This window comes from Mesorhizobium sp. M2A.F.Ca.ET.043.02.1.1 (assembly GCF_003952405.1).
Classification (GTDB): domain Bacteria; phylum Pseudomonadota; class Alphaproteobacteria; order Rhizobiales; family Rhizobiaceae; genus Mesorhizobium.
Genome location: NZ_CP034445.1, coordinates 5,034,072 through 5,927,714, shown reverse-complemented (window position 1 = coordinate 5,927,714; position 893,643 = coordinate 5,034,072). Strand labels below are relative to the sequence as shown.

The following is an 893,643-nucleotide window of genomic DNA, read 5'->3' as shown; positions in this document are numbered from 1 at the left end:
TGCTGAAGCTCATCAACGCCTCCTTGCGCAGCAAGATAACCGATCCAGGCCGACTTTGAAGCGAGGGCTCTCCCTTCACCCGGTCCCCGCCCCCGTTCGCACGGCCTCGCGCTCACTCTCGTCGCGTTGCACCCGCTCGTCGGAGATCAGCACCACCGGACACGGGCCGCGCCGCAGGACGGCCGTCGTCGTCTCGCCGAAGATGAGTTCCTCGCCCTGCCGCCGCGATACGCCCATGACGATCAGCGACACGTTGCGGCCGGCCTGGCGGGCGATGGCGTCGGCGGCCGCGGCCCGGCTTCTGATGGCGGTCTCGATCTCGACGCCGTAGCGGTCTGCGAGCGCGACGATGTCCTTCAAAACCGCCTCGCGGCGGCGATGCGAGACGGTGTCGCGCGGCTCGTCGCGGCCGCCGCGCGCGACATAGAGCATCTTGACCGGCGCGCCGGTAACCGCCGCTATCGCGAGCGCCAGCTCGGCGCCCCGGCGGGCAACCGCCGTGCCGTTGACCGGCACCAGTATCTTGCCCGATCCGGGATCGAGTTTCGGCATCTGGCGACCGGCGCTCGCCGGCTTCAGCACCAGGCAGAGCGGCCCGTCGAAGGCGCCGGCGACTTCGTTCAGCCGGTGCGAGAAGCCGCCCTTGGCAGTGACGGCGCGGCCGAGGCCGACAAGCAGCATGCCGTAGCCCTTGCGCGCCTCGCTGGCGACCGCCTCGGCGGAAAGCACCTCATGCTGGCGGCGGGTGACCGGCGCTTCGCGCATCGGCTCCTCGTCGCCCTCCCTTGCCGCCTCGCGGCTGTCCTCGGCGCCCTTCTCGATTTCCTCCAGATGCAGGCCCTCGGTCGGCTCGGCATCGGTCTCGCCGCTCGAATGCAGCACCGTCGTCGGCTTGCCGGCGCCGATGACGCCGGCAAGGTAGGCGGCGAAGCGGCCGACGACGCCCTCGTCGACCACGACCAGAAGCCGTTCCAGATTGGCGACGAAGCCGCGCTGATCGATCTCCTCGCGCTCCAGGCGCTTCTTCTCCTTCTCGCCGATCGGCAGGCGCCGCAGCGCCCAGCGCAAGGTCGGCGGCATTGCCAACGTGGTGATGACGGCCATGGTGAGGATCATGGTGAAGAGGTTGTGCGAGAGCACGCCCATCGACAGGCCGATCGAGGCGACGATGACCTCCGTGGAACCCCGCGCGTTCATGCCGCAGCCGACCGCGATGCCTTCGGCGCGGCTCATGCCGGCCACCTCGGCGCCGATGAAGGCGCCGCCGAACTTGCCGATCGAGGCGATCACCACCAGAGCCACGGTGAGCAGCGCCAGTTGCGGATCGACCAGCACGGTGAGATCGGCCGACAGGCCGGCGACGCCGAAGAACACCGGCATGAAAAGCGCCGTGATAATTCCTCGCAGCTGCCCTTCGATGTGGCGCGACAGGATCGGCGATTCACCCACCAATATGCCGGCAACGAAAGCGCCGAGCACGGTGTGCACGCCGATCAGGTCGGTGATCAGGGCCATCACCCCCATGATGGCGAGAATGACGGTGACCACCGCATATTCCGAGCGGAAGGTGTCGTTGGTCCAGCGGATGGCGTCGAAGACGATGCGGCGGCCCAGCGTGAAGGAAAACGCCATGAAGAGGGCGACGCCGGCGACGGTGAAGGCCAGGCTGGCGATCTCGATCCGCCCCTTGGTGGCGATGCCGATGGTGATGGCGACGACCACCCAGCCGATCGTGTCCTCGATGATGGCCGAGGAGACGATGATCTGGCCGAGGTCGCGGCGCATGAAGTTCATGTCGCGCACCACCATGGCGACGATCTTGACCGAGGAGATGGAGAGCGCAGTGCCGAGGAACAGCCCGGCGACGATGCGCTCGCCGCCGGCGGCGAGCAGTGTCTCGGGCATGAACTGGGCAGCGATGAAACCGAGCGCGAAGGGCACGGCAACGCCGGCGGCCGAGATGGAAAAGCAGGCGCGGCCGACCCGGCGCACGAGCCTCAGATCCGTCTCCATGCCGGTGAGCAGAAGCAGCATCAGAACGCCGAGCTGGGCGATGGCGTTGATCATCGATTTGTGCGTCGGATCGCCGGCGAAGACCAGCCGCTCGGCCGCCGGCCAGACCCAGCCGAGCAGCGAGGGGCCGAGCAGGATCCCGCCGATCAATTGCCCCATCACCGCCGGCTGTCCCAGCGCTTCCAGCACCTCGCCTATGCCGCGGCCGACAACCAGGAGCAGGATCAGCTCGGCGACGAAGATGCCTTCCGAGGACATGCCGGTCTTCTCTGCGGCGAAGGCGACGGCAGGCATCAAAGCGAGCGCCGCCGCTGCAAGCGCGATCCAGACCGACGGCGACCGGCGCCGATTGAGCATGGACAAGATGCCCCCTCATTTCCTCGCCTGGGCTTAACGGTCTGGCGCGCGGATCGGTTGCACGGCTGATGGGAGCATTTCCTCGCCCCCGCAAAGCGGGGGAGAGGTGGCTCGGCGAAGCCGAGACGGAGAGGGGAGCGCCGGTTCGACCGGCAAAAGCACTTCGAAGAGGAGGGCTTCCGCCCTACGAAGCCCCCTCTCCGTCCGCTTCGCGGACACTTCTCCCCCGCTTTGCGGGGGCGAGGAAACGCTCCCTACAATTCTATTCAAATGCCAGCGCCGATTTTTGCTTCGCGGTAAAGCGACTCGACGATGTTGGCGGCCAAGGCGGGGCAATAAGGAGAAGCTAATGAAAAGCGACTTTGCCGCCGCCCACCTGCACCTCGACCGGGCGTGCCATTACCTGCGTGGAGATGATGAAACGAGCCGCGCGGCGCTTCAGGCACTCGACCTTGTGATCGACGCGGTGGCGGCGGCCCAGCATGCCAGGCCGGTGGCCGACGTGCTGCCCTTTCCGCGGCGCGCGAATGGCGGCGTTCCGCCGCTTGCATCCTGACTTATCCGCCTGAAAAGGCGGGAACATTTTGGGCTGGCCACACGTTGTGCTATACGGGGTGTGGCCGGCCTGTTCTTAAGTCGGATGCGGCCGGCCATGGCGGTGGGAGGCGCATGGCACGATGTCCCAGACGAAGGCCGCAAAATCCACCGACGCGGCCAGGGCCGCGAAATCCATCGAGGCGAACGCGCCGGCGAGATCAACCGAAAAGGCAGCACCGCCCCGCGCTTCCGACACGCTGGCGCTGAAGCTCAGCTCTCCCGAATTCACCACGACGCTGTCGCATTTCCACCGCGCCGAGATCGCGCGTATGGCCGGCTGGCGCGACAGGCTCGACCGCACCAGCAACTGGGCGATCACCGTGGTGGCGGCGATGCTGTCGGTGTCGCTGTCGACGCCTTCCGCGCATCACGGCGTGCTCTTGTTCGCGATGCTCCTGATCACGCTGCTTTTGTGGATCGAGGCGCGGCGCTACCGTTTCTTCGACGTCTACAGGACAAGGGTACGGCAGTTCGAGCGATACTACTTTGCGCAGATCTTCTCACCGCAGCCGGACTTTGCCTCCAACTGGCTCGCCATCCTCGGCGAAGGCCTGCGCTCGCCACGCTTCCTGATCTCACAGCGCTCGGCGCTCGTCAGGCGGCTGCGCCGCAATTACATCTTCATGTATACGATCCTGATGCTCGCCTGGGTGTTGAAGATCACGACACCCAGCCTGGCGCGCGAGGGCGCCCCGATCGGCTTCAGCGCCTCGCTGCTCGACACGTTCCGGGTTGCGACGCTCGGGCCCATCCCGGGCGTGGCGGTGGTGTGCGGGGTCGCTGTTTTCTATCTCGCGATGCTGGCCGCGTCATTCCTGATCCGCGACGAGGACGACGAGCTTTCCTTCGGCGACGTGCATGTGTGAGCGGCTGAACGCCGAACGTTTACCCGGATTCAGCTATGCCTGCCTGCCGGTAAACCACCGTGAAATCGCGTGCGGGGACAACCATCAGGCGCGCCATCATTAGCCGCTTGATAAGCATTTGGTAATAAAACGCGACAGATGAGAGGCTGGCCGCGATTCACGGACAACAGCGTTGTCGCCGGTGGGACCTTGCCATGCGCATTAAGAGCCTGATTATCGTCAGCATGGTGAGCGCGGCGGCGCTGATCGGACTGGTTGGCGCTGTCGCCGTCTTCACGCAGCTGAAGGCGGCCAGATATCTGGGACTGAACGAAGCGACCAATGTCGCCCGTGAGCTCGCCGACACCATCGTTTTCAAACCCTACGACGGTGCGCCATCGCTGCTTGATCGACCTGATGCATTAAAGCGGTATCTCGACCAGCAGCACCGCCGCGCGCGGCGCGATTTTATCGTTGTCGACAGCAGCAAGCGGATTGTCGCCCATGCCGCTGACGAGGAGCACATCGCCGGCGAGACATTCGATCACGATCCGGGCAATGAGGTGGGCCTCACGCTGCAAGACGGTGTTCCGCGCCGGTTCGTCGATCCGAACGAAGTGAACGCCATTCTTGCCGTTCCGATCGAACAGAACGAGGACACGATCGTCGGCGCCGTGCTTCTGGAATATGACCCGGTGCTGAACGCCGCCGAGCAGCGGACCAATAGTCTGCTCTGGCTCGTCGGCCTTAGCACCGCCGCCGCGATGCTGATCGCCGCGGGTTTCGCCTGGGTGCTGCTCAGCCGTTTCGGTTCAGGGCTTAAGGATATGATGCGCGGCATGCAGGCGCTGGCGCAAGGCAACGCCATGACGCGCATAGGCGATGGGCGTAACGACGAGTTCGGGCAGTTGGCAGATGGCTTCAACACGATGGCCGACCAGCTCGCGTCGGCGCGGGCGCATATCGAAGACATCGTCGAGACAGCTGCCGAAGGCATCGCGGTGCTCGATGCAGAGGGCCGCATCGCCAGCGTCAACCCCGCCGCAGCGACGATGATCGGCCGGCGCGCCGACAAGATCGTCGGCCTGCAATGGGACGCGGCGCTGACACTGCACGATCCGAAAGGCGTCGAATTCGCCAGTGGGTCGTCTCCCGTCGAGATGGCTCTGGCTACCGGTCGGCAGCAGCAGCGCGAGATACGCCTCGTCAGGCTGGACGGCTCGCAGATCCCAGTCATCGCCAGTTGCAGTCCGCTCAGCCGATCTGACGGCGGGCTGGTGCTGACCCTCAACGACATCAGTGAATTGCGCCGCGCCGAAGGGGTCGTCAACGAACGCGCCGACCAACTCGCGATCCTCAATCGCGAGCTGCACGAGAAGTCGGAAACCACGGCCCGCCTGGTTAAGCTAGGCGAACTGCTGCAGGCCTGCGTGACCTTCCCAGAGGCCTTCTCGGTTGTCGGCACGGCGATGACCGAGTTTCTCGGCGGCCTGAGCGGGAGCGTCCACCTGACCAGCGCTTCGCGCAACCTGGTCGAGGAGATGGCGCATTGGGGCGACGTGCGTTCGAGCGTCAATCAATTCGCGCCGGAAGACTGCTGGGCGCTGCGCCGCGGCCAGGAGCATGTCGTCGGTCCGGGCTTGCTCACGCCGCGTTGCGCTCACATCACGGAGAACGGCAACAAGGGCTACGTCTGCATGCCGCTGGCGGCGCAGGGCGAGACGCTAGGCATTATGCATCTGTGCGAATCGAATGCCGCCGAGAAGCCGCAATGGCTGACCGAACGACAGCAGATCCTGCGCGGCGTCGTCGACACGCTGGCGCTGGCGCTGGCCAATCTGCGCCTGCGCGAAACGCTCAGGCAGCAATCGATCCGCGATCCGAACACTGGCCTGTTCAACCGGCGTTATCTCGAGGAAACCAGCAGCCGCGAACTGAGGCGCATGGAGCGCTCGAGCCAGCCGCTGGCAGTCATTATGCTCGATGTCGATCACTTCAAACAGTTCAACGATACCTTCGGGCACGAGGCCGGCGACCTCGTGCTGAAGCAGGTTGCCGCGACGCTAATCGAGCATGCGCGCGACAGCGATGTCGTATCCCGTTATGGCGGCGAGGAATTTGCCCTGGTCATGCCGGGATGCTCGCTTGAGGAGGGAGCTCAGCGCGCCGAAACGCTCCGCCAGGCGATCAAGCATCTGCATCTGGCGCATCGCGGCCGCACGCTTGGAACAGTGACGGCCTCGTTCGGCGTCGCGGCCTATCCCGAGCATGGCACCGGCTGGGCCGAGATCACCAACGCCGCGGACCACGCGCAATATGACGCGAAGGCCGAGGGTCGCGACAGGGTGGTTGTCGCCAGGAGCACCCCACCGGGCGAGCGCCCCGCCATCCAGCTGGTGCCCTCCGCGAAAGCGGGCACCGAGGTCAAGGGATGATTCCGCGCTAGCGCCTCTCAGCGTTTCAACGAAACGCCGAAACGCTCTATCTATTTGTTTTTACTCAATTTCGGAGGGCTACGGCGAAGTCGCCGAGCCTAACGTTACACACTTTGTCCTGGAGTCGCTCCAATCTACTGGACTATGCCAAGCGCGGATCGGAACTCCTGCGTTGTGTTGCGGGCGGGATAGGATTCCTCCGGCACGGGAACGCCGAGATGGCTGCAGAGCGGCGCCCAGCCGTCGCCGAGCTTGTGCACCAGCAGCCGTCCCGCCGGCACGGTGTTCAGCACCGCCTCGACATTGTCCCGGTAGACGGCGATGGCATGTGCTCGGTCCTGCGGGCGGCCGCCGAAGACCTGGTTGGCGACGAGCGGGATGCCGAGCGACTCCTGATCCGTGCTGCCGGCGATCGCCGGCAGCAGGGTTTTTTCAAAACTCTCCCACCAGCTTTCGGGCGAGCGCCAGGTGAGGATGACGCGCGCCTGCGGATAGGCTTCGATCAGCTCACGCCAATAGAAGGCCGAGGGCCAGTCGACGCAGGATTTATATCCCGCGAAGAGCTGGGCCCAGTCGGGCGCCTCGCCCCTGGCCAGCGCCCGCCAGAGCCGCTTCTGCTTCGCATGCCCCATGACCTCCGACATATGGTGGCAAGGACCGAAGCCGAGCATGGTCAGCGCCTCGCGCATCGAGTCCGTGCCGGTCCGGCCGAAGCCGGTTCCAATCACCATCAGCGACATTTCCCCCTCCTCCACTACTCCCGTCTTTAAGCGGTTGCGGTCAACCTCCCTGGACCACGAGCCGCAGGCGGTTGCCTTCCGGATCAGCGGTCGAGATGGCGCGACCGTCTCTTTTCGCTTGTATGCCGGCCGCTTCGAGCCTGCGCGCCACGGCGGCAAGTTCGTGGGCGGAACCGAGCTCGACGGTGAAATAGTCCAGGCCGGCGGCATCGGGCGGCGGTTCGCGCAGCTCGCCGCGCGCCCAGATGTTGAAGGCGATCATATGCGCGCGGCGCTCGGTGCCGCAGTCGAACATGCCGAAGGTCCGGGACTGGATATGCGGCCGGAAGCCGAGCACGCCGAGATAGAATTCCATCAGCGCCTCGGGCGCGCGGGCGCGCAAATGGATGTGGCCGATGAAGGCGTCCCACGCCATCCTCGGCTCGACATGGCCGGAGTTGCCGAGGTCGCGCAAAAGGCCCGACATGTCCAGCGGCTCCAGCCCGGAATGCGCGCTGCCGTCGACGGCGATCAGCGACACGCGGCCGTCGGGCGAGACTTCGCGGCGCAGCAGGCGTTCAGGCGTGTCGAAGCATATCTCGATGCCGTTGCCGGATGGATCGGAGACGTAGAGCGATTCCGAAACGAGGTGGTCCTGGGCGCTGTATCGCAACCCCGACGCCTTGAGGCGCGCGGCCGCATGCGCGAGGTCGCGGCGGGTGGTGACGTGGATGGCGACGTGGAAGAGATCGCGCGACTTCTGCGGCAGGGCGACTTCCGCGCCCGCATGGAGCACGATCAGCGTCCGGCCGCCGGCGCCGAGCTGCGCTAGAACGGCGTCCTCCCCGGCCGGCGCCAGTCCGAGCGTGTCGCGCCAGACGGTCAAGGCGGCCGGAATGTCGGTCACCTTGAGATGGACCGGCCCGAGACACGTGGCCTGAGACAGCAATCCTTCGTCCATCGTCGTCTGCTCGATTGCGGTCGATGGATATATTAGCTCCGAATGATATTTATGTCTCGCGCCAAGTTCGGGTTGACCCCTCCCCGGCGGGCGGCGACTATCGCAAAGCAGGCTGTTTTTTCGGCAGCTCCGAACGAAGCAGGAGGAACCTCCCATGGACGACACCGATCACTGGCGCAACATGGCGAGTGCGCCGCGGGACGGCAGCCGCATCCTGGTGACGGTGCGCTCCTCCGAGCAGGGACCGGCCGAGGTCGACATGGCCTATTGGTCGCGCGCCGACCAGTTCGGCGAGGAAGGCTGGCGGGCCTCGGACTCCTCGCCCGGCCGCGTGGTCGAATATGCCGAGCCGGAGCTCAGATGCTGGATGCCGCTGCCAAGCGCCGGGCGAGGCTCGATGCCGAGCCCTTGGGAGGGCGAGGACGTGCCGCTGGTGGATGGGGAAGGGATTTAGGGCGCCTTTCCCTTCTCCCCTTGGCGATTGGCGAAAGCAGCGGCGACAGCCAATCTCCCCCCTAGTGGGGGAGATGTCCGGCAGGACAGAGGGGGGCGCCGTAGAGTAAAGACCTTGGTGAAGACCTCAGGTTCAAACGGCTCCAGCGATGACCCATACTCCTCTGCCGCCACGACACCGGGCCAATGCAAAATCGATGCGTCGCGTCATGACCGATGCCGAACTGAAGCTCTGGAACGAGCTTCGCGCACACCGGTTGATGGGACTTGGTTTCCGTAGGCAGTTTCCGATAGCAGGCTATATCGTCGACTTCGCTTGCCCGGAGAAAAGGCTTCTTGTCGAGGTCGACGGCTCGCAGCATGGCGATGGCGGCGTTGCCGAGGCTGATGCGCTGAGAACGAGACGTCTCGAAGAGGATGGCTGGACCGTCTTGCGGTTCTGGAACGACGATGTGATCCGCGACATCGACAATGTCTGCCAGCACATTGTTATCGTCGCGGATTTGGCTGATCCGACCTGAGAGGCTGGCGGGACAGCGCCCCCCTCTGTCCTGCCGGACATCTCCCCCACTAGGGGGGGAGATTAGCAGTTTCGGCGTCGGCTCCCTTCTATCAGAGCGCTAAAATAAAAACGCCGCCGTCGCCGGATCAGGTCCGGTGCGACCGTCGGCGGAATCCAGGCCACGGATGGTCTGCATATCGTCCTCGTCGAGCTCGAAACCGAAGACGTCGAAATTGCCGGCGATGCGCTCCTGGTGGATCGACTTCGGGATGACGATCAGCCCTTCCTGCAAATGCCAGCGGATGATCACCTGCGCCACCGACTTGCCGTGCTTCTTCGCCAGCTTCTCCAGTGTCGGGTCGGAAAGCAGCCGGCCGCTGCCCAGCGGGCTCCAGCTCTCGATGTGGATGTTGTGCTTCTTGTGGAAATCGCGTTTGTCGCGCTGCTGGAAGCGCGGATGCAGCTCGATCTGGTTGACGACGGGCGTCACGCCGGTCTCGCCGATGATGCGCTCCAGATGATCCTGGTTGAAGTTGGAGACGCCGACCGACTTGATGCGACCGGCCTGCTTTAGCTCGACCAGCGTCTTCCAGGCCTCGACATATTTGTTCTGGCTGGGCACCGGCCAGTGGATCAGGAAAAGATCGATCCGGTCGATGCCGAGTTTTTGCATCGTGTCGTCGAAGGCGCGCAATGCCGCGTCGCGCTGATGCGCGCCGTTGCGCAGCTTGGAGGTGATGAAGAGCTCGTTCCTCGGCACGCCCGCCGCGCGGATCGCCTCGCCGACGCCTTCCTCGTTGCGGTAGCCTTCGGCGGTGTCGATCAGCCGGTAGCCGGCCTCGATCCCCCAGCGCACGACCTTGGCGGTGATGTCCGGATCGACCTGCCACACACCGAGCCCGATCTGCGGGATGGTCGAGCCGTCGTTCAATGTCAGCTGTTCGGGCATGGGAGGTTCCTTTTGGGAGGGAGCGTGGTGTACGGGACGGGTGGTGCCGACTATTTAGGCCGCGGGGTGAGGAATACCAGTCGCATAGAGAAGATGGCGCGACGCCGAAGCTGCCAATCTCCCCCCTCGTGGGGGAGATGTCCGGCAGGACAGAGGGGGGCGCCGTAGAGTAGAAACGCAGGTGAACCTGCCTCGGTCTGATGCACCCATGCCCATACACCAGTCCCACCTCGACATCGCGCCAACGCGAAATCGATGCGCAAAGTCATGACCGATGCTGAACTGAAGCTCTGGAACGAGCTCCGTGGCCACCGGCTGATGGGCCTCGGCTTTCGCAGGCAGTTTCCGATCGCAGGCTACATCGTCGACTTCGCGTGTCCTCAGAAGAAGCTGATCGTGGAAGTGGATGGATCGCAGCATGCCGACGACGCCATTCCTGACGAGACCAGAACCAGGCGCCTGGAGCAGGATGGCTGGATGGTCCTCCGGTTCTGGAACGACGACGTCATTCGAGACATCGACAATGTCTGCCAGCATACTGTTATTGCCGCTGGGTTGGCCTGTCCGACTTGAGATGCTGGCGGGACAGCGCCCCCCTCTGTCCTGCCGGACATCTCCCCCACGAGGGGGGAGATTGGCAGCTTCGCCGCCGGCTTCACCCGCAGCCGAGAAGGAGGAGCGCTACCCCCTCGCCCCGAATCTCAGCCCATCCATCAAGAGCTTCACCAGACGTCCGGACCGCTCGCGCCAGTCGGGCGTATTGGGCGCGGAGTAGATGCCGCCGAGCGCATGCATGACATCGGAGGCGTCAACGTCGGCGCGGATTTTTCCCGCGGCGGCGGCGGCCTGGACCAGGCTTCGCATGGCGCCGGAGACGCGGCCCGACGTGTCGGAGAACAGCGTCGAATTGGCGGTGAGCAACAGGCGGAGGCTGGTGGCGAGGCCGCGCTTGGTGGCGATGTAGTCGACGAAGCGCTGCATCCAGAGCTCCAGCGCGACGTCGGCCGGATGCTCGTGGGCAAGTTCGTCAGCGGCGTGGCAGAGGCCTTCCACCTCGCGGCGGTAGACCACCTCGACCAGATGCTCGCGCGTCGGGAAATGGCGGTAGAGCGTGCCGATGCCGACCCCTGCCCGCTTGGCGATCTCCTCCAGCGAGGCGTCGACGCCGTCGCTGGCAAACATCTGCGCCGCCACCTCGACCAGCCTGTCGCGGTTGCGCTGCGCATCGGCGCGCAGCGGCTTTGGCGCCGGCGCATCGCGCGTCGCTTCAGCGATCATTTCGGGCTCGGGCACTTTTTTCTCCACCAACGCAATATGGGGGTTGAACCATGACTGGCCAGACCCCAGCTAAATAAACGGAGGCTCCTCCGTTTTAGTGGAGTGCTTTTATCATATAACCAGGGGAAGCGTTATGTCACCTAGAGAAGGACGGAAAGCTTCGCCTGGCCGCTGGAGACAGGGGCATTCTTCGACGCCCGTGGTTGGCAAATCCGCTCGTGAGTTCGTCATCCCAGGGCGAAGCAAGGAGCGGAGCGACGCGGCGCAGACCCTGGGATCCATGCCATACCCTGCGAGCGCGGCTACGGTGCAGAATTCTGGCCCGTCGCGTCCTTCGGCAAACGTCACGGCATGGATCCTCGGGTCAAGCCCGAGGATTACGAACGCGAAGGTCGCCTCCAAGCGACCCTTGCCCCTAACCCCCCAAGCCCCATTTCCATCCGCTCAAGCGTCCAGCAATCGGAGCCCGACGCCCCATGAATGACCAAGTCACCATCAGTCCCACCACGCTTTCCGTCCATCTCACCATCAACGGCCGCGACCATACGCTGGAGATCGAGCCGCGCGTGACGCTGCTCGACGCGCTGCGCGACCGCCTCCACCTCACCGGCACCAAGAAAGGCTGCGACCAGGGCCAGTGCGGCGCCTGTACCGTCCATGTCGACGGCGAGCGCGTGCTCGCCTGCCTGACCTTGGCCGCCCAGGTCGAAGGCCGCGAGATCACCACCATCGAAGGCCTGGCCGACCAGGACGGCACGCTCAACGCCGTGCAGGCCGCCTTCCTCGAACAGGACGCCTTCCAGTGCGGCTATTGCACGCCGGGGCAGATCATGTCGGCGGTGGCCTGCATCCGCGAGGGCCATGCCGGTTCCGACGAGGAAATCCGCGAATACATGGCCGGCAATCTCTGCCGCTGCGGCGCCTATCCAAACATCGTCGCCGCCGTCCGCCAAGCCGCACAGGAGCTGCGCTCATGAGAGATTTTTCCTATTTCCGCGCCGACAATATCGAGGCCGCCCGGAATGCGGCCGCCCTGCCCGGCGCGATGCTGCTTGCCGGCGGCACGACGCTGATCGACCTCGCCAAATGCGGCGTCGCCGAACCTTCGACCGTGATCGACATCAGCCATATCGAAGGGCTCAACGCCATCGACGTGACCGCCGACCGCGCCGTCATCGGCGCGCTGGCCAGGATGAGCCATGTCGCCGACAACCCGCACGTGAAGAGCCTCTTCCCGGCCGTGTCGGAAGCGCTGTGGCAAGCGGCGTCGGCGCAGTTGCGCAACATGGCGACCATCGGCGGCAATCTGATGCAGCGCACGCGCTGCCCCTATTTCCGTGATCCTGCCAATTTCCCGGCCTGCAACAAGCGCGCGCCGGGCAGCGGCTGCTCGGCGATCGGCGGCGTGACGCGCGGCCATGCGGTGCTTGGCGTGAGCGAAGCCTGCATCGCCACCTATCCGGGCGATCTCGCCGTTGCGCTCGTCGCCTTCGACGCCGAGGTCGATCTCGGCGAGCGCAAGCTCAAGGTCGAGGATTTCTTCCTTGCGCCGGGCGCCACCGCCGAGCAGGAGCACGACATCCGCCCCGGCGAGGTGATCACGGCCATCGAAATCCCCGGCTCGGCCGCCGCCAGGCGCTCGACCTACATCAAGGTGCGCGACCGCCAGTCCTATGAATTCGCCGCAGCCAGCGCCGCCGTCGGGCTGGAGCTCGAAGGCGACGGCCATACCGTGCGTGACATACGCGTGGCACTTGGCGGCGTCGCGACGAAGCCGTGGCGGGTCCGCGCCGTCGAGGACGCGCTAAGGGGCAAGGCGCTCGACGAAGCGACCGTCCGCGCGGCGAGCGAGCTCGCCATGGAGGGCGCCGTCGACCACGGCGCCAACCACTACAAGATCGCATTGGCGCCGCGCGTGATCGCGCGCGCCATCCTCGAATTGGGAGAGACGGCATGACCGTTCATGACATGAAGCACGCCGCGTCGGACAGCGCGCGCCTCGAAGCGGTCGGCGGACGCCTGTCGCGCGTCGACGGCCCGGCCAAGATCACCGGCGCGGCAAAATATGCCTTCGAGCAGCAGCTCGAAGGGCTGACGCATGCCGTGCTGGTCGGCGCTACAATCGCCGCCGGCAAGGTCTCGGCCATCGACAGCCGCGCGGCCGAGACCGCGCCTGGCGTTCTCGCGGTGCTCACGCCCGACACGATCATGGAACTGAACGGCGCATCGGACTGGCTGGGCAACCCGCCGTCGCAGCCGACCTACAACCCCCTCGCCCGCGAGGTCACCTATTCGGGCCAGCATATCGCGGCCGTGGTAGCCGAGAGCTTCGAGCAGGCGGTCGCAGCCGCGGCGCTGGTCAAGGTCTGGTATGACGAGACGCCGGCCATCGTCGATTTGAGCGACGGCAAGGCCGGCGACGGCATCCCGATCGACGCCATGACCAAGGAATGGGGCGATGCTGAAGCCGCTTTCGCCGCCGCCTCGGTGCGCATCTGCGCGGCCTACAACACGCCGCGCGAATTCCAGGCGGCGATGGAGCCGCATGGTCTGATCGCGCGCTGGGAGGGCGACGAGCTGACCATCTGGGAGCCGAGCCAATGGCTGGACGGCATGGCGCGCACTTACGCCGAGTGGTTCGGCGTGCCGTTCGAGAATGTGCGGCTGGTCTCGCCCTATATCGGCGGCGGTTTCGGGTCGAAGGCGCTGGCGCTGGCGCACAGCGCGGTGGCGGCGGCCGCAGCCAAGATGCTGGGGCGGCCGGTCAAGCTGGTGCTCAACCGCCCGCAGAATTTCACCTCCTATGGCGGCCGCGCCGCGACACGGCAGACGGTGGCGATCGGCGCCGACAGGGATGGCAGGATCCAGTCGATCGTGCATCGCGGCGTCAACGAGACGGCGGTCGACGGCATGTGGGTCGAACCGCTCGGCTCGGTCACCTCGATCATGTACGCCACGCCGAATTTCTCCTCGAGGCAGAATGTGGTGCGGGTCAACACGGTGGTGCCGGGAGCAAAGCGCGCGCCGGGCGAGAACCCGAGCGCCTTCGGCATCGAATGCGCCATCGACGAGCTGGCTCATGAGCTCGGCATCGATCCGCTGGAGATGCGGCTGATCAATTATGCCGAACAGGATCCACACGCGAAGAAGGCGTGGTCGACGCGCCAGTTGCGCGAGGCCTTTGCCGCCGGCGCCGAAGCCTTCGGCTGGGCGAAGCGCTCGGCGGCGCCACGCTCGATGTGCGACGGTCATCAGCTCGTCGGCTGGGGCATGGCCGCCGGCACGTATCCGGTGCGGCGCGCGCATGGCGAGGCGGTGGTGAAGATCCTTGCCGACGGTTCGGTCGTGGTCGAAAGCTCCTCCATTGACATGGGTCAGGGCACCTACACGATCCTGGCGCAAACGGCGGCCGAGACGCTCGGCGTTCCGGTGGAACGCGTGTCGGTGAAGCTCGGGGATTCCCACTTCGCCCGCGCGGGCGTCACCGGCGGCTCTCGCCTGGCGGGCGTCATGACCGGCGCCGTCTACAAGGCGGCCGGCCAGGCGCTGGACGAGCTGGTCGGCCTGGCGCTCTCCGATCCGCGCTCGCCGTTCCAGAAGCTGCAGGCGAACACGCTGCAAGTGCGGGACGGCCGCATCGCCTCGCCGCGCGGCGAAGGGCCGGAGCTGTCGATCGCCGAGTTCATGGCCGCTGTCGGCCGCGAGCAGATCGAAGCCAAGGGCGATACGCTGCCAGCCAGCACGACAGCTGAGGAGCGCTACGCGAACTACACGACCATCGCCAAGTCGATCCCGCACACCGAGGGCGACTGGTCGCGCTATTCCTGGTGCGCGCATTTCGTCGAGGTGCGGGTGGATGAGGATTTCGGCACGGTGCGCGTGTCGCGCGTGGTGTCGGCGCTGGATTCGGGCCGGCTCTACAATCCCAAGCTGGCGGAAAGCCAGTGGAAGGGCGGCATCATCATGGGCATCGGCCAGGCGCTGCTCGAGGAAGGCATCGTCGACCGCCGCCACGGCCGCATCGTCAACGGCAATTTCGCCGACTACATGCTGCCGACCAATGCCGACATTCCCGACATCCAGACGATCTCGGTCGGCATCCCCGACCCGCACTCCTCCGCCCTCGGCGGCAAGGGGGTTGGGGAACTGGCGATCGTGGGCATCGCGCCGGCGATTGCGAACGCGGTGTTCCACGCGACGGGGAAGCGGGTGCGGGATCTGCCGATTACGCTGGAGAAGTTGATTTAGGGGATCACCGTCGACGGAGCGCTTAATCTCCCCCCTGTGGCGGAGATGGCCGGCAGGCCAGAGGGGGGCGCCCTCTTTCACTTCGTCATTCTAGGGCGAAGCAAGGAGCGAAGCGACGCGCGCAGACCCTAGAATCCATGCCGTGACGGTTGAGAGCCACCACGGTCCAGAACGTTCATCGGCCAATCCCGTGAAGCAACTCGCACCCTTCCGGATTGGTCTTCTCGATCACCCGTGCCGTTGGCGCGACCGGCGCTTCAGCGATTTCTCTCAGTTGACGCTGCTGACGGCGACTATTCCGGACCGTTGCATTTCTTGACCAAGGTATCGGCATGGATTCTAGGGTCTGCGCGCGTCGCTTCGCTCCTTGCTTCGCCCTAGAATGACGAGGCATAGGTCGGCGTTCCTTCGCGCCCCCCTCTGTCCTGCCGGACATCTCCCCCACTAGGGGGGAGATCGGCCGTCGCCACGGCTTTCGCCAATCTCCGACGTCTGTCCTTCCTACCAATCCAGCCCGAACACCAGCTTGCCGAAATGCAGGCCGCCGGCTGCCATGTGGGTATAGGCTTCGGTCACCTCGTTCTGTGAGAACACCTTGTCGACGACCGGCTCGATGCCGGCGGCGCCGATGGCCCGCGCCGCGTCCTTGAGGTCGGACACCGATCCGGTGTTGTTGCCCACCACCTTCAGCGCCTTGATGATGATCGGCAGCAGGTTGACCGTCGCCTCGGCGCCGGTGACGAAGCCGATGGTGAACAGCGTGCCGCCGGGCGCGGTGGCGTTGACCGCCCGGGCGAAGGTGGCGGCGCCGCCTGTCTCGACGACGAGGTCGGCGCCGAAGCCGTCGGTCAAGTCCAGCACCTTGTCGTCCCAGTCCGGCGTCGAGCGGTAATTGATCAGGTGATCGGCGCCGAGCGCCTTGGCCCGCTCCAGCTTCTCGTCCGAGGACGAGGTGATGATCACGGTGGCGCCGGCCGCCTTGGCGAGCTGCAGCGTGAAGATCGAGACGCCGCCGGTGCCGAGCAGCACGACGACGGAGCCCGGTCCGACATCAGCGGCGCGGATCGCGTTCCAGGCGGTGGTGCCGGCGATGGGCAGCGTCGAGGCCGCCTCGAAGGAGAGATGCGCCGGGACCGGCACGACGGAATTGGCCGGGAGCGCAACATATTCGGCGAGCGATCCGGGCAGCGAGATGCCGCGCATCTGCCTCATCTCGTAAGGACGCGGCCGGCCGCCGATCCAGCGCGGCTTGGCATGGGCGACGACGCGGTCGCCAACGGCAAAGGTGGTCACGCCCTCGCCGAGCGCGACGATCTCGCCGGCGCCGTCGGCGACGGGTATGAGCGGGAAAACCGGCCCGGGATAGTTGCCGCTCGCCACGGCGACGTCGACGAAATTCAGGCTCGCCGCGCGCTGGCGGATCAGCACTTCGCCGCGCTGCGGTTCGGGCGTGGCGACGCTGGCGGCGCGGAAGGCGTCGAGCCTGGGCTGGGTGAGTTCGATGGCTTTCATGGGTTCACTCCGTGGGGCCGATTGACGGTTGAGTGAAGCTATCTGCTGCGCTATGCCTCGATAATTGTCGTCTTTTGCATTTGAGTATTGCAAATCATGCAACAATCCCACGAGCCCGCCGCCCTTGCCGAAATGGCCGCCTTCGCGGCCGTCGCCGAGGCGCATTCCTTCACCCGGGCGGCGGCGAGGGTCGGGCGCGACGCGACCATCCTGTCGCGCCGGCTGCAATCGCTGGAAGAGCGGCTGGGGGTACGGCTGCTCCACCGCACGACGCGCAGCGTGTCGCTGACCGAGGCGGGCGCGGAATTCCTGGTCCGCGTGCGCGCCATCCTGGCTTCTGTCGACGAGGCCGAAGCCGCCGCCTCCGCCCATGCCGGCGGCCGGCCGCGCGGGCTGCTCAGGCTGGCGCTGCCCGGCACGTTCGGGCGCATGTGGATAGCCCCGTTCCTGCCGCAGTTCCTCGCCGAATTCCCGGATCTGCGCATCGAGGCCGAATTCTCCAACCGCTTCGCCGATCTCGTCGCCGAGAATTTCGACGTCGCCGTGCGGCTGGGCAGCCTCGAGGATTCACGCCTGGTGGCGCGCAAGGTGGCGACGCGGCGCCGGCTGCTCTGCGCCGCCCCGTCCTACCTTGCTCGAAGGGGCATGCCTCAGACGCCGCAGGCGCTGCTCGAACATCCCTGCCTCGGCTTCACCGGCTTCCAGACCTTTCCGGTCTGGGAGATGACCGACCGTGAGGGCCGGCGCGCGCGCGTCGAGGTTTCCGGGCCACTGGTCAGCGACGACGCCGAGGTGCTGGTCGAGGCCGCCGTGCAAGGCGTCGGGCTGATGATGAGCACGGACTGGCTGGTCGGACGCGAGATTGCCGACGGCCGGCTGGTGCCGATCCTGGAGGACTGGACGCTGGCCGACGAGGGCGCGGTTTATGTCGTCACGCCCTCAGCCAAAGGCCAGGCCGCCAAGACCCGCGCCTTCGCCGACTGGATCGGCAAGCGATTTTCGCCCGAGCCGCCCTGGCGGCGATGAGAAGGCAACCTCCGAGATGTCGGCGGAAGTCCTGAGCGGGTGATCAAGGCATTCAGGGACCATGAACAAAAATTAGGAGCCTGGCGACATGCCGGCTAAACTGCTCACCCGCTCACGCAAGAGGCAACGCTAATGTCCACGACTGTAAATGTCCGCTACATGGTCAACGATGTCGAAGAGGCCCTCACCTGGTACACGAAACATCTGGGCTTCACGCAGCTTTCGAACCAGGCGCCGGCCTTCGCGGATGTCTCGAGGGGAGCGCTTCGGCTGCTCCTCAGCGGTCCGACCAGTTCGGCGGGCAGGCCGATGCCGGATGGCGAGCGGCCTGGCCCAGGCGGCTGGAACCGCATCCACCTGATCGTCGAGGATCTTGCGGCCGAGGTTGGCCGGCTGCGGTCGGCGGGCCTCAGCTTCCGCAATGAAATTGTGACCGGGCCTGGCGGCTCGCAAATCCTGCTTGTCGATCCTTCCGGCAATCTGGTGGAATTGTTCCAGCCGGCCAAGGCCCGGTGATTGCAAACCCACGTCGTGGCGGCAAGGGCGTGGGGAACTGGCGATCGTCGGCATCGCGCCTGCGATTGCCTTACGGTGTTCCATGCCGCGGGGGAAAGAGTGACGGATCTGCCGACTACGCTGGAGAAGTCGATCTAGCGCCAGCCTATCCTTCGTCATGTATGGACGGCGCCTCTTGGGCAAGAGGGGCCGTCCATACATGACGAAACGAAAGGGTGGGAGATTGCGCGCTCGCCCGTTGTCGCCAATCCCTGTATGATCCACCGCATCACTAGGGGGAGCGATCATGAAACGCGGGCTGGCAACACTCATCCTGGCACTGCTCACCACCCTGCCCGCTCATGCCGCGTCCTGCTCCTGGTCCGCCAGGATGGAGGAGGACGAGGGCGGCAGGGTGATGATGGCCTCGGTCTGCGGCGGGCCGAAGGGCGATGCGCATCTGATGCTCGCCTGTTTCGGCAAGCCGGTGCTGAGCTACGATCTCGGCGCCGCGGGCGGACAGCTGGAGCCCGGCATCAGCGGCTCCTTCACCTTCAAGGCTGGCGACAAGAGCCTGACGGAGAAGCTCGAGCTGGAGGCGATGTACAACTACTTCACCACCGAGCTCTCCGGCCCCGCCGACCCGTTGCTTTCGCTGCTGCGCGGCAAGGGCGAGGTGACGGTCAGCGCCGACAAGTATGGCGCGACGACGTTTCCGCTGAAAGGCTCAGGTGCTGCGATCGGCAAGGTGCTGGCCGAGTGCGGCAAGGGTTCGGGCGGCGAGGCCGATTGACGCCTGTTCGAGGCCTTTCTCGCCGCGCTTGGTCACGCCTTGCGTGGAAGCGGGATCGGCTGGAAACCGACGTCCGGCTCGGCCAGCCGCGTGGCATCGCGTCCGCCTGCCTTGGCGGCGTAGAGCGCCTTGTCCGCCTGAAGAAGCAGGCTCGTCGGATTGTGGCGGGCGGTCGGGCCGCTGATGGCGATGCCGATGCTGATGGTGACGATCTTGTGCTCGCTGCGATCATGTTTCAGCGCCCGCTCGCGCACCGCGGCGCGCAAATCGTTGGCCACGCGGATCGCGCCGGCGGCCGAGGCCTCCGACAGGATGACCGCGAACTCCTCGCCGCCATAACGCGCCACGAAATCGGCCGAGCGCGTGCGCTGGCGCAGGCAATCGGCGATCTGGCGCAGGCACTCGTCTCCGGCGAGGTGACCGTAACGGTCGTTATAGGCCTTGAAGGAGTCGACATCGATCAACAGCAGCGCGAATTCCCGGTCGGACTGGCTTGCCTCCGCAACGACACCGGCCAGCTTCTGATCGAAGGCGCGGCGGTTGCCGACGCCAAGCAGCGGATCGGTGTTGGCAAGCTGCGCCAGCTGGTTGCTGAGCGTGGTCAGCTCTCCCTCGGTGCTCTTGATCTCGGTGATGTCGGAGACGACCACAAGCGCCAGGCCCGCCTCTGTTGGCCGTGTCCGCAACATCAGCCAGCGGCCGTCGAACAGCTTGATCTGCTGCTCGCCCGGCGTGCGCAGCGCGCCGACCACATTGTCTATCCACTCCCGCTCGTGACCCTTGGGGATGCCCACCTGCTCGCCGGTCACCGTCACGGCTTCGAGGATGTCGCGCAGTCTCGTGCCGGGAACGCGCAGGTCGCCGGTGAGCGGGAAGAAGTTCCGGTATTGCTCGTTGCAGAAGATCAGCATCCCTTCGGCATCGAACATGGCAAGTCCGTCCGACATTTCCGACAGCGCGTAGGAAAGCTGGTTCTTGGCTTCGAGCAATGCCTGTTCGAGCTGCTTCTGCGCCGTGACGTCGCGCGTGACGCCGACGAGGCCGATGATGTTGCCCTCGACATCGCGCACGGGCGTCTTCGAGGTGGAGAACCAACGGAGATTGCCCTTCGCATTGGGGACCTGCTCCTCGAAATCGGCCATCCCCTCGCCCGTTTCCAGCATTCGCTGCTCGAGCTCAAAGAGGGTCTGGGCGCGAGCAGGGTCCGCTATGTCGAAGTCGGTCTTGCCCGTCATCTGGACCGGATGGTCGTAGCCATGGAAGGCGGCGACGGACTGGTTCACGGCGACGAACTGGCCGCGCGTGTTCTTGACGTAGTAGAAGTCCGGCGCCTGGGCGACCGCGGCGCGCAGCAGATTGCGCTCCTTGGTGACAAGCTGCGTGTGCAGCACGACGAGGCCGGCCACGGCGGTTGCCGCCATATTGAGCGCGATGAGCGGCAGCACGAGGCGCGCGTCGATAACGGGGACGGCCGTCTGCGGCAGGATCGAGATCGGTACCAGCCCGGACAGGCCAACGCAGACCGCAAACACCAGCACTTGCCAGGTGCGCGTCTGGCGGCGCCCGATGATGCGGTTGGCAAGAACGCCGGCGGCGAACGCCACCGCAATGCCGACCAGTCCGGCAGTGAGGCCTTGGCCGCCGATGGCGATGCGGTATCCCAGCGGAAAGGCGGCGGCCACCAATGCGCCCGGCAGGCCGGCGAACAGGCCGGCCGTCGCAACCAGCGACGTCCTGAGATCCAGCAGGACGCCCGGCCGAATCTCGACGGTCAACAGCATGGAGGCCAGCGCGCCCCAGCCCATGATGCAGCCGAAGACAAGCAGCCTGAACTTTTGCGAGCGCCCCTCAAGCCAGGGCTGCACGTAGTTCCAGCCGGAAACGAACAGCGCCACCGCAGCCAGATTTGCCGTAAGGTGTTGCCACATGACGCCGACCGACCTCCGATCGGGTCATTAAAAGCACCTGAAAAGTTGTTTCCGGGTTAAGGCCGCCACCCAAGGCGGTTCCCCGGTTGCGCCGCGAACGCGGCTTCCCCTTGGCGAAGCCCCTCCCCCACACGATGGGAAGGAGCAGGGTCAGGGCCTCACTTGCCATGCGCCTTCATGAACTGCCCGAGCAGTTCCACCGGCAGGGGGAACACCACCGTCGACGAACGCTCACCGGCGATGTCGTGCAGGGCCTCGAAATAGCGCAACTGCATGGCCTGCGGCTCGGTTGCCAGCATGCGGCCGGCCTCGACCAGCTTCGCCGCCGCCTGCTGCTCGCCGTCGGCGTTGATCACCTTGGCGCGGCGCAGCCGCTCGGCCTCGGCCTGCTTGGCGATGGCGCGGATCATGCTCTCATTGAGGTCGACATGCTTGATCTCGACATTGGAAACCTTGATGCCCCAGGCATCGGTGCGCTGGTCGAGTATCTCCTGGATGTCGCTGTTGAGCTTGTCGCGCTCGGCCAGCATCTCGTCGAGCTCATGCTTGCCGAGCACCGAGCGCAGCGTGGTCTGCGCCAGCTGGTTGGTGGCGGCCATGAAATCCTCGACCTGGATGATCGCCCGCTCGGCGTCGACGATGCGGAAATAGAGCACGGCATTGACCTTGACCGAGACATTGTCGCGCGAGATGACATCCTGCGGCGGCACATCCTGCACCACCACGCGCAGGTCGACCCGCACCATCTGCTGGACGAAGGGGACGAGGATGATCAGGCCGGGGCCCTTGACGCCGGTGAAGCGGCCGAGCGTGAAGACCACGCCGCGCTCATATTCCCTGAGGATGCGGATTGCCGCCGCCAGGAAAATGATCGCGGCCACGGCAATGATGAGATAGGCCACGTAACCGACCATCATTTTATTGCTCCGTTGTTGCCTGCATCGCGACGCCGCACCGTCAGCACGAGGTCGCTGACATCGATCACCTCGACACGGTCGCCGGGCTGCATGGGCTCGCCTGCCTTCGCCCGCCAGCGCTCGCCCAAAGCCAGCACATGCCCCTCGCCGCCCTGCCAGTCGAGAATCTCGACGGGAAGGCCGCGCATGGCCTCGCCGCCGACGCGCGGCGGATTCTTGCGCGCCGCCCAGACATAGGTGCCGGTGAGCAAGGCCAGGCCGAGCGTCAGCGCGGCGGCCGGGCCGATCACCGCCCACGACATGGCAAAGCCCGGCCCTTCGACCTTGAGCAGCATGGCGGAGCCCAGCAGGAAGGCGGCGACGCCGCCCAGCCCCAGCACGACGGTTGGGTTGAAGGCCTCGACGATCAGGAAGGCGACGCCGAGCAGCATCAGGGCGAGACCGGTATAGTTGATCGGCAGGAGGTTCAGCGCGTAGAGCCCGAGCACCAGGCAGATGGTGCCGATGACGCCCGGCGCCACGGCGCCGGGGCTGGTGAACTCGAAGACGATGCCGTAAACGCCGACCAGCATCAGGATGACTGCCGTGTTCGGGTCGGTGATGACGGCCAGCAGCCGGATGAACCAGCCGGGCTCCAGCGTCTCGACCGGCAGCCCTTTGGTCGCCAGCACCTCTTTCCTGCCGGCCACCTCGACGGTGCGCCCGTCGGCAAGCTCCAGAAGCTCGGTGGTGTCGCGGGCGACGAAGTCGATGACATGTTCCTGCAGCGCGGCGTTGGCCGACAGGCTCGCCGCCTCGCGCACCGCCTTCTCGCCCCAGTCGCCGTTGCGCCCGCGCATCTCGGCGAGCGAGCGGATGAGCGCCACCGCGTCATTGGTCACCTTGGCCATCATCGCGTCGCCGGCCGGCTGCCCGGTTGCGTCCTTCTGGTCCTTGTCCTTCTCGCCGCCTGGAAGCGACGGCAGGCCGCCGAGCTCGACCGGCGTCGCGGCGCCGAGATTGGTGCCGGGCGCCATCGCCGCGACGTGGGTGGCGTAGAGGATGTAGGTGCCGGCGCTGGCCGCGTGGCCGCCGGAGGGCGCGACATAACCGATGACGGGCACAGGCGAGGCCAGGATGTCGGCGATCATCTCGCGCATCGAGGTGACGAGGCCGCCCGGCGTATCGAGCTGAAGGATGAGGACCGCGGCATCGCGCCTGGCGGCGGTGTCGAGCGCCTCCTCGAGTTGCCTGGTGCTTGCCGGCCCAATGGCGCCGTCGACGGCGATGCTCAACGCAACCTTCCCGCTCCCGGCGGAGGAGAAGGCAGAAACGGCGGCCGCGCCCAAAAGAGCGGCGGCGAAGAAGGCCACTCGCGCGATGCTCACGCTCAACGCTCCATGGCTCAAATATGGGTTGTGTCGCCGCGAAGTCCAATGGGGAGTTGAGGCGCAACGCGCCATCTTGCCTCGCAAGGCCGCTCGAGCGAAATCACAAGGCGGCCAGCCCTACTCGGACGATCCGGCGCCGCGGGAGGCCTGCGCTAGGAATAAAATCGGGAAACAACGCGGCCGGCCCGTGCTTCGCTGCGCACAACCCGGCCGCGTTGCGTCAATAGTCGGAGTCGCTCTCGACCACGACCGGACGGTGATGGTGCCGGTGGCCGATCGAACCCGTGACGATCACGGTGTCGTCGCGGCGGTGGTGGCGGTGACGCCAGGCGCGCTTGCCATTGTCGTAAAAGGCGACCGTGCCGTGGTGGCGGTGGTGAAGACGGTGGCCCTCGTCGTTGATGACGACCGCCGGGCGGTGGTGATAGTGATGCCTGTTATGCGTCCTGATGACGACATCGGCCTCGGCCGCGGAGGCGACGGCGGGCGCTGCGACACAGAGCGCCAGGGCAGCAAGAAGCACTGTTTTCATTGCTCTTTTCCTAATTCCTGAATTCATCCCTTCGCCGGGTAAACCGCCGCCCGCCGCTTTGGTTCCCGCCCGGGTTGCATCCGCAATGGGACCGCGCCAGGCGGAAAGCACAGCCGGTGGCAGGCTCAGCTTTCGCGCCGACGCCGGAGCGCCATGTAGCGCAGGTAGGTCGTGGCGGCCGCGTCGCAGGCGCGCCGCCCGGGGCCGTTGGCCTCGATCATCGTTTGGCGAGCCGCGGCGGCAGGCCGTATTTGGCGGCGAAGAACGCCGGCTCGTAGGGTTGGTCGTCTAAATCATCTGTCGGTCTATCAAGGCTCATGTGTGCTCCCCTATCGGCGACGCGCGAAAAATCGGCGCGCGTGCCAATGCGAAGCCCTGGCTTTGGTTGCGGCGCTCGGTCCTCTTCGCACGCCCGTCCGACCTCAGTCCGACATCGCTTTGCGACCGTCGCCGGATTGGGGAACGAAAGCTTCCCAGCCTCGTTTGCCGGCGGGGAATTCGCGGCAGGGCGCCCGCCAAGAGGAGCAATGAACATGGACGACGATCGCAACAGTGTTCTGGAGGCGCGCTGGCTTCTGGCGGTGCCGGCATCGGTGCTGCTCACCGTGCTGGTAGCCGGCATGCTGCTCGGATAGTCGGACGATGAACCGCCTGCTCTTCCGCATCGCCGATTTCCTGTCGCGCCCGCCCGGCTTCTACGCGATGCTTGCCGCCAATGGCCGCCTGCACGCTGCTGGTGCCGCTCGGGCTTACAGGCGTGGTGACCTATGCCCTGTCCGTGGCGGCCATCATCATCACCGGGGTGGTCCTCATCCAGGGCTACCGGGACACCGCCGCCATCCACGCCAAGCTCGACGAGATCGTCATTGCGCTGAAGCAGACGCGCAACGACGTGGTCGGGCTCGAACATGCCGAGCCGCATGAGATCAAATCCAAGCTGATGGCACTGGAGATCGAGGCCGGGCGCCTGGCGGCGTCAGAGGCGTTAAACGGCGCGAGAGATGAGGCCGGCGCCGCAGTGGGTGGGGGTTCGTTGGGCTAGCTGAGGCACCGGCCGAAGGCGGAATGGGCACCGCCGCCAGGCAAAGATAGGCCTCTCAGGCGGCGGCGAAATTACGCGATCGCGGAAGCCTCCAGGAAGCCGTCCCGGCGTAGCTTTGTCACGCGGGCCGATCGGAACAAAATGCCGGGCACCGCCGTTTTTGGGGATGGTCATGTTCGCCCCGCTCGATATGCACGGCGAGAAGCGCGCCGATCTCCACCGGGCCGCAAGGCTGTCGATGCTGCATGAGCGCGTGGTGAAGCGCTTCGACAGGGTCGACCATTCAGCCGATGCCGTCGAGACCGCCGCGGCCGCATTCGTCGAGATCACGCATCGGCCGGCCGTCTTCGTTGCGCCATTCCGGCCAAACAGGAGACCTGAAACTGCGGCCGGCTGGACGCTCGGGCTGTAACTTCCCGAGGGACAGTGATCAGTGAGGCGGCGTGTTGCGTGCCCTGATCATATCGCGCCTTCTCAACTCGGCATATACCGCCTCGCGGTCCCCACGGTATCGCCCCAGCAATCTCATCGCCTCGTCGCGCTCCACACGCCCGAGTTTCATCATAAAGCGAAGTTCACGCTCAGGAATCAGAGGCTGAGCTTCCTGCCGCTGCCACCATGTTTCATGCATCGCTCGACCTCCCCGCCACGCCCACTCGACAGTCCGCGGAAGCGCTGCCCCGCCCTGCCCGTCTAGACGTTATAGACCATCCATGCGTTGGCCTGAGTGAGACTGCGCACACTTCTCAGCTCTGACATTTGCATTTGTTAACGGAGTCTCCCTTTCCTTCCCGCCGGGCATCGCCTCGCGTCCGCATCCTTGTGTCACAGCGCAGGCTGGGCTCCGGAAATCAGGCGCTGCAGCGCTCCCTCCGACCGCTGGCAACCGCAATTGCAACCGCGACGACGACCAACCCCGCAGCCACCGCAAAGGTCATCGCCATTCCGCGCGCGACGGCCGCCGGGGCCGCCGCCGCGATATCGCTCGTCCCCACGGCGAAGGCGAACACCGCGCCCATCACCGCCGTGCCGGTGACGAGGCCGAGATTGCGCGAGAGGCTGAGCATGCCCGACACCACGCCGCGCTCGCTTCTGTCGACATCGGCCATGACGGCGGTATTGTTGGCGGCCTGGAACAGTTGGTAGCCCGGCGTGAGCACGGCGATCGCCGCCGCGTAGCCGGCAACGCCGAAGAGGCCCGGGAGCGGTGTGAGCGCGGCGCAGCCGGCGACCATCAGCGCCAGGCCGGCGACGACCATCGCGGCCGCCCCCAGCCGATCGACGATACGCCCGGCAATGACGCCGCAGACCGCCGAGACCACGGGGCCGATCGACAGCACGGCTCCGGTCGCCGCTTCGCTCAGGCCCAGCGCGCGCGACAGGAAGAACGGGCCGACGACCAGGGTGGCCATCATCACCGTCGAGACCAGCGCGTTCATGGCGAGGCTCGGCGCCAGCACCCTGTCGCGCAGCAGCGCGAGCTTGACCAGGGGCGACGCCACCCTGGCTTCGGCGACGACGAACAGCGCCGCGCCGGCCGTGGCCGCGCCGAGCAGCGCCGCGTTGAGGCCGCCGAAATGGCCGCGCCCGATGGTCATGGCCATTGCATAGGCGCCGAGCGTGGCGGCGAGCAGCAGCGTGCCCGGCACATCGAAGCGGGCCTTCGCGCCCCCCGCCTGGCGCGGGATGCTTGCCGCTGGAAGGAAGCGCCAGGCCGCGAGCAGCGCGACGCCGCCCAGCGCGGCATTGACGAGGAAGATCGAGCGCCAGCCGAGCGCGGCGATCAGCACGCCGCCGAGCGAGGGGCCGAGCGCCGTGCCGATCGCCGACATGGTGCCGAGCAAGCCCATGGCGCTGCCGGTGCGCTCCTTCGGCACCGTCTCGCCGACGATGGCTATTGTCAGCGCCATCATCACCGCCGCGCCCAACCCCTGCACGGCGCGCGCGGCGATCAGCAGCGCCAGTGACGGGGCAAGCGCGGCGGCAAACGAGGCGGCGCTGAACAGCGCCAGGCCGGCGATCAGCAGCAGCCGGCGGCCGACGAGATCGCCGAGGCGCCCGACGCTGACGATCAGCGCGGTGATGGCCAGCAGATAGGCGAGCACCACCCATTGCACCGCCGGAAAGGAGGCGGCGAAGACCACGCTCAACGTCGGCAGCGCGACATTGGCGATGCTGGTGGCGAGCGAGGAGACCAGCATGGCCAGAGACAGGCTGGCCAGCGCGCCCGCCGTTGAATGGCTTACGGGCGCGGCGCGGGTCTCGGCAATATCGGCCATGATGTCTTCTCCGTCGGGTGAAACGCGCCGGGAAGATAGGCGTCCAGCCGATATGGCGGAACACGCAGCATTTGCACTTGATCAGTGCACGAAACGCCATGTCATCGAGCGACAACCATGCTATGGTTGCGCTTATGTCGCGACCCGATCTCAACCTGCTCGTCACGCTGGATGTGCTGCTTGCCGAAGGCAGCGTCGCCAAGGCGGCGCGGCGGCTGAAGCTCAGTCCTTCGGCGATGAGCCGGGCACTGGCGAGGCTGCGCGAGGCGACGGGCGATCCGCTTCTGGTGCGCGCAGGGCGAGGCCTGGTGCCGACGCCGCGCGCCGCGGAGCTCGGCGCGGAAGTCGGCCGGCTGGTCAAGGAGGCGGAAGCGATGCTGCGGCCCGCCGAGCGGCTCGACCTCGCCCGGCTCAACCGCAGCTTCACGCTGCGCAACAGCGACGGCTTCGTCGAGAATTTCGGCCCGGCGCTGCTGGCCCGCGCGTCGCGGGAAGCGCCGGGCGTGCAATTGCGCTTCGTGCCCAAGCCCGACAAGGACAGCGGACCGATGCGCGAGGGCGCGGTCGATCTGGAGACCGGCGTGATCGGCACCACGACCGGGCCGGAGGTGCGCTCGCGGGCGCTGTTCCGCGACCGCTTCGTCGGCGTCGCGCGGGCCGGCCATCCTTTGAGCGAAGGCCGCGTCACCGCCGCCCGCTTCGCGGCCGGACGCCACATATTGATCTCGCGGCGCGGGCTCGATCGCGGCCCGGTAGACGACGCGCTGGACCTCGCGGGGCTGACGCGAACGATCGCGACCGTGGTCGGCGGCTTCGCCGAGGCGCTGGCGCTGGCGCGGGGCTCGGACCTCATCGCCACGGTGCCGGAGCGCTATACGGGCACGCTGCGCGAGGGCCTGTTCACCTTTTCACTGCCGGTCAAACTTGCCCCGCTGACGATCTCGCTGTTGTGGCATCCGAGGCTCGATGCCGATCCGGCGCATCGGTGGCTGCGGGGGCTGGTGAAGGAGGTGTGCGGCGGGGCGCGTAATCCCGGCCCTTGAAAGGGATTGACGCGGCGAGGAACCAACGATGCGCCGCGGGAGGCACTTCGTTAACGTTAGCCTTTACTAACGTATACTGCGCGCAAGAAAAACCGTGCCGTTCATGGAACCCATGGCATGGTCAGCGCGTTGCCGGGCGCTTTTGCAACAGCCGGAGGCTCGCTTGGGCGAATTCAGGAAGTTCGCGTGCCCCCGGTGCCTGGGCGCCGGCAAGGTGTTCGAGTGTGAAAAGCAGGTGGCGTCGAAAAGCTCATGCTGTCCCTCGGGCACGTTGCGCGACAGTGCCCCGGACAACGGGTTTCCTGCCAGGCCTGCAACGGAACCGGCCTGCGCGGCTACGGCGCATCTCCTCTTTTGCAGGACTGAGCGGCGAGAGGTGAATCACGGCCGGTGCGGCTCAGGCCCGCGACCTTCGAATTCAAAGCGATCGGACAGAGAATAGTCGATCCGTTTGCCGGAATTGCTTTAGGCGCTGGCGCCGCCCATCAGCGCGGCGACCAGGGTCGCCAGGAAGACAAGCAGCCCCAACGCGACCCGGTCCAGCCACCCGCGCCGTCTGGCAAGGATCTCGAACAACCGATTGGCCATCGCAACTTCCCCCTTCGCTTGCGCCATACTCTACCATGCATTTCATGAGAACATCATGAAATGGCTCACAGAGCCTCCGATGCCGCTTCAAGGGAAAATCGGCCGCTGCCGGTGGCCCGATGCCGCGCTGCGAAATGCACCCAAAAAAAGTCGGGATCGAAGGGACAGTCCGTCTGGCGAAAAATCAGCTTATTCAAGCGGATACGCATATATGTGCGGCGCGGTATGCTGGACATCGGAAATGCCCGGAATTCCGCCATTTCATGGCTCTTCGCCGTGGCCCCAGCCTGACTGCCGAGCGTGCTTCGAGCGCGAAAAGGGCGGCTAAAAAGGCGCTTCTTGAGCCCTCGGCGACGGCGTTGACAGGGCACCGCGCCAATGGCACTCCGCAAGCACTGGTCACGCCATGACCGTTGCTGTTGGGGACGGACGGGGTTTCAGCAGCTTGGCGGCGGCGCCGGACGGGCGGGCACATGCAGTGTACCGCCCGCTCCTGGCCGGTCCCGGATTCCAGTTCTGCCGCTGCTTCCAACGTAACCGATCGCGCTTGCGCGCCGGGAATGACACAGGACAATTAGCCGGCATGCTGCAGCCAACGGCGGTCGAAGACATCGAGGATGGCGCGGAATTCGGCCGGCGGAATCTGGCCGACGTCACCCTCGCCGTCTGCACCGAGGAATCGTCCCAGCAGCCGGTCAACCGCCTCTGGATGCTCGATGGCGATGCCGAGCGCCGCCAGATCGGTGGCGAGCGACCCCTGCGGCAGCAGATATCCGCCCCATTCTGAGGTGCCGGGCACCGGGTCGCGCAGGCGCACCATGATGATCCTGGTGAACGAGGGCTGCGCCTCGGGGCCGATGATGGCCGTACCGCACATATAGCCGCCCAGCACGCTGCCCGGCTGCGACTGAGGGAACAGGCTGAAGAAGAACTGGGCATCGCCGCCGGCCTCCCTGACATGGATGTACAGGCCGCGCTTTGCCGGCGTCACCGGCCCGCTCAGAACGAGCTGGCCGGTCGGCAACGCCTCGCGGTAACGGGCAGTGAGACCGTGCACGCCCGGCCCGCCCTCGATCGACAGGCTGCCCTTGATAAGCTGCCCGCGATAGTAGGGTGACCAGGCGCGCGAATAGCAGGCATAGCTGCCGATGAGCGCGATGCTGCGGGCGCGGTCGTCATGCGCGGAGGCTGTCTCGAACTGCTGCGCGGCGTGCCGCTCCAGCGCCACCCGGTCGACACCGTGACGGGCGCAGATGGCGGCGGTGAAGCTCGGCAGATCGCTTTCGGCGATCCACGCGCCGGGCTGCTCCAGCCGCAGCAGCTTTGCCCAGTCTTCGTAGACGCTGAGTTCGCGCGGATGAGCCCTGCCCTGCAGCCACTTGTCGGCGCGGCCGAGATCGAATGCCGTCCTGGCGTTGACGCCCCGGAACGCTGCCGCGAGATCCTTGCGGGTCACAGTGCCGAGCAAGGCCGATGTCAGCCGCAGTTTCTGCGCGATATGTTGTGCCACCGAACCGCCCCCTCGGACCCCATGCCCTTCCGAGAATCATGCCTGGCCGCGGCCGCCCCCGGGCACGGCGTCGACTCGTGATGATACGCATGGTCGCGACGCTGCGCGCCGGACTTTCGTCCTGCGCCCGATGTCCGCATCCCAACCTTCCACAGGCCTATACCGCGGAAATTCCGCAGAATTCCACGCCCTTCCACATGGCCGCCCTTTGCCCCCGGGCAGCCGGCGCTAAGCTCGCTGCGGGCAAGGGGCAGACCGTCATGATAAACGCGCTGAATGTGGGCTTGAGCACGTCATCCCCTTCCTTCGCAGAGCTGTGACACGCTCGATTTCGAGCGACGCCGAATCCCGGCCAAAGCCGGCGACGAGCAAACCGTATTGCCACCTCATCCGGAAGGAATGTTCAGATGACCTCGACCACTTCTTCGACACTCACCTTCATCTTGTTTGTTTCAGGATGCATAGCGCTGGCGCTGCTGTTCATCAACGCGCCGCAGGGGGAATTCCAGTCGAAATACGTCAAGGCAACGCCCGCCACGCAAGGAGCGTCGCCCACCCGCATCGACATCGACAACGACGCGCATGCGATACGCTTCTATGTCGACGGCAAGCAGGTCGCGCTGCTCGACGCATCTGGCTTCAAGCCATGAGGAGGCCGCAGAGCCAGGAACGGAAACCTGCCATGAAGATCGTCCTATCCGCGCTGACGGCGCTTCTCCTTTCGGTCGCGCTGACGCAAGGGGCCGGGGCCAAGACGAAAATCGTGGTGACCGAAAAAAAGGCCGCCACGACTGGCAAGCATCGGCCGCCGCTCGATCAGACGGCAACCGGCGGCATCGTGCCTTTGGCGGGCCAGACGCCGGAGACCGGGGATCCGGGCCAGGCCTATCCGCAGCCGCTGGACCTGCATTTCTAGGCCAATTGCGGGAAATGCGCGGGCGAACGACCCGGCCAACAGCCACCCAGCCATCCTGAGGGCTGGGGGCTTAGCGCCGCTGGCACGGCGGTGCATGCCTCCTACGCGGACCTCACGGGCTGCGGTCCGCGGGGAAAGCGCGCGGCTTGACCAGGCCATTGCCGGCGCGATAGGCGGGCGCAGGCCATCCAATTGATGAAAGACCGCCATGACCGACCTTATCGTGAAAGACAGCAACGGCACGCCGCTGAAGGATGGCGACTCCGTGACGCTGATCAAGGACCTCAAGGTCAAGGGCACGTCCGAGACGATCAAGCGCGGCAGCTGGTGAAGAACATCCGCCTCAACGGCAATCCCGGCGAGATCGAATGCAACACCAAGCCAGGTCAAGGGCCTGGTGCTGAAGACGGAGTTCCTGAAAAAGGCGTGATTGCGGGATCCCATCTCCCCTTATGTTGCACTGCGTTAGATTTGTTGCATTGCGATAGCGGCGCATAGGGCCGAGGCTTTGCCTCAGGCGGGATACGAACGAGCATTCACGAGGTTCGTATTCGTGTCAGCATCGGCGCAGGATTTCCGACCCGATATCGAAGGGTTGCGGGCGGTGGCCGTGGCGGGCGTCGTGGCCTGCCATTTCGGCCTGGCGGCGCTGCCGGGCAGCTTTGCCGGGGTCGACATCTTCCTCGTTATCTCGGGCTTGGTCTCCTTCATCCTCTGGGCCTGGCCGACGAACGTTTCGCAGCCCTGGGCCCTCTACTTCTCGCCGCTGCGCGCTTGGGAATTTGCCGCCGGCGGCCTCGCATCGATGGCGCCGGCGCGGCTTTTGCAGGCGCGTCCGCTGCTGGGGCGGGCGTTGAGCCTGGCCGGCCTGACGATGATCGGGACCGCTTATCTCACCTTCAGCGAGGACGCTTCCTTCCCCGGCTTTCTGGCGCTTCTGCCTGTCGCCGGCACGGTCCTTCTGCTCAAGGCGGGAGCGGCCGGCGCCAGGGACGGCTATTCACCCGATTCCGAGCGGAATTGGGTGAATGCCGCCCTGGCGTTGTCGCCCTTGCAGTGGATCGGCAGGCTCTCCTATTCGATCCATCTGTGGCATTGGCCGGTCATCGTCTATGCCGGCATGCTGGCGTCGGAGCTGACGCCCATCAAGCGGCTCTATTGCCTCGCGCTGACGCTGGCGCTGTCCGCCCTTACCTGCCGCCTCATCGAGAACCCGATCCGTCGCAACGGCTGGCTGATGGCCAATGCGGCGCGGGCGCCGGTGCCGGTCCTCCTCCTGACCGGCACCGGCGTCGCAGCCGCCCACGGCAATGCCAGGCTTGCCGTGCGCGACCTCGATCCGCAGCAGCGAACCATCGCCGCCAGCGCGGCCGAGCCATCATGGCGGGACGCGGCGGCGACACGGCCAACGACGCCATGGCGGCGGTTGAGCGCGACATCGTCGACAGCATCCCCGACGCTGCTTACGTCGACCTCACCGACCGCTTCCGCAGCGCCACCGCCTGCCACGCCTTCCTCGACGGCAAGCTCGCCTTCCGCGACCAGCACCATATGGCCACGCCCTTCGCGGATCGCTGGAGCCGGAGGAGGAGAAAAGGGTGATGTCGAAGGTGGGAAGATAGGGCGACGACGCCCACGCGTTCGTCATCCTAGGGCGGAGCAAGGAGCGAAGCGACGCGCGCAGACCCTAGGATCCATGCCGTGACGCTAAGGCTTTGCAACGGGGACAGAATTCTGCACCGCCGCGCTTCGCGGCGAAGGTCACGGCATGGATCCTCGGGTCAAGCCCGAGGATGACGACCGGAGGGGCGTCGGCGCCTCAATGCGCCCCCCTCTGGCCTGCCGGCCATCTCCCCCACAAGGGGGGGAGATCAGCAGTTCCGGCGCCGCGCCTCAGCCCACCACAACCACAAAATGCTTGGTCACCGGCTCGAGGATCTTCCAGGTGCCCTTGAAATCCGCCTCGACGACGAAGGCGTCGCCGGGGCCGACCTCGACCGGCTCGCCGCCGTCGGGCGTGATGATGATGCGGCCGGCGATCATGTGGACGAATTCATAGTCGGTGTAGGTGGCATGGTAGGTGCCGGGCGAGGCGCGCCAGGTGCCGGACATCACCTTGCCGTCCTCGGTGGTATGCTGCACGGCGGTCTGCATGGTCGGCCTGCCTTCGACGACGATCCAGCCCGGCAGATCGCCGGCCTCGGCATGCTCGACGGCGCCGAATTTGAGAATGGTGGGTCTGGTCATCGGATGCTCCTTCGGTTCGCCGGAATTGGCTGGCGACGGCATAGCCGATGACGGCATGCGTTGCACGCGGCGATACGACAGCGGAAGGCGATGCGGCGACGGATGCCTGGTGCCTTCAACGGGCGGCTGAAGATCCAGCGGGTTCAAATCCGCCGCGTGCATCCAGAATCAGAAAGCCCGCCGGATGGCGGGCTTTTCGGCGTCCGGCCAGATCAGGTCGGAATGGAAGATGGCGGCGTTGCAGTGATGACGCTCAGCTTTTGACGCCTGGCCAAAACAGGCTTCTCATAGGTCTTCTTCAAGGTACCCCCTTTCAAGGCTTCATAGGTCCGCATGTGCAACTTTAAAGCTGGCGCGGCCTATAAGCTGTAGCACATTAGCAACACATAACGGACGTTCCGCAGGACTTACGGCGTTAAGCGTCACTGTCCCGTTTCGGGACTGGCATCCGTCTTGCTATGAAGAGATTGCCGGTGTCCTCCCGCCGGTCCTGATCGGGGGATCAGGTTTAAATCTCGCCGGGCCTGTGGGCTTTGGGCATCAGGGTTGGCCCGGCGAGTTTTTCTTTTCCCCACCGTTTTGCCGATCCGTTACGCCACTGGCGAGCGCTCCGCCTTCACTCCGCGGCCTGCAGCTGCTTGCGGCGCGCCGGCTGTCTGCGCCGATGGCCGGCCTTGAGCGTGACGGCCGCCTTTTTGGAAAGCGCTCCGGTCACCGCGTCGACCATGCCGAATGCCACGAAGTCGGCGTTTAGAGTGGCAGCCAGTTCTGCCGCGGCCTCGACGTCGCCATTGCCGACTTCCGACCAGAAAACGATGCCCACTCGAAGCTTCGCTTTGAGGCGCTTCAGCCGACGAACCATGAAGCGCGCGTGCCGGGTGGATTGGCGGTTGAGGAAGCCGATCACGACGGCATCGATGGCTTCGAGGTCGAGGCGGCGGATCGCCAATGGCTCGAGTTCGGTAAAGCTCGCCTTCGACACCGAAGCGCCCTGCACTTCCAGCACCTGGGCCAGCATCGCGGCGGCGGCGTCGTCGAGCTCGCCGCGCCCGCCGGCGCAGAGCACTGCGATCCCCGAGCCGTCGGGCAGATCGACCTCCTCTTCCTCCACCTCGGCAGGCTTGGCTTCGCCAGGGTTTTTCTCGCTAGCCTTGTTTTTCTCGCTAGCCTTGTTTTTCTCGCCAGCCTTGCTGTCGGTTGCTTTCTCATCGGCAGCGGCCGCCTGCTCGCTCTCTTCCTCCTCAGCCTCCTGCTGGGCGCTGTCGTCGAGATTGGCGACCAGCGTCAAGGCGCTGTCGGCAAGCTGCCGGCGCTGCGCGTCATCCATGACGCCGCGCTCCCGGTCCTGCTCGCCGAGCAGCAGCGCGGGAATCGCCACCTTGCCGTAGAATTCGAACAGATACTTATCCTCCAGCATCTCCTCGGCATGGTCGGTCGCCTCGTCCGGGTCGCCGGCCAGGAGCCGCTGGTAGAGCCTGGCATGCGGCTCCAGCACCGGCTCGTTGCCGAACAGCACGTCGAGGAACTCGAACTGCGGCACGTGCCGGCCGAGCACCACCAGGCAGACGGTGAGCGGCGTCGACAGCACCAGGCCGATCGGCCCCCACAGCCAGGTCCAGAAGATCGCGGCCACGATGATGGCCAGCGGCGACAAGCCCGTATGCGAGCCATAGAGCCACGGCTCGATGACATTGCCGGTGACGAGCTCCACGACGACGAACAGCGCGGCGGTCCACAACAGCAGCGACCAGCCGGGCGCCACGGCCAAGGCGAGGAACAGCGGCAGCAGCGCGCCGATGATCGGGCCGATATAGGGCACGAAGCGCAGTGCCAGCGCCAGCAGGCCCCAAAGCAGCGCGTTGGGGATGCCGAGCACCCAGAGCCCGATGGTGATGGGCACGGCGTAGATGATGTTGACCACCAGTTGCATCAGCAGATACTGGCCGACGCGCTTGCCGGCATCCTGCAGCGCCTGCGTGGTACGATGGAGGTCGCCATAGCCGACCAGCCGGATGAAGCGGTCGCGCAGGTCCTCGCGCTCCATCAGCATGAAAATGACGACGATGATGACGAGGCCGGCGGAGCCGAGCGGGCTGAGCAGCGGGCCGATCAGGTTCTGCAGCACCTCGAGCGGCTTTTCATGCGCGACGACCTCGACCGGGATCGGCTCGCGCTTCGGCGCCTGGGCGGCCGAGGGCAACTGCGGCTCCTGGCGGTCGATCTCCTGGCCGACGCGCTCGATGACACCGCCGAGGCGCGAGATGATGCCGCCGCCGAGGCCGTTTTCCTTCAGCGCGCGGACCTTGGTCAGGATGTTGATCTGGTAGAGGGGGATGTTCTGGGCGAGGTCGCTGACCTGGGTGGCGACGACGAAGGAGAACAGCGAAAGGGCGGCGAAGGCGCCGGCGACGCTGGCGATGACAGCCGCGATGCGCGGAACCCCCGCGCGCTTCAGGGAGGACACGACAGGCGCGATGGCGAAGGTCAACAGAAGCGCGACGGCGATCGGCAGGAACACCTCGCGCCCGAAATAGAGCGCGGCCACCGTGACCACCACGCTCGCCACAGTCGGCAGCGCCGTGCGCGGATGGCCCCTGGACGCTGCGAGCAGGCCTTCCAGCCTCGGCTCCGACGCCCCGTTCCCGCGATTGGCCGCCACCATCGAGCCTCCATGCCGTCTGTCCGGCAATGATCCCAGATACTTCGCCGGCGTGCAACGCGCCGAAGCCCGGTCGGTTGCAGCTGCTCTAATAAATATCCGGGTTCATGAAGTTGCGGGGACGAAGTAAGGCGCTGGATTCGCCGCCTTGGTCCTGCCCATGCCCTGTCCGGGCTGCCAACCCTGGCAACTCGCCGGGAACATGGACCGCGCGAAATCGTTGTCTTGCCGAAGGGGCCTTGAAACTCAAGGAGGCAGCGATGAAAAAGCTTCTGCTTGCTTCGATGATCGCCATCGCCTCGGCGTTTGCGATCGCGCCGGCCAGCGCCGGCGGCGTGCAACTCGGTATCGGCATCGGTCCGGGCTATGATGACGACTACTACAACGATGACTACAGCCCATATTATCGCCATCACCGGTATTACCGGCACGTCTATGACGACGACTACTACACCCCATACCATCGTCGTTACGTGGTTCGGTATCACAACCGGTATGACGACAATTGCCGGGTCAGGATCGTGAAGCACTGGCGACATCATCACCGCGTCATTGAAAAGATCCGTATCTGCGAGCGCTGACCCGCAGCACCGGCCCAACTCCCGTGTGGGGAGATGGGCCGGACGCGACAGCAATGGCGTCGACCCTGGGCAATACCGGGTAGAACCTCTGGTCGCCGCGCCGTGGCAACGCTCCAGGCCGCTGGCGGCGGCTTTCTCCTCCTCGATACTCCGGGAAATATTAGCGATCGGGAACATAGGCCTCCCGCCGCGCGTTACCCGATAATCAGCCTTCAGGAGGAGGTTGCCATGAAAAAACTTCTACTTGCTTCGGTGATCGCAGTCGCGTCGGCGGCGTCCACGGTAGCGCCGGCGGATGCGCACGGCTTCCTCGGTCTCGGTTTCGGTCCGTTCGGCGGCTCTCCGTTCTACGGCGGTCCGATGTATGGCGGTCCGTTCTACGACTATGGCGGCCGCTACTACGGCCCGCGCTACTACGACGACTATTATCCCAGCTACTACCGGCACCACAGGTATTACTACCGGCACCACTACAGGCACCATCACAGGCACCACCACAGGCATCACCACGGGTACTATTACAAGTACTAGGCGGTGGGCGACTGGCGCACGGCAGAAGCGGCATTGACCAGACGCAAGCGTGGCCGCGCTTCGCGGTCGTCATCCTAGGGCGGAGCAAGGAGCGAAGCGACGCGCGCAGACCCTAGGATCCGTGCAGTGCTGCCACGGCGCAGAATTCTGATCCGTGGCATTCCTCGGCCCACGTCACGGCATGGATCCTTGGGTCAAGCCCAAGGATGACGAAGATGGTTTGGGCCTCTTTCGCCAGCTTCGCGCAGCGCCTTGCAAATCCCCGCCAAAATGCCATCTAAATCACCGGCATCCAGGAGAATCACGTGACGCAGCGAAGCGGCAGCGCCGACCTGCCGCTGCATGGCGGGCGGGTCCCGAAATGGCTGGGCGAGCGCATGACCAAGCTCGGCGCGGTGCTGTGCGAGGCGATCATCCACCATTACGGCCGCGACGAGCTTTTGCGGCGGCTGGCGCATCCCTTCTGGTTCCAGTCCTTCGGCGCCGTGATGGGCATGGACTGGCATTCCTCCGGCATCACCACTTCCGTCATCGGCGCGCTGAAGCGCGGGCTGAACCCGATGGCCGGCGAGCTCGGCATCCATGTCTGCGGCGGGCGCGGCGCGCATTCGCGCAAGACGCCGGGCGAATTGCTGGCCATCGGCGAGCATGTCGGCCTGGACGGCGATGCGCTTGCCACCGCCAGCCGGCTGGTCGCCAAGGTGGACAGCGCCGCCGTGCAGGACGGCTACGACCTCTATCTGCACGGCTTCATCGTCGCCGATGACGGGCGCTGGGTGGTGGTGCAGCAGGGCATGAACGGCGATGCCCGCCAGGCGCGCCGCTATCACTGGCTGTCGGAAGGCTTGACCAGCTTCGTCGACCAGCCGCATGCCGCAATCGAAGGCGAGCGCCAGGGCGAGATCGTCAACCTGACCGACCGGCGCGCCGAAAAAGCCCGCGGCAGCCAGGTCGAGTTGCTCAAGACCATGAGCCCGGAAAAGATCCTGAACGAGCTTGCCGTGCTGGAGCCGCGGCCCGAGCCTGAACCGGCCGCGCAGCCGATGCTGCCTAACCTCATCATGCCCGCGCATCACGACGTGCGCGAGAGCGACATCGTCATGCGCCGCCTGCACGGCAACATCGCCTCGGCCATCGAAAGCGGCCCCAAGGATTTCCCCGAGCTGCTGCTCGTCCCCGGCGTCGGCCCGCGCACGGTGCGGGCTTTGGCCATGGTCTCGGAAGTGGTGCACGGCGCGCCCTACCGCTTCTCCGACCCGGCACGCTTCTCGCTCGCCCACGGCGGCAAGGACCGCCACCCCTTCCCCGTGCCGCTGAAAGTCTATGACGAGACGATCTCCGTGCTGAAATCAGCGGTGGGAAAGGCCAAGCTCGGGCGCGGCGAGGAGCTGGAGGCGCTGCGAAGGCTGGATGGGGAGTCGCGCCGGATGGAGCGGTATGTGACCGGGCCGAGCTTGAAGGAGATTGTGGCAGGGGAGATGGAGCAGTCGCATCTGCTGGGTGGAAGGAGTGTGTTTGGGTGGGAGGGGCCTGCGGGCGATAAGTTGGAATAGTGCAAAATCGTGGGAACGACTCTTGCGCGCTGCCTGCTTCACCTCACGTTTAAATGGAGCGATTGGCTATCGCTTTCGCCTCAGCCGCCCAAGAAAGAAAGCTACTTAGAAACTCTTCCGAGACATCAATTTTCTGATCACTCCATCGGAAGCTTTTGTCTTCGGCAGACAGGCCGTAGTGAATGGTGCGTTCGTTCCCAGCTTCTTCGATCTTCTTCAGTGCGTTCTTTCGCGAGCCGTAGAGCCGATCTTCAATATGCTCGAAATGACCCCTTGCTCTCTTGTATGCTGAGAGATCCAAAGCCCCAACATGGCTAGCCATTTCGGCGCCCAAGACATTTGACGCTAAGACAATTCCATCCTTCACTCTGTCGATAGCGATTAGAAAAAAGTGCAACTCTACCAACGCGCGTTTGTATCTCTTCTGCCGCCACGCATCGAACATCAAAGCATGTTGTCGTTCGACAGCTTCGAGGTATCTGTCGACTAAGCCTAGGCCATCGTGCAGCTGACCAGTTGGGTCTGCAGTTAGGTAAGCAAGCAGTTGCTCAGTTTCGTCGTTCATGGGGTAAACAATAACGCCTTGAGTGACATATACTAGGCCACCTTCACCCCGCCTTCCTCCCCATCATCCCGTAGTGCACCGCCAACAAATCCAGCCCGACCTTCAGCAGCTTCACCACTACATCCCTTCCCTCGCCGCTACGCTCGGCGATGGCCTTCACCGACTGGCCTTCGAGGCAAGTCTTGCGCACCACCTCCGCCACCTCCCAATGGGCGAGCGCGGCGGCTGCATGGGCATGCGCCCGGCCGGCTGAGAGGACGCGGTCGGGGACGCCGCCGCCGACGCGGCTGGCGTCAACGCGTTCGCTCCAGGATTGCGGCTGCAGGCCGTGCCGGGCGGCGCGCTCGAAATCGTCGCGAAAGCGCTGGCCGGCCTCGCGCTGCTGGCGCGTCAGCGAGGTGATGCCGGTGAGCGGGTCGACATTGCGCAGGCGCACGATGCCGCCGGTGGAGGTGTAGCCGCCGTTCGACACTTCGTAGACGCGGCGCGCCTCGGCCGTGCCAGCGGTCAGCCGCTGGCGGCCGAAGGCGTCCTGCTTGAGGGCGAAGTCATGGCCGACCTCGCGGCGGATGCGCACCTGCGCGGCCTCGCCCTTGGGAAGCTTTGGGGGTTGGGGTTTCTTTGAGGGCTTGCGGGGCATGGGTGCGGTCCTTTGTGGGGTGGGACGTTGCAGAACTTGGGTTCCTCGCCCCCGCAACGCGGGGGAGAGGTGGCCGCGAAGCGGACGGAGAGGGGGGACGCCCTCCGCGAAGCCAATGGCGTACGGTGGGTGTTCTCGTTCGGCTTCGCGTGTGATGCGAGGTGCCGGGTTCTCAGCCGGCTTTGATTTCGCGGAGGGCGTCCCCCTCTCCGTCGCGGCTTCGCCGCGCCACCTCTCCCCCGCATTGCGGGGGCGAGGAACTGGCGCCTAGCTGGACACTCCGCTTCGCCGTCAGCTCCCGCATCAGCCGCCTCTCGCGCACTTCGATGGAAAGCTGGGCGCTCGACGGGCAGAACTGGGCGTTGGCCATCTTGGCCTCGCCGCGAATGAAGCGCCGGATCGCGGCCTCGACGTCTTGAAGCTCGGCATCCTGCACGGCGGCCAGATAGCCGCGCAGCTGCATCTCGGCGTCAGCCAGCGCGGACTGCGGGAAGCAGGAAAACATCGCGGCTAGCGCCTTCGCCGCCTGCTGCAATTCGGCTGCAGTCATTGATCTCCTCGATGATTGCGTTGGCGGCATCGACATGGGTTTTGCGCCCACGCCATTTTTGTCCGGGCGCGGCCGGGCAATCCGAAACTGCTTTTCCATTCCTGTTCCGCGAAGCGGAGGAAGAAAACGCCGGGGCGTTTTCTTTTGATGGATCGATGGATTGTGGACTCTGGAAGTCTGGACTCTGGGGCTTATCGCCCGCCTTATCCCCGGCCCTTGCCCGCCGCTTATCCGGGGGCGAAAAAGCCCTTTCCTTCGAAAGGCTTGGGTTGCCGCCCTTCAAGCCGTTCTTGCGCGCCGCGCGCGCCTTGCGGGCGTCGGCGATCATGCGTCGGGAATAGATGCGGCCGTGGCGATCGCGCGAGAAGACGCGGTTGCCTTCCAGTTCGGAAAGCAGCGCGCCAAGCTCCCCCTCCGCACAGCCGGCAAGGCGGGCAAGGGCCGTCTCCTCCAGCCCCTTGCCGGCGATCGCGACATAGCCGATGGGCTCGTGCGCGGCGGCAATGCACAGCATGCGCATCCAAAGGCCCTGCGCCGCGAGCGAGCACAGCCGCAGGTTCGGATCGGACTCCCAGTCCGACCAGAAGAATTTCGACCAGATCGTGCCGCTCATGGGGTGGGCTCGGTGGCGGGGCATTGGCGATTGGCCAATCTCCCCCTTGTGGGGGAGATGTCCGGCAGGACAGAGGGGGGCGCTGTCCCGCCAGCCTATCGGCGTTTGGGATCCTTACCCCACCACAACAAACCATAGCGAAAGGCAGTTCTGAGACGTCGCGTTCCTTCGCGCCCCCCTCTGCCCTACCGGGCATCTCCCCCACAAGGGGGGAGATTGGCAGCTCCGGTCTCCCGCCCATCACATCCCCCTCCCGCGATGGCCGTGAAACCTGGCGTGGTGGTGCGCGCAGTAGGAGCGCGTCGCCGACGTCGGCAGGCCGCAGCAGAGCATGTCCGGACCCGGGCGCGCGCCGAGCGGATCGGCTTCGGCATCCTCGCGCAGCGCGAGGTCGAGCGGGGCGCGGCAGCGGCCGAACAGGCAGTCGAGGAAGCGCATGGCCGCGACATGCGGCTGGCGGCCGGGGTTTTTCGCCGGCGGCGGCGCGAGGAGCTTGTAGAGATGGGCTTCGGATTTCTGGCGCTCGCCCGGCGCAAGCCAGGACGGCGGCAAGGTGCGCGCCGGCTGCGGGGTTTGGGTTTTTTGGGAGCGCGGGCGGTGGTGGGGGCCGTCTGTGTGGTGATGCCATAGGCGGACAGGTCGGCGGGACAGCGCCCCCCTCTGTCCTGCCGGACATCTCCCCCGCTAGGGGGGAGATTGGCGGTTGCGCCGCCGGCGCCTTCCACGAACTCGGCGAATCTGGAAAGCGCGGCCGGCTCGGAGAGCCCTCCAATCACCGTCCTGCCTCGCCTTCCTGGACGATCCGGCCGGGCATGCTTCCTCGGCCTGCCGCCGGCGCGGCCGCCCTTCGGGTTGGCGAAGCCGATGGCGCGCAAGCCGGCATTGCGGTGGACGATGCCGATGATGGCGTTGCGCGAGACCGGGGCGCCGCGCAGCGCGCTGAAGCGGCCGGCGATGCGCGAGGCCGAAAGCCCCTCCTTCAGCCAGGCGGCGATCTCGTCGATTTCCTTTTCGGTATAGGCGGCTGCCATCTTCTCATTCCGTCGATTGCTAGGGGCGTGGGCTTGGGAAGCGCCGGGCTCGGCCCAAGCGCCAGGGTTCGGCCACGAGGCCGTCGGTGGGGTTCGGAAAAGGTCGGGATCAGGCGGGGCGTGCTGCCCCTTCCAGCTCGCGAAGCCTGGCTTCAGCCGCCGCCCGCGTCAGGCCCGACACCGCCCGGCCCGACGCGCGGTCGAACAGGATGACGGTGCCGTCCTCGGTGCGGATGCAGCTTATGCCCGGATTGGGGGCCGGAGCCGGGGGAGGAACGGCTCCGGCCGTTCCGGTGAACCGGGGTGCGGGCGGTTCGACCGGATCCGGGGCAAGCGCCCCGGAATGCGCCCGGACCGGGGAGGAAGACAGTCCGGACGATTGGAATTCCAATGGTGAGGGCAGCGCGTTCATGCCGCCTCCCCTCGCATGACGGCCGCGCGTTGCATGGCCGCGCGGCCGGCCAGCCATTCGTAGCTGACGCCGGCAATGCCCAGCCGTCGGCTCGCCGCCACCACATGCGGCCAGTGTTGCGGCGCGATGCGGCCGCGCCGGCGCATCTGACGCGCCGCCTCGTAGCCGCAGCCGACCTCGGCGGCGAAAGCGCCGATGCTGCCCCAGCGGTCGATAAGCCCCGAGATATTGGTGGGCAGTCCCGGGATGCTCGTGGGCTGCGCCGGAATCACCGGTAATGCGGAAAGGCTTGCGGGATGCTCATTCATGCGCTAAGCGTACGTTATGTACGAATTACGCGCAAGCTAAATCGTACAGTTTGGACGATAAATTTCAGGCATTTTGTACGATGATGGATTCACGGCACAGATTGCAGCAGGCGCGCGCCCAGGCCGGCTATGCCTCGCCCAGCGATGCCGCGCGGGCGCTGCGCGACATCAACAAGAACACCCTCATCAGCCATGAGAACGGCAACCGGCCGCTGTCGCGGAAAGCCGCCGAGAAATACGGCCGGTTGTTCGGCGTCGACCCCGGCTGGCTGCTGTTCAATGGCAGTTTGGGGGGCGATGGCGCCGAAGCGGCGCCGGTCAATCTCATCCCCTCGCCCGTCACCATAGACGTGCCGATCGTGTCGTGGATCAGCGCCGGCGAGCTCGGCAGCCAGGACAGCGTGGTCAACCTCTCCGACTATCCGACGATCCCCACCGCCGACCTCGAGGAAGGCGAATGGATCGCGCTGCGCGTCGACGGCCCGTCGATGAACAAGATCTCGCCGCCGGATTCGATCATCTTCGTAAATTTGCGCGACAAGCGGCTGGTGACCAATGGCTGCTATGTGATCTCGGACGAGACGGGACGGGCCACCTACAAACGCTATCGCCCGAACGACAACCCGCCGTTCCAGCCGGCTTCCTACCTGGATATCCCCCCGCCGGAACTGGAGGGCGCGATCACCATCATCGGCCGGGTGAGAAGGTCGATAATCGATATGTGAGGGTGGATCCCCTCGACGGGAGACCGACTTCGGCGGTCGCTACAATTTCTGCTTGCATTTTGGAACAAAGACAGAACTATATAGGAATTGCAGCCGCGGTCGCGGCAACTCCGGGGGGAGGTTCAAACCATGTCTCGCCGTGCCGGCGCGGTCTCGCGCATATTCGTCGCCGTGCTCTCACATGGGCTGGCGTTGGCAGGGCTGACGGTGCTTTGCGCGCTCGCCGCGCCCGCGTCCGCCGTTGCTGGGGACTATGCCCTTTGCTTCGGCGACGAAAGCGGCGGTCAGGGCAGTGACCAAAAGGAAGCGAATGTCGACCAGGCCGCGGTCGATCAGCGCATCGCCGCCTGCACGGCGATTGCCGAAGACGATACGCAAGCGCAGCGCCAGCGGATCAAGGCCTATTTCTATCGGGGCTCCGCCCGGGACGACAAGGAGGATTGGGACGGCGCGATTGCCGATTACAACCAGGCGATCGCGCTCGATCCAAAGGCGACCTCGGCGCTGTTCAACCGCGGCACCGACTGGTCCAACAAGGGCGATTACGACCGCGCGATCGCGGACTTCAACATCGTCATCAGCCTCGAACCGTCCGCCAGCGACGCCTTTTCCAGCCGCGGCTCGGCCTTCCTTCGCAAGGGCAAGATCGACGCGGCCATGCTCGATTTCCAGCAGGCGATCGAGGCCGATCCGCAAAACGGTGACGCCCATACGGGCCTCGGCACCGCCTGGAGCAAGACGGGCGAACGCGACAAGGCGATTGCGGAATATGACAAGGCGATCCGCATCGATCCGGGCGATTTCATCGCGCTGGTCAATCGCGGCCTCGCCTACGCCGCCAAGGACGAGTTCGACCGCGCCATTGCCGATTACGACGCCGCGCTGGCCGTGGATCCCAGGAGCGCCGATGCCTATGCCAACCGTAGCGCCGCCTGGATCGGCAAGAGCGACTGGGCGCGCGCCATCGTCGATGCCAACAAGGCGATCGAGCTCGACGCGGGGATGGTCGACGGCTACTACGCCCGAGCCGTCGCCTGGGCGAGCAAGGACAACGACGATCGCGCCCTTGCCGATTTCGACAAGGCGATCGCGCTCGATGCAACCGGGGCCAGGGCGTGGCTCGGCCGGTCGCTGATGCGATCACGCAAAGGCGACAGTGCCGGCGCCGCGGCCGACTGCCGCAAAGCCATCGCGCTCGATCCGAAGAAGATTGGCAGTTGCGATTCGGGGCCAGCCGACGCCGAGGTGCCTGTGGCGGAAACGGCGTCCAAGCCGGATCTTTCCTCTTTGGCCAAGCAGTTGGAGGCCACCGGCAAGGAAGTTCGTTCAAAACTTGCTGCCGGGGAGATCAGACGAGGGCTGGAGCTGCAGCAACAGGGCGACCTTGCAGGGGCGATCAATTCCTTCAGCATGGCCATCGCAGAGGACCCCGATAACGCCGACGCTGTTTACGACAGGGCGGCGGCAGCGGCCGCAAACGGGGATGACACCCTTGCCGCGAGCGACTGCCGGCGCGCTGTCGAACTCGACCCGCAACGCGCCGGCGCCTGCGCCGCGCTCATGGCCGGCCGGCAAACCGTTGCGGCCGCCACGACACAGGACCAGGCTGCCCAGGATCAGGCCGCCGCCAGGATACTGGTCGAACGCGCCGGCGCGCGGCTGGCGAAATACGGCGTCGACGGCGCGCTGCTCGATTTCGACAAGGCAATCGGCCTCGATCCCAAAAATGCCGACGCCTATCTCGGCCGCAGCCGCGCCAGGACGCTCAAGGGCGACAAGGCCGGCGCGGCGGAGGATTGCCGGCGCGCCGTGGAGCTGGATCCCGCGCGATCGGGAAGCTGCGACGAGCAGGCTGCCGGCGATGAGGACAAAGCTGAACAGGCGCAGGACTTGGAGCAGTCGAAGGCGGCGGACGCCGTTGTCGCTCCGGCTGACACCGCGGCTTCGGCCGAGCCAGGTGCGAGTGACGATCTTTCGCCTGCCGATCCGAAGTTGGCGAAGCTTATCGACACCAGCGATCCCCGCGTCCTGGTCGCGGTGGCCAAGGGCGACAGCCTCTTGCACGAAGAAAACTATGACGAAGCGATTGAGGCCTATGAAGAGGCCATCGCGATCGATCCCGAGAGCCCGCTCGCCTATTTCGGACGAGGCAAGGCCTTTGATGGTAAGAAGGATTTTGCCCGCGCCATCGCCGATTTCGACAAGGCCATCGCCATTATTCCCGACGTCGCCGCGCCGCTTACGCGCCGTGGTCTGGCCAAGGGCGCGGCGGGCGACGCGGACGGCGCGCTTGACGATTGCATCAAAGCTATCAGGCTCGACCCGAAAGCAAGCCGCGCCTTCTTCTGTACTGGAGCGGCCTGGTACGGCACCGGAGACCCGAAGCGGGCGATCGAGGCCTTTTCATCGGCGATCAAGATCGATCCGAAAGACGCCGCCAGCTATTATGGACGCGGCATGGCGCAGGTCGACGCCAAAAACTACGCCGATGCCATTGCCGACTTCGACCAGGCGGCCAAACTAGACCCGCACAATCCAAACTACGCCGCCGCGCGCAAGGCGGCCACGGCCGCGCAGCAGAAAGGCGGCATGGGCGGTAATTCGATCATGCCATCCTCGAAGGAACTCGCGGCTTTCGTCGATCGCGGCTATGCGTTCTACCACAAGGGCAAATATGATCGTGCGATCGCCGAATTCAACAAGGCGATGGCGATCGATCCGCAAGATGCCTCACCCTATGTCGGACGGGCCATCGCGCTTGTCGACAAAGGCAAGTACGACGCGGCGATCAAGGACTACAACAAGGTCATCGGACTCTACCCCGACTATTCGGACGCTTACATCGGTCGCTCCGTCGCGTGGACCAAAAAGAACCAACCGGATCGCGCCATCGCCGATTTGAGCCGGGCGATCGAACTCGACGCCAATGACGCTCAGGCCTATTTCGGGCGCGGCGGCGCCTTTGCCGCCAAGGGCGACTACGACCGGGCGATCGCCGATTTCGACCAGGCGCTGAAGCTCGATCCGAAGATGAGCCTTGCCCACAAGGGCCGGGAACTGGCACTGGCGGCGAAAGGCAAGGTCGCAGCCTCGCAACCAACCGGCCGGCTTCGGAACAAGACAGCGGAAGACGCTATCGAAGCGGGCGATATCTGGCGCACTCAAAACCAACTCGACCGCGCCCTCGAGCAGTACGGCATTGCGATCGCCGCCGACCCATCCAATGCCCGCGCCCATACCTTGCGCGGCTTCACCTATACGCTGAAGGGCGATTCCGACCGGGCGTTGGCCGACCACAACAAGGCAATAGAGCTCGATCCCAAGTCTACCGACAGCTATTTCTATCGTTCTCTCATCTGGCGACAGAGGGGCAAGATCGACCGCGCCATCGCGGATCTGACCACCATCATTTCGTTGCAACCGAACAATGTCGACGCCTATGTGCTGCGCAGTCGAGCCCGAGCCGTAAAGCACGATTGCGAGGGCATCATCGCCGATTCGACAAAGGCGATCGGACTGAAGCCAACGAATGCCGAAGCATGGTTCAACCGCGGATTCTGCTGGAACAGGAAGAAGCAATACGACCGCGCCATCGCGGATTTCGATGAAACCTTGCGTCTCGATCCAAACTACACCAATGCCCGCAAGGAGCGCGACGATGCGGCCGCGGCGAAGGCTTCATACAAGTCAACGACTGCCGACGCGGCGGCGGTGGACGACGACACCAAGAGCGGCATAGCCCTATACAACAAGGGTCAATACGATCTTGCAATCGCGAAATTCGACCATGCGATAGCGCTCGATCCCCACAACGCCGAGGCTTTTGGGTATCGCGGTCTCGCGTGGGGGCAGAAGGACAATTACGATCGGGCCATAACGGACTATGGCAGCGCGATCGCGATCGAGCCAAAGAACAGCAGCTATTATTCCGCTCGCGCTTTCGCTTGGACAGCCAAGAACGACCATAAACGTGCCATCGACGATTTCGGCAAGGCGATCGAGTTCGATTCCACCTATGCCTCGAACTTTCATGGTCGAGGCATCAGCCGAATGATCATCGGGGATTACGATGGCGCGATCGCAGACTATGGCAAGGCCATCGAACTCGATCCGAACGTTGCCAAGGTGCATGTCGATCGTGGAATTTTGTGGGTAGTCAAAGGCGACTTGAAGCAAGCCCAGGCCGACTTTGAGACGGCTATCCAGATCGACCGGAACAGCCCCGGCGGCTACTACGGCAGAGGCCTTCTGCGGGCGCGAGCGGGCGACCAGGACGGGGCAATCACCAGCTTCAATCAAGCCATCAAGCTTTACCCCAGATATGCAGATGCTTACACCGCCCGAAGCCTGGCTTGGGCAGCCAAGGGCGATTTGAAACGCGCCGAGGCCGACCGCAAGAAGGCGCTGACCCTCGGGGGAAATTGAACGGGGATCGGGAGGGCCGGCGAATGTCACCTTGGAAATGGTTGCAAGTGGTGGCGGTCATCCCCGTGAGCATCGTTGGGGCTGACGTGATGCCAACGATGTTCGGCGGCGGACATCACCACTATCAGTCTGTGGCGATGCCGCCCCGGGCGCTGACCACCGCCGACATCGATGCCGAGATCCGGAAGCAGAATCTCGGGATCTTCGAGGCCATCGCCCGGGAATTTCCGGACGACTACGATGCGATGCTGCGTAAGATACTGCCGCGGCCCAGGCTGGAAACCAAACAGAAGTGCGCAATATCAGCAGGCAGGCGGTCGCCGATCTCAGGCATAGATACGCGCCGCTCCTGCCCACGACCCCCGACAGCAATGCTTCGGAAGTGCTTTCGGCGCAGCTTGACATGCTCAATCATGTCATGGCGCGCGAAACGCCGGCCACCTGCAACAATTACCTGCGCAACGGGCCGGACGCGATCAGCGCGCCCGGCCACGATTTCCTGGCTGACCTGGACAGAATCGGCGGCACGCTGTTCCGCGCCTACGGCGCCGCCAAAAGAAGCCGCCTGCCGGCGGCTGTGCCCAGCGATCAGGATTGGTCGCTGGTCGCCGACGTTTTCACAAAAATCGGCGGCACGCCGGCCGAGATGGAGGCTATCTCAAACGCCAACCAGGACTTTCCAGGCCTGTGTCCGGCCATGGCGAAATTCTATGAGGCCGCCCTGTTGCTGCAAGGCGAAGCTGGGTGGCACATCAAAACCGCGCTCCTTCGCGCCATCGTCGAGAATTAGGCTCCGCACCGGATTCCCGGCAAGGTTCCGGCGCAAAGTCGTGTTCCCTCGGCGCTTGGCGCCTACCCCACCAGAAACTCGTTCGTGAAATACGCCGCCAGATCCGGTTTGTCCTTCAGCGCCTTGCCGTTGCCATCCAGCAATATCCCCGAGGCAAACAAATACCCGCCCATCGCTTCCATCTTGGCCTTGTCCATGGTGCCGATGGCGCCGGCCGCACTTTTCAGGAAATGGCCGTCGTTGAGCGCCTTCAGCGATGCATCGATCAGCGCCGGGTTGGTGAGCGTGTCCTGGTTGGCGGCGACCAGCAGCTCGCCTGCCTCATTCGCGTGGTCGACGGCGAAGGCATAGCCGGCCCGCGTCGCCTGGACGAAGGCGGCGGCGGCCTTTGGATTGGTGGCGAGGAAGGCGTTGCTGGAAACGATCAGCGTCGTGTGCTCGTCCGGCACGCCGTAATCGGCGTAGCGGAAGCTGCGCTGCTTGAGGCCTTTCAGCTCGGCCTCGACGCCTTCCCAGGTCGAGACTTCCAGCGTGAAATCGACCGCGCCATTGGCCAGCGCCTCGTAAGCCGAGGTGCCCAGCGTCACGGTCGAAAAGTCGCCCTTGCCGCCGTCCTGGCGGATGATGGTCTGCAACAGCGCGTTCTCCCAGGCACTGCCGAAGCCGCCATAGGTCAGGCCGTCGAGATTCTTCGGGCTTTTGATGGCGGCGCGGTCGGCGTTGAAGACGACGCGGCCGGTTTCCGACTGGACGACGGCATAGACTGCCTTCAGGTCGGCGCCGGCGCTTTTCTGGGTGAACAGGCCGAGCGACCCCGAAATGCCGAAATCGGCAACGCGGTTGGCGACCAGCGCGCCCGAGCCGGTGTCGCCATAGGGCAGGATTTCGACGTCCAGCCCCGCGTCGCGGTAAAAGCCTTTGTCGCGGGCGACGAACAGGCCGATATGGTTGGTGTTGACGGTCCAGTCGAGCGCGACGGTGATTTTTTGCGCGGCGGCCCGGGCACGCGTGACGGCCCCGGCAAAGGGCAGGCTGGCGGCCAGGACCAGCGCCTGGCGGCGGGTGAATTCGGTCATCGGGGTTCTCCATCGGATGGTCGGGAAATCGGATCGGCGGCGCCGAGCAAAGTGTCGAGGATGCCCGCCTCGATCGCGGCCGCCTCGCGGGCGAGCGCGGCGCTTTCGGTGCGCGGGCGCGGCAGCGGCACCGCCACCTCACGCACCACGCGCGCGGGCCGCGCCGAAAGCACATAGATGCGGTCGGACAGAAGCACCGCCTCGCGCACGTCATGGGTGATCAGCAGCGCGGTCCAGTGGTGGCTTCGCCACATGCCTTCGAGCCAGCGCTGCATCGCCGCCCGGGTCAGGGCGTCGAGCGCGCCGAAAGGCTCGTCGAGCAACAGCATGTCGCGCTGCTGCACCACGGTGCGCAGCAGGGCGGCGCGCTGGCGCATGCCACCCGACAGCTCGGCCGGCCAGGCGCGCTCGAAGCCGGCAAGGCCGAACTCGGCGAACAAGGGCGCCACGCGCTCGCGCGCGGCCCGGCGCGTCATGCCCTGCACTTCAAGCCCCAGCGTGGCGTTGTCGATGACGCGACGCCACGGCATCAGCGCGTCGCGCTGCGGCATGAAGGCGAAGCGGGCGCCATCGAGCGGCGCGCCGTCGAAGCGCATCTCGCCCTCGCCCCGGATCGCGCCCGTGAGGAGCTGGAACAGCGTCGACTTGCCGGCGCCGGAGGGGCCGAGGATCGATACGAACTCACCTGCGCCGACATCGAGCGAAACGCCGGCCAGAACCTCGAGCGCGCCGAAGCTTTTGCGCACATCGCGGAGCTCGAGCCGGGTCATGGCCGGCGCTCGGAGGCATCGGCCTTGCGGTCGGCCCTCTCCCAGGGCATGGCGAGGCGCTGGACGAGAACAGCCAGACCAAACAACGCCAGCGTCAGCGTCGAGCTGACGGCAACGGCGGCAAGCACGAGGTCGGGCCGAAAGTTGTTCTTGGCGCTGAGCATGTAGATGCCCAGCCCCTTCGCGGCGCCCGCATATTCGGCGAAGATCGCGCCGACCACCGCATAGGTGATGGAGATGCGCAGTCCGGTGAAGAAATAGGGCATCGCCGACGGCAGCCGCGCCAGCCAGAATATGCGCCAGCGCCCTGCCCCCATGGCGGCAAGCATCTGGCTGATTTCGGCGCTTGTCGCGGCATAGCCTTCGACCAGCGCCACCATCATCGGGAAGACGGTGACCAGCGCGACCAGCAGGATCTTCGGCAAGAGGCCGAAGCCGAACCACAAGACCACCAGCGGCGCGATCGCCACCAACGGCAAAGTCTGGCTGGCGATCAGCAGCGGAAACAGCGCGCGGCGCAGCGGGGCCAGGAAGTCGACTAGCGCCGAAAGCACGAAGGCGGCGGCGAGCGAGCAGGCGAAGCCGGCAAGCGTGGCGCGGATGGTGGGCAGCGTGTTTTCGGCAAGTGCCGCGCGGTTTTGCCAGGCTTGCGCCAGCACGCGGGTGGGCGCCGGAAGCACGGTAGGCGCGATGCCGCCGAGACGGGCGTAGAACTCCCAAGCGAGGAGCAGCAACGTAAACGCGAGGGCGGCGGGAGCGATTTTGGCGAAGGTCGCCGTGAGAGCCAATCTCCCCCCTTGTGGGGGAGATGTCCGGCAGGACAGAGGGGGGCGCGAAGGAACGCCTCCCTGCGAAACTTGCCCCATAGCATCCGACGAAGGCTGCGCTTGCGAACGCCTGACATGCCGGCGGGACAGCGCCCCCCTCTGCCTTGCCAGGCATCTCCCCCACAAGGGGGGAGATTGGCCTTCACCTCGGCTTTCGCCAATCGCCGAAGGCTGCGCTCCCTCTTCAGAGAGGCGGTCAGATATGGGGCCCTCTCCCCCATGCAATAGGTCATACCAAACAGCCACGATAACTCTCCTCGACAGCTCGAGCTTGCGCTCAAACCGCGGTCGGGCTGTTGGCCGAAATGGTGATGTCGAGGGTCACATGCCCCGCGCCGGGTCCGAAGTGGCAGAAGGCTTCGTTGAGCGTGGCGAACACCGCGCCGGCGTCGCCGCGCAGCCTGGTGCAGAAGTTCTTGGAACGGTCGAACACGCCGGACTGTTTCAGGAAGTCGATGCAGCCATAGATCTCGTCCATGTGATCGCCCGTGCCCATCACATAGAGCGAGAATTGCGCTGCCACCGGCTGGTCGGTCGAGGGCGTCGACCGCACGGCGCCGAGCGCCGCGCGTTTGCGCTCGTCGAGCGGGACCGCCGGGCCGCCGATCTCGTCGGAACGGCAGATCGGGTCGTCCGGCTCGCCGGGGCAGCCGCGCGAGACGGCGGCCGACAGCACGCAATGCCTGCCGCTTTTGGCCGCTGCCACGAAGAGGTCGCGCATCGCCGGGAACAGCACTTCGGGCGGCCCGACCAGCAGCGTCGAGATGTCGTCGGTCTCGATCCTCAGCCTGTCGCGGTAAGGATCGAGCGCGCCCAACGCGCCGAGGATGACGCCGACGAAATCGTCGGCCATGGGATAAAGGGAAATCTGTGCGCCGGAAAACATGGCCCGCCTCGCTCCGCTGGTATTATCCAGATCAGCTTTAGGGTCCGGAGGCTTGCCGCCACCATCTCAGCCCCGACCGTACGGAGCACCCCTGTGGATGGGCGCGTTAAAGCACTGTTTGCCGGGTTGGGGAAGCGGTTTTTTGCGACGCCAGTTGGGCCACGAGTCTCATCTCCCCTAGGGGAGATGCCGGTGGTTATAAGATTTTCACGAATTTCTTATAACGAACTTGCAATCGACCTAGCGCCGCAGTTATAAGAAAATTGCAGGAATCTTATAACGCACAATAGCAGCGCCCATGAAGACCATCGACCTCGCCTACCGCACCCTTTACGCCGAGTTGGTGCAGCGCAGCCTCGATGCTTCCTTCGAGACGGATTTCTCGACGGCGGGCAATTTCGTGCGCGTGCCGGTGAAGGGCCGCGACTACTGGTATTTCGAGGAAACCCGCCCCGAGAAAAAGAGGCGTTATGTCGGTCCGGCCGAGGATCCCGAGATCGCCAGTCGGGTTGCGGCCTTCAGGGAGATCAAGGGCGATCTCAGGAGCCGCCGCAAGCTGGTCTCCACGCTTGTCCGCGATGCCGGCCTGACCGCACCCGAGACCTTCACCGGCGATGTCGTCGAGGCGCTGGAAAAGGCGGGGCTCTTCCGGCTGCGCGCGGTGCTGGTGGGCACCGTCGCTTTCCAGACCTATGCCGGGCATCTCGGGGTGCGATTGCCGGGTGCCGCGCTGCAGACAGGCGATGCCGATTTCGCACAGTTCCATTCCGTTTCGGCCGAAGTGGAAGACAGCATGCCGCCGGTCATCGACGTGCTGAAGGCAGTCGATCCGACGTTTCGCGAAATCCCGCACCGGACCGATGCCGGCCGCGCGACGCAGTACGAGAACGCCTCGCGCTACCGGATCGAGTTCCTCACCCCCAACCGCGGCAGCGACGAGCATGCCGACCGCGCCAGCCTGATGCCTTCGCTCGGCGGCGCCTCGGCGCAGCCGCTGCGCTTCCTCGATTTCCTGATCCGCGACCCGGTGAGGACGGTGCTGCTGCATCGCTCCGGCGTGCCGGTGCTTGTCCCCTCGCCCGAACGCTTCGCCGTTCACAAGCTGATCGTGGCGACCCGCCGCGAGCGAGGCGCGGCGGCGAAGCGGGAGAAGGACCTCCATCAAGCGGGCCTGCTGGTCGAGGCGCTGAATACGACGCGCCGACAGGATGACCTTGCACTGGCTTTCGCGGAAGCGTGGGAGCGCGGCGACGCCTGGCGGGACGCATTGCGGAAGGGCTTGAGCCTGCTGAAGCCGGACAGACATGAGATGGTTCAGTCGGTCTTGGGGCGGGCGCTTGGCGAAATCGGCGCGCAGCTCGAAGGCTTTTCGATGCGGATCGCCTGATCTTTACTCCAAGACGACGTATATCGTTCAAATTGTACGAACCCTGCTTGATCGAATTTCGTACATAAAGTACGATACTTCCTTTGAGGGAATCTGCTTGAACACCGCGAACCATGCCGCTTTTGCCGACCTCTCCCGCCCTTTGCTGTCGCCGCTGCCGCTCGCCGAGCGCGAGCGCCTCGCCGGCGCCTGGCGCATGGCCAGCCAGGACATCGCCGACGACATCCGCTTCATCCGGCAATATCTGAAGGTGATCGCCGAGAAGGATGAGCGGCTGTCGACCGGCGCGCTTGTGCACGGCCGCGCCTATGTCGAATCCTGCGCCGCCTGGCTGCCGGAGACGATGGCGCGGTATCTGCGCAACCTCAGGCTGATCAGCGAGTGCGAAAGCGCGATGATCGCGGCGGGGGTGAGGTTCGCCAAGTCGAGCGATGCCTGGTGAGGGCTTCCCTTTTCCCGTGGGGGGGACCGAAGAAGCCCGCGCCGCAGACCCCTCAACCGGCCGGTTGCAACCCTCGGCTCATCGCCCCGGCAAATGCATCGTTTCACACAATCGCCAATTGGTGGACGCGGGCGAGCGGCCGGGCGTTAATTCCTGCCGGGTGAAGGAGGGAATAGACGCATACCAGGGAGGAACACGTTTGATGCAACTGCAAATCGACATCGGCGCACTGCCCGAGGACCAGCCCTACGAAGTCACTTCATTTGCCAGAAAGCACGGACTGACGGTTCCTGTCGCGGATGCGGTGCTTTTCGCCAAGGGCCCGTCGCCCTCGCGGGCCGCCTGCGATACCGCGGCGCTTGCCCTTCTCTGCGCGGTCGCGCAATACGCCAGCAAGCAGGGAGGGCGCTAGCGATCGGCGGCGCCTTCCCTCTTCTCGATCTTCCTACCAGTTGAACTGCAGCCCTGCATTGCCGCCGACCTGGCTGCCGGCGAAGGCGATGCCGAGCGTGCCGGTCAGGCGGCCGCCATGGAAGCCTTCGCTCAGCACGGCGGCGCCGGTGATGCCAAAGGCATTGGCGTCGCCGGCATTGCCCCAGTTGACGCGCAGGCCGAAATGCTCGCCCTGCACGAGATCGGGCGCGGCGAGCGCGGCCGAGATCGAGGCGTTCTCGAAGGCGCGGGTGATGCGATTGTCGATGTCGTCGACATGGGCGGCCAATGCCGTCTTGCCGGTGACCGTCGTGGTGCCGCCCTCACCATCATCGACCGTTTGCTTCGTCTCGCCAGTCTGGGCGTTGATGCAGGTTTCGGTGCCCGGGCTGTAATAGTAATTGATGCCATAGGCTTGACAGTACCTGAGATAGTCGACCGCAGCCTCGGATGGCGACGCAAGGAGCGTTGCCGCGCCGAGCATTGCCGGCGCAAGAAGATATCTGAACATGATGCCCCCGGCCGCTCTTACCAGGTCAACTGCAGGCCGGCATTGCCGCCGACCGTCTTGCCGGAGAAAGCGACGCCCGCGGCGCCGGCCAACCGACCGTTGCCGCCAGGCATGAACCCCTCGCCCAACACCGCCGCTCCGGTGATGCCCATAGCGTTGGACTGACCGGCATTGCCCCAATTGACGCGGACGCCGAAATGCTCGCCCTTGTTCAGATCCGGGCTGGCCAGCGACGACGCTACCGAGGCACCCTCGAAGGCACGCTGGATGCGGTGATCGATGTCCTCGACCTTGCTTGCCAGCGCGGTCTTACCGACGACCGTGCCGCCGTCGGTTTCGCGACGCGTCTCACCCGTCTGGGTATTGATGCAGGTTTCGGTACCTGGGCTGTAATAGTAGTTGGTGCCGTACTGATCGCAGACGCGCACATATTCGACCGGATGCGGTTCGTCAGCCAAGGCCGGCATGGCCCAGCCGCCTGTTCCGGCCAGAAACGCAAACGAAATTAGACGGTTGATGCCCCGCATACCTAGTCCCCAAGTTGAAAGCCCGGGCGGAAAAACGCATGGTAAAGCGCGGCGAGTCAAGCGGCCGGTCCGACCAAAGTCCGACTTTTATTGGGAATATTGAAGGGACAGACTCAGTGTTGCCGGGATGACACAGAGATAGTTCGGATAGTCAGTAAACCTCTCTCGTTGCCAAGTCTATACATTAACAATTTCTAATATTATGATCGCTATACATTGCAAATCGGCGACGCTTCTCAGGAATCGTCGCAGGGCGCGACATGGCCGCGCCCTCACCTTCCGGCGGATCGAAAGAGGCTTGGCGGCAAACGACCGCCCAAACGGCTCAGGCCTTGGCTTTCGGTTTGGCCGTCTTTGCCTTGGCGGGGGCCTTGGCGGGCTTTGCCGCCTTGGCGGCTTTCGGCTTCTCGACGTTGGCGACAGCCGCCTTCTTCGGAGCTTTCTTCGGCTTGCCTGCCGCGTCGATCTCGGCGGTCGCCTGGTTCCAGTGCTCTTCGTGAGCACCTTCGGGCCGGCCGGCCTGCTCCCAAATCTCATGCGCGCGTTGGCGAATGCGTTCGTGCCTGTCGTCCGTCACTGTCGCCTCCTAAGGTTGGGACGGGTTCCCCGGCGCGAACACTAGCGGAATTTTGACGCGGCGTCTTCGGTATCACGCATATTCGACCGACTTAGGCGGCAAATTCGCTCAGTGGCCGTCGGTGACGACCGCGATGCCGAGATGGGCTGCCTTCTTTGTGATCAATCCGGCCAAATCCGCGTCAGAGCGGTCGGTCCCGGTGCGCTTCCGCAGCAGCGAAATTGCCTCCTGCATGGACAGCAGGCCCGTCCTGTGCTCGGCCAGCAGCTTGTCGACCATGGCGGCGATACTGGGTGATTCGACGTGTGGATGATGCATGGCAACGACTCCTTCCGCTTCGTTGCCTCCCAAACCGGTGGCTATTCTAGGCGCTTTCCCTTGATGCGAGAAGAGCCCGATCCTTCACCGAAGCCTCGGGCAAGGATCGGGCTCTTCAGCGGCCAGATGTTACTGGATCACCTGGACAACGCGGCGGGTGCCGGGATCGATCAACACCGTGTGGTCGTTGACCACGGCATAGCGATACTGCACGTCCGGCACCTCCTGCAGCTCAACCGTATCAGGCACGGTCGAGCCGACGCCGAGCTCGAGGCCGAGCACGTTGACCGAGGCGATCGGATGCTTGTGGACATATTCCTTGACCACGGTCTGCTGCTCGGGGGTGACGATCACCTCGTCCGCGGCGGCGATGCCGATGCCGGCCATCAGAGCCAGGCCGGCGACAGCTGGAATGAGGGTGGTTTTCATCGTTTCTCTCCTGTTGGATTCACGACGATCCTTCGGATCGCGTATTGGTTCACGACGATCCTCCGGATCGCGTATTGGCGAGCTCCGCCCTGCCTCCGCCCGGGGCGGAAACATCGGCAAGTCGAATAATTGAGCTCCCGGGGCAAACGCCCCCGGCGAGGTGTTGTTCCGTCAGCGACGACTAATTTGAGGTGGCGGAACCTTCGCATCGGCTCTGCATTGGAAGGCATTGAAACTCCCCAACACTTTGAAATCCAAAGGGCGCCGCAGTCATGCAAGAAGGTTACATCAGAAGCGACATCCAACTTCGCGCCCCCATCGCGATCGCCGTCGGCGCCGGCTTCAAGCGCGAGATCGCCTCGCTCACCGGGATGCAGAATTTTCTCAAGGAATGGCCGGCGGCTTCGCGGGGCGAAAGCCACGCAAGGGCGCTGCGCGCCTGCGAGGCGGCGCGGGCCGGCGAGATCGATCTCGACAAGGCGCGCCAGGCGTTCCTGATCTTCGCGAGGAAGGCGGGGATCGAGTGGACCGGGGCCGATCCGGTCGCGGTGCTGCGCGAGGCCAAGATCAGGCGCAACCGGGCACGCGAGAGCCGGGCGCTGCAGCGGCCGGCGCACTGACAGAGCCGGTGCGCATTGGGGCCGCTGCGCGTTGGGCTTGCCCTGCAGGTTTCAGGAGCTGGCCGACGAGATCCCCCGCCAAGTGGAGCCGTCTGGCGTCCGTTTGCCCTGCGGACCGCCGCCGGGGCTGCGGTCGACTGGATCGATGGGGCTCTTCGGCTGGTGGCCGCTGTCAGGTCGCCGTCGACTCGCCCAGCGCCTCGGTGACGAAGGACGCGGCGATCAGGTCGTCCGCTTCGATGCGTAGGGAGCCCTCGCCGCCCCCCATGATGGCCGCGACCTTCTGGAAGGTCTTCATCTCGTGCTCGGTGATCCGGGCGTCCCGCATCCTGGCTTTGAGATCGGCGACGCGCATCCCGAGCGAACGGGATGTTCCGATTTCTCGTTTCGACATGTTCGTAAAACTCCTCCTCGGCCCGCCCGTATCTGTTCGCCGCCGCCCGAATTTATGCTGCCATGCATTTGTGTTGCTGATGAGACAGCTGAGATCCAGAGCCGCTAACTCGAACGCGAGGGGAAGGTTCCGTTAGCACATGGTAACAAAATAATACTCGGTTGGTGGCCCGCCGCCCAAGCCGGCGGCGGGTCATTCAACTTCGGTACGCTAGCGGTTATTCGAGCACCTGGACGATCTTGCGCGTGCCGGGATCGACGATCACCGTCCGATTGTCGACGACCACGTAACGGTATTGGACGTTCGGCACTTCGTGCAGCTCGACCGTATCGGGAACCGTGCTGCCGATGTTCAACTCGACGCCCGGAACCTTCACCGAAGCCAGCGGCTGCTTGTGCACATATTCGCGGATGACTGTTTCCTGTTCGGGCTGGATGATGACGTCCTGAGCGGCGGCGGCGCCGATACCGGTCAGAAGAAGCAGGCCCGCGGCAGCGGTTGTGAGGTGCATTTTCATGATCTTCTCCTTGGCATGGATCGATTGCCTCTCACGCTGCGCCTGCGATCTCACAGCCGATAGGCACTGTGCGTAACGCCATCTGGCAAGCCTTGTTCCGGCAAAAAAACGCCGCCGGCGTTCTCCGCGAAACGTCACGGCGCGGCGCGGCTGTTTCGGAACAATGCATTTCGGCCCGGGTTACCCAATCCGAAGGGACCGACTATTTCCGAGGAGAAATCCCATGAAACATCTGCTGATCACAAGCATGATCGCACTCGGCGTCGGTTGCGGCGCCGCGATGGCGCAGACCGAATCCGTGCAGCCCAGCGGCGATGCCAACTGCGCCTCGGGCCAGGCAGACTGCAAGACCGGCGGCAAGGCAGGCGGGCAGGCACAGGGCGAGACGAAATCGAAACCCGAAATGAACGCCCAGGGCAAGGCCAAGATGAAGACCGATGAGCAGGCCCAGGGCCAGGCCGGCGCCAAGACCGACCAGAACGCCGAGGACAACACCCAGCTCAAGAAGAAGCAGCAGGCCCAGGGCAAGGCCGGCGCCACCACCGAGCAGAACGCTCAAGGCGGCAACACCAAGATGCAGACCGAGAAAAACGCTCAGACTAACACCGGCACGAAGACTGACCAGAATGCCCAGGACAACACACAGTTGAAGAAGAAGCAGCAGGCCCAGGGCAAGGCCGGCACCACCGACCAGAACGCTCAGACCAGCACCGGTACCAAGACCGAGCAGAACGCCCAGGGCAACACCAACGTCGAGACCGACCAGAACAAGACGGCCTCGATCAACAATGTGACGGTCGAGCAGAGGACGCAGGTCACCCAGATCATCCACGAGACCAAGGTGGAACCGGTTCGCGACGTCAGCTTCGACATTTCGGTGGGCATCGAGGTGCCGCGGCATAAGGTGCGGCTGCACCGCCTGCCGGCCCGCATCGTCAAGATCGTGCCTGCCTATGAGTACTACGAGTATTTCGTGCTGGCCGACGGACGCATCGTCATTGTCGACCCGGACACTTACAAGATCGTCCTTATCCTGACCTGACAAGAACAGCATCACGAGAGAAAGGCCCGCCGGTGCAGGCCTTTGTCGTCCGAGTGCCGCCGCAGCCCGGAAAACAGCTCGCGCGGCCGACGCATTCCATGAGACGTTGCTTGAATGCCGGGGCCCATGGAACGATCCGGCGCAATTGCCGGTTGCTACAAGGAAGTCCTGCTCCCTTGGTCCCTGTCGGAGCGGACAATGGTGCGACAAGGCCGCCGGGCAGATTGTTCAAGCTTGCGGTCCACCCGGAAAAGGTGCAAGGGTCATGACGGGTAGAGACATGGGCGAGATCGTCGACGACTGGACATGGTCGCGGCGCTCGGTTGGGCAAATGTATTTTCCGCAGTTTCTTGTGGGAATGGCGGCGACGCTTCTGGTGGTCCTTGGCTGGACATTCGCGTCCACCGGATCGGTCTGGGCGGCATTGGGCTGGACGGTCCTTGCCGCGGTTATTCTGCAGGCCGGCTACTTCGCGGCGGTGCTGTGGCTGGTGCATGGCGAGGCCCGCGTGACCGACGAGGCCAAGTCGAGCGACGGCGCCGTCTCGCCCGCCAAATTGCCTGGCCCGTTCGAGCGGGACGGCATCATCCACGCTCTCATCTCGCTGCTGTTTCCGAAGCTGTTGCCTTAGCCGGCCGTAGCCTGCTCGCGAATGGCCGGCCAGTCGCTTCCCCGGAAGCCGGCGGCAATCCGTTTCGCCCGACACATTGCACGCCTCTGTTCGAGCGCAGCAGCGAGCCCGGGCCAGCCCCGCGTTATGCTTCCGAGGCGCGATCAGTTTGGCATTGTCGCCAGCGCCCGTCCGCAACAAAGGTTATTCGGCGCGATGCAAAACGGCCGTCTTGCCGTGCTCTTTGGTTGGAGGCTCCAGCCCGTCCAGGCCGAAGCCCCTGCTCGCGCGCAAGCTAGCGTGCCGCGGCTGGTGAGGCCGAGCGCACCGTCTCCGACGACGAGAAGACGACGAAGCCAAAGACCAGCACCGCAGCGGCGACGATCAGCGAGCCTATCGCCACGACCGGTTCGATCTCCGGATGGCCTGCCGCCAGCATCCAGTAGAGCGCCGGCAGCATGATCACGATGCCGGCCGTATAGAGGCCGTAATGGATCATGGCGATGCGGCGCTCGGCCTTGGCCGGGTTGAGCGCATAATAGCCACCGAAGATGGCGCTGGTGACCCAGCCTAGAAGGTTGATGTGGGCATGCGCCGGGAAGGCGCCGTGATCGCCCGAAATCGCCATCTGCAGCCCGGCGCCGATGCCCAGGATGAGAAAGACGATGGCCGTCTTGAAGAAGAGTTCCGATACCCGTGGCATTTCTGTTGTCCCTCCCAATGCCTCTGTGGACCCGACTCTGTGAAGTCTATATCTAGCCAGCCATATTAGCCATGGCGCACCTAAAGCATGTCTCCCGAAAGTGGGAACCTGTTTGGGGATAAAGACATGCGTAAACCAAAGATCTGACGCGCATGAGCAAAGCCAAAGGATCGCGACGCGCTTTAGGTCGGTGAAGTCGTCGGACGAAAGCCCCGCGAGGCGGCTTCGCGAAAAAATGGCTCGCTTCTTTCGAGGAGAGCCAAAAAGGGAGCCGGGCTTGAGATCGGCTCCCATCCAGGTTACCACCTGAATTTCAGACATGCCTAACGTAGCGGAGTGCGGGATTTATTCCACCGCGATCGCCGATCAGTCCCGCAAGCTTCGAATCCGCACAGCAGAGCAGGCCTTTCGCCGATCGGGCGCCCGCGAACCTGTGCGCCGACCAGGACATCCCTTCCCCGCTGGCAGGCGTGCGAACAGCATGCGCTTCAGCGTCCCGAATCCGCTCGAGTTCGCGCAGTTGCGGCGGGCATTTGCGCCCGTTCGGAACCGGCCCGATGGCGCCTTGCAAGCGCGCGGCATTTGGGCAATGCTCGGATTCGGGGAGTGGTTTCCGTAATTTCGGAAGCACGATTACATGTTCACTGACTACTACGAAGTTCTGGAAATAAGCCCGAACGCCAATTCTGAGACAATCGAGCGGATTTTCCGCTATTTTGCTATGCGCTATCATCCCGATAATCGGGAAACAGGGAATGAATCGCGCTTCAGCGAGATCGTCGAGGCCCACAATACGCTGCGGGATCCAGTCAAGCGGGCCCAGTACGACATCCTCTACCGCGAGCATCTGGGCCTTCGCCACGAACTCACGGATGGCGCGCGCGACGGCGGCGGCATGGACAGGGATGCCGTCATCCAGGCCAATTTGCTGTCGCTTCTCTATGTGCGGCGCCGGCGCGACGTCAACAATCCGGGCATCGGCGACGACGAGCTCGAACGCCTGTCGGGCTGCCCGCGCGAGCACCTCGAATTCCACCTGTGGTACCTCAAGGCGAAGGGCTTCATCGGCAGGACCGAGAACGGGACGTTCGCCATCACGGTCGAGGGCATCGACCACGCCGGGAGCAAACAAGGCCGGGACCGCCCGGACGCCACCCGCCTGCTCGATCACGCCGATTAGAGCGTTTCACCGTTTCAGGGAAAAGGCGAAACGTTGGATCCGTTCGATCGGACAAGGCTGAAGGTTGCGGCGAAACCGCCGGGCCGAGCGTTCACATTTCCCGGAACTGCCCTCGGCCGGACTGCTCCGGCCGGCATCAAAAGCCCGCCGACTGGTGCCTGAACCAGTGGCGGGCTCGATGAAGGAGCAGCTACATCCCGGGGGAATCGACTGTCGTCTCCTGAACTCCCCATATCTGGGCTCGGTTCCGCTGGGGGGAGCGGAGCCCGAACCATGCGCCATGGAGGGGCAAGAACAGGGAGCGCAACGATGACATAGGCGCCGTGCGTCGCCGAAGGCAAGACGACTGAGGTCTGACGCGCCGCCGAAATAGGCCCGGCCTGGCGCGCCGACGGCTTCACGCCGAGGCGGTGCGGACAAAAAAGCCGCCGGGCGAGGCCCGGCGGCGTTTCGTCCACCCTCTGGTCGGTTCGTTTGGACTTACGGCGTCGTCGTCGCTGCGGCGGCCTGGTCGATCTTGTCGGCAAGCACGCCCTTGGCCCAGTCCGTCACTTCCTGGTCGACCGGCTTGTTGGCCATGTCTTGCAGGGCGGCGTCCAACGTCGCGTCGTCCGGGGCGGGTGTATTGGTAACCGCGGTTTGGGCATCCGCGACCGCCTGGGTGTCAGCGGTGATCGCCGCGTTCTGGGCATCGATCTGCGACTGCACATCGGTGATCTGCGCATCGAGAGCCGCCTGCTGTTCGGGCGTGAAGCCCGTCGTGTCAGTCGCGTTGAGATCGGCGAGCTGCTGGGTGAGATCGGCGAGCTTGTTCTGGTCGGTGGTCAGCTGGGCATTAGCAGCGTCGAGCGCAGCCTGCGCGTTCTGAGCTGCCGCTGCCGCTGTCACATAGGCCTGGATGCCAGCGAACTTCTTGCTCTTGGAATTCATATAGGCGTTGATGTTGCGCTGCAGCGAGTTCAGCCGGCCGAGCTTGGCGTGAAGGTTCTTCTCCTTCGGCGTGGCGGCTGTCGTGGTGTCGTCGGTCGCGCTGTCGTCGGTGCCCTTGTTGTGGCCGTGAGCAGAAGCCGACTTGCCGTGCTCTGCGCCGCTCTTGCCGTTGCCACCGGCATTGCCGCCGCCGTTTCCATTGCCGCCATTGCCGCCGTGGCTACCGCCATTGCCGCCGCCATGGCCGTTGCCGGCGAGCGCCGGGGCCGCCGCGAGCGCCAGAATGGCAAGGGATGCCAGAAGTGTCTTACGCAATGTCATTGTACTTCTCCGCAGATGAATCGTTACCGTGGCCCAACCGCTAGGCAGCGTCTTATGAGAATTTCCTAACGGCGTCGGATAAACTTTAGGCAATTGCGGTCGCCAAATGAGAGCATCGCCGTCATTGCCCCGCACTCTTCCAAAAAAATTCCGTTAACTCATTGAAATGACACAGAAATACAAAGGGCCGAGCGCTTTTGGGCCGTTTGGAAAAATGAGGGCCCTTGTCTCGCCGGACCATGGTCCCTAGGGGCGCCATTGGGCACGCGAAAGCCCCGCAGGTCGAGCGCGTTCGGGCGCTCGGAACACTCCTGCCCCGCCGGGATTAAATGACTGAAGGGACGTTACCTGAAAGGACCAATCGTCATGAAACGCATTCTTCTTGCCGCCGCCCTGCTTGCTCTGTCCGGGGGTCTGGCGACAGCGCAGTCGGGCACTTCGTCGGGCACTTCGTCGGGTTCTTCCTCCACGACGACGATGCCCAGCAGCAAGGACACGGATCAGACCAAAACGAACTCGACCAATCCAAACTCGGCGAAGGATTGCGCCCCCGGACAACAGACGACCGGAACCGCGAAGCAGGCAGCCCCTGGACAACAGGACACCAGCGCCAAATCGAACGCTCCCGGGCAGATGAAGACGACAGCGGAAGGCTGCTAGGGCGTTGCAGCGTCTCTTGAAACGGGGGACCGCCCTATCTCCGTTTTAGTGCGGTCGCGGAGGGGACCGTTTCACGCGGCGTCCACGTCGCCGGCGGTGTCCGACGCCTCGGGCGAGGTATCCGACTCCTCACCCGAGCCGGTCGGAGAGAGCACCGTCAGATCCATGCGGGCGATGCGGGACGCGGCTTTTCCTTGCGCGTTCGGCTCGCCCGCATTCGTCTCGGAGACCGAGGCCTTTGCAAGGTGGCCGACGCTTTCCGCGCTCTTGCCCGGGAAGGTTTCCGACGATCCCTGAGGTTTGCTCGAATGATGTACGAGGCCAGCGGAATGCTGGCTTCCGACGGGAGAGGTCATGGCTGCGCTCCTGATAGGACGATGGCAAATCCCTAGCATTCGTGGCTGGCGTCAAGCTTGCGACTTTAGAGATTGCTAAGATGATGCGCCGATCAGCCGGAGTGGATGGGACGGCACGTAGGCCGCCGGCACCACCCGAGGAGACGGGTTTCATGCCCGGTTTGCCCCTGCCCTTCTAGAGCTGTTCACCGTTTCACGGAAACGGCGAACCGCTCTATCTCCTTGTTTTTGCGCAATTCCGAACGGAACACCGCTCGCACTTTTCCTGGAATTGCTCTAGCCGCTGACCAGCGGCACGGTCACGGACGTCGTGTAGTTGATCGGATAATCACTGAAATAGGGGAAGTTGATGACGAAGGCGTAGCTGGCGTTGACATGGGCCATGCGGAAGCCGCCGCTCGCCGGATCGATGGTGATCGTGACGTTCACATTTTGCAGGCCGAGCGCCTTCAGCTTCTGCTTCGCAAAAAGGCACAAATCGGCCGATTCAGTTCCGACTGTTACTGAGGGCAAGCTCCTTGCACGCTGTTGAGCAGCGGCACGTTCACCGTGGTCGCATAGTTGACCGGGTAATCGCTGAAATAGGGGAAGTTGATGACGAACGCGTAGCTGGCGTTGACATGCGCCATGCAGAAGCCGCCGCTCGCCGGATCGGTGGTGATCGTGACGTTGACGTTCTGCAAGCCGAGCGCCTGCAGCTTCTGGGTCGCGATCGCCTGTATGTCGGCCTGGGTCAGCGTGTTGTTGAGCTGCAGCGAGCGGGCGGAGGCCTCCAGCGCATAGCGCACGCTGGACTCGGAGTTCATCGACCAGCCGAAGGCGAAGATGCCGAAGAGCAGCATGATCAGGAAAGGCACAATGAGCGCAAACTCGATCGCGGCGCCGCCAGAGGCGTTGGCGGCAAACGCCTTGGCTCTCTGTTCAGCGGACACGGATCACCTGCTGGTGGCCCATCGCGGTGTCGTGCGGAAAGGGGCCGAAGGCAAAGGGCGGACTCCAGGTGCCCGAGGCCTGGATCTCGACGAAGATCGTGGGCACTTTCGATCCCCCGCACATGGTCGACGCCGACGCCACTACGATCGTCCCGCACTTATAGACGCGATTGACGGTGACCGCCGCGTCCGTAGGCTTTTTCTCCCAACTCGCCAGCGCGGCTGCCCGCGTGCTGCTGTCGTCGCCGGATCCCGCCAGGACCAGGTTTGCCGCCGTCTTCACACCGGCGCGCATCGAAAGCGAGTTGGTGACGTAGGACCAGCCGTCGACGGTGCCCAGCAGGGCGACGCACAGCACCGGCAGCACAAGCGCGAATTCGACCGCGGCGGCGCCGGATCGGTCTCTGCGGAAACGGATCGCCGGTGGCTGCATGGCCGCTACTCGACGAGCACTATGGACGTTGCGGCCGTGATGCCATCCATCCCATAGGCCGTGCAGTCCTGATTGATGGTGGAATTGCCTGACCACTGAACCGTGTCCGCAACGACCTGCGTGCAGCCACCCTTGCCGGAGAAATTGCCGAGATAGTTGACCTGCTGCTTGGGGAAGTAGATGGCGCCGGTCAGCAAGGAGGTCGCGGTACCGTTGAAGGTGCTCTGTGCCCAGACGCCAGTCCTGTCGCCGTAGAACAGCACGCCCGAATAGGTGCCCGAGGTCGGCGCGCTCAGCGTCACTGTGGCGTTGCCGTTCATGCTGACGGTGTTGCTGCCGGACATGAAGATGGTTACGCCGTTGGTGCAAGGGGCGGCGCAGGTGATGACCGCACCCGCGTTGATCTTCAAATTCCCCTGGACGACATAGGTCCCGGAAGAGAGCGCGACATTGCCGTTGAGGTTCATGCCACTGCAATAGGTGCCAGGCTGTAGTGTTTGCGTCGTCTTGCTGGCGTTGACATTCCTGCACGGGTTCGTGACCGCGGGCGCCGGCAGGGAGGAGAAAGGATCGGCGGCCGGCAAGGCCTGTGTGATCTTCGACGCGCATTTCGTGGTCACCGGGTTGTTCAGCACCATGCCGCCGACCGTGATCAGACAGTCGGCCTTCAGGCTCGCCGAGCCCTGTACCTTGATGGCATCACTGGCGGTCGAATCGGACATCACGGAGCAGCCGTTAAGATTGACGGTGGTGCTGCCGGAAAAGAGCGCCGCCTGCGCGGCCGAGTTGTTGAGCGCCAGTATGCAAGCGTAGGAGGCGTCGTTGATCAGGGCCACCGCCCTCGCCCGCTCAGGCACCTTGCTCGATGTGAAGATTGAGGTGAACATCCGGTCCAGTTGCTGGTTGAGGATCACCTCGACCGCCTTCTTGGCCGTGTATGCCCCGGATGTCGGCGGCGTGTGCACGATGATGGTGCCTGTGCCCAGCCCGTTCGAAGTCGCCGATGTCGTGGCGGCCGAGGTGATGGTAGCCGTGTCGGAGCCCCAGGACTTTTCCACTGCGCCGGCATAAGCCGCCGCATCCGCCGTCGACTGCAGCTTCAGGCTCGAATAATACCAGTAGGAGGTCTCAACGCCGAGCCCCGCCCCGCCGACGACGACCGGCAGGGTTAGAGCGAATATGGTCGCGACATTGCCGCCCTTGCCTTCGCAAAAGCGTCGAATGAAGCGCCGGAAAAAAAGATGTCTGAAGAACCGACCTGAAGAGGCCATGGCCGAGCGCGCCCAAGCTATCCCAGCCATCACATCAATCATTGCCGTATGAACGAATGCCTAATTATTTCGGTCGAGTTGAGCCGGTAGGACCGCAGCGGGGCGCCGCCTCCAACTTACGCCGCGCATACTCAGACTTAAGGCCTACCCGCCTTAGGACTTAAGATGTAACCATCGGTAAAACCTTATATTTTAGCACTTTCTGCATTTTAACTTTTTTGGAAATCGCCCGTAGAGACCACACGCATAACACTCTGTGAAATACGACGAGGGCGGGCGCCATGCTTGGACGGTTTTGGGTTTCGAAGCGCGGCAACTTCGCGGTCGCAACGGCGGTTGCCATGGTGCCGCTGATGCTTGGTTTGGCAGCATCCATCGACCTGATCGGCACCAGCGACGACGCCGCCCAGCTGCAGAATTCCCTCGACGCCGCCGGCCTTGCGATGGCACCAAATACCAGCCGGGCATGTCGGCGGGCGACCTGCAGCACTGGGCCAGACCTTCGCGCCAATATGAGCGCCGCCGACGCGCAGGCTGTCGGCAGCCCGCCGCCTCCGCTAGCGGCGATCCGGGCGCCTATTCATTCGGCGTCGTCGAGCATCAGCCGGCCGGCCTTCCTCGCCGCCATGCCGGCCTGGCAGGCGACGCGCACCGCCTCGGTCAAGATCAAGCCCGGCGCGCAGGCCTGCGTGCTGGCGCCATCAGCATGCCGCCGAAGTCGCCGATGTCGTGGCGGCCGAGGTGATGGTAGCCGTGTCGGAGCCCCAGGACTTTTCCACTGCGCCGGCATAAGCCGCCGCATCCGCCGTCGACTGCAGCTTCAGGCTCGAATAATACCAGTAGGAGGTCTCAACGCCGAGCCCCGCCCCGCCGACGACGACCGGCAGGGTTAGAGCGAATATGGTCGCGACATTGCCGCCCTTGCCTTCGCAAAAGCGTCGAATGAAGCGCCGGAAAAAAAGATGTCTGAAGAACCGACCTGAAGAGGCCATGGCGAGCGCCCAGCTATCCCACCATCAATCATTGCCGTATGAACGAATGCCTAATTATTTCGGTCGAGTTGAGCCGGTAGGACCGCAGCGGGGCGCCGCCTCCAACTTACGCCGCGCATACTCAGACTTAAGGCCTACCCGCCTTAGGACTTAAGATGTAACCATCGGTAAAACCTTATATTTTAGCACTTTCTGCATTTTAACTTTTTTGGAAATCGCCCGTAGAGACCACACGCATAACACTCTGTGAAATACGACGAGGGCGGGCGCCATGCTTGGACGGTTTTGGGTTTCGAAGCGCGGCAACTTCGCGGTCGCAACGGCGGTTGCCATGGTGCCGCTGATGCTTGGTTTGGCAGCATCCATCGACCTGATCGGCACCAGCGACGACGCCGCCCAGCTGCAGAATTCCCTCGACGCCGCCGGCCTTGCGATGGGCACCAAATACCAGCCGGGCATGTCGGCGGGCGACCTGCAGCAACTGGGCCAGACCTTCTTCGCGGCCAATATGAGCGCCGCCGACGCGCAGGAGCTGTCGGGCAGCCTCGCCGCCTTCCAAGCCTCCGCTAGCGGCGATCCGGGCGCCTATTTCATTTCGGCGTCGTCGAGCATCAGCCGGCCGGCCTTCCTCGCCGCCATGCCGGCCTGGCAGGCGACGCGCACCGCCTCGGTCAAGATCAAGCCCGGCGCGCAGGCCTGCGTGCTGGCGCTCAATCAGCATGCCGACAACGCGGTCAACCTGCAGGGCTCGACCAATGTGGCGATGGCCGGCTGCGTGATCGCGGCCAATTCGGACGCCGCCGACTCCGTCAACCGCGGCGGCTCGGCGGTCGTCAGCGCAGCTTGCGTCTCGACGGTCGGCGCCACGCAAGGGTTGACGCCGCCCAGCGCCACGCTTTCCTGCGGCACGCCGCATGAGAACCAGTACGCCTCGTTCGATCCGCTGGCCGACGTCGTTCCGCCTGCCTACACGCTCTGCCTGCCGGTGCCCAACGGCAAGACAATAACGCTCTCGCCGGGCACCTATTGCGACAAGACCCTGTCGGGAAAGATCACCCTCAATCCGGGCACCTACATCATGCGCAACGTCGTCATAAAGCCGGGCGGCAACGGCAGCCTGAGCGGCCAGGGCGTGACGATGTTCCTGATGGAGAACTCGCAGCTCTACATCAATGCCAACGAGCAGGTGAACCTCTCGCCGCCCACCAGCGGCCCCTATGCCGGCATCACCATCTACCAGGCGCATGGCAACACACGGGCGCTGACGCTGAACGGCGGATCCGGCTCGCTGGTGAGCGGTTTCATCTACGCTCCGGATGCCGCCATCACCTACACCGGAAATTCGGACATGAGCGCCCAGGGCAGCTGCCTGCGGCTGGTGGGCGACACCGTGGCAATGACGGGAAACTCTGCCGTGAAGTCGAACTGCACGGCCGAACTGGGGAACCGGGAGATGTATGCGGGCCGGATGGTTACCCTGGCGAGGTGAGACGGAAAGCGGCAGCGGCTCGCAAGGCCGCGGTGACCGATCTCCTGATGGAAAATCGATGGCCCGGCCGCCACGCCGAATTACGCGATGATGTCGGCGCCCGGCTGCTCGTCGAAGAGCACCGCGCAGCCGCGCTCCAGCGCAACCTGCGTCAAGGCGGTGGTCGCATCCTCGTCCGACGAGACGAAATCGCCGGTCAGCACGCGCAGTTCCTCGACGGCCCTCGACATAGGCACGACGCGCCCGGCCGAACGGTCGCTCACGCATGCGTCGATGACGCACAGAAGATCGATGAGTTCGAAATGATCCATGGCGGCCTCCGCTGCGGCCATCCCTTCGCCCTGTCAACGGCGTGTGGCGCGGACTGGTTCCCAGGCCGGCTTCATCCCTGCGGCCTTGCCGGCGCGAGCTTGAGGTCGAAGCGGGCCGGCAGGCATGGCTCGATACAGGCCTTGCGCACCGATCCGGTTGTCATGGTGTCGATTGGAAGAGGGACTATCATCCGAGCGTGGCGTGCCGGCCAGAGCGGCCTGCCAAAGAGAAGGAGACGCCGCCGATCATCAGCGCCAGGAGCAGTGCCGCAAACAGGTTCGCGATCATGTTGCCGGGTTGCACGGCCAGCAACTCCAGGAGCGATTGAAGGGAAAGGCGTGCCCGTCATATCGCAGGAATGGCGGGCACGCTTCCGTCGACCGCCGATGAAGGGACTTGTCCGGCGGCTTGCTACCAAATGTATTGATGGCGCTGTTGTTTCTTGAAAATCGGCGACTCGGGCCTCTGCGTTCGGCGGCTGAGACTTCAGTCTGAAAACCGCTTCGGACCGTCGCCCGAGAGCCGGGCAATCGCTTTCGGCTGCCGTTGCCCGGCCATAGAAATCGGCGGAAGGAGAGAAGACATGGCCTGCTGACGCTTCCGCCTTTTGACAGGCCGCTCCAACTGTTGCTCCTTCCAATTCACGGTAGAAATCAGGCCTCGAGGTCCATGGGCTGATGGCCGGGCTGCTGGTGCCAAAGCACCTGGCGATAATCCGTCAATTCGACGACCTGCGTGCAGACCGGGCAGATGTAGCTGTCGCAGCATTGGCGAAGGGCCGGCGACCCGCGGGGACGCGAATAGGCTTTGACGACTTGATCAAGCATGGTTTCCTCCTGGTGGTTGTTGATTATCCCAGCCCAAAGCTTCTTCCCCCTCGCCGGCATGTCGCGCCGCCGCGGCGCTCGGCCAGCGCTGGAACAGGTTCGGCATGATGCTGATTGGGGAACGCACGAGGCCGCGATGATATCGCCTTGATTGTTGCCGAGGGTCGCATCGAATTCTCCCTGTCGGGCGAAAACGGATGGTCCCTCAACCACCGCCGTGCCAGCGCAAAAAGAGCAAAGCACCGGCGACAAGGTTCCGCATTAACTTCGGATAAGGCGCAATGAAATCTTCCCAAAATTCTCCGACCGCCGGGAGCGCCCAGTATATTAGCTGCCACTCATAATAAGGTGTTGAATGAGACGGCGGTCGCCGACGATCGCAACGTCAGGCGCCGCTTCACATGGGAGGGAAACCACGTGTAGCCCGGCAGCCGCACGATCTCGACACGCGTCTTGGCGGGCGCGTGGACCGACTCCTGTGAAGGATACCGTTCTGAAACCAGACCCGTCGCGCGACCCACCGCGCCGCGATGCCGCATGAGGATGCGCCCGCCTTCATGAAGACGCTGAGCGCTCTTCCCTCAACCCTCGGTCGGGACGCGCTCAGGCTCACGGTACTGACCGCTGTGCGTTCGAATGAGACTCGCAAGGCGACCTGGGCCGTGTTCGATCTCGACAAGGCGGGCTGGTCGATACCCGCGGCCAGAATGAAGATGAAGGAGCCCACGTCGTTCCGCTCGCCCCCGCTACGGTCAAGCTGCTGCGCGCGCTGCACCAGCGTCACCTCGCATTACACGGCGAGGTTAAGCCGGAGAGCCTGCTGTTCAGCTTCACAGGTGACAAGCCGTTCAGCGATATGACCATGCTAAAGGTTCTGCGGGACATGAAGGTTGGGAATGCGACCGTTCACGGCTTTCGCAGCACGTTCACCGATTGGGTGGCCGAATGCACCAACGTGCCGAAGGAAGTCGCAGACAAGGCTTTGGCACATCGCATCGCCAACACGGTTGAAGCAGCCTATCGGCGCACCGATTTTTTTGACCGGCGTCGTGTGCTGATGAACGAGGGCCGAGTTTCTCCTGGGCTAAGTGCAGGGCGAACCGCTCGACCTCACTGCCGAGGAGAACGCCACCATTGGGGCGCTAAACGCCGAATATCAGAAGCTCGAGGCCGAATATGTCCGAACTGAACCGGCTGATGCCCGCTCAGCCAGAAGGTCTTGATCCAGCAATTGCGCGAGATGGAGGCGCACGGCATCGTGAGCCGCACGGTGTTCCCGCAGGTGCCGCCAAGAGTGGATTATGAAGCGACGCCGCTGGGCCAAAGCCTGAGGCCAGTTCTACTTGACCTGTGCAAATGGGGCCGCCGCCACGCCGCCGAGCTCGACGAACTCGATAGCCTCGGCGATGGCGGGAAACTGTCGCTGCCCGTTAGTCTAGCCGCGCGGCGCGTCGTCTTCGCCCTCGACCATCAGCTTTCCGATCAATTCGCGAACCCAGCGCTGCCCGGCATGGCCGTGACAACGCTCGTGCCAGATCAAGCCGATATCGAACCGCTCGCTCAGCCAGGGCAGATCGATGATCGTCAGCCTTTCCGATTGGGCACGAAACAGCCGCCTGGGTACGAGCGCGACAAGATCGCTGCTGGAAACAATTTCGGGAATGAACAAGAACGAGCCCGCTGACATGACGACATTGCGCCGATAACCGAGAACCCCCAAGGCGTCGTCAACTGGTGTCTCGAAATTGCCGCCTCGCCGTGAGACGATGATATGTTCCATCCTGACATAGTTCTCGATCGTCAGGCCAGGCTTCAGATCCGGGTGGCTTTGCCTGCCGATGAGGACATATGTTTCCTCGTAAAGATGACATGCACGTAGATGCGGCATCGCGGGATCGGGTGTGGCGATCACCAAATCGATATCGCCGTTCGCCAACTGCTGTTCCATGAGGGCGGGGGACAGGTGCCAAACCGCCACGCGCACGCCTGGTGCTATCCGCCGGAGCGCTAAGACGAGCGGCATCACAACGGCTGCCTGGACATAATCCGAGCAAGCGATCGACACAGCGAGTTGCGCCGTTTCGGGATCGAAGTCCCTGTGGGATTGCAGTGTCGAGCGCACCCGATCCAACGCCTCGCGCAATTGCGGGGCAAGTTCTGTTGCCTTGGCGGTCGGGGTCATTCCGCGCTGGGCGGGAAGAAGCAAGGGATCGTCGAACAAATCCCGCAGCCGCGCGAGTTGCGCACTGACTGCCGGCTGGCTGAGATGCAGCTTCGCCGCCGCCTTGGTGACGTTCCGTTCGGCGAGCAGCACTTCGAGCGTTGCCAGAAGGTTGAGGTCGATGCGGCTGGTATCTACCACCTTTATTCCCGAACAAAATATAATCGATTTCAAATATGGCCGGAAAGCCTCCATCCTGCAAGCATCGACGCGGGAGCTTCACCAATCTCTCCCGCGGGAGGCAAGGATGGTCATCGTCAGTTTTCTTTATCCAATACTGAGCAAGCACGCTTCGATGCTGCCCATTATGTCGAGAAACATGTGCCCTTGGCCCCGGGCCTGCTTGGCGGCGCCGTCAGAGGCATTCATCGATGCCGGCTACACCAAGCGTCAGGCGCTCGAAGTGCTGATAGGGCTTGCCGCCAAGCTCATCTCCAACTTCACCAACGCGCTGGCCCATACCGAGCTTTATGATCGGGTGAAGCCGCTGGCTTGGGTACATCCCAGCGAGCGCTGAAGCGCACCCCCCACTCCACGATAGAGACAGAGAAGCATGATGATGAAGAATATCCTGATTGTATCTGCGCACCCCGAACCAACTTCGCTCACCCGGCAGTTGGTCGATGTTACTGTCGAGACGCTTGGCGCCGCCGGACACGAGATCGTGCAATCCGAACTTTACGGCATGAAGTGGAAAGCAGTGTTCGACGCCGACGACTTTCCCGTCCGCACCAATCCCGACCGGCTGTCGTTCATCATGGAATCCGGCCATGCCTATGCGACCGGCAACCAGACGCCGGATGTTGTCGCCGAACAGGCCAAACTCCTTGCCGCGGACGCGGTCATCCTGCAGTTCCCGCTGTGGTGGTACAGCGTGCCCGCGATCCTGAAGGGCTGGATCGAACGCGTCTATGCCTTTGGTTTCGCTTATGGCTACCAGAACGGCACCAACGAGTTTCGCTTCGGGAACGGCATCCTGAAGGGCAAGCGCGCGCTGGTAAATGTTCAGGCCGGTGGACCTGTGGTGGACTATGGCCCGCGCGGGATCAACGCGCCGATTGAGCAGCTGCTCTTTCCGCTGACCCACGGCGCGCTCTTCTATCCGGGCATGGATGTGCTGCCCACGCACGCTGTCTACAGCGCCGGCCATGTCTCCACCGCCGAAGAGGTCGAGGCGATCAAGGCGGGCTGGCGCGCGCGACTCGCCGGGCTGTTCACGGACGCGCCAATCCCGTTCCGTGCGCAGAACGGAGGCGATTTCCCCGATCGCCACACCATGGCGGATGACGTCGCGCCGGGCCAGACCGGCATCGTCGCGCATGTCGAAAGGGTGGTCGAGACGGTTGACGCGTGAGGCACGACGATCATGAAGCCTTCGCTGATCGCGCTGGCCGCGGGAGCATTTGCCATTGGCGCGACTGAGTTCGTGATCATCGGCCTGGTTCCCGGGATCGGGCGCGATCTCGGGATAACGCTCCCGGCGGCTGGTCTGTCGTTTCCGGCTATGCCCTCGCCGTGACGGCCGGTGCCCCCACGGTCACGGCGTTAGTCGGGCATCTGCCGCGCCGGCCGCTAGCGGTTGGATTGATGCTGCTGTTCGCACCCGGCAATCTCTTGAGCGGCTTCGCGTCCGGCTATGGCGCGATGCTGGCGGGACGCATCATCGTCCCGCTGGGCCTTCCCAATCGGGAAAGCCCTCGCACTGGTATCTCAGTATTGTGGTTTCGACCGTGTAGGCCAGAACAGGAAGGCGGCGGTGAGAGCTGCGGTGATAGCGAAATGGCACGTACTGGCTTCCGACGACCAGCGGCTCGTCCACAGGCTGCGGTCAAAGGCTATGCGTCGCCAGCGCCACGCACCGCGCTTCGGAAACGGAGATCAGAAGGTTCGATTTCAACCTCGGCGACGTACCGAGCAGTATGCCGAGTAGTCTTCGGCTCTCAGAACATCGATCGACAATATCGGATTCGTGGACACCCTCTTCCTGGAACCGCATCCCAGCTTAAGCGGAGAACATCATGATTTCACCCTACACAATAAACGTCCCTGACGAACGGCTCGCCACGATCAGAGCCAAGGTCGAGGCTTATGACTGGAGCCAGCTGCCGGATGCGGGAGGCTGGTCGGCGGGGGTCGGGGTTGATGACCTCAAGCGACTCGCCGCTTATTGGCGGGACAGCTATGACTGGCGTGCGGTCGAACGGCGCCTCAACGCGCTGCCCAACTTCACGGCCGACGTGGAAGGCGAGCACCTCCACTTCGTTCATGTGAAAGGCGACGGCTCCAAGCCGCCCGTCCTGCTTCTCCACGGCTGGCCGGGCTCGTATCTCGAGTTCGAGCGGCTGTTGGAGCCGCTCGCAGCGGACGGGCACGATGTTGTCGTCCCCTCGCTTCCTGGCTTCGCGTTCTCCAACCCGATCACGCGCCCGATCGGCCCGCGGCGGGCTGCTGCGCTCGTGCATGGGCTGATGATTCAACTGTTCGGCGACGCGCGGTATTTCATTCAAGGGGGCGATTGGGGCCACGGCATCGCGGCCTGGGCAGCGCATGATCGCCCGGACGCTCTGCTCGGCATCCATATTAACATGATGACCGTGCGTGCGGAGGACGCCGCTCCGACGACCGGCGAGGAGAAGTCCTTCGCCGCCAAGCGGGCCGCGATTGCCGATCAGGAGAGCGCCTACTTTCACGAGCAGGAAACCCGTCCGCAGACGCTCGGCATCGCGATGGCCGACAGCCCGGTCGGAGCGGCGGGCTGGATACTCGAAAAGTTCGGCAAGTGGGCCGATCTTCCGACAACCGCCAATGGCGACCCCGACATCTGGAGCAAGTTTTCCGAGGAGGAACTCCTCACCAACATCATGCTCTACATCGCGCCGGCATCGTTCGTGACTGCAACCTGGATCTACTACGGCAGCCGGCTTGAGAAGTCGCTAATGCTTCCGGCCGGCACCCGCATCCAGGTGCCGACCGGCGTTGCGGCCTTCCCCGATCCGGTGTTCTTGCCGCCGCCGCGCTCGTTCGCGGAGAAGACCTACAACATCGTGCATTGGACCGACATGCCGCGGGGCGGCCATTTCGCCGCGCTGGAAGAGCCGGAACTGATGCTGGCCGACCTGCGCGCCTTTATCGCGACGGTGTCGGGAGCGCGCTCCTGAAGGTGGAGATATCTCCGAACCAAATTCATCGTAACCGAGGCTTTTACGACGGGCGAACAAGCGAGGTAGGCGTCGATCACGTCGCCGGCTCCTGCTGGTGCGAAGACGGCGTGACCCCAAAACCGGATGCTGGGGCGCCCCAACGGTGATCGCAGCTGCAATGACGAACGTTTCGATAGGAGTAGAAAAATTGCGTTTCATTGATGCCGTGACGGGCGATGCCGCTGCAATAGTGTCAGTCGTGAACCGGGCATACAGGGCCAATGGCGCAGTTGAGGGATGGACCAACGAGCGTGGGTTGCTTGATGGACCGCGCATCGGCGAGGAGGGCGTTCGTGCGCTCATCGCGCGGGGACGCATTCTTCTGCTGCGCCGGTTGACGGATGGCGCGATCTCCGGCTGCATCAACATCGCGATAGACGACGATGGCGCGTGGCATACGTCGATGCTCGCCGTGGCTCCGGACGAGCAGACCGCTGGCATCGGAAAGTTGATCAAGCAGGAGGTCGAGCGACAGGCCGCGGCGGCTGGGGCGCCACGGATGCGAATGGAGGTGATCCGGCAGCGTGAGGCATTGATCGCTTGGCATCGCCGGCGTGGATACGAGCTGACGGGCGAAACTCTAGCATTCCCCTACGACGACCCTTCGGTCGGTCGTCCGCTGCGCCCCGACCTGGAACTTGTTGTTATGGAAAAGCAGTTGAACTCCACCGTTGGCTGAGTGTCAGCCACATTCATGCGCTTGCCGGCTTGTCGCAAACATCAGATCAAATCTCTATTCCCGAAGCTCGGGCGGTCGCAGAGCACCTACAATCCTTCCCGTTCGCACGATTTCCTTCACGGGCGATCGTGCAAGCTGAGCTCTATCGGCGGCTGTGGCTTCAGGTTGTGGAAACTTGCACGCTCAAGCGTGGCGGCTTGACAGCGAGCTTCTTTTGTTCTCTTTATGTTCTATTAATTCCCCTTACAAAAGACGCAGCTAATGCTGCAATGCCACACAAATGGCCACGGGAGCGCGCGATGGCCGCCACGAATAACGCCGCGGCCGCCACCATTCTGCATGCCGATCTCGACGCCTTCTACGCCTCCGTCGAGCAGCTGCTCGATCCCTCGCTGCGCGGCAAGCCGATCGCCGTCGGCGGCGGCGTGGTCCTGGCGGCTTCCTATGAGGCCAAGGTGTTTGGCGTGCGCGGCGGCATGCCCGGCCGCAAGGCGCGCGAGCTCTGCCCGCAGCTCATCTTCGTCGGCGGTCATTTTTCCGAGTACCAGCGCCTCGGCGACGCCGCGATCAAGGTGCTCGACGATTTCACGCCGGTGGTCGAGCGCATCTCGATCGACGAGGCCTTCGCCGACGTCGCCGGCTGCACGCATCTGTTCGGGCCGCCGCAGGAGATCGCGCGGAAAATCCGGGAGCGCGTGAAGGCCGAGCTCGGCCTGCCGATCTCGATCGGCGTGGCGCAGACAAAGCACCTCGCCAAGATCGCCTCGCAGGTGGCCAAGCCCGACGGGCTGGTGGTGGTCGAGCCCGGCACCGAGCTCGCCTTCCTGCATGACCTGCCCGTCACGCTGATGTGGGGTGTCGGCGCGGCGACCAAGGCGAGGCTGGGCGAGATCGGCGTGGAGACCATCGGGCAATTGCCGCGCACCCATAGCGGCGCGTTGGAGCGGCTGATCGGCCACGCCGCCGGCCAGAAGCTCGCCGCGCTCGCCTGGAACCGCGACCCGCGCAAGCTCGAGACGCATCGCCGCGCGCATTCGGCCGGCGCGCAATCGGCGCTTGGCAGGAAGCCGGCGGTGCCGCGCGTCTTCGTGCCGACGCTTCTGCATCTGGCCGACCGCGTGGCGAGCCGCCTGCGCGCCAAGGACCGGCCCGGGCGCACGGTGACGGTGCGGGTGCGCTTCGCCGATCTGCGCGCCGTCACCCGCTCGGTGACGCTGGAGCAGCCGATCCAGGCGACAGTGATGCTGGCCGAGATCGCCGAGGAGCTGGTGCGCGGCGTGCTGGCCGCCAATCCCGGCGAGCGCGACATATCGCTGCTCGCCATCTCCGTCTCGCATCTGGAGGAGCATGCCGAGCTGCAGCTCGAACTGCCGCTTGGCCTGATCGATGAGAAGAGGAAGCCCGGCAGCCGCAAGGGTCTCGCCCGCTTCGGCGCCGACCGCGCCATCGACAAGATCCGCCAGCGCTTCGGCAAGGAAGCCGTCGGCTACGGCACGGTGGCGCTGGAAGGCCCGCGCTCGGTGCCGGATGGATTCAGGGAACTGGCCGAGAAGGAGCTGTGAGGGAGAGTACCTCGCCTCCACGAAGTGGGGGAGAGGTGGCTCGGCGAAGCCGAGACGGAGAGGGGGAGCGCCCTACGAAGTCCCCCTCTCCGTCCGCTTCGCGGACACCTCTCCCCCACTTCGTGGAGGCGAGGAACCCCAAGCTTCCCAACCCCGAAATTCCGCGATTCCGCCGCTTGCCAGAATGGCCGCGCTGGGCTGGATTAGGCGCCGGAACAGCCGCGCCTGAACGAGGGGAGCATTCATGGCCAGTGTGACGGCAGCGCGCGGTACCGGGGCGGCGCCAGGCGGCGCGGCCAGCATCGACGGCAAGGCCGAGCGCTACGACCTCGGCCTCTGCCTGTCGGGCGGCGGCTACCGGGCCATGCTGTTCCACGCCGGCGCGCTCTGCCGTCTCAACGAGGCGGGACTGCTCCAGAAGCTCGACATGGTGAGCTCGGTTTCGGGCGGCTCGATTGCGGCCGGGCTCTTGGCGGTGCTCTGGCCACGCTTCGTCTTCGCGGGCGGCGTCGCCAGCAATTTCGATATCTATCTCGACAGGATCCTGGAGTTCTCGCAGGTCTTCCTCGATGCGCCGTCGATCCTCAAGGGCCTGTTCAACCCGTTTTCGAGCGCGGCGCGCGAAGTCGCCGCCTGCTACGAGCGGAACTTATTCGACGGTTCCCGGCCGATGTTGAAGAGCCTGCCGGAAAAGCCCTGGTTCGTGTTCTGCTCCAGCAATCTCGGCACCGGCTCGCTGTTTCGGCTGTCGCGGCGCTACATCGCCGACTATCGCATCGGCGTCGCCTACCAGGCCGACCTGCCGGTCGCGACCGCGGTGGCTGCCTCCTCGGCTTTCCCGCCTTTCCTGTCGCCGCTTCGGCTCGACCTCACGCCCTTCGTGTGGAAGAACGATAAGCTCGACCCTTCGGTCGGCGCGCCGGTGCCGCCTTCCCGCGCCGTGCTCACCGATGGCGGCGTCTACGACAATCACGGCATCGAGCCGGCGCTGAAGCGCTGCCGCTGGCTGCTGGTGAGCGACGCCGGCGCGCCCTGGCAGGCTTCGAAGGCGGGCTACTGGAACTGGTTCTCGCAGCTCAAACGCGTGCTCGACACCACCGACAACCAGGTGCGCTCACTGCGGCGACGGGACCTGGTGGCGCGCTTCCAGGCGGCCAAGGACGCCGACGATCGCGGCCTGCCCAAGGACGCGACCCGGCCCGACTATGCGGCGACGCGCGGCGTCTTCTGGTCGATCGCCAGCAAGCCGGACGCGAGCGAGCCGAATTTCGTGCAGACCGCCGCGACCGCGCCGGCGGATATCGGCACCTCACTGCATTTCCTGGGCAGCGAAGAGACGGTCGACCTGGTGAACTGGGGCTATTGCGCAGCCGACCAGGCGCTGCGGAGCTGGTACGAGCCGGCGGTGGCGCCGGGAAAAGGCGTGCCGTTGAAGCCGGGCGATGTGACGCCGGGGCGCTGCGCGAGGGTTTCGAAGGCGCTGATGGGTGTTTTTTAGGTTTGAGCGAGGCGCCGAAGCTGCTGATCTCCCCCCTTGTGGGGGAGATGTCCGGCAGGACAGAGGGGGGCGCGAAGGAACGCGGCGCTGGCAATGCCTGGACGCCCACCTATTGGTAGTGGAGACATGGATAACCGCTGATACGCTGCGGGACAGCGCCCCCCTCTGGTCTGCCGACCATCTCCCCCACAAGGAGGGAGATTAGGCGCTCCGCGGCTTTCGCTAATCGCCTTGGCGCAATCCAATCCGGTTCATCACCTGCCCCGCGCATGCTAACAGGATCGCTTTCAACAATTCCAACGAGTGGACAGTGACATGGCAGGCGAAAAAGTAGCTCTGGTGACGGCGGGCGGCAGCGGCATGGGGGCGGCGGCGGCGAAGCGCCTGGCGGCCGACGGGTTCAAGGTCGGCGTGCTCTCTTCCTCCGGCAAGGGCGAGGCGCTGGGCAAGGAACTCGGCGGCTTCGGCGTCACCGGCTCCAACCAGTCGAATGATGAAGCGCCTCACGGACGGCGCGCTGGAGCGCTGGGGCCGCATCGACGTGCTGGTCAACAGCGCCGGCCACGGGCCGCGCGCGCAGATCATCGAGATCAGCGACGAGGACTGGCACAAGGGCATCGACACCTATTTCCTCAACGCCGTGCGCCCGACCCGGCTGGTGACGCCGGTGATGCAGAAGCAGAAATCAGGCGTCATCATCAACATCTCGACCGCCTGGGCGTTCGAGCCGAGCCCGATGTTCCCAACCTCGGCCGTGGCGCGCGCCGGGCTTGCCGCCTTCGCCAAGATCTTCGCCGACACCTATGCGGCCGACAACATCCGCATGAACAATGTGCTGCCCGGCTGGATCGACAGCCTGCCGACGACGAACGAGCGCCGCGACAGTGTGCCGATGAAGCGCTACGGCACGTCGGAAGAGATCGCCGCGACGATCTCGTTCCTGGCTTCGGACGGGGCGGCCTACATCACCGGACAGAACATTCGCGTGGATGGGGGCATCACAAGGGCGATATGAGGGTGGCGAGGACGCCGCCTCAGATCATCCCGGCTTGCGTGAATTGATCACCCACAGAACGCATAGGAAGGCTATCGAGCCCACCAGGACGATCGAATTGCCGACCACGATATTCCAGAACCGTGTCGGATCATCCGAGAGCGCGACCCAGTGCAGCTTGCCTCGGACTTCGCCCATCTTGATGCCGCAGGCAATGTTGTAGATCGCGATGGCGGCAAGCGCGGCCATCAGGACAAAGAGGTCGTTGTTCTTGTTGCGATCCATGGCAGCGGCTTTTATCAGCGCTTGGTGAAATATTGCTTACCTTGGGGAACGCGGCGGCCGGGAACCCGGCCGCCACGTTTTTCGGTTTGACGCAATTCCAGGCGGGAGGATCACGGCAACCGCGCCGGTTTGCCCGGGACTATTGATTGATCTCCGGCTCGACGAGCTTGGCCAGGTTGCGCAGCGATTCCTGCCAGCCGAGATAGCAGGCCTCGGCGGGGATGGCGTCCGGTATGCCGGCCTGGGTGATGTTGATCTCGGTGCCCACCAACACTTTCTTCAAGGTCACCGTCACCTCGATCTGGCCCGGCAAATTGGGATCGTCGAAGCGGTCGGTGTAGCGCAGGCGCTCGCCCGGGACGAGCTCGACGAATTCGCCGCCGAAGGAATGGCTGCCGCCGGTGGTGAAGTTACGGAAGGACATCTTGTAGGCGCCGCCGACCTTGCCCTCGAACTCATGCACCGTGCAGGTGAAGCCGTTCGGCGGCAGCCACTTGGCCAGCGCGTCGGCCTCGACGAATGCGCGATAGACCTTCTCCGGCTTGGTCGCCAGGACGCGGTGCAGGTGGATGGTGCTCGGCATGTCTCGATATCCTCTCTGGTTTCGTTGATCGATGCCCCAAGGACGGGCGGCCTCCAGCCGATCCGACAGAGGCTGTCAAATTTTTCGCCCCGCGGCTACCGTGCCGCTTTGTGACGGGGATAGGACGTTGGTGCTGCGATCGGGTTTCCGGCTCGAATGTCCACCGTCGCGCTTGGCGACTCAACCCTCGTTCATCGCGGGCGCCGCGCTGGTCAATTGCGATCACGAGCAGCATTCTGCCCAATATTTTGGCATGAGTCTCGCAATATTGAGTAAAATTGGGTAATTCGAGGTGTAATTATCGCGCTTAAATTGCATTAGATACACCTTATCATAATCATTTCTAATCATTAATCGATGAATGGCAATTTTTACTGTACTGTGACGCGATTCCTTGGAACCATAGGCCGGCTTTGCAGGTTGGCCTGAAAGTCAGCCACCACCCAGGAAGGAGTGTCCGATGAGCTTCGTCGTCAACGCGATAGGCGTTCCTCTTTATTATAGCGGCGCTTCCAACCATTGGTTTTCGGCGTCCTCGCCCGGGACGTTCAACGGCAGCAGCGGCAACGACTCCATCTGGGCCTCCAGCGGCGTCAACGTCACCATGTATGGCGGCCAAGGCGACGACATCTATTACCTCTATTCGGCGAGCAACAAAGTGGTCGAGTACGCCGGCCAGGGCGTCGACACCATCAACACATGGATGAGCTACACGCTGCCCAACAATGTCGAGAACCTCGTCGTCACCAACGCCCACAACTATGCCTTCGGCAATGCGCTGGACAATATCATCACCGCCAAGGGCGGCGGCCAGACCCTGGACGGCGGCGCGGGCAACGATGTGCTGATCGATGGCGGCGGCGGCGGCGCCGACACTTTCATCATCGCCAAGGGCAATGGCAGCGACTCCATCGTCAATTTCGCCGCGAACGACACCGTGCGGCTCGATGGCTACGGCTTCACTACCTTCGCCGCCATCCACGACAGCATGATCCAGGCGGGGCCGAATGTGGTGCTGAACCTCGGATCGGGCGAGATCCTCGAATTCAAGAACACGACCATCGACAAGTTCCAGCCCAGCCAGTTCCAGCTGCCGATCGACAAGTCCGGCATGACGCTGTCCTTCAGCGACGAGTTCAACACGCTGAACCTCAACAATAGCCAGGGCGGCACTTGGGACACCAACTTCTGGTGGGGCGCGGCGAACGGCAGCACGCTGACCCGGAACAACGAGCTGCAATGGTATATCGACGCCAATTACGCGCCGACCAGCTCGGTGCATCCGTTCAGCATCGACAATGGCGTGCTCACCATCACCGCGGCGCAGGCGCCGGCCGACATCAAGCCGCTGATCAACAATTACGAATACACCTCCGGCTTGCTCACCACGCATGACTCGTTCTCGCAGACCTATGGCTATTTCGAAATGCGCGCCGACCTGCCGGAAAACGCCGGCGCCTGGCCGGCCTTCTGGCTGCTGCCGGAAGACGGTTCGTGGCCGCCGGAACTCGACGTGGTGGAGATGTATGGCCAAAAGCCGAATTCGCTGCTGATGACGGCGCATACCCTCGAGACGGGCCAGCACACGACGGTCGGATCCACGGTGAACGTCATGGATACCGCCGGCTTCCACACCTACGGCCTGTTGTGGACGCCGGACAAGCTGGTCTGGACCTATGACGGCGTGCAGGTCGCGCAAGCGGCAACCCCGTCGGACATGAACAAGCCGATGTACATGCTGGTCGATCTCGCGGTCGGCGGCCAGGCCGGCGCGCCGCCGGATCATCTCGCCACGCCGGCCCAGATGAAGATCGACTACATTCACGCCTACACGCTGGACGAACTGCAGCAGAGCCATTTGAACGTCACGGCCGAACACACAGCCTAGGCGTCCAGGGCAATGTCGCGAGAGCGCCCTCCGACCAGCTTGCGGCCCGTTTCCCTGCGCGGCGTGTTCCTGCGCGCGGTCAGCGATGTCGGCCTGTTCTCGCTGCTGATCAACCTGCTGCTGCTGGTGGTCCCGCTTTACCTGCTCCAGGTCTATGACCGGGTGCTGCCCTCCTCCAGCGTCGAAACGCTGGTCTATCTGTCGGTCATCGCAGTCGCGGCGCTCGGCTTCCTCGGCTTTCTCGACGCCGTCCGCGCCGTCTACACGCAGCGCATCGCCGCCACCGTCAATGACAGGTTGGGCGCGACGGTTTTCGCCGCTTCGCTCGGCGACCGGAGCGGGCCGTCGCCGCTCGCCGACCTCGCCGCGGTCTGCGCCTTCATCCGCTCGCGCGGTGTGGCGGTGCTGTTCGACCTGCCCTTCGCGCCGGTCTTCCTCGGCCTGCTCTACCTCATCCATCCGGTGCTGTTCTGGGTGACGCTCGGCGGCACCGCGCTGCTGGTCGTGCTGGTCGTGGCCAACCAGCTTGCCATCGGCAGGAACGATGCGCTCTCCGCGGAGCGCTCGGCTCTGGCCAGCCGGGCCGAGCAGGCCTTTGCCCGCAACGCCGAGACGCTGCGCGCCATGGGGATGGTGGAAAACGCCGCGCGCGCATGGGGACGGCATGTGGCGGAGGCGCTCGTGCTGCATGACCGCTCGGCCAGCGCCAATGCGATCTTCAGCGGCACTTCCAGGGCGCTGCGCATGATTCTGCAGCTGGCGATCCTCGGCGCCGGCGCCTGGCTGGTGCTGAAGGGCGAGATGACGGCCGGCATGATCTTCGCCTCCTCGCTGGTGTCGTCGCGCGCGCTGCAGCCGCTCGACCAGCTGATCGGTTCGTGGCGACAGATCGGCGAGGCCAGGCGCGCCTGGACGCGGCTGCAGGTCGCGCTTGCGGCGCAGCCGGCACAAGCAAGCAAACTAACCTTGCCCGATCCGGCCGGCGCGATTGCCGCGCAGGATCTTTTCTTCATCGGGCCGAATGCGACGTTCGGCGCCGAGCCGATCCTGAAGCGGCTGAGCTTCGCGATTCAGCCCGGCGAAGCAGTGGCGATCGTCGGCCCGAGCGGCGCCGGCAAATCGACGCTGGCGCGGCTGCTTGTCGGGGCGACTCAGCCGAGCGGCGGCTCGGTCCGGATCGACGGCGCCGAGCTCAGGACCTGGGACGAGAGCCAGCTTGGCCGGCATATCGGCTATCTGGCGCAGGAGGTGGAGCTTTTCCCCGGCTCGGTCAGCGAGAATATTGCCCGCTTCGAGGCAGGCGCGGACGACGCGGCGATCATCGAGGCGGCAAGACGCGCCGAGGCGCATGAGCTGATCCTTTCGCTGCGCGACGGCTACCAGACGATGGTCGCCGGGACGCTGTCGGGCGGCGAGCGGCAGCGGATCGGGCTGGCGCGCGCCTTCTACGGCAATCCGCGCATCCTGGTGCTGGACGAGCCGAGCACGCATCTCGATGGCGCCGGCGAAACGGCGCTCGAAGCGGTGCTGGCGGCCGCGCGCGCGGCGGGCGTCACCACGATCGTCATCACGCATCGCCCTTCGATCGCAGCGGCCTGCGACCGCGTGATGGTCCTGCGCGGCGGCGTCATCGAGGCGTTCGGACCGAGCGCCGAGGTGCTGCGGCAACCAGGCGCGCAGCGGAGCACGGTGGTGACGGGATCGTTCGCTCCGGTCATCCGCGCCTCGCAGACCATCCGCCGCGGGTCGTAGGCGATGTCCGCGCCAAGCCTCAGCTTCCACGACCGCCCGCGCACCGATTTCCGGCGCACAGCCTTTGCCGGTTACGCGGCGATCGCCCTGCTGGTCGGCGGCTTCGGCACCTGGGCGGCTCAGGCGCCTTTGGCCGGCGCGGTGATCACGCAAGGCACGATCGCGGCCACGGGCGGCAACATCCTGATCCAGCATCGCGAGGGCGGCATCATCAGGCAATTGCTTGTGCATGAAGGCGACCGCGTGCGCGAAGGCCAGGAGCTCATCCTGCTCGACCGGACCGCCCCGGAGGCCGATCTCAACCGGCTAACGAGGCAGTGGATCGCGCTCAAGGCGAATGCCGCGCGGCTGGAGGCCGAGCGCGACGGGCTGGACCGGCTGGCGCCGATCAGCGAGCCCGCGCCGGCGCCGTTCCAGCCGGAGTTCCAGAACCTGATCCGCGAACAGCAGAAGGAGTTCGACGCAAGGCTTGCGCGCTTCCGCTCGGAGCAGTCGATCCTGGCGCAGCGGGTCGCCATGCATCGCGAGTCGGTCAAGGGCCTGAACGCGCAGAAGGCGGCCATCGAGCAGCAGACCGAGGTGGTGAAGAAGGAACTCGGTATCAAGACCGACCTTCTCAGCAAGGGCCTCACCAACCGCACCGAATATTCGCAGCTGCTGCGCTCGGAGGCCGACCTTGTCGGCCAGGCCGGCGCGCTGGCGGCGTACCTTGCCTCCGCCAACACGCAGATCGCGGAGGCCGAAGCGCAGACCGAGCGCGCCACCACGCAGCGCGTCGAGGAGGCGCTGACCAAGCTCGACGACGTGCGCACCAACCTCGCCGACATCGAGGAGCAGATGCGCGCCGCGCAAGCCGTGCTGAAGCGCACGACGATCACCGCGCCGGCGGCGGGCATCGTCGTGTCCTCCACCTATAATTCGCAAGGCAGCGTGGTCGCGCCCGGCGAGAAGATCATGGAGATCCTGCCCACGTCATCCGGCCTGGTGGTGGACGCAAAGCTCAGGCCTAGGGACATCGACCAGGTGCATGTCGGCCAGAAGGCGAAGCTCAGGCTGTCGGCGCTCAACACGCGGCTCACGCCAGAGGTGCCGGCCACGGTGAGCGAGATCTCAGCCGACCGGCTGATCGACGAAACCACCCACGAGCCCTATTTCCGCGCCAGGCTGAAGATCGCCGATGCCCTGCCGCCCGGCGTGAAGCGAGAACAGCTTTATCCCGGCGCACCGGTCGACACCTTCATCAGCACCGGCGACCGGACCTTCTTCGAATATCTGGTGCGGCCGATGATGGATTCGTTCGCAAGGGCATTTGCGGAAAGGTAGGGGCGGGTTACCGGCGGCCGTTGCGGTGAGCGGCAGGCCTATGGCCAGGCGCCGGGTAGTTGCCCTCGGGACATCGGCGTTGGGCAGACGGCTTACTCCAGAAACATCAAGGCCGTGGCCAGGAATCCCATCCCGAAGCAAGACGCCATCGAATAGGCGATCATCCCGGCAGCCACATAGTCGCCCGCGCCCGACGACAGATGGCTGCCGAGTGTGCCGAAAGCCAGGAGCCAGCACGCCACGGCCAACCCGATGATCGCCCCGATGGCGAGGTTCTTGATAACAAAGAGCACCAGTGGAGGCATGAGCGCGGCTCCCAAAGAGCATTTCGCGGCGGCCCACGGCTTGCGGCCTCGTGAGCCGGCTGCTGTCACTCAACGCCGGGACAGGCATCTGGTTGCTCCTCCCATCTGTTTTCGCTGCTGAACCGGTTCTAGGGGCGGCTTGCCTGCCGGCATGGGTTTCGGCGATACGCGAGGGTGCGAACCGCCAGCCTCTTGCCGATGTCCGCCCGTGTCTTCGTTTGCGGGCCCGCAAAGCCACGCCTCAATCCGGGCGCGGGCCGCAGGCCCCGCGAAGACGAAGCGATCGCGCCAGGCTTCGAGGCGGACGTGCTCCGTGCCAAGGACGATATTTCAAACTGAGAAATCGCCAGATTCCACGGCAGTTTCGACGCCCGCTCCAACGCTGGCTCCCCCGGTCGTCAGCGACAGTCCTGCCATCGCCGACGCGAAATGGTCGCGCCGCAAAAATGGAGACGACGATGACGAGTTTGGAGCATACCGCTTATGAAACCGGCCGGTCGGGCATCGGCCCGATCGGCTTTGCCGGCCGGGCGCTGCGGCTTTTCTATCATGCGATGAGGATGCGCAGCGACCGCGCCGCCTTGCATGCCATGCCTGACTATCTGCTCAAGGACATGGGCATCACGCGTTCGGGAATCGACTACTACACCTCGACGCGCCGCGCTGCCTCCGGCACCGGCGGGGTGGACATCCGCACCATCGGCTAGCCGCCGATAGCGATCGCGGCCACGCCGTCGACAAGCCCCGGGCGCTTCCCCACGCCCGGGGTTTTGCGTTCGGGCGCATCGGCTCAAGCGGTGAGCCACCTCGTTTCAAACGATACGTCCATGCCAATTTCCACGGTGGGCGTATGAAAAATTCCACGGTCGCATCCACTCTCGTTCAAACGCTCCAACGGCAAACAGAGGCCGTCACGGCAACCAAGCCGCAAAACAACCTTTGGAGATGATGATGCAACCCAACACCAAACCTGCACGGCTTCCTCTCAATGGCGTCGACACGCCGAACCTGATGGCGACGATCAATTTCGTCGCCGGGCAGCCGGAGCTCGCCAAGTTCCAGTTCCGCGCACACAATGAGTGGATCGAGGGCACGCACAGCAAGACCGTCATGCATGGCTTCTTCGGCGCCGGCAACGAGCAGAAGCACGAGAAGCCGCATTATGCCGACGCCGACCATCCGGCGATTCTGTGCGGCGCCGACAATGCGCCGACCCCGGTCGAGTGGCTTCTTCACGGGCTGGCTGGCTGCCTGATGGCCGGCGTCGCCAACATCGCCGCCGCGCGCGGCATCAAGCTCACCAAGGTGAAGTGCTCGGTGGACGGCGACATCGACCTGCGCGGCATCCTCGGCATCTCCGATGAGGTCCGCAACGGCTTCCAGAACATCCATGTGTCGTTCGAGATCGAAGGCGACGCGCCGGCCGAAAAGCTCCAGCAGCTGGTCGAGCAGTCGCGTGCCCGTTCGGCCGTCTTCGACGTGCTGACCAAGGGCGTGCCGGTCACCGTCGGCATCAAGACCATCCAGTAAGCCGACAGGCGGTCCGGAACCGGTCCGGGCCGCTTCCCTCTCCTCGGACGGAACTGAACCATGAGACGCGCTGTCGTCATCATCGGCGCGGGCCAGGCTGGCCTTGCGCTCAGCCATTGCCTCAGCCAGGCCGGCATCGACCATGCCGTGCTGGAGCGCGGGCGCATCGGCGAGCGCTGGCGCTCGCAGAGCTGGCGCTCGCTTCGGCTGCTCACGCCGAACTGGCTGAATGCACTCCCCGGCTCGCCCTACAAGGGCGGCGATCCGGACGGCTTCATGAGCAAAGGGGCGTTCGTGGAAAGCCTGGAGCGCTACGCCTGGCAATGGCATGCGCCCGTCGAGACCAATGTCGAGGTCATCGCCGCCCGGCGGACCAGCGACGGCTTTGGCCTGCGCACCAGCGCCGGCGACTGGTCGGCGCGCGCGGTCGTCGTGGCGACGGGGCATTGCGACCGGCCGGTCATCCCGTTTGGGGCCGAAACCATTCGCGGACCGCTGAGCATCCACGCTTCGGATTATCGCTCGCCCGGCGAGCTGCCAGGCGGCGGCGTGCTGGTCGTCGGCGCATCATCCTCCGGCGTGCAGATCGCCGACGAGCTCGCCCGCGCCGGGCGCCGCGTGGTGCTTTCGGTCGGCAAGCATACGCGGCTGCCCAGAACATGGCGCGGCCACGACATCTTCTTCTGGCTCTGCGCGATGGGTCTGATGGCGCAGCGCCCCGAAGACCTCGCCAATCCGGAAGGCGCCCGGCGCCAGCCATCGCTGCAGCTCGCCGGCCGGCCGGACAGGGCCGATGTCGATCTCGCCACGCTGCAGGCGCTCGGCGTGGAACTGACCGGGCGGGTGCGCGGCGTCGGCGACGGCGAGATCGGCTTCGCGGGCGATCTTGGGGCGCACATCGCGGCAGCCGAAGCCAAGCAGGCGCGCCTACTCGGCCAGATCGACCGGTTCGCGGGTGTGGCGACACCATACCGGCCCGAGCCGGTGGTGATGCCGGCATCCTCCGCGGAGCGGCTGTCGCTGACCGACGGATCGATCCGAACCATCATCTGGGCGACCGGCTATGCGCGCTCGTTCGGCTGGCTGGAGCCGCTGGCGCTCGGCGGCGATGGCGAGCTCGCGCATCAGGGCGGCGTCACCAGCGTGCCCGGCCTCTACGCGCTCGGCTTCCGCTTCCTGCGCAAGCGCGATTCCAACTTCATCGGCGGCGTCGGGGCGGATGCCGAGGCGATCGCCGGCGAAATCTCCCGTCATCTCGACCGCAACGGCCGCAAGGCGGCCTGAGGACCACGACCATGGCAACAATCTCCCTCATGGCCTCCCCGAGGCGCGGCCATTACGATGCGATCATCGTTGGCGCTCGTTGCGCGGGCGCCGCGACCGCGATGCTGCTCGCCCGCGCGGGCCTCAATGTGCTGGCGATCGACCGCAAGCCCTATGGCTCGGACACGCTGTCGACACATGCGCTGATGCGGCCCGCGGTGCTGCAATTGTGGCGCTGGGGCCTGCTCGAGCCGTTGCTCAAGGCCGGGACGCCGCTGATCGAGACGACGACGTTCCACTATGGCGACGACGAGATCACCGTCCCGCTTGCCTCCGGTTCGGACCTACCCGGCCTGATCGCGCCGCGGCGCACGGTGCTCGACCGCATCCTGGTCGACGCGGCGCGCAAGGCTGGCGCGGAGATCCTGCACGAAGTCGCGGTCGGCGATCTCTTCGCCGACACGCGCGGGCGGGTGCGCGGCGTCGATATCCGAGATGCCGGCCGCGCATCGCTCCGGGTCAGCGCCGATATCGTGGTCGGCGCCGACGGCATCGGCTCGCTAGTGGCAAAATGCGTCGACGCCCAGCCCTTGCGGCGCGGCGCGGTGTCCGCCGCCCATGTCTATGGCTATGCGCCCGTCGAGCCGGGCGCCGGCTATCACTGGTACTTCCGCGACGGGATCGCCGGCTCCTTCATCCCGACCAATGACGGCGTCGCCTGCATCGTCGCCTCGGTGCCGACCGGCCTGTTCGACCAGCGCTTCCGCCTCGGCCATGCGCGTGCCCGCATGGATGTGCTCGAAGCGCTTGCGCCGGCGCTGGCGGAACAGGCGGCCCTGGCGCCGAAGGACACTCGCCTGCAGGCGTTCCGCGGCGTGCCGGGCTACATCCGCCAGCCGCACGGCCCCGGCTGGGCGCTGGTGGGTGACGCCGGCTTCTTCCGCGACCCGATCACCTCGCACGGCATTTCCGATGCGCTGCGCGACGCCGAAACTCTGGCGCGGGCCATCCTCGATGGCTCGGAGGCGGCATTCGCGATCTGGCAGCAGCAGCGCGACCTGATCGCCAACCAGATCCTGGATATCACCGACGCGATCGCCGGCTTCGACTGGACGCTCGACGATCTCGGCGGGCGGCATCGCCGCTTCAGCGGCGTGCTGAAGGCAGAGGTGCAGGCCCTGGCAGGCCAGCCCATGCCTGGCCGTCGGGCACCCTTCCCTGCATCGCGGCCGACGGCGCATCGGGCGCCGGCCAATCAGGACGAGCCGCCGGCTTCGGCCGGCTCGAATCTCAATCGCAACCGAACCGGAGCAAGGCCATGACTGTGCATGTGATGAAGGACGGCTGGGTCGGCGTCACCAAGGGCCGGCCAAAGGTGGGCGCCTTTGCCGAGCGCTCGCGGCGCACCCAACCGCAGGATATCGACGCCTTCGCCGAGATGACCGGCGACCGTAACCCATTGCATTACGACAAGGCACTGGCCGAGGCCTCGGTGTTCGGCAAGCTCATCGTGCAGGGCGGCGTCACCTCCGGGATCCTGAACGCGGTGGTGGCGGAGGACCTTCCCGGCCCCGGTTCGGTGTTCCTCGAAGTGTCGTGGAAATTCGTCAAGGCGGTCGGCGTCGGCGAGCTGATCACCGGCCGCGTCGAGGTCAAGGAGGTGCGCGCCGACAAGCCGATCACGAAGCTGGAGACGTCGGTGCGCAACGAAGCCGGCGAGCTTTGCCTCACCGGCACCGCGACGGTTTTCACCGTGCCGCTCGCCAAGGGTTGAGGACTTCGCGTATCCGCTTACCTGCCCGCCGTCTCGGCGATGAAAGCGCGAACGTGGTCTATGAACTCCTCGAAGGCGGGTTCGCCTTCGAGCAGGATGTGGTTCTGGCTTTCGAGCTCGATGAAACGCGCGCCGGGAATGCCCGCGGCCATGGTGCGCCCGGATTCGACGGGAGCGACGTTGTCGTCGCGCGCGTGCAGCACCAGCGTCGGCACCTTCACCTTTTCCAGCAAATCGCTGACATCGATCACTGAAAAGGCGCTCTGCAGGCGCCAGGCATCGTCGGGGGAGACAGTACGCAGCATCAGATCGTCCATCCAGGCGAAATGCTCGTGGGTGGCGCCGGGGATGAACATGGAGCAGAAGGCCTGGCGGAACATCGGGTTCGGCTTGCCCCAGCTTTCGCGCATCAGCGTCGCCACGGCCTCGCGTGTCGCGATCTCGCCGGCGTCGCCCCGCGCCCGCCAGCCTTTGACGTAACCGCCATAGAGGATCATGCCCGATACTTTCTCGGGATGGCGGATGGCGTAGGCGATCGAAACCGCGCAGCTCTGCGACAGGCCGAGCAATGTGAAGCGGTCGAGCCCCGTCGCCTCGACCACGCGTTCGAGGTCGGACACCATGGTCTCGAACGAGATGTCGACGACCTGCCGCTGCGACAAGCCGTTGCAGCGTTCGTCATAGCGCACCAGCCGATTGTGGCGCGACAATTCACGCATCCAGTGCCGCCAGATCGGGCTGTCCCAGTCGAAGGTGAGATGCGACATCCAGTGCGCGGCGCGCAGGATCACCGAGCCGCTGCCGGTGCTGGCATAGGCGAGCCTGGTGCCGTCGAGAGCCCGGCAGAATTGCACGGCGCGGCCGGGATCCTGCGGTAACGCAGCGGGTTTCGACGGCGGCTGCGGCGGCGTGGGGGGAGCAGACTGCGGCGCACGGCCGGTTGCCTGAGCGGCAGCCGACCGAACCTTCTCCTCCAGCGCCTCGGTCTCGGCGGCGAGGCCGGCGTCGTCCGGCAGGAGGCGGCGCAGGCGCCGGGCGAAGGGCAGCGCCCGTCGCGGCTCACCTGGCAGACGCTCGACCAGCTCGCGCAGGATGCCAAGCTCGACGATCTCCACCTCGCTGGCGATGGCCTGTCGCCAGGCTTCATAGTCGAAGCAGCGCTCGAGCGAGAGGTCGGCGAGAAAGCCGCCGCGGATCGAGACCAGGACGGCTTCAAGCTCCTCGGTCGAGTGTGACGAAAGGTCAGCCTTCACCAGCGGCGCCAGCTGCGCATAGTCCGTCGCGATGTTGAGTACGACGGCGTTGCGGTCGGCGCTCAAAGCGGATTCGTCGGTGCCCAGCACCTGGCGGATCTTGGAGAGGCTCCAGCGCAAGGCGCCGCGCGGGTCGTCGGGAATGTCCCAGAATATCTCGCATAACCGCTCGCGCTGATGCTGCCTGCCGGTGACGCCGAGGTAAGCGAGCAGCGCCCGCGTCTTGCGCGACGGCGGCAGGTCCAGCGGCTGGCCGTCGCGCGTGACCTGAAAATCGCCAAGCACGCGCAGTTCCAGCCTGTGCTGAGGGCCGTTCATGCGTTCACGCGCTTGTCGATCGCCATGGTCCCCTTCGGCCGAGGCCGCCGCTGCGAAGGGCAGCCAATAGCAAAAATGGCTAATTTAGGAAAGCTTGGCGGTTCAAGGCAGCAGCAGCTTCAATCGTGAGAGCCTGAGGCGCGCCAGGCGCCGCGCCGGGTTGTGAAAGGCTTCCAGGCCGGCCTCGACCAGGAAGGCCAAGGTCATCAACTCGATCAGGAATTCGTCGGCCGCGTCGAAAGTGGCGCGTGAGCCGGCAGCGAGATGCTTGAGCAGAGCGCGAGCTTCCTCGACCGCGTCGGCGCTGCCGGTGTCGATCAACGCTTCGAGCCTGGTGAAGCAGTCCATGTCGATTCTCTCCGCCCCGCCAAGGCGATAGATCGACTTGGCGGCGGAGACATCCACATATGTTAAGCGAGCTGCTTTGGGCCTGCTCACGCCTTGGATCGAACCGCCCTTGGCTTGAGGACCGTTGCCAGCACGACACCGACGACAATGAAGGCGGCGCCAAGCAAATCGTAGTCATGCAGGCTCTCGCCGAGCAGCAGATAGGCGAGGATGGCGACGAACAGCGTCTGCAGATAGAGCAGCATGCTTGCCCGGCTGGCGCCCAGCGTCTCGACGCTCTTGTTGTAGAGATAATACATCAGCGCACCGCCGGGGCCGGCCAGATAAGCGAGCGCGAGCAGGCCCTTGCCATTCAGGGCGGAGCGCTCGTCGTTGAATATCTCCCAGAGATGGAACGGCAGCGCCACCAGCGCGCCGGCGCCGAGCAGGAGGACCACCAATGGCAGAAGCTCGAGGCCGAATTTGGAGCGGCGCAGCAGCACCGTGTAGAGCGCCCAGCAGAAGGCGCTGCCGACGATCCACAATTCGCCGATGTTGAAGCGCAGTTGCACCAGCGCGCCGATATTGCCATGCGCGACGATGACCAGCATGCCGGCAAGTGCTGCAACCGCGCCGAGCGCTTTCCAGAGGCCGAGCGGTTCGCCCAGCACCAGGCGCGCCAGCACCATGGTCATGATCGGCGACATCGCCATGATGATGCCGGCCGTGGTCGCGTCAGTGTCGTTCAGTCCACGGTAGATCATGCCCTGGCAAAATGTCAGGCCGATCGCGCCGACGGCGACGATCTCAAGGGGGCGGGATTTGAGAAGCGCCAGCATGGCGCCGTGATGGCGGTGCACGATCGGCAACAGGATGGCGCAGGCGAGCAAGAGCCGCCAGAAGCACAACCCCCAGGGCGGCATTTCCGGCGCCACCCATTTGGCCGCGATATAGACGCCGGCCGAAAGCAGCCAGCACAAGACGGCGGTCGGATAACCGCCTAGCGAGGGTATCGAGATCGCGGCAGGTTGCTCCGCCGGATGCGCTATCGGTATCGCCTGCATCGCATGCCCCCGTTCGAGAACGTCAGCCCAGACGTAAGCGGCAGTCTACCTCATCCCGGGCTTGTTCCCTATGGCCGGCGATGGAGGGGCACCGTCCAACGATCAGTGCGGTGTGTCGCTCGCCGGGTGCAACAAATCCCAGGCCGAGCCGACGCGACCATTGAACTGCGTTGCGAAGCGTTCGGCCTCGGTGCCTTCGAGGCCGTCGTCGACAAGCGCCTCGATGCTTCGGCGCAGCAGAGCGAGTTGCATCCGCCGCGCATGACTCCTGTCGGTTTCGCGCATGATGGCCGTGACGTGATAGGCCACGACCGGCTGGCCGAGACAGGAGAGAAGCGCTCCCGAGCCCGCCGTTGCCGCAGTGACTGCTTCCTCGATATTCATGCCGGCGCTCCTCATCAAAGATGCTGGGCGCCTCCCCGGCAGATGGCGGCGATAGCGCCGCTTCTTTTCTAATTCCGGCGTCGCGAGACCATCGCTCGCAGCCAGACTCAAGTATCCTCCAGAACAATATTGAAGGCGACCGGATAGTTAATTGATGGTTAACGCGAACGGTCGCATCTTGGACGTTCGGCCCCGTCAAAACACATCGGTCAGTGGCCGGGAATGTTGCGCTCGGCCGATGGCGCGAGGCTCTGCGAGCCAAGTACCGAAACCGGCGCGCCCTGAAGCACCCAGTCGGCGGCGATCTGGCCGATGACCGGGGCGAGCTGGATGCCGTAGCCGCCGGCGCCGGCGGCGGTGATCAGCGCCGGCTCCGAGACATCGATCGGCCCGACAAAGGGGCGATGGTCGGCGGTCACCGGGTAGAGGCCCGCCCAGCCCCGGCCGAGCCGCGCGCCAGGCAGGTCGGGCACGCGTTCCAGAAGCAGCTCGGCCAGATCGACCTTCGATTGCTCCTCGCACTGGTCGTTGTAATTGTCGGGGTCTTCCGGCGCGGTCGAATTCACCTTGTGGATCTCGGCGATCAGCTCGCCCGGTTTTTCGTGGCGGAAGTTGAGGCCGCTGCCTTCGCCGTTCACCAGGTCCATCACCATCGGCATGGTGTAGCCGAGCGGCTCGTCGAGATGGATGACGACGGCTTCGTGGCGCTCTGGCCAGATGTGCAGGCGCTGGCCGAAAAGTGTTGCGACCTGCGGCGCCCAGGCGCCGCCCGCATTGACCACGGCGTCGGCATCCACTGGGCCATGACTGGTCTCCAGCCTATAGCCGCCCGGCCGCCGTTCTACGCCAAGCAGCTTGCGGTACTGGCGGATCTCGCCGCCCTTGGCGCGTAGGATGCCAGCCAGGAAATTGCACATTTCATGCGGATCGAGGAAGCCGTTGTCGGGTCCGAACAACCCGCCTTCGAGGCCGTCGGGATTGATGTGCGGCACGAGGTCCCGGAGCTCGTTTGCGCGGACCAGGCGCGACCTTAAGCCCGCCTCGCCCTGGATCTCGACCGATCTCGCGAACAGCGCCATCTGCGCTTGCGTGCGCGCCAGCCGCAGATAGCCGATATGGTTGAAGCGTAGCCCCTCGCCCTCCCATTGGCGGAACCGGCGCAGCGAATGGACGCGCAGCAGGATCTCGAACGGATCGGTCAGCTGCGATCCGACGACGCCGACCGAGCGGCCGCTCGACCCCGAAGCGATCGACTGCGCTTCGAGCACCGTGACGCGCGCGCCCTGCTCGACGAGGTTGAGCGCCGTGCACATGCCCAGCGTGCCCGCGCCGATCACCACGACATGAGGAGAAGCTGTCATCTGTGGCCTGCCTTCAGGATTGCGCGGCGATGTCGCCCAGGGTCTCGTCGATCGCTTGAAGGATGGCGCCGGCATCCGCCTCGGTCATCGGCGTCGACAGCGCGAACAGGCCGTAGCTGGCGGAGAGCACGCCGCGGTCGAGCAGGCCCTTGTGGAAGGCGTCGAATTTTTTCCGCTCAGCCTGGCCGGGATAGATGGAGCGGTAATCGGTGACGGGATGCGAGGTGAAATGAACCTTGAACAGCGAGCCCAGGCCGACGCACTGGCCGGCAAGCCCATGCTTTTGGAATGAGGCGGTGACGCCCTGGCGCAGGAACGCGCCGAGGCGATCGAGATGGGCGAAGCTCTCTTTCGTCAGCGCCCGCATCGAGGCAAGGCCGGCGCGCATCGTCACCGGATTGGCGGTGAAGGTGCCGCCATGCGGAAGCGCCGGCTTGCCGGCGGTCGGATCGAACACCGCCATGACATCGGCGCGCCCGCCCACCGCGCCGACCGGAAAACCGCCGCCGATGATTTTTCCGAGCGCCGTCAGGTCGGGCTCGATGCCCCACAGGCCTTGCGCGCCGGACCATCCCAGCCGGAACGAGATGACCTCGTCGAAGATGACCAGCGCGCCCGCCGCATGAGCGATCTCGACCATGGCTTGAAGGTAATCCTGGCGCGCCGGGATGAGGCCGGCGCGGTTGGGCATCGGGTCGATCAGCACGGCCGCGATGCTGTCGCCCTCGGCGGCGAAGACGGCGCGCAACGCCTCGCTGTCGTTGAAGGGCACGGCGATCACGTCGTCCAGCACGCCGCGCGGCGTGCCCTTGGCGTAAGCCGTAGACCTTGGCAGGTCACCCCAATTGGCCGGCGAGGAATCCAGGCTCACTTCGGCGAAATCGTAGGAGCCGTGATAGGCGCCCTCGATCTTGACGATCTTCGGCCGCAAGGTGAAGGCGCGCGCGGCCTTGATCGCCATCATCACGCCCTCCGTGCCGGAGTTGGTGAAGCGGACCTGGTCGACCGAGGGCAGCCGCTCGACCAGGAGCTCGGCGAGCTCGATCTCGCTCAGCGTCGGCGCGCCGAAGGCGGTGCCTAGCGGCAGCTGCCCGGCCACGGCCGCGGTGACGTCGGGATGGGCGTAGCCATGGATCATCGCGGTGAAATTGTTGATGCAGTCGTAATAGGCATTGCCGTCGACATCCCAGACCCGGCACCCCTCCCCGCGTTCGGCGTACACCGGAAACGGATCGACAAAGACCGTGGTGCGCGTGTTGCCGCCCGGCATCACCTTCCTGGCGCGTTCGAACAGGGCCTTCGATCCGGGCATGGCGTCGGGATAATGCGGCATGGCTCTCCGAGGCGAGTTCGACTGCTGAAACAGCGACGCAACCGCCGCTCGTCACGTAGCTACGGTTCGTTTCCACGCCGCGCAATCGGCCAGACCGGGCATGCGAGGCGACCAGGTCGTTCCCATCCGCTGTCACGGCGGCTCCGACCATGCCGGGTGAAGGATTGCCTGCTGCGCCCGCCAGCCGCAGATAGCCGATCTGGTTCAATTGAGAACTCTCGCTCTTCCCGCTGGCGAAAACGAGGCAGCGCATGAATGCGAAGCATGATCTCGCTTTGAGCGTCCGACGCTGGTCGACGGCCGTCGACAAGTTCACCATCGGAACGGCCACGCCCGATATCTAGTCCATTTGGATGATGCTTCCTACGCCAGAAGACGTATCTGGTATAACCGGTCGGAACAATTCTAAAACGGCAAGATTTTCACAGTTGTTGATTCACTTCAACATGGGGCATACTGCTACAATGAAGAAATCTTAATCCAAGCACGCGCAGCCACTATGGCGTGTTTCTTGAGCACCGCGAGGAATGCCTAGCAAACAGAGGACCGTGGCCAGTGACACTCACACATGGATCTTACGAGGAGTTCGACACACGCCTGGCATGGGTTCGCTTCAGCATGCGCCACTGGAGGTGGAGCGCCATTCCGGGATGCATCCTCCTCCTGGGGGCGATATCCCCCGCAGACAATGGCGCCGAAATGCAGCAGCAGATCGTTGCGGCGCGGGGCGAACTGGCGGTCGACAAAGGCTCAGTTGGACCTAAGCCAGCACGCTGAGCGTAAGGCGAGCGCGCAGGCAAAGGTGTTGGCCGGCACTTCCGCGGAGCAAGCAAAAGCGCTGAATGAGGCGAACCAGAGCAACGAAGCCCTCAAACTCGATCTGGAGGCGGCGCAGCGCGTCATCGAAGGACTGAAAGCACAAGCCGTTTCCTCGAACGAAGCACGCAGCGCCATGGAAGCGTCCCTGGCCGAGGCGAACCAATCGCTCGCCGATGAGCGGCACAAGGCCGAGCAATCCGAGCAAGAACTCGCCATGGCCCGCCAGGCCGCCGACGCCGAAAAGAAACGCGCAGATTTGGCCGTGGCCGAGCGAGCCACCGACCTCCAGCTGGCGGTCGCTGCCGCAAGACATGCCAACGAAGCATTGGACCTGGAACGTGCCCACGCGGTTTCGGCCGCAAGCGATCTTGACGGCGCCCGTCGGGAAAGAGACGCGGCAAAGCAGACATCCGCCGACTTGAGCGCAGCATTGGAGCAAGCGCGTCAAAGACTGACCGACATGTCCGTTGCCCTTACCGCTGCGCGAAAGGCGATCGAACTGGTCAACGCGCAAGGTGCGTGCCGCACAGAGCAAACAGAGCGCGCCACGCGTTCCGCCGCAGTTTCCCTCGCCGGCCAGGATGGCAAACTTGTCCGTCAAACAGGCTTGCAGGGCAAGATCAAAGCGAAGATGCCAGGATCACCGAAACGGGATCTGGTGGAGACGACGATTACGCTCCCCGACGCCTTGCTGCCGCCCCCGCCTCGATGACCATCGCCAGGAGCACAATTGGGTTAGCACGAACGCATGCCGCAGGAGGGTCCCGAAATGGGCAAATACGTGGCAGTCGCCATGATGATAGCAGTCGCTACCGGACCGGCGGCGGCCCTTGATGTCGGTGGTAGCGGCAAGGTCGGCGGCGTTGGCGTTGGCGCTGGAGTGAGCGCCGGATCGCAAGGTGTTTCCGCAGGGGTGGGGGCAAGTTTCGGCGGTGCGGGCGGCGCAAGTGTTGGCGCGTCAGCGGGCACAGGAGGCGTAAGCGTTGGTGCGTCGGCGAGCGCAGGTGGGACGAGTGTCGGCGCGTCCGCGAAGGCTGACACAGGGTCAGTCGGCGCGGGCGTTTCGGTTGGCAGTGCTCCAGACAGCGCAAGCGCGGGCGTTTCAACAGGTGCCGGCACAGCAACGTCAGGCACCACGGTCGCCGCGCCCCCCGACGACCCCACCGTTCTCTCTACCAAAAGCGCAACAACCGCGATCGGCCTGCCATCCACCCTCAAGCCCTCGAGCAACGGTGCCGGCGAGTTTGGGCGATCCACAGCGGGCTATCCTTTTGCGCCCCTGTTATCGCTGAAAGCGAAGCCAGGCACGCCGACCAACGTCGTGAGCGCGTGCCGTGCGGCGATCGTGTCGGCCGCGACGCCCCTTGGCGCCGTGCGCGTATACGCGGTCAGCGCCGGTCCGATGCGCCAACGCAAAGCCGGTCTGGCGGCGCCGATCGAGGTGCGAATAAATTATGCGCTCCGAGGTGGCGTCCAAGTGCGACAAGCGAAAGTCCTGTGTCGCCTTGGCGCAACGGGAAAGGTTGTCGCGGTAACGTAGCAACCGGCCGGCATTGGCCTGGACACCGGCGGAGTTGCCCGCTTTACCGAGATCGTGCACAGGGCCCGCTACTTGGCACCGCTACCTGGCAACGTCATTCGCCACTGTCCGGTTCGGGTGCCTCAGATGGGTCGGCGTGATGCCGGTCTGCTGGCGGAAGACGCGGCTGAAATGGCCGGCATTGGGGAAGCCGCAGCGATAGGCGATCTCGCCGATGGCGAGGTCGCTGCCTTCCAGCAGCGACTTTGCGTAGTGCACCCGCAGCGCCAGGTAGGCGGCCATCGGGCCGATGCCGAGCTCGGCGCCGAACAGGCGCTCGAGCTGGCGGCGCGAGCAGTTCATCCTGGCGGCGATCTCGGCGACCGAGAGCGTTTCCTGCAAATTGCTCTCCATCAGGAGCAGCGCCCGCTTCACCGCGCGGCTGGCGGCCGCAGGGAAGAGATCGCCGACCGGTTGCACGTCGCGGCTGGAGCGGATGCGGTCGAGCACCAGGATCTTGGCCGCCTTCTCGGCCGCCTTCTGGCCGATGAATTGCGAGACGAAATAGCCAGCGAGGTCGGCGGCACCGGTGCCGCCAGCGCAGGTGGCGCGGCCGCGATCGACGGAATAGAGGCTGTCGGCATGGGCGCTCACATCGGGGAACTCGGCGCGGAAATCCTTGATGTGGAACCAGCTGACCGCGGCGCTGTAACCGTCGAGCAATCCGTAGCGCGCCAAAACGAAGCTGCCGGTGCAGAGGGCGGTCAGCGGCACGCCCTTTTCGGCGGCGCGCATCAGGAACGCCTCCTTTTCCGAACTCAGCCTGCGGCTGGTGTCGAGCAGGCCGCCGACCACCACGACATTGTCGAAATCCTCCGGATTGCCGATCGCCTTGGTCGGCAGCAATTCGACGCCACAGCTGGCGCGGATCGGCAGGCCGCGCTCGCCAACGATCTCCCAGTCGAACTCGACCCGGCGGCTGCGGTCGCCCTCGTCGCCGGCGAGCCGCAGCGTGTCGATGAACAGCGACAGCGGCGAGAGCGTGAAATCGCGCACCAGGAGAAATGCGAACTTCTTGGCCATCGGCTTCCGGGATCGTCCATCGTTCGGCCGCAGCTTATGCGGAAATCCTTGCGGCGAGCCCTCTGAATACGACGCGCATGAGGTCGCAACACCGCTCTGGCGCGAGACAGTGGTCTAGCGCCGCTCGGCGGCGCGGCTTACCCACGTGATGACGAAGCGCCCCAGGACAATCCCCACGACGCCCGCCGCCGTCTTGAGCAGGCCATCGAGAACCCGCGCGTGCCGGCCTGGGTCGAACAGTTGCAGGACCTCGAGAACGCCGGCCACCGCGCAAACGAACAGCACGGTCTGCGTCACGCGGGACGGGAACCCGAGCGCCAGGGCCAGCCCCAGCAGGACGTAGGCCAAGGCGCGCTCGATGTTGGGGTCGCTCAAGCGTGGCCGCAGCTCGATGGGCGACAGCGTCGCGAAGGTGATGAGAGCCAGCAGGGCGAGCGCGGCGAGACGGGAAATGGAGGTCATGACCGCTCTTACAGGCCGCTGGCCGTTATAACAATATTTGCCGGCGCTCGGCCGTGGGTTGGTCCGCCCACGCCGGCGGCGCCCGTGCCTTCCCGGCGATGCCGTCAGGCCGGGACGGCATCGGCGCCCTTGCCCGGCAATGGCTGGCTGAAATCCTTCCGTCCGTTCAGCGATGCCCGATACGCCATCGGCGACTTGCCGTTGACGCGTTTGAAGGCGTTGCAGAAGGCGCTTTCGGAGGTGTAGCCGAGCGTGCGGGCGACGACGGCCACGGGCGTCCGCTCCTCGCGCAAGGCGCGCTCGGCAAGGCGCATGCGCCATTCGGTCAGATAGGCCAGCGGCGCGATGCCGGCGACCGTCCTGAAATGGACGGCGAATGAGGTGCGCGACATGGCGCAGGCTTTCGCCAGCTCCTCCAAATGCCAGGCGCGCGCCGGGTCGCCATGCATCAGGCGCAGCGCCGGCGCGATGCGCGGCTCGGCCAGCGCCTTGAGCCAGCCGGCGGGCATCAGGCTCGCTCTGTCGAGATGCGAGCGCAGGATCTCGATGAAAAGCAGTTGCGTCAGCTGCGCCGAGGCGAGCTGCGCGCCGGGCTGGCCGGCGTCCCTTTCTTCGATCAGCCGATCGAGCAGCCAGCGGAAGATAGCCGCCTGGGGCGACGCCGCGCGCGTGTGGATCCATGGCGGCAATAGATCGGCGAGCAGCCCGCCGCGCGCCGGATCGAGCAGGACATGGCCGCCGATATGGGCGAATTCCGAGCCGTCGCCGAGCGTCGCCAGCGTGCGGCCGGCGCCGGTGAACAGGCTCATCGCGTCGACCGGTGGAACGCTCGGGTCGCTGGCGAGCACGAAGCTGCTCCGCGCCGCCAACAGCCCGACATCGCCGGTCTCGAAACGGAAGGGTTTTGGCTCGCCTTCGAGGGTGACCCAGCAGCTGCCCTTCACCACGGCGAAGAACTTGATCTTGTCGCGTCCGGGGAAGCTGATCGCCCACGGACCGCCGGCGGTGAAGCCGCCCGTGACGACCGCCTCGGCATTGGTGAGCGTGAGAACATCGGAGAAGGGATCGACGGTCATTTCCGTACTCTCGCGCAGAGAATGCGGATTTTCAAGCATTCACAGTTCAGAAGCGCCGTCCTACCTAGCGCCCATCCGACGCATCGCCATTGGATGCGGCGCTCCATTCCAGACTCCAGAGGCATCAAATGACCGACAAACTCGTCCTGGTGACCGGCGGCACCGGCTTCATCGCGCAACATTGCATGCTGGCGCTGCTGAAGGCGGGCTACCGCGTGCGCACGACCATCCGCTCGCCAGGGCGGGAAGCGGAGGTGCGCGCGCATCTCGAGGTTGGCGGCGTCGTTGCGGGAAACTGCCTCTCCTTCGCCAACACCGATCTCACCGACGACCACGGATGGGCGGAAGCGGCGACCGGATGCGACTATGTGATGCATGGGGCCTCGCCGACGCCTTCCGGCGACCAGACCAGCGAGGAGGATTGGATCGGGCCCGCCGTCAACGGCAACCTTCGGGTGCTCAGGGCCGCGCGCGACGCCGGCGTCAAGCGCGTGGTGCTGACATCGGCCTTCGGCGCGATCGGCGTCGGCCACAAGCGGGACCACCGGCGGCCCTTCGACGAAACCGACTGGAGCAACCTGACGGGCAATGTCGCGCCCTACCAGAAATCGAAGACCCTTTCCGAGCGCGCCGCCTGGGATTTCGTGGCGCGCGAAGGCAACGGGCTGGAACTGGCGGCGATCAATCCGGTCGCCGTCTATGGGCCGGTGCTGGGCGCCGACTATTCGCATTCGATCCGGCTAATCGCCAACATGCTGGAGGGGCAGCCGGGATGCCTCAATGTCAGTTCCTGCTGCGTCGATGTGCGCGACGTGGCGGACCTGCATCTGCGCGCCATGACCGATCCGGCCGCCAAGGGCGAACGCTTCCTCGCAACCGTGGGCGAGAGCATGTGGATGGTCGAGATCGCCGAACTGCTGCGGCAGCGACTGGGCAAGGCCGCCGAAAAAGTATCGACGCAGGTGTGGCCCGACGAGCAGGTGCGCATCGCCGCCGAAACCAACGCGCAGCTCAAGGGCGTGGTGCCGCTGCTCCACTACGACATGAGCGCGACGGCCAAGAAGGCCGAGCGCCTGCTGGGCTGGACGCCCCGCTCGCGCGAGGAGGCGATCATATCCTGCGCCGAGAGCCTGATCCGGCTTGGCCTGCTGCGCGGCTGAGCTTCCTTGAACGGCGCGCGGGGCCGGTGCATGTTGCCCCCGCGCGTTTTCGGCGAACCGCCTGGAACCGCGATCCTCGAACGAAACCAGCGGAGCCATCGGGCGATGACGACCATCCATCAGTTCGCCGTGTCGGAGGGGCAGGAATGGATGCTGCCGGCCGATGACGACGCCTACGAGGAATTCTTCGGCCTCCACGGACGATCGCTCAAGGGCTGGAAGCCGCCGGCGATGCGGCGCGCCGAGGAAGGCGAGCGGCTCTATTCTGATTTCCCCTGGCTCGGCGAGCATGCGCCGCTGTTGCGCCAGCCGGCCGTCGAGGCGCTGGCGGCGGCGTTGCGGCCTTATGGCGAGCTTGTGGCGCTGCGCGGCGAGGAGGTCTGGCTGCTCAACGTCACCCATGTGATCGACGCGCTGGACGAGGCGCGATCGCAAATCGTGCGGTTCGACGGCGGCGACATATTGGCGATCGAGCGCTACGCCTTCGACGCGGAGAAGATCGGGAGCGCTGAAGTGTTCAAGCTGCCGATGCGGGCTTCTCCGGTCTTCGTCAATGACGTGTTCGTCGAGCGGGTGCGCAAGGCCGGGTTGCGCAATGTGTCGTTCGAGCCGGTATGGACATCGGGAACGGCAATCGCGTCAGGCGAATAGCAGTTTTGCGGTTTGTGGCGGAGACGGGCAATGACCAGCGCCGGCGCCGCCCCTCATCCGCCCTTCGGGCACCTTCTCCCCGTATAGAGACGGGGAGAAGGAACTGGCCCTGGTCCTGCCTCTGGGCGCATCTGGAGCATGGCTCTGGCCCAACCCGCACATGCATGAACGGGATGGCCATTATAACCAGACGCTTTATAACGGGCGATCTGGTTATGACCTCCAAGGGGAGACGATGCGTTACATACGTCCGCTTTCAATCGAAGATGCCGTTGGCGAGCTCGCCAAGGCGGTAGGACCGGCCGCCATCCTGGCCGGAGGCAGCGACTTGCTGGTGAGGATGAAGGGCGGCTTCATCGAGCCCGAGCTGATCGTCGACATCAAGCGCATAGGCGGCCTGGCCGACATCACGGAAACGGCTGACGGCTTCCGCATCGGCGCCGCCGTGCCCTGCGCGGTGCTGGGCGAGAACAAGGCTATGCGCAAGGCATGGCCGGGCGTGGTCGAGGCCGCGAACCTGATCGGCTCCAAGCAGGTGCAGGGCCGCTGCACCATCACCGGCAATCTGTGCAACGCATCGCCCGCCGCCGACAGCGTGCCGGCGCTGGTGGCCGCCGGGGCCAAGGCCGTCGTCGCCGGGCCTTCGGGCAAGCGCACCATTGCCGTCGAGACCGTGCCGACGGGACCGGGCCGCACGTCGCTCGCCAAGGGCGAGATCATCGAGGCGATCCTGCTCGACAAGCGTCCTGAGCAGGCGGGCGATGCCTATCTGCGCTTCATTCCGCGCACCGAGATGGACATCGCGGTGGTGAGCGCCGGCGTGAACCTGACGCTGGACGAGCATGGCGCGATCAAGACCGCGCGCGTGGCGCTGGGCGCCGCGGCGCCCACGGTGCTTCTGGTCGAGGAAGCGGGCCAGGTGCTGGTCGGCTCGAAGCTCGACGAGGCGACGCTGGAGCGGCTGGCGAAGATCTGTTCCGGCGCCTGCCGGCCGATCGACGACAAGCGCGGCACCATCGAATTCAGACGGAAAGTGGCGGGCGTGCTGGCAAGGCGCGTCGCGGCAATCGCCTACAAGCGTGCGGGAGGCAAATAATGGCCGGTGTAGCTGTATCAACCACGATCAACGGCGATGCCGTCGAATATCTCTGCCAGCCCGACGAGACGCTGCTGGAAGTGCTGCGCGATCGCCTCGGCCTGACCGGCGCCAAGGAAGGCTGCGGCACCGGCGACTGCGGCGCCTGCAGCGTCATCGTCGACGGCAGGCTCGTCTGCTCCTGCCTGGTGCTGGGCGCGGAAGCGGAAGGCCGCAAGGTCGAGACCATCGAAGGCATGGCGCATGGCGACCAGCTGCACCCGCTGCAGCAGAAGTTCCTGGAGCATGCGGCGCTGCAATGCGGCGTCTGCACGCCCGGCTTCCTGATCGCTGCCAAGGACCTGTTGGAGAAGAACCCCTCGCCCACCGAGGAGGAAATCCGCTTCGGCCTCGCCGGCAACCTTTGCCGCTGCACCGGCTATGACAAGATCGTGCGCGCCGTCCAGGACGCAGCGAACGTGATGAAGGGAGCCTGATCCATGAATTTCGATCCGCGCTTTTCAGGACGCCAGTTCGCTTCCGTCGGCACGCGCCCGATCCGCCCCGACGGCATCGACAAGGTGACGGGCCGCGCCCGCTACGGCGCCGACTTCAACATGGCCGGCCAGCTGGTGGGCCGGATCCTGCGCAGCCCGCATGCGCATGCGGTGATCAAGAGCATCGACACGTCCAAGGCGGAAAAGCTCGCCGGCGTGAAGGCGGTGATCACGGCGAAGGACCTGCCGGACCTCACCGACGGCGATGCCGCCATGTACGACATCCTCGACAATTGCATGGCGCGCAAGAAGGCGCTCTATGACGGCCATGCGGTGGCCGCGGTGGCGGCGATCGACGCCCGCATCGCCCGCCAGGCGCTGAAGCTGATCGAGGTCGAGTATGAGGTGCTGCCGCATGTCACCGATGTCGACGAGGCCGCGCACCACCACGCGCCGCTGATCAACGACCAGGTTTATACCGAAGGCCTCGAGGAAAAGCCGGCCAAGCCTTCCAACGTCACCAAGCGCACGCAGTTCGGCCATGGCGACGTCCACAAGGGCTTCGCCGAGGCCGACTGCGTCGTCGAGCGCTCCTTCAAGACCGAGCAGACGCATCAGGGCTATATCGAGCCGCATGCCTGCGTGGCGAGCGTCAATGCCGACGGCACGGCGGACCTTTGGGTCTGCACGCAGGGCCATTTCGTCTACCGCCAGCATTGCGCCCAGCTGCTGGGGCTCGAAGCCTCGAAGCTGCGCGTCACCTCGTCGGAGATCGGCGGCGGCTTCGGCGGCAAGACCCATGTCTGGGCCGAACCGGTGGCGCTGGCGCTGTCGCGCAAGGCCGGCCGCCCGGTGAAGCTGGTGATGACGCGCGACGAAGTGTTCCGCGCGTCGGGCCCGACCAGCGCCACCTCGATCGACGTCAAGATCGGCGCCAAAAAGGACGGCACCATCACCGCCGCGGAAGCGACGCTGCGCTACAGTTCCGGCCCCTATGCCGGCTCCTGGGCCGAGATCGGCGCCATGACAGCCTTCGCCTGCTACAAGCTTGAGAACGTCAAGACCGTCGGCTACGAGGTGCTGGTCAACCGCCCGAAGACCGCGGCCTATCGCGCGCCGTCGGCGCCGATGGCAGCCTTCGCGGTGGAAAGCGCAGTCGACGAGCTCGCCAAGGAGCTCGGCATGGACGCGGTGGACTTCCGCATCAAGAACGCCGCGCAGGAAGGCACCCGCGCCTCCTACGGCCCGGTCTACGGGCCGATCGGCATCGGGCCGACGCTGGAGGCGGTGAAGCACCATCCGCACATGAAGGCGCCGCTCAAGGAAAACCAGGGGCGCGGCATGGCCTGCGGCTTCTGGTTCAATTTCGGCGGCCAGACCTGCACGGACCTGAACATCGGCATGGACGGCTCGGTGTCGCTGGCCGTGGGCACGGTGGATGTCGGCGGCTCCCGCGCCTCGCTGTCGCTGGTGGCGGCGGAAGAGCTCGGCATCGACTATAGCCACGTGAAGGCGATCGTCGCAGACACCTCGTCGCTCGGCTACAACGACATGACCGACGGCAGCCGCGGCACCTTCTCCTCCTCGATGGCGACGATCTCGGCCGCCCGCAATGCGATCAAGATCCTGCGCGAGCGCGCCGCGCAGATGTGGGACGTGCCCGTGGACGACGTGCATTGGGAAAAGGGCCATGCCATCGCCAAGGGCGAGAAATACGGCAACCTGTCGCCGCTGTCGCTGAAGGACATCGCGGCGAAGTCCGGCACGACCGGCGGGCCGATCGCCGGCCATAGCGAGCTCGTGGCCGACGGCGCGGGCGTTTCCTTCGCCACGCATATCTGCGACGTCGAGGTCGACCCCGAGACCGGCTCGACCCGGGTGATCCGCTACACGGTGGTGCAGGATGCCGGCAAGGCGGTGCACCCGACCTATGTCGAGGGCCAGTACCAGGGCGGTGCGGCACAAGGCATCGGCTGGGCGCTCAACGAGGAGTATATCTACGGCAAGGACGGGCGGCTGCAGAATGCGGGCTTCCTCGACTACCGCATCCCGGTCTGCTCCGACCTGCCGATGATCGACACGCAGATCCTGGAAATCCCCAACCCCAACCACCCCTATGGCGTGCGCGGCGTTGGCGAAACCTCGATCGTGCCGCCGCTGGCGGCGATCGCCAACGCGGTGTCGAACGCGGTGGGCGTGCGCATGACCCACATCCCGATGTCGCCGCCGCGCATTCTCGCCGCGCTGGACGCGGAACGGGAAGGCTGAGGACGAAAGGTGCGCAGCAGCTTTCGTCTCACCACGCTGCGCTGTGGGAGTTATCCCTAATGGTTGAGGTCACCCTCTGGGGTTCGCTCAGCGCCGTCGCCGGAGGCAAGGCCAGGCACGAGATCGAGGCCAAGGACATCAGGGAGCTGTTCCGCAAGCTGGCGGAACAGTATCCCGGCATCGAGCCCTGGATCGACCGCGGGATCGCGGTGGCGATCGACGGGACGATCTATCGGGATACGTGGAGCAAGGAGCTGCCCGAGGGGGCGGAGATTTTCCTGCTGCCGAGGTTGGCTGGGGGGTAGCGAGCGAGCGGCCTCCGCCATCGCTGGTTTCGCCGATCCGCACGCCCCCGGGGAGCCCTGCATACGTCACCAGCCAGGCGGGGCTCGTAGGCTCCCCCGCTTTCGGGCCGGGCCGATGGTTCACCGGGTTGGCCGGTCTTCGCGCATGACGTTGTAGAGCAGCAGGCCAGCCATCAAGGACACCACGGCGCCCACCACGTCATGCCCGGTCAGCCCGGAGTAATACACGAAAGCAAATGCCAGCTCGGCCATGGCTCCAACCCAGGATGCGAGGGACTTCTCCGGGAGAACCTTCACGGCGCGCTAATGTTCCTGACGGCTAGCATCGATCTTCGCCGGCTGCGCCTGGCGCAATTCCAGGAAAGTGTGAGCGGTTTTCCGTCCGGAATTGCGCAACAACAAAAGGACAGAGCGGTTCGCCGTTTCCGTGAAACGGTGAAACGCTCCAGGCGACAGGGGCGGCCGTGCAACGCTCAGGCTCTGTCGCTTTTCTCGGAGCCGACGATCGCCGCCAGGATCGCTTCGTATGCGCTTCCGATCTCCTCCTCGATCTCTTCCTCGGAGATGCCGGCCGCCCTGGCATCGGCGAACAGCTTGCTCGTCAGTTCGGCCACCGAGACGATGTCCGCGCCGACCTTGCCACGCATCACATTGTCGGTGATCCAGCGGCCAAAGAACGCCGCGCCACGCTCGCTCATTCGCCCTGCTCTTTGAGAAAATGCGCCTCGCGAAGCAGCGCTTCCCAGTCGGTCCCGATCGTCTCGATCAGCTCGCCGGCCTGTTCCTCGGTGATGCCGGTTTCCCTCGCCAGGCGCCCTGCAAGCAATTGGAAGATAGCCTGGTCGCTCTCCCCGAGACTGCCTTCGCGATGTTGCAGCGCCTCGAAGATCACCTCGAAGACGCTGTCGACTTCCTCGTCGATCTCGCCGGCCGCGATGCCTTCGCGCGCGGCCGCCTTCATCATCTCATCGGCAAGATCGCTCACCGCGACCGGATCGTCCGTCAGCACGTTCGGCAGATGCTCCGTCAGCCATTTGTCGAAGAAGTCGAGACCGCGCCTGCTCATGTGGCCATAAGCGCGCGAGGAACATTAGGTTCCGCTGATACGGACTGAGGTCTCATGCGCCGGCGCATTGGTCCGTCGCGTGAAACATAAGCCCCGCGATCTCATTAGGGCTGCGCTGACGAGCAATCAGTCCCTTCATCGTCAGTGGCTGGATCGCCCGCCACCTGCCCCCGGGTGGCGGGCGTCCGATCGAAGAAGAAGAACCGGGGCCGAGGTGAACAGTGTCGATTTCCGATGAGCTGCGGGACGCGAGCCTTCGCTATGAATGCCCGAACTGCCACCAGCCGATCATCCGAAACGGTTCGTGGTTCAAGGCGGTGAGCACCTTCCGCTGCGAGGGCTGCAACACCAAGCTCAGGCTTGGCTACTCGGCCAAGCTGGCGCTTTTCAAACAACACGGCAAGGCGCCGGGGGCGTGACCCATGCGGCTGAGTGCCTGCGAGCCCTTTGGCGAGAACCGTTTCCTTTTCCGGGAGCGGTTGTTCGCAAACGGCAACGGCGCGCTCCACCATCGCGACCTTTCCCTTCTCAGTCTCATCCCGGCCTACAGCGGGCCTGCAAAGATTGCCGCGAAAGCGGATCGGATGAGCATTGCCGCGGCCGTGGGCATGGCGATCGGCCTGTTCATCGGGCCGGTCTCATGCCTCATGCTGGGCATCTGGAACGCGGCGTTGAACAGCAACGGAGGCAAGCATGATCACTACGACGTTGGAAACCAGGGTATCGGGTTTGCAGGAAAGGCTCAGAGCAGCCGAGCTCAGCACGGATGACATGCTGGCCTTCCAAAAGGTCGCGGACGTGCTGGACAATGGCCATGGCGGCATCGACCTCGACGACCTGATCGCGCTGTCGTTTGTGGTGGAGGATGAGGATTGAGGGGGAGCCAGGCCGGCCATAGCTAGTTGAATTCCGGGCTCATTCAGCGCCGTCACAGGGGCAAACCAGGCACAACATCGAGGCCAAGGAAATCAGGGCGCCGTCCCACAAGCTGGCGGAACAGTATCCCGGTATCGAGCCGTGGATCGACCGCGAGATCGCGGTGGCGATCGACGGGACGATTTATCGCGATACGTGGAGCAAGGAGTTGCCGGAGTGGGCGGAGATATTTCTGCTGCCGCGATTGGCGGGGGGATGATGGATGGCTAGAGCGCAACTTGACGAGTGGCCGCTTCGCGCCCAATGTCGGCCGTAGAGACCAGCCTGCATCATCCGGAAAGCGGACATAGCCGGCGACCACCGTAGAGGTCGTGGTTGCTAGAAGCGGTCGCCGTTTTACCTGGCTTCAGTTGCCAGATGCGAATACACAGCGCCTGCGCTTAGGTGGCAATTGCATCAGAGCCTGCGCCGCAAACGATCGCGCAGACCAGGGCTTGGTGGCAGGTTCAGGCCTACGTTTCGCAGATCACGGAGAGCACGTGCTCAAAGGTGTGCCTGACAAACACCGCTTATTCCTGGCGATGTTGGAAGAGGCTGGAGCGACCTCGTAGAGATTCCCCGCCTAGCCTAAGTCTTCCATTTTCGCAGACAATGTCCACGCCCACCTGAATGTCCGCTTTCGAAGATTCGTAGACCGAAGCTGCCGGCCTGTTCTCGGCTCATTGTTGCCCTGCACTCGGCAGCCTACGGAAAGAGGTCGAAGTGCTCGACTTGTGCAGACTCGATCAACTCGGCTTCATCGCCATGATAAATCGCGTTATTCCAGTCTGGCCCGATAGCGGCCTTCACCGACTCCAGGCCATCCCAGACCATCACCATGCAGAACGTCCTGCCCGCACTCTCCGCAGGTGGCTTACCGGGGTAAAAGGCGATGAGCCCCGCCTGCTTCCTCAGCCAGGGAATAGAAAGCGACTCAACACGCTCCTGCCAGAGACGCTGCTTTCCAGCAAAGACCGTGCCGCGATAAATGCGGATAATCATGGCGATACCTCCTTACGGCCCCTTCGTGCGAACAGAATGCGCCCCCTCGATCATGCAGACTGTCGCTTGCCGTCTACGGCGACCCGCATCCGAGCAACCGGACCGGCTTCTCAAGTTTGGCCAGGTCCCCAGACTTGGCACAGCGTGGAAAGCCGGCGAGGCTCATCGTTTCGATCAGCCGGTTCCGCTGTACCTCGGTGAAGGGGAGGTTGGCGATTATTCCCTCTATGCTCAAGTCCGGATACTTCTGGAGGATGAACGCGACAAGCGTCCGCGCCTCATCCGTCCGGCCCAGGGCCGCAAGCGCGGCAGCTCGAAACGTCCCCACCCAGCGATCGTAATTGTCAGGGCCGAGCCGGTCCGTCATGCGTAGGGCGTCCTCGTAACGGCCGGCCCAGAAGTAGGCGACGTTGAGCGGACGGGTGCTCCACATCGGGAAGTTCGGGTTCAGGCTGATCGCCCTGTCGGCCAATTCGGCTCCGCGTTCGGGCTCGCCGAACATGGCCGCCCAGGTAACGTAGAAGGTCAGGATCTCGAACTCGTTCGGCGCCATGCTGAGGGCCGTCTCGAACTCCGCCCTCGCCTTCACCAGATCGGCGCTCTCGGCCAGGGTAATCGCGCGGACCACATGCGCCTCTGCGTCACCCGGGTCGAGCGTGACCGCGCGCATCGCAGCATCGGCAGCCAGCTTTTGGTTCCGCAGGGGCTCCACCCCGAAGCCGGCAAGGACCTTGTGGGCGTGCGAAAGCTCGATCCAAGCCCTGGCGAGGGAGGGATCAAGCTCCAGCGACCGTGTGAGAAGCCGGATGGCCTCTTCCAGATCGTCGCGATTGACCCGTTCGAGCCGCTCGGTGCCGAGAAGGTAGAGCTCGTAGGCGTTGAGGTTCGCTGGTGGCTTGCGATGCGCTTCCCGGCGGCCCGCCTCTTGAATCAGGCCTGCGCCACCGCCGAGCCGGTTCGAGACCTGCTCGGCGATCTCGGTTTGAATCGCGAAAAAGTCGTTTTCGGGCCGATCCCACCGGTCCGACCAGATGTGTTTGCCGGTCGCAGATTCAACAAGTTGCGCCGTGATGCGCACGCGATCGGCCTGGCGCTGGATCAAGCCCTCGACGATGAAGGCAGCCTTGAGAGCCGCACCCACTTCTTTCGTGTTAGACGTCTTTTCCTTGTAGGCTGCGGTCGTATTACTAGCTATCACCCGAAATTCTGGAAATCGGGCAAGGTCAGTGATGATGTCCTCGGTCAGGCCGTCAGCCAGCCGCTGCTGGTCCGCATCACCACCGATCATCCCAAATGGCAGCACGGCAACGGAGGGCAGAACTGCCCCGGCGCCACTCTCATCGGCGCTATGATTAATGCCCCAGAGGAGTCCTGCCGCAAACAAGACCATGGCCAGAGCTATAATGGCTGCCGACCGGCTCCGGCCTTTCAGTTCGATCGGCCATTCCGCGGCATCAACTGCGAGTCTGTATCCGCGTTTTGGCACTACCTTGAGAACCATCTGGTTCTTGTCGCGCAGTGCCCGGCGGATATCACCGATGCATTGCACCAAGCTGTCGTCGGTTACTGCAATACCAGGCCATATCGCTTGCATGAGCTCGTCTTTTGTGACGACGCGATCAGCATGCCTGCTGAGGTATTCAAGCACCGCGAAGGCTTGCGAGCGCAAGACCACATCCTTGCCTTGGCTGTCGCGCAAAATCCCGGCGGCAAAATCGAGAGTGATGCCGTTCACCACGATTGTCTTGGATGAGCGCGGATTCATCCCGCATCTCTCTGCTTGCGCAGAACGTCGAACACTTGATCAGGAACATATCAAACTCCAGATCGGGAGAAAATCGGCGTTTGATCGGTTTCCTTTCGTTACACCAAGGTTGTCTTGGCCGATTATGCCAGCTGGCGACGAGGGGCAGCAGGTCTAACCTTGATGGCTTCGAAACCCACGGCTGTACTGGCAGCCTGCGCGTTGATAACGGGCGGAAGCGCGGGCGCGCATGATGCGGTGCGCGGCTGGCCTTATCCGCCAGCTTGCTGCAAGGGAGATGACCCGGGAGGCGATTGCGAGCGCATCCCGGGCGCATCGGTGAAGACTGGACCGAGCGGCTTTTCCGTTACACTACTTCCTGGCGACCACCACCTGGTGACCCGACAGCATTTGTTTCAGATTCCGTATAGAGACGCGCTGCCGTCCGGTGACCACGATTTTCATATCTGCCTGCATCCAAGTGAGGAGCATATGAACTGCTTCTTCGCGCCGCCAGATTCGATGTGACGGCGAGTTCCGTAGTGAGAATAGTTCTTGCAAGTATCCGAACGTCCGCTGGAGGCGCAAAGCGGTCGGCGCTACGCTGGGTGAAAAGGTCGGCTTCTAGCCCAATCATCCCCGAAAGCGGACGTTCCGATCTCGGCCCCAAGCAGACAATCATTTTGGGTCGAAAGGAGATGCCATCGGTGCAAAGATTTTTCTGCTGTCACGGTTGGCTGGGCGACCCACAATCGCTTTCGGTCGATCCGCTTTCCCATTTGACCAAGGAGAAAGCGACAGCTTTCTCCTCTGAACGTTGGGGTGTGGACTCTGGCTTATGGACTCTGGGGCTTATCCCTGGCCTAAACCCATCTCTCATCCGACAGCAAATCCACCCGTATTTCCAACGGCTTGCTGAACACATCCGCAACGGCTTTATTGGGTCACCCGCCATTTCTCACGCCGGCGCGATGCTTTCTGCCGAGTACCCGGCAGCGCGTCGAGCCGCCGTTGAAGGTGCCCGTTGAGCACGATCATTTCCTTGAGTGCCTTCCCGGGGTCGCCCTTGTGAAGGGCAATGAACTTGTTGATTGAAGCGCGGCCTGCTTCGCGATCATCGGGCAGGACCGCGCCTCAAACATCCGCGCGAGCCGGTGCGGGACAGGCCGGCTCGGCCGCGGGCTAGCCGATCGTTGCGAGGAACCGATCGGTGAAGCCGGCGAGCGTGTTCCAGTCGGTGAATTCGTTATCCTGCCCAGGGTCTGGGTCCTCGCCCTTCATGACGACGAATTTGACGAACTGCTCCTGGAGTAATTTGGTGATGCGCAAGGCGCCGCCCAGCAGAAGCGTCATGCGCGGCTGCCACCCCGTCACGGAGACGAAGCGGTCGACATAGTTCTGGGCAGCGGGCTCGGGGCTTTCCGGCGCCGCCGACAGGCTGACCGATACCAGCGCCGAAGGCTTGCGGCCGGCCGGCGCGGGAGAACTGGGCGGAGCTGTGGGACGACCTCGAACCGCTGCTCAGCGGCGTGCTCACCACCACTGAATCTTGGGGCTAAGCCTACATGGTGAACGTCGGCTCGGGATTGACCTCCAGCGCCACTGCCGCCTCGCGATCTCCTATATCGCAGCCGCCCTCGCCGGCGCTCTACTTCGCCGCCTTATCCCCACCCTCCTGCGCCTTCGGCGCCGGGGCGGTGGTCACGCCGATGGCGGAGATGCGCCAGCGGTTGTCGACGTTTTCGAAGGACAGGTCGAAATCGATCTCTAGCGGCTGCGTGGGAAACAGGCCGACAAGGTGCAGCTGCTTCTGGGGGTCGAGAAACGGCGGCGTGGAGAGCTGCGGGGCGACCACGGCAACCGCCGTCAGGTCGGCGCCGGACTGGCGCAGCGCCTGGAACCTGATCGCGAGGTCGGCGGCAGTGTTCTGGGCGCGAAAGCCTGGCGAGCCCATGTCCCTCAGCACGGTGAAGTTGCCTGTTTCCACCGCCTGCTGGAGAGCCATCATCGTGCTGCGGGCAAGGTAGATCGCCTGCGCGGCGTTTGCCGGCCAGGCGGGCGCCGCGGGCGCCGCCGGTGGCGCCGCCTTCTTCTTGCCCGGCGCCGGCGCCTGGGTCTGCGTCTGGGCAAGGCCGGGCGTAGCGGCGCACACGGCCAGCATCGCCGCAAGGAGAATCGTGACTGTTCGCATCGGGATCATCCTGGCGCGCCGGCGCTTCCTACCAGCTCATCCTCAGGCCCAGCCGTCCGCCGGCCATATTCTGGTTGGGATCGAAGGCGATGCCGCCATTGAGCTGGAGTTGCGAGCCAAGCCGGGCGCCCGCGCTGAGCGCAAAGGCATTGGCGCCCTCGAACGTGCCCCAGTTCAAGGTGGTGACGAATTTTTCGTCCGGCAGCACGGTCGGCGCGCCGGCCAGCGCCATCGCCATGGCGACGCCGGAATAGGCGCGGCTGCCGACGCTGTCGATGCGGGAATTGAGGCTGTTGAATTGCGCGGGATCGGAAAAGCCGAGCGCGCCCGGGGTCACGGAGGCGAGATGGCCGTTGGCATCGGTGGTGACGATCTCGATCGCGCCGGCTTGGGCCGATGAGCTCGCCGCCGACGTCAGGCCGGGCATCGAATAGGTATTGCTTGCCGTTCCGAACACCTGCTCGTTCTGCCTTGTCGCGACCGCGCCCGAGCCGTAGGCGGCCGAGCCCGCATAGGCGGCGCTGGCGCCGGTGCCGATCGCCACAGCGTTCAGGCCGGCCGAGGATGCGCCAGACCCCATGGCGATCGCGTTGGCGCCGGTCACCGTCGTGCCATTGCCGAACGCCAGCGCATTGGTGGCGTTGACCGTGCTGCCCGATCCGATCACCACCGATCCCGACGAATTGGCGGTGCTGGCGACAATGTTGTTCGAGCCGAAGACCTGAATGCCGTTGCCGTTGCCGGCGACGTTCGGGGCGTTGACGGCATTGTCGTCGCCATAGACGAAGGACTTGTCGCCATTGACGACATTGGGATCGCCGATCGCGTAGCTGCCATTGCCCCTGACGGTGTTGCCGGTGCCGAAGGCGCCGCTGTCGTCGCCGGTGACACTGTTGTTCGATCCGATGACGGTGGTGTTGTCGCCCTGCGACTGGTTGTTGGTGCCGCCGGCCAGCGCATTGGTGCCGCTGGCGTTGCTGCCGGAGCCCGCCGCGGTGGAGTTGGTGCCGCTGGCGTTCGGCTGCGCGCCTGAGGCGGTCGTGTCGTAATAGGGCGGATTTCCGCCGCCGCCGCTGATGCAGGTCAGGTCGCCCGCGGCATTGGTGCCGATGCCGGAGGTGCAGCCCGCAAGCGATGCGAAGCGAACGGTGCCCACGACGTCGAGCCCCGCGGCCGGCGCGGTCGTGCCGATGCCCACATGGCCGTTTGCGTCGATGGTCATGCGGGTCACGCCGTCGGTGGCAAGCAGAAGCCGGCCGCTCGAGCCGGTAGCCGAATGCGCATTGATCAGCGAGGTGCCGACGCCGAAGCTGGCGCCGCCATAGCCGAAGGTCAGCGCATCCGCGTTGGCCGCCGAGGATACGCCGATCGTCTCGAACGTATCCTGGTTGGCGGCTCCATAGACATGCAGCTTGCTGGTGGGGGAAGCGGTGCCGAGACCGACATTGCCGTTCGCTGCGATGTCGAGGCTGCTTGTCGGCGCGCCCGGCCGGATGCGGAACGGCATCTGGCTGCCGTTCGTCAAGTCGCGTATGAAGAAATTCGTCTCGTTGCCGCCTACGTCCCAGGTCTGCGCCGTGAAGCCGCCGGCGTTTGTCTGCTCCAGGCGGATCGCCGGCGTGTCGCTTCGGGTTATCTGCAGGCCCAGAGTCGGGTTGGACGTGCCGAGGCCCAAATTGCCAAAGCTGTTGACATAGACCGAATTCTCGGGAGCGCCCGCATCGACGCGGAACACCATCTTGTTGCTCGTCGCATCCTGGATGCCGAAGTAATTGGCCCCGCCGGAGACGGAATCGTTCGCAATCAGCGCCCAGTCATTGGCGGCAAATCCGGCGTTCGTGCTCGTGTCGTTGAAGTAGATGCGTGTGTTGTTTTCCTTCATGACGATCGTGTTGAACCCGAAGGACTCGTTGTCGACGCAGTCGAGCCCGACGCAGAGGCTTCCTTGAACGACCTGGTCGTTCGCAACGACATTGTCGGCAAGCGCGTCGGCGACCGGCATGGCGAGGATCGCGGCGCCGAGGCGCAACGCCACGCACTTGGCCGCACGCTGTTTTGGTTTCGCCACAAGCCCCTCCCCCGAGGATCAATGATCGCAGATGTGCAGGCTTATGTGCCGGCCGTCGGTTTGGCAAGCAGTAGAAGCGCTCGCCGCCGGTCTTTATCGCGTTGTGTTCCCAGAACATCACCAGTAACGGCGGGCTGTGTTCAGATTCTTTTCCAGCCTGAATTGTGCCGGCCGTTGCGCGGCCTCAATGTGAACTGCACAGACCACCGTGTCGCGCGGTGTATTTTAGTTATACCGAATATATGCAGCTGTCCGGTTGTCCCCTTCCCGGCCCCCGGTTGGACTCCCTCGCGTGGAACCAACATGCCTCTGGCGCGTAGTTTCGCCATCGTCCCCAGCACAAGAAGGCAGGTGCCCATGCCCGTCCGCAGAAAACGCAGGAAGCACTCCGGCAGCGATCTCTTGCTGGCGCCGGCGGTGGTCGGCATGCGGGTGCCGCTGCTGGTGCTGGATGCCATGAGCCACGCGCCCAATGGGCGAGAGGCCTTGCAGGCGGTGCAGGAGAAGGCGCTTGCGGGAACGCAAGGGCTGTTCGCGGCGCAGGCAAAGATGATCGAGGCGGCGTTGCGCTTCTGGCCTGACGTCCTTTCCGGCAAAAGCCCGTCGCTTTGCGATGGCACCGTGGCGATGGAAGCGGCGGCGGCTGCCCTGTTGCCCGCGGCCAGGCAGGTGCGGCGCAATTTCGACCGTCTTTCGAAGCGGCGCTGACCGCGCCGCTTGCAGCAGCCGGGCGCCGGTGCGGGACAGGCCGGCTCAGCCGCAGTCTAAAGCGCGTCGCGATCTTTCAGATTCGCTCCATGCGCTTTTAGGTTTTTTATTTTACGCATGTCTTTATCCCGAAACCGGTTCCCACTTTCGGGAGACATGCTTCAGGGCATTTCACCGTTTCACGGAAACGGCGAAATGCCCTATCTCTTTGTTTTGGCGCAATTTCAGACGGAAAACCGCTTCACACTTTTCCTGAAATTGCTCTAAAGCGCGTCGCGATCTTTCAGATTCGCTCCATGCGCTTTAGGTTTTTGATTATACGCATGTCTTTATCCCGAAACCGGTTCCCACTTTCGGGAGACATGCTCTAGCCGATCGTTGCGAGGAACCGGTCGGTGAAGCCGGCGAGCGCGTTCCAGTCGGTGAATTCGTGATCCTGCCCGGGGCCTGGATCCTCGCCCTTCATGACGACGAATTTGACGAACTGCTCCTGGAAGTAATCGTATTTGGTGAAGCGCAAGGCGCCGCCCAGCAGAAGCGTCATGCGCGGCTGCCACCCCGTCACCGAGACGAAGCGGTCGACATATTTCCGGGCAGCGGCCTCGTGGCCTTCCAGCGCCGCCGACAGGCTGACCGATATCAGCGCCGAGGGCTTGCCGCTCAACAGGTCTCGATGCGCGAACACGAAGGTCGTGACGGCTTCCTGATGGTGCTCCTGGTGGACCGACGCGGCAATAACGAAGGCGTCGAAATGCCCGAGCTTCAAATCGGGCGTGAACTTCGCGCTGTCCAGCAGCTCGACCTGATGCCCGCGCCCGCGAATGTCGGTCGCCATCCGTTCGGCGACTTTCCTGGTCTGCCCTTCAGTCGTTCCATAGACAATCAAGAGGTTCACGACGTCCCTCCGAGGGTGGAAAGGCATTGATGGGGACAATCCAGTGCCGTCTCGACCGGCACGCCTGCGCCCCACTACAACGGGGCGCATCATAGCGCATGAAAGGGGTTTCACGCACCGATTTTCGCGGCGGGGCGGATACCGGGGTGTCCGCGCGACGGACGGAGCGGGGTAGCGCTGCCTTATGTGACGCGGCTCGACTTCCATCCGCCAAGGCTTATGCGATCACGCCATCCCGCGGCGGGTGTTTTTTAGCTATCTTGAATATGCGGCGGACGCAGGTTCGCCGGGCCGGCGTCGGGGCGGGTGCTCCCATCAGGCAACAGGCGCCGGCCACCTGGAGCGGCCTGCTAGTCACGCGCCGCCCCGGTGTTGACCGCCGGCGCCGCTTGCGCAGCCGACGAGCCGGCGCAGCCTTCTGTCCAGCCCGGGCGCTGCTATTCGCGGCTGTCGGCGAGCTTGTTCGACACAAGCGGATTCATGCGCTCCAGCGTTCCGTCCTTCATGACGAACTGGTGCCATATCGCGATCAGCGCATGGGCGCCGGCCAGCCACAGGATCAGCGTGCCGCCGGTTTCGTGCAGCTCGGCGATCAGGCCCGGCGCGCCTTGCACGGGCGCGGCGAGCGCCGGCAGGTCCAGCCCCAGGAAGAAGACCTGGATGCCGAGGCGCGAGGCGGCGTACCAGCCGCTCAGCGGCAGCGCGATGAGGAACAGATAGAGCACCGTGTGTCCGGCGCGCGCGGCAAGGTCCATCCAGCGGCTCTGCGGGTCCTCGACGCGGGGCGCCGCGCCCAGCCAGCGCGCCAGCAGGCGCGGCACGACCAGCAAAAGCACGGCAAGGCCGAAGGTGAAATGCAGGTAGGGCGGGTCGGCGCGCGCATGGCGCCCGCCCTCTGCGGTGAACCAGGCGATGACGACCAGCAGGGCCGTAAGCCAGTGGATGGCGATGGTGATCTGTGAATAGCGCCGCATCGGGCTTGCTCCGTCTTTTCAGGCGCGCGCATGCCGAGGCCGGGAACGCCACGGCGCGCAACGTTCATGTGGTTCCGCGGGCGTCCAGGGAGGCGCCCGCGGTTGCCCCGCTGCGGGGCGCGTTCAGGCGATGTCGGCCGGCGCGGCTTTGCGCTTGCGGCCGGTGATCATCGCGCGAACAAGGTTTTCATTATGGCGAAGGCTTGCCAGCGCCACGCCGCCGATATGGACGAGCACCAGCGCGAGCAGGCCGTGCGCGGCCAGGCTGTGCGCGTCCTCCACCCAGGACACGCCGAAATACGTGTCCGTCGTCTGCATCCACCCGGTCACCGCCACCGACACCATCATGGCCATCAGCACGATCACCATCGCGCCGCCAGCCGGGTTGTGGCCGATATAGCGCGCCTCGCTGCCCTTGAGTATGGCAACGAGATAGCGCAGCACCGTCGCGGGATCGCGCACGAATTGCGAGAAGCGCGCATAGGGCGTGCCGACGATGCCCCACACCAGCCGCATGGCGACAAGCGAGGCGGCGGCGTAGCCGGCCCAGTGGTGGATGGTCTCGGCGCTTTGCGGGGTGAACCAGGCGATGGCGAAGCTCAGCACCAGCGCCCAGTGGAAGCCGCGCACGACACGGTCCCAGACGCGCACCACGTCGCGGGGCGCGTCGGCTCGTGCCGGCAAGGCTCGATCAGTTTTCGCCGGCTTCGGCATTGTCGAGCTTCTCCAGCGTCTCGGCATTGTAGGCGGTGTTGACCTTCTTGCCGTCCTTGCCGATCGCATAGACCTCGTAGCAGCCCTTCTCGGTCTTGATCTGGCGCATGGTGAGGCCCTCGCCCTTCAGCTGCGCCTCGAGTGTCGCCTTGGGCTGGAACTTCGATTTCGCGGCGGTGCTGCAGGTGCCGGCGGCCAGCGCCGGTCCGGCGATCACGCCCGCGAGGGCGACGATAAGAAGAGAGCGATACATGGGATCTCCATCCGGTTGAAAGGTTGCGGCGCGGCTGAGGATTCAGCCGACAGGCCGTGACGGCTTGCGCGCGTCATTGGCGAGGCATAGCTGATCCAAGCTGACAACCGACTGACAGCCTTCCCGAGGGGCGGGCGCGACGCGGGAGATCCGGGCGGCGTGCCCGATATCGCTGGTTTTGAGGCTAAGCCGGCGGGCTGCTACACGGCGAGCGTCGGCTCGGTGTTGACCTCCAGCGCCGCTTCCGCTTCGTGATCCTCGTCGGGCAGGACCTCGCCATGCACCGCCAGGGGTCGGCCGATCCAGAGCGGGTCGACGAGGTGGTCGCGCCTGGCATTGGCGGTGTTGGGGTGAATCAGGATGCTCAAGCCGCCATGGTTCAGCATCAGCCACGGAACCAGCGTGGCGAAAAGGCCGGTGGCGAAGGAGACCTGGTACATGGCCTGGTCATGCGGGCCGACCTTCTTGTCGTGCCAGTTGCCCAGCCGCACGCGAAAACGCTCGCCGATGCGCTCGCGCAGCCATTCGGCGTGCCGGCGCTCGGCCGCATCGCCGAAATAGATATGGGCGTGATAGCTGGCGATCTCCGAAAGCTGTCTCGGATTATCTGGCGTGGCGTCGTTCATCGCGATGCTCCCCTCCCCGATGGTTCGATCCTGAGCGGTGGGACTGTAGGCGGTTCTCCGTTTCCTGGAAACGGGTGAAGCGCTCCGTTCAGTGTCGGCGAGTTTGGCTGGCAATCGCGGACGCTGGCGCTGCCCCCTCTCCGTCTCGGCGCGCCGAGCCACCTCTCCCCCGCCTTTGGCGGGGGCGAGGAACCCAAGCTTTCAGCGGGCAGCGCCCTTGCCGATTGGCGTTTCCTCGCCCCCGCCAAAGGCGGGGGCGAGGTGTCCGCGAAGCGGACGGAGAGGGGGAGCGACCTCCGCGATTGCGCTCGGAGCGCTTCCCTACCCCTCGCCGCCATTCGCGCCGCTTCCCCACAGCGCCCGCCGGATCAGGCCGCGCTTCTTCTTCCTCGATACCAGATCGACATCGCTGACCAGCCGCGCGCCGCCCTCGCGCCGCTCCAGCGTGATCTTGCGCGTATGAAAAGCTTCCAGCTCGGCGCGGTGGGCGACGCTGATGATGGTGACGGTGGGCAGTTCCTTCATCACCGTTTGCATCATCGTGTCCTGGCTCTTCTCGTCCAGCGCCGAGGTCGCCTCGTCGAGCACGACGATGTCCGGCCCATGCAGCAGGAGGCGCGCGAAGGCCAGGCGCTGCTTCTCGCCGCCGGACAGCGTCTGGTCCCACGGCGCCTCTTCCTCCAGCCGGTCCTTCAGATAGCCGAGACCGACCTTGTCGAGGGCAGCGGCGATCTCCTTCGTCTTCCAATTGTCGGCGGCGGCCGGATAGGCGGTGGCGCGGCGCAGCGTGCCGGACGGGATGTAGGGGCGCTGCGGCAGCATGAAGAGCCGCTTGCCCGGATGGAAATCGACGCTGCCGCTGCCCCAGGGCCAGAGGCCGGCGATGGCGCGCACCAGCGTCGACTTGCCGGTGCCGGATTCGCCCGAGACCAGCACGCGCTCGCCGGGCTCGATCTCCACCTCGGTTTCCTTCACCACCGAGGTGCCGTCGTCGAGCGTCACGGAAAGATTCCTGAGGCTGAGCATGGCGCCGTCCTCGGTCTCGCCGCGCTGGATGCGGCCCAGCCTGTCGTTCGCTTCGGCCCGCTCCAGGCCGTCGAGCGACATCATCAGCGAGGCGATGCGGCGGGCCGAGGCGTTCCAATCGGCCAGGCGCGGATAATTGTCGACCAGCCAGCCGAACGCGCCTTGCACCATGGCGAAGGCGGAGGCCGCCTGCATGACCTGTCCAAGGCTCATCGAGCCGTCGAGGAATTTCGGCGCGCATAGAAGCACCGGCACGACCGGCGCGAACAGGCTGGAGCCCTGCGAGACGAGCGTGGTGCGCATGTGCTGGCCGGTGAGGCGCGCCCAGCGGCCGAGCACGGCGGCGAAGCTGCGGTCGATGCCGGCGTTCTCCTCCTCCTCGCCGCCCAGCAGCGCGATGCTCTCGCCGTTTTCGCGCACGCGCGTCAGCACGTAGCGGAACTCTGCTTCCGTCTGGTTCTTCTGCTCGGAAAGCTCGACGAAATGGCGGCCGATGAAGAACATCGAGGTCGAGGTGATGGCGGCATAGATGACGGCGGTGACGACCAGGAAGCCGGGCACGGTGATGACCGAGCCGCCCAGCGAAAAGCTCAGCGCGCCGCCGATGGTCCACAGCACCACGATGAAGGTCGACGCCGACAGGAAGGCGTTGAGCACGCCGGCGACGAAATCGACGGGCGATTCCGTCGCGATCCTGAGATCCTCGGTCAGGCGGGCCTCGGGATTGGCGTGGTCGCCCTTGACGAGGTTGAGCTGGTAATAGCGGCCGCTGGCCAGCCAGCGCTGGATGACCGCCGTGGTCAGCCAGGAGCGCCAGCGGCGCTGCATGGTCATGCGCAGATAGACCTGGGCGACCACCAGGCTGATGCTGCCGGCGACCAGCGGCAGGAAGATAGCGCTCAGCCAATAGACGGTGTGGGCGTCGCGCTGCTCGATGGCGTCGAAGATCGCGCGGTTCCAGCGGTTGATGCCGTACTGAAAACCGACATTGACGCAGATCAGCACGAGCAGCCCGATCGTCAGCGGCCAGGCGAGCCTGTCGCCATGCAAACCCCAGTAGCCGCGGCCGCTGATCCAGAAGCGCCGCAGAAGATACTTCTTGCGCGCCCGCTCGGCCTCTTCGGGCGAAAGCTGAGGACCCGGCTCGGCGGCCTCGGGCGGCGGCGACCCGGCATGGCCGATGGCCTCGGGCGCGGCATCGGCGGGTGGCTTTTCCTCCGGCGGGCTCCCGCCGGCCGGTGGCTTGTCTCGCAGCGATTTGTTGCCTTTCAGCCGGTCTTCTGGTTCGTCTTCCGCTGCCTTATCCGCGCGCGGCTTCACAGCGCCGCGCGGTTTCGGCTGGCGCGGCTTTTCGTGGCGCGGGGCGCGCGACGCCGGGCGCGGCTTGCTTTCACCGCGCTCAATGGCACTGTCGTCCGGTTTCGGTTTGCGCTTGGCCGGGGGCATCGCGCGACAACGGCCCAAAAATCAAAAGGTTTCACGAGAGCGCCACCCAGAGCAACCGCAGAGGGCGCTCCCCCTCTCCGTCCCGGCTTCGCCGGGCCACCTCTCCCCGCCTTTGGCGGGGGCGGCGAGGAACCCAGGCCGAGGCCGCGCCCGTTCGCGATTGGCGCTTCCTCGCGCCCATGAAATGGGGGAGAGGTGGCTCGGCGCGCAGCGCCGAGACGGAGAGGGGAGCGCCCTATGCGATTACGCACGACATCGGCGCGCTTCCCACCGCCCCTCCACGTCGGCTAACCCCTGCCCTGTCGCCGATCCTTGCCAGCCGAACTACGAAGAATGCCCCTGACGGTCTGTCAGGCGGCGTTGCCGCTGCGGGGATTGCGCAACGGCTCGAAAATAACCTCAGCGGCAGCCGCGTCGAAGGCAAGCGCGTCGCGCATCGGCAGTGCGGGCGAAAACAGATAGCCCTGCGCGATCATGCAGCCCAGCGAGCGCAGGATCATGCGGTCGGCGTCGGTCTCGACGCCCTCGGCCATCACCTCGATGCCCAGCCTGCGGCCAAGGCCGATCACCGCCTCGACCACGGCCTGGTCCTCCACGGATTTCGCCAGGTCACGGACGAAATCCTTGTCGATCTTGATCTTGCGGATGCGGCTGTCCTTCAGCGACACCAGGGTCGAGAAGCCGGTGCCGAAATCGTCGAGAACGATCGATATGCCGGCATCCGCCAGCCGCCCGACCTTTTGGCCGACCCGGTCGCGGTCGACCGGCGCCTCCTCGGTGATCTCGATCTCGAGCATCGCGGCCGGCACGTTCTGCGCCTTGAGGCCGTCGAGGATCATGTCATCGACATTGCCGGCCTCGAGCTCGCGCGGCGAAAGGTTCATCGCCACCCGCACATCCGGGCGGCCCTGCCGCACCAGCTCTGCGATCATGGCGCAGCAATTGAGGAACACCGTTTCGGTCAGCAGCGAAAGCAGGCCGGTCTCGCGCGCGGCGGTGACGATCTCGGGCGGCGAGATTGCGCCACGGACCTCGTGCTGCCACCGCAGCAGCGCCTCGAAGCCGACGACCGCGCTGGTGTCGAGCCGCACCAGCGGCTGGAACCAGCAGCAGAGCGCGCCCGACTCGATCGCGCCACGCAGATCGCGCTCGATGCGGTTCCTGCGCTCCAGCGCGGCGTCGAGATCCGCGTCGAACAGGCAGTATTCGTTCCTGCCGCCGCGCTTGGCCGCATAGAGCGCGAAATCGGCCTTGAGCAGCATCTCCGTCAATTGCGGCTTGTCCGCCTGATAGATGCCGATCGACGCGCCGACGCGCACCGAATTCAGCTCCGGGTCCGGATTGGCGATGGCCGCGATGATGCTTGACGCAAGCTCGCCGGCCGCCTGCGGCGACCTGCAGGCGGAGAAGAGCAGCACGAACTCGTCGCCGCCGATGCGCGCGATCGTGGCGACTTGCGGGGCGTGGTCCTCGATCCGGCGCGCCACCTTGACCAGCAGTCCGTCGCCGATGGTGTGGCCATAGGTGTCGTTGACGGATTTGAAGCCGTCGAGGTCGATCAGCATGGCCACGAACGGGCCGTCGGAAAGGCCGAGCCCGGCGATTGCCTGCTCCAGCCCGTAGCGGTTGAGCAGGGCCGTCAGCGGATCGCGCCTGGAGTTGCGTTCCATCTCGGCTGCGAACTCGCGCGCCTCGTATTTGAAGCGGCTTGTCTCGCGGAAGCGGGATTGCCCCAGAAGCGCGCCTCTGATCATGCCGCCGAGGAACAGCAGGATGGTGAAGCCCAGCACGTCGTTCTCGACGCCGCCTTGCGCCAGCACGCAGGCCGCGGCGGTGAGAAGCGGCAGCGTGATGAAGTTGATCGAGGCCGGCGCGTGGGAGGTACAGTAGGTGACCGAGCCGGCCGAGGTGCCGGCGAGCATGATCAGATAGAGCGGCGCCTGGGCGGTGGTGTACCCTTCGCTGAGCAGCGCCAGGAACGACCAAGCGACACCCGACGCCAGCGCCAGCAGGCCATAGAGGGAAAGCCGGACGACGACCGCCTGCTGCCGCTCGTCGGCCGCGCCCGACTGGGCGAGCGCGAGCACCACGCGAGCGCCATTGACCAGGGCGATGGCGGCAAACCACGCCACTGCGGCAAGGCCGCCTCCCGACAACAGCTGCACCGCCAGGATCAGGGCTGCCAGCACCGTGCCGATGGGCATCGAGATGAAGACGCCCTTGCTCAGATCGGCGAGCTGATCGCGCAGGATGCCGGCGTCCACGGCTCCGCCGCGCTCCCCGGAAGAGGGACCCGCAGCCAGCCGCTCATCATGCCTTGTCATGACCTAAGTGGTTAGGCGACCGGGATGAAAATCGTGTTAAGGATTTCAGCGGTTTACGGAGCATTTCCTGATTACGAACTGACGGCGCCAGAAGCTCGGAGAAAACAGGGCGCCGATGGCCTAGCGGAATTGATCGCCATGGCACGGCGCGAGAAAAACCCTATCGTGTTTGTGTGACCGGCAAGCCCAAGCGGAGTTCCAACCCATGACCCTCACCAATCGAGACATCGTCGAGCTGACCGAATGGCGCCGCAAGCTGCACCGGCAGCCGGAAATTTCCAACGAGGAGGAGAAGACGGCGAAGGAAGTGGTGGACTTCCTCGCCGATACCGGGCCGGACAAGGTGCTGACGGGGCTCGGCGGCCATGGCGTGGCGGCGGTCTATGACAGCGGCCAGGCCGGGCCGACGGTGCTGTTCCGCTCCGAGCTCGACGCGCTGCCGATCGAAGAACTTTCGGCCGTCGCGCATTCTTCGCAAGTGCCGGGCAAGTCGCACATGTGCGGGCATGACGGGCACACCGCGATCCTGGCCGCGCTCGGCCGCCAGTTCGGCCGCGAGCGGCCGGCGCGGGGCCGCGTCGTGCTGATGTTCCAGCCGGCCGAGGAGACCGGAAACGGCGCGGCCGGCGTCGTCGCCGATCCGCGCTTTGCCGAGATCGCGCCGGACTTCGCGTTTTCGCTGCACAATCTGCCCGGCGTGCCGTTCGGCGAGGTGCGCCTGAAGGCCGGCACCGTCAACTGCGCCTCGCGCGGCATGCGCATCGTGCTCGAGGGCAAGACGGCGCATTCCTCGATGCCCGAGACCGGCACCTCGCCGATGCCGGCTGTGAGCGAGCTGATGCCGGCGCTGCCCGCGCTCGGGCGCGGCACTTTCGCGGATGACGATTTCGGCATGGTGACCGTCACCCATTGTTCGATGGGCGAAGCCGTGTTCGGCATCGCGCCGGGCTATGCGGAAGTGTGGGCGACGCTGCGCACCAGGCGCGACGAGCGCATGGCCGAACTCGTCGCCGCCGCGGAGGCGCTGGCCAGGAAAATCGCCGCCGCGCATGGTCTTGCCGTGCGCTTCGACTATCACGAGATCTTCGTCGCCAGCATCAACGCGCCGGACGCGGTGGATCATCTCGCCCGCGCGCTTGACGAGGAAGGCGTTGCGCGCAGCGAGGTGGCGCTGCCGATGCGCGCGTCGGAGGATTCGGCATTTTCGGCCACAGCGCCAAATCAGCGATGTTCTTCCTCGGCGCCGGCGAAAGGCACCCATCGCTGCACAATCCCGACTATGATTTTCCCGACGACCTGATCCCGATCGGCTCGCGAATCTTCATGCGCGCGGCGCGCAATTTGCTTGGCTGATCGAACGCCTACGATGGTCGATCCGGTCGACGCCGATTTCTTCGCCCGCGACGCGCTTGTGGTCGCCCGCGCGCTGATCGGCGCTACGCTTACGCTGTCCGGTGTCGGCGGCATCATCGTCGAGACCGAGGCCTACCGGCGCGACGATCCCGCCTCACACGCGTATCGTGGCCGCACGCCGCGCAACGCGCCGATGTATGGCGCGCCCGGCACGGCCTATGTGTATCGCTCCTACGGCCTGCACTGGTGCCTGAACGCGGTGTGCCTGCCGGGCAGCGCCGTGCTGATCCGCGCGCTCCAGCCGCAATCGGGCATTGCCGAGATGCACGGCCGGCGCGGCGTAGCTGACGAGCGGGTGCTCTGCTCCGGGCCCGGCAAGCTCTGCCAGGCGCTCGGCATCGACGGCTCGCACAATCGGCTGCCGCTGACCGCGCCGCCTTTCGAGTTTGCCCCGTCGCGGGCCGATCCCTCCGCCATCGTCAGCGGCCGCAGGATCGGCCTGACCAAGGCGGTGGAATTCGAGTGGCGGTTCGGGCTTCGCGGGTCGGCCTATCTCAGCCGGAAATTCTGAGCGGCGGCGAGCGGGCTCAGATTTCCATGCTGTCGAAAATGAAGATCTGAACGCCCGACCCATCAGGCGCGTAGAGCCGGCGATCCGCGCCGGCCGCTTTTCCCTCCGGGCTCGCCATCCCTTTTTTCATCGCGTCGAGATCGTCGAAATGAAGTGTCCCGATCAGGTAGACGTCAGACGGTCCGGCGAGCACCGTGATCGGCCCCCGGCTTACTTCGTATTTCCTCAAGCCCGGTATCTTCTTGGCCAGCGGTATATGCGTCTCGAAATAGTGCTTGTCGAACGCCTGCGCGTCGGCTGGCTGCTTGTAGATGACGATCATTCCAGCCATTGCGGCTCTCCTTTTCGGTGCGGACGAGTTAAGGACGAAGCGGCGGGTGGAAACGGAACGAGGTGTTGAAAAAATTTCGGGAACGCCTCGACGGACGACGACAGCAGTTGTCCGGCTCTCTCCTTTTGCCGCCATCTCGCTTGTGCGAAGAAGCATTCTGTGGTCTCTCCGGCCTTAAATTAGCGAGGACTCAAGGATGAGAAATGCGGTGATCGCCGCGCTCTGCGCGGGTGTGGCTGGATGCGTGTCCTCTCCAGCCGACTATGGCGCCTCGCTGTCGCAACAGGATCCGAAATGGGCATCGCCGGGATGCCAGCAGGCCCGCGCCGCCGCAGCCGACTATGCGCAGCGCGAGAAGGACCATCCCGGCTGGGGCATGGGCGTGCTGCTTGGACCTTACAGCATGGGGATGGTGGCGGCAGTGAAGGAGCATGAGCGGCAGCAGCGGCTGCTGCTTGCCAGGCAGACGCACCTGCAGTGCTCAAGCCGGCCGCTGCCGAAAGAACTGGATTTCAATCCGGCAATCTATGCGCCGAAGAAGGAGCATTATCCGTAGGGGACGGCCGCGTTGCGGTTCAGGCCGCCAACTTACTCCACGCTTTCAGCAGCGGCCCGTCGCTGCCAAAAAGCGGATCCTTGTCGGGACGGCGGACCCCCGGGATCGTGCGCAGCGCCTCGGCATGCTGCTCGGGGCTGCGGCACAGATCATATGTGCCGAACGGCGGATAGGCGCCGACCACCAGGAGGTCGGCCGAGCCGGACAGGCGCTGGTGGCCAGTGCCTGCCGGCAGCACCGCCACGTCGCCCGCCTCGACCTCGAGCACCTTGCCCTTGTCACCGCCGAAGCGCACCTCGGCGGCGCCGCGCGCGATGCCCAAAACCTCATGGATGCGCGAGTGGTAGTGAACGAAGCTGTAGATGCCGTTGCGCCAGCTGTCGCCCCAGCCATTCGCGGCGAAAATCTCCTCGAAGACCGCGGCCGGATCGACGTCGTCCGGCAGCGGCACCGCGCCGGGATAGACAAGCATGGGCCATCGCGGATGATTGGGCACCAGCCCGTCATCGGCGAAGCGAAAGGCGAGAGGCTCCTGCTTTTTGACTTGTTGCGCCATCCTTGCCATTCCTGCAGCACTGTCGGGTCTAACGGTTTGCAGCGCGCTTTGCTCCGGTCAGCAACGTCTTCAGCATGGACTTGGGCGCGCCCAACGGGCCGGTAATCAGCAGTGACCGTAAAGAGCTGGTGGCGGCGGTTACTGCGGAAGCAACCGCGAGACCTTGAGGCGCGGCGCGAAGAAGCAGCGCAGATAGGGCTGGTTGGTGATGACGTATCTGTTCTCGCAGATATGGTATCGGCCGTCCGGCGATTCCTGCACGCGCTCTCGCGGGATGTTGAAGCCATCGGGCAGATAGACATAGCCGCCGTCCGCCCTGGACTGCACCGAGGACTCCGGTATGGGGCGGCAATCCGTGCCGCCGCAGCATTTGAGGTTCGTTATCGGATCGACCTTGTTTTGGTACCAGTCGTGGCCGTTGGCGCCTGTCGCGGCGGCAAGGCAGATGACGGTGACGATGACCCTTCGCATGGCGTTCCTCGACGAGGCGGAGGCGCTGCTCATTCGAGCGTCATGTATATGAGCGTTCCGCCAGAAACGCCATTGCCCGACAAGGGGTCGGAAAGCGAGGCCCGGCCCTTGGGACCGCGATGGCGGAGCCGGATCCTCGGACAGAGTCCGGCCTTTCCGATCACACCAGCCGCTGCCCGCCGTCGATATGGACGGTCTCGCCGGTCATGAATTCGTTCTGCATGAGATAGAGATAGGCCGGCGCGATGTCGGCGGGCCTGGCGATCCTGCCGGCCGGGATGCGGCCGCCCATCTGCCCGAAATAGCCTGTCTTGGCTTCTCCGACGATCTCGTCCCACATTTCGGTGTCGACCCAGCCGGGCGAGACGATGTTGACGCGGGTGGGCGCGAGCTCCAGCGCCAGCGCGCGAGCGAAATAGCTGAAGGAACCGGCGACCGCCGCGACCACCGCGCCGCCCGGAACCGGCGGGCGGTCCTTGTTGATGCCGGAGGTGAAGATCATCGAGCCGCCTTTGTTCAATTTGCGCACAGCATGCTTGGCAAGCATCACCGACCCGATCAGCTTGCCGTCGACGAAGCCGCGCACGAAATCCATGTCGGTCTCGCCGATCGGAAAATTGGGCGGCGGCGTGCCGGCCGTCGCCACCAGATGATCGAAGGCGCCGGCTTGCTCGAACATGCGGGACACGTCCGCCTCGTTCGCCATGTCGGCGGCAATGCCTGTCACGTGTCCTGCCCCGAGCCGCTCTTCGGCGGCCTTCAGCTTGTCCTCGGAGCGGCCGACGATCACGACTTCCGCGCCGTGTTCCAGGGCGGCTGCAGCGACGCCGAAGCCGATGCCCGAGCTGCCGCCGACGATGATGAGCTTCTTTCCCGTGAGACTGGTCATGGGTTTTCTCCGTTCTTCCAGGGATGGGTTCAAAATCAGGCGCGGCCGGCGTGGGCGGCGGCGATGTCGGCGAGGATGATCTTCTTCATCGAATACATCGCCTGGCGCCCCCGGTCGGCCTTCGCGCGATCCGGATCGTTCATCAGCCGCAAGGCTTCGCCCGGGATGACCTGCCAATAGACGCCGAACTTGTCCTTCAGCCAGCCGCAGGGCTGTTCCGAGCCGCCGCCGGCGGTCAGCGCGTTCCAGAAATAGTCGGTCTCTTCCTGGTCCCCAGTCTCGATGTAGAGCGAGATGCGCTCGTTGAAAGGCGGCACCCCGCCGGCATTGAGCGCGGTAAAGCGCTGGCCTTCGAGCTCGAAGTCGAAGATCGCGTGCGGCTTGTCGGTGAACTCGATCGCGCCGAGCGCGCGGCTGTTCTTGAAGACCGAGAGATAGAAATCCCGCGCGGCTTCGGCATCGAGATTGAACCAGAGGAAAGGATGAACGGTGGCCATGGCGTCCTCGCACGTTGGTGAGTTTTGATCACAAGTTCTGTGAGGATTTTTGGCTGGAAAAAGCACGATGGACAAACCAAAGTTTGGCAAGTATTTGTTACCATAACTCACAAATGGCTTCGCCATGACCCGCAAACTGCCGCCGCTCAACGCCTTGCCGGCCTTCGAGGCCGCCGCACGGCATTTGAATTTTTCCAGGGCTGCCGACGAGCTCAACCTCACCCATGGCGCGATCAGCCGGGCGATAAAACATCTGGAGGATCAGCTCGGCGTGCAGCTCTTCGAGCGCGCGACGCGCTCGGTGCGGCTCACACCGGTCGGCGAGCCTTATGCGGTCGCGGTGCGCGAGGCGCTCGACCAGCTCGCGCTGGCGACGCAGACCGCGACCTCGCGCCATTCCGGCTCGACGCTCAATGTCAGCACGTCGGACGGGTTTGCCGGAAAATGGCTGGTGCCGCGGCTCTACCGGTTTCACCGCGCGCATGGCGATATCGATGTGCGCGTCTCGACCACCGGCCGGCTGACCAATTTCCGCGGCGACGGCATCGACGTCGCTATACGATATGGCGGCGGCCATTATCATGGGCTGACGTCGGAGTTCCTCACCGGTGAGGAAGTGTTTCCCGTCTGCAGCCCGAAGCTGCTGGAAGGGCCACATCCGCTCAGGCACCCGCAGGACCTCAAGCACCACACGCTGATCCGCGACGGCTACCGCATCGACTGGGCGGCGTGGCTGGCCAGCGCCGGCGTCGAAGGCGTCGATCCCAACAGCGGGCTCACCTTCGATTCCGCCACCTTCGCGGTAGAATCGGCCGTCCAGGGCGAAGGCGTGGTGCTCGGCCGCACCATGCTGGTCTCCGCCGACCTTGCCACCGGCCGGCTGGTGCGGCCGTTCGACCACGCACTGAAGGCGGTCTCGAGCTTCTATCTGGTCTATCCGCCGGAGGCGATCCGCCAGCGCAAGGTCAAGGCGTTTCGCGACTGGCTGTTTTCGGAGATCGAGCCGGGCTGATGAGCGCAGCCATCTACACACCGCCTTGCACGCGCGTGCCGCCTTCGAGACATGACACTTGACTCGCGCCTCTTGCGGCAATCCAACCTGTACGCCGATATATTAGCAATTGCTTCTTTGTAGAGTGGGCACGTGCTATTGTGGTCCTGGGAACGGCGGACGCGCCGTGAGCGCCCCGCGTTTCCCTTGTGGGAGGAAACCAATGGCTCACTACGTATTGCTGTCAAACTTCACCGACCAGGGTATCAGGACCATAAAGGACACCCAGAAGCGTGCCGAGGCTTTCAAGGAGATGGCCAGCAAAAGCGGGGTCAAGATTCACACCTTGTTGTGGACGCTGGGCAAGCATGATGTCGTGGCGGTTGCCGAAGCGGAGGACGACATTGCCGCGACTGCGCTGGGCCTATCAATCGCATCGATGGGCAACATCAGAACCGAGACCCTGAGGGCGTTCGATACGGCGGATATGGCCAAGATACTGGCAAGGATGGCCTGACCGTTACCTAACGAACGCACGTGGCGGATCGAAGCCTGCGCCGGGCCGGGTGCCCGGCGCGCAGGCCGCCTACGAATTCGACCTCACGCGTGGCGGAGCAGCTCGGTGTTGCAGCTCTTCGAGCGCGACGCTTGGTGCGGCTCACCCCTGCCGGCGAGGCCTGTGCATCGGCCCGGGCTGACGCACGGCCTCAGGAAACCTTCCTTCGGCTCGGCGGTTGATACCGATCCGAGAGAGGGGCATCCATGCCGAGACGAAATGGAGAGACGGCCAGACACTCCAGACGGCCGCGCTCGCGCCCGCTGAAGGGCGAAGAGACGGAGGTGAAGCACGTCGTCGAGACGCAGGGACTGTCACCCGCGCAGGCGCGGGAACTTGTGCGGCGCTATGGCAATGATTGGCGCAAGATCGAGGAAGCCGCCAAAACCTACAAGGGCGACGACTAGGCTCGTGACGGCCTGGCGCAAATCGCCGTGGCCAGGATGGCGATGCGAGCGGTTCCGCCGGCGTGGGATCAAGCCTCAACCTGAGCGCATCACGCCGGGCTCGCCGGCCTCGTCCGCCTGACCGGGCCGCTGGGGTTCCGACACCAGATCCTGGAATTCGATGGTCGTCACCAGGTAGCCTGCCTCGTCGTAGATCTTGGTCACCCAGGATGTCGGGTCCGACCCGGCGGCAATGCCGTCGAGCATGGCTTCCTTCGCAGCCCGCTTAGCCTCGGCTTTCGCCGTTTCGAGATTTTCCATCTCGACGTGGATCGGCGGCTGCGCCGCGGCTTCGAGAAACTCAAAGCGGAATTTCGGCATTCGTCTCTCCGTTTCCAGCGGCGGGCGGCGCAGGCGCAATCGATCCATGATCATCCGCTGCCGTCGCGTTGCTCCTCCAGCACGGTCTCGGCGATATATTCCTTGAGGTCGCCCACTTCCTCGTCGATCTCGTCAGGCTCTATGCCTTGGCTTTCGGCGTCGGCGATACATTGGTCGGCCAATTCGGCGGCGACTATCTCGGCCGGCATCGCGACCCGAGGTTCGGCCTTATGCTCATTGATCCATTCCTCCACGAAATGCGCCGTTTTGTTCACGAGCATGTCGGCCTCCGGCGAGGCTTCGGCTACGGGCTGTTCCAGCTTGATATCCATGCAAGACCATCCTTGAATGATCTTCTTCAACGCCGATTGGTCGCAAAGGATGCAGCGCGCGCTCGATGGTGAGCGGCGGGCCGGGGATCGGCTGACGAAGCGCCGGTCGGAGCCCGCGCAGGCCCAGCCGGGAACCTGAATCACGGTCGAACATTCTTGCTGTTGGGATAAACTGATCGCAGGCGAAAGACGTGAAGGCTCAGGGCTTTAGAGCGCTACTGGCCAGCAAGACACTCGCTGCCGGGCGCAATGCCGGCTATTGGCTCGACATCGTCAAATATGTCGCCGTAGCGGTCGCCGCTGCCGTCGTCACGCTGGCCGCGGTAAACCTGACCCCGGAGCCGCGTGTCATCCGCACGATCGTTCCGCACCGCTTCGACGCGGCGGATCCGCAATTCGTGCAAAGCATGAGCAGCTATTCGCAAGGGCAGATCTCCGGGCAGAACGCCGTGCAAACCCTCGTCAACGGCGACGAGATTTTTCCTGCGATGCTGCAAGCGATCGGCGTAGCCCGATCCAGCATCGACATGGAGACCTACATTTATTGGTCGGGCTCGGTCGGCTATCAGTTCGCCACGGCCTTGGCCGCGAAAGCCCGCGAAGGCGTCGAGGTCCGAGTGCTGGTCGACTGGCTTGGCTCCCTGCCCTTCGACGAGAACCTGATCCACATCATGACGGGCGCTGGGGTGCGGTTCCAGCGCTACCGGCCTGTCTACTGGTATACGCTTGACCGAGTGAACAACCGGACCCACCGCAAACTGCTCATCGTGGACGGGCGGGTCGCGTTCACTGGCGGGGTCGGCATCGCGGACAACTGGCTGGGCGATGCGCGCAATCCGAACGAGTGGCGTGACACTCATTATCGGATTGAGGGGCCTTCGGTGGGCGCGTTCCAGGCGGCCTTCGCCGAGAACTGGCTGGAGACCGCGGGCGAAACATTGCAAGGAGAGAAGTTCTATCCGCCACCCGAACCCGCAGGCGCGCTTAGCGCCCAGCTGGTCCTGTCATCGCAACCGAACGGCTCCGAGGATATGGAGCTGATGATGCTGGCCGCGATCGCCGCGGCCAAGGATCACCTGCGCATCGGCATGGCCTACTTCGTGCCGGACGAAATCGCGCTGCAGCAGATACTCGACGCCAGGAAACGAGGCGTGGCCGTCGACGTCATCGTGCCCAATTCGCTGACCGATGTGCCCATCGTGCGAAAAGGCTCGCGCCACTTCTGGGGAGAACTGCTCGAAGCGGGCGTGCGCATCTACGAGTTTCAGCCGACGATGTATCATCCCAAACTGCTCATCGTCGATGACGTCTGGGCAAGCTTCGGTTCCACCAACCTGGACGAGCGCTCGTTGCGCCTGAATGACGAAGCCAGCCTCAATGTCTACGGCAGCGATTTTGCGCAGACGCAGATCGACTTGTTCAACGAGGACCTGAAACGGTCGAGGCAGATCACCCTGGCGGAGTGGCAGGCGCGTCCGCTGACCGAGAAAGTCACCGATTGGCTTGCGAGCAAGCTGCACACGCAGCTTTAGGTTCGACACGAAGAGTTTCGCGCTACGATTCACCTGGGTTAGAGCGGATCATCAACAAACATGCAGGATGGTCGTGCCAAAACTTTGGGGTTGGCAGGCCCGGTCGGCGGCCGTTGTGTCACGAGCATGTCCGCCGGTCGGGCATCCTTTGGTCTGGGGCACGGAGGAGGAGACAATGCCGATTACGAGACTGTCGAAAGGCGCATTCCTGCCGGACGAGGTGACCTTCCTTGGCCGCGTCCTTGAACTCAGCGCCGGCGCCGACGAAACCGAGGAGCAGCGCGAGCGGCGGGCCTTGCGCATCATCGCGAACTACATGGCGGGGATCACCGACGAGCGGGAGCTGGCTGAGCTGTCGCGAAGACCGCTGGGCAGATAACGCCCCAGCGGAGCGGCCAGGCAAAGCAGGGCCGCGATGAAACTTTCGACGGTTTTTCCAGTTCGGTTGCAAGGAGGATCCTCGACATGACTGAACCCGGTGAAGGCAGTTCTCATGGGCGAATTGACGACAAGCAGCTCGTCATTCTGCTGAAGCAAAAAACCGGCATCTCCGATGCTCAAGCCAGGAGGTTGATAAAGGCCGTCGGGCGCGACCGGCCGTCGCTTTTGCGAGAAGCCCGGATCATAAGGGCGCGTGTTCAGGCGTCCGCTTCAGGTCGTATGTGACCGGCGGAATGCGGCGCATGTTCTACCGGCTTGCGCGACCGTGAAGGCGCTTCGCGGCTTGCGGTTTCGCAGGCGGTGCCGCCAGCGGCTCGTCGAAGTCCGCCGGCTTGCACGGGCATGCCGTTTGCGCGATGCTGAACGGTCATGACCACCCAGTATCTGGACCACAAACTGGAATGCCCGTTTTGCGGCGTCATCCGTTTGAACATTCCAGCCGATGCCCAACCCGCAACGCCGATCCACTGCGCCGAGTGCGGCGAATATCTCGGCACGTGGGATGAGCTTCAAACAGACTTCGAGCAGCAAGGCGGCACGGATGGCGTTTTCCGGCTGGACCAGGGACGTATCCAAAAGCTCAATTCCAGTCGGTGAGAAGGCCGCCGCCGGCGGCACGGATGCCGGCTGATCGACTGCTCGGCGCGCCGAACATCGGGCCTGAGAAATGGGGCATGAGAGCATCCGCCAGGTCCTTGACGCTTCAAACCCATAAACCCATATCGAAGCCGGGCGCAGACCGCCGCGGTCCCCGCCCCTATCAAACTCAAATTGTTCGTTCGACTTGGAGGATCTTATGAACGATCGGATGTTCGACAGCCCTGTTTTCGTCAAGAGCGGAAACAGCCTTGTCCAGGAGATCGCGTGCCTCGAGGACGCCCTGGAATTCCTCTATGAATGGCCGAAGAACCGGCGCGGGCCGATCTATGAAACGGCGCTGCGCGCTTGCCAGAGGGCCTTCGACAGCGGTTTTCCGCTGACGGCCGCCAGAGAGGCATTTTGCGGTTTCGCAAAATCCGCCAGAATCCATGAAGACGTGAGCACCACCTTGCCCTGGATGGTCGGCCAAGGCCGCAAGGGCGGCGGGCTGACCGCCTAGCATCGCTGCGGATCGAGGGAGTTTTGCGATGTTCGCCAAACCGTTCGAAAAACCAATCCGCGTCTGGGTAGGACTGGGATTTCCGCGTCAGTTGAACACCGTCGTGGACGCCTATCAGTTCGCCATCGACTGGTGTGGTAACAGCCCCGAGCAAAAACCGGCCATCCGTGCCTGCAGGGCAGCCCTCGCCGGGGATGTCGATGCGGAAACAGCGAGGGGCGTTTTCGTCGCCTTCCCGCGCAAGAAGGACATCCTCATCGAGGATGGCGCCATTCCCCCCATTCTGGGAAGTGCGCGGCCGAAGCATGTCTGATGTGACCGAGGCGGCGGGCAACGCCGCCTCCTTCCTCCGACAAGAAGCCAGCTTGGATAGTTGATCCCGAAATGGAGGCAACCGACGGCATGGGCGGGGGGCGTTGGGGAGCCGCCGGTTACCAGGACTGGGGGCCATTTAATCGGTCAATGCATAGGCCCTTATGCGATAATGCCACCAATGCGCGTTCATGGGAACTGCTTTCCAGCTTAAAATTCAAACGTATATGCGGGAAAGCGCACATTCACGATGACCTTCGCGCGCTGCCCGCGACAGGAACCAGATCGGACGTGCCGCGTCATAGAGACAGGTCCTTGTCGCGGTGGAGTGACGTCGATGGTCAGGTTCCTTGTTGTCGTCTGGGTGGCGCTCTTGCTCGCGTGCGGCGTCGCGCAGGCAGGGAGGCTGGAGCCCGGCGCCGTCAATCAAGCGCAATTCAGCGAAGGCGAGCCCAAAGGCGTCAGCCCCATGCTGCTCAAGGCGCAGGTGCTTCTGGATCGCGCCCGCTTCTCGCCCGGCCTGATCGACGGCCGCGCGTCGCAGAACTTAACCAAGGCGCTCGCGGCCTTCCAGGCAGCGAACGAATTGCCCTCCGACGGCAAGCTCACGCGGGAGACGTGGGACAAGCTCGCGGCGACCTTCGCCGGTCCGGTGCTGGCAACTTATGAGACCACCGCGAAGGATGTGCGCGGCCCCTTCACCAGGCGTATCCCGGCCCGCATGGAGAGCATGGCGCATCTCAAGCGCCTGGGTTATCGCAACGCGCGGGAGAAGCTGGCGGAACGGTTTCATGTCAGCGAAGAATTGCTGAGGATGCTCAATCCCAAAGCCGGGTTCAGCAAGGCCGGCACAGCCCTGGTGGTGCCCGATGTCGGCCGCGGCGATCCACCTTCACAGATAGCCAGCGTCGAGGTCGACAAGGCATCCCGCCAGGTGCGCGCGCTCGACGCGTCGGGCAAGGCGATTGCCGTCTATCCGGCCTCGATCGGCAGCGAGGAGAAACCGGCGCCGAGCGGCGCGGCCGAGGTCAAGCGCGTGGTGCACAATCCGACCTATCACTACAATCCGAAATTCGCCTTCAAGGGGGTGAAGACCAAGCATCCCTTCACCATCGCCAAGGGGCCCAACAATCCGGTCGGATCGGTGTGGATCGATCTTTCGATCGAGAGCTACGGCATCCACGGCACACCAGACCCGGGAAAGATCGGCACCACCTTCTCGCATGGCTGCATCCGGATGACCAACTGGGACGCCGAGGACCTCGCCGGCATGGTCAAGCCGGGAACGAAGGTCGACTTCAAGGACGAGACGGCGCAGGACGGGCAGGCGCAGTGACTGCGGCCAGCCCGCAGGCTGCTGCATAAATCCAGCTTATCATGACCCCTAATTTTTGAAGACGTTACAGCGCCAATCACCGCCTGTAGCTTCGACCGCGGTTGTTCTCGGCTCGGTAGAAAAACTGGTGATTAGATGCAGACACATGCGCGGGTGGTGATTGTCGGCGGGGGCTGCGTCGGCGCGGGAATCCTCTATGGGCTCGCCAAGCGCGGCTGGACCGACGTGGCGCTGCTGGAGCGCACGCAACTGACCGCCGGCTCGACCTGGCACGCGGCGGGGCTGATCCCGTCCTATGCCCGCAACATCAATGTCGGGCGTATGATCAACAAGACGATTGAGATCTATGAGGGGCTGGAGGCCGAGACCGGGCAGCCGGTTGGCTGGCACAAATGCGGGCAGCTGCGCATCGCCAATTCGCGCGACCGGCTCGACGAATATAAGAGCTATATGAGCGTCGCCGAGGTGCAAGGCATGCGGGCGCAATTGCTCACGCCCGACGAGGCGCGAAAGCTCTGGCCGCTGCTCGACAACAAGGAGATGCTGGGCGCGCTCTACCATCCTGACGACGGCCATATCGCGCCGGCCGACGTGACGCACGCCATGGCCAAGGGCGCGCGCGATCTTGGGGCAAAAGTCTATCTCAACACCGAGGTCACCGGTTTCAAGCGGACCGCCGGCGGCGAGTGGCTCGTCCAGACGAACAAGGGCGACATCACCTGCGAGCATGTGATTTGCGCCACCGGCAACTACGCGCGCCAGACCGGCGCGTTGCTCGGCCTCGACATCCCGGCGATCCCGATCCTGCACCAGTACTGGATCACCGAAGCGGTGCCGGAAGTGGTGGAGCGCAAGCGCGCCGGGCGGCCCGAAATGCCGATCCTGCGCGACGAGGGTTTCGAAGGCTATCTGCGCGAGGAAGGCGACGGGCTGATGTTCGGGCCCTATGAGCGCGCCGAGCACCTCAAGCTGTTCGCCGAGGACGGCGTTCCCGCCTGGTTCGGCGCCGACCTGCTGGAAGAGGATTTCGAGGCGGTGTCGTGGAACTGGGAGCAGGCCTTGCGGCTGGTCCCGGCGCTCGGGCGCGTCGGCATCAAGGCCAATGTGCGCGGGCCCTTCCAGATGACGGCCGACGAGCTGCCCTTGATGGGACCGGCCTGGGGCCTGCCCAATGTCTGGCTCGCCGAAGGCGTGCCGGGCGGAATCCTGTGGGGCGGGACAATAGGCTATTATCTGTCGGAGCGGATCGTCGAAGGCGGCAACAGCCTCGACACGTCCGATCTCGATCCGCGCCGCTTCGGCGACTACGCCAACAAGGAATGGACGCGCCAGAAGGTGCGAGAGGCCTGGGGCACCCATGCCGAGCAGAAATATCCGGGGCAGGACATGCCTGCAGCACGGCCGCAGAAGACCGCGCCTTCCTATGACCGGCTGACGGAGCTCGGCGCGGTCTGGGGCGTGCTCAACGGCTGGGAGATGCCCAACTGGTTCGCGCGCGACGGGGTCGAGGCCAAGGACCAGTATAGCTGGCGCTGGACGCCCAAGGGAAATCTCGTGGGCGAGGAGGTGCTGGCAGTGCGCAACGCTGTCGGCCTGGTCGAGATGACTCCCATGACCAAGTTCGAGGTGTCGGGGCCGAATGCCGCCCGATGGATGGACCGGCTCATCGCCAACCGCTTGCCCTCAGTCGGCAAGGTGACGCTGGCGCACCATCTGACGGCCAATGGCGGCGTGCAGGCGGAGTACATGGTGGCGCGTCTTGGCGAGGATCTGTTCTACCTGATCTCGACGCCGCGCGCCGAGCGCTGGAATTTCGACGATCTGTCCAGGCTGCTGCTTGCCGACGGCAGCGTGAGCCTGAGAAACGTCACCAACGACCGCGGCTGCTTTACCGTTGTCGGCCCCAAAGCGCGCGAAGTGCTGCAGCCGCTGACCGAGATCGACCTTTCCAACGAAAGCTTCCCCTGGTTCGGCGTCAAGACCGGCAGCGTGGCTCTCGCCAGCGACGTCCGGCTGGTGCGCGTCAACTATGAGGGCGAGCTCGGCTGGGAGCTCTACCACCCCCTGCCCTACCAGAGGCAGTTGCTCGACGCGATCCTGAGAGAGGGCGAAAAGCACGGCATGCGGCTGGTCGGGCTGCATGCGCTGGAGTCGCTCAGGCTCGAGAAATCCTATCGCGCCATGTATCGCGACATGAACCCGGAGCTCAACGCACTGGAGAGCGGGCTGGAGCGCTTCATCCGCCTCGACAAGGGCGATTTCGTCGGACGCGACGCGGTGCTGAAATACAAGGAGCGCAACGACCAGCGTCGCTCGGTAACGCTCAGGATCGACACCGACGGCGCCAGCACCTTTGCCAATGAGGGGCTCTACAGCGACGGCAAGCTGGTCGGGCGCATCACGTCGGGCGGCTATGGCTACGCGGTCGGACATGACGTGGCGCTGGCGCTGCTGCCCGAGCGTTTTGCCAGGCCCGGCACCAAGCTCGACGTCGCGATCCTGGGCGACTGGAAGGTCGTCGAGGTCATTGCGGACTCGCCTTACGATCCGACCTCGGCCAGGGCGCGGATGTAACAGGCGGGGCCTGCAAAGGCCCGTTGCCGACCTGTCCTTCGGAGGGAAGCCCGTATGCGCATCGAGCGGATCAACGTCTATTCGGCCCAATTGCCGGTCAGAGGCGGCGTCTACCGCATGGCCAGCGCCGATGTGGAGGCGCTGGACTCAACGCTGGTCGAGATCGTCACCGATGAGGGGCTCGCAGGCTGGGGCGAGACCTGCCCGATCGGCCCGGTCTACCAGCCGCATCATGCGCTGGGCGCCCGCGCCGCGATCGCCGAGATCGCGCCTGGACTGATCGGCGCGGAGATCGCCTCGATCCGGCTGCTTGCGAAGCGGATGGACGAGCGGCTGAACGGCCACGGCTATGCCAAGGCCGCCTTCGACATGGCTTTTCTCGACCTGCTCGGACAAAAGCTCGGCGTGCCGGTCTCGACGCTGTTGGGCGGGGCGCTGACCGACCGGGTGCCGGCCTATTATTCGCTGATCGTCGGGGCGCCGGAGGAGACAGCGCGGATCGCCGCCGACAAGGTGAAGGCCGGCTATCCGCGCCTGCAAGTGAAGATCGGCGGGCGCGATTTGGAAGAGGACGTGGCCGTTGTGCGCAAGGTCTGGGAAGCGGTCGGCTACAAGGCCCGGCTGGCAGTCGACGGCAACCGGGGCCTGACAGTGGCCGCCGCGCTCCATCTCGACCGGCTCTGCCAGGCGATCCCCTTTGTCTTCGAGCAGCCCTGCAACACGATGGACGAGATCGCGACGCTGAAAGGCCGCCTCACGCACCCGGTCTATCTCGACGAGAGCACCGAGGACCAGAACGCGGTGCTGAGAGCGATCTCGCTCGGCATCGCGGACGGCTTCGGCTTCAAGGTCACGCGCCTCGGCGGCCTGACCAGGATGACCACGGTGCGCGACCTCTGCGCCATCCGCTCGCTGCCGCATAGCTGCGACGACGCCTGGGGCGGCGACGTCATCGCGGCGGCCTGCGTGCATCTTGCCGCCACCGTCGAGCCCCGCCGCATGGAAGGCGCCTGGATCGCCCAGGAATATATCAAGGGCCATTTCGACCAGGAGCAGCCGGTCGTCATCAGGCAAGGCCACATCGCCGTGCCGCAGCGGCCGGGGCTGGGCGTGAAACCCGAGCCCGGCATGTTCGGCAAGCCGGTCGCGATTTACAGGCCGTAGGTCGGTCGATCACTTCGTGAACGATACGGATCGTTCCGCCCTGTCCCGCGTTCTTGTGACACGCAAGGAGGAACGGCGATGGACGACGATCGGACCGAGAAGATCAGGCAGCGCGCCTATGAGATCTTTCAACGCGAGGGCGGCATCCTCGGCAATCACGAACGGCACTGGCAACAGGCCGAGATGGAGATCGACCGCGAGGCCGCCCTGCCGCTGACTGCGGATGACGCGCTGCCCGAAACGCGCGAGATCGACAGCGCGGATGTGCTGACGGTGGAGGCGCTTGCCATGCACACAGGCATTTCGGGCGAGGAGGCGCAGGAGCTGCTCGACCGACTGGGCAACGATCGCGCGGCGATCGAGGAGGCGGCGCGGAGTCTCAAGGCGAAGCGAGGCAGCTGACGAGCCGGCAACCAACCTATCCGCGGTGAGAACCACGGGCATGCCCAGGACACGCCCCCGGCGCCCGCGCCCGGCGTGCGCTCTCAAGCGCGCTGGTCGCGCTCGTCCTCATCCTCGTGATGGGATGGCCAGCGCTTCGCTGAGCAGCGCTCGCTTTTCGCTCCATCGGCGGAACCCTCGGCCGCATCGACGGTTCCTCCTGTACACCCACAGGAGATGCGCCATGGACCACACCAGCCACGTAAGACTGACCAATGCCGAGCTCACGCCCGCCATCCTCGAAGGCGCGACCATCTACGGCCCCGATGACGAGAAGATCGGCTCGGTCGACCACCTGCACGGCAGCCAGGTCGTCATCGATGTCGGCGGCTTTCTCGGCATCGGCGCCAAGCCGGTGGCCGTCACCGCCAGCCAGCTCGATTTCATGCGCGACGAGGACGGCGACGTCCACGCCGTCACCAGCTGGACGAAGGACCAGTTGAAGGCGATGCCGGAGCATCGCGACTGAGGCGCAAGCGCCTGGTGAAATGAATGAGACGAACCCGACCCGGCAATTGCCGGGTTTTTTTTGGAGGCGGCGCGAAGCAGCTGGCGCTCGGCGGCTCCACCTGGCGCCGTGCTCAACGAGACGCTGGCGTGGAAAAATAGCCGCTGCGCAGAAATCAGGCTGCGGGCAAACAAGCCGATGCGCCGCTTCGGACGAAGATGCGGCAGCGAGCCCCGGCTCTTCAGCCACTATCGCCCTTCTCGGTCAGGGCACGAACTTCCGTCGGCGTCATGCCGTAGCGCAGCCGGAACTGCCGATAGAAGGTGGATGGCTCGTTGAAGCCGACCTCAAATGCAATGTCGGCGATGCGCCGCAGCAACTGTCGGCGGTCGGTGAGGCAGCTATGGACATAGGCGAGCCGCTCCCCGTTGACATAGTCGGAAAAGCTTGTGCCCTCCCCGGCAAAGAGCTGGCGGACATAGCGCTCGCTGATACCGAACTTGCGCGATATCTGCCCGGCGCTGAGCCCGGGATCGGTCAGATTGCGGGCGATGTGCTGCTTGATGGCCGCAAGTCTTGCGGCGCGGACACCAGGGGGATGCGTATGGGCCTCCATCCCACCGAAGGAAACGGCAAGAAGGTCGGTGATATGGCGGGAAGCAAGAGGCGCGAGCGTCTCGGGCTCCTCGATATGCAGGAGCGACCAGAGGTAATCGAACAGCAGTCGGTGGGCCGGGAGCGTCCGGCCGAGACTGTCGGGACGCACATCATCGAGGTTCTTCACCAGCGGGACCAGCAGCGAGCGCTTGAACTGAAGCGCCATGGTCCATTGCGAATCCTCGCTGGCGACCGAGTAGCGGCGGTCCATCGGCAGGATCGCCGCGGTGCCGGGATCGGTGCTGAAATCGCCACGCCCAGGCATGGTGAAGCGGTAGCCGCCCTTGTTCCAGGATAGGATGATATCGTCGTTGCCGTCGGCCATCAGCCCGCTGTTGCGCTCCCAGACCATGGGAGAGACGTTGCCCTTGGTGAGATTCATCTCGGGCAGGATCAGGGTGCGGGCAGAGAATTTGAGAGCCGTGTCGGCCCGCGGCGTGATGTCCAACCGCATCTGGATGCGACCGTAGAAATCGCGAATGAACTCGTCCCGTTGATCTTCGGGAATGTCGTCCGCCGAGAATGTAGCCACCCGATCAGCGCTCGCCATCGTGCTCCCTGTCGAAGACTGCCTGGAGTTGGACGGCGCCTGCCCGCAATTGGCCTTTGCCTGTCCGTTGGCGCTTGAGAAACACCATTTCCGCCCTGGTTTGAGCCCGAATCCAGAATGGCCTCTCAGCTTTCGGAAAGTGAGTTAAGTGTGACAAATTTGCAAGACAGAAATTCCGGAACAACAACTGTTCCGTTATTGCAATTTTGACTTCCGTATCCGCCACACGCACCCGGATTTTCTCTGCTAGCGGTGCGTTGAAGGGGTGGTACTCGATTTTCATGTCCGCAATGCGCGGACATGTCTTCGCAGATTGGCTGACGGCCCCGGAGCCCGCTCATGCATGGGCGGGAAGGAATGTGGACGCAATTTCGAAACTGGCAATTCAACGAGGAACGTATCCGATGAAGATCATACCCACGTCCATGGCCGCCATGGCGATCGTTCTTGCCACCGGCAGCGCTTTCGCGGCCGATGCGCTCGCCCCGGAAGCGGCCCCGATGCCGCCGACTGAGGAGAGCTTCAGCTGGACGGGGCCCTATCTCGGCGGGTTCGGTTCGTTTGCGGTTGGCGACATGAAGCTCAATTCGCGGCAGATCTTTGCCGACGGAAACCCGCCGCCGATCAACGGCGCGTTCGAGATTTCCGCGAGCGGCTTCCTCGGCGGCATCCAGGCAGGCTATGACTGGCAGTTCGCCGACCGCTGGGTGATCGGTGCGGTGGCGGATATTGCCGCGTCCAGCTACGGCGCTTCGGTTACGGCCTCGGTGGACGGCACCGAGATCTTCAATGGCGACGTGGATCTCAAATATCTCGGCACCGTTCGCGCGCGGCTGGGCCACGCTTGGGACCGCACGCTCATCTACGGCCATGGCGGCCTTGCCTTTGGCAACACCGAGCAGACACTGACGGTCGGCGGGACGACCGTCTTCAACGAGGAGCAGACACGCACCGGCTGGACGATCGGCGCGGGCCTCGAGCACGCCATCACCGATCGCATCTCCTTCGGCACGGAGTATGCCTATGTCGACCTTGGCTCGAAGCAGATACTCGACAATGGCGAAGGGTTGACAGTCAAGGACGACGTGGCTTTCCACACGCTCAAGGCCTTCGTGAATTACCGTTTCTGAGCGCCTCGCAATCGTTCAGATTCGTTACCCGCAGTTAAGCCTTGTTTGATGCATGTCGCTCAGCCGAAACCACGGCGCATTGAGCGACATGCATTGGCGTAATTCGCCAAAAGATGTGCGGCGGCGTCCGTCCGGAGCCGCCTGAAAGCGGATATCCGCGACAGATTCGGCGATTTCGTCGGGCGTCAAACCGATCCGAGGATCAGCGGCCCACGGCCGCAAGCAAGCAGATAGAGAGCCCCACATTCAGCGTCGCCGCGAGCGCCAGCGTGGTCAGGACGAGATTGCCGCCGCCCATGCCCAGAAGCAGCGCTCCGATGGAAGGAGCTGCCGCCTGGATGATGAGGCTCGGCGTTGCGAGCTTGCCCATCAGGACGGCGTATTGCTGCGGATCGAACAGCACCAGCGGCAGCGCGCCGCGTGCGATCGTGTGGATGCCGTTGCCCGCGCCGTAGAGGATCAGGGCGAGCGCGATGAATGCGTGGCCCACCAGAAGCAGCCAGATCCCGGCCGCGAGCAGCGATACGGACGCCAGCATCGTCCAGATCGGATGATGCCGGTTGCGGCCGATCAGCAACTCGGCCACGCGCGCGCCGACCTGTGACGGACCGACCAGGGCGCCAAGACCGACTGCCGCCGCCAGGCCGACGCCGCGCAATTGCAGCAGCGTCAGCAGGTGGACGGAGAGCGTGGATGCGATCATCGCGGCCAATGTCAGGATGGAGGCAAGCAGAATGAAGCGTGCCCGCGTCCTGCCCGTGGCGGATGCCTCTTTCGACTCGCCTCTCACCGGAGCGGGCGCCGCGGGTGGAGGCGGCGGTATCACCCAAAGGTGGAGCGGCAGGCAGATCGCCAGATGGATCGCGGCATAGGAAAGGCAGGCGATGCGCCATCCGCCATGCTCGACAAGGAACGCGCTGAGCGGCCAGCAGACAGTGCTGGCGAAACCACCGAAGAGCGTCAGGTTGGTGATGGCGCTGCGTGCTGCCTGACCATAGAGCCGCCCCAGCGTGGCGAAGCCGGCGTCGTAGAGACTGCTCGACATGCCGAGGCCCATCAGCAGCCAGGCAACCAGGTAAAGCGGATAGGCGGTTGCCATCGCCAGCAACGAATGCGCGGCCGCCAGCAGCAGCGAGCCGGCGGCAAGCACCGGACGGCCGCCATGGCGCTGGATCAGCCGGCCCGTGATGGGGGACACAAGCCCGGCAAGCAGCAGTCCGCAGGACAACCCGCCAACGACCGATGCGAGCGACCAGCCGGTATCTTTTGCAATCGGCGCGGCAAGGACCGCGGGCAGATAGTAGGACGATCCCCAGGCGATGATCTGCGTGATTCCGAGGGCCGTGACGAGAACGTGGCGGTTGCGGGGGACGGGCGCAGGCGCTTCAATCTTCACGGATCGCTCAAAGCCCACTATTTATCGAGCCTCGAAGGGGAGCGCACATGCGTATCGCGGTAATCGACGAGGCCGGAGCAACGGCGCGACTCGACGCCCTCGCCGGGCTCTTGATGCAGAGCATCGAGGACGGGGCGCTCGTCGGCTTCGTACTGCCGTTCGACGTCGACCAAGCCCGGTCCTATTGGCAAGGCATCTTCCCCTCGCTGACGAACGGGGAACGTCTCCTCATCTGCGCCTATGTCGAGGACAATCTCGTCGGCACCGTCCAGCTCTATCTGTCGCCGGAACCGAATGCGCTGCACCGGGCGGAGGTTTACATGCTGCTCGTGCATCGAGATTTCCAGCGACAAGGCATCGGTTCAGCGCTCATGGCATCGGTGGAAGACGAAGCCAGGTCGAGAAAGCGCACCCTTCTCCTTCTCGACACCGCCGAGGGCGGAGCGAGCGAGCGGCTCTATCGGCGCATGAACTGGCGGCAAGTCGGCGTCGTGCCGCATCATTTCGTCGACCCGTTCGGCAAACCAAGGGCGTCCATCTACTTCATGAAGCACCTGACGCCCTAAGCGATGGACGTATTTTCTCGCCATCTTCCTTGACGAATTCGCACACCGGATTGTCCAGCAGCGGCAGCACAGCTTCCGACGGCCGGCAGAGCCTCGTGCCCTTGGGCGTCTCGACGATCGGCCGGTTGATGAGGATCGGATGGGCGAGCATGAAATCGATCAGTTCCTCGTCGCTCCATTTCGGGCCGGCGAGACCGAGCTCGTCGTAAGGCGTGCCCTTCTCCCGGAGCAACTGGCGGGGTGTGATCCCCATCGCCGCGATCAGTTCGAGCAGCCGCTCGCGGCTCGGCGGCGTCTTCAGATATTCGATCACCACGGGCTCCTCGCCGCTGGCGCGGATCATGGCGAGCGTGTTGCGCGAGGTGCCGCAAGCGGGATTGTGGTAAATCGTGACCGTCATGGTTCTGCTTTCAGGGGATGGGATTGCTGAACGGTTTCGGGCTTGAGGAGCCAGCCCATCAGCGCAAGCGCGATCAGGGCGCCTAGCAGCTCGGCGACGATGAAGCCCGGCAGATCGACCGGCCTGATGCCGGAGAAGCTGTTGGTGAGCGACCGCGCAACGGCAACCGCAGGATTGGCGAAGGACGTGGACGCGGTGAACCAATAGGCCGCCGTGATATAGAGCCCGACCAGCCACGGCACGGTCCGCCGCTCGAAGCGCAGGCCGGCGAGAATGACGACGACAAGGCCGAACGCCGCGACGCCTTCGGAAAACCACTGCGCCGGCCCGGTCCGCGGCTTCGTCGCGACCTCCAGAACCGGCAGGGCGAACATGAGATGCGCGGCGATGGTGCCGGCGACGCCGCCGGCGAATTGCGCGGCGATATAGGCAGGGAGATCGCGGGCAGGCAGAGACCGGTTGAGGCAGAACACCAGCGAAACCGCGGGATTGAAATGCGCGCCGGAGATCGGACCGAGGATGGTGATCAACACCACCAGCATGGCGCCGGTCGCGAGCGTGTTGCCGAGCAGCGCCAGCGCGGTGTCGTGCGTCAGCGTCTCGGCCATGATGCCGGAACCGACGACCGTCGCCACCAGCAGTCCGGTGCCCAGGGCTTCGGCGACGAACCGGCGCAATGGATCGAAGCCGCTCATCGGTTTGCCATGCTGGGCCAAGGGCGCGGCAGTCATTGCGTGGTCCCCTCGCCCGGCCGGCAGCAAGGCGCGGCAAGCGCCAGCGCGCAGATCTCCGGGCGGCCCGAGCAGCAATCCTCCATCAGGAAACGGATCAGGCCGGACAGCGCGTCGTACTCGGCGCTGTAGACGATCGAGCGGGCATCACGCCGCGCGGTGACGAGGCCGGACCGTTCCAGTTCCTTGAGGTGGAAGCTGACATTGGAGGGCGAGACCTCCACCTGTTCGGCGAGCGAGCCGGCGGAAATGCCTTCCGGTCCGGCAACGACCAACAGGCGCAGCAGGCGCAGGCGGGTTTCCTGCGACAGCGCGCCAAAGGCGATCAGGGCTTGACGTTCATCCACGTTTCGATAATCCTTGAAATATTGAAATGAGGAATAGCCGACATGCTGTCTTCTGACAATCATAAAAACGCCGCCCCGATCGACCCCTCCGACCTGACCATCGGCGACCTGCTGGGCGCGCTGGCCGACTACAAGGACAGGCCGCTGGTGTTCCGCTATGACGGGCAGCCGGTTAAGCCAGGCTATCATGTCACCGAGGTGAAGGCGGGCCAGTTCTCGGCGCTGGATTGCGAGGCCAATCCGGAATCATGGTCGGAGATCTTCGTCCAGCTATGGGACGTGGACGAAGGCGGGCCGGTCCATATGCCGGCCGGCAAGTTCGCGGCGATCATCCGCAAGGCCTCGGATCACGTGGCCCTCGACCAGTCGGCAAAGCTGACCTTCGAGGTCAGCGACGGCGTCCGCCCGATGGAACTGCACCGCGCGGCCCAGCCAAGCGTCGTTGGCGGCGCCATCGAGGTCGTGCTTTCGCCACGGCCAGCGAGCTGCAAGCCGCGTGACCGCTGGCTGAAGGAACAGGCGGCCGCGGGCAAGCCGTGCTGCGGAGAGAACAGCTGCTGCTGACCCGGCGAACGGCGCAGAGCGCCGCCGTGCTTTAGAATCTGATCATGCCATTGTGCTGCAACAAATAGAGGCCCACGAGAATGATAGCGATCAGCGTCACCCAAACGGCTGTCCTGCTCATGCGCGAATCCCAATTGATCGGCCCTCATGAACGCACGCGCCACGGTTGCGTTCCCGATGTGCCGGGTTGCATGCCGTCCGGACAGGATCAAGTCGCGAATTGCTGAGAACCGCGTCAGTCCTTCGGCGCGTTGCTGTAGAGCGCCACGCCGATGCGGTCGTTGCGCCGCCACCGCACCAAGGCGCGATAGGTCATATCGTCGGCTGGGACCTCGAGCAGGAAGCGTTCCGGGATCTCCGTATCGGCGGCGACGCGCAACTCCGCGCCCTGCTCGTGCTGATTCCTGACCGAGCAGCCGATCCTGACGGCACCGGCAATGATCGTGGCTTCCTTGAGCACGAATTCGCGCGCATGAAGACGGCGCTCGGTCTCGGGATAATTGGCCATATCCGGCGGCTCCTAAGGCAAGGCTCTCCTCGCCACTGGGCAGCACCATAGCAGCAAGGCGTTTCCGTTCCGTTAGCGGTTGCTGAAACAGCAGGATTCGTCTGCACCGCGGCCCATCAGCAGAAAAGCTGTTTCCGGCGCTATCTCGCGCCGGCGACCCCGCTCGCGTGCAGCACCCAGCGGCGGCCGTCGTTGCGGAACTCGGTGAGCGACAGCGGCTCGATGTCGATCTTCCAGACCGAGGAGAGCGGCGCGCCTAGCACATGCACGATGGCGGCGCGGATCGGCACGGCATGGGTGAGCGCGACGGTGTGGCCGCCCCCCTCGCCGGCCAGCCGCTCCATCAGCGCGGCACCCCGCCGGGCGACGGCGGCAAGCGATTCGCCGCCATGGGGTGCGGCGTCCGGATCGGCAAACCAGGCGGCCATGCCTGCCGGGTCCTCGGCCTGCACCTCCTCGAAGCTTTTGCCGGCCCAGCGCGCGAAATCCTGCTCGGCAAGCAGCGGCTCGACGGTCGCGTCAAGGCCAAGCGCCTCGGCCGTCCTGCGCGCGGCAAGCGCCGGACTTGTCCAGACGCGGTCGGCCCGGCGCAGCGACGAAGCGATCGCGCCGGCGCGATCGAGGGCGCTCGGCTCCGGCGCCTCGTCCGTCGGAAAGCGGCCCTTGCGCGCGGCCTGCGTCGCGCCGCTTGCGATCATCGTCAGGCGGGCGAACATCCAAAACTCCGTGGTCCAGTGAAATTTCGGCCAGGCGAAGCCGCGTTGGCCATTACATGTCGTTGACAGGCGAACGAAGTGCTGACAAGTGTTTTAGCGCTATACGGGATTGGAAGCCGGTGCGAGTCCGGCACGGTCGCGCCACTGTGATCGGCACCAGCCGAAAGTCAGGCCTTATCCCGCAGCACAGTTGGATCAACGGGACGCAGCATCCCACAGGAGGTCAAAATGTCCGACACCACCTTCGCCCCGACCTACGGCCCGGTTGCGATTCCCGTCCGCGAGCTTCTGCCCTGGGCAATCTTCGCCGGCCTGATGCTGATGTTGATGATCTATTTCGTCGGCGCGGAAGAAGGCGCGACCTCGCTGATCCGCGGCACGATGGTGCATGAATTCGTGCATGACGGCCGCCACCTGCTCGGCTTCCCCTGCCATTAGGAGCGGTTCAGCGAAGGCTGAACCGTCCTAGGTTTTGGTCTGACGCGCAATTCCGGACGGAAAACCGTTGCACACTTTACCTGGAATTGCTCTGGAGCGGCTTCGGCATCGCTGATGCCGTTCTGAGATTTGGCCTAATGCAATTCCGGGCGGAAAACGCTCAATTTTTCCGGGAAATTGCTTGAAGGGACTCTGACATGGTCGGAAAACTTTTGCTGCGCGGCATGCTTGTCGGGCTGGTGGCGGGGATTCTGGCGTTCGCCTTCGCCCGCGTCTATGGCGAGCCGCAGGTCGACAAGGCGATCGCCTTCGAGGAACAGCAGGCGCAGGCCGCCGGCGAGGCGCCGGAGCCCGAGATGGTCAGCCGCGTCACGCAGGCAGGCATCGGTCTCGCGACCGGCGTGCTGGTCTATGGCGCGGCGCTTGGCGGGCTGTTCTCGCTGGTCTTCGCCTATGCCTATGGCCGGCTGGGCTCGCTCGGCCCGCGCGGCACCTCGGCGCTGCTGGCGCTGCTCGGCTTCCTTGCCGTGATCGTGGTTCCGAGCCTCAAATACCCCGCGAACCCGCCCGCGGTCGGCAATCCCGAAACCATCGCCTACCGCACCGAACTGTTCTTCATCATGATCGTCATCTCGATCGCCGCGATGGTGGCGGCGGTGGGCCTGGCGCAGCGGCTATGGAGCAAGCTCGGCGCCTGGAATGCCTCGATCGTGGCTGGGCTTGCCTTCCTCGTCGTCTTCGCGCTGGTGAAGGCGGCCCTGCCCGACATCAACGAAGTGCCGGAGAACTTCTCGGCGACGGTGCTGTGGCAGTTCCGCGTCGCCTCGCTCGGCATCCAGCTGGTGCTGTGGACCGTCGTCGGGCTCGGCTTCGGCGCGGTTGCCGAACGCGTGGTCGCGATGCGCGACCAGCGCGCCCGCCGCTACGCCTGAAACCCATGCGCTGGCCGCCAAGGTTCTTTGCCCTGGCGGCCAAAGCGGCTCAACGGTCGACACGACCGCTGAGCCGCTTTGGTCTTTTGTTTTCTCGCAATTCCGGACGGAAAACCGCGGCACACTTTTCCTGGAATTGCTCGGTTGCAGTGCTGCTCGCCCTGCTGGCGGCTGCCTCGGCGCAGGCGCATAGTGGCTCCTCGGCCCCGCCTCCCCCGGGCATGCAGATCCCCAGCCTCACCCACGGCCAGATGGCGGTGATGGCGCGCTATCGCGGCGACATCCTCGACCTTGCCCAACGCCAGACCGTGACCAATCCGAGCTTCAGGCGGCTCTACAATCACGGCAATCTGCAATTCACCTACTGCCTCTGGGGCCTGATGCCGGGAAGCCTCGGCGACGAGGAAAGCCCGTTCAACGAATGCAGCCACGCCTATCTTGCCACCGCCAAGGCGCTGCTCGCCCATATGGCGACGATGCCAGCAGCCGAGCGCCAGGCGAAGGCGCTGATCTCCGACATCGACGCCGACATGGTGCGCAGCGGCGCATCCTGGATCCTGTGCCAGTTCAGCGGCGAGGCCTTCAGCACCGGCGCGGTGATCGAGCCCAGATGGCGGGACATGGTCTTCCACCTGCCCAGCCTGGCGGCGCTGCTGGTCACGATGGCGGCGCTGATGACGGCTGCGTGGTCGATCTTCCGTTTGCCCTCGCCGCGGGCCGGCACAGTCTAGAACGATTCAGCGTCTCACAGTATCACCGAACCGTTTCAAGTCTTTCGTGCGATCGTTTCCAGGAAAGCCAGAACGCGCGACCAACTCAGTTCGGCTGCGGCCGCATCGTAGTCCGGCAGCGCTCGATCGGTGTAGAAATGGCCGATCCACGGATAGGTGAAAATCTCCGCCTTGACTTGGCTGCGCTTTGCCGCCGCCGACCAGCCGGCAACTTGTTCAGGCAGCGCAAACGCATCCGGGTCGGCGACGTGGACCGCGACCGGAATGTGTCGACGAACATTTGTGGGAATATCGGCAAGGCCATGCAGCAGCACAACGCCCGCGGCAGCGATTCTTTCTGGCCAAACGGCACTGACCACCCCAGCTCCCATCGAATGGCCAGCGAGCACCGCGTCTCGAGAAGTCTGGAGGAGCGCTGCCCTGGCACGGCCGCAGATGGTTTCCGACCCGACCTTGCCCATCAGGTCAAGCCCTTCGTCGACCGACGGCGCCGTAAATCCCGCGTACAGGTCCGGCGTCACAACAATGGCCGGCGCCTCGCATTCTCTCAGCGGCTTGCTGTTCCACCGCCCGAAGGCCCAACACCGAGTGAAAGAGTACGATAGTAGCCATTCGCTTTCCCTCCGGCGTCCCCTAGCCGATCGCGTTGGACTCTCAGGCGCTGCTTAACTGACTGAGGCCGGCCGACCTCCTACGAGACCAGGCGACATAACGCGGCTCGTTGCGCCGCGCAGATCGTGCCAGGCGGCGCGACTACTTCGAGCGTGCCCCATAGGCGGCAAGGAACGCTTCGACCGAGGCATCGGCGTGGCGCTCAAGGTCGGCTTTCGAGCGCGGGTTGCTTCCGGTGAACATCGCTTCGTTCATCGGAATCCAAAGCAGCATTCCAAAGAAATGGCTGGCCGCCAAACGGGGATCGCCGGTCTGCAACAAGCCTCGGCTGGTTAGCTTTTCAAAGCACTCCGCCACCGAGGCAAGCATGCGCTCAAAACCTTTGTCGTACCAGCTACGGCCAAGCTGCGGCATTCGATCGGCATTGGCGATAATCAGACGCCGGAGCTTCAGCAACTCGTCGTTCATCAGCGTCGTGGTCAATCGCCGGGCAAGCTGCTGCAGGCCGCCCTCCAGGAATTTTGCCTCGGAAAGCAGCATCGTCACGGACTCGACAACGTCGTTGACCTGAGAAGCGGTGGACTCCACGACTTCGGTGAAAAGCGTCTCCTTGTCCGTGAAATGCTTGTAGACAGTCTGCTTCGAAGCGCTCGCCCTGGTGGCGATCTCCTCCATGCTGGTCCCATCGTAGCCCTTGGCGATGAAGGCGGCGGTCGCCGCCTCGATGATCTCACGATCCTTACGGGCCGATCTGGTCTCAACAGCAATTTTCATAGCGCCCCTCTATCAGTACTAGACGGTACCGTTCCCGTATGATAGCCATCGAGACGGTACTAGACTGACTAGTACCCGTCAATGAAACGGAGGTTTCAACCCGATGACCCAAATGCTATTCCTCAATCTGCCGGTGCGCGATCTGCAGCCAGCGACCAAGTTTTATCTCGCGATCGGCGGCACGCTCAACCCGCAGTTCTCGAACGACCAGGCCAGCTCGATCATGTTCTCCGATTCGATCGGGGTCATGTTGCTGACGCACCAGCACTACAGCCAGTTCACAGCCCGTGCGATAGGCGATGCCAAGCGCGAGAGCCAAATGCTGATCGCGCTGACCGTCGACAGCAAGGACGCGGTCAACGCGGTCATCGAGAAAGGTGTTGCAGCGGGCGGCCGCGCCGATCCCAACCCGGCACAGGATCTCGGCTTCATGTTCAACCGTCACATAGAAGACCCGGATGGCAATGTCTGGGAGTTCCTGTGGATGAACCCCGCAGCCATGCAATAGACCGTCCGTATCGCCCTTTGCCGGGAACGACACCCTGGAAGCGGCGGGGCACCCGCCCCGTCGCTCCCGTGTTCGGGCCAAGCCCGCCATTGTCCTCGACTTGATATCTCGGTGCATGCCCCTGCGGCCGCCGGTCCGGCTGGCGCATTGCGGCGAGCTGGCGTAAGCATCGGCGCCTGCCCAATCCTGGGTGGAATCGCCGCAACCGCCAGCAGCCATGCTCCTTTCCGAAGCCCTTGCCGTTACCGCCGTCTTGTGCAGCGCGCTGAGCTCCATGTTCCTCAGCGAGCTCAAGGGGCGCGTTCCCCTGCTCCAGCTTGCCCGCTGGCAGATGCTCGCCACCTTCGTGATGACCGGCTCGGTGTCGCTGGCGATCGGCGGCTGGCAAACGATCGGAGGGAGGGAATTCTGGCTGCTCGCCGGATCGAGCTTCGCCGGCATCAGCATCGCCAGCACCACCTATTTCGCCACTATCTATTCGGTCGGCCCGCGGATCACGGCGCTGCTCTTCTCGCTCACCTCGCCATTTGCCCTGGCGCTCGGCTATCTCGTGCTCGGAGAAACCATCAGCCGCTGGCAGGCGCTGGGCGTGGCGCTGGTGCTTGCGGGCATCGTGCTTGCCATCGGCATGCCGCGGCGCTTCCTCAAGCGCGGCGAGCTGGCGCCGGCGATGCCGGTCGTCACCCCTTCCACCGTGCCGGTCAGCACCGTGCCCGGCCCGCCGCTCACCGGCCGCATGGGACCAGGCATCGTGCTTGGCGTCACGACAGCGCTCGGCCAGGCGATCGGCACCCTTCTGGCCAGGCCCGCCATGGCGGCCGGCGTCGAGCCGTTCACGGCCATGCTGCGTTCCGGCCTCGCCGTCATCCTGTTCATCGTGCTCACGGCAACGCCGTTCGGCAAGGGCAAAAGGGAGGCCGTGCAGTTCGGCACGGTCGGGCTCGCCGTGCTGTCCGCCTTCGTCGGCACCTCGATCGGCATGTCGTGCCTGATGGCCGCGTTGCGCACCGGCAATGTCGGCATCATCTCGACGCTATCCTCGATGACGCCGGTCATCATCCTGCCGATGGTGTGGCTGCGCAGCGGCCAAAGGCCGACCGCGGCCGCCTGGGCCGGCGCGCTGCTGGCCATCGTCGGCACGGCGCTGATCAGCGTGAGGTGACGCGTTCCGCTACCCGAAGATCTGATGCAATGCCACGCCAACCAGAATCAGCCCGGTCGCGATCTCCAGAAAGGTGGCCACACCGGCCGTGCTCGATCCCAGCCGTTCCAGCGCGGCTACCGACCCGCTGCGGAATAGCACCGCCAGCAGCACGACGATACCGAGCGTGATCGCGACGCCCACCATCATCGCGACAGCGAAGACAAGTCCGGCCCAGGGTATGCCGCGCGAAATGGCATAAGTCATGACGAACAGCGTCAGCGGGCAAGGGATCAGTCCAGCCATGAAGCCGACCGCTTCGCCCTCATGGACGTGATGACGATGACGGCCGCGCAGCGCGCGCCAGATTATCCACACGCCGATCAGGCCCAGCAGCCCACGGCTCAGCGTTTCCAGCGCGGGAGCGCGGCCGACGCTGCCCAGCGAGATCGAGACGAGCGGCAGCGCCAGCACCGCGATAAGCACCGCCAGCGTGATATGGGTGAAGGAAAGGGCGAGCGAGGCGAGCAATCCACGAGCCAATTTCACCTGCGAGCCGGCGATATAGGCGGCTAGCAGTGTCTTCGAATGGCCCGGCGTCAGCGCGTGAGCCGCCCCGAACACGACGCCCATCGGCAGGACCGCAAGGAGCGTAAGCCAGTTGCCGTCGCCGGCGAACGCCTTGAGGTGCTGCGCCACCGCCAGGTAAATCTCGCGTTGGTAGTCAAAGAGCGCTTGTATCATCCATGCGCGTGCTCGTGCTGGTGGCCTCCCGGCTCGGCCATGGCGAAGGGCAGGTCCTCGCTGTCCTGACCGGCCGCAAGTTGCAGCCTGGCGCTGAACTCATGCGGCTCGGCCGGCGCGACAAGGCTTTGCAGATAGTGATGATCGCCGCCGACCGGCGACAGCGGCAGGCTTTCGACCGCGCCGCCCCCCCTTTCGATGGCGACGTTCGCTTGCAGGCCCTCGGCATGGCGCGAGAGGCGCAGCCGAATGCGCTCGCCCTGAGGCGTGTCGACGATCTCGAGCAGCCCGCTAGCCAGCTTGCCCGACACCAGGAACGGGTCAGGCGCTTGATGGTGACCGCCCTCGGCCTCGGGCGCGGCAAAGCGCACCGTGGCGACGTCGAGCGCGGGAATGTGCGCGAAGAGCTCCGTCTTCAGCGACGCGGCGATGTTGTTGGCGGCGGCGAGCAGCAGCCCGTCATTGACCGCGATCTCCACATCGACATGCAGCTTGTGGCCGAGCCAGCGGGCCTTCGCGTCGACCACCCTGTCGATCCCGGCGACATGGTCGGCGGCGTGATGAACCTCGTCGACTAGCCCCGGCCCCACACCGTCGAGCATGCGCGTTAGCACGGAACGCGCCGACTGCCAGACGATGCCGAAAATGGCGATGGTGATCAGCAGGCCGATGATCGGGTCGGCGAGCGGGTAGCCAAGCCAGACGCCGACCGCGCCGGCAACGACGGCAAGGCTGGTCAGCCCGTCGGTGCGCGCGTGGTAACCATCGGCGATCAGGGCCGCGCTGTTGATCTGACGGCCGACGCGGATGCGGAAGACGGCCACCGCCTCATTGCCGAGGAAGCCGATGACGCCGGCAGCGGCCAGCCAGCCCAGGAACCGGACCGGCTGCGGATTGAACAGGCGATCGATCGCCTCGTAGCCGGCAACCAGCGCGCTCGCCAGGATGATCAACACGATGACGATGCCGGCAAGATCCTCGACGCGACCGAGGCCGTAGGTGAACGTTCGGGTCGGCCTGCGTCGCGCCAGCACGAAGGCGATCCAGAGCGGGATGGCCGTCGTCGCGTCGGCGATGTTGTGGATGGTGTCGGCAAGCAGCGCCACGCTGCCCGAGAACAGGACGACGGCGAGCTGCAGCGCTGCCGTTATCGCCAGGATGACGAACGACCATTTGATCGCCCAGATGCCGCGCTCAGTCGTGGCGATCGTCGCATCGATCACGCCATGCGTGTGCCCGTGCGGCCCGTCATGGCCGTGCCCGCCGTGTTCATGTCCGTCGTGGTCATGCCCGTGCGAGCCGAAGCCAAACCAGTCGAGAATCCTCGTCAACATGGGCCGCCTCACAGATATTTGGTGAGCTGCTTCAGCTCTTTCAGCGTGTCCCTGGTCGGCTCGCCGCCCTCGACAAGGCAATGCTCCATATGGTCGTGGATGAGCTCGCGCTTGGCGTTGCCGACGGCGCTTTCGACGGCATGGAGCTGTTGCGCGAGGTCAAGGCATGAACGGCCCTGTTCGAACATGGTGAGCACGGCAGCGAGATGGCCGTGCGCGCGCTTGAGCCGGGCGATGATGTCGGGATGGGAGCTGTGTATCGTCATGGTTTAAATCCTATCCCCCAGGGTAGGATAGGGCAACCCGGGGGATGGACTACGTCCGACAGGAGTGAGCAGATCCGCCGATCGAGCTTGGGCGATCCTATCGGCGGGCCGATCAGGCCGACTTGCGGGCAGGCTTGGCTTTCGAGGGGGCCTTGATGCCTTCCTTGGCGAGACTCTTCCTCAGCACCGAGGCGAGGTCGACGACATTTTCCCTTGGCGGCGGCGCGGCCTTCGGCGGTTTCTTACCCTTGCGCTTGGCATCGATCATCGCGATCAGCGCATCCTCATAGGTATCCTCGAATTTCGAAGGATCGAACTTCGTCACCTTCTTGTCGATCAACAGCTCGGCGATCTCGAGCAGGTCCTTGTCGTATTTCGGTGACGTCAGGTCTTCGAAAACGCTCTTCTCCGAGACCATCTCGTCGCGGGTGCGCAGTTCGGTGAGCAGCATGCCCTTGCCGAAAGGCTGGATGACGACCTCGCGGCCGCGCTGGTAGAGTACGACGCAGGACCTTGCGGCGACGCGCTTCTTCTTCATCGCCTCGCGCAGCACGCTGAAGGCCTCGAGCGCGGCGCCGTCGGCGGGGATGAGATAATAGGGCTTTTCCAGATAGCGGGTGTCGATCTCGTCAAGAGCGACGAACTCGTCAACCTCCAATGTATGCGCCGAGGTGAGCTTCAGCTTCTTGATCTCATCCGGCTCGATCTCGATGAAATCGTCCTTCTCGGCCTCGAAGCCCTTGGTCTGGTCCTGGGCCTCGACGACATGGCCGGTCTGCTCGTCGACATAGGCGCTTTTCACCGGCAGGCCGTCCTTGCGGTTCAGGATCCTGAAATGAACTTTTCCGGTTTCGCTGGTCGCGCCGACCAGCTTCACGCCACACGAGACCGACCCAACCTTGAGAAAACCCTTCCAGACCGCGCGTGGCGCAACCATGTGCCATTCCTGTTGTCGTTGCGATCAACAGGAACATCTGGCGACCCGCCTGGTTCCGCGCGGCGAAGGCGCCGCTAGTGCGCGGTCGCCCTGGCGTAGCGCCCGGGTGGCTGGCCGACATGGCGGCTGAAGGCGGTGCTGAAGGTGCTGACCGAGCCATAACCGACACGCTCGGCAACCTCGGCGATATCGGCCTCCCGCCGGCGCAGCAGGTCTTTCGCCAGCGCCATGCGCCAGGCCAAGAGATATTCCATCGGCGGCACGCCGACGCCGCGAACGAAACGGTCGAAGAAGGCGGAGCGCGAAAGCGCGGCCTCCTTCGCCAGCTCGGCGATCGTCCAGGGCCGCGCCGGATCGGCATGCATCCGGCGGATCGCCTCCGCCAGCCGCGCGTCGCCCAGGCCGCGCAGCAGGCCGGCCGGCGCGTCGGACGTCTGCGCCTGCCGAAGGGATTCGACCAGCAGGATCTCGATCAGCCGGGTCAGCACCAGGTCGCGCCCCGAATGCCGGCCCGCCGCCTCCTCGACCAGCAGCTTCACTAGGACCGACAGCCGCTCGACGCCACGGACATGGACCTGAGCGGGCAGCAATGAGACCAGCAGGCCGGAATCCTCGCCGTCGAAAAGGAAGTAGCCGCCAAGCATGCGCAGGTCCGGCGGGCCGTCCTGCTGGCCGTGCCGGACCTCCTCCGTGGCGGCCATGGCAAGGTTGGGATCTATCAGCGTCGGAACGACCGGCTCGAAGCCGGTCATGGTGAAGCCGGGCGTTTTCGGCAGCAGGACGAAATCGCCGGCTTCGAGCGTCAAGGGCGGCTGGCCGTCAACCGCCAACAGGCAGGCTCCCTCGATGACGACGGCGAAGCTCGGATGGCCGAAATCCGCGTAGCGGACACCCCAGCGCCCGGCGCCGCTGATGCCCTTGGTGAACACGGCGCGCGGCCTGAGCAAGGCTATGACTTCAGAGAGAGGATCGACCATTTCAGGACTCTTGCAAACAAAATCAGGATCGTCAATCATAGATAGTCCTGACTGCTGCCGGTAACTTGCCGCCGTACAAACCGAACAGCGAGGACCCATGAAAACCATCCTGATCACCGGCGCTTCCTCGGGCTATGGCCTGGAGACGGCGCGCCATTTCCTCTCGAATGGCTGGAACGTCGTCGCGACGATGCGAAACCCGCGCGAGGATGTGCTGCCGCCTTCGCCGGCGCTGCGCATCCTGCCGCTCGACGTGACGGACGACAAAAGCATCGCGGCGGCGGTCGAAGCGGCCGGGCCGATCGACGCATTGGTCAACAATGCCGGCATCGGCGTCGCCGGAGCTTTCGAGGCGACGCCGATGGCGCATATCCGCAAGGTCTTCGAGACCAACACGTTCGGCGTCATGGCGATGACCCAGGCGGTGATCCAGCGGATGCGCGAGCGCCGTTCCGGCGTCATCGTCAATGTGACGTCGAGTGCCACGCTGGCGCCCTTCCCGCTGGCGGCGGCCTATACAGCGAGCAAGCAGGCGATCGAAGGTTTCACCGGCTCGCTGGCGTTGGAGCTCGCGCCCTTCAACGTCCTGGCCAAGCTGGTCGAACCGGGTTACGGGCCGACGACGAGGTTCACCGCCAATACCGGCGTGAATGTCCAGGACCTTATCCCCGAGGCCTATGCCGACTTTGCCAGGGCAGTCTTCGGCAATCTCGCCGATCCGGCGATGGCCGGGGCGCTGACCACCAGGGAAATCGATGTCGCCGAGGGCGTTTGGCGGGCCGTCAACGACACTACCGGCACACTGCGCTTCCCCGCTGGCGCCGACGCAGTCGCCCTAGCGGGGGCGGTCTGACGGGCAGCGTAAGCACCGGGGGCCGATGTGGCCTCCGGTGGAGCTGCGATAGCGCCGATCGTGGCCAAGACGGCAGGCATGGATCGCTGATATGATCGGTGCAACTGCGGCTCGCGCTCTATAGTTGGGGTTGTTCCATGTCGCTCGTTTACAGACCTGCTCGCGCCGATGACCTGGCCGCGACCGATGCAATGGTGGTCGCCAGCATCAATGAGCTTACCGTTCGGCACGGCTTCGGCCCGATGGCGGCGACGAGCCCGCCCAATTTCCAGTTGTTCTCACTCGAGGACGACCCCGACGGCCTGTGGGTGGCGGAAGACCATGGGGACATTGCGGGCTTCGCCTGGAGTTGGGTCTGCGGCGACATCTGGTTTCTCGCCCAGCTTTTCGTCGATCCTGGCCGACAAGGCCACGGCATCGGCAATACGCTGCTGGAGCGAACCATGCAGCACGCCCGCAAATCGGGCGCAGCCCACAGGGCGCTCATCACGTTCACCTTCAACCGTGTCTCGCAGGGCCTCTACATGCGGCACGGCCTGTTTCCCAAAACGCCGATCTACGTTTTCAGCGCCGCGCGCGAACGGGTGACCAAGGCTTTGCCTCAATCGCCATTGCGCGCCGTCGAAATGGACCGCAGCGCCGCGACAATGGAAAAACTCGTCGCAATCGATGCCAGTGCCCTGGGGGTCTCGCGAGAGAAGCACCACCGCTATCTGCGCACCGATGCCGCGACGACAGGTGTCTTGCTCCTCGCCGGCAGTGAGGCGATCGGCTACAGCTACCTTAGCGCCGGCGGGCATATCGGGCCCCTGGCGGTGACGCGGCCCGGTTTTCTTCGCGATGCCTTCGCAACGGCATTGCGGCTGGCGGCAGATCGCTCGGCCGAAAAGGTATCGGCCTTCCTGCCGGGCACATGCGAGAGCGCGCTCAGCCTTGCGGTCGATCAAGGCATGCGCATCACCTTCCCGATGCTGTTGATGGCATCGCCCGGCTATCGCGACTGGACGCAGTATCTGCCGCGAAATCCCGGCTTCATGTGATCGGCCGGGCCGCGGGGGCAGGCGGCGCAGAGGCAACCAAACACTTGTTTTCCCGTTATTTCAGCAGCTGTCGGCATCCGTCATATCGTCAGCCAATTGGCTCCCGGCCAACGACCGCGCGGAGCAGAAAGGAGGCCGCAATGGCACGGCCCATTGTTGAAATAGGCGACAGGGTGGCGGTGATCGCCACCGTGGTCGAGCGCACCAACGACCGCGTGACGCTGAGCCTCGACGGCAACGGCCACCGCTATTCGATGGTCGAGCCAAACGCCAAGGCAGGCGACAAGCTGAGGCTGGAGGGCGACGTCGTCCATGTCGACGAGGATCTCGGACGCACGACGGTGCAGGTGCTGGGGCGGGTGACCGTCGACACCGGGTCGGTCGAGATGGTGACGAGACGTTGCGACCTCGACCATATCGGCTCGAACGTGGCTGGCCACCCTCGCCCGCGCACGCAACCGACGCCGCACGGATGAAACCTTCCCGGTGAAACGGCGGCCGCTCCCTGGGCGTTTCCGTACCCGACGCTCACCGAATTGTCCTAGTTCCTTAACACAGAAATTTTGACCGGTTGGCTATGTGTGCATTGGCATGCGTTGGCGATTGGCCGAGACCTATCGCGGTCGTCATTCTCGGGCTTGACCCTGGGCTTGACCCTAGAATCCTGTGTGTTGGTTCTGGTGTATGGTTGAGGTGGGAAGGAGACCGAGTGGATCGTGGTCGTCCTTTCGGACAGGCCGTGGCATGGCCCGGTCCCTTCCCACCGGTGAACCATCAACCTGAACAGTTGCACGGGGCTGTTCGAAGCAGACCCCGCACCACAGGAAGAGGCGTGGACATGATAGCCCAGAACTATGTCGGCTGCGACATCTCCAAGCAGTGGCTCGACTTTTTTGATGAGACAAGCGGCCGTCTTCGGCGCATCGACAACCAGGCCGATGCGATCGCCGCCTATGTGGCAGGCCTTGATCCCAGTCGGGACTTCGTCGTCATGGAGGCGACAGGTGTCCATGACCGGCTGCTGCGCCATGCGCTGGCCAAGGCCGGCGTGCCGTTCTCGCGGCACAACCCGGCGCACACCCACCACTATTCGAAGTCGACGCGCCGGCGCGCCAAGACCGATCCTCTCGATGCCAGGATGCTGAGCGACTATGGCCGTCGCTATAACCCTGAGGCCGAGCCGGCGCCGAGCGAAGAAGTCGAGCGGCTTCAATCGCTTGCCGGCCACCGCGATCATTTGGTCGAGATGCGGGCAGCGCTGAAGAAGCACCTCGCCGAGGCTTTCGAGGAGGCCGTCATTGCCGATCTGGAAGAGACGATCGCCTTCCTCGACACGCGTATCAAGGCGTTCGAGAGCCAGATTGCCGAAGTCATTCGTCAAAACCAGGACACCGCTCGCGACCATGCGCTGATGGTCTCCGTGCCCGGTGTCTCCAATGTCGGCGCGCTCTCTTTGCTGGCGCTCCTGCCCGAGCTCGGCCAGCGCTCACCCAAGGCGATCGCCGCGCTCGCCGGCCTTGCCCCGTTCGACAACAAGAGCGGCAAGCTCAGCCGCAGGAGCCAGATCCAGGGCGGGCGATCACGCGTGCGTCGCGCCCTCTATATGGCTGCCCTCACCGCCATCAGAACCTGTGAGCGCTTCAAGACCTTCTATACCGCACTTGCTGCCCGCTCAGGGTCCAAGAAACTCGCCATCATCGCCGTCGCAAGGAAGCTCCTGGTCGTCCTCAACGCCATCATGCGCGACAAAACCGCATTCGCGTGAACACAGTTGCCATGCCGTGACTTGGGAGCGCCGCAGCGGTCCAGAAATTCTGCACCGTTGCACACTTCGGTCTAAGTAACGGCATGGATTCTAGGGTCTGCGCGCGTCGCTTCGCTCCTTGCTCCGCCCTAGAATGACGAGGTTCAGGAGCCTTCAGCTCATCGCCAGCGTTTGCGCTGACTACCCCAACGTTGATGGCCTTGCTCGACAAGTCTGCAATCTTTCAAAATCACTGTGTTGAGGAACTAATGCCGCTTGAAATACTGCCCTTCGCGTTCGTGCTTTCCGGCGGCTTCGCGCGACTTGAAGGTGCCGAGATTGCGGCGCTTGCCGGTCCTGGGATCGATCTTGCGCGAATAGAGCCGGTATTCGCCGGTTTTCAGTTTGCGGATCATGGAAACCTCCTGTGCGGGCCATGACTCCAACCCGCCGTGCCTGCCTCGGTTCCGATCACCATGATGCCCGCGCGCGGCCGGCGGCAAAAAACGCTTCTGTCGGTGAACCATTTCACGGACGCAAACGACCCAATGTCGGAATCGACATCGCAACGACACGATTAAGTCGAATTGTTTGTATTCAAATGACTTTCGCGACGTTATGCGGATGTTGCGAGCGTGCCGGATCTGAGGAGGGTGAGATGGTGACGGCGAAGCTTCACGGTGTTGAACTCGTCAGGGGACAGAAGTGGACAGTGCGCGTCACCGCCTACGGCACCACACTCATCTTCCCCTTCGAAGCCGAGCAATATGCGCGTTCCTACGCCGATGGCCAGGCTTTCCGCCTCGGCGTCGAGGTTGTCGAGTTGAAGGACTGCGCCTGAGAGGCCAAATCCGGTATTCGTCCGTTGGCCTGAAGGCCCATACGGCCCTATACAATGGGCTCATGTCGGCTCTCGACTCGGCAAAGCAATGGGCGCGCGCCATCAAGCGCGACGTGGTGGCGCTGTGGATTGCGGCCCGTGATTCGCGCGTGCCCTGGTTCGCGAAAGCCATCGCGGGCGCCGTCGCGGCCTATGCGCTGAGCCCGATCGATCTCATCCCGGATTTCATCCCGATCATCGGCTATCTGGACGACCTGCTGATCGTGCCTCTCGGCATCATGCTCGCGGTCAGGCTGGTGCCACCCGACCTGATGCGGGAATTCCGTGAAGAAGCCACGCGGCGCGAGAAGCCGGTCAGCAAGGCGGGTCTCGCCTTCATGATCGCGGTCTGGGTTCTGGCGGCGCTGGCGCTCACCTGGCTGTTCTGGCCGAAGCCGGCCTAAAGCGGCGTCGCGATCTTTCAGATTCGCCGATAGCGGTGCACATTCGGCTTGATTAGCGACCCCTTGTATTCGATGCCAATCAGGATCATGCTCAAGGGTGCGTGAAATTACGTGCGCTGCGGGTGGGTCAAAAGGGGTAAGGCGCTATGGAGTTTGCAGTCTGCTACGATCACAGCGGGTTCGATCTGGCGCGGTCGCTCTTCTTCGATCTCACTGCTTTCCTTGCGCTGATAACGCCATGGGCGATCGCGCGGCTGATCGAGATCACGCGCGAGGATGGCGCGGCCGGATTGCAGCTCGCGTGACGGGCTGAAAGCCCGTTCCTGGGATTGTCCTAGCCCTCGCGGCCGACCTTTCGGATCGACAGGTCGCCGAGCAGGACCGAACAGTCGATCTCCTCCTGGAAATGCGCCTGCGGATCGAGCATCAGCCAGGAAGCGTGGGTGCGAAGCTCCTTCAGCCTGGCGTTCTTTTCCGCACGCGCCAAGCGCTCCGCCTCGTCTGTCGAGGCTTGAAACGGCCTTTCGGCCTTGTGATGGTGAGGACTCCTCGACATCGCGGCCTAGAACGCGCCCGACCTGCTTTCGTTCCGCCGCATTGAAATGGCCCACGGCCATTAATTCTTCGGCGCCGGGTTTCGACGACGGACCAGCCTTGAAGCGTTCAGGGAGCGGGGTAGCCCGGCTTGCCTTGGCGGTAAAAGAGTACGGCTCTCTTACAGGCAAGCCGGGCTAAAGCGCCGACCATTGGGTTTCCTTTGGGGGGTAGCCGGCGCACGGACACAGTGTCCGTTTCCACCTGCGCCCGCAATTGTCGCTGAGGTCCTATGCGCCGGCGCAATGGTCCGAGCGGCCAGGACCGAAACGTTCATGCCTGGAATCACCCGGATCCCGGACGCACGAACGCTCAAGCCCGTGTGAGCCGGCTGCCTTTTTGGAGCGTGCTCTTGACGAAATGCTCGGCGTACCGCGCCCATTCGGCTTCCGTGACGTCGTTCTCCCGAACAGACTGCCTGAAAGCTTCCCGCAATGCGTCGAGATCAAAGATCGACAGCCGGTGATTTCTCTTATGGTTTTTTGTGCCTACGTCCATACTGCGTTGCCACGAACAGCAAGGTAACGTCCATCGTATAGGCGGCGCGTGTCCGGCCGATCAAGGCCTTGGCCCTGACTTCTTTTGGGGGCAAATGCCGTCGCGACTTCCCGCGTCTTATGCAAGGACAGAGCTGCCCGGCCCTGGGCTGGGGCATCCGACAGACGTCGTTATATATTCAGATCCGCAACGCCCGATGACAGGACCGCGCCAGACCGGACGGCGGCGGCGCGGCGCTATGCTCTGCGGGGCATACGTCTTTTGGTCTGGACCTGGGGCCGGATTGGTGGTTGTGTCGGCGCTGAAAGAAGTTCAGGTGGCAGCCGGCCCGCGTCTTCCCCGTCAACAGGAGCGACGCGGGCATTTGCCATTCGGGGTATGGGCGATCTTACCGCTTGCGAATCACAGCTGCCCCGCCGGCAACGGCCCGTCATTAACCTTCCTCCTCGGCACGGACCAAGGTCGGTGTCGCAATTGCGTCACCTCGCCTATACTGTCGCGAACGGGTGGGTGAACGGTGCCGATGTTTGGGAGGTATCTGAAACGGCTTGCACGAATCTGGAGCGGGCTCTCGCTTGCCTGGCAGTTCGTGATCGCGGGCGGCATCGGCCTTCTGGCGGTGATGCTCGTGGTCGGGCTGTGGGTGACATCTCAGATCCGTGACGGCGTCCTGCACAATTCCGCCGCCACCACCGCGCTCTATGTCGACAGCGTGATCGCGCCGCTGCTGCCCGACATGCGCAAGAGCCAGGAGCTGGACGACACCGTCAAGCGGGCGCTGGACGAGACGCTCGGCCAGGGAGCGCTTGGGAAAAGGCTGGTCTCGTTCAAGCTATGGCGGCGCGACGGCACGATTCTCTATTCGAAGGACGCCGACCTCATCGGCAGGCAGTTCAAGCCCAACGCCAATCTCGTCGCCGCTTTCGCCGGCAATGTCATGGTCAAATACAACTCCAACAGGCTCGAAGACGAGGAAGACGAGAAGGAACGGTCGATGGGGGTGCCGCTGCTCGAGATCTACAACCCGGTGCGCGAACCCTGGTCGGGCGAGGTCGTGGCCGTGTCTGAATTCTACGAATTGTCCGGCGATTTCGAGGAATCGCTGCACTCGGCCCTGTTGTGGAGCTGGCTGGTGGTGGCGGGCGCCACGGCGGCGGCGCTGGCCCTGCTCTCGGGCATCGTTTTCCGCGGCAGCCGCACCATCGTCACCCAGCAGGCGGCGCTCGAGGCCAAGGTCTCGGAATTGCAGGCGGCGCTGGCGCAGAACTCGACGCTGCGGCAGCGCGTTCAGCGCGCCTCGCGCCGCGCCGCCGCCATCAACGAGCGCTATCTGCGGCGCATAGGCGCCGACCTGCATGACGGGCCGGCGCAACTTGTGGCGCTCGCCGCGCTCAGGATGGACAGCCCGGCGCTGGTCGACCCGGCCACGTCGAGCACGCTGCGTGAAGCCGAGATCGCCGGCATCCACAAGACGCTCGGCGAAGCGATGCGCGAGATACGCGGCATCTGCAACGGGCTGGTCCTGCCGCAGATCGAAACCCAGGCCATCGCGGACATCCTACGCCTGGCGGTGGCCGAGCATGAGCGCCGCACCAGCACCAATGTGTTGCTAACCCTGCCAGAGCGCTTGCCGGAACTGGGCACCTCGGAAAAGATCAGCATCTATCGCTTCGTGCAGGAAGGCCTGAACAACGCCTTCCGGCACGGCAAGGGCAAGGGCCAGCAGGTCAGGGCCACGACGAAAGGCGGCAAGCTTCTCGTCGAGGTCGTGGACACAGGCCCCGGCTTCGACCCGGCCCGAAGCGAGGGACTTGGGCTTGCGGGCCTGAGGGAACGTATCGAAAGCATAGGCGGTCAGTTCGAGACACTGACAGGCCCCGGGGGAACAAGACTGGTGATCACCTTGTCTGTCGAGGAGCAACCGTGAGCACGTCCATCCGCATCGCAATAGTCGACGACCATCCCCTGTTTCGCGAGGGCGTTGCGCGCAGCCTCGGCGAGATAGGCGGCTTCGAACTCGTGGGCGAAGGCGCCAGCGCCGAGGACGCCGAAAGGCTGGTGCGCGCCAGCACGCCCGATATCCTTCTGCTCGACATCAGCATGCCGGGCGGCGGCCTCAGCGCGCTTGCCAGCATCCTTTCAGCGATGCCCGAGCAGAAGATCGTGATGCTGACGGTGTCGGAGACCAATGCCGACGTCGCCCAGGCGCTGAAGGCCGGCGCGCGCGGCTATGTGCTGAAAGGCGTCGGCTCCAAGGCGCTGGCCGAGATCCTGCGCGATGTCGCCAACGGCCAGAGCTATGTTTCGCCGAGCCTCTCGGCCAGGCTGCTTTCCGACCTTCTGCAGCCCACCGGCAGCAAGCCGGACCCGCTCGCCCAGCTCACCGGCCGCGAAGCCGAGATCCTGAAGCTGGTCGCGGAGGGGCTGAGCAACAAGGAAGTGGCCGCCCGGCTGTCGCTGCAGGAAAAGACGGTCAAGCATCACATGACCAGGGTGCTCGCCAAGCTCAACGTGCGCAACCGCACCGAAGCGGCGCTGCTGATGCATGAGGCGAGGGAGAGGAACTGAGGGGCTGGACGGAGAGTTGGGGAATTGAGGGGCCAATTAGGAACTGAGGAACTGAGGAATTGAAGAATTGAAGAATTGAAGAATTTGAGACGTTGGAGATCGAGGAAGCAAGGAACGGTGGCCGATCCCCTTTCTTCAGTTCTTCATTTCTTCAATTCCTCAATTCCCCTCCTCAATTCCCCAGTTCCCCTCCCCCAGCGCAAATCACCCCCGCCTCAAGGGACGGGGGTGACATGCGAGGGTATCGGATAAAGGGGGTAGCCTTTCCCGGCCCTCACAAGCTCAGCAGACGATTCAGATCCTCCTCCGTCGCCTGCCGCTCGATGATGGTGCGGCCTTGCGCGTCGGTCATCTCGAAACGGCCGTTCTGGACTTCTTCCTTCATGCCGTTGCGGTGGACGACGGTGATCTTGTTGCCGTCGATCGAGAGCGTGTCGCCGGTTGCCGCGTTGGTATAGCTGTTCTTGCCGCCGGGATTGGCATGGCCCTTGCCGCTGTTGTTGCCTGGTCCCGCATTGGGGTTGCCCCCGCCGGCATTGCTGTTGTCGGAATTGCCGCCGGCGGAGCCCGAATTGGAGCCACCTGCGGAGCCGGAGTTGGAACCGCCGCCGGAACCCGAATTGCCGCCATTGCCGTTGCCGCCGCTATTGCCGTTGCCGGCGTAGGCGGCGGACAAGAGCTTTGTCACGTTGCCCGGCGCCAGCAGGCAGGGCGCGACCACAACCGCCAGCGCGACAGCGAGGCGCAGCGAGAGGTCGGCTAGCCTTTTGCGGGCGGGTTGGCGCATTCTTTTCCTTCTTGCCGGTTCCACCTCGGTTTGCCGAAGGTCCGCTCTCGGCACGAGCACCGCGGAACCGGTCGCTTGACGGAGGCAAGGATCACATTCCTCCGACGCGACGAAAGCGGCCCACGACCCATGCTCCGGCCGATCAGACCATTTCCGCCGCCATGGGTGACCAATGTCGCAACAGCAGCAATCGCCGCAGCTTGAAAAAATTACCCCCGCACGGAGGCGGGGGTAAGGTGAGTAGCCAGATTCCATCGCAAGACGATCAGGACCGTAGAGACGAAGCAAAAGGTGGCAACCTGATTTTGCAGCGCTGACCTTCGGTCCCTTAAGATCTAATCCGGATAAAACCTCGCTCTCACAAACTGTGCTTTCACAAACTCTTCAGGCGATTGAGATCGGCCATGGTGGCCTTGCGGTCGACGATGGTGCGTCCGTATTTGTCTTCCATCCTGAACCGGCCCTTCTCGATCGTCTCCTTCATTCCGTTGCGGTGCGTGACCTGGATGCTGCCGGCGGTGGCCTCGACCTTATCGCCGGTCGCCGCGTTCACGTGGCTGTCGACATCGGCGGCGCTTGCCTGGCTGGCGCTGTTGCTCGAGCTGCTGTTGCCGTTACTGTTCCCGCTGTTCCCGCTGCTGTTGCCGCTTCCGTTTCCGCTGTTTCCGCCGCTATTGCCGTTACCGCTATTTCCGCCGCTGCTCCCGCTATTGCCGCCGCTGTTACCACCACCACTGCCGCCGCTATTACCGCCGCCGTTCCCGCCGCTGTTTCCACCACCATTGCCGCCGCCGTTTCCGCCGCCATTGCCGGCATAGGCCTTGGTCACAACGACACCATCGAGGGAGAGACTGAAAGGCGCGACAACAAGCGCCAACGCAGTCAGCGCTTGCAAGACCAGCCTGCAGCCCCTGCGCGTTAAGCGCATCCCGCTCTCCCCACGCCAGCCCTTCAGCTCGTCGGCCGAACTACCCCACCGGCAATGTCGCAGCATAAGCATCCCCAATCAGCCCATGATTAGGAAGTGGCCCACGACCCTTGTCTTGTCCACTCGGACTTATTGCTATTTTCCATAGGACCTAAGTCTTATTTCAACCACCGGATGTGGTCGGATATTGCCGCGCGCGCATCGATTTCTCCAAGCCGGGCAACGCTTTGGAGCGCGTCGCTCAGAAATGGATTCTGGTGCGCCTGACGGCTTCCGTGGAGTCAGGCCGGCGAAGGCGCGGGCCGCCGCGCTGCGACCGCCGTGCCGAAGGCGGCGGCAATGACGGCGGCGATGCCGGCGCATTGCAGAAGGTTGAGCTTCTCTGCCAGAAACAGGAAGCCGGTCAGCGCGGCGCCCGCCGGCTCCAGGCATACAAGCATGCCGTAGACCCTGGCCGGCATGCGGGCCAGCACCAGCATTTCCAGGTAGAAGGGCAGCGCGCTGGAGAACAGGCCGACCACGGCCGCGCCGGCGATGACGTGCGGATCGCTGAAATAGGGCTGCGCGGCGCCGAAGCCGAAAGGCAGCGCCAGCACCGCGGCGATCGCCATGCCATAGGCGGAAGTGCGCGCGCCGAGTTCGGCGCCGGCCTTCTGCGCGAAGATGATGTAGAGCCCCCAGCAGGCGCCGGCCGCCAGCGCCAGTGCGACGCCCAGCGGATCGAGCCCGCGGCTGATCCCGGCAAAGGGCGACAGCAGCGCGATGCCGGCTATCGCCAGCCCCACCCAGAGAAGGTCGAGCAGGCGCCTGGAGCCGAGGGTCGCGACGAACAGCGGCCCGGTGAATTCCAGCGCCACGCAGATACCCAGCGGAATGCGCTGGAGCGCGGCATAAAACAGCAGGTTCATGGCGCAGACGGTGATGCCGTAGGCGGCGAGCCAGGGCAGGGTTTTCCGCGAGGGCAGCACCTTCCATGGCCTCAGCACCGCCGCCAGCATCAGCGCGCCGATGGCAAGCCTCAGCATGGTCGTGCCTTCCGGTCCCAGCACCGGGAACAGGCCCTTGGCAAAGGCGGCGCCGATCTGCACCGACAGCATCGAGCCAAGCAGGCCGAGCACGGGCACGGCGCCCATTTGCGCCTGCGGTTTTGCAATCGGCGTCGACGTCACTTGCTCTCCGTCCCCTGCCTTGGTCGGGACCGGAGATAAGGCCTTTGCGGCAGCGCCGTCGTGAGGCAGCGGGCAGCGGATGATGGGACAAGGCGGCCTCTTCCTCGGGCGGCAGGCCCGCTGCACCGCACAATAACTTGAAATTCAAGATGTTTCCGCGGACTCTTCTGTAGAATTTGGCGCCGCGATCGAGCCTTTCTTCCAATATCGCCATCATACTCGCTGCGGTTGCAAGGATAACTCTCCGACATCCATCGCGATTGATACTTTCTGCAGATCAGACCAATTGCCCATGAATTCATAGGACCATTGGATCAACCGTATGGATATCTCGTTGCACAACTATTTTCGGCCCACAATGGGATCACATCTTATTTCAGGATCGTAAGCATTTTGTGTTGCACCGCAACATCCGCCGCTACAATCGTGGAGCGGGGGCATGCCTGTTGGAGGATGCCAATATTGTGACTCGGATGGGCATTCTGCCGGCCGGCAGGGATTGCGCCCCGGGCTCGGACGGCAAGCGGTCGGCCCGCAGCGGCGAAATTTGCTCGCCCTCTGGCACATGGCGTGACCGGCCTGACGGATGCCGCTGATGGCGAACGCGCGCGACATCCAACTCGACGCATTGCGGGCCATTGCGGTGATGCTGGTGCTCTACTCGCATTTCCTCGCTCCAGGCGGCTCGTCCTTCGTCGGCCATCTCGGGGTCAGGCTGTTCTTCGTGCTTTCCGGCTTCTTGATCACGCGGCTGTTGCTGGACGCGCGTGACACCAGCGCATTCGCCTCCGGGCCGGCGCTGCGTTCCTTCTATGCCAGGCGCATGCTCAGGATATTCCCGCCTTACTTCGCGGTCCTGGCGCTCGCATGGTTCGCCTCGGAACAATCCAGGCCCTCGCTCGCCTGGCATGCGCTCTACCTCTCGAATTTCTGGTACGCGCGGCAGAACGACTGGACGCCCTGGCTGCTCTGCCATTTCTGGAGCCTCAGCATCGAGGAGCAATTCTACCTCGCCTGGCCGCTGATCGTGCTTCTGGCGCCGCGCCGGCGCATCGAGGCGATCGCCATCGGCGTCATCGCGTTCTCGCTCGCCTACCGGTTCTACTGGCCGCTCGCCGCCAACCCGGCGCTGGCCCGCGACCTGCTGCCGCCGGCCTCGATGGACGCGCTTGGCTGCGGCGCCCTGCTTGCCGTCCGCCGCGCCAGGGGCGCGGATGCGCCGCAATGGATGCGGCTCTGCTGGCCGGCCCTGGCGGTGGCGTTCCTGTTCGTGGTCCAGTCCGATCCCGGGCCGGCGGATTCGGCCTGGGAATGGCCGCGCTGGACGCTGGTGCAGGTGCTGCCGCTGGTGCCGATGCTGGCAATCGTCGACGCATGCTCGAACGGCCTGCGCGGCACAATGGGCAGGGTGGCCGAACTCCCCCCGCTGCTATGGCTCGGCCGCATCAGCTACGGCGTATACCTCTATCATTCGATCCTTCTGGCCTGTGCCGTCAGGGCGCAGCCATGGATCCCGGTCAACGTCTCGGAACAGGGGCCGGGGCGGTTCCTCGTCGCGGGCACCGCCACGCTGGTCGTCGCCTCGCTCTCCTGGGTGTTCTTCGAGAAGCCGCTCAACGGCCTCAAGCGCTATTTCCCCTATGTCGCGCCCGCTCATCCGCGCGGCGCGAGCGAGGCCCTCCGGTTCGGCGCCGCCCCGGCGCTCGATCTGCGGCCGACGGACCGGAGCCGACCATGACCGCGGCACCTCTCATTTCCGTGCTGTTGCCGGTCTACAATGCCGAGCCCTATGTGGCCGCCGCCATGCAGTCGATCCTGCGGCAGGACTACGGCCGGCTCGAAATCATCGCCATCGACGACGGATCGACCGACAGGTCGCTGGAGATCCTCGAACGCTGCCGCCGGGACGACGGCCGCGTATCGATCATCTCGCGCGAAAACCGTGGCCTCGTCGCCAGCCTCAACGAAGGGCTGGCGGTCGCGCGGGGCGAGCTGGTCGCGCGCATGGACGCCGACGACTTCGCCTATCCCTGGCGGCTGTCGCGCCAGGCGGCGCTGTTTGCCGCGCGGCCGGAGCTCGGCTTCTGCGGCGCGCTGGTGGACACGCTGCTGCACGGCCGCGTCCTTAAGGGGCGGCTCGACCCGGTGTTCCGTCTCGACCTCACCGTGCTGTCGAAATTCTTCACCATCTTCCTGCACCCGACGGTGGTCTACAACCGCAAGGTCATCTCCGAGGCCGACCTTCACTACGACGGCAACTACCGGCACGCCGAGGATTTCGACCTCTTCCGGCGGCTGGCCGACCGCTATCCGGCGGCGCTGATGCCGGAAAGCCTTCTGGTCTACCGCGTCCATCCCGGCAGCGTGACCAGCCGGCACAGCAAGGAGATGCGGCGCACGCATCTCAAGATTGTCGGCGAGAATCTCGAGCGCCTGGGTTTGGCGCAGGGCTGCGAGGACCTGCGCGCTATCGGCGATCGCGTCTGCCTCGACACCGTGCGCCGGGCGGCCGCCTTTATCCGGGCGCTTGAAGAGCGGATCGCGGCATTGCCCGACCCGACGCGGCCGAGCTTGGAAGCCGGCGCGCTGAACCTGTTCTATTTCCTCTACCAGCTCGTCAATGACGAGGAGCGGCCGGCGCTGACACATGAATTGCTGACGCTGACCGGGAAATGGAACGCGATCCGCCGCCGGGAGAAATACGCGCTCGGCCCCGGCGCCTGGGCGCCCTGGCTGAGCCAGGCCTCGATGTGGGCGGGCAAGCGCGCCGACGGGCTTGCCTACCGCCTCAAATCCGCGCCGGCAGCGTCAGTGCTCGCGCCCTACAGGATGGCCGCGCCATGAACGCCGAGCGCCATCCGCTGCTGCGGCACCTGCGCCCCGCCCTGCCCCCTCCTCCGTGGCCCAGGCAGCGGCCACAGGTCTCCTTCATCGTGTGCACGCGCGACCGCCTGGCTGTGCTCGAAGCCTGCATCGAATCGATCCGCGCCGCTTGCCGGGCGCACCCGGCCTACACAGCCGAACTGGTGGTGGTCGACAACGGCTCGCGCGACGGCACGGCCAGTTATCTTTCGGCGACCGCCGCTAGCTCTGACATCGCCCTGACCGCAATCTCGGAGCCTCGCCCCGGACTGGCGGCGGCGCGCAATGCGGGGCTGGCGCGGGCGCGCGGGCGGGTGCTGGTGTTCGTCGACGACGACTGCAGGCTCGACCGCAGCTATCTCATCGACCTCGAGCGGCATTATGCGAGCGGCGAGAAATGGCTGATCCGCGGCGGCCGCGTCGAGACCGGCGACGCGCTGGACCTGCCCTTCACCATCAAGCGCTGCGACGAGCGCGAGCGGCTGACGCCGGCGGTCCACCCGGGCGGCTTCGTGCTCGGCTGCAACATGACCATGCACCGCGACGTCGCCGCCCGCATCGGCCCCTTCGACGAACGCTTTGGCGCCGGCGGGGCGCTGCGCTCGGCCGAGGACACGGATTATCTGGTGCGGGCGATGCTCGCCGGCATGGCGGTTGAATATGTGCCCGACATGACGATCTTCCACCATCACGGACGGCGCGACCGCATGGCGATCGACCGGCTGCACCGCGACTATAATTTCGGCAACGGCGCGCTGTTGCTGAAGCATTTTCGCCGCGCGCCCTGGCTGCTGCGCCATTTCTACTGGGCGGCCCGGGCCGCCATGCGCGAGCTCGTCGGCGGGCCGCGCTTCGACCAGGAGCTCAAACTGTCGCATTGGCCGATCGTTCTGATGAACCTCGCGGGCGCGGCGAAGTTCATCGCTCTCGTGCTTGTCAAGCGGCCGGCTCGAAAGCCTCAGTCGGGCAATGAGACCATCGAGGCCAGGGCGGAGGCCGGCGCGCGATGAGCGGGCGCCCGCCCCTGTCGATGCTGCGCCGGGCGCTCGGCAGCCGGCAGCTTGGCCTGCTGCCCGCCGTCGTCGCGCTCGGGCTTGCAAGCGCGGCGCTCGAAGGCTTCGGCATCGGGCTGATCATCCCGCTGCTCGGCATCATCATGGGGCATGGCGACACAGCCGGCATGGCGGGCTTCTCGGCCCTCCTGCAGAAGGTCGGCGCCGGGCTCGGCGAGCGCGAGCGGCTGATTGCCATCGCGGCCGCGATCCTTGGCTCGATCCTCTTGAAGAACCTGCTCGGCTTCGCCAATTCGGTGCTAACCGCACATATCTACGGCAAGGCCAGCCAGGCGATCCGCGGCGCGCTCGCCGAGCGGCTGCTCAATGTCGGCTATCCGTTCTTCCTGAAGGAGAGCCCCGGGCGGCTGCTCAACATCATCTCCAGCGAATCCTGGCGGGCCTCGGACGCCATTCAGGCGATGCTGGGCTCGATCGTCAGCGCCTCGGCGTCGCTCATCCTGCTCGTCTTCCTGCTGCTGCTCTCCTGGCGGATGACGCTGCTGGTGATGCTCGGGCTGGCGCTGGTCCAGCTTGCGCATATGGCGCTGTCGGCGCATCTGAGAAAGCCAAGCCGAAGCGTTGCCTCGCGCAACAGCGCCTTGGCCTCACGGATGCTGCACCTGGTCCATGCCGGCCGGCTGATCCGCATCTTCGGCCAGGAGGCGCGCGAGAAGGCGGCGTTCGAGGCGGCGTCGGACGGCGTGCGCCGGGCGGCCTTCCAGCTTTCCAACCGCCAGGGCGCGCTGGCGCCGCTGACCGAAGTGCTGCACGCCATGTTGTTCCTGGCGGTGGTGATCGGGGCCTGGCTCGCGGGCCTGAGCTTCCCGATGGTCGCCGCCTTCCTCATCCTGCTCTATCGGCTGCAGCCGCATGTCAGGGCCCTGCAGATGACATGGAGCCAATTACAGGGGCTTTCCGGCTCGCTGGAGGAAGTGACCTGGCTGCTCGATCCCGAGGGCAAGCCGGCCGCGCCGCAAGGCCGCCGGCCGTTCGCGTCTTTAAGCGAAAAAATCGCCTTCGAGGGCGTGAGCTTCAGCTATGCCAACGAGGAGCAGCGCGCGGCGGTGCTGCACGCGGCGAGCTTCGACATAAGAAGCGGCCGCTCGACGGCGCTGATCGGCCGCTCCGGCGCCGGCAAGACGACCATCGTCAACCTGCTCTGCCGCTTCGTCGAGCCGGACGGCGGCCGCATACTCGTCGACGGCGCGCCGCTGGGCGACATCGACCCGGTCGCATGGCGGGCGCACATCGCCCTCGCGAGCCAGGAGCTGGAACTGGTGGACGGCACGATCCTCGAGAACATCACCTACGGCAAGGACACGGCGAGCGCGGAAAAAGCGCGGCGCGCGGCCGAGCTTGCTGAGGCGCATGAATTCATCGAACGCCTGCCGCAGGGTTACCAGACGGTCGTCGGCTATCGCGGGGTCAACCTGTCGGCCGGACAGAGGCAGCGCATCGCGCTCGCCCGCGCGCTGGTGCGCGATCCCGACATCCTGATCCTCGACGAGGCCACCAACGCCGTCGACGGGCTGTCGGAAGCGGCGATCGTGGAAACACTGAAGTCGCGCGCCGGACGCCGCACGACGATCGTCATCAGCCACCACCACTCGACGATCTCATTCTGCGACGACCTGGTGATCCTGGAGCATGGACGGGTGCGGAAGCAGGCGCCGTTCGCCGAGTTGGCGGCGCGCAGCATGGATGAGTTGTACCAGCCGGAGTGAGGAGCGCGAAGGATCGAGGCGCTTCGGAACCTTGGTTCCTCGCCCCCACGAAGGTGGGGGAGAGGTGGCGCGGCGAAGCCGCGACGGAGAGGGGGAAACGCGCCGGCCTGGAAAGCAGTCGGAGGGAACCCGCCAGCGTCGCAGGCCCCCTCTCCGCCCCGCTGCGCGGGGCACCTCTCCCCCGCCTTGGCGGGGGCGAGGAAATGCGTCGGCGTCACCCCGCCATGGCCAGCGGCGCGGCGCTCTTGTTGGGGATCTGGATGTCGATCTCCAGCGTCGACATGGTGGCGCCGCGGTCCATCGAGACCTGGAGATAGTCCTGGTCGATCTGCACATGCTTGGCGATGACCGCCATGATCTCCTCGCGCAGGATGGAGACGAGGTCCGGCTGGCCGCGGCTCTGGCGCTCATAGGCGAGCAGCAGCTGCAGCCGCTCGCGCGCCACCGGCGCGCTGGTGCGCCGCTTGAAGAGGTCGAGGATGCTCATGCGGCCCTCCTTCCGAGCAGCCGGTCGAGGAAGCCCTTGCGTTCGAAGGGGACGACCACCGGCAGGTCCTCGCCTTCAAGGCGCCTTGCCGCTTCGAGGTAAGCCTTTGCGGCCCCATTGAGCGGTTCCGAGAGCGTGACGGGCGAGCCTAGATTGGAGGCCCGCAGCACATCCTGGCTTTCCGGGATGATGCCGAGCAGCGGCGTGGAGAGTATCTCCAGCACGTCGTCGATCGACAGCATCTCGCCGCGCGCGGCGCGCGCCGCGTCGTAGCGCGTGACCAGCACGTGTTTCTGCACCAGCTCGCCCTGCTCGGCCTTCATGGTGCGGGCGTCGAGCAGGCCGATGATGCGGTCGGAGTCGCGCACCGACGACACTTCCGGGTTGGTGACGATGACGGCCTCGTCGGCGAAGCGCATGGCAAGCTGGGCGCCGCGCTCGATGCCGGCCGGGCTGTCGCAGAAGACATAGTCGAACACCGATCGCAGCCTGGCTATGACTTCGGCCACGCCCTCTTCGGTCAGCGCGTCCTTGTCGCGCGTCTGCGAGGCCGGCAGCAGATAGAGCGTCTCCAGCCGCTTGTCGCGGATCAGCGCCTGCGACAGCTTCGCGGTGCCCTGGATGACGTTGACGAGGTCGAACACCACGCGGCGCTCGGCGCCCATGATGAGGTCGAGGTTGCGCAGGCCGACGTCGAAATCGACCAGCGCCACCTTCTTGCCGGTCTTGGCCACGGCGGCGCCGAGCGCGGCCGTCGAGGTCGTCTTGCCGACGCCCCCCTTGCCCGATGTGACCACGACTACCTTGCCCATTTATACAGCCTCCGTTGGCGATTTTTATTCATGACCGTGCCGGGCACGGCGGACTCGTAACAACTTTGGCACGCGAAACCGGTCCGAAGCTTGCGGCCTCAGCCGAGCGGCACCACGCAGAGCGCATCATTGTCGAGGAAGGCCTGCACGGCCTTGCCGCGCGAGACGCCTTCCATCTCCTCGGCGGTCGTGTACCAGCCGTCGACGGCGAGCAGCTCGGCCTCGTTCTTGCGGCAGAAGATGCGCGCCGAAACATTGCCTTCCGAGCCGGCGATCGCGCGGCCGCGCAGCGTGCCATAGACATGGATCGAGCCGCCGGCGACGATTTCCGAGCCGGACGCGACCGAACCCAGCACGATGACGTCGCCATGCGGATGGAACACCGACTGTCCCGAGCGGATCGGCGCCTTGATCATCAGCGTGCCGGCGGAATGCCGCGGCGGCTCGGCGCCCGCGCTTGCGGCTTGCGCCGGTTCGATCCTGACCGCTTCGAGCCTCGCCAGATCGGGGTCGACCGGCTCGTCGGCGGACATCGCGATCTGCGGAACCTCGGCCGGCACCGCCTCCGCGACCAGCTGGATCTCTCCAGCGGCCTGAGCCTGCTCCCCGGCGACGACTTCCAATTCCTCGGCCCGCGCCTTGCGCGCGGCCCGGCCCAGCAGCCCCTCGGCGGTCGCCTCCTTGGCGCCGGCCAAGAGCGGCGGCAGCTCAGGCCCGAGCTCGGCGCCTTCCAGTTCGATGGCATAGACGCGGATGCCGCGCGAGCCGAGCACGCCGACCAGCGCGCCGATCTCCTCCGGTCCCGGCTGGAGGAGGTTGAGATCCAGCACCACCGGGCGACCGTTGAAATAGCCCGGCGAGTTGGCGATCCAGCGATCCAGTCCCTCCAGCCAGTCGGCGATCGGCGCCTCCGGCGTCAGCGTGAAAGCGACGAAGGAACGGGCGCGGAAGCGGATCGATTTGTTGTGCAGGGGGGCGGCGAAGGTCACGTCCAGGCGAATCCTTACTCAATGGTTAAAGGGTGCCGGGCGAATGGTTAACAAAAGGTTAATTTTGGGGATCAGGGCCGTTAAGGAAGTGGCGCGGCCAAGTTCTGTGGCCGCACGGTGACAGGGCCTGCCGATGCCGCTATCGTCTCACCCCAGCCTGGCGGAAAGCAAGGGAGATCATGTCATGGAGATCAGCAAGCCCGAGGACGCCGCGGCCGCCTTCGCCGTTGCCTGGAACAGACATGACATGGACGACTTCGCGGCGCTGTTTTGCGAGGACGCCAATTTCGTCAATGTCGTTGGCATGTGGTGGAAAGACCGGGCCGAGATCGAAGCGGCGCACCGCGCGACGCACAAGACCATGTTTCGCGACAGCCGGCTGGAGGGTGTCGCCGCGTCGGTCGTCGAGCTGTCTCCCGGCCTCGCATCGGTGCACTACAGATGGACCCTGACCGGCGCATCCGCCCCGGACGGCTCGCCCGCCGGAACGCGGGAAGGCATCCTGCTTCTGGTGGTGAAGAAGGAACAGCTTGGATGGCGGATCAAGGTGGCCCAGAACACCGACATCGTCCCAGGCGCGATCGCTCCCCCTGCCCGCGCAAGCCGATAGAGCGGCCAAGCCCGCTCGGGTCGCGCATGTGAAGCGGCTAATATACAGGCGATCTGCAGCCGAGCACCATCCCGCCCGGGACTTTCCACTCTTCAGGGACAAGGAGACGGGCAATGGGCATTTATCGGGAAGACTGCAGGCGAGCAGGCAAGGCAGGCACGGCACTGGCGGCGCTGATGCTGCTGGGAGGGTGCATGACGCACCAGCCGACAGGCATTGACGCATACCAGACGAGCGGCATCGACCAATGGCTGGCGACGGCCGACGCCGACAAGGTCGTCAACGCGATGGCCGCGAAGGGCCTGATGCCCGCCACCATCGACTGCCGCTTCGCCGACACCACGCCCGGACAGGTGGCCTACCTGTCGAAATTCACCTGGATGCGGGCGCCCGCCAACACACGCTACCACTGGGAAGTGGGCGATCCGGCCTATCTCGCGAGCAAGGAAGTGCGGGCCAACCGGGTGGGGTTGCGGCGCGTGGATGCGAAGGTGGTGCGGGATAGCGTTACCGGGCAGAAGGTTGGGTGCTCGGTTTGGGTGGGATAGGCGAATCCTACGAAACAGAACAATCGGAGCCGGTGGCTGGGGCGCTATAGCCGACGAGTGTCGGGCGAATTGCAGCGGTCAAGCCTCTCCCGCCGGGCTAGGCCAAAGGCCGGATCGCCGGCCCGTTGAGGACGGTTCCGTCTGGCGAGAACTGCGAGCCATGGCAGGGGCAATCCCAGCACTGCTCCGTGGAATTCCAATGCACGATGCAGCCCAGATGCGTGCAGCTCGCCGAATGCCGGTGCAGCGTTCCGTCGCAGTCGCGACATACGGCGAGCTTGCTCAAGCCGTCCTGAAGGATGCCGCCTTCACCAGGCTTGAGATCGTCAGCCGATTTGATCTCGCCGGGCAGCAAATAGCCAGCAAGGTTCTTCACCGTCGTGAGGTTCTCATTGACGTATTGCGCAAAGGCTGCGGGCGGCGTCCGGTCCGGGGCGTACACGGCTTCCCAGGGGTTCGATCCTTCCACGATCAAATCGCGGATCAGCAGTCCGGCCAATGCGCCGTGCGTCATGCCCTGTCCGGAGTCGCCGGTGGCGATGAAGACGTTGCCGTTGCCGGGGCTGCGGCCTATGAAGCCGCAATAGTCGATCGTATCGAGAACCTGACCGGACCATCTCGCTCTTTCTCTGCCAAGATCGGGCACCAATGCCCTGATCCAGGCTTCGAGCGCAGTAAAGCGAGCCTCGCCGTCATCGGCTTCGCCCGATTTGTGATCGCGGCCGCCGGCAATGAGACAGTCGGTCTCGCTGGGGCCGGGATTGAGTCGGACATAATAATAGGGATCGTCCATGTCCCAGTAGAGCGCGTCGGGAAGAATTCCCCTTTCAATGTCGAAAGCCATCGCATAGGTGCGGTAAGGCGCCATCTTGCTATGGATCTTTACCCAGGTGTTGATCGGCGAATTGGTGGCGAACACCGCGTTCGAAGCGGTGATGGTTGAGCCGCCGTCGCATTTCAGGCGAACCTGCGTTCCCTCCTCGATTTCGACGACGGCGCTATCGGTGAATGCCTTGCCGCCTCGCTTCTGGAAATCGGCGAGCAGCGCGCGAAGATATTTCAGCGGATGGAAAGTGGCCTGGTTCGGATAGCGCAGGATGGGCGCCTTTTCATGGCCCTTGAGCGCTACACCCTTGCCATGCTCAACCGCGACGCCGATCTTTGCCGCGGCGGCATATTCCTTGTTGCATTCTCTGGCGGCCTCTTTCTCATCCATCCAGGCGGCGGGGAAAAGGAAGCCGTCCAGCCGCCGGAAGTCGCAGTCGATCTCCAGCCTGCCGACATGCTGTTCGATACAGTCGACGGCGGCTTGCTGGCTTTCCTGAAATCCGCGCGCGAGGGCCTCGCCGCGCATCTTAACCAGAGCGCTCAAACCGTCATCGCAGATGGGCGCCAAATGGGCGGTCGTGCGGGAAGTCATGCCGCCGAGCAGAGGGCCGCGATCCACAAGCACCACCTTGCGACCTGCCAAGGCCAGCTCGTAGGCGACGGAAACTCCGGCGATGCCGGCTCCGATGACGGCCACGTCGCACTGCTCGTCCTGTTCGAGGCGGGGAGCGCTGGGGAAGCTGGTATCGAGCATCCAAAAAGATCTGGTCGCTTCGCCGCTGACGTTCATCGCATTTCTCACCGAGACGACATAAGCTCGCCTCATCGACCGATCTTGGCCACTGCGAGCGGGGGCCGTCGTTTCAAACTCCGTTCGACGCGGAATGTTCCTGAACCTGGACGACGCGCTAGCGCGGGTCTTTAAACTGGCGTGGCCATGAAACAGGCCTCGACCGGAATATTTGGCACTGGGGACTCGTTAGTTTCTCAGACGATGCCAGGTAAGGCAAAGTGGACATATCCGAAGATCTAACTCATTGTCGCCGCCAGACAGGCCGCGGCTTGCTCTGGCATAACCTCAAAGGGAACCAGAGATGACAACGGCTGTTTCGACCTTTTTCACAAGACGATGTGTCGTCGCAGGGCTGACGGTGGCCGCCGCATCGACCGCTGTATTGCCGGCCGACATGGCGCGCGCGCAGAACAAGCAAACCACGCCTGACAAAAGCCTGTACGAGCGGTTGGGGGGCGTGTTCGCCATCGCCGCGGTGGTGGATTACTTCAGCGACGCCGTAGTGAAGAATCCCATTGTCGGCAAGAAGTCCAAGAACCCACAGCTACGGAAATGGCACACCAAGAACCTTGAACGGCTCCCCGGCCTCAAATTCATGCGCACGCTGTGGGTCTGCGACGTTTCCGGCGGCCCCTATAAGTTCGTGGCCACGAGGCCCGGCGCGACGCCGCTCGGCCTCGAGGAGGCGCATCGCGACTTGCGGATCTCTCCGGCGGAATTCGACGAGGTCGCGGCGGAACTGGGGCGGACCCTAGACCACTTCAAGGTGCCGGAGGCCGAAAAGTCGGAGGTCCTGAAGGCCTTCGCTGCGCACAAGGACGAGGTTACCGCCGGCTTTGCCAAAAAGGGCTGACGCCAGACCGTCAGGCGCGTCTTTTTTGCCGATCTCGCGCCCAGCCCGGTGACGGGTTTGGATGGCGCTGTCTTCGCGCGGGCTCTTCGGTAAGCTCCGTGACTCGGAGGCTCCGGTTCCTCTATAGAATATCGCTTCCCGCCCCGGAGCCTTCGCATGTCCGCCTCCCTCATCGCCGCTTTGCGCGCCGCCCTGCCCTCCACCACCATCTGGGACGCCGCCGAGCTCGCCTCGCGCGATCCCGGCTTCGATGCCCGCAATTTCGGCGCTTCGGCGCTGGTGCGGCCGCGTGATGTCGAGGGCGTCGCGGCGCTGGTGCGGTTTTGCGCGGAGCGTGGCATCAGCCTTGTCGCCCAAGGCGGGCGCACGGGGCTGGCGGGCGGGGCAGCGACTTCCCAAGGGCAGATCATCTGCGATCTCGGCGGGCTTGCCCAAATCGAGGAGATCGATCCGTTCGCGCGGGTGGCGATCGTGCAGGCGGGGGTGACGCTGGGGGCGCTGCGGGAGGCGGCGGCGGCGCATGGGCTCGACCCGGGCATCGATCTTGCGGCGCGCGGCAGCGCCACGATCGGCGGCATGGTTTCCACCAATGCCGGCGGCATCATGGCGTTTCGCAACGGCACGATGCGCCACCGCGTGCTCGGCCTTGAAGCCGTGTTGCCGGACGGGCGGGTGTTTTCCGACCTCACAAGGGTGCTCAAGACCAGCGCCGGCTATGATCTAAAACATCTCTTCATTGGCGCGGAGGGCACGCTTGGGATGGTCACGCGCGTGGCGGTGCGGCTCGACCCGGTGGCAGGCGCCAGCGCCACGGCGCTGGTCGGCGTGCCGGATGCGGCAAGCGCCCAGCGCATCGTGCGGCATTTTCTGGGCTCGACCAGCGCGCGGCTCAGCGCCGCCGAGATCCTGTGGCGCAATTTCGCCTCGCTGATGCAGCGGGGGCTGGGCTATGCGCCCGGGCAGCTGCCGCTCGATGCGCCCTGCCTACTGGTGCTGGGGCTCAGCGCGGACAGTGTCGAGGCGGCCAGAGGGGTGTTTGAGGACGGGCTGGCGGCGATCTGGGAAGAGGCCGGCATCATCGACGGGCTGGTCGCGAGCTCCGAGGCGCAAGCCGCCCAGATGTGGCGGCTGCGCGAGGAGACAGTTGAGATCGAGCGCGCGCACCCGATGGCGCCCTCCTTCGACGTGTCGGTGCCGGGCGGCGCGCTGGACGCCTATGTGGCGCGCATCGAGGCCGGGCTGAAGCGGATCGACGCCGCCTACGCGCCCTATGTCTACGGCCATCTCGCCGACGGCAATCTGCACATCTCGATCAATTGCGACGGCCCGCTTCCGCATGAGCGGCACGCGGCGATCGAGGACGTGCTTTACCAGGGCCTGCGCGAAGCCGGCGGCTCGTTCTCGGCCGAGCATGGCGTCGGGCTGGAGAAGCGCGAGGCGTATGAGCGCTACGCCGACCCAGTGAAGCGGGATTTGGCGAAGGCGATCAAGGCGCTGATCGATCCGGGTCATGTGATGAATCCGGGGAAGGTCGTGGGGTGAGATCGGTGGGCTAGCCTTGAGATGCGGGCGGGAGAGCGCCCCCTCTGGCCTGCCGGCTTTCGTCGCTCGAAAGCAATCAGGACAGAGGGGTGTGGCGGAACGCGGCGCTGCCCTCTTTTCTTGGCCCCCACGAATGTGGCCAGGGGATGCACACATCTTCTGTGACGGGCGTGACTGATCAGGCCTCGGCTCGATTGCCAGGTGGTTCCCCCAATCCGTCGCTGCTTCGCAGCGCCACCTTTCCCCTCCTCCGGAGGGAAAGGAAGGGAGCGTTGCTGGACGAGCGTTGACGGCAAAAAGCTTGGCGCCTTCCTCTACCCCGTCGATCGGGGGAGAGGTGGCTCGGCGAAGCCGAAACGGAGAGGGGGAGCGCCGACGTAAGGATGCTGAGCGAGCCCGCCGGCGCCGCAGGCCCCCTCTCCGGCCGCTTCGCGGCCACCGTTCCGGCCACGGGTCTCGCCCGTCGTTCGGACCCCCCGCCGCTGGCGGAGGCGAGGAAAAGCGTTGGCCCTACTCGCACTGGCGGCGCGGGCCGCCGTCGAAGGGTTGGTAGGTGTTGTCGCGCGGATCGTAGGAGCGGTAGCGGCTGAAGCAATAGTCGATATGGTCGGCCGAGACCGGCCGGCTGGAGGCCTGGGCGGCCTCCGCCTCCGGCGACATCTCCTCCGGCGGGCCGCCATAGGTTGTGGCGTAGCCGTCGCCGAACGGGGCATAGCCCTGCATCTCGGCCTGGTCGTCGCTCGTCTCGTTGATCCCGTCGCCGGCCGTGGCGGCCTGCCGGTCGTTCGCGCCCTGATCGCTGGTCTGATCGCTTTGGCCGGTCGAGGCGGTGCGGTCGCCGGGATCGTAATAGGGCGAGATGCAGGGGCGCAGCTCGCCGCTGTAGGAACGGTAGCTGTTTTCGTCCGGGCGGTAGCTGCGGTAGCGCGTCGCGCACCATTGCAGATGGGCGACGGGCAATTGTTGCTGAGCCTGCTGATCGGCCGGCGCCGGCTGCTGGGCCGCGTTGGCGGCCGGCGCGGGCTGGATGGGAGCGGAAACGTCCGGCAATGGCTGCAGCTTCGGCTGTGCGGTCGCCGCCGGCGCCGCGAGCTGGGTGGCGCCAGCCGCCTTGGCTGGTTCGCCCGGGGTCGGCTCGCCGCCCGCCTTGGCGGACGCGGCCTGCTGGGCGGGAATGCGCTCGAGATTCTGCTTCTGCGGATCGACCGGCTGCGCGTCCTTCGTCCAGAGCTCGGAAACGCCGATCGTGGGGGTTGCCTGGCGCACCGGCTTGGCGGCCAGCATCCAGGTGGCGAAGGCAAGCCCGCTGGCGAACACGGCCAAGGTCAGCACGAACCCACCGGCAATTCCCAACAAAGCCTTCACGCGGCGCTCCTTCAGTCCCCGCTCATAGAATGCGGGGCGCGAGATGGAGTTCCTTCTGCTGCGCAATGGGGGCCAAAGTCGGGCGGGCAAGCGCCGTCGCCGGACGCCGGCAAGACAGATACGGCGTCAGTCCTGGCCAACCACTTCCTTGTATTCCCGCACCTTGCCGTCCTGGCCTCTGATCAGCCAGGTGTCACCGTCGCGGCCCTCGATATGGCTCGCCGCCAGCGGCACCTTGCCGCCGCCGTCCGGCAGGTCGATGACATAGGTCGGGATGCAGATGCCGGAGAGCCGCCGGCGCAGTTCCGCCACCAGCGCCTGGCCCTCGGCGATCGTTGTGCGACGGTGCGCCATGCCGCGCGCGAGGTCGCCGTGGTGCAGGTAATAGGGTTTCACGCCGAGACGGTACATCAGCTCGCGGCAGAGCTCCTCCAGCACCTCGACCTTATCGTTGACGCCTTTCAGCAAAACGCTCTGGTTGAGCAGCACGAAACCCGCCTGCCGCATCGCGCGGCAAGCTTCCTCCGTGGCCTGTGTGATTTCCCGCGCGTGGTTGAAGTGCGTGACCACGCTCACCATCAGCCGGCCCTGCAGCGCCTCGACCAGGCCGGGCGTGATGCGCGACGGCAGCGCCACCGGCACGCGGGTGTGGATGCGCAGGAGCCTCAGATGCGGGATCGCCTCCAGGCGGGCGCGGATCTCGGCCAACGCCTTGTCGGGCAGCGACAGCGGATCACCGCCGGTCAGGATCACCTCGCGGATTTCGGGATGCCCGGCGATATAGGCCAGCGCCGGCTCCAGGGCTTCCCGCGTATAGCCGCGGCCGATCGAGGTCAGCGACTCCTTCCTGAAGCAGAAACGGCAATAGACCGCGCATTGATAGGTGGGGAACAGAAGCACGCGGTCGGCATGGCGGTGCGTCAGCCTGGGCGCCGGGCTGAAGGCATGGTCGCCGATCGGGTCGTCGAGCTCGCCCTCGGCGGCGACCAGCTCGTCGGGCGAAGGGATCACCTGGGCGCGGATCGGATCGTCCGGGTCGTTCCAGTCGATCAGGTCGAGATAGGGTTTTGGCACGCGCACCTTGTGGGCCGCGGCGGCCTCCTGCGCGGCGGCGCGCTCGGCCGGCGAGAGCGGCAGCGGGGCAAGGTCGCGCACATGGCGCACGCCGGCGCGGACATCGTCCTGCCAGGCGGCGTCGGCGGCCGGTTGTTTGAGATCGGTAGTCATGGACATCCCGGAACAGATTTGCGCGGGATATCGGATGGATGGCGCACGGCGTCAACCGCACGGTTGACGCAGAGCCAAGCACGCTAGCCGGCCGCGTCTCATTCCTTCGCGCTGGGCATAGCAATCCCTCACCCGCCAAACTTCGCTATCGCCGCCTCCGTCACCGGCGTGAAGAAGTTCACCAGATTGCCGTTGGGATCGCGAAACAGTAGCGAGCGGTTGCCCCAGGGCATTGTGGTCGGCGCCTGCACCAGCGCTTCGCCCAGACTCCCGGCAAGCCTGCGGTATTCCTCATCGACATCGGCCACGCGGAACTCGATGATGGCGGTGCGATTTGCCGCCGGGCTTGCCACGTGGTCGCCGCCGAAGAGCGCAAGCGTGCGCGTGCTGCCGATCGCCAGCGTGCCCGCTTCCGTGACCAGCTCGGCGAAGTCCTCGGTGTAGAGCGTGAGCTTCATGCCCGTGACTGTCTCGTAGAAGGCGACGAGCCGCTTGACGTCGGCGGTGATGATGCGGGTCGAAACGAAATTCATCTGGTCTTCTCCGTCGGCTGGCCGACGAAGAGATCTTCGCGGCTGGGCGCGCCCGTTCAGGAGCCCTGCCCCGGCTTGTGGACCAGGCCTGCTGCCAGCATAGTGGCAACAGGAGACTTGCCTTGCGCCGCGCCGACAGACTGTTCCAGATCATCCAGATCCTGCGGCGCTCGAGCCGGCCGATCACCGCCAGCCGGATCGCCGAGGAGCTCGAGACCTCGCGCCGGTCGGTCTATCGCGACATCGCCGACCTCATCGGACAGCGCGTGCCGATCCGGGGCGAGGCCGGCCTCGGCTATGTGCTCGACCGCGACTACGACATGCCGCCGCTGATGCTGACGCCGGACGAGCTGGAGGCGGCGGTGCTCGGCGCGCAATGGGTGGCCGACAAGGGCGACCCCGTTCTGGCGGGCGCGGCGCGCGACCTGATCGCCAAGATCGCCACCGTCGTGCCCGAGCGGCTGCGCCCCTTCGTCAGCAATCCAACCGTCGGCGCGCCGCTCAGCCGCGCGAGCCTGCCGGACGGGCTGGATATCGCCAAGGCGCGGGCTTCGATCCGCAAGGGCCACAAGATCCGGATCCGCTACCGCAACGAACAGGGCGACGAGAGCGAGCGCGTGATCTGGCCGACCATGATCGGCTATGCCGAGACGGTGCGGCTGCTTGCCGCCTGGTGCGAGCTGCGCCAGAATTTCCGCCATTTCCGCACCGACCGCGTCAGCGCGGCGGAGTTCCTCGACGAGCGCATCGGCTGCCGGCCGGGAGAGCTGCGCAACCGCTGGAAGCGGCATATGGAGGCGCAGGGGCTGCGCTTGCCTTAGCTCGCGGCGTAGGCGGCCACAGAGGGTTTGCATTCCTTCGCGCCCCCTTCTGTTCTTGGACATCTCCCCACTTGGGGGGAGATCGGATGTCGCGCCGGGTTTCGCCAATCGCCGATGTAATAAGGGAGGGCCGGCGCTGAAGCTGCCAATCTCCCCCCTTGTGGGGGAGATGTCCGGCAGGACAGATGGGGGGCGCCGTGGAGCGCGACCTCACTCGCTTGCCAGGCCCCATCGACTTTCGCCGCATCGACCAGCGCCCTCTTTTCATGCAATCTCCCTCGGCGGCGATCATGGGGAGATGACCGCCGCCAAAGGGAGGATTGCCATGACCGATATGCCGGCGGCGCTGCCGCTCTATGAGGATGCCGTCGAGCGCTTCCGCATCGAGGACGAGATCGCGCGGCTGCATGGCGATCCGGCCACCGGGATCAACGCCTATGTCGAATGCTGCGGCCGCTATACTGGCGAGAACCGGTTGGCGCTGCGCGCGATCTCGGCCGGCGGCGAATTGCGCGAATATTCCTTCGACGACCTCGCCGACATGTCGGGCCGTGTCGGCACCTTGCTCAAAAGTCTCGGCGTCGGCCCTGGCGATGTCGTGGCCGGCATGCTGCCGCGCATCCCCGAGCTTGTGGCGCTGATCCTCGGCACATGGCGGATCGGCGCCGTCTATCAGCCGCTGTTCACCGCCTTCGGACCGAAGGCGATCGAGCATCGCCTGAGCTACAGCAAGGCGAAGCTGGTGGTGACCAATCTCGCCAACCGCGGCAAGCTCGAGGAGGTGGAGAACCATCCGCGCATTGCCACCATCCTCGGCCCCGGCGAGATGCCTGCAGGCGACATCGATTTCCGGGCGGCGCTCGCCGCCGCCTCCCCCGACTGCGAGCCGGTGATGCGCAAGGGCTCGGACCTGTTCATGATGATGTCGACCTCCGGCACCACCGGGCACCCGAAAGGCGTGCCGGTGCCGCTCAGCGCGCTTCTTGCCTTCGGCGCCTATATGCGCGACGCGATCGGGCTTCGCCCCGACGACGTCTTCTGGAACATCGCCGATCCCGGCTGGGCCTACGGGCTCTACTACGCCATCACCGGGCCCTTGCTGCTCGGCATCGCCACCACCTTCTACGAAGGCGCCTTCAACGCCAAATCGACCTACGACATCATCGAGCGGCTGGGCGTCACGAGCCTTGCCGGCTCGCCGACGGCCTATCGCCTGCTGCTGGCGGAAGGGCCCGAGGCCGCGGCCCGCGTCAAAGGAAAGCTGCGCGTGGTGAGCAGCGCCGGCGAGCCGCTCAACCCGGAAGTAATCCGCTGGTTCGCCGCCCATCTCGCCGCGCCCATCCACGACCATTACGGCCAGACCGAGAACGGCATGATGGTCAACAACCATCACGGGCTCAAGCATCCGGTACGCCCGGGCTCGGCCGGTTTCGCCATGCCGGGCTACCGCATGGTGGTGCTTGACGAGGCGGGCAACGAGCTCGGCCCCAACCAGCCGGGCGTGCTTGCCGTCGACATCGCCAACTCGCCGCTGCGCTGGTTCGACGGCTACCACCAGGCGGAGACGCCGGCGATTGCCGGAGGCTATTATCGCACCGGCGACACGGTGGAGTACGAGCCGGACGGCTCGGTCTCCTTTATCGGCCGGGCCGACGACGTCATCACCTCTTCCGGCTACCGCATCGGGCCTTTCGATGTCGAAAGCGCGCTGATCGAGCACCCGGCGGTCAACGAGGCGGCGGTGGTCGGCGTGCCCGATCCGCAGCGCACCGAAATCGTCAAGGCCTTCGTGGTGCTGGCGCCCGCTTACAAAGGCAGCGAGGCGCTGGCCGAGGAACTCGCCCAGCATGTGAAGAAGCGGTTGTCGGCACATTCCTATCCGCGCGAGGTCGAGTTCGTGAGCGAGCTGCCGAAGACGCCGAGCGGCAAGATCCAGCGATTCCTGTTGCGCAAGGCCGAGGTGGAGAAACGCAAGGCATAAGGCGCAGAGGCGGGAACTGCTGATCTCCCCTCTTGGGGGGAGATGTCCGGCAGGACAGAGGGGGGCGCTGTCCCGCCGACGTATCGGTACTTCGATCGGCCCGTCCCAGCGCTTCGTCATCCTCGGCCTTGACCCGAGGATCCATGCCGCGACCTTCTCCGGAGGACGCAGCGGAGCAGAATTCTGAACCGTTGCAACACCTTAGCGTCACGGCATGGATCCTAGGGTCTGCGCTGCGTCGCTTCGCTCCTTGCTTCGCCCTAGGATGACGACCTCAATGGTTTGCGTTCTTTCGCGCCCCCCTCTGCCCTGCCGGGCATCTCCCCCACGAGGGGGGAGATTGGCAGCTTCAGCGGCAGCGCCTAAGTCTTTTTTTAGCCCAATCTTGCCTGCAAGACATGCATACGGTTTTGGGCGAAACGGGGCACATCATGCGGCTGGTCTTGACACTTCTCCTCGCGCTGGCGGGCAGCGCGGCGCTCGCGGCCTCGCCGGAAGACGATTATATCGCGGCGCGCGACAAGGCGATCGCCGACATCACCGCGCAGGAAAGCGCCAACACGGCCATCGAAACCATCGACGCGCAGAACGAGAAGGCGCTGGCCGACCTGAAGCAGCGTCTCGCCGCCATTCTCGGCCCGCTTTCAGTCAAGGGTTTTCCGGCGACAGGCACCAACAACATCGAAAGCCTCAACGCCTCCGATATCGGCTACGGCATGCTCGACGGGCTGCGCTATGCCCAGAGCGACGACGGCCCGAGCATCGTCGTCTCGACGCGCGGGCTGACCGAGCGCTGGCTCAAGTCCAAATCGACCGAGGCGGAAGCGGATTTCAAGCTGCCCACCGATATCGGCGCGGCGCTGAAGCTCGACAGCTTCTACACCCAGGCCATCGGCAGCGACGCCGCCTTCTCCGGCACGCTCGACTTTCCGCTGAAGAAGCCCGACGGCGCCGACATGGTGGTGGCCCGGCTCGGCGGCTGGACGCAGGATGTCGGGCCGATCTACGAGCAGCATATCGTGGTGGCGGTCGTCAAAGGCGACCGCGTGCTGATTGCCGAGGCGCCCGCCTCGCCCGCCGTGCCGAAGATCGCGGCCTGCGATTCGATCTGGGCAGCCGCCGACGCGGCCGCGCAGAAAGCCCAGCAGGGCAACGAGGGCTCGGATCAGGACGACCCGCAGGCTTCCGATCCCGCCAACGCCGCCTGGGAAAAGGGCGATGCCGACTACCGCGCCTGCATGGCTGAGCGTCTGCCCGGCGATCCGTCCTTCCCGGCGCTGCTCAAGCAGGCGCAGGACCTTGCCGACGGCATGACGGGCAAGTAGCCCGCCACAGCAGTTCCAGGCGCGGCGGTTTTCTCAGCCCGCGTTGGCTCGCAAGTTCCGCCGCGGAACACGCCGCGCGGCCGGGCGTGCCGCTTCCGCGATGATCCCGTTGGCCTGAGGCGCGGCATCCTTGCGCGACCTTGCGTCGGTCACCCGATGCAGCCGCTCGTAAGGCAGCAATTCCCGGATGCGCGCATTGAGCGCTTCGACCTCGGCGTGCAGATCCTCGCATTCCTGCTTCTGGATATCGAGCTGGATCTGCTCGGACGCCTGCTGCAACGAAAGCTGTGAGAGATTAGTGCTGACCTCCGACAAATTCTTCTTGTCGGCTTCGCTCTCTTCCCTGAGAACGGCGAGCCTTTCCTCGGCGATCTGGCGTTCGGTGACGGCATCGTTCAACTGCCCCTTGAGCCTGGTGATTTCGGCCGAGGCTTCGCCATTGTCGGTCGAGACCTTGTCCAGGCGCGACTGCAGCTCCTGCATTTCGGCGCGCAAACCACGCATCTCGGCCTGGCTGCGCGCCAATTCGGCGGCGCTGTCGCTTTCGGCGATCCGCGCCGCCTCGGCTGTTTCGGCGAGCCTGGCCTGGGTTGCCTCCAGCGCCTTCTGCAGCCGGGTTTCTTCCTTTTCGTGGTTGCCGATCTGAGCCATCAGCTCGGCAATATGGGCGGTTTCGCTGGCGTGGGTTGCCGCGAACTCGTCGAACTTGTGGCGGGCCTCAGCCTCGCGTTTTTGCGCCTGCTCCAGGTCGACCGTGAGGCCGACCTGCTTCTCGCGCAGCAGCTTGTTCTCGGCGCCGCGCCTGTCGACTTCGACGGTCTTAGCGGTCAAGGCTTTGACGATCTCACCGAACTCCGTCTCGCGCCTGGCGTTCTCATTGCTCATCTCCACCAGTTCCAGGCGCACGGCCGCCAGCGCCGAGCGCAACTGCTCGCGGTCCTGGACGAGGCTCGCCTCGCGCTGTTGCCAGGCCTCGGCCGCGCCGTCGCGCTCGCGCTGCTTGCGGGCGGCGTCAAGCAATTGTTCCGAAAGCGTTTTGTGTTCGGCGGTAAGAGCTAGATTTGCCAGCTCCAGCTCGTTGGAGCGCAACACGTCGCGGTGGAAGACGTTGAGGACCTCGCGCGTCATGTGATGGGCGGTGGCGATCTCCGCCAGCTTCGCCTCGATCTCCTGCAGATGGCCCTGCCCATCGCGGAATGCTTCCGCCAGATCCGATTGGAGTTCCTGAAATTCCTTATCGACGTCCTCGGCCCGCTTGATCAGAGACTTGAAATTCATCACCGCACATCCCTTACTCACGCCCCACGCGTACTTAACGAATTGCTAATCTAGCCCTTTACCTTCCTTTCGGGAAGCCTATGCAACCGAAACCGAAATTAAGGTTATCGCCGGTCGCAATCTTATGCGGAACCGCTTCCAGGTGATCTGCCTGCCGGGCATAACATATGTTAACTTCATCTCGCGATGGATGCTGAAATTCGCCGCTGTAAAAGGGAGAAGGCACCGAGCTGCTTGGCATCATTCATCGAGCTGTTTGGCATCATTCATATGGCGGATACGAAGACTTTGCGACGGAACAGAGAAGCGCCGTTCGTCAACTTTCTCTCTGCGCGCCGCCCCTGACGACCGCGCCGCGGATCCGACTGCCGTGGCTGTCATGGAAGATTGCGCGGGAGGCGCATCGGACGACCTCCCGCGTCTCTGCATCAACTCTTGATGTCGATGCGCCTGACTTGCGACTGCGCCTTCTCGCTCTTCGGCAAGGTGACAGTCAGCACGCCATTCCTGAAGCGCGCCTCCACCTCGTCTTCCTTGACCTCGTAGCCGACCGGGATGCGGCGCTCGAAGCGGCCATAGTACCGCTCCGAGAATTGCCTATCCTTGTCATCGGTCTCCGAGCGCTTCTCGCCTCGCAGAGTCAGAACGCCGTCGTCGAACAGGACTTCGATATCTTTCTGTTCAAGGCCCGGCACCTCGGCCATCACCTTGATCTCCTTCTCGCCGTTGGAGATCTCGACGCTCGGCCAACCAGAGCCGAGGGCGGAGACACCGCCAAAAGACGGCAACCGGCTGTCGAAGCCGCGGAAAACATCGTCGAACAGGCGGTTGACCTCACGATGCAGCGACAGGAAGGGATCGCGTTCGCCGTCGCGGAACAGGCTTGGAACCTGGTTGCCGTTGCTCCGGCCCCAGGGAATCAGGTCACGGACACTCATGGTTTCCTCCTTTCTGCTCATCGGTCTGAAAGGCTTCCTGTTGCGCCGGGCCATGTGCCCGGCGCGTTGCGCGGGGGCGCTGACAGGAAGGCCTCAGGCCGCGTGCTTCTCGGCTTCGATCTTCTTCGTCGCGCCTTTTGGCATCGCCTTGTCGGCTGCGATCTCGATCCGGCGCGGTTTCATCTCTTCGGGAATTTCACGCTTCAGATCGATGGTCAGCAGGCCATTGACCAGGCTGGCGCCGACGACTTTGACATGGTCGGCAAGCTCGAAACGGCGCTGGAATGCGCGACCGGCGATGCCTCGATGCAGGTACTCACCCTTATCCTCGCCGGCTTTCTGGCCCGAGACCATGAGCATGTTCTGCTCCTGGGTAATGTCCAGTTCGTCCTGCGCGAAGCCTGCCACCGCCATGCTGATGCGGTAGTCATCTTCCGAGGTCTTGGCGATGTCGTAGGGTGGCCAATTGTCGACGGTTTCGATCCGGCTCGCCGTTTCGAGCGCGTTCAACATTCGATCGAAACCGATGCTCGACCGGAACAGGGGAGTGAAGTCAAAGCTGGTTCTCATAGCTACATCCTCCATTGAGCAACATAGATACGAGGAGCGCCAAGGAAGCGGCGCTCCTTGACCCTTGCCGGTCTCTCAAAGCACCGGCAAAATCCATCTGGGAATTCAAATCCGGGACGTCAAGGGCCCAACCCGAAGCCCCCTTCAAGGTCGTGAAAAGCCACCCTCTTCGTCTGCGCGCGCTGGCAGGCTATGATGGACGGCGGCCGCACAACACGACCGCCTTGATGGAGCTGATCTTCAATGGATCGGGATGATCCCGTCGACGGCCCGCCATTCCGATGGCCTGATGAGCCGATGGTGGGCGACGCGAACGGAATGCAAGGCGCCCGCCAGCTCGCGTTCCCAAAAGCCCCAGAAAACCCCTCAGCGTGGGGAAGTCCGGGGCGAGATCATAGTCCTGCCAGACATAAAGCTGGAGCAGGCTGGGATGGTCTGGCAGATGATAATGTATCTCGGCAGTGGTCAGGCCATAGCCACTCATCTGCAGGCGGAATTCCGTGCTGACCGCGTTCACCATCGTCTTCCGCCCTCACGCGCTCAGCCGGTCAACCAGCTGCCGGTGGTCGTCATCGGCAGGGCCGCTGGGCGGCGGGGCGGTTGCGTCGAGTCGGCGCAGCGCATCCATGATGTCGTCGAAGGAGACCGGCCGCTCGGCCCCCGGCGGCTGGCGCAGCGCCGGCATCGATTCAACGGCGCAGGCGTCGGACGCCCAGGACGAAAGGATCGCCCGCTTTTCCCATATGTCGAGCGAGCCGTCCTCCAGCACATCCCGCGGGTGCTGAAAATGGCTGGCCGGCGACAGCAGCCGGTCGAGCGAAAGGTCTGATATTTCGGGAGCAAGGGAAGGAATGATCGGCGAGAGCGTCTGTCGGTCCATTTCTGTCCTCCGTCTCCAAAAACTCCTTGGTTCAGGTTCCAAATTTCTCAGCGGTCCCGGCGCTGCCAGGCGCCGATAATCTTGTTCAGCTCAATCGCGAATTCAAGCCTTTCCTTGATCGGAGCGACCCAATTTACCGCATGTTTTCAGCGTGCTAGCACTCGGCGATCGAGAGTGCCAAAATTTTTTTGGCACCCCCTTGAAAGTAGAAGAAGGCAAAATTAGCTCGACATGCGCGCGACGCCGAAAGGGTCGCGAGCCCCGCTCCAGTCCTCCCGGTCCGGAGCGGAGGGACCTCTCGCAATCTGTTTGTCCTGAAGGAGAACGATATGACGTTCCGTCCACTGCATGACCGCGTGCTCGTCCGCCGCATCGAGGCCGAAGAGAAGACGGCCGGCGGCATCATCATCCCCGACACCGCCAAGGAAAAGCCGCAGGAAGGCGAAGTCATCGCCGTCGGCCCGGGCGCCCGCGACGAGAGCGGCAAGCTCGTGGCCCTCGACGTGAAGGTCGGCGACCGCATCCTGTTCGGCAAGTGGTCGGGCACCGAGATCAAGCTCAACGGCGAGGATCTGCTCATCATGAAGGAAAGCGACGTGATGGGCGTGATCGAGCAGGCCGCGACGCTGAAGAAAGCCGCCTGACCGGGGCTTCGACCGAACCGCAACCCAGTCAATGAAAGCTGCCTAGACAAGGAGTGATCCAATGGCTGCCAAGGAAGTCAAATTCCATTCCGACGCCCGTGAGCGCATGCTGCGCGGTGTCAACATCCTCGCCGACGCGGTGAAGGTGACGCTTGGTCCCAAGGGCCGCAACGTCGTGATCGACAAGTCGTTCGGCGCCCCGCGCATCACCAAGGACGGCGTCACCGTCGCCAAGGAGATCGAGCTTGAGGACAAGTTCGAGAATATGGGCGCCCAGATGGTCCGCGAAGTCGCCTCGAAGACCAACGACCTCGCCGGCGACGGCACCACGACTGCCACCGTGCTTGCCCAAGCGATCGTTCGCGAAGGCGCCAAGGCGGTCGCCTCGGGCATGAACCCGATGGATCTAAAACGCGGCATCGACAAATCGGTGGATGCGGTGGTCGCCGAACTCAAGACCAATGCGCGCAAGATCACCAGAAACGACGAGATCGCCCAGGTCGGCACCATCTCGGCCAATGGCGATGCCGAGATCGGACGTTTCCTGGCCGAGGCTATGGAAAAGGTCGGCAACGAAGGCGTCATCACCGTCGAGGAAGCCAAGACCGCCGAGACCGAGCTGGAAGTCGTCGAAGGCATGCAGTTCGACCGCGGTTATCTCTCGCCCTACTTCATCACCAACCAGGACAAGATGCGCGTCGAACTCGACGAGCCCTATGTGCTGATCCATGAGAAGAAGCTCGGCAACCTCCAGGCGCTGCTTCCCGTGCTCGAGGCCGTCGTCCAGTCGGGCAAGCCGCTGCTGATCATCGCCGAGGATGTCGAGGGCGAGGCTCTGGCCACGCTGGTGGTCAACAAGCTGCGCGGCGGGCTGAAGGTCGCCGCCGTCAAGGCTCCGGGCTTCGGCGACCGCCGCATGGCCATGCTGGAGGACATCGCCATCCTGACCGGCGGCACGGCCATCAGCGAGGATCTCGGCATCAAGCTGGAGAACGTCACGCTGGAGATGCTCGGCCGCGCCAAGAAGGTCGCGATCGAGAAGGAGAACACCACCATCGTCGACGGCGCCGGCAAGAAGGAGGAGATCCAGGGCCGCGTCACGCAGATCAAGGCCCAGATCGAGGAGACCACCTCCGACTATGATCGCGAGAAGCTGCAGGAGCGGCTGGCCAAGCTCGCCGGCGGCGTCGCGGTGATCCGCGTCGGCGGCGCGACGGAAGTCGAGGTCAAGGAGAAGAAGGACCGTGTCGACGACGCGCTGCACGCCACCCGCGCCGCGGTCGAGGAAGGCATCCTGCCCGGCGGCGGCGTTGCCCTGCTGAGGGCGGCCAAGGCGCTCGACGCAGTCGCTGTCGACAATCCCGATCAGAGATACGGCGTCGACATCGTGCGGCGCGCGATCGAGGCTCCGGCGCGCCAGATCGCCGAGAATGCCGGATCGGAAGGCTCGATCATCGTCGGCAAGCTGCGCGAGAAGACGGACTTCGCCTACGGCTGGAACGCCCAGACCGGCCAGTATGGCGACCTCTACAAGCAGGGCGTGATCGACCCCGCCAAGGTGGTGCGCACCGCGCTGCAGGATGCGGCCTCGGTCGCCGGTCTGCTCGTCACCACTGAGGCGATGGTGGCCGAAAAGCCGAAGAAGGAAGCCGCCCCGGCCGTGCCGGCCGGCGCCGGCATGGACTTCTGAGACGCTGACGAGAGCCCGCTCCCGGCTACGGGAGCGGGCGTTCCGCCAAAACTTGGGAGGGCGTTATGAACATGATGAGCGCAGATGGCTCGATTCCCGCGCCGACGCATTCGGCAAGCGAATTCCTCGCCTATGAAGCCGAATGCCGGAGCGCGCTGAAACCGCTGCTGGCAGGCCTGCTCGACGCGGCCGAAGCCACCGGGTGGAACCGGCGGACGGTCGCCTCGACGCTGATGTTCCTTGCCGCGCAGCAGGTGTCGTCCACCGAAACATCGGCGCGAAGCTGAGCGAAATCGGCCCCCGCCACAGCGGGGGCCGTCCAACTATGTCGCGATGGGATTTGGGCGAAGGGAATTGCGATTGCCATGATTGCAGGACGCTTGCGGGAATGCCTGAGAAGCTTGCGATGGGACGCCGGCGACCTTGCGCAGGAGCTTGGCTGTTCCAGGACCGATGCGACGCGCTGGATCGACGGGCGCGCCCCGGTGCCGCTGGCGGTCGCCGCCTGGATCGAGGCCCTGGCCAAGGCGCATAGCGCGCTGCCGCCGCCGCGCCTGAACCAGCAGATTTCAGCGACGCACAGCACGCCGGCGGGCCTGATCAATGTGCAGGCCTTCCCCGGCATAGGCCAGCCGCGGCCGCATGGCATCGTCCTGCAACCACCCTACCCGCGCCGGCATGCGCTCGCCGGTGGGCTTCGCCCGGGCACCGTGGGTATCCACCCGAAAGAGGGGCCAGACCATGAACCACGACCGCTTTGAAGAGCCTGTCACGGTGCTTGTCGGCATGGGCTTGCCGGCGCGTCTGGAGACGGTGGCGGAAGCCTATGCCCTGCTGCAGGATTGGCCGGCCGCGAGCAGGAGCAGCGCGCATGCGATCGCGCTCAATGCCTGCAAGGCCGGCATTGCCGGCGAAATCGACGCGGAGACGGTGCGGGCAACCCTTGTTGCCTTCGCCCGCCGCAACGATATTCTGGCGCCGGACATGGTTTCGCTGCGCCCGCGGCGCTGGCAGGGCGCGCGTCCACAAGCAACAATGGCACAAGTAACAATAGCTGAAGATTTGAAGCCCGGCGCGTGCTGCGCGGCGGACAAACGACCAACCCAGGAATTCTGAATGACGACTGACACCAAGACGGCGGAAACCAGGACATTCGAGGCGGACGTCTCGCGGCTGCTGCACATGATGGTGCATTCGGTCTATTCGGACCGCGACGTCTTCCTGCGCGAGCTGATCTCCAACGCGGCGGATGCCTGCGAAAAGCTGCGCTTCGAGGCGGTGAGCCGTCCCGAGCTTCTGGGCGACGATCCGAAGCCGCGCATCACGATTGCCGCCGACCCGGACAATAAGCAGCTTTCTGTCGAGGACAACGGCATCGGCATGAGCCGCGACGAGATGGCCGAGGCGCTGGGCACCATCGCGCGCTCCGGCACGCGCGCCTTCATGGAGCGCGTCGAGGCCGGCAAGGCGACGGAGGACACGCAGCTTATCGGGCAGTTCGGCGTCGGCTTCTATTCCGCCTTCATGGTCGCCGACCGGGTCGACGTGATCAGCCGCCAGGCCGGCAGCGACGAGGCCTTCCGCTGGTCGTCCGACGGCAAGGGCACCTATGAAATTGCGCCGATCCCGCTCGAGGCGGCGCCCAGGCGCGGCACGCGCGTGGTGCTGCATCTGATGGAGGACGCCACCTCCTACACCACGCCATACCGGCTCGAAGGCCTGGCGAAGTCGCGGTCCGGCCATGTGCCGGTGCCGATCACGCTTGTCGAGAAGCCCGGCGCCGAGCCGCGCGACATCGCCGACGGCACCGCGCTGTGGGTGCGGCAGAAGAGCGAGATCAAGCCGGAGGAATATACCGACTTCTACCGCAGCGTCGCCGGCCAATATGACGAGCCGGCCTCGACCATCCATTTCCGCGCCGAGGGACGGCAGGAATACAACGTGCTCGCCTTCGTGCCCGGATCGCGGCCGTTCGACCTGTTCGACCAGGACCGCAAGGACCGCATGAAGCTCTATGTGCGGCGCGTTTTCATCACCGACGATGCCGATCTCCTGCCGCGCTACCTGCGCTTCGTGCGCGGCCTGGTCGATTCCGCCGACCTGCCGCTCAACGTCTCGCGCGAGATGATCCAGGAAAGCCCGCTGCTCGCCGCGATCCGCAAGGGCGTGACGAACCGCGTGCTCGGCGACCTTGCCAAGACTGCCGAAAATGACGCCGAAACCTATGCCAAGATCTGGGAGAATTTCGGCGTCGTCCTCAAGGAAGGTCTCTATGAGGATTACGAGCGGCGCGAGCAGCTGCTGAAGCTTGCCCGCTTCCGTTCGACTGCTTCCGGCGAAAGCTGGCGCAGCCTTGCCGACTATGTCGGGGCTATGAAGGAAGGCCAGAAGGCGATCTTCTTCATGGCCGGCGACGACCGCGCCCGGCTGGAGGCCTCGCCGCAGCTCGAAGGGTTTCGCGCCCGTGGCATCGAGGTGCTGCTCTTGACCGACCCGGTCGACAGTTTCTGGGTGACGATGACGCCGGAATTCGACGGCAAGCCGTTCAAGTCGGTGACGCAGGGCGCGGCCGAGCTTGCCGATATCCCGCTGCCCGACGACGCGGCCAAGCCCGATGCCGAGACATCATCGGATATCGCGGCGTTCCTCGCCTTCGTGAAGACGACGCTCGGCGAGGAGGTGTCAGACGTGAAGGCTTCCGACCGGCTGACTGAAAGCGCCGTCTGCCTGGTCGCGCCCGAGCATGGCCCGGACCGCCAGTTCGAGCGCCTGCTCAACGCCGCCGGCCGGCTCGACAAGGCGGCCAAGCCGATCCTGGAGATCAACCCGCGCCACGAGCGCGTGGCGGCGCTGGCAAAGCTCGGCAACGACGACAGGGCGTTCAAGGAAGACGCCGCGCATCTGCTCTACGACGAAGCGCGCGTGCTCGACGGCGACAAGCCGGCCGACGCGAAGGCCTTCTCGGCGCGTCTTGCGCGGCTGATCGATCGCGGGTTGGCGAAGGGGTAAGCGCCGGCGGCGCGCTTGAATGGCTTGCCAGCGTCCAACGCTAATTGGATGCTGGCAGCTTGCCTGGTTCAGCGGCTTCGTGACAAAGCTGTTCGGCTGAGGCGCCCTTAAAGGGAATTCGCGCATGACAATAGAGGGTTTCTGCGATCCGCGTTTTGCCGGCGTGCGCGATGCGTTCGCCCGGTGTTTCGCCGAAGGCCTCGAGCATGGCGGCGGCGTCTCGGTCGCAGCCGACGGCAGGACCGTCGTCGATCTTTGGGGCGGCCATGCGGATGCCGCGCGCACCCGCTCGTGGCAGCGTGACACGCTGATCAATGTCTGGTCTTGCACCAAGGGAGTCGTCGCACTGGCAATCGCGATGCTGGTGGAGCGCGGCAAGCTGGATTATGCCGCTCCGGTCGCGCGCTATTGGCCGGAATTCGCGGCCGGCGGCAAGGAGCGCATCACGCTCGATCAGGTGATGTCGCACCAGGCCGGGCTGAACGGTCTCGCAGTGCCGATGGACGAGGCGGGCATGCTCGCCTGGACGCCCTATGTCGATGCGCTTGCCGCCATGGTGCCGCTGTGGGAGCCCGGCAGCCGCTGCGTCTATCATGCGCTCAGCTACGGCCACCTCGCCGGCGAGGTGCTGCGGCGCGTCGACGGGCGCAGCGTCGGGCGCTTCATCGCGGAAGAGATCGCCGGCCCGCTTGGGGCCGATTTCCATGTCGGCCTGCCGGAGCCCGAGGATGCCCGGGCAGCCGAAATGATCGAGGGCCCGAAAGCTTCGGAATGGGTCGAGTTCGTGCGCGCCTCGCCCTTTCCCCATGCATGCGGCAACCCGGCTCCCCGCGCCCTGGCGCCCAACGACCGCGCGTGGCGCGCCGCCGAGGTGCCGGGCGGCAACGGCCAGTCCACGGCGCAGGCGCTGGCACGCATCTACGGCATGATGGCGGCGGGCGGCACGTTTGAAGGCAAGAGCCTGATCGGCCGCGCAGCGATCGAAGAGGCCGCGCGGCCGCGCTTTCGCGGCATGGACGACAGCTTCGCGCTGCCGGCCGCCTTCGCGGCCGGCTACCAGATCGAGGATCCTGTCTATGCCGGCCGTGCGTCGCGGCAAAGCTTCGGCCATACCGGCTGGGGCGGCGCCATCGGCTTTGCCGATCCCGGCGCCGGCGTCGGGTTCGGTTATGTCACCAACCGCATGCTGGGGTTCGACGACGTGGACCCGCGCCGCAAGGCCCTGATCGAAGCCGTCTACGACGCGCTCTGAATAAGATCCCTATCCCCTCAGCCCCGGCGCTTCCTGGCCGGTGCGCGCGACATATTCGGTATAACCGCCGCCATAGGTGTGGATGCCGTCGGGCGTCAGCTCCAGAACGCGGTTCGACAGCGCCGCCAGGAAATGGCGGTCGTGCGAGACGAAGAGCATCGTGCCCTCATATTGCGACAGCGCCTCGATCAGCATCTGCTTGGTCGTGATGTCGAGGTGGTTGGTCGGCTCGTCGAGCACCAGGAGGTTGGGCGGGTCGAACAGCATCAGCGCCATCACCAGGCGGGCCTTCTCGCCGCCCGACAGCACGCGGCACTTCTTCTCGATCTCGTCGCCGGAAAAGCCGAAGCAGCCGGCAAGCGCGCGCAGCGGCGCCTGGCCGGCCTGCGGGAAATTATCCTCCAGCGTCTGGAAGACGGTGCGCTCGCCGTCGAGCAGTTCCATGGCGTGCTGGGCGAAATAGCCCATCTTGACGCTCGGACCGCGCGCGACGGAGCCCTCGTCGGGCTCGGAGGCGCCGGCCACAAGCTTGAGCAGCGTCGACTTGCCGGCGCCGTTGACGCCCATCACGCACCAGCGCTCGCGGCGGCGGATCTGGAAGTCGAGGCCCGAATAGATCGAGCGGCTGCCATAGGATTTGTGGATGCCTTTCAGCGTCGCCACGTCCTCGCCGCAGCGCGGCGCCGGCTGGAACTCGAACGCCACGGTCTGGCGGCGCTTGGGCGGCTCGACGCGATCGATCTTGTCGAGCTTCTTCACCCGGCTCTGCACCTGCGCGGCATGCGAGGCGCGCGCCTTGAAGCGCTCGATGAAGGCGATCTCCTTGGCCAGCATCGCCTGCTGGCGCTCGAACTGCGCCTGCAACTGCTTGTCGGCCAGCGCGCGCTGCTCCTGGTAGAATTCGTAGTTGCCGGGATAGGAGGTCAGCGCGCCGGCATCGATCTCGATGATCTTGTTGACGATGCGGTTCATGAACTCGCGGTCGTGCGAGGTCATCAAAAGCGCGCCGTCATAGTCCTTCAGGAATTTTTCGAGCCAGATCAGGCTTTCGAGGTCGAGATGGTTCGATGGCTCGTCCAGCAGCATGACGTCGGGCCGCATCAGGAGAATGCGGGCGAGCGCCACGCGCATCTTCCAGCCGCCGGAAAGTTTTGAAACGTCGCCGTCCATCATCTCCTGGCTGAAGCCGAGCCCGTCCAGCACCTCGCGGGCGCGGCCGTCCAGCGCATAACCGTCGAGCTCCTCGAAGCGGTGCTGCAATTCGCCATAGCGCTCGATGATTGCGTCCATCTCGTCGGCGCGCTCGGGATCGCCCATGGCGTGCTCGAGCTCGCGCATTTCGGCGGCCACCGCGCTCACCGGCCCGGCGCCTTCCATGACCTCGGCTACGGCGCTCATACCGCCCATGTCGCCGACATCCTGGCTGAAATAGCCTATGGTGACGCCGCGATCGACCGAGACCTGGCCCTCGTCCGGCTGTTCCTCACCGATGATCATGCGGAACAAGGTCGTCTTGCCGGCGCCGTTCGGGCCGACCAGCCCGACCTTCTCGCCCTTCTGCAAGGCGGCCGAGGCTTCGATGAAGACGATCTGTCGGCCGTTCTGCTTGCCGATATTTTCGAGACGGATCATGGGGCGGTCCGGGCAACTGCGCTGATATGGCGGGATTTGCCCGGCGTGTACGCGAATGAGGGCGGCAGGGGAAGAGGCAGAAGCGCCGCAGGATGTAGGTTCCTCGCCCCCACGAAGTGGGGAGAGGTGGCTCGGCGAAGCCGAGACGGAGAGGGGGAGCGCCCTACGAAGACCCCCTCTCCGTCCGCTTCGCGGACACCTCTCCCCCGCCTCGGCGGGGGCGAGGAACGGCGCTGCGCCCTACTTCGCGTCGTGGAAGATAATTCCGACTGTATGCCGCCGTCCTGATCTCAACCGGCTGACTCCGTGTCTGAGATTCACCCGGTAATATCCCTTCGTGCCCTGCACCGGTCGGTTGTGCACCGCAAATACTACCGCGTCGCCGCGTTTCAGCGGCACCACCTCGGCGCGGCTTTGCATGCGCGGGCGCTGTTCGGTGAGCACGAATTCGCCGCCGGTGAAATCCTCGCCGGGCTCGGACAACAGGATCGCCACCTGCAGCGGAAAGGCGAGCGCGCCGTAAAGGTCCTGGTGCAGGCAGTTGAAGTCGCCAGGGCCGTATTGCAGGAGAAGTGGCGTCGGCCTCGTCTGGCCCTCGTCGTGGCAGCGTTTCAGGAAAGCGGCGTGATCGGCGGGATAGCGCAGCGACGCGCCCATCTTCTCGTTCCAATCGTTGGCGACCACGGCGAGGCGCGGATAGAGCGCGGTGCGCAGACCCTCGATCAGGTCCGGCAGCGGATATTTGAAGTAGCGGTATTCGCCCTTGCCGAAGCCGTGGCGGGCCATCACCACATGGCTACGGAAATGCTCCTCATGCGGATAGAGGCCGGCGATTTCGGCGCATTCTTCCGCCGACACCAGGCCCGGCATGACGGCGCAGCCATGCATGTTGAGTTCGGAGACCAAGGCTCGCCAATCCTGAGCGGCGACGCGGGATTCGGAGGACCGGCTGGCGCGCTTGGTGTTCAGGGAGTGGATGGTCATCGGGATGGCTCCTTGCTCGCCATCAAAGTGGGGCGAAGCCAATGTAAGGGCCACCCGATTCCTGCGGAGTGAATGAGATCGTTGGAGAAGCCGGCGGGACAGCGCCCCCCTCTGTCCTGCCGGACATCTCCCCCACTTTGGGGGGAGATTGGCAGCTGAGGCGGCGGCGCTCCTTCTTGCGACGCCGGTGATTGGCGAAAGCGGCGATGACAGCTGATCTCCCCCCTTGTGGGGGAGATGTCCGGCAGGACAGAGGGGGGCGCGAAGGAACTCGACCTAGGCCTTCCTCCGATACCCATCCAGCTCCGGGTCGAGATCCACCTTCACCGCATTGGTGAACACGCAGGTCGCCACCATGATGCCGGCGAAGGCGGTGAGATTGACCAGCAGCGTTTCGTCGTAGCGGGCCTTGAGCGCGGCCCAGGTCTCGTCCGGAACGGCATTGGCATCGGCCGCGACCGCCTTGCCGAAGCCGATCAAAAGCGCCTCATCCGCGGTGGGATCGATCGCTTCGGGATCGAGCCCGCCCTCGATCAGCGCCCTGCGGAAGAAGGTGACCGGAATCTCCGCGCGCATCGTCTCGGCAATCGCCTTCGAGGACAGCCAGATGGCGCGGTCGTCTAGCGTGGGCTTGAGAAGATCGCGCAGCGTGAACCATTCGGCGTAGATGCGGTGCGCGGCCGGCGAATGAAGCAGGATGCGCTTCATGTTGGTCATGCGGCCGCGCAGCTTGAGCTCGCGGTCATGCTCGGCGCGGATGTCGTCGGAGGCGGTGGCGTAGTCGATTGCGGAGAGATGCGCCATCGGACTCACCCGAGCGTCGCGTGAAGCGCCGGCGCGCCGCGCAGCGTGTTGGAGACGGTGCAGATGCCCTCGGCGTCCGCCAGGATACGTTCTTTCGTCGCGGCATCGAGATCGCCGGTGATCTCGAGCTTGATGGTGAACGTCTCGACCCGCGAGGGCTCGTCCTTCGCCTTCTCACCGGTGACCTCCGCCCTCACCTCGCCGAGCCTGTCGGCGACGCCGAGGCGGGTCGCGGCGATGCGGGCGCTGAGCACCATGCAGGCGGCCAAGGAGGCATAGAGCAGGTCAAGCGGGCTGAAGCCGGGGGCGCTGACCTGCGTGACGACATCGACCATGCCACCGGTCGGGGTGGTTATCGTCGGCAGGCCGCCCAGCGGCATGACGGCGAGCGCGCCGGCGTTGCGGGTTCTGATCTTGAAGTCAGCCATCGTGTCGTCTCCAGTTTGGAGGCTATTGATAGCGGACGCGAATTGACGAGGACAACAATTGACGAGGACAACCTGCAACGTCAGCGCTGCCCCTCATTGTCCTGCCGGACATTTCTCCCCGTATAGTGACGGGGAGAAAGGGCTTGTCGCGGGCGTCGCGTCCCCGCCTTCTCCCCGTTCACGGGGAGAAGGTGCCCGAAGGCGGATGAGGGGCGGCGCCGGCGCCTGAAAGGCAGCGTGGGCGCCCTATGAAGGCCCCCTCTCCGTCCGCTTCGCGGACACCTCTCCCCGCCTTTGGCGGGGCGAGGAAAACGCTACTTCGTCAGATCCAGCGCCGCCGTCAGATCGCCCATCGGCGGCTGGTCGTTGTTGCGCAGCGCCTTCTCGCGGGCGACGATGCCTTGCAGCACCGGCAGGTCGTAGCGGTTGGTGATGAAGCGCAGGATCGAGGTGGTGTCGTACTGCGTGTGGTCGACCATGCCCATCTTCGCATAGGGCGAGATGATGAAGGCTGGGACGCGGTTGCCCGGGCCCCAGCGGTCGGCCTTGGGCGGCGCGACGTGATCCCAGAAGCCGCCATTCTCGTCATAGGTGACGACCACCAGCATATGCGCCCATTGCGGGCTCTTCTCCAGATGCGAAACGATGTCGGCCAGATGCTGGTCGCCCGAGGTCACGTCGGCATAGCCGGCATGTTCGTTGAGGTTGCCCTGCGGCTTGTAGAATGAGACCTGCGGCAGCTTGCCGTCGTCGATCGCCTTGATGAACTCTTCGCCGCCGAGGCCGCCATCCTTGATGTGCTCGGCGCGCGCAGCAGTGCCCGGCGCATAGGCCGCGAAATAGTTGAAGGGCTGGTGGTGGAACTGGAAGTTCGGCACCGGCGTCGCGTTCTTGCCGTCGAGCGCCGCCTCCCACGCGCCCGAATACCAAGCCCAGGAAACGCCCTTCAGCGACAGGAGATCGCCGATGGTGATCTCGTGCTGCGGCGGCAGGGTGGTCGGCGCAGCCGGATCGGCGAGCGCCTTGTCGCCGCCCTCGGCCGGCTTGTTGGCGCTCGGCTGGTAGGGCGGCTGCATGGTGTTGACGGCATAAAAGTCTGGAGTGATTGCGCCGTCATTGGCGAATTTCGGCACGCCGCCGAGCGCGGAGGCCGGCGAATTGTCGGCCGGCTTCAGCGTCACGCCATCCGGCTCGACGACGGCGATCTGGCCCTTCACCGGGCTGGTGTCGGCATTCGGATAGTAGGGCACGCAGGCGCAGGCGAGCATGAAGTGGTTGAGGAAGGAGCCGCCGAAGGCGCCTTGGAAGAAATTGTCGGCCAGAACGTACTTCTTGGCGATCGCCCACATCGGCAGGTTGGAGCCGTCGTAATGGCCCATCACCAGCGAGCCGGAATCGGCCCAGGCGACGAACTTGTCGTTCTTGCCGCCGTCGATCTGCATCTGCTCCTGGTAGAAGCGGTGCCAGAGGTCATGCGTGACGACGTTGGTGCCCTCGTTGAAGCCGTTCGGATCGTCGATGGCGAATGTCGCATTGGCGAGATGCGCGCTCTGCGCTTCCGTCACCGCCGGCGTGACGCCCTTGCCGGTCAGCCCGCCCCAGGCCGGCGGCAATTCGGAAAGCGGCGTGCCGTCACGGTCGAGCTGGCGCGCCTGGCCGGGCGACACATTCGCCAGGCCGTTGGCACCGGGGAAGCCGCCATAGAGGTTATCGAAGCTGCGGTTCTCAGCGTAGATGACGACGACGGTGTCGATCTTGTCGTAGCCGGGGGGAGCCGCGTGGGCAGGAGCAGCGAGCGATGCCAGCGCCGTGGTGGCGAGGCAAAGGGAGAGAAGGGACCGGATCATTGGGAAATGCCTCGTGGCTTGGGGATGGCTGGAGGACGGCAATGCAGGAACGCAGATGCATCAATGCCCAGCTACTTCGATGCCTTGTCACCTTTGTGACAGTTCCGTCCCCGTCAAACACGGTTTCGTGAGCGGGACGGCCAGTCATCAATCTGTTGCACTTGAACCTTACGTCGCGAACGAAATCGGGCGAAGGAAATCAGGGATGTCGCCGCGCACGATGAGACGGAAAAATCACGCGATCGCCCTGCTGGCAGCTTCGATCGTCGGCGCCAATACCGCGGAGCCATTGGGCGTCCATCCCGGCCCAATGACGCGCGCGCAAGCCTATGCCCGCGCCGACGCGCTGACGGCGCTCGGACGGCAGATGTTCTTCGACCCTTCGCTCTCTGCTTCCGGCAAGCAGGCCTGCTCGTCCTGCCACGATCCCAATCACGCCTTCGGACCGGCCTCGGCCTCGCCGGTCGAGATGGGCGGAGCCAAGCTCGACCAGCCCGGCGTGCGCGCCGTGCCGTCGCTGCGCTATTTGCAGGCAGCGCCAGCCTTCAGCGAGCATTTCTACGACTCTGAGGACGAAGGAGACGAGAGCGTCGACAACGGCCCGACCGGCGGCCTGACCTGGGACGGCCGCGCCGACCACGGCAAGGACCAGGCGAGAATCCCGCTGCTGTCGCCCTTCGAGATGGGCAACAAGGACAAGGCCCAGGTGGCCGCCAGCCTGGGCAAGGCGCCCTATGCCGACGCCTTCAAGGCCGCCTTCGGCGCCGATGTCTTCGACCATCCGCAGGACGCTTTTGATGCCGCGGTGGAAGCGCTCGGCACCTTCGAGCAAAGCAGCGCCGATTTCTATCCCTATTCCAGCCGCTATGACGCCTTCCTCGCCGGCAAGGCGCAGCTCTCGGCGCAGGAATTGCGCGGCCGGATGCTGTTCGAGGACGAGGCGAAGGGCAATTGCGCGAGCTGCCATTTGAGCGAGCCCGCCAATGACGGCGAGCCGCCGCAGTTCACCGACTACGGCCTGATCGCGATTGCCGTGCCGCGCAATCCGGCGATCCCCGCCAATTCCGATCCTGATAATTTCGACCTCGGCCTGTGTGGCCCGCTGCGCACCGACTTCAAGGGCCGCGCCGAGTATTGCGGCCTGTTCGAGACGCCGACGCTGCGCAACGTGGCCTTGCGCAAAAGCTTCTTCCACAATGGCTATTTACACACCCTGCGCGACGCGGTCGCCTTCTATTCCAGCCGCGACAGCGATCCGGCGCGCTGGTACCCGAAGAATGCCGACGGCACGGTCGACAAATTCGACGATCTGCCAAGAGCTTACTGGCCGAACCTCAACACCGACCCGCCGTTCAACGGCAGAAAGCCCGGCGACAAGCCGTCGCTGACCGATGCCGAGATCGACGACATCGTCGCCTTCCTCGGCACGCTGACCGATGCCGACCAGGCGGGGCACTGAGGCTGGGGGCCAGTCAGAAAGGCGCGCCGCAAGATTGATTCAAGGCGGTGCGGGCTCGGTTGCCGCTTCTCATTGCGCGAGCGCGTAGCGGCTCACCACCATGCCGCAGGCATAGGACTTCGAGCCGAGGAGCGTCAGCCTGGCGAACCCGCTTTTGTCGAAGATGCGGCGGCCTTTCCCCAGCACCGCCGGATTGATGAAGAGCTGGAACTCGTCGACCAGGCCGGCGGCGATCAGCGCCGAGGCGAAGCCGGCGCCGCCGAACACGGCGATGTCGCCGCCCTCGCCCTGCTTCAGCGCGCCGACCTCGCGCGGCAGGTCGCCGCTTACGACCCGTGTCCGTTCCCAGCGCGACGCTGCAAGCTTGTCGCTCGCGACGACCTTCTCAGCCTCGACGATACGCTGCGCGAAAGCATAGAAGCGATCCTTCGGATATTTCTTGGCCGCATTGCCCCAATGGGCAAGGTAGCCCTCTTCCACCATCTTGCGGCTCAACAGGATGGTGCCGACGGTCGTGAAGACGGCATTGAAATCCTGCTTCAAGTCCTCGTCCCAGTCGCTGTCGTCGCCCCATTCCCAAAGCTGCCAGCGACGATCCTCATCGGAGCCGACAAAGCCGTCCACCGACATTTGCATCTGAAGGATCAGCTTCCTCATGCTCATTCTCCTCGCCAATGATTTACTTTTGGAACCGTTTGACGCAAAGCGGCAATGGTGTCAATAGTAAATTGATTTACAAATGGAAGTATGTTGATGGCGACCAAGGGACGGTCTGGCTGCCCGATCAGCCTCTCGCTCGAATTGCTCGGCGACCGCTGGACACTGCTCATCATCCGCGACCTGGCTTTCGCCGGGAAACGGCATTTCCGCGAATTCCTGCAGTCCGACGAAGGCATCTCGTCGCGCACGCTGGCCGAGCGGCTGCAGACGCTGCAGGACGAAGGCATCCTCACCCGAAGCGACGATCCCAGCCATGGCCTGAAGGCGATCTACCGGCTGACAGAGGCCGGCATCGACCTGTTGCCGGTGCTGGCGACGCTAGGCGCCTGGGGCAGCAAACACCGCAAGGCCGACGACAAGCTTGCCCAAATCGCCGATGACCTCGCGGCCGGCGGCGAGCCGGCGCTCGAGCGGATGAAGGAGACGCTCAGGGCGCAACATCTGGGGTAGCGAAGGCGGAACACCGCGCTCCGCTGGCGACTTGTGTCCAAACACTCGGGTCAGCGAGCGGCGTTGCGTGGCCAGTGCGTCGAAGGCAAATGCAACACCCGCGTGCCGTCCGCCGATTTGTCTCGCATTTTCACAGTTGGCCATGAGCGTCGACGATCTCAGCCAGCCTGTCCGCTTTGCGGCGGACCGGGCGGCTCCTCGGCCGGTGGCTCCCCGGGAAGCCCCAATCGCAGCCGCTCCTCCTCGGCGAAGCTCTCGGCCTGCTCGTGAATGTCGAACACTTGCTGCGTCAGCCTGCCACCGTCGACGACGCGCACGATCCATTGGCCATTGACGGCTTTTACACGGACACTGTCTGGCTCGCTTGTTATCATACGGCTCCTGCCTTCGGCCCAAGTATCTGGTGCCTAGACCCAATACGATCTAGAGCGCCTTAAGTTGCCGAAAGCGGAGCTGATCGACATTTAGTGCGAAGGCACTCGCCGATACTCAGTAGGTTTTTGAAATCTGACGGATAAAAACGACTATGGCGCCTACGTCGCCCCGTCCGGAGCAAAGACTACAATAACTCACGGAGTGGTGGGGAGCGATGGGCGGCCCGGCTGCCTTGGGGGGTGATACTGGGTTCGGCGGCCGGGCCTGACCGGAGTTTGCGAGGCCGCCGGCTACAGGAAAGGATGCGCTCGCGCCCATGCGAGGGCAAGAACGACCTAGGCCCTAGGACCAAAGCTGCAAGCGCAGGGGCCGAGACGGACCAATCACAATCAGACTGAAAACCACCTGAAACCGGCCGCGCGTCAAAAGCCGAAATAATGCTGGCCGAAAAGATAGCCGAGCGCCGCGACCACCAGCGGAAACAGCGCCGGCGCCGCCCTGCTGAAAAGCGAGGCGCTTATCTCCTTGGCTGGAGCGCTGGGTTTGGCATTGCCGAGGTTTTTGGTCATGGGCTTAGTACCGGTTGGGGCCAGTTGCCGGCGGAGCCATAAATTAGAAGTCGCTTATTAAGTTTCCAGCAAGCCCAATGCTACAATTCGCGGCAATTTATTCCGATTGCTGGGTGCGCTCGGCAAGCGCGAAAGCTTGGAGGTTGCGCGATTTGCCGGGATCCTGGTCGGCATTGGCGATGATGGCATGGAAGGCGGCGCGGGCGATGTCCTTCTTCCTGGCGTCGGGATGCTCCTTGCGCACCGCCTTGAGCAGGTCTTTCGGCTTCATATCGGGGGTGACGAGGCACATCAGCGTGTCGCCTATGGCCTGCAATTCGCTGGCATCCATAACGATGACCCTGTTTTGACGACATAAGCCTAGCATATAGGGGAGCGAGCGCGTCACTTTCGTGATACGCGCCGGGAGTTGGGCGACGGTCGCCATGACCCAAGCCGTCGATAATCGGGATGGCGAGAGGCGAACTGACGGACGGCAATGCTTGGTGACCTTGCCGCCTTCGGCGGACTCTTCCTGACCGCCTTCGCCGCCGCGACCATCCTGCCGCTGCAATCGGAAGCAGCACTGGTCGGCTTTCTCCTGGCCGGGACCCATTCGCCGGCCGCGCTGGTTCTGGTCGCGACGATCGGCAACGTGCTTGGTTCGGTGGTCAACTGGCTGCTGGGCCGCGGCATCGATCGCTTCGGCGACCGCAAATGGTTTCCGGCAAAGCCTGCCGCGCTCGACCGCGCGGCGGCGCGCTATCACCGTGACGGACGATGGAGCCTGCTGCTGAGCTGGGCTCCATTTATCGGCGATCCGCTGACGGTGATGGCCGGCGTGCTGCGCGAGCCCCTATGGAGCTTTATCGCCATCGTCACCGTTGCCAAGACCGGCCGGTACCTGGCGGTGGCGGCCGCGACCCTCGGCCTCTAGCCTAAAGAACTCATGGCGCAGGCATCCAGCCGTGAATTCTCGCCATAGCAAAGCCGCACGGCCAGGGCGGCCGCGATATGTCCCTGCGGGCCGGCCTTGGCAAATCGCAAGGCCTTCCGTTGAAGTTCGGGGGCTCTATCAAAGAGCTGGGTCGCTCTATCCTTTACGCGGGCACAAGGACGGCGATGCGATGCACGCCGACTTCCTTGCTGGTATTTGTCGCCTCGTCGGTCTTGCCTTTGGAGCAGGTGTACATGTCACCGACCTTGAGCTTGAACTCCTTGTCCGCCTTCTTGATGGTGAATGCGCCGGAAGTAATGGTGCATACCATGTCGTTATCCATCACACTTTGAGGAGCGTGCGCTCCGGGCTGAAACACCACGTCAACAATCGAGATGCTCTTGTAGGCGGGAATGTCGGAGTTGCCGGTGCCGACCTCGACCACTCTGACGCCCGGCGCCATCTCCTTGCCTTCGTTCGCACCGTACTTCTTGGTTTTCGCAAATGTTGCCGTTGCGAACAGGGGAGCAACCGTTGCGGCCGTCACGCCGAGCGCGATTGCAGACCTGCGATTCATCGTCTTCATCGCATCCTCCCTAAACCTGTCATGCACGGATGAGCATGGCCTCAGTATATTAGCACAAACTGATTTGATTGTGCGGAAAAGCGCGTGTCGGTGACCGCGTTTACTGTTGCTTTTGCCGGAACTTCGAATGGCAGCTCGTGCAGTCCTGCAGGATGAGGTGCAGGAGATGTTCCGCCGGCATCCTGGCCGGATCGGCTTCAGCCGCGCCCGGGCGCTTGCCGAGCAGGCTGCCGCCATCCATCGGCGGGCCGGTCATCCGCATGTCGGCGGTGATCTCCGGCGGCGCGTTCCCCGCCTTGATCGCGAGCGCGTCGGCGAGCCGGCCGATATGGCGGGCGAGCGCCTCGAACTCCGGCCGGGCCTGGTCGATCTCCGGTCTGGCGGCCGATGGCGCGCCAAGCGTGCCCTGCGGGAATTCCCCGGTCAGGCCGCCGGCGCGGGCGCTCAGCGCGTCCGCCGCCGCCTTGAAAGCCGCTGGTTCATAGGCGCGCTTGCCGTCGAACATTTCGGCGATCGCCCTGGCGGCGGCCGCCATCTCCTTCATCGAGGCCTGGCGAGCGGCCACGATGGTGTCGCCGGGCCCCGCGGCCAGCGACGGAGCAAGGATCAACGGGCCGGCGAGCGCCAGCAAAACCGCCCTCAGAATGATGCGAGACCTCATGCCTTAACGTCGACGATGCCCATCATGCCGAGCTGCTCATGCTCCCGAATGTGGCAGTGGTACATGCGCGCGCCCGGCCGCTCCTGGCGCGTGAGCCGTCTCGCCGCGCGCCACGTTGACCGTGTCCTTCCACGCCAGATAGGGCGGTTTGGCGATCGTGCCGTCGCGTTCGTGCTCGACAACCTGGAACTGCGTGCCGTGGATATGGAACGGATGATCCATGTCGGCCGGGTTGACGATTTCCCAAAGCTCGGTATCGCCGCCCTGGGCAACGGTGTCGACACGCCCCATATCGAACGCCTTGCCGTTCGTCATGGCCTCGGTGAGGAAGAGGCGGCGGCTGACCGTGGGAGCCCCAAGCGGCGCGATCGGCCTCAGCCGTCCGGGCAGCGGCGGCATTGCCTCGGCTGGCGTTTCGGAAACATCGACCGTCAGCATCTTTTTCTCCTGGATCGCGATTGGGAAGGACGCCGCCGGGACGATCCTTTGCGAACGCTACGGGTTCCAGTAACTGGAAGGTCAAGAGGGATATTCGCGGGCGGAAGCTGCCCCGACCGCAGTGACTTTTTTTGGGTGTTTTTGTCCGGATGGCGCAAAAAGCGATCCTGGGCCGCCGGCCGATCGGCTGGTCCACAACATTTCCGGCCTGCCTGTATCGAGGTTTGCCGAATAGTCGCATTTTGACCCCAATCGGCCTCTAGCCGGCTGAAGATGTCGCGGTTCCGTTGTTCACGGTTTCTTGACAGAGGCCGGAAAAACGGGCAGCAAAGCGGGTGAGGGAGAGCATTTTTACCGTGGCGAAGACCATGGAGGGCTCTTTTTTCGTGTGGACCGTCGCCAAATCGGCGATTGGTGGAGGGATTGGTTAACCATCTTTGTCCATCTTTTGAATCAATCGGCAACAGACGCGTGAAGGTGCAGGGGGCACCGGCGAACTGTGATCGTGACGGGTGCCAGGTGCGAAAACCGGCATGCCGATTGAGAGTGGTCGTATGGCGTTTTTGCGTTTGAAAAACCGGGGTGACGCTCCTAATGGGGAGGTAACTTCGAAAAAGTCTGGTCATCGTTGGGTCCTGGTGCCTGCTGTCGGCGCCGCCCTCGCTTTATGGTCCGCCGCCACCTTGGCGGGGCTCTATTCGGTGAGCACCTCGCTGACCGCCGCTTCCAACGGATTGCCGCAAGGCATGCGCACCATCGCCCTTGGCGACCAGCGCCGGCAGATCGCCAATACCTGGGCGCCGCATCTTGGCGTCAATGGCGGCTACAAGGCGGCCTCACTCACCGGCGGCTGCGATGCCGGCTGCTTCAGCCTTGCGACAAGCTTCAGCCATAACGGGCAAGCCGTTGAAAAACTGAAGAATAATGGCCGTGACGGCAAAATGGCGCGGCTCAAGCTGCCGTCGCCCGACAGCGTGGCGCATGAAAAGGTCGTGGTGGTGGCTTCGGCCGCCGGAGCCGCCGACCGCTTCGATGGCGTTGTGAAGCGCGCGGCGCTTTCGCCGCAGAAGCTTGCCGACGCCTTTGCCCGTGCCGAGAAGGCGCCGTTCCTGCTGGCCAGCCTGCCTTCGGCAAGCCGCTTCGGCGGCGCACAGCCGGACGCCCCGATCGAAGCGCGCTTCGGTTTGCAGCCGGCCGAGACCCCAGGCGCTTCCGAACTGGCGCTGGCGCTTGCCAACGTCGCGCCCGAGGATACGGCGGATGTTCCGACCGCCGTCGCGCTGCAAAACAGCGACGCGCCCGATGTCGCCGGCCCCGATGCTGCTAACAATGCGGACAATGGCCAGGACGGCGCCTATCAGATCGCCTCGCTGCCGCCGCAGGACGATTTGCCCGATGCCATTGCCGTGCCCGGCCTTCGCCCCCGCACCTCGCTGGAGCGCGCCACAGAAGCGCCCGAACAGAACGCGGCCAAGCCGCAGAAGCCGGAGGCCGTGAAGCCGCAGGCCGCCAAGGCCAAGCCGCAGCCGACCACGGCCGACACCGCGCAAAGCGCGCCGACGGCGGTTTCACCGAGAAGCGGCGACCAGGCCCTGCCCGGCGTGGCGAATTCGAAGCCGATAGTGGCCGACACCAAGCCCGGCAAGCGCAAGGCGCAGGCGTCGGAGATGCTCGCCTATGCCAAGCCGGACACGCCGGAGCGCGGCAACCTTGGTGGCGCCTTCCGCAGCCTGTTCAACGGCCCCTCGACGGGCAATGGCGTCGCCGTCTACGATATTTCGGCGAGGACCGTTTACATGCCTGACGGTTCGAAGCTGGAGGCGCATTCGGGCTACGGCTCGATGGTCGACCAGCCGCGCTTCGTCAACCGCAAGAATGTCGGACCGACGCCGCCCGACACTTACAATCTGACGATGCGCGAATCGCGCTTCCACGGCGTCGAGGCGATCCGGCTGACGCCGACCAGCGGTAAGAACAAATATGGCCGCGACGGCCTGCTCGCACACACCTACATGCTGCGCGGCGGCCGCGCCGAATCCAATGGCTGCCTCGTTTTCAAGGACTACCAGCGCTTCCTGTCCGCCTACAAGAAAGGCAAGATCAAACGCCTTGTCGTGGTGCCGCGCCTGACAAGGTCCCCGACCCAGGTCGCCCAGGAAGGCCGCCAGGGTTAAGCCTGCACCCGCCGGCGAACGTGTCGCCGGCATTTGTCAGTCCCCACTTGCCGGTCCGAAGGGCCTCGCGCCAAAAATCCACCGTCGCGGCTTGCGGCCATGACGGCAACCTCACCTGGGCAGCGATAACGACCCTTCCCAGGATGTACATATGGCGCAGCCCGGGCTTGCGGCAAGCCCCTGGGCATGGCGTATCAACGCTGCTCCGAAAAAAGAAAGCGGAGCACGGAATGCGGATCTTGTTATCGACTTACGGCTCGCGCGGCGACGTCGAGCCTTTGGCGGCGCTGGGCGCGGCCTTGCAGGCGCATGGCGTCAATGCCCGGGCGAGCGCGCCGGGCGACGCGGAGTTTGCGGCGCTGGCCGCTCGCGCCGGCGTGGCTTTTGCGCCGGCCTTCGCGCCGGTGCGCGAATGGGCGAAGGAAATGGTCAACCGGTCGCGATCGGCGTCGCCCGAGGACCGGGCCAGGCTCATCTCCGGCCAGGCGGCCGAGATCGCCGCCAGGCAATATGAGGCGCTGAGCGCGGCCGCCGAAGGCTGCGACGCGGTGGTGGCGTTCGGCCTTTTCCCATCCTGCGCCGCCGCGCGGCTGGTCGCGGAACAACGCGGCATGCGCTACGTGCTCGGCACGTTCTGCCCCATCTGGCTGCCGTCGCAGCACAACCGGCCGCACGAATATCCTGGACATCCGCTGCCGGCCGGCGTGACCGACAACCGGCTGCTGTGGGAGACAGACATCCGGACCAAGAACGCGCTCTTCGGCGAGGCGATCAACGGCCGGCGCGCATCGCTCGGATTGCCGCCGGTGCAGAATGTCCGGGACTATGTCTACGGCAATCCCGTCCTGCTCGCCTGCGACCCGGTGCTGGGGCCATGGCTGCCCTCGGACCTGATCGACGCCGTGCAGACCGGCGCCTGCATCCTGCCGGACGAACGACCCCTCCCCGATCGGCTCGACGCGTTCCTCGATGCCGGCCCGCCGCCGGTCTATGTGGGCTTCGGCTCGATCTCGGTCGCCAGCGAAACCGGCCGCGCGGCCATCGAGGCGATCCGCGCCAGGGGCCTTCGCGCGGTGCTCGCACAGGGCTGGGCCGGGCTCGGTCTTATCGATGATCGCGACGACTGCTTCGAAGTGGGCGAGGTCAACCAGCAGGCGCTGTTCGGCCGCGTCGCCGCGGTCATCCATCACGGCGGCGCCGGCACCACGGTCGCCGCCGCGCGGGCGGGAGCGCCGCAGGTGGTCGTGCCGCAGATCGGCGACCAGCCTTACTGGGCCAAGCGCGTGGCCGAGCTGGGCATCGGGGCTGCGCATGGCGGCGCGGTGCCGACGACGGAGTCATTGCCCGCGGCCTTGGACGTGGCGCTGGCGCCAAAGGTCAGGATTCGCGCTCGAGAAGTGGCCAGCGAGATCCGCGCCGACGGCGCCGAAGCCGCAGCCAAGTGGCTGATCGAGTGGTTGGGCCAGTAGTGATCTTACTGCTTCAACTCCGCCAGCCCCCTTTGGAACGGCGCTGGCGAGATCTGGATCGGGCCGGAAAAGGGCTGATCCATTTCCCTGATCAAATAGATGCCGTGGCGACCAGCGCCGCCGACATGACGAACCTGCCGATCACGATGGTGTTGCGCGGCGCCCGGAAGCCGAAGCGTGCTTGCCAAGCGGGCGCGCGAAGACGCCATAGGCGGGGGCTACATCACGAACCCGCTTCCAATACCAGGCGAAGGCGCTATCTATGGCGCGGGGGCGGCTCCCAACCATTTCACGAGGCAATCCATGACAATTCGCGCTGTCGTCTGGGGCGAGAACATCCATGAGCGGACCAATGAGGTGGTGGCCTCCATCTATCCGGAAGGCATGCATGCGACCATCGCCAAGGCGCTGAATGCGGACAAGGCGATCTCCGCCTCGACCGCGACGCTGGAGCAGCCGGAGCACGGCCTGCCGGAATCCCGCCTCGCCGAGACCGACGTGCTTGTCTGGTGGGGCCACAAGGACCATGGCGCCGTCGCCGACGAGGTGGTCGAGCGCGTTGCAAAGCGCGTCTGGGAAGGAATGGGCCTGATCGTGCTGCATTCCGGCCATTTCTCCAAGATCTTCAAGCGGCTGATGGGCACGCCCTGCACGCTGAAATGGCGCGAGGCCGGCGAGCGCGAGCGGCTCTGGGTGACCAGCCCCAGGCACCCGATTGCCGAAGGCCTGGGCGAGTTCTTCGAACTCGAGAACGAGGAGATGTATGGCGAGCAGTTCGCCGTGCCGGAGGCGCTGGAAACCGTCTTCATCTCCTGGTTCCAGGGCGGCGAGGTGTTCCGCTCGGGCCTCACCTACCGGCGCGGCGCCGGCAATGTCTTCTACTTCCGGCCCGGGCACGAGACCTATCCGACCTACCACGACGCCACCGTGCAGAAGGTGCTGCGCAACGCGGTGAAGTGGGCGCACAACCCGCAAGGATCCGAGCCCGCCATTCTCGATGCGCCGAACGTGCCGGTCGAGAAGGCGCTGGAGCCGATCGTCGAGCGCGGCGGCAAGCTGCACGCGCATGGCGAGGCCGGCTTCCGCTAGAAAACATTTCCCTCTGTGCTTGGGATTGCGCGGAAACAGCGCCTGGGCCACATTCGCCTGGCGCGATTGAATCGAACCAAATCGCTCGGAGGAGCATAAATGCGGCTTTTGATACTCGGAACCGGCTGGATGGCGCAGGAACATGCCCGCCGCTTCGGCGCCATCGAGGGCGTCGACATCGTCGGCGCGGTTGACGTCGATGCGGCTCGCGTCGGCGAGTACGCCGACGCCTACAAGATCCCGAAGCGCTTCACCTCGCTTGAGGCGGCGCTCGATTGGGGCGATTTCGACGCGGTCGCCAATGTCACGCCCGACCGCATCCATCATCCAACCACCATGGCGCTGGTAGCCGCCGGCAAGCCGGTGCTGTGCGAGAAGCCGCTGGCCGAGAATTTCGGCAAGGCCAACGAGATGGCCGATGCGGCGGAGGTCGCCGGCATCGTCAACATGGTCAACCTCACCTACCGCAATGTGCCCGCGTTGCAGAAGGCCCGCCAGATGGTGCAGGCCGGCGAGATCGGCACGGTGCGCCATGTCGAGGCGTCCTATCTGCAGAGCTGGCTGGTGTCGAAATTCTGGGGCGACTGGCGCACCGATCCGAAATGGCTGTGGCGCCTGTCGCGCGGCCACGGCTCGAACGGCGTGCTGGGCGATGTCGGCATCCATATCCTCGATTTCGCCAGCTATGGCGCCGCGCTCGACATCGACCATGTCTTCTGCCGGCTGCGCGCCTTCGACAAGGCGCCGGGCAACCGTATCGGCGAGTACCAGCTCGACGCCAATGACAGCTTCGCCATGACGCTCGACTTCTCCAACGGCGCCTTCGGCGTGGTGCATGCCAGCCGCTGGGCCACCGGCCATATCAACGAACTGCGCCTGCGCATCCATGGCGACAAGGGCGCCGTCGAGGTCGTGCACAATCTCGACGGCTCGATGCTGAGGGCTTGTATCGGCGGCAATGTCGAGAACGCCAAATGGGAGGAACTCGACGCAGGCTCCGTGCCGACCAACTACCAGCGCTTCGTCGAAGCGGTGAAGAGCGGCGTGCAGACCGAACCGACCTTCCGCCACGCGGCTGGCCTGCAGAAGGTGCTGGACCTCGCCGTGGTGTCGGATGAGAAGCGGGCGGAGTCGAGGGCCGACGCGGATATGCAGTGAGGGCGTTTCCTCGCCCCGCCAAAGGCGGGGAGAGGTGTCCGCGAAGCGGACGGAGAGGGGCCTTCGTAGGGCGCTCCCCTCTCCGTCTCGGCTTCGCCGAGCCACCTCTCCCCACTTCGTGGGGCGAGGAACGGGTCACGCTCCGCGATAAATCCCCACAGCCGCCGCTACCAGCGCCGCATTGCTTTCGGCCACGCTGCCGTCCGGCAACTCCTTCCCGTCCTCCAGCCCAACCCGCGTCGAGAATTTCCGCAGCGCCGCCCGCTGAACAAAAGGCCACACGGTCGCGTTCTCGCCATGCAGCAGGATCGAGCGGCGGATACCCTCGCGCTGCAGCACCTTTTGGATGCCGTTGGCGACGGCGAAGGCTTCGTCCAGCGCCTGTTCGGAAATCTCGATCAGCACGCGCAGCACCCGCCCGCCATGGTCGAGACTGGCAAGCCTGAGCGCGTCGCCGATCGAGGCCAGCCCCGCCTCGATGCCGACGCCGCGGCCGCGCAGGGCCTCCATCACCTCGGGCGCCGCCGCCTCGCTGAGATTGACCGATGCGTAGTCGGGCAGCTCGCGCCAGCCGGAGATGGCGACCAGCGTGCGCAGATCGTCCTTCTCGATCCAGGCGCCGGTGGAGACGCCGATCAGCGTGCCCGGACAGGCTCTGCGGAGCGCTGCGACCGTCCTATCCATCGCCTCCGGCACAAGGCTCTCTTGGCCGTCGGCGCCACGCGCATGGACATGCAGCTCTGCCGCGCCGCTCCGACTGAGGCCGCAGCGTCGCGCGCCATAGCTTCTGGATCGAGCGGCAATGCGGGATGGAAGTCGGCGGGACGGGCGCCGTTGATGCAAGCCTGGACGATCATCTTTGCGGCAATCCTGTTTCGGCTGGAGGGAGCCTAGCGCAGGGCCAGGATGATCGGAACGGATATGGCGAAGTCTCCTGACAGGCCGGGCCAACAAAGGAGAAATCCCCCTGGCCCGACAGCCAGGGGGTAAGCATCCCCTTCGGTGGTTTCGGCCCTTGAAAGCCCCTTACGCCGGCACGCGCTTCAGCGCCTGCGCCATGCAGTGGATGCCGCCGCCGGTCTTGGAGATCTCGCTCATGTCGACGGCTGCGACCTCGAAGCCGCGCGCCTTCAACTGGCCGATCAAGGTCTTGCTGGAGGTCGGCGCGATCACCCTGTCCTTGCCGAGCGACATGAAGTTGCAGCCGAGCGCCATCGTGTCCTGGAAGGGCACGTCGATGATCTCGTGGCCCTTGCCCTTGAGCCAGTCGACAATGCCGGGCTCGGTGCAGGCGAGGCAGACGGCGGTAAGCTTTTCCGCGATCGGCACCACCATCAGGTCGATATGGACATAGTACTCGTCGATGAAGGCGAGACGCGTCTCCCAGCCTTCCTTGTCGAACCATTCCTTCACCTGGCGGGCGCCTTCTTCCTGGGTGCGGGCGCCGCCGCAGCCGATCAGCACAACGCCGTCCTCGATGACGTTGAAGTCGCCGCCCTCGAAGGTGCCGGCCGTCACCATGTCGTAGATCGGGATGCCGAGCTTCTCATAGGTGCGGATGGCGGCGTAGTTCTCGCCGCGCCGCCACCAGTTGGCCATGGCGGTGATGAAGGCGCCGTAGGGCGTCATGACGCTGGAGTCGCGCGAATAGACCTGCATCGGCAGTTCCGGCGTCGGCTCATGCCAGTGGATGTTGACGCCGAAATGCTCATAGGCTGCGACGAGGTCCTTGTGCTGCGCCTGCGCGATCTGGACGTTGCAAGGCGCCTCGCGCAGATGTTTCCTGGATAGCGAGCTGGTCGACAGGTGGCGCAGGAAGTTCGGCGAGCCGAGCAGCACGTCAGTCAGCACATCGGTCTCGTTGGCGAAGCCCCAGGCGGTCAGCGGCTTGGTGCCGCCATTGGGGTTGCGGCGCTGCAGCGAGAAGGGCTCGGCGACGATGCGGTCATGGACGGTCATGGGGTTCTCCTCTGGACTGTTTTGTTGATGGGTCATGCGGTGGAAGCGGCCGGGATCCACCAGTCGCGCCCACGCGGCGTGGTGACATATTCCGGCCAGCGGAAGTTGATCGGCGGTTCATAGTCGCAGAGCGGCGCGATCCAGTTCGAGCCGCCGATGCCGCCGCCGGTCCGCCTGACGAACTCGTCCATCGCGGCATCGCGCGCGGCCTTGTCCTCCAGCAGGCGCAGTGCCGTCAGCGCGACCGTCTTGGCGGCGCAGGTGACCATCGGATCGATGGTGGCGGAGATGCCGCCCAGCGCGTTCATCGCCCAGGATGGATAGACATGGCCCTTGGCCGCGCGCAGCGCCGGGCGGGCGATGTAGAAACGCGATGTCGGCGCGTGCCAGCTCATGTCGGTGTAGTCGTCGGAGGTGGAGTTCACCTGCGAGGGCGGCAGGTCGCGGCGCAGGATCGCCTCGGCCTCCTGCGGCGCGATAAGCCGCTCCAGCTCGTCGATGAACGGGTTTTCGGTCGCCTCGCCGCCGGCATTGACCTGGACCTCGCGCCCGATCGCCCTCGCCTCTTCGTTCCATTGCGGCGCGCCGACAGTGGAGAGCGCCTGATAGGTGATATCGGCCATGGCGTGGTTGGCGAGCCCCGGCCGCGACTTCGAGACCCAATGACGCTCGTAGCGGCAGCCGCTCATCCTGGCAGCGGCTTCGGCGTTACGGTCGAGCACCGCGGTCACCTGTTCGGCCATGGCGATGGTCGGCACGCGGATCATGTACTGGATCTCGGCAAGGCCGGCCGGCAGATTGTCGGCGGTCGCCTGCCCTGCCGTCAGGATCGCCTCGCTGATCGACCAGCCGCCCTGATGGGTGAGCATGGAATCGCGCAGCGCCTTGGAGGCCATGTACATCATCATCAGCGCGTCATTGGCGCCGGGCGCCCGCACCGCCGAATGCGCCTGCGGGATGGGTGCTGCGTCGCTTGCCGCGCGGCCCCAATTCTCGGGCTCGTCGCAGACGAAGCGGTAGATCATCGAATAGGCGGCGCCGCAATGCGTGTCCCAGCGCGCGGTGTTGCAGAGCGGCAGCATGTAGAAGGGATGGAAGGAGATCATGCCGGCAAGGCCGTCATAATAGCCTTTTGCCGCATGGATCGGTTTCGAGCCCCGCACCTTCTCGGCCGGCTCGCCGGTGAAGCGCAGCGTGCCCTTGATGCCATGCTCCAGCATCGCCGCCTTAGTCGCGAGCAACCCGCCGAGGCTGCCGATGCCGAGGCCCGAATGCGGATCGGTGTGGCCGCCGGCCTGAAATCCCAAGCCTTCTCGCGGCCGCTTCACCGTCGCGGCGTCCTGGCAGTTGCCGGGCACGGCGTCATACTCGCCATACATGCCGATCACCGGGCCGTCGCCATTCGTCCAGTGGGCGCAGAAGGCCGTCGGCATGCCGCCGGAGCCTTCCTCGACCGAGAAGCCTTCGCGCTTCAGCCGCTCGACATACCAGGCCGCCGATTGATATTCGCGCCAGGCGGTCTCGCCGAAATCGAAGATGGTGCGCGTCCAGGCCGACAGCAGCGGCTGGATGCCGTCGATGCAGGCAAGCGCGGTTTCCTGCGCTGAACTCGTCACCGGTTTGTCCATGGTGCAAGAAAAGCAGTGAAGCGGCTCATCAAAAAGTGATATGTTTTCCCGGCTCGTGCAAATTCGGTTCACCTGAGGCCTCTTGCGAATACCCTCCACGCAGGCGCTGCGCGCCCTCGACAGTTTTGCCCGTCACGGCAGCGTATGGCGCGCCGCCGACGAGCTTCACCTCACCCGCAGCGCCGTCTCGCATCAGCTACGGCTGCTTGAGCGCGACCTCGGCTTCGATCTCCTGCAGCGCATCGGCAAGGGCGTGGCGCTGACGCCGCGCGGCCAGCGCTACGCGGCCGACGTCAGGAAGGCGCTGACCGTGCTCGGCGACGCGGGGACGCACAACAACGGTGCCGGCGTCGGCGGCTCCTTCGCCATCTCCTGCCCGCCGGGCTTCGCCTCGATGTTCCTGTGCACGCATATCGGCGAGTTCCAGCAAATGTATCCGGATGTGGCGCTGTCGGTGCTCACGCCGCGGCGGCTCGACGACGTCTCAAATCCGGACGCCGACGCCTTCATCGCCTTCGGGGTCGGCAACTGGCCGAACCGGGCCGTGGAACTGCTCTGCGAAGTCTCCTTCACGCCGCTCTGCAGTCCAAGGCTGCTCAACAAGGTCGGCGGCTTTTCCAAACCCGCCGACGTGCTGCGCGCCAGCCTGCTCCATCTCAGCGACACCGAGGACTGGGCGCGCTGGCTGGCGCTGTCCAAGGTGGAAAATCCCGATACCGAAGGCGGCATCTTCTTTTCCGACATGAACCTCGTCTTCTCGGCGGCGATCGCCGGCCAGGGCATTGCGCTGGGCGACGAGCTGACCGGCCGCCAGGCGCTGAGCGAAGGCCGGCTGGTCAAGCCTTTCGAGGCGACCGTCCCCTCGCCGCGCTCCTATTTCCTCGTCTTCGAGCACGCCAAGGCGGGGCACCCGGTGCTCAACGCCTTCGGCGACTGGCTGAGGGCGAAGCTGTCGGAGAGCAGGGTTTAGATTGAGTGCTGCCGCCCTCTCCGGTCGTCATCCTCGGGCTTGACCCGAGGATCCATGCCGTGACGTTGGCCGAAGTGTGCGGCGGGCGAGAATTCTGGACCGTTGCAACGCTCGTGTGTAACGGTGTGGATTCCAGGGTCTGCGCGCGTCGCTTCGCTCCTTGCTCCGCCCTGGAAAAGGGCATGAAGGCTTTCGCCAATCGCGAACGTTAGTGAGCGCCGAACGCCCGCGTCTGCACACGCTGTTGCCACCTGCCAATACGGGTCACCCGTGAATCAAATTTGCCGATCAGGCGAAAACTATTCGGTTGCGGTGAGCCGCAGCCATGCCTACGATTTCATTGGGAACTGAGGAAAGAGCCAGGATGCAGCAACCCGGCCGGGCCGCAGAAATCAAAGCGAACGGGATCGGCAAGAGCTTCGGCTCGTTCCGGGCGCTCGATAACCTGTCGCTCGATATCGGCCGCGGCGAGTTCCTGACGCTGCTTGGCCCTTCCGGCTCCGGCAAGACCACTTTCCTGATGATCCTAGCTGGCTTCGTGCAGCCGAGCGAGGGCAGGCTTTTCAGCGACGGTGTCGACATCACCAACCGCCCGGCGGAGCAGCGCGCCGCCGGGATGGTGTTCCAGGGCTATGCGTTGTTCCCGCATATGAGCGTGGAGCAGAACATCGCCTTCCCGCTCAGAGTGCGCAAGAAATCCGCCTCGGAAATCAAGAGCCGTGTCGGCGAGATGGTCGAGCGCGTCGGCCTCAAGGGGCACGAGAAGAAACTGCCGGCACAGCTTTCCGGCGGCCAGCAGCAGCGCGTGGCGCTGGCCCGTGCGCTGGTGTTCGAGCCGGGCGTGCTGCTGCTCGACGAGCCGTTCTCGGCGCTGGACAAGAGCCTGCGCGGCCAGATGCAGGCCGAGATGAAGCGGCTGCACCAAGAGACCGGCACAACCTTCGTCTTCGTCACCCACGACCAGAGCGAAGCGCTGGCGCTGTCCTCGCGCGTCGCCATCTTCAACCACGGCAAGCTCTTGCAGGTGGGCCGGCCGGATGAGGTCTACGACCGGCCGGCGAACCGCTTCGTCGCCGAGTTCCTGGGCGAGATCAACATGCTGCCGGTGAAGGGCGTGCGCCCCGCCGACAATGGCGCCACGGGGCTCTGCGAGGACCGCGCGGTCAACATGCGCTGCAAGGCGGAGGCGATCAAAGGCGACGCCATCCTCGCCATCCGCCCCGAGGACATGTCGATCGCGCCGGAAGCGTCGGTCAACCAGAACGGCATTGCCGCGACGGCCGTCGCCTCGACCTATCTGGGCGCGGCGACCAAGCTCGACCTCACCACGCGCCAGGGCGCCAGGGTCACCGTTTCGGTGCCGAACGAAGTGGCTGCGGCGGCGCTCAGCAAAGGCAATTCGGTCTGGCTTACATGGCCAGCGGAGAAGGGTTTCCTCCTTCCGGATGGAGGACAGTAAGCACCGCCGTCGCGGCCAGACACATCACCGCGGCGGCTTCCGGTTCAAATCAACGACAAACAAGGGGAACTGACATGAGCGATACAAAGAAACAGACGATCGAATCCCTCGCCGAGCGGACCAAGCGCGGCGAGATCTCACGCCGCCAGTTTGCGCAACTAGCGGGCTTGGCGCTCGCCGGCACGCCGCTGTTGTTGCGCTCGACCGGCGCCTTCGCCGAGACCAAAGGGCTGGTGCTGGTGAACTGGGGCGGCGACGCCATCACGGCTTACGACGCCGCTTACGGCCAGGCCTTCACCAAAGACACCGGCATCCCGGTCAAGATGGACGGCTCGGGCCCGACGGAAGGCGCCATCGCCGCGCAGTTCAAGAGCGGCGCGCCGACCTGGGACCTGGTCGACGTCGACCCGTTCTCGGCGATCACGCTGGGCGGCCAAGGCATGCTCGAGCCGATCGACTACAAGATCGTCGACAAGAGCAAGATGCGGCCGGGCTTCGGCTGGGAGTATGCAGCCTCCACCTACTTCTTCTCCTATGTGATCGCTTACGACTCGCAGAAGTTCGGCTCCAACGCGCCGACCGGCATGGCCGACTTCTTCGACGTCAAGAAATTCCCAGGCAAGCGCTCGCTCTACAAATGGGGCGTGTCGAGCTGGGAAGCCGCACTTCTGGCCGACGGCGTCGCGCCTGCCTCGCTCTATCCGCTCGATCTGAAGCGCGCGCATGACAAGATCGCCGCCTTCAAGGAAAACGTCGTCTCCTATTGGGGCGGCGGCGCCGAAAGTCAGAGCGTGCTGCTCAACGGCGAGGCCTCGATGGCGATCGTCTGGTCGACGCGCGCCTCGCTGATCGAGCAGGACTCCGGCGGCCAGATCAAGTTCATCTGGGACCAGGGCCTGATCTCGCCCGGCGCGCTGGCGGTGCTCAAGAACAACCCCGGCGGCAAGGACGCGGCGATGAAGTTCATCGCCAGCACGCAGGATCCGCAGAAGGAGCTGGTGATGTTCGACAAGCTCGGCCAGGGTCCGGCCAATCCGGCGGCCGACGCGCTGATCCCCGCCGACAAAAAGCGCATCAATCCCGTCGATCCGGACAACATGAAGAAGCAGATCGCGCTCGACATGGAGTGGTACGCCAAGAATTACGGCGCCGCGCTCGACGAATACACCAAGATCATCTCCGCCTGATCAGGGCGGAGACTTTCTCACTGATGAGAGGCACCCTCTCCGACAGGATGGGCGCGGCGCTGCTGATGGCGCCGCTGCTTCTGTTCCTGGTCCTTGCCTATGCCTGGCCGTTCCTCGGCGTGGTGAAGTGGAGTTTTACGCTTCCCACGCCCGGGCTCGGCCAGTACCATGCTTTGCTCACCGACGACCTGGTGCAGTCGGTATTCATCCGCACGCTGCGCATCGCGGCGATCGTCACTCTCGTCTCCGTCACCGCCGCTTACGCCATCACCGTGGTGTGGGTGCGCGGCAGTCCGCTGCAGCGCGTGCTGGCCGAATTCTGCATCCTGGTGCCATTTTGGATCTCCGTACTCACCCGCGCCTTCGGCTGGGTGGCGCTGCTCTCCAATCGCGGCCTGATCAACACCTGGCTGCAATCGATCGGCTTCATCTCCGAGCCGCTGACACTGGTGCGCAACGAATTCGGCGTCATCGTCGGCATGTCGCATTTTTTGATCCCCTTCGCGGTGTTCCCGCTGGCGTCCGCCATGCGCAGCCTGGACGAGCGCGTGCTGCTCGCGGCGCGCGGGCTCGGCTCCAGCCGCATGCGCACCTTCTGGACCGTGTTCGTGCCGATGACGCGCTCCGGCATCATCGGCTCGGCAATGATCACCTTCGTGTTCTCGCTGGGCTTCTTCGTCACGCCGGCAATCCTCGGCGGCGGCCGCAGCGTGATGATCGCGGAGCTGATCTATCTGCGCATCTTCCAGAGCCCGGACTGGGGGCTGGGCGCGGCTATCAGCGTCGTGCTGGTGGTGTTCGTCGGCGCGCTGATGGCGCTGCTTTTCCGCTACGTCAAACCGAAGCAGCTGGTGTAGCGATGCCAACCTACCGTCCTGGGCCTGTCTCGCTCCTCCTCGCCGTGCTGGTGGCGCTGTTCCTCCTGATGCCGCTGCTTGCCGTCATCCCGGTGTCATTGACGCCGAGCCGCATGCTGACCATGCCGACGGGTGAATTGTCGCTGCGCCACTACCGCTCGCTGATCGAGGATCCGCGCTGGCTGGAGTCCATCCTGCTGTCGATCCGGATCGGCGTGGTGAGCAGCGCGCTTTCCACGGTGCTGGCACTCGCCTTCAGTCTCGGCGTGTGGATGTTCCAGCCGCGCTTCACCGCAGCCCTTGTCGGCTTCGTGCTGCTGCCCATGGTGGTGCCGCCGGTGGTGTCGGCGGTGACGCTCTATTTCCTGCTCACCTCGGTCTCCGGGCTCACCTCGTTCTTCGGCTATGACACCTGGCTCGGCGTCGCCATGGCGCATTCGGTGATGACCGTGCCTTTCGCCACGGTGCTCATCCTGGTGTCGCTCAGCCAGCTCGACCGGCGCATCGATCTTGCCGCGCGCGGGCTTGGCGCCAGCGTGTGGGAACGCGCGACGCGCGTCATCATGCCCAACATCAAGTTCGGCATCGTCACCGCCGCGCTGCTCTCCTTCGTGCTTTCCTGGGAAGAGATCGGCGTGACGCTGTTCATCACCTCGGTGAATGCGATCACCTTGCCGCGCCTGATGTGGATGGGCCTGCGCGACAACATCGATCCGGCGATCGCGGCGCTTTCGGTGATCCTGATCGTCATCACGGTGCTGGTGCTGGCGGTGAGGAGCGTGATCACCAGACAGAAGGCGTCGCCGTAGAGCGGTTGCGTTCACGGAAAAAGAGGCCCGCCAGGAGCGGCGAGCCTCTTTACGGAGCCGAAGTGGAAGCACGGCACCGTCATGATCCGGGGGTGTGGATCGACTCGAAATCTAGCCAACAGGGCTCAGCCGGGCGACTTACAAATCCGTAATCTCCGGTCGGTCTGCGTGCCCAACCGGCCAGGAAAAGCCTGTTCTATCATCGGTTTGCGGAGAGCATCCGACATCGAGACAGCGCTTTTCAAAGAAACGTGATGAACCGTCTGTCCAACCGGCGGGACGGCGGAGCGGCTTGGAAACGCAGCGGAACCGGGGCGGCGTCGCGACGCGCCCGCTTCATAGCAGTCTGCGCCATCAAGGCGCCGCACCGGACGAAGGCCCCCCGGCCTCGCCCGTGCGTAGCAGTCCGTTCAGGCGGCCTGCGGCCGCCGCATCCTCTCGACGAAGGCCTGCCTTGCCGGTCCGGCAAGCGGCTTGTCCGTGGTCAGCAGGCCATCGAGCAACGCCAGAAGTTCGCGCGCTGCCGAAGACTTGCAGGAATAATAGACCATTTGACGATCACGGCGGGTTTCTACAAGGCCAAACCTGCGCAGTTTGGCCAGGTGTTGCGACAGCGCTGATTGGCTGAGTTCGACCTTGTCGGCGAGCACGCCGACAGAGAGTTCGCCCTCGGCGAGGTAGTTCATGATGAGCAAACGCTTTTCGTTGCCCATCACCGCAAGAAAGGCTGCCGCGCTTTCTGCGTTGGCGGTAAGTTTCTTGGTAACCATCGATTTCCCCATGCTTCATGCTCTTCCGAAGGCCATGGGGGCAATGGCTTCAGAATTCCAGAGCGTTGATGAGCCTGCCCCGGTTTGGACGCGGGACCTGCCCTGCTTCTTTTCGACCAGAACCCCTTCGTAACCCGGTTGCCACCACGTCGAGGTTGCTGGTCTCGGACAGAACGCGCGGTGCTTTTTCGGGCTCAAGTCAATGCAGACTCGGAAAAATTCCGCGCTGCTAATACGTATCAGCGCAGCGCTCGTTCGGCAAGAATATAACGAGGCCGGCAAAACAGCGGCCAGCCTCAGGGCAAGAGCGGCGTCAGCCGAAGCGCATGGCAAGGATACCTTGCAGCGACTCACGCTCAACCTTCAAACATGCTAATATTAGCCGGGCAAAAAAGGAGCCCGGCGCAAGGAGGAAGCCATGTCCATCGCGTCCAATGCCCGCAACACATTCACTCCCGACGAGACGGCCATGCTTGGCCGTGTCTATGAGAATGGCAGCGTCGAGGGCGAGACTACCGAGCAGAAGGAAGCACGCGCCTCGCGCATCCTGGCCAATTACATGGCCGGCATCACCGACGAGGCGGAGTTGATCGAGCTTTCGCGCAGGCCGCTTGGAAGATGAGCAACGTGATCCGCCCACGCGAGGCGGCTTCACGTTAGGTTGACGTTCCGGCACGGAACGCAACGGCAGAATATCGTGTTCCGACATGTTCGGGAGGTTTCGCGATGATCCAGGGATGGTTCTCCAAGCCGGTTGAAGTCGCCGTCGGCCTTTCCGGGTCAATCCGCCACATCTCCAACGCCGAACAAGCCGCCGAGCTGCTGACCGGCCAATGGCGCGATGCCGGCAGTGCGCTGCATGGCGAGGCGCTGCGGGCCTGCCGCCGCGCGATCCGCGGCGACGTCACGGCCGATGCCGCCAGGGAGGCCTTCGTCGTCGCCGCGCGCGAAGCGCATGTGCTGGTCGAATAGGGCATGGCAGCGCCTTATTACACGCGGCTGCCTATCGATAGAAAAGCCACAAAAGCACCAGCACCGCGAACGCAGCCGGAGAGAGCAGGATTCAAGCCCGAAAAATACACATGGCCAGGGAAAGCGGCGTGAGCATGCCTGGGCGGTGTCGGACCTACCGAACGCGCAGATTGACGGGAAGGCGACGCGCTGTTCGAAACGCGCGCATGATCCGTCTCAGCATGCGAACGGTTTTGCCGGACCTCGTCGTAGAGCCCGAAAGCGGTCGCCATCAACGTCGCGGCGGTCATGACGAGTGCAAGCACGGCGATAATCATGAGAGGTTTTCCCGCGTTTCATCAGCCTTGCGGATTCATTAGCGCCGTCCGCGAGGGTGCTGCAGTGACTTTGGTCACACGATTTTCAGCCGTCCGGAGCACGGATTGGTCGGCCCGTGAGACTGTCCGAATGCTGTCCGTTCCGGTCATGAAAATTCTCGGAACCTAACGCATGATGGTTGGTTAATGCGCGGGTCCGCAATCGCCTCACGGACCTGCATCGGACGCCATCCGGCACCGATTGCTTGCTCAAAAAGACAATCATAAGAACGGAGGAAGTGATGAACGATGTCTGGTTTTCCGAACCAGTCGTGATCGATTTCCAGCCAAACGGCCAACGCAAGGTATCGAGCTGCTTCGAGGCGATGGAATGCCTCGACCTACGTTGGCCGGGACAGGCGCGCGACGGCGCCTGGCGCTCGGCGAGCCGTGTCTGCCGTGACGCGCTTGACGGGCTGCGCAGCCCGGTGGAAGCCCGCAAGACGCTGCGCAAGGCGGCGAAGATCGCCGGGCTGCTGGCGTAGCCTCGATTCCCATGGCGTCCCGTTGGGGCGTCGCCAAGCCCGTCGCGGTTTCCCATTGCCGCGGCGGGCTTCCATTTTCCGTTCAAGGGAAGTTACGGCCGGCGCATACTGCGGAACGCGTTCAAGCACGCATCCCGTAGGGTACATGAAAACGCCGGCCGCTGGGCTTAGGGGCTGCCTGACGGGTTCAGGCCTTTCCATTTCGGCGAGTCGGGCGCCGGGCCGCAACGCGAGCGCCGGAGCATGGTAAACGCCAGGTTAATATCCACAGCGCATGGCCGAACGAGCCAGCAGGCAGACGACGGCCTTTTCAGGCGAAACCGCCAAGCACTTCCGGAAACTGGACGGCCATCGCGCCTTCATCCGCCTGCCTGGCATAGATCGCGTGCATCCTGCTGCCGTCATACCTGGCCCTGCGGCGCTGCACGTCCTTGCCGAACAGGCCGGCAACTGCGTCGAAGCGCCGGAGGAAGCGCTTCACCACGCCGCGTTCGAAGGGTATGCGCTGCTCGAAAGGCCTGCCCCAGGGCGTGTCCCTTGCCAGATCCCGCCAGATGCGCAGCGCTTCCAACTCGACCCCGACCTGATTGCCCCACGGCTTGCCGCCCGCGAAATGCCTGGCCCAGGCTTGCGAGAAGCCCCCCAATTCTCCGAGCGACTGCAGGTTCCAGTTTGGATGCATCGTCTGCCATTTGCCCTCGAAGACGACGTTCAGGGCATTTTGGTCGTTCATGCTTCCGTCAATAGCGGTCTTTCGCGTGCGCTCCAGCAGCGCATTCTCCCGGACAGCGTTCATATCGAAGACGACGACGCCCGAATTGAAATATGGCGCGCCTGGCGCCAGCTTGAGCTTTTGCCGGTAAGAGGGCCGGAAATACATGTAGTCGTCGTGGGCGGCGAGCAGCGGGGCGCGCAGCCGCTGCCTGGCAAGGTCATTGATGTCCCGGTTGAAGAGAACGTCGCAGTCCGTGTATGCGATGCGGTCATACGGCTCGAAAACCGGAAGCCGATCGGCGAAAAGCCGAATGTAAGCGGCAATGCTGTAGGTTCCGAAGCGAAAGCCGAAATTCGTCATGAAGTCGGCGACATCGACCAGCTCGACCTTGCCTTCCAGCAGATGCCGGGCGACTTCAATATCCGCCTGGCTCGCGCCGGTGTAGAGCAGAAAGCCGTCGATCGGGGTGGAGACATCCAGTATCCGGCGCGCCGTCAGGCAGGCATATGGGAAGTAGCCCGCATCCGTCGCCAGGAAGAAACACGACTTCATCGTTCCGCTAACCGCCGCCCGTCATTTCGTTGCGGTGCCTGCGTCAGAATGCCTCTCGATAAAAGTCTCGATCGGGCCGGTCAGCAGACCCGCCTCGCGTTTGACCTTGTCATCGTCCCAACGCCACCATTGGATGGCGAGCAGCTTTGAGATGACGTCCTGCGAAAAGCGGTATCTGATCAGCCTTGCCGGCGACCCGCCGACAATCGCGTAAGGCGGCACGTTCTTCGTGACCACCGCCCCTGCCCCGACGACAGCGCCGTCGCCGATCTCGACGCCCGGCAAAATCATGGCGCCATTGCCGATCCAGACGTCATTGCCCACGGTGATGCCAGCCGGCTTGCTGTCCTCCGCGATCGGCTCCGGCTGCTTCAGCAGCCGGCTGTAAATCGGAAACGTGGTAGCGCTCGCGGTCGGATGCTGGCCGGAGCAAATGAAAAGCACCCGGCCGGCAACCGAGCAGAAGGCCCCGACCCGCAGCGGGGCCTCCTTTGCGGGAAACAGGACCTTTCGCCATGTCACGCCATAAGTGTGGCGGCCAACCGTCACATGCTCCGGCAACTTGGAACGCGCGTCCTTGAACCATCTGGAAATCGTCGACATCTGCAAACCTCAGCGGCAGCCGTGCAGCGACATAGCCGCTGTTAGATATAACCTACAAGCCCAGGGAACTGGCTGTACGCACCTTGGCCGAATCGCGAGGCTGTCAGGCGGGAAGGTAGTTCCGGCAATGAGACCTCTTGGAATGCAAGTCGCAGTCAGCTACTGACAGCGATGCCCAACATCCGGTGGTACTGCCGAGTGAGAAGATCATGGAGGAAAAGGCTGCGTTCGATTTACCTGCTGAGGAATTCGTAAGGCGATTTGAGAGAACGGATGACACATGAAATGCTTGGTAATCAACCTTGATCGATCACCTGACAGGTTGAACCAGGCAACCTCCGAATTCGCGAAGATCGGCATCGCTTTTGAGCGCGTTGCGGCGGTCGATACGTCCAGCGAGCCCTCGAATTTTCCTGCCGCTCGCCGCCTCACCAAGCCAGAGATTGCATGCTTTCTCAGCCATCGTAAGTGCTGGCAAATGATCGCAGATGGCGCCGAGCAATATACCGCAATCTTTGAGGATGACGTCGTTTTCAGGAGCGATGCCGGACCATTCCTGTCCGATGACAGTTGGGTCCCGCGCGATGCCGACATCGTCAAGCTCGAGACGTTCTTCGGTCAGGTCAGATTGGCGCGCCTTGCGTCCATTGGGAAGGGCCATTCGATTGGCCGGCTGGTCGGCGAGCATCTCGGTACGGCCGGCTATGTCATTTCCAAGGCTGCGGCTGAAAAGCTGCTTCAGCGGACAAAACGCCTGAAGGAACCGGTCGATCTCGCATTGTTCAGCCCGAATTCGCTGATGTGCGCCCGCAATACAACCTATCAGGTGACACCGGCCCTTTGCGCACAGCACCGTTTTCTTTCTGAACGAAATACGATGCCGACGATCATCCAAACGGCACCGCATCGCCCCAAAAGCGTAACCACGAAAGTTCGTGGGGAATTGTCGCGGCTGTTCGCCCATTGCCGAAACGGAACCTTTTGGCGAACCCAGCGGGTCGATTTGAGTCTAGGCTGGACGCCTGACGCACATCCCGCTGGCCGATCTTCGCAAAAGCTAAAACCCCGAGGTTGACCTAACGTCGCTAGGTCAGCGAAACTCGAGTTGCTTGATTTCTCGGCGGCTTCGAGCAAAGGGGCATGCGAAGGCCCGCCGATTGCCGGCTGCCTACGAGAACCAGCATGGCACTCAAACTAATAGCCGACGGACTAAGCAAAAATCGATTGGTCATCCAGCTAAAGGCGCTCAGAAACGAGTTCGCCTATAAAAGCTTCGAATATCGAGGGCGTGCGTCTGGGCGCCTGCTTGCAAAACAGTTGCACGACGCCGGGGTGTCGCGCGTGTGCATCACGGTCGCCTTCAACGTACCCTGGGTGATCGATGCTTTGACGAAGGCGTGGGAGATGCATTCGCCAGGGATGACGCTGGTCGTCGTCGACAATTCTACGAAGGCCCAGGCGAGAGCGGCCATCGCACAGATCTGCAAGATGCGCGGCGTGCCCTACCTTGCCTTGCCGATGCGGGTCGAAAAACACCTGTCGAGATCGCATGGAACGGCGATCACCTGGGCGTTTCACAACATCGTGCGCCATCTGAAGCCGGAGTTCTTCGGCTTCATCGATCACGACTGCTTCCCGGTCGTGCCGTTCGATATCCCGTCCAATCTGGCCGGCAAAGTCGTGTATGGCCGCAGGGCATACGGTACCGAAAATCACGTCTACAAGGCCAAGCCGGACGATCGGCACTGGAATTTGTGGGCAGGCTACTGCTTCTACCGGTTCTCCGCCGTGGCCGCCTATAAACTGAATTTCGAACCCCGCATAAATCTCGGCCTCGACACCGGCGCAGCCAACTGGGCGATCCTCTATTCGAAACTTGCCGAGGCGGATGTCGCCGTGGCAACCGTGGAACAGCGGCCAATGACGATGGCCGGCGCGGTCGGGCACCACGAGTTCATCGACGGCGCCTTCTTTCACCTCGCCGGCGTGTCCTACCCCGAAAGACCGGGCTATCACCATCGAACGGCGGAGCACCGGGAAATGCTCCGGGATTATGTGTGGAACACTTATCTGGGCGGCCCGGCCGGGCAGGCCGTGAGCGATTTCTGAAGGCCGACCGCCCTCGTTCCAGTCCTTCAGAGCGCGCAGCGACGCTCGGATCTGGTTGTTTCTAGATACGGTCAGGCGGGCCGACGAGCTTCGCAATCGCCTCGTCGATCCCAATCCTTCCTTGACGTCCCAGCGTATCCGGATCGCGAAAGTCGATCCAGCCTTCGTTGAAGCCGTCCAGCATGCGCATGCGCATTTCGGGATGGCGCATGCCCTGCTCGCGGAAGATCGTCTCCCAGCGCTCGCGCGGGACTGTGCGTGCCTCGACCTCGCGGCCGAGCGCCTTGGCAAGGGCGGCGGCGATTTGGTTCGGCGACACCCTGTGTCGCGCTTCCAGTTCGATCACCCGGTGGCCGCTCCAATCCTCAGGCAAGAGTTCCGCAGCGGTTCTGCCGACATCGGCGGCCGAGATCATCGCGACCGGCCGATCGAGCGGCTGGAGGTAGCTGTCGATCACGCCCTGATCGCGCGCCGAGGCGAGGTCCCACTGGGCATTTTCCATGAACCAGGCGGCGCGCAGGAACGTCACGGCCACGGGCAGATCGGCGAGCGCCTCTTCCAGCAGGCGCAACACATTGAGCAGATTGGGCTGCGTGGCGTCCGCGCCGATCGTCGACAGCACGACCACCTTGGGCGGCAGCGCCCTGTGCAGCGCCTCGCGGACGACGGCGATCTTCGGCAGCACGTCCGGGAAATCGGGTTCGGAATCATAGACCGGCGGCAACAGGATGAACGCGCCCTCGCCGCCCGAAAGCGCCGCGGCCAGAGGCCCGGGATCGCCGAGATCGGCGACGGCGACCTCGCAGCCTTTGGCCAGCCACCGCGCGCCCTTGGCTTCGTCGCGGACAACGGCCCGAACCTTGTGGCCCGATGCCAGCAGCGTTTCGGCAAGAACCCCGCCGATGCGGCCGGTAATGGCGGTAACTGCGTACATGATCTTTCCTTCGTTTGTGGTGGTTGAACGGGATCACGGCCGGCGGCCACGACGGGCCGGCGGTCTCTGGCCGGTCTTTTCACACCCTTGGCTTGCTGATCACAGCGCCGATATGTCATCATAATCCGGACTCCAGGTTGGGAATAGCGCATGTCTTATGACGGAAGATTGCTGTCCGGCGTGACGGTGCTGATGGCGGTGGTCGAAGCCGGCTCGATGGCGCGGGCAGCGGACTCGCTCGGCATGACCGCCTCAGGCGTCGGCCGCGCCATCCAGCGGCTGGAAGCCCGCATCGGGGTGCGGCTGCTCGACCGCACGACCCGCACCATGCACCTGACGGACGAAGGGCGGCGCTTCCACGAGCGGGTCGGCCCTCACCTCGACGGCATCGAGGAGGCGGCGGTCGAGGCCACCGGCGCCACCTCGGTGGTTCGCGGCAGGCTGCGCGTCAATGTCGACCCGTTCTTCTCGCAGCTGGTGCTGGCCGGGCACGCGGGCCGGTTCCTGGCGCTCTATCCGGAGCTTCGCCTCGAGCTCATCATGCGCGACGCGGTGGGCGACCTGGTGGCGGACGGGTTCGATCTTGCCTTGCGCTTCGGCGATCCGCCGGCCGGCTCATTCACCGCGCGCAAACTGTTCGAGACGCGCGTACTCACCGTCGCGGCGCCCGCCTATGTCGAGCGCCGAGGGCGTCCGCGGCACCCTGCCGACCTGCCCGACCACTACGCCATCGATTTCTGGGACGCCGCGCATGGCCGCGCCTATGAGTGGGAATTTCGCCGCGGCAACGAGGCGCTGCCGGTCAGCGTTCGGACCAGGCTGATGACCTCCGACGCGCCGACCATGCTCAACGCCTGCCTGTCCGGTGCCGGCATCGCGCAGGTGCTGGAATTCGCCACGCGCGAGCAGGTGCGCGACGGCCGGCTGATCGACCTGTTTCCGGATTGGTCCGACGAGCTCTTCCCGCTCCACGCGATCTACCCTTCGCGACAATACCGCACCGCCAAGGTGCGGGCGTTCGTGGAGTTCGTGATGGAGTTGCTGGCTGAGGTTTAGATCGATGACCGGCGCAGCGGGCCCGCCCGCTGCCCTATTGCGCACATTCTGTGATAAGTGACGCCTATGAGCCGATCCCGAAGGAATACCCCCGATCGTCGGCATGACCACAGTCGACAGCGACAAGGCATTCAAGCAAGCCGAGCATCGGCGCGAGCGGCGGGCCGTGAAGGCACGGCTCGAATTTGACGAAGAACCGTTGCCGACCAAGGCTTTCGGCAATCCATGGGCCAGCGAGAAAGACGGCAAGCAATGGCTAGCCGAACCCTCCCCTAAACTGATGCGGAAGTGAGGTCCGCACACGAACCGCGCCAAGGGAATGGCGATCCCGGCAGGATTCGAACCTGCGACCATCGGCTTAGAAGGCCGGTGCTCTATCCAGCTGAGCTACGGGACCGTCGGCCGGCCGGGCCGGCTGCTGCGTTACGCCAAGCGATGCAAGACTCGGGAAGTCAGTGCGTCCAGGGCGTCCTGCGGTCATAGCGGAAATTGTCCGAATAGGAAATCTGCCGGCGCTTGGCTTCCTTCGGCTCTTCGACGCGATAGGCGATCTTTTCCTTCTCGGCATAGGCCACCGCTTCTTCCTTCGTGTCGAAGGTGAGCTTCACCTGGCTCAGCATGTCGCCGGAGGTGGTGTAGCCCATCAGCGGGTCGATCTTCTTGCGCTGCGCGGGATCGAACTCCAGCACCCAATGTCCGGTCTTGGCCTTGCCGGACTGCATCGCGGTTTTGGCTGGACTGAAAATGCGCGCGGACATGACCACCTCTTTGCCGCCCGGAAATCGGGCACCGTTGTTCGGCGCCATTCCCGGGTCCCATCGGGAGCCCGAAACCTCGCGCCAACCCCGTCATTACTGTGCAATGGCCGCGGCGGCAAGGCCGCAAGCGCCCCTGCGCTCCCAAGGCGCAGGGGAACCTCGCCGCGCCGGCGACATTATCGAAAGGTCGGGCGGCCGGGCCGGGCAAGCCTTCCCTGTCAGCCTCAATCAGAAGCGGACGTTTCGCCATGACCAATGCAACCGAACATGCCGTCCTGCAGCTCGCCGTGCTTGTCGGCAGCCTGCGCGCCCAGTCCTTCAGCCGCAAGATCGCCAAGGCCCTGGCCGCCCGCGCGCCGGATTCGGTGCGCTGCCGCTTCATCGAGATCGGCGACCTGCCGCTCTACAACGAGGATCTGGACGGTGACGACCCGCCAGCGGCGTGGTCGGCCTTCCGTGCGGCGATGCGCGAATGCGACGCGGTGCTGTTCGTCACCCCGGAATACAACCGCTCGATCCCCGGCTGCCTGAAGAACGCGCTTGATGTCGGCTCGCGCCCATCGGGCAAGAGCGTGTTCAAGGGACTGCCCGCAGGGGTCGTCAGTGTCACACCGCATAAGCTTGGCGCTTTCGGCGCCAATCATGCGCTGAGACAAACCTTCGCCTTCCTCGACATGCCAGTGATGCAGCAGCCGGAGGCCTATATCGGCAATGTCGCGGAAATCCTGGACGGCAAAGGCGCGGTGACCAATGCCGACACCGCCACCTTCCTCGAAAATTTCATGGCCAGCCTGGAAAGCTGGATCAGGACGGTGCATCCTGCCGGCTCGTCCTTCGATGCCTTCATGAAGCAGCGCGAGAAGATCGCCGAAGACTATGTCAATGGCGATGCCGCCTCGCTGAAGGCGATCGTCACCCGTGCCGGGCCGGCGACGTTCTTCTCACCGCGCGGCGACCATCTCGAAGGCGCCGAAGCGGTTGCCGGCCGTTACGAACGCGATGCCGCAAGCTTCCACAAAGGCGGCAACACCGACCTCGAGGTGCTGCAAGCGTCGGCGAGCGGCGATCTGGCGTTCTGGAGCGGCTTGCAGCATGCCAAGGCGCGCATCGGCAAGAACGGCGAGGCGACCGAGATGACCTTGCGGGTGACGGAAGTGTTTCGGCTGGAGGATGGCGCGTTCAAGCTGGTGCATCGCCATGCCGACCCGGTTCATTAGCCGGCGCTTGCAAAATCCGCGACACAATGCCGGGGGGCTTTGCAACACGCACCTATTCCTTTTGGCCTGCGAGCGGCATACATCGGATACATGGTCGTGCCACTTGATGGCATGATGGCGACGACAAAGATACGAATGAGCGCGGATACGGAAGTCTCGCCGTCGGGGGCCGGCAAGCCAGCGATATTGGACGGTACGATTGTCGTCGGCGGGGGCGCCGCCGGGCTTGCCGCCGCGCATGCGTTGACCATGGCTGGCGTGACGACGCGGATCCTGGAGCGCGAGCAGAGGCTGGCCGAACCCTGGCACCGCCGCCACGACAATCTGCACCTCAACACGCATCGCGACCTCTCCTCATTGCCAGGCGTGTCCTATCCGGCGGGGACACCGGCGTTCCCGCACCGCAGCGCCGTCGCGCGCCATCTCAATGAGTTCGCCGAAACGCACCGGCTGCCCGTCGCCTTCGGGGTCGAGGTCGACGAGATCGAATTCCGAGGCGACCATTGGCTGCTGCGGACAAGCGAGGGCTTGAAGGCGGCGCGATATGTGGTGATCGCCACCGGACGGGACCGGCAGCCCTTCATCCCGGCCTGGACAGGCATGGACGATTTTTCCGGCAGGATCATCCATTCGGCCGATTTCGGAAAGGCAAGCGACTATGCCGGCAAGAAGGTGCTGGTGGTCGGCGCCGGCAATTCCGGCTTCGATGCGCTCAACCATCTTTCCCGTGTCGAGACCGGCCAGATCTGGCTTTCGGCGCGCAACGGACCTTCGCTGCTGCCCAAGCGCATCGGCAAGATCGCGGTGCACCGCATATCGCCGCTCATGGCCAACCTGCCCACATGGCTCGCCGACGCGGTCATGGCGGCAACGCAGCGCCTGGTGTTCGGAGATCTGACGAAATACGGCCTGCCCCCTGCCCCGTCGGGCGGCGCCAGCCGGCTCGGCTCCGACTATACCGCGATCGCGGCCGACGACGGCGCGGTCGAGGCCATCAAGGCCGGGCGCATCATCGTCGTGCCGCAGTTGCGCGAATTCAGGCGCGACGGCGTCGTGCTCGACAATGGCCAGCGAATAGCGCCCGACATCGTCATCGCCGCCACCGGCTACCGCACCGGACTGGAACCGATGCTGGGCAAGCTCGGCGTGCTCGACGCCAAGGGCGTGCCGCTGTTCAACGGCGCCGCAAACGACCCGAAGCTGCCCGGGCTCTGGTTCACCGGCATGCGGCCCAGCATTCGCGGCTGCTTCGCCAACTCAACAATCCAGGCCGCGGCGATCGCCAGGAAGATCACTGGCCTGAAGAGCTGAGCGCGCTACAAGGAACAGACAAGACGGTCGGTCGTTTGCCTTTCTCTGATGAAAGGAAGCGAGATGCCGACGCCCGATGAGCTCGAAGCAAAATTCTGGAAAGCCCTGAAATCGGATATGACAATGATGATCGGGCTTGACGGCTCGAACATCATCCCGCGCCCCATGACGGCGCAACTGGAAGCCGAGGCCAGGGGCCCGATCTGGTTCTTCACCGCCAGGGAAACCGAGCTTGTGCTTGGACTTTCCTCCGGCAGCCAGGCAACGGCGACGTTTGTATCCAAGGGTCATGACCTTTTTGCAACGGTGCAAGGCCGGTTGCAGATCGATAACGACCGGGTCGTGATCGACCGGCTGTGGAACCGCTACGTGGAAGCGTGGTTCGAAGGCGGCAGGGACGATCCGAAGCTGACGCTGCTTCGCTTCGAGCCTGAACAGGCCGAGATTTGGCTCGACGCCTCCAGCGTCGTCTCCGGTATCAAGATGCTGCTCGGCTACGATCCGAAGGAGGAGTACAAGGACAACGTCGCCAAGGTCGATCTCTAGGCTGCCTGGACAGCATCATCGGCCGGATCGAACCGCGCTCTGTTTTTGTGTTGCCTTCCGGGCGTGCGCCCCCTATACGCCGCGGGACGTCGGAGTGTAGCGCAGCCTGGTAGCGCACCTGATTTGGGATCAGGGGGTCGCGTGTTCGAATCACGCCACTCCGACCATCGCTTTCCCCCAAAAAATTGCCGTGCCGGTCTAGCGGCCCAGGGCCTGACCAGAAGGGCTCTTGGCCTCACTCTCCTGGAACCATGTCAGCCTTCGCAAGTTTCGGTTGCCATGACCGGCAATGCGAAAACTCCGACCATCGCGCGCATCTGGCGCGGCAGAACCTTGCCCGACAAAGCCGACGCATATGAGGCCTACAACTACGAGGTCGGCATCAAGCCGCTGATCGAGAAGGCGCTCGGTGTCCAGACCTTCCGCGAGGACACGCCGACCTATTCGGAGTTCATGACAATCTCCTATTGGGAGAATAACGAGGCAATGGCGCGCTTCACCGGCGGCGATCCCACCAAGATCCACCATCTAGACCGTGACGAGGAATTTCTCATCGAGTTGCCCAACAGCGTTCAGGTGCTACGCCTGCTCGCCAGACACGGCAGCACGGGCTGAGTGCCGATCCCCAACAGTCCCGTCCGGGTTGAAATCAAACCTGTGGTGTGAACACGGAGACGGGTAAACCCGCCGGGCGAGTCCCCAACAACCTCAAGCCCGGCGAGCCTACAACCCGATCTGGAACGCGACCGGGGCCGGGATCAACCGGCACTGTCGGTGTTGCAAGACTGATGCCGGAAAGACTGTTCCGGAATGGGACGGCTACGCCGCACGCTCCCACAGATGCCGCACAAGCCGGGACGCGGCTCGAACAATCCCCCTCGCTCCCAACTTTGTCACCGGTCTAGACTTCGGACAAAGGGGGATTGTCGATGCCCGTGCTCGAGGCGCTGCTGTCGCTGATCGGTCCGGCCTACCTGGCCTATTACGGCTTCGCGGTTCCGGTCATGGTCGCCTGGGCAATCCTGTGCGCCGCTCTGTGGGTCTGGAACAACCGGCCGAGCAAGCGGCAGAGCGGCGTCGCCCGGTCGCGGTCCGCCGGCCTGATGGTCTTCGTCCTTGTCGCCGCCTGTTACATCGCGGCGCATACGGGCGTGTATCTTTTGGCTCGGCATCTGGCCGGGCTATGGGCGTAATTTTTCCCTTCTCCCCTTGTTTGTGGGAGAAGGTGGATCGGTGCGCAGCGCCGAGACGGATGAGGGGTATTCCAGCGGAGTGAGACGTCGGCTTTCCCTGGAGCACCCCTCATCCGGCCGCTTAGCGGCCACCTTCTCCCGCAAGGGGAGAAGGGAAAGGCCTAGATATCGAACTCGCCCTGCCCCTCGTCCATAGCGCTGACCGTCTCCGCCGCGAGCGCCCGGGTGATCGGCGTCTTGCGCTCAAGCGCGGCGCGGTCGAGGCGCTCGACGACACGCATGGCGGTGCCGAGCGAACGCTCGATGCGGCGCACCAGATATTGCACCACATGCGGCTCGACCTCGACCTGGCGGTCGGCGAACAGCTTTGTGATGACGCCGGCAAGCAGCAGATCGTCGGGCTCGTGGATCTCGATCGTCGCCGCCGCTTTCAGCCGCGAGACGAGGTCGGGGAGCGTGACGCGCCAGGCCGAGGGGAAACGCCGCGCCGTAAGCAGCAGCGTCGAGCCCGCGCCGCGCACTTCGTTGATCAGGTGAAACAGGCCCTGCTCATCGATCGCCGTCTTGTCGACGTCGTCGATGAGCGCCGGCCTCATGCCCAGGCCGGCGATGTGCTCGCCGATCCGGCCCGGCTCGATGGCGACGGCATGCGCCCGCTCCTGCCATATCCGGGCGAGATGCGTCTTGCCCGAGCCGGGCGGCCCGGCCAGCACGACCACCGGCGACGGCCAGTCCGGCCAGCGGTCGATCAGCGACGCGGCTTGCGCGTTGGTGCCCGACACGACGAGCTCGTCGCGCGAATAGCCGGTGCCGTGGCCGAGATCGAGCGGCAGCTGACGCGGCGTATCTGCTGGCTGAGCAGCCATGTCAGCCCCGCTTCGAACGGTGGCCGCCGCCGCGATCGGCCGGCAATGGCGGCACGGGCCCTGTGGCGTGACCCTTGTAGAGCGGCGATTCGAGATAGCGGGCGATGGCGAAGCGCACCAGCACGGCAATCGCCGCCGAGGCCGGCACGGCAATCAACAGGCCGACGAAGCCGAACAGCGCGCCGAAGGCAAACAGCGCGAACATCAGCCACACCGGATGCAGGCCGACGCTCTTTCCGACCAGTCGGGGCTGCAGGATGTTGCCCTCGATGAACTGGCCGACGAAGAACACGCAGGCAACCAGCACCACCATGGTCCAGTCCGGCCAGAACTGGACGAAGGCGACGCCGATGGCCAGCACCAGCCCGGTCAGCGAGCCGACATAGGGGATGAAGGAGATCACCCCGGCGAAGAAGCCGATGAGGATGGCGAAGTTCAATCCGGTCAGCGTCAGCCCGGTGGCATACATGGCGCCGAGCACAAGGCATAGCGTGCCCTGCCCGCGCACGAAACCGGCCGTGGCGGTGTTGATGTCGCGGGCAAGCGCGCGCACCGTCTCGACATGGTCGCGCGGCACCCAGCCGTCGACCTCGGCCACCATGCGGTCCCAGTCGAGCAGCATGTAGAAGGCGACGACCGGGGTGACGACGAACAGGCTGACCACCGAGACCAGCGCCACGCCGGAGCTCCAGATCGACGTGAAGACGGTGGTGAGCAGGCTGAAGCCGGAAGTCAACAGCGAGTTCAGCCCGTCGCGCAGGCCGGCGGCGTTGACGCCAAAACGCTGCTCCAGCCATTTCGGGTCGAAGCTGGTGAGCAGCGACTGCAGGCGCGTGAGATATTCCGGCAGCTTGCGGGCGAAATCGGCCATCTGGGTGGCCAGCACCGGCACCAGGATGACGAAGGCCAGCACCACGACGACGATGAAGGCGATCAGGATGACCACCGTCGCCATCAGGCGCGAGAGGCCGAGCCGCTGCAGCCAGTCGGCGACGGGATCGAGGAAATAGGCGAGCACCATGCCGGCGACGAAAGGCAGGAGGATGCCCGAGAAGACATAGAGGAACAGCGCCAGCAGAACCGCCGTCGCGAGCCAGAATAAGACCTGGCGACGAAGCGCGCCGGAGCTATCGTCCGCGGCGATCACGGCGCCATCGTGGTCAGGCGTCCGTGCCGGAGCCGCCCGATCTGCCGATGCCCGACTTGGTGTTGCCCGACTTGGTGACGTCGTTCTGGGAGTTGCTCGTTCGGGAGCCTTCGCCATAGCCGCTCATATGCCTTAGCCAAGCCACGAGATAGGCCGCGGCCGAAGCCACGGTCAAGACCCCGGTCAGCAATATGAGCCCGGTCCGCAGTGGGCCAAGATGCACGGCAAAGGCCAGCTCGCCCAGCACCAGCGCCGCCAGCACGATCTGGGCGGCGGTGTTGGCTTTCGAAACGAAGAGCGGCTTCACCTCGACCGGATTGCTCATCACGCTGGACAGGAGCACGGCGCAGACGATGAGCCCGTCACGCGAAACCATCATGACCACCAGCCAGAGCGGCAGTTCGCCGGCGAAGCCCATGACGACGAAGACCGAGACAAGCAGGAGCTTGTCGGCGATCGGATCGAGATAGGCGCCCAGGCGGGACGACTGGTTCCAGCGGCGCGCGATGAAGCCGTCGACGCCGTCGGAGATGCCGGCGACGAGGAAGCCGGCGAAAGCCCAGCCCCAAAGCGACTGCAGCATGGCCAGCACCACGGCGGGCACGAGCAGCAGCCGCATGATCGTGATCATGTTGGGAAGGGTCACGTGATGTCCCGTCGTGTCTTTTGTTGGGAAAAAGATGAGGGAGATGGGAGATTGGCGCAAGTGAGGAACTGCCGATCTTCCCCTCGTGGGGAGATGGCCGGCAGGCCAGAGGGGGCGCGAAGGAACGCCGACTTTGGACCAACAGACCTGCAGGGAAGCTGATAGGCTGCATGCCACGGGAGGCGCACATGGCGGTCAACATCAACGTTTACTGGGGTCCAAGGAAACGGACAGCCAAGGATTCGATCCCACAACCTCAAGCGCATTTCCGAGCATTGGCTATTGCCGACGAAAGACTCGCTAGCTGGGCTCCGCTGGGAAGGTCTCTTAAAAAGGCGATGGCGTCCGAACCTATCGACACATCGGCAGCCAGTAACCTGCAGCACCTGCTGGAGAAAGGCCAGAACAAGACGGACATCGCCCCGCGCCAACCCATTCCGGAATTGGGTTACCGCGTCTCCCTCTGGAACCAGCGCCGGGGAAACGTGGAAGCGTCAACGTCGATCCATTGCGGGGCGTATTCCGAGTATCTGTCACGAGACAGTCAGAACAATGCTTGTCTGGAGCTTAACTGCATGGCAGGGGCCGAGCCTTTTGGGGCGGAAGTCCTGCTCGCCCTATTCCATAGATTCGTCGAAATCTGGAAACCCGACTGGGGTTCGATTTGGCGCGATGTCCAGGAAGGACATCCGGCCAGCAGCCGCGAGCATCCAACGCTCGCTCAATATGCGTTTTACCAACAGCAGGGCTTGGCATCGCAAGGACGAACCGTGGGAAAGGAGGTTGGTGTTCCCCAGGGGCGTATGTGGGTGGATGAAACGGCAGCACCCATTCTAGAGGAAATGTGACTGCCATAATCGCAGAGTTGGCGGACACCGCCTTTGACCTACCGGACATCTCCCCGGGAGATTGGCACTGGTCTCGGCCTTCGCCAATCAACCCCGCACTTTCCTCGGAAACAACATCACTCACCTGCGCGTCATCCTTGCTCCCCGAAACCATTCATGCGAAGAGCCCGCAATGACAAACAGGGACGAGCCGACGATGAGCAAGGGCGATCCGGCCAAGCGCAAGAACGGGCTCACCTATGCCGAGGCGGGCGTCGATATCGATGCTGGCAATCTGATGGTCGAGAAGATCAAGCCGCTGGTGCGCGCGACGCGCCGGCCGGGCGCGGATGGCGAGATCGGCGGCTTCGGCGGCCTGTTCGACCTCAAGGCCGCAGGCTTCACCGATCCGGTGCTGGTCGCGGCCAATGACGGCGTCGGCACCAAGCTCAAGATCGCCATCGATGCCGGCAAGCATGACACGATCGGCATCGACCTCGTCGCCATGTGCGTCAACGACATCGTCGTGCAGGGCGCCGAGCCGCTGTTCTTCCTCGACTATTTCGCCACCGGCAAGCTCGATCCGGACCAGGGCGCCGCGATCGTCGGCGGCATCGCCAAGGGCTGCCGGCAGGCCGGCTGCGCGCTGATCGGCGGAGAGACGGCCGAAATGCCCGGCATGTATCACGACAAGGACTACGACCTTGCCGGTTTCGCGGTCGGCGCGGCCGATCGCGGCCAGTTGCTTCCCACAGACGACATCGTCGAAGGCGACGTGCTGCTTGGCCTTTCCTCCTCCGGCCTGCACTCCAACGGTTTTTCGCTGGTGCGCCGCATCGTGGCGGCGAGCGGTCTTGCCTGGAGCGATCCGGCGCCGTTCAACGAAGAGCTCAGCCTCGCCGAGGCGCTGCTCGAGCCGACGCGCATCTATGTGAAGTCGATCCTGAAGGCTATCCGCAACACGCATGGCATCAAGGCGCTGGCCCACATCACCGGCGGCGGTTTCCCGGAAAACATCCCGCGCGTGCTGCCCAAGGATTTTTCGGCCGAGCTCGACCTCGAGGCGATCGACGCGCCGCCGGTGTTCTCGTGGCTGGCAAAGACCGGCGGCGTCGCGCCGGAAGAAATGATGCGCACCTTCAATTGCGGCATCGGCATGATCCTCGCCGTCGCCTCCGGCCAGGCGGCGCAGGTGGCGGCGGTGCTGCAGGAAGCCGGCGAGACGGTGACGCCGATCGGCCGGATCGTGCCGCGCCGCGACGCCGGCGTCATCTACAGGGGCTCGATCGGCCTATGAGCAGGAAACGCACGGTCGTCCTGATCTCAGGGCGCGGCTCCAACATGACGGCGCTGATCGCGGCCGCCGCCGATCCAAGCTATCCGGCTGAAATCGTCGGCGTGATCTCCGACCGCGCGAACGCCGCCGGCCTCGGCATCGCCCAGTCGCGCGGCATCGCCACCAAGGTGATCCAGCGCGCCGACCATGCGAGCAAGGATGCCTATGACGCCGCGCTCGACGCCGCGCTCACCGGCTTCGGCGCCGAGATCGTGGCGCTTGCCGGCTATATGCGCATCCTCGGCCGCGGCCTCGTCGAGAAATGGCAGGGGCGCATGGTCAACGTCCACCCTGCTTTGCTGCCCGCCTTCAAGGGGCTGGACACGCACGCGCGGGCGATCCGCGCGGGCGTGCGCATCCATGGCTGCTCGGTGCATTTCGTCACGCCGGAGATGGATGACGGCCCGATCATCGCGCAGGCCGCCGTGCCGGTGATGGTCGGCGACAATGAGGACACGCTTGCCGCGCGCGTGCTGAAGGCCGAGCATCGGCTCTATCCGCTGGCGCTAGGCCTCGTCGCCGAGGGCAAGGCGAGCATGGAAAAGGGCCACACCGTGCTTGCCCATTTCGCCGACGATGCAGAGAACGCAAGCTCGGTCGTGATGGCGCCGGACCCGCTGCGCGAGGAGACCGACCTCGAGCATCTGGCGCGGATCACGCCGTAGGGCCCTGGCCGGGAATTGCAGCATGGCGCTTACCCCTGAACTGCCGAGCCAACCCCTGGGTCAAACCGAAACGGACCGGCTGCGTAAGGCTTGGATCGACAGATTAGGCAGCGGCCCGTTTGCCCCCTTCTACATCGACGAGATCAAGCAGAAGGCCCGCGCCCGACTGGACAAGCAATCGTGGTCCTGAACAATGCCCGCGAGACAATTGCTTATCTTACGCCACGCCAAGTCGAGCTGGGATGACCCCAAGCTTGCCGATTTCGACCGGCCGCTCGCCCCGCGCGGGCAAAAGACCGCGCCGCTGATCGGGCGCGAGCTTTCGCGGCGTGGCTGGCTGCCGGATCTGGCTCTGGTCTCGCCGGCGCTGCGCGCCCGCGATACTTGGCGGTTGGTCGCCCAGGAGCTGCCGAAGCATGTGTCCGCGGATTTCGCGGAAGAGCTCTACGAGGCGGAGGCCGGCGCTATCCTGGCGCACGTGCGGCAGGTCAAGGCGACCAACCTGCTCGTGATCGGCCACAACCCCGGCCTCCAGCAGTTTGTGTTGCGGCTGGCCGGCGCCGGGTCGGATGAGAGCGTTTTCAAGAAGATCGAAGCGAAGTTTCCGACGGCGGCGCTCGCGCGGTTTACAGTAAAGGGCAACTGGGCGAATCTGGATTTCGGCGGCGCTCGGCTGACGCATCTCGTCAGGCCGAGGGATTTGGAGTAGACCCCGAAGCTGCCAATCTCCCGCCGCAAACAAAGGCGGCGGAGCAAGCCCGCCGCCTTTGGCAAAGCCTGAGACGTTAAACCTCAATTGCCCCAGATGCCCTGGCCCGGATCATGCCAGGCCTGCGACGGCGCCGATCCGGTGGTCATCGAGGTGTCGACATTGGTAGGCTTGGCGGGCTCGTGCTTGCGTACCGAGGCGGTGAGCCCGCGATCGACGCCGGCGGTCGGCTGGTTGACGTTGTCCGCGCCGTAATGATCGCTGCCGGCGAAGGCAGAACCCATGGCGAGAAGTATGGCTGCGGTGGTAAGGACGATCCTGGTCATTGCAAAAGTTCCTTTCGTTAAAAATGTGGAGGTCTTTGGGGGATCGAAGCGGCGTCAGCGGCCCCACAGGCCGTCGTCGTTGTGCCGGGCAATGATGTCGACGACGGTCCGGCTGGTTGCGGCCGTCACCGGAGCCTGGTGATCCGCCGTGCCGCGCTCACGGATCGAGCTGGTCATCATGTGATCGGCGCTGGCGGCCGGCTGCTTGGCGCCGTCGGCGCCGTAATGGTCGCTGCCGGCGGAGGCGCTGCCCATGGCAGCGGCGAGCATGGCAGCCGCGACGAATGCGGTCCTGTTCATCTCAATGTTCCTTGTCCTGTCGTTTCATCGGCGGCGCCTTGGGAGGATGGCCCCGCTGCCGACAAGACCCGGAACAGTCCGGATTTATTCCCGATCAAGATTTCGGCTTCCGCGACGGGGATCGCGCAAATTGCCTGGTCGACGCACGGAAAAGCCCGGGCCAACGGATAGCCGGCTCCACAAAAACAGAGCGGCGGGACAAGCCCGCCGCTTTGAGGTCTGTCGAGGACAGATCCGTTTAGTGGCTGCCGAACAGGTCGTGGTTGGCGCCCGTGACGATCGGCTTCTGGGCATCCGCGTCCGACTTCTTGACCGAAGCGGTGAACGAGGTGTCGACCGAAGCGGCCGGCTGGTTGGCGTTGGCCGAACCATAGTTGTCCGAGCCGGCGAAAGCGGCGCCGGTGGCAACGAGAAGGGCGGCAGCGGTAAGAGCGATCTTGGTCATTTGAGTTACTCCAGATTTAAGAATTGAGGTTGGGATTGATGGGGACGGGAGCCGCTTAGCGGCCCCAGATGCCCTGGCCGGATTCCGGCTGGTTCTGATCAGGCGTGATGTGGAGGTCGCGCTGCTCGAACTTGCGGATCGAACCCGTGATGGTGTTGTCGACCTTGCCCGCAGGAGCGGTCACGGCCGGCTGATTGACGTTGTCGGAACCGTAATGGTCGCTGCCGGCAAAAGCGCCGCTCGTGGCGATGAGGAGGGCAGCAGCGGCAAAAGCAATCTTGTTCATTTCAGGTACTCCAGATCTCAAAAGTCGTGTCCGTCTAGTGGCGTGCCGTGATGGAAATTCGCGTCGCTCGGACCTCCCCGAGATGGGTCGGCCCTGTTGCCATTTCCAATCACGTAAAGTTGTGAACCGAACCGTTCGGTTCGATCTTGAAATTGCATGGAAGGCTAAGCGGCCAGACTCTTATCGTTTCATATCAATAGGTTACGGCGATCACCCGTCGAGATGCCAATCTGACGGGACCTGCCAGCGTTCACCATGGCTACACTAACCGTCAAACATTAATTGAACCGAACGGTTCGGTTTTATCACTTGCACGACCGGGCAAGCGGCCCCGCAGGCATCATGACCGGGATGGCGGCCGCCGGGAAACCGCGTTTGCCTTGCGGGCGGATCGATACTATCGGTTGCCTCAGGGAACCAATTCGGACGCCGCCCGCCACCCTCGGCGAAGGTCGGCGCCGTTGGGAGGAAACAGCGAACGAACGATGCGGCTGCTGCTTGTCGAGGACAATCGCGAACTGGCCGATTGGCTGAGCAAGACGCTGCGCCAGGCGAGCTATGTCGTCGACGTCGTGCATGACGGCGAGGATGTCGAGCATGCCTTGGCCGCCGGCGATCACGCTCTGATCATCCTCGACCTTGCCTTGCCCCGCATGGGCGGAATGGAAGTGCTGAAAAGGCTGCGGGCGCGCGGCAACCCGGTGCCGGTGATCGTGCTCACAGCCAATGCCAGCCTCGACGGCCGGGTCAAGGGCCTCAACGAAGGCGCCGATGACTATCTGGCCAAACCCTTCCAGATCGAGGAGCTGGAGGCGCGCATCCGCGTGCAGCTGCGCCGCGCCAACGACCGCACCGCGCCGGTCATTTCCTGCGGCGACCTCGTCTTCGACACCAACACCCGCCTGTTCTCGCTTGCCGGCGCGACGCTGTCGCTGACGCCGCGCGAGCACGCGGTGCTGGAACAGTTGGTCGTCAAGGCCGGACGCACGGTGAGCAAGGCGGCGCTCTCGGCGGCGATCTACGACTTCGACACCGACGCCGACCCAAGCGCCATCGAGATCTACGTGCACCGGCTGCGCAAGAAGCTCGAGGCATCGCGCGTCCAGATCGCCACCTTGCGCGGCCTCGGCTACCTCTTGCGTCACGACGATCCGGCGCCATGAGAATCGGCAGTCTTCGGATCGGCAGCCTTCGGATCCAATTGCTGGCTTGGGTGGTGCTGCCGCTGGCCGGTTTGGCCGCCATCAATCTGTGGACCAGCCAGCGCAACGCCCTGGCGACGGCGGACCTCGTCACCGACCGCATGCTGGTAGGCTCGGCGCGCGCCATCGCAGAGCAGGTGGCGATGGCCGACGGCGTGCTCGACGCCATCGTGCCGCCGGCGGCGATCGAGATGTTCGACACAGGCGACCGCGACAGCGTCTATTATCGCGTCGAGACCGCCGGCGGACGGTTGCTGACCGGCTACCCCGACCTGCCCGTGGCGTCGGAGCGGAACAGCATCGAAGCCTCCTATCGCGATCATCCGCTGCGCCTAGCAACGCTCAGCCATGCGGTGATCGGCGCCGGCGCGGATTCGCCCATCAAGGTCACGGTCGGCGTCACGCTCGCCGGCCATGACGCGATGGTGAAGCGGCTGTGGCTCAGCGCCTTCGCCCAGCAGCTTGCCTTGGTGGCTATTGCCGGCGTGTTCGTGCTGCTCGGCCTGCGCCGCGGGCTGGCGCCGCTGATCCGGCTGCGCGACGCCGTGCGTTCGCGCAGCCGCAGCGATCTCGAGCCGGTCGAGGTTCCGGGCGCGCAGAGCGAGATCCGGCCGCTGATCGAAGCGCTCAACGCCTATATGCAGCGCGTGCGGGCGCAGATGGCGGCGCAGCGGCGCTTCATCGCCAATGCCGCGCACCAGCTGCGCACGCCGCTGGCGCTCTTGTCGACACAGGCAAGCTATGCGTTGCGGGAGACCAAGGCCGACCGGCGCCAGGAGGCGCTGGTGGCGCTGCAGACGAGTTCCGGCAAATTGGCGCGGTTGGCCGAACAGCTGCTTACGCTGTCGAGAGCGGAACCCGGCAGCCGGCGGCCGCGCGCCGACCGTATCGACCTCACCGAAGCCGCCCGCCAGGTGCTGGAAGCGCAGGCGCCGGCGGCGATCAAGCGCGATATCGACCTCGGCCTCGATGAGAACGGACCGGTGCCGGTGATCGGCGACGGCACGATGCTGCGCGAGATGATCGTCAACCTGGTCGACAATGCTCTGCGCTATTCCAGGCCAGGCGGCAGCGTCACCGTGAGGCTCGCCGCCTTGGATGGCGAGGCGGTGCTCATGGTGAGCGATGCCGGTCCGGGAATCCCACCTGAAGAGCGGGAGCATGTCTTCGAGCGCTTCTACCGCCTCGCCGGCGCGACCGAGGAAGGCAGCGGCCTCGGCCTGGCGATCGTGCGCGAGGTGGTCGAGAATGCCGGCGGCAGCGTCACGCTTGGCGATGCCGCCGGCGGCGGGCTCAAGGTCGAGGTACGGCTGCCGCTGGCGTGAGGCCACTGGCCGCGTCAGTGTTCCGATTCTTCGTCCGGCAGTTCGAGCGTACGACCCGCATAAAGAATCCGCAGGATGATCACTTTGTCATCCACGATTTCAAACGCGATCGTCGCGCGCCGGCGCCACCCCACCGTACGCAAACCCGGGGCGATCTCGTCATGACGCATGCCACGCTCCGGAAATGTCGCGAAGTCGAGGCAATAGTCGATGAGACCTCCGACAAAGCGCAATGCCGTTTCCACGCCGGCTTTAGGCGCCAATTGGTTCAGCAGTTCGGCAATGTCTCGCTCGGCGGCAGCGTGGAACCTGACGTGGTACTTCATGCACCGGAGCGCGGTTTGGCGGCGATCGCGTTGATGTGCTCAGAGAGATTGCGGCGCAGCTGTTCGGCCGTCAACAGCTTCTCGGGACGGGCGCGCGCATCCCGCATTATCGGCACGACTTCCTCGCGCAGCCAACGTTCAACCGCCGCATCACGCGCCGCAAGCGTGCGCAAGCCATCACGGATGACCTCGCTTTCGGTGGCGTATTCGCCCGAGGCCACCTTGTCTTTCACCATCTGCGCCATTTCGAGCGGCAGTGTGATCGTCAGGGGTTGGGAGTTTCGCATGACCGTCTCCTCGATGCCCCTTGATATAGCACTGGTGCATGACTTTGTCATACACTTTAGGCAAGGCCGCACACCAAACATCGAACCATGATGGTGTGCGGCGATCGATCACGTCCCCTGCTCGTTGAATGGCGCCGGGCGCCACTTCACCACATAGTTCTCGAAGCGGGTGATCAGGAACTCCACCACCAGCGCCATCACCGCCAGGATGATCATGGCCGCGAAGACGCCATTGGCGTTGAAGGCGCCCTGCGCGGTGGAGATCAGGAGGCCCATGCCCTGCTTGGCGCCGAGGAACTCGCCGACGACCGCGCCGACAAGGGCGAAGCCGAACGAGACATGCAGGCTGGCGAGGATCCAGCTCATCGCCGAAGGAATGATGACCGATCTCGTGATCTGCATCGGCGAGGCGCCGAGGATCTGGGCGTTGGCGATCATCGCCCTGTCGGCCTCGCGCACACCCTGAAAGGCGTTGGCGAAGACGACGAAGAACACCATGACGACGGCCAGCGCCACCTTGGACGCCATGCCGAGGCCAAGCGCGATGATGAAGACCGAGCCCAGCACCACGCGCGGCACCGAGTTGGCGATCTTGATGTAGATCGAGAAGACATCCGCCAGCAGCTTGTTGCGGCCGAGGATGATGCCCGCCACGATGCCGCCGACCGCGCCGATGGCAAAGCCGAGGAACGTTTCCTCCAGCGTCACATAGATCTGCAGCCAGAGCGGCCCCTGAGAAGTGCCCTCGGTGACCCAGGACCAGATCTGCTCCCATATCCCCGACGGGCTGGAGAAGAAGAACGGGTCGATGATGCTGTAATCGGCGCAAAGTTCCCACAGGCCAAGGAAGACGACGAGGATCGCAAGCCGCAGGCCGATAACCAAGGCATGGCGCTTGCGCAGCCGCACCCTCGCCTGCGCTTCGGCGGCGACGATCGAGGTCGCGCGGATGGCAGCCTGTTCGGTAGGAGAGATGGCGGTCATGCTGTTTCCCCTTTCAATGGCCGGTCTGAAAGCCACGGCTCTGGCCGAGCTGCACTTCCTCGCGCAGATCGTTCCAGATCACCTTGGCGATCTCGATGAATTTCGGGTCGTAACGGATGTCGGCCATGACGCGGGGGCGCGGCAGGTCGATACGGTAGACGCTCTTCACCGTGCCCGGACCGGCGGTCAGCACATAGACCTTGTCGGCCAGCGCCACCGCTTCCTCCAGATCATGCGTGACGAAGACGACGGAGGATTTGAGTCCCGACCACAGGCCCAGCAACTCGTCCTGCATGGCGGTGCGGGTCTGCATGTCGAGCGCGCTGAACGGCTCGTCCATCAGCAGGATCTTGGGCTGGTTGATGAAGGTCTGGGCCAGCGCCACGCGCTTGCGCATGCCGCCCGAGAGCTGGTGCGGGTAATGCTTCTCAAAGCGTGAAAGGCCGACGCGGCCGATCCAGTCGCGCGCCTTCTCATAGGCTTGCGCCTTCGGCGTGCCACGGAAGAGCGGACCGGCAGCGACATTGTCGATGACGCTGCGCCAGGGAAACAGTGCATCGGCCTGGAAGACGAAGCCGATGTCGCGGCTGATGTCGGTGACCGGATTGCCCATGACGCGGACATTGCCGGTCGTTGGACGCAAGAGACCGGTGACGAGGTTGAGCGTGGTCGACTTGCCGCAGCCGGTCGGGCCGACGACGCAGGCGAACTCGCCGCGCGCCACCGTCATGGTGAAATCGCGGATCGCCGTCATCATGTGGCCGTCCGGCGTGACGAAGCGCAGCGTCACATCGTCGATGGCTATAGCGGCATCGGCCGGCGGCGCGGCGGGAGACAATTTCTCCGCCGCCATGGTCTGCGATTGCATGGCACACTCCTGTGGTGGTGATGCGAGAATGGCGGCTCGGGCCGGTGGCCTGCTCGCCGGCATCTCAAGGCGCAGCTGCCGGATTGATTCAGGCAGCCGGCGCAAGTCCTTGTTTTCAGGGCGGACGGGTCCGTCCGCCCTCGCCTGCCAGCGCCTACTTGGCCGCGTCCACGAACTCGGTCGTGTAGGTCTTGGAAAGGTCGATCTGCTTGCCCTGCAGGCTCTTGGAGAAGGTCGACAGAACCTTGAGCACCGTCTGAGGACCATCGGCCGGCATGCGGCCGTCCGGCGTGAACTGCGCCTTGCCGCCGGCGAGGCCCTGCACATAGAGGTCCTTGTTGCCGGCGTAATAGTCCTTCGGCATCTTGTCGGCGATCTCCTCGGCCGAATGGCCGGCGATGAACTTCATCGTCTTGACGAAGGCGTTGGCAAGCTTCTGCGCCTCGTCCTTGTGCTCCTCAAGCCAGCTCGACTGCACATAGAAGGAGGCCGCCGGATAGTCGCCGCCCAGCGCTTCCTTGGTCTTCTCGGGCGTGCGCATGTCGACCAACACCTTGGCCTCACCGGTCTGAAGCAGCTTGGCGATGGTCGGCTCGGTGGTCATGCCGGCCTGGATCTGGTCCTGCTTGACCGCGGCGATGAAGGTGTTGCCGGCGCCGACCGGAAGCAGCGTGTAGTCGCCCGGCTTCAAGCCGTTGCGGACCGCGAGATACTGTGTGAGGAAATCGGTCGAGGAACCAAGGCCGGTAACGCCGAGCGTCGCGCCCTTGAAGTCAGCCGGCGACTTGATCTCCGGATGCTTGGCCGAGACCAGCTCGACCTCGCCCGGCGCCTGGCTGAACTGCACGATCGACTGGATGTATTTGCCCTTCGACTGCAGGTCGACGGTGTGATCGTAGAAGCCGACGACGCCCTGCACGGCGCCGGCCAGCAATTCGTTCTCGGCCTCGACGCCCGCGCGGGAGTTGACCAGCTCGACATCGAGCCCTTCATCCTTGAAATAGCCGAGCTGCTGGGTGAGCACGGCCGGCAGATAGATCTGCTTCTCCATGCCGCCGACGATGATGGTGATCTTGTCGGCAGCCGAGGCCGCCGATGCGCCAGCGCCAAGCATGGCAAGCGTCAGCGCCACTGAGCGCAGCGCGCGTTTAGAGATGAAACCGGTCACGTAACTTCCTCCACCTAAGCGACGCGCCGCGCCGCATTTCCTCCTGCCGGCCGCTCCCAGGCCCGCTCATGTGGCGAACGCCACGAAACCGTCATGGCATGGCCAAGCTTTCAGCTGGCTTTCAGCCGTTTACAGGGCAATTGCTCAAGTTTCGTATTTGAAACCGGAGTGTTCAACTGCCAGCGCCGGCGCCGCCCCTCATTGCCCTGCCGGGCATTTCTCCCCGTGAACGGGGAGAAATAGGCTGGCCGCAACGCGCGCTCCTTCTCTGCAGGTCGGCGATTGTCGAAATCCTCAGCGCGAGCGTCCTTCTCCCCGTTTTACGGGGAGAAGATGGCGGCAGCCAGATGAGGGGCGGCGCCGGCGCTTGACGGAAAAGTGCAGAACAGACTTCAGGCACTGGGCCGAACTCCTTCGCACCTTACACGCCACCTAAGCCGAGCACATCGCGCACGTCGTATTCGCCGGGCGGCCGCCGGGCAATCCAGAGCGCCGCCGCGATGGCGCCGCGCGCGAACATCGAGCGATCGCCGGCGGCATGCGAAAGCGTGAGCGTCTCGCCTTCGGCAAGGACGCTCACGCTGTGCTCGCCGACGATGCCGCCGCCGCGCAGCACGGCAAAGCCGATCTCGCCGGCACCGCGCGGACCAACGAGGCCGTCGCGGGCGCGCCTGGCCACATCGTCCAGTTCAATGCCACGTCCGCGCGCAGCCGCTTCGCCCAGCATCAGCGCCGTGCCCGACGGCGCGTCGACCTTGAAGCGATGATGCGCTTCGAGGATTTCGATGTCGCAGTCATCATGCCCAAGCGCCCTCGCGGCCTGCTCGACCAGGCCGGTCAGCATATTGAGGCCGAGCGAATAGCTGCCGGAGCGCACGATGGCGATTGTCTTTGCCGCTTCGGCGATTGCGGCCAACTCCGAGGCGGTGAAACCGGTTGAGCCGATCACCAGCGCCGGACCGCTGCGCGCGGCGCAGGCTTTGGCCAGTTCGGCGGACGCCGCGGGCGTGGTGAAGTCGATCACCACGTCGGCAAGCGAAAGCGCCTCGTCGCGCTCGACCAATCCCTCGCCCATGCTGCCCGGCCGATGGAAGCGCGCGACAAGCTCCAGCCGCGGATCGGCGGCGACGGTCTCCGCCATCTGCCGTCCCATGCGGCCGAGCGCACCGGCGATGGCAATTTTCAGCGGTTGCGGCATGGCGATCCTGTCGAAAATCCGAGTCGTGACAATCCTCTAGCACGCCGCCTTGGCAAATTGATTCAAACGACTGCGGGCCGCGACATGCGGGCGATACGAGGGCGAACTATACGCGAATGTGAAGCGCCACACTCATCATCGCTGACGCGACATGCTAATTTAGCGCCTGTGTCCGGCTGCGCCCGGACCAAGTCCGAGGGGGACGCTCATGCTGCGGCCAGTGCACGCCCTGGTTCTTTCCTGCCTCGCCTTGACGCCCATCGCCGGGGCGGCCCTGGGAGCGCAGGCGTCTTCCGAAAAATCCGACGACGCGGCCAAAAAGGCTGCGGACGATGCGGCGAAGAAAGCCGCGCTTGCCGAAGCGATCAGCGTCTGCGACCGTGGCGCTTCCGTGCCGCTCGATCCTGAAGCCAAGGCGCCGCCTGTCCAATATGGCGCGCTCTTTCCGCAAGACTTCGATCTCACCAAGCTCAAAACCCTGGCCGACAAATGCCAGGCGGCGATGCTCGGCGCGCCACAGGAAAAGCGGCTGACGCTTGAATGGCTGCGGGTCCAGGTCGCGCTCAATCAGCCGGGGCTTGCCTTTCTCCTGCCGCAGATCAAGCTCATCGCCGAAGGCGGCAGTCCCGAGGCGAATTATCTGCTCTACGAGGTCTACTCGGTGCATCGGCGCGACGGCGCCGACGCCGGTCCGCTACCTGTCTCGCGCGACATGGCGCTCGAAGCCTTGCAGAAGGCAGGCGCTGCCGGCCATCTCACGGCGCTCGAGACGCTGCTGCGTCAGTATATCGATGGGCCGCTGCTGCGCCGCGATGCGCACAAGGTGGTCGAGACCGCGCAACGCGTCATCGACGCGCCGGCCCAGGGCCAATCGCCCGGCGAATGGGACAGCCAGTTCCGTGCCGCCATGCCGCTGCTGATTGCGCGGACGACGCTGGAGAACGACGGCTTTGCCGCCGAGGAGCAGCACAAGGCTTTTCAGGCCGTTGCTGCGGATACCAAGGCCGGCACTGGCGGGCCCGAAGCGTCGGTGCTCGCTTATATCAAAGCGCTGCGGCTCGGCCGAGGCACACAGCAGGACGCGGCGAAGGCAAGGCAATTGCTGGAAGCGCGCGTCGCCAACGATCAATATGCCATACCGATGCTGGCCGACATGCTGGCCAAGGGCGAAGGCGGGCCAGCCGACGGCAAGCGCGCTATCGCCATGCTGCGTGCCGCCTCCAAAAACGTCGCCGGCGCCGGGCCAATGCTCGCCGGCCTGCTGCTCGACGGCAAATTCGTCGGCCGCCAGCCGCGCGAGGCGATCCGGTTGCTCAATGCCCCGTGGGACCTCGACGCCAGCATCAGGCTGGCGAAGCTGCTTCCCGACTATGACGGCTTTCAGATCGACCATCCGGACCAGCTCGTCGAGCGCCTGAGCGACGCCGCCGAGGCCGGCGAACCAGGTGCTGCGCTGGCGCTGGCGCGGCTGCAGCTGTCGGACGATCAGCGGTTCAAGAACGAGGATGTGGCGCGCGCCATGCTGAAGCCGCTGGCGGACGCGGGCGACCGCGACGCGCTCTGGCTCTACGCCTCGACGCAATATGCCAACCTCGATTCGACCAGCTATCGCCCGTCGCGCCGCGACGACGGCCTGAGCGACGATCAACTGAAGGTCCTGATCGACGAAGGCGAGGCCAAGAAGCAACAGCAGGCCTATCTCCTGCACGCGAATCTTTTGCGCAAGGGCGTGGTCTATCCGCAGGACGACCAGAGGGCGACGACCATGCTGATCAACGCCGCCAATCTCGGCAGCGTCGAAGCGATGGTGCTGCTGGGCGATGCCTATGACGATGGTCTCGGCGTCGACAAGAACCCGCGCGAGCGGCTGCATGCCTGGCGCGAGGCGGCGCGGCTCGGCTCGCTCAAGGCCAAGAGCAAGCTCGCCAACGCCTTCACCTTCGACAGTTTCGACCATCTGATGACGCTGCGCGAAGGCATCACCGATCGCATCGCCCTTTACAATGACGGCATCGGCAGGATGGGCGTCGGTGTGTTCGGCGCCAACGACGCCGGCATTGAGCTGAGCGGCCTCTTTTCCGGACCGGCCTCCAGCGCCGGAAGCGCGGCGATCGCGGGCGCGGTGATGGATGCATTTCGCGAGGCGCCGGCCGGCCTCGACGACCAGAACCTTGTCGGCATCGGCAAGGCGCTGCCCGACGAGGTCCGCGTCGCCATCGAGACGACGCTGAAGAGCGAAGGTTTCTATACGGGCGAGCCGAAGGGCTATTTCGGCCCCGACGCGCGCAAGGCGCTCGCCGCCTGGGTCGATGCGAAGGGTCCGCTTGGCGACCCTCCCCGCCCGCAAACCACGGCGGAGCAGCAGGCCGCGCCGGCTCCCGGCGGTCTCGACGCGGACGTCGTCAACCGCATCCGCGACAAGGTCTTTGCCCAGGCGCAGGCCGCCAAGACCGACAAGCAGAAGCTTGCCGCCATCAAACAGCTCGGCATTCTGGCCCGCTACGGCGACCTGCCCTCGCGCTGGGTACTGGTGCGCAACTACCATCAGGCAAGGGCCATTCGCTCGGTCGTCACGCCGGACGAGATCACCCGCTACGCGCTGGACATCCTGGTGTCGAAGCCCGAGGGCGTCGAGAAGCCGGAATTCGAGTTCATCTTCGACCTGACGCAGATCGCGCAGGACCGGAAATCGAAGGCGGTCGGCGGCGCCACTCTGCAGGCGATCCGCGACGATCCGCGCCTGCAAGACCCGCTGACGCTCGGCGCCATGATGGGCCAGTTCGCCTTCGCGCCGGATGCCTGCGACTCCGTGCTTGCTGCTGCGAAGAAAGCCGGTGTCGACGGCGTCGGCTCGGAGGGATGCGACGAGGACACGCGTACGGCCATCATCGCCTTCGCCAAGGCGAAGGGCGGGTCCGGTGTCGAGGCGGCGGCGCGCAAGGCTGCGGCCGAAGAGATCAAGACGCTGGACGCGCAGGCGGCGAAGTAGCCGAGTTCGTCAGAGCGCCCTGAGCCACACCTTGTTGTCGTGGACGGCGGCGCCGCCATAGGGTGCGGGCGCGTCGGCGCCGGTCAGCACGTTGATGCCCTCGCCGCGCTCATGCGCGCTGTTCGGCCAGATGCCTTCGGCGATGACCACACCGCGCTTCACGCCGTCGAAGAATCTTGCGTGCAGTACAAGGTCGCCGCGCCGGTTGCCGACCTCGACGCGGCCGCCATCCTCGATGCCGAGCGCGGCGGCATCTTCGCGGTGGATGAGCAGTTCGGGTCTGCCTTCCTTTGCCTTGGACACCGGCGTCTCGGCAAAACTCGAATTGAGGAAGTTGCGCGCCGGCGAGGTCGCCAGCCGGAACGGATGCTCCTCATCCGCCACCTCGATCAGCTCGACATGGTCGGGGAATTCCGGCAGCCGATCGACCGGGCCGAACAGACCCATGCTTTTCGGCGGCCGGTTGGGCGCCGACTGCCCTGTCCAGTTTGGCCGGAAGTGGAATTTCCTGTCGGCATGGCCGAAGCCGTTGATGAAATGCGCGTCGTCGAAGTCGGGCTGCAGGTCGACCCACTTCTCAGCCTTCAAGCTGTCGAAGCTGCCGAGCCCGCGCTTGCCGAGGATGATGTCGATATGCTCGCGCTCGGTCAGGCCGAAGCCTGGACGGTCGCCGACGCCCAGCCGCTTGCCGAGCTCTTCATTGACGTAGTGGTTGGTGCGCGGCCCTTCCGGCGGTTCGATCAGCTTGGGGCCGAGCGTGATGTGCTGGTTGCCGCCGCCCTTGTAGAGGTCGTCATGCTCCAAAAACATCGTCGCCGGCAGCACGACGTCGGCGAGCTTGGCCGTATCGGTCATGAACTGCTCGTGCACGCAGGTGAACAGGTCCTCGCGCAGGAAACCCTGCTTCACCAGCCGCTGCTCCGGCGCGACATTGGCCGGATTGGTGTTCTGGATCAGCATCGCCGTCACCGGCGGTCCGCCATAGAGCGCGTCTTCGGCTCCGGTCAGCACCGGGCCGATGCGCGAATGGTCGAGATAGCGGATGTTCGGATCGCGCATCGCGGTGCCTTCGAGCACGTCCTGGTTCAGCTTGAAGATGCCGGAATTGGAATGGAAGGCGCCGCCGCCCTCATATTGCCAGGCGCCGGTGACTGCGGCGATCGAGGAGGCGGCGTGCATGTTGATCGAGCCGTTGCGCTGGCGCGCAAAGCCATAGCCGAGGCGGAAGTACGTCTTCTTGATCGTGCCGACGAGCGTTGCGAAGGCCTCGATCTCGGCGACGCTCAGGCCCGTAATGGCCGCCGCCCATTCGGGCGTGCGGCTGCGAAGGTGATCTTCCAGCCCGCGCGGATCGTCGGTGTATTTTTCGAGATAGGCGCGGTCGGCGAGCCCATCGCGGAACAGCACATGCATGACCGCGCAGGCGAGCGCGCCGTCGGTGCCGGGCTTCAGCACCAGGCCGAGATCGGCCTGCTTCATCGTGGCGTTGTCGTAGATGTCGATGACGACGACCTTCGCGCCGCGCTCCTTCCGCGCTCTCGTCGCATGGGTCATGACGTTGACCTGCGTGACCACCGCATTGGTGCCCCAGATCACCACGCAATCGGCCTTCGCCATCTCGCGCGGATCGGGCCCGCGCAGCGCGCCGGTCCCCATCATCCAGCCGGTCCAGGCGAGATTGGTGCAGATCGAACCGAAGAAGCCCGAGTATTTTTTCGCGTGGCGCAGCCGCTCGATGCCGTCGCGCTGCACCAGCCCCATCGTGCCGGCATAGAAATAGGGCCAGACGGTCTCCGAGCCGTATTTCGCTTCCGCCGCGATGAATTTTTCCGCGACGAGGTCGAGCGCTGCTTCCCAACTCGCTTCCTTCCAGGCGCCCTCGCCCTTGGCGCCCGCGCGCACCAGCGGCTTCAGCAGGCGGTCGGGATGATGTACCCGGTCGGCATAGCGCGCGACCTTGGCGCAGACGACGCCGGCCGTATAGCTGTTCGCCTTGGCGCCATGGACGCGGCCGATGCGGTTGTTGTCGAGCAGCTCGACTTCGAGCGCGCAGGTGGAGGGGCAGTCATGCGGACAGGCCGAATGACCGATCCGGAGCTTGGCGTGCTGGTTCATGCGGGGCTGTGTAGCGGGTTTTCGAAGAGAGGTGTAGGGCCAGATGTGGCTCCTCCTTCTCCACTTGTGGGAGAAGGTGGATCGGCGCGATAGCGCCGAGACGGATGAGGGGTGTTCCAGCGGAGTGAAACGCTGGCTTTCCCTGGAGCACCCCTCATCCGTCGCCTTCGGCGACACCTTCTCCCACAAGGAGGGCTTTGCACGGAACTGAGTTGGTGATTCCGTATGTCCGGCATGAAGGGGAGATGATTCGGATGGTCGATCGCGTGCTTGGACAACTGAGCCTTGCGGATGGGCTGGTGTGGTCGGATGTGACGGAGCTTGACCAGATCTCGCGAGTGATCGACTGGGTGCCGATCAAGGCGCTTCTTGGTCAGCGCAGCGGACCAGGACGGGGCAATATTAGCTATCCGGCCGAGGCCTTGCTGCGCTGTCTGCTGCTTGGCGTGTGGAACAATCTCAGCGATCCTTCGCTGGAGGCACAACTGCGCGACCGGCTGTCGTTCCGCCGCTTTGCCGGTTTCAGCCTGTCGGACCCCACGCCGGACCATTCGACGTTGTGGCGTTTCCGCGAGGAGCTGAAGTGCGATGGGCTGATCGACCGGGTGTTTTATGAGATCACGCGGCAGCTTGAGCAGAAGGGGCTGATCGTCAAGCGCGGCACGTTGATTGATGCCTCCTTCATGCAGGCCGCCGCGCGCCCGCCGGCGAAGCCGGAGGCGACGGCGCGGCCATCGGTTGATGGCGAGGCACGTTGGGGACGCAAGGGCAACAAGACCGTGTTCGGCTATAAGGTGCACAACGGCGTCGACGATGCTCATACGCTGATCCGGCGCATGGACTTCACGGATGCATCGGTCACCGATACCGAGCCGGCCGACGGCCTGATCATCGGGGACGAGAAGGCGGCCTATGGCGACCAAGCCTACTACACCCATGCCCGCCATGCCCGGCTGAAGCAGGCCGGCATCAAGGACCGGCTGATGCACAGAGCCAACAAGCACCATCCGCTGACGCCGCGTCAGAAGCAGCGCAACCGGCTGATCTCGAAGGTGCGGGCGGCAGTGGAGCGGCCGTTTGCAGTGTTCAAGCAGCGCTACGGCATGCGGCGACTGCGCTTCTTCAACCTTGCGACCAACCGGACGCAGTGCATGCTTGCCGGCTGCGGCTACAATCTGCAAAGAGCGGCCGCAGTCCTCTTCCCAAAGAGGAAGCCGGCATGAGGCGCAGTCCGCCCAAAATCCACTGCCATGGCGGCCTGAGGCCCCAAGAGCGAGGCAAAATAACCCGCCAAAGCGGCCAGAGCGCCTTTCAAAAAACGCCCATCCGCCTCGTGCGCTAAATATCGACTCCCATGCAAAACCCTCACAGGGGGAGAAGGGGGAGCTACTCCGCTATCCCTTCCTCATATTCCGCCGACATCGTCAGCCACTTGTCCTCGTTGAGCGCCAGCGTGTGCGCCAGTTGCGAACGTTCCTTGGCGAGCCGCGTCGCGGTGGACGGATCCTTTTCGTAGATCGCCGGGTTGGCCAGCTCGTCCTCGATGAGGTCGATGCGCTTGCGGATGCGGTCCATCAGCGCCTCGGTGGCGCGGATCTCCTTGGCCAGCGGTTCAAGTGCCGCGCGGCGCTGCGCGGCTTCGCGGCGGCGGTCGGCCTTGGAGGCCTTGTCGGCTTCCTTCTGCTCGCGCCGGTTGGAGGAGACACCGGTGACGAGCGTCTTGTAATCCTCCAGATCGCCGTCATAGGGATTGACCGCGCCGTCCTTGACCAGCCACAGCCGGTCGGCCGTGGCTTCGAGCAGATGCCTGTCGTGCGAGATCAGGATCACGGCGCCCGGGAAATCGTTCAGCGCGTGGATCAACGATTCACGGCTGTCGATATCGAGATGGTTGGTCGGCTCGTCGAGGATGAAGAGGTTCGGTCCCTCGAAGGCCGATAGCCCCATCAAGAGCCGCGCCTTCTCGCCGCCGGACAAATCCTTGGCGCACGTGTTCATCTTCTCGGTCGACAGGCCGAACTGGGCGACTCGGGCGCGCACCTTGGCTTCCGGCGCGTCCGGCATCAGCCGGCGCACATGCTCATAGGCGCTTTCCTCCGGGCGCAGATCGTCGAGCTGGTGCTGGGCGAAGATCGCCACCTTCAGGCCCGGCGCGATGGTCATCGAGCCGGTCTCGGCCTTCAGCCGGCCGGCGAGCAGTTTGGCGAAGGTCGACTTGCCATTGCCGTTGGCGCCGAGCAGCGCGATGCGGTCGTCGGCATCGATGCGCAGCGTCATCTTCTTCAGGATCGGATCGCCTTCGGTATAGCCGACATTGACGCCGTTGAGCGCCACGATCGGCGAGGCCACCGTCTTCACCGGCTCGGGGAAGGAGAACGGCCGCACAGTGTCGTTCACCACCGCGGCGATCGGCTTCAGCTTCTCCAGCGCCTTCAGGCGCGACTGCGCCTGCCTCGCCTTAGAAGCCTTGGCGCGAAAACGCTCGACGAAGGATTCCATATGCTTGCGCTGCGCTTCCTGCTTGACGCGGCTCTTCTCCTGCAACTCGCGCTGCTCGGTCAGCTGGCGCTCGAACTGGTCGTAACCGCCGCGCCAAAAGGTGAGCTTCTTCTGATCGAGGTGGACGATCGAGTTGACGGCGCGGTTGAGCAGGTCGCGATCATGCGAGATCAGCAACACCGTGTGCGGGTATTTGGAGACGTAGTTTTCCAGCCACAGCGTGCCTTCGAGATCGAGATAGTTGGTCGGCTCGTCGAGCAGCAGAAGATCGGGCTCGGAGAAAAGCACGGCGGCCAGCGCCACGCGCATGCGCCAGCCGCCGGAGAAGGACGAAGCCGGCCGCCGCTGGGCGGCATCGTCGAAGCCGAGGCCGGCCAGGATCGTGGCGGCGCGGGATTCGGCCGAATGCGCGTCGATGTCGGCCAGCCGGGTGTGGATCTCGGCGATGCGGTGCGGATCTGTCGCGGTCTTCTCTTCCTCGAGCAAAGCCTGGCGCTCGACATCGGCTTTCAGCACGATCTCGATCAGCGGTTCCTCAGTGGCAGGCGCCTCCTGCGCCACCTGGCCGATGCGGGTGTTCTTCGGCAGGCTGATCGAGCCTGTCTCCGACGGGAAATCGCCGGTTATCGCCTTGAACAGCGTGGTCTTGCCGGTGCCGTTGCGGCCGACAAGGCCGGCCTTGGTGCCGGCCGGCAGGGTCAATGAGGCATGATCGAGAAGCAGCCGCCCCGCCATGCGCAGCGTAAGGTCGTTGATGATAAGCATAGCGGGCTTTTGCACGGGAGATCGGCGCTTCGCAAGAGCCAGCGCCCGGACGAGGCCTGCCGCGCTCCGCGAGCGTTCAACAAAAAGCCCGATGGACTGGAACCAGTCGCCGGCCAAAGCGTTGGGAAGCCCGTGATCCGCTATCTCGCCCTCGCCTTCATCTTCTTCCAGGTCGCCACGACAACCGCGCTGGCGACGCAGGTGGTTCTGTTCGAGAGCGAGACCGCTCCGATTGCTCTTCCAGTTGAATCGACAAGCGGGGCACCGACACAGCCAATCTCCCCCGTGGTGAGGCGCGCGACGGAACACCTGCTGATCCAGATCGAAAGCGGGAACTCCGGCCGTCGCCCCTTGAATGACTGAGAGGCTGGCTGGGCAGCGCCCACCGCCGCGCCGGGCATCTCCACACAAGCAGTGAAATCGTTCACTCCCGGCTTTCGCCCGCCGGTCATACATTGCTTGCCACGTCACAGATTTGGCGTTGATCGCCGCTATTGCCTCAACCTATGCTGGCACAGGCGCCGGGGCCGTTTCAAACAGAGGGCAGACGATATGTCGGGCAAGACCTCGCTCCTTTCGGCCTCGCTGGCGGCCACGATTTTCGCGATCGCGGCCGGCCTGTTTCTCACCATGCCCGCCGCCCGCGCGGCAGCCGTCGACTGCGCGGCGGCGAAGACGCAGGCCGACCTTGCCACCTGCACGACCGCGAATGCCGCTTCGGCCGACGCAGGGCTCAACGCTGTCTACAAGGCGCTGGCGGCACGTCTCGCTCCCGCCGACCTGAAGCGCCTGCGTGACGCGCAGCGCGCCTGGATCCCCTTCCGCGACAAGGAATGCGCCTTCCGCACCCAGCCCTATGCCGATGGCTCGGTCTATTCGAGCCTGGTCGGGGTTTGCAAGGCGGAGTTGACCAAGGCGCGACTGGCGCAGTTGCAGCACCAGTTGCAATGCCCGGAGGGCGATCTCTCCTGCGTGCCGCAAAGCAGCGGCAATGCCGCGCCTGCGAAGGCCGCGCCTGCGACGGCCAAGGCCGCGCCTGCGAAACCTGCCCCTAGCCAGAACGACACGCGGCCATGCGTGCAATCCGCCGGCAAGGCGAAGTCGGACCAATATGTCTCGCAATGCGTCCAGGTTTCGCCGGCGACCAACCCGCCCTGCAATGGCCAGAACGCATGCAGCATGATGATCGACGAGATCAAGCGCGGCTGCGCCATGATCGGCAACGACAATCCGCCGGCCTTCTGTTCCGCGTATAAGGGGTGAGAGAAGCGCCCGCCCTGCCGGGCTGCCGCTCGGCACCGGCTTTCCCGGCGGGGAAATCAGCCAGGCCAAGCGGACGAACCACAAGTTCAGCTTCGGCTTATATTTAAGCGTTGCGCGGCGTTACCATGAAGAAAGGGCCAGAATCTGCGGGGCCGGCCGTTGTGCTTGTCGAAAATCGATTTCAGTTTTCCTTGCGAACTGCAAATCTGTGAGCGCGCCGTGAGTCGTGCGTGAGCGCCAATGAAGAACTTGGCCCCAACAATAACTCGGCCCCAACAATAACTCGGCTATGTCAGGAGCTCACGATGGGCGAAGCGGTCAACGATCTGCGAACGCTGAAATATGTGGCGGAAATCGCGCGCAGGCTGGCGAAGATGCTCTCGCGCACGCGCTACCAGATGCTCGTCTATCTTCTTGAAATGACCGCCGTCGAAGCGGACAGCCTCACCGCCGAGCGGGACCCCGACCGCCACGACGAGAGCAAGCCGCCCCGTAACTGATGCCGGGTGTTCGGCGCGTTTACGGAAACCAGTCACGCGGCGACGCAACATGCCGAGAGCGGTCCGAGGGCCGCGCCATGACGATGGCGCGGCGTCACTCATTGCCTCAGGCAGCAGCTAAAGCGCGTCGCATGTCTTGATCCCGAAACCGGTTCCCACTTTCGGGAGACATGCTTTAGGTCCGGCCTCAGGCCTTGCCCTTGCGCTTGCCTTTGCCCGCGTCACCGCCGGCCGGCTTGCGGCCGAGGCCGGAAGATTTGGCCAGCGCCGAGCGGGTCGCCGAATAGCTGGGCGCCACCATCGGATAATCGGCAGGCAGGCCCCATTTGGCGCGGTATTCGTCCGGCGTCAGGTTGTGATCGGTCGCAAGGTGGCGTTTCAACGACTTGAACTTCTTTCCGTCTTCCAGGCAGACGATGTGATCCGGGAAGACGGAACGCTTCGGGTTTACGGCGGGCGTCAGCGCCACCGCCTCCTTGACGACACTGCCGCCGGCGAGCTTGCGCACCGACGCGCTGACGCTGGCGATCAGATCAGGCAGGCCGGAAGCAGGGAGCGGATTGTTGCCGACATAGGCGGAGACAATGTCGGCGGTCAGTTCAATTGCGGTCTTATCGTCGATGTTGGACAATTTTTTCACCTTCTGCCGGCCCTCAAATCGCCAGCTCGTTTTTAAGACTTTTGTCGGTGTATCGAATTGGACCTGTCCCCCAACGGACCGTCCAGAGTCAGTAAAGCTACGCGACTCAATACCGGGTTATGTTTCTACGCGAGCTGCGAAGGCGCAAGTTAGGATTTCTAATAGCTATAACAGATGCTTTATAGAACCGACGGTCCGGCAGGATACGTAGAACCTCCGGTTGCACTGGGTCGGCCAAGGAAGTTGCTGAAAAATCGAAGTTCAGGCCAAGTCCGGCCACGGCAATGACAATCCGCCGGCTGGATGTGGGCCTTTCGCGATTCGCCGGCGCCAGGGCAAATCGCTCATTTGACGGCGACGCCGCGCCTGACATCCGCCGAAGGGCTGTCCGACAGGATTTCCAGCACGCGTTTCCAGCGCGCGCAGCGGCCAAAGTCCTTTTGCTCAATAGCCTTTTCCGCCTTCATGGCCGCATAGAGCGGCGCTTCCGCGCCAAATTCCCTGACCAGCCAGTGCGCCTCCTGTCTGGCGCGGCGTTCGTCCTCGTCAACGGGCATTCTGGACATTGTGCGTGGTCTCCGTACCTTCGATGCCGACCGCGAGGCAGCTGCCAATGACGAGGACGGCGCCGGCAACAGCCGTCATCGACAGGCTTTCGCCCGACAGGGTCAGCAGAAACGTGGAAGCGATTGGCGTCAGATAGGCGACGACCGCAATCCTGCCGCCGTGATCGAGCTTGGCCGCGCGCGACCAGAAATAGTAGCCGAGCCCCATCGGGCCGGCGCCGAGATAGAGGCCTAGCAGGAGATGCCCACCGGTCAGGCGTCCGGCGCCGTCATGCAGGCACCAGGCAAAGGTGAGCGCGACGCCGATCAGCGCCGAGGGCAAAAGCAGACGTTCCGGCGGCACGCCAAGGCGGCCGACGGTAAGCGAGTAGAAGGCCATGCAGAGCGCCGAGCCGAAAGCGGCGAGATAACCGACAACGCTGCCGCCTTCGAACCAGGTCTGCGCGCGCCCTCCGGAAATGACCAGCGCCACGCCGGCGAAGCCGACAGCCGCGGCCAGGCCAAGCAACAGTGGACGGCGCGGCCGGCCCAGCAGAATAGCGGCCGCGGCGGTCATCAGCGGCCAAGTATAGGCGACGAGGTTCGCCTCGATGACCGGCATCGAGGCGAAGCCGATATATTGCAACACCATGGTGCCGACCAGCCCCAGGAAGCCGACGGCATAGGCGGCAAGCGAGACTCTTTCTTTCTCCCCTTGTGGGAGAAGGTGGATCGGCGCGGAGCGCCGAGACGGATGAGGGGTGTTGGAAGAAACTCCAGCGTCGGCGATCCGTCCAGCACCCCTCATCCGACCTCGCTTCGCGAGGCCACCTTCTCCCACAAGGGGAGAAGGGAAAAGTCGGATCAGCGCAAACACGACGGCCGCCCCGCAAAATTGGAGGAACTGCACTTGCGATACCGGATAGAGGGCAAGCAGCGTCTTGCCGACCAGGGCGTTGGTCGCCCACAGCGCCACGGCGCCGAGGGCGAAGGCCAGCGCCGCCGCCGGGGCGGCGCTGGGATGGTCTCGACAGTCCGCCACGGCCGGGCCGAGGCTCAGCGACGCTGGGCGCGGCTGGCGCTCGACCGGATCGTTGGTCACTACCAAGACTCCCTTGCTCCGCCGGAAACCGGCTCCGCGGCGGGCTGCGGCATGGGATGCTCCTCGGCATGGCGGCGATAGGCGGGCAGCTGGTTGGTCCAGACATCCTCGGCCAGCTCGTTCACCCAGGCACGGTCATGGTCATTGTCGGCGGCGAGGTAAAACATTCGGTTATCGTCGACATACGGCTTGGTCGCCGAGCGCTGGTTGAGCACCAGCGTGACGCGCTCGCCGAGCTGGATCGGCGCGGTGCGGTGGAGCACGCCCAGGAACTGGCCGAGCGTGGCGTAGTTCATCTTGTGGTCGATGCGCATGACCTTGTTGCGCGGCAGGTCGCGGCCGGATTCCAGGATCGAGCGGCCGGTCTCGGAATCGTCGCAATAGATCTCAAGATGACCGCCGATGAGAGGGTCGCTGATCGACAGCGGGATCAGCTCCGTCACCGGGACGCCGTCGCAATGCCATTCGACGGCGCCGTCCCTCGGGTTCATGAAGGTGACGGTCGAACCGACGATCGACAGTGGATAGGGTTCGAGCTTGGTGCCCATCATGTCGGACAGCCTTTCCAAGCGCAGCTTGTCGTGTAAAAGCTCCTTGATCTCGGGAATATAGCGGTCCGCGCCGGTGATAAAGGTGAGGTCGAGATGTTTGTGAACGGCATGGCTGGCCTTCAGCTTCAGGGCGGCTTCCTCGATCGCGGCAAGCAGAGCCGGGTCGTAACCGTGACGATACTGGGCGACGCCGAAGCCCGACACTTTCCAGGCCGTCTCATGACCAATGATGGCCTCGCGGCTCATTGCACAGCGCAGTTCGGGAATTGTATGGGCGTTCATTGTACTTTCTCCAAGATGGGGGCAACACTTGGTTAACAGTCATTTAAACGCCTACCCCTGTAAATTTAGGAATGCTGGTGGTAGCGTAAGCCCAGCTTAAGGTCGAAACCCCGTGCGTCTGCTCAGTCAGGTCAACCTCAACTCGCTGAAAATCGTGGAAAGCGCCGCGAGGCACAGGAATTTCACACGCGCCGGCGAAGAGCAGTTTATCACCGCTTCCGCCGTCAGCCAGCGCGTGAAGAGCCTGGAGGACCAGCTGCGCTTCAAGATCTTCGAGCGCGGCGGCAACGCGGTGTCGCTGACGCCGGAGGGCGAGACCTATGTGGCGCGCGTGCGCGAGGCGCTGGAACGGATCGTGGCGGCCAGCATGGAGGCCACCGGCCAGTCGCAGGCGCATGTGCTGCGGATCTGCGTGCTGCCGACCTTCGCGGCGCGCTGGCTGTTTCCCAGGCTGATGACCTTCCAGCAGCAATATCCCGACATCGAGATGCGGGTGTCGACATCCTACGCCACGCATGAATTCGCGACCTCGGAATATGATCTCGAGATCCGCTACGGCGACGGCAATTTCCCCGGCCTCACCTCGGAACTGCTGTTCAAGGAAGACCTGACGCCGGTGTGCAGCCGCAAGCTGTTTCACGACGTGCTGGGCGACAAGCCGCTGTCGAAGGTGGTGCCGGAGGACCTGCGCTACTTCACGCTGCTGCATTCGGACACCTGCACGCAGAACTGGCAGTCGTGGCTGGGCTTCGCCGGCGCGAGCTTCGTGCTTGGCGAGACGAGAAGCGTCTATTTCGACAGCTGCATGATGTCCTACGAAGCGGCCAATGCCGGCATGGGCTTCGCCGTCGCCAACCGCGCCTACATGGCAAGCGACATCCGTGCCGAAAGGCTGGTAGCCCCCTTCGCGGTCCACCATCCCAACACGGCGGGCTGGTACTTCGTCAGCCCCATCAAGGCGCTCGGCGCCCGCAAGGTGGAACTGTTCAAGCAATGGATCCTGGCCGAAGCGGCGCTGACGCAGCGCCAACTCGACATGGAGATCACCGGCGGACAGCCGGCACGCGCGGCGGTGGCCTAAGCAGCGCCGCTCGCGCAGCGTCAGGATTTTCCGGGTGTTTCCACTGACTGTAGCCGGCTAGCGCGATCGCACCATGACGCAAGGCCGAGACTCAGCTATGTTGGATTGCGCGGCGGGCCTGATTTTCCCGCTTGGCCGGCGCTATCCAGCTTCCTCCCAAGCAGCGCCGGCCTTCTTCCAGCCCGACGATAACTTGACCTTTAGGGCCGACGATAACCCGACTCGCCCTGCCCTATTGCTTCGGAGGCGTGCCCGGCTGGTCGCCGCCCGTGGTCGATTTCGGCACCGGGTTCTTGTCGACCTGAGGGTTCTGGTTGACTTCGTCGCCCGGCGCCTTGGTGGGTTGCACACTGTTGTCGCAGGCGGCGAGCACGAGCCCTGCCGCAAGAGCCAGCAGCACAGGAAGCTTCATCATGACGACCTCCTCTCGTTCGCCCCTTTCATAAAGGGCAAACGAGGCGATGGCGGTTTGGTTGCGCGTGAGGCGGAACCAACCGGTCCGCGTCCGGTTGAAAGCCAATCAACCGCATGAGGAGACGATGATGATCCGCCTGCTGCTTACCGGCCTTTTCGCCTACACCGCCTATCGCGTCGCCGTGAGGATCATCAACGAGGTGCCTGGCGATGTCGCGCCGCTGGACATGCCGGGCGATGAGAGGCGCAAGTTGCGGCGCCAGTCGGCGGCAATGGGGGTGGAGCCGAAGCGGTAGCGCCCTTGCTCGGCCCACCTTCTTCTACGCCATGCACACATCGTCTGTGACGGCGTGACTGATCGACCTGAGGTTTGATTGCCACGTGGTTCCCCCAATCCGTCGCTGCTTCGCAGCGCCACCTTCCCCCTCCGGAGGGAAAGGAAGGGAGCGTTGCTGGAAGCTCGGCGCTTTTCCTCTACCCCGTCGATCGGGGGAGAGGTGGCTCGGCGAAGCCGAGACGGAGTGGGGGTCGACCAGCGCTCCATAGAGAATGTATGCGCCCACCCACCACCGGCTCAGCCTCCTCTCCGGCCGCTGCGGTCCCCTCCCGGCTCTCCCGCAACGCGAGGAAATTATTGCGAACAAAGCGGAAACGATGCTTGATGGGCGATGAACATCGCCGCTCGTGATTCGTCCTTCGAGACGCCCGCTTATCTTGCCCGGCTGAATGATGAGCAGCGGCTGGCGGTGGTGCATGGCGACGGCAAGGTGGCGGCGCCGCTGCTGGTGATCGCGGGCGCCGGCTCCGGCAAGACCAACACGCTGGCGCATCGCGTCGCCCATCTCATCGTCAAGGGCGCCGATCCGCGCCGCATCCTGCTGATGACCTTCTCCCGTCGTGCCGCGGCCGAGATGGCCAAGCGGGTCGAGCGCATTGCCGGCGAGGTGCTGGGGCGCGACGCGGCGATCATCGGCGACGCGCTGGCCTGGGCCGGCACTTTCCACGGCATCGGCGCCAGGCTGCTGCGCGACTATGCCGAGCAGATCGGCCTCGACCCGGCCTTCACCATCCATGACCGCGAGGATTCGGCCGACCTGATGAACCTTGCACGGCATGAGCTGGGATTCTCGAAAACCGAAAGCCGCTTTCCGACCAAAGGCACCTGCCTGCAGATCTATTCGCGGGCGGTGAACGCGCAGGCGCCACTGGACGAGGTGCTCGGCTCCGCCTTCCCCTGGTGCGCGGCATGGGCGGAGCAACTGAAGGAGCTTTTCGCGGCCTATGTCGAGGCCAAGCAGGCGCAGAACGTGCTCGATTACGACGACCTGCTGCTCTACTGGGCGCAGATGGCGGCCGAGCCGGAAATCGCCGCTCATCTCGGTTCCCGCTTCGACCACGTGCTGGTCGACGAGTACCAGGACACCAACCGGCTGCAGGCTTCGATCCTCCTGGCGCTGAAACCGGACGGCGCCGGCCTGACGGTGGTGGGCGATGACGCGCAGTCGATCTATTCCTTCCGCGCCGCGGAAGTGCGCAACATCCTCGATTTCCCGAAACAATTCGCGAAGCCCGCCGAGATCGTCATGCTGGAGCGCAACTACCGCTCGACCGAGACGATCCTGGCAGCCGCCAACAGGGTGATCGGCGAGGCCAGCGAACGCTTCACCAAGAATCTGTGGACCGAGCGCCGTTCCTCGCACAGGCCGCAGCTGGTCAGCGTACGCGACGAGGCCGAGCAGGCGAATTATGTCTGCCAGGCGATCCTGGCCGAACGCGAGGCCGGCACGGCGCTGAAGGCGCAGGCGGTGCTGTTTCGCACCTCGAGCCACAGCGGGCCGCTGGAGGTGGAGCTGACGCGTCGCAACATCCCCTTCGTCAAGTTCGGCGGCTTGAAATTCCTCGACGCCGCGCATGTCAAGGACATGCTGGCGATGCTGCGCTTCGCCGAGAACCCACGCGACCGCGTCGCCGGTTTCCGCGTGCTGCAGCTGATGCCGGGCATCGGGCCGTCCGCCGCCTCGCAGATCGTGGATGCCATGGCGACGTCGCTCGACGAGACGCTCGGCCTTGCCCGCTTCCGGCCGCCGCAGCGCGCCGCGCAGGATTGGCCGGTGTTCCTCGACATCTATAGCGGCCTACGCGCCGGCGCCAAATGGCCGGCCGACCTCGAACGGATCAGGCTCTGGTACGAACCGCATATGGAGCGCATCCATGAGGATGCGATCACGCGCCGGGCCGATCTCATCCAGCTCGAGCAGATCGCCTCGACCTATCCGTCGCGCGAACGCTTCCTGACCGAGCTGACGCTCGATCCGCCCGACGCCACCAGCGACCAGGCCGGGGCGCCGCATCGCGACGAGGATTACCTCATCCTGTCGACCATCCATTCGGCCAAGGGCCAGGAATGGAAGAACGTCTTCGTGCTGAACACGGTCGATGGCTGCATCCCGGCCGATCTCGGGGTCGGCACCAAGGAGGACATCGAGGAGGAACGCCGGCTGCTCTATGTGGCGATGACCAGGGCCAAGGACAGTTTGCATCTGGTGGTGCCGCAGCGCTTTTATCCGCACAACCAGGCTGCGCGCGGCGACCGCCATGTCTATGCCTCGCGCACCCGCTTCATCCCGGCCTCGATGCTTCCGGCCTTCGAGCAGTCGTCCTGGGCGAGTGCGGCGCTCAAGGACGACCCGCGCCAGCGGCCAGGCGTCAAGGTCGACCTTGGCGCCCGCATGCGCGGCATGTGGAAATAGGCCGCCTGCCCCCTCCTGCCGATTCACGCGACGGATCAGGTCCAAGACGGAAAAATCGGCGTGCGCGGAACCTCACGCCGCAAGCCGCGTTGTGTGGCGTCCCTTCCCAGACCGGAGGCCCGCCGCCTCCGCAGCCAACAGACGAGGTCTCAATGTACGACAGGATGTTCTTCACCCCGGTCGCCCTCAGCGTCGGCGCCGGCCATAAGCGCATGATCGCCTCGCTGTCCGCCATGCATGAATTCCTGACCGAGTTTCCGCCATCGCGGCGGCGGCTGAGCTACGGCGCCGCGGTAAAGGCCTGCGAGGCGGCACGGGCCCGAGAAATCTCGGCCGAGGCCGCGCGCGATGCGCTGATCACCTTCGCGGTGACCGCCGGCATCCTGTGGCCGTCGGACCAGCCGATCGTTTCGGTGAAGCCGGTCGCGCGCGGCTATGGCGGTTTTGCCGCCTGATTTACGGCGATCTTCTCAGGCCCACCGCCTATGAACTGCCCCCGGCTCAGTTCACCTGACGAGAGGCTTTTCCTTGCCGTTATTCGGGCTTGCCGGCGGCCGAGGCTTCGGCGATCGCGGCCGGTTCGGCCGCTGCGACGAAAGGATAGACGAGCTGCCGGTGGTAGAGCTGCGGCACAGGCTCGTCGACACCATATTTTTCTGGCATCCGCGGCGGCATGAACAAAGTGCCGCCGATCAGGTCGAGAAAGGGCAATTGGCCGGCGAAGTTCTTGTCATAGGCGTCGCGTTCGTTGGCGTGGTGCCAGTGATGGAACTGCGGCGAGGCAATCAGCCATTTCAGCGGCCCGAATTTGATGCGCGTATTGGAGTGGATGAACACCGACTGCCACTGGTAGATCAAGCACGTAGATGAGAACCGCCTCGGCGGAAAAACCCAGCGCGAACAGCGGCAAGAACGAAGCCGACTTGGTCAGGATCTGGTCCACCGGCTGCACGCGGTGCGCGGCCAGCCGGTCCATCTCCTCGATCGAGTGGTGGATGGCGTGGAGGCGCCACAGGAACGGCACCGCGTGAAAGGCGCGATGGGCGAGGTAGAAGCCGATGTCGGCGATGAGCAGAGCCTCGATCGCCTGCAGCCACACAGGCTGCGACTGAACGGCGGCGGTGAGCGCCTCGGGAACGAAACGCTGCGCCAGCAGCATCGCCGCGCCAACCACCAATACTATGCCGGCCTTGATGACAATGCCGTTGAAGAGCAGGTAGAAAACGTCGTTCAGCCAATGCCGGCGCGTCGCCGACTGCTCGCCATTGAGCGGCAGGAGCTGCTCCAGCGGGATGAAGATGAGGGCGATGATCAGCACCGCCTTGAAGTCGATGAGATCGAATACGGTCGCTCGCGGATCGGCTGAGGTCAGCCGCCGACACTAGCCGCCAAAGGATGAACGGACCGTTGATGGTGCTAAGGGACGCCTAAAGCGCGTCGCGATCTTTCAGATTCGCTCCATGCGCTTTGGGTTTTTGATTTTACGCATGTCTTTATCCCGAAACCGTTTCCCACTTTCGGGAGACATGCTTTAGTGCATGGTGCCGCCGGCATTGCCAGCCGTCCCGCTGCGCCGGCTCTCGAAGCTCACCTGGTCGCGGCCGTTGGACTTGGCCTTGTAGAGATGGCGGTCGGCGACCTGGAACACGTCGTGGTAGGTGGTCGGGCCGCTGAAGGCGATGCCGCCGATACTCACGGAAAGCGGCCAGGGCCGCCCGTCGGGGGCAAATTCGGCCTCGCGAATGCGGCGCCTGATGGATTCGGCGACCAGGAAGGAGCGTGTGGCATCGGCGCCGGGCAGGAAGACCGCGAATTCTTCGCCGCCGATGCGTCCGACGATGTCGGCGCCATGCAGTTGCCCCTTGATCGTCGCGGCGATCAACCTCAGCGCCTGGTCGCCGCAGTCGTGGCCCAGGCGGTCATTGATCGACTTGAAATGGTCGGCATCGACGATCAGCAGCGCGCCGGCGTCGGCGACCGTCTGGTCGCGTGCCTGGTCGAGATAGGCCTCGACCAGCATCGAGAAGGCGCCGCGGTTGAAGACCGCGGTCAAGCTGTCGGTCGCGGCGATGACGCTGAGCTCCTTTTGCGTGATCGCCAGCTGGCGCATCTTCCACATCAGGAAGAACAGAAAGGAGCCGCCGAGGACAAGCGGCAGGAAAAGATCCGTGAGTTTCGCCCACAGCAGCGCCTGCGGCGACAGCGAGGGAAAATTGAAGGAATCGACGAAGAAGGCGACGGCAATGAAAAAGGCTGTGCCGGCGGCGGTGACCACCACGACCCTACCCCAGCTTGTCGGGGACAAATCGATGCGCATGCCGTTGCTCCCACTGCTACCGGCTTATTGTGGAGCGCGAGCGCAAAGGAAGTCCTAACATATTAGCTTCAATGCAAGTGTGGTTAACAGGCCGTCGGAACCGCCCTTGGCGGCAGGCAAGCAGAAAGCCCGCCGCCAAAAGCAGCAGGCTTCCCGACTGGCCGGAGGTTCTCGTCAACGCACCGCCAGCCATGGCGGCGATGCGGTAGGAGATGCCGCAGAGCCCTCACGGCCGGTCCGGCACTCCCGACCGGGCTGTCTTGCAGCATATGTCAGCGACGCGAAATCATCAGGCAGAGCGCCCTCAGATCGGCATCATAGGTTCCTTCGCTGGAAAGCACGTCGGCGCTGCGCTTCTTCATGCGCGCAAGTTGGGTACCCGACATCTGCGCAACAGCGGCCGAAGGCTTGGTGGTGACCGAAGTGCCGGGGGTGCCCGGAACTCCTGGAGTGCCCGGTATGCCGACACCGACACCGGCGGAAGCTCCAAGCGTCCCGATGCCGACATTGGAGCCGCTGGTGCCGATCGAGGTGGTGGCTCCGGTATCGGTCCCGCCCAGGGACACCGCCGCATCCGCCGCCTGGCCGCCGCCAAGCGAAACGCCAGCGTTGGCGCCGTTGGTGCCGCCGATGGAGGCCGTGCTGCTTCCCCCAAAGGAGGCATCCGCATTGGCACCGCTCGCGCCGCCGACGTTAGCGCTGGCGCCATTACCACCGACGGACACGCCGCCGACACCACCCAATCCAAGACTTGCGGCATGGCCCGGAACCGCCAAAATAGCGATGACCGCGCCGCAAGTAAGGACTTTATGCAATTCCCGAATGATACTTGGCATGACACTCTCCTCTTAGACGGAATATGCTGCACTGCATCATCCAGGCACCGCGTTCTTTGACTGACGCCGTGGGCATACATATCTACGCCGAAATTCACGCCTCAGTTTCGTACCGTATTTGCAGTAATACTTTTTTGTTCTTGTTGCTATATCGAATTGTTAAATAAATTTTCGACTTTTCTTCGAAATTTAAATTGTAAAGCAAACAAAAAACACTTCCCGCAGCAAGCGCCATTCGCAACGAACCGCAGCAGAAACGTGCGGGTTCCCGGAGCTTATGCTTCAGGCATAGGCGCGGCCTTCCTCGGAGCGCTGGAACAGCGCCAGATCGAGCGGCACCGAAGGGCGGCCGAGCACGGTCAGCACCATGTGCGCCTGGCCGCGATGATGGGTCTGGTGGTTGAAGAAATGGCTGAGCGCGGGTGCCACGCGTTGCGAGACAGTTCGCATATCGGAGAGGGTCATATAGGAGAAGCGGCCGGCGAGCGCCTTTTCGCTCATGCCGCCGACCCAGTTGATGATCCGCTTGTCCTCCGCCTCGCGCGCGCTGTGCAAGGGTGGCAGCGCCTTGTAAAGAATGGCGTCAAGGGAAGACGGTGCCTGTCCCTCGCCGGTGAAACGCTTCATCCAGATACGATCGGCAGTCAGGATATGGTTGAGCGTTCCCATCATCGAGCCGAAGAAGGCGCCGGTGTCGCGGTTGAATTCCTCGTCGCTGAGGTGTGCCGCGGCATCGTAGAGACGCTGGTTGGCCCATTGATTATAGGCCGCAAACATCATGAAATGCTGTTTCATCATCCACCGGTTCGCCACGAATCCTGGCTCTACGTAACCCGCAGCAACGGACCCGCCAATGACCATTCTGCTTTACGACCTCGTCGGCCATGATGTCGGCCGCCCGTTCAGCCCGCATTGCTGGAAGACCAAGATGGCGCTGGCCCATAAGGGGCTCGCCGTCACCAAGGTGCCGACGCGCTTCCTCGAGGTGCCGGAAGTCGAGAGCGGCGCGTCGAAGACGGTGCCGGTGATCCGTGACGGCGAGCGCGTGGTGGCCGATTCCTTCGCCATCGCGCTCTATCTCGACGAAGCCTATCCGGATCGGCCGACGCTATTCGGCGGCGATGGCGGCAAGGCGATGGCGCGCTTCATCGAGCGCTGGTCGCAGTTCACCATCCATCCCTACGTCGCGACGGTGGCTCTGACCGATCTGCATGACATGCAAGACGAGCCCAACGCCGCCTATTTCCGCGAAAGCCGCGAGCAGCGGTACGGCAAGCGGCTGGAAGAGGTCGTGGCGAACCGCGATGCCGGGCTCGCGGCCTTCCGCGCCGCGCTGGAGCCGCTGCGCTCGACGCTCACCTACCAGCCCTTCATCGGCGGCGAGGCGCCGCTGTTTGCCGATTACATCGTGTTCGGCGCGCTGCAATGGGGACGCATCGCCTCGCCTTTCCAGTTGCTCGACGACGGCGACAGCATCGCCCGCTGGTTCGAGCGCTGCCTCGACCTGCATGGCGGTATCGGACGGCAGGTCGCGGCGGCGGCGTGACGGCCGTCGGAATTGCCATGCTGCGTTATGAGATGCAGGGCGGGATCTGGGTCTACCCCGGCAAGGGCGGCTGGCATTTCATCACGCTGCCAACGGATGTCGCGGCGCGGATCAAGGCGGCCATGGCGGGGCTGGCGCGACCCTGGGGCTCGCTTGGTGTGACGGCTGTCATCGGCAGGACAAAATGGACTACGTCGCTTTTCCCCGACAAGGCCTCGGGCAGCCTGCTTTTGCCCGTCAAGGCGTCGGTGCGGCAAGCTGAGAGCCTGAAGGCCGGAGACGCGCCGATCGTGACCATTGAGATCGCGCTTTAGTTCCGCTTGAGCGCGTCCTTGTCGATCAGCCTGACACAGATCGGATCGCCTTCACCGATGCGCGTACATTGCCATTCCGGGCCGAAGCCGAAATTGTGATCCGGCGCCGGCAGAACCAGCAGGAAGAAGGCGATCACGGCGCATATGAGCGCCATGAAGACGATACCCACGATGTCGCCGCGTCTGAGATAAGGCCAGTTCATCGCCTCCGGCTCCGCCGCCGCGAGCGTTCCGGAGCAAGCGCCCGAAGCGCATGCAGCCGTTTCATTATCCCGCAAAGCGCCCGCCTTGACCAGAAGCCGCCTCCCCTTGGCAAGCCGCCGGGCGGCTTGTATAGAGCCCGCCACTCCAATTTCCATTCCCAAGAACAAGGACGACCCTATGGCGATCGAACGCACCTTCTCCATGATCAAGCCGGACGCGACCAGGCGCAACCTGACGGGCGCCATCACCAAGATGCTCGAAGACGCCGGCCTGCGCGTCGTCGCATCGCGCCGCGTGTGGATGAGCCGCCGCGAGGCCGAAGGTTTCTACGCCGTCCACAAGGATCTCCCGTTCTTCGGCGAGCTGGTGGAATTCATGTCGTCGGCGCCCACCATCGTGCAGGTGCTGGAAGGTGAGAACGCCATCACCCGGAATCGCGAAGTGATGGGCGCCACCAACCCGGCTAACGCCGCAGAAGGCACCATCCGCAAGGTGCATGCGCTGTCGATCGGCGAGAACTCGGTGCACGGCTCCGACGCGCCGGAGACCGCCGCGCAGGAGATCAAGTACTGGTTCTCGGACACCGAGATCGTCGGCTGAGTCAGCTGAAACCTTCCGGGTACAGAAGGCGGCCCGTCGGCCGCCTTTTTAACATGGGTGAATGCGCGACCGACGCAGCACCCTATGGTGCCGGTCTGGCGATAGAAGGCTCACCGCCCCCGCGAGCTTCTGTCATGCTTCCGTCCAACAATGGAGGATGCGATGATTGGCCCCCATGTTTCCAAGAGCGGCATAGCTTATCCAGACGATCTCGTCCTGCTGAAGCGCATCTATGATCAGGTCTGCGTGGAGCGAGGCATTGCCCGCGGCAGTTCCGAGGCTTCGGACCTGGCGATCGAAGCCATCGAGCTGTTTTCCGCCGGCATTTTCGACGAGGATACGATCGGCCGCCGTCTTCGCGACCGCTGATCGAGGGTACCTAAAGCGCGTCGCGATCCTTCGGATTCGCTCTATGCGCTTTGGTCTTTGATTTGCGCATGTCTTTAACCCGAAACCGGTTCCCACTTTCGGGAGACATGCTTTGGAGCTCAGTCTCCGTCGCCGTAGCGGATGACCTCGACCTTCTCCCTGGTGATCAGGCAGCTCTTCTCACTCGTCAGCGCCTTGATCGCAGGGATCAGCGCATCGATTTTCTCCGGCGCGTCGACGATCTCGACGACGATGGGCAGATCCTGCGACAGGCGCAGGATCTTGGCGGTGTGGAGCACGCTGGAGCGGCCGAAGCCCAGCGGCCCGCGCAGCACCGTGGCGCCGGCCATGCCTGTTTCGCGGGCCTTGATGACGATCGCCTCGTGCAGCGGCTTGCCGTCGGCCGCCCTGTCGTCCTCGCCGAAGAAGATCCTGAGCAGCGCGCATTGCGCGGGAAGTTCCATGTTTTCCTCCCTAGAGCGTTTCACCGTTTTACAGAAACGGCGAACCGCTCTATCTCTTTGTTTTGACGCAATTCCGGACGGAAACCCGCTCACACTTTTCCTGGAATTGCTCTAGCTACCTGTTGCCTGACTGCCTTTCGGCAAGCGGTTGAGCCTGGATGCCATGAGATAACCCAGCCACGCCGCGACGAGCGACAGCCCGACCACACTGATGAGATAGGTCGCGGCCAGCGGCAAGTCGTCCTCGAACAGCAGGATGAAGGTGTCGAGGCTCATCGCCGAAAACGTGGTGAGGCCGCCGCAAAAGCCGGCCATGACGAAATTGCGGCTGACCGGTCCGACCATCATGCGCCCATCCGGTCCGGTCAGCGTCGCGAAGGCCATGATGACCCAGGAGCCGACGATGTTGACGAAAGCGGTCGACCATAGAGCGTTCAGGCCGAGCAGCGAAACGACGACGTAGCCCGACAGGAACCGGGTCAGGGAGCCGATTGCCGCGCCGCAGCCGACCGCCAGATAAAGCCGCGTTGCCGCCTGTCTGTCCGTCATCGCTCAGCCCGCTGCCCCGGCAGTTGAACCAGCCACCCAGACGATCGCCCAGAAGCCGAGGGCGACGAACAGCACGCACAGAACCGACGAGGCGACGACGTTGAAGACCGCGAGCCGCCCCTGCCCGTCGAGCGCGAGGTTGAGCGTCTGCAGGCAGAAGGACGACACGGTGGTGTAGCCGCCGAACAGGCCGACGACGATGAGGTCGCGCACGAGATCGCTGGCGAAGACGCCGCCGACCGCCCGCGCGGCACCCGCGAAGGCGCCGATGGCAAGGGCGCCGGAGACGTTGACCGCCAGCGTGCCCCAGGGAAAGGTCTCGCCGACCCCACGGCCAATCACGCCGGAGAGGAAGAAGCGGGATACGCCGCCGAGGAAACCGCCGATCAGGACCAGGGCGCAGGCCGCAAGGGTCATCGTCTCAATGCCTTTCCAATGCGATTCCCGCACGGGAATCACCTCACGAAATCAGGCATGATGCGAGCGGAAAAAACAAATCCTGCCGCGCAAGAGCACGCCTGGCAGGAGTCATCAGCCCATAAGGGCGGTTTCGGGGGAACCCCATCCCCATTTTCGGGCGAGCCTAGGCGGTTGAGGCGGTGGGGTCAATTGCCCTGCGATGGGACGAGAACAGGATAGTCGACACAACCCCGGAGCGGGTTCAGCGCGGAAGCGCAGACCTCGCTTTAACGGCCTTTTTCCGCAATTCGGGGGAAAGCGTGCCCCACTTTTGCTGGAATTGCTCTTAACAGGCCCGCCGCCCTCCCGGCGGGCACAGGAATCATTTGGCTTGACGGTCTTTCACATTCGCGTGGGCGTTAGCCGCCTCTGTGTCGGTGGCCGGCGTCTTCGTCTCCTCGCCGGAGAACGGGCTGCCCTGTCCAGGCGCAAGGTCGCCGCTATGGCCGGCCTTGTTGGTCTGGAAGGGCTGGCTGTCGGGGCTGAGGCCATGCTGCGTGGCATTGAACAGATGGTCGTCCGCGCGGGCAAAACCGGGGAAGGCAATCAGCGATACGCTTGTGGCTGCGAGAATGAGCACGTGCTTTTTCATATCTGGTCTCCATTGAGTGCCAGATCGATCCCGCGCATTCGGTCTGGCGGTTTGAGTGAAGGGACGTTTGTCCCTTTGCCTGCCCGCCATCTGCATAGGTCAACGCCTGGCGCCGGCGGTTTATTCCGGCGAGCACGGTTTCCTGGCTGAAAAGTCGCGGCCGTACAGTCGGCGCCCGACGTCAGCGCGGCATCTTCACCAACACCGTCTGGGGCGTGCCGGCCAGCGGATCGAGCTGATGGTTCGTGTCGGTGATGAACATCAGCCGCTCGCCGACCGTGATGCGCGCCTGCAGCGCATAGGTCCGACCCTTCTGGATCGCATTGGGGTCGAAACCGATGTCGAACTTGATCGGTACCTGTCCGGTGGGCGCTACCCTGCGCTTTGCGATCACGGTTGCCGGCGCATCGGCCAGCGAGACGTCGGCAAGCTCGACCACGAGCACGGCATCTGGCGGCAAAGCGATGCGCTCGCGATAAGTCACCTCGCCCGCGATGGTCTTCTCGGCGGCCTTGGTCACTTGCGGTACGGCAAGAATGCCGACGACCAGCGGCACCAGCCCGAAGATGAAGAACTCCGCGATGCGGTCCAGCATGAGATTGCCCCGCCAAGCAAATCAAACCGATTTGCATGGTCGGGAAGGATTGCGGTCAATCAATGGCCGCAACCGGTAGCCTCAGTTTGAAATTGTATCCCGGTATAGATTTAGACTGAGTTCGTTTGCCCCGCCTGCACAATCGGGATCGGCGGCCTGCACTAGGTCGTCTTCCCACCCGCATTCTTGGCAAATTTCATAGTTGCCCGGCTCACCTATGGCGAGCGAACCACAACACTGGCACGGGAATAGAGGGCGAGTCATTGTGATCCGCCCATGGTTATTCACGTGACTTCTTCCAGCGGTCCGCCGCTCGGTCGTCGGCTTCCTTGGCCTCGACCCAGCCGCCCTCGGAGCCGTCGGCAAGATGCTCTTTCTTCCAGAAGGGCGCGCGCGACTTCAGATAGTCCATCAGAAAATTAGCCGCCTCGAAGGCGGACTGCCGGTGCGACGAGGCCGCGACCACCAGCACGATGTTCTCGCCCGGCGCAATCTTGCCGTGGCGATGGATGACGGTGAGCCCCTGCAGCGGCCAGCGTTCGATGGCCTCAGCCGCGATGCGGCCGATCTCGGCCTCGGCCATGCCGGGATAGTGCTCGAGCTCGAGCGCCGACAGCGCGCCCTGCTCGTCGCGGCAAAGGCCGGAGAAGGTGACCACGGCGCCGATATCGGTCCGGCCCTTGGTCAGGCCGGCGATCTCGGCGGCGACGTCGAAATCCTCGCGTTGGATGCGGATGGCGGGCACGACGGCGCCGGCCATGTCAGCCTCCGGTCATCGGCGGAAACAGCGCGATCTCGCGCGCACCGGCTATCTTCTCGCGGTGGCCGACATGTTCCTGGTTGATGGCGACGCGGATGACGTCGGGGTATTGCAGCGCGTTTTCGTACTCCTCGCCGCGCGACTTCAGCCAGCCCAGCAGGTCGCCCACCGTCTCGATGCCGGAAGGCAAGTCGACGTCCTCTTCCGGCTTGCCGATCCGCTCGCGTACCCAGGCGAAATAGATGAGCTTGGTGGACATCTCACTCGTCCATGATGTGCTTGAGGCCGGCGCGGAAATAGTCGTAGCCGGTGTAGAGCGTGACGAGCGCCGCGACCCACAACAGCACCAGGCCGATCTGGGTGGTCAGCGGAAAGATCTTGTCGCCGGCCGGGCCGACCAGCAGGAAGGCGATGGCGACCATCTGGATGGTGGTCTTCCACTTAGCGAGCTGCGTCACCGGCACCGACACTTTCAGGGCCGCCAGATATTCGCGCAGGCCCGAAACCAGGATCTCACGGCACAGGATGATGATCGCCGCCCAGAGCGACCAGCCGGCGATGCCGGCGTGGCGGTCGGTGTCAGCGGCAAGCAGGAGCAGACAGGTGGCGACCAGCAACTTGTCGGCGATCGGATCGAGCATCTTGCCGATGTTGGAAGTCTGCTGCCAGGCGCGCGCGAAATAGCCGTCAAAGTAATCGGTGATCGAGGCGAGCAGGAAAATGACCAGCGCCGACCAGCGGGCGAAGTCGGACGACTTCAGATGTCCTTCGAGAAAAAAGCACAGCACGACCAGCGGCACCGCGACGATGCGGGCGTAGGTGAGGATGTTCGGCAGGTTGAACGCGCGTTGTGCCATATCGTCTCGGGAAATCTCCACCGCCACAGGTACTCAAATCAGAAGCCAATGTAGGGGGTCAACAGCCGAGATTCGATTGGACAGGGAAAAATGGCGTGAGGGGCGTTGTGAGGTACCCCCTCGGGACATCCCTGCGCAACCGCCTCAGCTCTCATGAAAATGATTGTAGACCAGCTTCGCCACATGCTCGGAAATGCCGTCGACCTTGACCAGGTCCTCGACCGCGGCGCGGCTGACCGCCTTGGCGGTGCCGAAGGCAAGCAGCAGGGCGCGCTTGCGGCCGGGTCCAATGCCGGCGATCTCGTCGAGCGGGCTTTTCACCATCTCCTTCTTGCGCCGCGCGCGATGCGAGCCGATGGCGAAGCGGTGCACCTCGTCGCGCAGGCGCTGGACGAAATAGAGCACCGGGTCGCGCACCGGCAACATGAAGCTTTCCCTGCCCTTGACGAAGAAGCGCTCGCGGCCGGCATCGCGGTCCGGGCCCTTGGCGATGCCGATGGCGACAACCCGATCCTCGACGCCGAGATCGGCAAGGATCTGGCGCACCGCCGTCATCTGGCCCTGGCCGCCGTCGATCAGGATGACGTCGGGCCAGGCCGGAAAACCGCCATTGCCGGCGACCAGATCCTCGTCACCGGTTTCGTCCGCGGTTGCGCCAGGCTGCTCGTCGCCATGCTCCTTGAGCAGCCGCGAGAAACGCCGCTGCATCACCTCGCGCATCATGCCGAAATCGTCGCCCGGCGTGATCTCGGTCGAGCGGATGTTGAATTTCCGGTACTGGTTCTTCACGAACCCTTCCGGCCCGGCGGCGACCATGGCGCCGACCGCATTGGTGCCCATGATGTGCGAGTTGTCGTAGACCTCGATGCGCACCGGCGGCTTTACCAGGCCGAAGGTCTCGGCGAATCCCTGCAGCAGCCGCGCCTGGGTCGAGGTCTCGGCCAGCCTGCGGCCGAGGGCCTCGCGGGCGTTCTGCAGCGCGTGATCGGTCAGGTCCTTCTTCTCGCCGCGCTGCGGCACCGAGATCGTAATCTTGCGGCCGGCATGGGTGGACAGCGCTTCCGCCAGCAGTTCCTGCTCCTGCGCGGTCTGCGACAGAAGCAGCGTGCGCGCCGGCAGCTTGTCGTCATAGAACTGCGCCAGGAACGAGCCCAGCACCTCAGCCGGCTCCAGCGCCGGATCGGCCTTGGGGAAATAGGCGCGGTTGCCCCAGTTCTGGCCGGTGCGGAAGAAGAACACCTGGATGCAGGTCTGGCCGCCCTCCTGATGGATGGCGAAGACGTCGGCCTCCTCCACCGTCTGCGGGTTGATGCCCTGATGCGCCTGCACATGGGAGAGCGCGGCCAGCCGGTCGCGGTAGATTGCGGCGCGCTCGAAATCGAGCTCTGCCGAAGCCTGCTGCATGGCGGCCGAGATTTCGGTCTTCACCTTCTGGCTGCGGCCGGAGAGGAAATCCTTGGCCTCCGCGACCAGCTCGGCATAGCCCTCATGCGAGATCTCGCCGGTGCAGGGACCGGCGCAGCGCTTGATCTGGTAGAGCAGGCAAGGCCGCGTGCGGTTCTCGTAGAAGGAGTTGGTGCAGCTTCTAAGCAGGAAGGCGCGCTGCAGCGAATTGATGGTGCGGCCGACCGCGCCGGCCGAGGCGAAGGGGCCGAAATAGTCGCCCTTGCGAGAGCGCGCGCCGCGATGCTTGTAGATGCCGGGCGAGACATGGTCGCCGGTGAGCAGGATATAGGGAAATGACTTGTCATCCCGCATCAGCACGTTGAAGCGGGGCCTGAGCCGCTTGATGAGGTTGGCCTCAAGCAGCAGCGCCTCGATCTCGGTGCGGGTGACGACGAATTCCATCGTCGCCGTCTCGCGCACCATGCGGCCGATCCGGGCGGTGTGGAATCGCCCCTGTGCATAATTGGTGACGCGCTTCTTCAGGCTGCGCGCCTTGCCGACATAGAGCACGTCGCCGGCGGCGTTCATCATGCGATAGACGCCGGGCTGGTTGGGCAGCCGCTTGACGAAGGTCTGGATCACCTCGGCGCCGACCATGCCGTCGGCATCGCCGGCATGCGGCGTCCAGTCGATGGCCGTGAAGGCGACATCGGGGCCAGTCGGCAAAGCCTCGGGTTCGACGATCTCCTCAGCCGCCTCGTCCTCGACGTCGAGATCGACATCGGGGGGCAGGTCGTCGGCGGCGCCGTTGCGTCTGTGTTTTTGGACTGCGGGACTCATTCCACCATGCCTGTCACATCGGGCGTCTGCCACGCAAGATGCTGGCCGCCGTCGAGCGCGATCATCTGGCCGGTCACCGAGCGCGCCTGCCAGAGATAGCGAATCGTGGCGCCGAATTCAGGCAATTGCGGGCCGCGCTTCAGGATCAGGCCCTCGACCTGTTTGCCGAAATCGTCGTCGTCCTGGCGCTTGTTCTTCAGTGTCGGGCCGGGACCTATGGCGTTAACGCGAATGCGCGGCCCGAGCGCCTGCGCCAGCATCTCAGTCTGCGTCCACAGCGCCGATTTCGACAGCGCATAGGAGAAATAGCGCGGTGTAGGCCGCCAGACGCGCTGGTCGATCATGTTGACGATCAGCGCCTCCTCGCCTTGCGGCAGCGCGCCGGCGAAATTCTGCGCCAAGAGCGCGGGCGCCTTCAGGTGGATGGCGAAATGGCGGTCCCAGGCCTGCCAGTCGAAATCATCGACGCTGTCGTCGACGAACAGGGACGCGTTGTTGACCAGCAGCGTCACAGGCCCGAGCGCGGCTTGCGCGCGACCGATGAGACCACCCACCGCATCCATGTCGGTGAGGTCGGCGGCGACGACGGCGGCGCGGCCGCCCTCGCCCGTGATCTTCCCCGCCAGCGCCTCGGCCTCGGCGCCTGAACGGTTGGCATGGATGGCGACGGCGAAGCCATTCGCGGCCAGATCCTCGACGATCGCCTTGCCGATCCGCCTTGCTCCACCCGTCACCAGCGCGACGGCCGTGGCTTGTTTCATGGTGTCAATCCTCAATCGGCTTCACGATTCCGGGAAGCCGGCACAATATGACGGGCCAAGCGTTAAATGCCATTTCCACCTTGGGCAGGAATGTGGCGAAGCGGCCCGGATGCGCTTCCGCCCCGCCGGATTCGGCGCGCCATTGCCGGCAATATATGTCGCTGCACCCCTTGAACCAAGCGATGTGCAGCGCAACATGATTAGCCTGCTGACATTCGCTGTTGCGAAGATGCAACGTCACCTTTCGGCCTCATTCGCGCCCGGGAATGACCCAAGTTCAGGTTCGCTTCAGCCGCATTTCAGCACGACATTTGGAACTGTTAAACGTCAGGCTCGTTTATCCCCCCGGACGGGCCGGGGCGTTTCATGAACAAGCAAGCCTAAGTGTCTTGTGGCTTAAGGAGTATATAATGAAGACCAATCTCAAATTCGCGCCGCTTGCCGCCGCGCTCGGGCTGTTCGCCTTTGCTGGTACCGCCTTTGCGGCCGACGTCGTTTCCGAAGAGCCGCCGGCTCCCGCCCCGGTTGCCGAGCTTCCGGTTGCTTCCTGGGCCGGCCCCTATGCCGGTATCAGCCTCGGCTACGGCTTCAGCGGCCATGCCGATGCTCGTGACGCCGGCGTCAACGTGAAGACCAAGGGCTTCATCGGCGGCGTCTTCGGCGGCTACCAGTGGCAGCAGGACAACTTCGTCTACGGCGCTGAAGCCGATCTCGGCTACAACGGCGTCAAGGGCGACAGCGCCGGCATCAACGCCAAGGGCGGCCTCGAAGGGTCGCTGCGCGCTCGCCTCGGCTACGCCGTGACCCCGGAAATCCTGCTCTATGGCACCGGCGGTCTTGCCGCCAAGAACCAGAAGATCACGGATAGCGTCACCGCCACCGACGAGAGCAAGGGAATGCTCGGCTGGACGGCTGGTGTCGGTTCCGACATCAAGATCACCGACAATGTGTTCGGCCGTGTCGAGTACCGCTACACCGACTATGGCGACAAGGACTTCGGCGCCCTCGGCAACGTCAAGTCGAAAGACAACCGCGTCACGTTCGGCGTCGGTATGAAGTTCTAAGTCGTAAAAGCCACGACACGGAAAAGCCGGGCCTTGCGCCCGGCTTTTTTTTTTGACCCGGCCGAAGGGCGTCAGGCGCCCGACCGACGCGCCGGCTGTCGCTGGAAACCATCGTGGGTGGGGATGCAATGCAGCCGGTCCAGCCATTTCAAGCGCGATCGCATGAAGACCTGGGCGTTCGGTCGGTAGTCGCCCGGACTGGTCATCGTGGCGGCGTGAACGTGGATCTCCGAGGGCCATCTTGTCGAGCGGAAATAGAGCCTGGTGCCACAGGACGGACAGAAGCCGCGAAACGTGTCCGTGCTGCTTTCATAGTGCCTGATGTCGCCGGCCCAGCTCAGCTCATCGGGCCTCAGTCCCAGGAAGGCGGTGAAGGGAGACGAGGTGGCACGCCGGCAGTCAGCGCAGTGACAGACCAGATTGCGGATGATGTCGCCGGAATATGTCCAGGTGACCGCTCCGCACATGCAATGCCCGCTGAGTGCCATCGCTTCCCCCTTTGGCCATGCGTTCATCATCGCCGGCGCAGCCGATACTGACACATCGCCGCTTGGAAAATGGCGAGTCAGCGGCTTACGCGCGCTTCTTTGCGACCTTGGCGGATTTGTCCTTCGGCGGCAGGGACTGGACAAAGGCCAGAGCAAGATCGAGCCAGAAGGCGAGCTCGGCCTCGCTCGCCGTGCCTTCCGGCCCGACGTGGAGGTAGCCTTCCATCAAGCGCCCGCCCATTTCCATCGGACGCGCATGGGGGCGAGCAGCCGCCGCCGCATGCGCGTCCTTGCCGACGCGGACCAACAGCCCACGCTTCGAGGTGCCGATCAGTAGGTTGCCGTCGATCATGAAGCAGGTGCCGCCGAACATCTTCTGCTCGGTGAAGATGCGCTTGCCGAGGGCGGCGCGCAAGCGCTCGACCATCGGGTCGGGCGCGACGCTGGTTGAGGGCTTTGCCATGCTCACCACCTCCGACTTGGATGGTGTCAGGCAAGCATGGAAGCGGGTGGCGTTTCAAGCTCGCTTCCCCTTCTCCCCTTGTGGGAGAAGGTGGCCGAGCGAAGCTCGGACGGATGAGGGGTGCTCCAGCTTGACGCACACCTTGGCCATTCTCGGATGGCGCCAAGTTCACCAGCGCCTCGCTCCGTCCAACACCCCTCATCCGTCTCGGCGCTATCGCGCCGATCCACCTTCTCCCACAAGGGGAGAAGGAAAAGGCGCCTCACCCCGGCACGCTTGCTTTCAGTTCCGGAAACTTCTCGTCAAACCTCGCGGCCCAGCGCACGAGCCGGCTGCGGCCCTTCTCCCATTGGCCGGAAAAGCGCAGCGCGAGATAGCCAAGGGTGGCGCGCAGCGCCATGTGGCCGGCGGTGATCTTCTTCGGCAGCTTGGGCGGGTTGGCGTTGACGAGGTCGAGCGCGGTGGTGATCTTGCCCCACTGGCGGTCGAGCCAGGGTTGGTAGACCATCGCCTCGGGCCGCGTCCGCCGCTCATAGACCATCGACAGCGCGCAGTCGCAAATGCCGTCGGCCAGCGCCTCGAGAACTTCCGCCTCGAGCCGCCTGTCGGGGTTGCGCGGGAACAGCGCGTTCTTCGACAGCCGGTTGAGATGCTGGGTAATAGTGCGGCTGTCATAGATCGAGCTGCCATCCTCCAGCACCAGCACCGGGATCTTGCCGAGCGGATTGGCCGAGATCAGTTCGGCGGGCTTGTCCTCCGTCTTGACCGGCACGAGGTCGATGGCGATGCCGGCGTAGACGGCCGCCATACGGACCTTCGAGCTATAGGGGGACGTGGAAGCATAGAGCAGTTTCGGCATGATCGATTTCCCAGTTGTCTGCCGCACTGTTGACCGAATGGAACCTCCAGGGCAACGGCCCAGCAAAGCCGATCCGGATTAGCCACGTCTTGCCGACGCGGACGCGGCAACAAAAAAGCCCCCGGAAAGTTTTGCCTGACGGCAAATTTCCGGGAGCTTTAGGAGGAGCGCCCGCTCCGACTCCGCTCGCTCAGACATCGAATTGGCGAGAGGGGTGCCTGAATAGCACCCGCCCTCAGCCGTTGCGGTTCGCGCGCGAAGTTACGCGATTACTTCTTGGCGGCCGGCTTCTTCGCCGGAGCTGCCTTCTTGACGGCTGCCGGAGCCTTGGCGGCGGCGGCCTTCAGCGGAGCCTTGGCGGCGGGCTTGGCCGCGGCCTTCGCTGCCGGCTTCTTGGCGGCGGGCTTGGCTGCTGCCTTTGCGGCCGGCTTTGCCGCGGCCTTCGCGGCCGGCTTCGCTGCTGCCTTGGCGGCGGGCTTTGCTGCTGCCTTGGCGGCGGGCTTTGCCGCGGCCTTCGCGGCCGGCTTCGCTGCTGCCTTGGCCGGAGCCTTGGCGGCTGCCTTCGGTGCCGCTGCCTTCTTAACTGCTGCAGGTTTCGCGGCAGCCTTAGCTGCCGGCTTCTTTGCCGGCGCTTTCGCCGCCGGCGCCTTGGTTGTGGTCTTTGCCATGCGATGCCCCTTGCGTTTTGCCGAAGGTCGTGAGTGACCCGGCATGCTCATGCATATCTGACTCGCGACTGTCTAGCCAGCGAAGCAACACAATGATTTTCAGTTATTGAATTTTGGTTACACGAAGATGCATCTCATCGAAAAATTGTGAGCGAATCTATCACCTTCGAAGTGACGGCCCGGCACACAGATTTTCGTGTGGCTTCTATCACCCGATGATCCATCCATCCGCCACATAAGCTTATATCGTAATGTGAGCAGAGTGCTCACAATAGAGAACCCGCCGCTGAACACCGGCTTCATCTTGTCCAGCGAAAACATCTACAGATGAACCGGCGACGCGAGGCGGTCAAAGCTTACGCATTTGAAAGCGAGCTTCAAGCTCATATTTCGACCTGCAGGCGGCGCGCCGGTTCGACCCGGTGCAGGTGCACGGCGTAGGTGTCCCAGGGCGGCGAGACCGCGATCCCGGCCAACATTCGGCCGACCTCGCCGCGATGATAGCCGCCGTGCAGGACGACATGGGTCAGCATCTCCTGCCTCGTCATGCAGCCCTTGTCGCCATCGGTGAAGGTGAAGGCGATCGGCTCGGCAAGTGCCTGCTCCGAAATGGTTTCGAGATGGTCGAGATACCAGCGATCGACCTCGGCCAGGTTGGCGCGCAGCACGCGCGGCTCGGGCGTGTCCGGCGCATTGTCGCCCGCATAGCCGTGGGCCACGCCCTCCAGATGCGCGGCAAAGATCCGCGACACGACATGGATATGGTTCATCAGGCGGATCGCGGCGTGTCGCTCTGCCGCGCCGCGGGAGGGATCCAATCCGGCAAGCGTCTCCAAGAGCTCGTCATTCGCCCAGGCCTGATAGGCAAGCAGGCCCTTCAGCAAGGTCTTGGCGCTCATCTTCGTGGCTCCATTTGCGTTGGCAAAATGAATGTGAGTATCCTCTTCATATTCTCGGGAGACGGGCCAGCATGTCTACTCGCATTGCAAAGCCGGCCGCGCGCATGCGCAAGCAGCCGCGCCAGGCGCGTTCGATCGCCACCGTCGAGGCGATCATCGAAGCCGGTGCTCACGTTCTGAGCGAGCTCGGCTGGGCCGGCTTCTCCACCAACAAGGTGGCCGAGGCCGCGGGCGTCAGCATCGGCTCGCTCTATCAGTATTTTCCCGACAAGCTCGCTCTGGTCGAAGCGATCCGGCGCCGTCACTTCGATCATGTGCTGTCGGTGATTCGCGAAGCGTCGGCGGAGGAGAAGCCGCTCAGGCAATTCGCGCGCGAGCTGGTGCGCGGCATGATCGGCGCGCACTCGATCCATCCGACGCTGCACCAGGTGCTGCTCGACGAGGCGCCGGGCGACCGCGGCTCGCGCGCCGCGCATGCCTCGTTCCAGGCGCGCTATCTCGAACATTACGCCGCGGCCGTCGCGCAGTACCGCAAGCGCCGCAAGGACACTGAGACGATGGCGCGCGTGCTCTCCTCGGCGGTCGAGGGCGTGATCCACAACGCGGCGCGGCGCAACATGCTCGACGCGCCGGAACTGCAGAGGCAGCTCGTCGAGCTGATTTCGGCTTACATATCGGGCGGCAGGGTGATGTGAGTCCAGCGGCAGCGAAGCAGGCTGTAGCGGGAGCTGCCTGCGCGGCTACCGGCGGAGCCCCTGGAAGCCCGAAGCCAACTTAGGATAGGTCGGCGGGACAGCGCCCCTCTCTGCCCTGCCGGGCATATCCCCCACAAGGGGGGAGATCAGATGTCGCGCCGGCTTTCGCCAATCGCCAGCGTCTGAAGGAAGGTGGGGCGGCACAGCTGCCGATCTCCCACTTGTGGGGGAGATGGCCGGCAGGCCAGAGGGGGCGCCGTAGAGCGCCGGCCTCAATGTCTACCCGCCAGCAAATATTACCGCAGCACGCGGCAGCGGCCGTTATAGACCAGCCAGCGGTCGAAGCCCAAGACGCAGAACTCGACATTGTCGCCGATCGAGGCAAAGCCCTGGCCTTCCTCGATCAGATAGAAGATCGAGCGGTCGTGGCCGTCCGACAGGTTGACGGTGGCGCGGCAATAATGGCGGCCGATCGGCCATTCCTCGCTCGCCGGCTCGTAGCGATGCTGGCGGATGTCGCGGAAATCGGTGATCGCGACGTCCGGCAGATGCGGCACGTGATGCACCTGGTAGGAGAAGCGGTCGGTGATCTTGTTCAGCACCCAGCTTTCGCCGCAGACGCTGCCATCGTCGCCGCTGTAGACCGAAAGGTCGGCGGCCTGCGCCGCCTGGGTGAAGCCCAGCGGAGCGGCGTAGGGAGTGGACAGCGCAATCAGCGCGGCAAGAGCGAAATGGGCGAAGCGAGTCATGACAGCCTCTCGAGGTCGGTTGCACGCACTGTGCGGATTCGCTTGGCGGCGGTCAAGCGGTCGCGAAAACAATGGTTTCCGCAAAGCTTCGTTGCGGATTTGCCGGTTGATGAGTAAGTGCCGGCAAGCAGCAGCCCGCCGATGACGGCAATGTTGATCAGGAAGGCGTTGCGCAGCACCTGGCGCTCCGGCTACGCGCTCGCCCAGAAACGCAGCAGCATGAGGTTCGTCGCCAGTGTGAAGATGACCAGAGCGACGGCGGCAAACAGCCGTGCCACGCCGACGGCAAGCAGGGAACCCGCGATGATCTCGATCGTCGAACCGGCGCCAGCACCAGCGCCGGAGCAGGAAATTTCTGCGCGGCCAGATAGTCGCGCATCGCCCCGAATTTCGCGAAGTGCTCGATGCCGGCGAAAACGAACACGCCGCCGATGAGGAGAGCGCCGAGCGCTTGAACGATTTGAACGAGCATGGCGATCTCCTCTCGACGTGCGTGGCTCCGTTCACTCCTCGGGGATGAAGGCTGGGTTGTAGACGACCTCCCACAGATGATCGTCGGGATCCTGGAAATAGCCGGCATAGCCGCCCCAGAAGGTTTTCTGCGCCGGCTTGACCACGCGCGCGCCGGCCTTGACGGCCTCAGCCATCACCGCGTCGACCTCGGCCTCGCTGCCGACATTGTGGCCGATGGTCAATTCGGTCGGGCTGCGGCCGCTTTGCGGCACGGTGGCATCCCAGGCGATGCTGGCGCGCTCGTAGATGGCGAATTTCAGGCCGCCGGCGAGGTCGAAGAAGGCGACGGCGCCATGCTCGAATTCGCGGCCGATGATGCCCTCGGTCGGCAGGCCGAGGCCGTCGCGATAGAATTTGAGGGAGGCTTCCAGATCATCGACGCCGAGCGTCAATACGGTGATGCGAGCTTTCATTTCTCTCACTCCTTTCTATATTCGTGACCACAGTCGCGCACGGATGCGGTCCGATGCGAGCGCGTGAAGCGCCGTGAAGTTCCGTCCGTTTTGCCATGGATGACGCGGCCGGCATTGAATATTTCGGCCAAAATGACCGTCACACCGATCCGGCAACCCCGCTGGAGCAGATCGGAGAGGAGATGGAACCGGTCCTGGCACAGACCACCGGCTTCTTTCGGGAGCGGCCTGCCGCTGGCGTGCTGGCCGACGCCTTCTCCGCCGTCTGGGTCCATCGCATGGACGAGCGGGCTGTTCCCCCTATCGTCATCACACCGGACGCGACGATCGACCTGCAATGGATCGATGCCGCTTCCGTATCGCCGGCCCGGACAAGGAGCCGCAGATCGAGCAGCCTGCCGCTGGGGCGGTGATCGTCGGCTTCCGCTTCCGGCCGGGCGCGGCGGCGGGCTGGCTCGGCGTGCCGGCCGGCGAAATCGTCGGCGGACGGCTTGATCTCGGCGAGCTGTGGAGCACGCGCAGCCGCGAGCTTTCAGACCGGATCAGAGCGACGCCCGACCTCGCCGGTCTGGTTCGGCGCCTGGAGGAGACGATCGGCGCGCACACGGAAGGACGCTCTGCGCTCGACCCGCAGATGGGCCGGGCCTTTGACGTCATACACGAAGGTTTGCCGCCGGGAACGCCGCTGGTTCCGTTCCTGCAACGCCAGTTGCATATGAGCGAGCGGACGCTGCGCCGGCGTTTCGAGGACGCTTTCGGCTATGGCCCGAAGACGCTCGACCGCATCCTGCGCTTCCACCGGTTCCGGCGCATGCAGCGGCAGCAGGGCGAAGCCTCGACCGCGCTGCTCGCCATCGAGGCGGGCTATGCCGACCAGGCGCATCTGATCCGCGAAAGCCGGCGGCTGACCGGCGTGACGCCCTCGGCGTTGGCTTGCGCGAACGCAGGCGCCCTACTCGCCCGCCAGCCAATCAGAACTCCAGCGCGACGGCTGCCGGACGGCGAGCACCTTATGGAGGGCGGGCAACAGGACCTTCAATTCGCCTTCCAGCGTGTAGGGCGGATTGACCACCACCAGCCCGCTGCCGTCGAGGCTGGCCTCATCCGAGGCGGGCCGTATCTCGAAGGCGATGTCGAGCAGCTTCGGAATGCCGGTTTCCTTCAGAGCACCGCGGAAGACCGTCACCGCCCTGCGATCCTTGATCGGATACCAGAGCGCGTAGATGCCACCCGGCCAGCGCCGGTGCGCCTTGCGCAGACCATCGACCAGACGGGAGAACTCGCCTTCCTCCTCGAAGGGCGGATCGATGAGCACCAAGCCGCGCTTTTCCTTCGGCGGCAGTTGCGCGCCCAGCGCCAGCCAGCCGTCGAGCTCGATCACCCTTGCCTGGAAATCGCCGGCAAAAACCAATTTCAGCCGCACGGCATCCTCGGGGTGCAGCTCGATCGCCGTCAGCCGGTCCTGGCTGCGCAGGAGATGGCGAACGATCAGCGGCGAGCCGGGATAATGCTTGAGGCCGCCGTCGGGATTTTGCGCGCGCACCGCTTCCAGATAGGGCTGAAGCAGCGCCGCCGCCTGCGGCTCGAGCGTCGCCTCGGTGAGCCGGCCGATGCCGCCCTGCCACTCGCCGGTCTTGCCGGCTTCGACCGAGGCAAGATCATAGCGGCCAATGCCGGCATGGGTGTCGATGACGCGAAAAGCCTTGTCCTTCTGCTTGAGATATTCGACGAGGCGCGCGAGCACGGCATGCTTGACGACATCGGCGAAATTGCCGGCGTGGTAGGCGTGGCGATAATTCATGCCGGCCTCACTTCAGAGAGCATGATGTCGTCCGAAAACCGCTTCACACTTTTCGGCATCATGCTCGTGGCGAACCGTTGCGGCCCCAGCGCGGCGGTGGCGGCTGCGAATTGGGATTCTGCGGATGGCCTCCGCCGCGGCGGCCGAAGACGAGCGACAGCACCAGTCCGGCAAGGCCGACGCCCATCAGCGTGTAGCCGGCCGGCTCAGCGCGTTCGTCGATCGAGCCGGTGCCGGCGCGCAGGACAAGATCGACCGCGCGCATGTCGATGCCGTCGGCATCGCCGGGACCGACGGTGAAGACGTAAGGGCCGGGCGTGATCCTGTCGATGACGCCGGCCTCGTCGCGAAAGATCTTGTCGGGCAGTTGCGGGCTGGCCTGGCGAGGATTGTCGGTATGGTTTAAGGAGAGCGCCAACGCCAGGGCGGTGCGGCCGCCACTCGCCGCCGTCAGCGTCAGCACCGTGCGCTGCTGGCCCGCGACGCGCTCGGCTCGCGCGGTCAAGTCGACCAGCACCCGCACCGGCGCGTCGCTCGCGGCGAGTTGCACGGTGACCGGCCGGAAGCGGCCGCCCTCATAGACGCGGTAGGTGCCGATCGCATGGCCGGAAAAGTTGCTCATCGCCCAAGGATAGAAGATGCCGACGGCGGCGCCGGCGATGAGGAGAAGGACAGAGAGGAAGCGCATTCAGACCCTTGGCTGTTTTGTTCGGCTAGCGGCTGTCCGCTCTATCTTTTTTTGACGCAATTCCGGACGGAAAACGCCCACACTTTTCCTGGAATTGCTCTAGCGGTCTTCCCCTCGGGCAGCTTCGCGGACTCGCTCCATCTCGTCCAGAAACATTTCCAGGCCAAGCTCGAATGTCTTGTCGAAGCCGGCGCTGCCGAAATAGGCGCCGGCCTTCACAACGCTCGGATAGTCGCGCGCCAGCTCCTCGTCGCTGACCGTGGTGACGGCCGAAGGCCCCTTGGCGTAGCCGGCCGTCTCGTCGAGGATTGCGCCCATCAGATAGTAGCCGGCGGCGCGGAACAGGCGGGCGCTAAGCTCGGGGCCGAAGCCGCCATCCTCGAACAGGCCGATGATGGCGTTGAGCTTGGCAAGGCAGGGCGGCGAGTTCATGCGGTAGACGACGATGAAGGGCGCGAAGGCCGGGTGCTCGGTGGCGACACGGCGGAACTCCTGCATGCCGATGCGGGCCCGCTCGCGCCAGGGCAGATCAGCGCCAGGTATGACGAGCCCGCTCATCTGGCGGTCGACCAGCGCCTCGTAGAGATGCGCCTGCGAGGGAAAGTGGTGATAGATGCTCATCGCCTCGCAGCCGAGCCTGGCGGCGAGCTTGCGCATCGAAAAGCCGGACAGCCCTTCCCGCTCGATCAACTTGAAGGCAGCATCCTCGATCATCTCGCGGGAGAGCTTGCCGCGGGGGCGCTTTCTTTTGCTCGATGCATCCATGGCGGCGCTTGACAACTTACACTGTAAGGTTCATCGTTCGCATACCTTACATCGTAAGGCTAACAAAAACCAGAGGAGAACATCATGTCAGTCATTCGCATCGCCTCAGCCGTGCATTCCTGCCTTCATTCCGCCTCGCTCATCGCCATCGCGGGCGCGTTTGCCGTGGCGCTCGCATCCGCGCCCGCCCGGGCCGATGACTACGACGCCACCCTCAAGGACATCCAGTCGACGATGGGCGGCGTGCCGAGCTTCGTCAAACAGTTCCCGAAAGCCGGTCTGCCCGGCGCGTGGGCCGAGGTCAAGGCCATCGAGCTCAGCGACAAGACGGCGCTGACGCCGAAGGAGAAGTCGCTGATCTCGCTGGCGGTCGCGGCGCAGATCCCCTGCAGCTACTGCATCTGGTCGGACACCGAGAACGCCAGGCACGCCGGCGCCACCGACCAGGAGATCCAGGAAGCCGTCGCCATGGCGGCGCTGACGCGTCACTGGAGCACCATCTTCAACGGCATGCAGGTCGATTTCGACCAGTTCAAGAAAGAGATGGGCGGAGAATGAGGGCTCAGGCACAAGGTACCGAAGGTGAAAAAATGGCCCGCGGCGACGCGGGCCATTTTGTTGCCACGCTTTGCCGGCCGGCACCGGCGGGATGTCCGGCGGTAAGCCGTCTCGCCCCTTGCGGCAACAGAAAATCCGTGCAAGCGTTCAAACAGCTATCGCTAAATTAACCAAGTTGCCATAATGAGTTGGGGTGGGCGGCTAATCGTGATTCGAACATAAGCGCCGCGCGCTTGAGGGGATTTTTACTTCATGCTGATGGCCTATCGAGGCTTAAGCCGGCCCTGCCTCAACAAAAATTTCGCATTCTAATGAAGGCCCTGCCCCGTCTTTTTGTCCTGGGTGCGTTGTTGGCAACTTCCGGTTGCCAATACTTCAACTTCGGTCAGTCGAGCTCATTCAGCGTGTCGCTAAGCGGCAACGCCGCCTTGATCGACTTGAAACCAACCCGACACATCCATACAGAGAGCCCGTCTCGCTCGGCGCCTGTGGTAAGGATCAATCCTTATCTTGGGAACGCTGACTTTATTTGCGGCCCGAGCGGCTTTGGACAGCAATCGCATTGCTTCGCCAGAAGTGCCGGGGCGGTCGCCGAGAACATCTAGCCACGATGCGCAATCTCGACCCGGCGTCTTGCTGACGTTGCTTCGAGGCTTCAAGGATGATGCCGAGAGCCTCTCCCGGCCTGCTGCCGCAATTCGATGAACGCGGCGCCGTTACCAAGCTTTCCGGGGCAGCGTCTCACCGCTGATGCGCCCTGTGCGCCCACTCCTTGGTTAACCATTCGCAAAGACGTGAGGTTAACAAAACGCTAATTTAGTTGACTACCCCCGACACAGGTATATCTTCGTATGCGTTGGGTGTGCAATTTGGGCGAGCAGTCTGCGGTGGTGGCAACCGACTCGTGGATCGCGACTTAGGGGCGGAAGGGACGCTTATGCGGCGAAGACAAGCCGTAGAGCGACAGCCTCGCGAACTCAGAAAAGTATGACGCACATCAGTGCAGGCGGTTCCGCACATGCGGAGGAATCGCCTTTGTGACCTGGTCGGGTAGCCCCCGTCCCGGAACGGTAGTGTGTGTGCGTACGAGGTTGGCATGAATAGGGTCATCAAAGTTCTGAAGCCGGTTCGATCGGGACGAAAAAGCATCGATCGCGGCCGGGCCCTGGTCACCGGCGGAGCGGGATTCCTGGGTTCTCATTTGTGCGAGCGGCTGCTTGCGGACGGCTATGAAGTCATCGCCCTGGACAATTTCCACACCGGCAAAAGATACAATCTAGCCGGTATCGCGCGCGACGCCGCCTTCACCTGCATCAGCCACGACGTTGTCGATGCCTTGCCGATGGATATCGCCGTCGACGAGATCTACAACCTCGCCTGCCCGGCGTCCCCGCCTCACTACCAGGCCGATCCCATCCACACGTTCAAGACCAGCGTGCTCGGGGCAATCAACCTTCTGGAACTTGCCCGGCGCCACAACGCCAAGATATTCCAGGCCTCGACCTCCGAGGTTTATGGCGACCCGCTGGTTCATCCGCAGCCCGAAGGCTATTTCGGCAACGTCAACACGCATGGCCCGCGCGCCTGCTACGATGAAGGCAAGCGCTCGGCCGAAACGCTGTTCTTTGACTATGCGAGAACCTACGGCCTCGATATCCGGGTGGCGCGCATCTTCAACACCTATGGGCCGCGCATGCGGCCCGATGACGGTCGCGTGGTGTCCAATTTCATCGTTCAGGCACTGCGCGGGGACGATATCACCGTCTATGGCAACGGCACCCAGACGCGCTCCTTCTGCTATGTCGACGACTTGATCGAAGGGTTTATGCGGCTGATGCGGTCGCCCGCGGGGCCGAACCATCCGGTCAACCTCGGAAACCCCGGCGAGTTCACCGTCATGGAACTGGCCGAATTCGTCCTCGATTACACCAATTCCCGCTCGCGGATCGTGCACAGGCCGCTGCCCGTCGACGATCCCCGGCAGCGCAAACCCGACATTTCCTTCGCCAGGCAGCATCTCGGCTGGGAGCCGAGAATCGCGCTCAGCGAAGGATTGTCCCACACCACGGCCTATTTCGAAGCCCTGCTGGGCCGCCGGCAGCCCGGGACCTCACGCGGCGACCATCTGTCCTCCGGCGGGGCTTTGGCGCTATGAGTGCCCGCCCCATCCTGGTGACGGGCGGCGCCGGCTTCATCGGCAGCCACACCTGCAAGCAGCTGGCGGCGGCCGGCTACCTGCCGGTGGTCTACGACAATCTCAGCCGCGGCAACGAGAAAGCGGTGGCCTGGGGGCCGCTGGTGGTCGGCGATATCCGCGACCGCGGCGCGCTCGAGCGGGCCATCGCCAGCCACAGGCCGCAGGCGGTCGTCCACTTCGCCGCGCTCGCCTATGTCGGCGAGTCGGTCAGTGACCCGGCGGACTATTATTCGGTCAATGTCGCCGGCACGATCGCCGTGCTCGAGGCCGCGCGGGCGAACGGCATCGGCAACATCATCTTCTCCTCCAGCTGCGCGACCTATGGCATGCCCGAGGCGCTGCCCGTGCGCGAGACCTCGTCGCAGAACCCGATCAGCCCTTACGGCCGCAGCAAGCTGATGGGCGAACAGATCATCAAGGACCATGCCGCGGCCTATGGGATGAAATACGCGATCCTGCGCTACTTCAACGCCTGCGGCGCCGACCCCGACGGCGAGCTTGGCGAATGGCACACGCCGGAAACCCATCTCATTCCCAGGGTGTTGATGGCGGCGTCCGGCATGATCGAGGCGATCGAGGTTTTCGGCACCGACTACGAGACAGCGGACGGCACCTGCGTGCGCGACTACATCCATGTCGGCGACCTCGCCCGGGCGCATCTCAAGGCCCTCATGCATCTGGAGGCCGGCGGCAAAAGCCTTGCTGTCAACCTTGGCACCGGCCGCGGGGTCTCGATCAGGCAGATCATGGAGGCGGTCGAGCGGATCACATCGCGGCCGGTCCCGGTCATGTACAAGGCGCGACGCCCCGGCGATCCGGCCGGGCTTTTCGCCGACCCCGGCCTTGCCCGCGAACAGCTGGGCTTCGTGGCGCAACTTTCCGACATCGACACTATCGTCAGGACGGCCGCACCCTTTTTCGGGCTCGGTCCGGCCTTGCGCGATTCCGGCGCTTCGGCCGCCATGCCGCGCGCATTGCGCGCGCCGCGCGGCGCGAACGTCAATCAGAAACGCCGGCCCGCAAGGCCGGCGGTCGGCCCTGTGAGTAATGTGTCGGGGCGCGGGCTCGCTGAGTTCGGCTAAGGCCGGCTCAGCGAGCCTCCACTTTCCAGATCCAGCGTCACGCTTGCTCGGCCCAAAATTGGCCGAGCATTGACGCTGCGTCAGCTCTTGGTGTCGATCAATTTGCGGGCAGCTTCAAATTGAGCACCCTTGGTGTTGCCCGCCTCGAACTTCTGGTGCTCGTCGGCGGGATCGTCCTTGGCGTGCTTGAAATCATACCACGTGCCATCGGGATCCTTGCGCTGCTCGATGTTGCCCTTGTCGACACGATGGCTGTAGCAGGTACGCTGCGGCTTGGTGGAGTAGGTCTTGGACCGCCAGGCAAGTTCCATGCACATCTTGCCCTTTTCCGTTACCAGCCAGCGGCCTTCGCCGACGGCCGGCGAATCTTCCCCCTTCGTCCAGGCATGCAGGCGCCTGTCCATTCCGAAATAGGCGGCGCCGTTCTTCCAGTTCCAGGTGCGGTCGGCGTAGAGAAGCTGCAGCTCGAAAGCCGTCGGAGCAATGTCGGGCTTGGCAGCGGCCTCGACGGCCGCACCGGTCTTCGCCGGAGCCGCGCCGGCGGCGCCGCTAAAAGCAAGCTGGCCGCAGGCGACCAGGAGCGGAACCAGCCAGCCGCCTCTGGCAAGCCGATCGGCCCTGCTCAATTCAAGTCGACTCCGTTCGGATGCCGAAGTGGCTTCAGCTGTCGTTCCGATGCGCGTGCACATATCAATACCCCCTCTCGACCCCGACACGGCGGGGCCGATGAACCATGATCTGGAAGATGTTTCTTCGGGGCCTGCCGCGAGCCGTCACGATGCCCGGGCCTGTCGGCCCAATGGCGGCGCGATCAGCGCCCTTGAGCCTATTAACAGCCGCGCGCGGCCCGATGTCAACTGAGTCGAGGCCCAAGTGATCACTACAAGCCGTTAGTTAACCAGGGATATTACAATGTTGTATAGTCTGACCTTGCCTGGCGATTGGATGTCGCCAGAATAGCTTCGGTAGGGGGCTGCTCCACATGTTAGACAGCGCAGAAACAAGTGAGTTGCGAGGCGCGACGGCCGGCGGCAAGCCGAGACTGCTGCCGCTGGCAATGGTTCGTCGAACCTCATGACGCAGTGATCGACCACCTCGACAAGACTGCGACCAAGCTTGTGGATTCGGATACGATGCTGGTCTATAGGATCACCCGCCCGTGACGGCGCGCCCGTCGAGCCGCGTCGGCGAAGCGACCCGCGGATAAAGGCGTGAATTGTCGAACCACCGGATAAGCCGCTCCAACGCGGCGGTGGCGCCATCGGAGAATTGGTTGAAGCGAGCGATATCGATAGTCGTCACACTGGCGCTGCTGGCATGGCTTGCCAGCGATCAGCGCTGGAAGATGGTTGGCGATGCCTTCGCCTCCATCACGCCCGGCGCCTTCGTGGCGGTCGCGGCAGCGCTGTTCGTCACCTATGTGCTCAGGGCGCTGCGCGTCTGCGACGAGTTCCGCGACGATGTGAACGGCCGCTTCGGCGCCGCGCTGCGTATCATCCTGATCCACAATGCCATGATCAACGTCGTTCCCTTCCGCGGCGGCGAGACGGCCTTTCCGATCCTGTTGCGTCAGGTGTTCGGCGTGTCGATCGTGCGCGCCAGCGCCTCTCTTCTCTGGTTCAGGCTGCAGGACGCTTTCGTCGTCGGCGTGCTGGCCTGCCTCGTTTGGCCGGGCCTCCATCTGGCGCTGCGGGCCGCCGGCATTGCGGCGCTGATCGCCGCCGCCTGGTACCTGCCGCGCTGGGCCCGCGCGCCGCACAACTGGACAGCCGGCGGCAGGATCGTCTCCAAGCTCGGCAAATTGCGCGACATCTTCACTGAGGCGACGGGGCGCTCGCGCTATGGCTGGTGGTGGACGATCGCCAACTGGGCGCTGAAGCTCGGCGTGCAGGGCTGGCTGCTCGCCATGCTGCTCAACACCTCGTTCCAGACCGCCTTTCCCGGCGCCGTCGGCGCGGAGGCAGCCGCCATCCTGCCAGTGCAGGGCGTCGCCGGCTTCGGCACCTATGAGGCGGGCGCCGCCGCGGCGCTGCTCTATTCCGGCATTGCCATGAAGGACGGCTTGCAGGCGGCGCTCGCGCTGCATCTCTTCATCCTGTGCTCGGCGGTCGCAACCGGTGCGATCGCCTGGCTGTTCCCCTCGAAATCGACGCTGCCGGAAACCCCGGCGGCGGGACCGGCAAGGAAATGACCGCCATGAACGTGCTTCCCATCCCCGCATCGGGATTGCCCGAGGGCGCCGTCATGCCCGAGCACAAGCTTTCCATCGTCATCCCGATGTATAACGAGGCCGACAATGTCGAGCCGCTGCTTGTGCGCATCCATCAGGCGATGGAGAATTACAGCCAGCCATGGGAGGTGGTGCTGGTCGACGACGGCAGCACCGACGCCACCCCCGCCGAGATCCGCCGGCTGGCGGCGCAGTACGGGCCGTATGTGCATGGCGTGGAGCTGGTGCGCAACTACAAGCAGACCGCCGCCATGCAGGCTGGCCTCGACGCCGCGCGCGGCGATGTCATCGCGACGCTCGACGGCGATCTGCAGAACGACCCCTTCGACATTCCGCGCATGGTCTATCGCTTGCTGACCGAGGATCTCGACCTCGTCGCCGGCTGGCGCAAGGACCGCAAGGAAGGGTTCTGGTTGCGCCGCCTGCCGTCCCGCATCGCCAACAGGCTGATCGCGCGGGTCACCGGCGTTAAGCTCAAGGACTATGGCTGCAGCCTGAAAGTGTTCCGCGGCAGCGTCATCCGCAGCGTGCGGCTCTATGGCGAGATGCACCGCTTCATCCCGGCGTGGCTGGCGACGGTGACGACGCCGCGACGCATAGCCGAGGAAGTGGTGACCCATCACGCCCGCATCCACGGCCAGTCGAAATACGGTATCTCACGTACCTTCCGTGTGGTGCTGGACCTCGTCTTCATGTTCTTCTTCCTGCGCTATCGCACGCGGCCGGGCCATTTCTTCGGCGGCATCGGCATCGTGCTCGGAGTGCTCGGCTCGCTGATCCTGGCCTATCTCTTCGCGATCAAGGTTTTCTGGGGGCAGGATATCGGCACCAGGCCGATGCTGATCACCGGCTTCTTCCTGGTGATCGCCGGGCTGCAGGCGGTGACGTCGGGCGTGCTGGCCGAGATGCTGTCACGCGTCTATCTCGAGGCCAACGGCGCGCTCGCCTACGTGGCGCGGCCGCAGCCCGCGCATGGCGAGGGTGACGGCTGGCACTGGCCGAGCAAGGCGGCTGTTGTCGAAAAGCCGAAGGCGCGTCGGAAGTAATCCCGCCGGCGTCCGTCGGCCGGAACCGCAACGGGCGAGCAACCGAAGGGCAAGAGGCAGAGTGCCGTCAGCACGCAAATACCCTCTTGCCCCGCGATCACGCCCCCCGGCGACGGATTGGGTGGGTTAGCGCGCCCGGCAGGCCGAGCGCTGGCCGAAGCCACTCGGGCCGCAGATCCACGGCGAATGGCCAAGCAGCGGACCGACGCTGCCCATGCTGTAGGAAATCTTGACGGGCCGTGGCACACGAGCAGGCTGCGGCCGGACGAAGGTGGCATAAGCCTCTTCCCTCACGCGCGTCACGCTGGACGTCTGCGTCAGCGACTTGCGGTGAACGCGATGCAGCCGATGCTTCATGACATATTGCATCTTCTTTGTGGTGGTGTGGGCTGCCGGGTCGATGCTGATCGAGCTGGTCTTCATCGTGTCCATGCTCTGGCAACCGGACCCGATCGAGACCAGTGCAAGAGCGGCAATGGCGCAAGCATATCTCTTGCCTACGGCCGCTGCTTCCTTCATGAAATCGTTCATTGTCGTCCCCTGCCACGAAATAAGCGTTGTTTTCGCGCGGATATATTCCCTCTTTGCTTGGCTTCCGCGCCACGCGAACGGCTCGCCGCCATTCACATCATGGCTCAATATTAGAGGCGACTTATTAAAATTCGTGCAAACGAGATGATGAGCGCGGTCTTTCGCGACTCTATCGACTATTATTAAAATGCGAACGTTTATTTCGGCAGCCGCTCTTTCCGCCCAAGCCGACGGTCAATTTCTGGCCAGCGTAGCTGTGTAGGACAGTCTCGCCTTCAGGCGGCTCAACGGTTGTTCCAACAAGTGCCAGGAGGTCGCGGCAGCCGCGACCGTGACCAGGCCCGCAATCACGAACCGGATCGGACCGAGCGGAGGAAACTGCGTCTCGAAGGATTCGCAGAACAGGAAGACGACGGCCAGTGCGGGGAAATGATAAAGATAGATCCCGTAGCTGATCCGGCCCAGATATCGCACAACGGAGTTCTCTGCCAGTCGCTTGATCAGGCCCTTGGCACCTGCGCTCGCCCAACACACGACAGCGACCAAAGGTACGACCGTCAGGAAGTCGCCGAGGACGAAGTTGAACATGGCCGCCTGCAGCGTGAATGAAACCGCCACGATGGCGATGGCCGCGACGCTTGCTATCGCCAGTCTCCACCGCAGCACATCGGTCAGTCGATTGGAAGCTTCGATCGCCGCGAGAAGGGCGCCGGCGCCCAAAGCGTCAAACGCGGCCGGCGTCAGCACGTAACGGGCCGGCCCTTCCGGAAGATAGAACATGATGGCTGCCCGAAAGGCGACTGCCGCAAGGATGACCCCAATCAGCGTCGGGATTAGTGTTTGACGAGGGCTCAGTACGATCAGCAGCGGCCAAAACAAATAAAACTGCTCCTCGACGCTCAAACTCCACAGATGGGCGAGCTGCCAGGGGTCCCAGTTACCGTTTAGCGCAAACAAGACATTGGAGAGGTAGGCAGCGTGCCAGGGCAACGATGTCCGGATTTCGGGCAAGAAGGCGGCCGCCAAGGTCAGCATCACGTAATATGCCGGAAAAATCCTCAGGGCCCGCCGCAGATAGAAGACCAGGATGACTCCGAGAGCGCCCTGCGATCGGGCCACTTCTTTCGATCGGATCAAGATACCCGTGATCAGGTAACCGCTGATAACAAAAAACAGCCGAACACCATAATGCCCCCAGGGTGAGGCTTCATCCCAGAAGTGCGAGTACATGACGGCGAATACAGCAACCGCTCGCAGCGAGTCTATCTGCGGCCTATACTCGGGATTAGGCATGATGGTGAGCAGGAGATGCCCGCTTGCCAGGGCTTAGCGTCGTCGCGTCCAGACTAATCACACGCATTCGCGCGCGACGACGACCACCAAAGAAGCGAGTCCGCCGAATAGGATTTGAACTATGAACGACAGCTGTCTCCGGGCATTCCATTCGACCATTCATTCGACTCTTGAGGCTTCATTCACCCCAACCGGGATCAAAGCGGAACCTTTGGCTTCCGAGTTCGCCGCGGCCTGCACCGGAAACCGGATACCTGACCTTGACGATGTGTAGGCCGGCGCCCTGCTGCAGTCCATATATGCCTTGCAGCCCGCGATCGTAAAATCCCGCCAGCGGGATTAATACGGCGACGGCGGCGAGCGATCCTTGCAGGGCAAACTTGCCTACGTTTTGCCGCAGCGAAATCTTGTTCTCTGTCAGATGCTTGCCAACTATCACCACGACCAGCAATCCGTAGATCGTCGCATTGAACGCGGCCAACCAGTAGAAACCGAGGGCCCTCGAAGGATGCTCCACAAGAAGAACCGGCAACGAAGCACCAACCGCAAGCAGGGCGTATGGCACGATGACGCGGGCGGGCAGAAGGTGTTTTGGGCCGCTGCCTTTTGGAGTGACGCGGAAATCGACGAATGACTTGGTCAGATAATCGCGAACCGATGCCAGCGTTCCTGCCATCACCCAGGGCCAGCGCGCGAACAGATGGAAGAGTGTCCCTTCCCAACTGACAGCCTTCGCCGAGAATGGACGCGAGAGACCTAACCTCTTTAGAAAGATCACCAGAGCAATCGGGATGGCCGCGCTTGGCATATAGTAGAAAAGGAGTTCCGGATACGCCACGTTGGCAAAATTGTCGCCCGACAAAAGCGCGTAGATCGGCATGATATATGTCGCCATCGCGAACAAGGCGAACATGGGATACCAGAGCTGGCAGAATACGAACTGCCGTCTGAGCCTCGGGCTGAGCTTGGACAGATATGTCGGCGTGTATTCAAGCAGGATGGTCGTCAAGCTACGCGACCATTGGAATTCCTGAGTAATCAGATCGGCGAAAGTCTGCGGACCGTCGCCATTCGCGATTGCATCGATGGCATGGACGCCGCGCCATCCGGCGGCGTTGATCAGCATCGAGGTTGAATGGTCCTCGGCCAGTTCAGGACCCAGCCCACCAGCTTGCCGCAACGCAATGGTGCGCACGGCATAATGCGAACCGATGCAGAGCGGGGCGCCGTTGCTGGTGTAGCCGGATTGCAGGGGGCCGTGGAGCATACCTTCCACAAACAGCCGGCCGCGCGCGGCCCAGCTTTCGCTGGCATTGTTGTCGCAGATACTGGGCGCCGAGACATAGCCGACGGCGGGATCGGCGAAGGGATAAAGGATTTCCCTCAGATAGGTCGGCGTCGGCACGTGATCGGCGTCCATCTGGGCGACGAAGTCGTAGCGCTCGTAACCGTAGTGGTCGTAAAAGAAGGCCAGATTGCCTTCCTTGCAGCGGGTCCGGCGCGGCCAGGTCTTGCGGTGATAGTCCTCGCGGCCGCGCCTGGTCGAAATCAGCACGCCATGCGCGTCGCACCAGCGAACCGTCGCCTCGGTCGGATCCTCGTCGGCAAGCCAGGTGTCGTGCGGATAGTCCTGCGCCAGCATCGCTTCCAATGTGCGCTGCACCACGGCGAAAGGCTCCGACGGCGCCTTGGTGACCACCATGGCGACGCGCGAATGCTTCGGGATCATGTGCAGCTTCGACGACTTCCTCGAGGCATGGACGTTGAGCAGGAAATACATCGGCATCAAGGTCAGCCAGGCCAGCACGATTGTGGCGAAGGCAAAGGGCCCGACATGATCGATATGCTCGGGCCGCAGCCACCAGGACCAGAAGAAAGCCAGCGCGACGAACCAGGAAGCAAGGCCAAGCCGCAAGATCAATTGCTGGCGCGGCGTGAGCACCGGCACGAGATAAGGACCCTTGGGGCCGTGGCCGGTCGAAACCGCGCCAGCCTTGCCCATTGACGTCGTTTTGCCGCCGACAACGCCGGCATCCCCAGATACGCCCATACTACCCACGCCCTGTCCGCCCGGCTGAGCCGGTCGAACGCATTCATCCCCGCTACAGAATCAGCTTGAGCTAATGCAGTGTCAACAGAATTAGGTTTTCGTTAACCAAGCTTATTGGAAACTGGTTAACCAACCGCGGCTTCCGCGACCTTCACGGTCGGCGCGCGGCCGCAACGCCCGGCTGAGGTGAAACGCACGGGGCCAGCGCGAGCCACCTTCCGTTAACCATACCGGCAGCTATAAGGTTAAGTAACGGTTAATTGCGCTTGACTCTCGCCGAGCATAGGCTCTCATATGAGAGAGGGTTAATATCGTAATGTTGACGCGAATTTGTGAGTATCGCGGCGACCTCGTCTCAAGATCCAGCTATAGAGGTTGGAGAGACCACAATAACGGACGGCACAGCGTAGAACGTGCCAGTTCTAGTCGCTCAGAAAACCCGCATCACGTCGGCAAACCGATATTGGGTTTGCGTGCCGGCTTCAGTCGGCACGTTGTGGCAAGCTTCAAGGTCCAGCGGGACATTGAAGCCCATCGGAGGCGGGTATGAAACTCTCTACAGCAACCGCGCTTGTGTCGGCGCTTATTCTCAGCGTGGCCTTGCCAGCGTCGGCGGGTTCGCAGACGGGAACGGATCCGATCAAGACGAGCTCGGCCGCGTCGGCGTTCGGCTCCTACGATCCTTATGGCGATTTCAGCAATGACAAGTCGGCCAGCATCGAGGAACTGTTCCTGCCTTGGGAAGACGTCGACCTGTCGACACTGCCGCTGGCCGACGCCTACGCCCAGCAGCGCGGCCGTTCGCTGCTGATCACCATCGAGCCTTGGACATGGTCGAAGGACTGGCGCATCACGCCGCCCGAGCTGAAGAATGGCATATTGAGCGGCAAGTACGACGCCAACATGCAGGCGATCTGCAACCTCGTCGGACAGATGAAGAGCCCGGTCACCATCCGCTGGGCGCAGGAAATGGAAGACACCAACGGCCGCTTCACCTGGGCAAACTGGGCGCCGAAGGACTGGATCGCCGCCTACAAGCGCGAGGTGGACGTCTGCCGCAAGGCCGCGCCGGCGGCAAAATACATGTGGTCGCCCAAGGGCGTCGAAGGCCTGGAAAAATACTATCCCGGCGACAACTATGTCGACGTCATCGGCCTTTCGGTGTTCGGCCTGCAGAAGAAGGACAATGACGAGGTCGGCCGCGACCGGACGTTTGAAGAGACGCTGAAGCCAGGCTATGACCGTGTCGCGAAATTCAACAAGCCGGTTATCGTGGCTGAACTCGGCTATGTCGGAAAGCAGGACTACGTGTCGAAATGGGCCGACGACTCGCGCAAGTCCTATGCGGAGTTTCCGGCCCTTACCTCGGTCGTCTACTTCAACCAGAAGGAAGTCTGGCCGTGGCTGGGCGGCTATGGCCTGCCCGACTGGCGGGTGACCCAGCACGTCTTGCCATAAGAGACGTGATCATGCTCGTCCCGGCCAGACCGGGACGGGCTCCGGCTAAAGGTGTTGAAGTGGGGTTGCCGCCGAGCTGCTCGGCGGCGGGTGAAGCGTATGCGTAAATCAGTTGGCGGAGTAAAATCGTGAAAAGCGCAGTGGGGAAGTTTGTCGGAGCGGCGCTGGTCTGCTCCGTTTTTGTTATCGGCCTGCAGGACGCCGCAATGGCCAAGGCCGCGAACAGGATCGGCGACAAGGCGGCGAAGGCCACCGCCGTCTCCGAAGAAGGCATCTATCAGCTCTACAAGAACCGTTCCTGGCGTTGGGGCAAACATGGCGCCGCGTTTTTTGCGGTTAGCAAGCGGCAGTTTACGGCCTGGTCCACTGAGGACAAGCCTAGCGACGGCGAGGGTATCTGGTTCATGCCCGGCAGCGGCAAACTGTGTTTCCGGGCTACCTGGCGCGGTTCATGGGGCGCCAAGACCTCCTTGAGCTGCTTCGAGCATCGCCAGGCCGGCAAGGTGATCTACCAGCGTAAATCTCCGAGCGGAGACTGGTATGAGTTCAGGGACCGCCGCGGCAAATCGGACCTGCGCAATGGCGACTATGCCAGCAAGAAGGTGAAACGCTTCAAGGCGGAGCTGTAGTCGCGGACGCAGCTCGACTTGAAGTAGCGCGATTGCCAAGCACGGCGATTTCGCGCAACGGTCGTCGCGGCTGAAACGACCGCGTGACCGATGCCGGGGGCTGACGGAACGATCCTGATAACCGGCGCGCGCGCGCCGGTGGCGCTGCATCTGGCGCGCCTTGTCCACGGCGCCGGGCGCAGGGTGATCCTGGCCGACACGCCGGCGCGGCCGGTCGCGGCGGCGAGCAGGGCCTGCGCGCGCTATCATCGACTGCCGCCGCCGCGCTTCGAGCCGCAGGCCTATGCGAATGCGGTGGAAGCGCTGACAAGAGCCGAAAACGTCCAACTGGTCATCCCGACCTGCGAGGAAGTCTTTCACCTTGCGCTGGCCTGGCGCGGCAGGACCATGCCGGGAAAATTGTTCGCCCCCGACATCAGGTTGCTGGCGGAGGTTCACAACAAGCACAGCTTCATCCGGCTGGCCGAACAGCTTGGCCTGGCGGTGCCGGAGACGACGCTTCTCAATTCCCGCGACGATCTGGAGTCGGTGCGCGGCCACTCGCGCGACCTGGTGTTCAAGCCGGTCTGGTCGCGCTTCGCCAGCCATGTCCTGCTGCGACCGACACCGGATTTCCTCGATGCGATCGCGCCCTCCCCTGCCATGCCCTGGGTGGCGCAGCGTTTCGTCGAGGGCGAGGAGATCAGCGCCTATGCGGTGGCGCGCGAGGGACGGCTCAAGGCGCTGACGCTCTACCGTTCTCCCTATCGCGCCGGCAAGGGCGCCGGCATCTTCTTCGAGTGGGTCGAGGACGAGGCTGCACGCGATCTGGTCGAGCGCATCGTCGCGGGCACGACCTGGACCGGGCAGATCTCCTTCGACCTGATGCGCGAGCCGGGGGGCCGCGTGCTGCCGCTCGAATGCAATCCGCGGGCGGTCAGCGGCCTGCATTTCTTCCGCGATCCGGCGCGGTTTGCCGCTGCTGTGCTTGGCGACGGTCCGGAAGTCAGGCCGGACGTCACAGTGCCGCAAACGGTGCGGCTCGCGATGTGGATCTATGGATTGCCGGTGGCGCTTCGTTCAGGCGGGCTCGCCCGTTTCCGCAAGTCGATGCGCGAGGGCCAGGAACTGCTCGATTGGCCGGGCGATTCAGCCCCGGTCAGGGCGCAATGGCCGGCGCTGGCGGAGATCGCCGGGATGGCGTGGCGTGAGCGGATCAGCCTGCAGGCGGCGTCGACGCGGGATATCGAGTGGAACGGGCCAGTTTGATATGCTCATGCCCCGAGCGAGCCAGGGCCGATAGGTTTCACGTCAAGTTGCAGACCAAGTGCCTTGGTGACACCCAGCAGTGTGCTGAGGCGCGGATCACCCTTCTCGCTCAGTGCTTTGTAAAGCGCCTCCCGGGTGACACCGGCGTTCTTAGCCACGACGGTCATGCCGCGAGCTCGCGCGATGACGCCGAGTGCGTGTGCAATATAGGTTGCGTCACCGGTCTCGAACGCGTCGGCAAGGAACTCGGCCTGAGACTCTGCATCGTCGAAATATTCAGCGGCATCGAATGGTGTAGTTTTGAGAGCCATGTCAAACCTCGCTTGCCATCTGCTTGGCCTTTCTGATGTCCCTGTCTTGAGAGGATTTGTCGCCTCCGCAAAGCAGGATGATGACCGTGTTACCGCGCCTGATGAAATAGACATGGTAGCCCGGCCCATAGTCGATCCGAAGCTCGCCGAACCTTCGAAGAACTTCGCGTCTCCCGCCAAGCCCGCTTCAACACGAATGATCCGTTGAGCAATCTTCCTCGCGGCTCGGATATCTTTAAGGTCCCGCAGCCACTTCCTGAATTCGTCAGTCTGCCGGACCTCGATCATGCGTGAACTATAATTCACGCAGACGCTCAGATCAAGATGCGTGAACTTCAGTTCACAGCTCGATCTCATGCACTTTCGGCCCGCTCGCCGCCGGCGGCGTCCTCCCCTCCATGATCGCCGCGATGTCGCGGCGCAGGAAGTCGAGCGGGCCGATGACCGGCAGGGCACGCGGCGCGAAACGGGCATTGTCGCTCGCCGATTTCAGCACCCGGCGGTCTTGCTGAAGAGCGACATTGAATAATGGTTTGAAGGCCAGCGCTTTCAGCTCGCCGAGCAGGCCCTGGCGCCGGCCGATCAGCCAGCCGACACCCTCGACGGTGCGCTCATCGGCCTGGCGCAGATGGAAGGTGGTGGCCAGTACCAGCCCGTCCTTGCCCCAATATTCGAGCTCGGCGATGCCGGGATGGCGGAAGCGGCCAATGGTCTTGGCGCGCTCGCCTTCCAGCAGCCGGCTGATCAGGCCCTGCTGGCGTTCCTCGCCGGTGTAGCTCGCCTCGACCCAGCCCTCGCCGCCCGTCACCTCGACCCGCACCCGATGGCGTTTCGAGGTGAGGCCGCGCAGCAGGCCCTTATGGGTGAAATGGGTATGGGTGGCGTCAAGGATGTTTTCCGCCGCATCGATCACCGTCGACTGGGTCGACGAGCGCACCCGCCGCAGGATGATATCCTTGCCCTGCATGCAATGCAGGTAAGGCTCGTCCTTGGGCGTGCCGGACGAGATGAAGACCACCCCGTCGCGCTCGATCGCGGCGTAGCGGCGGACCCGGTAATGCGGCATGGCGCCGACATGGCCGGGGATCGCCGTGCAGCGTCCCTCGCCGTCATAACGCCAGCCGTGATAAGGGCATTCGATCTCGCCGCCGACCACCTTGCCGGTCGACAGCTCGACCAGCCGGTGCGGGCAGCGGTCGAACAGCGCCGAGATGCCCTGCGCGGAGCGGAACAGCACCACCGGCGCGCCATCAAACAGAATGCGTTTCGGCCGCTTGCCGATGTCGGCGGACAGCGCCACCGCCTGCCAAAAGGCTTCCCGCCGGCCCTCACTCACAGTTCGAACCTCCTGAGCAGGGGAATGCCGATCAGCGCCAGCACCGTCTCCATGACGCGGATCACCACGCGCTGGCGAAGCGGGAGATGCCCGGCATAGACGGCGTTGTATTCGATCGCGGCGACCGCGCCGCGCCGGCGTTTGAAACCGGCGGCGCCCGCGCTCATGTTGAAGAACAGGCCCCGCGCCGTGGCGTGATCCTGCGCCACCGCCATCACCATGCGGTAGAGCCCCTCGGCCACCGGCAGGCTGGTGTCGTAGCCGACGATCGGCTGGGTCAACGTGCGGCCGTTTTCGAACAAGCCGGTGACGGCGACCAGCTCGCCGCCTGGCCGGCGCAATCCCGCCAGGCTGATGATGCCGCGCCGGTGCATCTCGGCGATATAACGGGCCGTGTAGTGCGGATTGAGCGGCGTGTATTTGTCGAGGTAGAGCATATCGTAGAGCTGCTCGGCGCGGGCATAGTCAGCCTCGCTGAAATCGCCGTTTCCGACCCGCTCGAACGGTGTCGCACGCAGGCGGGCGCGATCGCGCTTCATGTCGCGCGTCATGGCGGGCGCGGCGCTGCGGTCGGCGAAGATGTAGATCTGGCGCGCCGCCAGCATGCGGAACCCTCGGCCTTCAAGACGGCAATCGTCGCCGGATCGGCGATGTCGTTCACGAACGGATGACGATGGCGCGATCGGGGAAACGCGCGGTCAAGGCCGGCCGAGCGCAGCGACGCAACTGTCGGCCGGTCGAGCAGCGGCACCGGATTGGTCGAATAGAGCCAGTTGTTGACCTGCGCCTGATGGTCGAGGCCGCTTGCCCTGACTAAAGGCGCGCAGGCGCCGATCAGGGCGTTGAGCGCGCGCTTGAGCAGCCGATGGGCGGCGAAGTTGCGCGTCTCGTCCATCGCGTAGTCGATATATGCGCTGGTCGGGCAGCAGATGTAGCAATTGGGCGCTTCATCGGCGTCGTTCAGCGTCAGCGGGAAAACGCGGCCGGCAATTTCGAAGGTTTCCACCTTCGTCTTGAGGTTGGCGATGAGATCGCGCACGGGTATCTCGTTGAAAAGCCCACAAGGCCGCGACCTTTGCCGGCTTGTTCTCGACGCGGTCGTGCTGCTGCACGGGCCTTCCATCGTCGCCGCGCCCGTCATCGCGCCGGCTCCAGGCGGCATTCGACGCGGCGCAGCTTGCGGCTTGTTTCCAACGGCAGCGGCGCGCGGACGAGCGTCACGGTGGCGGCCGCCTTTCGCATTTCCAGGAGCGCGCGAACCGCCTGATGCGCGGCCGCCGCCGCATCGTCCGGGAGCGTCGGCTGAAGCCTGAACTCGATGCTCTCCGGCCCGGTCTGGACGAGGCGGAAATCGTCGATGCGGCGATCGGCTTTGAGCACCGCGTTGCGCAGCACATCGGGCGTGACCAGGATCGGGCCGTCCGGCGACGTGAATCGGAAAGCATCGTCCATGCGGCCGACGATCTCATCCACGCAGCGCAGCGGCGAACCACACCGACAAGGTTCTTTGGACAAGCGCAACAGGTCGTTCATCCTGTAACGGGCCATGATCTGGGTTTGACGGCGAAAGGCTGTCACCAGCGGCGTCACCAGCCCCTCGCCGCCGGCTCGAATTCGAAGAAGACGGAGTCTTCGGCAAGATGCAGGCCGCGCTGTCTGCAGGTCACGGCGAGTAGCCCTTCGGTCGCCATGTAGATCTGATCGAGCGGCAGGCTGAAGAAATTTTCGATCACCGGCCGGTCGACCGGATCGAGCGTTTCCGCCGCCGAGAAGATACGCTTCGGACGTAGCCGAAATCCCTCGCTTGCGAAATGCCGCAGGATCTTGGGCGGCGCGATGACGACCGTCGGGTCAAAGCCTTCGAGTCTCGGCGCCAGCTTTCCGGCCCTTTCGTTAGGTCGAAGAAGGCAAGCTTGATCAGGTGCGATGTGCGGGCGCTGTCGTAAGCCCAGTGTTCTGCGGCAGGATGACGGCGACGCGCATGCCGCGCCAAACAAGGTCGGGCGCCGCCTCCTTGGCGAGGATCGTTCTCCCAGCCAGCGGGTATTTCTCCCGCTTCCGAAAATCAACGAACAGGCCGCGATTGCCGGAGGTGCCTGGCTGCGCGAGGTCGGCTGTGCTGGCGCCGACGGTGAGCGCGCCGGCGCGGCCGTCATGCGCCAGCGTCGCCCAGGCTTGCGCGGCGGTGAGGCCGTGGATGTTGAATTCATCGAAGCGCGCCATCAGCAGCGCCTTGTCGGTGACCGGCAGGTCGGTGAGGCAGGCCGGCGCCTTGCCGTAAAAGGGCGCGCGCGGCCGGTCGCGGTCGAGGAAGCGGCGCAAGGCGCCTGCCTGCCAGCGCTCGAAATCCGCGCGGCTCTTGCGCGACACCCAGCGCGTCAGAGCGAAAGATCCTACCGCTTCGGCCAGCCGGTTCATGCAATCTCCGGCGCCAGGTCATAAGGCGTCGGCGCGGGATCATGGCAGAGCATCACCTCGCCGCCCGTGCTGAGGAAGCGGCGCAGCGTGGCGCTGGTCGGCTCGATCGCCGCCGCATCCTCGGCGATCAGGGTGGCCGGGAAACCGGGCGTGCGGTTCTCGATCAAAGCGGCGAGCAGCCATTGCACGTCGACGGCATAGAGCAGCGGTCGCTCGAGGCGATTGAACAACAGGCCGAACTGGCCATCGGCGTGGCCTGGAAGATCGACACCGATCACGCTGCCATCGCCGAAGAGATCCATGCCGCCCGGCATGCCGCCGAGAGGCTCGATGCGCGGCTTGCCGGATAGTCCATCGAGCCGCGACTCGAAGTCGGCGGGAAACAATTCGATGAAGACGCCATGGCGCAAATTCTGGCCCGGCGTGCGCGCCTTGACCCGCGCCCAGACGGTTTCGCTGGCGATGAAACGCGCGTTGCGGAACAGCGACAGGCCGGAAATGTGGTCGGCGTGAAAATGGGTGACGATGACTGTGCGGATATCGTCAGGCGACAGGCCGAAACGGCGCAGCACCGACAGAACCTGCTCGTCGGCATTGAGCTGAGGTTTCAGCAGCGCGCCGTAGAGCCGAAGCATCCGGCCGCGACGCTCGCCGCTCAGCGCTTCCGGCGTGTAGCCGGTGTCGACCAGCACCGGTCCGGCGGCGGGGTGAAAGAACAGCCCGTAGCGGACACGCAGCCTGACGCTTTTGCAGGTACCGCCGCGCAGGATCAGCCGCTCGGCGGCGTTGACCCAGGCGCTGTTGGCGAAGACGATCCTCATGGCTTGGCCCCGCCGGCAAAGGTGCGATCGAGCCCTTGCTCGAACGAGATTTTCGGCGCCCAGCCGAGAATGCGTTTCGCCTTGGAAAGATCGAGGCTTTGCGCATAGGCGAAGAGGCCGAGCCCGTAGCGGGTGACCGGCGGCTCGGGCCGGCCGGGCAACCGCAGCGCCACCGCTTCCATCAAGCCCGCCGCCAGCATCGCCGGCGCGAGCGGCATCGGCCGCCAGCGCGCGTGCAAGCCAGCGCGGATGCAGGCCGCGTCGGCGATGCGGCGGACCGGCAGCATCTCGCCGCCGGAGATGTTGAAGATCCGGCCCTCGGCTTCGCCAGGTGCGGCGAGCGCCGCCATCATCGCATCGACGACATCGTCGACATAAGTGAGGTCGATGGCCGCCCGGCCGTCGCGAAACAGCGGCAGTGGCCGGCTCCTTGCCGCCTTGATCAGGCGCGGCAGCAACGCCCGATCGCCCTTGCCGTAGACGCCGCGCGGCCGCAGCACCATAGGATGGATATCGGGCTCGCCGAGCACGATCTTTTCGGCCTCGCACTTGGTGCGGGCATAGTGATTGACCGGCTGCGGCAAGGCCGCATCCTCGGTGAGACCGAGCTGGTCGCGGAAGGCGAAGCAGACGGACGGGCTGGAGATGTGGACGAAACGGCTGACGCCTTGCCGTCTGGCGAATCCGACAAGATTGCGCGTTGCCGTGACATTGGCCGCCTCGAAATCCGCGAGGCGTCCGAAGGGCGACGAAAGCGCCGCGCAGTGGATGATCCGCTCGACCCTGCCCAGCCTGGGGTCGAGGGCGGCATCGAGCGGCTGCGCCAAATCGTGACGGATGATGCGATGGCCGGCCGCTTCGAGCGCGGCGCAGCGCGTTTCATCGCGGCCGAGCCCGAGCGCCAGCGTGCCGGAAGCGGCCAGCCGCTCGAGCACATGGGAGCCCAGGAACCCGCTGGCGCCGGTGACGAGGACGGCCATCGCTCAGACCTCCAGCGCCATGCCGCCGAAGGAGACGCCGGCGGACGTACCGAGAAAGAGCAGCTTCATGCCGGACGCCACGCGGCCGTCGCGGCGCGCAACGTCGAGCGCGAAGGGCATGGACGCGGCGATCTGGTTGCCGAAGCGGGCAGAGATGTCGACCAGCTTTTGCGGCGCAAAGCCGGTCTGGCGCGCCATATGCGCAAGCGCAAACGGGCTCGCCTGATGCGGCACGACGAGATCGACATCGTCGCGCCGCCAGCCGGCACGCTCAAGCAGAGCTTCGACGAAGCCGTTGAAGTGGCGCGCGGTGAGCCGGAACAGTTCCTTGCCGTCCATGTGGAACAGGCTGTGCGCCGCGAACGCTTCCTGCTCCTTGCGGAAATCGAAGCGTGTGCCGCCCGAACCGATGCCGCAGGCTTCCCAGCCGGAAGGATAAGTGCGCATCAGGCTCGCCGCCACCTTGCCCTCGCCCGGCCCGGCCTTGCGCAGGACCGCCGCCGCAGCGCCGTCGCCGAAGAGCGCGGCGATCTCCGGCGCATCCTGCCACGGCAGCGCGCGCGAGGCGACTTCGGACGAGAACACCAAGGCCGTCTCGCATTGCCCGGCCTCGATCATGCGGCCCGCGGTTTCGAAAGCGGTGAGGAAGCCAAGGCAGGTGCTGTTGACGTCGAAGGCGGCGGCCGAGCCGTCCGCCAGCCCGAGGCGCTGCATGACCAAAGGCGCGGTCGCCGGCAGCGGCTGGTAAGGCACGCCGCAGCCGCCGATGATGAGATCGACAGCGCCGGGCTTTACGCCGGCATCGGCTAGCGCAACTGTCGCGGCGACGCAGGCAAGATCGATCTGCGATTCGGCATTGCAGACATAGCGCTCGACGACGCCGGTGGCGGTTTCCAGTGCGCCCTCGCTGAGGCTCAATTTCGCTTCCAGCGCGCGCGTTGTCACCCGCTCAGCCGGTACCGCCCTGCCGGTTCCGACGATCCTGATCCGCATTCCCCCCTCGCCGCTTGAGCTTGGCTCTATCTAGCGCAAAAAGCGGTTCGAGGCGACGACCATGACGGCGCCTGAGCGGCCACGTTTGCTCGCCGATCATTCTGCGATAAGTGTGTGATGTTGCAGGGGGGTGAGGTATGGCTAATTCTTTTTCTCGCTTTATTTCTTCTGTCTTTGGGAATTCTGTTTCGAAGCCAAATGCGGACGTTGTCAGAAGCCCATGGCCGGACGGTCTCCAGTATCTGTTTATCGAGCCGTCAAAGAAGGATGTCTGGGAAGCGCTGGACGGCTGGAAGTGGATTGGGCTTGATGGCCTGGAACCCGCCGCAGTCTCCGCATTCGGCGACATTTTCTTCCGAGCTCCCGATGGTTCCGTCAAATTGCTGGACATGATCGGAGGCCGATTGACCCAAGTGTCGGAAACGTGGCCGGAGCTTACAACCCAGTTCAACGATCATGATCGTCGCGACGAGCTGTTGCTGGCTGACTTAGCCGCGGCGGCACGAAAGAAGGGATTGGTCTTGGCGGACGGCGAATGTTACGACTTCGACACGCCACCCGTACTCGGTGGCGAAATGTCCGCCGCGCAAATCAACAAGACCTTCTTCGTGGTGAAGGTGCACATAACCGGCCAAATCCACCGACAAGTAAAAGACCTTCCGCACGGCACGAAAATCAACAAGGTGACGATCGGCGATCGCTGACGGCACTAAGCCTTCCGCTCCCACCGCCGATCCGGCGTCTGCTGCCAGTAGGTCACGGCGTGGCCGGCTTCCTTCATCGTCTTCCAATGGCCGCGCGCGGCTTCGAGCTGTGCCGCGTCATGGCCATCGAACAGGAAGACGGCGCGTTCGTAGCCCGATAGCTCGGGCGGGCTGGCGCCGTCGACCAGGAAGCGGATCTGCGCGGCGTTCTGGTTGCCCTCGGTTGTGGTGAGCAGGATCGGCTGCTCGGCCGGATAGGCCTCGCGGTCGGTGGCGTGCGCCAGGAAGGAATCGTCGCGAAAAGTCCACAGATGCTGGTCGAGCGCGTCGCGCCGCTCTTCCGTGCCGGTCTGCACCACCGCGCGCCAGCCGCGCTCGACGCTGCGCTCGAGCAGGCCGGGCAGCGCCTCCTCGAGCGTCGATTCGGTCAAATGGTAGAACAGGATGTCGGCCATCCCCTACCCTTCGTAGTGATCGCGCACCAGCCTATCGAGCAGCCTGACGCCGAAGCCCGAGCCCCAGGACTGGTTGATCTCGCTCGACGGCGCGCCCATCGCGGTGCCGGCGATGTCGAGATGCGCCCAGGGCGTGTCCTTGACGAAGCGCTGCAGGAACTGCGCCGCGATGATGGCGCCGCCATAGCGGCCGCCGATGTTCTTCATGTCGGCATTCTTGGAATCGATCAGCTTGTCGTATTCGGGGCCGAGCGGCATGCGCCATAGCCGCTCTTGGGACGACTGGCCGGCGCCGAAGAGCCTGCCCGCCAACTCGTCGTTGTTGGAGAACAGGCCGGCATAATGCTGCCCGAGCGCCACCATGATGGCGCCGGTCAGCGTCGCCAGATTGATCATGAATTTCGGCTTGAAGCGGTCGTTGGTGTACCAAAGCGCGTCGGCCAGCACGAGGCGGCCTTCGGCGTCGGTGTTGAGCACCTCGATCGTCTGGCCCGACATCGAGGTGACGATGTCGCCGGGGCGCTGGGCATGGCCGTCGACGGCGTTCTCGACAAGGCCGATGACGCCGACCACATTGGTCTTGGCCTTGCGCGCGGCGAGCGCATGGATCAGCCCGGTGACGGCGGCCGCACCGCCCATGTCGCCCTTCATGTCCTCCATGCCGGAGGCCGGCTTCATCGAATTGCCGCCGGTGTCGAAGGTGACGCCCTTGCCGATGAATGCCAGCGGCGCGTCCTTGGCCTTGCCGCCGCTCCAGCGCATCACCACCAGGCGGGCGCCGCGCGGCGAGCCTTGCGCCACGCCGAGCAGCGAGCCCATGCCGAGCTTCTTCATCTCCTTTTCGGTGAGGATCTCGACATCGACGCCGAGGGCCTCCAGCGCCTTGACGCGCTCGGCGAAGTCGACAGGCCCCAGCGCATTGGCCGGCTCGTTGACGAGGTCGCGCGCCAGCAGCACGCCGTCGACCACCGCTTCCTCGCCGGCAAAGGCCTTCTTCGCGGCAGCCGGATCGGCGCAGTGGATCGTGACCTTGGCGGGCTTCGCCGCCTTCGCGTCGGATTGGCCGTCGTCCTTGTCCTTCCTGGTCTTGTACTTGTCGAAGGCGTAGCTGCGCAGCAGGATGCCGGCGGCGAGGCTCCCCGCCTGGTGGCCATCGGCCTGCAGTTCCGGCAGATCGAGAATGACAGCCACCTCGGTCGCCTTGCGCAGCGAAGCGGCGACAGCGCCGCCGAGCTTCAGCCAGGCATTGTCGTCGAGAGCCGACAGCTTGCCGGCGCCGATCGCCACCAGCCGGTCGACGGACGTTCCTTCCGGCGCCAGCACCTCGGCGGAGCTCGCGAACTTGCCGGAGAAATCGGCGACCGGAAACGCGCGAGCCAGCGCACCGGCGGGATCGCAGGCCTTCGCCGCCTCGCCGAGCCCGACGCCGTCGCCCGCGAACACGAAGACGCTGCCCTTTTTCGGCACGGCGAATTTGGCGAAAGAAATGGATGGTCTCAACGTCATCAGGTCCTGCTTTCGGGGATGGCCGCAAGGTGCCGGCAAAGGTAATTTTCAGCGAGCAAACGGTTTGGCAAGCGTGCGCGACATTTGGTCGTTTTCAGCCATTTGGCAAGACTTTGGCCGAAATCGCTGCCTATATCAGCGCCACCATAGACAAAGGATTCGCCTCGGCACGACCTTAGATTGCTGCCGCAACCTGCTGTTAACCATCGATGTTTTGCATTTCTTATCCATTGGCGCGGAGACTCCGCCGCGCCGGGGCATGTGGCGTGGGGCGACAAACCGGAGCGAGCCGCCTATGACGCAGTTGTGCGGGCGACGCCGGATCACTACCTTGTCGGCGGGCATGATGCCGTTCGGCAAAATCGAGAAAAGCCTTCATGAAGGTCGTTGAACGCTACATCATGCGCCGCGCGCTGACGATGTTCCTCGCCGCGCTGGTCTGGACGCTGGCGATCGTGTGGACGACGCAGGTGCTGGCCAAGATTGACCTCGTCACCGACAACGGCCAGTCGGCGCTGACCTTTTTCGAGGTCGCGGCACTGATCATTCCCTCGATCATCCCGATCGTGGTGCCGTTCGCCCTGGTGGTGGCGGTGGCGCAGACGCTGAGCGCCATGAACACCGATTCGGAGCTCGCCGTGCTCAGCGCCGCGGGCGCCTCGCGCTGGACCATCGCGCGGCCCGTCCTGCTGCTCGCAATCGCGGCTTGCGCCTTTTCCTTCATCGTCGACAACGCCATCGACCCCTATGCCAGGCAGAAGAACCGCCAGCTGGTGGCGGCTTCGCGCGCCGACCTCGTGTCGCTGATCATCCAGGAAGGCACGTTCCGCAAGATCGACGAGGGCCTTTACCTGCAGGTCGGCGAGCGGCTTCCCGGCAACCGGCTCGGCGGTATCTTCGTCGCCGATTCACGCGAGGAAGGCGCCAGCCTCACCTATTATGCCAAGACCGGCAGCATCGTCGAAAAAGGCGACGAGAAGGTGCTGATGATGAATGACGGCGTCATCAACCGCAAATCGGTCACCGGCGACCTCTCGGTCATCCGCTTCACCTCTTACGCCTTCGACATGTCCGCCTTCCTATCCGCGGCGAACGACATCACGCTTTTGCCCAAGGACCGCACGACGGCGTATCTGCTCAACCCGGATCCCAACGACAAGATGTTCCAGCGCGAACCGGGCAGCTACCGCGCGGAGCTCAACCAGCGCTTTGCCGAGTGGTCCTATTCGCTGGTGTTCGCGCTGATCGCGCTGGCCGTCGCGGGCGATGCGCGCTCGCATCGCGAAGCACGCATCAACCCGTTGATCACGGCGATCGCGATAGCGCTTTTCGTGCGATGGCTGGGCTTCTTCGCCGCCGGCAAGGCCGACAGGGTCTCGTACTACATCTACCTGCTCTACGGCATACCGCTGATTGCGTCCGCGGTTTCGATCTGGTTCATCGTCTCGTCCCGCACCATGGAATTGCCGGTCAGTTGGGCGGACTGGCTGACCAATCTCGCCAAGCGCGCCAGCGACAACTGGACGGCATTCAAGCTGTGGCTTGCGCGGCGCACTTCCGGCCAGGGAGCCTGACCATGGGCTGGACGCTGGGCCGCTATTTCTTCTTCCGCTACGTCTCGATCACCTTCTGGTTCTTCCTCGGCCTGCTGGCGCTGGTGTTCCTCATCGATTTCACCGAGCTCTCCGGCCGCACGACCGGGCTGCCGGGGTTCACCTATGGCACGGCCTTCGCCATTTCGGCGCTCAGGATGCCGATGATCATGCTGCAGACGGTGCCGTTCGTCGGGCTGTTCTCGGCAATGGCGACGCTTGTGTCGCTCAACCGCCGCTACGAGCTGGTGATCGCGCGCTCGGCCGGCGTTTCGGCCTGGCAGTTCCTGTTTCCGTGCTGCGTCGGCGCGCTGATGTTCGGCGTGCTGTCGGTGGCCGTGATGAACCCCATCGCCGCGCACGGCTTTTCCTGGTCCGAGCAGATGGAGAACGACCTCAGGGCCGGCAAATCGAATGCCGTCACCACCAATGTCACGCCTTGGCTCAGGCAGAAGACCGAATCAGGCGACACCATCATCGGCGCCCGCGCCATCCTCAATCAGGGGCTGGAGATGGCGGACGCGGTGTTTTTCATCCTCGACCCGCAGGGCAACATCGCCGAGCGCAAGGACGCAGCCAAGGCCTTCCTGCGCGACGGCTACTGGGAATTGCAGGACGTCAAGGTCTTCAAGGCGGGCAACATCCGGGCGCTGGCAACCGACAAGGTGCCGACCAACCTCAAGCCGGAATTCGTTCAGGAGCGCCTGGCGCGCCCGGAAACCATCCCTTTCTACGAGCTGCCGCGCAAGATCGAGGTTGCCCGTTCCTTTGGGCTCAAGGCAAATGCCTTCGCCATGCAGTTTGATTCGCTGCTGGCGTTGCCGTTCCTCCTCGTCGCCATGACGCTGATTGCTGCAACGGTTTCAATGCGATTTGCGCGAATGGGGCAGTCGGCAACGATGATTCTGGGTGGCGTCGTGGCCGGCTTTCTGCTTTATGTCGTTTCGGTACTGGTCAAGGCATTCGGTGTGGCCGGATTCGTTCCTACGGTGGTGGCTGCATGGGTTCCGGTCGTCGTGGCTATGTTCTTTGGGGTGACGTTTCTGCTATACAAGGAAGACGGCTAGTGAGGGAGTCGGTTTTGCGCAGCCATAGGCAGGCCGGTTTGGCACGCCTTTATGGGGCGACCGCCTTGGCATGTCTGTTCGCTTGTGCGGCGCCGATGGCACCCGCGCAGGCGCAGACCATCGCTGCCAAGCCCGTCCCGTCCGGCACGCAGATGCTGCTGGCCGCCGATACGCTTGTCTATGACAACGACCAGCATACGGTGACGGCCGTCGGCGGCGTGCAGATCGACTATGGCGGCAACAAGCTGGTCGCCCAGCGCGTGGTGTACAACCGCGACACCAAGCGCCTCGTCGCGAGCGGCGCCGTCGAGCTTATCAACAGCGACGGCACCAAGATCAATTCCGATCATATCGACATCACCGACGACTTCGCCGACGGGTTCACCAACGCGTTGCGCGTCGAGACGATCGACAAGGCCTATTTCGCCGCCGAGAGCGGCGAGCGCATGGGCGGCGTGCTGACCACCTTCCACAATGGCGTCTACACCGCCTGCGAGCCTTGCGAGGACAAGCCGGACAAAGCGCCGACCTGGCGCGTCAAGGCGCGCAAGATCATCTGGAACGGCGAGAAGAAGACGGTCCGCTTCGAGAATTCGAACTTCGAATTCTTCGGCTTCCCGCTTGCCTATCTGCCAGCTTTCGAGATCGCCGACCCGACGGTGAAGCGCAAGAGCGGCTTCCTGATCCCCGGCATCGTCTACAACAACCATCTCGGCGTCGGCGTCAAAGTCCCCTATTATTTCGCGCTGTCCCCGACCTATGACCTGACCGTTACCGGCAGCGGCTATACCAAGCAGGGCTTCCTCGGCGAGGCCGAGTGGCGCCAGCGCTTCAACAACGGCCAGTACACGCTGAAGATCGCCGGCATCAACCAGCAGGATCCGAACGAGTTCATCAATACGAATACCCTCGACATCAACCACGGCCATACGGTCAATTCCGGCCCGGAAGGCGACCCCAACAAGTTCCGTGGCATGATGGGCACCACGGGCCAGTTCGCGATCAACGAGCGTTGGGACTTCGGCTGGGATGTGCTGCTGCAGACCGACAAGAATTTCTCGCGCACCTACAACATCGACGGCTTCAGCGACCTCGTCCATCAGTCGTCGATCTATCTGACGGGCTTGAGCGACCGCAACTACTTCGACGTCCGCGCCATGCGCTTCGAGGTGCAGGAAGACACGCTCTCCAGCGATCCGACATCGCGCTCCGCCAAGCAGCCCTGGGTGCTGCCGTCGCTCGACTATGCCTACATCCCCGACACGTCGGTGGCCGGCGGCCAGTTGTCGTTCAACGTGAACACGCGCGTGATCAGCCGCAACCGGCTGGACGCCGTGCTGGCTGATGCCAGCGACCCGGCTTCGATCAACAACGTGCGCGGCATCGAAGGCGAATCCAGCCGGGTGAGCGCGGAAGCCGAGTGGAAGCGGACCTTCACCACCGATGGCGGTCTGCAGTTGACTCCCTTGCTCGCCTTCCGCGGCGATGCCGGCTATGTCAACGCCAATCAGGCTTCGCTCGATGCCGTCAACCAGATGGGCACGAATCTCGGCCAAGACGTCGACATGCGCTCGTCGCTTGCCCGCTACATGGCGACCCTCGGCCTCGAGGCGCGGTGGCCGCTGCTGTTCTCGATGCCCAGCTCCAGCCATGTCCTGGAGCCGACCGCGCAGGTCTTTGTGCGTCCGAACGAGCAATATGTCGGCGGACTGGCCGTTCCGAACGAAGACGCGCAGAGCTTCGTCTTCGACGCCACGACGCTGTTCGAGCGCGATAAATTCTCCGGCTATGACCGGATCGAAGGCGGCACACGCGCGAATGTCGGCTTCCGCTATTCAGGCGCCTATGACAATGGCTGGGCCACGAATGCCATCTTCGGCCAGTCCTACCAGCTCGCGGGCGAGAACTCCTTCGCCGCGCCCGATCTGGTCAATGCCGGAGCCGAGTCCGGCCTGGACAAACGGACCTCGGATTATGTCGGCCTCGTCGGCTTCAACAGCCCGAGCGGTTTTTCCGGCTCGGTGAGCGGGCGTTTCGACGAGCAGACATTCGAGGTCAGGCGCGCCGAAGTGAAGGCCGCCTATTCCAGCCTGCCGATATCGCTCAGCGCCAAATATGCCTTCATCGAGGCGCAGCCGCTCTATGGCTTCACCACCGACCGCCATGAAGTCACGCTCGGCGCCTCGACGCATCTGGCGCAGAACTGGCGGCTGTTCGGCACCGGCACCTACGACCTCCAGAGCAACGTGCTGGTCAAGGACGGGGTCGGTTTCGCCTACAACGATTCCTGCTTCACCTACATCATGACCTATTCGCAGACACGCGATACCGTAACCAAGGAAGTGTCGCAGAATATCGGCTTCAATCTGTCGTTCCGCACGCTGGGCGATTTCGGCTCGTCGACGAGCGCGATCGATACCATCCAATAACCGAAGGCCGGCGCGTGGCTTGCTAGCCGGGCGCCGACGATGCTTTGGTCTTGATTTGGAGCGTGAACCCCCGAAAATGCGGTGATTCTCGGGGCCATGCGCCGGCGACATCGTTTCGCCGCATAGGACAGGCATGGGGTCGGCTGCAGCGCGCAGGCGTTCGGAGGACGCGCGGCGCTGTCGTGCCGACAAATTGGGGCGGGAAATTGGAAGGTAAGATGAGGAAATACCTGTTTTCGGCAGGATTGGCGCTTCTGGTGGCGGCGAGCTCGGTTTCGGTCACGGCTGTTGTACAGCCGGCTTTCGCCGCGGAGATCAAATATGTCGTCAACGGCATACCGATCACCACCGGCGACATCGCGCACCGCGCCGCCTTCTTCAAGCTCCAACATAAGAAAGGCGATGCCGCGCAGGAGATGATCGATCAGACGCTGCGGCTGGCCGAGGCCAAGCGGCTCGGCATCCGCATCACCGATGAGCAGGTCGACGCCGCCTACCAGCGCTTCGCCTCGGGCAACAAGATGCCGCTGGCCAAGCTCGACGCGATCATGAGCCAGTCGGGCGTCACCAAGGAACACTTCAAGGAATTCATCCGCGCCCAGATGGCCTGGAACCAGGCGCTCAGCGCGCGCTACCGCTCCGGCGAGGGCGGCTCGGTGACCGAGCAGGACGCCGTGCGGCGCATGCTCGACAAGGGCGGCAGCAAGCCGACGGCGACGGAGTACATGCTGCAGCAGGTGATCTTCGTGGTGCCGGCATCGGAGCGTGCCGCCACGCTCGCCAAGCGCAAGCGCGAGGCCGACGCCATGCGTGCCCGCTTCAGCGGCTGCAACACCACGCGCGAATTCGCCAAGGGTCTGATCGACGTCACCGTGCGCGATCTCGGCCGGGTGCTGGCGCCGCAATTGCCGACCGACTGGGCCGAGCAGATCAAGGCCACCAAGGTCGGCGGCGCGACACCGACCCGTGAGACCGAACGCGGCGTCGAATTCATCGGCATCTGCTCCTCGCGCGAGGTTTCCGACGACAAGGCCGCGCAGATGGTGTTCCAGGCCGAGGGCACCAACGACAAGGACGCCGACGAGCTCAGCAAGAAATATGTCGCCGAGTTGCGCCAAAAGGCCAAGATCGTCGAACGCTAGAGCCGGAGACATAGGTCGGACCAGCCTCAATCCGTCTCCCAAATCCGAGAAATGGAGCATGATGTCGTCCGAAAACCGCAGCACATTTCTCGGCGTCATGCTCTGAGCGACAAGCATGCGATACCGCAGTCAGCCCACCCCATGAGCCCGCGCAAGACCGATGCGCCGCTGGCGCTCAGCGTCGGCGACCCTTCGGGCATCGGACCCGAGATCGCCATCGCCGCCTGGCAGGCGGGCGACAGCGCCGGGGTTCCGCCCTTCTATCTGCTGGCCGACCCGGCCCTGATCAAAGCCCGCGCCCGCCTTGTCGGCGCAAATGTGACGGTTGCCGAGACCTTGCCCGGACAGGCCGCGCGTCATTTTGCCCGTGTGCTCCCCGTCGTGCCGCTCCATGCGCGTCATGTCGACAGCCCGGGAGAGCCGGATCCGACCAATGCCGCCGGCACCATCGAGGCGATCGACCGGGCCGTCGCCGACTGTCTCGCCGGCAGCGCCGCCGCGGTGGTCACCTGTCCGATCGCCAAGAAGCCGCTTTACGATGCGGGATTCGGCTTTCCCGGTCACACCGAATATCTGGCGCATCTGGCTTCGCGCCACACCGGCAAGGAGGTCACGCCGGTGATGCTGCTGGCCGGACCCGATCTGCGCACCGTTCCGGTGACCATCCATATCCCCCTGGCCGAAGTGCCGAAGGTGCTCACCACGGAGCTGATCGTCGCCGTCGCGCGCATCACCGCCGCCGATCTCAAGAGCCGCTTCGGCATCGCGCGGCCGCGGCTTGCGATCGCCGGGCTCAACCCGCATGCCGGCGAAGGCGGCGCCATGGGCCAGGAGGATGCCGCAGTCGTCGCGCCGGCCGTCGAGGCGCTGAAGGGGGAAGGCATCGACGCGGTTGGGCCGCTGCCGGCCGACACGATGTTTCATCCACGCGCGCGCGCCACCTATGATGCGGCGCTGTGCATGTATCACGACCAGGCGCTGATTCCGGCCAAGACCTTGGCCTTCGACGAGGCGGTCAATGTGACGCTGGGCCTGCCCTTCATCCGCACCTCGCCGGATCACGGCACCGCCTTCGATATCGCCGGCAGGGGCATTGCCCGCGCCGAGAGCCTGATCGCGGCGCTCAGGCTGGCGCGCCGGCTGGCCGACAGCGATCGCCAAGCCGCGGCCGCGTGAGGACGCCTTGAACGAGCGCATGACGATCGACGGGTTGCCACCGTTGCGCGCGGTGATCGAGCGGCATGGACTCCAGGCCAAGAAGGCGCTCGGGCAGAATTTCCTGCTCGACCTCAACCTGACAAGCAAGATCGCCCGCGCCGCCGGCGATCTCAGCGAGGCGACCGTGATCGAGGTCGGTCCCGGCCCGGGCGGGCTGACGCGGGCGCTGCTGTTCAACGGCGCGCGGCGCGTGATCGCCATCGAGCGCGACGAGCGCTGCCTCGAAGCGCTGGCCGAGGTTTCCAGCCACTATCCCGGTCGCCTGGAGGTCATTCCCGGCGATGCGCTGAAAACGGATTTTGCCGCGCTTGCCGGTACGGCGAATGGCGGGCCGGTGAAGATCGCCGCCAACCTGCCCTACAATATCGGCACCGAGCTTCTGATCCGCTGGCTGACGGTCAACGACTGGCCGCCCTTCTACCAGTCGATGACGCTGATGTTCCAGCGCGAGGTGGCGGAGCGCATCACGGCGGGTCCAGCCAGCGACGCCTATGGCCGGCTCGGCGTACTGGCCGGCTGGCGCACCGAGGCGAGGATCGCCTTCGACGTGCCGCCGCAGGCTTTCACGCCGCCGCCCAAGGTCACCTCCTCCGTCGTGCATCTGGTGCCGCGCCCGTCTCCCCTGCCCGTCGACGGCAAGAAGCTCGGCCGTGTCACCGAGGCGGCCTTCGGCCAGCGCCGCAAGATGCTGAGGCAAAGCGTGAAGAGCCTGGGCGGCGAGGCTTTGCTGACACGGGCCGGCATCGACCCGACGCGGCGGGCGGAAACGCTGAGCGTGGAAGAGTTTGTCCGGCTGACGAACGCGGTGTAGCTGCGCCCTTCCCTTCTCCCCTTGCGGGAGAAGGTGTCGCCGAGGGCGACGGACGAGGGGTGCTCCAGGGAAAGCAAACGTCTCACTCCGCTGGAACACCCCTCATCCGTCTCGGCGCTATCGCGCCGATCCACCTTCTCCCACAAGGGGAGAAGGGAAAAGCTACTCCGTCTTCTCGTCCAGCAATCCCGAGATGAAGTCGAACAGGCCAGGCCGCCTGTCGCGGCGCAGACGCTCGGCGGCAACGATGGCGCGGACCTCGGCGAAGGCGCGGTCGAGATCGTCGTTGACGATGACGAAGTCGTATTCTTTCCAATGCTCGATCTCCAGGCGAGCGTTCTTCAGCCTGGTCTCGATGACGGATTCCTGGTCCTCGGCGCGTCGCTTCAGGCGCGCCTTCAATTCCTTCATCGACGGCGGCAGGATGAAGATCGAGACGATGTCGGCGCGCATCTTCTCCTTGAGCTGCTGGGCGCCCTGCCAGTCGATGTCGAACAGCATGTCGCGGCCTTCGGCCAGCGCGATTTCCGCTGGCTCGCGCGGCGTCGCATAGCAATTGCCGTGCACCTCGGCCCATTCGAGCAGCGCGTCGGAATCGCGCAGCCGCTCGAAGTCGCGCATGGAGCGGAAATGATAGTGGACGCCTTCGATCTCCGAACCGCGGCGCGGCCTTGTCGTGACGGAGACCGAAAGCTCGAGGCTTGGATCGCTCTCCAGAAGGTTGCGCGCGATCGTCGACTTGCCGGCGCCCGACGGCGACGACAGCACCAGCATCAATCCGCGGCGGCGGATGCGGGATCCCAGATCCCTGGCAGCCGTCGGTTCCTTGGCAACCATTCCCGTCACTCCAGATTCTGGACCTGTTCGCGAAACTGGTCGACCACCGCCTTGAGCTCCAGCCCGATCGCGGTGACCGCGGCGGCGTTCGACTTGGAGCACAAGGTATTCGATTCGCGATTGAATTCCTGCGCCAGAAAATCGAGCTTGCGGCCGATCGCACCGCCGCCTTTGAGCAGCGTCCGCGCCGAAGCGACATGCGTCTTCAGCCGGTCGATCTCCTCGCGGATGTCGGCCTTGGTGGCGAGGAAGGCCGCCTCCTGATGCAGCCGGACGGCATCGAGATTGGCCGAGGCATCCATCAACAGGCGTACCTGCTCCGTGATGCGCTCGCGGATTGCCGCCGGCTCCCGCGACGGATCGGCTTCGGCCTTCAGCGTCAACGCCTCGATCGCGTCGATATGGCCGGAAAGCAGCGCGCCAAGTGCCGCGCCCTCGCCTTGCCGCGCCTGTTCCAGCCCGGCGAGCGCTGCCTCGAGCGCCGACAGGATCGCGGCGTCAAGAGCGGCGCGCTCCTCCTCGGTCTCCATCGCCTCGGGAATGTCGAGCACGCCGCGCAGCGAGAGCAGGCCGTCGGCGGTGGCGGGCTCGGTGCCGAACTGCTCCTGCAAGCGCTTCGCCAGTCCCGCCAGATCCTTGAGGAACGCCTCGTTAACCACCGGCTGGGCTTGCCTGGCAGCAGCGCGGCCGACGGTCAATGTCGCCTGGAAATTGCCGCGCGCGAAACGCTTCTGAACAGTCTGCCGGACAGAGGTCTCCAGCCGGTCGAAACCCTGCGGCAACCTCAGCCGAACCTCGGCGCTCTTGCCGTTCACCGATTTCACCTCCCAGGCGATCGAGGTGCCCTCGCTCTCGGCGGCGGACCGCGCGAAACCGGTCATGCTTTGCAGGTTCATTGTGCCTGTCATCCCCTGTCGCAGGCCAACGCAAGCGGCCCGGCGCTACACGCCCTAGAGCGTTTCACCGTTTCACGGAAACGGCGAACCACTCTATCTCTTTGTTTTTACGCAATTCCGGACGGAAAACCGCTCACACTTTTCCTGGAATTGCTCTAAAAATCGCCGGACGATCGGCCGGCGCCCCCTCAAAACATGAATATGGCGTCGCGTCAAAGGACGCGTGCGGCATGCTTATTGAGCCGCGTCGCCGCCCGCGTCGCCGTTTTCGCCGCTGTCGCCATTGTCGCCGGCGTCGCCGCCTTCGGGAGCGGCCGGGGCCGTCGTCTGGCCGGAAGCCTTGGCGGCGGCGTCCGCCTGCTTCTTCTGCAGCGTCCGATAGCGGGCGACATTCTGGTTGTGCTCTTCCAGCGTCGCGGCAAAGACGTGGCCGCCATTGCCGTCGGCAACGAAATAGAGATCGCTGGTCTTCGATGGATTGGCGACCGCTTCGAGCGCCGCGCGGCCCGGGTTGGCGATCGGCGTCGGCGGCAGGCCCTTGACCAGATAGGTGTTGTAGGGCGTCTGCTTGTCGAGGTCTGACTGATAGATCGGCCGGTCGGCGGGTTTGCCCTTGCCGCCGAACAGGCCGTAGATGATGGTCGGGTCGGATTGCAGCCGCATGCCCTTGGCCAGCCGGTTGAGGAAGACGGCGGCAACGCGCGAGCGTTCGTCGCTCCGGCCCGTTTCCTTTTCCACGATCGACGCCAGCGTGACGAAATCATCGATGTTGGCGATCGGCAGGTCGGGCGCGCGGTGCGACCAGACGTCCTCGACCAGCTTCTTCTGATCGGCGACAAGCTTGTCGATCATCTGCTGGCGGGTGTCGCCGCGGGTGAAGCGCAACGTGTCGGTGGCGATGCTGCCCTCGGGCGGCAAGGTCGCCGGCATGTCGCCGGTGAGCGCCTCCTGATCGGCCATGCGCTGCAATGCCTGCTGGACCGTCAGCCCCTCGGGAATGGTGAGCGAGTACATCACCGACTTGCCGCTCTTGAAGAGCTCCATGATGTCGCGCATCGAGGCGCGCGGCTTGATGGCGTATTCACCGGCCTTCAGCGCCGATTCATTGCCGGTGGCGCGCACGCCGAGCCGGAAGATGCGGGCATCGCTGATCAGGCTGCGGCGTTCGAGCTGATCGGCGATCTCCTGCACGCCGGTGTTGGGCTTGATCATGAAGGTGTCGCCATTGGCGGACGGGCCGGGCTCGACGAATGCCTGCATGCCGAAATAGAGCGCGGCCCCCGAGGCCAGCACGAGAAGGATCGCAATGGACAGGAAGAAATTCAGGAACACCACGACCTGGCTGCGCGAGGCGCGCGAGCGCTTCGACGGCGGCGGCGTGCCGGCTTCCGGACGCAACGCCTCGGCCGCGGTCTTCGGCACGATCGGGCCCTTCGCGCCTTGCCGCCCGAATTCCCCGTCGCTCGGATTAGTGTTCATGACGCCCTGCCGTCTGATCTTGCAATGAATCCCCCGGCGCAAGGCTAGGGGCGAATTTGGCAAAAATGACGGCAGTTGGCGGACTGCCGATTAGCTGTCTGTCTCGGCGCAATGCCGGGTGGAACCGTGCACTCCTCCCGGGGCCGCTCCGGTTGCTGCTCAGCCGTTGTAACGCTGGAACACGAGCGATGCGTTGGTGCCGCCGAAACCGAAGGAATTCGACAGCGCGACGTCGATCTGGCGCTGGCGCGGCTTGTTCGGCACGAGATCGATCGCTGTCTCGCGTTCCGGATTGTCGAGATTGATGGTGGCGGGGGCGATGTTGTCGCGGATGGCAAGGATCGAGAAGATCGCTTCCGCGGCGCCCGCGGCGCCCAGCAGATGGCCGACCGACGACTTGGTCGACGACATCGAGATCTTCGAGGCGGCATTGCCGACCAGGCGCTCGACCGCGCCAAGCTCGATCGTGTCGGCCATGGTCGAAGTGCCATGGGCATTGATGTAATCGACATCGGCCGGGGAAAGCTTCGCCCGGTTCAGCGCCGCCGTCATGCAGCGGAAGGCGCCGTCGCCGTCCTCGGCCGGGGCGGTGATGTGGTAGGCGTCGCCGGTCAGTCCGTAGCCGGTGACTTCGGCATAGATCTTGGCGCCGCGCGCCTTGGCGTGCTCGAGCTCTTCCAGCACGACGACGCCGGCGCCCTCGCCCATGACGAAGCCGTCACGGTCGCGGTCATAGGGACGCGAGGCGGTCTCCGGCGCATCGTTGCGGTCGGTGGAGAGCGCGCGGCAGGCGGCGAAGCCCGCGATCGACAGCCGGGTAACCGGCGCCTCGGCGCCGCCCGCCACCATGACGTCGGCATCGCCCCACATGATCAGCCGGGCCGCGTCGCCGATGGCGTGCGCGCCGGTGGAGCAGGCGGTGACTACCGCGTGGTTCGGGCCTTTCAAGCCGTGACGGATGGAGACCTGGCCAGAGACCAGGTTGATGATCTGCCCGGGGATGAAGAACGGGCTGATGCGGCGCGGGCCGCGATCCTTGAGGATCATCGCGTTTTCGGCGATGCCGTCGATGCCGCCGATGCCTGAGCCGATCAGCACGCCGGTGGCGCACTGATCCTCATGCGTCTCAGGCTTCCAGCCGGAATCGGCCAGCGCCTCGTCGGCGGCCGCGATGCCGTAAAGAATGAAGTCGCCGATCTTGCGCAATTCCTTCGGCTCGAGCACGGCCTCCGGATTGAAGGTGCCATTCGAGCCGTCGCCGCGCGGGATGATGTGGGCGATCTTGCAGGCAAGATCGTCCACCTGGAACTCGGTGACGCGGCGGCAGGCGCTGCGGCCGGAAAGCAATTCCCGCCAGCTATGCTCGACGCCCATGCCAAACGGCGAAAGCAGGCCAAGGCCCGTGACGACGACACGCCTCATCGCAGGTCCTCCCCGATTATGCCTGCGAAAGAACTCAGGCCGAGGCCTTGTCGATGTACTTCACGGCGTCGCCGACGGTGAGGATGGTCTCGGCGGCATCGTCCGGAATCTCGACGCCGAACTCTTCTTCGAACGCCATGACGAGTTCGACCGTGTCGAGGCTGTCCGCGCCCAGGTCGTCGATGAAGCTCGCCTGCTCCGTCACCTTGTCGGCATCGACGCCGAGATGCTCGATGACGATCTTCTTGACGCGCTCTGCGGTGTCACTCATTTGGGCAATCCTCGTCTTATGTTTGTCGATCTTCGTTAGCGGGCGGAATGCCGCTAATCAAGCTGAAAGATGGTCTTGCGGGCAACGCAACGCCACAGGACCGGTTTTTGCCCGAACCGCCGGGTTGCGGGCCGCATTACACGAAAAATGCCGGGCGTCCAAGCCGAAATGGCTGTTTTCACAGGCGTCCGGGCTTGGCCGCCGGGGTGTGTCGAGATTCAGGTCAGGCCGAGCCGAAAATGGTGGCTTTCGAGAACCGGAGCGGAGCGGACATCGAGTCCGTGAGCACCGGAAGCGCAGAAAGCCACCGTTTGCAGGCCGGCATCACCTGAATATCGACATGCCCTAGATCATTGCCATGCCGCCATTCACGTGAATGGTCTGGCCGGTGACATAAGCCGCCTCATTGGAAGCGAGGTAGGCAACCGCGCACGCGACCTCGGCGCTGGTGCCCATGCGCCTTATCGGGATGGCGGCCATGATCGTCTCTTTCTGCTTGTCGTTGAGCTTGTCGGTCATGGCCGATTCGATGAAGCCCGGGGCGACGCAGTTGACGGTGATGTTGCGGGTGGCGATCTCCTGCGCCAGCGACTTGGAAAAGCCGATCATGCCGGCCTTGGAGGCGCAGTAATTGGTCTGGCCGGGATTGCCCGTGACGCCGACCACCGAGGTGATGTTGATGATGCGGCCACGGCGGCGGCGCATCATCGGATGGGTCAGCTCGCGGGTGAGCCGGAACACGGCGGTGAGGTTGACCTCGATCACGCTGTCCCAGTCGGCATCCGACATGCGCACGAACAGGCCGTCCTTGGTGATGCCGGCATTGTTGACCAGGATATCGACGCCTTCGAGATCCGCTTCCGCTTTCTGGCCGAGCGCCTTCACCGCGTCGCGGTCGGTCAAATCCGCCGGAAACAGTTTTACGCGGTCGCCGAGCTCACCTGCCAACGCTTCCAGCTTCTCCACGCGCGTGCCGTGCAGGCCGACGATGGCGCCCTGGCTGTGCAGCACCCTGGCGATCGCCTCGCCGATGCCTCCCGATGCGCCTGTGACGAGCGCCTTGCGGCCGGTCAGTTCGAACATTTTTCTCTCCTGATCTCAGAGGGGCACCCTTGGCACAGGTGCCGTCAAATCGCCAGCCTGTCAGGCGAGCGCCGCCAGCGCCGCCTCTACCTCCGCCGCCGTGCCGATGGCACCGGTGGCGATGTCGCGGTTGATGCGGCGCGCCAGGCCCGACAGCACCTTGCCGGCGCCGACCTCGTAAAGCGTGGCGACACCATTGGCGCCGAACCATTCCACCGTCTCGCGCCAGCGCACGCGGCCGGTCACCTGGTGGACCAGCCGGCGGGCGATCTCGTCCGGGTCGCTGGTCGGCGTCACCGTCACGTTCGAGACGACCGGGACCACCGGCGCCTGCTTTTCCACGCTCGCCAGCGCCTCGCGCATGATGTCGGCCGCCGGCGCCATCAACGCCGAGTGGAAGGGGGCCGAAACCTGCAGCATCAGCGCCCGCTTGGCGCCCTTTTCGGTGCACAGCTTCGCCGCCAGCTCGACCGCCGCTTTGGCGCCTGAAATCACCAGCTGGCCGCCGCCATTGTCGTTGGCGACCTGGCAGACGGAGCCCTTGGCCGCTTCCGCGCATGCCGCTTCGACATCGGCATGTTCGAGGCCGATGATCGCGGCCATGGCGCCCTCGCCCGCCGGCACCGCCGCCTGCATGGCGTTGCCGCGGGTCCTGAGCAGCCGCGCCGCGTCGCCGACCGAAACAAAGCCGGCTGCGGCAAGCGCGGAATATTCGCCCAGCGAATGGCCGGCCACATAGGCCACCTTGTCCTTCAGCGACAAGCCGCGCGCTTCGAGCGCCCGCATCGCCGCCAGCGACACCGCCATCAGCGCCGGCTGGGCGTTGGCGGTCAGCGTCAGCGTCTCTTCCGGGCCTTCCCAGATCAGTTTCGACAGGTTTTCGCCGAGCGCGGCGTCCACTTCCTCGAAGACGCGGCGCGCTTCCGGGAATTGATCGGCGAGGTCCTTGCCCATGCCGACGGCCTGGCTGCCCTGTCCCGGAAAGGTGAATGCGACGGCCATTTTGGTCTCTCCAGAGGCTGGTTTTTCCCTGCCTCTGGCGCAAGGCGGACGGCCAAGTCAAGCCCGCGGGCATACCTTTAACCCGTCTTTCAGCCCGAAAACCCGACTGACTCCCTGTTCCAAAAGGCTTTTTGGCGATCACACCTGATGAAAACCGCTCACGTTTGGTTTGCTGGCTCTTCTTATTTCCGCCACAGGCGCTAGCTTTGCGTGACACTTTGATGACAGAGCCGTGACGCGCGTGGAAGGCGTGTTGCAAGGGCCCGGGGGAGTTTAGTGGCAAGGATCAGGAAAGGCGCGGCCAAGCCCGTGCCGCAATTTTTGGAAGACGATCCGTCCACCGGCTACCTGCCGGGGCGACCCTGGCCGACTGTACGCTACGGTCTGGCGACGCTTCTTGCCGCCGCCCTGCTCGTCTTCGCGATCGAATGGATCGTGCGCGGCGATTTCTTCGGCACGGTCGATTTCTTCCTGCAGCCCTTCAAGCCGGGCTGGACCACCATCATCGTCTTCGCGTTGGTGCTGGTCGGGCTGGACGCCGTGATTGGCCGCAGCCACCAGAGCCTGATGATCGTGGCGCCGCTGACGCTGGCGCTCGCCTTTGTCGGTCACCAGAAATCGCATTATCTCGGCGATCCGCTCTATCCGACCGATTTCCTGTTTGCCCGCCAGATCATGGCGCTGATGCCGCTTTTGGTGCGCGAACGGCCATGGACGGCCATCATGCTGGCCGCGGCAATCGTCGGCGGGCTGGCGCTGCTGGTCTATGGCTGGCGGGCCTGGCGCCGGCGGGTGCCGATCCTCAGCCGCAAGGGCCGCCTGGCGCGGCTGGCGCTGGCCGTGCCGCTGCTCGCCTTCTTCGTCTCGATCATGGACTACGCCACCTTCTCGTGGACGCGCGACCGGCTGCAGATCATCCCGATCATGTGGGACCAGAAGGAAAACTACGCCTCGAACGGTTTTGCGCTGGCCTTCGCGATGAATGTGCCGATGGCGCATGTCTCGGCGCCGCCCGGTTATTCCGAAAAGGCGATGGCCGCGATCCAGCGCACCGACGTCGCTGCTTCGGTGCCGGCCGACAAGCCGGATATCGTCGTGGTGATGAGCGAATCCTTCTGGGATCCGACGCGACTGCCTGGCGTCACCATCAAGCCCGACCCGATACCGACCGTGCGCGCCTTGCGCTCCGGCTCGATGTTCTCGCCCGAGTTCGGCGGCATGACCGCCAATATCGAATTCGAGGCGCTGACCGGCTTCTCCAACGCCTTCCTGCCGGCCGGCTCGATCCCCTACCAGCAATATGTGCGCACCCCGACGCCCTCGCTGGCGACCTTCCTGAAGAGCGAGGGCTACCGGGCGCGCGCCATCCATCCCGGCACCAACTGGTTCTGGAACCGCGGCGCCGTCTATGCCGATTTCGGCTTCAGCGATTTCCGTTCCGAGGAGACGCTGCCGCCGATGGAAAAGCGCGGGCCGCTGGCGTCCGACGCGGCGATGACCGATGAGATCATCCGCGAGGCCGACGCCAGCGACGATCCGGTGTTCCTGTTCGCCGTCAGCCTGCAGAACCATGGCCCTTACGAGCCCTACCGCTATTACAATCCGACGCATTCGGTCGAGGCGCCGATCAGTTCCTGGGCGCGGGAATCGCTGCTTTCCTACGCCGAGGGCTCGGCCGACGCCGACCATGGCCTGCAGCGGCTGATCGACTGGGCGAAGAAGCGTGAGCGGCCGACCATCATCGCCTTCTTCGGCGACCACCTGCCGCCGCTCGGACCCGTCTATGTCGAGACCGGCTTCCTCAAGGACAATGTCGCGCCGCGCAAGGAGCCTAGCGACGCCGCGCTCGAGCACCACGACACGCCATTGGTGATCTGGTCGAACCGCTCCGGTCCGGTGCAGAACGTGGGCGCGGTGAGCCCGGCCTTCCTGCCCTACCACATCCTGACCACGGCCGGCATCACGCATCCGTACTACACCGGCTTCCTCGGCGCGCTGCGCGAACATTACCGGGTGGTCGACCGCAACCTGCTCCTGTCGCCCGAGGGCGAAGCGACGCCGGACTGGGCGCGGCAGAAGCAGATAGATCCGAAGATCAACGATTTCCGGCTCATCCAGTATGACATGATGTTCGGCAAACGCCTCTCGGCGCCCGACTTCTTCCCCGAGACGGTGAACAAGCTCGTCGCGCATACGAGCTGAGATCGGCCACCATTCCGCAGGCGTCGGAGAAATCAGGCCCTGCGGCATTGTGGAATCCTGGATCCTGGCTGCCGGCCTTGCGTTCCCGCGAAATTGCTATATAGACGCCCGCAATCTGCCGGTCCTTGCTGGGGGCTGAACGGAGGGCCGTGGCTTTTCGAAGCCGCGACACGAAGCCAGAAGCGCTTTTAGCCTCCCGTGTCTCCGCTCTCGACCGTCTCGCGATGCTCCTTTCTTCCCCGCTTTGTCGGGTCAGACAAGTTGCAGAGGCTTAGCCGCGAGGGCCGGACAGAGAAACGAAGAAAGGCAGAAAGACATAATGGCTCTTTACGAACATGTGTTTCTTGCCCGGCAGGACCTGTCGCAGCAGCAGGTTGACGCGCTTGTCGAACAGTACAAGGGCGTCATCACCGCGAATGGCGGCTCGGTCGGCCGGATCGAGAACTGGGGACTGAAGTCCCTCACCTACCGGGTCAAGAAGAACCGGAAGGCTTACTACACGCTGATGGACATCACCTGCCCGCCGGCCGCGCTCAACGAGATGGAGCGCCAGATGGGTCTGTCGGAAGACGTCCTTCGCTTCCTCACCGTCAAGGTGGAAGCGCATGAGGAAGGCGCTTCGGCGATGATGCAGAAGCGCGAAGAGCGCTCCGAGCGCGGCGGCTTCGGCGACCGCGACCGTGGCGACCGGGGCCCGCGTTCCTTCGGTGACCGCGACCGCGGCGACCGTGGTCCGCGTTCGTTCGGCGACCGTGACGGCGGCGACCGTGGTCCGCGCCGTCCGCGCGAAAGCTCTGAAGGGGGTGCAGAATAATGGTCGACATCAACCAGATCCCGACCCGGCGCCCGTTCCATCGCCGCCGCAAGACCTGCCCGTTCTCCGGCGCCAATGCGCCCAAGATCGACTATAAGGACGTGCGTCTGCTGCAGCGCTACATTTCCGAGCGCGGCAAGATCGTGCCCTCGCGCATCACCGCCGTCAGCCAGAAGAAGCAGCGCGAGCTCGCCAAGGCGATCAAGCGCGCCCGCTTCCTCGGCCTGCTGCCCTACGTGGTTCGCTAAAAATCGAGCGGGCGGTTCGCCGCCCGCTTCCACCTCCGCGGCGACGGGCGCCGCGAGGTTTGAAATCAAATCCCGAGTTGGGGCCTGTTGCCTCTAACTGCCCAGACAGGCAGGACAGCGACAAAAGCGGCAACGCCGCCAAGCTTGCTGACCTGTTCCAATCACTCAGCGTCGATCCTCGATCGACGCCCAGACGAAGGAACGAAACCATGGAAGTCATTCTCCTCGAGCGCATTTCCCGCCTCGGCCAGATGGGCGAGACCGTGAAGGTCAAGGACGGGTTCGCCCGCAATTTCCTGCTCCCGCAGGGCAAGGCGCTGCGCGCCAACGAAGCCAACAAGAAGAAGTTCGAGGGCCAGCGCGCCCAGCTCGAAGCCCGCAACCTGGAGCGCAAGTCTGAAGCCTCCAAGATCGCCGAGACGCTCGACGGCAAGAGCTTCATCGTTGTGCGCTCGGCCGGCGAGACCGGCCAGCTCTACGGTTCGGTGTCGACCCGCGATATCGCCGATCTGCTCACCGCCGAAGGCTTCACCGTCAACCGCAACCAGATCGAGCTCAACCAGCCGATCAAGACCATCGGCCTCTCCAACGTGGCGATCGCGCTGCATCCGGAAGTCGAGGTCACCGTGACGCTCAACGTCGCCCGTTCGGCCGACGAGGCGGAACGCCAGGCCAAGGGCGAGACGCTGACCACCGCCGAAGCCATCTATGGCGAGGACATCAACGACAACGCCCGGCCGGAGAATTTCTTCGACCCGAACGCCGAATTCGAAGGCGGCGAAGAGAACGCCTGATCACTGCATTTCCGAAGCATCGCTTCGGCTCGCAGACGTCCAGGATTTCTGGACCAACGCCCGGGTCTCAGACCCGGGCTTTTTTGTGCCAAAAGGAACTTTTCGACACCCCATATCTTGTGCACATTACAGCGTAGCGCGTCGATTGGACGCGGGCGATGTGCTGTGGCATCTTCGCTTAGGCATTCCAGTCTGATTACCGGGTGATCCGACTGAGGGGACATTTGGTCATGAACATCCTGTTGAAACACGTTCTCGAACGCCTGGTGCGGGTCGGCGACCTCAAGGTGACGGGCCCAAAGGGCACGACGCACAAGTTCGGCGACGGCAGCGGCGAGCCGGTGCATATCCACATCAAGACGTCGCATGCCGAGCGCGCCATCACCTTCGATCCGATGCTGGCGGTGCCCGAGGCCTATATGGACGGCGAGCTGGATGTGCTGGAGGGCGGCGTTCTGGGGCTGATGCGCATCGCGTTCCAGAACATGGGCTCAAGCGGCATCGACGTGTCCTGGTCGAAGGCGATCGAGGGTCTGCGCCATGCCTTCCGCCGGCTGCAGCAGATCAACACCGCCGCGCGCTCGCGCCGCAATGTGCAGCGCCACTACGACCTGTCGGGCGAGCTCTACAAGCTCTTCCTCGACGAGGACATGCAGTATTCCTGCGCCTATTTCGAGCAGCCCGACATGACGCTGGACGAAGCGCAGCTTGCCAAGAAGCGCCACATCGCCGCCAAGCTGCGGCTCAAGGCTGGCCAGACGGTGCTCGACATCGGCTCCGGCTGGGGCGGGCTCGGCCTCTATCTCGCAAAGATCTTCGACGTCGACGTGCAGGGCGTCACGCTGTCCACCGAGCAGCATGGTGTCGCCACCGACCGCGCGCATGCGCAAGGCCTGCAGGACCGGGTGCATTTCGAGCTCAAGGACTATCGGCACATCAACGAGCGCTTCGACCGCATCGTCTCGGTCGGCATGTTCGAGCATGTCGGCGTCAACCATTACCGAACCTTCTTCGACAAGACCGCGACGCTGCTCAAGCCAGACGGCGTGATGCTGCTCCACACGATCGGCCGTTCCGGCGTGCCGTGGGCGACCAGCGCCTTCGTCCGCAAATACATTTTCCCGGGCGGTTACATCCCGGCGATGTCGGAGGTGATGCCGGCGATCGAGAAGTCGGGCCTGGTGGTGACGGACATAGAAATCCTGCGGCTGCACTATGCCGACACGCTGAAGCATTGGGGCGCCCGCTTCGCTGCCAACCGCGACAAGGCGAAGGCGATCTATGACGAGCGCTTCTGTCGGATGTGGGAGTTCTATCTCGCCGCCTCGGAGGCCGCCTTCCGCTGGCAGGACCTGGTGATCTTCCAGTTCCAGCTCGCCAAGAAGAACGACACGCTGCCGGTGACCCGCGACTATATCGCCAAGTGCGAGAAGGCGTTGGAGTTGCGCGACCACGGCCATCCGGAGCCGGAAGCGCCTGCCGCCCGGCCGGCCAAGCCGACGCGCAGGCGCAAGGCGGTGGAGTAGGCACGCATTGCCGCTTGCCATTGCGCGGTGACGCTATGAAAAAGGTCTCGTTCGCGAGACCTTTTTTCATGACCTATCTCATCTGTATCGCCGCAGCGCTTGCCGAGATCGCCGGCTGCTTCTCGTTCTGGGCGTGGTGGCGGCTGGAGAAGTCGCCGCTCTGGCTTCTCCCCGGCCTCGTCTCGCTCGCGCTGTTCGCCTTCCTGCTGTCGCTGGTCGACACCAACGCGGCTGGCCGCGCCTATGCCGCCTATGGCGGCATCTACATCGCGGCTTCGCTTGGCTGGCTGTGGCTGGTCGAAGGCGTGCGTCCCGACCGCTGGGACCTGGCGGGCGCGGCGCTCTGCATCATCGGCGCCTCCGTCATCCTGCTTGCGCCGCGCGGGATTTGAGCGATGGAGCTTCCTGCCCAGCTGCGCCAAGGCGTTGACAGCCTGCTCGAGAAGGTGCCGCTTGCGGCGCTAAAGCAGGCGGCAAGGACGCTGTCCGAACGCTACCGCGCCGAGCTTCGCGACGGCCGCCTGCATATGGGCGAGGAGATGGCGGTCAAGGCCTATCTGGCGACGCGGCTGCCCGCCACCTACGCCGCGGTGCGCGCCAGCCTCGACGCGCTTGCCGATGCGCGGCCGGATTTCCAGCCGAGGACCCTGCTCGACATCGGCGCCGGGCCTGGCACGATGCTTTGGGCCACGGCAGACGCCTGGCCGGAGCTGGGACAGGCGATGCTGGTCGAGGCAAGCGCCGCGGTGCGCAAGGTCGGGCAGTCGCTTGCAGCCGGCACGATCGCCGCCCGCACCGAATGGGTCGCCGGCGATGCCACCATCGATCTCGACAGCCTCAAGCCCGCCGACCTCGTCAGCATCGCCTATGTGCTCGACGAAGTCGCGCCGGCCTCGCTGCCGAAGCTCGTCGATCGCCTTTGGCAGCTGACCGCCGAAACGCTGCTCGTCGTCGAGCCAGGCACGCCCGCCGGCTGGCAGCGCATCCTTGCCGCGCGGCAGCAACTGATTGCCGCCGGCGCGCATATGCTGGCGCCCTGTCCCCACGCGGCGCCCTGCCCGATCACGCCGCCCGACTGGTGCCATTTCTCGCGCCGCGTCGCCCGCTCGCGCCTGCATCGCCTGGTCAAGGAAGCCGACGTGCCGTGGGAGGACGAGAAGTTCATCTATCTCGCCGCCTCCCGGCAGCCGGCGCCGGCGCGCGCCGCGCGGGTGCTGGCGCCGCCGAAAGGCGGCTCCGGCAAGGTGGTGCTGAAACTCTGCCAGCCGGACGGCAGCGCCGGCGAGCAACTGTTCAGCAAGCGCGACGGCGCCGTCTTCAAGACGGCCCGGCGCGCGGATTGGGGCGACACGCTGCGATAGGAATTTTCTTGTTTTGTTCTCGTTCGAAGCGTTATCTTCACCCTCTTCGATTCGAGTCAATGACGATTCTTTCCACCAGAAAATTTTGGCTGTGAATCGCGAGTATCAAGGTCAGTCAGAATCGTACTGTTGCAGAAAGGTCAGCATCGAATCTTCCCGTTCTGGTATCGAGGAAGGCGGGATCGAAATCGGGGACATTATGGCAGAGGCGGCACTGAAATTCGGCGCGGCGGAAACGCCGCTCTATCGCGAGGCACCGAACAACATCGAGGCCGAGCAGGCGTTGCTGGGCGCTATTCTCGTCAACAACGACGCCTTCTACAGGGTCTCGGATTTCCTCAAGCCGGCGCATTTCTACGAGCCGCTGCACCGCCGCATCTTCGAAGTCGCGTCCGAACTCATCCGCATGGGCAAGATCGCGACGCCGATCACGCTGAAGACCTTCCTTCCGGCCGACGAGAAGGTCGGCGACATGACGGTGGCGCAATATGTGGTGCGGCTCGCCGTCGAGGCCGTCACCGTCGTCAACGCCACCGACTATGGCCGCGCCATCTACGACCTTGCGACGCGCCGCGCGCTGATCACCGTCGGCGAGGACATGGTCAACATCGCCTATGACGCGCCGGTCGACATGTCGCCGTCCGAGCAGATCGAGGACGCCGAGCGCCGGCTGTTCGAGCTCGCCGAAACCGGCCGCTACGACGGCGGCTTCGAAAGCTTCAACGATGCGGTCAAGACCGCCGTCGATATGGCCAATGCCGCCTATATGCGGGACGGCCACCTCTCCGGCATCTCGACCGGTCTGCGCGACCTCGATCGCCGCATGGGCGGCCTGCAGCCTTCCGACCTTATCGTGCTGGCCGGACGCCCGGGCATGGGCAAGACCTCCTTGGCCACCAACATCGCCTTCAACATCGCCGAGGCCTACGTCCCGGCGCAGCAGGCCGACGGCACGTTCAAAGCCGCCAATGGCGGCGTCGTCGGCTTCTTCTCGCTGGAAATGTCGTCGGAGCAGCTCGCCACCCGCATCATCTCCGAGCAGACCGAGATCTCGTCGTCAAAAATCCGCCGCGGCGAGATCACCGAGATGGATTTCGAAAAGCTGGTCGCCTGCTCGCAGACGATGCAGAAGATCCCGCTGTTCATCGACCAGACCGGCGGCATTTCGATCGCGCAGCTTTCCGCCCGGGCGCGGCGCCTGAAGCGCCAGCGCGGCCTCGACCTCATCGTCATCGACTATATCCAGCTTATGCAGGGATCGAGCGCACGCGCCTCGCAGAACCGCGTGCAGGAAATCACCGAAATCACCACGGGCCTCAAGGCGCTGGCCAAGGAGCTCGGCGTGCCGATCATCGCGCTGTCGCAGCTGTCGCGCCAGGTCGAAAGCCGCGACGACAAGCGACCGCAACTCTCTGACCTGCGTGAATCCGGCTCGATCGAGCAGGACGCCGACGTGGTGCTGTTCGTCTATCGCGAGGAATATTACCTCAAGAACCGCGAGCCGAAGCTCGGCACCGAGGAATACGTCAAGTGGGAAAACGAGATGAACGAGGCGCGCGGCAAGGCCGAGTGCATCGTGGCCAAGCAGCGCCACGGACCGACCGGCACCGTCAGCCTCGCCTTCCACGGCGAATTCACGCGGTTCTCCGACCTGGCCGAGGAGCATCACCTGCCGGAGAGGTTTGAGTGATCTCTCAATTTGGGAGTAGCTGATTGGATTTCAGCGACATCTATCAGCGGATGAAGTTCGAAGCATACGAAATCTCCGACGACGAACGGACGCAACTGACCAGTTATTTGAGATCTCCTGGGTCAATTTCTAGCGCGAAATCTCACGCCGGGTTGCTAGTCTTCTGCTATTCAAGCGAGCAGGCGCCCGAGAACGTTGAGTTAGTCAGGAAATTCCTTGCCAAAGATGTTGAGGACTACACACGAAGTGCAGCGGCGACTGGTCTTTATCGTATTTGGAAGCTGGGAACGACCTCCGATATCGATGATCTGCTAGGCCTCATAGCACTTTGGCCAGAGGATTCTCGGTACTCCACCTCTATTTCCGCGATCGGATGCGCATTCCTTCTCATGCATCGCCTTCAGGACCGTCGTCTCTCTCTGGCGCTCAGGCGATTGTTGGAGACGCTGCACGAAGAACTCACACGAGATAACGAATTAGCAGTCGGCCTCTTCATTCATGCCTGTTGGTCCGCGTATGACAATTGGGCACAGGGCCACCGACAGCGCCGCATCCATTTCGATACGATCGAAGAGGCGTTGCCGATATATTGGGATCGCCAGAAATACCTCTTGGAACCAATAAACTAATGGCCAAATCGCGGGTTCAGTTCATCTGCCAGAATTGCGGCTCGGTGCATCAGCGCTGGGCGGGCAAATGCGATGCCTGCGGCGAGTGGAACACGCTGGTCGAGGAAGGCACTGCCGGCGGCATCGGCTCGGGGCCGGCCAACACGCGCAACGCCCGCAAGGGCCGCGCCGTGGTGCTGACCAGCTTAGCCGGCGACATCGAGGACGCGCCGCGCATCGTGTCCGGCATCTGCGAGCTAGACCGCGCCACCGGCGGCGGTTTCGTGCGCGGCTCGGCGCTGCTGGTCGGCGGCGACCCGGGCATCGGCAAGTCGACGCTTTTGACGCAAGCCGCCGCCGCGCTCGCCTCGAAGGGCCACCGCATCGTCTATGTCTCGGGCGAGGAGGCCGTCGCGCAGATCAGGCTGCGCGCCCAGCGCCTCGGCGTTGCCTCGACGCCGGTCGAGCTCGCCGCTGAAACCAATGTCGAGGACATTCTGGCGACCATCGCCGACGGCAAGCGGCCGGACCTCGTCATCCTCGATTCCATCCAGACGCTGTGGACCGACCTTGCCGATTCGGCGCCGGGCACCGTCACCCAGGTACGCGCGGCCGCTCAAGCCATGATCCGCTATGCGAAATCCACGGGTGCTGCGATCGTGCTCGTCGGCCATGTCACCAAGGAGGGCCAGATCGCCGGCCCGCGCGTGGTCGAGCACATGGTCGACGGCGTGCTTTACTTCGAAGGCGAAGGCAACCATCACTTCCGCATCCTGCGCACGGTGAAGAACCGCTTTGGGCCAACCGACGAGATCGGCGTCTTCGAAATGTCGGATAAGGGCTTGCGCGAGGTTTCCAATCCGTCCGAGCTTTTCCTCGGCGAACGCCACGCGAAATCCCCGGGCGCCGCGGTTTTCGCAGGCATGGAGGGCACGCGGCCGGTGCTGGTCGAGATCCAGGCGCTGGTCGCTCCCTCCTCGCTCGGCACGCCGCGCCGCGCCGTCGTCGGCTGGGACGGAGCGCGGCTGTCGATGGTGCTCGCCGTCCTCGAGGCGCATTGCGGCGTGCGCTTCGGCCAGCACGACGTCTATCTCAACGTCGCCGGCGGCTATCGGATCTCGGAGCCGGGGGCCGATCTGGCGGTCGCCGCGGCATTGGTTTCGTCGCTCACCGGTCTTGCCCTTCCCGCCGATTGCGTCTATTTCGGCGAAATCAGCTTATCGGGCGCCGTGAGGCCGGTTGCGCATGCGCAGCAACGCCTCAAGGAAGCCGAAAAGCTGGGCTTTGGAAGCGCGGTGCTGCCGCTCGGCAGCGAGGAAGTTGCCGGGGGGATCGGGGCCGGCGCGTTCCAGCCCACCGAGCTTGCCGACCTTGTGGCGCGCATAGCCGGCTCACGGCGCAGCCGTGCCGACGACGATGAGTGACGCGGCTCGTCGGGCCGTAAGACAGGAAGTGGGGCGAGGATCATGCCGATTACGCTGCTTGACGGAATTCTCGTCGGCTTCACCCTGGTTTCAGCAATGCTCGCCATGGTGCGCGGCTTCTCCCGCGAAGTGCTATCGGTGGTTTCCTGGGCAGCGGCGGCGGCAGCGGCGTTCTTCTTCTACAAGCCGGTGCTTCCCTATGTGCAGCCCTATATCGACAACGACAAGATCGCGATGGCCGCTTCAGCGGGTATCGTCTTCCTGATCGCGCTGATCGTCGTCTCCGTCATCACGATGAAGCTTGCCGACTGGATCATCGATTCGCGTATCGGCGCGCTCGACCGTACGCTCGGCTTCCTCTATGGCGCGGCGCGCGGCATCCTGGTGGTCGCGGTGGCGCTCCTGTTCTTCAACTGGCTTGCCGGCGCCAAGGCGCCCGCCTGGATCGCCAACGCCAAGTCGCGGCCGTTGCTCGAGACGATCGGCGCCAAGCTCGAAAGCGTGCTGCCGGAAAACACCGAGGAACTGGTCAACAAATACACGCATAAGGGCACGCCGCAGGCTGGCGCGCCGGCCACGACCGATCAGCCCGCGGCAGAGCCGCCGGCCGGCGACGACAACGCGCCGGCGCCCGACGACAGCGAGGGCGAGGCGCCTGCCGACAACGAGCCGGCTCCGGCGCCCGCCCCGGCTCCCGCTCCAGCGCCGGCAAACTGAAATCCAGGCCAGCCATAGCGCTGGCCTGAGGCAATTTGTGAATGCCTGACGAGGTGCGTTGCGTTCCGTCAGAGATCGCCCTATATGGCGGCTTTAGCGGAGCTTGAGCACCAGATGGCAGACTCAACGGCAGATGCAGGCAATGTCCTTTCCGCCGAGGCCGACGACCATTTCCACGACGAATGCGGCGTGTTCGGCATCTTCGGCCGGCAGGACGCGGCCGCCATCGTCACACTCGGCCTGCACGCCCTGCAGCATCGCGGCCAGGAAGCGGCAGGCATCGTCTCCTATGACGGCACCCAGTTCCATGTCGAGCGCCATGTCGGCCTGATCGGCGACACCTTCACCAAGCAGCGCGTCATCGACAGTTTGCAGGGTAATCGCGCCATCGGCCATACGCGCTATGCCACCACCGGCGGCGCCGGGCTGCGCAACATCCAGCCCTTCTTCGCCGAGCTTGCGGAGGGCGGTCTTGCCGTCGCCCACAACGGCAACCTCACCAACGCGCTCACCGTGCAGCGCGCTCTGCAGAAGCAGGGCTCGATCTTCTCGTCGACCTCCGACACCGAGACGCTGCTGCACTTGGTCGCGACCAGCAAGGAGCGCGATCTGAATTCGCGCTTCATCGAAGCGGTGCGCCAGGTGGAGGGCGCCTTCTCGTTGGTGGCGATGACGGCCAAGAAGATGATCGGCTGCCGCGACCCGCTCGGCATCCGCCCGCTGGTGCTGGGCGACCTCGACGGCGCCTGGATCCTGGCATCAGAGACCTGCGCGCTTGACATCATCGGCGCCCGCTTCGTGCGCGACATCAAGCCCGGCGAGATGGTGGTCATCACCTCCAAGGGGATCGAGAGCATCTTCCCGTTCGAGCCGCAGAAGACGCGCTTCTGCATCTTCGAATATGTCTATTTCGCGCGGCCGGATTCTTCGGTCGAGGGCCGCAACGTCTACGAGGTGCGCAAGCGCATCGGCGCGGAACTGGCGCAGGAAAACCCGGTCGAGGCCGACATCGTCGTGCCGGTGCCGGATTCCGGCACGCCGGCCGCAATCGGCTTCTCCCAGGCCGCCGGCATTCCCTTCGAGCTCGGCATCATCCGCAACCACTATGTCGGGCGCACCTTCATCCAGCCTGGCGATTCGATCCGCCACATGGGCGTTAAGCTGAAGCACAACGCCAACCGCCGCATGATCGAGGGCAAGCGCGTGGTGCTGGTCGACGATTCGATTGTGCGCGGCACCACCAGCCAGAAGATCGTGCAGATGGTGCGCGATGCCGGCGCGAAGGAAGTGCATATGCGCATCGCCTCGCCGCCGACCAGCGCATCCTGCTTCTACGGCGTCGACACGCCGGAAAAGTCGAAGCTGCTGGCATCGCGCATGACGGTCGAAGAGATGGCCGAGTTCATCCGTGTCGATTCGCTCGGTTTTCTGTCGATCGACGGGCTCTACCGCGCCGTCGGCGAGGCGCGCCGCGACAACGACCAGCCGCAATTCTGCGACGCCTGCTTCACGGGACAGTACCCCACCCGCCTGCTCGACTTCGAAGGCCACGACAATGTGCGCACGCTGTCGCTGCTGGCGTCGAGCGGGTCGTAGGCCGCGGTATCTGTTTTGACGCAATTCCGGACGGAAAACCGTCAGACACTTTTCCTGGAATTGCTTTAGCCCACGGAATTCTCGCATGACCCTCGACCTTTCCGGCCGCGTGGCGGTCGTCACCGGCGCCTCGCGCGGCATCGGCTATTTCATCGCCAAGGAACTGGCGGCAGCCGGCGCGCATGTCATCGCGGTGGCGCGCACGGTGGGCGGGCTGGAAGAGCTCGACGACCAGATCAAGGCTGATGGGCGCGGACAGGCGACGCTGGTGCCGCTCGACCTCACCGACATGGCAGGCATCGACCGGCTGGGCGGCGCCATCCATGAGCGCTGGGGCAAGCTCGACATCCTTGTCGCCAACGCCGCCGTGCTCGGCGTCATTTCGCCGATCGGCCATGTCGAGGCCAAGACCTTCGAGAAGGTGATGACCATCAACGTCACCGCGACGTGGCGATTGATCCGCTCGGTCGACCCGCTGCTCAGGCTTTCCGATGCCGGCCGCGCCATCATCATGTCCGCCAACTCCGCCCATTCGGCGCGTGCCTTCTGGGCGCCCTACGCGGCGTCCAAGGCGGCGGTGGAGACGATGATGCGCTCTTGGGCGCATGAGACCGAGAGCCTGCCGCTCAGGGTCAACGCCGCCGATCCCGGCGCCACCCGCACCGCGATGCGCGCGCAGGCGATGCCCGGCGAGGATCCGGAGACGCTGCCGCATCCGTCCGAGATCGCCCAGCGCATCGTGCCGCTGGCAAGCCCGGAACTGAAGGAGACGGGCCTGATCTTCCAGGCCAAGCACAACCGCTTCGTCGCCTACCGGCAACCGGAATAATTCGAGTTCAAAAGCGCGTCGCGGCCGATCGAGCCCGCCTGGCGAAGGCCCTCTTCACAGGTCTGTGACCGGGGCGGTGGAAGCGTGTGCCACCGCCCAGCTTTCGCCGTGCCGGGGGAGTTGCTAGAGTCCCTGCGACTCCGACATTCAAGCAAAGCGAGGAATTCCCATGGCTGCCACTCCCAGCGTAGCGTTGGTCTGGTATCTGGTGATCGCCGGCCCGCAAGGCGGCATGGTGGTGCTGCCCAGCACCTTCGACACCCGCGAGCAGTGCACAAACGCCATCACCGAATATCAGAAGCAGCCGACGCCGCAGGGCTGGGCCGTGCAATGCGTGCCGAGCGCCTCGCCGTTTACGGATGAAGGGGACGCGGAGGAGCCTTCGGCCCAGTAGGCAACACTCCCCCTCACCCAGCCTCCGCTTCGCTCGGCTGACCTCTCCCCGCTGGGGAGATGAGGCTGTCAGCGCCGGTGCCAATCTCTTCTCCCCACCGGGGAGAAGGTGGCCGCGTAGCGGCCGGATGAGGGGGCGTCGCGCTTCAACGCCCCGCGCTTACGCTCAGCGCCAGCTTGTTGTTGATCGTCTGGAACACCACGCAGTAGCGCTCGGTGAGCTTCATCAGAGAATCGATGCGCTCTTGCGGCTCGTCGGTGTCGAGGTCGAATTTCAGCCTTATCTCGCGAAAGCCGACCGGCGCATCGCGAGCGACGCCGAGCGTGCCGGGAAAATCGAGGTCGCCCTCGGCATCGACGCTGGCGTTGCCGAGCTTGAACTCCAGCGCGGTGGCCACAGCCTTCAGCGTCACGCCCGCGCAGGCGACCAGCGCCTCCAACAGCATGTCGCCAGAACATAGTTCCAAGCCCGAGCCGCCGGTGGCTGGATGAAGGCCGGCGACGGCAAGCGCCCTGCCCGTCTCCACCTTGCAGGCGATCGACTGATCGTCCAGCGTGCCGCGCGCTCTCAGCGTGATCAGTGCCTTGGCAGCGTCGTCGCGATAGGCTTCCTTTAGCGGCGCCTGCGTGGCCTTGAGTGCGGTGGCGTCCATGGTGCTGTCCTTTTCGATAAGTCTCCGAGCTTGATAGCACTGTTATGCTGGCGGGACAGCGCCCTCCTCTGTCCTGCCGGCCATCTCCCCCACTTAGGCCTACTTGGGGAGATTGGCGGCTTCTCCGGCGGCGCCCTTTCGTCAACGTCGGAGATTGGCGAAGGCCGACGCGACATCTGATCTCCCCCCTCGTGGGGGAGATGGCCGGCAGGCCAGAGGGGGCGCGAAGGAACTCGACATTTGCTAATAGTTTCTTTGACTTCCCTCGCCCTAGCCATACTTTTGCGGATGCCATCTAAGCGGAGTCGTCATGCGATCCAAGCTCGTCCCCCTTATCCTTCTGGCGCTCGCCGCCTTTGCTCAGCCGGGCTTCGCCGCGGAAGCACCCGAGCGCCCCGCGCCCCAAGGCGGCGTGCTGTCGCTGCTGCCGCCGCCGAGCGTGACCGAGCATTCGATCACGCTTGGCGGGCGCAAGCTGGATTACCAGGCCAAGGCCGGCACGCTCTCGCTCCTGTCGGGCAAGGGCGAGGTCACGGCCGAGATCTTCTATGTCGCCTACACGCAGCAGTCGTCCGCCCCGGCGAAGGATCGGCCGGTCACCTTCGTCTTCAATGGCGGGCCAGGCGCGGCGTCTGCCTATCTGCATCTCGGCGCGATCGGGCCACGCATCGTCGAGACAGCCGCCGACGGCGAGTTCCGCCGGCCGCCGCAAAAGCTCATCGACAATCCCGACAGCTGGCTCGACATGAGCGATCTCGTCTTCGTCGATCCGGTCGGCACCGGCTACAGCCGTGAGGCGCCGGGGCATGAGGGCAAGGAATTCTGGAGCGTCGATGCCGACGCCAGCTCGGTCGGCGCCTTTATCCGGCTCTATCTGGCGCAGAACGGCCGGACCGGATCGCCGCTGTTCCTCGCCGGCGAAAGCTATGGCGGCTTTCGCGCCGCACTTCTTGCCCGCACGCTGCAGGAGGATGTGGGCCTCAGCCCCAGCGGCATCGTGCTGATCTCGCCGGCGCTGGAGTTCATGCTGGTGCGGCCCGACCAGTTCGACCAGTTGCATTGGGCGCTGGAGCTGCCTTCGCTGGCGGCGACCCGCCTGAAGGGTGACGGCGTGAGCGGCGATGCGCTGCGCGACAGGCTGGCCGAGGTCGAGCATTATGCGCTCGGCGATTACCTGACGGCGCTGAACAGCGGGCTGGAGCAGGGCGGCAAGCTCGCCAGTGGGCGCGTTTCGGAACTCACCGGCCTGCCGCTCGAGCTCGTGCAGCGCAATTTCGCCCGCATCCCCACCGGGCTTTTCGCCAAGGAATTCCAGCGTGCTACGGGCAAGGTGCTCAGCCCCTATGACGCCACCATCGGCACGGCCGACATCGCGCCGCAAAGTCCGCGCGACGCCGGCCCCGACCCGGTGCTCGACCGCAGCGTTCCGGTCCTGACATCCGCCTTCGTCGCCTATGTCCGCGACGAGCTGAACTACCGCACCGATATCAGCTACCGGCTGCTCAATGGCGAGGTCACCCGCAACTGGGACTACGGCACTTCGGGCCAGGGCTATGCCGGCGTGATGAACGATTTGCAGCGGGCGCGTTCGCTCAACCCGGCCCTCGGCGTCGTCATCGTCAACGGCTCTACCGACCTGGTCACGCCCTATCTCGCCTCACGTTACCTGGTGAACCAGCTTCCTTCGCTGTCAGACGCCAAGCCGATCCGACTCGACGTCGTCGAGGGCGGGCACATGATGTATCTGCGGCCGGACGGTCGGCGCGCCCTGAAGGACGCGGCATCGGAGCTCTATCAGGCGACGCAGTAATCCCGACCGGCCTCCGGCAACGACCTGCGCCAACGCTAGCACCGCGCTGGAGCAGCGGCATGCGAGCTTTCGCCCGTATAGATGGAGCAACGGTCCCGACTGGGGCGGAACCGCCCCACGCAAACACATTTAAACCGCATGGCCGAAGTCATCGTCCTCGAAAGCCGCGAAAGGGTGCTGGCCGGCATCCTGTTCACGGCTGCCGCCTATTTCCTGTTTTCGGCGCAGGACGCCTCGATCAAGCTGTTGGTCGCTGGCATGACGGTCTGGCAGATCATGTTCGTGCGTTCCATCACCGTGCTCCTCGCCTGCGGCGCGATCGGCGGCAAGCGGCTGTTTGCCGACACGATCGATTCACCGATCGTCAGGCCGATGCTGGTGCGCAGCGCCTTCACGCTGGCCGCCTGGCTTTGCTACTACAACGCCGCGCGCTCGCTGCAGCTTGCCGAGCTCACCACCATCTATTACGCAGCACCCATCATCGTCACCGTGCTGTCGGTGCTGATCCTGGGCGAGACGGTGCCGCTCCTGCGCTGGATCGCGGTCTTCGTCGGTTTCGTCGGCGTCTTCATCGCCTGCGATCCGACGCGGCTCGGCCTCTCCGTGCCGGTGCTGCTGGTGCTGGCGGCCGCCGTGCTTTGGGGGATCGCCGTTGTGCTCTTACGCAAGACGGCGCTGCAGGAGCGCACGACGATCCAGCTCGTGCTCAACAATTTCTATTTCCTGCTCTTCTCGGCCGTGCCGGCGCTGCTGTGGTGGCGCATGCCTGACGGAACGCAGCTGCTTTTGCTCCTCAGCGTCGGCGCGCTCGGCGGGGTGGCGCAATATGTGCTGTTCGAAGGCATGAAGCGCGCCCCGGTGTCGATCGTGGCGCCGTTCGAATACACCTCGCTGGTCTGGGCCTTCGCGCTGGGCTACGCCATCTGGGGCGACGTGCCACGCACGGAGGTGTTCATGGGCGCGGCGCTGATCATCGGCGCCGGCCTGCTCATCGTCGGCAACGAGCATTTCCGCAAGCGGGAGCAGGCCTGATGACAGAGGGCTGTCAGGAGCAACCGGGTGGGCTGGCGCCATGACGGACACGCTCGAGATGCCTGAAAAGCTCACGCATGCCGCCGCCGACGCAGCGGCCGAGCGCACGCTTGGCATCATCCTGATCTCGGCATCGGCCATCGCCTTCGCGCTTACCGGCGTGCTGACCAAATCGATCCACGCCGATCCGCTGACGATCACCTGCTGGCGCGGTTTTTTCGGCTCGATCCTGATCAGCCTCTATGTGTTCTGGCGCCGGCGCCGCTCAAGCGGGCGCGAGAGCCTGAGACTGGGCTGGCGGAGCTGGCTCTTGGCGGTCGAGGGTGCCGCCGTCAGCATCGCTTTCATCTCGGCGTTCAAATACACCTATGTCGCCAATGTCGCGGTCATCTACGCGACCTCGCCCTTCATCGCCGCGCTCCTTGCCTTCCTTCTGGTACGGGAAAAATGCCGGCTGCAGACAATGGTCGCGGCCCCCGTATCGTTTTGCGGCGTCGCCATCATGGTGGGCGGCGGCCTCGGCAGCGGCCATCTGTTCGGCGACGGGCTGGCGCTTTTGATGACCACGGGCAGCGCGCTCTACATGATCATGGTGCGCGCCTTCCGTGATTCGCCGGTCGTGTGGGCGGGCGCGGTCTCGGCCTTCCTGCTCTTCGTGCTCGGCTGGTTCGTCACCGATCCGCTGGCCGTCTCGACGCGCGACGTGGTGCTGCTTGCCACCTTCGGCTGCTCCTTCGCGCTGGCCTCGATCCTGTGGACGGAAGGCTCGCGGCTTATCCCTGCCGCCGAATCCGGCCTGCTGGGCTCTGCCGAGGTGCCGTTCGCCATCCTGTTTGCCCTGATCTTCCTCGGCGAAGCTCCGCCCATGGCCAGCGTCATCGGCGGCGCCATCGTGCTTTGCGCGGTCTTTGCCCATGCCGGCCGCGACTGGCTGAAGGCCAAATCGGCGCGCTCGTAAAAATATTTCTGCCAATCACGGAACCATCATCCGGCTCAGGCATTGTTAGGTCGACGGGTCACCCCCCCAAGTCCCCCCAAACCCCTCGACCCGTCCGACTAGAAGCCGACCCGCAAAAAGGTCGGCTTTTTCTTTGGGACTTCCTGGCCCATCACCACGGCTGGGCGAGGCCATCGCCCAGCAGCTCCGCCAGATCCCGCGCCGGGCGCGGAGCTTCGCGACCGAGCCGGATGGCGAAGTCGGCCATCGGCAATGGCGGCAGGTCGTGCTCGTATGGCGCCTCCACAATGCCCGAATGGGCAAAGCGCCGGGTGCGCGGCGTCAGCGCGATGCCGGCATCGACCGCGGCGCGCAGGCCGGCAAGGCTGGCGCTGCCGGCGGCGATGCGGTAGCGGCGGCCGGCGGCATCGAGCGCGTTGAGCGCGGCCTCCCTGAAGCCGCAATAGGGATCGAGCAGCGCCAGCGGCACGGCTTCCTGCCGCGTCGCCAGGCCTTTTTCCGAGCAGAGCCACAACATCGGCTCGCTGACCACGGCCGTTTCATCTGGCGTCGGGACATGGCGCATGGAGATTGCGAGGTCGAGCTGGCCGGCCTGCAGCGCCGAACCGAGCTCCAGGGAGCGACCGACACGCAGCTCGATCCGCACACGCGGGTGGCTGGCGGCGAAGGCCCTTAGAAGATCCGGCAGGCCGTGGTCGGCGAAATCCTGCGTCGTGCCGATGGCGATGCGGCCGCCGGCGCGCGCGCCTTTCAGCGCCAACCACGCCTCGGTGTGGACGGCAAGGATGCGGCGCGCATGGCCGACAAGATCCTCGCCGGCCGGTGTCAGGCCGCGTCCCCTGCCCTGCGGGATGAGCAGCGGCTCGCCGACGATCTCCTCCAGCCGCTGCATCTGCGCGGTCACAGCCGACGGCGTGCGGCCAACGGCGGATGCGGCCTTGGCAAGCGAGCCGCCCTCGACGAAAGCGAGGAAGGTCTTCAGCAAGTCGAGATCGAGCATTTCCATACTTCGATGATATCGAATCGTTTCTCAAAAACAATTCGATTTTGTCGAATACATGCCAATGCCATGATCCTCTCATCGAAGGCGCGAGGCGCCCAACCCGAGGAGAGAAAATGCCGATCATCAATATCAGCGTCACCGGCAAGCCCGATGCCAAGCTGTCCGCCGCGATCGCCAAGGACATCACCGAGATTACCGCCAAGGAGTTACGCAAGGACCCGACGATCACCGCGGTCGCGGTCAATTACATCGATCCGCAGCACTGGTTCGCCGGCGGCAGGTCGCTGGTCGAGCATGGCACCAACACGTTCTGGCTGGACATCAAGGTCGTCGACGGCACCAACACCAAGCTCGAGCTCGAAGCCTATCTGAAGGCAATCTTCGAGGCTTTCGGCCGGCTGCTCGTGCATGAGGAGAGTTATGCCTTCGTGCACGAAGTGCCGGCGGCGGCCTATGGCTATGGCGGCAAAACCCAGGAATTCCGCTTCATCAGCGGAAGATTGAAGGCGGCATAGGCGCCGTCTTCCCCTTCTCCCCTTGTGGGAGAAGGTGGATCGGCGCGCAGCGCCGAGACGGATGAGGGGTGTTGGAAGGAACACGGCCTTGAAAAATTCAATGCTTTGAGGAGCTTACTCTCTCGCGCAGCGATCCTTCCAGCACCCCTCATCCGTCCGAGCTTCGCTCGGCCACCTTCTCCCACAAGGGGAGAAGGGGACGCTGTGCTTCAGCCCGCATTGACCTTGCCCGCGCTTCCGCTACCCTCTGCCACCGAAGCGGCCGCTCAAGAGCCGCGCCCTGGAGGAGACTGGGAGAGAGCGGCATGATCCTGACCCTGGCGCTGCTGGCGGGCCTTGTCTTTGCCTGGCTGCTGATCGCCGTGATCGAGCGGTTCCGGCTCGACCTGCGCTTCACCCAGGCGCTGCTCTATGTGCCGTTCAAGCTCGTCTATCGGATCGCCGACAACCGTATTCGCATTGCCCGAAGCGCCAACACGCCAGTCATTTATGTGATCTCGCACCAGTCGCGCATCGAACCGGCGCTGATGCTGTCGCTGCTTCCCGACGACACGCTGCATATACTGGACGAGGCCTCGGCGCGCTCGCCATGGCTGGAGCCGTGGCGCGAGCTTGGCCGCACCATCGCCTTCAACGCCGAGCATGTCTTCGTCAGCCGGCGCCTGGTGCGCGTGCTGAAGGGCAAGGGACGGCTTGCCGTCTACCTGCCAGACAGTGTCGAGCCCGACGTCAAATCCTTCCGGCTGTTTCGCGCCCTCACCCGCATCGCCATGCAGGCCGACGCCCGCATCGTGCCGATCTTCGTTTCCGGAACGCGCGATCTGCCGATGTCGCTGACGCCGAAGGAGAAAGCGCCCAGGCACTGGTTCCCGCGGCTTTCGGTGAGCGTGCTGGAGCCGATGACCATCGCCGAGCTGGTGGCGCGCAACCCCGACATGGCCTCCAACACCAACGCGCTGTTCGATCGTTTCGCCGAGGCGCGGCTCTACGGCACCAATCTCGACCGTGGCCTGTTCCTCGCCATGCGCGACGCCGCCGATCGCGTCGGCCCTTCGCGCCCGATCATCGAGGATGTGATCTCCGGTTCGCTCAGCTACCGCAAGCTGTTCATCGGCGCGCGCGTGCTCGGACGCCGTTTCGAGGCGGTGACGGCGCCCGGCGAAGCGGTCGGCGTGCTCTTGCCCAACGCCAATGGCGTGGTGCTCACCTTTGTCGGCCTGATCTCGGCGGCCAGGGTTGCGGCGATGATCAACTACACCGCCGGCCCGGCAAGCGTGACCGCGGCGATCCGTACCGCCGTCATCCGCACCGTGGTGTCATCCCGCGCCTTCGTCGAAAAGGCCGGCATCGACGACATCATTGCCGCGGTCGAGGCGGGCGGCGCGAAGATGCTGTGGCTGGAAGACGTGCGCGCCGGCGTGACCGCGCTGGACAAGGTCGCCGGAGCACTTTTGTGGCGCTTACCGCTGCAGCGGCAGCAAGCCTCGAAGCCCGCCGTCATCCTGTTCACCTCCGGCTCGGAAGGCACGCCGAAGGCGGTGGTGCTGTCGAACCGCAACCTGCTTGCCAATGTTATGCAGGCCGAGGCGCGCGTCTCCGTCTCGCCGGCCGACACCTTGCTCAATGTGCTGCCGGCGTTCCATTCCTTCGGGCTCACCGGCGGCACCATCCTGCCGCTGGTGCTGGGCGTAAAGCTGTTCCTCTACCCCTCGCCGCTGCACTACAAGATCATCCCCGAGATCGCCCGCAAGGTGAAGCCGACCGTGATGTTCGGAACCGACACGTTCCTCGCCAATTATGCGCGCACCGCCAAGGACGGCGACTTCTCCAGCCTGCGCTTCGTCGTGGCCGGCGCCGAGGCGGTGAAGCCCGAGACGCGGCGCACCTATCGCGACCGCTTCCAGGCCTCGATCGTCGAAGGCTTCGGCCTGACCGAGGCGGCGCCGGTGGTGGCGGTGAATACCGCCATCCACAGCCGGGACGGCACGGTCGGCAGGCCGCTGCCGGCCATCCGCATGAAGCTGGAGCCTGTCGAAGGCATCACCGAGGGCGGCCGGCTGTGGCTCGACGGGCCGAATATGATGATGGGCTACATGAGCGCCGACCGCCCCGGCGAATTGCAGCCGCTGGAAGGCTGGCACGACACGGGCGACATCGTCTCGATCGACCGCGAGGGCTTCATCACCATCCGCGGCCGGGCAAAGCGCTTCGCCAAGATCGCCGGCGAGATGGTGTCGCTGGGCGCCGTCGAGATGCTGGTGCAATCACTGTGGCCGGAAGAGCGCCACGCGGCGGTGGCGGTGCCCGACAAAAGGCGCGGCGAGCGTATCGTGCTGGTCACCACCGCCGACGACGCCAATGCCGAGGAACTGCGCCAGTTCGGCAAGAAGGCGGGTGCTGCGGAACTGATGGTGCCCAACGACATCCTCAAGGTGGAAGAGATCCCGGTGCTGGGCTCGGGCAAGACGGATTACGTCTCGGCGCGAAAGCTGGCGATTGATCGGTTGGGACTGGGTGTGGCGGCTTAGCGCGCCGCGTTACCCGATATCCGAAGGCGGCACCTTCTCGCCTTCGCGCATGGCCCGCTTAGAATAGGCGCGCACCGAGAACGGCAGGAAGAGCAGATATCCCGCGACCGAGGCGGTCAGCGTGTACCAGGGATAGGTCATCAGCAAGAGGATGTAGAGCACCACGCCGAGGATGACCGGCAGCACCCTGTCGCCGGGCACCTTGACGCTCTTGCCCGAATAGACCGGCAGGCGGCTGACCAGAAGGAAAGCGATGAGTACGGTGAAGCCCGTGGCGATGAAGGCGGCAGGGCGGGACGGCTCCAGCCCGAGCCGCAGGAAATAGAGATAGAGCGGCAGCATGACCAGCACCGCGCCCGCCGGGGCCGGCACGCCGACGAAATATTCGGTCTGCCATGCAGGCTGGTCGGTGTCGTCGGCCAGCACGTTGAAGCGGGCGAGCCGCATGCCGCAGGCGATGGTGAAGAGAAGTGCTGCGATCCAGCCGGGCGAGCCGGCGCGGTCGAGCAGGAAGGCGTAGAGCACCAGGGCCGGCGCGACGCCGAAATTGACGATATCGGCCAGCGAATCCATCTGCGCGCCGAATTTCGAGGTGGCCTTCAGCATGCGCGCCAGCCGCCCGTCGATGCCGTCAAGGAAGGCGGCAAGCAGCACCATGACCACCGCGATCTCGAAACGGTTCTCGAAGGCGAAGCGGATGCCCGAAAGGCCGGCGCAGATGGCAAGCACCGTGACCAGGTTGGGCAGCACCATGCGCATCGGGATCTCGCGGATGCGCGGACCGCCGCTGGCATGGGCCTCGAATTTCTTGAATGGCGCGCCCAACGCTCAGGAAGCCCTGACCAGGGGCGTGACCGCCGTGCCGCCGAATTCGGCAAGCACGGTCTCGCCGCCCACAGCCGTCTGGCCGACCGCGACGCGCGGCACGGCGCCTGTCGGCAGGAAGACGTCAACGCGCGAGCCGAAGCGGATCAGGCCGAAACGCTCGCCGATGGCGATCGAGCCGCCGGCCTCGGCCCAGCAGACGATGCGACGCGCCACCAGCCCGGCGATCTGGACGGCAGCGATGGTGCCGTTCGGGCTGTCGATGACCAGGCCGTTGCGCTCGTTCTCGGCGCTTGCCTTGTCGAGCTCGGCATTGAGGAATTTGCCGGGCTTGTGCTCAATGCGCGTGATCCGCCCACGCACCGGAGCGCGGTTGATGTGGCAGGAAAACACGTTCATGAACACCGAGATCCGGGTCATCTCGCCCGGGCCCAGGCCAAGCTCACTCGGCGGCACGGCCGGCCCCACCGCCGAGATCACGCCATCGGCCGGGCTCACGACCAGCCGGTCGTCGACCGGCGTGACGCGCTCGGGATCGCGGTAGAAATAGATGCACCATGCGGTGAGGATCAGCCCGATCCAGAACAGGACCGAGGAGAAATAGCCGAGAAACAGCGTCGCCGCGGCGAAGGCGGCGATGAAGGGATAGCCTTCGCGGTGGATCGGAACGAACGTATTCTTGACCGAGTCGAGAAGCGTCATAGGGCTTGGGGGCGGTCCCTGTTTCAGGTTGCGCCTCAATAGCCGAAAGCCCCCCTCCCCGCAACGCAACAATGGGGGATGTGAGGAAGCCAACATCGCTGCTGATTCCAGCATTGACTGTCGGAACCTCGCGACCTCATCCGTCCTAAGGCTGGAGAACCCGCCAACGGAGCCAGCCAAATGCCGTCATCGAGCAGCGCCAGGAAAGCCAATATCATCACTGAAGGCCTTGCCTTCGGCGAGTCGCCGCGCTGGCATGATAGCCGGCTCTGGCTCTGCAACTGGGGCACCGGCGAGGTCGTCGCCGTGGACGAGGGCGGCACAAGCGAGGTCATGCTCAAGGTGCCGGCCGTCCTGCCCTATTCGATCGACTGGCTGCCCGATGGACGATTGCTTGTCGTTTCCGGGCGGGAGGGGCTTCTGCTGCGGCGGGAAGCGGATGGAACGCTCGCCACCCATGCCGATCTCCGAGGCCTGTCGAAAAACCCCTGGAACGAAATTGTCGTCGATGGGCGCGGCAACATCTACGTCAATGGCGGCGGGCCGGCGCCGGCGCCGGGCGAGCATTTCGGACCGGGCACGATCGTGTTGATCAGCCCGAACGGGGCGGTGCGGCAGGTCGCCGAGGATCTTGCTTTCGCGAACGGCATGGCGGTGACGCCGGACCACCGGACGCTGATCGTCGCCGAATCCCATGCCAATCGATTGACGGCCTTCGACATCGCTGAAGAAGGCGGCCTTTCCAAGCGGCGCGTCTGGGCCGATCTCGGCAACGACTATCCTGACGGCATCTGCATCGATGCCGAAGGCTGCGTCTGGTATGCCGATGTGCCGAACCGGCACTGCGTCAGGGTGCGCGAAGGCGGCGAGAAGATCGACCAGCTCGAGGTCGATCGCGGTTGCTTTGCCTGCATGCTGGGCGGAGCCGACGGCAGGACGCTGTTCGTCCTCGCCGCCGAATGGCGCGGTTTCGAAAACATGGTGAGCGACGCCCGCACCGGTCAGGTGCTGAGCATCGCTGTATCCGCGCCGGGAGCCGGATGGCCTTCTTACACCTCCGGCACGCGCCGATAGTTGGCGATGTCGGCCTTGACGCCGAGCCGCGCGATGGTTTCCTGCGCGCTGAAGGCGATGCGTTCATGGGCGGCCTTGACGATCGGCACCACCTTGTCGATTGCCGCCTGGCTTTCCCACTCGACCATGGTGACGATGTTGAACTCGCCCGGGCCGGAGAATTGTTCGAGCAGGAAATCCTGCACGAAGGCCTCCTGCCGGCGCAGCAGTTCATGCGTCATGAAGACCTTGCTCAGGATTTCGTCGCGCGCCTCGGCCGGCACGACGAATTTGTCGACCCGGAACACGCTGCCGGTGGGGTGATTGTTGGTGCTCATTTCGATCTGTCTCCGATTTGGAAGGTTGCCTGGCAGGTGGCTCGGAGACGGTTTGCAAGCTCAAGATAGGTTGAGGTCAAGGGGGGATTTAGCGCCAACTTCTCCTTCTCCCCTTGTGGGAGAAGGTGGCCGCGAAGCGGCCGGATGAGGGGTGCTCCAGGGGAATGAGGCGTTGGCGTTCCCTGGAACACCCCTCAACCGTCTCGGCGCTGCGCGCCGATCCACCTTCTCCCACAAGGGGAGAAGGGGAAGCCGGCTCCTAGCTCACCTCCGCAGTCCTTCTGCGCACGATCACCCCAAGCTCGTCGCTTTCCCGCGCGATGCGCAGGCGCTCTTCGGCTTCGGTCGCTTCGCGCTGGCGGTCCCACATCGAGGCGTAGAGGCCGTGTTTGGCCAGCAGCGCCGTGTGCGTGCCGCGCTCGGCGATCTGGCCGTCCTTGAGCACGATGATCTCGTCGGCCGAGATCACCGTCGACAGGCGGTGGGCGATGACGATCGTGGTGCGGCCCTTGCTGACGAGGTCGAGCGCCGCCTGGATCTCCTGCTCGGTCTGGGTATCCAGCGCCGAGGTCGCCTCGTCGAGCATCAGGATCGGCGGCGCCTTGAGGATGGTGCGGGCGATCGCCACGCGCTGCTTTTCGCCGCCCGACAGTTTCAGGCCGCGCTCGCCGACCATCGACTTGTAGCCTTCGGGCAGCTTGTCGATGAACGGGCCGATCTGGGCAAGCTCGGCGGCCTTGCGCACCTCCTCCTCGCTGGCGCCGACGCGGCCATAGCGGATGTTGTAGGCGATGGTGTCGTTGAAGAGCACCGTGTCCTGCGGCACCATGCCGAGCACGGCGCGCAGGCTCTCCTGAGTGACGTCGCGGATGTCCCGGCCGTCGATCAGCACCTGGCCGCCCTGCACGTCGTAGAAGCGGAACAGAAGCCTGGAAATGGTCGACTTGCCGGCGCCGGAGGGGCCGACGATCGCCACCGTCTTGCCGGCCGGAACCTCGAAGGAGACGCCTTTCAGGATCTTGCGGTTAGGATCATAGGAGAAATGCACGTCGCGGAACTCGACCTTGCCGGGGCCGACCCTGAGCGGCTTCGCGTCCGGCTTATCGACGATCTCTTGGCGAACGTCGAGCAGGTCGAACATATGCTCGATGTCGGTCAGGCCCTGCCGGATCTCGCGGTAGATGAAGCCGATGAAATTGAGCGGCACCGAAAGCTGGATCAGCATGGCGTTGATGAAGACGAAGTCGCCGACGCTCTGCGTGCCGGCCTGCACCTCCAGCGCCGACATGCACATGACGATGACTGTGCCCAGGCCGAAGATCAGGCCCTGGCCGAAATTCAGCCAGCCGAGCGATGTCCAGGTCTTGGTCGCGGCGATCTCGTAGCGCGCCATCGAGTGGTCGAAGCGCTCGGCCTCCATGCGCTCATTGGTGAAATATTTGACCGTCTCGAAGTTCAAGAGCGAGTCGATCGCCTTGGTGTTGGCGTCGGTATCGCTGTCGTTCATGTCGCGGCGGATCGAGATGCGCCAGTCGCTGGCCTTGACCGTGAACCAGACATAGAGCCAGACGGTGACGGCGACCACGGCGACATATTTCCAGCCATAGGTGAAGGCGAAGATGCCGGCCGTCAGAGCGAATTCGAGGATGGTCGGCGCCGTGTTCAGCATGATGAAGCGCACGATCGTCTCGATGCCCTTGGTGCCGCGCTCGATGATGCGCGACAGGCCGCCGGTGCGGCGCTCCAGATGGAAGCGCAGCGACAGCTCGTGCATGTGGACGAAGGTGCGGTAGGCGAGCTGGCGCACCGCATATTGGCCGACGCGGGCAAATAGCGCGTCGCGCAACTGGTTGAAGCCGAGCTGGACCAGGCGCAGCACGTTGTAGGCGATGACCAGCGCCACGGGCGCGAGCAGGAAGGACGGCAGCGGCGGCGGGGTCTTGGAGGCATGGGCCAGCGCATCCGTCGCCCATTTGAAGAAATACGGGCCGGCGACCAAAGTGAGCTTGGCGACGACCAGAAGCAGCGTCGCCCACGTGACACGGGCTCTGAGATCGGCTCGCTCGGCCGGCCACATATAGGGCCAGAGATTGCGCAATGTGGTGAGGGTGCCGGCTTCGGCGGATACGGTCTTTTCGGCCACTAGTCTTGCCTTTTGGGTAAACTGCCGGGGCAGCAGGAAGCAATGAGTTGGTTGAGCGAGGCGGAGACGCCCGCAAGCGCGGTATGGTCGACCGCGTAGCGCGAGCGCTGGCGGTCGGCCTCGAAGCGGACGAGCCCCGCCTCGACCAGGACCTTCAGGTGCTGCGAAACGGTCGACTGGGCGAGATCGAGATGATCGACCACCTCACGGCACGAGCAGCATGAGCTGGCCGCAAGATGTTTCAGGATCTCGATGCGCGCCGGATGCGAGAGCGCCGCCAGGCGCAGCGCGATGGCGCGGCTGTCGGCGCAACGGCTTTCGGGGGATTCGGTCATCGTCCATCGCCGATAGACGATGGAGGATGAGAGGGCAAGCTAGGCGGATGGGTAGATTGAGGTGAGGCGCCCGCCATTCGCGTTCGTCATCCTAGGGCGGAGCGCCGCGCAGCGGCGCGGCGCAGACCCTAGGATCCTGTGTGTTGGTTCTGGTGTATGGTTGAGGTGGGAAGGAGACCGAGTGGATCGTGGTCGTCCTTTCGGACAGGCCGTGGCATGGCCCGGTCCCTTCCCACCGGTGAACCATCAACCTGAACAGTTGCACGGGGCTGTTCGAAGCAGACCCCGCACCACAGGAAGAGGCGTGGACATGATAGCCCAGAACTATGTCGGCTGCGACATCTCCAAGCAGTGGCTCGACTTTTTTGATGAGACAAGCGGCCGTCTTCGGCGCATCGACAACCAGGCCGATGCGATCGCCGCCTATGTGGCAGGCCTTGATCCCAGTCGGGACTTCGTCGTCATGGAGGCGACAGGTGTCCATGACCGGCTGCTGCGCCATGCGCTGGCCAAGGCCGGCGTGCCGTTCTCGCGGCACAACCCGGCGCACACCCACCACTATTCGAAGTCGACGCGCCGGCGCGCCAAGACCGATCCTCTCGATGCCAGGATGCTGAGCGACTATGGCCGTCGCTATAACCCTGAGGCCGAGCCGGCGCCGAGCGAAGAAGTCGAGCGGCTTCAATCGCTTGCCGGCCACCGCGATCATTTGGTCGAGATGCGGGCAGCGCTGAAGAAGCACCTCGCCGAGGCTTTCGAGGAGGCCGTCATTGCCGATCTGGAAGAGACGATCGCCTTCCTCGACACGCGTATCAAGGCGTTCGAGAGCCAGATTGCCGAAGTCATTCGTCAAAACCAGGACACCGCTCGCGACCATGCGCTGATGGTCTCCGTGCCCGGTGTCTCCAATGTCGGCGCGCTCTCTTTGCTGGCGCTCCTGCCCGAGCTCGGCCAGCGCTCACCCAAGGCGATCGCCGCGCTCGCCGGCCTTGCCCCGTTCGACAACAAGAGCGGCAAGCTCAGCCGCAGGAGCCAGATCCAGGGCGGGCGATCACGCGTGCGTCGCGCCCTCTATATGGCTGCCCTCACCGCCATCAGAACCTGTGAGCGCTTCAAGACCTTCTATACCGCACTTGCTGCCCGCTCAGGGTCCAAGAAACTCGCCATCATCGCCGTCGCAAGGAAGCTCCTGGTCGTCCTCAACGCCATCATGCGCGACAAAACCGCATTCGCGTGAACACAGTTGCCATGCCGTTACCCCAGAACATCCCGGCGTTCGAGAATTTTCACCTGTCCTGGCCGATGGCACTAAACAGCGCCATTTCTTTCTTCACCGCAGCACACTTCGGCGACTGTCACGGCATGGATCCTAGGGTCTGCGCGCGTCGCTTCGCTCCTTGCTCCGCCCTAGGATGACGAAGTCGCTACTCCGTCTTCGGCGCTGTCATCTGCTCGCCCATGGCCTTCATGTCGGCGTCCTCGCCCTCCTTGGACTTGGACGGCACCTTGAACACCTGGCCGGGCCAGATGCGGTCGGGATCGCGGATCTGATCCTTGTTGGCGAGATAGATGGTCGAGAAGCGTGTGCCATGGCCGTAGACACGACGCGAGATGCGCCAGAGCGTGTCGTTGCGGCGGATGATGACGGCGCTGTTGGCATGTTCGAGCTTCGGCGCGACCGTCTCGGCCACGTCGGCCGACGGCGTCGCCTCGGCGACCTTGGCCGGAGCCTCGGCGGGCTTGGCCGCTTCGGCCGTTGCCGCCGGCTTGGCTTCCGCGGCCTGGGATCCGGCACCCTGGACCTGTGCGAGCTTGGTCTCGGCCGGCTTGGCCTCGCCGGTCTTGGTCTCATTTGGAGCGACGGCTGCGATCGACTCGCCGGGCTCGCGCTCGAACGGCACGGCGGCGCGGGCGACGACCTTGACGCCGTCGCTGTCCAGGCCATCGACATGGATGGTGTAGTTGCCGACCGGGATGTCGCGGGTCGCTTCGATCAGGAAATGGCCGTCGGCGGAGGTCCGCGCATCGCCAAGCAGGATGGCGTCGGCATAGGCGCGCACCTTGCGGCCGGGATCGGCCGTGCCGGCGACGAAGATCTTGCTGCCGTCGATCTCGACCGCTTCGACGGCGATCTTGGGCTCGCCCGGGGCCGGCGCAGTCGCAGGCGCAGAAGCTTGATCACTGGCGGCGGGCGCGCTTGCGGCCGGAGCCTGGGCTGCCGGTGCCGCCTGGTCGGTGGCGGCGGGCGCCGCCGGCTTGGTCTCGACCCCGGGAACGGTGATAAGTTGCGAGGCCTTGCCCGGCTCCTCGACCATGGCCAGAACCTGCCCGGTCGGGCTCTGCGGCACCGAAACGACGGCGGTCTGGGCCGAGGCGACGGCAGTGCCGCCAACCGTCTGGCGCAGCGTGATCGTATAGTCGCCCGGCTTCAGCGGATCGTCGAGCACGATGGCGAAGGCGCCGTCGGGGCCGGAATCGGTCGAGCCGAGCACCGTGCCGCCACTCAGGATCTCGACCTTGGCGTTGGGCGCGGCGCTGCCGGCGACGACGATCGAGCCGTTGCTTTCGACGCGCACGACATCGAAGGTCGGCAGCGTCGAACCGGCCGCGGCGGCCGGCGCCGTTGCGTTCTTGTTGGCCGGCGCCATCGTGTTGGCCGGGGCCATTGTGTTTGCAGGAGCTTGAGGCACGCGCGCCTCGGTGGTCGTGCTCGAGGATTCAGCCGGTTTCGCGCCGGTCTGCGGCAGCGCCGCGACCTGCGCTGGTTTCTGGTTGATGTAGGGATCGAGCGCGCCCGACCCGTAGGCGACCGCCGCCACGACGGCCACGCCGCCCGCCGCGAACAAGAACGCCTTAGAAGGATTGATAGCCATAATTTTATACTGCCCCCTTAGCCACCTAACGCCGGTCTAGCGTGTTTTCTCCAAGCTCACAAGAAAAAGCCCGTCCGCGGGCTTGACCCGGCCAACCGTCCCCATCACCAATCATCGTCATGAACACGATTCGATCCGTCTGCGTCTATTGCGGCTCGTCTCCGGGCCGCGACGAGGCCTATATCAAGGCCGGCCACACGCTTGGCCGCTCGCTTGCCAAATCCGGGTTGCGCCTCATCTATGGCGGCGGCACCAAGGGCATCATGGGCGCCGTCGCCGATGGCGCGCTCAAGGCCGGCGGCAAGGTCACCGGCATCATCCCGCGCTTCCTGATCAACAGGGAAGCGACCGAAACCGCGCTCGACAAGCTCGACGAATTGCTGATCACCGACAATATGCACGAGCGCAAGCACAGCATGTTCGAAAAATCCGACGCCTTTGTGGCGCTGCCGGGCGGCATCGGCACGGTGGAGGAGATCGTCGAGATCATGACCTGGGCGCAGCTCGGCCATCATCGCAAGCCGATCGTCTTCGCCAACGTCAAGGGGTTCTGGGATCCGATGCTGTCGCTGATCGAGCATATGTCGGAGGAAGGCTTCATACACACCGCGCATCGCGTGAAGCCGCTGGTGGTCAACGACCCGGAAGCGATAGTCGCCGCTATCATGGTGGCAGGCTCGTCCGTCGACGCGCCGACGGAAGGCGTACAGTCGGTGATAGATAAGATGTAAGGCAATAAGGCAGTAGGGGAGTAAGGCAGTATGTAAGGCTGCGGAAAATGCCCCCTACTGCCCTACTGCCCTACTGCCCTACTGCCCTACTGCCCTACTGCCCTACTGCCTTCCTCAAATCCCCAATCACCGTCCGCCGATCATTCCTGCGCCATGCCAGATGGATCGACACGCTGCGCTTGAACCAGGGCAGGTCGCGGAAGATCACGCCCGGAGGTGCCGCGCTGCGCAAGCTTTCCTGGACCGTGGCGAGGCCGAGACCGGCGCTGACCAGGCCGAGCGACGTCAACGGATCGTTCGTCTCATAGGCGATGTCGGGCATGAAACCGGATTCGGCGCAGGCCGCCAGGAACTGCGCGCGGTTGGTGTCGCCGGGCTGGCGCACGACGGTGATCCAGACGCGGCCGTCGAGTTGCCCGGGCTGTATGTCGGCGATACCGGCAAGCGGATCGCCCTCTGGGATTGCCAGCACCAATGGCTCGCGCCGCACCAGCATGCTTTCAAGATCGGGATCGCCCTCGGGTGCCGGCGAGTAGACGAAACCGAGGTCGAGCACGCGCTGCCTCAGATCATCGAATTGCGCAGCCGTTCGCAGGCTCCTGAGTTGCAGGTGGAAATCCGGCCGCGCGTGGCGGAAATCCTTCAGCATCGCGGCGATCAGCCCCGCATGCACCGCGCCCTCGACATAGCCGATGGCAAGGCTGCCCGTGGCGCCGCTGGCGAGGTTGCGGCCCAGCTCTTCCAGTCGCGCCGCGTTGGCAAGCAAGGCGCGCGCTTCGGCAAGGAAGGCCCTGCCCTCGGCGTTGAGATGGAGGCGCTGCTTCACCCGCTCGAACAAAGTGACGCCGAGCTGCTCCTCGAGCTGTATGATTTGCCGGCTCAAGGGCGACTGCGAAACGTGCAATTGCTCGGCGGCGCGGCCGACATTGCCGGCCTCGGCGACGGCGACGAAATATCTGATCTGGCGCAGGTCGAGCATTTTTTGGCCTCTCAATTCCAAGTCCTCAAAGGTCTGAGCTTTATCCTAATCAGTCTTGGACAGTCTGGACTCGGCGCGATATCTCCCTCGTCACCCCAGCCACGAAGGAGATCGCCATGCAGTTCTTTGCCCTGCTCAGCCGCAACACCCAAAAATTCAGCGACGCCGATTTCGCGCCGCTGCTGCCGCCGGAGTCCGAGCGGCGAAAGGCGCTTTACGTGCAAGGCGCGGTGCGCCAGATCTGGAACCGTGGCGACATTCCCGGCAGCGGCATGATGTTCGAGGCGGCCGACGAGAAGGAAGTGCGCGGCCATCTCGCCACGCTGCCGCTGATCGAGGCCGGCATGATGGACATCACGGCGATCGTGCCGCTCAACCCCTATCCTGGCTTTGGGCCGAAGCGCTGAATCGAGCCTTATTCGTGAGGTTGCCGCATATTGGCGGCCTCACGGCCAGGCTTCCTGCATCGCGTTCACTGAAAGCCATGCCATCGCGAGAAGCGCGACGAGCAGCGCCAGCCGCAGCCCCGCGGATCGCGCCTGGCCGGTCTCCTGACGCTGAAGCCGGCGCCAGGTCTGGAATGCCGCGAAGAGAGTAAGCAGCGCATAAAACCTGGCCAGCATCCACAAGACCGCCCGCCGGATATCGGAATGCCGTTATTCTCGAGCACCTTGCCGATCAGCATCGCCGGTCCGGCGACGAACAAGGCAATGGCGATGCCGAACAGGAAGCCGATCATCGCGCCTGGAAAGGACGTCGCCGACAGCGCGAGCAGCACCGCCAGAAGGACGAGCAGAGTGATGAACGCGCGCTGGCTCATGGGCCATTATTCCCCGACCGAACGTAGCGTAATGTACCAGTCCGACCTTAACTGCGCGTAACGGCGTGGGCGGTCTTCGAACCGTGGGCCGGGGTGCGGCTGGCCGAGACCTGCCTTCCCCTACCGGCAACGGAACCGATGCGGGCTTAAATTCGGCCATCATCACTGGGCTGAAAACCCTGCCAGGCGAGACGACGCCGGTGGTCTCGCCGCAACGAAGAAATCGTCTCCAGCTTGCCGAGCGCCATTCTGGCGTGCCCATTGCCGCCGACACACAGCAGACCGGGACGACAGGCAAATTCCGATCTGAACGATTCAGCCGGCACCAGTGAGTTCAGCTGCCGTGCGCACGCGGGCGAGCACCTCGCTCAGCATGTCGTGCATGGCCTTGCGGGCTCTTGCGGAGTCGCCGGACTCGATCGCCTTCAGCACCTTGCCATGCGCGTCGAGATCGCCCACCGGGTGACCGAACAGCGCGTTGGTGGTCGGCACGCTATACTGCAGCGCCGTGTGGATCAGCGCGGAGAGCGGCAGGAAGAAGCGGTTCCCGGTGGCGGCAAGCACCGCTTCATGGAAAGCGGCGTCCGACAAGACCGGATCGCCCTGGCCGGAGGAGGCCGCGCGCATCGCTTCGAAGGCCTCGCGGATGGCGACGATCTCGTCCGGGTTGTTGCGGCTCGCGGCAAGAGCCGCGGCCTCGCATTCGAAACCCAGGCGCACTTCCAGAAGCTCGATGATGAAGTGGCGCGGTGTCGCGCTGGCGCGCAGCCAACCCAGCACCGCGGGGTCCAAGAAATTCCAGTCCTTCAGCGGGCGGATGCGCGAGCCACGCCGCGGGCGGGTGACCAGCAGGCCTTTGGCCCACAGGATCTTCACCGCTTCGCGCGCCGCACTTCGGCTGGCGCCGAAGCGGGCGCAGATCTCCTCCTCGCCAATCAGGGTCGCGCCGGGCGGAAACAGCCCTCGGAGAATCTCGCGGCCGAGATTGTTGGTTATCTCGTCCGTCACCGACGCCGTCTGGTTGCCTGCCATTTTGTCCCGGCCCATTTGGTTCTGCTAGCAAGCGTCGGTGTTATCTTAGCAAGCCGAACCTGTCCATTATCATCTGATTTGTCAGATAAATGCAGTTGAAGGCATCGCGACTTTCCTGTTAGCTGTTGGGGGAAGCAGCGGAGAGCCGGTTTGTCGCCAACATCCTCGATGCGCGCGGTGGTGCTGCGCCGGCCGCTCGACCTCGACGTCGAGGAGCGCACAACGCCAGGGCCCGGGCCAGGCGAGGTACTGGTGCGCATTGCGCGCGGCGGCATTTGCGGCTCCGACCTGCATTATTTCCGCCATTGCGGTTTCGGCACTGTGCGCATGAAGGAGCCGATGATCCTCGGCCACGAGATCGCCGGCCGCGTCGAGGCGCTGGGCGCCGGCGTTTCCAGGCCGGCGGTGGGGACGGCGGTCGCCGTCAATCCCGCCAACCCTTGCGGCGTCTGCGCCTTCTGCCGGGCCGGGCAACCGATCCATTGCCTCGACATGCGCTTCCTGGGGTCGGCGATGCGCATGCCGCATGTGCAGGGCGGCTTTGCCGAACATCTCGTCTGCCGCGCCAAAAACGCCGTGCCGCTGACGACGGGCTCCGACCCTACCGCCGGCGCGTTCGCGGAGCCTCTTGCCGTGACGCTGCATGCCGTCGCCCAGGCGCCGGTCTATGGCAGCCGCGTGCTGATCATGGGCGCTGGACCGATCGGCACGCTGCTGGTGCTCGCCGCGCGCTTTGCCGGCGCGCGCGAAGTCGTCGTCACCGATGTGCAGGACAGACCGCTGCAATACGCCGCCAAGATCGGCGCCGACCGCACGATCAATGTCGCCACACATGCCGAGGCGATGGACGGCTACGCCGCCAACAAGGGGTATTTCGACGTCGTCTTCGAGGCCGCCGGCCAGGGCGGGACGGTCGCCAGCGCCTTGCCTGTCATCAAGCCGCGCGGCACGCTGGTGGCCGTCGGCCAGGGCGCGACGGCGGAGCTTTCCATGTCGGTCATCGTCACCAAGGAAATCCAGGTGAAGGGCAGCTTCCGCTTCGACACGGAATTCGCCCTGGCGGTCGACCTGATCGGCTCGGGCCGGATCGACGTCGCGCCGCTGCTCAGCAACACGCTGCCACTCGCCGAGGCGCGAAAGGCCTTCGAGCTGGCCAGCGACAAATCGCAATCGATGAAGGTGCAAATTGCGTTCGACTGATTATCTCGGCCGTCTTTTCGGCCTCGAGGGCAGGCATGCCTTCGTCACCGGCGCCAGCCGCGGGCTGGGCCTCGCCTTCGCGGGGGCACTGGCCGCGGCCGGCGCGCGCGTCACGCTCGGCGGCCGCAAGATGGAGGAGCTGAAGGCTGCCGCCGACAGGCTGCGTGCCGAAGGCCACACGATCGCGGAGTCATTAATCGATGTCACCGACACCCAATCGGTCGATGCGGCAATCGCAGCTTCGGAAGCCGACACCGGGCCGATCGACATCCTGGTCAACAATGCCGGCATCCAGCGCCGCGCGCCGCTGGAGACTTTCTCCGATGCCGACTGGGACGCGCTGATGGCGACCAATCTCGACGGCGTGTTCAAGATGAGCCGCGCCGCGGTGAAGGGCATGATCCAGCGCCGCAAGGGCGTCATCATCAATGTCTCCTCGGTGCAGAGCGCGCTCGCACGCCCCTCGATCGCGCCTTACGCGGCGAGCAAGGGAGCGATCACCATGCTGACCAAGTCGATGGCCGGCGAATGGGGCCAGCACGGCGTGCGCGTCAACGCCATCGCGCCCGGCTATTTCAAGACAGAGCTCAACGCGGCTTTAGTCGCCGACGAGAAATTCTCGACCTGGCTCACCGGCCGCACGCCGATGCGGCGCTGGGGTGATGTCGAGGAACTGGCTGGCGCGGCGGTGTTCCTGGCATCGGATGCCGCGAGTTTCGTCACTGGTCAGACGCTGCTGGTGGATGGCGGGATCACCAGTGTGTTGTGAGCCTCATAGGCAACACTCAAACCGGTAGGCTTGTCTCCCCCACCGACAGATGCCGCTCGATGGGCGGATCGATCTTGGTGTCCTTCGCGAACCCGGTCAACACCCTGTCCACCGACAGCCTGCCCGCCCCGCTGAGCGCCAGGATGAACATGCCGCCGGCGATGGCGAGATCCTTCTCGAAATGGAGCAGTTCGTTCTGGCTGGCGAAATTGGTGTGGAAGAGGCTTGCCGTCATCAGGCAGAACAGGCCGAGCCCGATCGCACCCAGCCGCGCCAGGATGCCGAGCGCCACCGACAGGCCGGCGCCGAGTTGCAGCGCGATGGTGGCAATGAGCAGCGGCGTGCCGACGCCAAGCGCGGCCATCGCCTTCTGAGCGCCCTCGAAATGCGTCGCCAGTTGCAGTCCCTCATGCACGAAGATCAGGGACAGAAACAGCCGGCCGGCCAGCAGGACGACATCCCTGGCGTGCAGTTTTTCGGCAAGTTCGATCGGTGTCATGATCGGCTCCAATCCTTGGAAACAGGTGGCCGCCACGCGTCCGCGTGGGCCTGCGCGCTCGAGGTTGAAAGGTCGGAGCCGGCGCGAGGGAGAGCAACGCCGGCTCCGGTTTTCGGGCGCTACCGCCGTGGCGCCCAAAAAGTTGGTATTGGCGGGAGAGATCAGCGCCAGGCCCCCTCTCCGGCCGCTTCGCGGCCACCTCTCCCCCTTCGTGGGCGAGGAAACAGGCGGCGTTACTTCGTCACCTTGGTGTCGATCGCCTGCTTGAGGTCGGAAAGCTCCTCGCAGCCCGACGGGCACAGCTTCTCCAGCGAGGCGAGTTGCTCGTTGGCCTTGGCCATGTCGCCGGTCTCGACATAGAGCTCACCCAGATACTCATGCGCGGCCTTATGGTCGGGCTTAAGCTCCAGCGCCTTGGTGTAGTAGGTCAGCGAGGTCTGATAGTCGCCGGTCTTGCGCAGCGTGAAGCCGAGCAGGTTGTAGACGTCGGCCTGCTGGGTGTCCTGCGCGAGGTCGCGCAGATCGGCCAGCGCGCCCTTATAGTCCTTGGCGTCGATCTTGGCCTTGACGGCAGTCAGGTCGGGCGCATCGGCGCCTTCGATGTCGTCCACGGCATAGGCCGGAACGGCGATCGCGATCGGGGCCGCGGTCAAGACGGCAATGGCGCCGAGCGCCGCGAAAGTTAAGTGTTTCATTGGAGTGTCGCTTTCTGTTCACGATCCGAGTGAGATCAGATCTGGGTCGGGGTGAAGGCGTAGGCATTGCCGTCCTTGACGAAGCTGCCTGTGCCGGGGAACGGGAAGTGCGAGCCGCAGATGCGGACATTGTCGGCGATCACCTGGTCAATGATCCGGTGCCGCGTGGTGATCGCCGTCGGACCGTCCTGGTCGTAGGCGCCCTGCCATTCGGGATGCGGGGCAAGCAGCGCCGGCACGTACATGGTGTCGGCCGAGACGAGGAATTGCTCGGCGCCGGCATCGACATGGTAGACCGAATGGCCAGGCGTATGGCCGGGCGCCGCCATGAGGCGGATGCCGGGCACCACTTCCGCGCCATCGTCGACCAGCTTCCAGTTCTTCCATTTCGGAAAATTCTCGGCGATGCGCTTGCCCGCCGGCTTGCGGCCCTCGGGCAGCTTGGCGAGGCGGCTCGGATCCGTCCACCAATTGTATTCGGTGGCGTTGACGATCAGCTCGGCATTGGGGAACACCGGATCGTTGGTGCCCTTCTCCATCAGGCCCCAGACATGGTCCGGATGGAAATGCGAGATCAGAATGGTGTCGATCGCCTTGTAGTCGATGCCCGCGGCCTTCATGTTGGCCGGCAGATGCGTGGCGTTGGCCTGCCACTGGCCGACGCCGGAACCGGCGTCCATCATGATGGTGCGGCCGTTCATCTTGAGCACCACGACGGTGAGCGGGATCGGCATGAAGTCGGTGGTCAATCCTGCCTTGGCGAGTGCCGCCTTGGTGTCGTCGACCGAGACGTCCTTGATGAAGGCCGGGTCGTGGGGCTTGCGCCAAATGCCGTCATAGACGGCGGTGACCTCGAGCGAGCCGACCTTGTATTTGTAGAAGCCGACCAGCGGCTCGACCGGGGTTTCGGCGTGGGCCGCGGGCGCGAATTCGAGCTTGCCGGCAATGCCGAAGGCGGCAGCGGCGGCGGCTGATCCGAGCACCATGCGGCGTGTCATGTTGAACATCAGAAATCTCCTCTAGTGGCTGCGGGTTGCGTCAGGTTTCAGGCGGTATGAGAGATTGGCGGAGGGCCCGGTGCGACCCTCCGCCGGCTGCGGAAGCCGGTGCCGGCCGGTCCGACTGAAAGACCGACCGGCACAGGGGAGATCGGGACTTCGGCTCCGAGCCCTGCGAGGCGTGCCTTCCCCGCCCGGATCGGGACGTTCAGCCCCAAGCTCCTAGCTCAGCGACCCCAGATGCCCTGGCCAGGCTCATCCGCAGCGATCTTGGCCGCCGGCTTCATGTCGTGACGGTCCAGCTTCACGATGGAAGCAGTGGTGGTGGTGTCGACGGCGGCTGCGTGCTGGGCGGCCGCGGAGAAGTGGTCGCTGCCGGCAAAGGCGCCGCCGGTGGCAAGGAGGATGGCGACTGCGGTGAGGGCGATCTTGTTCATATGCGTATTCTCCGGGTTGGTTGATGCGTGCCTTGGGAGGATGGCCTCGCTACAGCCAAGACCCGGAAGGCTCGGGCTTTATTCCCGGGGGGCGGAGAATCTTTTCAGGGCGCGATACAAATCGCGACCCGTCCGGATGAAACGGGAAGCCGCGGCCAGTTAGCCGGCGTTAAGCATCGCTCCAGCTTTTGGGCTGAAAATAACCTGCCAAGCTGCCAGTGACGCAACTTGAAGCCGGTCCGGAAGTTTAAATTTAAGCACTTCCTGCTAGCTTCAACCGATGGATTTCTGTCCGCGAAAGGTATTCGCGTCGAATTGACCGGGACTGGTTTCAATATCGGCCGTATCAGACAGGCCGTTTTCTCTTCCGCCAACTTGCCGGCGGCGATCGCTGTGTTCGTGCTTGCGATCTGCGCGCTCTTCGTCGATCAGCAAAACAGAAAAGTCTCCGACCAGCTGTTGCGCGCCGACGTGCTCGCCAAGGTCAACATCATCCGCGCCAAGCTCGAGGGAAACATAAACGGCAACCTGCAGCTGGTGCAGGGCCTTGCTTCGGCGGTGACGACCGAGCCGTATATGGGGCAACAGCGATTTGCGGCGCTCGCCGCGAACCTGTTCAAGGAGAAATCACAGCTGCGCAACATTGCCGGCGCGCCCGACCTTGTGATCTCGTTGATGTACCCGATGAAAGGCAACGAAAAGGCGCTCGGGCTCGACTACCGCAAGAACGAAGCACAGCGCATGGCGGCGCTGCGGGCGCGCGACCAGCGCGCCTTGGTCCTGGCGGGTCCGGTAGACCTCGTCCAGGGCGGCCGAGGCTTCATCGGCAGGATTCCGATTTTCGTACCGACAGTGGGCGGCGGTGACCGGTTCTGGGGCATTCTCTCCGCGGTCATCGATGTCGACAGGCTCTTTGCCGCAAGCGGCCTCACCGACCCGGACCTCGATATCGAGGTCGCCCTGACAGGCAAGGACGCGCTGGGCGGCGGCGGCCAGCGCTTCTTCGGCAGCGAGAACGTGGTCAACGGCACCCCGGTAACGGCCGAAGTGGAACTGCCGCTGGGGTCCTGGCAATTGTCGGCGATACCGAAACACGGCTGGCCGGCCACGCCGAAGAACGAGGCCACCTTGTGGGCAACGGTGGCGCTGGCCGGCGCGCTGATTGTGTTGCCCATCCTGATAGCCGGTTGGTTGTTCGGCGAGAGACAGAAGAATTACGCGGAGCTGCGGCGGCTTTCCCAACGCCTTGAGCTTGCGCTAGATGCCTCGGGCATCGGCGTATGGGAACACGACCTCGCCACCTCGCAGCTCGTGTGGGACGATCGCCTCAACGAGATCTATGGCAGGCCGGCTGACGGCCGGCCGCGTGGCTATGACGACTGGGCGCTGACCATTCATCCAGACGACCTGGAGCGCGCAAGAAGGGACTTCGACACGGCGGCAGCAACCCAAGGCCGCTATTCCTCGCAGTACCGTCTTCTCCTTCCTGACGGCACCGTCCGCCATGTGCGCACCCGGGCAGGCTTCCTGCAGGACGTCGACGACACGCCCAAGATGATCGGCGCTGAATGGGACGTGACCAGCGACGTCCTGCTCAATGAGAATCTGGTGCATGAGCGGCAATTGTCGGAATCGAAGAATGCCGAACTTGAGACCGCCAAGGCGCGCATCGAGCACGTTGCGCTGCATGATTCTCTGACGGGCCTGCCCAATCGCCGCTATCTTGATGAGATGCTGGCCGGGGCGCACGATGATCGCACTGCCTTGCTGCATCTCGACCTCGACCGCTTCAAGCACATCAACGACACGCTCGGCCATGCGGCAGGCGACGCCATGCTCATGCATGCCTCGAAGGTCATCAAGGCCAACGTCCGGGCGGCCGACTTCGTGGCGCGCATCGGCGGGGACGAGTTCATCGTGGTGTGCCGCGGACGCAGGGACGATGAACTCGCCGCACTCGCGGACCGGATCATCGAAGAGATGCGCCAACCCGTCGACTATAAGGGCCACCAATGCCGGTTTGGGGTCAGCATCGGGATTGCGGCCAACAGCGGCATCGATGCCAAGCAATTGCTGGTCAATGCCGACCTCGCGCTCTACCGAGCCAAGAGCCGAGGGCGCAACCGTTATGAGTTCTTCAACGAAGAGCTGCAAAGCGAGATCGTGAAGACCAAGCAAACTGCCGATGAGATTCTCGGCGGCTTGGAGCGCAACGAGTTCATTGCCTATTACCAGCCGCAGTTCGACGCCAACACGCTCGAGATCGTCGGTGTCGAAGCGCTGTCGCGCTGGCGCCATCCACAGCGCGGCATCCTCGGCCCCGACGTGTTCCTCAAGGTGGCCGAGGAATTGAACGTGGTCTCGCTCATCGACCGCACGATCCTCGAACAAACGCTCGAGAATTTCCAGCGCTGGTCGCTCGACGGGCTCAACATCCCGCGCGTGTCGGTCAATGTCTCGGCACGAAGGCTGGAAGACAAGGATCTCATCAACGGCCTGCGCAAGCTGGCGATCAAGAAGGGAACCGTTTCATTCGAGCTCGTGGAGTCGATCTTTCTCGACGAGCACGACGACCTTGTCGCCTGGAACATCGAGCACATCAAGGAACTCGGAATCGACATCGAGATCGACGATTTCGGCACGGGCTACGCATCGGTCGTCAGCCTGCTCAAACTGCAACCGCGCCGTCTCAAGATCGACCGGCAGCTCGTCACGCCGATAACCGGCTCGCCGGCGCAGCGGCGGCTGGTGTCGTCAATCATAGAGATCGGCAAATCGCTCGGCATCGGGGTCGTGGCGGAAGGCGTCGAGACGATGGAACATGCGCGCATCCTGAAAGAGCTTGGCTGCGACATCCTGCAGGGCTACGCCTTCGGGCGCCCGATGGACGCAACATCCTTCAGGATCTTCGCGCAGTCGCGGGAGTGGCTGGCAGCGGGATAGCGATGCCGGCTCACCCAGCTGCCATTTGACCGGGCTGTTGCCGGCTGCACGACCCGTTCGGCAAGCGGGCAAACGACAGGACAGCCCTGCCGAGAGGGAGACCCGCTGAAAACCCGGTCATCAAACTGTCACACCAGGCGGCAATCGCCATGGTAGGTTTGCCGTGGCCGCCCCCGCGACCCCGACCGCATCAAGAACCGGCGAAGCCGCCATGAACATCGCCCTCCCCGCCGAAGGCACTGATCTCTCGCCCTATCTGCCGGACGAGCACGGGCTGTTCTTCATCTACCATTTCAAGGCCGATGGTTCCCGCACCGCCGATCCCGCCGAGGCGCATTGGAGCTGGCGCAGCTACCAGATCACCGACATGCGCGCCCGCCACGAGATCGGCGCCGAGACGGCCCTGCCGGCGCCGGTGCGCGACGCCTTCCTGTCGCCAAGCCATGGCTGCCAGATCGATTTCGAGGACGACTTCCTCTATGGCGACCTGCCGGACCTCAGGCACGATTTTGCCGAGGCGCGCGGACTCACGCATTTCCGCTTCGCCTTCAACGACAAGATGCTGGTCGGCGCCCGCAAGCAGCCGCTGGAATCGGTCGACAAGATCCGCAAGCTGGTGGAGAGCGGCACACGGAAATTCCGCACGCCGGCCGAGCTGATCGAAGCGGTGATGGGCCAGTCGCTCGACGGCATGGCGGCCGAGCTCGACAAGATGGGCAACACGCTCGACGGCATCGAGGATCGCATCGTGTGCAATGCATGGCACAATGAGCGCCAGGCGCTGGTCGACGCGCGCCGGCAGCTGGTGCTGATCCACCGGCAGATGGCGACGCTCACCAGCCTCTTCCGCCACCTCGACCATTCGCATCGCAACGAGCTGCCCGACCCGATCAACGACATGGCCACACGCCTCTCGCACCGGGCGCATACGCTGCATCATGACGGCGAGCAGCTGCAGGCGCGCACGCGGCTGCTGCAGGATGAGCTGATGGCGAAGCTTACCGAGCAGTCGAACCAGCTGCTCTACATCCTCTCCGTCATGACGGCGGTCCTGTTGCCGACGACCATCATTTCTGGCCTGTTCGGCATGAATGTCGGCGGCGTGCCGCTGGTCGACACGCCGCACGGCTTTTGGGTGGTGACGGCGATCTCGGTCGTCATAGCCGGCGTTGTTTACAAGATCGTGCGACGGCTCGGGCGCGTGTAGGGCGCCGATTCTATCTCGTCGCCGGCGCCGCCGGCCGCGCTTCGCGGCCCCTGAACATCGACCAGCTGTACATCGCCAGCGCCGTCCAGATCAGCCCGAACGCGATTGCCTGTGTGGTGCCGAACGGCTCACCGAAGATCAGCACGGCGATCAGAAACACCATGGTCGGCGCGATATATTGCATGATGCCTATGGTGGACAGGCGCAGCAGCCTTGCGCCGAAGGCGAAGAGCAGCAGCGGCACGGCGGTGATCGGGCCGCAGCCGATGAGCAAGGCCGTGTCGGCACCGGTGCTGGAGATGAGGTGATCCTGGCCGGTGGCAATCAGGTAGACGATGTAGCAGAGCGCCGGCACCGACAGCAAAAGCACCTCGAGCAGGAAACCCTGGCTCGGGCCGATCGGCAGCGTCTTGCGGAAGAAGCCGTAGGCGGCAAAGGAAAAGGCGAGCGCCAGCGACACCCAGGGCAATTTGCCTGCCTCGACAGTCAGCACCGTCACCGCGATGGCGGCCAGCACAACAGCCGCGATCTGCAGCCGGTCGAGCTTCTCGCCGAGCAGCACGGCGCCGACGACGACATTGACCAGCGGGTTGATGTAGTAGCCCAGCGCGGTCTCGACGGTACGGTCGACCGCGATCGCCCAGACATAGATGCCCCAGTTGACCGAGATCAGCACCGCCGTCAGTGCCGCCATGGCAAGGCTCTTCGGCGAACGGATCGCCGCCTTGAAGTCGGCGGTGCGGCCGGCCCAGAGGAGCACCGCCGCCGCGATCGGCACCGACCAGACGACGCGGTTGGCGATCACCTCGGCAAGCGGCAGATGCGCCACCGCCTTCATATAGAAGGGCAAGAGCCCCCAGAGGAAATAGGCGCCAAGTGCCAGAAGGAAGCCGCGGCGGCCCTTGGCGACTTGATCGAGATCGGCTGTAGCGGTGACCATGGCCCAACGCTATGGCTCAGCGGGCCGCCCAAGACCATCACAAAATTATGATGGATCAACGGAGTTTTGGTGATGGCTCAGCGGCCGGGACCGCTTCCTTTCCGGGGCGCCGCATCACAATTCGCCTCCGCCGGTCCGCCTACAGAATTTTCTGTTTGCGATGGCCCGCCCGTAGTAATAGCCTCATTTTAGCGCTTGGGGGAATTCTAATATGAAGTGATTCTGGAACCCTTCAATGTCGCGCCTGACAAGTGCCATAAAGAATAGGAAGTATACTTTCTTCCGAGCGCAGCTCGGGGTAAGGCGTCATCTGGCCGACTCGGTCGCCTATCGGGCTTACCGCGCGACAACAGACATCGATTACTTCTTTCACGTTTTCCCGGACCGCAAGCTGATCTATGTGGAAGTACCCAAAGCGGGTTGCACCACAGTCAAGCGACTGCTTTCGATCTGCGCCTACGGAATCAACCATGATGACGATCCCGAGGCATATCATTCGCGTCGAAAATCCGGACTGCTTGCCCCGAGCGACGTCGGCGTAAAACTATTCGAATCGCTGCTGCGCGACCCCGAGACGCTGATTTTCTCCGTGGTGAGAAATCCATTCTCCAGATTGCGGTCATGTTATCTCAACAAGTTCTATAAGCTCAAACTATCCGACCCAGGAAATACCGGACTGATTGAGCAATTGATGGGCGACATGACCTCATTGTCCTCGTCCGACATCGACCGAGACCAACTGTCTTTCGACAGCTTCGTCAAAGGCGCCTGCACAACGGCTGCTCTCGGCAAGAACGGCCATTGGAGCCTGATGTCAGCAATAATTCCGAATTCGAGCGACTTCAGGATCGAGATCATAAAGCTCGAATCCCTGGCCGAAGGCTTGAATCCTGTCTTGGCCCGATTAGGCGCTTCGGAGGAAATTCGGAACTCGCTGGCAAAACCGCTCAACCAGTCTGCCCCTACGCCAGGAATTGCATGGACGCGGCCGCTGGTTGATCAAGTCAGGCGGGCCTATGCGGAGGATTTCAGGCGGTTCGGTTATGATGCCGACTATCGAGCCGGCTGACGGTCCGAATCCCCCTACTCCGCCGCCACCAGCCCAGCCATCTCGCGGTTCTTCATCAGCTTGTAGATGATCGAATCCATCAGCGCCTGGAAGGAGGCGTCGATGATGTTTTCCGAAACGCCGACCGTCCACCAGCGGGCGCCGGTGGAATCATGCGATTCGACCAGGACGCGCGTGATGGCCTCGGTGCCGCCATTGAGGATACGCACCTTGAAGTCGGCGAGCTCGAGGTCGACGATTTCGCTCTGGTATTTGCCGAGGTCCTTGCGCAGCGCGATGTCGAGCGCGTTGACCGGGCCATGGCCCTCCGCCACCGACATCTTCTCCTCGCCGTCGACCTCGACCTTCACGATCGCCTCGGAGACGGTCTTCAGATTGCCGTTGGCGTCGAAGCGGCGCTCGACCATGCAGCGGAAGGAGGTGACGTTGAAGAACTCCGGCAAGCCGTGCAGCATTTTTCGCGCGAGCAGCTCGAAGGACGCGTCGGCGCCTTCATAGGCATAGCCTTCGGCCTCGCGCTCTTTGACCACCGCGATCAGCGCGTCTAGCCGATGATCGTCCTTCGGCACCTCGATGCCGCGCCGCTTCAGCTCGGCGAGGAAATTCGCCTTGCCGCCCTGGTCGGAGACCATGACTCGCCGGCGGTTGCCGACGGCTTCCGGCGGCACATGTTCATAAGTCGCCGGCTCCTTGGCCAGAGCCGAGGCATGGATGCCGGCCTTGGTGGCGAAGGCGGACGAACCGACATAGGGCGCCTGCGCTTCCGGCGCACGGTTGAGCAATTCGTCGAAGGCGCGTGAGAGCCTGGATATTCCGGTCAGATCCTCGGCTGAAATGCCGGTTTCGAAACGGTCGGCGAAGGCGGGCTTCAGCGAAAGCGTTGGGATGATGGTGATCAGATTGGCGTTGCCGCAGCGCTCGCCGATGCCGTTCAACGTGCCCTGGATCTGGCGCACACCAGCTTCTACGGCGGCCAGCGAATTGGCCACCGCCTGTCCAGTGTCGTCATGCGCATGGATGCCGAGATGGTCGCCCGGGATGCCGCCGGCGATCACCTTGCCGACGATTTCGCGCACTTCCGAGGGCTGCGTGCCGCCATTGGTGTCGCACAGCACCACCCAGCGGGCTCCGGCTTCATAGGCGGTCCTGGCGCAGGCCAGCGCGTAATCGGGATTGGCCTTGAAGCCGTCGAAGAAATGCTCGCAGTCGACCATCGCCTCCTTGCCGGCGGCCACCGCCGTCTCGACCGAGGCCTTGATCGCCTCCAGATTCTCCTCGTTGGTGCAGCCGAGCGCCACACGGACATGATAGTCCCAGCTCTTGGCGACAAAGCAGATGGCGTCAGACTTCGACTGCACCAGCGCCGCCAGCCCCGGATCGTTGGAGGCCGAGACCCCGGCACGCTTGGTCATGCCGAAGGCGACGAATTTCGCGCTTTCCGTCCGCTTCTTCTGAAAGAAGGCGGTGTCGGTCGGGTTGGCGCCCGGATAGCCGCCCTCGACATAGTCGATCCCGAACGCGTCGAGCAGTTTTGCGATGGCGATCTTGTCCTCGACGGAAAAGTCGATGCCCGGCGTCTGCTGGCCGTCGCGCAGAGTGGTGTCGAAGAGATAGAGGCGTTGTTTCTTCATGGCGATAGCTCGAAATGCCGGGATCCTTCGCGTAGAGCACGAACCTGCATCATTATTTCCCTGCAAACCGATCCGTGGCCCGGATCAGCCGATCCAGAATCCCCGGCTCGGAATAGGCGTGGCCAGCGCCTTCGATGAGGTGGAAATCCGCCTTCGGCCAGGCCTTGTGCAGCGCCCAGGCATATTTCGCCGGGCACGGCATGTCGTAGCGGCCGTGGACGATGGTGCCGGGAATGTCCTTCAGTTTCCAGGCGTCGCGGAGCAGTTGCCCTTCCTCCAGCCAGCCGGCATGGACGAAATAGTGGTTCTCGATGCGGGCGAAGGCGATGGCGTAGTCATCCTGGCCGAACGGATCGCTGGTCTCGGGTTCGGGAAGCAGCGTGATCGTCTCGCCCTCCCAGATGCTCCAGGCGCGGGCGGCCTCCACTTGGCGCGCGCGGTCGGAGCCGACCAGTCGCTTGCGGTAAGCGGCCATCATGTCGCCGCGCTCGGCCTCGGGGATCGGCGCGAGAAAACGCTCCCATTTGTCGGGAAACATCTCGGAGACGCCGAACTGATAATACCATTCGAGCTCGGCGCGGGTGAGCGTGTAGATGCCGCGCACGATGAGCTCGCTGACGCGCTCGGGATGCGTCTCGGCATAGGCGAGCGCCAGCGTCGAGCCCCAGGAACCGCCGAAGACCAGCCATTTGTCGAAGCCGGCCATCTCGCGCAGGCGCTCTATGTCGGCGACGAGATGCCAGGTGGTGTTGGCTTCCAGCGAGGCGTTGGGCGTCGATTTCCCGCAGCCGCGCTGGTCGAACAGGATGACATCGTAGAGTTTCGGGTCGAACAGCCGCCGATGTTTCGGCGAGATGGTGCCGCCCGGACCGCCATGCAGGAACACGGCAGGCTTGGCGCCCCTGGTGCCGCAGCGCTCCCAATAGATGGTGTGGCCGTCGCCGACATCGAGCATGCCCGACTCGAACGGCTCGATCTCGGGATAGAGGCTGCGCAAGGAACCACTGTGGATCGTCATAGTTTCAAGCCCTGCTGCGGCCAGTTGGCCATCTCGTGATCGGGGTGCTGGAAGGAGATGATCTGCTCCTGCCGTCGGTAGAAATCGGGATCGTCGAGGATCGGCGCCTCGAAGATCTTCTCCACCCAGGGCAGCCGCACCGCGTAGTTGACCTGGATCTGCGGCGCGAGATCGGAGCGGTCGTCGAACGCGCCGATGGCGATCTCCAGCGCGCCCGGCTGGCGGTAGGTCAGCGGCGTGCCGCAGCGGGCGCAGAAGCCGCGGTCGATGTTGACCGAGGACTGGAAATAGGTCGGCTCCTCATGGGTCCATTCGACGCCGTCCTTCGGCACCGTCACGAGCGCGCCGAAGAAATTGCCGAACTGCTTTTGGCACATGCGGCAATGGCAGATGGACGGGCGTCCGAGCTTGCCGTGCACGCGAAAACGCACGGCGCCGCACTGGCAGCCGCCGGTTCGAACTTGATCGGTCATGGTCTTTCCTCCGGCGGCCATTGGTCGGTGTCGTGGTCTGGATGCTGATAGGAGACGAGCTCGGCGAGGTAAGGCGCAGAGGCGATATCGGCCATCGTGTCCTCGGACGGCAGCTTGGGGATGCCGTCGACATAGGGGAGCTTCGCCTCCGTCCCCCACTGGATGGTCGGCGCGATGCCGGTCGGGTCATCGAAGGTGGCGATCGCCAATGCGATACCGTCGGGCGCCTCGAAGGTCAGCGGCGTGCCGCATTCGGCGCAGAAGCCGCGCCAGGCGGCGTTGGACGAACGGAAGCGTTTCGGCTCGCCGCGCGTCCAGTCGAGCGTGGCGCCGCGCACCGACACCAGCGGCAGGTAGAAATTGCCGCTCGCCTTCTGGCACATGCGGCAATGGCAGACCGAGGCGTCGCCCAACGCGCCTTCGACGCGGAAGCGCACGGCGCCGCACTGGCAGCCGCCGGTGTAGATCGGCCTGTTGTCGAGGCTCATCGCTCACTCCGTTTCATGGGCTGCCTTAGGGGCTCATTCCGGGTCATGACAGACCGCCTCGACATTGTTGCCGTCGGGATCGAAGACGAAGGCGCCGTAGTAGTTCGGATGATAGTGCGGACGCAGGCCCGGCGCGCCATTGTCCTTGCCGCCGGCGGCAAGCGCTGCCGCATGGAAGGCGTCGACCTCAGCGCGGCTGCGCGCGGTGAAGGCGATGTGCTGGTGATCCTTCGGCTTCTCCTTGCCGGCACTCACCCAGAACACCGGCCGGTCGCGGCCATAACCGCCGATCTTGGCGCCGCCGGTGTATTCCTCCGGCACCATGTAGAGCAGCGAAGCCCCCAACGGCGCCATCGCCTTGTCGTAGAAAGCCTTCGACGCGTCGAAATCGAAAACGGTGATGCCGAGATGATCGATCACAGGACGAGCTCCTCCCTTGGTGGCGCGGCGGCCAGCCCGGCCACGATGACGATGTGCTGGCAGACATTGTCGATATCGCGGACCACGTCGTCGTTCCAGAAGCGCAGGATGGTCCAGCCTAGCCCTTCAAGCTTCGCGGTTCGCGCGACGTCGGACGCCGAAACTTCGGCAAGAGCGTGCTGAGAGCCATCAATCTCGACGATCAGCTTCTTGCTGGGGCAGGCAAAATCGACGATGTAGCCAGCTATGGGCATCTGACGCCTGAACGCGATTCCCATCAGCCTATCAGCACGGACCTCATTCCAAAGCTTCAACTCGGCATCGATCATCGCCTTGCGCATCTTGCGCGCATCGCCGCGATTGGCGGGAGATACCCGATGATGGGTCATTGCGAGGCCCCCCTCTCTGCCCTGCCGGGCATCTCCCCCTCAAGGGGGGAGATCAGCAGCTTCGCCGACGGCGCCCAATCTTCAACGTTGGCGGTTGGCGAAAGCCCAGGCGACATCCAATCTCCCCCCTTGAGGGGGAGATGTCCGGCAGGACAGAGAGGGGGGCCTCGCTCCAACCTCTCCCGTATGGAGGCATCCACCTTCACCGCTTGATCTCCCACGTCGTCACACGCGCGCCGGTGACAGGATCCTTGCCGTCCTTCAACTGCACGCCCTGAGCCAGAAGCTCGTGGCGGATGCGATCAGCCTCGGCCCAGTTCTTGGCAGCGATAAACTCCAGACGATCCGCGATGGCCTTGGCGACCGCCGTCTCGTCCACCTTGGCCGCGCCGACGTCGAAGCCGAGGAAGGCCAGTGCCGCTTTCAACGAAGCGGCGGCGGCATTGCCACCATCGCCGCCAGCCTCGACCGCCTCGCCGGCAAGCTGCGTCAGCCGCTGGAAGGCGGTGTAGGTGGCAAGGTCATCCGAGAGCGCTTCCACCACTTCGGCCGGCAGGTCATTCGCGGCCGCGGGCGCAAGATCGGCGGCACGCTTCCATTTGCGCAACGTGTTTTCCGCCTCCTCCAGCTTGCGCACGGAGAAGTCGATCGGCTCGCGATAGTGCGTCATCAGCATCGCCAGCCTGAGCACCTCGCCCGGCCAGGTGCGGCCGCCGAAGGTCTCGGTCTCCAGCAATTCGTGGATCGAGTAGAAATTGCCGAGGCTCTTCGACATCTTTTGGCCTTCGACCTGCAGGAAGCCGTTGTGCATCCACACATTGGCCATGACCTTGGTGCCGTGGGCGCAGCGCGACTGGGCGATCTCGTTCTCGTGGTGCGGGAAGATCAGGTCCAGCCCGCCGCCATGGATGTCGAAGACCTCGCCAAGATAAGCGGCCGACATGGCCGAGCACTCGATGTGCCAGCCGGGCCGGCCCCTGCCCCACGGGCTTTCCCAGCCGGGCTCTTCCGGGCTCGACAATTTCCACAGCACGAAATCGCCCGGGTTCTTCTTGTGCGCGTCGACGGCGATGCGCGCGCCGGCCTGCTGCTCGTCGAGATTGCGCTTCGACAATTCGCCATAGTCCGGCATCGAGGCGGTGTCGAACAGCACCTCGCCGCCGGCGACATAGGCATGGCCGCGCTCGATCAGCTGGCGGATCAGCGACAGCATGTCGGCCTTGCCGTCGGCGCGGGGTGCGACGAACTCCGTCGCCCGCGGCTCGTAGGTCGGCTGCAGGCAGCCGAGGGCCGCGACATCCTTGTGGTACTGGTCGGCGGTCTGTTCGGTGACCTTGCGGATCGCATCGTTCAGCGACAACTTCCCGGCCGCGATCTCGCCGCCGAAGTCTCGCAGCGCCCTGGCGTTTATCTTGTCGTCGACATCCGTGATGTTGCGCACATACGTGACGTGCTTTTCGCCGTAGAGTTGGCGCAACAGGCGGAAAAGCACATCGAAGACGATCGCCGGCCTGGCATTGCCGATATGGGCAAAGTCGTAAACGGTCGGGCCGCAGACATACATGCGCACGTTTTGCGGGTCGATCGGAACGAACGGTTCCTTCGTCCGCGTCAGCGTGTTGTAGAGGCTGAGGCCCTTCGATGGTTCAGACATACGTGCCCTTCCGATCCCTTAGACTTGGATGGAGCCTTGCCTGCGCCACGGCGCAAAACAGGCTCCAGCCTGCTGGCCGGGGCGTTTTTTTCCGATCTGGGGAAAGATGAGGCGAAAACGTCCGGACCAGCGCGAGGCTAGCCAATAATGCAAATGCCACAAATGGCGAAAGACGTTTTCATGGCCGGCTTTATCGCGCCGGCGGGTGCTGCCGTCAAGTCGCTCGGCTTAGGAAAGATGTCGTTGGATCACAGGTAAAGACGTGGCGAAACATTTTATTAAACATGTCGGCACAGTGATGAAACATTCGCCGGCTAGACCGCCCGGTGTCACGATTTGGACGGAATCAGCCGCCAAACGCCGAACACGAAACCGTTACCAGGGAAGAGAATCATGGCTCGCAGCAAGCAGGAACAGATCCGACAAACGCAGCCCGCGCTGGCCAACCACTACCGCGCGATCGGCCCGGCGGCCATCGTCGCCGCCCTCCTCCACACCGCGAAGAAGAAGAAGCCCGCGCAGAAGATCGTCTCGCCGCGCGCCGCCTGAAACGGCGCGACCGGCACAGTCTCCGACGATGGAGACGGCGGTGACGAGGGCGCCATGAGGGCCCTGGAGATGAAGGCCCCAAAGCAGCCTTTCGGGCAGGCAGCCTTCTGTTGGATGGTTTGACGCAATTCCGAACGGAAAACCGCTCCACACTTTTCCTGGAATTGCTCTAAAACAAGCTCATCTGGTTTTCGTCCGCGCCAGGCTTCTGGCGTCCGGGCTTTTCAGCTTGCTGCGAAACGATGCCGCGCTCCTGGATCTCCGGCCCGGTGTTGGCGACCTTGTTGACCAGGTCGGAAACCGGAATTGCCTCGAAGAAATCGGGCTCGACGGGCTTCAGCAGATCGAGCACGTGGCGCGGCTCCTGCGTGCGGCAATCGAGCCAACGGGCGAAGTCGCGTTCCTCGATGACCACCGGCATGCGATCATGGATATGGGCGATGTCGGCATTGGCCTCAGTCGTGATGATCGCGCCGGTGTCCATCTCGGAACCACCGGGCTCGGAGTAAGTCTCGATCAGGCCGGCGAAGGCGACCACGCCGCCGCGTCGCGGGCGGATCCAGTAGGGCTGCCCCTTGGCCGAACCCGATTGCTGCCATTCGTAGAAGCCCGATGCCGGCACAAGAGCGCGGCGGTGGCGCATGGCGGTCTTGAACGATGCTTTTTGCAACACGCCCTCGGAACGGGCGTTGATGAGCAGCGGAAACGCCTTGGTGTCCTCGACCCAAGCGGGAATCAGGCCCCAGCGCACCAGCATCGCCTGGCGGTCCGGCAGGTTGGACCCGGGTTCCCGCGGCGGGCCGGCAAGCGCCATCAGCACCGGCTGTGTCGGCGCGATGTTGTAGCGGGCCGGAAATCCCTCCAGTTCGGCCAGGCCGAGGAAGGCGGCGGTCTGGTCCGGCGTGGCGGTCAGGGCAAAGCGTCCGCACATGGATCTGGGCTTTTCGAGTGACGTGCCATCAAAAGTGGCGATGGAACCGCCACGCCTCAACGGCTAAAGCTGGATTCGCCCAATCGGTCCACAAAAGCCTGCAGAAGGATCGGCACGCATGGAAAAGCGCAAGATCATACCGGCCGTTTCGGTCGCGGTCGTGCGCGACGGCACCGTGCTTCTGGTCAAGCGTGGGCGGGCGCCATCGCAAGGGCTCTATGCCTATCCAGGCGGCAAGGTCGAACCGGGCGAAACGCTGGCAGAGGCTGCCGCACGGGAGTTGCGGGAAGAGACCGGACTTGAAGCCATCGACTACCGCCCGCTGCGCGACATCCATATCGACGGCAGCGGTGAAAACCACGCGGTCGACTATCTGCTGACGGTGTTCGGCGCCGCCTATGCCGACGGCGAACCAGTGGCCAGCGACGATGCCGAGACCGCGGCATTCTACACGCTGGCGCAAATGGCTGACATGCCGCTTGCCGATGCAGTGCTTGAGGTTGCGGTAGCGTTGCTTAACGATTCGCACAAGTAGCTTCGAGAATGCAACGCCATGACTTCAGACGTTTGCGCTGCCCCTCACCTGCCTGCCGGCATCCTCTCCCCGTATAGTGACGGGGAGAGGGACGCTGTCGCCAGCGATTTCGCCAACCGCCAACTGGCAGGGAATGCGCCAGCGCTGCACCATGCCCTTTCTTCCCGTCACTATACGGGGAGAAATGCCCGGCAGGGCAATGAGGGGCGGCGCCAACCTGGACAAGTTGAATTCCAACGGGCAAAGCGCTTTCATTCGATGGCCAATGCCAACAGCCTCACAGTCGCCTTGTGGACAACGAACTGTTCGATCACATAAGTCTATGACCCGCGCTTCCCCTCTTCTCGCCGCGTGCCTCGCTGTCGGCATCGCCGCTTCGCCGGTTCCGGCGCGCGCCGCCGAGGCGCCGTTCGAGCCGGGGCTGATGCGGCTGGCGGAAGTGCTGGGATCGCTGCATTTTCTGCGCAACCTGTGCGGTGAAAAGGGCGACCAGTGGCGGGTCGAAATGGAAAAGCTGCTCGAATCGGAAAATCCGGACCCTGACCGGCGCGCGCGCTTCATCGCCTCCTTCAACCGCGGCTACCGCTCCTTCAGCGGCACCTATACACGATGCACGCCTTCGGCGACCGAGGCCATCGCCCGCTACATGAAGGAAGGCGAGACGCTGTCGCGCGACATCGCTTCGCGCTACGGGAACTGAGGCGGCTCGGGCCGCCAATACGTTTTGCCCAGATTTCTTGCGACAATTGGCGCCAATGTGATGTGCCTTATTGTCTCCTGTCCCGCTCTGGTGCAATCATCTGTTGCGGTTTCGCAACAGTATTAATGAAACGTTAGCGCGCGATTGCGGAATTAACTCAAACTGAAGGTTTTGATGCCGCAAGCCGGCCTAATCGGCTAAGCTCGGCATCGATTGAGCGCAGTCTCGCCGACAATGTGAATTTCGACCCTAAAAATGTCGTATTTACAATGACTTACTTGAGACTGCGGACGAACTGACAGCCCAAGCCGGATCCACTGTTGGATCGCCGCTTGCAGTAAGGTGGACATCGCAATGGAACATGGTGTCAGCGACATCGACGCATTGGTCAGGGAAGAAAAACGCCTGACCGCCGTTGAGAGCCACAGCGAGGCATGGGCGGAAGGCCTGTCGGCCGGCATCGAGCCGGAAATCATCGCCGAGGCGGCGTTGGAGACGGCTTTCGGCGAGATGTTGCGCGCCAATGGCGAGACCTCGGCGCTGGCGCTGCTCGACCGCATGCGGGAAAAGGTGATCGCCGGCGCCTTCGAGCCTGAACGGCTGAAGCACTGAGCGTTTCACCGTTTCACGGAAACGGCGAACCACTTTATCTCTTTGTTTTTACGCAATTCCGGACGGAAAACCGCTCACACTTTTCCTGGAATTGCTCTAGTCATCTGTTTTGACAGCGACTTTTCGACAGTGACTTTTGACGAGTGCACGCCGTTTGGGCATCATGCCCATGCGCTTGACCATTCAAGGCGCCGCCCGGATCAGGCCGGGGAACAATGGAGAGGCAAGCGGTGAGATTTTCGATGTCAGGCCGGCCGCGCGGGCTGACGCTCAACATCCTGATCGCCGCTTCCTGCCTCGCGCTGCCTTTGTGCCTCGCCAGCACGCCTTCCTACGCACTGAGTGAGATCCAGCGCGAGGACCTGCCTTCCCCGGTGGCCCCGCCCGCCGACAGCGACAGCGCCGCGCCTGGCGCGACCGTGCCGATGCAGGAAGCGCCCGGCTCCAAGCCTTCGGACAGCGGCCAGCCGGCAGACGACACCGACAAGTCGGAGCCGGAAACGCCGCCCGCCAATGGCGGCATCACCAGCCCGCGCGCCGATCCGGACGCGCCGCCGCCGGCGGTCGTCTACGACCTCAACACGCTTCCTGAACCGGTCAAGCGCATGCATGGGCTGATCATCGAGGCCTGCCGTACCGGCGACATCGAGAAGCTGCGGCCGCTGATCGGCAAGGGCGATTCCATGACGCAATTGTCGCTGGGCGATATCGACGGCGACCCGATCACCTTTCTCAAGGGCCTCTCGGGCGACGGCGACGGCCAGGAGATCCTCGCCATCCTTGAAGAGGTGCTTTCGGCCGGCTATGTCCATGTCGACACCGGCACGCCGCAGGAACTCTATGTCTGGCCGTATTTCTTCGCGCTGCCGCTCGACAAGCTCGATGCCAGGCAACGCGTCGAATTGTTCAAGCTGGTCACGGCCAGCGATTATGACGACATGAAGCAGTTCGGCGCCTATATCTTCTACCGCGTCGGCATCACGCCGACAGGGCAGTGGCTGTTCTTTGTGGCCGGGGATTGAACCCCTTAGACCGGCAGCGCCTCGGAAAATTCCACCGCCCTGCCCTGGCCGGGTGTCGCGATCTCACCTTCCCACATGACGCGATTGCCGCGCAGGATGGTGCCGACCGGCCAGCCGGTGACCTCCCTGCCGTCATAGGGTGTCCAGCCGGCTTTGGAGCCGGCCTGGGCGTTGGTGATGGTCTCGCGCCGCTTCATGTCGACGACCGTGAAATCGGCATCGTAGCCGGCGGCGATGCGGCCCTTCCTGGCCATGCCGAAGATGCGCTGCGGGCCGTGGCTGGAAAGGTCGACGAAGCGCTGCAGCGTGAGCCGGCCGGCATTGACGTGGTCGAGCATGATCGGCACCAGCGTCTGCACGCCGGTCATACCGGACGGCGAGCCCGGATAGGTCTTCGCCTTCTCAGCCAGCGTGTGCGGCGCGTGGTCGGAGCCAAGAACATCGACGATCCCTTGATGAATGCCATGCCAGACGCCGTCACGGTGGCGGGCGGCGCGGACCGGCGGGTTCATCTGGATCAGCGTGCCAAGCCTGGCATAGTCGTCCGCCGTCAGCGTCAGATGATGCGGCGTCGCTTCGCAGGTCGCGACATCCTTGTGCTGCTCGAGGAAAACAATTTCTTCCGCGGTCGAGATGTGCAGCACATGGATGCGCGCGCGCGTCTGCCTGGCGATGCGCACCAGGCGCTCGGTGCAGCGCAGCGCCGCGATCTCGTCGCGCCAGACGGGATGCGACGACGGATCGCCCTCGACGCGCTCGCCGAGCCGCTCGCGCAGACGGAATTCGTCTTCCGAATGGAAGGCGGAGCGGCGGCGGGTGTTGCGCAGGATCGAGGCGACGCCTTCATCGTCCTCGACCAGAAGGTCGCCGGTGGACGAGCCCATGAACACTTTGATGCCGGCCGCTCCCGGCAACCGTTCCAGTTCGCCGACATCGCGAGCATTGTCGCGCGTGCCGCCGACCCAGAAGGCGAAATCGCAATGCATGCGGCCGGTGGCGCGGCGTACTTTGTCGGCCAGCGCCGCCTCGCTGGTGGTCAAAGGATTGGTGTTGGGCATTTCGAAGACGGCGGTGACGCCGCCCAGCACCGCCGCGCGGGAACCCGTCTCCAGGTCTTCCTTTTGTTCCAGCCCCGGTTCGCGGAAATGCACCTGGCTGTCGACGACGCCCGGCAGGATGTGCAGGCCGGTGCAGTCGATGGCCTCGCCGGCCGAAGCCTGGGCGAGATCGCCGATCCGCGCGATGCGTCCGCCCTTCACGCCGATGTCGCGGCGACCCTCCCCGTCATGGTTGACCACGGTGCCGCCTGTCAGGATGAGGTCGAAGGTGGTTGCCATGGGCAGGTCCAATCTCTTGCGGGGGGAGTGTGGCCGGCTTACGTAATGGCCGAACGTTTTGCAAGATCAGGCCGACTTTCCCTCATGCCCTTTACCCAGCTCAACGACCGCGCGCTCATTTCCGTGTCAGGCCCCGACGCCGAGCATTTCCTGCAGAACATCCTCACCACCAATCTCGATACGCTCCCGCACGGCGAGGCCAAACCCGGCGCGCTGCTTTCGCCGCAGGGCAAAATCCTGTTCGATTTCCTGATCTCGCGCGCCGGCGACAACGGTTTTCGGCTCGAATGCCGGGCCGACACCGCCGACGATTTCGTGCGCCGGCTGATGCTTTATCGGCTAAGGGCAAAGGCCGAGATTGCCAAGCAGGATCAGGTGGTTGTCACGGTCGCGTGGGGCGATGATTCAACCGTCTCATCTTCCGATTCAACGGCGCTTACCGACACGCGTTTTCGCGACGTGGCGGTGAGGCGCACTTATGGCGGCGGGGCAAAGGACGGTGGCGATCCTGATGGCTGGAAAGCCGTCCGCATCGCCAACGGCATCGCCGAAAGTGGCGCCGACTACCAGCTTGGCGACGCCTTCCCGCATGACGTGCTGCTCGACGAAACCGGCGGCGTCGGCTTCAAGAAGGGCTGCTATATCGGCCAGGAAGTGGTCTCGCGCATGCAGCATCGCGGCACCGCACGGCGCCGGGTTCTGATCGCATCGGCTGACGGCCCCCTGCCCGCTTCGGGAACCGAGCTTACCGTCGCCGGCCGGCCGGTGGGCGCGCTCGGCTCGGTTGGCGGCAGGACCGGACTTGCCATTGCCCGCATCGACCGGGTCAAGGCGGCGCTCGATGCCGGCGAGGCGATCCTGGCGGGCGAGGTTCCGGTGACGCTCGCGATTCCCGCCTGGGCGAAGTTCAGCTTCCCTGAAGGCGCGGCCAGCGCGGAGGAGGCCTGATGGCGGCCGACCGGGCCGGCGCGCCGCCGCGCGCCTGGCAACGCATGCTTTCGGGACGGCGGCTCGACCTTCTCGACCCCTCGCCGCTCGACATCGAGATCGCCGACATCGCGCATGGGCTCGCCCGCGTCGCCCGCTGGAACGGCCAGACCAGCGGCGACCATGCCTTCTCCGTCGCACAGCACTCGCTGCTGGTCGAGGCGCTCTATGGCGAGTTGGCACCGCAGGCCACGGCGGAGGCGCGGCTCGCCGCGCTGCTGCACGATGCGCCGGAATATGTCATCGGCGACATGATCTCGCCGTTCAAATCGGTGATGGGCGGCTCCTATAAGGATTGCGAGCTGCGCCTGCAGCGCGCGATCCATCTGCGTTTCTCGCTGCCGGCGGAGCTCGCCGCCTCCTTGCGCAAGGACATCAAGCGCGCCGACCAGATCGCCGCCTATTTCGAGGCGACGCTGCTGGCCGGCTTTTCGACGGCGGAAGCGACCGAGTATTTCGGCCGCCCGCGCGGCTTCTCCGCCGACCGCTTCGACCTCACGCCCAAATCCGTCACTTGGGCGCAAACGGCTTTCCTCAAGCGTTTCAAGACACTGGATGCCATGCGCCAGTCTTCGTTCGTCGCCAATTCGGTTATTTGAAAGAACGCTAAATTAACCGGCTACCAGGACAGTATAGCGTTCGGTCACGGTCCGAAGGCGTGCTCATGCCTGGCGTTCATGTCAAGACGGCTTCCACCGCCGGCAAGCGAAGAACGGCCGCTATCGGTCCGGCACGGCGGATTGCGGAGGAATTACGGGCCCAGAACGAGCGTTTCGCGGCCGCCGTCGAGAACATGTCGCATGGGCTATGCATGTTCGACGCCGATGAGCGGATGATCATCTGCAACCGCAATTACATCGATCTCTTCCGCCTCGACGCCAAGGTGGTGAAGCCTGGCATCCGATACTTCGACATTCTGCAGCACAGCGTCGATGTCGGCGTCGCCTCGCAAAGCGCCGAAGAACTCCATGCTATCCGGAAGCCCTATATCGACGGCGCCAAGCCTTCGACCTACGAGGAAGTCCTGTCCGACGGGCGCATCATCGTCATTTCCCATCGGCCCATCGCCGTCGGCGGCTGGGTTTCGATCTATGAGGACGTGACCGAGCGGCGGCGAGCCGAGGCGGAGCTGAAGGAGCAGCACCGTCGGTTCGACGCTGCTTTGGCCAACATGTCGCAGGGACTGTTGATGTACAGCGCCGAGGGCCGCCTGATCGTCCGCAACCAGCGCTTCCTGGATCTTTGCAACGCGAAGGCTGCCGATTTCACGCTCGGCATGACGCACCGTCAGATGCTGGAGAAACTCGTGGCTCTCGGCATCTTCGTGCCTGTTGAAGTCGACATAGAGGTGGAAAAGGCGAAGGCGGCGCTGGACGCGGGCCAGCCGCGCTCGAGCTATCGCGAACTGGTCGACGGCCGAACGCTCTTCGTCCTGCGGCGGCCGCTCGCCGGCGGCGGCTGGGTGGCGACCTTCGAGGACGTGACCGAGCGGCGCCGCGTCGAGGAGCGCATGACGCATCTTGCGCATCACGACACGCTGACAAACCTGCCCAACCGCTCGATGTTTCGCGAGAAGCTGGACCTAGCGCTTGGCGAGGCCAAGGCCAAGCCGCTGGCGATCCTCTCGCTCGACCTCGACCGCTTCAAGGCCGTCAACGACACATTCGGCCACCCGGCCGGAGACTGGCTGCTGAAATGCGTCGCCAAGCGGCTGCAGCACGCCGTGCGCGGCAGCAAGGACGTGGTGGCCCGCTTCGGCGGCGACGAGTTCGCCATCATCCAGTCCGGCATCAAGAGCGCCGCCGACGCCGAAAAGCTTGCCAAGCGCATCGTCGAGATCGTCGGCAAGCCCTATCGCGACAAGGGACGCGAAATGCATGTGGGCGTGAGCCTGGGCATCGCGCTCCATCCCGGTGACGGGCACGATGCCGACACGCTGCTCACCAATGCCGACATGGCGCTCTACCAGGGCAAGAGCGAAGGTCGCAACGTCTATCGCTTCTTCGAGCCGGGCATGGATGCCCTGATGCGGGAGCGCCGCGCGCTTGAGGCGGATCTTGAAGCAGCCGTTTCCAAGCGCGAGTTCGAGCTCGATTTCCAGCCGATCCTCAACATCGGCTCCGGCGAAATTGTCGGCGCGGAAGCCCTGATGCGCTGGCGCTCGCCATCGCGCGGCCTGGTGTCGCCGGAAAACTTCATCGCCGCCGCCGAGGAGACCGGACTGATCGTGCAGCTCGGCGATTGGGCGCTTCGCAAGGCTTGCAGCGTGGCCGCCCATTGGCCGCCGGAGATGCGCATGGCCGTCAACGTCTCGGCCGCACAGATCAAGAGCGGCGGCTTCGCCCGCAGCGTGATCTCGGCGCTCGCCTTTTCGGGCCTGCCGGCCAACCGCCTGGAACTCGAAATCACCGAAACAGTGATGATGGACGAAAGCGACGCGGTGCTGAGGACGCTCAGCCAATTGCGCGGTCTCGGCGTGCGCATCGCGCTCGACGATTTTGGCACCGGCTATTCCTCGCTCGGCTACCTCCGGCGCTTTCCAGTCGACAAGATCAAGATCGACCGCTCCTTCATCCGCGACCTCGACAGGCGCGACACGGCGGCGATCGTGCGCACCGTGATCGGTCTCGGCGCCGAGCTCGGCGTCATCGTCACCGCCGAAGGCGTCGAGACCGAAGCGCAGCTCGACATGCTGCGCAAGGCCGGCTGCGGCGAGGCGCAAGGCTATCTCATCGGCGTGCCGGCCAAAGCGGCCGACATGAGCCGGCTGCTGCGTTCGCCGGCGCTGCTGCGCCAGTCAGTCTGATATATATCCGCTGTCTCACTGACGCGTCGGTCGCTTAGCGCAGCGTCTCGATGTACTTCTCGTGGAAGCTCACATAGCCGCTCGACCACTTTGAGATGGCGCTCGATCAGCCGGTGGAATTCCGGCAGCTGGTGGAACGGGACGCCGGGATAGGCGTGGTGCTCGGCATGGTAAGGCATGTTCCAGGCGAGCTTGCGCACGAACCAGTTGGTCAGCGTCGTGCGGGTGTTTTCCAGCATGTTGGCGACGAAGGGACAGCGGCCGTGCTCGGCGAGCAAATAGAGCCTGAGGAACGGTTGGCCGAGCAGCGCGGGCACGATCCAGACAGTGAGCAGCACCGACGCCTTGAACCACACCGCGAGCGCCAACAGAACGAGATAGAAGGCGATCATCGCCCGCGCCTCGGCCTTCACCTTCGGCAGCCCCTTCGGCGGCACGTAGCTGTCCCGGCAGCGCCCCATCGCATTGGTGTAGAGCGTCTTGAAGTGGCCCCACCACACGGGCAGCCCTGAGACGTGGACGATGTATTGCCGCATCGTCTCGGGCTTCGGGAAGGCCAGCTCCGGATCGTTTTCCGGATCCTGAGTGAAGCGGTGATGGGCGAAATGGAAGTAGCGGAACCAGTCCGCCGGCAGCGCGATCGCCAGGCTGCAGAAGCGCGCGACCACATCGTTCAGCCATTGCGTTTCGAATGCCGTCCGGTGCACGGTTTCATGCATCAGGGTGAACAGGAAGATGATCAGGATGCCCTGGGGCAGCATCAGGACCGGCCAGAACGGCACTCGTGCCCCGATCAGCGCGCCAAGGACGGTGATCGCCCCGAGATGGAGCGCGAACTGGACAAGGCCCGGCCCATCCGATTTGCCGGTCAGCCGCCCGCGCTCCTCATTCGTCAGCGAGGCGATCACCTGGCGATGGTCGACGGTTTCGTGATGATCGATTGCGTTCATGAGTCACGATACTCCGGAAAGAAACCTTTCGAAAAACGAGGATTTCTGCGAAATAGATAATGTGAACTTATCTATTGGATTGTCATGGTCGCCCTTCCCTCCTTGCGCGGACTTCAGGCCTTCGAAGCGGCGGCGCGCACAGGCAGCTTTGCCGCCGCGGCGGAGGAACTGTCGATCTCGGCAGCGGCCGTTAGCCAGCTCATCCGCACCGTCGAGGAGCAGATGGGACGACAACTGTTCCACCGCATCAACCGGCGGGCCGTGCTGACCGAGGCCGGGGTAGAGATGCTGCCGCGGCTCAGCATGGCCTTGCGGGAAATCGGCAGCGTCGCGCGCGATGTCAGCGGCGACGCGTTCCGGCCGAGGCTCGTGATCTCAGTGCCGCCTTCCATGGCGATGGGCTGGCTTTCCGAGCGGCTCGCCGGCTTCGTCGAATCCCATGGCGCCGCCGATATATCGCTAAGAGGCGACGACGATCCGGTGCCCTTCGATCATGAATTGGTCGACATCCGGCTCTCTTACGGTCCTCATTATCGGGAGCATCCGACCGAGGAAATCGCCAGGGATGCCGTCTATCCCGTTTGCGCACCGACACTGGCCTCAACCAATAGCGAAAACCTTGCTGGCCTGCCGCTGATCCACACCGATTGGGGACCGACCGGCGCGTCCTTTCCATCCTGGCGCAACTGGTTCGAGGCGTCGGGAAGCGAGCCCGGCCGTGCGGCGCAGCGCGGCCTTTCGGCCAACTCCTCGCGTGCAGCACTCGATCTCGCCATTTCAGGGCTGGGCGTGGCGCTGGCGCAAGGCATCTATTGCGCGCAAGCGCTGGAGGATGGCAAACTGGTGCGGGCCGCAGCGCAGTCCTTGGAACTGCGCCAGCCCTATTGCCTGACGATCCCCGAACGCTGCGCGAGGCGCGATGCCGTTGCGGCGTTCCGGGAATGGCTGGTCGAGGAATGCCGGCGCGCCGTCGGATCGCCGGCGCTGGGCGTTGCTGCTCAGCGTCGTCTTTGACCGAATTGGCCTGCGGCGCGACGCGCCGGCTCGGCTACGGCTGCCTGTCGAACCGGCTGGGCACGCGGTCCGTCGGCAAATCCACCCGGCACGAGCCCAAGCACTATTATGGCGGCGATGAAACCGTATTGCAGAATGTCGAAGGTCAGTGGCGGAAGACTGCCGGGAAGAACCGAGATCGCGAGCTTCGGAGCAAGAATGCCGAACCCCACGGCGGCAGGCCAGCCAATGTCGCGCACGCGAGCAAACACCATCCAAATGATCGCAACGAGGGTGGCAAAGCCAATCGCCGCAAGCATCGAGATGTAAATCGTCCCGATGGCGGAGCTTTTTGCCTCCATGGCGATCGCCTGGGCGACGATGCCGGAGGCATGCTCCTCGGCGGATTTCGGAGCATCGTGCATCCCATAATCCGGGACTCTCAGTTCCTCGACAAAGGACCTCTGAGTACGGGCTATATTGTTGCCGTCAGCCGCATAGATTTGCTTCTGAACACCTTCTTTTGCCCCGACCAGAAAATGCTCGATCGGGTCCTTGGCAAAATCAAATCCGATCAAAAACACAAGAAGGAAAATGTAGAGTATTTGGCCGCAATTACCTGATTGAAACAGCCTGATCATCTTCTGAGAGCCTTGAGGCAATCCACAATACAGGCGGGATAGCAAATCGGGCTTAAGACGCAGTTAGACGGTTCCACGCAAACGGCTGCCGGGATCGTTGCTCAGAGATGCCCGGCCAGCGCAACCACCATGTCCTTGCTGCTGGCTACGGGAACGATCTCGAACTCCACGAGATCCGCCCATTCGATGACCCAGCGCTGCAGCACCGTCGCGTCATCGGCTTCGACCAGCATGAAGCAGCGGCTCATGTCACTCGCGATCCAGCTGTGATGCACCACGAGTTCATCCGGCTTCAGCCGGCCCTTGTCGCGGAAACGGCGGTAGATTTCCTTGCGGTCCGAACCGTGAAAATCCTCGATCACGAAGAACAGCATACTTTTCCCTCAGTTCGAATGATTCAGTACTGATGAAACCGAGGGAAGCGAGGAGGTGATGCCCAATTCTTCAATTCTCCAGTTCTTCAATTCCTCAGTTCCTCAGTTCCTGTTCCCCCGCCCCTACTTCTCCGGCCGCTCCAGGCGTTCCAGGAACCACTGCGTCAGCCGCACCCAGAGCTCGTCCTTCTCGCCGGAATCCTCCCAGCCATGATCGAGATTGGGATTGTCGTTGACCTCGATGACGAAGACCCCGTCCGTGGTCTCCTTGAGGTCGACGCCGTAGAGGCCGTCGCCTATGCATTTTGCCGCCCGCACAGCCGTCTCGACGACATGCGGCGGCGTCTGCTTCAGTGTAAAGGTCTTGATGCCGCCCTGGTCGGGCTTGCCGCTGGCCTTGTGGTTGACGATCTGCCAGTGCTTCTTTGCCATCAGGTAATGCACGGCAAACAGCGGCTGGCCGCCGAGCACGCCGACGCGCCAGTCATATTCGGTCGGGATGAATTTCTGCGCGATCAGGAGATCGGAATCTTCCAGCCACTCCGTCGCGAGCTTGGTGAGCTCCGCCATGTTCTCGCATTTCTTGACGCCGCGCGAGAAGGACGAATCCGGTATCTTCAGCACCAGCGGGAAGCCAAGCGTCTGCGCCGCCACTTCGGAGTCGGAGGTGCCGGCGATCATCACCGTCGGCGGCACCGGCACCTTGTTGTAGGTCATCAGCTCGTTGAGATAGACCTTGTTGGTGCAGCGGATCATCGACAGCGGGTCGTCGATCACCGGCATGCCTTCCTGCTGGGCGCGGCGCGCGAAGCGGTAGGTGTGGTTGGAGATCGACGTGGTCTCGCGGATGAACAGCGCGTCGTAATTTGCGAGCTTGGCGAGGTCCTTCCTGGTGATCGGCTCGACTTCGACGCCCATCTTCTCGGCGATCCGCGCCCAATAGCGCAATGAGGAAATCTCCGACGGCGGCAATTCCTCATGCGGGTCGACCAGCGTCGCAAAAGTATAGCGTGCCGGCGTGCGGCCCTTGGTGTCGCGCCATTCGCGGTTGGTATAGGTCTCCAGGCATTGCAGGAAGAGCTCTTCCTCGTCTTCGGTCATGCGGGCGAGCGGCAGGAAGCCGATCTTGCGGATCGAGGCCCATTCGGCGCTGTCCTTGATGTGCACCTCCAGCGCCGGCGCGCGGAACCAGTCGAACAACAGCTTGGCGAAACGGTCCCAGACTTTCGACGGGCCGATGCCGAAGAAGATCGCGACCTTCGCCGGAAAAATCCCGCCGAGGTCCTTGCGGCATTTGTTCAAGGCAAGCTCGAGTTCCGGCAGCGCGTGCTCGTAGAGCTTGCGCTCGGACAGGTCGATCATCGTCTCGACGGTTGGGATCACCCTATGGCCGCGCGAACCGGCCAGCAGCGAAGCGTAGTAGCCGCGGCTCTGATAGCCGTAATTGTTCGACAGGTTGATCACTTTCGGCCGCTGGCCGCGGAACAGCGCCGGATGCGCGAGATAGTCGCGGTTGGTGATGATCTTGTGGGGTGTGGCCACCTGATCGAGATCGTTCTGCCTGCCCGTGAGGATTACCCAGGTCATTGTTCAGCGTTTTCCCAGAGTGATGGCGGCGCGCAGACCGTCGCGGCCGAACTGCGCCATATTCATGAAGATGTCGTAGGGCACTGGAATGTTCGCGGCATCGAGTATGGTTTCCTGCCTTTCATCCTCGACCCATGGGTCGTGGATCAGGATATGGTCGCCATCGTCGCCGATGGCCAGCACCCAATGCGGCACCTTCTTGCCGAACATAAGGAATCCGCTGACCAGCACCAGCACCAGCTTGCCGTCGGCGAGGGCTTGGCGGATATCGCCGATGCCGAACGGACGGTAGTTGACGGGGATGCCGTAGAGTTCGGCGCGGCGGCGGAAATCGACCTGGGCGAGCTCCATCACGCGGCGCTTGTCCTCGCTCCTCACCGACTGCAGGAACAGCGCGCCGTAGAAGGAGACGAATATCTCGGCGGCGAGTCCGCTCTCATAGCCGGCGACGGCCAGGCCGAAAGGCTCGCAGCCGCCCGGACCCGACATCATAAAGACCGTGGTCGCCTCGCGCCACAGGCGGATTTCCATGACCGGATCGGGCACGAAGCCCCGGTCGAAATTCGCCATCGCCATCATCAGGCAGCAAGGGCCGCAGGTGAACTCGCAGGTCTGCTGGTAGAACGGCACTTTGGTTGCCGTGGGCGTGTCGCCGCGCAGCGTCTTTTCATAGCGCAGCGCGGTCGCGCCATCCTCGTAATAGTCGGGCTCGCGGCCCAGTTTCCGATAGCCGGCCTGCTCATAGATGCGGATGGCGCGATCATTGTCCTCGCGCACTTCGAGGCGCAGCAACAGCCGGTCGTGCTCGAAGGCCGCCTCTTCTGCGGCCGCGAGCAGGAGCCGGCCGATACCGAGCCGGCCGAAAAAGGGACCGACAGCGATGGAATAGAGCCGCGCGACGCCGCTGCCCTTACGAAACAGCACCACCGCATAACCGGCGACCCGGCCCTCGTTCTCGGCCACCAGCATCTCGGCGGTTTCGCGTTCGATGAACTGGCGGAAGGAGCGGCGCGAGAGCCTGTCGCCCGGAAAAACAGCCTTCTCGATGGCGGCGAGGTCATCGACGTCTGACGCGCGGGCCTTGCGGATCTCGACAGGCATACGGGCTTGGGAGAACCTCGATTGGGTTTAAGAAACGGCCCCGGTGGATGCGTCGCGAATACTGGCCGAAGCGCCAGTATTCATCAAGCGCTATCGCTCCTTGATTAGGGCCGAATTGTGACAGTTTCCGCCGCGGCAGCAAAGGGTCGATCGTTTGAACAGAATTGCTGTTCAAGCGACTGCCGGCCGCCGAAAAACGCAGCCGGTTCAGCTCGATATGCCGGCCACGAGCTGGCCATAGGCGCTCTTTGCGACGTCCGACAGGCGCTCCGGCGGCAATGAGCCGACGACCGCGCAGGCGTAGCCCTTGTCGAGCCAATAGACTGCTTCCGGTCCGCCCGTCTCGGCCGCGTAGGTGCCCTTCGATGTCTCCGACGAGTCGGCGGTGACGTAGAGCGAGATGCGCTCGCCCTTGGCATCCTCGTAGAGCAGCATTGCCGCCTTGCCTTGCTCACCAGCCGGCAGCAGCCGGCCGCCGACCAGCTGGAAGCCCTCGGCCGCAAGATCGGGCGCGACCAGCTTCAGCCCGACGCGGTTCGACAGCCAGGTCTGGAGATGGTCCTTGTCGCTCGCCGGGACTTCGACGGCGTGGCGCTTCTCGGCAGCGTAGGTAACATGGGCGGCGATTGCCTGCTCGGCGAGCTGGTCGTCGCCTTCGCCGCCACGGGCGATGCTGTCGACGCCGGCGACATAGCCGCCGAGCCCGCCGACCGCTAGCATCACGGCAGCGGCAGCCGACAGCCACCAGCGCGAGCGCCAGGCCGATGCTTTTGCAGGCGCCTCGCCAAGCACGACCTGCCGCAGCCTCGCCGGCACCGGCTCGTCCATCACGCCCGCGAAGGCGGAGCGCATGGCGGCGCGGTCGGCAATGTAGCGCGCGGACTTCGCCTTCATCTCGGGATTGGCCTCGAGCCAGGCATCGTAAGCCATGCGCTCCTCGCCCGGCAGCTCGCCGTCGAGGGCCATATGGATATCGCGTTCGGAAAAATCGCGGCGGGTCATTTCTCGACGATCCTTATCGAGCGGCGGCGCGATGTGTCGTCGAGCAATCCCCGCAGTTCCTCGCGGCCACGCGCGATGCGCGACATCAGCGTGCCGGCCGGCACGCCAAGGATGTTGGCGGCCTCGGCATAGGAAAAGCCCTCGATGGCGACCATCACCAACGCCGCGCGGCGATCGGGGCTGATCGCCTGCAGGGCATCCATGATCTCGCGCGAGGCGATGGTCTCGACCTGCTCGGCGGGCGCGGCTTGGGCCTCACCGGCTTCGAGAGGCAGCATCGCCGCCTCGCCGCGCCGGTTGACCTTGCGCATCTGGTCGATGAACAAGTGATGCATGATCGTAAACAGCCACCTCCGGGGGCTTTCTCCAGTCTGCCAGTTGTCGAGCCGCACAAGCGCCCGCTCCAGGCAGTCCTGGACAAGGTCGTCGGCGGAATCGCGGTCGCGCAGCAACGAGCGCGCATAGCGCCGCAACCGCGGTATTTCGCTCAGGATCGCTGCCTTCTTGTCGTCCATGACCGCTTGTTTCGTGGTCGCCTTCCATCCCGATAGAACGCGCCTTCCCGACGCGGTGCAAGCAGTCAGCGCGAAGCGGCCGAACCGCTGCGATTACCCAAGCACGTGAATAACGCGGGCGCGGGCCGGTTTATTCCCGGCTATCCACTTGTTCCTGCAAGTTTTCAGGCTTATCCCGCGCCGCCCTCGTCAGCAGCCGCTGGTAGAACAGCCCGATGCCGATCAGCACCGCACCAAGGCCGATGAAGGAGAGCGCGCGCAGCACACCTTCCAGCTCCGACATGTCGAAGAGGAAGACCTTCACCACCGCGACCGCGATCAGCACCGCGGAGGCGATGCGCAGCACCTGCGATTTCAGCCAGACGCCGGCGGTGAGCAGCGCCACGCCGATGACCAGCCACAGCGCCGAATAGGTGTAGGTCTCGAGCTGGCCAAGCCCGCTCCACAAGGCGATGAACTCGCCCTTGAACAGGCGGCGCACCGAAAGCGTGGCATAGGCGAAGGCAAGCAGCGCGGCGATCAAGGCCAGCATCGCCGCATACCATCGCGGGCGCTTGTCGCGGACATAGAGCGCCAGCGCGACGGCGGCGGCGGCGATGGCCGGCAGCAGATAAGCGAGGAACAGAAGGTTGAAGACCGGGATCGTGCCGGTCGACTCATCCGTCAGCAGCGGGTTCAGCACCACGAAATGCTGAATGGCGATGAGGCCCGCCGAGATCACGCCGGCGGCAATCGAGCCATAGCGCAGAACCGAGCTCGGCGAGCGCATGTCGATGGCGACCAGTATGGCGCCGGCGCCGAGCGCGATGAGCGTGTAGATCGCCTGCTCGGCGAGGGTCACCGCACCGGTGTCGATAACGCCGCCATGCATCGCGTGGCGCACCAGCATGGCGATGGTGAGCAGCGCGAACAGCGCCGAGGCCGCCTCCATGGCAAGGCGCGGCCGGCCGCTGGTGGTGCGGGCGAGCTGCCAGGCGGCGAAGCCGAAGGCGATCGCCGGCACGCCATAGCCCGGCAGCAGCCAGTTGAAGACCGGTGTCCTCGACAGAAACGCCGCGCCGACGATGGTCGGATCGAAGGCGACGCGGCCGAGCATGGCGACCGCCGCACCCACCGCGATCCAGCCGAGCACAGGGTAAGAGCGCCAGCGCGTGGCCAGCGCCGGCAGAATGGCGGCGGCGCCAATCAGCACGGTCGTCCAGGCCGAGCCAAATGCCATGTGCAGCATCAGCAGGCCGGCAACGCCGGCGCCGCCCAACGCGAACGACACCGCCGGGCCGCCGGCGAGCGGCGGCGGCTCGGCGCGCGCGATCCATTCGCCGCCGGCAGCAAAGACGAGCATCAGCAGCAGCGCCGGCAGCGCATAGCCGAGGTCGCGGTCGATATCGCCGAAGGTCAGCCACAGGGCGGCCAGCACCACCAGCGGGGCAATGACGCCCCAGGCTGCCCAGCAAGCCGCGCGTGTCGCAGCGGTGGCGGCGAGGCGGCGCGCCGCCCAGAAGCCGGCGGCGAGGAAGATCAGGGCAAGCGCGATGCCGATGCGGAACGTCAGCGTGTCGGACGACGCCAAGGGCTGGGCGTCCAGCCCGACATCGAGCGCATCGGCGCCGATGGTGGCGGGCGGGATGATGCCGAGATAGATCAGCACGGTGGCGATGCCGGCGGCAAAGACCAGCGGAAGCGCGCGCGGCCGGTAGAGCGCCACCGCGACCAGCGCGGCCAGCAGGACGGCGCCGTGCAATGCATCGCCGGCGCTGGCAAAAGCCGGATCGACGGACAGGCCCAGCGCGCTTAGGGCGATGAAGAAGCCGGGCACGATCGATGGCCAGTCGAAGCCACGGGCCGCTTCGTCGCGGCCAGTGGTCAAGAACGGGGCGAGCCAGACGAAGGCAAGCACCGCCAGCGTGGCGAGGCTGATGAACAGCACGGCCGCAAGGTTCACGTCCGGCGCGTCGACCATGTAGAGGATGGTCCAGATGCCCGTGCCGGCGAAAGCGGCCGCCATAAGCGCCTTCCAGTCGCGGATGCGGGCGGTTGCCGCGCTCGCCGCAAGCACGATCGCCAGATAGACGAACAAGGCCCAGGGATTGGGCGCCTGCGATGCCACCAACGCCGGCGTGACCATGGCGCCGACGAGGCCGATGCCGGCCAGCGCCAGACCATGCACTAACGAGGCGCCAATGGTGGCGACGCCGATGACGCCAAGCAGCGCAAAGGCGGTCGCCGGCCCGATGAAGCCATAGATGCCATGCGCCGCGTAGACCGTGCCGAACAGGATGAAGGCGCCGGCGCCGGTCAGTATCGCGGGGATATAGGCGCTGGCGGCGCCCTGCACCGGCACCCTGAAGCCGGTGCGGCGGATGAATTCAGCGCCGGCAATCAGCGCCAGGCCGAGGATGCCGGCCATGGTGAGACGCACGCCGGGACCGAAGATGCCGGCCTCGATGGTGTAGCGAATCAGGAACAGGCCACCCAGCGCAAGCGCGATGCCGCCGACCCAGACCGCCCAGCGCGTGCCCAGCGCCGTCTCGACATCCGTCTGGCGCGCCGCCTTGGCGGATACGGCCGACCCGGTGGCCGGCGCTTCGGCCACGGGTTGAGATTGCTTCGGTTCGGATGGCTCGGCGGATTGCGCCGTGGCCGGCCGGGCCTTCGTCCAGGGTCCGGCCACGGCCTCGCCTTCGGCGGCCTCGGGCTTTGCGACGAGCTCCTCGGCAACGGTCGTGCCGTCGGCCAACGGCGCGACAGGCGCCGCAACTGCCTTGGCCTCCTCGGGAAGACCTTCCTTCGCGATGTCCGCCTTGGGCGCGGACAGCGAAGCTCCCGACTGAACCAGGCCTCGGAGGATGCCGAGCTCGCGCTCGACCAGCGCGATGCGGTTCTGCTGTCGTGACACGATGACGAAAAGAGCTATGACGGCGGCAATGGCGATCAGGCTGAAAAACATGGTGGTTTCCCTCAAAACCAGACCAGTCGTGGTCAACAAATGCGGCGGTGACACGACTGACCCAAATCAGCGTCTTGCCAATCAACAAGATCGGGCCGGCTAACAAGATCGAGCATGTTTCGCGGCCGATTGCCAGCAACTTGCCTGGTTATCCAATGGCGGGCCGCCGAGGCTGTCGGTATTGCAGGCGAGATTGCGTGACCTCTGCCCCGAAGTACTCGTGCTAGTCTCGCGCGATCAAAGGAATGCCGTGAGGTGACCGATGCCGCAGCGAAGTGCCGGGCTGCTGATCCACAGACACACAGGCGGTGTGTTCGAATTTCTGCTCGTCCATCCAGGCGGTCCGTTCTGGGCGCGCAAGGATGAAGGCGCGTGGTCGATACCGAAGGGACTGATCGGCGACAATGAGGATGAGCTCGAAGCCGCCAAACGGGAAGTCGAGGAGGAGCTCGGCGTCGCCATCGACGGCGACTTCCAGCCGCTCGGCAGCTACAGGCAGCCGGGCGGCAAGATCGTGGTGGCATGGAGCGTCGAGGCCGATGTCGACACTAACGCCATCAAGAGCAACATGTTCACCCTGGAGTGGCCGCCAAAATCGGGAAAGATGAAGGCGTTCCCCGAAGTGGATCGGGCCGGCTGGTTTTCGCCGGCCGAAGCCGGCGTCAAGATCCTGAAAGGCCAGCGCTCCATGCTCGACGATTTCCTGGAACGGCGCGGCGCCGACTAGGCGTCTGCCCGCTATCCTGCCTCGCCCACACCCGCCTTCACCGCCGCATGATGCCGGCGTAGCGCGGCGAGGAAGCCGGCGCGGGCGTCGGGCGGCTCGAGGCCGCGCGGCTCGTAAACATGGCGGGCGAAGAAGAAGCCGCTCAGCCGGAAGGCGTCTTCCAGTGCTGCCGCGTCGGCGCGCAGGCCGGAGCCGCGCTGCAGAAAGGCTGGCAGTGCCAGCATCTTGTCGTGCCAGGCCGCACCCGCTTCGCGCGACACGGCGCGTCCGGACTTCGGCGAGACATAAGCGAGATCCTGTCTTGTGCCGGTCGCCGCGCATTGGCTGAGATCGAGGCCGAAGCCCAGTTCATCGAGGATGAGCAGCTCGAAGCGCGCCACCAGCTCGCCCGCCGCGTCGGCGTCGCCAAGATGGGAGATCATCACGGCAAGCGCCTCGTAGAGACCGCCATGGGCGTCGCGCTCGGGCAGGAGCCTCAGATGCGCGGCCATGGTCTGCAGGCCATAGACGGCAACCGCGCTGTCCATCAACCGCGCCGCGTTCATCTCGATCGCCTCGGCCTGGAAGACGCCGAGATGCTCGTCGAGCCGCGCCCGCCACAGAAGGTCGACGCGATTGCCGGGCTGCAGCACCGGCTGCTGCTTGCGCGAGCGCCCTCCCCGCACAAGGCCAAGATGGCGGCCATGGGTGCGCGTCATCACCTCGAGGATGGCGCTGGTTTCGCCATGCCTGCGGGTGCCGAGAACGATTCCCTCGTCGCGCCATTCCATGGATCGAGCTTTTCACCCGTTGCGCGGCGAAATCAAGGTTTCGACACGCCGGGCTCGATCTGTGCTGACATCCTCTGATCCCGTGTCAGGCCCAACGGCAATGATCGGCAAGCACCTCGTCGATCACGTGGCGCTGCCTTTCCGCCTCGGCCTGGTTGGCGTCGTGGCCGGCGACGGTGATCAGCGCCTTCCACAGCGCCCAGCCGCGGCCGCGCGCCCAGGTAGCGTCGTCGGCGGCGATGCGGGCGCGGAAGGCCTCCCGGCTTTCGCCTTCGAAGAAGGTCCACGCGATCGCCAGGTCGCAGGATGGGTCGCCGACGCCGGACGTGCCGAAGTCGATGACGGCGTTCAGGCGGCCGTCCTCGACCAGAAGATTGCCCGAGGCGACATCGCCATGAAACCAGACCGGAGAGCCAGACCAGGTGGCGGCAAGTGCGGCTTCCCAGACGGTCGTGGCGGCTTGGGCGTCGATCCGCCGTTCAAGCGCGGCGATGGCCTGCCTCGCCTCGCCGTCATAGACGGTCAGCGGCCCGCCGCGGTGGAAATTGTGCTCGTCGGGTGCAGGCCCGTCGGTCGGATCGATGCCCCTCAATGCGACAAGGAAATCGGCGAGCGAAACGGCGAAGACGTTGAGATCGGCGATGCGGCCGCTCTTAGCCGTCTCGCCCTCGATCCAGCGATAGATCGACCAATGCCAGGGGTAGCCTTCGGCCGGTCCGCCCACGGCCAGCGGCGTCGGAATCGGCAGTGGCAGGAGGGGTGCCAGTTTCGGTAGCCAGCGCTGCTCCTTCTCGACCTGCAGCGAATAGGCGGCCGCGCTCGGCAGTCGGACCGTCATCTCGTCACCAAGATGAAAAGTGCGGTTGTCCCAGCCGCCGAAAGCGACCGGGCTGACCGGCAGGCCCCGCCATCGCGGAAACTGCGTGTCGACCAGCCGTCGCACGAGACCGGTATCGATCGTGATCTTTGGATTATGCATGTCGCAGACCCTTACGGACCTTCTAAGCGACAAGCATCAATGGGGAAACTCCAGTCCCATCTCGCGGTAGCGCTCGGGATCGTCGCCCCAGTTTTCGCGCACCTTCACGAACAGGAAGAGGTGCACCTTCTGCTCCAGGATTTCGGCGATCTCGGTGCGCGCGGCCTGGCCGATGGCGCGGATCGTTTCGCCCTTGTGGCCGAGCACGATCTTCTTCTGGCTGTCGCGCTCGACATAGATGACCTGCTCGATGCGCACCGAGCCGTCCTTCTTCTCTTCCCATTTCTCGGTCTCGATATGCGAGGAATAGGGAAGCTCCTGGTGCAGCCGCAGATAAAGCTTTTCGCGGGTGATTTCCGCCGCAAGCTGGCGCATCGGCAGGTCGGAAATCTGGTCTTCCGGGTAATACCAAGGGCCAGCGGGCAACGTCTCGGCGAGATAGTCGAGCAGGTCCTTGCAGCCGGAGCCGGTGAGCGCTGAGACCATGAAGGTGCGCTTGAACGGCACGCGCTCGTTCGCGGTCGCGGCCAGCGCGAGAAGCGTCTCTGGCTTGACGCGGTCGACCTTGTTGAGGACGAGCAGCATCGGCTGGCGGACGTCCTTCAGCCGGTCGAGGATGGCGTCTGCATCGCCCTTGATGCCGCGCTCGGCGTCGATCAGAAGCACTACGACATCGGCATCCTTGGCGCCGCCCCAGGCGGTGGTCACCATCGCGGTGTCCAGCCGCCGCTTCGGCTTGAAGATGCCGGGCGTATCGACGAACACGATCTGCGCGTTGTCATGCGTGGCGATGCCGCGCACGATGGCGCGGGTGGTCTGCACCTTATGGGTGACGATCGACACCTTGGCGCCGACCAGTTGGTTGACCAGCGTCGACTTGCCGGCGTTGGGCGCGCCGATCAGCGCGACGAAGCCGGAGCGCGTCGGGGGAACTTCAGGGGTTTCATTTTCTGTCATGCCGCGCTCCATACGCCTTCGCGCAGCAAAAGAGTAGCCGCGGCGGCCTGCTCCGCCTCGCGCTTGGAGCGGCCGCTGCCGGTCGCCGGAGCAAATGAGCCGACCTTGACGCTGACGGTGAACAGCGGGTCGTGGTCCGGTCCCTCGCGGCCGTCGACCCGGTAAGCCGGCACGGCGCCGGCGGCTGCCTGGTGCGCCCATTCCTGCAATTCGGTCTTGGCGTCGCGCCGCGCCGCGCCGATCGCCTGCGAGCGCGGCTGCCAATAGCGATGGATGAACGCGCGGGCAGCCTCGAGGCCACCATCCAGGTAAAGGACCGCAATCAGCGATTCCAGCGCGTCGGCGCGCAGATTGGTGCGCTTGCGCCCGTCGAGATTGCGCACATCGGAGCCGGCGCGGATCAGCTCTGGCAAGCCGATCTCCTCGGCGATGTCGGAGAGCGCCTCGGCATTGACCAGCGCGTTGAGACGCAGCGACAGCTCGCCCTCGGCTGCATCTGGAAAGGCTGCAAGCAGCATGTCGGCGACGACAAGGCCGAGAACGCGGTCGCCCAGGAACTCGAAGCGTTCGTAGTCGACGCCGGCATGGGTCGAACGCGCGCTGGCATGGGTCAGCGCGCGCTGCAGACGCTGGCGATCGGCGAAGGCATGGCCGGTGCGCGGGGCAAGAGCCTCGGCGAGGGCATCGGCGGTCAAACGCTTGCTGGCCGCCATCGCTCTAGTGGACGAAATGGAACAGGCGATCGGCACGCATCAGCGACGGCCACTTCCAGATCTCGAGCGGGCTCGCCTTGCCGGCGATCGAGAAGAAGATGAGATTGGCGCGGCCGACCAGGTTTTCGGCAGGAACAAAGCCGACGGTGAAGCGGCTGTCGGAGGAGTTGTCGCGGTTGTCGCCCATCATGAAATAGTGGCCGGGCGGCACGGTCCATTCGCGGGTGTTGTCGCCGATCGAATTCGGCGTCAGGTCGAGCGTGTCGTAGCTGACACCATTCGGCAGCGTCTCGTGATAGACGTCGACGGGCTGAGGCACTTCGGTGATGTCGGGATTTTCGATCTGGCCGGTCTTCACGCGCGGCACGCCGACGTCGTTGATGAAGAGCTGGCCGTCCTTCATCTGGATCTTGTCGCCGGGCAGGCCGACGACGCGCTTGATGTAGTCGACCGATGGGTCCGGCGGGAACTTGAACACCACCACGTCGCCGCGCTTGGGCTCCGAGCCCCAGATGCGGCCGGAAAAGATATCGGGACCGAACGGCAGCGAATAGCGCGAATAGCCGTAGGCCCATTTGGTGACGAAGAGATAGTCGCCTTCGAGCAGAGTCGGCCGCATCGAGCCGGACGGGATGGAGAAAGGCTGGAACAGCAGCGTGCGGATGACGAGCGCGAGCAGCAGAGCCTGGATGATGACGGAAAAGGTTTCCCCGAGCCCGCCGGATTTCTTCTGCGATTTTTCAGCCACGCTCATGTCGTCCTCGATTGTGCGATGTTGGTATAGAGTCTCGGCGCGCGCTGAGCAACGTCATGCCGCTCGTGGTCAGATGGAATCAATGTGGCGCTTGTTCGGCGGGCACCGCCTCGATAAGCACAAAGGCTTGAGCAAGCGGGAAATCATCGGTGATGGTGAGATGGATCAGCGCCCGGTGGCCTTTCGGCAGTATGTTCTCCAGCCTGGCGGCGGCGCCGCCGGTCAGCGCCATGGTCGGCGCGCCGCTCGGCAGGTTGATCACGCCCATGTCGCGCCAGAACACGCCCTCGGCCATGCCGGTGCCCAGCGCCTTGGCGCAGGCCTCCTTGGCGGCGAAGCGCTTGGCGTAGGAAGCCGCGCGGGCGGCCCGCTTTTCCGACTTGGCCTGCTCGACCTCGGTGTAGATGCGCTGGACGAAGCGCTGGCCGTGCCGCTCCAGCGATTTTTCGATGCGTCTGATGTCGATGAGGTCGCTGCCGATGCCGATGATCATTCCGCCGGCACTTCCCGTCCGCCCTGCCGCGCTTTCTTCTCGGCGCGTTCGGCCATGCGCTTCTTGCGCTGCTCGCGGAACACGGTCATGCCCCAGCGCGTGACGCCGTAGAACACGAGCCCGAAGACCAGGCCGAGCGGCACCGCGCCGATTAGCATCGGCTCCAGAACCGGATGCCAGAGCTTGGCGAAGGAGAGCTTGTGCATCATTTCGCCGAGATGCTCGGGCGGCCCGTGCTTGGGCAGGCGCTCATGCAGGAGCAGCTTGCCGGTTTCCCAGGACGCGCCCCACAGCAGCGGGGAGGTCAGCGGATTGCCGAAGAACACGGCGCCGAGTGCCGCCGCGACCAGATTGCCGGCGATCATCCAGCAAAGCACGGCGGCAACCACGAAATGGGCGCCAAGCGGGAAGAAGGAGGCAAAAACACCCGCGGCGACGCCGGCGGCGACCGAATGCGGCGTCGCGTTCAGCCGCAGGATGCGCTTGGAGAAATACTGCACGGAACGCGAGAACGAGCGGCGCGGCCATAGATAAGTACGCACCCGTTCCAGGAGGCCATCAGGCTCTCGGCGTCGAAAAAGCACTCTGTTCCAGTTCCCGGTCCTACACGCGCTGCCCCTGCCCACCGGGACGCGCCACACATATCTTGCGCCTCCATGGCGCAGAAAGGCAACAAGTCTCTGATATAGAGATGGGCAAGCCGCGGAACAACGAAACGCCGCCGCGTTGGTCTGCCGCAGCCTATAACAAGAACCTCATTTCTGGCGAAACTGAGGAGAATTCCGGAGCTGGCAGCTACTTCCGGTATTCGCTGACCTCGACCAGATTGCTGTCCGGATCGCGGAAATAGACCGACATCATCGGCCCGCGCGCGCCAATGCGTTCGACCGGGCCGACTTCGACCGCCACGCCATTGGCTTGCAAGCTGGCCTGGACTTCGACGAGCGGCACCGCAGCCACCAGGCAGAAATCGCCGGAACCCGGCGTCGGCATCTTTGCCTTAGGTTCGAAAGTGCGGCCGACCTCGTGCAGGTTGATCTTCTGCGAGCCGAACAGAAGCGCGGTCGGCCGGTTCGCTTCATCCAGGCGCCGCATGCCGAGCACGCGCTGGTAGAAGTCGCAGGTCGCTTCGACCGAGCGGACCGTCAGCACGAAATGGTCGATCCCGGCGATCATTTTTGGTTTCCTTTCCTGCACGTCGTCACCCCGAAACCGCTGCGCGCCTTCTGGCGACATGTATTGATAACATTGTGGCCAGCTTCACGACACGGAATGCTTGCGAGCCAAGCTGAGCCGCGCTCTTCCGCACGTTCCCGGTCAGGCACGGGTCGCAAGATAAGAACGCAAACGCAGATCAAAGTTTCACTGGAACCGCGTAGCGGCTATTTTGGCGGTTATGGTCGCGCCGCCTTTCGTTTTCGGACCGTTTGTCTTCGCCCCCGCCCTTGGAGAGCTGCGGCGGGACGGCAAACCGATCGCGCTCGGTCAAAAAGGCGCTGCGCTCCTCGAGGCGCTGCTCAAGGCTGAGGGCGGTGTCGTCAGCAGGCAAGAATTGATGGATAGCGTGTGGCCTGGCATGGCGGTGGAGGAGGGAAACCTCTCCGTCCAGATCGCCACCCTGCGTAAGCTGCTTGGAGTCGACCCGGACGGCCGCGAGTGGATCGCGACTGTACCGCGGATCGGCTACCGCATGCTGACTTCGAGGCGTGGCGAGGACATGGTTGCGCTTCCCGCACAGCCGGCACTTGCCGTGCTGCCCTTCGAGGGCCTTGGTGGCGATTCCGAGCCGGACTGGTTCGCCGACGGCGTGGTCGACGACATCATCACCGCGCTCAGCCGTTTCAAGAGTTTCGCGGTGATCGCCCGTAACTCCTCGTTCGTCTACAAGGGCCGGGCCGTAGACGTGCGGCAAGTGGCGAAGGAACTCGATGTCCGCTACGTCCTCCAGGGCAGCGTGCGGCGTTCGGGCGACCGGCTCAGAATCACGGCCCAATTAATCCAAGGGAGCACCGGCGCGCATCTGTGGGCGCAGAACCTCGATGGCGCCCTCGACAACGTGTTCGATTTCCAGGACAGGATCACAGAAGCGGTCGCAACCGTGGTCGGGCCGGAGATCGAATGGGCCGAGATCGAACGTTCGCGGCGGGAGCGGCCCGGAAGCATCGCCGCCTATGACGTCTATCTTCAGGCACGGGCCAAGATCCTGTCGGAATCCAAACGGGGGAATGCAGAAGCCTATGCCCTTCTGACACAGGGCCTCGCACTTGAGCCGGACAATCCCCAATTCCTGGCTCACGCAGCCTGGGCGCTAGAACACCGCATAACGATGGGCTGGCCGCCGTTCGGGCCCGACGACAGGGAAAGATGCGCAGACTTCGCCCGGCGCGGGCTGGAACATGCGGCCGGCGATGCGATAGTGATGACGCATTGCGCCATGGCGCTGCTTCAGGTCGTCAGAGACTACGACTGGGGCATGGCCGTCCTTCAATCCGCGGTTGACGCCAACCCCAACAACCTGACGGTCGTCACTTCGGCGGGCGTGGGTCATCTCCATTGCGGGAGCGTCGAGGACGCGCTTGCCTGTTTCCACCGAGCGAACCGGCTGATGCCTCGCGATCAAATTGCGCATATAGCGCTCTGCGGAATTGCCCATGCGCATGTCATTCTCGGTAACTATGAAGAAGCGCTGGCGTCGGCTTCCCGTGCGCTGGCCCGCAATCCGAACTTCGACGCCATGCTCTGGATGTTGGCCGCTGCCAGCGCCTATCTCGGGCGCATGGACGAGGCCCGCCGATTTGTCGAGGCGCTGAGCAAGCTCTCTCCAGGCGTTACGATCGCGACGATCAGAGCGGGCCAGCCTGCCATGATCCCGGAGCGGATCGGCGTCGTGCTTGAAGGGCTGCGGCTGGCCGGCCTTGAAGAGGGATAATATCTGATAGCGCACCTTTGATCGGCAAGCACTTCGCCGGAAATCCCTTGCCCCCAATGCACATTACGGCGCCGCATATTGGATACTGATCGCTGCAACATGTTTCTTGGCGGTGAGCCGGCGCGGGAATTGCTGGCGCGGGCAGCCTCGGTTTCTCATATCTTTTTAGAATTTTTTACACTCGGCCAAAGGAGCCAAACGGTCCCTCTGGCGCAAAGTGCCCCTCGTTAACTTCAGCATTGAACCGAGGGGCTCAAATGTCACCGTTGATGATCGTCTCGCTCGATCAAGGCAAGATCTACGGGCAAAAACCTTCTGTGGATGAGTTGCATCGGCGGCTCATGGCGACCGGATTGGCGCAAGGTGGCTCGTTGCTCGCTGGAGCCATGCTTGTACCCGGCCGAGCCGCTTCCCGGCTTTTCACACCATTGTCCAGGTTCCGAGAAACAGTCACCGGCTTCGCGCGCCGCTTGGAACTGGCCTCCTCAAAGGAGCGGCGGAGATGGATTGTCCGCCGGAGCGCCTCCCCGTCGGAAATTACCGGTCGCACTAAGCCAGCCCTTTCCGGCCCATTCTCTATCTGACTTTGTCCTTAGCGCGACCGGCCGATAGAGGCGGTCATGCGTCGCTGGAGGAAACGCCATGAGCCTGGTGGATGCGAACGGATTCCAGGTCGGGCTGGCGCTCGGCATGGCCTCGATGGCCTCGGTCGGACCAAACAACCTGATGATGATCCGCGAGGGCCTGCTGCGCGGACGGGCGATATTCGTGGCAAGCCTGGTATGGGGCACTTACGTCGCGCTGATCTCCGCCTCTTACCTGCTGGGCGGCTCGATCGCCGGGCTCGATCCGGCTGTCCGCACGGCCCTCTCCTGGCTTGGCCTCGCGGCAGTGGCATGGTTCGCGCTGCAGTCCTTCCGCGCCGCCTCCGCCGCCGGTGGCGTCGAGCAGCGTTCCGCACACGCCGAGAGCGGGCGCTCCTGTCTTGCCCGCGTCATGGGCGTGGTGTGGATGAACCCGCTGACCTATGTCGAGTTGCTGCTCGTGCCGGCGGCGCTCGGCCAGTCCTTCGCCGCCGGCCGCGCCAGGCTCGAATTCGTCATGGCGCTGATCCTGATGGCCGCGCTCGCCTGCTACGGCTACACGCTGGGTGGCGGCCTCATGGCTTGGCTGCTTCGAAACCGCGCTAACCTGCGCATCTTCGATCTCATCTCGGGCGTCATCCTCACCGCCGTCGCAGTGACGATGGCGGCGGGGCTCGTCAGCCGATGAATGCGCTCGCAAGCGCGGCGCAAAGCTTGGCATTATCTTCGTAGGTGACTAAACGTGCAACGCTACAGGGAGTTCATGGGAGCAATCACCCACGTCGAGTATGACGCCGGGCGCGGCGTGTTCGAAAGCGTCGTCGAAATCCATCCATTTATCATCGCCGCTGGTATGGCCGACGAAACGGCGGCCGATCCGTGGACCGACAACGCCCCGGGCGGCGAAGCAGGTTCGGCCGTACGTGGATTGGCCCCGATAGCGAGCCGCGGAGTCAGCCGCTAAACTGCCCGCCGTCACGCGAACAAACTTGAGTCAGATGTTGCGGCTTCCCGGCTTGATAGCGGGAATGGCGGCGAGTTCCGGCGGCAGGCGGTCGGCAGGATAGGCCGGCACCTCATATTCGGCGAGCGCGACCAGCGGCACGCCGACATCGGTCTTGCCGGCCGAGCGGTCGATGATGCATGCGGCCGCGACGACCTCCGCGCCGATCTCGCGCAGGCAGTCGATTGTCTCGCGGATCGACAGGCCGGTGGTGACGATGTCCTCGACGATGACGACGCGCGAGCCCTTGGCGATCTCGAAGCGGCGCAGCCTGAACTCGCCCCCTTCCCGCTCGACCCAGATGGCCGGCGCGCCGAGGTGGCGCGAGGTCTCATAGGCCGGGATCAGGCCGCCAATGGCCGGGCCGACGACATAGTCGATCTTTCCGGGCACGCTTTCCCGGATCTTCTCGGCCAGCGCCTTGCACAGGCGCTCGGTCTTGTCGGCATGCATGAAGACGCGGGCCTTCTGCAGGAAGACCGGGCTGCGCAGGCCGGACGTCAGGATGAAATGACCTTCGAGAACGGCGCCGGCCTCGCGGAAAATGCCCAGCACTTCGTCAGTGTTCATTTGGTCCCCCGTTCAATCTTCATCTAGCCATTGACGCGCCGCGCGTCGCTGACGCTCGAATTGTCCTTGAGCTGCGACAGCAGGCGGTTGAGGTGCTTCAGGTCCCAGACTTCGAGATCGATCAGCATCTCGGTGAAATCGGGCGCCGTGCGTATCATGGACAGCGTGTGGATGTTGGCGTCGTTGGACGCCACCACCTGGGCGATGTCGGCCAACGAACCAGGCGCGTTGATGGCGGTGACCGAGATGCGCGCCGGAAAACGTTCCTTGGTGCGTTCGTCAATGTCCCAGCGCACGTCGATCCAGCGCTCGGGCTGGTCGTCGAAGGCCTGCAGCGCCGGCGACTGGATCGGATAGATGGTGATGCCGGTTCCAGGCTGGATGATGCCGACGATGCGGTCGCCGGGCACGGCGCCTTCCGGCGCGAAGCGCACCGGCAGGTCGCCGCGCACGCCGCGGATCGGCACCGCGCCGTCGCGCGGCTGGTCCTTGCCCTTGCGCGCGGCCCGAGTGCCGGGCATCTGGAACAGCATGCCGGCGGCGTTGCGGATCTTCGACCAGCCTTCCTCGCGCTGCTTGGGCGGCGCGACCGTGACGCGCTCGTCCTTGTAGTCGGGGAAGACCGCTTTCATGACGTCGGTTGAGCTCAGCTCGCCGCGTCCGACGGAAGCCAGAACATCCTCGATATCCTTGCGCGCCAGCCGGTGCAGAACCGGCTTCAGGCTCTCCTTGGTGAAGGTCTTGCCGGCGCGCTCGAAGGCGCGTTCCAGGATACGGGCGCCGAGACCGGAATATTGCTTGCGGATCGCGTTCTTGGTGGCGCGGCGGATGGCGGCGCGCGCCTTGCCGGTGACCACGACCGATTCCCAGGCGGCGGGCGGCACCTGCGCCTTGGAGCGGATGATCTCGACCTCGTCGCCATTCTTCAATTCCGTCATCAGCGGCATGATGCGGCCATTGACCTTGGCGCCGACACAGGTGTCGCCGACATCGGTGTGGACGGCATAGGCGAAGTCGATCGGCGTGGCGCCGCGCGGCAGCGCGATCAGCATGCCCTTGGGCGTGAAGCAGAATACCTGGTCCTGGAACAGCTCCAGCTTGGTGTTCTCGAGGAAATCCTCCGGATTGTCGCCCTCGGCCAGTTGCTCGATGGTGCGCCTGAGCCAGGCATAAGCGTTGGTCTCCTTGGAGATCGCGTGGCCGGCGCCGTTCATCTTGCCGCCGGTGTCCTTGTAGATCGAATGGGCGGCGACGCCGTATTCGGCTATTTTGTTCATCTCCTTGGTGCGGATCTGAAGTTCGACGCGCTGGCGCGACGGGCCGACGATGGTGGTGTGGATCGAGCGGTAGTCGTTCTGCTTGGGCGTCGAGATATAGTCCTTGAAACGGCCAGGCACCATCGACCAGGTGGTGTGGATGGCGCCAAGCGCACGGTAGCAGTCGTCGACCGAATCGACGACGACGCGAAAGCCGAAGATGTCGGAGAGCTGCTCGAAGGAGAGCGCCTTGGCCTCCATCTTGCGGAACACCGACCATGGCTTCTTCTGCCGGCTCTTCACGCTCGCCTTGATGGTGTGTTTCTCGAACAGGCCGGACAGCGCCGTCTCGATCTCCTGCAGGACACCCTTGTTGCGCTCGAAAATCTCGGCAAGCCTCGCGGTGACGGCGCGATAGGCCTCCGGATTGATGTAGCGGAAGGCGATTTCCTCGAGTTCTTCGCGCATGCCCTGCATGCCCATGCGGCCGGCGAGCGGCGCATAGATGTCCATCGTCTCCTCGGCGATGCGCAGGCGCTTGGACTCGGGCATATGGTCGAGCGTGCGCATGTTGTGCAGGCGGTCGGCGAGCTTGACCAGAAGGACGCGAATATCCTCCGAGATCGCGAGCAGAAGCTTGCGCAGGTTCTCCGCCTGCTCGGCCTTCTTGGAGACGAGGTCGAGCTTCTTCAGCTTGGTAAGGCCCTCGACCAGCTTGCCCATTTCGGGGCCGAACAGCTCGTCGATCTCGGCCCTGGTCGCGGTGGTGTCCTCGATCGTGTCATGCAGCAGGGCAACGGCGATGGTCGCCTCGTCCATGTGCATCTCGGTGAGGATGGCGGCGACTTCGAGGGGATGCGAGAAATAGGGATCGCCCGAAGCGCGCTTCTGGTGGCCATGCTTCTGCATGGCATAGACATAGGCCTTGTTGAGCAGTGCCTCATTGACGTCAGGCTTGTAGCGCTGGACGCGCTCGACAAGCTCATACTGACGCATCATGGGCGGGATCTCGCGGTGCTGAAATGATTGATGCGCCGCACTGGCGTACGACGCATCTCATAGATAGCCACGAAACCTAAGATACGGAAGTCCTGGATGGTTGATCCAACCCGGACAAAAGCTCTTAGTAATCGTCGCTCTTTTCCGGCGGCACCAGGCCTTCGATGCCGGCGAGCAGGTCTTCCTCGCTCATGCGGTCGAAAGCGATGTTCTCCTCGGCATCGTCGGCGTCGGCCGCGACCGCGGTCGCGCCGGTCTGGTCGGTGATCGCCTCGCCCTCGGCTTCCGGCTCATCGACCTCGACATGCTTCTGCAGCGAGTGGATCAGGTCTTCCTTGAGGTCGTCAGGCGACAGCGTCTCGTCGGCGATCTCGCGCAGCGCGATGACTGGGTTCTTGTCATTGTCGCGCGGAACGGTGATCTGCGCGCCCTGGCTGATCTGGCGGGCGCGATGGCCGGCGAGCAGCACGAGTTCAAAACGGTTGTCGACCTTGTCGATGCAATCTTCAACGGTTACGCGGGCCATGGACTGCCCCTTTCATGCGATGGATTTGATGGAAAGCTGGCGCGCTCCATAACGCGGGCGCGGCCGAAATACAAGCTTTTTGGCGGCGGCGCCAGCTTATGGGCCGTTGCCCGGCTCATCATCGCGCCACGCCATGATGCGGCTCACATAGTCGCGATCACAATTGCTTGCAATGTGGGCCGTGCCCTTGGATATCCATAAATTGCGCGTTATCTCGGATATGACGGGTAGCAAGCGCATTTGTGGACCTGCCCGTCGACGCTTTTAAGACGACAGAAATTTTTGAAAGGGATGTTTTTCAATGTTCGATCCCCGTGAAAAGATCGCTCTTTTCATCGACGGCGCCAATCTCTACGCCACGTCCCGCGCGCTGGGCTTCGACATCGACTACCGCAAGCTCCTGTCGAGTTTCCAGAAGCGCGGGTATCTCTTACGCGCTTATTATTACACCGCGCTGGTCGAGGACCAGGAATATTCCTCGATCCGGCCGCTGATCGACTGGCTTGATTATAACGGTTTCAAGGTGGTGACCAAGCCCGCCAAGGAATTCACCGACTCGACCGGCCGCCGCAAGATCAAGGGCAACATGGACATCGAGCTGACCGTCGATGCGCTGGAGCTTGCCGACGTCGTCGACCACTATGTCATCTTCTCCGGCGACGGCGACTTCCGCACGCTGGTCGAGGCGCTGCAGCGGCGCGGACGCAAGGTGTCGATCATTTCGACCATGGCCTCGCAGCCGCCGATGATTTCCGACGATCTGCGCCGCCAGGCCGACCACTTCATCGACCTGATGACGCTGAAGAGCGACGTCGGCCGCGATCCGTCCGAGCGGCCGGTGCGCCGGCCGGAACCCGCCGAAGTCGACGAGGACGATTATTGACGGGCGGCGGCCTTGACCGCCACAACCTCCCCCGAACCCAGCCGCGACTGCCCGCTTTGCCCGCGGCTGCATGATTTCATCGCCGCCTGGCGCGAGCGCGAGCCGGGCTGGTTCAATGCGCCGGTGCCGACCTTCCTGCCGCCCGAGGGTGAAGCCTCGGTCCGGCTGCTGATCGTTGGGCTTGCGCCCGGTTTGCGCGGCGCCAACCGGACGGGGCGCCCCTTCACCGGCGACTATGCCGGCGACCTGCTCTACGGCACGATGATCGCGCAGGGCCTGGCGCGCGGCGAGTTCAAGGCGCGGCCGGATGACGGGCTTGAGTTGGTCGGCACGGCCATCACCAATGCGGTGCGCTGCGTGCCGCCGGAGAACAAGCCGGTCGGCGCCGAGATCGCCACCTGCCGGACTTTTCTGAAGCCCACCATCGCGCGCTTTCCCAATCTGCGCGCCATTCTGACGCTGGGTTCAATCGCGCACCAGTCGACGGTGCGGGCGCTGGGCGAGCGCGTCGCGGCCATTCCGTTCCGCCACGGCGGAAAGCAGGAGGCCGGCGGCATCACGCTGTTCTCCAGCTATCACTGCTCGCGCTACAACACCAATACGGGCGTGCTGACGGAACAGATGTTCGTCAGCGTGTTCAGCGAGATCGCAGCGTTCCTGAGGGGCTAGACCCAAATCACCTTAGGTGCGCTGCCCACCCGCTCATACCGGCAGCAGCGCATCCGGCTTCACGTCGCCGATCGAGGCGTAAGTGTGCGTCTCCTTCACGCCGGGCAGCGGCAGGATGACCCGGGTCAGGAAATCCTGATAGGCGGCCATTTCGGAGATGCGCGCCTTCACCAGATAGTCGAAGCCGCCGACGACCATATGGCATTCCAGCACCTCTGGCGCCTTGATCACCGCCTCGGCAAACCGCTCGAAAATATGCGGCGCCGTATGGTCGAGACGAACCTCGATGAAGACGAGCGTGCCACGCCCGATCTTTGCCGGATTGAGCACGGCCCTGACCGCGGTGATGTAACCCTCGCGAAACAGCCGCTTTACGCGCAGGCTGGTGCCGGTCGGCGACAGGCCGACACGCGCCGCCAGATCAAGTGTGGTGCGACGCCCGTCCTCCTGCAGCAGGCGAAGAAGATTGCGGTCGACCGCGTCGAGATCGCTGGCTTCCGGATTCACTTCAGAACGCCCCTTCTAGCGTGAATATCGCTACGATTTCCAAAAAGGAGCGTATTTCAACACAGCGAACTGAACAATAGCCTGCACTTTCATCGTGCCGGTGGTCCGCCCGGACGACATATGGGTGACAGTGTGGCAAGCGAACGAGACTCGGGAAGCACGACACTGGCGATTTTCGCCGGCCTGACCATGATCGGCATCTATGCCATCCAATTCGTCGCCGCCCGCTTCAGCCTCCGGGAGCATCTGACGGCGACGGACCTAGCCGTCTTGCGCTTTGGCGGCGCCGCGGTGGTCTTTCTGCCGATCGCCTGGCGCGGTGGCTTCGCAGGCATGAGAGCGCTTGGCTGGCGACGAGCCTTGGCCTTGGCAGCGCTGGCCGGATTGCCTTATCCGCTGATCATGAATTGGGGCCTGACCTATGCGCCTGCTGCCCATGCGGCGGCGCTCTGCCCCGCGTCAATCGTCTTCTTCTCGTTCCTGCTGTCGCGCATCGTCTTCCACGACGGCGCTTCGCGGCAACGGACCATCGGCGTCCTCGCGATCATCGCGGGCCTGTTCCTGTTCCTCGCGCCGGCGCGCGACGGAACAGGCAGCGTTCTCTTCGGCGACATGCTTTTCATCGGATCGGGCCTAATGTTTTCGACCTATGCCGTTCTTGTCAGGCGCTGGCGCGCCGATCCCGTCACGGCGACGGCCGCGGTGGTGCTCCTGTCCTGCCTGCCGCTGCCGGTTCTCTATCTCCTCGCGCCAAGCCAAATCCATGCAGCGGCCGTTGGGGAAATCATCGGTCAGATCGTGATCCAGGGGATTCTGGCCGGCGCGGCGGCCATGTTCCTCTATACCTACATCGTCCGGCATTTGGGGCCGCAGGCGGCATCGCTGTTCCTGCCCGGCATACCGATCGCCACGGTGGTTGTCGGCATGGCCGTACTCGGCGAAACGCCGATGACGATCCAGTTCGCAGCCATAGCCATCATGGCCGCCGGGATGGGCTTGTCAGCGATCGGAGGACGTATTGCCAGCAGACGTCTCAGTACACCAGCGCCGGGAGGATCGTGAGCCTTCGGCCGCGCGGCAAACACACTTCAAGGGCCGGCAATTGAAGGCGTCGGCGCGAACAACTCGGCCATCGTCTCGCGGCTGCCTTTGAGAACGTTGAGATCGACATCGCCTTCGATGCCGTCGACGCGGCCCATATTGTGATACTGCCAATAGATCCAGTCGTTTTCGCGCGGCCTGATCGCTAGCGAACGCAGCCAGCGCCGGCGCGCGATGATGGTTGCGGAATAGGCGTCGGCCGCCTCATCGGTCAGGTAGAAGATCGCCTGCTTGCCGAAGGCCGCCTCGACCGGGCCGAGGAAAGCGGCAAGCTCGGTGTTCAACTGCTCGGGCGACGGCCGTTGCGGGCAGTTGCCGCCGAACTCGATGTCGACCACCGGCGGCAAAAGCGGTTCGCCGCGCGGCACCACGGCAATGAAATTCTTCGCTTGGTCGGCCCCCGGCCGGCAGAAGGTGAAGAAGTGATAGGCGCCGACCGCGAGGCCGGCCGCGCGGGCTTCGCGTAGGTTCGTGGCGAACAGGGTGTCGACATGGGTGCCGCCTTCGGTGGCCTTGATGATGGCGAAGGCGACATCGTCGGCCGCGACGCGCCGCCAGTCGATCTTGCCCTGATGATGCGAGACGTCGATGCCCCGGATCGGGAATTCCTCGCGATCCGGCGAAAAGCCACGGAACCAGAAATAGGCGCCGGCCGCGACGGCACAGGCGACAACCACACTGGCCAGGCCCCAGAAAACGATCCGCTTGCCCAAGACCACCCCCCGTCCGAAATGCTTTTAGGCCTGAACCAAGAAGCTGACCGGTGGCTTTTCCGCCAGCGGCGAAAGCTCAGCCGCGCTCCTTCAGCAGTCGGCCCTTCTCGCGCGACCAGTCGCGCTGCTTTTCGGTCTCGCGCTTGTCGTGCAATTTCTTGCCGCGGGCGATCGCCAAGAGCAGCTTGGCGCGGCCGCGGTCGTTGAAATAGATCTTCAGCGGCACCAGCGTCATGCCCTCGCGCTCGACGCTTTGCGACAGCTTGGCCATCTCGCGCTTCGAGACCAGTAATTTGCGGCGCCGGCGCGGCTCGTGGTTGAAGCGATTGGCCTGCAGGTATTCCGGCAGATAGGAATTGATCAGCCAGATCTCGCCGCCCTCGGCGGAGGCGTAAGATTCCTGGATGTTGGCCTGGCCCTGGCGCAGCGACTTGACCTCGGTGCCGGTCAGCACCAAGCCGGTCTCGATCGTGTCGAGCACCTCGTAGGAGAAGCGCGCCTTGCGGTTTTCGGCGACCGTCCTGTTGTTCGGGTCGGCTTTCTTGACTTGATTCATGGCGTCCAGAGTCCGTTTCGAAACTCGCTCCTGCGAGTCAGGTGAAGGTGTCCACAGAGCGCCGCGCGTTTTTAAAACGCGCTAAGGACGCTCTGTAAATCCGACCTTGCGCATGGCCCTCTCCGAAAGCAACGTGCTTTCGGGGCCATGCGCGGAACCGGAGCGGAGCGTACATATAGTACGTGAGCACTGAAGCGCAGGTGGCGCCTTCAGATGGCCGCAGGAGTAGAGTTTCCAAACGGGCTCGCTAATTAATCAAGCCGGCGTGTTTCATCGCCTGGTCGATCTTTTCGGCCGTCGAGGCCTCGATCGTCACCAGCGGCGAGCGCACCACGTCTTCGACCTTGCCAAGCTTCGAGAGCGCATATTTGGCGCCGCACAGGCCGGGTTCGATGAAGATCGCCTTATGCAGCGGCAACAGTCGGTCCTGCAGCTCGAGCGCCTTGGCACTGTCGCCGGAGAGTGTCGCTTCCTGGAATTCGGCGCAGAGCCGCGGCGCGACATTCGATGTCACCGAGATGCAGCCGACGCCGCCATGGGCGTTGAAGCCGAGCGCCGACGCATCCTCGCCCGAGAGCTGGATGAAGTCCTTGCCGCAGGTCATGCGCTGCTCGGAGACGCGCTCGACCTTGCCGGTGGCATCCTTGACGCCGACGATGTTCTTGAAGTCTTGCGCCAGCCTGCCCATCGTCTCCGGCGTCATGTCGATCACCGAGCGCGGTGGGATGTTGTAGATGATGATCGGCAGCCTGGTCGCCTTGGCGACGGCGGCGAAATGCGCGTAAAGGCCGCGCTGCGTGGGCTTGTTGTAATAAGGCGTGACGACAAGGGCGGCATCGGCGCCGGCCTTCTCGGCATATTGCACCAGTCCGACCGCTTCCTCGGTGTTGTTGGAGCCGGCGCCGGCGACGACCGGAACACGGCCCTTGGCCACCTCGATGGCGACCTTCACGACCTGGCGGTGCTCCTCATGCGACAGCGTCGGCGACTCGCCTGTGGTGCCGACCGGGACGAGGCCCGTGGTGCCCTCGGCGATCTGCCATTCGACGAAAGCGCGAAAGGCTTTCTCGTCGAAACGCCCGCTCTTTTCGAACGGTGTGACGAGCGCGGTCAGCGAGCCTCTCAGCATATCTTCCAAACTCCTTGGAACTTTGTCTGTTTACGCATGTCGTTATCCCAAAACCGGTTCCCACTTTTGGGCGACATGCGTCTGTTTTGTTTGCGCGCCTTCTAACCGAAAGCGAAGCCGCGCACCATAGTCTCGACATGGTTTAGCGGCAAGCATCGGCGTAGTGCCAGCAAGCGCAATTCGAACGGCCTCGATAACCTTTTGTTTACGAGCCCTTCACGACCTAAGTCTAGGCTTCGCATCGGGTTCTCTAGTGCCCGCGCCTGCTGACGATGTGCTAGGATTGCAACCATGCCGACGAGGCGGCCTCATCTCTTCGCGCTTTTCGGCGCGATCGTCGCGCTGACGCCGACCATGGCGATCGGCGGCAGCGTCGACGCGCGCGTGACGGCTTCTATTCCCATGCCCGATGCGCCGCAGACGCCTGGCCCCACCGCCCCATTCTTCGACATCGCGCAACTGAAGAGCGGCCTCGACGCGCTTGCCGCCAACAACATTGCCGGCGCGCGCAATGCCCGCGACACGCTGCCCGCCACTTCGCTCGACCGGCACATCCTGGCCTGGGCGATCGCGCTTTATGGCGGCGACCAGGTGCCGAGCGGCGAGATTGCCGATGCCGCCAAGATGCTTCCCGGCTGGCCGGGCACGATCGCCCTGCGCAAGAACAGCGAACGCGCGCTCTATCGCGAAAACCCGCCGCCGCAAGTGGTGGTTCAGGCTTTCGGCCGCAGCCAGCCGCTGACGCCGGAGGGCGTCATCATCCTTGCCCGCTCGCAGGTGGCGCTTGGCAATCAGGCGGCGGCCCGGTCGGTGCTGGTGCCGTTCTGGCGCAGCGAAAAGCTGGAAGCCAAGGACGAGAACGCCATCATCAAGGAGTTCGGCACGCTGATCCCCGCGGCCGACCATCGCTACCGCATGGAGCGCATGTTCTATGCCGACCGGCCGTCCTCCGCGCTGCTCGTTGCCGGTCTTGCCGGCGCTCAGCCGCTGGCGGATGCGTGGGCGGCTGCCGACAAGGGCGACAAGAACGCCGCCAAACTGTTGAAGGCGGTGCCGGCGGCGCAACGCTCGGCCGGCTATTTCTTCGCCGAGGCGGAATATCTGCGCAAGCAGCAGAAATTCACTGAAGCCGCTGCTGTCGTGATGAAGGCGCCGACCGACCGCGATTCGCTGGTCGACCCCGATGCCTGGTGGGTGGAACGGCGTGTGCTGTCGCGCGAGCTGGTCGATCAGGGCGACATGAAAACCGCCTACAGAATCGTCTCCATGCATGCGGCCGAAAGCCCGGCCAATGCCGCCGAGGCCGAATTCCATGCCGGCTGGTACGCGCTGCGCGGCCTCAACGATCCGGCGATCGCCGCCACCCACTTCAAGCGCATTGCCGAGCTCGCGCAGGGACCGGTGTCGCTGTCGCGCGCCTATTACTGGCTCGGCCGCGCCGCGGAAGTCGGCGGTCCGGGCAGCGCCAAGGATTATTTCACGCGCGCGGCCAGCTACGGCACGACCTTCTATGGCCAGCTCGCCGGCGAGCGCGTGGGGTTGAGGACACTCAACATCGCCTACCCGAAACCGAGCGCGGCCGACCGCCAGAGCTTCGACGGGCGCGAGGCGGTGAGCGCGATCAAGCGGCTGCAGGAGGCGGGCTATGACCGCTATGCCGAGACGCTCTATCGCGACCTTGCCGGACAGCTGACCAGCCCGGGCGAGCTGGCGCTGCTTGCGGTGCTGGCGGAAAAGCAAGGCAACCATTTCATGGCGCTGAAGGTCGGCAAGATCGCCGCCCAACGCGGCATCGATGTTGGCGCGCTGTCGCATCCGCTCGGCGTCATTCCCGATTCGGCCAACATTTCCGGATCCGGCAAGGCGCTCGCCTACGCCATTGCCCGCCAGGAAAGCGAGTTCAATGTCGGCGCCGTCTCCAGCGCCGGCGCGCGCGGCCTGCTGCAGTTGATGCCGGGCACGGCCAAGCAGTTGGCGAAGAAGACCGGCATGAATTTCTCGCAGGCGCGGCTGACGAGCGATGCCGGCTATAACGCGACGCTGGGCTCGGCTTTCCTCGGCGAGCAGCTCGACCGCTTCGGCGGCTCCTATGTGCTAACCTTCGCCGGCTACAATGCCGGCCCCAACCGCGCCGCCCAGTGGGTGGCGAAATACGGCGATCCGCGCGGCAAGGACGTGGACGCGGTGGTCGATTGGATCGAGCGGATTCCTTACACGGAAACAAGAAGTTACGTGCAGCGCGTGATGGAAAATTACGAGGTCTACAAGATGCGTATTTCGGGGAAGTACGACATCGTGGGGGACCTTGTGAACGGACGGAGTTGAGGCGGCGTCCGCAAGGCGTTTAGGGTCGAGTTCCTTCGCGCCCCCCTCTGTCCCGCCGGCGTGAGACGCTTCCATACGATGCTTCCTATTTGACGATCCTCACTCTCGCCTGTAGCTGTCCGTTCGATTCAGCGAGGACAGCACTCCGATGGCGAGCGACGAAAGTTTCTCCGACTTCTTCTATCCCGCAGCTGACGGCCTGAAGCTCCATACCCGGATCTATGGCGAAAGAAACGCCGACGCCTGGCCGGTCATCTGCCTGCCGGGCCTCACCCGCAATGCCCGCGACTTCCATGAGCTGGCGCTGCATCTTTCCAGGAAGGCGGAGATCCCCCGTAAGGTCATCGCCTTCGACTATCGCGGCCGCGGGCAATCGGACCACGATCCCGATACCGGCCACTATAATGTCGGGGTCGAAGCCGGCGACGTGCTTGCCGGGATGTCGGCGCTCGGCGTCGAGCACGCAGCCTTCGTCGGCACGTCGCGCGGCGGCCTGATCATCCATGTGCTCGGGGCATTAAAGCCGACCGTGCTGAAGGCCATCGTGCTCAACGACATCGGCCCTGTGATCGAGGCGGAGGGGCTGGCCCATATCCGCTCCTATCTCGACCGCGCGCCGAAGCCGAAGACACTCGCCGAGGCGGTGGATACCCAGCGGCGCGTGCATGGCGCCGATTTCCCGGCGCTCACCGACGTCGACTGGGCGAGGATGGTCCGGGCAATCTGCCGCGAGACGGCGGCGGGCTGGGTGCCGGATTTCGATCCGGCGCTGGTCGACACGCTGGCCGGCATCGATTTCAGCAAGCCGTTGCCGGGTCTGTGGCCGCAGTTCGATGCTTTGGCCGCCGTGCCGCTGCTTGCCATTCGCGGCGGCAATTCAAAACTATTATCAGCTGCGAGCGTCGAGGAGATGGGAAGACGTCATCCCGGCATGGAGACGATCACCGTCGAAGGTCAGGGACACGCTCCCTTTCTGGAAACCGGCACTCTGCCGCGGGAGATTGCGGATTTCCTCGATCGGGCAGAGCGCGAATCAAAATAAAGTAAAGCCCGAGACTAATTCAACCTCGGGCTTGTCGATAAAATATAGATTCTCCGGCACGCGGCGCGTGCCTATTTGCCCTTGGAGCTCTTGCGCCGCGCCTTTGCCGGCTCCGCTCCGCTCTCCTTGCGAGCGGCTTTGCCAGGTGACGGCGCGGTCAGGGGAGAGGCAAAGACGGAGTTCTCCGCGGCGCTCGGCGCCTGATCGGCACGCGGCTTCTCGAGAACGACGACACAGCCATCAAGATCGTTGGTGGCGAGGTGCGCGTAACGCATGGTCATCGACAGCGTCTGGTGGCCAAGCCACATCTGGACGCGCCTGATGTCGATACCGCCCTGAACGAGGCGGGAAGCACAAGTGTGACGCAAAATATGCGGCACCACCTGCTCATCGGCGCCGAGACCGACTTCCGCCTTCGCTTCGTTCCAGATGGCGCGGTACTGCGCCTGGCTAAGCTTGGTGAACGGGCCCTTCGGCCGGCGTCCTTCGGTGTTCGGCGGCAGCTTGATGACTTCCTTGACCCGTTCGGTCATCGGAATGGTGCGGCTGCGGCCGGATTTGGTGATCCAGAAGGAGACGCGATGCTCCTGGATGTCGTTCCAGATCAGGCCGAGCGCCTCGCCGAGGCGGCAGCCGGTATCGACCAGGAAGACGGAGAGCCTGTAAGCATCCTCGCTGCGGCTCCTGATGGCGGCGAACAGCCTTGCCTCTTCGTCCCTTTCTAGGAAACGAATCCGTCCTGCCCGCTCCTTCTGGCGGCGGAACTCAGGCAGGCTGTGGATATCTCCCATCTTGTGAGCCTTGCGCAGCAGCTTGCTGAGTGCAGCCATCTTGCGATTGATGGTTGCGTTGCTGTTCCCGCGCTGGCGCAAGGTCCCGATAAGATTGTCCAGGGTGTTCTGGTCAAAGGTGCTGAAACGCTCTCCGAGAAGGATCTCGTCTATTTCACCGATGAAAGAGCTGACATTGTATTTATGCCGCCCATCATCCCAGAGTATATCTCGGTATGCTGCAAAGAGTTCCCCGATCCTGTGCGATTTTACTTCCCGGATCTTGTTGAACGTGTAGTTGAACTTCGAATTCTGAGAAGAAAAGAACGCAAAATGACCAGAGGCCTCGGCCTCTTGAACCGCTTCGTTCGACATTTTTAGCCACACCCCCTGTGGTTAAGCCTTCAGCCCTAACCGTTCGGAGATGTCCTTTCAAGAGTTTTCGAGTCTTGCGGCCGATCCCATCCGCCGAAGCGGATCCCACAAAATCGTTCCATCAGACTCAATCAGCTTACCGTTTCACCCCCATCCTTTCGTTTGCGTTGACCAACCGCGGAAAATAAAAACGGCCCGGGCGTGGAGACGCCCGGGCCGGATTTCACCTGTAGCAGTCCAGCCCTTAGAAGGAGCGCTGGAAGCGGAGGAGACCGCCGATGGCGTCGTCGCCATCAGTAATACCGGTCCAGTTGTGGTTCAGGCCATCGGCTTCGTTGATGCTGCCTGCATTGACGTAGTCGACTTCGGCCGTAACCGTGAAGCCGGGAACGATGTCGTAGGCGATGTTGGCGGCGATGCCGAGGTTCTCACCTTCGTCATACGAGACCTGAGCGTTGAACGAGGTCTTCTCGTTGAACTTGTAGGTGCCACCGCCCCAGACTGCCCAGTTGCCGTCCCACTGCTTGTAGAAGCCGCGGCCGCCAGCTGCGAAGGCATAGGTCGGGTCCGTCAGGTTGTCATCGGTGCCGTAGCCGCCGATGATGAACAGCGAGATCGCGTCATTGACGTTCACGTCCAAGCGGACCTTGCCGGCAACTTCCTCGTAGTTGCTGTCGTAAGCGATAACGCCGGTGATGGCGCCCCAGCCCTGCGTCCACTTCACGCCGCCGACGACATGCGGAACATAGCTGTCGATCGTGCCCACGCCGTAGACACCATCAGTGCCGCCGCCCGAGCCTTCTTCGAGAGAGATCACGGCCGAGAAGCCGTTGCCTGCGTCGAAGTAGTACTGGACGACGTTGGTGTCGAAGTCGCCATAGGGAACCAGCGTATCCTGGATGACGTTGCCGGCGTAGCCGATGAACGTGTTGAAGGCCGATTCGTCCTTACCGACGCGCAGCCCACCGAGCTGGATCCAGGCGAAGTTCAGCGAAGTGCCCTTGTTGAAGGCCGGATTGACGGCGTTGGCCGCGGGGAGCGGACCCGCGCCATCGGGATCAACGAGCGCGCCCAGGTCGGCATTGCGGTTGCCGAAGTTCCAGCGGGTCTCGGTGTAGGTCTTCAAGGTGCCGAGCTCGGTCTCCTGGCCGGTCCAGGTCTTCAGGGTGAAGCGGGCATTCTTGTAGAAGGTGTCGTTGCTGCCGCCGTCCTCAACATCGGCGGACGTCGCGCCGTCGAACGAGCCGACGTCGCCGACGCCGATGTCGTAACGGACATAGCCGCCGATGCGCAGGCAGGTTTCGGTGCCGGGGATGTAGAAGTAGCCCGAGCCGTACACGTCGCAGATCTTGACGTATTCAGCCGGTTCCGGCTCGGCGACGGTCACCGCGTCGGCGGCGCGGGCGCCCGAAACTGCGATCAGGGCCGCAGCGGAGCCGAGAAGAAGGCTCTTGATGTTCATTTTCTGACCTCCAGTCAGAATCGAACGGAAGCGATGCGGACTTTCGACCAAAATTATGGGCAATGCCTTGTTATTGCGCTCTTTTTCGCCCCCGTGCAGCGTGACGAAGGGCGTCTGCCGGTGATTGCGCGTCCGGTTCCGGTCTAAGAAGGCGCTCCAATGAAGGCGCCTCTGCTGGCTCGAAAAGGCCGCATAAGCCACGATTCGCCACGTCTGGGCCGATGCGATGCCGACGCTCCACCGCTTTCCCAAGTTGTCGGCCAGAGGATTTTTCGGCGATTATGGCGCCGGCTTGTTGATTGTGCCCACGCTTTTCTTTATCCAGCGCGCGACGGAGAGGTGGCCGAGTGGTCGAAGGCGCTCCCCTGCTAAGGGAGTAGAGGTCAAAAGCTTCTCGTGGGTTCGAATCCCATCCTCTCCGCCATCCTCCCCCGCGCTGCGCGCGACAAGCCTCCCTTCGCAAGGCGATTCTGCGGCAAGAACCGGACGAGGCGACTCGCCGGGACGCCGCAATTCAGCCGGCCGATCGCCGGATTTGGCCGGATTCAGCCGCCGTGGAGGCCCTGATGGTTAACGAGAGCTTTCGGAGTGAGGCCAAATCGTGTCATTTGTGCAACAACATCCGGGGATAGCGTCTGGATCGGGCTTTCGCCGATACGATCGTGGTTGAACGCCGCCGCCGCCTGGGTAAAGGTCACGTTCGAAGGAGCGGCGCGGTGCGCATCTTTTTCGGTAGTGGGGATGGGGCAGGGAACGCTGTCCTTCAGCAAAAAATACCCAGACCCGTTTTTTAACTTTTGACTGGAGGTCAGAAAATGAACATCAAGAGCCTTCTTCTCGGCTCAGCTGCGGCCCTGATCGCAGTTTCCGGCGCCCGCGCCGCCGACGCGGTGACCGTCGCCGAGCCGGAACCGGCTGAATACGTCAAGATCTGCGACGTCTACGGCTCGGGCTACTTCTACATCCCCGGCACCGAGACCTGCCTGCGCGTCGGCGGCTATGTCCGTTACGACATCGGCGTCGGCGACGTCGGATCGTTCGACGGCGCGAAGTCGTTCGACCACGAGGACGGCGATGAGCAGAGCACCTTCTACAAGAACACCCGCTTCACGCTGAAGACCTGGACCGGCCAGGAAACCGAACTCGGCACCTTGAAGACCTACACCGAGACCCGGTTCAACTTCGGCAACCGCAACGGCTACCCATCGGCAGACGATCCGACCACGGCAGCGGATGAATTCAACAGCAATCCTGCCGGCAACAAGAACGTTTCGCTGAATTTCGCCTGGATCCAGCTCGGTGGCCTCCGCGTCGGTAAGGACGAATCGGCCTTCGATACGTTCATCGGCTACGCCGGCAACGTCATCCAGGATACGATCGTCCCCTATGGCGACTTCGACACCAACGTCGTCCAGTACTATTTCGACGCCGGCAACGGCTTCTCGGCCGTGGTCTCGCTGGAAGAAGGTTCGGGCGTCGTCGGCACCATCGACAGCTACGTTCCGCATGTCGTCGGCGGCGTGAAGTGGACTCAAGGGTGGGGCGCCATCACCGGCGTCGTTGCTTACGACAGCAACTACGAGGAAGTCGCCGGCAAGGTTCGCCTGGATGTGAATGTCACCAACGAACTGTCGCTGTTCGGCATGTTCGGTTATGGCAGCGACGACAACCTCAACGACCCGAGCTATGCCATCGGGGCCAGTGGTCGCGGCTTCTATAAAATCTGGGGCGGCAACTGGGCATTCTGGGCCGGCGGCACCTACAAGTTCAACGAGAAGACCTCGTTCAACCTCCAGGTGTCGGGTGATCAGGACAAGAACTATGGCGTGGCGGCGAACGTCGCCTATGACATCGTACCCGGCTTCACGGTCACGGCCGAAGTCGATTGGGATCACTTCGGCAAGTTCGATGATTGGGTTTCGGGTGCCGACGTCGTCAACTTCACCGGCGCCGACAAGAAGAACAGCGTCGGCGGTCTGCTCCGCTTCCAGCGCTCGTTCTAACAGGCACTGCCTGATCGAAATCGAAACCCGGCGGGCGATCGCCGGGTTTTTCATTTGGTTGCGAGGTGAAGACCCGCGGTGCCTTAAGCGCGCCGCAGGTGCCTGATGGCAAGTGCGTGTTCGCCAACCGTCAGATAAGCATCGCCCAAACTGAAGTGGAAATATGGGTCGAGTGGCGTCTGGTCGACCGCCCGAGCAAGGTATTTGATGGACAACTTATCATCGACGCCCAGTCCCAGCGTCCCCAACATGTACAAAGCCATCGGGTGCTCGGGCGTCCTTGCCAAAACGCGACGACACAGTTCCTCGGCCTCGGGCAACCTGCCCGCCAGCTGAAGTTCCAGCAACATTTCGTTGGCCTGCATACGCGGCTTCGCCTTCGGCTGCTTGAGTGTTGGCTGTTTTACAGTCTGCTTTGGCGCGGGTCCGCTCTTCAAATGCTTGGACCAGCCAGGGGCGGTCGGTTATTCATCTCGCCTCGCTAACAAAACGAGGCGCGGGAATCCAGCCATGGTGCAACCGGCAACGCACCCGCGCTATTTGCCCCTTTCGACAACTTGCACCCACTCCCCGCCCACGCTAGCAAGAAGCCCCCTTTCTCAACCGAGCCCTTTGCCATGCGCCAGCGCCCTTCCCTCGCGCCGATCATCGGTGCGCTTCCCACCACTGTGCCGTTCGTCGGGCCGGAGGCGCAGGAGCGCGAGGGCGGGCGGCCTTTTCGCGCCCGCATCGGCGCCAATGAAGGCGGTTTCGGGCCTTCGCCACGCGTTATCGCGCGCATGGAGAGCGTCGCGCGCGATCGATAGCGGCCTTGCTTTCGGCTGTCCGGTCTTGGGTTGTGGAATTCTCTTTCCAACGGATCTTTCAGGTGTTTGGACCAGGCGGGCGGCAGCCGGTTGTTCATCGTGTCTGGCTAGAAAAAAGGGGCAACAGAATCCAGCCTCTCGGGCGCTGAAGGCAGGTCGCCTCCTAATCGCCCGCGCCGTTTACGCCACCTAATACGATCACTGGGTCGTCACATCACCCTTCAGGATCGTCTCGAGCTCGTCTGGCGGGGCATTGTTCGTTTTTCCTTCAATGGCCGCGACGGGCGCGCTGACCGTGCTTGCCGCGACGTTGCCGATCGTGTCGACCGTGCCGGCAACCACAAGGCCGAGTTCGTCGCCAAGCCCCACTCTCGAATCCGTCAAGGTCTGGCCGGAAGCAAGTTGCGCGCCGAGCAATTGGACGATCTCCGGACTTTCAGCGAACTTGCTGTGATTCAAGCGATCCGCGGTCTTTACGTCGGTCAGATCAAGCACGGTTATTCCAGCCGCCTGGAGCTTCGATTTGTATGGCTCCTTCGACGGGTCGGCCTGCCCCACCCTGTCGACATTGCCCGCAATCAGGCGCGAGACGGCGAGCGCCCGATCGTCCCGCGAGACGGTGATGGTGAACTTCGGCTTTTTCGGCCCAAGCTCGGTCCACTGGCGACCAAAGACATCCACGTCGAGATCGGGAGACGCCAGTATGACGTTCCTGATCTTGGGCGAAACGCGCCCGTCCTCCAGCGCCATCTGCCTCAGCGATTCCATCGCCAGCCAGGTGCCCATCGAGTGGGCCATGACGGTGACGTCGGTCACGCTGCGGTCGTCGGCCAAGGCCTTCAATGTCCGCTCGAACGCAGTGCGCGAGAAATTCGCGCTTTCCTTGTCGTAGTTGTAGCCAAGCACACTGGCGCGCGACGGCCATGTGAAAAGGATCGGCACGACGTTCGCCCGCGAGTCGTGCACGAACTGCGCGAAGCGAAAAACCGAGTCCTCATACCGGTTGTTGAAGCCATGCACGAAGACGAGAACATGGCCGTTCGAATTGTGAGCATGCAGCCATTTGTGAGCCTCGGGAATCGACAGGTTTCGTGCGGCAATGACCGCGAAATCCTTTTGGGGGTTTGGCGGCAGCTTTTTCGGCCACTCGACCGTGCCGGGCGCACGGTTCGGCGGAATCGAGATGGTCAGGTCGGTCAACGAAAGCGCCGGGCTGCGCTCGCCCGTGAACAAGGTCGCCGGGTCGCCGGAAGGCTTGCGGCTGGTCGCGACCAACATCGTCACATCCGATGCCGCCGGCGAAACCAAGCTCGCGGGGATCGGCGCCAGAACCCCTTCGGGTCCAGTTCCGCACGCCGTGAGCGTAAGGAATACGGCCGATATGGCTGCTGCAACCCGCCAGCGCGCCGGTTTGGACCTCCCGGTGCCGCGATGCCCATGGAGCGCGCTGCGCCCTCCTCTCACGACGGACGCGCGATGCATCGAAAACCCAGGTGGCAAGTGGACGTATCCACGGGCTGCGCCATGCGAGCGGCCGGCCGGTACCGTCGGCAATAGCTGGGGGCGCACAGGAAGGACCCGCCCTTGGTCACCTTGCGTGGAATTTTGATGTCGGGTGTCAGCGGGTCGAAGCTCGCCTCACGCTCGCCGCCGCGCGGATTTTCCATCGTACAGCAAGGGCTCTCGATCCGGCGATGTTCCTGGTACCAGTCGGTGGTCCACTGCCAAACATTGCCGGCCATGTCATGGAGCCCGTAGCCATTTGCCGGAAACGAGCCGACGGGCGCAGTCCATTCGTAGCCGTCTTCGCAATCGTTGCGGAAAGGGAACTCGCCCTGGTAGGTGTTGGCCATATGCCGGCCGCCAGGCGTCAGCTCGGCGCCCCAAACGAATTCGGCGCCCTCCAGCCCGCCGCGGGCGGCAAACTCCCACTCGGCCTCGGTCGGCAGAGCCTTCCCCGCCCAGTTCGCATAAGCTTCCGCGTCCTCATAGGCGATGTGCACGACGGGATGGCTGTCGAGCCCCTTCAGCCCGCTGGCGGGGCCGCGTGGGTGCCTCCAGTTCGCGCCACGGACGTAAGCCCACCAGTTGTAGTGATTGTTGCGATCGATGCCGCGCGAGGGCCTGACGAACAAGGCTGAGGCCGGCGCCAATGATTCTGCACTGGCCCCGGGATAGTCCGCGGCATTCGCTGGACGCTCGGCCAGCGTGACATAGCCGCTGGCCTCGACGAAGCGTCTGAACTCGGCATTCGTGACGGTCGAGCGATCCATCCAGAAGCCGCCGACGACGACGCGGTGCGCCGGCGCCTCTTCGGGATAGTGGCTGTCCGAGCCCATCAGGAACTCGCCGCCGCGAATCCAAAGCATATCGGCGTTTGACGAATCCGTTGGCTTTGCTGCAGGTCGCGCTTCAGTCATCGGCTGGTCTCGTCTGAACGGCAGAGCGCATCCGCCGTTCAATCCCCCGCAGCGAACATTTCCTCCGGGCTTGGTGTCACCAGCGGCGTGAAGTAGGTCAGCCGCACTGCCTCCATAAGCAACAGCGGGGGTTTCATCTGGGCTGCGAGCTCGGTGATCCTTGCCTGCAACACCTTGACCTTATCAGGATACTTATCAGCCAAGTTAGTGGCCTCCGATTTGTCCTGCGACAAATCGAACAGCTCTATCTTTTGCGGCAACGTTGCCGACCACAACAATTTCCATTCGCCCTCGCGCACCGCACCGGCCATCGGATCGACATTGTAGACGATCTCTGTGCGCGGCGAAGGTTTGCCCTCGCTGATGGCCGGCCACATATCCACGCCGTCCAGCGGTTTATCCTTGCCAGGCTTGGCGCCGGCCAGCCCAGCCAGTGTCGGCAACATGTCGACGACATGCATGAGGCCATTGAAGACGCCAGGCTTGACCTTGCCGGGCCAGTTCATGAAGGCGACCGAGCGGGTGCCGCCCTCATAGAGGGTGCCCTTGCCTTCGCGATAGGGGCCGTTATCCGCAGGCAGCTTGCCACCCACCTTCGAGTCGCCCGCAAACATCGAGTTAACGACGCCACCGTTGTCGCTCATGTAGACGATCAGGGTATTGTCGCGAATCCCTTTCTTCTCAAGGGCGGCAACGACATTGCCGATCTCGTCATCGATCACCGAGATCATTGCGGCATAGGCTCTGCGGTTCTCGTCGGCGATGTTCTTATATCGGTCGAGATATTCCTTCGGAGCCTGGAATGGCGTATGGGGCGCGGTGAAAGCGAGGTAGAGAAAGAGCGGCTTCTTCTGATCGTGAGCGTTGATGACCCGGACAGCTTCCTGACCGAACAACGTGTTGTCGAAGCCCGGTTCCTTGATCGGCTTGTTGTTCCTGTACCAGTCCGCGATACCATGCGATGCATGTTTGAAATGGTCGATCTCGCCGACCGTCGCCCCGTAGAATGAATCAAATCCACGCTGCTTCGGCCAGTAGTCCGTCTTGGCATGGCCGAGATGCCATTTGCCACTCATCGCCGTCTGGTAGCCCGCGTCTCTTAGGATTTGCGGAAGAAGTGTCTCATCGAGCGGAAGGCCATAGGTTCCCGCTGCGGGGACAACGCCAACCTGCATGCCATAGCGCAGCGGATAGCGGCCGGTCATGAGGGCGCTGCGCGTTGGTGTGCACATCGGCTGCACGTAATATTCTTCGAGCTTCGTCCCTTCCGCGGCAAGCTTGTCGATGTTGGGCGTCTTGATGTCCGAGCCGTGATAGCCGACGTCTTTCCATCCCTGATCGTCCGCAACGATGAAGACGATGTTCGGCTGCGAGGGCTGGGCCGCCGCCGTCTGGACGCCCGCAAGGCCGGCGAGCGCGCCGGAAAGGCCGACAGGTGCTGCAAATCGCGAAACCGCAGCCGCAGTGCCGCCCATCAAAGCGTCCCGTCGCGTGATTCTGTTGGTTGCACCGGCTTCGGCCGGGAAGTCTCGATCGTTGCTCATATTATGCCCCTGCTCTGCTAATTCACGCCGTTCTGCTCAAAACCGCGGCGCGTCTGGTGTTCTGGCGCCAATCATTTGCCTGGAATCCAAAGGCGCGGCGGCTCAGCACCCACGTCTGCCGCTGCCGTTGCTGCGGCGCGCTCAATGTCCTCTGCGCACACCTGCGAATAGCCCTGCCTGTTCATGCTCCCCACTCGCCGTGCGTCGGCGGTATTTCCGCGCTATTTCCCTCGCGCTATTTTCGCTTAAGTTATTGCTAATAGAACCGTGCCGCTATCCACTTTGCGCAAAGGAGGCATTTTTTGGCGTCCTGACCTGCGTCGCCGTCCCGGGAGATGCTTTGCTGTGGCTCGTCACGCGGGCGGCTCAGACGCGCCCCCGAGCGCACGTCACCTTTCGCTTGCCTGGGCGCCTTGGCCCACCGTAAGCGCCTTGTCCACTCTAGTTGCGAGGAATAGCAGAACATCGAGAACAGCACGGCAATCAGAAGGACAATCTTCCCCAGCCTGATGTCCACCTCGTCGAACTTGACGAAAACACTACCGAGAACATGGCGCTGGCATAGATGAAGTTGAGCCGCGCCAGAAATTGGAGAATGTGAGATGCTACGGTAGAGCGAGGCAAGACTACGCTTTGCCGTATTGACATAGCCGACCAGTAACCGACTTGCCCGGCGATGGAGCAAAGGGCGGCAATCAAATAGAGTGGCGGGTCAAACTGCTGACCGGCTAACAGCAACCGGCGGTAAAATGGAATTCCGTTCCACAGCACGATCGTATCGGCAATGGTCTGCACCAGCAGCTACAAGACCGGCGGGCGATGCCTGGCTCCGCCATCGCTCAGCAGCCCAATGCCGAATGCAGGCGCCGCAGAGAACCAACCACGTCATCTCAATCCACTATTATCCCGGATGGGCTGGCGAGAATTGATAAGTGAGCCCCAGAATCGGACCCTGCTGAGTGAGTTTGTTCACGAAGCCGTCATGGCTATAATTGTCGTGCACGGCCCGATAGCCGACGAACATCGACATCTTGTCGTTGAACTGATAACCGGCCCCTCCCATTACATCCCACATTGACTTGGACCCTGCGCCGAAACCGCCGACGAGGCCCCAGCCAGCCAAGTAGATCCCGTTACCGACATCGGCCTTGAATTTGGCGCCGATCACCGGATCGACCCACGTATCGCCGTCGCTCGCTGACCTGCCATCCAGCACACCTCCGTGGAAGTCGAAACTGTTGTCGACCGACCAGAGGCGGGCACCGGCGACAAGATCGAAATTCGTCCCATCCTGATAGTAAACGCTGTAACCACCCAGCGCCGTACCCATGAAAGTGCTCACCGTCGCATCAATGTTGGACGCGAGGATCCCCTTCGGGGTGCCTATGTTGGCGTCGAGCTTGGCGTACACTATGTCCGTGCTGATTGTGAAAGGCCCGTTGCGAGCTTCCGTAAGCCCCATGAAGCCGAATTTGAGGTGGTGCAGCACGTCGCTGAAGCTCACATCGACATCCTGAGGCGGAAATCCGAAGACTCCGCTCTCGCCCTTGATTCCCGAGGCCCAGAGATACGGGGCGACAGTCAACGTCCAGCCCTCATCCCGCTGCCTGGCGATGTCCGCCGCAGATGCGTCGACGGCACAAAGTACCGATATCACAGCCGTTCCCAAGGCCACCAAACGAAATCTTTTCACGATCATCCCCTCAAGGTGCTCCTCGATTTGCTATACTTAGCCGGCGCGTGCACGCCCGCATCATGTCCCGCGCCGTCTCAGGTCCTGCCCTCTGTCAAATTGCCTTTGATCCAATGTGCGATGCTGACGCCGTCAACGCGATGCGTACGGCCAAGACGCCTGGCGCCTCCCCAATAAGTAGATCTGCTTCGTCCATCGTCCCCAGAGCCGTGAGTCGGCGATATTTTGCGGCGAATTGATCTCGCGCAATTTGCGTTTAAGCTACACCTAATACAAGTGTTGTGATATCCACTTTGCGCAAAGGACGCATTTTTGAGCGCGTGGCCTCCAACGACTTCGCACAGGGACGTGCAACTTGGCCCAGACGCGCTCGGCGATGCCGCCTCTGGGCTGCCCGTGAAGGTCGACAGGCTTTCGCCAGGGCAAATGCCGTCGCGCCTCCGGCAAATCCAGTCCCACGGCAAGTGGGCGCTCGATCTGGCTGAATTCAATTGCGCCTTCCGTGCGAACGGCGGCTTTGATCCAGGTTCCGTGGCAATCGTGGCTGTAGAGCGGGCCCGGGACTCGACGATCTGCGGCATTCCGCTCAAGGACGACATGATCGTGGCAATTCCCGCCGGCACGAGCGTCGCAGCGACGGTCAAGCCCGGCCTTCGCTACACGGGCGCCGTTGTTCCGACGTCGATCTGGGTGGAAATCCAGGCACTTTCCGCCGGCACGATCTTGGATCGGGCGGCCGACCATCCAAATGCCGTTCGGCTCACCGCCAGCGATGCGCAAATGTTCCGCAGCCAGATGGAGGCGATGGCATACCGCTTCGGGGAAGCCGCAAGCGATTCAGCCTTGCCGGAGCATACTCCGATCGCGTTGGCGGAATATTTGGGGGGCATAGCCAACGCGTTCGCTGGCGCCCGTGGCAACGTCGAAACAGATCGGTCCTCCAGTCGCCACCTCCGACAGGCATGGGCGGCCGAGGATTTTATTCGCGCGCACATCCGCGAAGACATCCCCATCATCCGGTTGTGCAAGGAAATCGGCATCAGCCGACGACAATTGGAGTATGCCTTTCGCGCCGCCTTTGCTCTCAGCCCGCTGGAATTCATCAGGGCGGTTCGCCTCAATGAAGCGAGGCGATTGCTCACTGCGCGGGGGGCGGATGGCTTGAGCGTCACAAGGATCGCGATGGAGGTGGGGATCACCCATCTTGGCCGTTTCGCTGCGAGTTATCGCATGCTGTTCGGTGAGTCCCCGAAGGACACACTTCAACGTGCCAGAAGATGACAACGAGGGTGAACGTGGTCGCGGAATTGGCGCCAGTCGTCATGCAGGCAGTTCGACGGAAATTGCGCAATCCGGATAGAAGCCCGATTATATAATTGGTATCCTCTAAAATATGTTGCCTCCGGGGGCGGCGGTCCGGGTTTGCGTCAGGTGAGCGACCTCATCGGCTACGGATTTGAACGCAGGCAAGTTGTGAGTTCTTGGAGGATGCAACTGAAAAAATCGAGCTTGAGATCGACTGGCGCTGCCGGGATAGCATTCGCATTGATGCTTGCGGGAATCGCCGATGCCGTTACACCCTTCGCCCTTTTCGTCAGCCCTGCGCAGGCCCGCGTCGGTCACCCGCTCACTCCAGGAAGCGTAGCTGGGGTTGCCAGGCGCACCACGCGCCGTACGATCCGCCGTTCGACCATCTATGTGACCAGACTACCGGCAGCGTGCGTGAAAACTTCGATCAACGGTACCGTGCTGTGGCACTGTGGCAGCACGTATTACCAGCCCTACGGGGGCCGATACGTCGTCGTCCACATTCATTGAGAGAAATGGCATCGGCTCTCCGGGCGGCCGCCAACTTGCGCCCGCCGGTCGCACAGGCTAGCTAGAAGCTCCTCTCAAGCGAGCCAATGCCATGCTTCGTCGCCCTTCCCTCACCCCGATCATCGGCGCGCTTCCCACCACGGTGCCGTTCGTCGGTCCGGAGGCGCAGGAGCGCGAGCGCGGGCGGCCTTTTCGCGCCCGCATCGGCGCCAATGAGAGCAGTTTCGGCCCGTCGCCGCGCGTCATTGCGCGCATGGAGAGCGTCGCGCGCGACCAGTGGATGTATTGCGATCCCGACAATTACGAGCTGAAGGTTGCGGCGGCCGCGCATCACGGCGTGGCCGTCGAAAACGTGGTCGTCGGCGAAGGCATTGACGGGTTGCTCGGCCTGGTGGCACGTATGTATGTCGCGCCGGGCGATGCGGTCGTGACCTCGCTCGGCGCCTACCCCACTTTCAATTTCCACATCGCCGGCGTCGGCGGCCGGCTGGTCACGGTGCCTTATGCCAATGACAAGGAGGATTTGGACGGGCTCCTCGCCAAGGTCGTCAGCGAAAAGGCGCCGCTGGTCTATCTCTCCAATCCCGACAATCCGATGGGAAGCTGGTGGGAGGCGCCGGATGTCGTCCGCTTCATCGAAGCGCTGCCGGAAACCACCATGCTGGTGCTTGACGAAGCCTATGGTGAGCTTGGCCCGGCCACGGCGCTGCCGGCGATCGATGTCGCGCGGCCGAACGTCATCCGCATGCGCACCTTCTCCAAGGCTTACGGCCTGGCCGGCATACGCTGCGGCTACGCCGTGGCGGAGGCCGAGGTGATCCGCGACTTCGAGAAGATCCGCAACCACTACGGCGTCAGCCGCATGGCGCAGATCGCCGGTCTCGAGGCGCTTGCCGATCAGGATTACCTGCGCACGGTGGTGGCGCGCGTGGCGGCTGGCCGCGAGCGCATTTCGACCGTCGCCAGGCAGAACGACCTGAAACCGTTGCCGTCGGCGACCAATTTCGTCACCATCGACTGCGGCCGCGACGGCGCCTTCGCGCTGAAGGTGATGCAGGGCCTCTTGTCGCGCGACGTGTTCATCCGCAAGCCGATGGTCCCCAGGCTCGACCGCTGCATAAGGGTCAGCGTCGGCCTCGACCACGAGCTCGACATCTTCGCCGAGGAATTGCCGGGCGCGCTCGCGGCAGCGCGGGGGAACTGACCGGACCCCAGCCCCTGCTTCCCAGGGAGCTAATTGGGCGATTCACAGTCCCGCGGCTGCCAGCAGACGCGTCACGCGGTTCAGCGCATCGGAAAGCTCAGCGGCTTGCCCGTTCTCGAGCTTGACGATCAGGCGGGCGAGATCGCGGTTCGTCGTTGCCTCGAGATCGGCCAGCGCGGCCTTACCCCGCTCGGTCAGCGCAAGGACGGGCGGCCCGTTCTCCGGGTCGTCGCGCATTTCAGCCAGCCCCGTGGCAGTGAACTTCCGAAGCACCCGCATGAGATAGGCAGGGGGAGGTTAAGTTCTTCGGCCAGTTCGGATGCCACCCGGTGCGAGGTCGAGATGAAACATGCGCGCCAGCAGACCTGCCCGTCCGCCGGGTCGGGTCTTGCGCCCGAGCTCGAACAGCACGCGGGCTTCGGCCAGCGTGTAGGGGCTCTGCATCAAGGTCTCATCGAGCAACCCCACTAGCCCGGTATAGAACCGGTTGAAGCGACGAATCTCACGGACCAGAGCTTCATGCGGCATGCTAACCTCCTTGAGGGCATTGCATCCGATAATTTCCTTATTGTTGACTGAGTCAATTATTTAATCCACCGAGCCACCCATCCTTTGAACCGGTTGCATTTGACCTTTCATGCTCCAGATTGATGGGGAAGATTCTGGAGCGGGCGATGCAGGGTGAGCAAAAAGCCGTTCGGGTGCGTGTTTCCGGTACGGTGCAAGGCGTGAGCTACCGTGTCTGGACGCGCGGCGAAGCCCTGCGTCTCGGGTTGACGGGTTGGGTGCGCAACGAGCGCGACGGCTCGGTCACCGCTCTGATTGCCGGCGCCGATGCCGCTGTCGCGGCGATGACCGAACGTCTGTGGCAAGGGCCGCGGGGCGCGCTCGTCTCGAAGGTCGAGATCGAGGAAGCGGGCGACGACGCGCCGGCGGATTTCAGGATCATCGTCTAGGGCCATTCCTCGCCCCACGACAGTGGGGAGAGGTGGCGCGGCGAAGCCGCGACGGAGAAGGGAACAGCGCAATCTTGATGAATTTCAGAACAAACCCGCCAGCGCCGCAACCCCCGCTCCGTCTCGGGCTTCGCCCGAGCCACCTCTCCCCGCTTTGAGGGGGCGAGGAATTGCTTTCTTCCCATCTTGAATTAATTGAACGTTCGTTTTATTAGTGCTGTTGGAGGCGAATATGGCGCGCACCACAGGCTCAGACGGGGAAAAGACCGAGGCGGCCGTCCGCGAGGCGGCGGTCAGCCTGATCGCGCGGCTGGGTTATGAGGCGATGTCGATGCGGCAGCTGGCGGCGGAGGTCGGCGTGCAGGCGGCCGCGCTCTACCGTTACTTCCCCACCAAGGAAGATCTGCTTTTCACCTTGATGCGAGAGCATATGGAAGGTCTGCTCAAGGCCTGGGAGGCGGCGCGGCCGGCGAGCGCCGAGCCGGTCATCCGGCTTGCCGCCTATGTCGAGAACCACATCGCCTTCCACATCGAGCGGCGCCATGCCACTCATGTCTCCAACATGGAGCTGCGCAGCCTCTCGCATGAACGACTGACGCAGATCCTCAAGATGCGCACAGCCTATGAGAAGGAGCTGCGCACGATCCTGCGCGACGGCCTGGAAGCTGGGGCTTTCGAGATCGACGATACAGGCCTGACCGCCATGGCGCTGATCCAGATGATGACCGGCGTCATCGTCTGGTTCCGTCCGGGCGAACGACTGTCGATCGCCGAAGTCACGGCATCATATCTTTCGATGACAATGCGCCTGGTCGGCGCGACAATCAGCCATGGCACCGCGCGTCCTTCCGGGCGAGCCGGGAACGCCGTGGCACTCTGATACGGGCATGATCCCCGCGAAGACCGGGGCGTGCGCAGGGAGGAACGGCATGTATACGAACACGCTCAGCTTCGGACTTGATCCCGACATCGAGGCGTTGCGCGACACTGTACGGCGCTTCGCCCAGGACAGGATCGCGCCGATCGCGGCGGAGATCGACCGCTCCAACGAGTTTCCCGCGCATCTGTGGGGCGAGCTCGGCGAGCTCGGCCTGCTCGGCATCACCGCCGATCCTGATTTCGGCGGAACCGGCATGAACTATCTCGCGCATGTCGTGGCCATGGAGGAGATTTCGCGCGCATCGGCTTCTGTCGGCCTCTCCTACGGCGCGCATTCGAACCTTTGCGTCAACCAGATCAATCGCTGGGCCACGCCGGCGCAGAAGGAGAAATACCTGCCGGCCCTCTGCTCGGGTGAAACCGTCGGCGCGCTGGCGATGTCGGAACCGGTCGCCGGCTCCGACGTGGTGTCGCTCAGGCTGCGCGCCGAAAAGCGCAATGACCGCTATGTGCTCAACGGCTCGAAAATGTGGATCACCAACGGCCCCGACGCCGGAACGATGGTGGTCTACGCCAAGACCGATCCGGAGCGCCATTCGCGCGGCATCACCGCTTTCATCGTCGAAAAGACTTTTGCCGGCTTTTCGGTGGCGCAGAAGCTCGACAAGCTCGGCATGCGCGGCTCCAACACCGCAGAGCTCGTCTTCGAAAATGTCGAGGTGCCGTTCGAGAATGTGCTGCATGAGGAAGGGCGCGGCGTCGAGGTGCTGATGTCGGGGCTCGATTATGAGCGGGCAGTGCTTTCCGGAGGCCCGATCGGGCTGATGGCAGCCTGCCTCGATGTGGCTGTCCCCTATGTCCACGAGCGCAAGCAGTTCGGCCAGCCGATCGGCACGTTCCAGCTGGTGCAGGGCAAGCTCGCCGACATGTACACGACGATGAATGCCGCGCGGGCTTACGTCTATGCTGTGGCGGCCGCCTGCGACCGCGGCGAGACCACGCGCAAGGACGCCGCCGGCTGCGTGCTCTTCGCCGCCGAGAAGGCGACGCAGATGGCGCTCGACGCGATCCAGCTGCTCGGCGGCAACGGCTATATCAACGATTACCCGACGGGACGGCTGCTGCGCGACGCCAAGCTCTACGAGATCGGCGCCGGCACCAGCGAGATCCGCCGCTGGCTGATCGGCCGCGAGATCATGGCGGAGGGGGTCTAGTGAGCGCGGGTTTTGACCTTGGTCGACCCTTCGTCGACGCGCTTTTGCGCAACCTCCGCGAGCGTATCAGAAACCCACTGGTTGATCGATTTGCCATCGCTGGCGGCGGCCCTTCCCAACAGGGCGTGGATTTCGGGCGTAGTACGCAGAGCCAGCTTGCCGGAATAGGGCTTTTGCGGGTCGACGCCGCGCTCCTTGCAGAAAGCAAGATAGTCATCGACGCTGTCGTGAAACGCCTGAGGCAGATCTTCCGCCGAATGAGCTTCGAAATGAACGGTGTCGCGTATCCCGTGCACAATTCCGTGGAAGGCGGCATCATCCTCCTCATACCAGATTTCCGCGACATATCCCTTGTACGGCTTCATGGCCTGATACCTGCTTCAATCAAAAAACGTCTGACTGCCTTCACTGCGCCTTTGTCCGTATCCGGGCTTGGGTGTGGACGATGGAAGACGGCGCGATTTCTTCCAATTTCGACAAGCACACGTGAACCGTTTCCTTCGGAAAGCTCCGCGCCAAGTGCTATCAAGAGCGCTTCGATCTCCCGCCATTTTATCGAACCACTTACCGGGTCCGCAAAAATGGCTTTCAGTGTTTGTCTGTGTTTGCCGCGCATGATGACCTCCATGGAAAATGACCCGGCTAAAAGTGCCAAGGTCGCCGTTGGTGGTCGCACGTCCTGCGCGACGAGATTGATAGCAAAATATGATATCATCTGAGGTTCGTCAATGCCTGCCCTGACCTCGCAAATCTCCCCCTCCTCCGACACTTTCCGCGCCAATGCCGAGCGCATGCGGGCGCTGGTCGACGACATTTCCGAGAAGGCGGCAGGCATCGAGCGCGGCGGCTCCGACGAGGCGCGCGAACGCCACGTCTCACGCGGCAAGTTGTTGCCGCGCGAACGGCTGGCGCAATTGCTCGACACCGGCTCGCCTTTCCTCGAGGTCGGCCAGTTCGCGGCCTGGTCGATGTATGGCGAGGACATTCCGTCGGCCGGCATCATCACCGGCATCGGCCGTGTGGAGGGCCGGGAAGTGATGGTCGTCGTCAACGACGCGACGGTGAAGGGCGGAACCTATTATCCACTGACGGTGAAGAAGCATTTGCGCGCGCAGGAGATCGCGCTGCAGAACAATTTGCCCTGCGTCTACCTGGTCGACAGCGGCGGCGCCAATCTGCCCAATCAGGACGAAGTCTTCCCCGACCGCGAGCATTTCGGCCGCATCTTCTACAACCAGGCCAACATGTCGGCGGCGGGCATCCCGCAGATCGCCTGCGTCATGGGCTCCTGCACGGCCGGCGGCGCCTATGTGCCGGCGATGTCGGACGAGACGATCATGGTGCGCAACCAGGCGACCATCTTCCTTGGCGGCCCGCCGCTGGTGAAGGCGGCGACGGGCGAGGATGTCAGCGCCGAGGAGCTCGGCGGCGCGGACGTCCATACCAGGCTTTCCGGTGTCGCCGACCACTACGCCATGGACGACGAGCACGCCTTGGCCATTTGCCGGCGCATCATCCGGAATCTGAATCGGAACAAGACCCTGGGCCTGAATTTGCAGAAGCCGATTCAACCGCTTTACGATCCGCAGGAACTCTACGGCATCGTACCGACCGATCTGCGCCAGCCCTATGACGTGCGCGAGGTAATCGCACGCCTTGTCGACGGTTCGGAGTTCGACGAGTTCAAGCAGAATTACGGCACGACCCTGGTCACCGGCTTCGCCCATCTGCACGGCATGCCGGTCGGCATCCTCGGCAACAATGGCGTGCTGTTTTCCGAGAGCGCGCTCAAGGGAGCGCATTTCATCGAACTCTGCTGCCAGCGCGGCATTCCGCTGGTCTTCCTGCAGAACATCACCGGCTTCATGGTAGGGCGAAAATACGAGGCCGGCGGCATCGCCAAGGACGGCGCCAAGCTGGTGATGGCCGTCGCCACCGCCAAGGTGCCGAAGCTCACCGTCATCATCGGCGGCTCGTTCGGCGCCGGCAATTACGGCATGTGCGGCCGCGCCTATTCGCCGCGCTTCCTGTGGATGTGGCCCAACGCGCGCATCTCGGTGATGGGCGGCGAGCAGGCAGCCACCGTGCTTGCCATGGTCAAACGCGAAGGCATCGAGCGCAAGGGTGGTGAATGGGGCGCCGAGGAGGAAGCCAAATTCAGGAAGCCGATCCTGATGAAATACGAGCATGAGGGCCACCCGCTCTATTCTTCGGCGAGGCTCTGGGACGACGGCATCATCGATCCGGCCAGGACCCGCGACGTGCTGGCGCTCAGCCTCTCGGCCACGCTCAATGCGGGCATCGAGGAGACGAAGTTCGGCGTGTTCAGGATGTGACGATGGGTGCTCTCGGCGACAGGATCCGCATCCACACCGGCGACATCACCCGACTCGTGGTGGATGCCATCGTGAACGCAGCGAATTCCTCATTGCTCGGCGGTGGCGGCGTCGACGGCGCCATCCACCGCGCGGCCGGGCGGGAGCTGGTTGCCGAGTGCCGGACGCTGAACGGCTGCAAGACCGGCGACGCCAAACTGACCAGGGGCTACCGCCTGCCGGCGCGTTTCATCATCCATACGGTCGGTCCGGTCTGGCAGGGCGGCGGCGAGGGCGAGGCCGGCCTGCTTGCCTCGTGCTATCGGCGCTCGCTCGAAATCGCCACCGACCAAGGCTGTCTAACGATCGCGTTCCCAGCCATCTCGACCGGTATTTACCGCTTTCCGAAAGAGGAAGCGACCGGGATTGCCGTCGACACTGTAAATAACTTTCTGCGGCAGAATGCAGTGCCAAATGCAGTTACCTTCTGCTGTTTCGATGAGCAGACGGCGGAGATCTACCGGCGGGCCGCCGCTGCCGTTGGAAGGAGCGGACCTTGATGACCAAAACTTCCCAAGAGGCGACCTTGGCAGAGCACTCCCTTGGCAAGGGAGAGGTCTATGATTTCGGACGAGTGCTTGTTCGGACACGCTGGCGGGACAGCGCCCCCCTCTGCCCTGCCGGGCATCTCCCCCACAAGGGGGAGATCAGCAGCTTTGCGGATGGCTCTTTTCCTGCAACGTCGATAGTTGGCGAAGGCGGCGGCGACATCCGATCTCCCCCCAAGTGGGGGAGATGTCCGGCAGGACAGAGGGGGGCGCGAAGGAACGCCGACTTCGCTCAAAGCATACTCTGGCTGCGGAGGCTCCATGTTCGGCAAGATCCTGATCGCCAATCGCGGCGAGATCGCCTGCCGCGTCATTCGCACGGCCCGCAAGCTCGGCGTGCGCAGCGTGGCCGTCTATTCCGACGCCGACGCCCGCGCCTTGCATGTCGAGATGGCCGACGAGGCGGTGCATATCGGCCCCTCGCCTGTCGGTGAAAGCTATCTGCGCGGCGACAAGATAGTTGCCGCGGCGCTCGCCACCAGCGCCGAGACGATCCATCCCGGCTACGGCTTCCTGTCGGAAAATCCGGACTTCGTCGACCAGGTGACGGCAGCAGGCCTCGTCTTCATCGGTCCCTCCGCCGCCTCGATCCGCGCCATGGGACTGAAGGACGCCGCCAAGCGGCTGATGGAGGCGGCTGGCGTGCCTGTCGTGCCCGGCTATCACGGCGAGGCGCAGGAGATCGTGCTGCTTGCCTCCAAGGCGCGCGAGATCGGGTATCCCGTCCTGATCAAGGCGCGCGCCGGCGGCGGCGGCAAGGGCATGCGCCGCGTTGACCATCCCGACGATTTTTCCGAAGCGCTCTCGGGCGCGAGGCGCGAAGCGAAAGCGGCGTTCGGTGACGACCGGGTGCTGGTCGAAAAATATGTCGACAAGCCGCGCCATATCGAGTGCCAAGTGTTCGGCGACAATTTCGGCAATGCCGTGCATCTTTTCGAACGCGACTGCTCGGCGCAGCGCCGCCACCAGAAGGTGATCGAGGAAGCCCCCGCCCCCGGCATGACGCCCGCGCTGCGCAAGGCAATGACCGAGGCCGCCGTCAAGGCCGCCAAGGCGATCAACTATTCGGGCGCCGGCACCATCGAGTTCATCGTCGATGCTTCGGAAGGACTGAAGGCCGACCGCTTCTGGTTCATGGAGATGAACACGCGGCTGCAGGTCGAGCACCCGGTCACCGAGATGGTCACCGGCGTCGACCTTGTCGAATGGCAGTTGCGCGTCGCGTCCGGCGAAAAGCTGCCGAAGACGCAAGGCGAGATCGCGCTTTCCGGCCACGCCTTCGAGGCACGCCTCTATGCCGAGGACGCTGCGAAAGGGTTCCTGCCGGCGACAGGCACGCTGCATCATCTGAAATTCCCAGACGCGCCGCCGGGAGGCGCCACAATGCGCATCGAGACCGGCGTGCGCGCCGGCGACGCGATCTCGCCCTTCTATGATCCGATGATTGCCAAGCTGGTGGTGCACGGCAAGGACAGGAACGCCGCCCTTGCGGCATTGCGCGATGCGCTCGCCGAGACCGAAGTTGCCGGCTCGACAGTCAACACCGCCTTTCTCGCGGCGCTCGCGGCCAACCCCGATTTCGCGGAGGGCGATGTCGATACCGGGCTGATCGGCAGGCATCAGGAGGTGCTCACCGCCATCCCCGCGCCGAGCGACGAGACGATTGCCGCCGCGGCGCTGGCCGCGACCGACGCCGGCGCGCCAGGTGCGGCCGCAGATCCGTGGTCGACGCTCTCAGGCTATGCCCATTTCCACACGCTCGCGCGCCGCATCCGCCTGCGCCATGGCGAGGAGAACATTCTGGCCCGGGTTTCGGCGCGGCCGGACGGCCGCTTCCAGGTGGCGCTGGAGGCGCCGCATGATGCCGTGAACACGCATGATCTGAGAACCATGCCGCGCGCCGTCCGCTGGCCCGGCCACGTCACCGTCTTCGAGGGCGCCGTCGGCTACGCCTTCACGGTTCCCGACCCGCTGGCCAAGGCCGACGAGGCGGGTAGCGCCTCGGGCAGCCTGCGCGCGCCGATGCCGGGACTGGTCAAGCTGGTGCGGGCAGCAGTGGGCGATGCCGTGATCAAGGGCCAGCCGCTTCTGATCCTCGAGGCGATGAAGATGGAGCACATGATCGCCGCCCCGCATGACGGGGTGATCGCCGAGATCGCGGCCGAGGGAGCTCAGGTCAGCGATGGCACCGTTTTGGTGCGGTTCGCGGAGGACCACAAATAAAACGAAAGTGGCCGGGACAAGGCCCCGGCCACCTTCGCACAAACAGGACCGATTACTGCTGGATCGGCGCGTATTTGCCGTCGTGCCACTGGTTGATGTCGTAGCTGGCGTTCTTGAGGTCGCCCTTCTCGTCGAAGATGACGTCGCCGACGACGGTGCTGATGGGCTTGCCGTCCTTGAGCGCCTCGGCGACCTTGGCCGGATCGTCGGTGCCGGCGCGCTTGACGCCTTCGGCGACGGCCTGGATCACGGCATGGAGAACAGCGTGAAGCCTTCAGGCGTGAAGCCGCCGGCCTTGATCTTGGCGACCGCGTCCTTCGCTTGGGGCTTGGCCTGCGGGTCCGACGGGAAGACGAACAGCGTGCCCTCACCGGCTGGACCGGCGACCTGCCAGAATTCCGGCGAGGCGATCGAATCCGGCATGATCAGCTGGAACTTGACGTTCTGCTCCGCCGCCTGGCGCAGGATCAACCCAGCCTCGGGGTGGTAGCCGCCGAAATAGACGACGTCGGCCTTGAGTTCCTTCAGCTTGGTAACGAGGGCCGAGTAATCCTTCTCGCCGGCGTTGATGCCTTCGTAATCGACTTCCTTGAGGCCGCCCGCATTCATCGTCGCCTTGACGGCGTCGGCAACGCCCTGGCCGTAGGCGCTCTTGTCGTGCAGGACGACGACATTCTTGCCGGCATATTTCTTGGCGATCCACGGGCCGATGAAGGCGCCCTGCGCATCGTCACGCGTGTAGAGCCGCATGATCGTCGGCCAGCCGGATTTGGCGGCGGCATCGGTCAGCACCGGGTTCGACGAGGCCGGGCTCATCATCAGCGTGCCGGCTTCGGCATAGACGGCGGAAGCCGGAATGCTCGAGCCCGAGCAGGCATGGCCGTCGACGAACTTGACGCCGTTGGCGACGATGCGGTTGGCAACCGACACCGCCTGCTTCGGATCGCATTGGTCGTCCTCGATGTCGAGCTTGATCTGCGAGCCGTTGACGCCGCCGGCGGCGTTGATGGCGGCGGCGGCAGCCTGCGCGCCCTGCTTGAACTGGTCACCGATGGTGGCGAGCTGGCCGGTCATCGGGCCGACCACCGAAATGGTGATGTCGTCGGCAAAGGCAACCGGGGCGCTCATCATCAGGCCAAATGCGGCCGCGCTCAAAATACCCAATCTTTTCATGGCTATCAGAACTCCTCCACTTGCGCGCGGCGGCATGGCCGCGCTTCTTTCACAGAGCCGGGACAATTTCACCCTTCGCCGAGACTGTCGAGATGACAGTACGGCCGGTTTTGGTTCATTCCGGCGAGGATTTCTTGGGCCACGCGCCCGTGTAATGCAAAAAGCCGCGCCGACCTTGTTTCGGTCGGTCGCGGCTTTTGCAGTCGAGCTCCCCAGACGCCCCCGCCTGAAACCCGCTCGCTTCCCTGTTTCTAGTGGACCATGATCTTATCCGAAAACCGCACTCCCCTTTTCACTGCGTGGACCTTCGGTTCGGGATCATGGTCGGCGCGGCTTTGCCCTGTTGGCCTGCCGCGTTCTTGGTCTTGTGGGCCGGCCGTCTTTTCGCGGCCTTGTCCAAATCAACCTCTCAGCGCTGCGCGCAGGATCAGTGCATCGTCATCCATTCGCGGGCTTCGCGCAGCGCCATGGCGATCTCTACCTTCGACATGGTGGCAGACAGTTCCGAGCGCAGCTCGGCGGCGCGGACCGAACCCTTGATCGCGGCGATGTTGAACCATTTGTGGGCGGCGACGACATCGGTCTCGCAATCGCGGCCGGTCGCATACATCATGCCCAGTTCGAAAAGAATGTCGGCCTGGGCAGTTGCCCCCATGGCGCCGAAGCCGTCTTCAAGCATTTCAAAACGTGCCATTTCAATCCCCTGTCTGGCTCCCGAGAGCTGCCTCCTTCTGTCCCTTGCTTTCCCTCGGGGCGGGCCGCTCTTTCGATGCTTTCGAGGATGAAGCCTGGCCTTGAATCCGTCGTTAAATGGCTTGCTTAATTTGCGGAAAACAAAGCTAAAACAAGAGGTAAACGCGGGAAACCGTTAAGCATGGGAATCCAGCGTTTGCGGGGTTTTGCGTCAAATTCGATGAAAATTGGCGGGAGCGGAATCAAGACTTCGCTAACCACGGGAACCGAAGCGTTTTTCCAGTGCCGTTCATTTTCGGCCATGCGCGAGGCGAAAAACGCTACAACCTTCCGTGGCGGCACCGCTTTTGTTTTGGCGGGAGCTGGACTAGCTTTACCTTTGCGTAAGGGACTGGAAGGCGGGCCGGAGTCCGCCGCATGCCCATTGGGAGGAGCACAAGATGTTTCGAAAGACGAGCCTGGCCCTGGCGGCCACCTTGATCATGGCGGGCGCCGCGTGGGCCGACCCGATCGAAGGCAATTGGAAGACGCAGGCCGGCTCGACGGCGGCAATCGCTGGCAGCGATGCGTTCTCCATCACGCTGAAATCCGGCAAGTACTCCGGCAAGACGATCGGCTCCTTCAAGGCCGCCGGCGACAACAAATACACCGGCACCATCGCCGACCCGGAAACCGACAAGACCTATTCCGGCAAGGCGACGCTGTCGGGCACCTCGCTGAAGATGAGCGGCTGCGTGCTCGGCGGCCTGATCTGCAAGAGCCAGACCTGGCACAAGCTGTAACTGACCTTCCGAGATCATCCGAAACGGGGCCCCGAGCGGCCCCGTTTTCTTTTGCGGCGGCGGCGCTCCGCCGAACGGTCTTGTCGCCGACGGCGGCTTGAGACCTCGTCAATCATTTTGAACCGCAGATGAATACCCGTCTCAGAACCGGTTCAGAGGCATTGCGGCATTCTCTCCCGCATTGAAGGAGAGAGAAATGCTTGCCCGTCGCTTCACCATCGTCTGCCTGCTGATGAGCCTGTTCGGCATGCTCTTCGCCATCCTGGTGGCCGAGGGCGGCCACTCGGCCCGCTTGTGGGAACGGCCCGTGGCTGGGTTCTCGGCTCCGTGAACCAAGTGACGCGCAGAAACGACAAAGTTGAAAATCGACCACGTTGAAAATCGGGACACCACCAAAATGAACCGCATCGCCGCCACCACAACGAAGATCCTGAGGCTGCTGCCGCGGGCGACGCTCATCCTGATGCTGCTCGCCGCCCCGGTGCTGGCTGTGCCGATGATGCGCGCCGATACGGGCCACAGGATCGAGGCGCCGGCGAATAAGAACAGGAGCGTCGGCTTCGTGCTGCTGATCAGCCTGCAGCGCGGACAAGCTTTATAGAGTGTCGAACGGTGCGACTGGCTCGTAGCCAGCGCGCCTTAAAGCGCGTCGCGCTGAACCGGGTTCAGGCGAGGCGCTTTAAGTCTTTGTTTTGCTGCATGTCGTTGTCCCAGAACCGCGCACACTTCTGGGCGACATGCATTAAACACATCCGAAGAAAATCGACGCTATCGGCTCTCGCGGTCCCACATCCCCCTCCCAAGCGCGATCCTGAATCTCTATATTGAGACATGGAAAAGCGAATCTACCCTCAAGCCATCGAATCGGTCGTCATGCCGGAGCCTTTCGGCGCGCAGGGCTTCCATGACGCCAAAAAGGCCGTCGCGGCGCTGCAGGCGCTCTACGACCGCAACACCAAATTCCTGCGCGATTCCTTCGCCGCCCTTGCCGCGGGCGCCGACGAGAGCAAGCGCTACCGGGCCTTCTATCCGCAGATTGGCGTCACCACGACCTCGTTCAGCCAGGTCGACTCGCGCCAGGCCTATGGCCATATGCCGACGCCCGGGCATTTCGCCACCACCATCACCCAGCCGCAGCTGTTCGAGAATTACCTCATCGAGCAGCTTCGCCTCATCATGCGCAACCACGGCGTGACAGTGACGGTGTCGGAATCGACGACGCCCATTCCGCTGCATTTCGCCTTCCTGGAAGGCAGCTATGTCGACGGCGCCGCCGCCGAGCGCATCAAGCGGCCGATCCGCGACCTGTTCGACGTGCCGGATCTCGACGGCACCGACGACCAGATCGCCAACGGCACGTTCGAGGTGGCGTTCGGCGAGCCGCGGCCGCTTGCGCCGTTCACCGCGCAGCGCATCGACTATTCGCTGCACCGCATGACGCATTACACGGCGACCAGCCCGCAGCATTTCCAGAACTTCGTGCTGTTCACCAACTACCAGTTCTACATCGACGAGTTCGTGGCGCGGGCCCGCGAATTGATGGCCAAGGGCGACAGCGGCTATGTCGAGTTCGTCGAGCCCGGCAATGTCGTGACGGCCAATGGCGCAACGGCCTCGGAAGGCACGCCGCCGCAGCGCCTGCCGCAGATGCCGGCCTATCACCTGAAGAAGCCCGGCCATGGCGGCATCACCATGGTCAATATCGGCGTCGGCCCCTCCAACGCCAAGACGATCACCGACCATATCGCGGTGCTTCGGCCGCATGCCTGGGTCATGCTCGGCCATTGCGCGGGCCTGCGCAACACGCAGGCGCTTGGCGACTATGTGCTGGCGCATGCCTATGTGCGCGAGGACCATGTGCTGGACGACGATCTGCCGGTCTGGGTGCCGATCCCGCCCCTGGCCGAGATCCAGGTGGCGCTGCAGGAAGCAGTCGCCGAAGTCACTGGACTTTCCGGCTACGACCTCAAGCGCATCATGCGCACCGGCACCGTCGCCACCATCGACAACCGCAACTGGGAACTGCGCGACCAGCGCGGACCGGTGCAGCGCCTGTCGCAGTCCCGCGCCATCGCGCTCGACATGGAATCGGCGACGATCGCCGCCAACGGCTTCCGCTTCCGCGTGCCCTACGGCACGCTGCTGTGCGTTTCCGACAAGCCGCTGCATGGCGAATTGAAGCTGCCCGGCATGGCGACCGAGTTCTACAAGCGGCAGGTGGCGCAGCATCTCACCATCGGCATCAAGGCGATGGAGAAGCTTGCCGAAATGCCGATGGAGCGGCTGCATTCGCGCAAGCTCAGAAGTTTCTCGGAGACGGCGTTCCAGTAGGCGCGTGCCAGCCAGTTGCTGGCGAGGCAATCCGTCGTCTTGCTTGAGCCGCAATTTGGCCGATAAGCGATCAGAACGGATTGCCGGGGCAACAAGATGACTACGGGCGGTGCGCGCTTGAGCATGATGGCTCAGCTGACATTCCTGGCGATGACGGCATTCTCGGCCGCGCTGCTGGCCGGGTTCTTCGGCGCGCTGCATCCGGCCTTCGATTCCTTCTCGCATTTCCGCATGCATCTGAGCGTGCTGACGGCGCTGCTCGCGCTGCCGCTGCTTGCCGGCTCCTACCGGCTGCAGGCGGTCGCGGCGCTGGTCTTCGCCATTGTATGCCTCGCCACGACCACGAGCGCGCTGCCCAGGTTGTCGACGCAGCAGGCGGTCGCGAAGCCGGCCGACCGGATCGTCTACAGCCTGCTGCAGATGAACCTGCGCTTCAACAATCCGACGCCGAAGAAGGTGCTGTCGCTGATCGGCCGGACCAATCCGGACGTCATCACGCTCGACGAAGTGTCCGGCATGTGGGCGAAAGAACTCGGCTATATTGCCGGCGCCTATCCCTATCGCATCCTGTGCGACTATCCCAACGGCATATTCGGCGTGGGGCTCTTGTCACGCCGTCCGTTCGCCGCCGGCACCGCGCCGCGTTGCGAGCCGCGCGGGGCGATGGCTACCGCAACGATCGATTTCAATGGCGTTCCGGTCGACGTCGCCGCGATCCATCTCAGCTGGCCATGGCCAATGGAGCAGTCCTGGCAGATCGGCGAGCTGGCGGAACCGCTGGCAGCGCTTGGCGAAACCGCCATCATGGCCGGCGACTGCAATGCCGTGCCGTGGAGCGCGGCGGTGCGGCGGGTGGTGCGGCTCAGCGGCATGACGCTGATGCCCTCGGCCGGCCCGACCTGGATCCACCGCACCCTGCCGGACGTCCTGCGCCGCTACGCCGGCCTGCCGATCGACCAGGTGTTCAGCAAAGGCGGAGTGACGATCCTCTCGTCGGCCCGGTTGGAGGGTACAGGCTCAGACCATCTGCCGGTGCTGGTCGAATTCACGCTGCCGCCCGCAAGCGACCCGCCCGAGGACGCGCATAAGTCGGCGCTGGCGGCGAACGACGCGCCGGACAGACCGCGGAGCTGACGCTTCGTTTCTTAAGCGAACAGGCTGAAGCTCAGTTCGTCCCCACCAGCGCATTGACCAGCCGATCGACGCGGCCGCCGTCGCGGTGCTCGCGCGCGTCAAAGGCGTTCTGTCTCGCTTCATATTGCGCGTAGACGGCGTCGATCCGGCGCCTGGCCTCGCGATGGGTGGCGGTGCAGAACCAATTGTCGGCCAGCTTAAGGCCGGCAATGGACTTTGCGGTGGCCCGCATCATAGCCTCGGCGATGCGACCGTGGTGATGCTCGTGGGCGTGGACGCCGGCGAGGAAGCGCCGCCAGCGCCGCTCGAGCTCGGGCTTCGGCGGCGAAGCCAGGCGCGGAAAAGTGTAGGTGAGCTCCATCGTTCCGTCTGCGCCTCGCAACCTGCAGACCCCGTCCGTGCGGTCCACATCGAGCTTCCAGTTCACCACATAGCCGGTATCGGCGATGGCGCGGGTCATGAAGCCGTGCTTGGGGCCTTTGCGGTTCATCGCTTCAACCAGGGCGGCGCCCGTCGCACCGGCGATGTCATAGTTGCGCGTCGTGACCAGCACCTTGGTGCCGGCCAGGGCCTGCGGGGCGCCGCCGCACAGGCCGAGCATGATGAGGCATGTAAGAACCGCCAGGCGCATTGCCCATTTGCTCCCTATCCGCAGAGAAGGAACTATAAGCCGCTTGCAATTTCAAGCGTAAGGAACCCGCCGACTGTACCGCAAACGGTTGCCGGTCGATGAAGCGGCTCACATGCCCTGGTAGACCGGGCCTTCGCCGCCTTGTGGCGGCACCCAGTTGATGTTCTGGTTCGGATCCTTGATGTCGCAGGTCTTGCAGTGCACGCAGTTCTGCGCGTTGATGACGAAGCGCACGTCCTTGGCCGACGGATCGGCGGCGGCGTTGCCGTCCTTGTCCACCCATTCATAGACGCCGGCCGGGCAATAGCGGGTCGAGGGACCGGCGAAGACGTCGTGCTCGGAACGCTGCTGCAGCGCTATGTCGCCGACGATCAGGTGCACCGGCTCGTTTTCCTCATGGTTGGTGTTGGACAGGAACACCGAGGAGAGCCGGTCGAAGGTCAAGACGCCGTCCGGCTTCGGATAGGCGATCTTCTGATGCTTGGAGGCCGGCTCGAGCGTCGCATAGTCGGCCTTGCCGTGTTTCAGCGTGCCGAAGGGCGAGAAGCCGAACAGCGTGTTCAGCCACATATCGAGGCCGCCGATGCCGACGCCGACGATGGTGCCGAAGCGCGACCAGAGCGGCTTGACGTTGCGCACCTTCTTCAGGTCCTTGCCGATGTCACTGCCGCGCCAGGCCTCCTCATAGGACGCAAGCTCGTCATTGGCGCGGCCGCCGGCGATGGCGTCGGCGACATGCTCGGCCGCCAGCATGCCGGACAGCACCGCATTGTGCGAACCCTTGATGCGCGGCACGTTGACGAAGCCGGCAGCGCAACCCATCAGCACGCCGCCCGGGAAAGACAGCTTCGGCACGGACTGCCAGCCGCCCTCGGTGATGGCGCGCGCGCCATAGCCGATGCGCTTGGCGCCTTCGAAGGTGCCGGCGATCGCCGGATGCGTCTTGAAGCGCTGGAACTCCTCGAAGGGCGAGAGATAAGGGTTCTTGTAGTTGAGGTGGACGACGAAGCCGACCGCCACCTGGTTGTCCTCGAGATGGTAGAGGAAGGAGCCGCCGCCGGTCTTCATGTCGAGCGGCCAGCCGAAGGAATGCTGCACAAGACCCGGCTTGTGGTTCTCGGGCTTGACCTGCCAAAGCTCCTTGAGGCCGATGCCGAACTTGCCCGGCTCGCGGCCGTCGGCAAGCTGGTATTTGGCGATGAGCTGCTTGGCCAAGGAGCCGCGCGCGCCCTCGCCGATCAGCACATATTTGCCCATCAGCGCCATGCCCGGCGCGTAAGCCGGGCCATGCGTGCCGTCCTTCTCGATGCCCATGTCGCCAGTGATGACGCCGGTGACGGCGCCGGCCTCGTTATAGACGAGGCTTGCCGCGGCGAAGCCCGGATAGATCTCGACGCCCAGCGCCTCGGCCTTCGTCGCCAGCCAGCGGCAGACATTACCGAGCGACACGATGTAGTTGCCGTGATTGTTCATCAGCGGCGGCATCAGGAAATTGGGCAGGCGGAAGGAGCCGGCGGGGCCGAGCACCAGGAAATGGTCCGCCGTTACCGGCGTCTTGAAGGGATGATCGCCCTCCTCGCGCCAGCCGGGCAGCAGCCGGTCGATGCCGATCGGATCGACGACCGCGCCGGACAGGATGTGCGCGCCGACCTCGCCGCCCTTCTCCAGGACGACGACGGAGAGTTCCGGGTTGAGCTGCTTCAGGCGGATCGCCGCGGCGAGGCCGGCGGGGCCAGCGCCGACGATCACCACGTCGAATTCCATGCTTTCGCGTTCGATATCGCTCATCGACCCCTCTATAGCTTGCCGCATTCTCGCATTGTGCTGGCTCACGCGCTGCATAGCGCATCAATTCGCGACGCGAAACCGGCGCTGACGTGACAACGCCGATTTCGACAAAAAGTCGCGGTTTTCCTACGAAAAGGCACCAGCACAGGCCATGGCCAAGCATAGGCCAGACCCGGCATGTTGGCAGGCCAGGCGGCGCCTGCATGTTTTTAATTGTTCGGCGGCTTGGTTATCGGCAATACTTCGCGCCATGCGCAGTCCAGAGCCCTCCGGCTTTCCATCGAAGCGCTTACTCTTCACGCCGAGCCTGGCCTGGCGCGCGGTTCTACCGCTCCTCTTTTTGAGCCTGCCAGCTGAGGCCGATCCGGTGAAGGTCTGGACCACCGGCGCCTATTCCTTCTCCGAAGAGCTGGGCGGCTTCCGTATTACCGGCGTGTCCGGCATCGGCACCAAGGAAGATCCGCTGGTCATCAAGGAGGAGCTGAACACGGCGACGCCGGTGACGCTGACCATCCGCGCGACCAAGCCGATCGAGCCCTTCGGCAAGGCCGGCGAGGTCGCCAACGGCGTGATGTATATGCGCATCGACGTGCTCAACAACAGCGCGCTCCCCTGGGTGGAGTTCCAGTTCGAGCTGCAGGAAATCCTCGACCAGCCGAGCGTGTTCGGCGATGGCCTATCCTTCGACCAGCGCAACAAGACGCCCGACAATATCATCTCCAGCAATTTCGCCGATTTCGAGCGTAAGTTCGAACCCTATGACCAGCTGCTGTTCAAAAACGGCAAGGTCGATCCGCTGAAGTCAGCAACCTTCGATTTCCTGATCACCGACTACACGCCGCGCTGGACGTTCTACATCGTGCAGGATCCGCGCATACCGACCGGCTAAAAGTCTGACCACGGTTGCAAATGCGAAGCGCGCGGACGATGGTGGCGCCATGACTGCCGCCTCCCCCAGAACACCAGCCGAGATCGCCGAACTGCTCGCCTTCTATGCCAGCGCCGGCGTCGAGGACGCGCTCGAAGACGAGCCTATCAATCGGTTTGCCGAAGCGGCGGCAATGCCACCTGGACGCGGGCCGGCCGAACGCAGGCCTGCCGAGCGCGCGCCGGCCGCGCCGCGCCGCGAAGCCGCGCCCGAGAGCCGAACGGTACCCGAGCAGGCTCCCGAACAAGCTGAGAACCCGCCGGCGCCCTTCTCCGGCCTCGATGCCAGCAATATTCCGGACGCACCCGCCCGGCCGCCTGCAGCCGCGGCCGTTCCCGACGAGGGGCAGGTCCTGCTCGCGCGGCAGCTTGCCGCCCGCGCGACGACGCTCGATGAGCTGCGCCAACAGATGGCCGCCTTCGACGGCTGCAACCTCAAATTCACCGCCAAGAACCTGGTCTTCGCCGACGGCAATCCCAACGCCGACCTTATGCTGGTCGGCGAGGCGCCGGGCCGCGACGAGGATTTGGAGGGCCTGCCCTTTGTTGGCCGCTCCGGCCGGCTGCTCGATCGCATGCTGGCGGCGATCGGCCTTGACCGGACCTCGGCCTATATCGCCAACGTCATCCCGTGGCGGCCGCCGGGCAATCGTACGCCGACGCCGCATGAGACCGAAATCTGCCGGCCCTTCATCGAAAGGCAGATCGAGCTGGTCAATCCGAAAGTGCTGGTCAATCTCGGCGGACCGTCGGCCAAGACGCTGCTCAACACGACCGAAGGCATCCTGCGCCTGCGCGGCAACTGGCGGGTGCACACGACCGCATCGGGCATAGCCATTCCGGCGATGCCGACACTGCACCCGGCCTATCTCTTGCGGACGCCGGCGCACAAGAAACTGGCCTGGCGGGATGTTCTCGAGGTCAAGGCGAAGCTCAAGGCGTTGGGATAAGCGCCACCTTTCCTTCTCCCGTTGTTGTGGGAGAAGGTGGATCGGCGCGATAGCGCCGAGACGGATGAGGGGTGTTCCAGCGGAGTGAGACGCTGGCTTTCCCTGGAACACCCCTCATCCGACCGAGCTTCGCTCGGCCACCTTCCCCCACAAGGGGGGAAGGGAGCCATAACCTCCCAGGTAATTGAAATCCCTCCCCCTCGGCCCTAGTCCTGCTCCTCATGACCACACCCGAACCCTCCGCCGGCAGCCTGATCCGCGAATGGCGCACGCGGCGGCGCATGAGCCAGCTCGATCTCGCCATGGAGGCCGATATCTCGCAGCGGCACCTCTCCTTTGTCGAGAGCGGCCGCGCGCAGCCGTCGCGCGAGATGGTGCTGCATCTGGCCGAGCAGCTCTCGATCCCGCTTCGCCAACGCAACCAACTCCTGCTCGCGGCGGGCTTCGCGCCGAGCTTCAGCGAAAAGCCGCTCACCGACGCCACGCTGGCGCCGGCGGTGGCCGCCGTCGAGACCGTGCTCAAGGGCCACGAGCCTTTTCCGGCGCTGGCGGTGGACCGGCACTGGAATCTTGTTTCCGCCAATGCAGCGATCGCCCCATTCCTCGCCGATATCTCCGAACAGTCGCTGCTCCAATCGCCGGTCAATGTGCTGAGGCTGAGCCTGCATCCCGGTGGCGTGGCGCCGCGCATCGTCAATCTGGCGGAATGGCGCGCGCATCTCTTGGAGCGGCTGAAGCACCAGAACGACGCCACCGGCGATCCGGTGCTGATCGAATTGGAGCGCGAGCTGCGCGCCTATCCGTCCGGCTTGAAAAGCAGCCGGCCGGCTCCGGTCGAGCCGAGCGGCATCGTGCATCCGCTCAGGCTCGCGCATGGCGATCAGGTGCTTTCCTTCATCAGCACGATCACCGTGTTCGGCACGCCGCTCGACGTCACCCTGTCAGAACTGGCGATCGAATCCTTTTTCCCGGCCGATGAGCAGACCCGAGCCGTGCTGGTGCGGCTGGCGAAAGAGCGCGCAGCAGCTTCGTAGCTTACCCCTGCGGCGGCGCGGCTGTCCTGGTGCGCGTGCGCTCCAGGCCGAGCTGCCGCTCGCGCCAGATGATGAAGATGCCGGCGGCGACCACGATGACGCCGCCGACCAGCGTGTTGGGCGAGGTCACGTCGCCGAAGACGAAATAGCCGACGACGACGCCGAGGATCATCGAGGTGTATTCGAATGGCGCGACGACCGAGGCTTCGGCGTGGCGGTAGGCCGCCGTCATGAGGATCTGGCCGAGGCCGCCACAAAAGCCGGCAAAAACTAGGAGCGCCGCCTGCAGCGGCGTCAGCGCCTGCCAACCGAAAGGCAGCGTGAAGAGCGACAGCACCGAAGCCGTCGAGGAGAACCATAGAACGATGGTCGCCGTCTTCTCCGTCTGCACAAGGTTGCGCACCAGGAGCATGGCGACGGCCGAAATCGCGGCGGCGATCAGCGCGGCCATGACGCCAAGCACCTCCTGGTCGTCGAGGCCCTGATCGGAATTGAGCAACGTCAGTTCGGGCCAGGAGATGACCAGCACGCCGGCAAGACCGACGACGACCGCGCTCCAGCGATAGACGCGGATCGTCTCGCCGAGGAAGATCGAGGAAAACACGACGACCAGCAGCGGCTGGGCGTAGTTGAGCGTAATCGCCTCGGGCAACGGCAATCTGGTCAGCGCGAAGAAGCCGAGCCCCATGGCGCCGACGCCGACAAGGCCGCGCGCGATGTGGTTGAACGGCCGCCTGGTCGTGAAGGCGGTGGCGAGCTCGCCCTTGAAGGCCAGGAAGGCGATGATCGGGAAGATGGCGAAGAAGGAGCGGAAGAAGACGATCTGCCCGGCAGGCACGTCGCCGGCCGCCTTGATGCAGGTCTGCATGCCGACGAAAACCGTCACCGAGACGATTTTCAGTGTGATGCCGCGCAGCGTGCTGTGGCCGACGGCATGATCGACGGTCATCTTGCCTCGTCAGAATGTCGGAAAACGAAGCCGCCCAATAGCCTAAGAGCAACTCCAGGAAAAGTGTGCAATCGGAATTGCGAAACACACCCTATCCCGCGGTTTTGTCGCGTGACGGTTTCGTGTAAAGAGCGCGCATCTCAAAATTCCTGGACCGGCCACGCTGGCTCCCGACCGAAATCGACAGGAAAAGCCCAAGGAATGCGCACCGATACCGGCCATGTCTTCAAGCTCGAAGACTATCGCCCCAGCGACTATCTCATCCCGAGGACCAGCCTCGACTTCCGCCTGTCGCCGGACGCGACCCATGTCACCGCGCTGCTCACCATCGAACGGCGCGAGGGCGTCGCGCCGACGGCGCCGCTGGTGCTCGACGGCGATGGGCTGACGCTGCTTGGCCTAGCCATCGACGGGCAGGCGCTCGCTGCCGGCGACTACGAGGCGACGCCGGACCGGCTGACGATCCTGAAGCTGCCGGCGGCACAGCGTTTCGAGCTTCGTCTGGAGACCGAGATCGCGCCGTCGCGCAACGAGGCGCTGATGGGCCTCTATCGCTCCAACAACGTCTATTGCACGCAATGCGAGGCCGAGGGCTTTCGCCGCATCACCTATTTCCTCGACCGACCCGATATCCTGTCGGTCTACACCGTGCGCATCGAAGCCCCGCACAATGAGGCGCCGCTGCTGCTTTCCAACGGCAACCCCGTCGAGCGCGGCGCGCTCGCCAATGGCCGGCACTACGCGGTCTGGCACGACCCCTTCCCTAAGCCTTCCTACCTTTTCGCGCTGGTGGCGGGCGCGCTCGGCAGGGTGGCGGGCAGCTTCACCACCATGTCCGGCCGCGAGGTCGAGCTCGGCATCTATGTCGAGCCCGGCAAGGAGCGGCTTGCCGGCTATGCGATGGACGCGCTGAAGCGCTCGATGAAATGGGACGAGGACGCCTTCGGCCGCGAATACGACCTCGACGTCTTCAACATCGTGGCCGTGTCCGACTTCAACATGGGCGCGATGGAGAACAAGGGCCTCAACGTCTTCAACGACAAATATGTGCTGGCCGACGAGGAGAACGCGACGGATGCCGACTTCGCCAATATCGAGGCGATCATCGCGCATGAGTACTTCCACAATTGGACAGGCAACAGAATCACTTGCCGAGACTGGTTCCAGCTCTGCCTGAAGGAAGGGCTGACCGTTTACCGCGACCACGAATTCTCCGCCGACCAGCGCTCGCGGGCGGTGAAGCGCATCGCCGAGGTGCGCACGCTGCGCGCGCATCAATTCCCGGAAGACCAGGGGCCGCTGGCGCATCCGGTCAGGCCGCGGCGCTACCGCGAGATCAACAATTTCTACACGGCGACCGTCTACGAGAAGGGCTCGGAAGTGGTGCGCATGATCCGCACCATCCTCGGGCCGGAGCTCTTCCGTGCCGGCATGGACCTCTATTTCGAACGGCATGACGGCCAGGCCGCGACGATCGAGGATTTCCTCAAAGTGTTCGAGGACGTCTCGGGCCGCGACCTGGCGCAATTCGCGCTCTGGTACCATCAAGCCGGCACACCGAACCTGACGGTGAGCTCCACGCACAATGCGGCGGCCAGGGAATTCATCCTGGAGATCGAGCAGTCGGTGCCGCCGACGCCGTCGGAGAGCCGTAAGCGCCTGATGCATATTCCCCTTGCATTCGGATTTGTCGGCGCCGACGGCAAGCCTGTCACCTGGACAGCCGTCGAGGGCGCGACGGTGGATGACGGCGTCGTCCATATCCGCAAGCGCCGGCACACGGTGCGCTTCTCCGGCGTTTCGGAGCGGCCTTCGGTGTCGCTCAACCGCGGTTTCTCGGCACCGATCACGCTTTCGGTGCAGCAGAAGGCGGACGACCAGTTCTTCCTGGCGGCACATGACAGCGACCCTTTCTCGCGCTGGCAGGCGTTCAACACGCTTTTGACCGACGCGCTGATCGCCGCCTTCCGCCAGATCCTCGGCGGCAAGGTGCCGGTCTTCGCGGCACGGCTGGCCGATCTTGCCGGCAGGATCGCCGGCGACGAGGCGCTGGAGCCGGCTTACCGGGCACTGGCGCTGGCGCTGCCCGGCGAATCCGACATCGCCCGCGACATCGGCAGGGGCATCGACCCCGACGCCATCTTCGCCGCGCGCGAGGCGCTGGCGAGGACGATCGCCGAGACAAATCGCGATGCCTTCTCCGCTCTTTATGACAGCCTCGCCGACGAGGGTCCGTTCAGCCCGGACGCCGCGAGCGCCGGCCGCAGGGCGCTCCGCAACATCCTGCTTGATTATCTTTCGCTGCTGCCGGAAGGCGCCGCCCTCGCCGCGCGACACTTCACTGCCGCCACCAATATGACCGACCGCGCGGCGGCGCTGGCCGTGCTGGCGCATCGCCACTCGGGCACGGCCGAGGCCGATGAGGCGCTGGCAGCCTTCGAGGCCCGCTATCGCAGCGACGCACTGGTGCTCGACAAATGGTTCCAGATCCAGGCCGGCGTTCCCGGCGCCAAGACTGTCGACAAGGTACGCGCGCTGATGCTGCACCCCGCCTTCTCGATCGCCAATCCGAACCGCGTGCGCTCGCTGATCGGCACCTTCTCCAGCGCCAACCAGACCGGCTTCCACCGCCCCGACGGCGAAGGCTACCGCCTGTTCGCCGAGACGGTGCTGGAGGTCGAGAAGCGCAACCCGCAAGTGGCGGCGCGGCTGGCGACGGCGCTGCGCTCCTGGCGCTCGCTGGAGCCCGGACGCCAGGCCAAGGCCAAGCAGGCGCTGCTCGATATGGCGAAGGTAGAGAACCTGTCGGCGGATCTGCGGGATATCGTGGAGCGGACGCTGGCTTGACTAGCGATCTCCCTCCTCGTGGGGGAGATCAGCTAAATTTCAATCAACTTTTAATCTTTTTCGCCCGGCCCTCTGGACAAGGCGAATCACGTTTGATTCTTTAATGGCGATTCGGGCGTGCGGCGTATCCGGATCATCCAGTATACGGCAGATCGGGGAGTGCCATTTATGGCCAAGGCGGACGCGTGGGGCGCGCCCGGAGGGAAGGCTTTCGCGCGTCGCAAGGCAAGGGGCGATGGACTTGCCGGCAATACGCGCCTGATCGCCGAACCCACCTATCAGCGGCTGTTGGCCGCCGAGCCGTTTCTGCGCCGGTCGATCCCGGCGCTGATCGTTATTTTCCTCGCCGTTATCGCGGCGCTGCGCTTCCTGTCACTGATGAACGAGCATGACGAGATCGAGCGCGACGCCAAGGCGGTGCTGGCTTTAGCCGCCGGCCAGATGGCGCAGGCGATCACGGCGGATCCCAACGTTGCGGGCGCCAACGCCGTCAGCCTGCTGGAAAGCACCAGCCGCCAGGGCGCCATGAGCCGCGCCCATGTGCTGGCCATCACCGACGGCAACTTCAAGGTCATCGCCGTCTCGCCGCTTTCGACCGGCTGGCAGGGCCGCACGCTGGACGGTCTGGTCCTTGGCGGCCAGCCGCTGTTCATGTTCGGCGACCGCGCCGGCGTGATGGATGTCTCGATCGCCGGAAAGGATTGGTTCGCCGCAGTCAGCCTCACCGGGGACCGCGGGCACGCGACCGCCGTGCTGGTGCCGCAGGAAGCGGTGTTCGACAGCTGGCGCAAGTCGATGTCGCTCAACGTCACCCTGTTCGTGCTGACCGCGGGCGTGCTGATCGTCATCCTCTATGCCTATTTCGGCCAGGCGGCGCGCGCCCAGGCAGCGGACCGCATCTATCTCGAGGCGCATCAGCGCATCGACATGGCGCTGGTGCGCGGCCGCTGCGGGCTGTGGGACTGGGACATGGTGCGCGGCAAGATGTACTGGTCGCGCTCGATGTACGACATGCTGGGCTATGAACCCTGCGATACGATGCTGTCCTTCGGCGAGGTCGACGAGATTATCCACCCGGACGACGGCGACCTCTTCGAGCTCGCTAACCGCATCGTCGAACGCGAGATCGATCATATCGACCAGGTCTTCCGCATGCGCCACGCCGACGGGCAATGGGTGTGGATGCGGGCCCGCGCGCAGGTGATCGACCCGGAGGCGCCGGAAATCCAGTTGATCGGCATCGCCGTCGACGTCACCGAGCAGCGGCATCTGGCGCTGCGTTCGGAAGCGGCCGACATGCGGCTGAGGACCGCGATCGAGAACATCAACGAATCCTTCGTGCTGTGGGATGCCTCCGAGCGGCTGATCATGTGCAACTCAAAGTTCCAGAAGGACAATGGGCTCTCGGACCGCGATGTCGTACCGGGCGTCGGTCGCGACGCGCTGGAGGAGCGGATGCTGGCCTTCGCCTCCGAGCGCAGGCTCGCCAACGCCAACGGTCCGCATGGCGGCGTCACCCTGGAGCGCCAGCTTGCCGACGGCCGCTGGCTGCAGGTCAACGAGCTCAGGACCCGCGACGGCGGCATCGTCTCGGTCGGCTCCGACATCACCCAGATCAAGCTGCATCAGGAGAAGCTGGTCGACAGCGAGCGCCGGCTGATGGCGACGATCCACGATCTCAGCCTCGCCCGCCGCGCCGAGGAGGAACGCTCCAGCGAGTTGGTCGAGCTCAACCGCAAATATATGAAGGAGACCGAGCGCGCCGAGGCGGCCAATCGCGCCAAGTCGGAATTCCTCGCCAACATGTCGCATGAGCTGCGCACGCCGCTCAACGCCATCATCGGCTTCTCCGAGCTGATGCAGCAGGGCCTGTTCGGGCCGCTCGGCTCGGAGCGCTACGAAGAGTACGCGACCGACATCAACGGCAGCGGCAAATACCTGCTCGGCGTCATCAACGATATCCTCGACATGTCGAAGATCGAGGCCGGCCAGTTCTCGCTCGACCGCGAGGAGATCGACCTCTGCCCGCTGATCAAGGAGACGGTGCGGGTGATCTCGCTGCAGGCGGCGGAAAAGTCGATCAATGTCGAGACGCGCATCGCCGATGCGATGCGGGTCTACGCCGACCGCCGCGCGATCAAGCAGATCGCCATCAACCTGCTCTCCAATGCAGTGAAGTTCACCGGCCAGGGCGGCAAGATCACGGTCCGGGCACGCAACACGTCGGGAGCGCTACTGCTCACCATAGAGGATAATGGCTGCGGCATCCCCAAGCATGCGCTGAGCAAGCTCGGGCGGCCGTTCGAGCAGGTGCAGAACCAGTTCTCCAAGAACCACACCGGCTCAGGCCTTGGCCTCGCCATCTCGCGCTCGCTGGCCGAGCTGCAGGGCGGCGCGCTGAAGATCCGCTCGACCGAAGGCGTCGGCACCATCGTGTCGGTGCGCATCCCGCTGAAGAAGGCGCCGGCCGCGGTGAAGGTCGCGGCTTAGGTCAGAGCGGTTCACCAGCGGACCAGCGCCCGCTGTGCTGCCCAAAACAGGGGAAAACGTCGACTTCGGGTTTTATTGCAGAATTGCTAATATTACGATTGGCTCAGCCGGCTTGCCCCCGCGCCGGTCAGGCCCGGCGGTTGGTCGAACCCACCCCAACGAACTGTCGGGCCGCTAAACTGAGCCAGTAGGGTTTAGATCGTTTACGGCTGCCGACGCCGGGCTCGCCTCGGCGCCTTTCGATGCCCGTCTATAGACCAAGCCGACGACGAGACCGAAATATCCGACCTGCAGAATGACCATGGCCAGCATTGCCCATCCGAGCGCCGTCCAGACGGAACCAGTTTCCATGTCAGCCCAGATCGCCACCATGAATGACGCCGCGAACATGCCCACCAAGAATTTCTGAAGATCCATAGTTGCCCAGCGCCCCAGGTTTTGGCGATTTGGGGGGCTTTCAAGTCAGCCGTTGAAAGAACCCGCCGCTCCATTTGCGGAGCGGCGAGGCCCCCCTTCGTCGGGGTGATGATTGACCCCGGCATTGCTGCACTGCAATTGCGGTGCCAGACCCATTGACCCATTACGGGACGCCTCTGCCAATGGCGCAAGGCCGGATCGCCGATTAATATTAACTGTGACTAATATGCCACCCGGGGAATCTCATGGCGACGATACGGTTGATGGCAACACTCCCGCGCGTAGCAGACGATCAAAATCTCTCCTGACCTTCCGCGACGTCTCCTTGAGATGCGCTTCCAGCACAGCGAAATCCGGCAGGTCGGTGACCGCCAGCAGCAGGTCCGAGAGGCCCGGCGGGACATCGTCGCGCTGGAACTCGCCGGTGAGGCAAAGCCTGATCATCTGGGTCAGGGCCAGATAAAGCCGGTAGGCTTCGCCAAGCTCTTCGCGGATGTCGCCCCCCGCGAAACCCGGAGCCAACCGCGCCAGAATGTCGGCCGTCGCCGTCACCCGGCGGCCGGGCTCGACATTGCCGGTGATGGTCGCGACCTGGGCGATGAATTCCAGATCAATGAGCCCTCCCGGGATCAGCTTGATGTCCCAGAGGTCGCGCGGCGGCTTTTCCTTTTCGATCAGCGCGCGCATCTCCGAGGCTTCGGCTTTCACCTTGGCGGCATCGCGCGGCTGCGCCAGAACCGCTGCCACCTCTTCGTCGAGCTCGGCGCAGAGTTCGGCATCGCCGCCGATGGCACGCGCCCTCGCCAGCGCCATGTGCTCCCAGGTCCAGGCATCCTGGCGCTGATATTTCTTGAACGCGTCGATATGGGTGGCGACCGGCCCCTTGTTGCCGGAGGGGCGCAGGCGAAGGTCGAGTTCATAGAGCACACCTTCGGCGGTCGGCGCCGAGACGGCGGCGATCAGGCGTTGCGTCATGCGGGTATAGTAGTGCGACGGCGCCAGCGGCTTGTCGCCGTCGGACTCTTCGGCATCCGCGTCATGGTCATAGAGCAGGATAAGGTCCACATCCGAACCGGCGGTGAGCTCGCGGCTGCCGAGCTTGCCCATGCCGAGCAGCGCCACCCTGCCCCCGGCGATGCTGCCGTGGCGCAGCGCGAATTCGGCGATCACCGCTTGAAGCGCCGCCTCGATGGTGAGGTCGGCGAGATCGGAAAAGGCACGCCCCGCCCGCGCCGGATCGATCGAGCCGGCCAGCAGGCGCACGCCGATCAGGAACTTCTGCTCGGAAGCGAAGATGCGCAGGCGATCGAGCACGTCCTCATAGGCGTGGTCGCCCTCGATGAAGGCGGCAAGGCGGGCCGAAAGATAGGCGCGATCCGGCAATTCGGTGAGCAGCGCCGGGTCGAGCAGCCCGTCAAAAACATGCGGGCGGCGCGTGATGATGGCCGCCAGCCGTGGGGCAGCGCCCATGATCGTCGCCATCAGCTTGAGCAGCGCCGGGTTCGATTGCAGCAGCGAGAAGAGCTGGATGCCCGCTGGCAGGCCGGCAAGGAACTCGTCGAAGCGGATCAGCGCCTCGTCGGCGCGTCGCGTCTGGCCAAAGGCTTTGAGCAGCGCCGGCGTCAGTTCGGTCAGCCGCTCACGCGCTTCGGCAGACTGGGTGACGCGGTAGCGGCCGAAATGCCAGCCGCGGATGACCCGACAGATGTCGCTCGGCCGCTGAAAGCCCAGGCGATGCAAGGTCTGCAGCGTGTCAGGATCGTCGACATCGCCGGTGAAGACCAGATTGCCGATACCGGCCGACAGTTCGGGAGCGGTTTCGAACAGCGCCGCGTAGTGGCGCTCGACCTGCTGCAACGAGGCGCGGAAAGCCTGCGTGAAGTCCGCCTCGCCGGCAAAACCCAGCATCAGGGCGATGCGTTTCAGCCCCTCGTCGCTGTCGGGCAGGATATGCGTCTGCTCGTCCGCCACCATCTGGATGGCGTGCTCGACACGGCGCAGGAACCAGTATTGCCGGGTCAGCGCATCGCGCGCATCGGCGGTGATCCAGCCGCGCGCGGCGAGCGCGCCCAGCATCGGCACCGTCTCGCGGCCGCGCAGCTCCGGGAAGCGGCCGCCGGCGATGAGCTGCTGGGTCTGGACGAAGAACTCGATCTCGCGAATGCCGCCGCGGCCGAGCTTCACATTGTGGCCCTTCACCGCGATCTCGCCATGACCCTTATGGGCATGGATCTGGCGCTTGATCGAGTGGACGTCGGCGATCGCGGCATAGTCCATGTATTTGCGCCAGACATAGGGCTGCAATTCCTTGAGGAAGGCGGCGCCGGCGGCAAGGTCGCCGGCAACTGGGCGCGCCTTGATCATGGCGGCGCGCTCCCAGTTCTGGCCGCGCGCCTCATAATAGCGAAGCGCTGCCTCGACCGGGATCGCCAGCGGCGTCGAGCCTGGATCGGGACGGAGCCTGAGATCGGTGCGGAAGACATAGCCGTGCTCGGTGCGGTCCTGCAGGATGCGCACGAGACGGCGGGTGAGCCTGGAGAACAGCTCGGTCGCATCGAGCGGATCGATGACGGCGGGCGCTTCCGGATCGAAGAAGACGACGAGATCGATATCGGAGGAAAAATTCAGCTCATGCGCGCCGAGCTTGCCCATGCCGAGCAGGATCCAGCCTGAATCCTTTGCTGGCATCGCCGGCTTCGGCAGCTTGAGCTTGCCTTGCCGGTGCGCGTCGAGCAGCAGGAAATCGACGGCGGCGTTTGTACAGGCGTCCGCGAGATCGCTGAGGCGGCGCACCGTCACAGAGGTCTCCGCCTCGCCCGAAAGATCGGCCAGCGCGATCAGGAAATGGGCTTCCGTCTTCCATTGCCGCAGCGCCATCATCAGGCTCGATTCGGAGGCCTCGTCCGCCTTGGCCGCGCCGCCGATCGCTTCGCCGATGGCGGCGAGCCGCGCTTCTACCGTCTCTTCGAACAGCGTCTCGAGAATTGCCGGCCGGCGGCGCGCCACATCGCGGAGGAAGGGCGAGAGATCGAAGACGGCCGCCAGCAGGTCCGGCAGCGGCCCCTCGCCCGCCAGGAACGCGGCGAGGCGGGAAAGCCCCTCCTCCTCGACGGCGTCGGCGATTTCCGACAATTCGCGCCGGGCGTGTTTCGCGTCCAAAGGCTGGAGCGCCAATGTGGGGCTAAGCCGGAACTCGGATTCGATCTTCTTCTTCGCCATTTGTCCGAACCATCAATGCGTCTCCCGCAACGGAAAACTCATGACCACGGACAATCCTGGATTGGCGGGCAAAAGATCAAGCCTGCCGTTGTGGAAAGTCATGATGGCCTTGGCGAGGCTGAGGCCGAGGCCCGAGCCCGGCTGCGAGCGGCTCTTTTCCAGGCGCACGAAGCGCTCGGTGGCGCGGGCACGATCGGCGTCGTCGGGAATGCCGTGGCCATTGTCGGTGACGGTAAGCTTGATTTCGCTTCCGGCGCGCTCCAGCGCCACACGCACTCTCGGCGTCTCGGCGGCGTCGGTCGAGTATTTGATGGCGTTGTCGACGATGTTGGACAGCGCCTGACCGATCAGCTCGCGGTTGCCGTTGATCGTGAAGGCCTCGGGGACGGTCGCCTCCAGCGTGACACCCGCTTCCTCCGCCACCGGCTCGTAGAGCTCGACGACGTCGCTCACCGTTGCGGCGAGATCGACCGGACCGGTCTGTTCCGAGGAATAGCCGGCCTCCAGTCGCGAGATCATCAGTATGGCGTTGAACGTCTTGATGAGCTGGTCGGACTCCGCGATCGTGCCTTCCAGCGCCTGGCGGTAGTCTTCCGTCTTGTGCCTGCCGGCAAGCGTCGCCTCGGCGCGGTTGCGCAGCCTGGTCAGCGGCGTCTTCAGATCATGGGCGATGTTGTCGGAGACCTGCTTCAGCCCCTCATTCAGCATGGCGATTCTGGCCAGCATCGCATTGAGGTTTTCCGACAGGCGGTCGAATTCGTCGCCGGCGCCGGTGACCGGCAGCCGTCCGCTGAGGTCGCCGCCCATGATGCGGCGGCTGGCATCGGACACGCTGTCGATGCGTTTCAGCGCGGCGCGCCCGACGAAGAACCAGATCAGGAGCCCGCCCAGGCCCATCATGCCGAGCGCCAGCGTCAGCGCCCGGCTGATGACGGCGCGGAAGCGCTCGGGCTCGCCGAGGTCGCGGCCGACCAGCATGATCATCTGGTTTGGCAGTCGCAGCACCAAGGCGATGGCGTTGTGGCCCTTTTCGCCTGGCGACTGGGGAGTGCTGTTGTCGCCGGCCTGGGGCGCGGGCTGGTCGGTAGCTCCACTGCGCAACCGGTCGAGCTCGCCTTCGCCGAAGCGCTGGTAGGAGAAGGGCTCGGTCGTCCAGCCCTCGGTCTCGATGACGCCGGGCTCCAGGCTCTGCACGTTGCCGGTCAGGATCTGGCCGTTGGCGTCGGCGATGAGATAGAGGTTGGCGCCGGGCTGGCGCGAGCGGTTTTCGACGACGCGCACCAGCACGGGCAGGCCGCCGCGCTGATAGGCACGGGCGAGGCCCAGCACCTCGTCGTTGATGGTCTCCTGCGTCTGCGCGGTCAGCATGCGCGCCGACAGCGACGTCATGTAGAAGACGAGCAGCACCGCGCAAAGCGCGAAAAGCAGAAGATAGAGCGCCGAGAGCCGGGCCGCCGTCGTCTTCATGATGGCCGGCAGGGAAAGAGCCATTTGCGGGCTCTAGATCAGGATGACGATTGGTTGAATCGTCATCCTGATCTAACCCTTTGTTGTAGCATGATCTTCTCCGAAAACCGGTTCCCACTTTTCGGGATCATGCTCTAGCCGCCCTTCAGCATGTAGCCGGCGCCGCGGATCGTGTGCAGGATCGGCTTGTCGAAGCCTTTTTCGATCTTGCCGCGCAGGCGCGAGACATGGACGTCGATGACGTTGGTCTGCGGATCGAAATGATAGTCCCAGACATTTTCCAGAAGCATCGTGCGGGTCACCACCTGGCCGGCATGGCGCATCAGATATTCGAGCAGCCGAAACTCGCGCGGCTGCAGCGTGATCTCGCGCCCCGCCCGCTTGACCGAATGCGACAGCCGGTCGAGTTCGAGGTCGCCGACACGATACACAGTCTCGGATTCGCGCGCGCCGGCACGGCGGTTCAGCACCTCGACACGGGCCAGCAATTCGGAAAAGGCGTAGGGCTTGGTGAGATAATCGTCGCCGCCGGCGCGCAAGCCGGTGACGCGGTCGTCGACCTCGCCCAGGGCGGACAGGATCAAAACCGGCGTGGTGTTGCCGCGCGAGCGAAGCGCGGCGATCACCGACAGGCCGTCACGGCGCGGCATCAGGCGGTCGACCACCATCACGTCATAGTCGCCGGCGTCGGCCAGCGCGAAGCCGGTCTCGCCGTCGCCGGCGACATGGGCGGTGTGGCCCGCCTCGGCGAAGGCTTTCTGCAAGTAGTCCGCCGCCTCGCGATCGTCTTCCATGACGAGAATCTTCATGGAGCCGTTATACGCGATTTCATCGGAGGTTTGAGGGGCAGTCATTGCGTCCTGCTTTGCCTTCATTAGTCGCATGTCTTCTTCCCAAAACCGGCAACCACTTTTGGGCGACATGCGATAAAGCGGCAGCGGGTGATGGGAAACCCGCTGCCGCCAGGAGCGAAACACGGTGACTGACTTACGTGCTCGGCCCCATGTTTCCCCACGGCGGCTCGGGGGTGTTGATACCGCCATGGGGAAAGCTGAACGTCTTCTAGTGGCGCATGGTCCTTTCCGAGAACCCCCATGGGATTTCCGGGGTCATGCGCGGCATGTCAGCCCTTGCCGACCGGCAGCGCGACGAAGCGGTTCGAGTCGTCGCGGGTGATCTGCATCAGCACGGCCTTGCGGCCGGCCTTGGCGGCATCGGTCATCGCCTTGGAGACGTCGTCGGTGGTGTTCACCTCGTTCGAATTGATCGAGGTGATGACGTCGCCGGGCTGGATGCCGCGGTCGGCCGCGTCGCTGTCGGGATCGACATCGGTGACCACGAGTCCCTTGCCGTTTTCGGCCTTGGTGACGGTCAGGCCGAGATCGGCAAGCGTGTCGGGCTTGGCGGCAGGCGCCGACTGCTTGCTGTTGTCGTCGTTCGAGGCCTGCTTGTCGCTCGCGGGCAGCGTGCCGAGATCGACCTTGACCGTCTCGTCCTTGCCGTTACGCCAGACCGTGACATCGACCGATTTGCCCGGCGCAAACGCACCGATCATGCGGGCGAGTTCCTTCGGCGAGGCGACGTCCTTGCCGTCGACCTGGGTGATGACATCCCCGGCGGTGATGCCCGCCTTCTTGCCCGGACCTGCGTCCTGGGCGCCCGACACCAGCGCGCCCTTGTCCGACTTCAGGCCGAGCGACTCGGCGATGTCGGAGGTGACCGGCTGGATCTCGACGCCGAGCCAGCCGCGCTGGACGGAGCCGCTCTTCATCAGGTCCTGGACGACCTGCTTGGCGGTCAAGGCCGGGATGTCGAAGGCAATGCCGACGCTGCCGCCCGACGGCGAGAAGATGGCGGTGTTGATGCCGATCACCTGGCCGTTGAGGTTGAAGGTCGGACCGCCCGAATTGCCGCGGTTGACCGACGCGTCGATCTGGATGAAGTCGTCGTAGGGGCCGGCGCCGATGTCGCGGCCGCGGGCCGAGACGATGCCGGCGGTGACGGTGCCGCCAAGGCCGAACGGATTGCCGACGGCAACCACCCAGTCACCGATGCGGACCTTGGAATCGTCGGCAAAGTCGACATAGGTGAACTTGTTGCCGCCGCCATCGACCTTGAGCACGGCGAGGTCGGTGCGCGGATCGGTGCCGATCAGCTTGGCGTCGAGTTCCTTGCCGTCATTGGTGACGACGGTGAAGTCCGAGCCTTCCGACACGACATGGTTGTTGGTGACGAGATAGCCATCCTCCGAGATGAAGAAGCCCGAGCCCTGGGCAACCGGGCGTGGCTCGCCATTGCCATGGTCGCGATGGCCGAAGCGGCGCATGCCGAACTGGCCGCCCTGGCCCTGGTCGCCGAAGCCGCGGAATTCCTTGAAGAAGCGGCGCAGCTGCGGGTTGTCGGGCAGGTTGTCAAAACCGCCCTGATCGTCCGAGCCGTCGTCGGCGGTCGGCTGGATCTTGGCCTTGACCTTGACGCTAACAACCGCCGGCGAGACATGCTCGACGACATCGGCGAAGCTCGGCATCTGCGGGGCCTCGACGCGCACGGCTTCGGCCAGCACGGGGGCGGTGCCGGTCGCGAGCATGCCCGCGCCGATCGTGCCGACAACGGCCAGGGAAGCGACGGCGGCCATCAGGCGCTTTCGGGTGCGGGAATATGAATTGGGGGCATTATTCATCGGGTTTCTTATCCTCTATCGATGCGGATGCGCTCAGGCGAAGCATCCTCGGGCAAGAGGATTAGAGAGGCGCACATTACGGCGCCATTTCCGGTACATGAAAGTTTTGTAATGTTGGGGATTGGCGACGAGGACCACGGACGTGCGGAGCGCCCGAAGACGGATACAGTCAATCGCCAAGCACGGTGATGGCGCTAATCGCTTAGCATCTTGTCCAGCGCCGCCTTTTCCTCGGCGCTGAGAGTGCTGTCCGACGTCGGGCGGCGCGAGCGGGCGCTCAGCACGATGAAGAGGCCGCCGGCCAGGAGCAGGAGCACCGGCGTGCCCCATAAAAGCGCGTTGCGCAGGCTGAAGCGCGGCTTCAAGAGCACGAACTCGCCATAGCGCGAGACGATGTAATCCATCACCTGCTGGTCGGTGTCGCCGGCGACGAGGCGCTGGCGCACGAGGATGCGCAAGTCGCGCGCCAGATCGGCGTCGGATTCGTCGATCGACTGGTTCTGGCAAACCATGCAGCGCAGGCCTTCCGACAGCGCACGCGCCCTCGCCTCCAATGCCGGGTCCTGCAGCACTTCATCAGGCTTCACCGCCTGCGCCGCGCCCGTAAACGCCAAGGCGAGCAGAAGGATCAGCGAGGCGAGCGAAAACCTTGCCCTCATGTCGGGCTCGTCAACGCGGCAGCCGGCTTGCGGCGCCTCGCGGGCGCGCCGACGCGCAAGCGGCGGTCGGCCAGCGACATGGCCGCGCCCGCCATCATCACCAGGGCACCGCCCCAGATCAGCGTCACCAGCGGTTTCCACCAGAGACGCACGACGACGGAGCCGTCATTACCCTCGTCACCGAGCGATAGGTAAAGCTGGCTCAAGCCGAGCGTGCTGATGCCGGACTCGGTCGTTGCCGTCTGCCGGGCCTGAAAGAAGCGTTTTGCCGAAGAGATCTCGCCCTTGGCATTGCCGTCTGCGCCGATCAGCAGGAAGCGGGCGCGATCCTCGGTGAAGTTCGGACCTTTCTGGGGAAAAAGCCCTTCGAAGCGCAGCGTGTGACCGGAGAGTTCCACCGTCTCACCAGGCCGCATGGTGAGGATTTTTTCGCTGCCGAAGCAGAGCGTGCCGACGATGCCGAGCAAGGTCAGCCCGAGGCCGAGATGGGCCAGTGCCGTGCCGAAGACCGAGCGCGGCAGGCCGGCGAAACGGCGAAGCATGGCGGCCGGCGCCACCGAGCCGGCGCCGGATTTGACGGCAAGGTCGGTCAGCGCGCCGGCGACGAGCCAGACAGCGAGGCCGACACCAAGTGCTGCAAAAACCGAGGCGCCGTCGATGAACAGGCCGGTGACCAGCATCGCGGCAATCGCGAGCGCAAAGGCCGCCATCAGCCGCTGCGAGGCGGCAATCACATCACCGCGCTTCCAGGCGAGCAGCGGGCCGAACGGCACGATCGCCAGCAGCGGCAGCATCAGCGGGCCGAAAGTCAGATCGAAGAAGGGCGCGCCGACCGAGATCTTGCCGCCGGTGAGCGCTTCGAGCGCCAGCGGGTAGAGCGTGCCGACCAGCACCGTCGCGGTGGCGGTGGTGAGAAAGAGGTTGTTGAGGACCAGCGCGCCCTCGCGCGAGATCGGGTGGAACAAGCCGCCGGCCGTCAGGCTGGAGGCGCGCAACGCAAACAGCGCCAACGAGCCACCGATGAACAAAGTCAGGATGCACAGGATGAAGACGCCGCGCGCCGGGTCGGTGGCGAAGGCGTGCACGGAGGTCAGCACGCCCGAACGCACCAGGAAAGTACCGAGCAGCGACAGCGAGAAGGTGAGGATGGCAAGCAGCAGCGTCCAGATCTTCAGCGCCGAGCGCTTCTCCATGACGATGGCCGAATGGAGCAGCGCCGTGCCGGCGAGCCAGGGCATGAAGGAGGCGTTCTCGACCGGATCCCAGAACCAGAAACCGCCCCAGCCGAGCTCGTAATAGGCCCAGTAGGAACCCATGGCGATGCCGCCGGTGAGGAACATCCAGGCGACCAGCGTCCATGGCCGCACCCAGCGCGCCCAGGAGGCGTCGATGCGGCCCTCGATCAGCGCCGCGACCGAGAAGGAAAAGCAGACCGAGAAGCCGACATAGCCGAGATAGAGCAGCGGCGGGTGGATGGCGAGGCCGAGGTCCTGCAGGACCGGATTGAGGTCGCGCCCCTCGACCGGCGCCGGATTGAGGCGGATGAACGGGTTGGAGGTCGTCAGGATGAACAGGAAGAAGGCCGCGCCGATCATGCCTTGCACGGCAAGCACATTGGCCTTGAGCGTCGCCGGCAGATTGTTGCCGAAGACGGCGACGAGCGCGCCGAAGAAGGTCAGGATCAGCACCCACAGAAGCATCGAGCCTTCGTGGTTTCCCCAGGTGCCGGTGATCTTGTAGATCATCGGCTGCAGCGAATGGGAATTTTCCCAGACGTTGGCCACCGAGAAGTCCGAGCCGGCATAGGCGCTTGCAAGGGCCGTGAAGGACAGCGCCGTAAGCGCGAACCCGGTGACGGTCACCGGGCCGCCGACCGCCATCAGCCGCTGATTGCCGGTGCGGGCGCCGACCAGCGGTACCAGCATCTGCACCAGCGACAGCGCGAAGGCGAGCACAAGCGCGAAATGTCCGGTCTCAACCATTATTGGCTCTTGCTTTCCACCCAGACGCCCTTGGCCTTCAGGCCGTCGGCGACTTCCTTCGGCATATAGCGCTCGTCATGCTTGGCCAAGACGCTGTCGGCGACGAAAACCCCGTCCGGACCGAAAGCGCCTTCGGTTATGACGCCCTGCCCCTCGCGGAAGAGATCGGGCAGGATGCCGGTATAGGTCACCTTCACCGATTTCTGCGTGTCGGTGACCGAGAAGGCGACAGTTGCGCCGCTGCCGCGCACGACGGTGCCGTTTTCGACGAGGCCGCCAAGGCGGATGCGCTGTCCGGGCGGGACGCTTGCCGTCGCCAGTTCTGCCGGCATGTAGAAATAGGAGGCCTTCTGGCCGAGCGCGTAGAAGGTGAGTCCGGCGGCCGCGGCGAGGAAGGCCAGCCCCGCCACGATCACCGACAATCGCTTCTGCTTGCGCGTCATCTCTTACTCCGTCGCCGTCACGCCGAGGGAGGCGGCGAAGGCGGTGAACTTCTTGGCTTGCTCGCTGTCGGCCCCAAAGGCGGCGACAGCGCGGCCGAGCGCCTCGCGCGCCTGATCGGGCTTGCCGAGCACGGCATAGGAACGAATGAGGCGCATCCATCCTTCCTCGTCGCGGGGATTCCGCTTCAATTTGTCGTCGAGGCCCGCGACCATCGTTTCGATCATCGCCTGCCGGTCCTGCGGCGACATCTGCTGCGCGGCTTCCATCTGCTGGGCATCCGGCCCGCTCGCCGGCGCGCCCGCCGCGACCGCCGGCTGGCCAGCCTCGGCAAGCGCCTGCTGGACGGCGCTGCGCCAAGGCGAATCCGGCGGAAGCTGGCCGAGCATCTTTTGCCAGGCGGCGACAGCCTCGTCCTTCCTGCCTTCCTGGGCAAGGCCGACGCCCAGGTAGAAATTCGCCTTGGCATTGGCCGGATCGAGCTTGAGAGCCGCCTCAAAGGCGTTTTGCGCATCGGCCGAAACGATGCCGCCGGCAGCACTCGCGATCGCCTCGCCGAGACCAGCCTGGCGCACCGCGCTGTCGCCGTCGAGGCGAATGGCGTTGCGGTAGGCGGTTATCGCGTCGGGAAAGCGCTGCAGGCGAAGATAGATCGGCGCCAGCACGTCCCAGCCCTTGCCGTCCGACGGATTGGCGGCGAGATGCGCTTCGGCGCGTGCGACCAGCTCGTCGACCGAGGAATCGGCGGGATTCTTGGCGAGACGTTCGGCCAGAGGCTGCGAAGGCAGATCGGGCGAGCCGAGCACGCCGTACAGCCCCCAGCTCAGTAGCGGAACGGCAAGCACGGCCAGGCTGGCGACCAACCTGATGCCGCGGGAGGAGGAGGCGCTGGCGGAGGCCGGCCGCTCGGCCGCGCCGAGACGCAGGATGCGGCGGCCGATCTCGGCGCGCGCCTCCTCGGCCTCGCCCGGCTGGATCAGGCCGCGCGCCACGTCGCGATCCAATTCGGAAAGCTGGTCGCGATAGACTTCGAGGTCGTGGTCGCCAGGCGCCGATGCACCCTTCATGCCGCCGGTGAGCGGCAATAGCACCGCCAGGCTGGCGCCCAGCGTGAGGATTGCGGCTACGACCCAGAACAGCATGGCTCTTCCAATAAAGGCAGAGCCCTGCCCTGCCAACACAAGCATACTGCGACGCTTTGACGGCGGATGCTCTGTCCGGCCTTGATGTATATCAAATGGGCCGATTTATCAGGTCAGCGGCGTCCAACTGCCGTCGGCGTTGCGGCAGGCGGTGCCGCGCGCGGTGACGCCCGCGCCGCCGTTGAAGACGGTGTGGGTGTACTGGCGGCAATCCTGGGAGCCGACCCGATAAGGCTGGGCCGCGACCACCTCGCCATAATGGGAGGCGTTGTCGCCCTTCCATGTCACCTTCTGGCCGCTGGTGTTGTATTCCAGCGCCTTGTACTCCGCCTCCAGCCCCTTGCGCTTTTCGGCGTCGCTCAGGCCCGAGCCGATCGACCCGCCGATAAGCCCGCCATTCATCGCCGAGACGATGCTGGTCGACACCTTGCCGCCGGCGGGCGGCGTCGAAACAGGCGTGACCGGGGAGGTTGGACCGCCCCTGCCGAGTGTCGTGCAGCCGGAAACGGCGAGCAGGGCGGAAACGAGCGCGACGCGGATCTTCATGCCAACAACCGGTTCTCTTGAGCGGGATGAGCTTCTTGAGCGAAATGGACTTCTTGAGAGAGATGGTTAGGCGACCGCGCCATCAGGGAAGCATCCTGGCCATAGTGTTGATATTTGTCGGAAATTTGGCCGTCAGGCCCCTGCTCGCAAATCGATAAAAAACATCATTGAAGGCTCCGCAATCTCACTACCGCCCTCAAGCCGCCCATGCCCGACCGTTCCAGCGCCAGCGAGCCTCCATACTCGTTGACGAGGTCGGCGACAATGGCAAGGCCAAGCCCCGTTCCCGGCTTCGTCTCGTCCAGTCTCTTGCCACGTTTCAACACCTCTCGCGCGCTGTCTTCGGGAATGCCCGGACCGTCATCCTCTATAACGATTTCAAACAGGTTGCCGCTTCCCGAAATAGTGGCGATTGTCACGGCAACAGCGCTCTTTGCCCATTTCATCGCATTGTCGAGCAGATTGCCGAGCAGTTCCTCGAGATCCTCGCGCTCGCCGGCAAAGACGATCTCGGCCGGCGGCAGGGACAGCGTCAGCCGCGTTTGCGGATTGAGCTTGCGCAGAACGCGCACCATCCGCTCAACCAGCGGCGAAACCGGCGTGCGGAAGACGACGCTGTCACGTTGCGCGGCGACGCGGGCGCGCTGCAGGTAATGATCGACCTGCTTTTGCATGGAAGCCGCCTGGTCGGCGATCAGCTGGCCCTTGGCGCCGCCGAGCGCGCGGCCCTCATTGATCAGCACGGCTAGAGGCGTCTTCAGCGAATGGGCGAGGTTGCCGACCTGGGTGCGCGAGCGCTCGACGATGCGCCGGTTGTTCTCGATCAGCGCATTGGTCTCGTTGGCCAGCGGCTCGATCTCGGCCGGGAAGCTGCCGTCGAGGCGCTGGGCCGTGCCTTCGCGCACCATGGCGAGCGCATTGCGGACCCGGCGCAAGGGCTGGAGGCCCAAGAGGATGGCGATGGCGTTGATGGCGATCATGCCGACCCCGAACAGCGACAGATAGGTGAGCAGGCGGCGCTGGAAGCTGGCGATCTCCTGCTCGAGTTCGCTGTGGTTGCCCATGACGCGGAAGCGGGCGGCGCGGTTCTTGGCGTCCAGCACGAACTCGCTCTCGAACACTGCGAGCTGCTCGCCCTTGATGCCTTCCATCGAGTAGCTGCGCTGGAAGTTCGCGTTGAACGGGACCTCCGCGACGCTCGGCGACAGGAGCGAGGTCGTCATCGAGGAAGAATGGATTTCGCCATGCACGCCCTCGGAGGAAGGCTCCACCGACCAGTACCAGCCGGAATTCGGCTCGGAAAAGCGCAGATCGCCAAGGTCGGGCGCCCCGGTCAGCGCGCCGTTGTCGGAAATGCCGACGGAGCCGATCAGGTTGAACAGATGAGCCGAGAGCAGGCTGTCGAAGCCGCGCTCGCTGGCCTGGCGGTAAAGCGTGGTGATGAGGGTGAAGATGACGACCAGCGTCAGGATCGCCCAGATGGTCGAGAAAGCAATGACGCGGAAGGTCAGCGAGCGCGGCCAGAGCCGCAGCCTTGAAATCCACCTTCCCATCGCTGGCTTCAGCGGTTCCGCGTCACGCCTCCGGCTCTCGCATGCGATAGCCCATGCCACGCACGGTTTCGATCATGTCGATGCCCATCTTCTTGCGAAGCCTGCCGACAAACACCTCGATGGTGTTGGAATCGCGGTCGAAATCCTGGTCGTAGAGATGCTCGACCAGCTCGGTACGCGACACCACCTCGCCCATATGATGCATCAGATAGGCGAGCAGCCGGAACTCGTGCGAGGTGAGCTTCAGCGGCATGCCATTGACGTCGGCCTTGGACGCCTTGGTGTCGATGCGCAGCGGGCCGCAGGTGAGCTCCGAAGATGCATGGCCGGCCGCACGGCGGATCAGGGCCCGCACTCGGGCGAGCACCTCCTCGATATGGAAGGGCTTTGTGACATAATCGTCGGCGCCGGCGTCGATGCCGGCAACCTTGTCGCTCCAGCGGTCGCGGGCGGTGAGGATCAGCACCGGCATCTTGCGGCCGCCGCGGCGCCAACGCTCGACGACGCTGATGCCATCCATCTGCGGCAGGCCGATGTCGAGGACCACGGCATCGTAAGGCTCGGTCTCGCCGAGGAAATGCCCCTCCTCGCCGTCATAGGCCCGGTCGACGACATAGCCGGCATCGACCAGCGCATCGGCCAGTTGCCGGTTGAGATCCTTGTCATCCTCGACGACGAGCACGCGCATGGGTTGAAGCCTGTTGCTGGATAGACGTATAGGCCGATTCCGCTGGCCTGGGAAACGAGAGGGGTCAGCCCATCGGGACGACGATTTCCGAGCGGCGCGGCCGCTGGCCGTCCTTGCCGGGGACGAGCACGACGATGACGCAGACCTGCTGGCCGCCCCGCGTCGCCTGAGACGCCTTGGCGAGCGTGCCTCCATTCTGCGCGGCGACCTGCTGGCCGATGGCGTAGCAATCGCCGGAGGCGAGCACCACCGGCTGATCGGCCGACGGCTCGATGACCGGCAGGGCGATCGCCTGCGACGCAAGAAGCCCGGCCGCGGCAAGCGCCAGCACTGCTTTGCGGAGATGTGAGCCAAGGTTTTTCATGATCACGGTTCTAACGCATATGGGCTGAACGTGAAATGAACGGTGAACGATCGAAAATCATGCCCGCCATTCCCCCGCGCCTGGCGGTGCCAAGGCTCCCTCAAGCCCGGCTTCGAATTCATAGCCGGAAAGGCACTTGATCCGCTACGCTTTTTGGCCTGTCTTCACCGCGCACTGCGCTAGCTAGTGTAGAAACACCGGACGGCCATGGAGGATGCGATGACGCGCGAGGATATTGCCGGTCTCTTTCGGGGCTACATCGCCTGCCTGAACGAGCAGGATTGGGACAATCTCGGCCGCTTCGTCGGCGAGAAGGTGCAGTATAATGGCGAGACGATCGGGCTTTCGGGCTATCGGCGCATGCTGGAGGGCGATTTCGAGGCTATTCCCGACCTGCGCTTCAACATCGAGCTTCTGATCTCGGAGCCGCCGCGCGTGGCGGCGCGTCTGCATTTCGACTGCCGGCCCAAGGGCGTGCTGTTCGGCCTGCCCGTCCACGGCAAGCGCGTCTCCTTCGCCGAGAACGTCTTTTACGAGTTCCATGACGGGCGGATTCGCGAAGTCTGGTCGGTCATCGACAAGGCCGCCATCCAGGCGCAGCTGTAGGCCAAGGCGCTTCGCGTGAAACCGATTCAAACGCCGCGCTCAAGCTGTTGTTTTGATGAACATTCCGGAGCCACTTTACTCCTGGGCGGCATGTATCGGCGCAGTCTCTCAAGGAGCGTCCTGCGTCAGCGCGCGGAAGCGCAGCAATCCATGGTGGACGGCCAGATCCTCGTCATAGCGAGCCTCGGCGAATTCCAGCGACAGGCGCGTCTGGCCGCGCGAACCGATCGAAAATGCCGCGCCGTCGAGCCGCGCCCTGATGCTGTCCATGATGAGGCGTGTCTCGGCCTCGCCTTGAGCTTTCGACCAGATATGCAAGGTGACCAGTTGGTCATTGTCGTTATCGGCGCCGGTCTCGAGGTCGAAGGCGCTGGTGCGGCCGTAAGTGACGTTCGGAAAGGCGGCTTTGTCGCTCGCCTGCTCGAGCAGGCCGGCGCCGCCAAGCAGCGCCGACAGCGACGCATCAGTCTTCAGCCTCAGGAACAAGGCCTGCATCAAATCGCCAGGCGTCGTCATCTACCGTCCATCGCCAGTACATATCTCCTCACGCTGCCCGGCAACGTAGCCGCGCTCGCGATCCGATGCCAGATCGCGAATCGTTTTGACTATAACGTGAATGGCGAAGATCCCGAATTTATTACGTTTTCGTCAAACTAGGAGACCGGCGCGGCGCCACCCTCCTCGGTGCGCTTGGCAATGAACTCGTCGAGCACGCCAGCGGTAGCGGCAGCGGGGGCCGGCGGCTGGAAGTCGGAAAGAATGCGCTTCCAGATACCGGTCGCGCGCTCGGTCGCGGTCTTGCCGCCGGATTGCGTCCAGTTGCCGAAGTTCGACCAGTCGGCCACCAGCGGCTCGTAGAAGGCAGTGCGGTAGCGCGACATGGTATGGGCGGCGGAGAAGAAGTGGCCGCCCGGCTGCACCTCGGCGATGGCCTCGAAGCCGATGGCATCGGCGTCGCCCGGCGTGGTGGCGCAAAGCTCGGCGATCGTCTGCAGCGCCTCGACGTCGGTGATCAGCTTTTCCAGGGATACGCTGAGGCCACCTTCCAGCCAGCCGGCGGCGTGAATACAGACGGTGGCGCCAGCCAGCACCGAGCCCCACAGCGCGAACTGCGTCTCGTGTGCCGCCTGCGCATCGGCAATATTGGCGGCGCTGCCGCCGCCGGAACGCCAGGGCAGCCCAGTGTAGCGGGCGAGCTGTCCCGCCCCAAGCGTCGCCTTGATATGTTCCGGCGTGCCAAAGGCCGGCGCGCCGGACTTCATGTCGACATTGGAGGAGAAGGAGCCATAGACCACCGGCGCGCCGGGGCGCACGATCTGGGCAAGCGTCAACCCAGCCAGCGCCTCGGCATGCTGCAAGGTCAGCGCGCCGGCAACCGTAATCGGCGCCATCGCGCCCGCCAGGCAGAAGGGCGTGATGATCAGGACCTGGCCGGCCCTGGCGAAGTCGATGATGCCTTGCGCCATCGGGATATCGAGTTGGCGCGGCGAGTTGGTGTTGATGACGGTGTAGCAATAGGCGCCCGCGCGGAACTGGTCCTCGGAGAGACCGCGCGCCAGGCGGATCATCTCGAAACCGTCCTCGACCTGCGGCGTGCCGCGCGCAAAGATGAAGGGGAACTTGTCCGACAGCGTCAGTTGCGCCCGGTTGACCGTATAGTGGCGGAAGCGGTTGTCGATGTCCTGCGGCTCGACGCAGGGGCCAAGCATGTGCAGCACGTCGAAATGCTGGATCAGCTTGATGAATTCCTCGAATGCGGCGAGCGTGCCCGGTCGGCGGCCGCGCTCGAGATCGGTGACGTTGGGGGCGCCGGAGCCCGCCAGGAAGGCCATCGAGCCGAGCTCAAGCGTCAGGTCGCGCGAGCGGTCGCCGCCAAGTGCCGGAATGGAGCGCGGCGCCGAGGCAAGTGCTGCCTCGACCATGTCGCGGCCGATCCTGACCATCTGGCTGTCTTCGTCGACCAAGGCGCCGGCCTTGGCGTAGATGGGGCGGGCCTCGGGCAGCAGCACCTTGATGCCGAGTTCTTCCAGCACGCGTAGCGCGGTATCGTGGATCGCAGCGACCTGATCGTCGGAAAAGATCGGCTGCGGCAGGAAGGGGTTCTTCAGCGACCGGTAATTCGGGTGCCGGCTCGACTCGCTGCCCGCCTCGCCGGTACGTCCCCGCCGGCGCTCGCGCCTGAGATCACGTGCGGCCTCGTCAATCATGGCGCTTCCTCCTCATTGCCGCATCGCCTTGCCTTCGGGGTCGTAGGGCGAGGCCGCAATGATACGCGCCGGCCGTTCGACCCCGACAATGTGTACGGAAAGTTCGGTGCCCTCCCCGTCGAAACCGTCATCGAGCAACGCCAGGGCGACGCTCTTGCCGAGGGTATAGCCGTAGCCGCCGGAGGTGACGAAGCCGATGCGCCGGCCCTTGGACCAGACCGGCTCGAAGCCGCTGGCATCGGCGTCGACAGCGTCGACCTCCAGCGTCACGATCCGCCGCGAGACACCGGCGTCGCGCTCTTTCAGCGCCGCGTCGCGGCCGATGAACTCGGCCTTGTCGAAAGCGATGAAGCGGTCGAGCCCGGTCTGGCCGGGCGTATAGCCTTGCGTGAATTCGCGCGACCAGATGCCGAAACTCTTTTCCAGCCTGAGCGAATTCAGCGCGTAATAGCCGATCTCGGCAAGGCCGAGGTCTTGGCCGGCGGCAAGCAGTGTTTCGCGAAGCGTCGCATGCAAGGTGGCCGGACAGTTGATCTCGAAGCCGAGTTCGCCGGCGATGGACAGCCTGGCAACGCGCGCTCGCACCATGCCGATATCGAACTCGCCGCAAGCCATGAACGGCAGGGTTTTGGCGGAGATGTCCTGATGCGTGGTGCGTTCGAGGATCTTTCGTGCATTCGGTCCAGTGACGAGGAAGCCGGATGTGGCATCGGAAATGTCGGTGACGGAAACGCCTTCGGCGATGTGCGCCTCGAACCAGCGCATATGAAATTCGCGCAAATAGTAGGAGCCCATGATCCAGTATTCGCCGCCGCCCCAGTTGAGCACGGTGAGGTCGCCCTTCAGCCGGCCATTGGGCCCGAGCATCAGCGCAAGCTTGGCGCGGCCAGGCTTCGGCAGCCGGCAAGCGAGCAGCCGGTCGAGCCACGCCTCGGCGCCCGGGCCTGACACGGCATAGCGCGAGAAGGCTGTGGTATCGACGAGGCCGGCGGCGCGGCGCACCTGCAGCACCTCGTCGCCGACGATTTCGAAGGCGTTGGAGCGCTTCAGCGTCGTCTCCTCGCGGAACCCCATCGGCGCGAAATAGGCCGGGATCTCCAGGCCCCAGGACGCCGTCCACTCGGCGCCGGCGGCGCTCATGCCATCATAGGCGCCGGGGCGCTTCAGCGGCCGGCCCGCCGGCAGGCGCTCATTGGGGAAGGTCATGACGAAGCGGCGGGCATAGAACTGGCCCGTCGTCTGCCTGAGATACTCGCGGTTGGCGGCGAAGGCGCCGTAGCGAGCGCTGTCCATGCCGAAGATGTCGGCTTCCGGCTCACCGTAAATCATCCACTCGGCCAGCGACTTGCCAACACCGCCGCCCTGGCTGAAGCCGGCCATGACGCCGCAGGCGACCCAGTAATTCTTCAGCCCCCTGACCGGGCCGACCAGCGGGTTGCCGTCCGGCGTGAAGGTGAAGGCGCCGTTGACCCATTTGCGGATACCGGCCGTGGCCAGGCAGGGAAAGCGCTCATAGGCCTTGGCAAGCTCGGGGCTGATGCGATCGATATCCTCGGGGATCAGCTCGATGCCGTAATCCCAGGGCGCGCCGTCCATGTTCCAGTGTTTCGGGTTCTGCTCATAGACGCCGAGCAGCACGCCCTTCCGCTCCTGGCGCAGATAGGAGAAGCCATCGAGATCGACGGCAAGGCCAAGCTCCTTGTCTAGCGCCGCGACTTCCGGAATGTCCTCGGTGACAAAATAATGATGCTCCATCGGCGTCACCGGCAGGTCGACGCCGGCCATCAGCCCGACCTGCTTGGCCCAGAGACCGCCGGCGTTGACGACATGCTCGGCGACGATCGCGCCCTTCTCGGTGACGATGTCCCAGCCGCCGTCGGCGCGCTGTTTCAGCTCGACGACGCGGTTGCGCAGGATGACGTCGGCGCCGCGCTTCCTGGCGGCGCCCGCATAGGCATGCGTGGTGCCATAAGGGTCGAGATGGCCCTCGTTGGAATCATAGAGGCCACCCAGCACGCCGCTGACATCGACAATCGGGCAGATCTCCTTGATTTCCTTCGGCGTCACCAGCCGCGCCGTCTCGATGCCGACCGACTGGAACACCGCCCAGGCCGATTTCAGCCATTCCCAGCGCTGCGGGTCGCTCGCCATGTTGACGCCGCCGGTCATGTGCAGCCCGGCATTCTGGCCGGACTCGGCCTCGATCTCGCGATAGAGCTTGATCGTGTAGTCCTGCAGCGCGGCGACATTGGGATCGGCGTTGAGCGCGTGGAAGCCGGCCGCCGCATGCCAGGTCGAGCCCGCCGTCAGCTCGGCGCGCTCGATCAGCGCCACGTCGCTCCAGCCAAAGCGCGTCAAGTGATAGAGCACCGAGGCGCCGACCACGCCTCCGCCGATGACCACTGCCCGGTAATGCGACTTCACGAGCCTCTCCCCTCTCGTTGGAGGCTCTCAAGATATATGCCCCGTACATATGTGTCTAGACACTTCTGTCCAGAGCTTGCGCGCTGCTCCGCGCCGTGCCACTTGTTGGCTCATGACCATGACCGCTCCCCAGGACGAGCCGGCGCCCGGCAACATCAAGGTAACCCGCGCGGACTGGATCAACCTCGCGCTGCAAACGCTGATTTCCGATGGTATCGAGAGCGTGCGCGTGCTGACGCTGGGACAGAAGCTCGGCGTCTCGCGCTCGAGCTTCTACTGGTATTTCGAAAGCCGGCAGGACCTGCTCGACCAACTGCTCAAGCATTGGCACGAGACCAACACCACCGCGATCGTCGAGCGGGCGCGGCGGCCGGCCGACACCATCATCATGGGTGTGATGAACGTCTTCGAATGCTGGGCCGACGAGCGTCTGTTCGATCCCAGGCTCGATTTCGCCGTTCGCGAATGGGCAAGGCGCTCGGACGACGTGCGGCGCATGATCGACAAGGCCGACGAGGAGCGACTGCTGGCCATACGCGACATGTACCGCCGGCACGGCTATGAGAGCGAGGACGCCTTCATCCGCGCCCGCGTCCTCTACTACATGCAAATCGGCTATTACGTGCTCGACCTCAAGGAACCTGTCGAGGCGCGCGTCAGCCATCTCGCCGCCTATCTGCGCTCCTTCACCGGACTGGAGCCGAGCGAGGCGGATGTGACGCATTTCATGCGCTTCATCGCGGCGCGGTGATATCGCTCTTAGTATTTGTTTTACGCAATTCCGGACGGAAAACCGCTGCTCACTTTTCCAGGAAGTGCTCACTTTTCCTGGAATGGCTCGGGGCACAATCAACCATGGCGTTCAACAAAGCCTGGGTGTGGCTTCGCTGCCCTTGTGAGTGGTGCTAAAATGGTCGATTAGTTTGGCAGGGAGGGCGCCCCGGAACTGCCACGGCTGTTTCGGGCGGAAGTGCCGGGGTGGAATTCTGGAATGGACAATCCCTCTAAACCACGCAGGAGAAGAGGCCGGATCGCTTCGGCGCTGCTCGCCGTGGATGCGTGGCTCGATACTTCGCTCTACGAGATCGGCTTCAAGGCGCGCGAATTCTGGGAAGCGGCGACCATCTTTTCCCGCCGCTTCCGTGTGCAGGGCTGGCGCCGCGCCATCGTCGAGGTGCTGAGCGAGGGCTTCACCATGGGCGCCAGCGGTTTCGTGGTGCTGCTCGCGCTTGCCATGCCCGCCTTCGACATCACCACCGGCGACTGGCGCAACCAGGGCGACTTCGCCGTCACCTTCCTTGACCGCTACGGCAACGAAATCGGCCAGCGCGGCATCATCCAGCGCGATTCCGTGCCGGTCGACGAGATGCCGGACATCGTCATCAAGGCGGTGCTGGCGACGGAGGATCGGCGTTTCTTCGACCATTACGGCATCGATGTGCTGGGCCTGTCGCGCGCGATCTTCGAGAACGTGCGCGCCAATTCGGTGGTCCAGGGCGGGTCGAGCATCACGCAGCAGCTCGCCAAGAACCTGTTCCTGTCCAACGAGCGCACTCTCGAGCGCAAGATCAAGGAAGCCTTCCTGTCGCTATGGCTGGAGGCGAACCTCTCCAAGAAGGAGATCCTGCAGCTCTATCTCGACCGCGCCTATATGGGGGGCGGCACCTTCGGCATCGAAGCGGCGGCGGATTTTTATTTCGGCAAGAGCGTCAAGGATCTGAACCTCGCCGAGGCGGCAATGCTGGCCGGCCTGTTCAAGGCGCCGACCAAATACGCCCCGCACATCAACCTGCCGGCGGCGCGCGCGCGCGCCAATGTGGTGCTCTCCAACCTCGTCGACGCCGGCTTCATGACCGAAGGCCAGGTGCTGCAGGCAAGACTGCATCCGGCCGACGTGGTCGACCGCGGCGAGCAGAAGAGCCCGGACTACTTCCTCGACTGGGCCTTCGACGAGGTCAAGAAGATCGCCAAGCCCGGCCAGCATTCGCTGGTCGCCCACACGACCTTCGACGCCAACATCCAGAAGGCGGCCGAGGAGTCGGTCGAGTTCCATCTGCGGCAATTCGGCAAGGAATACAACGTCACCGAAGGCGCGGTGGTGGTGATCGAGACCAATGGCGCGGTGCGCGCCATCGTCGGCGGCCGCGACTATGGCGCCAGCCAGTTCAACCGCGCCACCAAGGCGTTGCGCCAAACGGGTTCATCCTTCAAGCCCTATGTCTATGCCACTGCGATGGAGCATGGCTTCACACCGGACTCGGTGGTTTCGGGCGGCGCCATCAGCTGGGGCAACTGGTCGCCGCACAATTACAGCGGCGGATCGGCCGGCAACGTCACGCTGCTCACGGCGATCGCCAAGTCGATCAACACGGTGCCGGTGCGGCTCGCCAAGGATTACCTCGGCATCGGTCCGATCAAGGCAATGGCCGAATCGATGGGTGTCGAATCGCCGCTGGAAGCGCACAAGACCATGGTGCTGGGCACATCCGGCATGACGGTGATGGACCAGGCGACCGGCTACAGCGTCTTTGCCCAGAACGGTTTCGTCGGCTCGCGCCACGGCATCACCCAGCTCGTCACCCGCACCGGCGAGGTGGTCTATGACTGGGCCAAGGACGCGCCGCCACCACACCGCGTGCTGTCGGAAAAGGCGCTGAAATACATGAACACCATGCTGGCGGCGGTGCCGGTGATCGGCACGGCACGGCGCGCCCAGCTCCCGAACATCGTCGTTGCCGGCAAGACCGGCACCACGCAGTCCTACCGCGACGCCTGGTTCGTCGGCTTCACCGGCAATTACACGGCGGCCGTCTGGCTGGGCAATGACGACTTCACCGCAACCAACAAGATGACCGGCGGCTCGCTGCCGGCGATGGTCTGGCAGCGCCTGATGGTCTATGCGCACCAGAACATCGACCTGAAGCCTATCCCCGGTCTCGACCACCCGTTCGTCGACCCAGAGGTCGCGGCCAAGGCAGAGGAGGCGGCCAAGAAGGAAGCCGACGCCGCAGAGGCGCAGGCCGAGGCCGAACGGCCGCCGGTGCTTTCCAGCCGTACCACCCAGACGCTGAGGGACATGACCAAGGCGTTCCAGGCCGCGCCCGTGCTCGATGCGCCCACCCTGCCGGAAGCACTTTCGGCGCTTTAGGGCATGGTCCCGAACCGAAGGACCGCGATAGCGAAAAGTGGGAACCGGTTTTCGGATAAGATAATGCTCCATCAAAAAAATAGATCAGGACGACGTTTCAGCGAAACGTCATCCTGATCTAGCCACCCCTCGCGTGAAGCCGGCTTGCCACGGCACCCCGCGCCGCGATATCCCGGGCAACCTCCTCTGTTTGCGGCTCTCATGCTCAAGAACGCCATCCTGACGCTGCTTTCGCTTGCCATAGCCATTGGGCTTGGCGGCTACAGCGTCTGGTATGCGCTCAACGCGCAGGACGGCGTCGGGGCGATCCGCATCGGCCAATGGACCGCCTTCCCCGAAGTCGGGACTTTAGACGCCGACCCCTACTCCAAGGCGCGCGTGGCGCGCCAGGGCGTGCTGGCGCTCGGCCGGGCCGAGGGGCTGGCCTTCGTCGCCGAGCGTGATGACGCCGGCGAGCCGCTAAGACGCGAATGCACCTACACGATCGAAGGCAGCTACCCGACCGCCCGTTTCTGGACGCTCTATGCCGCCGACCAGTCGCTTGGCGTGATCGATACCGGCAAGCCGAGGCAGGCGGCGCTGCAGTCCTACGAAGTGCTGCGCCGGCCCGACAATTCCGTCGTCATTTCGGTCGGCAATCGCCCTGCCCCCGGCAACTGGTTGCTCACCGGCGGATCCGGCAAGATGTATTTCGTGCTGACCTTCTACGACACGCCGATCGCGTCCAGCACCGGCCTCTCCGATGTGACGCTGCCGCGCATCCTGAAGGCGGGCTGCAATGCGTAGGCTGCTGCATGCCCTCATCCTCGGCCTGCTCGGCGCCGGCATCGTGCATATCGTTGTGCTGTTCCTGGTGCCGGAATTTTCCGAGCGCGATGCCTGGTCGCGGCTGGCGACGGCCTCCGACCTCTACAGGATGACGCGGCTGGATGCCGAAGCCGGCGGCGCGCCGGTGGTGAAATCGGTCGATCCGCTGTTTTATGCCGCCGCCTGCCGCTTCGACCTTGCCGACGGCCTTGTGCGAATCAAGGCGCCCGGCGACGTGCCGTTCTGGTCGGCCTCGGTCTATGACCGCGGCGGCCACAACATCTATTCCTTCAACGATCACAACGCCAATGGCGAGAAGCTCGATACGGTGGTGCTGACCCCGGCGCAGATGATCGATGTGCGGCGCGACCTTCCGGAGGATCTGCAAGGCGCGATCTTTGTCGAGGCGCCGATCGAGGAAGGCATCTTCGTCGTCCGCGCCTTCGTGCCGGACGAGAGCTGGAAGCCGATCGTGTCGCGCTTCCTCGAGCAGAGCAGCTGCGATTTGCAGGACGACTGAGAAAGGCGTGTTCAGTGATGCGGCTTGGCGGGCGGCGGGGAGCCTGGCCTGTCGGAGCCGCTGCCGCCGGGCCGGACCGCATCGGCCTGCGGGTGCAACTCATAACGGACGCCGGGGAAAATGATCACCGCCGCCGTCGTGGCGTCGTGACTTGCTCGATTTACAGGTGCCGCACGCGGCACAAAAGACAGGACCATGCCCATGGTTCGCGCATTCCTCTCGGTTTGACCGGAGCACAACGCAACGCCTCCAAGTTGATTAAGGGGCGTAGAGGGTTAACGGAGCGCTAACGGATCGCGGCTAATTTGATGTTTGTTTTCCTGAAGATGCGAACCGGCCCGGCCGGATTGCGTGGGTTCAGGAGTTGTGTCGAGTGTCGGGCGTATCCTCCGTGTCATCTTCGGATTTCAGGCAAATCGCTATCCGGACCGAAGCGGGAAAGGCCGAAAGGCTGTTCCGCGCCGCGGTCTCGGCCTTCTGCTCGCTGACGCGCCCTTCACGACGCGAGATCGCCCAGCTCGAGGACCTGACGCTGCCGCTGTTCGACGAGGTGTCGGTCGAATCGCGCCGCTATGTCGCCGCCGCCCTTTCCGAATGCGAATACGCGCCGACCGCATTGGTGCGGCGGCTGGCCGAGGAGCCGGTCGAGATTGCGGCGCCCCTGCTCACCCGCTCCAATGCGCTGAGCGACATCGACCTCATCGCGCTGATCGGCCGGCACGGGCTGCCGCATGCGCGCGCCATTGCGCGCCGCAAAGAGCTCAATCCGACGATCGCCGACCTGATCCGCGCGCTGGAAAGACCGACGCTGGTCAAGACGCGGCCGCCGGAAACGGTCACCAAGCTCACGCCGAAACCGGAGCCGGTGGCCAAGGCGGACGCCGACCGCGCCGCATCCGGCGAAGCGGCGGAGAACGCGCGCCGCCGCCTGCGGTCGATGATGCGCCCGGCCGGCGATACTGCCGACTTCAACACCTTCCTCGGCCAGTCGGCCTATGTGAGGCTGCGCGAGACGGCGCTGACCGGCAACGCGGCCTTCTTCCAGACCGCACTTGCCGATGCGCTGGAGATCGACTTCGCGACGGCCCGCTCGGTGACCGGGCAGTCGGGTTATGCCGCATTGCTTGCGGCGCTGCGCGCCCTCGACCTCAGCGAGGACAGAGCCTTCCTGATCGCGGTCGCGGTCTATCCCGGCGAGTTCCCGCACCCGCAGGCGATCCGGCTGTTCCTCGACCGCTACCGGCTGCTGCACCGCGAGGCGGCGCTGGACAAGGTGCGCGCCTGGAAGGCGGAGACCCTTTCGCGTGCCATCCGCGACAAAGCGGCCGACACGATCGGTGGCGAGCGACGCGACGCGTCGAACGGCGACGACGCGAGCTCCAGCCTCAAGGCATCCTGACCGGCTTCAAGCGCCTCGCGCTTGAAAGGATTAAAGGGATGCGCTTTAAGCATTTGTTTTATCAGCTAAAATGAACGATCAGATGTCGTCGCGAAACTTAGCATTTCCGCGACACGACGAAGTGACACAGCCTCTTGACTTAGAGCGCACTCTAACTCGTAGCTTTCTGCGCGTCGTGACGAAAGAAGAGCGTGATGAAGATTGGCGAGCTGGCGAAGCGTTCGGGACTGTCTGCCTACACCATCCGTTACTACGAGCGGATCGGGCTGCTTCCCCATGCCGACAGGGACCAATCGGGCCAACGTGACTACGACGCATCAATCCTGACCTGGATAGAATTTCTCGATCGCCTCAAAACGACAGGGATGCCTATTCGGGAAATGCTGCGTTACGCGGCCTTGCGGGAGCGCGGCGTCAACACGGAAGCGGAGCGCGGCGCGTTGCTCGAGCAGCACCGCGAGCGTGTCCGTGCGCATCTGGCCAAACTGCAAGCCTGCCTTCTCGTCCTCGACACCAAGATTGCCGGATATGCCGGCGTTGAAAAGAGGATGAAGGACTATGACGCATCAATCCCCGAACGTCAGCGAAAGCCGGCTGGAACGCGGCAAGCGGGCGCTCGCTGAAATAGATGGCGAAGCCGGCCGCAATGTCATCGCCGCCCTGGCGGACATTGCCCCCGATTTCGCGAACTACGTGTTCGAGTTCTCGTTTGGCGACATCTACAGCCGCCCCGGCCTCGATCTGCGCGCCCGTGAGATCGCGACCATCGCGGCGCTGACTGCGATGGGAACCGCGACCCCGCAACTGAAAGTCCATATCGAGGCGGGGCTCAATGTCGGGCTGACCAAGGACGAAATTATCGAAACCATCATCCAGATGACGGTTTATGCCGGCTTTCCTGCGGCGCTCAACGGGCTGTTTGCGGCCAAGGAAGTCTTCGCTACCCGGTTTCCCGTCCAGAAGGGGGAAGCGGCATGATGAACCTTCTCGCCCAGCGCTCTTGCTCTCATCGCGATTCCGGTCCCATGAATGGCGAAACGCCCTAGTCGGCCTTCACCGAAAGAAGCTCTTCGACCGGTACAGTCCCTGCCTCGATCTCGACCACCCAGATGTCGGGATCGAATTTCTTCTCGCGCTCCAACCGCGCATCGAAGGCGGCGCTATCGTCGCCGGCATCGAGCAAGGTGAAGAAGCGCTCATCCGGCTTGGCTGAATCGTAACTCGTCTGCGGCGCCGGCCCGTAAAGAACGACCTCCCCCAGACGCCCGCGCGACAACACGAAGACGGCGCCCGCCTCGGTGGCGCCGCGCTTAACCACGGCGGCAAAACCGCCGGCGCCGAAAACGCGGCGCAGAAGGGCCGAGACCCACAGATCGGTGGTTACGCGCATGGGTGGTTTCCGGATGACATGCCGATTGTTTAACGAGATTCCGGCTTGTCCGCGAGCGCCGGGCAGCGACAGGTTTGGATTGCTGTGGTCCCGCGTCCCCTGACGGTGGTGTTGCTTTGCCTGACAGGTCGGCGCTGCCGCTCATTGCCCTGCCGGGCATTTCCCCCGTGTAGTGACGGGGAGAAGGAAGCTTGCGCTGACGATTTCGCCAATCTCAGACGTTGCAGGAAGAGCGCCGGCGCCGCGGCCAGCCCCTTCCCCCGTTCACGGGGAGAAGATGCCGGCAGGCAGATGAGGGGCGGCGCCGGCTCCGACAATTGGCAAATTTCGTGAATGCACCGGATAATGCTATCGTTGCGCATGGAAGCGACAATCCGACCCCTAACCGATCATGAACTGAATCAGCTCAAGCGTGCATATGCTGAAGGCATGGCGAGCGGTGAAGGCCAGAGCGTGGACCGCAATGCCTTCTTCCGCGCTCTAAAGGCTAAACGCGCAGCCCAAAACTAGATTGGCGCCGCCGCCACTCAGTTCGTCAGACCGATCTCGCGCATCTTGACGTACACCGCTTCGTCCGGCTCGCCTGTTTCGGGCAGGCCGAAGAGAGCCTGGAATTCCTTGATCGCGGCCTTGGTGCGGGCGCCGACCTTGCCGTCGAGCTGCATGTCGTTGTTACCGAAAGCTTTCAGACCGGCCTGGATCTTGACGATGCGGGCATCGGGCGATTGCGTGGCGCCATCGGCCGGGGCCGAGACCGGAATTACCGATGGCTTGGCGGACGGCGTGGCTGCTGCCGCGTCGGCCGGCCGCGGCGCCGGATGTGGAATCGCCGCCGTCGTCTGGCGCGTGCCAAGCTGGTCGAGCAGCGCGCCGTCGATCTCGCCCGAGCCCGGCAGCCCGACTTTCAATTGGTAAGCCTGGATCGCCTTGCGGGTCGCCGGTCCGGTCAGACCATCGACTGTGCCGTCATAGAAGTTGAGGTCCTTCAGGATGCCCTGCACCTGCTGGACGATCGGATCCGGCTTGGCCACCGGCTGTGCCGGCGGCTGGCGCACGATGTTGATGGTGGTCTCCGGCTCGTTGGAGACGGTATGCGGGAAATTCTCGATGCTGCGGGTGGCAAAGAAGGCGCCGGTATGCGGAAAAGGCTGATACCAGAGCGCATTGGCCGAGACATAGAACAGCGTCACCAGGAAGGCGGTCGAACCGCCGACCAGGACCGGGTTGCTTGCGATCAGCTGGCCGACCGCGGCCGCGCCTTCGGCAAGGACGCCGCGCTCGGGTTCGACCACCTTACGCCGTTTTGCGGAGCGAGCCATTCCCCTCCCCATCTCTATCCCCCTTCGGCTTCGCCGCCGGCATGGCCAGCACACCGGGTTGCGCAACGGAATGCCGCTTCGGCCCGCTCACCGGCAGGCCGATCGTCACCGTGGTGCCCTCACCCGGCGCGCTCTCGATCGACATCGTGCCGTCGTGCAGCGCCACCAGGCCCTTGACCAGCGACAGGCCGAGCCCGGTTCCCTCGAAACGGCGCGTGTAGTCGTTCTGGATCTGCATGAAAGGCTTGCCGAGATTGGCCATATCCTCCTCGGCGATGCCGATGCCGGTGTCGCTGACCCAGAAATGCAGGCGCGAGCCGACGCGCTTGGCGCCGATCACCACGCTGCCGCCATCGGGCGTGAACTTGACGGCGTTCGAAGCGAGATTGATCAGGATCTGCTGCACCGCGCGACGGTCGGCATTGATCTCGCCGGCATCCGGCGCGATCTGGGTGGCAAGAACGATGCCCTTGGCGTCGGCCAGCGGCCGCATCATCGAGCGGCACATGTCGACGGCCTCGACGAAACGGAACGTCTCCAGCTCGGTCGCATAGGCGCCCGCCTCGATGCGCGAGACGTCGAGGATCGAGGTGACGACGGACAGAAGATGCTGGCCCGACTCCCTGACCAGGCCGACATATTCCTTCTGGCGCGGGTCCTTGAAGGCGCCGAACATCTCATGCAGCAGCATGTCGGAAAAGCCGATGATGGCGTTGAGCGGCGTGCGCAGCTCGTGGCTGACCACCGCCAGGAAGCGGCCCTTGGCCACTTCGGCGGCCGCGGCGGCCTCCCTGGCTTCCGCAAGCTCCTCGCGCAGCTCCGCGACATCGTCGTTCTCGCGCAGCACCAGCATGAAGACGTCGCGTTCGGCTTCGCCGCGCAGCAAGTCGAGACTGAACGGACGGAAATTATCGGCAGCGCCGGAACCCTCGCGCGGCAAGCGGATGCGCAACTCAAGCCGGCGCTTCGGCGCCCCCTCGCGCATGTCGGCCAAGGCGGTGAGATAGGCGACGCGGTCGGACAGATGGACCCGCTCGAACAGGCCGGTGCCAAGCAGGAGCTCCGGCGCCAGTTTCATGACCGAACGCGCTTTGGCGGACGCGTCGAGCACTTCGCCCTGGCGGCCGACGCGCAGCACGACGGCGTCGATCAGGTCCTCGAGACGATCGCCGGCGGGCTCCGCCGGCCGCAGGCCGGCAGGATCGGCGAAGGCGGCGGCACGCGGCAACAATGTCAGCGCCCAGGCTAGCGGCAGCAGCCAGTGCCAGGCGGCGATTTCGCCAGGCGGCAGGAGCTGGCCGGCAAAGGGCTGGAGAACGATCGCGGCGACCGCGGCCAGCACGCTCGACAGCGCGGCGCGCCGCGACCCGGAAACCCACCAGGTTTCGACCGGCAATGCCAAGCCCAGCAGCGCGACCGGCGAGGCCAATCCCCCTGCCGCCGCTATTGCGCCGGCAAGGGCAAGGCCGCCCAAGGCGACCGCCATGCGGCCGGCGAGCGCCATGTGGCCGGTGGCGGCGACCAGAAGCGCGGCGAACCAGCACAAGCCGAAAGCGGCAAAGATGGCGGCCATGGTGACGGCCGCGCCGAGACTCGAGGTGACCAGCGTCACCGCGGCACCCGCGGCAAGGAATGGCGCGGCGAGCATGACGCCGATGAAGCGGCGCTGGCGCAGGCGTTCCGCCTCACTCGTCACGGTGGGGTGAACCAAGCGTTCGCAGCCGGCGGCAACCGCGCCGGGCAATTGAACGTATCTGGCTGAAATCGAACTCAACGCACGCGTACCCGGTGGTAAAAACATCCTGCCTGGCAGGTGACTCAATCAATGACTTGAAACTCGCATCCAGCGTTTAAGGAATGGATAAGGCTGGCGGGTGCCAGCGACCGCCCCAAGGCAAATATTGTGATGCCGGCACCGCAAAGCGCGCCGAGTTGGCGTCATGGTAAACGGCGCGTTAGCCGCGAGGCCTGTGCCAAAACGGGCCTAAACCTGACGCGGCTAATTTCTGTTGCGAATAAAATCGAATAATTACAATGCGATATATGGTTATCGTAAAGTTAATGCTGTCGATGAGATTCGACACAAGTCCGCTTCAAAACCAATTCCTTTCCAATTCGCCTAAAATTTGAGACAAATTCGCGGCTTCGAGGCAAGCCGTCCTTTGCGTGACCGTGCCATTATCGTGCCCATAAAAGAGGTCATGCCGATGGATGCATGACCCGTCACGGATGGATGCAGGATCCATCCCGCACGAGAGGCAAGTGAGATGGGCTTTCTGATCAGGATGGCTTTCTGGTTTTCGCTGGTGCTGCTGGCGCTGCCGCTCGGCGTCGGCCCGGGCGAGGACGGCCAGCAGAGCGTCGGGCCGATCCAGGCGCTGTTCGCGGCGCGCGAGGCGGTGGGCGACATTGCAGGGCTCTGCGAGCGCAAGCCCGATGTCTGCGAAACCGGCAAATCTGCCATGTACACCATTACAGTCCGGGCCCAGGAAACGGCCAAGATCGCCGCCGCCATGATCGACGACAAATCAGAGCAGGCAGGCGCGGCCGAGACGAAGGTTGCGGACACGGCCAAGATGACCACAGGCAGCGTCGCCGAGGACATCGTGCTACCCGCCAAGGTCAACATACCAGTGCTGTTGACTTCCAAGAACTGAGACAATCTTCAGCCGCCACTTGGCTACGCCGCGGGCCCGTCCGACCTCTCGACGCCCGCGGCGCTTTCTTTTTCCGTGACGCGACGGTGCCGCGCCACTATATGCGGGCCATGACCACCCCGATCCAGACGATCCGCGACGACTTTTCCCTGCTCGACGAGTGGGAGGACCGCTATCGCTATGTGATCGAGCTCGGCGAGGGCCTGCCGCCTTTCCCCGAGAACGAACGCACGGCCGCGAACAAGGTGCCCGGCTGCGTCAGCCAGGTGTGGCTCACCACCGAGCAGGGAGCGGGCGCCGATCCGGTGATCAGCTTCCAGGGCGATTCGGACGCCCACATCGTGCGCGGCCTCGTCGCCATCATGCTGGCGCTGTTTTCGGGCCGGCGGGCAAGCGAGATCCAGAGCACGGACGCGGAGGCGACGCTAAAGGAGCTCGGGCTGGACGAGCATCTTTCGCCGCAGCGCGCCAACGGCCTGCGTTCGATGGTCAAGCGCATCAAGCGCGACGCGGAAGCGGCGCTGAAGCAGACGGCCTGATCCGGTCCCTATCGCCTTCGCTATCCGGAAAAGCAAAACGGCGCCGCAAGGGCGCCGTTTTGCTTTTCCGGATAGCGAAGGCGATCAGCGGCCCTTGCGCTTGCGGCCCAGACCCATCTTCTTGGCGAGCTGCGAGCGGGCAGCCGCGTAGTTGGGGGCCACCATCGGATAGTTGGCGTCCAGCCCCCACTTCTCACGGTATTCCTCCGGCGTGAGATGGTAATGGGTCATCAGGTGACGCTTCAGCGATTTGAACTTCTTTCCGTCCTCCAGACAGACAATGTAGTCGTCGTGGACAGAGCGCTTGGGATTGACGGCCGGCTTCTGCTTCTCGGCCGATGGCTGCTCCGGCGAACCACCGACACGGCCCAACGCGGCATGGACGTCGGCGATTAGGTTCGGCAATTCCCCAACGGGCACCGGGTTGTTGCTGACATAGGCGGCGACGACATCGGCGGTCAGTTCGATCAGCGCATCACCGTTTTTCGAAGGTGTTTCGACGATTTCCATAGTGCTCAGGCCCCAACGAGAGTTGTTTCTAAAATTGCGCCCTTTTTTCCGAGGTCGGGCATCGCGCGAATTTCATTCAGGAAAACCCTGCGATTCGCGTCGGTCATCTTAATGACGCCGCATCGCAAGTAAGTCAATTCGCATATTGACTTATATTGGCCGATATTCATCAAATATTGCCGTTTCAGCTTCAAAAATTCGTGCGGCGTGTAACTTCGCGAGATTTTTCTGGCCAGACCAGCATGCCATGACGCTGCGTCACTGGCGTGTTAGACATCCGATCGCCGCACGACATGGCCCGCGATGCTTGACCAATGCTTGGATGCCTGTTGCGCCAGCACGATGAATCCTATGGCGCAACGTAGCTGCCCTGCCGGCCGGCCCGACAAGGCGAGCCGACGGTCCGTCAATAAGGCGCGATATATTTGCCGTAGACCCAGCCGGTGACGAAATGGCCATTCTGCGCCGGGTCGTGCCACACCTCGCACCAGCGATAGCGGATCGCCTGGCGCTGCTTCCATTGCGGCTGCCCGGCGATATCGAGCAGATTTACGCCACCTGTGCAGCGGCCGGTCATCTGCAGCACGGTGCCGTTCGGATAGGCGGCCTGTTTTTGCGATGCGTTGGAGGGATACTTTCGCGCGTTGAGCGTGTCGCCGAACGGCACGCCCGCCACTTGCCAGGCGGCAAAGACGGTTGCATGAGACGGACTGGAAAAAGTCAGACCCGCCGCGAGGACGGCGACAGACATAGCGGTAGCAACACAGGATTTCATCTTTTCCCCTTCGACTTGGCTTCTGTCGACCATCTTGAGCCGTGCCCCTTGAACCGCCGCTGAGTGGCGTGTTCATTCGTCATTCAAGCAAATTCCGCAGCGAGACGTAATGACCAGCACTTCCGCCCTGACTCCCGCCTTCCCGGCCGCCAGCCCGCCGACGCCTGAGAAACATCCTGTTTCCGACACGCATCACGGCATCACCCGCAGCGACGGCTATGCCTGGATGCGGGCCGACAACTGGCAGGCCGTGTTCCGGGATCCTTCCCTGCTTGACGGCCGGATCCGCGCCTATCTGGAGGCCGAGAACGCCTATCAGGCCGTTCTGATGGCCGGCACCGCGGATCTGCGCGGCAAGCTGTTTGCCGAGATGAAGGGACGCATCGAGGAGGACGACTCAACGGTGCCGATGAAGGACGGCCCCTATGCCTACGGCTCGTCCTTCCGGCAGGGCGGCGAGCAGCCGCGCTATTTCCGCACCTCGCGCGATGGCGGCAGCGAGGAAATCCTGCTCGATGGCGACGCGGAGGCCGAGGGCAAGGCCTATTTCCGGCTCGGCGGCGTCGACCATTCCGCGGACCACAAGAAGCTCATCTGGGCGTTCGACGACAAGGGCTCGGAATTCTTCACGCTACGCGTGCGCGATGTTGCCGGCGGCACCGACCTTGCCGACCAGATCCCGGATACGGGCGGCGGCGGGGTCTGGAATGCCGGCGATGACGGCTTCTTCTACACCCGCCTCGACGACAACCATCGCCCGTCGAAAGTATTCTTCCACAAGCTCGGCGACAAGCTGGAGAACGACCGCCTCATCTATGAGGAGACCGATCCGGGCTTCTTCATGGATGTCAGCGGCACGCGCGCCAATGACTGGATCCTGGTCGGCATCAACGACCATGAGACGTCCGAGTACCGGCTTCTGCCGGCCGATAATCCTTCAGCGGCGCCCCGGCTGGTGGCGGTGCGCGAGTCCGGGCTGCAATACGACCTGGAAGAAGGCGGCGACGTCTTCTTCATCCTGACCAACGCCGACGGCGCCAAGGATTTCAAGATCATGACCGCGCCGGTCGACAATCCGGTCCGCGCCAACTGGCAGGAACTGGTGCCGCACGAGCCCGGCCGGCTGATCCTCTCGGTGCTCGGTTTCAAGCATCACATGGTGAGACTCGAGCGCAAGGACGGCCTGCCGCGCATCGTCGTGCGCGAGCGCGCCAGCGGCGAGGAGCATTTCATCTCCTTCGACGAGGAGGCTTTCTCGCTCGGCCTTTCCGGCTCCTACGAGTACGACACCGAGACGATGCGCTTCACCTATTCGTCGATGACAACGCCGGTGCAGGTGTTCGACTACAATATGCGCAGCCGCGAGCGTGTGCTCCTGAAGACGCAGGAAGTGCCCTCCGGCCACGATCCGGAGCACTATGTCACGCGCCGGCTGATGGCGCCGGCCGCCGACGGCGAGTTGGTGCCGATTTCGCTGCTCTACCATCGCGACACGCCGCTGGACGGCTCGGCGCCGTGCCTGCTCTACGGCTACGGCTCCTATGGCATCACGGTGCCTTCGGCCTTCAACACCAACTGCCTGTCGCTGGTCGACCGCGGCTTCGTCTACGCCATCGCGCATGTGCGCGGCGGCAAGGACAAGGGCTATGGCTGGTACGAGGACGGCAAGCGGGCGAAGAAGATGAACACCTTCACCGATTTCATCGCCTGCGCCCGCCATCTCGTCGCCGAGCGTTACACACGGCACGACCGCATCGTCGCGCAAGGCGGCTCCGCGGGCGGCATGCTGATGGGCGCGATCGCCAACATGGCGCCGGAAAGCTTCGGCGGCATCGTCGCCGAGGTGCCGTTTGTCGACGTGCTCACCACCATGCTCGACGCCAGCCTGCCGCTGACGCCGCCGGAATGGCCGGAATGGGGCAACCCGATCGCGTCCGCCGACGACTACAAGACGATCGCCGCCTATTCGCCCTATGACAATGTCGCGGCGCTCGCCTACCCGCCGATCCTGGCGCTGGCAGGCCTCACCGATCCGCGTGTCACCTATTGGGAGCCGGCAAAATGGGTGGCGCGGCTGCGCGAACGCAAAGCAGGTGGCAACCCGGTCCTGTTCAAGATCAACATGGATTCCGGACACGCCGGCGCCTCGGGGCGTTTCTCCCGGCTGGAAGAGATCGCCTACATTTACGCCTATGCCCTGAAAGTGACCGGGAAGACCTGATTTTCCACTCGCAATTGACAAGGGCGCGCGTTACGCAATGCTCTGCTTTTTTGGACGTGGCCCTTGGACCGCGCCGACTGCTCATTCACAAGGTTCGTCATGCTGCTCGTCGACGTCTATCTCGACAAATCGCCCATCCAGGGCATCGGCGTCTTCGCCAAACACCGCATTGCAAAGGGCACGCTGATCTGGAAGCTCGACCCAAGGTTCGACCGGCGCATTCCCGTCGACACCTATGAGGGCGAGAGCGGGCCGGTAAAGTCCTATCTCGACCGCTATTCCTATCCGGACCGGCGCGACCCCAACTACATCGTCTTCGAGGCGGATGACGCGCGTTACATGAACCACGCCGACGAGCCGAACTGCGACGTCTCCTCGCCCGAGGAAACCTACGCGCTGCGCGACATCGCGCCCGGCGAGGAACTGACCTGCGACTACAATCACTTTTTCGAAGACGGCTTCGATTTTCTCGGCGACCGCCACCCGTAAGATAAAGGTCAACTCGCCGGCTTGCGCGCTGGATAGCCGTTGGGGTGCGGTGGGATAGCCTTGAGATAGGCGGCGATCGCTGCGCGGTCGTCCGCGGTCAATTGCGCCATGTTCTTTTGCACCTCGACCATGGCGCCGCCGACGGAATCGAAATCGGGCGTGAAGCCGGTCTCGAGATAGTTGGCGATATCGGCTTCCGACCAGTCCTTGATGCTCTTCCCGTCGGGAGTGATGTTGGGCACGACGCCAGTGCCCTCGGCAGCCACGGCGCCGGCCAGCCATTCGCCCTTCTTGACGCCGCCGGCGAAATCGCGCGGCGTATGGCATTCGCCGCAATGACCGGGACCCTCGACGAGGTAGCGGCCGGCCAGCACCTTGTCCGGCGTGCCGTTGGGCAGCGCGATCACCGGCTCTGGACTGAGATAGAGAAGCTTCCACAGGCCGATGCCGCGGCGGATGGTGAAGGGGAAGGAAAGCTTGTGGTCCGGCGCCTTGCCGGCGACCGCCGGCAGCGTCTTCATGAAGGCGTAGAGGTCGGCGATGTCGGCCGGCTTCATGCGCGCGTAGGAGACGTAGGGAAAGGCCGGATAGAAATGCTCGCCCGAAGGCGAGACGCCCTTGAGCATGGCGTTGGCGAAGTCCTCCTCGCTCCAGGCGCCGATGCCGTCCTTCCGGTCCTGCGAGATATTGGGCGGCACGAAGGTGCCGAACGGCGTCTTGAGCTCCAGTCCGCCGGCCAGCTGCAGCCGGGCGTCGCCCTGGGCGCCAGGCTTGGAATGGCAGGACGTGCAGCCGCCGGCATAGAAGATGCGTTTGCCTTTGGCGGCGTCGCCGGGGCCGAGCTGCGCGATGGCCCCGGCGTCAAGCCTGACCGGCGCGGACAGGGCCCAGCCGGCGGCGGCCGCCGCGCCGCCCAGTACGATGACGGCGCCGACGAGCTTCTTCAGCCAGGCCATATCAGGCGATCAGCCCTTCTTGATCCTGTAGCTCTGATGGCAGGCGCCGCAATCGCCGCCCAGCGTGTTGAGCTGCGCCTTCAGACCGTCGACATCGCCCGGCGGCGAGGCGACCGCTTCCTTGGTGTTGGCGAGGAACTTGTCCTCGGCGGCCTTGAAGCCGGCCATGTCTTCCCAGATCTTGGGTGCTGCCGTGGTGTCGCCCTTGTCGGAGCCGGCCGGAAACAGTTTTTCGGCATCGAACTTCTCGGCATTGGCCTGCAGGGCCTTCAGGGTCGTCAGCACGGCGGCCGCGTCGAAATCTTCCTCCCCCTTGACCACCTTGGACAACTGGCCGGCGAGCTTGCCGCGCTCCTTCATCAGCGCCTGGCGCTCCTGGATCGGATCGGCAAAGGCGGCCGAACCGGCGAAGGCGAGCATAGAGATGGCGAGGACAAGCTTTCTCATTCAATTGGCTCCGTGGTGAAAAAAGTTCGCGACTACCGGCATTTCACCGTTTCACGGCGAAATGCTCTATCTCCTGGTTGGCACAATTCCGGACGGAAAACTGTTCCACATCTCGTCTGGAATTGCTCCGGACGTTAACGGACCCGACCATGGAAATATTCCCCGGTGCGTCACGATTTTGCCGCTCGCGATCAATCTGCTGTGTTGGCAGATAAAGAAAAGCCCCGGCATGCCGGGGCTTTTCAGTAAGATCGATCAGCCTTTACAGCGCCGCGCGCCTTTCGGCGCGCAAAGGACGCTGTAACGCTTTGATTCTGCGCATGATCCTTTCCGAAAATCGATCACGATTTTCGGGGTCATGCGCGGGCCTTTTCGTACAGCTCCAGGACGTGGTCCCAGTTGATCAGGCTGTCGACGAAGGCTTCGAGATATTTCGGCCGCGCATTGCGGTAGTCGATGTAGTAGGAGTGCTCCCAGACGTCGACGCCGAGGATCGGTGAGCCGCCATGCACCAGCGGGTTCTCGCCGTTCGGCGTCTTGAAAATCTCGAGCTTGCCGTTCTTGACCGAGACCCAGGCCCAGCCGGAGCCGAACTGGGTGGTGCCGGCGGCGATGAAATCCGCCTTGAACTTGTCATAGCCGCCGAGATCGCTGTCGAAAGCCTTCTGCAGCGCGCCTGGCAGCTTATTGCCGCCGCCGCCCTTCTTCATCCACTTCCAGAAATGGATGTGGTTGTAGTGCTGGGCGGCGTTGTTGAAGAGCCCGGCATTCTTGCCGAAGGACTGCTTGACCACCTCTTCGACCGACAGGTCGCCAAGGCCGGCTTCAGCGGCCAGCTTGTTGCCGTTGTCGACATAGGCCTTGTGGTGCTTGTCGTGGTGATACTCCAGCGTCTCCTTCGACATATGGGGCTGAAGCGCCTCGTAGTCGTAAGGCAAGGCGGGCAACTCAAAAGCCATGGATGGTACTCCCTCGAGGAAAAAATCCGGTGAAACTGCCGAACTTAGATAGGTCTGGAATGGGTTGGGGCAACTCCGGAATGAAGCGCCGAGCGACTTTAGAGCAATTCGCCGAAAAGTGTGAAAGGGTTTTCCGTCCGGAATTACGCCAAACAGGAGAAAGGGTGGGTCGCCGTTCCGTGAAACACTGAAACTCCGGCGGCTCAGGCGGCAGACGTCGAATGCGCCCATTCCCAATAGAGCTCGCGCGCCTTCTTGGCCACGGGCCCGGGCTGCAGGTCGCGGCTCTCGATGCGGGTGACCGGCACGACCTTGGAGTGGTTGCCGGTCGAGAAGATCTCGTCGGCGTCCAGAAAATCGCGAACCGACAGCGTCTTCTCGATGGTCCTGAAGCCGTAATCGCCGAGCAGGTTGATGGTGCGCGAGCGGGTGATGCCCGACAGGAACGTGCCGTTCGGCGCCGGCGTCATCACATGGCCGTCCTTGACCAGGAAGATGTTGGAGGTGCCGGTCTCGGCGACATTGCCCAGCATGTCGAGCACGAGCGCGTTGTCGAAGCCGCGGTTCTTGGCTTCCAGGATGGCGCGGCCGTTGTTGGGATAGAGGCAGCCGGCCTTGGCGTTGGTGGGCATGGTCTCGATGGTTGGGCGGCGGAACGGCGACACCGTGACCGAGAAACCGGAGGGCGGAATCATTGGCGCCTCGTAGAGGCAGAGGCAGAAGCGGGTCGACTCCGGATCGGCCGGCACCCCCATATAGCCGCCATGCTCGGCCCAATACATCGGCCTGATGTAGACCGCCGTCTTGCCGTCGAATTTCTTCAGGCCGTCCCAGGTCAGGCCGACGATCTCTTCTGTCGTCATCGACGGCTTCAGGCCGAGCGCCGTGGCGGAAGCGTTGACGCGGGCGGCGTGAAGCTCGAGGTCGGGCGCCACGCCTTCGAACCAGCGGCCGCCGTCGAAGACGCTGGTGCCGAGCCACATGGCGTGGCTGCGCGGTCCGAGAATGGCAACGTTGCCCTCGTACCAGTCGCCGTCCACATAGGTCCATGTCGCGGTTTGCGCCGCCGTCGCCAGTGTCATGTTTGCCGTCCAGATCGATGACTTCAGGCCGGCATAGGACGATGCTTTGGCGGCCGGCGTCAACCGACATCGGGAAAAATCGTTGAGGCCAGAGGCACTTGACTGCAATCAATGCTTGCATGGCAGGCCTGCGCGCCGCAAAACTCAAGCATGCATCATGCGGCCTATGTCTTCGACGCCTATGGCACGTTGTTCGACGTGCACGCCGCCGTGCGCCGCCATGCCGGCGAGATCGGGCCGGATGGCCAGTTGCTGTCGGACATCTGGCGCGCCAAGCAGCTCGAATATTCCTGGGTCAGGACGCTGATGGGCTCTTACGCCGACTTCTGGCAACTGACCGAGCAGGCTCTCGACTTTGCGCTGCGCAAGGTGCCCTCGGCCGATCCGGCGCTGCGGACGAAGCTGCTCGAAGCCTATTGGCGGCTCGATTGCTATCCGGAGGTGCCGGCCGTGCTGAAGGCGCTCAAGGCGTCCGGCGCGAAGCTTGCAATCCTCTCCAATGGTTCGCCGGAAATGCTCGACGCCGCGGTCAAATCCGCCGCGCTCGACCAGATCCTCGACAACGTATTTTCGGTCGACCAGGTCAAACGCTTCAAGACCGACCCGTCAGTCTACGACATGGTGGTCACCGGCTGGCGGCTTTATCCGGGAGCGGTGTCGTTCCAGTCGTCGAACCGCTGGGACATAGCGGGCGCTACGAAGTTCGGTTTCCGTACGGTCTGGATCAACCGGACTAACCAGCCGGATGAATACCGCGACTTTCCGCCAGGCCTGATCCTGCCGTCGCTCGACGGGCTGCTGGCAGGCGTCTGATGCAATTCCAGGAAAAGTGTGAAGCGGTTTTCCGTCCGGAATTGCGTCAAAACAAAAGAAAGGGCGGTTCGGCGTTTCCGTGAAGTGGCGAACCGCCCTGACCTCGCTGTTGCTGCAGCGCAACAGCTGTGGCGTGGTCACAGCTTCGCCTTTTTCTGTCCACCCTCAGGCCAGAATTGGAACCGCCTATCGCCCCGACTGTTATGGATGGCGCCGGCGACGGACCCTCGCATTCATGCTTTCTTGCGAATTGAGACCTAGAGCATGATCCCGAAAAGTGGGAACCGGTTTTCGGAGAAGATCATGCTCCAACAAAGAGTTAGATCAGAACGGCGGTTCAACGAACCGCCGTTCTGATCTAGAAAAGGCAACCATGTCAGACGCTTCCTTCCGCATCAGCCGCCGCGGCTTCCTCAATTTCACAGCCCTCGGCGCTGCTTCGGCTGCCCTATCCGCCTGCACCACGACCAGCGACCAAGGCCCAGCACCCATCCAGACGCCGCCTCAGGCCCCTGTCGAGCCGCCGCTCGGCGACTATGAGACGATGTATGGCGCGATGTCGGACAATGGTTTTGACCTGCCGGCCATTCCTGTGAACAAGATCGATCACAGATTCCTGCGCCAGATCGTTCCCGATCCGACCGGGCAGCGCCCGGGCACCATCGTTGTCGATACCACCGGCCACTTCCTCTATCTGGTGCGCGAGGGCGGCCAGGCGATCCGCTACGGCGTCGGCCTCGGCCGCGCCGGCTTCGAATGGTCGGGCGACGCGGTCGTGCAGTGGAAGCAGAAATGGCCGAAATGGACGCCGCCGGACGAGATGGTGGCGCGCCAGCCGGAGCTGACGCAATACAGCGCCAAGAATGGCGGCATGCCAGGCGGCCTGAAGAACCCGCTCGGGGCGCGTGCGCTCTATCTCTTCCAGGGCAACCAGGACACGCTCTACCGCCTGCACGGATCGCCCGAATGGTGGTCGATCGGCAAGTCGGTGTCGTCGGGCTGCGTGCGCCTGATCAACCAGGACATCATCGACCTCTACGACCGCGTGCCGACCAAGACCCCGGTCATCGTGACGGCCAATATCGGCGCGCCGGAAGAGGACATGCCGGACCGCCAGGCGATCCCGATCGACAATGGCGTGCCGACCGGCTCGATCCTGCTCGGTCCGGTGAAGCGGCTCACCAACGAGATTATCTAACGACGCCGATCCATCAGCGGTGCTTGGCCAATATGGCGGCCGGCGCCGCGGCCCGGGCGCTGGGATGAAAATCGGTTATCGGGCCCCGGGCGTGCAGCCCGGCTGGACCACACAAAACTTCCACGACAGGATGTTCTAAGCAGGCCGGATTTCAGGCATTTTATGCCGCAAGGAGTTTTGCGATGTACACGCCACCCGCCTTCCGCGACGACGACAGGGAGAGCCTCACGGCAACGATCCGTGCCGCGCGGCTGGCGACGCTGGTCACCGCCACGGCGGAAGGACCGCTGGCGACGCCGCTGCCGCTTTTCCTCGATGACAGCGAAGGCGAGCACGGCGTCATCTACGGCCATGTCGCGAAGGCAAACCCGCACTGGCGCGTGCCGGCCCTGGGCGACGGCCTGGCGATCTTCATGGGACCGGACGCCTATGTGACGCCGGCCTGGTACCAGACCAAGCAGGAGACCGGGAAGGTGGTGCCTACCTGGAATTACGTCGCCGTCCACGCCCATGGGCCGATCGAGTTCTTCGAGGACGCCGACCGGCTGCTCGAGGTGGTGACCCGCCTGACCAACCTGCATGAAGGCGAGCGCGCCGCACCCTGGGCCGTGTCGGACGCGCCTGCGGATTTCATCCAGTCGCAGCTGAAGGGCATAGTCGGCCTGCGCATGCCGATCACGAAGCTCGAAGGCAAGCGCAAGATGAGCCAGAACCGCAACGCGGCCGATCGCGCCGGCGTGCTTGCCGGCCTGGCGGCGAGCGAGCGGCCGTCCGACCGCGAGGTCGCGCCGCTCATCCCGCTGTGAACCGCGCGACCGGCTTGGCCCGACGAACTGATCGGCTGATTGGTTAGCTTCGCAATGCCTGGCCGATGGCATCGCCGAGACGCTCGACGATCGCGTCGATGGCTGCGACATCGCAGATGAAGGGTGGCGCGAGCAGCACGTGGTCACCACTGGCTCCGTCGATCGTGCCGCCCATCGGGTAGACCAGAAGGCCGTTCGCCATGGCCGCCTTCTTGATGCGCGCATGCAGCTTCCGCTTCGGATCGAAAGGCTGCTTGGTGGAACGATCCTCCACCAGCTCGATGCCCATGAATAGGCCGCGCCCGCGAATGTCGCCGATATGAGGATGGTTGCCGAAGCGCTCGCCGAGCCTGCGCGCCAGATGCGCACCCATCGCCTTCACATTGTCGAGCAGCCTGTCGCGGGCAATGACGTCCTGAACGGCGAGTGCGGCGGCACAGGCCATCGGATGGCAGATATAGGTGTGGCCGTGCTGGAAGATGCCCGAACCATTCGCGAAGGCGTCGAAGATCTTGCGGCTGAGCAGCACCGCGCCGATCGGCTGATAGCCGCCGCCAAGCCCCTTGGCGATTGTCATCAGGTCGGGAGCGACGCCATCCTGCTCGCACGCGTGCAGCGTGCCGGTGCGGCCCATGCCGCACATCACCTCGTCGAGGATCAGGAGGACGCCGTAACGATCGCAGATCTCACGGATGCGTCGGAAATAATCCGCCACCGGTGGCACCGCGCCCGCTGTCGCCCCGACCACCGTCTCGGCGACGAAGGCTATGACCGTCTCCGGTCCGAGCTCGATGAGCTTGTTCTCCAGCGCCTGCGCAGCGCGAGCGGCATAGTCCTGGTCGGTCTCGCCGGTCTCCTGGAAGCGGTAGGCGAAGCAGGGATCGATGTGGTGCGTCTCGATGAGCAGCGGCCGGAACTGGGCGCGGCGCCACTCGTTGCCGCCGGTCGCCAGCGCGCCAAGCGTGTTGCCGTGGTAGCTCTGCTTGCGCGCGATGATGTTGCGGCGCTGCGGTTGTCCGATCTCGACGAAATATTGCCGCGCCATCTTGAGCGCCGCCTCGACCGCCTCCGAACCGCCTGAGACGAAATAGGCATGGCTGATGCCGGCCGGCGCGTCGGCGACGAGCCGGTCGGCAAGCGCTTCGGCGACGTCGCTGGTGAAGAAGCTGGTGTGGGCGTAGGCAAGCGTGTCGGCCTGCCGATGCATGGCGGCGATGATATCGGGATGGCCGTGGCCGAGGCAGGAAACCGCGGCGCCGCCGGAGGCGTCGATATAGGCGCGCCCATTGCTGTCGAAGAGCTCGATGCCCTTGCCGCCGCTGGCGACCGGCAGCACAGCGTTGATCTGGCGATGCAGGATATGGGTCATGATTTCCTCCGGCCGCGCGGCGGCAAGATGTGGATGTCGAGTTGCGAGAGCTGGTCGTCGGTGCGGCGGATGGCGGCCAGCGCCTTGTCCCCGCCTTTGCCGGCGACCAGCGCCACGAGGATCTCGCCGACGACGAAGGCCGGCGCCATGGCATGGAAGAAGGACGGACTTTCCGTCGGCACCAGCACCGACAGGGCCGCCAGCCCGACGAGCGGCGACACGGCACTGTCGGTCAGCGCGATGACCGGCACGCCATCCGCCGCGGCGCGGCGGGCAAGATCGACGGTGAGCCTGGTGTAGGGAGCGACGCTGACCACAAACAGGACGTCTTCGGCGGTCGCGAGGCGGATGGCGTCGGTGCCAGTTCCCGAGGCACCGTCCAGCATTACCGCCTTCTCGCCGAGGAAGGACATGACATAGGAAAAATGCGCGACGACCGGATGGCTGGAGCGCAGCCCGAGGCAGAATATTCGGCGTGCTGCGTAGAGCCGCTCGGCCGCCGTGGCAAGCGCGTCGAGCTGTTCGGGCTCGCCCTGTCGAGCGATCTGATCCGCCAGCGACCGCACCATCTCGGCGGCCAACGCGCGGTCGCCGACCTCCTGCTGGTGCGCGAGCTGCGCGCCGGCTTTGCCGGCAAAGCCGAGCTCACCCTGCCGCATCGCATTGGCGTAGAGCGAGCGCAGAGGCTCGTAGCCGTCGAAGCCCAGCCGCTTGGCGAGACGCACCATCGTCCAGGGCTGCAGACCGGCACGACGCGCCTGCTCGCGCATCGACAACAGCGCGACGTCCTCGGGATTGTCCAAAAGATAGCGGGCCGCGTCCTGCAACTGCGAGGGCAAGCTGTCGAAGGCCTCGACAATGGCATCGGTAAGTGGCGCGCGGATCATGCCACGACCATAGACGCGAATGGATGATCGTGCAATATATGTTGCATAGATTATCAATATGCAACAAATGGAGCAGTCGATGCCGAACCAGAATCGCCTGGCGATCGCCGTGGCGCCCAACGGTGGCCGGCGCACCAAAGCCGATCACCCGGCCCTGCCGATCACCCCAGTTGAGTTGGCTGATGTGGCCGCCACCTCGCTCGAGGCCGGCGCCGCCATGATCCATGTCCATGTCCGCGACCGCGACGGACGCCATCTGCTCGACGCCGATGCCTATCGGGCCGCGACCGCGGCGATCAGGGCCAGCGTCGGCGACAGGCTCGTTCTCCAGATCACCAGCGAGGCGCTGGGTATCTATCGGCCCGAGGAGCAGATGCGGGTGGTGCTGGAAGTCCGCCCCGAGGCGGTTTCGCTGGCCTTGCGCGAGCTCGTGCCCAACCCGACGCATGAAGCGGCTTTCGCCTCGTTTCTCGAAACGCTGCGCGTGGAAAAAGTCACGCCGCAGATCATCCTTTATACGCCCGAGGAGGCGAGCTATCTCGCGGCGCTGGCGGGTCGCGGCCTGGTCCCCTTCGACAATCTGCCGGTCCTCTATGTCCTCGGCCGCTATACGGTCGGGCAGACGTCCCGGCCCGCCGACCTGCTCCCCTTCCTGGCGCCTGGCATCCCCGCAGCGAGGCACTGGATGGTCTGCGCTTTCGGCGACCAGGAAGCAGCCTGCGTGACGGCCGCTGCTCTGCTCGGCGGACATGCACGCGTTGGTTTCGAGAACAATCTTTTTCTCCCTAATGGGACGCTGGCTTCCGGAAACCAGGATCTCGTCTTGGCCACAAGGCTGGCAGTCGAACCCTGCGGGCTCACGCTCGCTGACGCGGACGCGTTGCGAACCCAGTGGTCGGATGCCTAATGCGTCGGCACTTTGCAAATATGAAGTGCATCTTGTATCATGATGCATTTATGATTTGCACCACCGGATCGACGGTGTTACGCTTCACGGGCAATCCAACAAAAAGGGGAACCCGAAAAATGAAGTTCGCACTCGCAAGCCTCACCGCCGCCGCGGCCGTCGCGGCAACGCTCACTTTCGGCCAGCCGGCCTTCGCCGACGACCTGATCGTCGCGACCGACACCGCCTTCGTTCCGTTTGAGTTCAAGGAAGGCGACAAATATGTCGGCTTCGACATCGACCTGTGGGCCGAGATCGCCAAGGATATCGGCGTGACCTACACACTTCAGCCGATGGACTTCAACGGCATCATCCCGGCGCTGCAGACCAAGCAGGTCGATGTCGGCCTGGCCGGCATCACCATCAAGGACGAGCGCAAGAAGGTCATCGACTTCTCTGACGGCTATTACGACAGCGGCTTCCTTCTGATGGTGCCGGTCGATAGCACGATCAAGGGTCCGGATGATCTCGTCGGCAAGACGCTTGCCGTGAAGACCGGCACGTCGGCGACCGACTATGCCAAGGAACATTTCGAGGGCACGGAACTGCGCCTGTTCCCGAACAGCGACAACGCCTATCTCGAGGTCGCGACCGGCCGCGCCGACGCCGCCATGCACGACACTCCGAACGTGCTCTACTACATCAAGACCAACGGCCAAGGGAAAGTGAAGACCGTCGGCCCGCAGATGATGGCGCAGCAATATGGCATCGCCTTCCCAAAGGGCAGCCCGCTCGTCGCCAAGGTCAATGCTTCCATTGCCAAACTGAAGACCAACGGCACTTACGCCGACATCTACAAGAAGTGGTTCGGCACCGAGCCGCCGAAGAGCTGATCACCGGTTTCCCGTTGGATCTCCCGGCGCGCCGGCATGGCCGGCGTGCCTTCCCTGAAGGTTGGCTCTCATGGATTTCGACTGGTCCGTCATCTGGCAGGCCTTGCCCGAGCTGTTGAAGGGCGCCCGCCTCACCGTGATGATCGCGCTCGCCGGGCTTGCCGGCGGCCTCGTCATCGGCTTCACCGCCGGGCTGGCGCGCGCCTATGGCAACATCGTGCTCAACGCCATCGCCATGATCTATATCGAGATCATTCGCGGCACGCCGATCATCGTGCAGGTGATGTTCATCTATTTCGCGCTGCCGATCCTGGCAGATGTCCGCATCAATCCGCTGGCGGCGGCGATCATGGCGATCATCATCAATGCGGGTGCCTATATCGCCGAGATCGTGCGCGGCGCCTTCCTTTCCGTCCATCGCGGCTTGCGCGAGGCCGGCCTGGCGCTCGGCCTGCCGTTCTGGAAAGTGCTTTTCTACATCATCGGCCCGCTTGCCTTCCGCCGCATGATACCGGCGCTCGGCAACCAGTTCATCGTCAGCCTGAAGGATACCTCTCTGTTCATCGTCATCGGCGTCGGCGAGCTCACCCGGCAAGGCCAGGAAATCATGGCGGCCAACTTCCGTGCCGTCGAGATATGGTCGGCTGTGGCGATGTTCTACCTGATCATGACCGGCACGCTTACGCTCATCCTGCGGCTGACCGAAAAGAGGATGCGCATCCTGTGAGCATCGTGGCGTTCAACAAAGTCACCAAGCGCTTCGGCCAGGTTACCATCCTCGATCAGGTCGATCTGTCGATCGAGCCCGGCGAGAAGGTGGTGCTGATCGGCCCCTCCGGCTCCGGCAAGTCGACGCTGCTTCGCTGCATCAATGCGCTGGAGGAGATCAATGGCGGCGACCTCGTCGTTGACGGCATCAGTGTCAAATCCGGCGGCCGCAAGGTCCGCCTGATCCGCCAGGAAGCCGGCATGGTCTTCCAGCAGTTCAACCTGTTTCCGCAGATGACGGCGCTGGAAAACGTCGCCTTCGGTCCGCGCCGCGTGCGTGGCGAGACGCGACAGGAGGCACGCAAGCAGGCGCTGGAAATGCTCGCCAAGGTCGGTCTTGCCGAACGGGCACATCACTATCCGAGCGAGCTTTCGGGCGGCCAGCAGCAGCGCGTCGCCATTGCGCGCGCGCTTGCCGTCAAGCCGAAGCTGATGCTGTTCGACGAGCCGACCTCGGCGCTCGATCCTGAACTAAGGCACGAGGTGCTGCGCGTGATGCAGGCGCTGGCCGAGGAAGGCATGACGATGATCGTTGTCACCCATGAGATGGCCTTTGCCCGCAAGGTCGGGACCAGGCTGATCTTCATGGAAGGCGGCAAGATCGCTGTTGACGGAGAACCGCGGGAGCTGCTTGCAAACCCGCAAAATCCTCGCTTGAAAGAGTTTCTGCAGCATGTCGCATGACGCCGGCCGCCGGCTTTCCTTCATCGATGTCTCGGGGCCGCCCTACGACGTCGGGGCTGCTCTCGGGCACTTCGGCCGAGCGGCGCTCAACGACCATTTCCAGACGTCCGCCGCATGGCGCGAGCTAAACGCTCGGCGCGCCGATCCACGCATCGGCATGATGGCGACGATTGTGCGGGAGCGGTTCCCCCGATACTGGGCCGAGCTGCAGGGCCTCGCCGACGGACTTGAATTGGCTTTCGACGACGTCTTCCTGTGGAACTGCCGCGGCGACATCTGGGCAATGGCGCCCGATGGCTGCACGACGGTGCAGTTACCGGGGTCCCCGCATGTCATCGGCCACAACGAGGACGGCGACCCGGACTTCGCCGGCCATTGCGCGCTGGCCCATGTGACGTCCGAAGGCGGCAATCAATTCACAGCCTTCGTCTATCCCGGCTCGCTGCCCGGCCACACATTCGCGGCCACGTCAGCGAGGCTGGTGCAGACGGTCAACAACACCAGGCCGCTGGCCGGCGGCGCAGGAGCGCCGCGCATGGTGCTCGCCCGCGCAGTGCTCGACGCACCGGACCTCGACGCAGCGCTGGCCCTGCTCAAATCGGTGCCCCGCGCCGGCGCCTTTCACCTGACCCTGGCCCAGGCCTGCGACGAGCGGCTGCTCAGCGTCGAGTTCACCGCGCAGGCGCTATCGGTCGATCGCGTCGAGGCGGCGCGTGTCCACTCGAACCACCTGATCCATGCCGACACCGGGCGCATGTCGCAGATCGTCACCGGTTCGTCCGGTGTGCGCCAGCGACGAGGCGAAGCGCTGCTGAATGAGACGCCTCAGTCCGAGCCGCAACGCCGCGCACTCGGCATCTTGTGGGACGCGGCCGACCCGGAGCTGCCGATCTATCGCACCGACCCGGCCGACAGCGATGTCGAGAACACGCTTGCCAGCGCCGTCTTCCGCGTCGGGGCTGACAAGGTCGAGTGGGCTGTCTACGATGCGGCACACGAAGCAGTGCGCTTCGACATGCGGGATGGGCTGGTCCCTGTCGCGGGGTGAGCGGGAAACAATGCCAGAGGAAGCCGTCGCGGAGCCGCCGCGCACCATCGAGGATCTGAGGGCGTTGGCGCTCTCGGTCGGCCGCGACGAAGCGGGTTTTTCCCTCGGCTCCAAGGCGCATGATGTCTTCGCCAAGCTTGTCGAGGCGCCCGAACAATCGGCGGTCCGCACGATCTCGGAACTCGCTGATCAATTCGGCATCAATCCGTCGACACTGACGAGACTGGCGAAGCGTCTCGGCTTCGAAGGTTTCAGCGATTTCCAGGCCGTCTTCCGCAAGGCGATCGCTGACGACCAGCAATATTTCTACAGTCGCCAGGCCGGAAGGCTGATGACGACGCCTTCGGCAGGCGGCGCCGAAGTCGAGGTCTTCGAGCGGCTGGCACGCGAAACGGCGGCGAATGTCGACGGCTTCCTGGGCCAGTTGGACAGCGCCTCGCTGAAGGGCGCGGTCGCGCTGCTGGCCGAAGCGCGGCGTGTGCGCGTGCATGGCGTTCGTCAGTTCCATTCGCTGGCGAGCTTCCTCACCTATTGCCTGGGCATGGTGCGCTCGGACGTGGCTCTGCTCGATGCGCCGCGCCTCGGCGTCGCCGAGGCGCTGTCGCAGCTCGAGCCGGGCGACGTCGTCATCACAGCCAGTTGCGCGCCCTATACGCGCAGCGTCGCCGAGGTCGGCCGCATTGCTGCGGCCAACGGCCAGAACGTGATCGCGATCACCGATTCCCGGTCCTCGCCGCTTGTTCCGCCAGCCCAGCATGCGTTCTTCATCCCGCATGCCAGCAGCTTCTATTCAAACAGCATGGGTGCCTATGTCGTGTTTTGCGAAGCGCTGCTCAACCTCGTCGCCCGCGAGCTTGGCGACAAGGCGCTGAATTCGCTGGCCGGGCGCGAGCGGCTGATCGCCGCGATGAACATCGAGGTCGGCTGAAAAACACCCGCCAACTGACAATGAGACGGTGCCTACCGCCCCCGCGCCAGGCTTCCCAGGATGCCGCGCACGATGGCGCGGCCGACGGAGGAGCCGACCGAGCGCACCACCGACTTGATGGCGGCTTCGGCTACGGTCTGGCGGTTGGAAGACCGGCGGTTGCCTGTTCCCAAAACATCGTCGAAGCCGGGAATGGTCCAGCGCGAGCCGCCGCTGTTCTGCTGCCGTGCCTGCGCCTCGGCGTCCTGCGCCTCCTTGGTCTTCTTCTGCAGGATCTCGAAGGCCGATTCGCGATCGACGACCTGATCGTACTGGCCGGCGACCGGGCTCTCGGCGATGATCTTGCGACGCTCGTCCGGCGTGATCGGGCCGAGCCGCGAGGACGGCGGCCGGATCAGCGTGCGCTGGACCATGGCCGGCACGCCCTTGTCCTCCAGCATCGAGACCAGCGCCTCGCCGGTGGCGAGCTGGGTGATGGCGGTGGCGCAGTCGAAATCGGGATTGGGCCGGAAGGTCTCGGCCGCGGTCCGCACCGCCTGCTGCTCGCGCGGCGTGTAGGCGCGCAGCGCGTGCTGGACCCGGTTGCCGAGCTGGGCCAGCACCTTTTCCGGAATATCCAGCGGGTTCTGTGTGACGAAATAGACACCGACACCCTTGGAGCGGATCAGCCGCACCACCTGCTCGACGCGATCGATGAGCACCTTCGGCGCGTCCTCGAACAGAAGATGCGCCTCGTCGAAGAAGAACACCAGCTTCGGCTGGTCGAGATCGCCGACCTCGGGCAGTTCCTCGAACAGCTCCGACATCAGCCAGAGCAGGAAGGTGGCGTAGAGCCTGGGATTCATCATCAGCTTGTCGGCGGCGAGCACGCTGATAGCGCCGCGGCCGTCGCGCGTGGTGCGCATGATGTCGGCGATGCGCAGCGCCGGCTCGCCGAAGAAGTTCGCAGCACCCTGCTGTTCCAGCACCAGGAGCGTGCGCTGGATGGCGCCGACGGAAGGCTTCGTGACATTGCCGTAGCGCGCGCTGAGCTCGTCGGCGCGCTCGGCGATGTTGGCGAGCAACGCCTGCAGGTCCTTGAGGTCGAGCAGCAGCAGGCCTTCCTCGTCGGCGATGCGGAAGGCGATGTTCATGACACCTTCCTGCGCCTCGGTGAGGTTCATCAGCCGCGAGAGCAGCAACGGCCCCATCTCGGAGATGGTGGCGCGGATCGGATGGCCCTGCTCGCCGAACAGATCCCAGAAGATGACCGGGAATTCCTGGAACTGGTAGGGATCGAGCTTCACCTCGCCGGCGCGCTTGACCAGGAAATCCTTGGCCTCGCCCATCATGGATATGCCGGAAAGGTCGCCCTTGATGTCGGCGCAGAACACCGGCACGCCGGCATTCGAAAAACCCTCGGCCAGTATCTGCAGGCTGACCGTCTTGCCGGTGCCGGTGGCGCCTGTGACGAGGCCGTGGCGGTTGCCGTAGCGCAGCAGCAGCTCTTCGGCGCGCTGATAGGAATCGTCGGGCTTGCGGCTGGCGCCGATGAAGATGCTGGTCTCGTCAACCATGTCCGGTCTCCGCAATCTGTTCCGCTCAAAGGGCCTCACCCGGAGGTATAGTAACGCGCGTCGCATGCGGCAATGGCCAGTATCGATTTGGGAGCGGCCCGGAATCTGGCCATTGGCGCTTGCGGATTTCGCGCATGTTTGGCAATCGATTGGCTGGCCGCGGGAAAACCCGGGCGGATAACGCATTGTGATATCCGGTTCCCGACCTTAGATTGGCTGGACCCGGCTGATGCGGCCGAGAAGCGAGGAGAGCGATGGGCGCCGGCGCCATGACCAGGGATGTCGACCTTCCGAACCCGGACGCCAAGCGTTGGCAGGCGCTGGCGGAGAAGGCCCTTGCCGGCGGTTCCTTCGAGGAAAAGCTCGTTTCCCGTACCGATGACGGCATCCGCATCGAGCCGCTCAGCCAGCGCGCGACGGCCGCCGATCCATGGCCGCGCACAAACCCGGCGGCGCCCTGGATCGTCAGCCAGCGCGTCGACGACCCGGACATCGCCCGGGCCAGCGCGCAAGCCCTGGAAGACATCGCCCATGGCGCCACCGGCCTGTCGCTTGTCTTCGAGGGAGCGCCGAATGCCTTCGGCTACGGCCTGCCGCGCACCGCGGAAGCGTTGGAAAGGGTGCTCGACGGCGTGCCGCTCAACCGCGTGCAGGTGCGCATCGACGCCCATCCCTGGAGCCGCGCCGTGGCCGACTGGCTGCTCGCCTTCCTGAGCAAACGCCGCTCCGATCCGACCAAGCTAAACCTGTCCTTCGGTATCGACCCAGCGGCGATCTTCGCCGGCACCGGACGGCTGCGCACCTCGATCGAGGCGCTGCAGGAATCGATGCCGCAGTCGCTGGCGCATTTCTTCTCGATGGGCGTGCCGGGCGTGCTGCTGGAGGCCGACGGCCGCGTCTTCCACAATGCCGGCGCCACCGAGGCGCAGGAGCTCGGCACGATGATGGCCTCCGTCGTGTCCTATCTCAGGATGTTCGAGAAGGCGCGCCAGCCGCTGGTCTATGCGGCACCGTATATCGGCTTCGCGCTCAGCGTCGACCAGGACCAGTTCCTGTCGATGGCCAAGGTGCGGGCGTTACGCAAGCTGTGGGCGCGCATCCAGGAAGCCTGCTCGATCCCGGCCTCGACCGCCAGCATCCATGCCGAGACCTCCTACCGCATGATGACGATGGCCGACCCGGAGACCAACATATTGCGCACGGCGATCGCAGCCTTCGCGGCGGCAACCGGCGGCGCCGATTCGATCTCGATCCTGCCGCACACGATCGCGCATGGGCTGCCGGCGGGCTTTGCCCGCCGCATCGCCCGCAACGCGCAGCTGATCATGGCCGAGGAGAGCCATCTCGGCCAAGTCGCCGACCCCGCCAGCGGCTCGGGCGCGGTCGAGGCGCTGACCGACGATCTCTGCGCCGCCGCCTGGGAAGAATTCCAGCGCATCGAGGCCGAGGGCGGCGTGCTCACCAGCCTGCAGCAGGGCTATATCCAGAACCGCGTGCAGACCGCCGCCGCCAGGCGCAACGGCGCCTACCGCGCCGGCGAACGCGGCATCGTCGGCACGACGTTGTACCGCGCCGGCACGGAGCGCCCGGTCGAGACGCTGCCGCAGGAGCGGCGCCCGGCGCTGACGGAAGGCGTGGCGACCTGCGAGCCGCTGTTTCCGGTGCGCATCGATCAGTCGATCGGAGCCGGATCATGATCCCGGATTTCAGCAAGATCGGCTGGTCGGCGCCGCGTCGCGCGCCGGTCGAGCTCAAGGGCCAGCGGATGACGCCGGAAGGCATCGCAGTAAAACACCTCTACACGCAAGGCGACCTCAAGGGGCTTGCCAATCTCGACACCTATCCGGGCCTGCCGCCCTTCGTGCGTGGCCCCTACCCCACCATGTATGTCCAGCAGCCCTGGACGATCCGGCAATATGCCGGCTTCTCGACGGCAGAGGAATCCAACGCCTTCTACCGGCGCAATCTCGCCGCCGGCCAGAAAGGCCTGTCGGTGGCTTTCGACCTTGCCACGCATCGCGGCTATGACAGCGACCATCCGCGCGTCGCCGGCGATGTCGGCATGGCCGGCGTGGCGATAGATTCCATCCTCGACATGCGGCAGCTCTTCGACGGCATTCCGTTGAACGAGATGACCGTGTCGATGACCATGAACGGCGCGGTGCTGCCGATCATGGCGCTGTACATCGTCGCGGCGGAGGAACAGGGCGTCGCGCAGAAGGATCTCGCCGGAACCATTCAGAACGACATTCTGAAGGAGTTCATGGTCCGCAACACCTACATCTATCCGCCGAAACCTTCGATGCGGATCGTGTCGGACATTTTTGCTTACACCTCCAGGCACATGCCGAAGTTCAACTCTATCTCGATCTCCGGCTACCACATGCAGGAAGCCGGAGCGACCGCCGACCTCGAGCTTGCCTACACGATCGCCGACGGCATCGAATATGCGCGCGCCGGGGTCGCTGCAGGGCTCGACATAGACCGCTTCGCGCCCCGGCTCTCCTTCTTCTGGGCGATCGGCATGAATTTCTTCATGGAGGTCGCCAAGCTCAGGGCCGCGCGGCTGCTCTGGTCGAGCCTGATGCAGAAGAACTTTTCGCCGAAGGACGAGCGCTCGCTGTCGCTGCGCACCCATTGCCAGACTTCCGGATGGTCGCTGACGGCGCAGGACCCCTACAACAACATCACCCGCACGATGATAGAGGCGATGGCCGCGACGCAGGGGCACACGCAGTCGCTGCACACCAACTCCTTCGACGAGGCGATGGCGCTGCCGACCGACCATTCTGCGCGGATCGCCCGCAACACGCAGCTCATCCTGCAGAAGGAATCCGGCACCACGCGCATGATCGATCCGTGGGGCGGCTCGGCCTATGTCGAGCGGCTGACGCATGATCTTGCGGCGCGGGCGCTCGCCCATATCGAGGAGGTCGAGAGCCTCGGCGGCATGGCAGCGGCGATCGAAAAGGGCATCCCGAAGCTGCGCATCGAGGAAGCGGCTGCCCGCACCCAGGCGCGCATCGATTCCGGCGAGCAAATTCTGGTCGGCGTCAACGCGCACCGGCCGCAGACGGATATCGAAGTCGATGTCTTGAAGATCGACAATGCCGAGGTGAAAGCCAGGCAACTGGCGAAGCTGCAGCGGCTCAAAGGCACCCGCGATGTGGCGGCCCTGGAAAACGCCCTGGCGGCGCTGACGCGTGCCGCCGAGAGCGGCGAGAACCTGCTCGAATTCGCGATTCGCGCGGCGCGCGCGAACGCGACCGTCGGCGAGATTTCGCTGGCGCTGGAAAAAGTGTTCGGCAGGCATACGGCTGCGGTCCAGACGATCTCAGGCGTGTATCGCGACGCGCTCGGTGACAACCCGGCGCTCGACCGGTTGCAGGAGAAGATCGAGGCGTTCGAAAAGAAATCCAGCGGCAAGCCGCGCATCCTGGTCGCCAAGATGGGCCAGGACGGCCATGACCGCGGCCAGAAGGTGATCGCCAGCGCCTTTGCCGATCTGGGCTTCGACGTCACCGTCGGGCCGATGTTCCAGACGCCGGACGAGATCGCGAAGCTTGCGGTGCAGCACGACGTCGACATCATCGGCGCCTCTTCCTTAGCCGCCGGGCATCTGACGCTGATCCCCGAGCTCAAGGAAGCGCTGAAGAAGCTCGGCCATGCCGACATGCTGATCGTCGCCGGCGGCGTCATCCCGCCGCAGGACTATGACGCGGTGCTGGCGGCGGGTGCCGCGGAGATCTTCCCGCCGGGAACGGTTATCCCGGAAGCTGCGAACCGGCTGATGGACCGGTTGCTGTCCGATCAATGAGGGCTTGCCGGTTTGGCTGAAAGGTTGTTCTATGGAAATAGACACAACCATGGCGCGATGATGTTCAAGACAACTATCCACGGGCTTGATGACGGATCGGGAGCGTTGCTGCTGCCACGCGAAATGCTTGACAGCCTGGACCTTCAGGTCGGTGACGAGCTCCAGATGATCGAAAGCGACGACGGCCTCATTCTAAAGCCAATCCGCCATGACGACCACAAACGGCAAATGAACGCTGCTCGCGACGTCATGGACAGATACGAGGCTGCACTGCGCAAGCTTTCAACGTTGGCTAACGGCTAGTTCCTCGACACAGTGATTTCGAAAGATTGCAGGCTTTAAGGGCAAGGCTATCAACATCCGCCGGGATAGTCAGCGTAAACGCTGGCGATGAGCTGGAGGCTTCTGAACCTCGTCATTCCAGGGCGGAGCAAGGAGCGAAGCGACGCGCGCAGACCCTGGAATCCATGCCGTTACCTGGACCGAAATGTGCAACGGTGCAGAATTCTGGACCGCCGCGGCGCTTCCAAGTCACGGCATGGATCCTCGGGTCTGCGCGCGTCGCTTCGCTCCTTGCTCCGCCCGTGGATGACGACCGCGATAGGCGTCTCGGCCAATCGCCAAGGCAGGGGACCTGCAACGCACACCAACCAACCGGTCAAATCTTCTGTATTGAGGAACTAATTCTCAGCCTTGTCCGAAAGCTTGACGATTTCCCATTCCTTGCCGTTGACGGTGACGACTTCGCCGACCTTCTTGCCGAACAGCGCCACGGCCATCGGCGAGACATGGGAAATGCTGCCCTTCGACGGATCGGCCTCGTCCTCGCCGACAATGCGCCAGTGCACCTTCTTGCCGTCGTCGCCTTCCAGCGTGACGCCCATGCCGAAGCGCACCACGTCGCTGCCCGGCTCAGGCACCGAAAGTTCGGCGTTCTCGCGCCGCGCCGTCCAGTAGCGCAGGTCGCGCGAAACCACGGCGATACGCTCGCGGTCGCCCTTCCGTTCTGCCTTGGCGAGCACATCACGCAGGTCGGCGAGATTGTCCTCGATCATAGCAAGGCCGCGCTCCGTCACCAGATTGCGGTGCGTGCTGACCGGGCGTTCGCCGACGCCGGCAATGGCGTTTTCGCTGTCTTCTTCGCGGGTGAAAGCTCTGCTCATGCAATGAACTTAGGCTTGGCGAGGCGACTGCACAAGCGGTTTGCCGATAGGGCCATCCTGGCACGATTCCTGCGACAGACAGGGCGAAACGCCAGGACCTGTGCCGATGTTGAACAGACGAACGCTGCTTGCCCAGACCGCCGGCTTCGCCGTCGCCGGCCTCTTTGCCGGCAAGGCATCGGCGAAGTCGTTGCCCGGCATCGAGATGGCCGCGATGCGCGGCTCGATCGATGCCACCGAGATCGGCGTGCAGCCAGGCGCGGTCGACGACCAGAGCAAGGCTTTCGCCAAAATGCTGGCCGAGGCCAGCGATCGCGACCAGCCGGTGTTCCTGCCGCCCGGCACCTATCTCGTCTCGAACCTGAAGCTGCCTGCCCGCGTGCGCCTGTCGGGCGTGCCGGGAGCGACGCGCATCGTCTATGGCGGCAACGGCCATCTGATGATGGCGGAACAGGCAGAGCATATCGAGCTGACTGGCCTCGTCTTCGACGGCAGCAACCGCTGGCTGGCCGACTACGCGCAGGGGCTGCTCGACCTGCGCCGCGTCGCCCATCTGACAATCGACAATTGCCAGGTGACCGGCAGCGGCAAGAACGGGCTGGCGCTGGAGCACGCCGTCGGCCGCATCGGCCGCTGCGATATTTCCGGCGCGGCGGATGCCGGCATCTATTCGGTCGAGGCCGGCGGGCTAGAGATTTCCGGCAACACCGTGTCCGACTGCGCCAATGGCGGCATCCTGGTGCATCGCTGGCAGGCGGCGGAAGACGGCACCATCGTCAGCGGCAACCGCGTCCGGCGGATCGGCGCGCGCAGCGGCGGCACCGGCCAGAACGGCAACGGCATCAATGCCTTCCGCGCCGGCAACGTCATCATCTCCGGCAACGTTGTCTCTGACTGCGCCTTCACCGCGATCCGCGCCAACAGCGCCAGCAATTTGCAGATCACCGGCAACACCTGCTCGCGCTCCGGCGAGACCGGGATCTATTCGGAATTCTCCTTCGAAGGCGCGATCCTCAGCAACAACCTCGTCGACGGCGCCGCCAACGGTATCTCGATCGTCAATTTCAACGAAGGCGGCCGCATGGCCGTCTGCTCGAACAACATCGTGCGCAACCTGACGACGGTTGGCCCTTACACCGCCGATCCGCCCGGTTTCGGCGTCGGCATCAGCGCCGAGGCCGACACGACGGTTTCCGGCAATGTCGTCGAGAACGCGCCGCTCTATGGCATGCAGCTCGGCTGGGGGCCCTATCTGCGCAATGTCGTGGCCACCGGCAACATTATCCGCAAGGCCGGCACCGGCATCGTCGTTTCGGTCGTCGAAGGGTCCGGCACGGCCGTCATCTCGGACAATGTCATCGACGGCGCGCAGAATGGCGCCATCATCGGCCAGCGTTGGGCCGATCCGGTGACCAGGGACCTCGCGAAGGCAAGCGACAGCGGCTATGCGCATCTGACCGTCGAGCGCAACAAGGTGAGCTAGACCACAGCCACGATAAAATGCGCCTGGATCTTGGCCGCCACCGCGCCGCGGCCATGCGTCTCGGCGATCGCGGCTTCCGCATAGTCGGTGGCGGACGCCAAGCTCCCGGCCTCCCTGGCCTCGATCTCGTTGCGAAGCAGGGTTCCCTGGCAATAGGCAACGGCGGGAACGCGCGGCGAGGATGCGCGGCTCTGCTCGGCCCTCGTATCGATCGCCACATCGGAGAATCCGGCGGCGGCCAGATCGCTACGGATCAAGTCCTTGTCGTGATAACCATGCGGCGTGCGCGCCAGGAAGCGCGGCGGATCGTGCGGAAAGATCCTGGCCAGGGCATTCGTCACGTCATCGGCGAAGATATTCTCCTCGATGCGATCCCACACGCTGAACAGGAAATGCCCGCCAGGCTTCAGGACGCGCTTTGCCTCGCGATAGGCGGCGGCGCGGTCGGGAAAGAACATCGCGCCGAACTGACAACAGACGAGGTCAAAGGCAGCGTCGTTGAAGGGCAGCTTCAAGGCATCCGCCTGGCGCCAGGTAATGCGGCTGTCCGGCCCCTGGCGCGACGCCGCATAGTCGAGCATCGGCTGGTTGAGGTCGGTCACGGTGTAGCTGGCATCGGGAGAGAGTTTCGGCGCCAAGGCGCGCGTGACGGCCCCGGTGCCCGCGGCGGTCTCCAAAACGGCGGCTGGCGAGAAGGAAGCCGCCCGGCGCGCCGTCTCGGCGGCATAGGCCTCGAAAATCAGCGGCACCATATGGCGATCGTAATTTTCCGGGATCGACCCGGCAAACACCTTGTCCGCTTCCAGCATGATCTGGCCCGCCGTCCGATTGTTAGTGGAGGAGACTAGCACATAATTTTTTGTCTCGGCTTATGCGCACGGCATATCGGTGCCGGTGAAACCTCGCTAGCCCAGCGCCGCCGTCGGCCGCAGCAAGCCGACCTTGGCGCCGATGCGGCTTTCGACTGCGGGATGGGCGAGTTGGGTGAGCCTTGCCGCTACCGCCTCTTCGGCGCGCAACAGCTTTGCCAGCACCGCGGCGATCATCACCTCGGCCCCTCTGCCGGCGCCATCATCGCATTTGAGCGCGATGCCGAGACCGAGCTCGGGCAAGGCCGCGCAATAGACGCCTTCGGCGCCGGTCTTGACGAAGATGCGGCCCGGTGCTGCCTGCATCAGCGCGACATCGGCCTTGCCGGTGCCGGCGACCAGGAACGGCTCGGCCATGCAGGCCGAAAGCAGACGCTTCGCCGCCTTGGCTCGCTCGGGCGAAAAGCCCCTGCCCGTCGCCATGCGGGCAAAGCCCTGCGCAAAATTCTTCAACGGCACGGCATAGGTCGGGATCGAGCAGCCGTCGATGGCGCTGTTGCCGGTGTTGTGAGCGGCGCCGGTGACGGATTGCATGGCGTCGCGCACCATCTCCTGCTGCGCGTGTCCCTCCTTGACGTAGCCCTGATGGGCGATGCCCGAATGCACGCAGGTGCAGAGGAAGCCGGCGTGCTTGCCGGAGCAGTTGTTGTGCAAGGCGCTCGGCACATCGCCGGCGCGGGCGAGCGCAAGGGTGGCTTCATGGTTGGGCCAATGCGCGCCGCATTCCAGCGCGGTCTTATCGAGACCGGCCCTGGCGAGCATTGCCCGCGCCAGTTCGACATGGGCGGGTTCGCCCGAATGCGAGGCGCAGGCCAGCGCCAGTTCGCGGTTGCCGAAGCCGTAGGCGTCGGCCGCGCCCGATTCGACCAGCGGCAGCGCCTGGATCGCCTTCACCGCGGAGCGCGGGAAAACCGGACGGTCCGTGTCGCCGATCTCCCAGACGGCCTTGCCGTCGGCGTCGAAGACCGAAACCGCGCCGCGATGCCTGCTTTCGACCACCGCGCCGCGCGTGACTTCGACCAGAACCGGATTGGACATGCTGCCTCCCGCACGCGCCTTGGGACGCTTTAGTGCGGGCCGCTTCTACCTGATGCGGTCGAGAATGGAAACGTAATTGGCGACGGCTGCACCCCCCATGTTGAAGATGCCGCCGAGCTTCGCGCCCGGCACCTGGATGCCGCCGGCTTCGCCAGTCAGTTGCATGGCGGTAAGCACATGCATCGAGACCCCGGTGGCGCCGATCGGATGGCCCTTGGCCTTCAGGCCGCCCGAAGGATTGACCGGAAGGCGGCCGTCCTTGGCCGTCGTCCCGTCCAGCGCCAGCTTGGCGCCCTCGCCTGGCTTGGCCAGGCCCATCGCTTCGTATTCGATCAGCTCGGCGATGGTGAAGCAGTCATGCGTCTCGACGAAGGAGAGGTCGTCGAGCGTCACGCCTGCCTTCTTCAGCGCCTGGTTCCAGGCGTGCTCGCAACCCTCGAAGGCTAGGATGTCGCGCTTCGACATCGGCAGGAAATCCTGGACATGCTCGTTGGCGCGGAAGGTTACGGCGCGGCGCATCCTCAGCGCAGTCGCGGTATCGGTCAGCACAAGAGCGGCCGCGCCATCCGAGACCAGCGAGCAATCGGTGCGCTTCAGCGGACCGGCGACGAAGGGGTTCTTTTCGCTTTCCTGGCGGCAGAACTCATAGCCGAAATCCTTGCGCATCTGCGCATAAGGGTTGTCGACACCGTTTTTGTGGTTCTTGGCGGCGATCATGGCCAGCGCATCCGACTGGTCGCCATAGCGCTGAAAATAAGCCTGCGCGATCTTGCCGAAGACGCCGGCAAAGCCAGCAGGCGTGTCGCCGTCTTCCGGCAGGTAGGATGCCTTGAGCAGGTTCTTGCCGATCTCGGGACCCGGCGTGGTCGTCATCTGCTCGGCGCCGACCACCAGCACGACGCGGGCGGCGTTGGCGTCAATGGCGCGGATGCCTTGCCGCACGGCGGCCGAGCCGGTGGCGCAGGCATTCTCGACGCGTGTCGCCGGCTTGAAGCGCAGCCGGTCGTCGGCCTGCAGCACGAGGCTGGCGGTGAAATCCTGCGGGGAGAAGCCGGCGTTGAAATGGCCGAGCACAATCTCGTCGACATCGTCTGGACCGATGCCGGCATGGTCGAGCGCCTCGACGGCAACCTTGGTGATCAGGCCCTCCAGCGTCTCGCCTTCGAGCTTGCCGAAGCGCGAATGCGCCCAGCCGACGATGCATGCGGTCATGGCAACCTCCATTTGCGCCGCAGCCTAGCACGATCCTTGGCGGCACGTGATTCAATATTGTTCAACAGTGAACCGTTTTCTAGCCCCCTGCCATGGGCCAGAACGACACGATCAGTTGATCCCGGTGTCGATTTTTTATTGATTGACGCGTCAATAAAAAATAATCTCGACCCGAACCGGATCCCTAAAATGCCGAAAGTCGGAATGGAACCCGTGCGCCGCAAGGCGCTGATCGACGCGACGATCTCTGCGATCGGCGAGCGCGGATCGCTGGACGTGACGATGTCGGAGATCGCCGGACGCGCCGGTGTGTCGTCGGCGCTGGCGCATCACTATTTCGGCGCCAAGGACGAGCTGCTGTTCGCGACGATGCGGCACATCCTGACGGAGCTCAACATCGACACCAGGCGCGCGCTTCACACCGCCGGCACAGCGCGTGAGCGCGTCTCTTCCGTGGTCGCGGTCAGCTTCTCAGATGACCAGTTCCAGGCCGAGATCATCGCCGCATGGCTCGCCTTCTATGTCGAGGCGCAGAAATCGACCGAACTGCGGCGCCTGCTGCGCATCTATGCGCGGCGGCTGCATTCCAACCTGATGAGCGGGCTGACCGGCATCCTGCCCCGGGCAGAGGCCGACCGCGTGGCGGAAGCGACCGCGGCGCTGATCGACGGGCTCTACATCCGCCGCGCGCTGAAGGACGGCGTGCCGGACGCGCAGACCGCGATCGCGCTTGTGGAAGACTATCTCGAAACCAAGCTCAACGGACGGAGCCTGCCTTGACCACCCGGCGACCCAATTTCCTGATCGTCATGGTCGATCAGCTCAACGGCACGTTCTTCCCGGACGGCCCGGCCGAGTTCCTGCATGCCCCCAATCTGAAGGCGCTGGCCGCGCGCTCGGCGCGCTTCGCCAACAACTATACCGCCTCGCCGCTCTGCGCGCCGGGACGTGCCTCCTTCATGAGCGGGCAACTGCCGTCGCGCACCCAGGTCTATGACAACGCCGCGGAATTCGCCTCCTCGATCCCGACCTACGCGCATCATCTGCGCAGCGCCGGCTATCACACGGTGCTCTCCGGCAAGATGCATTTCGTCGGTCCCGACCAGTTGCACGGCTTCGAGGAGCGGCTGACCACCGACATCTACCCGGCCGATTTCGGCTGGACGCCGGACTACCGCAAGCCCGGCGAGCGCATCGACTGGTGGTACCACAATCTGGGTTCGGTGACCGGCGCCGGCATCGCCGAGATCACCAACCAGATGGAATATGACGACGAGGTCGCCTTCCACGCGACGCAGAAGCTCTATGAGTTCGCGCGCGTGTCGGATGACGCGGACCAGCGCCCCTGGTGCCTGACCGTCTCCTTCACCCATCCGCACGATCCCTATGTCGCGCGGCGCAAATACTGGGACCTCTATGAGAACTGCCCGGCGCTGGAGCCGGACGTCGGCTTCATTCCCTATGACAGCCAGGATCCGCATTCAAAGCGGCTCTACAAGGCATCCGACTACGACAGTTTCGACATCACGCCGGAACAGATTCGCTGCTCGCGGCGCGGCTATTTCGCCAACATCTCCTATCTCGATGACAAGCTCGGCGACTTGCTGTCGGTGCTGGAACGCACCCGCATGCTGGACGACACGATCGTGCTGTTCTGCTCCGACCATGGCGACATGCTGGGCGAGCGCGGCCTCTGGTTCAAGATGTGCTTCTACGAGGGTGCGGCGCGCGTGCCTTTGATGATGGGCGGCAAGGACATCAAGGCCGGGTTGATCGAGACGCCTGTCTCAAATCTCGACGTGGCGCCGACGCTCTGCGACCTCGCCGGCATCGACATGAGCGGGATCGCGCCATGGACGGACGGCCAGTCGCTGCTGCCGCTTGCCGCCGGTAAGGAGCGCTCGGCGCCGGTGCTGATGGAGTATGCGGCTGAAGGCTCCTACGCGCCGATGGTGGCGATCCGCGAGGGCAAATACAAATTCGTCCATTGCGAACTCGATCCGCCGCAGCTCTTCGATCTCGACGCCGATCCGCGCGAGCTCGACAATCTCGCCGCCAACCCGGCTTACGCCGATCTGGTCTCGGCCTTCATGGAAAAGGTCCGCGCGCGCTGGAACATGGCGGACTTCGACGCCGCTGTGCGCGAAAGCCAGGCGCGCCGCTGGGTCGTCTACCCGGCGCTGCGCAACGGCGCCTACTACCCATGGGAGTTCCAGCCGCTGCAGAAGGCATCGGAACGCTACATGCGCAACCACATGAACCTCGACAATCTGGAAGAGAGCAAACGGTATCCGAGAGGCGAATGATGGCAGACATTCTCGTCCCACCGCTTGATCATCTGAGGCAGGCCTATGCCGTCACCTCGACGGCCACGCAGGTGACGCCGCTCCTGGTGTCGGCGGCTTTGGCCAGGGAAACCGGCGCGGCGCGCGTCTTCGTCAAGCCGGAGTCGCTGCAATGGGCCGGCTCCTTCAAGGTGCGCGGCGCCTATTGGCGGCTGAAGCGGCTTTCGCCGGATGAAGCGAAGCAAGGCGTCGTCGCCTATTCCTCCGGCAATTTCGCGCAAGGGCTGGCGGCCGCCGGCCAGGCGCTGGGCATTCCCGTCACCATCGTCATGCCGATCGACGCGCCAGCCGCAAAACGCGACGCGACCGCAGGCTATGGCGCACGCGTGGTGCTGACCGACCATGGCGACCGCGCGCGTGAGGAGGTCGCCGCCGCCAAGGCGCGCGAGATCGCCGAGACCGAGCACCTCACCTTGCTCCATCCCTTCGACGATCCGGAAATCGTCGCAGGCCAGGCCGGCGCCGGACTGGAAGCGCTCGACCAGTTGGCGGCTAAGAAGGCGCATGCCGACCTGGTGTTCTGCTCGGTCGGCGGAGGCGGGCTGATCGGCGGCGTCTCGCTGGCCTTCCACTATCTGTCGCCCAGGACCGAGATCATCGCCGTCGAGCCGGAGGGTTTCAACGGCATGGGCTCGTCGCTCGCGCATGGCGCCATCGAGACCATGCCGATCGGACCGAAATCGATCTGCGACGGGTTGATGGCGCGCAAGCCTGGCGACGCGCCCTTTGCGGCGGTGAGTGCCGCCGGCGTGCGCGGCGTCACCGTCGATGACGCCTCGGTGCGGCGGGCTATGAAGATCGCCTTCGAGCGGATGAAGCTGGTGCTGGAGCCCTCGGGCGCGGCATCACTGGCCGCCCTTCTCGGCGGCAAGGTGGATGTGAAGGACAAGACTGTCCTGGTGGTTGCAACCGGCGGCAATGTCTCGCTCGCCGATTTTATGGCGCATATGAACAATGCTTGAAGCGGATTTCGTCATCATCGGCTCCGGCTCCGCCGGCTCGGCCATGGCCTATCGGCTGTCGGAAGACGGCAAGCACTCGGTGATCGTCATCGAGTTCGGCGGCACCGATATGGGGCCGCTGATCCAGATGCCGTCGGCGCTGTCGATCCCACTCAATATGAGCCTCTACGACTGGGGTTTCGCCAGCGAGCCGGAGCCGCATCTCGGCGGCCGCGTGCTGGCGACGCCGCGCGGCAAGGTGATCGGCGGCTCGTCCTCGATCAACGGCATGGTCTATGTGCGCGGCCATGCGCACGACTTCGACCATTGGGCGGAACAGGGTGCGACCGGCTGGGGCTTCGCCGACGTGCTCCCCTATTTCAAGCGCATGGAGGATTCCGACGGCGGCGAGGATGGCTGGCGGGGCCACGGCGGACCATTGCATGTGCAGCGCGGCACACGGAAGAATCCGCTCTATGGCGCCTTCGTCGAGGCCGGCCGCCAAGCCGGCTTCGAGCTCACCGACGACTATAACGGCTCCAAGCAGGAAGGTTTTGGGCCGATGGAGCAGACCATTCTTGGCGGCCGCCGCTGGTCGGCGGCGAACGCCTATCTGAAGCCGGCTCTCAAACGCAAGAATGTGAGTCTGGTCAAAGGCTTCGCCCGGCGCGTGGTGATCGAGAATCAACGCGCCCTCGGCGTCGAGATCGAAGCTGACAAAAAGATTCAGGTCGTTAAGGCGCGGCGTGAAGTGATCGTCGCGGCGTCGTCGATCAACTCGCCGAAGATCCTGATGCTGTCCGGCATCGGCCCAGGCGCGCATCTGCAGGAGAACGGCATAAAGGTGATCGCCGACAGGCCGGGTGTCGGCGCCAATCTGCAGGACCATCTGGAGCTCTATATCCAGCAGGAATCGACCAGGCCGATCACGTTGAACTCGGTGCTCAATCCCTTCTCCAAGGCATTGATCGGCGCGCAGTGGCTGTTCTTCAAGAGTGGCCTTGGCGCCACCAACCATTTCGAGGCGGCGGCCTTCGTGCGTTCGCAGGCCGGCGTCGACTACCCCGATATCCAGTATCACTTCATTCCCGCGGCGGTGCGCTATGACGGCAAGTCGGCGGCGAAGTCGCACGGCTTCCAGGCGCATGTTGGGCCGATGCGCTCGAAGTCGCGCGGCTCAGTGACGCTGCGCTCGCCCGACCCGAAGACGAAGCCGGTGATCCGCTTCAACTACATGTCGCATCCGGACGACTGGAGCGAGTTCCGCCACTGCATCCGGCTGACCCGCGAGATTTTCGGGCAGAAGGCCTTCGACGGCTTCCGCGGCAAGGAGATCTCGCCCGGCAGCCATGTGCGGACCGACGACGAGCTCGACGCTTTCATCCGCGACCATGCCGAGAGCGCCTACCATCCTTGCGGCACCTGCCGGATGGGCCGTGCCGACGATGTGACCGCCGTCGTCGATCCGGAATGCCGAGTAATCGGCGTCGAGGGCCTGCGCGTCGCCGATTCCTCGATCTTCCCGCGGGTGACCAATGGCAACCTCAACGCCCCCTCGATCATGACCGGCGAAAAGGCGTCCGACCATATCCTCGGCCGCACGCCGCTGGCGCCATCCAACCAGGAACCCTGGATCAATCCGCGCTGGCAGGTGGCGGACCGATAGGGCATTGTCGGGCTGACCGCCCTCCCGGCGAACAGACTTGGAGAAAGCCATGCGCGCCCAGCCGACCGCATCGCACTATGTCAACGGCCGCTATATCGAGGATGAGGGCGGCACGCCGCTGCCGGTGATCTATCCGGCAACCGGCGAGACCATCGCCACCCTGCATTCAGCGACGCCGAACGTGCTGGAGCTGGCGATCGAGGCGGCCCGCTCCGCGCAGCCGGCCTGGGCGCGGCTAAAGCCCGTCGAGCGCGGCCGCATCCTGCGCCGCGCCGCCGATATTCTGCGCGCGCGCAACGCCGACCTGGCGCGCATCGAGACGCTCGACACCGGAAAGGCGATCCAGGAGACATTGGTGGCGGACGCCCCTTCCGCCGCCGACTGCCTGGAATATTTCGCCGGAGCGGTCGCCGCCTTCAACGGCGAGATGATCGATCTCGGCGGACCATTCGCCTACACGCGCCGCGAGCCGCTCGGCGTCTGCGTCGGCATCGGCGCCTGGAACTACCCGATCCAGATCGCCGGCTGGAAATCGGCGCCGGCGCTGGCCATGGGCAATGCCATGGTGTTCAAGCCTTCGGAGAACACGCCGCTTTCGGCCCTGGCGCTGGCCGAGATCTACTCGGAGGCCGGCTTGCCCGATGGGCTGTTCAATGTCGTGCAAGGCTATGGCGATGTCGGCGCCGGCCTCGTCGGCCATGATGTGGTGGCAAAAGTTTCGGTGACCGGCTCGGTGCCGACCGGTCGCAAGGTGCTGTCGCTCGCCGGCTCCAAGATGACGCATGCGACGATGGAGCTCGGCGGCAAGTCGCCGCTCATCGTCTTCGACGATGCCGACCTCGAGAATGCCATCGGCGGCGCCATGCTCGGCAATTTCTATTCGACCGGGCAGATCTGCTCCAACGGCACGCGCGTCTTCGTGCAGAAGGGCCTGCATGACCGCTTCGTCGAGCGGCTGGTCGAGCGGACCAAGAAAATTCGCATCGGCGATCCGCTCGATCCCGAGACGCAGATGGGGCCACTGGTCAGCCGGCTGCAGCAGAGCAAGGTCGTCTCGTACATCGAAGCCGGCCAGCAGGACGGAGCGACACTCGCCTACGGCGGCAACGTGCCGTCGCTGCAAGGTTTCGAGAGCGGTTTCTTCATCGAGCCGACCGTGTTCACCAATGTCACCGACACCATGCGCATCGCACGCGAGGAGATTTTCGGACCGGTGATGAGCGTCTTGAAGTTCGACAGTGAGGACGAGGTGATCGAGCGCGCCAACGACACCGAGTTCGGGCTGGCGGCTGGCGTGTTCACGCGAGACCTGCCGCGTGCGCATCGGGTGATCGCCGAGCTGCAGGCCGGCACCTGCTGGATCAACGCCTACAATCTGACCCCGGTCGAAATGCCCTTCGGCGGCGTCAAGCAGTCCGGCATCGGCCGCGAGAACTCGCTGGCCGCGCTCGCGCATTATTCGCAGCTCAAGGCGGTTTATGTCGAGACGGGTGACGTGGCGGCGCCTTATTGATGTCGCGATCCGTTTCGGCAGATCATCGCGCTGTTCTCCTTGCCGCGGTTTGCCACAACCTTGCCGGAGGCAAAGGAGGCCAAGATGGCGGGGGAAGCCAAGGACAACCGAGCCGTCGTGTTGCCGCTACTGCTCGGCTTCAACGGCGGCTATGTCGACACGATGGGTTTCCTGGCGCTCCAGGGGCTGTTTACCGCGCATGTCACCGGCAACTTCGTGACGCTCGGCGCCTCCCTGGCGCTCGGCACGTCAGGCGCCCTGTCGAAGCTGCTTGCGCTGCCGGTCTTTTGCGCTGTTGTCATCCTCAGCCGGCTGTTGTCGAACGCGCTGAGACACCGGGAAGCGCCGGTCTTTCGTTACCTGCTGACGATCAAGCTCGTATTGCTGATCGCAGCCGCCGTTCTGGCGGTCCGGCTCGGGCCTTTCCCGGATGGCGACCATTGGGCCGCCATCGTAACGGGAATGATATTGGTTTCGGCCATGGCGGTGCAGAACGCCGCGCATCGCGTCCATCTCGCCAGCCTGCCGCCTTCGACGCTGATGACCGGCACCACGACCCAGATCATGCTGGACCTGGCCGACCTGATCTACGGCTCGTCCGCCGCGGATACTGCCGCGTCACGGTCGCGCCTCGCGCGGATGTCGGGCATGGTGGCCGTCTTCGCTCTCGGATGCGGAACGGCCGCGCTGCTCCATGTGCAGATCGGTGTCTGGTCATTCGCGGCGCCGCCGGTCGTCGCGCTGCTGGCGCTGATCGTCCGCGGGAGCGTGACGCCGTGACGAAGGTGTTTGATCGGGCCGTGCCGGAAACCGGCTCACCCCATCTGCGCCGTCCCGTCCAGATACTGCGTCAGCGCGTAGACCAGATGGTAGAAGATGCTGGCCGGCACCTCGGTCGCCAGTGAGCGGCCGCGCTCGTCGATGCGGTCGATCCACAGACCGAGCGGCGCCGGATCGATGTGCCAGCGGAACAGGCGGCCGACGCGCGCCTCGATCTCGGGCTTGAGGTCCGGCCCGCCCGAGCCGTCCAGCGCGATCGCCGCCTTGATCGCCTCGGCCTGTGGCCAGCTTCGCGAAACCGTGTCGAGCGGCAGACCCTGGCGCGAGACGGCGCCGTAGGCGAGGCCGGTTGCGCGGTTGAGCCCGTTGGCAATGGCCGAGGCGTAGAGCTTGCGGGCGAAGGCGGTAAGTTCGCTCTGGCCGCTGCGGGCGGCGAAATCGACCAGCAGCGAGGCCCATTCGAAATGATGGCCAGGCTCGGTCCAACTCCCCTTCTCGCCCGCGGCCGGCTTCCAGCCCTTGTCGAAATACTCGCCAATCGTCCAGCTTTCGGCATCGAAGAAATGACTGCGGAAGAGGTCGATGATGCGCGCTGCGCGGCGCAGATAGGCGCGCTCGCCCGTCGCCTTGTGCCAGGCGAGGAAGGCCTCGAGCAGATGCATGTGCGGGTTGGAGCGCCGCTCCTCCGCCCCATCCGAGGTTTCCAGGAAACCGGTCATGCGGCTGTCTTCCAGATGCGCGTCGAGGAAGGAAAACGTCTCCTCGCCGAGCCGCAACGCATCTGGATGGCCCGACATGTGGGCGTGCGCCAGCGCCAGGAGCACGCAGGAATGATCGTAGGCATCCTCGACAGGATCGGCGACCGAGCCATCGATGTTGAGCGTGCGCACCCAGCCGCCGCGCACGGTGCGGCCCTGACCAGCCATGAAGTCGATACCGTGGGCGATCAGCCTGTCCGCCGGACCTTCCCAGCCACGCTCCTTGGCCACCGCGAAGGCGTAGACCTGGCGCGCCTGCGTGCGCATTCGCTTGGGTTTCATCAAAGGCGCGGCGTCGAAGCCGAGCGCTTCGTGGAAGCCGCCATGGCGCTCATCGACGCCGACCGTCGACCACAGCGGCAGCGTCTCCTCGAACAGCCAGTGGCGCACGCGCCGCCGCCAGGCGCCGCTCTCGATGACGCGGTCATGCGCCGGCGTGAATCGCGTCTCCAGCCGTCCGGATTTCTCCAGCTGCTCGACGATCTTCTTGACGTGCTGGCTGTGGCTGACCGGCGCGACGAAGGTGGCGTCAGCCGTCGAAACGATAGCGACATCCTTCATGCCGATCGCCGAAAGCAGGCGGCCATCGCCGCGGATATAGGAGTGTTCGCAATCGATGGCGACGACATCGCCGATGATGACGTTGCCGTGCTTGTCGGACGGGCCGACATCGAGCAGCGACTGCCACGAGCCGAGATCGTTCCAGCGGAAGCCGGCCGGGACCATGGCAATGTCCTTGGCGCGCTCCATGATGGCGTAGTCGATCGAGGTCGACGGGATGACCGAGTAGAGTTCCAGCGCCATGTAAAGGCCCGAGAGATCGCTGGTTGCCGCCTTGTAGGCAGTTTCGGTCGCCTGCCAGATTTTCGGCTCATAGGCCGCGAAGGCGTCGCGCATGGCGCCGGCGCGGAACAGGAAGATGCCGGTGTTCCAGTAGAAATTGCCGGCGTCGAGATAGGCCTGCGCGGTGGCGAGATCCGGCTTCTCGACAAAGCGCGAGACGTCGAACACGCCCGCCCTGTCCGCCCCAACCTCGATATAGCCGTAGCCGGTCTCGGGCTGGGTTGGCTTCAGGCCGAACACCACGAGCCGCCCGGCATTTGCCGCGACCGCGCCCGCCTCGATGCTTTGCCAGAACTGAGCGGTCGTCGAGATCTCATGGTCGGACGGCACCACCAGCACCAGCTCGTCGCCATATTCGGAGAGCGTGCGCAGGCTTGCCAGCGCGACGGCGGCGGCCGTGTTGCGGCCCGTCGGCTCGAACAACGGTCCGCCGCCCTTGAGATCAACGCCGGCAAGGTCGGCATGGACGCGCTCGGCGTGACGTTCCGCGGCGATCAGGAAGATCGGCGTCTCGCCGTCCGGCCGCGCCGCCAGCCGGCGCAAGGTCCTGGCCAGCATCGAGCCATCGCCGGAAAAATAGTGGAACTGCTTGGGGTTGTCCTCGCGCGACAGCGGCCATAGCCGCGACCCGACGCCGCCACTCATGACGAAACTGACGATGCGCTGAGGCAAGATTCGGACTCCAGGCGGCCGGAGAACTCGTTTTAGCGGCGTCATGGTTGGTCACACAAGGCTGGAACTCGCCTTTCACGAACTGCCTCAACCCGCTGCCGTCCCGACCGGCGCGACGAAAGCCGACGAAATGCGACAGAAGTGCTGCCATTGCCGCTTGCAGTATCGAAAAGCGGCGGCTATAAGCCCGCCGTCTGGTCACGGAGTGTAGCGCAGTCTGGTAGCGCACCTCGTTCGGGACGAGGGGGTCGCAGGTTCAAATCCTGCCACTCCGACCAGAAGAAACAAGCACTTGGATGCTTGCAATCCCGCGCGCCTCGTTGACTTTTTTCGTGGAACAGTGAGCCGATTGGCTTGTGCCGCCTATTGTGCTCGACAGCCGGCCCTTACTTTGACCTAATGGCGTACTGTCCTGGGTTCGTGGAGCGCGGAACCCGCAGAGCGGCTGAGAGAATGACATTCAAGCCTACAGCCATTTTGATCGCGACGCTGCTTCTGGCAGCAGGCTGCTCATCGACCACCGCGTCGATCAGCCCGGCGAAATACGACAAGATGAACTGCGCCGAGCTCAACAATGCGGTGGGCGACACCGCCACGGATATTTCGCGTACCGCAATCGCCCGCGGCAAGGTCGCCAATACCAGCGTGCCGAACTGGCTGCTCGGCGGCGAACGTGTGAAGGCAGTGGTTGCCAATCGCGAAACCGTCCGGATCGAACGGCTGCAGCAACAGCAGCAGGTGATCGTCACGGCCAGAAAGCAAAGGTGCCCCTCCGCGCAGTGAGCCGGCGCCCGGTCGGGCTCGCCCCGCCTCAAGCGCTGATGCGGAACCGTGTTGAATCGATCGCCGCGTTCATCAGCGTCTGCGTGTAGGCCTCGCGCGGGTTGTCGAAGATTTCCTGCGTCGGTCCTTCCTCGACGATCTTTCCCTGCTTCATCACGATGATGTAGTCGGCCATGGCGCGCACCACAGCGAGGTCGTGGCTGATGAAGAGGTAGGACAGCTCGTGGTCGGCTTGCAGCTTGCGCAGCAATTCCACGATCTGCTTCTGCACCGAGCGGTCGAGCGCCGAGGTCGGCTCGTCCAGCACCACCACTTTCGGCTTCAAGATCATGGCGCGGGCAATGGCGATGCGCTGGCGCTGGCCACCGGAGAATTCGTGCGGATAGCGGTTGCGGGCGTTGGGATCGAGGCCGACCTCGCGCAACGCCTCGACGGCGCGCTGGTCGCGCTGCTTGCCGGTCAGCGAAGGCTCATGCACCAGAAGGCCCTCGGTGATCACCTGGCCGACGGTCATGCGCGGCGACAACGAACCAAACGGGTCCTGGAAGACGAGCTGCAATTCGCGCCTGAGCGGCCGCATCGCCTGGCGATCGGCTCCTGAGATGTCGCGGTCGCCGAAGCGGATGACGCCGTCGCTGGGCAAGAGCCTGAGCAGCGCGCGGCCGAGCGTCGACTTGCCCGAACCGGATTCGCCGACGATGCCGATCGTCTGGTTGCGCTTCAGCCTGACCGAGATCTTGTCCACCGCGCGCAGCATCAGCGGCTCGCCGCCGAGGAAGCCGCCGCCGATCTTGAAGACGACCTCGACATTTCGGCCTTCGAGCAGCACCGGCGAATTGGCCGGCGGCGCCGCCTTGCTGCCGGTCGGCTCGGCCGCGAGCAGCATTTTGGTGTAGGCATGCTGCGGATTGGCGAAGAGCGCTTCCGCCGCGCCCTCCTCCACCACTTCGCCCTGGCGCATGACATAGACCCGGTCGGCGAAACGGCGCACGATGCCGAGGTCGTGGGTGATGAAGACGATCGCCATGCCGAGCTTGCGCTGCAGTTCGGCCAGCAGCATCAGGATCTGCGCTTGGATGGTGACGTCGAGCGCTGTCGTCGGCTCGTCTGCGATCAGGATGTCGGGATCGTTGGCGAGAGCCATGGCGATCATGACGCGCTGACGCTGGCCGCCCGACATTTCGTGCGGGTAGGATTTCATGCGCCGCTCGGGATCGGGGATGTGCACCAACCTGAGCAGCTTCAGCGCTTCTTCGCGCGCCGCCGGCCCGGAGAGCCCGCGGTGCCGGCGGATCGGCTCGATCAGCTGATTGCCGATGGTGTAGAGCGGGTCGAGCGAGGTCATCGGCTCCTGGAAGATCATGCTGATCTTGCGGCCGCGCACCTTGTTGAGCTCGCTCTTCGACAGGGTCAGAAGGTTCTGGCCACGGTAGTCGACATGGCCGGTCGCCTCGCCATTGGAGGACAAGAGGTTCATCGCCGCCATCATCGTCTGGCTCTTGCCGGAGCCGGATTCGCCGACGACGGCGACGGTCTCGCCCGCGTTCACGTTGATACTAATGCCTTTGACCGCCTCCACCGTGCCGTCGAGGGTCTGGAAGCGGACGCGCAGGTCCTTGACGCTGAGGATCGTTTCGGTGGCCATGTCAGCGGTCCTTCGGATCAAGCGCGTCGCGCAGGCCGTCGCCGACGAAGTTCAGGGCAAACAGCGTCGAGACGAGGAAGAAAGCTGGGAACAACAGCAGCCAGTTGGCGTAGCCGATGTTCTTGGCGCCGACCGAGATCAGCACGCCCCAGCTGGTCATCGGCTCCTGAACGCCGAGGCCAAGGAAGGAAAGAAAACTTTCCAGGATGATGACCTGCGGCACAAGCAGCGTCATGTAGATGACGACCGGGCCAAGCAGGTTGGGGATGACATGGCGCAGCAGGATGCCGCGCTGACCGACGCCCATCGCTTCCGCCGCCTGGACATATTCCTGCCTTCGGATCGACAGCGCCTGGCCGCGCACGATGCGCGCCATGTCGAGCCACAGCACAGCCCCCACCGCCAGGAACATCAGCACGAAGTTGCGGCCGAAGAACACCACCAGCATGATGACGAAGAAGATGAAGGGCAGCGAATAGAGCACGTCGACGATGCGCATCATCACCTCGTCGACCCGGCCGCCGGCAAACCCGGCGGTCGCGCCGTAGATGACGCCGATGACACCGGCGACGACGCCGGCGAGCAGGCCGATGGCGAGCGAAATGCGCCCGGCCATCAGTGTTCGCGAAAGCAGGTCGCGGCCGGTGTTGTCAGTGCCGAAGTAGAAATATTGCTGCTTGATGGCCGAGCTCATCGTCACTTCGAGCCCATCGGCCGACTTGTTCTCGATCCTGGTGTCGTCGAAGGCGTCGGAACGGTCGAGATAGCGGATGTTGCGGTCGTCGATCGGCTTGGTCGAGGTGACGGTGACAATGACGCGACTGCCGTCCTGGTGCCATTCCTTGATGTTGGCGCGCATGCGCTTGATGGCATCGGTGAGCGCGCCCTGGATCATGTCGGGCTTCGGATAGGCCGAGAGACTCGGCGGCATGCGCACATAGTCGCCGTAGATGGTGGTGTATTCGTGCGGCACGACCATTGGGCCGAACACGCTGATGACGGAGATGAAGGCCAGGTAGTAGAGGCTGAACATGGCGGCGCGGTTGCGCTTCAGCCGCGCCCAGGCATTGCCCCAGAGCGAGCGGCCGACGATCGGCTCGGGCACGGCGACGGCAAGGTCAGTCATAGCGCACCCTCGGATCAACGACCGCGTAGAGAAGGTCGACGATCAGGTTGAAGACGATGGTGAAGAGCGCGATCACCACCACGGTTCCCATGACCAGCGTGTAGTCGCGGTTGAGCGCTGCATCGACGAAGTAGCGGCCGACGCCGGGGATGGAAAAAATCGTCTCGACAATGATCGAGCCGGTGAGCAGGGCCGCGGCCGCCGGGCCGGTGAAGGAGACGATCGGCAGCACGGCGCCGCGCAGCGCGTGCTTGACCACCACCGACCAGTCGGAGAGACCGAGAGCGCGGGCGGTGCGGATGTGGTGGGAGCGCAGGCTCTCGATCATCGAGCCGCGCATCAGGCGGGCGACGATGGCGATCTGCGGCAAGGCCAGCGTCAGCACCGGGCCGACCTTGTTGATCAACGCGCCGTCCCCCCAGCCGCCGATCGGCAGGAGCTTCCAGGACAGCCCGAAGACAAGCTGGATCACCGGAGCGATGACGAAGGTCGGGATGGTGCTGCCGGCAGTGGCGAGCGCAATCACCGAATAGTCGGCGATTTTGTTCTGGTTGAGCGCCGCGATCGTACCCAGGATCGAGCCCACAATCAGCGCCAGCACCAATGCCGACGTGCCGAGCTGAACGGAGATCGGCAGGCCCTTGGCGAAGAGTTCGGTGACGGTGAAATCAGGCAGGTTGTAGCTCGGGCCGAAACTGCCACGCAAAAGATTGCCGAGATAGTGGAGATATTGCAGCCAGAGCGGATCGTTGAGGCCGAACTGGGCTTCGAGATTGGCCCTGATCTCGGGGCTTAGGCCCCTCTCCTGGTTGAACGGGCCGCCAGGGGCGACGCGGATCAGGAAGAACGCCACCGTCACGATGACGAACAGCGTCGGGATGGCGGTCAACAACCGCCGGAAGACATAACGCAGCATCGGCGCCCCGTTTCAGCCAGGGCGACGGCTCTCCAGACGAGATCGTGGCGCGCTGGCATCTCTGATCTTCGCACCGGGGCAGTCGAAAATCCAATCCGACTTTCGGCCCGGCACGACGACAGACCGTGTCGCCGCCCTAAAAAGAGAGCGGCGGCACGGCCAAGGTTACTTGTCAGTCCTTGGAGATGAAGCGGGACGGATGAATGTCCATCACATTGTCATCGAAGCCATGCAGCTTCGAGGAAACGATGTCGTGGTAGCTGTAGTAGAGCAGCGGGATCTGGCCGACGTCGTCGACCAGGATGCGCTCGGCCTCGGCGAGGTCCTTCATGCGCTCTTCCGGCTTGCCGCCGGCGGCGGCAGCCTTGTCCATCGCGGCTTCATAGGCCGGGCTGTTGTAGTTCGAGTAGTTGTTGCCGCTCGCCTTGCGCGAGATGCCGAGGAAGGTCTCCGGATCCTTGTAGTCGGCGATCCAGGCGGCGCGAGCGACGTCGTAATTGCCCTTCTGCTCGAGGAAGCCGTAGTGGGTCTTGGTGTCGGTGTTGAGCAGCGTGACCTCGACGCCGAGCGGCTTCAGCTGTTCCTGGATAGCAACAGCCGTATTCTTATGGTTTTCCGAGGTGTTGTAACGGATTTCCATCTTCAGCGGATGCTCGGGCGTGTAGCCGAGCTTCTCTAGGATCTTCTTGGCCGCGTCCTCGCGGTCGATCTGCGGCATGTCGGCGTATTTGGCCAGCGACGGCGTGTAGCCCTCGATGCCCGGAGGCACCATTGAATATCCAGGCAGCATGGAGTTCTGCCAGACCTTCTCAGCGAGGAAGTCTCGATCGATCGCCATCGAGATGGCGTTGCGCAGCTCGACATTGTCCCACGGCGCCTTGTCGGTCTTGACCGCATAATAATAGGTGCCGAGATATGGCCCGACACGGACCTGGTCACCAAATTTGGCTTTGAGATCGGCGAGCTGCTCGGTCGGCAGGTCACCATAGCTGTCGAGCTCGCCAGCCTCGAAGCGCTTCATCGCCGACGAGCGATCCTCGGTCGGGATGTAGTTCACCACGTCGAGCTTGACGCTCGCTGCGTCCCAGAATTTCGGATTCTTGACCATCTTGAGATGGTCGTTGGGCACCCATTCGGCCAGCGTATAGGCGCCGTTGGAAACCAGCTTGCCGGGCTTGATCCAATCGGCGCCGAGCTTGTCAATGGAAGCCTTGTTGACCGGATAGGTCGCCTGATGGGTCAGCATCTCCAGGAAATAAGGCGTCGGCGCCTTCAGCGTGACTTCAAGCGTGTTGGCGTCGATCGCCTTCACGCCCATATCCTCGGCCTTGCCTTTCTTGGTGTTGAAGTCCTCGGCGCCCTTCACCGGATAGAGCATCGAGGCGTATTCCGCGGCGGTGGCCGGATCTTCCAGCCGATGGAACGAATAGACGAAGTCGTCCGCCGTCACCGGGGTGCCGTCCGACCAGAGGCCGTCCTTGCGCAGCTTGAAGGTGTAGACGGTGCCGTCGTCGGACACCGTCCAGCTTTCGGCGGCGCCCGGAATGAGGTTCGTCTTCTGGTCATGCATGACGAGGCCCTGGAACAGGTCGCGTATGATATCGGCTTCGTAGGTCGTCGACGTCTTGTGTGGATCGACCGTCTCCGCCTCCGCGGCGCTGCCGCGGTTGTAGACGGTTTCGGCGAAAGCATGGGTGTAAAAGGAGCCCGTGGCCAGAGCCAAGGTGGTGGCGAACGCCGTCGCCTTCAGCATATTTTTCAGCATGAAGTTCTCCCTGTCGGCGCAGCCCCTCAGCCGCGCCTTTCTTAAGTGTTGACGCCCCGGAACCGTTGAAACGGCCCCTTCAGGCGTGCCGCCGGTCCCTTCCGGCTGCTGGTGGCTGGAGACTAGACAGAGCGGAATCTTATTTCAACCATTGCCTGCTTGACGCAAAGTGAGCGTCATCACGCTAAAACAGCGAAAACTAACGTTATAAACCTACCTTCAACTTGGCACACCCGCCGGTTGTTCGACGCGTTTTCTGTTTTTGCAGGCGGGGTTTGGCATTCTCCGCAACATGCTGAAAAAGCGAAAATTCCTTGCTTCGTGCTGTCGTTACCGGGCGGATGCCACGGGCACATCGGCAGTCGAATTCGCCATGCTTGCGCCGGTCTTCATCTTGCTTTTGCTCGGCATGGTTGCATACGGAATCTATTTCGGCGCCAGCCATTCCGTGCAGCAGATCGCCGCCGATGCGGCGCGAACGGCGATCGCCGGCCTCAACCAGACCGAGCGGCAGGCACTGGTCACCGATTTCATCGCGCGTGACGTCTCCGGCTATCCGTTCGTCGATCCCAACAAGCTGACCGTCAACGCACGGGACAGTGTCGCCGATGGCAGCCAGTTCGTCGTCTCCGTCACCTATGATGCGCGCAACCTGCCGATCTGGAACCTGTTCAGGACGCTGCCGCTGCCGGGTACGACGATACAGCGCCAGTCGACGATTCGTGTCGGAGGCATTTGATGTCCATCAAGGGGGGATTGATGGCGGCGACGAGGAGGCTCGTCGCCGACCGTAGCGCGAATTTCGCCGTCATGACGGCGCTGTGCACGCCAGTGGCGCTGGCGCTGACCGCCTTCGCGATCGACGAAGGTTCCCTTTACAACGAGCGCCGTGCCGCGCAGTCGATCGTCGACCTCGCCGCCATCACCGCGGCCTCGAACATCACCAATGCCCAGCAGGCGGTGCTGACGACGCTCGCCGACAACGGCATCACATCGGTCGCGGTGCAGCAACAAGGCACCAACGTGGCGCCAACCGCCACCAAGGCAGTCGTCCAGATCGTGCCGGGGCGCTACACCGGCGTCAGCACCATTGCCGCCGGCAACCGGTTCGAGGCGGGCAAGCTGCCCTACAATGCCGTGCAGGTGTCGCTGAAGAAGCAAGGCACGCTCTATTTCGCCGGCTCGATCATGGCGCCGCCCACACTCGGCACGACGGCCATCGCCAGTGCGCAGCCGCAGGCAGCTTTCTCGGTCGGCTCGCGACTCGCCAGTCTCAATGGCGGCATTCTCAACGCGCTTATCGGCAGCCTTCTCGGCGGCAACATCTCGCTCAGCGTGATGGACTACAATTCGCTGATCTCGGCCGATGTCGACGTGCTCTCCTTCGTCGACCAACTTGCCGTGCAGCTCAGGCTGACCGGCGTTTCCTATTCGGACGTGCTCGCCTCGAAGGCGACGGTCGGCCAGATCGCCACCGCCATGGCCAACGTGCCGGGGCTGGACCGTACGGCCAAGATCGCATTGCAGACCATGGCTTCCAGCGCCACCAATACTGTCAAGATTCCGCTCAGCACTCTCGTCGACCTTGGCTCGGTGGGCGGCCTGGGCCTTGGACAGAAACCCGCCGGGCTGTCGGTCGAGGCCAGCGCGCTCAGCATGTTGACGGCGGCGGCGGCTTTGGCCAACGGCACGAACCAGGTCGCGGTCAATCTCGGCGCTACCATACCGGGGCTGGCATCGACGACGCTTGCCATCGCCATCGGCGAGCCCATGCAGAACTCGCCCTGGCTCGCGGTGGGGGAAGCAGGCACCGTGGTGCGCACGGCGCAGACACGCATCAAGCTCAACGCCAGCGTCACCGTCGGCAATTCCAATCTCGGCGGCGGCATCAATCTGCTTGCCGTCAACCTGCCGCTCAATGTCGAGGTCGCCTATGCCGAGGCCAAGCTGACCGATATCACCTGTCCGACCGGCCCCTCCAGCATCAAGGTCTCGATCGCCGCGCAACCAGGAGTCGTCGGGGCTCATCTGGCCGACAGCAACGCCAGTGGTTTCGCGGACTTCACCAAGCCGCAATCCTTCTCCGACGCCGAGATCGCGGATGTCAGCCTCAAGCTGTTGCTGATCAACCTCAACCTGCTGCAGATCAAAGGATCGTCGGCCTTTTCAATCACCAACATGGCGCCGACCACGCTGACCTATAGTGCCACCGACATCGCCAACAAGGCGATCAAGACGGTGTCGACAAGGAACCTGACGCAGTCGCTGACGACATCGTTGATCAACAAACTGTCGTTGTCGGTCAACGCGCTGGGACTCGGCCTCGATGTGACCGCCCTGCTCGGCGCGGTCAAGCCGGCGGTGACAACGCTGCTCAACGGCGTGACCGCGCCGGTCGACAGCCTGGTCTACAACGTGCTTGGGACACTGGGCGTGCATGTCGGCGAGGCCGATGTGCGCGTGACCGGCGCGACATGCGGCCGCTCGGTCCTCGTCCAGTAGGCCGCTATCAGCCAATCCTTCCGACAAAACTGCCCAAGGGCGGCAACGCCAGCGCGCTCTCCTCGACAACGCCGCCAAGAACGCCCGCGACATCAACGGCAAGAGCCGTTATCTCGACATCCCCGATCTCGGCCGGCAGCGCCCAGTTCGCCGGCTCCGCGGCGAAGTTGAAGACGCACAGCAATCTCTCATCCTCCCGCTGGCGTATGAAGGCCAGCACGTCGCCCTCGGCCTCGAGAAAACGGATGGAGCCGGCGATCAACGCCGGATGGCGCCTGCGCAGGGCAAGGATCGAACGATAGGCCGCGAGTACGGAACCGCACTCGCCATCCTGAATGTCGACCGCGCGGCCACGATGCGCCAGCGGCACCGGCAGCCAGGGCTTGGCCGTCGAGAAACCGGCATTTTCCGCCTCTGCCTGCCAGACCATCGGCGTGCGGCAGCCGTCCCTGCCCTTCACGCCCGGCCAGAAGCGGATGCCGACGGGATCGCGCAGATCCTCATAGGCGAGCTCGGCTTCCTCCAGCCCCAGTTCCTCGCCCTGATAGAGGCAGATCGAGCCGCGCAGGCATGACAGCAGCGCGATCGAGAACTTGGCTACCGCGTCCGGGCTCTCGCCGGGCCGCGTCCAGCGGCTGACATGGCGCACGACGTCATGGTTGGAGAAGGCCCAGCAGACCCAGCCGTCCGGGGCAGTCGTCTCGAACGCCTCCACGCAGCCGCGCACATGGGCGGCGGAAAATTGCGGGCTGAGCAGGTCGAAAGTGTAGCACATCTGCAATTTGTCGCCGCCGGAGACATAGGCGGCGAGCGTCTGCAGCGAACGCTCCTCGTCGCCCACCTCGCCGACCGCGGCGCGGTCCGGATATTCGTCGAGCAGCGCGCGGAAGCGTTTCAGGAAGTCGAGATTCTCGGGACGCGTCTTGTCGAAGAGATGCTCCTGGAAGGCATAGGTGCTGGTCGCACCGTTGGTGCCGGCGACGCTCGCGGCCAAAGGCGGGTTGTCGCGCAGCCAGCGGTCGTGGACATAGTAGTTGACGGTGTCTAGCCGAAAACCGTCGACGCCGCGCTCCAGCCAGAAGCGCACGGTGTCGAGCAGCGCATCCTGGATCTCCGGATTGTGAAAGTTGAAATCCGGCTGCGCGGTGAGGAAATTGTGCATGTAGTACTGCCGGCGGGTGGCGTCCCACTCCCAGGCGGGGCCGCCGAACAGCGATTGCCAATTGTTGGGCGCGCTGCCGTCCGGCTTCGCATCGGCCCAGACGTACCAGTCGGCCTTGGCGTTGTCACGGCTGGCGCGGCTTTCGACGAACCATTCGTGCTTGTCGGAAGAATGCGAGATCACCTGGTCGATGATGAGCTTCAGACCGAGCCGGTGCGCCTCGGCGATGAGCGCGTCGAAATCCTCCAGCGTGCCGAACATCGGATCGACGTCGCGGTAATCGGACACATCGTAGCCCATGTCGGCCATCGGCGACTTGAAGAAGGGCGACAGCCAGACCGCGTCGGCGCCGAGCGAAGCGATATGGGCGAGCCGCGCGGTGATGCCCTTGAGGTCGCCGCTGCCGTTGCCGGTCGTGTCCTGGAAGGAGCGCGGATAGACCTGGTAGATGACGCAGCCGCGCCACCATTCACTCCCCCGCTCCGCATTCTCGTCAGCCATTAGAACCCTTCCTGCTGCGCGCTTTAGCGGCACGTTGCTCGATCATGAAATTGACGCTGCGTCCGGAGAGCGGTCGCGCGATGTCGTCAGGCTGCGCTTCGATTGCGGGGCGCCATTCAAAACCCTCGCGCGCAGGCAAGGAGAAGACGCATTGGCGGCGGTCGCCATTGACGAGGATCGCGAGGCGCTCGCCCTGGCTATCGCCAAGCAGCATGACGAGGCGATGTCGGCCGGCATCGTTCCAGTCGGACTCGCCGAGCGGTACGCCCGTCTCGGTGAGCCAGGCGACGTCGGGAAATTCTCCACCACCGGCGGGCTCACCGGTCAGGAAGCGTGTATCCGCCAGCACCGGGAAGGCGCGGCGCAGCGTGGCCAGCGATGCTGCGTATCGCTCCAGAGCCTGGTCGCGGCCGGCCCAATCGAGCCAGGTGATGGCGTTGTCCTGGGCATAAGCGTTGTTGTTGCCCTTTTGCGTGCGGCCGAACTCGTCGCCGGCGGTCAGCATGATGGTACCGCGCGAGGCAAAGAGGGTGGCGAGCAACGCGCGCCGGTCGTTGGAGCGGGCCAGGCTGATCGCCTCGTCGTCCGTCTCGCCTTCGGCGCCGTTGTTCCAGGACAGATTGTCGTTATGGCCGTCGCGGTTCTGTTCGCCATTGGCCTCGTTGTGCTTGCGCTCATAGGCGACGATATCGGCGAGCGCCATGCCGTCATGCGCGGCGATGAAGTTGACCGTTCGGGTCGTCGGCCGGCCGTCCCTGCCGAATACGTCGGAGGAGCCGGCAAGCCGTGTCGCCAGCTCACCGATCGCGCCGGCGTCGCCGCGCCAAAAGCGCCTGACATCGTCGCGGTAACGGTCGTTCCATTCCAGATAGGGCGGGCGGAAATTGCCGAGCTGATAGCCGTTCGGGCCGATATCCCAGGGCTCGGCGACCAGCACGCGGTCGGCTAGCATGGGATCGCCGGCTATAGCCTGCAGCAGCGGCGCTTCCGGATCGAAGGCGCCATCGACGCGACCGAGCACCGGCGCCAGATCGAAGCGGAAGCCGTCGACGCCGGCGAAGCGGACGAAGTGTCGGAGCGTGTCGAGCACCATCTCGCGCACCACCGGATGATCGCAGGCTACCGTGTTGCCGGTGCCGGTGTCGTTGACCAGTTGGCCATCCGGCTGATGCCCGTAGTAAGCCAGCGCATCGAGCCCGCGCAGCGACAGCGTCGGCCCGAGCCGGTCGCTCTCCCCGGTATGGTTGAAGACGAGGTCGAGTATGGTGCCGATGCCGGCCTCGCGCAGCGCGGCGACGGTGTCGCGCAACTCCCTCAGACCACCCGGCACCAGGCGCGGGTCGAGCGCCATGAAGGTAACGGGGTTGTAGCCCCAGGCGTTGCTTAAGCCCAATGGCGGCAGGTGCCGCTCGTCGATCGACGCGGTGACCGGCATCAGTTCGACGGCCGAGACGCCGAGACGCTTCAGGTGCTCGATGATGGCGGGATGGGCGAGCGCCGCGATGGTGCCCCGCTGCGCTTCCGGAATGTCGGGATGGAGCCTGGTGAAGGAGCGGACATTCAGTTCGTAAATCAGGCCGCCGGGATTGAAGAGGGGTGGCAAAGGCGCCACCGCCTCAAGCGGCGCCACCACTATCGCCTTGGGCATCAGGGGTGCGGTGTCGGCGCCCTCGTTGCGCTTGGCGGCAAGCCGCCAATGGTATTGGTAGGGACGATCGATCTCCACGGCGTAGGGATCGGTGAGCAGCTTGTCGGGATCGGACCACAGGCCGCGTTCCGGCGCATAGTCGCCATCGGCGCGGAAGCCGTAGCGGCAGCCGCTACCAAGGCCGGAGACAAGGAGCGCGCGCACGCCCTCGCCTTCCGACTTCAACTCCAGCCGGTCGATCTCGCGCGCACCGCTGTCGTCGAAAAGCGAGACCCAGAGGCGCCGCGCCGATGAGGACCAGGCGGCAAAGCGGATGCCTTCGGCGGTGATGGTGGCGCCGAGGGTCATGTAGGCTCCCCCTTCTCCCCTTGTGGGAGAAGGTGTCGCCGAAGGCGACGGATGAGGGGTGCTCCAGCTTGGCGACGACGGCGATCCGGCCAGCACCCCTCATCCGTCTCGGCGCTACGCGCCGATCCACCTTCCCCCACAAGGGGGGAAGGAAAGGCGCGCCCCGCCACCCTCAAGTAATCACGCTCGGCTTGTTGCGGCCGGTGTGGCTCTTGATGCCGGCGATGTCGTCGGCGGCGGCGATCAAGTCGGCGAGTGCTTCCTGCGTGTCGAGGTCGTGCCTGGCCTTGTCCGGTTCGTAGCGCTCGATATAGACGCGCAGCGTCGCGCCAGAGGTGCCGGTGCCGGAGAGGCGCAGCACGACGCGCGAGCCGCCTTCGAACAATATCCGGATGCCCTGGTTCTTGCTCACCGAGCCGTCGACCGGATCGTGATAGGCAAAATCGTCGGCCTTGGCGATCTTCAAGCCGCGCACGCTCGTTCCGGGCAGCGAACCGAGCTTGGCGCGCAGCTCATCCACCAGCGCGTTGGCGCGGTCGCTCTCGACCTCCTCATAGTCGTGGCGCGAATAGTAGTTTCGGCCGTAGGTCGCCCAGTGCTCGGTGACGATCTGCTTGCAGCTCTCGCCGCGCGCGGCGAGGATGTTGAGCCATAGAAGCACCGCCCAAAGGCCGTCCTTCTCGCGCACATGGTTGGAGCCGGTGCCGGCGCTTTCCTCGCCGCAGATCGTCGCCATGCCGGCGTCGAGCAGGTTGCCGAAGAACTTCCAGCCGGTCGGTGTCTCGTAGATGCCGATGCCGAGCTTTTCGGCGACGCGGTCGGCGGCGCCGCTGGTCGGCATCGAGCGAGCGATGCCCTTCAGGCCGTCCTTGTAGCCCGGCGCCAGTTTGGCATTGGCGGCGAGCATCGCGACCGAATCCGAGGGCGTGACGAAGATGCCTTTGCCGATGATCAGGTTACGGTCGCCGTCGCCGTCGGAGGCGGCGCCGAAATCCGGCGCGTCGGGCCCCATCATCTCGTCATAGAGATGTTTTGCATGCACCAGGTTCGGATCCGGATGATGGCCGCCGAAATCCGGCAGCGGCTTAAAGTTGCGGCAGGTGCCGTCCGGCGCGCCGAGCCGGCGTTCGAGGATTTCCTTGGCATAGGGACCGGTCACCGCGTGCATGGCATCGAAACGCATGCGGAAGCCGGACTTGAAGAGCTTCCTCAGCGCCTCGAAGTCGAAGAGGCTCTCCATCAACTCGGCATAGTCCTTGACCGGGTCGATGATCTCGACGGTCATGTCGCCCGCCTTGACGGTGCCGATCGTGTCGATGTCGATCTCGCCGATATCGGCGATCTTGAAGCTCTTGATCTCCTTCGACCTGGCGAAGATCGCGTCGGTGATCTTCTCCGGCGCCGGGCCGCCATTGCCGGCATTATATTTGATGCCGAAATCCTCGTGCGGACCGCCGGGATTGTGGCTGGCCGACAGGATGATGCCGCCGAATGTCTTGTATTTGCGGATGACGTTGGAGGCGGCGGGCGTCGAGAGAATGCCGCCCTGGCCGACCATCACCTTGCCGAAGCCGTTGCCGGCGGCAATGGCGATGGCCTTCTGGATGACCTCGCGGTTGTAGAAGCGGCCGTCGCCGCCGATCACCAGCGTCTTGCCCTCAAAACCGTCCAGCGCGTCGAAGATCGATTGGATGAAGTTCTCGGCATAGTGCTCCTGCTGGAACACCGGCACCTTCTTGCGCAGGCCGGACGTGCCGGGCTTCTGGTCGGCATAGGGTTTGGTGGGGACGGTTTTTATCATGCCTCAGGCAGCCCTTTTCGAATGCAGCAAGCGATAGAGTTCGACGTATCTTTCGGCGCTCTTGTCCCAGGAGACATCGGCCTTCATGCCCTGGCGCTGGATCGAAGCCCAGGTCGCCGGGCGAGCATGCTGCTCGACCAGCCGCTGGATCGCATGGAGCATCGCGCCGCCATTGTTGGGCGCGAACTGGAAACCGGTGGCGACGCCTGCTGACAACGCCGCCTCGTTGGCGTCGATGATGGTGTCGGCCAGGCCGCCGGTACGGGCGACGACCGGCACGCAGCCATAGCGCAGGCCGTAGAGCTGGGTCAGCCCGCAAGGCTCGAAGCGCGACGGGATGATGATGGCGTCGCAGCCGCCCTGCATGACATGCGACAGCCCCTCGTCGTAACCGACGACGACGCCGACGCGGCCGCGATGGCGCGCGGCGGCGGCAAGCAGCGTGCCTTCCAGGCCCGCATCGCCCGAGCCGAGAATGGCGAGGCGCGCGCCTGCGGCGACGATGCCGTCGACGACCGCCGCCAGTATGTCCATGCCCTTCTGCCAGGTCAGCCGGCTGACGACGCAGACGATCGGGCTGCCGTCCGCCTCCAGGCCGAACCGCTCTTCGACCGCCTTGCGGTTCTTGGCCCGCGCCTCTAGCGTTTCGGCCGAATAATTGGCGACCAGATGCTTGTCGTTCCGGGGATTCCAGATGTCGACATCGATGCCGTTGACGATGCCGTAAAGGTCGGTGGCGCGCATGTTGATCAGGCCGTCGAGGCCCATGCCGAATTCCGGCGAGCGTATCTCCTGCGCATAGGTGGGGCTCACCGTGGTGATCGCCCAGGCGGCCTGGAGACCGGCCTTCAGGAAGCCCACGCCGCCATAATATTCGACGCCGTCGAGTTGCATCGCCACGCCCGGCAGGCCGAGCTCGCCAAAAATGCCGGCGCCGAACTGGCCCTGGAAGGCAAGGTTGTGCACGGTGATCAGGGAGGGCACGCCGACCGCCTTGCCGTAGCGCATATAGGCAAGCGTCATCGCCGACTGCCAGTCATGGGCATGAACGATGTCCGGCTGGTAACCAGAGATCGCGCCGCCGGCAATGTCGCCGCCGACCTGGCTCAGCGCCGCGAAGCGCCGCCAATTGTCCGGCCAGTCGGCGCCGGATGCGGTGCCGTAAGGGCCGCCCTGGCGGTCGAAGAGATGCGGCGCGTCCAAAACGAAGAGATCGAGGTCGCCGATCTTGACGGCATGGATCGAAGCCTTGCCGCCCTGCAGCAACGGATACTGGTACACGCGTTTCTTCTTTGCGAAGGCAGCCATCACGACAGGATAGCCTGGAACCAGCGTGCGCATCGCCACGCCCTTCCCGGCCAGCGCGATCGGCAGGGCGCCGGTCACATCGGCAAGCCCGCCGGTCTTGATCAGCGGGAAGATTTCGGGCGTGACCGACAGAACCTGCATGCGCTCCACATTCCGATCTCAACGTGACAGGTCAAAGTGACAATCTGTTGATCAAGCCGTCAACCCGATAGGGTTGATCGGCAGGTCGACAGCTTGTTGATCGACCCTACGGGGTCGACAGCTTGTTGATCATGTCCTGCGTGATCAGGCAGATGCCCTTTTCCGATACGCGAAAACGCTTGGCGTCGAGCGCCGGATCCTCGCCGACCACCAGGCCCTCCGGGATGTTCACGCCATGGTCGATGACGACGCGCTTCAGGCGCGCGTTGCGGCCGACAGTCACGTCGGGCAGCATCACCACCTCCTCGAGCTTGGAGTAGGAATTGATGCGCGCGCCGGTGAAGATCAGGCTGCGGCGCAGCGAGGCGCCGGAGACGATGCAGTCGCCGGACACCAGCGAGGAGATCGCCTCGCCGCGGCGGCCATCCTCGTCATGCACGAACTTTGCCGGCGGCTTCAATTCGGCATAGGTCCAGATCGGCCAGTCGCGGTCGTAGAGATCGAGTTCCGGCGTGATGTCGGTGAGGTCGATATTGGCTTCCCAATAGGCATCGACGGTTCCGACGTCTCGCCAGTAGGGCTCGGACTCATGCGAGGAGCGCACACAGGATTTGGCGAAGCGGTGGGCGATCGCCTTACCGTGCTGGACGATATAGGGGATGATGTCCTTGCCGAAGTCGCGGCTGGAGCCGGGCTCGGCGGCGTCGCGGCGCAGCTGCTCCATCAGGAACTTGGTCTTGAAAACATAGATGCCCATCGAGGCGAGCGCGAATTCCGGCTTGTCCGGAATGCCCGGCGGGTCGGCAGGCTTTTCGACGAAGGCGATGATGTTGTCCTTGGCATCGACATGCATGACGCCGAAGCCGGTCGCCTCCAGGCGCGGCACCTCCAGGCAGCCGACGGTGACGTCGGCGCCGGCATCGACATGCTGGCGCAACATCAGCTCGTAGTCCATCTTGTAGATGTGGTCGCCGGCGAGGATGACCATGTATTCGGGGCCATAGGCCTCGATGATGTCGATGTTCTGGTAGACGGCGTCGGCAGTGCCTTCATACCACTGCGTTTCCGAGACGCGCTGCGACGCCGGCAGGATGTCGAAGCTCTCGTTTCGCTCTGGACGCAGGAAGTTCCAGCCGCGCTGCAGGTGGCGGATCAGCGAATGCGCCTTGTACTGGGTGGCGACGCCGAGGCGGCGGATGCCGGAATTGAGCGCATTGGACAGCGCGAAATCGATGATGCGCGTCTTGCCGCCGAAATAGACGGCGGGCTTGGCGCGCCGATCGGTCAGCTCCTTGAGGCGGCTGCCGCGGCCGCCGGCCAGCACATAGGCCATGGCGTCGCGCGCCAGCGGCTGGGTTCTTTTGATCTCTGCCATTTTGTTACCCTCCCAAACAAGCTGCCCGGACCGAAATCTTAGCAAGGTGAGATATCATCTGCTTCAGTCCGTGACGAATTCCAGCATGATCGTCGACAGCGGCGGCAGCAGCATCGTCGCCGATACGCCGCCCCCTTCTCCGCTCGCCTCGATCATGCCGCCATTGCCCATGCCGGAGCCGCCATAGTCGGCGGCGTCCGTATTGATGATTTCGCGCCACTTTCCCGCCTTCGGCAGCGGCACGCGATAGTTCTCGCGCGGCACCGGCGTGAAATTGGAAATGACGGCGACCGGGTTGCCGTCCGGCGCGCTGCGCAGCCAGGCGAAGACCGAATTGTCGCGGTCGTCGACGATCAGCCAGGAAAAGCCTTCCGGCTCGCAGTCGCGCGCATGCAGGGCCGGGCGCGAACGGTAGAGGTAGTTCAGATCGCGCACCGTCTGCCAGACGCCACGATGCGGCGCGAATTCGAGCAGGTTCCAGTCGAGCGCGCGCGCCTCGCTCCACTCGCGGCGCTGGGCGAATTCCTGGCCCATGAACAGGAGCTTCTTGCCGGGATAGCCCCACATGAAGGCGTAATAAGCGCGCAACGTCGCGAACTTCTGCCAGTCGTCGCCGGCCATCTTGTGGAGCAGCGTGCCTTTGCCGTGCACGACCTCATCATGCGAGAGCGGCAGCACGAAGTTTTCGGAGAAAGCGTAGATCAGGCCGAAGGTGATGTCGTTGTGGTGGTGCTTGCGGAAGATCGGTTCCTTGGAAAGGTACTCCAGCGTGTCATGCATGAAGCCCATGTTCCACTTGAAGCCGAAGCCGAGCCCGCCTTCATGCACGGGGCGCGACACTTTCGGCCATGAGGTCGATTCCTCGGCGATCGTCATCACGCCGGGGTGGTGGCCGTAGAGCTCCTTGTTCATCTTCTGCAGGAAGCTGACGGCCTGCAGGTTCTCGCGCCCGCCCTTCTCGTTCGGAATCCACTCGCCCGCCTTGCGCGAATAATCGAGGTAGAGCATCGAGGCGACCGCGTCGACGCGCAATCCGTCGACATGGTATTTCTCGGCCCAGAACAGCGCGTTGTTGACGAGGAACGACACCACCTCGCGGCGGCCGAAATTGTAGATCGCGGTGTTCCAATCGGGATGAAAACCCTGGCGCGGATCGGCATGCTCGTAGAGCGCGGTGCCGTCGAATTGCACCAGCCCGTGCTCGTCGACCGGGAAATGCGCCGGCACCCAGTCAAGAATGACGCCGATGCCGGCGCGATGCGCGCCGTCGACGAAGCGGGCGAAGCCGTCGGGGTCGCCGAAACGGGCCGTCGGCGCGTAAAGGCCGGTGGTCTGGTAACCCCAGGACGGATCGTAAGGATGCTCCGAGATCGGCAGGAACTCGATATGGGTGAAGCCGGTGTCGACCACGTATGGGATCAGCCGCGCGGCGAGCTCGTCCCAGGAGAGGAACGTTCCGTCGTCGCGGCGCTGCCAGGAGCCGGCATGGACCTCGTAGATCGAGATCGCCTCGCGCCGGGGATCGGCCTTGCGCCAGTAGCCGCGATGCGCCTCGTCGCCCCATTGATGCGCCATTGGCGGCGCCGTCACCGAGGCGGTCGCTGGGCGCAGTTCCGATTCGAAGGCGAACGGGTCGGCCTTGAGCGGCAGGCGCACGCCGTCCGGTCCGATGATCTCGAATTTGTAGGGCTGGCCGGCGGCGAGATCGGGGATGAACAGCTCCCAGATGCCGGTGTCCTTGCGGTCGCGCATGGTGTGGCGGCGGCCATCCCAGTCGTTGAAGGTCCCGACCACGGAGACGCGCCTGGCATTGGGCGCCCAGACGGCGAAATGCACGCCGGTGGCGCCCTCATGATCCATGATGTGGGCGCCGAGCTTATCGAAGAGCCTCAGATGCGAGCCCTCGGCCATGTAATAGTCGTCCATCGGTCCCAGAACCGGGCCGAAGGAATAGGGATCGGTCAGCCACCAGTCTCCGCCGGCATTCCTGGCGTGATAGCGCAGCGGCTGGCGCTTGCGGATCGAGACCTTGCCCTCGAAGAAGCCGGCATCGTCGCGGCGCGAGAGCTCGCCGGCCTCCTTGCCGGTCAGCGTATAGGCGGTGACGAATTCGGCGTTGGGCACGAAGCAGCGGGCGACGAAGCCCTTGCCGGCCTCCTGCACGCCCAGAACCGCGAAAGGATCGCCATGCGTTCCGGCGACAATCGCCGCGACATCGCCGGCTGGCGCCAGTCCGTCCGGCCCGCTTGTCGCAGCGGTCGCGCGCGGCTTCCTCATCAAGCGGTCGCCCTCCCCGGGCATCTTGTTCTGGAGCATGCCTTGGTGCGGCACGCGCCGTTCTTTGTCTTGGCGCATGTCGCGATCCCAAAACCGCTACGCACTTTGGGGCGGCATGCACTAACTTAGTCTTGGTGCATGCCGTGATTTGGGCGGCATGCACCGGGGCCACATTCCTGGTGGCTCATGCAATCATATCAGACGGGCACGTTCCAGATGTCTTTCGCGTATTGGCGGATCGTGCGGTCGGACGAGAACCAGCCGACGCGGGCGACGTTGCGGATTGCGCGCGCGTGCCAGTCGGGGCTGTTGCGCCAGACGGCGTCGACCTCGCGCTGAGAGGCGGCGTAGGAATCGAAGTCGGCCGCCACCATGAACCAGTCGCTCTGGTAGAGGCCGTTCATCAGCTCGCGATAGCGGCCGGGATCGTCGGGCGAGAAGACGCCGGAGGAAATGGCGGACACCGCCTGCGACAGCTCGGGCGAGCCCTCGATCACTTCGCGCGGATTGTAGCCATTGTTGCGCCGCTCGGCGACTTCGGCGGTGGTCAGGCCGAAGATGAAGACATTGTCGTCGCCGACATGTTCCTTGATCTCGACATTGGCGCCGTCGAGCGTGCCGATGGTCAGCGCGCCGTTCAGCGCGAACTTCATGTTGCCGGTGCCCGACGCCTCCATGCCGGCGGTCGAGATCTGCTCGGAGAGGTCGGCGGCCGGCATCATCACCTCGGCCAGGCTGACATTGTAGTTCGGCACGAACACGACTTTCAGCAGGCCGCGCACCGACGGATCGCCGTTGATGACCTTCGCGACGTCGTTGGCCAGTTTGATGATCAGCTTGGCGTTGTGGTAGCTCGGCGCCGCCTTGCCGCCGAAGAACTTCACGCGCGGCATCCAGTCCCGCTCGGGATGCGAGCGGATCTGGTCGTAGAGCGCGATCGCCTCAAGAATGTTGAGCAGCTGGCGCTTGTATTCGTGGATGCGCTTGACCTGGATGTCGAACAGCGCCGACGGGTCGAGCCTGATGCCGAGACGGTCGGCTACGAGCTTGGCGAGCCGCGCCTTGTTCTGGCGCTTCACGGCGGCGAATTTCTCGCGGAAGGCGGCATCGTCGGCCAAGGGATCGAGGCCCTTGATCGCTTCTATGTCATCCATGAAGCGGTCGCCGATCGCCTCGCGGGCAAGCGCGGTGAGGCCGGGATTGCACTGGATCAGCCAGCGGCGGGGCGTGATGCCGTTGGTCTTGTTGTTGATGCGGTCGGGATAGAGCTTGTGGAGATCGGCGAACACCGTCTCCTTCATCAGCTCGGTGTGCAGCGCCGAGACGCCGTTGATCGAATGCGAGCCGACAAAGGCCAGATTGCCCATGCGCACGCGGCGGTCGCCATTTTCCTGGATCAGCGAGATGCGTGCGATCTGGTCGCCCGAGAATTTTCCGGTGGCCCGGGCCTCCAGCAGCACCTGCGCATTGATGGCGTAGACGATCTGCATGTGGCGCGGCAAAAGCCGCTCGAACAGCGGCACCGGCCAGCTTTCCAGCGCCTCGGGCAGCAGCGTGTGGTTGGTGTAGCCGAAGGTGCGCTTGGTGATGTCCCAGGCGAGATCGAAATCCATGCCATGGACGTCCATCAAGAGCCGCATCAGCTCCGGCACCGCCACCGCGGGATGCGTGTCGTTGAGATGGATCGCCGCCTTGTCGGGCAAAGACTTCAAGTCGCCATACTGGCTGAGGTGGCGCTGGACGATGTCCTGCAGCGAGGCGGTCGAGAAGAAATATTCCTGCCTGAGCCTAAGCTCCTGGCCGGCCACGTGGGAATCGGCCGGATAAAGCACACGCGACAGCGCGTCGGCCTTGTTGCTTTCGGCCAGCGCGCCGATGTGGTCGCCGGCGTTGAACTTGTCGAGCAGGATCGGGTCGATCGGCATGCCGGACCAGAGCCTCAGCGTGTTGACGCGCCTGGCGCGCCAGCCGGCCACCGGCGTGTCATAGGCGACGGCCAGCACATGCTCGGTCGGCTTCCAGACGTGGCGCTCCAGCCGGCCGTCCTTCGAAGTGATCGATTCCACCGAGCCGCCGAAGCCGACCTCGAAGGAGCGCTCGCGCCGCTCGAACTCCCACGGGTTGCCGTGGTCGAGCCATGTCTCCGGCAGCTCGACCTGCCAGCCGCCCTGGATTTCCTGGCGGAACATGCCGTTGGCGTAGCGGATCCCGTAGCCATGGGCGGGGATGTCGACGGTCGCCATGCTTTCCATGAAGCAGGCGGCGAGACGGCCGAGGCCGCCATTGCCGAGCGCTGCGTCCGGCTCGAGGCCGGCGATCAGGTCGAGGTCGACGCCGAGCGAGGACAGCGCCTCGCGCATATTCTCCATCAGACCGAGATTGGAGAAGGCGTCGCGCATCAGGCGGCCGATCAGGAATTCGAGCGAGAGATAATAGACCCGCTTTTCCTGCTGGTCGTAGGCTTCCTTGGTCGCCTGGATCCAGTGGTCGACGATGCGGTCGCGCACCACCTTGATCGAGGCGGTCAGCCAGTCATAGGGCGTGGCGACGGTGGTGTCCTTGCCGACCCGGTATTTGAGCGACATCAGGACTTCTTCGGCAAGCGTCTTGGGATCGGGATGGTCGAGGACAGGGGCTTCGATCGTCATGGCGGATGTCATTTCGCCTCTCGTTCAGTTGGCCTGATCATAGCGGCTTTCGCCGTTTCTCCCAGCCCATCCTATCGCATTGCAGCATGCGTTCAATCGATTTAGTGATCGAGCCAGCAGCCTGCCTGCTGCAATTGACCTATCCTGGAGATCAAGCCGCCAGCGCATCCTCCGGCGGCTTCTTGGCGCCGGTCATGAGCGCGACGGCATCCGACATCGAAATCTGCTTGGGATCGACGACGCAGAGCCGACGCCCGAGCCGGTGGATGTGGATGCGGTCGGCCACCTCGAAGACATGCGGCATGTTGTGCGAGATCAGCACGATCGGCAGGCCGCGCTTCTTGACGTCGAGGATCAGCTCCAGCACGCGGCGGCTTTCCTTGACGCCGAGCGCCGCGGTCGGCTCGTCCATGATCACCACTTTCGAGCCGAAGGCGGCGGCACGCGCCACCGCAACGCCCTGGCGCTGGCCGCCGGAAAGCGTCTCCACCGCTTGGCTGATGTTCTGGATGGTCATCAGGCCGAGCTCGGTGAGCTTGTCGCGGGCGCGCTTTTCCATCGCCGGACGATCGAGCATCCGGAACCAGCTGCCGAGCGGGCCCGGCTTTCGGATCTCGCGGCCAAGGAACATGTTGTCGGCGATAGACAGCGCCGGCGACAGAGCGAGGTTCTGATAGACCGTCTCGATGCCGGCCTCGCGCGCCTCGATGGGCGAGCGGAACAGCACCTGCTTGCCGTCGAGCTCGATCGTCCCCTCGTCGGGGATCACCGCGCCCGAGATCGCCTTGATCAGCGTCGACTTGCCGGCGCCGTTGTCGCCGATCACGGCCAGGATCTCGCCCGGATAGAGATCGAAGTCGCAGCTGTTGAGCGCCGTCACGCGGCCGTAGCGCTTGGTGAGACCGCGCGCGGTAAGAACAGGCACTTGGCTCATGATTACACCGAAACCTTTCTGATCCACTGGTCGACCGCGACGGCGCCGATGATCAGCACGCCGGTGAGCAGCACTTTCCATTGCGGGTCGGCGCCCAGCATGTTGAGACCCATCGAGACGACGCCGACGATCATGGCGCCGAACAGCGTGCCGAGGATCGAGCCGCGGCCGCCAAAGAGCGAGATGCCGCCGATCACCGTGGCGGTGATGGCCTGCAGATTGTAGTCGGTGACGGCTGCGGACGGCGAGATCGAGCCATTGCGGCCGATCGAGACCCAGGCGGCGAAGGCGGCGATCAGGCCTGCAAGTGTGTAGACGGCCATCAGCACCTTCTTGGTCTGGATGCCGGAAAGCTTGGCCGCCTCGGGGTCGTCGCCGACGGCATAGACATGGCGCCCCCAGGCGGTGTGGTTCAGCACATACCAGAGCAGCATCACCAGCAGCACCATGGCGATGACGCCGGCCGTCAGCACGGCCGAACCGACCCTGAAACTCAGGGCGAAGAAGTGCAGCAGCGGCGCCTGGGCGTCGACGTCGGCGTCGCGGATCGTCTCATTGGCCGAATAGATGAAATTCGTCGCCATGACGATGTTCCAGGTGCCGAGCGTGACGATGAAGGGCGGCAGCTTCATGTAGGCGACGAGCAGGCCGTTGAGCAGGCCGCAGGCCGCGCCGGCGGCAAGCCCGAGCAGCACGGCCAGGATGGTCGGCATGCCGTAGGTGATGGCGCAATTTCCCATGATCACGGCCGAGATCACCATGATCACGCCGATCGAAAGGTCGATGCCGGCGGTCAGGATGACCAACGTCTGGGCGGCGCCCAGGATGCCGACGATGGCGATCTGCTGCAGGATCAGCGTCAACGTGTAGGACGAAAAGAAGCGGCCGCCGATGGCGACACCGAAGATGATGATCGACAGCACCAGCACGATCAGCGGCACCGCCGCCGGCGTGGAATGCAGGAAATGCTGGGCGCGCTTCACAAACGATTTGCCGTGCTCCTCGAAGGCGGCGACGTTGGTATCGCTGCCCGAGAGAACCTTCTCGAATTCCTGGATTTGGGACATATCTCCTCCCGTCTCACGGAACTTCGTCATGGCTCCGTGCCGCGTTTACGCATTCCGGTCTGTCGCCGGGCTTATCAGCGCTTACGAAAATGCATCGTCCACCCGATGCGGCCGGGGATCAAGTCCCCAGCCGCGAGGTTTGTGCGCTCAGGCGGGCATCAGCCCCAGCACTTGGCGAGGCCTTCCTTGGTGTCGATGGACTTCACGCCGTTGGCCGGCTTGTCGGTCACGAGGTTGACGCCGGTGTCGAAGAAGTTCTTGCCTTCGGTCGGCTTCGGCTTGGTGCCGTCCTTGGCGTAATTGGCGATGGCCTCGATGCCGAGCGCGGCCATCTGCAGCGGATATTGCTGCGAGGTGGCGCCGATCACGCCTTCGGTGACCGACTTCACGCCTGGGCAACCGCCGTCGACCGAGACGATCAGCACCTGCTTTTCGAGACCGACGGCCTTGAGCGCCTGATAGGCACCGACGGCGGCGGGCTCGTTGATGGTGTGGATGACGTTGATGGTGTTGTCCTTCTGAAGAAGGTTCTCCATCGCCTTGCGGCCGCCTTCCTCGTTGCCGTTGGTGACGTCATGGCCGACGATGCGCGGATCGTCCTCGTCGCCGATCTTGTTGGCATCCTTCACGTCGATGCCGTAGCCCATCATGAAGCCCTGGTCGCGCAGAACGTCGACGGTCGGCTGCGAGGGGGTGAGGTCGAGGAAGCCGATCTTGGCGTCCTTGGCCTTGTCGCCAAGCGTGGCGGCGGCCCAGGCGCCGATCAGCTTGCCGGCTTCGAGGTTGTCGGTGGCGAAGGTGGCGTCGGCGGCATCGATCGGATCGAGCGGCGTGTCGAGCGCGATGACCAGCAGGCCGGCGTCACGCGCCTTCTTCACCGTCGGCACGATGCCCTTGGTGTCGGACGCGGTAATCAGGATACCCTTCGCGCCGTCAGCGATGCAGCTTTCGATCGCCGCCACCTGGCTTTCGCTGTCGCCGTCGATCTTGCCGGCATAGGTCTTGAGGTCGACGCCAAGCTCCTTGGCCTTGGCGGTCGCGCCCTCCTTCATCTTGACGAAGAAGGGGTTGGTGTCGGTCTTGGTGATCAGGCAGGCGCCGACGCCGGCGGCCGATGCCGACGAAGCGAACGCCATCAGGCCCAAGCCTGCGGCCGCAAACACGGTAGACTTCAGCAGTGATTTCTTGGTCACGATTTTCCTCCCAATGGAACTGTTGCGGACACCGGCCACCCGGCGTCCCAAGCGCATCCACCTTTTCTCCCAGCGTGGACACATCTCAAAAAACACCAGGACAGAACGGCTGTCAATAATTAAATCACTCTTATTTATTATTGACACTCTTGCGTCGTTCACTCATTCTGAACGAAAAGCATCGCGGGGAAACAAACGGGAGGAACAGGGTGGAGACCGGCATTGCGAGGCACGGTTCGCCCGAGGCTTTGGAGAGTCGGCTGCATCGCGGCACCAACCAAAGCGGCATGCGCGACCACAATGAACGGTTGGTGCTGTCCCTGGTGCGCCAGCACGGCAGCCTGGCCAAATCCGATATCGCGCGCATGACCGGGCTGTCGGCGCAGACGGTGTCGGTGATCATGCGCGAGCTCGAGGAAGACAAGCTGCTGGTGCGCCAGGCGCCGCTGCGCGGCAAGATCGGCCAGCCTTCGATCCCGATGGCGCTCAACCCGGAAGGCGCCTTCTTCATCGGCCTCAAGATCGGCCGACGCAGCGCCGAGCTGGTGCTGATCGACTTTCTCGGCAATGTGCGCGCCATGCTGCAGCATTCCTACCGCTATCCCGCGCCGCGCGAGACCGTCGAATTCGTCACCGCCGGCATCAAGACGATGCGCGGCGAGCTGACGCCCACGCAGGACAAGCGCATCGCAGGCCTCGGCATCGCCATGCCGTTCGAACTGTGGAACTGGGCCGACACGGCCGGCGCGCCGCGCGACGTCATGGATGAATGGCGCCATCGCGACATGCGCGCCGACATCCAGGCGCAGTGCGAGTTCCCCGTCTACCTGCAGAATGACGCGACTTCGGCCTGCGGCGCCGAGCTTGTCTTCGGCCAGGCGGGCGCGGCGCGCGACTTCGTCTATTTTTATATCGGCGCCTTTGCCGGCGGCGGCATCGTTCTCAACGGCCGTCTTTACAGCGGGCCGAAGGGGAACGCCGGCGCGCTCGGATCGATGCCGGTGCCGGGGCCGGACGGCAAGCCGACGCAGCTCATCGACGTCGCCTCGATTGCAATGCTCGAGAAGGCGCTTTCCGCCAAGGGCATCGACGGCTCCTATCTTTGGACCTCCCCGCAGGACTGGGGCGACATCGGCCCCGAGCTAGACGAATGGATCGCCAGCGCCTCGCGCGCGCTTGCCTATGCCATCGTCGCGGCCTCGTCGGTCATCGATTTCGAAGCGGCGGTGATCGACGGCTGGATGCCGCTCGATGTGCGGCGCCGTCTTGTCGAGGCGATCCGGCAAGCCATCTCCGGCATCGATGCCGAGGGACTGAAGCTGCCCTTCGTGCGCGAGGGCACCGTCGGCATCCATGCGCGGGCGCTGGGCGGCGCCAGCCTGCCGCTTTCCGAGCGTTTCCTGGTCAGACCGAACACGACCGGAGGCGCCTGACCATGCTGATCGGCATCCCCCCGCTGCTCGGGCCGCAGTTCCTGGCGACGCTCAGGGCGATGGGTCATGGCGACGAGATCGCCATCGTCGACGGCAATTATCCGGCCGAGGAACAAGCGCGGCGGCTGATCCGCGCCGACGGCCACCATGTCATCCCGGTCCTCGACGCCGTGCTCAGCGTGCTGCCGGTGGACGAAGCGGTGCCGGAAGCGCTGTTCCGCGCCTCGGTGCAGGGCGACCCGGCTCTGGCCGACCCCGTGCATCGCGAGATGGAAGCGGTTTGCGCCAGACGCGCGCCCGGCCACAAGGTGGTTGCGCTGGCCGGGCCTGACTTCTATGCACGCGTCAAGGCCGCGCATGCGATCGTGGCAACCAGCGAACCAAGGCTCTTCGCCAACATCATCATCCGCAAGGGCGTGATTGATCCGCCGGAGACCAAGACGACATGATCCTTTGCTGTGGCGAAGCCCTGATCGACATGCTGCCGCGCATCACCACGGAAGGCGAAGCGGCCTTCGCCCCCTATGTCGGCGGCGCGGTGTTCAATTCGGCGATCGCGCTTGGACGGCTGGGCGCCCCGGCGGGATTCTTCTCGGGCCTCTCCTCCGACCTGTTCGGCGGCCAGTTCCGCGACGCGCTCGGCGCCAGCAAGGTGAGCTCCACCTATGCCCACACATCCCCTCGCCCGACCACGCTCGCCTTCGTGCGGCTCACCAACGGCCAGGCGACCTACACTTTCTATGACGAGAACACCGCCGGGCGAATGCTGACCATCGAGGACCTGCCGAAGCTCGGCGCCGAGATCGAGGCGATGCTGTTCGGCGCCATCAGCCTGATCTCCGAGCCTGCCGGATCGGCCTATGAGGAGTTCATGCGGCGCGAGCACGAAGCCCGTGTGATGATGCTCGATCCAAACATCCGACCGAACTTCATCCCCGACAAGGCGAAGCATCTCAGACGCATCCGCGAGATGATGGCGATGGCCGACATCGTCAAACTCTCCGACGAGGACCTCAAATGGTTCGACGAGGCCGGCTCGCATGAGGATGTCGTGCGCAATTGGCTGGATCGCGGGCCGGAGCTGATCGTCGTCACCCATGGCAGCGAAGGCGCGGTCGGCTACAGCAAGGCGCACAGGGTCACGGTCATGCCGCAGAAGGTCAAGGTGGTCGACACCGTCGGCGCGGGCGATACGTTCAATGCCGGCATCCTGGCCTCGCTGCATGAGCAAGGTCTGCTCACCAAGGCGGCGATCGGCGGCCTGTCCGAGGACGCCATCCGCAAGGCGCTGGAACTCGGCGCCAGGGCGGCGGCGGTAACGGTGTCGCGGGCCGGCGCCAACCCGCCATGGCGGCACGAAATCGCCTGATCCGCTGCCGGATCGCCCTTCGGCCGATCACTTTATGTTTCCCGATAACGGGGCGCCGCGACAAGGGAGGCCGTAAGCGCCTCGCAAAGCACGGATTTCTGGCTTTTTCGGGCATTGCGCCGGCAAAAGCGGTAACAGGCTGCGACACATAGGCAATTCGCCCTCGTCGTGGTCGGCTTTCTCAGCCGCGCCAAGTCTGATACCAGCGGGCCGATTTTATTGGCATTCGAGGCCGACATGCAGTTCATCGATCTTGGCGCGCAGCGCGAACGTATCCGCGACCGGCTGAAGGCCGCGATTGACCACGTCGTCGAGGACGGCCGCTACATCCTCGGGCCGCAGGTCACCGAATTCGAGAACAAGCTCGCTGCCTATATCGGCGTCAAGCATGTGGTCGCCTGCGCCAACGGCACCGATGCGCTGCTTTTGCCGCTGTTTGCCGCCGGCATCGGCCCGGGCGACGCGGTGTTCGTGCCGAGCTTCACCTTTGCCGCGACCGCTGAAGTGGTGGCGCTGGCCAAGGCCGAGCCGGTCTTCGTCGACGTAGACCCTGATAGCTACAACATCGACATCGCCAGCCTCGAAGCGGCGATCGAGATGATCAAGAAGGAAGGCCGCCTCAAGCCGAAGGCGATCATCCCCGTCGACCTGTTCGGCCTTGCCGCCGACTATGAGGCGATCATGGCGATCGCCAAGCGCGAGAACCTCCTGGTGATCGAGGACGCCGCGCAGTCGATGGGCGGTTCCGCCGACGTCCAGGCGATCGGCGGTTCCGCCGACGCCAAGATGTGCGGCGCCTTCGGCCATGTCGGCTCGACCAGCTTTTATCCGGCGAAGCCGCTTGGCTGCTACGGCGATGGCGGCGCGATGTTCACCAATGACGGTGCGATGGCCGACAAGCTTCGTTCCTTCGCCTTCCACGGCAAGGGCGAGACGCAATATGACAATGTCCGCGTCGGCATCAATTCGCGCCTCGACACGCTGCAGGCGGCGATCCTGATCGAGAAGCTCGCCATCCTCGAAGAAGAGATGGTGGCCCGCCAGGTGGTCGCAGACCGCTATGCCAAGGGCCTCGGCGACATCGTCAAGGCGTCGCGCAATCTGGGCCACGGCCGCTCGGCCTGGGCGCAATACGCGATCGAGACGCCGAAGCGCGACGGGCTTAAAGCTCATCTCGGCGAAAAGGGCATCCCTTCGGTGATCTATTATGTGAAGCCGTTGCATGAGCAGGTGGCCTACAAGGACTATCCGCGCACGCCGACGGCTCTTGCCGTCTCCGAAACGCTGCCGAAGCAGATCCTCTGCCTGCCGATGCACGCCTATCTCAGCGAAGCCGACCAGGACCGCATCATCGAGACGATTCGCAATTATATCGGGTCGAACTCGGCGCATGTCGCGGCGGCTTGAACAGCGCCTTCGTCATCCTCGGGCTTGACCCGAGGATCCATGCCGTAACGTTGAACGTGACTGCGGCGGAGCAGAATTCTGTAACCGTTGCAACGCCTTAGCGTAACGGCATGGATCCTAGGGTCTGCGCGCGTCGCTTCGCTCCTTGCTCCGCCCTAGGATGACGAACGCGATGTGGGCGGCCAATCACCAAAGCCCTACGCAGCGCCCTTCCCCATCGCAATGAAATGCGGGTTGGCGAAATCGCTGTCGCTCGCCTGGTTGCGCTTACCGTAGACGAGCGGCCGGCCGTCCAAAGTGCGCGTCATGCCACCTGCGGCGCGAAGCACTGCGTCGCCCGCTGCCGTATCCCATTCCATGGTGCGGCCGAAGCGCGGATAGACGTCCGCCTCCGCCGCGGCGAGCAGGCAGAATTTCAATGACGAGCCGATCGAGACAATCTCGGCGGGACCGAGGTCGCGGATGAAGGCGTCGGTTTCAGGCGTGTTGTGCGAACGGCTGGCGACGACGGCCAGCGGCGTGCCCCCTGCCCGCACGGTGATCGGCCGGCGGCCGGCAATGCGATAATCGGCATCGACCTCCAGTGCTTCGGCCTTGCCAGGCCGTCCACTGAAGAAGCGTCCGGTGCAGGGCGCGTAGACAACGCCCACTTCCGGAACGCCATGACGCACCAGCGCTATGTTGACGGTGAAATCGGTGCGGCGGTTGACGAATTCCTTGGTGCCGTCGAGCGGATCGATCAGGAAGAAGGCGCCGTCGAGGTCGGGCGTGGCGATGCCCGCCGCCACCTCTTCCTCGGCCACGCATGGGATATCCGGATAGGCGGCGCGCAGGCCGGCAAGGATGATCTTCTCGCTTTCGCAATCGGCTTCCGTCACCGGCGAAGAGTCCGCCTTGCTGTCGACGGCGCAGCCTTCATGGAAGACGCGCATCACCTCGCGCCCCGCTTCCAGCGCCAGGCGCTCGAAGACGCCCAGCATCGCGTCGTCGTCAGATACCGCCGCCATTGTCATACTGCTCCTCGGCAATGTCGCGCTCGATCAGCCAGTGTTCGAGGGCTTCCGCCATCTCCTGCGGACTCCTGCCGAGGGTCTGAAGATGAATTTCCGGATTCTCAGGTGCCTCATAGGGAGAATCGACACCGGTGAAGTTCTTGATCTCACCGCTCAGGGCGCGCGCGTAAAGGCCCTTCGGGTCACGCCTTGCGCATTCCTCGAACGGCGTATCGACGAACACCTCGACGAACTCGCCCTCGGCCATCAGCTCGCGCGCCATGCGGCGCTCGGCGCTGAATGGCGAAATGAAGGAGACGATGACAATCAGCCCGGCATCGGCCATCAGCTTGGCCACTTCGGCGACGCGGCGGATGTTTTCGACGCGGTCGGCGTCGGTGAAGCCGAGATCGCGATTCAACCCGTGGCGGACATTGTCGCCGTCGAGGATGTAGGTGTGACGACCGGAGGCGAAAAGCTTCTTCTCGAACAGGTTGGCGATGGTCGACTTGCCGGAACCGGAGAGCCCGGTGAACCAGAACACCGCCGGGCGCTGGTTCTTCAGGTCGGAACGGCCGCGCTTGCCGACGTCGAGCGACTGCCAGTGGATGTTTTCCGCGCGCCGCAGCGAATGCAGGATCATGCCGGCGCCGACGGTGGCGTTGGTGATGCGATCGATCAGGATGAAGGCGCCGGTGGTGCGGTTCTCGGCGAAGGGATCGAAAGCGATCGGCGCGCGGGTCGAGAGATTGCAGACGCCGACCTCGTTGATGTCGAGCGACTTCGCCGCCTCATGCGCGAAATCGTTGACGTTGACCCGGTATTTGAGGTCGGTGACGGTGGCGCTGACCTGGTCGGTCTCGGTGCGCAGGATGTAGGAGCGGCCGGGCAGCAGCGCCTGATCGTCGAACCAGACGATGTTGGCGGCGAACTGGTCGGCGACCTGCGGCCGTGCCGCAGGCGACACCAGCATGTTGCCGCGCGACACCTCGACTTCATCCTCGAGGACAAGCGTGATCGCCTGGCCGGCGACCGCTTGATCGAGATCGCCGCCTTGCGCGACGATGCGCTTGACCCGGGACGCCTTGCCGGACTTGGCGACGACGACCTCGTCGCCCTGCGAAACGGTGCCCGACGCAATGGTGCCGGCGAAGCCGCGGAAATCGAGGTTCGGACGGTTCACATATTGGACGGGAAAGCGGAACGGCAATTCGACCACCGCCTCGTCGACCGACACGGTTTCAAGATGCTCGATGAGCGACGGACCGGAATACCAGGGCGTGCGCTCCGAATGGCTGGTGACATTGTCGCCGAAGCGCGCCGACATAGGGATCGGCACAACGCTGACGAAGCCGAGTTGTTTTGCGAACTCGCGATAGTCGGCGACGATCTGGTCGAACGCAGCCTTGTCGAAGCCGATAAGGTCGATCTTGTTGACCGCGAGCACGATGTGACGGATGCCGAGCAGCGAGGCGATGATCGAATGACGCCGGGTCTGGCGCAGGACGCCCTGGCGGGCATCGATCAGCACGATGGCGAGATCCGCGGTCGAAGCGCCAGTCGCCATGTTGCGCGTGTATTGCTCATGGCCGGGTGTGTCCGCGACGATGAACTTGCGCTTTGGCGTGGCGAAGAAGCGGTAGGCGACGTCGATGGTGATGCCCTGCTCGCGCTCCGCCTCCAGCCCGTCGACCAGCAGCGCGAAGTCGATATCGTCGCCGGTGGTGCCGTGCTTGCGCGAATCCTTCTCGAGCGCGGCAAGCTGGTCCTCGAAGATCTGCTTGGTGTCGGAGAGCAGGCGGCCGATGAGCGTCGACTTGCCGTCATCGACGGAGCCGCAGGTGAGGAAGCGCAGCAGCGACTTCTTTTCCTGCGCGGCCATATAGTCGCGGATAGAATCGGTCGGGGCGAGGCTCTTGGCCATGATGTGGCGCATGATCAGAAATAACCCTCGCGCTTCTTCTTTTCCATCGAGCCCGCCTCGTCGCGGTCGATGAGGCGGCCCTGGCGCTCGGAAGTGCGGGCGGTCAGCATCTCGCCAACGATGGCCTCCAGCGTGTCGGCTTCCGATTCGATGGCGCCGGTCAGCGGATAGCAACCCAGTGTACGGAAGCGCACCAGTCGGTTCTCGATCGCCTCGCCGGGGCGCAGCTGCATGCGGTCGTCATCCTTCATGATCAGCATGCCATCGCGCTCGACCACCGGCCGTTCCTTGGCGAAATAGAGCGGCACGATCGGGATGTTCTCCTGCAGGATGTACTGCCAGATGTCGAGCTCGGTCCAGTTGGACAGCGGAAAGACGCGGATCGACTCGCCCGGCGCGATGCGGGTGTTGAAGATCTTCCACATTTCCGGCCGCTGGTTCTTGGGGTCCCAGGAATGCTGCGCGTTGCGGAAGGAGAAGATGCGCTCCTTGGCGCGCGACTTCTCCTCGTCGCGGCGGGCGCCGCCGAAGGCCGCATCGAAACCGTATTTGTCGAGCGCCTGGCGCAGCGCCACTGTCTTCATCACATGGGTGTGGGTGTTGGAGCCATGGTCGAAGGGATTGATGCCGTCGCGCACGCCATCCTCGTTGACATGGACGAGGAGGTCGAAGCCGAGCTTCTGCGCCATCTGGTCGCGAAAAGCGATCATCTCGCGGAACTTCCAGGTGGTGTCGACATGCAGGAACGGGAAAGGCGGCTTGGCGGGATAGAAGGCCTTCATCGCCAGATGCATCAGCACCGAGGAATCCTTGCCGACCGAATAGAGCATCACCGGCTTGGAGAAGGAGGCCGCAACCTCACGGAAGATGTGGATGGATTCGGCCTCGAGCCGCTGCAGATGCGTGAGCGCGATATTCATGGACTGTCGAGCGTTCTCTCGTGCCGTCGAGCGGAAATCTTGCATTGCAGGCGCAATTCCATGCCGCCCGGGCGCAAATCTCACTTCGGACAAACTGTTTCGTGCGGGCGTTCTAACAGATCGGCGCTGTCCATAACAATGCGGGACGCGCCGGACGCACGATGATTAGGGAACGAATTTTCCAAGCGAGGGCGAGAAAGCGGAAAATCCTGCCAGGGCGCAACGCGAAAGCAAGGAGAGGACCGTAAGTTCCGATGCGGCCGCTCCGAACCAAGGATTTCTGTCGGAACATCGTCAACCGGCCTATCGCGGAACGACGCCAGCCGCTATATGGGCTCGGGGAACGGGCAAGGCGCGGCAAACGGGTACGTCCAGCCAGCCATCAGCTGGCATCACGGATCCGGGCGCAACCTGGAAATTGCGAAGCAAGCATTTGAACCCATTTACAAAGCTCCGGCGCCAGCTCACGCCCGCTCAGATCAATTTCTATTTCTCGATCGTCTGCTTTTTTTCGCCGCCGGTGCTCGGCTCGCTCGTCAGCATCACCTTCAATGCCGGCGGCGTGTGGTCGGCAATGCTGCTGGCCGCGAAGCGGCGGCGCTTCAACATCGACGGGCCGATGCTCGCCTTGACCGCGGCGATCTACGCCTATTGCGCGGCCATGGTTCTCGCTTCGATCGTCAATGGCACGCTGGCCGCCGATCTGCGGTTCTTCCTGCCGCTGATCACCTTCCTGCTTTTCCCGATCTCCTATTCGACCTGGAGCATTACCGAGAAGACCGCGCTGGCACGCATCGCCATTCTGGCCAGCGCCGCGGCCTGTTTCGGCGCATTGGCGATCGCCATCGTCCAATATCACTGGCTGGGCACGAGGGCCGAGGGCGGGGCCGGAAACGCGATCGTCTTCGCAACCGTTACCTGCCTTGCCGTCATGCTATGCCTCGCCGGCGCGCTGTCAGGCATCGAGAAACGCTGGAAGCTGCTGGTCCTGGCGGCGATCGCCGGAGCGATTGCGATCGTCTATTCGGGCTCACGCATGATCTGGGTGGCGGTGCCGATTGCCGGCATCGTCGTGCTTCTCGTCAACCGCCGCCGGTTCACCAACGCCAGCATGGCGCGCTTGGCGGTGATCGGCGTCGTGGTCGCCCTGGCGATCGCCGCCATCGGCTCTCGCGCCATCATGGATCGAGCCGACTTCCTGGTCAGCGACTGGGATGCGCTGAACGCCAATGGCGATCATTCGACGGCGCTCGGCCTGCGCGTGGCAATGTGGGAGATCGGCCTTGCCGCGGTTCGCGAGATGCCGATTTTCGGCCATGGCATCACGGCCAGCCGCGCCCTGATGAAGCAGGGTTTTCATGAGCAGTTCGGTCTGAGCGCGGGCTTCAGCCATTTTCACAACGGCTTCCTGACCGCGATGGTCGAGGCCGGGCTGCTCGGGGGGCTGGCGCTAGCCTCGATTTTCATCGTTGCCGCATGGAACGCGGCAAGGACGCTGCGCCTCAGCGTCGATCCGGTGGAGCGGTTCGGCGCGACGATGGTCCTTGTCGCGGTCATCACCTATCTCATCGGCGGAATGGCCGGCATCCTCGTCGGCCACGACATTCTCGACGCGACGCTGATGGTGTTCCTGGTTTCCGGAACCTACCTTGCGTCCGGGCGGACGGTGGCGCCGACCGGCAAGGACGCGCCTGCGGTGGCGCCGGGCGCCAGCCGGCAACCATGAAGGTTCTGGTCACCGGCGCGACAGGCTTCATTGGGCGCCGGGTCGTCGGCCGGTTGCGCCAAGCCGGATTCGACATACGGACCGCTTCGCGCCTGCCGCAGCGGCTGGCAGGGGATGACGATGCCGTCGCGCTGCCCGGCGCCGATGCGCCGCAGGAGGCCTATCTGGCGCTGATGCGCGACGTGACGCATGTCGTCCACTGCGCGGCACTCAACAATAATCGCGGCGCCGGCGAGGCCGACTTGCGGGCTGTCAACGCGACACTGACCGGGCGGCTCGCTCAGGCGGCCGCCAAGCGCGCCGAAGGGCGCTTCATTTATTTCTCCTCGATCCGCGCCGTCGTGGCGGCCGATTTCAGCGGCACGATCGACGCGGCCACGCCCCCTGCCCCGCGATGCGCCTATGGGCGTTCCAAGCGCGAAGGCGAAATCGCAATGCTGGAGGCTTTTGCGACCGCCGGACATGCGGGCGCGACGGCGCTGCGGCTGCCGCCGGTCTATGGCGAAGGCATGAAGGGAAATCTGCGCGGGCTGATGCGTCTCGCAGCCACCGGCCTGCCGCTGCCCGCAGCCGCCTTGACCGCGGTTCGTTCGCTGGTCTCGCATGACGCGGTGGCTGGCGCCGTGACGCATCTCCTGGCCCGTCCGACGCCGCCGCGCCCCACCTATGTGCTGGGCGATGCCTCGCCCGTCGCTATGGCCGAAATCATCACCGCGTTCCGGCGCGGATACGGCCGGCCAGCCCGGCTGATTCCCATGCCGGCCTGGCCGTTCCGGCTGCTGGCGACGCTCAGTGGCCGACAAGCGTCGTGGCAGGCTTTGGTGGCGACGCAGATCTGCGATTCGTCGCTGCTGGCCTCGGAAGGCTGGATGCCGGAAGCCGACACTCTTGGCCGGCTCGAGGACCTGGCGCGGCAGGGTTAATTCCAGCGCAGACGGTTTCCGCCCAAACCAGGAGCGTTTCATCGTTTCGGCGTCACGCTCTAGGCGCGGTAGAACGTGCCCAGCAATATCCTGATATCCAGGCGAATCGTGGCGGCTTGAACGTAGGCCGCGTCGGTCTCGGCGCAGCGTTTTGGATCCGACATGTCGATCCCCTTGATCTGCGCCAGCCCGGTTATGCCCGGAAGCGCTGTGAGCACGCCCAGCTGCTTGCGCCGTTCGATCAGTTCCGTCTGCGTCGGCAGGCACGGACGCGGTCCCACCAGGCTCATCTCGCCCTTGAGCACGTTCCAGAGCTGCGGCAACTCGTCGATCTTGGTTGCGCGCAGCACCTTGCCCACCGCCGTGACCGAATTGGCCGGCGCCTGGTGGGTCGGCAAGGAGGGGGTGTCGCGACGCATCGTGCGCAGCTTGCGGCAGGAAAAGAGGGTTCCTTCCCGGCCGACGCGGGTCTGCGAGAAGATGGCCGGGCCGGCCGACGTCGCCCGGATCGCCAGCATCGCGACCAGCACGATCGGCGACGTTAGCGCCAGCATCACCGCCGCGACAACCAGATCAAAGACCCGCTTTGCCGTCACGGTTCAGATCCGGCGCGAAAGGAAAGCAAGGTAGAGCCCGAGCGTGCCCATCAATGTCTGCCGGTAGACGCCGCTTTTGCCGAGCAGGCGGAAGCGCCTGAAGGTGCTGCCCTTGCGCGCCCTGATGAACAGGCGAAGGCAGAGTGCGGGATCGGGCGCGATGAGGTCGCGGTTGACGGCAAGGCCCCTGAGATTGCTGTCGGTCCAGGTGGCGAACTGGCCCTGGAACAGCCGTCCGAGCCGTGAAAGCCTTGCCTCCCACGAGACATTGGCGCCGACGAGGTTCGCCGCGTGCTGCCGGTATCTGACCAGCGGCCGCGGCTCGTAGCGGACCTTGCCGCCGGCGGCGGTGACGATGAGATAGGCCCACCAGTCATGGCTGACGAATTCGGTCCTTGCCGATGCTTTCGCCAGGAGGTCGCGCGCCTTGCGGTTGAAGAGCATGGTGTTGCCGCCGGCGATGCTTTGCACCAGCGCGTTGCGGAAAGACGGCGGACGGCGAAACAGCGGCGAATAGCCTGCTGGGATGCCGGCCTCCGAAATGGTCGCCGTGCGCGAGCAGAACAGGAGCGGCATGTCGCTATCCTCTCCCTCCATCCAGCGGATGGCGCTCTCCAGCCGATCCGGCTCCCAGACATCGTCCTGGTCGCAAAAGGCATAGTAATCGGCATCGATGCGGGGATCGATGATCATCGAGCGGAAATTGGCGGCGAAACCCTTTCGCGGGCCATCCACCAGCGTAACGGAGCCCTTGTTCCAGCGGGATCGCCAAGCCTCGACCATTGCGACCGTGGCGTCCGTCGAGCCGTCGTCGGAAACCCATAGATCGACCGCGGGCCAGGACTGCGCGAAAAGCGATTCCAATTGCTCGCCGATGAATGCCCCGCCATCCTTCGTGCCCATGAGGACGGCCACCCGCTGATCTTTCGCGGTCACGGTGTCTGAACCCGCGGGCGCATCCGAACGGGCTTCAACGGCCGATTTCGGGCGGGTGGCACTGCTCTAACCGATCTGTGCGGCCGTTTTCGGCACAGCCTGGCCGTGCGCGCCGAGGTCTGCCTCGGCCTGGTATAAGCCGCCCAGGACGGCAAGCGCCGCGGCCTTGTCGCGATCGTGCATCGCGGCCACCAGCGCCGGCAGCGCGGCCTCGATCCTGGACCATTGCAGGACGTCGCTCCTGAGGCCGAAGATCTTGGCGATGTCGAGCTTGACGACCTCTTCATTCTCGCCATGCAGCGTCTCGTGCAGCTTCTCGCCGGGCCTGATGCCGGTGAAGCGGATCGGAATGTCGGTGTAGGGGCTCTTGCCGGCCATGCGGATCATGGTCTCGGCGACTTCGAGGATCGGCACTGGCTTGCCCATGTCGAGCATGTAGATGGCGTAATCGTCCTCGCCCTGACGCTGCTCGGCATCGGCGGCCGACATGATGACCAGATCGACCGCCTCGGCCACGGTCATGAAATAGCGGGTCATGCGCCGGTCGGTGATGGTGACTGGACCGCCGGCCTCGATCTGCGCCTGGAAGATGGTCGCCACCGAGCCATTGGAGCCGAAGACATTGCCGAAGCGCACGGCGATGAACTTGGTGCCGGAACGATGCGCGCTTGAGAGGCCGGCCCCATGACCGTTCGCCGCGGCGGCATGCAAGGATGATGGCGCGGCATGGGCCTCATGCAGCGAGGAGACGATCTGCTCTGCCGCCCGCTTGGTGACGCCGAGCACCGAAGTCGGGGCGACGGCCTTGTCGCTGGAGATCAGCAGGAACTGCGGCACCCCGCATTCGGCGGCGATCTCGGCGCAGGCGAGCGTGCCGAAGACATTCGTGTCGATCGCCGCTTCCCAGTTCTCTTCCAGCAGCGGCACGTGCTTCAGCGCCGCGGCATGAAAGAGGATCGTGGGTTTGAACTCGCTGACGAGACGCATCATGTGAGGCCGGTCGGTGACGTCGACGATGCGGCTGGTCAGCCGGTCGCGGTGCTTCTCGTCGATCAGCTGGTCGAGCTGGAAAATGCCGAATTCGGAATTGTCGGCCACCAGCACCGACTCGGCGCCCAGCTCCAGCGCGCGCTTGACAAGCACGCGACCAATGGAGCCGGCGCCGCCGGTGACCATCACCCGCTTGCCGGCGACGAAGGCGCCGATGCGCGTCGTGTCGGTGGCAACCGCCGAACGGCGCATGATGGTTTCCATCTCGACGGTATCGAGAACCAGCCTGCCGCCCTGCCCCAGCTCCGACAGGCCGGAGAACTGGACGACGGCGATGCCGCTGTGACGGGCGACGCGCACCAGCTCGGCATAGTCCTCGATGTCGCGCTCGGCGCCATTGCCGAAGATCAGGAGATCGAGGTTTTCCGTGCCCTTGACATAGTCCTCCAGCACCTCGACCAGGCGCGGCCTGAGCGCCACGACCGGAACGCCCTGGATCCGCGTGCCGAGCGGCGCGTCGCTCTCGGTGGCCATGATGCCGGCTATGGCGTATTCGGCCGGCACCGCCGTGCGGGTGAAGCGCACGATCACGTCCGCCTCGCTCAGCCGGCCGATGAACAGCGCCTGCTTGACCGGCGCGTCGCCCGGAGCGCGGCGCAGGATGCGCCATGACGCGCCGTCGCGCAGAAAGCGGTAGTAAAGCCTGGGCGCCGAAATGATGGTGAAGGAGACCAGGAAAAAGACGATGAACTGGCGTTCGTTGAGGCCGGCGACCGGCTGGAAGAAGAAGCGGAAGGCAAGCGAGGCCAGATAAAGGACCACCGTGAGGCTGCCGCAGCCCTTGAGGATGTTGAAGAAGTCGGGCGTGGAAGCAAAGCGCCAGACGGTGTTGTAGAGGCCGCAGGAGCGAAACAACAGATGGGCGGCAAGCACGATGATCGCCCAGCAGACCAGCCCGGCAAAGGAGAACGCATCGAAAGAAAGCCGCGACTGCGACAGGATGAGGCTGAGCGCCACCGCGACCAGGACCATGACGAGGTCCTGGATCATGATGATGGCCTGCCGCATCTTCGGTCGGAGTCCCGATACGGCTTCTACATAGGCGGTCATTGGGTAGTACTGAACTCCAGGCGTAGGGACATGCTATCAGAACCGCGCAGGACAAAACATCGTCTGCCGCCACTCTGGATTGCAAATCCCCAACCCCGTCACCCGGCTACCGCATTAGCGCGGAGCGGGCGGGAGAGCCAGAGGTTTTTTAGGGGACCCGCCTACTTAAGGGCAAAGTTTAGACGTATAGTCTCTCAGCGAAGGTTGAAGCCAATGTTATCTTCAACTAAAATTGATCGGAGGGCCAGCATTGGATCGGTTTGAAGAGCTTCGTCGAAACCTTGATAAGACAAATATGGTCGGCATCGAGATCGGGCCCTTCTATAGTCCCGTTGCTCCAAAGTTCGATGGTTGGAAGACAATTGTTATAGACTTCCAGGACGGCGATGCTTTGCGGTCTGTAGCCAGAGACCATAGCGTTGAGGCAATTCGCGCCAAAGTTAGCCAAATCGAAGACGTAGACATTGTTTGGCAAGGCGATCCGCTGGATGATCTGGCCTTGGTCCGAAGGCCAGAGGGATACGACTATTTCATCGCAAGCCACGTTATAGAACACACACCCGATATTCTGAGTTTCCTTCAGCAGGTCTCGCGGCTTCTGCGAGAGACCGGGGTTATCTCACTGGCCGTCCCAGATATGCGCAAATGCTTTGATCTCTTTAAGCCTGCGAGCAGCATCCGGGAGGTCCTCACGGCTTATCGAGAGAAGCGGGTACGACACACCCCAGAGACCTTATTTGAGGCCCGTGCTCTGTCCGTAAACCGGAACGGCCTGGGCTCCTGGCTGGCCGGATCCACCGCACCTCTCGCCTTCACAGGAAATTTTGACCACGCTTGGCGGTCTTACCAGCAGGACGTCGCCAGCCTAGACGCTCGCTACATAGACGCACACGCGTGGTTTTTCACTCCAGCATCCTTTGAATTGCTCATCCTTGAACTCAATTACATGCGACTGCTTGACGTATCGATCACAAGCCTGGTTGAGAGCCACGGCTCAGAATTTATTGTTCAGTTACGAAAGACGCCAGCCATCCAAATTTCACTCGCTGATTTCAACACCAAACGTTTAGCGCTTTCCCGGCAGCAAGCTGTCGAATATGCATCCGAGGCGGTTGGCGCACCGCAACAACCCGCATAGGCGGTTTGAGCAATTTACCTCCAGTATGTAGGCCAATCGGCTACGTTAACACAAGCGGTATCGACGAATAACTCCATATCGTTCTGGTAAAAATCTCTAAGATAAGCTATGTCTTCCTTGCTCGGCGGAACATAGGCACCACCGCCAACATGCTCGGCTATCTCTTCTTTTATTGGAAAGGGGGATATCTGTAGAAATCGCGCGATTAAAGCGAGGACGCCAGCCGGGTCGCGTTTTAAGTCATTGGAACGCAGTAGCAGAACTTTACTGGGGTGGAACAATCGAAGCAAGTTGCTGATCTGAGCGCCGTAGAGACCTCGCTCCACGTAGCTATACGTCCTCCACGCAGGATGATTCCTTGCGAACCCGTTGAGACGAGCACGGCCATTCCTAATGGCATAGCTAAAAGGAACGTTGTCTGCGCCTCGGGACATTTCCATTCGCCAGTGCGACCAAGCCCTCTCGATCGGGTCACGGAAAATCAGAATGATCTGAATTTCGGGATTGTACTCCGCGATGCGCTCCAAAGCATTCGGCCAAAAAATTGAGATTGGCGTAGCCTCGAACGCAATTCGTTCACTGTCGTCCGACGGGAAGAAGCTGTGAAGCCGTTCGTAGTCGGGACTAATCCAATCAACACCGGTTTCGTCATCAAAAAAGTGAATTTCTTTGCGCCTCGGAGGCAGCAGACTAGGGTGGCGCGTCAGATAGGTGAAGAGAGCAGACGTTCCTGCCTTTTGAACTCCTGCAACCACAAAACCGAGACGGCCATTGCGCACGGATTAACCTCACCAAGAACGTTATGCCGTCTCTGAGCGTATGATCGGCGCCTCTAAAATTGTCGAGGATTGAGGTATCGCTTGATAGTCTCGGGTAGCGGCAAACCGCTTTACTGCCTCCCTCTGTTGTTTCGTTGGCTGGTCGAGCCCTATGAAATCGGCCATTTCACAAAGCAGCGCTTCGGGATCCAGTGCCGCTCGTTCGTAACTCACGAGCAACGTCGGCCATTGCAACTTTTGCAATAAACTCCAATACCGGCTAAACCGATGCAGAGCCTGCTCATAAGCCTGCTCGATCGAGTATTGCATCTTGTTGAATTCCGACTGCGCTATTGCAGCCATATCTCTGTTTACAAAAACTACTAGCGGATTTCTTACTTCTGTCGATACTTTTTCAAGATAAAGATCGGCCGAAGGATCCTTCCAGCCCCAAAGGCTGTTCGAGTCATTGCGTTCCTGAATAAGCCTTCTAAGGTTCTCAGTCACTGAATCCGCAACAGGACTCGTTGGACGGCCGTGTACATCGCGACCTTGTGCAGCGTTAACGAGTTCAACGTCCTCATGATTGACGGAATCGCTGTCCGCACCCATGGGCACGCCCAGGATGATGGCTGCGCCAGCAACCAAACTGGTTCCGCCTCGCCCACAACCCACCACTATCAAAGTTCTTTCGGCATTAGGAGGCTCAAGGCTGATCGCCCTATGTGATGTGACCATGTTGACCGCTTCTACTGTTTGACTGTCTGCCGGCGAGAATAGCGCGACCAAGTGCGTACACTAGGCGGTCTTCCGCTCGCCGGCTAGCTTCTCGCTCGCCATAGCGCGCACGTGGCGCTTGAGGAAGTTCAAGTGTCTTGAAGTGAGCGATTGATCCCAGTTCCGCGGATACCTCATCGTCTTGGCGAGCCGATAGCGCTCCTCCAGATCGAGGCTTTTGAATTTCGCCAACTCCAGCGCCGCAACGATTTCGCCTAGTCCCGGCGCCGCTGGAATTATGTTTCCGCTCAGACTCTGCAGGTAGCTTTCGGTCTTGGTCTTGAAGGTGTTCGTCACGACAACACAACCCGATGCCGCCAAATCCATGGGGATCATGCTCGGATGAGGCGAAGCCATCAAAGTAAGGCAGATATCGAAGCTGGCAACTTCCTCGATATAGGTGGTTAAATCCATTCTAGGCAGTGAAACCGAGCGAACGCCAGGAAGGAGTTCGACAACCCCCTCACCAAGACCCATGCCGACACAATCCCACTCGTCGGGATCGAATATACCGGACCTGAAGGCCGTTGAGAGAGCCAATGCCGTCAATTCGAACATATTCCGGTCCACAACCGGGCGAGAATAAAAGACGATCTTCTTTTTCTCTTTTGACCGATTGCGGTGAATAAAAATTTCCTTTGGCAGTAGATTAGCAGAACAGGCGTTATTGAAGAACGTATATGACATATTTCGAGACTTGATGCCACCGACGTCATTCTCGACAAAGAATCTCATTAGGCTCTCGCTCGAAAATATAGCGTGATAATTCATTTCATACGTTCGATCAGCAATCGCGTGCAAGCTATTTGCCGGATAAAACAACGCCTCGTAGTCTTGTATCAAATATATAAATTTATCCTTTCCAATAGCCAAGTTAATTTTTTGCGCAAAGTAGGCCGAGTACCATACCGTTGCAACTGCGCTATCATATTCGGAGACGCGAAGAGGCTCCCTCCTCTCACCTATATACTCAACCTCAAGTTCATCGAAAATCCTTTCCATTCCTGGATACTTCAGAACCTTTTCTTTGAATTCAGGAAGGTTAAAGTAGAAGTTATCGAACAGAACAAGGCGAACGTTCACACCTGTTTTGCGCAGGAACAGCGCCATCTGAAAGACGCCAAAGAAGCCTGCTGAGATCGATTTGAAATCGAACGCTGGAACGAGAACGTTGATAGTCTGCGGCCGACGTTTGTCAATCTCCACGTCAGGCAGGTCATAGACACGGTTCAGGCGCAGATTGAGGAAATCGCGATCATAAACGTGGTTCGGAGGTGCGATCGCCGGAATCAGCGGGAGGCCCGCAAGATAAGAGGATTGCAAATCCGCAAGCAGCCCCAAGCGGTGAGCCGCGAAGAGGCAAAGATACGCGAGCCGACTCTTATAGCTCTGTAGCTTGATGTTCGGATCGAAGACCTTGTGATAGGATTGCTTCAACTCCTGATGCCCGAACAACATCGACCCCGCACCTGCGAGCGCTGCAATTACCTGTCGACGCATTAGCTGAAAATCTCCTCCCTCATGATTCGACCTTTTTCGAGATACACCGCCGAGTGACACATGGAGCGGATCAAGGCGTCGGAATGAGACGCCAGAACGATGATTGCCGCATTGTTGAGCCAATGATCCATCCGCTCGCGCGCTTTTTTCTGAAAAGATTCGTCGCCTGTCCCTAGTCCTTCGTCTAGCAGCACAATGTCAGTGGGGTAGGCAGTAACAGCTGAGAATGACAATCGTGTTTGCATACCTGCGGAGTATGTTCGAACCGGGAGATCAATGAAGTCCCCTAGCTCTGAAAAATCGATGATAGAATCGATCTGTTGTTCCACCTCCCTTGGCGATATTCCAGCCATGAGGCTTTGAAGCCGAATAAATTCTCGTCCGGTAAGCTCTGGAGAAAGGCCCATCGACGGCTTTATCAAAACAGCCGTATCTCCCGTTATCGCGGCAGTCCCACTTGTGGGCTTCAGAATACCAGCCAAAACTCGCAGCAAAGTCGTCTTGCCGGCGCCATTGTGTCCGCACAGACCCAATCTCGTGCCGGGTTGAAGGTCAAGCGAAACGCCGTCGAGCGCAGCCACCTCGAACCGACCGGAATCGCCCGCCAAGAGACGACCGCCGGTCGTAAATCTGAGCGCTGCCTGCTTGAGCGACCGGTTAGCCGGAGCGGACCAGATTGGGATTCGAACAGATACGTCAGTTAGTTGGATCGATGGTTGTGACATTGGATTCCAATTGATCGCAGCTCGTGGCTCAGAGCCAATACGGAATTCGGTGCTGAGTTCTGCGATAAAGCGCGTATGCGGCGAGGCTGCCCAGCAAAGCGATCGCGGCAGAAACCAGCACGCTTGTGTAGTCTGTGCCACCGTTCAGGATCGGCGTGCGCGCAGCGTCGATCATGTAGGTGATGGGATTGAGAACCAGGAATAGCGATTCAGAGGGCAGAACCTTCGCCGTCCAAAGGATTGGCGACAGTATGAAAAGCAACTGCATTGCCGATGCCGTGATTAACGGGACGTCCCTGAACCTCACCGAAATAACCGATACAATGGAAGATATCCACGTCGCGTGAGCTATCAGCAATACGACACCAATAACGAACATTGGAATATTTAATCCAACATTTGGGTAAGCTATTAACATTGTAAATAAAACAACTATAAGATTGTGAAGAAGAATCATAAAGTTCTTCGTAACACATCTAAATATGCAAGAAGCAGGAGACATTTTGGTATTCAAAATTAAGTCATGAGCGTTAATTACGCTCTCAGCGCCTTCGACGACAGTTGCCGATAGAAATTGCCAAAGAACTATGCTCGTTGCCAAATGGTGAAGATATTCTCTTATTGGCTGGTTGAGTAGAACCGCATAAAGAAAGCCAACCGACGCAGCGAATATCGCTGTATTCAAAGTTATCCAAAGTGGACCGAAGGTCGAGTTTCGGTAACGAAGCTTTATGTCGAACTGAGCAAGCCGAAACCACAGCGTTGACGTGTTTGAGATCATATTCATCCCTTCAGAGTGCCGCTGTAGCTTCCGTGGCGCCGCTCTGTAACCTGCTCACTACGGTCCCCGTCGCCTCCCGCCACTGCCGCGCTCGCCACCCGAACACACCCTCAAACTTCGCGCTCGACAACCGCGAATTTTGCGGGCGCCTGGCCCTGGTCGGATAATCCGCCGTGGCGATATCGCGCACTTTCGCATAGGGGCCACCCAACGCCCGGCTTGTGTCGAGGATGTGGCGGGCAAAGCTGCTCCAGTTGGTGTCGCCCTCGCCCGCCAGGTGGTAGACACCGAAGGCGGCGAAATTCCTGTCGTCCCGCAGCCTCGCCGCCGCATGCAGGATGGCGTCGGCGATGTCGAGCGCCGAGGTCGGATTGCCCCATTGATCGGCGACGACGGCGATCTCGTCGCGATCGGCCGCCAGCCGCAGCATCGTCTTGACGAAGTTCCTGCCGAAAGGGCTGTAGACCCAGGCCGTGCGCAGGATGATGTGGCGCGGATTGGCGGCGGCCACCGCCTCTTCGCCGACGAGCTTGGAAGCGCCGTAGACGCCGAGCGGCGCGGTGGCGTCTGTCTCGACATAGGCGCCGTCCTTGGCGCCGTCGAAGACATAGTCGGTCGACAGATGGATGACGGGGACGCCGAGCCTTGCCGCGGCTTCGGCCACCTTGCCGGCGCCGGTGGCGTTCACCACGAAGGCCAGGTCCTTATCGTCCTCGGCCTGGTCGACGGCGGTGTAGGCGGCGGCGGAAACGACGATGTCCGGCCTTGCCGCTTCCAATGCCGCGAGCACTGTGTCGGGCTGCGCAAGGTCGAGCCCCGGGCGGCCGACGGCGACGACTTCCACGCCGTCGCGGCCCCGCGCCGCCTCGACCAGGCTTGCTGCGACCTGGCCCTCGCGTCCGGTGACGGCAAGCCTCACGTGGTCACCTTCCTGCTCTCGGCCGCGGTCCTGGCCGGATTGCCCGCGACCGGACCGCTTTGGCTGTTTGCGGCCGCAGCGTGGCCCAGCCGCTCGCCGGCGTAGCGCTGCTCGCGGATCGGGCCCCACCACCATTTGTTGTCGAGATACCAGTCGACGGTCCTGGCCAGGCCGCTGTCGAAATTCTCGCGCGGCGCCCAGCCGAGATCGCGCGCGATCTTGGAGGCGTCGATCGCATAGCGGCGGTCATGTCCAGGACGGTCGGTGACGAAGGTGATCAGGTCGCGATAGCGCTTGCCGGCGGCACGCGGCCGCCGCACGTCCAGCAGATCGCAGATCGCCTCGACCACGCCGAGATTGGTGCGCTCGGAATTGCCGCCGACATTGTAGCTCTCGCCCGGCCGCCCCTTGGTGGCCACCAGCTCCAGCGCCCGCGCGTGATCCTCCACGAACAGCCAGTCGCGCACATTGGCGCCGGCGCCGTAGACCGGCAGCGGCTTCTCGTCGAGCGCGTTGAGGATGACCAGCGGGATCAGCTTTTCCGGGAAGTGGTAGGGGCCGTAATTGTTCGAGCAGTTGGACAGCACCACCGGCAGGCCGTAGGTCTCGTGCCAGGCCCGCACCAGGTGATCCGACGCCGCCTTCGAGGCCGAATAGGGCGAGGACGGCGCATAAGGCGTCTCCTCGACGAACATGCCGCCGTCGAAAGGCAGGTCGCCGAAGACCTCGTCGGTCGAGACATGGTGGAAGCGGAAGCCCGCTTTGCGCTCCTCGGACAGCCCACGCCAGTATTCCAGCGCCGCATTGAGGATGCGGTAGGTGCCGACGATGTTGGTCTCGATGAAGGCGCCGGGGCCGTCGATCGAGCGGTCGACATGGCTTTCGGCGGCAAGGTTCATGACGATGTCGATATCGTCACGGCGCAATATCTCCAGCACCGCGCGCTCGTCACAGATGTCGCCCTGCTCGAAGCGATAGTTGTGCGCGTTCTCGATCGTCCGCAGCGACGCGAGGTTGCCGGCATAGGTGAGCTTGTCGAGATTGGTGACGCGGTAGGCCGGGTTGGCGCACAGATGCCGGCAGACGGCCGAGCCGATGAAGCCGGCGCCGCCGGTGACCAGGAAATTCAGCCTGCCCTCTTCCCTCACGCGAAAACCTCTGCCTCGCTCAGCGGTGGCGCCTTGCGATCCTTGTCCGAGAGCTGGAAGTCACCGGCAAGCGACGGCCACGCAATGCCGATGGCGGGGTCGTCGAAGCGGATCGACCGGTCATGCTCCGGCGAATACGTATCGGTGACCTTATACAGAATCTCGGTGTCCGGGACGAGCGTGACGAAGCCGTGCGCGTATCCCTTCGGCACCAGGATCTGGTTTCCCTTCTCGGCCGACACCTCCAAAGCCGACCATTTTCCGAAAGTCGGCGAAGACCGGCGGATGTCGACGACGACATCGAAGACGCTGCCTCGCACGACGCGCAGCAGCTTGTCCTGGGCGCGGGGCGGTAACTGATAGTGCAAGCCGCGCAGGACGCCGGCGGCCGCGGAATAGGAATGGTTGTCCTGCACGAAGGTCAGGTCGATACCGGCCTGGGCAAAGCGCTCCGCATTCCAGGTCTCGCAGAAATAGCCGCGCGCGTCGCCATGCCGCTTCGGCACGATCTCCAGCACGTCCTCCAGGCCGAGCGTCCTGACCTCAAGCACCTTGATCCTCCATCAGATCGGCGACCCGCCGCCGCAGATAGGCCGCATATTCGTTCTTGCCGAGCCGCGCGGCGCGATCGAGGACCTCGTCGGCGCTGATCCAGCGCTGCTCCAGCGCAATCTCCTCGGGGCAGGCGATCTTGATGCCCTGGCGATGCTCGATCGTGCGCACGAAGGACGAGGCCTCGAGCAGGCTGTCATGCGTGCCGGTATCCAGCCAGGCATAGCCCCGGCCGAGGCGGTGGACATGCAGCTCGCCGCGCTCGAGATAGACATTGTTGACCGCCGTGATCTCGAGCTCGCCGCGCGCCGAAGGGCGGATGGTCGAAGCAATGTCGACGACGTTGTTGTCGTAGAAATAAAGACCTGTCACGGCCCAGTTGGACTTCGGCTTTTGCGGCTTCTCCTCGATCGTCAAAGCCCTGCCGGTGACCTTGTCGAAGGAGACCACGCCATAGCGCTCGGGATCGTCGACATAGTAGGCGAAGACGGAGGCGCCGCCGTCGCGCGCAGCCGCCTCGCCGCAGAGCTGCGACAGGCCGCCGCCGAAATAGATATTGTCGCCGAGAATCATCGACACGCTGTCCTTGCCGATGAAGTCGCGACCGATGATGAAGGCTTCGGCGAGACCATTGGGCTCCGCCTGCTCGGCATAGCAGAGCTCCAGGCCGAATTCCGAACCATCGCCCAGCAAAGCCTGAAACACCGGCAAGTCGCGCGGAGTTGAAATGACGAGGATCTGGCGGATTCCCGCGAGCATCAGCACGCTCAGCGGGTAGTAGATCATCGGCTTGTCGTAGATCGGCAGTATTTGCTTAGATACAGCTAATGTTAGCGGATAAAGACGTGTTCCGCTGCCGCCCGCAAGGATAATTCCTTTCAACAAGCTCTCCTTGAACTACCGCGGCCCCCGCCTCGACGCCAAGTTGCCCGTGCTTAGGTTTCGGGCACCGGCTTGTCAATGTCGGGTTTGCTTCCTTCCTGACGCTGGTTCCACTTTCTATCATCCGGCACGCGGTGGTTTCGAGCGAAATCCGACTGCGGCATGAAAAAGGGCCGGCGGGCGCTTGTCGCCCGCCGGCCCTTCTTTCGTCGATCGCGATCAGCCGCGCTTGAGCAACGCCCACACGGCCGGCACCAGGCTGGCGGCCAGGGCCACCTTGATCAGGTCGCCGGCGATGAAGGGCAGGACGCCGAACTGCCAGGACTTTTCCGGTCCGATGAGCATCGCCAGCCAGGCAAAGCCCATGGCCATCATGACGACTTCCGCCGTCAGCATGGCGCCGAACAGCTTGAACGGGCTGCGGTCCCAGCCGCGGTCGGCGGCCCAGCCGGCGATCGCGGCCATGACCACGAAACCGGCGAGATAGCCGCCTGTCGCGCCCAGCATATAGGCGATGCCGATGCCCTTTTCCGGCGTGCCCTGGAAGACCGGCAAGCCAAAAGCGCCTTCGGCAAGGTAGAGAAGCAGCGTCGCGACGGCCAGCCGCAGGCCGAAGGCCGAGGCGATCAGCAGCACGGCGAGCGTCTGCAGCGAAATGTCGACCGGGCCGAGCACCACTTTGGTCTTGGCCGAAAGCGTGAGCAGCAGGGTTCCGGCAAGCGCCAGGAAGAGCTGGGTCGCGAGCCGCGCGGCGCCCCGCTCCGGCAGAGTGAGAGAAACGAGCGGACGCATCGTGGTTGCAATTGCCATGGTCTTCCTCATTCTGGCTGATTCATTGGGTGGCTGATTTGCTGGCTTCAAAAACTTTCTTGATGCATGTCGTTGTCCCAGAACCGCTGCGCACTTTTGGGCGAAATGCTCAAAAACTTTCTTGATGCATGTCGTTGTCCCAAAACCGCTGCGCACTTTTGGGCGACATGCATTGAATTTCCTATATTGGCTTCCGTATCGGGCGGCAATCATTTTGCCGCATTGCAAAGGAATCCGGCATGGCGCTTGAGTTCGATACCAGCTTCGACCCGGCCTACGGCCGGGCGGTCACGGTTGCGCCGGATGTGCTGCGCATCACTGCCGGAAACCCGAGTCCGTTCACCTTCCACGGCACCAACAGCTATCTCGTCGGTCGCGACACGCTGGCGGTGATCGATCCGGGGCCGGAAGACGACGCGCATCTCGAAACGCTGCTCACGGCGATCGCTGGCCGGCCGGTCAGCCACATCTTCGTCAGCCACACGCATCGCGACCATTCGCCGCTGGCGGCACGGCTGAAGGAGCGCACCGGCGCGCCGACGCTTGCCGAAGGCCCGCACCGGCCGGCACGGCCCTTGCGCATCGGCGAGGTCAATCCGCTCGACGCCAGCGCCGACCTCGCCTTCGTGCCCGATATCGCGCTGGCCAACAATGCCCTGACCGAGGGAGACGGCTGGGCGATCCGCACCATGCTGACGCCCGGCCACACCGCCAACCATGCCGTGTTTGCGCTCGAGGGAACCGGCATCCTGTTTTCGGCCGACCATGTCATGGCCTGGTCGACCTCGATCGTCGCGCCGCCGGACGGCGCCATGGCCGACTATATGAGCTCCCTCGACAGGCTGCTGGCGCGCGAGGATCGTCTGCTGCTGCCGGGCCATGGCGGGCCCGTGACCGCGCCCCAAAGGTTCATGCGCGGCCTGAAGACGCATCGCAAGATGCGTGAAAGGGCGATCCTGGAGCGCATCCGCGCTGGCGACCGGACGATCAGGGAGATGGTCGCAGCGATCTATCGCGACACCGACCCCCGCCTGCACGGCGCCGCGGGGCTGTCGGTGCTCGCCCATCTCGAGGATCTGGCCGCGCGCGGCCTGATCGCCACCGAAGGCGACCCGGCGATCGACGGCATTTTCAGTCCCGCCGGCTGATCACTCGGCCGGCGCCGCGCCAACCTGCCCGGCGACTTCCTGGTCCAGCTCGCCGAGGAAATCCGTGATGCGGGCGGCGTTGTCGCCGAGGTCGTAGCGGCCGTAGCGCGAGGCCGAGCGCATGTCGACGATGACCTGCTCGCCATCGTCGGTGACGCGGATGGCGACGTCGGCCGGCAGTCCGAGCACAAAGCCCTTGGCCAGCGCATTGATCGTCGCCTCGCTCTGCCCGTTGATGTCGGGATAAGGCGCCGTCAGCTGCCAGTCGCGGCGGTCGAGCACGGTTTCGACAGCGTCGACGACGGTTTCGAAGGGCAGATTGTAGCTGTGGCCGCTGACCAGCGGATAGGTATCGGCCTGCAGGCTCTGTTCGCCAGGGGTCGGCGGCGACAGCTCGTTCATGTCGCTTGTCCGGTCGCTGGTGTCCAGGACCGGCGGGTCGTCGAGATCGGTCGAGATGTCGCGCAGCGGCGGGTAGATCGTGGCCCAGTAGACGGCGACGCCGTAGGGCGCCAGAACCAGCAGCGCCAGCAGCGCGCCGACGCTGAGATCGCGGCCACCGCGATCGCCGAAGCTCCAGACCCTCGACAGGCCGAGACCCGCCAGCAACAGGGCGAGCGCCGCCAGCAGCGCGACGACCGCAAGCACCCACAGGAAAGGCGGCGTCTCGACGAATCCGAGTCGGTAACCGGCAACGGCGGTGAGCAGAAGGACGAGGGAAAATGCCCCGATCCGCCGCGACCAGCCGGCCGCCCTCGACGTCTGCCGTTCAGGAATAGATGCCATTCTTCGCCGTATCGTCCCAACCCGGGCCGAGAGTTAGCGGTTTTTGGCGCGGGCTTGAAGCCGGAAGATCGAACATTTTCGTCAATCCGTCGGCAGGCGGTAATCCTTGAACTGGGCGCGCAGGCTGGTCTTCTGGATCTTGCCGGTAGCGGTGTGCGGAATTTCGCCGACGAAGGCGACGTCGTCGGGCATCCACCATTTCGCCACCTTGCCACTCATGAAGGTGAGGATGTCGCCCTTGCTCGGCTCCCGACCGGGCTTGCGCACGACAACGAGCAAGGGCCGCTCGCCCCATTTCGAATGCGGGATGCCGATCGCCGCCGCCTCCGCCACGTCCGGGTGGCCGACGGCGAGATTCTCCAGGTCGATGGTCGATATCCATTCGCCGCCGGACTTGATGACATCCTTGGCGCGGTCGGTGATCTGCATGTAGCCGCTGGCGTCGATATGGGCGACATCGCCCGTGTCGAACCAGCCGTCGGCATCGAACTGCTCGGCGCCGGCGCCGCCATAATAGGCGCGGGCCACCGCCGGACCGCGCACCTTGAGATGCCCGAAGGTCTTGCCGTCCCAGGGCAGCGCGTTGTTATCGTCGTCGGTCACTTTCATCTCGACGCCGAAGGGCGGAAAACCCTGCTTGCCCTGGACATCCAGCCGCGCCTCGCCGGTCAGCGTCTGATATTGCGGCTTCAGCGTGCAGAGCGTCCCCAGCGGCGACATCTCGGTCATGCCCCAGGCATGCACCACCTGCACATCGTAATCATCCTGGAACTTTGCGGTGATGGCGCGCGGACAGGACGCCCCGCCGATCACGACCTTGTTCAGATAGGGCAGCTTCTTGCCGGTCTCTTCCAGATATTGCAGCAGCATCATCCAGACGGTGGGCACCGCGGCGCTGAACGTCACCTTTTCGGTGTCGAGCAGTTCATAGATCGAGGCGCCGTCCATCTTGCAGCCCGGCATCACCAGCTTGGTGCCGATCATCGGCCCGCTCTGGCCGAGGCCCCAGGCGTTGGCGTGAAACATCGGCACCACAGGCAGGACGACATCGCGCGTCGACAGGCCCATCGCGTCGGGCATGGCGGCGATCATGGCGTGAAGGACATTGGAGCGGTGGCTGTAAAGCACACCTTTCGGGTCGCCCGTCGTTCCGGAGGTGTAGCACATGCCGGCGGCGGTGTTCTCGTCGAACGTCTTCCAGGCGAAATCGCCGTCGGCCTCGGCCAGCCATTCCTCGTAGGCGACGGCATTGGCCAGAGAGGTTTGCGGCATATGCGCCTGGTCGGTCAGCACGATCACCCGGCGCAGCGATTTCACCGCGCCGGCGATCTTTTCCAGGAGCGGTACGAAGGTGAGGTCGACGAAGATCGCCTTGTCCTCGGCATTGTTCATGATCCAGGCGATCTGCTCGGGAAATAGCCTCGGATTGAGCGTGTGGTAGATAGCGCCGATGCCCATGATGCCGTACCAGGCTTCGATATGGCGGGTCGTGTTCCAGGCAAGGGTCGCGATGCGATCGCCGAGCACGAAGCCGTCACGCTCCAGCCGCTGCGCCGCCTTGAGCGACCGGCGATGGATTTCGGCGAAGGTAGTGCGCACGATCGGACCTTCGATCGAACGCGACACGACCTCCCGGCTGCCGTGCTGGCGTTCGGCGTGGTCGATCAGCTTGTGGCAAAGCAGCGGCCATTCCTGCATCAATCCGAGCATCTATTTCCTCCCCTTTGCGCATTCGCGTCGTTTGTTCCGCACATTGTGGAACGAACCGGCGGATTGTCCAGCCGCCATAAGTCGAAGCCCGTGGATGGATCGAAGAACCGGGAAAACCGCCATAATCCGGCCATCCTCGCCGTTAAGTTTCGTTAACGGGCTGGGTGAGATTGGCGAATGGAGTGGTTCGCATGGACGCGCAGCTCGACGAAAAAGCCCTCGAAAGCACGCTTGCCGAAAGTCTGGACGATCTGGCGCCGGACATCAAAACCGTTTCCGAAGATGAATTTGCCGAAGTCGTCGGCGGCGCGCTTGAAGCCGTCGGCGGGACGCTGCTGTTCAAGATGCGCGTCGAAAACGGCGAGAATGGCGAGCATGTCGCCGCCGCCTGCATCGGCGACGCGGGCAACCGCCAGTTCCTGCTGCTGACGCTGCCGACCAGCGGCGGCGCGCTCAAGGTCGAAACCGCGGCAAGAAGCACCAATCCGGTGGCCGGCATTGCCGCCGCCTATGCCGGCCTCATGGATGCCTTCAAGACAGCCGCCTGACGGCTGGCCAGCAGACGTTCAATGAATGGTGATGGAGCCTCGCGCCGCGCGGGCTTGCGCGACGCACTCACCCGACACATGTAAGTCTGCCGCGAGAACGTTTCACCGTTTCATGGAAACGGCAAACCGTTCTCTTTGTTTTGACGCAATTCCGGACGGAAACCGCTTCGCACTTTTGCTGGAATTGCTCCAGGAGACCATTCATGGACAAGCCCGCCAACCCTGCCCCCGGCTTCCAGCGCAATCCCGACAAGGTGATCACCGTCGAACCCTATCGCGGCAGTGTCACCGTGCGCGCCGGCGATACCGTCATCGCAAGATCCACCCGGGCCAAGGTGCTTTCAGAACCACCCTACCCGGCGGCCTTCTACATCCCGTTCGACGATATCGACTTCAGCAAGCTCGCCGGCACCGAGCACTCGACGCATTGCCCCTACAAGGGCGATGCCAGCTACTGGAGCGTCCAGGCGGCCGGCGAAGCCGGCACGAACGCCATGTGGGCTTATGAACATCCGATCGACGAAATGACCGAGATCCGCAACCACGGCGCGTTCTACACGAGCAAGGTAACGGTCGAAGCCGAACCGGGCTGAGTTTTCGATTGGGCTGGGTCGTCGCTGCGATCCGAGGCAGGCGAAGGCCAAGCGTCGTCATCCCAGGGCGGAGGGATGGGCGTTCACGTCAATCTCGGAAGGATGTGGCTGCCAAAATTCAGCCGCCGCACCGCACGCTCAATCGGTGGTGCCGTCGTTGCCTATACCGTCGGCATCGTCCAGGCGCACGAATGTCATGCCTTTCTGCTTCAAGGCGAGCAGCCCCTGAACCACGCCCTCGCCGGCCGCATGCGTCGGCTGGTTGATGTGGGCGATGATGACGTCGCCGTCCTTGGCGGCGCCGATGCGGCGTGCCGTTTCCTTGGCGCCGAGCAGCGAGCCGCCGTCGCCATTGACCGAGAAGCCGGCGATCTTGAAGCCCAGCTTGCGGATCATGGCGATCGCCGATGGGCTGTATTCCGCGGTGGCGCCGCGAAACCATTTGGGCGCCGGTCCGCCCGCGCTGGCGAGCGCCGCGGCGCCGGATTCAACCTCGGCCTGCACGGCGTCCGGGCTGCCGGCGCTGCTTATGCCGTAAATCTTCCGCGGCGTATCGACCGCGGGAATGTGGCGGCCGCCATGGTTTTCCAGCTCGAACAGATCAGGATGGGCTCGCATGATCTCGGCGGCCGCGGCATTGCGCTTGAGCCAGATGCCGGTAACGAAGATGGTCGCCGGTATGCGATTGTCGACAAGAGCCGAAAGTATTCTTGTGTCGGTCTTTCCCCCGCAAGCGTCGAGCGTCAGGGCGACTCGCCCACGCCCTTCCGGGGCTTGGGTCTTCAGATGCAGCGTCGGCTCGAGAAGCGTTGCGGCATTGCCGGCCGACGCCGCCAAGAGCGACAGCGCGAGCACGCAAAGAGAATTTCGAAGCAGACCCATCATCCATTCCAACCCGGCACGCACGGCCAGTTGCCGCATCGCGCCAAAGAAAACTTGCCTCCGCTCGTCCCAACAGACCGGCATCTAGGCGAAAATGGGGACGTCCAACAGCGCAAAAGGAGCAATCGCGAAAAATTGCTTTCGTCTACACCGCGGTTTTAATGGGTCTGTCCGTCCGCGCCAGCAGTTCGCGCACTGCTTCGGCGACCGTGTCCACTTCCAGGCGCCAGACGCAAAATGCCTTGGCTGGATTGGTCCGGTGGCACATGTCGGCGGCCACACACTCGCAAGGCATTGGGGGCCGCAGCGAAATGCTGGGTGCGCCAACCGGACCCCATGCAACCGGGTTGGTGAGGCCGTACAGGCCGACGACCGGCGTGCCTGCTGCGGCGGCCATATGCATTGGGCCGCTTTCGTTGCCGAGGAAGAGCCGCGCCTCCTTGAGCAGCGCCATCAACGTTTCGAGCGATAGCTTACCTACCAGATTGACGACCGGCGCCTTGACCGCGGCCACGATGTGGTCGTTCGCCTGGGCTTCGTCGGGTCCGCCGACCAGGACGACGGAGAGACCGGTTTCGCTCGATATCGTGTCGACGGCCGCGGCGAAACGCTCGGGCTGCCACCGGCGGCCCGGAAAGCTTGCTCCGGCATGCACCACCAGGAAGGCTTTGCGGCGAAGACCGCAGCTGTCCAGCAATGTCAGGACCCGCGCGGTTTCCGATGGCAGCGGCTCGATCGAGGGAACCCGCACGCGCAGATCTTCCCCTAGCGCCTCCAGCGGAGAAAGATAGCGATAAAGGAAATGCCTCTCGCCATAGCCGAAGGGCTTGGCCCTGACGTTTGCGGATTGGCGCTCGAACCGGCCCAATCGCCTCTCGGTCGGGAAATAGCCAACGCGGATCCTGGCGTTGAGCGCCATGGCGACGAAGTGCGTCGTTTTTGAATCGGTCAAGTCGATGGTCATATCGCAAGCCAAACGACGCAGCTTTCGCAATACGTGGTAGAGTTCCAGGCCGCGCTGCATTACCGTGCCACGCGCGCTCGAGCGCTTGAAAGCTACGGTCTCATCTGCGATCCCGTGAGCAGTCAGGAAGCCTGCGAAGCGAGCCTCGCACAGGAAGACAATTCTGGCCTCCGGATAGGCGATCCTAAGATTCTTCGCCAGCGTCGAGGCAAGAACCAGATCGCCGATATATTTCGTTTGCAGAATCAGGATCGACCGGACGCCTGCGAAGGGCCCCTGCAACATCCGTGTCCGGGCACCAGAACTGAGTTGAGACGTCGACATCCGGGGCCGCCACGCGCATGTTTCACGTGGCCCTCATATACAAGACGACAAGGTCGTGGGCCAGAGTGACTTGCACGTGCCGGCAGATCGTTTCACGGTCATGGAAATAGCGAAATTCCGGATTTCGCTGTTTGCAATGCGGACGACGACGGCACGAGAATCTCCCCGCGTGTCAGACCGCGGCTTCCAGGACTGCCTCGGTACGCGCCAGGAGCTCCAGCACCGCCTCGACCACCGGATCAACCTCCAGGCGCCAGACGCAGCAGGCCTTGCTCGGATCGGTCCGGCGGCACAGGTCGCCCCCGACGCAGTCGCAGGGCACGGATGGCCGCAACGAGATGCTGGGCACGCCGACCGGCGCCCAGCGGACCGGATTGGTCAGGCCGAACAGGCCGACAACCGGCGTGCCGGCCGCGGCCGCCATATGCATCGGCCCACTTTCGTTGCCGAGAAACAGCCGCGCCTGCCTGAGCAGCGCAAGCAGGGTTTCCAGCCGCAGCGCGCCCGCCAGATTGACGACAGGCGTCTTCGCCGCGGCCACAATCCTGTCGGTCGCCTCGTTTTCGTCCGGGCCGCCGACCAGGACGACGCGCAAGCCTGTCTCGCCGGCAATCCTGTCGATTGCCTCGGCAAAGCGCTCCGGCTGCCAGCGACGCCCGGCGAAACTTGCTCCGGCATGAACCGCGACAAAGGCGTTTGGGAGGATGTGGTGCCGGGCCAGCAAAGCCAGGACGCGGGTCGTCTCGAATGGCAGCGGTCGAATGGCCGGGGCTTTTACGCGCAGGTCGACGCCGAGCGCCTCCAACGGAGACAGATAGCGGTAGAGAAAGTGCTTCTTGCCAAATCCGAAGGGCTTCATCCTGACATTGGCGGGCTGGCGTTCATGCCAGCGCAGAGGCCGCTCCGTCGGAGAATAGCCGACCCGGACCGGAGCATTGACCAGCCCGGAAATAAGACGCGAGGTTTTCGAGTCGGTGATGTCGATGGTCATGTCGAAGCGACGCCGCCGCAATTCCCGCACCACGCGGAAGAGCTCGCGTCCCCGCTCGAACGGCATGCCACGCATCCTGGCGCGGCTGAGGGGGATAGCCTCGGCGGCAATGCCGTGGGCCGTCAGGAAGCCGGCCAAATGCGTTTCACAGAGAAACACGATCCTGACGCCCGGATATGCGAGCTGCAGGTTGTTCGCCAGCGCCGAGGCAAGCACGATGTCGCCGATAAATTTGGTCTGCAGGACAAGGATCGACCGGAAAGGAGTGGGGGCAATCTGCAACATGGGTTTCTGACACCAAAAAGTTCGGTGTCGGAAACTCCCTCGAAACGGTGTCGAGATTCAGGGCTGTCACGCGCACGTTAGCGTGACATTCCATACAAAACCGTAAGGTCCCTTGGGGTGCCGCTCCCCGGAATGCACGTCTCAGGCGCGTTTGGCGGCGCCTTTCGCCGCCGCCACGGCCGCCTGCGCGGCCGCCAGCCTGGCGATCGGCACACGGTAGGGCGAGCACGATACATAGTCGAGCCCGACCTCCTCGCAGAAGCGGATCGAAGCCGGATCGCCGCCATGCTCGCCGCAGATGCCAAGCTTGATGCCGGGCCGGGTCGCCTTGCCCTTTTCAGCAGCGATCCGCACCAGTTCGCCGACGCCATCGACATCGAGCGACACAAACGGATCCTGCTCGATGATGCCCTTTTGCCGGTAGGTTTCAAGGAAGGACGCCGCGTCGTCGCGCGAGATGCCGAAGGTCGTCTGGGTGAGGTCATTGGTGCCGAAGGAGAAGAATTCGGCGGCTTCGGCAATGACATGGGCGCGAATCGCCGCGCGCGGCAGCTCGATCATCGTGCCCGTTAGATAATCGATCTTGGTGCCGGTCTCCTGCATGACGCTTTGCGCCACCGCGTCGATGCGCGCCTTGACGTATTCCAGCTCCTTCACCAGTCCCACCAGCGGCACCATGATTTCCGGCACCACCAGCGCGCCGGCCTTGCGTCCGGCCTCGACCGCCGCCTCGAAGATCGCGCGCGCTTGCATCTCGGCGATCTCCGGATAGGAGACGGCGAGCCGGCAGCCGCGATGGCCGAGCATCGGATTGAACTCGTGCAACGCCTCGGTGCGTTGCCGCAGCTTGTCGGCCGAGACATTCATGGCGCTCGCCACCTCGGCAAGCTCGGCCTCGGTCTTGGGCAGGAATTCATGCAGCGGCGGGTCGAGCAGGCGGATTGTCACCGGCAGGCCGGCCATGATCTCGAACAGCTCGAGGAAGTCCGAGCGCTGCATCGGCAGCAGCTTATCGAGCGCTGAGCGCCTGTCCTTTTCGGTATCGGCCAGGATCATCTCGCGCATGGCGACGATGCGGTCGCCGTCGAAGAACATGTGCTCGGTGCGGCAAAGCCCGATGCCCTCGGCGCCGAAGGAGCGCGCCATGCGCGCGTCGAGCGGCGTTTCGGCATTGGTGCGCACCTTCATGCGGCGCGCGGCGTCAGCCCATTCCATGATGGCGGCGAAATCGCCGGAAAGCTCCGGCTGCAGCATGGCGACCGCGCCCTTCAGTACCTGTCCGTTGCCGCCATCGATGGTGATGACGTCGCCCTTGCGGAAGGTCTGGCCCATCGAGACCAGCGTGCCGGCCTTGTAGTCGACGCGCAGCGAGCCGGCGCCCGACACGCAGGGCTTGCCCATGCCGCGCGCCACCACCGCGGCGTGGCTGGTCATGCCGCCACGCGTGGTGAGGATGCCTTCGGCGGCATGCATGCCGTGAATGTCCTCCGGGCTGGTCTCGATGCGCACCAGGATCGCCTTGCGTCCCTGAGCCCTGGCGTCCTCGGCGTCTGCGGACGAGAAGACGATCTCGCCCGTGGCGGCGCCGGGCGAGGCCGGCAGGCCCATGCCGATGACATCACGCGCCGCCTTCGGATCGATGGTCGGGTGCAGGAGCTGGTCGAGCGATGCCGGATCGATGCGGGCGACCGCCTCCTCCTTGGTGATCAGGCCGTCCCTCGCCATCTCGACGGCGATCTTCAGCGCCGCCTTGGCGGTGCGCTTTCCGGAGCGGGTCTGCAGCATCCACAACTTGCCGCGCTCGATGGTGAATTCGAGGTCCTGCATGTCGCGGTAATGCTTTTCCAGTCGGTCGGAGATGTCGACGAAGGCCTGGAAGGCGTCGGGCATCAGCTTCTGAAGCGACGGCTTGTCGGAGCCGGCGGCAATACGCGCCGCCTCGGTGATGTTCTGCGGCGTGCGGATGCCGGCCACCACGTCCTCGCCCTGGGCGTTGACCAGGAACTCGCCATAGAGCTGCCTGTCACCGGTCGAGGGATTGCGGGTGAAGGCGACGCCGGTCGCGGAGGTGTCGCCCATATTGCCGAACACCATGGCCTGGACGTTGACCGCCGTGCCCCAGCTTTCCGGGATGTCGTGCAGGCGGCGATAGGTGATGGCGCGGCTGTTCATCCAGCTCGAGAACACGGCGCCGATCGCGCCCCAGAGCTGCTCGTGCGGGTCCTGCGGGAACGGCTTGCCAAGCTCTTCCTCGACCTTGGCCTTGTAGAGCGAAATGACGCCCTGCCATTCCGCGGCCGTCAGCTCGGTGTCGAGCTCGTGGCCGAGGCTGGCCTTCTGGTCCTCGAGGATTTCCTCGAACACTTCGTGATCGAGGCCCATGACGACGTCGGAATACATCTGGATGAAGCGGCGGTAGCTGTCATAGGCGAAGCGCGCATCGCCGGAATCGGCGGCCAAAGCCTCGACCGTCTCGTCGTTGAGGCCGAGATTGAGCACGGTGTCCATCATGCCGGGCATTGACGCCCGGGCGCCGGAGCGGACGGAGACCAGAAGCAGCTTCGACGGATCGCCGAAGCGGCGGCCGGTGATGCGGCCGATATGGTCGAGAGCGGCGACGACATCCGCCTCGAGCCCATCGGGATAGGCCCGGCCGTTGGCGTAATAGGCGTTGCAGACTTCCGTGGTGATGGTGAAACCGGGCGGCACGGGCAGGCCGAGACTGCACATCTCGGCCAGATTGGCACCCTTGCCACCGAGAAGATTGCGGTCGCCGGCACGGCCTTCGGCGGCGCCGTCGCCGAAGGTGTAAACCCACTTGGTCATGCTTGCCCTCCAGTTCGTGGAAGATAGAAACAGCCGGACCATGGCCCGGTTCCCCGCTTCCCCGGTCCGAGCGATAGGATGCTGCAGTGCGAAAGGCAAGGTACCGGCAGCGCTCGCCGCCACTACAATCGATTAAGCAAAGCTGCGTCAAAAAGACTTGCCGGAGAGGCATGGCGCGATATAGAACATAAAGAGAACATAGTGGAGTAGCGTGATGAAACTCAACGGGAAACTCGACTATCTGGAACTGCCGGCGACAGGGGGCACGCTGGACAGCGTCAAATCCTTCTACAGCGCCGCCTTTTCATGGTCGTTCACCGACTACGGCCCGACCTATTCCGCTTTCGCCGAAGGGCTCGATGGCGGTTTCCAGGCCGATGCCGGGGAAGCGCCGGCCAAACCGCTGCCCGTGCTCTACTCCGAGAACCTCGAGGAAACGCTGGACGCGGTCGAGAGCGCCGGGGGCACCATCGTCAAGCCGATCTTTTCCTTCCCCGGCGGCAGACGGTTCCACTTCACCGATCCGGCCGGCAACGAACTGGCGGTGTGGGGACATTAGAAAGGACGCGGGTTTCGAGGTTTTTTGCTGTTGACAGGCAGTGGGCCGCGGGGCTCATTCAAATGAGCAGCGGCAACCTTCTAACAGCAAAAGCAGGCTGATGAAATTCGGGTCAAGCGGTGTCCGGGGTTTGGCTTCCGATTTGGCCGGAAGGCCAAGCGGACTTTACACTGAGGGCTTCGCCCGGCGCTTGCGGGCGATTGGATATCAGCAAGGCAAGGTCTTCGTGGGACGGGACTTGCGCGACAGCAGCCCGGCGATCGCACAGGACTGCATGGCGGCGCTGGCCGCATCCGGCTTCCAGCCGGTCGATTGCGGTCCGATCCCCACACCGGCGCTTGCCTTTTATGCCCGCCGGCACAACGCCGCGGCGCTGATGGTGACCGGCTCGCATATCCCCGCCGACCGCAACGGCATCAAGTTCTATGGACCGAAGGGCGAGATCGACAAGGCGGACGAGGCCGCGATCGCCCTTTCTGTCGCGGAGCTGTCCGATCAATATCCCTGGCCGCCGACCTATGCGGACTGGCAAGCCGGCCATGAACAGGCGCTCGCGGCCTTTCGAGACCGTGTGGAGGCAATTCTGCCCCCTGGCGCCCTTTCCGGAATGAGGCTCGGCGTCTACCAGCACAGCACCGTTGCGGCGGAGCTGCTGGTCGAGGTCCTGCGATCCTTCGGCGCCGATGTGATCGTCGTCGGCAAAACAGATACTTTCGTGCCTGTCGATACCGAGGCCGTCAGCCAGGAAACGCTGGCGATGGTGCGGGACTGGGTGCGCGAGTTCAAACTCGACGCGGTGGTCTCGGCCGATGCCGATGCCGATCGCCCTCTTGTCATCGACGAAAATGGCGAATTGTTCCGCGGCGACCTGATCGGGCTGGCCACGGCGCTCTTCCTCAAGGCCGATGTCGTGGTGACGCCGGTCACCTCCAACTCGGGCATAGCCGAAGCGTTCGGGTTCAGCGTCAGGAGAACGAAGGTCGGGTCGCCTTTCGTCATCGAGGGAATGGACGCCGCGCGGCAGGCAGGCGGCATCGTCGTCGGCTTCGAAGCCAATGGCGGAGTTCTGCTGGGATCCGACTGCCTGGTGAATGGCAAAATATTGTCGGCGCTGCCGACACGGGATTCATTCTTGCCGATCCTGGCCGTGCTGGGGACGATGGCATCGACGGGGAAATCGCTGTCTAACCTGCGTGAAACCTGGAACCTTCCGGTCTGCGCCAGCGAGCGGCTCGAGAACTTCCCGGTCGAGACATCGCGCGTGTTGATGCGCAAGCTCGCCGACCGCGACGCGTTGCAGCGGTTCCTGGCGCCCTTCGGCATGGTGGCGGATGTAGACGAGACCGACGGTCTGAGAGCGCGAATGACCAGCGGAGAGATCATCCATCTGCGACCTTCCGGAAACGCTCCCGAATTTCGCTGCTATGCCGAGGCCGCCAGCCATGGAAGGGCAAGCGAAATCATGGCAATGGCGCTGGAACGGGCGCGGGACGCCGCACTGGCGGATAAGGCCGGGGACGTATAATGACAGCGGTGCCGGTTGCCGCAGGCGTAGAGCGGCCAATCGGCAGCGATGGGAACTCCCGCTCCCGCTCCCGCCCCCGCATCGCGCCCGACCACCGAGACCATTGATGACAAAGGCAGCATTGATAACCGGGATCACCGGGCAGGACGGCGCCTATCTGGCGCAGCTCCTGCTTTCGAAGGGTTACGAGGTCCACGGCCTGGCGCGACGGTCGAGCACGGCCGACGTCAACACGATGCGGCTGAAATGGCTGGGCATCGAGGACGACGTGCGGATCGTGGATGGCGACATCACGGACCTGTCGGGCCTGACCCGAACCATGCGCGACGTAAGGCCGGACGAGGTCTACAACCTTGCCGCGCAGTCTTTCGTCAAATCGTCCTGGCAGCAGCCTATCCTGACGAGCAACGTCACCGGCATCGGCGTCACCAATATGCTGGAGGCGCTGCGTCTTGAAGTGCCCGGGGCGCGTTTCTATCAGGCTTCGTCGTCGGAGATGTACGGCCTTATCCAGGAGCCGATGCAGTCGGAGACCACGCCTTTCCATCCCCGCTCGCCCTATGCGGTAGCCAAGGCCTACGGCCATTGGATCACCGTCAATTATCGCGAGAGCTTCGGCCTGCATGCCTCGAGCGGCATCCTGTTCAATCACGAATCGCCGCTTCGCGGCATCGAATTCGTGACCCGCAAAGTCACGGACTCCGTCGCGCGCATCAAGATGGGGCTGGCGAGGGAGCTGCGCCTGGGCAACGTCGACGCCAGGCGCGACTGGGGCCACTCGAGGGACTATGTCCGCGCCATGTGGCTGATGCTGCAGCAGGGAAAGCCCGACGACTATGTGGTCGCCACCGGCAGGACGACGACGGTGCGCGACATGTGCAGGATCGCCTTCGAGCATGTCGGGTTGAAGATGAACGACCATCTTGTCATCGATCCAGACCTGTTCAGGCCGGCGGAAGTCGAGATCCTGCTCGGCAATCCGGCCAAGGCTAAGGCGAAGCTCGGATGGGAAGCGACGATCTCCCTGGAAGAGATGATCCGCGAGATGGTGGACGCCGATCTCGCGCGCCACGCAGCCGCCAGGCGTTGAAAGGGAAGCCGTTGTGACGCCGCGTTCCGCCACGCATCCGCATCCGGACAACGCTTCATGGTTCGTGAGGCCGGCATGCGCGTTTTGATGACCGGCGCCAACGGTTTCGTCGGCCCCTATGTCGGCGAGGCATTGCGCAAGATCTGCGGCCCTGAGGTCGTCATTGCCGCGACCTCCAAGGATGGGGGCCCGCACCCCGCTTTCGGCCAGGTCGAAGAGCTGGACGTGACGGATACGGCCGCCGTCCATGAGGCCATGGCCCGTCATCGGCCAACGCATGTCATCCACCTGGCGGCGGTCGCGGCCCCCGATGCCGCCCAGGCGAATCCACGAAACACGTGGCGCATCCACGTGGACGGCGCGCTCAACGTGGCCAATGCCATCCTCAACACGGCTCCGGACTGCTGGCTCGTCCATGTCGGATCCGGTCTGGTCTATGGCGAAAGCGCGAAGACCGGACGACCGCTCGACGAAAGCACGCTGCTTGCCCCGGTCGACGACTACGCCGCAACCAAGGCCGCGGCCGACCTCGCGCTCGGCGCGCTGTCGTACCGGGGGTTGAAATGCGTTCGGATGCGTCCCTTCAATCATACGGGACCGGGCCAGACTGAGGCATTCGCAGTGCCGGCCTTCGCCATGCAGATCGCGCGGATCGAAGCAGGCCTCGCTCCGCCGCTCATCCGCGTCGGCAATCTCGACGCCAGGCGCGATTTTCTGGACGCGCGCGACATTGCCAATGCCTATGCGCGCGCGGTCTTGAACAGCAACAAGCTTGCGCCGAACACCATCTTCAACCTTGCGTCCGGCCTCTCCTGGCGGATGGCAGATATTCTGGATCTGCTGCTGGCGCAAAGTAGCGTCAAGATCGTCGTGGAGCAGGATCCTTTGCGGATGAGGCCAAGCGACCTGCCATGCATCGTCGGCGATGCGACCCGCGCCCGGACCCTGCTTGGCTGGGCGCCCGAGCATTCTTTCGAGGAGACGCTTGCGGCGGTCCTGCAGGATTGCCGTGCACGTGTGGCCCAGGCGTGAGCAAAGCAGCGTCGTCGGCTTCGCGGAAGCAGGATTGCCCCGATGTCGGCCAGGCGAGCGAAGCAGGCGTGCGGCAGCGGGCGGCCCGGGATGAGCCGCTGGCGATCAAGCGACGAACTGGCAGCAATAGCGACCCGTATCGCAGCCGCTTTTAGTTGATGTTGCGGCATTGAGCTTTGCTTCGCCCCGTCCTATAAGGCCGCGCGCAAGCGGGCATGCCCCGCCTGCTGGGGCGTCGCCAAGCGGTAAGGCATCGGTTTTTGGTACCGACATTCCCAGGTTCGAATCCTGGCGCCCCAGCCATCCCTCACATTGCCAACCAGCTCCGCCCCGGGCATCGCCCAGCGCAGGATCAGCGTTGTTTCAACTGCGCTGCGTGGCGATCTGCCTCGGAACCAGGAACCTGGCCGCAAGGGCGCAGAGCAAGATGGTGAACATCAGGATCAGCGCCACCAGCGCGTTGATATCCGGCGAGAAACCCAGTCGCATCATCGCCCACAGGCGTACCGGCAGCGTCGTCTGGGTGCCGGTGACCAGAATGGTGATCATGGTCTCGTCGAACGACAGGGCGAAAGCCAGGATGGCGCCGCCCACCATCGCGCTCGAAAGGTTGGGCAGGATGACGCGCCAGAAGGTCTGCCATTTGGTCGCGCCGAGGTCGTAGGAGGCCTCGACCAGCGTGCGGCTCATCGACTGCAGGCGCGTCAGCACCGTGCGATAGACGATGGCGAGCACGAAGACCGTATGGCCTATGACGACCGTCAGCAGCGAGCGTTCGAGCCCGATCTCACGGAAGAAGATCAACAGCGCCAGGCCGCTGATGATGGGCGGCATCAGGAACGGCAGAAAGACGATGAACTGCAGCAGCGAGCGGCCGGCGCGGCGGCCATGATAGTAGAGGGCCAGCAATGTGCCGCTCACGACCGAGAGGACGACCGTGCAGACGCCGACGACGAGCGTGGTGCGGAGGGCGGCCAGAATCTCGTGATTCCCAGCCAATGCGACATAGGTCTCGACCGTCGGTGACGACCAGTCGACCTCGCCGCGCGCCACGGGAAAGAAGGACGACGCGATGGGCACGAAAAGCGGGCTGTAGAGCAGCGCCGCGACCAGGACGGTTATCGCGGCGAGAAGGATGGTGGAGAGGCGCGGCGCGGCGATCAAAGCGAGGCCCCCCGATTGCGCCCGAAGCGCTCGCCGAGAAGGATCGCGACGATCACCACGACGGCCAGCGCCACCGACAGAGCGGCGCCGAAGGGCCAGTTATAGGCGGTGCCGAACTGGCTGTAGAGGATGCGGCCGAAGGTGAAGCCGCTGATGCCGCCGACCATCTGCGGCGTCAGGAAATCGCCGATCGCCAGCACGAAGACGAAGCTCGCCGCCGAGGCGACGCCGGGCAGGGACAGCGGCAAGGTGATGCGCAGGAACGTCTGCAGGCTGCTTGCGCCGAGATCGTCGGACGCGCGCAAGAGCACCTGCGGGATGCGCTCGAGCGCCAGGAAGATCGGCAGGATCGCGAAGGGAATCAAAAGCAGCGTCAGCGTGAGCAGGATGGCGTTCATATTGAAGACGAAGAGCGTCGACAGCTCGGCGAGAATGCCAAGTCCGACCAGCGCCTTGTTGAGAAAACCATTGAGGCCGAGAATGCTGCGGATCGCGTAGATCTTGATGACGTAGCTCATCAAGAGCGGCACCATGAGCAACATCAGCAGCGCGTAACGCCAGCGGCCGCGCAGCGTGGTCAGGAAATAGGCTGTCGGATAGGCGAGCAGGATCGAGATCACCGCCACCGAGAGGCAGAGCACGATCGTGCGCCAGAACACCGGGAGGAAGACCGGCTCGGCGAAGAAGCGAACATAGTTGACCAGCGTCGGCGCGTAGACGATCTGGCCCTGGTCGACGCTGAAGAAGCTGTAGACCAGGAAGATCGCCAGCGGCACCAGGACGAACACCACCGGCAGCGCGAAGGCAAGCGCGGTGACCAGCGGCGACCAGCGGATGGCGACGGGACGCGCCAGGCCAGCGCTCTTCATGCCAGCACCAGATGGCCTTCGTGCGGCGCGAAGGAAAGCGCCATGGTCTCGCCGGTCCTCAGCGCGCTGCCGTCCACCCGGCTCGGAAAGCGCAGCCTGAGGCGCTGCGCGGCATCGCCGCCGGCCGCGATGGTGGCGACCGTCGAGGAGCCGGCAAAGGCAAGATCGGCGACGGTGCCGGAAAGACGATTTTCGGCGTCGCCATCGCCGGCAAGGCGCAGCGCTTCGGGGCGGAAGGCGGCGAAGCCGCTGGCGCCGGTCGCGGCGGCCTTGAGATGCGGCTGGCCAGCGACCGAGCAGACCAGCCGGCCGAGTGCAGTCTCGATCGCGCGGAATTCGCCCTGCGTCTCACCCAGCGAGCCTGCCACGAGATTGTTCTCCCCGAAGAACCGCGCCACGAACTCGCAGTTCGGCTTGTAATAGAGCTCGTGCGGGGTGCCGAGCTGGCGGATATGTCCGGCCTGCATGACGCAGATCCGGTCGGCCACGCCGATGGCTTCCTCCTGGTCGTGGGTGACGAACAGGAAGGTGGTCTTGACCTCGCGCTGGATGGATTTCAGGAACTCCTGCATCTGCCGGCGCAGTTCGAGGTCGAGAGCCGCGAGCGGCTCGTCGAGCAGGACGAGCCGGGGCTGGCAGATCAGGGCGCGAGCGAGCGCCACGCGCTGGCGCTGGCCGCCGGAGAGCTGGGCTGGAAAGCGGTCGGCGAACCGCCCGAGCTGCACCAATTCCAGAGCTTCGGCGACGCGGCGCGCGATCTCCTTGCGTGCCACGTGTCGAACCGACAGGCCGTAGCCGACATTGCCGGCGACGGTAAGATGCGGGAACAGCGCATAGTCCTGGAACACGGTGTTGAAGGGCCGCCGGTTGATCGGCATGCCGCTGATGTCCTGGCCGTCGAGGCGGATCTCGCCCGAAGTCAGCGGCTCCAGGCCGCCGATCAGCCTGAGCACCGTGGTCTTGCCCGAACCGGACGGTCCCAGCACGGTCAAGAACTCGCCATCGCGGATCGCAAGGTCGATGTCGTAGAGCACGGGAACGGTGCCATAGGACTTCGAGACGGAGCGCAGCGTGAGAAGGTCGCTGGTCTGGTTCATGGCTGACTTCCAAGAATAGCGTGTCGGCGGTCCGGTCCGGCCCGGACCGCCAGGTCCTCAAGGATCGCGAGGGCGGGTCAAGGCGCCGCCTTGATCTCGTTCCACAGGTCGGAGCGCTTGGTCGGGTCCTCGACATTGTTGAGCCAGACCAGCTTGTCGTTGCTGCCGGCGCTGCTCGATTCGACCACGGTGTTGCCGAAGCCGGTGCGCTCGGACAAGGCGCCGCTCACCTTCTTGCTCAGCATGAAGTCGATCCACTTCTCGGCCGCGTCCTTGTCGCGAACGCCCTTCGAGATGACCCAGTTGTCGAGCCGGGCGAGCGCGCCTTCACTCGGGTTGATGTAGGCGACGTGGGCGCCGATCTTCTGCAAGGCCTTGACCTGCTGCTGGCCGTAATTGGCCCAGATCAGGGCGACGTCGTTGTTCTGATAGATCTGCTGGGCCTCGTCGGCGGTGGTGTAGAAGCTGAGCACATTGCCCTTCAGCTCGACGAGCTTCGCCTTGACCACCGCCATCTGCTCGGCGCTGAGGTTGAACGGGTCCTTGTAGCCCAGCGTCAGCGCGGTGAAGGAGAAATTGTGCTCGCCATTGTCATAGGCCAGCACCTTGCCCTTGTAAGCCGGATCCCACAGCACGGACATCGATGTCGGCGCCGGCTTCACCTTGTCGGTGTCGTAGATCAGGCCGATGGAATCGAAGCAGAACGGGATGCCGTAGACCTTGCCGTCCTTGGTGTCGCCGCTGACCTTGGTGATGTCGCGGAAGCGCGGCAGCGTATCCTTCTGGTTGGGAAGCTTCGACAGGTCGATCGGCGTGACGAGGTCGGCCTTGATATAGCGCTGCAGCTGCGCGGTGTTGACGGCGAAGACATCGAAGTCCTGACCTTCGCTGCCCTTGATCTTGGCCCAGATCTCGTCGTCGCTGCCGATGAAGACGACATCGACGCCGATGCCGGTCTCGGCGGTGAAGTCCTTGACCCAATCGGCGTCTGCATAGCCATCCCAGGCCAGCACGCGCAGGTTCGCCGCGAGCGCCGACGACGCCATCAGGCCGATGCCGAGGCCGACACCCGCTATTCCCAGAAGCAGTCTCTTCAGTAGCATGATCATTCTCCCATTTGTTGTTTGTGATGATCTCAGTCCGCGGGTCTTGCCGTCACAGCGGGGTGACGGCCACCAGCCCTTCGTCCGGCACAGCCTGCATCCGGTTGCGCAACGGCTTGCCGAATTCCGGCGCCTGGATCTCGTATTCGTCGCCCGGCGCCGTTTTGATGCCGGAGGCGTAGCTCATCACCGCCGCGCCGAAGAAATAGGCGTGCAGATCGCCCGGCCGGCGGTGCATCGGGTAGCGGAAATGGTAATGCTCGAGATTGGCGATCGAGTGCGACATGTGGGTCTCGCCGGACAGGAATTCCTGTTCCCAGATGACGGCACCGTCCCGCCGGATGCGGGAATGGCCGCGCACCTCCGCCGGCAACTCGCCGATCAGCAGCTCCGGGCCAATCGAGCAGGAGCGGAGTTTCGAGTGCGCGAGATAGAGATAGTTCTCGGCCTCGGTCACGTGGTCGGAATATTCGTTTCCCAGCGCGTAGCCGATGCGATAGGGGCGGCCGTCCGGTCCGTTGAGATAGAGGCCGACGATCTCGGCCTCCTCGGCACCCGCCTTGGCGAAGGCCGGCAGCGGCAGCGCGGCACCAGGCGGGACGACGCAGGTGCCGACGCCCTTGAAGAACCATTCGGGCTGCACGCCTAGCTCTCCCGGCGCGGGTTTGCCACCCTCCAGTCCCATGCGAAAAATTTTCAGCGAATCGGATTCGGCGGCGTCCTCGCCATGGGTCAGCATATGCATCTTGTCGCGCGCGGCAGCGCTTCCCGTATGGGTGAGGCCCGTGCCAGTGATGAGGAAACGCGCCGGCTCCGGATGATCGACCGGAACGAGAACCCGGCCTTCGCGCAGCAGCTGGTCGTAATCGACTTTCTCGCCGCCGGTCCGCTCCTCGACGACCGACGCGATGGACCTGCCCTCGGCAATAGCCGCAGTGGCAAGCTCGAGAACTGTGTTGGTGTCGAGAAGGATGTGGAGCTGATCGCCGTCGGCGCTGACGCGCCCCACGTGACGGCTGCCATCGGGCAAGTTGAACTGAACGAGACGCATGAACCTACCTTTTTCCTTCTCGCCGGGTCACACCCAGCCGCCATCGACGATGAATTGCTGGCTCGAGCACATGCGGCTGTCATCGGCGGCAAGAAACAGCGCCATGCGCGCAATGTCGGAAGGCTGCAGCCGGTCGGGCAGGCACTGCCTTTCCTCGATCTGGCGCTCGCCGGCCGGCGTCAGCCACAGACGCATCTGGCGCTCTGTCATCACCCAGCCCGGCACCATGCAGTTGACACGGATGCGCTCGGGGCCGAGCTCGCGGGCAAGCGCCCGCGTCATGCCGTAGACGGCCGCCTTCGCCGTCACATAGGCGGGACAATCCGGATCGCCGACCATCCAGGTGATCGAGCCGAAATTGATGATCGAGCCGCCACCAAGGGCCTTCATCTGCGGGCGCACGGCCTGCGCAGCGAAGAACTGGTGGCGCAGGTTGACGGCCATGCGGTCGTCCCAATAGGCGACGCTGACATTGGCGGTCTGGTGGCGGTCGTCATTGCCGGCATTGTTGCAGAGAGCCTGGATGGGGCCGTTGCGGTCCCTCGCCTGCTCGACCGCCGCCTGCAGGGCCTCGACATTGCGCAGGTCGCAGGGAATGAACAGCGGTTCGGGATGGCCCTGCGCCGCGACCGCCGCCACCAGTTGTCGGGACGGCTCCACCGCCATGTCGACGAAGGCGACGCGGCTGCCTTGCGCGCAGAAATGGCGCACGAGGCTCTCGCCGATGCCGCTGCCGCCGCCGGTTATGAAGACGCTGCGGCCCCGCAGGCTGGGGTAGATCGCATAGCTCTCGGTCTCGTCGCTCATTGCGGCACCTAATGCGAATGGCGGGGGATGCCGGCATCGCGGCGCCCGACAAGGAAATCGAAATCGCAGCCCCGATCGGCCTGGAGCACGCGCTCGACATAGAGGCTCTGGTAGCCGCCCTCGGGTGGCGCCGGCGGCTTCCAGTCGCGGCGGCGGGCGGCAAGCTCCTCTTCGGAAACCAGCAGCTCGAGACGCCTGCCGGCCACGTCGAGATCGATGAGGTCGCCGTCGCGAACCAGGGCAAGCGCGCCACCCGCAGCAGCTTCGGGAGCAACATGCAGGACCACGGTGCCGTAGGCGGTGCCGCTCATGCGCGCATCGGAGATGCGGACCATGTCGGAAACACCCTGTTTCAGGAGCTTGGCCGGCAGCTCCATGTTGCCGACCTCGGCCATGCCCGGATAGCCGCGCGGCCCGCAATTCTTGAGCACCATCACCGACGAGGCGTCGATGCCGAGGTCCGGGTCGTCGATGCGGGCGTAGTAGTGCTCGATATTCTCGAAGACCACCGCCCTGCCCCGGTGCTGCATCAGCGCCGGCGTCGCCGCCGAGGGCTTTATGACGGCGCCGTTGGGCGCAAGGTTGCCGCGCAGCACCGATATGCCGCCTTCCCTGGTCAGCGGCCGGTCGAGCGGCCGGATTACCTCGCTGTTGTAGTTCGGCGCGCCGTCGACCAGCTCGCCGATCGTCTTTCCGCTGACGGTCATGGCGTCGCGATGGAGAAACCCCGCCCCATCCAGCGACGCCATGACCGCAGCCAGCCCCCCGGCGTAGTAGAAATCTTCCATCAGGAACCGGCCCGACGGCATCAGGTCGACGATGGTCGGCACATCGCGGCCGAGGCGATCCCAGTCGTCGAGGCTGAGATCGACGCCGACGCGATGCGCGATCGCTATGAGGTGCAGCACCGCATTGGTCGATCCGCCGATGGCTCCGTTGACGCGGATGGCGTTCTCGAAGGCCTGCCGGGTGAGGATTTGCGAAATCGTCACGTCCCGGTGCACAAGGTCGACGATCTGCCGCCCGGCGAGCTGCGCAAGCACGCCACGGCGCGAGTCGACCGCCGGTATGGCGGCATTGTCCGGCATGCCGATGCCCAGCGCCTCGACCATGCTGGCCATTGTGGAAGCGGTGCCCATGGTCATGCAGCTGCCGGCCGACCGGCTCTGGCCCTGCTCCGCGGCGAGGAAGTCCTCGACCTTCATGCGCCCGGCCTTCACGTCCTCGGCGAATTTCCAGACATGGGTGCCGGAGCCGATGTCCTGGCCGCGGAACTTGCCGTTCAGCATCGGGCCGCCTGACACGGCGATGGTCGGCAGGTTGCAGGACGCCGCCCCCATCAGCAGCGACGGCGTGGTCTTGTCGCAGCCGACCATGAGCACGACGCCGTCGATGGGGTTGCCGCGAATGGACTCTTCGACGTCCATGCTCGCCAGATTGCGGAACAGCATCGCGGTCGGGCGCATGTTGCTTTCGCCGAGCGATGTCACGGGAAATTCGACCGGCAGGCCGCCGGCCTCATAGACGCCGCGCTTGACGTGATCGGCAAGCGCCCGCAAATGCGCATTGCACGGGGTCAGTTCCGACCACGTGTTGCAGATGCCGATCACCGGGCGACCGTCGAACGCATCGTCCGGAATGCCCTGGTTCTTCATCCAGCTGCGGTGCATGAAGGCGTTCTTGCCTTCACCGCCGAACCAGGCTGTCGACCGCAGCTTTCGTCTTTCGCTCACTATCTCTGCTCCTTACGGCGCCTGTTGCGGTTCTCGACGCTGCGGCGAACGTCTTCCTCGGCATTGTCGATGAGGACGAGAAGCGCCTGCTGCGCGCCGCTTCCATCGCCGGCGGCGATCTTCTCGGCCACCTCGCGATGCAGCGGCAGCGAGTGGCGCTGCCCCTCCGGATTGTCGTTGGAGAGACGGAAGCTCATCATCAGGGCCGTTTCGACCAGCGCCGCCAGCGAGCCGATCAGCTCGTTGCCCGTCATGCGCAGGATGGTCTGGTGGAAGATGAGGTCGGGCTTGGCAAAGCGGTCGCCGTCGTCGCCCACGGCCTCCATTTCGGCGAGCGCGGCGTTGAGATCGGCAAGCTGCGCCGGCGTCGCGCGCTTGGCCGCAAGCGCGGCCGACATCGGCTCGATCGCCCGGCGCAGCTCGAAAAGGGCGGTGACGTCCTCGGCGCTGACGCCCGCCGCGTAGCGCCATGAAAGGACGTCCGGATCGAGGAAATTCCAGTCGGAGCGTGGGCGCACCCGGGTGCCGGTCTTAGGCCGCGACTCGACCAGCCCCTTGCCCGCCAGGACCTTGATGGCCTCGCGCAGCACGGTGCGGCTGACGCCCAGCATCTCACTGGAATCATCGGCATTGGGGAGTGCCTCGCCCGGCAGGAAATCGCCCTGGACAATGCGCAGCCCGATCTGCTCGACGACCGTCGCATGCAGCGCCGTCGAGCCGCTGGCGACCGCCGCGACGATCCGCGACCTGCGTGCGGTGCTGAAGGATTTTGTATTCTTCATACTATTCATATGATATGTCTTTATCCAGCTATAGATGAGAGTCAAGCCGCTGGAGAGAGGATGGATGGAAATTTTGAGACAAGAGGCGCGGACGGCCTGGTCACGATCACCGACGGTCTGGCGACGGTCGAGATCGCCCCGGCCGCCGGCGGCGCGCTGGCGTCATATCGCTGGCGGAAAAATGGGCATGCCGTCGATTGGCTACGCCCCGCCCTGCCCGCCGCGTTCGACAGCCGCGACGCGGGCGCGATGGCCTGCTTTCCGCTGGTCCCCTACTCCAATCGTGTAAGGGGCGGCCGCTTCAGCTTCGCCGGCCGGACCATAGAGTTGCCGACGCGACCAGACGACCCGCATTATGAGCACGGCCATGGCTGGCGACTGCCGTGGACGCTGGCCGGACACCAGCAAGGCAGGGCGGTCCTGCGCTATCGCCACGATGCCGATTCCTGGCCCTGGAGCTACGAGGCCGAGCAGAGGATCGGACTCGTACGGGCTGCCTGAGCATCCGGATCTCATTGCGCAACCTCTCGGACACGCCCATGCCGGCCGGGTTCGGGCTTCATCCCTATTTTCCCGCCACGCCGTGGACGCATATCCAGGCCGATGTCACCGGGATGTGGGAAACCGACGCCCAGGTTCTGCCCACACGCCATGTTTCGCCGCCCGCGGGCGCCGATCCGACAACGGGCTTCGACGTCGCCGAGGCCGCATTCGACACCGTCTTCACGGGATGGACACGCCGTGCCCGCATCACCTGGCCGGATGAGGAACGGCTATTGGACATCGAGGCCGAAGCACAGCTCGATTTCCTGGTGCTCTACACACCGCCAGGCGAGCCGTTCTTCTGCGCCGAGCCGGTCAGCAACGTCACCGACGCCTTCAACCGGTTGGACGAAGACACAGGCTGCATGGTGCTCGCGCCTGGCGAGAGCCGCTCGGCAAGCGTCCGCTTCATGCCGTCACAGACAGTCTGATGTATGCCGCCCAGAGCCACGGAGCGGGTTCCGGTTGGCGCACCTTGGGGCGTGCGCTCCTCAGCCGACGGATGCCGGAAGCCATCGCTTTTCGACAAGGCAGACCATCGTGTAGGCAGGATCAAAGACGTTTCCGACGTGATACCGGACAACCTGTCCCATCAGATGCGATGCGGCGGCAGCGGACAATCCATAATCGCTGGTCAGCCAGTTGAGCATGTCCGTGGTCGCATGCTGAAGGGCCTGATCCAGCGGCCGAGCGTTGCCGACCGAGAAAATGTGCGTTTCGTTTTCACCGCGAGGCCATGTCAACCGCCTGTTCTTTTCCACGCTCAAGCGTAGCTGCACTTCAAAACAGGTCTCGATCCCGGTTCCGACGATCTCCCCATCGCCTTGCGTTGCATGGCAATCGCCCGCGAAGAAAAGCGCACCCTCCACGGCGACGGGAAACCAAACGGTCGCGCCAGGCCGAAAGCCGCGATAATCCATGTTCCCGCCATTCTCCGCGCTTGTCGCGGTGGAGAAAGCCTGGCCCATCGCGGGCGCCACGCCAAAGCAACCGATCATCGGTTCGAGCCGCAGCACGAAGTTCTCAAGGCCTGGCGGCGGCTCCTGCAACTTCACTGTTCGCGATTCCAGATCGATCAGCCAGTCGGCTCTGTCGCGCGCCGGCAATTGGCGAGCAGCCTCGGGATCGACAACATTCGCGGCGAGCGACGAGATCGTCCAGCCGGAGGGGCGGATAGGATCCATGCGCAGGATGTCCACGCGGAGCGCGTCGCCCGGTTCGGCTCCCGTCACGAAGACCGGGCCGTTCATCGGGTTTGGACCATGAGCCGGTCGCGCACCGTTCTTGTCGAAGCCCCTGGCGTCCAGCGTCTCCGTGATCACGACATCGCCGGATGCAATTGTGAGCGCCGGCGCGACCGTCCCGAGGACATTGTGCCACGTGCTGTTGATGAGCTTGTGCGTTGCCATGGAATGGCAGTAGCGAAGGTGTTGCCGCGCGGCAAGTGCGCGGATCGAGATCCTGGCGCCCGATCGTTCCATTGGTATCGGCGAGTTGGCCGCCACGATGCAGGACGGACCTGGCGCCAGCCCGACAAATCCAGTGCCTGGCCTAAACCTTTTCCACCAACAGGCGTTGTTGTCCACCCGGCCGGTTTTCCAGGCGACCGGCAAACCGGACGATGGAGAGGCTCAACCGATGTATTTCATGGCATTGGCCACCGACTATGACGGCACGCTGGCGCATGATGGCCTGGTCACCGCGAGCACGATCTCGGCGCTGGAGAAGCTGAAGAAATCCGGGCGAAAGCTCGTCCTGGTCACCGGGCGCGAGTTGCCCGATCTGAAGGAAGTCTTTCCCGAACTCTCCCTGTTCGACAAGGTCGTGGCCGAAAACGGCGCGCTGATCTACACGCCGGCCAGCGAGGAAGAGCGCACGATCTCGCCCTCGCCCCCTGCGGATCTCATTGAAAAGCTCAAGAAGCGCGGCGTGAAGCCGCTCTCGGTCGGGCGATCGATCGTCGCTACCTGGGAGCCGCACCAGGCGACCGTGCTCGATGTCATCAAAAAGCTCGGGCTGGAGCTGGAAATCATCTTCAACAAGGGCGCGGTGATGATCCTGCCCTCGGGCGTCAACAAGGCGACCGGGCTGGCGGCGGCGCTCGAAGACCTGAAGCTGTCGCCGCACAATGTCGTGGCCGTCGGCGACGCCGAGAACGACCACGCCTTCCTCAGGGCCTCGGGCTGCAGCGTCGCGGTGGCCAACGCGCTGCCCGCCGTCAAGGAAACCGCGGATCTCGTCACCAAGGAGGTGCGCGGCAAGGGCGTCGAGGAACTGATCCGCAAGCTGATCAAGCACGACCACCTCATTGCCAAGAAGCGCTTGGGCGGCGTGCTGCTCGGAACTTCGCGCGGCAAGGACATCTATCTGTCGCCGACGGAAACAGTGCTGATCGCCGGCAGCTCGGGCATCGGCAAATCGACCCTGGCCACGGCGCTCACCGAGCGGCTGGTCGAGAAGGGTTTGCAGTTCTGCATTTTCGACCCCGAGGGCGACTATGACGGGCTGAAAGGCGCGGTGCCGCTCGGCAACGGCTCGACCGCGCCCAACAAGGAGCAGCTGCTGGAACTGATCGAGAAGCCGCAGAACAATGTCGTGGTCAACGGCCTGGCGCTGAAGGTGGACGAGCGGCCTGATTTCTTCGCCGAATTGCTGCCCGGCCTCGGCAATATCCGCTACCGGACGGCAAGGCCGCACTGGCTGATCATCGACGAGGCGCATCACTTGATGCCCAAGCGGCGCGGGGATACGCGTTCGGTGCTTTCGATCGAGCTGCCCGGCACGGTGCTGATCACCGTCCACCCCGAAGCAATCTCCACCGACGCGCTCGGCCTGGTGACGGCGGTGATCGCGCTTGGCCCCCAGGCGAAGGGCGTGATCAAGACCTTTTGCAAGGAAACGGGACTCCCGGCGCCGAAGGACATTCCATCGCCGAAGGGCGACCGCGTGCTGTTCTGGCGCCCGCATGACGGCAAGGCGCCGTTCACGGTCAAGGCGATCGAGCCCGCCCAGTCGCTGAAGCGCCACAGCCGCAAATATGCCGAGGGCGAGCTCGACGAAGAGGGCAGCTTCTATTTCACCGGACCGAAGAAGGCGATGAACCTCAGAGCTCATAACCTCATCATCTTCGCGCAGATGGCGGAAGGCATCGACGACAAGACATGGGAACACCATTTGCGCGCCGGCGATTATTCGAAATGGTTCCGCCAGCAGATCAGGGACAAGGACCTCGCCCGAGAGACGGCGGAGGCGGAGAAGAACAAGGCGTTGTCGGCCGAGGAAAGCCGCAAGCTGGTGATCGACGCGGTGCGGCGCAGGTATACGGCGCCTGCGACAGCTCCGGAAAAGTAGGATTGGTCGTCGAACCTGAGAGGTGAGCTCAGCTCGCCTCGCGCATCGCTTCGGCCGCTTGCAGGTCGACCGAGACCAGCTGGCTGACGCCCTGCTCGGCCATGGTGACGCCGAAGAGGCGATCCATGCGCGCCATGGTGATCGGGTTGTGGGTGATGATGACGAAGCGGGTTTCCGTCGTCTTCGCCATCTCTTCCATCAAATTGCAGAAGCGCTCGACATTGTGGTCGTCGAGCGGCGCGTCGACCTCGTCGAGCACGCAGATCGGCGCGGGGTTGGTGAGGAAGACGGCGAAGATCAGCGACATCGCCGTCAGCGCCTGCTCGCCGCCAGAAAGCAGCGTCATGGTCTGCGGCTTCTTGCCTGGCGGGCGAGCGAGGATTTCAAGGCCAGCTTCCAGGGGATCTTCCGACTCGATCAGCTGCAGCTCGGCCGTGCCACCGCCGAACAGATGCGAAAACAGCCGCTGGAAATGGCCGTTGACCACCTCGAAGGCGGACAGCAGCCGCTCGCGGCCCTCGCGGTTGAGGCTCTGGATCGCCTGGCGCAGTTTCCTGATCGCCTCGATGATGTCCTCGCGCTCGGAAACGATGGTCTCCAGCCGCTCCGATAGCTCCCGCTGCTCTTCCTCGGCGCGCAAATTGACCGCGCCAAGCCGCTCGCGCTCGATCTTCAGGCGGTCGAGCTGTCGCTCGATCTCGGCCATGTCGGGCATCGGATCGTCGGCTTTGAGCCCGGTATGCTGGATGACCAGATGCGGCGGCGTGTTCAGCGCCTCCTGGATGCGCGCCTCGACTTCGGCGCGGCGTTCGTCCGCCGCGGTGAGCCGCTCCTCGGCGCGCACGCGGGTCTCGCGCGCCTCGGCGAGCGACTGGATCGCGGCGGTGGCCGCCTTGTCGAGCTCGGCCTGCTTGTTTTCCGCCTCCTGCAGGTGGTCGCTCGCTGCCTGGCGCAGCGCCTCCGCCTCGGAAAGCTGCGTCAGCAAAGCGCGGCGCTTGGCGTCGATCTCGTCCGGCGCATCCGCCAGCCGCTCGCGCTCGGCTTCGGCCTCCGCCTTGCGCTCGCCAAGGGCGGCGATCTGCGTCGCGGCGTTTTCGGCACGCTCCACCCAGTTCCTGCGCTCGGCGCCGATGGCATCGAGCCGGCGCATGCGCGCCTCGGCCTCGCGGCGAAGCCCTTCATGCACGGCGCGCGCATCGGCCAGCGTGGCGCGGTCGCGCGAGACATTGGCGGATGCCTGTTCGAGCTGCAATTGCAGGTCGCCGAGATCGGGCGCGTCCTTAAGCATATCCTCGGCTTCGAGGAACGCAGCCTGCGTCTCCTCATGGCTTTCGACGATGCGCGCGCGGGCGTCGTCCAAGGCAGCGCGGCGGCTCACCAACTCGCCGCCGGCCTTCTCGGCCTCGGCCAGCGCATTTCGGGCGGCATCCAACGCATGCTGTGCGTCGCGGCCGGCCTGGCGCGCATTACGCTCGGCCTCGCTTGCCTGGCGCATCGCGTGCTCTGCGCGCGCCAGCGCCTCCTCCGCCTCGCGCACGACGCGCGTCGCCTGCACGGCCTCGGCATCGAGCTCGGCCAAGCGGTTCTTCTGCGCGAGCCGCAGCGCGGCGGCGGTCGGGGCGTCGGCGCTAGCGGTGAGGCCGTCCCAGCGCCAGAGCGCGCCATCGCGGCTGACCAGCCGCTGGCCAGTAGCCAGAAGCGCTTGGAGCCGGCGGCCGTCAGCGGCGTCGACAATGCCGATCTGCGCCAGGCGGCGGGCGAGCTGCGCCGGCGCATGCACCACGCTTGCCAGGCTCTTCACACCCTCGGGCAACACGCCATCGCCCGGCTGCACCGCGCTTTCGCCCCAATGCACCGGGGCGCTGCGGTCGAGCGGAACGTCGAGGTCCTCGCCGAGCGCCGCGCCAAGCGCTGTCTCATAGCCGCGCTCGACGCTGATCTGCTCCAGCACCGACGGGAAAAGATCGCCGCCGCTGGTGGCGTTGAGGATCTTCGCCAGCGTGCGCGCTTCCGTCTCGATGCGTGCCAGTTCCGCCCTGGCATCCTGCAGCGGGGGCCTTGCGGCGCTTTCGGCCGCGCGCGCCTCGGCGACGGCCTGCTCGGCGGCAATGGCGCCGGCCTCGCTCTCTTCCAGCCTGGCCAGCGCATCCTCGACCAGCAGCCGCTTTTCAGCGGGATCCGGCAGCCCGGAAATGCGCGCGACGATGTCGGAAAGCTCGCGGTCGACCTCGGCGAGCTGGCGGGCGAAGCGGTCGCGGCGTTCGGCTGTTTCGCGCAACGAGCGCTCGATCTGGTGGCGCGAGGCCGCCGCCTCGGCGCGCTCGGCCGTCAGCGCGGCAAGTCTTGCCTCGCTTTGCGACAGCGTAGCACCTGCCTGTTCGAAAGCGGCGCGCGTGGTCGCCTCGCGCTCGGCGGCGCCTGCATTTTCCGAATTGAGCTCGGCTTCCTCGGTGCGCAGGCGCTCGAGGATGTCGGCATTGTCGCGCACCATCCGCTCCTCGCGGGCGATGTCGGCGTCGAGCTGCTGCAGCCGGCGTTCGAGCTCGCTCTGGCGCGCGCGGATGCGACCGGCCTCCTCCTCGATCTGCGTCTTGGCGATCGACAGGCGCTGGAAGGCGGCGGCCGCGGCGGCTTCAGCGTCGCGCAGGTCCGGCAGCCGGTGCGCGGCGATGCCCTGCTCCCTGGCGGCGGCCATCTGGGCGGCGGCGCGGTCGCCGACCAGCGTGGTGGCGACGGCAAGCGCGGAGCGCGCCTCGCCTTCCTGGGTCTTTGCCAATGTCCAGCGCAGATGCAACAGCGTCGCTTCTGCCTTGCGGATATCGGCCGACAGGTTCTTGAAGCGCGAGGCCTGGCGCGCCTGGCGCTTCAGGCTTTCGATCTGGCCTTCCAGCTCGCCGACGACGTCGTCCAGCCGTTCCAGATTCTGCTCGGCGGCCTTCAGCCGAAGCTCGGCTTCATGTCGGCGCGTGTGCAGGCCGGAAATGCCGGCCGCTTCTTCGAGCAGCGCGCGGCGCGCCTGCGGCTTTGCCTGGATCAGCTCGCCGATACGGCCCTGGCCGACCATGGAGGGCGAGCGGGCGCCGGTCGACTGGTCGGCAAAGAGCAGCTGCACGTCCTTGGCGCGGGCTTCCTTGCCGTTGATGCGGTAGAGCGAGCCGGCCTCGCGCTCGATGCGGCGCGAGACCTGCAATTCGTCGGCATCGTTGAAGGCGGCGGGCGCCGTGCGGTCGGTGTTGTCGAGGAAAAGCGTGACTTCGGCGGTGTTGCGCGCCGGGCGCGCGCCGGAGCCGGAGAAGATCACGTCGTCCATGCCGGACGCGCGCATGTTCTTGTAGGAGCTTTCGCCCATCACCCAGCGCAAGGCCTCGACGAGGTTCGACTTGCCGCAGCCGTTCGGCCCGACAATGCCGGTCAACCCGCGTTCGATGACGAACTCGCCAGGCTCGACGAAGGATTTGAAACCGAGAAGGCGAAGGCGCGAAAATTTCATTCGCGCCGCCCTACACTACAGATGCGCGCGCCAAAACCTGACCGCTTCGGCGCGGCCTGGATGTCAGAGCAGAGGGTCGATGATGGCCGACATTTCCTCAATCGACATCGCCCCTTTGTAGGTCTTTCCGTTGATGAAGAAAGTCGGCGTCGAGTCGACCTTGAACTCGTCCGCTCCGCGTTTCTGGACTGCTCTCACATCGTCCAGAAGTTTCTGGTCCGTCAAGCAGGACTCAAAGGACTCCTGTGTAAAACCGGCGAGCTTGGAGATCTGCAGCAGCGCTTCCTTGGTGTTGTTAACGCCGACCCAGCTCGGCTGCTGCTTGAACAGCACGTCGACCATGGCGAAGTAATTGTCCTTGGAGCAGCGTGCCAGCATGAAGCCGGCCTCGGCGCTCGGGTCGAACGGGAATTCGCGCAGGATGTAACGCGCCTTGCCGGTATCGATATATTTGGTCTTCAGCTCGGGGAAGGTGGTCATGGCGAAATGCGCGCAATGCGGGCAGGTCATCGAGGCGTATTCGACGATGGTGACCTTGGCGTCGTCCTTGCCGAGCTGCTTTTCGGGCAGCGCGCCGGGCTTGAGCAGTTCCGCCATGTCGACCGTGCCCTGTGCCTCCGGCACCTGGGCGGCCGCCGGAGTGGCGGCGGGCTTGGCAGGCGTCGACGGGTCGGCGGGCTTCACGTCGGCGGCCTTGGCCTCCTCGCCGGAGTCGCTGCATGCGGCAAGCAGCGCCACCGCAGGAACAGCGGCCAGCGCTGTCAGAAGGTTTCTGCGGGACAAGCTATTGCCAAACGGGGCACGGTTCATGCGAATCACCTGATATCGGTTGGATTTTGCAATGCAAGGGCTAGAAAAGGCGAGAGTTGGCGCGAATTAAGGCATCGCGATCCCCAATCCAATCGCGAAACTTGATCACGAGCATCACGAATGCGCGAGATGGTGACGCATTCATGACGCTTCTTACGACCCTTTGGGCTTCCTTTCACCCAAAATTGTGGCGCCGAGCCGCTCAAGCGAAGCGCGCAGGCCGTCATCCTCGATCTTGCCGACCAGATGCGAAAGTTTTGCCTTCTCGGCCTCGGTCAAGGGTCGCGGCGCGGGCTTCGGCCGCGCCTTTTGCGAAAGCACCGGTCTCTGCAGGATCTTGACGCGGCCGATGGCGTTGAAGCCCAGGAAGGCGTTGACGCGGTTGATGATCTCGCCGGCCTCGTGCTGCAGATGCAAAGCCGCCATGCCTTCGCAGGCGATGATCAGCGTCGCTGGCTCGAATGGGTCGTCCTCATGCAGCCGGCGCGGCCACTGGATTTTTTCCGGGCGCGAATGAGTGGCCAGGCGCGGCCCGGCGATTTCCTCCCAGGACTGCACCAGCCCGATCGAGATGCCGGCGCGCTTCTTCAGCACCGGGTCGAGGATCTCGGTGGCGAGATCGCTCACCGGAACGGGATTGCCGAAGGCCCTTTTCCCTGCCATGTGCGTTCTCCAGTTCCCAGTTCATCCGATCAATGGCACCGCTCGACCAGACCCGCAAGGCATCACAGAAAGCCGCGTCCGAAGACATGGGCATCGCGTCCCGCCTGCTTGCCTGGTACGACGCGCATCACCGCGACCTGCCCTGGCGCGTCACGCCGGTTGCGTTTGCGCGCGGCGTGAGGGCCGATCCTTATCGCGTGTGGATGTCCGAGGTGATGCTGCAGCAGACCACGGTCGAGGCGGTAAAGGCCTATTTCCGCAATTTCGTCGAGAAATGGCCGACGGTCGAGGCGCTGGCGGCGGCCCCCGCCGAAGACGTGATGAAAGCCTGGGCCGGGCTCGGCTACTATTCCAGGGCGCGCAATTTGAAGGCCTGCGCCGACCTCGTCGCGCTGCGCGGCGGCCGCTTTCCCGACACCGAGGCCGGCCTGCGCGAATTGCCGGGGATCGGCGCCTATACGGCGGCGGCGATCGCGGCGATCGCCTTCGACCGGCCGGCGGCAGTCGTCGACGGCAATGTCGAGCGGGTGATGACCCGGCTCAATTCGATCGAAGCCCCGCTCAGCGAAGCGAAACCCGAAATCCGCGAACTGGTCGAAAAGCTGGTGCCGCAGGCCAGGCCCGGCGATTTCGCCCAGGCGATGATGGATCTCGGCGCGACGACCTGCACGCCGAAGCGGCCGCGCTGCATGCTCTGCCCGGTCCGCGAGGATTGCAGCGCCATTCTCACCGGCGATCCCGAGCGTTTCCCGGTCCGCCTGCCGAAGGACGACAAGCCGCTGCGCAGGGGTGCTGCCTTCGTCGCCGAGCGCGCCGACGGCGCCATCCTGATGCGCAAACGGCCGGAGAAGGGCCTGCTCGGCGGCATGACCGAGGTGCCGACCACGGACTGGACGGCGCGGATCGACGGCGCCACGACAGCCGACGCCGCGCCCTTTCCAGGCGACTGGCGGCGCGCCGGGCAGATCGGCCATGTCTTCACGCATTTCGCGCTCGAGCTCGAAATCTTCCACGCCCGCGTCAACGGCGCCGCACCGTCCGGACATTTCTGGTCGCTGGCCCACGAGATTTCCGGGGAGGCGCTGCCGACTGTCATGAAAAAGGCAATCGAAGCGGCCATACCGGGCGCGACGAAAAAACCGTCGTCGCACAGTGCAAAGAGGCCCGTATGACTGAAATCCGCCATATCGTGTTCGACATCGGCAAGGTGCTGGTCCACTACGATCCCGACATCCCGTTCAGCCGCCTGATCCCCGATGCCGGGGAGCGGAAATGGTTTTTCGATAATGTCTGCACCAGCGCATGGAATCTCGAGCAGGATCGCGGCCGGACCTGGGAAGAAGCCGAGGCGCTGCTGATCGCCGAGCATCCCGGCCATGCCGAGAACATCCGCAATTTCCGCCGCTACTGGCACGAGATGGCGCCGCACGCCTATGAAGACAGCGTCGCGCTTCTGGAGGACCTGATCGATGACGGCCACGACGTGACGCTGCTCACCAACTGGGCGTCGGACACGTTCCGCGAGGCGCGCGCCCGTTTCCCGTTCTTGGAGAAACCGCGCGGCGTCACCGTCTCCGGGGATATTGGCCTGATCAAGCCCGACCGCGCCATCTACGACCATCACGTCGTGTCGTTCGGACTCGATCCGTCGGCCTCGCTATTCATCGACGACAGCCAGAAGAATGTCGACGGCGCCAAGGCCGCCGGCTGGCAGGCGCTGCTGTTCACCAACGCCCCGACGCTTAAAGCGGATCTTGAACGGCTCGGGATTGTGGCCTGAACTGAATCGCTTGCGGCGATCCGTTGAAGCGTCGTTTCAAGAGCGGACCGGCGGCTCAGGCCCCTGCCCGCTCCATACCGAGCCGGGCGATGCGGCGCAGCTCGTCGATCGGGGTCAGGCCGCCGCTTCGCTCATAGTGCCAGAAGGTCCAGCCGTTGCAGGCGTCCAGCCCCTGCACCTCGGCGCCGACTTTGTGGATCGAGCCGGCGCTGTCGCCGATCGCCAGCGTGCCGTCGGCGCGCACTTTCGCCGCCCAGCGCTTCTTGGCGTCGTAGAGCGTGGCGCCGGGCGCGACAAGGCCGTTGTCGATCAGGCTGATGAAGGCGACGCGCGGTTCGGCGCGCTTGCCCGAAAGCACTGTCAAATCGGCGTTTTCCAGCGGGCGCACCGCGGCGATGCGCTCATTGGCGGCGTCGATATAGGCCTGCTCGCGCTCGATACCGACGAAATGGCGGCCGAGGCGCTTGGCGACGGCGCCGGTAGTGCCGGAGCCGAAGAAGGGATCGAGCACGACGTCGCCCGGCTTGGTCGAGGCCATCATGATGCGGGCAAGCAGCGCTTCCGGCTTCTGTGTCGGATGCAGCTTGTTGCCGTTCTCGTCCTTCAGGCGCTCGCCGCCGGTGCAGATCGGAAACAGCCAGTCGGAACGCATCTGCAGATCGTCGTTCGACGCCTTCAGCGCTTCGTAATTGAAGGTGTAGCCCTTGGCCTTCTGGTCGCGCGAGGCCCAGATCATCGTCTCATGCGCGTTCTGGAAGCGGCGGCCGCGGAAATTCGGCATCGGATTGGTCTTGCGCCAGACGATGTCGTTGAGGATCCAGAAGCCGAGATCCTGCATGCGGGCGCCGACGCGAAAAATGTTGTGGTAGGAGCCTATGACCCAGATGGTGCCGCTGGGCTTCAGCACGCGGCGCGCCGCGAGCAGCCAGGCGCGGGTGAAGGCGTCATAGGCTTCAAAACTCTCGAACTGGTCCCAGTCGTCGTCGACGGCGTCGACCTTGGACTGGTCGGGCCGGTGCAGGTCGCCGTCGAGCTGCAGATTGTAGGGCGGGTCGGCAAAGATGATGTCGACCGTCTTTTCCGGCAGCCGGTCGAGGGCGGCGACACAATCGCCCTTGAGGATCGTGTCCAGCCATTCGGACCTAACAGGGGCGAGGGAAAGCTCGTCGAGAAGACGCACGGCAGACATCAAAACACCCAAACAAACGCGTTACGGTTTACTGGCTGTTATGGTTACCGATCAGCGTAAACATTCGGTGAAGGCCCGACGCCTGACCCTCGGCGGTTTGCGCAGGCCGGCCCGTTGGTGTATGCCGCGCCGCTTAAGCCAGTCAGGCTCCTCCCCCAACGACCCGGATTGCCATGCCCCAGCCAGATCTTGTCATTTTCGATTGCGACGGCGTGCTCGTCGATTCCGAAATCATCGCCGCGCGCGTCGAGGCCGAGCTTCTGACATCGGCCGGATTCGAGATCTCGGCGGAGGAAATTTCCGAGACCTATGCCGGGCTGACCTTCAAGGACATCATGCTGCGGCTCGAGGAGAAGTCGCACATTCCGTTCCAGGCCTCGCTGATCGACCGCGCCGAGGAATTGGTCGACCGCAAGCTGCGCAGCGACGTGCGCATCATCGACGGCGCCCGGGAGGCGGTCGCCGCCGTCACCGCACCGCGTGCCGTCTGTTCCAATTCGCGCACCGAGCGGGTCGAGTTCATGCTGGAGAAGGTGCGACTGCTGCCGTTCTTCGCCGGCCGCATCTTTTCGGGGCTGGACATTCCCAGCAAGAAGACCAAGCCGGCGCCGGACGTGTTCCTCTACGCCGCCGAAAAGCTTGGCGCCAACCCGAAGAACACTTTCGTCATCGAGGATTCCGTGCACGGCATCGCCGGCGCCCGGGCGGCCGGGATGCGCGTGATCGGCTTCACCGGCGCCGGGCACAGCTATCCGGGCCACGCCGACGCGCTGACCGAGGCCGGCGCCGAAACGGTCATCCGGCGCTGGGCGGAGCTCAACAGCACGATTGCGGCGCTCTCGGAGTGGTCGGAAGACGCCTAAATCCGTTCCGATCCCAGCCCTGCTCAGTTCGTCGCCGGAGCGCGTTTCTTCCGCTTGCCTTTCGACTTGTCCGCTGGGGCGGCCGGCGTGTTCTCGTCAAAGCCCGCATAGGCCTGGTAATCCTTTGCGGAAGGCTCCGGCACCACGACATTGGTATCGGTGAAGACGAACTGGGTTGCGGCCGAAGGATCGGTGACCTGCACCTGGTACTGATGGAGCTGCGAATAAAGCACCTCGTCGCCACGCTGGACGGCGATGCGGACCGGCATCGTGACGGTTCCGGGCGCGAACATCGGACCCGGCACGACCTTGCCCGCGACCGCGATCTTCATAGACAACTGGCCGTTGGCATGGGTGCAATCGCGCGTCATGTCCGAGATCGAGGCCTGGTAGATGATCTTGGACGGATCGTGAGCGGGATCGACCGGCTGGCCGTTGGGGCCGGTCTGGGCTGCGGCGGCCGCCGCCTCGGCTTCAGCGTCGGCCGCGGCGTCAACCTTCTTTTTCTTCGGCTTCGCCGCCGTGCCCTTGGCATAGGTGTTGAAGAAGGCTGTCCCGTCGCGCAGCGTCACTTTCGGGCAATAGGCCTGCAACTGGCTGGCGAGTATCTTGGGGTCCTGCGGCGGTATCGGAGCTGTCGGATCGGGTTTCTTGCCGATGCCGAGGTTCAATATGCCATTGTCGCTCGATTGGCAGCCGGCGGCGGCAAGCATAAAGCCGGTGAGCGCCAGACCCGCGACAAAGCGACGGTTGACCGAAAAAAACGCCATGAAACTGCACTTCCCTCTCACAAAGCCGGTGACGTATAGCAACGGCGCGGCAAAAATGCGACTGAGCCGGCTCGGAAAATTAACCAATTGCCGTGGATGACGCGAGCGGCAGCAATGGGCCTTTTACAATGCAATATGTGAGTACCCGCGGCGATGCGCCCGCGCTTGGATTTTCAGACGCGGTGCTGGCCGGGCTGGCGCGCGACGGCGGGCTTTACCTGCCGGGCGAATGGCCGCGGTTTTCGCCCGCCGACATCCGCGCCATGCGCGGGCTTACCTATCCGGACCTTGCCATCCGCGTGCTGACGCCCTTCCTCGGCGGCGAGATCCCGGCGCCCGTCTTCGAGCGGCTGGTGCGCGAGGCCTATGCCACTTTCCGGCATCAGGCCGTGTGCCCGCTGGTGCAGACCGGCAAGAACACCTTCATCCTCGAGCTGTTCCACGGCCCGACGCTGGCCTTCAAGGACGTGGCGATGCAGTTGCTGGCGCGGCTGATGGATCACGTGCTTGCCGACCGCGGCCAGCGCGCCACCATCGTCGGCGCGACTTCGGGGGACACCGGGGGTGCCGCGATCGACGCCTTCGCCGGCCGCGACCGCACCGACATCTTCATCCTTTTCCCGCATGGCAAGGTTTCGCCGGTGCAGCAGCGGCAGATGACGACGTCAAGCGCTGCCAACGTCCACGCGCTGTCGGTCGAAGGCAATTTCGACGACTGCCAGGGCCTGGTGAAGGACATGTTCAACGACCACGCTTTCCGCGACAGGGTGTCGCTATCGGGCGTCAATTCGATCAACTGGGCCCGCATCATGGCTCAGATCGTCTATTATTTCTCGTCCGCTCTGTCGCTCGGCGCGCCAGACCGGCCGGTTTCCTTCACCGTCCCGACCGGCAATTTCGGTGATATTTTCGCGGGTTACGCCGCCAAGCGCATGGGCCTGCCGATCGAGCGGCTGATCATCGCCACCAACGACAACGACATCCTGGCGCGCACGCTGGCGAGCGGCGAATACCGGACCAGGGGCGTGTTCGCCACGACCTCGCCGTCGATGGACATCCAGGTGTCGTCGAATTTCGAGCGCCTGCTGTTCGAGGCGGCTGGCCGCGACGCCGAAACGGTGCGCCGCTACATGAACGGGCTGAAGCAGTCCGGCGCCTTCACCATCGAGGAAGGCGAACTTGAGCGCATCCGCGCCGAGTTCGACGCCGGTCGCGCCACGGTGGACGAGGTCGCGGCCACCATCCGCGCGACGCTCGAGAAAAGCGACTACCTGCTCGATCCGCACACGGCCGCCGCCGTTCATGTCGCCGCGTCCCACGCTTCCGGTCCGGTGCCCATGGTGGTGCTCGGCACCGCGCATCCGGCGAAATTCCCGGCCGCGGTCGAGGCAGCGAGCGGCGTCACCCCTGCCCTGCCCGCATGGCTAGGCGGCTTGATGACAGCCGACGAAAAATACACGATACTTCCATCCGACTTGAAAATGGTGGAAGATTACGTGAACCGCCACTCGCGGGCGGCGCGTTAGGGAGTACTTGCCATATGGGTGTTGAGGTAAGCCGTCTGTCGAACGGCCTGACAGTCGCCACCGAAACCCTTCCAAGCATCGAATCGGTTGCCCTAGGGGCCTGGGTGAAGTCCGGCGCCCGCAACGAGCGCGACGAAGAGCATGGCATGGCCCATCTGCTCGAGCACATGGCGTTCAAGGGCACGAAGCGCCGCAGCGCTTTCCAGATCGCCTCGGAAATCGAGAATGTCGGCGGCGAGATCAACGCCGCCACCAGCGTCGAGACGACCTCCTATTATGCCAGGGTGCTTTCCGACGACGTGCCGCTGGCGGTCGACATCTTGGCCGACATCCTGCAGGAATCCGAATTCGATCCCGACGAGCTGGAGCGCGAGCAGCATGTGATCCTGCAGGAGATCGGCGCCGCCCACGACACGCCCGACGACATCGTCTTCGACCGTTTCACCGAAACCGCCTTCCGGCACCAGACCATCGGCCGCTCGATCCTGGGCACGCCGGAGACGGTCAAGTCCTTCACTTCCGGACAGTTGCACGACTTCATCGAGCGGCAATACGATGCCGAGCGCATGGTCCTCGTGGCGGCCGGCGACATCAAGCACGACAATTTCGTGCGCGAGGTCGAGAAGAAACTCGGCGGCTTCCGCGCCAAGGCGGCGGGCAATATCCCGCAATACGCGCAATATGTCGGCGGCGACTTCCGCGAGGACCGCGACCTGATGGATGCGCAGATCGTGCTCGGCTTCGAGGGCCGCGCCTATCATGTGCGCGACTTCTACGCCTCGCAGGTGCTGTCGATGATCCTGGGCGGTGGCATGTCGTCCAGGCTGTTCCAGGAAGTGCGCGAGAAGCGCGGCCTCTGCTACTCGGTCTATGCCTTCCACTGGGGTTTTTCCGACACCGGCATCTTCGGCGTGCACGCCGCCACCGGGCAGAGCGACATCGCCAAGCTGGTGCCGGTGATCATCGACGAATTGCAGAAGGCCGGCCAGAGCATCCAGCAGGAAGAGCTCGACCGGGCGCGCGCGCAATATCGCGCCGGCCTCATCATGTCGGCCGAAAGCCCGGCCAGCCGCGCATCTCAGATCGCCAGGCAGATGCTCCTGTTCGGCCGGCCGATCGCCAAGGAGGAATTGATGGAGCGGCTTTCGGCGCTGACCGTCGAGCGGCTGACCGACCTCTCCTCGCGGCTGTTCTCGACCAAGCCGACGCTGACTGCGGTCGGCCCCGTGGGCACGCTTGCGCCCTACGAGGCGATCCTCGAATCGCTTGCGGGTCCGCAGACGACGGCCCGCAGGCTCGCCGTCTAGCTCCGTTCCAGAGCCGTGTTCGCGCTCCCTTTCTTTCGCCGCGACCTGCCGGCACTGAAGGGCGAAAAGGTCACGCTGCGCGTGCCGCTGACCAATGACTATCGCGAATGGTCGACGGTGCGCGGCGAAAGCCGCGCCTTCCTCGAGCCCTGGGAGCCGCGCTGGCAGCCGGACGAGCTCGACCGCACCGCCTGGCGGCTGCGCATCAGCCGGTACCGCGAGGATTACGCGCAGGGCACGGCCATCGCTTTCTTCATCTTCGAGAAATCGAGCGGCAAGCTTGCCGGCGGCATCACGCTCGGCAACATCCGCCACGGCGTCGCGCAGAGCGGCCATATCGGCTACTGGATCGGCGAACGCTTCGGCAGCCGCGGCCTGATGACCGAGGCGGTCAAGCTGGTGTCGCGTTTCGCCTTCGATACGCTGAGGTTGCACCGGATCGAGGCTGCCTGTATTCCCGAAAACGCCCGGTCGATCCGCGTGCTTGAAAAAGCCGGATTCCGGCGCGAAGGACTTCTGCGATCCTATCTCAGGATCAACGGCATCTGGCAGGATCACTACCTCTACGCCCGGATCGCGGACGATCCGCCGGGTGATGGAACGAAGGGCTGAATGTGACGAATTTTTCGCGATTAGCGTCGCTGTTCGCCCTTATCCTGGCGGTCGTCGTCACGTTTTTTGCGGCCATGCCGGCTTTCGCCGTCGAGCCCATCAAGATCGCGCGCGACGACAAGGCGCTGGACCTTTCCGGCGCCGTGCAAATCTACCGGAACCAGGGCGAGAACTTCCAGGTCTCGACCGCGCCGGGCCCCGACGGCATCGTGCGGCGTATCGAGGTGGAGGCCAATGACGCGCGCTCCAGCGGCGACTGGGCCGTCTTCGCGCTGGCCAACACCACCGACCAGCAGCTCGACCGGCTGATCGTCGCGCCGCATTTCCGCCTGGTGAACTCCGGCATCTTCTGGCCCGACCTCGGCTCGACGCGCATCGCCGCGATCACGCCCAGCGAGGGCTTCGCGCTCGACCGGCAGACAAGCCCCGACGCCGACGTGTTCCGCGTGACGCTGAACCCCGGAACGGTGGTGACCTTCATCGCCGAGCTCGCCTCGCCGAAACTGCCGCAGGTCTATCTCTGGGAGCCGGATTCCTACAAGGACTCGGTCAATTCCTACACGCTGTTCCGCGGCATCGTCATCGGCATCTCAGGCCTTCTGGCGCTGTTCCTGACCATCCTGTTCGTGGTTAAAGGAACCTCGATGTTTCCGGCAACGGCAGCGCTCGCCTGGGCGGTGCTGGCCTATATCTGCGTCGACTTCGGCTTCCTCAACAAGATCATCGAAATATCGCCCGGCAACGAGCAGATATGGCGAGCCGGCACGGAGGTGGCGCTTGCCGGAACCTTCGTGGTGTTCCTGTTCGCCTATCTCAACCTCAACCGGTGGCACGGCCATTTCAGTTACGGAGCGCTGGTCTGGATCCTTGGGCTGCTCTTGATCGCGGGCGTCGCCATCGTCGATCCCGCGGTCGCCGCCGGCATCGCCCGCATCTCCTTCGCCGCCACCGCGCTCACCGGCCTTGGCCTGATCATCTTCCTCGGCATCCGCGGCTACGACCGAGCGATCATGCTTGTGCCGAGCTGGGTGATGGTGCTGCTCTGGCTATGCGGGTCGTGGATGGCCATCACCGGCATGCTGGACAACGACATCGCTCAGCCGGCGCTGGGCGGCGGGCTGATCCTGATCATCCTTTTGATCGGCTTCACCGTCATGCAGCACGCCTTTGCCGGCGGCGCGCTGCACCAGGGCCTGTTCTCCGATCTCGAACGCCAGGCGTTGGCGGTGGCCGGCTCGGGCGACATCGTCTGGGACTGGGACGTGCTGCGCGACCGCGTGGTGACCAAGCCGGACATCAGCCTGCAGCTCGGCCTAGCGCCGAACAGTCTTGGGGGTGCCGCCCGCAACTGGCTGCCGGTGCTGCACGCCGACGATCGCGACACATTCCGCACCACGCTCGACGTGGTGCTGGAGCACCGCCGCGGCAAGGTGGCGCAGAATTTCCGCCTGCGCGGCGCCGACGGCCACTACCACTGGTTCTCGCTGCGCGCCCGCCCGGTGATCGGCTCCGACGGCGAAGTGATCCGCTGCGTCGGCACCATAGTCGACGTCACCGAGCAGAAGAAATCCGAGGAAAGGCTGCTGCACGACGCCGTGCACGACAACCTCACCGGCCTGCCGAACCGCGAATTGTTCATGAACCGGCTGGAGGCGATCATCTCGATCGCCCGCACCGAGGACAAGGTGCGCCCGACGGTCTTCATCATCGACATCGACCGCTTCAAGCAGGTCAATGACGGCCTTGGCATTTCCGCCGGCGACACCATTCTGCTCACCGTCGCGCGCCGGTTGCACCGGCTCTTGAAGCCGAAGGATTCGCTGTCGCGCTTTGCCGGCGACCAGTTCGCGCTGATGCTGCTTTCCGAGCAGGACCCTGCCCGCATCGCGGCCATGGCAGATGCCATCAAGCACGCGATCAACAACCCGATCACCTTCGCCAAGCGTGAGATCGTGCTCACCGCCTCGATCGGCCTGATCACCTGGACGACGGCGCAGACATCGGCCGAGGACATGGTCAAAGACGCCGAGCTTGCCATGCACCAGGCCAAGCGTTTCGGCGGCGACAGGATCGAGCCGTTCCGGCCTGCCTTCCGCACCGTCGGCACCGACCGCCTGCAGTTCGAATCCGACCTTCGCCGCGCCATCGAGCGGCGCGAGTTCACGCTTGCCTACCAGCCGATCGTGCGGCTGGAGGACGGCAGCGTCGCCGGCTTCGAGGCGCTGCTGCGGTGGGACCACCCGCGCCGCGGCATGATCCCGCCGGGAGACTTTATCCCGGTGGCCGAGAATTGCGGGCTGATCGTGCAGCTTGGTCTGTTCGCCATGCAGCAGGCGGCCGAGGACCTCGCGGGCTGGCAGAAGCAGATCGGCGACGCGCCGCTGTCGGTGTCGGTCAACCTCTCCAGCCGCCAGCTCATCCGCCGCGACCTTGTCAGCGACGTGCGCTCTGTCATCGCGCGGGCAAATCTGAAGCCGCGCTGCTTCCGGCTCGAGCTCACCGAATCTCTGGTGATGGATAATCCCGAGCAGACCGCGCATGTGCTAACCAAGCTGAAGCAGCTCGGCATTGGGCTGTCGCTCGACGATTTCGGCACTGGCTATTCCTCACTCTCCTACCTGACGCGCTTCCCCTTCGACACGATCAAGATCGACAAGAGTTTTGTTGACGACGCGACGCCCAAGCGCGCCGTGCTGCTCAAATCCATGGTCAACATGGCGCATGAGCTGGGGCTGTCGGTCGTGGCCGAAGGCATCTCGGACGAAAGCGACGCGCTGGAACTGCGCCAGATGGGCTGCGAATATGTCCAAAGCTTCATGTTCGGCGCGCCGATGCCCGGCGACCAGGTGCTGAAGACGCTGAAGGAGCAATATCCGCTGACCCAGGCTTAGTTGGGCACAGTGATGCGGCCTGCCGTTCCGGTGGAGTAGCAATGCCCTCTGCGATTGGCCGTGACATCCATCACATCGTCATCCTCGGGCTTGACCCGAAGATCCATTCCGTGACGTTAAAGCGTTGAAAACGGAGCAGAATTCTGCATCGCTGCACTCTACGGTCGGCGTAATGGCATGGATCCTAGGGTCTGCGCGCGTCGCTTCGCTCCTTGCTCCGCCCTAGGATGACGACCACAACGGGCGGCTCGGCCAACCTCGAAGGTTTGCGATGATCCGATGCAAACGGTTCCGACCGACGTCGCGAGCGTCAGGCGTGGCCGGCGGCGGCGCTCAGATGGGCGAGGTCGATTCCGATCGAGGCCAGGATACGGTCGTATTTGCGCTCGATATCGGCATCGAACAGAAGCTCCTGCGTCGCCGGACAGGTGAGCCAGCCATTCTCGGCGATCTCGGTTTCGAGCTGGCCGGCGCCCCAGCCGGCATATCCGAGCGCCATCAGCGCATGTCGGGGGCCGCGCCCGGTGGAGATGGCGCGCAGGATGTCGACGGTCGCGGTCAGACAGATGTCATCGGAGACGTTGAGCGAGGATTCCACGCGATAGTCGCCGGAGTGCAGCACGAAGCCGCGGCTGCGGTCGACGGGCCCGCCATTGCGCACGACGAAATCGCGCGTATGCGCCGGCAGTCGGATCGCTTCCTGCTCGTTCATGATGCCGAGCTGCACCAGCAGATCCGGAAACAGCATCTGCTGCGTCTGGTTGATGATCAGCCCCATCGCGCCCTCGTCGCTGTGGGCGCAGATGTAGATGACGGAGCGCGCGAAACGGTCGTCCTTCATGCCGGGCATGGCAATCAGGAACTGGTCGTCTAGGAAGCCGCGTCCGGCGGCCGCCTTCTTGTGGCGCAGCAAGTCCATGGGTTGAGCGTAACGCGTTTCGGCTGCGCCGAAAAGATGGTGTCAGTCCCCGATGTCACGCAAATATGATACCGGGAGAGCGACGAGGCCATTGCGCGGCCAAGAACGGACGGTCAAATCACCGCCATGCGATACATGAAGATACTGGTTCTCGGGATCGTTTTCGGATGGGCTACGGGCCTCCCGGCCGAGGCCTCTTCCTCGATCTGGTACAATTCGGAGGGCGGCAAGGTCCGGCTGGTGACCACCGGCAAGCCCGACGAGGCCGGCAAGATCCGCGGCGTGCTCGACATCGCGCTGAAGCCGGGCTGGAAGACCTATTGGCGGGATCCCGGCGATGCCGGCGTGCCGCCGCAGCTCGACATATCGGGCAGCACCAACATCGCCGACGCGCAATTGTCGTTCCCGCCGCCGCAGCGGCATGACGACGGCTACGGCAAATGGGCCGGCTATGATCGTCCGGTGTCGCTGCCTGTGACCTTCACGGTGTCTTCGCCCGGCCAACCTGCGACGATTGACGCTCATGTCTTCCTCGGCATCTGCGAGACGATCTGCATTCCGGTGCAGACCCGGCTCAGCGTCGACCCCGGCTCCGATCCCGACAATGCGACCGACGCCGCGCTGGTAAAAACCTCGCTTGCGACGCTGCCTTCCCCGGCCCGGTCCGATTTTGGCATCAACGTGCTGCCCGGCGACCACGAAACCCTTGTCGTCCAGGCGCAGTCGCCCGGGGATCCGGAATCGGTCGACTTCTTCATCGCCGGCGAGCGCGACTACATGTTCGGCGCGCCGGTGCGCAGCCAGAAGGACGGCAAGCTCGTCTTCACCGTGCCGATCCTCGACCGGCCGTCGGCCACGCCGAGCGATGGCGGGCTGTATTACACGCTGACCAGCGCCGAGGGTTCGGTCGACGGGTTGCTGCCTTTCCCTTGATCCAGCATTAGCGCAACGGTTGCGGGAAACTGTCCGGTCCGATATCGAAAGCATCAATCTTCCCCATCTCGCAAGCGAGGAACCCATGACCATTTCGGTTGGCGAAAAACTGCCCGCATCGAACTTCAAGGTGATGACCGCCGACGGCGCCAAGCCGATCACCGGCGACGAGATCTTCGCCGGCAAGAAGGTGGTGCTGTTCGGCGTCCCCGGCGCCTTCACGCCGACCTGCAGCAACAACCACCTGCCCGGCTATCTCGAGAACCATGACGCCATCCTGGCGCGCGGCGTCGACACGATCGCCGTGGTTTCGGTCAACGACGTCCACGTCATGGGCGCCTGGGCGCACTTCACCGGCGGGGAAGGCAAGATCCTCTACCTCGCCGACGGCAGCGGCGATTTCGCCAAGTCGGTCGGCCTCGACAACGATCTTTCCGCGGCCGGCATGGGCCTGCGCTCGAAGCGCTTCTCGATGATCGTCGACGACGGCAAGGTCACCGCGCTCAATGTCGAAACCAAGCCGGGCGTCGACGAGAGCGGCGCGGCTCATATCCTCGGGCAGCTCTAATGCTCGACATCGCCTGGCGCGCGGTCGCGATCGGCATCGGCGCCACGGTGTTCATGGATATCTGGGCGATCATCCTCAACAAGGCGGTCGGCCAGCCCTTGCCCAATTGGGGCATGGTCGGACGCTGGGTCCGGCATCTGCCCGAAAAGGTCTTTCACGACGATATCGGCAAGGCCGCGCCCTATGCGCATGAAAAGGCGCTAGGCTGGGTCTTCCACTACCTCGTCGGCATCCTCTACGGCGTGATCCTGGTCGTGCTCGCCGGCGCGGGCTGGCTGGCCGCGCCGACCTTCCTGCCCGCCTTCATCCTCGGCATCGTCACGGTCGGCGCCGGATGGTTCCTGCTGGCGCCGGGCATGGGCGCCGGTTGGGCGGCATCAAAACTTCCCAATCCGACGAAGGTGCGCGCGCTGAACCTCGTGGCGCACACGGTGTTCGCGCTCGGCATGTTCTCGACGGCGCTTCTGATCCGTTAGCTGTAGAAGTCTCGCGTCAGTAGCTCTGCGTAGAGCGCCGGGGTGCGCGTTTGCCGGTTGGAGCGGCTTTCTGTGGCGCTGCCGCAACCGGCGCAGGCCCTGCCAGCTTCGGCTTGAACGGCGCCATGCCTTGCCGGGCCAGTTCGTCGGCGCGTTCGTTCTCCGGGTGGCCGGCATGGCCCTTCACCCAGTTCCAGGTGACCTTGTGGCGCCGGTTGGCTTCGTCGAGCGCCTGCCAGAGCTCGCCATTCTTGACCGGCTTCCTCTCGCCGGTCTTCCAGCCGTTCTTCTTCCAGCCATGGATCCACTTGGAGATGCCGTCCATGACGTATTTGCTGTCGGTGTAGAGGTCGACCGTGCAAGGTTCCTTCAGCGCATTGAGCGCGGTGATGGCGGCCAGCAGCTCCATGCGGTTGTTGGTGGTCTCGGCCTCGCCACCGGACAGTTCCTTGGTGACGCCGTTGTAGCGCAGTACGGCGCCCCAGCCGCCCGGCCCGGGATTGCCCGAGCAGGCGCCGTCGGTGAAGATCTCGATCTTTTTGTTCATGTCAGCCCGTATTCGGATGGCGACCTGATCGCGCGGTGGAAGCGCATGCGGCGGATATATTCGGTCGGGTCGCGCTTCATCACCAGTCCGCCATCCGGGATGGTCAGCCAGTCATAGAGGCGGGTCAGCATGAAGCGCAGCGCCGAGCCGCGCGCCAAGATCGGCATAGCCGCCTTCTCGTCGTTTCCAAGCGGCCGCACCGACTGGTAGCCGGCGAGCAGCGCCGTCCCCTTGGTCAGGTTGAAGGAAAAATCCTTCTCGAAGCACCAGGCGTTGAGGCAAGTGGCGACATCGTAGGCGTAGAGATCGTCGCAGGCGAAATAGAAGTCGATCAGCCCGGACAGCTTCTCGCCGAGGAAGAAGACATTGTCCGGGAACAGGTCGGCGTGGATGATGCCTTGCGGCAGGCCGCTCGGCCAGTTGCGTTCGAAATCGGCGAAGTCGGCATCGACTTCGGCGGCGAGGCCCGGCTCGACCTCGTCGGCGCGCTCGCGCGAGGCCGCCCAGAGCTTGCGCCAGCCATCGATCGCCAGCGCGTTCGGCCTTCTCATCTGGAAATCCTGGCCGGCAATATGGAGGCTGGCGAGCGCCTTGCCCACTTCCGCGCAATGCGCGGCGGTCGGGCGCCTGAGCGACAGGCCTTCGAGGAAGGTGATGATGACGGCCGGACGGCCGGCGAGCGTGCCGATGACGGTGCCGTCATGCGCCGTGACCGGCAGCGGGCAGGAAATGCCCTTCCTGGCGAGATGGCCCATCAGGCCGAGGAAGAACGGCAGGTCGGCCTTGTCGACGCGCTTCTCGTAAAGCGTCAGGATGTAGGAGCCGGTGGAGGCGTGGACCAGGAAATTGGAATTCTCGGTGCCCTCGGCGATGCCCTTGTAGGAGAGCAGCTCACCCACCGGATAGGCTTTGAGGAATGCGGTCAATTCGCCTTCATTGACGTCGGTGTAGACGGCCATCCGGTTTCACGCCGCTCCATTGACGAAGGCCATGTCGGCCGCCGTCAGTTCGACATCGCGCAGTACCCGCATCACCGGAAAATCCTCCGTTTCCGTGGCCGTGATGGCCAGGTCGATGGTGACGTCGAAACGCTGCCGGAACGCATCGATGATCTCGTCGACGATGATTTCCGGCGCCGAGGCGCCGGCCGACAGGCCAAGTGTCCTGATCCCGGCGATCTCATCCCACGGAATTTCGGCGGCGCGCTGCACGAGAAGCGACATGGTGGCGCCGGCGCGCTCCGCCACTTCGACAAGACGACGCGAATTGGACGAATTGGGCGCGCCGACGATGAGGAAAAGATCGGCGCCGGCGGCCGTCTCCTTCACCGCTTCCTGGCGGTTGGTGGTGGCGTAGCAGATCGATTCGGCCGCGGCCGCGTGCAGTTCGGGAAACCGCTCCTGCAGAGCCCGGATGATGCCGGCAGTGTCCTCGACCGACAAGGTCGTCTGGGTGACGAAGCCCAGCGCCGAGGCGTCGACGGGCACGAAGCGCGCGGCGTCGGCCTCGGTCTCGATCAGCGTCACGGCGCCTTCCGGCAACTGGCCCATCGTGCCGATCACCTCCGGGTGCCCGGCGTGTCCGATCAGAAGCACATGGCGGCCGAGCCGCTGGTGGCGCATCGCCTGCTTGTGCACCTTGGAGACGAGCGGGCAGGTGGCGTCGAGATAGAAGAGATTGCGCGCCTCGGCATCCGCCGGCACCGATTTCGGCACGCCATGCGCGGAAAAGACCACGGGCGACTGACGATGCTCCGGCGGGATCTCGGACAGTTCCTCGATGAAGACGGCGCCGAGGCTCTGCAGCCCTTCGACGACGTAACGGTTGTGCACGATCTCGTGGCGGACATAAACCGGCGCGCCGTATTTCTTCAGCGCCAGCACCACGATCTGGATGGCGCGGTCGACGCCAGCGCAGAAGCCGCGCGGCTGGCAGAGCCTGATCGTCAGCGGTGGCTTTTTCTCAATCATCAAATTCAGGCCGGTTCAGTCGGAAAGCTGGAGGGAAATGAGGTGCGCACCCCTGCCCTGTCAAGAGCGGCCGTTTCACGCTTCTTTCGCCGGGCGGCGCAGACTCAGGATCAGGACGGCGGCGAGAGCGGCGGCCAAGCCATACCAGGTGACCGCGTATTGCAGGTGGTTGTTCGGCAGGTCGATGATGGTGACGCCACCGACCGGCAGGCCGCCGGGATTCGGCGTCTTGTCGGCATCGATGAAGAACGGAACCAGCACGAACCCGGCCGGCAGGCCGGCGGTCGCCGCCATGACATCGCGGTCCTTCCAGTAGAAGATGTTCTTGGCGACATCATTGTCAGGAAGCATCATCGACGGCTTGGTGGGCAGAGGGTTGCGCGCAAGTCCGGTCACCGTCACCTTGCCGGCAATTTCTCCCTGTTGGCGCCTGGCCGGATCCTTGAGATCGTAGGGAACGAAGCCGCGGTTGACGAGCACGAAGCGGCCGCCCTCGAGTTGCAGGGGCGTGTAGACGTTGAAGCCGCTGTCGCCTTGCCAGGTCGAAAAGAAATGCCGTTCGCCCTGGTGCAGAAAAGTGCCCGTCACCGTCACCGGGGTGTAATCGACATCATGGGAAGCGGCGAATTGCTGCTCGACGTCCGCCAGCGGCAACGGAGCGGAATGCGTTCGCTTGTCGATGGTCGCGAGCAGGTCTTCCTTCCAGTGCAGGCGCTGGACCTGCCAGGTGCCGAGCCCGATCAGGATGGCGAACAGGACAAGACCGAGGCCGATGAGCAAGGCCGAACGCGGCCGCGAACGGCCGGCCGCCGAACCGGTCGCCTCGGTCATTCGTGGGATTCCAGCCTGCCCTCGGAGGCTTTCTTCGAGTACTGCAAGGTGATCAGCACGCCCTTGATCAGGCGCAGCGCCGTCAGGCAGAGCACCAGCGCCAGCGGTATCCATAAGATGAAGTGCAGCCAGAGCGGTGGGCTGAACGTCACCTCCATCCAGAGCGCCAGGCCGACGACGAGGAAGCCGATGATCAGGATGACGAACACCGCCGGCCCATCGCCGGCATCGGCGAAGGAATAGTCGAGCCCGCAATTGTAGCAGCGCTTGCCGACGGTGAGGAAGCCCGAGAACAGCTTGCCTTCGCCGCAGCGCGGGCAGCGGCCATGCAGGCCCGCCGAGATCAGGTCGATGGGGGGCCAGATCGCCTTGTCTTCGCTCATTTCATGATCTCGATCGGTGTGCCATCGGCCACCATAGTCCAGATTTCATCCATGTCGGAGTTCGTAACTGCAATACAGCCGTCGGTCCAGTCGACCATTTGAAGCAGCCGGCCGAGCCAGCCGAAACCGTTCGGCTGCCCGTGGATCATGATCGCGCCGCCTGGATCGACGCCGAGGGCCTTTGCCGCCGCCATGTCATCGGCGTTGGGATAGGAGATGTGGATCGACTTGTTGGCGACGCTGTTAGGATTGCGCCAGTCGAGCATGTATCGACCCTCCGGCGTTCGCTCATCGCCTTCCCGATGCTTTTGACCAACCGGATCTCCGCCCAGCGCGATACTGTAGCTGCGCAGGATCTTATCGCCGCCGATCAGTTGCAATTGCCGGTTTGACTTCTCGACGCGCACCAAATCAACCTTCTGCTGCGACAGCACATTGCGTTCAAGCAGCGGAGCCGTCGCGATCAGACGCGCGGCGATGGCCAGAGGAAACTTCACCCACATCGCTCACCGATGGCCGGCCATTGCGCCGAAAAGAAGAAAGGCGGTCGCGTTGCCGCGACCACCTTCAAAACTCCTGAAAAACTGCTGAAAGCAAATTCCGGAGAAATCGCTGCGCGTTTTCCCTGAATTGCTTTTTATCAATGGCCTTCGATCAGCGCGCCGTTCGAGGCCCAGACATAGATGGCGCTGAACAGGAACAGCCAGACCACGTCGACGAAGTGCCAGTACCAGGCGGCAGCTTCGAAGCCGAAATGCTGCTTCGGCGTGAAGTCGCCGCGCATGGCGCGCACCAGGCAGACAGCCAAGAAGATGGTGCCGATGATGACGTGGAAGCCGTGGAAGCCGGTCGCCATGAAGAAGGTGGCGCCGTAGATCGATTCCTTGAACGCGAAGGGCGCGTGCATGTACTCGTAGGCCTGAACCATGGTGAACAGCATGCCGAGGCCGACGGTCAGCACCAGGCCGTTGACCAGGCCCTTGCGATCGCCATGCAGCAGCGCGTGGTGCGCCCAGGTCACCGTCGTGCCCGACAGCAGCAAGATGATGGTGTTGTAGAGCGGCAGATGGAAGGGGTCGAGGACTTCCATGCCCTTCGGCGGCCAAACGCCGCCGGTAAAGGCGGTGCGGGCATACTGGTTTGCCTCGCCGGGGAACAGGCTGGCGTCGAAGAAGGCCCAGAACCAGGCGACGAAGAACATCACCTCGGAAGCGATGAACATGATCATGCCGTAGCGCAGATGCAGCGACACGACGCGCGTGTGGTAGCCTTCATGCGCTTCCCTGATGGTGTCCGACCACCAGGCGAACATCGTGTAGAGCACGATGATCATGCCGATGAAGAACAGCCACGGATTGGCGATGTTGTGGCCGAACACCGGGAAGTTGCCGCCCTTCAGATACTGCATCAGGCAGACGCCGCCGATGGCGGTGACTAGCGCGCCGACCGAACCCAGGAAGGGCCAGGGGCTCGGGTTGACGAGATGGTAGTCGTGGTGTGGTTTTGCGTGCGCGTCTGCCATATCAACCCCCGAGGCTTGCTTCGGAATCTGGAATTTTTTTGCTGCTGCCAGCGGCCGGCGCCGACGAGGCGACCGGCTGTTTCTTTTCGACCGGGAACATCGTGTAGGACAGGGTGATGGTCTTCAAGTCCTTGAGTTCCGGCACGTTGACGATGTCTGGATCGACATAGAACACGACCGGCATGTCCAGCGTCTCGCCGGGCTTCAGCGTCGTGTCGGTGAAGCAGAAGCACTCCACCTTGTTGAAATAGGCGCCGGCCATTTCCGGCTGCACGTTGAACGAGGCGCGGCCGGTGATGGGGCGGTCGAACTTGTTGGTGGCGCTGTAATGCGCCTGCGTCGTCTCGCCGATCTTGATCGTCACCGAACGGGCGACGGGCTCGAACCGCCACGGAATGCCGTTGGTGTTGGCGTCGAAGCGGATGGTGATGTCGCGGTCGAGCACGCGGCCGGCATATTGCTTCTGGGCGCGCTGCGTGGTGCCGCCATAGCCCGTGACCTGGCAGAACATCTTGTAGAGCGGCACGGCAGCGTAGGCCATGCCGACCATGCCGGTGAAAAAGGCGAGGCAGACCGCGGCGACGATGCCGTTGTTCACCTTGCGGGGCTTGCTCACGTCGCCGCCCATCAGCCGCCTCCGAACAGACCCGAGCCGGTCAGGCTCGCGCCATGGTGGCCGAAGCGCGCGATGGTGACGACGTAGAAGATGATGACCAAAGCGGCCAGCGCCAAGCCGATGGCAACGGAACGATTGCGGCGCGCCTTCAGCTGGCGCTCGGTGAGCGTGACCAGTTCGATCTTCTTGTCGGCCACGATCATATCCCCCCCATGACGAGGGCGCGCCCGACCACGCAGTCGACGAGATAGGCGGCGAAGATGGCGAAGAGATAGAGCAGCGAATAGCCGAAGAGCGCCTTGGCCGGCTTCATCGCGCGGTCGCCGTCAGCCATGCCCAGCACTTTCCAGGCATACCAGACGAAGCCTAAGCCCAGCAGCGCGGAAACCACGCCGTAGCCGGCGGTGGTATAGCCGAGCGCCCAGGGCAGCACGCCGATCGGCGCCAGGATCAGCGCATAGGCAAAGATCTGCCGGCGCGTCGAGGCCTGGCCGGCCACATTCGGCATCATCGGGATGCCGGCGCGGGCGTAGTCATCGGACTTGAACAGCGCCAGCGCCCAGAAATGCGGCGGCGTCCACAGGAAGATGATCAGGAACAGGATCACGCTTTCGAGGCTGACCGATCCGGTCACGGCGGCCCAGCCGATCACCGGCGGGAAGGCGCCTGCGGCGCCACCGATGACGATGTTCTGCGGCGTCCAGCGCTTCAGCCACATCGTGTAGATGACGGCATAGAAGAAGATGGTGAAGGCGAGAAGCGATGCCGACAGCCAGTTGACCAGCACGCCGAGCGTCATCACCGACAGCACCGACAGGACCAGCCCGAAGGTCAACGCCTCGCCTGGCGTGACGCGGCCCGCCGGCACCGGGCGGGATGCCGTCCTGGTCATCACCGCATCGATATCGGCGTCGTACCACATGTTGAGCGCGCCGGAGGCGCCGGCGCCTATGGCGATTGCCAGGATGGCGACCATAGCGATCAGCGGATTGATGGCGACGGGCGCGGCGACCAGGCCGACAAAGGCGGTGAAGACGACCAGCGACATGACGCGCGGCTTCAACAGGGCGAAGTAATCGCCCGCTGTCGCTTCCGAGATGCGAAAGCCCGCGTCCTTCATCAATCTGTGGTCGGCAAGGGCCATGCGTACTTAAAGTCCATCATTCCGTTGGCCAAGACCGCCGGCTGTCCGGCGATCTCGTGATAGGGCTGCCTTACTTGATCTTCGGCAGCTGTTCCCACTGGTGGAACGGCGGCGGCGAAGGCAGCTGCCATTCGAGCGTCGTGGCACCCTCGCCCCACGGGTTGGCGCCGGCGACGCGCTTCTTCTGGAAGGCTTCGAACACGCCGTAAAGGAAGATCGCGACGCCGACGGCCGCGATATAGGAGCCGTAGGACGAGATCATGTTCCAGCCGGCGAACGCGTCAGGATAGTCGACTGTGCGGCGCGGCATGCCGGCGAGGCCGAGGAAGTGCTGCGGGAAGAAGATCAGGTTGACGCCGACGAAGGTGACCCAGAAGTGGGTGTTGGCGATCACCGGCGAGTACATATAGCCGGTCATCTTCGGGAACCAGTAGTACCAGCCGGCGAAGATCGCGAACACGGCGCCCAACGACAGCACATAGTGGAAGTGGGCGATCACGAAATAGGTGTCGTGCAGCGAACGGTCGAGGCCGGCATTGGCCAGCTGAACGCCGGTGACGCCACCGATGGTGAACAGGAAGATGAAGCCCAGCGCCCACAGCATCGGCGGCTTGAAGGAGATCGAGCCGCCCCACATGGTGGCGATCCAGGAGAAGATCTTCACGCCGGTCGGCACCGCGATGACCATGGTGGCGAACACGAAATAGCGCTGCGTGTCGAGCGACAGGCCGGTCGTGTACATGTGGTGCGCCCAGACGATGAAGCCGACCGCGCCGATCGCGACCATGGCGTAGGCCATGCCGAGATAACCGAAGACGGGCTTCTTCGAGAAGGTCGAGACGATGTGGCTGATGATGCCGAAGCCCGGCAGGATCAGGATGTACACTTCGGGGTGGCCGAAGAACCAGAACAGGTGCTGGAAGAGCAGCGGGTCACCGCCCTGGTCCGGCACGAAGAAGGCGGTGCCGAAATTGCGGTCGGTGAGCAGCATGGTGATGGCGCCCGCCAGGACCGGCAGCGACAAAAGCAGCAGGAAGGCGGTGATCAGCACGGCCCAGGCAAACAGCGGCATCTTGTGCAGCGTCATGCCGGGAGCGCGCATGTTGAAGATGGTGGTGATGAAGTTGATGGCGCCGAGGATCGACGAAGCGCCGGCAATGTGGATCGACAGGATCGCAAGGTCCATCGCGGGACCGGGCTGGCCTGACGTCGAAAGCGGCGGGTAGATCGTCCAGCCGCCGCCCACACCGAAGGCACCTGGCGCGCTCGGCACGAACATCGAGGAGAGCAGCAGGATGAAGGCCGGAGGCAGCAGCCAGAAGGAGATGTTGTTCATGCGCGGGAAGGCCATGTCCGGCGCCCCGATCATGATCGGCACCATCCAGTTGGCGAAGCCGCCGATGAGCGCGGGCATAACCATGAAGAAGATCATAATCAGGCCGTGCGCGGCGCCAAAGGCATTGTACATGCTCTTGCCGCCGTCGATGGCGGCGTCGCCTTGCATGCCGTAGACCATCTGCGCCAGACCGCTGAATATCTGGATGCCCGGTTCCTGCAGCTCCATGCGGATGGCGACCGAGAGCGCGCCGCCGATGATGCCGGCCATGATCGCGAAGATCAGGTAGAGCGTGCCGATGTCCTTGTGGTTGGTCGAGTAGACCCAGCGGACCCAGCCATGCGGCCTGTGGTCGTCGTTATCGTGAGCTGCAGCCTCTGCCATGTTCCGCTCCGTTCCCTAAATCTTGCTAACCCGCGGCATCAGTTGCCGGCGGCCGCTACCTTGTTGGTACCATCGATCTCGGCCATCAGCGCCTTGTTGGCGGCGGGCACATCGGTCTTGGCCGTTTCCAGCCAGGTCTTGAACTGCGCATCGGAAACGACGCGGACCGCGATCGGCATGAAAGCGTGGTCCTTGCCGCAGAGCTGCGAGCACTGGCCGTAGTAGAGGCCCTCCTTCTCCGCCTTGAACCAGGTCTCGTTGGTGCGGCCGGGAACGGCGTCCATCTTGATGCCGAAAGACGGCACGGCGAAGGAGTGGATGACGTCGGTCGCGGTGATCAGCACGCGGGTCGTGGTGTTGACCGGGACAACCAGCTCGTTGTCGACCGCGAGCAGGCGCGGATAGAGGGCGCGATCCTCCTTGCCGGCCTTGGCGCGGTCGCCATCCTGCAGAACCGCCGAGTTGAAGGAGAAGGTCTTGTCGACCTGGTACTCGTAATCCCAGTTCCACTGGTTGCCGGTCGCCTTGACGGTGAGCTTGGCTTCTTCCGGCGGCGTATATTGCGCGGTGAGCAGCTGGAAGGAGGGAATGGCGATGAGCAAGAGCACGATCACTGGCCCGACGGTCCAGATCACCTCGATCAGCGTGTTGTGGCTGGTTTTTGACGGCACCGGATTGGCGCTGGCGCGGAACTTGACGATGCAGACCAGCAGAAGCACCAGCACGAGAACGGTGATCGGGACGATGAACCACATCGTGTAGTTCCCGAACCGCTCGATCTGCCGCATCATGTCGGTGGCCGGAGCCTGGAAGCTCACCTCCCATTCCCGCGGCTGGTCGGCACGGGCCGCGGCACCGGAGAAGAGCACGGCCGAAGCTGCCGTACCTGCCAAGAATTTAGCGCTTGCCAGGAATTTCCTCATCGCCCTCTCGTCTCCCACTTCCCGCGATCTTGTCGCACCAATAGCGGACGATGCCGGGATTGGGAATCCCGGTCTGTCCCTGGGTGGTTCAAACCATACTCTTTTTCCCTCCGCAAGAAAGGAGCGGAGGAAACCGTGCGGCATTTTTGCGCGCAGCCCGAAGGCCGTGTTCAGCGCTCGCCATGCTATATGCCGGGCGGCCCCAATTCGGGCGAATTTGCTTTGGAAAAGCACGCAATTGCCGGTATCGGGGCGCACCGGCGACGGTCTCGTCCTTTACTTGGCCCGGGCGCAGCTTAAAGTGCCGTGATTCGCAATGGAGCCGTCATGACTTCCTGGCTTTCGAGAACCTTGGCGAAGGTCGTTCTTGCCGTCGCCTTGCTCGGCGTCGGCATAGCCGTTGGCGCCGCCGCCTCGCCGAACAACGCCACGCCGCCCAGCGGCACGGTGAAGTCGACGCATGGCGCATGGTCGATCATCTGCGACACGCCGGCGGGAGCGACCTCCGAGCAATGCGTGATGATGCAGAACGTCGTCGCCGAGGATCGCCCTGAAATGGGGCTATCGGTCGTGGTGCTGCGCACCGCCGACAACAAGGCCGAGATCCTGCGCGTGCTGGCGCCGCTCGGCGTTCTCCTGCCCAACGGCCTCGGTCTCAATGTCGACGGCAAGGATATCGGCCGCGCCTATTTCGTGCGCTGCTTCCAGGATGGCTGCTATGCCGAGGTGATCCTCGAAAAGCCGCTGCTCGACACGTTGAAGAGCGGCACCTCGGCCACCTTCATCGTCTTCCAGACGCCCGAAGAGGGCATCGGCATTCCCGTCGACCTCAAGGGCTTTGCGGAAGGCTTCGCCGCCCTACCTTGATCTTGCCGTCCACGCGCAGCGGCCGCCCCTCAGGCTGAGGCGCGGCGGTGATACGCGCTTGGCGGCCAGGAGGCTTGATGCGCGCGACGTTGTCCGTTTCCATTGCAAGTCTGGCGCTTGCCTACGTGGCCTCGGCGGCCCGGGCCGAGGATGCCGCAATCCTCCAGACGCCGGACCCCGCGACGGTTCTCGATATCGCCAAGGGCTTCGGCTCGGCCAGGATGGACAAAGACGACAATGGCGACCCGATGATTTCCGGCCGCGTCGAGGGCGTCAAATACCTGATCCATTTCTACGGCTGCGAAGACCACGAGAACTGCAAGTCGCTGCAATTCTCGACCGGCTACACCGATCCACTGACCGCCGACCGGGCCAATGCCTGGAACGCAAAATACCGCTGGGTGAAGGCCTATTCGGGCGACGGCTCGAACTTCAAGATGGATGTCAGCTTCGCCGGCGGCATCACCAGGGCCAATCTTGAGGAACAGTTCTCCAACTGGAACGCGATGGCCGGCAACATCAAGGACTTCGTCAACGGCAGGTGACGGCGTCGCAATCGCCGGCTTCAACTCGTTAGCGATTGTCTGAGGCCAGCTTCGCGCCTACATCCGGTGCAAGATTTGTTTCCACGAATGGATTTGCCATGAACAGCCTGATCGGCCAATTCGATATTTCCGATGATCGCGTCAAGGAGATCGTCACCGAGACCATCAAGGGCGCCGACGACGGCGAGTTGTTCCTCGAATACAGCGAAAGCGAGGCGCTGATGTTCGACAATGGCCGGCTGAAGACGGCCAATTTCAACACCGATCAGGGTTTCGGCCTGCGCGCCGTGGCCGGAGAGGCCACCGGCTATGCGCATTCCAGCGATCTTTCCGAAGCCTCCCTGCTGCGCGCGGCCGACGCCGTCTCGGCGGTCAAGGGCGGCTATTCCGGCACATTGGCCGGAGCACCCGCCCGTACCAACCGCCATCTCTATGGCGACGAGAACCCCATCCCCTCGCCGTCCTTCGAGGCCAAGGCCAAGCTGTTGCAGGAGATCGACGGCTGGCTGCGCGCGAAGGATCCGCGCGTGCGGCAGGTGACGGCCTCGCTGGCAGCATCCTGGCAGCATGTCGAGATCGTGCGCGGCGACGGCCAGATCGTGCGCGACATCCGCCCGCTGGTCCGCATCAACGTCTCGGTCGTGGTCGGCAGCGGCGACCGGCAGGAGAGCGGCTCCTACGGGATGGGCGGCCGCAAGAGCTTCGGCGAGTTCGTCAGCGAGGAAAGCTGGAAGCATGCGGCAAGCGAGGCGCTGCGGCAGGCGCTGGTCAATCTCGAGGCGGTTCCCGCGCCGGCCGGGACGTTTGACATCGTGCTCTCCAGCGGCTGGCCGGGCGTGATGCTGCATGAAGCGGTCGGCCACGGGCTCGAGGGCGATTTCAACCGCAAGAAGACATCGGCCTTCGCCGGCCTGATGGGCCAGCAGGTGGCGGCGAAGGGCGTCACGGTTGTCGACGACGGCACCATCCCCGAGCGGCGCGGCTCGCTAACCGTCGACGACGAAGGAACGCCTTCGGCGCGCAACGTGCTGATCGAGGACGGCAAGCTCGTCGGCTACATGCAGGACCGCCAGAACGCCCGGCTGATGGGCATGAAGGCGACCGGCAACGGAAGGCGCGAGGGCTATGCGCACCAGCCGATGCCGCGCATGACCAACACCTACATGACCGCCGGAGACATGGAGCCGGAAGAGATCATCGCCTCGGTCAAGAACGGCATCTACGCCGTCTCCTTCGGCGGCGGCCAGGTCGACATCACGTCCGGCAAGTTCGTGTTCGGCTGCACCGAGGCCTATATGATCGAGAACGGCAAGGTGACACAGCCGATCAAGGGCGCGATGCTGATCGGCAACGGTCCGGACGCCATGCACCGCGTCAGCATGGTCGGCAACGACATGAAGCTCGACAACGGCATCGGCACGTGCGGCAAGGCAGGACAGGGCGTGCCGGTGGGCGTCGGCCAGCCGCATCTGCGGATGAACCAGATGACGGTGGGCGGCACCAGGGTTTGAGGCGCTGGGCACGTCCCGCTATTCTCGCGTGCCTGCGGTGCTCACCCCACGGAGTCCACAATGTCGAAATCCGAAAGCCCATCAGAGGGCGCTGATCTGAAACCGGCAACGCCCTTTGCCCCGACGCGGCCAAAGGACGTGTTTGGTAGCCTACGGCCCCCTGGCAAGCCAAAAATGCTGGAGGATATCGACACCGCCCTGCTAGCTGAAGCGCAGCGGCGCCAAACTGCCATTTGAGACCGGTCTGCGGCAGCCTTCGCCCAACGCAAAACACAATCGCGTTAGAACATTATTAATTGTTCAGTTGCCTCGGCCTGCCTTTGCGCATTAGCCTGCGGCCAGTCTTCTCGTTGCGGTGGTGTCGGTAGTGCAGCATTCCCCAGGCGTCCTGACCTCTTCCCTCTTCCTTGGTTTTGCGTTGATCGGCGCGACTTCGCTACAAGCAGGCCCTGCGGCGGCGCAATCGTCGCTGTTCAAGCTAGCGTCGACACGACCTGCCGCCAGTTCCGCCACTGTCGGCGCAAGCACCAGCGTTCCTTATGGCTGGCTCGACTTCTGTCATCGTCGGCCGAAAGAATGCAAGGTGCCTGCCCTGCCGGCCGCCAGCGTCAAGCTGACAGCGCGGAACATGAGCATCCTCAAGCGGGTGAACCAGAAGGCGAACCGCTCGATCAAGCCCGTCAGCAACTACGATCACTGGGGCACGATGATGGACCACTGGGACTATCCCGTGGACGGCAAGGGCGATTGCAAGATTTACGCGCTCTACAAGCGCAAGCTTCTTCAGGAAGCAGGATTTCCCCGGCAGGCATTGCTGATGACGGTGGTTCGCGACCTGCACAACGAGGGCCATACCATCCTGACGGTGAAGACCGACAAGGGCGATCTCATCCTTGACAATCTGGTCGACGAGGTCAGGCCCTGGAACGCAACTGGCTATTATTTCCTGAAACGGCAGTCGCAGCAGAACCCGAACACCTGGGTTTCGATCAACCAGCGTGGCGGCACTGCAAAGCGGCTATCGCCGAGCTCATAGGCCGGATTGTCCGCCTGTCCCGTTCAGCCAGCATCGGCTGAAGCGCCGCGAGCCAGCGATCTCTTGATTTGCAGGCGATGAGCCGGGAAACCCCGGCCCATCGACGGAGAATTGCTGTCCAACCCTGCCGCTATTGTTTGCAGGGCGGCTCGCCCGGCTTGCCGCAGGCGAATTTCTTGTTGTTACCCTGCGGCGGTTGTTCCTTGGGCTGTTGTGGCAGACGCCGCGCCTGAGCGTTGGGGTTTTCCTGTAGCTTGAGCTGGCGCTGCACATTCTCGTTCGGTCGGTTGACCTTGAAGTTGCGCTGGACGTTGACTTCGGGGCCGACGGAACCTTCCTCGTTCTGCGGCCTGCGGAACTTCCTGGCCCGGTCGTTCCCGCCGGCGGAGCCCTGATTCTCGCCGGAGAAGACATCCGGATTGTTCTTCCTGAGCCGCTTCTGCATACTCGGCCCATTGTCGGCCGGCTCACCATTGACGGTCGGCGGTCTGCGGACCTTCTTGACGTTCCTGTCGATCGAGCCCTGGTCGGAGAACCCGTCCGGATTGTTCCTCCTCAGGTGCTTCCGCACGCTCGTCCGGTTGTCAGCCGGCTCACCATTGACGGTCGGCAGCTTGCCGAATTTTCTGCCTTTGTCGTTTCTGTTGGCCGAGCCCTGATCGCCTGGCTCGACTATGGACCGGCCGGCTGACAAATCCTTGCGCATCAGCCTTTTCGGTTTGCCGTTGCCCTGGTCGGACAACGCGTTGGGATTGTTCTTCCTTAACTTCTCCCGTGAGTTGAGTCCGTTGTCGGCCGGTAAGCCGTTGACGGTCGGCAGTTTGCGGAATTTCTTGCCCTTCCGCTGATCCGTGCCCTGCACTCCGGTCGCCGCGGCGCCGGCATTTCCCGTCGCCTCCTGGTTGCCCTCCACAATGCCTTGCTTGCCAAGCAGCTTCCTCGACCTGTCGTTGGGCAGATTCCGGCCGTTGAGCACCGGCTTGCCGTTGACGAGCGGCAGCGTTTTGCCATCGGCTCCCGGCAAGGCGTGGTCGGTTCCGAGCTTGCGGGTGGACAGGTTCTTCGACAGCGGACGCGCAGCACCAGGCTGCTGGCCCTGCGTCACACCCTGACCGGGCTTCAGCGGCAAGGCGCCCTGATTCTGGTTGAACTGGGCCTGACCGGATACGGCCGCCCTCTTCTTCAAGAGCGGCGGCAGCGCGATCCTGGCCGCCAGCGTCGCGCCGGCACCGATGGCAGCTCCGGTCATTTTCTGGCCGGTGGTGAGGCCGCCCTCTGCATTGCCGTCTGGCTGCCCGGCCTGATTGGCGGTCTCGTTGCGGATCGTGGTGTTATTGATGTTGTTGATGACGGTCGTGTTGTGGATGTTGTTGAAAATGATGTTGTCCGGCGGCGGCACGATGTCACGCGGCGGCCTGACCCAGACCGGCACGGGGACGAAGACCGGCGTCGGCAGGACGTAAACATCGACTGGCGGCGGAGGCGGCGGCAGCACGACAAAGTCCGGCGGTGGAGGAGGTAGGAATATCACGTCGACCGGCGGCGGAGGCTCGAAATCGAAATCGGGATCGTCGAAATAGAGCACCGGCCTATCGACATAGACGATTTCCTCCTCCGGCGGCGGCGGCACATCGTACACGATGACTGTAAAGCTCGCCGGTGGCTCGAGCTCGGCGTCGAAATGCTCCAGCCGGCGCCGCGCGTCCCAGGCATGCGGCCCGTGCGGATAGCGTTCGAGATAGGACCAGTAGGCCTCAGGCGTGTCCCGCAGCCATGTTTCACGCCAGGTGATCGCCTCGCGCCGCGCCGCGATGATGGCGCGCACGCGTTTGGCCATTGGGTCGTGCGGATAGGCGACGATGAAATCCTCGTAGCCGCGCATCGTGTCGCGATCGAGTGCCGCGAGATAGGCGTCGTGCGCATTGAAGTCGCGGATCGCCCTGGTCCGGTTAGTCCGTTCTTCGGCCTCGGAAACCTTCGGCGGCGGCGCGTCCGGAGCGCGCTCGAAGAAGACGAAAGGCACGTCGATCTTCGAGACATCCCATGGGATTTCGGCGCCCTGCGTCACCTCGTTGACGCGCAGCCGCGTGCGGTCGAAAACCTCATCGAGCGACAAGCCGCCGTCGCGCATCATCTCGGCGAGCGCCTGGGCATAGGCGCCGTATGGGCCCTCACCTTCCGGCGCAACCGTTCCGGGAGCGGCGTTGAACGCGATCAGCATATTGGGCTCGGGGTCGACCAGCGCCAGCCCGCTGGCCAGCGGCTGGCTCATTTTTGGGAGGGCATTCGGCCGGGCCGCGTCGAGGACGACTATATTAACCTTCGTCGGCAGTCCGGCCAGCGACTTGGTGATATCGGAGAGCCGCATGGCCTGGAGCGGCACGTCGGCCGGATTGGCGATCTGGGCATCGACCGGGAAGAAGTAGTTCTCGCCTTCGAACTGCACGCCACGGCCGGCGAGGTACACGAAAACGGTAGCGTCCGGACCGGCGGCGGAAACTTTCGCAAGGAAATCACGCAGCGCGCCACGCAGCGATTCCTGGTCGACATCGCGCGCGCCGACCACATCGAACCCGGCTGCTTGCAGGGTCTGCGCGATCAGACCGGCGTCGTTCGCGGAGGTGACCAACGCATCGGACGGATAGGCGGCGTTGCCGATGACGAAAGCGAGACGTTTCTGCTGTTGCGCGAGCACATCGGTCGCGGAGGCGACGGTGAACGCGATGAGAAGAACGAGAAGACCGATGACTTTCCGAAGCGAGAGCATAGCAATTCGCCATCCTTGTTCGCCATCCATCCCACGCGATAACGCCGGGGAGGCAGGAATGTTTCCCTAACAGCGAAATTAAGGTCCGGCAAAAAGGCGGCTTTAGGGCGCGATTTCACCGAAAGAACAGAGACTTCACAATTTTTCCAGCGAACCTCCGGCAGTCGACTAGCGCCGCCGCTTCGGCTTCTCCAGCAAGGCCACGGCCTCGACATGCGACGACCACAGGAACTGGTCGATCGGGGTGACACTTTTCAGCGTATAGCCGCCGTCGAGAAGGATGCGCAAATCCCGCGCCAGCGTCACCGGATTGCAGGACACGGCGGCGACCAGCGGTACGTCGGAGCGGGCGATCTGCTTCGACTGATCCTCGGCGCCGGCGCGCGGCGGGTCGAAGACCAGGCCGTCAAAGGCGTTCAACTCCTTGAAGGTCAGCGGCCTGCGGAACAGGTCGCGGCGTTCGCTGGTCACCCTCCTCAGGCCGGTGGCGAAGCGGTAGGCGCGATCGAGCGCGGCAAGTGCCGCGGCTTCGCCTTCGACGGCATGAACCTCGGATTTTGCCGCCAGCCGGAGCGCGAAGCTGCCGCAGCCGGCAAACAGATCCGCGACCTTCTTGGCGCGCGACAGATGCTGGCCGACTAGGCCGGCCATCGCCTGCTCAGCGGCTTCCGTCGCCTGCAGGAAGGCGCCAGGCGGCACGGCCACGGCGACCGGTCCGAACTGCACCACCGGCTTCTTCGGCTCGACCAGGATCTCGCCGTCGACGGAAAGCCGCGCCAGGCCCTCGGCCATGACGAAGTTGGAGGCGATGCGCCGCTGGTGGTCGCCAAGCATGCCGGCCTCATGGACGGCAATGTCGAGGCCGGAAGCGGTGACGGTCACCGTCATATGAAAGGCTTTCGGCGTGGCGCAGACCAATCCGGCCAGGGCGCGCAACTTAGCGAGCGCCGAGACGATCGCCGGCAGCGAGATCGGGCATTCCTCGATCGGGATGATCTCCGAAGACAAAGCGCGCACGAAGCCGAGCAGCATGCCGGCCTCGGTGCGCCGGGCGCTGAAGGTGACACGGCGGCGGCTGTGCGGCGCGCACGGCACCAGCGCGGCGACCTCGCAAGCGATACCCTTGGCCTTCAGCGCCTGCACGACTTTTTCGCGCTTCCATTCCTGATAGGCTGCGGCCTCGTAGTGCTGCAGCGCGCAGCCGCCGCATTCGGTGAAATGGCGGCAGGCCGGGTCGGTCCTGAGCGCCGAGGCTTCCAGCACCGACATCAGCGTGGCGCGGTCCTTCTGGCGCGCGGCGGTGACTGTCTCGCCCGGCAGCGTGAACGGGACAAAAACCTCCCCGCCCTCGGCGTTGGCAATGCCGTCGCCCTGGGAGCCCAGCCTGGCGATGGTGAAGCGTGTGCTCATCCCGAACCGGCGTCCTTTATGGCGGCGAGCAGGAACTCGCGGTTGCCGTCGCCGCCTTCGATCGGCGACGGGTGAAGTCCCAGCACGCGCCAGCCGAGAATGCCGGCGAGCCAATCGCGCAGATTCCCGGCAATGCGCTCGGCATCGCCTGGATCCTTTAGCATGCCGCCCTTGCCGATCGCCTCGCGGCCGGCCTCGAATTGCGGCTTGACCAGAAGGACTGCCCTGGCGCCCTCGCCCGCCAGCTCAAGCGCCGGCGGCAGCGCCAGCTTCAGCGAGATGAAGCTGACATCGCAGACAAGGAAATCCGGAACGCGGCCGCCGAGATCGGCTGCCGTCAAATCTCGGGCGTTCAGCCCTTCGATCATCGTCACGCGCGGGTCCCCGGCAATCTCGGGATGGATCTGGCCGTGGCCGACATCGATCGCGGTGACATGCGCCGCGCCTCGCTCCAGCAGCACCTGGGTGAAGCCGCCGGTCGAAGCGCCGATGTCGAGCGCCTCGCTGCCGGAAGGATCTAGGCCGAAACGGTCGAGGCCGGCGATCAGTTTCAACGCCGCCCGCGACACATAGGCCTGGGCCGGATCGTCGATGGCGACCAGGCAGTCCGGTGCAACGGGCTGGCCGGGCTTGCGGGCAATTGTGCCGTCAACCGTCACCGTGCCGCGCTCGATCGCGTCGCGGGCGCGCGAGCGGCTGGCAAACAGGCCGCGCCCGACGAGCAATTCGTCGAGCCGCTGGCGCCGGCTTAATGGCAATGGGGAACTCATCGGCCTTCATTGGCGAAAGCCAAGCGCTAACGCAATGGGTTTGAATACCGCGCAAGAGACTGCAGAATGCCGCCACGCGGGCTGTCGATCGGAGGAGTCGATGCTGAAGGGGACCTGTCATTGCGGCGCGGCCCATTGGACGCTGGAAGGCGATCCCGGCGGAATCACCGCCTGCAACTGCACGCTTTGCCGCCGCTACGGCGCGCTCTGGGCGTATGACTATCTCGACGAGCGCATCCGTATCGCGGGACCGCTGAAGTCCTATACGCGCGCCGAGGTGACGGAGCCCGCGCTGGAAATCCTGTTCTGCCCGACCTGCGCCTGCGTGGTCGCCTGGCGCGGCCTGCGCGCGGCCAAGAGCGGCCGCACGCGCATCGCCGTCAATGTCAGGCTGGCGCCGCCCGAAGACGTCGCCGACCTGCCGATCGATCATTTCGATGGGCTCGATACGTTTGACGACCTGCCGCGCGACGGCCGCTGCGTGCGCGATGTGTGGTTTTAGAAAACGGTCCGGGAGACGCGGCGCTCGACAGCCGGTGTCAGGCCGTCATTGCCGGAGGCTTCCTTGCGCGGCGGTTCAACCGGAGTGGGTGCGACGGGCGTAGCATCCGGCGGCATGACGAGTTGAGGCCTCTGCTTGTAGGAGAAGCCGCCGCGGATGCTGCCCATCTTGGCGGCGACGATGTCCATCGCCGCCTTTTCGATATTGCGGTCGTAACGCGTTTCGGCTGTCGCCGGCGCGGCCATGGCGGCCAGCAAGGCCGTGCCGCAAAAAAACGACTTCATTGTTCTTATCCCCTGCCTAGAGCGTTTCACCGTTTCAGCGAAATGGCGAACCGCTCTATCCCTTTGTTTTTATGCAATTCCGGGCGGAAAACCGCTCACTCTTTTCCTTAATTGCTCTGGGGCCAAGGTCTTAGCAGGGCGCCGTTGAAAATCGGCCAAGAGACAGGGTAAGCGAACCGCCAAACGGAAGCGTTAACAAAAGCTTACGGCCGGAAGCCGGCAAACCGATTCAGCGTGTTGAAGTCCTGATTCAGGCGCGCTGCGCCTGCACGCCATGGCCGAGCGTCGCGAAGACCGTGCGCACGATGCCCGCCGAATCCAGGCCGGCATCGGCATACATCTTTTCGGGTTTGGCGTGGTCGGTGAAGACGTCCGGCAAGACCAGCGGGCGCACCTTGAGGCCGCTTTCCAAGAGGCCTTGATGGGCAAGGAAATGCAGGACTTGGGCAGCGAAGCCGCCGATGGCGCCCTCCTCCACGGTCACCAGCACCTCATGCGAACGGGCGAGGCGCCGGATCAGATCCTCGTCCAGCGGCTTGGCGAAGCGGGCGTCGGCGACGGTGGTGGAAAGGCCCGCGGCGCCGAGTTCCTCGGCCGCCAGCAGGCAGTCCTGCAGCCGCGTGCCGAAGGAAAGCAGCGCGACCTTGGTACCCTCTTTCAAGACACGGCCCTTGCCGATCTCGAGGACCGAGCCGCGCTCCGGCATGTCGACGCCGACGCCGTTGCCGCGCGGATACCGGAATGCGATCGGACCGTCATCATAGGACGCCGCCGTGCGCACCATATGGCGAAGCTCCGCCTCGTCGGCCGCGGCCATGACGACGAAGCCCGGCAGCGTCGCGAGAAAGGTCGTGTCGAAGGCGCCGCAGTGGGTGGCGCCGTCGGCGCCAACGAAGCCGGCGCGATCGATGGGAAAACGCACCGGCAGCTTCTGGATCGCCACGTCGTGGACAACCTGGTCGTAGGCGCGCTGCAGGAAGGTCGAGTAGATGGCGGCGAAAGGCTTGTAGCCTTCGGTGGCAAGGCCAGCGGCGAAGGTGACCGCGTGCTGCTCCGCGATGCCGACATCGAAGGTCCGCTCCGGGAACACCTCGCCGAACAGGTCGAGGCCGGTGCCGCTCGGCATGGCGGCGGTGATGGCGACGATGCGCTCGTCCTCCCGCGCTTCCTGGATCAGGCTCTCGGCGAAGACCTTGGTGTAGGCGGGTGCGTTGGCCGGCGCCTTGGCCTGCGCGCCGGTGATGACGTCGAACTTGTTGACGCCGTGATATTTGTCGGCCGCGGCCTCGGCCGGCGCGTAGCCCTTGCCCTTCTGGGTCACGACATGGATCAGCACCGGACCCTTGCCGTTGTCGCGCACATTCTTCAGCACCGGGATCAGGTGCTCGAGATTGTGCCCGTCAATCGGGCCGATGTGATAGAAGCCGAGTTCCTCGAACAGCGTGCCGCCGGTGACATAGCCGCGCGCATGCTCGACTGCGCGGGTGATGGCGCGGTCGGCGCGCTTGCCGAGATAGGAGGTCAGCTTCTTGCCGAAATCGCGTAAGCCGAGATACGCCTTGCCGGAGGCGAGCCTGGCCAGATAGGCGCTCATAGCGCCGGTCGGCGGCGCGATCGACATATCGTTGTCGTTGAGAATGACGATGAGGCGAGCATCCAGCGCGCCGGCATTGTTCAGCGCCTCGAAAGCCATGCCGGCCGACATCGAGCCGTCGCCGATAACGGAAATGACATTGTTGCGGCCACCCGACAGGTCGCGTCCCATGGCCATGCCGAGACCGGCCGAAATCGAGGTTGAGGAATGCGCGGCTCCGAATGGGTCGTATTCACTCTCGGCGCGCCGGGTGAAACCGGAAAGGCCGCCTTCCTGGCGCAGCGTGCGGATGCGGTCGCGGCGGCCGGTCAGGATCTTGTGCGGATAGGCCTGGTGGCCGACGTCCCAGATCAGCCGGTCCTGTGGCGTGTTGAAGACATAGTGCAGCGCGACCGTCAGCTCGACGACGCCGAGGCCGGCGCCGAGATGGCCACCCGTCTGCGAAACGGCGTCGATGAGTTCGGCGCGGAGTTCGGCGGCAAGCTGCGGCAGCGCGCTCTCATCGAGCGTCCGCAGGTCCGCGGGAATGCGAACCTTGTCGAGCAGCGGCGTGTCTGGCTTCACTCGGGCGCGTCCTGCCTCAATTGATCGAACACGGCGCTACCAGCAGATTGCGCCTTAATCATGCGCGGCATAGGCCGCCGCCAAGCGAATGTAAATGCGCGTCAGTGACGCGCGGCGCTGCTTGTTTTGGCAAGCCATCGAAAACGGCTGGAATTGGCGGAAGCCCCCCAACGTCGTCATTCCAGGGCGAAGCAGGAGCGAAGCTCCGTCCCGGAGACCCTGGAATCCATGCCGTGACTCTGGCCGAAGAGCGCAGCGGAGCAGAATTCTGCACCGTTGCAACGCTTGGAAGTCACGGCATGGATCCTATGGTCTGCGCCGCGTCGCTTCGCTCCTTGCTCCGCCATAGGATGACGACGCAAGGGACGTTTCGGCCAATCGCCAAGGCATGCACCTAGAAACGCATATCCGAGCCGTTAAAAATTCTGTGTGCTCGAGAACTAACCCTCAGGCAGCGGAATGAAGTCCTCCTCATCGCCAGGAACGATATCGAAGCGGCCAGTCTTCCATTCCTGCTTGGCCTGTTCGATGCGTTCCTTCGAGGACGAGACGAAATTCCACCAGATGTAGCGCTGGGAACCCAGCGAGGCGCCGCCGAACAGCATGAAATGCGCGCCGCGCTCGGAGGAGACGACGATCTCCTCGCCCGGCTTGAACACAAGGAGCCGCTCGGCCGGAAAAACATCGCCGGCGATCGAGACGTCGCCTTCCAGCGTGTAGATGGCGCGTTCCTCGGCATCGGCGGGGATCTGCACGCTGGCGCCCGCCGCCAGGCGCAGATCGGCGTAAAGCGTGTCCGATGCGGTCGCGACCGGCGAGCGCAGGCCGGAGAACTCGCCAATGACGACGCGGCCGCTGACGCCTTCGGCATCGATCTGCGGCAAGCGGGCGACGGACGTGTTCGCGAAGACCGGGGCGATCTCCTCCTTGCCGTCCGGCAGCGCCAGCCAGGTCTGCAGGCCGGAGACCGACATCGGCGCGCCGCGCAGTTCCTCCGGCGTGCGCTCGGAGTGAACGATGCCGCGCCCGGCGGTCATCAAATTCACGTCGCCGGGTGCGATCACCATCTCGGTGCCGAGCGAGTCGCGGTGCCTGATCTTGCCGTCGAACAGATAGGTGACGGTGGAGAGCCCGATATGCGGGTGCGGGCGCACATCGAGCGCGTGGCCGGCGCGCAGGATGGCCGGGCCCATGCGATCAAAGAAGATGAACGGCCCGACCAGACGACGCTTTGCCGTCGGCAAGGCGCGGCGCACCTCGAACCCGCCGATATCCTTGGCGTTGGGGATGACCATCAGCTCGATCTGGTCGCAGGCGAAAGCGTCGCCTGGTTCAGGGTCGTTTCCCGGAAAAAAGCTCATGATGTTCCCTCAGGCGAAAAGCAGCGCCGACCTGGCCTTCGCCTTGGCGGCCTCTTCCTCGCGATTGCGCGGTTCCTGGCTGGTTTCGAGCGAATCGATCAATTCGCGCGCGGCGGCCGCAATCGCCTCCACGGCGTGATAGAAAGCATGCTCGTTGCGCTTGGACGGCTTGGTCGAGCCGCTCAGCTTGCGCACAAATTGCAGCGCTGCGTCATGCACCTCGTCATTGGTCGCCGGCGGCTCGAAATTGGCCAGGGTCTTGATGTTGCGGCACATGGCTTGAACTCCTTACCTGCTTGCTCTGCCACCCAAACTATTCCGCGTCGAGCGGCTCCGTGCCCACCGGCTTGCCGTCGCGCGACAGCCTGATCTTCTCGACCTTGTCCTCGGCCGCCTTGAGCAGCCGGTCGCAATGCGCCTTCAGCGCCTCGCCGCGCTCATAGATCTTGATCGACTGGTCGAGCGGCACGTCGCCGCGCTCCAGGTCATCAACGATCTTCTCCAGCGCGTCGAGCGCCTGTTCGAAGCTCATCGTCTTGACGTCCTCATTGCCTTCCACTGCCATACCCTATCCCTTCATCAGCCGCCCGACATGGGCGGCGACTGAAAATGCCAGTCCCTGCAGATCGTAGCCGCCTTCCAGCAGGCTGACGAGCCTGTTGGAGCTGTGGCGGCCGGCGCGTTCCATCAACTGGCCGGTCGCCCAGTCGAAATCGTCCTCGGTCAGATTGATCTCGGCCAGCGGATCGCGGTGATGCGCGTCGAAGCCGGCAGAAATGATGATCAGGTCCGGCGCGAACGCATCGATCGACGGCAGCACGCGCGACAGGAAGGCGTCGCGGAACATGTCGCTGCCGGTCCGCGGCGCGAGCGGCGCGTTGACGATGTTGCCGGCGCCGGTCTCGCTCTTCGCCCCGGTGCCCGGGTAGAGCGGCATCTGGTGGGTCGAGCAGTAGAGCACCGACGGGTCGTCCCAAAAGATGTCCTGCGTGCCGTTGCCATGATGGACGTCCCAATCGACGATGGCGACGCGCTCGGCCTGATGCTTCTTCTGCGCATAGCGGGCGGCGATGGCCGCCGTGTTGAACAGGCAGAAACCCATCGCCGTAGCCTTTTCGGCATGATGTCCCGGCGGGCGGGCGGCGACGAAGACATTTGAGGCGCGGCCCTCGAAGACGTCGTCGACCGCCGCGTTGGCCGCGCCGATCGCCGTCACCGCGGCCTGCCAGCTTTTCGGGCTGGCGCTGGTGTCGGCATCGATCGAGACGATGCCGGTCCGAGGGATCGCCGCACGCACGCGCTCGACGAAAGTCTCGGGGTGCGCATAGAGGATGGTTTTCTCATCGCCTTCCGGCGCCTTGACGCGGTCGAGCGCCGAAAACGCCTCGTCGTCCAGCACGCGCTCGATGGCGCGCAGGCGGTCGGGCCGCTCGGGGTGGCCGGGCGGCGTGAGGTGTTCGAGGAAGATTGAGTGCGTGTAGAGACGGGTGGCCATGGCGCCTAATCTAGGCACCCGCGGCCGTAATGACCATGTTTGAAAAGCCGAATGGCTGGGGAAATTGCGCCAGCCCATGTCGTCCGCGCCATTGGCGGGTGCCGAACTTCGCGGTAAGGTCGTCCCGCTGCCTGGTGCCCGCGACGCGGGAGAATCGGGAACACGGTTTTATTCCGTGGCGTGCCCAACGCTGTGAGGGGGACCGCGCCGGCAAATGCCACTGTCGATGACGGGAAGGCGCCGGAGCGGGACGATCCCGAGCCAGAAGACCGGCCCGGCAGACATGGTTTTCCGCTTGGTCAGGCGGGGGACTGCTTGTCGCAAGGGGAAAAGCGATGACGGCAGCAGCGATCGCCGCGTGTGGCGACGACTTTGACCAATTGGCGCGCGACGCGGTGTACCGGGCGATGTTCACCAGGCGCGACGTGCGCAGCCATTTTGTACCCGACAATCTGGATGACTGTGTGCTGGCGCGGCTTCTCACCGCCGCGCACCATGCGCCGTCTGTTGGCTACATGCAGCCGTGGAATTTCATCGTCATCCGTGATGCCGAGCGGCGCAGACAGGTGCGCGACCTGTTCCTCGCCGCGCGCGAGCAGGAATTGCCGGCGATCGAGGCGGAACGGCAGGCGCTCTACCGGAAGCTGAAACTCGAAGGCATCTGCGAAAGCGCGCTCAATCTTTGCATCACCTGCGACCGGCAGCGCTCGAAGGACTCGCCGCTCGGGCGCTGGCACAATCCGGAGATGGATCTCTACAGCACCGTCTGCGCGGTGCAGAATTTCTGGCTGGCGGCACGCGCCGAAGGCGTCGGCGTCGGCTGGGTGAGCATCATCGAGATGGAGGCGCTGAAGCGGCTTCTGTCGATCCCGGAGCATGTCACGCCGATCGCCTATCTCTGCGTCGGCCCCGTCTCGGAATTCGCGCCGAGGCCCGACCTCGAGGCGCATGGCTGGGCCAAGCGTCTGCCGCTGCCCGAGTTGGTGATGAGCGAGACGTTTCGCGGCGCCGGCGAGGCGCCGCTCAAGTCGGCGATTGCAAGGCTAGGTCGCCAGCAGTGATCAAGCGGCCCGGGGCGTATCCCAGCGCGAGCCGCCGCCGAAGGAGCCCAGCGCCTTGTCGCGCAGCTCCCTGAATTTGGACGAGGCCTCGGCGAGCCGCGTGTCCCATTCGGGGTTGGGCACCTGGCCTTCGATGGCTTCGAAATAGACCTGCATCAGCGAGGCGATGGCGAAGGGCTCGATGAAGGCCGCCTTGAAGGCCCAGGCAAAGACGATGGCCAGCACGAAGGCCCAGCCGGCCAATTGTCCGGGCATGACCCACAGGATCGCGGCGGCGGGCGCCAGCATCAACAGGAAGATGACGAAGGACACGCCCCACATGATCACCGCCAGCCACACGGCGTTCTTGACCATGTGCTTGCCGTTCTGGGCGTAAAGCACGACGCCTTGCCGGGCCGTCTCGAAGGGCGAGTTCGAATTGATGCGGATGTTGTAGCCGAGGATGATTTCGTCGACATAGGTCAGAGACAGGCGGATCACCGTGTTGATGAAGCTGACTAGGCCGCTCAGGCCCGGAATGGGCAGGAAGGCGGCAACGCCGCCGATCAGGCCGGTGATGGCGCGGATGGCGCCCTTGACCAGCTGGTCCACGACGAAAAGGATGTTGGCCTCGGCGAAACGCTGGCTGACCACTTCCTTGGCATAGGCGATCTGGCCCTGGCCGTCGGGCACGTCATGGCCGTCGATCAGATGTACCATGACGGCGATATGGCCGGCTTTCAGCACATAAAGGATGTATTCGCGGATCCAGTAGACGGCGATCGACACGATGCCGAAGCCGACCACGCCACCCCACAGCGCAAAGGACATCGGTCCATCCGGATCGGTCGAGATATGACCGACACCGTAGCCGACGCTGGCGCCCGTGCCGGTCGCCATGATGTAGGCGACTGTGATGCCGAAATAGACGATCATGCGAAAGACGATGAACGGCCATGTCCGCATCATGATGGACACAGACCGGCCAATGCTGAAGTCCCACATGGCCCCGACTCTCCACGCCCTAAGAGATGGCGCAGGAGGATGCGCTCGCCCCATAGATTGTCAATCGCGGCAGGGTTGCACCGGCCCGAAACCGGTGCACAACGCGGTGGCTTGGTTACCCAAGCGTGCCTCAGGGCTTTTGGCGTAAGCCTTCGAGCAGTTGCTTGAAGGCGGCGATCGCCTTCTTCGAGGTGGCTTCCGGATCATTCGAATTGGCGATGCGCTGCGCGGCCTGGCTGCTGGCACCATTGATCAGCCGCGAGGTTGTCTCAGGGTCGACATCGGTGACGACCACGCCCTCTTCCTGCAGCTTCGTCAGGTGGTCGGTCATCGAGGCGATGCAAGCGCTGGCATTCGGCCACTGCGCCGGGTCACCGAGCACCGCCGGGCCGTCGCGGAACATGATGCGCTGGATTTCCGGCTCCAGCGCCATCTCGATATAGGTGGTGCACTCGTCGACGAAATGCTGCCAGCGCGTCGGCGCCCTCGAGGCCACCTCGTTGACGCGCAAGGCCATTTCGCGGTCGATCTCGGCGATCACGGCCTGCAGCAGCCCCTTCTTGTCGCCGAAATGATGGTAGAGCGCGCCGCGCGTGAGGCCGGCCGACGCGGTGAAATCGTCCATCGAGGACTCGGCATAGCCGACCGTGCCGAAGGCGTGGCGGGCGGCCGCGATCAGCTTGGCGCGCGTCTCGGCGATCATCTCCTTGCGCGGTCTGTGCATGGCTCTGGCCCTATTCACATACGCTTCGTATGCCAATCGACATACGCGGCGTATGAACTATCTCACATTCATACGCAACGTATGTAATTGTGGTATGCACCCTTGTCGAGGAGCAGGATCATGCGAAACCCCTATGTGGACATCTTTCGGGCTCCTGGCACGAAAGGCTTCGCCACAGCCGCCTTCGTCGCGCGCTTGCCGATCGCAATGGCACCGATCGGCATCGTGGCGATGCTGTCGCAGACGCATGGCGAATATTGGCTGGCCGGCGCCGTCTCGGCCACCTATGCGCTGGTCAACGCTTTTCTTTCGCCGCAGGTATCGCGGCTGGTGGACCGCCGCGGCCAGACGGCGATCGCAGCACCCATGACGCTTGTCTCGGCGCTTGCCTTCGTGACATTGATTATCGCGGCCAACCGGCACTGGCCGGCTTGGACCTTGTTCGGTTCGGCCCTGCTCGCCGCCGCCATGCCCAGCATCCCGGCGCTGGTCAGGGCGCGCTGGACCGAGATCTTTCACGATCGGCCGGAGTTGAACACCGCCTTCGCCTTCGAATCGGCCGCCGACGAGCTGGTCTATGTCGCAGGCGCCTCGCTGTCGGTGGGGTTGAGCGCAGCGCTGTTTCCCGAAGCCGGCATGGTCGTCAGCACACTGCTGCTTGCGCTGGGCTCGGCGGCATTCCTGCTGCAGCGCTCTTCCGAACCACCCATCCGCCCGGCCGAACATGGCGCGACCGGTTCGGCGATCCGCCTGCGCGCGGTCCAGATTATCACCTTCGCGCTGATCTTCGTCGGCGCGACCTTCGCCACCACGGAAGTCACCACCGTCGCTATCACCAAGGCGCTCGGCCAGCCCGAGGCGGCGAGCCTCGTCATCGGCGTCTATGCGCTGGGATCCTTCGTGGTTGGAATCATCGTTGGCGCGCTCAGCCTGAAGGCGCCGCTGCAGCGGCAGCTGGCGCTCGCGGTCACCGTGATCGCGCTCACCACTTTGCCGTTGCTTTTCGTCGACACCGTGCCGACGCTGGCGCTGGCGGTGTTCGTCAGCGGCGTCGCGATCTCGCCGACCTTCATCACCGCCTTCGGCCTGATTGAACGCCACGTGCCGGCCGCGATGCTCACCGAGGGCGTCACCTGGGTAACGACCGGCATCGGCATCGGCATGGCGCTGGGTTCCTTCGCCGCCGGCTGGATGGTCGACACTTTCGGTCCACAGAACGGATTTTGGGTCTCGGTGGCTGCAGGAGGGGTCGCACTGGTCACCGTGCTTGCTGGTCAATGCCGGCTGGCGACGGACGATTGCGATGTGGACAGAGGCGAAGCGGTGGCGCCTGCGGAGTGACGGTTATTTGGCCGACGTTGCGGTTAGCCCGAGACCTACGCGACGTCGTCATCCACGGGCGAAGCGACGCGCAGCCGAGCGGAGACCCGAGGATCCTTTCCGTGACCTTGATCGTAGGACGCTACGGAGCGGAATTCTGCACTGTCGCAACGCGTGAAAGTCACGGAATGGATCCTCGGGTCTGCGCGCGTCGCTTCGCTCCTTGCTCCGCCCGTGGATGACGACGTCGGATAGGTTTCGGCCAATCGCCTGCGTTGCGGAGGGTTCGGACAACCGCCTATGTCGCCGAGGCTTCGGTCAGTCAGCGACACGCGGGCTGCAACGCCGCCGTAGGGCCTCCCGCTCGTCAACCCTTTGACGACTAAAGAATTTCGGTCTTGGCGATGTGGATGCCGAAGCCCTCGAGGCCGACATAGTGGCGCTCGCGCGAGGCGATCAGGTTGATCGAGGAGATGCCGAGGTCCTTGAGGATCTGGGCGCCGAGGCCGATCTCGCGCCATTCGTTCTCGCGGCGGCGGGCTTCCTCGTGATCCTCGCGGTCGCCGCTTAGCGGCCGCTTGCGCTCCTGGTGGGCGACGCCGACCGAGCCTTCGCGCAAATAGACGATAACACCGCGCCTGCGCTCGCCCATCGCCTTCATGATGCCGTCAAGCCGGTGGCTGGTGCCGAACACGTCGGTCACGACATCCTCCGGATGCAGGCGCACCGGGACCTCCTCGCCGTCGCGGATGTCGCCGAAGACGACCGCCAGGTGGTGCATGGAATCCCATGGCAGCGTGTAGGTGAAGGCCTGCGCCTTGCCGCCTGGCGTTTCGATGTCGGAACAGGCGACGCGCTGGACCAGGGTTTCCTTGCGCTGGCGATAGGCGATGAGATCGGCCACCGACACCTGCTTCAGGCCATGCTGTTCCGCGAAAGCCTGCACTTCCGGCCCGCGCTTGACGGTGCCATCGTCATTGACCAGTTCAGAAATGACGCCGACCGGCGGCAGGCCGGCAAGCTTGCAGAGATCGACCGCGGCCTCCGTATGGCCGGAGCGCATCAAGACGCCGCCTTCGCGCGCGATCAGCGGGAAGATGTGACCGGGGCGCACGAAATCCGACGGGCCGACATTGCCGTTGGCGAGGTTGCGCACGGTCAGCGTGCGGTCGTCGGCGGAGATGCCTGTCGTCGTGCCATGCTTGAAATCGACGCTGACGGTGAAGGCGGTGGTGTGGGCGGAATCGTTGTCCGCCACCATCGGCGCCAGATTCAGGCGCCTTGCATCCTCTCGCAGCATGGGCGTGCAGACGATGCCGGAGGTGTTGCGCACGATGAAGGCCATCTTCTCCGGCGTGCAGTGCACGGCGGCGACGATCAGGTCGCCCTCGTTCTCGCGTCCGTCATCGTCCATGACGACAACGATCTCGCCGCGCTCGAAGGCGCGGATCGCTTCGACGATCTTCTTCTGGTCGTAAGGCATAAGTGCTCGCTTCGCTCGCAGGGGAGTACGGGAATAGGGCAGTAAGGCAGTAGGGAAAAGGAAAAAGTTTGGCGGGCTGCGGGCGGCAGCATTAACCTACTGCCCTACTGCCCTACTGCCCTACTGCCCTACTGCCCTGCTGCCTTACTCCCCTCCCTTCCCCGTTTGTCCTCTGTGCCGCAGATAATGATCGGCGATGGCGCAGGCAACCATGGCTTCGCCGATCGGCACGGCGCGGATGCCGACGCAGGGGTCGTGGCGGCCCTTGGTCATCACCTCGACATCCTTGCCGTCCTTGTCGATCGATTTGCGCGGCGTCAGGATCGACGAGGTCGGCTTGACGGCGAAGCGGGCGACGATCGGCTGTCCGGTCGAGATGCCGCCCAGTATGCCGCCGGCATGGTTGGACAGGAACACCGGCTTGCCGTCATTGCCCATGCGCATCTCGTCGGCGTTCTGTTCGCCGGTGATGCGGGCGGCCTCGAAGCCGTTGCCGATCTCGACGCCTTTGACGGCGTTGATCGACATCAGGCCGGACGCGATGTCCTGGTCGAGCTTGGCGTAGATCGGCGCGCCAAGGCCGGGCGGCACGCCGTCGGCGACGATCTCGATCACTGCGCCGACCGAGGAACCGGCCTTGCGGATGCCGTCCAGGTACTCGGTGAAGACCGGGACAGATGCCGGATCCGGGGTGAAGAACGGGTTTTCGGCGTCGCCGACGAAATTCCAGTTCCAGTTTGCGCGATCGATAGATTTTTCGCCCATCGCAACCAGGGCGCCGCGCACCGTCATGCCGGGCACAACCCTGCGCGCCAGCGCGCCGGCCGCGACCCGCGCCGCTGTCTCGCGCGCCGAAGAGCGGCCGCCGCCGCGATGGTCGCGCAACCCGTATTTGACATCGTAAGTGTAGTCGGCATGGCCCGGCCGGTACTGGCGGGCGATCTCGCCATAGTCATTGGAGCGCTGGTCGACATTCTCGATCAGCATCGACACAGGCGTGCCAGTGGTGATCATCGTCTCGCCATCCCCGTCGAGGATGAAGCCGGACAGGATCTTGACCTCGTCCGGCTCGCGGCGCTGGGTGACGAAGCGCGACTGTCCGGGGCGGCGGCGGTCGAGCTCGGCCTGGATGTCCTCGCGCTTGAAGCGGATGCCGGGCGGGCAGCCGTCGACAACGCAGCCGAGCGCGGCGCCATGGCTTTCACCCCAGGTGGTGACGCGGAAGAGATGGCCGAATGTGTTGTGAGACATGAAAAACGCCCTGCCGGTGAGGAAAACCGGTTACGGCTGCCTTCTATTGGCGTTTTCCACGGTGGTCAAACGGGTGCATCAAACTGTGATCTGGCGGATTTAGTTTTGACACATTCGGTTGGTTTCTGCTCTCTTCCCATCCGCCGTTGAGGACCCGCCGCTGACCAGCCGGCGCAATGACCAAAGAGGACGACGATGCGTACCCTGATTGGCGCCGCCTGCGCCATGCTCATGATTTCCACCGCCGCCGCGTTCGCCGGCCAGACCGAAGGCCTGATCAAGAAGGTCGACAAGGACACGCTGACGTTGACGCTTGACGACGGCAAGGCCTACAAGCTCAACGCTGAGACCGACATCGACTCGCTGAAGCCGGGCATGGACATCGTCATCGCCTATGACGTGAGCAATGGCGAGAATGTCGTCACCGATATGCAGTTGCCCGACAGCGACCAGAACTAACTTTTCCGGCCAGGGGCTTGAACGCCTAAGCTTCGTCATTCCAGGGCGAAGCAAGGAGCGCAGCGACGCGCAGACCCTGGAATCCATGCCGTTATGTCAGAGCTTTGCAGCGGTGCAGAACGACCCTTTCTGCACCGTTTTTACTATTCGGCGAATGTCACGGCATGGATCCATGGGTCCTCGCTCCGCTTCGCGTCGCTGCGCCCAAGGATGACGACTTTCACGGCCGCACCCGGACCTATAACCACTCCAAACTCCGGCCCTCCAGCCGGAGCAGGCGGTCCTGCGGGATCTCCAGGGCGGCCGCCTCGTTCTTGGATATGCCTTCGACGAAGCGGAAAAGGCAGCGGATCACGCCGCCATGGGTGACGCACACCGTCTGCCGGTCAAGCGCGTCGAACCAAGGCTTCACCCGTTCGAGCAGCATCTCGTAGCTTTCCGCACCCTCGCCGGGCGGCTGGAAATCCCATTTGGCGGCGCGGCGGCCACGCGTGGATCCAGGATGCCGGGCCTCGAGCTCCCGAAACGTAAAACCCTGCCATTCGCCGAAACTCAATTCCACCAGACGCGGCTCCGTCCGATAAGCGAGCGGGTCGAGCCCCATTGCCGCGCGCATCAGTTCCATGGTTTCGCATGTGCGCCGCATCGGACTTGCGACAAAGTCGAAATCCTCTCCTTTGCCGATCATCGCGGCCAGGCGCCGTCCGTTGGCAGTCGCCTGCTGGCGTCCAAGCTCATTGATGTCGGTGTCGGCCTGACCCTGCAGGCGACGCTGGGTATTCCACTCGGTCTGGCCGTGGCGCGCGATGTAGACGAGCGGGTACATCAGGTCTTCCGAGGTCGGACGCTATTTGCTTTTGCAAGCAATTCCGGACGGAAAACCGCTTCGCACTTTTCCTGGAATTGCTTGGACGCTGGATAGGCGGAGCGGATTAGTCCTTGACGGTCGAGATATCCGGCGCGTCGACCGCCTTCATGCCGACGACATGGTAGCCGGAATCGACGTGATGGACCTCGCCGGTCACGCCGCGCGACAGGTCGGATAGGAAGTAGACGCCGGAATCGCCGACCTCTTCCTGTGTCACCGTCTGCTTCAGCGGCGAATTGTACTCGTTCCACTTCAGGATATAGCGGAAATCGCCGATGCCGGAGGCGGCGAGTGTCTTGATCGGCCCGGCCGAGATCGCGTTGACGCGGATCTTCTTGGCGCCGAGATCGACGGCGAGATAGCGCACGCTCGCTTCCAGCGCCGCCTTGGCGACGCCCATGACGTTGTAATGCGGCATCACCTTCTCGGCGCCGTAATAGGTCAGCGTCAAAAGCGAGCCGCCATCGGTCATCAGCGGCTCGGCGCGCTTGGCGATGGTGGTGAAGGAAAACACCGAGATGTCCATGGTGCGCAGGAAATTGTCGCGCGTCGTCTCGACATAGCGGCCGGTGAGCTCGTCCTTGTCGGAGAAGGCGATGGCATGGACAAGGAAGTCGAGCTTGCCCCAATGCTCGGCGATGTCGGCGAAAACGGCATCAAGGCTTTCCGGGTCGGTGACGTCGCAATGGCCGGCGACATGCGCGTTGAGCTCGGCCGCCAGCGGCTCGACGCGCTTCTTGAAGGCTTCGCCCTGATAGGTCAGCGCGATTTCGGCGCCGTGATCGACGCAAGCCTTGGCGATGCCGAAAGCGATCGACCGATTATTGGCGACGCCCAGGATCAGGCCCCGCTTACCGGCCATCAGGCCCTGTCCACCTGCCATGTGCAAGCTCTCCGCAAGAATATCTGCTTTGTGGAGAGCCCTATCGCACAGGCACAGAGCCCCTTCAAGCGCTCAAAAGACACTGTAACGGGAACAAGATTTCCTCGATCAGCTTTTTTGGCGGCGCATCAGGGTCTCAAGCTCGGCATCGCCGCCCTCCGGCAGCATCAGCCGGACATGGGCATAGAGATCGCCGTGACCGCCGGCCTTTTCCGGCAGGCCCCGGCCTTTCAGCCGCAGCACCTTGTCCGAGCTCGACCATGCCGGGACGTTGACCGCGAGCTTGCCGGTCGGCGTCTCGACCGCCACCTTGGCGCCGAGCACCGCGTCGGCCAGATCGACAGGCAGATCCACATGCAGGTCGCGGCCCTCGATGCGGTAGCGCGGGTGGCGGCGGATGTGGATCTTGACCAGCGCGTCGCCCGGCTGTCCAGGCCCCTGCTCGCCCTGGCCCTTCAGGCGGATCGTCTGGCCGTCCTCGACATAGGCCGGCAGCTTGACCGCGACCTTGCGGCCGTCGGGGAACATCGCCGTCACCTTGTCGGCGGTGGCCGCCTCCTCGACGCTGATGTCCATGGTGACGTTGAGGTCGGCAGCCTGCACCGGCTGGCGGCGATCGCCTGTTCCGGCTCCCCTTGGGCCGGCGCCGCGGGCGCCGGAAAAGGCATCGCCGAAGATCTGGCTGAAGATGTCGCTGTTGCCGTCGAACGGATCGCCGCCCGGACGCCCGGTGCGGAATTCGAAATGCGCGCCACCCGGGCCCTGCTGGCGGCGGAAGCCGGCGAACGGGTCGCCGCCGGCCGCGCCTTCAAAGCCCTGGAATTTCGGCTTGCCCTCGGCGTCGATCTCGCCGCGATCGTAGGCGGCGCGCGTCTTCTCGTCGCCGACGATCTCGTAAGCCTGGTTGGCGGCGGCAAAACGGTCCTTCGCCTTCGGATCATTCGGATTCTGGTCCGGATGATGCTTCTTGGCGAGCTTGCGGTAGGCCGATTTTATGTCCTTGGCCGATGCGTTCTTGGCAACGCCCAGCACCTCATAGGGGTCGCGCATGCTTCCTGCCTGCTAGAGAGAATGGAATTGTGGTCGCCCCCTATATGCGCTCGCATAGGAAGAAATTCCAGTGGCGCAAGGGCAATTAGCGCCCGAAAATCAGGGGCCCAAAATCAGAGCGGTTTGAACTCCTGCATGCGCCAGCCGCCGGCTTCGGCCAGGCACAACTCGCCCTTGTAGAGGGCGACGCCATCGAAGCTCTCGCGCGTGGCGCTGAAGCGGCGGCAGGTCAAGTCGCCGTCCTTCAGCTCGACCAGCTCGGTGATCGCGCCGCGCGAGCCGGTGCCGGCATTGGCCCAAGGTACCGTCTGGCCGCCAAGCTCCTTGATGTCGGCGGAAGAAACGGCGTTGCCGATGGTGGTCTGGTCGGAGTCCTGGTCGGAGATAGCCGGCGCGGTTGGCGAAGACGGCGCGCTGGCGGTGATGATCGAGCGGTCGACCTCGGCCTTTTGCAGGCTGAACCCGCCGGCGCCGCAGGCGGCAAGGGGAAGCGCCAAGGTCAGCAGCGCAGCCTTGGCACTGGCCGAAGCGATAACGCTCCATTGCCCGCTGTCAAAAGCTTGCGCGATACGCGACAATCGGCGAACTCCTCCCGCAATGTTAAAAATTTGGAAAACTATGAACGAAACCGAGTTAACAAGCAGTGACTTCACCGAAGCGGCGGAGCCGTTCCGGCTCTTTGCCGTATGGCTGGAGGACGCCACGAAGAGCGAGCCCAATGATCCCAATGGGGTCGCGCTGGCAACCGTCGACGCCGACGGCATGCCGGATGTGCGGATGGTGCTGCTCAAAGGGTTCGACGAAAAAGGCTTTGTCTTCTACACGAATTTCGAGAGCGCCAAGGGCCGCGAGATTCTTGGCAGCATGAAGGCGGCGATGTGCTTCCACTGGAAGTCGCTGCGCCGCCAGGTGCGGGTGCGCGGGCCGGTGGAGATCGTCAGCGACGCCGAGGCCGACGCCTATTACGCGACACGGCCGCGCGGCAGCCGCATCGGCGCCTGGGCGTCGAAACAGTCGCGGCCGCTGGAGAGCCGCTTCGCGCTGGAGAAGGCGGTGGCCGAATACACGGCGCGCTATGCCATCGGCGAGATCCCGCGGCCAAAACATTGGTCGGGCTTCCGCATCGTGCCGCAGACGATAGAGTTCTGGCACGACAGACCGTTCCGGCTGCATGACCGTGTCGTGTTTTCACGCAACGCCGCCGGCGGCTGGGACAAGACCAGGCTTTATCCCTGAGGGCGGGCGACGCGTTCAGCTCTTCTTGCGCGTCATGAAAGCGGTCAGCGCGGCGCGGGCCTCTTCGGAGGTCAGCCGCTCGCGAAAATGCTCGGCTTCGACCTTGATGCGGGCGATGAGCGCTTCGCGCGGCTCGCGCATCAGGTCGCGCGCGATCTTCAGCGCCTGCGGCGGCTTGGCGGCGATGCCCTTGGCGGCGGCCAGCACCGTGCCTTCCAACGCCTCTTCGGCGACGACGTCGTAGATCAGGCCGGCGGCCTTGGCGCGCTCGGCCGAAAAGCCCTCGCCGAGGCCGAGCAGCGCGAAGGCGCCCTGCCGTCCCAGCAGTTGCGGCGCGATTAGGCTGGAGCCGGCTTCCGGCACCAGGCCGAGATCGACGAAGGGCGTGCGGAACAGCGTACGCGGCGTGGCGAAGGTCAGGTCGCAATGCAGATTGAGCGTGGTGCCGATGCCGACGGCGATGCCGTCGACGCCGGACACCATCGGCTTCTGCGACATGGCCAGCGCCATCAGGAAATCCCATACCTCATTGCCACCCTCGCCGCCGGTGGCGATGACCAGGAAATCGGCGAGGTCGTTGCCGGAGGAAAAGGCGCCCGGAACGCCGAGGAAGACATGCACGCGGACCGCCGGATCGGCGTCGCCTTCGGTGAGCGCCGCCGACATTTTCGCGTACATGGCGCGCGTCAGCGCGTTCTTCTTGTCCGGGCGGTTGATGCGGATGATCTGCACGGCGCCCTGGCGCTCGACGAGGATATGGTCTGTCACGGTTGGTCCTTTGAGCGTCGGGGTGCTTCAGCGGAAATCAGTGCCTTGCCAGCGGCGACGAGGCTTTCGGCGCCGTCGATGACTCGCTCCTTCAAGGCGCGGGTCTCGCCGAGCAGGTTTTCGGCGAAGAAGCGGCAAAGCGCGATGCGGCTGCGGTCTGCCAGGCCACCCTGCGCCAGATAGGCGCCGCCGGCGGCGAGCGAGATCAGGCGCAGATAGGGCGTGGCGCCGGCCATCGCGGCGTCCGCCTTGCCGTCGGCAAGCAGTTTTTGCAGGAAGCGCGTCGCTTCGTCGAGATCGGCCAGCGCGCGGTCGAGATTGTCGGCGGTGCGGCCGAAGCCTTCGATGTTGGAGGTGCGCACGGCTTCCGCCACCGCTTTCAGTTCGCTGATGTAACCATGCACATGCTCGCCGCCGCCGAGCGGCAGCTTTCTCGAGACAAGGTCGATCGCCTGGATGCCGTTGGTGCCTTCATAGATCGGCGCGATGCGAGCGTCGCGATAAAGCGCGGCAGCGCCCGTCTCCTCGATGAAGCCCATGCCGCCATGCACCTGGACGCCCAGCGAGGCGACCTCGACGCCGACATCGGTGGAGAAGGCCTTTGCCAGCGGCGTCAGCAGGCTGGCGCGGTCATGCCATTTCGCTCCTGCCTCGCCCTCGCCGACGCGGGCGCGGTCGATGGCATGGGCGCAGGAATAGCTGATCGAGCGGGCGATCTGGGTCAGCGCCCGCATGGTGAGCAGATTGCGCTGCACGTCCGGGTGATGGACGATCGGCGCCATGCCGGAGCCCGCATAGGCGGAAGCCTTGCCCTGGCGGCGCTCATTGGCATAGGCGATCGCCTTCTGCGTCGCGGTCTCGGCCACCGCCACGCCCTGCATGCCGACGGCAAGGCGGGCGTTGTTCATCATGGTGAACATGCAGGCGAGCCCCTTGTTCTCCTCGCCGATCAGCCAGCCGATGGCGCCGGGCTTGGCGCCCTGGAAACCGTCGCCATAGATCATCGTGCAGGTCGGCGAAGCATGGATGCCGAGCTTGTGCTCGAGGCCGGAACAGAAGACGTCGTTGCGGGCGCCAAGCGAGCCATCGTCATTGACGAAGAATTTCGGCACCAGAAACAGCGAGATGCCGCGCGTGCCGGCCGGCGCGTCGGGTAACCTCGCCAGCACCAGATGCACGATGTTGTCGGTGAAATCGTGCTCGCCATAGGTGATGAAGATCTTCTGGCCGAAGATGCGGTAGGTGCCGTCGCCAACCGGCTCGGCGCGGGCGCGCAAGGCCGCGAGGTCCGAGCCCGCCTGCGGTTCGGTCAGGTTCATCGTGCCCATCGACTCGCCAGAGACGAGCTTTGCGAGATATTTGGCCTTGAGTTCCGCCGAGGCGTGTTTGTCGAGCGCCTCGACCGCGCCCATGGTCAGCGTCGGGCCGATGCCGAAGGCCATGGCCGCGGAGTTCCACATTTCGAGCGCGGCGACGCCGAGCATGGTCGGCAGGCCCTGGCCGCCGTACTCCTCCGGCCCCGACAGCGCGTTCCAGCCGCCTTCGATCCAGCGGCGGTAAAGCTGCTTCCAGCCTGGCGGCGTGGTGACGGCCGCATCCTTCAGCACCGCGCCATGCTCGTCGCCGACCTTGTAGAGCGGAGCCACCTCCTCGCTGGCGAAACGCCCCGCTTCGGCCAGGATCGCGTCGACCAAGTCCTCGCCGAAGTCACCGAAAATGCCGGCATCCAGCGCCGGCTTCAGCCCCGCCACGTGCTTGAGCGTAAAGGCGATGTCCTCGACCGGCGCGCGATACATGTCTGCTCCTCCTCCGACCCAGCCAACCGTAACGCATGGCCGACGCGAAACCATGCGTCGATTTCGCACCTTCTTTTTACGTAAACGTCAAACTTTGTCACGCGGATTTTGCATAGACGCCGCTATCCGCGGCGGAGGGAGCCGGCGCCCGATCCATTCAAGGTCCCGTCGCTGTTTAGGCGCTGATCGATCCTCAGCGTATGCTGCGGCCCACCGCCTGCAGCGCCAGGAAGGCTTCGTAGCGGCGGTCGTGCCAAGCGCGGATGTCACCGGACGCAGGTGTAAAAACCTCGCCAAGCCGGGACATGGCAGGCATGGCGCTCGACAGTCGTAATGCCCGGCCGCGACGGCACCGAGCATCGCGGCGCCCAACAGCACCGGCTCCGGCGACTGCGAGGCGGCGACCGGCAGGCCGGCGGCGTCGGCGAGCAGCTGGCGCGCCAGCGGCGACTGCCCGGCGCCCCCGCTGATGACGATGGTGTCGACGGCAAGGCCGGACGACGCCATCGCCGCAACGATCTGGCGCACGCCGTAGCCCAGACCGCAAAGCCCGGCCACGTAGAGGCCGCCGCCGACTGGCCGCCCTCGCTCAGCCAGACCCAGGCCCATGGCGAGAAGTAGGGCCCCAGACTCCGGCACGAAGGCCGGATCTTGGCTGCTCGCCATAGGAGGCCGACGAGGACCATGTCGACGGAGCGGCTCCGATGCCAGCGAACATCAGCCCCGCTATCAGGCCGCGCGCGTCCGGATCGGCCAAGGGGAGCGGTTGCCGAGGAATTCGGGCACGACATGGATGCTTCCCGCGAGCTTGGCGGCCGCCGATAGGTCGGGCGAAGCCGCCGCGGCGGCCGCGGCCAGCCAGTCGACCAGCGATTGCCTTCCGCCGCGGCGCGCGCGGAAGCCTCGGCTTGCGCCGGGTGAAAATGCACCAGGAGATCGATGGCCGCGCCGGCGGCCGACTGGCCGCCTCGCTCAGCCAGAACCCAGGCACCATGGCGGAGAAGTAGGGCCCCCAGACTCCGGGCACGAAGGCCGGATCTTGGCTGCTCGCCATAGTGCAGGCCGAGGTGCCCAGCACATAGGCCATGCGCGAGGAAATGGTGCCGGCATCGCCGGAAGCACCCACCGTGCCGACACCGCCGGCATGGGCATCGATCAGCCCGGCGGCGGCGACCGTGCCCGCGACCAGCCCCAGCTCGGCCGCGGCCTTCTCCGTCAGGCCGGCGCCCACCGCCGTGCCTGGGTCGACCACTTCGGTGCCGATGCGGGCAAAACCTTCATCCGCGAGCCCGCCGAGCCCGACGGCATGGAAATAGCTGTCGTCCCAGCGCCGCTCGTGGCCGAGATAGGTCCATTTGCAGGCCAGCGTGCAGACCGAACGGGCGAGGCTGCCAGTGACGCGCCAGGTCAGGTAGTCCGCAAGGTCGAAGAAATGCCGCGCCTTGGCAAAGGTCTCCGGCAGGTTCTCCTTCAGCCACAAAAGCTTCGGGGTTTCCATCTCGGGCGAAATGACGCCGCCGACATAGTCGAGGACGGGATGGCGGAGGGCATTGATGCGCCTGGTCTGATCGAGGGCGCGATGGTCCATCCAGACGATGATGTTTCGATCGCTGTCTCCGGAACGGCCGACCGGCAGCGGCTCGCCATCGTCGCCGATCACCACCAGGGAACAGGTCGCGTCGAAGCCAATACCGCCGATCTCCCGGGGATCGACGCCCGCCTTCGCGACCGCCTTGCGTACGCTGGCGCATACCGCCTGCCAGATGTCGCGGCTGGACTGCTCGGCGATCTCGCCAGGCTCGACGAAGAGCGCGATGTCGCGCTTGGCCGAAGCGAGCAACTCGCCGCGCTCGTCGAAGACGCCGGCGCGCGCGCTGCCGGTGCCTACATCGATGCCGAGGAAGTGGGAAGGCATTGGGGAACCTCAGAAGCGGGGGAGTAGGGGAGTAGGGGAGTAGGGGAGTAGGGGAGTAGGGGAGTAGGAAGATTGTCAGTCGTGAGCAGTCCATCGCAAGGGCAGAGGTCTTTTTACCTGCTCCCCTACTCCCCTACTCCCCTACTCACTACAAATCATTGCTCTGCGGCAGGATCACCAGATCCCGGATGGTGATGTTTCTCGGCCGCGTCAGCATGAACAGGACGGCTTCCGCGACCTCGACAGGCTGCATCAGCCCGCCGGCCGCCAGCTCGTCCTCAAGCTTCTGCTTCGGCCAATCGCTGATCAGGGCCGTCACCACCGGGCCGGGCGCCACGGCGCCGACGCGCAGGCCGTGCTTGGCGACCTGACGGCGCAGCGTGTGGACGAAGGCCTGGATGGCGTGCTTGGAGGCCGTGTAGACCGGCTCCCAGACGACGGGCACCAGCCCGGCGATCGAGCTGGTGACGATGATGTCGCCAGTCTTGCGTCCGACCATGTGTGGCAGCACCGCATGCACCGAACGGAACACCGAGTTGATGTTGAGATTCAGCATGCGGTCCCAGGCATCCGGATCACCGTTGAGGATCTCGCCGCCGACATAGGAGCCGGCATTTGCGTGGAAAATGTCTAGCTGGCCGGCCTTGTCGAGGATGCCGGGCAGCATGGTCGCCACGCTGGCGGGGGTGGTGAGGTCGATCACCAGTGGGATCGCGCCGTCGCCGAACTCGGCGACGACCTCCTTCAGCCGGTCCTCGGCGCGGTCGACCAGCACGACGCGGGCGCCGGCGGCAAGCATCGCCCTGGCGCATTCGAGGCCGATGCCCGATGCCGCGCCGGTGACCGCGGCGACTTTTCCCGAAAGATCTTGAGCCATGTGTACCCTTCTCGTTTGAACGGATCAGGCGCGGCCGTGCGAGGCACGGGAACGGCGCGCGAGGGAGTCGACGATCACGGCGATGGCCAGAACGGCACCGGTGATCATGTATCGAAGCGACGAGGACAGATCGAGCAGCGTCAGCCCGCTGGCGATCGACTGGATGACGATGATGCCGAGCAGCGCGGAATAGGCGCTGCCGCGGCCGCCGAACAGGCTGGTGCCGCCGATGACCGCGGCCGCGATGGCGTTCAAATTGACGTCGCCGGTGCCGGCCTGCTGGCTGGCGGAAGCGAGCCGGGCGGCTGCAAGCACGCCGCCCAGCGCGGCGAACAGCGAGCACAGGGCGAAGGCGCTGAGATAGATGGCGCGCACCTTGATGCCGGCACGCCGTGCCGCCTCGCGGTTCCCGCCGACGGCGGTCATCGAACGCCCCCATTTGGTCCGGGTCAGCGCATAGTTCATCGCGACGACTAGGCCAACGAAGAGGCCGAACATCCACGGGATGCCGCGCGACTGGTTGAGGTACGCGACGATCAGCTCGAGGCTGATCGTTATGGCGGCGACGCGCAGGACGAGCCCGGCCACGGACGGCGTCGACAGATTGGCCGCGCGTCTGCGCGCGAAGGTGCGAAGCCCGCTGACCAGCATCGCCAAACCCGGGATCGCGGCAAGCGTGTGCGAGACCCATTTCGGCATCACCATCAGCTGGCCGAAATCCACCAGGGCCGAGCCATAGGGCAGGTTGATCGAGCCGGTGGAGCCGAGGATGTAGAGCTGCATGCCCAGCACCGCGAGCAGGCCGGCCAGCGTCGAAACGAAGCTCGGCATGCCGAGGCGGTTGAACAGCAAGGCATAGAGCGAGCCGATCAGGGCGCCGAAGGCCAGCGCGGCCAGGATCGCCAGCGCGACCGGCCAGCCCTGGTTGACCCACAGCGTGCCGACCATCGCCGAGGCGAAGCCGCTGATGGAGCCGACCGACAGGTCGATCTCGCCGACCATCAGCACGCAGACGATGCCGAGCGCGATCACACCGACGGTCGAGCAATCGAACAGGAGATTGACCAGATTGCTGCTCGAAACGAACACCGGGTTGAGGCTGGTGAAGACCGTCCAGATCACCAGTAGACCGACGATGACCGGCAGCGAGCCGAGGTCGCCGCTGCGCACGCGGTCGAGAAAGGCGCGGACCGCCCCGCCAATGCCGGCCTCATGCTTGACGCGCGCATCGGCGCGGTCGAGCGCCAGGGGAGCCGAATTGCCTTGCTCCGTCATGGGCGCTGCTCCCCCGCCTGTGCGCTGTGATCGCGTTCCATACGCAGGCGCTCGGCGCGCCGCGACACCGCGTTGTTGGACGCGCCGGTGATGGCGCTGACCAGATCCTGGTTCGAGGCGTCGGGTTCGAAGACGCCGTTGTTGCGCCCGAGCCTCAGCACCACGATGCGGTCGGCGACGGCGCGGACATCCTCCATGTTGTGGCTGATCATGACGACGCCGAGACCGCGCGCGCGGACGCGGTCGATGAGGTTGAGTACTTCCGCCGTCTGCGCGACGCCAAGGGCGGCGGTCGGCTCGTCGAGCAGGATGAGTTTCGGCTCGAGCAGCAGCGAGCGCGCTATGGCGACCGTCTGGCGCTGGCCGCCGGACAGTGAGGCGACCGCTTCACGCACGCTTGGAATGCGCGCCGACAATTCGTTGAGCAGCGTCCAGGCGCGCATCTCCATCGCCACCTCGTCCAGCCGAAGCGGGCTGAGCTCGTTGCCGAGGAAAATGTTGGCGACGACATCGAGGTTCTCGCAAAGCGCGAGGTCCTGGAACACCGTGGCGATGCCGAGCGTCAGCGCCGCGCGCGGGTCGGGCAGCGTGACCGGCCGACCCCGGAAATTGATCGTTCCCGAGCTCGGCTGATGCACGCCGGCCAGAATCTTGACCAGTGTCGACTTGCCGGCGCCGTTGTCGCCGACCAGGGCGACGACCTCGCCTGCATGGACGTCGAAGTCGATATCGGTCAGCGCCGAGACGGCGCCGAAATTCTTCGATATGCCGCGCAGGCTGAGCACCAGCTCGCCGACGGATGCCGACCCTTCAGGACTTTCGCTCATGCGCCGCCTTTCTTGACAGTCGTTGCCTGGACATCCGGCCGCCCATGGGCGGCCGGATGCCAATTGATCAGTTGGTGATGCCGAGCTTCTTGCAGCCTTCGGCATAGCGGTCGACGCAGAGCTCGGCCGCCGTGTTGATCTTCTTGTCGATGATCTCGGCCTTGAGGTTCTCCTGCGTCACCACCGCTGGCGTGAAGAGCTGCGAGGGCGTGTCGTAGAGCGTCATCTCGGCCTTCGGCGTCTCGCCCGACAGGAGCTTGACGGCGACGTTGGCCGCGGCGGCCGCGACAATCTCGCTCGGCTTGGAGATGGTGTTGTACTGATCACCGGCGATGATCAGTTGCAGAGCCGCGATCGTCGCGTCGTTGCCGGTCACCGGCGGAACCGGATCGACGCCGGCCGCCTTGAAGGCCGCGATCGCGCCGCCGCCGGTGCCGTCATTGGCGGCGACCACGCCGAGGATCTTGGCGCCGAAGCGCGTGACTTGGCCGCTCGCCCATTGCTGGGCCTTCGGCGGCGCCCATTCCGGCGTGTCGAACTCGGCCAGGATCGGGTAGCCGCTGTTGTCGAGGCCTTCGTGGATGCCCTTCTTGATGAGACCGGCGGCCGCGTCGGTCGGCGAGCCGTTGATCTGCAGCAGGCCGCCATTGGCCGGGTCGACCTTGAGCGCCTTGAGATGCTCGACCAGCGAATCCGCGATCGCCTTGCCGATGCCTTCATTGTTGAAGGACACGTAGAAATCGGCGGGCGCCGTCGGAATGGGCCGGTCATAGGCGATCACCTTGACGCCCTGGCTCTGCGCCAGCTTGACCAGCGAGGCGGCGGCGGTGGAATCGACCGGATCGAGCACGATCGCTTTGGCGCCTTGCGAGATTACCGAATTGAACTGCTGCTGCTGGCGAGCCGCATCCGCATCGGCGTTCTGGTAGATCACCTTGCATCCGGGGCACAGTTTCTTCATCTCGGCGACGAAGCCCGGATAGTCGTGCTGCTCGTAGCGGGTCGATGCCTGGTCGGGCATCAGGAAGGCCACCGTGGCGTCGGTGACGGTGTCGGCGAAGGCTGCCGTGCTGCCGAGCAGCGAGACGGCGAAAACGGCCGCGATGGTCGATTTCAAGGCAAACGGCGATTTCCAAGCATGTCTGGTCATTCGAATGTCTCCCTTTCGAGAAATGGTTTCACGGGCCTGCGCGGTGAACGGCGCGCCAGGCCTTGACTGCATGTCGAACTGTTGAAAGGAGTATGATCAGTCGGCTGAGGATCGATCCGATCCTGGTAAAGCCGCGCAAACATCCTCCTGAAGTGCTGGATTTCACAACAAACGATCTCCAGCACCGGGTGCGTTACACCCCGCGTTCTTCCTTCCCTGAATGTCTCTTTTGTGTTGACGCAATTCCTTTTGGAATTGCTTTGAGCTCCTCCCGGTTTCCTCCCTGTTAGGCGGCAATCTCCGCGTTGATGTTCTCAGCCAGCAAGGCCCGGAAGCGCGAAGGCGACATGCCTTTCTGCGCCAGGAACTGGCGGTTGAAATTTGAGATGTTGTTGTAGCCGGCGGCGTAGCAGATCTCGGTGATCGACATCTGCGCCTCGCTCATCAACAGCTGGCAGGCAAGGTTGATGCGCAGCCGGTTGACATATTGCACCAGCGCCATGCCGGTGTGGCGGCGGAAGCTGCGCGAGAAGGCGCTCGGGCTGCGCCCGGCGATCTCGGCCAGCGTCCCTTCGCTGAACGGCTCGGTCAGGTGGCAATTGATGTAGGCGAGCGCCTGGTTGATGCCTGCCGACATGAAGCCGGAGGGGTCGGGCAGATAGCCGGCGCTGGCCAGCGTGCGGACGTCGCCGGCGCGGTTCAAGATGTCGAGCACGGCCATGAACAGCGACAGGCGACGCACGCCCTGCGCCTCGGTCAACTCCGCCAGCAGAGGCTCCGCAAGCTCGGCCGTCGCCGGCGAGAACAGCGCGCCGCGGCGGCTGGTTTCAAGGATACCGGCGCAGGCGGCAAGTTCGGGCAAGGCGGCTGAAGCGCTGGCGATGAATTCTTCGGAGAACTGGACGACGCGGCCGCGCAGCGGCACGGTCTCGCCCGGCGGCACGTCGCTGACCCAATTGTGCGGCAGGTTCGGCCCGGTGAGCACCAGATTGCCTGGCTCGAACTCACCGATGAAGTCGCCGACGAAATAACGGCCAGTGGTGGCGACGACCAGATGAAGTTCGTATTCGGGATGGAAGTGCCAGCGCACGGTGCGGAAAGGATAGCCGTGGGCCCAGGCCTTGAACGACTCTCCCTGTCTGATCTGGACGACTTCCAGGTCCGGATTCATGTTCATTTCCTCCCCGCGCGGGTCCGGTCTTGTGACCGGTTGCTGCGCTTCGTCAGGCGGGCCCGTCTCTTCCCACTGGCCGCCGTGATTGAAAGCTTAGGCGGCAATTGAAGCCCCTGCCACCACGGCTTGTCCACCCAAGCGATACTTTTTTGACGTTTTGGAGCGGACCGAAGCAAGCCGATGTTGTGAAAGCAATTCCTTAACCATAGCGGTTCAGGATCGTCCCCTGGTCAGTGGGGACACCCTGATTGAAAAAGCTGGCGCGCCCTCTTCGCCGCCTGGCGTTTCTCGCTGCGGCGGTTGCGCTGGGTACGGCGGCACAGGCCTCGGATTTCTCCGAGCCGTGGAAGAATGCCGCCCGCCCGCTGGTGATCGACGCCTACGAATACAATTCGATCGACTGGCAGCAGCTCGTCACCGACAAGCGCGTCGCCGGCTTCATCAACAAGGCTTCCGACGGGCTGCCGCCGCCTTATTTCTGCTTCGGCGCCGAGGCGGACGTGAAACTCTGCAAGGCGCAGTGGAAGCGCTATGCGGTGACGCGTGAATTGTTCCAGACGCGCAAGATCGTGGCCAAGGCGCTCGGCCTGAAATGGGGCGCCTATCACCTGGCGCGGCCCGGCAACCCGGTCGAGCAGGCCAATAATTTCATCGATTTCGCGGAACCGGCGCCGGATGAGCTGATGGCTCTCGACATCGAAGGCATCGATCCGACGCAATGGATGTCGCTGGATGACGCCGAGGAATTCGTGCGGCAGGTGCACCGCCGCGTCGGCCGTTTCCCGGTGCTCTATGTCAATGGCAAGACGGCGCAGTATATCGCCGACAATCGCTACCAGTACCGTCTGCTGTCGCGGCTGCCGCTCTGGTATGCGCGCTACAAGCCTGACATCGACGTGCATTTCCCGATGGGCAACTGGCAGAGCTATGCGCTGTGGCAATTCTCGGCGCAGGCGAATTGCGGCCGTTTCCGCTGCCCCTACCGGGTGCCCGGCACGCCCAACGACATCGACGTCAGCGTTGCGCCGATGAGCGCCGATGATCTGCGCCGGCAATGGGCGTTTGGCGGTTTGCTCGACGTGCCGGCCGATTATCTCGCCTCGATCCCGGTGCCGGTCTCGCGCGAAAAAGCGCTCGCCGGCAAAGTCACCATCACCTATGCCGACGTGGCGACGCCGCCGACCGTCGAGGAAATGGTCGCGGTGCTCGGCGCGCGCTGGGAAAAATTCCGCGACGGCTTCCGCATGCCGGTGGTGAATACGGTGCCGCCGCGCCCGAGCTTCGGCATCGTGCAATATGTCGCCTGGAAGCAGACCGAGCAGCACACGCCCGAGCAGGTTGACGCGGCCTTTGCCGCCGCCGATCCGGTCAAGACCGCTTCGACCGCTCTGGACCGTAGGCGGCACTGAATGCCAAGCATCAGCGATGGCTGCCCAGGCTCGCATACATGCCGGTGGTGCGGAACTGCGTCGGCGTGATGCCGTAGAAACAGCGGAAGACCTTCGAGAAATAGTTCGCATCCTCGAAGCCGCAGAGCACAGCCACCTCCTTGACCGGCAGGAAATCGGCCTTGGTGAGCAGCTTGGCCGCGCGCTGCAGGCGTTGCTGCAGGACGAACTCCGCCGGCGGCAATCCTTCGCTCTCGGCGAAGCAGCGCGAGAAATGGGCGCGGCTGAGGCCGCTGATCTCGACCAGCTCCGCTACCGGCAGCGGCTTGTCCAGATTGGCGTTGATATGATCGATGACCGACTGCATGGCGCTCTGCTTCTCGGCGAAGGCGTGCGAGCCGAAGACATCGTCGTAAAGCGCCATCGCCGCCTCATAGGCGATCGCGGAGGCGGCGCCGGGCGAAGCGGCACCCTTGATCAGCCGCAGGCTGCAATCGGCAAGGTGATCGACGGTCGCCGGCTGCAGCCGGAACACCGGGCCGGAGACGCTGAGGATCGACTTGTGGACGCGCAGCGCCTCCTCACCGTTCATCGAGATCCAGAAGTATTCCCAGCGGTCGCCCTGCTCCAGCCAGTAGCGATGATTGTGCGGCACCAGAACCAGCAGCGTGTCGTTCGCCTGCAGACGGTAGTTGCGGTTCTCGTAGCGCAGCTGACCGGTGCCGCTTATCGTGTGCTGGAGCACCGTGAACGGGGTCTGGCCACGCTTTCTGCCGTCCCAGTCATAGGTTTCGTCCTCGCGCACCTCATAGCCGGTGCTTGTCGGCATGGCATGCAGCCGCTGGCGCCCGCGGGGCAGCGAAATCGTCCGCATCAGCTTTCCATTGGCGATCAGGTCCCGCAGCACAAAATTACCCTCGAAAGCATAATCCTTCTCTGGCGGTGCCCGCCAATAAGGGCATAATCCAACTTCTCAGAACGCGAAAGACCCGCGGTCGAGGAGCGGGCGGGAGGAGAAAGAGCCGGATTTCCGGCTTTGAGTGGCTGGCGCGCGATGGCGCGTGGCCAAAGCCTCCTTTGTCGCTCCTTGCCTGGCATTCAGTTGGACCAAGGTGAAGGTGATGAGCTTCAAAATCGCTATTATCGGCGCCGGCAGCGTCGGCTTCACAAAGAAGCTGTTCACCGACATTCTGTGCGTGCCTGAATTCCAGGACATCGAATTCGCGCTGACCGACATCAGCGAGCACAATCTCGGGATGATCAAGGCGATCCTCGACCGGATCGTCGAGGCTAACAGACTGCCTACCAAAGTGACGGCGACGACCAATCGCCGCGAGGCGCTGGAGGGCGCGCGCTACATCATCAGTTGCGTGCGCGTCGGCGGGCTGGAGGCCTATGCCGACGACATTCGCATCCCGCTGAAATATGGCATCGACCAGTGCGTCGGCGACACGATCTGCGCCGGCGGCATCCTCTACGGCCAGCGCAACATTCCAGTGATCCTCGACTTCTGCAAAGACATTCGCGAGGTCGCCGCGACCGGCGCGAAATTCCTCAACTATGCCAACCCGATGGCGATGAACACCTGGGCGGCGATCGAATATGGCAAGGTCGACACGGTCGGGCTCTGTCACGGCGTGCAGCACGGCGCCGAACAGATCGCCGAGGTGCTCGGCGCGAAATCGCCCAGAGAGCTCGACTATGTCTGCTCCGGCATAAACCACCAGACCTGGTTCATCGAGCTCAAGCTGAACGGCCGGCCGATCGGCAAGGACGAACTCGTCGCCGCCTTCGAGGCGCATCCGGTCTATTCGAAGCAGGAAAAGCTCAGGATCGACGTGCTGAAGCGCTTCGGCGTCTATTCGACCGAAAGCAACGGGCATCTCTCCGAATACCTCCCCTGGTACCGCAAGCGCCCCGACGAGATCACGCGCTGGATCGACATGTCCGACTGGATCCATGGCGAGACCGGCGGCTATCTGCGCTACTCGACCGAAACCCGCAACTGGTTCGAGACGGAATATCCGCAGTTCCTCGAAGCGGCGTCGAAGCCGATCGATCCGTCAAAACGCTCCAACGAGCATGCCAGCCACATCCTCGAGGCGCTGGAGACCAACCGCGTCTATCGCGGTCACTTCAACGTCCGGAATAATGGCGTGATCACCAACCTGCCGCAGGACGCGATCATCGAATCGCCCGGCTTCGTCGACCGTTTCGGCATCAACATGGCGGCCGGCATCACGCTGCCGGAAGCCTGTGCCGCCACCTGCATGGCCTCGATCAACGTGCAGCGCATGTCGGTGCATGCGGCGATCGCCGGCGACATCGATCTGTTGAAGCTCGCCGTGCTGCACGATCCGCTGGTGGGTGCGGTGTCGACGCCGGAAGAGGTCTGGCAGATGGTGGACGAGATGGTGGTCGCCCAGGCTCAGTGGCTGCCGCAATATGCGCACGCCGTTCCGGCGGCAAAGGAGCGGCTTTCGAAAGCACACGTCAAGACCCGCGAATGGGCGGGTGCCGCGCGGCGCAACGTGCGCTCGATCGAGGAATTGCGCGCCGAAAAGGCGGCACTGAAACAGGCCGGCTGAGGCCTAACGGCAAGCAGGCCGGGTCGCGGGAGGCAGCTCGGCAAGAAATTCACAAGAGGCGGGCAGCAGCAGACGTCCAAAAACATCTGGGAGGAGACTATGAGGACTTTTCGTAGAACTGCCATTGCCGCCGGGCTGATGCTCGGCGTTTCAGTCCATGCGCTCAACGCCTTCGCTTCCGAGCCGACGATCCCGCCGCAGCCTGCGACATTCCCGGCCGAGGGCAAGATCCACTATGTGGCGCGCGACTCCATCCTGGAGTTCAAGGCGCTGCCGGAATATCACGAGCCGGACTGGGTGACGGAGAAATACGTCAAGACCGGCAAGCTGCCGCCGGTCAAGGACAGGCTGCCGAAGGAACCGCTGGTCTTCAAGACGGCCAACATGCCGGATGGCATCGGCGTCTATGGCGACACGATGCGCCATGTCATCGGCGGCAGGCCGGAAGGCTGGAACTACGGCGCCGGCCAGACGCAAGGCTGGGGCGGCATCGATATCGGCCTGTCCGAATGCCTGACGCGCACGGCGCCGCTGTTCCAGGTCGAGGCCAAGGACACCGAGCCGCTGCCCAATCTCGCCAAGAGCTGGGACTGGTCGAGCGACGGCCTCAAGCTGACCATGCATCTGATCGAAGGCGCCAAATGGTCGGACGGCGCGCCTTTCAATGCCGACGACGTGATGTTCTACTGGGATGACGAGGTGGTCGATCCAAACGTCTCGCCGCTCAACGGCGCCACGCCGGAAACTTTCGGCGTCGGCACGACGCTGAAGAAGATCGACGACTACACCGTCGAGTGGACCTTCAAGGAGGCATTCCCGCGGCAATATCTCTATGCCATGGCCTATGGCACTTTCTGCCCCGGCCCCTCGCACATCCTGAAGCCGCAGCATCCGAAACATTCGAAGAACACCTACGACCAGTTCAAGAACGCCTTCCCGCCGGAATATATGAACATGCCGGTGATGGGCGCCTGGGTTCCGGTCGAATACCGGCCGGACGACATCATCGTCATGCGCCGCAATCCCTATTATTGGAAGGTCGACGAGAAGGGCAACCAGCTGCCCTATCTCAACGAGCTGCACTACAAGCTCTCGACGTGGGCTGACCGCGACGTCCAGGCTGTTGCCGGCTCCGGCGATTTCTCCAACCTCGAGCAGCCGGAGAACTTCGTCGCCTCGCTGAAACGCGCGGCTGACAAGAATGCACCTGCACGCCTCGCCTTCGGCCCGCGTCTCATCGGCTACAATCTGCGCATGAATTTTTCCGCCAATGGCTGGGGCAACCCGGACGAGCGGGGCCAGGCGATCCGCGAGCTGAACCGCAACGAGGACTTCCGCAAGGCCGTCACCATGGCGCTCGACCGCAAGGCGCTGGGCGACTCGCTGGTCAAGGGTCCGTTCACCGCCATCTATCCAGGCGGCTTCTCATCCGGCACCAGCTTCTATGACCGCAAGTCGACGGTCTATTATCAGTTCGATCTCGAAGGCGCCAAAGCATTGCTCGCCAAGGCCGGCCTCAAGGATACGGATGGCGACGGCATTGTGAACTTCCCGGCCGGCACCGCCGGCGGCAAGGATGTCGAGATCGTGATGCTGGTCAATAACGACTACACCACCGACAAGAGCCTTGCCGAAGGCGTGGTCGCGCAGATGGAGAAGCTCGGCCTTAGGGTCGTGCTCAACGGGCTTAACGGCACGCAGCGCGATGCCACACAATATTCCGGCCGCTTCGACTGGCTGATCCGGCGAAACGAAACCGAGCTCACCTCCGTCGTTCAAAATACTGAGCAGCTCGCGCCGGTCGGTCCGAAGACCAGCTGGAACCATCGCGCGCCGGAAAGCGGCCAGGTCGACCTGATGCCCTTCGAAAAGGATCTCGTCGACATCGTCAACAAGTTCGTGTCGACGCAGGACAACGACCAGCGTGCCGAGCTGATGCGAAAGTTCCAGAAGATCTCGACCGAGCATGTCTACAATGTCGGCCTGACGGAATATCCGGGCGCGCTCATCATCAACAAGCGCTTCTCCAACATCCCGCAGGGCACGCCGATCTTCATGTTCAACTGGGCCGAGGATTCGATCATGCGCGAGCGCGTGTTCGTCAAGGCGGACAAGCAGGCAAAGTATGAGTTGTTCCCCAAGGAATTGCCCGGCAAGCCTGGCGATAAGGGACCGATGGATTAAGCTTACCTCCCCTGACCGAGAGACGTCCGGCCGTGCCGCGGTGCGGCCGGACAAGCGAAATCTCCGAACGCACCCGAGGGAGCGGCGGGCAGACAAGAAGGCGGACGATCCGATGCTGCGGTTCCTGCTCATGCGCATCGCCTCGGCGATACCGGTTTTCGCCATCTTAAGTCTCGTCACCTTTGCCATCATCCAGGCGCCGCCGGGCGACTATGCCGACTACATCAAATCGCAGCTGATCAACCAGGGCGGCGCCTCCTATGCCGAAGCCGATGCGCAGGCCCAGGCCTACCGCGTCGAGCATGGCCTCGATAAGCCGTTGCCCGTCCAGTATCTCAACTGGATCGGCGGCATCATCACGCGCGGCGATTTCGGCTACAGCCTCTACTACAACAAGCCGGTGGCCGATGTGGTGGGCGAACGCCTGCCGCGCACGCTGGTGCTTGCGCTGGTCTGCCACCTGCTCGCCTCGGTGCTCGGCATCACCTTCGGCATATGGGCGGCGACGAGGCAGTATAGCTGGATCGACTCCACGCTCTCGGCGATCTCGTTCCTGGGGATGACGGTGCCGCGCTTCCTGATGGCGCTGATCATCGTCTATCTGCTGGTCTTCCAGTTCAACGTGTCGGAGATCGGCTCGTTCTTCTCGCCGCAATATGGCGGCGCGCCATGGTCGTGGGCGAAGTTCGTCGACCTGGTCAAGCATGTCTGGCCGGTGGTGGCGATCGCGACCTTCGGCGGGCTCGCCTACAACATGCGCGTCATGCGCGGCAACCTGCTCGACACCTTGAACATGCAGTATGTCGAGACGGCGAAGGCCAAGGGCCTGACCGGCGGCGCGGTCGTCATGCGGCATGCCGTGCCCAACGCGCTGCATCCGCTGGTCATGTATCAGGGCGTGGTGCTGCCCTATATGCTGACCGGCGAGATCGAGACGGCGATCATCTTCGCGCTGCCGACCGTCGGCCCGGCCATCGTCGGTTCGATGGCGGTGGGCGACGTCTATGTGACCGCCACTTTCATGATGGTGCTGTCGGCGACGCTGATCGTCGGCAACATCATCGCCGACATGCTGCTGGTGCTGCTCGACCCCCGCATCCGACAGTTCGGGGAGCGTTAGATGCTGGCGCGCGACCCCTCCCCGCCGCCCCTTCCCCCCTTGCCGGCCGAAGGCGTGGCCATCGCCGAGCCGGCGCATGGCAATGAGAGCTACATCGCGCTGGTCTGGCGCCGGCTGAAGCGCTCCTGGACCGGCATGGCCGGGCTCTTCCTGGTCGTGCTTCTGCTTCTCATGGCGGTATTCGCGGATTTCATCGCACCTTCGGATCCGAAGGCGACCGATATCGCCTTCGCGCCACCGCAGGTGCCGAGCTTCCATGACAAGGATGGCAATCTCACCTTCCGGCCAAGGATCTATGCGCTGGCCGACTCGGCCGATCTCGATCCGGTCACCTTCCAGCCGATCGTCGGTCCCGACTACGATCATCCGCGCCTGCTCGGCTTCATCGTCGAGGGCGCGCCCTACAGGCTCTTCGGGCTGATCCCGGCCGACCGGCATTTGTTCGGGTCGATGGACGGCCAGCCGGTGCATTTCCTCGGCACCGACAAGTTCGGCCGCGACGTGCTCTCGCGCGCCATCCACGGCTCGCGGGTTTCGCTGATGATCGCGCTGACGGTGGTCTTCATCATCACCGTTATCGGCACCACCGTCGGCATGGTCTCCGGCTATTTCGGCGGCAAGTTCGATATCTGGATGCAGCGCTTCGTCGAGCTGGTGCTCGCCTTCCCGCAGCTGCCGCTCTATCTCGCGCTGACGACGCTGATCCCAGTCACCGCGCCGACCAATGTCTTCCTCGGCTTCGTCATCATCGTCATGTCGGCGCTGGGCTGGGCGCAGATGTCGCGCGAGGTGCGCGGCAAGACGCTGGCGCTGGCGCGGATCGATTATGTGCGCGCCGCAATGGCGGTCGGCGCCACGGACCGGCGCATCATCATGCAGCACATTTTTCCCAATGTGATGAGCCATGTCATCGTCGCGGTGACGATCGCCATCCCGACCGTGGTGCTGCTCGAAGCCTTTCTCGGCTTTCTCGGTTTCGCCGTGAAGCCGCCGCTGATCTCCTGGGGACTGATGCTGCAGGACACCGCGACCTATTCGGTCATCGGCACCTATCCGTGGATCCTGTCGACGGTCGGCTTCGTGCTGATCACCGTGTTTGCCTTCAACGCGCTGGGCGACGGCCTGCGCGATGCCGTCGATCCGTATTGAGGTGGCCGGGATGACGACGATCACGCTCGCAGAGAATTTCGCACCGGCCGTCCGGCTCGACCACGCCGCGCGCCATGAACAGCCCATCATCGACGCCCGCAACATCGAGGTCGCCTTCAAGGTGGAGCACGGCACGGTCGAGGCGGTGAAGGACGTCTCGTTCCAGCTCTATCGCGGCGAGACGATAGCCATCGTCGGCGAATCCGGTTCTGGCAAATCGGTCACGGCGCGCACCGTCATGGGATTGTTGTCGCGGCGCGCGACCGTGTCGCCACGCTCGAGCGTCGACTATCTCGGGCAGAACATCCTGAAATTCCCCGAGGCCGCCCGGCGCAAGCTGCGCGGCAACCGCATCTCGATGATCTTCCAGGAGCCTATGAGCTCGCTCAACCCGATCTACACGGTCGGCAGCCAGATCGTCGAGGCGATCCGTGTGCACCGCAGGGTGAGCCGCAGGGAAGCCTGGGCGCGGGCGCTCGAGCTCCTCAAGCATGTCCAGATCCCCGAGCCAGAGGCAAGGCTCAAGCAATATCCGCATCAGCTCTCCGGCGGCCAGCGCCAGCGCGTCATGATCGCCATGGCCTTAGCCAACGACCCCGATGTGCTGATCGCCGACGAACCGACCACGGCGCTCGACGTCACCGTTCAGGCGCAGATCCTGAACCTGATCCGCAATCTTCAGAAAGAGCTGAAGATGGCGGTGATCCTGATCACCCACGACCTCACCGTGGTGCGCAAATTCTCCGACTACGTCTATGTCATGCAGCATGGCGAGATGCGCGAGCACAACATCACCGAGCGGCTCTTCGCCAATCCCCAGCATCCCTACACGCAGCGGCTGCTCGCCTCCGAACCGCACGGGCGGCCGCAGCCGCTGCCGGAAGGCAGCGGCACCATCCTCGAGGCGAACGGCGTGCGCGTCTGCTTCATGCTGCGCCACGGAACGTTCCTCAAACCCGACTGGCGCGAGCTGGTCGCGGTCGACGATCTCGACCTAAAGCTTTGCCGCCACGAGACGCTGGGGCTGGTTGGCGAATCCGGTTCCGGCAAGACGACCTTCGGCCAGGCGCTGCTCAGATTGCAGGATGCCAAGCGCGGGGAAATCCGCTTCGACGGCCAACCGATCGAGACGCTGTCGCGCGCCGAGATGCGACCGCTGCGCTCGCGCATGCAGATCGTCTTCCAGGACCCGTTCTCCTCGCTCAACCCGCGCATGACAATCGGCCAGATCATCGAGGAAGGACTGGTCGTCAACAGGCTGGGCGCGACGCGGCGCGAACGGGTCGAGCGGGTGCGCGAGGCGCTGGTCAGCGCCGGCATGCCCGGCAACATCCTGTCGCGCTTTCCGCATGAATTCTCCGGCGGGCAGCGGCAACGCATCGCGATCGCGCGCGCCATTGCGCTGGAGCCCGAATTCATCCTGCTCGACGAACCGACATCGGCGCTCGATCTTTCGGTGCAAGCGCAGATCATCGACCTGCTGCGCAAGCTGCAGGACGAGCGCGGCTTGAGTTATCTGTTCATCTCGCACGACCTCAAGGTGGTGCGGGCGCTGTGCCATCGCGTCATCGTCATGCAGCATGGTCAAATCGTCGAGCAGGGACCCGTCGACGAGGTCCTTTCCAATCCCAAGACCGCCTACACCGAACGGCTCGTCAGGGCCGCTTTCGAGGTGGCGTAGACAAGTGCCGGAGGCTTACAGTGGCTAGAAATCCCAGGATCGCGTTCATCGGCGCCGGCTCGACGGTGTTCATGAAGAACATCGTCGGCGACGTGCTGCAGCGGCCGGCGCTGTCTGGCGCGACGATCGCGCTGATGGACATCAATCCGCAGCGGCTGGAAGAAAGCGCCATCGTCGTCAACAAGCTGATCGCGACGCTCGGCGTCAAGGCGAAGGCCGAGACCTATTCGGACCAGCGCATGGCGCTGAAAGGCGCCGACTTCGTCGTCGTCGCCTTCCAGATCGGCGGCTACGAGCCCTGCACCGTCACCGACTTCGAGGTGCCGAAGAAATACGGCCTGCGCCAGACCATCGCCGACACGCTCGGCGTCGGCGGCATCATGCGGGGCCTGAGGACCGTGCCGCATCTGTGGAAGATCTGCGAGGACATGCTCGCCGTCTGCCCCGAGGCGATCATGCTGCAATATGTCAACCCGATGGCGATCAACACCTGGGCGATCGCCGAGAAATACCCCACGATCAAGCAGGTCGGGCTCTGCCATTCGGTGCAGGGTACGGCAATGGAGCTGGCGCACGACCTCGACCTTCCCTACGAGGAGATCCGCTATCGCTCGGCCGGCATCAACCACATGGCGTTCTATCTCAAATTCGAGCATCGCCAGCCGGACGGCAGCTATCGCGACCTTTATCCCGACCTCGTGCGCGCCTATCGCGAAGGCCGCGCGCCGAAGCCGGGTTGGAACCCGCGCTGCCCGAACAAGGTGCGTTACGAAATGCTGACCCGGCTCGGCTATTTCGTCACCGAAAGCTCGGAGCATTTCGCCGAATACACGCCCTATTTCATCAAGGATGGGCGGCCCGATCTGATCGAGAAATACGGCATTCCGCTCGATGAATATCCAAAACGCTGCATTGAGCAGATCGAGCGCTGGAAGGGCCAGGCGGAAGCCTACCGTTCGGCCGAACGGATCGAGGTCGAGCAGTCGAGGGAATATGCCTCCTCGATTATGAACTCGGTGTGGACCGGCGAGCCATCGGTGATCTACGGCAATGTCCGCAACAATGGCTGCATCACCTCGCTGCCCTTCGACTGCGCGGCGGAAGTGCCGTGCCTTGTCGATGCCTCCGGCATCCAGCCCACTTACATTGGCGAGCTGCCGCCGCAGCTGACGGCGCTGATCCGCACCAACATCAACGTGCAGGAGCTGACGGTGCGGGCGCTGATCAACGAGAACCGCGAGCACATCTACCATGCCGCGATGATGGACCCGCACACCGCCGCCGAGCTCGACCTCGACCAGATCTGGTCGCTGGTCGACGACCTGCTTGCCGGGCATGGCGACTGGCTGCCGGCCTGGGCGCGTGGCGGACGAAAGAGCGCGGCCGCCTGAAGCTGGGTTACGCGCCGGTCTTCTCGCGCTCGACGGCGCGCCAGCCGATGTCGTGGCGATAGAAGCCCTGCGGCCAGTCGATGTGCTCGATCGCCGCGTAGGCCTTGGCCTGCGCCTCGCCGACGGTCTTGCCGAGCGCGGTGACGTTGAGCACGCGGCCGCCATTGGCGACGAGCGCGCCGCCATTGATGGCGGTGCCGGCGTGGAAAATCTGGGCGCCATCACGCTCGGCCTCGTCGAGGCCGCGGATGACCGAGCCCTTTTCCGGCGTGCCGGGATAGCCCCTCGCCGCCATCACCACGGTCAGCGCCGTCTCGTCGCTCCAGCGTATGGACATATGCGCAAGCTGGCCGTCGACAGCGGCGTTGAGGAGGACGAGCAGATCGTCCTTCAGCCGCATCATCAGCACCTGGCATTCGGGATCGCCGAAGCGGGTGTTGTATTCGATCAGCTTCGGGCCGCTCTCGGTGATCATCAGGCCGGCGAAGAGGATGCCGGCAAAAGGCGCGCCGAGATTGGCCATGCCGCGCATGGTCGGCTCGATGATCTCGCGCATGGTGCGCTCGGTCATTTCGGGCGTCATCACCGGCGCCGGCGAATAGGCGCCCATGCCGCCGGTGTTCGGCCCGGTATCGCCGTCGCCGACGCGCTTGTGGTCCTGCGCGGTGCCGAAGGGCAGCGCGGTGGCGCCGTCGCACAGGCAGAAGAAGCTCGCCTCCTCGCCGGTCAGATATTCCTCGACCACGACCTCGGCGCCGGCGGCGCCGAAGGCGCCGTCGAAACACGCTTCTAGCGCGGCGTTCGCCTCATCAGAAGTCATCGCGATGGTGACGCCCTTGCCAGCGGCAAGCCCGTCCGCCTTGATCACGATCGGCGCGCCGACCTTCTCGACATAGGCCTTGGCCGAAGCGAGATCGCTGAAGCGGCCATATGCGGCGGTCGGAATGTTGAACTTGGCGCAAAGGTCCTTGGTGAAGCCCTTCGAGCCCTCGAGCCGGGCCGCCGCCTTGGAGGGGCCGAAGACGCGGATGCCCCAGGCGCGCAGATCATCGGCGATGCCGGCGACCAGCGGGCCTTCAGGGCCGACCACCACGAGGTCGATCTTCTTTTCCTGGCAGAAGGCGGCGACGGTGGAATGGTCGGCGACGTCGAGCTTCACCAGTTCGGCGACACGGCCGATACCGGGATTGCCGGGCGCGGCATAAAGTTTCGTCAGCAGCGGCGAGGCGGAGGTCTTCCAGGCGAGCGCATGTTCGCGGCCGCCCGAGCCGAGAAGAAGAACATTCATGGCCACCTCTTGCTGATCGTCTCCCCGAACCCGCTATTGGTCCGCAGGCGACCGGTCAAGCCGTCTTGGCATTTTGGCGGCAATTGCGCACGGGAAAGCAGCGCAAACGCCGAGGATTGGCTGAAGCCTCCCGAACCTCGTCATTCTAGGGCGGAGCAAGGAGCGAAGCGACGCGGCGCAGACCCGAGGATCCTGTGTGTTGGTTCTGGTGTATGGTTGAGGTGGGAAGGAGACCGAGTGGATCGTGGTCGTCCTTTCGGACAGGCCGTGGCATGGCCCGGTCCCTTCCCACCGGTGAACCATCAACCTGAACAGTTGCACGGGGCTGTTCGAAGCAGACCCCGCACCACAGGAAGAGGCGTGGACATGATAGCCCAGAACTATGTCGGCTGCGACATCTCCAAGCAGTGGCTCGACTTTTTTGATGAGACAAGCGGCCGTCTTCGGCGCATCGACAACCAGGCCGATGCGATCGCCGCCTATGTGGCAGGCCTTGATCCCAGTCGGGACTTCGTCGTCATGGAGGCGACAGGTGTCCATGACCGGCTGCTGCGCCATGCGCTGGCCAAGGCCGGCGTGCCGTTCTCGCGGCACAACCCGGCGCACACCCACCACTATTCGAAGTCGACGCGCCGGCGCGCCAAGACCGATCCTCTCGATGCCAGGATGCTGAGCGACTATGGCCGTCGCTATAACCCTGAGGCCGAGCCGGCGCCGAGCGAAGAAGTCGAGCGGCTTCAATCGCTTGCCGGCCACCGCGATCATTTGGTCGAGATGCGGGCAGCGCTGAAGAAGCACCTCGCCGAGGCTTTCGAGGAGGCCGTCATTGCCGATCTGGAAGAGACGATCGCCTTCCTCGACACGCGTATCAAGGCGTTCGAGAGCCAGATTGCCGAAGTCATTCGTCAAAACCAGGACACCGCTCGCGACCATGCGCTGATGGTCTCCGTGCCCGGTGTCTCCAATGTCGGCGCGCTCTCTTTGCTGGCGCTCCTGCCCGAGCTCGGCCAGCGCTCACCCAAGGCGATCGCCGCGCTCGCCGGCCTTGCCCCGTTCGACAACAAGAGCGGCAAGCTCAGCCGCAGGAGCCAGATCCGGGGCGGGCGATCACGCGTGCGCCGCGCCCTCTATATGGCTGCCCTCACCGCCATCAGAACCTGTGAGCGCTTCAAGACCTTCTATACCGCACTTGCTGCCCGCTCAGGGTCCAAGAAACTCGCCATCATCGCCGTCGCAAGGAAGCTCCTGGTCGTCCTCAACGCCATCATGCGCGACAAAACCGCATTCGCGTGAACACAGTTGCCATGCCGTGACGTCGAAGCGTTGCCGCGGTGCAGAATTCTGCTCCGCTGCGCCATACGATCAAGGTCACCGAATGGATCCTCGGGTCTGCGCGCCGCTTCGCGTCGCTCCGCCCGTGGATGACGAGGCAGGGCCGCTCAGCTCTGATAGATAACGGGGAACCAGTCCTCGCGCAGTTTCTGGCCCGGCTTCATGTCGTGGCCGGGATAGGGCGGCGAGGTGCGGCCCGGCCGTTCGACGTAGTGCGCGTCGTCGCCGACCCAGCGCAGCGACAGCGCCCGGCGTCGCGCCGAGGTCAAATTGCCGCGCGCGCCATGCGCCGTGCGGAAATCGAACAGGATGGCGTCGCCCGGCTCCATCTCCCATTCGAGCACCTTCATCGAGGGATCGTTGTCGGGGTCGGGCACCGGCAAATAATCGCCCTCGCCGGCATAGAAATTGGCGTCGTTCAGCCAGCGCACCGGCAGCACCATCTTTTCCCATTTGTGCGAGCCGGCGATCAGCCGCAGCGTCGCTTCCTTCACCGGATCGATCGGGATCCAGAAGCTCACCGTCTGGCTGCCATCGACGAAGTAATAGGGAATGTCCTGGTGCCAGGGCGTCGGCTTCTGCGTGCCGGGCTCCTTGACCAGGACGTGGTCGTGGAAGAACTGGGCGCTGCGGCGATTGCATGACGGCGGCCGCGAGTTCTGCCGCAGGCGATTCCCTGACAATCCTGACGAATTCCGGGATGCGCTCCCAATTGCAGTAGTCGTCGAAGAAACTGCCCTTGCCGCCGGCGATGTCGGAGGCCGTGGCGCTGCGGTTCTGGATATTGCGTTCAATGCCGTCGGCGATGACGCCGACCCAGTCCGTGAAGGCGCCGCGGATGCAGACCGCGCCCTCACGCTGGTAATCGGCAATCGTCGCGGCGTCGATCTTCGGGCTGGCCATCGTGCTCTCCTGCTTGTCAATGACCGACTATCGCAAGAGCCGCACATTGCGTAAAATAATAACTTGTCATCTCGCTTATAGTTTTGACCTATGAAGTTCACACTCACCCAGTTGCGCTACGTCGTCGCCGTCGCCCGCTATGGCAGCGTCACCATGGCGGCCCAGGCGCTGAACGTGTCGCAGCCGTCGATCTCGGTGGCGATCGACCATGTCGAGGACGCGCTCGGCCAGAAAATCTTCGTGCGCCAGCGCGGCAGCGGCGTTGCGCTGACGTCCTTTGGCCGGAGGGCCGTCGCCAAGGCAAGGCAAGTGCTGGGCGAGGCGGACGAGCTGGCGGCGCTCGGTTCGCGCGATGCCGATGTCGGCGGCGAGCTGGTGCTCGGCTGCTTCGAGGACCTGGCGCCCTATTTCGCGCCGGCGCTGATGCGCGCCTTCGCCGAGCGCTGCCCGGCCGTCACGGTCGTCATCGGCGACGAGACCTTCGAGACGCTGGGGCGGCGCCTGGCCGACAGCGCCGTCGATCTCGGCCTCACCTATGATCTCGGGCTTCCAGGGCATTTCAAACGCGTCCTGCTGCATGAATTGCGGCCGCACGCGCTTCTGCCGACCGGACATGTGCTGGCGGACAAGCACGCCGTCAGCCTGGCCGAGCTCGCGCAGCATCCGCTGATCACCACCGACCAGCCGCACAGCTGGCAGCACATGCTGGACCTCTTTCTCAGCCGCGGCCTGTCGCCGATAGCCCGGGCGACGACGAGCTCGTTCGAATTGCAGCGCTCCATGGTGGCCAACGGCTTCGGCGTCGCCGTCAGCTATACCAGGCCCCATGGCGACCGCAGCTATGACGGCCTGCCGCTGGTCTTAAAGCCGCTCTCCGATCCGCTGCCGATGCAGCGCATCATCCTGACGCATGACACGCGCCAGCGCCTGTCCAAGGCGGCCGTGGCTTTCATCGAGGTCGCCAAGGCATGGTTTGCCGGTCACGATGTTTTCACCGCCTGAGTTTTCAGCGCTTGAGCGACACCACGGCCGCTTGACGGCGCTGCCTGCTGCTGCCACTCCAGCGTGATGGAAACCGTCCAGTCGAAAGCGATCCAGGGCCGCGTCGCCGATGCGCCGAGCGGCCATTGGGTCTACCGCGTGCTGCCGCGCTGGCTCTGGCCTTATGCGCAGCTTGCGCGCTGGGACCGGCCGATCGGCTGGCAGCTCCTGTTATGGCCCTGCTGGTGGTCGGCAGCGCTTGCCGCGGGCGCCTATCCGCGTCCGACCGACCCGCTGCTGACGCTGCTTCCGGCGCCCTGGTATCTGGTATTGTTCTTCGTCGGCGCCGTCGCCATGCGCGGCGCCGGCTGCACCTATAACGATCTCGCCGACGAGGACATCGACAACCAGGTCGAGCGCACCCGCTCGCGGCCGCTGCCGGCCGGCAAGGTGACGCGCCGCCAGGCATGGATCTTCGTCATCATCCAGGCGCTGGTGGGCCTGGCCGTGCTCTTGCAGTTCAACAGCTTCGCCATTCCGCTCGGCATCGCTTCGCTCGTGATCGTCGCGGTCTATCCCTTCATGAAGCGCATCACCAACTGGCCGCAATTCGTGCTGGGCTTAGCCTTCTCCTGGGGCGCGCTGATGGGGTGGGCGGTCGAGTTCGGCGACATCGATGACCCGGCGATCATGCTGTATATCGGCTCGATCCTGTGGGTGATCGGCTACGACACGATCTATGCGCATCAGGACAAGGAAGACGACGCCATCGTCGGCGTGCGCTCGACGGCACGGCTGTTCGGCGACAACACCAAGATGTGGCTTAGCGGGCTCTATGGCGGCGCGCTGATCTGCTTCGCCATCGCCTTCGCCTCGGCGCAGGTGCCGATCGTGGCGCTGGCGGGACTGATCGCCGCCGGCGCGCATTTGGGGCGCCAGATCATCCGGCTCGACATCAACAATCCGGACCAGTGCCTGAAGCTGTTCAAGTCGAACAACCAGGTCGGCTGGCTGATCTTCCTGGGGCTGATCGGCGGTTCGGTGTGGATATGGCTGAAGCCGCTGGTGTGATCTCCCTTCTCCCCGTTCTACGGGGAGAAGGTGGCGGCAGCCGGATGAGGGGCAGCGCCAACCTTTGGAGGCAAATTGCAGCGGCGATACAGCGTCTGATCGGGTTTTTGAGGTGGCCAAACATCCAGGTCGGCGCTGCCCCTCATCGCCCTGCCGGGCACTTCTCCCCGTATAGTGACGGGGAGAAGAAACCTACTCCCTTGCAATGATCTCCTGGCCGTCGATGACGAGCCTCAGGCCCAGATTGCCGGCCTTGCGGCGGGCGAGGAAGCGGGGGCGGCGCGTGGTGGAGACGCGGCCCTTGCGGCGCTCCTGCGGCGGCAGCGCCTTGATGGCGGCGCCGAGCGATTCTTCCAGCGTGCGGGCAATGCCGTCGGCCTCGATCAGCAGCATCGGCAGGCGATAGGCGTCGGCCCAGGCGCGCCAGTCGGCGGCGACATCCTCGAGATCGTCGGCGACCAGCAACGGCACCGAGAGCATCGGATCATTGTGCAGGAGCTCGAGCGTCACGGTGACGTTGCCGTCCGGATCCTCCATGGCGCGGGCGGCCACGCCGCGGAACGCCTTGGCGGGCAGCGCGATGATCGCCGGCAAACCGCTCATCTCCAGCATGCGGCGAATGACGGCGCCACGCTGGTCGATGGTGAAGGTCACATCGCCATAGTCGTCGCGGGTGGCGTAGCTCACCACCTGCGGCAGGCGAAACGGGTCGAGACGCATGTTGCGCCCGGCCCAGACTGGCTTCAGTCCAGTGTTCATCGATGTCTTCCCTGTTACTCCTGAGGGCCGTTTTCCGGTTCTCTCAGGGCCGGTTTTTCCGGCCTCGTTATGGGAAGAAATGTTAGCGCTGGCTTCTTACCGGCGCGCTTAAGAAAGTCGGTTAAATTTTGCTGATCGGAGCCGATGGTTATCGGAATGCGACCGCCCACCAGATATGGGAAGGATCAGATAACCTTACCGGGATTCATGATGCCTGCGGGATCGAAGGCGGCCTTCACCCGGCGCATCAGGTCGATGGCCATCGGCGGCGCCGTGGCGATCAGCTCGTCGCGCTTCAGCTGACCTATGCCGTGCTCGGCCGAGATCGAGCCGTGGAAGGAGCGCACGACATCGTGCACGGCCTTGTTCATCGGGTGATAGAGCTCGAGGAACGGCTCGTCCTGCCAATCCACCGGACGCGAGATGTTGTAGTGCAGGTTGCCGTCGCCCATGTGGCCGAAGCAGACCACGCGCGCGCCGGGGCAGACGCCTTCCACCACGCCGGCCGCCTTATCGATGAAGTCGGGGATCGAGGCGATCGGCACGGAGATGTCGTGCTTGATCGAGGCCCCCTCAGGCTTCTGGCATTCGGGCAGCGTCTCGCGGAAATTCCAGAAGGCGTCGCCCTGGGCCAGGCTTGCCGACACCACCGCGTCGCCGACGATGCCTTGCTCGAGGCCGGCTGACAGGATCTCCTCGATCAGCGCCTTGCCGTCCTCCTCGGAGCGTCCGGACGAAATCTGCATCAGCACATACCACGGCCAGTCGTCGGCCAGCGGCCGCGTGATGCCCTGCCCGTGCTTCAGCGTGAAATCGTAAGGCCTTCTGGCGATCAGCTCGAAAGCTGTGAGCGAAGCGCCAGCGCGGCCCATAGCCAAAGTGAACAGCGACAGCGCGTCTTTCGGGGACGACGGCAGGCCGGCAAAGGCGACCTCGCTGCCCTTCGGCTTCGGGAACAGTTTCAGCACCGCGGCGGTGATGACGCCGAGCGTGCCTTCGGCGCCGACGAAGAGGTTCTTCAGATCGTAGCCGGTGTTGTCCTTCTTCAATTTGCGCAGATCGTCGAACACCTCGCCGGTCGGCAGCACCACCTCGACGCCGAGGCAGAGCTCGCGCGCATTGCCGTAGGCAAGCACGCCCGTGCCGCCGGCATTGGAGGACAGATTGCCGCCGATCTGGCAGGAGCCTTGCGCGGCGAGCGAGAGCGGAAAGAGCCGGTCGGCGGCGTCGGCCGCCTCCTGCAGCGTCTGCAGGATGACGCCGGCCTCGACGGTCACCGTGTTCGACAAGACATCGATCTCGCGGATGCGGTTCAGCCGCGACAGCGACAGCACGATGTCGTGGCCGGATTTGTCCGGCACCTGCGCGCCGACTAGCCCGGTGTTGCCGCTCTGCGGCACGATCGGCGTTCCGGTCTCGGTCGCAAGCCGCATGATGCGGCTCACTTCCTCGACGCTGCCGGGCCTCAGCACCAGCGACGTGCGGCCATGCCAGAGGCCGCGCCGCTCGGTGATGTAGGGCGCGATGTCGGCTTGGTCGCGCAAGGCATATTTGTCGCCGACGATTGCCGCGAAGCGGTCGATGACGGCAGGGTCGAGGTCGAAGGGCTGATCGTTCATGGCGGCAAGAACCTATGGCGCTTAGGCCTGCTTGTCACGGGGGGCAGCGGCGCGCGCGAGCCGGTCGTTGATCGCCTCGCCCAGCCCCTCGAAAGGGATCGGCTCGACAGCGATGGTGGCGGCGCCGCTGCGGTCGAGCGCCTGCATGGCGGCAAAAAGGTTGCTGGCCGCCTCGCGCAGGTCGCCGGCCTCGGAGAGATTGCGCATAGCCGCCGCATTCTGCCAGCCCTCGGCGCGGTTGCGGCCGAAGGCAAGCAATGCTTCGCCCCTCACGATCTGTTGAACATTGAGCCGCATCGCCGCACCCGGCGCGTAATGCGAGGCAAGCATGCCCGGCGCCTCGATGCCGGCAGCGCCGCGCACCAGTTTCGCGCCGGCGGCGGCCTCGATCTCCTCGGCGCCGATGCCGCCCGGCCTGAGCAGCCGCAATTTGCCGTCCTCGACCTTGAGGATGGTCGATTCCAGTCCGACGGGCGTCGCGCCTCCATCGACGACCAGCTTGATCCTGTCGCCGAGATCGGCGGCGACCGCCTGCGCCGTCGTGCCGGAAATCCCGCCTGAGGAATTGGCGCTGGGAGCGGCGAGCGGCCGGCCGAGCCGCGCGATCAGCTCGCCGCCGAACCCGCGCGGCATGCGCAGCGCGATCGTATCCAGCCCCGCGGTGACCAGCGGATGGATGCCATTGTCCGCGCGCTGCGGCAGCACCAGCGTCAGCGGGCCGGGCCAGAAGGCTTGCGCGAGTTTTGCCGAGAGCGGGTCGAAGCCGGCAATGCGGTCCGCCATCGCGCGATCGGCGACATGGGCGATCAGCGGGTTGAAGCGCGGCCGGCCCTTGGCCTCGAAAATGCGCGCCACGGCAACGCCGTTGGTGGCATCGCCAGCCAGGCCGTAAACCGTCTCGGTCGGGATGGCGACGACGTCGCCGGCTTGCAGCAACGCCAAAGCCCGCTCAAGCGCCTCGCCAACCGCCAATATCTCAGCCAAATTTGCCACCAGTCTCAAACATGCCGGTCCCGTAATACGACGGCTTCCATCGGGCAAGGGCGGGCATTGGCGATTTATCAATCCCTAAAATGTTAAGTTTCCGCGCAAGCCCGCTTCAATTTGCCGGCCTTAAGGTGCGGACCGGTGGTTACCGGCTGGGGAGTTTTTGTAATGCGTTTGCTCGGAGCGTTCGGCATCGGCCTTTTGGCAATGAACGGCGCGGCGCATGCGTCGTCGATCGTCGTAGTCGGACCCTCGACGTCGACGCCTTCGGTGGTCAGGCTGGACGCGATCGATCCGGCCAAGCTGTCGGCGCTCTCCGCGCCATCGATGATTGCGCTGGGCGATCCCGTGCCCGCCGTCACCGACGAAAAGGTCGCGGCTATTCCCGAAAAGGCCGGGCATCAGCCGGCGCCAATGATCATCCGCGGCGGCATTGTCGGCGGCGCCTTCGCAACGCCCGTGACGGCGAAGCCCACGGCACCGGCAACCACAACCGCGGCCGCACCGGCAAACGGCACTTCGCCGGCAACGCCTGCCAACGGCACCGCCTCCGCTTCGAACGGCAACGACAAGGCCGGCAACCAGCCGGCCGCGACGGCCAATGCGTCGGGCGGCGCGCAGCCGCCAAATGCCCAGCCGCTGCCGCGCGTCGGCAAGGCGATGTAGATCACACTCGATACCGCTTCGATGTGCTAGGCGCTGTTTGTCGGAACGCAATTCCGGACGGGGGGCTACGGCGAAGTCGCCGAGCCTGACCGTTTTCACACTTTTCCTGGAATTGCTCTCGCTGTCCGATTCCCGTCATCCCGATCGGGCACTATCGCGCTGGCGTTCAATGGGGGTTTCATGACTGTTTCGAAAGCAATGGCCGTTGCCGGACTGGTGGCGGCGACACTGGTCGCGGGTTCGGCGCGAGCCGACGACATGCTCGGCTCTTACGTCGCGCGGATTTCCGATCGCGATCACCGCGCCAGCGACGGCTATCCGCTGAGCAGCGCGGCGCAGATGGTGCGGCAGGACCGCGCCAATTGGCACAAGTTCCATCGGCGCGACAGCGACGACCAGGGCGATCCCTGGTTCCGCAGCGACGGCTCGCGCGCCGACCTGCAACGCATGCTGGAACGCGGCGGCGCCATGAGCAGCGCCACCAGGCGCGCCATCGTCAACGGCGAGCCGCTGATCGAGGTGGATGTCTACTCCGACAGCGTGCGCGTCAGCATCGTGGAAGATTGAGGCCTCAATCTTCCTGATTGACGGGGCCATTCTTCCTGGAAGCCTGATCAGGCTAGCCTGACGAAAAAGGGCGACGCGAAACGCGCCGCCCTTCATTCTTCAAACGACTGCCGACGGCTCAGGCCGCTTCTTCCTTGTCGTCGTCTTCGTCGGCGTCGTCTTCATCCTCATCACCGTCTTCATCCTCGTCATCGGACTCATCGTCGCCCGAGGCCTTGGCTTCTTCGTCGCCGTCCTCGTCGTCATCCTCATCCTCGTCTTCCGACTCATCGTCGGCCGAGGCAGCGGCCTCCTCGTCGGCGTCTTCGTCCTCGTCGTCCTCGGGCAGGTCGGCGGCTTCGACCGCCGCGGCGGCAGCATGGTTGAGGATGTCATCGGAAGCGGGTTCGACGGCCTCGGCGGCGGCCGGGGTCTCTTCAATCAGGTCGATATCGTCAACGGAATTCATGGCATGCCTCCGTGGTCTGGGAACGTCTTTTGTCTGATGCATGTCGTTGTCCCGGAACCGCTGCGCAGTTCCGGGCGACATGCATCGGTTCTCCCACGCGGAGGTCATAGCCGTATGACTGTAAGCCGGCTCCGGGGCATTAAATTCCGGGCGGCAAATTGTTGAAACGTGCCCGCATCCTGGCGGATGCGGGCATGTCCAAATGTGCGACGTTTCGAGCCGTCAGCCGACGATTTTTGAAAAATCCGCGACCTGGTCGGTGGCGGTGCGGATGCGGGCAAGCAGCGCCAGGCGGTTGGCGCGCACGGCCTGGTCCTCATCATTCACGAGAACGCCTTCAAAGAATGAATCAACCGGTTCGCGCAACACGCTAAGCGCCAGCATGGCGGCAGAAAAATCTTCGTTTTGAATCGCTTGGCCGGCTTCCTTCTCGGCCTGATTCACCGCGGCATAGAGCTTCTTTTCCGCGTCTTCGCGGAACAGAGCCGGCTCAACGGTCTCGGCCACGGACGTTTTCTTCTTCTCCTCGGCGGCCAGGATGTTGGCGGCTCGCTTGGTGCCGGCGAGCAGGTTCTTGCCCCCGTCGGTTTCGAGCAAGGAGCCCAGCGCCTCGACGCGGCGCACGATCTGAAGGAGGTCGTCGTTCGGCGATTGGCCGGGCGCGACAGAATGTGAGGCCGGCGGGACAGCGCCTCCCTCTGTCGGCTTCGCCGACATCTCCCCCACAAGGGGAGAGATTGGGCGCGAACCTGCCGACAGCACGGCGTCGATCAAGTCATGCCGTGCACCGCTTTCACGCAGATAGACTTTCAGGCGATCGTGGAAGAAGGCGAGAAGGTCAGACGACTGATCTGTGCCGTCTTTGAAGTTCGCGAAGGCCTTGGCGAAGACGGACGTCAACGCCAGACGGATACGGTTCTCTATGAGGATCCTGACCACGCCAAGTGCTGCTCGGCGCAGAGCGAACGGATCCTTGCTGCCCGTAGGCTTTTCATCGATCGCCCAGAAGCCGGTCAGCGTGTCGAGCTTGTCGGCAAGCGCAACGGCAATCGAGGCAGGATCGGTCGGCACGCGATCGGAAGGACCTTGCGGCTTGTAGTGCTCTTCGGCGGCGGCGGCCACCGATGGATGCTCGCCCTGCAGCAGCGCGTATTTGCGGCCCATGGCCCCCTGCAACTCGGGAAATTCGCCGACCACCTCGGTCTGCAGATCGGCCTTGGCGAGCACGGCCGCGCGGGCGACCAAAGCGCTATCAGCGCCGACGATCGGGGCCAGTTCTTGCGCGAGCCGCCCCATGCGCTTAACGCGCTGCCCCTGCGTGCCCAGCTTGGCATGGAAGGTCACGTTGAGGTGGTCGAGTCGCGCCATGCGCTGGTCGAGCGGCTTCTTCAAATTCAGGTCGAACTTCGCAGCCGAGCCCGCGAGCTGGTCGAGGTCCGGCAGGTCGCTCTGGTCGGTCTTCCAGAAATAGAGCGCGTCGGACAGGCGCGCCCGCACCACCTTGCCATTGCCATAGGCGATCTCCTTGCCGCCGTCGTTCGCCTCGATGTTGGCGACCAGGACGAAGCGGTTCGAGAGAGCCTCGCCCGCGCCCTGCGGCCGGGTGACGAAGCATTTCTGGTTGGCGCGGATGGTGAGGCGGATGACCTCGCCCGGAATGGTGAGGAAATCCTGCTCGAATTCGCCCATCAGCACGACCGGCCATTCGACCAGGCCGGAGACTTCCTCCAGCAGGCCCTCGTCCTCGACCAGGTCGAGGCCATTGGCGAAGGCGAGATTGCGGGCGTCGTGCAGGATGATCTCCTTGCGCCGGTCGGCATCGAGCACGACCCTGGCCGCTTCGAGCTTCGCCACATAGTCGTCGAAGCGGCGCACCGTGATCGGGCCCGGCGCATGGAAGCGATGGCCATAGGTGACGTTGCCGGCGCGGATGCCATCGATCTCGAAATCGACCACGACCGGCTCCTCTGTCTCCGGACCGAAGGTGCAGACGATCGACTGCAGCGGGCGCACCCAGCGCAGCGAGCCGGGTTTTGCCGAGGCCGGCCCCCAGCGCATCGATTTCGGCCAGGGGAAGCTCTTGATGATGCCCGGCACCAGCTCGGCGATGATCTCTTCGGCCGCCCTGCCCGGCTTCGAGATGTGGGCGACGTAGAAGTCGCCTTTCTTCGGATCGGAATGGACATGCGCCTCGGCGATCGACGAGAGGCCGGCCTTGCGCAGAAAACCCTGCACCGCCTGCTCGGGCGCGGTGGTCGAGGGACCCTTGATCTCCTCGCGAATGTCCTTGGAGCGCGCCGTCAGGCCGCGGATGTCGAGCGCCAGCCGGCGCGGCGTCCAATATTCGCGCGCCGCCTCATAGGTGAGACCCGCCTCGACCAGACCGTCGGTCAGCATCTTCCTGAGGTCGCCGGCAGCCTTGCGCTGCATGCGGGCGGGGATTTCCTCGGAGCGAAGTTCCAAGAGCAGGTCAGGCATAGTTGAGCTCCCCACCCTCCCCTTGATGGGGAGGGTCGGCGCGTAGCGCCGGGGCGGGGTGGCGGCCTCTCAGCCGCCAATACCTTCGGCACCATCGCGCAGATGCAGGTGTGATTTCCGTTCTTCCACCGCCGCATAAATTGTATCGAGCACGGAATCCAGTTCGTTTTTTATCTCATGGTTCCAGAAGCGGACGACGCGATAGCCCTGGCTTTCAAACCATCGTGTTCGAACTTCATCATGGCGAAGTTGATCATCGGCACTGTGGTGGGAGCCATCCACCTCGATGATCAATTTCAGCCGATGGGATAAGAAGTCGGGGTAATAGGCGCTCACAGACGCCTGTCGGCGGAAATGCGTCCCTTCGACCGGGATGCGCCACAGGTGCCGCCACAGCAGTCGTTCTTCGTCCGTCATCGAGGCGCGGAGCCTTCGCGCAGACTGCAACTTGAAACGGCCAAGTTTTGGCATAGGGAAGCGCCAGTCACCCCCACCCGCCGCTTCGCGGCGACCTCCCCCATCAAGGGGGAGGTAAGAGCGCATAGCAACTCGGCCGGCCGCTGTCACCCCGCCAGGAGATCGCCTCTTCAAGCGATTTCACGGAATTTTTCAGCCAACTGTCGGGACGGCTCGGGGTCGGTCGTCCTTGGAGCAGACCTTCCCATGAACCGAACGCGGCGCTGAAGCGACAAACGCTCAGGCAGAGACCTATTGGCTGAACGACGATGAAGACGGCATCGAGAACCCTGCAGATCCTGGCGCTCAGCGCCTGCTTCGCCGCGCAGATGCATGGCGTGATCACGATGCCGGGGGTCAGGCAGGCCATACGCACGATCGATGGCGCAACGGCGCAGGTCGTGTTGCCGGTCGGCGCCGCCGCCGAGACCGTGAAAGCCGTACCGGCTTAGAGCGAGCCGCCGTTTCACTGAAACGGCGAATTCGCTCTATCTTGTTTTGACGCAATTCCGGACGGAAAACCGCTACGCACTTTTCCTGGAATTGCTCTAAGCCGCCGCCAGCCCGCCTGCCCTCGTCTTCAGGAACGCCTCGCCGCACGCCTTAGCCAGGTTGCGCACGCGCAGGATATAGCTCTGGCGCTCAGTGACCGAGATCACGCCGCGTGCGTCGAGCAGGTTGAAGACATGGCTTGCCTTGATGCACTGGTCGTAGGCCGGAAAGACCATCCGGTGCATCGGAAGATTGTCGCTCGGCTTGGGCGTGCCGGCATCGAGCAGCGCCTTGCACTCGGCCTCGGCGTCCTCGAAGTGTCTCAGCAACATCGCGGTGTTGGCGAATTCGAAATTGTGGCGCGAATATTCCTGCTCGGCCTGCAAGAAGACATCGCCGTAAGTGACCTTCTCGGCGCCTTCGCGGCCGTTGAAATTCAGGTCATAGACATTGTCGACGCCCTGCACATACATGGCGAGCCGCTCCAGGCCGTAGGTCAGCTCGCCCGCCACCGGCGCGCATTCGATGCCGCAGACCTGCTGGAAGTAGGTGAACTGCGAGACTTCCATGCCGTCGCACCAGCATTCCCAGCCGAGGCCCCAGGCGCCAAGCGTGGGGCTTTCCCAGTCGTCCTCGACGAAGCGGATGTCGTGCAGCAGCGGATCGACGCCGATCGCTTCCAGCGAGCCGAGATAGAGCTCCTGCAGGTTCGGCGGATTGGGCTTCAGGATCACCTGGTATTGGTAATAATGCTGCAGACGGTTCGGGTTCTCGCCGTAGCGGCCGTCCTTCGGCCGGCGCGAGGGCTGCACGTAAGCGGCGTTCCAGCGCAGCGGACCCAGCGCTCGCAAGGTCGTCGCCGGATGGAAAGTGCCGGCGCCGACTTCCATGTCGTAGGGCTGCAGGATGAGGCAACCATAGTCCGCCCAGTAATTGTGCAAGGTCAGGATCAGCCCCTGGAAGGAGCGGCTGGGATGCATATGGGCGGGGATCTCGATGGTCACGGCGGCCTCGGAAAGCGCAGGATGACGCTTCCCTAGTTGCCGGGCCGGCGAGCGTCAAGGCGGTGGCTCGCGTCCGGCAAGGCGGAAAGCTTTGCGGCAGGCTGGCCCATTGCCGTCGAGCGGCGGCCGCGGTTTGCTCCGTTCCACGTCAACGACAGAGGTTTCGCCATGTCTGGTCAACTTGCCGTCCGCCCCGTCACAAGGCAGGATTACGAGCAATGGCTGCCGCTCTGGGACGGCTACAACGCGTTCTACGGACGCTCCGGCCCGACGGCGCTTGCCGGCGAGATCACGCAGATGACCTGGTCGCGCTTCTTCGACGCCTATGAGCCGGTGCATGCGCTGGTGGCCGAGCGCGAAGGCAGTCTGCTCGGCCTGGTCCACTATCTCTATCACCGCTCCACGACGTCGATCGCGCCGAGCTGCTATCTGCAGGATCTCTTCACCACGCAGGCCGCGCGCGGCCAGGGCGTCGGCAGGGCGCTGATCGAAGACGTCTACGAACGCGCCCGTGAAGCGGGCGCGAACCGCGTCTACTGGCTGACGCATGAGACGAACCACGCGGCGATGCAGCTCTACGACAAGGTCGCCGAGAAGTCCGGGTTCGTGGTGTACAGAAAGATGTTCTGAAAATGCCGCGGGGCCCCGAAGGGCCCCGCCAGAAATCAATAGCACACCGCTCAGCCCTTCGGCGCGGGCGTCGGATCCGGCTTCACCTTCGGGGTTTCCTGCGCGGTGTTGGATTCGATCGGCGGCAGGCCCTTGAGCAGCTTCTGCTGCAGGGTGGCGAGCACATCCGGGTCCGGCTTCAGGTCGCGCGCCTGGGTCCACTGATAGGTGGCCTCGAGCTTGCGGCCGACACGCCAGTAAGCGTCGCCGAGATGGTCGTTGAGGACGGGATCTTCCGGCTTCAGCGAGACGGCGCGCTCCATCTCGCGCACGGCGTCGTCGAAGCGGCCCATGCGGAAATAGGCCCAGCCCAGCGAATCGACGATGTAGCCGTCGTTCGGCCGCAGATCCACGGCCTTCTGGATCATCGCCAGGCCTTCCTTGAGGTTCATGTTCATATCGACCCAGGAATAGCCGAGATAGTTCATGACCTGCGGCTGGTCGGGCTGCAGCTCCAGCGCCTTGCGGAAATTGGGTTCGGCCTTCGGCCATTCCTTCAGCCGCTCATAGGCGATGCCGCGCTGGTAGAAGATGTTCCAGTTGGCGGCGGTCGGCGACTTCAGCTGCTCGACGGCCTTGTCGTAGAGATTGGCGGCCGAACGGAAATCTTCCTTCGAGCCATAGACGCCGCCGAGCGCCAGATAGGCGCGCATGTCGTCCGGGTGCTTGTCGAGATAGGCCTTGAGGTGGGAAATCGCCTCGTCATGCTTGTCGAGATCGGCAAGGTTGAGGCCGATCTGCAGGTCGGAGAGCTCTTTCAGCGGCGAGGATTCCGGAATGCGGCGGTAGAGCGCGACCGCGCCCTCGCCATCTTTCAGCTGCTCGGCAACGGCGGCAAGCTGCACAAGGGCCGCGTCGCTGTCCGGCTTCAGCGCCAGCGCGTATTGCAGGTAAAGCCGCACGAAAGGCTCGCCGCCGCCGCGGTTGAGCGCGGTGGCAAGGTCGAGCAGGATTTCGGACGCGCCGTCGGCCGGGCGGGCGACCAGCGGCTCGATCTTGTCGCCCTTGGCGATGCGGTCGCGCAGCGTGGTGATCTCGAGCTTGCCCGGGGCGAAGGCTTCCGCCTGGTTCAACACCGCCTCGGCCTTCGACTTGTCGCCCTTGCGGGCGAGGAAGGAGGCATAAGCCTGGGCATTGCGCATCCAGGTTTCGGGCGCGGAGCCACCGGCCGCGGTGTCGGCCAAGGTGGCGGCGTAGATCGCATCGGCCTTGTCGCTGAGGCCGGCGGCATCGGCGATCAGCGCGCGGTGGAACGACTTGAACAGGCCGAACCAATCGGGGCCCTTCAGCTTGTCGATGGCATCCATGGCCTCGGACGCGTTGCCGGCGCCCTGCTTGGCCCAGCCGTCCATGACGCCGGAAAGCAGCCGGTCGAGATCGGATTCGAGCGACAGCTTCAGCCAGTACTGCGCCTTGGCGTAGTCTTTCTTGTGGAAGGAATCGATGGCCAGCGCCAGGCGCGAGAAGCGCTCGACATCGGGCACTTCCTTCAGCTTGTCGGCATAGACCAGCGATTCCTCAAAGCGGCCCTGCGAGACCAGCGCCAGCATCAGGCTCTGCTGCAGATCCTTGTCATCAGGGGCAAAGGCCAGTGCCTGCTTGTAATAGGCGATCGCGTCGTCGAGGTCGTTGTCGCTTTCGGCGATATGGGCCGCAAGATAGGCGCCCGAGAATGACGTGATCTGCAGCGGTTGGGCTTCTTCCTTGGCCTGGACCGGCAGCACCCAGAGCGCCACTCCGGTCAAAAATGCCAGCCTCGTCAGCCAGCGCGCACGTCCTTGCCGCATCGTATCCCTTTCAGCCAGACGCGATCCCGCCCTTGGCGGACCGCCCATAGACTCGATCTTTTCCGGCCAAAGCATGGCCTTTTTGGGGTCGGGCTTCAATCGCCGAGCGAATCACAATGCAATCATCCGGCTTAAAAAACGATGCCAGTCAGCGAAAATATGCGGATCGGCGGCCGAATTTCGCCATATCCGTCTAAATGCGCGTTCCGTGAAAGCCGCTCGCCGCGACCGCGCCGCACAGCTCGAACCATTCGCAGCCCGGGCATGCCTTGCGCGTCAGGCCGGAAGAAAAGGCCTCGCGCATGCGCGCGAGGGTCGAGGGATCGAGCTCGAGCCAAGCGCCGGCCGGGAGCGGCCGGCCGAGAAGACCGGCGACATCGCGAGCCGCGACGTCATCCCGCCCGGCAGCGCTTTCGCCCAGGCAGTGCGGCTCGCTCTCACTCAGCAGCGGGGCGCAGATGTCGTCAGGGCCGGAAACGATCAAGATATCCTCGCCGCCGGCCAGGCGCTTCACTACAACGTCGTAGTTGGCGGTGAAGGCCGGCGAGTAGCCCTTGCCGACATAGGTCAGCAGGCAAAGCAGATGATGGGCGCGCAGCCTGACGGTCATCTGGTGTCGGGTTCGGTCATCCGCCCGGCGGCTTACCGAGGATCGGCCGGCCGGTTGCCCGAAAACAGCTTCAGCGTCGCGGCACCCAGCGCCGACTTGAGCAGGCCGCCGACGATGAAGGGCAGGAAGCCGAAGGTGATCGCCTTCTCGGCGCCGATCATGACGGCAAGCCAGGCTGTGCCCAGAACCAGGCAAAGCAGGTTGCCGATCAGCATGGCGGCGAAGGCAAGCATGACGCGGTTGCCGTTCCAGCCGCGCTCGGCCAGCCAGCCGACGACGGCGCCGACGACCGGGAAGGCGAAGAGGTAGCCGCCGGTCGGACCGACGAAATGCTGCACGCCGGCGGCGCCGCCCGCCAGAACCGGAAAGCCGGCCGCGCCTTCAACCAACCAGGCGGCGATGGTCAGCGCGCCGAAGCGCCAGCCGTAGAGCGCGCCGACCAGCGTGACGGCAAAGGTCTGCATGGTCACCGGAACCGGCACCATCGGCACCTCGATGTAGGAGGACAGCGCCAGGAACAGCGAGCCGATGATCACGGCGCCGATCTGCCAGGCGAGCGAACGACTGTGCAGCTTGAGCGGGCTGAAGGAGGGCTTGTCGATCGAAGCGGTTGCGTTGGTCACGGTGTCTTCCCTGGTTTGTGCAAAATTATAGATAATTTCTTTATTCGATCTATTATCGAATCCATATTTTCGTGACAATGGCAAGCCTGCAGGTTCGTCATCCACGGGCGGAGCGGGAGCGAAGCGGACGCGGAGACCCGAGGATCCATGCCGTGACCTTAGCCGAATGGCAAAAGCGGGGCAGAACCCAGGTCGTTCTGCACCGCTGCAAGGCTCCGACGTAACGGCATGGATTCCAGGGTCTGCGCGCGTCGCTTCGCTCCTTGCTCCGCCCTGGAATGACGAAGCTGGGACGCCTCGGCCGACCGACGATGACGAGGTCGAGAGGGCCTCGGCCAAACGCTTATCGCCGATTGCTACCCCACGATGGCGAAGGCGTCGCGGGTGCGGCCGGAGGCAGTTTTGACCGGCTTCTGGCCGATCCATTGCACGTGGCGGCCGAGCGTGGCGGCGGCCGATTCGGTGTTGCCTTGCCGCAGCGCGCTGAGGATCGCCCGGTGGTCCTGGTCGGTGCGGGTTTCCCACTCCGAGCGCCAGGCGGCGAACAGGAAGCGCGCGCTCGCCGCGTGCAGGTCGTCGATGGTGGAGAGCAGGCGCGGCATGTTGCAGGGCGCCAGGATAAGCCGGTGGAAGGTGCGGTTGGCCTCTTCCCAGGAGCGGACGTCGCGGGATTTGTCGCCAGCCTTGGTCGCTTCCTCGGCCTGGTCGAGGATCGACGCCGTCAGATGCGGCGCGGCATGGCGCAGCGCCAGCACTTCCAGCGCCGCACGCATCTCGGCCACCTCCCTGACCTCGCCGAGATCGAAGGAGGCGACGCGCACGCCGCGCCTGGGCTCGCTGATCGCCAGGCCTTGCGCCTCCAGACGGCGAAAGGCCTCGCGCACCGGGACATGGCTGGTTTTGAATTCCTCGGCGACATGGTCCTGGCGCAGCCGCGACCCGGGCTCGATCGCGCCCGAAATGATGCGGTCCGCCAGTTCCTTGCTGATGCGGACGGCGATCGTGTCTTCTGTGCTGGCCATATTTTATAGATAATTTGGCCAACGGCCTTTTGTCGAGGCGGCCAAAGCGGGATTCACAAGCGCCCTGCCCGGCGGATGCCAGCCAGGCACAGGGAGCCAAGCAGGCTCAGTTCACCCGGCTGATGCAGAAATCGATGACGTCGAGCAGCGCCGACTTCTGCGGCGTCGCCTCCAGCGGCGCCAGCGCGTCGCGGGCGATCTCGCCGAAATGGCGGGCGCGGCCGATCGTGTCGGCGATGGCGCCGTGGCGGGCCATCAGGCCGATCGCCTTTTCGAGCCCGGCATCGTCGGTGACGTTTTCCTCGATGGCGCGCTTCCAGAAGCTGCGCTCGGCCTTGGTGCCGCGCCGGTAGGCGAGGATCACCGGCAGCGTCACCTTGCCCTCGCGGAAATCGTCGCCGACATTCTTGCCGAGATCCGTGCTCGACCCGCCGTAATCCAGCGCGTCGTCGATGAGCTGGAAGGCAAGGCCGAGATTCATGCCGTAGGAGCGCAATGCGGCGCGGTCGGTGCGCGAGGCCTGGGCGATCACCGGCCCGACTTCGGCGGCGGCCGAGAACAGCGCCGCGGTCTTGGCCTTGATGACGGCGAAATGCTCGTCCTCGGTGGTGTCGAGGTTCTTGGCGGCGGCAAGCTGCATCACCTCGCCCTCGGCGATGATGGAGGCGGCGGCCGACAGGATGTCCAACGCTTCCAGCGAGCCGACCTCGACCATCATGCGGAAAGCCTGGCCGAGCAGGAAATCGCCGACCAGAACGCTCGCCTGGTTGCCCCAGATCATGCGCGCCGTCTTCTTGCCGCGGCGCAAGGCGCTCTCGTCGACCACGTCGTCATGCAGAAGCGTCGCCGTGTGCATGAATTCGACCGCGGTGGCGAGCTTGACATGGCCTTCGCCCGAATAGCCGAACATCTGCGCGGCGGCGAGCGTCAGCATGGGCCTGAGCCGCTTGCCGCCGGAAGAGATCAGGTGGTTGGCGATCTCCGGGATCATCTCGACGTCGGAGCCGGCCTTGGACAGGATCAGCTCGTTGACGCGTCCCATGTCGGCGGCCGTCAGATCGATCAGATCCTTGATGGAAGCGGGTTCCCGCTTGCCTTCGATGTTGAGAACGACACCCACCACGACAACTCCCGTCTACACTGACGCGCACGAGCAGCGCGCATCCACGGCACCCTTGATCCCGCGCCGACTCTAGGGCGGCACAACCGGGCACGGCAAGAGGCGAATTGGCGCGCTCTGCCGACGCTGTGTTTACCCGCACGTTTACACGAACGCCGCAACCTGCGATTTTCGTTCCATGATCGAGCTTGTCCGCACCAATGACGCCGTCGTGATCTCCTTTGTCGAATCGCTGATGCGCGACGCCGGCATCGCCTGTTTCGTAGCCGACCAGAATATGAGCGTGCTCGAAGGGTCGATCGGCCTTTTGCAGAAGCGTGTCATGGTCGACGCCGACAAGGCCGACGTGGCGCGCCGCATCCTCAAGGATGCCGGCATCGAAAACGAGATCCGCCAGAAATAATGGCAGCGACGACCGCCCCAGATACGCCGGCGCACACGGTCGATGCCTTCCATCGCGGACGCTTCTGGCTGGTGCAGCCTAGCCAGGGCGGTCATCGCGCCGGCATGGACGCCATGATGCTGGCGGCCGCCGTGCCGTCCGGCTTTTCCGGCCGGCTCGCCGATTTCGGCGCCGGGGCTGGTGCTGCCGCCCTTGCCGTGCTGTCGCGCTGCCCTGCGGCGCGGGCCGTGCTCGTCGAGCGCTCCGCCGAAATGGCGGGGTTCGCCGCCGCCACGCTTTCGCATCCCGGCAATGCGCATCTCGGCGACCGTGCCTCGGTGCTGACGGCCGACGTGACGCTGACCGGCCGAGCGCGCGCTGAAGCCGGGCTGGCGAACAATTCCTTCGACTTCGTCATCATGAACCCGCCTTTCAACGCCGCCGAGGATCGCTCGACGCCCGACGCGCTGCGCCGGCAGGCGCATGTGGCGGAGGACGGGCTGTTCGAAAGCTGGATCAGGAGCGCCGCCGCCGTCGCCAGGCCGCGCGGCGGGCTGGCCGTCATCGCCCGGCCCGAGCAGCTCGTTGCCATCCTCGATGCAATCGAAGGGCGCTTCGGCGACGCCGAATTGCTCTGCGTGCATCCGCGCCCGGACGCGGCGGCGATCCGCATCGTCGTCAGGGCGGTGCTCGGGGCGCGCGGGAAACTGTCGATCCGCCCGCCGCTCGCCTTGCACGGACCATCCGGCAACGCGCCGACGGAGCGGACGGAAATGATCAACAACGGCCTGGCATCGCTGTTCGGCGATTGATCCTGGGCCGGCGATGCGGCATTGCCGTTGGCCGGCGAATGCCTACATGGCAGGCAAGGTGACATCGCGCCCGAAAGACATTACCGACTTGCCTGATCTCACCCTGCTCCTTTGCATCTTGTCCGGAGACACCCGTTCGTGAAACGCCTTTTCAACCGCCTGTTGCCGAAATCCTGGCGCTCGACAGTCGTCACCATTCCGGTCATCCGGCTGCAAGGCACCATCATGGCCGGCGGCGGCCAGTTCCGGCCGAGCCTGTCGCTCGCCTCGACGGCCGGCCTCATCGAAAAGGCGTTCGGCTTCGACGCGCCGGCGGTCGCCATCTCGATCAACTCGCCGGGCGGCTCGCCGGTGCAGTCGCGGCTGATCTTCAAGCGCATCCGCGACCTGGCGGTGGAAAAGAACAAGAAGGTGCTGGTCTTCGTCGAGGATGTCGCGGCTTCCGGCGGCTACATGATCGCGGTCGCCGGCGACGAGATCTTCGCCGACCCGTCCTCGATCGTCGGCTCGATCGGCGTGGTCTCGGCCTCGTTCGGCTTCCCCGAGCTGATGAAGAAGATCGGCGTCGAGCGGCGCGTCCACACCGCCGGGCAGAACAAGGCGGTGCTCGATCCGTTCAAGCCCGAGAAGAAGGAGGACGTCGAGCGGCTGAAGGCGTTGCAGCTCGAAGTGCACGAGACCTTCATCGACCTCGTCAAGGAGCGGCGCGGCTCGAAGCTGAAAGACGACCCTGACCTGTTCACCGGCCTGTTCTGGACCGCGAAGAAAGGCCTCGAGCTCGGCCTTGTCGATGCGCTGGGCGACATGCGCAGCGTGCTCAAGACCCGTTTCGGCGACAAGACGCAGCTCAAACTGATCAGCGCGCCGCGTGGCCTGTTCGGCCGTTTCGGCCTGTTCGGCTCGCGCTTCTCGGCGCCCGATATCGCCGCTGCGGCCGCAAACGGCGTCCTCGATGCGGCGGAAGAACGCGCGCTGTGGGCGCGCTTCGGGCTTTGAAAAAGCCATGATTGCGGATAGCATGATCGCTTGACCGAGCCCTTCGGCCGGCCTTGCCGCGACAACGCGGGAGGAGTTTGGATATGCCGCAGATCATTTTCTTCGCTGTTGTCGGCGCCGCCGCCTATTTCGGCTACCGCGCTTTCGTGCGCGAGGCCGAGCGCGTGACAGCCAAGATCCGGCGCACCGAAAAACAGGCGGCGAACGGCACGATGGGCACGCTGGTCAAGGATCCCAAGACCGGCGAATATCGTCTCGCCAAGGACTGATCCCATCTCGCCAGCAGCCGACATCCTGGAGCCCGGCACAGAGGTCCGGAAATGGCTTGCGCCGGCCAAGATCAACCTGGCGCTGCATGTCACGGGAAGGCGCGACGACGGCTATCATCTCATCGAGAGCCTTGCCGTGTTCACACGCTTCGGCGACCGGCTGGAAATCGAGCCGGCGGAGCAGGACGAATTCTCGGTGTCCGGCCGATATGCCGCCGCCCTGCCGCTCGACGACGGCAATCTGGTGGTGAAGGCGCGCGATGCCTTGCGCCGGGAGGCCGGCGCGCAGCGCACGCCGCCCGTCGCCATCCGGCTGGAGAAGAACCTGCCGGTCGCCTCGGGCGTCGGTGGCGGGTCCAGCGACGCGGCAGCCGCGCTCAACGGCCTGGCGCGGCTCTGGAAGCTCGATATCGACGAGATTTCGCTGGCCCGGATCGGGCTTTCGCTCGGAGCCGACCTGCCGATGTGCCTGAAGTCGAAACCGCTGGTCGCGCGCGGCATCGGTGATGAAGTGTCGCCGCTCTCCGCGTTTCCGGCGCTTGGTCTGGTCCTGGTCAATCCGGGCGTCGCCGTCTCAACGCCGGACGTGTTCAAGGCGCTCTCCCGTCGCGACAATGACGCGCTGCCGCCGCTGCCAAGGCGCCTCGACTTCCATGCCGTCCGCAACTGGCTGGAAACGACCCGCAACGATCTCGAAGGCGCCGCTCAAGCCATTCAGCCCGCGATCGGCGAGGCGCTCAAGGCGCTCAAGCGCGCCGACGCCGCCTTCGCGCGCATGTCCGGCTCGGGCGCCACCTGCTTCGGCCTGTTCGAGACCGGCAATGTGGCCAAGCGCGCGGCGATCGAGATCCGCGCGCGTCATCCCGACTGGTTCGTGGCCGCCACGCGCAGCAGGGAGGTGAGCGATGGCGAAGCTTGACGAGAGCCGACCCTTCATTCCGGTGCGCATCGCGGTGCTGACGGTCTCAGACACGCGCAGCCTTGCCGACGACAAGTCGGGCCAGACGCTGGCCGACCGCATCACGCAAGCCGGCCACACGCTTGCGGCGCGCGACATCGTCACCGACGACTGCGAAAAGATCCGCGACAAGGTTCTCGACTGGTCGAAGGACGACAATATCGATGTCGTGATTACCACCGGTGGCACTGGCTTCACCGGCCGCGACGTGACGCCGGAGGCGCTGGAGCCGATCTTCGAAAAGCGCATGGACGGTTTTTCGGAGGTCTTCCACCGCATCTCCTACGACAAGATCGGCACCTCGACGATCCAGAGCCGGGCGACCGGCGGCGTCGTCAACGCCACCTTCGTCTTCGTGCTTCCGGGCTCGCCCGGCGCCTGCAAGGACGCTTGGGACGGCATCATCAAGGCGCAGCTTGACTATCGGCACATGCCCTGCAACTTCGTGGAAATCATGCCGCGGCTGGACGAGCATCTGAGGCGCGGCGGCAAGCCTGCCTCATAGGGGAGCGCAGGCGTCACTTCGGCGGCGCCACCCAGATTTCGGCGTTCAGCCGCCTGGTCGCGAGACCGCGAGCCAGGGCTTCCGCGCCGCGAGCGGACTTTGCCAGAGCCGAGGCCTGGCGCTTGCTGATGACGAGACCTTCGGCGAGCGCCCGATTGCCCGAAAAGACACGCGCCAGGAAAGGCGCGCGGTCGGCCCGAGCGCGTGAGAAACGGGCCGGCATGGTCTGCTTCGCCGTATGCGCGACAACCTCGTCGATCCAGCCTTCGGCCAGCCGGGCGCCGGGCTCCAGAAGCAGCAGCCAATCGCCCTTGGCCTGGCCGATACCGGCGCCCAACCCACCGCTCACATAATGGCAGCCGGCATGCTCGGCCACCCGATGCGTCTGGTCGGTCGAGCCTTGATCGCAGACGATGACGTCGCGCACGACGCCTTCGACCGCGCCGCCGACCAGCGAGGCGAGCGTGCGGGCAAGTCCCTCTTCGTCGTTCCGAGTCTCGATAAGAACGCTGAGCATGCCTAGCCGAATAGCGGAAAGTGCGGCGATGCGCCAGTTGCGCTCCCCAAGCGAAAAAGTTCTTGCTTTGTTCTCATCGGCAAAATAGGAATAGTTTCATGAACAGAGCGATTCGACAGCCTGCCGACAGTCCCTGGGAGAGGGCGAAAATGGAACAGATCGTACGCGCCGACATTGCCGCTTTCGGAGCAGGCAGAGCCGAGATGGCGAACGCGATGATCGAGCAGAGCGGCATGCGCGTGCGGCCCGACCGCAATCGCGGCCGCTCGGCCGGCATCAACCCGTCCGGTCGGTTCGAGCCGGTCAGCCGGCATGTCTTCGATGACGGCTGGAACTCGCTGGAGGAGTTGCCGCCGTTCAAGACGGAAGTGCAGGTCGAGAAGCCGCGCACCATCATCACCCGCAACGAGTCGCCCGACATTTCCTTCGACCGTTCGATCAATCCCTATCGCGGCTGCGAGCATGGCTGCGTCTACTGTTTCGCCCGGCCGACGCATGCCTTCATGGGCCTGTCGCCGGGGCTCGATTTCGAATCGAAGCTGTTCGCCAAGCCGGATGCGGCGCGCATGCTGGACAGAGAGTTGTCGAAGCCGGGCTACCAGCCGCGCACGATCGCCATCGGCACCAACACCGATCCCTACCAGCCGATCGAGAAACAGTACCGGATCATGCGCGAGATCCTCGAAGTGCTGGAGGCGCGCGGACACCCGGTCGGCATCGTGACGAAGTCGGCGCTGGTGACGCGCGACATCGACATCCTGTCGCGCATGGCGGAGCGTGGCCTTGCCAAGGTGGCGCTTTCGGTGACGACGATGGACCGCATGCTGGCCCGCACCATGGAACCGCGCGCGTCGACCCCAACGAAGCGGCTGGAGGCGATCAGGCAATTGTCGGACGCCGGCATCCCGGCCTCCGTGATGGTGGCGCCAATCATTCCCGGCCTCAACGATCCGGAGATGGAGCGCATCCTCGATTCGGCTCGGGCCGCCGGCGCCCGGGAGGCCGGCTACGTCATCCTGCGCCTGCCGCTCGAAGTGGCGCCGATCTTCAAGGATTGGCTGTTGCGGCATTACCCCGACCGCTACCGGCATGTGATGTCGCTGATCCGGTCGATGCGCGACGGCAAGGATTACGATTCCGAATGGGGCAAGCGCATGAAAGGCGCCGGACCCTACGCCTGGCAGATCGGCCGGCGCTTCGAGATCGCGGCCAAGCGTCTCGGCCTCAATGTCGAGCGGCGGCAGCTTCGCGTCGATCAATTCGTCGCAGGCTCCGGCGCAGGCGAGCAGTTGATGCTGCTTTGAAGATGGCGCCGGCCGTGACGGCCGGCCCTAAAGCAGTTCCAGGCAAAGCGGTTGTCCATCTGGAATTGCTACTTGTTTCAAGAATTCCGTCCGGCCCTTGTCCCCCGGCCGTGAGACGGTGCCCTCCCGGTCCGGCGCCCCACCCGACCCGGAGGGACTTGCGGAGAATCGGAGCCGATGCGAACCTCGCCGCACCATGGCTCGCGCGCGTTCCGATTCTCCGCTTCTCTTTGAAATGGTCGAGAAGCCCGACTTCTCGATCGAGACCAAGGCGATGGCCGACGGGCTGTGGCCGGTCGCCGGCATGGATGAAGCTGGCCGCGGTCCGTTGGCAGGCCCGGTCGTGGCTGCGGCGGTGGTGCTCAACCCCGCCAATATCCCGGAAGGCCTCGACGATTCCAAACGCCTCACGCATTTGCAGCGCGAGGCGCTGTTCCTCAAGATCCTCGGCTCGGCGCTCAGCGTATCGATGGCCTCGATCAGCGCCGAAGGCATCGACAACAGCAACATCCTGAAAGCCAGCCTCGAAGCAATGCGCCGCGCCGCCGCGGGTCTGTCACTGCAGCCGAAACTCGCCTTGGCCGACGGCCGCGACATCCCGCCAGGCCTCGCCTGCGAAGGCCGCGCGCTGATCAAGGGCGACCAGCGCTCGCAGTCGATCGCCGCCGCCTCGATCGTCGCCAAGGTGATGCGCGACCGCATGATGTGCGGCTGCGGCGGCCATCACGAGCATTACGGCTTCGAGGTACATATGGGCTATGCGACGGTCCGGCACCGCACCGCCATCGAGGCGCATGGCCCGGTGGCAAGGCTGCATCGGACCTCGTTCGCGCCGTTCAGGCTGGGTGGCGCTGAGGTGGTCGAGGAAGAAGAGAGCTTCGCCGGGTTGGAGTGACGGCGACTGCCTCCATCCTTCGTCATCCTCGGGCTTGACCCGAGGATCCATGCCGTGACCTCTTTCGTGGGGCGCAGCGGCGCAGAATTTTGTAATCGTTGCAACGCCTTAGCGTCACGGCATGGATCCCTAGGGTCTGCGCGCGTCGCTTCGCTCCTTGCTCCGCCCTAGGATGACGAACGTGCTACAACAAAAAAGCCGCCGGGTTGCCCAGGCGGCTTTCGATTTAGAAGTTTCGAAGTCAGCTCAGTTCAGCTTGGCCTTGACGTCATTCAGCGCCGATTTGAACAGGTCGGCGCCGGCCTTGGCGTCAACCTTGGCGGCGAGCAGCGCGCGGGCGGCCTCGACGGCGATGTCGACGGCCGAGGCGCGCACTTCGCTGACGGCCTCGCGCTCGGCCTGGCTGATCTTCTGCTCGGCAAGCGCGGTGCGCCGGGCGACATAGTCCTCGGTCTTCTTGGCCGCCTCGGAAGCGAGCAGCTCAGCCTCGCGCTTGGCGGCGGCGACGATGTCGGCGGCCTCCTTCTCGGCTTCCTTGCGCTTCTGCTGATATTGGGCAAGCAGCTGCTGGGCCTCTTCACGAAGCTTGCGCGCTTCCTCGAGCTCGCCGCTGATCTTGGCCGCGCGGCCGTCCAGCGACTTGGTGAGCATGCCCGGCACCTTCAGATAGATGATGGCGCCGAGGAAGATGATCAGGGCGATGGTGGCCCAGAGCGTGGCAAGTGATGTGGCGTCCATGATCCCGCTCCTCACCGGCTCGCGGATTTGACCGCGGCCGCGATCTCGGACTTGTCGGCCTTGCCGCCGACAAGCGCCTCGACGATGGCCGACGTGGTATCCTCGGCGATCGTGCCGACTTCCTTCATCGCCTTGGCCTTGATCGAGGCGATGCTCGCCTCGGCCTCGCCAAGCTTCTTCTCGAGCTCGGCCTCGAGCTTCTTGCGCGTGCCCTCGGCGTCCGCCTTGGCGGCGTCGCTTGCCTGCTGGCCGATCTTGTTGGCGTTGGCCTTGGCCTCCGCCAGTTCCTGCTCATAGGCGGCAACGGCGGCATCCGCCTCGCCCTTCAGCCTTGCGGCATGGTCGAGGTCCTGGGTGATGCGATCACTGCGGACATCGATGATGCCGCCAAGACGCGGCATCACAACGCGCTTCAGGAACAGGTAGAAGAGCCCGAAGGTGATGACCAGCCACAGGATCTGCGACGGGAAGGTCTTGGCGTCGAACGGCGGGAACGCTTCATGCTCCGCGGCAGGCACGGCAGTGCCCGCATGCGTATCGCCCTCGGCCGCGGCCGGCGCTGTTTCTTGCGCATAGGCAGATGTCACGAACATCTCATTCCCCTGTCCATGGAACGGGGCCGCACCATGCGGCCCCTTTCGTCAGCTCTCAATCTTACTTGAAGACCAGGAGCAGAGCGATCAGGAGCGAGAAGATGCCCAGAGCTTCGGTCACCGCGAAGCCGAAGATCAGGCGGCCGAACTGGCCGTCGGCAGCCGACGGGTTGCGGAGCGCGCCCGAGAGGTAGCTGCCGAAGATGTTGCCGAGGCCGATGCCCGCGCCGCCCATGCCGATGCAGGCGATACCAGCGCCGATAGCAGCTGCTGCAGTTGCGTCCATTTCAAAAACTCCTGTGGTTTGCTTGTTCGTTGCGGTTGGTACGTTGGGTATGCTGGCGCCGCGGCGCCGGTGAAAATCAATCAGTGGCTCGGGTGCAGCGCGTCGTTCAGATACATGCAGGTCAGCACCGCGAAGACGTAGGCCTGCAGGAAGGCGACCAGCAGCTCGAGAGCGGTCAGCGCGACGGCCATGGCGAGCGGCAGAACCGAACCGGCGATGCCGACGGCGCCGAACGCGCTGAGGCTGACGACGAAGCCCGAGAACACTTTCAGCGTGATGTGGCCGGCCAGCATGTTGGCGAAAAGACGAACCGAGAGGCTGACCGGGCGCGAGACGAAGGAGATGACTTCGATCGCCACCACCAGCGGCAGAAGAAGACCCGGCACGCCATGCGGCACGAACAGCTTGAGGAAGCCCAAACCGTGCTTGGCGAAGCCGTAGACGACGACCGTGCCGATGACCAGGATTGCCAGCGTGAAGGTGACGATGATGTGGCTGGTGACGGTGAAGAAATAGGGGAACAGGCCGATCAGGTTGGCGACCAGCACGAACATGAACAGCGAGAACACCAGCGGAAAGAACTGCATGCCCTGCTTGCCGGCGGCATCGCGCAGCATGTTGCCGACGAATTCATAGGCCATCTCGGAGACCGACTGCAGGCGCCCCGGGATCAAGGCGCGGCTGGCCGTGCTCCAATAGAGGAAAGCCGAGGCCAGCACGATCGTGACGATCATGAATAGAGAGGAGTTGGTGAACGAGACGTCGTAGCCGCCGATATGCAGCGGGATGATCGGATGGATCTGGAACTGGTGGATCGGATCGACCTTGTCAGCAGCAGCCACTTTAAATCCCCGTCAAAGCCACAATCGGCTTCTTAAGTTCACTTCAGCACCCAGGGGGCGCCCACTTCATTCTTTCGGCTCGCGCGGCTTGCCGCCCTGACCGAATTCCGGTGCAAGCCCCGCCGAACGCAGGACATTGAGTATACCGGCACCAAAGCCCAGCAACAGGCCGACGATCAGACCCCAAGGCGCTGTTCCCGCCAGGCGGTCGATGATCCAGCCCAAGCCGACACCAACCACCACTCCGGCGATGAACTCGCTGGACAGTTTCAGCGCCTGACCGTAACCGGCCGCAGCTTTCGCTTCGTCTTTCCCCTCGAGCCGGTCCGTGCGCCTCGTCGCAAGCGATGCTTCGAGATCGCGCCGGCGGCGCTCAAGTTCGTCGTCGCGGATGGTGGCTTCTGGCTGCCTGCCGCGGCCGGTTTCTCCGGTTCCGTCTGGCCCGGTTTTGTTGGCCATCGCAACCCCCCTGCCCGGGCAGACGATTGCCGTCCGTCCGCTTCTAAAGTCGCCGGCAACATAGTTAGAGGGTCCGCGCCCGTCAAGCCACGGGCCGAACTTCCAAGCGATGTATTTTTCGCTGTTAAAACAATGACTTATCGAGGTGCGACATCGTGCCCTTCACGCCCGCGTGAGGTGACGGCGCGAATCCTGGCGACAAGCCGCATCGATCGGCACGCGCGGCGGGCCGCCGGGAGCATTGCCGGAGGCGTCGTTTAGGTGGGTCCAGTTCAAGCCGCCTGACGGCTCAGCTCCAGCCGCCGCCATAGGTACGGTAGAAGATGTGCAGGCCGATCCGGGTCATGCGCTGCATGGCGCGCGCCCAGCCGGGATGGACATAATTGGCATAGTAATGCGTCGAGGAGCCGACCTCAGGAATGAAGATCTTGCCGGCGGTCACCGCCATGGCGACCTCCTGGGCAGTCTTGTAGGAAGCCTGGTCGGTGATGGTCTTCTTCCTGCCGTCGCAGGCGAAGGAGAACTGGCAGCGGTTGAACCAGCCGTCGTTCTGGTAGACGACGCCGCAGATCGTCTTCGGATAGGCCGGGTTGCGGACGCGGTTCAGGATCACCTGGGCGACCGCCGCCTGGCCGCGGACGGGCTCGCTGCGCGCCTCGAAATAGATGCCCTTGGCAAGGCAGGCCTGCTCGGGCTTGGAAAAGACGCTGGCCGGCAGCGGGTTCTGCAGCCACGCGTGGTCGCCCTTGCCCATCGGCGGGATGAAGCGGCCATCGTTCGGATCGTCCTGCAGCAGCGCCTCGAAGGGCGACGCCTTGGCATAGTCGGGCGCGGACTGGGCATAGGCGGTGGCGAGGATGTCCGGCTTGTCGTTGTTGACGAGGGCGACGAGCGCTGCCGGCAGATCCGGATCCGGCTTCTTGTCCTCGCGCAGATGGAAGGCCTGGGCGATCTGGACTTCCTTGCCCTTGATGCCGGGCTTGGCGAAGGTGAGCTTCAGGCCGCTGTCCATCGAGGGACGCAGCAGCGAGGAGGTGCGCTCGAAGATCGAGCCGGCGCTGAAATTCTTGGGCGGCGCGACGGGCGAGACCTGGACGAGGCGGCCCTTCTTGTCGGCGCGCACGACTCGATCCTCATCGGGCGTGACGCCCGCGGCGTTGCCCTTGCCACGGAAGGCGACGGTGCCCACGCCCGGCAGATTGACGCCGGAGCCGGAGATCGAGCCGGTGGCGGTGGAATCGATGAACGGCATTTCTGCGGCATGCACCGAGCCGGCGGCGGATTTCTCGATATAGGCGTTCCAGCGGGCGCTGGGCGACTCCAGGCCGGTGATCAGGCTGGTCATATCCTGATAGGCAACGACCGACGGAAAGCCGATCCACATGCCCAGCCCGAGCACCAAAGGAGAAAGGAAGGAACGTCTTTTCGCAACGGCGGCGGCGGCAAGCCGCATGGAAACGCGTCGATGCACGGAACTCTCCAGAACGCTACTGACCCCGGAGAGCCAAAATGAAGCATTAACCTTGATGCGGGGTTAACGACATCGATCATGTTCTTTTCATGTTTGAGGAAAGCCGGCTTGCCGTTTCCACAGCAAGCCGGCGAAGAATCGGGCATGGGGGTGCATCGGGTTGGGTGAATCAGACCTGGCGCAGGAAGATCGGCCAGGCGAGCGCCGCACAGATCGCGGCAGCGAGCCACACGCCCGGCCATGCGAAGACCACCAGCAGCCAGGGAATGGCGATCGGCACCAGGCAGAAGCCGACGAACACAAAGCTGTTGGCGAGGCTGAGCGCGGTGCCGACATGGCCCGCGCCGGCTAGCGTGGCAAGCTCGGTATAGGCGACGCCGTGCCAGGCGGAGACGAATATGCCGGCAACGACGACCATCAGCGGAAGCAGCGGCAGCAGCGGGGGGATTGCGGCGGCGCCTGTCACCAGCAGCCACAGCACCAGGAAGGCCAGCGCGCTCAACGCGCTGCAGATCTTCAGGAACGGCCGGCGGTTGCCGTGGCGGTCGGTGAAGCGGCCGCTCCAGACGCGCATCACCATGGCGCCGGTCTGCACGGCGGCGAGGCTGGTGCTGGTCACCCATGTGCCCATGCCGGCGAAGTCGTGCAGGAAGACCGAGGCGAAGGTCAGCACCGCGACCTGCGGAAAGCAGAGCAGGCCGATGGCGGTCGAGATGCGCCACACCTCGATGTTGCGCAAGGGCGCCGGGCCGGTTGTCGCCGCGGCGGCGTGGCTGCCGCCTTCCACCGGCGGCTCGTGCAGCCAGCGCCAGGCGAAACAGGCCGAGAGCGCGGAGACGGCCGCAAGCAGGCCGAAGACCGCGGTAAAGCCCAGGGCCAGCGCCAGCGACGGCAGGACAAGCGCGCCCAGCCCGCCGCCGAGCGGCACCGCCGTCTGCCTGATGCTCATGGCGAAGCCGCGCTCGCCCTCGCCGAACCAGCCCATGATGGCGCGGCCGCTGGAGCCGTTGACGCTGCCGCCGAGCAAGCCGGCGACAAGCAGGCTCACCGACAGAAGCGTGACGCCGGGAACGGCCATTTTCGTCGGCACGACGAGCAGCGCCATGATGAGAAGCCATGCAGCCGTCGCGCCGAGCCCGGTCAGGAGCACGCGGCGGTCACCCCAGCGGTCGGTGAGCACGCCCCAGGGCAGTTCGCTCAGCGCCACGCCGAGGCCGAGAAGCCCAAGCGCGAGGCCCAGCGAGGCATTGTCGAGGTGGTAGCCCTGGCGCATCGCCACCGCAGTCGCCGGAATGCCGGAGAAGGTGGCGGAGAAGCCGGCATTGGCCGCAACGCCGATGCCGAGCACCTTCCAGCGATGGTTGGGACCGAAGGCGCGGCGCGCGGAGGTGACGGCGGCTGCATCAGGCTGTTGGCAGTCGCTGCGTGTGACGATGGCGGACATGATCCATTCCCGTGACGGCCGGCTGGCGGCTTGACGGACCGGATGTAGCGCCATAGCTTCATCCATAAAATCAGGAAGTTTTTGATCGACACTCCTGAAAATCAGGACAATCTCATGCGCCGCGTCACGTTCGACCTCGATGTCCTCAGAACCTTCGTCACCGGCATGGAGCTGGGCAGCTTCGCCAAGGCGGCCGAACGGCTGGGACGCTCGACATCAGCGGCCAGCGCCCAATTGAAGAAGCTGGAAGAGCAGGCGGATACGCCGATCTTCCGCAAGGCGGGGCGCGGCCTGGCGCTGACCGAAGCCGGCGAAACCATGCTCGGCTATGCGCGGCGGCTGATCGAGCTCAACGACGAGGCGGCCTCCGCCATTCGCGACGTCGAGCTGGAAGGCTGGGTGCGGCTCGGCCTGCAGGAGGATTTCGGCGAGGCCGTGCTGCCCGACGTGCTTGGCCGCTTCGCCCGCGCCCATCCCAAGGTGCGCATCGAGGCGCGCATCGGACGCAGCCACGACCTCGTCGAACGCGTCCTGTCCGGCAATCTTGACATCGCGCTCGCCTGGCATGACGGCACCACCCTGCCCTACAGCCGCCACGTCGCCGATGTGCAGTCGCGCTGGATCGGCCCGGCAAAGCCGATCGAGGTCGGTCCGCGCAATGGCGAGCCGCTGCCGCTGGTGGTGTTCGAGGCGCCGTGCCTGTTGCGCACTGTCGCGACGGAAACGCTCGACCGCGCCGGCATGCCCTGGCGCATGGCATTCTCCAGCCCCAGTCTCGGCGGCATCTGGGCGGCGGTGGCGGCCGGCCTCGGCCTGACGATCCGAACCGATATCGGCCTGCCCGCCAATGTCAGGGCGATCGCGCCGGGCGTATTGGGGCTTCCCGCCCTGCCGATGATGGCGCTGCATCTACACCAGAAGGACGCCGAGCTCGACCCGGTCGCGGCGCGGCTGGCGGAGATTCTTTTGCAGGCGGCACTGGAGACATTGCCGGAGGGGGCGCGGGCGAAGGAGAACCTGATAAAGGTCGCCTAAGCTTTGAAACGCTGGCGGGGCGCGAAGGATCACAGCTTATCCGTTCTGCGTGGCCGTATCCTCAACAGGGTCTGCGCGCGTCGCTTCGCTCCTTGCTCCGCCCGTGGATGACGACTGGAGAGGCGTCGCCGCCCTAATGCCTCACCGCTTCTTCGCGCGGCCCGCGAAAGGATTGTCCGACGTCCGCAGCGCCATGCGGATCGGCACGCCGGGCATGTCGAAGGCTTCGCGCAGGCTGTTGGTGAGATAGCGGACATAGGATTGCGGCATCGCGTCGGGCCGCGAGCAGGAGACGACGAAGCCCGGCGGCCGGGTTTTTGCCTGGGTGACATATTTGATCTTCAGCCGGCGGCCGGCGACGGCGGGCGGCGGATGATGCGCCAGGATGCCTTCCAGCCAGCGGTTGAGCTTGCCCGTGGAGACGCGGCTGTTCCAGACCTTGTGCGTCTTGATGACGCTTTCCATAAGCTTGTCGAGGCCACGCCCGGTCTCGGCCGAGACCGGCGCCGCCTGGATTCCGCGCACCTGCGGCAAGAGCCGCTCGGTCTTTTCGCGCAGCTCGGCCAAAAGCTCCTGCGGGTTGTCGATCAGGTCCCATTTGTTGAAGGCGATCACCGGCGCCCTGCCCTCGCGGATGATGAGGTCGGCGATCTGCAGGTCCTGCTTCTCGAAGGGGATGGTGGCGTCGAGCACGATGATGACGATCTCGGCGAAGCGGATGGCGCGCAGCCCGTCCTGCACCGAGAGTTTTTCCAGCTTCTCCTGCACCTTGGACTTGCGCCGCATGCCGGCGGTGTCGAACAGCTTGATCCGGCGGCCGCGCCAATCCCAGTCGACCGAGATCGAATCGCGGGTGATGCCGGCTTCCGGGCCGGTGAGCAGCCGCTCCTCGCCGATCAGCGCATTGATCAGCGTCGACTTGCCGGCATTCGGGCGGCCGACGACTGCGATGCGCAGCGGCTTGGTGTCGTCATAGGCGGGCTCGGCATCCGGGTCGGCGATGTCCTCGCCGATCAACACCTCGCTGGCGGCGATCTCGTCGCTGTCGTCTTCCTCCTCGCCGAGCGCGCGCTCTTCGCCCAAGGCTTCGACCACCGCATCGCGCAGGTCGGGCATGCCCTGGCCGTGCTCGGCCGAGACCGGGATCGGCTCGCCGAGGCCGAGCTCCCAGGCCTCCAGCAGTCCTCCTTGAGCGCCGCGCGCCTCGGCCTTGTTGGCGACAAGAACCACCGGCTTGCCGGATTTGCGCACGACGTCGGCGAAGGTGCGGTCGTCCGGCATCAGGCCGGATTTGGCATCGACGGTGAAGAAGATGAGGTCGGCCTCGCGAATGGCGATCTCGGTCTGCTGGCGCATGCGGCCGGGCAGCGTCGAAGCGGCCGCATCCTCGAAACCGGCGGTGTCGATGACATCGAAATAAAGATCGTAGAGTTTCGCCGCATGGACGCGGCGGTCGCGCGTGACGCCCGGCGTGTCGTCGACAAGCGCCAGCTTCTTTCCGACCAGCCGATTGAAAAGAGTCGATTTGCCGACGTTAGGCCGGCCGATGATGGCGACTTTGAACGACATCCAGTCTACCGTTTATTTTGCATGTCGTTTGCCCCAAAACCGCTGCGCACTTTTGGGCGACATGCAATCACGACGCGTTGCCCGACCCGCGGATCAGCTCGGACATCAGCTGCGCCCGCTGGCGCACATTGCGCGGGGCAGCCTCGTCCGAAGAGATCTGGTCGAACAGTTTGAGCGCATCGGCCGACTTGCCGTCCTTCCAGGCGGCAAGGCCAAGCGCCTCGCGCGCCGAATGGCGCAGCGGATTGGTGTCGGCGGTGAGCGCCTCGACGCGGCTGGAGACATCGGCGAAGGAGCCGTAGTCGACGAGCAGCAGAGCTGCTCTCAGCCGCGCGATGTCGCGGATGCCGGCGGGGATGGCGTTGTCGGCGGCGACGTCATCGAAATCCTTGACCGCGCCGTCGACGTCGCCCTTGTCGGCCTTGACGGTCGCGGCGCGCATACGGGCGAGCAGCGGATAGGCGCCGTAGCCGTCCTTCTCCAGCTGGTCGAGAGCGGCGATCGCCTCGTCGTTCTTGCCGTCATTGGCGAGCTTGAGGGCCGCCGAGAAGGCGTCGCCCGAGCGGTTGGCGCGGCTCTCGTCCCAGTAGCGGTAGCCGACGACGGCGGCAGTGCCCAGCACGATCAGGATGGCAATGCCCAGAATGGCCGGGCCAAAACGATCCCACAGCGCCTGCGCCTGCTCGCGACGAATCTCTTCGTTGACTTCGCGGATAAAACTGTCGTCCGACATCCTTAAAAAACCATTATTGCCCCAAAGGGGGCGCTTCTTGAGCCCGCGTTTTAGCGAAAATTTGTCGGCATGGAAGGGGGCGGGCCGGAAAATCGGCTGAGAACGCCAGATGCCGCACGGGGCTTGCCGGATCGCATCGACGCCACATTTGCGCGATAGCCGGCTTCCGATCGGCCGGAAGGGTCCTGCCAGAAGGTTGCCAATGCTTTGTTCATACCGCGTCCTTGCATACAGTCTTGCTTCGCTCGCCTCAGCCAATGCCGCCTTCGCCGATCCGCCGAAACCGCCAGCCGTTTCGCCGGCCAGGCCCAAGCAGGTCGTGCTGATTTCTTTCGATGCCGCCCGCGAGATCTCGCAATGGCAGCGAAGCCGGGTGCTGGCAAAGCGCACCGGCGCGCGTTTCACCTATTTCCTGTCCTGCGTCTTCCTGCTCTCGCCGGACACGCGACAACAATATGCCGGCCCCGGCAAGGCCGCCGGCAAATCCAATGTCGGCTTCGGCGCCTCGAAACAGGACGTCGCGGATCGGCTTGAGCAGGTCAGGCTGGCGGCGGCCGAAGGCCATGACATCGGCAGCCACGCCTGCGGCCATTTCGACGGCAAGGACTGGAGCAAGGCAGACTGGCTGGCCGAATTCGCCTCCGTCCGGCGCATCTTCGAGAATGCCTATGCGATCAACGGCATCCCCGAACCGGCCGACTGGCGTGATTTCGCCCGTCATGCCGTGACCGGTTTCCGCGCGCCATATCTTTCGACCGACAAGGCGCTTTACGAAGCGCTGCCCGAGGCGGGTTTCCAATATGACGCGAGTGGCGTCTCGAAAGGCCCTGAACTGCCGCCGAGCCGCGACGGCACAATCCGTTTTGCCCTGCCCCTCGTTCCGGAGGGGCCGAAGGCGAAGCCGGTGGTCGCCATGGACTACAATCTCTATGTCCGCCATTCAGACGGCGCCGAGAAACCGGCGATGGCGGGCGAATTCACCGAGCGCGCCTATCAGGCCTTCCGCGCCGCCTTCGAGGCTGAGTACAACGGCAAGCGCCTGCCGCTGGAAATCGGCTTCCATTTCACGCTGATGAACAACGGCGCCTATTGGGACGCGCTGGAGCGGTTCTCCGAGGAGGTCTGCGTGAAAGCCGATGTCGAGTGCATCAGTTTTCGCGATTATGTCGCACGCCAGCGCGCCGGACGCGCGCAGGCGAGTGTGGGCGGCTGACTGGACCCAGCCGCGCCCTAACGCGCGGCGCGATCTTTCAGATTCGCTCCATGCGCTTTAGGTTTGATCTTACGCATGTCTCGATCCCGAAACCGGTTCCCACTTTCGGGAGGCTGCTTTAACTTACCGGCTGATCTTCGGGACGCATGCCAGCCTGCTCGCGTTCCAGATAATGCTGATCGATAACCGGCAGTTGTTCGCCTTGCAGCGTCGCCTCGAAGGCACGCAAACGTTTGTGCACAGACTGCAGCTCGACAATCGTCGACCAAGAATTCAACAGGAACTGCAGCGAGTTCGTCACCTTGCCGAACGCGTTCGAGATCTGATTCAGCGCGCCAAACGTGATCTTGTGCGCGACCAGCGAAGGCCCGAGGATCAGCAGCGAGAAGATGTTGTCGGCCTGCAGGTAGGTGTAACGAACTACGTTGAAATAGATGTAGTGGAAATAGAGCTTGAAATAATTGCGGCGGACGTTGTTGAACAATTGCGTCGTCGTCGCCGGCTGAGCCCGGTCGGGATGATCTTCGCCGTAGACAAGCTCCTTGCGATAAGCTGCCTCGACACGCTGGTTTCGAAACTGCAGGCCCGGGAGCTTAAGACCCGCCACCATGACGGAGATCGTTCCGAATAGACACCAGCCCAATGCCGCAACGACCAGTGGTTGAGGGACCGCGCCGATGATCGGCAATTCGGTGATGTGAGCCTGTAGCTGAATCAAGACCGGCAGAAAGGCGATCAGGGTCATGATCGACTGAACGAAGGTCGAGCCGAGATCTTCCATGATCTGCGAGAAACGCATCGTGTCTTCCTGGATACGCTGCGAGGCGCCCTCGATGTGGCGCAGCCGGCCCCAATTGGCCATGAAGTAATCGTTCATCGCGGTGCGCCAACGGAAGATCCAGTGGCTAACGATGAAGGCGTTGACCACCTGCACATTCATGCCGACCAGCGCCAGCCAGGAGAAATCGGCCAGCCCTTTGTAGAATTCTATGTTGGTCGAGGGAGTCGTTCCCGACATCAAGCCTTGGACGTAGTCGAAGAAGGGGCCATACCAATTATTGACCGCAACCGAGATCTGAACGTTAAAGTAGATGAAGAACAGGATGACGGCGGTCATCAGGATCGACCAGTTCTGCCACGGGTGCGGGGCGTACCAGCTCCAGAAGGCGTAGAAGACCGCCACGCAGGCCACAAAGTAGATATAGAACCACAGGAACGGCTTCGACCACAGCACCGCGATGCCGATAATGGGCGGCGTGCCGGCCGCTGCCGGCGGCAAGCCGAAGACGGCGCCCAGTTGCTCACCACCGAAGAACCAGAACAGGATCGCCGCAAGGCTCCAGAGGGCGGCCGAGGTGAAGAAGAGCTTCGGCTGCGGGAAGAAAGATACGAACACTGTGGCGGGTTTCCTCGGTCTGACCGCAAATCAGCGGCGTTGCTGTTCGGCATAAGGTCACACATTAGGGGGAAAGAAAATGCCCTGCCCGATGCCCGGCATCGAACAAGGCCGCAAATCATGGCGATTTTGGCGCGGCCGACCAGGCAATGACGCCGGAGAGCAACAGGGCAACCGCCGCCATGATAGAGGCAAGGGTATAATTGCCCGACGCCTGGGCGAGCAGACCGGCGGCGACCGGGCCGACGATCTGGCCAAGGCCGAAGGCCGCCGTCATCACTGCGAAGACGCGGCGTGGCGCCCGCGGCGCGAGCTGTCTGCCCATCTGTATCCCCAGCGCCGTGATGGCGATGAAGGTGCCGCCGAGCAGGACACCGGCGATCAGCGGCCCGGCGGCACCTTTGACGACCACGCTGGCGGTGACGCCGACCACCTCGATCAGGCAGATCGCAGCGTAAGCGGCGTAGATCCCGATGCGGGCGGCGAGCTTGTGCCAGAACCAGGTCGAGGGAAAGCCGGCAAGCCCGGCGACCATCCAGACGGTAGCCTCGAACACGCGGCCGCCGCCGCCCTGGCGAACGATGGCGACCAGGAAGGTGGCCGTCACCACATAGCCGAAGCCGAACAGCCCGTAGGCGACGATCATCTTCGCCAGCGACCGGTCTTTCGGCAGCGCCGGCTCACGCCCGTCAACGCCATTGGCCGGCGTGGCCGAGCCCGCAAGCAGCATGACGATCAGCAAGCCAACCGCCGAAAGCGCTCCGGACCAGAGCCAGCCCGCGGCCCAATCCGCGTGTTCGGAGACGAGGATCGCGAGCAGTGCGGAGGAGACGGCAATGCCGAGGCCGACACCGCCGAAATGCAGCGCCTGCAGATCGCCGCGTCCGGCTTCCGCCAGATGGCTGAAGACGATCGAGGCCATGAACACCATGACGAAGGCGCTGGCGAGGCCGGCGAGGAAGCGGAGAAGCAGGAAAGCGGCCATCGTCTCGTTGAGACCCATGAGCCCTGCGAGCACGGCACTGGCGGCCAGGCCGGCGAACATCAGCAGGCGCTCCTGGCCATGCGCCCAGCCGCCGGCCGCGGCCAAAGCGCCGATGAGATAGCCGAGATAGTTGGCGGCCGCGATCCAGCCGGCATCGGCCGGGGTCAGGTGCAGTCCCTCCATCATGCCCGGCAGGATCGGCGTGTAGACGAAGCGACCGATGCCCTGGGCGACGGCAAGCGCGACCATGCCGGCAAAGGCAAGACGCACGGGAGATGGCGAGGCGTTCATTGCGGCGCACAATAAGAATGTGCGCTCGCGAAACAATGCGCTTGCGTTGGGCCAGCGCGGGGACGCGCCCCAGGCGTAGACGTCCCCTCACCCAGCCTCCGCTTCGCTCGGGTGACCTCTCCCCGCTGGGGAGAGGAGATTGTCGACGCCGGCGCCAACTTCTTCTCCCCACCGGGGAGAAGGTGGCCGCGAAGCGGCCGGATGAGGGGGAGCGCCGCCGAAAGGCCAATAACTAGCGACAGCCCGCCCCTGCCGTCTCGTAGGCCGTCCGGCGGGCCGTCAGCCGGAACGGCATGTCGCCGAGTTCGCGCTCCGACATCGTGTCGAGCACCGGATGCGACAGCGGATCGGTGATCCAGCGGGCGATCTCGCCATCGTCGCGCGACCTCGCCTCGGTCCCGGCAAACCCTTTCAGCAAGGATAAAATCTTCATCGGACTACTCGTGGCTCAAGGCTATTCGTGTTAAATTCTGCGCTTTCCCGTCGGGATTCAATTGAGATTTCGATCGACGCCATTTAGAAAAACTGAATGGCTATGCTCAACCGCGTCCATCTCAACGGCCTGCGCGCCGTGGAAACCGTCGCCCGGCTGGGATCGCTGGCGGCAGCCGCCGCCGAGCTGAACGTCTCGGTCAGCGCCGTCAGCCAGCAGGTCAAGCGCACGGAAAAGCAGCTGGGACAGGCGCTGTTCGAACGCACGCCTGGCGGGCTGGTGCCGACCGAATTCGGCGCCGCCTTCACGGCGCGGCTCAGCACCGGCTTCCGCGAGCTCGCGCAAGCGGTGGCGCTGGCCGACGAGGCCAATGAATGCACGCTGGTCGTCTCGGTGGCGCCGGCCTTCGCCTCGAAATGGCTGCTGCCCCGGCTGTCGCGGCATTTCGCGCGGCATCCGAACGTGCTTTTGCGCATCGACGCCTCGGCCAAGGTCGCCGATCTCGACCGCTCCGACATCGATATCGCCATCCGGCTCGGTGACGGCAAATGGCCAGGCGACCGCGCCGAGCTTCTGCTTGCGCAGGAGGTGTTTCCGGTCTGCGCGCCCTCGATCGCGGCCAGGCTGCACTCGATCGGCGATCTGGCGCAGACCTGCGCCATCACCGACGAGCGGGCGATGTTCAGCTGGGACAGCTGGTTCGAGGCCGCCGGCGTCGAGCCGGTCACCTTCCAGAAGGGCGCGCGCTTCACCGATCCGATGCTTTGCCTGGAATCGGCGATCGCCGGTCACGGCGTGATGCTTGCCTGGCAGTTGCTGACCGCCGACGCGCTGGCCGACGGCCGACTGGTCGCGCCCTTCGGGATCAGGGCCGAGAGCGGGCTCGGCTACTGGCTGGTGACCTCGGCCACCAAGAGTGAAAGCCGCAAGGTGCGCGATTTCAAGGCCTGGATCCGCGAGGAGATCGAGGTGACGGTGGCGCAGTTTCGCGCGCTGGACAGCGTCGCATAATCGCTGCGCACTTTGAGACAACGCGGTCCGCCATGCTTGAGAGCAGGCCCAGTCGATCGCGGTGGAAAGGTCAATCGCAGCGGTCTATGTAAGGATAGAACCCCAACACAACGGCAGGCAGGATCATGACCACACATTCGCGCGGCGTTTCGGCAAGCATCGACCCGGTGAAGCTCGACAGGCTGGCCGAAGTCGCCATCAAGGTCGGGCTGCAGCTGCAGCCCGGTCAGGATCTGGTGCTGACTTCGTCGATCGCGGCGCTGCCGCTGACGCGACGCATTGTCGAGCATGCCTACAAGGCTGGCGCCGGACTGGTGACGCCGATCTTCAACGATGACGAGATCACGCTGGCGCGCTTCCGCTACGGCGCCGATGCCGGGTTCGACCGCGCCGCCGGCTGGCTCTATGAGGGCATGGCGAAGGCCTTCTCGAACAATGCCGCGCGGCTCGCGGTACGCGGCGAGGACCCGTCGCTGCTTTCTTCGCAGGATCCGGCCAAGGTCGCGCGCGCCAACAAGGCGAACTCGATGGCCTACCAGCCGGCGCTGGAGAAGATCACCGGCTTCGACATCAACTGGAACATCGTCGCCTATCCCGATCTCGCCTGGGCTCGCCAAGTGTTTCCGGGCGAGCCGGACGACGTCGCGGTGGTGAAGCTCGCCGACGCCATCTTCTCCGCCTCGCGGGTCGATGTCGAGGATCCGATCGGCAACTGGAAGGCGCATAACGCCGCGCTGGCCGAGCGCACGAAATGGCTGAACGAGCACAATTTCCATTCCCTGCATTTCACCGGGCCGGGCACGGATCTCACCGTCGGGCTGGCGGATGGCCATGAATGGATGGGCGGCGCCTCGACGGCGAAGAACGGCGTCACCTGCAATCCCAATATCCCGACCGAGGAGGTCTTCACCACGCCGCATGCCAGGCGCGTCGAGGGTCATGTCTCCTCGACCAAGCCGCTCTCCTACCAGGGCACGCTGATCGACGAGATCTCGGTGCGCTTCGAGGGCGGGCGGATCGTCGAGGCCAAGGCCTCTAAGGGCGAGGACGTGCTGAAGAAGGTGCTCGACACCGACGAGGGCGCGCGCCGCTTGGGCGAGGTAGCGCTGGTGCCGCATTCCTCGCCAATCTCGAAGAGCGGACTTCTGTTCTTCAACACGCTGTTCGACGAGAACGCCGCCTGCCACATCGCGCTCGGACAGTGCTATTCGAAATGCTTCGTCAACGGCGCCTCGCTCAGCCAGGACGAGATCGCCGCGCGCGGCGGCAACAAGAGCTTCATCCACATCGACTGGATGATCGGCTCCGACAAGATCGACATCGACGGGGTGGCCAAGGACGGCAACCGCGTGCCGGTGATGCGCAAGGGCGAGTGGGCATAACAGGTATCGCCTGCGGAGGTGTGATGGCCTTCGACGTCGCGGTGAAGCGCATTTACGAGGCGCCCGAGAAAGCGGACGGCCGGCGGGTGCTGGTCGACCGCATCTGGCCGCGCGGCATCGCCAAGAAAGACGCCGCGCTAACGCTCTGGCTGAAGGAGATCGCGCCGAGCGACGAGCTGCGCAAATGGTTCGGGCACGAGCCGGAGCGCTGGGCGGAGTTCCAGAAGCGGTATCGGGCGGAGCTCGACGCGAATGGCGAGGCGGTGGCGCAACTGCGTGGTCTGTTGCGCGGGGGCAAGGTGACGCTGCTCTATGGCGCGCATGACGAGGCGCACAACAACGCGGTGGCGCTGGCGGGGTATTTGGAAGCCCAAGCTAATTGTTGAGAGGTCGAGTTCCTTCGCCCCCCTCTCTGTCCTGCCGGACATCTCCCCCTCAAGGGGGAGATTGGCAGCTTTGGCGACGGCGCTCGTCCTGCAACGTCTGCGATTGGCAGCTTTGGCGAGGCGCTTGTCTTGCAACGCCTGCGATTAGCGAAAGCCGGCGTGACGGCTAATCTCCCCCCCCTTGAGGGGGAGATGTCCGGCAGGACAGAGAGGGGGGCGAAGGAACGCTGCCTAAGTAGTCGAGCCTACTTTCCGCCGACCGCCTCCTCATAAGCATCCGGCTTGAACCCCACCAAAATCCGTTCCCCCACCTCGAGCACCGGCCGCTTGATCATCGTCGGCTTGGCGAGCATCAGCTTCTTTGCCTTCTTCTCGTCCAGCCCGGCCTTGTCCTTCTCCGGCAGCTCGCGAAACGTGGTGCTGCCCATGTTGAGCAGCTTTTCCCAGCCGACTTTGCCGACCCAGCCGTTCAGTCTGTCAGCCTCGATCCCCTCTGCCCGGTAGTCGTGGAAACGATAGGGCACGCCATGGCTTTCCAGCCAGACGCGCGCCTTTCTGATCGTGTCGCAGGTGGTGATGCCATACATGGTGATGGTCAAGGCGGGCCTCTGTCGGATGGAGGTTTCGAATCCGACAAAACCCTAGGCCGGCCCTGCAAGCTTTGCCAGCGCTTTGCGGTGGCCCGCATTTTGATGGTTTCGGCCACTGGGACAAAACGGCCGACCAACTTGCGTAGACGATTTGAAGCTTGCCTGGGCAGCGGCCGGAGCCCGGCCGCCGCGTGCAATATCCGGCCTCAGTAGTAGAACCGCTCTTCGCTGATCTTGCCGTTCTTGACCGTGTAGAGGCCGACCTCATCCATCTTGACGCGTTCGCCTGTGGATTTGGGCGTCACGTCGAAGCTGAAGCGCAAGGCGAACTGGTCGCCATTGACATAGGGACCCTCGACCGAACCGCCGTGAACCTCGTGATTGGCTTCCCACCATTCACTCTTCTGCTTGACGGCTTCCTTGCCGTTGCAGACGGCCATCGGCCCTTCCATGGCTTCGTAGCTGACGATGTCGTCGGCATTGTATTTCGCGGCGGCGCTGTGGCTGTCGCCCTGTTTGAGGAGCTCGGTGAAATCCTTGGCAATTTCCGCAGTGGTCATGATTTCCTCCCGGGTTTGGACCAGACATCAAGTAGGAACCGATCGTTCGCCTGCCAGCGGTGCGTCGCTCGGCAGGTGACAATTCGTGTCAGGATCACGATGCCGTGCCAAGAGGTCAACGATTCAGCGTTGGAGAGTTCGAGATGCAGGCATGTTCGACGGACCAGTAGAGGTCCGTCGGCCATTTTTTGTTTCTGGATTACGAGCGATCGCTGGGGCATCCTATGGCATGTGCAACCTCTACAACATCACCACAAGCCAGGACGCCATCCGCGAGTGGACCCGCGCCATGCGGGACATCATGGGCAACCTTGAGCCCTCGCTGGACGTCTATCCCAACATGCCCGGCGCAGTGGTTCGCAATGCCCCCGATGGCCAGCGTGAGCTTGCCAAGCTGCTCTGGGGCATGCCAACGCCGGCAGAGCGGGTGAAGGGCAAGGCGGACTACGGGACCACCAACATCCGCAATCCGCAGTACGCCCATTGGCAGCAATACGTTGGCGTGGAGAACCGCTGTGTGGTGCCCGTTACAAGCTTCGCGGAGCCCAGCCCCACGCCCAACGACAAGGACCCTGAGACGGGCATACAGCGGAACTACTGGTTTGCGCGAAGCGGGGACCGTCCGCTGTTTTTCTTCGCTGGCATGTGGACGCGCTGGCAGGGGGTCCGCAGGGTCAAGGACGGGGCTGGAGACTTCGAGCTTTACGGCTTCCTTACGACCAAGCCGAACGCCCTCATAGCGCCCATCCACGATAAGGCCATGCCGGTGATCCTGACTACGCGCGAGGAGGTGGACATGTGGCTAACCGCGCCGTGGTCCGAAGCGCGGCACATGCAGCGGACAGCCCCCGACGATGCCTTGGTGATCGTCGAGAAGCCGGCCACACAAATCAAGTTCCCAAATGCCGGGGATGCGGCGGGTGGCCAAATGTCATTACTTTGACCCGGCTCTGACCCGGCGAGGAGATGATCTATCAATCTTTTTCGTCTCGCCAGATCACCCGCCGCACCATACGCACCCCCACAAGGCGCCTCACGCGTATCTTCACGCCCTGGACGGCGCTGGGCAGCAAAATGTCCACGTCGAACTCCCGCCGCTTGCAGCGCTCGCACCGCATGTGCCGCTCGACGTCCCAGAACGGAATGTCCCCCATGAGCTTGAGGAGATCTCCGGGGAGGTAGTGATGGGTGATGTTGCAGTTGATGCACCGGACGCGGATTAACTGCCCGATTTCATGGGCACGGCTTAGCGTCTGAACGACGCGTCGGGATCTGCTGCTCGGCTCCGGCATGCCCTACGAAATAGGAAAGTGTTCCTCGCGGAGTCAATTCAAGCAAAACCCTTTTGTTCTATTTTTGTTCATTGTGGCAGTTAGAGCTATCGGAGTGACGGAGCTTCAGGACCGGCGTTCCTCTAATAACACCCGCGCTCGATCGCCAGCCGCCGCACCAGAGCCAGCACGCTGTCGATGGTGGGCGTCGGCTGGCCGGTCAGGCGGCCGAGTTCCTGCACCGCCGTGACCAGCGCGTCGATCTCCATCGGGCGGCCGCGCTCGAGGTCCTGCAGCATCGAGGTCTTGTGCTCGCCGACATCGCCGGCGCCCTTGATGCGACGGTCGACGGAGACGGGAAAGCGCACGCCGATGCGCTCGCCGATCGCCTGCGCCTCCAGCATCAAGGCGCGGGCGACCGCACGCGTGCCTTCGTCGGCGACGATGGCCGCCAGCGTGCTGCCGGTCAGCGCCGAGATCGGGTTGAAGGAGAGATTGCCCCAGAGCTTCACCCAGATCTCAGAGCGGATGTCCTCGCGCACCGGGGCCTGCAGCCCGGCCTTGACCATTTCGCGCGCCAAGGCGGTGGCCCGCTCGCTCTTCTCGCCCGACGGCTCGCCCAGCGAGAAGCGCGTGCCCTCGACATGGCGGATCAGGCCGGGCGCGTCGACCTCGACGGCCGGATAGACGACGGAGCCGATGACGCGCTCGGGCCTGATGCGCTGCCAGATCTCGCCACCGGGATCGACAGCGCCGAGCCGCGTGCCCTCCAGCGCGCCGCCCGCCTTGTGGAAATACCACCAGGGGACGCCGTTCTGCATGGTGACGACGGCGGTGCCCTTGCCCAGCAACGGTGCTATCCGGTCAAGGGCCGGCGCCAGCGAATGCGCCTTCAGCGCCAGCACGACATAATCCTGCACGCCAAGTTCTTCCGCACGGGAGGCAGCCCTCACCCGCGCGACTGTCTCGTTGCCGTCCTCGATCAGGCGAAGGCCATCGGCCTTGATCGCCTCCAGATGCGCGCCGCGCGCCACGATCGACAGATCGACTTGACCGGCGATCGCGAGCTTCGCGGCAAGATAGCCGCCGATGGCGCCGGCGCCGAAGACAGTGATGCGCATCAGCCGAGCCCGAGCTTTGCCGCGAGGCCGATGCGCTGCAGCTTGCCGGTGGCGCCCTTCGGAATCTCGTCGAGGATCACCACCTTGCGCGGCACCTTGAAATCGGCGAGCCGGGTCGCGGCGAAACCGCGAATGTCGGCCTCGCTGGCGCTCTGGCCCTCGCGCAGCACGACGGCGGACGCCACCTCTTCGCCCAGCTTGTCATGCGGCATGGCGAAGGTGACCACCTGCGCCACCGCCGGATGGTCCATCAGCACGTCGTCGACCTCGAGCGGCGAGATCTTCTCGCCGCCGCGATTGATGATCTCCTTCAGCCGGCCGGTGACGCGCAGGTAGTTGTCCTCGTCGAGCACGCCCTGGTCGCCGGTGTGGAACCAGCCATGGGCGAAGGCGCTGGCATTGGCGTCCGGGTTCTTCTCGTAGCCGGCGGTGACATTCGGGCCGCGAATGACGATCTCGCCGATCTCGCCGGGTTTGAGCAATCGCCCATCCGGCGCCATGACGGCGACTTCCGGTCCGGCCGACGCGCCGACGCTGCCGGGCTTGCGCAGGCCGGGCGGCAAGCGGTTGGACGCCATCTGATGCGCGGCCTCGGTCATGCCGTAGGATTCGATCACCGGGCAGCCGAAGGTCGCTTCGAGTTCGGCCATCACTTGCGCCGGAAGCGAAGCCGACGACGAGCGGATGAAGCGCAGCTTCGCCTCGGCAAGCTGCTCCGGATTGCGCGCGGCGCGCGGCAGGATCGCCTGATGCATGGTGGGCACCGCCGTGTACCAGCTTGGCCTCGCTTCGCTGAGCCACTGGAAGAACCGCAGCGCGTTGAAACCCGGCGTGCAGAAGACACTGCCGCCGGCGGCGAGCGAGGAAAGCACCGCGGCGATCAGGCCATGGATGTGAAACAGCGGCATGATGTTGAGGCAGCGGTCGGCCGGCGTCAGGCCGAGCGTGGCGCCGATATGCGCGGCCGACGCCGCAAGGTTGGCGTGGCTGAGCGGCACGAGTTTCGGGCGCGAGGTGGTGCCGGAGGTGTGGAGCAGAAGCGCAACGTCGCCGTCCTCGGCCGATCCTGAGGAAACCGGTGGCCCGACCGGAGCGCCCTCGATCGTGAAGATACCGGCGGGCGAGCCTTCAGGCACGACCAAACGCAGCACCGGGGTGCCGAGGCGCGCGGCGACCTCGACCGAGGGACCTGCCTCATCCTTGCCGACGAGGATCGCCTTGACGCCGATGTCGGTCAGGTAGAAATCGAGCTCGTCGGCCCGGTAGGCCGGATTGAGCGGCGCGGTGGACGCGGCCGCCGCCACAGCGATGAAGGCCGTCGCCATTTCCGGGCCGTTCGGCAGCACGATGGCGACGCGGTCGCCACGGCCGATGCCCAGCGCGTTGAGCCGCGCCACCGTATCGCGGATCAGCTTGCGCAATCCGCCATGCGAGAGGGCCGTCCGTTCGGGCGCGGCGATGGCCGGCGCGTCATCGGCGCCGGAGGCAAGACGATGGGCGAGATCGGTGGCGTTTTCGCTGTTTGTCATGGTTCCAGACTATGTTTCGAACGATCGGCCGATGTCCAGCGCTGCTCAATATCCGAGCGCCAGGCCGTCCTTGCGCGGATCGGACGCGCCGGTCAGCGTGCCCTTTTCCCAGTCGATCAGCACCGCCTGTCCGCCGCCCAGCGGGTGATCGGGCTCCACGACACGATGACCACGCCGGCGCAGGCCTTCAACGGCATCGGGATGCACGCTGCGCTCGGCCTCGACGACGTCGTGGTTGTAGAAGACGCGGGCCGCGTCGATCGCCTGCTGCGGGTCCATGCCGAAGTCGATCATGTTGGTCACGAGATGCACATGGCCGAAAGGCTGGTAGCCGCCGCCCATGACGCCGAACGGCATCATAGCGCGGCCGTTCCTCGTCATCATACCCGGCATGATCGTGTGCATCGGCCGCTTGCCTGGCGCTATCGCGTTCGGGTGCTTCGGATCGAGGCGGAAGCTGGAACCACGGTTCTGCAACACGACGCCGGTCTTCGGGCCGACGACGCCGCTGCCGAAGGAATAATAGGTCGAGTTGATGAAGCTGACCGCGTTGCGGTCGCGGTCGACGACGCTGATATAGACCGTGTCGCTGCCGGGAAGATCGAGACGCGGCAGATGGGTCATGGCGCGCTCGGAATCGATCGCGGCGCGCAAGCTGTCGGCATAGGCGCCGGAAAGTAGCGCCTGGACCGGCACATCGACATGATCCTGGTCGGCGAAAAACGCATCGCGATCCTGATAGGCCAGGCGCCCCGCCTCGATCTCAAGATGCAGACGCTCGGCACCCTCGGGATCGAGCTTGCCGAGGTCGAAGCCCGAAAGCACGTTCAGCATCAGAAGCGCGGTCAGGCCCTGGTTGTTGGGCGGCATCTGGTGGATGTCGTGACCGCGATAGGAGGTGCTGACCGGGGTGCGGTAATCGCCCTTGGTCGCGGCGAAGTCTTCCAGCGTATGCAGGCCGCCAAGCGCACGAAGGCGTCCGACCAGATCGTCCGCGACAGCGCCTTGATAGAAACCGGTGCGGCCCTTTTTCGCGATGATGCGCAACGTCTCCGCCAGCTCCGGCTGGCGATGGATGTCCCCCGCCTTCGGGGGCCTGCCGCCGGGCAGGAAGATGCGCGTCGCCACCTCGTCGGCCGACAGGTCGGTCTCGGGATCTTCCCAGTCGAAGGCGACACGGTCGTGCACGACATAGCCTTCTTCCGCATAGTGAATGGCCGGAGCGAGCGCATCGGCCAAACCCCGGCGGCCGTGGTCCTCCAGCAGCCGGCACCAGGCATCGACGGCGCCTGGAACGGTGACCGCGTGCGGACCGTGCAGCGGCAGTTCGCTGAAGCCCTTGTCCCGATACCAGTCGACGGTCGCGGCGGCGGGTGCGCGGCCAGAGCCGTTGAAGGCGATCACCTCGCCCTGCCCCTTCGGGCAATAGAGCACAAAGCAGTCGCCGCCGATGCCCGTCGATTGCGGCTCGACCACCGCCTGGACCGCGGCCGCGCAGACGGCGGCGTCCATGGCATTGCCGCCGGCGCGCAGCATGTCGATCGCGGCAAGGGTGGCAAGCGGATGCGAGGTCGCGGCCATCGCCTCGGTGGCGCGGACCGGCGAGCGGCCGGGAAACTGGAAGTCACGCATGCTGGTTCTGGTATCCTATATCAACGTCCGCGGCCGAAAAGCTGGGCGGCGGACAACAAGACGATCGATAGCACGATCAGGCAAGTCGAAATGGCGGCGATCGTCGGATCGATCTGGTCGCGCAGCGCATTGAACATGCGCCGCGTCAGCGTCGTGGTCTCGCCGCCCGAGATGAACAACGATACCACCACCTCGTCGAAGGAGGTGATGAAGGCAAACAGCGCGCCCGAGACGATCGAGAATCTTATTTGCGGCATCGTCACCTGGAAGAAGGCGGAGAAGCGGCCGGCGCCGAGGCTGCGCGCCACCATCTCCTGGTTCATGTCGTAGGAGCGCAGCCCCGAAAGCACGGTCAGCACGACCAGCGGCAGCGCCTGCACCGTATGCGCGATGACGAGGCCGGTCAGCGTATTGTTGAGGCCGATGCGGGCATAGAGGAAGAACGTGCCGATGCCGATCAGGATGACCGGGATGATCAGCGATGCCGTGAGCAGCACGTTGATCAAGCCGGTCATCCTGAGCGTGCGGGCGTTGATGGCGTAGGCCGCCGCGGTGCCGAGCAGCGTCGCGACGATCGCCGTCATCACCGCTACCTTGACCGATACGACGGTGGCGTCGCGCCATTCGAGGGAACCGAAATAGCTTTCGTACCAGCGCAGCGACCATTCCTGCGGCGGGAACTCCAAGAGCGAGGAGCCGGAGAAGGACATGATGACGATGATCACCGACGGGGCGATCAGGAACAGCATGACGAGGCCGCCGAGCGCGTAGAGCCAGAGGCGTTGCCGATGCGAGATCGGCAGGGCGTTTTCCATGCTCATCGCCTGCTCCAGACCCCGGTCGCGCGGGTGCCGAGCAGCCAGTGGAAAAGGCCGAGCAGCGCCAGCGTGACGGCGAGCAGCACGACGCCAAGTGCTGCGCCCGCGCCCCAGTTGGAATAGAGGCTGGTGGTCTGCTCCATGCGCATCGCCCACATGATCACCTTGCCGCCGCCCATCAGCGCCGGCGTGACGAAGAAGCCGAGGCAGAGCACGAAGACGATGACCAGGCCCGAAGCCAGGCCCGGCAGCGACAGCGGAAAGAAGATCTGCCGGAAGGTGGCGGCGGGGCTCGCGCCGAGATTCATGCCGGCGCGCAGGCAGTCGACGTCGATCGTCTTCATCGAGGCATAGAGCGGCAGCACCAGGAAGGGCAGCATGATGTGGGTCATGCCGATGATGACGCCGGCGAAATTGTTGGCGAGCGGCAGCGGCTGGGAGATGATTCCGAGATCGATCAGCCACGTGTTGACCAGTCCCTTGCGCTGCAGGATGACCAGCCAGGCATAGGTGCGCACCAGCACCGAGGTCCAGAACGGCAGGATGACGAAGATCAGGCAGATGGAGGCGGCGCGACGCGGCAGCTGCGAGAGCATGTAGGCCAAGGGATAGCCGAGCAGCACGCAGGCGCCGGTGACGGTGAAGGCCACCTTGAAGGTGGTGACGAAGGTCTTGATGTAGGATGCCTGCTCGAAGAAGCGCGCGTAATTGGCGGCGCTGAGCTGACCGCTCTCATCGAACAGCGAAAGCCAGAACAGCCAGCCGATCGGCACGATGATGACGGCGAAGACCAGGAAGAGCCCGGGCGACAGCAGCGCGAGCATGCCATGCGCTTCCCATCGCGCGTCGGCGTTGAGCGCATCGGCATTGAGCGCCCCATCGCGTCGGGAGGCATGACCGAGACTGGCGGATGCGAGGCTCATTGGTCGGCCACCAGCACGACGTCCTGGGCATCGATACCGAGCGTGATCGGCTCGCCCGGCGCCGGCAGTTTCGCCAGCACATCGGAGCGGCAATAGTCGCGCAGAGTCACCTGCCGGCCGTCCTTGAGCGTGGCGTAGCAGACGAAGCTGTCGCCCTGGTAGATGACGTCGCCGACGGTTGCTAGCAGCAGGTTGACGCCGGTCTCGCCGACGTCGGCAACCAGGCGCAGCTTTTCCGGCCGCACCACCATCAGATGCCGACCAGTGGATGGCGCCGCATCGTTCATCCGTAACTTCCTGTCCTCGTACCAGACGCTGCCATTGCGGCTCTCGACGGGAATGAAGCTGGACTCGCCGATGAAGCCGGCGACGAACTTCGTCCGCGGCCTGGCGTAAAGAACTTCCGGCTGGTCGATCTGTTCGATGCGCCCGGCATCCATGACGGCGATGCGGTCCGACATGGTGATCGCCTCACGCTGGTCGTGCGTGACGTAGACGGTCGTCATGCCCAACCTTCGATGCAGGTTGCGCAATTCGATCTGCATGTGCTCGCGCAGGCTCTTGTCGAGCGCCGACAGCGGTTCGTCCATCAAGACGATGCGCGGTTCGAAGACGATGGCGCGGGCCAGGGCCACACGTTGCCGTTGGCCGCCGGAGAGCTGGTCGACACGGCGCTCGCGGAGGCCCTTCAGTTGCACCAGGTCCAGCGCCCTCTCGACGCGTTCAGCTGTTTCCGCGGCCGACACGCGGCGCTGCTTGAGTGGAAAGGCGATGTTGTGGAAGACGTTCATATGCGGGAACAGCGCATAGTTCTGGAACACCATGCCGATGTTGCGCTTGTGCGGCGGCATGGTTATGATCTCCTCGCCTCCGACCTTGATCGAGCCGGCATTGGCCCGCACGAAGCCGGCCAGGATCATCAGCAAGGTCGTCTTTCCCGAGCCGGACGGCCCGAGCAGCGTCAGGAATTCGCCCGCCGCGACATCGAGGCTGAGATCGCTGAGGATGGAGACCGCGCCGAAGCGCTTCTCAATCCCGCTTATGCCGATGGGCAGCGCGGACTGCGCGAGAGACAACAGCATCTCCTTCAACTCCGGATCATTTTTGCGAAACGATGCGGAGCGGCGCCGCAAGGACGCCACTCCGGTACGATCCTCATTGCTGGATCAGGTTGTTGAACTTCTCCGTCGCCTCGACGAGGGTGTCGCGCCAGAAGGCCGGGTCCTGCAGCACCTGCTTCTTGACGTTCTCGGGTGAGGAATTGATGTCCTTGATGCGCTCGGGCGGGATCTTGCCGGTCTCGAAAGCCTTCTCGTTGGCCGGGCCGTTGTCGACATAGAGCGGCAAGTTGGCCTGGAGATCGGGGCTGACGAACTTGGCCAGCGCCTTCATGGCGATGTCCTTGTTCTTCGAGCCCTTCGGGATGACCATGCAGTCGGCGGTCAGCACGCCCTGGTCGAAGGAGAAGCTGACCGGCGCACCGCTCTTCTTCAGTGTGCCGGCGCGGCCGTTCCAGATGCTGGCCATATCGACCTCGCCGTCCTTGACGAGCTGCATGGCCTGTGCGCCGGAGGTCCACCAGGCATCGATATGACCCTTGATCTTGTCGACCGGATTGCAGCGCACCGTCGATGTCGACCGGGTAGACCTTGTCGATTGGAATGCCCTTGGCGAGAGCGGCGACGCTCACCGTCTCCGTCGCTTGGCTGCCGGAGAGCGCGCGGCGGCCGGGGAATTTCTCGACGTTCCAGAAATCGGCCCAGGTCTTCGGGCCTTTGTCGCCGAAGACATCGGTCCGGTAGATCAGCACGACGGACGTGTAGGAGATGCCGACCCAGTCGTCATGCACGAGCTTGGGATTGATGCCGGTCTTGTCGATGACATTGTAGTCCAGTTTCTCGAACAGGCCTTCCTTGGAGCCGCGCGCGCATTCGTCGGCGCCAAGCTCGGTGATATCCCATTTGACGGCGTTGCCGGTGACCTGCAGGCGCACGTCGTCGAGGCCGTTGGTGGTGTCCTGCTTGATGGTGATGCCGAGTTCCTTGGCCGTCGGATCGAAGAAGGCCTTGGTTTGCGCTTCCTGATAGGTGCCGCCCCATGAGGCGACGGTGATGGTGTCGGCGGCCGACGCCGGAACGGCGGCCGATGCCAGCAGCCCGGCAATCGCCAGGCCGTGAATAAAAAGTCTCTTCGTCATTTTCGCTTCTCCAACCGGTGTTCCCGTTATCGTTGATTTGGTATGCTAATTTGTATACAATTTTGAGTGTAATTCGACGGAAGCCGATGTCAACATGGGCTTCAGGTTTTTGATGGTGGAGAAGCGGGACAGTTCGAAGCGGCCGCGCACCGCGACAGGGTCTGTTCAAGCAGGCGCTAAAAGGCACTAGACTGCGATTCCATGACTGACCGTTGGAGGCCGGACGTTTGAGCAAGGAAAGAAAAAACACGCTGCGCGACTCGGTCTTCGAGAAGCTGAAGGCGTTGATCATCACCGGCCAGATCCCGCCGGGCGGCCGCGTGACGGAAAACGAGATCGCCGAGCGCCTCAAGGTCAGCCGCACGCCGGTGCGCGAAGCCTTCAACCGGCTGGAACGCGACGGGCTGGTGATCGGCCGTCCGCGCCAGGGCTATGTCGTGGCCGAGTTCAACCTGACCATGTTCCGCGAGGCCTTCGACATCCGCGAACTACTCGACGGCCGCGCGACCGAGTTGGCCGCGGCCAACGCGAGCGCCGCCGACAAGGCGAAATTGCGCGAGATGCTCGCCGAATGCGAAAGGCTGGCGGCGATCCCGGATCGCAGCACGCGCGAAAAATTCGAGGAGCTGCAGGTCGGCATCGACCTGCATCGGGTGATCGCCGAAATCGGCGGCAATGAGATGCTCCATGGCATGCTCTGCGGCATCCTCGACAAATGCCAGCAATATGTCTGGACCGAGCTTCTGTGGCTGGACGAATGGAAGCTTACCCGCGAGGAGCATGCCGGCATCGTCGACGCGATCTGCGCCGGCGATGTCGCTCTGGCGGGCGAGCGCGCCCGCGCGCATGTGCGCGGATCACGCGAGAACATCCTGCGCCTGCTGCAGGCCAAGTCCGACTATCAGGGATTGTTCGCCAAGGCTTCGTGAGCCAGCGCCCTCCCCGTCAGCTGGAAAGCATGGGGCAGCTGGCGCCACGGCGCAGGCTGACATGCGCCACGTCGCCGACGCTGAATTGAAAACCGTCGGCGCGGCGCGGAGCATCGATGACGATCGGAGTCCCCTGCCCGAGCTCGGCATGCAGGCGCAGCGTGCGGCCGTGGAAGACGACACCGCTGACCCGCGCCGGCGCGGTGCCTTCGGCGGCCTCGGAAGCGGCGAGAAGATCTTCCGGGCGCACGCCGATGGTGCGGGTGTCGCCGGCGTCCGGCATCTCGCCGCTGTCTGAGGTCGCCTCCAGCGGCAGGTCGCCAGCGGTAAAGCGCAGGCGCTCGCCGTCGCGGCCCTGGAAGCGCGACTGCAACAAGTTCATCGTGCCGATGAAGGAAGCGACGAAGCGTGTCGCGGGGCGGTCGTAGAGCGTGGCCGGCGGCGCGATCTGCTCGATGCGGCCCTTGTTCATGACGACGATGCGGTCGGAGATCGAAAGCGCCTCGGTCTGGTCGTGCGTGACCATGACGAAGGTGGTGCCGAGCCGCGACTGCAGCCGCTTCAATTCGACCTGCATCTGCTCGCGCAAATGCGCGTCGAGCGCCGACAACGGCTCGTCGAGAAGGAGCACGCGCGGCTCGCAGACGATGGCGCGGGCCAAAGCGACGCGCTGGCGCTGGCCGCCCGAGAGTTCCGAGACGCGGGCGCGCAGCTTGTCGGCGAGGCCAACCATGTCGAGCGCGTCGCGGATGCGTTTTGCCTGCTCGGCGCCGGACATTTTGCGCAGCGACAGGCCGAAGCCGACATTGGCCGCGACATCCATATGCGGGAATAGCGCATAGTCCTGGAAGACAGTGTTCACCGGCCGGTCGAAGGGGCGCAAGCCCGTGATGTCGCGGCCTTCGAGCAGGACATTGCCGCTCGACGGACTCTCGAAGCCGGCGATGACGCGCAGGCTCGTCGTCTTGCCGCAGCCGGAAGGGCCGAGCAGGGTCAGGAACTCACCCGGAGCGATATCGAGATCGACGGCGTCGAGGCCGACTATGCCGCCCGGAAAAACCTTCGAAACCTTCTGCAGGCGAACGAGCGCGTCAGGCGCCATCGCGCACCTCGGACGGCTTGGTCGTGTTGACCCAGAGGATCTGGCAGCGCTCGGCGCCGGGGTTGCGGAAGGCATGCAGCAGCGTGCTCTTGAAGGCGAAGCTGTCGCCGGCTTTCAGCACATAGGTGGTGGCGTCCACCACCAGCTCGACCTCGCCCGCCATCACGAAGCCGAATTCGTGGCCGGCATGGGCGTAGGCTTCCGCCGTACCGCCGCCGGCCTCGACCGTGACCAGCATGCCGGTGAGCGTGGCGGCGGGCGGCGACAGCAGCGCCTTGGCGATGCCTTCGGACTTCACCGGGATCTGCCGACGCTTGTCGGCGCGCACGCAATAGAGGTCGTTGACCGCCTCATTGCCGTCGGTGATCAGCGCCGACGGCTCGATGTCCAGCGCCGCGGCCAGCGGCCAGATCACCTTGACGCGCAGCGAGGACATGCCGCGTTCGATCTGGCTCAGCGCGCCGATGGAGATGCCGGCTTTGGCGGCCAAGTCGGCCAGCGAGAGGTTGCGCTCGAGGCGCAACGCCCGCACGCGCCGGCCGACGCGGATGTCGGCATCGTCTTTCCACCTTTCGGCGGCTTCGTCAAAGACATCCATGCGTTCGTCCCTGTTGCAGTCAGTCGGGCCGGCAGTTGACCAAGCCGGCTCCATGATCGGGTTCTTATCTTGCCAGACGCCGGCGCCGCCCCTCATCGCCCTGCCGGGCACTTCTCCCCGTATAGTGACGGGGAGAAGGGGCTGGCCGCAACGCTGGCGCCAGTTCTGCGACGCTGGTTATTGGCGAAGCCGCCGGTGACAGCCCCCCTCTCCCCGTCACTATACGGGGAGAGGATGCCGGCAGGCAGGTGAGGGGCAGCGCAAACTTTGGCAATTGATCGCTCAACCGCCGGCCTTCACCTTCTCGAACATCTTGGCCATATCGTCATTCTGCTTCATCGGGCCAGTGAAGATCGTGCTCTTCAGCATCACGTCCGGATCGGCCGGCAGCTGCAGCTTGTCCAGCTCTTCCTTTGACACGCCGGCGAAGGCGGTCGAGAGCGAGCTGCCATAGCCGTAGGACTGGATCAGGAACTTGCCGGAGTCGGCGTCGAGCCGGCTGTTGATGAAGTCATAGGCGAGATCGACGTTCTTGGCGTCCTTGAGCATGACGAAGCCGCAGGCCCAGGTCAGCATGCCCTCCTTCGGCTTCATGAACTCGACCGGCACGCCCTGCTTCTTCAGCGAGGTGGCCGACGCGTTCCAGGTCATGGCGGCGACCAGCTGGCCGCTGGCCAGCGCCTGCTCCACCGAGGTCATGTCGGTGGTGTAGCTGGAGAGCAGCGGCCGCTGCTCGCGCAGTTTTGCCGCCACCTTGTCCATCTGGTCCGGCGTCATGTCGAAGGGGTTCACGCCGGCGAGAAGTGCTGCGACGATCGGCGTGTCGTGCACCGCGTCGATGGTCGCCATGCGGCCGGCATATTGCTTGTCCCACAGGAGGTTCCAGCTTGCCTCCGGGTTCTTCACCAGATCGGTGCGGTAGAGGATCGAGGTGTTGCCCCAGTCCCACGGCACCATCCAGACCTTGCCGTCGCCCGCCTGCAGATCGGGTAGGTTCTTGAACACCGGGAAGACCGAATCCCAGTTCTTGATGCGCTTGGTGTCGATCGGCTGCAGCAGGCCCTCCTTGTTCCAGCGCGCCACCTTGTCGTAGCAGGGATGCGCGATGTCGGGCCGGAAGCCGGCCTTGACCTTGGTGAAGGCATCGTCGTCGTCGCCGAAGATCGTCGCCTCGACGCCATCGGGATGCGCGGCGAGGAAGCTCTTGTTGAAGTCCGGCAGTTCGTAGCCCGACCAGGTGAAATATTGCAGCTTGTCGGCGGCAAAAGCGACCGTCGACGACAGCGCCATGGCCAGGGCCGCGAGACCCGCCAGGGCCTTGCGGCCGGTTGTCGATTTCAGGTGTACTGTCATTTTCGTTCTCCTCTTCTTTGTTGTGCTTCAGGCTGGATTGCGGCGCGCGGCGCCGAGGCCGCGATGGCGCAGGATTTCGGCGGTGCCGGCGATGATGAGGGAGACAGTGAGGATCACCGTTCCCAGCGCCATCACGGTCGGCAGCGAGCGCGGGAAACGCAGCTGGCTCCAGATGTAGAGCGGCAGCGTCGGCTCGGTGCCGGCGAGGAAGAAGACGACGATGAACTCGTCGAAGGAAATCAGGAAAGAAAGCATGAAGGCCGACAGCACGGCGGGCGCGCTGAGCGGCAGCATAACGCGCCGGAACGTCGTCCAGTCGGAAGCGCCGAGATCGAGCGCGGCTTCGCGGATCGTCTTCGGGATGGCGGCGAAGCGGCTGCGCATGACCACGACCGTCGTCGGCAGCGCGACGAGGATATGACCGAGCACGATCGAAACGCGCGAGGGGCCGAGGCCGATGAGGTTGACCACGATCAACAGCGAGATGCCGACGATGACGCCGGGGATCAGGATCGGCAGCCGGGCGATGGCGCTGATGGTCGCCGCCAGCGGCGAGCGGCCGTAGAGGTCCATATAGGAAACGGTGATGCCGCAGAGCGTCGCCCCGCAGGCGGCGATGACGCCGATGACCAGGCTGTTGGCCAAGGCGCCGGACAGCGCCGGATTGCCGTAAAGCGTCTCATACCATTCAAGCGTGAAGCCCTGCAGCGGGAACGCGGCCTGGATCGAGTTGTTGAAGGAAAACAGCGGGATCAAAAGCACCGGCAAATAGAGGAAGACGAGATAGGCAAGCACATAGAGGCCGAGCCAGCCGCCGCCTGCGTTGGTATCTCCCCGCGCGCTCATGTGCGGCTGCCGAACCGGCGGTCGGCGCCGCGCGCGACGAGCACCACGCACAGGATGACCAGCATGACGCAGACCGAGAGCGCGGCGCCGAACGGCCAGTCATTGGCCTTGCCGAACTGCGACTGGATCAGCGTGCCGATCATCGTGCTGGCCGGGCCGCCCACCATGGCCGGCGTGACATAGTCGCCGACCGTCGGCACGAAGACGACGAGCGCCGCCGCCAGCACGCCCGGCATGGAATTGGGCAGCACGACGCGGCGGAAGCTGGTGAAGGGTCGCGCGCCGAGATCGGAAGCGGCTTCGAGCAGGGATTTCGGGATCGTGTCCAGCGCCACATAGATCGGCAGGATAGCGAAGGGCGCGTAGGCGTGGGCGAGCGTGACGACCACTGCGGCCGGCGTGTTGAGGAAGGCCAGCGTGGGCTCCTTCCAGAGGCCGGTCTCGATGAAGGCGGAATTCAGCACGCCATTATAGGCGAGCACGATCTTCCAGGCGAAGACGCGCAAGAGGTAGCTGGTCCAGAACGGCAGCGTGACCAGGAAAAGCAAAAGGTTGCCGCGGCGGCCGGCATGGAAGGCGAGATAGTAGGCGACCGGATAGGCGGTGACGACGGTCGCCAGTGTCACCAGGCCGGCAATGACCAGCGAGCGCAGCGTCACCGTCCAGTAGAGCGGATCGGTGGCGACGGTAATGAAATTTTGCGCCGTCAGGCCAACGCCGAGCAGCGAGCCGTCATTCCCCCTGAAGGCGAGGAAGACCACGAGGCCGAGCGCGAACAGGATGAGGAAGAATGTGACCAATCCGCCCGGCAGCAGCATGGCGAAGCGGAACACCGGCGAGATGCGGTTTTCCGGCAAGGGCCTTGTTGCAACGATGGTCGACATTTTCCTATTGGGCTGCCCATCGGTATTCTGAAATCGCTTAATGTTTTTTCATATTCATGAAACTGTCAAGCCGAATCGCTTGTGCGCCGCAGGCGTTTCGCTCAGCGCTCGAAGGCATCGAGCATCCGATACCAGGTGATTGCCGCGGCAACACCGATCTGGCGAAAGGCGTGGAACGGGATCGGCCGGATCGGCGACAAGGGAAATGGCAATTGCCTGGCATCGCCGCTGGCAAGATAATTTGCCATGCGCCTGCCGAGCGCGCTCATCAGGCCGACGCCCCTGCCCTGACAGCCAACAACTGCAAGCAGGCCCTTTTCCGGCTCATGCAGATGCGGCAGGTGATCCGGCGTCAGCGCCACGCGGCCGAACCAGCGCTTCTCGATGGCGATGCCGGCAAGCGCAGGATAGAGGCGGGTGAGCGCGCGTTCGAGATGCGCCCAGTCCGCGGCGCTTGAGGGCAGCGCCATGCGGCCGCGTCCGCCCAGCACCATGCGGCCATCGGGACTCCGGCGGTAGTAGACCAAGATGCGACGGGAATCCGAAACCGCTTGCCCGCCAGGCAGGATGCTGGCGGCAAGCTCCGCCGGAAGCGGCGCGGTAGCGATCTGGAACGAATGCAGCGGCACGATTGTTTGTGCGAGGCCCGGCAGCAGGCTGTCCGTATAGGCATTGGTGGCGAGCACGACCGATCTTGCACGCAGTTCGGCGCCGCCTTGCGTCGAAACCCGCCAGACGCCGGCCTCCTTGGCGAGCTTCACCACCCGCTGCTGCTCGGCGACGCCAGCGCCGGCGGCCGAGGCGACGCGGGCCAGTTCGAGCGTATAGGACAACGGATCGATGATTCCGGCGCGGCGGTCGAGCCAGCCGCCGAGATAACCCAGGGCGCCGGTCATCGCTGCGATCTCGGCGTGGTCGAGCAGCTTGACGTCGGCGCCGCGTGAGCGCCACTGGCGATCGCGGTTGACGGCGGCCTTCAACGCTGTCTCGGTGTGCGCGGCCTGGATCCAGCCATTGCGCGTGGACGGCACGGCCAGCTTCTCGTCGCGGATCACGTCGAACACGGCATCGGCCGTCGAGGCGGCGAACGCGACCAGGGCTTCGCCGCGCTCCTTGCCGAAATGCTCGATTAGCCATTCAGGGTCGTATTTGAGGCCGGGAATGACCTGGCCGCCATTGAGACCGGAAGCGCCCTGCCCGATCGCGCCGGCATCCAGCACCTGAACAGAAAGGCCCGCGCGCGCGGCATGCAGCGCCGTCGACAGTCCCATGATGCCGGCGCCGACAATGATCGCGTCGAGCGTGCTGCCGGATGACAGTTCCGACCGGAACGCCGGCGCCGTTTGGGGTTTTTGCCAGACCGGATCGGAGAAGGCTGCGGGCAAAGACCACCTCGGCGCTGAAATTTCGTGAAAATCCTATTGTCGATTTCACTAATTTGAAAGAGCGCTCGATAGGCCAGACAAATCCTGACTGTGTGACAGCACAGCCATGGCCCATAAACCTTGGCATCGACGGGATAGACGTTTGCGCTAAATCCGGGGAAAGTGCCGCGCGACAATCGAGAGGAATGATGCCATGACCGATCCGACCCGTCTGCCCGCCGATGGACTTTTCGTCGGCCGCGCCAGAACCAGCGATGCCGCCCACCCGCTGGTGGTGACGGTGCGGGACGGCGAAGTGATCGACATCACCTCGAGCGCGGCGCCGACGGTGCGCGATCTTTGCGAGTTGAAGGATCCTGCTGGCCATGTGCGTTCGGCCAAGGGCAAAGCGATCGGCGCGCTCGCCGATGTCGCGGCGAACAGCTTCGAGGCCACGCGTGACACGAAGAAGCCCATCCTGCTTTCGCCCGTCGACCTGCAGGCGGTCAAAGCTTCCGGCGTCACCTTCGTGGTCAGCCTGCTCGAGCGCGTCATCGAGGAGCAGGCGCGCGGCTCGGCGGAAAAGGCCGACGCCATCCGCGCCGACATCGCCAGCCTGATCGGCCATGATTTGTCGAAGCTGAAACCCGGCTCGCCGGAAGCGATGGAAATCAAGGCCAAGCTGATCTCGCGCGGGGCCTGGTCGCAATATCTGGAGGTGGGTATCGGCCCGGACGCCGAGATCTTCACCAAATGCCAGCCGATGGCGTCCGTCGGCTTCGGCGCCGATGTCGGCCTGCACCCCGTCTCCACCTGGAACAATCCCGAGCCGGAGATCGCCATGATAGCCGACAGCTCGGGCCGCATCGTCGGCGCGACGCTGGGCAACGACGTCAATCTGCGAGATGTCGAGGGGCGCTCGGCGCTGCTGCTCGGCAAGGCCAAGGACAACAATGCTTCCGCCTCGCTCGGACCGTTCATCCGGCTGTTCGACGAGACCTTCTCGATTGCCGACGTCAAGCGAGCCACGGTGCGGCTCAGCGTCGAGGGCGAGGACGGCTTCTCGCTGGAAGGCGCGAGCTCGATGGCGGAAATCAGCCGCTCGCCGGAAGAACTGGTCAAGGCGACGATGGGGCCGCATCACCAATATCCGGACGGGCTGGCGCTTTATCTCGGCACGATGTTCGTGCCGTCCAAGGACCGCGGCGAGAAGGGCAAGGGCTTCACCCACAAGGTCGGCGATATCGTCACCATCTCGTCGGAAAAGCTCGGCGCTCTCACCAACCGCGTGCGCCTGTCGCCGGACTGTCCGCACTGGACCTACGGCGCCAGCCACCTCATGCGCGACCTGGCAAAGGCCAATCTTCTCTAGCGCCCAACCGAGGCGACGTTGTCCAAGCCCGCCGCAGAGAGCGAGCGCTAACGGCACCGCCTGCCCGAGAAAATAGCGCCTGAACTGATGCAATCTGATGGGATTGCTGATGGCGTGCGCGCCTCACCCAACATCCATTGGTGACGGAGGCTTGCCACCGCTCGAAAAAGGGGAATGCTCTGGGCGTCCCGCTCGGCGCTGGCAGGAGGTGCGGTTCGAGGAGCCGCATCGCGCTTGATGTAGAGGGAGAGTTTCAACATGGGAGGAAATCGAATGCTTTCGCGGCTAAGACTGCTCGTGCTTGGCTTGATCGCGCTCGTCGCCATTCCGGCGATGGCTGAGGCCAAGACGTTCTACTGGATTTCACATGGCGGCCCGGCCGACCCGGTCTGGACCTACTTCCTTGCCGGCGCCAAGCAATGGGCAAGCGACACCGGCAATAAGGTCAACACGTCGTTCCACAATGGCGACGTTGCCTCGCAGCAGGAGGCGATCCGCGCCGCCATCTCGGCCAAGGCCGACGGCATCGTCACCACCAGCCCCGATCCGGGCAGCCTGATCGAGCTCGCCAAGGAAGCGCGCGCGGCCAACATCCCGATCATCAACTTCAACACACCCGACCCGAAAGCCAACTTCAACGCCTATGTCGGCGGCGACAACGTCACCTTCGGCAAGCACTGGGCGCAATACCTGGTCGACAAGGGCCTTGTGAAGAAAGGCGACTTTGTCTGGATGCCGGTCGAGGTTCCCGGCGCCACCTATGGCGTGCAGGAAGAGGAAGGCATCAAGAGCGTCTTCGGGCCGCTCGGCATCACCTATGAAATCACCGAGGCCACGCTCGACCAGGCCGAAGTGATCAGCCGCATGGCCGACTATCTCACCGCGCACAAGGGCAAGGTGAAGGCGATCATCGGCCTCGGCGACCTCGTCACCGGCTCGATCAAGCGGGTGTTCGACCAGGTCGGCGTCAAGGCGGGCGAGATCCCGGTCGTTGGCTGGGGCAATTCGCTCGACACCACGCAGGAAGTGCTGAACGGCTATGTCAACGCCGCGCAGTGGCAGGACCCGCAGGCGACCAGCTATGTGGCGCTGTCGCTCGCCAACATGGCCGCCAGCGGCATCCCCCCGGGCTTCAATGTCATCACCGGCGCGCTCTACGAGAAGGACACCGCCGGCGTCTACGACAAGATCCTGTCCGGCAAATAAGTTCCCGCGCGATTGACCAGCGCCGCGCTTTGCACCTGAAGCGCGGCGCTGGATGCTACCGCCGCCGGCGCCCGCCGCCATACCCGGCGCGAAATCCGGCCAGTTTCAATCATGTCACGGGTATCTCGTGGAAAATCATTCCTTCGTCCAGCGCCTGATCGGCAGGTCAGAATTCGGCCCCCTTGTCCTGCTCGTCGTCGAGTTGGTCGTGTTCTGGGCCATCAATCCGGACTTCCTCTCGCCGCAGAACATCTCCAACATCCTGGCCTTCACCGTCGAGCTCGGCCTGATCGCGCTGGCGATGACGCTGTTGATGACATCGGGTGAATTCGACCTTTCCGTCGGCTCGCTGTTCGGCTTCTCGCCAGTGCTGATGTGGACGCTGTTCAACAGCGGCGTCACCTCGCTGGAGGTGGGCCTGCTGATCGCGCTAATCGTTGCCGCGCTGATCGGGCTGGTCAATGGCTGGTTCGTCACCCAGCTCAAGATCCCGTCCTTCCTGGTCACGCTCGGAATGCTGCTGGTCGTGCGCGGCACGGCGCTCTTCGTCACCGACGGCTTCCCGCAGCGGACCTGGAGCGCCGAAGGCAGCTGGCTGGCCGATATCCTCGTCGGCGACTTCTATGTCGGGCCGTTCCGCATCTACGCCTCGCTTTTCTGGTTCATCGGCGCCGCGATCATCCTTGGCTATGTGCTGACGCAGAGCCGGACCGGCAACTGGATCCAGGCCGCCGGCGGCAATCCCAATGCGGCGCGCGCCCGCGGCGTCAACGTCAACCGCGTCAAGGTCGGTCTGTTCGTCCTGTCGGCGGTGATGGCTTCGCTAGCCGGCGTGATCTCGTCGCTGCGCACCTCCGCGGCCAACCCCAACAGCGGCACCGGCTATGAGCTCGAGGTCATCGCCATGGTGGTGATCGGCGGCACGGCGCTGACGGGGGGACGCGGCACCATCATCGGCACGGTGCTCGGCATCCTGATCCTGCGCGTCATGCGCAACGGCATCGTGCTGATCGGGGTGCCGGGGCTTGCCTACAACATCTTCATCGGCGCGATCATCCTCGGCATGATGGCGCTGCATTCGTGGCTCGAACGCCGGCACCAGGCAGGGACTTAAGACGATGGCCGAGCCTCTGATCCGCATGGCAAACATCCGCAAGTCGTACGGGCGCGTGCAGGCGCTGGTGGACGCCAATTTCCACGTCAACGAAAAGGAGATCGTCGGCCTGCTCGGCGACAACGGCGCCGGCAAGTCGACATTGATCAAGGTGCTGTCGGGCGCCGTGCCGCTGACCAGCGGCGACATCTTCGTGCGCGGCAAGAAGGTCAATTTCCGCAGCACCAGCGACGCAATCGCTGAGGGCATCGAGACGATCTACCAGGACTCGGCGCTGGTCACGCAGCTGTCGATCGCGCGCAACCTGTTCCTCGGCCGCGAGCCGATCAAGCCGCCGCGCTTCCTGAACCGCATGGACCAGGAGGCGATGAACGCGGTGGCGCGGGACCTTCTGCGGCAAGTCGGCATCACCAAGAACATCCCGCCGACGACGCCGATCGGCTCGCTGTCGGGCGGCGAGCGGCAGGCGGTCGCGATCGCGCGCGCCATGCATTTCGACAGCGACCTCATCATCCTCGACGAGCCGACCAACAATCTCGGCGTCGCCGAGACGCAAGGTGTCTTGAGCTTCGTGCGCAGCGCCCGCGATTCCGGTCATTCCTGCATCTTCATCGCGCATAACATCCACCATGTCTTCCAGGTGGTCGACCGCATCGTGGTGATGCGCCGGGGCAAGGTGGTGGCCGACGACATCGATCCGAAGAAGACGACGGTGGCCGAGGTCGAGCGCGTCATCACCGGCATGTCGGACAAGGAAATCCGCGATGCGATTTCAGACGGCCGGGACTCGCATGGCTGATTTCGGCTGACTTTGACTTGGCGTGACAGGGGCTCGCATCCCATCCTATGACTGGACCCATGAAAGCCACCGTAGCCGACATCGCCAGGAGCTGCGGCCTGTCGACCGCGACCGTCGACAGGGTGCTGAACAACCGTCCGGGCGCGAGCGCCGCCAACCGGCAGCGCGTGATGGAAGCGGCCAAGCAGCTCGGCTATCTGCCGACACTCGACCAGGTCGTGCTGCCCTCGAAGCCGGCGCATCTCGAATTCTTCCTGCCGATCGGGTCCAACGCCTTCATGGCCGATCTTGCCCATCACATCGAGGACTATGCGGCGCGCCTGCCCCTGGTCGCGTCGTGCCGCATCCACAATCTTGCCGGCATTTCGCCCAGCGCGCTGCAGAGCGCTGTGGAGAATCTGTCGCTCAAGGCCAATGGCGTCGGCGTCATCGCCGTCGATCACCCGCGCACGCGCAACATCTTGCGCGAGCTGGTCGAGGCGGGAATCAGGCTGGTCACGCTGGTCTCAGACGTGCCGGCGGCGCCCCGCTCGGCCTATGTCGGCATCGACAACCGCGTGGCGGGCCGCACAGCGGCGCTGCTGATGGGGCGCTTCCTCGGCGGCCGCACCGGGCATCTGGCGATGATGGTCGGCTCGCGCTCCTATCGCGGCCATGAAGAGCGCGAGATGGGGTTCCGCTCGGTGCTGAGCGAGGAGTTCCCCAATCTCACCGTGTCCAGCGCCGTCGAGATCAACGACGAGCCAGACGCCAGCTACCGCGCCACCATCAAGGCGCTGCACGACGAACCGGATCTGCTCGGCATCTACTGCGTCGGCGGCGGACGCTCCGGCGTCGCCAGGGCGTTGCTGGAAGCCAAGCCGCGCAGGAAGCCGGTCTTCATCTGCCACGACCTGACCAAGGAGACACGGCGCTATCTCGTCGATGACCTCGCCGATGTCGTCATCGACCAGAATGCGCGGCTGATCGCCGAACAGTCTGTGATCCGCCTGCTCGGCTCGATCGCCTCCTCGGCGCCCTACCTGACCAAGAAATTCATCGAGCCGCGGCTGATCTTCAAGGAAAACGTGCCGGTGCAGTAGGCCGGCAATGGGTGCTGGCGGGTGCCTATTCGGATTTGTCTGATAATTGATCCCGCAATTCTGCACAGCAGCTATGCACGTTTCGCAATTGCCGAATCGTTGGGCAACTCGTATTTATGAACCTGTCGGATGTCTTCCTCCTCCCAGACACCGGCGCTGAGTGCGGTACACCTCCTCCCGTGCCGTATTCGAAATCAAGCCCGCTGCCACCTCCTCCCGGCAGCGGGCTTTTTCTTTGTGCGCAATAAGGCGGCGCTCCAGCCCCCTCACCCGGATTGCGATCCGAATTGCGAAGGGCAATTCGGGGCAATCCGACCTCTCCCCCAAGGGAGAGGAGACGGTCGGCGCCGACCCCAATCTCTTCTCCCCTCGGGGAGAAGGTGGCCGCGAAGCGGCCGGATGAGGGGGAGTCCGTAAGCCCCGAGTCAGCGCGCCCGGAATGAAGCGATCAGGCTTTCGGCCATGCGCACGAATTGCGCGCTCGGGCCTTCGGCGCCGACGCTCTGCATCGAGACGCGGGCGCCTTCGAGCAGCAGCGACAGCGTGTCGGCAAGCAGTTCGGCCTGGCCGATGCCGGCATCGCGGCAAAGCGCTACCAGCTTCTCGCGCTGGGCTTCCTTCAGTTCCTTGATGACGCGCCTGGCCGGGTGGTCGGCCTCGGTGAGCTCGACGGCGGCATTGGCCATGTCGCAGCCGCGGCTGTCGGCGCTGAGCAGTTCCGAAGCCTTCTGGACCCAGGCATGCAACTGGGCGAGCTTGTCGCCGGGATGCTGGGCCTCGAACTCGTCCCAGATTCTTGAAGCCTTCGCCGCCGTGGCGCGCAGGCATTCAACGACCAGCTCGTCCTTGGACTCGAAATGGCGGTAAAGCGTCATCTTGTTGGTGCCGGCAGCCTCGGTGATGGCGTCGACGCCAACGCCCTTGATGCCGTGCTTGTGGAACATGTCCTGCGCCGTCTCCAGGATCCGATCCCGGGGACGGGAACGCTCCGCGACGCCGTCACTCATGATGATCTCCTTTCGTCGTTTCCAAAAAAACCGTCGCCACCTCTTGACTAGGGTGTTACCGGTCTGTAACTTTTAGATGTTACTTACTGGTAACACCTATATCACTCCCCGTCAAACGACAAGGCCCTCCGATAGCCTGCCAGAGTGAGATAGGACGAAAAAGCAGCCTGTCATGCGGCTTCGGCCGGTGAAAAAGAGAAAAGCGGTCCGTGATCAATCGATGCGGACCGAGCAAGGAGCCGCTCCTATGCAAAAGCGCAAAGACCTGACGGTCGACGAAGCCGTCCGGGATCCGATGATCCGGCTGGTGATGAAGGCGGACGGAATCGACCCCAAAGCCTTCGAACGGATGCTGCGCCAGCGCGCGGCGAAACAGGCGCCGGATGATGAAATCCTGCCTTCCTTCCTGCAGGATTCCGGTTCCGGCCGGACCCGGCGCCTGCGTCATTTCGCAAAGCCCTTCGTCGAGGCATGCGCATCATGGTAAACTTCTTCGTCCACCGCCCGATCTTCGCGTCCGCGATCGCCATCATCATGGTGCTCGCCGGCGCGATCGCCTATTTCCTGCTGCCGGTCTCGCAGTTCCCCGACATCACGCCGCCGCAGGTCGTGGTCAGCGCCCACTATCCGGGCGCCAGCGCGCAGGTCGTGGCCGATACGGTCACCACGCCGCTCGAGCAGCAGATCAACGGCGTGCAGGGCATGACCTACATGTCGTCGACGAGCTCAAATGACGGCTCGTCCACCATCACCATCACCTTCGACGTCGGCTATCCGCTGAGCACGGCGGCCGTGGACGTGCAGAATCGCGTCAGCCAAGCGGCGTCCTCCCTGCCGGCAATCGTGAACCAGGGCGGCGTGACGATCAAGAAGCAGAACCCCAATTTCGTGCTGATCGTCGACCTCACCTCGCCGGACGGCTCGGTCGATCCCGTGGCGCTGAGCAACCTTGCGTATCTGCAGGTGGTCGATCCGCTGAAGCGCCTGCCGGGCGTCGGCGACGTGCAGATCTTCGGCGAGCGCCGCTATTCGATGCGCGTCTGGCTCGACCCAGACAAGCTCGCCAATCTCGGTATCACCGCCGTCGACGTCCAGAACGCCATCGCCGAGCAGAACGTGCAGGTCGCGGCCGGCAAGATCGGCCAGTCGCCGGCGCCGGCCGGCACCGCCTTCGAAATGCAGGTCAATGCCGTCGGCCGCCTGAGCGACCCGAAGGAATTCGGCGACATCGTCGTGCGCGCCAACTCCCAGAACGGCTCGCTTGTGCGGCTGCGGGACGTCGCCAGCATCGAGCTCGGCGCGCTGCAATATTCGTCATCCGCCTTCTTCGGCAAGGACCCGACGGTGGTTTTGGCCGTCTACCAGATGCCCGGCTCCAACGCGCTCGACCTGCAGCAGCGGGTCAAGGACAAGATGCAGGAGCTGTCGCAGCGCTTCCCGAAGGGCGTCCACTACGCCATGCATTACGACACGACGCGCTTCGTGTCGGCCTCGATGCATGACGTGCTGATCACGCTCGGCGAGGCGCTGGTGCTGGTCGTGGCGGTGGTGTTCATCTTCCTGCAGAGCTGGCGCACCACCATCATCCCGACCATCGCCATCCCCGTATCGCTGATCGCGACGCTGGCGATCATGTATATGCTGGGCTTCTCGCTCAACATGCTCTCGCTGCTCGGCATGGTGCTGGCGATCGGCCTTGTCGTCGACGACGCGATCGTGGTGGTGGAGAATGTCGAGCGACAATTGGAAGCGGGCTTGAAGCCGCTTGCCGCGACGCGCGCGGCGATGGCCGAAGTGACCGGACCGATCATCGCCACTACGGCGGTGCTGATGGCGGTGTTCATTCCCGTCGCCTTCATCCCGGGCGTCTCCGGCCGGCTCTACAACCAGTTCGCGCTCACCGTCGCGATCTCGGTCGGCATCTCAGCCTTCAACTCGCTGACGCTGTCCCCTGCCCTGAGCGCCGCCTTCCTGCGCCATCGCGGCGAAACCCAGTTCGTGCTGTTCCGCTGGTTCAACGCCGGCTTCGACTGGCTGTCCCATGCCTATGCCCACGGCGTGCGCATCCTGATCAAGCTGCGCTGGGCGATGCTCGGCCTGTTCGCGGCCGGCCTCGTCGCCACCTATTTCGTCTGGCAGAAATTGCCCTCGACCTTCCTCCCAGTGGAGGACCAGGGCTATTTCTTCGTCGTCATCCAGCTGCCGGACGGCGCTTCGCTCGAACGCACCGACGCGGTGGCGCAGAAGGCGCGCGACATCCTGCAGAACACGCCCGGCGTCGACATCGTCGGCTCGATCAGCGGTCTGAACTTCCTCACCAGCGCCGCGCAGTCGAACTCGGCGGTGGAGTTCGCCATCCTGAAGCCCTGGGATGAGCGCGGGCCTGACCAGAGCGCCTCGAAACTGGTCGAACAGGTGCGCGGCAAGCTCTTGCAGATGCCGGATGCGTTCGCGCTGTCCTTCGATCCACCGTCGATCCCGGGCCTCGGCACCACCGGCGGCTTCGAGTTCCAGGTGGAGGATCTGTCGGGACGCGGCAGCGCTGCGCTGAACGATGTGACGCAGGCGCTGATCGCGGAGGCGCGCAAGCAGCCCGAGCTCAATCCGCAGCAGCTGTTCTCGTCCTTCTCGACCTCGACGCCGCAGTTCAACTACGACCTTGACCGCAGCAAGGCGAAGCTTCTCGGCCTCAACCTGCCCGATGTGTTCAACACGCTGCAGATCTATCTCGGCTCGCTCTACGTCAACGACTTCAACCTATTTGGCCGCACCTTCCGCGTGACCATCCAGGCCGACAAGGACGCGCGCGCCGACGCCACCGACATCTCCAGGCTCTATGTGCGCAACGCGTCGGGCGGCATGGTGCCGCTGAGCACGCTGGGCAAGCTGGTGCCGATCGTCGGACCCGAGACCGTGCCGCATTACAACAACAATGCCTCGGCCCTGATCAATGGCGGTGCTGCCCCCGGCTTCTCGTCCGGTCAGGCGGTGGCGGCCATGGAGCGGGCGGCAGCGAACGTGCTGCCGCGCGACTTCGGCTACGAATGGACCGGCATCACCTTCCAGGAGCTCAAGGCCGGATCGATCGCCTCGGTCGTGTTCGGGCTGGCGATCGTCTTCGTCTTCCTGATCCTGGCGGCGCAGTATGAAAGCTGGGCGATGCCCTTCATGGTGCTGCTCGCCGTGCCGCTCGCTCTGTTCGGCGCCTTCGTGGTGCTTTTGCTGCGCGGCATGCAGATCGACGTCTACTCGCAGATCGGCTTCGTCATGCTGATCGGCCTCGCGGCCAAGAACGCGATCCTGATCGTCGAGTTCGCCAGGCGCCGTCGCGAGGAAGGGCTCACCATCGTCGAGGCCTCGATGGAGGCCGCGCGGCTGAGGCTGCGGCCGATCCTGATGACCGCCTTCGCCTTCATCCTCGGCGTGCTGCCGCTGATGTTCGCGACAGGCGCGGGCGCCGCCAGCCGGCAGTCGATCGGCACCACCGTCTTCGGCGGCATGGTGGCGGCGACCATCCTGTCGCTGGTGTTCGTACCCGTCTTCTACGCGGTGATCGAGCAGCTGCGCGAGCGCGGCGAAAAGGAACCAGCCGAGGGACACCATGGCGCCCCTGAGTCAAAGGAAATTGAACCGACCGCCGAGCCGGCGCTTCAGCCGCTCGCCCAGGCGGCCGAATAGGATTGGAGAGCAAAATGCGTAGATGGGAAATCGCTTTAGGCGCCGCCGTCGCGGTGGGCGCAGTGTCGGTTGCAAGCGTCCACCTGCTGAATCCGGGCTATCTCGGCGGCGGCACGGCGGGCGCGGCGCCCGCCCCGGCGGCCTTCGTCATGCCGGTGCCGGTGGTGAATGTCGTGAAGAAGACGCTGCCGATCTATCTCGACTACGCCGCGCGGGTGGAGTCGATCCGCAGCATCACGCTGCAGGCGCGTGTGCCGGGCTATCTGCAGGAGCAGACCGCGGCCGACGGCAGCGACGTCAAGCAGGGCGACCTGCTCTATCGGATCGCGCCGGAGGATTATCAGGCCGCGCTCGACCAGGCGAAGGCGCAAGTGCAGCGCGATACCGCGACGCTGGAATATGCAAAGTCCAATCTCGGCCGCGGCACCGACCTCGCCAAGGCCGGCTATCTCGACAAGGACAGCTTCGACCAGCGCACCAGCAATCTGCGCACGGCCCAGGCCGCCCTTGCCGTCGACCAGGCGGCGGTGCGGACAGCCGAGCTCAACCTTGGCTATGCCGAGATCAAGGCGCCCTTCTCGGGCCGGATCGGCCGCAACCAGGCTTCGGTCGGCACGCTGGTCAGCGTCGCCGGCACGGTGCTGAACACGCTGGTGCAGCTCGACCCGATCTATGTGACCTTCAACCCGAGCGAGACCGATCTCGTGCAGATCGAGCAGGCGAAGGCCAACGGTCCGATCGCCGTCGACGTGCTCCTGCCCAGCGAGACCAAGCCCAGCCAGAAGGGTGAGCTGACCTTCATCGACAACACGATCGACCATTCGACCGGCACGATCACGGCGCGCGCCACGATCGGCAACGCCAAGTTCACGCTGCTGCCCGGGCAATATGTGCGGGTGCGGCTGCATGTGAAGGAGCAGCCCAACACGCTGATGGTGCCGCAGGTGGCGCTGGGTTCCAGCCAGCTCGGCAAGTACCTCTATGTCATCGGCAAGGGCAACACCGTCGATCAGAAGCTGGTGTCGCTTGGGCCGACCGACGGCGACCTGATTTCCGTGACCTCCGGCATTTCCGAGACCGACCAGGTGATCACGGGCAATCTGCAGAAGATCGGACCCGGAATGCCGGTTTCTCCCTTGCCGCAACCGAAACCGGCCAGCTGATAACCCCCATCAGTTTCCGGTCCGACGGTGCCCTCGACTCCCACGTCGAGGGCGCCGTTTTGTTAGGAGGGTTCAATCGGTTCCCGATACCGGTTCCGTAGGGGCCTGCCGGGACTGCTCGCCAGCAATTCGACCAGGCCGGCAATGTCGGCGCGTTCCGCCTTCGCCGGCAGCATGAAGGCGCAATAGGGCTGGCCGAGGCGGACAGAGACGGACGACAGCGCGATCAATCGGCCGGCTTCGAGATCGGCGCTCGCCATGATCCGTTGGCCGAGCGCTATCCCCAACCCCAGCCGCGCGGCGCCGATCGCCAGGCTGGACAGGCCGACGCGGCGGCCATGCGACGGGTCGGGCGCGCGGTTGCCGCCCGCGGCGGCGAACCAATCCGCCCAGCTCGGATGCGAGGCGTAGTTCGGCCCCCAGTTGGTGTGGATGAAATGGCTCTCATGCACATCGGCGAGGGTGGGCGACCCGTTCCCGTAGCGCTGCCAGAAGTCGGGGGCTGCGACCGGCAGCACCTCGTCATGGACGAGCCTGACCATTTTCAGCGCCGGATAGTGGTAATCGCCATATGAGATACGCAGGTCGATGTTCTGGCGCACCACATCGACGGGATCGTCCTCGACGCGGACATCGATGGCCATTTGCGGAAAGCCGTCGAGCAGCACCGCCAGTCGCGGCGCCAGCCAAAGCTCGGCAAGCGAGAAGGGCACGCTCACCACGAGACGCGTGCGCAAGCCGCCTTCCAGCATGCGCCGGCCGACCGCCGCGATCTCGCCCAGCGCATGCGCCGTCTGCGGATAGATCGCGTGGCCGGCATCGGTCAGCGCGATGCGGTTGCCGTTGCGCACGAAGAGCTGCTTGCCGAACCAGTCTTCCAGGTTGCGGATCTGCTGGCTGACTGCGGCCGAGGAGACGCCAAGCTCGCCGGCGGCAAGCGTGAAGGAGCCGGCGCGGGCCGCGACCTCGAAGGCCCGCATTGCATTCAAAGGCGGAAGCTTTTCCACGCACCATCCTCGAAAGATTTTCTCGGGAGAGCCTAACAATTTTCCCCGTTGCCGCAAAGATTTCCTTGCGGTGTAGTGACCTCAGATTTTGGAGGACGCTATGATCGAAACCATTCTCGACCTGGACCGCTATCCGCTGCACCGCGAGGGCAGCCCTGAATGGCAACGGCTGGTCGACGAGTCCAAGGCCGCGCTTGCGGCCAACGGCATGTTCAACCTGGAAGGGTGCCTGCGCCCCGGCATCGCCGAGAAGGCCGTCGCCGAGATCCGGCCGGTGATGGACACGCGCTCGCATGTCCACAGGCGCATGCACAACATCTATTTCAAGCCGTCGATCCCGGAATTGGCGCCCGACCATCCGGCGCTGCGCAAGGTCGAGACGATCAGCCATACGGTCTGCGCCGACCAGATCGCCAGCAGCACTGTGCTTTCGATCTATGAATACGAGCCGCTGGTGCGGTTCCTGGCGGCGACGATGGACAAGCCGAAACTGCATGTCATGCAGGATCCGCTGGCCCGGGCCAACGTCATGGGCTACCGGGCGGGCGAAGCGCTCAACTGGCATTTCGACCGCTCGGAATTCACCACGACGCTGTTGCTGCAGGCGCCCGAGCGCGGCGGCGACTTCGAGTACCGCACCGACCTGCGCTCGGACTGCGACCCGAATTATGACGGGGTCGCCAAGCTGCTCGAGGGGCGCGACCCTGAAGCAAAAATCCTGCGCATCAAGGCCGGCACGCTCAACGTCTTCCGCGGCAAGAACACCGCGCATCGCGTCACCACGGTCGAGGGCAATCGCGAGCGAATGATCGCGGTGTTCTCCTACTACGAACGTCCCGGCGTGATGTTCACCGATGAGGAGCGGATCGGCTTCTACGGCCGTGCCGCTTGAGACTCGCCAGAGCGATTTTCGAAACAGTCTCCACAACTCGCCGATCTCGGTCAAAAAGCTCTTGTTAGATTGTCGACAATCTGCTTGTCTTGCAGAAATTCCTCCCGGGGGTCGACCTATGGCAAAGCTGGATTTCGGTCCGATCGCGGATACGACGCGCAGGGCGGAGATCGTCGCCCTGCTCAGGCGCGCCATCCTGACCGGACAGCTGGAACCGGGGCAGAAGCTCAACGAGCTCAGGATTTCGGAACAGATGCGGGTGAGCCGCGCGCCGCTGCGCGAGGCGATGCGCGAGCTGGTGCAGGAAGGCATCCTGACCAGCATCCCCTATGCCGGAACCTTCGTCATCGACGTCACGGCCAAGGACATCATCGATGCCTATTCGCTCAACAAGGTGCTCGATGAATTCGCCATCGAGCTTGCCTGGCCGCAGCGCGACCCACGCTTCCTGGATGAGCTGGACCGCCGCCACGAGGCGGTGAAGCAGGCGACGCGGGCGGTGGACACCACGCGCCAGATCGAGACGGCGCTGCAGCTGCACGGGCTGATCTACGAGTGGGCCGACAATTCGGTGCTGCTCGAGACCTGGCAGCGGCTGACGAGCCGGCTGCAGATGTACTTCGCCCTGCATCAGCGGGCGCGCAACGAACCGGTGCCGGCCGAGGATGTGCACGAAACCTATGTGGCGCTGCTCAAAGGCGCCGACATGCGCGCCGCCCAGCGCCATGCGCGCGAGCATATCGATCTCGATTTCGAAGAGCTGCTTTCATACGCGCGCGGCCTCGAAAAGCGCACATCGAAGAACTGACAGACGGACAGCAAAGTGAAGATCGAGAGCATCAAGGCCTACCATGTCGTCCAGCCCTTCGTGGACGGGCCTTACCGCATGTCCAAGGGACGCGTCGCCGACTGTTTCGATGCGGTGATCGTCGCCATCACCTCCGACAGCGGTGTGACCGGCTGGGGCGAGATGGCGCCGCTCGGCAATTTCTATTCGGCCGCCTTCCCGGCGGGAGCGCGCGCGGGCGTGCCGGAAATCGCGCCGCATCTCATCGGCCAGGATCCGCGCGGATTTGCCGGCATCGGCCGGCTGATGGACACGGTGTTCAAGGGCCACCCTTACATCAAGTCGGCGCTCGACATGGCGTGCTGGGATCTCGCCGCCCGCGCGGCCGACATGCCGCTGGTGACCATGCTGGGCGGCCGCGAAAGCGATATGGCGGAGACCTACCGGGTCGTCACCCACGGCACGCTCGATCAGATGGCGGCTTTGGCCAAGCGGATCATTTCCGAGGGCTGCCGCCGTCTGCAGGTCAAGGTCGGCGGCAATGTGCATGACGACATCGAGCGGGTGACGACTGTCGCCTCGGCGGTGCCCAAGGGCACGGTGATCTTCTGCGATGCCAATGCCGGCTGGACGCCCTACCAGGCGCGGCAGTTCGCCGACGCCACGCGAGGCATCGACTACACGTTCGAGCAGCCCTGCACGACGCTGGATGAGAACATGTCGGTGCGCCGCATGCTCGACAAGCCAATGGTGCTGGACGAATCCGTCACGTCGCTCGGCGAGATGCTGGAAATCCACCGCCGGGGTGCCGCCGACGGGCTGACGCTGAAGATCTCGCGGCTCGGCGGCGTGACACAGACACGGCTGATCCGCGACGTCGCCGTGGACCTCGGCTTCATGATCACCGTGGAAGACACAGGCGGCGCCGAGATCGACACCGCCGCCATGGCGCATCTGTCGCTGTCGACACCGGCAGAGCGCCGGCTGCATGCCATCGCCTTCCACGAATGGGTCGCGGTGCGCACGGCAAGGAACGCGCCACCGGTGACCGGCAGCCATATGGGCATTCCCGACGGCCCCGGCCTCGGCATCGACGTGGATCCGGGCCTGCTCGGCGAACCCTTCTTCGAGATCGGCTGACATGAAGATCAGGCGCGTCAAGGCAACCCCGATCAATTACCGGCTGGAGGCCCCTTATGTCTGGGTCTTCGGCGAGCTCGACGGCTTTTCGCCGACCATCGTCGAGGTCGAGACCGAGGACGGGCTTGTCGGCATCGGCGAGGCGCCGACGCCGGGCGCGGCGGCCATTGTCAACGACGTGCTGGCGCCGAGGCTTGTTGGCCGTGACGCCTTCGACATCGCCGGCGCGGAGGAAGTCTGCCTGCCATTCTGGAGCGGCGTGCAGTCGATCAACGACCGCACCCGCATCATGGCTTTCGGCGCCATCGAGAGGGCGCTGTGGGACCTGCGCGGCAAGGCGTGGAAGCAGCCGCTTTACCAGTTGCTCGGCGGCGCGGTGCGCAAGGACATCCCCTTCACCGATTATTTCTCACTGCGCGGTGATGGCGCCAGGGTCAAGGGCGAGAAGACGCCGGAAGAGGTCGCCGACTATTGCGTCGAACTCCACGAGCGCCACGGCACCACCTTCTTCGAAGGCAAGTTCTCGATGCATGATCCGAAAATTTCCATGAAGATGGTCGAGCTGATCCGCAGGAAGCTCGGCGGCGACGCGATGATCCGCATCGACTCCAACCAAGCCTATTCGCTGGCCACCGCCAGGCAATTGGCGCGGCCGCTGGAGGAGCTCGGCGTGCGCAACTGGGAGGACCCGGTCGCGACCATCGAGGAGATGCGCGAGCTGCGCCGTCACACCTCGATCCCGTTCTCGACCCATAACATCGACGTCGCGCGGGCGATGGAGTTGAAGGTGCCGGATGCCTTCGTCGGCAACCCGACGGCGCATGGCGGCATCAACCGCATGCTGCGCTTCGTTGGCGCCTGCGAGCATGCCGGCATCGACTGCTGGTGCTACAGCGGCGACACCGGCATCGGCAGCGCCTGCTACCTGCATCTGTGCGCCGCGCTCGGCTGGATCAGGGAGCCCAACCAGTCGCTGTTTCGCATGCAGCCGATGGACATCATCGAGGAAGGCCCGTTCGCGCCCAAGAACAACACCGTGCCGGTGCCGGAAGGCCATGGCCTCGGGGTCACGCTGTCGCAAGAAAGGCTCGCCGCCTGCCATCGCGATTTCGTCGAGAACGGCCCCTGCAACAAATATCACGACCCGGAAAAACCCGGGACCTACCGCAGACTGCCGCTGAATTAGGAGGATGTCGAAAAGCTAGCAGGACCTATCCGGAAAAAGGCGGCCACAAGTCGCCTGGCCGACAGACAATTCATCAAGAAAATCTGACTTTTCCGTCCCAACCAGCGGATGGATCGGTCGGAACCGCATGCTACTGTATATCGACCGATACTGATGAGGCCTGGAACAGGAGAACTCCACGGAACTCATCAGTTGGAATGCACTCGCCAACCACAACAACTGGGGAAAGGGCATAGAACCCATGAGCAAGAACTATCGCATTCTCGATCTGCTGCGGCGTGGCCGCACGCCCCTCGAAAACCATCTGATCGACGGCCTTGTCGACGGCCGCCTCAGCCGCCGCGAATTCGTCCGCCACGGCAGCCTGCTCGGCCTGTCGCTGCCGCTGCTCGGCCGCATCGGCATGGCCGCCGGCTTCGGCGCGACGCCTTCGCTCGCTCGCGCCGCAGGTGCTGCCGGCGGCACCATTCGCGTCGGCAGCAGCGTGCCGGCCGGGGCGATCGATCCCGTCACCATCGCCGACGCCGGCGGCCTGCTCGTTATGCAGCAAGTGGCAGAATTTCTTTGCGTCGACGGCCCGGACCTGGTGCTGAAGCCGGCGCTGGCGGAAAGCTGGAAGCCGAATGCCGACGGCACGGTGTGGACCTTCACGCTGCGCAAGGGTGTCAAGTTCCACTCGGGCGGCGAGATGAGGGCCGAAGACGTGGTGGCCAGCATCGACCGGCTCGCCGATCCGGCCAACTCGTCCAACGCGCTGTCGGTGTTCAGCGGCATCCTGCAGAAGGGCAACACCAAGAAGGTCGACGACTACACGGTCGAATTCCATCTCGATGCGCCGAACGGCAACTTCCCCTATATGGTGTCGTCCGACAACTACAACGCCGTCATCATCCCGGCGAGCTACAAGGGCGACTACGAGAAGAGCTTCGACGGCACCGGTCCGTTCAAGCTGGAAAAATACACGCCGAAGGTCGGTGCGTCCTTCGTGCGCAACGACGACTACTGGGGCGACAAGGCCCTGCCGGATCGCACCGAGTTCACCTTCTTTACCGACATCCAGCCGCAGATCCTGGCGCTGCAGGGCGGCCAGATCGACATCATCAACCAGATGCCGGTGCTGGCGGGCGTTGCGCTCCTCAACGATCCGAATTTCGAGATCATCAGCCTGAAGTCGGTGGCGCATCAGCAGCTGCATATGCACTGCGACGAGGGCCCGACGAAGGACGCGCGCGTGCGCCGCGCCATCGCGCTCTGCCTCGACCGCGAGAAACTCGCCGCCGGTCTGATGAAGGGCCGCGCGGCACTCGGCAACGACAGCCCGTTCGCCGCCGTCTACCCCTCGACCGACACCAGCGTGCCGCAGCGCAAGCAGGACCTCGCCCAGGCCAAGCAGCTGATGGAAGCGGCCGGCGTCGGCCAGGGCTTCAAGATGACGCTCACCACCGAGCGCTACCTGGAAATCCCGGAATACGCTCAGCTCATCCAGAACTGGGTCAAGGAAATCGGCATCGAGCTCGAGCTCAACATCCTCGACCAGGGCGCCTATTACGGCGATGCGGTGTTCGGCAAGTCGAACTGGCTGGATTCGGCGATGGGCATCACCGACTACGGCCACCGCGGCGTGCCCAACGTCTATCTGGCGGCCCCCCTGAAGAGCGACGGCACCTGGAATGCCGCCCACTTCAAGAACAAGGACTACGACCAGATGGCGGCGAGCTATATCGCGGCCCTCGACCTCGAGGCGCAGAAGGCCACCGCCGGCAAGATCCAGAAGCTGCTGCTCGAAGAAACGCCGGTGGTCTTCGGCTATTTCTACGATTACCTGACGGCGACGGCGAAAGGCGTGACGGGCGTGCAGCCCACCGCCATGTCGCAGCTGTTCCTCGACAAGGCGTCGAAGGCCTGACGAGAGCGAACAAGCATATCCCTGACAGCCGGCTCTCCACGGAGAGCCGGCTCCAATAGGAGTATTCGCCATCCTCGTCTTCCTCGTCCGGCGCCTGGCCCTGTCGCTCGTCACGCTGTTTTTGCTCAGCGTCATGGTCTTCCTTGGCGGCCAGGTGCTGCCGGGCAATGTCGGGCGCGCCATATTGGGGCCGTTCGCCGACCAGCGCGCCGTCGATGCGCTCAACCACTCGCTCGGCGTCGACCGGCCACTGCTCGTCCAGTACGGCACCTGGATCTGGAATTTCCTGCATGGCGACATGGGCACGTCCTACATTTTCCGCGCGCCGGTCGCCCCCTTCGTCATCGATGCTCTGGGCAATTCGCTGAAGCTGGCATTGATCGCCTTTGTGCTGGTGGTGCCGATCGGCATCCTGGGCGGCGTCATCGCCGCGCTCAATCTCAACCGGCCGCTTGACCGCATCATCAGCCTCGGCGGCCTGTCGGTGACGGTGCTGCCGGAATTCGTCACCGGCATCATCCTGATCCTGATCTTCGGGGTGTGGCTGCGCTGGCTGCCGATCGCCGCCGCATGGCCGAAAGGCGCCGGCTTCTTCACCCAGATCTATTACCTTATCCTGCCCTCGCTGCCGCTGTTCCTGGTGCTGTTCGGCTACATTGCCCGCATGGCCAGGTCCGGCATGATCGAGGCGCTCGATTCCGACTATACGCGCACCGCCGTGCTGAAAGGCCTGCCCTGGCGGACGGTGATCTGGCGCCATGTGCTGCGCAACGCGCTGCTGCCGACCATCACGGTGATCGCCACCCAGACCGGCTATCTGATCGGCGGCCTGGTGGTGATCGAAACGCTGTTCCGCTATCAGGGCATCGGCTCGCTGATCTTCACCGCCGCGCGCGGCAAGGATTTCCCGATGCTGGAGGCCGGCATTCTCACCATCGGCATCGTCTATGCGGTGGCGACCTTGGCCGCCGACTTCCTCTATTCCGTGCTCAATCCGCGCATCCGGCTGGGGGCAGAACAATGAGCGCGACGGACAGCCCATCCCTTCCCGCGGTCCCGGATACTGTTGCGCGGCGCAGCCCCTGGGGCGAGGTGCTGCATTCGCTCGTGAGGTCCCCCACGTTCCTGACCGGCCTGGGCATACTGCTGTTCTGGGTTATCTGCGCGCTGTTCGGCGAACAATTCGTGCCTTACGATCCTCTCGACGCCGACATCATCAACACGCTTGCGCCGCCATCGTCCGACCACTGGTTCGGCACCGACCAGCTCGGCCGCGACGTGTTCTCACGCGTCATCGTCGGCTCCCGCGATATCCTGACCGTCGCGCCGCTGGCGACGATCCTTGCGACCATCGCCGGCACCGCGCTCGGCCTGGTCATCGGCTATTTCCGCGGCATCGTCGACGACATCGTCAGCCGCGTGCTGGAAGCCTTCATGGCGATCCCGGTGGTCATCATCGCGCTGCTTGCCATCGTCGCGCTCGGCACGTCCAAGATCACCGTCATCGTCGTCATCGGCCTGAGCTTCGCGCCGATCATCGCGCGCACGGTGCGCTCGGCGGTGCTGGCCGAACGCGAGCTCGACTATGTCGCCGCGGCCAAGCTGCGCCACGAGGGCGCGCTGCACACGATGTTCGTCGAGATCCTGCCCAACGTCATCCCGCCGATCCTGGTCGAGACGACGGTGCGGCTGGGCTATGCCATCTTCGCGGTGGCCACGCTTTCTTTCATGGGCTTCGGCATCCAGCCGCCCTCACCCGACTGGGGCCTGTCGATCTCTTCCAATTACGGCATGATCGGCGGCGGCTTCTGGTGGACGGTGCTGTTCGATGCCTTGGCCATCGCCTCGCTGGTGATCGGCGTCAATTTGGTGGCCGACGGCGTGCATGGAGCGTTCAATGACTAGCCAAGCCGCCAACGCGCTAGAACTCAAAGACCTTTCGGTCGCCTATCGCGTCGGCCGCCGCGACCGCGCGGTGCTGCGCAACGTCAACCTGACCATCAAGGCCGGCGAAGCCTACGGGCTGGTCGGCGAATCCGGCTGCGGCAAATCCACCGTGGCGCTTTCCGTGGTGCGTTATCTGCCGCGCAACGGCTCGATCACCGGCGGCTCGATCGCGCTCGACGGCAAGGACGTAATGAAGCTCGATGGCGAGGCGCTGCGGCGGGCCCGCGCGGACAGCGTGTCGATGGTCTATCAGGATCCCGGCAAGGCGCTGAACCCGTCGCTGCGCATCGGCCGGCAATTGACCGAGATCTTCGAGCTTGCGGGCATCAGCGGACAGACGGCTGAAGACAAGGCGCTCGCCATGCTGAACCGGGTGCGCATCTCGGATCCGGCAAGCGTCATGCAGCGCTATCCGCACCAGCTCTCCGGCGGCATGCAACAGCGCGTGGCGATCGCCATGGCGCTCGCCAACGACCCCTCGATGCTGATCCTCGACGAGCCGACGACCGGGCTCGACGCCACCGTGGAAGCCGAGGTGCTCGACCTGATCGGCCAGTTGCGGCGCGAGCTGTCCGCCTCGATCCTGTTCATCAGCCACAACCTCGCCGTCGTCTCCAACATGTGCGACCGGGTCGGCGTGCTCTATGCCGGCATGCTGGTGGAGGAAGGCTCGACCAGGGACGTCTTCAACGACCCGCGCCATCCCTACACCGTGGCGCTGCTGCGCTGCCTGCCGCGCGGCGGCCAGCGCAAGGACCAGGGCCGGCTCGACACCATCCCCGGCTTCCTCCCCGGCATCGGCGCCACCATCGTCGGCTGCGCCTTCGCCGACCGCTGCGCTTTGGCCCCCGAACGCTGCCGTGCCGAGCCGCCGCCGCTCTATGAGGTCGGCGACGGCCGGCTGTCGCGCTGCCACTACCATGACAAGGCGCAGTCGCTGCCGCGCGCGACACCCGCGGAGATTCCCGCTGTCGCACCGAAGCAGGCGCCGCCTGTGCTGCAGGTCGAAGGGCTGAACAAGACCTATGCCAGCCACGGCCGTCCGCTGCGGGCGGTGAAGGACGTCTCGGTCAGCCTCAGGCCCGGCGAGACGCTTGGCCTGGTCGGCGAATCCGGCAGCGGCAAGACGACCTTCGCCAGGCTGCTGCTCGGCCTTGTCCCGCCCGACGAAGGCGGCTCGATCGAGCTTGAGGGCAAAAAGCTGGCGCCACGGCTTGCCATGCGCTCGGAGGATCAGGTCAAGGCGGTGCAGATCGTCTTCCAAAATCCGGACTCCGCGCTCAACCGCTCGCATTCGATCCGGCATATCCTGAGCCGCGCCCTGAAACGGCTGGGCGGGCTCACCGGCAAGAAACTGGACGCGCGCCTCGAAGAGATGGTCCGCTCGGTGCGGCTCACCGACCGGCATCTGGCGGTCAAGCCGCGCCAGCTCTCGGGCGGGCTGAAGCAGCGCGTGGCGATCGCGCGCGCCTTTGCCGGCGATCCGCGCATCGTGGTCTGCGACGAACCGACCTCGGCGCTCGACGTCTCGGTGCAGGCGGCGATCCTCAATCTTCTCGCCGACCTGCAGTCGAGGCAGGATGTCTCCTACATCTTCATCTCGCACGACCTCGGCGTGGTGCGCTATCTCTCCGACAAGATCGCGGTGCTCTATCTCGGCCGCATCATGGAGTTCGGGCCGTCGGTAGCGGTGTTCTCCGGGCCGCATCATCCCTACACCGAAGCGCTGCTGTCGGCGGTTCCAAAGCTCGACCGCAGCGAGAGCTCGCGCATCCGCCTCGACGGCGAGATCCCGAGCGCGGCCAACCCGCCGACGGGCTGCGTCTTCCACACCAGATGCCCGCGCAAGATCGGCGCGATCTGCGAGACGCAGGAGCCGGAGCTTTCCGAGGCCCAGCCCGGGCATACCATCCGATGCCATATCCCTTACGACGAACTGGCAAGGCTGCAAAAGCCGAAGGCCGTGGAGCCGGCGTGATCAGAATGCCGCCGCGCCTAAAGCGCGTCGCGATCTTTCAGATCGCTCCATGCGCTTTAGGTTTTTGATTGACGCATGTCTTTATCCTGAAACCGGCCCCCACTTTCAGGAGACATGCTTTAACATGCTGAAGGCGCGGTCGCTCTCCGCGAAAGCCTGATCGCCGGACAGGTTCCTGGCGAGCGTGCGCAGGCCCGTGAGCGCGAGGTCGAGAGCATCGGAAGAGGCAGGGTTCTCCGGATAGGCAAGGTAGATCGGGCGCTGAAAGACCGGCGTGTCCTCGACGCGTTTCAACTCGCCGCGCTGGATATGAGTGCTGACCGCGCTCAGCGGCAGATAGGCGGCCGCTTTCTGCGACAGCACGTGCTGCAGGCCGATGAAGACCAGCCCGGCCGAGATCGCCGGCTTCACCATTCCGGCAAAGGCGCGGTCGTGCTCGACGCGGAACTCCAGCCCCCAGTCCATCAGGATGTAGTTATTCGTCCACGATCCGAGCTGATCCCTGTGCTGGACGAGAACCACCTGATCAACGGCCAAGGTCTCATAGACGATGCCCGGATGCGGCCTGGGCAGATAGAGGATGCAGATGTCGAGCAGGCCTTCGGCCATCTGGTCGATCGCCAGATCGGGGAAGCTGCCCTCCAGCCTGAGCGCCACATTCGGCCGTTTCGCGCGCATCCAGTCGATCCAGGGCGAGGTGATGCTGTCCCAGAGATAGGCGGGCGCGGTCAGCCTGAGCAGCGTCTCGTAGCCATCGGGAACGGCGATGTCCTGGCGCGATTGCTCCCAGGTGCGGGTGATCGTCGAGGCATGCGGCAGGAACTGCCGGCCGGCCGGCGTCAGCGTGACGCCGTCGCTGTCGCGCACGAACAGTTTTCGCCCCAGCTGTTCCTCCAGGCCGCGAATGCGAGCGCTGACGGTCGACTGGGCGAGGTTCAGCCGATGGGCCGCCACGGTGAAGCTGCCATGCGCCGCGACCTCCAGGAAACTGCGCAGATTCTCCGTGTCCATGGTCCTCTGCCCCTTGAGCTACCGCCATCGAAATCTTCGATGGCCTCAATCAGAAAATATCGCTTTCCGGTCGCGGTCAACAATGGCCTAAATGCCAAAGCCCCCGCGACAAAACAAGGTATGCCGCCATGCCGAAGCATTTCAGGACGATCGACGCCGCTCGCAAAACCCTCAGCGCAATCGAAAATTCCGCTATCGACGAATTGCTCGCCGGCAGGATCGGCCGGCGCGAATTCCTTCGCCATGGCAGCGTGCTCGGGCTGTCGCTGCCCTTCCTCGGCGGCATCGCTTCGGCGGTCGGTCTCGGCGCTCCGCAGGCGCGGGCCGAGGGCAAGCCGGGCGGCACGGTGCGCGCCGGCATCGCCGTGCCCGGCGGCGCCATCGATCCGGTGACTTTCTACGACAGCGGCAGCTACCAGCTCGCCTTCCAGACGTCCGAGTTCCTGTGCGTGACGCAGCCCGACCTGACGCTGAAGCCGGTTCTGGCCGAAAGCTGGTCGCCCAATGCCGACGGCAGCGTGTGGACCTTCAAGCTGCGCAAGGGCGTGAAATTCCACAATGGCGAGGATTTCAAGGCCGACGACGTCGTGGCGACCTTCGATCGCCTTGCCGATCCGAACGACCCCTCCAACGCTCTCTCGGTGTTCAAGGGCCTGCTGTCGAAGGGCGGCACGCGCAAGGTCGACGACCACACGGTCGAATTCCATCTCGACGCGCCGAACGGCAGTTTCCCCTATTCGGTGTCGATCGACAATTACAACGCCGTCATCCTGCCGGCGAGCTACAAGGGCGACTACGAGAAGACCTTCGAAGGCACCGGTCCGTTCCGGCTAGAAAGCTACACGCCGAAGGTCGGCGCGACGTTCGTGCGTAATGCCGACTATTGGGGCGAGAAGGCGCTGCCCGACCGGCTGGAATTCAAGTTCTATGGCGATGTGCAGCCGCGGATTCTCGCGCTGCAGGCAGGCGAGGTCGACGTGCTCGACGCCATCCCGCTCGACGTCAGCCAGGTGGTGCTCGGCAACCCCGACATAACGGTGCTGCGCGTGGCGTCCACCGCGCATCGCCAGCTGCATATGCGCTGCGACATGGCGCCCTTCATCGACAAGCGCGTGCGCCAGGCGCTGGCCTTGTGCATCGACCGCTCCAAGCTGGTCGACGGACTTTGCCGCGGCATGGCGGCGACCGGCAATGACAGCCCGTTCGCGCCGGCTTTCCCGGTCACCGACAAATCGATTGCCCAGCGCACGCAGGACATCGCCAAGGCCAAGCAGCTGATGGAAGCGGCCGGCCTTGGCAGCGGCTTCGACATGACGCTGACGACGCTGCGCTATTCCGACATCCCCGGTTACGCGCAGCTGTTCCAGAACTTCGCCAAGGAGATCGGCGCGCGCATTGCGCTCAACATCGAGGATCAGGACAAATATTACGGCAAGGCGGTGTTCGGACAGTCGGACTGGCTGGACAGCCCGCTCGGCATCACCGACTACGCGCATCGCAGCGTGCCGAACGTGTTCCTGAAGAGCCCGCTGGTCAGCGACGGGTCGTGGAACGCGGCGCATTTCAAGAACGCGACCTATGACGGGCTGGTCACCGGCTACCTCAAGGCGCTCGACCTCGACGCCCAGCGCAAGGCCGCTTCCGACATCCAGAAGCTGCTGCTCGATGAGACGCCGGTGATCTTCAGCTATTTCCCGGACCTGCTGGTACCCGTGCGCAAGACTGTCAGCGGCGTGCCGCCGATCGCCGCCGGCCTGCTGCTCGATCGCGTATCGGTGGCGTCATGACCGTGACCGCGCGAAAGAACCCGGCAGCAAACGACGAGAAGAGGACGACGACCATTCGCAAGCCCCATCTGCGCGGCCGCGGGCCGCATTTCCCGATCCTCGACGGCATCGTGCAGTACGAGTTCGAACCGGGCTATGTCTCCTTCACCATGCCCTCGCCCAAGCGGATCAGGGTGCAGGTCGGGCCGATGATCGTCGCCGACACCACCAAGGCGCTGGTGTTCCAGGAGAGCGACCATCTGCCGGTCTATTACTTCCCGATGAGCGACGTGCGCGAGGAGTTCCTGCTGCCCAGCCGCACGAAGACGGAGGATCCGTTCAAGGGTGTCGCCACGCATTATTCTTTGAACACCGGCATCACGCTGGTCGAGGACGGCGCCTGGCGCTACCTCGATCCCATCAAGGGCTGCCCCCCGATCCAGGACTATATCTCCTTCTACTGGCCGAAGATGACCCACTGGTATGAGGAGGACGAGGAGATCTTCGTCCATGCCCGCGACCCGTTCCGACGGGTCGACTGCCTGCCCTCGTCGCGGCGGGTGCAGGTGATCCTCGACGGCGAGCAGGTGGCCGATTCACGGCGCGGCGTCTTCCTGTTCGAGACCGGACATCCGGTTCGGCACTACCTGCCGATCTCGGACACGCGCCTCGATATGTTTGCGCCCAGCCGCTACATCTCGCGCTGCCCCTACAAGGGCATCTCCAACTACTACCATGTGACGACGCCGAAGAAGCGGCACGAGAACCTGGTCTGGTATTATCCCGAGCCGGTGCATGAGGCCGAGCGCATCAAGGGGCTGGTGTGCTTTCATCACGAGCTGGTCGACAAGATCCTGGTCGACGGCGTGGAGATCCCGAAGGAAGCAACGGCGGCGTCGGACGGCTATTTCTGAACCTCGAGGCCTCCGGCCGGCCAGATGAGGCCGCTTGATCGAGGCGCCATTCAGCGCATACCCTCCCGCAATCAGGGAGGGTGCGATGGATCTTTTCAAACTGGACGGCGGCGTGGCGCTGGTGACGGGCGCCGGCAGCGGCATTGGTCAGGCGATCGCGATCGGGCTTGCCGAGGCCGGCGCCGATGTCGCCTGCTTCGGCCATGCCTCGAACGGCGGACTGGAGCAGACTGCCGACAAGATCAAGGCGCTCGGCCGCAAGGCGCTGGCGCTGGCCGGCAGCGTGACGTCCGAAACCGACCTGACCGCGGCGATCGATCGGGTTGAAGCTGAACTCGGCGCGCTAACGGTTGCCGTCAACAATGCCGGCATTGCCGGATCGGAAGCGGCCGAGACCATGCCGCTGGAAAAATGGCGCAAGGTGCACGAGGTCAATGTCGCAGGTGTGTTTCTGTCCTGCCAGGCCGAGGCGAGCGTCATGCTTCCCCGGCGTGCGGGCTCCATCATCAACATCGCCTCGATGTCGGGCACCATCGTCAACCGCGGGCTGACGCAGGCGCACTACAACTCCTCCAAAGCCGCCGTCATCCACATGTCGAAAAGTCTGGCCATGGAGTGGGCCGATCGCGGCCTGCGCGTCAATGTCGTCAGCCCGGGCTACACGCTGACGCCGATGAACAAGCGGCCGGAGGTCGCGGAGGAGATCAAGATCTTCAAGCGCGACACGCCGATGGGCCGCATGGCCGCGCCGGAGGAAATGGTCGGACCGACCGTGTTCCTGGCCAGCCGTGCGTCAAGCTTCGTGACCGGCCTCGACCTGATCGTCGATGGCGGCTACGTGTGCTGGTAGACCGATGGGGTGTCCCGCTAGACACCCACCTTGCTGATCTGACGGATGCGGGCGGAGGCGCGCCGCGCTACTCCGCCGCCACGCCCTTCACCTCGAGATAGCTCTCCATGGAATCGTCCAGCGCCTGCAGCCAGGGCGTATGATGGACCGGTGCCATGGTGCCGGTCATCAGCGAGCGGTAGGCGTTGTCGCGGAAGGTCATGATGTTTTCCATCTTGTGGTGCTCCCACTCCATGAAGGTGTGGTTGACCGCCTCGACGTCGAAGCCCGGATAGTCGGTCTGGTCCATCAGTTCCTTGGTGTAGTCGCCCTGGAACCAGATCATCTGCTCGGCATCCTCCAGCGTCTCCTCGCGCGCGCGCCACTTGGCGCTGTGCTCGGCCATAGCCTCGGCCGAGGGCAGCTTGATGCGGCCCATGATGACGTCGCGGGCGTACCAGGCCTGTGCGTCGAACATGTTGAAGGTGTAGAATTGGTCCTGCATGCCGATATAGAACAGCTTCGGATTCTTCTCCCAGACGACGCCCTCATAGAGATCCAGCGGCCACATGCGGTTGGCGGTCTTGAGCTTGAGATCGTCGGTGAGGAAGGGGAAGGAGTGCAGATAGCCGGTGCACAGGATGATGGCGTCGACATCCCTGGTGGTGCCGTCCTTGAAATGCGCCGTCTTGCCGACGACCTTCTGCAGCAGGGGCACCTCCTTCCAGTTCTCCGGCCATTTGAAGCCCATCGGCTTGGAACGGTAGCTGGTGGTGATCGATTTGGCGCCGTATTTGTAGCATTGCGAACCGATGTCCTCGGCCGAATAGGAACGGCCGATGATCAGGATGTCCTTGCCCTTGAACTCCATGGCATCGCGGAAATCGTGGCTGTGCAGGATGCGGCCGTTGAAGGTGGAAAAGCCCTCGAAATACGGCACGTTGGGCACGGAGAAATGGCCGGAGGCGACGACGACATTGTCGAACTCTTCCGAATAGGTCACGTCGTTGGTGCGGTCATGCGCGGTGACGGTGAATTTCTTCGTCTCGTCGGAGTAGGTGACCATGCGCACCGGCGTGTTGAACCGCACCCATTTGCGCACCCCGGATTTCTCGACGCGGCCCTTGATATAGTCCCACAGCACGGCGCGCGGCGGATAGGAGGCGATCGGCCGGCCGAAATGTTCCTCGAAAGTGTAGTCAGCGAATTCGAGGCATTCCTTCGGGCCGTTCGACCACAGATAGCGGTACATCGAGCCGTGCACCGGATCGCCATGCTCGTCGAGGCCGGTGCGCCAGGTGTAGTTCCACAGGCCGCCCCAGTCGCTCTGCTTTTCGAAACAGACGATTTCCGGGATCTCGGCGCCCTTGTCGGCGGCCGACTTGAAGGCCCTGAGTTGGGCCAGGCCCGACGGTCCGGCTCCGATGACGGCGACACGAGATTTCATTGCGGGCCTCCTTTTTGATTTCGACTTTTTTCTTGACGCAATTCCGGGCGGAAAAACGTTCGGCACTTTTCCTGGAATTGCTCTCACGAAACAAATTTCACTCACAGTGACAGTAATTGGGTCTTCGGTGCTGTCAACAGGCATCTGAGGGCAAGGGCTTTGCCGCGAACGGATTTCGGCGGAAAACGGAAACCGCCATAAAGAATTGCCGCGACATCCGATGGCTTGCCCTTGCGGTTGCGCTCCTGTATCGCCACCGCATATGTTCACCTAGAGTGAAATAAATCCGCGGATTCGGGGGCGACATGCCGAACAAGACTTCTGACACAAAGCCCGCCGCTGCGGCCGCCAAGGACAAGGTGCCGCCGAAACGCGTTTCGGCCGACGGACGCTCGATCCGCACGCCGCTGACCCAAAACCCGCACGCCATCCGCGACACGCGCGAGAAGGTACTCGAAGTGGCGATCGGCCATGAGGTGCGCGCGTTCCGCAAGAAGCTCGGTATCACCGTCGCCGATCTCGCCGCCGCCACCGACATCTCGCTCGGCATGCTGTCCAAGATCGAGAACGGCATCACCTCGCCATCGCTGACGACGCTTCAGGCGCTGTCGCGGGCGCTGGGCGTTCCGGTGACCGCCTTCTTCCGCCGCTTCGAGGAAGAGCACAGCGCCGTCTTTGTCAAGGCGGGCGAAGGTGTCGATGTCGAGCGGCGCGGCACGCGCGCCGGCCACCAGTACAATCTGCTGGGACATATCGGCGCCAACACCAGCGGCGTCGTGGTCGAGCCTTATCTCATCACGCTGACCGAGAATTCGGATGTGTTCCCGACCTTCCAGCATGCGGGCATGGAGTTCCTCTACATGCTCGAAGGCGAGGTGGTTTACCGGCACGGCAACAATCTCTATCCGATGAAGCCGGGCGACAGTCTGTTCTTCGATGCCGACGCGCCGCACGGACCGGAAGAGCTGACGCAACTGCCGATGCGGTATCTGTCGATCATCTGCTATCCGCAGAACAGTGCGGGGTGACACGTTGTTCCTCGCCCCACGATAGTGGGGAGAGGTGGCTCGGCGAAGCCGAGACGGAGAGGGGAGCGCCCTACGAAGGCCCCTCTCCGTCCGCTTCGCGGACACCTCTCCCCCGCTTTGCGGGGGCGAGGAACCCAAGTCTTCAGTCCGGCCCAAATCCCGGTGACGTCGGGCTGCCATCATCAAGCTTGGACAGCCACTCGACCAGCGTCGGCCGATACCGCGTCAGGCCCTTGTAGGTGGCGAGTTCCTCCGGCAGGTCGCGGATGACGCGGTGCAGGCGGCGGGCCCATTTCGGCTGGGTGACCAGCTCGTCCATCTTGATCAGGTAGCAGCGGATCGGGAAGACGATGGCGTTGGAGCGCGGCAGCCGCCAGAAGCTCTGCAATTCGACCCGCAGATGCACCTTCTGGCCGACATTTTCAGGCGTGACCGTGGCGCGGTCCGGACCCCATTTGTGATAATTCTCGGGGCTGGTGTCGAGGCGCGGATTGATGGTCATCGTCCAGTTGAGGCGCCGCGCCGGCTTGCCCTGCTGGATGTTGGTGAGGAATTTTAGCGCGCGGGTGAAGATGCCATTCTCATGCGCCAGCGGCACCGGCGCATGCCATTCGAAGAAGTTCATGCCGATGTCGAAGTCGAGCGACCAGTCGGCTTGGGTGGTGACCATGCCGGCGTCCATCCACAGATTGCCGTCTCGCTGGTCGAGGATGCAGAAATCGCCCTGGCTCTGGCGGGTGATGTATTCCATCGGCCCATAGGGCAGCGTCGAGGTGTCGCCGAAGGTGAAGGTGTCGTCGATGCCGAGCGGCCGGTTGATCCAGCGCCAGCGATCGCCGTCCCGCTGCAGCGTGAAATGCTCGGGGTAGCCGTGCGCCTGCTGCTCCATCAGAAGCTCGAGCAAGTCCCAGCCGGCCAGCGTCATATGCGGCAGCGACTGGCAGCGCAGCGGATCCTCCGCCAGCACCAAGGCGCGGTCCTGCATCTCGGCGACATAGTGCTCGTCGACGTCGATCAGGTTTTCCAGCACCGAGCCCTTCGGGCCGACGACATGCGGCTCGATGTTGACCGCGTACATGTAGGCGTCTTCGTTGAACGGGAACGGAAAGCGCCTGATGTGCTCCGGGCTGTTCCTGAAGGTGTAGTCGTCGCGAAAGGTTTCCTTGCGAAAGGTGATGCCCATTGACGCCTCCTATCTTTCCAGGACCAGCGACTTGCCCTCGAAGCGCGAGACGCAAGGCATGATCTTGCAGCCGGAACGATGGTCTTCCTCGCTCAGCCAGTGATCGTTGTGGATGAACTTGCCGTCGGAGGAGATCACATTGGTCTCGCATTGGCCGCAGACGCCGCCGCGGCAGAGATAAGGCGGGTCGGCGCCGGCCGCTTCCATGGCTTCCAGCAGGCTCTGCTGCTCGCCGACGCGGATCGTCTTGCCGCTGAGGGCCAAGGTCACGTCGAACGGCGCGCCAGGCTGGGGCGCCGCGAAATGCTCGAAATGCACGGTTTCCGAGGGCCAGCCGAGCGCCGCCGCGCGGTCGCGCACCCAGCTGATCATGCCGGCCGGGCCGCAGACATAGAGATGCGTGCCGAGCGGCTGCGAGGACAGGAGCCGGTCGAGATCGATGCGTTCCTCGCGGTCGTCGTGATAAAGCCGGACCCGGTTGCCGTACCGCTGCCGCAAGACATCGGCATAGGTGCCGAGCGAAGCGGTACGGCAGGTGTAGTGCAATTCGAAATTGCCGCCGGCCGCCGCCAACTGCGAGGTCTGTGCCATGAAGGGCGTGATGCCGATGCCGCCGGCCAGCATCAGGTGTTTCTTAGCCCTCAGATCGAGCGAAAACAAATTGACCGGATAGCTGATCACCATCTCCAGGCCGGGCTTGACCTGCCGGTGCATGAACAGCGAGCCGCCGCGGCCGACATCGTCGCGGCGCACCGAGATCGTGTATTCGCGCGTGTCGAGCGGCGAGCCCATCAGCGAATAGGGATTGAGCCTGGTGCGGTCGCCGTCGCGCATCTCCACCACGACATGGGCGCCGCCGGAGAAAGTCGGCAGCAGGCCGCCGTCGCGGCGGCGGAAATGGAAGCGGGTGACGAGATCGTTGACGGGAACGACGTCGCTGACCACGACATCGAGCTTGGTGGTGCCGGTGCTCATGGGAAGGCCTCCTCCATCGGAGGAATCTCCGAGCGATCCTCGGCGTTGATGCACACGCCCTGGAAGGCGGCGAGGCGCCGCGAATAATGATCGCGCACCAGGAGCAGCAGGCCGCAATGCGAGCAGAGCGCCGGCTGCGTCGTGACGTTCTCGGTGATGCCCTTGCAGTGCACGCATTGCATGCGCCGCGCCAGCGAGCCGCGATGCTCGGTCTGGATGGAGGCGTGGTCCATGCCGGCTTCGAGCGCTGCCTGCATGGCCTGGCCGATCAGGCCCTCGGTGCCGGCAAGATAGAGACGCAATCCCATATGGGCGTTGGTCAGCGTCTGCTTGATACGCGGCAGGAGGCTGGCGAAGGACGGCGCGATGTGGAGCTGCGCCGGCTTCAATGCTTCCAGGGCCGCGATGTGCTTGCCCTCCGAGCCTGGAATGAAGTCGATTTCCGCGCCGTCGAAAAAGCCGGGCGGCGCCTTGCCGGCCATATCCGTGATCGCCAGCGCGCCTTCGGCATCGGCGATGAAGAGGTGATGCTTGCCAGGCTGTGGAGACAGGGTTCCGTAAATGGGCCTGCTGATGATCGTCTTGGCTGCCATTCTTCCTTAGATCAGTTGGAGCATGATCTTTTCCGAAAACCGGTTCCCACGTTTCGGGATCATGCTCTAGTGCCTCGAAACTCCTCCCCGTTGATGATGCCTCAACCCTTGGCGGTCCGCTTGGTCTTCTTCGGATCGTCGAACGGCAAGGGTTGCGCCGTCGCCTTGATCGAGCCGCTTCTGTTGCGGATCTCGAGCTTGGTGTCCTTGACCGCGCAGTCAACGTCAAGGCGGGCGATGCCCATCGATTTCTCGACCAGGGGCGAATACATGGCGCAGGTCACCACGCCGACCTTTTTGCCGTCGCGGTAGACCGGCGCGCCTTCGTCCGCCGGCTCCTTGCCGTCGAGCAGCACGCCATAAATCTTGAAGCGCTCCTTGCCCTTCAGCCGATAATGCTCCTCGGCGCCGCGGAAACCGGTCTTGCCGGGGCTGACGGTGAAGTCGAGGCCGAGCTCCCACAGCGTGTCGCCGGGGCCTTCGTTCTCGAACGGATATTTCTGGGAATTGTCGTAGGGGTAGAAGAGCAGATAGCTCTCGACGCGCAGCATGTCGAGCGTGGTGAAGCGGCACGGGATGATGCCGGCGCTCTTGCCCTCCTCGAGGATCCTGTCCCAGATCGTGCCGGCGTCCTGGCCGCGGCAGAAGATCTCGTATCCGCGCTCGCCGGTGTAGCCGGTGCGCGAGATCATCACCGGGAATCCGAAGAGCTGCGTCTGCATATGATGGAAATAAGGAAGGTCGCGGATGCCCGGCACATGCTTGGCCAGATAGTCGACGGCGGTCGGCCCCTGCAGCGACAAATCGTGCAGATTGTCGTCGAAGCGCAGCGAGACGTCGCGCCCAATGGCAGCGCGCTGCAGCTCCTCATGGCCGGTGCCGGAGCCGTGCACGACCATCCACGAGTTCGGGCTGATGCGGTAGAGGATGCAGTCGTCGGTGAACTTCCCGGCCTCGTTCAGCATGCAGGCATAGGCCGACTTGCCGGGATAGATCTTCTCCACGTCGCGCGTCGTGGCGAGATCAATCAGATGCGAGGCGTGCGGGCCGGTGATGTGGACCTTCTTCAGGCCGGAGACGTCCATCAGCCCGGCCTTGGTGCGGATGGCGATATATTCCTCGTCGGCGTCCTTGTCATAGGTCCAGGCGGTGCCCATGCCGCTCCAGTCCTCGAGTTTCGAGCCGAGCGCGCGATGGCGATCCGCCAGGGTCGAGAATCTCCAGGATGCCGTCATCCGATCGTCCTCCGTGCGATTAGGTCGCTTTAAGCGGTTGCTGTTCCCTGCTCCTGCTTGGCGGCGGAGCTTACTCGAATATTGACCGCAAACGGCGGAGCCCTGCAATCCCCTTGAAGCAAATAATTTCATTGTCAGGCAAATTTCTTGCCCGTGGACAAACGCCTTACGAAGCGTAAATCCGGCTTGACAATTTCGAAGATCGGTCGGAATTTATGAAAAAAATTTCACTCTCTAGAAAGAGTGGACGCCCGGTCGATTTCGGGGCCGGACGTCGCCAGAAGGGGAAAAACCGATGTCCGACCTGCAGCAGCGCATCGAAGCGCTGTACCGTTCCGACGTGCGCGGATCCGTGCTCCTGATCGTCTGCCTGTGGGCGACGATCCTCTTCGTCCTCCTGATGACCTGGGCGTACATCCCCGACAGCGGGATCAAGCTCGTGGTGGTGATCGCGGCTGCCGCGGTGCTGATCTTCAACACCGCCGCCATCCTGGCGATGCTCAACCACTACAAGGAAGACAAGGACTTCATCTACGGCCTCGACATCAAGAACGCCGACGCGTTCCGCAACAGCAAGTCCTGAGGGGGAAAGACCATGTCCCGCTACATCCCGCCGAAACAGAGCAAGGCCGGCCAGATTTTCGACATCGCCGTCGTCGTGGTCGCTATCTTCGTGGCGCTGTGGCTGCCGCTGAAGCTCGGCCTCGCCGGCGCGGCGAAATCCATCGATCCCCTGGACGCCAAGACCTGGGACGCGCTCGGCCAGAACGCCACCATGGCCTCGATCTGGGAGAAGCTCGGCTATACGCCCGAGACCGCGCACGACATCATCCAGAACCGTTTCCACTACATCATCGACTGGCCGACGCTGATCATCATGCCGATCGTGCTGGTCGCCTATTTCGTCTTCCTGTTCCGCGCCTCCGATCGCGAGTATCGCGAGGTGATCAACGAAAAATTCGACGACAAGTAATTCGGGGACAAGATCCATGTGGATGGCAATCAACTACGCCTGCTGGGGCATCTCGGTCTTGCTTGCGCTCTGGATGCTCTACGACTGGTTCAAGATCGACACGACCTATTCCGAGGACGTGCTGACCTCCTCGCGCGAAGGCGAGCTTGAAGCCGTTTCCGAGAAACACCGGATCTGAGTGGGGACTGACGATGACCGCTGCGGTTGAAACGGGACTGACGACGACGATCCACGGCGACAGGGTCTCGTTGCTTCGGGTGCTCGGCCCCGCCCATGTCTGGGCGCTCGGTGTCGGCATCGTGCTGGTCGGCGAGTTCACCGGATGGAATTTCGCGGCAGACAAGGGCGGCGCGCTGGCCGCGCTGATCGTCTGCTGGATCGTCGGACTGCTTTACACCTCGGTCGCCATGATCGACTCGGAGGTGACCTCGACCGTGGCCGCCGCCGGCGGCCAGTACGCGCAGGCCAAGCACATTGTCGGGCCGCTGATGGCCTTCAACGTCGCGCTGTTCCTGGTGTTCGCCTACACGATGCTCGAAGTGTCGGACGCCATCCTACTCGGCGACACGATCGTTGCCAAGGCCGGCGTCGAAGGGCTGACGCACAATTCCTTCATCGCCGCGACCATAGTCGTGCTCGCCTGGCTCAACTATCGCGGCGTGCTGATGACGCTCAACGTCAACTTCGTCATCACCGCCATCGCCTATGTCTCGATCGTCATCCTGTTCTTCTCCGTCAGCCCGTGGACGCAGGGCGCGGTGCTGAAGCTCAACGAGTTGGTCACCCCCGGCAACGCGCTGCCCTATGGCTGGATCGGCGTCATCGCCGCCTTCCAGTTCGGCATCTGGTACTATCTCGGCATCGAGGGCACCACGCAGGCGGCCGAGGAAGTGCGCTCGCCGGCGCGCTCCCTGCCCTACGGCACCATGGCCGGCATGATCACGCTTTTGATCGCGGCCGCCATGACCTGGTATGTCTGCGCCTCGCTGATGCCCTGGGAATATCTTGGCATCACCTATTATCCGCTGTGGGACGCCGGCAAGCTCACGGGCAGCCCGCTGCTGGAGAACCTTTTGTTCATCGCGACGCTGCTGGCGGCGCTCGCCTCGGCCAATGGCTGCATCAACGACGCGGCGCGCGCCTGGTTCTCGCTCGGCCGCGACCGCTACCTGCCAAGCTGGTTCTCGGCGGTGCATCCGAAATACCGCACGCCCTATCGCTCGATCCTGTTCCTGCTGCCGATCGCGCTCGCCTTCGCCTTCATCGCCGACCTCAACCAGGCGATCACCTTCTCGATCCTGTCGGGCGTGCTGCAATACACCTTCATGAGCATCAACATCATGATGTTCCGCAAGAAGTGGCCGCTGGGCTCGATCCGCCGCGGCTACACGCATCCCTTCCATCCACTGCCGGCGATCGTGCTCTTCTGCCTCTGCATGGTAACGTTCTTCGCCATCTTCCTGGGCTTCGGCTCACAGCTGATCGCGATGACGGTGTTCTATTTCTTGATCTCGCTATGGTTCCACTTCTATCGCTACAAGTTCGTGCGGCGCGGCGACCAGTTCTCCATGCCGTGGCCGAAGCCGCAGGGTTATTGAGTGGAGTGAAGGCCCGCCTCTCGACGGCGGGCCGTGGCGTGTCGAAATGTCGGAACTGACGTCAATATTGCTTGCCGGGGCGATCGCATTGGCGGTCGTTGCCCATATTGCCTGGCTCGCGCGCGCCAGCCGCAACAGGGCGAAGGCGGCTCTGGCCGCCGACACGGCGAGCGTCTGCAGCGTCGTTCTCGATGCCGCCGACATTTCCAGCGGCACGGCCGGCGTGGTCACCTGGGCCGGCACGTGGAACGGCCAGCGCGTTCAGCTGCGCACCATCGTCGACACGCTGGCGACGCGAAAGCTGCCGACGCGCTGGCTCAGCGTCTCGATCACTGAGCCGGTCGCCGTGCCGGGCATTTTCGACATGATGATGCGGCCGAATTCCGCGACGACGTTCTCCAACTTCGACCATCTGCCGTACACGCTGCCGAAGGTGCTCGGCTTTCCCGCCGACGCGGTGCTCAAGACGGACCGCAGAGGCGTCGCCTTTCCGCAGGATCTGATCGCCGCGCATATCGACATCTTTGCCGAGGGGCGCGCCAAGGAATTGCTGATCACGCCGAACGGCGTGCGCATCGTTTGGCTGCTGGCCGAGGCCGAGCGCGCGCGCTACGGCGTCTTCCGGCAGGCCGCGTTCGGAGATGCCGGGCTCGATCCGGCCTTGATCGAAAGGCTGCTCGAGGCCGCCTCCACGCTTCGCCAAGCCATCAACCGGCACGAAAGGCAGGCGGCATGAGCGACGGAACCGCCACCCCTGCTCCCGTCAATCCCTATCTCGTGCTCGGCGCGGCGGTCATTTTACCGGCAAGCGGCCACGTCATGCTCGGCGTGCCGGTACGCGGCCTGCAGTTCCTGTTCTTCATGGTGATCCTTGGCTGGATAACGACCAAGCTGGCGCCGGCCGATGCCAGCTTCATCGGCCGCCATGCCGGCGCTTTCCTGATCTATGCTTTCTCGATCCTCGACGCCTACAAGATCGCACGTGTCCGCCATGCGATCTGGGTTCACAAGGCGCGCCCGGGCGGCGATAGTGCCGCAGGCGATGTGCCGCCCAACATGTAACCACAGGAAAATTTCTTTCATAGCAATTGAATTCGGCTCGCTCATTGAGTACATCATCTGAGAGCCAAAAAACGTTGGAGGCTGGCATGTGCGGAATCGTCGGACTTTTCTTGAAGGACAAGGCGCTGGAGCCGAAGCTCGGCGCCATGCTGTCGGAGATGCTGGTGTCGCTCAGCGACCGCGGACCGGACAGCGCCGGCATCGCCATCTATGGCGCGGCCACCGGCAATGAAGCCAAGGTCACCGTGCAGTCACCGAAGGCAGATCGCGATTTCCGCGGCCTCGACGCCGAACTCGCCAAGGCGATCGGCGCGCCGGTTAGCGTGGCGGTGAATTCGACGCACGCCGTCATCAGGACCACGCCGGACAAGGTCGATGCCGCGCGTGAAGCGCTGCAGACGCTCAGGCCCGACATCCGCATCATGGGCGCCGGCGAGGCGGTTGAAATCTACAAGGAGGTCGGCCTGCCGGAAACCGTCATCGATCGCTTCCATGTGCGCTCGATGAGCGGCACGCATGGCATCGGCCATACCCGCATGGCGACGGAATCGGCGGTCACCACAATGGGCGCGCATCCGTTCTCGACCGGCGCCGACCAGTGCCTGGTGCATAACGGCTCGCTCTCCAACCACAACAATGTGCGCCGCGAGCTGATCCGCGACGGCATGAAGTTCGAGACCGAGAACGACACCGAAGTGGCCGCTGCCTATCTTTCCAACCGGATGGCGCATGGCAAGAATCTGGGCGAGGCGCTGGAAGGCACGCTCTCCGACCTCGACGGCTTCTTCACCTTCGTCGTCGGCACCAAGAACGGCTTCGGCGTGGTGCGCGACCCGATCGCCTGCAAGCCGGCCGTGATGGCCGAGACCGACCAGTATGTCGCCTTCGGCTCGGAATATCGCGCGCTGACCAAGCTGCCCGGCATCGACAATGCGCGGGTCTGGGAGCCCGAGCCCGCAACCGTCTATTTCTGGGAGCATTGAGCCGATGCCGGCAACCCCAATGTCGAAGGCCGAGCGCGAGCAGGGCGATGCGAGGATCTTCGACCTCTCGCTACATTCGCTGCGCGAATTGAACCAGGCGCTGCACAAGCTCACGCCCGGTTCGAACGAGACCGCATGGGAAGTGCTCAACCCGAAAGGCAGCCATTCGGTCGCCGTCGGCGTCGACCAGCCGGTCACCATCGATGTGCGCGGCAGCGTCGGCTATTACTGCGCCGGCATGAATGACGGCGCCGCGATCACCGTGCATGGCTCGGCCGGCCCGGGTGTCGGCGAGAACATGATGTCGGGCTCGATCGTCATCAAGGGCGATGCCAGCCAGTATGCCGGCGCCACCGGCCGCGGCGGCCTGCTGGTCATCGAGGGCAACGCCTCGTCGCGCTGCGGCATCTCGATGAAGGGCATCGACATCGTCGTGCACGGCAATATCGGCCACATGTCGGCCTTCATGGCGCAGTCCGGCAACCTCGTGGTGCTGGGCGATGCCGGCGACGCGCTGGGCGATTCCATCTACGAGGCGCGGCTCTTCGTGCGCGGCAAGGTGGAGAGCCTCGGCGCCGACTGCATCGCCAAGGAGATGCGGCCCGAGCATATCGAATTGCTGCAGGGCCTGCTGGACAAGGCCGGCGTCACCGGCGTCAAGGCGTCGGAATTCAAGCGCTACGGCTCGGCCCGCAAGCTCTACAATTTCAACATCGACAACGCCGACGCGTATTGAGGACAGAAATGGCCTATCACAATCCTCCCACGACGCCGCGCAAATCCGCGACCTTCGACGACTACACGCTTTCCGAAATCCGCCGCGCGGCGGCGACCGGCATCTATGACATCCGCGGCGCCGGCGCCAAGCGCAAGCTGCCGCATTTCGACGATCTGTTGTTCCTCGGCGCCTCGATCTCGCGCTATCCGCTCGAAGGCTATCGCGAACGCTGCGACACCTCGGTGGTGCTCGGCTCGCGCCATGCCAAAAAGCCGATCGAGCTAAAGATCCCGATCACCATCGCCGGCATGAGTTTTGGGTCGCTTTCCGGTCCCGCCAAGGAAGCGCTTGGCCGCGGCGCGACGATCGCCGGGACATCGACCACCACAGGCGACGGCGGCATGACCGAGGAAGAACGCGGCCACTCGAAGACGCTGGTCTATCAGTACCTGCCGTCGCGCTACGGCATGAACCCGCGCGACCTGCGCCGCGCCGACGCCATCGAAGTGGTCGTCGGCCAGGGCGCCAAGCCCGGCGGCGGCGGCATGCTGCTCGGGCAGAAGATCTCCGACCGCGTCGCCGAGATGCGCACCCTGCCCAAGGGCATCGACCAGCGTTCCGCCTCGCGCCATCCCGACTGGACCGGGCCGGACGATCTCGAGATCAAGATTCTCGAGCTGCGCGAGATCACCGACTGGGAAAAGCCGATCTATGTGAAGGTCGGCGGCGCTCGGCCCTATTACGATACGGCACTCGCTGTGAAGGCCGGCGCCGACGTCGTCGTGGTCGACGGCATGCAGGGCGGCACGGCCGCGACACAGGAAGTGTTCATCGAGAATGTCGGCCAGCCGACGCTTGCCTGCATCAGGCCGGCGGTGCAGGCGCTGCAGGACCTCGGCATGCACCGCAAGGTGCAGCTCATCGTTTCCGGCGGCATCCGCAACGGCGCCGACGTCGCCAAGGCGCTGGCGCTTGGCGTCGATGCGGTGTCGATCGGCACGGCGGCGCTGGTCGCGCTCGGCGACAACGATCCGCGCTGGGAGGCGGAGTACAATGAGCTCGGCACCACAGCCGGCGCCTATGACGACTGGCACGAGGGCCGCGACCCGGCCGGCATCACCACGCAGGACCCCGAACTGATGAAGCGGGTCGACCCGATCGCGGCCGGACGACGCCTGGCGAATTACCTCAAGGTGATGACGCTGGAGGCGCAGACGATTGCCCGCGCCTGCGGCAAGAACAGCCTGCACAATCTGGAGCCCGAGGATCTCGTTGCGCTTACCATCGAAGCCGCCGCCATGGCCGGGGTGCCTTTGGCCGGCACCAACTGGATACCGGGAAAGAACGGCTTCTAGGACAACTTCCAAGACCACATAAGCGAGGAACTATAATGGGGAACGATCTCGCCGCATTCGCCAAGGAGAACGGCGTCAAATATTTCATGATCTCCTACACCGACCTGTTCAGCGGCCAGCGTGCCAAGCTGGTGCCGGCGCAGGCGATCGCCGACATGCAGAAGGACGGCGCCGGCTTTGCCGGTTTCGCGACATGGCTCGACCTGACGCCGGCGCATCCGGACATGCTGGCGGTGCCGGACCCGGATTCGGTCATCCAATTGCCGTGGAAGAAAGACGTCGCCTGGGTGGCGGCCACCTGCGTGATGGATGACAAGCTCGTCGACCAGGCGCCGCGCAACACGCTGAAGCGGGTGATCGACGAAGCGGCCCGCGACGGCATGCATGTCAAGACCGGCGTAGAGGCCGAGTTCTTCCTGATCTCGCCCGACGGCAAGGCGATCTCCGACGAATACGACACAGCCTCGAAGCCCTGCTACGACCAGCAGGCGGTGATGCGCCGCTACGACGTGATCGCCGAGATCTGCGACCACATGCTGGCGCTGGGCTGGGGCCCGTACCAGAACGACCACGAGGACGCCAACGGCCAGTTCGAGATGAACTGGACCTTCGACCACGCGATGGCGACCGCCGACAAGCACTCCTTCTTCAAGTTCATGGTCAAGTCGATCGCCGAGAAGCACGGCCTGCGCGCGACCTTCATGCCGAAGCCCTTCCAGGGCCTGACCGGCAATGGCTGCCATGCGCATATCTCGGTGTGGGACGAGGCCGGCAAGACCAATGTCTTTGCCGACAATTCGGAAGAGCTTGGCCTCTCCGCCAAGGGCAGGAACTTCCTTGGCGGCATCATGAAACATGCGTCGGCGCTTGCCGCGATCACCAATCCGACGGTCAACTCCTACAAGCGCATCAACGCGCCGCGCACCATCTCTGGCGCGACCTGGGCGCCGAACACGGTGACCTGGACCGGCAACAACCGCACCCACATGGTGCGCGTGCCGGGGCCCGGCCGCTTCGAGCTGCGCCTGCCGGACGGCGCCGCCAACCCCTATCTCCTGCAGGCGGTGATCATCGCCGCCGGCCTCGACGGCATCCGCTCCAAGGCCGACCCCGGCAAGCGCTACGACATCGACATGTACCAGTTCGGCCATACCGTCACGGATGCGCCGAAACTGCCGCTCAACCTGCTCGACGCGTTGCGCGAATTCGACAACGACAAATCGCTCAAGGCGGCGCTGGGTGAGGAATTTTCGTCGGCATATCTAAAGCTGAAGCAGCAGGAATGGAATTCCTATGCTTCGCACTTCACGCAGTGGGAGCGCGACCACACGCTGGATATCTAGCATCCAGCGTTGAGGGTGAGCGGCCTCGGAATGATTTTATGAAATACTCGATCTTCTCGCTCGCCCGCGCCGCTCTCTCCGGGCACAAGAACTGGCAGCCGACCTGGCGCGACGCAGCACCCAAGGATCGCTACGACGTGGTGATCATCGGCGGCGGCGGGCACGGGCTCGCCACCGCCTGGTTCCTCGCCAGCGAGTTCGGCATCCGCAACGTCGCGGTGCTCGAAAAAGGCTGGATCGGCTCCGGCAACGCCGGCCGCAACACCACCATCATCCGCTCCAATTACGGCCTGCCCGGCAATACCGGCTTCTACGAATTGTCGATGAAGCTGTGGGAGACGATGGAGCAGGACCTCAACTACAACGCCATGGTCAGCCAGCGCGGCGTGCTCAACCTCTATCACTCCGACGCGCAGCGCGACGCCTTCGCCCGGCGCGGCAACACGATGCGCATCAACGGCATCGATGCCGAGCTGCTCGACCAGGCGGCGCTGCGAAAGATGCTGCCGTTCCTGAACTTCGACAATGCGCGCTTCCCCGTGCAGGGCGGGCTGTTGCAGCGGCGCGGCGGCACGGCGCGGCACGACGCCGTGGTCTGGGGCTATGCGCATGCGGCGAGCGCGCTCGGCGTCGATATCATCCAGAATTGCGAGGTCACCGGCTTCACGCGCGACGCCTACGGCAAGGTGACCGGCGTCGAGACCTCGCGCGGCAAGATCGGCGCCGGCAAGGTCGGCATGGCGGTGGCGGGTTCTTCCTCGCGTGTGGCGGCGATGGCCGGCCTGCGCCTGCCGATCGAAAGCCATGTGCTGCAGGCCTTTGTCTCCGAAGCGATCAAGCCGCTGATCCCCGGCGTCATGACCTTCGGCGCCGGACACTTCTATGTCAGCCAGTCGGACAAGGGCGGGCTGGTCTTCGGCGGCGACATAGACGGCTACAATTCCTACGCGCAGCGCGGCAATCTGCCGGTGGTCGAGGATGTCTGCGAAGGCGGCATGGCTCTGATCCCGATGATCGGCCGCGTGCGGCTGTTGCGCCAATGGGGCGGCATCATGGACATGTCGATGGACGGCTCGCCGATCATCGACAAGAGCCCGGTCGACGGCCTCTATATCAATGCCGGCTGGTGCTATGGCGGCTTCAAGGCGACGCCTGGCTCGGGCTTCGTCTTCGCTCATCTTCTGGCGCGCGACGAGTCGCACAAGGAGGCTGCCCGCTTCCGCCTCGACCGCTTCCAGCGCGGCGCCATGATCGACGAGAAGGGCCAGGGCGCCCAACCAAACCTGCACTGAGGCCGCCAGTAGACCATGCGTATCACCTGTCCCTTCTGCGGCGAACGCGAGCTCGGCGAGTTCACTTATCTCGGCGACGCCAAGCCGCAACGCCCCGCGGCCGATGCCGACGCGGATGCCGTCTACGACTATGTCTATCTGCGCGACAACATCGCCGGCGTGATGAGCGAGCACTGGTACCATGGCGGCGGTTGCCGGGCGTGGCTGAAGGTCACTCGCAACACGCTGACGCATGAGATTTCGGCGGTCGAGGCGGCTGCAGGCGCCGGCGCCGCCAAGGTTGGTGCGTGATGGCCGGCGATCAGGCAAACCGTCTCACATCCGGCGGCCTCATCGACCGCTCAACCGCGCTCAGCTTCCGCTTCGACGGCAAGAATTTTTTGGGCTTCAAGGGCGACACGCTGGCTTCGGCGCTGGTCGCCAATGGTGTCAAGCTGGTCGGCCGCTCGTTCAAATATCACCGCCCGCGCGGCATCCTGACCGCAGGGTCGGAAGAGCCGAACGCACTGGTCGAATTGCGCAGCGGCGCCAGGCGCGAGCCGAACACCAAGGCGACCACCGCCGAGCTTTATGAAGGCCTCGAAGCCGCCAGCCAGAATCGCTGGCCGTCGCTCAATTTCGACGTCATGTCGGTCAACCAGCTGTTCGCGCCGATCTTCGTCGCGGGCTTCTACTACAAGACCTTCATGTGGCCGGCGAAGTTCTGGGAAGCAATCTACGAGCCGGCGATCCGCCGCGCCGCCGGCCTCGGTCGCGCGGCGGGCGTTTCCGATCCCGACCACTATGACAAGGCCTGGGCGCATTGCGACGTGGTGATCGCGGGTTCCGGGCCGGCTGGTCTGGCGGCTGCCCTTGCCGCCGGCCGCAGCGGCGCGCGCGTCATCCTGTGCGAGGAGGATTTCGTCCTTGGCGGGCGGCTGCTTGCCGATGGCGGTCCGATCGACGGACTGCCCGCCGCCGAATGGGTTGCGCGCGCGGTTGCCGAACTGACTGTGATGCCCGATGTGCGCATCATGACGCGCACATCCCTGTTCGGCGTCTATGACGGCGGCACCTATGGCGCGATCGAGCGCGTCAACGACCATCTGCCGGTCCCGCCGGAGCATCAGGTGCGGCAGCGGCTGTGGCGGATTGTGGCCAAGCGCTGCGTGGTTGCCGCCGGCGCGATCGAACGTCCCATCGTCTTTGCCGGCAACGACACACCGGGCGTGATGATGGCGTCGGCCATGCGCAGCTACATCAACCGCTACGCCGCTACGCCGGCGAGACACATCGCGGTCTTCACCAACAATGAAGACGGCTGGCGCACGGCCGAGACGGCGATCGCCGCCGGGCTGCAAGTGGCGGCGGTGATCGATGCGCGGCCGGATGTTTCGCCGGCGCATCGCTCGCTGGCCAGCAAGGGCGGCTTTCCGGTGCTGCACGGCTCGGTCTCCGCTGTCGATGGCGGCAAGACCGGCGTGCGCAAGATTTCCGTCTCCCTGACCGGCGGCGCGCGCGCCGAGGTCGAGGCGGACGGGCTTGCCGTCTCGGGCGGCTGGAACCCGGCGGTCGGCCTTACCTCCTATCATCGCGGCCGACCGAAATGGCGCGACGACATCGCCGCATTCGTGCCGGACGGCGCGCCGCCCGGCATGGTCGCCGCGGGCGCCGCCAACGGCGCCTTCGGTCTCGGCGCCTGCCTGCGCGAAGGGTTCGAAGCCGGCGCTGCCGCGGCGCGTGATGCCGGACGCAGCGGCAATATCGGCTCGATGCCAGTCGCCGACGACGCGGCTTTCTCGCTAACGCCGCTCTGGCATGTCGCCGGCAAGGGCAAGGCCTTCGTCGACCAGCAGCATGACGTCACGGCTTCCGATGTCGAGCTGGCGCAGCGCGAGGGTTTTCAATCGGTCGAACATCTGAAGCGCTACACCACGCTCGGCATGGCGACCGACCAGGGCAAGACCTCCAATGTCGCCGGCCTCGCCATCATGGCGGCGGTCAGCGGCAAGTCGATCCCAGAGACCGGCACGACGATCTACCGGCCGCCTTATGTGCCGGTCGCCATCGGCGCCTTCGCCGGCCATCACCGCGACGAGAATTTTCATGCGACGCGGCTGACGCCGTCACATCACTGGGCGGCCGAACAAGGCGCGGTGTTTGTCGACACCGGGCTTTGGAAGCGCGCGCAGTGGTATCCGCGCGCCGGCGAGAAGGACTGGCTGGAATCGGTGACGCGCGAGGTCAAGGCGGTGCGCTCGGGTGTCGGCTTCTGTGACGTCTCGACACTCGGCAAGATCGACGTGCACGGCCCGGACGCCGGGGCCTTCCTCGACCGCGTCTACATCAACGCCTTCTCCAGCCTCGCCGTCGGCAAGGCGCGCTACGGGCTGATGCTGCGCGAGGACGGCATCGTCTATGACGACGGCACGACCTCGCGTCTGGCCGAAGATCATTATTTCCTCACCACCACCACGGCCAAGGCCGGGCTGGTGATGCAGCATCTGGAGTTCTGCCGGCAGGTGCTGTTCCCCGAGCTCGATGTGCAGCTCACGTCGGTTTCCGACCAATGGGCGCAGTTCTCGATCGCCGGGCCGAAGACCCGCGATCTCTTGAAGGAGGTCGTCGATCCGTCCGAGGACCTGTCGAACGAAGGTTTTCCTTTCATGGGCGCGCGGGAAGTTGCGTTGCGCGGCGGCATCAAGGCGCGGCTGTTCCGCATCTCCTTCTCCGGCGAGATGGCGTTCGAGATTTCGGTGCCGGCACGCTATGGCGAAGCGATGGCACGCAATTTGATGATTGCCGGGAAACCCTTCGGCGTGACGCCTTACGGCACCGAAGCGCTCGGCGTGATGCGCATCGAAAAAGGCCATGTCGCCGGCCCTGAGCTCAACGGCACCACCACTGCCGGCGATCTCGGTCTCGGCAAGATGATGTCGACCAAAAAGGATTTCATCGGCCGCGTCATGGCCGGCCGCGAGGCGCTCACCGCGCCGAACCGGCAGGTGGTCGTCGGCATCAAGCCGACCGACAAGGCGCGCCGCCTGCGCTCAGGCGCGCATATCATTCCGAAGGGCGAGACCCCCGGCCCCGAGAACGACCAAGGCTATGTCACCTCGGTCTGCTTCTCGCCGGTGCTCGACCAGTGGATCGGGCTCGGCCTCGTCGAGCGCGGCCGCGAGCGGATCGGCGAGATGGTGCGCGCGCATGACCCGCTGCGCTCAGAGGACTACGATGTCGAACTCTGCAATTCCGTCTTCTACGATCCGGATGGAGGGCGCCAGCGTGGCTGAGTTTTCCTGGGACGTCCGCAGCCCGCTCGAGCGAGCACTGGTCGCCGGCCCTTACGGCGCGCAGGGCGACTCCGGCGTGGCGCTGGCCGAGATCCGCAATTTCGACCTCGTGCAGGTGATGGCGCGGCGCGGCAAGGCCGGCGAGATGATAGCGGCTGCGAAGGCGCGCTTCGGCGTTGCCGCGCCGGAGACGCCCAAGGCGATCGGCACCTCGGACGCGTCGCTGATCTGGTCGGGACCGGACCAGTTCCTTGTGCTGTCCAAGGGCGGCAAGCATTCGATTGAGGCGCTTGCCCCCGGCTTTGCCGGTTCGGCATCGCTGTCAGACCAATCGCATGCGCGGGCGTTGATCAGCGTCTCCGGAGAGAAGGCGCGCGCAATGCTCGCCAAGCTGTCGTCGATCGATTTGCATCCCAGTGTATTTGGCGTAGGTGCGGCGGCGGCGACCTCGATGGATCATACGAGCGTCACGCTGTGGCGCGGTGGTGATCGCAACGGACTGGCTGTTTTCAATCTGCTGGTGTTTGCAACTTTTGCCGAGAGCCTTTGGCACACTGTGCTGGATTTCGCTGCTGAATATGGCGTGACCATCGGCCATTCCGAGGAACCGGCGTAGCCGCTGCGCGCTCTCCTTCTCCCCTTGTGGGAGAAGGTGGATCGGCGCGTTAGCGCCGAGACGGATGAGGGGTGTTCCAGCGAAGTGAGACGCTGGCTTTCCCTGGAGCACCCCTCATCCGTCGCCTTCGGCGACACCTTCTCCCACAAGGGGAGAAGGGAAGTCCCGCCTTGCCAAAAGCCCTCACCCTGCTATTCTCTCGGCGGAAAATAATTTTACACACAGGCAAACTTGTTTCTCGCTCGGAGGAGGGTTTGAGATGAGCCAGTCGCCCTACCCCGCCGTCCTGTCCGGGCCGCCCAAGCCCAGCCTGATCCTGAGGCCCGGCGAGATCCGCTTGCCCCCCGGGCTGGAGCGCTACACCGTGCAGGGCAATGGCGCGGTGCTGATCGACGTCGAGGCGGGCGACAGCGTCAGTGTGACCAATGTCGAGGGCGGGCAGCCTTGCGAATTGCTGGCCTGGGATAAAACGGGGATCACCGATCCCGGCATTTTCGGTGAGAGGTCGAACAGCAATGCGGCCGGCATCAAGGCGCTCCTTGCCGAAGGGGACGACAGTCTCTCGGCGGTTCGCCTCAGCCTCGAGCGCCGCAAGGTGGAGCTCGACCAGCCGATGGCCGTGCGCGTGTTCGGGGGCGCCACTCCGGCGGGCACCGAGCAGAGTTTTTCCGTGCAGCGCGATGGCGCGCTGCTGATCGCGGCGCCCGGCGGGCCTATGCTGGTCGACGGCCACAACACGGCGACGCCACTCACCGTGATCGTGCGCCGCGCCACGATCCGGCTGAAGACAAGAGGGCAGCTTGCCGATCCGCTCGCCGATCCGGTGCTCGATCTCAGGGTGAAGTCGGCGACCGCCGAATCCTATTTCGTCAAGGCCGGCGACTATCTGCAGATCATCGACGTCGACGGCCGGCAGTGCACCGATTTCCAGTGCTTTTCGGCGCGCAAGCTGGACAAGGGCTGCGACCTGCCGCTCGACGTGACGACAACGCGCACGCTGATGGGCTCGGCCTATCCGATGCCCGGCCTGCATTCGAAATATTACGATCAGGACATGGAGCCGCTGGTCGAGGTGGTGCAGGACACATGCGGCCGGCACGACGCCTTCGCGCTCGCCTGCGCCGCCAAATATTACGACGACATCGGCTATCCGGGCCACACCAACTGCTCGGAGAACTTCAACAAGGCGCTTGCCGACAATGGTGTCACGCCCCGCGCCGGCTGGATGGCCATCAACTTCTTCTTCAACACGGCGATCGACGCGCATGGCGTGATGGTGTCGGACGAGCCCTGGTCGCGGCCGGGCGACTATGTCTTGATGCGCGCCCTGACCGATATCGTCTGCGTGTCCTCGGCTTGCCCGGACGACACCACGCCCGCCAATGGCTGGGACCTCACCGACATCCATGTGCGGACCTATTCCGGCCAGCACAAATTCTCGCGAGCGATCGCCAGGCGCATGAAGCCCGACTCGGAACCGAAAATGACCCGCGAGACAGCCTTTCATTCGAGCTTTGCCAAGCACACGCGCGATTTCGTCGAATACAGGGGCTATTGGCTGGCCAATTCCTTCGCCAAGGAAGGTCCCATCGCCGAATACTGGGCCTGCCGGCAGGACGCCGTGATCATGGACCTGTCGCCGCTGCGCAAGTTCGAGGTCACGGGACCGGACGCCGAGGCTCTGCTGCAATACACGCTCACCCGCGACGTCAAGAAGCTCGGCGTCGGCCAGGTCGTCTATACGGCGATGTGCTACGAGCATGGCGGCATGATCGACGACGGCACGCTGCTTCGGCTCGGCAAGGACAATTTCCGCTGGGTCGGCGGCGACGATTTTTCCGGCGAATGGCTGCGCGAGACCGCCAAGAAGCTCGGCCTCAACGTGCTGGTGCGCTCTTCCACCGACCAGATGCACAACATCGCCGTGCAGGGACCGAAGAGCCGCGACATCTTGAAGGAGGTCGTCTGGACCTCGCCGGTGCAGCCCTCGATCGGCGAGCTCGAATGGTTCCGCTTCGCCGTCGCGCGCATCGGCGGCGGCAACGGCGTGCCGGTGGTGGTCTCGCGCACCGGCTATACGGGCGAGCTGGGCTATGAAATCTGGTGCCATCCGCGCGACGCCGAAAAAGTGTTCGACGCCGTCTGGGAAGCCGGCCAGCCGCACGGGCTGAAGCCGATGGGCCTGCAGGCGCTGGACATGGTGCGCATCGAGGCCGGACTGATCTTCGCCGGCTACGAATTCTCCGACCAGACCGATCCGTTCGAGGCCGGCATCGGCTTCACCGTGCCACTCAAGACCAAGGTCGACGACTTCATCGGCCGCGACGCGCTGATCCGGCGCAAGGAGCATCCGCAGCACAGGGTCGTCGGCCTCGACATCGACGCCAACATCCCGGTTGGCCATGGCGACTGCGTCCATGTCGGCCGCGCCCAGATCGGCGTGGTTACCTCCGGCATGCGCTCGCCGGTGCTCGGCAAGACAATCGCGCTGGCACGGCTCGACGTCACCCATGCCGAGATCGGCACGGAGGTCGAGATCGGCAAGCTCGACGGCCACGCCAAGCGGCTGCCGGCGCGCGTCGTGGCCTTCGCGCATTACGATCCGCAGAAGACCAAGCCGAGATCCTGATAGCGGCAGCCCTTGCCTTCTCCCCTTGGGGTGAGCAGCCGGTTCCCCGAAGGCGAGTTCATCGTGCCACTGGCACGATGAAATGCCAGCGAACGCCAGGACGCTGCGAAGCAGCGGGGACCGGGAGGTGGATCGGCCCCCGGCCCTTCGCAGACTCAGGGCGTTCGAAGCTCGAAAAGCCAAGCAATTGGCTTTTCGTTCGCTGCGCGACCGCTTCTCACCCCACAAGGGGAGGAGGAAAGAGCCGATGTTTCGCAAGCGTGATGTGCATGACATCCACAAAACGCTTGACGCGAAAGCGCGCCGGATCAATCTTCACTCTAAAGAAAAAAATACGACTGAGTGGAAACACCACGGTTGGGCCATAGTGGCCGGGGAGCAAGCTTCGCGAGAGCCGAAGCGTCGCCGGCGGGGAACAGAAAAAAGGGGAAGACACAAGATATGAGCACGATAAGCACGGCCCTGGAGCAGCCTGCCGAAAGCAAGCTGCTCAGGCATATCGACTGGCGTGGCGCCTTCTGGGTGGCGAGCGGCGTTCCGGCGCTGGTCCTGTTCTCGATCGGCGGCATTGCCGGCACGACTGGAACCCTGGCCTTCCTGATCTGGACGGTGTCCATGATCATGGGTTTCCTGCAATCCTTCACCTATGCGGAGATTGCCGGCCTGTTCCCGAACAAGTCGGGCGGCGCCTCGATCTACGGCGCTACCGCCTGGCTGCGCTATTCGAAATTCATCGCGCCGCTGTCGGTGTGGTGCAACTGGTTCGCCTGGTCGCCGGTGCTGTCGCTCGGCTGCTCCATCGCCGCCGCCTATATCCTCAACGCCCTGGCACCGATCCCGGTCTTCTCCGAGACCTCGCCGGAGGTCGTCGCCTATATCGCCGCGCATGCGGGGACGGCCCCTGCCGACGCCATCGCGGCGGTGACGGCCGCCGCGACGCCGGCGATCCGCACCTGGACGCTGTGGGGCCATACGCTGGGACCCGTCTCCTTCACGCTCAACGCCACCTTCTTCATAGGGGCGGTGCTGATGCTGGTCATCTTCGCCATCCAGCATCGCGGCATCCTCGGCACGGCCAATGTGCAGAAATATATCGGCCTGCTGGTCATCATCCCGATGCTGATCGTCGGCGTGGTGCCGATCATCACCGGCCAGATCGACTACGCCAACTTCTCGCCGCTGGTGCCGCTGGCGGCGGCCTATGCGCCCGACCCCGGGTCGTGGAACATCGCCGGCTGGACACTCGTGCTGGGCGGCATGTTCATCGCCGCATGGTCGACCTACGGCTTCGAGACCGCGGTCTGCTACACGTCGGAGTTCAAGAACCCCGGCACCGACACGTTCAAGGCGATCTTCTATTCCGGCCTGCTCTGCATGCTGTTGTTCATCCTGGTGCCCTTCACCTTCCAGGGCGTTCTGGGCCTGAACGGCATGCTTGCGACGCCGATCGTCGACGGCTCGGGCGTCGCCGACGCGCTGGCCGGCATGGTCGGCGGCGGCAAGCTGATCCACAGCCTGCTGGTCATGCTGATGATCCTGGCGCTGGTGCTCTGCATCATGACGGCGATGGCTGGCTCCTCGCGCACGCTCTACCAGGGCTCGGTCGACGGTTGGCTGCCGCGCTATCTCAGCCATGTCAACGAGCACGGCGCGCCGACGCGGGCGATGTGGACCGACCTGATCTTCAACCTGATCGTGCTGGCCATCGCCTCGGCCGATGCGACGAGCTTCTTCTTCATCCTCGCCGTGTCGAACTGCGGCTATATCATCTTCAACTTCCTCAACCTCAATGCCGGCTGGATCCACCGCATCGACAACGGCCACATCACGCGGCCGTGGCGGGCGCCGACCTGGCTGCTCGGCATCGGCGCCATCTTCGCCTATGTCAACGCGATCTTCATGGGCGCCGGCGCCAAGGTCTGGAACCCGATGGCGCTGTGGGCCGGCCTGATCACGGCTGCCTTGATCATCCCGGTGTTCTGCTTCCGCCATTACATCCAGGATGGCGGCAAATTCCCCGACCATATGATGGCCGATCTCGGCATGGCGGGGGCCGACCTCTCGGTCAAGAAGGCGGGCATGCTGCCCTATCTGACGCTCGCCGCCGGCGTGATCGTGATGCTGATCGCCAACTGGGTGTTCGTCATCTGACGTGGCAACCCGAACGAAACGGGCGCGCCTCGGCGCGCCCGTTTTCTTTTGCGAGTTGGTCGAAGCAGAGATCAGCCGGCCTTACGGACGGCCCTCCTCTTCAAAGAACCGGTTCGGCGGCCGCTTCAGGCCGAGATTCTCGCGCAGCGTCGATCCTTCATAGTCGCGCCTGAAGATCCCGCGACGTTGCAGCTCGGGCACCACCTTCTCGGCGAAGTCGTCGAGCCCGGCGGGCAGATAGGGGAACATGACATTGAAGCCATCGGAACCGTCGGTGAGCAGCCATTCCTCCATCTCGTCGGCGATGGTTTTCGGGGTACCAACGAAAGCCAGTCCGGAATAGCCGCCGAGCCGCTGCGCTAGCTGGCGAACGGTCAGGTTTTCACTGCGCGCCAGTTCAATGACGCGTTCGCGGCTGCTCTTCGAGGCATTGGTCTCCGAAATGTCCGGCAACGGTCCGTCCGGATCGAAACCGGACGCGTCGTGGCCGAGCGCGATCGACAGCGAGGCGATGCCGCTCTCGTAATAGACGAGGCTGTCGAGCTTCGCGCGCTTGGCCCGCGCCTCCTCGACACTGTCGCCGACGATGACGAAGGCGCCGGGCAGGATCTTGATGTCCTCGCGCGCGCGGCCAAGTTTTTCCGCTCGGCCTTTCACGTCGGCAAGGAAGCGCTGGCCGGATGCCAGGTCGGGCGGCGCAGCGAAGATCACCTCCGCCGTCTCGGCGGCCAGTTGGCGTCCGACGTCAGACGCGCCGGCCTGGACGATGACCGGCCAGCCCTGCACCGGCCTGGCGATGTTGAGTGGCCCTCGCACCGACAGATGCTCGCCCTTGTGGTCGAGCACATGGAGTTTCGCCGGATCGAAATAGAGCCCGCTCTCCGCATCGCGGATGAAGGCGTCGTCGGCAAAACTGTCCCACAACCCGGTAACGACATCGTAGAACTCGCGCGCCCGGTGGTAGCGCTCGTCATGCTCGACATGCTCGTCGAGGCCGAAATTCAGCGCCGCGTCGGGATTGGACGTGGTGACGATGTTCCAGCCGGCGCGTCCGCCGCTGATATGGTCGAGCGAGGCGAAGCGGCGGGCGATGTGATAGGGCGCGTCGAAGGTGGTCGAAGCGGTGGCGACCAGGCCGATGTGGTCGGTGACGGCGGCAAGCGCCGAGAGCAGCGTGAACGGCTCGAAGGACGTTACCGTGTGGCTGCGCCGCAGCGCCTCGATCGGCATGTTGAGCACCGCCAGATGATCGGCCATGAAGAAGGCGTCGAACTTGGCCGCCTCGAGCGTCTGCGCGAAACGCTTGAGATGCGCGAAGTTGAAGTTGGCGTCGGGATAAGCGCCCGGGTAACGCCAGGCGCCGGTGTGAAGACTGACGGGGCGCATGAAGGCGCCGAGCCGCAATTGCCGTTTTTCTGACATGAGGAATGATCCAGCGATGACGAGCGTTGCCGCTCCGATATTAGCGCAGGATCGGCCTGCATCGCGCCGCTGAAAAGGAATTCTGTTTTGCCGAAGCCCTGCCGCGGAGCATTTTCGCCCGGCTGGCCTTTATGCGGATCATCCGCCACCGGCTTTCGCCGATGGCGGATGATCCAAGGTTGCCACCTTATCGTTGGAGCATGATCTCTTTTGAACCGAAGGTCAGCGCAGCAAAAACCGCTATGCACTTTTCGGGATCATGCATTATTCCGCGGCCAGTGCCAGCTGCGGCCGTTCGATGCCTTCGATCTTCTCCGGCTCCGGCGCCTGCTCGTCGGTCTTGGCCTTCTTCGGCGCACGGCCGAAGAACAGCGCGTAGCCGGCCGGCAGCACCAGGATGGTGAGCACGGTCGCGACCAGGATGCCGCCCATCATGGCGTAGGCGAGCGGTCCCCAGAAGACGGCGCGCGAGATCGGGATCAGCGCCAGCACGGCGGTCAGCGCCGTCAGCATGATCGGCCGGAAGCGGCGCACCGCCGCACCCACGATCGCTTCCGATCGGTCCATGCCTGCCGCGATGTCCTGATCGATCTGGTCGACCAGGATGATCGAGTTGCGCATGATGATGCCGAGCAGCGCGATGACGCCGAGGATGGCGACGAAGCCGAAGGGCGCGCCGCTGATCAGCAGCGCCGCGGCGGCGCCGATGATGCCGAGCGGACCTGTGGCGAGCACCAGCATCGACTTGCCGAAATGCTGCAGCTGGACCATCAGCAGCACGACGATGATGGCCAGCATGATCGGCGCCTTGGCGGCGATCGAAGCCTGGCTCTCGGCCGAATCCTCGGCGCCGCCCTGGATCTCGATCTTGTAGCCGGGCGCTAGGCCGGCGCGCAGGTCCTTCATGTCGTTGTACATCTTGGTGACGACGTCGTTCGACTGCACGCCGTCCGGCAACGTGGCGCGCACGCTGATCGTCGGCAGGCGGTCGCGTCGCCATTCGACGCCCTGCTCCATGACCGGCACGACCTTGGCCACCTGCGAGAGCGGCACCGAGCCGCCGAAGTCGGTTGGGATGTAGACGGAGTCGACCGTAGACAGGAGATGGCGGGTCGCCTCCGGCTCGCGGGCGACGATCGACACCGTCTCCTCGCCGTCGCGGAAGTCGTCGAGCGCCGCGCCGGACATGGTGGCCTGCAGCACCTGGCGGATGCGCTGCGAGGTTACGCCAAGGGCGCGAGCACGATCCTGGTCGATCACCAGCTTCATTGCCGGCACCGTTTCCAGCCAATCGTCATGGATGGCGCCGAGCAGCGGGTTGGCCTGGAACTTCGCCTTCACCTCGTCGGCGATGCGGCGCACCTCCTTGCGGTCCGGACCCATGATGCGCATCTGCACGGGCCAGCCCGTCGGCGGTCCAAGGAACAGGCGGTCGACCTTGCCGCGGATCGAGGGGAAGTCCTTGGCGAGGATGCCGCGCATCTTGACGATCAGCCGCTCGCGCGCCGGCTCGTCCTTGGCCATCACCAGGAGCTGGGCGAAGTTGGGATTCCTGAGCTGCTGGTCGAGGGGCAGGAAGAAGCGCGGGGCACCTTCGCCGATATAGGTGGCGATGAAGCGCTTGTCGGGATCGTCCATCATTTTCGCTTCCAGCGCCTTGGCCTGGTTCTCGACCTCCTTGATCGAGGTGCCTTCCGGCAGCCAGAGATCGACGAGGATTTCCGGACGCGAGGATTGCGGGAAGAAATTCTGCGGGATGAACTGGAAGGCCCACAGGCTGGTGGCGAAGGTGACCAGGGTCATCACCAGAACGATGATGCGGTGGCGCACGGCCCAGGCGACCGTCGCCCGCAGGCGGCGGTAGAAGCCAGTGTCGAAGACATCGTGGTGGGTGCCGGCATGCTTGCGCTGCTTGAGGATCATGTAGCCCAGCCACGGCGTGAAATAGACCGCGACGAACCACGACACGATCAGCGCGATGCCGACGACATAGAACAGCGTGCGCACATATTCGCCGGCAGTGGATGCCGCGAAGCCGACCGGGATGAAGCCCGCCGTGGTGATCAGCGTTCCAGTGAGCATCGGGAAGGCGGTCGATGTATAGGCGAAGCTCGCCGCCTCGATCTTGACCAGCCCTTCCTCGAGCTTTCGTTCCATCATCTCGACGACGATCATGGCGTCGTCAACCAGGAGACCGAGCGCGATGATCAAAGCGCCGAGCGAGATGCGCTGCAGGTCGATGCCGATCTCGTACATGATGGCGAAGGTGGCGGCCAGAACCAGCGGGATGGCGATGGCGATCACCAGGCCCGAGCGCCAGCCGATCGACAGCAGCGACACGGCGAGCACGATGAGCAGCGCTTCGCCGAGCGCTTCCATGAATTCGCTCACCGCGTCCTTGACCACCTCCGGCTGATCCGAGATCTGGTCGACCGAAACGCCGTAGGGCAGCCCGGCCTCGAAGCGCTGGTAGGTCGCCTCGACATCCTTGCCGACGTCCCTGACGTTGAAACCCTTGGCCATGACGACGCCGACCTGGACGCTCTCATGGCCGTTGAAACGGTATTTGCGCTCATAAGGGTCTTCGAGACCGGACGAGACGGTGGCGATATCGCCGAGACGCGTCACCTGGTTGCCGGAGCGCAGCCTGAGCTCGCGGATGTCCGCGGCCTTGGTGACGTCGCCCTCGACCGAGATGCGCACCGAGCGCAGGCCGGTGTCGACCGAGCCCGCCGGATCGACAGCGTTCTGCCCCTTCACGGCGTTCTGCAAGTCGACGATGGTCAGGCCGCGCTCGGCCAGCGCCTTGGACGAGACGTCGATATAGATCTTCTCCGGCTGGTCGCCGATGATGACGGCCTTTTCGACGCCGGGCGTCGTCAGCAGCATATCGCGCGCCTGGATGGCGAACTTCTTCAGCTCCGGATAGGTGAAGCCGTCGCCGCTGATCGAATGCAAGGTGATGAAGGTGTCGCCGAACTCGTCGTTGAAATACGGACCGAGCAGGCCTTGCGGCAACTCATTGGAAATGTCGCCGACCTTCTTGCGCACCTGATAGAAGGCGTCCTTCACCTCCTCGGCATTGGTGTCGCCTTTCACCTGCAGCATGATGATGGTGCTGCCGGCACGCGTGTAGGAGCGCACGAAATCGAGATGCGGCGTTTCCTGCAGCTTGCGCTCGATCTTGTTGACGACCTGGTCCTCCATGTCCTGGATCGAGGCGCCGGGCCAGATCGCCTGCACCACCATGATGCGGAAGGTGAAGTCCGGGTCTTCCTTCTGGCCCATGCGCATCAGGCCCATCGCGCCGGCCAGGATGATCAACCCGAACAGGAAGCGCGCGATGCTCGGATGTCCGATCGCCCAGCGCGAGAGATTGAAGGGGCGCTTTTCAGTGCTGCTGTCGGTCGTGGTGGTCATGGCGCAAGTCCAGTCCAATTGGCCGGCAATGCATAGCTGGCATTGCCCGTGAATTCTCGGTCGGGTTTCCGGGCGGCGAGACCCTCAAGCGGAGAGAGACTCGCAAATCGCGCTGGACGCGGCACTGCCGCGGGGGGAGCCAACATGCCGGCATCCCGCGATCGGGTGTTCGCCGCCCGGAACCCATGCCCTTCCCCGGCTCGCGGCTCGAAGCAGCGAGAGCGGGAAAGGCGTCTGTTACGCCTGGCTAGTGCAGGCTGCCGGTGGTTGCGACATCCTCTGCCGCCGAGGCGGATTGCTGGGCGTCGCCGGAAAGCTTGACCTTCAGGTTTTCGGTCATGAACTGGGTGCCTGCCGCGACCACGACATCGCCCTGTTTCAGGCCGTCGGCCACGGTGACGCCGTCGGCGGTGAAGTTGGCGACCTTGATCGGGCGCGGATGCACGGTGTCGGAGGCGCGGTCCACCGTCCAGACGATCTGCTTGCCGTCCTTTTCGGTCATCGCGGTGAGCGGGATCGAGACGAGCTCAGCCTTGCTGCCGACGATCGCCTGGACATTGGCGGTCATGCCGAGCAGCACGCGGGGATCGTTGGGCAGCGAGACCCGGACGGCGAAGGTGCGCGACTGCGGATCGGCGCTGCCGGCGACCTCGCGGACCTTGCCGTCAAGGGTGAGCCCTTCGTCAGACCAGAAGCTCGCCTTGACCTCCTTGCCAGGCTTGAAGCCGGCGATATCCATCTCCGGCACCGCGATGGACACTTCCTTCTCGCCGTCGACCGCGACGGTCATCACCGGCGTGCCGGCGGCGACCACCTGGCCGACATCGGCGGAGATGGCGGTGACGATGCCGTTCCTGCTGGCTTTCAGATCGGCGTATTGAACCTGGTTCTGCGCCTGGGCCAGAGTCGAACGAGCGGCGTCGCGGGTCGCCACGGCCTGGTCGTAGGTCAGCCGCGCCTGGTCGAGCTGCGACTTCGGCGCGAAATTCTTGGCATAGAGTTGCTCGGCGCGCTTCCTGGCAAGGTCGACGGTCTCGACCTGGCGCTCGGCCGCGTCGAGGCTGGCCGCGGCGCTCTTCACCGACAATTCGTAATCGGCCGGATCGATGCGGGCGAGCACGTCGCCCTCATCCACGTGCTGACCGATGTCGACCAGGCGCTCGGTGACCTTGCCGGCGATGCGGAAGCCGAGATTCATCTCGGTGCGGGCGCGCACCGAACCGGAATAGTCAAGCTGACGGGTGGTCTGCGCCTCGCCGATCTCGACCACCTTGACCGGCCGGACGACCTCCTGGACGACCTCGGCCTTCTCCTGGCTGCAGCCGGCAAGGCCAAGCACTGCTGCGATAACGGCGGCGGTTGGGAGGCCGGCGGCCGGCAGCTTGCGGAGGATGGAATTGGACAAAGACACCTTAGCACTCCCGAACTGGAGATGATCGTCGACCGCACCCGGCGGGCGGCTTCTATTTCAAGGCTCTGATGGCGTAGTCGATAAGTTCGTCGGGCATCGCCCGGTTGGTCTTTGCAAGGCACTGCGCCACCATCTGCGGATGGCATAGAATGATGGTCGCGGCGCCGAAGCAGCGCGAGGCCGTCTCGGGATCCTGTTCCCTGAACTCGCCGGCCTCGATGCCCTCGCGGATCACTTCGGCGAAGAGGTCGTGGATGCTGTTGACATGCTTGTCGATGACGCCCCAGTCGCGTTCCAGCGCGACGATGACCATCTCATGCACCTTCTCCTGGTCGAGCATGACCTCCAGCGTCATCTTGTACTGGGCATGGATGTAGCGCCGCAGCCGTTCCTCGGCGCTGATCGGCAGGTGCATGATCTCATAGGCCATCTTGTAGCTGGCGCCGAGCATGCGGCCGCAGACGGCCTGGTGGATTTCGACCTTGGAGGCAAAGAAACGATAGATGTTGGCCGGCGACATGCCGAGCTCGCGGGCGATGTCGGCGACGTTGGTCTTGCCGTAGCCATAGTGACGGAACAGCCGCTCGGCGCAGTCGAGAATGCGGGTCACATTCTCCTGTCTGGTGGGGTCTGCCACGATGTTAGCGGCTTCGGACATGGCGCTTTCGGTTTGACGAGTGACGAATTTCAATTTTCGTTAGTCGTAAAACGAAAGCATCGAGGAGTCAACGCGAAATCGACGTACGCGTATAATTGGTGACAGATGGTGACAGTTGCGAGGGCCGGCGTTGACGATTAGCCATTGGCGCCGGAGGCGTCGTCATCCGCGGGCGGAGCAAGGAGCGAAGCGACGCGCGCAGACCCGAGGATCCATTCCGTGACGTAGGCCGAAGAACGAAGGCGGATCAAGGTTACGACGATATCGTCGCTGACGGCTACTCTCAACCGCCGGAGCGCGGCCGCATGGTCACGGCATGGATCCTAGGGTTTCCGCGACGTCGCTTCGCTCCTTGCTCCGCCCGTGGATGACGAAGTCGCAGTTGCTAGCGCAAGCTGTCGACGTCGCGGTCATGGCGGGAGGAGCGTACTACGCCCCCTTCGCCATTTCCCTCAACCTGAACTTCTGGATCTTGCCCGTGGACGTCTTCGGGATTTCCGCAAACACCACCGCCTTGGGCACCTTGAAACGCGCCAGCAGCCCCCGGCAATGCTCGATGATCTCGGCTTCGGTCGCGCTCTTGCCCGGCTTCAATTCGACATAAGCGACCGGCACCTCGCCCCATTTCTCGTCCGCGCGCGCAACGACGCCGCAGGAGGCAACCGACGAATGCTTGTAGAGCGCGTCCTCGACCTCGATGGAGGAGATGTTCTCGCCGCCCGAGATGATGATGTCCTTGGAGCGGTCCTTCAGCTGGATATAGCCGTCGGGGTGCATGACGCCGAGGTCGCCGGAATGGAACCAGCCGCCGGCGAAGGCCTCGTCGGTCGCCTTCCGGTTCTTCAGATAGCCCTTCATGACGATGTTGCCGCGGAACATGACCTCGCCAATGGTCTCGCCGTCGGCCGGCGTCTCCGCCATCGTCTCGGGGTCCATGATCGTCAGCCCTTCCAGCGCGGCATAGCGCACGCCCTGGCGCGCTTTCTTCGCCGTCCTCGGCCCCTTCTCCAGCGCGTCCCACTCATTGTGCCATTCGTTGACGACGGCCGGGCCGTAGGTCTCGGTCAGGCCGTAGAGATGGGTGACGGCAAAGCCGGCGTCGGCCATGCCGGCAAGCACAGCTTCCGGCGGCGGCGCGGCGGCGGTGTTGAAGGTCACGGTCTGCGGGAACTGGCGCTTGTCCTCGTCCTTCGCGTTGATCAGCACCGACATGACGATCGGCGCGCCGCACAGATGGGTCACGCCGTGATCGGCGATCGCGTCATATATCGGCTCCGCCCGCACCCAGCGCAGGCAGACATGGGTGCCGGCCTGGACGGCAAGTGTCCAGGGGAAACACCAGCCGTTGCAGTGAAACATCGGCAGCGTCCACAGATAGACCGCGTGCCTGGCCATGCCGGCATGGATGGTGTTGGTGTAGGCCATCAGGGCGGCACCACGATGATGGTAGACGACGCCCTTCGGGTTGCCGGTGGTGCCGGACGTGTAGTTGAGCGAGATGGCGTCCCATTCGTCGTCCGGCATCGACCATGCGAACGCCTCGTCGCCCGCGGCGACGAAGTCCTCATAGTCGAGCACGCCGATCCGCTCGCCCTTCGGGTAGGGAGCATCGGCGGCATAATCGGGATCATCATAGTCGATGATCAATGGCTTGGCCTTGGCCAACGCCAAGGCCTCCTTGACCACGCCCGAGAATTCGCGGTCGACGATCAGCACCTTCGAGTCGGCATGATCGAGCTGAAAGGCGATGATGGCGGCGTCGAGGCGGGTATTCAGGGAATGCAACACCGCCTTCACCATCGGCACGCCGAAATGCGCTTCCAGCATCGGCGGCGTGTTGGAGAGCATCACTGTCACCGTGTCGCCCTTGCCGATGCCGTGCCGCGCAAGCGCCGAGGCAAGCTTCAGCGAGCGGCACCAGAACTCGCGATAGGTGATGCGCTGGCTGCCATGGATGATAGCGACATGGTCGGGATAGGTCTTGGCCGTGCGCTCAAGGTAAGTGAGTGGCGTCAGCGGCTGGTAATTGGCGGCGTTCCTGTCGAGATCCTGTTCGTAGGGATTGGCCATCCCGTTCTCCCCAAAGTTCTTTTCGAACCTTCTAACCTCAGGCCCGCTGTCACGCTATCCCTCCGAATAGCTGAAAATGCTATGATCCGGTCGCTTGACAGAACGGCGATCCACGCTGAGCCGTGCCGACAGGTAAACGCCTCCGCTCACTCAGGTTTGACTTTTGTCGAGAGCCGTGACTAATGTCAGCCAGGGAGGCGGCATGGCGATCAGACCGGCAGAACAGCTCATCCACAAGGCCGCCTGGCTTTACTATGCGCATGGCCTTCGCCAGGACGAAGTGGCGAGCCAGCTCAACATTTCGCGGGCCTCGGTCGCCATGTATCTGCGCAAGGCGCGCGAGACCGGCATCGTCAACATCACGACCTCGACGCAGCTCTTCACCGACGATGTCATGGCACGCAAGGTTGAAGACGCCTTCGGGCTCGACGCCGTCTGGATCGCGCCCGAAAATGCCTATCTCGCCGATCCCTCAACCGACATCGCGGTGCTCGCGGCCAGCGTCTTTCTCGAGCTGGTGAAGAAGGGCGACCGCATCGGCGTCGCCTGGGGCCGCACCGTTTACACCATAGCCGACATCATGTCCTTCGCCGACCTGCAGGATGTCACCGTGGTGCAGCTCTGCGGCAATCTCGGCGCGCCCTATTCCTATCGGCCCGACCAGTGCACGATGGAGATCGCGCGACGGCTCAACGCCAAGGGCCTGAACTTCTATGCGCCGCTGGTGCTGTCGACGGAAGAGCTGGCGAAGAGCCTGCGCGCCGAGCCGGTGATCCGCGACCAGCTCGCCGGCATCGCCGACTGCGATCTGGCGCTCTATTCCGTCGGCGCGGTCGACGCCGACAGCCATCTGGTGAAATGTGGCGCGCTGGCGCCGGCCGAGATGGAGGCGCTGCGCAGCCAGGGTGCGGCCGGCGTCATCGCCGGGCAGATCATCGACGCCAGGGGCGAGGTGCTCGACTGCAGCTACAACCGGCGCGTCATCTCCGCCGCGCTCGCCTCGCTGCGCGCCATCGAGAAGCGGCTGATGGTGGTGCAGGAAGATACGAAGTTCGAGCCGCTGCTTGCGGCCATCGCCGGCGGGCTCTGCACGCATCTGGTGATCGGCGCGCATATGGCCGAGCGCCTGCTCCAATACGCCGAGGCGGCAACCAAGAAGGCCTCTTAGAAACCACCCTCGCCGCTTCTGTCATAAAGGCGTCGCGGCTTTCTGTTCATGAGCAAAAAGACGAGTATCGGACGCAACGACATGAAGAACCTTTGGAACGACGCCGACGCGGAGAAGATGGTTGCCGACTACGCCAAGAAGGGCGTCGGCGGCGACCTTGCGCTGCGCGTCTACACGACCCGCCTGCTCGGCGGCGAGCCGAGGCTGGTGCTGCATGGCGGCGGCAACACGTCCTGCAAGACCAAGGCCACCGATCTCCTCGGCGACGAATGGGACGTGCTCTGCGTCAAGGGCAGCGGCTGGGACATGGCCGTCATCGAGCCGCAAGGCCTGCCGGCGGTGAAGATGGGCGCGCTGCTCAAGGCGCGCGCGCTGGACAAGCTTTCCGACGAGGACATGGTGGCGCTGCAGCGCTCCAACCTGATCGATCCGTCCTCCCCCAACCCGTCGGTCGAAACGCTGCTGCACGCCTTCCTGCCGCACAAATTCGTCGACCACACGCATTCGACCGCGATCCTGGCCATCGTCGACCAGGAAAACAGCAAGCCGCTGATCAAGGCCGTGTTCGGCGACAGACTAGGTTACGTGCCCTATATCAAGCCGGGTTTCGACCTCGCCAAGGTGGCGGCGGAAGTGTTCGACGCCGACCCGAGCGTCGAGGGTTTGATCCTCGACAAGCACGGCATCTTCACCTTCGGCGACGATGCCAAGCAGGCCTATGACCGCATGATCCATTATGTGAATGTCGCCGAGGAGTATGTCGCCAGGAACGGCAAGCCGCGGGCGGCCAAGGCGGCGCTGCCCGCAAAGCTCGCCAAGCCGAGCGACATCGCGCCGACGCTGCGTGGCGCGGTTGCCGTGGCGCGCGGCGAAGGCCGCTTCGATCGCATGATCAGCGACTTCCGCACTTCGGACGCTATCGTCGATTTCATCAATTCGGCCAAGATCGTGGAGTTGGCCGGCCGCGGCGTGTCGACGCCCGATTTGTCGATCCGCATCAAGACCGGGCCGATGGCGGTGCCGGCGCCGGACGCTGACAAGCTCGGCGACTACAAGGCCGTGGTGCGCAGCCATGTCGAGGTGTTCGTCAAGGACTACACCGCCTATTTCGAGACCAATGACGCGCTCGACGACGTCAAGCGCACCATGCTCGACCCGATGCCGCGCCTGACGCTGGTGCCGGGTCTCGGCATGTTCGGCCATGGCCGCACGCTGAAGGATGCCAGGATCGCCTCCGATGTCGGCGAGATGTGGATCGAGGCGGTGCGCGGCGCCGAGGCTATCGGCAATTTCCATCCGCTCTCCAAGGCCGATCTCTTTCCGCTCGAATACTGGTCGCTGGAGCAGGCCAAGCTTGCCTCCAACAAGCCGAAGCCGCTGACCGGCCAGGTGGTTCTGATCACCGGCGGTGCCGGCGCCATCGGCGCCGCGACGGCAAAGCTGTTCGCCGCCAATGGCGCGCATGCCGTCCTTGTCGATCTCGACGCCGATAAAGCCGCGGACGCGGCCAAGGCTGCCGGCAACAACTCGATCGGCGTCGGCGCCGACATCACCAAGCCGGCCGAGATGCGCGCCGCCTTCGACAAGGCGATCGCGGTCTATGGCGGCGTCGACATTCTGGTCTCGAACGCGGGAGCCGCCTGGGAAGGCCGTATCGGCGAGCTCGACGACGCCACTTTGCGCAAGAGCTTCGAGCTCAATTTCTTCGCCCACCAGTCGGCGGCGCAGAACGCGGTGCGCATCATGCTGGAACAGGGCACGGGCGGCGTGCTGCTCTTCAATACCTCGAAGCAGGCGATCAATCCTGGCCCGAAATTCGGCGCCTACGGCATCCCGAAGGCGGCGACCCTGTTCCTGTCGCGCCAGTACGCCCTGGATTACGGCGCCTATGGGATCCGCTCCAACGCGGTCAACGCCGACCGCATCCGCTCCGGCCTTCTCACCGACGCCATGATCGCCAGCCGTTCCGGCGCGCGCGGCGTGTCGGAGAAGGAATACATGTCCGGCAATCTGCTCGGGCAGGAAGTGACGGCCGACGACGTGGCGCAGGCCTTCCTGCACCAGGCGCTGGCCGAACGTACCACGGCCGATGTGACCACCGTCGACGGCGGCAACATCGCGGCGGCGCTGCGGTGAGGACGCTGTCAGAGCGGTTCATCGCTCTCACAACGATGAACTGCCTCTTCGTGTTGAAGCGTTTCCCAGGAGAAAACCGTTTCGCAGCTTCTGCTGAAAAACTGCTTCAACCGGTCAAAGTCCCACTCCAATCCTTCCATACTACTGGAAGGGCTGAAGGGGATTAGCTGGTGTTTCGCATGCGAGCTCCAACCCTGATCATTGGTGGAGTTGTCGATGCCCGCAAAAAGACTTCGTATCGGTGTGCTGTTCGGCGGACGCTCCGCCGAGCATGAGGTGTCGCTGCTTTCGGCGGCCAACGTCATGGCCGCGCTTGACCCGGCGAAATACGATGCCGTTCCGATCTTCGTCACGCGCGAAGGACTGTGGCTGCTGAGCAGCTTCGAGAACGGCGCGCTGGCGACGCCGTCGGTTGGCACGCAGCTCTGCCTGGTGCCGGGCGGGCATGGGCGGATGCTCGCGATCCCTACCGGCCGCGCACCCCACGACCTGCCCGCCATAGATATCTTGTTTCCGGTGCTGCACGGCCTGCATGGCGAGGACGGCGCGGTGCAGGGACTGGCCGAGGTGGCGCGCGTGCCGCTCGCCGGCTGCGGCATCCTCGGCTCCGCTACGGCGCTCGACAAGGACATCGCCAAGCGGCTGCTGAAGGCGGCGGGAGTGCCCGTCGCACGGTCGGTGACGATCGACGAGGGCGCGGTGCTTTCGCTTGCCGAACTGGAAGACCGGCTCGGGCTGCCGCTGTTCATCAAGCCGGCGCGGCAGGGCTCGTCGGTCGGCGTCGCCAAGGTCAATGCCAGCCAGGAATTTGACCGGGCCCTCGCGGAGGCGTTCCAGCACGACAGCAAGCTGCTGGCGGAGGAATTCGTTCGTGGCCGCGAGATCGAATTCAGCGTGCTGGAGAGTCCCTCGGGCGAACTCTTCGTCTCGCGTCCAGGCGAGATCGTGCCTGCGGAGAGCCACGGCTTCTACAACTACAACGCCAAATATATCGACGAGAACGGCGCTGCCTTGATCGTGCCGGCCGAGCTGCCGCCGGAGGTGGAGGAAACCATGCGCGACACGGCGGCAAAGGCGTTCAGGGCGCTCGGCTGCGACGGCATGGCCCGCGTCGATTTCTTCCTGATGCCGGACATGACTTTCCTGATCAACGAGCTCAACACCATTCCGGGCTTCACCAATATCAGCATGTACGCCAAGGCGATGGCGGCGAGCGGCGTCAGCTATCCGGAGGTCATCGACCGGCTGGTGACGCATGGGCTGGCGCGCGCCGGCCGGTGAGGTTACGCCGTCCTCACTCCGGCAGCCCTGCCTTCCTGAACCCGTCGACGAAGTGCTCAAGCGTCGCGTCGTCGCGGAACGGCTCCGTGTCGACCCAGCGCTGGGTCGAGAAATGCGGATTGCCGACGAGGAACAGCGCGACCTCGGTCCGGGCCTCGTCGAGGCGGCCGAGTTGAGCAAGCGCTGCCGCCAGGAAGCGGCGTGAGCTGGTGCGGTAGGTCTCGTCGCGGCGCAGTGTCTCGACGGCGGCTTCGTAGTCACGGGCCGCATATTGCGCCTGGCCGAGCGTCAGATAATACCAACTCGGCGGAAAGGGATTCAGCCGGAACGCCTTGCGGATGTGCTCGAGACTCAAGTCCACCTGGCCGGCCAGCACCTCGAAGTCAGACAATGTCGCCCAGATATCCGCCTCGTTCGGATCGAGCTCGATCGCCTTGGCGAACTCAATCTCGGCCTGCTCGAAATCGCGTTCATAGGCAAGCAGATTGGCGAGCACCCAGCGGCAGCCAGCGTCGTTGGGGTCGATCGCCACCGCCTTGCGCGCCAATTCCAGGGACGTGCTGCGGGCAGGCTCGAACGCCTCGCCCCAATGCACCCAGCCCATCCAGTGGTTCATCGCAAGCCAGCGATACGCCTCGGCATAGTCCGGATCGAGCGAGATGGCGCGCGTCAGCATCAGATGCGCCTCGCGCGCCATCTGTGGGGACTCGTCGAACGATTTGCGAGCCCGCACGACGAGATCATAGGCTTCCAGATTCCTGGGCCGGTTGCGGGCCGGCGGCGCGCGCAGCCGCCCGAGCAGCGCCTCGACGATCTTGGCGGTAGCCTCATCCTGAACGGCGAAGATGTCTTCCACGCCGCGATCGAACCGCTCGGCCCATAGATGCTTGCCGCTCAGCGCGTCGATCAGCTGGGCGTTGATGCGCACGCGCCCCGCGGCGCGCCTGGCGCTGCCCTCCAGCAGATAGCGCACGCCGAGCTCGCCGGCGATGGCGCGCACGTCCATCGCTTTGCCCTTGTAGGCAAAGACCGAATTGCGCGCGATGACGAACAGGCCAGGAATCCGCGAGAGGTCGGTGATCAGGTCTTCGGTCAGGCCGTCGGCGAAAGACTCCTGCTCGGGATCGTTGCTCAGATTGATGAAGGGCAGCACGGCGATCGACGGTTTGTCGGGCAGCGGCAAGGGCTTGCGCGTGGCGTCGGCCTGTTCGACGGTACCGGTGAAGCGATAGCCGACACGCGGCACCGTGGCGATCCACTCGCCACCACCGGCCGCCGGACCGAGCAGCTTGCGCAATTGCGCGATCTGGACGGTGAGATTGCCTTCCTCTACCGCCGTGCCCGGCCAGGCCGCGTCCATCAGCTCGGCTTTGGCCAGGATTTCGCCTGGACGCGCGACGAGGGCCTCGAGCAGCTTCAGCCCGCGATGGCCGGCGGCAACGGGAACATCGCCCCGAAGCAGCGTTCCCGCGCCGGGATCAAACACGAATGGTCCGAAAGCAAAGCGCGATCCCTGCATGCGGCGATCTATAGAGCAATTCCAGGAAAAGTGTGAGCGGTTAAGTTCGGCGTCTTCGCCGTAACCTTCCGCCCGGAATTGCGTAAAAACAAAGGGATAGACGGGTTCGCCGTTTCGGTGAAACGGCGAACCCGTCTATCCGATTTGGAAGTTTTGAGAACTATTTGGGAGGGCTTAATTACGCCGCTCGCCGCCTGCGGCACAGTGCAATCTCAATCAGGTCGAGGGCCTTTGGAACCCTCATTTCAATGGAGGTTGCCATGAACGACAGCTTTGCTTTTTCCACATGTCTGGCACCGGCAATGCACACGGGCCGGCGGCGCTATCGCCTGGCAGCCTTGCGCAGCCTCATCGCGGAGCACCGCAAGCAGGCCTATTTTCGCTTCGAGCTCAAGCGGATGGCGAGGGACAATCCGCATCTGATCGACGATATCGGGCTGACGAAAAAAGAGGTCGAGGCCGAGATCGCCAAACTGCCCTTCTGGCAGCGGTGAGGCCGCAACAGCAGCCCTCACAAAGACAGAGAGCGGCCCGCTGGACCGCTCTCTTCATTTCGTGACTGCCTGAGACCTTACTTGGCGTTGGGGTTCGGCATCCAGGCCGGCATCGCGACATCGGCATGGGCGAATTGCGGCAGCTTGGCCGACAGGTCTTCCATGTTCTTGATGTCCTTGTCGATCAGCTCCTTCTGGGTGATCAGCGTCGGCGGCACGATGACGTTGTGGCCGGGATCCTCGCCGGCGAGCAGCTGCGCCAACGCGCGCACCGAGACCTGGCCGACGACGGCCGGGTTGGTGGCGGCGGTGGCGGCCCAGGCGCTGTCGGGCTCGCGCATTGCGGCGATGTCCGAGGTCGAGATGTCGGCCGAGTAGATCTTGATGCCCTTGTTCAGGCCCGCCTCGTCGACGGCGATCTTCACGCCCTTGGCGAACTCGTCATAGGGCGCGAACATCACCTTGATATCGGGATGCGCCTGCAGCACGGAACGCGCCTGGTTGGCGACGGAGTTGGCGATCGGGTTGTCGAGCGTGCCGAACTGGGCGACCTCGCTGATGCCTGAATATTTCTTCTTCACATCCACCCAGGTTTCGTTGCGGCGGTCGAGCGGGGCGATGCCGGCGACATAGACATAGCCGGCCTTCCAGCTCTCGCCATTGTCCTTGACCGCCTGCTCGAGCGCCAGCTTGGCGAGATCCTTGTCCGACTGCTCGACCTGCGGGATCTTCGGGTTTTCGACATTGACGTCGAAGGCGACGACCTTGATGCCGGCGTCGACCGCGCGCTGGGCGGCGTCCTTCATCGATTCCGTCAGGCCGTGCTGGATGATGATGCCCTGTACGCCGAGCGCGATCGCCTGGTCGACCATGTCGGCCTGGAGCGCGGCGTCCTGGCGGCTGTCCAGCACGCGCAGGTCGACGCCGAGGGCCTTCCCCTGCGCCTCGACGCCGGAGAGATAGGCCTGGAAGAAGTCACCGGTCGAGAGATAACGCACCAGCGCGATCTTGACGCCGGGCTTGTCGAACGGCGCCGGGCGGTCCGCCGCCAACGCCGTTCCCTGCATCAGCAGCGCCGCGCCGGCGAGGCCGAGTGCCGCCTTCCCCAAAAGTCTCCTTGTGATGCTCACTTTTTCCTCCGTTTGTGTTCTCATCAATGTCCCGGTCGCAACTATCTCTTGCCCCTGCCGGAAAGGGCGAAGGTGAAGACAAGGGCGACGACGAGCACCGCGCCCTTGACGAAATCCTGCGTGTAGTAAGGAGCGTTCATCATCGTCAGGCCTTGCAGCAGGACGCCGACGAACACCGCGCCGACGGCGGTGCCGAAGGCGTTGGGCTTGGCGGCGCCGAGCACCGCGTAGCCGATGAGCGCCGCGGCGACTGCGTCGAGCAACAGATTATTACCCGAGGCGATGTCGCCGCGTCCAAGCCGCGCGGCGAGCAAAATCCCACCGATCGAGGCAAAAACTCCCGAAATGACATAGGCCCAGATTTTGTATGCCTTGACAGGCGCGCCGGCGAGCTCGGCCGCCCTTTCATTGCTGCCGACGGCATACATCATGCGGCCGAAACGGGTGTATTCGAGGAAGAACCAGATCAGCAGCGCGAGCACCACCAGCACCACCACAGAGACCGGGATCAGGTTCGGGATGAAGAAGTCGATGCGGTGGCGGCCGAGCGCCAGGAAGGCTTCGGAGAACTTGCCGTTGGCGACCGAGCCATCGGGCATGGTCATGCCGGTGGCGATCGAGCGGCCTTCCGTCGGGATGCGCTGCAGGCCGAGCAGCAGGAACATCATGCCAAGCGTCGCGAGCAGGTCGGGCACGCGCATAAAGACGATCAGCCAGCCATTGATCAGGCCGACGATGACGCCGATGACCAGGCAGGAGATCACCGCGACGATGGCGTTCTGCTCCAGCACGACCATGGCATAGGACGCCGCCATCATGGCGCTTGTGGCGACCGAGCCGATCGACAGGTCGAAACCGCCGACGACCAACGTCGCGGTGACGCCGAGCGCCAGCACGCCGGTAATGGCCACCGATTGGAAGATAAAGACCGCGCTCTGCGGCGAAACGAAACCGTCGGCAGCGATCGCGAAATAGGCGATCAACCCGACCAGCAGGACGATGAAGCCGTAGCGGATGGCATAGTCGCGCAATGTCATCGAACGCTCCCGCGCTGTTGTCCTCTCCGCCAAACTAGAACTCATGCCTGCACTCCGAGTCTCGTCATCCGCACGATCTCACGCAACACCATGCAGCGGTCCGCCGGCCACTTCCGCCAGCAGCCGGTCGAGGTCGATATCGGCGTTCCTGTGCTCGCCGACGATCGTGTGTTCCGACATCACCAGGATGCGGTCGGCGGTTTCCAGCGCCTCGTCGATCTCGGTGACGAAGATCAGCGTCGCGCGGCCGTCGGCGCTGGCCCGAAGCTTCGCGGCGATATCGCGCCGGGCCGAAATGTCGACGCCCTGGAACGGCTCGTCGAGGATGAAGAGGCGCGAGGCCTGCGACATCCAGCGCGCTACCATCACCTTCTGCTGGTTGCCGCCAGAGAGCGACGAAAGCTCGTCCTTCTCGGAACGGCAGACGATGCCGAGCTCGTCGATCTGGCGGCGGGCGGCGAGGCGCTCGGCACGCTTCTTCATGACGCCGAGGCTCGACATGCGCCTGAGGAACGGCAGGCTGATGTTGCGCTCGATGTTGAAGCCGCCGACGATGCCGCTCTCGGCGCGATCCTTGGCGACCAGGAAGACACCGGCGGCGATCGCTTCGCGCGCCGAGCCCGGCGCGTAGGGCTTGCCGTCCATATGCATGGCGCCGGCGAGCGGCCGGCGCACGCCGAAAAGCGTTTCGGCAAGCGCCGTCTTGCCGACGCCGACGAGGCCGGTGATCGCCACCACCTCGCCGGCGCCGAGCGTCATCGAGATCGGTTTCGCGCCATGCGCGATCCGCAGGCCTTCTGCAGTGAAGACCGCGCTGACGGAACTTCTGGCAACGACCCTGTCGAGACGGATCTTGCGGCCGAGCATGGCGTTGACGGCGCCCTCGTAATCGAGCGGTTTTTGATCGAAGACGCCGGAGACGACACCGTCGCGCATCGACATGATGCGGTCGGCGAGCCGCCGGATGTCGGACATGCGGTGCGAGATATAAAGGATGGCAACGCCATGACCGCGCAGCCGGTCGATCAGCGAAAACAGCCGGTCGGCCTCGGCGCTCGACAGCGAGGAGGTCGGCTCGTCGAGGATCAGCACTTTGGGCTGGTGCGCCATGGCGCGAGCGATGGCCACCATCTGCCGGTCGGCCAGAGACAGATCGCTGACGCGCGCCTTGAGGTCGATTGCGAGCCCCATGCGGTCGGCGACGGCCTTGGCTTCGGCACGGACATTGGCGGGCTTGAACAGCATCGACGCGCCTTTGCCGCTCAGCCGATCGAGCGTCAGGTTGGTGGCGACATCGAGGTCGGCGACCACGCCGTCATTGATGTTCTGGTGCACGGTGACGACGCCGGCGCGAATGGCTTCGGCGGGGGTTTGCGGGTCGAATGCGTTGCCGGCCAGCCGCATCGTGCCGGCACCGCGCGCATAGACGCCGCTGATGATCTTGACCAGGGTCGACTTGCCGGCGCCGTTGGCGCCCATCAGCACAGTGACCTCGCCCGCATGCAGTTCGAGCGAGATGCCGCCAAGCACCTCGTTTTGGCCGAAGGATTTCCTTAAGCCCTCCACATGGAACACGGCATCTGCGCCCATTCCTTCCTCCCTGGTTCCTGACGCTATGGGCTCATTCGTCAATTGTCAACACGATTGACATTTGCCAGAGCGCTTCCTAGCTTGGCCCCGCCGCCGTGGCTCCGCTATCGTCGGACACCACGAGCAGGAGGGGAGAGAATGACCGGGAAGTTCGAAGCATTGTCGGTGGAGACGTTGCCGAAGCGCCTTGGCGAGACCGCGGCGCTGACCGAGCGCATCGGCAAGGACGCCAGCCACTGGAAAGTACGCGAGGTCGGTGACGGCAATCTGAACCTCGTCTTCATCGTCGAGGGCGACCAAGGTGCGGCGGTGGTGAAGCAGGCGCTGCCCTATGTGCGGCTGGTTGGCGATAGCTGGCCACTACCCTTGAAGCGCTCCTTCTTCGAATATCATGCGCTGACCAGGCAGGAGCGCCGGGCGCCCGGCTCGGTGCCGGCGATCTACCATTTTGACGAGACCCAGGCGCTGATCGTCATGGAATATATGGCGCCGCCGCATGTCATCCTCAGGCGCGCGCTGATCGACGGCCGCGAACTGCCGAACATCGCGCGCGACATCGGCCTGTTCATGGCCCGCACGCTGTTCCGCGGCTCGGATCTGTCGATGGTGACGAAGGAGCGCAAGGCCGATCTGGCGCTGTTCGCCGACAATGTCGAGCTCTGCGACATCACCGAGAATCTGGTGTTCTCCGATCCCTATTTCGATGCCAGGATGAACCGGCATACCTCGCCGCAGCTCGACGGCCTGGTTGCCGAATTGCGCGCCGACCGCGACCTCAAGGTCGAGGCACAGCGGCTGAAGCATCTGTTCGCCGCCAATGCCGAGACGCTGCTGCATGGCGACCTGCATTCCGGCTCGATCATGGTCACCGACACCGAGACCCGGATGATCGATCCGGAATTCGCCTTCTACGGCCCGATCGCCTTCGATGTCGGCATGCTGCTCGCCAATTTCTGGATGGCCTTCTTCTCGCAGCGCGGCCATGAGGAGAAAGGCAGCAGGGACTCGATGCGCGCCTATCTGCTCGGCGTCACGGCCGAGACATGGGCAACCTTCCGCGCCGAGTTCTCGCATCTGTGGCGCACCGAACGCACCGGCATGCTCTACCAGAAAAGCCTGTTCGAGGATCAGGGCGACAGGCTGGGTTCCGAACAGGCGCTCGACCACATACTGCATTCCATCTGGACCGACCTGCTCGGCTTTGCCGGCATCGAGGTGCACCGGCGCATCCTTGGGCTGGCCCACAATGCCGATTTCGAGACCATTGCCGATCAAGACCTGCGCGCCAGATGTGAGGCCAAGGCTTTGCGCTTCGGCCGCCACATCGCCGTCAACCGGCGCCGGATCCACAGTATCGACGAGGTCAACAATCTGGCCGCGCTGATCGAACAGGAGAACTGAATTTGAACGTCGGCGAACGCCACTACCGCACCATCTGGCTCAGCGACGACAAGCGCTCGGTCGAGATCATCGACCAGCGCTGGCTGCCGCATGAGTTCCGCATCGAGACGATCGGAACCGTCGCCGGCATCGCCACCGCCATCCGCGACATGTGGGTGCGCGGCGCGCCGCTGATCGGCGTCACCGCCGCCTATGGCGTCGCCATCCAGATGAAGGACGATCCGTCGGACGAAGCGCTCGATACGGTGTGGGAAACGCTCAACAAGACGCGGCCGACGGCGATCAACCTGCGCTGGGCGCTGGACGAGATGCGCCGGCACCTCAAGCACCTCGCGCCAGGGGAGCGTGCCGAAGCGGCCTACAAGCGGGCCGCCGAGATCGCCGACGAGGATGTGGGCTTAAACCGCGCCATTGGCGAGAACGGGCTTGCCATCATCAAGGAGATCGCGGCGAAGAAGAAGCCGGGCGAGACCGTCAACATCCTCACCCACTGCAATGCCGGCTGGCTGGCGACGGTCGACTACGGCACGGCCACCGCGCCGATCTATCTGGCGACCGAGGCCGGCATTCCTGTCCATGTCTATGTCGACGAGACCAGGCCGCGCAACCAAGGCGCCCAGCTGACCGCCTGGGAGATGGCCGGCCACGGCGTGCCGCATACGCTGATCGTCGACAATGCCGGCGGCCATCTGATGCAGCATGGCGACATCGACATGGTGATCGTCGGCACCGACCGCACCACCGCCAATGGCGACGTCTGCAACAAGATCGGCACCTATCTCAAGGCGCTGGCCGCGGCCGACAATGAGGTGCCCTTCTACGTCGCGCTCCCCTCGCCCACCATCGACTGGACGGTGGCCGACGGGCTGAAGGAAATCCCCATCGAGGAACGCTCCGGCGACGAGGTTTCGCTGGTGTGGGGCAAGACGGCTGACGGCAAGGTCGCGCAGGTGCGCGTGTCGCCGGATGCGACGCCGGCGGCCAACCCGGCGTTCGATGTGACGCCGGCGCGGCTGGTGACGGGTCTCATCACCGAGCGCGGCGTGGCGAAAGCTTCGCGCGAGGGGCTGAAGGCGATGTTTCCCGAACGGGGTTAGCTAATCTCCCCCTTGTGGGGGAGATGTCCGGCAGGACAGAGGGGGGCGCTGTCCCGCCAGCATGTCGGAATCGCCTTTGATCTTACCCAAACGAATTATCGTCTAGCGCCTGCGTGAAGAAAACGATACGCCGCGATCCTTCGCGCCCCCCTCTGCCCTGCCGGGCATCTCCCCCACTAGGGGGAGATTGGCTAGTCGCCAATTGACAGCGCCTGCCTCCCCCTCCATACCTCCGTCGTTAATGTTCTCAGGGCGGGGTGAAAGTCCCCACCGGCGGTAAGGGTCTCGACCCAAGCCCGCGAGCGCCTTCCGGTCCACGCATTAATGCGTGGATTCTTAAGTGCTAGAGCGTCCTTTACGCGTCCAAAAGGACGCGTGGCGCTCTAGTGGAAGGGTCAGCAGATCCGGTGCGATTCCGGAGCCGACGGTTACAGTCCGGATGGAAGAGAACGGCCGCAGGAGACGGTCCGCTCGCGCGGGCCGTGTTTTTGCGTCGTGCGTCCTGATTCTGGTTCGAAACGGAAGGAAGGACCCATGAATCAGCATTTCCCTAAAGACCAAACTACCCTTCGCGTCGCCGTCATTCGCGCGCGCTGGCATGCCGATATCGTCGACCAATGCGCAGCGGCGTTCGAGGCCGAGCTTGCAGCGCTCGGCGGCTTTGCCGTCGAGGTCTTCGACGTGCCCGGAGCCTATGAAATTCCGCTGCACGCCAAGACGCTTGCCGAGACCGGCCGCTATGCCGCGATCCTCGGCGCCGCCTTCGTCGTCAATGGCGGCATCTACCGGCATGGCTTCGTGGCGAGCGCCGTCATTGACGGGATGATGAATGTGCAGCTTGCGACCGGCGTGCCGGTGCTGTCGGCGGTGCTGACGCCGCACAACTACCATGACAGCGCCGAGCATCACCGCTTCTTCCACGAGCATTTCACCGTGAAGGGCAAGGAGGCGGCGAAGGCCTGCGTCGAGATCCTCGCCGCGCGTGCCAGAATCGCGGCCTGAACCGCTTCGCGAGCAGCGCGTCGGAACTAAACCGATTTGGATTTCAGGACCGCGACCTGAGTGGGTTGCGGTCCGTCGGAAATCCGGCCAGAAGCAGTTGGGCCGGGTTTCGGCCCAACCTGCTAAATCGCGCTTTCAACAGATACGGGAGACTATTCGTTGGCTCGCATCACACTGAGACAATTGCTCGACCATGCCGCCGAACATGGCTATGGCGTGCCTGCCTTCAACATGAACAACATGGAACAAGGCCTCGCCATCATGGAGGCGGCCGAGGAGACCAAGTCGCCAGTCATCCTGCAGGCCAGCCGCGGCGCGCGCGCCTACGCCAATGACGTGGTGCTGGCCAAGCTGATCGACGCGCTGGTCGAGATCCATCCCGATATCCCGGTCTGCATGCATCTCGACCACGGCAACAACGAAGCGACCTGCGTCACCGCGATCCAGTACGGCTTCACCTCGGTGATGATGGACGGCTCGCTGAAGGAGGACGGCAAGTCTCCGGCCGACTACGCCTATAATTCCGGCATCACCCGCCGCGTCGTCGACATGGCGCATTGGGGCGGCGTGTCGGTGGAGGGCGAGATCGGCGTGCTCGGCTCGCTGGAGAGCGGCGGCGGCGAGCAGGAGGACGGGCATGGCGTCGAAGGCGCGATCAGCCACGACCAGCTCTTGACCGACCCGGTGCAGGCCGAGCAGTTCGTGCGGGATACGCATGTCGATGCGCTGGCGGTGGCCATGGGCACCAGCCACGGCGCCTATAAATTCTCGCGCAAGCCGGACGGCGCGGTGCTGGCGATGAATGTGATCGAGGAGATCCATCGCCGTCTGCCCAACATGCATCTGGTGATGCATGGCTCCTCGTCGGTGCCGGAAGAGCTGCAGGAGATCATCAACAAATATGGCGGCCAGATGAAGCCGACCTGGGGCGTGCCGGTGGAGGAGATCCAGCGCGGCATCAAGCATGGCGTGCGCAAGATCAACATCGACACCGACAACCGCATGGCGCTGACCGGCGCGATCCGCAAGGTGCTGACCGAGAACCCGTCGGAGTTCGACCCGCGCAAATATCTGACGCCGGCGATGGCTGCGATGAAGAAGCTCTGCAAGGAGCGCTTCGAGCAGTTCGGCACCGCCGGCAACGCGCCGAAGATCAAGCCGATTCCGCTGGCGGAGATGGCCAAGCGCTACAAGTCGGGCAGCCTCGACCCGAAATTCGGCTAAGCAGCATCCGCATAACCTGTCATGATCAGGTCGCGGAAAAGGTCATAGCGAACGCCGCCGAGCGCTATTCGGCGGCGTTCGGCGTCTCCGCGTCGGCACGGACGAGCTTGATGTCCGCGCCCGCCGTCCAGGCGCCGATATCCTCGCGACGCAGCGCCGCCGCCATCATGTCGGGGAAATGGTCGGGCGTACAGGCGAAGACCGGGATGCCGATCGCGGCGACCGACCCGGCCATCGACGGATCGTAGCCGGGACGGCCCTGATCGGTGAGCGCCAAGAGCACGACGACGTTGACGCCCGACCGGACAAGTGCTGCCAGCCTTTGCAGGAGCTCCTTGCCGTTGCCGCCCTCGTAGAGATCGGTGATCAGGACGAAATGCGCCTTGGTCGGCCGTTCGATGCGCTCGGCGCAATAGGCGACCGCCTGGTTGATGTCGGTGCCGCCGCCGAGCTGGACGCCGAACAGCACCTCGACCGGATCGCTGAGTTCTTCGGTCAGATCGACGATCGCCGTGTCGAAGCAGACGAGTTTCGTCCGCACCACCGGCAGCGAGGCCATCACGGCGGCGAAGATCGAGGCATAGATGACCGAGCTTGCCATCGAGCCGGACTGGTCGACGCAGAGCGTCACCTCGTCGAGGTCGACCAATCGGCGCTGACGACGCATGAAGCCGACCAGCTTTTCCGGAACCACGGTCTTATGGTCCGGCTGGTAGTGGCGAAGGTTCGCCGTGATCGTGCGCGGCCAGTCGATATCGCGCTGGCGCGGCCGGTTGGTGCGCCGCGACTTATCGAGCGCGCCGCGGATCGCCTCCGCGGTCTTCTGCTCCAGGCGCTGCATCAGCTTGGCGACGATGTCGGAAATGATCGACCTGGCGATGTCCTTGGTCTTGTCCGGCATCGCCGAGCGCAGCGAGACGAGGTCGGCGACGAGATTGACGTCGGCCTCGATCGCCTTGAGGAACTCGGGCTCCATCAGCATCTGCTTCAGGTTCAGCCGCTCGAAGGCGTCCTTCTGCACGACCTGGACGACCTGCTCGGGGAAGAAGGAGCGGATGTCGCCCATCCATTGCGCGACGCGGGGTGCCGAGCGGCCGAGCCCGCCACGCCGCTTGCACGGATCGCCGGCGGTGTCGCCGCTGCCGTCGCCATAAAGCGCATCGAGCGCCGCCGACAGTTTTCGGTCCTCGGCCGACAGCGCCGACGATGTCTCGTCGTCGGCCCCGATCGCCAGCCGCCAGCGACGCTCGCGATTGTCCGTTGCCGCTTCGAGATCCCGCCCGGTCGTTTCGTCAGCCATGGTTGACCTCCCCTGCCAGCAGCTTTGCGAGAAGGCCAAAATGCCTCCGCCATGCCGCGCCACCATCCGGCGCCGGAATTAGCCCGGCAGGCAGGCTCGCTCTCTTGCCAAGCACGGCCTCGATGAGGCGGCGACGCTCCATGCTGTCGAGGTTCGAGAAGACGCGGCGCAGCAGCGGCAGATGCGCGACGAAGGCCTCCTCGTCGAGCGAGGCCAGCCAGGCATCGACAGCGCCGCGCAGGCCCTCGTCATAGATCAGCCGCTGGCCGGCGCCGCTGAAGAAACCTTCGAAGAAGGCGGCGGCATCGAGAACGGCCGTCCCTGGCGACAGGCGTCTTGCCAGGAGATCGGCGGTCTCATCGGCTGAGAGCCGGCCTGCTTCGTAGAGCAGATGCGCTGCGCAGCCGGTGACCAGCGCCGTGGAGCGTGACGAATCCAGCACGGCCGCCAGCCCGTTGCGCCAGGCTTCAAGGACATGCTCGTCCGGCTCGACCAGCTTGATCGCCTCGTCGGCCTTGCGCAGCGCTCCCATCAGCGCGGCCGCGGCCTGCGCGTCGAGATCGCGCGCCGCGTAAGGCAGCGCGATGGAGCCTTCGATGATCAGCCGCTCCAGCAGGCCGGCGAGTCGCTCGCTCTCGGTCTTGCGCGCTTCGCCGTAGCGGATGATGTCGGCAAGCGGCGGCACCGAGGCCAACAACTCCAGGCACTCGCTGCTGTGCGCCGCCTTTTCCTCGAGCGCTGCAAGACCGGCGGCGGACGCCTCGCTCAGGGCGGCGGTGATCGCACTCTGCACCAGCGTAGCCAAAGCATCGAGCGTCGCGGCGGCGCCGATCATCTGGATGAGCCTGCCATTGGCGGCCTTCTCGATGGTCGGGCCGTAGACCAGGTTCTCGACAAGGCGGACGGCATATTCCGGCTGCCAGGCGAGCATCCAACGCTCGCGAAACGTGCCGCGGCTGCGGCCGACATCGGTCAGCCTGCCCCAGTCGACGCCAAGCACGTTCAGCCGGTGCAGCAATGTCGAGCGGAAGAGACCGCTCTCGCTGCGCAGGTCGACGGAAAGTTCCCGCTCCAGTGCCTCTGGCTTCAGCCTTGCAGCCTTCTGGCTGCGCTGCAGATCGTCGATCAGCGGCGCGAGCGGCGTGTCGGGCGGGATCTCGCCGACATCGGCGCCGAGCAGCAGCTCGGCCTCGACCATCTTCCACAGCAGGGCCTCGCCGTTGAAGAGCGCCGAGACCGAGGCATCGCGAAGCTCCTCGAAGCCCGGCTTCGGCCGTTCGCGGATGGCGGCAAGCGCGCGCGCCAGGCGCTCCGCCTCGATCAGCGATGCGGTGGAGATCATGTGGCCCTTCGCCCGCAGCACCGAGGCGATCCGCGCCAACCACAGGACCGAGGCGTCGTCCTGCCCACGTGTCTGCCACAGATGCTTGCACCAGCCCGGCGCTACGACGCCGGCGCCATAACCATAGCCCAGCGCCAGGCGCGGTCCGGTCCACGGCGCATAGGTCATCGTGGTCTTGCGCCGGCCGATGCCCTTGAGCAGCGCCTGGTCGCTCTTCTGCGTATGCCCTGCTTGAAGGGCCGGCACATGCCAGGCGCCGCAAACCACGGCCATGGGGCCGTCGAATTCCTTCCGCGCTGCGGCGATCTCGAGGCGCATATGTGCCTCGCGCATAGCCTCTAACCTGCCGATCGAACCCTCGCCGTCGCGCAGCGTCGTCATCGCGTCGGCGATGGCCGCGAAGATCGGGCCGGGCTCGGGATTCTGCTCGATGATGTCCGACCACCAGCTCTCGCCGTCCTCGTAGCCGGCGGCACGCGCCAGGGTGCCAATCGGATCCTGGACGCGCGTGGGTTCTTCGCCCTGCTCGTCCTTGGCCTCCGCCTCGGCTGCTTCGGTGTCCGCTGCCGCTTCAGCCGCCTTCTCCGCAAGCCGCGCGGCCGACGGCAGGTCGATGAAGCGCAGCGCCGCCTTGTTGGCGACGGCCCAAAGTGCTGCCTGGTATTCCGGCGAGAATTCAGCGAAAGGCCAGAAGCTGGTCGCGGCGGGATCATCCTCCGGATAGCAGAGCAGCGCCACCGGCGGCTTCATGTCGGGGCTGGCGAGCAGCGGCAGCAGCGGCGAGGCATCCACCGGCCCCTCAATCAGCACGGCGACCGGCTGCAATTCCTGCAACGCCTTGACCAAGCTCCCGGCGGAGCCCGGGCCGTGGTGGCGGATGCCGAAATAGCTGATGCCGCCTTGGGTCATGGTTCAGATGGCCGCGTTGAGCGCCGCATAATAGCCGGCATAGTCCGGCCGCTTCTTCAGCACCGTCTCCAGATATTCCTCCAGCACCACCTTGTCCTGCACCGGGTCCTTGACGATGGCGCCGACCAGGCTCGGCGCCAGGCCTTCGGCATGCAGCTTGCCGTCATCGAACCATGCCGCCTGGCTGAGCCCGCTGACCATGGTGGCGATCGCCTCGGCGGTGGAGAGCGAGCCCGACGGCGTCTTCAGCGTCACCTTGCCGTCGGCGGTTGCGCCCGAGCGCAGCTCGCGGAAAATGGTGAGCACTCGCGCAATCTCCTCGCCGACATTCTTCGGCACCGGCAGCTCCAGCCCGCCGGCCATCTCGCCGACGCGACGGGAGACGATCGAGACTTCCTCCGCCATATCGTCCGGCAAAGGCAACACCACGACGTTGAAGCGGCGCTTCAGCGCCGAGGAGAACTCGTTGACGCCTTTGTCGCGGTTGTTGGCGGTGGCGATGATGTTGAAGCCACGCTGGGCATAGATCGAGGTGTTCAGCTCCGGCACCGGCATCATCTTTTCCGACAGCACGGTGATCAGCGTGTCCTGCACGTCGGAGCCCATGCGCGTCAGCTCTTCCAGCCGGCAGAGCTTGCCGTCCTGCATGGCGCGATAGAGCGGCGTCGGCACCAGCGCTTCCTGGCTCGGCCCTTTTGCCAGGAGCTGGGCATAGTTCCAGCCATAGCGGATCTGGTTCTCGTCGGTGCCGGCAGTGCATTGCACGACCAGCGTCGAGTTGCCCATGATGGCGCCGGCGAGATGTTCCGAGACCCAGGATTTTGCCGTTCCGGGAACGCCGAGCAGAAGCAGCGCGCGGTCGGTCGCGAGCGTGGCGACCGCCGTTTCCATCAATTGCCGGCGGCCGACATATTTCGGCGAAATCACCGTGCCGTCGCTCGCCTTGCCGCCCATCAGATAGGTGAGCACGGCTTTCGGCGACAGGCTCCAGCCGGCAGGCTTTTGCCGGTCGTCGCCGCGCGCCAGCGCCTGCAGTTCGGCGGCGTAGACCTGTTCGGCCGGAAGGCGGATGGCTGCGTTCATGCGATCTTCTCCGGGTTGATCATCTGGTTGGATTTCCGCCCAGCGCCGCGTTGAGGCGCAACAGGCTAAGCGATGGGGATGCAGGCGGCAGCCCGGCGGCGACGACCTCGCTGATCAATTTTTCGGCCGTCGCCGGACTGGCCAGAAAGCCTATGGCTTCGAGATACTGCTCGGCGTTTCGTTTCACGACGTCGTTGTCGCCCGAGACGGCGGATCGCAACGCGGAAAGCGTCTTGCCCTTTGCAAGGTCGCCCCACTCCAGCCAGCCTGCCTCAGCGCCTTCGACCATGTTGAGCGCGGCCAGATTTTGCGCGTCGTTCAGGATCTGCCTAATCAGGACACGCTTCCTGCCGCTGTCCAAACGCGCCGTGAGTTGGAGGCCGAGAATCGCCAGCCTGCCGCCGGCTGCGGCAAGCAGATCCGCCAGAGAGGCCACCGCCGCGTCGCCGCCGGACGCCGCGACCATTCGAACCAGAAAGAGATCGGCGCCGTCATCGACACCAAACTGCCATGCGCCGATGAAATCGCTCTCCGTCTTGCCGAAGTGGCCGACGAGATCGCCGAAGTAACAGGTGGCGAACAAGTCGGCGCGACGTGCTTGCTGCGCCTGTGACTTGGGTTTTATCGGCGCGTAGGTGGAGCGGCGGCGGATGAAACCGGATTTGCCTTCCTCGATGAAAGCGGATAGCTCGATCGCCGGATCTTCGGTTTGGCCTTCAGTGATGCTACGTTCTCCCAGTCTTGCCAGGAGTCGGCCGGCCATTTCGCGCACCTTTCCTGAGCGATCGGCGGACAGGCTCTTCAGAAATGGCACATCATCGGCACCAAGGCCGAAGCGCATGAGTTCGATGAGCGCAAGCCTGACCTCGGCGGGCTCGCTCGCTCCCTTGGTCTCGATAAGGGCCCGCGCCAAGGCGGGTGCGGAGCGCCGCAAATCGATCAGTGCGCTACGGCGCGCGGCGGGATAGAAATCATCCCAGGTTTCCGCCGTCAGATGCTCGCGGCGGAGCTGTTTTTCGCCATCCGCGCCCGCCTGCCAGTCGACCCAGGGAGCGTAGACCTCCGGACCATTCTGATCCGACGCAGCCGGCATCCAGTCCATCGGATGGGTGACGAAGCCACGGCTGGCGACGAGCGTGGCCACGCGGGTCTTGAGCCTTGCATCGGCCGCATATTTCAATGCGGCACGCAGCAACGGCCGCAGGCGTTCAGGCAGCATCGGCAAGGCCAGCACCGGCAGCGGCGGGCGCCGCTTCAAGCTCTTCGGCGCCGCGGGGCGGAGCGCGACATCCAGTGCCTGCCCGGCGATGGCCAACAGCCGCCGCTCCTGCTCGTCCGGGCTGAAAGCGGTGGCTACCTCTTTCCACTCGACCGGGGCGAATTCGAACATGGCGCCGCCGGAAATCCAGCCGTCGCGCAACCGCGCCAGCCCTGCTTGGTCGAGTTCGTTCATGACAGATCGAGCCTCCCGATGCTGCTTTGCGAGGCCAGCAGCTCGAGCCTGGCGCCATTCCAGAGCGCCGCCGTCGCCGCGAGATCGATGCCGAGCAAGGTCTGGTGGACGGACCCGGCGACAGGCAAGGCGATGCCGTGCGGATCGTTTGCCGCCTGCCACCAGGCGCCGTCCTTTTCGTCCAACGCGATCGCGCCGGCGGGCAGGATGATGGGGCAGTCCGACAGCCATGGGGCGCCGTCCTGGAAGGCGGCGTAGGCGGCCAGCGGATCGCCGGCTGCATCCGGGACGAATGTCGGCCACGCGCCGGGCGCCACGTCGCCCAGCCGTTCGGCGACCAGCGCCCGCAGCGGATTGCGCGACGGATAGAACACCAGCCTCGCTCTGAAGCGGTCGCCCGCCGCGAAGGCGCCGGAGCGCCGTCCGGCGGAAGCCGGGAAGAAATCGAGCAGCACCGCAAATCGCGGCGTCGTGCTTTTCAGGTCGAGCAGCCAGGTCGCGTGACTGACGAGGCCGTCGCGGCGGGTCTCGATCTTTTCGCCAAGCACCTCCCAGTCGCTCTCGACCTGAACGGCATCGGGGTTGGCGAGGATCTGGTCGCGCGTCTCCGATGCCGAGACCAGGCGTTTCAGCTCGGCATCATCGGGTGCCGCGCGCCAGGCCTTGGCAAGCAGCACCAGCTTGCCCAGCTCGCGGATCGCGGCGTCCGGCCGCTCCTCGCCGCGCAGCGCCATCAGCTTCGCGGGCAATTCGTCAATGCGCCCGGCGAGCGCCGTCGCCTTCAGGTCGACCAGCCGTGCGGCGATGCGGCGGCAGCGCTCGCTCGAGGCATCGACAAAGCCGGCCAGGCCGAGCCGCAACTGGTCGGCGATCCACTGGTCGAGCTCGTCGAGCGCGGCCGAGACCGCGCTGCGCGTGTCCTCCGCCCGCCTACGCTGCGCCGCCTCGCGGCGTTCGGCCGCAGCGGCGTCCTCAACAGGAGGTGCCTCTTCCGGCCGCGATGCTTCGTCTATGCTTTTGCCTTCCGCGCGAGCTGGCGCTTGGGTTGGCGGCTGCCCTGGCTTGCGGCGCCGGCCGAGCCAGTCGTTCACCCAATCGGGCGTCTGGTCGACGCGGGTGAAGCTGTCGGGTGCCGTGGCGCCGATCCAGGCCAGCGCCAGAATGTGCTTGCACGGAAATTTCCGCGACGGGCAGGTGCATTTGTAGCCGTGGTCGGAGGTGTCGAACGCGACCCGGTAGGGGTTGGAGCCCGAGCCCTGGCATTCGCCCCAGATCAGCGGCAGCTGTTCATGCGCTTCAAGCCTGGGCCAGTTCGATCGCTTGGTCAGCTTGGCGGCTGCGCCAAGCGAGGCCTGATCGGGGGCCAAAGCCTCGACTGTTTTCAAATCCAGCTGCAAGCCGCGCGCCTCTCACCACCCCGAAGCATGACTTCGCGACGATTGATAGCCGTTTGCGGCCGGCTGGTGTAGCTCCATTCGCCGGAAAATCGAGAGCTTGTCTAACGTTCCGTTGTTCTCCTGAAGGCCCGGTCGCGCGAAGCTCGCATCCAGCATGTCGTCATTCAACAGTTCGATCCGTGAACGCTGTTCATTTTGCTCTTGAACGTCGTTCAAGATGTGCTATGCTGCGATTATGAACAATGTTCATTGGATTGTATCCGGCCTGAAACAGGCCGTCTCCGATCCGGCCTGAAACAGGCCGTCTCCGATCCGGCCTAATGCTGAAACGAAAGGATCATATCGATGCTCGCAGACAACCAAGCCCGCAAGCAGTCGAGTGGCTGGAAGGCCTGGAAGCCGATCATGGACGACAGATTCCATGCGCCAAGACCAAGAAACAAATGGATCGGATTGAACCGCAGTAACGAAGTTTAACCTCTTCCTGATACAACGAGGCTCAAACCGCGCAAGTGTCCGCTCAGTCCAATCGGATTGCCAGCCAGACTTGCCCAATGGAAATTGCCATGAACACCCATCTGATGATGTCGCGGCGCTTCGCGCCTCTCTTCTGGACGCAATTCCTCTCGGCCTTCAACGACAATTTCCTGAAGAACACGCTGGTGTTCCTCATTCTGTTCACGCTGGCGAAGGATCAGGCCGCGTCCCTGGTGACGCTGGCCGGCGCTGTCTTCATGGCGCCCTTCCTCTTGCTTTCGGCGCTTGGCGGCGAGATCGCAGACCGCTTCGACAAGGCGCTGATCGCGCGGCGGCTGAAATTCACCGAGATCGCCGCGGCCGCCGTCGCCGTCGTCGGCATCGCGCTGTCATCGATCCCGGTGCTGATGACGGCGCTCTTGATGTTCGGCATCATCTCGGCGCTGTTCGGGCCGATCAAATACGGCATCCTGCCGGACCATCTCGAGCGCAAGGAACTGCCAAAGGCCAATGCCTGGATCGAGTCGGCCACTTTCGCCGCGATCCTCGGCGGCACGATTGCCGGCGGCGTCGTTTCAGCCGACGGCATCGGCGTTGCGGTGTTCGGGCCGATCATGATGGCCTTGGCCGCCGGCTGCTGGTTCGTCAGCCGCTACATCCCGTCCACCGGTTCGGCTGCTCCCAACCTCACCATCGACTGGAACATCTTGCGCTCGACCTGGCGGCAGGTCGCCGACCTGCGCACCGATACGCGCATCTGGCGCGCCGGCCTGATGACCTCCTGGTTCTGGCTGGTCGGCGCCATCGTGCTCTCGATCCTGCCGGCGATGATCAAGGATTCACTCGGCGGCAATGAGATCGCCGTCACCGCCTATCTCGCGGTGTTCGCCGTCTCGATTGCCATCGGATCGGCTATCGCAGCCTGGATGTCGCAAGGCCGCATGGTGCTTTTGCCCGCGCCGGTCGGCACCGCGCTGATGGCGCTGTTCGGGCTGCACCTGGCCTGGACCATCGGCAGCATGCAGCCCTCGCCCCAGGCCGAGACGCTTGCCACCTTCTTCGCCGGCCCCAACACCATCCGTGTGGCCATCGACCTCGCCGGCATGGCCATTGCCGCCGCCTTCCTCGTCGTGCCGACCTTCGCCGCCGTGCAGGCCTGGTCGCCGGAGGCGCGCCGCGCCCGAGTCGTTGCCGCGGTCAGCATCGTCAATGCCGGCTTCATGACGGTCGGCGGCATCCTTGTCGCCGCGATCCAGGCGGCAGGCGTCTCGATCGCGGGCATCCTGTTCGGCCTCGTCGTCGCCAACGCGATTGCCGCCTGGCTGATGCTGAAATTCCTGCCGACCAATCCCTTCCGCGATTTCGTCTCGATCCTGTTCCGCGCCTTCCTGCGGCTGGAGGTCGAGGGGCTGGACAATCTCAAGGCGGCCGGCAAGGCGCCGATCCTGGCGCTCAACCATGTCAGCTTCCTCGACGGTCCGCTGGCGCTGACGCTGACCGACGAGGAGCCGGTCTTCGCCATCGACTACACGATCGCCCAGGCCTGGTGGATGAAGCCCTTCATGAAGCTCGCCCGCGCGCTGCCGCTCAATCCGGCGAAGCCGATGTCGACCCGCACGCTGATCAAGATCGTGCAGGGCGGCGATCCGCTGGTCATCTTCCCGGAGGGCCGCATCACCGTCACCGGCGGCCTGATGAAGGTCTATGACGGCGCCGCCATGGTCGCCGACAAGACCGGCTCGATGGTGGTGCCGGTGCGCATCGAGGGCCTGGAGAAGAGCTACTTCTCGCGGCTGACCTCGCAGCATGTGCGGCATCGCCTGTTCCCGAAGGTCAAGGTGACCATCCTGGAGCCGGTGAAGCTCGAAGTCCCCCAGGAGTTGAAGGGGCGCCAGCGCCGGGCCGCGGCTGGCTCCGCGCTCTACCAGGTGATGTCGGACCTCGTCTTCCGCACCCAGAATATCGACAAGACAGTGCTTCAGAAGATCATCGAGACGGCCCATGAGCGCGGCATGAAGGAACTCGCCGTGCAGGATCCGGTCACCGGCTCGCTGAGCTACGGCAAGCTGCTCACCGCCGCCGCGGTGCTCGGCGAGAAGTTCGAGCATCTCTATGCGGGACAAGAGACGCTGGGCATCATGCTGCCCAACGCCAACGGCTCATGCGCGACGCTGCTCGGCGTCATGTCGGCCGGCAAGGTGCCGGCGATGATCAACTTCACCGCGGGTGCGGCCAACATCCTATCGGCCTGCAAGGCGGCCGAGGTGAAGACCGTGCTCACCTCCCGTGCCTTCGTCGAGCAGGCCAAGCTCGGGCCAGTAATAGAGGAGATCGGCCGCTCGGTCGACATCGTCTGGCTCGACGACCTGCGCGCCACGATCGGCCTGAAGGACAAGCTGCTCGGCCTGTTGCGCAAGACGACGCCGCGGGTGGCGCGCAAGGCGGACGATCCGGCCGCGATCCTGTTCACCTCGGGCTCGGAGGGCACGCCAAAGGGCGTGGTGCTGACCCACCGCAACATCCTGGCCAACGCCGCCCAGGCGGCCTCGCGCATCGACTTCCACTCGGGCGACAAAGTGTTCAACGTGCTGCCGATCTTCCATTCCTTCGGCATGACGGCGGGAACGGTGCTGCCCTTGATCTCGGGCGTGCCGGTCTATTTCTACCCCTCGCCGCTGCACTACCGCATCGTGCCGGAACTGATCTACGGGTCGAACGCGACGATCATCTTCGGCACCGATACGTTCCTCGCCGGCTATGCGCGCACCGCGCACCCCTACGATTTCCGCTCGGTGCGCTATTGCTTCGCCGGCGCCGAGCCGGTCAAGGCCGCGACGCGCACCACCTATATGGAGAAGTTCGGCCTGCGCATTCTCGAGGGCTACGGCGTGACGGAAGCAGCCCCGGTGATCGCCATCAACACGCCGATGTACAACAAGTCGGGCAGCGTCGGAAAAATCATGCCCGGCATGGAGTATCGCCTGGACCCGGTGCCCGGCGTCGACGAGGGCGGCCGGCTCTTCGTGCGCGGCCCGAACGTCATGGCCGGCTATCTGCGCGCCGAAAACCCCGGCGTGATCGAGCCGGTGAAGGACGGCTGGCACGACACCGGCGATGTCGTCACCGTCGACGACGCGGGCTTCATCTCGATCCGCGGCCGCGCCAAGCGCTTCGCCAAGATCGGCGGCGAGATGGTCTCGCTTGCCGCGGTCGAGGCGCTGGCCGGTGAACTGTGGAAAGGCTCGCCATCAGCCGTCGCGACGGTGCCGGACGCGCGCAAGGGCGAGAAGCTCATCCTTATCACCGAGGCTGCCGGCGCGACACGCGCGGACTTCCTCGCCTTCGCCAAGGCGAATGGCGCCATGGACCTGATGGTGCCGGCCGAGGTGCGCGTCGTGCCGAAAGTGCCGGTGCTCGGTTCCGGCAAGCTCGACTTCGCCGGCGTGACCAGGATGGTGCGCGGCGAGGAAGAGCTGAAGGTCAAGGCTGCTTGAGCTCAAGGGCTGGAGGAGGCCGGCGTTCAGGCCGGCCTGCCCGTCATTCACTGACAACCGGCATCTTGGCAGACGAATGTCTACATATTTGCTGCCGTCGGGCGCACGATCACTTCGTTGACGTCGACGCCGTCGGGCTGTTCGAGGGCGAAGCGGATCGCGCGGGCGATGGCGTCCGGCGTAAGTGATTTCCGCCGCCACTCCTTCAAAGCCGCGGCCACCTGGGGATCGCTGATGTCGTCGCCCAGTTCGGTCGCGGTCACGCCGGGCGAGATGATCGTGGCGCGGATGTCGTCATGCTCTTGGCGCAGGCCTTCCGTGATCGCCCATACTGCATATTTGGTGCCGCAGTAGACCGCCGCAGTGGGCAGCACGAGATGCGCGCCGACGGACGCCACGTTGACGACGTGCCCGTTTTTCTGCGCGACGAATCGCGGCAGCACCGAAGCGATCCCGTTCAGCACGCCGAAGATGTTGACGTTGATCATGCGCGCCCACTCATCGCGCTTCAGCGCGGCAAGCGGCGACAGCGGCATGACGCCGGCATTGTTGACCAGCACATCGATCCGTCCAAATTCGGCGTGCGCGGCATCGGCGAACGCATCGAAGCTCTCAGCCTCCGTTACGTCGAACTCGCGCCATGCGACCCGTTCACCGATTTCCTCGGCCAGCGCCTTCAGACGCTCGACGCGTCGGGCGCCGATAAACAGCCTGGCGCCCGCCGATGAGAGCTCGCGAACCGTCGCTTCGCCGATGCCGCTCGAGGCGCCGGTGATCAATACAACCTTGTCTTTCAGTCCCGTCATGATCGTTTCCTTTTCGCTTGCGGGTGACGGGTCGAAAAATGGTGGCGCGAAGGCGGAGAGCGGTAGCGTAATCGTCCAAAGAGTTTGCACGATCCTCCAAATAAGCCGACCAAGCCTTGCAACATTGCGCGCGATGCAGATTTATGCAGCATGAACAAAATTGCCGACCTGGCTCAGCTGATCTCGCGGTTCGCACCGGTCTCCGGCATGTCCGGCACCGCTGTGCACCGGCTGTCGCTCATTCGCGCCGACCATCCCAGCGCGCCGGTGCCGGCGGTCTATGAAGCTTCGCTTTGCATAATCGCCCAAGGGTCGAAGCGCGTCTCGCTGGCCGGCCAGAGCGTGGTCTATGATGCATCGAGCTATCTTCTTGTTTCGGTCGACCTGCCTCTGGTCGGCCATGTTCTCGAGGCCAGTCCGGCCGCGCCATATCTTTGCTGCAAGATCGACTTCGACCCCGCGGCACTTGCCGACCTGCTTGTGACCGAGCAGCGGGTTTCTTCCGAGAAGGACTTGCCCGTGCTTGCCGTCTATCCAAGCGATCCTGACCTGATCGATGCCGCATGCCGATTGGTGAAGCTGCTCGATAGCCCCGAGACCATCGATGTCCTGGCCCCGCTCGTAGAGCGCGAAATCCTCTACCGTCTGCTCACCGGTCCGCATGGCGCAACGCTTCGTCAAATGGGAACCGTCGACAGCCACCTGAACCAGGTGAGCCGCGCCATCGCCACGATACGCAACGGCTTCCACACGCAGTTGCGAATCGACGAGATTGCCGCCGCCTCAGGCATGAGCGCGTCGTCGCTTCACGCCCACTTCAAGGCGATCACACGCATGACCCCGCTCGAGTATCAAAAGCAGCTACGCCTGCAGGAAGCGCGAAGGCTGATGCTGGCCGACGGGGCCAACGCCGGCACGGCCGGTTTCGCGGTCGGCTACGACAGCCCGTCCCAGTTCAGCCGCGAATATCGGCGCCTGTTCGGCGCCCCGCCCCGTCAGGACATCGAGCGCCTTCAGGCTATACCCGGCTCGGCCGCGGCCTATTAACCCGTGCTGAGCGGGGCAGCAGCCTGCAAACAGGCAAGCGCGCCTCAAACCACGACCACCACCTTGCCGAACTGTTCGGGACAGGCGGCTGGAGGCAGCAAGGAGAAACTGCTCCCCCGCCCGCGCCTTAGACTCGATCTCGGAAATGCCTTTACCTGCGGCTTCAATTCGAATGCCGTATCACGCCGACTTCAGCACCGTGAACGGGCGCTTCTGCACCTGCTGCTTTGCCTGGAAGCTTGCGGCGGGCATCGGGCGGCCGACGTGGTAGCCCTGGACCTTGTCGATGCCGAATTCGCGCATCAGGGCCATCTGCTCGTCGGTCTCCACGCCTTCGACCAGGATCTTGTGGCCGCGGTTGCGGACCAGCGCGATGATGTCCTGGAGCATGGCCATGCCCTTAGGCGTGCCGCAGTCATGCAGGAACGAGCGGTCGATCTTGACCGTGTCGAAATCGATCAGGCGCAGCCATGACAGGCCGGCGAAGCCCGTGCCGAAATCGTCGAGCCAGATCTTGATGCCCAGGAGCTTCAGGTCGCTGATGCAACGCAGGATGTCGGAGTCCATCTCCAGCTCGCGCCCCTCGGTGATCTCGAAGGCAAGCCTGCTGCCGGCCACGCCGGTTTCGCCGAGGATGCCGGCGACGGAGGTCGCGAAGCCGGGCGTCTTGAGCTGGATCGGCGACACGTTGACACTGACCACGCGGACTTCGTCATGCGCAAGGACGTCGGTGCACACCGTCCTTATCGCCCAGCGGCCGAGCTCCAGGATGGCGCCGGTGCGTTCGGCCACCGGAATGAACAGGCTCGGCGGAACCAGAATGCCGTCGAGCATCTTGAGGCGCATCAGCGCCTCGACGGCCTCGACCCGGCCCGAGGCTATTTCCTGGATCGGCTGATAGACCAGGGAGACGAGATTCCTGTCGATTGCGATCTTGAGCAAGGCCGCGATGTTCTCGCTCTCGTCGCTGCTCTGCGGATCGGTCGGGTCGAACAGGCGCGCGCAATTGCGGCCGCCGGCTTTCGCCAGGTACAGCGCGCGATCGGCCTCGTGGATGATCTTCTCCAGCTTGGCGCCGGCCTGCGTCCTGGTGAAGGCGGCGCCGACGCTCACCGTCACGATCGAGGTGCCGTCGCGCCGCAGCTCGTGCGTCAGCGCCAGATCCTCCACCGTGCGGCAAATGGCTTCCGAGAGAGCGGCGACCTGTTCCTTGTCGTTCATGCGGGCGAGCACGATGAATTCCTCGCCGCCGTAGCGCCCGATCGAGCCGTTGTATCGCGTGACCAGCTCGCCCAGCGCGTTGGCGACATGGATCAGGCAACGATCGCCCTCCTGGTGGCCATAGCAGTCGTTGAACTTCTTGAAGAAATCCACATCGATGAGGATCGCCGCGAAACGGTTGCCGAGCTTTTGCCAGTCGCTCCAGTATTCGCGCAGCTTCTCGTCGATCGCGCGGCGGTTCTCCAGGCCCGTCAGCGGATCCGTCCGCGATAGTCTCAGCAATGCCTTGCCGCGCTCCGTCGCCTCCTTGTGCTGGATCTTGGCTTCGAGCGCGTTGAGGAAGACGTTGTAGCGCTCCTCGTTCAGCTTCCAGTTCACATAGGAGGTGAAAGTGAAGCAGGAGACGTAGAAGGTACCGAACACCATTTTGTACGTCAGCGAAGCAGGCACGAAATAATTTACCACGTACAGAATGCACAGGATTATGGTCGACGTGATGATCGAAAGCTTGAAGCTGAATGTGAAAAAGAGGTTGGCGCTCATCATGAAGATCGTGCCGAACACCATGTAGTAGGCGACGGTTTCCCGGTCGGCTCCCCAGGATGTAGGCCACAGCCAGCCGATATAGCCAAAGATGATTGCGGCCGCGCAGGTCACGTCGAGCCATTGCGTGGCAACACCGCGGCGAAGCTGGCCCTCCAGCGTCAGCAGCGCGGTCAGGCCGACGGCGAAGCGCGCCGTGATCGTGTAGAGCGCCACATCCGGTATCAGCAGCAGATCCGTCGCCGAGAACAGCACATAGATGGCGACGGCCATCCAAAGCCCGGGCCTGGCTTCCCGCCGCCGCTTCGCCTGCGATTCCTCGCGATAAAGGACGCGCAGCTCGTTCGGCCCCGGGCCGGGACGCGGCTCGTAGGGCTCGACATGCGCCATATCGGCCAATCTGGACGCGACGCGTTCGTCCGCAATGAACCCCTGCTCAAAGGGTTTTTGCCTTTCGAACTCTTTTCTCGCTCCTGCCCCCACGCGGGCCCGCTCCTAGCGAAACAACGGTTTGCCGAGCAATAAAATGCCACGGCGGGAGACAAGTTTGCGTTAACTCGAACCCGAATTCCGGCCCGCAAAATATCCAATGAAGCGAGATGGTTAGCGGGAAATTAATCATATCATTAAAATGCTAACGATCACCGTTGGCAAATCCGACATTCTACGCAATAAGTTAAATGACTGTTAACCACGGAGTATCCAGTGCAGACCGTTTTTGATGGCAAAAGCCTGATTACTGCTAAGACGATTGCCGCCGGTCTGCATCGAGGGAAGCCCGAGCGCCATGGCGGAGCCTTCGAGGACGCTCGCGCGGAGCTCGCGCTCATCCTGTTGACGACGCACCAACAGATCGAGCAGCAGAGGGATCCCGCCGAGATCGTCCGGCGCCTGCTGTCGGTCCTCAGCGCGCTGCGCTCCAGGGTTCATCCCGACGTCTGGCAGGCCTTAATACCGGTGGCACAGAACCACGCGATCCTGCAATATTTCCTCCAGGATCCCCTCACGCACTGGTCCTTCACCAAACCCAGGGGTTATTCCGGCGACGCGCAGCTGCTCGACTTTATCTATTGCGATCCGCATGTGGCCGACGACGTGGCCAACGCCTCGGAGATCGGCAAAGCGCTCTACAGCCATACCCAGAATGTGCCGTCATGCGTCGCGGCGCGGGAACGGCGGGACCTGTTGACCCGATATGTCGACGAGACGGCGGCGAGGAATGGACCGGAAGCGGAAGTGCTGGCGATCGCGGCCGGCCATCTGCGCGAGGCCAACCGCTCGACCGCACTTGCCGAGGGCAGGCTGAAGCGGTGGGTCGCGCTCGACCAGGATCCGCAGAGCGTCGGTCTGATCGCGCGCGATTTCCAGGGCACCGCGATCGAGGCCGTGGACGGCTCGGTGCGAACCGTGCTCACGAGAGGCCACAAGCTCGGCAAGTTCGACCTGATCTATGCTTCGGGCCTTTACGACTATCTTCAGCACAACGTCGCGGTTAAGCTGACGAAGACGTGCCTGCAGATGCTGAAGCCGAACGGCAGGTTCCTGTTCGCCAACTATGCCGAAGGCACTCCCGACGCCGGCTATCGCGAGACATTCATGGACTGGGTGCTGCTGCTGCGCTCGGAAGCCGACATGTGGAACATCATCAATGCCAGCGTCGACCGCAACACCGTCGACGCGCAGGTGTTCTATGGCGAGAACCGCAACGTGCTCTACGCGGTTATCGAAAAGCGCGGCTAGCGACGGTCTCCGTAATTCGAGCGGCATGATCGATCGGGCGCGCCGCTCGATCGGGCGCCGATCCTTTCAGGCCCTCACACAGTCACGAGGATCTTGCCGAACTGTTCGCCAGCCTCGAGAAAGCGGTGCGCCTCGGCGATCGCCTCGAACGGAAACGTCCTGGCGATGATCGGCCTCAGCGCGCCCGATGCGAGGCCATCGAGGATGAAGCGCTTGGCTGTTTGCAGCCGGGCGGGATCGCCGGTGATCTCGTGGACAAGGTAGCCGCGCAGCGTCAACGTCTTCGCCAGGACCTCGAACAGCGGGAACGGCGTCGGCTCAGGGCTGAGGCCGCCATATTCGATGAGAATGCCGCCGCGTGCCATCGCGGCTGCAAGAGGCGTGAAAATCGGGCCGCCGACGGGGTCGAGCACGACGCGCACGCCTTGCGGCGCGATCGCTCTCAGCCGCGCTTCGAGATCGTCCTCAGCCAAGGCCACTACATGCGCAGCGCCGGCATCGAGCAATGGCGTCTTCTTGGCCGATGTCCGGGTGACGGCGATCGGCACGGCGCTAATTCTGTTGGCGATCTGGATGGCGGCGAGCCCGACGCTGCTCGAAGCGGCGGTGATGACGACGGGCTCGTCACCGCACAGATGGGCGATATCGATCAGCGCGCCATAAGCGGTGAGATATTGCATCCATGTCGCCGCGGCGGCCTCGAACGAAAGCGATGGCGGATGCTTGACGACGAGCTCGGCAGGAAAGGTCACAAGCTCGCCATACGCAGGCCAGCGCGCCATCGATCGCGGCGGGATGATGCTGACCGCATCGCCCGGCGCGAAACCAGCGACGCCCTCGCCGATCGCCTCGACAAAGCCGGCTGCCTCAAGGCCGAGGCCTGACGGCAGCGACGGCGTTTCGATGTAAGTGCCGTTGCGCATCGAGGCTTCGGCCCGGTTCAAGCCGAGTGCCCTGACGCGGATCCGCACCTCGCCAGGACCTGGCGACGGAACCTCTATCTCCTCGATGCGAAGCACCTCGGGACCGCCGTGACTGTGAAAGCGAACAACCCTTGCCATCCATGCAACTCCAAATCCAATCGATGGAATGGAACTATGCAGGGGCGTGGAGAGCAGATAAATCGCTGTTCAGGCAGAACAGTCGAAACAATAGGTTTTCAATATGGATCGCCTCGAAAGCATGGAAGTGTTCGTGAAAGCCATCGACCTCGGCTCGTTCACGGCCGCCGCGGCGGCTCTCGAGCTTTCGGGGCCGATGGTCGGCAAGCATGTCCGCTCCCTTGAGGAGCGGCTCGGCGCACGGCTCATCAACCGCACCACGCGCCGGCAGAGCCCGACCGATTTCGGGCGCGCCTATTATGAGCGCTGCAGGATCGTACTGGCGGAAGCGCAGGCGGCCGATGCGCTGGCGGCCGACCAGCTGTCCGAACCTCGCGGGAAACTGCGGGTGACGATGCCGGCGCATTTCGGCCGGCACTGCGTCACACCGATCCTGCTCGCCCTTGCCCGGCGTTATCCGACACTGGAACTGGATCTGTCGCTCAGCGACCGCTTCGCCGATCTCGTCGAGGATGGTTTCGACCTGGCGATCCGTACCGGCCCGCTGGATGATCGGGCTGGCATCATCGGGCGCCGAGTCGCGCGCCAGCGCATGGTCGTCTGCGCTTCGCCGTCCTACATCGAGACCTTCGGCAAGCCCACCGATCTTGAGGATATCGCCGCCCATCAGGCGATCGTCTACCGGCGGCTCGGCCATGTGTTGCAGCCATGGCTCTTCCCGCGCGATGACGGTTCCGTCGCAGAGTTCGCGCCGGTCGGTCGATTGCGTCTCGACGATCTCGATGCCATCGCCGACGCGGCGAGCGAAGGCATGGGGCTGGCCTGGCTGCCATACTGGCTGGTGCGTGAGCGTGTCGAAGCAGGCAAGCTCATCCGCGTGCTGCCTGACAAGCCGGACTATCTCTACGATTGCCACGCACTCTGGCTCCAGATGCCGCATCTGCCGTTGAAGGTGCGGCTGGCCATCGACGCGCTGGCGGCGGGATTGCCGAAGCTGACGAAGTAAAGCGCGTCGCGATCTTCAGATTCGCTCCATGCGCTTTAGGTTTTTAGTTTTACGCATGTCTTTATCCCGAAACCAGTTCCCACTTTCGGGAGACATGCTTTAGGCCGCTTTGTCGCGATCAGTATCGCCTCGCCTGATCAAGGCATCTCTAAAGCATTTGAAAGAAAAAGGCCGGGCGCGAAAGCGGCCCGGCCAAGCATGAAGGTCATAACCTTCAGAGGGGAACATCGCCCGGCGCAATGGGAGGAAAACGCCGAGCGATGCAGCCTATTTGGGGTCTCGGCGGCGTATTTTCCACGAAAAATACCGAGATCGCGAAAAAATCTCGCTTAATCATTGTGAAGTCGTCAGCCGGCGGCCGATGCTTTTTCCAACAGATCCGCATAATGGCGCCGGGCTACGTCGGGATGTGACCTCAGCCGGCTTTTCAGCACATTGGTTCCGACGTTGCGAAACAGCGGGTTGTCAGGGTCGCTGGCCGGGCCGCGCGCCTCGGCCGCCAGCTCCTCCGGCAGGTCGAGCAGCGGGATCGTGGCGTCGAGACGGGCGCCGAAGAAGAACGGCACCGAAATCCGTTCGACGCCGGCGGGCGGCGTGACGACGCGGTGCACGGTCGCCCTGAGATAGCCGTTCGAGGCGAGTTCAAGCAGTTCGCCGATGTTGACGACCAGCGTTCGCGGGATCGGGTCGACATCGACCCAGCTGCCGTCATACTCGACCTGCAACCCCTTGTTCTCGTCCTGCAGCAGAAGGGTGAGGAAGCCGCCATCCTTATGCGCGCCGACGCCCTGGTCGTCGCCGGTCGTGTCGCGGCCGGGATAGCGCACGATCTTCATGCGGTGGTTCGGCTCGCCGCGATAGATCGCATCGAAGGCATCCTCCGGCTGGTCGAGCGACAGCGCGAATGCCTTGAGCAGCCGGATCGCCACATCGGCCGCCTTGGCCTGCCAGGCGAGCAACGCCGGCTTCAGATCGGGGAGCGCGGCCGGCCACTGGTTCGGGCCCTGCAGCCGCGTCCAGGCCGGCACGCCCGGCCCTTGCGCAATGGTCGCGCGTTCGACGCCGATGTCGAGCTGCTCGCGCCAGTCGGCCTTGCCGCTGGTCAGTTCGCCGCCGGCGCGCGTATAGCCGCGGAACTGCGGCGACTTCACCATTTCGATGGCAAGCTTGTCGGCTTCCGGCAAGGCAAAGAAGCCGCGCGCGGCACCCAGCACCGCGTCGATCTCCGGTTGGGTGATGCCGTGACCGCTCAGATAGAAGAACCCGACATCGCGGGCGGCGGTGCGCAAATCAAACAAGAAAGTTCGAAGCTCGGATGGACCCTGCTCCAGGCGGTCGAGATCGAGCACCGGAACTATTCTTGGCATGGACAGGCTCCTCTTGTCGGTAACTCTTTGTTTTAGCTCCCCATCGCACGATGACATGCGTGTCATTGCCGGTGAAGAAACACACCGAACAATCTCATTGCAAACGCAGCATACCAGCGCTCAATTCCCGGCTTTTGCGGCAAATTGCGTTCGGATGCCGCACATCATCCGCGATGATCCAGACGAGCGACCAGCCGGTCGCCGATCCACTGGATGCCGCAGACGAGCACGATGAGCACGATGACAACGGCGACCATGACGCTGGTTTCGAAGCGCTGATAGCCGTAGCGGATGGCGAGATCGCCGAGACCGCCGGCGCCGATGGCGCCGGCCATGGCCGAGGCGCCGACCAGCGTCACCAGCGTCACGGTAAAGCCGGCGACGATGCCCGGCAGCGCCTCCGGCACCAGCACCTCGCGGATGATCGTCCAGCGGTTGCCGCCCATGGCGCGCGCCGCCTCGATCAACCCGTGGTCCACCTCGCGCAGCGACACTTCGGCAATGCGCGCGTAATAGGGCGTCGCCGCGATCGACAGCGGCACGATCGCCGCCCAGGTACCGATCGAGGTGCCGACGATCAGCCGCGTCACCGGGATCAGCGCCACCAGCAGGATGATGAACGGCACCGAACGGAAGCCATTGATGACGGCGCCAAGGATGCGGTTGACCCAAAGGCTTTCGGCGATGCCGCCGCGATCGGTGGCGACCAGGGCAAGGCCGAGCGGCAGGCCGAAGACAAGCGAGATCAGACCGGACGCGCCGGTCATCAGCACCGTCTCCCAGATCGAACGAAGCAGGAGTTCAAACAGGACCGGCGACATGGCCAAGCACCTCCACCCGCGCGCCGCGGTTCTTCAGGAAAGCGATAACCGCCGCCAGATGGGCAGCGTCGGCTCCAGGGAGCGCCACGAACAACGTGCCGACCGGCTGCTGCTGCACATGGTCAATGCCGCCATGCACAAGCCGGAACGCGCCGTGCACGCTGGCGCCAAGCTCGGACAGCAGCGGGCGACGCGCCGCCTCGCCGGCGACGTCGATCCGGAGGATCGTTTCCGCCCCTTCGCCCGGAACCAGCCGGCTGGCAATCTCGGGCGGCAGTTGCGGCCGGATGCCGCCGAGCAGGCTGCGGGTGATCTCCGACTTCGGATCGGCGAAGACCTGCCAGACGGCGCCCTCCTCGACGATCCGGCCGGCATCGATCACCGCCACTCGATCGGCGATGGAGCGGATCACCTCCATCTCATGCGTGATCAGCAGGATGCTGAGGCCGAGCCTGGAATTGATGTCCTTGAGCAGCGCCAGGATCGAGCGCGTCGTTTCCGGATCGAGCGCCGATGTCGCCTCATCCGACAAGAGCAGCGCCGGCCGCGCGGCCAAAGCCCTGGCGATGCCGACGCGCTGCTTCTGGCCGCCCGACAGCGAAGCGGGATAGGCCTTGGCTTTCTCCGACAGGCCGACGAGTTGCAGCAGCTCGGCCGCGCGGGCCACACGCTCGGCGCGCGGGCGTCCTTCGATCTTGAGCGGCAGCGCGACATTGTCCTCGACGGTCTTGGCCGACAAGAGATTGAAATGCTGGAACACCATGCCGATGCGGCGGCGCAGCGGCTGCAGCTCGCGCTCGCCGAGGCGGCTGATCTCGCGCCCCTCGATGAAGACCTCGCCGGAATCCGGCCGCTCCAGCCCGTTCAGACAGCGGATCAGCGTCGACTTGCCGGCGCCGCTGCGGCCGATGATACCGAGGATCTCGCCCTTCTTCACGGTCAGCGAGACGCCGTCGAGCGCCGCCGTCGCGCCGAAGCGGCGCTTCAGATCGACGAGGCGGACAACGTCTTCCCGCCCGGTCGGCTCGACGCGGACCGGATCGGCAAGTCCGGCGGTGACGTGCTGGTTCATCTCTGTTTCCGTTTCAGTGCCACGCAAACGCGACGGCGGCCCGCTCAACAGCGGACCGCCCATTTCTGCCAACCATGCGCCGGTCAATAGGCGCTGATCCCGGTGCCCTTGTAGACCTTGTCGAACTCGGCCTTGACCGTCTCATTTTGGTAGGAGGCGACCAGCGTCTTCACCCAGGGCTCGTTCTTGCTTCCGATCTTGACCGCGATGAAGTTGCGGTAGGGATTGTCGGCCACCGGCTCCTGCGCGATGCGGTTTTCCGGGCCGAGGCCGCTCTTCAGCGCCCAGTCGGTGTTGACGACCGCGGCGTCAAGATCGTCGACCGAGCGGCCGACGATGCCGGCGTCGAGCTCCTTGATCTCGAGCTTCTTCGGGTTGTCGGCAATGTCGGCGGTCGTCGCCAGGATGCCGGTGCCGTCTTTCAGCTTGATCAGGCCCTCATGCTCCAGCACGTGCAGCGCGCGGCCCTCGTTGGACGGGTCGTTGGGCAGGCCGATGACAGCGCCTTCCGGCAGGTCGGCGACCTTGGCATGCTTCTTCGAATAAAGCCCTATCGGCCAGACGCCGGTATAGCCAACCGGCACGATGTGGTAGCCTTGCGTCTTGATCTGGTTGTCGAGATACGGCTTGTGCTGGAAGGCGTTGGCGTCGATCTCGCCCCGCTCCAGCGCCTCGTTGGGCTGGGTGTAATCGTTGAAGACGACTGTCTCGATGGTCAGCCCTTTCTTGGCCGCCTCGGCGGTGACGACGCGCCAGACATCCTCATCCTCGCCGCTGATGATGCCGACCTTGATCGCCTTCTTCTCCTCGGCGAAGGACGACGACGGCGCGTTGAGGCCGATGACGGCCAATGTCGTGGCGAGAAGCGCCGCCAGTCCGGCGCGCCTGGTGGTTGACGTAACGAGAGAATTTGAAGCGTTGCCGGGTTCGGACATGATGCGTTCCTTGCAATCCTGAAATCATTTGGGCCTGGCGGGATGCGAAGCCTTGATATCAAGCATCACCAATGCTGCCGGCTCGGGCAAAGAAGCGCATTTCCTCTCGGACGGGAGGCGGAAAATATTCTCTCAAAGATTTTATGACTTGGAGCACATCGGCCGCTGGCAAGCGGATATCGACGGCAAGGCGATGGAAACTTGCGCGTCTAAAGCTCGTCGCGCCGAACCGGATTCTGGCGACGCGGCCTTAAGTCTTTGTTTGATGCATGTCGTTGTCCCAGAACCGCTGCACAGTTCTGGGCGCCATGCATTAGGAAGCCCGCCGGGTGACACGCAAGGACGGCCGGCCGTCTGCCGGCAGCGACGAGACGGTGGGCAGGCCTCGCGCTTCCTGCACAGGGTAGCCCAACCGTTGCAGGCTGGCCCGCGCCAGCGCCGCATTGCTGTCGACGACGACCAGTCCGTTCGTGTCGCCGAGGCTGGCTGCCACGACGGACAGTTCGGTGCAGCCAAGTAGGGCGACATCTGCGCCGGCCATTTGCGCGAGATGAAGCGCGCGCTCGGTCTCGGCCGCGGCTTGCGCGATCGAACCGGCCTTGACGAGCATGATCGCGCTGTCGACGCGTTCCTGAAACTCGGCATCCTGCGGAAGGCAGAGGTCGAAGCCCGCCGCCGCTATCCTGTGCTGATAGAAACCGGAAACCAGGGTGCCCCGGGTTGCGAGGTTCGCCACCCTGCCCCGGTCCAGGCCGCGGCGGATTTCCGCCACCACCGCGTCGCCGATATGGATGATCTCGGCTGACGAGTTCGCCGCCAGCTTGTCGTACCAATGATGGGCGGTGTTGCAGGGCATGGCGATGCAGGCAACGCCGAGCGCGTTGAGCGTCGAGACCGCAGCGGTCAGCGGGGCCAGCGGCCCGTCATGGTTGCTGAGGATCGCTTCGGTCCTGTCGGGCAGCTGCGGCACGCTGAGGATGACGGAAGGCACATGCTCGTTGTCGCGCAGCGCCTCGGTCATCCGTGTCAGCTTGAAATAGAAGTCGGCCGACGCCAGCGGCCCGAGGCCGCCAATGATGCCGAGCTGCGGACGGATGGCGTCGTCGATCATCGGGCGGGCTCGGCTTCGAGACCTTGCGCGACGGTTTCGGCGCTCTGCACCGTCTCCCTATGGCTGGGTGCGATCATTGCCGTGCTTGCCGCCACGGTGGAGACGCTGGACAGCGTCATCAGCGTGTCCACGGCCGCGTCCACCGCGACGAACAGGGCGAATGCCGCCTCGAAGGGAAGCTTCAGATAGCCGCAGACGATGGACATCTGCGAGAGGATGAGCAGGCTGCCCATGCCGCCTGTCGTCAGCGCCAGAAGCGCGGAGACGACGCCGACAAGCATGAGGTCCGGGATCGCCAGCTGATGGCCGTAGAGCTGGGCAATGAACAGGGCGCCGGATGTGTAGACCAGCGCCGGCCCGGTCCGCAGCAGCGCCGCCTGCAGCGGCACGAGCAGCTCGACCACCACCAGGTTGAAGCGCAGCCGCTCGCTCAAAAGATTGATGACCCAGGGCAGCGACGCGACGGTGGAGCGCGTCGTGATGGCAACCATCAGAAGCGGCTGAAGGGTCTTGATCGTGGCCCAGTAGCTTCGCCGCGACCTGATGGCGATAATCGCGAACGCGCCGGCGAGGAATGTCAGGCAGGAAAGGCCCATCACCAGCAGATAGCCGCCCATCAGCATCAGCGGCTTGGTGCCGGTCGACGCGGTCTGGTCGGCGATCAGGACGAAGGTTGCGAAGGGCAGTCCCCAGACGAACCAGTTGGTCAGCACCGTGCAGGCCCGATACACCGCGTGGAGCGCCTGTGAGAGGCTCAGCGACGAGGGCTGGGGAATCTTGCCCATCGCCAGCCCGAAAAGCAGGCAAAACAAGAGGACCTGGATGGTCTGGCCCGAGGCCAGCGCGTTGAAAACGTTGTTCGGCACCAGGTCCAGGAAGATCGAATGTCCGCCGTTCGGATCGGCGGTGGGAGGTGGCGGCTGGAACGGGAAGGCGAGATCGGTGGAGACGCTGCCTTGCGAATTGATGAATTCGCCGAGCTCGATGCGCGACTGTGGGTTCTCGATCTGGCCCGGCTTGAGGATCAGCGAATAGGTGCCGCTGACCAGCACGGCGAGAAACGACACGACCAACACGGCTATACCCACCTTACCGAGATAGCGGACCGATTTCGGGTCCTGAACCATGGCTGTGATCGAGAAGATGACGGACGAGACCAGGTAAGGCAGGACGACCATCTTGAGGAAATTCAGGTAGACCTGCGCCACGGGGCTGATCGCATGGGCGAAGGTCGGGTAGTACAGTCCGCACAGAATCCCGGCCAGGATCATGATGATCGTCGTCAACGGCGAGCGCAGGATGCGCTTTGCCGCCAGGCGCCAATCGAGAGGCATGGGTGCGGCTGCATCCGAGACGGCCATTGTCAGGCTTTGCTCCCCTGGCGATAGCGCGCAATGATCTCGTCGGTGTTGAGGACCTGCTGACCCCTTGCCAGATCGAGATAGAGATCGACAAAGGCCGCGAGATGCGGATTGGCCGGGCTGACGCCGACCGCGATTGTGTCGACCTTGTCCGTCAGCGTGATCGAGCGCGCGACGACAGTCATCGACGGGTCATCGACCATCAGCTTCTTGATCTCGAAATCATCGCGATAAGCAAGGTCGATCGTGCCATTGCGGATCGCGTCGATGACCGTGTTCCAGCCCGCGAAGCGCTGGATCGTGGCGTGCGGGAAAGTGGCCGCCGCATACGTGGCGAAGGACGAGCCTTCGATCACGCCGAGATCGCCGGAGAAATCGCGGATGATCTGTTCGGGCGGCTTGCCTTGCGTGATGCGCGCCAGGTTCACGCGATTGGCGAGCAGCCCCTGATGCAGCATGGCATAAGGGCGTGAATAGAGGATCGAGCGGCCGCGCTGAAGCGTGCGGCTGAGCTTGCCGATCGCCAGGTCCGCCTGACCGGAGATCAGTTTTTGCACCATGCCATCGAAGGTCACGGCGGACCGGTCGAACACGGATTCGACGCCAAGCTCGGCGGCTATGCCGCGCGCAAGGTCCATGTCGATACCCTTGTCGCCTGAGCCGTCGGCCGGAAAGAAAGGATCGGAGGCGAAAGCCGGCATGGCGATGCGCAGCTTGTTGTCGCTCACGATGGGTTTTGGAGCGTCTTGCGCCTTGGCCGGCGTGGCCATGGCTTGCGCCTGCGCGACCAGCAGCCCTCCGCCTCCGGCTGCAAACAGCGTGCGACGTGTAAGCGGCATGCCCATTCTCAATTCGCGCAGGAGAGCCGGACAACAGATCTGACCAATCCGCAGTATGCACGCCGAAGTTAAGTAAAGGTATCTTTTATTTTTCCCCTTTTTACATTGCAGATCGCTAAAATGGCATCATCAAATATGCAGATCTTCTAAAATAGCGCAGCCCGCGGCGGGGCGCGTTGTTGAAGAGTCCTGTAGTGGGTCGTCAGAACGTCTCGACCCAAGGTCTCAGCTCGACCTCGAAGCTCCAGGCGCTGCGATGCTGGCGATGGATCGCAAGGTAGGTCTCGGCGATCGCGTCGGGCGAGAGGCGGCGGTCCGGGCGGTCGGGCTCTGGCGCCTGTCCGGCCGGCTCGATCTGGCCGTCGATGATGAAATGCGCAACATGAATGTTCTTCGGGGAAAGCTCGCGCGCCATCGATTGCGCCAGCCCGCGCAGGCCGAATTTCGGCATGGCGAAGCCGGCCGAGCCGGAAAAGCCCTTGAGGCTCGCCGTGGCGCCGGTGAACAGGATCGACCCCGAGCCGCGCGCCAAGAGCCGGTGCGCCGCCTGCTGGCCGACCAGGAAGCCGCCATAAGCGCCGACAAGCAAAGCTTGCTTGACCGCCTCGGGATCGAGGTCGGCGATCGGCCCGCGTGTGCGGCCGCTGGCGTTGAAGACCGCGATCTCGAGCGGGCCTGCCTTGTCGGCCGTCTCGAACAGCCGCTCGACGGAGGCCGCGTCCGACACATCGGTTTCGACGGCCAGCGCGCCGGTTTCCTTCGCCAGCGTCGCCAATTTGTCGACATTGCGCGCGGCAAGGACGACGCGGAAGCCCTCCCTGGCGAGAAGCCGCGCCAGCGAGGCGCTGAGCCCGGAGCCGGCGCCCGCGATCACTGCGATATTGGCTGCCATGGCATTTTCTCCTTGAGACAGGTCGGCAACGGTCGTGCAGGCTCGCGCCTTCGGCGGCAAGAGGCAAGAACGTGGTTGCTCGATTTTCGCCATTTGGCGCAAAAGGCCGCCGGCAAGGGCGAGCCGAAAGACTTGCCTGCCGCGCCGATCCGTCCGACACGTGGTTGGACGACGATTAGGGAACAAGACCATGGAACCAATCTGGGCCGTCGGGCTGATGACCGGCACGGTGCTCGACGGCAACATCGACGTGGCGCTGATCAAGACGGATGGTGAGCGCATCGCCGACACCGGCACATACACGCTGGCCCCTTACCCGCAATCAATCCGCGCCTTGCTCGAAGAGACGCTGCGCCAAGCCCGCGCCTGGAATTTCGAGGGAGCGGAGCCGGCGATTTTTCGCGAGGCAGAGGAGGCGCTGACGCGGGCGCAGTCGGCGGCGGTCAAGGATCTGGTCGAGAGCCAGGGCATGCGCATGGCCGAGATCGGCGTCGTCGGCTTCCACGGCCAGACGGTGCTGCATCGCGCGCCGCAGCCGGGGCGGATCGGTCGCACGCGCCAGCTCGGCGATGGCGAGCTGATGGCTTCGCTGCTCGGCACCAAGGTGGCCTATGACTTCCGCTCGGCGGATGTCGCGGCGGGCGGGCAAGGCGCGCCTCTTGCGGCCGCCTATCATGCAGCGCTGCTCAAGGAAGCCGATCCGAGCGGCAACACCGCCGTGCTCAATCTCGGCGGGGTCGGCAACATCACCTGGTGGGACGGCAAGGACAATATCGTCGCCTTCGACACCGGGCCGGCCAATGCGCCGGTCAATGATTTCATCAAGGCGAAGCGCCTCGGCGAGATGGACCGCGACGGCAGGCTGGCGGCTGCCGGCAGGGTCGATGAGGAACGGCTCGCCAGGCTCTTGCAGCATCCCTACCTGACGAAGCCCTACCCGAAATCGCTCGACCGCTTCGACTTCACCGCGGCGATGGCCGAGGGGCTGAACGCCGAGGACGGCGCGGCGACGCTGACGGCCTTCACTGTGTCGGCCGTGGGCAAGGCGCTCGACCTGTTGCCGCGCCGGCCGAAGCGGCTGGCGGTCAGCGGCGGCGGCCGCCATAACCGGACGATGATGGCGATGCTCGAAAGCCGCGCCGGGGTCGAAGTGGTGCAGGCCGAGACGCTTGGCTGGCAGGGCGACGCGGTGGAAGCGGAGTGCTTCGCTTTCCTCGCCGTACGCGTGCTGCGCGGCCTTCCGATCAGCTTTCCGAGCACCACCGGCGCGCCAGAGCCGATGCGCGGCGGAAAGCTCGCGGGGTAGTCTTTAGTTTTTGCGCAATTCCGGACGGAGAACCGCTCCACAATTCCCTGGAATTGCTCTAAGGCAGCTTCTTCTGCAGGAAGACGCGGCGGCGGCCGATCGGGAAATCCGGCAATTCGCCGAACGGCTGGTAGCCCTGACGCCGATAGACCTTTTCGGCAATTGGATTGAACGTGTCGATCCAGGCGCCATGGCACCCGCGCGCGACAGCTTCCTGTTCGGCGGCGTCGAGCATGCCGGCGGCAACGCCTTTTCCGCGCAGCCTTTCGTCTACCCACAGCCACTGCACGTAAAGCCAGCCCCAGGCGGTGTAGCCGGATATGCCGGCAACGACGGCGTCATGCTCGTCGAGCACGAAGACAACGAGAGGCTTCCGGCCTGAGGGCCCGACGTCATCATCATTGAAAGCGGTGAGACTTTCGCCCAGGAAAGCAAGGTCCCGCGGCAGGGGCTCGGCGGTGATCTCGAGCGTCGTCTTCATCGGCTGCGACTCCGGTTCGCAAGCCAGCCTTAGCGAAGGTGTGAACGCAGATGCAAGCCTATTGCCGGGTGGACGACCGCCATGCCGCCGCGCCCGCCGCCACCAGCATCAATCCAGCGGCGACCAGGGCGCAGTTGGCGAAGCCGAGGCTCGTGTAGAGCGGGCCGAAGCCTGCCGTGCCGACGGTGACGGCGAGATAGGTGACCGCGCTGTTCAGGCCCATAATGGTGCCGCGCCGCGACGGGTCGAGCGCGGTGAGGCGCATGACCAGCACGTTCAGCCCGAAATGGTTGGCCAAGCCCCAGACGGCGATCGTCGCGATCAACGGGCCGAAGGCGGTGCTGGCCAGCGCGATCGCGACATAGACGGCGGCGACCAGCAGATAGGCGAAGGGCATGACGCGGCGCGCCCCGAGCCGATCGATGACGCCATCCAGCAAGGCGGCCGCGCCGAAGCCCAGGCCATAGGCGACCGCCGCCAGGCCATTGGCGCTTACCGGCTCGCCGAGGGCTTCATGGAGATGATCGCCAAGATAGCCATAGACGCCATAGAAGGCGGTCATGAAGGCGCCGCAGGCAATGAGCAGCGGCAGAATGCCGGGAACAGCGAGCGCGCCGAGCGGCGACGGCGCGGGACCGCTTTTCCTGGTGTCGTGCAGAGAGCTCATCGCCAGGCCGGCAACAGCTGCTGCCGCCAGCAACGCCACCGCCGCGAAGACGGCCCGCCAATGGATGAGATCGGCGAGCACCGCGGACAGCGAGACGCCGGCGACCATCGAGAGCGTCCAGCCGGTCAGCACGACACCGATGGTGCCGCTCTCGCGGCCGGGCGGCGCGATCGCGGCCGAACTGGCGTAGATCGCCGGCATGGCGATGCCGGCGGCAATGCCGGCGACGAGCTGGGCCGCCACCAACGTCGTCACCCTCGGCGCCAACGCGCTGGCGACCAGCGCCAGGGCCAGCAACAACAACGCACCCTGCAACATGCGGCGCGCGCCGATGCGGTCGATGTAGCGGGCAAGGAAGAGCGCGCTGGCCGATGTGCCGAGGCCGAAGGCGGCGGCAGCCGTCATCACCGCCGGCACGCTGGCGCCGAACGACGCCGCGACGGCAGGCGCGATCGGTCCCAGAACCAGCGAATTAGAACCGATGACGGCGATGCAGCCGGTCAGCAGATAGGCGGCGGCCGGAATCGGCGCGCGCGGCGCCGCGGTTATAAAAGCTGATTGATTGCTGTTCGACATATCATCATAATGGCCGAATTAAATTCCGCATCAAAGGAGAATTTCCATATGGACGCAGAAACAGATGACATTCAGCGGAACAAGCAACCGGCCCGCGAGATCGACCCGATCGACCGAAAGATATTAGGCGTTCTCGTCGAGGACGCGACCATCAGCTACGCCGATCTGGGCGAGCGCGTCGGCCTGTCGCCGCCGGCGGCGCATGAGCGGGTCAAGCGGCTGAAGCGCAGCGGCGCCATCCGCGCCACCTCGGCGATCATCGATCCAAGGGCGGTGAAGAAGCCGCTGCTCGCCTTCGTGCATATCGACACAAGGGGCTGGGGCAAGACGCCGGAGCTGATGGCGGTCTCCAAATATCCGGAGGTCGAGGAGATCCATACGGTTGCCGGCGACACCTGCATGCTGCTCAAGGTGCGCACAGAGGACACGCGGGCGCTCGAAGGCCTGCTCGCCCGTCTCTACGACACGCCCGGCGTCACCTCGACGCGCAGCTACGTCGTGCTGTCGACCTATCTCGAGCGCCCGGTGCAGCCCGAAATCACGGGCGAATGGCCTGCGCCCAAGCATATGGCAAATCCCATGTATTAGGCCGTTGCCGGCTGATGGCGCCTCGAACGCGCCAGCAGATAGAAGGCCGCGACATGCGTGATCATCAGCAGCGGCACGTAGATGACCGGGATCACGTAGGTCGCGCCCAACTGGCCGGCATGGCCGGGAAGGTCGAGCATGACGCCATGATAGTAATCGCCGACAAGGTCGATCACGCCCACGACATTGAAGGCGACGACGAGCAGCCAGAAGATCGCGGGCCGCTTCGCCGCGAGCAACGCCAGCATGGCGAGCAGGCCGGTGGCGAAGTCGCCATAGGCTGCGAAGCTTGCGAAACCAGGAGCAAGGTCGGGGCCGACAACGCCCGGGATGAGGAAGACGAGCCCGAAGAAGCGGAAGCTGTGCAGAGTGGCGATGGCGCGCTGCGCTTCTACCGGTTCCATCGATCTCAGCCAGGGCCAGATGTAGGCGGCGAAGCAAAGCAGCCATGGCACGTAGCCGAGCCCAAGTTGGATGTTCAGGATCATCGCCGGTGACATCCGCACCTCCTATAAAGCCTTGGTGGGAAAGGCTTTGAACACTGCTGTCAGAATGCCCAGCCGCCCTTCCATGAGATTGCGCCCGAGATTGCTGGTGAGTTCGGCGAAACCCTGCCCCATGACGACTCCGAGATTGAGCGACGGCGGACCGGAGGCGCGGAGTTCGGCGAACCAGGCCTTGGCTATGGCCGTGTCGTCGCGGCGGACCAGCGTGCCGAAGCCGGCGGCTTCAACCGCCTCGCAAGTCGCTTCGGCGGTCAGCAGGAAGCTTTCGCCCGGCGTCTTCGCCCACGGCACCGGATAAAGAGGATCGCCGCCATTCAGCACGACGTCGAAGGTGGCGAATTTTCCGCCGGGTTTCAGCACGCGCCTGATCTCGCGGTAGAGCAGCGGCCGATCGGCGATGTTCATCGCCACGTGCTGCAACAGTGCGGCGTCGAAGCGGCCGTCCTCGAAGGGCAGCGCCAGCGCGCTGCCGGTCTCGAACGACACGCTGCCGTCCTGCCCGGTCCGCGCGGTCAGATAGCGCGCGGCCTCGACGAAGGGCTCGCTGAGATCGACGCCGGTCACCTTGCAGCCAAAGGTCGCCTCCAGGAAGCGAGCTGGCCCGCCAACGCCCGACCCGACGTCGAGCACCGACATGTCGGCGCTGATGACCGCCAGATTAGCGAGCTCGGCCGTCGCGGCGAGCCCGCGGGTGTGGAACTGGTCTAGCGTCGCCAGTTGTTCAGGCCGCAGCCGCTGTTCCTCAGACCCCGACACCGCCAGCGCGGTCTTCAATCGATCGGTCAGGCCGGTCGCACGGTAGTGATCGCGCACGCGATCAAGTTCGTCGGTCATTGCCACTTCCCTTCAGGGCTTCCAAGCCATGCAAGAGATACGACCGCTTTCGGCCAACGACTATCCGCGATAATGTCGATGGGTCATGAAGCAGAACTTCACAGTCAGGCATGGCGCGCTCGACGGCGTCGAGGCCTTCTTGAGTGTCGCGAAACACCGCAATTTCCGCAAGGCGGCGGCCGAGCTTGCCGTCACCCCGTCAGCGACCAGCCAGGCGATACGCACGCTGGAGGCGCGCATCGGGGCCGCGCTCTTCATCCGCACGACGCGCAGCGTGGGTCTCACCGAAGCCGGCGAACGCTTTTTCGCGCGCGCCCGGCCGGCCTTCGAGGAGTTGATCGCCGCGAGCGAGATCGCCCGCGGGATGGGCGAGCGGCCGGCCGGGCTGTTGCGCCTTTCAGTGCCGCCGGCCGTGGTGCCGGTGCTGCTGGAGCCGGTGATCGCCTCCTTCTGCCAGGCCTATCCCGAGATCGAGCTGGAGATCGTCGCCAGCGGCGAGCTGGCCGATCTCGCCGCCGAAGGCTTCGATGCCGGCATCCGCATAGGCGATCTGATCGCGCCCGACATGGTCGCGGTGCGGCTGACGCCGTCCTTCCCGATGGTAGTGGTCGGCAGTCCCGACTATCTGCGCCGGCGCGCAGCGCCGGAGCGTATCGAGGATTTGCGTGACCATGCCTGCCTGCGCCTGCGTCGCTCGAACGGTTCGGTCGCGCCCTGGTCCTTGGTCGACGGCAACAAGGCTGTCGAGGCGATCGTCTCCGGACCGCTGATCGCGCATGACTATCCGTCGTTGCTCGGCGCGGCGATCCAGGGTGTGGGGCTGGCGCAGGTGCCGAGCCCAATCGCCGAAGCGCCGATCGCCGACGGGCGCCTGCAGGCGCTGCTCGGCCGCTTCGCAGTGACCACACCGGGCGTTTTTCTCTATTACCCGGAACGGCACCAGGTGCTGCCGAAGCTGCGCGCTTTCATCGACCATATCAGGCAGCCGGGCGGCGCAGAGGCTTCCGCGAAGCGATCGGGCAGACAGCGGCAAAGCTGACGCTTAAATCCGACGGTTTACTGGGCCGGCTGTGTCCGAGATATTTGAGCTGCATGCATGGTTGGAAGCGGCGCGCAGGCTGTGGACGCGCCACTCGACCGCATCGCCGGGGAAACCGGCTTCGGCGATCTCGGCCGCATGCGTCGCGCTTTCATGAGGAGCTTAGGTCAGCCACCGCAGGCGCTCAGGCGCGCGGCGGTCCGAAGGTGACCGCCTCGAAAACCCTTATGCTAGCATTCTGCGGATCTCATTGCGTTTTTCTTCGGACAGACCCGATAGCAAATTCTCGTCCAGATATCCTTTCCGGATGAGAATTGCGAAAACCATCGTCAGCTGCGAATAGCGATAGTCGAACGTCCGGTCCAAATCTCGACGTTGCTCCTTCAGATAGCCCTCGACCTCCCACATTTCGGAGGCCGTGGTCGCAGCGTTCGCCCGTCTTTTGAATTCGGCCATGATGCTGGCCAGTGCCCTCTCAAGAGCCTTGTCATAGGCAGCACGGGCAACTTTCTTTCGGAAGGCGACCAACTGGGCTCATTCAAGGTCATAGACATCTTCCACGAAGGAGTCGGACGGCGGATATTACCCTAACCGGATTGCCTTTGTGCCTGTTTCATGGTGGCTATCACTTTGCGGCGCGAGACGCGATCAGCGATTGAATGCGTTCCGCATCCGCCTGCGTCGCGGGATTGTAGACGATCATGCCGAGCTCCGGACGACCGTCAACCGCAAAGACCGAGAACTCCAACTCGATCCGTCCGATCTCGGGATGCCGCAGGCGCTTCACGCCTTCGCCATATGCCGGGACGACATCATTGTCGCGCCAGAGCGCGGCGAATTCGGGGCTGATCCGGCAAAGCTCCTCGACGAGCTGGGTGATTTCCGCGCCCGCTCCGGCCCTGGTGGCATCCGCTCTGAAAGATCCAACCACGAAACGCGCGACGCTCTGCCAATCGTCCTGCTTGTCGCGCACGCGCGGGTTGCCGAACATCAGGCGCAGGATGTTGCGCTGCTCGCGCGGCAGCTTGGAATAGTCGGTCAGCATCGCCGCGGCGGCGCGATTCCAGGCCACCACATCCCATGTCGCGGTCTTGATGATTGCCGGGCTGGGGTCCAAGGCATCGAGGACGCGCTGCAGGCGCGGCGTGACGCTGTCGACGTTTTTGTAACGAACTTCCGGCGGCCGCCCGAGACCCAGCATGAACAGGTGCTCGCGTTCGGGCTCGGTCAACATCAGCCCGGTGGCGATGCGGTTCAGCACATCGGCGGACGGCGCGCCGCCCCGCCCCTGCTCCAGCCAGGTGTACCAGGTCGGGGAGATATTGGCGCGCTGCGCCACCTCTTCTCGCCGCAGCCCCGGTGTGCGCCGGCGACCCGTGGCGAAGCCGAAGGCCGCCGGATCGAGACGCATGCGGCGATCACGAAGAAAGGCGCCCAGCTTGTTGGTCGTCTCCTTGTTGGCGGTCGCTAGGGGCATTGCCATCCTGTTGGCTTTTATACCATGATAAAGTCACTACTTTAACAGAATGAGTTATAGCGCAAATAAGGCCTCCGAACAACCACAGGAGACCTCCCATGCGTGTATTCCTTACCGGCGCGACCGGTTTCATCGGTTCCAGAATCGTGCCTGAGCTTCTCGCCGCCGGCCATCAGGTGCTTGGCCTGACCCGCTCCGAGGCCGGCGCGCGGTCGCTTATCGCCGCCGGCGCCGAGCCCCATCGCGGCGACCTCGAAGACCTCGACAGCCTGCGCGACGGCGCGGCGAAGTCTGACGCGGTGATCCACACCGCCTTCGACCACAATTTCTCGAATTTCGTCGCCAATTGCGAGAAGGACAAGCGGGTCATCGAAGCGCTGGGCGGCGCGCTGGCCGGCTCGGACCGGCTGCTCATCATCACGTCGGGTGTCGGCATGGGCTCCGCCGAACACGGACAGCCGGCGAGAGAAGACGTCTTCAACACCGACCATCCCAATCCGCGCATCCTGTCGGAGTTTACCGGCGCGGCGATAGCCGAGAAGGGCGTCAAAGTATCGGTGGTGCGCTTGCCTCAGGTACACGACACGGTGAAGCAGGGCCTGATCACACCGCTGATCGCCCAGACACGCGCCAAGGGCGTGTCGGCCTATCTCGGCGAAGGCCGCAACCGGTGGTCGGCGGCGCATGTGCTCGACGTCGCCAAGCTCTACCGCCTGGCGCTCGACAAACAGGAAGCCGGCGTGCGCTACAACGCCGTTGCCGAGGAAGGCATTCCGGTGCGCGAGATCGCGGAAGTGATCGGCGCCGGGCTGAACGTCCCTGTGGTCTCGCTGTCGCAGGACGAGGCAGCGGACCATTTCGGGTGGCTCGCCATGTTCGCCGGCCTCGACCTGCCGGCGTCGAGCGAATGGACGCGCGCGCATCTCAGCTGGCAGCCGACCGGACCCGGCCTCATCGCCGACCTTAAGCAGATGGACTATTCGCAAGCCGCCGCGGCATAGCTGGCCCCCGGGGCGGTTCGGCAACCAAGCTGAACCGCCTCAACCTCCCCAGTTGGGTTAGGCGCGCAACAGATCCGCCAAACTGTCGGATTTTTCAACCTTGTCCGTGAGATCGAGTCCCGACAGCAGGTCGACCAAGTGGCTGTTCATCAAGGCGGCCGCGTCGGCGCTGTTGCCGACTTCGATCGCGTCGACCAGGGCGTGATGGGCGTGCTTCTCGCAGGTTGCGTCACGGCGCTTCCAGTAAAGCGCGATGATCAGCGAGGAGTGCGAGACGAGATCGCGCACGAAGTTGGTGAAGACCGAATGCGCCGCGATCTCGGCGATGCCGACATGGAAGCGCGCCGACAGCATGATGGCGTCGCTGTCGCGGCCATCATGCAGCGCCTCATGCTCCTTTTCGAGATGGTGGCGCAATTGCACGATGTCCGACGGCACCGCCGCCTTGGCGGCAAGCGCCGCCACCTTGGGCTCGATCAGCGCCCGAGCCTCGAACACCTCGCGCGCCTCCATCTTCGACGGCTGCGCGACAAAAGCGCCGCGATTTGGCTCCAGCCGTGCCAGCCGGTCATGCGCGAGTGCCTGCAGGGCGGCGCGGACGACGGTGCGGCTCACCGAATAGATCGAGGCCAGCTCGTCTTCCGGCAGCTTGGTGCCCGGCGCGAGACGGTGGCTGACGATGGCGTCCCTCAGCCCGTAATAGATCGGCGACCAGCGCGCCGCCGGCTTGTCGTCTCGATCGTCTTCCCTGAGTACCGTCAACATGCTCTTCAACGCGCAGGCGCAGCCCGCCTGATTTGCCTCCATTGGTAGAGGTCGGCTCAATCTAATATGGCTTGCGCGGTGGTCAATCCCGGGCAGCCGGCCTTATACGACTCGTCTCAGCCGGCCGGCGACAGCGGTGCGAACATGCCGGCGAACCGCTTGCCGCGCGGAGCCGCATAGCCGCCGATCTTCGATGTTTTCAAGCCGACCTTGAACAGGCTCTCGGCCAGCGTGACGGCGCAGACCACACCGTCCAGCACCGGAACCCCATGCTCCTCGGACAGGCTGCGCGCGAGATCGGCCATGCCGGCGCAGCCGAGCACGATCGCTTCGGCATGGTCCTCGCGAATGGCGCGCGCAATCTCCTGCGATATCCGATGTCTTGCATTCGAGCCCGGACGTTCGAGCTCGAGCACAGCGACGTCCGACGAGCGTACCTTGGCGCAGCGCGAGGCAAGGCCGTATTTCGCCAGATTGTGCTCGATCGCCGGCACCGAACGGGCAAGCGTGGTGACGACGCTGAACTTGCCCGCGACAAGGCTCGCCATATGGAACGCCGCCTCGCCGATACCGATCACCGGAGCCTCGGTGGCGCAACGCGCGGCATCGAGGCCGGTATCGTCGAAGCAGGCGATGACATAGGCATCGGCGGGCGCCTTGCCCATCTCGGCGATGATGCCCGGAATGGCGAAGACCTCGTCGAAATAACCCTCGATGCTCGGCGGGCCGTCCGTCGGATTGACGGCAACAATCTCTGAGGCGTCGGAGGCGACGCTTGCCGCCGCCTCGCCGATCTTGGCGGTCATCGACGCTGTCGTGTTGGGGTTGATGACGAGAATGCGCATTCCAATCAGCCTCAGATCTCGCCGCCGAGATAAAGACGCTTGACCCGGTCGTCGGTCAGCAGTTCGGCGGAATTGCCGCTCAGCGCGACACTACCGGTGGTCAGCGCGTAGGCACGCTGCGAGATGCGCAGCGCCATGCGCGAATTCTGCTCGACCAGCAGCACGCTGACCTTCTCGTCGCGGTTGATGGCGACGATGGAGCGGGCGATGTCCTGGACGAGCTTTGGCGCGACGCCCAGCGACGGCTCGTCGAGCAGCAACAGCTTCGGCTTCGCCATCAGCGCGCGCCCGATGACCAGCATCTGCTGCTCGCCACCGCTCATCGTGCCTGCGGCCTGCGAGAAGCGCTCCTTCAGCCGGGGAAACCGCCCCAGCACCATCTCCATCGACGCGGCGATCTCGGATTTGCTTGTGCGCGTGAAGGCACCCATCAGGAGGTTGTCCCTGACCGACATATAGGGGAAGACGCGGCGTCCTTCCGGCACCATGGCAATGCCCATCTTGACGATCTCGTCGGGCGCCGCGCCATCGATCCGCTTGCCGCCATAATGGATCTCGCCGGACCTGATCTTGCGCAGGCCGGTGATGGCGCGAAGGATCGACGACTTGCCCGCGCCGTTGGCGCCGATCAGCGCGACCGTCTCGCCCTCGTCGACCTCCAGCGAGACGCCTTTCAGCGCGTAGACGTGGTCGTAATAGAGCTCGACATTGGCGAAGTTCAGGATCTGGTTCATAGGCCGATCGCCTCGTCTTCGCTGCCGAGATAGGCCTCGATCACCTTGTCGTTGGCCTGGATCTCCGACGGCGTTCCCTCGGCGATCTTCTGCCCGAAATTGAGCACGACGAGCCGGTCCGAAATCCTCATCACAGCCGGCATATCATGCTCGACCAGAAGGATTGTCAGGCCGCGCTCGCGCAGACGCCGCACCATCTCGACCATGCGCATGGTCTCGTCATGGTTCATGCCGGCGAAGGGTTCGTCGAGCAGCAGGATGGAAGGATCGGTGGCGAGACCGATGGCGATGCCCAACGCCCGCAAATGGCCATGCGGCAGGTTGCGGGCAATCTCATAAGCGAGCGAGGAGAGGCCAAGCAGCGCCAGAATCTCATCGGCCGATTGCCCGAAGGCCGCTTCGTCGGCTTTTGCCGTGCCGGTGCCGAGGAAGAAGCCGAACAGGCTCGCCTTGGAGCGCAGATGGTGCGCGATGATGACGTTGTCGCGCACGCTCATGTTCTTGAAGATGGTGGTTTCCTGGAAGGTGCGCACCACGCCCCTGCGGGCGGCGATGTGCGGCGCGAGGCCGGAGATGCGTTCGCCCTTCAGGCGCACCTCGCCTGTCGTCGGGCGCAGGAAAGATGAGATCAGCTTGAACAAAGTCGACTTGCCGGCGCCGTTCGGACCGATCACCGACAGGATCTCTTTCTCGCGCACCGAAAAGGAGACGTTGTTGACCGCGACCAGGCCGCCGAAGCGTTTGGTGATACCGGAGACCTCGAGCATTTCGGCCATGGCTCAACCCTTCTTCCGGGTCGTTTCGGCAAGGCTGAGCAGGCCGTTGGGCAGCACCAGCATCAGGACGATCATCAGGGCGGAATAGATGAGCAGCTGGAACTGGCCGGTCTGGAACAGAAGGTCCCAGCCGAAATAGAGCACCAGCGTGCCGAGCATCGGACCGAACACATAGCCGAGGCCGCCGAGGAAGCAGTTCAGCATGAAGTTGACGGAATCGGTGACCGTAAAGCTCGACGGGTAGATCGACTGCGAGATGGCGGCGAAGATGGCGCCGGAAACGCCGCCGAAGAAGGACGAGACGGCATAGGCGATGACGCGCAGATAGGCGATGTTGACGCCGATCGAGGAGGCGAGCTCCTCGTTCTGCTGCAGCGACTGGCACAGCTTGCCGATGCGCGAATTGACCAGCCGGTACATGATGGCGAAGCAGACCACCATCAGCGTGACCGCCAGCAGGTAGAAGGCGAGCCGCGAATTCTGCAGCGTGGCGAAATCGGGGATCAGCGTGATACCGAAGACCGACAGCGCGCCGGGCAGCGGAATGCTGACGATGCCCTTGGCGCCGTTGGTGATCGGCAGCGCCAGAGCGAGCAGGCGCGCAACCTCGGTCAGCACCAGCGTGACCATGGCGAAATAGACGCCGCGCAGGCGCAGGATCGGCAACCCGATCAGCACGCTTGCCGCGGCGCAGAAAAGCCCGGCCACCGGCAAGGTCAGCCAGAACGACCAGCCATGGTTCATCACCAGTATGGCGGAGACATAGCCGCCCATCAGCGCATAGGCTCCCTGGCCGATGTTGATGCGGCCAATGTAGAAGGTGAGCCAGACACCGGCGCTGGCGATGCTGAGCAGCGCCACCGAGGTCAGCGTGTAATAGAGGTCGAAGCGGCCGCTCGCCGAGATCGCGGCCGGCACGGCGATGAAGACGATCGCCAGGAAGGCGACGACCGCGGCGATCCTGGTGTTGCGATTGAGGGTCATGGCGCGATCAACCCCAGGGCTTGCCCATCAGCCCGTTGGGGCGGACCGACAGGAACACCATCAGGGCGGCGAAGATGACGAGATAGGTGACGTCGCCATATTCGCGCAGCACGGTGAGGCCGACCGACTCCATCATGCCGAGGATGAACCCACCGGCGATCGCGCCGCCGACGACGCCGGCGCCGCCGATCATCACCATCAGGAAGGCCTTGATCGAGATCGGCCCGCCGATGCCTGAATTGACGCCGGTGATGGTGACCAGCAGCCCGCCGACGACGCCCGCCAGCATGGCGCCCATGGCGAAGCCGATCATCGAATAGCGGTCGACGCGGACGCCCATAAGCTGGGCGGCGACACGGTCCTGTGCAAGCGCGCGCATGGCGCGGCCGACCCGGCTGTACTGCATGTAGAGCACGAAGGCGCCGATGAAGACGATCGCCAGCGCACCGACGACGATGCGGTCGTAAGGCATGATGATGCCAACGTCGTTGAACACGCCCTTGACGATCTTGGGAACGCCGCGCTGCTTCTCGCCGAACAGAAGCAGGATGACGGCGTCGAAGAAGAAGGCGGTCGCGGCGGCCAGTAGCATGGTGCTTTCCTCGCGATGGCTGCGCCGGATGACGGTTCGGAAGAGGAATTTCTCCATCAGCGCGCCGATGACGGCCAGCGTCACGCCCGAGGCGAGCAGCGCCACCACGAAAGGCAGGCCGAGCTGGCCGTAGACGGTGTAGGTGATGAACCCGCCCAGCACATACATCTGGCCGTGGGCGAAATTGAGCACGTTCATCAGGGCGAAGATCAGGGTCAGCCCCAGCGCGATCAGCGCATATTGGGCACCGAGATACAATCCGTTGGCGATGACCTGTTCCATGGATACCTTCGATCTTCCATGGAGTCCGGCCTATCGACCGGACCCCATGGCAAGCTTGAGGAAATACGCTCGAAGGTTACGCTAGTCGACGGAGCCGACGAACAGGGTCTGGAAAGCGCCGTCCTTGTATTCGTTGACCACCATCGGCACCGAGAGCTGGCGCTTCTGGCCGAAGGACGTCGCGCCGACATAGCTGAGCTTGGCGTCGCCCTTCAGGAAGGGATTGGGCGCGGTGAAGGTGTCCATGGTCTTCTTGAATTCCGCGACATCGCTGATGGCCGCCGGATTGGCCTTCAGCGTGTCGAGGATGTATTCCAGCGCGTAGACCTTGGTGTTGGACTCGTCGTTGTATTCGCCGAACATCTTGGTGTAGCGGGTGACGAATTCCTTCATCTCGTCCGAAGCGATCTCCGGCGTGGAGGCGCCGCCGACGGAGATGAAGCCGTTGGCATATTCGCCGGCGCCCTCTTCCAGGACCTTGGCGTCCTGCGCGGTTTCAGTCGAGATCAGGCCTTCATAGCCGAGCTCGCGGGCGGCGCGGATGAGCAGCGGCGCGTTGGCGGGTGCTACGCCCGACAACACGAGCAGGTCGGGCTTCAAGGCGACGATCGGCGTCAGCACCGGGGTGAAATCGCGCGTGTCGTTCTGGTAGGTGTCGTTCTGGGCGACGACTTCCAGCCCGAGAGCCTTTGCCGCCTCGACACCGCTGTCGCGCTGGCTGAGCGGGTCGGATTCATTGGCCGCGACAAAGGCGATCTTCTTCACGCCCTTGTTTTCCTTCAGATATTTGTAGATCGCCGGGCCCGACTGGTAGTTAGCGATCATGCCGAGCACGGCATTGGAGGCCGGCTTCTGGTAGAGCGCCTTGGGGAAGGCGTAGGGGAAATAGATGATGCCGTTGGCCTCGGCGACCGGGCGCACCGCGGCGGCGCCGTCATCGACATTCGGGCCGACGACATAGTGGATGCCTTCCTGCGCCATTTTCTCCATGCCGGCGATGGCGCGCTTGGGATCCTTCTGGTCGTCGAAGGTGACGATGTTGATGTTGTAGGTGTCGTTGCCGATCTTGACGCCGCCGGTCTCGTTTAACCAGGCGGCGCGCGTCTGCATCGAGCGCACATTCGAGGTGCCCCAGGCGGCGGCCGGGCCGCTGGTGACGCCGACAAAGCCGATTTTCAGTTCCTTGTTTTCAGCCTGCGCATACGAAATGCCGACAGCGGCAATGGCCAGGGTCGAGACGGCGCCGAGCGCCATGGATTTCAGAGTCGAGCGACGGTTGATCATATTGGCAGTTCCCCTTGGTTATCGCGCTTTGTGTTTTGCTCATGGGCTGCGCGGATGGCGTTAAGGGAAACCGCCTAGGGCGGATTGTCAACATCTTTCTTAGGTATTGTATACAATGTTTCGCGAGAATGTGTGCACCCGTCAGTATGGGTCGAAGGCTACTTCCCGCAATGGTGGTCGTTGATCTTGTTGATCGCATTCGCGTCCGGCCCGACGCGGCCGTAGGAGCAAGCGCCAGCGGCGGTGGTGAACAGCTGCTGGTCGTAGTAACGCGGACCGCCGAAGAGCTGATAGAGAAGATCGTCGCTGGCCGGAACATAGCGCTCGCGCTCGACCGGCTGATAGTGGCGATGATGATGCCTTTCGCCCGCAACCGCTTGGGCGGACACGGTCGCGGCCGTGGCCAGCCCGAGCGCAGAGAGGGTCAGGTACTTCATCATCGACGGCAACCTTGTGGCAGTTTTGGATCCGCAGCATATCCAAAATCGCCAGCCGCGCAAAAGTTTCCCGTACGGGGCATTTGTCGCCACCGTACCGCCGGTTAAAGAAAGATAACGGCAATCGCGACGGCGGATTTTCGACAATGGCCGGGTGCGATGCCGGATATCCTCCATTCGTTCGCCACCATTCCCGGAGGCCCAAGGAATAGCCCGATGACTACCAGAGTGATCGTCCTCGACGCCAAGCCGCTCGGCACGGAAGATGTCGCGGAAATCGCGCGGCGCAACGCCCGGCTCGTGCTCGGCGAGGAAGCCATGCGCCGCATCCGCGCAAGCAGGGCGCTGATCGAACATCTCACCCAACTCGGCAAGCCGCTCTACGGCGTCACCACCGGGCTCGGCGCCTGTGTCGACACGCCGCTGGCGCAGGCGGACCTGATCGCGTTCCAGCACAGCGTGCCGCTCAGCCATTCGATGGGCGCCGGCCCATCGCTGCCGACCGAGGCGGTGCGGGCGCTGATGGTCGCGCGCATCTGCGGCATGGCGGCAGGCGGCACCGGCACCTCGGAGGGTGTGGTGCTCGGCCTGCTCGCGGCGCTCAACGCCGGTGTCCATCCGGTCATTCCAAGCTGGGGTTCGGTGGGCGCCGCGGACCTCGCGCCGCTCGGCCATCTGGCGCGGGCGCTGCGCGGCGACGGCGAGAGCGAGTATCAGGGCAGGATCATGCCGTCGGCCGAGGCGTTGAAGCTCGCCGGGCTCGAACCGCTCGACCTGCGCGAGAAGGACGGCCACGCCATCATCGTCGCCAACAGCCTTTCGACCGGAACGGCGTGCCTGGCGCTTGAGGAGGTCGCCTGCCTGATCGACTGGTCGCTGGCGGCGGTGGCGCTGAATTACGAGGCTTTCCGCGCATCGCTCAAGGCGATCGACGAGGATGCGCTTGCGGCGCGGCCCGCCTTCCGCCAAGTCGAGATCGGCGCGCAGTTGCGGGGCGAGCTTGTGGGCAGCGGGCTGTGGCAGGAGAACGCCGCGCGGCGCCTGCAGGATCCGCTGAGCTTCCGCTGCGTGCCGCAAGTGTTGGGCGGGCTCCTCCATGCCTATGAGCAGGCGAAGCTGGCGACGGAGATCGAGCTCGGCCACTCCGGCGACAATCCGGTCATCCTGCCTGAGGCCGAGCGGGTCGTCTCCAACGGTAATTTCGACCTGACCGCCTTCACGCTGACCTGGGAAAATCTCGGCCAGGCGCTGGCGCATTGCGCGGTCGGCACCGCCAACCGCTCGATGAAGCTGATGTCGCCGACGGTGGCGGAACTGCCGCGCTTCCTATCGGCCAGGGGCGGCAGCCGCCAGGGCTACGCGGAACTGCAGAAGCCGGTCGCAGCGCTCGAAGCGGAGATCCGCCACCTTGCCAATCCGATGTCGCTCAGCCCGCTGGCCATCTCGGACGGCGTCGAGGACCAGTCGTCGATGGCGCCGCGCGTGGTGGCGAAGACGGCAGGGATTATCGAGCGGCTGCGCTATCTGGTGGCGATGGAGCTGATCTTCGCCGCCACCGGCGTGGAGCTGCGCGGCGTGCTGGATTCGATGGGCGAAGGCCCGCGGCGCAGCTATGAAGCCGTGCGGGCGCTCGTCGCCCCGCTCGACGACGACCGCGAGATGAGCGCCGACATGGCGCGCGTCGCGCGCATGGTGGCGGGACCGCGGCTGTAGGGCAGGCCGAGAGACCCGCTCCTAAGCCTCAGTGGTAGTAGATGCCGCCGTCGACGTTGAGCGCCTGCCCGGTGACGAAGGCCGACAGGTCCGAGGCGAAGAACAGCACCGGTCCGATGATATCCTCGGGCGCGCCGAGGCGCTTCAGCGCCGCGACGTCCTCCCAATGGCGGATCGCGGCTTCGCTGCCCAGATTGTTCTTGCCCATCTCGGTCAGGATGATGCCGGGGCAGATCGCGTTGACGGTGACGCCGTCCATGCCGACCTCCTGCGCCAGCACGCGGGTCAGCGTGATCACCACCGCCTTGGTCGCCGCATAGTGGCCTTGCGTCGGCACGCCCTGGCGGCCGGCGATCGAGGCGATGTTGATCACCCTGCCCGACTTCCTGGCGCGCATATGCGGCAGCACCGCCTGGCACATCATCAGCACGCCCTTGGCGTTGACGTCGAAATGCGCGTCCCAATTGGCCTCGTCGAGATCCTGCAGCAGGCTGGGCTTGAGGATGCCGGCGTTGTTGACCAGCACGTCGATGCTGCCTGCCTCTTCAAGCAGGGCCTGCGCGGTCGCCTCGATGTCCTTCTTCTTGCTGACGTCCATCGTATAGACATAGGCCTTGCGGCCCGCGGCCTCGATCTCGCCCCTGGTCACGTCGAGTTCCGCCGCCTGCGACGGCAGATCGGTGATGGCGACATCGAAGCCGGCTTCGGCAAGCCCCTTCGCGAGCGCCCTGCCGATGCCGCGGCTGGCGCCGGTGACGAGAGCCGTCTTGCCCTTGGCTTCAGGAAGAATGGTCATGCTGCTTCCACCTTTGATGTCTTGACCGGAAGCGATTCATCGCCGCGACCGTGTCGTCGAATGAAACGAGTTTGCCGTCGGAACCGAGACCCATCGCCACCTTGGCGGCGACCGCGCTGGCAAAACGCGCGGACTGCCTGAGGTCCCAACCTCTGACGACGCCGACGATGATGCCCGCCGTGAAGGAATCGCCGCAGCCCGTTGTGTCGAAGACCTCGACCTCGAAGGCCGGCAGATGGAAATCCTCGCCATGTTCGGGCGAGACATGAACGCCGTCGGCGCCCAGCGTGATGATGCAGGTCTTCACGCCCCTCGCCTTGAAGAAGGCTGCGACGCGGGCCGGATCGCGGTCATGCGCCATCTCGCCGGCCTCGTCGATGCTCGGCACGAAATAGTCGATGTAGGGAAGGCACGGCTCGACCAGTTTCCAGGTCTCGGGCGTGGCTTGGATGAGATCGAAAGTGGTGACGCGGCCAAGTTCCTTGGCGCGCTTCAAGAGCCTGACGGTCGGCTCGCCGTCGAAGCGCTTGAGCAGGCCGGTGCCACCGACATGGACGACGGTCGCATCGAGCGCCACATCGAGATCGGCATCAGCGACTTCGAACAAGGTGGCGGTGCCGGGCACATGCAATGCCGGCCGCTCGCCGTTCGGCCGCACCGGCAGGATGGTGGACGAGGTCTGGACGCTGCCGTCGCGGCGAACAAGGCTCGTATCCAGGCCGTATTTCTTCAGCTTGGCGAGAAACCAGTCGCCCATGTCGTCGGTGCCGAGCGTGGTGACGGCCCTGGTCTTCAGGCCCAGGATGGCGCAGTCCATGCCGGTGGCACCCGCCGTGCCGGCGACGGTCATGCGAATCTCCTCGATATAGTCGGCGCGACCGCCTTCGGGGATACGCGAGACCGGCCGTCCGAGGATGTCGAGGACGTAGAAGCCGATCGAGCTGACGTCGAATTTTGGCATGACTGACTTGACCTTTCGAATTCAATGGGCGGCGCGGCGCAGGCCGAAGCTTGCGGCCAGCACCAGGAAGACGAGCACGCCGATGCCGACCTGCTGCCAGTAGAAATTCCAGCCGACCAAAAGCAGCCCGTTCTTGACGATGGCGAGCAGCAGCACGCCGAGCAGCGTGCCGATGACCGAAGGCTTGCGCTCGCGACTGAGCGTCGTGCCGATGAAGGTGGCGCCGATGGCGTCGAGCAGGAAGGCATTGCCGGAGAGCGGCACGTAGGACTTCACCGTCGCCGACAAGAGGATGCCGGTGACGCCGGCGAGCAGCGCGCACAGAACATGCACCATCGACAATTCGCGCGGCACGCGGATGCCGGAATACCAGGCCACGCCCGGCTGCGCGCCCATCGCCTGGACATAGCGGCCGAAGACCGAGCGATGCAGCAGGACATGAACCGCGACAACAAGGACGATCAGCACGATCACCGGCGTCGGCATCCCGAACAGAGCGGTGCGGGCGATTGCGTTGAACTGGTCGGCTGCATAGCCGCTTGTGAGATAGATCGGCTGGCCGCCGCTGGTGGCGAGTTGCTGCGTGCTCTGGCCGATGAAGAGGACGCCGAGCGTGGCCAGGAACGGACTGATGTTGAGCCTGGTGATGAGGATCGCGTTGAGAATGCCGACGATCAGCGCCGCGCCGAGCCCGCCCGCGACGCCGACCACGCCGCTGTAGCCGGCGGCCAGAAGCATGACGAAGATCATGCTTGCCATGTCGACCGAGACGCCAACCGAGAGATCGATGCCGCCCGACGAGATGACGATGGTGAGGCCGAGCGCCACGATCGCCAGCATGACGACATTGTTGACCAGCACGTTGAAGAGGTTGGCCGGCGTGAGAAAAGTCGGACTCGCCACCGAAAAGAAGATGACGATGGCCGCGAAGGCGATGAGCACGCTGTATTTGGCGAGGAAGCCGCGCAGGCTCACCTTGGCGGTGGTTTCATTGGCCGAGATGCTCATCGCGAACCCTCCGAACCGCGGGCAAAGGATGTGATCGCCACCACCAGCAGGATCAGCGCGCCCTGCACGCCGTTGACCCAGTAGCTGGAGACGTTGAGCAGTTGGAAGCCGTTCGCGAGCAAGCCGATGAACAACACGCTGAGCAGCGTGCCGCCCATGGTCGGCACGAAGCGGCGCGAGAAGACGGTGCCGAGCAGCGCCGCCGCCAGCACCGACAGAAGCAGCTCGCCGGAGCCGGGCGTGCTGGCCGACAGGCGCGAGACGGTGAGGATGCTCGCCACCGCCGCGCAGAAGCCGCTCAGCACATAGGTGAAGGACACGTAGAACGGCACGCTGATGCCCGCCGCGCGCGCCGCTTCCGGGTGTCCGCCGACGGCGTAGAGCCTGAGCCCGAACGACGTGCCGTGAACGACCACGATCATGATGGCGGAGAAGACGATCAGCGCCCAGGCAAGCGCGGAGATGCCGAGGAAGCTGCCCGACACCAGCACGCCGAGCAGCGGGGAGGATGCGCCGACGACCGTGTTCTGGGTGAGGGTGAGTTCCATGCCGGCCGCGACATTGAGCACGGCAAGTGTTGCGAGCAGCGGCAGGATGCCGAGCCCGACCACGGCAAGGGCGTTCAGCGCGCCGACCGCCATGCCGACGGCAATCGCCGCGAGCACCGAGAGGAAGTCTCCGTAGCCCATCGACAGCAGCGTCGCATAGACGGCGGCGCAGAGCCCCATATTGGCGGCGATGGAGAGATCGATGCCGCCTTCGGTGACGTCGGAGCCGCCGCCGATGATGACAGCGGTCATGCCATAGGCGAGCACGCCCAGTATCGCCGACTGCTCGACGACGTTGATCAGGTTGAAGGTCGAGGTGAAGCCCGGCGCGAAGATGACGAAATAAGCCATGATCGCGGCGAAGGCGGCGATGGCGCCGAGCCGCACGATGAGCGCGCCGAAGCGGCGGCCGGCGCTCTTGGCGGCGGCCTGCTTTTCGTCGGAAACACCGACGTCTGTGTGGAGGACAGTCGCGCTCATGCAGCCACTCCATCGATGTTCGAACGTGCGCCCGACGAAGCCGCCAGCAGCGCATCGCTGTTCATCGCGGAACCGGAGAAGCTGCCGGCAAGCCGGCCGCGATAGACGACCAGCACGCGGTCGCAGACGCCGACCAGCTCGAGCAGGTCGGAGGACAGAAGCAGGATCGCCGCGCCCTCGCCCGCCAGCCGATTGAGAAGATTGTAGATCTCGACCTTGGCGCCGACATCGACGGCCACCGTCGGCTCGTCCAGCACATAGACGCGCGACTGGCAGCTCAGCCATTTGGCGATCGCCACCTTCTGCTGGTTGCCGCCGGAGAGCTCGCGCACCAGCGCGTCGCGATGCGGTGTCTTGATCGACAGTTCCTTGATCAGGCCGTCCACCGCTTGGTTCTCGCTGCCGCGGCTGACCAACCCGCTCTTGGAATAGCGGCGCAGGCTGGCCAGGGAAATGTTCTCGCGCACCGAAAGGCCGAGCGCCACGCCATGGGCGCGGCGGTCTTCCGGCAGCATGGCGATGCCGTCGCGCACCGCTTTGACGGGCGTCGACAGCGCGACCTCCCTGCCCTCAACCTTGATCTGGCCGCCCTCGGCGGTCTTGAGGCCGAACAGGCACTGCACGATCTCCTTGGCGCCGGAGCCGAGCAAGCCAGTGAAGCCGACGATCTCGCCGGCGCGGACATTGAAGCCGATGTTCTCGAAGCTGCCGCCGAGACGAAGCTTGGAAACCTCCAGCACCGGCGCGCCTAAAGTGACCGAGCGCTTCGGGAACATCTCGCCGACATCGCGGGCGATCATCATCGCAATGATCTCGTCGATCGGCGTCTGACGCGGGTCGACCGTGCCGACATCGGTGCCGTTGCGCATCACGGTGACGCGGTCGCAGAGCTTTTCGATCTCCTGCATGTAGTGGGAGATGAAGACCACGGCAATGCCGTCGTCGCGCAGCCGGCGCAGCACGTCGAACAGGCTGTCGACCTCGCGCTTGACGAGCGCCGCCGTCGGCTCATCGAGCACCAGCACCGAGGCTTTTTGCGCTAAGGCGCGGGTGATCTGCACGACCTTCTGCTGCGCCGTGGTGAGATCTTTCACAAGCGTTCCGGCCGGCAATTCCATGCCGAAGAACCGCTTCAGCAGGTCGGCGGCCCTGCGCTCCATGGCGCGGCGGCTGACGAATGGGCCGAGGCCGATCTCATGGCCGAGGAACACGGCCTCGCCGACCGTCGCGGTCGGCACCAGCAGCCTGTCCTGGTGGATGAAGTGCACGCCGAGCTTTTCGACCGAGGCCGGTGTCAGCGAAGTGACGGTCTCGCCGTTGATTACGATCGAGCCGCCGTCCGGCTTGATGATGCCGGCCAGCACCTTGATGATGGTCGACTTGCCGGCGCCATTCTGACCGACAAGGCCGAGGATCGAACCGCGCGCGATCTCGAGGTTCGCGTTTTCCAGGGCGCGCACCGGACCGAACCGTTTCGAAATGCCTGTCATCGATACAGCAATGTCACGCTTTGCTGTCTGCATGGCCGTCAATCCTGGTTGGATGTGACGGGCAGCCACATAGGCGCGGCTGCCCGCCGTTTCGTTCCGTCCTATTTAACGCCAGCCTTCTCGGCGGCGTCGAGGAACGGCTTTCCTTTTTCGACGGCATTTTCCTTGTTGATCAGCACCGAAGGCACGAAAGTGAAGGGCGGCACCTTCTGGCCGGCCAGATATTTCGCGGCATTGTCGACCGAGGTCTTGCCGATCTCATAAGGCTGCTGCGCCGCGACCGCGCCGGCCGACGACTTCGGATCCATCACCATCTTGATGACTTCAGGGCTGCCGTCGATGCCGTAGGTCTTGACCTCGTTGCGGCCGGCGGCTTCGACCGCCTGCGTGGCGCCGATCTGCGGCACGTCCCAGCAGGCCCAGACCGCGCCGATCGAACCCTTCTCGGGCGACTTGGTCAGCATGTCGGTGACGTTGGAATAGGCGCTCTGCACCGTGTTCGGAATGACGTCGCGCAGCTCGGGCTCGACGATCTTCACATCCGGGAACGAGGTCAGCACATATTTCAGCTGGTCGTACCGGATCTTGCAGACCGGCACGCTGTAGAAGCCGTTGAAGACCAGCACATTGCCCTTGCCGCCCATGTCGGCGACCATCTGCAGCGCGATCTCGGCGCCGATATTGTAGTTGTTGGAGGTGGTGTTGTTGATGGCGTGCGGCGTCGCGGTATCGACCGTGAACAACGGGATGCCGGCGTCGCGGATCTTCTGCAGCCACGGGTTCAGCACTTCAAGATTGCCGAGCTGTTCGATGATCGCGTCCGGCTTCTGCGCGATAAGCGTCTGCAGCTGCGCGATCTGCTGCTGGTCCTTGCGGCCGGCGTCGAGCGCGATGACTTCACCGCCGAGCTCCTTGACGCGGTCCTGGATGCCTTTGAAGGCCATCAGGTCCCAATAATGGTCGGTGCCGATGGCGGAGACGCCGATGCGCTTGCCTTTGAGCGACAGTTCCTCAGCGCTGGCGCCCGAGATGGCGGCCAGGCTGCAAGCCGCCGCCAACCCCAGAGCGAGCGCCTTGACGAGGCCTTTCATGGATCTGGTCATTTCATTTCCTCCCTTGTTGATCGCTCCGGGCCGTCCCGGAGGATATGCGAAACAGTCAGTTGCTGCTCCTCAGGCAGCGGCGTCATTGTCGCGCAGGCCGTAGCTCGCCATGCGCTTGATGACGTTTTCGATCTCCTCGTCGGACAGGATCGGCGGCTCGCCGATCTGCAGGGCGCCGTGATACTGGCGCGCCAGCGTCTCGACCTCGACGGCCAGCCACATCGCCTGGGCGAGGCTCGACCCGATGGCGATCATGCCATGCTGGGCAAGCAGGCAGGCCTTGCGGCCGCGCAACGCCTCCACCGCGTGCGCTGAAAGCTCCGCCGTGCCGAAGGTGGCGTAGGGCGCGCAACGAATGTCGTTGCCGCCGGCGACCGCGACCATGTAATGGATCGCCGGTATCTTCCGGCCCATGATGGCGATTGTGGTGCAATAGGTCGGATGCGCATGGACGACCGCGTTGACCTCGGGCCGCGCCTTCATGATGTCGAGATGGAAGCGCCATTCGCTGGACGGCGGCAGGCGTCCGTCGACCTCGCCGTCCCAGCCCATGAAGACGATGTCTTCGGGCACCAGCGTGTCATAGGGCGTGCTCGTCGGCGAGATCAGCATGCCCTCGCCATGGCGGCAGCTGATGTTGCCTGATGTGCCCTGGTTGATGCCGAGTGCGTTCATCTCGATACAGGCGTCGATGATGGCCTGGCGCACATCTCGGTCCGAAACGGTCATGCGATATTCCAATCCTTGCTCAGTCCGTCACCAGGCCGTGTAGCCGCCATCAATCGACAGGATCGCGCCCGTCATGTAGCTCGAGGCCGGCGACGCCAGGAACAGGATCGCCGAAGCGATCTCCTGCGGCGTGCCCAGCCGGCCCATCGGCGTCATGTCGATCCAGGTATTGAAGAGTTCGGGACGCTCGCGCATCTTCAGCGTCATGTCGGTGCCGACGTAGCCCGGCGCCAGCGCGTTGACGCGCACGCCTGACTTCGCCCACTCGACCGCAAGCGCCTTGGTCATCATGTGCACGGCGCCCTTGCTCACCATGTAGGACGGCGCGGTCTGCGGACGGTTGATGATCAGCCCCGACATGGAACCCAGATTGACGATGGAACCCTTCTTGCGGTCGACCATCGAACGGCCGAAGGCGCGCGAGGCCCAGTAGACGCCGTTGACGTTGACATCCATCACCAGGCGCCATTCTTCGTCCGGCGTGTCGAGCGCGGTGTTGAGGCGCGCGATGCCGGCGCTGTTGACCAGGATATCGACCTGGCCGAAATCCGCGACGACTGCGGTTGCCATCGCCTCGACGGCTTGCGGATCAGTAACGTTCAACACGCGGCCATCGACGCTCGCGACGCCAGCGGCCTGGAGCGCCTCGGCAGCGGCCTTCAGCCCATCCGCATTCATGTCGAGCAGGACGATCCTCGCGCCGCAAGTCCCCAGCGCCTTGGCGGCCTCAAGTCCGATCCCGCTGGCGCCGCCGGTGACGACGGCAACCTCGCCCGTCAGGTCGAATTGCGACCGGTAATCCATGCACGTCCTCCATCGGAACCAGGCCTGAGAGCGGGCAAAATTCCACCCTCGCCGCCGAAGCGGCGCCGCAAGCCGGCCGGTCCTGATAATGCCTCCGGTGTCAGGCTCCTCCCGACCCCCTGACAGGGACGTTACAGAAGCTTCCCGGGTCCGTCAATCTGGTTATAACCAGAAAACGGAATCTTTTTTGGATGTGCGCAATTCAGGTGCGATCGACACCGTTCACCGTCGCCGACGGCTGCTCGACCGCCATGTGGATGCGGGCGACGGAGGAGTTGTAGAAGGCCTCGTAATATTCAAGCGCGGCGCCGTCGGAATCATAGGCGATCGACTCGATCTCGATCAGCGGCGTGTTGGCGGCGACACCCATCTGATCGGCTTCTTCCTTGGTGGGAAGCGCGGCACGCAGCCAGCGGTCGGCACGCTTCACCGTCAGGCCGAAGACGGCGCGGATGGTGCCGAAGATCGACTGGTTTTCCGACAGGATGTTCTCCAGCCCCGGGACCCGATGCCCCGGCAGGCTGATGCGCGTCATGGTGATCGGCGTGCCGTCGGTCATGTAGACGCGGCTGATGCGGACCACGCTGCCATTGGCGGGAATGCCGAAGACCTTGGACTCCTTCTCGCTCGGCGGGCAGCGGTAGATCTCCAGCGTGCGGGTCGAGACCTTGTGGCCCTTGGCGGTCAAATCGTCGAACACGCCGAGATTGGCGGTCATGAAGTCTACATGCTCGCGGGGAGCGGCGACGAACATGCCCTTGCGCGGCATCTTGATGATGCGGCCTTCATTGGAGAGCGATCCGATCGCGGCGCGCACGACGGGACGAGAGACGCCGAAGAAATCGCAAAGCGCCTGTTCCGAGGGAATGCGCGAATTGGCTGCCAGCAGGCCGGTGTTGATCGCCTCCTCAACCTGGTTGCGCAGCTGCACCCAGAGCGGGGCCGCCTCGTCGCGGTTGAGCTGGACTTTCGAGCCGATCGAGCGGAACGCCGCGGCCGCCTCGGCATCTTCCTGATCGTAACGAGGACGCCCGCGCGTTCTGGTTGCCTGTTCCATTCGGGTCCCGCCGCAAAATCATTTGCCGCGACTCAAAAGCGGCAGCGCCACCCTATCGGAGGCCGCCAGCCATTTTCACGCTCTCCGGCAAGTTTCGCAACCATAGCATGGCGGCGGCCCCCAGAAGCGGTCCGGGAACCAGGAGCAGGAAGGCCCAGCGCCAGCCGCCGATGGAGTCGGCGAAGCGCGGCGTCAGCCAGATGGCAAGCACCGTCAGCGCGAAACCGGCGCCGAGCTGCACCGACAGGGCGGTGCCTACAAAGCGGCGGTCGGCAAGTTCGGTGACTGCGGCGGAGAACTGCGCCGAATCACCGATCACCGAAACGCCCCAGACGATCGCCACCAGCATGAACAGCCAGAGCGGTCCGGTGAACAGAAAGCCCATCAGCAGCGCGCAGCTTCCCGAGACGAGCATCATGCCGGCGGTGGTGGCGGTGCGGCCGATGCGGTCCGACAGATAGCCGCCGAGCAGACAACCGAGGATGCCGGATGCCACAACGAAGAAAGTCGCGAGCGAGGCTGTGGCGGCGGTTCCGATCGCCTGCGCCTCGAAGGCCGCGCGCGTATAGGCGAGCAGCCAGGCCCACATGGCATAGAGCTCCCACATGTGGCCGAGATAGCCGAGATTGGCGAGGAGCAGCGGCTTTTCGCGAAACACCCGGCCGATGCGCGAGGGCTCGAAGATAGCCTTGCCGAAGGGATAGGGTCCTTCCTTCGCGAACAGCAGGAAGAGCAGCGCGCCCGCAGCGGTGGCCACGCTTGCCGCGGCGACTACGGGCCGCCAGTCGAGCACGGTCGAGACGGCGCGGAAGAGATGCGGCAGCGCCGAACCGACTGTGAGCGCGCCGATGACCGCGCCGAGCGCCAGTCCCCTGTCGCGCGCGAACCAGGTGGCGACCAGCTTGAGCGCCGGCGGATAGACGCCGGCAAGTGCGGCGCCGGTGACGATGCGCGCGGCGATCACACCGCCCGGCCCGGGATGGAAGAGCAGCGTCGCGTTGGCTAAAGCAGCGACGAGGGCTGCTGCCGCCATCAGGCGGCTCAGCCGTACAAGGTCCGGCAAATTGACCAGGCTCGCCACCAGCGCGCCGATGACGAAGCCGACCTGGACGCCATTGGTCAGCCAGGCCTCGGCGCTGGCGCCCAGCGCCAGCTCCTGCTTCAATTCGGGAAGGATCGCGGTCGCCGAGAACCACGTGGTCAGCGACAGGACGACCGCCAGGCAAAGCAGCGACAGCACGCGCCAGCGCTCGCTGTCGGCCGCCATGCCAAGGCGGCCGTCGCCGACCGTGCTCATGCGCCTTGCAGCGGTACGGTGAACACCGTGGCCGTGCCGGTGAGGCAAAGCTCGCCCTGGCCGTTGCGCACGCTGGTCTCGATCTTGCAGATCGGCTTGTCGGGGCGCACTTCCTTGACCTCCACGCGGCCGGTGATCTCCTCGTCAACGCCAACGGCCTTGACGAACTTCCAGGCCACTTCGAGGAACACGGTCCCGGGGCCGGGCAGATCCTCGGCGACCAACGCGTTGAGGATGCCGGAGGTGACGCCGCCCTGCACGATGAGCTTGCCGAACATCAACTTCTCGGCCAGCGCGCGGTCGTAGTGCAGGGGATTACGATCGCCGGTGATGCCGGTGAAGGCCTCGATGTCGCTCATCCTTGTGCGTCGCGTGCGCTCGGCGAAGGCGCCGACCTGCGGACGGCCTTTCACGACACCCACCCAACCGTCCTTCGTTTCGGTGCTCATTGCGGCTTCTCCTCTGCTCTGGGTTCGACTGGTCTGAAGGCCGGCAGGACACGGCCGCCGATGGCGGTCGGCGCAAGCAACAGCATGTCTCCGATCTGTTGCGGCCGTGTGCCGGGCAGGATGAAGCTCAGCATCGTCGGGCCTTCGGCCAATTCGACCAGGCCGACCACATACGGTGCCGCGGGCAGCCAGCCGGGATGGCCGGGTTTATGCACCTTGGAAAAGGATTTGAGCCGTCCCCTGCCCGATGCGTCTTTCCAGACCAGCCGCTTGCTCCAGCAATGCGGGCAGATCGGGCGCGGATAGAAGACGGCCTTGCCGCAATCCTCGCAATGCTGGATGGTCAGCCGGCCCTCGGCGGCGGCATCCCAGAACGGCCTGGACAGCGCGGTGATCGTCGGGCCAGGGGTTTTCAGCGTGTTGAGATCGACGGACATCAGGCGGCCCCCAACACCAGGGCGGTCGCTTCGCTCATCGTCGCGCCATTGCCGGTGACCAGGGCGAGCCCGGCCTTGCCGATCTGGCGTTCACCGGCCTCGCCACGCAGCTGGCGCACCGCTTCGACGACATGGGTCATGCCGCCGGCAAGGTCGGGCTGGCCGAAGCCGAGCTGGCCGCCATGTGTGTTGAGCGGCTTGTCGCCCTTGTGCGACAGATCGTGCTCGTTCAGCCACGCGCCGAACTGGCCCGGCGCGCAGAGGCCGGCATCCTCGAACGTGGTCGCGACCATGATCGTGTAGCAATCGTAGAGCGACAGAAGGCCCATCTCGTCAGCCTTCGTGCCGGACTGCGCGAGGGCCCTTGCCATGGCGCTCTTCAGCGGACCGGAAGTCAGGTGTGGGGCCTGGCTGACCGCGCGGTGCGTGACCTTCTCGCCGGCGCCGAGCAGATGGACAGGCGGCTTGCGGAGCGACCGCGCGCGTTCGGCCGAGGTGACGACGACCGCTTCGCCGCCGGCGACCGGCATGACGATTTCGAGGAGATGCAGCGGCGAGGCGATCATCGGCGAGGCAAGCACCGCTTCGACATCGGCCGGCTTGCCATAGAAGATGGCGTCGGGGTTGAGCTGCGCGTTGGCGCGCGCCGCCGCGGCGATCAGCGCGAAATCTCGCGCGGTCGAGCCGTATTCCGCCATATGCGCCTGCATCAGCAGCGCATAGGAGATGTTGGCGCCCGAAGCGCCGAAAGGCACGTCGAACTCGCGGATCGGATTGCGATTGGGCGAGCGGGGTGCAACCTCCTCGCGGTTGTTGGCGAGCACGCACAGCACCGCCTCGCACATGCCGGCCTCGATCGCGGCCGCCGCGCGCCAGACCATGCCTGCGCCGGACGCGCCGCCAAGATCGACGACATTGGCCATGGTCGGCGCGAGTCCCAGATATTCGGCTATGGTCGCCGGAACATGCTGCGGCGTCTCGCCGACCTGCGGCCCGACCAGCAGCCCGTCGATAGCCGCCGGCTCCAGCCCGGCGTCGAGCACCGCCAGGCGCGAGACCTCGGCGATCATCTCCAGCGTCGTCACGCCGCTGGTCAGGCGCTGCGGCTTCAACTCGCCGATGCCGACGACCGCTCCCTTTGCCCGGCTCATGCCGCCTTGCTCCGGTCGAGCGCGCGGTATTCGTCGAGGCAGGCGGGATTGGCGAGCGAAGCCATGTTCTTGACCGGCTTGCCTTCGAGCGTGGCGCGGGCGGCACCCTCGACGCGCTTGCCGTTCAGCGTATAGGGCACGGCCTGCACCGCGTGGATGCGATGCGGCACGTGACGGGGCGAGGCGCCTTCGCGGATCGCTTTGCGAATTCGCATGGCGAGCTCGGGGGTCAGCGCAAAGCCGTCGTTGAGCTTGACGCAGAGCACGATCTCCTCGTCGCCTTCGATGGGCGCGCCAAAGACCAGGCAATCCTCGATCTCGGCAAAATTCTCGCAGGCGGCGTAGATTTCCGCCGTGCCGATCCGCACGCCGCCGGGCTTCAGCGTCGTGTCCGAGCGGCCGTGGATGACGCCAGAGCCGTAAGCCGTCATCTCGGCGACGTCGCCATGTGTCCAGATCTCGCGGCGTGCGGCGAAGTAGGTGGCGTGATAGCGCGCGTCGCCGTCCTTGCTCCAGAAGGCCAGCGGCATGGACGGGAACGGCTCGGTGCAGACGAGATCGCCCTGCCGGCCGATGACCGGCGCATTGCGCTCGTCCATGACGCCGACGGCGAGGCCGAGCCCTTTCACGGTCAGCTCGCCGCGCCGCACAGGATGGATCGGCGATCCCAGCAGGAAGCAGCCGATGATCTCGGTGCCGCCGGAGATCGAAGCGAAGATCATGTCGCGCTTCACATGATCGTAGACCCAGTCGAACTGCCCGGGTGAGACGGGCGCACCGGCCGACAGCAGCGAACGCAGCGACGAGAGATCATGCAGGCGCCCCGGCGCGTAACCTTCGGCGGCAAGTGTCGCCAGGTATTTAGGACTGGTGCCGAAATGCGTGACGCGAGCGCGCTCGGCCATTTTCCAGAGCGGACTGGGGTCGAGGCGATCGGCCGATTTCAGGATCGGCGCGCCGTCATAGAGCACCACGCTCGCGCCGCAGGCCAGACCTGAGATCAGCCAGTGATACATCATCCAGGCGGTGTTGGTGTACCAGCTCATGACGTCGCCCGGGCGGACGTCGCCGTGGAGCAGGTGCTCCTTCAGGTGCTGGAGCAGCACGCCGCCGGCGCGATGGACGATCGCCTTCGGCGCGCCTGTCGTGCCGGAGGTGTAGAGCACATAGGCCGGGTGGTCGAAGGGCACGCGCTCGAAACTGAGAGGAGCGTCGCGGCCGAAATCGTCGAACGAAATGCAATCCGCCGCGCAATCCGGCTTCGGGCCGGGTTGGCCGGTCAGCACCAGCGTCGTCACCGTCGGCATCGCGGCGACGATCTCGGCCAGCCTGGCGGAGATGTCGTGCTCCTTGCCCGCATAGCGGTAGCGCGGCGCGGCGAACAGCACCTTGACGCCGATCTGGCCGAGGCGGTCGACGATCGCGGCGGCGCCGAAATCCGGCGAGCAGGACGACCAGATGGCGCCGACGGAAAGCGTCGCCAAAAGCGCCACGAGCCCTTCGACCCTATTTGGCAGGATACCGCCGACGCAGTCGCCCTTGCCGACGCCGGCCGCGCGCAGGCCATGCGCCGTCCTAGCGACGAGCCGGCGCAATTCGCCCAGTGTGATGGTCTGGAAATGGCCGCTCTCGTCGGCCTCGATGAGAGCAATCCTCTCCTCGTCGCCGCGCAGCAGGTTTTCCGCGAGATTGAGTGTCGCTTCCGGCAGGAAGCGACTCCCGGTCATCGGCGCATTGTCGTCGCGCAGGAAGGCGCTCCCGCCCGGATCTCCAATGACCTCGGCGAAATCCCACATCGCTCGCCAGAAGGCGCCGGGATCGCCGATGGACCAGCGATGCAGCGTCTCGTAGTCGCGCGGATCGAAGCCGTTGGCCATCGAAAAGCGCGCAAGATTGGACGATTGGAACGCGGCCGGCGCCGGCGTCCAAAGCACGGATGACATGGATTTCCTCCCGCAATGCAGGCCGGGCTCGATGCCGCGACCTTGCCTGCCGATGCATTTCATGATTATTGGTTATAACCAGAATGTCAAGCGGCGATCACGCCCAAGCGGACCGCGCTGCCGGAGGAACAGACATGGACGCCGTTTACATCGTTGCCGCGAAGCGGACGCGCATCGGCAAGCTGAACGGCGCGTTCGCCGGTCTGTCGGCGGCGGAGCTGGGGGCGCAGCTTATCCAGGCGATGCTGGCCGAAAAGCAGCTTGCGCCCGATGCCGTCGGCGAGGTGATCATGGGCCAGGTGCTGACCGGCGGCGCCGGGCAGAATCCCGCCCGGCAGGCTGCTCTCAAGGCCGGCCTGCCGGTCGGCGTGCCCGCCATGACCGTCAACAAGGTCTGCGGCGCCGGGCAGAAGTCGATCCATCTCGCCGCCCAGGCCATTCGCTGCGGCGACGCCGACTGCGTGATCGCCGGCGGACAGGATTCGATGACTTCGGCGCCACATGTCATTCACGGGGTGCGCGCCGGCATCCGCATGGGCGACCGTACGGTGAAGGATTCCATGATCACCGACGGTCTGTGGGACGCCTTCCATCAGGTGCATATGGGCGTCACCGCCGAAGCGCTGGCGCAGCGCTACCAGATCACCCGCGAGGAACAGGACAGGTTCGCGCTGCGCTCGCAGGAGAAGGCGGACGCCGCCATCCAGGCTGGCAGGTTCGACGACGAGATTGCGCCTGTGTCGATCAAGGCCAGGCAAGGCGATGTCGTCATCGAGCGTGACGAGCATCCCAACCCCTCCACCACGATGGAAGGCCTTGGCCGGCTGAGACCGGTCTTCGATGCGGCGGGGACGATCACGGCCGGCAACTCATCCGGTCTCAACGACGGCGCCGCCGCGGTGCTTGTGATGTCGGAGGCGCGGATGAAGGAACTCGGCCTGACACCCCTCGCCAGCATCGCCTCTTATGCTTCTGCCGGCGTCGAGCCGATGGACATGGGCCTCGGTCCCGTCGCGGCCTCGCGGCGCGCGCTCGACAAGGCCGGCTGGCGCGCGTCCGATCTCGACGCGATGGAGATCAACGAGGCCTTCGCCGCGCAAGCCATCGCCGTCAATCGCGAGATGGGCTGGAACGAGGACATCATCAATATGAGCGGCGGCGCCATCGCGCTTGGCCATCCGCTGGCCGGCTCCGGCTGCCGCATCGTGGTGACGCTGCTGCACGAGATGGTCCGGCGTGGAGCGAAGAAGGGCTTGGCCTCGCTCTGCATCGGCGGCGGCCAGGGTGTCGCGATCTGCCTGGAGCGGTGAGCCTTCCGACGGCCTAAAGCGCGTCGCGATCTTTCAGATTCGCTCCATGCGCTTTAGGTTCTTGATTTACGCATGTCTTGATCCCGAAACCGGTTCCCACTTCGGGAGACATGCTTTAGCGGAGCAAATCGAGCATCAGCTTGAAGAAGCGGTCGGCATCGACTTCATAGGCGATGCGCGCATTGTCCTCCTCACCGCGCTCATGCCAGAAATCGGCCACCGTGGCGCCGAATGTGTAGCTGCCGGACAGGTCGACGCCGATATGCGCCGGACGCGTGCGGACGAGCGTCGGATCGATCGCCAGCGCCAGCGCCAGCGGGTCGTGCATGGCGCCGCCGACGCCCATCGAGTTGCGGTGCAGCTTCTCGTAGAATTTCAGCCAGTCCATGACCACGCGGCCGAGCGGTGTGTCGATCCTGGCCAGTTCCTCGTATTGCGGCGCCTCGATCAGCACTTGCATGGTCACGTCGAGCCCGATCATGGTGATGGGCACCCTTGCGTCCAGCACCAGCTTCAGGGCCTCGGGGTCGCAGAAGGCGTTGAACTCGGTCGGCGTGATGATCTCGCTCTTGCGATAGAACACGCCGCCCATCCAGATCAGCTCCTTGATCTTGGGCAGCACGTGCGGGTGCTTGAGCACGAGCAGGCCGATGTTGCAGAGCGGGCCGGTCGCCACCACCAGCAGCGGTTCCGGTGATGCCGCGAGCTTCTCGGCAAGGAAGTCTACCGCACGCTGCTTGATCGGCCCGCGCGAGGGCTGCGGCAGATAGGGCGAGCCTTCGAGCCCGCTCGGGCCATCGGCGGTGCCCAGAACCAGCGGCCGCGCCAGGGGCCGCGCGCAGCCGGCGGCGACCGGCACATCGCCGGCGCCGAGCAAATCGAGCACGCGGATCGCGTTGTCCGTCGTCTTCTCGAGCTCCGCGTTGCCGCATGTCGTGGTGACGCCGAGAAGCTCGATGTCGGGCGAGCGATGCGCCATGACCAGCGCGATGGCATCGTCGTGGCCGGGGTCGCAGTCGTAGAGGATTGGGGTCGGCATCGGTGTGGGACAGCTATATGGACGTGCCCAGCGCAACGCTCGCGGCGCAAGCCTATCCGGATGTTCCGATCAGGCGCCCGCTGGATGGCAACGCCGCCTTCATCGACACCTCGGCGGCCAAAGCGGCGCTGGGCTTCGAGCCGCGCTTCTCGTGGCGCGACTATCGCTGACCGGTATCTGGGCTTCGGAGACAAGAGATGCGCTTCAAGGACAAGATCGTTCTGGTGACGGGCGCCGCCGGCGCCATCGGCTCCGCAGCGGTGCGCCGCTTCGTCGAGGAAGGCGCTACAGTCGCGATCGCCGATCTCGACGGGCCTCGTGCTCAGGCCCTGGCAGCGACCTTTGGCGACCGCGCCGAAGCCTTCGCGGTTGACGTCGCCGAACCCGTGGCGGTGGACGCTATGGTCACGGCGGTGGTTACGCGTTTCGGCCGGATCGACGTGCTGTTCAACAATGCCGGCATTTCCGGAAAGGTCGCGCCGGTCCACGAGCTGAGCACCGAGGACTGGCAACGCATCGTCGGCATCAACCTCAACGGCATGTTCTACGTCCTGCGCGCGACACTGGCGACCATGATCGCGGGCAAGATCAAGGGATCGGTGGTCAATATGGGCTCGTCCATGGCCGGCTGGGACGTGCTGTCCGGCGGCGCCGGCTATGCCTCGACCAAGCACGGCGTGGTCGGCCTGACCAGGATCGCGGCCCTCGACGCCGCCGCCTATGGCATTCGCGTCAACGCGATCTGCCCCGGGGTCATCGAGACCCGGCTGGGCGTGCCGGCGCGGGACCAGGCAGCCTATGAAGCCGGCATTCGCCGTTTCGCCGACCGCATTCCGCTGCGCCGTATCGGCCAGCCCGAGGATGTCGCCGCCGCCGTCGCCTTCCTGGCCTCGGACGATGCCCGCCACGTCACCGGCGTCGACTGCCTGCTCGACGGCGGACAGACATTGCAAAGCTGGGCGAACGCGCCCGATGCGGACGCTTTCCCGCGATTTGTCTGACGCTCCGGCCGCCGAACAGCTCCTCTCGACCGCGTCAGCACGGTATCGTCCTCGCCATAATGCATTGACCGATCAGAAGGCCGGCGAACGTTCAGGCCCTGGTCCCGACGCTCACAGCGACCCCTTCTCCCAGAATTGATATCGATCAAGGTCGCCGCAGCCGGTCTCTGTTTTGGTCGCGCCAACTTGGCAACCTGAACGGAGTTCCCCTGACATGGACGGCATTACCTTAAGCGCCGAACAGATCGGCGCCTGGCGGCGGGAGATTGCCTCGGCAAGGTTCCTTCCCTTCTCCGCTTCGGGGCCGCTGTCTCCGGCGCCACTCCATCTCGAGGGGGCGCTTTTGGCGCCAGCCGAACCTGACGTATCGCGCAACACCGAAGGCCGGCCATGAAGGTTTCCCGGCGATGGCTGATCCTCGGCGCCCTGATAGCCATCGG

890 protein-coding genes, 5 tRNA genes, 16 pseudogenes and 5 riboswitches (2 of these 916 running past the window's edge) are annotated in these 893,643 nt (G+C 64.4%); of the genes and pseudogenes, 411 read left to right on the top strand and 500 right to left on the bottom strand.

Going from position 1 to position 893,643, the window contains the following annotated elements; genetic code table 11:
- Positions 1-13, bottom strand: partial view of a GNAT family N-acetyltransferase gene (locus tag EJ068_RS28395; protein ID WP_127253961.1) — the start only. 551 nt of this gene lie to the left of the window's left edge; 13 of the gene's 564 nt are visible here — the first part of the coding sequence; the start codon lies at positions 11-13; the stop codon falls past the left edge of the window.
- A gap of 62 nt (positions 14-75) precedes the next feature.
- Positions 76-2,370, bottom strand: a complete 2,295-nt coding sequence (locus tag EJ068_RS28390) for a cation:proton antiporter (RefSeq protein ID WP_127386274.1) — start codon at positions 2,368-2,370, stop codon at positions 76-78.
- Between the two features lie 349 nt (positions 2,371-2,719).
- On the opposite strand from EJ068_RS28390, the gene EJ068_RS28385 reads away from it, so the two are divergent.
- The 3 genes from EJ068_RS28385 (at position 2,720) to EJ068_RS28375 (ending at position 6,247) form a co-directional block, all read left to right on the top strand.
- Positions 2,720-2,926: a hypothetical protein gene (locus EJ068_RS28385; RefSeq protein ID WP_126061490.1), complete on the top strand. Its 207-nt coding sequence runs from the start codon at positions 2,720-2,722 to the stop codon at positions 2,924-2,926.
- A 121-nt stretch (positions 2,927-3,047) separates the two neighbouring features.
- Positions 3,048-3,833, top strand: coding sequence for a DUF2270 domain-containing protein (locus EJ068_RS28380; RefSeq protein ID WP_127253149.1), 786 nt, complete (start codon positions 3,048-3,050; stop codon positions 3,831-3,833).
- Between the two features lie 194 nt (positions 3,834-4,027).
- The gene (locus EJ068_RS28375) at positions 4,028-6,247 is read left to right on the top strand and encodes a diguanylate cyclase (RefSeq protein ID WP_127253151.1); all 2,220 of its coding nucleotides are present in this window, start codon (positions 4,028-4,030) and stop codon (positions 6,245-6,247) included.
- Between the two features lie 134 nt (positions 6,248-6,381).
- On the opposite strand, the gene EJ068_RS28370 is transcribed toward EJ068_RS28375, so the two are convergent.
- On the bottom strand, positions 6,382-6,987 hold the full coding sequence (locus EJ068_RS28370; RefSeq protein WP_127253153.1) for a sulfotransferase family protein: 606 nt from the start codon (positions 6,985-6,987) through the stop codon (positions 6,382-6,384).
- Positions 6,988-7,027: 40 nt separating this feature from the next.
- Positions 7,028-7,927: a VOC family protein gene (locus EJ068_RS28365; RefSeq protein ID WP_127253154.1), complete on the bottom strand. Its 900-nt coding sequence runs from the start codon at positions 7,925-7,927 to the stop codon at positions 7,028-7,030.
- A gap of 154 nt (positions 7,928-8,081) precedes the next feature.
- Between EJ068_RS28365 and EJ068_RS28360 the strand changes: the two genes are divergently transcribed.
- Both EJ068_RS28360 and EJ068_RS28355 read left to right on the top strand, forming a co-directional pair.
- Positions 8,082-8,381 (top strand): hypothetical protein, encoded by a 300-nt coding sequence (locus EJ068_RS28360; RefSeq protein ID WP_095820718.1) that lies wholly within the window; start codon positions 8,082-8,084, stop codon positions 8,379-8,381.
- A gap of 148 nt (positions 8,382-8,529) precedes the next feature.
- On the top strand, positions 8,530-8,901 hold the full coding sequence (locus tag EJ068_RS28355) for an endonuclease domain-containing protein (RefSeq protein WP_126083354.1): 372 nt from the start codon (positions 8,530-8,532) through the stop codon (positions 8,899-8,901).
- Between the two features lie 99 nt (positions 8,902-9,000).
- Here EJ068_RS28355 and EJ068_RS28350 read toward each other — a convergent pair whose 3' ends face one another.
- Positions 9,001-9,831: an aldo/keto reductase gene (locus tag EJ068_RS28350; protein WP_127253155.1), complete on the bottom strand. Its 831-nt coding sequence runs from the start codon at positions 9,829-9,831 to the stop codon at positions 9,001-9,003.
- Positions 9,832-10,086: 255 nt separating this feature from the next.
- Here EJ068_RS28350 and EJ068_RS28340 point away from each other — a divergent pair, with 255 nt between their 5' ends.
- The gene (locus EJ068_RS28340; RefSeq protein WP_127253159.1) at positions 10,087-10,404 is read left to right on the top strand and encodes an endonuclease domain-containing protein; all 318 of its coding nucleotides are present in this window, start codon (positions 10,087-10,089) and stop codon (positions 10,402-10,404) included.
- 108 nt (positions 10,405-10,512) lie between these two features.
- Here EJ068_RS28340 and EJ068_RS28335 read toward each other — a convergent pair whose 3' ends face one another.
- Positions 10,513-11,109 (bottom strand): TetR/AcrR family transcriptional regulator, encoded by a 597-nt coding sequence (locus EJ068_RS28335; RefSeq protein ID WP_126083853.1) that lies wholly within the window; start codon positions 11,107-11,109, stop codon positions 10,513-10,515.
- Between the two features lie 476 nt (positions 11,110-11,585).
- Here EJ068_RS28335 and EJ068_RS28325 point away from each other — a divergent pair, with 476 nt between their 5' ends.
- From EJ068_RS28325 to EJ068_RS28315, 3 genes are read left to right on the top strand one after another with little or no spacing between them, the layout of a single operon-like run.
- Positions 11,586-12,086 carry a (2Fe-2S)-binding protein gene (locus tag EJ068_RS28325; RefSeq protein ID WP_189342331.1) on the top strand — a complete coding sequence of 167 codons (501 nt, stop codon included), beginning with the start codon at positions 11,586-11,588 and terminating at the stop codon, positions 12,084-12,086.
- A complete protein-coding gene (locus EJ068_RS28320) occupies positions 12,083-13,066 on the top strand; it encodes a xanthine dehydrogenase family protein subunit M (protein ID WP_127252383.1) in 984 nt (327 codons plus the stop codon). The genes EJ068_RS28325 and EJ068_RS28320 overlap by 4 nt, the downstream gene beginning before the upstream one ends.
- On the top strand, positions 13,063-15,357 hold the full coding sequence (locus EJ068_RS28315) for a xanthine dehydrogenase family protein molybdopterin-binding subunit (protein ID WP_129554943.1): 2,295 nt from the start codon (positions 13,063-13,065) through the stop codon (positions 15,355-15,357). The genes EJ068_RS28320 and EJ068_RS28315 overlap by 4 nt, the downstream gene beginning before the upstream one ends.
- Before the next feature lie 501 nt (positions 15,358-15,858).
- On the opposite strand, the gene EJ068_RS28310 is transcribed toward EJ068_RS28315, so the two are convergent.
- Entirely contained in the window at positions 15,859-16,869 is a 1,011-nt protein-coding gene (locus tag EJ068_RS28310) for an NAD(P)-dependent alcohol dehydrogenase (RefSeq protein WP_127252387.1), read from the bottom strand.
- A 96-nt stretch (positions 16,870-16,965) separates the two neighbouring features.
- Between EJ068_RS28310 and EJ068_RS28305 the strand changes: the two genes are divergently transcribed.
- From EJ068_RS28305 to EJ068_RS28295, 3 genes are all read left to right on the top strand, one after another.
- Positions 16,966-17,895, top strand: a complete 930-nt coding sequence (locus EJ068_RS28305; protein ID WP_127252389.1) for a LysR family transcriptional regulator — start codon at positions 16,966-16,968, stop codon at positions 17,893-17,895.
- Positions 17,896-18,027: 132 nt separating this feature from the next.
- Positions 18,028-18,411: a VOC family protein gene (locus EJ068_RS28300; RefSeq protein WP_127252391.1), complete on the top strand. Its 384-nt coding sequence runs from the start codon at positions 18,028-18,030 to the stop codon at positions 18,409-18,411.
- Positions 18,412-18,697: 286 nt separating this feature from the next.
- Complete coding sequence (locus tag EJ068_RS28295; protein WP_245463261.1) at positions 18,698-19,183, top strand: hypothetical protein; 486 nt, start codon at positions 18,698-18,700, stop codon at positions 19,181-19,183.
- Between the two features lie 32 nt (positions 19,184-19,215).
- On the opposite strand, the gene EJ068_RS28290 is transcribed toward EJ068_RS28295, so the two are convergent.
- The 4 genes from EJ068_RS28290 to EJ068_RS28275 form a co-directional block, all read right to left on the bottom strand.
- A complete protein-coding gene (locus EJ068_RS28290; RefSeq protein WP_127252393.1) occupies positions 19,216-21,111 on the bottom strand; it encodes a diguanylate cyclase in 1,896 nt (631 codons plus the stop codon).
- A gap of 158 nt (positions 21,112-21,269) precedes the next feature.
- Complete coding sequence (locus EJ068_RS28285; RefSeq protein ID WP_126083362.1) at positions 21,270-22,028, bottom strand: slipin family protein; 759 nt, start codon at positions 22,026-22,028, stop codon at positions 21,270-21,272.
- Positions 22,025-23,395, bottom strand: a complete 1,371-nt coding sequence (locus EJ068_RS28280; protein ID WP_126083363.1) for a nodulation protein NfeD — start codon at positions 23,393-23,395, stop codon at positions 22,025-22,027. Before EJ068_RS28280 ends, EJ068_RS28285 begins: the two co-directional genes overlap by 4 nt.
- 223 nt (positions 23,396-23,618) lie before the next feature.
- Positions 23,619-23,930, bottom strand: a complete 312-nt coding sequence (locus tag EJ068_RS28275; RefSeq protein WP_127252395.1) for a hypothetical protein — start codon at positions 23,928-23,930, stop codon at positions 23,619-23,621.
- Between the two features lie 642 nt (positions 23,931-24,572).
- Here EJ068_RS28275 and EJ068_RS28270 point away from each other — a divergent pair.
- Together EJ068_RS28270 and EJ068_RS28265 are read left to right on the top strand one after the other, a co-directional pair.
- A pseudogene (locus EJ068_RS28270) lies at positions 24,573-24,972 on the top strand (low affinity iron permease family protein).
- A 172-nt stretch (positions 24,973-25,144) separates the two neighbouring features.
- The gene (locus EJ068_RS28265) at positions 25,145-25,384 is read left to right on the top strand and encodes a hypothetical protein (protein ID WP_126083367.1); all 240 of its coding nucleotides are present in this window, start codon (positions 25,145-25,147) and stop codon (positions 25,382-25,384) included.
- A gap of 439 nt (positions 25,385-25,823) precedes the next feature.
- Here EJ068_RS28265 and EJ068_RS28260 read toward each other — a convergent pair whose 3' ends face one another.
- Entirely contained in the window at positions 25,824-27,251 is a 1,428-nt protein-coding gene (locus tag EJ068_RS28260) for an MFS transporter (protein ID WP_127386180.1), read from the bottom strand.
- Positions 27,252-27,385: 134 nt separating this feature from the next.
- On the opposite strand from EJ068_RS28260, the gene EJ068_RS28255 reads away from it, so the two are divergent.
- Positions 27,386-28,294, top strand: a complete 909-nt coding sequence (locus EJ068_RS28255; protein WP_127252658.1) for a LysR family transcriptional regulator — start codon at positions 27,386-27,388, stop codon at positions 28,292-28,294.
- A gap of 465 nt (positions 28,295-28,759) precedes the next feature.
- Here the strand turns inward: EJ068_RS28255 and EJ068_RS33755 are convergent, their stop codons facing one another.
- Both EJ068_RS33755 and EJ068_RS28250 read right to left on the bottom strand, forming a co-directional pair.
- Positions 28,760-28,882 (bottom strand): hypothetical protein, encoded by a 123-nt coding sequence (locus tag EJ068_RS33755; RefSeq protein WP_281058744.1) that lies wholly within the window; start codon positions 28,880-28,882, stop codon positions 28,760-28,762.
- Positions 28,883-29,456: 574 nt separating this feature from the next.
- Positions 29,457-30,392 carry a hypothetical protein gene (locus tag EJ068_RS28250; RefSeq protein ID WP_127252656.1) on the bottom strand — a complete coding sequence of 312 codons (936 nt, stop codon included), beginning with the start codon at positions 30,390-30,392 and terminating at the stop codon, positions 29,457-29,459.
- Between the two features lie 407 nt (positions 30,393-30,799).
- Between EJ068_RS28250 and EJ068_RS28245 the strand changes: the two genes are divergently transcribed.
- From EJ068_RS28245 to EJ068_RS28230, 4 genes and pseudogenes are all read left to right on the top strand, one after another.
- Positions 30,800-31,042, top strand: a complete 243-nt coding sequence (locus EJ068_RS28245) for a hypothetical protein (RefSeq protein ID WP_108702863.1) — start codon at positions 30,800-30,802, stop codon at positions 31,040-31,042.
- A 32-nt stretch (positions 31,043-31,074) separates the two neighbouring features.
- A complete protein-coding gene (locus EJ068_RS28240; protein WP_127252655.1) occupies positions 31,075-31,308 on the top strand; it encodes a hypothetical protein in 234 nt (77 codons plus the stop codon).
- A 208-nt stretch (positions 31,309-31,516) separates the two neighbouring features.
- Positions 31,517-31,738 (top strand): annotated as a pseudogene (locus EJ068_RS28235) (alkylphosphonate utilization protein).
- A 123-nt stretch (positions 31,739-31,861) separates the two neighbouring features.
- Positions 31,862-33,013, top strand: a complete 1,152-nt coding sequence (locus tag EJ068_RS28230; protein ID WP_245463260.1) for an acyltransferase — start codon at positions 31,862-31,864, stop codon at positions 33,011-33,013.
- A gap of 188 nt (positions 33,014-33,201) precedes the next feature.
- On the opposite strand, the gene EJ068_RS28225 is transcribed toward EJ068_RS28230, so the two are convergent.
- The gene (locus EJ068_RS28225) at positions 33,202-33,555 is read right to left on the bottom strand and encodes a cupin domain-containing protein (protein ID WP_127252654.1); all 354 of its coding nucleotides are present in this window, start codon (positions 33,553-33,555) and stop codon (positions 33,202-33,204) included.
- 102 nt (positions 33,556-33,657) lie between these two features.
- Here EJ068_RS28225 and EJ068_RS32850 point away from each other — a divergent pair, with 102 nt between their 5' ends.
- Positions 33,658-33,819, top strand: a complete 162-nt coding sequence (locus EJ068_RS32850; RefSeq protein WP_189342284.1) for a hypothetical protein — start codon at positions 33,658-33,660, stop codon at positions 33,817-33,819.
- Between the two features lie 352 nt (positions 33,820-34,171).
- On the opposite strand, the gene EJ068_RS28215 is transcribed toward EJ068_RS32850, so the two are convergent.
- Entirely contained in the window at positions 34,172-36,214 is a 2,043-nt protein-coding gene (locus EJ068_RS28215; RefSeq protein WP_245463495.1) for an AI-2E family transporter, read from the bottom strand.
- Between the two features lie 260 nt (positions 36,215-36,474).
- Between EJ068_RS28215 and EJ068_RS28210 the strand changes: the two genes are divergently transcribed.
- The 3 genes from EJ068_RS28210 to EJ068_RS28200 all read left to right on the top strand — a co-directional run bounded on the left by EJ068_RS28210 (position 36,475) and on the right by EJ068_RS28200 (position 38,879).
- Positions 36,475-36,795 (top strand): hypothetical protein, encoded by a 321-nt coding sequence (locus tag EJ068_RS28210; protein WP_126083376.1) that lies wholly within the window; start codon positions 36,475-36,477, stop codon positions 36,793-36,795.
- A 228-nt stretch (positions 36,796-37,023) separates the two neighbouring features.
- Positions 37,024-37,326 (top strand): hypothetical protein, encoded by a 303-nt coding sequence (locus EJ068_RS28205; protein WP_128298335.1) that lies wholly within the window; start codon positions 37,024-37,026, stop codon positions 37,324-37,326.
- Positions 37,327-37,631: 305 nt separating this feature from the next.
- Positions 37,632-38,879, top strand: a complete 1,248-nt coding sequence (locus EJ068_RS28200) for a DUF763 domain-containing protein (RefSeq protein ID WP_127252651.1) — start codon at positions 37,632-37,634, stop codon at positions 38,877-38,879.
- Positions 38,880-38,928: 49 nt separating this feature from the next.
- Here the strand turns inward: EJ068_RS28200 and EJ068_RS28195 are convergent, their stop codons facing one another.
- From EJ068_RS28195 to EJ068_RS28175, 5 genes are all read right to left on the bottom strand, one after another.
- Complete coding sequence (locus tag EJ068_RS28195) at positions 38,929-39,444, bottom strand: hypothetical protein (protein ID WP_127252650.1); 516 nt, start codon at positions 39,442-39,444, stop codon at positions 38,929-38,931.
- A gap of 43 nt (positions 39,445-39,487) precedes the next feature.
- The gene (locus EJ068_RS28190; protein ID WP_129554942.1) at positions 39,488-40,084 is read right to left on the bottom strand and encodes a DUF6456 domain-containing protein; all 597 of its coding nucleotides are present in this window, start codon (positions 40,082-40,084) and stop codon (positions 39,488-39,490) included.
- A gap of 172 nt (positions 40,085-40,256) precedes the next feature.
- Positions 40,257-40,634: a hypothetical protein gene (locus EJ068_RS28185; RefSeq protein ID WP_126083381.1), complete on the bottom strand. Its 378-nt coding sequence runs from the start codon at positions 40,632-40,634 to the stop codon at positions 40,257-40,259.
- Positions 40,555-41,247, bottom strand: coding sequence for a hypothetical protein (locus EJ068_RS28180; RefSeq protein ID WP_128315896.1), 693 nt, complete (start codon positions 41,245-41,247; stop codon positions 40,555-40,557). The genes EJ068_RS28185 and EJ068_RS28180 overlap by 80 nt, the downstream gene beginning before the upstream one ends.
- A 240-nt stretch (positions 41,248-41,487) precedes the next feature.
- Positions 41,488-41,799, bottom strand: a complete 312-nt coding sequence (locus EJ068_RS28175) for a hypothetical protein (RefSeq protein ID WP_245463517.1) — start codon at positions 41,797-41,799, stop codon at positions 41,488-41,490.
- Positions 41,800-42,111: 312 nt separating this feature from the next.
- Between EJ068_RS28175 and EJ068_RS33930 the strand changes: the two genes are divergently transcribed.
- Positions 42,112-42,267: a hypothetical protein gene (locus EJ068_RS33930; RefSeq protein ID WP_189512573.1), complete on the top strand. Its 156-nt coding sequence runs from the start codon at positions 42,112-42,114 to the stop codon at positions 42,265-42,267.
- A gap of 120 nt (positions 42,268-42,387) precedes the next feature.
- Here the strand turns inward: EJ068_RS33930 and EJ068_RS28165 are convergent, their stop codons facing one another.
- Positions 42,388-42,690 (bottom strand): hypothetical protein, encoded by a 303-nt coding sequence (locus EJ068_RS28165; RefSeq protein WP_126083384.1) that lies wholly within the window; start codon positions 42,688-42,690, stop codon positions 42,388-42,390.
- Positions 42,687-42,998 carry a hypothetical protein gene (locus EJ068_RS28160; RefSeq protein WP_245463259.1) on the bottom strand — a complete coding sequence of 104 codons (312 nt, stop codon included), beginning with the start codon at positions 42,996-42,998 and terminating at the stop codon, positions 42,687-42,689. Before EJ068_RS28160 ends, EJ068_RS28165 begins: the two co-directional genes overlap by 4 nt.
- Positions 42,999-43,078: 80 nt before the next feature.
- On the opposite strand from EJ068_RS28160, the gene EJ068_RS28155 reads away from it, so the two are divergent.
- The 3 genes from EJ068_RS28155 to EJ068_RS33515 all read left to right on the top strand — a co-directional run bounded on the left by EJ068_RS28155 (position 43,079) and on the right by EJ068_RS33515 (position 48,938).
- Positions 43,079-43,723: a S24 family peptidase gene (locus EJ068_RS28155; RefSeq protein ID WP_127386417.1), complete on the top strand. Its 645-nt coding sequence runs from the start codon at positions 43,079-43,081 to the stop codon at positions 43,721-43,723.
- A gap of 129 nt (positions 43,724-43,852) precedes the next feature.
- Positions 43,853-48,148, top strand: coding sequence for a tetratricopeptide repeat protein (locus EJ068_RS28150; RefSeq protein WP_128314755.1), 4,296 nt, complete (start codon positions 43,853-43,855; stop codon positions 48,146-48,148).
- 292 nt (positions 48,149-48,440) lie between these two features.
- Complete coding sequence (locus EJ068_RS33515) at positions 48,441-48,938, top strand: hypothetical protein (RefSeq protein WP_245463258.1); 498 nt, start codon at positions 48,441-48,443, stop codon at positions 48,936-48,938.
- A 62-nt stretch (positions 48,939-49,000) separates the two neighbouring features.
- Here EJ068_RS33515 and EJ068_RS28140 read toward each other — a convergent pair whose 3' ends face one another.
- The 4 genes from EJ068_RS28140 to EJ068_RS28125 form a co-directional block, all read right to left on the bottom strand.
- Positions 49,001-50,014: an ABC transporter substrate-binding protein gene (locus tag EJ068_RS28140; protein ID WP_127253587.1), complete on the bottom strand. Its 1,014-nt coding sequence runs from the start codon at positions 50,012-50,014 to the stop codon at positions 49,001-49,003.
- Positions 50,011-50,784, bottom strand: coding sequence for an ABC transporter ATP-binding protein (locus EJ068_RS28135; protein WP_127386001.1), 774 nt, complete (start codon positions 50,782-50,784; stop codon positions 50,011-50,013). Before EJ068_RS28135 ends, EJ068_RS28140 begins: the two co-directional genes overlap by 4 nt.
- Positions 50,781-51,650, bottom strand: a complete 870-nt coding sequence (locus tag EJ068_RS28130; RefSeq protein ID WP_127252096.1) for an ABC transporter permease — start codon at positions 51,648-51,650, stop codon at positions 50,781-50,783. The genes EJ068_RS28135 and EJ068_RS28130 overlap by 4 nt, the downstream gene beginning before the upstream one ends.
- Before the next feature lie 238 nt (positions 51,651-51,888).
- Positions 51,889-52,497 (bottom strand): YkoF family thiamine/hydroxymethylpyrimidine-binding protein, encoded by a 609-nt coding sequence (locus EJ068_RS28125; protein ID WP_127252097.1) that lies wholly within the window; start codon positions 52,495-52,497, stop codon positions 51,889-51,891.
- A riboswitch (TPP riboswitch) is annotated at positions 52,488-52,600 on the bottom strand. Its footprint overlaps the gene before it by 10 nt.
- Before the next feature lie 195 nt (positions 52,601-52,795).
- Here EJ068_RS28125 and EJ068_RS28120 point away from each other — a divergent pair.
- The 3 genes from EJ068_RS28120 to EJ068_RS28110 all read left to right on the top strand — a co-directional run bounded on the left by EJ068_RS28120 (position 52,796) and on the right by EJ068_RS28110 (position 54,738).
- Positions 52,796-53,884 carry a GSU2403 family nucleotidyltransferase fold protein gene (locus tag EJ068_RS28120; protein WP_127252098.1) on the top strand — a complete coding sequence of 363 codons (1,089 nt, stop codon included), beginning with the start codon at positions 52,796-52,798 and terminating at the stop codon, positions 53,882-53,884.
- 97 nt (positions 53,885-53,981) lie between these two features.
- Entirely contained in the window at positions 53,982-54,326 is a 345-nt protein-coding gene (locus tag EJ068_RS28115; protein WP_127252099.1) for a hypothetical protein, read from the top strand.
- Between the two features lie 202 nt (positions 54,327-54,528).
- A complete protein-coding gene (locus EJ068_RS28110; RefSeq protein ID WP_126083394.1) occupies positions 54,529-54,738 on the top strand; it encodes a hypothetical protein in 210 nt (69 codons plus the stop codon).
- Between the two features lie 33 nt (positions 54,739-54,771).
- On the opposite strand, the gene EJ068_RS28105 is transcribed toward EJ068_RS28110, so the two are convergent.
- The 5 genes from EJ068_RS28105 to EJ068_RS28085 form a co-directional block, all read right to left on the bottom strand.
- Complete coding sequence (locus tag EJ068_RS28105; RefSeq protein ID WP_127252100.1) at positions 54,772-55,269, bottom strand: porin; 498 nt, start codon at positions 55,267-55,269, stop codon at positions 54,772-54,774.
- A gap of 17 nt (positions 55,270-55,286) precedes the next feature.
- Complete coding sequence (locus EJ068_RS28100; RefSeq protein WP_245463257.1) at positions 55,287-55,736, bottom strand: porin; 450 nt, start codon at positions 55,734-55,736, stop codon at positions 55,287-55,289.
- 385 nt (positions 55,737-56,121) lie between these two features.
- On the bottom strand, positions 56,122-56,373 hold the full coding sequence (locus EJ068_RS28095) for a DUF2934 domain-containing protein (RefSeq protein ID WP_127252102.1): 252 nt from the start codon (positions 56,371-56,373) through the stop codon (positions 56,122-56,124).
- A 108-nt stretch (positions 56,374-56,481) separates the two neighbouring features.
- Positions 56,482-56,691: a hypothetical protein gene (locus EJ068_RS28090; protein WP_126083398.1), complete on the bottom strand. Its 210-nt coding sequence runs from the start codon at positions 56,689-56,691 to the stop codon at positions 56,482-56,484.
- A 129-nt stretch (positions 56,692-56,820) separates the two neighbouring features.
- Positions 56,821-57,120, bottom strand: coding sequence for a DUF1236 domain-containing protein (locus tag EJ068_RS28085; protein WP_126083399.1), 300 nt, complete (start codon positions 57,118-57,120; stop codon positions 56,821-56,823).
- A gap of 272 nt (positions 57,121-57,392) precedes the next feature.
- Between EJ068_RS28085 and EJ068_RS28080 the strand changes: the two genes are divergently transcribed.
- The gene (locus EJ068_RS28080) at positions 57,393-57,740 is read left to right on the top strand and encodes a DUF982 domain-containing protein (protein WP_126083400.1); all 348 of its coding nucleotides are present in this window, start codon (positions 57,393-57,395) and stop codon (positions 57,738-57,740) included.
- A gap of 172 nt (positions 57,741-57,912) precedes the next feature.
- On the opposite strand, the gene EJ068_RS28075 is transcribed toward EJ068_RS28080, so the two are convergent.
- Positions 57,913-58,134, bottom strand: coding sequence for a hypothetical protein (locus tag EJ068_RS28075; RefSeq protein WP_126083401.1), 222 nt, complete (start codon positions 58,132-58,134; stop codon positions 57,913-57,915).
- A 217-nt stretch (positions 58,135-58,351) separates the two neighbouring features.
- Entirely contained in the window at positions 58,352-58,651 is a 300-nt protein-coding gene (locus EJ068_RS28070; RefSeq protein ID WP_127252103.1) for a DUF1236 domain-containing protein, read from the bottom strand.
- A gap of 223 nt (positions 58,652-58,874) precedes the next feature.
- Between EJ068_RS28070 and EJ068_RS28065 the strand changes: the two genes are divergently transcribed.
- On the top strand, positions 58,875-59,693 hold the full coding sequence (locus EJ068_RS28065) for a DUF1236 domain-containing protein (protein WP_127252104.1): 819 nt from the start codon (positions 58,875-58,877) through the stop codon (positions 59,691-59,693).
- A gap of 265 nt (positions 59,694-59,958) precedes the next feature.
- Positions 59,959-60,324, top strand: coding sequence for an exopolysaccharide production repressor protein (locus tag EJ068_RS28060; protein WP_245463256.1), 366 nt, complete (start codon positions 59,959-59,961; stop codon positions 60,322-60,324).
- 274 nt (positions 60,325-60,598) lie between these two features.
- Here EJ068_RS28060 and EJ068_RS28055 read toward each other — a convergent pair whose 3' ends face one another.
- Positions 60,599-61,006, bottom strand: a complete 408-nt coding sequence (locus EJ068_RS28055; RefSeq protein WP_126083404.1) for a hypothetical protein — start codon at positions 61,004-61,006, stop codon at positions 60,599-60,601.
- A 637-nt stretch (positions 61,007-61,643) separates the two neighbouring features.
- Here EJ068_RS28055 and EJ068_RS28050 point away from each other — a divergent pair.
- Positions 61,644-62,186: a J domain-containing protein gene (locus EJ068_RS28050; RefSeq protein WP_126083405.1), complete on the top strand. Its 543-nt coding sequence runs from the start codon at positions 61,644-61,646 to the stop codon at positions 62,184-62,186.
- A gap of 480 nt (positions 62,187-62,666) precedes the next feature.
- Here EJ068_RS28050 and EJ068_RS28045 read toward each other — a convergent pair whose 3' ends face one another.
- Positions 62,667-63,437, bottom strand: coding sequence for a hypothetical protein (locus EJ068_RS28045; protein ID WP_126083406.1), 771 nt, complete (start codon positions 63,435-63,437; stop codon positions 62,667-62,669).
- A 366-nt stretch (positions 63,438-63,803) separates the two neighbouring features.
- On the opposite strand from EJ068_RS28045, the gene EJ068_RS28040 reads away from it, so the two are divergent.
- The gene (locus tag EJ068_RS28040) at positions 63,804-64,097 is read left to right on the top strand and encodes a hypothetical protein (RefSeq protein ID WP_127252105.1); all 294 of its coding nucleotides are present in this window, start codon (positions 63,804-63,806) and stop codon (positions 64,095-64,097) included.
- A 71-nt stretch (positions 64,098-64,168) separates the two neighbouring features.
- On the opposite strand, the gene EJ068_RS28035 is transcribed toward EJ068_RS28040, so the two are convergent.
- The 7 genes from EJ068_RS28035 to EJ068_RS28005 form a co-directional block, all read right to left on the bottom strand.
- Positions 64,169-64,453 (bottom strand): hypothetical protein, encoded by a 285-nt coding sequence (locus tag EJ068_RS28035; RefSeq protein ID WP_127252106.1) that lies wholly within the window; start codon positions 64,451-64,453, stop codon positions 64,169-64,171.
- A gap of 276 nt (positions 64,454-64,729) precedes the next feature.
- Positions 64,730-64,930, bottom strand: coding sequence for a hypothetical protein (locus EJ068_RS28030; protein WP_127252107.1), 201 nt, complete (start codon positions 64,928-64,930; stop codon positions 64,730-64,732).
- A 23-nt stretch (positions 64,931-64,953) separates the two neighbouring features.
- The gene (locus EJ068_RS28025; RefSeq protein ID WP_127252108.1) at positions 64,954-65,385 is read right to left on the bottom strand and encodes a TadE/TadG family type IV pilus assembly protein; all 432 of its coding nucleotides are present in this window, start codon (positions 65,383-65,385) and stop codon (positions 64,954-64,956) included.
- A complete protein-coding gene (locus EJ068_RS28020; protein WP_127252109.1) occupies positions 65,375-65,818 on the bottom strand; it encodes a TadE/TadG family type IV pilus assembly protein in 444 nt (147 codons plus the stop codon). The genes EJ068_RS28025 and EJ068_RS28020 overlap by 11 nt, the downstream gene beginning before the upstream one ends.
- A 5-nt stretch (positions 65,819-65,823) precedes the next feature.
- A complete protein-coding gene (locus tag EJ068_RS28015) occupies positions 65,824-67,119 on the bottom strand; it encodes a pilus assembly protein TadG-related protein (RefSeq protein WP_245463255.1) in 1,296 nt (431 codons plus the stop codon).
- Between the two features lie 130 nt (positions 67,120-67,249).
- Positions 67,250-67,579 carry a hypothetical protein gene (locus EJ068_RS33925; protein ID WP_348639303.1) on the bottom strand — a complete coding sequence of 110 codons (330 nt, stop codon included), beginning with the start codon at positions 67,577-67,579 and terminating at the stop codon, positions 67,250-67,252.
- A 211-nt stretch (positions 67,580-67,790) separates the two neighbouring features.
- Positions 67,791-68,081 carry a pilus assembly protein TadG-related protein gene (locus EJ068_RS28005; RefSeq protein ID WP_245463254.1) on the bottom strand — a complete coding sequence of 97 codons (291 nt, stop codon included), beginning with the start codon at positions 68,079-68,081 and terminating at the stop codon, positions 67,791-67,793.
- Positions 68,082-68,352: 271 nt separating this feature from the next.
- Between EJ068_RS28005 and EJ068_RS28000 the strand changes: the two genes are divergently transcribed.
- Positions 68,353-69,570, top strand: a complete 1,218-nt coding sequence (locus EJ068_RS28000; RefSeq protein WP_127252110.1) for a pilus assembly protein TadG-related protein — start codon at positions 68,353-68,355, stop codon at positions 69,568-69,570.
- 80 nt (positions 69,571-69,650) lie between these two features.
- Here EJ068_RS28000 and EJ068_RS27995 read toward each other — a convergent pair whose 3' ends face one another.
- On the bottom strand, positions 69,651-69,881 hold the full coding sequence (locus EJ068_RS27995; protein WP_126061553.1) for a hypothetical protein: 231 nt from the start codon (positions 69,879-69,881) through the stop codon (positions 69,651-69,653).
- A gap of 654 nt (positions 69,882-70,535) precedes the next feature.
- The gene (locus EJ068_RS32840) at positions 70,536-70,709 is read right to left on the bottom strand and encodes a hypothetical protein (protein WP_189342191.1); all 174 of its coding nucleotides are present in this window, start codon (positions 70,707-70,709) and stop codon (positions 70,536-70,538) included.
- 1,204 nt (positions 70,710-71,913) lie between these two features.
- On the opposite strand from EJ068_RS32840, the pseudogene EJ068_RS27990 reads away from it, so the two are divergent.
- Positions 71,914-72,117, top strand: a pseudogene (locus EJ068_RS27990) (helix-turn-helix domain-containing protein); the annotation flags it as partial.
- Between the two features lie 27 nt (positions 72,118-72,144).
- Here EJ068_RS27990 and EJ068_RS27985 read toward each other — a convergent pair.
- On the bottom strand, positions 72,145-73,071 hold the full coding sequence (locus tag EJ068_RS27985) for a LysR family transcriptional regulator (RefSeq protein ID WP_245463253.1): 927 nt from the start codon (positions 73,069-73,071) through the stop codon (positions 72,145-72,147).
- Between the two features lie 106 nt (positions 73,072-73,177).
- On the opposite strand from EJ068_RS27985, the gene EJ068_RS33005 reads away from it, so the two are divergent.
- The 8 genes and pseudogenes from EJ068_RS33005 to EJ068_RS27950 all read left to right on the top strand — a co-directional run bounded on the left by EJ068_RS33005 (position 73,178) and on the right by EJ068_RS27950 (position 80,884).
- Positions 73,178-73,447 (top strand): hypothetical protein, encoded by a 270-nt coding sequence (locus EJ068_RS33005; protein ID WP_210212026.1) that lies wholly within the window; start codon positions 73,178-73,180, stop codon positions 73,445-73,447.
- A gap of 36 nt (positions 73,448-73,483) precedes the next feature.
- The gene (locus EJ068_RS27975) at positions 73,484-74,284 is read left to right on the top strand and encodes an NAD(P)H-dependent oxidoreductase (protein WP_245463252.1); all 801 of its coding nucleotides are present in this window, start codon (positions 73,484-73,486) and stop codon (positions 74,282-74,284) included.
- A 12-nt stretch (positions 74,285-74,296) separates the two neighbouring features.
- Positions 74,297-74,449: a hypothetical protein gene (locus EJ068_RS32835; protein WP_189342242.1), complete on the top strand. Its 153-nt coding sequence runs from the start codon at positions 74,297-74,299 to the stop codon at positions 74,447-74,449.
- Positions 74,450-74,948: 499 nt separating this feature from the next.
- Positions 74,949-76,088, top strand: a complete 1,140-nt coding sequence (locus tag EJ068_RS27970; RefSeq protein ID WP_127386002.1) for an epoxide hydrolase family protein — start codon at positions 74,949-74,951, stop codon at positions 76,086-76,088.
- A 160-nt stretch (positions 76,089-76,248) separates the two neighbouring features.
- Complete coding sequence (locus EJ068_RS27965) at positions 76,249-76,809, top strand: GNAT family N-acetyltransferase (protein WP_127249950.1); 561 nt, start codon at positions 76,249-76,251, stop codon at positions 76,807-76,809.
- 299 nt (positions 76,810-77,108) lie between these two features.
- Positions 77,109-78,371, top strand: a complete 1,263-nt coding sequence (dinB, locus tag EJ068_RS27960) for a DNA polymerase IV (RefSeq protein ID WP_127249949.1) — start codon at positions 77,109-77,111, stop codon at positions 78,369-78,371.
- Between the two features lie 244 nt (positions 78,372-78,615).
- The gene (locus EJ068_RS27955; RefSeq protein ID WP_127249948.1) at positions 78,616-79,869 is read left to right on the top strand and encodes a patatin-like phospholipase family protein; all 1,254 of its coding nucleotides are present in this window, start codon (positions 78,616-78,618) and stop codon (positions 79,867-79,869) included.
- Positions 79,870-80,184: 315 nt separating this feature from the next.
- Positions 80,185-80,884, top strand: a pseudogene (locus tag EJ068_RS27950) (SDR family oxidoreductase).
- A gap of 24 nt (positions 80,885-80,908) precedes the next feature.
- Here EJ068_RS27950 and EJ068_RS27945 read toward each other — a convergent pair.
- Both EJ068_RS27945 and EJ068_RS27940 read right to left on the bottom strand, forming a co-directional pair.
- Complete coding sequence (locus EJ068_RS27945) at positions 80,909-81,148, bottom strand: hypothetical protein (RefSeq protein ID WP_126083422.1); 240 nt, start codon at positions 81,146-81,148, stop codon at positions 80,909-80,911.
- Between the two features lie 139 nt (positions 81,149-81,287).
- A complete protein-coding gene (locus EJ068_RS27940) occupies positions 81,288-81,731 on the bottom strand; it encodes an SRPBCC family protein (RefSeq protein WP_126061566.1) in 444 nt (147 codons plus the stop codon).
- A 460-nt stretch (positions 81,732-82,191) separates the two neighbouring features.
- Here EJ068_RS27940 and EJ068_RS27935 point away from each other — a divergent pair, with 460 nt between their 5' ends.
- The 3 genes from EJ068_RS27935 to EJ068_RS27925 are packed head-to-tail and all read left to right on the top strand — an operon-like array spanning position 82,192 to position 86,694.
- Positions 82,192-83,619 (top strand): family 16 glycosylhydrolase, encoded by a 1,428-nt coding sequence (locus EJ068_RS27935; RefSeq protein WP_127249947.1) that lies wholly within the window; start codon positions 82,192-82,194, stop codon positions 83,617-83,619.
- A gap of 39 nt (positions 83,620-83,658) precedes the next feature.
- Entirely contained in the window at positions 83,659-85,371 is a 1,713-nt protein-coding gene (locus tag EJ068_RS27930; RefSeq protein WP_245463251.1) for a type I secretion system permease/ATPase, read from the top strand.
- Positions 85,372-85,374: 3 nt separating this feature from the next.
- Positions 85,375-86,694 carry an HlyD family type I secretion periplasmic adaptor subunit gene (locus EJ068_RS27925; protein ID WP_127249946.1) on the top strand — a complete coding sequence of 440 codons (1,320 nt, stop codon included), beginning with the start codon at positions 85,375-85,377 and terminating at the stop codon, positions 86,692-86,694.
- Positions 86,695-86,786: 92 nt separating this feature from the next.
- On the opposite strand, the gene EJ068_RS27920 is transcribed toward EJ068_RS27925, so the two are convergent.
- Positions 86,787-86,999, bottom strand: a complete 213-nt coding sequence (locus EJ068_RS27920; RefSeq protein WP_126083426.1) for a hypothetical protein — start codon at positions 86,997-86,999, stop codon at positions 86,787-86,789.
- 458 nt (positions 87,000-87,457) lie between these two features.
- Here EJ068_RS27920 and EJ068_RS27915 point away from each other — a divergent pair, with 458 nt between their 5' ends.
- The 5 genes from EJ068_RS27915 to EJ068_RS27895 all read left to right on the top strand — a co-directional run bounded on the left by EJ068_RS27915 (position 87,458) and on the right by EJ068_RS27895 (position 91,566).
- On the top strand, positions 87,458-87,706 hold the full coding sequence (locus EJ068_RS27915) for a DUF1127 domain-containing protein (protein ID WP_189342314.1): 249 nt from the start codon (positions 87,458-87,460) through the stop codon (positions 87,704-87,706).
- A 244-nt stretch (positions 87,707-87,950) separates the two neighbouring features.
- The gene (locus EJ068_RS27910) at positions 87,951-88,529 is read left to right on the top strand and encodes an OsmC family protein (protein ID WP_245463250.1); all 579 of its coding nucleotides are present in this window, start codon (positions 87,951-87,953) and stop codon (positions 88,527-88,529) included.
- Positions 88,530-88,589: 60 nt separating this feature from the next.
- Positions 88,590-89,813, top strand: a complete 1,224-nt coding sequence (locus EJ068_RS27905; protein WP_127249943.1) for an NAD(P)/FAD-dependent oxidoreductase — start codon at positions 88,590-88,592, stop codon at positions 89,811-89,813.
- An 11-nt stretch (positions 89,814-89,824) separates the two neighbouring features.
- Entirely contained in the window at positions 89,825-91,114 is a 1,290-nt protein-coding gene (locus EJ068_RS27900) for an NAD(P)/FAD-dependent oxidoreductase (protein WP_127249942.1), read from the top strand.
- Positions 91,111-91,566: a MaoC family dehydratase gene (locus EJ068_RS27895; RefSeq protein WP_127249941.1), complete on the top strand. Its 456-nt coding sequence runs from the start codon at positions 91,111-91,113 to the stop codon at positions 91,564-91,566. Before EJ068_RS27900 ends, EJ068_RS27895 begins: the two co-directional genes overlap by 4 nt.
- A gap of 17 nt (positions 91,567-91,583) precedes the next feature.
- Here the strand turns inward: EJ068_RS27895 and EJ068_RS33505 are convergent, their stop codons facing one another.
- The 6 genes from EJ068_RS33505 to EJ068_RS27865 all read right to left on the bottom strand — a co-directional run bounded on the left by EJ068_RS33505 (position 91,584) and on the right by EJ068_RS27865 (position 97,606).
- Positions 91,584-93,137, bottom strand: coding sequence for an alpha/beta fold hydrolase (locus EJ068_RS33505; RefSeq protein WP_245463249.1), 1,554 nt, complete (start codon positions 93,135-93,137; stop codon positions 91,584-91,586).
- Positions 93,138-93,239: 102 nt separating this feature from the next.
- Positions 93,240-93,485, bottom strand: coding sequence for a hypothetical protein (locus EJ068_RS27885; RefSeq protein WP_127249940.1), 246 nt, complete (start codon positions 93,483-93,485; stop codon positions 93,240-93,242).
- A gap of 86 nt (positions 93,486-93,571) precedes the next feature.
- Positions 93,572-94,528, bottom strand: a complete 957-nt coding sequence (locus tag EJ068_RS27880; RefSeq protein ID WP_127249939.1) for an EamA family transporter — start codon at positions 94,526-94,528, stop codon at positions 93,572-93,574.
- Positions 94,529-94,630: 102 nt separating this feature from the next.
- Positions 94,631-95,023, bottom strand: coding sequence for a hypothetical protein (locus EJ068_RS27875; RefSeq protein ID WP_245463248.1), 393 nt, complete (start codon positions 95,021-95,023; stop codon positions 94,631-94,633).
- A gap of 98 nt (positions 95,024-95,121) precedes the next feature.
- On the bottom strand, positions 95,122-96,273 hold the full coding sequence (locus tag EJ068_RS27870; protein WP_189342198.1) for an FAD-binding oxidoreductase: 1,152 nt from the start codon (positions 96,271-96,273) through the stop codon (positions 95,122-95,124).
- A gap of 13 nt (positions 96,274-96,286) precedes the next feature.
- On the bottom strand, positions 96,287-97,606 hold the full coding sequence (locus EJ068_RS27865; RefSeq protein ID WP_127249937.1) for an aspartate aminotransferase family protein: 1,320 nt from the start codon (positions 97,604-97,606) through the stop codon (positions 96,287-96,289).
- A gap of 805 nt (positions 97,607-98,411) precedes the next feature.
- On the opposite strand from EJ068_RS27865, the gene EJ068_RS27860 reads away from it, so the two are divergent.
- Positions 98,412-99,137: a hypothetical protein gene (locus EJ068_RS27860; RefSeq protein WP_129554941.1), complete on the top strand. Its 726-nt coding sequence runs from the start codon at positions 98,412-98,414 to the stop codon at positions 99,135-99,137.
- Between the two features lie 909 nt (positions 99,138-100,046).
- On the opposite strand, the gene EJ068_RS27850 is transcribed toward EJ068_RS27860, so the two are convergent.
- The 3 genes from EJ068_RS27850 to EJ068_RS27840 all read right to left on the bottom strand — a co-directional run bounded on the left by EJ068_RS27850 (position 100,047) and on the right by EJ068_RS27840 (position 102,565).
- Positions 100,047-101,027 (bottom strand): GlxA family transcriptional regulator, encoded by a 981-nt coding sequence (locus EJ068_RS27850; protein ID WP_127249934.1) that lies wholly within the window; start codon positions 101,025-101,027, stop codon positions 100,047-100,049.
- Between the two features lie 114 nt (positions 101,028-101,141).
- A complete protein-coding gene (locus EJ068_RS27845; RefSeq protein WP_127249933.1) occupies positions 101,142-101,489 on the bottom strand; it encodes a VanZ family protein in 348 nt (115 codons plus the stop codon).
- A 104-nt stretch (positions 101,490-101,593) separates the two neighbouring features.
- A complete protein-coding gene (locus EJ068_RS27840) occupies positions 101,594-102,565 on the bottom strand; it encodes an AraC family transcriptional regulator (protein WP_127249932.1) in 972 nt (323 codons plus the stop codon).
- Positions 102,566-102,693: 128 nt separating this feature from the next.
- On the opposite strand from EJ068_RS27840, the gene EJ068_RS27835 reads away from it, so the two are divergent.
- The 6 genes from EJ068_RS27835 to EJ068_RS27810 all read left to right on the top strand — a co-directional run bounded on the left by EJ068_RS27835 (position 102,694) and on the right by EJ068_RS27810 (position 108,521).
- Complete coding sequence (locus EJ068_RS27835) at positions 102,694-103,725, top strand: aldehyde reductase (protein WP_127249931.1); 1,032 nt, start codon at positions 102,694-102,696, stop codon at positions 103,723-103,725.
- 105 nt (positions 103,726-103,830) lie between these two features.
- Positions 103,831-104,376 (top strand): DUF1629 domain-containing protein, encoded by a 546-nt coding sequence (locus EJ068_RS27830; protein ID WP_127249930.1) that lies wholly within the window; start codon positions 103,831-103,833, stop codon positions 104,374-104,376.
- 235 nt (positions 104,377-104,611) lie between these two features.
- Positions 104,612-105,472 (top strand): xanthine dehydrogenase family protein subunit M, encoded by an 861-nt coding sequence (locus EJ068_RS27825; protein ID WP_127249929.1) that lies wholly within the window; start codon positions 104,612-104,614, stop codon positions 105,470-105,472.
- The gene (locus tag EJ068_RS27820) at positions 105,472-105,948 is read left to right on the top strand and encodes a (2Fe-2S)-binding protein (protein WP_042639662.1); all 477 of its coding nucleotides are present in this window, start codon (positions 105,472-105,474) and stop codon (positions 105,946-105,948) included. Before EJ068_RS27825 ends, EJ068_RS27820 begins: the two co-directional genes overlap by 1 nt.
- A 3-nt stretch (positions 105,949-105,951) precedes the next feature.
- Positions 105,952-108,216, top strand: coding sequence for a xanthine dehydrogenase family protein molybdopterin-binding subunit (locus EJ068_RS27815; protein ID WP_127249927.1), 2,265 nt, complete (start codon positions 105,952-105,954; stop codon positions 108,214-108,216).
- A 59-nt stretch (positions 108,217-108,275) separates the two neighbouring features.
- Positions 108,276-108,521, top strand: coding sequence for a MoaD/ThiS family protein (locus EJ068_RS27810; protein WP_042639658.1), 246 nt, complete (start codon positions 108,276-108,278; stop codon positions 108,519-108,521).
- Positions 108,522-108,641: 120 nt separating this feature from the next.
- On the opposite strand, the gene EJ068_RS33750 is transcribed toward EJ068_RS27810, so the two are convergent.
- The 3 genes from EJ068_RS33750 to EJ068_RS33500 form a co-directional block, all read right to left on the bottom strand.
- Positions 108,642-108,773: a hypothetical protein gene (locus tag EJ068_RS33750; RefSeq protein ID WP_281058777.1), complete on the bottom strand. Its 132-nt coding sequence runs from the start codon at positions 108,771-108,773 to the stop codon at positions 108,642-108,644.
- A gap of 221 nt (positions 108,774-108,994) precedes the next feature.
- Positions 108,995-109,219 carry a DUF768 domain-containing protein gene (locus EJ068_RS27805; RefSeq protein WP_127249926.1) on the bottom strand — a complete coding sequence of 75 codons (225 nt, stop codon included), beginning with the start codon at positions 109,217-109,219 and terminating at the stop codon, positions 108,995-108,997.
- The gene (locus EJ068_RS33500; protein ID WP_245463247.1) at positions 109,216-109,587 is read right to left on the bottom strand and encodes a hypothetical protein; all 372 of its coding nucleotides are present in this window, start codon (positions 109,585-109,587) and stop codon (positions 109,216-109,218) included. The genes EJ068_RS27805 and EJ068_RS33500 overlap by 4 nt, the downstream gene beginning before the upstream one ends.
- 221 nt (positions 109,588-109,808) lie before the next feature.
- Between EJ068_RS33500 and EJ068_RS27795 the strand changes: the two genes are divergently transcribed.
- Complete coding sequence (locus EJ068_RS27795; protein ID WP_127249925.1) at positions 109,809-110,006, top strand: hypothetical protein; 198 nt, start codon at positions 109,809-109,811, stop codon at positions 110,004-110,006.
- Positions 110,007-110,009: 3 nt separating this feature from the next.
- Positions 110,010-110,357, top strand: coding sequence for a hypothetical protein (locus tag EJ068_RS27790; protein WP_128315533.1), 348 nt, complete (start codon positions 110,010-110,012; stop codon positions 110,355-110,357).
- An 850-nt stretch (positions 110,358-111,207) separates the two neighbouring features.
- Here EJ068_RS27790 and EJ068_RS27775 read toward each other — a convergent pair.
- Both EJ068_RS27775 and EJ068_RS27770 read right to left on the bottom strand, forming a co-directional pair.
- Positions 111,208-111,504, bottom strand: a complete 297-nt coding sequence (locus EJ068_RS27775) for a hypothetical protein (protein WP_127249922.1) — start codon at positions 111,502-111,504, stop codon at positions 111,208-111,210.
- A gap of 73 nt (positions 111,505-111,577) precedes the next feature.
- Positions 111,578-113,269: a winged helix-turn-helix domain-containing protein gene (locus EJ068_RS27770; RefSeq protein ID WP_127249921.1), complete on the bottom strand. Its 1,692-nt coding sequence runs from the start codon at positions 113,267-113,269 to the stop codon at positions 111,578-111,580.
- Between the two features lie 162 nt (positions 113,270-113,431).
- Here EJ068_RS27770 and EJ068_RS27765 point away from each other — a divergent pair, with 162 nt between their 5' ends.
- On the top strand, positions 113,432-113,776 hold the full coding sequence (locus EJ068_RS27765) for a hypothetical protein (RefSeq protein WP_127249920.1): 345 nt from the start codon (positions 113,432-113,434) through the stop codon (positions 113,774-113,776).
- A gap of 654 nt (positions 113,777-114,430) precedes the next feature.
- Here the strand turns inward: EJ068_RS27765 and EJ068_RS32830 are convergent.
- The 3 genes from EJ068_RS32830 to EJ068_RS27745 form a co-directional block, all read right to left on the bottom strand.
- Complete coding sequence (locus tag EJ068_RS32830) at positions 114,431-114,601, bottom strand: hypothetical protein (protein ID WP_189342168.1); 171 nt, start codon at positions 114,599-114,601, stop codon at positions 114,431-114,433.
- Between the two features lie 295 nt (positions 114,602-114,896).
- Entirely contained in the window at positions 114,897-115,439 is a 543-nt protein-coding gene (locus EJ068_RS27750; RefSeq protein WP_127249919.1) for a hypothetical protein, read from the bottom strand.
- Between the two features lie 28 nt (positions 115,440-115,467).
- Positions 115,468-117,507, bottom strand: a complete 2,040-nt coding sequence (locus EJ068_RS27745; protein ID WP_127249918.1) for a YadA-like family protein — start codon at positions 117,505-117,507, stop codon at positions 115,468-115,470.
- A 357-nt stretch (positions 117,508-117,864) separates the two neighbouring features.
- Here EJ068_RS27745 and EJ068_RS32825 point away from each other — a divergent pair, with 357 nt between their 5' ends.
- Positions 117,865-118,215: a hypothetical protein gene (locus tag EJ068_RS32825; protein ID WP_189342059.1), complete on the top strand. Its 351-nt coding sequence runs from the start codon at positions 117,865-117,867 to the stop codon at positions 118,213-118,215.
- Positions 118,216-118,582: 367 nt separating this feature from the next.
- Here EJ068_RS32825 and EJ068_RS27735 read toward each other — a convergent pair whose 3' ends face one another.
- The 7 genes from EJ068_RS27735 to EJ068_RS27705 form a co-directional block, all read right to left on the bottom strand.
- A complete protein-coding gene (locus EJ068_RS27735) occupies positions 118,583-119,110 on the bottom strand; it encodes a flavodoxin domain-containing protein (RefSeq protein ID WP_127249916.1) in 528 nt (175 codons plus the stop codon).
- Between the two features lie 437 nt (positions 119,111-119,547).
- Positions 119,548-120,084 carry a cytochrome b gene (locus EJ068_RS27730; RefSeq protein ID WP_127249915.1) on the bottom strand — a complete coding sequence of 179 codons (537 nt, stop codon included), beginning with the start codon at positions 120,082-120,084 and terminating at the stop codon, positions 119,548-119,550.
- 123 nt (positions 120,085-120,207) lie between these two features.
- On the bottom strand, positions 120,208-120,798 hold the full coding sequence (locus EJ068_RS27725; RefSeq protein ID WP_189342058.1) for a cytochrome b/b6 domain-containing protein: 591 nt from the start codon (positions 120,796-120,798) through the stop codon (positions 120,208-120,210).
- Positions 120,776-121,051 (bottom strand): PepSY domain-containing protein, encoded by a 276-nt coding sequence (locus EJ068_RS27720; RefSeq protein WP_127249914.1) that lies wholly within the window; start codon positions 121,049-121,051, stop codon positions 120,776-120,778. The genes EJ068_RS27725 and EJ068_RS27720 overlap by 23 nt, the downstream gene beginning before the upstream one ends.
- 200 nt (positions 121,052-121,251) lie before the next feature.
- A complete protein-coding gene (locus EJ068_RS27715; RefSeq protein WP_127249913.1) occupies positions 121,252-121,677 on the bottom strand; it encodes a DOPA 4,5-dioxygenase family protein in 426 nt (141 codons plus the stop codon).
- 321 nt (positions 121,678-121,998) lie between these two features.
- Positions 121,999-124,149, bottom strand: a complete 2,151-nt coding sequence (locus tag EJ068_RS27710) for an ABC transporter ATP-binding protein/permease (RefSeq protein ID WP_245463246.1) — start codon at positions 124,147-124,149, stop codon at positions 121,999-122,001.
- 350 nt (positions 124,150-124,499) lie between these two features.
- Complete coding sequence (locus tag EJ068_RS27705) at positions 124,500-126,413, bottom strand: EAL domain-containing protein (RefSeq protein ID WP_245463245.1); 1,914 nt, start codon at positions 126,411-126,413, stop codon at positions 124,500-124,502.
- Positions 126,414-126,497: 84 nt separating this feature from the next.
- Here EJ068_RS27705 and EJ068_RS32820 point away from each other — a divergent pair, with 84 nt between their 5' ends.
- The 3 genes from EJ068_RS32820 (at position 126,498) to EJ068_RS27695 (ending at position 128,397) form a co-directional block, all read left to right on the top strand.
- A complete protein-coding gene (locus tag EJ068_RS32820; protein ID WP_189342050.1) occupies positions 126,498-126,650 on the top strand; it encodes a hypothetical protein in 153 nt (50 codons plus the stop codon).
- 28 nt (positions 126,651-126,678) lie between these two features.
- Positions 126,679-127,773 carry an amidohydrolase gene (locus EJ068_RS27700; RefSeq protein ID WP_245463244.1) on the top strand — a complete coding sequence of 365 codons (1,095 nt, stop codon included), beginning with the start codon at positions 126,679-126,681 and terminating at the stop codon, positions 127,771-127,773.
- A gap of 66 nt (positions 127,774-127,839) precedes the next feature.
- Positions 127,840-128,397 carry a DNA-3-methyladenine glycosylase gene (locus EJ068_RS27695; RefSeq protein ID WP_127386398.1) on the top strand — a complete coding sequence of 186 codons (558 nt, stop codon included), beginning with the start codon at positions 127,840-127,842 and terminating at the stop codon, positions 128,395-128,397.
- Positions 128,398-128,413: 16 nt separating this feature from the next.
- Here the strand turns inward: EJ068_RS27695 and EJ068_RS27690 are convergent, their stop codons facing one another.
- On the bottom strand, positions 128,414-128,728 hold the full coding sequence (locus EJ068_RS27690) for an EthD family reductase (protein WP_126083438.1): 315 nt from the start codon (positions 128,726-128,728) through the stop codon (positions 128,414-128,416).
- A gap of 196 nt (positions 128,729-128,924) precedes the next feature.
- Between EJ068_RS27690 and EJ068_RS27685 the strand changes: the two genes are divergently transcribed.
- Entirely contained in the window at positions 128,925-129,284 is a 360-nt protein-coding gene (locus tag EJ068_RS27685) for a hypothetical protein (RefSeq protein ID WP_126078056.1), read from the top strand.
- Between the two features lie 19 nt (positions 129,285-129,303).
- Here EJ068_RS27685 and EJ068_RS27680 read toward each other — a convergent pair whose 3' ends face one another.
- The 4 genes from EJ068_RS27680 to EJ068_RS27665 form a co-directional block, all read right to left on the bottom strand.
- Positions 129,304-129,840, bottom strand: a complete 537-nt coding sequence (locus tag EJ068_RS27680; protein ID WP_127251796.1) for a cupin — start codon at positions 129,838-129,840, stop codon at positions 129,304-129,306.
- A gap of 138 nt (positions 129,841-129,978) precedes the next feature.
- A complete protein-coding gene (locus tag EJ068_RS27675; RefSeq protein WP_126078058.1) occupies positions 129,979-130,344 on the bottom strand; it encodes a hypothetical protein in 366 nt (121 codons plus the stop codon).
- Between the two features lie 127 nt (positions 130,345-130,471).
- Positions 130,472-131,200, bottom strand: a complete 729-nt coding sequence (locus EJ068_RS27670; RefSeq protein ID WP_127251797.1) for an SDR family oxidoreductase — start codon at positions 131,198-131,200, stop codon at positions 130,472-130,474.
- Positions 131,201-131,235: 35 nt separating this feature from the next.
- Complete coding sequence (locus EJ068_RS27665; protein WP_128315019.1) at positions 131,236-131,697, bottom strand: VOC family protein; 462 nt, start codon at positions 131,695-131,697, stop codon at positions 131,236-131,238.
- 124 nt (positions 131,698-131,821) lie between these two features.
- On the opposite strand from EJ068_RS27665, the gene EJ068_RS27660 reads away from it, so the two are divergent.
- The 3 genes from EJ068_RS27660 to EJ068_RS27650 all read left to right on the top strand — a co-directional run bounded on the left by EJ068_RS27660 (position 131,822) and on the right by EJ068_RS27650 (position 133,651).
- Entirely contained in the window at positions 131,822-132,709 is an 888-nt protein-coding gene (locus tag EJ068_RS27660; RefSeq protein WP_127251799.1) for a transcriptional regulator GcvA, read from the top strand.
- Positions 132,710-132,911: 202 nt separating this feature from the next.
- The gene (locus EJ068_RS27655) at positions 132,912-133,205 is read left to right on the top strand and encodes a GYD domain-containing protein (RefSeq protein WP_126061615.1); all 294 of its coding nucleotides are present in this window, start codon (positions 132,912-132,914) and stop codon (positions 133,203-133,205) included.
- Between the two features lie 245 nt (positions 133,206-133,450).
- Positions 133,451-133,651 carry a hypothetical protein gene (locus EJ068_RS27650; RefSeq protein ID WP_127251800.1) on the top strand — a complete coding sequence of 67 codons (201 nt, stop codon included), beginning with the start codon at positions 133,451-133,453 and terminating at the stop codon, positions 133,649-133,651.
- A gap of 75 nt (positions 133,652-133,726) precedes the next feature.
- Here the strand turns inward: EJ068_RS27650 and EJ068_RS27645 are convergent, their stop codons facing one another.
- Both EJ068_RS27645 and EJ068_RS27640 read right to left on the bottom strand, forming a co-directional pair.
- Positions 133,727-134,011 (bottom strand): hypothetical protein, encoded by a 285-nt coding sequence (locus EJ068_RS27645; protein WP_127251814.1) that lies wholly within the window; start codon positions 134,009-134,011, stop codon positions 133,727-133,729.
- A 50-nt stretch (positions 134,012-134,061) separates the two neighbouring features.
- Entirely contained in the window at positions 134,062-134,373 is a 312-nt protein-coding gene (locus EJ068_RS27640) for a DUF768 domain-containing protein (protein WP_145964952.1), read from the bottom strand.
- A gap of 161 nt (positions 134,374-134,534) precedes the next feature.
- On the opposite strand from EJ068_RS27640, the gene EJ068_RS27635 reads away from it, so the two are divergent.
- The 11 genes from EJ068_RS27635 (at position 134,535) to EJ068_RS27585 (ending at position 143,711) form a co-directional block, all read left to right on the top strand.
- Complete coding sequence (locus EJ068_RS27635; protein WP_127251802.1) at positions 134,535-135,875, top strand: phospholipase D-like domain-containing protein; 1,341 nt, start codon at positions 134,535-134,537, stop codon at positions 135,873-135,875.
- Between the two features lie 175 nt (positions 135,876-136,050).
- Complete coding sequence (locus EJ068_RS27630; RefSeq protein WP_189342151.1) at positions 136,051-136,254, top strand: hypothetical protein; 204 nt, start codon at positions 136,051-136,053, stop codon at positions 136,252-136,254.
- A gap of 86 nt (positions 136,255-136,340) precedes the next feature.
- Positions 136,341-136,541, top strand: coding sequence for a hypothetical protein (locus EJ068_RS27625; protein ID WP_127251803.1), 201 nt, complete (start codon positions 136,341-136,343; stop codon positions 136,539-136,541).
- 144 nt (positions 136,542-136,685) lie between these two features.
- Entirely contained in the window at positions 136,686-136,913 is a 228-nt protein-coding gene (locus EJ068_RS27620; protein ID WP_127251804.1) for a hypothetical protein, read from the top strand.
- A 199-nt stretch (positions 136,914-137,112) separates the two neighbouring features.
- Positions 137,113-137,415: a DUF982 domain-containing protein gene (locus EJ068_RS27615; RefSeq protein ID WP_126078067.1), complete on the top strand. Its 303-nt coding sequence runs from the start codon at positions 137,113-137,115 to the stop codon at positions 137,413-137,415.
- Between the two features lie 28 nt (positions 137,416-137,443).
- Positions 137,444-137,728 (top strand): DUF982 domain-containing protein, encoded by a 285-nt coding sequence (locus tag EJ068_RS27610; protein ID WP_129554940.1) that lies wholly within the window; start codon positions 137,444-137,446, stop codon positions 137,726-137,728.
- A 336-nt stretch (positions 137,729-138,064) separates the two neighbouring features.
- The gene (locus EJ068_RS27605) at positions 138,065-139,063 is read left to right on the top strand and encodes a L,D-transpeptidase (protein ID WP_129554939.1); all 999 of its coding nucleotides are present in this window, start codon (positions 138,065-138,067) and stop codon (positions 139,061-139,063) included.
- A gap of 135 nt (positions 139,064-139,198) precedes the next feature.
- Entirely contained in the window at positions 139,199-141,637 is a 2,439-nt protein-coding gene (locus tag EJ068_RS27600) for an FAD-dependent oxidoreductase (protein WP_127251807.1), read from the top strand.
- Positions 141,638-141,691: 54 nt separating this feature from the next.
- Positions 141,692-142,801 carry a mandelate racemase/muconate lactonizing enzyme family protein gene (locus EJ068_RS27595; protein ID WP_127386294.1) on the top strand — a complete coding sequence of 370 codons (1,110 nt, stop codon included), beginning with the start codon at positions 141,692-141,694 and terminating at the stop codon, positions 142,799-142,801.
- 78 nt (positions 142,802-142,879) lie between these two features.
- The gene (locus EJ068_RS27590) at positions 142,880-143,203 is read left to right on the top strand and encodes a DUF2934 domain-containing protein (protein WP_127251809.1); all 324 of its coding nucleotides are present in this window, start codon (positions 142,880-142,882) and stop codon (positions 143,201-143,203) included.
- 223 nt (positions 143,204-143,426) lie between these two features.
- Entirely contained in the window at positions 143,427-143,711 is a 285-nt protein-coding gene (locus EJ068_RS27585; RefSeq protein ID WP_095815885.1) for a photosystem reaction center subunit H, read from the top strand.
- 220 nt (positions 143,712-143,931) lie between these two features.
- Here EJ068_RS27585 and EJ068_RS27580 read toward each other — a convergent pair whose 3' ends face one another.
- Both EJ068_RS27580 and EJ068_RS27575 read right to left on the bottom strand, forming a co-directional pair.
- Positions 143,932-144,897 carry an AraC family transcriptional regulator gene (locus EJ068_RS27580; protein WP_127386293.1) on the bottom strand — a complete coding sequence of 322 codons (966 nt, stop codon included), beginning with the start codon at positions 144,895-144,897 and terminating at the stop codon, positions 143,932-143,934.
- A complete protein-coding gene (locus tag EJ068_RS27575; protein ID WP_127251811.1) occupies positions 144,884-145,180 on the bottom strand; it encodes a hypothetical protein in 297 nt (98 codons plus the stop codon). Before EJ068_RS27575 ends, EJ068_RS27580 begins: the two co-directional genes overlap by 14 nt.
- A gap of 121 nt (positions 145,181-145,301) precedes the next feature.
- Here EJ068_RS27575 and EJ068_RS27570 point away from each other — a divergent pair, with 121 nt between their 5' ends.
- A complete protein-coding gene (locus EJ068_RS27570) occupies positions 145,302-146,027 on the top strand; it encodes an outer membrane beta-barrel protein (protein WP_126078075.1) in 726 nt (241 codons plus the stop codon).
- Between the two features lie 202 nt (positions 146,028-146,229).
- On the opposite strand, the gene EJ068_RS27565 is transcribed toward EJ068_RS27570, so the two are convergent.
- Complete coding sequence (locus EJ068_RS27565; RefSeq protein ID WP_245463243.1) at positions 146,230-147,423, bottom strand: MFS transporter; 1,194 nt, start codon at positions 147,421-147,423, stop codon at positions 146,230-146,232.
- Between the two features lie 47 nt (positions 147,424-147,470).
- Between EJ068_RS27565 and EJ068_RS27560 the strand changes: the two genes are divergently transcribed.
- Positions 147,471-147,989: a GNAT family N-acetyltransferase gene (locus EJ068_RS27560; RefSeq protein WP_126078076.1), complete on the top strand. Its 519-nt coding sequence runs from the start codon at positions 147,471-147,473 to the stop codon at positions 147,987-147,989.
- Here EJ068_RS27560 and arsC read toward each other — a convergent pair.
- From arsC to EJ068_RS27545, 3 genes are read right to left on the bottom strand one after another with little or no spacing between them, the layout of a single operon-like run.
- Positions 147,967-148,389: an arsenate reductase (glutaredoxin) gene (gene arsC, locus EJ068_RS27555; RefSeq protein ID WP_127251812.1), complete on the bottom strand. Its 423-nt coding sequence runs from the start codon at positions 148,387-148,389 to the stop codon at positions 147,967-147,969. The two genes, EJ068_RS27560 and arsC, sit on opposite strands and share 23 nt — an antisense overlap.
- Positions 148,386-149,084 carry an MIP/aquaporin family protein gene (locus tag EJ068_RS27550; RefSeq protein ID WP_126083442.1) on the bottom strand — a complete coding sequence of 233 codons (699 nt, stop codon included), beginning with the start codon at positions 149,082-149,084 and terminating at the stop codon, positions 148,386-148,388. Before EJ068_RS27550 ends, arsC begins: the two co-directional genes overlap by 4 nt.
- Positions 149,085-149,116: 32 nt before the next feature.
- Entirely contained in the window at positions 149,117-149,467 is a 351-nt protein-coding gene (locus tag EJ068_RS27545; protein ID WP_126078078.1) for a metalloregulator ArsR/SmtB family transcription factor, read from the bottom strand.
- A gap of 42 nt (positions 149,468-149,509) precedes the next feature.
- Between EJ068_RS27545 and EJ068_RS27540 the strand changes: the two genes are divergently transcribed.
- A complete protein-coding gene (locus EJ068_RS27540; RefSeq protein ID WP_127251813.1) occupies positions 149,510-150,031 on the top strand; it encodes a DUF6428 family protein in 522 nt (173 codons plus the stop codon).
- A 235-nt stretch (positions 150,032-150,266) separates the two neighbouring features.
- On the opposite strand, the gene EJ068_RS27535 is transcribed toward EJ068_RS27540, so the two are convergent.
- Together EJ068_RS27535 and EJ068_RS27530 are read right to left on the bottom strand one after the other, a co-directional pair.
- Positions 150,267-150,539: a PilZ domain-containing protein gene (locus EJ068_RS27535; protein ID WP_126078080.1), complete on the bottom strand. Its 273-nt coding sequence runs from the start codon at positions 150,537-150,539 to the stop codon at positions 150,267-150,269.
- Positions 150,540-150,679: 140 nt separating this feature from the next.
- A complete protein-coding gene (locus tag EJ068_RS27530; RefSeq protein ID WP_127386292.1) occupies positions 150,680-151,255 on the bottom strand; it encodes a histidine phosphatase family protein in 576 nt (191 codons plus the stop codon).
- Between the two features lie 104 nt (positions 151,256-151,359).
- A riboswitch (adenosylcobalamin (AdoCbl) riboswitch) is annotated at positions 151,360-151,437 on the top strand.
- A gap of 46 nt (positions 151,438-151,483) precedes the next feature.
- Between EJ068_RS27530 and EJ068_RS27525 the strand changes: the two genes are divergently transcribed.
- The 3 genes from EJ068_RS27525 (at position 151,484) to EJ068_RS27515 (ending at position 153,356) form a co-directional block, all read left to right on the top strand.
- Complete coding sequence (locus EJ068_RS27525) at positions 151,484-151,693, top strand: CbtB domain-containing protein (RefSeq protein ID WP_042638334.1); 210 nt, start codon at positions 151,484-151,486, stop codon at positions 151,691-151,693.
- A 197-nt stretch (positions 151,694-151,890) separates the two neighbouring features.
- Positions 151,891-152,625 carry a CbtA family protein gene (locus tag EJ068_RS27520; RefSeq protein ID WP_127253129.1) on the top strand — a complete coding sequence of 245 codons (735 nt, stop codon included), beginning with the start codon at positions 151,891-151,893 and terminating at the stop codon, positions 152,623-152,625.
- Positions 152,626-152,774: 149 nt separating this feature from the next.
- Positions 152,775-153,356 carry a hypothetical protein gene (locus EJ068_RS27515; RefSeq protein ID WP_129554938.1) on the top strand — a complete coding sequence of 194 codons (582 nt, stop codon included), beginning with the start codon at positions 152,775-152,777 and terminating at the stop codon, positions 153,354-153,356.
- A 35-nt stretch (positions 153,357-153,391) separates the two neighbouring features.
- On the opposite strand, the gene EJ068_RS27510 is transcribed toward EJ068_RS27515, so the two are convergent.
- Complete coding sequence (locus EJ068_RS27510) at positions 153,392-153,877, bottom strand: dienelactone hydrolase family protein (RefSeq protein WP_348527615.1); 486 nt, start codon at positions 153,875-153,877, stop codon at positions 153,392-153,394.
- A 232-nt stretch (positions 153,878-154,109) separates the two neighbouring features.
- Positions 154,110-154,742, bottom strand: coding sequence for a TetR/AcrR family transcriptional regulator (locus EJ068_RS27505; protein WP_126078084.1), 633 nt, complete (start codon positions 154,740-154,742; stop codon positions 154,110-154,112).
- 103 nt (positions 154,743-154,845) lie between these two features.
- Here EJ068_RS27505 and EJ068_RS27500 point away from each other — a divergent pair, with 103 nt between their 5' ends.
- A complete protein-coding gene (locus EJ068_RS27500) occupies positions 154,846-155,250 on the top strand; it encodes a VOC family protein (RefSeq protein WP_127253125.1) in 405 nt (134 codons plus the stop codon).
- A 217-nt stretch (positions 155,251-155,467) separates the two neighbouring features.
- The gene (locus EJ068_RS27495; RefSeq protein WP_127253123.1) at positions 155,468-156,412 is read left to right on the top strand and encodes a DMT family transporter; all 945 of its coding nucleotides are present in this window, start codon (positions 155,468-155,470) and stop codon (positions 156,410-156,412) included.
- Positions 156,413-156,421: 9 nt separating this feature from the next.
- Here the strand turns inward: EJ068_RS27495 and EJ068_RS27490 are convergent, their stop codons facing one another.
- The 5 genes from EJ068_RS27490 to EJ068_RS27470 all read right to left on the bottom strand — a co-directional run bounded on the left by EJ068_RS27490 (position 156,422) and on the right by EJ068_RS27470 (position 160,649).
- Positions 156,422-157,135: a sulfite exporter TauE/SafE family protein gene (locus tag EJ068_RS27490; protein WP_127253122.1), complete on the bottom strand. Its 714-nt coding sequence runs from the start codon at positions 157,133-157,135 to the stop codon at positions 156,422-156,424.
- Complete coding sequence (locus EJ068_RS27485; RefSeq protein ID WP_129554937.1) at positions 157,132-158,469, bottom strand: cation diffusion facilitator family transporter; 1,338 nt, start codon at positions 158,467-158,469, stop codon at positions 157,132-157,134. Before EJ068_RS27485 ends, EJ068_RS27490 begins: the two co-directional genes overlap by 4 nt.
- 8 nt (positions 158,470-158,477) lie before the next feature.
- A complete protein-coding gene (locus EJ068_RS27480) occupies positions 158,478-158,735 on the bottom strand; it encodes a metal-sensing transcriptional repressor (RefSeq protein ID WP_040973109.1) in 258 nt (85 codons plus the stop codon).
- A gap of 112 nt (positions 158,736-158,847) precedes the next feature.
- Positions 158,848-159,672, bottom strand: a complete 825-nt coding sequence (locus tag EJ068_RS27475) for a Ku protein (RefSeq protein ID WP_127253118.1) — start codon at positions 159,670-159,672, stop codon at positions 158,848-158,850.
- Positions 159,673-159,746: 74 nt separating this feature from the next.
- Positions 159,747-160,649 carry an AraC family transcriptional regulator gene (locus EJ068_RS27470; RefSeq protein WP_127253116.1) on the bottom strand — a complete coding sequence of 301 codons (903 nt, stop codon included), beginning with the start codon at positions 160,647-160,649 and terminating at the stop codon, positions 159,747-159,749.
- Positions 160,650-160,746: 97 nt separating this feature from the next.
- On the opposite strand from EJ068_RS27470, the gene EJ068_RS27465 reads away from it, so the two are divergent.
- From EJ068_RS27465 to EJ068_RS27450, 4 genes are all read left to right on the top strand, one after another.
- Positions 160,747-161,502 (top strand): SDR family oxidoreductase, encoded by a 756-nt coding sequence (locus EJ068_RS27465; protein ID WP_126078091.1) that lies wholly within the window; start codon positions 160,747-160,749, stop codon positions 161,500-161,502.
- Positions 161,503-161,639: 137 nt separating this feature from the next.
- Positions 161,640-162,542, top strand: coding sequence for a GNAT family N-acetyltransferase (locus tag EJ068_RS27460; RefSeq protein ID WP_126078092.1), 903 nt, complete (start codon positions 161,640-161,642; stop codon positions 162,540-162,542).
- A 140-nt stretch (positions 162,543-162,682) separates the two neighbouring features.
- A complete protein-coding gene (locus EJ068_RS27455) occupies positions 162,683-163,018 on the top strand; it encodes a hypothetical protein (protein WP_126078093.1) in 336 nt (111 codons plus the stop codon).
- A 362-nt stretch (positions 163,019-163,380) separates the two neighbouring features.
- Complete coding sequence (locus tag EJ068_RS27450) at positions 163,381-164,307, top strand: IS110 family transposase (protein ID WP_129554534.1); 927 nt, start codon at positions 163,381-163,383, stop codon at positions 164,305-164,307.
- A 245-nt stretch (positions 164,308-164,552) separates the two neighbouring features.
- Here the strand turns inward: EJ068_RS27450 and EJ068_RS27445 are convergent, their stop codons facing one another.
- Positions 164,553-164,702, bottom strand: a complete 150-nt coding sequence (locus EJ068_RS27445; RefSeq protein ID WP_127253757.1) for a hypothetical protein — start codon at positions 164,700-164,702, stop codon at positions 164,553-164,555.
- A 242-nt stretch (positions 164,703-164,944) separates the two neighbouring features.
- Here EJ068_RS27445 and EJ068_RS27440 point away from each other — a divergent pair, with 242 nt between their 5' ends.
- The 3 genes from EJ068_RS27440 to EJ068_RS32815 all read left to right on the top strand — a co-directional run bounded on the left by EJ068_RS27440 (position 164,945) and on the right by EJ068_RS32815 (position 165,875).
- Complete coding sequence (locus tag EJ068_RS27440; protein WP_036258067.1) at positions 164,945-165,127, top strand: hypothetical protein; 183 nt, start codon at positions 164,945-164,947, stop codon at positions 165,125-165,127.
- 62 nt (positions 165,128-165,189) lie between these two features.
- Positions 165,190-165,570: a YkvA family protein gene (locus tag EJ068_RS27435; RefSeq protein ID WP_127253756.1), complete on the top strand. Its 381-nt coding sequence runs from the start codon at positions 165,190-165,192 to the stop codon at positions 165,568-165,570.
- A 146-nt stretch (positions 165,571-165,716) separates the two neighbouring features.
- The gene (locus EJ068_RS32815) at positions 165,717-165,875 is read left to right on the top strand and encodes a hypothetical protein (protein ID WP_189342161.1); all 159 of its coding nucleotides are present in this window, start codon (positions 165,717-165,719) and stop codon (positions 165,873-165,875) included.
- Between the two features lie 29 nt (positions 165,876-165,904).
- On the opposite strand, the gene EJ068_RS27430 is transcribed toward EJ068_RS32815, so the two are convergent.
- Positions 165,905-166,057 carry a hypothetical protein gene (locus EJ068_RS27430; RefSeq protein WP_189342160.1) on the bottom strand — a complete coding sequence of 51 codons (153 nt, stop codon included), beginning with the start codon at positions 166,055-166,057 and terminating at the stop codon, positions 165,905-165,907.
- Between the two features lie 1,128 nt (positions 166,058-167,185).
- Here EJ068_RS27430 and EJ068_RS27425 point away from each other — a divergent pair.
- Positions 167,186-168,589, top strand: a complete 1,404-nt coding sequence (locus EJ068_RS27425) for a sensor histidine kinase (protein WP_126078096.1) — start codon at positions 167,186-167,188, stop codon at positions 168,587-168,589.
- Positions 168,586-169,230: a response regulator transcription factor gene (locus EJ068_RS27420; RefSeq protein ID WP_127253604.1), complete on the top strand. Its 645-nt coding sequence runs from the start codon at positions 168,586-168,588 to the stop codon at positions 169,228-169,230. The genes EJ068_RS27425 and EJ068_RS27420 overlap by 4 nt, the downstream gene beginning before the upstream one ends.
- Before the next feature lie 274 nt (positions 169,231-169,504).
- Here EJ068_RS27420 and EJ068_RS27415 read toward each other — a convergent pair whose 3' ends face one another.
- The 3 genes from EJ068_RS27415 to EJ068_RS27405 form a co-directional block, all read right to left on the bottom strand.
- The gene (locus EJ068_RS27415) at positions 169,505-170,017 is read right to left on the bottom strand and encodes a hypothetical protein (protein ID WP_127253605.1); all 513 of its coding nucleotides are present in this window, start codon (positions 170,015-170,017) and stop codon (positions 169,505-169,507) included.
- A 373-nt stretch (positions 170,018-170,390) separates the two neighbouring features.
- Complete coding sequence (locus EJ068_RS27410; protein ID WP_348527723.1) at positions 170,391-170,912, bottom strand: hypothetical protein; 522 nt, start codon at positions 170,910-170,912, stop codon at positions 170,391-170,393.
- A gap of 314 nt (positions 170,913-171,226) precedes the next feature.
- Positions 171,227-172,114: a DMT family transporter gene (locus tag EJ068_RS27405; RefSeq protein WP_127253607.1), complete on the bottom strand. Its 888-nt coding sequence runs from the start codon at positions 172,112-172,114 to the stop codon at positions 171,227-171,229.
- Positions 172,115-172,709: 595 nt separating this feature from the next.
- Here EJ068_RS27405 and EJ068_RS27400 point away from each other — a divergent pair.
- From EJ068_RS27400 to EJ068_RS27385, 4 genes are read left to right on the top strand one after another with little or no spacing between them, the layout of a single operon-like run.
- On the top strand, positions 172,710-173,852 hold the full coding sequence (locus EJ068_RS27400; protein ID WP_127253608.1) for an acyltransferase: 1,143 nt from the start codon (positions 172,710-172,712) through the stop codon (positions 173,850-173,852).
- Entirely contained in the window at positions 173,849-174,958 is a 1,110-nt protein-coding gene (locus EJ068_RS27395; protein ID WP_127386331.1) for a glycosyltransferase family A protein, read from the top strand. The genes EJ068_RS27400 and EJ068_RS27395 overlap by 4 nt, the downstream gene beginning before the upstream one ends.
- Positions 174,955-175,986, top strand: coding sequence for a glycosyltransferase (locus EJ068_RS27390; RefSeq protein WP_127253265.1), 1,032 nt, complete (start codon positions 174,955-174,957; stop codon positions 175,984-175,986). Before EJ068_RS27395 ends, EJ068_RS27390 begins: the two co-directional genes overlap by 4 nt.
- On the top strand, positions 175,983-177,755 hold the full coding sequence (locus EJ068_RS27385; protein WP_127253267.1) for an ABC transporter ATP-binding protein: 1,773 nt from the start codon (positions 175,983-175,985) through the stop codon (positions 177,753-177,755). Before EJ068_RS27390 ends, EJ068_RS27385 begins: the two co-directional genes overlap by 4 nt.
- 214 nt (positions 177,756-177,969) lie before the next feature.
- On the opposite strand, the gene minE is transcribed toward EJ068_RS27385, so the two are convergent.
- The 3 genes from minE to minC form a co-directional block, all read right to left on the bottom strand.
- Positions 177,970-178,242 carry a cell division topological specificity factor MinE gene (minE, locus tag EJ068_RS27380; RefSeq protein WP_042638296.1) on the bottom strand — a complete coding sequence of 91 codons (273 nt, stop codon included), beginning with the start codon at positions 178,240-178,242 and terminating at the stop codon, positions 177,970-177,972.
- Positions 178,239-179,054 carry a septum site-determining protein MinD gene (gene minD, locus EJ068_RS27375; RefSeq protein ID WP_126061655.1) on the bottom strand — a complete coding sequence of 272 codons (816 nt, stop codon included), beginning with the start codon at positions 179,052-179,054 and terminating at the stop codon, positions 178,239-178,241. The genes minE and minD overlap by 4 nt, the downstream gene beginning before the upstream one ends.
- A 98-nt stretch (positions 179,055-179,152) precedes the next feature.
- Entirely contained in the window at positions 179,153-180,043 is an 891-nt protein-coding gene (gene minC, locus EJ068_RS27370; RefSeq protein WP_127253269.1) for a septum site-determining protein MinC, read from the bottom strand.
- Between the two features lie 184 nt (positions 180,044-180,227).
- Here minC and EJ068_RS27365 point away from each other — a divergent pair, with 184 nt between their 5' ends.
- On the top strand, positions 180,228-180,653 hold the full coding sequence (locus EJ068_RS27365; RefSeq protein ID WP_128315414.1) for an SgcJ/EcaC family oxidoreductase: 426 nt from the start codon (positions 180,228-180,230) through the stop codon (positions 180,651-180,653).
- A gap of 113 nt (positions 180,654-180,766) precedes the next feature.
- Positions 180,767-181,201, top strand: a complete 435-nt coding sequence (locus tag EJ068_RS27360) for a hypothetical protein (RefSeq protein WP_127253273.1) — start codon at positions 180,767-180,769, stop codon at positions 181,199-181,201.
- Positions 181,202-181,298: 97 nt separating this feature from the next.
- On the opposite strand, the gene EJ068_RS27355 is transcribed toward EJ068_RS27360, so the two are convergent.
- On the bottom strand, positions 181,299-182,783 hold the full coding sequence (locus tag EJ068_RS27355; RefSeq protein WP_348526950.1) for an FAD-dependent oxidoreductase: 1,485 nt from the start codon (positions 182,781-182,783) through the stop codon (positions 181,299-181,301).
- A gap of 340 nt (positions 182,784-183,123) precedes the next feature.
- On the opposite strand from EJ068_RS27355, the gene EJ068_RS27350 reads away from it, so the two are divergent.
- The gene (locus EJ068_RS27350; protein ID WP_126078107.1) at positions 183,124-183,675 is read left to right on the top strand and encodes a group 1 truncated hemoglobin; all 552 of its coding nucleotides are present in this window, start codon (positions 183,124-183,126) and stop codon (positions 183,673-183,675) included.
- Positions 183,676-183,831: 156 nt separating this feature from the next.
- Complete coding sequence (locus EJ068_RS27345) at positions 183,832-185,217, top strand: FAD-binding oxidoreductase (protein ID WP_129554935.1); 1,386 nt, start codon at positions 183,832-183,834, stop codon at positions 185,215-185,217.
- Between the two features lie 510 nt (positions 185,218-185,727).
- On the opposite strand, the gene EJ068_RS27340 is transcribed toward EJ068_RS27345, so the two are convergent.
- From EJ068_RS27340 to EJ068_RS27330, 3 genes are all read right to left on the bottom strand, one after another.
- Positions 185,728-186,582, bottom strand: coding sequence for a BA14K family protein (locus tag EJ068_RS27340; protein ID WP_245463241.1), 855 nt, complete (start codon positions 186,580-186,582; stop codon positions 185,728-185,730).
- A 126-nt stretch (positions 186,583-186,708) separates the two neighbouring features.
- Positions 186,709-187,809, bottom strand: coding sequence for a KamA family radical SAM protein (locus EJ068_RS27335; protein ID WP_189342747.1), 1,101 nt, complete (start codon positions 187,807-187,809; stop codon positions 186,709-186,711).
- Positions 187,810-187,937: 128 nt separating this feature from the next.
- Positions 187,938-188,342 (bottom strand): VOC family protein, encoded by a 405-nt coding sequence (locus EJ068_RS27330; protein WP_126078111.1) that lies wholly within the window; start codon positions 188,340-188,342, stop codon positions 187,938-187,940.
- 122 nt (positions 188,343-188,464) lie between these two features.
- Here EJ068_RS27330 and EJ068_RS27325 point away from each other — a divergent pair, with 122 nt between their 5' ends.
- The 3 genes from EJ068_RS27325 to EJ068_RS27315 all read left to right on the top strand — a co-directional run bounded on the left by EJ068_RS27325 (position 188,465) and on the right by EJ068_RS27315 (position 192,469).
- A complete protein-coding gene (locus tag EJ068_RS27325) occupies positions 188,465-189,163 on the top strand; it encodes a YafY family protein (RefSeq protein WP_126078112.1) in 699 nt (232 codons plus the stop codon).
- Positions 189,164-189,488: 325 nt separating this feature from the next.
- A complete protein-coding gene (locus EJ068_RS27320) occupies positions 189,489-191,144 on the top strand; it encodes an acyl-CoA synthetase (protein WP_127252257.1) in 1,656 nt (551 codons plus the stop codon).
- 431 nt (positions 191,145-191,575) lie between these two features.
- Complete coding sequence (locus EJ068_RS27315) at positions 191,576-192,469, top strand: hypothetical protein (protein WP_127252256.1); 894 nt, start codon at positions 191,576-191,578, stop codon at positions 192,467-192,469.
- Positions 192,470-192,502: 33 nt separating this feature from the next.
- Here the strand turns inward: EJ068_RS27315 and EJ068_RS27310 are convergent, their stop codons facing one another.
- From EJ068_RS27310 to EJ068_RS27290, 5 genes and pseudogenes are all read right to left on the bottom strand, one after another.
- Complete coding sequence (locus tag EJ068_RS27310) at positions 192,503-193,747, bottom strand: hypothetical protein (RefSeq protein ID WP_129554934.1); 1,245 nt, start codon at positions 193,745-193,747, stop codon at positions 192,503-192,505.
- A 428-nt stretch (positions 193,748-194,175) separates the two neighbouring features.
- Positions 194,176-194,685, bottom strand: coding sequence for an Hsp20/alpha crystallin family protein (locus EJ068_RS27305; RefSeq protein WP_127252254.1), 510 nt, complete (start codon positions 194,683-194,685; stop codon positions 194,176-194,178).
- Between the two features lie 93 nt (positions 194,686-194,778).
- Positions 194,779-195,255: an Hsp20 family protein gene (locus EJ068_RS27300; RefSeq protein WP_126061666.1), complete on the bottom strand. Its 477-nt coding sequence runs from the start codon at positions 195,253-195,255 to the stop codon at positions 194,779-194,781.
- 240 nt (positions 195,256-195,495) lie between these two features.
- Positions 195,496-195,775, bottom strand: a pseudogene (locus EJ068_RS27295) (protein usg).
- Positions 195,776-195,787: 12 nt separating this feature from the next.
- On the bottom strand, positions 195,788-196,135 hold the full coding sequence (locus tag EJ068_RS27290; RefSeq protein ID WP_127252253.1) for a hypothetical protein: 348 nt from the start codon (positions 196,133-196,135) through the stop codon (positions 195,788-195,790).
- 329 nt (positions 196,136-196,464) lie between these two features.
- On the opposite strand from EJ068_RS27290, the gene groES reads away from it, so the two are divergent.
- The 7 genes from groES (at position 196,465) to EJ068_RS27255 (ending at position 202,730) form a co-directional block, all read left to right on the top strand.
- Entirely contained in the window at positions 196,465-196,779 is a 315-nt protein-coding gene (groES, locus tag EJ068_RS27285) for a co-chaperone GroES (RefSeq protein ID WP_126078117.1), read from the top strand.
- 61 nt (positions 196,780-196,840) lie between these two features.
- Positions 196,841-198,469, top strand: a complete 1,629-nt coding sequence (groL, locus tag EJ068_RS27280) for a chaperonin GroEL (protein ID WP_127252252.1) — start codon at positions 196,841-196,843, stop codon at positions 198,467-198,469.
- Positions 198,470-198,534: 65 nt separating this feature from the next.
- Positions 198,535-198,756, top strand: coding sequence for a hypothetical protein (locus EJ068_RS27275; protein ID WP_126078119.1), 222 nt, complete (start codon positions 198,535-198,537; stop codon positions 198,754-198,756).
- Between the two features lie 78 nt (positions 198,757-198,834).
- A complete protein-coding gene (locus tag EJ068_RS32810) occupies positions 198,835-199,230 on the top strand; it encodes a helix-turn-helix transcriptional regulator (RefSeq protein WP_189512570.1) in 396 nt (131 codons plus the stop codon).
- Positions 199,211-199,585: a DUF982 domain-containing protein gene (locus EJ068_RS27265; RefSeq protein ID WP_127252251.1), complete on the top strand. Its 375-nt coding sequence runs from the start codon at positions 199,211-199,213 to the stop codon at positions 199,583-199,585. Before EJ068_RS32810 ends, EJ068_RS27265 begins: the two co-directional genes overlap by 20 nt.
- Entirely contained in the window at positions 199,586-201,478 is a 1,893-nt protein-coding gene (gene htpG, locus EJ068_RS27260) for a molecular chaperone HtpG (RefSeq protein ID WP_127386231.1), read from the top strand.
- Between the two features lie 124 nt (positions 201,479-201,602).
- Positions 201,603-202,730: a serine hydrolase domain-containing protein gene (locus tag EJ068_RS27255; RefSeq protein ID WP_128298302.1), complete on the top strand. Its 1,128-nt coding sequence runs from the start codon at positions 201,603-201,605 to the stop codon at positions 202,728-202,730.
- A gap of 9 nt (positions 202,731-202,739) precedes the next feature.
- On the opposite strand, the gene EJ068_RS27250 is transcribed toward EJ068_RS27255, so the two are convergent.
- The 5 genes from EJ068_RS27250 to EJ068_RS27230 all read right to left on the bottom strand — a co-directional run bounded on the left by EJ068_RS27250 (position 202,740) and on the right by EJ068_RS27230 (position 208,425).
- Positions 202,740-204,362 (bottom strand): ABC-F family ATP-binding cassette domain-containing protein, encoded by a 1,623-nt coding sequence (locus EJ068_RS27250; RefSeq protein ID WP_128315535.1) that lies wholly within the window; start codon positions 204,360-204,362, stop codon positions 202,740-202,742.
- Between the two features lie 240 nt (positions 204,363-204,602).
- A complete protein-coding gene (locus EJ068_RS27245) occupies positions 204,603-205,346 on the bottom strand; it encodes a 2OG-Fe(II) oxygenase (protein WP_127253637.1) in 744 nt (247 codons plus the stop codon).
- Between the two features lie 276 nt (positions 205,347-205,622).
- A complete protein-coding gene (locus EJ068_RS27240) occupies positions 205,623-206,150 on the bottom strand; it encodes a hypothetical protein (RefSeq protein WP_127253636.1) in 528 nt (175 codons plus the stop codon).
- 5 nt (positions 206,151-206,155) lie between these two features.
- Positions 206,156-206,578 carry an OsmC family protein gene (locus EJ068_RS27235; protein WP_127253635.1) on the bottom strand — a complete coding sequence of 141 codons (423 nt, stop codon included), beginning with the start codon at positions 206,576-206,578 and terminating at the stop codon, positions 206,156-206,158.
- A gap of 314 nt (positions 206,579-206,892) precedes the next feature.
- Positions 206,893-208,425: an acid phosphatase gene (locus EJ068_RS27230; protein WP_127386047.1), complete on the bottom strand. Its 1,533-nt coding sequence runs from the start codon at positions 208,423-208,425 to the stop codon at positions 206,893-206,895.
- 220 nt (positions 208,426-208,645) lie between these two features.
- On the opposite strand from EJ068_RS27230, the gene EJ068_RS27225 reads away from it, so the two are divergent.
- Entirely contained in the window at positions 208,646-209,884 is a 1,239-nt protein-coding gene (locus EJ068_RS27225; protein ID WP_245463240.1) for a cytochrome-c peroxidase, read from the top strand.
- A gap of 69 nt (positions 209,885-209,953) precedes the next feature.
- Here the strand turns inward: EJ068_RS27225 and EJ068_RS27220 are convergent, their stop codons facing one another.
- Complete coding sequence (locus EJ068_RS27220) at positions 209,954-210,541, bottom strand: dihydrofolate reductase family protein (protein WP_127253377.1); 588 nt, start codon at positions 210,539-210,541, stop codon at positions 209,954-209,956.
- A 96-nt stretch (positions 210,542-210,637) separates the two neighbouring features.
- On the opposite strand from EJ068_RS27220, the gene EJ068_RS27215 reads away from it, so the two are divergent.
- Complete coding sequence (locus tag EJ068_RS27215) at positions 210,638-211,054, top strand: helix-turn-helix domain-containing protein (RefSeq protein WP_127253378.1); 417 nt, start codon at positions 210,638-210,640, stop codon at positions 211,052-211,054.
- A gap of 158 nt (positions 211,055-211,212) precedes the next feature.
- Here EJ068_RS27215 and EJ068_RS27210 read toward each other — a convergent pair whose 3' ends face one another.
- The 3 genes from EJ068_RS27210 to EJ068_RS27205 all read right to left on the bottom strand — a co-directional run bounded on the left by EJ068_RS27210 (position 211,213) and on the right by EJ068_RS27205 (position 212,329).
- The gene (locus EJ068_RS27210; RefSeq protein ID WP_127253379.1) at positions 211,213-211,428 is read right to left on the bottom strand and encodes a hypothetical protein; all 216 of its coding nucleotides are present in this window, start codon (positions 211,426-211,428) and stop codon (positions 211,213-211,215) included.
- A 423-nt stretch (positions 211,429-211,851) separates the two neighbouring features.
- On the bottom strand, positions 211,852-211,998 hold the full coding sequence (locus EJ068_RS32805) for a hypothetical protein (protein WP_189342223.1): 147 nt from the start codon (positions 211,996-211,998) through the stop codon (positions 211,852-211,854).
- 97 nt (positions 211,999-212,095) lie between these two features.
- Complete coding sequence (locus tag EJ068_RS27205) at positions 212,096-212,329, bottom strand: hypothetical protein (RefSeq protein ID WP_127253380.1); 234 nt, start codon at positions 212,327-212,329, stop codon at positions 212,096-212,098.
- A 147-nt stretch (positions 212,330-212,476) separates the two neighbouring features.
- On the opposite strand from EJ068_RS27205, the gene EJ068_RS27200 reads away from it, so the two are divergent.
- Positions 212,477-212,914 (top strand): YqaA family protein, encoded by a 438-nt coding sequence (locus tag EJ068_RS27200; RefSeq protein WP_127253381.1) that lies wholly within the window; start codon positions 212,477-212,479, stop codon positions 212,912-212,914.
- Positions 212,915-213,077: 163 nt separating this feature from the next.
- Here the strand turns inward: EJ068_RS27200 and EJ068_RS27195 are convergent, their stop codons facing one another.
- The 3 genes from EJ068_RS27195 to EJ068_RS27185 all read right to left on the bottom strand — a co-directional run bounded on the left by EJ068_RS27195 (position 213,078) and on the right by EJ068_RS27185 (position 214,599).
- On the bottom strand, positions 213,078-213,500 hold the full coding sequence (locus EJ068_RS27195) for a hypothetical protein (RefSeq protein WP_129554933.1): 423 nt from the start codon (positions 213,498-213,500) through the stop codon (positions 213,078-213,080).
- A 100-nt stretch (positions 213,501-213,600) separates the two neighbouring features.
- Positions 213,601-214,161 carry a cytochrome c gene (locus tag EJ068_RS27190; protein WP_127386046.1) on the bottom strand — a complete coding sequence of 187 codons (561 nt, stop codon included), beginning with the start codon at positions 214,159-214,161 and terminating at the stop codon, positions 213,601-213,603.
- A 36-nt stretch (positions 214,162-214,197) separates the two neighbouring features.
- Complete coding sequence (locus EJ068_RS27185) at positions 214,198-214,599, bottom strand: multicopper oxidase domain-containing protein (protein ID WP_245463239.1); 402 nt, start codon at positions 214,597-214,599, stop codon at positions 214,198-214,200.
- Between the two features lie 638 nt (positions 214,600-215,237).
- Here EJ068_RS27185 and EJ068_RS27180 point away from each other — a divergent pair.
- The 4 genes from EJ068_RS27180 (at position 215,238) to EJ068_RS27165 (ending at position 220,489) form a co-directional block, all read left to right on the top strand.
- Positions 215,238-216,773, top strand: a complete 1,536-nt coding sequence (locus EJ068_RS27180) for a tlde1 domain-containing protein (RefSeq protein WP_245463238.1) — start codon at positions 215,238-215,240, stop codon at positions 216,771-216,773.
- A gap of 230 nt (positions 216,774-217,003) precedes the next feature.
- Complete coding sequence (locus tag EJ068_RS27175; protein ID WP_127253791.1) at positions 217,004-218,242, top strand: glycosyltransferase; 1,239 nt, start codon at positions 217,004-217,006, stop codon at positions 218,240-218,242.
- 303 nt (positions 218,243-218,545) lie between these two features.
- Entirely contained in the window at positions 218,546-219,331 is a 786-nt protein-coding gene (locus EJ068_RS27170; RefSeq protein ID WP_127253792.1) for a ThuA domain-containing protein, read from the top strand.
- A gap of 99 nt (positions 219,332-219,430) precedes the next feature.
- On the top strand, positions 219,431-220,489 hold the full coding sequence (locus tag EJ068_RS27165) for a Gfo/Idh/MocA family oxidoreductase (protein ID WP_127253793.1): 1,059 nt from the start codon (positions 219,431-219,433) through the stop codon (positions 220,487-220,489).
- Between the two features lie 135 nt (positions 220,490-220,624).
- Here the strand turns inward: EJ068_RS27165 and EJ068_RS27160 are convergent.
- The 3 genes and pseudogenes from EJ068_RS27160 to EJ068_RS27150 all read right to left on the bottom strand — a co-directional run bounded on the left by EJ068_RS27160 (position 220,625) and on the right by EJ068_RS27150 (position 224,076).
- Positions 220,625-221,346, bottom strand: a pseudogene (locus tag EJ068_RS27160) (3-keto-5-aminohexanoate cleavage protein).
- Positions 221,347-221,515: 169 nt separating this feature from the next.
- Entirely contained in the window at positions 221,516-222,448 is a 933-nt protein-coding gene (locus tag EJ068_RS27155) for a dimethylarginine dimethylaminohydrolase family protein (RefSeq protein WP_127251871.1), read from the bottom strand.
- Positions 222,449-222,480: 32 nt separating this feature from the next.
- A complete protein-coding gene (locus EJ068_RS27150; protein ID WP_189342602.1) occupies positions 222,481-224,076 on the bottom strand; it encodes an amidohydrolase in 1,596 nt (531 codons plus the stop codon).
- An 82-nt stretch (positions 224,077-224,158) separates the two neighbouring features.
- On the opposite strand from EJ068_RS27150, the gene EJ068_RS27145 reads away from it, so the two are divergent.
- The 5 genes from EJ068_RS27145 to EJ068_RS27125 all read left to right on the top strand — a co-directional run bounded on the left by EJ068_RS27145 (position 224,159) and on the right by EJ068_RS27125 (position 229,358).
- Positions 224,159-225,046, top strand: a complete 888-nt coding sequence (locus EJ068_RS27145; RefSeq protein ID WP_127251873.1) for a LysR substrate-binding domain-containing protein — start codon at positions 224,159-224,161, stop codon at positions 225,044-225,046.
- A 364-nt stretch (positions 225,047-225,410) separates the two neighbouring features.
- Entirely contained in the window at positions 225,411-226,505 is a 1,095-nt protein-coding gene (locus EJ068_RS27140) for an ABC transporter ATP-binding protein (RefSeq protein ID WP_126078146.1), read from the top strand.
- A 74-nt stretch (positions 226,506-226,579) separates the two neighbouring features.
- A complete protein-coding gene (locus tag EJ068_RS27135; RefSeq protein WP_126078147.1) occupies positions 226,580-227,692 on the top strand; it encodes an ABC transporter substrate-binding protein in 1,113 nt (370 codons plus the stop codon).
- 23 nt (positions 227,693-227,715) lie between these two features.
- Entirely contained in the window at positions 227,716-228,549 is an 834-nt protein-coding gene (locus tag EJ068_RS27130) for an ABC transporter permease (RefSeq protein WP_127251875.1), read from the top strand.
- A 2-nt stretch (positions 228,550-228,551) separates the two neighbouring features.
- Positions 228,552-229,358, top strand: a complete 807-nt coding sequence (locus tag EJ068_RS27125; protein WP_127251876.1) for an ABC transporter permease — start codon at positions 228,552-228,554, stop codon at positions 229,356-229,358.
- A 410-nt stretch (positions 229,359-229,768) separates the two neighbouring features.
- Here the strand turns inward: EJ068_RS27125 and EJ068_RS27120 are convergent, their stop codons facing one another.
- Positions 229,769-230,128 carry a metalloregulator ArsR/SmtB family transcription factor gene (locus EJ068_RS27120; protein WP_126078150.1) on the bottom strand — a complete coding sequence of 120 codons (360 nt, stop codon included), beginning with the start codon at positions 230,126-230,128 and terminating at the stop codon, positions 229,769-229,771.
- Positions 230,129-230,546: 418 nt separating this feature from the next.
- Between EJ068_RS27120 and EJ068_RS27115 the strand changes: the two genes are divergently transcribed.
- Both EJ068_RS27115 and EJ068_RS27110 read left to right on the top strand, forming a co-directional pair.
- Positions 230,547-230,750 (top strand): hypothetical protein, encoded by a 204-nt coding sequence (locus EJ068_RS27115; RefSeq protein ID WP_126078151.1) that lies wholly within the window; start codon positions 230,547-230,549, stop codon positions 230,748-230,750.
- Between the two features lie 104 nt (positions 230,751-230,854).
- Positions 230,855-231,100, top strand: coding sequence for a DUF982 domain-containing protein (locus EJ068_RS27110; RefSeq protein WP_126061703.1), 246 nt, complete (start codon positions 230,855-230,857; stop codon positions 231,098-231,100).
- Between the two features lie 17 nt (positions 231,101-231,117).
- Here the strand turns inward: EJ068_RS27110 and EJ068_RS27105 are convergent, their stop codons facing one another.
- Positions 231,118-231,417, bottom strand: a complete 300-nt coding sequence (locus tag EJ068_RS27105) for a hypothetical protein (RefSeq protein ID WP_127251877.1) — start codon at positions 231,415-231,417, stop codon at positions 231,118-231,120.
- Between the two features lie 281 nt (positions 231,418-231,698).
- Here EJ068_RS27105 and EJ068_RS27100 point away from each other — a divergent pair, with 281 nt between their 5' ends.
- Positions 231,699-231,941, top strand: coding sequence for a DUF982 domain-containing protein (locus EJ068_RS27100; RefSeq protein WP_042638153.1), 243 nt, complete (start codon positions 231,699-231,701; stop codon positions 231,939-231,941).
- A 310-nt stretch (positions 231,942-232,251) separates the two neighbouring features.
- Here the strand turns inward: EJ068_RS27100 and EJ068_RS27095 are convergent, their stop codons facing one another.
- Positions 232,252-233,208, bottom strand: a complete 957-nt coding sequence (locus EJ068_RS27095) for a glycosyltransferase (protein ID WP_127251878.1) — start codon at positions 233,206-233,208, stop codon at positions 232,252-232,254.
- Between the two features lie 21 nt (positions 233,209-233,229).
- Positions 233,230-233,811 (bottom strand): CatB-related O-acetyltransferase, encoded by a 582-nt coding sequence (locus EJ068_RS33745; protein ID WP_129554932.1) that lies wholly within the window; start codon positions 233,809-233,811, stop codon positions 233,230-233,232.
- A gap of 280 nt (positions 233,812-234,091) precedes the next feature.
- Between EJ068_RS33745 and EJ068_RS27085 the strand changes: the two genes are divergently transcribed.
- Both EJ068_RS27085 and EJ068_RS27080 read left to right on the top strand, forming a co-directional pair.
- The gene (locus EJ068_RS27085; protein WP_127251880.1) at positions 234,092-234,886 is read left to right on the top strand and encodes a glycosyltransferase family 25 protein; all 795 of its coding nucleotides are present in this window, start codon (positions 234,092-234,094) and stop codon (positions 234,884-234,886) included.
- Positions 234,887-234,993: 107 nt separating this feature from the next.
- Positions 234,994-235,920 (top strand): hypothetical protein, encoded by a 927-nt coding sequence (locus EJ068_RS27080; protein WP_126078156.1) that lies wholly within the window; start codon positions 234,994-234,996, stop codon positions 235,918-235,920.
- A gap of 61 nt (positions 235,921-235,981) precedes the next feature.
- Here the strand turns inward: EJ068_RS27080 and EJ068_RS27075 are convergent, their stop codons facing one another.
- The gene (locus EJ068_RS27075; RefSeq protein WP_126078157.1) at positions 235,982-236,854 is read right to left on the bottom strand and encodes an NmrA family NAD(P)-binding protein; all 873 of its coding nucleotides are present in this window, start codon (positions 236,852-236,854) and stop codon (positions 235,982-235,984) included.
- 150 nt (positions 236,855-237,004) lie between these two features.
- Between EJ068_RS27075 and EJ068_RS27070 the strand changes: the two genes are divergently transcribed.
- Both EJ068_RS27070 and EJ068_RS27065 read left to right on the top strand, forming a co-directional pair.
- A complete protein-coding gene (locus tag EJ068_RS27070; protein ID WP_126078158.1) occupies positions 237,005-237,910 on the top strand; it encodes a LysR family transcriptional regulator in 906 nt (301 codons plus the stop codon).
- 103 nt (positions 237,911-238,013) lie between these two features.
- Entirely contained in the window at positions 238,014-238,202 is a 189-nt protein-coding gene (locus tag EJ068_RS27065) for a hypothetical protein (RefSeq protein WP_126078159.1), read from the top strand.
- A gap of 28 nt (positions 238,203-238,230) precedes the next feature.
- Here EJ068_RS27065 and EJ068_RS27060 read toward each other — a convergent pair.
- Positions 238,231-238,307 (bottom strand) — tRNA-Arg (locus EJ068_RS27060).
- Positions 238,308-238,362: 55 nt separating this feature from the next.
- The gene (locus EJ068_RS27055; protein ID WP_112101520.1) at positions 238,363-238,668 is read right to left on the bottom strand and encodes an ETC complex I subunit; all 306 of its coding nucleotides are present in this window, start codon (positions 238,666-238,668) and stop codon (positions 238,363-238,365) included.
- A 248-nt stretch (positions 238,669-238,916) separates the two neighbouring features.
- Here EJ068_RS27055 and EJ068_RS27050 point away from each other — a divergent pair, with 248 nt between their 5' ends.
- The 6 genes from EJ068_RS27050 to EJ068_RS27025 all read left to right on the top strand — a co-directional run bounded on the left by EJ068_RS27050 (position 238,917) and on the right by EJ068_RS27025 (position 242,935).
- Positions 238,917-239,885: an NAD(P)H-dependent oxidoreductase gene (locus EJ068_RS27050; protein ID WP_128298208.1), complete on the top strand. Its 969-nt coding sequence runs from the start codon at positions 238,917-238,919 to the stop codon at positions 239,883-239,885.
- Positions 239,886-240,020: 135 nt separating this feature from the next.
- Positions 240,021-241,196: an NAD(P)/FAD-dependent oxidoreductase gene (locus tag EJ068_RS27045; RefSeq protein WP_127251881.1), complete on the top strand. Its 1,176-nt coding sequence runs from the start codon at positions 240,021-240,023 to the stop codon at positions 241,194-241,196.
- A 63-nt stretch (positions 241,197-241,259) separates the two neighbouring features.
- Positions 241,260-241,742: a pyridoxamine 5'-phosphate oxidase family protein gene (locus EJ068_RS27040; RefSeq protein WP_127251882.1), complete on the top strand. Its 483-nt coding sequence runs from the start codon at positions 241,260-241,262 to the stop codon at positions 241,740-241,742.
- A gap of 90 nt (positions 241,743-241,832) precedes the next feature.
- Positions 241,833-241,909 (top strand) — tRNA-Pro (locus EJ068_RS27035).
- 112 nt (positions 241,910-242,021) lie between these two features.
- Complete coding sequence (locus EJ068_RS27030) at positions 242,022-242,357, top strand: hypothetical protein (RefSeq protein ID WP_126078162.1); 336 nt, start codon at positions 242,022-242,024, stop codon at positions 242,355-242,357.
- Positions 242,358-242,671: 314 nt separating this feature from the next.
- Complete coding sequence (locus EJ068_RS27025; protein ID WP_126078163.1) at positions 242,672-242,935, top strand: hypothetical protein; 264 nt, start codon at positions 242,672-242,674, stop codon at positions 242,933-242,935.
- 161 nt (positions 242,936-243,096) lie between these two features.
- On the opposite strand, the gene hdaA is transcribed toward EJ068_RS27025, so the two are convergent.
- Genes hdaA through EJ068_RS27010 form a run of 3 tightly spaced genes read right to left on the bottom strand, consistent with a single transcriptional unit; the run spans position 243,097 to position 245,594 of the window.
- Positions 243,097-243,801: a DnaA regulatory inactivator HdaA gene (gene hdaA, locus EJ068_RS27020; protein WP_126078164.1), complete on the bottom strand. Its 705-nt coding sequence runs from the start codon at positions 243,799-243,801 to the stop codon at positions 243,097-243,099.
- A gap of 1 nt (position 243,802) precedes the next feature.
- Positions 243,803-244,948 carry an AI-2E family transporter gene (locus EJ068_RS27015; protein ID WP_126078165.1) on the bottom strand — a complete coding sequence of 382 codons (1,146 nt, stop codon included), beginning with the start codon at positions 244,946-244,948 and terminating at the stop codon, positions 243,803-243,805.
- Positions 244,949-244,961: 13 nt separating this feature from the next.
- Positions 244,962-245,594: a CDP-alcohol phosphatidyltransferase family protein gene (locus EJ068_RS27010; RefSeq protein ID WP_127253656.1), complete on the bottom strand. Its 633-nt coding sequence runs from the start codon at positions 245,592-245,594 to the stop codon at positions 244,962-244,964.
- A 188-nt stretch (positions 245,595-245,782) separates the two neighbouring features.
- Between EJ068_RS27010 and EJ068_RS27005 the strand changes: the two genes are divergently transcribed.
- The 5 genes from EJ068_RS27005 (at position 245,783) to EJ068_RS26985 (ending at position 249,131) form a co-directional block, all read left to right on the top strand.
- Entirely contained in the window at positions 245,783-246,442 is a 660-nt protein-coding gene (locus EJ068_RS27005; RefSeq protein ID WP_127253655.1) for an Imm52 family immunity protein, read from the top strand.
- A 196-nt stretch (positions 246,443-246,638) separates the two neighbouring features.
- Positions 246,639-247,718 carry a phosphoribosylformylglycinamidine cyclo-ligase gene (purM, locus tag EJ068_RS27000; RefSeq protein WP_127253657.1) on the top strand — a complete coding sequence of 360 codons (1,080 nt, stop codon included), beginning with the start codon at positions 246,639-246,641 and terminating at the stop codon, positions 247,716-247,718.
- Positions 247,715-248,422, top strand: coding sequence for a phosphoribosylglycinamide formyltransferase (purN, locus tag EJ068_RS26995; RefSeq protein ID WP_126078168.1), 708 nt, complete (start codon positions 247,715-247,717; stop codon positions 248,420-248,422). Before purM ends, purN begins: the two co-directional genes overlap by 4 nt.
- A gap of 22 nt (positions 248,423-248,444) precedes the next feature.
- The gene (locus tag EJ068_RS26990) at positions 248,445-248,612 is read left to right on the top strand and encodes a hypothetical protein (RefSeq protein WP_189342248.1); all 168 of its coding nucleotides are present in this window, start codon (positions 248,445-248,447) and stop codon (positions 248,610-248,612) included.
- Between the two features lie 3 nt (positions 248,613-248,615).
- Positions 248,616-249,131, top strand: a complete 516-nt coding sequence (locus tag EJ068_RS26985; protein ID WP_126078169.1) for a histidine phosphatase family protein — start codon at positions 248,616-248,618, stop codon at positions 249,129-249,131.
- A gap of 83 nt (positions 249,132-249,214) precedes the next feature.
- Here EJ068_RS26985 and EJ068_RS26980 read toward each other — a convergent pair whose 3' ends face one another.
- From EJ068_RS26980 to EJ068_RS26965, 4 genes are all read right to left on the bottom strand, one after another.
- Positions 249,215-249,457, bottom strand: a complete 243-nt coding sequence (locus EJ068_RS26980) for a DUF680 domain-containing protein (RefSeq protein WP_126078170.1) — start codon at positions 249,455-249,457, stop codon at positions 249,215-249,217.
- A 54-nt stretch (positions 249,458-249,511) separates the two neighbouring features.
- Complete coding sequence (locus tag EJ068_RS26975; protein WP_126078171.1) at positions 249,512-249,757, bottom strand: DUF680 domain-containing protein; 246 nt, start codon at positions 249,755-249,757, stop codon at positions 249,512-249,514.
- Between the two features lie 238 nt (positions 249,758-249,995).
- Positions 249,996-250,202, bottom strand: a complete 207-nt coding sequence (locus EJ068_RS26970; protein ID WP_126078172.1) for a DUF680 domain-containing protein — start codon at positions 250,200-250,202, stop codon at positions 249,996-249,998.
- A gap of 55 nt (positions 250,203-250,257) precedes the next feature.
- On the bottom strand, positions 250,258-250,488 hold the full coding sequence (locus tag EJ068_RS26965) for a DUF680 domain-containing protein (RefSeq protein ID WP_126078173.1): 231 nt from the start codon (positions 250,486-250,488) through the stop codon (positions 250,258-250,260).
- Positions 250,489-250,973: 485 nt separating this feature from the next.
- On the opposite strand from EJ068_RS26965, the gene EJ068_RS26960 reads away from it, so the two are divergent.
- Together EJ068_RS26960 and EJ068_RS26955 are read left to right on the top strand one after the other, a co-directional pair.
- Positions 250,974-251,651, top strand: a complete 678-nt coding sequence (locus tag EJ068_RS26960) for a response regulator (protein WP_127252830.1) — start codon at positions 250,974-250,976, stop codon at positions 251,649-251,651.
- The gene (locus EJ068_RS26955; protein WP_127252831.1) at positions 251,648-253,015 is read left to right on the top strand and encodes a sensor histidine kinase; all 1,368 of its coding nucleotides are present in this window, start codon (positions 251,648-251,650) and stop codon (positions 253,013-253,015) included. The genes EJ068_RS26960 and EJ068_RS26955 overlap by 4 nt, the downstream gene beginning before the upstream one ends.
- Positions 253,016-253,029: 14 nt before the next feature.
- Here EJ068_RS26955 and EJ068_RS26950 read toward each other — a convergent pair whose 3' ends face one another.
- The 6 genes from EJ068_RS26950 to dapB form a co-directional block, all read right to left on the bottom strand.
- Positions 253,030-253,341, bottom strand: coding sequence for a type II toxin-antitoxin system RelE/ParE family toxin (locus EJ068_RS26950; RefSeq protein WP_127252832.1), 312 nt, complete (start codon positions 253,339-253,341; stop codon positions 253,030-253,032).
- The gene (locus tag EJ068_RS26945) at positions 253,338-253,628 is read right to left on the bottom strand and encodes a type II toxin-antitoxin system ParD family antitoxin (RefSeq protein ID WP_127252833.1); all 291 of its coding nucleotides are present in this window, start codon (positions 253,626-253,628) and stop codon (positions 253,338-253,340) included. Before EJ068_RS26945 ends, EJ068_RS26950 begins: the two co-directional genes overlap by 4 nt.
- A gap of 108 nt (positions 253,629-253,736) precedes the next feature.
- Positions 253,737-254,612, bottom strand: a complete 876-nt coding sequence (locus tag EJ068_RS26940; protein WP_126078178.1) for an ABC transporter permease — start codon at positions 254,610-254,612, stop codon at positions 253,737-253,739.
- A 13-nt stretch (positions 254,613-254,625) separates the two neighbouring features.
- A complete protein-coding gene (locus tag EJ068_RS26935) occupies positions 254,626-255,480 on the bottom strand; it encodes an ABC transporter ATP-binding protein (RefSeq protein WP_126078179.1) in 855 nt (284 codons plus the stop codon).
- Between the two features lie 154 nt (positions 255,481-255,634).
- The gene (locus EJ068_RS26930; RefSeq protein ID WP_245463494.1) at positions 255,635-256,594 is read right to left on the bottom strand and encodes an ABC transporter substrate-binding protein; all 960 of its coding nucleotides are present in this window, start codon (positions 256,592-256,594) and stop codon (positions 255,635-255,637) included.
- Between the two features lie 475 nt (positions 256,595-257,069).
- Positions 257,070-257,846 carry a 4-hydroxy-tetrahydrodipicolinate reductase gene (gene dapB / locus EJ068_RS26925; RefSeq protein ID WP_127252835.1) on the bottom strand — a complete coding sequence of 259 codons (777 nt, stop codon included), beginning with the start codon at positions 257,844-257,846 and terminating at the stop codon, positions 257,070-257,072.
- Positions 257,847-258,054: 208 nt separating this feature from the next.
- On the opposite strand from dapB, the gene EJ068_RS26920 reads away from it, so the two are divergent.
- Positions 258,055-260,835 carry a sel1 repeat family protein gene (locus EJ068_RS26920; protein ID WP_127252836.1) on the top strand — a complete coding sequence of 927 codons (2,781 nt, stop codon included), beginning with the start codon at positions 258,055-258,057 and terminating at the stop codon, positions 260,833-260,835.
- A gap of 9 nt (positions 260,836-260,844) precedes the next feature.
- Here the strand turns inward: EJ068_RS26920 and EJ068_RS26915 are convergent, their stop codons facing one another.
- Positions 260,845-262,950, bottom strand: a complete 2,106-nt coding sequence (locus EJ068_RS26915) for a molybdopterin oxidoreductase family protein (RefSeq protein ID WP_128315682.1) — start codon at positions 262,948-262,950, stop codon at positions 260,845-260,847.
- Between the two features lie 254 nt (positions 262,951-263,204).
- On the opposite strand from EJ068_RS26915, the gene EJ068_RS26910 reads away from it, so the two are divergent.
- Entirely contained in the window at positions 263,205-264,173 is a 969-nt protein-coding gene (locus EJ068_RS26910) for an IS5 family transposase (protein ID WP_189512497.1), read from the top strand.
- A gap of 163 nt (positions 264,174-264,336) precedes the next feature.
- Here the strand turns inward: EJ068_RS26910 and EJ068_RS26905 are convergent, their stop codons facing one another.
- On the bottom strand, positions 264,337-266,214 hold the full coding sequence (locus EJ068_RS26905; protein ID WP_127251445.1) for an ABC-F family ATP-binding cassette domain-containing protein: 1,878 nt from the start codon (positions 266,212-266,214) through the stop codon (positions 264,337-264,339).
- A gap of 132 nt (positions 266,215-266,346) precedes the next feature.
- On the opposite strand from EJ068_RS26905, the gene EJ068_RS26900 reads away from it, so the two are divergent.
- The 3 genes from EJ068_RS26900 to EJ068_RS26890 all read left to right on the top strand — a co-directional run bounded on the left by EJ068_RS26900 (position 266,347) and on the right by EJ068_RS26890 (position 267,977).
- A complete protein-coding gene (locus tag EJ068_RS26900) occupies positions 266,347-266,577 on the top strand; it encodes a hypothetical protein (protein ID WP_126078184.1) in 231 nt (76 codons plus the stop codon).
- 189 nt (positions 266,578-266,766) lie between these two features.
- A complete protein-coding gene (locus EJ068_RS26895) occupies positions 266,767-267,477 on the top strand; it encodes a lysozyme inhibitor LprI family protein (RefSeq protein WP_127251446.1) in 711 nt (236 codons plus the stop codon).
- 305 nt (positions 267,478-267,782) lie between these two features.
- Entirely contained in the window at positions 267,783-267,977 is a 195-nt protein-coding gene (locus tag EJ068_RS26890) for a hypothetical protein (RefSeq protein WP_127251447.1), read from the top strand.
- 187 nt (positions 267,978-268,164) lie between these two features.
- On the opposite strand, the gene EJ068_RS26885 is transcribed toward EJ068_RS26890, so the two are convergent.
- The 4 genes from EJ068_RS26885 to EJ068_RS32800 all read right to left on the bottom strand — a co-directional run bounded on the left by EJ068_RS26885 (position 268,165) and on the right by EJ068_RS32800 (position 271,097).
- On the bottom strand, positions 268,165-268,608 hold the full coding sequence (locus EJ068_RS26885; protein ID WP_042638138.1) for a MucR family transcriptional regulator: 444 nt from the start codon (positions 268,606-268,608) through the stop codon (positions 268,165-268,167).
- Positions 268,609-268,961: 353 nt separating this feature from the next.
- Positions 268,962-269,183 carry a hypothetical protein gene (locus tag EJ068_RS26880; protein ID WP_245463237.1) on the bottom strand — a complete coding sequence of 74 codons (222 nt, stop codon included), beginning with the start codon at positions 269,181-269,183 and terminating at the stop codon, positions 268,962-268,964.
- Positions 269,164-270,222: a DMT family transporter gene (locus EJ068_RS26875; RefSeq protein ID WP_245463493.1), complete on the bottom strand. Its 1,059-nt coding sequence runs from the start codon at positions 270,220-270,222 to the stop codon at positions 269,164-269,166. The genes EJ068_RS26880 and EJ068_RS26875 overlap by 20 nt, the downstream gene beginning before the upstream one ends.
- Positions 270,223-270,263: 41 nt before the next feature.
- A complete protein-coding gene (locus EJ068_RS32800; protein WP_189342024.1) occupies positions 270,264-271,097 on the bottom strand; it encodes a hypothetical protein in 834 nt (277 codons plus the stop codon).
- 112 nt (positions 271,098-271,209) lie between these two features.
- Here EJ068_RS32800 and EJ068_RS26855 point away from each other — a divergent pair, with 112 nt between their 5' ends.
- Positions 271,210-272,178: a LysR substrate-binding domain-containing protein gene (locus tag EJ068_RS26855; RefSeq protein ID WP_127251448.1), complete on the top strand. Its 969-nt coding sequence runs from the start codon at positions 271,210-271,212 to the stop codon at positions 272,176-272,178.
- 232 nt (positions 272,179-272,410) lie between these two features.
- Here EJ068_RS26855 and EJ068_RS26850 read toward each other — a convergent pair whose 3' ends face one another.
- The gene (locus tag EJ068_RS26850) at positions 272,411-272,593 is read right to left on the bottom strand and encodes a hypothetical protein (RefSeq protein ID WP_095816012.1); all 183 of its coding nucleotides are present in this window, start codon (positions 272,591-272,593) and stop codon (positions 272,411-272,413) included.
- Between the two features lie 124 nt (positions 272,594-272,717).
- Between EJ068_RS26850 and EJ068_RS32795 the strand changes: the two genes are divergently transcribed.
- The 3 genes from EJ068_RS32795 (at position 272,718) to EJ068_RS26840 (ending at position 275,797) form a co-directional block, all read left to right on the top strand.
- Positions 272,718-272,888 carry a hypothetical protein gene (locus tag EJ068_RS32795; protein ID WP_189342025.1) on the top strand — a complete coding sequence of 57 codons (171 nt, stop codon included), beginning with the start codon at positions 272,718-272,720 and terminating at the stop codon, positions 272,886-272,888.
- A 372-nt stretch (positions 272,889-273,260) separates the two neighbouring features.
- The gene (locus EJ068_RS26845; protein WP_127251449.1) at positions 273,261-275,342 is read left to right on the top strand and encodes an ATP-dependent helicase; all 2,082 of its coding nucleotides are present in this window, start codon (positions 273,261-273,263) and stop codon (positions 275,340-275,342) included.
- A gap of 152 nt (positions 275,343-275,494) precedes the next feature.
- The gene (locus EJ068_RS26840; RefSeq protein ID WP_126078190.1) at positions 275,495-275,797 is read left to right on the top strand and encodes a DUF982 domain-containing protein; all 303 of its coding nucleotides are present in this window, start codon (positions 275,495-275,497) and stop codon (positions 275,795-275,797) included.
- A gap of 79 nt (positions 275,798-275,876) precedes the next feature.
- Here the strand turns inward: EJ068_RS26840 and EJ068_RS33740 are convergent, their stop codons facing one another.
- The 5 genes from EJ068_RS33740 to EJ068_RS26820 all read right to left on the bottom strand — a co-directional run bounded on the left by EJ068_RS33740 (position 275,877) and on the right by EJ068_RS26820 (position 279,290).
- Positions 275,877-276,179: a sterol desaturase family protein gene (locus EJ068_RS33740; protein ID WP_245484099.1), complete on the bottom strand. Its 303-nt coding sequence runs from the start codon at positions 276,177-276,179 to the stop codon at positions 275,877-275,879.
- Complete coding sequence (locus tag EJ068_RS26835) at positions 276,073-276,660, bottom strand: sterol desaturase family protein (protein ID WP_245463235.1); 588 nt, start codon at positions 276,658-276,660, stop codon at positions 276,073-276,075. Before EJ068_RS26835 ends, EJ068_RS33740 begins: the two co-directional genes overlap by 107 nt.
- Positions 276,661-276,873: 213 nt before the next feature.
- Positions 276,874-277,659, bottom strand: coding sequence for a GGDEF domain-containing protein (locus tag EJ068_RS26830; RefSeq protein WP_126078191.1), 786 nt, complete (start codon positions 277,657-277,659; stop codon positions 276,874-276,876).
- Between the two features lie 272 nt (positions 277,660-277,931).
- On the bottom strand, positions 277,932-278,495 hold the full coding sequence (locus tag EJ068_RS26825; RefSeq protein ID WP_126078192.1) for a hypothetical protein: 564 nt from the start codon (positions 278,493-278,495) through the stop codon (positions 277,932-277,934).
- 282 nt (positions 278,496-278,777) lie between these two features.
- A complete protein-coding gene (locus EJ068_RS26820) occupies positions 278,778-279,290 on the bottom strand; it encodes a DinB family protein (RefSeq protein ID WP_126083451.1) in 513 nt (170 codons plus the stop codon).
- A gap of 58 nt (positions 279,291-279,348) precedes the next feature.
- Between EJ068_RS26820 and EJ068_RS26815 the strand changes: the two genes are divergently transcribed.
- Both EJ068_RS26815 and EJ068_RS26810 read left to right on the top strand, forming a co-directional pair.
- Positions 279,349-280,041, top strand: a complete 693-nt coding sequence (locus EJ068_RS26815; RefSeq protein WP_126078193.1) for a glutathione S-transferase family protein — start codon at positions 279,349-279,351, stop codon at positions 280,039-280,041.
- Positions 280,042-280,058: 17 nt separating this feature from the next.
- A complete protein-coding gene (locus EJ068_RS26810) occupies positions 280,059-280,355 on the top strand; it encodes a DUF1905 domain-containing protein (RefSeq protein ID WP_127251450.1) in 297 nt (98 codons plus the stop codon).
- On the opposite strand, the gene EJ068_RS26805 is transcribed toward EJ068_RS26810, so the two are convergent.
- Entirely contained in the window at positions 280,352-280,558 is a 207-nt protein-coding gene (locus EJ068_RS26805) for a hypothetical protein (RefSeq protein ID WP_127251451.1), read from the bottom strand. The genes EJ068_RS26810 and EJ068_RS26805 overlap by 4 nt on opposite strands.
- Before the next feature lie 178 nt (positions 280,559-280,736).
- Here EJ068_RS26805 and ndk point away from each other — a divergent pair, with 178 nt between their 5' ends.
- Positions 280,737-281,159, top strand: a complete 423-nt coding sequence (gene ndk, locus EJ068_RS26800) for a nucleoside-diphosphate kinase (protein WP_127251452.1) — start codon at positions 280,737-280,739, stop codon at positions 281,157-281,159.
- 162 nt (positions 281,160-281,321) lie between these two features.
- Positions 281,322-281,528, top strand: coding sequence for a hypothetical protein (locus EJ068_RS26795; protein ID WP_127251453.1), 207 nt, complete (start codon positions 281,322-281,324; stop codon positions 281,526-281,528).
- Between the two features lie 119 nt (positions 281,529-281,647).
- On the opposite strand, the gene EJ068_RS26790 is transcribed toward EJ068_RS26795, so the two are convergent.
- The 11 genes from EJ068_RS26790 to EJ068_RS26735 all read right to left on the bottom strand — a co-directional run bounded on the left by EJ068_RS26790 (position 281,648) and on the right by EJ068_RS26735 (position 289,032).
- On the bottom strand, positions 281,648-281,992 hold the full coding sequence (locus tag EJ068_RS26790; RefSeq protein WP_095816023.1) for a DUF190 domain-containing protein: 345 nt from the start codon (positions 281,990-281,992) through the stop codon (positions 281,648-281,650).
- Positions 281,993-282,103: 111 nt separating this feature from the next.
- Entirely contained in the window at positions 282,104-282,541 is a 438-nt protein-coding gene (crcB, locus tag EJ068_RS26785) for a fluoride efflux transporter CrcB (protein WP_127251454.1), read from the bottom strand.
- A 3-nt stretch (positions 282,542-282,544) separates the two neighbouring features.
- Positions 282,545-282,958, bottom strand: coding sequence for a fluoride efflux transporter CrcB (crcB, locus tag EJ068_RS26780; protein ID WP_127251466.1), 414 nt, complete (start codon positions 282,956-282,958; stop codon positions 282,545-282,547).
- 98 nt (positions 282,959-283,056) lie between these two features.
- A riboswitch (Fluoride riboswitch) is annotated at positions 283,057-283,119 on the bottom strand.
- Positions 283,120-283,322: 203 nt separating this feature from the next.
- Entirely contained in the window at positions 283,323-283,592 is a 270-nt protein-coding gene (locus EJ068_RS26775) for a hypothetical protein (RefSeq protein WP_127251455.1), read from the bottom strand.
- Positions 283,593-283,773: 181 nt separating this feature from the next.
- The gene (locus EJ068_RS26770; RefSeq protein ID WP_127251456.1) at positions 283,774-284,187 is read right to left on the bottom strand and encodes a YbaY family lipoprotein; all 414 of its coding nucleotides are present in this window, start codon (positions 284,185-284,187) and stop codon (positions 283,774-283,776) included.
- A gap of 280 nt (positions 284,188-284,467) precedes the next feature.
- Positions 284,468-284,947 carry a molybdenum cofactor biosynthesis protein MoaE gene (locus tag EJ068_RS26760; protein ID WP_127251458.1) on the bottom strand — a complete coding sequence of 160 codons (480 nt, stop codon included), beginning with the start codon at positions 284,945-284,947 and terminating at the stop codon, positions 284,468-284,470.
- Position 284,948: 1 nt separating this feature from the next.
- Positions 284,949-285,206: a molybdopterin converting factor subunit 1 gene (moaD, locus tag EJ068_RS26755; RefSeq protein WP_127251459.1), complete on the bottom strand. Its 258-nt coding sequence runs from the start codon at positions 285,204-285,206 to the stop codon at positions 284,949-284,951.
- A gap of 1 nt (position 285,207) precedes the next feature.
- Positions 285,208-285,804 carry a CDP-diacylglycerol--glycerol-3-phosphate 3-phosphatidyltransferase gene (pgsA, locus tag EJ068_RS26750; RefSeq protein ID WP_027165584.1) on the bottom strand — a complete coding sequence of 199 codons (597 nt, stop codon included), beginning with the start codon at positions 285,802-285,804 and terminating at the stop codon, positions 285,208-285,210.
- A gap of 144 nt (positions 285,805-285,948) precedes the next feature.
- A complete protein-coding gene (gene uvrC / locus EJ068_RS26745) occupies positions 285,949-288,030 on the bottom strand; it encodes an excinuclease ABC subunit UvrC (RefSeq protein WP_127386372.1) in 2,082 nt (693 codons plus the stop codon).
- A complete protein-coding gene (locus tag EJ068_RS26740; RefSeq protein WP_127251461.1) occupies positions 288,027-288,791 on the bottom strand; it encodes an SDR family oxidoreductase in 765 nt (254 codons plus the stop codon). Before EJ068_RS26740 ends, uvrC begins: the two co-directional genes overlap by 4 nt.
- 4 nt (positions 288,792-288,795) lie before the next feature.
- Complete coding sequence (locus EJ068_RS26735) at positions 288,796-289,032, bottom strand: hypothetical protein (protein WP_127251462.1); 237 nt, start codon at positions 289,030-289,032, stop codon at positions 288,796-288,798.
- A gap of 169 nt (positions 289,033-289,201) precedes the next feature.
- Here EJ068_RS26735 and EJ068_RS26730 point away from each other — a divergent pair, with 169 nt between their 5' ends.
- A complete protein-coding gene (locus tag EJ068_RS26730; RefSeq protein WP_127251463.1) occupies positions 289,202-289,855 on the top strand; it encodes an outer membrane protein in 654 nt (217 codons plus the stop codon).
- Positions 289,856-289,926: 71 nt separating this feature from the next.
- Here EJ068_RS26730 and EJ068_RS26725 read toward each other — a convergent pair whose 3' ends face one another.
- The 5 genes from EJ068_RS26725 to EJ068_RS26705 form a co-directional block, all read right to left on the bottom strand.
- Positions 289,927-290,343 carry a GFA family protein gene (locus EJ068_RS26725; RefSeq protein ID WP_127251464.1) on the bottom strand — a complete coding sequence of 139 codons (417 nt, stop codon included), beginning with the start codon at positions 290,341-290,343 and terminating at the stop codon, positions 289,927-289,929.
- 85 nt (positions 290,344-290,428) lie between these two features.
- Positions 290,429-290,806, bottom strand: coding sequence for a TfoX/Sxy family protein (locus EJ068_RS26720; protein WP_245463234.1), 378 nt, complete (start codon positions 290,804-290,806; stop codon positions 290,429-290,431).
- A gap of 262 nt (positions 290,807-291,068) precedes the next feature.
- Positions 291,069-291,665, bottom strand: coding sequence for a glutathione S-transferase family protein (locus EJ068_RS26715; protein WP_127251124.1), 597 nt, complete (start codon positions 291,663-291,665; stop codon positions 291,069-291,071).
- Between the two features lie 269 nt (positions 291,666-291,934).
- Positions 291,935-292,333, bottom strand: a complete 399-nt coding sequence (locus EJ068_RS26710) for a hypothetical protein (protein ID WP_189342178.1) — start codon at positions 292,331-292,333, stop codon at positions 291,935-291,937.
- Positions 292,334-292,716: 383 nt separating this feature from the next.
- Positions 292,717-293,232, bottom strand: coding sequence for a DinB family protein (locus tag EJ068_RS26705; protein WP_127251123.1), 516 nt, complete (start codon positions 293,230-293,232; stop codon positions 292,717-292,719).
- A gap of 104 nt (positions 293,233-293,336) precedes the next feature.
- Here EJ068_RS26705 and EJ068_RS26700 point away from each other — a divergent pair, with 104 nt between their 5' ends.
- Positions 293,337-293,927 carry a TetR/AcrR family transcriptional regulator gene (locus EJ068_RS26700; protein WP_127251125.1) on the top strand — a complete coding sequence of 197 codons (591 nt, stop codon included), beginning with the start codon at positions 293,337-293,339 and terminating at the stop codon, positions 293,925-293,927.
- Positions 293,928-294,223: 296 nt separating this feature from the next.
- Here the strand turns inward: EJ068_RS26700 and EJ068_RS26695 are convergent, their stop codons facing one another.
- The 3 genes from EJ068_RS26695 to EJ068_RS26685 form a co-directional block, all read right to left on the bottom strand.
- Positions 294,224-294,676 carry a hypothetical protein gene (locus tag EJ068_RS26695; RefSeq protein WP_127251122.1) on the bottom strand — a complete coding sequence of 151 codons (453 nt, stop codon included), beginning with the start codon at positions 294,674-294,676 and terminating at the stop codon, positions 294,224-294,226.
- Positions 294,673-294,855 (bottom strand): hypothetical protein, encoded by a 183-nt coding sequence (locus EJ068_RS32790; protein ID WP_189342154.1) that lies wholly within the window; start codon positions 294,853-294,855, stop codon positions 294,673-294,675. Before EJ068_RS32790 ends, EJ068_RS26695 begins: the two co-directional genes overlap by 4 nt.
- 324 nt (positions 294,856-295,179) lie before the next feature.
- Positions 295,180-295,602, bottom strand: coding sequence for a VOC family protein (locus tag EJ068_RS26685; RefSeq protein ID WP_128315336.1), 423 nt, complete (start codon positions 295,600-295,602; stop codon positions 295,180-295,182).
- 182 nt (positions 295,603-295,784) lie between these two features.
- Between EJ068_RS26685 and EJ068_RS33485 the strand changes: the two genes are divergently transcribed.
- Together EJ068_RS33485 and EJ068_RS33920 are read left to right on the top strand one after the other, a co-directional pair.
- Positions 295,785-296,015 carry a hypothetical protein gene (locus EJ068_RS33485; RefSeq protein WP_245463233.1) on the top strand — a complete coding sequence of 77 codons (231 nt, stop codon included), beginning with the start codon at positions 295,785-295,787 and terminating at the stop codon, positions 296,013-296,015.
- Positions 295,940-296,473, top strand: a pseudogene (locus tag EJ068_RS33920) (helix-turn-helix domain-containing protein); the annotation flags it as partial. The gene EJ068_RS33485 and the pseudogene EJ068_RS33920, both read left to right, overlap by 76 nt.
- A gap of 81 nt (positions 296,474-296,554) precedes the next feature.
- Here the strand turns inward: EJ068_RS33920 and EJ068_RS26675 are convergent.
- From EJ068_RS26675 to EJ068_RS26665, 3 genes are all read right to left on the bottom strand, one after another.
- Complete coding sequence (locus EJ068_RS26675) at positions 296,555-297,403, bottom strand: 23S rRNA (adenine(2030)-N(6))-methyltransferase RlmJ (protein WP_127251120.1); 849 nt, start codon at positions 297,401-297,403, stop codon at positions 296,555-296,557.
- Positions 297,404-297,461: 58 nt separating this feature from the next.
- Complete coding sequence (locus EJ068_RS26670; protein WP_127251119.1) at positions 297,462-298,091, bottom strand: hypothetical protein; 630 nt, start codon at positions 298,089-298,091, stop codon at positions 297,462-297,464.
- A gap of 99 nt (positions 298,092-298,190) precedes the next feature.
- The gene (locus EJ068_RS26665; protein ID WP_127251118.1) at positions 298,191-298,856 is read right to left on the bottom strand and encodes a TetR/AcrR family transcriptional regulator; all 666 of its coding nucleotides are present in this window, start codon (positions 298,854-298,856) and stop codon (positions 298,191-298,193) included.
- A gap of 84 nt (positions 298,857-298,940) precedes the next feature.
- Between EJ068_RS26665 and EJ068_RS26660 the strand changes: the two genes are divergently transcribed.
- The 3 genes from EJ068_RS26660 to galE all read left to right on the top strand — a co-directional run bounded on the left by EJ068_RS26660 (position 298,941) and on the right by galE (position 302,693).
- The gene (locus EJ068_RS26660) at positions 298,941-299,414 is read left to right on the top strand and encodes a carboxymuconolactone decarboxylase family protein (RefSeq protein WP_129554931.1); all 474 of its coding nucleotides are present in this window, start codon (positions 298,941-298,943) and stop codon (positions 299,412-299,414) included.
- Between the two features lie 1,096 nt (positions 299,415-300,510).
- Complete coding sequence (locus EJ068_RS26655; protein WP_127251117.1) at positions 300,511-301,569, top strand: UDP-glucuronic acid decarboxylase family protein; 1,059 nt, start codon at positions 300,511-300,513, stop codon at positions 301,567-301,569.
- Positions 301,566-302,693 (top strand): UDP-glucose 4-epimerase GalE, encoded by a 1,128-nt coding sequence (gene galE, locus EJ068_RS26650; RefSeq protein ID WP_127251116.1) that lies wholly within the window; start codon positions 301,566-301,568, stop codon positions 302,691-302,693. The genes EJ068_RS26655 and galE overlap by 4 nt, the downstream gene beginning before the upstream one ends.
- Positions 302,694-302,773: 80 nt before the next feature.
- Here galE and EJ068_RS26645 read toward each other — a convergent pair whose 3' ends face one another.
- A complete protein-coding gene (locus tag EJ068_RS26645) occupies positions 302,774-303,319 on the bottom strand; it encodes a DUF995 domain-containing protein (RefSeq protein WP_245463232.1) in 546 nt (181 codons plus the stop codon).
- Positions 303,320-303,966: 647 nt separating this feature from the next.
- Between EJ068_RS26645 and EJ068_RS26640 the strand changes: the two genes are divergently transcribed.
- Entirely contained in the window at positions 303,967-304,884 is a 918-nt protein-coding gene (locus tag EJ068_RS26640; protein ID WP_127251115.1) for a lysylphosphatidylglycerol synthase domain-containing protein, read from the top strand.
- A 5-nt stretch (positions 304,885-304,889) separates the two neighbouring features.
- Positions 304,890-305,969, top strand: a complete 1,080-nt coding sequence (locus EJ068_RS26635; RefSeq protein ID WP_126078222.1) for a glycosyltransferase family 2 protein — start codon at positions 304,890-304,892, stop codon at positions 305,967-305,969.
- 126 nt (positions 305,970-306,095) lie between these two features.
- Here the strand turns inward: EJ068_RS26635 and EJ068_RS26630 are convergent, their stop codons facing one another.
- From EJ068_RS26630 to EJ068_RS26620, 3 genes are all read right to left on the bottom strand, one after another.
- Positions 306,096-306,500 (bottom strand): hypothetical protein, encoded by a 405-nt coding sequence (locus EJ068_RS26630; protein WP_126078223.1) that lies wholly within the window; start codon positions 306,498-306,500, stop codon positions 306,096-306,098.
- A 234-nt stretch (positions 306,501-306,734) separates the two neighbouring features.
- Positions 306,735-307,793, bottom strand: a complete 1,059-nt coding sequence (locus EJ068_RS26625; protein WP_127251114.1) for an acyltransferase — start codon at positions 307,791-307,793, stop codon at positions 306,735-306,737.
- A 178-nt stretch (positions 307,794-307,971) separates the two neighbouring features.
- Entirely contained in the window at positions 307,972-309,843 is a 1,872-nt protein-coding gene (locus EJ068_RS26620; protein WP_127251113.1) for a cellulose synthase catalytic subunit, read from the bottom strand.
- 546 nt (positions 309,844-310,389) lie between these two features.
- On the opposite strand from EJ068_RS26620, the gene EJ068_RS26615 reads away from it, so the two are divergent.
- The 3 genes from EJ068_RS26615 to EJ068_RS26605 all read left to right on the top strand — a co-directional run bounded on the left by EJ068_RS26615 (position 310,390) and on the right by EJ068_RS26605 (position 313,178).
- On the top strand, positions 310,390-311,301 hold the full coding sequence (locus EJ068_RS26615) for a glycoside hydrolase family 26 protein (RefSeq protein WP_126078226.1): 912 nt from the start codon (positions 310,390-310,392) through the stop codon (positions 311,299-311,301).
- A gap of 128 nt (positions 311,302-311,429) precedes the next feature.
- Positions 311,430-311,930, top strand: coding sequence for a DUF995 domain-containing protein (locus tag EJ068_RS26610; protein ID WP_129554930.1), 501 nt, complete (start codon positions 311,430-311,432; stop codon positions 311,928-311,930).
- Positions 311,931-312,020: 90 nt separating this feature from the next.
- Positions 312,021-313,178, top strand: coding sequence for a hypothetical protein (locus EJ068_RS26605; protein WP_127251111.1), 1,158 nt, complete (start codon positions 312,021-312,023; stop codon positions 313,176-313,178).
- A 5-nt stretch (positions 313,179-313,183) separates the two neighbouring features.
- Here EJ068_RS26605 and EJ068_RS26600 read toward each other — a convergent pair whose 3' ends face one another.
- The 11 genes from EJ068_RS26600 to EJ068_RS26565 all read right to left on the bottom strand — a co-directional run bounded on the left by EJ068_RS26600 (position 313,184) and on the right by EJ068_RS26565 (position 320,037).
- Positions 313,184-313,489, bottom strand: a complete 306-nt coding sequence (locus EJ068_RS26600) for an addiction module antidote protein (protein ID WP_127251110.1) — start codon at positions 313,487-313,489, stop codon at positions 313,184-313,186.
- Between the two features lies 1 nt (position 313,490).
- Positions 313,491-313,625, bottom strand: a complete 135-nt coding sequence (locus EJ068_RS33915; RefSeq protein ID WP_348527721.1) for a type II toxin-antitoxin system RelE/ParE family toxin — start codon at positions 313,623-313,625, stop codon at positions 313,491-313,493.
- Positions 313,626-313,829: 204 nt separating this feature from the next.
- Positions 313,830-314,825 carry a Rieske 2Fe-2S domain-containing protein gene (locus tag EJ068_RS26590; protein WP_127251109.1) on the bottom strand — a complete coding sequence of 332 codons (996 nt, stop codon included), beginning with the start codon at positions 314,823-314,825 and terminating at the stop codon, positions 313,830-313,832.
- Positions 314,822-315,430, bottom strand: a complete 609-nt coding sequence (locus tag EJ068_RS33000; RefSeq protein WP_210212024.1) for a GNAT family N-acetyltransferase — start codon at positions 315,428-315,430, stop codon at positions 314,822-314,824. The genes EJ068_RS26590 and EJ068_RS33000 overlap by 4 nt, the downstream gene beginning before the upstream one ends.
- A complete protein-coding gene (locus EJ068_RS32995; protein WP_210212023.1) occupies positions 315,373-315,864 on the bottom strand; it encodes a hypothetical protein in 492 nt (163 codons plus the stop codon). Before EJ068_RS32995 ends, EJ068_RS33000 begins: the two co-directional genes overlap by 58 nt.
- Before the next feature lie 98 nt (positions 315,865-315,962).
- Complete coding sequence (locus EJ068_RS32990; RefSeq protein ID WP_210212022.1) at positions 315,963-316,415, bottom strand: hypothetical protein; 453 nt, start codon at positions 316,413-316,415, stop codon at positions 315,963-315,965.
- Complete coding sequence (locus tag EJ068_RS32985; protein WP_210212021.1) at positions 316,412-316,558, bottom strand: hypothetical protein; 147 nt, start codon at positions 316,556-316,558, stop codon at positions 316,412-316,414. The genes EJ068_RS32990 and EJ068_RS32985 overlap by 4 nt, the downstream gene beginning before the upstream one ends.
- 184 nt (positions 316,559-316,742) lie before the next feature.
- On the bottom strand, positions 316,743-317,243 hold the full coding sequence (locus EJ068_RS32980) for a hypothetical protein (protein ID WP_210212020.1): 501 nt from the start codon (positions 317,241-317,243) through the stop codon (positions 316,743-316,745).
- Positions 317,240-318,064, bottom strand: a complete 825-nt coding sequence (locus EJ068_RS26575) for an MBL fold metallo-hydrolase (RefSeq protein WP_127251106.1) — start codon at positions 318,062-318,064, stop codon at positions 317,240-317,242. Before EJ068_RS26575 ends, EJ068_RS32980 begins: the two co-directional genes overlap by 4 nt.
- A complete protein-coding gene (locus tag EJ068_RS26570; RefSeq protein WP_127251105.1) occupies positions 318,061-319,044 on the bottom strand; it encodes an NAD(P)-dependent oxidoreductase in 984 nt (327 codons plus the stop codon). Before EJ068_RS26570 ends, EJ068_RS26575 begins: the two co-directional genes overlap by 4 nt.
- A 3-nt stretch (positions 319,045-319,047) precedes the next feature.
- On the bottom strand, positions 319,048-320,037 hold the full coding sequence (locus tag EJ068_RS26565) for a 3-oxoacyl-[acyl-carrier-protein] synthase III C-terminal domain-containing protein (RefSeq protein ID WP_127251104.1): 990 nt from the start codon (positions 320,035-320,037) through the stop codon (positions 319,048-319,050).
- A 137-nt stretch (positions 320,038-320,174) separates the two neighbouring features.
- On the opposite strand from EJ068_RS26565, the gene EJ068_RS26560 reads away from it, so the two are divergent.
- The gene (locus tag EJ068_RS26560; protein WP_126078236.1) at positions 320,175-320,741 is read left to right on the top strand and encodes a T6SS immunity protein Tdi1 domain-containing protein; all 567 of its coding nucleotides are present in this window, start codon (positions 320,175-320,177) and stop codon (positions 320,739-320,741) included.
- Between the two features lie 5 nt (positions 320,742-320,746).
- Here the strand turns inward: EJ068_RS26560 and EJ068_RS26555 are convergent, their stop codons facing one another.
- Positions 320,747-321,196, bottom strand: coding sequence for a DNA polymerase III subunit chi (locus tag EJ068_RS26555; protein WP_129554929.1), 450 nt, complete (start codon positions 321,194-321,196; stop codon positions 320,747-320,749).
- Positions 321,197-321,199: 3 nt separating this feature from the next.
- On the bottom strand, positions 321,200-322,702 hold the full coding sequence (locus EJ068_RS26550) for a leucyl aminopeptidase (protein ID WP_127386519.1): 1,503 nt from the start codon (positions 322,700-322,702) through the stop codon (positions 321,200-321,202).
- Here EJ068_RS26550 and EJ068_RS26545 point away from each other — a divergent pair.
- The 7 genes from EJ068_RS26545 to rsmA all read left to right on the top strand — a co-directional run bounded on the left by EJ068_RS26545 (position 322,683) and on the right by rsmA (position 330,961).
- On the top strand, positions 322,683-323,093 hold the full coding sequence (locus EJ068_RS26545; protein WP_126078239.1) for a hypothetical protein: 411 nt from the start codon (positions 322,683-322,685) through the stop codon (positions 323,091-323,093). The two genes, EJ068_RS26550 and EJ068_RS26545, sit on opposite strands and share 20 nt — an antisense overlap.
- Positions 323,080-324,276 (top strand): LPS export ABC transporter permease LptF, encoded by a 1,197-nt coding sequence (lptF, locus tag EJ068_RS26540; protein ID WP_126078240.1) that lies wholly within the window; start codon positions 323,080-323,082, stop codon positions 324,274-324,276. The genes EJ068_RS26545 and lptF overlap by 14 nt, the downstream gene beginning before the upstream one ends.
- Positions 324,277-324,278: 2 nt before the next feature.
- Positions 324,279-325,361 carry an LPS export ABC transporter permease LptG gene (gene lptG, locus EJ068_RS26535; RefSeq protein ID WP_127253609.1) on the top strand — a complete coding sequence of 361 codons (1,083 nt, stop codon included), beginning with the start codon at positions 324,279-324,281 and terminating at the stop codon, positions 325,359-325,361.
- Positions 325,361-327,790 carry an LPS-assembly protein LptD gene (locus EJ068_RS26530; protein ID WP_189342096.1) on the top strand — a complete coding sequence of 810 codons (2,430 nt, stop codon included), beginning with the start codon at positions 325,361-325,363 and terminating at the stop codon, positions 327,788-327,790. The genes lptG and EJ068_RS26530 overlap by 1 nt, the downstream gene beginning before the upstream one ends.
- A gap of 218 nt (positions 327,791-328,008) precedes the next feature.
- Complete coding sequence (locus EJ068_RS26525) at positions 328,009-328,932, top strand: peptidylprolyl isomerase (protein WP_126078243.1); 924 nt, start codon at positions 328,009-328,011, stop codon at positions 328,930-328,932.
- A 141-nt stretch (positions 328,933-329,073) separates the two neighbouring features.
- Positions 329,074-330,108, top strand: a complete 1,035-nt coding sequence (gene pdxA, locus EJ068_RS26520) for a 4-hydroxythreonine-4-phosphate dehydrogenase PdxA (protein ID WP_127253903.1) — start codon at positions 329,074-329,076, stop codon at positions 330,106-330,108.
- Positions 330,109-330,127: 19 nt separating this feature from the next.
- Positions 330,128-330,961 (top strand): 16S rRNA (adenine(1518)-N(6)/adenine(1519)-N(6))-dimethyltransferase RsmA, encoded by an 834-nt coding sequence (rsmA, locus tag EJ068_RS26515; protein ID WP_126083455.1) that lies wholly within the window; start codon positions 330,128-330,130, stop codon positions 330,959-330,961.
- A 162-nt stretch (positions 330,962-331,123) separates the two neighbouring features.
- On the opposite strand, the gene gmk is transcribed toward rsmA, so the two are convergent.
- From gmk to fabD, 7 genes are all read right to left on the bottom strand, one after another.
- Positions 331,124-331,798 (bottom strand): guanylate kinase, encoded by a 675-nt coding sequence (gmk, locus tag EJ068_RS26510; RefSeq protein WP_126061838.1) that lies wholly within the window; start codon positions 331,796-331,798, stop codon positions 331,124-331,126.
- 5 nt (positions 331,799-331,803) lie between these two features.
- The gene (locus EJ068_RS26505) at positions 331,804-332,694 is read right to left on the bottom strand and encodes a YicC/YloC family endoribonuclease (protein WP_126078245.1); all 891 of its coding nucleotides are present in this window, start codon (positions 332,692-332,694) and stop codon (positions 331,804-331,806) included.
- Between the two features lie 234 nt (positions 332,695-332,928).
- Positions 332,929-334,173, bottom strand: coding sequence for an endolytic transglycosylase MltG (mltG, locus tag EJ068_RS26500; protein ID WP_127251702.1), 1,245 nt, complete (start codon positions 334,171-334,173; stop codon positions 332,929-332,931).
- A gap of 159 nt (positions 334,174-334,332) precedes the next feature.
- Positions 334,333-335,595, bottom strand: coding sequence for a beta-ketoacyl-ACP synthase II (gene fabF, locus EJ068_RS26495; RefSeq protein ID WP_127251701.1), 1,263 nt, complete (start codon positions 335,593-335,595; stop codon positions 334,333-334,335).
- Positions 335,596-335,629: 34 nt separating this feature from the next.
- Positions 335,630-335,866, bottom strand: a complete 237-nt coding sequence (locus EJ068_RS26490; protein ID WP_006203723.1) for an acyl carrier protein — start codon at positions 335,864-335,866, stop codon at positions 335,630-335,632.
- 345 nt (positions 335,867-336,211) lie between these two features.
- Positions 336,212-336,949 carry a 3-oxoacyl-[acyl-carrier-protein] reductase gene (gene fabG / locus EJ068_RS26485; RefSeq protein ID WP_129554928.1) on the bottom strand — a complete coding sequence of 246 codons (738 nt, stop codon included), beginning with the start codon at positions 336,947-336,949 and terminating at the stop codon, positions 336,212-336,214.
- Between the two features lie 60 nt (positions 336,950-337,009).
- On the bottom strand, positions 337,010-337,951 hold the full coding sequence (gene fabD, locus EJ068_RS26480) for an ACP S-malonyltransferase (protein ID WP_127251699.1): 942 nt from the start codon (positions 337,949-337,951) through the stop codon (positions 337,010-337,012).
- 276 nt (positions 337,952-338,227) lie between these two features.
- Here fabD and EJ068_RS26475 point away from each other — a divergent pair, with 276 nt between their 5' ends.
- From EJ068_RS26475 to EJ068_RS26410, 14 genes are all read left to right on the top strand, one after another.
- Complete coding sequence (locus EJ068_RS26475; RefSeq protein WP_127251698.1) at positions 338,228-340,153, top strand: LTA synthase family protein; 1,926 nt, start codon at positions 338,228-338,230, stop codon at positions 340,151-340,153.
- 319 nt (positions 340,154-340,472) lie between these two features.
- Positions 340,473-340,967, top strand: coding sequence for a 30S ribosomal protein S6 (gene rpsF / locus EJ068_RS26470; protein ID WP_127228415.1), 495 nt, complete (start codon positions 340,473-340,475; stop codon positions 340,965-340,967).
- Complete coding sequence (rpsR, locus tag EJ068_RS26465; RefSeq protein ID WP_006203718.1) at positions 340,967-341,215, top strand: 30S ribosomal protein S18; 249 nt, start codon at positions 340,967-340,969, stop codon at positions 341,213-341,215. The genes rpsF and rpsR overlap by 1 nt, the downstream gene beginning before the upstream one ends.
- A 209-nt stretch (positions 341,216-341,424) precedes the next feature.
- Entirely contained in the window at positions 341,425-342,009 is a 585-nt protein-coding gene (rplI, locus tag EJ068_RS26460) for a 50S ribosomal protein L9 (RefSeq protein ID WP_126061847.1), read from the top strand.
- A 230-nt stretch (positions 342,010-342,239) separates the two neighbouring features.
- Entirely contained in the window at positions 342,240-343,535 is a 1,296-nt protein-coding gene (locus tag EJ068_RS26455; protein WP_127251697.1) for a cyclopropane-fatty-acyl-phospholipid synthase family protein, read from the top strand.
- Between the two features lie 68 nt (positions 343,536-343,603).
- Entirely contained in the window at positions 343,604-343,927 is a 324-nt protein-coding gene (locus EJ068_RS26450) for a YnfA family protein (RefSeq protein WP_127251696.1), read from the top strand.
- Positions 343,928-343,930: 3 nt separating this feature from the next.
- Positions 343,931-344,896 (top strand): small ribosomal subunit Rsm22 family protein, encoded by a 966-nt coding sequence (locus EJ068_RS26445; protein ID WP_129554927.1) that lies wholly within the window; start codon positions 343,931-343,933, stop codon positions 344,894-344,896.
- Between the two features lie 199 nt (positions 344,897-345,095).
- Positions 345,096-346,586: a replicative DNA helicase gene (locus EJ068_RS26440; RefSeq protein ID WP_041010739.1), complete on the top strand. Its 1,491-nt coding sequence runs from the start codon at positions 345,096-345,098 to the stop codon at positions 346,584-346,586.
- A gap of 23 nt (positions 346,587-346,609) precedes the next feature.
- Complete coding sequence (locus tag EJ068_RS26435) at positions 346,610-347,215, top strand: hypothetical protein (protein ID WP_127251694.1); 606 nt, start codon at positions 346,610-346,612, stop codon at positions 347,213-347,215.
- Positions 347,215-348,618, top strand: coding sequence for a DNA repair protein RadA (gene radA / locus EJ068_RS26430; protein WP_127251693.1), 1,404 nt, complete (start codon positions 347,215-347,217; stop codon positions 348,616-348,618). Before EJ068_RS26435 ends, radA begins: the two co-directional genes overlap by 1 nt.
- 42 nt (positions 348,619-348,660) lie before the next feature.
- Complete coding sequence (locus EJ068_RS26425) at positions 348,661-349,335, top strand: CvpA family protein (RefSeq protein ID WP_042637922.1); 675 nt, start codon at positions 348,661-348,663, stop codon at positions 349,333-349,335.
- A gap of 114 nt (positions 349,336-349,449) precedes the next feature.
- Complete coding sequence (gene purF, locus EJ068_RS26420) at positions 349,450-350,931, top strand: amidophosphoribosyltransferase (RefSeq protein WP_127251692.1); 1,482 nt, start codon at positions 349,450-349,452, stop codon at positions 350,929-350,931.
- A gap of 85 nt (positions 350,932-351,016) precedes the next feature.
- Positions 351,017-351,760: an SDR family NAD(P)-dependent oxidoreductase gene (locus EJ068_RS26415; RefSeq protein ID WP_127251691.1), complete on the top strand. Its 744-nt coding sequence runs from the start codon at positions 351,017-351,019 to the stop codon at positions 351,758-351,760.
- 169 nt (positions 351,761-351,929) lie between these two features.
- The gene (locus tag EJ068_RS26410; RefSeq protein WP_040984608.1) at positions 351,930-352,154 is read left to right on the top strand and encodes a hypothetical protein; all 225 of its coding nucleotides are present in this window, start codon (positions 351,930-351,932) and stop codon (positions 352,152-352,154) included.
- A gap of 145 nt (positions 352,155-352,299) precedes the next feature.
- Here the strand turns inward: EJ068_RS26410 and EJ068_RS26405 are convergent, their stop codons facing one another.
- Positions 352,300-352,806, bottom strand: coding sequence for an OsmC family protein (locus tag EJ068_RS26405; protein WP_127251690.1), 507 nt, complete (start codon positions 352,804-352,806; stop codon positions 352,300-352,302).
- Between the two features lie 310 nt (positions 352,807-353,116).
- Between EJ068_RS26405 and EJ068_RS26400 the strand changes: the two genes are divergently transcribed.
- The 3 genes from EJ068_RS26400 to EJ068_RS26390 all read left to right on the top strand — a co-directional run bounded on the left by EJ068_RS26400 (position 353,117) and on the right by EJ068_RS26390 (position 356,606).
- Positions 353,117-354,616: a peptidase S10 gene (locus tag EJ068_RS26400; RefSeq protein ID WP_127251689.1), complete on the top strand. Its 1,500-nt coding sequence runs from the start codon at positions 353,117-353,119 to the stop codon at positions 354,614-354,616.
- Positions 354,617-354,754: 138 nt separating this feature from the next.
- Positions 354,755-355,648: a DMT family transporter gene (locus tag EJ068_RS26395; protein WP_127251688.1), complete on the top strand. Its 894-nt coding sequence runs from the start codon at positions 354,755-354,757 to the stop codon at positions 355,646-355,648.
- Between the two features lie 40 nt (positions 355,649-355,688).
- Positions 355,689-356,606 (top strand): DMT family transporter, encoded by a 918-nt coding sequence (locus EJ068_RS26390; RefSeq protein WP_245463230.1) that lies wholly within the window; start codon positions 355,689-355,691, stop codon positions 356,604-356,606.
- 151 nt (positions 356,607-356,757) lie between these two features.
- Here EJ068_RS26390 and EJ068_RS26385 read toward each other — a convergent pair whose 3' ends face one another.
- Entirely contained in the window at positions 356,758-357,612 is an 855-nt protein-coding gene (locus EJ068_RS26385; protein ID WP_127253867.1) for a LysR substrate-binding domain-containing protein, read from the bottom strand.
- 110 nt (positions 357,613-357,722) lie between these two features.
- Here EJ068_RS26385 and EJ068_RS26380 point away from each other — a divergent pair, with 110 nt between their 5' ends.
- Entirely contained in the window at positions 357,723-358,124 is a 402-nt protein-coding gene (locus tag EJ068_RS26380; protein WP_127253866.1) for a 4-oxalocrotonate tautomerase family protein, read from the top strand.
- Between the two features lie 305 nt (positions 358,125-358,429).
- Complete coding sequence (locus EJ068_RS26375) at positions 358,430-360,652, top strand: AMP-binding protein (protein WP_128298331.1); 2,223 nt, start codon at positions 358,430-358,432, stop codon at positions 360,650-360,652.
- 9 nt (positions 360,653-360,661) lie between these two features.
- Here EJ068_RS26375 and EJ068_RS26370 read toward each other — a convergent pair whose 3' ends face one another.
- Positions 360,662-361,405, bottom strand: coding sequence for a phosphatidylcholine/phosphatidylserine synthase (locus EJ068_RS26370; RefSeq protein WP_245456666.1), 744 nt, complete (start codon positions 361,403-361,405; stop codon positions 360,662-360,664).
- 75 nt (positions 361,406-361,480) lie between these two features.
- A complete protein-coding gene (locus EJ068_RS26365; RefSeq protein WP_127253547.1) occupies positions 361,481-362,179 on the bottom strand; it encodes a phosphatidylserine decarboxylase in 699 nt (232 codons plus the stop codon).
- A gap of 180 nt (positions 362,180-362,359) precedes the next feature.
- On the opposite strand from EJ068_RS26365, the gene EJ068_RS26360 reads away from it, so the two are divergent.
- A complete protein-coding gene (locus EJ068_RS26360) occupies positions 362,360-363,253 on the top strand; it encodes an SMP-30/gluconolactonase/LRE family protein (protein ID WP_128315403.1) in 894 nt (297 codons plus the stop codon).
- Here EJ068_RS26360 and EJ068_RS26355 read toward each other — a convergent pair.
- The 3 genes from EJ068_RS26355 to EJ068_RS26345 all read right to left on the bottom strand — a co-directional run bounded on the left by EJ068_RS26355 (position 363,229) and on the right by EJ068_RS26345 (position 366,048).
- On the bottom strand, positions 363,229-363,570 hold the full coding sequence (locus EJ068_RS26355; protein ID WP_127253545.1) for an antibiotic biosynthesis monooxygenase: 342 nt from the start codon (positions 363,568-363,570) through the stop codon (positions 363,229-363,231). The genes EJ068_RS26360 and EJ068_RS26355 overlap by 25 nt on opposite strands.
- Positions 363,571-363,829: 259 nt before the next feature.
- Positions 363,830-365,713 carry an ABC transporter ATP-binding protein/permease gene (locus tag EJ068_RS26350; protein ID WP_127253544.1) on the bottom strand — a complete coding sequence of 628 codons (1,884 nt, stop codon included), beginning with the start codon at positions 365,711-365,713 and terminating at the stop codon, positions 363,830-363,832.
- Entirely contained in the window at positions 365,713-366,048 is a 336-nt protein-coding gene (locus EJ068_RS26345; protein WP_127253543.1) for a metalloregulator ArsR/SmtB family transcription factor, read from the bottom strand. Before EJ068_RS26345 ends, EJ068_RS26350 begins: the two co-directional genes overlap by 1 nt.
- A 310-nt stretch (positions 366,049-366,358) precedes the next feature.
- Here EJ068_RS26345 and EJ068_RS26340 point away from each other — a divergent pair, with 310 nt between their 5' ends.
- Positions 366,359-367,285 (top strand): IS110 family transposase, encoded by a 927-nt coding sequence (locus tag EJ068_RS26340; RefSeq protein ID WP_129554534.1) that lies wholly within the window; start codon positions 366,359-366,361, stop codon positions 367,283-367,285.
- A 187-nt stretch (positions 367,286-367,472) separates the two neighbouring features.
- On the opposite strand, the gene EJ068_RS26335 is transcribed toward EJ068_RS26340, so the two are convergent.
- Positions 367,473-368,921 (bottom strand): LysM peptidoglycan-binding domain-containing protein, encoded by a 1,449-nt coding sequence (locus tag EJ068_RS26335; protein ID WP_127253803.1) that lies wholly within the window; start codon positions 368,919-368,921, stop codon positions 367,473-367,475.
- A 119-nt stretch (positions 368,922-369,040) separates the two neighbouring features.
- On the opposite strand from EJ068_RS26335, the gene EJ068_RS26330 reads away from it, so the two are divergent.
- Entirely contained in the window at positions 369,041-369,652 is a 612-nt protein-coding gene (locus EJ068_RS26330) for a TIGR00730 family Rossman fold protein (protein WP_095816104.1), read from the top strand.
- A gap of 94 nt (positions 369,653-369,746) precedes the next feature.
- Here the strand turns inward: EJ068_RS26330 and EJ068_RS26325 are convergent, their stop codons facing one another.
- Positions 369,747-370,631, bottom strand: a complete 885-nt coding sequence (locus EJ068_RS26325; protein ID WP_127253802.1) for a LysR family transcriptional regulator — start codon at positions 370,629-370,631, stop codon at positions 369,747-369,749.
- Positions 370,632-370,747: 116 nt separating this feature from the next.
- On the opposite strand from EJ068_RS26325, the gene EJ068_RS26320 reads away from it, so the two are divergent.
- Entirely contained in the window at positions 370,748-371,038 is a 291-nt protein-coding gene (locus tag EJ068_RS26320; protein WP_126078275.1) for a muconolactone Delta-isomerase family protein, read from the top strand.
- A gap of 65 nt (positions 371,039-371,103) precedes the next feature.
- Here the strand turns inward: EJ068_RS26320 and EJ068_RS26315 are convergent, their stop codons facing one another.
- A complete protein-coding gene (locus EJ068_RS26315) occupies positions 371,104-371,451 on the bottom strand; it encodes a hypothetical protein (protein WP_127253648.1) in 348 nt (115 codons plus the stop codon).
- A 315-nt stretch (positions 371,452-371,766) separates the two neighbouring features.
- Positions 371,767-372,498: a FadR/GntR family transcriptional regulator gene (locus EJ068_RS26310; RefSeq protein WP_127253647.1), complete on the bottom strand. Its 732-nt coding sequence runs from the start codon at positions 372,496-372,498 to the stop codon at positions 371,767-371,769.
- 153 nt (positions 372,499-372,651) lie between these two features.
- Between EJ068_RS26310 and EJ068_RS26305 the strand changes: the two genes are divergently transcribed.
- Complete coding sequence (locus EJ068_RS26305; RefSeq protein WP_127253649.1) at positions 372,652-373,683, top strand: L-idonate 5-dehydrogenase; 1,032 nt, start codon at positions 372,652-372,654, stop codon at positions 373,681-373,683.
- A complete protein-coding gene (locus tag EJ068_RS26300; RefSeq protein ID WP_127253646.1) occupies positions 373,670-374,452 on the top strand; it encodes a glucose 1-dehydrogenase in 783 nt (260 codons plus the stop codon). Before EJ068_RS26305 ends, EJ068_RS26300 begins: the two co-directional genes overlap by 14 nt.
- Before the next feature lie 16 nt (positions 374,453-374,468).
- Here EJ068_RS26300 and EJ068_RS26295 read toward each other — a convergent pair whose 3' ends face one another.
- From EJ068_RS26295 to EJ068_RS26280, 4 genes are all read right to left on the bottom strand, one after another.
- Positions 374,469-374,951, bottom strand: a complete 483-nt coding sequence (locus EJ068_RS26295; RefSeq protein ID WP_127253645.1) for a DoxX family protein — start codon at positions 374,949-374,951, stop codon at positions 374,469-374,471.
- A gap of 233 nt (positions 374,952-375,184) precedes the next feature.
- Complete coding sequence (locus EJ068_RS26290) at positions 375,185-375,646, bottom strand: tetratricopeptide repeat protein (protein WP_126078280.1); 462 nt, start codon at positions 375,644-375,646, stop codon at positions 375,185-375,187.
- A 35-nt stretch (positions 375,647-375,681) separates the two neighbouring features.
- Positions 375,682-376,653 carry an MBL fold metallo-hydrolase gene (locus tag EJ068_RS26285; protein ID WP_126078281.1) on the bottom strand — a complete coding sequence of 324 codons (972 nt, stop codon included), beginning with the start codon at positions 376,651-376,653 and terminating at the stop codon, positions 375,682-375,684.
- 218 nt (positions 376,654-376,871) lie between these two features.
- Complete coding sequence (locus tag EJ068_RS26280; protein WP_126078282.1) at positions 376,872-377,081, bottom strand: DUF680 domain-containing protein; 210 nt, start codon at positions 377,079-377,081, stop codon at positions 376,872-376,874.
- Between the two features lie 387 nt (positions 377,082-377,468).
- Between EJ068_RS26280 and EJ068_RS26275 the strand changes: the two genes are divergently transcribed.
- Both EJ068_RS26275 and EJ068_RS26270 read left to right on the top strand, forming a co-directional pair.
- Complete coding sequence (locus tag EJ068_RS26275; RefSeq protein WP_245463492.1) at positions 377,469-380,024, top strand: EAL domain-containing protein; 2,556 nt, start codon at positions 377,469-377,471, stop codon at positions 380,022-380,024.
- Between the two features lie 211 nt (positions 380,025-380,235).
- Entirely contained in the window at positions 380,236-381,231 is a 996-nt protein-coding gene (locus EJ068_RS26270; RefSeq protein ID WP_128298124.1) for a transporter, read from the top strand.
- Positions 381,232-381,241: 10 nt separating this feature from the next.
- Here EJ068_RS26270 and rarD read toward each other — a convergent pair whose 3' ends face one another.
- Complete coding sequence (rarD, locus tag EJ068_RS26265) at positions 381,242-382,171, bottom strand: EamA family transporter RarD (protein WP_128298125.1); 930 nt, start codon at positions 382,169-382,171, stop codon at positions 381,242-381,244.
- Between the two features lie 235 nt (positions 382,172-382,406).
- Here rarD and EJ068_RS26260 point away from each other — a divergent pair, with 235 nt between their 5' ends.
- Positions 382,407-383,240 carry a sulfotransferase family 2 domain-containing protein gene (locus EJ068_RS26260; RefSeq protein WP_126078286.1) on the top strand — a complete coding sequence of 278 codons (834 nt, stop codon included), beginning with the start codon at positions 382,407-382,409 and terminating at the stop codon, positions 383,238-383,240.
- Positions 383,241-383,254: 14 nt separating this feature from the next.
- Here EJ068_RS26260 and cimA read toward each other — a convergent pair whose 3' ends face one another.
- The 7 genes from cimA to cysS form a co-directional block, all read right to left on the bottom strand.
- Entirely contained in the window at positions 383,255-384,871 is a 1,617-nt protein-coding gene (cimA, locus tag EJ068_RS26255; protein WP_127386188.1) for a citramalate synthase, read from the bottom strand.
- A gap of 52 nt (positions 384,872-384,923) precedes the next feature.
- Positions 384,924-385,889 (bottom strand): prolyl aminopeptidase, encoded by a 966-nt coding sequence (pip, locus tag EJ068_RS26250; protein WP_127253513.1) that lies wholly within the window; start codon positions 385,887-385,889, stop codon positions 384,924-384,926.
- The gene (locus EJ068_RS26245; RefSeq protein ID WP_127253514.1) at positions 385,886-386,362 is read right to left on the bottom strand and encodes a GFA family protein; all 477 of its coding nucleotides are present in this window, start codon (positions 386,360-386,362) and stop codon (positions 385,886-385,888) included. The genes pip and EJ068_RS26245 overlap by 4 nt, the downstream gene beginning before the upstream one ends.
- On the bottom strand, positions 386,359-386,850 hold the full coding sequence (locus EJ068_RS26240) for a GFA family protein (protein WP_126078290.1): 492 nt from the start codon (positions 386,848-386,850) through the stop codon (positions 386,359-386,361). The genes EJ068_RS26245 and EJ068_RS26240 overlap by 4 nt, the downstream gene beginning before the upstream one ends.
- Before the next feature lie 33 nt (positions 386,851-386,883).
- Positions 386,884-387,270 carry a VOC family protein gene (locus EJ068_RS26235; protein ID WP_127253515.1) on the bottom strand — a complete coding sequence of 129 codons (387 nt, stop codon included), beginning with the start codon at positions 387,268-387,270 and terminating at the stop codon, positions 386,884-386,886.
- On the bottom strand, positions 387,267-387,659 hold the full coding sequence (locus tag EJ068_RS26230) for a DUF559 domain-containing protein (RefSeq protein WP_127253516.1): 393 nt from the start codon (positions 387,657-387,659) through the stop codon (positions 387,267-387,269). The genes EJ068_RS26235 and EJ068_RS26230 overlap by 4 nt, the downstream gene beginning before the upstream one ends.
- 202 nt (positions 387,660-387,861) lie before the next feature.
- Positions 387,862-389,313, bottom strand: a complete 1,452-nt coding sequence (cysS, locus tag EJ068_RS26220) for a cysteine--tRNA ligase (RefSeq protein ID WP_127253517.1) — start codon at positions 389,311-389,313, stop codon at positions 387,862-387,864.
- 393 nt (positions 389,314-389,706) lie between these two features.
- On the opposite strand from cysS, the gene EJ068_RS26215 reads away from it, so the two are divergent.
- Positions 389,707-389,862, top strand: coding sequence for a hypothetical protein (locus tag EJ068_RS26215; RefSeq protein ID WP_108702811.1), 156 nt, complete (start codon positions 389,707-389,709; stop codon positions 389,860-389,862).
- A 169-nt stretch (positions 389,863-390,031) separates the two neighbouring features.
- Here the strand turns inward: EJ068_RS26215 and EJ068_RS26210 are convergent, their stop codons facing one another.
- Positions 390,032-390,793 carry an SOS response-associated peptidase gene (locus tag EJ068_RS26210; protein ID WP_127253518.1) on the bottom strand — a complete coding sequence of 254 codons (762 nt, stop codon included), beginning with the start codon at positions 390,791-390,793 and terminating at the stop codon, positions 390,032-390,034.
- Between the two features lie 118 nt (positions 390,794-390,911).
- Here EJ068_RS26210 and EJ068_RS26205 point away from each other — a divergent pair, with 118 nt between their 5' ends.
- The 4 genes from EJ068_RS26205 to EJ068_RS26185 all read left to right on the top strand — a co-directional run bounded on the left by EJ068_RS26205 (position 390,912) and on the right by EJ068_RS26185 (position 393,662).
- On the top strand, positions 390,912-391,328 hold the full coding sequence (locus EJ068_RS26205) for an NUDIX hydrolase (protein WP_126078294.1): 417 nt from the start codon (positions 390,912-390,914) through the stop codon (positions 391,326-391,328).
- 322 nt (positions 391,329-391,650) lie between these two features.
- The gene (locus EJ068_RS26195) at positions 391,651-392,028 is read left to right on the top strand and encodes a TIGR02301 family protein (RefSeq protein WP_126083460.1); all 378 of its coding nucleotides are present in this window, start codon (positions 391,651-391,653) and stop codon (positions 392,026-392,028) included.
- 354 nt (positions 392,029-392,382) lie between these two features.
- Positions 392,383-392,640 carry a hypothetical protein gene (locus EJ068_RS26190; RefSeq protein WP_040984202.1) on the top strand — a complete coding sequence of 86 codons (258 nt, stop codon included), beginning with the start codon at positions 392,383-392,385 and terminating at the stop codon, positions 392,638-392,640.
- A 230-nt stretch (positions 392,641-392,870) separates the two neighbouring features.
- Positions 392,871-393,662 carry a hypothetical protein gene (locus EJ068_RS26185; protein ID WP_189512567.1) on the top strand — a complete coding sequence of 264 codons (792 nt, stop codon included), beginning with the start codon at positions 392,871-392,873 and terminating at the stop codon, positions 393,660-393,662.
- A 5-nt stretch (positions 393,663-393,667) separates the two neighbouring features.
- Here EJ068_RS26185 and EJ068_RS26180 read toward each other — a convergent pair whose 3' ends face one another.
- Entirely contained in the window at positions 393,668-394,999 is a 1,332-nt protein-coding gene (locus EJ068_RS26180; protein WP_127386408.1) for a dihydroorotase, read from the bottom strand.
- Between the two features lie 84 nt (positions 395,000-395,083).
- Here EJ068_RS26180 and EJ068_RS26175 point away from each other — a divergent pair, with 84 nt between their 5' ends.
- The 3 genes from EJ068_RS26175 (at position 395,084) to EJ068_RS26165 (ending at position 398,792) form a co-directional block, all read left to right on the top strand.
- The gene (locus EJ068_RS26175; protein ID WP_127253589.1) at positions 395,084-395,947 is read left to right on the top strand and encodes a folate-binding protein YgfZ; all 864 of its coding nucleotides are present in this window, start codon (positions 395,084-395,086) and stop codon (positions 395,945-395,947) included.
- On the top strand, positions 395,947-396,585 hold the full coding sequence (locus tag EJ068_RS26170) for an HD family hydrolase (RefSeq protein WP_127253590.1): 639 nt from the start codon (positions 395,947-395,949) through the stop codon (positions 396,583-396,585). The genes EJ068_RS26175 and EJ068_RS26170 overlap by 1 nt, the downstream gene beginning before the upstream one ends.
- A 65-nt stretch (positions 396,586-396,650) precedes the next feature.
- Complete coding sequence (locus EJ068_RS26165) at positions 396,651-398,792, top strand: EAL domain-containing protein (protein WP_127253591.1); 2,142 nt, start codon at positions 396,651-396,653, stop codon at positions 398,790-398,792.
- On the opposite strand, the gene EJ068_RS26160 is transcribed toward EJ068_RS26165, so the two are convergent.
- Positions 398,711-399,742, bottom strand: a complete 1,032-nt coding sequence (locus EJ068_RS26160; RefSeq protein ID WP_245463229.1) for a fatty acid desaturase family protein — start codon at positions 399,740-399,742, stop codon at positions 398,711-398,713. The genes EJ068_RS26165 and EJ068_RS26160 overlap by 82 nt on opposite strands.
- Before the next feature lie 84 nt (positions 399,743-399,826).
- On the opposite strand from EJ068_RS26160, the gene EJ068_RS26155 reads away from it, so the two are divergent.
- Positions 399,827-400,756 carry a LysR substrate-binding domain-containing protein gene (locus tag EJ068_RS26155; protein WP_127253593.1) on the top strand — a complete coding sequence of 310 codons (930 nt, stop codon included), beginning with the start codon at positions 399,827-399,829 and terminating at the stop codon, positions 400,754-400,756.
- Here the strand turns inward: EJ068_RS26155 and EJ068_RS26150 are convergent.
- The 7 genes from EJ068_RS26150 to EJ068_RS26120 form a co-directional block, all read right to left on the bottom strand.
- Positions 400,741-401,376, bottom strand: a complete 636-nt coding sequence (locus EJ068_RS26150; RefSeq protein ID WP_127253198.1) for a hypothetical protein — start codon at positions 401,374-401,376, stop codon at positions 400,741-400,743. The genes EJ068_RS26155 and EJ068_RS26150 overlap by 16 nt on opposite strands.
- Before the next feature lie 101 nt (positions 401,377-401,477).
- On the bottom strand, positions 401,478-401,750 hold the full coding sequence (locus EJ068_RS26145) for a DUF3303 family protein (protein ID WP_126078303.1): 273 nt from the start codon (positions 401,748-401,750) through the stop codon (positions 401,478-401,480).
- A gap of 123 nt (positions 401,751-401,873) precedes the next feature.
- Positions 401,874-403,337: a RimK family protein gene (locus EJ068_RS26140; protein WP_126078304.1), complete on the bottom strand. Its 1,464-nt coding sequence runs from the start codon at positions 403,335-403,337 to the stop codon at positions 401,874-401,876.
- Between the two features lie 3 nt (positions 403,338-403,340).
- Positions 403,341-404,438, bottom strand: coding sequence for a GNAT family N-acetyltransferase/peptidase C39 family protein (locus EJ068_RS26135; RefSeq protein WP_127253196.1), 1,098 nt, complete (start codon positions 404,436-404,438; stop codon positions 403,341-403,343).
- A 207-nt stretch (positions 404,439-404,645) separates the two neighbouring features.
- Entirely contained in the window at positions 404,646-405,440 is a 795-nt protein-coding gene (locus EJ068_RS26130; RefSeq protein ID WP_126078306.1) for an anti-sigma factor, read from the bottom strand.
- Positions 405,437-405,955, bottom strand: coding sequence for an RNA polymerase sigma factor (locus EJ068_RS26125; protein ID WP_126078307.1), 519 nt, complete (start codon positions 405,953-405,955; stop codon positions 405,437-405,439). The genes EJ068_RS26130 and EJ068_RS26125 overlap by 4 nt, the downstream gene beginning before the upstream one ends.
- Positions 405,956-406,085: 130 nt before the next feature.
- Positions 406,086-408,902 carry a DUF2339 domain-containing protein gene (locus EJ068_RS26120; protein ID WP_127253194.1) on the bottom strand — a complete coding sequence of 939 codons (2,817 nt, stop codon included), beginning with the start codon at positions 408,900-408,902 and terminating at the stop codon, positions 406,086-406,088.
- A 262-nt stretch (positions 408,903-409,164) separates the two neighbouring features.
- Between EJ068_RS26120 and EJ068_RS26115 the strand changes: the two genes are divergently transcribed.
- Positions 409,165-409,629, top strand: a complete 465-nt coding sequence (locus EJ068_RS26115; RefSeq protein WP_126078309.1) for an NUDIX domain-containing protein — start codon at positions 409,165-409,167, stop codon at positions 409,627-409,629.
- Positions 409,630-409,640: 11 nt separating this feature from the next.
- On the opposite strand, the gene recO is transcribed toward EJ068_RS26115, so the two are convergent.
- From recO to EJ068_RS26075, 8 genes are all read right to left on the bottom strand, one after another.
- Positions 409,641-410,399, bottom strand: a complete 759-nt coding sequence (gene recO, locus EJ068_RS26110) for a DNA repair protein RecO (protein WP_126078310.1) — start codon at positions 410,397-410,399, stop codon at positions 409,641-409,643.
- Positions 410,400-410,484: 85 nt separating this feature from the next.
- Complete coding sequence (locus EJ068_RS26105; RefSeq protein ID WP_126078311.1) at positions 410,485-411,378, bottom strand: aminoglycoside phosphotransferase family protein; 894 nt, start codon at positions 411,376-411,378, stop codon at positions 410,485-410,487.
- Between the two features lie 36 nt (positions 411,379-411,414).
- Positions 411,415-412,347: a GTPase Era gene (era, locus tag EJ068_RS26100; protein WP_189342667.1), complete on the bottom strand. Its 933-nt coding sequence runs from the start codon at positions 412,345-412,347 to the stop codon at positions 411,415-411,417.
- Complete coding sequence (gene rnc, locus EJ068_RS26095) at positions 412,332-413,048, bottom strand: ribonuclease III (RefSeq protein WP_042637852.1); 717 nt, start codon at positions 413,046-413,048, stop codon at positions 412,332-412,334. The genes era and rnc overlap by 16 nt, the downstream gene beginning before the upstream one ends.
- A 4-nt stretch (positions 413,049-413,052) precedes the next feature.
- Positions 413,053-413,802, bottom strand: coding sequence for a signal peptidase I (gene lepB / locus EJ068_RS26090; protein ID WP_126078313.1), 750 nt, complete (start codon positions 413,800-413,802; stop codon positions 413,053-413,055).
- A 79-nt stretch (positions 413,803-413,881) separates the two neighbouring features.
- Positions 413,882-414,295 carry a holo-ACP synthase gene (gene acpS, locus EJ068_RS26085; protein WP_129554925.1) on the bottom strand — a complete coding sequence of 138 codons (414 nt, stop codon included), beginning with the start codon at positions 414,293-414,295 and terminating at the stop codon, positions 413,882-413,884.
- Entirely contained in the window at positions 414,292-414,879 is a 588-nt protein-coding gene (locus EJ068_RS26080; protein WP_126078315.1) for a DUF2062 domain-containing protein, read from the bottom strand. Before EJ068_RS26080 ends, acpS begins: the two co-directional genes overlap by 4 nt.
- A 211-nt stretch (positions 414,880-415,090) precedes the next feature.
- Positions 415,091-415,471 carry a VOC family protein gene (locus EJ068_RS26075; RefSeq protein ID WP_189342387.1) on the bottom strand — a complete coding sequence of 127 codons (381 nt, stop codon included), beginning with the start codon at positions 415,469-415,471 and terminating at the stop codon, positions 415,091-415,093.
- A 220-nt stretch (positions 415,472-415,691) separates the two neighbouring features.
- Here EJ068_RS26075 and EJ068_RS26070 point away from each other — a divergent pair, with 220 nt between their 5' ends.
- The 3 genes from EJ068_RS26070 (at position 415,692) to EJ068_RS26060 (ending at position 418,772) form a co-directional block, all read left to right on the top strand.
- Positions 415,692-417,224 (top strand): winged helix-turn-helix domain-containing tetratricopeptide repeat protein, encoded by a 1,533-nt coding sequence (locus EJ068_RS26070; RefSeq protein WP_127251730.1) that lies wholly within the window; start codon positions 415,692-415,694, stop codon positions 417,222-417,224.
- A 642-nt stretch (positions 417,225-417,866) separates the two neighbouring features.
- Complete coding sequence (locus EJ068_RS26065) at positions 417,867-418,496, top strand: LysE family transporter (protein ID WP_126078317.1); 630 nt, start codon at positions 417,867-417,869, stop codon at positions 418,494-418,496.
- A 54-nt stretch (positions 418,497-418,550) separates the two neighbouring features.
- Positions 418,551-418,772, top strand: coding sequence for a hypothetical protein (locus EJ068_RS26060; protein WP_126078318.1), 222 nt, complete (start codon positions 418,551-418,553; stop codon positions 418,770-418,772).
- 30 nt (positions 418,773-418,802) lie between these two features.
- Here EJ068_RS26060 and pyrE read toward each other — a convergent pair whose 3' ends face one another.
- From pyrE to rpoZ, 3 genes are all read right to left on the bottom strand, one after another.
- Positions 418,803-419,381: an orotate phosphoribosyltransferase gene (gene pyrE, locus EJ068_RS26055; RefSeq protein ID WP_126078319.1), complete on the bottom strand. Its 579-nt coding sequence runs from the start codon at positions 419,379-419,381 to the stop codon at positions 418,803-418,805.
- Positions 419,382-419,404: 23 nt separating this feature from the next.
- Positions 419,405-421,636 carry a bifunctional (p)ppGpp synthetase/guanosine-3',5'-bis(diphosphate) 3'-pyrophosphohydrolase gene (locus EJ068_RS26050; RefSeq protein WP_126078320.1) on the bottom strand — a complete coding sequence of 744 codons (2,232 nt, stop codon included), beginning with the start codon at positions 421,634-421,636 and terminating at the stop codon, positions 419,405-419,407.
- Between the two features lie 124 nt (positions 421,637-421,760).
- Entirely contained in the window at positions 421,761-422,162 is a 402-nt protein-coding gene (gene rpoZ, locus EJ068_RS26045) for a DNA-directed RNA polymerase subunit omega (protein WP_042637845.1), read from the bottom strand.
- 301 nt (positions 422,163-422,463) lie between these two features.
- Between rpoZ and EJ068_RS26040 the strand changes: the two genes are divergently transcribed.
- Both EJ068_RS26040 and EJ068_RS26035 read left to right on the top strand, forming a co-directional pair.
- Complete coding sequence (locus EJ068_RS26040) at positions 422,464-423,045, top strand: NYN domain-containing protein (RefSeq protein ID WP_126078321.1); 582 nt, start codon at positions 422,464-422,466, stop codon at positions 423,043-423,045.
- 12 nt (positions 423,046-423,057) lie between these two features.
- Positions 423,058-423,714: a uracil-DNA glycosylase gene (locus tag EJ068_RS26035; RefSeq protein ID WP_127251722.1), complete on the top strand. Its 657-nt coding sequence runs from the start codon at positions 423,058-423,060 to the stop codon at positions 423,712-423,714.
- Between the two features lie 33 nt (positions 423,715-423,747).
- On the opposite strand, the gene EJ068_RS26030 is transcribed toward EJ068_RS26035, so the two are convergent.
- Complete coding sequence (locus tag EJ068_RS26030) at positions 423,748-424,221, bottom strand: Lrp/AsnC ligand binding domain-containing protein (protein WP_127251723.1); 474 nt, start codon at positions 424,219-424,221, stop codon at positions 423,748-423,750.
- 120 nt (positions 424,222-424,341) lie between these two features.
- On the opposite strand from EJ068_RS26030, the gene EJ068_RS26025 reads away from it, so the two are divergent.
- Complete coding sequence (locus EJ068_RS26025) at positions 424,342-425,283, top strand: DMT family transporter (RefSeq protein WP_281059003.1); 942 nt, start codon at positions 424,342-424,344, stop codon at positions 425,281-425,283.
- Between the two features lie 26 nt (positions 425,284-425,309).
- Here the strand turns inward: EJ068_RS26025 and EJ068_RS26020 are convergent, their stop codons facing one another.
- From EJ068_RS26020 to dapA, 3 genes are all read right to left on the bottom strand, one after another.
- Positions 425,310-426,035: a GH25 family lysozyme gene (locus EJ068_RS26020; RefSeq protein WP_127251724.1), complete on the bottom strand. Its 726-nt coding sequence runs from the start codon at positions 426,033-426,035 to the stop codon at positions 425,310-425,312.
- 76 nt (positions 426,036-426,111) lie between these two features.
- Positions 426,112-426,591, bottom strand: a complete 480-nt coding sequence (smpB, locus tag EJ068_RS26015; protein WP_041002108.1) for an SsrA-binding protein SmpB — start codon at positions 426,589-426,591, stop codon at positions 426,112-426,114.
- Positions 426,592-426,838: 247 nt separating this feature from the next.
- Positions 426,839-427,720: a 4-hydroxy-tetrahydrodipicolinate synthase gene (gene dapA, locus EJ068_RS26010; RefSeq protein WP_127251725.1), complete on the bottom strand. Its 882-nt coding sequence runs from the start codon at positions 427,718-427,720 to the stop codon at positions 426,839-426,841.
- A gap of 291 nt (positions 427,721-428,011) precedes the next feature.
- On the opposite strand from dapA, the gene EJ068_RS26005 reads away from it, so the two are divergent.
- Both EJ068_RS26005 and EJ068_RS26000 read left to right on the top strand, forming a co-directional pair.
- Entirely contained in the window at positions 428,012-430,045 is a 2,034-nt protein-coding gene (locus tag EJ068_RS26005; protein ID WP_127251726.1) for a lytic transglycosylase domain-containing protein, read from the top strand.
- Between the two features lie 148 nt (positions 430,046-430,193).
- A complete protein-coding gene (locus EJ068_RS26000; RefSeq protein ID WP_127251727.1) occupies positions 430,194-431,087 on the top strand; it encodes an alpha/beta hydrolase in 894 nt (297 codons plus the stop codon).
- 71 nt (positions 431,088-431,158) lie between these two features.
- On the opposite strand, the gene EJ068_RS25995 is transcribed toward EJ068_RS26000, so the two are convergent.
- Positions 431,159-432,232: a site-specific integrase gene (locus tag EJ068_RS25995; protein WP_127251728.1), complete on the bottom strand. Its 1,074-nt coding sequence runs from the start codon at positions 432,230-432,232 to the stop codon at positions 431,159-431,161.
- A 244-nt stretch (positions 432,233-432,476) separates the two neighbouring features.
- Positions 432,477-433,694, bottom strand: coding sequence for a porin (locus EJ068_RS25990; RefSeq protein WP_127251729.1), 1,218 nt, complete (start codon positions 433,692-433,694; stop codon positions 432,477-432,479).
- A 333-nt stretch (positions 433,695-434,027) separates the two neighbouring features.
- Between EJ068_RS25990 and EJ068_RS25985 the strand changes: the two genes are divergently transcribed.
- Positions 434,028-434,118, top strand: a tRNA-Ser gene (locus tag EJ068_RS25985).
- A gap of 121 nt (positions 434,119-434,239) precedes the next feature.
- Here the strand turns inward: EJ068_RS25985 and EJ068_RS25980 are convergent.
- Positions 434,240-434,464 (bottom strand): hypothetical protein, encoded by a 225-nt coding sequence (locus EJ068_RS25980; RefSeq protein WP_127386479.1) that lies wholly within the window; start codon positions 434,462-434,464, stop codon positions 434,240-434,242.
- Between the two features lie 45 nt (positions 434,465-434,509).
- On the opposite strand from EJ068_RS25980, the gene EJ068_RS25975 reads away from it, so the two are divergent.
- The gene (locus tag EJ068_RS25975; protein WP_127386119.1) at positions 434,510-435,697 is read left to right on the top strand and encodes a porin; all 1,188 of its coding nucleotides are present in this window, start codon (positions 434,510-434,512) and stop codon (positions 435,695-435,697) included.
- Between the two features lie 83 nt (positions 435,698-435,780).
- Here EJ068_RS25975 and EJ068_RS25970 read toward each other — a convergent pair whose 3' ends face one another.
- Positions 435,781-436,062 (bottom strand): tetratricopeptide repeat protein, encoded by a 282-nt coding sequence (locus EJ068_RS25970; protein WP_127251401.1) that lies wholly within the window; start codon positions 436,060-436,062, stop codon positions 435,781-435,783.
- Between the two features lie 252 nt (positions 436,063-436,314).
- Between EJ068_RS25970 and EJ068_RS25965 the strand changes: the two are divergent.
- Positions 436,315-436,497 (top strand): annotated as a pseudogene (locus EJ068_RS25965) (pyridoxal phosphate-dependent aminotransferase); the annotation flags it as partial.
- Between the two features lie 267 nt (positions 436,498-436,764).
- Here EJ068_RS25965 and EJ068_RS25960 read toward each other — a convergent pair.
- The 4 genes and pseudogenes from EJ068_RS25960 to EJ068_RS25945 all read right to left on the bottom strand — a co-directional run.
- Positions 436,765-437,781: pseudogene (locus EJ068_RS25960) on the bottom strand (alpha/beta hydrolase); the annotation flags it as partial.
- A gap of 182 nt (positions 437,782-437,963) precedes the next feature.
- Positions 437,964-438,872, bottom strand: coding sequence for a formylglycine-generating enzyme family protein (locus EJ068_RS25955; RefSeq protein ID WP_245498683.1), 909 nt, complete (start codon positions 438,870-438,872; stop codon positions 437,964-437,966).
- Positions 438,873-438,961: 89 nt separating this feature from the next.
- On the bottom strand, positions 438,962-440,467 hold the full coding sequence (locus EJ068_RS25950) for an arylsulfatase (RefSeq protein ID WP_127251404.1): 1,506 nt from the start codon (positions 440,465-440,467) through the stop codon (positions 438,962-438,964).
- Positions 440,468-441,368: 901 nt separating this feature from the next.
- Positions 441,369-442,166, bottom strand: coding sequence for a hypothetical protein (locus tag EJ068_RS25945; RefSeq protein WP_127251405.1), 798 nt, complete (start codon positions 442,164-442,166; stop codon positions 441,369-441,371).
- Positions 442,167-442,556: 390 nt separating this feature from the next.
- Between EJ068_RS25945 and EJ068_RS25940 the strand changes: the two genes are divergently transcribed.
- The 3 genes and pseudogenes from EJ068_RS25940 to EJ068_RS25930 all read left to right on the top strand — a co-directional run bounded on the left by EJ068_RS25940 (position 442,557) and on the right by EJ068_RS25930 (position 445,182).
- On the top strand, positions 442,557-443,441 hold the full coding sequence (locus EJ068_RS25940; protein ID WP_127251406.1) for a helix-turn-helix domain-containing protein: 885 nt from the start codon (positions 442,557-442,559) through the stop codon (positions 443,439-443,441).
- Positions 443,442-443,744: 303 nt separating this feature from the next.
- Positions 443,745-443,978, top strand: a pseudogene (locus tag EJ068_RS33475) (hypothetical protein); the annotation flags it as partial.
- A gap of 91 nt (positions 443,979-444,069) precedes the next feature.
- A complete protein-coding gene (locus EJ068_RS25930; RefSeq protein ID WP_126078337.1) occupies positions 444,070-445,182 on the top strand; it encodes a pyridoxal phosphate-dependent aminotransferase in 1,113 nt (370 codons plus the stop codon).
- A 42-nt stretch (positions 445,183-445,224) separates the two neighbouring features.
- On the opposite strand, the gene EJ068_RS33470 is transcribed toward EJ068_RS25930, so the two are convergent.
- Positions 445,225-445,419, bottom strand: coding sequence for a hypothetical protein (locus tag EJ068_RS33470; RefSeq protein ID WP_245463227.1), 195 nt, complete (start codon positions 445,417-445,419; stop codon positions 445,225-445,227).
- A gap of 60 nt (positions 445,420-445,479) precedes the next feature.
- The gene (locus tag EJ068_RS33465; protein ID WP_245463226.1) at positions 445,480-445,710 is read right to left on the bottom strand and encodes a hypothetical protein; all 231 of its coding nucleotides are present in this window, start codon (positions 445,708-445,710) and stop codon (positions 445,480-445,482) included.
- 146 nt (positions 445,711-445,856) lie between these two features.
- On the opposite strand from EJ068_RS33465, the gene EJ068_RS25920 reads away from it, so the two are divergent.
- From EJ068_RS25920 to EJ068_RS25910, 3 genes are all read left to right on the top strand, one after another.
- Entirely contained in the window at positions 445,857-446,138 is a 282-nt protein-coding gene (locus tag EJ068_RS25920; RefSeq protein WP_127251419.1) for an acylphosphatase, read from the top strand.
- A 232-nt stretch (positions 446,139-446,370) separates the two neighbouring features.
- The gene (locus EJ068_RS25915) at positions 446,371-447,018 is read left to right on the top strand and encodes a TetR/AcrR family transcriptional regulator (RefSeq protein WP_127251407.1); all 648 of its coding nucleotides are present in this window, start codon (positions 446,371-446,373) and stop codon (positions 447,016-447,018) included.
- A gap of 49 nt (positions 447,019-447,067) precedes the next feature.
- Complete coding sequence (locus EJ068_RS25910; RefSeq protein ID WP_127251408.1) at positions 447,068-448,231, top strand: isovaleryl-CoA dehydrogenase; 1,164 nt, start codon at positions 447,068-447,070, stop codon at positions 448,229-448,231.
- On the opposite strand, the gene EJ068_RS25905 is transcribed toward EJ068_RS25910, so the two are convergent.
- The gene (locus EJ068_RS25905; RefSeq protein WP_128314716.1) at positions 448,228-448,596 is read right to left on the bottom strand and encodes a type II toxin-antitoxin system HicB family antitoxin; all 369 of its coding nucleotides are present in this window, start codon (positions 448,594-448,596) and stop codon (positions 448,228-448,230) included. The genes EJ068_RS25910 and EJ068_RS25905 overlap by 4 nt on opposite strands.
- Positions 448,593-448,847, bottom strand: a complete 255-nt coding sequence (locus EJ068_RS25900; protein ID WP_127251420.1) for a type II toxin-antitoxin system HicA family toxin — start codon at positions 448,845-448,847, stop codon at positions 448,593-448,595. Before EJ068_RS25900 ends, EJ068_RS25905 begins: the two co-directional genes overlap by 4 nt.
- A 112-nt stretch (positions 448,848-448,959) precedes the next feature.
- Between EJ068_RS25900 and EJ068_RS25895 the strand changes: the two genes are divergently transcribed.
- The 3 genes from EJ068_RS25895 (at position 448,960) to EJ068_RS25880 (ending at position 453,377) form a co-directional block, all read left to right on the top strand.
- The gene (locus EJ068_RS25895; RefSeq protein ID WP_127251410.1) at positions 448,960-450,567 is read left to right on the top strand and encodes a carboxyl transferase domain-containing protein; all 1,608 of its coding nucleotides are present in this window, start codon (positions 448,960-448,962) and stop codon (positions 450,565-450,567) included.
- A gap of 2 nt (positions 450,568-450,569) precedes the next feature.
- Positions 450,570-451,106, top strand: a complete 537-nt coding sequence (locus EJ068_RS25890; protein ID WP_127251411.1) for an O-acetyl-ADP-ribose deacetylase — start codon at positions 450,570-450,572, stop codon at positions 451,104-451,106.
- 309 nt (positions 451,107-451,415) lie between these two features.
- On the top strand, positions 451,416-453,377 hold the full coding sequence (locus tag EJ068_RS25880; RefSeq protein ID WP_127251412.1) for an acetyl/propionyl/methylcrotonyl-CoA carboxylase subunit alpha: 1,962 nt from the start codon (positions 451,416-451,418) through the stop codon (positions 453,375-453,377).
- Between the two features lie 52 nt (positions 453,378-453,429).
- Here the strand turns inward: EJ068_RS25880 and EJ068_RS25875 are convergent.
- Positions 453,430-454,550 (bottom strand): annotated as a pseudogene (locus tag EJ068_RS25875) (ABC transporter substrate-binding protein).
- Between the two features lie 427 nt (positions 454,551-454,977).
- Entirely contained in the window at positions 454,978-455,244 is a 267-nt protein-coding gene (locus EJ068_RS25870; protein WP_042639605.1) for a sel1 repeat family protein, read from the bottom strand.
- Positions 455,245-455,683: 439 nt separating this feature from the next.
- Here EJ068_RS25870 and EJ068_RS25865 point away from each other — a divergent pair, with 439 nt between their 5' ends.
- The 5 genes from EJ068_RS25865 to EJ068_RS25850 all read left to right on the top strand — a co-directional run bounded on the left by EJ068_RS25865 (position 455,684) and on the right by EJ068_RS25850 (position 459,490).
- Positions 455,684-456,025: a DUF2147 domain-containing protein gene (locus EJ068_RS25865; protein ID WP_129554924.1), complete on the top strand. Its 342-nt coding sequence runs from the start codon at positions 455,684-455,686 to the stop codon at positions 456,023-456,025.
- 196 nt (positions 456,026-456,221) lie between these two features.
- A complete protein-coding gene (locus EJ068_RS33735; protein WP_281059002.1) occupies positions 456,222-456,356 on the top strand; it encodes a hypothetical protein in 135 nt (44 codons plus the stop codon).
- 66 nt (positions 456,357-456,422) lie between these two features.
- Complete coding sequence (locus tag EJ068_RS25860) at positions 456,423-456,626, top strand: hypothetical protein (protein WP_127251414.1); 204 nt, start codon at positions 456,423-456,425, stop codon at positions 456,624-456,626.
- 272 nt (positions 456,627-456,898) lie between these two features.
- Positions 456,899-458,356, top strand: a complete 1,458-nt coding sequence (locus EJ068_RS25855; protein WP_245463490.1) for an AMP nucleosidase — start codon at positions 456,899-456,901, stop codon at positions 458,354-458,356.
- 123 nt (positions 458,357-458,479) lie between these two features.
- Positions 458,480-459,490, top strand: coding sequence for an endonuclease/exonuclease/phosphatase family protein (locus EJ068_RS25850; protein WP_189342811.1), 1,011 nt, complete (start codon positions 458,480-458,482; stop codon positions 459,488-459,490).
- 31 nt (positions 459,491-459,521) lie between these two features.
- On the opposite strand, the gene EJ068_RS25845 is transcribed toward EJ068_RS25850, so the two are convergent.
- A complete protein-coding gene (locus EJ068_RS25845; RefSeq protein ID WP_127251417.1) occupies positions 459,522-460,121 on the bottom strand; it encodes a DUF922 domain-containing protein in 600 nt (199 codons plus the stop codon).
- A 108-nt stretch (positions 460,122-460,229) separates the two neighbouring features.
- On the bottom strand, positions 460,230-461,933 hold the full coding sequence (locus EJ068_RS25840) for an electron transfer flavoprotein-ubiquinone oxidoreductase (protein ID WP_281059001.1): 1,704 nt from the start codon (positions 461,931-461,933) through the stop codon (positions 460,230-460,232).
- 226 nt (positions 461,934-462,159) lie between these two features.
- On the opposite strand from EJ068_RS25840, the gene EJ068_RS25835 reads away from it, so the two are divergent.
- The 3 genes from EJ068_RS25835 (at position 462,160) to EJ068_RS25825 (ending at position 464,820) form a co-directional block, all read left to right on the top strand.
- Positions 462,160-462,798: a hypothetical protein gene (locus EJ068_RS25835; protein ID WP_127250886.1), complete on the top strand. Its 639-nt coding sequence runs from the start codon at positions 462,160-462,162 to the stop codon at positions 462,796-462,798.
- A gap of 49 nt (positions 462,799-462,847) precedes the next feature.
- A complete protein-coding gene (locus EJ068_RS25830; RefSeq protein WP_127250887.1) occupies positions 462,848-463,786 on the top strand; it encodes a uracil-DNA glycosylase in 939 nt (312 codons plus the stop codon).
- Positions 463,787-464,007: 221 nt separating this feature from the next.
- Positions 464,008-464,820: a helix-turn-helix transcriptional regulator gene (locus EJ068_RS25825; protein WP_127250888.1), complete on the top strand. Its 813-nt coding sequence runs from the start codon at positions 464,008-464,010 to the stop codon at positions 464,818-464,820.
- A gap of 1 nt (position 464,821) precedes the next feature.
- Here EJ068_RS25825 and EJ068_RS25820 read toward each other — a convergent pair whose 3' ends face one another.
- Entirely contained in the window at positions 464,822-465,769 is a 948-nt protein-coding gene (locus tag EJ068_RS25820) for a DMT family transporter (protein WP_127250889.1), read from the bottom strand.
- Positions 465,770-465,970: 201 nt separating this feature from the next.
- Here EJ068_RS25820 and pepN point away from each other — a divergent pair, with 201 nt between their 5' ends.
- Together pepN and EJ068_RS25810 are read left to right on the top strand one after the other, a co-directional pair.
- Positions 465,971-468,616 (top strand): aminopeptidase N, encoded by a 2,646-nt coding sequence (pepN, locus tag EJ068_RS25815; RefSeq protein ID WP_127250890.1) that lies wholly within the window; start codon positions 465,971-465,973, stop codon positions 468,614-468,616.
- A 168-nt stretch (positions 468,617-468,784) separates the two neighbouring features.
- The gene (locus EJ068_RS25810) at positions 468,785-471,106 is read left to right on the top strand and encodes a PAS domain-containing sensor histidine kinase (RefSeq protein WP_127250891.1); all 2,322 of its coding nucleotides are present in this window, start codon (positions 468,785-468,787) and stop codon (positions 471,104-471,106) included.
- Between the two features lie 174 nt (positions 471,107-471,280).
- Here the strand turns inward: EJ068_RS25810 and EJ068_RS25805 are convergent, their stop codons facing one another.
- From EJ068_RS25805 to EJ068_RS25745, 13 genes are all read right to left on the bottom strand, one after another.
- Positions 471,281-471,523, bottom strand: a complete 243-nt coding sequence (locus EJ068_RS25805; RefSeq protein ID WP_127250892.1) for a hypothetical protein — start codon at positions 471,521-471,523, stop codon at positions 471,281-471,283.
- Positions 471,524-471,766: 243 nt separating this feature from the next.
- A complete protein-coding gene (locus EJ068_RS25800; protein WP_127250893.1) occupies positions 471,767-474,742 on the bottom strand; it encodes a bifunctional [glutamine synthetase] adenylyltransferase/[glutamine synthetase]-adenylyl-L-tyrosine phosphorylase in 2,976 nt (991 codons plus the stop codon).
- A 12-nt stretch (positions 474,743-474,754) separates the two neighbouring features.
- Positions 474,755-476,233, bottom strand: a complete 1,479-nt coding sequence (locus EJ068_RS25795) for a HAMP domain-containing sensor histidine kinase (protein WP_127250894.1) — start codon at positions 476,231-476,233, stop codon at positions 474,755-474,757.
- 110 nt (positions 476,234-476,343) lie between these two features.
- Positions 476,344-477,018, bottom strand: a complete 675-nt coding sequence (locus tag EJ068_RS25790) for a response regulator transcription factor (protein WP_042642042.1) — start codon at positions 477,016-477,018, stop codon at positions 476,344-476,346.
- A gap of 314 nt (positions 477,019-477,332) precedes the next feature.
- Complete coding sequence (locus tag EJ068_RS25785; RefSeq protein ID WP_127250895.1) at positions 477,333-478,889, bottom strand: Do family serine endopeptidase; 1,557 nt, start codon at positions 478,887-478,889, stop codon at positions 477,333-477,335.
- Positions 478,890-479,083: 194 nt separating this feature from the next.
- Positions 479,084-479,548, bottom strand: a complete 465-nt coding sequence (locus EJ068_RS25780) for a cytochrome c-type biogenesis protein (RefSeq protein ID WP_127250896.1) — start codon at positions 479,546-479,548, stop codon at positions 479,084-479,086.
- Complete coding sequence (locus tag EJ068_RS25775; protein WP_127250897.1) at positions 479,545-481,530, bottom strand: heme lyase CcmF/NrfE family subunit; 1,986 nt, start codon at positions 481,528-481,530, stop codon at positions 479,545-479,547. The genes EJ068_RS25780 and EJ068_RS25775 overlap by 4 nt, the downstream gene beginning before the upstream one ends.
- The gene (ccmE, locus tag EJ068_RS25770) at positions 481,530-481,973 is read right to left on the bottom strand and encodes a cytochrome c maturation protein CcmE (protein ID WP_042642035.1); all 444 of its coding nucleotides are present in this window, start codon (positions 481,971-481,973) and stop codon (positions 481,530-481,532) included. The genes EJ068_RS25775 and ccmE overlap by 1 nt, the downstream gene beginning before the upstream one ends.
- Positions 481,974-481,976: 3 nt before the next feature.
- Positions 481,977-483,113 (bottom strand): c-type cytochrome biogenesis protein CcmI, encoded by a 1,137-nt coding sequence (gene ccmI / locus EJ068_RS25765; RefSeq protein WP_127250898.1) that lies wholly within the window; start codon positions 483,111-483,113, stop codon positions 481,977-481,979.
- A 108-nt stretch (positions 483,114-483,221) separates the two neighbouring features.
- On the bottom strand, positions 483,222-483,659 hold the full coding sequence (locus EJ068_RS25760; RefSeq protein ID WP_127250899.1) for a hypothetical protein: 438 nt from the start codon (positions 483,657-483,659) through the stop codon (positions 483,222-483,224).
- A gap of 164 nt (positions 483,660-483,823) precedes the next feature.
- Complete coding sequence (locus tag EJ068_RS25755; RefSeq protein ID WP_127250900.1) at positions 483,824-485,212, bottom strand: ATP-binding protein; 1,389 nt, start codon at positions 485,210-485,212, stop codon at positions 483,824-483,826.
- A gap of 22 nt (positions 485,213-485,234) precedes the next feature.
- The gene (locus EJ068_RS25750; RefSeq protein WP_127250901.1) at positions 485,235-485,900 is read right to left on the bottom strand and encodes a response regulator transcription factor; all 666 of its coding nucleotides are present in this window, start codon (positions 485,898-485,900) and stop codon (positions 485,235-485,237) included.
- Positions 485,901-485,964: 64 nt separating this feature from the next.
- Positions 485,965-486,264, bottom strand: a complete 300-nt coding sequence (locus EJ068_RS25745) for a hypothetical protein (RefSeq protein WP_127250902.1) — start codon at positions 486,262-486,264, stop codon at positions 485,965-485,967.
- A 219-nt stretch (positions 486,265-486,483) separates the two neighbouring features.
- On the opposite strand from EJ068_RS25745, the gene EJ068_RS25740 reads away from it, so the two are divergent.
- The gene (locus tag EJ068_RS25740; protein WP_127250903.1) at positions 486,484-486,870 is read left to right on the top strand and encodes an ester cyclase; all 387 of its coding nucleotides are present in this window, start codon (positions 486,484-486,486) and stop codon (positions 486,868-486,870) included.
- Between the two features lie 108 nt (positions 486,871-486,978).
- Here EJ068_RS25740 and EJ068_RS25735 read toward each other — a convergent pair whose 3' ends face one another.
- The 3 genes from EJ068_RS25735 to EJ068_RS25725 all read right to left on the bottom strand — a co-directional run bounded on the left by EJ068_RS25735 (position 486,979) and on the right by EJ068_RS25725 (position 491,501).
- Positions 486,979-487,386, bottom strand: coding sequence for a DUF3168 domain-containing protein (locus EJ068_RS25735; protein ID WP_127250904.1), 408 nt, complete (start codon positions 487,384-487,386; stop codon positions 486,979-486,981).
- A 137-nt stretch (positions 487,387-487,523) separates the two neighbouring features.
- Complete coding sequence (locus EJ068_RS25730) at positions 487,524-489,077, bottom strand: trimethylamine methyltransferase family protein (RefSeq protein WP_127250905.1); 1,554 nt, start codon at positions 489,075-489,077, stop codon at positions 487,524-487,526.
- A 12-nt stretch (positions 489,078-489,089) separates the two neighbouring features.
- Positions 489,090-491,501: an FAD-dependent oxidoreductase gene (locus EJ068_RS25725; protein WP_127250906.1), complete on the bottom strand. Its 2,412-nt coding sequence runs from the start codon at positions 491,499-491,501 to the stop codon at positions 489,090-489,092.
- Positions 491,502-491,613: 112 nt separating this feature from the next.
- On the opposite strand from EJ068_RS25725, the gene EJ068_RS25720 reads away from it, so the two are divergent.
- The 7 genes from EJ068_RS25720 (at position 491,614) to EJ068_RS25680 (ending at position 498,353) form a co-directional block, all read left to right on the top strand.
- On the top strand, positions 491,614-492,252 hold the full coding sequence (locus tag EJ068_RS25720; RefSeq protein WP_127250907.1) for a TetR/AcrR family transcriptional regulator: 639 nt from the start codon (positions 491,614-491,616) through the stop codon (positions 492,250-492,252).
- A 240-nt stretch (positions 492,253-492,492) separates the two neighbouring features.
- Positions 492,493-494,649, top strand: coding sequence for a penicillin-binding protein 1A (locus EJ068_RS25715; protein WP_127250908.1), 2,157 nt, complete (start codon positions 492,493-492,495; stop codon positions 494,647-494,649).
- A 201-nt stretch (positions 494,650-494,850) separates the two neighbouring features.
- Positions 494,851-495,435 carry a DUF1214 domain-containing protein gene (locus EJ068_RS25705; protein ID WP_127250909.1) on the top strand — a complete coding sequence of 195 codons (585 nt, stop codon included), beginning with the start codon at positions 494,851-494,853 and terminating at the stop codon, positions 495,433-495,435.
- Positions 495,428-495,976, top strand: a complete 549-nt coding sequence (locus tag EJ068_RS25700; RefSeq protein ID WP_127386199.1) for a DUF1254 domain-containing protein — start codon at positions 495,428-495,430, stop codon at positions 495,974-495,976. The genes EJ068_RS25705 and EJ068_RS25700 overlap by 8 nt, the downstream gene beginning before the upstream one ends.
- Positions 495,977-496,367: 391 nt before the next feature.
- On the top strand, positions 496,368-497,375 hold the full coding sequence (locus EJ068_RS25690) for a DUF2336 domain-containing protein (RefSeq protein WP_129555037.1): 1,008 nt from the start codon (positions 496,368-496,370) through the stop codon (positions 497,373-497,375).
- A 194-nt stretch (positions 497,376-497,569) separates the two neighbouring features.
- Positions 497,570-497,998: a MerR family transcriptional regulator gene (locus tag EJ068_RS25685; RefSeq protein WP_127251705.1), complete on the top strand. Its 429-nt coding sequence runs from the start codon at positions 497,570-497,572 to the stop codon at positions 497,996-497,998.
- Positions 497,934-498,353, top strand: a complete 420-nt coding sequence (locus tag EJ068_RS25680; RefSeq protein WP_126078377.1) for a carboxymuconolactone decarboxylase family protein — start codon at positions 497,934-497,936, stop codon at positions 498,351-498,353. Before EJ068_RS25685 ends, EJ068_RS25680 begins: the two co-directional genes overlap by 65 nt.
- 64 nt (positions 498,354-498,417) lie before the next feature.
- Here the strand turns inward: EJ068_RS25680 and EJ068_RS25675 are convergent, their stop codons facing one another.
- The 3 genes from EJ068_RS25675 to EJ068_RS25665 all read right to left on the bottom strand — a co-directional run bounded on the left by EJ068_RS25675 (position 498,418) and on the right by EJ068_RS25665 (position 501,795).
- Positions 498,418-498,765: a DUF1491 family protein gene (locus EJ068_RS25675; RefSeq protein ID WP_127251706.1), complete on the bottom strand. Its 348-nt coding sequence runs from the start codon at positions 498,763-498,765 to the stop codon at positions 498,418-498,420.
- Between the two features lie 527 nt (positions 498,766-499,292).
- Positions 499,293-500,084, bottom strand: a complete 792-nt coding sequence (locus tag EJ068_RS25670) for a peptidoglycan-binding protein (protein ID WP_126078379.1) — start codon at positions 500,082-500,084, stop codon at positions 499,293-499,295.
- Complete coding sequence (locus EJ068_RS25665; RefSeq protein ID WP_127251707.1) at positions 500,059-501,795, bottom strand: PAS domain-containing sensor histidine kinase; 1,737 nt, start codon at positions 501,793-501,795, stop codon at positions 500,059-500,061. Before EJ068_RS25665 ends, EJ068_RS25670 begins: the two co-directional genes overlap by 26 nt.
- A 556-nt stretch (positions 501,796-502,351) precedes the next feature.
- Between EJ068_RS25665 and EJ068_RS25660 the strand changes: the two genes are divergently transcribed.
- A complete protein-coding gene (locus EJ068_RS25660; protein ID WP_126061981.1) occupies positions 502,352-502,741 on the top strand; it encodes a DUF5330 domain-containing protein in 390 nt (129 codons plus the stop codon).
- Positions 502,742-502,851: 110 nt separating this feature from the next.
- Positions 502,852-503,280, top strand: a complete 429-nt coding sequence (locus tag EJ068_RS25655) for a SufE family protein (RefSeq protein WP_126061982.1) — start codon at positions 502,852-502,854, stop codon at positions 503,278-503,280.
- Between the two features lie 84 nt (positions 503,281-503,364).
- On the opposite strand, the gene EJ068_RS25650 is transcribed toward EJ068_RS25655, so the two are convergent.
- Positions 503,365-503,790, bottom strand: coding sequence for a MucR family transcriptional regulator (locus EJ068_RS25650; RefSeq protein WP_126061983.1), 426 nt, complete (start codon positions 503,788-503,790; stop codon positions 503,365-503,367).
- Between the two features lie 406 nt (positions 503,791-504,196).
- Entirely contained in the window at positions 504,197-504,541 is a 345-nt protein-coding gene (locus tag EJ068_RS25645) for an SH3 domain-containing protein (protein ID WP_189341955.1), read from the bottom strand.
- A 133-nt stretch (positions 504,542-504,674) separates the two neighbouring features.
- Here EJ068_RS25645 and EJ068_RS25640 point away from each other — a divergent pair, with 133 nt between their 5' ends.
- The gene (locus EJ068_RS25640; protein WP_129554923.1) at positions 504,675-506,786 is read left to right on the top strand and encodes a S9 family peptidase; all 2,112 of its coding nucleotides are present in this window, start codon (positions 504,675-504,677) and stop codon (positions 506,784-506,786) included.
- A gap of 99 nt (positions 506,787-506,885) precedes the next feature.
- The gene (locus EJ068_RS25635; protein ID WP_126078382.1) at positions 506,886-507,275 is read left to right on the top strand and encodes an SET domain-containing protein-lysine N-methyltransferase; all 390 of its coding nucleotides are present in this window, start codon (positions 506,886-506,888) and stop codon (positions 507,273-507,275) included.
- Between the two features lie 8 nt (positions 507,276-507,283).
- Here the strand turns inward: EJ068_RS25635 and EJ068_RS25630 are convergent, their stop codons facing one another.
- Both EJ068_RS25630 and EJ068_RS25625 read right to left on the bottom strand, forming a co-directional pair.
- On the bottom strand, positions 507,284-508,231 hold the full coding sequence (locus EJ068_RS25630) for a cytochrome c (protein WP_127251709.1): 948 nt from the start codon (positions 508,229-508,231) through the stop codon (positions 507,284-507,286).
- Between the two features lie 9 nt (positions 508,232-508,240).
- Positions 508,241-508,678, bottom strand: a complete 438-nt coding sequence (locus tag EJ068_RS25625) for a cytochrome c (RefSeq protein WP_042641989.1) — start codon at positions 508,676-508,678, stop codon at positions 508,241-508,243.
- A gap of 61 nt (positions 508,679-508,739) precedes the next feature.
- Here EJ068_RS25625 and EJ068_RS25620 point away from each other — a divergent pair, with 61 nt between their 5' ends.
- A complete protein-coding gene (locus tag EJ068_RS25620; protein ID WP_127251710.1) occupies positions 508,740-508,982 on the top strand; it encodes a hypothetical protein in 243 nt (80 codons plus the stop codon).
- A 52-nt stretch (positions 508,983-509,034) separates the two neighbouring features.
- Here EJ068_RS25620 and EJ068_RS25615 read toward each other — a convergent pair whose 3' ends face one another.
- Positions 509,035-509,637, bottom strand: a complete 603-nt coding sequence (locus EJ068_RS25615) for a superoxide dismutase (protein WP_127251711.1) — start codon at positions 509,635-509,637, stop codon at positions 509,035-509,037.
- Between the two features lie 203 nt (positions 509,638-509,840).
- Entirely contained in the window at positions 509,841-510,719 is an 879-nt protein-coding gene (locus tag EJ068_RS25610; protein ID WP_127251712.1) for a branched-chain amino acid aminotransferase, read from the bottom strand.
- 150 nt (positions 510,720-510,869) lie between these two features.
- Here EJ068_RS25610 and EJ068_RS25605 point away from each other — a divergent pair, with 150 nt between their 5' ends.
- The 3 genes from EJ068_RS25605 to EJ068_RS25595 all read left to right on the top strand — a co-directional run bounded on the left by EJ068_RS25605 (position 510,870) and on the right by EJ068_RS25595 (position 513,536).
- Entirely contained in the window at positions 510,870-511,532 is a 663-nt protein-coding gene (locus EJ068_RS25605) for a haloacid dehalogenase type II (protein WP_127251713.1), read from the top strand.
- Positions 511,533-511,905: 373 nt separating this feature from the next.
- Positions 511,906-512,730 (top strand): L,D-transpeptidase, encoded by an 825-nt coding sequence (locus tag EJ068_RS25600; RefSeq protein WP_127251714.1) that lies wholly within the window; start codon positions 511,906-511,908, stop codon positions 512,728-512,730.
- Positions 512,731-512,912: 182 nt separating this feature from the next.
- On the top strand, positions 512,913-513,536 hold the full coding sequence (locus EJ068_RS25595) for an FMN-binding negative transcriptional regulator (protein ID WP_127251715.1): 624 nt from the start codon (positions 512,913-512,915) through the stop codon (positions 513,534-513,536).
- A gap of 43 nt (positions 513,537-513,579) precedes the next feature.
- On the opposite strand, the gene EJ068_RS25590 is transcribed toward EJ068_RS25595, so the two are convergent.
- Positions 513,580-514,905, bottom strand: a complete 1,326-nt coding sequence (locus EJ068_RS25590; RefSeq protein WP_127251716.1) for an aspartate aminotransferase family protein — start codon at positions 514,903-514,905, stop codon at positions 513,580-513,582.
- Positions 514,902-515,792, bottom strand: coding sequence for a MurR/RpiR family transcriptional regulator (locus tag EJ068_RS25585; protein WP_127251717.1), 891 nt, complete (start codon positions 515,790-515,792; stop codon positions 514,902-514,904). The genes EJ068_RS25590 and EJ068_RS25585 overlap by 4 nt, the downstream gene beginning before the upstream one ends.
- A gap of 79 nt (positions 515,793-515,871) precedes the next feature.
- Here EJ068_RS25585 and EJ068_RS25580 point away from each other — a divergent pair, with 79 nt between their 5' ends.
- The 6 genes from EJ068_RS25580 to EJ068_RS25555 all read left to right on the top strand — a co-directional run bounded on the left by EJ068_RS25580 (position 515,872) and on the right by EJ068_RS25555 (position 520,999).
- Positions 515,872-516,699, top strand: coding sequence for a 3-keto-5-aminohexanoate cleavage protein (locus EJ068_RS25580; protein ID WP_127251718.1), 828 nt, complete (start codon positions 515,872-515,874; stop codon positions 516,697-516,699).
- A 119-nt stretch (positions 516,700-516,818) separates the two neighbouring features.
- Positions 516,819-517,571: a glutamine ABC transporter substrate-binding protein GlnH gene (glnH, locus tag EJ068_RS25575; RefSeq protein WP_127251719.1), complete on the top strand. Its 753-nt coding sequence runs from the start codon at positions 516,819-516,821 to the stop codon at positions 517,569-517,571.
- A gap of 70 nt (positions 517,572-517,641) precedes the next feature.
- On the top strand, positions 517,642-518,298 hold the full coding sequence (glnP, locus tag EJ068_RS25570; protein WP_127251720.1) for a glutamine ABC transporter permease GlnP: 657 nt from the start codon (positions 517,642-517,644) through the stop codon (positions 518,296-518,298).
- Positions 518,295-519,023, top strand: a complete 729-nt coding sequence (glnQ, locus tag EJ068_RS25565; protein ID WP_126061996.1) for a glutamine ABC transporter ATP-binding protein GlnQ — start codon at positions 518,295-518,297, stop codon at positions 519,021-519,023. The genes glnP and glnQ overlap by 4 nt, the downstream gene beginning before the upstream one ends.
- Positions 519,013-520,071 carry a C45 family peptidase gene (locus tag EJ068_RS25560; protein WP_127386350.1) on the top strand — a complete coding sequence of 353 codons (1,059 nt, stop codon included), beginning with the start codon at positions 519,013-519,015 and terminating at the stop codon, positions 520,069-520,071. Before glnQ ends, EJ068_RS25560 begins: the two co-directional genes overlap by 11 nt.
- 10 nt (positions 520,072-520,081) lie before the next feature.
- Positions 520,082-520,999, top strand: a complete 918-nt coding sequence (locus EJ068_RS25555; RefSeq protein ID WP_189439073.1) for a MurR/RpiR family transcriptional regulator — start codon at positions 520,082-520,084, stop codon at positions 520,997-520,999.
- 32 nt (positions 521,000-521,031) lie between these two features.
- Here EJ068_RS25555 and EJ068_RS25550 read toward each other — a convergent pair whose 3' ends face one another.
- Complete coding sequence (locus EJ068_RS25550; RefSeq protein ID WP_127253421.1) at positions 521,032-522,555, bottom strand: helicase HerA-like C-terminal domain-containing protein; 1,524 nt, start codon at positions 522,553-522,555, stop codon at positions 521,032-521,034.
- A 254-nt stretch (positions 522,556-522,809) separates the two neighbouring features.
- Between EJ068_RS25550 and EJ068_RS25545 the strand changes: the two genes are divergently transcribed.
- The 3 genes from EJ068_RS25545 to EJ068_RS25535 are packed head-to-tail and all read left to right on the top strand — an operon-like array spanning position 522,810 to position 526,675.
- The gene (locus EJ068_RS25545) at positions 522,810-524,252 is read left to right on the top strand and encodes a methylmalonyl-CoA mutase subunit beta (protein ID WP_127253422.1); all 1,443 of its coding nucleotides are present in this window, start codon (positions 522,810-522,812) and stop codon (positions 524,250-524,252) included.
- Positions 524,249-526,372, top strand: a complete 2,124-nt coding sequence (scpA, locus tag EJ068_RS25540) for a methylmalonyl-CoA mutase (protein ID WP_127253423.1) — start codon at positions 524,249-524,251, stop codon at positions 526,370-526,372. The genes EJ068_RS25545 and scpA overlap by 4 nt, the downstream gene beginning before the upstream one ends.
- Positions 526,373-526,429: 57 nt before the next feature.
- Positions 526,430-526,675, top strand: a complete 246-nt coding sequence (locus tag EJ068_RS25535) for an AbrB/MazE/SpoVT family DNA-binding domain-containing protein (RefSeq protein WP_245463225.1) — start codon at positions 526,430-526,432, stop codon at positions 526,673-526,675.
- Between the two features lie 377 nt (positions 526,676-527,052).
- Here EJ068_RS25535 and greA read toward each other — a convergent pair whose 3' ends face one another.
- The gene (gene greA / locus EJ068_RS25530; RefSeq protein WP_127253424.1) at positions 527,053-527,535 is read right to left on the bottom strand and encodes a transcription elongation factor GreA; all 483 of its coding nucleotides are present in this window, start codon (positions 527,533-527,535) and stop codon (positions 527,053-527,055) included.
- A 106-nt stretch (positions 527,536-527,641) separates the two neighbouring features.
- On the opposite strand from greA, the gene EJ068_RS25525 reads away from it, so the two are divergent.
- Entirely contained in the window at positions 527,642-529,018 is a 1,377-nt protein-coding gene (locus EJ068_RS25525) for a TIGR03808 family TAT-translocated repetitive protein (RefSeq protein WP_127386123.1), read from the top strand.
- Here EJ068_RS25525 and EJ068_RS25520 read toward each other — a convergent pair.
- The 3 genes from EJ068_RS25520 to EJ068_RS25510 form a co-directional block, all read right to left on the bottom strand.
- Positions 529,015-529,827, bottom strand: a complete 813-nt coding sequence (locus EJ068_RS25520; protein ID WP_127252562.1) for a methyltransferase domain-containing protein — start codon at positions 529,825-529,827, stop codon at positions 529,015-529,017. The genes EJ068_RS25525 and EJ068_RS25520 overlap by 4 nt on opposite strands.
- A 96-nt stretch (positions 529,828-529,923) precedes the next feature.
- Positions 529,924-530,925, bottom strand: coding sequence for an asparaginase (locus tag EJ068_RS25515; RefSeq protein WP_127252561.1), 1,002 nt, complete (start codon positions 530,923-530,925; stop codon positions 529,924-529,926).
- A gap of 45 nt (positions 530,926-530,970) precedes the next feature.
- Positions 530,971-532,137 carry an acetyl-CoA acetyltransferase gene (locus EJ068_RS25510; RefSeq protein ID WP_127252560.1) on the bottom strand — a complete coding sequence of 389 codons (1,167 nt, stop codon included), beginning with the start codon at positions 532,135-532,137 and terminating at the stop codon, positions 530,971-530,973.
- A gap of 189 nt (positions 532,138-532,326) precedes the next feature.
- On the opposite strand from EJ068_RS25510, the gene betI reads away from it, so the two are divergent.
- The 6 genes from betI (at position 532,327) to EJ068_RS25480 (ending at position 539,382) form a co-directional block, all read left to right on the top strand.
- Positions 532,327-532,917, top strand: coding sequence for a transcriptional regulator BetI (betI, locus tag EJ068_RS25505; protein WP_127252559.1), 591 nt, complete (start codon positions 532,327-532,329; stop codon positions 532,915-532,917).
- On the top strand, positions 532,914-534,443 hold the full coding sequence (betC, locus tag EJ068_RS25500) for a choline-sulfatase (protein ID WP_127252558.1): 1,530 nt from the start codon (positions 532,914-532,916) through the stop codon (positions 534,441-534,443). The genes betI and betC overlap by 4 nt, the downstream gene beginning before the upstream one ends.
- The gene (locus tag EJ068_RS25495; protein WP_189342613.1) at positions 534,440-535,444 is read left to right on the top strand and encodes a threonine/serine dehydratase; all 1,005 of its coding nucleotides are present in this window, start codon (positions 534,440-534,442) and stop codon (positions 535,442-535,444) included. Before betC ends, EJ068_RS25495 begins: the two co-directional genes overlap by 4 nt.
- Positions 535,437-537,089, top strand: coding sequence for a choline dehydrogenase (gene betA, locus EJ068_RS25490; RefSeq protein WP_127252556.1), 1,653 nt, complete (start codon positions 535,437-535,439; stop codon positions 537,087-537,089). Before EJ068_RS25495 ends, betA begins: the two co-directional genes overlap by 8 nt.
- Positions 537,090-537,138: 49 nt before the next feature.
- Positions 537,139-538,602, top strand: a complete 1,464-nt coding sequence (gene betB / locus EJ068_RS25485) for a betaine-aldehyde dehydrogenase (RefSeq protein WP_127252555.1) — start codon at positions 537,139-537,141, stop codon at positions 538,600-538,602.
- Positions 538,603-538,686: 84 nt separating this feature from the next.
- Positions 538,687-539,382, top strand: a complete 696-nt coding sequence (locus EJ068_RS25480; RefSeq protein ID WP_128315483.1) for a YoaK family protein — start codon at positions 538,687-538,689, stop codon at positions 539,380-539,382.
- 35 nt (positions 539,383-539,417) lie between these two features.
- Here EJ068_RS25480 and EJ068_RS25475 read toward each other — a convergent pair whose 3' ends face one another.
- Positions 539,418-541,655 carry an AGE family epimerase/isomerase gene (locus EJ068_RS25475; protein ID WP_127252554.1) on the bottom strand — a complete coding sequence of 746 codons (2,238 nt, stop codon included), beginning with the start codon at positions 541,653-541,655 and terminating at the stop codon, positions 539,418-539,420.
- 201 nt (positions 541,656-541,856) lie between these two features.
- Here EJ068_RS25475 and EJ068_RS25470 point away from each other — a divergent pair.
- Positions 541,857-541,933: transfer RNA gene (locus EJ068_RS25470), tRNA-Pro, on the top strand.
- Positions 541,934-542,108: 175 nt separating this feature from the next.
- The gene (locus tag EJ068_RS25465; RefSeq protein ID WP_126078409.1) at positions 542,109-542,438 is read left to right on the top strand and encodes a hypothetical protein; all 330 of its coding nucleotides are present in this window, start codon (positions 542,109-542,111) and stop codon (positions 542,436-542,438) included.
- 28 nt (positions 542,439-542,466) lie between these two features.
- Here EJ068_RS25465 and EJ068_RS25460 read toward each other — a convergent pair whose 3' ends face one another.
- The 4 genes from EJ068_RS25460 to EJ068_RS25445 all read right to left on the bottom strand — a co-directional run bounded on the left by EJ068_RS25460 (position 542,467) and on the right by EJ068_RS25445 (position 547,890).
- Positions 542,467-544,083, bottom strand: a complete 1,617-nt coding sequence (locus EJ068_RS25460; protein WP_127386124.1) for an ABC transporter ATP-binding protein — start codon at positions 544,081-544,083, stop codon at positions 542,467-542,469.
- Position 544,084: 1 nt separating this feature from the next.
- Complete coding sequence (locus EJ068_RS25455) at positions 544,085-545,209, bottom strand: ABC transporter permease subunit (RefSeq protein WP_127253869.1); 1,125 nt, start codon at positions 545,207-545,209, stop codon at positions 544,085-544,087.
- On the bottom strand, positions 545,202-546,125 hold the full coding sequence (locus EJ068_RS25450; protein ID WP_127386125.1) for an ABC transporter permease subunit: 924 nt from the start codon (positions 546,123-546,125) through the stop codon (positions 545,202-545,204). Before EJ068_RS25450 ends, EJ068_RS25455 begins: the two co-directional genes overlap by 8 nt.
- A 172-nt stretch (positions 546,126-546,297) precedes the next feature.
- The gene (locus EJ068_RS25445; RefSeq protein ID WP_127250115.1) at positions 546,298-547,890 is read right to left on the bottom strand and encodes a peptide ABC transporter substrate-binding protein; all 1,593 of its coding nucleotides are present in this window, start codon (positions 547,888-547,890) and stop codon (positions 546,298-546,300) included.
- A 373-nt stretch (positions 547,891-548,263) separates the two neighbouring features.
- Between EJ068_RS25445 and EJ068_RS25440 the strand changes: the two genes are divergently transcribed.
- Complete coding sequence (locus tag EJ068_RS25440; protein ID WP_245463224.1) at positions 548,264-548,629, top strand: TadE/TadG family type IV pilus assembly protein; 366 nt, start codon at positions 548,264-548,266, stop codon at positions 548,627-548,629.
- Positions 548,629-550,392, top strand: coding sequence for a pilus assembly protein TadG-related protein (locus tag EJ068_RS25435; protein ID WP_127250113.1), 1,764 nt, complete (start codon positions 548,629-548,631; stop codon positions 550,390-550,392). Before EJ068_RS25440 ends, EJ068_RS25435 begins: the two co-directional genes overlap by 1 nt.
- 7 nt (positions 550,393-550,399) lie before the next feature.
- Here EJ068_RS25435 and EJ068_RS25430 read toward each other — a convergent pair whose 3' ends face one another.
- The 10 genes from EJ068_RS25430 to EJ068_RS25385 all read right to left on the bottom strand — a co-directional run bounded on the left by EJ068_RS25430 (position 550,400) and on the right by EJ068_RS25385 (position 566,738).
- A complete protein-coding gene (locus tag EJ068_RS25430) occupies positions 550,400-552,055 on the bottom strand; it encodes an alpha-glucosidase family protein (RefSeq protein WP_127250112.1) in 1,656 nt (551 codons plus the stop codon).
- The gene (gene glgX, locus EJ068_RS25425; protein WP_127250111.1) at positions 552,048-554,051 is read right to left on the bottom strand and encodes a glycogen debranching protein GlgX; all 2,004 of its coding nucleotides are present in this window, start codon (positions 554,049-554,051) and stop codon (positions 552,048-552,050) included. The genes EJ068_RS25430 and glgX overlap by 8 nt, the downstream gene beginning before the upstream one ends.
- Before the next feature lie 172 nt (positions 554,052-554,223).
- Positions 554,224-555,852, bottom strand: coding sequence for an alpha-D-glucose phosphate-specific phosphoglucomutase (locus EJ068_RS25420; protein ID WP_127250110.1), 1,629 nt, complete (start codon positions 555,850-555,852; stop codon positions 554,224-554,226).
- 3 nt (positions 555,853-555,855) lie between these two features.
- A complete protein-coding gene (gene glgA / locus EJ068_RS25415; protein ID WP_127250109.1) occupies positions 555,856-557,301 on the bottom strand; it encodes a glycogen synthase GlgA in 1,446 nt (481 codons plus the stop codon).
- 106 nt (positions 557,302-557,407) lie between these two features.
- Complete coding sequence (glgC, locus tag EJ068_RS25410; RefSeq protein ID WP_127250108.1) at positions 557,408-558,676, bottom strand: glucose-1-phosphate adenylyltransferase; 1,269 nt, start codon at positions 558,674-558,676, stop codon at positions 557,408-557,410.
- 63 nt (positions 558,677-558,739) lie between these two features.
- A complete protein-coding gene (gene glgB / locus EJ068_RS25405) occupies positions 558,740-560,953 on the bottom strand; it encodes a 1,4-alpha-glucan branching protein GlgB (protein WP_127250119.1) in 2,214 nt (737 codons plus the stop codon).
- 197 nt (positions 560,954-561,150) lie between these two features.
- A complete protein-coding gene (locus EJ068_RS25400; RefSeq protein WP_127250107.1) occupies positions 561,151-563,613 on the bottom strand; it encodes a glycogen/starch/alpha-glucan phosphorylase in 2,463 nt (820 codons plus the stop codon).
- A 139-nt stretch (positions 563,614-563,752) separates the two neighbouring features.
- Complete coding sequence (locus tag EJ068_RS25395; RefSeq protein ID WP_126078422.1) at positions 563,753-564,535, bottom strand: ATP-binding cassette domain-containing protein; 783 nt, start codon at positions 564,533-564,535, stop codon at positions 563,753-563,755.
- A gap of 2 nt (positions 564,536-564,537) precedes the next feature.
- A complete protein-coding gene (locus EJ068_RS25390) occupies positions 564,538-565,602 on the bottom strand; it encodes an ABC transporter permease (protein WP_041005280.1) in 1,065 nt (354 codons plus the stop codon).
- A gap of 158 nt (positions 565,603-565,760) precedes the next feature.
- The gene (locus tag EJ068_RS25385; protein ID WP_189343327.1) at positions 565,761-566,738 is read right to left on the bottom strand and encodes a sugar ABC transporter substrate-binding protein; all 978 of its coding nucleotides are present in this window, start codon (positions 566,736-566,738) and stop codon (positions 565,761-565,763) included.
- 266 nt (positions 566,739-567,004) lie between these two features.
- Between EJ068_RS25385 and EJ068_RS25380 the strand changes: the two genes are divergently transcribed.
- The 4 genes from EJ068_RS25380 to EJ068_RS25365 all read left to right on the top strand — a co-directional run bounded on the left by EJ068_RS25380 (position 567,005) and on the right by EJ068_RS25365 (position 571,004).
- Positions 567,005-568,228: an ROK family transcriptional regulator gene (locus tag EJ068_RS25380; RefSeq protein ID WP_127250106.1), complete on the top strand. Its 1,224-nt coding sequence runs from the start codon at positions 567,005-567,007 to the stop codon at positions 568,226-568,228.
- A gap of 2 nt (positions 568,229-568,230) precedes the next feature.
- A complete protein-coding gene (locus EJ068_RS25375) occupies positions 568,231-568,677 on the top strand; it encodes an RbsD/FucU domain-containing protein (protein WP_127250105.1) in 447 nt (148 codons plus the stop codon).
- Positions 568,674-569,597 carry a carbohydrate kinase gene (locus EJ068_RS25370; RefSeq protein ID WP_127250104.1) on the top strand — a complete coding sequence of 308 codons (924 nt, stop codon included), beginning with the start codon at positions 568,674-568,676 and terminating at the stop codon, positions 569,595-569,597. Before EJ068_RS25375 ends, EJ068_RS25370 begins: the two co-directional genes overlap by 4 nt.
- Positions 569,598-569,834: 237 nt before the next feature.
- Positions 569,835-571,004, top strand: coding sequence for a DegT/DnrJ/EryC1/StrS aminotransferase family protein (locus EJ068_RS25365; protein ID WP_127250103.1), 1,170 nt, complete (start codon positions 569,835-569,837; stop codon positions 571,002-571,004).
- 197 nt (positions 571,005-571,201) lie between these two features.
- Here EJ068_RS25365 and cysQ read toward each other — a convergent pair whose 3' ends face one another.
- The 3 genes from cysQ to cysD are packed head-to-tail and all read right to left on the bottom strand — an operon-like array spanning position 571,202 to position 574,840.
- Positions 571,202-571,984 carry a 3'(2'),5'-bisphosphate nucleotidase CysQ gene (cysQ, locus tag EJ068_RS25360; RefSeq protein WP_189342101.1) on the bottom strand — a complete coding sequence of 261 codons (783 nt, stop codon included), beginning with the start codon at positions 571,982-571,984 and terminating at the stop codon, positions 571,202-571,204.
- Between the two features lie 10 nt (positions 571,985-571,994).
- Entirely contained in the window at positions 571,995-573,932 is a 1,938-nt protein-coding gene (gene cysN / locus EJ068_RS25355; RefSeq protein ID WP_145964951.1) for a sulfate adenylyltransferase subunit CysN, read from the bottom strand.
- A 2-nt stretch (positions 573,933-573,934) separates the two neighbouring features.
- Complete coding sequence (gene cysD, locus EJ068_RS25350; RefSeq protein WP_245463223.1) at positions 573,935-574,840, bottom strand: sulfate adenylyltransferase subunit CysD; 906 nt, start codon at positions 574,838-574,840, stop codon at positions 573,935-573,937.
- A 433-nt stretch (positions 574,841-575,273) separates the two neighbouring features.
- Between cysD and EJ068_RS25345 the strand changes: the two genes are divergently transcribed.
- Together EJ068_RS25345 and EJ068_RS25340 are read left to right on the top strand one after the other, a co-directional pair.
- Complete coding sequence (locus EJ068_RS25345; RefSeq protein ID WP_128314837.1) at positions 575,274-576,566, top strand: O-antigen ligase family protein; 1,293 nt, start codon at positions 575,274-575,276, stop codon at positions 576,564-576,566.
- The gene (locus tag EJ068_RS25340) at positions 576,563-577,489 is read left to right on the top strand and encodes an NAD-dependent epimerase/dehydratase family protein (RefSeq protein ID WP_128314836.1); all 927 of its coding nucleotides are present in this window, start codon (positions 576,563-576,565) and stop codon (positions 577,487-577,489) included. The genes EJ068_RS25345 and EJ068_RS25340 overlap by 4 nt, the downstream gene beginning before the upstream one ends.
- Before the next feature lie 59 nt (positions 577,490-577,548).
- Here the strand turns inward: EJ068_RS25340 and EJ068_RS25335 are convergent, their stop codons facing one another.
- From EJ068_RS25335 to EJ068_RS25325, 3 genes are all read right to left on the bottom strand, one after another.
- Entirely contained in the window at positions 577,549-578,085 is a 537-nt protein-coding gene (locus EJ068_RS25335; RefSeq protein WP_281059000.1) for a sugar transferase, read from the bottom strand.
- A gap of 3 nt (positions 578,086-578,088) precedes the next feature.
- Complete coding sequence (locus tag EJ068_RS25330; RefSeq protein WP_245501502.1) at positions 578,089-579,000, bottom strand: glycosyltransferase family 2 protein; 912 nt, start codon at positions 578,998-579,000, stop codon at positions 578,089-578,091.
- A gap of 87 nt (positions 579,001-579,087) precedes the next feature.
- Positions 579,088-581,079, bottom strand: coding sequence for a nucleoside-diphosphate sugar epimerase/dehydratase (locus tag EJ068_RS25325; protein WP_245463221.1), 1,992 nt, complete (start codon positions 581,077-581,079; stop codon positions 579,088-579,090).
- Between the two features lie 292 nt (positions 581,080-581,371).
- Between EJ068_RS25325 and EJ068_RS25320 the strand changes: the two genes are divergently transcribed.
- Entirely contained in the window at positions 581,372-582,259 is an 888-nt protein-coding gene (locus tag EJ068_RS25320; RefSeq protein WP_127250097.1) for a class I SAM-dependent methyltransferase, read from the top strand.
- Positions 582,260-582,273: 14 nt separating this feature from the next.
- On the opposite strand, the gene EJ068_RS25315 is transcribed toward EJ068_RS25320, so the two are convergent.
- From EJ068_RS25315 to EJ068_RS25270, 10 genes are all read right to left on the bottom strand, one after another.
- Complete coding sequence (locus EJ068_RS25315) at positions 582,274-583,038, bottom strand: sulfotransferase domain-containing protein (protein WP_127250096.1); 765 nt, start codon at positions 583,036-583,038, stop codon at positions 582,274-582,276.
- A 21-nt stretch (positions 583,039-583,059) separates the two neighbouring features.
- Positions 583,060-583,755, bottom strand: coding sequence for a sulfotransferase domain-containing protein (locus EJ068_RS25310; protein WP_127250095.1), 696 nt, complete (start codon positions 583,753-583,755; stop codon positions 583,060-583,062).
- Between the two features lie 60 nt (positions 583,756-583,815).
- Positions 583,816-585,294: a hypothetical protein gene (locus EJ068_RS25305; protein WP_127250094.1), complete on the bottom strand. Its 1,479-nt coding sequence runs from the start codon at positions 585,292-585,294 to the stop codon at positions 583,816-583,818.
- Positions 585,294-585,902 carry an ABC transporter ATP-binding protein gene (locus EJ068_RS25300; RefSeq protein ID WP_189341987.1) on the bottom strand — a complete coding sequence of 203 codons (609 nt, stop codon included), beginning with the start codon at positions 585,900-585,902 and terminating at the stop codon, positions 585,294-585,296. Before EJ068_RS25300 ends, EJ068_RS25305 begins: the two co-directional genes overlap by 1 nt.
- Before the next feature lie 145 nt (positions 585,903-586,047).
- Positions 586,048-586,800, bottom strand: coding sequence for an ABC transporter permease (locus EJ068_RS25295; protein ID WP_189342641.1), 753 nt, complete (start codon positions 586,798-586,800; stop codon positions 586,048-586,050).
- A 10-nt stretch (positions 586,801-586,810) separates the two neighbouring features.
- On the bottom strand, positions 586,811-587,719 hold the full coding sequence (gene rfbD / locus EJ068_RS25290; RefSeq protein WP_127250091.1) for a dTDP-4-dehydrorhamnose reductase: 909 nt from the start codon (positions 587,717-587,719) through the stop codon (positions 586,811-586,813).
- Positions 587,716-588,849, bottom strand: a complete 1,134-nt coding sequence (gene rfbB / locus EJ068_RS25285) for a dTDP-glucose 4,6-dehydratase (protein WP_127250116.1) — start codon at positions 588,847-588,849, stop codon at positions 587,716-587,718. The genes rfbD and rfbB overlap by 4 nt, the downstream gene beginning before the upstream one ends.
- A gap of 14 nt (positions 588,850-588,863) precedes the next feature.
- Positions 588,864-589,418: a dTDP-4-dehydrorhamnose 3,5-epimerase gene (gene rfbC, locus EJ068_RS25280; protein WP_126078445.1), complete on the bottom strand. Its 555-nt coding sequence runs from the start codon at positions 589,416-589,418 to the stop codon at positions 588,864-588,866.
- Positions 589,411-590,301, bottom strand: coding sequence for a glucose-1-phosphate thymidylyltransferase RfbA (rfbA, locus tag EJ068_RS25275; RefSeq protein ID WP_126078446.1), 891 nt, complete (start codon positions 590,299-590,301; stop codon positions 589,411-589,413). Before rfbA ends, rfbC begins: the two co-directional genes overlap by 8 nt.
- A gap of 219 nt (positions 590,302-590,520) precedes the next feature.
- Positions 590,521-591,111: a biotin transporter BioY gene (locus EJ068_RS25270; RefSeq protein WP_126078447.1), complete on the bottom strand. Its 591-nt coding sequence runs from the start codon at positions 591,109-591,111 to the stop codon at positions 590,521-590,523.
- Between the two features lie 239 nt (positions 591,112-591,350).
- Here EJ068_RS25270 and EJ068_RS25265 point away from each other — a divergent pair, with 239 nt between their 5' ends.
- Positions 591,351-592,259, top strand: coding sequence for an MBL fold metallo-hydrolase (locus tag EJ068_RS25265; protein ID WP_126078448.1), 909 nt, complete (start codon positions 591,351-591,353; stop codon positions 592,257-592,259).
- On the opposite strand, the gene EJ068_RS25260 is transcribed toward EJ068_RS25265, so the two are convergent.
- On the bottom strand, positions 592,260-593,045 hold the full coding sequence (locus EJ068_RS25260) for a DUF1499 domain-containing protein (protein WP_127250090.1): 786 nt from the start codon (positions 593,043-593,045) through the stop codon (positions 592,260-592,262).
- Between the two features lie 81 nt (positions 593,046-593,126).
- Positions 593,127-594,755 carry a fatty-acid--CoA ligase gene (locus tag EJ068_RS25255; protein ID WP_126078450.1) on the bottom strand — a complete coding sequence of 543 codons (1,629 nt, stop codon included), beginning with the start codon at positions 594,753-594,755 and terminating at the stop codon, positions 593,127-593,129.
- Positions 594,756-594,946: 191 nt separating this feature from the next.
- Here EJ068_RS25255 and EJ068_RS25250 point away from each other — a divergent pair, with 191 nt between their 5' ends.
- Together EJ068_RS25250 and EJ068_RS25245 are read left to right on the top strand one after the other, a co-directional pair.
- Positions 594,947-595,303 carry a hypothetical protein gene (locus EJ068_RS25250; RefSeq protein ID WP_126078451.1) on the top strand — a complete coding sequence of 119 codons (357 nt, stop codon included), beginning with the start codon at positions 594,947-594,949 and terminating at the stop codon, positions 595,301-595,303.
- A 203-nt stretch (positions 595,304-595,506) separates the two neighbouring features.
- On the top strand, positions 595,507-595,896 hold the full coding sequence (locus tag EJ068_RS25245) for a DUF427 domain-containing protein (protein ID WP_127251970.1): 390 nt from the start codon (positions 595,507-595,509) through the stop codon (positions 595,894-595,896).
- A 138-nt stretch (positions 595,897-596,034) separates the two neighbouring features.
- On the opposite strand, the gene EJ068_RS25240 is transcribed toward EJ068_RS25245, so the two are convergent.
- From EJ068_RS25240 to ppdK, 4 genes are all read right to left on the bottom strand, one after another.
- A complete protein-coding gene (locus EJ068_RS25240; RefSeq protein WP_126083472.1) occupies positions 596,035-596,778 on the bottom strand; it encodes a polysaccharide deacetylase family protein in 744 nt (247 codons plus the stop codon).
- A gap of 145 nt (positions 596,779-596,923) precedes the next feature.
- Entirely contained in the window at positions 596,924-598,027 is a 1,104-nt protein-coding gene (locus EJ068_RS25235; protein ID WP_126078452.1) for a glycosyltransferase family 9 protein, read from the bottom strand.
- A gap of 211 nt (positions 598,028-598,238) precedes the next feature.
- Positions 598,239-599,342 (bottom strand): glycosyltransferase family 9 protein, encoded by a 1,104-nt coding sequence (locus tag EJ068_RS25230; protein WP_127251969.1) that lies wholly within the window; start codon positions 599,340-599,342, stop codon positions 598,239-598,241.
- A gap of 141 nt (positions 599,343-599,483) precedes the next feature.
- A complete protein-coding gene (gene ppdK / locus EJ068_RS25225; RefSeq protein WP_126078454.1) occupies positions 599,484-602,168 on the bottom strand; it encodes a pyruvate, phosphate dikinase in 2,685 nt (894 codons plus the stop codon).
- A gap of 214 nt (positions 602,169-602,382) precedes the next feature.
- Here ppdK and EJ068_RS25220 point away from each other — a divergent pair, with 214 nt between their 5' ends.
- The 5 genes from EJ068_RS25220 (at position 602,383) to EJ068_RS25200 (ending at position 606,677) form a co-directional block, all read left to right on the top strand.
- The gene (locus EJ068_RS25220) at positions 602,383-602,727 is read left to right on the top strand and encodes a VOC family protein (RefSeq protein WP_042641814.1); all 345 of its coding nucleotides are present in this window, start codon (positions 602,383-602,385) and stop codon (positions 602,725-602,727) included.
- Positions 602,728-602,827: 100 nt separating this feature from the next.
- On the top strand, positions 602,828-604,252 hold the full coding sequence (locus tag EJ068_RS25215) for a phosphomannomutase (RefSeq protein ID WP_128314970.1): 1,425 nt from the start codon (positions 602,828-602,830) through the stop codon (positions 604,250-604,252).
- 106 nt (positions 604,253-604,358) lie between these two features.
- Complete coding sequence (gene gmd / locus EJ068_RS25210; protein WP_127251967.1) at positions 604,359-605,342, top strand: GDP-mannose 4,6-dehydratase; 984 nt, start codon at positions 604,359-604,361, stop codon at positions 605,340-605,342.
- Positions 605,343-605,399: 57 nt separating this feature from the next.
- The gene (locus tag EJ068_RS25205) at positions 605,400-606,374 is read left to right on the top strand and encodes a GDP-mannose 4,6-dehydratase (protein ID WP_245501598.1); all 975 of its coding nucleotides are present in this window, start codon (positions 605,400-605,402) and stop codon (positions 606,372-606,374) included.
- A gap of 228 nt (positions 606,375-606,602) precedes the next feature.
- Positions 606,603-606,677: transfer RNA gene (locus EJ068_RS25200), tRNA-Gln, on the top strand.
- Between the two features lie 60 nt (positions 606,678-606,737).
- On the opposite strand, the gene EJ068_RS25195 is transcribed toward EJ068_RS25200, so the two are convergent.
- The 8 genes from EJ068_RS25195 to EJ068_RS25160 form a co-directional block, all read right to left on the bottom strand.
- On the bottom strand, positions 606,738-607,538 hold the full coding sequence (locus EJ068_RS25195; RefSeq protein WP_127251966.1) for an ABC transporter permease: 801 nt from the start codon (positions 607,536-607,538) through the stop codon (positions 606,738-606,740).
- Positions 607,535-608,407 carry an ABC transporter permease gene (locus EJ068_RS25190; protein WP_127251965.1) on the bottom strand — a complete coding sequence of 291 codons (873 nt, stop codon included), beginning with the start codon at positions 608,405-608,407 and terminating at the stop codon, positions 607,535-607,537. Before EJ068_RS25190 ends, EJ068_RS25195 begins: the two co-directional genes overlap by 4 nt.
- A complete protein-coding gene (locus EJ068_RS25185; protein WP_127251964.1) occupies positions 608,404-609,504 on the bottom strand; it encodes an ABC transporter ATP-binding protein in 1,101 nt (366 codons plus the stop codon). Before EJ068_RS25185 ends, EJ068_RS25190 begins: the two co-directional genes overlap by 4 nt.
- A 77-nt stretch (positions 609,505-609,581) precedes the next feature.
- Positions 609,582-610,607: an ABC transporter substrate-binding protein gene (locus EJ068_RS25180; protein ID WP_127251963.1), complete on the bottom strand. Its 1,026-nt coding sequence runs from the start codon at positions 610,605-610,607 to the stop codon at positions 609,582-609,584.
- 52 nt (positions 610,608-610,659) lie between these two features.
- The gene (gene araD1 / locus EJ068_RS25175) at positions 610,660-611,658 is read right to left on the bottom strand and encodes an AraD1 family protein (RefSeq protein WP_127251962.1); all 999 of its coding nucleotides are present in this window, start codon (positions 611,656-611,658) and stop codon (positions 610,660-610,662) included.
- Positions 611,659-611,685: 27 nt separating this feature from the next.
- Entirely contained in the window at positions 611,686-612,465 is a 780-nt protein-coding gene (locus EJ068_RS25170) for an SDR family oxidoreductase (protein WP_129554922.1), read from the bottom strand.
- Between the two features lie 8 nt (positions 612,466-612,473).
- Complete coding sequence (locus EJ068_RS25165; protein WP_127251960.1) at positions 612,474-614,201, bottom strand: IlvD/Edd family dehydratase; 1,728 nt, start codon at positions 614,199-614,201, stop codon at positions 612,474-612,476.
- Positions 614,198-614,989 (bottom strand): FadR/GntR family transcriptional regulator, encoded by a 792-nt coding sequence (locus EJ068_RS25160; protein ID WP_245463219.1) that lies wholly within the window; start codon positions 614,987-614,989, stop codon positions 614,198-614,200. The genes EJ068_RS25165 and EJ068_RS25160 overlap by 4 nt, the downstream gene beginning before the upstream one ends.
- A gap of 51 nt (positions 614,990-615,040) precedes the next feature.
- Between EJ068_RS25160 and EJ068_RS33730 the strand changes: the two genes are divergently transcribed.
- Both EJ068_RS33730 and EJ068_RS33725 read left to right on the top strand, forming a co-directional pair.
- Positions 615,041-615,481 carry a hypothetical protein gene (locus tag EJ068_RS33730; protein ID WP_281058999.1) on the top strand — a complete coding sequence of 147 codons (441 nt, stop codon included), beginning with the start codon at positions 615,041-615,043 and terminating at the stop codon, positions 615,479-615,481.
- 38 nt (positions 615,482-615,519) lie between these two features.
- Positions 615,520-615,954, top strand: coding sequence for a hypothetical protein (locus tag EJ068_RS33725; RefSeq protein WP_245490175.1), 435 nt, complete (start codon positions 615,520-615,522; stop codon positions 615,952-615,954).
- 60 nt (positions 615,955-616,014) lie between these two features.
- Here the strand turns inward: EJ068_RS33725 and EJ068_RS25150 are convergent, their stop codons facing one another.
- A complete protein-coding gene (locus EJ068_RS25150; RefSeq protein WP_127253617.1) occupies positions 616,015-616,932 on the bottom strand; it encodes an acetamidase/formamidase family protein in 918 nt (305 codons plus the stop codon).
- Positions 616,933-617,161: 229 nt separating this feature from the next.
- On the opposite strand from EJ068_RS25150, the gene EJ068_RS25145 reads away from it, so the two are divergent.
- Positions 617,162-618,874: an HAD family hydrolase gene (locus EJ068_RS25145; protein WP_127253616.1), complete on the top strand. Its 1,713-nt coding sequence runs from the start codon at positions 617,162-617,164 to the stop codon at positions 618,872-618,874.
- 28 nt (positions 618,875-618,902) lie between these two features.
- Here EJ068_RS25145 and smc read toward each other — a convergent pair whose 3' ends face one another.
- The 3 genes from smc to EJ068_RS25130 all read right to left on the bottom strand — a co-directional run bounded on the left by smc (position 618,903) and on the right by EJ068_RS25130 (position 623,837).
- On the bottom strand, positions 618,903-622,364 hold the full coding sequence (gene smc / locus EJ068_RS25140) for a chromosome segregation protein SMC (protein WP_127386361.1): 3,462 nt from the start codon (positions 622,362-622,364) through the stop codon (positions 618,903-618,905).
- Positions 622,365-622,427: 63 nt separating this feature from the next.
- Entirely contained in the window at positions 622,428-623,174 is a 747-nt protein-coding gene (locus EJ068_RS25135) for a DsbA family protein (RefSeq protein ID WP_042641803.1), read from the bottom strand.
- Positions 623,175-623,327: 153 nt separating this feature from the next.
- Positions 623,328-623,837: a DUF721 domain-containing protein gene (locus EJ068_RS25130; protein ID WP_127252543.1), complete on the bottom strand. Its 510-nt coding sequence runs from the start codon at positions 623,835-623,837 to the stop codon at positions 623,328-623,330.
- Positions 623,838-623,869: 32 nt separating this feature from the next.
- Between EJ068_RS25130 and mutY the strand changes: the two genes are divergently transcribed.
- Together mutY and EJ068_RS25120 are read left to right on the top strand one after the other, a co-directional pair.
- Positions 623,870-625,009 (top strand): A/G-specific adenine glycosylase, encoded by a 1,140-nt coding sequence (gene mutY / locus EJ068_RS25125; RefSeq protein WP_127252544.1) that lies wholly within the window; start codon positions 623,870-623,872, stop codon positions 625,007-625,009.
- Positions 625,006-625,617 carry an HAD family phosphatase gene (locus EJ068_RS25120; protein WP_127252545.1) on the top strand — a complete coding sequence of 204 codons (612 nt, stop codon included), beginning with the start codon at positions 625,006-625,008 and terminating at the stop codon, positions 625,615-625,617. The genes mutY and EJ068_RS25120 overlap by 4 nt, the downstream gene beginning before the upstream one ends.
- A gap of 55 nt (positions 625,618-625,672) precedes the next feature.
- On the opposite strand, the gene EJ068_RS25115 is transcribed toward EJ068_RS25120, so the two are convergent.
- Positions 625,673-626,806, bottom strand: coding sequence for a site-specific DNA-methyltransferase (locus tag EJ068_RS25115; protein WP_127252546.1), 1,134 nt, complete (start codon positions 626,804-626,806; stop codon positions 625,673-625,675).
- Positions 626,807-626,979: 173 nt separating this feature from the next.
- Between EJ068_RS25115 and EJ068_RS25110 the strand changes: the two genes are divergently transcribed.
- Complete coding sequence (locus tag EJ068_RS25110; protein ID WP_127306614.1) at positions 626,980-627,669, top strand: HAD family phosphatase; 690 nt, start codon at positions 626,980-626,982, stop codon at positions 627,667-627,669.
- 23 nt (positions 627,670-627,692) lie between these two features.
- Here EJ068_RS25110 and EJ068_RS25105 read toward each other — a convergent pair whose 3' ends face one another.
- Positions 627,693-628,439 carry a hypothetical protein gene (locus tag EJ068_RS25105; RefSeq protein WP_127252548.1) on the bottom strand — a complete coding sequence of 249 codons (747 nt, stop codon included), beginning with the start codon at positions 628,437-628,439 and terminating at the stop codon, positions 627,693-627,695.
- 128 nt (positions 628,440-628,567) lie between these two features.
- Here EJ068_RS25105 and thrC point away from each other — a divergent pair, with 128 nt between their 5' ends.
- From thrC to EJ068_RS25085, 4 genes are read left to right on the top strand one after another with little or no spacing between them, the layout of a single operon-like run.
- On the top strand, positions 628,568-629,965 hold the full coding sequence (gene thrC, locus EJ068_RS25100) for a threonine synthase (protein ID WP_127252549.1): 1,398 nt from the start codon (positions 628,568-628,570) through the stop codon (positions 629,963-629,965).
- 14 nt (positions 629,966-629,979) lie between these two features.
- The gene (locus EJ068_RS25095; RefSeq protein ID WP_126062200.1) at positions 629,980-631,272 is read left to right on the top strand and encodes a pitrilysin family protein; all 1,293 of its coding nucleotides are present in this window, start codon (positions 629,980-629,982) and stop codon (positions 631,270-631,272) included.
- Positions 631,273-631,287: 15 nt separating this feature from the next.
- Positions 631,288-631,884 (top strand): GNAT family protein, encoded by a 597-nt coding sequence (locus EJ068_RS25090; protein WP_042641788.1) that lies wholly within the window; start codon positions 631,288-631,290, stop codon positions 631,882-631,884.
- A gap of 2 nt (positions 631,885-631,886) precedes the next feature.
- Positions 631,887-634,775, top strand: a complete 2,889-nt coding sequence (locus tag EJ068_RS25085; protein ID WP_127252550.1) for an EAL domain-containing protein — start codon at positions 631,887-631,889, stop codon at positions 634,773-634,775.
- A gap of 310 nt (positions 634,776-635,085) precedes the next feature.
- Here the strand turns inward: EJ068_RS25085 and EJ068_RS25080 are convergent, their stop codons facing one another.
- Entirely contained in the window at positions 635,086-635,694 is a 609-nt protein-coding gene (locus EJ068_RS25080) for a YqgE/AlgH family protein (protein WP_126062202.1), read from the bottom strand.
- A 126-nt stretch (positions 635,695-635,820) separates the two neighbouring features.
- On the opposite strand from EJ068_RS25080, the gene EJ068_RS25075 reads away from it, so the two are divergent.
- The 3 genes from EJ068_RS25075 to EJ068_RS25065 all read left to right on the top strand — a co-directional run bounded on the left by EJ068_RS25075 (position 635,821) and on the right by EJ068_RS25065 (position 637,671).
- Complete coding sequence (locus EJ068_RS25075) at positions 635,821-636,627, top strand: protein-disulfide reductase DsbD domain-containing protein (RefSeq protein ID WP_127252551.1); 807 nt, start codon at positions 635,821-635,823, stop codon at positions 636,625-636,627.
- 85 nt (positions 636,628-636,712) lie between these two features.
- Positions 636,713-637,195 (top strand): peroxiredoxin, encoded by a 483-nt coding sequence (locus EJ068_RS25070; RefSeq protein WP_127252552.1) that lies wholly within the window; start codon positions 636,713-636,715, stop codon positions 637,193-637,195.
- Entirely contained in the window at positions 637,195-637,671 is a 477-nt protein-coding gene (locus EJ068_RS25065; RefSeq protein WP_127252553.1) for a DUF2938 domain-containing protein, read from the top strand. The genes EJ068_RS25070 and EJ068_RS25065 overlap by 1 nt, the downstream gene beginning before the upstream one ends.
- 16 nt (positions 637,672-637,687) lie before the next feature.
- On the opposite strand, the gene rnhA is transcribed toward EJ068_RS25065, so the two are convergent.
- From rnhA to coxB, 12 genes are all read right to left on the bottom strand, one after another.
- Complete coding sequence (rnhA, locus tag EJ068_RS25060; protein WP_127386209.1) at positions 637,688-638,218, bottom strand: ribonuclease HI; 531 nt, start codon at positions 638,216-638,218, stop codon at positions 637,688-637,690.
- Positions 638,215-639,177, bottom strand: coding sequence for a homoserine kinase (locus EJ068_RS25055; RefSeq protein ID WP_127251380.1), 963 nt, complete (start codon positions 639,175-639,177; stop codon positions 638,215-638,217). The genes rnhA and EJ068_RS25055 overlap by 4 nt, the downstream gene beginning before the upstream one ends.
- A 6-nt stretch (positions 639,178-639,183) precedes the next feature.
- Complete coding sequence (ispH, locus tag EJ068_RS25050; RefSeq protein ID WP_042641772.1) at positions 639,184-640,188, bottom strand: 4-hydroxy-3-methylbut-2-enyl diphosphate reductase; 1,005 nt, start codon at positions 640,186-640,188, stop codon at positions 639,184-639,186.
- A gap of 75 nt (positions 640,189-640,263) precedes the next feature.
- On the bottom strand, positions 640,264-641,019 hold the full coding sequence (locus EJ068_RS25045; protein WP_189342103.1) for an SURF1 family protein: 756 nt from the start codon (positions 641,017-641,019) through the stop codon (positions 640,264-640,266).
- Entirely contained in the window at positions 641,016-641,402 is a 387-nt protein-coding gene (locus EJ068_RS25040; RefSeq protein WP_127251379.1) for a DUF983 domain-containing protein, read from the bottom strand. Before EJ068_RS25040 ends, EJ068_RS25045 begins: the two co-directional genes overlap by 4 nt.
- Positions 641,399-641,905 carry a L,D-transpeptidase family protein gene (locus EJ068_RS25035; protein WP_127251378.1) on the bottom strand — a complete coding sequence of 169 codons (507 nt, stop codon included), beginning with the start codon at positions 641,903-641,905 and terminating at the stop codon, positions 641,399-641,401. Before EJ068_RS25035 ends, EJ068_RS25040 begins: the two co-directional genes overlap by 4 nt.
- A 137-nt stretch (positions 641,906-642,042) precedes the next feature.
- On the bottom strand, positions 642,043-642,924 hold the full coding sequence (locus tag EJ068_RS25030; protein WP_127251377.1) for a cytochrome c oxidase subunit 3: 882 nt from the start codon (positions 642,922-642,924) through the stop codon (positions 642,043-642,045).
- A gap of 1 nt (position 642,925) precedes the next feature.
- A complete protein-coding gene (locus EJ068_RS25025; protein WP_129554921.1) occupies positions 642,926-643,552 on the bottom strand; it encodes a cytochrome c oxidase assembly protein in 627 nt (208 codons plus the stop codon).
- The gene (locus tag EJ068_RS25020) at positions 643,552-643,743 is read right to left on the bottom strand and encodes a hypothetical protein (protein ID WP_127251375.1); all 192 of its coding nucleotides are present in this window, start codon (positions 643,741-643,743) and stop codon (positions 643,552-643,554) included. The genes EJ068_RS25025 and EJ068_RS25020 overlap by 1 nt, the downstream gene beginning before the upstream one ends.
- A complete protein-coding gene (locus EJ068_RS25015; protein ID WP_127251374.1) occupies positions 643,740-644,684 on the bottom strand; it encodes a heme o synthase in 945 nt (314 codons plus the stop codon). Before EJ068_RS25015 ends, EJ068_RS25020 begins: the two co-directional genes overlap by 4 nt.
- Positions 644,685-644,754: 70 nt before the next feature.
- Complete coding sequence (ctaD, locus tag EJ068_RS25010) at positions 644,755-646,404, bottom strand: cytochrome c oxidase subunit I (protein WP_127251373.1); 1,650 nt, start codon at positions 646,402-646,404, stop codon at positions 644,755-644,757.
- Positions 646,405-646,442: 38 nt separating this feature from the next.
- Positions 646,443-647,327 carry a cytochrome c oxidase subunit II gene (gene coxB, locus EJ068_RS25005; RefSeq protein WP_126078559.1) on the bottom strand — a complete coding sequence of 295 codons (885 nt, stop codon included), beginning with the start codon at positions 647,325-647,327 and terminating at the stop codon, positions 646,443-646,445.
- 327 nt (positions 647,328-647,654) lie between these two features.
- Here coxB and EJ068_RS25000 point away from each other — a divergent pair, with 327 nt between their 5' ends.
- The 5 genes from EJ068_RS25000 to EJ068_RS24985 all read left to right on the top strand — a co-directional run bounded on the left by EJ068_RS25000 (position 647,655) and on the right by EJ068_RS24985 (position 651,286).
- Positions 647,655-648,194: an invasion associated locus B family protein gene (locus tag EJ068_RS25000; protein ID WP_126078560.1), complete on the top strand. Its 540-nt coding sequence runs from the start codon at positions 647,655-647,657 to the stop codon at positions 648,192-648,194.
- A 77-nt stretch (positions 648,195-648,271) separates the two neighbouring features.
- Complete coding sequence (locus EJ068_RS24995) at positions 648,272-648,739, top strand: YbjN domain-containing protein (RefSeq protein ID WP_127251372.1); 468 nt, start codon at positions 648,272-648,274, stop codon at positions 648,737-648,739.
- A gap of 98 nt (positions 648,740-648,837) precedes the next feature.
- Positions 648,838-650,250 carry a metalloprotease TldD gene (gene tldD, locus EJ068_RS24990; RefSeq protein WP_127251371.1) on the top strand — a complete coding sequence of 471 codons (1,413 nt, stop codon included), beginning with the start codon at positions 648,838-648,840 and terminating at the stop codon, positions 650,248-650,250.
- Positions 650,251-650,310: 60 nt separating this feature from the next.
- Complete coding sequence (locus EJ068_RS32785; protein ID WP_189342219.1) at positions 650,311-650,487, top strand: hypothetical protein; 177 nt, start codon at positions 650,311-650,313, stop codon at positions 650,485-650,487.
- Positions 650,488-650,617: 130 nt separating this feature from the next.
- Entirely contained in the window at positions 650,618-651,286 is a 669-nt protein-coding gene (locus EJ068_RS24985; protein WP_189342220.1) for a transglutaminase-like cysteine peptidase, read from the top strand.
- 130 nt (positions 651,287-651,416) lie between these two features.
- Here the strand turns inward: EJ068_RS24985 and EJ068_RS24980 are convergent, their stop codons facing one another.
- The 3 genes from EJ068_RS24980 to EJ068_RS24970 all read right to left on the bottom strand — a co-directional run bounded on the left by EJ068_RS24980 (position 651,417) and on the right by EJ068_RS24970 (position 656,233).
- Positions 651,417-654,053, bottom strand: coding sequence for a caspase domain-containing protein (locus tag EJ068_RS24980; RefSeq protein ID WP_129554920.1), 2,637 nt, complete (start codon positions 654,051-654,053; stop codon positions 651,417-651,419).
- Between the two features lie 168 nt (positions 654,054-654,221).
- Positions 654,222-655,463 carry a class I SAM-dependent RNA methyltransferase gene (locus EJ068_RS24975; protein WP_127251369.1) on the bottom strand — a complete coding sequence of 414 codons (1,242 nt, stop codon included), beginning with the start codon at positions 655,461-655,463 and terminating at the stop codon, positions 654,222-654,224.
- Positions 655,460-656,233 carry a TlyA family RNA methyltransferase gene (locus EJ068_RS24970; RefSeq protein WP_127251368.1) on the bottom strand — a complete coding sequence of 258 codons (774 nt, stop codon included), beginning with the start codon at positions 656,231-656,233 and terminating at the stop codon, positions 655,460-655,462. Before EJ068_RS24970 ends, EJ068_RS24975 begins: the two co-directional genes overlap by 4 nt.
- Positions 656,234-656,333: 100 nt before the next feature.
- Between EJ068_RS24970 and EJ068_RS24965 the strand changes: the two genes are divergently transcribed.
- Complete coding sequence (locus tag EJ068_RS24965) at positions 656,334-656,735, top strand: GFA family protein (RefSeq protein ID WP_127251367.1); 402 nt, start codon at positions 656,334-656,336, stop codon at positions 656,733-656,735.
- Here the strand turns inward: EJ068_RS24965 and EJ068_RS24960 are convergent.
- The 6 genes from EJ068_RS24960 to EJ068_RS24935 form a co-directional block, all read right to left on the bottom strand.
- Positions 656,732-657,019 carry a hypothetical protein gene (locus EJ068_RS24960; RefSeq protein ID WP_126078567.1) on the bottom strand — a complete coding sequence of 96 codons (288 nt, stop codon included), beginning with the start codon at positions 657,017-657,019 and terminating at the stop codon, positions 656,732-656,734. The genes EJ068_RS24965 and EJ068_RS24960 overlap by 4 nt on opposite strands.
- Positions 657,020-657,269: 250 nt before the next feature.
- Positions 657,270-659,177 (bottom strand): 1-deoxy-D-xylulose-5-phosphate synthase, encoded by a 1,908-nt coding sequence (gene dxs, locus EJ068_RS24955; RefSeq protein ID WP_127251366.1) that lies wholly within the window; start codon positions 659,175-659,177, stop codon positions 657,270-657,272.
- A gap of 440 nt (positions 659,178-659,617) precedes the next feature.
- On the bottom strand, positions 659,618-660,538 hold the full coding sequence (locus tag EJ068_RS24950; protein WP_127251365.1) for a pirin family protein: 921 nt from the start codon (positions 660,536-660,538) through the stop codon (positions 659,618-659,620).
- 9 nt (positions 660,539-660,547) lie between these two features.
- Positions 660,548-660,814, bottom strand: a complete 267-nt coding sequence (locus EJ068_RS24945) for a DUF2277 family protein (protein WP_127251364.1) — start codon at positions 660,812-660,814, stop codon at positions 660,548-660,550.
- A 37-nt stretch (positions 660,815-660,851) separates the two neighbouring features.
- A complete protein-coding gene (locus EJ068_RS24940; protein WP_127251363.1) occupies positions 660,852-661,103 on the bottom strand; it encodes an exodeoxyribonuclease VII small subunit in 252 nt (83 codons plus the stop codon).
- A gap of 3 nt (positions 661,104-661,106) precedes the next feature.
- A complete protein-coding gene (locus EJ068_RS24935) occupies positions 661,107-662,033 on the bottom strand; it encodes a histone deacetylase family protein (protein ID WP_127251362.1) in 927 nt (308 codons plus the stop codon).
- A gap of 115 nt (positions 662,034-662,148) precedes the next feature.
- A riboswitch (cobalamin riboswitch) is annotated at positions 662,149-662,326 on the top strand.
- Between the two features lie 42 nt (positions 662,327-662,368).
- Here EJ068_RS24935 and bluB point away from each other — a divergent pair.
- Complete coding sequence (gene bluB / locus EJ068_RS24930; protein ID WP_129554919.1) at positions 662,369-663,094, top strand: 5,6-dimethylbenzimidazole synthase; 726 nt, start codon at positions 662,369-662,371, stop codon at positions 663,092-663,094.
- On the opposite strand, the gene EJ068_RS24925 is transcribed toward bluB, so the two are convergent.
- The gene (locus EJ068_RS24925) at positions 663,095-664,078 is read right to left on the bottom strand and encodes a hypothetical protein (protein ID WP_127251360.1); all 984 of its coding nucleotides are present in this window, start codon (positions 664,076-664,078) and stop codon (positions 663,095-663,097) included.
- Between the two features lie 130 nt (positions 664,079-664,208).
- Entirely contained in the window at positions 664,209-664,802 is a 594-nt protein-coding gene (locus EJ068_RS24920; RefSeq protein ID WP_127251359.1) for a TetR/AcrR family transcriptional regulator, read from the bottom strand.
- Between the two features lie 120 nt (positions 664,803-664,922).
- Between EJ068_RS24920 and EJ068_RS24915 the strand changes: the two genes are divergently transcribed.
- Complete coding sequence (locus EJ068_RS24915) at positions 664,923-666,143, top strand: MFS transporter (RefSeq protein WP_127386308.1); 1,221 nt, start codon at positions 664,923-664,925, stop codon at positions 666,141-666,143.
- Between the two features lie 361 nt (positions 666,144-666,504).
- On the opposite strand, the gene ribB is transcribed toward EJ068_RS24915, so the two are convergent.
- Both ribB and aroC read right to left on the bottom strand, forming a co-directional pair.
- The gene (gene ribB, locus EJ068_RS24910) at positions 666,505-667,605 is read right to left on the bottom strand and encodes a 3,4-dihydroxy-2-butanone-4-phosphate synthase (protein ID WP_127252857.1); all 1,101 of its coding nucleotides are present in this window, start codon (positions 667,603-667,605) and stop codon (positions 666,505-666,507) included.
- 144 nt (positions 667,606-667,749) lie between these two features.
- Positions 667,750-668,856, bottom strand: a complete 1,107-nt coding sequence (aroC, locus tag EJ068_RS24905; RefSeq protein ID WP_127252856.1) for a chorismate synthase — start codon at positions 668,854-668,856, stop codon at positions 667,750-667,752.
- Between the two features lie 195 nt (positions 668,857-669,051).
- Between aroC and EJ068_RS24900 the strand changes: the two genes are divergently transcribed.
- On the top strand, positions 669,052-669,315 hold the full coding sequence (locus tag EJ068_RS24900; RefSeq protein WP_042641719.1) for a DUF1344 domain-containing protein: 264 nt from the start codon (positions 669,052-669,054) through the stop codon (positions 669,313-669,315).
- Between the two features lie 238 nt (positions 669,316-669,553).
- Here EJ068_RS24900 and EJ068_RS24895 read toward each other — a convergent pair whose 3' ends face one another.
- From EJ068_RS24895 to EJ068_RS24880, 4 genes are all read right to left on the bottom strand, one after another.
- Positions 669,554-670,141, bottom strand: coding sequence for a histidine phosphatase family protein (locus EJ068_RS24895; RefSeq protein ID WP_127252855.1), 588 nt, complete (start codon positions 670,139-670,141; stop codon positions 669,554-669,556).
- A 106-nt stretch (positions 670,142-670,247) separates the two neighbouring features.
- Positions 670,248-671,066 carry an enoyl-ACP reductase FabI gene (gene fabI / locus EJ068_RS24890; protein WP_126078577.1) on the bottom strand — a complete coding sequence of 273 codons (819 nt, stop codon included), beginning with the start codon at positions 671,064-671,066 and terminating at the stop codon, positions 670,248-670,250.
- Between the two features lie 108 nt (positions 671,067-671,174).
- On the bottom strand, positions 671,175-672,116 hold the full coding sequence (locus EJ068_RS24885) for a J domain-containing protein (RefSeq protein WP_127252854.1): 942 nt from the start codon (positions 672,114-672,116) through the stop codon (positions 671,175-671,177).
- Between the two features lie 113 nt (positions 672,117-672,229).
- Entirely contained in the window at positions 672,230-672,694 is a 465-nt protein-coding gene (locus EJ068_RS24880) for an RT0821/Lpp0805 family surface protein (RefSeq protein WP_127252853.1), read from the bottom strand.
- 40 nt (positions 672,695-672,734) lie between these two features.
- Between EJ068_RS24880 and pdxH the strand changes: the two genes are divergently transcribed.
- A complete protein-coding gene (pdxH, locus tag EJ068_RS24875) occupies positions 672,735-673,352 on the top strand; it encodes a pyridoxamine 5'-phosphate oxidase (RefSeq protein WP_126078580.1) in 618 nt (205 codons plus the stop codon).
- Between the two features lie 15 nt (positions 673,353-673,367).
- On the opposite strand, the gene EJ068_RS24870 is transcribed toward pdxH, so the two are convergent.
- From EJ068_RS24870 to EJ068_RS24830, 9 genes and pseudogenes are all read right to left on the bottom strand, one after another.
- Positions 673,368-674,120, bottom strand: coding sequence for a crotonase/enoyl-CoA hydratase family protein (locus tag EJ068_RS24870; protein WP_126078581.1), 753 nt, complete (start codon positions 674,118-674,120; stop codon positions 673,368-673,370).
- Positions 674,117-675,916 (bottom strand): acyl-CoA dehydrogenase family protein, encoded by a 1,800-nt coding sequence (locus EJ068_RS24865; RefSeq protein WP_127252852.1) that lies wholly within the window; start codon positions 675,914-675,916, stop codon positions 674,117-674,119. Before EJ068_RS24865 ends, EJ068_RS24870 begins: the two co-directional genes overlap by 4 nt.
- A gap of 193 nt (positions 675,917-676,109) precedes the next feature.
- A pseudogene (locus tag EJ068_RS24860) lies at positions 676,110-676,480 on the bottom strand (FGGY-family carbohydrate kinase); the annotation flags it as partial.
- A 133-nt stretch (positions 676,481-676,613) separates the two neighbouring features.
- A pseudogene (locus EJ068_RS24855) lies at positions 676,614-677,831 on the bottom strand (FGGY family pentulose kinase); the annotation flags it as partial.
- A 148-nt stretch (positions 677,832-677,979) separates the two neighbouring features.
- Positions 677,980-678,708, bottom strand: coding sequence for an SDR family oxidoreductase (locus EJ068_RS24850; protein WP_126078584.1), 729 nt, complete (start codon positions 678,706-678,708; stop codon positions 677,980-677,982).
- 24 nt (positions 678,709-678,732) lie between these two features.
- Positions 678,733-679,983, bottom strand: coding sequence for a sugar ABC transporter permease (locus tag EJ068_RS24845; protein WP_127386358.1), 1,251 nt, complete (start codon positions 679,981-679,983; stop codon positions 678,733-678,735).
- Positions 679,980-680,810: an ATP-binding cassette domain-containing protein gene (locus EJ068_RS24840; RefSeq protein ID WP_126078585.1), complete on the bottom strand. Its 831-nt coding sequence runs from the start codon at positions 680,808-680,810 to the stop codon at positions 679,980-679,982. Before EJ068_RS24840 ends, EJ068_RS24845 begins: the two co-directional genes overlap by 4 nt.
- Before the next feature lie 67 nt (positions 680,811-680,877).
- Positions 680,878-681,960 (bottom strand): sugar ABC transporter substrate-binding protein, encoded by a 1,083-nt coding sequence (locus EJ068_RS24835; protein ID WP_127253092.1) that lies wholly within the window; start codon positions 681,958-681,960, stop codon positions 680,878-680,880.
- A 286-nt stretch (positions 681,961-682,246) separates the two neighbouring features.
- Complete coding sequence (locus EJ068_RS24830) at positions 682,247-683,131, bottom strand: AraC family transcriptional regulator (protein ID WP_129554918.1); 885 nt, start codon at positions 683,129-683,131, stop codon at positions 682,247-682,249.
- 251 nt (positions 683,132-683,382) lie between these two features.
- On the opposite strand from EJ068_RS24830, the gene EJ068_RS24825 reads away from it, so the two are divergent.
- Positions 683,383-684,543 carry a glycoside hydrolase family 25 protein gene (locus EJ068_RS24825; protein ID WP_129554917.1) on the top strand — a complete coding sequence of 387 codons (1,161 nt, stop codon included), beginning with the start codon at positions 683,383-683,385 and terminating at the stop codon, positions 684,541-684,543.
- Between the two features lie 10 nt (positions 684,544-684,553).
- Here the strand turns inward: EJ068_RS24825 and EJ068_RS24820 are convergent, their stop codons facing one another.
- Positions 684,554-685,396, bottom strand: a complete 843-nt coding sequence (locus EJ068_RS24820) for an AraC family transcriptional regulator (RefSeq protein WP_127386422.1) — start codon at positions 685,394-685,396, stop codon at positions 684,554-684,556.
- Positions 685,397-685,643: 247 nt separating this feature from the next.
- On the opposite strand from EJ068_RS24820, the gene EJ068_RS24815 reads away from it, so the two are divergent.
- From EJ068_RS24815 to EJ068_RS24790, 6 genes are all read left to right on the top strand, one after another.
- Positions 685,644-687,110 carry an alpha-glucosidase/alpha-galactosidase gene (locus EJ068_RS24815; protein WP_127253087.1) on the top strand — a complete coding sequence of 489 codons (1,467 nt, stop codon included), beginning with the start codon at positions 685,644-685,646 and terminating at the stop codon, positions 687,108-687,110.
- Positions 687,111-687,209: 99 nt separating this feature from the next.
- Positions 687,210-689,294, top strand: coding sequence for an ABC transporter substrate-binding protein (locus EJ068_RS24810; RefSeq protein WP_127253085.1), 2,085 nt, complete (start codon positions 687,210-687,212; stop codon positions 689,292-689,294).
- Positions 689,295-689,406: 112 nt separating this feature from the next.
- Positions 689,407-690,414, top strand: a complete 1,008-nt coding sequence (locus EJ068_RS24805; protein ID WP_129554916.1) for an ABC transporter permease — start codon at positions 689,407-689,409, stop codon at positions 690,412-690,414.
- Positions 690,415-691,563: an ABC transporter permease gene (locus tag EJ068_RS24800; RefSeq protein WP_129554915.1), complete on the top strand. Its 1,149-nt coding sequence runs from the start codon at positions 690,415-690,417 to the stop codon at positions 691,561-691,563.
- Positions 691,564-691,573: 10 nt separating this feature from the next.
- Complete coding sequence (locus tag EJ068_RS24795) at positions 691,574-693,244, top strand: ABC transporter ATP-binding protein (RefSeq protein ID WP_127253660.1); 1,671 nt, start codon at positions 691,574-691,576, stop codon at positions 693,242-693,244.
- 20 nt (positions 693,245-693,264) lie between these two features.
- On the top strand, positions 693,265-694,635 hold the full coding sequence (locus EJ068_RS24790; RefSeq protein WP_127253659.1) for an alpha-glucosidase/alpha-galactosidase: 1,371 nt from the start codon (positions 693,265-693,267) through the stop codon (positions 694,633-694,635).
- Between the two features lie 7 nt (positions 694,636-694,642).
- On the opposite strand, the gene purD is transcribed toward EJ068_RS24790, so the two are convergent.
- Positions 694,643-695,923 carry a phosphoribosylamine--glycine ligase gene (gene purD / locus EJ068_RS24785; RefSeq protein ID WP_127253658.1) on the bottom strand — a complete coding sequence of 427 codons (1,281 nt, stop codon included), beginning with the start codon at positions 695,921-695,923 and terminating at the stop codon, positions 694,643-694,645.
- Positions 695,924-696,289: 366 nt separating this feature from the next.
- Between purD and EJ068_RS24780 the strand changes: the two genes are divergently transcribed.
- Positions 696,290-697,216: an IS110 family transposase gene (locus EJ068_RS24780; RefSeq protein ID WP_129554944.1), complete on the top strand. Its 927-nt coding sequence runs from the start codon at positions 696,290-696,292 to the stop codon at positions 697,214-697,216.
- 146 nt (positions 697,217-697,362) lie between these two features.
- Here the strand turns inward: EJ068_RS24780 and EJ068_RS24775 are convergent.
- Positions 697,363-698,158 (bottom strand): annotated as a pseudogene (locus EJ068_RS24775) (phytanoyl-CoA dioxygenase family protein).
- 90 nt (positions 698,159-698,248) lie between these two features.
- On the opposite strand from EJ068_RS24775, the gene EJ068_RS24770 reads away from it, so the two are divergent.
- Both EJ068_RS24770 and ubiA read left to right on the top strand, forming a co-directional pair.
- The gene (locus EJ068_RS24770; RefSeq protein WP_127253392.1) at positions 698,249-699,160 is read left to right on the top strand and encodes a LysR family transcriptional regulator; all 912 of its coding nucleotides are present in this window, start codon (positions 698,249-698,251) and stop codon (positions 699,158-699,160) included.
- A 66-nt stretch (positions 699,161-699,226) separates the two neighbouring features.
- The gene (gene ubiA / locus EJ068_RS24765; RefSeq protein ID WP_127253399.1) at positions 699,227-700,210 is read left to right on the top strand and encodes a 4-hydroxybenzoate octaprenyltransferase; all 984 of its coding nucleotides are present in this window, start codon (positions 699,227-699,229) and stop codon (positions 700,208-700,210) included.
- Positions 700,211-700,402: 192 nt separating this feature from the next.
- Here the strand turns inward: ubiA and EJ068_RS24755 are convergent, their stop codons facing one another.
- The 3 genes from EJ068_RS24755 to EJ068_RS24745 all read right to left on the bottom strand — a co-directional run bounded on the left by EJ068_RS24755 (position 700,403) and on the right by EJ068_RS24745 (position 703,572).
- Positions 700,403-700,969: a DUF6101 family protein gene (locus tag EJ068_RS24755; RefSeq protein ID WP_127253394.1), complete on the bottom strand. Its 567-nt coding sequence runs from the start codon at positions 700,967-700,969 to the stop codon at positions 700,403-700,405.
- A gap of 185 nt (positions 700,970-701,154) precedes the next feature.
- Positions 701,155-702,588, bottom strand: coding sequence for an FAD-binding oxidoreductase (locus EJ068_RS24750; protein ID WP_127253395.1), 1,434 nt, complete (start codon positions 702,586-702,588; stop codon positions 701,155-701,157).
- A gap of 21 nt (positions 702,589-702,609) precedes the next feature.
- On the bottom strand, positions 702,610-703,572 hold the full coding sequence (locus EJ068_RS24745) for an L-threonylcarbamoyladenylate synthase (protein WP_127253396.1): 963 nt from the start codon (positions 703,570-703,572) through the stop codon (positions 702,610-702,612).
- A gap of 171 nt (positions 703,573-703,743) precedes the next feature.
- On the opposite strand from EJ068_RS24745, the gene EJ068_RS24740 reads away from it, so the two are divergent.
- Both EJ068_RS24740 and EJ068_RS24735 read left to right on the top strand, forming a co-directional pair.
- The gene (locus EJ068_RS24740; protein ID WP_127253397.1) at positions 703,744-704,241 is read left to right on the top strand and encodes a hypothetical protein; all 498 of its coding nucleotides are present in this window, start codon (positions 703,744-703,746) and stop codon (positions 704,239-704,241) included.
- Positions 704,242-704,421: 180 nt separating this feature from the next.
- A complete protein-coding gene (locus tag EJ068_RS24735) occupies positions 704,422-704,808 on the top strand; it encodes a hypothetical protein (RefSeq protein WP_127253398.1) in 387 nt (128 codons plus the stop codon).
- A 118-nt stretch (positions 704,809-704,926) separates the two neighbouring features.
- Here the strand turns inward: EJ068_RS24735 and EJ068_RS24730 are convergent, their stop codons facing one another.
- From EJ068_RS24730 to EJ068_RS24720, 3 genes are all read right to left on the bottom strand, one after another.
- Positions 704,927-705,337: a hypothetical protein gene (locus tag EJ068_RS24730; protein WP_245463218.1), complete on the bottom strand. Its 411-nt coding sequence runs from the start codon at positions 705,335-705,337 to the stop codon at positions 704,927-704,929.
- Positions 705,338-705,478: 141 nt separating this feature from the next.
- On the bottom strand, positions 705,479-707,734 hold the full coding sequence (glyS, locus tag EJ068_RS24725; protein ID WP_128298180.1) for a glycine--tRNA ligase subunit beta: 2,256 nt from the start codon (positions 707,732-707,734) through the stop codon (positions 705,479-705,481).
- A gap of 69 nt (positions 707,735-707,803) precedes the next feature.
- Positions 707,804-708,205: a DUF559 domain-containing protein gene (locus EJ068_RS24720; RefSeq protein WP_127251911.1), complete on the bottom strand. Its 402-nt coding sequence runs from the start codon at positions 708,203-708,205 to the stop codon at positions 707,804-707,806.
- A gap of 254 nt (positions 708,206-708,459) precedes the next feature.
- On the opposite strand from EJ068_RS24720, the gene EJ068_RS24715 reads away from it, so the two are divergent.
- Positions 708,460-708,642 (top strand): hypothetical protein, encoded by a 183-nt coding sequence (locus EJ068_RS24715; RefSeq protein ID WP_127251910.1) that lies wholly within the window; start codon positions 708,460-708,462, stop codon positions 708,640-708,642.
- Between the two features lie 96 nt (positions 708,643-708,738).
- Here the strand turns inward: EJ068_RS24715 and EJ068_RS24710 are convergent, their stop codons facing one another.
- Positions 708,739-709,662, bottom strand: a complete 924-nt coding sequence (locus tag EJ068_RS24710; RefSeq protein ID WP_189341644.1) for a glycine--tRNA ligase subunit alpha — start codon at positions 709,660-709,662, stop codon at positions 708,739-708,741.
- Between the two features lie 192 nt (positions 709,663-709,854).
- On the opposite strand from EJ068_RS24710, the gene EJ068_RS24705 reads away from it, so the two are divergent.
- A complete protein-coding gene (locus EJ068_RS24705; protein ID WP_126078603.1) occupies positions 709,855-710,316 on the top strand; it encodes a GNAT family N-acetyltransferase in 462 nt (153 codons plus the stop codon).
- A gap of 50 nt (positions 710,317-710,366) precedes the next feature.
- Here EJ068_RS24705 and EJ068_RS24700 read toward each other — a convergent pair whose 3' ends face one another.
- From EJ068_RS24700 to EJ068_RS24680, 5 genes are all read right to left on the bottom strand, one after another.
- The gene (locus EJ068_RS24700; protein WP_126078604.1) at positions 710,367-712,142 is read right to left on the bottom strand and encodes a tetratricopeptide repeat protein; all 1,776 of its coding nucleotides are present in this window, start codon (positions 712,140-712,142) and stop codon (positions 710,367-710,369) included.
- Between the two features lie 193 nt (positions 712,143-712,335).
- Entirely contained in the window at positions 712,336-712,752 is a 417-nt protein-coding gene (locus EJ068_RS24695; RefSeq protein WP_127251909.1) for a DUF1284 domain-containing protein, read from the bottom strand.
- 32 nt (positions 712,753-712,784) lie between these two features.
- Positions 712,785-713,375, bottom strand: a complete 591-nt coding sequence (locus EJ068_RS24690; RefSeq protein WP_127251908.1) for a biotin transporter BioY — start codon at positions 713,373-713,375, stop codon at positions 712,785-712,787.
- Between the two features lie 356 nt (positions 713,376-713,731).
- Positions 713,732-714,397, bottom strand: coding sequence for a GntR family transcriptional regulator (locus EJ068_RS24685; RefSeq protein WP_126062266.1), 666 nt, complete (start codon positions 714,395-714,397; stop codon positions 713,732-713,734).
- Positions 714,398-714,503: 106 nt separating this feature from the next.
- Complete coding sequence (locus tag EJ068_RS24680) at positions 714,504-715,517, bottom strand: polyprenyl synthetase family protein (protein WP_042641443.1); 1,014 nt, start codon at positions 715,515-715,517, stop codon at positions 714,504-714,506.
- A gap of 178 nt (positions 715,518-715,695) precedes the next feature.
- On the opposite strand from EJ068_RS24680, the gene EJ068_RS24675 reads away from it, so the two are divergent.
- The 6 genes from EJ068_RS24675 to moaB all read left to right on the top strand — a co-directional run bounded on the left by EJ068_RS24675 (position 715,696) and on the right by moaB (position 719,439).
- A complete protein-coding gene (locus EJ068_RS24675; RefSeq protein ID WP_040991013.1) occupies positions 715,696-715,920 on the top strand; it encodes a DUF2007 domain-containing protein in 225 nt (74 codons plus the stop codon).
- Positions 715,920-716,711 (top strand): methyltransferase, encoded by a 792-nt coding sequence (locus EJ068_RS24670; RefSeq protein ID WP_127251907.1) that lies wholly within the window; start codon positions 715,920-715,922, stop codon positions 716,709-716,711. Before EJ068_RS24675 ends, EJ068_RS24670 begins: the two co-directional genes overlap by 1 nt.
- Positions 716,712-716,849: 138 nt before the next feature.
- The gene (locus EJ068_RS24665) at positions 716,850-717,707 is read left to right on the top strand and encodes a S49 family peptidase (protein ID WP_127251906.1); all 858 of its coding nucleotides are present in this window, start codon (positions 716,850-716,852) and stop codon (positions 717,705-717,707) included.
- Between the two features lie 83 nt (positions 717,708-717,790).
- Positions 717,791-717,976: a membrane protein gene (locus tag EJ068_RS24660; RefSeq protein WP_027164591.1), complete on the top strand. Its 186-nt coding sequence runs from the start codon at positions 717,791-717,793 to the stop codon at positions 717,974-717,976.
- A 25-nt stretch (positions 717,977-718,001) separates the two neighbouring features.
- Positions 718,002-718,895: a 4-(cytidine 5'-diphospho)-2-C-methyl-D-erythritol kinase gene (locus EJ068_RS24655; protein WP_127251905.1), complete on the top strand. Its 894-nt coding sequence runs from the start codon at positions 718,002-718,004 to the stop codon at positions 718,893-718,895.
- Positions 718,882-719,439 (top strand): molybdenum cofactor biosynthesis protein B, encoded by a 558-nt coding sequence (gene moaB, locus EJ068_RS24650; RefSeq protein WP_127251904.1) that lies wholly within the window; start codon positions 718,882-718,884, stop codon positions 719,437-719,439. The genes EJ068_RS24655 and moaB overlap by 14 nt, the downstream gene beginning before the upstream one ends.
- A gap of 13 nt (positions 719,440-719,452) precedes the next feature.
- Here moaB and EJ068_RS24645 read toward each other — a convergent pair whose 3' ends face one another.
- Positions 719,453-719,956 carry a glycosyltransferase gene (locus tag EJ068_RS24645; protein WP_127251903.1) on the bottom strand — a complete coding sequence of 168 codons (504 nt, stop codon included), beginning with the start codon at positions 719,954-719,956 and terminating at the stop codon, positions 719,453-719,455.
- Between the two features lie 149 nt (positions 719,957-720,105).
- Here EJ068_RS24645 and EJ068_RS24640 point away from each other — a divergent pair, with 149 nt between their 5' ends.
- Together EJ068_RS24640 and EJ068_RS24635 are read left to right on the top strand one after the other, a co-directional pair.
- A complete protein-coding gene (locus tag EJ068_RS24640; protein WP_127251902.1) occupies positions 720,106-721,260 on the top strand; it encodes a PA0069 family radical SAM protein in 1,155 nt (384 codons plus the stop codon).
- A gap of 196 nt (positions 721,261-721,456) precedes the next feature.
- Positions 721,457-722,155, top strand: a complete 699-nt coding sequence (locus tag EJ068_RS24635) for a ribonuclease HII (RefSeq protein ID WP_127251901.1) — start codon at positions 721,457-721,459, stop codon at positions 722,153-722,155.
- 246 nt (positions 722,156-722,401) lie between these two features.
- Here EJ068_RS24635 and EJ068_RS24630 read toward each other — a convergent pair whose 3' ends face one another.
- From EJ068_RS24630 to EJ068_RS24600, 7 genes are all read right to left on the bottom strand, one after another.
- Positions 722,402-722,893 (bottom strand): F0F1 ATP synthase subunit B, encoded by a 492-nt coding sequence (locus EJ068_RS24630; RefSeq protein ID WP_127251900.1) that lies wholly within the window; start codon positions 722,891-722,893, stop codon positions 722,402-722,404.
- Positions 722,894-722,904: 11 nt separating this feature from the next.
- Positions 722,905-723,486 (bottom strand): F0F1 ATP synthase subunit B, encoded by a 582-nt coding sequence (locus tag EJ068_RS24625; RefSeq protein ID WP_127251899.1) that lies wholly within the window; start codon positions 723,484-723,486, stop codon positions 722,905-722,907.
- Positions 723,487-723,547: 61 nt separating this feature from the next.
- On the bottom strand, positions 723,548-723,772 hold the full coding sequence (locus EJ068_RS24620) for a F0F1 ATP synthase subunit C (RefSeq protein ID WP_027164582.1): 225 nt from the start codon (positions 723,770-723,772) through the stop codon (positions 723,548-723,550).
- Between the two features lie 80 nt (positions 723,773-723,852).
- Entirely contained in the window at positions 723,853-724,614 is a 762-nt protein-coding gene (locus tag EJ068_RS24615; RefSeq protein ID WP_127251898.1) for a F0F1 ATP synthase subunit A, read from the bottom strand.
- 66 nt (positions 724,615-724,680) lie between these two features.
- Complete coding sequence (locus EJ068_RS24610; RefSeq protein WP_042641414.1) at positions 724,681-725,073, bottom strand: AtpZ/AtpI family protein; 393 nt, start codon at positions 725,071-725,073, stop codon at positions 724,681-724,683.
- A gap of 289 nt (positions 725,074-725,362) precedes the next feature.
- On the bottom strand, positions 725,363-726,544 hold the full coding sequence (locus tag EJ068_RS24605; protein ID WP_127251897.1) for a cell wall hydrolase: 1,182 nt from the start codon (positions 726,542-726,544) through the stop codon (positions 725,363-725,365).
- A 169-nt stretch (positions 726,545-726,713) separates the two neighbouring features.
- Positions 726,714-727,988 (bottom strand): MFS transporter, encoded by a 1,275-nt coding sequence (locus EJ068_RS24600; protein WP_129554913.1) that lies wholly within the window; start codon positions 727,986-727,988, stop codon positions 726,714-726,716.
- A gap of 114 nt (positions 727,989-728,102) precedes the next feature.
- Between EJ068_RS24600 and EJ068_RS24595 the strand changes: the two genes are divergently transcribed.
- Positions 728,103-729,023 (top strand): LysR substrate-binding domain-containing protein, encoded by a 921-nt coding sequence (locus EJ068_RS24595; RefSeq protein WP_129554912.1) that lies wholly within the window; start codon positions 728,103-728,105, stop codon positions 729,021-729,023.
- Positions 729,024-729,164: 141 nt separating this feature from the next.
- Here the strand turns inward: EJ068_RS24595 and der are convergent, their stop codons facing one another.
- Together der and EJ068_RS24585 are read right to left on the bottom strand one after the other, a co-directional pair.
- Positions 729,165-730,592 (bottom strand): ribosome biogenesis GTPase Der, encoded by a 1,428-nt coding sequence (gene der, locus EJ068_RS24590; protein ID WP_129554911.1) that lies wholly within the window; start codon positions 730,590-730,592, stop codon positions 729,165-729,167.
- A gap of 67 nt (positions 730,593-730,659) precedes the next feature.
- Positions 730,660-731,325 (bottom strand): tetratricopeptide repeat protein, encoded by a 666-nt coding sequence (locus EJ068_RS24585; protein WP_127253484.1) that lies wholly within the window; start codon positions 731,323-731,325, stop codon positions 730,660-730,662.
- Positions 731,326-731,527: 202 nt separating this feature from the next.
- Here EJ068_RS24585 and EJ068_RS24580 point away from each other — a divergent pair, with 202 nt between their 5' ends.
- Positions 731,528-732,538, top strand: a complete 1,011-nt coding sequence (locus EJ068_RS24580; protein WP_127253485.1) for a polysaccharide deacetylase family protein — start codon at positions 731,528-731,530, stop codon at positions 732,536-732,538.
- Positions 732,539-732,656: 118 nt separating this feature from the next.
- Here EJ068_RS24580 and sbmA read toward each other — a convergent pair whose 3' ends face one another.
- The 3 genes from sbmA to EJ068_RS24560 all read right to left on the bottom strand — a co-directional run bounded on the left by sbmA (position 732,657) and on the right by EJ068_RS24560 (position 735,643).
- Complete coding sequence (sbmA, locus tag EJ068_RS24575) at positions 732,657-733,934, bottom strand: peptide antibiotic transporter SbmA (protein ID WP_126078622.1); 1,278 nt, start codon at positions 733,932-733,934, stop codon at positions 732,657-732,659.
- A 118-nt stretch (positions 733,935-734,052) separates the two neighbouring features.
- Positions 734,053-735,210: a YbfB/YjiJ family MFS transporter gene (locus EJ068_RS24570; protein WP_245463216.1), complete on the bottom strand. Its 1,158-nt coding sequence runs from the start codon at positions 735,208-735,210 to the stop codon at positions 734,053-734,055.
- 232 nt (positions 735,211-735,442) lie between these two features.
- Positions 735,443-735,643 (bottom strand): hypothetical protein, encoded by a 201-nt coding sequence (locus tag EJ068_RS24560; protein WP_126078623.1) that lies wholly within the window; start codon positions 735,641-735,643, stop codon positions 735,443-735,445.
- A gap of 96 nt (positions 735,644-735,739) precedes the next feature.
- Between EJ068_RS24560 and EJ068_RS24555 the strand changes: the two genes are divergently transcribed.
- The 3 genes from EJ068_RS24555 (at position 735,740) to EJ068_RS24545 (ending at position 738,422) form a co-directional block, all read left to right on the top strand.
- Positions 735,740-736,654, top strand: a complete 915-nt coding sequence (locus EJ068_RS24555) for a LysR substrate-binding domain-containing protein (protein WP_127253042.1) — start codon at positions 735,740-735,742, stop codon at positions 736,652-736,654.
- A 125-nt stretch (positions 736,655-736,779) separates the two neighbouring features.
- A complete protein-coding gene (locus EJ068_RS24550; protein WP_127253041.1) occupies positions 736,780-738,036 on the top strand; it encodes an aminopeptidase in 1,257 nt (418 codons plus the stop codon).
- A 23-nt stretch (positions 738,037-738,059) separates the two neighbouring features.
- Positions 738,060-738,422, top strand: coding sequence for a DUF488 domain-containing protein (locus EJ068_RS24545; protein ID WP_127253039.1), 363 nt, complete (start codon positions 738,060-738,062; stop codon positions 738,420-738,422).
- A gap of 245 nt (positions 738,423-738,667) precedes the next feature.
- On the opposite strand, the gene EJ068_RS24535 is transcribed toward EJ068_RS24545, so the two are convergent.
- Positions 738,668-739,021 carry an ArsC family reductase gene (locus EJ068_RS24535; protein WP_127253037.1) on the bottom strand — a complete coding sequence of 118 codons (354 nt, stop codon included), beginning with the start codon at positions 739,019-739,021 and terminating at the stop codon, positions 738,668-738,670.
- 197 nt (positions 739,022-739,218) lie between these two features.
- Positions 739,219-739,572 carry a SnoaL-like domain-containing protein gene (locus EJ068_RS24530; RefSeq protein WP_126062289.1) on the bottom strand — a complete coding sequence of 118 codons (354 nt, stop codon included), beginning with the start codon at positions 739,570-739,572 and terminating at the stop codon, positions 739,219-739,221.
- Between the two features lie 229 nt (positions 739,573-739,801).
- On the opposite strand from EJ068_RS24530, the gene EJ068_RS24525 reads away from it, so the two are divergent.
- Positions 739,802-740,515 (top strand): SOS response-associated peptidase, encoded by a 714-nt coding sequence (locus EJ068_RS24525; protein ID WP_126083491.1) that lies wholly within the window; start codon positions 739,802-739,804, stop codon positions 740,513-740,515.
- Between the two features lie 471 nt (positions 740,516-740,986).
- On the opposite strand, the gene EJ068_RS24515 is transcribed toward EJ068_RS24525, so the two are convergent.
- The 8 genes and pseudogenes from EJ068_RS24515 to EJ068_RS33715 all read right to left on the bottom strand — a co-directional run.
- Complete coding sequence (locus tag EJ068_RS24515; RefSeq protein ID WP_127253035.1) at positions 740,987-741,964, bottom strand: 2-dehydropantoate 2-reductase; 978 nt, start codon at positions 741,962-741,964, stop codon at positions 740,987-740,989.
- The gene (locus EJ068_RS24510) at positions 741,964-743,493 is read right to left on the bottom strand and encodes an acyl--CoA ligase (protein ID WP_127253033.1); all 1,530 of its coding nucleotides are present in this window, start codon (positions 743,491-743,493) and stop codon (positions 741,964-741,966) included. The genes EJ068_RS24515 and EJ068_RS24510 overlap by 1 nt, the downstream gene beginning before the upstream one ends.
- 45 nt (positions 743,494-743,538) lie before the next feature.
- Entirely contained in the window at positions 743,539-745,125 is a 1,587-nt protein-coding gene (gene ggt / locus EJ068_RS24505; RefSeq protein ID WP_127386106.1) for a gamma-glutamyltransferase, read from the bottom strand.
- A gap of 20 nt (positions 745,126-745,145) precedes the next feature.
- Positions 745,146-745,946, bottom strand: a complete 801-nt coding sequence (locus EJ068_RS24500; RefSeq protein ID WP_127253320.1) for an ABC transporter permease — start codon at positions 745,944-745,946, stop codon at positions 745,146-745,148.
- On the bottom strand, positions 745,943-746,866 hold the full coding sequence (locus EJ068_RS24495) for an ABC transporter permease (RefSeq protein WP_126078631.1): 924 nt from the start codon (positions 746,864-746,866) through the stop codon (positions 745,943-745,945). The genes EJ068_RS24500 and EJ068_RS24495 overlap by 4 nt, the downstream gene beginning before the upstream one ends.
- Positions 746,863-747,942 (bottom strand): ABC transporter ATP-binding protein, encoded by a 1,080-nt coding sequence (locus EJ068_RS24490; protein WP_129554910.1) that lies wholly within the window; start codon positions 747,940-747,942, stop codon positions 746,863-746,865. The genes EJ068_RS24495 and EJ068_RS24490 overlap by 4 nt, the downstream gene beginning before the upstream one ends.
- A 79-nt stretch (positions 747,943-748,021) precedes the next feature.
- Positions 748,022-748,492 carry an extracellular solute-binding protein gene (locus EJ068_RS33720; RefSeq protein WP_281058998.1) on the bottom strand — a complete coding sequence of 157 codons (471 nt, stop codon included), beginning with the start codon at positions 748,490-748,492 and terminating at the stop codon, positions 748,022-748,024.
- 79 nt (positions 748,493-748,571) lie between these two features.
- Positions 748,572-749,063, bottom strand: a pseudogene (locus EJ068_RS33715) (extracellular solute-binding protein); the annotation flags it as partial.
- 227 nt (positions 749,064-749,290) lie between these two features.
- Between EJ068_RS33715 and EJ068_RS24480 the strand changes: the two are divergent.
- Positions 749,291-749,992, top strand: a complete 702-nt coding sequence (locus EJ068_RS24480) for a GntR family transcriptional regulator (RefSeq protein WP_189342202.1) — start codon at positions 749,291-749,293, stop codon at positions 749,990-749,992.
- A gap of 16 nt (positions 749,993-750,008) precedes the next feature.
- On the opposite strand, the gene EJ068_RS24475 is transcribed toward EJ068_RS24480, so the two are convergent.
- The 6 genes from EJ068_RS24475 to EJ068_RS24445 form a co-directional block, all read right to left on the bottom strand.
- The gene (locus tag EJ068_RS24475) at positions 750,009-751,094 is read right to left on the bottom strand and encodes an ABC transporter ATP-binding protein (protein WP_127253314.1); all 1,086 of its coding nucleotides are present in this window, start codon (positions 751,092-751,094) and stop codon (positions 750,009-750,011) included.
- On the bottom strand, positions 751,084-751,692 hold the full coding sequence (locus tag EJ068_RS24470; RefSeq protein WP_127253312.1) for a cupin domain-containing protein: 609 nt from the start codon (positions 751,690-751,692) through the stop codon (positions 751,084-751,086). Before EJ068_RS24470 ends, EJ068_RS24475 begins: the two co-directional genes overlap by 11 nt.
- A 282-nt stretch (positions 751,693-751,974) precedes the next feature.
- Positions 751,975-753,045 (bottom strand): ABC transporter substrate-binding protein, encoded by a 1,071-nt coding sequence (locus EJ068_RS24460; protein WP_127253310.1) that lies wholly within the window; start codon positions 753,043-753,045, stop codon positions 751,975-751,977.
- Positions 753,046-753,072: 27 nt separating this feature from the next.
- The gene (locus tag EJ068_RS24455) at positions 753,073-753,891 is read right to left on the bottom strand and encodes an ABC transporter permease (RefSeq protein WP_129554909.1); all 819 of its coding nucleotides are present in this window, start codon (positions 753,889-753,891) and stop codon (positions 753,073-753,075) included.
- Positions 753,888-754,775 (bottom strand): ABC transporter permease, encoded by an 888-nt coding sequence (locus EJ068_RS24450; RefSeq protein ID WP_127386105.1) that lies wholly within the window; start codon positions 754,773-754,775, stop codon positions 753,888-753,890. The genes EJ068_RS24455 and EJ068_RS24450 overlap by 4 nt, the downstream gene beginning before the upstream one ends.
- Before the next feature lie 101 nt (positions 754,776-754,876).
- A complete protein-coding gene (locus tag EJ068_RS24445; RefSeq protein ID WP_127250332.1) occupies positions 754,877-756,160 on the bottom strand; it encodes an FAD-dependent oxidoreductase in 1,284 nt (427 codons plus the stop codon).
- A 193-nt stretch (positions 756,161-756,353) separates the two neighbouring features.
- Here EJ068_RS24445 and EJ068_RS24440 point away from each other — a divergent pair, with 193 nt between their 5' ends.
- From EJ068_RS24440 to EJ068_RS24420, 5 genes are all read left to right on the top strand, one after another.
- Positions 756,354-757,511 (top strand): fumarylacetoacetate hydrolase family protein, encoded by a 1,158-nt coding sequence (locus tag EJ068_RS24440; protein ID WP_128315349.1) that lies wholly within the window; start codon positions 756,354-756,356, stop codon positions 757,509-757,511.
- A gap of 273 nt (positions 757,512-757,784) precedes the next feature.
- A complete protein-coding gene (locus EJ068_RS24435; RefSeq protein ID WP_127250330.1) occupies positions 757,785-758,717 on the top strand; it encodes a substrate-binding domain-containing protein in 933 nt (310 codons plus the stop codon).
- Positions 758,718-758,844: 127 nt separating this feature from the next.
- On the top strand, positions 758,845-759,831 hold the full coding sequence (locus EJ068_RS24430; RefSeq protein ID WP_126078642.1) for an ABC transporter permease: 987 nt from the start codon (positions 758,845-758,847) through the stop codon (positions 759,829-759,831).
- Positions 759,832-759,835: 4 nt separating this feature from the next.
- A complete protein-coding gene (locus EJ068_RS24425; protein ID WP_127883513.1) occupies positions 759,836-760,630 on the top strand; it encodes an ATP-binding cassette domain-containing protein in 795 nt (264 codons plus the stop codon).
- Positions 760,631-760,689: 59 nt separating this feature from the next.
- Entirely contained in the window at positions 760,690-761,712 is a 1,023-nt protein-coding gene (locus EJ068_RS24420) for a LacI family DNA-binding transcriptional regulator (RefSeq protein ID WP_126078644.1), read from the top strand.
- 425 nt (positions 761,713-762,137) lie between these two features.
- Here EJ068_RS24420 and EJ068_RS24415 read toward each other — a convergent pair whose 3' ends face one another.
- Positions 762,138-762,719, bottom strand: coding sequence for a TetR/AcrR family transcriptional regulator (locus EJ068_RS24415; RefSeq protein ID WP_126078646.1), 582 nt, complete (start codon positions 762,717-762,719; stop codon positions 762,138-762,140).
- 172 nt (positions 762,720-762,891) lie between these two features.
- Between EJ068_RS24415 and EJ068_RS24410 the strand changes: the two genes are divergently transcribed.
- Genes EJ068_RS24410 through EJ068_RS24400 form a run of 3 tightly spaced genes read left to right on the top strand, consistent with a single transcriptional unit; the run spans position 762,892 to position 767,560 of the window.
- Positions 762,892-763,206: a hypothetical protein gene (locus EJ068_RS24410; RefSeq protein ID WP_245463215.1), complete on the top strand. Its 315-nt coding sequence runs from the start codon at positions 762,892-762,894 to the stop codon at positions 763,204-763,206.
- Entirely contained in the window at positions 763,200-766,397 is a 3,198-nt protein-coding gene (locus tag EJ068_RS24405; protein WP_127250335.1) for a multidrug efflux RND transporter permease subunit, read from the top strand. Before EJ068_RS24410 ends, EJ068_RS24405 begins: the two co-directional genes overlap by 7 nt.
- Before the next feature lie 14 nt (positions 766,398-766,411).
- Positions 766,412-767,560 (top strand): efflux RND transporter periplasmic adaptor subunit, encoded by a 1,149-nt coding sequence (locus EJ068_RS24400; RefSeq protein ID WP_127250328.1) that lies wholly within the window; start codon positions 766,412-766,414, stop codon positions 767,558-767,560.
- 62 nt (positions 767,561-767,622) lie between these two features.
- Here EJ068_RS24400 and EJ068_RS24395 read toward each other — a convergent pair whose 3' ends face one another.
- Positions 767,623-768,567: a LysR substrate-binding domain-containing protein gene (locus tag EJ068_RS24395; protein WP_127250327.1), complete on the bottom strand. Its 945-nt coding sequence runs from the start codon at positions 768,565-768,567 to the stop codon at positions 767,623-767,625.
- 100 nt (positions 768,568-768,667) lie between these two features.
- Between EJ068_RS24395 and EJ068_RS24390 the strand changes: the two genes are divergently transcribed.
- The 8 genes from EJ068_RS24390 (at position 768,668) to EJ068_RS24355 (ending at position 778,403) form a co-directional block, all read left to right on the top strand.
- Positions 768,668-769,459 (top strand): 2OG-Fe(II) oxygenase, encoded by a 792-nt coding sequence (locus EJ068_RS24390; RefSeq protein WP_245463214.1) that lies wholly within the window; start codon positions 768,668-768,670, stop codon positions 769,457-769,459.
- 118 nt (positions 769,460-769,577) lie between these two features.
- Entirely contained in the window at positions 769,578-770,267 is a 690-nt protein-coding gene (locus EJ068_RS24385) for a GntR family transcriptional regulator (protein ID WP_126078650.1), read from the top strand.
- 15 nt (positions 770,268-770,282) lie between these two features.
- Positions 770,283-771,386 carry a mandelate racemase/muconate lactonizing enzyme family protein gene (locus tag EJ068_RS24380; protein WP_127250326.1) on the top strand — a complete coding sequence of 368 codons (1,104 nt, stop codon included), beginning with the start codon at positions 770,283-770,285 and terminating at the stop codon, positions 771,384-771,386.
- A 1-nt stretch (position 771,387) separates the two neighbouring features.
- A complete protein-coding gene (locus EJ068_RS24375; RefSeq protein ID WP_127250325.1) occupies positions 771,388-772,572 on the top strand; it encodes a mandelate racemase/muconate lactonizing enzyme family protein in 1,185 nt (394 codons plus the stop codon).
- A 241-nt stretch (positions 772,573-772,813) separates the two neighbouring features.
- Positions 772,814-774,478, top strand: a complete 1,665-nt coding sequence (locus EJ068_RS24370) for an ABC transporter substrate-binding protein (RefSeq protein ID WP_129554908.1) — start codon at positions 772,814-772,816, stop codon at positions 774,476-774,478.
- A gap of 70 nt (positions 774,479-774,548) precedes the next feature.
- Positions 774,549-775,502 (top strand): ABC transporter permease, encoded by a 954-nt coding sequence (locus EJ068_RS24365; RefSeq protein ID WP_108703019.1) that lies wholly within the window; start codon positions 774,549-774,551, stop codon positions 775,500-775,502.
- Positions 775,499-776,383, top strand: a complete 885-nt coding sequence (locus tag EJ068_RS24360) for an ABC transporter permease (RefSeq protein ID WP_127250323.1) — start codon at positions 775,499-775,501, stop codon at positions 776,381-776,383. Before EJ068_RS24365 ends, EJ068_RS24360 begins: the two co-directional genes overlap by 4 nt.
- The gene (locus tag EJ068_RS24355) at positions 776,376-778,403 is read left to right on the top strand and encodes an ABC transporter ATP-binding protein (RefSeq protein ID WP_189512563.1); all 2,028 of its coding nucleotides are present in this window, start codon (positions 776,376-776,378) and stop codon (positions 778,401-778,403) included. The genes EJ068_RS24360 and EJ068_RS24355 overlap by 8 nt, the downstream gene beginning before the upstream one ends.
- Before the next feature lie 105 nt (positions 778,404-778,508).
- Here the strand turns inward: EJ068_RS24355 and EJ068_RS24350 are convergent, their stop codons facing one another.
- Positions 778,509-779,414, bottom strand: a complete 906-nt coding sequence (locus EJ068_RS24350; RefSeq protein ID WP_127250321.1) for a LysR family transcriptional regulator — start codon at positions 779,412-779,414, stop codon at positions 778,509-778,511.
- A gap of 128 nt (positions 779,415-779,542) precedes the next feature.
- On the opposite strand from EJ068_RS24350, the gene EJ068_RS24345 reads away from it, so the two are divergent.
- The 3 genes from EJ068_RS24345 (at position 779,543) to EJ068_RS24335 (ending at position 782,944) form a co-directional block, all read left to right on the top strand.
- Positions 779,543-781,201, top strand: a complete 1,659-nt coding sequence (locus EJ068_RS24345; protein WP_129554906.1) for an ABC transporter substrate-binding protein — start codon at positions 779,543-779,545, stop codon at positions 781,199-781,201.
- Complete coding sequence (locus EJ068_RS24340; protein ID WP_127250319.1) at positions 781,198-782,094, top strand: DUF427 domain-containing protein; 897 nt, start codon at positions 781,198-781,200, stop codon at positions 782,092-782,094. Before EJ068_RS24345 ends, EJ068_RS24340 begins: the two co-directional genes overlap by 4 nt.
- 85 nt (positions 782,095-782,179) lie before the next feature.
- Positions 782,180-782,944, top strand: coding sequence for an SDR family oxidoreductase (locus EJ068_RS24335; RefSeq protein WP_127250318.1), 765 nt, complete (start codon positions 782,180-782,182; stop codon positions 782,942-782,944).
- Between the two features lie 67 nt (positions 782,945-783,011).
- On the opposite strand, the gene EJ068_RS24330 is transcribed toward EJ068_RS24335, so the two are convergent.
- Positions 783,012-784,370, bottom strand: a complete 1,359-nt coding sequence (locus tag EJ068_RS24330) for an NAD(P)/FAD-dependent oxidoreductase (RefSeq protein WP_127250317.1) — start codon at positions 784,368-784,370, stop codon at positions 783,012-783,014.
- Positions 784,371-784,675: 305 nt separating this feature from the next.
- Between EJ068_RS24330 and EJ068_RS24325 the strand changes: the two genes are divergently transcribed.
- Positions 784,676-785,398 (top strand): XRE family transcriptional regulator, encoded by a 723-nt coding sequence (locus EJ068_RS24325; protein WP_127250316.1) that lies wholly within the window; start codon positions 784,676-784,678, stop codon positions 785,396-785,398.
- A 142-nt stretch (positions 785,399-785,540) separates the two neighbouring features.
- Here EJ068_RS24325 and EJ068_RS24320 read toward each other — a convergent pair whose 3' ends face one another.
- From EJ068_RS24320 to EJ068_RS24305, 4 genes are all read right to left on the bottom strand, one after another.
- Positions 785,541-786,581, bottom strand: a complete 1,041-nt coding sequence (locus tag EJ068_RS24320) for a DUF3445 domain-containing protein (protein ID WP_127250315.1) — start codon at positions 786,579-786,581, stop codon at positions 785,541-785,543.
- A 9-nt stretch (positions 786,582-786,590) separates the two neighbouring features.
- Positions 786,591-787,556 (bottom strand): PDR/VanB family oxidoreductase, encoded by a 966-nt coding sequence (locus tag EJ068_RS24315; RefSeq protein ID WP_127250314.1) that lies wholly within the window; start codon positions 787,554-787,556, stop codon positions 786,591-786,593.
- On the bottom strand, positions 787,553-788,149 hold the full coding sequence (locus EJ068_RS24310) for a dimethylamine monooxygenase subunit DmmA family protein (RefSeq protein ID WP_127250313.1): 597 nt from the start codon (positions 788,147-788,149) through the stop codon (positions 787,553-787,555). The genes EJ068_RS24315 and EJ068_RS24310 overlap by 4 nt, the downstream gene beginning before the upstream one ends.
- A 101-nt stretch (positions 788,150-788,250) precedes the next feature.
- Positions 788,251-789,384, bottom strand: coding sequence for an aminomethyltransferase family protein (locus tag EJ068_RS24305; RefSeq protein WP_127250312.1), 1,134 nt, complete (start codon positions 789,382-789,384; stop codon positions 788,251-788,253).
- A gap of 295 nt (positions 789,385-789,679) precedes the next feature.
- On the opposite strand from EJ068_RS24305, the gene EJ068_RS24300 reads away from it, so the two are divergent.
- The 16 genes from EJ068_RS24300 (at position 789,680) to EJ068_RS24225 (ending at position 807,376) form a co-directional block, all read left to right on the top strand.
- The gene (locus tag EJ068_RS24300) at positions 789,680-789,967 is read left to right on the top strand and encodes a hypothetical protein (protein WP_126062327.1); all 288 of its coding nucleotides are present in this window, start codon (positions 789,680-789,682) and stop codon (positions 789,965-789,967) included.
- A gap of 12 nt (positions 789,968-789,979) precedes the next feature.
- Positions 789,980-790,357: a hypothetical protein gene (locus EJ068_RS24295; protein ID WP_127250311.1), complete on the top strand. Its 378-nt coding sequence runs from the start codon at positions 789,980-789,982 to the stop codon at positions 790,355-790,357.
- A gap of 16 nt (positions 790,358-790,373) precedes the next feature.
- Complete coding sequence (locus tag EJ068_RS24290) at positions 790,374-790,535, top strand: hypothetical protein (RefSeq protein ID WP_042645899.1); 162 nt, start codon at positions 790,374-790,376, stop codon at positions 790,533-790,535.
- 13 nt (positions 790,536-790,548) lie between these two features.
- On the top strand, positions 790,549-791,955 hold the full coding sequence (locus EJ068_RS24285) for an amino acid permease (protein WP_126078667.1): 1,407 nt from the start codon (positions 790,549-790,551) through the stop codon (positions 791,953-791,955).
- Between the two features lie 46 nt (positions 791,956-792,001).
- Positions 792,002-792,691, top strand: coding sequence for a hypothetical protein (locus tag EJ068_RS24280; RefSeq protein ID WP_189342043.1), 690 nt, complete (start codon positions 792,002-792,004; stop codon positions 792,689-792,691).
- Complete coding sequence (locus EJ068_RS24275; RefSeq protein WP_127250310.1) at positions 792,688-793,017, top strand: hypothetical protein; 330 nt, start codon at positions 792,688-792,690, stop codon at positions 793,015-793,017. The genes EJ068_RS24280 and EJ068_RS24275 overlap by 4 nt, the downstream gene beginning before the upstream one ends.
- Positions 793,018-793,103: 86 nt before the next feature.
- Positions 793,104-794,000 carry a glutamine amidotransferase family protein gene (locus EJ068_RS24270; RefSeq protein WP_127250309.1) on the top strand — a complete coding sequence of 299 codons (897 nt, stop codon included), beginning with the start codon at positions 793,104-793,106 and terminating at the stop codon, positions 793,998-794,000.
- Between the two features lie 4 nt (positions 794,001-794,004).
- On the top strand, positions 794,005-794,736 hold the full coding sequence (locus EJ068_RS24265; protein ID WP_127250308.1) for a GXGXG domain-containing protein: 732 nt from the start codon (positions 794,005-794,007) through the stop codon (positions 794,734-794,736).
- Positions 794,737-794,744: 8 nt separating this feature from the next.
- Positions 794,745-796,073: an FMN-binding glutamate synthase family protein gene (locus tag EJ068_RS24260; RefSeq protein WP_127250307.1), complete on the top strand. Its 1,329-nt coding sequence runs from the start codon at positions 794,745-794,747 to the stop codon at positions 796,071-796,073.
- A 35-nt stretch (positions 796,074-796,108) separates the two neighbouring features.
- Positions 796,109-797,416, top strand: coding sequence for a type III glutamate--ammonia ligase (gene glnT / locus EJ068_RS24255; RefSeq protein WP_126078672.1), 1,308 nt, complete (start codon positions 796,109-796,111; stop codon positions 797,414-797,416).
- 38 nt (positions 797,417-797,454) lie between these two features.
- Positions 797,455-798,708, top strand: a complete 1,254-nt coding sequence (locus EJ068_RS24250) for a sarcosine oxidase subunit beta family protein (protein WP_127251345.1) — start codon at positions 797,455-797,457, stop codon at positions 798,706-798,708.
- A 15-nt stretch (positions 798,709-798,723) separates the two neighbouring features.
- A complete protein-coding gene (locus EJ068_RS24245; protein ID WP_127251344.1) occupies positions 798,724-798,999 on the top strand; it encodes a sarcosine oxidase subunit delta in 276 nt (91 codons plus the stop codon).
- Entirely contained in the window at positions 798,999-801,980 is a 2,982-nt protein-coding gene (locus EJ068_RS24240) for a sarcosine oxidase subunit alpha (RefSeq protein WP_127251343.1), read from the top strand. The genes EJ068_RS24245 and EJ068_RS24240 overlap by 1 nt, the downstream gene beginning before the upstream one ends.
- A complete protein-coding gene (locus EJ068_RS24235) occupies positions 801,973-802,596 on the top strand; it encodes a sarcosine oxidase subunit gamma family protein (protein ID WP_127251342.1) in 624 nt (207 codons plus the stop codon). The genes EJ068_RS24240 and EJ068_RS24235 overlap by 8 nt, the downstream gene beginning before the upstream one ends.
- Before the next feature lie 259 nt (positions 802,597-802,855).
- Positions 802,856-805,225 (top strand): aminomethyltransferase family protein, encoded by a 2,370-nt coding sequence (locus EJ068_RS24230; RefSeq protein WP_127251341.1) that lies wholly within the window; start codon positions 802,856-802,858, stop codon positions 805,223-805,225.
- A gap of 441 nt (positions 805,226-805,666) precedes the next feature.
- Positions 805,667-807,376: an APC family permease gene (locus EJ068_RS24225; protein ID WP_127251340.1), complete on the top strand. Its 1,710-nt coding sequence runs from the start codon at positions 805,667-805,669 to the stop codon at positions 807,374-807,376.
- A gap of 81 nt (positions 807,377-807,457) precedes the next feature.
- On the opposite strand, the gene EJ068_RS24220 is transcribed toward EJ068_RS24225, so the two are convergent.
- The 5 genes from EJ068_RS24220 to EJ068_RS24200 form a co-directional block, all read right to left on the bottom strand.
- On the bottom strand, positions 807,458-808,798 hold the full coding sequence (locus EJ068_RS24220) for an LLM class flavin-dependent oxidoreductase (protein WP_127251339.1): 1,341 nt from the start codon (positions 808,796-808,798) through the stop codon (positions 807,458-807,460).
- A gap of 264 nt (positions 808,799-809,062) precedes the next feature.
- The gene (locus tag EJ068_RS24215) at positions 809,063-812,218 is read right to left on the bottom strand and encodes an efflux RND transporter permease subunit (RefSeq protein ID WP_129554905.1); all 3,156 of its coding nucleotides are present in this window, start codon (positions 812,216-812,218) and stop codon (positions 809,063-809,065) included.
- Between the two features lie 247 nt (positions 812,219-812,465).
- Positions 812,466-813,629 (bottom strand): efflux RND transporter periplasmic adaptor subunit, encoded by a 1,164-nt coding sequence (locus tag EJ068_RS24210; protein ID WP_127251337.1) that lies wholly within the window; start codon positions 813,627-813,629, stop codon positions 812,466-812,468.
- 52 nt (positions 813,630-813,681) lie between these two features.
- A complete protein-coding gene (locus EJ068_RS24205) occupies positions 813,682-814,287 on the bottom strand; it encodes a TetR family transcriptional regulator (protein ID WP_126078682.1) in 606 nt (201 codons plus the stop codon).
- Between the two features lie 429 nt (positions 814,288-814,716).
- Positions 814,717-816,357, bottom strand: a complete 1,641-nt coding sequence (locus tag EJ068_RS24200) for an acyl-CoA synthetase (RefSeq protein ID WP_127251336.1) — start codon at positions 816,355-816,357, stop codon at positions 814,717-814,719.
- Positions 816,358-816,559: 202 nt separating this feature from the next.
- Here EJ068_RS24200 and EJ068_RS24195 point away from each other — a divergent pair, with 202 nt between their 5' ends.
- The 3 genes from EJ068_RS24195 to EJ068_RS24185 all read left to right on the top strand — a co-directional run bounded on the left by EJ068_RS24195 (position 816,560) and on the right by EJ068_RS24185 (position 820,942).
- Positions 816,560-817,525, top strand: coding sequence for a sugar-binding transcriptional regulator (locus EJ068_RS24195; protein WP_127251335.1), 966 nt, complete (start codon positions 816,560-816,562; stop codon positions 817,523-817,525).
- 81 nt (positions 817,526-817,606) lie between these two features.
- Complete coding sequence (locus tag EJ068_RS24190; RefSeq protein ID WP_127251347.1) at positions 817,607-819,661, top strand: bifunctional aldolase/short-chain dehydrogenase; 2,055 nt, start codon at positions 817,607-817,609, stop codon at positions 819,659-819,661.
- Positions 819,662-819,877: 216 nt separating this feature from the next.
- A complete protein-coding gene (locus EJ068_RS24185; RefSeq protein ID WP_127251334.1) occupies positions 819,878-820,942 on the top strand; it encodes a D-alanine--D-alanine ligase family protein in 1,065 nt (354 codons plus the stop codon).
- Between the two features lie 13 nt (positions 820,943-820,955).
- On the opposite strand, the gene EJ068_RS24180 is transcribed toward EJ068_RS24185, so the two are convergent.
- Complete coding sequence (locus tag EJ068_RS24180; RefSeq protein ID WP_129554904.1) at positions 820,956-822,461, bottom strand: winged helix-turn-helix domain-containing tetratricopeptide repeat protein; 1,506 nt, start codon at positions 822,459-822,461, stop codon at positions 820,956-820,958.
- A gap of 260 nt (positions 822,462-822,721) precedes the next feature.
- Between EJ068_RS24180 and EJ068_RS24175 the strand changes: the two genes are divergently transcribed.
- A complete protein-coding gene (locus EJ068_RS24175) occupies positions 822,722-822,955 on the top strand; it encodes a DUF1127 domain-containing protein (protein ID WP_245463213.1) in 234 nt (77 codons plus the stop codon).
- Between the two features lie 77 nt (positions 822,956-823,032).
- Here the strand turns inward: EJ068_RS24175 and EJ068_RS24170 are convergent, their stop codons facing one another.
- The 3 genes from EJ068_RS24170 to EJ068_RS24160 all read right to left on the bottom strand — a co-directional run bounded on the left by EJ068_RS24170 (position 823,033) and on the right by EJ068_RS24160 (position 826,712).
- The gene (locus EJ068_RS24170) at positions 823,033-824,085 is read right to left on the bottom strand and encodes a substrate-binding domain-containing protein (RefSeq protein ID WP_127251332.1); all 1,053 of its coding nucleotides are present in this window, start codon (positions 824,083-824,085) and stop codon (positions 823,033-823,035) included.
- A 41-nt stretch (positions 824,086-824,126) separates the two neighbouring features.
- On the bottom strand, positions 824,127-825,122 hold the full coding sequence (locus EJ068_RS24165; RefSeq protein ID WP_127386282.1) for an ABC transporter permease: 996 nt from the start codon (positions 825,120-825,122) through the stop codon (positions 824,127-824,129).
- Between the two features lie 78 nt (positions 825,123-825,200).
- On the bottom strand, positions 825,201-826,712 hold the full coding sequence (locus EJ068_RS24160) for a sugar ABC transporter ATP-binding protein (protein WP_127251658.1): 1,512 nt from the start codon (positions 826,710-826,712) through the stop codon (positions 825,201-825,203).
- A 138-nt stretch (positions 826,713-826,850) separates the two neighbouring features.
- Here EJ068_RS24160 and mtnK point away from each other — a divergent pair, with 138 nt between their 5' ends.
- From mtnK to fba, 4 genes are all read left to right on the top strand, one after another.
- Entirely contained in the window at positions 826,851-828,113 is a 1,263-nt protein-coding gene (gene mtnK, locus EJ068_RS24155) for an S-methyl-5-thioribose kinase (RefSeq protein WP_127251659.1), read from the top strand.
- Between the two features lie 2 nt (positions 828,114-828,115).
- Positions 828,116-829,210: an S-methyl-5-thioribose-1-phosphate isomerase gene (gene mtnA, locus EJ068_RS24150; RefSeq protein WP_127251660.1), complete on the top strand. Its 1,095-nt coding sequence runs from the start codon at positions 828,116-828,118 to the stop codon at positions 829,208-829,210.
- A 239-nt stretch (positions 829,211-829,449) separates the two neighbouring features.
- Positions 829,450-829,665: riboswitch (FMN riboswitch) on the top strand.
- Positions 829,666-829,744: 79 nt separating this feature from the next.
- Positions 829,745-830,212 (top strand): 6,7-dimethyl-8-ribityllumazine synthase, encoded by a 468-nt coding sequence (locus tag EJ068_RS24145; RefSeq protein ID WP_127251661.1) that lies wholly within the window; start codon positions 829,745-829,747, stop codon positions 830,210-830,212.
- 159 nt (positions 830,213-830,371) lie between these two features.
- Positions 830,372-831,436 (top strand): class II fructose-bisphosphate aldolase, encoded by a 1,065-nt coding sequence (fba, locus tag EJ068_RS24140; RefSeq protein WP_040998092.1) that lies wholly within the window; start codon positions 830,372-830,374, stop codon positions 831,434-831,436.
- A 64-nt stretch (positions 831,437-831,500) separates the two neighbouring features.
- Here the strand turns inward: fba and EJ068_RS24135 are convergent, their stop codons facing one another.
- The 6 genes from EJ068_RS24135 to EJ068_RS24110 are packed head-to-tail and all read right to left on the bottom strand — an operon-like array spanning position 831,501 to position 839,136.
- On the bottom strand, positions 831,501-832,736 hold the full coding sequence (locus EJ068_RS24135) for a VWA domain-containing protein (protein WP_127251662.1): 1,236 nt from the start codon (positions 832,734-832,736) through the stop codon (positions 831,501-831,503).
- On the bottom strand, positions 832,729-834,987 hold the full coding sequence (locus EJ068_RS24130; RefSeq protein ID WP_127251663.1) for a DUF5682 family protein: 2,259 nt from the start codon (positions 834,985-834,987) through the stop codon (positions 832,729-832,731). The genes EJ068_RS24135 and EJ068_RS24130 overlap by 8 nt, the downstream gene beginning before the upstream one ends.
- 3 nt (positions 834,988-834,990) lie before the next feature.
- Positions 834,991-836,070 carry an AAA family ATPase gene (locus EJ068_RS24125; RefSeq protein ID WP_126078697.1) on the bottom strand — a complete coding sequence of 360 codons (1,080 nt, stop codon included), beginning with the start codon at positions 836,068-836,070 and terminating at the stop codon, positions 834,991-834,993.
- 19 nt (positions 836,071-836,089) lie between these two features.
- Positions 836,090-837,523, bottom strand: a complete 1,434-nt coding sequence (locus tag EJ068_RS24120; RefSeq protein WP_126078698.1) for a DUF5691 domain-containing protein — start codon at positions 837,521-837,523, stop codon at positions 836,090-836,092.
- On the bottom strand, positions 837,520-838,908 hold the full coding sequence (locus EJ068_RS24115; RefSeq protein ID WP_245463212.1) for an SWIM zinc finger family protein: 1,389 nt from the start codon (positions 838,906-838,908) through the stop codon (positions 837,520-837,522). The genes EJ068_RS24120 and EJ068_RS24115 overlap by 4 nt, the downstream gene beginning before the upstream one ends.
- A 24-nt stretch (positions 838,909-838,932) precedes the next feature.
- On the bottom strand, positions 838,933-839,136 hold the full coding sequence (locus tag EJ068_RS24110) for a hypothetical protein (protein ID WP_126078700.1): 204 nt from the start codon (positions 839,134-839,136) through the stop codon (positions 838,933-838,935).
- A gap of 350 nt (positions 839,137-839,486) precedes the next feature.
- Between EJ068_RS24110 and EJ068_RS24105 the strand changes: the two genes are divergently transcribed.
- On the top strand, positions 839,487-842,891 hold the full coding sequence (locus EJ068_RS24105; protein ID WP_127251664.1) for an acyl-[ACP]--phospholipid O-acyltransferase: 3,405 nt from the start codon (positions 839,487-839,489) through the stop codon (positions 842,889-842,891).
- Positions 842,892-842,971: 80 nt separating this feature from the next.
- Here the strand turns inward: EJ068_RS24105 and EJ068_RS24100 are convergent, their stop codons facing one another.
- The gene (locus tag EJ068_RS24100) at positions 842,972-843,697 is read right to left on the bottom strand and encodes an SDR family oxidoreductase (RefSeq protein ID WP_127251665.1); all 726 of its coding nucleotides are present in this window, start codon (positions 843,695-843,697) and stop codon (positions 842,972-842,974) included.
- A 150-nt stretch (positions 843,698-843,847) separates the two neighbouring features.
- Between EJ068_RS24100 and EJ068_RS24095 the strand changes: the two genes are divergently transcribed.
- Positions 843,848-844,744, top strand: a complete 897-nt coding sequence (locus tag EJ068_RS24095; protein WP_129554903.1) for an AraC family transcriptional regulator — start codon at positions 843,848-843,850, stop codon at positions 844,742-844,744.
- Positions 844,745-844,924: 180 nt separating this feature from the next.
- Here the strand turns inward: EJ068_RS24095 and EJ068_RS24090 are convergent, their stop codons facing one another.
- Positions 844,925-846,898: an EAL domain-containing protein gene (locus EJ068_RS24090; RefSeq protein ID WP_127251667.1), complete on the bottom strand. Its 1,974-nt coding sequence runs from the start codon at positions 846,896-846,898 to the stop codon at positions 844,925-844,927.
- A gap of 315 nt (positions 846,899-847,213) precedes the next feature.
- On the opposite strand from EJ068_RS24090, the gene EJ068_RS24085 reads away from it, so the two are divergent.
- Entirely contained in the window at positions 847,214-848,248 is a 1,035-nt protein-coding gene (locus EJ068_RS24085; RefSeq protein WP_127251668.1) for a class I SAM-dependent methyltransferase, read from the top strand.
- A 74-nt stretch (positions 848,249-848,322) separates the two neighbouring features.
- On the opposite strand, the gene EJ068_RS24080 is transcribed toward EJ068_RS24085, so the two are convergent.
- Positions 848,323-849,309, bottom strand: coding sequence for a zinc-dependent alcohol dehydrogenase family protein (locus EJ068_RS24080; protein ID WP_127386203.1), 987 nt, complete (start codon positions 849,307-849,309; stop codon positions 848,323-848,325).
- Positions 849,310-849,412: 103 nt separating this feature from the next.
- Here EJ068_RS24080 and EJ068_RS24075 point away from each other — a divergent pair, with 103 nt between their 5' ends.
- Positions 849,413-850,315, top strand: a complete 903-nt coding sequence (locus EJ068_RS24075; RefSeq protein ID WP_127252993.1) for a LysR family transcriptional regulator — start codon at positions 849,413-849,415, stop codon at positions 850,313-850,315.
- 347 nt (positions 850,316-850,662) lie between these two features.
- Here the strand turns inward: EJ068_RS24075 and EJ068_RS24070 are convergent, their stop codons facing one another.
- The 8 genes from EJ068_RS24070 to EJ068_RS24035 form a co-directional block, all read right to left on the bottom strand.
- Positions 850,663-851,682 (bottom strand): isopenicillin N synthase family oxygenase, encoded by a 1,020-nt coding sequence (locus EJ068_RS24070; protein WP_127252992.1) that lies wholly within the window; start codon positions 851,680-851,682, stop codon positions 850,663-850,665.
- Between the two features lie 164 nt (positions 851,683-851,846).
- Complete coding sequence (locus EJ068_RS24065; protein WP_042638989.1) at positions 851,847-852,503, bottom strand: methionine ABC transporter permease; 657 nt, start codon at positions 852,501-852,503, stop codon at positions 851,847-851,849.
- The gene (locus EJ068_RS24060; RefSeq protein ID WP_129554902.1) at positions 852,484-853,575 is read right to left on the bottom strand and encodes a methionine ABC transporter ATP-binding protein; all 1,092 of its coding nucleotides are present in this window, start codon (positions 853,573-853,575) and stop codon (positions 852,484-852,486) included. Before EJ068_RS24060 ends, EJ068_RS24065 begins: the two co-directional genes overlap by 20 nt.
- A gap of 83 nt (positions 853,576-853,658) precedes the next feature.
- The gene (locus EJ068_RS24055) at positions 853,659-854,510 is read right to left on the bottom strand and encodes a MetQ/NlpA family lipoprotein (RefSeq protein WP_127252991.1); all 852 of its coding nucleotides are present in this window, start codon (positions 854,508-854,510) and stop codon (positions 853,659-853,661) included.
- 313 nt (positions 854,511-854,823) lie between these two features.
- On the bottom strand, positions 854,824-855,621 hold the full coding sequence (locus EJ068_RS24050; RefSeq protein WP_127252990.1) for an amino acid racemase: 798 nt from the start codon (positions 855,619-855,621) through the stop codon (positions 854,824-854,826).
- A complete protein-coding gene (locus EJ068_RS24045; RefSeq protein ID WP_245463211.1) occupies positions 855,618-856,955 on the bottom strand; it encodes a cation:dicarboxylase symporter family transporter in 1,338 nt (445 codons plus the stop codon). The genes EJ068_RS24050 and EJ068_RS24045 overlap by 4 nt, the downstream gene beginning before the upstream one ends.
- A gap of 29 nt (positions 856,956-856,984) precedes the next feature.
- Positions 856,985-857,821: a transporter substrate-binding domain-containing protein gene (locus EJ068_RS24040; RefSeq protein WP_189342594.1), complete on the bottom strand. Its 837-nt coding sequence runs from the start codon at positions 857,819-857,821 to the stop codon at positions 856,985-856,987.
- Between the two features lie 202 nt (positions 857,822-858,023).
- On the bottom strand, positions 858,024-858,713 hold the full coding sequence (locus tag EJ068_RS24035) for an SDR family NAD(P)-dependent oxidoreductase (protein ID WP_127252988.1): 690 nt from the start codon (positions 858,711-858,713) through the stop codon (positions 858,024-858,026).
- Positions 858,714-858,903: 190 nt separating this feature from the next.
- Here EJ068_RS24035 and EJ068_RS24030 point away from each other — a divergent pair, with 190 nt between their 5' ends.
- On the top strand, positions 858,904-860,019 hold the full coding sequence (locus EJ068_RS24030; protein ID WP_127386204.1) for an anhydro-N-acetylmuramic acid kinase: 1,116 nt from the start codon (positions 858,904-858,906) through the stop codon (positions 860,017-860,019).
- A gap of 58 nt (positions 860,020-860,077) precedes the next feature.
- On the opposite strand, the gene EJ068_RS24025 is transcribed toward EJ068_RS24030, so the two are convergent.
- Positions 860,078-860,500, bottom strand: a complete 423-nt coding sequence (locus EJ068_RS24025; protein ID WP_127249269.1) for a GNAT family N-acetyltransferase — start codon at positions 860,498-860,500, stop codon at positions 860,078-860,080.
- 58 nt (positions 860,501-860,558) lie between these two features.
- On the bottom strand, positions 860,559-861,743 hold the full coding sequence (locus tag EJ068_RS24020) for an MFS transporter (protein ID WP_127249270.1): 1,185 nt from the start codon (positions 861,741-861,743) through the stop codon (positions 860,559-860,561).
- A 48-nt stretch (positions 861,744-861,791) separates the two neighbouring features.
- Between EJ068_RS24020 and EJ068_RS24015 the strand changes: the two genes are divergently transcribed.
- Entirely contained in the window at positions 861,792-862,331 is a 540-nt protein-coding gene (locus tag EJ068_RS24015; protein WP_126078718.1) for an Lrp/AsnC family transcriptional regulator, read from the top strand.
- Here EJ068_RS24015 and EJ068_RS24010 read toward each other — a convergent pair.
- Positions 862,328-862,831, bottom strand: a complete 504-nt coding sequence (locus EJ068_RS24010; protein ID WP_127249271.1) for a hypothetical protein — start codon at positions 862,829-862,831, stop codon at positions 862,328-862,330. The genes EJ068_RS24015 and EJ068_RS24010 overlap by 4 nt on opposite strands.
- Positions 862,832-862,840: 9 nt before the next feature.
- Positions 862,841-863,671, bottom strand: a complete 831-nt coding sequence (locus EJ068_RS24005; RefSeq protein ID WP_127249272.1) for a class I SAM-dependent methyltransferase — start codon at positions 863,669-863,671, stop codon at positions 862,841-862,843.
- An 85-nt stretch (positions 863,672-863,756) separates the two neighbouring features.
- Here EJ068_RS24005 and EJ068_RS24000 point away from each other — a divergent pair, with 85 nt between their 5' ends.
- Entirely contained in the window at positions 863,757-864,710 is a 954-nt protein-coding gene (locus tag EJ068_RS24000) for a LysR family transcriptional regulator (protein WP_127249273.1), read from the top strand.
- 90 nt (positions 864,711-864,800) lie between these two features.
- Positions 864,801-864,920, top strand: a pseudogene (locus EJ068_RS33460) (GlxA family transcriptional regulator); the annotation flags it as partial.
- Between the two features lie 15 nt (positions 864,921-864,935).
- On the opposite strand, the gene EJ068_RS23990 reads toward EJ068_RS33460, so the two are convergent.
- Complete coding sequence (locus tag EJ068_RS23990; RefSeq protein WP_245463210.1) at positions 864,936-865,238, bottom strand: hypothetical protein; 303 nt, start codon at positions 865,236-865,238, stop codon at positions 864,936-864,938.
- 97 nt (positions 865,239-865,335) lie between these two features.
- The gene (locus EJ068_RS23985) at positions 865,336-866,187 is read right to left on the bottom strand and encodes a helix-turn-helix transcriptional regulator (RefSeq protein WP_127249274.1); all 852 of its coding nucleotides are present in this window, start codon (positions 866,185-866,187) and stop codon (positions 865,336-865,338) included.
- 98 nt (positions 866,188-866,285) lie between these two features.
- Between EJ068_RS23985 and EJ068_RS23980 the strand changes: the two genes are divergently transcribed.
- Positions 866,286-867,188, top strand: coding sequence for an SDR family oxidoreductase (locus EJ068_RS23980; protein ID WP_129554901.1), 903 nt, complete (start codon positions 866,286-866,288; stop codon positions 867,186-867,188).
- A 57-nt stretch (positions 867,189-867,245) separates the two neighbouring features.
- Here the strand turns inward: EJ068_RS23980 and EJ068_RS23975 are convergent, their stop codons facing one another.
- The 8 genes from EJ068_RS23975 to EJ068_RS33910 form a co-directional block, all read right to left on the bottom strand.
- Complete coding sequence (locus tag EJ068_RS23975) at positions 867,246-867,953, bottom strand: GntR family transcriptional regulator (RefSeq protein WP_189342119.1); 708 nt, start codon at positions 867,951-867,953, stop codon at positions 867,246-867,248.
- 116 nt (positions 867,954-868,069) lie between these two features.
- On the bottom strand, positions 868,070-868,798 hold the full coding sequence (locus EJ068_RS23970) for an aspartate/glutamate racemase family protein (protein ID WP_127249277.1): 729 nt from the start codon (positions 868,796-868,798) through the stop codon (positions 868,070-868,072).
- An 11-nt stretch (positions 868,799-868,809) separates the two neighbouring features.
- Positions 868,810-869,532: an ABC transporter ATP-binding protein gene (locus EJ068_RS23965; RefSeq protein WP_127249278.1), complete on the bottom strand. Its 723-nt coding sequence runs from the start codon at positions 869,530-869,532 to the stop codon at positions 868,810-868,812.
- Positions 869,529-870,308, bottom strand: coding sequence for an ABC transporter ATP-binding protein (locus EJ068_RS23960; RefSeq protein WP_127249279.1), 780 nt, complete (start codon positions 870,306-870,308; stop codon positions 869,529-869,531). Before EJ068_RS23960 ends, EJ068_RS23965 begins: the two co-directional genes overlap by 4 nt.
- Positions 870,309-870,311: 3 nt before the next feature.
- A complete protein-coding gene (locus EJ068_RS23955; protein ID WP_127249280.1) occupies positions 870,312-871,292 on the bottom strand; it encodes a branched-chain amino acid ABC transporter permease in 981 nt (326 codons plus the stop codon).
- A 7-nt stretch (positions 871,293-871,299) separates the two neighbouring features.
- The gene (locus tag EJ068_RS23950) at positions 871,300-872,166 is read right to left on the bottom strand and encodes a branched-chain amino acid ABC transporter permease (protein WP_127249281.1); all 867 of its coding nucleotides are present in this window, start codon (positions 872,164-872,166) and stop codon (positions 871,300-871,302) included.
- An 81-nt stretch (positions 872,167-872,247) separates the two neighbouring features.
- Positions 872,248-873,450, bottom strand: coding sequence for an ABC transporter substrate-binding protein (locus tag EJ068_RS23945; protein WP_127249282.1), 1,203 nt, complete (start codon positions 873,448-873,450; stop codon positions 872,248-872,250).
- 158 nt (positions 873,451-873,608) lie between these two features.
- Entirely contained in the window at positions 873,609-874,064 is a 456-nt protein-coding gene (locus EJ068_RS33910) for a hypothetical protein (RefSeq protein WP_348628728.1), read from the bottom strand.
- 39 nt (positions 874,065-874,103) lie between these two features.
- Between EJ068_RS33910 and hutH the strand changes: the two genes are divergently transcribed.
- Positions 874,104-875,600: a histidine ammonia-lyase gene (gene hutH, locus EJ068_RS23935; RefSeq protein WP_127249283.1), complete on the top strand. Its 1,497-nt coding sequence runs from the start codon at positions 874,104-874,106 to the stop codon at positions 875,598-875,600.
- 28 nt (positions 875,601-875,628) lie between these two features.
- On the opposite strand, the gene EJ068_RS23930 is transcribed toward hutH, so the two are convergent.
- From EJ068_RS23930 to EJ068_RS23865, 14 genes are all read right to left on the bottom strand, one after another.
- Positions 875,629-876,396 carry an SDR family NAD(P)-dependent oxidoreductase gene (locus EJ068_RS23930; RefSeq protein WP_127249284.1) on the bottom strand — a complete coding sequence of 256 codons (768 nt, stop codon included), beginning with the start codon at positions 876,394-876,396 and terminating at the stop codon, positions 875,629-875,631.
- Complete coding sequence (locus tag EJ068_RS23925) at positions 876,380-877,357, bottom strand: sugar kinase (protein WP_127249285.1); 978 nt, start codon at positions 877,355-877,357, stop codon at positions 876,380-876,382. Before EJ068_RS23925 ends, EJ068_RS23930 begins: the two co-directional genes overlap by 17 nt.
- A 21-nt stretch (positions 877,358-877,378) precedes the next feature.
- Positions 877,379-878,365 carry an ABC transporter permease gene (locus EJ068_RS23920; protein WP_127249286.1) on the bottom strand — a complete coding sequence of 329 codons (987 nt, stop codon included), beginning with the start codon at positions 878,363-878,365 and terminating at the stop codon, positions 877,379-877,381.
- Positions 878,362-879,393: an ABC transporter permease gene (locus tag EJ068_RS23915; protein ID WP_127249287.1), complete on the bottom strand. Its 1,032-nt coding sequence runs from the start codon at positions 879,391-879,393 to the stop codon at positions 878,362-878,364. Before EJ068_RS23915 ends, EJ068_RS23920 begins: the two co-directional genes overlap by 4 nt.
- A complete protein-coding gene (locus tag EJ068_RS23910; protein WP_189342574.1) occupies positions 879,390-880,916 on the bottom strand; it encodes a sugar ABC transporter ATP-binding protein in 1,527 nt (508 codons plus the stop codon). Before EJ068_RS23910 ends, EJ068_RS23915 begins: the two co-directional genes overlap by 4 nt.
- 68 nt (positions 880,917-880,984) lie before the next feature.
- Complete coding sequence (locus EJ068_RS23905) at positions 880,985-881,986, bottom strand: sugar ABC transporter substrate-binding protein (protein ID WP_210212019.1); 1,002 nt, start codon at positions 881,984-881,986, stop codon at positions 880,985-880,987.
- Positions 881,987-882,055: 69 nt separating this feature from the next.
- Positions 882,056-882,715, bottom strand: coding sequence for an L-fuculose-phosphate aldolase (locus tag EJ068_RS23900; protein ID WP_127249288.1), 660 nt, complete (start codon positions 882,713-882,715; stop codon positions 882,056-882,058).
- A 27-nt stretch (positions 882,716-882,742) separates the two neighbouring features.
- Positions 882,743-883,519: an SDR family oxidoreductase gene (locus EJ068_RS23895; protein ID WP_127249289.1), complete on the bottom strand. Its 777-nt coding sequence runs from the start codon at positions 883,517-883,519 to the stop codon at positions 882,743-882,745.
- A gap of 202 nt (positions 883,520-883,721) precedes the next feature.
- Complete coding sequence (locus tag EJ068_RS23890) at positions 883,722-884,576, bottom strand: GntR family transcriptional regulator (protein ID WP_127249290.1); 855 nt, start codon at positions 884,574-884,576, stop codon at positions 883,722-883,724.
- A 52-nt stretch (positions 884,577-884,628) separates the two neighbouring features.
- The gene (locus EJ068_RS23885) at positions 884,629-885,873 is read right to left on the bottom strand and encodes an MFS transporter (RefSeq protein WP_127249291.1); all 1,245 of its coding nucleotides are present in this window, start codon (positions 885,871-885,873) and stop codon (positions 884,629-884,631) included.
- The gene (locus EJ068_RS23880) at positions 885,870-886,322 is read right to left on the bottom strand and encodes a MaoC family dehydratase (protein WP_127249292.1); all 453 of its coding nucleotides are present in this window, start codon (positions 886,320-886,322) and stop codon (positions 885,870-885,872) included. The genes EJ068_RS23885 and EJ068_RS23880 overlap by 4 nt, the downstream gene beginning before the upstream one ends.
- Entirely contained in the window at positions 886,319-886,759 is a 441-nt protein-coding gene (locus EJ068_RS23875; RefSeq protein ID WP_127249293.1) for a zinc ribbon domain-containing protein, read from the bottom strand. Before EJ068_RS23875 ends, EJ068_RS23880 begins: the two co-directional genes overlap by 4 nt.
- Positions 886,759-887,910: a thiolase family protein gene (locus tag EJ068_RS23870; protein ID WP_127249294.1), complete on the bottom strand. Its 1,152-nt coding sequence runs from the start codon at positions 887,908-887,910 to the stop codon at positions 886,759-886,761. The genes EJ068_RS23875 and EJ068_RS23870 overlap by 1 nt, the downstream gene beginning before the upstream one ends.
- Positions 887,907-889,853 carry an acetoacetate--CoA ligase gene (locus EJ068_RS23865; protein WP_127249295.1) on the bottom strand — a complete coding sequence of 649 codons (1,947 nt, stop codon included), beginning with the start codon at positions 889,851-889,853 and terminating at the stop codon, positions 887,907-887,909. Before EJ068_RS23865 ends, EJ068_RS23870 begins: the two co-directional genes overlap by 4 nt.
- A 134-nt stretch (positions 889,854-889,987) precedes the next feature.
- On the opposite strand from EJ068_RS23865, the gene EJ068_RS23860 reads away from it, so the two are divergent.
- The gene (locus EJ068_RS23860; RefSeq protein WP_189342573.1) at positions 889,988-891,163 is read left to right on the top strand and encodes an acetyl-CoA C-acetyltransferase; all 1,176 of its coding nucleotides are present in this window, start codon (positions 889,988-889,990) and stop codon (positions 891,161-891,163) included.
- Between the two features lie 115 nt (positions 891,164-891,278).
- Here EJ068_RS23860 and EJ068_RS23855 read toward each other — a convergent pair whose 3' ends face one another.
- On the bottom strand, positions 891,279-892,202 hold the full coding sequence (locus EJ068_RS23855) for a nucleoside hydrolase (protein WP_127249297.1): 924 nt from the start codon (positions 892,200-892,202) through the stop codon (positions 891,279-891,281).
- Positions 892,203-892,219: 17 nt separating this feature from the next.
- On the opposite strand from EJ068_RS23855, the gene EJ068_RS32780 reads away from it, so the two are divergent.
- The 3 genes from EJ068_RS32780 to EJ068_RS23845 all read left to right on the top strand — a co-directional run.
- Complete coding sequence (locus tag EJ068_RS32780; RefSeq protein WP_189342166.1) at positions 892,220-892,372, top strand: hypothetical protein; 153 nt, start codon at positions 892,220-892,222, stop codon at positions 892,370-892,372.
- Between the two features lie 27 nt (positions 892,373-892,399).
- Positions 892,400-893,203: an SDR family NAD(P)-dependent oxidoreductase gene (locus EJ068_RS23850; RefSeq protein WP_127249298.1), complete on the top strand. Its 804-nt coding sequence runs from the start codon at positions 892,400-892,402 to the stop codon at positions 893,201-893,203.
- Between the two features lie 390 nt (positions 893,204-893,593).
- Positions 893,594-893,643: the 5' end (the start) of an HlyD family efflux transporter periplasmic adaptor subunit gene (locus EJ068_RS23845; RefSeq protein ID WP_127249299.1), read on the top strand. 1,018 nt of this gene lie beyond the right edge of the window; only the first 50 of its 1,068 coding nucleotides appear in the window; it begins with the start codon at positions 893,594-893,596; the stop codon falls past the right edge of the window.

Coding starts and splice junctions, on each gene's coding strand:
- EJ068_RS24300 (WP_126062327.1), top strand. CDS start 789,680: ATGTCCGACCTGCAGCAGCGCATCGAAGCGCTGTACCGTTCCGACGTG.
- EJ068_RS24250 (WP_127251345.1), top strand. CDS start 797,455: ATGAAATACTCGATCTTCTCGCTCGCCCGCGCCGCTCTCTCCGGGCAC.
- EJ068_RS27200 (WP_127253381.1), top strand. CDS start 212,477: ATGCTTGGTGACCTTGCCGCCTTCGGCGGACTCTTCCTGACCGCCTTC.
- purM (WP_127253657.1), top strand. CDS start 246,639: ATGAGCAAGGGCGATCCGGCCAAGCGCAAGAACGGGCTCACCTATGCC.
- ccmE (WP_042642035.1), bottom strand. CDS start 481,973: ATGACGCGCAAGCAGAAGCGATTGTCGGTGATCGTGGCGGGGCTGGCC.
- EJ068_RS27470 (WP_127253116.1), bottom strand. CDS start 160,649: ATGGTCGATCCTCTCTCTGAAGTCATAGCCTTGCTCAGGCCGCGCGCC.
- glgX (WP_127250111.1), bottom strand. CDS start 554,051: ATGACCCTCGGCGCCACCATCACCGCCGAAGGCATCCGCTTTGCCGCC.
- EJ068_RS24220 (WP_127251339.1), bottom strand. CDS start 808,798: ATGTCAGAAAAACGGCAATTGCGGCTCGGCGCCTTCATGCGCCCCGTC.
- EJ068_RS27315 (WP_127252256.1), top strand. CDS start 191,576: ATGCGGCTGGTCTTGACACTTCTCCTCGCGCTGGCGGGCAGCGCGGCG.
- EJ068_RS24125 (WP_126078697.1), bottom strand. CDS start 836,070: ATGAACGCAGCCATCCGCCTTCCGGCCGAACAGGTCTACGCCGCCGAA.
- EJ068_RS25890 (WP_127251411.1), top strand. CDS start 450,570: ATGGGTGCTCTCGGCGACAGGATCCGCATCCACACCGGCGACATCACC.
- EJ068_RS26145 (WP_126078303.1), bottom strand. CDS start 401,750: ATGCTGTTCTTCGTGATCGAGGATTTTCACGGTTCGGACCGCAAGGAA.
- EJ068_RS25370 (WP_127250104.1), top strand. CDS start 568,674: ATGATCCTTTGCTGTGGCGAAGCCCTGATCGACATGCTGCCGCGCATC.
- EJ068_RS25080 (WP_126062202.1), bottom strand. CDS start 635,694: ATGGACTTGCTGCGCCACAAGAAGGCGGCCGCCGGACGCGGCTTCCTA.
- EJ068_RS24530 (WP_126062289.1), bottom strand. CDS start 739,572: ATGACCACTGCGGAAATTGCCAAGGATTTCACCGAGCTCCTCAAACAG.
- EJ068_RS26305 (WP_127253649.1), top strand. CDS start 372,652: ATGCGCGCGGTGGTGCTGCGCCGGCCGCTCGACCTCGACGTCGAGGAG.
- EJ068_RS24640 (WP_127251902.1), top strand. CDS start 720,106: ATGGAACAGATCGTACGCGCCGACATTGCCGCTTTCGGAGCAGGCAGA.
- EJ068_RS26310 (WP_127253647.1), bottom strand. CDS start 372,498: ATGGGCCGGGACAAAATGGCAGGCAACCAGACGGCGTCGGTGACGGAC.
- EJ068_RS25235 (WP_126078452.1), bottom strand. CDS start 598,027: ATGTTGCAGGGGCCCTTCGCAGGCGTCCGGTCGATCCTGATTCTGCAA.
- EJ068_RS24240 (WP_127251343.1), top strand. CDS start 798,999: ATGGCCGGCGATCAGGCAAACCGTCTCACATCCGGCGGCCTCATCGAC.
- EJ068_RS25825 (WP_127250888.1), top strand. CDS start 464,008: ATGACCACACCCGAACCCTCCGCCGGCAGCCTGATCCGCGAATGGCGC.
- EJ068_RS28360 (WP_095820718.1), top strand. CDS start 8,082: ATGGACGACACCGATCACTGGCGCAACATGGCGAGTGCGCCGCGGGAC.
- EJ068_RS24510 (WP_127253033.1), bottom strand. CDS start 743,493: ATGACAAACAGCGAAAACGCCACCGATCTCGCCCATCGTCTTGCCTCC.
- cysD (WP_245463223.1), bottom strand. CDS start 574,840: ATGAATATCGCGCTCACGCATCTGCAGCGGCTCGAGGCCGAATCCATC.
- EJ068_RS24740 (WP_127253397.1), top strand. CDS start 703,744: ATGCGTTTGCTCGGAGCGTTCGGCATCGGCCTTTTGGCAATGAACGGC.
- EJ068_RS24265 (WP_127250308.1), top strand. CDS start 794,005: ATGCCGGCAACCCCAATGTCGAAGGCCGAGCGCGAGCAGGGCGATGCG.
- EJ068_RS25365 (WP_127250103.1), top strand. CDS start 569,835: ATGCAGTTCATCGATCTTGGCGCGCAGCGCGAACGTATCCGCGACCGG.
- ccmI (WP_127250898.1), bottom strand. CDS start 483,113: ATGCTGTTCTGGGTCGTAGCCGCAATCCTCACGCTGGGCGCCAGCCTG.
- rnc (WP_042637852.1), bottom strand. CDS start 413,048: ATGGCGGCCAGCAAGCGTTTGACCGCCGATGCCCTCGCCGAGGCTCTT.
- EJ068_RS26125 (WP_126078307.1), bottom strand. CDS start 405,955: ATGGACGACAAGAAGGCAGCGATCCTGAGCGAAATACCGCGGTTGCGG.
- EJ068_RS28150 (WP_128314755.1), top strand. CDS start 43,853: ATGTCTCGCCGTGCCGGCGCGGTCTCGCGCATATTCGTCGCCGTGCTC.
- EJ068_RS23950 (WP_127249281.1), bottom strand. CDS start 872,166: ATGGAACAGGTCATCGCCAACGGATTGTATCTCGGTGCCCAATATGCG.
- EJ068_RS24845 (WP_127386358.1), bottom strand. CDS start 679,983: ATGACGGAGCAAGGCAATTCGGCTCCCCTGGCGCTCGACCGCGCCGAT.
- EJ068_RS28295 (WP_245463261.1), top strand. CDS start 18,698: ATGAAACGCGGGCTGGCAACACTCATCCTGGCACTGCTCACCACCCTG.
- EJ068_RS24945 (WP_127251364.1), bottom strand. CDS start 660,814: ATGTGCCGCAACATCAAGACCCTGGCCAATTTCGAGCCGCCGGCGACC.
- EJ068_RS23920 (WP_127249286.1), bottom strand. CDS start 878,365: ATGAGCATCTCGGCCAATGAAACCACCGCCAAGGTGAGCCTGCGCGGC.
- EJ068_RS27620 (WP_127251804.1), top strand. CDS start 136,686: ATGACCACCCAGTATCTGGACCACAAACTGGAATGCCCGTTTTGCGGC.
- EJ068_RS26365 (WP_127253547.1), bottom strand. CDS start 362,179: ATGACGCTTCTCGACTCGGTCAAGAATACGTTCGTTCCGATCCACCGC.
- EJ068_RS24500 (WP_127253320.1), bottom strand. CDS start 745,946: ATGAGCATGGAAAACGCCCTGCCGATCTCGCATCGGCAACGCCTCTGG.
- EJ068_RS25685 (WP_127251705.1), top strand. CDS start 497,570: ATGAAGATTGGCGAGCTGGCGAAGCGTTCGGGACTGTCTGCCTACACC.
- EJ068_RS24175 (WP_245463213.1), top strand. CDS start 822,722: ATGAACGACAGCTTTGCTTTTTCCACATGTCTGGCACCGGCAATGCAC.
- EJ068_RS25620 (WP_127251710.1), top strand. CDS start 508,740: ATGCTCTATCTCCTGGTTGGCACAATTCCGGACGGAAAACTGTTCCAC.
- EJ068_RS24005 (WP_127249272.1), bottom strand. CDS start 863,671: ATGACCGACGAACTTGATCGCGTGCGCGATCACTACCGTGCGACCGGC.
- EJ068_RS25975 (WP_127386119.1), top strand. CDS start 434,510: ATGAACATCAAGAGCCTTCTTCTCGGCTCAGCTGCGGCCCTGATCGCA.
- EJ068_RS24090 (WP_127251667.1), bottom strand. CDS start 846,898: ATGGCGCATGTCGAGCCCTACGAGCCGCGTCCCGGCCCGGGGCCGAAC.
- moaD (WP_127251459.1), bottom strand. CDS start 285,206: ATGTCCACCAAGCTCATCTATTTCGCCTGGGTACGCGAGCGGATCGGC.
- EJ068_RS27255 (WP_128298302.1), top strand. CDS start 201,603: ATGACAATAGAGGGTTTCTGCGATCCGCGTTTTGCCGGCGTGCGCGAT.
- EJ068_RS24795 (WP_127253660.1), top strand. CDS start 691,574: ATGACGACGATCACGCTCGCAGAGAATTTCGCACCGGCCGTCCGGCTC.
- EJ068_RS24940 (WP_127251363.1), bottom strand. CDS start 661,103: ATGGCAGTGGAAGGCAATGAGGACGTCAAGACGATGAGCTTCGAACAG.
- EJ068_RS26770 (WP_127251456.1), bottom strand. CDS start 284,187: ATGCTGGACCGCATCGCGGAGTTCTTCATCTTCGGGCTGGTGCCGCTG.
- EJ068_RS27805 (WP_127249926.1), bottom strand. CDS start 109,219: ATGAGCGAGCGTGGCGCGGCGTTCTTTGGCCGCTGGATCACCGACAAT.
- EJ068_RS27445 (WP_127253757.1), bottom strand. CDS start 164,702: ATGATCCGCAAACTGAAAACCGGCGAATACCGGCTCTATTCGCGCAAG.
- EJ068_RS25745 (WP_127250902.1), bottom strand. CDS start 486,264: ATGAAAAACCTTGGCTCACATCTCCGCAAAGCAGTGCTGGCGCTTGCC.
- EJ068_RS24060 (WP_129554902.1), bottom strand. CDS start 853,575: ATGAACCAGCACGTCACCGCCGGACTTGCCGATCCGGTCCGCGTCGAG.
- EJ068_RS26075 (WP_189342387.1), bottom strand. CDS start 415,471: ATGATCGCCGGGATCGACCATTTCGTGCTGACGGTCCGCTCGGTCGAA.
- lepB (WP_126078313.1), bottom strand. CDS start 413,802: ATGAGCGTGGCTGAAAAATCGCAGAAGAAATCCGGCGGGCTCGGGGAA.
- EJ068_RS25465 (WP_126078409.1), top strand. CDS start 542,109: ATGACATTCAAGCCTACAGCCATTTTGATCGCGACGCTGCTTCTGGCA.
- EJ068_RS25515 (WP_127252561.1), bottom strand. CDS start 530,925: ATGTCCAATCCGGTTCTGGTCGAAGTCACGCGCGGCGCGGTGGTCGAA.
- EJ068_RS24050 (WP_127252990.1), bottom strand. CDS start 855,621: ATGATCGACGACGCCATCCGTCCGCAGCTCGGCATCATTGGCGGCCTC.
- EJ068_RS27165 (WP_127253793.1), top strand. CDS start 219,431: ATGCGGCTTTTGATACTCGGAACCGGCTGGATGGCGCAGGAACATGCC.
- EJ068_RS24820 (WP_127386422.1), bottom strand. CDS start 685,396: ATGCGGACGATTTCGCTGCCCCGCGGGCGCCAGCGGCTGCATGCCATG.
- EJ068_RS24595 (WP_129554912.1), top strand. CDS start 728,103: ATGCGCCGCGTCACGTTCGACCTCGATGTCCTCAGAACCTTCGTCACC.
- EJ068_RS24260 (WP_127250307.1), top strand. CDS start 794,745: ATGGCCTATCACAATCCTCCCACGACGCCGCGCAAATCCGCGACCTTC.
- EJ068_RS25270 (WP_126078447.1), bottom strand. CDS start 591,111: ATGGCAATTGCAACCACGATGCGTCCGCTCGTTTCTCTCACTCTGCCG.
- EJ068_RS32810 (WP_189512570.1), top strand. CDS start 198,835: ATGATTGCAGGACGCTTGCGGGAATGCCTGAGAAGCTTGCGATGGGAC.
- EJ068_RS28155 (WP_127386417.1), top strand. CDS start 43,079: ATGATGGATTCACGGCACAGATTGCAGCAGGCGCGCGCCCAGGCCGGC.
- EJ068_RS26715 (WP_127251124.1), bottom strand. CDS start 291,665: ATGCCGAAACTGCTCTATGCTTCCACGTCCCCCTATAGCTCGAAGGTC.
- EJ068_RS24545 (WP_127253039.1), top strand. CDS start 738,060: ATGGCCTTCGACGTCGCGGTGAAGCGCATTTACGAGGCGCCCGAGAAA.
- EJ068_RS24885 (WP_127252854.1), bottom strand. CDS start 672,116: ATGCGCGACCCCTATGAGGTGCTGGGCGTTGCCAAGAACGCATCGGCC.
- EJ068_RS25535 (WP_245463225.1), top strand. CDS start 526,430: ATGATGTTCAAGACAACTATCCACGGGCTTGATGACGGATCGGGAGCG.
- betA (WP_127252556.1), top strand. CDS start 535,437: ATGCTTGAAGCGGATTTCGTCATCATCGGCTCCGGCTCCGCCGGCTCG.
- araD1 (WP_127251962.1), bottom strand. CDS start 611,658: ATGCGTCTCGTTCAGTTCAACTTGCCCGATGGCAGCCGTCACGTGGGG.
- EJ068_RS27575 (WP_127251811.1), bottom strand. CDS start 145,180: ATGAAAATCGAGTACCACCCCTTCAACGCACCGCTAGCAGAGAAAATC.
- EJ068_RS23930 (WP_127249284.1), bottom strand. CDS start 876,396: ATGACCATTCTTCCTGAAGCCAAGGGCAAGACGGCTCTCGTCACCGGC.
- EJ068_RS28040 (WP_127252105.1), top strand. CDS start 63,804: ATGAAACGCATTCTTCTTGCCGCCGCCCTGCTTGCTCTGTCCGGGGGT.
- EJ068_RS28375 (WP_127253151.1), top strand. CDS start 4,028: ATGCGCATTAAGAGCCTGATTATCGTCAGCATGGTGAGCGCGGCGGCG.
- EJ068_RS24190 (WP_127251347.1), top strand. CDS start 817,607: ATGAAGAACCTTTGGAACGACGCCGACGCGGAGAAGATGGTTGCCGAC.
- EJ068_RS24895 (WP_127252855.1), bottom strand. CDS start 670,141: ATGTACCCGCTCGTCTACATCGCGCGCCACGGCCAGACCGAGTGGAAT.
- htpG (WP_127386231.1), top strand. CDS start 199,586: ATGACGACTGACACCAAGACGGCGGAAACCAGGACATTCGAGGCGGAC.
- EJ068_RS24330 (WP_127250317.1), bottom strand. CDS start 784,370: ATGAAATCTCGTGTCGCCGTCATCGGAGCCGGACCGTCGGGCCTGGCC.
- EJ068_RS25845 (WP_127251417.1), bottom strand. CDS start 460,121: ATGCGCCTGGCGGTTCTTACATGCCTCATCATGCTCGGCCTGTGCGGC.
- EJ068_RS26675 (WP_127251120.1), bottom strand. CDS start 297,403: ATGAATTATCGCCACGCCTACCACGCCGGCAATTTCGCCGATGTCGTC.
- EJ068_RS27205 (WP_127253380.1), bottom strand. CDS start 212,329: ATGGATGCCAGCGAATTGCAGGCCATAGGCGACACGCTGATGTGCCTC.
- EJ068_RS24620 (WP_027164582.1), bottom strand. CDS start 723,772: ATGGACGCAACTGCAGCAGCTGCTATCGGCGCTGGTATCGCCTGCATC.
- EJ068_RS25445 (WP_127250115.1), bottom strand. CDS start 547,890: ATGCTGAAAAATATGCTGAAGGCGACGGCGTTCGCCACCACCTTGGCT.
- EJ068_RS25135 (WP_042641803.1), bottom strand. CDS start 623,174: ATGAACCGTGCCCCGTTTGGCAATAGCTTGTCCCGCAGAAACCTTCTG.
- acpS (WP_129554925.1), bottom strand. CDS start 414,295: ATGATCATCGGCATCGGCAGCGACCTCATCGACATCAGACGCATCGAA.
- EJ068_RS26945 (WP_127252833.1), bottom strand. CDS start 253,628: ATGCGAAACTCCCAACCCCTGACGATCACACTGCCGCTCGAAATGGCG.
- EJ068_RS25180 (WP_127251963.1), bottom strand. CDS start 610,607: ATGCTACTGAAGAGACTGCTTCTGGGAATAGCGGGTGTCGGCCTCGGC.
- EJ068_RS27385 (WP_127253267.1), top strand. CDS start 175,983: ATGAGCGGGCGCCCGCCCCTGTCGATGCTGCGCCGGGCGCTCGGCAGC.
- EJ068_RS27030 (WP_126078162.1), top strand. CDS start 242,022: ATGACCGGCAATGCGAAAACTCCGACCATCGCGCGCATCTGGCGCGGC.
- EJ068_RS26975 (WP_126078171.1), bottom strand. CDS start 249,757: ATGAACAGGACCGCATTCGTCGCGGCTGCCATGCTCGCCGCTGCCATG.
- glnP (WP_127251720.1), top strand. CDS start 517,642: ATGGATTTCGACTGGTCCGTCATCTGGCAGGCCTTGCCCGAGCTGTTG.
- EJ068_RS23900 (WP_127249288.1), bottom strand. CDS start 882,715: ATGACCGTTTCGGACCGAGATGTGCGCCAGGCCATCATCGACGCCTGT.
- EJ068_RS25460 (WP_127386124.1), bottom strand. CDS start 544,083: ATGGCCACCGAAACGATCCTCAGCGTCAAGGACCTGCGCGTCCGCTTC.
- EJ068_RS23955 (WP_127249280.1), bottom strand. CDS start 871,292: ATGACCCTCAATCGCAACACCAGGATCGCCGCGGTCGTCGCCTTCCTG.
- EJ068_RS26990 (WP_189342248.1), top strand. CDS start 248,445: ATGGCGCTTACCCCTGAACTGCCGAGCCAACCCCTGGGTCAAACCGAA.
- EJ068_RS28060 (WP_245463256.1), top strand. CDS start 59,959: ATGACGGGTAGAGACATGGGCGAGATCGTCGACGACTGGACATGGTCG.
- pip (WP_127253513.1), bottom strand. CDS start 385,889: ATGACGATCCACAGTGGTTCCTTGCGCAGCCTCTATCCCGAGATCGAG.
- EJ068_RS27975 (WP_245463252.1), top strand. CDS start 73,484: ATGATGATGAAGAATATCCTGATTGTATCTGCGCACCCCGAACCAACT.
- EJ068_RS26360 (WP_128315403.1), top strand. CDS start 362,360: ATGCCGTCATCGAGCAGCGCCAGGAAAGCCAATATCATCACTGAAGGC.
- EJ068_RS27750 (WP_127249919.1), bottom strand. CDS start 115,439: ATGCGAACAGTCACGATTCTCCTTGCGGCGATGCTGGCCGTGTGCGCC.
- EJ068_RS32780 (WP_189342166.1), top strand. CDS start 892,220: ATGGACGTGCCCAGCGCAACGCTCGCGGCGCAAGCCTATCCGGATGTT.
- EJ068_RS26805 (WP_127251451.1), bottom strand. CDS start 280,558: ATGAACTGGCCTTATCTCAGACGCGGCGACATCGTGGGTATCGTCTTC.
- EJ068_RS24750 (WP_127253395.1), bottom strand. CDS start 702,588: ATGAACGATCAGCCCTTCGACCTCGACCCTGCCGTCATCGACCGCTTC.
- EJ068_RS27490 (WP_127253122.1), bottom strand. CDS start 157,135: ATGATACAAGCGCTCTTTGACTACCAACGCGAGATTTACCTGGCGGTG.
- fabG (WP_129554928.1), bottom strand. CDS start 336,949: ATGTTCGAACTGACCGGCCGCAAGGCGCTCGTCACAGGCGCATCGGGA.
- EJ068_RS25190 (WP_127251965.1), bottom strand. CDS start 608,407: ATGAAGAGCGCTGGCCTGGCGCGTCCCGTCGCCATCCGCTGGTCGCCG.
- EJ068_RS25495 (WP_189342613.1), top strand. CDS start 534,440: ATGATGGCAGACATTCTCGTCCCACCGCTTGATCATCTGAGGCAGGCC.
- EJ068_RS25630 (WP_127251709.1), bottom strand. CDS start 508,231: ATGGCCTGGCTGAAGAAGCTCGTCGGCGCCGTCATCGTACTGGGCGGC.
- EJ068_RS26340 (WP_129554534.1), top strand. CDS start 366,359: ATGATAGCCCAGAACTATGTCGGCTGCGACATCTCCAAGCAGTGGCTC.
- EJ068_RS24555 (WP_127253042.1), top strand. CDS start 735,740: ATGGCTATGCTCAACCGCGTCCATCTCAACGGCCTGCGCGCCGTGGAA.
- rnhA (WP_127386209.1), bottom strand. CDS start 638,218: ATGAACAAAAAGATCGAGATCTTCACCGACGGCGCCTGCTCGGGCAAT.
- EJ068_RS24285 (WP_126078667.1), top strand. CDS start 790,549: ATGACCGCTGCGGTTGAAACGGGACTGACGACGACGATCCACGGCGAC.
- EJ068_RS25655 (WP_126061982.1), top strand. CDS start 502,852: ATGACCACCCCGATCCAGACGATCCGCGACGACTTTTCCCTGCTCGAC.
- pyrE (WP_126078319.1), bottom strand. CDS start 419,381: ATGAACACTGACGAAGTGCTGGGCATTTTCCGCGAGGCCGGCGCCGTT.
- EJ068_RS26355 (WP_127253545.1), bottom strand. CDS start 363,570: ATGAGCACCAACAATCACCCCACCGGCAGCGTGTTCCGGGTCGACAAA.
- EJ068_RS25920 (WP_127251419.1), top strand. CDS start 445,857: ATGCAGGGTGAGCAAAAAGCCGTTCGGGTGCGTGTTTCCGGTACGGTG.
- EJ068_RS26270 (WP_128298124.1), top strand. CDS start 380,236: ATGAACATCGCCCTCCCCGCCGAAGGCACTGATCTCTCGCCCTATCTG.
- EJ068_RS24345 (WP_129554906.1), top strand. CDS start 779,543: ATGCCGAAGCATTTCAGGACGATCGACGCCGCTCGCAAAACCCTCAGC.
- EJ068_RS24425 (WP_127883513.1), top strand. CDS start 759,836: ATGGCCGAGCCTCTGATCCGCATGGCAAACATCCGCAAGTCGTACGGG.
- EJ068_RS26685 (WP_128315336.1), bottom strand. CDS start 295,602: ATGAAAGCTCGCATCACCGTATTGACGCTCGGCGTCGATGATCTGGAA.
- EJ068_RS24960 (WP_126078567.1), bottom strand. CDS start 657,019: ATGAAGTCGTTTTTTTGCGGCACGGCCTTGCTGGCCGCCATGGCCGCG.
- EJ068_RS28225 (WP_127252654.1), bottom strand. CDS start 33,555: ATGACCAGACCCACCATTCTCAAATTCGGCGCCGTCGAGCATGCCGAG.
- EJ068_RS27570 (WP_126078075.1), top strand. CDS start 145,302: ATGAAGATCATACCCACGTCCATGGCCGCCATGGCGATCGTTCTTGCC.
- EJ068_RS28320 (WP_127252383.1), top strand. CDS start 12,083: ATGAGAGATTTTTCCTATTTCCGCGCCGACAATATCGAGGCCGCCCGG.
- EJ068_RS26130 (WP_126078306.1), bottom strand. CDS start 405,440: ATGACCCGCCGCGATTTTTCCGAACGCGATATCCATATGGCCCTCGAC.
- EJ068_RS27500 (WP_127253125.1), top strand. CDS start 154,846: ATGACCCAAATGCTATTCCTCAATCTGCCGGTGCGCGATCTGCAGCCA.
- EJ068_RS24460 (WP_127253310.1), bottom strand. CDS start 753,045: ATGACAGTACACCTGAAATCGACAACCGGCCGCAAGGCCCTGGCGGGT.
- glgA (WP_127250109.1), bottom strand. CDS start 557,301: ATGCAGGTTCTGTCGGTCACGCCCGAAATCTTCCCGCTGATCAAGACC.
- EJ068_RS26915 (WP_128315682.1), bottom strand. CDS start 262,950: ATGAACCAGCACGCCAAGCTCCGGATCGGTCATTCGGCCTGTCCGCAT.
- EJ068_RS26400 (WP_127251689.1), top strand. CDS start 353,117: ATGCGATCCAAGCTCGTCCCCCTTATCCTTCTGGCGCTCGCCGCCTTT.
- EJ068_RS28105 (WP_127252100.1), bottom strand. CDS start 55,269: ATGTTCAGATATCTTCTTGCGCCGGCAATGCTCGGCGCGGCAACGCTC.
- EJ068_RS24755 (WP_127253394.1), bottom strand. CDS start 700,969: ATGAACACTGGACTGAAGCCAGTCTGGGCCGGGCGCAACATGCGTCTC.
- EJ068_RS26415 (WP_127251691.1), top strand. CDS start 351,017: ATGACCCTCGACCTTTCCGGCCGCGTGGCGGTCGTCACCGGCGCCTCG.
- EJ068_RS27885 (WP_127249940.1), bottom strand. CDS start 93,485: ATGGACTGCTTCACCAGGCTCGAAGCGTTGATCGACACCGGCAGCGCC.
- EJ068_RS25130 (WP_127252543.1), bottom strand. CDS start 623,837: ATGGCAGGGAAAAGGGCCTTCGGCAATCCCGTTCCGGTGAGCGATCTC.
- recO (WP_126078310.1), bottom strand. CDS start 410,399: ATGGAATGGCGCGACGAGGGAATCGTTCTCGGCACCCGCAGGCATGGC.
- EJ068_RS24310 (WP_127250313.1), bottom strand. CDS start 788,149: ATGGCAGCCAAGACGATCATCAGCAGGCCCATTTACGGAACCCTGTCT.
- cimA (WP_127386188.1), bottom strand. CDS start 384,871: ATGAAGAAACAACGCCTCTATCTCTTCGACACCACTCTGCGCGACGGC.
- EJ068_RS25440 (WP_245463224.1), top strand. CDS start 548,264: ATGCTTGCGCCGGTCTTCATCTTGCTTTTGCTCGGCATGGTTGCATAC.
- lptF (WP_126078240.1), top strand. CDS start 323,080: ATGAAGGTCGTTGAACGCTACATCATGCGCCGCGCGCTGACGATGTTC.
- EJ068_RS27095 (WP_127251878.1), bottom strand. CDS start 233,208: ATGAAGTCGTGTTTCTTCCTGGCGACGGATGCGGGCTACTTCCCATAT.
- EJ068_RS24120 (WP_126078698.1), bottom strand. CDS start 837,523: ATGAACGAACTCGACCAAGCAGGGCTGGCGCGGTTGCGCGACGGCTGG.
- EJ068_RS28205 (WP_128298335.1), top strand. CDS start 37,024: ATGAAAAAACTTCTACTTGCTTCGGTGATCGCAGTCGCGTCGGCGGCG.
- coxB (WP_126078559.1), bottom strand. CDS start 647,327: ATGAGGAAATTCCTGGCAAGCGCTAAATTCTTGGCAGGTACGGCAGCT.
- EJ068_RS26710 (WP_189342178.1), bottom strand. CDS start 292,333: ATGGCAAAGACCACAACCAAGGCGCCGGCGGCGAAAGCGCCGGCAAAG.
- ispH (WP_042641772.1), bottom strand. CDS start 640,188: ATGATTGAGAAAAAGCCACCGCTGACGATCAGGCTCTGCCAGCCGCGC.
- EJ068_RS27790 (WP_128315533.1), top strand. CDS start 110,010: ATGCGGCTGAGTGCCTGCGAGCCCTTTGGCGAGAACCGTTTCCTTTTC.
- EJ068_RS26490 (WP_006203723.1), bottom strand. CDS start 335,866: ATGAGTGACACCGCAGAGCGCGTCAAGAAGATCGTCATCGAGCATCTC.
- EJ068_RS24670 (WP_127251907.1), top strand. CDS start 715,920: ATGGCAGCGACGACCGCCCCAGATACGCCGGCGCACACGGTCGATGCC.
- EJ068_RS24450 (WP_127386105.1), bottom strand. CDS start 754,775: ATGTCGACCATCGTTGCAACAAGGCCCTTGCCGGAAAACCGCATCTCG.
- EJ068_RS25030 (WP_127251377.1), bottom strand. CDS start 642,924: ATGGCAGACGCGCACGCAAAACCACACCACGACTACCATCTCGTCAAC.
- EJ068_RS26920 (WP_127252836.1), top strand. CDS start 258,055: ATGCTGCGGCCAGTGCACGCCCTGGTTCTTTCCTGCCTCGCCTTGACG.
- EJ068_RS24095 (WP_129554903.1), top strand. CDS start 843,848: ATGAACAAAATTGCCGACCTGGCTCAGCTGATCTCGCGGTTCGCACCG.
- EJ068_RS26725 (WP_127251464.1), bottom strand. CDS start 290,343: ATGGCACTCAGCGGGCATTGCATGTGCGGAGCGGTCACCTGGACATAT.
- EJ068_RS25420 (WP_127250110.1), bottom strand. CDS start 555,852: ATGATAAAAACCGTCCCCACCAAACCCTATGCCGACCAGAAGCCCGGC.
- EJ068_RS27230 (WP_127386047.1), bottom strand. CDS start 208,425: ATGATCCGGTCCCTTCTCTCCCTTTGCCTCGCCACCACGGCGCTGGCA.
- EJ068_RS25740 (WP_127250903.1), top strand. CDS start 486,484: ATGACGCGCGAGGATATTGCCGGTCTCTTTCGGGGCTACATCGCCTGC.
- EJ068_RS26295 (WP_127253645.1), bottom strand. CDS start 374,951: ATGACACCGATCGAACTTGCCGAAAAACTGCACGCCAGGGATGTCGTC.
- EJ068_RS25295 (WP_189342641.1), bottom strand. CDS start 586,800: ATGATCTCAAACACGTCAACGCTGTGGTTTCGGCTTGCTCAGTTCGAC.
- EJ068_RS26670 (WP_127251119.1), bottom strand. CDS start 298,091: ATGCGCTTCCTCTCTGTCCTTCTCCTCATCGCCGGCGCCGCCGTCGGC.
- EJ068_RS24600 (WP_129554913.1), bottom strand. CDS start 727,988: ATGTCCGCCATCGTCACACGCAGCGACTGCCAACAGCCTGATGCAGCC.
- EJ068_RS26575 (WP_127251106.1), bottom strand. CDS start 318,064: ATGAGGATCGTCTTCGCCAACAGCGCCTGGGTCAACGCCGCCGAGCGG.
- EJ068_RS28310 (WP_127252387.1), bottom strand. CDS start 16,869: ATGAAAGCCATCGAACTCACCCAGCCCAGGCTCGACGCCTTCCGCGCC.
- EJ068_RS25115 (WP_127252546.1), bottom strand. CDS start 626,806: ATGTCTGCCGTGCGTCTTCTCGACGAGCTTTCCCTCGCCCCTGTTAGG.
- EJ068_RS27670 (WP_127251797.1), bottom strand. CDS start 131,200: ATGACCAGTCTCACGGGAAAGAAGCTCATCATCGTCGGCGGCAGCTCG.
- EJ068_RS33730 (WP_281058999.1), top strand. CDS start 615,041: ATGGATGGAAATTTTGAGACAAGAGGCGCGGACGGCCTGGTCACGATC.
- EJ068_RS33505 (WP_245463249.1), bottom strand. CDS start 93,137: ATGAACGGCCCTCAGCACAGGCTGGAACTGCGCGTGCTTGGCGATTTT.
- EJ068_RS24295 (WP_127250311.1), top strand. CDS start 789,980: ATGTCCCGCTACATCCCGCCGAAACAGAGCAAGGCCGGCCAGATTTTC.
- EJ068_RS32805 (WP_189342223.1), bottom strand. CDS start 211,998: ATGACCAAAAACCTCGGCAATGCCAAACCCAGCGCTCCAGCCAAGGAG.
- EJ068_RS27880 (WP_127249939.1), bottom strand. CDS start 94,528: ATGCAGGCGATACCGATAGCGCATCCGGCGGAGCAACCTGCCGCGATC.
- EJ068_RS26280 (WP_126078282.1), bottom strand. CDS start 377,081: ATGAACAAGATCGCCCTCACCGCAGTCGCCATCCTCCTTGCCACCGGC.
- EJ068_RS25675 (WP_127251706.1), bottom strand. CDS start 498,765: ATGCGCGTAACCACCGATCTGTGGGTCTCGGCCCTTCTGCGCCGCGTT.
- EJ068_RS27175 (WP_127253791.1), top strand. CDS start 217,004: ATGCGGATCTTGTTATCGACTTACGGCTCGCGCGGCGACGTCGAGCCT.
- EJ068_RS25990 (WP_127251729.1), bottom strand. CDS start 433,694: ATGAACATCAAGAGCCTTCTTCTCGGCTCCGCTGCGGCCCTGATCGCA.
- EJ068_RS27675 (WP_126078058.1), bottom strand. CDS start 130,344: ATGAGCAGCGCCTCCGCCTCGTCGAGGAACGCCATGCGAAGGGTCATC.
- EJ068_RS24410 (WP_245463215.1), top strand. CDS start 762,892: ATGCGGCTTCGGCCGGTGAAAAAGAGAAAAGCGGTCCGTGATCAATCG.
- EJ068_RS25025 (WP_129554921.1), bottom strand. CDS start 643,552: ATGGGCGGCGACGTGAGCAAGCCCCGCAAGGTGAACAACGGCATCGTC.
- EJ068_RS25455 (WP_127253869.1), bottom strand. CDS start 545,209: ATGACTGACCTTGCCGTCGCCGTGCCCGAGCCGATCGTCGGCCGCTCG.
- rplI (WP_126061847.1), top strand. CDS start 341,425: ATGGAAGTCATTCTCCTCGAGCGCATTTCCCGCCTCGGCCAGATGGGC.
- EJ068_RS27335 (WP_189342747.1), bottom strand. CDS start 187,809: ATGACTACCGATCTCAAACAACCGGCCGCCGACGCCGCCTGGCAGGAC.
- EJ068_RS24965 (WP_127251367.1), top strand. CDS start 656,334: ATGCTGAAGGGGACCTGTCATTGCGGCGCGGCCCATTGGACGCTGGAA.
- EJ068_RS27350 (WP_126078107.1), top strand. CDS start 183,124: ATGACAACGGCTGTTTCGACCTTTTTCACAAGACGATGTGTCGTCGCA.
- EJ068_RS27450 (WP_129554534.1), top strand. CDS start 163,381: ATGATAGCCCAGAACTATGTCGGCTGCGACATCTCCAAGCAGTGGCTC.
- EJ068_RS24950 (WP_127251365.1), bottom strand. CDS start 660,538: ATGAGCTTTTTTCCGGGAAACGACCCTGAACCAGGCGACGCTTTCGCC.
- EJ068_RS24720 (WP_127251911.1), bottom strand. CDS start 708,205: ATGCCAAAACTTGGCCGTTTCAAGTTGCAGTCTGCGCGAAGGCTCCGC.
- EJ068_RS28305 (WP_127252389.1), top strand. CDS start 16,966: ATGCAACAATCCCACGAGCCCGCCGCCCTTGCCGAAATGGCCGCCTTC.
- EJ068_RS24360 (WP_127250323.1), top strand. CDS start 775,499: ATGAGCGCGACGGACAGCCCATCCCTTCCCGCGGTCCCGGATACTGTT.
- EJ068_RS24850 (WP_126078584.1), bottom strand. CDS start 678,708: ATGGCTCAAGATCTTTCGGGAAAAGTCGCCGCGGTCACCGGCGCGGCA.
- EJ068_RS25185 (WP_127251964.1), bottom strand. CDS start 609,504: ATGAACCAGACCAGCGACCTTCTCACGCTGCGCTCCGTCTCGAAGTCC.
- EJ068_RS25900 (WP_127251420.1), bottom strand. CDS start 448,847: ATGCGCGGCAAACACAGACAAACACTGAAAGCCATTTTTGCGGACCCG.
- EJ068_RS24980 (WP_129554920.1), bottom strand. CDS start 654,053: ATGCTCTCGCTTCGGAAAGTCATCGGTCTTCTCGTTCTTCTCATCGCG.
- EJ068_RS27540 (WP_127251813.1), top strand. CDS start 149,510: ATGCTGTCTTCTGACAATCATAAAAACGCCGCCCCGATCGACCCCTCC.
- EJ068_RS25650 (WP_126061983.1), bottom strand. CDS start 503,790: ATGGAAATCGTCGAAACACCTTCGAAAAACGGTGATGCGCTGATCGAA.
- EJ068_RS32840 (WP_189342191.1), bottom strand. CDS start 70,709: ATGCTTGATCAAGTCGTCAAAGCCTATTCGCGTCCCCGCGGGTCGCCG.
- EJ068_RS27995 (WP_126061553.1), bottom strand. CDS start 69,881: ATGGATCATTTCGAACTCATCGATCTTCTGTGCGTCATCGACGCATGC.
- EJ068_RS28240 (WP_127252655.1), top strand. CDS start 31,075: ATGAAGATCGTCCTATCCGCGCTGACGGCGCTTCTCCTTTCGGTCGCG.
- fabI (WP_126078577.1), bottom strand. CDS start 671,066: ATGGCAGGTGGACAGGGCCTGATGGCCGGTAAGCGGGGCCTGATCCTG.
- EJ068_RS25055 (WP_127251380.1), bottom strand. CDS start 639,177: ATGGCCGTCTACACCGACGTCAATGAAGGCGAATTGACCGCATTCCTC.
- EJ068_RS24970 (WP_127251368.1), bottom strand. CDS start 656,233: ATGAGTTCCCCATTGCCATTAAGCCGGCGCCAGCGGCTCGACGAATTG.
- EJ068_RS23860 (WP_189342573.1), top strand. CDS start 889,988: ATGGACGCCGTTTACATCGTTGCCGCGAAGCGGACGCGCATCGGCAAG.
- EJ068_RS26155 (WP_127253593.1), top strand. CDS start 399,827: ATGGTCGCCCTTCCCTCCTTGCGCGGACTTCAGGCCTTCGAAGCGGCG.
- EJ068_RS27945 (WP_126083422.1), bottom strand. CDS start 81,148: ATGGATCGCAACAAGAACAACGACCTCTTTGTCCTGATGGCCGCGCTT.
- EJ068_RS25580 (WP_127251718.1), top strand. CDS start 515,872: ATGCCGAACCAGAATCGCCTGGCGATCGCCGTGGCGCCCAACGGTGGC.
- EJ068_RS25260 (WP_127250090.1), bottom strand. CDS start 593,045: ATGGCATCTATTCCTGAACGGCAGACGTCGAGGGCGGCCGGCTGGTCG.
- EJ068_RS26830 (WP_126078191.1), bottom strand. CDS start 277,659: ATGCGCATCGATTTGTCCCCGACAAGCTGGGGTAGGGTCGTGGTGGTC.
- EJ068_RS26050 (WP_126078320.1), bottom strand. CDS start 421,636: ATGATGCGTCAGTATGAGCTTGTCGAGCGCGTCCAGCGCTACAAGCCT.
- EJ068_RS26245 (WP_127253514.1), bottom strand. CDS start 386,362: ATGACCGATCAAGTTCGAACCGGCGGCTGCCAGTGCGGCGCCGTGCGT.
- EJ068_RS23965 (WP_127249278.1), bottom strand. CDS start 869,532: ATGAACCAGATCCTGAACTTCGCCAATGTCGAGCTCTATTACGACCAC.
- EJ068_RS33930 (WP_189512573.1), top strand. CDS start 42,112: ATGGCGCGCAAGCCGGCATTGCGGTGGACGATGCCGATGATGGCGTTG.
- groES (WP_126078117.1), top strand. CDS start 196,465: ATGACGTTCCGTCCACTGCATGACCGCGTGCTCGTCCGCCGCATCGAG.
- EJ068_RS25545 (WP_127253422.1), top strand. CDS start 522,810: ATGGGCGCCGGCGCCATGACCAGGGATGTCGACCTTCCGAACCCGGAC.
- EJ068_RS27330 (WP_126078111.1), bottom strand. CDS start 188,342: ATGAATTTCGTTTCGACCCGCATCATCACCGCCGACGTCAAGCGGCTC.
- EJ068_RS26065 (WP_126078317.1), top strand. CDS start 417,867: ATGAGCCTGGTGGATGCGAACGGATTCCAGGTCGGGCTGGCGCTCGGC.
- EJ068_RS26730 (WP_127251463.1), top strand. CDS start 289,202: ATGAAGACCAATCTCAAATTCGCGCCGCTTGCCGCCGCGCTCGGGCTG.
- EJ068_RS24160 (WP_127251658.1), bottom strand. CDS start 826,712: ATGGGCGCAGATGCCGTGTTCCATGTGGAGGGCTTAAGGAAATCCTTC.
- EJ068_RS25775 (WP_127250897.1), bottom strand. CDS start 481,530: ATGGTTGAGACCGGACATTTCGCGCTTGTGCTCGCCTTCGCGCTGTCG.
- EJ068_RS26260 (WP_126078286.1), top strand. CDS start 382,407: ATGTCGCGCCTGACAAGTGCCATAAAGAATAGGAAGTATACTTTCTTC.
- EJ068_RS25810 (WP_127250891.1), top strand. CDS start 468,785: ATGGCCAAGGCGGACGCGTGGGGCGCGCCCGGAGGGAAGGCTTTCGCG.
- EJ068_RS27830 (WP_127249930.1), top strand. CDS start 103,831: ATGACGACCATCCATCAGTTCGCCGTGTCGGAGGGGCAGGAATGGATG.
- EJ068_RS25645 (WP_189341955.1), bottom strand. CDS start 504,541: ATGTCTGTCGCCGTCCTCGCGGCGGGTCTGACTTTTTCCAGTCCGTCT.
- EJ068_RS27150 (WP_189342602.1), bottom strand. CDS start 224,076: ATGGACAAACCGGTGACGAGTTCAGCGCAGGAAACCGCGCTTGCCTGC.
- ribB (WP_127252857.1), bottom strand. CDS start 667,605: ATGCCTTACGACCAGAAGAAGATCGTCGAAGCGATCCGCGCCTTCGAG.
- EJ068_RS33725 (WP_245490175.1), top strand. CDS start 615,520: ATGCCGGCCGGGTTCGGGCTTCATCCCTATTTTCCCGCCACGCCGTGG.
- EJ068_RS24440 (WP_128315349.1), top strand. CDS start 756,354: ATGACCGATCCGACCCGTCTGCCCGCCGATGGACTTTTCGTCGGCCGC.
- EJ068_RS27940 (WP_126061566.1), bottom strand. CDS start 81,731: ATGCCGAGCACCATCCACCTGCACCGCGTCCTGGCGACCAAGCCGGAG.
- EJ068_RS24780 (WP_129554944.1), top strand. CDS start 696,290: ATGATAGCCCAGAACTATGTCGGCTGCGACATCTCCAAGCAGTGGCTC.
- EJ068_RS24975 (WP_127251369.1), bottom strand. CDS start 655,463: ATGAGCACACGCTTCACCATCGCCAGGCTGGGCTCCCAGGGCGACGGC.
- cysN (WP_145964951.1), bottom strand. CDS start 573,932: ATGCGCCACATCATGGCCAAGAGCCTCGCCCCGACCGATTCTATCCGC.
- EJ068_RS28035 (WP_127252106.1), bottom strand. CDS start 64,453: ATGACCTCTCCCGTCGGAAGCCAGCATTCCGCTGGCCTCGTACATCAT.
- EJ068_RS24700 (WP_126078604.1), bottom strand. CDS start 712,142: ATGCGGCAAGGACGTGCGCGCTGGCTGACGAGGCTGGCATTTTTGACC.
- EJ068_RS25265 (WP_126078448.1), top strand. CDS start 591,351: ATGGCGCTTGAGTTCGATACCAGCTTCGACCCGGCCTACGGCCGGGCG.
- EJ068_RS25860 (WP_127251414.1), top strand. CDS start 456,423: ATGAACCGCATCGCCGCCACCACAACGAAGATCCTGAGGCTGCTGCCG.
- EJ068_RS26070 (WP_127251730.1), top strand. CDS start 415,692: ATGGTCGCGCCGCCTTTCGTTTTCGGACCGTTTGTCTTCGCCCCCGCC.
- EJ068_RS24610 (WP_042641414.1), bottom strand. CDS start 725,073: ATGGCCAACAAAACCGGGCCAGACGGAACCGGAGAAACCGGCCGCGGC.
- EJ068_RS26115 (WP_126078309.1), top strand. CDS start 409,165: ATGCCGCAGCGAAGTGCCGGGCTGCTGATCCACAGACACACAGGCGGT.
- EJ068_RS25615 (WP_127251711.1), bottom strand. CDS start 509,637: ATGGCTTTTGAGTTGCCCGCCTTGCCTTACGACTACGAGGCGCTTCAG.
- EJ068_RS27725 (WP_189342058.1), bottom strand. CDS start 120,798: ATGCCGAAGCCGGCGAAAACTGATCGAGCCTTGCCGGCACGAGCCGAC.
- EJ068_RS26455 (WP_127251697.1), top strand. CDS start 342,240: ATGAACATCCTGTTGAAACACGTTCTCGAACGCCTGGTGCGGGTCGGC.
- EJ068_RS24570 (WP_245463216.1), bottom strand. CDS start 735,210: ATGAACGCCTCGCCATCTCCCGTGCGTCTTGCCTTTGCCGGCATGGTC.
- EJ068_RS26170 (WP_127253590.1), top strand. CDS start 395,947: ATGGCGGCCGACCGGGCCGGCGCGCCGCCGCGCGCCTGGCAACGCATG.
- EJ068_RS25145 (WP_127253616.1), top strand. CDS start 617,162: ATGTATTTCATGGCATTGGCCACCGACTATGACGGCACGCTGGCGCAT.
- EJ068_RS26385 (WP_127253867.1), bottom strand. CDS start 357,612: ATGGAAATGCTCGATCTCGACTTGCTGAAGACCTTCCTCGCTTTCGTC.
- EJ068_RS27115 (WP_126078151.1), top strand. CDS start 230,547: ATGTCCATCGCGTCCAATGCCCGCAACACATTCACTCCCGACGAGACG.
- EJ068_RS26940 (WP_126078178.1), bottom strand. CDS start 254,612: ATGACCGCCATCTCTCCTACCGAACAGGCTGCCATCCGCGCGACCTCG.
- EJ068_RS27105 (WP_127251877.1), bottom strand. CDS start 231,417: ATGATTATCGCCGTGCTTGCACTCGTCATGACCGCCGCGACGTTGATG.
- ndk (WP_127251452.1), top strand. CDS start 280,737: ATGGCGATCGAACGCACCTTCTCCATGATCAAGCCGGACGCGACCAGG.
- EJ068_RS24405 (WP_127250335.1), top strand. CDS start 763,200: ATGGTAAACTTCTTCGTCCACCGCCCGATCTTCGCGTCCGCGATCGCC.
- EJ068_RS27435 (WP_127253756.1), top strand. CDS start 165,190: ATGTCGGCTCTCGACTCGGCAAAGCAATGGGCGCGCGCCATCAAGCGC.
- dapA (WP_127251725.1), bottom strand. CDS start 427,720: ATGCTGAGAGGCTCGCTGACCGCGCTCGTCACACCGTTCGAAAAGAGC.
- EJ068_RS27685 (WP_126078056.1), top strand. CDS start 128,925: ATGAGAAATGCGGTGATCGCCGCGCTCTGCGCGGGTGTGGCTGGATGC.
- EJ068_RS27585 (WP_095815885.1), top strand. CDS start 143,427: ATGGACCACACCAGCCACGTAAGACTGACCAATGCCGAGCTCACGCCC.
- pgsA (WP_027165584.1), bottom strand. CDS start 285,804: ATGGCACAACGCGCGTTCAACCTGCCGAACATCCTCACCTACGCCCGC.
- EJ068_RS26775 (WP_127251455.1), bottom strand. CDS start 283,592: ATGAAAAAGCACGTGCTCATTCTCGCAGCCACAAGCGTATCGCTGATT.
- EJ068_RS26240 (WP_126078290.1), bottom strand. CDS start 386,850: ATGAGCCTCGACAACAGGCCGATCTACACCGGCGGCTGCCAGTGCGGC.
- EJ068_RS26655 (WP_127251117.1), top strand. CDS start 300,511: ATGAATAGGGTCATCAAAGTTCTGAAGCCGGTTCGATCGGGACGAAAA.
- EJ068_RS28365 (WP_127253154.1), bottom strand. CDS start 7,927: ATGGACGAAGGATTGCTGTCTCAGGCCACGTGTCTCGGGCCGGTCCAT.
- EJ068_RS27895 (WP_127249941.1), top strand. CDS start 91,111: ATGACTGTGCATGTGATGAAGGACGGCTGGGTCGGCGTCACCAAGGGC.
- pdxA (WP_127253903.1), top strand. CDS start 329,074: ATGAGCCCGCGCAAGACCGATGCGCCGCTGGCGCTCAGCGTCGGCGAC.
- EJ068_RS27365 (WP_128315414.1), top strand. CDS start 180,228: ATGGAGATCAGCAAGCCCGAGGACGCCGCGGCCGCCTTCGCCGTTGCC.
- EJ068_RS27275 (WP_126078119.1), top strand. CDS start 198,535: ATGAACATGATGAGCGCAGATGGCTCGATTCCCGCGCCGACGCATTCG.
- EJ068_RS27870 (WP_189342198.1), bottom strand. CDS start 96,273: ATGACAGCTTCTCCTCATGTCGTGGTGATCGGCGCGGGCACGCTGGGC.
- EJ068_RS26840 (WP_126078190.1), top strand. CDS start 275,495: ATGTACGACAGGATGTTCTTCACCCCGGTCGCCCTCAGCGTCGGCGCC.
- EJ068_RS26890 (WP_127251447.1), top strand. CDS start 267,783: ATGGGCGAAGCGGTCAACGATCTGCGAACGCTGAAATATGTGGCGGAA.
- EJ068_RS24625 (WP_127251899.1), bottom strand. CDS start 723,486: ATGTTCGTGACATCTGCCTATGCGCAAGAAACAGCGCCGGCCGCGGCC.
- EJ068_RS26820 (WP_126083451.1), bottom strand. CDS start 279,290: ATGAAACAGCATTTCATGATGTTTGCGGCCTATAATCAATGGGCCAAC.
- EJ068_RS33745 (WP_129554932.1), bottom strand. CDS start 233,811: ATGTCGACGATTTCCAGATGGTTCAAGGACGCGCGTTCCAAGTTGCCG.
- EJ068_RS27665 (WP_128315019.1), bottom strand. CDS start 131,697: ATGGCCACCGTTCATCCTTTCCTCTGGTTCAATCTCGATGCCGAAGCC.
- EJ068_RS27660 (WP_127251799.1), top strand. CDS start 131,822: ATGACCCGCAAACTGCCGCCGCTCAACGCCTTGCCGGCCTTCGAGGCC.
- EJ068_RS32850 (WP_189342284.1), top strand. CDS start 33,658: ATGCCTGGTGCCTTCAACGGGCGGCTGAAGATCCAGCGGGTTCAAATC.
- EJ068_RS28210 (WP_126083376.1), top strand. CDS start 36,475: ATGAAAAAGCTTCTGCTTGCTTCGATGATCGCCATCGCCTCGGCGTTT.
- EJ068_RS24355 (WP_189512563.1), top strand. CDS start 776,376: ATGACTAGCCAAGCCGCCAACGCGCTAGAACTCAAAGACCTTTCGGTC.
- EJ068_RS27040 (WP_127251882.1), top strand. CDS start 241,260: ATGCCGACGCCCGATGAGCTCGAAGCAAAATTCTGGAAAGCCCTGAAA.
- EJ068_RS25160 (WP_245463219.1), bottom strand. CDS start 614,989: ATGAATAGTATGAAGAATACAAAATCCTTCAGCACCGCACGCAGGTCG.
- rarD (WP_128298125.1), bottom strand. CDS start 382,171: ATGGTCACCGCTACAGCCGATCTCGATCAAGTCGCCAAGGGCCGCCGC.
- EJ068_RS27580 (WP_127386293.1), bottom strand. CDS start 144,897: ATGGCGAGCGCTGATCGGGTGGCTACATTCTCGGCGGACGACATTCCC.
- EJ068_RS24925 (WP_127251360.1), bottom strand. CDS start 664,078: ATGTGGGACTTCAGCATTGGCCGGTCTGTGTCCATCATGATGCGGACA.
- EJ068_RS32980 (WP_210212020.1), bottom strand. CDS start 317,243: ATGAACCGGCTGGCCGAAGCGGTAGGATCTTTCGCTCTGACGCGCTGG.
- EJ068_RS28130 (WP_127252096.1), bottom strand. CDS start 51,650: ATGGGGCAAGTTTCGCAGGGAGGCGTTCCTTCGCGCCCCCCTCTGTCC.
- EJ068_RS27590 (WP_127251809.1), top strand. CDS start 142,880: ATGGACGACGATCGGACCGAGAAGATCAGGCAGCGCGCCTATGAGATC.
- EJ068_RS27140 (WP_126078146.1), top strand. CDS start 225,411: ATGCAGCAACCCGGCCGGGCCGCAGAAATCAAAGCGAACGGGATCGGC.
- EJ068_RS28325 (WP_189342331.1), top strand. CDS start 11,586: ATGAATGACCAAGTCACCATCAGTCCCACCACGCTTTCCGTCCATCTC.
- EJ068_RS26105 (WP_126078311.1), bottom strand. CDS start 411,378: ATGCATAATCCAAAGATCACGATCGATACCGGTCTCGTGCGACGGCTG.
- EJ068_RS24185 (WP_127251334.1), top strand. CDS start 819,878: ATGCCCGCAAAAAGACTTCGTATCGGTGTGCTGTTCGGCGGACGCTCC.
- EJ068_RS26390 (WP_245463230.1), top strand. CDS start 355,689: ATGACGGACACGCTCGAGATGCCTGAAAAGCTCACGCATGCCGCCGCC.
- pdxH (WP_126078580.1), top strand. CDS start 672,735: ATGAACGAAACCGAGTTAACAAGCAGTGACTTCACCGAAGCGGCGGAG.
- EJ068_RS25830 (WP_127250887.1), top strand. CDS start 462,848: ATGACTGCCGCCTCCCCCAGAACACCAGCCGAGATCGCCGAACTGCTC.
- EJ068_RS27100 (WP_042638153.1), top strand. CDS start 231,699: ATGAACGATGTCTGGTTTTCCGAACCAGTCGTGATCGATTTCCAGCCA.
- EJ068_RS24010 (WP_127249271.1), bottom strand. CDS start 862,831: ATGTCACCGGCGATGATCCTGAACATCCAACTTGGGCTCGGCTACGTG.
- EJ068_RS27845 (WP_127249933.1), bottom strand. CDS start 101,489: ATGACCTCCATTTCCCGTCTCGCCGCGCTCGCCCTGCTGGCTCTCATC.
- EJ068_RS25715 (WP_127250908.1), top strand. CDS start 492,493: ATGGACAATCCCTCTAAACCACGCAGGAGAAGAGGCCGGATCGCTTCG.
- EJ068_RS26330 (WP_095816104.1), top strand. CDS start 369,041: ATGAACACGATTCGATCCGTCTGCGTCTATTGCGGCTCGTCTCCGGGC.
- cysQ (WP_189342101.1), bottom strand. CDS start 571,984: ATGCTGGGCGTCTTCGAGCGCCTGGCGCTGGAAGCGGGGCGCGAGGTG.
- EJ068_RS24800 (WP_129554915.1), top strand. CDS start 690,415: ATGCTGGCGCGCGACCCCTCCCCGCCGCCCCTTCCCCCCTTGCCGGCC.
- EJ068_RS27810 (WP_042639658.1), top strand. CDS start 108,276: ATGGTTGAGGTCACCCTCTGGGGTTCGCTCAGCGCCGTCGCCGGAGGC.
- EJ068_RS33470 (WP_245463227.1), bottom strand. CDS start 445,419: ATGCGCGACGACCCGGAGAACGGGCCGCCCGTCCTTGCGCTGACCGAG.
- EJ068_RS24585 (WP_127253484.1), bottom strand. CDS start 731,325: ATGTCGGACGACAGTTTTATCCGCGAAGTCAACGAAGAGATTCGTCGC.
- EJ068_RS26375 (WP_128298331.1), top strand. CDS start 358,430: ATGATCCTGACCCTGGCGCTGCTGGCGGGCCTTGTCTTTGCCTGGCTG.
- EJ068_RS26625 (WP_127251114.1), bottom strand. CDS start 307,793: ATGCCTAATCCCGAGTATAGGCCGCAGATAGACTCGCTGCGAGCGGTT.
- EJ068_RS24205 (WP_126078682.1), bottom strand. CDS start 814,287: ATGTCCGAAGCCGCTAACATCGTGGCAGACCCCACCAGACAGGAGAAT.
- EJ068_RS28315 (WP_129554943.1), top strand. CDS start 13,063: ATGACCGTTCATGACATGAAGCACGCCGCGTCGGACAGCGCGCGCCTC.
- EJ068_RS25150 (WP_127253617.1), bottom strand. CDS start 616,932: ATGGCAACGCACAAGCTCATCAACAGCACGTGGCACAATGTCCTCGGG.
- EJ068_RS25880 (WP_127251412.1), top strand. CDS start 451,416: ATGTTCGGCAAGATCCTGATCGCCAATCGCGGCGAGATCGCCTGCCGC.
- EJ068_RS24415 (WP_126078646.1), bottom strand. CDS start 762,719: ATGAGTGACGGCGTCGCGGAGCGTTCCCGTCCCCGGGATCGGATCCTG.
- EJ068_RS28335 (WP_126083853.1), bottom strand. CDS start 11,109: ATGATCGCTGAAGCGACGCGCGATGCGCCGGCGCCAAAGCCGCTGCGC.
- EJ068_RS28300 (WP_127252391.1), top strand. CDS start 18,028: ATGTCCACGACTGTAAATGTCCGCTACATGGTCAACGATGTCGAAGAG.
- EJ068_RS24045 (WP_245463211.1), bottom strand. CDS start 856,955: ATGCCTCTCGATTGGCGCCTGGCGGCAAAGCGCATCCTGCGCTCGCCG.
- arsC (WP_127251812.1), bottom strand. CDS start 148,389: ATGACGGTCACGATTTACCACAATCCCGCTTGCGGCACCTCGCGCAAC.
- EJ068_RS28350 (WP_127253155.1), bottom strand. CDS start 9,831: ATGCCCGAACAGCTGACATTGAACGACGGCTCGACCATCCCGCAGATC.
- EJ068_RS27135 (WP_126078147.1), top strand. CDS start 226,580: ATGAGCGATACAAAGAAACAGACGATCGAATCCCTCGCCGAGCGGACC.
- EJ068_RS26505 (WP_126078245.1), bottom strand. CDS start 332,694: ATGAACCTGCAAAGCATGACCGGTTTCGCGCGGTCCGCCGCCGAGAGC.
- EJ068_RS27695 (WP_127386398.1), top strand. CDS start 127,840: ATGGTCGATCCGGTCGACGCCGATTTCTTCGCCCGCGACGCGCTTGTG.
- EJ068_RS25075 (WP_127252551.1), top strand. CDS start 635,821: ATGCGATACATGAAGATACTGGTTCTCGGGATCGTTTTCGGATGGGCT.
- EJ068_RS27650 (WP_127251800.1), top strand. CDS start 133,451: ATGCCGAGACGAAATGGAGAGACGGCCAGACACTCCAGACGGCCGCGC.
- EJ068_RS27320 (WP_127252257.1), top strand. CDS start 189,489: ATGACCGATATGCCGGCGGCGCTGCCGCTCTATGAGGATGCCGTCGAG.
- EJ068_RS26630 (WP_126078223.1), bottom strand. CDS start 306,500: ATGAACGATTTCATGAAGGAAGCAGCGGCCGTAGGCAAGAGATATGCT.
- EJ068_RS26440 (WP_041010739.1), top strand. CDS start 345,096: ATGGCAGAGGCGGCACTGAAATTCGGCGCGGCGGAAACGCCGCTCTAT.
- EJ068_RS26205 (WP_126078294.1), top strand. CDS start 390,912: ATGGAAAAGCGCAAGATCATACCGGCCGTTTCGGTCGCGGTCGTGCGC.
- EJ068_RS24055 (WP_127252991.1), bottom strand. CDS start 854,510: ATGTCCGAACCCGGCAACGCTTCAAATTCTCTCGTTACGTCAACCACC.
- EJ068_RS26810 (WP_127251450.1), top strand. CDS start 280,059: ATGCTGCGTTATGAGATGCAGGGCGGGATCTGGGTCTACCCCGGCAAG.
- EJ068_RS27610 (WP_129554940.1), top strand. CDS start 137,444: ATGTTCGCCAAACCGTTCGAAAAACCAATCCGCGTCTGGGTAGGACTG.
- EJ068_RS28045 (WP_126083406.1), bottom strand. CDS start 63,437: ATGACATTGCGTAAGACACTTCTGGCATCCCTTGCCATTCTGGCGCTC.
- EJ068_RS27815 (WP_127249927.1), top strand. CDS start 105,952: ATGAATTTCGATCCGCGCTTTTCAGGACGCCAGTTCGCTTCCGTCGGC.
- EJ068_RS26345 (WP_127253543.1), bottom strand. CDS start 366,048: ATGACCGAATCCCCCGAAAGCCGTTGCGCCGACAGCCGCGCCATCGCG.
- EJ068_RS25015 (WP_127251374.1), bottom strand. CDS start 644,684: ATGGCCCTTGCCGACCACAGATTGATGAAGGACGCGGGCTTTCGCATC.
- groL (WP_127252252.1), top strand. CDS start 196,841: ATGGCTGCCAAGGAAGTCAAATTCCATTCCGACGCCCGTGAGCGCATG.
- EJ068_RS28390 (WP_127386274.1), bottom strand. CDS start 2,370: ATGCTCAATCGGCGCCGGTCGCCGTCGGTCTGGATCGCGCTTGCAGCG.
- EJ068_RS28340 (WP_127253159.1), top strand. CDS start 10,087: ATGCGCAAAGTCATGACCGATGCTGAACTGAAGCTCTGGAACGAGCTC.
- EJ068_RS23915 (WP_127249287.1), bottom strand. CDS start 879,393: ATGAGCGCGACTGTCCTCCACACAGACGTCGGTGTTTCCGACGAAAAG.
- EJ068_RS27680 (WP_127251796.1), bottom strand. CDS start 129,840: ATGGCGCAACAAGTCAAAAAGCAGGAGCCTCTCGCCTTTCGCTTCGCC.
- EJ068_RS25390 (WP_041005280.1), bottom strand. CDS start 565,602: ATGTCCCAAATCCAGGAATTCGAGAAGGTTCTCTCGGGCAGCGATACC.
- EJ068_RS25795 (WP_127250894.1), bottom strand. CDS start 476,233: ATGGCTCTTTCCCTGCCGGCCATCATGAAGACGACGGCGGCCCGGCTC.
- EJ068_RS25905 (WP_128314716.1), bottom strand. CDS start 448,596: ATGAAGCCGTACAAGGGATATGTCGCGGAAATCTGGTATGAGGAGGAT.
- EJ068_RS25430 (WP_127250112.1), bottom strand. CDS start 552,055: ATGGCTGACGAGAATGCGGAGCGGGGGAGTGAATGGTGGCGCGGCTGC.
- EJ068_RS27605 (WP_129554939.1), top strand. CDS start 138,065: ATGGTCAGGTTCCTTGTTGTCGTCTGGGTGGCGCTCTTGCTCGCGTGC.
- EJ068_RS27600 (WP_127251807.1), top strand. CDS start 139,199: ATGCAGACACATGCGCGGGTGGTGATTGTCGGCGGGGGCTGCGTCGGC.
- EJ068_RS28015 (WP_245463255.1), bottom strand. CDS start 67,119: ATGGCTGGGATAGCTTGGGCGCGCTCGGCCATGGCCTCTTCAGGTCGG.
- EJ068_RS27905 (WP_127249943.1), top strand. CDS start 88,590: ATGAGACGCGCTGTCGTCATCATCGGCGCGGGCCAGGCTGGCCTTGCG.
- EJ068_RS25105 (WP_127252548.1), bottom strand. CDS start 628,439: ATGGCGTTTTTTTCGGTCAACCGTCGCTTTGTCGCGGGTCTGGCGCTC.
- betI (WP_127252559.1), top strand. CDS start 532,327: ATGCCGAAAGTCGGAATGGAACCCGTGCGCCGCAAGGCGCTGATCGAC.
- EJ068_RS24385 (WP_126078650.1), top strand. CDS start 769,578: ATGGCAAAGCTGGATTTCGGTCCGATCGCGGATACGACGCGCAGGGCG.
- EJ068_RS32795 (WP_189342025.1), top strand. CDS start 272,718: ATGATGATCCGCCTGCTGCTTACCGGCCTTTTCGCCTACACCGCCTAT.
- EJ068_RS25605 (WP_127251713.1), top strand. CDS start 510,870: ATGCATCATGCGGCCTATGTCTTCGACGCCTATGGCACGTTGTTCGAC.
- EJ068_RS25785 (WP_127250895.1), bottom strand. CDS start 478,889: ATGAATAATGCCCCCAATTCATATTCCCGCACCCGAAAGCGCCTGATG.
- EJ068_RS28260 (WP_127386180.1), bottom strand. CDS start 27,251: ATGGCCGATATTGCCGAGACCCGCGCCGCGCCCGTAAGCCATTCAACG.
- EJ068_RS24270 (WP_127250309.1), top strand. CDS start 793,104: ATGTGCGGAATCGTCGGACTTTTCTTGAAGGACAAGGCGCTGGAGCCG.
- EJ068_RS24230 (WP_127251341.1), top strand. CDS start 802,856: ATGAGCCAGTCGCCCTACCCCGCCGTCCTGTCCGGGCCGCCCAAGCCC.
- EJ068_RS25170 (WP_129554922.1), bottom strand. CDS start 612,465: ATGAGCGACGAGACCGAGAGCTATGCGATCTACCCCAGCCTGCGGGGC.
- EJ068_RS27655 (WP_126061615.1), top strand. CDS start 132,912: ATGGCTCACTACGTATTGCTGTCAAACTTCACCGACCAGGGTATCAGG.
- EJ068_RS26665 (WP_127251118.1), bottom strand. CDS start 298,856: ATGGATGCATCGAGCAAAAGAAAGCGCCCCCGCGGCAAGCTCTCCCGC.
- EJ068_RS24815 (WP_127253087.1), top strand. CDS start 685,644: ATGAGCTTCAAAATCGCTATTATCGGCGCCGGCAGCGTCGGCTTCACA.
- EJ068_RS27475 (WP_127253118.1), bottom strand. CDS start 159,672: ATGGTTGCGCCACGCGCGGTCTGGAAGGGTTTTCTCAAGGTTGGGTCG.
- EJ068_RS25895 (WP_127251410.1), top strand. CDS start 448,960: ATGCCTGCCCTGACCTCGCAAATCTCCCCCTCCTCCGACACTTTCCGC.
- EJ068_RS28275 (WP_127252395.1), bottom strand. CDS start 23,930: ATGAAAACAGTGCTTCTTGCTGCCCTGGCGCTCTGTGTCGCAGCGCCC.
- EJ068_RS26980 (WP_126078170.1), bottom strand. CDS start 249,457: ATGACCAGGATCGTCCTTACCACCGCAGCCATACTTCTCGCCATGGGT.
- EJ068_RS27765 (WP_127249920.1), top strand. CDS start 113,432: ATGGCTTCGAAACCCACGGCTGTACTGGCAGCCTGCGCGTTGATAACG.
- EJ068_RS28290 (WP_127252393.1), bottom strand. CDS start 21,111: ATGTGGCAACACCTTACGGCAAATCTGGCTGCGGTGGCGCTGTTCGTT.
- rpsF (WP_127228415.1), top strand. CDS start 340,473: ATGGCTCTTTACGAACATGTGTTTCTTGCCCGGCAGGACCTGTCGCAG.
- galE (WP_127251116.1), top strand. CDS start 301,566: ATGAGTGCCCGCCCCATCCTGGTGACGGGCGGCGCCGGCTTCATCGGC.
- EJ068_RS25750 (WP_127250901.1), bottom strand. CDS start 485,900: ATGCGCGTGCTCGTCGTCGAGGATGACAAGGATCTCAACCGGCAACTG.
- EJ068_RS24830 (WP_129554918.1), bottom strand. CDS start 683,131: ATGAATCCGGACCTGGAAGTCGTCCAGATCAGACAGGGAGAGTCGTTC.
- moaB (WP_127251904.1), top strand. CDS start 718,882: ATGGCGAAGCTTGACGAGAGCCGACCCTTCATTCCGGTGCGCATCGCG.
- smc (WP_127386361.1), bottom strand. CDS start 622,364: ATGAAATTTTCGCGCCTTCGCCTTCTCGGTTTCAAATCCTTCGTCGAG.
- EJ068_RS24320 (WP_127250315.1), bottom strand. CDS start 786,581: ATGGGCATCACCTTTCGCAAGGAAACCTTTCGCGACGACTACACCTTC.
- EJ068_RS26335 (WP_127253803.1), bottom strand. CDS start 368,921: ATGGCTATCAATCCTTCTAAGGCGTTCTTGTTCGCGGCGGGCGGCGTG.
- EJ068_RS28055 (WP_126083404.1), bottom strand. CDS start 61,006: ATGCCACGGGTATCGGAACTCTTCTTCAAGACGGCCATCGTCTTTCTC.
- EJ068_RS32820 (WP_189342050.1), top strand. CDS start 126,498: ATGAAAATCGTGTTAAGGATTTCAGCGGTTTACGGAGCATTTCCTGAT.
- EJ068_RS26960 (WP_127252830.1), top strand. CDS start 250,974: ATGCGGCTGCTGCTTGTCGAGGACAATCGCGAACTGGCCGATTGGCTG.
- EJ068_RS28160 (WP_245463259.1), bottom strand. CDS start 42,998: ATGAATGAGCATCCCGCAAGCCTTTCCGCATTACCGGTGATTCCGGCG.
- EJ068_RS25610 (WP_127251712.1), bottom strand. CDS start 510,719: ATGACACTGGCGACGGCGGCGCAAACCGCGACATGGACCTATGTGGAC.
- EJ068_RS24685 (WP_126062266.1), bottom strand. CDS start 714,397: ATGGCCAGCACAGAAGACACGATCGCCGTCCGCATCAGCAAGGAACTG.
- EJ068_RS26395 (WP_127251688.1), top strand. CDS start 354,755: ATGGCCGAAGTCATCGTCCTCGAAAGCCGCGAAAGGGTGCTGGCCGGC.
- EJ068_RS33755 (WP_281058744.1), bottom strand. CDS start 28,882: ATGGCCAATCGGTTGTTCGAGATCCTTGCCAGACGGCGCGGGTGGCTG.
- EJ068_RS25995 (WP_127251728.1), bottom strand. CDS start 432,232: ATGTCGAACGAAGCGGTTCAAGAGGCCGAGGCCTCTGGTCATTTTGCG.
- EJ068_RS24935 (WP_127251362.1), bottom strand. CDS start 662,033: ATGGCCACCCGTCTCTACACGCACTCAATCTTCCTCGAACACCTCACG.
- EJ068_RS26635 (WP_126078222.1), top strand. CDS start 304,890: ATGAACGTGCTTCCCATCCCCGCATCGGGATTGCCCGAGGGCGCCGTC.
- EJ068_RS26005 (WP_127251726.1), top strand. CDS start 428,012: ATGCCGACGAGGCGGCCTCATCTCTTCGCGCTTTTCGGCGCGATCGTC.
- EJ068_RS26880 (WP_245463237.1), bottom strand. CDS start 269,183: ATGTCCAGAATGCCCGTTGACGAGGACGAACGCCGCGCCAGACAGGAG.
- EJ068_RS27415 (WP_127253605.1), bottom strand. CDS start 170,017: ATGCGCCAACCCGCCCGCAAAAGGCTAGCCGACCTCTCGCTGCGCCTC.
- EJ068_RS23895 (WP_127249289.1), bottom strand. CDS start 883,519: ATGGATTACCGGTCGCAATTCGACCTGACGGGCGAGGTTGCCGTCGTC.
- radA (WP_127251693.1), top strand. CDS start 347,215: ATGGCCAAATCGCGGGTTCAGTTCATCTGCCAGAATTGCGGCTCGGTG.
- minD (WP_126061655.1), bottom strand. CDS start 179,054: ATGGGCAAGGTAGTCGTGGTCACATCGGGCAAGGGGGGCGTCGGCAAG.
- hdaA (WP_126078164.1), bottom strand. CDS start 243,801: ATGGCTGCTCAGCCAGCAGATACGCCGCGTCAGCTGCCGCTCGATCTC.
- EJ068_RS24630 (WP_127251900.1), bottom strand. CDS start 722,893: ATGGACGCCACATCACTTGCCACGCTCTGGGCCACCATCGCCCTGATC.
- EJ068_RS26000 (WP_127251727.1), top strand. CDS start 430,194: ATGGCGAGCGACGAAAGTTTCTCCGACTTCTTCTATCCCGCAGCTGAC.
- EJ068_RS25205 (WP_245501598.1), top strand. CDS start 605,400: ATGGTTCGTGAGGCCGGCATGCGCGTTTTGATGACCGGCGCCAACGGT.
- EJ068_RS27530 (WP_127386292.1), bottom strand. CDS start 151,255: ATGTTCGCCCGCCTGACGATGATCGCAAGCGGCGCGACGCAGGCCGCG.
- EJ068_RS26740 (WP_127251461.1), bottom strand. CDS start 288,791: ATGAAACAAGCCACGGCCGTCGCGCTGGTGACGGGTGGAGCAAGGCGG.
- EJ068_RS27240 (WP_127253636.1), bottom strand. CDS start 206,150: ATGGCGCATCTCTCCGCAATCGACTACGCCACCGCCTCCGACGACATC.
- EJ068_RS24225 (WP_127251340.1), top strand. CDS start 805,667: ATGAGCACGATAAGCACGGCCCTGGAGCAGCCTGCCGAAAGCAAGCTG.
- EJ068_RS25720 (WP_127250907.1), top strand. CDS start 491,614: ATGACCATGACCGCTCCCCAGGACGAGCCGGCGCCCGGCAACATCAAG.
- EJ068_RS24525 (WP_126083491.1), top strand. CDS start 739,802: ATGTGCAACCTCTACAACATCACCACAAGCCAGGACGCCATCCGCGAG.
- EJ068_RS27730 (WP_127249915.1), bottom strand. CDS start 120,084: ATGCGGCGCTATTCACAGATCACCATCGCCATCCACTGGCTTACGGCC.
- EJ068_RS25480 (WP_128315483.1), top strand. CDS start 538,687: ATGGCGGGGGAAGCCAAGGACAACCGAGCCGTCGTGTTGCCGCTACTG.
- EJ068_RS27525 (WP_042638334.1), top strand. CDS start 151,484: ATGTCCGACACCACCTTCGCCCCGACCTACGGCCCGGTTGCGATTCCC.
- EJ068_RS25255 (WP_126078450.1), bottom strand. CDS start 594,755: ATGCTCGGATTGATGCAGGAATGGCCGCTGCTTTGCCACAAGCTGATC.
- der (WP_129554911.1), bottom strand. CDS start 730,592: ATGTCGTTCAAAGTCGCCATCATCGGCCGGCCTAACGTCGGCAAATCG.
- EJ068_RS27355 (WP_348526950.1), bottom strand. CDS start 182,783: ATGCTCGATACCAGCTTCCCCAGCGCTCCCCGCCTCGAACAGGACGAG.
- EJ068_RS25385 (WP_189343327.1), bottom strand. CDS start 566,738: ATGGCGTTCGCTTCGTCGGCATCGGCCGCCGGCGTCGGCGCCTGCCTG.
- EJ068_RS26175 (WP_127253589.1), top strand. CDS start 395,084: ATGCCCTTTACCCAGCTCAACGACCGCGCGCTCATTTCCGTGTCAGGC.
- era (WP_189342667.1), bottom strand. CDS start 412,347: ATGGAGCGCGGCATGACAGAAAATGAAACCCCTGAAGTTCCCCCGACG.
- EJ068_RS28085 (WP_126083399.1), bottom strand. CDS start 57,120: ATGAAAACCACCCTCATTCCAGCTGTCGCCGGCCTGGCTCTGATGGCC.
- EJ068_RS26545 (WP_126078239.1), top strand. CDS start 322,683: ATGGATGGTCTCAACGTCATCAGGTCCTGCTTTCGGGGATGGCCGCAA.
- cysS (WP_127253517.1), bottom strand. CDS start 389,313: ATGTCTGAACCATCGAAGGGCCTCAGCCTCTACAACACGCTGACGCGG.
- EJ068_RS25435 (WP_127250113.1), top strand. CDS start 548,629: ATGTCCATCAAGGGGGGATTGATGGCGGCGACGAGGAGGCTCGTCGCC.
- EJ068_RS24195 (WP_127251335.1), top strand. CDS start 816,560: ATGGCGATCAGACCGGCAGAACAGCTCATCCACAAGGCCGCCTGGCTT.
- EJ068_RS24645 (WP_127251903.1), bottom strand. CDS start 719,956: ATGCTCAGCGTTCTTATCGAGACTCGGAACGACGAAGAGGGACTTGCC.
- bluB (WP_129554919.1), top strand. CDS start 662,369: ATGACGGCAGCAGCGATCGCCGCGTGTGGCGACGACTTTGACCAATTG.
- EJ068_RS24660 (WP_027164591.1), top strand. CDS start 717,791: ATGCCGCAGATCATTTTCTTCGCTGTTGTCGGCGCCGCCGCCTATTTC.
- EJ068_RS32835 (WP_189342242.1), top strand. CDS start 74,297: ATGAAGCCTTCGCTGATCGCGCTGGCCGCGGGAGCATTTGCCATTGGC.
- EJ068_RS26195 (WP_126083460.1), top strand. CDS start 391,651: ATGACCCGCGCTTCCCCTCTTCTCGCCGCGTGCCTCGCTGTCGGCATC.
- EJ068_RS25600 (WP_127251714.1), top strand. CDS start 511,906: ATGTCAGACGCTTCCTTCCGCATCAGCCGCCGCGGCTTCCTCAATTTC.
- EJ068_RS24375 (WP_127250325.1), top strand. CDS start 771,388: ATGAAGATCAGGCGCGTCAAGGCAACCCCGATCAATTACCGGCTGGAG.
- EJ068_RS27645 (WP_127251814.1), bottom strand. CDS start 134,011: ATGCCGAAATTCCGCTTTGAGTTTCTCGAAGCCGCGGCGCAGCCGCCG.
- greA (WP_127253424.1), bottom strand. CDS start 527,535: ATGAGCAGAGCTTTCACCCGCGAAGAAGACAGCGAAAACGCCATTGCC.
- EJ068_RS25065 (WP_127252553.1), top strand. CDS start 637,195: ATGCTCGACATCGCCTGGCGCGCGGTCGCGATCGGCATCGGCGCCACG.
- EJ068_RS27215 (WP_127253378.1), top strand. CDS start 210,638: ATGGCGACCAAGGGACGGTCTGGCTGCCCGATCAGCCTCTCGCTCGAA.
- EJ068_RS26315 (WP_127253648.1), bottom strand. CDS start 371,451: ATGAGCCAGCGCGCGTTCATCACTCTGCTCGTCCTTCTGGCGGTGCTG.
- EJ068_RS33005 (WP_210212026.1), top strand. CDS start 73,178: ATGGTCATCGTCAGTTTTCTTTATCCAATACTGAGCAAGCACGCTTCG.
- EJ068_RS25110 (WP_127306614.1), top strand. CDS start 626,980: ATGCCCCAGCCAGATCTTGTCATTTTCGATTGCGACGGCGTGCTCGTC.
- EJ068_RS27720 (WP_127249914.1), bottom strand. CDS start 121,051: ATGTATCGCTCTCTTCTTATCGTCGCCCTCGCGGGCGTGATCGCCGGA.
- EJ068_RS25555 (WP_189439073.1), top strand. CDS start 520,082: ATGCCAGAGGAAGCCGTCGCGGAGCCGCCGCGCACCATCGAGGATCTG.
- EJ068_RS24810 (WP_127253085.1), top strand. CDS start 687,210: ATGAGGACTTTTCGTAGAACTGCCATTGCCGCCGGGCTGATGCTCGGC.
- EJ068_RS23970 (WP_127249277.1), bottom strand. CDS start 868,798: ATGCGCATTCTCGTCATCAACCCCAACACGACAGCGTCGATGACCGCC.
- EJ068_RS26160 (WP_245463229.1), bottom strand. CDS start 399,742: ATGAACGCAATCGATCATCACGAAACCGTCGACCATCGCCAGGTGATC.
- EJ068_RS26970 (WP_126078172.1), bottom strand. CDS start 250,202: ATGACCAAGATCGCTCTTACCGCTGCCGCCCTTCTCGTTGCCACCGGC.
- EJ068_RS26565 (WP_127251104.1), bottom strand. CDS start 320,037: ATGCGGATCAGGATCGTCGGAACCGGCAGGGCGGTACCGGCTGAGCGG.
- ppdK (WP_126078454.1), bottom strand. CDS start 602,168: ATGACCAAGTGGGTTTACACCTTCGGCGACGGCGCCGCCGAAGGCCGT.
- EJ068_RS24180 (WP_129554904.1), bottom strand. CDS start 822,461: ATGCAGGGATCGCGCTTTGCTTTCGGACCATTCGTGTTTGATCCCGGC.
- EJ068_RS26705 (WP_127251123.1), bottom strand. CDS start 293,232: ATGAGCGCCAAGACCTTGCTGAAGGGCCTGCTTGCCTATCAGGCCTGG.
- EJ068_RS26405 (WP_127251690.1), bottom strand. CDS start 352,806: ATGGACGCCACCGCACTCAAGGCCACGCAGGCGCCGCTAAAGGAAGCC.
- EJ068_RS23855 (WP_127249297.1), bottom strand. CDS start 892,202: ATGCCGACCCCAATCCTCTACGACTGCGACCCCGGCCACGACGATGCC.
- aroC (WP_127252856.1), bottom strand. CDS start 668,856: ATGTCTCACAACACATTCGGCCATCTCTTCCGCGTCACCACCTGGGGT.
- EJ068_RS26165 (WP_127253591.1), top strand. CDS start 396,651: ATGCCTGGCGTTCATGTCAAGACGGCTTCCACCGCCGGCAAGCGAAGA.
- EJ068_RS27310 (WP_129554934.1), bottom strand. CDS start 193,747: ATGAATTTCAAGTCTCTGATCAAGCGGGCCGAGGACGTCGATAAGGAA.
- mtnK (WP_127251659.1), top strand. CDS start 826,851: ATGACCGGGAAGTTCGAAGCATTGTCGGTGGAGACGTTGCCGAAGCGC.
- EJ068_RS27185 (WP_245463239.1), bottom strand. CDS start 214,599: ATGCTGACGGTCGATGTTTCCGAAACGCCAGCCGAGGCAATGCCGCCG.
- EJ068_RS24200 (WP_127251336.1), bottom strand. CDS start 816,357: ATGGCCAATCCCTACGAACAGGATCTCGACAGGAACGCCGCCAATTAC.
- EJ068_RS26410 (WP_040984608.1), top strand. CDS start 351,930: ATGGCTGCCACTCCCAGCGTAGCGTTGGTCTGGTATCTGGTGATCGCC.
- EJ068_RS27520 (WP_127253129.1), top strand. CDS start 151,891: ATGGTCGGAAAACTTTTGCTGCGCGGCATGCTTGTCGGGCTGGTGGCG.
- EJ068_RS26550 (WP_127386519.1), bottom strand. CDS start 322,702: ATGACGTTGAGACCATCCATTTCTTTCGCCAAATTCGCCGTGCCGAAA.
- EJ068_RS25955 (WP_245498683.1), bottom strand. CDS start 438,872: ATGCTTTGGATTCGCGGCGGCGAGTTCCTGATGGGCTCGGACAGCCAC.
- EJ068_RS25625 (WP_042641989.1), bottom strand. CDS start 508,678: ATGAGAAAGCTTGTCCTCGCCATCTCTATGCTCGCCTTCGCCGGTTCG.
- EJ068_RS28255 (WP_127252658.1), top strand. CDS start 27,386: ATGTCGCGACCCGATCTCAACCTGCTCGTCACGCTGGATGTGCTGCTT.
- EJ068_RS27195 (WP_129554933.1), bottom strand. CDS start 213,500: ATGAAGACGATGAATCGCAGGTCTGCAATCGCGCTCGGCGTGACGGCC.
- ctaD (WP_127251373.1), bottom strand. CDS start 646,404: ATGGCAGAGGCTGCAGCTCACGATAACGACGACCACAGGCCGCATGGC.
- EJ068_RS27460 (WP_126078092.1), top strand. CDS start 161,640: ATGTCGCTCGTTTACAGACCTGCTCGCGCCGATGACCTGGCCGCGACC.
- EJ068_RS27070 (WP_126078158.1), top strand. CDS start 237,005: ATGTCTTATGACGGAAGATTGCTGTCCGGCGTGACGGTGCTGATGGCG.
- EJ068_RS28285 (WP_126083362.1), bottom strand. CDS start 22,028: ATGATGGTCGGTTACGTGGCCTATCTCATCATTGCCGTGGCCGCGATC.
- EJ068_RS23885 (WP_127249291.1), bottom strand. CDS start 885,873: ATGAGCACGGTCGGCGACGGCCGCCTTGGCATGGCGGCCGACAGCGAG.
- EJ068_RS24035 (WP_127252988.1), bottom strand. CDS start 858,713: ATGGCAGCCAATATCGCAGTGATCGCGGGCGCCGGCTCCGGGCTCAGC.
- EJ068_RS28180 (WP_128315896.1), bottom strand. CDS start 41,247: ATGAGCGGCACGATCTGGTCGAAATTCTTCTGGTCGGACTGGGAGTCC.
- rpoZ (WP_042637845.1), bottom strand. CDS start 422,162: ATGGCCCGCGTAACCGTTGAAGATTGCATCGACAAGGTCGACAACCGT.
- EJ068_RS26620 (WP_127251113.1), bottom strand. CDS start 309,843: ATGGGCGTATCTGGGGATGCCGGCGTTGTCGGCGGCAAAACGACGTCA.
- EJ068_RS27920 (WP_126083426.1), bottom strand. CDS start 86,999: ATGCCTCCACTGGTGCTCTTTGTTATCAAGAACCTCGCCATCGGGGCG.
- EJ068_RS24030 (WP_127386204.1), top strand. CDS start 858,904: ATGGAACCAATCTGGGCCGTCGGGCTGATGACCGGCACGGTGCTCGAC.
- EJ068_RS24280 (WP_189342043.1), top strand. CDS start 792,002: ATGTCGGAACTGACGTCAATATTGCTTGCCGGGGCGATCGCATTGGCG.
- smpB (WP_041002108.1), bottom strand. CDS start 426,591: ATGAATCAAGTCAAGAAAGCCGACCCGAACAACAGGACGGTCGCCGAA.
- EJ068_RS27560 (WP_126078076.1), top strand. CDS start 147,471: ATGCGTATCGCGGTAATCGACGAGGCCGGAGCAACGGCGCGACTCGAC.
- EJ068_RS25670 (WP_126078379.1), bottom strand. CDS start 500,084: ATGGCTCGCTCCGCAAAACGGCGTAAGGTGGTCGAACCCGAGCGCGGC.
- EJ068_RS24560 (WP_126078623.1), bottom strand. CDS start 735,643: ATGAAGATTTTATCCTTGCTGAAAGGGTTTGCCGGGACCGAGGCGAGG.
- EJ068_RS28265 (WP_126083367.1), top strand. CDS start 25,145: ATGTTCGCCCCGCTCGATATGCACGGCGAGAAGCGCGCCGATCTCCAC.
- EJ068_RS24840 (WP_126078585.1), bottom strand. CDS start 680,810: ATGAGCGAAAGTCCTGAAGGGTCGGCATCCGTCGGCGAGCTGGTGCTC.
- EJ068_RS24675 (WP_040991013.1), top strand. CDS start 715,696: ATGATCGAGCTTGTCCGCACCAATGACGCCGTCGTGATCTCCTTTGTC.
- EJ068_RS24580 (WP_127253485.1), top strand. CDS start 731,528: ATGCTTTGTTCATACCGCGTCCTTGCATACAGTCTTGCTTCGCTCGCC.
- EJ068_RS24335 (WP_127250318.1), top strand. CDS start 782,180: ATGGATCTTTTCAAACTGGACGGCGGCGTGGCGCTGGTGACGGGCGCC.
- EJ068_RS24710 (WP_189341644.1), bottom strand. CDS start 709,662: ATGCATCCCAGCCGCTCCTTCCAGGGGCTGATCCTGACCTTGCACAAT.
- EJ068_RS26120 (WP_127253194.1), bottom strand. CDS start 408,902: ATGTTTTTCAGCCTGATCGCCATTGCCGCCGTCATAGCTCTTTTCGTC.
- EJ068_RS25660 (WP_126061981.1), top strand. CDS start 502,352: ATGGGCTTTCTGATCAGGATGGCTTTCTGGTTTTCGCTGGTGCTGCTG.
- EJ068_RS24455 (WP_129554909.1), bottom strand. CDS start 753,891: ATGAGCGCGCGGGGAGATACCAACGCAGGCGGCGGCTGGCTCGGCCTC.
- EJ068_RS27700 (WP_245463244.1), top strand. CDS start 126,679: ATGACCCTCACCAATCGAGACATCGTCGAGCTGACCGAATGGCGCCGC.
- EJ068_RS27550 (WP_126083442.1), bottom strand. CDS start 149,084: ATGAGCGGCTTCGATCCATTGCGCCGGTTCGTCGCCGAAGCCCTGGGC.
- crcB (WP_127251466.1), bottom strand. CDS start 282,958: ATGACCCTTGCGGCCTGCGCCCTGGTCCTGATCGGCGGTTTCCTCGGC.
- EJ068_RS27110 (WP_126061703.1), top strand. CDS start 230,855: ATGATCCAGGGATGGTTCTCCAAGCCGGTTGAAGTCGCCGTCGGCCTT.
- EJ068_RS28020 (WP_127252109.1), bottom strand. CDS start 65,818: ATGCAGCCACCGGCGATCCGTTTCCGCAGAGACCGATCCGGCGCCGCC.
- EJ068_RS26845 (WP_127251449.1), top strand. CDS start 273,261: ATGAACATCGCCGCTCGTGATTCGTCCTTCGAGACGCCCGCTTATCTT.
- EJ068_RS25820 (WP_127250889.1), bottom strand. CDS start 465,769: ATGACCGTCGATCATGCCGTCGGCCACAGCACGCTGCGCGGCATCACA.
- rsmA (WP_126083455.1), top strand. CDS start 330,128: ATGACGATCGACGGGTTGCCACCGTTGCGCGCGGTGATCGAGCGGCAT.
- EJ068_RS27050 (WP_128298208.1), top strand. CDS start 238,917: ATGACCAATGCAACCGAACATGCCGTCCTGCAGCTCGCCGTGCTTGTC.
- EJ068_RS24015 (WP_126078718.1), top strand. CDS start 861,792: ATGGACGCAGAAACAGATGACATTCAGCGGAACAAGCAACCGGCCCGC.
- EJ068_RS24135 (WP_127251662.1), bottom strand. CDS start 832,736: ATGGCTGACGAAACGACCGGGCGGGATCTCGAAGCGGCAACGGACAAT.
- EJ068_RS26815 (WP_126078193.1), top strand. CDS start 279,349: ATGACCATTCTGCTTTACGACCTCGTCGGCCATGATGTCGGCCGCCCG.
- EJ068_RS26560 (WP_126078236.1), top strand. CDS start 320,175: ATGGCTAATTCTTTTTCTCGCTTTATTTCTTCTGTCTTTGGGAATTCT.
- EJ068_RS27220 (WP_127253377.1), bottom strand. CDS start 210,541: ATGAGGAAGCTGATCCTTCAGATGCAAATGTCGGTGGACGGCTTTGTC.
- EJ068_RS26955 (WP_127252831.1), top strand. CDS start 251,648: ATGAGAATCGGCAGTCTTCGGATCGGCAGCCTTCGGATCCAATTGCTG.
- EJ068_RS24435 (WP_127250330.1), top strand. CDS start 757,785: ATGCTTTCGCGGCTAAGACTGCTCGTGCTTGGCTTGATCGCGCTCGTC.
- glgB (WP_127250119.1), bottom strand. CDS start 560,953: ATGAGGAAGCCGCGCGCGACCGCTGCGACAAGCGGGCCGGACGGACTG.
- minE (WP_042638296.1), bottom strand. CDS start 178,242: ATGAGCATCCTCGACCTCTTCAAGCGGCGCACCAGCGCGCCGGTGGCG.
- EJ068_RS27075 (WP_126078157.1), bottom strand. CDS start 236,854: ATGTACGCAGTTACCGCCATTACCGGCCGCATCGGCGGGGTTCTTGCC.
- EJ068_RS25850 (WP_189342811.1), top strand. CDS start 458,480: ATGATGGCTCAGCTGACATTCCTGGCGATGACGGCATTCTCGGCCGCG.
- EJ068_RS25780 (WP_127250896.1), bottom strand. CDS start 479,548: ATGAGGGCAAGGTTTTCGCTCGCCTCGCTGATCCTTCTGCTCGCCTTG.
- EJ068_RS23910 (WP_189342574.1), bottom strand. CDS start 880,916: ATGCAGACAGCAAAGCGTGACATTGCTGTATCGATGACAGGCATTTCG.
- EJ068_RS24550 (WP_127253041.1), top strand. CDS start 736,780: ATGACCACACATTCGCGCGGCGTTTCGGCAAGCATCGACCCGGTGAAG.
- EJ068_RS27345 (WP_129554935.1), top strand. CDS start 183,832: ATGTCCGCCTCCCTCATCGCCGCTTTGCGCGCCGCCCTGCCCTCCACC.
- EJ068_RS26380 (WP_127253866.1), top strand. CDS start 357,723: ATGCCGATCATCAATATCAGCGTCACCGGCAAGCCCGATGCCAAGCTG.
- EJ068_RS33485 (WP_245463233.1), top strand. CDS start 295,785: ATGGAACCGGTCCTGGCACAGACCACCGGCTTCTTTCGGGAGCGGCCT.
- EJ068_RS24145 (WP_127251661.1), top strand. CDS start 829,745: ATGAATCAGCATTTCCCTAAAGACCAAACTACCCTTCGCGTCGCCGTC.
- EJ068_RS24695 (WP_127251909.1), bottom strand. CDS start 712,752: ATGACCGTCAGGCTGCGCGCCCATCATCTGCTTTGCCTGCTGACCTAT.
- gmd (WP_127251967.1), top strand. CDS start 604,359: ATGACAAAGGCAGCATTGATAACCGGGATCACCGGGCAGGACGGCGCC.
- EJ068_RS27710 (WP_245463246.1), bottom strand. CDS start 124,149: ATGCCCCCGGCCAAGCGCAAACCGAAACCGGACGACAGTGCCATTGAG.
- EJ068_RS26850 (WP_095816012.1), bottom strand. CDS start 272,593: ATGATGAAGCTTCCTGTGCTGCTGGCTCTTGCGGCAGGGCTCGTGCTC.
- EJ068_RS27925 (WP_127249946.1), top strand. CDS start 85,375: ATGTCCGCGCCAAGCCTCAGCTTCCACGACCGCCCGCGCACCGATTTC.
- EJ068_RS25400 (WP_127250107.1), bottom strand. CDS start 563,613: ATGACATCCGCCATGACGATCGAAGCCCCTGTCCTCGACCATCCCGAT.
- EJ068_RS23865 (WP_127249295.1), bottom strand. CDS start 889,853: ATGTCATCCGTGCTTTGGACGCCGGCGCCGGCCGCGTTCCAATCGTCC.
- EJ068_RS24495 (WP_126078631.1), bottom strand. CDS start 746,866: ATGAGCCTCGCATCCGCCAGTCTCGGTCATGCCTCCCGACGCGATGGG.
- EJ068_RS25790 (WP_042642042.1), bottom strand. CDS start 477,018: ATGAAGATTCTCGTCATGGAAGACGATCGCGAGGCGGCGGACTACTTG.
- EJ068_RS23945 (WP_127249282.1), bottom strand. CDS start 873,450: ATGATCAACCGTCGCTCGACTCTGAAATCCATGGCGCTCGGCGCCGTC.
- EJ068_RS27045 (WP_127251881.1), top strand. CDS start 240,021: ATGAGCGCGGATACGGAAGTCTCGCCGTCGGGGGCCGGCAAGCCAGCG.
- EJ068_RS24340 (WP_127250319.1), top strand. CDS start 781,198: ATGACCGTGACCGCGCGAAAGAACCCGGCAGCAAACGACGAGAAGAGG.
- EJ068_RS23905 (WP_210212019.1), bottom strand. CDS start 881,986: ATGACCAGATCCATGAAAGGCCTCGTCAAGGCGCTCGCTCTGGGGTTG.
- EJ068_RS27825 (WP_127249929.1), top strand. CDS start 104,612: ATGCGTTACATACGTCCGCTTTCAATCGAAGATGCCGTTGGCGAGCTC.
- EJ068_RS25590 (WP_127251716.1), bottom strand. CDS start 514,905: ATGACCCATATCCTGCATCGCCAGATCAACGCTGTGCTGCCGGTCGCC.
- EJ068_RS27360 (WP_127253273.1), top strand. CDS start 180,767: ATGGGCATTTATCGGGAAGACTGCAGGCGAGCAGGCAAGGCAGGCACG.
- EJ068_RS26950 (WP_127252832.1), bottom strand. CDS start 253,341: ATGAAGTACCACGTCAGGTTCCACGCTGCCGCCGAGCGAGACATTGCC.
- EJ068_RS25000 (WP_126078560.1), top strand. CDS start 647,655: ATGACTTCCTGGCTTTCGAGAACCTTGGCGAAGGTCGTTCTTGCCGTC.
- EJ068_RS26285 (WP_126078281.1), bottom strand. CDS start 376,653: ATGTTCAACATGACACGCCGCATGGTGCTCGGATCAGCCGCCGCCGCT.
- EJ068_RS28245 (WP_108702863.1), top strand. CDS start 30,800: ATGACCTCGACCACTTCTTCGACACTCACCTTCATCTTGTTTGTTTCA.
- EJ068_RS28125 (WP_127252097.1), bottom strand. CDS start 52,497: ATGTTTTCCGGCGCACAGATTTCCCTTTATCCCATGGCCGACGATTTC.
- EJ068_RS25635 (WP_126078382.1), top strand. CDS start 506,886: ATGCTGCTCGTCGACGTCTATCTCGACAAATCGCCCATCCAGGGCATC.
- EJ068_RS24040 (WP_189342594.1), bottom strand. CDS start 857,821: ATGCCGCTTACACGTCGCACGCTGTTTGCAGCCGGAGGCGGAGGGCTG.
- mltG (WP_127251702.1), bottom strand. CDS start 334,173: ATGAACACTAATCCGAGCGACGGGGAATTCGGGCGGCAAGGCGCGAAG.
- EJ068_RS33500 (WP_245463247.1), bottom strand. CDS start 109,587: ATGAGCAGGCGCGGTCTCGACTTCTTCGACAAATGGCTGACGGAGCAT.
- EJ068_RS27480 (WP_040973109.1), bottom strand. CDS start 158,735: ATGACGATACACAGCTCCCATCCCGACATCATCGCCCGGCTCAAGCGC.
- tldD (WP_127251371.1), top strand. CDS start 648,838: ATGAACAGCCTGATCGGCCAATTCGATATTTCCGATGATCGCGTCAAG.
- EJ068_RS27210 (WP_127253379.1), bottom strand. CDS start 211,428: ATGATAACAAGCGAGCCAGACAGTGTCCGTGTAAAAGCCGTCAATGGC.
- EJ068_RS28100 (WP_245463257.1), bottom strand. CDS start 55,736: ATGCCGGCCTTGGCTGACGAACCGCATCCGGTCGAATATGTGCGCGTC.
- EJ068_RS27005 (WP_127253655.1), top strand. CDS start 245,783: ATGGCGGTCAACATCAACGTTTACTGGGGTCCAAGGAAACGGACAGCC.
- EJ068_RS25250 (WP_126078451.1), top strand. CDS start 594,947: ATGGACGCGCAGCTCGACGAAAAAGCCCTCGAAAGCACGCTTGCCGAA.
- EJ068_RS23960 (WP_127249279.1), bottom strand. CDS start 870,308: ATGGCCGAAATGCTCGAGGTCTCCGGTATCACCAAACGCTTCGGCGGC.
- fabD (WP_127251699.1), bottom strand. CDS start 337,951: ATGGCCGTCGCATTCACCTTTCCGGGACAGGGCAGCCAGGCCGTCGGC.
- EJ068_RS26555 (WP_129554929.1), bottom strand. CDS start 321,196: ATGGCCGACATCCTGTTCTACCATTTGACCGAATCGACGCTCGAGGAG.
- EJ068_RS27190 (WP_127386046.1), bottom strand. CDS start 214,161: ATGAGGTCTCGCATCATTCTGAGGGCGGTTTTGCTGGCGCTCGCCGGC.
- EJ068_RS27440 (WP_036258067.1), top strand. CDS start 164,945: ATGGTGACGGCGAAGCTTCACGGTGTTGAACTCGTCAGGGGACAGAAG.
- EJ068_RS25930 (WP_126078337.1), top strand. CDS start 444,070: ATGCTTCGTCGCCCTTCCCTCACCCCGATCATCGGCGCGCTTCCCACC.
- gmk (WP_126061838.1), bottom strand. CDS start 331,798: ATGGTTGCCAAGGAACCGACGGCTGCCAGGGATCTGGGATCCCGCATC.
- EJ068_RS24025 (WP_127249269.1), bottom strand. CDS start 860,500: ATGAAGACGACGCTCGAGATCACCGCCGAGCCCCTGCCGCGGGACCTT.
- EJ068_RS27065 (WP_126078159.1), top strand. CDS start 238,014: ATGACCACAGTCGACAGCGACAAGGCATTCAAGCAAGCCGAGCATCGG.
- EJ068_RS27125 (WP_127251876.1), top strand. CDS start 228,552: ATGCCAACCTACCGTCCTGGGCCTGTCTCGCTCCTCCTCGCCGTGCTG.
- EJ068_RS26605 (WP_127251111.1), top strand. CDS start 312,021: ATGCCGGGGGCTGACGGAACGATCCTGATAACCGGCGCGCGCGCGCCG.
- EJ068_RS27250 (WP_128315535.1), bottom strand. CDS start 204,362: ATGATCCGTCTCGAAAATATCGGCAAGCAGAACGGCCGACAGATCGTC.
- EJ068_RS25705 (WP_127250909.1), top strand. CDS start 494,851: ATGCTCAAGAACGCCATCCTGACGCTGCTTTCGCTTGCCATAGCCATT.
- EJ068_RS25040 (WP_127251379.1), bottom strand. CDS start 641,402: ATGAGCGAAGACAAGGCGATCTGGCCCCCCATCGACCTGATCTCGGCG.
- EJ068_RS25915 (WP_127251407.1), top strand. CDS start 446,371: ATGGCGCGCACCACAGGCTCAGACGGGGAAAAGACCGAGGCGGCCGTC.
- EJ068_RS25340 (WP_128314836.1), top strand. CDS start 576,563: ATGAAGGTTCTGGTCACCGGCGCGACAGGCTTCATTGGGCGCCGGGTC.
- EJ068_RS24400 (WP_127250328.1), top strand. CDS start 766,412: ATGCGTAGATGGGAAATCGCTTTAGGCGCCGCCGTCGCGGTGGGCGCA.
- EJ068_RS28185 (WP_126083381.1), bottom strand. CDS start 40,634: ATGACTGCAGCCGAATTGCAGCAGGCGGCGAAGGCGCTAGCCGCGATG.
- EJ068_RS25840 (WP_281059001.1), bottom strand. CDS start 461,933: ATGCGGCAAGCTATAGAGGGGTCGATGAGCGATATCGAACGCGAAAGC.
- EJ068_RS26325 (WP_127253802.1), bottom strand. CDS start 370,631: ATGCTCGACCTGCGCCAGATCAGATATTTCGTCGCCGTCGCCGAGGCC.
- EJ068_RS27770 (WP_127249921.1), bottom strand. CDS start 113,269: ATGAATCCGCGCTCATCCAAGACAATCGTGGTGAACGGCATCACTCTC.
- EJ068_RS27900 (WP_127249942.1), top strand. CDS start 89,825: ATGGCAACAATCTCCCTCATGGCCTCCCCGAGGCGCGGCCATTACGAT.
- EJ068_RS27535 (WP_126078080.1), bottom strand. CDS start 150,539: ATGGCCAATTATCCCGAGACCGAGCGCCGTCTTCATGCGCGCGAATTC.
- EJ068_RS25865 (WP_129554924.1), top strand. CDS start 455,684: ATGTTTCGAAAGACGAGCCTGGCCCTGGCGGCCACCTTGATCATGGCG.
- EJ068_RS26905 (WP_127251445.1), bottom strand. CDS start 266,214: ATGCTTATCATCAACGACCTTACGCTGCGCATGGCGGGGCGGCTGCTT.
- ggt (WP_127386106.1), bottom strand. CDS start 745,125: ATGCGTGACTTCCAGTTTCCCGGCCGCTCGCCGGTCCGCGCCACCGAG.
- EJ068_RS25220 (WP_042641814.1), top strand. CDS start 602,383: ATGAAACTCAACGGGAAACTCGACTATCTGGAACTGCCGGCGACAGGG.
- EJ068_RS26230 (WP_127253516.1), bottom strand. CDS start 387,659: ATGACCCATCATCGGGTATCTCCCGCCAATCGCGGCGATGCGCGCAAG.
- EJ068_RS28370 (WP_127253153.1), bottom strand. CDS start 6,987: ATGTCGCTGATGGTGATTGGAACCGGCTTCGGCCGGACCGGCACGGAC.
- purD (WP_127253658.1), bottom strand. CDS start 695,923: ATGAATGTTCTTCTTCTCGGCTCGGGCGGCCGCGAACATGCGCTCGCC.
- EJ068_RS24835 (WP_127253092.1), bottom strand. CDS start 681,960: ATGACCAGACATGCTTGGAAATCGCCGTTTGCCTTGAAATCGACCATC.
- EJ068_RS26910 (WP_189512497.1), top strand. CDS start 263,205: ATGGTCGATCGCGTGCTTGGACAACTGAGCCTTGCGGATGGGCTGGTG.
- EJ068_RS24105 (WP_127251664.1), top strand. CDS start 839,487: ATGAACACCCATCTGATGATGTCGCGGCGCTTCGCGCCTCTCTTCTGG.
- EJ068_RS25595 (WP_127251715.1), top strand. CDS start 512,913: ATGTACACGCCACCCGCCTTCCGCGACGACGACAGGGAGAGCCTCACG.
- EJ068_RS26720 (WP_245463234.1), bottom strand. CDS start 290,806: ATGGCAAAGCCCTCAACCAGCGTCGCGCCCGACCCGATGGTCGAGCGC.
- scpA (WP_127253423.1), top strand. CDS start 524,249: ATGATCCCGGATTTCAGCAAGATCGGCTGGTCGGCGCCGCGTCGCGCG.
- EJ068_RS25510 (WP_127252560.1), bottom strand. CDS start 532,137: ATGACCGCATGCATCGTCGGCTGGGCGCATTCGCGCTTCGGCAAGCTC.
- EJ068_RS32825 (WP_189342059.1), top strand. CDS start 117,865: ATGCCCGTCCGCAGAAAACGCAGGAAGCACTCCGGCAGCGATCTCTTG.
- EJ068_RS24370 (WP_129554908.1), top strand. CDS start 772,814: ATGAGCAAGAACTATCGCATTCTCGATCTGCTGCGGCGTGGCCGCACG.
- EJ068_RS28355 (WP_126083354.1), top strand. CDS start 8,530: ATGACCCATACTCCTCTGCCGCCACGACACCGGGCCAATGCAAAATCG.
- EJ068_RS24470 (WP_127253312.1), bottom strand. CDS start 751,692: ATGGATGTCTTTGACGAAGCCGCCGAAAGGTGGAAAGACGATGCCGAC.
- mutY (WP_127252544.1), top strand. CDS start 623,870: ATGGCACCGCTCGACCAGACCCGCAAGGCATCACAGAAAGCCGCGTCC.
- EJ068_RS24080 (WP_127386203.1), bottom strand. CDS start 849,309: ATGGCAAGGGTTGTTCGCTTTCACAGTCACGGCGGTCCCGAGGTGCTT.
- EJ068_RS23980 (WP_129554901.1), top strand. CDS start 866,286: ATGCGTGTATTCCTTACCGGCGCGACCGGTTTCATCGGTTCCAGAATC.
- EJ068_RS28380 (WP_127253149.1), top strand. CDS start 3,048: ATGTCCCAGACGAAGGCCGCAAAATCCACCGACGCGGCCAGGGCCGCG.
- EJ068_RS26660 (WP_129554931.1), top strand. CDS start 298,941: ATGTCAGTCATTCGCATCGCCTCAGCCGTGCATTCCTGCCTTCATTCC.
- EJ068_RS25245 (WP_127251970.1), top strand. CDS start 595,507: ATGGACAAGCCCGCCAACCCTGCCCCCGGCTTCCAGCGCAATCCCGAC.
- EJ068_RS26140 (WP_126078304.1), bottom strand. CDS start 403,337: ATGACCTGGGTAATCCTCACGGGCAGGCAGAACGATCTCGATCAGGTG.
- EJ068_RS27595 (WP_127386294.1), top strand. CDS start 141,692: ATGCGCATCGAGCGGATCAACGTCTATTCGGCCCAATTGCCGGTCAGA.
- EJ068_RS26895 (WP_127251446.1), top strand. CDS start 266,767: ATGTCGGGCAAGACCTCGCTCCTTTCGGCCTCGCTGGCGGCCACGATT.
- EJ068_RS25585 (WP_127251717.1), bottom strand. CDS start 515,792: ATGATCCGCGCGCCACTTACCGATGCCATTGTCGAGGCCTTCGACAGC.
- EJ068_RS24245 (WP_127251344.1), top strand. CDS start 798,724: ATGCGTATCACCTGTCCCTTCTGCGGCGAACGCGAGCTCGGCGAGTTC.
- EJ068_RS23870 (WP_127249294.1), bottom strand. CDS start 887,910: ATGAGCCGGGCAAAGGGAGCGGTCGTCGGCATCGGCGAGTTGAAGCCG.
- EJ068_RS28385 (WP_126061490.1), top strand. CDS start 2,720: ATGAAAAGCGACTTTGCCGCCGCCCACCTGCACCTCGACCGGGCGTGC.
- EJ068_RS25835 (WP_127250886.1), top strand. CDS start 462,160: ATGCGCAGTCCAGAGCCCTCCGGCTTTCCATCGAAGCGCTTACTCTTC.
- EJ068_RS23890 (WP_127249290.1), bottom strand. CDS start 884,576: ATGGAACAGGCAACCAGAACGCGCGGGCGTCCTCGTTACGATCAGGAA.
- uvrC (WP_127386372.1), bottom strand. CDS start 288,030: ATGAGTCCCGCAGTCCAAAAACACAGACGCAACGGCGCCGCCGACGAC.
- EJ068_RS27505 (WP_126078084.1), bottom strand. CDS start 154,742: ATGAAAATTGCTGTTGAGACCAGATCGGCCCGTAAGGATCGTGAGATC.
- EJ068_RS27055 (WP_112101520.1), bottom strand. CDS start 238,668: ATGTCCGCGCGCATTTTCAGTCCAGCCAAAACCGCGATGCAGTCCGGC.
- EJ068_RS27395 (WP_127386331.1), top strand. CDS start 173,849: ATGACCGCGGCACCTCTCATTTCCGTGCTGTTGCCGGTCTACAATGCC.
- EJ068_RS25560 (WP_127386350.1), top strand. CDS start 519,013: ATGTCGCATGACGCCGGCCGCCGGCTTTCCTTCATCGATGTCTCGGGG.
- EJ068_RS24920 (WP_127251359.1), bottom strand. CDS start 664,802: ATGCACAGACCGCGCAAGGAGATGATCGCCGAGACGCGCGCCAAGCTG.
- EJ068_RS24000 (WP_127249273.1), top strand. CDS start 863,757: ATGAAGCAGAACTTCACAGTCAGGCATGGCGCGCTCGACGGCGTCGAG.
- EJ068_RS28065 (WP_127252104.1), top strand. CDS start 58,875: ATGAAACATCTGCTGATCACAAGCATGATCGCACTCGGCGTCGGTTGC.
- EJ068_RS24915 (WP_127386308.1), top strand. CDS start 664,923: ATGCGAAACCCCTATGTGGACATCTTTCGGGCTCCTGGCACGAAAGGC.
- EJ068_RS32830 (WP_189342168.1), bottom strand. CDS start 114,601: ATGACGCTTCTGCTGGGCGGCGCCTTGCGCATCACCAAATTACTCCAG.
- EJ068_RS25095 (WP_126062200.1), top strand. CDS start 629,980: ATGGGTGTTGAGGTAAGCCGTCTGTCGAACGGCCTGACAGTCGCCACC.
- EJ068_RS25120 (WP_127252545.1), top strand. CDS start 625,006: ATGACTGAAATCCGCCATATCGTGTTCGACATCGGCAAGGTGCTGGTC.
- EJ068_RS24735 (WP_127253398.1), top strand. CDS start 704,422: ATGACTGTTTCGAAAGCAATGGCCGTTGCCGGACTGGTGGCGGCGACA.
- EJ068_RS27915 (WP_189342314.1), top strand. CDS start 87,458: ATGACGAGTTTGGAGCATACCGCTTATGAAACCGGCCGGTCGGGCATC.
- fabF (WP_127251701.1), bottom strand. CDS start 335,595: ATGAGGCGTGTCGTCGTCACGGGCCTTGGCCTGCTTTCGCCGTTTGGC.
- EJ068_RS25045 (WP_189342103.1), bottom strand. CDS start 641,019: ATGACCGAGGCGACCGGTTCGGCGGCCGGCCGTTCGCGGCCGCGTTCG.
- EJ068_RS24070 (WP_127252992.1), bottom strand. CDS start 851,682: ATGCCAAGAATAGTTCCGGTGCTCGATCTCGACCGCCTGGAGCAGGGT.
- EJ068_RS26290 (WP_126078280.1), bottom strand. CDS start 375,646: ATGAAACACTTAACTTTCGCGGCGCTCGGCGCCATTGCCGTCTTGACC.
- hutH (WP_127249283.1), top strand. CDS start 874,104: ATGACTACCAGAGTGATCGTCCTCGACGCCAAGCCGCTCGGCACGGAA.
- EJ068_RS24130 (WP_127251663.1), bottom strand. CDS start 834,987: ATGACCCAAGGCGGCATCAGCTATTTCGGCATCCGCCACCACGGCCCG.
- EJ068_RS33465 (WP_245463226.1), bottom strand. CDS start 445,710: ATGCCGCATGAAGCTCTGGTCCGTGAGATTCGTCGCTTCAACCGGTTC.
- EJ068_RS25450 (WP_127386125.1), bottom strand. CDS start 546,125: ATGCTGCGTTATGTCTTCCGGCGGTTGTTGACCGCCATCCCGACGCTG.
- EJ068_RS25855 (WP_245463490.1), top strand. CDS start 456,899: ATGCCGGAGCCTTTCGGCGCGCAGGGCTTCCATGACGCCAAAAAGGCC.
- EJ068_RS28110 (WP_126083394.1), top strand. CDS start 54,529: ATGCAACTGCAAATCGACATCGGCGCACTGCCCGAGGACCAGCCCTAC.
- EJ068_RS28190 (WP_129554942.1), bottom strand. CDS start 40,084: ATGCCCCGCAAGCCCTCAAAGAAACCCCAACCCCCAAAGCTTCCCAAG.
- EJ068_RS25945 (WP_127251405.1), bottom strand. CDS start 442,166: ATGATCGTGAAAAGATTTCGTTTGGTGGCCTTGGGAACGGCTGTGATA.
- EJ068_RS24100 (WP_127251665.1), bottom strand. CDS start 843,697: ATGACGGGACTGAAAGACAAGGTTGTATTGATCACCGGCGCCTCGAGC.
- glnH (WP_127251719.1), top strand. CDS start 516,819: ATGAAGTTCGCACTCGCAAGCCTCACCGCCGCCGCGGCCGTCGCGGCA.
- EJ068_RS33750 (WP_281058777.1), bottom strand. CDS start 108,773: ATGGCCGAGCTGGCATTTGCTTTCGTGTATTACTCCGGGCTGACCGGG.
- lptG (WP_127253609.1), top strand. CDS start 324,279: ATGGGCTGGACGCTGGGCCGCTATTTCTTCTTCCGCTACGTCTCGATC.
- EJ068_RS27425 (WP_126078096.1), top strand. CDS start 167,186: ATGTTTGGGAGGTATCTGAAACGGCTTGCACGAATCTGGAGCGGGCTC.
- EJ068_RS26370 (WP_245456666.1), bottom strand. CDS start 361,405: ATGGTGCTGCCCAACCTGGTCACGGTGCTTGCCATCTGCGCCGGCCTT.
- EJ068_RS27290 (WP_127252253.1), bottom strand. CDS start 196,135: ATGGACCGACAGACGCTCTCGCCGATCATTCCTTCCCTTGCTCCCGAA.
- EJ068_RS27850 (WP_127249934.1), bottom strand. CDS start 101,027: ATGGCCAAGAAGTTCGCATTTCTCCTGGTGCGCGATTTCACGCTCTCG.
- EJ068_RS26700 (WP_127251125.1), top strand. CDS start 293,337: ATGCGCAAGCAGCCGCGCCAGGCGCGTTCGATCGCCACCGTCGAGGCG.
- glnT (WP_126078672.1), top strand. CDS start 796,109: ATGGGGAACGATCTCGCCGCATTCGCCAAGGAGAACGGCGTCAAATAT.
- EJ068_RS26525 (WP_126078243.1), top strand. CDS start 328,009: ATGAGGAAATACCTGTTTTCGGCAGGATTGGCGCTTCTGGTGGCGGCG.
- EJ068_RS26790 (WP_095816023.1), bottom strand. CDS start 281,992: ATGGAACTTCCCGCGCAATGCGCGCTGCTCAGGATCTTCTTCGGCGAG.
- EJ068_RS27390 (WP_127253265.1), top strand. CDS start 174,955: ATGAACGCCGAGCGCCATCCGCTGCTGCGGCACCTGCGCCCCGCCCTG.
- EJ068_RS27025 (WP_126078163.1), top strand. CDS start 242,672: ATGCCCGTGCTCGAGGCGCTGCTGTCGCTGATCGGTCCGGCCTACCTG.
- EJ068_RS26150 (WP_127253198.1), bottom strand. CDS start 401,376: ATGATCAGGCTGTTTCAATCAGGTAATTGCGGCCAAATACTCTACATT.
- EJ068_RS26190 (WP_040984202.1), top strand. CDS start 392,383: ATGGAACATGGTGTCAGCGACATCGACGCATTGGTCAGGGAAGAAAAA.
- EJ068_RS27630 (WP_189342151.1), top strand. CDS start 136,051: ATGCCGATTACGAGACTGTCGAAAGGCGCATTCCTGCCGGACGAGGTG.
- EJ068_RS26450 (WP_127251696.1), top strand. CDS start 343,604: ATGACCTATCTCATCTGTATCGCCGCAGCGCTTGCCGAGATCGCCGGC.
- EJ068_RS24900 (WP_042641719.1), top strand. CDS start 669,052: ATGCGTACCCTGATTGGCGCCGCCTGCGCCATGCTCATGATTTCCACC.
- EJ068_RS24475 (WP_127253314.1), bottom strand. CDS start 751,094: ATGGCGCCTGACGCGCTCGTTCGCCTGCAGAAGGTTTCGAAGGTTTTT.
- EJ068_RS27155 (WP_127251871.1), bottom strand. CDS start 222,448: ATGACCGTCCATGACCGCATCGTCGCCGAGCCCTTCTCGCTGCAGCGC.
- EJ068_RS24290 (WP_042645899.1), top strand. CDS start 790,374: ATGTGGATGGCAATCAACTACGCCTGCTGGGGCATCTCGGTCTTGCTT.
- EJ068_RS26210 (WP_127253518.1), bottom strand. CDS start 390,793: ATGTGCGGACGCTTTGCCCTGACCGCCACGCCGGACCAGACCGCCGCC.
- EJ068_RS27080 (WP_126078156.1), top strand. CDS start 234,994: ATGGCACTCAAACTAATAGCCGACGGACTAAGCAAAAATCGATTGGTC.
- EJ068_RS25950 (WP_127251404.1), bottom strand. CDS start 440,467: ATGAGCAACGATCGAGACTTCCCGGCCGAAGCCGGTGCAACCAACAGA.
- EJ068_RS25800 (WP_127250893.1), bottom strand. CDS start 474,742: ATGGCGAAGAAGAAGATCGAATCCGAGTTCCGGCTTAGCCCCACATTG.
- ubiA (WP_127253399.1), top strand. CDS start 699,227: ATGGAAACCGTCCAGTCGAAAGCGATCCAGGGCCGCGTCGCCGATGCG.
- EJ068_RS24275 (WP_127250310.1), top strand. CDS start 792,688: ATGAGCGACGGAACCGCCACCCCTGCTCCCGTCAATCCCTATCTCGTG.
- EJ068_RS26025 (WP_281059003.1), top strand. CDS start 424,342: ATGGGTGACAGTGTGGCAAGCGAACGAGACTCGGGAAGCACGACACTG.
- EJ068_RS28120 (WP_127252098.1), top strand. CDS start 52,796: ATGAAGACCATCGACCTCGCCTACCGCACCCTTTACGCCGAGTTGGTG.
- EJ068_RS25070 (WP_127252552.1), top strand. CDS start 636,713: ATGACCATTTCGGTTGGCGAAAAACTGCCCGCATCGAACTTCAAGGTG.
- EJ068_RS26695 (WP_127251122.1), bottom strand. CDS start 294,676: ATGACTCGCTTCGCCCATTTCGCTCTTGCCGCGCTGATTGCGCTGTCC.
- EJ068_RS24215 (WP_129554905.1), bottom strand. CDS start 812,218: ATGACCACCACGACCGACAGCAGCACTGAAAAGCGCCCCTTCAATCTC.
- EJ068_RS27305 (WP_127252254.1), bottom strand. CDS start 194,685: ATGAGTGTCCGTGACCTGATTCCCTGGGGCCGGAGCAACGGCAACCAG.
- EJ068_RS27300 (WP_126061666.1), bottom strand. CDS start 195,255: ATGAGAACCAGCTTTGACTTCACTCCCCTGTTCCGGTCGAGCATCGGT.
- EJ068_RS25870 (WP_042639605.1), bottom strand. CDS start 455,244: ATGGCACGTTTTGAAATGCTTGAAGACGGCTTCGGCGCCATGGGGGCA.
- dapB (WP_127252835.1), bottom strand. CDS start 257,846: ATGCCGCAACCGCTGAAAATTGCCATCGCCGGTGCGCTCGGCCGCATG.
- EJ068_RS26795 (WP_127251453.1), top strand. CDS start 281,322: ATGATTGGCCCCCATGTTTCCAAGAGCGGCATAGCTTATCCAGACGAT.
- EJ068_RS25910 (WP_127251408.1), top strand. CDS start 447,068: ATGTATACGAACACGCTCAGCTTCGGACTTGATCCCGACATCGAGGCG.
- EJ068_RS27130 (WP_127251875.1), top strand. CDS start 227,716: ATGAGAGGCACCCTCTCCGACAGGATGGGCGCGGCGCTGCTGATGGCG.
- EJ068_RS24165 (WP_127386282.1), bottom strand. CDS start 825,122: ATGACATTGCGCGACTATGCCATCCGCTACGGCTTCATCGTCCTGCTG.
- EJ068_RS23880 (WP_127249292.1), bottom strand. CDS start 886,322: ATGAGCACCGAAACGAAGGACGGTTGGGTGGGTGTCGTGAAAGGCCGT.
- EJ068_RS25520 (WP_127252562.1), bottom strand. CDS start 529,827: ATGCTGGAAGCGGACAAGGTGTTTGCCGGGTCGATCCCGGAAAATTAC.
- EJ068_RS25305 (WP_127250094.1), bottom strand. CDS start 585,294: ATGCGTCGACAGGTAATTGCAGCGCTCGCAGGTGCGGGGTCGATGTTG.
- EJ068_RS25035 (WP_127251378.1), bottom strand. CDS start 641,905: ATGTGGGTGAAGTTTCCTCTGGCCATCGCCGCGCGTCTGATCGCGACG.
- EJ068_RS28080 (WP_126083400.1), top strand. CDS start 57,393: ATGCAAGAAGGTTACATCAGAAGCGACATCCAACTTCGCGCCCCCATC.
- EJ068_RS27120 (WP_126078150.1), bottom strand. CDS start 230,128: ATGGTTACCAAGAAACTTACCGCCAACGCAGAAAGCGCGGCAGCCTTT.
- EJ068_RS26215 (WP_108702811.1), top strand. CDS start 389,707: ATGGCTCGCAGCAAGCAGGAACAGATCCGACAAACGCAGCCCGCGCTG.
- EJ068_RS28050 (WP_126083405.1), top strand. CDS start 61,644: ATGTTCACTGACTACTACGAAGTTCTGGAAATAAGCCCGAACGCCAAT.
- EJ068_RS26615 (WP_126078226.1), top strand. CDS start 310,390: ATGAAACTCTCTACAGCAACCGCGCTTGTGTCGGCGCTTATTCTCAGC.
- EJ068_RS23985 (WP_127249274.1), bottom strand. CDS start 866,187: ATGCCCCTAGCGACCGCCAACAAGGAGACGACCAACAAGCTGGGCGCC.
- EJ068_RS27835 (WP_127249931.1), top strand. CDS start 102,694: ATGACCGACAAACTCGTCCTGGTGACCGGCGGCACCGGCTTCATCGCG.
- EJ068_RS27265 (WP_127252251.1), top strand. CDS start 199,211: ATGAACCACGACCGCTTTGAAGAGCCTGTCACGGTGCTTGTCGGCATG.
- EJ068_RS32800 (WP_189342024.1), bottom strand. CDS start 271,097: ATGAACGCCCATACAATTCCCGAACTGCGCTGTGCAATGAGCCGCGAG.
- EJ068_RS27485 (WP_129554937.1), bottom strand. CDS start 158,469: ATGTTGACGAGGATTCTCGACTGGTTTGGCTTCGGCTCGCACGGGCAT.
- EJ068_RS27400 (WP_127253608.1), top strand. CDS start 172,710: ATGGCGAACGCGCGCGACATCCAACTCGACGCATTGCGGGCCATTGCG.
- EJ068_RS28165 (WP_126083384.1), bottom strand. CDS start 42,690: ATGAACGCGCTGCCCTCACCATTGGAATTCCAATCGTCCGGACTGTCT.
- EJ068_RS25230 (WP_127251969.1), bottom strand. CDS start 599,342: ATGTTGCAGATTGCCCCCACTCCTTTCCGGTCGATCCTTGTCCTGCAG.
- EJ068_RS26320 (WP_126078275.1), top strand. CDS start 370,748: ATGCAGTTCTTTGCCCTGCTCAGCCGCAACACCCAAAAATTCAGCGAC.
- EJ068_RS24715 (WP_127251910.1), top strand. CDS start 708,460: ATGAAGACGGCATCGAGAACCCTGCAGATCCTGGCGCTCAGCGCCTGC.
- EJ068_RS25375 (WP_127250105.1), top strand. CDS start 568,231: ATGCTGATCGGCATCCCCCCGCTGCTCGGGCCGCAGTTCCTGGCGACG.
- EJ068_RS26825 (WP_126078192.1), bottom strand. CDS start 278,495: ATGCCAAGTATCATTCGGGAATTGCATAAAGTCCTTACTTGCGGCGCG.
- EJ068_RS27935 (WP_127249947.1), top strand. CDS start 82,192: ATGAGCTTCGTCGTCAACGCGATAGGCGTTCCTCTTTATTATAGCGGC.
- EJ068_RS23925 (WP_127249285.1), bottom strand. CDS start 877,357: ATGCCAAAATTCGACGTCAGCTCGATCGGCTTCTACGTCCTCGACATC.
- EJ068_RS33000 (WP_210212024.1), bottom strand. CDS start 315,430: ATGCTGGCGGCGCGCCAGATCTACATCTTCGCCGACCGCAGCGCCGCG.
- EJ068_RS24315 (WP_127250314.1), bottom strand. CDS start 787,556: ATGAGCACCGGCACCACCAAGCTCGATGTCGTGGTCAGCGACGTCGTT.
- EJ068_RS24805 (WP_129554916.1), top strand. CDS start 689,407: ATGCTGCGGTTCCTGCTCATGCGCATCGCCTCGGCGATACCGGTTTTC.
- EJ068_RS24020 (WP_127249270.1), bottom strand. CDS start 861,743: ATGTCGAACAGCAATCAATCAGCTTTTATAACCGCGGCGCCGCGCGCG.
- EJ068_RS27455 (WP_126078093.1), top strand. CDS start 162,683: ATGGCACGGCCCATTGTTGAAATAGGCGACAGGGTGGCGGTGATCGCC.
- EJ068_RS28140 (WP_127253587.1), bottom strand. CDS start 50,014: ATGACCGAATTCACCCGCCGCCAGGCGCTGGTCCTGGCCGCCAGCCTG.
- EJ068_RS25735 (WP_127250904.1), bottom strand. CDS start 487,386: ATGACGACGCCTGGCGATTTGATGCAGGCCTTGTTCCTGAGGCTGAAG.
- EJ068_RS24350 (WP_127250321.1), bottom strand. CDS start 779,414: ATGGACACGGAGAATCTGCGCAGTTTCCTGGAGGTCGCGGCGCATGGC.
- EJ068_RS25970 (WP_127251401.1), bottom strand. CDS start 436,062: ATGCAGGCCAACGAAATGTTGCTGGAACTTCAGCTGGCGGGCAGGTTG.
- EJ068_RS32785 (WP_189342219.1), top strand. CDS start 650,311: ATGTCGAAATCCGAAAGCCCATCAGAGGGCGCTGATCTGAAACCGGCA.
- EJ068_RS27235 (WP_127253635.1), bottom strand. CDS start 206,578: ATGGCTGACTTCAAGATCAGAACCCGCAACGCCGGCGCGCTCGCCGTC.
- EJ068_RS24420 (WP_126078644.1), top strand. CDS start 760,690: ATGAAAGCCACCGTAGCCGACATCGCCAGGAGCTGCGGCCTGTCGACC.
- EJ068_RS24730 (WP_245463218.1), bottom strand. CDS start 705,337: ATGTCGCCCGGAACTGCGCAGCGGTTCCGGGACAACGACATGCATCAG.
- EJ068_RS33735 (WP_281059002.1), top strand. CDS start 456,222: ATGCTTGCCCGTCGCTTCACCATCGTCTGCCTGCTGATGAGCCTGTTC.
- EJ068_RS28000 (WP_127252110.1), top strand. CDS start 68,353: ATGCTTGGACGGTTTTGGGTTTCGAAGCGCGGCAACTTCGCGGTCGCA.
- EJ068_RS27955 (WP_127249948.1), top strand. CDS start 78,616: ATGGCCAGTGTGACGGCAGCGCGCGGTACCGGGGCGGCGCCAGGCGGC.
- EJ068_RS24305 (WP_127250312.1), bottom strand. CDS start 789,384: ATGACGGCATCCTGGAGATTCTCGACCCTGGCGGATCGCCATCGCGCG.
- EJ068_RS26180 (WP_127386408.1), bottom strand. CDS start 394,999: ATGGCAACCACCTTCGACCTCATCCTGACAGGCGGCACCGTGGTCAAC.
- EJ068_RS26135 (WP_127253196.1), bottom strand. CDS start 404,438: ATGCCTGTCGAGATCCGCAAGGCCCGCGCGTCAGACGTCGATGACCTC.
- EJ068_RS24705 (WP_126078603.1), top strand. CDS start 709,855: ATGTCTGGTCAACTTGCCGTCCGCCCCGTCACAAGGCAGGATTACGAG.
- EJ068_RS27625 (WP_127251803.1), top strand. CDS start 136,341: ATGACTGAACCCGGTGAAGGCAGTTCTCATGGGCGAATTGACGACAAG.
- EJ068_RS25020 (WP_127251375.1), bottom strand. CDS start 643,743: ATGATCGTGGCCGACAAGAAGATCGAACTGGTCACGCTCACCGAGCGC.
- betB (WP_127252555.1), top strand. CDS start 537,139: ATGCGCGCCCAGCCGACCGCATCGCACTATGTCAACGGCCGCTATATC.
- glyS (WP_128298180.1), bottom strand. CDS start 707,734: ATGCCTGACCTGCTCTTGGAACTTCGCTCCGAGGAAATCCCCGCCCGC.
- EJ068_RS33910 (WP_348628728.1), bottom strand. CDS start 874,064: ATGGAGGATATCCGGCATCGCACCCGGCCATTGTCGAAAATCCGCCGT.
- EJ068_RS24635 (WP_127251901.1), top strand. CDS start 721,457: ATGGCTCGCGCGCGTTCCGATTCTCCGCTTCTCTTTGAAATGGTCGAG.
- EJ068_RS24865 (WP_127252852.1), bottom strand. CDS start 675,916: ATGTATCGCGCGCCGGTCGAGGACATCGCCTTTACGCTCAAGCACGTG.
- EJ068_RS26445 (WP_129554927.1), top strand. CDS start 343,931: ATGGAGCTTCCTGCCCAGCTGCGCCAAGGCGTTGACAGCCTGCTCGAG.
- EJ068_RS25640 (WP_129554923.1), top strand. CDS start 504,675: ATGACCAGCACTTCCGCCCTGACTCCCGCCTTCCCGGCCGCCAGCCCG.
- EJ068_RS26935 (WP_126078179.1), bottom strand. CDS start 255,480: ATGCAATCGCAGACCATGGCGGCGGAGAAATTGTCTCCCGCCGCGCCG.
- EJ068_RS27820 (WP_042639662.1), top strand. CDS start 105,472: ATGGCCGGTGTAGCTGTATCAACCACGATCAACGGCGATGCCGTCGAA.
- EJ068_RS25525 (WP_127386123.1), top strand. CDS start 527,642: ATGTTGAACAGACGAACGCTGCTTGCCCAGACCGCCGGCTTCGCCGTC.
- EJ068_RS28005 (WP_245463254.1), bottom strand. CDS start 68,081: ATGGCCTCTTCAGGTCGGTTCTTCAGACATCTTTTTTTCCGGCGCTTC.
- EJ068_RS25550 (WP_127253421.1), bottom strand. CDS start 522,555: ATGGTTGACGAGACCAGCATCTTCATCGGCGCCAGCCGCAAGCCCGAC.
- EJ068_RS24325 (WP_127250316.1), top strand. CDS start 784,676: ATGCCGAACAAGACTTCTGACACAAAGCCCGCCGCTGCGGCCGCCAAG.
- EJ068_RS28070 (WP_127252103.1), bottom strand. CDS start 58,651: ATGAAAATGCACCTCACAACCGCTGCCGCGGGCCTGCTTCTTCTGACC.
- EJ068_RS25730 (WP_127250905.1), bottom strand. CDS start 489,077: ATGATTGACGAGGCCGCACGTGATCTCAGGCGCGAGCGCCGGCGGGGA.
- EJ068_RS24065 (WP_042638989.1), bottom strand. CDS start 852,503: ATGTCGCCGGTCCTGTTTGAACTCCTGCTTCGTTCGATCTGGGAGACG.
- EJ068_RS27690 (WP_126083438.1), bottom strand. CDS start 128,728: ATGGCTGGAATGATCGTCATCTACAAGCAGCCAGCCGACGCGCAGGCG.
- EJ068_RS25395 (WP_126078422.1), bottom strand. CDS start 564,535: ATGAGCCAAGTGCCTGTTCTTACCGCGCGCGGTCTCACCAAGCGCTAC.
- EJ068_RS27225 (WP_245463240.1), top strand. CDS start 208,646: ATGAGACGGAAAAATCACGCGATCGCCCTGCTGGCAGCTTCGATCGTC.
- purF (WP_127251692.1), top strand. CDS start 349,450: ATGGCAGACTCAACGGCAGATGCAGGCAATGTCCTTTCCGCCGAGGCC.
- EJ068_RS27465 (WP_126078091.1), top strand. CDS start 160,747: ATGAAAACCATCCTGATCACCGGCGCTTCCTCGGGCTATGGCCTGGAG.
- EJ068_RS25325 (WP_245463221.1), bottom strand. CDS start 581,079: ATGCGGCAGGCCATCATCATGATCCAGGACCTCGTCATGGTCCTGGTC.
- EJ068_RS25760 (WP_127250899.1), bottom strand. CDS start 483,659: ATGAAGATCCGCGTCGCGCTCGTTTCCGCCCTGCTCGCCGTTTCCGGC.
- EJ068_RS27085 (WP_127251880.1), top strand. CDS start 234,092: ATGAAATGCTTGGTAATCAACCTTGATCGATCACCTGACAGGTTGAAC.
- crcB (WP_127251454.1), bottom strand. CDS start 282,541: ATGACGGACAGACAGGCGGCAACGCGGCTTTATCTGGCGGTCGGCTGC.
- EJ068_RS23875 (WP_127249293.1), bottom strand. CDS start 886,759: ATGTCCGTCGATCTCAACACGCTGAAAACCCCTGGCCCGACGATCACC.
- EJ068_RS27840 (WP_127249932.1), bottom strand. CDS start 102,565: ATGACCGTCGATCCCTTCTCCGATGTTCTCACGCTCACCAATGCCGAG.
- rpsR (WP_006203718.1), top strand. CDS start 340,967: ATGGTCGACATCAACCAGATCCCGACCCGGCGCCCGTTCCATCGCCGC.
- EJ068_RS27615 (WP_126078067.1), top strand. CDS start 137,113: ATGAACGATCGGATGTTCGACAGCCCTGTTTTCGTCAAGAGCGGAAAC.
- EJ068_RS27715 (WP_127249913.1), bottom strand. CDS start 121,677: ATGAACGACGCCACGCCAGATAATCCGAGACAGCTTTCGGAGATCGCC.
- pepN (WP_127250890.1), top strand. CDS start 465,971: ATGCGCACCGATACCGGCCATGTCTTCAAGCTCGAAGACTATCGCCCC.
- EJ068_RS25805 (WP_127250892.1), bottom strand. CDS start 471,523: ATGGATCTTCAGAAATTCTTGGTGGGCATGTTCGCGGCGTCATTCATG.
- thrC (WP_127252549.1), top strand. CDS start 628,568: ATGCAATATGTGAGTACCCGCGGCGATGCGCCCGCGCTTGGATTTTCA.
- EJ068_RS25700 (WP_127386199.1), top strand. CDS start 495,428: ATGCGTAGGCTGCTGCATGCCCTCATCCTCGGCCTGCTCGGCGCCGGC.
- EJ068_RS25240 (WP_126083472.1), bottom strand. CDS start 596,778: ATGGGTCTGCTTCGAAATTCTCTTTGCGTGCTCGCGCTGTCGCTCTTG.
- EJ068_RS24075 (WP_127252993.1), top strand. CDS start 849,413: ATGGATCGCCTCGAAAGCATGGAAGTGTTCGTGAAAGCCATCGACCTC.
- EJ068_RS27970 (WP_127386002.1), top strand. CDS start 74,949: ATGATTTCACCCTACACAATAAACGTCCCTGACGAACGGCTCGCCACG.
- EJ068_RS28135 (WP_127386001.1), bottom strand. CDS start 50,784: ATGACCCGGCTCGAGCTCCGCGATGTGCGCAAAAGCTTCGGCGCGCTC.
- EJ068_RS27865 (WP_127249937.1), bottom strand. CDS start 97,606: ATGCCGCATTATCCCGACGCCATGCCCGGATCGAAGGCCCTGTTCGAA.
- glgC (WP_127250108.1), bottom strand. CDS start 558,676: ATGGCAGAGATCAAAAGAACCCAGCCGCTGGCGCGCGACGCCATGGCC.
- EJ068_RS24390 (WP_245463214.1), top strand. CDS start 768,668: ATGATCGAAACCATTCTCGACCTGGACCGCTATCCGCTGCACCGCGAG.
- EJ068_RS26040 (WP_126078321.1), top strand. CDS start 422,464: ATGTTCGATCCCCGTGAAAAGATCGCTCTTTTCATCGACGGCGCCAAT.
- dinB (WP_127249949.1), top strand. CDS start 77,109: ATGGCCGCCACGAATAACGCCGCGGCCGCCACCATTCTGCATGCCGAT.
- EJ068_RS26930 (WP_245463494.1), bottom strand. CDS start 256,594: ATGCTTGGCGCTGGCGCATCGGCGGCCTCGGCTGCCGACAAGATCACC.
- EJ068_RS26570 (WP_127251105.1), bottom strand. CDS start 319,044: ATGGCCGTCCTCGTCACCGGCGCCAGCGGGTTCCTGGGCTCCCATGTG.
- EJ068_RS28195 (WP_127252650.1), bottom strand. CDS start 39,444: ATGAACGACGAAACTGAGCAACTGCTTGCTTACCTAACTGCAGACCCA.
- EJ068_RS24995 (WP_127251372.1), top strand. CDS start 648,272: ATGCGCGCGACGTTGTCCGTTTCCATTGCAAGTCTGGCGCTTGCCTAC.
- EJ068_RS28075 (WP_126083401.1), bottom strand. CDS start 58,134: ATGTCGAAACGAGAAATCGGAACATCCCGTTCGCTCGGGATGCGCGTC.
- EJ068_RS27170 (WP_127253792.1), top strand. CDS start 218,546: ATGACAATTCGCGCTGTCGTCTGGGGCGAGAACATCCATGAGCGGACC.
- EJ068_RS27775 (WP_127249922.1), bottom strand. CDS start 111,504: ATGATTATCCGCATTTATCGCGGCACGGTCTTTGCTGGAAAGCAGCGT.
- EJ068_RS25680 (WP_126078377.1), top strand. CDS start 497,934: ATGACGCATCAATCCCCGAACGTCAGCGAAAGCCGGCTGGAACGCGGC.
- EJ068_RS32815 (WP_189342161.1), top strand. CDS start 165,717: ATGGAGTTTGCAGTCTGCTACGATCACAGCGGGTTCGATCTGGCGCGG.
- EJ068_RS26965 (WP_126078173.1), bottom strand. CDS start 250,488: ATGAACAAGATTGCTTTTGCCGCTGCTGCCCTCCTCATCGCCACGAGC.
- EJ068_RS25310 (WP_127250095.1), bottom strand. CDS start 583,755: ATGGTCACATCACATAGGGCGATCAGCCTTGAGCCTCCTAATGCCGAA.
- EJ068_RS27495 (WP_127253123.1), top strand. CDS start 155,468: ATGCTCCTTTCCGAAGCCCTTGCCGTTACCGCCGTCTTGTGCAGCGCG.
- EJ068_RS26760 (WP_127251458.1), bottom strand. CDS start 284,947: ATGGCCGGCGCCGTCGTGCCCGCCATCCGCATCCAACGCGAGGATTTC.
- EJ068_RS23975 (WP_189342119.1), bottom strand. CDS start 867,953: ATGTTGACGGTACTCAGGGAAGACGATCGAGACGACAAGCCGGCGGCG.
- EJ068_RS23850 (WP_127249298.1), top strand. CDS start 892,400: ATGCGCTTCAAGGACAAGATCGTTCTGGTGACGGGCGCCGCCGGCGCC.
- EJ068_RS27910 (WP_245463250.1), top strand. CDS start 87,951: ATGCAACCCAACACCAAACCTGCACGGCTTCCTCTCAATGGCGTCGAC.
- EJ068_RS27965 (WP_127249950.1), top strand. CDS start 76,249: ATGACGAACGTTTCGATAGGAGTAGAAAAATTGCGTTTCATTGATGCC.
- EJ068_RS27245 (WP_127253637.1), bottom strand. CDS start 205,346: ATGACCATCCACTCCCTGAACACCAAGCGCGCCAGCCGGTCCTCCGAA.
- EJ068_RS26600 (WP_127251110.1), bottom strand. CDS start 313,489: ATGGCTCTCAAAACTACACCATTCGATGCCGCTGAATATTTCGACGAT.
- EJ068_RS24770 (WP_127253392.1), top strand. CDS start 698,249: ATGAAGTTCACACTCACCCAGTTGCGCTACGTCGTCGCCGTCGCCCGC.
- EJ068_RS26985 (WP_126078169.1), top strand. CDS start 248,616: ATGCCCGCGAGACAATTGCTTATCTTACGCCACGCCAAGTCGAGCTGG.
- EJ068_RS25215 (WP_128314970.1), top strand. CDS start 602,828: ATGAAATTCGGGTCAAGCGGTGTCCGGGGTTTGGCTTCCGATTTGGCC.
- EJ068_RS25755 (WP_127250900.1), bottom strand. CDS start 485,212: ATGGGAAGGTGGATTTCAAGGCTGCGGCTCTGGCCGCGCTCGCTGACC.
- EJ068_RS24515 (WP_127253035.1), bottom strand. CDS start 741,964: ATGCGCATCACTGTCTTCGGCGCCGGCGCCATCGGCGGCTATCTTGCC.
- EJ068_RS26425 (WP_042637922.1), top strand. CDS start 348,661: ATGCCGATTACGCTGCTTGACGGAATTCTCGTCGGCTTCACCCTGGTT.
- purN (WP_126078168.1), top strand. CDS start 247,715: ATGAGCAGGAAACGCACGGTCGTCCTGATCTCAGGGCGCGGCTCCAAC.
- EJ068_RS28090 (WP_126083398.1), bottom strand. CDS start 56,691: ATGCATCATCCACACGTCGAATCACCCAGTATCGCCGCCATGGTCGAC.